Annotated in this window: 804 protein-coding genes, 21 tRNA genes, 3 rRNA genes, 21 pseudogenes and 1 riboswitch (2 of these 850 cut by a window edge); of the genes and pseudogenes, 324 read left to right on the forward strand and 525 right to left on the reverse strand. The window is 59.2% G+C overall.

Going from position 1 to position 922746, the window contains the following annotated elements; all coding sequences use genetic code 11:
* The 11 genes from ACA053_RS18295 to ACA053_RS18345 form a co-directional block, all read right to left on the reverse strand.
* A protein-coding gene (locus tag ACA053_RS18295) for a PilN domain-containing protein (RefSeq protein WP_162556228.1) crosses the window boundary here: on the reverse strand, nt 1–307 show its 5' portion. It extends 239 nt beyond the left edge of the window; only the first 307 of its 546 coding nucleotides appear in the window; the start codon lies at nt 305–307; the stop codon falls past the left edge of the window.
* A gap of 1 nt (nt 308) precedes the next feature.
* On the reverse strand, nt 309–1112 hold the full coding sequence (locus ACA053_RS18300; protein ID WP_497393335.1) for a hypothetical protein: 804 nt from the start codon (nt 1110–1112) through the stop codon (nt 309–311).
* Nucleotides 1093–2799, reverse strand: coding sequence for a GspE/PulE family protein (locus ACA053_RS18305; protein ID WP_109632945.1), 1707 nt, complete (start codon nt 2797–2799; stop codon nt 1093–1095). The genes ACA053_RS18300 and ACA053_RS18305 overlap by 20 nt, the downstream gene beginning before the upstream one ends.
* Before the next feature lie 84 nt (nt 2800–2883).
* Entirely contained in the window at nt 2884–3417 is a 534-nt protein-coding gene (locus ACA053_RS18310) for a response regulator (RefSeq protein WP_109632947.1), read from the reverse strand.
* A gap of 219 nt (nt 3418–3636) precedes the next feature.
* Nucleotides 3637–4590: a peptidylprolyl isomerase gene (locus tag ACA053_RS18315; RefSeq protein WP_497312205.1), complete on the reverse strand. Its 954-nt coding sequence runs from the start codon at nt 4588–4590 to the stop codon at nt 3637–3639.
* Nucleotides 4591–4604: 14 nt separating this feature from the next.
* Nucleotides 4605–6155 carry a cytochrome c/ABC transporter substrate-binding protein gene (locus ACA053_RS18320; protein WP_497393336.1) on the reverse strand — a complete coding sequence of 517 codons (1551 nt, stop codon included), beginning with the start codon at nt 6153–6155 and terminating at the stop codon, nt 4605–4607.
* Nucleotides 6156–6164: 9 nt separating this feature from the next.
* On the reverse strand, nt 6165–6785 hold the full coding sequence (locus ACA053_RS18325; protein ID WP_497312209.1) for an SCO family protein: 621 nt from the start codon (nt 6783–6785) through the stop codon (nt 6165–6167).
* Nucleotides 6782–7438 (reverse strand): SCO family protein, encoded by a 657-nt coding sequence (locus tag ACA053_RS18330; RefSeq protein ID WP_109632953.1) that lies wholly within the window; start codon nt 7436–7438, stop codon nt 6782–6784. Before ACA053_RS18330 ends, ACA053_RS18325 begins: the two co-directional genes overlap by 4 nt.
* A 13-nt stretch (nt 7439–7451) precedes the next feature.
* The gene (locus ACA053_RS18335; protein WP_497393337.1) at nt 7452–9404 is read right to left on the reverse strand and encodes a YncE family protein; all 1953 of its coding nucleotides are present in this window, start codon (nt 9402–9404) and stop codon (nt 7452–7454) included.
* Nucleotides 9405–9522: 118 nt separating this feature from the next.
* Complete coding sequence (gene mnxG / locus ACA053_RS18340; RefSeq protein ID WP_497393338.1) at nt 9523–15351, reverse strand: manganese-oxidizing multicopper oxidase MnxG; 5829 nt, start codon at nt 15349–15351, stop codon at nt 9523–9525.
* Between the two features lie 403 nt (nt 15352–15754).
* The gene (locus ACA053_RS18345; protein WP_109632958.1) at nt 15755–16363 is read right to left on the reverse strand and encodes a lytic transglycosylase domain-containing protein; all 609 of its coding nucleotides are present in this window, start codon (nt 16361–16363) and stop codon (nt 15755–15757) included.
* Between the two features lie 195 nt (nt 16364–16558).
* On the opposite strand from ACA053_RS18345, the gene gspG reads away from it, so the two are divergent.
* The 3 genes from gspG to ACA053_RS18360 all read left to right on the forward strand — a co-directional run bounded on the left by gspG (nt 16559) and on the right by ACA053_RS18360 (nt 18999).
* Nucleotides 16559–16993, forward strand: a complete 435-nt coding sequence (gene gspG / locus ACA053_RS18350; protein WP_094471703.1) for a type II secretion system major pseudopilin GspG — start codon at nt 16559–16561, stop codon at nt 16991–16993.
* Nucleotides 16994–17007: 14 nt separating this feature from the next.
* Nucleotides 17008–18195 carry a type II secretion system F family protein gene (locus ACA053_RS18355; protein ID WP_109632960.1) on the forward strand — a complete coding sequence of 396 codons (1188 nt, stop codon included), beginning with the start codon at nt 17008–17010 and terminating at the stop codon, nt 18193–18195.
* 165 nt (nt 18196–18360) lie between these two features.
* A complete protein-coding gene (locus tag ACA053_RS18360) occupies nt 18361–18999 on the forward strand; it encodes a hypothetical protein (RefSeq protein WP_497393339.1) in 639 nt (212 codons plus the stop codon).
* Nucleotides 19000–19146: 147 nt separating this feature from the next.
* Here the strand turns inward: ACA053_RS18360 and ACA053_RS18365 are convergent, their stop codons facing one another.
* Nucleotides 19147–20043 carry a LysR family transcriptional regulator gene (locus ACA053_RS18365; RefSeq protein ID WP_497393340.1) on the reverse strand — a complete coding sequence of 299 codons (897 nt, stop codon included), beginning with the start codon at nt 20041–20043 and terminating at the stop codon, nt 19147–19149.
* A 221-nt stretch (nt 20044–20264) separates the two neighbouring features.
* On the opposite strand from ACA053_RS18365, the gene ACA053_RS18370 reads away from it, so the two are divergent.
* Together ACA053_RS18370 and ACA053_RS18375 are read left to right on the forward strand one after the other, a co-directional pair.
* On the forward strand, nt 20265–21284 hold the full coding sequence (locus ACA053_RS18370; protein ID WP_497393341.1) for an alpha/beta hydrolase: 1020 nt from the start codon (nt 20265–20267) through the stop codon (nt 21282–21284).
* 259 nt (nt 21285–21543) lie between these two features.
* Nucleotides 21544–22980, forward strand: a complete 1437-nt coding sequence (locus ACA053_RS18375; RefSeq protein ID WP_497393342.1) for a mechanosensitive ion channel domain-containing protein — start codon at nt 21544–21546, stop codon at nt 22978–22980.
* A 229-nt stretch (nt 22981–23209) separates the two neighbouring features.
* Here the strand turns inward: ACA053_RS18375 and ycaC are convergent, their stop codons facing one another.
* From ycaC to ACA053_RS18410, 7 genes are all read right to left on the reverse strand, one after another.
* Entirely contained in the window at nt 23210–23836 is a 627-nt protein-coding gene (gene ycaC, locus ACA053_RS18380) for an isochorismate family cysteine hydrolase YcaC (protein ID WP_497393343.1), read from the reverse strand.
* A 68-nt stretch (nt 23837–23904) separates the two neighbouring features.
* The gene (locus tag ACA053_RS18385; protein WP_497312224.1) at nt 23905–25743 is read right to left on the reverse strand and encodes an amidohydrolase; all 1839 of its coding nucleotides are present in this window, start codon (nt 25741–25743) and stop codon (nt 23905–23907) included.
* Nucleotides 25740–26333: an antibiotic biosynthesis monooxygenase gene (locus ACA053_RS18390; RefSeq protein ID WP_109632973.1), complete on the reverse strand. Its 594-nt coding sequence runs from the start codon at nt 26331–26333 to the stop codon at nt 25740–25742. The genes ACA053_RS18385 and ACA053_RS18390 overlap by 4 nt, the downstream gene beginning before the upstream one ends.
* Nucleotides 26326–26742: a DoxX family protein gene (locus ACA053_RS18395; RefSeq protein ID WP_497393344.1), complete on the reverse strand. Its 417-nt coding sequence runs from the start codon at nt 26740–26742 to the stop codon at nt 26326–26328. The genes ACA053_RS18390 and ACA053_RS18395 overlap by 8 nt, the downstream gene beginning before the upstream one ends.
* 245 nt (nt 26743–26987) lie before the next feature.
* Nucleotides 26988–28745: a hypothetical protein gene (locus ACA053_RS18400; RefSeq protein ID WP_497393345.1), complete on the reverse strand. Its 1758-nt coding sequence runs from the start codon at nt 28743–28745 to the stop codon at nt 26988–26990.
* A gap of 956 nt (nt 28746–29701) precedes the next feature.
* Nucleotides 29702–30622 (reverse strand): LysR family transcriptional regulator, encoded by a 921-nt coding sequence (locus tag ACA053_RS18405; protein ID WP_109632979.1) that lies wholly within the window; start codon nt 30620–30622, stop codon nt 29702–29704.
* 47 nt (nt 30623–30669) lie between these two features.
* Entirely contained in the window at nt 30670–31656 is a 987-nt protein-coding gene (locus ACA053_RS18410; protein WP_497312232.1) for an MBL fold metallo-hydrolase, read from the reverse strand.
* Nucleotides 31657–31864: 208 nt separating this feature from the next.
* Between ACA053_RS18410 and ACA053_RS18415 the strand changes: the two genes are divergently transcribed.
* Entirely contained in the window at nt 31865–32302 is a 438-nt protein-coding gene (locus ACA053_RS18415) for a helix-turn-helix domain-containing protein (protein ID WP_497393346.1), read from the forward strand.
* 171 nt (nt 32303–32473) lie between these two features.
* On the opposite strand, the gene ACA053_RS18420 is transcribed toward ACA053_RS18415, so the two are convergent.
* From ACA053_RS18420 to ACA053_RS18430, 3 genes are all read right to left on the reverse strand, one after another.
* Nucleotides 32474–33916 (reverse strand): catalase, encoded by a 1443-nt coding sequence (locus ACA053_RS18420; protein ID WP_497393347.1) that lies wholly within the window; start codon nt 33914–33916, stop codon nt 32474–32476.
* 75 nt (nt 33917–33991) lie between these two features.
* Nucleotides 33992–34816 carry an alpha/beta fold hydrolase gene (locus ACA053_RS18425; protein WP_497312235.1) on the reverse strand — a complete coding sequence of 275 codons (825 nt, stop codon included), beginning with the start codon at nt 34814–34816 and terminating at the stop codon, nt 33992–33994.
* A gap of 32 nt (nt 34817–34848) precedes the next feature.
* Nucleotides 34849–35424, reverse strand: a complete 576-nt coding sequence (locus tag ACA053_RS18430) for a flavodoxin family protein (protein ID WP_497393348.1) — start codon at nt 35422–35424, stop codon at nt 34849–34851.
* A 496-nt stretch (nt 35425–35920) separates the two neighbouring features.
* Here ACA053_RS18430 and ACA053_RS18435 point away from each other — a divergent pair, with 496 nt between their 5' ends.
* Nucleotides 35921–38773 carry an ATP-binding protein gene (locus ACA053_RS18435; protein ID WP_497393349.1) on the forward strand — a complete coding sequence of 951 codons (2853 nt, stop codon included), beginning with the start codon at nt 35921–35923 and terminating at the stop codon, nt 38771–38773.
* On the opposite strand, the gene ACA053_RS18440 is transcribed toward ACA053_RS18435, so the two are convergent.
* Both ACA053_RS18440 and ACA053_RS18445 read right to left on the reverse strand, forming a co-directional pair.
* Entirely contained in the window at nt 38741–40222 is a 1482-nt protein-coding gene (locus ACA053_RS18440; protein WP_497393350.1) for an ATP-binding protein, read from the reverse strand. The genes ACA053_RS18435 and ACA053_RS18440 overlap by 33 nt on opposite strands.
* Before the next feature lie 184 nt (nt 40223–40406).
* A complete protein-coding gene (locus ACA053_RS18445; RefSeq protein ID WP_109632993.1) occupies nt 40407–41357 on the reverse strand; it encodes a GlxA family transcriptional regulator in 951 nt (316 codons plus the stop codon).
* Nucleotides 41358–41703: 346 nt separating this feature from the next.
* Here ACA053_RS18445 and ACA053_RS18450 point away from each other — a divergent pair, with 346 nt between their 5' ends.
* The gene (locus ACA053_RS18450; protein WP_497312243.1) at nt 41704–42426 is read left to right on the forward strand and encodes a pirin family protein; all 723 of its coding nucleotides are present in this window, start codon (nt 41704–41706) and stop codon (nt 42424–42426) included.
* Nucleotides 42427–42545: 119 nt separating this feature from the next.
* Here the strand turns inward: ACA053_RS18450 and ACA053_RS18455 are convergent, their stop codons facing one another.
* Entirely contained in the window at nt 42546–43421 is an 876-nt protein-coding gene (locus tag ACA053_RS18455; RefSeq protein WP_497312245.1) for a LysR family transcriptional regulator, read from the reverse strand.
* Nucleotides 43422–43536: 115 nt separating this feature from the next.
* On the opposite strand from ACA053_RS18455, the gene ACA053_RS18460 reads away from it, so the two are divergent.
* On the forward strand, nt 43537–44775 hold the full coding sequence (locus ACA053_RS18460; protein ID WP_497312247.1) for a YbfB/YjiJ family MFS transporter: 1239 nt from the start codon (nt 43537–43539) through the stop codon (nt 44773–44775).
* Nucleotides 44776–44896: 121 nt separating this feature from the next.
* Nucleotides 44897–45895, forward strand: a complete 999-nt coding sequence (locus ACA053_RS18465; RefSeq protein WP_497312249.1) for an NAD(P)H-quinone oxidoreductase — start codon at nt 44897–44899, stop codon at nt 45893–45895.
* Here the strand turns inward: ACA053_RS18465 and deoC are convergent, their stop codons facing one another.
* Nucleotides 45896–46579 carry a deoxyribose-phosphate aldolase gene (gene deoC / locus ACA053_RS18470; RefSeq protein ID WP_497393351.1) on the reverse strand — a complete coding sequence of 228 codons (684 nt, stop codon included), beginning with the start codon at nt 46577–46579 and terminating at the stop codon, nt 45896–45898.
* 127 nt (nt 46580–46706) lie between these two features.
* Here deoC and deoR point away from each other — a divergent pair, with 127 nt between their 5' ends.
* Nucleotides 46707–47471, forward strand: a complete 765-nt coding sequence (gene deoR, locus ACA053_RS18475; RefSeq protein WP_109633005.1) for a DNA-binding transcriptional repressor DeoR — start codon at nt 46707–46709, stop codon at nt 47469–47471.
* On the opposite strand, the gene ACA053_RS18480 is transcribed toward deoR, so the two are convergent.
* From ACA053_RS18480 to rbsK (ACA053_RS18490), 3 genes are read right to left on the reverse strand one after another with little or no spacing between them, the layout of a single operon-like run.
* Nucleotides 47464–48522, reverse strand: a complete 1059-nt coding sequence (locus ACA053_RS18480) for an aldose 1-epimerase family protein (RefSeq protein WP_109633006.1) — start codon at nt 48520–48522, stop codon at nt 47464–47466. The two genes, deoR and ACA053_RS18480, sit on opposite strands and share 8 nt — an antisense overlap.
* The gene (gene fucP / locus ACA053_RS18485; RefSeq protein WP_497312252.1) at nt 48519–49850 is read right to left on the reverse strand and encodes an L-fucose:H+ symporter permease; all 1332 of its coding nucleotides are present in this window, start codon (nt 49848–49850) and stop codon (nt 48519–48521) included. Before fucP ends, ACA053_RS18480 begins: the two co-directional genes overlap by 4 nt.
* Nucleotides 49851–49894: 44 nt before the next feature.
* Nucleotides 49895–50821, reverse strand: a complete 927-nt coding sequence (gene rbsK, locus ACA053_RS18490) for a ribokinase (protein ID WP_497393352.1) — start codon at nt 50819–50821, stop codon at nt 49895–49897.
* A 347-nt stretch (nt 50822–51168) separates the two neighbouring features.
* Here rbsK (ACA053_RS18490) and ACA053_RS18495 point away from each other — a divergent pair, with 347 nt between their 5' ends.
* Complete coding sequence (locus tag ACA053_RS18495) at nt 51169–52122, forward strand: alpha/beta hydrolase (RefSeq protein WP_497393353.1); 954 nt, start codon at nt 51169–51171, stop codon at nt 52120–52122.
* Here ACA053_RS18495 and ACA053_RS18500 read toward each other — a convergent pair.
* From ACA053_RS18500 to ACA053_RS18510, 3 genes are all read right to left on the reverse strand, one after another.
* Complete coding sequence (locus ACA053_RS18500; RefSeq protein ID WP_497393354.1) at nt 52094–53908, reverse strand: ABC transporter ATP-binding protein; 1815 nt, start codon at nt 53906–53908, stop codon at nt 52094–52096. The genes ACA053_RS18495 and ACA053_RS18500 overlap by 29 nt on opposite strands.
* 166 nt (nt 53909–54074) lie before the next feature.
* Complete coding sequence (locus ACA053_RS18505; RefSeq protein WP_109633014.1) at nt 54075–54434, reverse strand: DUF6124 family protein; 360 nt, start codon at nt 54432–54434, stop codon at nt 54075–54077.
* Between the two features lie 402 nt (nt 54435–54836).
* Nucleotides 54837–55850, reverse strand: a complete 1014-nt coding sequence (locus ACA053_RS18510; RefSeq protein ID WP_109633016.1) for an AraC family transcriptional regulator — start codon at nt 55848–55850, stop codon at nt 54837–54839.
* Nucleotides 55851–56015: 165 nt separating this feature from the next.
* On the opposite strand from ACA053_RS18510, the gene ACA053_RS18515 reads away from it, so the two are divergent.
* From ACA053_RS18515 to ACA053_RS18525, 3 genes are all read left to right on the forward strand, one after another.
* On the forward strand, nt 56016–56867 hold the full coding sequence (locus tag ACA053_RS18515; protein ID WP_497393355.1) for a 3-hydroxybutyryl-CoA dehydrogenase: 852 nt from the start codon (nt 56016–56018) through the stop codon (nt 56865–56867).
* Nucleotides 56854–57459 carry a TetR/AcrR family transcriptional regulator gene (locus ACA053_RS18520; RefSeq protein WP_497393356.1) on the forward strand — a complete coding sequence of 202 codons (606 nt, stop codon included), beginning with the start codon at nt 56854–56856 and terminating at the stop codon, nt 57457–57459. The genes ACA053_RS18515 and ACA053_RS18520 overlap by 14 nt, the downstream gene beginning before the upstream one ends.
* Before the next feature lie 144 nt (nt 57460–57603).
* The gene (locus tag ACA053_RS18525) at nt 57604–58017 is read left to right on the forward strand and encodes a VOC family protein (RefSeq protein ID WP_497393357.1); all 414 of its coding nucleotides are present in this window, start codon (nt 57604–57606) and stop codon (nt 58015–58017) included.
* A 53-nt stretch (nt 58018–58070) separates the two neighbouring features.
* Here ACA053_RS18525 and ACA053_RS18530 read toward each other — a convergent pair whose 3' ends face one another.
* Both ACA053_RS18530 and ACA053_RS18535 read right to left on the reverse strand, forming a co-directional pair.
* Entirely contained in the window at nt 58071–59297 is a 1227-nt protein-coding gene (locus ACA053_RS18530) for an RtcB family protein (protein WP_497393358.1), read from the reverse strand.
* 16 nt (nt 59298–59313) lie between these two features.
* Nucleotides 59314–59520: pseudogene (locus ACA053_RS18535) on the reverse strand (ABC transporter substrate-binding protein); the annotation flags it as partial.
* 245 nt (nt 59521–59765) lie between these two features.
* On the opposite strand from ACA053_RS18535, the gene ACA053_RS18540 reads away from it, so the two are divergent.
* From ACA053_RS18540 to ACA053_RS18550, 3 genes are all read left to right on the forward strand, one after another.
* Nucleotides 59766–59969 (forward strand): hypothetical protein, encoded by a 204-nt coding sequence (locus ACA053_RS18540; protein WP_497393359.1) that lies wholly within the window; start codon nt 59766–59768, stop codon nt 59967–59969.
* A 165-nt stretch (nt 59970–60134) separates the two neighbouring features.
* The gene (locus tag ACA053_RS18545) at nt 60135–60842 is read left to right on the forward strand and encodes a metallophosphoesterase (RefSeq protein WP_497393360.1); all 708 of its coding nucleotides are present in this window, start codon (nt 60135–60137) and stop codon (nt 60840–60842) included.
* A 113-nt stretch (nt 60843–60955) separates the two neighbouring features.
* Entirely contained in the window at nt 60956–61228 is a 273-nt protein-coding gene (locus ACA053_RS18550) for a hypothetical protein (protein WP_109633027.1), read from the forward strand.
* Between the two features lie 21 nt (nt 61229–61249).
* Here the strand turns inward: ACA053_RS18550 and ACA053_RS18555 are convergent, their stop codons facing one another.
* The 17 genes from ACA053_RS18555 to ACA053_RS18635 all read right to left on the reverse strand — a co-directional run bounded on the left by ACA053_RS18555 (nt 61250) and on the right by ACA053_RS18635 (nt 80648).
* On the reverse strand, nt 61250–61456 hold the full coding sequence (locus ACA053_RS18555; protein ID WP_497310575.1) for a hypothetical protein: 207 nt from the start codon (nt 61454–61456) through the stop codon (nt 61250–61252).
* 532 nt (nt 61457–61988) lie between these two features.
* On the reverse strand, nt 61989–62864 hold the full coding sequence (locus tag ACA053_RS18560; RefSeq protein WP_109633031.1) for a DUF6282 family protein: 876 nt from the start codon (nt 62862–62864) through the stop codon (nt 61989–61991).
* Nucleotides 62861–63637: an alpha/beta fold hydrolase gene (locus ACA053_RS18565; RefSeq protein ID WP_109633033.1), complete on the reverse strand. Its 777-nt coding sequence runs from the start codon at nt 63635–63637 to the stop codon at nt 62861–62863. The genes ACA053_RS18560 and ACA053_RS18565 overlap by 4 nt, the downstream gene beginning before the upstream one ends.
* Nucleotides 63638–63673: 36 nt before the next feature.
* Nucleotides 63674–64648, reverse strand: coding sequence for an NAD(P)H-dependent flavin oxidoreductase (locus ACA053_RS18570; RefSeq protein WP_497393362.1), 975 nt, complete (start codon nt 64646–64648; stop codon nt 63674–63676).
* Between the two features lie 84 nt (nt 64649–64732).
* Nucleotides 64733–65104, reverse strand: a complete 372-nt coding sequence (locus ACA053_RS18575) for an antibiotic biosynthesis monooxygenase (RefSeq protein WP_109633036.1) — start codon at nt 65102–65104, stop codon at nt 64733–64735.
* Nucleotides 65105–65145: 41 nt separating this feature from the next.
* A complete protein-coding gene (locus ACA053_RS18580) occupies nt 65146–65676 on the reverse strand; it encodes a flavin reductase family protein (RefSeq protein WP_497312275.1) in 531 nt (176 codons plus the stop codon).
* Nucleotides 65673–66842: an LLM class flavin-dependent oxidoreductase gene (locus tag ACA053_RS18585; RefSeq protein WP_497393363.1), complete on the reverse strand. Its 1170-nt coding sequence runs from the start codon at nt 66840–66842 to the stop codon at nt 65673–65675. Before ACA053_RS18585 ends, ACA053_RS18580 begins: the two co-directional genes overlap by 4 nt.
* 71 nt (nt 66843–66913) lie before the next feature.
* Nucleotides 66914–67618, reverse strand: coding sequence for an RraA family protein (locus ACA053_RS18590; RefSeq protein ID WP_109633042.1), 705 nt, complete (start codon nt 67616–67618; stop codon nt 66914–66916).
* Complete coding sequence (locus tag ACA053_RS18595) at nt 67615–68820, reverse strand: isocitrate/isopropylmalate dehydrogenase family protein (protein WP_497393364.1); 1206 nt, start codon at nt 68818–68820, stop codon at nt 67615–67617. The genes ACA053_RS18590 and ACA053_RS18595 overlap by 4 nt, the downstream gene beginning before the upstream one ends.
* Nucleotides 68820–69848, reverse strand: coding sequence for a hydroxymethylglutaryl-CoA lyase-like TIM-barrel protein (locus ACA053_RS18600; RefSeq protein WP_497312280.1), 1029 nt, complete (start codon nt 69846–69848; stop codon nt 68820–68822). The genes ACA053_RS18595 and ACA053_RS18600 overlap by 1 nt, the downstream gene beginning before the upstream one ends.
* Nucleotides 69849–70305: 457 nt before the next feature.
* Nucleotides 70306–71172: a LysR family transcriptional regulator gene (locus ACA053_RS18605; protein WP_218277762.1), complete on the reverse strand. Its 867-nt coding sequence runs from the start codon at nt 71170–71172 to the stop codon at nt 70306–70308.
* A 218-nt stretch (nt 71173–71390) separates the two neighbouring features.
* Nucleotides 71391–72575 carry an MFS transporter gene (locus ACA053_RS18610; protein WP_497312282.1) on the reverse strand — a complete coding sequence of 395 codons (1185 nt, stop codon included), beginning with the start codon at nt 72573–72575 and terminating at the stop codon, nt 71391–71393.
* Nucleotides 72572–73573, reverse strand: a complete 1002-nt coding sequence (locus ACA053_RS18615; RefSeq protein WP_109633052.1) for a zinc-dependent alcohol dehydrogenase family protein — start codon at nt 73571–73573, stop codon at nt 72572–72574. The genes ACA053_RS18610 and ACA053_RS18615 overlap by 4 nt, the downstream gene beginning before the upstream one ends.
* Before the next feature lie 79 nt (nt 73574–73652).
* The gene (locus ACA053_RS18620; protein WP_497393365.1) at nt 73653–76838 is read right to left on the reverse strand and encodes an efflux RND transporter permease subunit; all 3186 of its coding nucleotides are present in this window, start codon (nt 76836–76838) and stop codon (nt 73653–73655) included.
* Nucleotides 76835–78013: an efflux RND transporter periplasmic adaptor subunit gene (locus ACA053_RS18625; protein ID WP_497393366.1), complete on the reverse strand. Its 1179-nt coding sequence runs from the start codon at nt 78011–78013 to the stop codon at nt 76835–76837. Before ACA053_RS18625 ends, ACA053_RS18620 begins: the two co-directional genes overlap by 4 nt.
* 55 nt (nt 78014–78068) lie before the next feature.
* Complete coding sequence (locus ACA053_RS18630; protein WP_497393367.1) at nt 78069–79232, reverse strand: acyltransferase family protein; 1164 nt, start codon at nt 79230–79232, stop codon at nt 78069–78071.
* Nucleotides 79233–79457: 225 nt separating this feature from the next.
* Nucleotides 79458–80648, reverse strand: coding sequence for a serine hydrolase domain-containing protein (locus ACA053_RS18635; protein ID WP_109633058.1), 1191 nt, complete (start codon nt 80646–80648; stop codon nt 79458–79460).
* Between the two features lie 125 nt (nt 80649–80773).
* On the opposite strand from ACA053_RS18635, the gene ACA053_RS18640 reads away from it, so the two are divergent.
* Both ACA053_RS18640 and ACA053_RS18645 read left to right on the forward strand, forming a co-directional pair.
* Nucleotides 80774–81661, forward strand: coding sequence for a LysR family transcriptional regulator (locus ACA053_RS18640; protein WP_497312294.1), 888 nt, complete (start codon nt 80774–80776; stop codon nt 81659–81661).
* Nucleotides 81654–81953, forward strand: a pseudogene (locus tag ACA053_RS18645) (MFS transporter); the annotation flags it as partial. The gene ACA053_RS18640 and the pseudogene ACA053_RS18645, both read left to right, overlap by 8 nt.
* Before the next feature lie 544 nt (nt 81954–82497).
* On the opposite strand, the gene ACA053_RS18650 reads toward ACA053_RS18645, so the two are convergent.
* The 9 genes from ACA053_RS18650 to thrS all read right to left on the reverse strand — a co-directional run bounded on the left by ACA053_RS18650 (nt 82498) and on the right by thrS (nt 89954).
* A tRNA-Pro gene (locus ACA053_RS18650) sits at nt 82498–82574 on the reverse strand.
* 89 nt (nt 82575–82663) lie between these two features.
* Nucleotides 82664–83020 carry a MerR family transcriptional regulator gene (locus ACA053_RS18655; RefSeq protein WP_003179985.1) on the reverse strand — a complete coding sequence of 119 codons (357 nt, stop codon included), beginning with the start codon at nt 83018–83020 and terminating at the stop codon, nt 82664–82666.
* Complete coding sequence (gene ihfA, locus ACA053_RS18660) at nt 83001–83303, reverse strand: integration host factor subunit alpha (protein ID WP_002553164.1); 303 nt, start codon at nt 83301–83303, stop codon at nt 83001–83003. Before ihfA ends, ACA053_RS18655 begins: the two co-directional genes overlap by 20 nt.
* Before the next feature lie 3 nt (nt 83304–83306).
* Nucleotides 83307–85688, reverse strand: coding sequence for a phenylalanine--tRNA ligase subunit beta (gene pheT, locus ACA053_RS18665; RefSeq protein WP_497393368.1), 2382 nt, complete (start codon nt 85686–85688; stop codon nt 83307–83309).
* Nucleotides 85689–85714: 26 nt separating this feature from the next.
* A complete protein-coding gene (gene pheS, locus ACA053_RS18670; RefSeq protein WP_007905876.1) occupies nt 85715–86731 on the reverse strand; it encodes a phenylalanine--tRNA ligase subunit alpha in 1017 nt (338 codons plus the stop codon).
* Between the two features lie 109 nt (nt 86732–86840).
* Nucleotides 86841–87197 carry a 50S ribosomal protein L20 gene (gene rplT / locus ACA053_RS18675; RefSeq protein WP_007905879.1) on the reverse strand — a complete coding sequence of 119 codons (357 nt, stop codon included), beginning with the start codon at nt 87195–87197 and terminating at the stop codon, nt 86841–86843.
* A 28-nt stretch (nt 87198–87225) separates the two neighbouring features.
* Complete coding sequence (gene rpmI / locus ACA053_RS18680; RefSeq protein WP_002553160.1) at nt 87226–87420, reverse strand: 50S ribosomal protein L35; 195 nt, start codon at nt 87418–87420, stop codon at nt 87226–87228.
* Between the two features lie 60 nt (nt 87421–87480).
* Nucleotides 87481–88032 carry a translation initiation factor IF-3 gene (gene infC / locus ACA053_RS18685; RefSeq protein ID WP_169857083.1) on the reverse strand — a complete coding sequence of 184 codons (552 nt, stop codon included), beginning with the start codon at nt 88030–88032 and terminating at the stop codon, nt 87481–87483.
* Nucleotides 88032–89954 carry a threonine--tRNA ligase gene (thrS, locus tag ACA053_RS18690; protein ID WP_194939758.1) on the reverse strand — a complete coding sequence of 641 codons (1923 nt, stop codon included), beginning with the start codon at nt 89952–89954 and terminating at the stop codon, nt 88032–88034. Before thrS ends, infC begins: the two co-directional genes overlap by 1 nt.
* Before the next feature lie 373 nt (nt 89955–90327).
* Here thrS and ACA053_RS18695 point away from each other — a divergent pair, with 373 nt between their 5' ends.
* Nucleotides 90328–90630, forward strand: a complete 303-nt coding sequence (locus tag ACA053_RS18695; RefSeq protein WP_497312434.1) for a hypothetical protein — start codon at nt 90328–90330, stop codon at nt 90628–90630.
* Nucleotides 90631–90920: 290 nt separating this feature from the next.
* Nucleotides 90921–91133, forward strand: a complete 213-nt coding sequence (locus tag ACA053_RS18700; RefSeq protein ID WP_007905882.1) for a cold-shock protein — start codon at nt 90921–90923, stop codon at nt 91131–91133.
* A gap of 72 nt (nt 91134–91205) precedes the next feature.
* On the opposite strand, the gene ACA053_RS18705 is transcribed toward ACA053_RS18700, so the two are convergent.
* Together ACA053_RS18705 and ACA053_RS18710 are read right to left on the reverse strand one after the other, a co-directional pair.
* A complete protein-coding gene (locus ACA053_RS18705; protein WP_497393370.1) occupies nt 91206–91526 on the reverse strand; it encodes an I78 family peptidase inhibitor in 321 nt (106 codons plus the stop codon).
* Between the two features lie 167 nt (nt 91527–91693).
* Nucleotides 91694–91999, reverse strand: coding sequence for a hypothetical protein (locus ACA053_RS18710; RefSeq protein ID WP_497329301.1), 306 nt, complete (start codon nt 91997–91999; stop codon nt 91694–91696).
* 132 nt (nt 92000–92131) lie between these two features.
* Here ACA053_RS18710 and ACA053_RS18715 point away from each other — a divergent pair, with 132 nt between their 5' ends.
* Nucleotides 92132–92344 carry a hypothetical protein gene (locus ACA053_RS18715; protein ID WP_109633139.1) on the forward strand — a complete coding sequence of 71 codons (213 nt, stop codon included), beginning with the start codon at nt 92132–92134 and terminating at the stop codon, nt 92342–92344.
* Between the two features lie 32 nt (nt 92345–92376).
* Here the strand turns inward: ACA053_RS18715 and ACA053_RS18720 are convergent, their stop codons facing one another.
* The 8 genes from ACA053_RS18720 to ACA053_RS18755 form a co-directional block, all read right to left on the reverse strand.
* Nucleotides 92377–93405 carry a nucleoside hydrolase gene (locus ACA053_RS18720; RefSeq protein ID WP_403106819.1) on the reverse strand — a complete coding sequence of 343 codons (1029 nt, stop codon included), beginning with the start codon at nt 93403–93405 and terminating at the stop codon, nt 92377–92379.
* Between the two features lie 44 nt (nt 93406–93449).
* On the reverse strand, nt 93450–93854 hold the full coding sequence (rbsD, locus tag ACA053_RS18725; protein WP_109633142.1) for a D-ribose pyranase: 405 nt from the start codon (nt 93852–93854) through the stop codon (nt 93450–93452).
* Nucleotides 93851–94768 (reverse strand): ribokinase, encoded by a 918-nt coding sequence (rbsK, locus tag ACA053_RS18730; protein ID WP_497393372.1) that lies wholly within the window; start codon nt 94766–94768, stop codon nt 93851–93853. Before rbsK (ACA053_RS18730) ends, rbsD begins: the two co-directional genes overlap by 4 nt.
* A 21-nt stretch (nt 94769–94789) precedes the next feature.
* Complete coding sequence (locus ACA053_RS18735) at nt 94790–95809, reverse strand: LacI family DNA-binding transcriptional regulator (protein WP_109633146.1); 1020 nt, start codon at nt 95807–95809, stop codon at nt 94790–94792.
* Nucleotides 95810–95812: 3 nt separating this feature from the next.
* The gene (locus ACA053_RS18740) at nt 95813–96790 is read right to left on the reverse strand and encodes an ABC transporter permease (protein WP_109633148.1); all 978 of its coding nucleotides are present in this window, start codon (nt 96788–96790) and stop codon (nt 95813–95815) included.
* Nucleotides 96787–98340, reverse strand: a complete 1554-nt coding sequence (locus ACA053_RS18745; protein ID WP_497393373.1) for a sugar ABC transporter ATP-binding protein — start codon at nt 98338–98340, stop codon at nt 96787–96789. Before ACA053_RS18745 ends, ACA053_RS18740 begins: the two co-directional genes overlap by 4 nt.
* Nucleotides 98341–98395: 55 nt before the next feature.
* Nucleotides 98396–99352: a sugar ABC transporter substrate-binding protein gene (locus tag ACA053_RS18750; RefSeq protein ID WP_497393374.1), complete on the reverse strand. Its 957-nt coding sequence runs from the start codon at nt 99350–99352 to the stop codon at nt 98396–98398.
* A 188-nt stretch (nt 99353–99540) separates the two neighbouring features.
* Nucleotides 99541–99978: a hypothetical protein gene (locus tag ACA053_RS18755; RefSeq protein WP_497393375.1), complete on the reverse strand. Its 438-nt coding sequence runs from the start codon at nt 99976–99978 to the stop codon at nt 99541–99543.
* Between the two features lie 344 nt (nt 99979–100322).
* Here ACA053_RS18755 and ACA053_RS18760 point away from each other — a divergent pair, with 344 nt between their 5' ends.
* The 3 genes from ACA053_RS18760 to ACA053_RS18770 all read left to right on the forward strand — a co-directional run bounded on the left by ACA053_RS18760 (nt 100323) and on the right by ACA053_RS18770 (nt 102564).
* Nucleotides 100323–101411 (forward strand): asparaginase, encoded by a 1089-nt coding sequence (locus ACA053_RS18760; protein WP_109633156.1) that lies wholly within the window; start codon nt 100323–100325, stop codon nt 101409–101411.
* Between the two features lie 168 nt (nt 101412–101579).
* Nucleotides 101580–101870 (forward strand): DUF1654 domain-containing protein, encoded by a 291-nt coding sequence (locus ACA053_RS18765; protein ID WP_497393376.1) that lies wholly within the window; start codon nt 101580–101582, stop codon nt 101868–101870.
* Between the two features lie 4 nt (nt 101871–101874).
* Nucleotides 101875–102564 carry an endonuclease gene (locus ACA053_RS18770; protein ID WP_109633159.1) on the forward strand — a complete coding sequence of 230 codons (690 nt, stop codon included), beginning with the start codon at nt 101875–101877 and terminating at the stop codon, nt 102562–102564.
* Nucleotides 102565–102622: 58 nt separating this feature from the next.
* Here the strand turns inward: ACA053_RS18770 and ACA053_RS18775 are convergent, their stop codons facing one another.
* Nucleotides 102623–103534, reverse strand: coding sequence for a siderophore-interacting protein (locus tag ACA053_RS18775; protein ID WP_497393377.1), 912 nt, complete (start codon nt 103532–103534; stop codon nt 102623–102625).
* Between the two features lie 101 nt (nt 103535–103635).
* Nucleotides 103636–104001 carry a penicillin-binding protein activator LpoB gene (locus ACA053_RS18780; RefSeq protein ID WP_109633163.1) on the reverse strand — a complete coding sequence of 122 codons (366 nt, stop codon included), beginning with the start codon at nt 103999–104001 and terminating at the stop codon, nt 103636–103638.
* Nucleotides 104002–104251: 250 nt separating this feature from the next.
* On the opposite strand from ACA053_RS18780, the gene csrA (ACA053_RS18785) reads away from it, so the two are divergent.
* The gene (csrA, locus tag ACA053_RS18785) at nt 104252–104446 is read left to right on the forward strand and encodes a carbon storage regulator CsrA (RefSeq protein ID WP_007938114.1); all 195 of its coding nucleotides are present in this window, start codon (nt 104252–104254) and stop codon (nt 104444–104446) included.
* A gap of 194 nt (nt 104447–104640) precedes the next feature.
* Here csrA (ACA053_RS18785) and ACA053_RS18790 read toward each other — a convergent pair whose 3' ends face one another.
* Both ACA053_RS18790 and ACA053_RS18795 read right to left on the reverse strand, forming a co-directional pair.
* Nucleotides 104641–105096 carry a DUF2214 family protein gene (locus ACA053_RS18790; protein ID WP_497312458.1) on the reverse strand — a complete coding sequence of 152 codons (456 nt, stop codon included), beginning with the start codon at nt 105094–105096 and terminating at the stop codon, nt 104641–104643.
* A 414-nt stretch (nt 105097–105510) separates the two neighbouring features.
* On the reverse strand, nt 105511–105705 hold the full coding sequence (locus ACA053_RS18795; protein WP_010455982.1) for a hypothetical protein: 195 nt from the start codon (nt 105703–105705) through the stop codon (nt 105511–105513).
* 191 nt (nt 105706–105896) lie between these two features.
* On the opposite strand from ACA053_RS18795, the pseudogene ACA053_RS18800 reads away from it, so the two are divergent.
* Together ACA053_RS18800 and ACA053_RS18805 are read left to right on the forward strand one after the other, a co-directional pair.
* Nucleotides 105897–106169, forward strand: a pseudogene (locus ACA053_RS18800) (PAS domain-containing protein); the annotation flags it as partial.
* Nucleotides 106170–106346: 177 nt separating this feature from the next.
* Entirely contained in the window at nt 106347–107462 is a 1116-nt protein-coding gene (locus ACA053_RS18805) for a methyl-accepting chemotaxis protein (protein WP_497396204.1), read from the forward strand.
* A 136-nt stretch (nt 107463–107598) separates the two neighbouring features.
* On the opposite strand, the gene ACA053_RS18810 is transcribed toward ACA053_RS18805, so the two are convergent.
* On the reverse strand, nt 107599–107775 hold the full coding sequence (locus tag ACA053_RS18810; protein WP_178082317.1) for a hypothetical protein: 177 nt from the start codon (nt 107773–107775) through the stop codon (nt 107599–107601).
* Between the two features lie 140 nt (nt 107776–107915).
* Nucleotides 107916–107992, reverse strand: a tRNA-Val gene (locus ACA053_RS18815).
* Between the two features lie 183 nt (nt 107993–108175).
* Between ACA053_RS18815 and ACA053_RS18820 the strand changes: the two genes are divergently transcribed.
* Nucleotides 108176–109459, forward strand: coding sequence for an NAD(P)/FAD-dependent oxidoreductase (locus ACA053_RS18820; protein WP_497393378.1), 1284 nt, complete (start codon nt 108176–108178; stop codon nt 109457–109459).
* 134 nt (nt 109460–109593) lie between these two features.
* On the opposite strand, the gene ACA053_RS18825 is transcribed toward ACA053_RS18820, so the two are convergent.
* The 5 genes from ACA053_RS18825 to ACA053_RS18845 form a co-directional block, all read right to left on the reverse strand.
* Nucleotides 109594–110565 (reverse strand): XdhC family protein, encoded by a 972-nt coding sequence (locus tag ACA053_RS18825; protein WP_497393380.1) that lies wholly within the window; start codon nt 110563–110565, stop codon nt 109594–109596.
* Between the two features lies 1 nt (nt 110566).
* Nucleotides 110567–111802 (reverse strand): c-type cytochrome, encoded by a 1236-nt coding sequence (locus ACA053_RS18830; RefSeq protein WP_497393381.1) that lies wholly within the window; start codon nt 111800–111802, stop codon nt 110567–110569.
* Between the two features lie 2 nt (nt 111803–111804).
* Entirely contained in the window at nt 111805–112344 is a 540-nt protein-coding gene (locus ACA053_RS18835; RefSeq protein ID WP_497393382.1) for a (2Fe-2S)-binding protein, read from the reverse strand.
* Entirely contained in the window at nt 112337–115168 is a 2832-nt protein-coding gene (locus ACA053_RS18840; RefSeq protein WP_497393383.1) for a xanthine dehydrogenase family protein molybdopterin-binding subunit, read from the reverse strand. Before ACA053_RS18840 ends, ACA053_RS18835 begins: the two co-directional genes overlap by 8 nt.
* 184 nt (nt 115169–115352) lie before the next feature.
* Nucleotides 115353–116294 (reverse strand): LysR family transcriptional regulator, encoded by a 942-nt coding sequence (locus tag ACA053_RS18845; protein ID WP_109633176.1) that lies wholly within the window; start codon nt 116292–116294, stop codon nt 115353–115355.
* A gap of 125 nt (nt 116295–116419) precedes the next feature.
* Here ACA053_RS18845 and ACA053_RS18850 point away from each other — a divergent pair, with 125 nt between their 5' ends.
* Genes ACA053_RS18850 through aldA form a run of 4 tightly spaced genes read left to right on the forward strand, consistent with a single transcriptional unit; the run spans nt 116420 to nt 121185 of the window.
* Nucleotides 116420–117715: an MFS transporter gene (locus tag ACA053_RS18850; protein WP_497393384.1), complete on the forward strand. Its 1296-nt coding sequence runs from the start codon at nt 116420–116422 to the stop codon at nt 117713–117715.
* A 17-nt stretch (nt 117716–117732) separates the two neighbouring features.
* Nucleotides 117733–118917 carry an L-rhamnonate dehydratase gene (rhmD, locus tag ACA053_RS18855; RefSeq protein ID WP_008067008.1) on the forward strand — a complete coding sequence of 395 codons (1185 nt, stop codon included), beginning with the start codon at nt 117733–117735 and terminating at the stop codon, nt 118915–118917.
* Nucleotides 118918–118931: 14 nt separating this feature from the next.
* Entirely contained in the window at nt 118932–119732 is an 801-nt protein-coding gene (locus ACA053_RS18860; protein ID WP_497393385.1) for an aldolase/citrate lyase family protein, read from the forward strand.
* Nucleotides 119733–119751: 19 nt separating this feature from the next.
* On the forward strand, nt 119752–121185 hold the full coding sequence (gene aldA / locus ACA053_RS18865) for an aldehyde dehydrogenase (protein WP_497393386.1): 1434 nt from the start codon (nt 119752–119754) through the stop codon (nt 121183–121185).
* Nucleotides 121186–121328: 143 nt separating this feature from the next.
* Here aldA and ACA053_RS18870 read toward each other — a convergent pair whose 3' ends face one another.
* The 15 genes from ACA053_RS18870 to truA form a co-directional block, all read right to left on the reverse strand.
* Nucleotides 121329–123752, reverse strand: a complete 2424-nt coding sequence (locus ACA053_RS18870) for a TonB-dependent siderophore receptor (protein WP_497393387.1) — start codon at nt 123750–123752, stop codon at nt 121329–121331.
* Nucleotides 123753–123819: 67 nt separating this feature from the next.
* Nucleotides 123820–124770 carry a FecR domain-containing protein gene (locus tag ACA053_RS18875; RefSeq protein WP_497393388.1) on the reverse strand — a complete coding sequence of 317 codons (951 nt, stop codon included), beginning with the start codon at nt 124768–124770 and terminating at the stop codon, nt 123820–123822.
* Nucleotides 124767–125276 carry a sigma-70 family RNA polymerase sigma factor gene (locus tag ACA053_RS18880; RefSeq protein ID WP_497393389.1) on the reverse strand — a complete coding sequence of 170 codons (510 nt, stop codon included), beginning with the start codon at nt 125274–125276 and terminating at the stop codon, nt 124767–124769. The genes ACA053_RS18875 and ACA053_RS18880 overlap by 4 nt, the downstream gene beginning before the upstream one ends.
* 249 nt (nt 125277–125525) lie before the next feature.
* Nucleotides 125526–125602 (reverse strand) — tRNA-Asp (locus ACA053_RS18885).
* Nucleotides 125603–125694: 92 nt separating this feature from the next.
* A tRNA-Asp gene (locus ACA053_RS18890) sits at nt 125695–125771 on the reverse strand.
* Nucleotides 125772–125826: 55 nt separating this feature from the next.
* Nucleotides 125827–125902 (reverse strand) — tRNA-Val (locus ACA053_RS18895).
* Nucleotides 125903–126185: 283 nt separating this feature from the next.
* The gene (locus ACA053_RS18900) at nt 126186–126962 is read right to left on the reverse strand and encodes an SDR family oxidoreductase (protein ID WP_109633194.1); all 777 of its coding nucleotides are present in this window, start codon (nt 126960–126962) and stop codon (nt 126186–126188) included.
* The gene (locus ACA053_RS18905) at nt 126959–128170 is read right to left on the reverse strand and encodes an O-succinylhomoserine sulfhydrylase (protein ID WP_010456020.1); all 1212 of its coding nucleotides are present in this window, start codon (nt 128168–128170) and stop codon (nt 126959–126961) included. Before ACA053_RS18905 ends, ACA053_RS18900 begins: the two co-directional genes overlap by 4 nt.
* A 79-nt stretch (nt 128171–128249) precedes the next feature.
* A complete protein-coding gene (purF, locus tag ACA053_RS18910) occupies nt 128250–129755 on the reverse strand; it encodes an amidophosphoribosyltransferase (RefSeq protein WP_046026886.1) in 1506 nt (501 codons plus the stop codon).
* Nucleotides 129756–129796: 41 nt separating this feature from the next.
* A complete protein-coding gene (locus ACA053_RS18915) occupies nt 129797–130357 on the reverse strand; it encodes a CvpA family protein (protein WP_109633196.1) in 561 nt (186 codons plus the stop codon).
* Nucleotides 130358–130456: 99 nt separating this feature from the next.
* Nucleotides 130457–131134, reverse strand: coding sequence for an SPOR domain-containing protein (locus ACA053_RS18920; RefSeq protein WP_497393390.1), 678 nt, complete (start codon nt 131132–131134; stop codon nt 130457–130459).
* The gene (gene folC / locus ACA053_RS18925) at nt 131118–132425 is read right to left on the reverse strand and encodes a bifunctional tetrahydrofolate synthase/dihydrofolate synthase (protein WP_497312487.1); all 1308 of its coding nucleotides are present in this window, start codon (nt 132423–132425) and stop codon (nt 131118–131120) included. The genes ACA053_RS18920 and folC overlap by 17 nt, the downstream gene beginning before the upstream one ends.
* Nucleotides 132422–133342, reverse strand: coding sequence for an acetyl-CoA carboxylase, carboxyltransferase subunit beta (accD, locus tag ACA053_RS18930; RefSeq protein WP_109633201.1), 921 nt, complete (start codon nt 133340–133342; stop codon nt 132422–132424). Before accD ends, folC begins: the two co-directional genes overlap by 4 nt.
* A gap of 208 nt (nt 133343–133550) precedes the next feature.
* Nucleotides 133551–134174 (reverse strand): phosphoribosylanthranilate isomerase, encoded by a 624-nt coding sequence (locus ACA053_RS18935; protein ID WP_497393392.1) that lies wholly within the window; start codon nt 134172–134174, stop codon nt 133551–133553.
* A gap of 63 nt (nt 134175–134237) precedes the next feature.
* Nucleotides 134238–135062, reverse strand: coding sequence for a tRNA pseudouridine(38-40) synthase TruA (gene truA, locus ACA053_RS18940; protein ID WP_403106832.1), 825 nt, complete (start codon nt 135060–135062; stop codon nt 134238–134240).
* A gap of 349 nt (nt 135063–135411) precedes the next feature.
* Between truA and ACA053_RS18945 the strand changes: the two genes are divergently transcribed.
* A complete protein-coding gene (locus ACA053_RS18945; protein WP_497312732.1) occupies nt 135412–136347 on the forward strand; it encodes an IS110 family transposase in 936 nt (311 codons plus the stop codon).
* A gap of 189 nt (nt 136348–136536) precedes the next feature.
* Here the strand turns inward: ACA053_RS18945 and ACA053_RS18950 are convergent, their stop codons facing one another.
* The 7 genes from ACA053_RS18950 to leuC (ACA053_RS18980) form a co-directional block, all read right to left on the reverse strand.
* Nucleotides 136537–139173, reverse strand: a complete 2637-nt coding sequence (locus ACA053_RS18950; RefSeq protein WP_497393393.1) for a FimV/HubP family polar landmark protein — start codon at nt 139171–139173, stop codon at nt 136537–136539.
* Between the two features lie 208 nt (nt 139174–139381).
* Entirely contained in the window at nt 139382–140392 is a 1011-nt protein-coding gene (locus ACA053_RS18955) for an aspartate-semialdehyde dehydrogenase (RefSeq protein ID WP_109633207.1), read from the reverse strand.
* Between the two features lie 282 nt (nt 140393–140674).
* A complete protein-coding gene (asd, locus tag ACA053_RS18960; protein WP_109633208.1) occupies nt 140675–141787 on the reverse strand; it encodes an aspartate-semialdehyde dehydrogenase in 1113 nt (370 codons plus the stop codon).
* A 66-nt stretch (nt 141788–141853) separates the two neighbouring features.
* Entirely contained in the window at nt 141854–142936 is a 1083-nt protein-coding gene (leuB, locus tag ACA053_RS18965; protein WP_497393395.1) for a 3-isopropylmalate dehydrogenase, read from the reverse strand.
* Between the two features lie 65 nt (nt 142937–143001).
* Entirely contained in the window at nt 143002–143769 is a 768-nt protein-coding gene (locus ACA053_RS18970; protein WP_109633211.1) for a class I SAM-dependent methyltransferase, read from the reverse strand.
* A 147-nt stretch (nt 143770–143916) separates the two neighbouring features.
* A complete protein-coding gene (gene leuD, locus ACA053_RS18975; protein ID WP_497312498.1) occupies nt 143917–144561 on the reverse strand; it encodes a 3-isopropylmalate dehydratase small subunit in 645 nt (214 codons plus the stop codon).
* A gap of 10 nt (nt 144562–144571) precedes the next feature.
* Nucleotides 144572–145990, reverse strand: coding sequence for a 3-isopropylmalate dehydratase large subunit (gene leuC, locus ACA053_RS18980; protein WP_497312500.1), 1419 nt, complete (start codon nt 145988–145990; stop codon nt 144572–144574).
* A 148-nt stretch (nt 145991–146138) separates the two neighbouring features.
* On the opposite strand from leuC (ACA053_RS18980), the gene ACA053_RS18985 reads away from it, so the two are divergent.
* Nucleotides 146139–147029: a LysR family transcriptional regulator gene (locus ACA053_RS18985; protein ID WP_109633217.1), complete on the forward strand. Its 891-nt coding sequence runs from the start codon at nt 146139–146141 to the stop codon at nt 147027–147029.
* 66 nt (nt 147030–147095) lie between these two features.
* The gene (locus ACA053_RS18990) at nt 147096–150374 is read left to right on the forward strand and encodes a PAS domain S-box protein (RefSeq protein ID WP_497312502.1); all 3279 of its coding nucleotides are present in this window, start codon (nt 147096–147098) and stop codon (nt 150372–150374) included.
* A 224-nt stretch (nt 150375–150598) separates the two neighbouring features.
* Here the strand turns inward: ACA053_RS18990 and ACA053_RS18995 are convergent, their stop codons facing one another.
* The 10 genes from ACA053_RS18995 to gltX all read right to left on the reverse strand — a co-directional run bounded on the left by ACA053_RS18995 (nt 150599) and on the right by gltX (nt 156567).
* Complete coding sequence (locus ACA053_RS18995; protein WP_461980763.1) at nt 150599–151042, reverse strand: Hsp20 family protein; 444 nt, start codon at nt 151040–151042, stop codon at nt 150599–150601.
* A gap of 132 nt (nt 151043–151174) precedes the next feature.
* The gene (locus ACA053_RS19000) at nt 151175–152134 is read right to left on the reverse strand and encodes a tRNA dihydrouridine synthase (protein ID WP_497312504.1); all 960 of its coding nucleotides are present in this window, start codon (nt 152132–152134) and stop codon (nt 151175–151177) included.
* Nucleotides 152135–152306: 172 nt separating this feature from the next.
* Complete coding sequence (locus tag ACA053_RS19005) at nt 152307–152744, reverse strand: acyl-CoA thioesterase (RefSeq protein ID WP_109633224.1); 438 nt, start codon at nt 152742–152744, stop codon at nt 152307–152309.
* A 48-nt stretch (nt 152745–152792) separates the two neighbouring features.
* Complete coding sequence (locus ACA053_RS19010; protein WP_497312506.1) at nt 152793–153626, reverse strand: alpha/beta fold hydrolase; 834 nt, start codon at nt 153624–153626, stop codon at nt 152793–152795.
* A 31-nt stretch (nt 153627–153657) separates the two neighbouring features.
* Nucleotides 153658–154197 carry a TetR/AcrR family transcriptional regulator gene (locus ACA053_RS19015; protein WP_214382064.1) on the reverse strand — a complete coding sequence of 180 codons (540 nt, stop codon included), beginning with the start codon at nt 154195–154197 and terminating at the stop codon, nt 153658–153660.
* 183 nt (nt 154198–154380) lie between these two features.
* Nucleotides 154381–154456: transfer RNA gene (locus ACA053_RS19020), tRNA-Glu, on the reverse strand.
* Between the two features lie 80 nt (nt 154457–154536).
* Nucleotides 154537–154612, reverse strand: a tRNA-Ala gene (locus ACA053_RS19025).
* Between the two features lie 53 nt (nt 154613–154665).
* Nucleotides 154666–154741: transfer RNA gene (locus ACA053_RS19030), tRNA-Glu, on the reverse strand.
* A 79-nt stretch (nt 154742–154820) separates the two neighbouring features.
* Nucleotides 154821–154896: transfer RNA gene (locus ACA053_RS19035), tRNA-Ala, on the reverse strand.
* Between the two features lie 189 nt (nt 154897–155085).
* The gene (gltX, locus tag ACA053_RS19040; protein ID WP_109633228.1) at nt 155086–156567 is read right to left on the reverse strand and encodes a glutamate--tRNA ligase; all 1482 of its coding nucleotides are present in this window, start codon (nt 156565–156567) and stop codon (nt 155086–155088) included.
* A 220-nt stretch (nt 156568–156787) separates the two neighbouring features.
* Here gltX and ACA053_RS19045 point away from each other — a divergent pair, with 220 nt between their 5' ends.
* Together ACA053_RS19045 and ACA053_RS19050 are read left to right on the forward strand one after the other, a co-directional pair.
* Entirely contained in the window at nt 156788–157837 is a 1050-nt protein-coding gene (locus tag ACA053_RS19045) for an HlyD family secretion protein (RefSeq protein WP_497312509.1), read from the forward strand.
* Complete coding sequence (locus ACA053_RS19050; protein ID WP_497393397.1) at nt 157827–159377, forward strand: MDR family MFS transporter; 1551 nt, start codon at nt 157827–157829, stop codon at nt 159375–159377. Before ACA053_RS19045 ends, ACA053_RS19050 begins: the two co-directional genes overlap by 11 nt.
* A 130-nt stretch (nt 159378–159507) precedes the next feature.
* Here ACA053_RS19050 and uvrB read toward each other — a convergent pair whose 3' ends face one another.
* Nucleotides 159508–161523, reverse strand: coding sequence for an excinuclease ABC subunit UvrB (gene uvrB, locus ACA053_RS19055; protein WP_109633233.1), 2016 nt, complete (start codon nt 161521–161523; stop codon nt 159508–159510).
* A gap of 351 nt (nt 161524–161874) precedes the next feature.
* On the opposite strand from uvrB, the gene ACA053_RS19060 reads away from it, so the two are divergent.
* Together ACA053_RS19060 and ACA053_RS19065 are read left to right on the forward strand one after the other, a co-directional pair.
* On the forward strand, nt 161875–163071 hold the full coding sequence (locus ACA053_RS19060; protein WP_497393399.1) for an amino acid aminotransferase: 1197 nt from the start codon (nt 161875–161877) through the stop codon (nt 163069–163071).
* Between the two features lie 238 nt (nt 163072–163309).
* Nucleotides 163310–163519, forward strand: coding sequence for a hypothetical protein (locus tag ACA053_RS19065; RefSeq protein ID WP_109633239.1), 210 nt, complete (start codon nt 163310–163312; stop codon nt 163517–163519).
* Here ACA053_RS19065 and ACA053_RS19070 read toward each other — a convergent pair.
* Complete coding sequence (locus ACA053_RS19070; RefSeq protein ID WP_109633241.1) at nt 163516–163746, reverse strand: hypothetical protein; 231 nt, start codon at nt 163744–163746, stop codon at nt 163516–163518. The two genes, ACA053_RS19065 and ACA053_RS19070, sit on opposite strands and share 4 nt — an antisense overlap.
* 227 nt (nt 163747–163973) lie before the next feature.
* Between ACA053_RS19070 and ACA053_RS19075 the strand changes: the two genes are divergently transcribed.
* From ACA053_RS19075 to ACA053_RS19110, 8 genes and pseudogenes are all read left to right on the forward strand, one after another.
* Nucleotides 163974–164049: transfer RNA gene (locus ACA053_RS19075), tRNA-Asn, on the forward strand.
* A gap of 163 nt (nt 164050–164212) precedes the next feature.
* Nucleotides 164213–165534 (forward strand): annotated as a pseudogene (locus ACA053_RS19080) (tyrosine-type recombinase/integrase).
* Nucleotides 165535–166448: 914 nt separating this feature from the next.
* A pseudogene (locus ACA053_RS19085) lies at nt 166449–166791 on the forward strand (integrase domain-containing protein); the annotation flags it as partial.
* 218 nt (nt 166792–167009) lie between these two features.
* Entirely contained in the window at nt 167010–167342 is a 333-nt protein-coding gene (locus tag ACA053_RS19090; RefSeq protein ID WP_014860758.1) for a carboxymuconolactone decarboxylase family protein, read from the forward strand.
* A 44-nt stretch (nt 167343–167386) separates the two neighbouring features.
* Nucleotides 167387–168493 (forward strand): alkene reductase, encoded by a 1107-nt coding sequence (locus tag ACA053_RS19095; protein ID WP_457290496.1) that lies wholly within the window; start codon nt 167387–167389, stop codon nt 168491–168493.
* Between the two features lie 48 nt (nt 168494–168541).
* On the forward strand, nt 168542–168760 hold the full coding sequence (locus tag ACA053_RS19100) for a tautomerase family protein (protein ID WP_071550870.1): 219 nt from the start codon (nt 168542–168544) through the stop codon (nt 168758–168760).
* A 166-nt stretch (nt 168761–168926) separates the two neighbouring features.
* Nucleotides 168927–169329, forward strand: a pseudogene (locus ACA053_RS19105) (NAD(P)H-dependent oxidoreductase); the annotation flags it as partial.
* Nucleotides 169330–169342: 13 nt separating this feature from the next.
* A pseudogene (locus tag ACA053_RS19110) lies at nt 169343–169627 on the forward strand (glutathione-regulated potassium-efflux system protein KefC); the annotation flags it as partial.
* Between the two features lie 14 nt (nt 169628–169641).
* Here ACA053_RS19110 and ACA053_RS19115 read toward each other — a convergent pair.
* The 9 genes from ACA053_RS19115 to ACA053_RS19155 form a co-directional block, all read right to left on the reverse strand.
* Complete coding sequence (locus ACA053_RS19115) at nt 169642–169971, reverse strand: thioredoxin family protein (RefSeq protein WP_497312517.1); 330 nt, start codon at nt 169969–169971, stop codon at nt 169642–169644.
* A gap of 63 nt (nt 169972–170034) precedes the next feature.
* A complete protein-coding gene (locus ACA053_RS19120) occupies nt 170035–170733 on the reverse strand; it encodes a DsbA family oxidoreductase (protein WP_497312519.1) in 699 nt (232 codons plus the stop codon).
* A 23-nt stretch (nt 170734–170756) separates the two neighbouring features.
* Nucleotides 170757–171320 (reverse strand): TetR/AcrR family transcriptional regulator, encoded by a 564-nt coding sequence (locus ACA053_RS19125; protein WP_497393400.1) that lies wholly within the window; start codon nt 171318–171320, stop codon nt 170757–170759.
* Between the two features lie 105 nt (nt 171321–171425).
* Nucleotides 171426–172199, reverse strand: coding sequence for an SDR family NAD(P)-dependent oxidoreductase (locus tag ACA053_RS19130; RefSeq protein ID WP_071550874.1), 774 nt, complete (start codon nt 172197–172199; stop codon nt 171426–171428).
* A 98-nt stretch (nt 172200–172297) separates the two neighbouring features.
* Nucleotides 172298–172852, reverse strand: a complete 555-nt coding sequence (locus tag ACA053_RS19135) for an OsmC family protein (protein WP_104910643.1) — start codon at nt 172850–172852, stop codon at nt 172298–172300.
* A gap of 396 nt (nt 172853–173248) precedes the next feature.
* Entirely contained in the window at nt 173249–173824 is a 576-nt protein-coding gene (locus ACA053_RS19140) for a TetR/AcrR family transcriptional regulator (protein ID WP_497393401.1), read from the reverse strand.
* 323 nt (nt 173825–174147) lie between these two features.
* The gene (locus tag ACA053_RS19145; RefSeq protein ID WP_497393402.1) at nt 174148–177234 is read right to left on the reverse strand and encodes an efflux RND transporter permease subunit; all 3087 of its coding nucleotides are present in this window, start codon (nt 177232–177234) and stop codon (nt 174148–174150) included.
* A complete protein-coding gene (locus ACA053_RS19150) occupies nt 177231–178352 on the reverse strand; it encodes an efflux RND transporter periplasmic adaptor subunit (protein ID WP_497312528.1) in 1122 nt (373 codons plus the stop codon). The genes ACA053_RS19145 and ACA053_RS19150 overlap by 4 nt, the downstream gene beginning before the upstream one ends.
* Before the next feature lie 177 nt (nt 178353–178529).
* Nucleotides 178530–179150, reverse strand: coding sequence for a TetR/AcrR family transcriptional regulator (locus ACA053_RS19155; RefSeq protein WP_109633246.1), 621 nt, complete (start codon nt 179148–179150; stop codon nt 178530–178532).
* Between the two features lie 87 nt (nt 179151–179237).
* Here ACA053_RS19155 and ACA053_RS19160 point away from each other — a divergent pair, with 87 nt between their 5' ends.
* Together ACA053_RS19160 and ACA053_RS19165 are read left to right on the forward strand one after the other, a co-directional pair.
* Entirely contained in the window at nt 179238–180755 is a 1518-nt protein-coding gene (locus ACA053_RS19160) for an efflux transporter outer membrane subunit (protein WP_109633248.1), read from the forward strand.
* Between the two features lie 32 nt (nt 180756–180787).
* Complete coding sequence (locus ACA053_RS19165) at nt 180788–180976, forward strand: hypothetical protein (RefSeq protein WP_497312532.1); 189 nt, start codon at nt 180788–180790, stop codon at nt 180974–180976.
* 5 nt (nt 180977–180981) lie between these two features.
* Here the strand turns inward: ACA053_RS19165 and ACA053_RS19170 are convergent, their stop codons facing one another.
* A complete protein-coding gene (locus ACA053_RS19170; RefSeq protein ID WP_497393403.1) occupies nt 180982–182499 on the reverse strand; it encodes a nucleobase:cation symporter-2 family protein in 1518 nt (505 codons plus the stop codon).
* Between the two features lie 229 nt (nt 182500–182728).
* Between ACA053_RS19170 and ACA053_RS19175 the strand changes: the two genes are divergently transcribed.
* Both ACA053_RS19175 and ACA053_RS19180 read left to right on the forward strand, forming a co-directional pair.
* Complete coding sequence (locus ACA053_RS19175; RefSeq protein WP_109633254.1) at nt 182729–183040, forward strand: BrnA antitoxin family protein; 312 nt, start codon at nt 182729–182731, stop codon at nt 183038–183040.
* A 103-nt stretch (nt 183041–183143) separates the two neighbouring features.
* On the forward strand, nt 183144–183602 hold the full coding sequence (locus ACA053_RS19180) for a hypothetical protein (RefSeq protein WP_497312537.1): 459 nt from the start codon (nt 183144–183146) through the stop codon (nt 183600–183602).
* 68 nt (nt 183603–183670) lie between these two features.
* Here the strand turns inward: ACA053_RS19180 and ACA053_RS19185 are convergent, their stop codons facing one another.
* From ACA053_RS19185 to ACA053_RS19195, 3 genes are all read right to left on the reverse strand, one after another.
* Nucleotides 183671–184498 (reverse strand): arylamine N-acetyltransferase family protein, encoded by an 828-nt coding sequence (locus tag ACA053_RS19185; protein ID WP_497393404.1) that lies wholly within the window; start codon nt 184496–184498, stop codon nt 183671–183673.
* 112 nt (nt 184499–184610) lie between these two features.
* Complete coding sequence (locus ACA053_RS19190; RefSeq protein ID WP_497393405.1) at nt 184611–185405, reverse strand: exodeoxyribonuclease III; 795 nt, start codon at nt 185403–185405, stop codon at nt 184611–184613.
* Nucleotides 185406–185504: 99 nt separating this feature from the next.
* Complete coding sequence (locus tag ACA053_RS19195; protein WP_497393406.1) at nt 185505–188075, reverse strand: bifunctional diguanylate cyclase/phosphodiesterase; 2571 nt, start codon at nt 188073–188075, stop codon at nt 185505–185507.
* A 154-nt stretch (nt 188076–188229) separates the two neighbouring features.
* On the opposite strand from ACA053_RS19195, the pseudogene ACA053_RS19200 reads away from it, so the two are divergent.
* Nucleotides 188230–188550: pseudogene (locus ACA053_RS19200) on the forward strand (GNAT family N-acetyltransferase); the annotation flags it as partial.
* Nucleotides 188551–188612: 62 nt separating this feature from the next.
* Here ACA053_RS19200 and ACA053_RS19205 read toward each other — a convergent pair.
* The 3 genes from ACA053_RS19205 to ACA053_RS19215 form a co-directional block, all read right to left on the reverse strand.
* Nucleotides 188613–189569, reverse strand: a complete 957-nt coding sequence (locus tag ACA053_RS19205; RefSeq protein ID WP_497393407.1) for a quinone oxidoreductase family protein — start codon at nt 189567–189569, stop codon at nt 188613–188615.
* 30 nt (nt 189570–189599) lie between these two features.
* Nucleotides 189600–189773: a DUF1427 family protein gene (locus ACA053_RS19210; RefSeq protein ID WP_010458583.1), complete on the reverse strand. Its 174-nt coding sequence runs from the start codon at nt 189771–189773 to the stop codon at nt 189600–189602.
* Nucleotides 189774–189932: 159 nt separating this feature from the next.
* Nucleotides 189933–190718 carry an AraC family transcriptional regulator gene (locus ACA053_RS19215; RefSeq protein WP_497393408.1) on the reverse strand — a complete coding sequence of 262 codons (786 nt, stop codon included), beginning with the start codon at nt 190716–190718 and terminating at the stop codon, nt 189933–189935.
* Between the two features lie 145 nt (nt 190719–190863).
* Between ACA053_RS19215 and ACA053_RS19220 the strand changes: the two genes are divergently transcribed.
* Nucleotides 190864–191091 carry a DUF6555 family protein gene (locus tag ACA053_RS19220; protein ID WP_010458578.1) on the forward strand — a complete coding sequence of 76 codons (228 nt, stop codon included), beginning with the start codon at nt 190864–190866 and terminating at the stop codon, nt 191089–191091.
* A gap of 68 nt (nt 191092–191159) precedes the next feature.
* Here the strand turns inward: ACA053_RS19220 and ACA053_RS19225 are convergent, their stop codons facing one another.
* The 3 genes from ACA053_RS19225 to ACA053_RS19235 all read right to left on the reverse strand — a co-directional run bounded on the left by ACA053_RS19225 (nt 191160) and on the right by ACA053_RS19235 (nt 192351).
* Nucleotides 191160–191327, reverse strand: a complete 168-nt coding sequence (locus ACA053_RS19225; RefSeq protein ID WP_109633268.1) for a metallothionein — start codon at nt 191325–191327, stop codon at nt 191160–191162.
* Between the two features lie 83 nt (nt 191328–191410).
* Nucleotides 191411–191866: a DMT family transporter gene (locus ACA053_RS19230; RefSeq protein ID WP_109633270.1), complete on the reverse strand. Its 456-nt coding sequence runs from the start codon at nt 191864–191866 to the stop codon at nt 191411–191413.
* The gene (locus tag ACA053_RS19235) at nt 191866–192351 is read right to left on the reverse strand and encodes a DMT family transporter (RefSeq protein WP_109633272.1); all 486 of its coding nucleotides are present in this window, start codon (nt 192349–192351) and stop codon (nt 191866–191868) included. The genes ACA053_RS19230 and ACA053_RS19235 overlap by 1 nt, the downstream gene beginning before the upstream one ends.
* 135 nt (nt 192352–192486) lie before the next feature.
* Here ACA053_RS19235 and ACA053_RS19240 point away from each other — a divergent pair, with 135 nt between their 5' ends.
* Entirely contained in the window at nt 192487–193422 is a 936-nt protein-coding gene (locus tag ACA053_RS19240) for a LysR family transcriptional regulator (RefSeq protein ID WP_497312555.1), read from the forward strand.
* Between the two features lie 54 nt (nt 193423–193476).
* Here ACA053_RS19240 and ctpM read toward each other — a convergent pair whose 3' ends face one another.
* Both ctpM and ACA053_RS19250 read right to left on the reverse strand, forming a co-directional pair.
* On the reverse strand, nt 193477–195159 hold the full coding sequence (gene ctpM / locus ACA053_RS19245; protein ID WP_497312557.1) for a methyl-accepting chemotaxis protein CtpM: 1683 nt from the start codon (nt 195157–195159) through the stop codon (nt 193477–193479).
* Nucleotides 195160–195300: 141 nt separating this feature from the next.
* Nucleotides 195301–196617 (reverse strand): Na+/H+ antiporter family protein, encoded by a 1317-nt coding sequence (locus ACA053_RS19250; protein WP_497396206.1) that lies wholly within the window; start codon nt 196615–196617, stop codon nt 195301–195303.
* A gap of 1562 nt (nt 196618–198179) precedes the next feature.
* Here ACA053_RS19250 and ACA053_RS19255 point away from each other — a divergent pair.
* Nucleotides 198180–198326, forward strand: a pseudogene (locus tag ACA053_RS19255) (HAMP domain-containing protein); the annotation flags it as partial.
* A 102-nt stretch (nt 198327–198428) separates the two neighbouring features.
* A complete protein-coding gene (locus tag ACA053_RS19260; RefSeq protein WP_371922087.1) occupies nt 198429–199184 on the forward strand; it encodes a methyl-accepting chemotaxis protein in 756 nt (251 codons plus the stop codon).
* A gap of 201 nt (nt 199185–199385) precedes the next feature.
* Here the strand turns inward: ACA053_RS19260 and ACA053_RS19265 are convergent, their stop codons facing one another.
* From ACA053_RS19265 to ACA053_RS19280, 4 genes are read right to left on the reverse strand one after another with little or no spacing between them, the layout of a single operon-like run.
* Nucleotides 199386–200699, reverse strand: a complete 1314-nt coding sequence (locus tag ACA053_RS19265) for a sensor histidine kinase (RefSeq protein WP_497312559.1) — start codon at nt 200697–200699, stop codon at nt 199386–199388.
* On the reverse strand, nt 200696–201364 hold the full coding sequence (locus ACA053_RS19270; protein ID WP_109633283.1) for a response regulator transcription factor: 669 nt from the start codon (nt 201362–201364) through the stop codon (nt 200696–200698). Before ACA053_RS19270 ends, ACA053_RS19265 begins: the two co-directional genes overlap by 4 nt.
* A gap of 3 nt (nt 201365–201367) precedes the next feature.
* On the reverse strand, nt 201368–201673 hold the full coding sequence (locus tag ACA053_RS19275) for a PepSY domain-containing protein (RefSeq protein WP_497393409.1): 306 nt from the start codon (nt 201671–201673) through the stop codon (nt 201368–201370).
* The gene (locus ACA053_RS19280; RefSeq protein ID WP_109633287.1) at nt 201673–201981 is read right to left on the reverse strand and encodes a PepSY domain-containing protein; all 309 of its coding nucleotides are present in this window, start codon (nt 201979–201981) and stop codon (nt 201673–201675) included. Before ACA053_RS19280 ends, ACA053_RS19275 begins: the two co-directional genes overlap by 1 nt.
* 324 nt (nt 201982–202305) lie before the next feature.
* On the opposite strand from ACA053_RS19280, the gene ACA053_RS19285 reads away from it, so the two are divergent.
* The 5 genes from ACA053_RS19285 (at nt 202306) to codA (ending at nt 207763) form a co-directional block, all read left to right on the forward strand.
* Nucleotides 202306–203385 carry a hypothetical protein gene (locus ACA053_RS19285; protein WP_109633289.1) on the forward strand — a complete coding sequence of 360 codons (1080 nt, stop codon included), beginning with the start codon at nt 202306–202308 and terminating at the stop codon, nt 203383–203385.
* A gap of 84 nt (nt 203386–203469) precedes the next feature.
* Nucleotides 203470–203826: a 6-carboxytetrahydropterin synthase QueD gene (gene queD, locus ACA053_RS19290; RefSeq protein WP_008152165.1), complete on the forward strand. Its 357-nt coding sequence runs from the start codon at nt 203470–203472 to the stop codon at nt 203824–203826.
* A 277-nt stretch (nt 203827–204103) separates the two neighbouring features.
* Nucleotides 204104–204937, forward strand: coding sequence for an alpha/beta fold hydrolase (locus ACA053_RS19295; protein ID WP_497393410.1), 834 nt, complete (start codon nt 204104–204106; stop codon nt 204935–204937).
* A gap of 296 nt (nt 204938–205233) precedes the next feature.
* Nucleotides 205234–206505: a cytosine permease gene (gene codB, locus ACA053_RS19300; protein WP_497393411.1), complete on the forward strand. Its 1272-nt coding sequence runs from the start codon at nt 205234–205236 to the stop codon at nt 206503–206505.
* Between the two features lie 13 nt (nt 206506–206518).
* Entirely contained in the window at nt 206519–207763 is a 1245-nt protein-coding gene (gene codA, locus ACA053_RS19305; protein WP_497393413.1) for a cytosine deaminase, read from the forward strand.
* 110 nt (nt 207764–207873) lie between these two features.
* Here the strand turns inward: codA and ACA053_RS19310 are convergent, their stop codons facing one another.
* Nucleotides 207874–208866 (reverse strand): diaminopimelate epimerase, encoded by a 993-nt coding sequence (locus ACA053_RS19310; protein ID WP_497393414.1) that lies wholly within the window; start codon nt 208864–208866, stop codon nt 207874–207876.
* A 220-nt stretch (nt 208867–209086) separates the two neighbouring features.
* On the opposite strand from ACA053_RS19310, the gene ACA053_RS19315 reads away from it, so the two are divergent.
* A complete protein-coding gene (locus tag ACA053_RS19315; RefSeq protein ID WP_497393415.1) occupies nt 209087–209362 on the forward strand; it encodes a hypothetical protein in 276 nt (91 codons plus the stop codon).
* Here the strand turns inward: ACA053_RS19315 and ACA053_RS19320 are convergent.
* Nucleotides 209359–210549, reverse strand: coding sequence for an aromatic ring-hydroxylating oxygenase subunit alpha (locus ACA053_RS19320; protein WP_497393416.1), 1191 nt, complete (start codon nt 210547–210549; stop codon nt 209359–209361). The genes ACA053_RS19315 and ACA053_RS19320 overlap by 4 nt on opposite strands.
* A 275-nt stretch (nt 210550–210824) precedes the next feature.
* On the opposite strand from ACA053_RS19320, the gene ACA053_RS19325 reads away from it, so the two are divergent.
* Nucleotides 210825–211976 carry an MFS transporter gene (locus tag ACA053_RS19325; protein ID WP_497393417.1) on the forward strand — a complete coding sequence of 384 codons (1152 nt, stop codon included), beginning with the start codon at nt 210825–210827 and terminating at the stop codon, nt 211974–211976.
* Nucleotides 211977–212092: 116 nt separating this feature from the next.
* Here ACA053_RS19325 and ACA053_RS19330 read toward each other — a convergent pair whose 3' ends face one another.
* The 8 genes from ACA053_RS19330 to ACA053_RS19365 all read right to left on the reverse strand — a co-directional run bounded on the left by ACA053_RS19330 (nt 212093) and on the right by ACA053_RS19365 (nt 221470).
* Nucleotides 212093–214516 carry a TonB-dependent siderophore receptor gene (locus tag ACA053_RS19330; RefSeq protein WP_497393419.1) on the reverse strand — a complete coding sequence of 808 codons (2424 nt, stop codon included), beginning with the start codon at nt 214514–214516 and terminating at the stop codon, nt 212093–212095.
* A 97-nt stretch (nt 214517–214613) separates the two neighbouring features.
* Nucleotides 214614–215588 (reverse strand): FecR family protein, encoded by a 975-nt coding sequence (locus ACA053_RS19335; RefSeq protein ID WP_497393420.1) that lies wholly within the window; start codon nt 215586–215588, stop codon nt 214614–214616.
* Nucleotides 215589–215628: 40 nt separating this feature from the next.
* Nucleotides 215629–216129, reverse strand: a complete 501-nt coding sequence (locus ACA053_RS19340) for a sigma-70 family RNA polymerase sigma factor (RefSeq protein ID WP_109633302.1) — start codon at nt 216127–216129, stop codon at nt 215629–215631.
* A 334-nt stretch (nt 216130–216463) separates the two neighbouring features.
* Entirely contained in the window at nt 216464–216826 is a 363-nt protein-coding gene (locus ACA053_RS19345) for a DUF6124 family protein (protein WP_497393421.1), read from the reverse strand.
* A 415-nt stretch (nt 216827–217241) separates the two neighbouring features.
* Nucleotides 217242–217802 (reverse strand): hypothetical protein, encoded by a 561-nt coding sequence (locus tag ACA053_RS19350; protein ID WP_497393422.1) that lies wholly within the window; start codon nt 217800–217802, stop codon nt 217242–217244.
* Between the two features lie 224 nt (nt 217803–218026).
* On the reverse strand, nt 218027–218863 hold the full coding sequence (locus ACA053_RS19355) for a helix-turn-helix transcriptional regulator (RefSeq protein ID WP_497393423.1): 837 nt from the start codon (nt 218861–218863) through the stop codon (nt 218027–218029).
* A 53-nt stretch (nt 218864–218916) separates the two neighbouring features.
* A complete protein-coding gene (locus tag ACA053_RS19360; protein ID WP_497393424.1) occupies nt 218917–220335 on the reverse strand; it encodes an aminotransferase in 1419 nt (472 codons plus the stop codon).
* 31 nt (nt 220336–220366) lie between these two features.
* The gene (locus ACA053_RS19365; protein ID WP_497393425.1) at nt 220367–221470 is read right to left on the reverse strand and encodes a polyamine ABC transporter substrate-binding protein; all 1104 of its coding nucleotides are present in this window, start codon (nt 221468–221470) and stop codon (nt 220367–220369) included.
* Nucleotides 221471–221687: 217 nt separating this feature from the next.
* Between ACA053_RS19365 and ACA053_RS19370 the strand changes: the two genes are divergently transcribed.
* From ACA053_RS19370 to ACA053_RS19385, 4 genes are all read left to right on the forward strand, one after another.
* Nucleotides 221688–222470 carry an enoyl-CoA hydratase gene (locus tag ACA053_RS19370; protein ID WP_497393427.1) on the forward strand — a complete coding sequence of 261 codons (783 nt, stop codon included), beginning with the start codon at nt 221688–221690 and terminating at the stop codon, nt 222468–222470.
* Nucleotides 222467–223648, forward strand: a complete 1182-nt coding sequence (locus ACA053_RS19375) for an acetyl-CoA C-acyltransferase family protein (RefSeq protein WP_497393429.1) — start codon at nt 222467–222469, stop codon at nt 223646–223648. Before ACA053_RS19370 ends, ACA053_RS19375 begins: the two co-directional genes overlap by 4 nt.
* Nucleotides 223649–223922: 274 nt before the next feature.
* Nucleotides 223923–225044, forward strand: coding sequence for an HlyD family secretion protein (locus ACA053_RS19380; RefSeq protein WP_497393430.1), 1122 nt, complete (start codon nt 223923–223925; stop codon nt 225042–225044).
* Nucleotides 225041–226633 (forward strand): DHA2 family efflux MFS transporter permease subunit, encoded by a 1593-nt coding sequence (locus ACA053_RS19385; protein WP_497393431.1) that lies wholly within the window; start codon nt 225041–225043, stop codon nt 226631–226633. Before ACA053_RS19380 ends, ACA053_RS19385 begins: the two co-directional genes overlap by 4 nt.
* Here ACA053_RS19385 and ACA053_RS19390 read toward each other — a convergent pair whose 3' ends face one another.
* Nucleotides 226634–227074, reverse strand: coding sequence for a carboxymuconolactone decarboxylase family protein (locus ACA053_RS19390; protein ID WP_497312596.1), 441 nt, complete (start codon nt 227072–227074; stop codon nt 226634–226636).
* 186 nt (nt 227075–227260) lie between these two features.
* Between ACA053_RS19390 and ACA053_RS19395 the strand changes: the two are divergent.
* Nucleotides 227261–227593 (forward strand): annotated as a pseudogene (locus ACA053_RS19395) (TonB-dependent receptor domain-containing protein); the annotation flags it as partial.
* Nucleotides 227594–227739: 146 nt separating this feature from the next.
* On the opposite strand, the gene ACA053_RS19400 reads toward ACA053_RS19395, so the two are convergent.
* Nucleotides 227740–229182 carry a mechanosensitive ion channel domain-containing protein gene (locus ACA053_RS19400; protein ID WP_497393432.1) on the reverse strand — a complete coding sequence of 481 codons (1443 nt, stop codon included), beginning with the start codon at nt 229180–229182 and terminating at the stop codon, nt 227740–227742.
* Nucleotides 229183–229313: 131 nt separating this feature from the next.
* Nucleotides 229314–230180, reverse strand: coding sequence for a pirin family protein (locus tag ACA053_RS19405; protein ID WP_497393433.1), 867 nt, complete (start codon nt 230178–230180; stop codon nt 229314–229316).
* A 225-nt stretch (nt 230181–230405) separates the two neighbouring features.
* Between ACA053_RS19405 and ACA053_RS19410 the strand changes: the two genes are divergently transcribed.
* Together ACA053_RS19410 and dkgB are read left to right on the forward strand one after the other, a co-directional pair.
* A complete protein-coding gene (locus ACA053_RS19410; RefSeq protein WP_497393434.1) occupies nt 230406–230945 on the forward strand; it encodes a PaaI family thioesterase in 540 nt (179 codons plus the stop codon).
* Between the two features lie 236 nt (nt 230946–231181).
* Nucleotides 231182–231985 (forward strand): 2,5-didehydrogluconate reductase DkgB, encoded by an 804-nt coding sequence (dkgB, locus tag ACA053_RS19415; protein ID WP_109633387.1) that lies wholly within the window; start codon nt 231182–231184, stop codon nt 231983–231985.
* A 3-nt stretch (nt 231986–231988) separates the two neighbouring features.
* On the opposite strand, the gene ACA053_RS19420 is transcribed toward dkgB, so the two are convergent.
* The 6 genes from ACA053_RS19420 to ACA053_RS19445 form a co-directional block, all read right to left on the reverse strand.
* The gene (locus tag ACA053_RS19420; protein ID WP_497396208.1) at nt 231989–235174 is read right to left on the reverse strand and encodes a transporter substrate-binding domain-containing protein; all 3186 of its coding nucleotides are present in this window, start codon (nt 235172–235174) and stop codon (nt 231989–231991) included.
* Nucleotides 235175–235210: 36 nt separating this feature from the next.
* Nucleotides 235211–235831, reverse strand: a complete 621-nt coding sequence (locus ACA053_RS19425) for a response regulator (RefSeq protein WP_497393435.1) — start codon at nt 235829–235831, stop codon at nt 235211–235213.
* A 142-nt stretch (nt 235832–235973) separates the two neighbouring features.
* The gene (locus ACA053_RS19430) at nt 235974–236381 is read right to left on the reverse strand and encodes a response regulator (protein WP_497393436.1); all 408 of its coding nucleotides are present in this window, start codon (nt 236379–236381) and stop codon (nt 235974–235976) included.
* 103 nt (nt 236382–236484) lie between these two features.
* Nucleotides 236485–239187 (reverse strand): magnesium-translocating P-type ATPase, encoded by a 2703-nt coding sequence (gene mgtA / locus ACA053_RS19435; RefSeq protein WP_497393437.1) that lies wholly within the window; start codon nt 239185–239187, stop codon nt 236485–236487.
* Between the two features lie 518 nt (nt 239188–239705).
* Nucleotides 239706–241043: a lysine N(6)-hydroxylase/L-ornithine N(5)-oxygenase family protein gene (locus ACA053_RS19440; RefSeq protein ID WP_497393438.1), complete on the reverse strand. Its 1338-nt coding sequence runs from the start codon at nt 241041–241043 to the stop codon at nt 239706–239708.
* A 122-nt stretch (nt 241044–241165) separates the two neighbouring features.
* Nucleotides 241166–241648, reverse strand: coding sequence for a sigma-70 family RNA polymerase sigma factor (locus ACA053_RS19445; RefSeq protein ID WP_109633400.1), 483 nt, complete (start codon nt 241646–241648; stop codon nt 241166–241168).
* 321 nt (nt 241649–241969) lie between these two features.
* On the opposite strand from ACA053_RS19445, the gene ACA053_RS19450 reads away from it, so the two are divergent.
* The 3 genes from ACA053_RS19450 to ACA053_RS19460 are packed head-to-tail and all read left to right on the forward strand — an operon-like array spanning nt 241970 to nt 246518.
* Complete coding sequence (locus tag ACA053_RS19450) at nt 241970–243142, forward strand: efflux RND transporter periplasmic adaptor subunit (RefSeq protein WP_497393439.1); 1173 nt, start codon at nt 241970–241972, stop codon at nt 243140–243142.
* Complete coding sequence (locus ACA053_RS19455; RefSeq protein WP_497393440.1) at nt 243143–245116, forward strand: MacB family efflux pump subunit; 1974 nt, start codon at nt 243143–243145, stop codon at nt 245114–245116. It begins immediately after the preceding gene.
* A 7-nt stretch (nt 245117–245123) separates the two neighbouring features.
* Nucleotides 245124–246518 carry an efflux transporter outer membrane subunit gene (locus ACA053_RS19460; RefSeq protein ID WP_497393442.1) on the forward strand — a complete coding sequence of 465 codons (1395 nt, stop codon included), beginning with the start codon at nt 245124–245126 and terminating at the stop codon, nt 246516–246518.
* A 269-nt stretch (nt 246519–246787) separates the two neighbouring features.
* On the opposite strand, the gene pvdP is transcribed toward ACA053_RS19460, so the two are convergent.
* Entirely contained in the window at nt 246788–248416 is a 1629-nt protein-coding gene (gene pvdP, locus ACA053_RS19465; protein ID WP_497393443.1) for a pyoverdine maturation tyrosinase PvdP, read from the reverse strand.
* A 252-nt stretch (nt 248417–248668) separates the two neighbouring features.
* Here pvdP and pvdM point away from each other — a divergent pair, with 252 nt between their 5' ends.
* From pvdM to ACA053_RS19490, 5 genes are all read left to right on the forward strand, one after another.
* Nucleotides 248669–250018, forward strand: a complete 1350-nt coding sequence (gene pvdM, locus ACA053_RS19470) for a pyoverdine-tailoring dipeptidase-like protein PvdM (protein ID WP_497393444.1) — start codon at nt 248669–248671, stop codon at nt 250016–250018.
* 30 nt (nt 250019–250048) lie between these two features.
* On the forward strand, nt 250049–251329 hold the full coding sequence (gene pvdN, locus ACA053_RS19475; RefSeq protein WP_497393445.1) for a pyoverdine-tailoring periplasmic protein PvdN: 1281 nt from the start codon (nt 250049–250051) through the stop codon (nt 251327–251329).
* A 215-nt stretch (nt 251330–251544) separates the two neighbouring features.
* On the forward strand, nt 251545–252423 hold the full coding sequence (pvdO, locus tag ACA053_RS19480) for a dihydropyoverdine dehydrogenase (RefSeq protein ID WP_497393446.1): 879 nt from the start codon (nt 251545–251547) through the stop codon (nt 252421–252423).
* A gap of 215 nt (nt 252424–252638) precedes the next feature.
* Nucleotides 252639–254288 carry a cyclic peptide export ABC transporter gene (locus ACA053_RS19485; RefSeq protein WP_497393448.1) on the forward strand — a complete coding sequence of 550 codons (1650 nt, stop codon included), beginning with the start codon at nt 252639–252641 and terminating at the stop codon, nt 254286–254288.
* A 251-nt stretch (nt 254289–254539) separates the two neighbouring features.
* On the forward strand, nt 254540–257005 hold the full coding sequence (locus ACA053_RS19490; RefSeq protein ID WP_497393449.1) for a TonB-dependent siderophore receptor: 2466 nt from the start codon (nt 254540–254542) through the stop codon (nt 257003–257005).
* 249 nt (nt 257006–257254) lie between these two features.
* Here ACA053_RS19490 and ACA053_RS19495 read toward each other — a convergent pair whose 3' ends face one another.
* From ACA053_RS19495 to ACA053_RS19520, 6 genes and pseudogenes are all read right to left on the reverse strand, one after another.
* Complete coding sequence (locus tag ACA053_RS19495) at nt 257255–258211, reverse strand: alpha/beta hydrolase (RefSeq protein WP_497312629.1); 957 nt, start codon at nt 258209–258211, stop codon at nt 257255–257257.
* 197 nt (nt 258212–258408) lie between these two features.
* Nucleotides 258409–270168 carry a non-ribosomal peptide synthase/polyketide synthase gene (locus ACA053_RS19500; protein ID WP_497393450.1) on the reverse strand — a complete coding sequence of 3920 codons (11760 nt, stop codon included), beginning with the start codon at nt 270166–270168 and terminating at the stop codon, nt 258409–258411.
* On the reverse strand, nt 270168–270575 hold the full coding sequence (locus tag ACA053_RS19505; protein ID WP_497396210.1) for a phosphopantetheine-binding protein: 408 nt from the start codon (nt 270573–270575) through the stop codon (nt 270168–270170). The genes ACA053_RS19500 and ACA053_RS19505 overlap by 1 nt, the downstream gene beginning before the upstream one ends.
* Nucleotides 270561–272111, reverse strand: a pseudogene (locus tag ACA053_RS19510) (amino acid adenylation domain-containing protein); the annotation flags it as partial. The pseudogene ACA053_RS19510 and the gene ACA053_RS19505, both read right to left, overlap by 15 nt.
* Nucleotides 272103–281135 (reverse strand): annotated as a pseudogene (locus ACA053_RS19515) (amino acid adenylation domain-containing protein); the annotation flags it as partial. The pseudogenes ACA053_RS19515 and ACA053_RS19510, both read right to left, overlap by 9 nt.
* Before the next feature lie 254 nt (nt 281136–281389).
* Entirely contained in the window at nt 281390–282124 is a 735-nt protein-coding gene (locus ACA053_RS19520) for a thioesterase II family protein (RefSeq protein WP_497393451.1), read from the reverse strand.
* Nucleotides 282125–282385: 261 nt separating this feature from the next.
* On the opposite strand from ACA053_RS19520, the gene ACA053_RS19525 reads away from it, so the two are divergent.
* From ACA053_RS19525 to ACA053_RS19540, 4 genes are all read left to right on the forward strand, one after another.
* Nucleotides 282386–283174, forward strand: coding sequence for a glucose 1-dehydrogenase (locus tag ACA053_RS19525; RefSeq protein WP_109633427.1), 789 nt, complete (start codon nt 282386–282388; stop codon nt 283172–283174).
* The gene (locus tag ACA053_RS19530; protein ID WP_497393452.1) at nt 283167–284993 is read left to right on the forward strand and encodes a glycoside hydrolase family 15 protein; all 1827 of its coding nucleotides are present in this window, start codon (nt 283167–283169) and stop codon (nt 284991–284993) included. The genes ACA053_RS19525 and ACA053_RS19530 overlap by 8 nt, the downstream gene beginning before the upstream one ends.
* A gap of 181 nt (nt 284994–285174) precedes the next feature.
* A complete protein-coding gene (locus ACA053_RS19535) occupies nt 285175–285564 on the forward strand; it encodes a hypothetical protein (RefSeq protein WP_109633431.1) in 390 nt (129 codons plus the stop codon).
* A gap of 60 nt (nt 285565–285624) precedes the next feature.
* Nucleotides 285625–286527, forward strand: a complete 903-nt coding sequence (locus ACA053_RS19540; RefSeq protein WP_497393453.1) for an alpha/beta fold hydrolase — start codon at nt 285625–285627, stop codon at nt 286525–286527.
* Here ACA053_RS19540 and ACA053_RS19545 read toward each other — a convergent pair.
* A complete protein-coding gene (locus ACA053_RS19545) occupies nt 286496–287479 on the reverse strand; it encodes a GlxA family transcriptional regulator (protein WP_497393454.1) in 984 nt (327 codons plus the stop codon). The genes ACA053_RS19540 and ACA053_RS19545 overlap by 32 nt on opposite strands.
* A gap of 90 nt (nt 287480–287569) precedes the next feature.
* On the opposite strand from ACA053_RS19545, the gene inhA reads away from it, so the two are divergent.
* Nucleotides 287570–288247 carry an isonitrile hydratase gene (inhA, locus tag ACA053_RS19550; protein ID WP_497393455.1) on the forward strand — a complete coding sequence of 226 codons (678 nt, stop codon included), beginning with the start codon at nt 287570–287572 and terminating at the stop codon, nt 288245–288247.
* A 468-nt stretch (nt 288248–288715) separates the two neighbouring features.
* Here inhA and ACA053_RS19555 read toward each other — a convergent pair whose 3' ends face one another.
* Nucleotides 288716–289516 (reverse strand): aminoglycoside phosphotransferase family protein, encoded by an 801-nt coding sequence (locus ACA053_RS19555; RefSeq protein WP_497393456.1) that lies wholly within the window; start codon nt 289514–289516, stop codon nt 288716–288718.
* 7 nt (nt 289517–289523) lie between these two features.
* Nucleotides 289524–290012 (reverse strand): SRPBCC family protein, encoded by a 489-nt coding sequence (locus ACA053_RS19560; RefSeq protein WP_497312653.1) that lies wholly within the window; start codon nt 290010–290012, stop codon nt 289524–289526.
* 199 nt (nt 290013–290211) lie between these two features.
* Between ACA053_RS19560 and ACA053_RS19565 the strand changes: the two genes are divergently transcribed.
* Nucleotides 290212–291132, forward strand: a complete 921-nt coding sequence (locus ACA053_RS19565) for an ADP-ribosylglycohydrolase family protein (RefSeq protein ID WP_497393457.1) — start codon at nt 290212–290214, stop codon at nt 291130–291132.
* Between the two features lie 51 nt (nt 291133–291183).
* Complete coding sequence (locus ACA053_RS19570; protein WP_497393458.1) at nt 291184–291585, forward strand: lysozyme inhibitor LprI family protein; 402 nt, start codon at nt 291184–291186, stop codon at nt 291583–291585.
* 138 nt (nt 291586–291723) lie between these two features.
* Here the strand turns inward: ACA053_RS19570 and peaD are convergent, their stop codons facing one another.
* The 4 genes from peaD to peaA form a co-directional block, all read right to left on the reverse strand.
* Entirely contained in the window at nt 291724–292842 is a 1119-nt protein-coding gene (peaD, locus tag ACA053_RS19575) for a quinohemoprotein amine dehydrogenase subunit beta (RefSeq protein WP_497393459.1), read from the reverse strand.
* Between the two features lie 25 nt (nt 292843–292867).
* Nucleotides 292868–293191 (reverse strand): quinohemoprotein amine dehydrogenase subunit gamma, encoded by a 324-nt coding sequence (gene qhpC / locus ACA053_RS19580; protein ID WP_008027961.1) that lies wholly within the window; start codon nt 293189–293191, stop codon nt 292868–292870.
* A 1-nt stretch (nt 293192) separates the two neighbouring features.
* Nucleotides 293193–294623, reverse strand: coding sequence for a quinohemoprotein amine dehydrogenase maturation protein (gene peaB / locus ACA053_RS19585; protein WP_497393461.1), 1431 nt, complete (start codon nt 294621–294623; stop codon nt 293193–293195).
* An 81-nt stretch (nt 294624–294704) separates the two neighbouring features.
* Nucleotides 294705–296285, reverse strand: a complete 1581-nt coding sequence (peaA, locus tag ACA053_RS19590; protein ID WP_497393462.1) for a quinohemoprotein amine dehydrogenase subunit alpha — start codon at nt 296283–296285, stop codon at nt 294705–294707.
* 345 nt (nt 296286–296630) lie between these two features.
* Between peaA and ACA053_RS19595 the strand changes: the two genes are divergently transcribed.
* Nucleotides 296631–296987, forward strand: a complete 357-nt coding sequence (locus tag ACA053_RS19595) for a hypothetical protein (RefSeq protein ID WP_497393463.1) — start codon at nt 296631–296633, stop codon at nt 296985–296987.
* Nucleotides 296988–297032: 45 nt separating this feature from the next.
* Here ACA053_RS19595 and ACA053_RS19600 read toward each other — a convergent pair whose 3' ends face one another.
* Nucleotides 297033–297287 (reverse strand): DUF1652 domain-containing protein, encoded by a 255-nt coding sequence (locus tag ACA053_RS19600; RefSeq protein ID WP_497329561.1) that lies wholly within the window; start codon nt 297285–297287, stop codon nt 297033–297035.
* A 273-nt stretch (nt 297288–297560) separates the two neighbouring features.
* On the opposite strand from ACA053_RS19600, the gene ACA053_RS19605 reads away from it, so the two are divergent.
* Nucleotides 297561–299051, forward strand: coding sequence for an aldehyde dehydrogenase family protein (locus tag ACA053_RS19605; protein WP_497312665.1), 1491 nt, complete (start codon nt 297561–297563; stop codon nt 299049–299051).
* Between the two features lie 139 nt (nt 299052–299190).
* On the opposite strand, the gene qhpG is transcribed toward ACA053_RS19605, so the two are convergent.
* From qhpG to mrdA, 5 genes are all read right to left on the reverse strand, one after another.
* Nucleotides 299191–300480 (reverse strand): flavin-dependent monooxygenase QhpG, encoded by a 1290-nt coding sequence (gene qhpG / locus ACA053_RS19610; RefSeq protein WP_497393464.1) that lies wholly within the window; start codon nt 300478–300480, stop codon nt 299191–299193.
* Nucleotides 300477–301154, reverse strand: coding sequence for a subtilisin-like serine protease QhpE (qhpE, locus tag ACA053_RS19615; protein ID WP_497393465.1), 678 nt, complete (start codon nt 301152–301154; stop codon nt 300477–300479). The genes qhpG and qhpE overlap by 4 nt, the downstream gene beginning before the upstream one ends.
* Nucleotides 301144–302862: an ABC transporter ATP-binding protein gene (locus ACA053_RS19620; RefSeq protein WP_497393467.1), complete on the reverse strand. Its 1719-nt coding sequence runs from the start codon at nt 302860–302862 to the stop codon at nt 301144–301146. Before ACA053_RS19620 ends, qhpE begins: the two co-directional genes overlap by 11 nt.
* Nucleotides 302862–304766 carry a sigma-54-dependent Fis family transcriptional regulator gene (locus ACA053_RS19625; protein WP_497393468.1) on the reverse strand — a complete coding sequence of 635 codons (1905 nt, stop codon included), beginning with the start codon at nt 304764–304766 and terminating at the stop codon, nt 302862–302864. Before ACA053_RS19625 ends, ACA053_RS19620 begins: the two co-directional genes overlap by 1 nt.
* 248 nt (nt 304767–305014) lie before the next feature.
* Nucleotides 305015–306907 (reverse strand): penicillin-binding protein 2, encoded by a 1893-nt coding sequence (gene mrdA, locus ACA053_RS19630; RefSeq protein ID WP_497393470.1) that lies wholly within the window; start codon nt 306905–306907, stop codon nt 305015–305017.
* A 275-nt stretch (nt 306908–307182) separates the two neighbouring features.
* Between mrdA and ACA053_RS19635 the strand changes: the two genes are divergently transcribed.
* Entirely contained in the window at nt 307183–308106 is a 924-nt protein-coding gene (locus ACA053_RS19635; protein ID WP_497312677.1) for a TIGR03571 family LLM class oxidoreductase, read from the forward strand.
* 111 nt (nt 308107–308217) lie between these two features.
* Here ACA053_RS19635 and rrf read toward each other — a convergent pair.
* The 5 genes from rrf to ACA053_RS19660 form a co-directional block, all read right to left on the reverse strand.
* A 5S ribosomal RNA gene (gene rrf, locus ACA053_RS19640) occupies nt 308218–308333 on the reverse strand.
* Between the two features lie 173 nt (nt 308334–308506).
* A 23S ribosomal RNA gene (locus ACA053_RS19645) occupies nt 308507–311398 on the reverse strand.
* A gap of 250 nt (nt 311399–311648) precedes the next feature.
* Nucleotides 311649–311724, reverse strand: a tRNA-Ala gene (locus ACA053_RS19650).
* A 27-nt stretch (nt 311725–311751) separates the two neighbouring features.
* Nucleotides 311752–311828 (reverse strand) — tRNA-Ile (locus ACA053_RS19655).
* A gap of 83 nt (nt 311829–311911) precedes the next feature.
* A 16S ribosomal RNA gene (locus ACA053_RS19660) occupies nt 311912–313450 on the reverse strand.
* The 16S, 23S and 5S rRNA genes sit together here with 2 tRNA genes alongside, the layout of an rRNA operon.
* A 672-nt stretch (nt 313451–314122) precedes the next feature.
* Here ACA053_RS19660 and rhtA point away from each other — a divergent pair.
* Both rhtA and ACA053_RS19670 read left to right on the forward strand, forming a co-directional pair.
* Nucleotides 314123–315010 carry a threonine/homoserine exporter RhtA gene (rhtA, locus tag ACA053_RS19665; RefSeq protein ID WP_109633468.1) on the forward strand — a complete coding sequence of 296 codons (888 nt, stop codon included), beginning with the start codon at nt 314123–314125 and terminating at the stop codon, nt 315008–315010.
* A gap of 168 nt (nt 315011–315178) precedes the next feature.
* On the forward strand, nt 315179–315460 hold the full coding sequence (locus ACA053_RS19670; RefSeq protein ID WP_109633470.1) for a hypothetical protein: 282 nt from the start codon (nt 315179–315181) through the stop codon (nt 315458–315460).
* Here the strand turns inward: ACA053_RS19670 and ACA053_RS19675 are convergent.
* On the reverse strand, nt 315447–316019 hold the full coding sequence (locus ACA053_RS19675; protein WP_497393471.1) for a TetR/AcrR family transcriptional regulator: 573 nt from the start codon (nt 316017–316019) through the stop codon (nt 315447–315449). The genes ACA053_RS19670 and ACA053_RS19675 overlap by 14 nt on opposite strands.
* A gap of 92 nt (nt 316020–316111) precedes the next feature.
* Between ACA053_RS19675 and ACA053_RS19680 the strand changes: the two genes are divergently transcribed.
* Nucleotides 316112–316840 carry an SDR family oxidoreductase gene (locus tag ACA053_RS19680; protein WP_497393473.1) on the forward strand — a complete coding sequence of 243 codons (729 nt, stop codon included), beginning with the start codon at nt 316112–316114 and terminating at the stop codon, nt 316838–316840.
* Nucleotides 316841–316880: 40 nt separating this feature from the next.
* Nucleotides 316881–317471, forward strand: coding sequence for a 2-hydroxychromene-2-carboxylate isomerase (locus ACA053_RS19685; protein ID WP_497393474.1), 591 nt, complete (start codon nt 316881–316883; stop codon nt 317469–317471).
* Here the strand turns inward: ACA053_RS19685 and ACA053_RS19690 are convergent.
* Nucleotides 317468–318466 (reverse strand): zinc-dependent alcohol dehydrogenase family protein, encoded by a 999-nt coding sequence (locus ACA053_RS19690; protein ID WP_497393475.1) that lies wholly within the window; start codon nt 318464–318466, stop codon nt 317468–317470. The genes ACA053_RS19685 and ACA053_RS19690 overlap by 4 nt on opposite strands.
* Before the next feature lie 104 nt (nt 318467–318570).
* On the opposite strand from ACA053_RS19690, the gene ACA053_RS19695 reads away from it, so the two are divergent.
* Nucleotides 318571–319491, forward strand: a complete 921-nt coding sequence (locus tag ACA053_RS19695; protein WP_497312684.1) for a LysR family transcriptional regulator — start codon at nt 318571–318573, stop codon at nt 319489–319491.
* Here ACA053_RS19695 and ACA053_RS19700 read toward each other — a convergent pair.
* The 4 genes from ACA053_RS19700 to ACA053_RS19715 all read right to left on the reverse strand — a co-directional run bounded on the left by ACA053_RS19700 (nt 319484) and on the right by ACA053_RS19715 (nt 323703).
* Nucleotides 319484–321292 carry an aminopeptidase P family protein gene (locus ACA053_RS19700; protein WP_497312686.1) on the reverse strand — a complete coding sequence of 603 codons (1809 nt, stop codon included), beginning with the start codon at nt 321290–321292 and terminating at the stop codon, nt 319484–319486. The two genes, ACA053_RS19695 and ACA053_RS19700, sit on opposite strands and share 8 nt — an antisense overlap.
* A gap of 68 nt (nt 321293–321360) precedes the next feature.
* Nucleotides 321361–322515 (reverse strand): aminotransferase class V-fold PLP-dependent enzyme, encoded by a 1155-nt coding sequence (locus ACA053_RS19705; RefSeq protein WP_497393476.1) that lies wholly within the window; start codon nt 322513–322515, stop codon nt 321361–321363.
* Between the two features lie 204 nt (nt 322516–322719).
* On the reverse strand, nt 322720–323331 hold the full coding sequence (locus ACA053_RS19710; RefSeq protein WP_497393478.1) for a LysE family translocator: 612 nt from the start codon (nt 323329–323331) through the stop codon (nt 322720–322722).
* Between the two features lie 102 nt (nt 323332–323433).
* Nucleotides 323434–323703, reverse strand: a complete 270-nt coding sequence (locus tag ACA053_RS19715) for a hypothetical protein (protein WP_497295078.1) — start codon at nt 323701–323703, stop codon at nt 323434–323436.
* A 398-nt stretch (nt 323704–324101) separates the two neighbouring features.
* Between ACA053_RS19715 and msuE the strand changes: the two genes are divergently transcribed.
* From msuE to ACA053_RS19735, 4 genes are all read left to right on the forward strand, one after another.
* Nucleotides 324102–324665: an FMN reductase gene (gene msuE / locus ACA053_RS19720; protein ID WP_497393479.1), complete on the forward strand. Its 564-nt coding sequence runs from the start codon at nt 324102–324104 to the stop codon at nt 324663–324665.
* A gap of 10 nt (nt 324666–324675) precedes the next feature.
* Nucleotides 324676–325821 carry an FMNH2-dependent alkanesulfonate monooxygenase gene (gene ssuD, locus ACA053_RS19725; protein WP_033059220.1) on the forward strand — a complete coding sequence of 382 codons (1146 nt, stop codon included), beginning with the start codon at nt 324676–324678 and terminating at the stop codon, nt 325819–325821.
* A gap of 211 nt (nt 325822–326032) precedes the next feature.
* Nucleotides 326033–327220, forward strand: a complete 1188-nt coding sequence (locus ACA053_RS19730) for an acyl-CoA dehydrogenase family protein (RefSeq protein ID WP_497393480.1) — start codon at nt 326033–326035, stop codon at nt 327218–327220.
* 24 nt (nt 327221–327244) lie between these two features.
* Complete coding sequence (locus ACA053_RS19735; RefSeq protein WP_497312693.1) at nt 327245–328348, forward strand: sigma-54 interaction domain-containing protein; 1104 nt, start codon at nt 327245–327247, stop codon at nt 328346–328348.
* On the opposite strand, the gene ACA053_RS19740 is transcribed toward ACA053_RS19735, so the two are convergent.
* The gene (locus tag ACA053_RS19740; RefSeq protein ID WP_497312695.1) at nt 328345–328710 is read right to left on the reverse strand and encodes an antibiotic biosynthesis monooxygenase; all 366 of its coding nucleotides are present in this window, start codon (nt 328708–328710) and stop codon (nt 328345–328347) included. The two genes, ACA053_RS19735 and ACA053_RS19740, sit on opposite strands and share 4 nt — an antisense overlap.
* A 95-nt stretch (nt 328711–328805) precedes the next feature.
* Between ACA053_RS19740 and soxR the strand changes: the two genes are divergently transcribed.
* The 4 genes from soxR to ACA053_RS19760 all read left to right on the forward strand — a co-directional run bounded on the left by soxR (nt 328806) and on the right by ACA053_RS19760 (nt 331998).
* Nucleotides 328806–329273 (forward strand): redox-sensitive transcriptional activator SoxR, encoded by a 468-nt coding sequence (soxR, locus tag ACA053_RS19745; RefSeq protein ID WP_497393481.1) that lies wholly within the window; start codon nt 328806–328808, stop codon nt 329271–329273.
* Between the two features lie 181 nt (nt 329274–329454).
* Nucleotides 329455–329913: a VOC family protein gene (locus ACA053_RS19750; protein ID WP_109633499.1), complete on the forward strand. Its 459-nt coding sequence runs from the start codon at nt 329455–329457 to the stop codon at nt 329911–329913.
* A gap of 240 nt (nt 329914–330153) precedes the next feature.
* Nucleotides 330154–331029, forward strand: a complete 876-nt coding sequence (locus tag ACA053_RS19755) for an alpha/beta fold hydrolase (RefSeq protein ID WP_497312698.1) — start codon at nt 330154–330156, stop codon at nt 331027–331029.
* Nucleotides 331030–331047: 18 nt separating this feature from the next.
* Complete coding sequence (locus ACA053_RS19760) at nt 331048–331998, forward strand: LysR substrate-binding domain-containing protein (protein WP_109633503.1); 951 nt, start codon at nt 331048–331050, stop codon at nt 331996–331998.
* Between the two features lie 144 nt (nt 331999–332142).
* On the opposite strand, the gene leuD (ACA053_RS19765) is transcribed toward ACA053_RS19760, so the two are convergent.
* Together leuD (ACA053_RS19765) and leuC (ACA053_RS19770) are read right to left on the reverse strand one after the other, a co-directional pair.
* The gene (leuD, locus tag ACA053_RS19765; protein ID WP_109633507.1) at nt 332143–332757 is read right to left on the reverse strand and encodes a 3-isopropylmalate dehydratase small subunit; all 615 of its coding nucleotides are present in this window, start codon (nt 332755–332757) and stop codon (nt 332143–332145) included.
* Nucleotides 332754–334175 (reverse strand): 3-isopropylmalate dehydratase large subunit, encoded by a 1422-nt coding sequence (gene leuC, locus ACA053_RS19770; RefSeq protein ID WP_497393482.1) that lies wholly within the window; start codon nt 334173–334175, stop codon nt 332754–332756. Before leuC (ACA053_RS19770) ends, leuD (ACA053_RS19765) begins: the two co-directional genes overlap by 4 nt.
* Before the next feature lie 363 nt (nt 334176–334538).
* Here leuC (ACA053_RS19770) and ACA053_RS19775 point away from each other — a divergent pair, with 363 nt between their 5' ends.
* Genes ACA053_RS19775 through ACA053_RS19810 form a run of 8 tightly spaced genes read left to right on the forward strand, consistent with a single transcriptional unit; the run spans nt 334539 to nt 340754 of the window.
* Nucleotides 334539–335732 (forward strand): PepSY-associated TM helix domain-containing protein, encoded by a 1194-nt coding sequence (locus ACA053_RS19775; RefSeq protein ID WP_497393483.1) that lies wholly within the window; start codon nt 334539–334541, stop codon nt 335730–335732.
* Complete coding sequence (locus ACA053_RS19780; protein ID WP_109633512.1) at nt 335729–336271, forward strand: PA2404 family protein; 543 nt, start codon at nt 335729–335731, stop codon at nt 336269–336271. The genes ACA053_RS19775 and ACA053_RS19780 overlap by 4 nt, the downstream gene beginning before the upstream one ends.
* A complete protein-coding gene (locus tag ACA053_RS19785) occupies nt 336268–336591 on the forward strand; it encodes a hypothetical protein (protein ID WP_109633514.1) in 324 nt (107 codons plus the stop codon). The genes ACA053_RS19780 and ACA053_RS19785 overlap by 4 nt, the downstream gene beginning before the upstream one ends.
* Complete coding sequence (locus ACA053_RS19790) at nt 336588–337160, forward strand: DUF6162 family protein (protein ID WP_497393484.1); 573 nt, start codon at nt 336588–336590, stop codon at nt 337158–337160. The genes ACA053_RS19785 and ACA053_RS19790 overlap by 4 nt, the downstream gene beginning before the upstream one ends.
* Before the next feature lie 35 nt (nt 337161–337195).
* Entirely contained in the window at nt 337196–338122 is a 927-nt protein-coding gene (locus ACA053_RS19795; protein ID WP_497312710.1) for a metal ABC transporter substrate-binding protein, read from the forward strand.
* On the forward strand, nt 338119–338955 hold the full coding sequence (locus ACA053_RS19800) for a metal ABC transporter ATP-binding protein (protein WP_497312712.1): 837 nt from the start codon (nt 338119–338121) through the stop codon (nt 338953–338955). Before ACA053_RS19795 ends, ACA053_RS19800 begins: the two co-directional genes overlap by 4 nt.
* Complete coding sequence (locus tag ACA053_RS19805; RefSeq protein WP_003226663.1) at nt 338955–339854, forward strand: metal ABC transporter permease; 900 nt, start codon at nt 338955–338957, stop codon at nt 339852–339854. The genes ACA053_RS19800 and ACA053_RS19805 overlap by 1 nt, the downstream gene beginning before the upstream one ends.
* Nucleotides 339855–340754, forward strand: coding sequence for a metal ABC transporter substrate-binding protein (locus tag ACA053_RS19810; RefSeq protein WP_497393485.1), 900 nt, complete (start codon nt 339855–339857; stop codon nt 340752–340754).
* A gap of 193 nt (nt 340755–340947) precedes the next feature.
* Here the strand turns inward: ACA053_RS19810 and ACA053_RS19815 are convergent, their stop codons facing one another.
* The 5 genes from ACA053_RS19815 to ACA053_RS19835 all read right to left on the reverse strand — a co-directional run bounded on the left by ACA053_RS19815 (nt 340948) and on the right by ACA053_RS19835 (nt 345459).
* Nucleotides 340948–341175: an MbtH family protein gene (locus ACA053_RS19815; RefSeq protein ID WP_010461182.1), complete on the reverse strand. Its 228-nt coding sequence runs from the start codon at nt 341173–341175 to the stop codon at nt 340948–340950.
* Nucleotides 341176–341256: 81 nt separating this feature from the next.
* On the reverse strand, nt 341257–342669 hold the full coding sequence (locus ACA053_RS19820) for an aspartate aminotransferase family protein (RefSeq protein WP_497393486.1): 1413 nt from the start codon (nt 342667–342669) through the stop codon (nt 341257–341259).
* Nucleotides 342670–342746: 77 nt separating this feature from the next.
* Entirely contained in the window at nt 342747–343232 is a 486-nt protein-coding gene (locus ACA053_RS19825; protein WP_497393487.1) for a GNAT family N-acetyltransferase, read from the reverse strand.
* Nucleotides 343233–343453: 221 nt separating this feature from the next.
* The gene (locus ACA053_RS19830) at nt 343454–344779 is read right to left on the reverse strand and encodes an ATP-binding protein (RefSeq protein WP_497312720.1); all 1326 of its coding nucleotides are present in this window, start codon (nt 344777–344779) and stop codon (nt 343454–343456) included.
* A complete protein-coding gene (locus tag ACA053_RS19835) occupies nt 344776–345459 on the reverse strand; it encodes a response regulator (protein ID WP_497312722.1) in 684 nt (227 codons plus the stop codon). The genes ACA053_RS19830 and ACA053_RS19835 overlap by 4 nt, the downstream gene beginning before the upstream one ends.
* A 153-nt stretch (nt 345460–345612) precedes the next feature.
* Between ACA053_RS19835 and dsbD the strand changes: the two genes are divergently transcribed.
* The 3 genes from dsbD to dsbG are packed head-to-tail and all read left to right on the forward strand — an operon-like array spanning nt 345613 to nt 348961.
* Nucleotides 345613–347349, forward strand: a complete 1737-nt coding sequence (dsbD, locus tag ACA053_RS19840) for a protein-disulfide reductase DsbD (RefSeq protein ID WP_497393489.1) — start codon at nt 345613–345615, stop codon at nt 347347–347349.
* Nucleotides 347349–348215 (forward strand): TlpA disulfide reductase family protein, encoded by an 867-nt coding sequence (locus ACA053_RS19845; RefSeq protein WP_109633534.1) that lies wholly within the window; start codon nt 347349–347351, stop codon nt 348213–348215. Before dsbD ends, ACA053_RS19845 begins: the two co-directional genes overlap by 1 nt.
* Nucleotides 348191–348961, forward strand: a complete 771-nt coding sequence (dsbG, locus tag ACA053_RS19850; protein WP_497393490.1) for a thiol:disulfide interchange protein DsbG — start codon at nt 348191–348193, stop codon at nt 348959–348961. Before ACA053_RS19845 ends, dsbG begins: the two co-directional genes overlap by 25 nt.
* Nucleotides 348962–349076: 115 nt before the next feature.
* On the opposite strand, the gene ACA053_RS19855 is transcribed toward dsbG, so the two are convergent.
* Entirely contained in the window at nt 349077–349889 is an 813-nt protein-coding gene (locus tag ACA053_RS19855) for an alpha/beta fold hydrolase (protein ID WP_497393491.1), read from the reverse strand.
* A 181-nt stretch (nt 349890–350070) separates the two neighbouring features.
* Nucleotides 350071–363054 carry a non-ribosomal peptide synthetase gene (locus ACA053_RS19860; protein WP_497393492.1) on the reverse strand — a complete coding sequence of 4328 codons (12984 nt, stop codon included), beginning with the start codon at nt 363052–363054 and terminating at the stop codon, nt 350071–350073.
* A 366-nt stretch (nt 363055–363420) separates the two neighbouring features.
* Between ACA053_RS19860 and ACA053_RS19865 the strand changes: the two genes are divergently transcribed.
* On the forward strand, nt 363421–363969 hold the full coding sequence (locus ACA053_RS19865; protein ID WP_010461205.1) for an RNA polymerase factor sigma-70: 549 nt from the start codon (nt 363421–363423) through the stop codon (nt 363967–363969).
* A gap of 154 nt (nt 363970–364123) precedes the next feature.
* On the opposite strand, the gene ACA053_RS19870 is transcribed toward ACA053_RS19865, so the two are convergent.
* From ACA053_RS19870 to ACA053_RS19880, 3 genes are all read right to left on the reverse strand, one after another.
* Nucleotides 364124–365137: a GNAT family N-acetyltransferase gene (locus tag ACA053_RS19870; RefSeq protein ID WP_497393493.1), complete on the reverse strand. Its 1014-nt coding sequence runs from the start codon at nt 365135–365137 to the stop codon at nt 364124–364126.
* Nucleotides 365138–365236: 99 nt separating this feature from the next.
* Nucleotides 365237–366031: a substrate-binding periplasmic protein gene (locus ACA053_RS19875; RefSeq protein WP_497393495.1), complete on the reverse strand. Its 795-nt coding sequence runs from the start codon at nt 366029–366031 to the stop codon at nt 365237–365239.
* Between the two features lie 92 nt (nt 366032–366123).
* Nucleotides 366124–366750, reverse strand: coding sequence for a TetR/AcrR family transcriptional regulator (locus ACA053_RS19880; protein WP_109633544.1), 627 nt, complete (start codon nt 366748–366750; stop codon nt 366124–366126).
* A gap of 178 nt (nt 366751–366928) precedes the next feature.
* Here ACA053_RS19880 and ACA053_RS19885 point away from each other — a divergent pair, with 178 nt between their 5' ends.
* The 8 genes from ACA053_RS19885 (at nt 366929) to ppnP (ending at nt 376262) form a co-directional block, all read left to right on the forward strand.
* A complete protein-coding gene (locus ACA053_RS19885) occupies nt 366929–368731 on the forward strand; it encodes an acyclic terpene utilization AtuA family protein (RefSeq protein ID WP_109633546.1) in 1803 nt (600 codons plus the stop codon).
* A 12-nt stretch (nt 368732–368743) separates the two neighbouring features.
* Nucleotides 368744–369628, forward strand: coding sequence for an SDR family oxidoreductase (locus tag ACA053_RS19890; protein ID WP_109633548.1), 885 nt, complete (start codon nt 368744–368746; stop codon nt 369626–369628).
* Nucleotides 369629–369631: 3 nt separating this feature from the next.
* Nucleotides 369632–371248 carry a geranyl-CoA carboxylase subunit beta gene (gene atuC, locus ACA053_RS19895; RefSeq protein WP_497393496.1) on the forward strand — a complete coding sequence of 539 codons (1617 nt, stop codon included), beginning with the start codon at nt 369632–369634 and terminating at the stop codon, nt 371246–371248.
* A gap of 26 nt (nt 371249–371274) precedes the next feature.
* The gene (gene atuD / locus ACA053_RS19900; protein ID WP_497393497.1) at nt 371275–372432 is read left to right on the forward strand and encodes a citronellyl-CoA dehydrogenase; all 1158 of its coding nucleotides are present in this window, start codon (nt 371275–371277) and stop codon (nt 372430–372432) included.
* Nucleotides 372429–373226 (forward strand): enoyl-CoA hydratase/isomerase family protein, encoded by a 798-nt coding sequence (locus ACA053_RS19905; protein ID WP_109633553.1) that lies wholly within the window; start codon nt 372429–372431, stop codon nt 373224–373226. The genes atuD and ACA053_RS19905 overlap by 4 nt, the downstream gene beginning before the upstream one ends.
* A 108-nt stretch (nt 373227–373334) precedes the next feature.
* Nucleotides 373335–375296 carry an acetyl/propionyl/methylcrotonyl-CoA carboxylase subunit alpha gene (locus tag ACA053_RS19910; protein WP_497393498.1) on the forward strand — a complete coding sequence of 654 codons (1962 nt, stop codon included), beginning with the start codon at nt 373335–373337 and terminating at the stop codon, nt 375294–375296.
* A 71-nt stretch (nt 375297–375367) separates the two neighbouring features.
* Entirely contained in the window at nt 375368–375916 is a 549-nt protein-coding gene (locus ACA053_RS19915) for a 3'-5' exonuclease (protein ID WP_497312744.1), read from the forward strand.
* 61 nt (nt 375917–375977) lie between these two features.
* Nucleotides 375978–376262 carry a pyrimidine/purine nucleoside phosphorylase gene (gene ppnP / locus ACA053_RS19920; RefSeq protein WP_010461229.1) on the forward strand — a complete coding sequence of 95 codons (285 nt, stop codon included), beginning with the start codon at nt 375978–375980 and terminating at the stop codon, nt 376260–376262.
* Between the two features lie 74 nt (nt 376263–376336).
* Here the strand turns inward: ppnP and ACA053_RS19925 are convergent, their stop codons facing one another.
* Both ACA053_RS19925 and ACA053_RS19930 read right to left on the reverse strand, forming a co-directional pair.
* Nucleotides 376337–377143, reverse strand: a complete 807-nt coding sequence (locus ACA053_RS19925) for an MOSC domain-containing protein (protein WP_497312746.1) — start codon at nt 377141–377143, stop codon at nt 376337–376339.
* A 205-nt stretch (nt 377144–377348) separates the two neighbouring features.
* Nucleotides 377349–378284 carry a chemotaxis protein CheV gene (locus tag ACA053_RS19930; RefSeq protein ID WP_131060074.1) on the reverse strand — a complete coding sequence of 312 codons (936 nt, stop codon included), beginning with the start codon at nt 378282–378284 and terminating at the stop codon, nt 377349–377351.
* A gap of 462 nt (nt 378285–378746) precedes the next feature.
* Here ACA053_RS19930 and ACA053_RS19935 point away from each other — a divergent pair, with 462 nt between their 5' ends.
* The 3 genes from ACA053_RS19935 to ACA053_RS19945 all read left to right on the forward strand — a co-directional run bounded on the left by ACA053_RS19935 (nt 378747) and on the right by ACA053_RS19945 (nt 381186).
* Nucleotides 378747–379217 carry a hypothetical protein gene (locus ACA053_RS19935; protein WP_497393499.1) on the forward strand — a complete coding sequence of 157 codons (471 nt, stop codon included), beginning with the start codon at nt 378747–378749 and terminating at the stop codon, nt 379215–379217.
* A 419-nt stretch (nt 379218–379636) separates the two neighbouring features.
* The gene (locus ACA053_RS19940) at nt 379637–380530 is read left to right on the forward strand and encodes a sensor histidine kinase (protein ID WP_497396212.1); all 894 of its coding nucleotides are present in this window, start codon (nt 379637–379639) and stop codon (nt 380528–380530) included.
* Complete coding sequence (locus ACA053_RS19945) at nt 380527–381186, forward strand: response regulator transcription factor (protein ID WP_109633565.1); 660 nt, start codon at nt 380527–380529, stop codon at nt 381184–381186. Before ACA053_RS19940 ends, ACA053_RS19945 begins: the two co-directional genes overlap by 4 nt.
* On the opposite strand, the gene yegS is transcribed toward ACA053_RS19945, so the two are convergent.
* Nucleotides 381170–382087 (reverse strand): lipid kinase YegS, encoded by a 918-nt coding sequence (yegS, locus tag ACA053_RS19950; RefSeq protein WP_497393500.1) that lies wholly within the window; start codon nt 382085–382087, stop codon nt 381170–381172. The two genes, ACA053_RS19945 and yegS, sit on opposite strands and share 17 nt — an antisense overlap.
* A gap of 323 nt (nt 382088–382410) precedes the next feature.
* Between yegS and ACA053_RS19955 the strand changes: the two genes are divergently transcribed.
* Nucleotides 382411–382719 (forward strand): hypothetical protein, encoded by a 309-nt coding sequence (locus ACA053_RS19955; RefSeq protein ID WP_109633570.1) that lies wholly within the window; start codon nt 382411–382413, stop codon nt 382717–382719.
* A gap of 67 nt (nt 382720–382786) precedes the next feature.
* Here ACA053_RS19955 and ACA053_RS19960 read toward each other — a convergent pair whose 3' ends face one another.
* Both ACA053_RS19960 and moaB read right to left on the reverse strand, forming a co-directional pair.
* Complete coding sequence (locus tag ACA053_RS19960; RefSeq protein ID WP_497393501.1) at nt 382787–384013, reverse strand: molybdopterin molybdotransferase MoeA; 1227 nt, start codon at nt 384011–384013, stop codon at nt 382787–382789.
* Entirely contained in the window at nt 383997–384536 is a 540-nt protein-coding gene (gene moaB, locus ACA053_RS19965; protein ID WP_109633573.1) for a molybdenum cofactor biosynthesis protein B, read from the reverse strand. The genes ACA053_RS19960 and moaB overlap by 17 nt, the downstream gene beginning before the upstream one ends.
* An 81-nt stretch (nt 384537–384617) precedes the next feature.
* Here moaB and mobA point away from each other — a divergent pair, with 81 nt between their 5' ends.
* Together mobA and ACA053_RS19975 are read left to right on the forward strand one after the other, a co-directional pair.
* A complete protein-coding gene (gene mobA / locus ACA053_RS19970; protein WP_497393503.1) occupies nt 384618–385220 on the forward strand; it encodes a molybdenum cofactor guanylyltransferase MobA in 603 nt (200 codons plus the stop codon).
* A gap of 76 nt (nt 385221–385296) precedes the next feature.
* Nucleotides 385297–385518 (forward strand): YgdI/YgdR family lipoprotein, encoded by a 222-nt coding sequence (locus ACA053_RS19975; protein WP_109633577.1) that lies wholly within the window; start codon nt 385297–385299, stop codon nt 385516–385518.
* A 70-nt stretch (nt 385519–385588) separates the two neighbouring features.
* On the opposite strand, the gene ACA053_RS19980 is transcribed toward ACA053_RS19975, so the two are convergent.
* From ACA053_RS19980 to ACA053_RS19990, 3 genes are all read right to left on the reverse strand, one after another.
* Nucleotides 385589–386479, reverse strand: coding sequence for a pseudouridine synthase (locus ACA053_RS19980; RefSeq protein WP_497393504.1), 891 nt, complete (start codon nt 386477–386479; stop codon nt 385589–385591).
* A 71-nt stretch (nt 386480–386550) separates the two neighbouring features.
* Nucleotides 386551–386868, reverse strand: a complete 318-nt coding sequence (locus tag ACA053_RS19985) for a transcriptional regulator (protein WP_109633580.1) — start codon at nt 386866–386868, stop codon at nt 386551–386553.
* Between the two features lie 167 nt (nt 386869–387035).
* Entirely contained in the window at nt 387036–387272 is a 237-nt protein-coding gene (locus ACA053_RS19990; protein ID WP_109633582.1) for a glutaredoxin family protein, read from the reverse strand.
* A gap of 206 nt (nt 387273–387478) precedes the next feature.
* Between ACA053_RS19990 and ACA053_RS19995 the strand changes: the two genes are divergently transcribed.
* Nucleotides 387479–389191, forward strand: a complete 1713-nt coding sequence (locus ACA053_RS19995; RefSeq protein WP_497393506.1) for a cation:proton antiporter — start codon at nt 387479–387481, stop codon at nt 389189–389191.
* Nucleotide 389192: 1 nt separating this feature from the next.
* On the opposite strand, the gene ACA053_RS20000 is transcribed toward ACA053_RS19995, so the two are convergent.
* Nucleotides 389193–390401, reverse strand: a complete 1209-nt coding sequence (locus ACA053_RS20000; protein WP_109633585.1) for an ammonium transporter — start codon at nt 390399–390401, stop codon at nt 389193–389195.
* Nucleotides 390402–390704: 303 nt separating this feature from the next.
* Here ACA053_RS20000 and ACA053_RS20005 point away from each other — a divergent pair, with 303 nt between their 5' ends.
* From ACA053_RS20005 to ACA053_RS20045, 9 genes are all read left to right on the forward strand, one after another.
* On the forward strand, nt 390705–391019 hold the full coding sequence (locus tag ACA053_RS20005) for an ElaB/YgaM/YqjD family protein (protein ID WP_109633587.1): 315 nt from the start codon (nt 390705–390707) through the stop codon (nt 391017–391019).
* Nucleotide 391020: 1 nt separating this feature from the next.
* Entirely contained in the window at nt 391021–391410 is a 390-nt protein-coding gene (locus ACA053_RS20010) for a phage holin family protein (RefSeq protein WP_109633588.1), read from the forward strand.
* A complete protein-coding gene (locus ACA053_RS20015; protein ID WP_109633591.1) occupies nt 391407–391748 on the forward strand; it encodes a hypothetical protein in 342 nt (113 codons plus the stop codon). The genes ACA053_RS20010 and ACA053_RS20015 overlap by 4 nt, the downstream gene beginning before the upstream one ends.
* Nucleotides 391749–391874: 126 nt before the next feature.
* Nucleotides 391875–393038, forward strand: coding sequence for an EAL domain-containing protein (locus ACA053_RS20020; RefSeq protein WP_109633592.1), 1164 nt, complete (start codon nt 391875–391877; stop codon nt 393036–393038).
* A gap of 67 nt (nt 393039–393105) precedes the next feature.
* Nucleotides 393106–394437, forward strand: a complete 1332-nt coding sequence (locus tag ACA053_RS20025) for a deoxyguanosinetriphosphate triphosphohydrolase (RefSeq protein WP_109633594.1) — start codon at nt 393106–393108, stop codon at nt 394435–394437.
* Between the two features lie 185 nt (nt 394438–394622).
* Entirely contained in the window at nt 394623–395015 is a 393-nt protein-coding gene (locus ACA053_RS20030) for a response regulator (RefSeq protein ID WP_497393507.1), read from the forward strand.
* A gap of 253 nt (nt 395016–395268) precedes the next feature.
* Entirely contained in the window at nt 395269–395895 is a 627-nt protein-coding gene (locus ACA053_RS20035) for a response regulator transcription factor (protein WP_109633597.1), read from the forward strand.
* A 12-nt stretch (nt 395896–395907) separates the two neighbouring features.
* A complete protein-coding gene (locus tag ACA053_RS20040) occupies nt 395908–399552 on the forward strand; it encodes a transporter substrate-binding domain-containing protein (protein WP_497393508.1) in 3645 nt (1214 codons plus the stop codon).
* A gap of 49 nt (nt 399553–399601) precedes the next feature.
* Complete coding sequence (locus ACA053_RS20045; RefSeq protein ID WP_497393509.1) at nt 399602–402550, forward strand: HD domain-containing phosphohydrolase; 2949 nt, start codon at nt 399602–399604, stop codon at nt 402548–402550.
* Here ACA053_RS20045 and ACA053_RS20050 read toward each other — a convergent pair whose 3' ends face one another.
* Together ACA053_RS20050 and ACA053_RS20055 are read right to left on the reverse strand one after the other, a co-directional pair.
* Nucleotides 402551–403033: a GAF domain-containing protein gene (locus ACA053_RS20050; protein WP_109633602.1), complete on the reverse strand. Its 483-nt coding sequence runs from the start codon at nt 403031–403033 to the stop codon at nt 402551–402553.
* Nucleotides 403030–403920 (reverse strand): ATP-binding protein, encoded by an 891-nt coding sequence (locus tag ACA053_RS20055; RefSeq protein WP_109633603.1) that lies wholly within the window; start codon nt 403918–403920, stop codon nt 403030–403032. Before ACA053_RS20055 ends, ACA053_RS20050 begins: the two co-directional genes overlap by 4 nt.
* A 168-nt stretch (nt 403921–404088) precedes the next feature.
* Here ACA053_RS20055 and ACA053_RS20060 point away from each other — a divergent pair, with 168 nt between their 5' ends.
* Nucleotides 404089–406410 carry a hybrid sensor histidine kinase/response regulator gene (locus ACA053_RS20060; protein WP_109633605.1) on the forward strand — a complete coding sequence of 774 codons (2322 nt, stop codon included), beginning with the start codon at nt 404089–404091 and terminating at the stop codon, nt 406408–406410.
* Here the strand turns inward: ACA053_RS20060 and ACA053_RS20065 are convergent.
* The 3 genes from ACA053_RS20065 to msrB all read right to left on the reverse strand — a co-directional run bounded on the left by ACA053_RS20065 (nt 406394) and on the right by msrB (nt 407897).
* A complete protein-coding gene (locus ACA053_RS20065) occupies nt 406394–406855 on the reverse strand; it encodes a MarR family winged helix-turn-helix transcriptional regulator (RefSeq protein ID WP_497312774.1) in 462 nt (153 codons plus the stop codon). The two genes, ACA053_RS20060 and ACA053_RS20065, sit on opposite strands and share 17 nt — an antisense overlap.
* Nucleotides 406852–407337 carry a glutathione peroxidase gene (locus ACA053_RS20070; protein ID WP_109633608.1) on the reverse strand — a complete coding sequence of 162 codons (486 nt, stop codon included), beginning with the start codon at nt 407335–407337 and terminating at the stop codon, nt 406852–406854. The genes ACA053_RS20065 and ACA053_RS20070 overlap by 4 nt, the downstream gene beginning before the upstream one ends.
* A 164-nt stretch (nt 407338–407501) precedes the next feature.
* Nucleotides 407502–407897: a peptide-methionine (R)-S-oxide reductase MsrB gene (msrB, locus tag ACA053_RS20075; protein WP_109633610.1), complete on the reverse strand. Its 396-nt coding sequence runs from the start codon at nt 407895–407897 to the stop codon at nt 407502–407504.
* Nucleotides 407898–408123: 226 nt separating this feature from the next.
* On the opposite strand from msrB, the gene ACA053_RS20080 reads away from it, so the two are divergent.
* A complete protein-coding gene (locus tag ACA053_RS20080) occupies nt 408124–409335 on the forward strand; it encodes a pyridoxal phosphate-dependent aminotransferase (RefSeq protein WP_008030363.1) in 1212 nt (403 codons plus the stop codon).
* 316 nt (nt 409336–409651) lie between these two features.
* Entirely contained in the window at nt 409652–410539 is an 888-nt protein-coding gene (gene htpX / locus ACA053_RS20085; RefSeq protein ID WP_109633611.1) for a protease HtpX, read from the forward strand.
* A 191-nt stretch (nt 410540–410730) separates the two neighbouring features.
* Here htpX and ACA053_RS20090 read toward each other — a convergent pair whose 3' ends face one another.
* On the reverse strand, nt 410731–411387 hold the full coding sequence (locus tag ACA053_RS20090) for a thiopurine S-methyltransferase (protein WP_109633613.1): 657 nt from the start codon (nt 411385–411387) through the stop codon (nt 410731–410733).
* A 103-nt stretch (nt 411388–411490) separates the two neighbouring features.
* On the opposite strand from ACA053_RS20090, the gene ACA053_RS20095 reads away from it, so the two are divergent.
* Nucleotides 411491–412258, forward strand: a complete 768-nt coding sequence (locus ACA053_RS20095; RefSeq protein ID WP_497393510.1) for a DODA-type extradiol aromatic ring-opening family dioxygenase — start codon at nt 411491–411493, stop codon at nt 412256–412258.
* A gap of 92 nt (nt 412259–412350) precedes the next feature.
* Here ACA053_RS20095 and ACA053_RS20100 read toward each other — a convergent pair whose 3' ends face one another.
* The gene (locus ACA053_RS20100) at nt 412351–414024 is read right to left on the reverse strand and encodes a DEAD/DEAH box helicase (RefSeq protein WP_109633616.1); all 1674 of its coding nucleotides are present in this window, start codon (nt 414022–414024) and stop codon (nt 412351–412353) included.
* 422 nt (nt 414025–414446) lie between these two features.
* Here ACA053_RS20100 and ACA053_RS20105 point away from each other — a divergent pair, with 422 nt between their 5' ends.
* Nucleotides 414447–415238 carry a crotonase/enoyl-CoA hydratase family protein gene (locus ACA053_RS20105; protein WP_497312781.1) on the forward strand — a complete coding sequence of 264 codons (792 nt, stop codon included), beginning with the start codon at nt 414447–414449 and terminating at the stop codon, nt 415236–415238.
* Nucleotides 415239–415412: 174 nt separating this feature from the next.
* On the opposite strand, the gene ACA053_RS20110 is transcribed toward ACA053_RS20105, so the two are convergent.
* Nucleotides 415413–416168: a spermidine synthase gene (locus tag ACA053_RS20110; RefSeq protein WP_109633620.1), complete on the reverse strand. Its 756-nt coding sequence runs from the start codon at nt 416166–416168 to the stop codon at nt 415413–415415.
* A gap of 149 nt (nt 416169–416317) precedes the next feature.
* Here ACA053_RS20110 and ACA053_RS20115 point away from each other — a divergent pair, with 149 nt between their 5' ends.
* Nucleotides 416318–417664: a class II 3-deoxy-7-phosphoheptulonate synthase gene (locus tag ACA053_RS20115; protein ID WP_109633622.1), complete on the forward strand. Its 1347-nt coding sequence runs from the start codon at nt 416318–416320 to the stop codon at nt 417662–417664.
* Between the two features lie 122 nt (nt 417665–417786).
* Here the strand turns inward: ACA053_RS20115 and ACA053_RS20120 are convergent, their stop codons facing one another.
* Together ACA053_RS20120 and ACA053_RS20125 are read right to left on the reverse strand one after the other, a co-directional pair.
* The gene (locus ACA053_RS20120; RefSeq protein ID WP_497393511.1) at nt 417787–419016 is read right to left on the reverse strand and encodes a winged helix-turn-helix domain-containing protein; all 1230 of its coding nucleotides are present in this window, start codon (nt 419014–419016) and stop codon (nt 417787–417789) included.
* 64 nt (nt 419017–419080) lie between these two features.
* Entirely contained in the window at nt 419081–419296 is a 216-nt protein-coding gene (locus ACA053_RS20125) for a DUF1127 domain-containing protein (RefSeq protein ID WP_010461302.1), read from the reverse strand.
* A 96-nt stretch (nt 419297–419392) separates the two neighbouring features.
* On the opposite strand from ACA053_RS20125, the gene ACA053_RS20130 reads away from it, so the two are divergent.
* A complete protein-coding gene (locus tag ACA053_RS20130; protein ID WP_497312786.1) occupies nt 419393–420247 on the forward strand; it encodes a LysR family transcriptional regulator in 855 nt (284 codons plus the stop codon).
* Here the strand turns inward: ACA053_RS20130 and ACA053_RS20135 are convergent.
* Nucleotides 420237–420971, reverse strand: a complete 735-nt coding sequence (locus tag ACA053_RS20135; RefSeq protein ID WP_497318312.1) for a sulfite exporter TauE/SafE family protein — start codon at nt 420969–420971, stop codon at nt 420237–420239. The two genes, ACA053_RS20130 and ACA053_RS20135, sit on opposite strands and share 11 nt — an antisense overlap.
* Before the next feature lie 124 nt (nt 420972–421095).
* Here ACA053_RS20135 and ACA053_RS20140 point away from each other — a divergent pair, with 124 nt between their 5' ends.
* The 4 genes from ACA053_RS20140 to ACA053_RS20155 all read left to right on the forward strand — a co-directional run bounded on the left by ACA053_RS20140 (nt 421096) and on the right by ACA053_RS20155 (nt 424400).
* Nucleotides 421096–422052 carry a LysR family transcriptional regulator gene (locus ACA053_RS20140; RefSeq protein ID WP_497393513.1) on the forward strand — a complete coding sequence of 319 codons (957 nt, stop codon included), beginning with the start codon at nt 421096–421098 and terminating at the stop codon, nt 422050–422052.
* Between the two features lie 69 nt (nt 422053–422121).
* Complete coding sequence (locus ACA053_RS20145) at nt 422122–422583, forward strand: MarR family winged helix-turn-helix transcriptional regulator (protein ID WP_497318314.1); 462 nt, start codon at nt 422122–422124, stop codon at nt 422581–422583.
* A 347-nt stretch (nt 422584–422930) separates the two neighbouring features.
* Nucleotides 422931–423350 (forward strand): organic hydroperoxide resistance protein, encoded by a 420-nt coding sequence (locus ACA053_RS20150; protein ID WP_047527178.1) that lies wholly within the window; start codon nt 422931–422933, stop codon nt 423348–423350.
* A gap of 33 nt (nt 423351–423383) precedes the next feature.
* Nucleotides 423384–424400 carry an alpha/beta hydrolase gene (locus tag ACA053_RS20155; protein ID WP_497393514.1) on the forward strand — a complete coding sequence of 339 codons (1017 nt, stop codon included), beginning with the start codon at nt 423384–423386 and terminating at the stop codon, nt 424398–424400.
* A 181-nt stretch (nt 424401–424581) separates the two neighbouring features.
* Here the strand turns inward: ACA053_RS20155 and ACA053_RS20160 are convergent, their stop codons facing one another.
* Nucleotides 424582–425151 (reverse strand): elongation factor P, encoded by a 570-nt coding sequence (locus ACA053_RS20160; RefSeq protein WP_007943632.1) that lies wholly within the window; start codon nt 425149–425151, stop codon nt 424582–424584.
* Between the two features lie 48 nt (nt 425152–425199).
* Nucleotides 425200–426342 (reverse strand): elongation factor P maturation arginine rhamnosyltransferase EarP, encoded by a 1143-nt coding sequence (gene earP / locus ACA053_RS20165; protein ID WP_497318315.1) that lies wholly within the window; start codon nt 426340–426342, stop codon nt 425200–425202.
* A 133-nt stretch (nt 426343–426475) separates the two neighbouring features.
* On the opposite strand from earP, the gene ACA053_RS20170 reads away from it, so the two are divergent.
* Together ACA053_RS20170 and ACA053_RS20175 are read left to right on the forward strand one after the other, a co-directional pair.
* The gene (locus ACA053_RS20170; protein ID WP_497393515.1) at nt 426476–426886 is read left to right on the forward strand and encodes a hypothetical protein; all 411 of its coding nucleotides are present in this window, start codon (nt 426476–426478) and stop codon (nt 426884–426886) included.
* Nucleotides 426887–426900: 14 nt separating this feature from the next.
* Nucleotides 426901–427383, forward strand: coding sequence for a GreA/GreB family elongation factor (locus tag ACA053_RS20175; protein ID WP_497312793.1), 483 nt, complete (start codon nt 426901–426903; stop codon nt 427381–427383).
* A 5-nt stretch (nt 427384–427388) separates the two neighbouring features.
* Here ACA053_RS20175 and cysB read toward each other — a convergent pair whose 3' ends face one another.
* The 5 genes from cysB to ACA053_RS20200 form a co-directional block, all read right to left on the reverse strand.
* Entirely contained in the window at nt 427389–428363 is a 975-nt protein-coding gene (gene cysB, locus ACA053_RS20180; protein ID WP_109633635.1) for an HTH-type transcriptional regulator CysB, read from the reverse strand.
* Nucleotides 428364–428477: 114 nt separating this feature from the next.
* On the reverse strand, nt 428478–428981 hold the full coding sequence (locus ACA053_RS20185; protein ID WP_094468374.1) for a universal stress protein: 504 nt from the start codon (nt 428979–428981) through the stop codon (nt 428478–428480).
* 95 nt (nt 428982–429076) lie between these two features.
* Nucleotides 429077–429982, reverse strand: a complete 906-nt coding sequence (locus ACA053_RS20190) for a 5'-nucleotidase (RefSeq protein ID WP_109633637.1) — start codon at nt 429980–429982, stop codon at nt 429077–429079.
* Between the two features lie 25 nt (nt 429983–430007).
* The gene (locus ACA053_RS20195) at nt 430008–430964 is read right to left on the reverse strand and encodes a putative 2-dehydropantoate 2-reductase (protein WP_497393517.1); all 957 of its coding nucleotides are present in this window, start codon (nt 430962–430964) and stop codon (nt 430008–430010) included.
* Nucleotides 430961–431347 (reverse strand): thioredoxin family protein, encoded by a 387-nt coding sequence (locus ACA053_RS20200; RefSeq protein WP_109633641.1) that lies wholly within the window; start codon nt 431345–431347, stop codon nt 430961–430963. Before ACA053_RS20200 ends, ACA053_RS20195 begins: the two co-directional genes overlap by 4 nt.
* On the opposite strand from ACA053_RS20200, the gene ACA053_RS20205 reads away from it, so the two are divergent.
* Both ACA053_RS20205 and ACA053_RS20210 read left to right on the forward strand, forming a co-directional pair.
* Nucleotides 431346–431789 (forward strand): PilZ domain-containing protein, encoded by a 444-nt coding sequence (locus ACA053_RS20205; protein WP_109633643.1) that lies wholly within the window; start codon nt 431346–431348, stop codon nt 431787–431789. The genes ACA053_RS20200 and ACA053_RS20205 overlap by 2 nt on opposite strands.
* A 161-nt stretch (nt 431790–431950) precedes the next feature.
* Nucleotides 431951–433027, forward strand: a complete 1077-nt coding sequence (locus ACA053_RS20210; RefSeq protein WP_017339811.1) for a 3-deoxy-7-phosphoheptulonate synthase — start codon at nt 431951–431953, stop codon at nt 433025–433027.
* 66 nt (nt 433028–433093) lie between these two features.
* Here the strand turns inward: ACA053_RS20210 and ACA053_RS20215 are convergent, their stop codons facing one another.
* Nucleotides 433094–433381 (reverse strand): GNAT family N-acetyltransferase, encoded by a 288-nt coding sequence (locus ACA053_RS20215; RefSeq protein WP_109633645.1) that lies wholly within the window; start codon nt 433379–433381, stop codon nt 433094–433096.
* Nucleotides 433382–434022: 641 nt separating this feature from the next.
* On the opposite strand from ACA053_RS20215, the gene oprI reads away from it, so the two are divergent.
* Nucleotides 434023–434274, forward strand: coding sequence for an outer membrane lipoprotei OprI (gene oprI, locus ACA053_RS20220; protein WP_003172710.1), 252 nt, complete (start codon nt 434023–434025; stop codon nt 434272–434274).
* 123 nt (nt 434275–434397) lie between these two features.
* Here oprI and ACA053_RS20225 read toward each other — a convergent pair whose 3' ends face one another.
* The 3 genes from ACA053_RS20225 to ACA053_RS20235 form a co-directional block, all read right to left on the reverse strand.
* Nucleotides 434398–435369, reverse strand: a complete 972-nt coding sequence (locus tag ACA053_RS20225) for a L,D-transpeptidase family protein (protein WP_497393518.1) — start codon at nt 435367–435369, stop codon at nt 434398–434400.
* Nucleotides 435370–435471: 102 nt separating this feature from the next.
* Nucleotides 435472–435765 carry a hypothetical protein gene (locus ACA053_RS20230; protein ID WP_003226812.1) on the reverse strand — a complete coding sequence of 98 codons (294 nt, stop codon included), beginning with the start codon at nt 435763–435765 and terminating at the stop codon, nt 435472–435474.
* 56 nt (nt 435766–435821) lie between these two features.
* Nucleotides 435822–436427 (reverse strand): arylesterase, encoded by a 606-nt coding sequence (locus ACA053_RS20235; protein ID WP_497393519.1) that lies wholly within the window; start codon nt 436425–436427, stop codon nt 435822–435824.
* A gap of 10 nt (nt 436428–436437) precedes the next feature.
* Between ACA053_RS20235 and ACA053_RS20240 the strand changes: the two genes are divergently transcribed.
* From ACA053_RS20240 to greB, 3 genes are read left to right on the forward strand one after another with little or no spacing between them, the layout of a single operon-like run.
* Nucleotides 436438–437121, forward strand: coding sequence for an ABC transporter ATP-binding protein (locus ACA053_RS20240; protein ID WP_411960610.1), 684 nt, complete (start codon nt 436438–436440; stop codon nt 437119–437121).
* Nucleotides 437121–439625 carry an ABC transporter permease gene (locus ACA053_RS20245; RefSeq protein WP_497312800.1) on the forward strand — a complete coding sequence of 835 codons (2505 nt, stop codon included), beginning with the start codon at nt 437121–437123 and terminating at the stop codon, nt 439623–439625. The genes ACA053_RS20240 and ACA053_RS20245 overlap by 1 nt, the downstream gene beginning before the upstream one ends.
* 34 nt (nt 439626–439659) lie before the next feature.
* Nucleotides 439660–440157, forward strand: coding sequence for a transcription elongation factor GreB (gene greB, locus ACA053_RS20250; protein WP_033057207.1), 498 nt, complete (start codon nt 439660–439662; stop codon nt 440155–440157).
* Nucleotides 440158–440161: 4 nt separating this feature from the next.
* On the opposite strand, the gene ACA053_RS20255 is transcribed toward greB, so the two are convergent.
* The 3 genes from ACA053_RS20255 to ACA053_RS20265 all read right to left on the reverse strand — a co-directional run bounded on the left by ACA053_RS20255 (nt 440162) and on the right by ACA053_RS20265 (nt 442678).
* On the reverse strand, nt 440162–440470 hold the full coding sequence (locus ACA053_RS20255) for a hypothetical protein (RefSeq protein ID WP_109633660.1): 309 nt from the start codon (nt 440468–440470) through the stop codon (nt 440162–440164).
* 248 nt (nt 440471–440718) lie between these two features.
* Entirely contained in the window at nt 440719–441153 is a 435-nt protein-coding gene (locus ACA053_RS20260) for a DoxX family protein (RefSeq protein ID WP_109633662.1), read from the reverse strand.
* A 103-nt stretch (nt 441154–441256) separates the two neighbouring features.
* Entirely contained in the window at nt 441257–442678 is a 1422-nt protein-coding gene (locus tag ACA053_RS20265; RefSeq protein WP_497393520.1) for an MltF family protein, read from the reverse strand.
* A gap of 236 nt (nt 442679–442914) precedes the next feature.
* On the opposite strand from ACA053_RS20265, the gene ACA053_RS20270 reads away from it, so the two are divergent.
* The 3 genes from ACA053_RS20270 (at nt 442915) to ACA053_RS20280 (ending at nt 445998) form a co-directional block, all read left to right on the forward strand.
* A complete protein-coding gene (locus ACA053_RS20270) occupies nt 442915–443724 on the forward strand; it encodes a TatD family hydrolase (RefSeq protein WP_497393521.1) in 810 nt (269 codons plus the stop codon).
* A gap of 209 nt (nt 443725–443933) precedes the next feature.
* Nucleotides 443934–445415, forward strand: a complete 1482-nt coding sequence (locus tag ACA053_RS20275; protein ID WP_497393522.1) for a methyl-accepting chemotaxis protein — start codon at nt 443934–443936, stop codon at nt 445413–445415.
* A 217-nt stretch (nt 445416–445632) separates the two neighbouring features.
* The gene (locus ACA053_RS20280; RefSeq protein ID WP_109633668.1) at nt 445633–445998 is read left to right on the forward strand and encodes a terminase; all 366 of its coding nucleotides are present in this window, start codon (nt 445633–445635) and stop codon (nt 445996–445998) included.
* Here the strand turns inward: ACA053_RS20280 and ACA053_RS20285 are convergent, their stop codons facing one another.
* From ACA053_RS20285 to ACA053_RS20295, 3 genes are all read right to left on the reverse strand, one after another.
* On the reverse strand, nt 445999–446796 hold the full coding sequence (locus ACA053_RS20285) for an acyl-CoA thioesterase (protein ID WP_109633669.1): 798 nt from the start codon (nt 446794–446796) through the stop codon (nt 445999–446001). It lies immediately after the preceding gene.
* A gap of 243 nt (nt 446797–447039) precedes the next feature.
* Entirely contained in the window at nt 447040–447807 is a 768-nt protein-coding gene (locus tag ACA053_RS20290; protein ID WP_497393523.1) for a CHAD domain-containing protein, read from the reverse strand.
* Nucleotides 447808–447850: 43 nt separating this feature from the next.
* Nucleotides 447851–448129 carry a hypothetical protein gene (locus ACA053_RS20295; protein ID WP_034150181.1) on the reverse strand — a complete coding sequence of 93 codons (279 nt, stop codon included), beginning with the start codon at nt 448127–448129 and terminating at the stop codon, nt 447851–447853.
* 221 nt (nt 448130–448350) lie between these two features.
* Between ACA053_RS20295 and ACA053_RS20300 the strand changes: the two genes are divergently transcribed.
* The gene (locus ACA053_RS20300; protein ID WP_109633674.1) at nt 448351–449397 is read left to right on the forward strand and encodes a patatin-like phospholipase family protein; all 1047 of its coding nucleotides are present in this window, start codon (nt 448351–448353) and stop codon (nt 449395–449397) included.
* A 141-nt stretch (nt 449398–449538) separates the two neighbouring features.
* Here the strand turns inward: ACA053_RS20300 and ACA053_RS20305 are convergent, their stop codons facing one another.
* From ACA053_RS20305 to kdpF, 6 genes and pseudogenes are all read right to left on the reverse strand, one after another.
* Entirely contained in the window at nt 449539–450237 is a 699-nt protein-coding gene (locus tag ACA053_RS20305) for a response regulator (RefSeq protein WP_109636169.1), read from the reverse strand.
* A gap of 36 nt (nt 450238–450273) precedes the next feature.
* Complete coding sequence (locus ACA053_RS20310) at nt 450274–452925, reverse strand: DUF4118 domain-containing protein (protein WP_109633676.1); 2652 nt, start codon at nt 452923–452925, stop codon at nt 450274–450276.
* A 130-nt stretch (nt 452926–453055) separates the two neighbouring features.
* Nucleotides 453056–453601, reverse strand: a complete 546-nt coding sequence (gene kdpC, locus ACA053_RS20315; RefSeq protein ID WP_497312811.1) for a potassium-transporting ATPase subunit KdpC — start codon at nt 453599–453601, stop codon at nt 453056–453058.
* Nucleotides 453602–453821: 220 nt separating this feature from the next.
* Nucleotides 453822–455879 (reverse strand): potassium-transporting ATPase subunit KdpB, encoded by a 2058-nt coding sequence (gene kdpB, locus ACA053_RS20320; protein WP_497312813.1) that lies wholly within the window; start codon nt 455877–455879, stop codon nt 453822–453824.
* A gap of 10 nt (nt 455880–455889) precedes the next feature.
* Nucleotides 455890–457583 (reverse strand): annotated as a pseudogene (gene kdpA, locus ACA053_RS20325) (potassium-transporting ATPase subunit KdpA).
* A gap of 8 nt (nt 457584–457591) precedes the next feature.
* A complete protein-coding gene (gene kdpF, locus ACA053_RS20330) occupies nt 457592–457681 on the reverse strand; it encodes a K(+)-transporting ATPase subunit F (protein WP_007899818.1) in 90 nt (29 codons plus the stop codon).
* A gap of 436 nt (nt 457682–458117) precedes the next feature.
* Between kdpF and ACA053_RS20335 the strand changes: the two genes are divergently transcribed.
* Nucleotides 458118–458942, forward strand: coding sequence for an IS110 family transposase (locus tag ACA053_RS20335; protein ID WP_497393524.1), 825 nt, complete (start codon nt 458118–458120; stop codon nt 458940–458942).
* A gap of 454 nt (nt 458943–459396) precedes the next feature.
* On the opposite strand, the gene ACA053_RS20340 is transcribed toward ACA053_RS20335, so the two are convergent.
* A complete protein-coding gene (locus ACA053_RS20340) occupies nt 459397–460419 on the reverse strand; it encodes an acyltransferase family protein (RefSeq protein ID WP_497393525.1) in 1023 nt (340 codons plus the stop codon).
* 398 nt (nt 460420–460817) lie between these two features.
* On the opposite strand from ACA053_RS20340, the gene rfbB reads away from it, so the two are divergent.
* The 5 genes and pseudogenes from rfbB (at nt 460818) to ACA053_RS20365 (ending at nt 465435) form a co-directional block, all read left to right on the forward strand.
* Complete coding sequence (gene rfbB, locus ACA053_RS20345; protein WP_497393526.1) at nt 460818–461900, forward strand: dTDP-glucose 4,6-dehydratase; 1083 nt, start codon at nt 460818–460820, stop codon at nt 461898–461900.
* Nucleotides 461897–462766, forward strand: a complete 870-nt coding sequence (gene rfbA / locus ACA053_RS20350; protein WP_497393527.1) for a glucose-1-phosphate thymidylyltransferase RfbA — start codon at nt 461897–461899, stop codon at nt 462764–462766. The genes rfbB and rfbA overlap by 4 nt, the downstream gene beginning before the upstream one ends.
* A gap of 60 nt (nt 462767–462826) precedes the next feature.
* Nucleotides 462827–463564 (forward strand): annotated as a pseudogene (locus ACA053_RS20355) (sugar nucleotide-binding protein).
* Between the two features lie 215 nt (nt 463565–463779).
* Nucleotides 463780–465144: an ethanolamine permease gene (gene eat, locus ACA053_RS20360; protein ID WP_497312817.1), complete on the forward strand. Its 1365-nt coding sequence runs from the start codon at nt 463780–463782 to the stop codon at nt 465142–465144.
* A gap of 123 nt (nt 465145–465267) precedes the next feature.
* On the forward strand, nt 465268–465435 hold the full coding sequence (locus ACA053_RS20365) for a DUF2897 family protein (RefSeq protein ID WP_010461642.1): 168 nt from the start codon (nt 465268–465270) through the stop codon (nt 465433–465435).
* Nucleotides 465436–465527: 92 nt separating this feature from the next.
* Here the strand turns inward: ACA053_RS20365 and ACA053_RS20370 are convergent, their stop codons facing one another.
* A complete protein-coding gene (locus ACA053_RS20370) occupies nt 465528–466379 on the reverse strand; it encodes an urea carboxylase-associated family protein (RefSeq protein WP_109633684.1) in 852 nt (283 codons plus the stop codon).
* Between the two features lie 15 nt (nt 466380–466394).
* On the reverse strand, nt 466395–467048 hold the full coding sequence (locus ACA053_RS20375; protein ID WP_497393528.1) for a GntR family transcriptional regulator: 654 nt from the start codon (nt 467046–467048) through the stop codon (nt 466395–466397).
* Between the two features lie 176 nt (nt 467049–467224).
* On the opposite strand from ACA053_RS20375, the gene ACA053_RS20380 reads away from it, so the two are divergent.
* Nucleotides 467225–467782 carry a TetR/AcrR family transcriptional regulator gene (locus ACA053_RS20380; RefSeq protein ID WP_497304403.1) on the forward strand — a complete coding sequence of 186 codons (558 nt, stop codon included), beginning with the start codon at nt 467225–467227 and terminating at the stop codon, nt 467780–467782.
* On the opposite strand, the gene fabF (ACA053_RS20385) is transcribed toward ACA053_RS20380, so the two are convergent.
* The 3 genes from fabF (ACA053_RS20385) to ACA053_RS20395 all read right to left on the reverse strand — a co-directional run bounded on the left by fabF (ACA053_RS20385) (nt 467779) and on the right by ACA053_RS20395 (nt 470417).
* The gene (gene fabF, locus ACA053_RS20385) at nt 467779–469053 is read right to left on the reverse strand and encodes a beta-ketoacyl-ACP synthase II (RefSeq protein ID WP_497393529.1); all 1275 of its coding nucleotides are present in this window, start codon (nt 469051–469053) and stop codon (nt 467779–467781) included. The two genes, ACA053_RS20380 and fabF (ACA053_RS20385), sit on opposite strands and share 4 nt — an antisense overlap.
* Nucleotides 469054–469085: 32 nt before the next feature.
* The gene (locus ACA053_RS20390) at nt 469086–469880 is read right to left on the reverse strand and encodes an SDR family NAD(P)-dependent oxidoreductase (RefSeq protein WP_497393530.1); all 795 of its coding nucleotides are present in this window, start codon (nt 469878–469880) and stop codon (nt 469086–469088) included.
* A gap of 201 nt (nt 469881–470081) precedes the next feature.
* Nucleotides 470082–470417, reverse strand: a complete 336-nt coding sequence (locus ACA053_RS20395) for a ComEA family DNA-binding protein (protein ID WP_497393531.1) — start codon at nt 470415–470417, stop codon at nt 470082–470084.
* A 379-nt stretch (nt 470418–470796) separates the two neighbouring features.
* Here ACA053_RS20395 and ACA053_RS20400 point away from each other — a divergent pair, with 379 nt between their 5' ends.
* On the forward strand, nt 470797–471684 hold the full coding sequence (locus tag ACA053_RS20400; RefSeq protein WP_497393532.1) for a methionyl-tRNA formyltransferase: 888 nt from the start codon (nt 470797–470799) through the stop codon (nt 471682–471684).
* A gap of 211 nt (nt 471685–471895) precedes the next feature.
* Here ACA053_RS20400 and ACA053_RS20405 read toward each other — a convergent pair whose 3' ends face one another.
* From ACA053_RS20405 to mtnA, 26 genes are all read right to left on the reverse strand, one after another.
* Nucleotides 471896–473890 (reverse strand): polysaccharide biosynthesis protein, encoded by a 1995-nt coding sequence (locus ACA053_RS20405; RefSeq protein WP_497393534.1) that lies wholly within the window; start codon nt 473888–473890, stop codon nt 471896–471898.
* A 93-nt stretch (nt 473891–473983) separates the two neighbouring features.
* Entirely contained in the window at nt 473984–475015 is a 1032-nt protein-coding gene (locus ACA053_RS20410; RefSeq protein WP_497396214.1) for an MraY family glycosyltransferase, read from the reverse strand.
* 212 nt (nt 475016–475227) lie between these two features.
* Nucleotides 475228–476406 (reverse strand): DegT/DnrJ/EryC1/StrS family aminotransferase, encoded by a 1179-nt coding sequence (locus ACA053_RS20415; RefSeq protein ID WP_497393535.1) that lies wholly within the window; start codon nt 476404–476406, stop codon nt 475228–475230.
* 66 nt (nt 476407–476472) lie between these two features.
* On the reverse strand, nt 476473–477099 hold the full coding sequence (locus tag ACA053_RS20420; protein ID WP_497393536.1) for an acetyltransferase: 627 nt from the start codon (nt 477097–477099) through the stop codon (nt 476473–476475).
* Complete coding sequence (locus tag ACA053_RS20425; protein WP_497393537.1) at nt 477096–477692, reverse strand: sugar transferase; 597 nt, start codon at nt 477690–477692, stop codon at nt 477096–477098. The genes ACA053_RS20420 and ACA053_RS20425 overlap by 4 nt, the downstream gene beginning before the upstream one ends.
* A gap of 54 nt (nt 477693–477746) precedes the next feature.
* On the reverse strand, nt 477747–478967 hold the full coding sequence (locus tag ACA053_RS20430) for a glycosyltransferase family 4 protein (RefSeq protein WP_497393538.1): 1221 nt from the start codon (nt 478965–478967) through the stop codon (nt 477747–477749).
* Between the two features lie 5 nt (nt 478968–478972).
* The gene (gene wecB / locus ACA053_RS20435; RefSeq protein ID WP_497393539.1) at nt 478973–480103 is read right to left on the reverse strand and encodes a non-hydrolyzing UDP-N-acetylglucosamine 2-epimerase; all 1131 of its coding nucleotides are present in this window, start codon (nt 480101–480103) and stop codon (nt 478973–478975) included.
* A 25-nt stretch (nt 480104–480128) separates the two neighbouring features.
* Complete coding sequence (gene wbjC, locus ACA053_RS20440; protein WP_497393540.1) at nt 480129–481241, reverse strand: UDP-2-acetamido-2,6-beta-L-arabino-hexul-4-ose reductase; 1113 nt, start codon at nt 481239–481241, stop codon at nt 480129–480131.
* Nucleotides 481242–481243: 2 nt separating this feature from the next.
* Nucleotides 481244–482284: a polysaccharide biosynthesis protein gene (locus ACA053_RS20445; RefSeq protein ID WP_497393541.1), complete on the reverse strand. Its 1041-nt coding sequence runs from the start codon at nt 482282–482284 to the stop codon at nt 481244–481246.
* Between the two features lie 170 nt (nt 482285–482454).
* The gene (locus ACA053_RS20450) at nt 482455–483408 is read right to left on the reverse strand and encodes a hypothetical protein (RefSeq protein ID WP_497393542.1); all 954 of its coding nucleotides are present in this window, start codon (nt 483406–483408) and stop codon (nt 482455–482457) included.
* A gap of 60 nt (nt 483409–483468) precedes the next feature.
* The gene (locus tag ACA053_RS20455; protein WP_497393543.1) at nt 483469–484734 is read right to left on the reverse strand and encodes a glycosyltransferase family 4 protein; all 1266 of its coding nucleotides are present in this window, start codon (nt 484732–484734) and stop codon (nt 483469–483471) included.
* Entirely contained in the window at nt 484718–486001 is a 1284-nt protein-coding gene (locus ACA053_RS20460) for an O-antigen translocase (protein WP_497393544.1), read from the reverse strand. The genes ACA053_RS20455 and ACA053_RS20460 overlap by 17 nt, the downstream gene beginning before the upstream one ends.
* Before the next feature lie 5 nt (nt 486002–486006).
* Nucleotides 486007–487137: a dTDP-4-amino-4,6-dideoxygalactose transaminase gene (gene rffA, locus ACA053_RS20465; protein ID WP_497393545.1), complete on the reverse strand. Its 1131-nt coding sequence runs from the start codon at nt 487135–487137 to the stop codon at nt 486007–486009.
* A gap of 226 nt (nt 487138–487363) precedes the next feature.
* Nucleotides 487364–488416 carry a Wzz/FepE/Etk N-terminal domain-containing protein gene (locus ACA053_RS20470; RefSeq protein WP_497393546.1) on the reverse strand — a complete coding sequence of 351 codons (1053 nt, stop codon included), beginning with the start codon at nt 488414–488416 and terminating at the stop codon, nt 487364–487366.
* Nucleotides 488417–488489: 73 nt separating this feature from the next.
* Complete coding sequence (locus ACA053_RS20475; protein WP_497393547.1) at nt 488490–489005, reverse strand: hypothetical protein; 516 nt, start codon at nt 489003–489005, stop codon at nt 488490–488492.
* A gap of 167 nt (nt 489006–489172) precedes the next feature.
* Complete coding sequence (locus tag ACA053_RS20480; protein ID WP_497393548.1) at nt 489173–489412, reverse strand: lipopolysaccharide assembly protein LapA domain-containing protein; 240 nt, start codon at nt 489410–489412, stop codon at nt 489173–489175.
* Between the two features lie 27 nt (nt 489413–489439).
* Nucleotides 489440–489739 carry an integration host factor subunit beta gene (gene ihfB, locus ACA053_RS20485; protein ID WP_497393549.1) on the reverse strand — a complete coding sequence of 100 codons (300 nt, stop codon included), beginning with the start codon at nt 489737–489739 and terminating at the stop codon, nt 489440–489442.
* A gap of 141 nt (nt 489740–489880) precedes the next feature.
* Nucleotides 489881–490159, reverse strand: coding sequence for a hypothetical protein (locus tag ACA053_RS20490; protein WP_497393551.1), 279 nt, complete (start codon nt 490157–490159; stop codon nt 489881–489883).
* Nucleotides 490160–490376: 217 nt separating this feature from the next.
* On the reverse strand, nt 490377–492068 hold the full coding sequence (rpsA, locus tag ACA053_RS20495; protein ID WP_008148721.1) for a 30S ribosomal protein S1: 1692 nt from the start codon (nt 492066–492068) through the stop codon (nt 490377–490379).
* Between the two features lie 119 nt (nt 492069–492187).
* Nucleotides 492188–492877: a (d)CMP kinase gene (cmk, locus tag ACA053_RS20500; RefSeq protein ID WP_497393552.1), complete on the reverse strand. Its 690-nt coding sequence runs from the start codon at nt 492875–492877 to the stop codon at nt 492188–492190.
* Nucleotides 492874–495081, reverse strand: a complete 2208-nt coding sequence (locus ACA053_RS20505) for a bifunctional prephenate dehydrogenase/3-phosphoshikimate 1-carboxyvinyltransferase (RefSeq protein ID WP_497396216.1) — start codon at nt 495079–495081, stop codon at nt 492874–492876. Before ACA053_RS20505 ends, cmk begins: the two co-directional genes overlap by 4 nt.
* Before the next feature lie 28 nt (nt 495082–495109).
* Nucleotides 495110–496222, reverse strand: a complete 1113-nt coding sequence (hisC, locus tag ACA053_RS20510; protein ID WP_497393553.1) for a histidinol-phosphate transaminase — start codon at nt 496220–496222, stop codon at nt 495110–495112.
* Between the two features lie 10 nt (nt 496223–496232).
* Complete coding sequence (gene pheA / locus ACA053_RS20515; protein ID WP_016770924.1) at nt 496233–497327, reverse strand: prephenate dehydratase; 1095 nt, start codon at nt 497325–497327, stop codon at nt 496233–496235.
* A complete protein-coding gene (serC, locus tag ACA053_RS20520; protein WP_109633731.1) occupies nt 497327–498412 on the reverse strand; it encodes a 3-phosphoserine/phosphohydroxythreonine transaminase in 1086 nt (361 codons plus the stop codon). The genes pheA and serC overlap by 1 nt, the downstream gene beginning before the upstream one ends.
* 229 nt (nt 498413–498641) lie before the next feature.
* Nucleotides 498642–501296, reverse strand: coding sequence for a DNA gyrase subunit A (gene gyrA, locus ACA053_RS20525; RefSeq protein ID WP_497312870.1), 2655 nt, complete (start codon nt 501294–501296; stop codon nt 498642–498644).
* A 426-nt stretch (nt 501297–501722) separates the two neighbouring features.
* Nucleotides 501723–502799 carry an S-methyl-5-thioribose-1-phosphate isomerase gene (gene mtnA / locus ACA053_RS20530; RefSeq protein ID WP_497393554.1) on the reverse strand — a complete coding sequence of 359 codons (1077 nt, stop codon included), beginning with the start codon at nt 502797–502799 and terminating at the stop codon, nt 501723–501725.
* Nucleotides 502800–502907: 108 nt separating this feature from the next.
* Here mtnA and ACA053_RS20535 point away from each other — a divergent pair, with 108 nt between their 5' ends.
* The 5 genes from ACA053_RS20535 to ACA053_RS20555 all read left to right on the forward strand — a co-directional run bounded on the left by ACA053_RS20535 (nt 502908) and on the right by ACA053_RS20555 (nt 507928).
* Complete coding sequence (locus ACA053_RS20535) at nt 502908–504242, forward strand: TRZ/ATZ family hydrolase (protein ID WP_497393555.1); 1335 nt, start codon at nt 502908–502910, stop codon at nt 504240–504242.
* 58 nt (nt 504243–504300) lie between these two features.
* A complete protein-coding gene (gene ubiG, locus ACA053_RS20540; protein ID WP_109633737.1) occupies nt 504301–504999 on the forward strand; it encodes a bifunctional 2-polyprenyl-6-hydroxyphenol methylase/3-demethylubiquinol 3-O-methyltransferase UbiG in 699 nt (232 codons plus the stop codon).
* Nucleotides 505000–505003: 4 nt separating this feature from the next.
* A complete protein-coding gene (gene mupP / locus ACA053_RS20545; RefSeq protein ID WP_461975582.1) occupies nt 505004–505675 on the forward strand; it encodes an N-acetylmuramic acid 6-phosphate phosphatase MupP in 672 nt (223 codons plus the stop codon).
* 211 nt (nt 505676–505886) lie between these two features.
* Nucleotides 505887–506627 carry a YciK family oxidoreductase gene (locus tag ACA053_RS20550; RefSeq protein WP_109633741.1) on the forward strand — a complete coding sequence of 247 codons (741 nt, stop codon included), beginning with the start codon at nt 505887–505889 and terminating at the stop codon, nt 506625–506627.
* A gap of 374 nt (nt 506628–507001) precedes the next feature.
* Entirely contained in the window at nt 507002–507928 is a 927-nt protein-coding gene (locus tag ACA053_RS20555; RefSeq protein WP_497312875.1) for a GGDEF domain-containing protein, read from the forward strand.
* Between the two features lie 143 nt (nt 507929–508071).
* Here the strand turns inward: ACA053_RS20555 and ACA053_RS20560 are convergent, their stop codons facing one another.
* The 7 genes from ACA053_RS20560 to ACA053_RS20590 all read right to left on the reverse strand — a co-directional run bounded on the left by ACA053_RS20560 (nt 508072) and on the right by ACA053_RS20590 (nt 516022).
* Nucleotides 508072–508833: an iron-containing redox enzyme family protein gene (locus ACA053_RS20560; RefSeq protein ID WP_371921988.1), complete on the reverse strand. Its 762-nt coding sequence runs from the start codon at nt 508831–508833 to the stop codon at nt 508072–508074.
* A 78-nt stretch (nt 508834–508911) separates the two neighbouring features.
* Complete coding sequence (locus ACA053_RS20565; protein ID WP_497312879.1) at nt 508912–511371, reverse strand: EAL domain-containing protein; 2460 nt, start codon at nt 511369–511371, stop codon at nt 508912–508914.
* 135 nt (nt 511372–511506) lie between these two features.
* Nucleotides 511507–513324: an ABC transporter ATP-binding protein gene (locus ACA053_RS20570; RefSeq protein WP_497393556.1), complete on the reverse strand. Its 1818-nt coding sequence runs from the start codon at nt 513322–513324 to the stop codon at nt 511507–511509.
* Nucleotides 513317–513919, reverse strand: a complete 603-nt coding sequence (locus ACA053_RS20575) for a DsbA family protein (RefSeq protein WP_178082354.1) — start codon at nt 513917–513919, stop codon at nt 513317–513319. The genes ACA053_RS20570 and ACA053_RS20575 overlap by 8 nt, the downstream gene beginning before the upstream one ends.
* Nucleotides 513920–513958: 39 nt before the next feature.
* Nucleotides 513959–514900, reverse strand: a complete 942-nt coding sequence (trhO, locus tag ACA053_RS20580; protein WP_497393558.1) for an oxygen-dependent tRNA uridine(34) hydroxylase TrhO — start codon at nt 514898–514900, stop codon at nt 513959–513961.
* Nucleotides 514901–515185: 285 nt separating this feature from the next.
* Nucleotides 515186–515485 (reverse strand): BolA family protein, encoded by a 300-nt coding sequence (locus ACA053_RS20585; protein WP_017340055.1) that lies wholly within the window; start codon nt 515483–515485, stop codon nt 515186–515188.
* Between the two features lie 12 nt (nt 515486–515497).
* Entirely contained in the window at nt 515498–516022 is a 525-nt protein-coding gene (locus ACA053_RS20590) for a DUF2059 domain-containing protein (RefSeq protein ID WP_109633752.1), read from the reverse strand.
* Between the two features lie 191 nt (nt 516023–516213).
* Here ACA053_RS20590 and ACA053_RS20595 point away from each other — a divergent pair, with 191 nt between their 5' ends.
* Nucleotides 516214–517608 carry a class II fumarate hydratase gene (locus ACA053_RS20595; RefSeq protein WP_497393559.1) on the forward strand — a complete coding sequence of 465 codons (1395 nt, stop codon included), beginning with the start codon at nt 516214–516216 and terminating at the stop codon, nt 517606–517608.
* A 129-nt stretch (nt 517609–517737) separates the two neighbouring features.
* Here the strand turns inward: ACA053_RS20595 and ACA053_RS20600 are convergent, their stop codons facing one another.
* Nucleotides 517738–518697, reverse strand: a complete 960-nt coding sequence (locus ACA053_RS20600; protein ID WP_497393560.1) for a DMT family transporter — start codon at nt 518695–518697, stop codon at nt 517738–517740.
* Nucleotides 518698–518907: 210 nt separating this feature from the next.
* Here ACA053_RS20600 and ACA053_RS20605 point away from each other — a divergent pair, with 210 nt between their 5' ends.
* On the forward strand, nt 518908–519102 hold the full coding sequence (locus ACA053_RS20605) for a DUF6316 family protein (protein WP_109636176.1): 195 nt from the start codon (nt 518908–518910) through the stop codon (nt 519100–519102).
* 138 nt (nt 519103–519240) lie between these two features.
* Here the strand turns inward: ACA053_RS20605 and ACA053_RS20610 are convergent, their stop codons facing one another.
* Both ACA053_RS20610 and pap read right to left on the reverse strand, forming a co-directional pair.
* Entirely contained in the window at nt 519241–520425 is a 1185-nt protein-coding gene (locus ACA053_RS20610) for a thiolase family protein (protein ID WP_497393561.1), read from the reverse strand.
* A 102-nt stretch (nt 520426–520527) separates the two neighbouring features.
* The gene (gene pap, locus ACA053_RS20615) at nt 520528–522051 is read right to left on the reverse strand and encodes a polyphosphate:AMP phosphotransferase (RefSeq protein ID WP_109633760.1); all 1524 of its coding nucleotides are present in this window, start codon (nt 522049–522051) and stop codon (nt 520528–520530) included.
* A 274-nt stretch (nt 522052–522325) separates the two neighbouring features.
* On the opposite strand from pap, the gene mnmC reads away from it, so the two are divergent.
* Nucleotides 522326–524308, forward strand: coding sequence for a bifunctional tRNA (5-methylaminomethyl-2-thiouridine)(34)-methyltransferase MnmC2/FAD-dependent 5-carboxymethylaminomethyl-2-thiouridine(34) oxidoreductase MnmC1 (mnmC, locus tag ACA053_RS20620; RefSeq protein WP_497393562.1), 1983 nt, complete (start codon nt 522326–522328; stop codon nt 524306–524308).
* 5 nt (nt 524309–524313) lie between these two features.
* Here mnmC and ACA053_RS20625 read toward each other — a convergent pair whose 3' ends face one another.
* Nucleotides 524314–529143: an NEL-type E3 ubiquitin ligase domain-containing protein gene (locus ACA053_RS20625; protein ID WP_497393563.1), complete on the reverse strand. Its 4830-nt coding sequence runs from the start codon at nt 529141–529143 to the stop codon at nt 524314–524316.
* Between the two features lie 295 nt (nt 529144–529438).
* Between ACA053_RS20625 and ACA053_RS20630 the strand changes: the two genes are divergently transcribed.
* From ACA053_RS20630 to ACA053_RS20645, 4 genes are all read left to right on the forward strand, one after another.
* Nucleotides 529439–531211 carry an N-acetylglutaminylglutamine amidotransferase gene (locus ACA053_RS20630; protein ID WP_497393565.1) on the forward strand — a complete coding sequence of 591 codons (1773 nt, stop codon included), beginning with the start codon at nt 529439–529441 and terminating at the stop codon, nt 531209–531211.
* A 3-nt stretch (nt 531212–531214) separates the two neighbouring features.
* Nucleotides 531215–532963, forward strand: a complete 1749-nt coding sequence (ngg, locus tag ACA053_RS20635) for an N-acetylglutaminylglutamine synthetase (RefSeq protein ID WP_497393566.1) — start codon at nt 531215–531217, stop codon at nt 532961–532963.
* Between the two features lie 177 nt (nt 532964–533140).
* A complete protein-coding gene (locus ACA053_RS20640) occupies nt 533141–534331 on the forward strand; it encodes an osmoprotectant NAGGN system M42 family peptidase (protein ID WP_109633769.1) in 1191 nt (396 codons plus the stop codon).
* Between the two features lie 207 nt (nt 534332–534538).
* Entirely contained in the window at nt 534539–534766 is a 228-nt protein-coding gene (locus ACA053_RS20645) for a YheU family protein (RefSeq protein ID WP_010461751.1), read from the forward strand.
* 5 nt (nt 534767–534771) lie between these two features.
* Here ACA053_RS20645 and csrA (ACA053_RS20650) read toward each other — a convergent pair whose 3' ends face one another.
* The 3 genes from csrA (ACA053_RS20650) to ACA053_RS20660 all read right to left on the reverse strand — a co-directional run bounded on the left by csrA (ACA053_RS20650) (nt 534772) and on the right by ACA053_RS20660 (nt 536314).
* Entirely contained in the window at nt 534772–534957 is a 186-nt protein-coding gene (csrA, locus tag ACA053_RS20650; RefSeq protein ID WP_109633771.1) for a carbon storage regulator CsrA, read from the reverse strand.
* Between the two features lie 144 nt (nt 534958–535101).
* Nucleotides 535102–535434 carry a YnfA family protein gene (locus tag ACA053_RS20655; RefSeq protein ID WP_109633773.1) on the reverse strand — a complete coding sequence of 111 codons (333 nt, stop codon included), beginning with the start codon at nt 535432–535434 and terminating at the stop codon, nt 535102–535104.
* A 64-nt stretch (nt 535435–535498) separates the two neighbouring features.
* Nucleotides 535499–536314: an SDR family oxidoreductase gene (locus tag ACA053_RS20660; RefSeq protein WP_497312899.1), complete on the reverse strand. Its 816-nt coding sequence runs from the start codon at nt 536312–536314 to the stop codon at nt 535499–535501.
* Between the two features lie 281 nt (nt 536315–536595).
* On the opposite strand from ACA053_RS20660, the gene ACA053_RS20665 reads away from it, so the two are divergent.
* Entirely contained in the window at nt 536596–536754 is a 159-nt protein-coding gene (locus ACA053_RS20665) for a DUF3309 family protein (RefSeq protein ID WP_169858239.1), read from the forward strand.
* A 58-nt stretch (nt 536755–536812) separates the two neighbouring features.
* On the opposite strand, the gene ACA053_RS20670 is transcribed toward ACA053_RS20665, so the two are convergent.
* The 10 genes from ACA053_RS20670 to ACA053_RS20715 all read right to left on the reverse strand — a co-directional run bounded on the left by ACA053_RS20670 (nt 536813) and on the right by ACA053_RS20715 (nt 546239).
* On the reverse strand, nt 536813–538906 hold the full coding sequence (locus tag ACA053_RS20670; protein WP_497312901.1) for an LTA synthase family protein: 2094 nt from the start codon (nt 538904–538906) through the stop codon (nt 536813–536815).
* 269 nt (nt 538907–539175) lie between these two features.
* Nucleotides 539176–539781 carry an START domain-containing protein gene (locus ACA053_RS20675; RefSeq protein ID WP_497393568.1) on the reverse strand — a complete coding sequence of 202 codons (606 nt, stop codon included), beginning with the start codon at nt 539779–539781 and terminating at the stop codon, nt 539176–539178.
* Nucleotides 539782–539822: 41 nt separating this feature from the next.
* Nucleotides 539823–540077, reverse strand: coding sequence for a YkgJ family cysteine cluster protein (locus tag ACA053_RS20680; RefSeq protein ID WP_109633779.1), 255 nt, complete (start codon nt 540075–540077; stop codon nt 539823–539825).
* A gap of 165 nt (nt 540078–540242) precedes the next feature.
* The gene (locus ACA053_RS20685) at nt 540243–540734 is read right to left on the reverse strand and encodes a translation initiation factor 2 (protein WP_497396218.1); all 492 of its coding nucleotides are present in this window, start codon (nt 540732–540734) and stop codon (nt 540243–540245) included.
* Nucleotides 540735–540823: 89 nt separating this feature from the next.
* On the reverse strand, nt 540824–542263 hold the full coding sequence (locus ACA053_RS20690) for an aminotransferase-like domain-containing protein (RefSeq protein WP_109633782.1): 1440 nt from the start codon (nt 542261–542263) through the stop codon (nt 540824–540826).
* 201 nt (nt 542264–542464) lie between these two features.
* Nucleotides 542465–543277 carry an OmpA family protein gene (locus tag ACA053_RS20695; RefSeq protein ID WP_497312907.1) on the reverse strand — a complete coding sequence of 271 codons (813 nt, stop codon included), beginning with the start codon at nt 543275–543277 and terminating at the stop codon, nt 542465–542467.
* Nucleotides 543274–543630 carry a DUF4398 domain-containing protein gene (locus ACA053_RS20700; RefSeq protein WP_109633786.1) on the reverse strand — a complete coding sequence of 119 codons (357 nt, stop codon included), beginning with the start codon at nt 543628–543630 and terminating at the stop codon, nt 543274–543276. The genes ACA053_RS20695 and ACA053_RS20700 overlap by 4 nt, the downstream gene beginning before the upstream one ends.
* Before the next feature lie 9 nt (nt 543631–543639).
* The gene (locus tag ACA053_RS20705) at nt 543640–544479 is read right to left on the reverse strand and encodes a substrate-binding periplasmic protein (protein ID WP_497312909.1); all 840 of its coding nucleotides are present in this window, start codon (nt 544477–544479) and stop codon (nt 543640–543642) included.
* A gap of 80 nt (nt 544480–544559) precedes the next feature.
* Complete coding sequence (locus ACA053_RS20710) at nt 544560–545489, reverse strand: electron transfer flavoprotein subunit alpha/FixB family protein (RefSeq protein ID WP_497312911.1); 930 nt, start codon at nt 545487–545489, stop codon at nt 544560–544562.
* Nucleotides 545490–546239 carry an electron transfer flavoprotein subunit beta/FixA family protein gene (locus ACA053_RS20715; RefSeq protein WP_105343061.1) on the reverse strand — a complete coding sequence of 250 codons (750 nt, stop codon included), beginning with the start codon at nt 546237–546239 and terminating at the stop codon, nt 545490–545492.
* A 547-nt stretch (nt 546240–546786) separates the two neighbouring features.
* On the opposite strand from ACA053_RS20715, the gene ACA053_RS20720 reads away from it, so the two are divergent.
* Nucleotides 546787–548451, forward strand: coding sequence for an electron transfer flavoprotein-ubiquinone oxidoreductase (locus tag ACA053_RS20720; protein ID WP_497329905.1), 1665 nt, complete (start codon nt 546787–546789; stop codon nt 548449–548451).
* 181 nt (nt 548452–548632) lie between these two features.
* On the opposite strand, the gene ACA053_RS20725 is transcribed toward ACA053_RS20720, so the two are convergent.
* A complete protein-coding gene (locus ACA053_RS20725; RefSeq protein ID WP_109633793.1) occupies nt 548633–549523 on the reverse strand; it encodes an AraC family transcriptional regulator in 891 nt (296 codons plus the stop codon).
* Nucleotides 549524–549713: 190 nt separating this feature from the next.
* Here ACA053_RS20725 and ACA053_RS20730 point away from each other — a divergent pair, with 190 nt between their 5' ends.
* The gene (locus tag ACA053_RS20730) at nt 549714–550766 is read left to right on the forward strand and encodes an NAD(P)-dependent alcohol dehydrogenase (protein ID WP_497393569.1); all 1053 of its coding nucleotides are present in this window, start codon (nt 549714–549716) and stop codon (nt 550764–550766) included.
* Here the strand turns inward: ACA053_RS20730 and ACA053_RS20735 are convergent, their stop codons facing one another.
* From ACA053_RS20735 to ACA053_RS20755, 5 genes are all read right to left on the reverse strand, one after another.
* Nucleotides 550767–551570 (reverse strand): IclR family transcriptional regulator, encoded by an 804-nt coding sequence (locus ACA053_RS20735; protein ID WP_497312917.1) that lies wholly within the window; start codon nt 551568–551570, stop codon nt 550767–550769.
* Nucleotides 551571–551630: 60 nt separating this feature from the next.
* Complete coding sequence (locus tag ACA053_RS20740) at nt 551631–552941, reverse strand: MFS transporter (RefSeq protein WP_497393570.1); 1311 nt, start codon at nt 552939–552941, stop codon at nt 551631–551633.
* A 196-nt stretch (nt 552942–553137) separates the two neighbouring features.
* The gene (gene dgoD / locus ACA053_RS20745; protein ID WP_008152275.1) at nt 553138–554286 is read right to left on the reverse strand and encodes a galactonate dehydratase; all 1149 of its coding nucleotides are present in this window, start codon (nt 554284–554286) and stop codon (nt 553138–553140) included.
* Between the two features lie 46 nt (nt 554287–554332).
* Nucleotides 554333–554953, reverse strand: a complete 621-nt coding sequence (locus tag ACA053_RS20750; protein WP_149629307.1) for a 2-dehydro-3-deoxy-6-phosphogalactonate aldolase — start codon at nt 554951–554953, stop codon at nt 554333–554335.
* 19 nt (nt 554954–554972) lie between these two features.
* On the reverse strand, nt 554973–555965 hold the full coding sequence (locus ACA053_RS20755) for a 2-dehydro-3-deoxygalactonokinase (RefSeq protein WP_497393571.1): 993 nt from the start codon (nt 555963–555965) through the stop codon (nt 554973–554975).
* A 181-nt stretch (nt 555966–556146) separates the two neighbouring features.
* Here ACA053_RS20755 and ACA053_RS20760 point away from each other — a divergent pair, with 181 nt between their 5' ends.
* Nucleotides 556147–556590: a hypothetical protein gene (locus ACA053_RS20760; RefSeq protein WP_497393572.1), complete on the forward strand. Its 444-nt coding sequence runs from the start codon at nt 556147–556149 to the stop codon at nt 556588–556590.
* A 51-nt stretch (nt 556591–556641) separates the two neighbouring features.
* Here ACA053_RS20760 and ACA053_RS20765 read toward each other — a convergent pair whose 3' ends face one another.
* From ACA053_RS20765 to ACA053_RS20780, 4 genes are all read right to left on the reverse strand, one after another.
* The gene (locus ACA053_RS20765) at nt 556642–557139 is read right to left on the reverse strand and encodes a hypothetical protein (RefSeq protein ID WP_497393573.1); all 498 of its coding nucleotides are present in this window, start codon (nt 557137–557139) and stop codon (nt 556642–556644) included.
* A gap of 6 nt (nt 557140–557145) precedes the next feature.
* Nucleotides 557146–557877, reverse strand: a complete 732-nt coding sequence (locus tag ACA053_RS20770; RefSeq protein WP_109633804.1) for an alpha/beta hydrolase family protein — start codon at nt 557875–557877, stop codon at nt 557146–557148.
* A gap of 5 nt (nt 557878–557882) precedes the next feature.
* Nucleotides 557883–558377: a PAAR domain-containing protein gene (locus ACA053_RS20775; RefSeq protein ID WP_497312925.1), complete on the reverse strand. Its 495-nt coding sequence runs from the start codon at nt 558375–558377 to the stop codon at nt 557883–557885.
* A 230-nt stretch (nt 558378–558607) separates the two neighbouring features.
* The gene (locus ACA053_RS20780; RefSeq protein WP_497393574.1) at nt 558608–559090 is read right to left on the reverse strand and encodes a GNAT family N-acetyltransferase; all 483 of its coding nucleotides are present in this window, start codon (nt 559088–559090) and stop codon (nt 558608–558610) included.
* A gap of 213 nt (nt 559091–559303) precedes the next feature.
* On the opposite strand from ACA053_RS20780, the gene ACA053_RS20785 reads away from it, so the two are divergent.
* The 4 genes from ACA053_RS20785 (at nt 559304) to ACA053_RS20800 (ending at nt 561996) form a co-directional block, all read left to right on the forward strand.
* Nucleotides 559304–559957 carry an HD domain-containing protein gene (locus tag ACA053_RS20785; RefSeq protein ID WP_497393575.1) on the forward strand — a complete coding sequence of 218 codons (654 nt, stop codon included), beginning with the start codon at nt 559304–559306 and terminating at the stop codon, nt 559955–559957.
* A 112-nt stretch (nt 559958–560069) separates the two neighbouring features.
* Nucleotides 560070–561275 carry an MFS transporter gene (locus ACA053_RS20790; protein WP_497393576.1) on the forward strand — a complete coding sequence of 402 codons (1206 nt, stop codon included), beginning with the start codon at nt 560070–560072 and terminating at the stop codon, nt 561273–561275.
* A gap of 84 nt (nt 561276–561359) precedes the next feature.
* Complete coding sequence (locus tag ACA053_RS20795) at nt 561360–561695, forward strand: hypothetical protein (protein WP_109633812.1); 336 nt, start codon at nt 561360–561362, stop codon at nt 561693–561695.
* A gap of 46 nt (nt 561696–561741) precedes the next feature.
* Nucleotides 561742–561996 (forward strand): hypothetical protein, encoded by a 255-nt coding sequence (locus ACA053_RS20800; protein WP_094468480.1) that lies wholly within the window; start codon nt 561742–561744, stop codon nt 561994–561996.
* Nucleotides 561997–562165: 169 nt separating this feature from the next.
* On the opposite strand, the gene ACA053_RS20805 is transcribed toward ACA053_RS20800, so the two are convergent.
* From ACA053_RS20805 to ACA053_RS20935, 27 genes are all read right to left on the reverse strand, one after another.
* Complete coding sequence (locus tag ACA053_RS20805) at nt 562166–563095, reverse strand: PfkB family carbohydrate kinase (RefSeq protein ID WP_497393577.1); 930 nt, start codon at nt 563093–563095, stop codon at nt 562166–562168.
* On the reverse strand, nt 563088–564554 hold the full coding sequence (locus ACA053_RS20810; protein WP_497312933.1) for a purine-cytosine permease family protein: 1467 nt from the start codon (nt 564552–564554) through the stop codon (nt 563088–563090). Before ACA053_RS20810 ends, ACA053_RS20805 begins: the two co-directional genes overlap by 8 nt.
* Nucleotides 564555–564768: 214 nt before the next feature.
* The gene (locus ACA053_RS20815; protein ID WP_497393578.1) at nt 564769–565767 is read right to left on the reverse strand and encodes an ADP-ribosylglycohydrolase family protein; all 999 of its coding nucleotides are present in this window, start codon (nt 565765–565767) and stop codon (nt 564769–564771) included.
* Nucleotides 565764–566477 carry a GntR family transcriptional regulator gene (locus tag ACA053_RS20820; protein WP_109633820.1) on the reverse strand — a complete coding sequence of 238 codons (714 nt, stop codon included), beginning with the start codon at nt 566475–566477 and terminating at the stop codon, nt 565764–565766. The genes ACA053_RS20815 and ACA053_RS20820 overlap by 4 nt, the downstream gene beginning before the upstream one ends.
* A 195-nt stretch (nt 566478–566672) precedes the next feature.
* Nucleotides 566673–567641 (reverse strand): L-arabinose ABC transporter permease AraH, encoded by a 969-nt coding sequence (araH, locus tag ACA053_RS20825; RefSeq protein ID WP_497312939.1) that lies wholly within the window; start codon nt 567639–567641, stop codon nt 566673–566675.
* Between the two features lie 9 nt (nt 567642–567650).
* Entirely contained in the window at nt 567651–569195 is a 1545-nt protein-coding gene (araG, locus tag ACA053_RS20830; RefSeq protein WP_109633823.1) for an L-arabinose ABC transporter ATP-binding protein AraG, read from the reverse strand.
* Nucleotides 569196–569261: 66 nt separating this feature from the next.
* Nucleotides 569262–570266 carry a substrate-binding domain-containing protein gene (locus tag ACA053_RS20835; protein ID WP_497312941.1) on the reverse strand — a complete coding sequence of 335 codons (1005 nt, stop codon included), beginning with the start codon at nt 570264–570266 and terminating at the stop codon, nt 569262–569264.
* 113 nt (nt 570267–570379) lie between these two features.
* Entirely contained in the window at nt 570380–571198 is an 819-nt protein-coding gene (locus ACA053_RS20840) for an SDR family oxidoreductase (protein WP_109633826.1), read from the reverse strand.
* A 195-nt stretch (nt 571199–571393) separates the two neighbouring features.
* Nucleotides 571394–572269, reverse strand: coding sequence for an SMP-30/gluconolactonase/LRE family protein (locus ACA053_RS20845; protein ID WP_497393579.1), 876 nt, complete (start codon nt 572267–572269; stop codon nt 571394–571396).
* A 126-nt stretch (nt 572270–572395) separates the two neighbouring features.
* Nucleotides 572396–573112 (reverse strand): FadR/GntR family transcriptional regulator, encoded by a 717-nt coding sequence (locus ACA053_RS20850; RefSeq protein WP_109633830.1) that lies wholly within the window; start codon nt 573110–573112, stop codon nt 572396–572398.
* Between the two features lie 209 nt (nt 573113–573321).
* Nucleotides 573322–573882 carry a DUF1285 domain-containing protein gene (locus ACA053_RS20855; RefSeq protein WP_497393580.1) on the reverse strand — a complete coding sequence of 187 codons (561 nt, stop codon included), beginning with the start codon at nt 573880–573882 and terminating at the stop codon, nt 573322–573324.
* A gap of 15 nt (nt 573883–573897) precedes the next feature.
* Nucleotides 573898–574503, reverse strand: a complete 606-nt coding sequence (locus ACA053_RS20860; RefSeq protein WP_497312949.1) for a DUF4823 domain-containing protein — start codon at nt 574501–574503, stop codon at nt 573898–573900.
* A gap of 183 nt (nt 574504–574686) precedes the next feature.
* Nucleotides 574687–575655: a GTP 3',8-cyclase MoaA gene (locus tag ACA053_RS20865; protein ID WP_497393581.1), complete on the reverse strand. Its 969-nt coding sequence runs from the start codon at nt 575653–575655 to the stop codon at nt 574687–574689.
* 138 nt (nt 575656–575793) lie between these two features.
* Nucleotides 575794–576432 carry a TetR/AcrR family transcriptional regulator gene (locus tag ACA053_RS20870; RefSeq protein ID WP_008152317.1) on the reverse strand — a complete coding sequence of 213 codons (639 nt, stop codon included), beginning with the start codon at nt 576430–576432 and terminating at the stop codon, nt 575794–575796.
* A gap of 342 nt (nt 576433–576774) precedes the next feature.
* Nucleotides 576775–577560, reverse strand: coding sequence for a TatD family hydrolase (locus ACA053_RS20875; RefSeq protein WP_497393582.1), 786 nt, complete (start codon nt 577558–577560; stop codon nt 576775–576777).
* A 14-nt stretch (nt 577561–577574) separates the two neighbouring features.
* Nucleotides 577575–577931 carry a PilZ domain-containing protein gene (locus ACA053_RS20880; protein WP_109633839.1) on the reverse strand — a complete coding sequence of 119 codons (357 nt, stop codon included), beginning with the start codon at nt 577929–577931 and terminating at the stop codon, nt 577575–577577.
* Nucleotides 577932–577973: 42 nt separating this feature from the next.
* Entirely contained in the window at nt 577974–578960 is a 987-nt protein-coding gene (locus ACA053_RS20885) for a DNA polymerase III subunit delta' (RefSeq protein ID WP_497393583.1), read from the reverse strand.
* On the reverse strand, nt 578953–579585 hold the full coding sequence (gene tmk, locus ACA053_RS20890; RefSeq protein ID WP_497393584.1) for a dTMP kinase: 633 nt from the start codon (nt 579583–579585) through the stop codon (nt 578953–578955). The genes ACA053_RS20885 and tmk overlap by 8 nt, the downstream gene beginning before the upstream one ends.
* Before the next feature lie 19 nt (nt 579586–579604).
* Nucleotides 579605–580828 (reverse strand): endolytic transglycosylase MltG, encoded by a 1224-nt coding sequence (mltG, locus tag ACA053_RS20895; protein ID WP_497393585.1) that lies wholly within the window; start codon nt 580826–580828, stop codon nt 579605–579607.
* A 3-nt stretch (nt 580829–580831) separates the two neighbouring features.
* Nucleotides 580832–581647, reverse strand: a complete 816-nt coding sequence (pabC, locus tag ACA053_RS20900; RefSeq protein WP_497312958.1) for an aminodeoxychorismate lyase — start codon at nt 581645–581647, stop codon at nt 580832–580834.
* On the reverse strand, nt 581647–582891 hold the full coding sequence (gene fabF / locus ACA053_RS20905) for a beta-ketoacyl-ACP synthase II (protein WP_010461853.1): 1245 nt from the start codon (nt 582889–582891) through the stop codon (nt 581647–581649). Before fabF (ACA053_RS20905) ends, pabC begins: the two co-directional genes overlap by 1 nt.
* 108 nt (nt 582892–582999) lie before the next feature.
* On the reverse strand, nt 583000–583236 hold the full coding sequence (acpP, locus tag ACA053_RS20910) for an acyl carrier protein (RefSeq protein WP_003175607.1): 237 nt from the start codon (nt 583234–583236) through the stop codon (nt 583000–583002).
* Between the two features lie 191 nt (nt 583237–583427).
* Complete coding sequence (gene fabG / locus ACA053_RS20915) at nt 583428–584171, reverse strand: 3-oxoacyl-ACP reductase FabG (protein WP_109633847.1); 744 nt, start codon at nt 584169–584171, stop codon at nt 583428–583430.
* 16 nt (nt 584172–584187) lie between these two features.
* Nucleotides 584188–585126 (reverse strand): ACP S-malonyltransferase, encoded by a 939-nt coding sequence (gene fabD / locus ACA053_RS20920; RefSeq protein WP_438657891.1) that lies wholly within the window; start codon nt 585124–585126, stop codon nt 584188–584190.
* 126 nt (nt 585127–585252) lie between these two features.
* The gene (gene plsX / locus ACA053_RS20925) at nt 585253–586263 is read right to left on the reverse strand and encodes a phosphate acyltransferase PlsX (RefSeq protein WP_497312962.1); all 1011 of its coding nucleotides are present in this window, start codon (nt 586261–586263) and stop codon (nt 585253–585255) included.
* A 3-nt stretch (nt 586264–586266) separates the two neighbouring features.
* Nucleotides 586267–586449, reverse strand: coding sequence for a 50S ribosomal protein L32 (rpmF, locus tag ACA053_RS20930; protein ID WP_003179396.1), 183 nt, complete (start codon nt 586447–586449; stop codon nt 586267–586269).
* Nucleotides 586450–586462: 13 nt separating this feature from the next.
* The gene (locus ACA053_RS20935; protein ID WP_004371317.1) at nt 586463–586990 is read right to left on the reverse strand and encodes a YceD family protein; all 528 of its coding nucleotides are present in this window, start codon (nt 586988–586990) and stop codon (nt 586463–586465) included.
* Between the two features lie 105 nt (nt 586991–587095).
* On the opposite strand from ACA053_RS20935, the gene ACA053_RS20940 reads away from it, so the two are divergent.
* Nucleotides 587096–587674: a Maf family protein gene (locus ACA053_RS20940; protein ID WP_497393586.1), complete on the forward strand. Its 579-nt coding sequence runs from the start codon at nt 587096–587098 to the stop codon at nt 587672–587674.
* Nucleotides 587675–587720: 46 nt separating this feature from the next.
* On the opposite strand, the gene ACA053_RS20945 is transcribed toward ACA053_RS20940, so the two are convergent.
* The 3 genes from ACA053_RS20945 to rluC are packed head-to-tail and all read right to left on the reverse strand — an operon-like array spanning nt 587721 to nt 590346.
* Entirely contained in the window at nt 587721–588710 is a 990-nt protein-coding gene (locus tag ACA053_RS20945) for a S49 family peptidase (protein ID WP_109633854.1), read from the reverse strand.
* Nucleotides 588711–588734: 24 nt separating this feature from the next.
* The gene (locus ACA053_RS20950; protein WP_109633855.1) at nt 588735–589397 is read right to left on the reverse strand and encodes an HAD-IA family hydrolase; all 663 of its coding nucleotides are present in this window, start codon (nt 589395–589397) and stop codon (nt 588735–588737) included.
* Nucleotides 589384–590346 carry a 23S rRNA pseudouridine(955/2504/2580) synthase RluC gene (rluC, locus tag ACA053_RS20955; protein WP_109633857.1) on the reverse strand — a complete coding sequence of 321 codons (963 nt, stop codon included), beginning with the start codon at nt 590344–590346 and terminating at the stop codon, nt 589384–589386. Before rluC ends, ACA053_RS20950 begins: the two co-directional genes overlap by 14 nt.
* Before the next feature lie 700 nt (nt 590347–591046).
* Between rluC and rne the strand changes: the two genes are divergently transcribed.
* On the forward strand, nt 591047–594250 hold the full coding sequence (gene rne, locus ACA053_RS20960; RefSeq protein ID WP_497393587.1) for a ribonuclease E: 3204 nt from the start codon (nt 591047–591049) through the stop codon (nt 594248–594250).
* 185 nt (nt 594251–594435) lie between these two features.
* Here rne and ACA053_RS20965 read toward each other — a convergent pair whose 3' ends face one another.
* The 12 genes from ACA053_RS20965 to ACA053_RS21020 all read right to left on the reverse strand — a co-directional run bounded on the left by ACA053_RS20965 (nt 594436) and on the right by ACA053_RS21020 (nt 605899).
* A complete protein-coding gene (locus tag ACA053_RS20965) occupies nt 594436–595026 on the reverse strand; it encodes a nucleotidyltransferase family protein (RefSeq protein ID WP_497393588.1) in 591 nt (196 codons plus the stop codon).
* A complete protein-coding gene (locus tag ACA053_RS20970) occupies nt 595023–596006 on the reverse strand; it encodes an XdhC family protein (protein WP_497393589.1) in 984 nt (327 codons plus the stop codon). Before ACA053_RS20970 ends, ACA053_RS20965 begins: the two co-directional genes overlap by 4 nt.
* Nucleotides 596006–598327 (reverse strand): xanthine dehydrogenase family protein molybdopterin-binding subunit, encoded by a 2322-nt coding sequence (locus ACA053_RS20975; protein WP_497393590.1) that lies wholly within the window; start codon nt 598325–598327, stop codon nt 596006–596008. The genes ACA053_RS20970 and ACA053_RS20975 overlap by 1 nt, the downstream gene beginning before the upstream one ends.
* Nucleotides 598324–598794 carry a (2Fe-2S)-binding protein gene (locus ACA053_RS20980; protein WP_109633866.1) on the reverse strand — a complete coding sequence of 157 codons (471 nt, stop codon included), beginning with the start codon at nt 598792–598794 and terminating at the stop codon, nt 598324–598326. The genes ACA053_RS20975 and ACA053_RS20980 overlap by 4 nt, the downstream gene beginning before the upstream one ends.
* Before the next feature lie 246 nt (nt 598795–599040).
* The gene (murB, locus tag ACA053_RS20985; RefSeq protein WP_497393592.1) at nt 599041–600060 is read right to left on the reverse strand and encodes a UDP-N-acetylmuramate dehydrogenase; all 1020 of its coding nucleotides are present in this window, start codon (nt 600058–600060) and stop codon (nt 599041–599043) included.
* Nucleotides 600057–600521: a low molecular weight protein-tyrosine-phosphatase gene (locus tag ACA053_RS20990; RefSeq protein ID WP_109633869.1), complete on the reverse strand. Its 465-nt coding sequence runs from the start codon at nt 600519–600521 to the stop codon at nt 600057–600059. Before ACA053_RS20990 ends, murB begins: the two co-directional genes overlap by 4 nt.
* On the reverse strand, nt 600521–601285 hold the full coding sequence (gene kdsB, locus ACA053_RS20995; protein WP_497312980.1) for a 3-deoxy-manno-octulosonate cytidylyltransferase: 765 nt from the start codon (nt 601283–601285) through the stop codon (nt 600521–600523). Before kdsB ends, ACA053_RS20990 begins: the two co-directional genes overlap by 1 nt.
* Nucleotides 601282–601467, reverse strand: a complete 186-nt coding sequence (locus ACA053_RS21000; protein ID WP_010461887.1) for a Trm112 family protein — start codon at nt 601465–601467, stop codon at nt 601282–601284. The genes kdsB and ACA053_RS21000 overlap by 4 nt, the downstream gene beginning before the upstream one ends.
* 25 nt (nt 601468–601492) lie before the next feature.
* A complete protein-coding gene (lpxK, locus tag ACA053_RS21005) occupies nt 601493–602503 on the reverse strand; it encodes a tetraacyldisaccharide 4'-kinase (protein WP_497312982.1) in 1011 nt (336 codons plus the stop codon).
* The gene (gene pocB, locus ACA053_RS21010) at nt 602503–602934 is read right to left on the reverse strand and encodes a flagellar polar localization protein PocB (RefSeq protein WP_497393593.1); all 432 of its coding nucleotides are present in this window, start codon (nt 602932–602934) and stop codon (nt 602503–602505) included. The genes lpxK and pocB overlap by 1 nt, the downstream gene beginning before the upstream one ends.
* Complete coding sequence (pocA, locus tag ACA053_RS21015) at nt 602931–603566, reverse strand: flagellar polar localization protein PocA (protein ID WP_162556235.1); 636 nt, start codon at nt 603564–603566, stop codon at nt 602931–602933. The genes pocB and pocA overlap by 4 nt, the downstream gene beginning before the upstream one ends.
* A 98-nt stretch (nt 603567–603664) precedes the next feature.
* The gene (locus tag ACA053_RS21020; protein ID WP_497393594.1) at nt 603665–605899 is read right to left on the reverse strand and encodes a DNA internalization-related competence protein ComEC/Rec2; all 2235 of its coding nucleotides are present in this window, start codon (nt 605897–605899) and stop codon (nt 603665–603667) included.
* A gap of 135 nt (nt 605900–606034) precedes the next feature.
* Between ACA053_RS21020 and ACA053_RS21025 the strand changes: the two genes are divergently transcribed.
* Nucleotides 606035–606553 carry a DUF2062 domain-containing protein gene (locus ACA053_RS21025; RefSeq protein WP_497393595.1) on the forward strand — a complete coding sequence of 173 codons (519 nt, stop codon included), beginning with the start codon at nt 606035–606037 and terminating at the stop codon, nt 606551–606553.
* Nucleotides 606554–606624: 71 nt separating this feature from the next.
* On the opposite strand, the gene ACA053_RS21030 is transcribed toward ACA053_RS21025, so the two are convergent.
* From ACA053_RS21030 to ACA053_RS21045, 4 genes are all read right to left on the reverse strand, one after another.
* On the reverse strand, nt 606625–607404 hold the full coding sequence (locus tag ACA053_RS21030) for an ABC transporter permease (protein ID WP_010461900.1): 780 nt from the start codon (nt 607402–607404) through the stop codon (nt 606625–606627).
* A complete protein-coding gene (locus ACA053_RS21035) occupies nt 607401–608333 on the reverse strand; it encodes an ABC transporter ATP-binding protein (protein ID WP_109633878.1) in 933 nt (310 codons plus the stop codon). Before ACA053_RS21035 ends, ACA053_RS21030 begins: the two co-directional genes overlap by 4 nt.
* Nucleotides 608334–608466: 133 nt before the next feature.
* Nucleotides 608467–609090, reverse strand: a complete 624-nt coding sequence (locus tag ACA053_RS21040; RefSeq protein WP_497312989.1) for a glutathione S-transferase family protein — start codon at nt 609088–609090, stop codon at nt 608467–608469.
* Between the two features lie 43 nt (nt 609091–609133).
* A complete protein-coding gene (locus ACA053_RS21045) occupies nt 609134–609793 on the reverse strand; it encodes a transglutaminase-like domain-containing protein (RefSeq protein ID WP_497312991.1) in 660 nt (219 codons plus the stop codon).
* 248 nt (nt 609794–610041) lie between these two features.
* Here ACA053_RS21045 and ACA053_RS21050 point away from each other — a divergent pair, with 248 nt between their 5' ends.
* The gene (locus ACA053_RS21050; RefSeq protein ID WP_497393596.1) at nt 610042–612489 is read left to right on the forward strand and encodes an acyl-CoA dehydrogenase; all 2448 of its coding nucleotides are present in this window, start codon (nt 610042–610044) and stop codon (nt 612487–612489) included.
* 65 nt (nt 612490–612554) lie between these two features.
* Complete coding sequence (locus ACA053_RS21055) at nt 612555–612962, forward strand: PA2817 family protein (protein ID WP_010461909.1); 408 nt, start codon at nt 612555–612557, stop codon at nt 612960–612962.
* A 176-nt stretch (nt 612963–613138) separates the two neighbouring features.
* Here ACA053_RS21055 and ACA053_RS21060 read toward each other — a convergent pair whose 3' ends face one another.
* Entirely contained in the window at nt 613139–614128 is a 990-nt protein-coding gene (locus ACA053_RS21060) for a LysR family transcriptional regulator (RefSeq protein WP_094471193.1), read from the reverse strand.
* Between the two features lie 90 nt (nt 614129–614218).
* Here ACA053_RS21060 and ACA053_RS21065 point away from each other — a divergent pair, with 90 nt between their 5' ends.
* The 4 genes from ACA053_RS21065 to ACA053_RS21080 all read left to right on the forward strand — a co-directional run bounded on the left by ACA053_RS21065 (nt 614219) and on the right by ACA053_RS21080 (nt 618285).
* Entirely contained in the window at nt 614219–614845 is a 627-nt protein-coding gene (locus ACA053_RS21065) for an alanyl-tRNA editing protein (RefSeq protein WP_497393597.1), read from the forward strand.
* A 93-nt stretch (nt 614846–614938) separates the two neighbouring features.
* Complete coding sequence (locus ACA053_RS21070) at nt 614939–615709, forward strand: 2OG-Fe(II)-dependent halogenase WelO5 family protein (protein WP_109633888.1); 771 nt, start codon at nt 614939–614941, stop codon at nt 615707–615709.
* A gap of 1 nt (nt 615710) precedes the next feature.
* The gene (locus tag ACA053_RS21075) at nt 615711–616349 is read left to right on the forward strand and encodes a LysE family translocator (protein ID WP_109633890.1); all 639 of its coding nucleotides are present in this window, start codon (nt 615711–615713) and stop codon (nt 616347–616349) included.
* Nucleotides 616350–616545: 196 nt separating this feature from the next.
* Nucleotides 616546–618285, forward strand: coding sequence for a dipeptidase (locus ACA053_RS21080; protein ID WP_497312999.1), 1740 nt, complete (start codon nt 616546–616548; stop codon nt 618283–618285).
* Between the two features lie 138 nt (nt 618286–618423).
* Here ACA053_RS21080 and ACA053_RS21085 read toward each other — a convergent pair.
* From ACA053_RS21085 to ACA053_RS21100, 4 genes are all read right to left on the reverse strand, one after another.
* Nucleotides 618424–618499, reverse strand: a tRNA-Gly gene (locus ACA053_RS21085).
* A gap of 3 nt (nt 618500–618502) precedes the next feature.
* Nucleotides 618503–618578, reverse strand: a tRNA-Glu gene (locus ACA053_RS21090).
* A gap of 105 nt (nt 618579–618683) precedes the next feature.
* Nucleotides 618684–618759 (reverse strand) — tRNA-Gly (locus ACA053_RS21095).
* A gap of 2 nt (nt 618760–618761) precedes the next feature.
* Nucleotides 618762–618837 (reverse strand) — tRNA-Glu (locus tag ACA053_RS21100).
* A gap of 378 nt (nt 618838–619215) precedes the next feature.
* Here ACA053_RS21100 and ACA053_RS21105 point away from each other — a divergent pair.
* A complete protein-coding gene (locus ACA053_RS21105) occupies nt 619216–619986 on the forward strand; it encodes a hypothetical protein (protein ID WP_497393598.1) in 771 nt (256 codons plus the stop codon).
* Nucleotides 619987–620616: 630 nt separating this feature from the next.
* On the opposite strand, the gene ACA053_RS21110 is transcribed toward ACA053_RS21105, so the two are convergent.
* The 4 genes and pseudogenes from ACA053_RS21110 to ACA053_RS21125 form a co-directional block, all read right to left on the reverse strand.
* Nucleotides 620617–621498, reverse strand: a complete 882-nt coding sequence (locus tag ACA053_RS21110; RefSeq protein ID WP_371922089.1) for a methyl-accepting chemotaxis protein — start codon at nt 621496–621498, stop codon at nt 620617–620619.
* A pseudogene (locus ACA053_RS21115) lies at nt 621478–622581 on the reverse strand (HAMP domain-containing protein); the annotation flags it as partial. The gene ACA053_RS21110 and the pseudogene ACA053_RS21115, both read right to left, overlap by 21 nt.
* A gap of 108 nt (nt 622582–622689) precedes the next feature.
* Complete coding sequence (locus ACA053_RS21120) at nt 622690–624081, reverse strand: aminotransferase-like domain-containing protein (protein WP_497393599.1); 1392 nt, start codon at nt 624079–624081, stop codon at nt 622690–622692.
* 183 nt (nt 624082–624264) lie between these two features.
* Nucleotides 624265–625026, reverse strand: a complete 762-nt coding sequence (locus ACA053_RS21125; protein WP_461991780.1) for an SDR family oxidoreductase — start codon at nt 625024–625026, stop codon at nt 624265–624267.
* A 235-nt stretch (nt 625027–625261) separates the two neighbouring features.
* Between ACA053_RS21125 and ACA053_RS21130 the strand changes: the two genes are divergently transcribed.
* Nucleotides 625262–626266, forward strand: coding sequence for an NADP-dependent oxidoreductase (locus ACA053_RS21130; RefSeq protein ID WP_109633901.1), 1005 nt, complete (start codon nt 625262–625264; stop codon nt 626264–626266).
* Between the two features lie 124 nt (nt 626267–626390).
* Here ACA053_RS21130 and pyrF read toward each other — a convergent pair whose 3' ends face one another.
* The gene (gene pyrF, locus ACA053_RS21135) at nt 626391–627089 is read right to left on the reverse strand and encodes an orotidine-5'-phosphate decarboxylase (RefSeq protein WP_191623683.1); all 699 of its coding nucleotides are present in this window, start codon (nt 627087–627089) and stop codon (nt 626391–626393) included.
* Between the two features lie 293 nt (nt 627090–627382).
* Here pyrF and ACA053_RS21140 point away from each other — a divergent pair, with 293 nt between their 5' ends.
* The 3 genes from ACA053_RS21140 to xopAW all read left to right on the forward strand — a co-directional run bounded on the left by ACA053_RS21140 (nt 627383) and on the right by xopAW (nt 630059).
* A complete protein-coding gene (locus ACA053_RS21140) occupies nt 627383–628141 on the forward strand; it encodes a response regulator (RefSeq protein WP_077749216.1) in 759 nt (252 codons plus the stop codon).
* Nucleotides 628141–629190, forward strand: a complete 1050-nt coding sequence (locus ACA053_RS21145) for a sensor histidine kinase (RefSeq protein WP_497393600.1) — start codon at nt 628141–628143, stop codon at nt 629188–629190. The genes ACA053_RS21140 and ACA053_RS21145 overlap by 1 nt, the downstream gene beginning before the upstream one ends.
* A 239-nt stretch (nt 629191–629429) precedes the next feature.
* Nucleotides 629430–630059 carry a XopAW family type III secretion system calcium-binding effector gene (xopAW, locus tag ACA053_RS21150; RefSeq protein WP_497313008.1) on the forward strand — a complete coding sequence of 210 codons (630 nt, stop codon included), beginning with the start codon at nt 629430–629432 and terminating at the stop codon, nt 630057–630059.
* Nucleotides 630060–630184: 125 nt separating this feature from the next.
* Here xopAW and ACA053_RS21155 read toward each other — a convergent pair whose 3' ends face one another.
* From ACA053_RS21155 to ACA053_RS21200, 10 genes are all read right to left on the reverse strand, one after another.
* Nucleotides 630185–631240 carry an AI-2E family transporter gene (locus ACA053_RS21155; protein ID WP_497393601.1) on the reverse strand — a complete coding sequence of 352 codons (1056 nt, stop codon included), beginning with the start codon at nt 631238–631240 and terminating at the stop codon, nt 630185–630187.
* Between the two features lie 68 nt (nt 631241–631308).
* Nucleotides 631309–632115, reverse strand: coding sequence for a DUF4892 domain-containing protein (locus ACA053_RS21160; protein ID WP_497393602.1), 807 nt, complete (start codon nt 632113–632115; stop codon nt 631309–631311).
* Between the two features lie 8 nt (nt 632116–632123).
* On the reverse strand, nt 632124–632783 hold the full coding sequence (locus ACA053_RS21165; protein WP_403106033.1) for a glutathione S-transferase family protein: 660 nt from the start codon (nt 632781–632783) through the stop codon (nt 632124–632126).
* 50 nt (nt 632784–632833) lie between these two features.
* Nucleotides 632834–633688: an alpha/beta hydrolase gene (locus tag ACA053_RS21170; protein WP_010457064.1), complete on the reverse strand. Its 855-nt coding sequence runs from the start codon at nt 633686–633688 to the stop codon at nt 632834–632836.
* A complete protein-coding gene (locus ACA053_RS21175) occupies nt 633685–634491 on the reverse strand; it encodes an alpha/beta fold hydrolase (protein ID WP_497393604.1) in 807 nt (268 codons plus the stop codon). The genes ACA053_RS21170 and ACA053_RS21175 overlap by 4 nt, the downstream gene beginning before the upstream one ends.
* A 297-nt stretch (nt 634492–634788) precedes the next feature.
* Nucleotides 634789–635232, reverse strand: a complete 444-nt coding sequence (locus tag ACA053_RS21180; RefSeq protein ID WP_497393605.1) for a hotdog fold thioesterase — start codon at nt 635230–635232, stop codon at nt 634789–634791.
* A 32-nt stretch (nt 635233–635264) separates the two neighbouring features.
* On the reverse strand, nt 635265–636932 hold the full coding sequence (locus tag ACA053_RS21185) for an AMP-binding protein (protein ID WP_497393606.1): 1668 nt from the start codon (nt 636930–636932) through the stop codon (nt 635265–635267).
* Nucleotides 636933–637181: 249 nt separating this feature from the next.
* Nucleotides 637182–637634 carry a phosphohistidine phosphatase SixA gene (sixA, locus tag ACA053_RS21190; RefSeq protein WP_109633918.1) on the reverse strand — a complete coding sequence of 151 codons (453 nt, stop codon included), beginning with the start codon at nt 637632–637634 and terminating at the stop codon, nt 637182–637184.
* Nucleotides 637631–637975, reverse strand: coding sequence for a DUF4389 domain-containing protein (locus ACA053_RS21195; RefSeq protein ID WP_109633920.1), 345 nt, complete (start codon nt 637973–637975; stop codon nt 637631–637633). Before ACA053_RS21195 ends, sixA begins: the two co-directional genes overlap by 4 nt.
* A gap of 23 nt (nt 637976–637998) precedes the next feature.
* Nucleotides 637999–639024, reverse strand: coding sequence for an NAD(P)H-dependent glycerol-3-phosphate dehydrogenase (locus ACA053_RS21200; RefSeq protein ID WP_109633922.1), 1026 nt, complete (start codon nt 639022–639024; stop codon nt 637999–638001).
* Nucleotides 639025–639220: 196 nt separating this feature from the next.
* On the opposite strand from ACA053_RS21200, the gene ACA053_RS21205 reads away from it, so the two are divergent.
* The 6 genes from ACA053_RS21205 (at nt 639221) to ACA053_RS21230 (ending at nt 646761) form a co-directional block, all read left to right on the forward strand.
* Nucleotides 639221–641344 carry a TonB-dependent receptor plug domain-containing protein gene (locus tag ACA053_RS21205; protein ID WP_109633924.1) on the forward strand — a complete coding sequence of 708 codons (2124 nt, stop codon included), beginning with the start codon at nt 639221–639223 and terminating at the stop codon, nt 641342–641344.
* Nucleotides 641345–642277 (forward strand): ABC transporter substrate-binding protein, encoded by a 933-nt coding sequence (locus ACA053_RS21210; protein ID WP_497313017.1) that lies wholly within the window; start codon nt 641345–641347, stop codon nt 642275–642277.
* Entirely contained in the window at nt 642274–644175 is a 1902-nt protein-coding gene (locus ACA053_RS21215; protein WP_109633927.1) for an ATP-binding protein, read from the forward strand. Before ACA053_RS21210 ends, ACA053_RS21215 begins: the two co-directional genes overlap by 4 nt.
* A gap of 248 nt (nt 644176–644423) precedes the next feature.
* On the forward strand, nt 644424–644939 hold the full coding sequence (fabA, locus tag ACA053_RS21220) for a 3-hydroxyacyl-[acyl-carrier-protein] dehydratase FabA (protein WP_008148022.1): 516 nt from the start codon (nt 644424–644426) through the stop codon (nt 644937–644939).
* An 11-nt stretch (nt 644940–644950) separates the two neighbouring features.
* Nucleotides 644951–646171 (forward strand): beta-ketoacyl-ACP synthase I, encoded by a 1221-nt coding sequence (gene fabB / locus ACA053_RS21225; protein ID WP_109633929.1) that lies wholly within the window; start codon nt 644951–644953, stop codon nt 646169–646171.
* A 401-nt stretch (nt 646172–646572) separates the two neighbouring features.
* Nucleotides 646573–646761 carry a hypothetical protein gene (locus ACA053_RS21230; RefSeq protein ID WP_010457086.1) on the forward strand — a complete coding sequence of 63 codons (189 nt, stop codon included), beginning with the start codon at nt 646573–646575 and terminating at the stop codon, nt 646759–646761.
* A gap of 70 nt (nt 646762–646831) precedes the next feature.
* Here the strand turns inward: ACA053_RS21230 and ACA053_RS21235 are convergent, their stop codons facing one another.
* From ACA053_RS21235 to ACA053_RS21265, 7 genes are all read right to left on the reverse strand, one after another.
* Entirely contained in the window at nt 646832–647374 is a 543-nt protein-coding gene (locus ACA053_RS21235) for a DUF2058 domain-containing protein (protein ID WP_109633931.1), read from the reverse strand.
* A gap of 28 nt (nt 647375–647402) precedes the next feature.
* Nucleotides 647403–648236 carry a nucleoside triphosphate pyrophosphohydrolase gene (mazG, locus tag ACA053_RS21240; RefSeq protein ID WP_497396220.1) on the reverse strand — a complete coding sequence of 278 codons (834 nt, stop codon included), beginning with the start codon at nt 648234–648236 and terminating at the stop codon, nt 647403–647405.
* Between the two features lie 122 nt (nt 648237–648358).
* Nucleotides 648359–650602, reverse strand: coding sequence for a GTP diphosphokinase (relA, locus tag ACA053_RS21245; protein WP_109633933.1), 2244 nt, complete (start codon nt 650600–650602; stop codon nt 648359–648361).
* A gap of 121 nt (nt 650603–650723) precedes the next feature.
* Nucleotides 650724–652076 carry a 23S rRNA (uracil(1939)-C(5))-methyltransferase RlmD gene (gene rlmD, locus ACA053_RS21250; protein WP_109633934.1) on the reverse strand — a complete coding sequence of 451 codons (1353 nt, stop codon included), beginning with the start codon at nt 652074–652076 and terminating at the stop codon, nt 650724–650726.
* Nucleotides 652076–652978, reverse strand: a complete 903-nt coding sequence (gene cysM / locus ACA053_RS21255; RefSeq protein ID WP_109633936.1) for a cysteine synthase CysM — start codon at nt 652976–652978, stop codon at nt 652076–652078. The genes rlmD and cysM overlap by 1 nt, the downstream gene beginning before the upstream one ends.
* Nucleotides 652979–653196: 218 nt before the next feature.
* Nucleotides 653197–654636 (reverse strand): sensor histidine kinase, encoded by a 1440-nt coding sequence (locus ACA053_RS21260; RefSeq protein WP_497393607.1) that lies wholly within the window; start codon nt 654634–654636, stop codon nt 653197–653199.
* Nucleotides 654623–655345: a response regulator transcription factor gene (locus tag ACA053_RS21265; RefSeq protein ID WP_497313028.1), complete on the reverse strand. Its 723-nt coding sequence runs from the start codon at nt 655343–655345 to the stop codon at nt 654623–654625. The genes ACA053_RS21260 and ACA053_RS21265 overlap by 14 nt, the downstream gene beginning before the upstream one ends.
* A gap of 214 nt (nt 655346–655559) precedes the next feature.
* On the opposite strand from ACA053_RS21265, the gene ACA053_RS21270 reads away from it, so the two are divergent.
* Entirely contained in the window at nt 655560–658313 is a 2754-nt protein-coding gene (locus ACA053_RS21270; RefSeq protein ID WP_497313030.1) for a response regulator, read from the forward strand.
* Nucleotides 658314–658567: 254 nt separating this feature from the next.
* Complete coding sequence (locus tag ACA053_RS21275; RefSeq protein ID WP_109633944.1) at nt 658568–659557, forward strand: 2-hydroxyacid dehydrogenase; 990 nt, start codon at nt 658568–658570, stop codon at nt 659555–659557.
* Between the two features lie 5 nt (nt 659558–659562).
* Here the strand turns inward: ACA053_RS21275 and ACA053_RS21280 are convergent, their stop codons facing one another.
* Entirely contained in the window at nt 659563–659964 is a 402-nt protein-coding gene (locus ACA053_RS21280) for a hypothetical protein (protein ID WP_497393608.1), read from the reverse strand.
* A gap of 134 nt (nt 659965–660098) precedes the next feature.
* On the opposite strand from ACA053_RS21280, the gene ACA053_RS21285 reads away from it, so the two are divergent.
* Together ACA053_RS21285 and ACA053_RS21290 are read left to right on the forward strand one after the other, a co-directional pair.
* A complete protein-coding gene (locus ACA053_RS21285) occupies nt 660099–660533 on the forward strand; it encodes a hypothetical protein (RefSeq protein WP_497313032.1) in 435 nt (144 codons plus the stop codon).
* Nucleotides 660533–660937 carry an META domain-containing protein gene (locus ACA053_RS21290; protein ID WP_109633948.1) on the forward strand — a complete coding sequence of 135 codons (405 nt, stop codon included), beginning with the start codon at nt 660533–660535 and terminating at the stop codon, nt 660935–660937. The genes ACA053_RS21285 and ACA053_RS21290 overlap by 1 nt, the downstream gene beginning before the upstream one ends.
* Before the next feature lie 199 nt (nt 660938–661136).
* Here ACA053_RS21290 and ACA053_RS21295 read toward each other — a convergent pair whose 3' ends face one another.
* Nucleotides 661137–661604: a TlpA disulfide reductase family protein gene (locus ACA053_RS21295; protein WP_497393609.1), complete on the reverse strand. Its 468-nt coding sequence runs from the start codon at nt 661602–661604 to the stop codon at nt 661137–661139.
* Between the two features lie 114 nt (nt 661605–661718).
* Here ACA053_RS21295 and arsC point away from each other — a divergent pair, with 114 nt between their 5' ends.
* Genes arsC through ACA053_RS21310 form a run of 3 tightly spaced genes read left to right on the forward strand, consistent with a single transcriptional unit; the run spans nt 661719 to nt 663092 of the window.
* The gene (gene arsC, locus ACA053_RS21300) at nt 661719–662072 is read left to right on the forward strand and encodes an arsenate reductase (glutaredoxin) (protein WP_497393610.1); all 354 of its coding nucleotides are present in this window, start codon (nt 661719–661721) and stop codon (nt 662070–662072) included.
* Entirely contained in the window at nt 662069–662665 is a 597-nt protein-coding gene (gene wrbA / locus ACA053_RS21305; protein WP_109633953.1) for an NAD(P)H:quinone oxidoreductase, read from the forward strand. The genes arsC and wrbA overlap by 4 nt, the downstream gene beginning before the upstream one ends.
* A gap of 1 nt (nt 662666) precedes the next feature.
* Nucleotides 662667–663092 (forward strand): DUF2069 domain-containing protein, encoded by a 426-nt coding sequence (locus ACA053_RS21310; RefSeq protein WP_438661066.1) that lies wholly within the window; start codon nt 662667–662669, stop codon nt 663090–663092.
* Between the two features lie 99 nt (nt 663093–663191).
* Here ACA053_RS21310 and ACA053_RS21315 read toward each other — a convergent pair whose 3' ends face one another.
* Nucleotides 663192–663866, reverse strand: a complete 675-nt coding sequence (locus tag ACA053_RS21315) for a DNA-3-methyladenine glycosylase I (protein ID WP_109633955.1) — start codon at nt 663864–663866, stop codon at nt 663192–663194.
* A gap of 132 nt (nt 663867–663998) precedes the next feature.
* Nucleotides 663999–664823, reverse strand: a complete 825-nt coding sequence (gene ttcA / locus ACA053_RS21320) for a tRNA 2-thiocytidine(32) synthetase TtcA (protein ID WP_497393611.1) — start codon at nt 664821–664823, stop codon at nt 663999–664001.
* 440 nt (nt 664824–665263) lie between these two features.
* Between ttcA and ACA053_RS21325 the strand changes: the two genes are divergently transcribed.
* Both ACA053_RS21325 and ACA053_RS21330 read left to right on the forward strand, forming a co-directional pair.
* A complete protein-coding gene (locus ACA053_RS21325) occupies nt 665264–665866 on the forward strand; it encodes a Yip1 family protein (RefSeq protein ID WP_010457124.1) in 603 nt (200 codons plus the stop codon).
* Between the two features lie 147 nt (nt 665867–666013).
* Complete coding sequence (locus tag ACA053_RS21330) at nt 666014–666508, forward strand: SprT family zinc-dependent metalloprotease (protein WP_046046499.1); 495 nt, start codon at nt 666014–666016, stop codon at nt 666506–666508.
* A gap of 120 nt (nt 666509–666628) precedes the next feature.
* On the opposite strand, the gene ACA053_RS21335 is transcribed toward ACA053_RS21330, so the two are convergent.
* Nucleotides 666629–667810: a CaiB/BaiF CoA transferase family protein gene (locus ACA053_RS21335; protein ID WP_497393612.1), complete on the reverse strand. Its 1182-nt coding sequence runs from the start codon at nt 667808–667810 to the stop codon at nt 666629–666631.
* A 144-nt stretch (nt 667811–667954) separates the two neighbouring features.
* Complete coding sequence (locus ACA053_RS21340; RefSeq protein ID WP_109633962.1) at nt 667955–669289, reverse strand: dicarboxylate/amino acid:cation symporter; 1335 nt, start codon at nt 669287–669289, stop codon at nt 667955–667957.
* A gap of 338 nt (nt 669290–669627) precedes the next feature.
* Between ACA053_RS21340 and ACA053_RS21345 the strand changes: the two genes are divergently transcribed.
* Nucleotides 669628–670626: an AraC family transcriptional regulator gene (locus tag ACA053_RS21345; protein WP_109633963.1), complete on the forward strand. Its 999-nt coding sequence runs from the start codon at nt 669628–669630 to the stop codon at nt 670624–670626.
* Between the two features lie 141 nt (nt 670627–670767).
* On the opposite strand, the gene ACA053_RS21350 is transcribed toward ACA053_RS21345, so the two are convergent.
* From ACA053_RS21350 to ACA053_RS21380, 7 genes are all read right to left on the reverse strand, one after another.
* Entirely contained in the window at nt 670768–671124 is a 357-nt protein-coding gene (locus ACA053_RS21350; protein WP_497393613.1) for a DUF6124 family protein, read from the reverse strand.
* A 480-nt stretch (nt 671125–671604) separates the two neighbouring features.
* Nucleotides 671605–673986 (reverse strand): YncE family protein, encoded by a 2382-nt coding sequence (locus ACA053_RS21355; protein WP_497393615.1) that lies wholly within the window; start codon nt 673984–673986, stop codon nt 671605–671607.
* Nucleotides 673987–674350: 364 nt separating this feature from the next.
* Nucleotides 674351–676408: a beta-propeller fold lactonase family protein gene (locus ACA053_RS21360; RefSeq protein WP_497393616.1), complete on the reverse strand. Its 2058-nt coding sequence runs from the start codon at nt 676406–676408 to the stop codon at nt 674351–674353.
* 504 nt (nt 676409–676912) lie between these two features.
* Complete coding sequence (locus ACA053_RS21365; RefSeq protein WP_497393617.1) at nt 676913–678544, reverse strand: hypothetical protein; 1632 nt, start codon at nt 678542–678544, stop codon at nt 676913–676915.
* 326 nt (nt 678545–678870) lie between these two features.
* Nucleotides 678871–680217, reverse strand: a complete 1347-nt coding sequence (locus ACA053_RS21370) for an ATP-binding protein (protein WP_109633967.1) — start codon at nt 680215–680217, stop codon at nt 678871–678873.
* Entirely contained in the window at nt 680214–680891 is a 678-nt protein-coding gene (locus tag ACA053_RS21375) for a response regulator transcription factor (protein WP_109633969.1), read from the reverse strand. The genes ACA053_RS21370 and ACA053_RS21375 overlap by 4 nt, the downstream gene beginning before the upstream one ends.
* 189 nt (nt 680892–681080) lie before the next feature.
* Entirely contained in the window at nt 681081–681683 is a 603-nt protein-coding gene (locus ACA053_RS21380; RefSeq protein ID WP_497313051.1) for a hypothetical protein, read from the reverse strand.
* Nucleotides 681684–681831: 148 nt separating this feature from the next.
* On the opposite strand from ACA053_RS21380, the gene ACA053_RS21385 reads away from it, so the two are divergent.
* Entirely contained in the window at nt 681832–682623 is a 792-nt protein-coding gene (locus tag ACA053_RS21385; RefSeq protein WP_497393618.1) for a dienelactone hydrolase family protein, read from the forward strand.
* 211 nt (nt 682624–682834) lie between these two features.
* Nucleotides 682835–683560 (forward strand): 4'-phosphopantetheinyl transferase family protein, encoded by a 726-nt coding sequence (locus ACA053_RS21390; protein ID WP_218277766.1) that lies wholly within the window; start codon nt 682835–682837, stop codon nt 683558–683560.
* 128 nt (nt 683561–683688) lie between these two features.
* On the opposite strand, the gene ACA053_RS21395 is transcribed toward ACA053_RS21390, so the two are convergent.
* Both ACA053_RS21395 and ACA053_RS21400 read right to left on the reverse strand, forming a co-directional pair.
* Nucleotides 683689–685299, reverse strand: coding sequence for an ATP-binding protein (locus ACA053_RS21395; RefSeq protein ID WP_497313055.1), 1611 nt, complete (start codon nt 685297–685299; stop codon nt 683689–683691).
* Nucleotides 685296–686009 carry a response regulator gene (locus ACA053_RS21400; RefSeq protein WP_109633978.1) on the reverse strand — a complete coding sequence of 238 codons (714 nt, stop codon included), beginning with the start codon at nt 686007–686009 and terminating at the stop codon, nt 685296–685298. The genes ACA053_RS21395 and ACA053_RS21400 overlap by 4 nt, the downstream gene beginning before the upstream one ends.
* Before the next feature lie 732 nt (nt 686010–686741).
* On the opposite strand from ACA053_RS21400, the gene ACA053_RS21405 reads away from it, so the two are divergent.
* A complete protein-coding gene (locus ACA053_RS21405) occupies nt 686742–689636 on the forward strand; it encodes a ribonucleoside-diphosphate reductase subunit alpha (RefSeq protein ID WP_109633979.1) in 2895 nt (964 codons plus the stop codon).
* A 279-nt stretch (nt 689637–689915) separates the two neighbouring features.
* Here ACA053_RS21405 and flgE read toward each other — a convergent pair whose 3' ends face one another.
* From flgE to ACA053_RS21435, 6 genes are all read right to left on the reverse strand, one after another.
* Nucleotides 689916–691229, reverse strand: coding sequence for a flagellar hook protein FlgE (gene flgE, locus ACA053_RS21410; RefSeq protein WP_497313058.1), 1314 nt, complete (start codon nt 691227–691229; stop codon nt 689916–689918).
* A gap of 31 nt (nt 691230–691260) precedes the next feature.
* The gene (gene flgD, locus ACA053_RS21415; protein WP_497393619.1) at nt 691261–691983 is read right to left on the reverse strand and encodes a flagellar hook assembly protein FlgD; all 723 of its coding nucleotides are present in this window, start codon (nt 691981–691983) and stop codon (nt 691261–691263) included.
* Between the two features lie 15 nt (nt 691984–691998).
* On the reverse strand, nt 691999–692442 hold the full coding sequence (gene flgC / locus ACA053_RS21420; protein WP_497393620.1) for a flagellar basal body rod protein FlgC: 444 nt from the start codon (nt 692440–692442) through the stop codon (nt 691999–692001).
* Between the two features lie 3 nt (nt 692443–692445).
* Nucleotides 692446–692853 carry a flagellar basal body rod protein FlgB gene (gene flgB / locus ACA053_RS21425; protein ID WP_497393621.1) on the reverse strand — a complete coding sequence of 136 codons (408 nt, stop codon included), beginning with the start codon at nt 692851–692853 and terminating at the stop codon, nt 692446–692448.
* Between the two features lie 365 nt (nt 692854–693218).
* A complete protein-coding gene (gene cheR, locus ACA053_RS21430; RefSeq protein WP_497393622.1) occupies nt 693219–694046 on the reverse strand; it encodes a protein-glutamate O-methyltransferase CheR in 828 nt (275 codons plus the stop codon).
* A gap of 46 nt (nt 694047–694092) precedes the next feature.
* On the reverse strand, nt 694093–695025 hold the full coding sequence (locus ACA053_RS21435) for a chemotaxis protein CheV (protein ID WP_403106493.1): 933 nt from the start codon (nt 695023–695025) through the stop codon (nt 694093–694095).
* Nucleotides 695026–695107: 82 nt separating this feature from the next.
* Between ACA053_RS21435 and flgA the strand changes: the two genes are divergently transcribed.
* From flgA to ACA053_RS21455, 4 genes are all read left to right on the forward strand, one after another.
* Complete coding sequence (gene flgA / locus ACA053_RS21440) at nt 695108–695869, forward strand: flagellar basal body P-ring formation chaperone FlgA (RefSeq protein ID WP_497313062.1); 762 nt, start codon at nt 695108–695110, stop codon at nt 695867–695869.
* A gap of 164 nt (nt 695870–696033) precedes the next feature.
* Nucleotides 696034–696360, forward strand: coding sequence for a flagellar biosynthesis anti-sigma factor FlgM (flgM, locus tag ACA053_RS21445; RefSeq protein WP_109633993.1), 327 nt, complete (start codon nt 696034–696036; stop codon nt 696358–696360).
* A gap of 48 nt (nt 696361–696408) precedes the next feature.
* Nucleotides 696409–696876 carry a flagella synthesis protein FlgN gene (locus tag ACA053_RS21450; protein ID WP_497313064.1) on the forward strand — a complete coding sequence of 156 codons (468 nt, stop codon included), beginning with the start codon at nt 696409–696411 and terminating at the stop codon, nt 696874–696876.
* 92 nt (nt 696877–696968) lie between these two features.
* The gene (locus tag ACA053_RS21455) at nt 696969–697712 is read left to right on the forward strand and encodes a flagellar brake protein (protein WP_497393623.1); all 744 of its coding nucleotides are present in this window, start codon (nt 696969–696971) and stop codon (nt 697710–697712) included.
* A gap of 63 nt (nt 697713–697775) precedes the next feature.
* Here ACA053_RS21455 and ACA053_RS21460 read toward each other — a convergent pair whose 3' ends face one another.
* The 4 genes from ACA053_RS21460 to ACA053_RS21475 all read right to left on the reverse strand — a co-directional run bounded on the left by ACA053_RS21460 (nt 697776) and on the right by ACA053_RS21475 (nt 702958).
* Complete coding sequence (locus ACA053_RS21460) at nt 697776–699152, reverse strand: MFS transporter (protein ID WP_497393624.1); 1377 nt, start codon at nt 699150–699152, stop codon at nt 697776–697778.
* Nucleotides 699153–699222: 70 nt separating this feature from the next.
* Nucleotides 699223–700464, reverse strand: coding sequence for a glutamine synthetase family protein (locus tag ACA053_RS21465; protein WP_497396222.1), 1242 nt, complete (start codon nt 700462–700464; stop codon nt 699223–699225).
* Between the two features lie 200 nt (nt 700465–700664).
* A complete protein-coding gene (locus ACA053_RS21470) occupies nt 700665–701357 on the reverse strand; it encodes a sensor histidine kinase (protein ID WP_497393625.1) in 693 nt (230 codons plus the stop codon).
* Entirely contained in the window at nt 701354–702958 is a 1605-nt protein-coding gene (locus ACA053_RS21475) for a response regulator (RefSeq protein ID WP_497313072.1), read from the reverse strand. The genes ACA053_RS21470 and ACA053_RS21475 overlap by 4 nt, the downstream gene beginning before the upstream one ends.
* A 206-nt stretch (nt 702959–703164) precedes the next feature.
* Here ACA053_RS21475 and ACA053_RS21480 point away from each other — a divergent pair, with 206 nt between their 5' ends.
* Nucleotides 703165–707313, forward strand: a complete 4149-nt coding sequence (locus tag ACA053_RS21480) for a CheR family methyltransferase (protein ID WP_497393626.1) — start codon at nt 703165–703167, stop codon at nt 707311–707313.
* 1 nt (nt 707314) lies between these two features.
* On the opposite strand, the gene ACA053_RS21485 is transcribed toward ACA053_RS21480, so the two are convergent.
* The gene (locus tag ACA053_RS21485) at nt 707315–707854 is read right to left on the reverse strand and encodes a hypothetical protein (RefSeq protein WP_497313076.1); all 540 of its coding nucleotides are present in this window, start codon (nt 707852–707854) and stop codon (nt 707315–707317) included.
* Nucleotides 707855–708168: 314 nt separating this feature from the next.
* On the opposite strand from ACA053_RS21485, the gene ACA053_RS21490 reads away from it, so the two are divergent.
* The gene (locus tag ACA053_RS21490; RefSeq protein WP_497393627.1) at nt 708169–709395 is read left to right on the forward strand and encodes a site-specific integrase; all 1227 of its coding nucleotides are present in this window, start codon (nt 708169–708171) and stop codon (nt 709393–709395) included.
* Here the strand turns inward: ACA053_RS21490 and ACA053_RS21495 are convergent.
* Nucleotides 709392–709940: a hypothetical protein gene (locus tag ACA053_RS21495; RefSeq protein WP_497393628.1), complete on the reverse strand. Its 549-nt coding sequence runs from the start codon at nt 709938–709940 to the stop codon at nt 709392–709394. The genes ACA053_RS21490 and ACA053_RS21495 overlap by 4 nt on opposite strands.
* Nucleotides 709941–710092: 152 nt before the next feature.
* Between ACA053_RS21495 and ACA053_RS21500 the strand changes: the two genes are divergently transcribed.
* The 8 genes from ACA053_RS21500 (at nt 710093) to ACA053_RS21535 (ending at nt 717375) form a co-directional block, all read left to right on the forward strand.
* Nucleotides 710093–710293 carry a helix-turn-helix domain-containing protein gene (locus ACA053_RS21500; protein WP_497393629.1) on the forward strand — a complete coding sequence of 67 codons (201 nt, stop codon included), beginning with the start codon at nt 710093–710095 and terminating at the stop codon, nt 710291–710293.
* A gap of 288 nt (nt 710294–710581) precedes the next feature.
* On the forward strand, nt 710582–711865 hold the full coding sequence (locus ACA053_RS21505) for an LvrA C-terminal domain-related protein (RefSeq protein ID WP_497393630.1): 1284 nt from the start codon (nt 710582–710584) through the stop codon (nt 711863–711865).
* Nucleotides 711858–712331 (forward strand): DnaB-like helicase N-terminal domain-containing protein, encoded by a 474-nt coding sequence (locus ACA053_RS21510; RefSeq protein ID WP_497393631.1) that lies wholly within the window; start codon nt 711858–711860, stop codon nt 712329–712331. Before ACA053_RS21505 ends, ACA053_RS21510 begins: the two co-directional genes overlap by 8 nt.
* Nucleotides 712306–713244, forward strand: coding sequence for a replicative DNA helicase (locus ACA053_RS21515; RefSeq protein ID WP_497393632.1), 939 nt, complete (start codon nt 712306–712308; stop codon nt 713242–713244). Before ACA053_RS21510 ends, ACA053_RS21515 begins: the two co-directional genes overlap by 26 nt.
* On the forward strand, nt 713241–714548 hold the full coding sequence (locus ACA053_RS21520; protein ID WP_497393633.1) for a tyrosine-type recombinase/integrase: 1308 nt from the start codon (nt 713241–713243) through the stop codon (nt 714546–714548). The genes ACA053_RS21515 and ACA053_RS21520 overlap by 4 nt, the downstream gene beginning before the upstream one ends.
* A gap of 464 nt (nt 714549–715012) precedes the next feature.
* Complete coding sequence (locus tag ACA053_RS21525; RefSeq protein WP_497393634.1) at nt 715013–715543, forward strand: terminase small subunit; 531 nt, start codon at nt 715013–715015, stop codon at nt 715541–715543.
* Between the two features lie 269 nt (nt 715544–715812).
* Nucleotides 715813–716163, forward strand: a complete 351-nt coding sequence (locus tag ACA053_RS21530; protein WP_497393635.1) for a nucleotide pyrophosphohydrolase — start codon at nt 715813–715815, stop codon at nt 716161–716163.
* Between the two features lie 15 nt (nt 716164–716178).
* Nucleotides 716179–717375, forward strand: coding sequence for a protein NO VEIN domain-containing protein (locus ACA053_RS21535; protein WP_497393636.1), 1197 nt, complete (start codon nt 716179–716181; stop codon nt 717373–717375).
* 18 nt (nt 717376–717393) lie between these two features.
* Here the strand turns inward: ACA053_RS21535 and ACA053_RS21540 are convergent.
* Nucleotides 717394–717630, reverse strand: a pseudogene (locus ACA053_RS21540) (transcriptional regulator); the annotation flags it as partial.
* 169 nt (nt 717631–717799) lie between these two features.
* Here ACA053_RS21540 and ACA053_RS21545 point away from each other — a divergent pair.
* From ACA053_RS21545 to ACA053_RS21555, 3 genes and pseudogenes are all read left to right on the forward strand, one after another.
* Nucleotides 717800–718006 (forward strand): annotated as a pseudogene (locus ACA053_RS21545) (hypothetical protein); the annotation flags it as partial.
* A 410-nt stretch (nt 718007–718416) separates the two neighbouring features.
* Nucleotides 718417–720219: an HIRAN domain-containing protein gene (locus ACA053_RS21550; protein ID WP_497393637.1), complete on the forward strand. Its 1803-nt coding sequence runs from the start codon at nt 718417–718419 to the stop codon at nt 720217–720219.
* A 375-nt stretch (nt 720220–720594) separates the two neighbouring features.
* A pseudogene (locus ACA053_RS21555) lies at nt 720595–720781 on the forward strand (recombinase family protein); the annotation flags it as partial.
* Nucleotides 720782–721609: 828 nt separating this feature from the next.
* Here the strand turns inward: ACA053_RS21555 and ACA053_RS21560 are convergent.
* Both ACA053_RS21560 and ACA053_RS21565 read right to left on the reverse strand, forming a co-directional pair.
* The gene (locus ACA053_RS21560) at nt 721610–722098 is read right to left on the reverse strand and encodes a hypothetical protein (protein ID WP_497393638.1); all 489 of its coding nucleotides are present in this window, start codon (nt 722096–722098) and stop codon (nt 721610–721612) included.
* A 10-nt stretch (nt 722099–722108) separates the two neighbouring features.
* Entirely contained in the window at nt 722109–722954 is an 846-nt protein-coding gene (locus ACA053_RS21565) for a TIGR04255 family protein (protein WP_497393639.1), read from the reverse strand.
* A gap of 337 nt (nt 722955–723291) precedes the next feature.
* On the opposite strand from ACA053_RS21565, the gene ACA053_RS21570 reads away from it, so the two are divergent.
* The gene (locus tag ACA053_RS21570) at nt 723292–723510 is read left to right on the forward strand and encodes a hypothetical protein (RefSeq protein ID WP_497393640.1); all 219 of its coding nucleotides are present in this window, start codon (nt 723292–723294) and stop codon (nt 723508–723510) included.
* Between the two features lie 252 nt (nt 723511–723762).
* On the opposite strand, the gene ACA053_RS21575 is transcribed toward ACA053_RS21570, so the two are convergent.
* The 3 genes from ACA053_RS21575 to ACA053_RS21585 form a co-directional block, all read right to left on the reverse strand.
* Nucleotides 723763–724464: a DUF2290 domain-containing protein gene (locus tag ACA053_RS21575; protein ID WP_497393641.1), complete on the reverse strand. Its 702-nt coding sequence runs from the start codon at nt 724462–724464 to the stop codon at nt 723763–723765.
* Nucleotides 724457–726592, reverse strand: a complete 2136-nt coding sequence (locus tag ACA053_RS21580) for a DEAD/DEAH box helicase (protein WP_497393642.1) — start codon at nt 726590–726592, stop codon at nt 724457–724459. The genes ACA053_RS21575 and ACA053_RS21580 overlap by 8 nt, the downstream gene beginning before the upstream one ends.
* A gap of 112 nt (nt 726593–726704) precedes the next feature.
* A complete protein-coding gene (locus ACA053_RS21585; RefSeq protein ID WP_497393643.1) occupies nt 726705–727592 on the reverse strand; it encodes a TIR domain-containing protein in 888 nt (295 codons plus the stop codon).
* A 544-nt stretch (nt 727593–728136) separates the two neighbouring features.
* Here ACA053_RS21585 and ACA053_RS21590 point away from each other — a divergent pair.
* The 4 genes from ACA053_RS21590 to ACA053_RS21605 all read left to right on the forward strand — a co-directional run bounded on the left by ACA053_RS21590 (nt 728137) and on the right by ACA053_RS21605 (nt 732164).
* Entirely contained in the window at nt 728137–728340 is a 204-nt protein-coding gene (locus ACA053_RS21590; protein ID WP_497396263.1) for a hypothetical protein, read from the forward strand.
* A gap of 80 nt (nt 728341–728420) precedes the next feature.
* Nucleotides 728421–729830: a PIN-like domain-containing protein gene (locus ACA053_RS21595; protein WP_497393644.1), complete on the forward strand. Its 1410-nt coding sequence runs from the start codon at nt 728421–728423 to the stop codon at nt 729828–729830.
* 216 nt (nt 729831–730046) lie between these two features.
* Nucleotides 730047–730277, forward strand: coding sequence for a DUF7957 family protein (locus ACA053_RS21600; protein WP_497393645.1), 231 nt, complete (start codon nt 730047–730049; stop codon nt 730275–730277).
* A gap of 1179 nt (nt 730278–731456) precedes the next feature.
* Nucleotides 731457–732164, forward strand: coding sequence for a hypothetical protein (locus ACA053_RS21605; protein ID WP_497393646.1), 708 nt, complete (start codon nt 731457–731459; stop codon nt 732162–732164).
* Nucleotides 732165–732674: 510 nt separating this feature from the next.
* Here the strand turns inward: ACA053_RS21605 and ACA053_RS21610 are convergent.
* Entirely contained in the window at nt 732675–733328 is a 654-nt protein-coding gene (locus ACA053_RS21610; protein ID WP_497393647.1) for a hypothetical protein, read from the reverse strand.
* 323 nt (nt 733329–733651) lie between these two features.
* Here ACA053_RS21610 and ACA053_RS21615 point away from each other — a divergent pair, with 323 nt between their 5' ends.
* Entirely contained in the window at nt 733652–734281 is a 630-nt protein-coding gene (locus ACA053_RS21615; RefSeq protein ID WP_497393648.1) for a DUF3885 domain-containing protein, read from the forward strand.
* Nucleotides 734282–734526: 245 nt separating this feature from the next.
* On the opposite strand, the gene ACA053_RS21620 is transcribed toward ACA053_RS21615, so the two are convergent.
* Complete coding sequence (locus ACA053_RS21620; protein ID WP_497393649.1) at nt 734527–735870, reverse strand: sensor histidine kinase; 1344 nt, start codon at nt 735868–735870, stop codon at nt 734527–734529.
* Nucleotides 735867–736526 carry a response regulator transcription factor gene (locus tag ACA053_RS21625; RefSeq protein WP_497393650.1) on the reverse strand — a complete coding sequence of 220 codons (660 nt, stop codon included), beginning with the start codon at nt 736524–736526 and terminating at the stop codon, nt 735867–735869. The genes ACA053_RS21620 and ACA053_RS21625 overlap by 4 nt, the downstream gene beginning before the upstream one ends.
* Before the next feature lie 132 nt (nt 736527–736658).
* Between ACA053_RS21625 and ACA053_RS21630 the strand changes: the two genes are divergently transcribed.
* From ACA053_RS21630 to ACA053_RS21655, 6 genes are all read left to right on the forward strand, one after another.
* On the forward strand, nt 736659–736982 hold the full coding sequence (locus ACA053_RS21630; RefSeq protein ID WP_497393651.1) for a PepSY domain-containing protein: 324 nt from the start codon (nt 736659–736661) through the stop codon (nt 736980–736982).
* 92 nt (nt 736983–737074) lie between these two features.
* Entirely contained in the window at nt 737075–737545 is a 471-nt protein-coding gene (locus tag ACA053_RS21635) for a DUF2271 domain-containing protein (RefSeq protein WP_497393652.1), read from the forward strand.
* A gap of 25 nt (nt 737546–737570) precedes the next feature.
* A complete protein-coding gene (locus ACA053_RS21640; protein ID WP_497393653.1) occupies nt 737571–739751 on the forward strand; it encodes a PepSY domain-containing protein in 2181 nt (726 codons plus the stop codon).
* Complete coding sequence (locus tag ACA053_RS21645) at nt 739735–740712, forward strand: FAD:protein FMN transferase (protein WP_497393654.1); 978 nt, start codon at nt 739735–739737, stop codon at nt 740710–740712. The genes ACA053_RS21640 and ACA053_RS21645 overlap by 17 nt, the downstream gene beginning before the upstream one ends.
* A 31-nt stretch (nt 740713–740743) precedes the next feature.
* Nucleotides 740744–741445 carry a VIT1/CCC1 transporter family protein gene (locus tag ACA053_RS21650; RefSeq protein WP_497393655.1) on the forward strand — a complete coding sequence of 234 codons (702 nt, stop codon included), beginning with the start codon at nt 740744–740746 and terminating at the stop codon, nt 741443–741445.
* Nucleotides 741446–741722: 277 nt separating this feature from the next.
* A complete protein-coding gene (locus tag ACA053_RS21655; protein WP_094949837.1) occupies nt 741723–742382 on the forward strand; it encodes a carbonic anhydrase in 660 nt (219 codons plus the stop codon).
* Nucleotides 742383–742674: 292 nt separating this feature from the next.
* Here ACA053_RS21655 and ACA053_RS21660 read toward each other — a convergent pair whose 3' ends face one another.
* Complete coding sequence (locus tag ACA053_RS21660) at nt 742675–743154, reverse strand: GNAT family N-acetyltransferase (protein ID WP_497393657.1); 480 nt, start codon at nt 743152–743154, stop codon at nt 742675–742677.
* Nucleotides 743155–743651: 497 nt separating this feature from the next.
* On the opposite strand from ACA053_RS21660, the gene ACA053_RS21665 reads away from it, so the two are divergent.
* Complete coding sequence (locus ACA053_RS21665) at nt 743652–744893, forward strand: DUF1835 domain-containing protein (RefSeq protein ID WP_497393658.1); 1242 nt, start codon at nt 743652–743654, stop codon at nt 744891–744893.
* Nucleotides 744894–744980: 87 nt separating this feature from the next.
* Here ACA053_RS21665 and ACA053_RS21670 read toward each other — a convergent pair whose 3' ends face one another.
* From ACA053_RS21670 to ACA053_RS21680, 3 genes are all read right to left on the reverse strand, one after another.
* The gene (locus ACA053_RS21670) at nt 744981–745178 is read right to left on the reverse strand and encodes a hypothetical protein (RefSeq protein ID WP_497393659.1); all 198 of its coding nucleotides are present in this window, start codon (nt 745176–745178) and stop codon (nt 744981–744983) included.
* Nucleotides 745179–745338: 160 nt separating this feature from the next.
* Nucleotides 745339–745881 carry a DinB family protein gene (locus ACA053_RS21675; protein WP_497393660.1) on the reverse strand — a complete coding sequence of 181 codons (543 nt, stop codon included), beginning with the start codon at nt 745879–745881 and terminating at the stop codon, nt 745339–745341.
* 390 nt (nt 745882–746271) lie between these two features.
* The gene (locus ACA053_RS21680; protein ID WP_497393662.1) at nt 746272–747702 is read right to left on the reverse strand and encodes an IS1182 family transposase; all 1431 of its coding nucleotides are present in this window, start codon (nt 747700–747702) and stop codon (nt 746272–746274) included.
* Between the two features lie 160 nt (nt 747703–747862).
* On the opposite strand from ACA053_RS21680, the gene ACA053_RS21685 reads away from it, so the two are divergent.
* Complete coding sequence (locus tag ACA053_RS21685; RefSeq protein ID WP_497393664.1) at nt 747863–748345, forward strand: GNAT family N-acetyltransferase; 483 nt, start codon at nt 747863–747865, stop codon at nt 748343–748345.
* Nucleotides 748346–748531: 186 nt separating this feature from the next.
* On the opposite strand, the gene ACA053_RS21690 is transcribed toward ACA053_RS21685, so the two are convergent.
* Together ACA053_RS21690 and ACA053_RS21695 are read right to left on the reverse strand one after the other, a co-directional pair.
* Nucleotides 748532–749086 (reverse strand): hypothetical protein, encoded by a 555-nt coding sequence (locus tag ACA053_RS21690; protein ID WP_497393665.1) that lies wholly within the window; start codon nt 749084–749086, stop codon nt 748532–748534.
* Nucleotides 749087–749213: 127 nt separating this feature from the next.
* Nucleotides 749214–750641, reverse strand: a complete 1428-nt coding sequence (locus ACA053_RS21695) for a GGDEF domain-containing protein (RefSeq protein WP_497393666.1) — start codon at nt 750639–750641, stop codon at nt 749214–749216.
* 589 nt (nt 750642–751230) lie between these two features.
* On the opposite strand from ACA053_RS21695, the gene ACA053_RS21700 reads away from it, so the two are divergent.
* Nucleotides 751231–751449 carry a hypothetical protein gene (locus tag ACA053_RS21700; protein WP_497393667.1) on the forward strand — a complete coding sequence of 73 codons (219 nt, stop codon included), beginning with the start codon at nt 751231–751233 and terminating at the stop codon, nt 751447–751449.
* 115 nt (nt 751450–751564) lie between these two features.
* Nucleotides 751565–752170 carry a recombinase family protein gene (locus ACA053_RS21705; RefSeq protein ID WP_497393668.1) on the forward strand — a complete coding sequence of 202 codons (606 nt, stop codon included), beginning with the start codon at nt 751565–751567 and terminating at the stop codon, nt 752168–752170.
* 7 nt (nt 752171–752177) lie between these two features.
* Here ACA053_RS21705 and ACA053_RS21710 read toward each other — a convergent pair whose 3' ends face one another.
* Nucleotides 752178–753101, reverse strand: coding sequence for an abortive infection family protein (locus ACA053_RS21710; protein ID WP_497393669.1), 924 nt, complete (start codon nt 753099–753101; stop codon nt 752178–752180).
* Nucleotides 753102–753214: 113 nt separating this feature from the next.
* Nucleotides 753215–753291: transfer RNA gene (locus ACA053_RS21715), tRNA-Arg, on the reverse strand.
* A gap of 290 nt (nt 753292–753581) precedes the next feature.
* Here ACA053_RS21715 and ACA053_RS21720 point away from each other — a divergent pair.
* Both ACA053_RS21720 and ACA053_RS21725 read left to right on the forward strand, forming a co-directional pair.
* The gene (locus tag ACA053_RS21720; RefSeq protein WP_109634073.1) at nt 753582–753815 is read left to right on the forward strand and encodes a hypothetical protein; all 234 of its coding nucleotides are present in this window, start codon (nt 753582–753584) and stop codon (nt 753813–753815) included.
* Nucleotides 753816–753838: 23 nt separating this feature from the next.
* Nucleotides 753839–754018 carry a PA3371 family protein gene (locus tag ACA053_RS21725; protein ID WP_497313078.1) on the forward strand — a complete coding sequence of 60 codons (180 nt, stop codon included), beginning with the start codon at nt 753839–753841 and terminating at the stop codon, nt 754016–754018.
* Here ACA053_RS21725 and phnN read toward each other — a convergent pair.
* Nucleotides 753993–754565, reverse strand: coding sequence for a phosphonate metabolism protein/1,5-bisphosphokinase (PRPP-forming) PhnN (phnN, locus tag ACA053_RS21730; protein WP_497313080.1), 573 nt, complete (start codon nt 754563–754565; stop codon nt 753993–753995). The two genes, ACA053_RS21725 and phnN, sit on opposite strands and share 26 nt — an antisense overlap.
* 385 nt (nt 754566–754950) lie before the next feature.
* Here phnN and ACA053_RS21735 point away from each other — a divergent pair, with 385 nt between their 5' ends.
* Nucleotides 754951–755277, forward strand: coding sequence for an Arc family DNA-binding protein (locus ACA053_RS21735; protein ID WP_003178899.1), 327 nt, complete (start codon nt 754951–754953; stop codon nt 755275–755277).
* A 315-nt stretch (nt 755278–755592) separates the two neighbouring features.
* Here the strand turns inward: ACA053_RS21735 and ACA053_RS21740 are convergent, their stop codons facing one another.
* Complete coding sequence (locus tag ACA053_RS21740) at nt 755593–756615, reverse strand: IS110 family RNA-guided transposase (RefSeq protein ID WP_015093115.1); 1023 nt, start codon at nt 756613–756615, stop codon at nt 755593–755595.
* A gap of 116 nt (nt 756616–756731) precedes the next feature.
* Complete coding sequence (gene mgtE / locus ACA053_RS21745; RefSeq protein WP_109634081.1) at nt 756732–758174, reverse strand: magnesium transporter; 1443 nt, start codon at nt 758172–758174, stop codon at nt 756732–756734.
* Between the two features lie 319 nt (nt 758175–758493).
* On the opposite strand from mgtE, the gene ACA053_RS21750 reads away from it, so the two are divergent.
* A complete protein-coding gene (locus tag ACA053_RS21750; protein ID WP_497393670.1) occupies nt 758494–759012 on the forward strand; it encodes a cell envelope protein SmpA in 519 nt (172 codons plus the stop codon).
* 19 nt (nt 759013–759031) lie between these two features.
* Here ACA053_RS21750 and ACA053_RS21755 read toward each other — a convergent pair.
* The 7 genes from ACA053_RS21755 to ltaE all read right to left on the reverse strand — a co-directional run bounded on the left by ACA053_RS21755 (nt 759032) and on the right by ltaE (nt 765002).
* Nucleotides 759032–759108 (reverse strand) — tRNA-Arg (locus ACA053_RS21755).
* A 71-nt stretch (nt 759109–759179) separates the two neighbouring features.
* Nucleotides 759180–759256: transfer RNA gene (locus tag ACA053_RS21760), tRNA-Arg, on the reverse strand.
* A gap of 107 nt (nt 759257–759363) precedes the next feature.
* Nucleotides 759364–759454 (reverse strand) — tRNA-Ser (locus ACA053_RS21765).
* Between the two features lie 62 nt (nt 759455–759516).
* Nucleotides 759517–759705 (reverse strand): carbon storage regulator CsrA, encoded by a 189-nt coding sequence (gene csrA, locus ACA053_RS21770; RefSeq protein WP_003178872.1) that lies wholly within the window; start codon nt 759703–759705, stop codon nt 759517–759519.
* Nucleotides 759706–759893: 188 nt separating this feature from the next.
* Entirely contained in the window at nt 759894–761135 is a 1242-nt protein-coding gene (locus tag ACA053_RS21775) for an aspartate kinase (RefSeq protein WP_008033100.1), read from the reverse strand.
* A gap of 91 nt (nt 761136–761226) precedes the next feature.
* Complete coding sequence (gene alaS, locus ACA053_RS21780; RefSeq protein ID WP_109634085.1) at nt 761227–763851, reverse strand: alanine--tRNA ligase; 2625 nt, start codon at nt 763849–763851, stop codon at nt 761227–761229.
* A 146-nt stretch (nt 763852–763997) separates the two neighbouring features.
* Nucleotides 763998–765002, reverse strand: a complete 1005-nt coding sequence (gene ltaE / locus ACA053_RS21785; protein ID WP_497393671.1) for a low-specificity L-threonine aldolase — start codon at nt 765000–765002, stop codon at nt 763998–764000.
* A 196-nt stretch (nt 765003–765198) separates the two neighbouring features.
* Nucleotides 765199–765370: riboswitch (FMN riboswitch) on the forward strand.
* Nucleotides 765371–765472: 102 nt separating this feature from the next.
* On the opposite strand from ltaE, the gene ACA053_RS21790 reads away from it, so the two are divergent.
* Nucleotides 765473–765982, forward strand: coding sequence for a 6,7-dimethyl-8-ribityllumazine synthase (locus tag ACA053_RS21790; RefSeq protein WP_497393672.1), 510 nt, complete (start codon nt 765473–765475; stop codon nt 765980–765982).
* A 121-nt stretch (nt 765983–766103) separates the two neighbouring features.
* On the opposite strand, the gene astE is transcribed toward ACA053_RS21790, so the two are convergent.
* From astE to ACA053_RS21825, 7 genes are all read right to left on the reverse strand, one after another.
* The gene (gene astE / locus ACA053_RS21795) at nt 766104–767114 is read right to left on the reverse strand and encodes a succinylglutamate desuccinylase (RefSeq protein ID WP_497393673.1); all 1011 of its coding nucleotides are present in this window, start codon (nt 767112–767114) and stop codon (nt 766104–766106) included.
* A 12-nt stretch (nt 767115–767126) separates the two neighbouring features.
* Nucleotides 767127–767414, reverse strand: coding sequence for a hypothetical protein (locus ACA053_RS21800; RefSeq protein WP_033056735.1), 288 nt, complete (start codon nt 767412–767414; stop codon nt 767127–767129).
* 20 nt (nt 767415–767434) lie between these two features.
* Entirely contained in the window at nt 767435–768781 is a 1347-nt protein-coding gene (astB, locus tag ACA053_RS21805) for an N-succinylarginine dihydrolase (RefSeq protein WP_109634090.1), read from the reverse strand.
* A gap of 161 nt (nt 768782–768942) precedes the next feature.
* Nucleotides 768943–770412 (reverse strand): succinylglutamate-semialdehyde dehydrogenase, encoded by a 1470-nt coding sequence (gene astD / locus ACA053_RS21810; RefSeq protein WP_497396224.1) that lies wholly within the window; start codon nt 770410–770412, stop codon nt 768943–768945.
* Nucleotides 770409–771434 (reverse strand): arginine N-succinyltransferase, encoded by a 1026-nt coding sequence (astA, locus tag ACA053_RS21815; protein ID WP_109634093.1) that lies wholly within the window; start codon nt 771432–771434, stop codon nt 770409–770411. The genes astD and astA overlap by 4 nt, the downstream gene beginning before the upstream one ends.
* A gap of 59 nt (nt 771435–771493) precedes the next feature.
* Nucleotides 771494–772513 carry an arginine/ornithine succinyltransferase subunit alpha gene (gene aruF / locus ACA053_RS21820; RefSeq protein ID WP_497393674.1) on the reverse strand — a complete coding sequence of 340 codons (1020 nt, stop codon included), beginning with the start codon at nt 772511–772513 and terminating at the stop codon, nt 771494–771496.
* A gap of 228 nt (nt 772514–772741) precedes the next feature.
* A complete protein-coding gene (locus tag ACA053_RS21825) occupies nt 772742–773962 on the reverse strand; it encodes an aspartate aminotransferase family protein (RefSeq protein ID WP_109634097.1) in 1221 nt (406 codons plus the stop codon).
* 286 nt (nt 773963–774248) lie between these two features.
* Between ACA053_RS21825 and ACA053_RS21830 the strand changes: the two genes are divergently transcribed.
* Entirely contained in the window at nt 774249–779114 is a 4866-nt protein-coding gene (locus ACA053_RS21830; RefSeq protein ID WP_497393675.1) for a dermonecrotic toxin domain-containing protein, read from the forward strand.
* A 1-nt stretch (nt 779115) separates the two neighbouring features.
* Here ACA053_RS21830 and ACA053_RS21835 read toward each other — a convergent pair whose 3' ends face one another.
* The 7 genes from ACA053_RS21835 to acs all read right to left on the reverse strand — a co-directional run bounded on the left by ACA053_RS21835 (nt 779116) and on the right by acs (nt 787152).
* The gene (locus ACA053_RS21835; protein WP_010457247.1) at nt 779116–780096 is read right to left on the reverse strand and encodes a GlxA family transcriptional regulator; all 981 of its coding nucleotides are present in this window, start codon (nt 780094–780096) and stop codon (nt 779116–779118) included.
* Nucleotides 780097–780341: 245 nt separating this feature from the next.
* Nucleotides 780342–781106, reverse strand: coding sequence for an ABC transporter ATP-binding protein (locus tag ACA053_RS21840; protein WP_109634103.1), 765 nt, complete (start codon nt 781104–781106; stop codon nt 780342–780344).
* Between the two features lie 27 nt (nt 781107–781133).
* A complete protein-coding gene (locus ACA053_RS21845; protein WP_497393676.1) occupies nt 781134–782246 on the reverse strand; it encodes a M14 family metallopeptidase in 1113 nt (370 codons plus the stop codon).
* 1 nt (nt 782247) lies between these two features.
* A complete protein-coding gene (locus ACA053_RS21850; protein WP_109634106.1) occupies nt 782248–782946 on the reverse strand; it encodes an ABC transporter permease in 699 nt (232 codons plus the stop codon).
* A complete protein-coding gene (locus ACA053_RS21855; RefSeq protein ID WP_010457254.1) occupies nt 782943–783632 on the reverse strand; it encodes an ABC transporter permease in 690 nt (229 codons plus the stop codon). Before ACA053_RS21855 ends, ACA053_RS21850 begins: the two co-directional genes overlap by 4 nt.
* A gap of 91 nt (nt 783633–783723) precedes the next feature.
* A complete protein-coding gene (locus ACA053_RS21860) occupies nt 783724–784497 on the reverse strand; it encodes an ABC transporter substrate-binding protein (protein WP_109634107.1) in 774 nt (257 codons plus the stop codon).
* Nucleotides 784498–785196: 699 nt separating this feature from the next.
* Complete coding sequence (gene acs, locus ACA053_RS21865; protein ID WP_109634109.1) at nt 785197–787152, reverse strand: acetate--CoA ligase; 1956 nt, start codon at nt 787150–787152, stop codon at nt 785197–785199.
* Nucleotides 787153–787613: 461 nt separating this feature from the next.
* Here acs and ACA053_RS21870 point away from each other — a divergent pair, with 461 nt between their 5' ends.
* The 3 genes from ACA053_RS21870 to ACA053_RS21880 all read left to right on the forward strand — a co-directional run bounded on the left by ACA053_RS21870 (nt 787614) and on the right by ACA053_RS21880 (nt 790396).
* The gene (locus ACA053_RS21870; protein ID WP_497313097.1) at nt 787614–787877 is read left to right on the forward strand and encodes a DUF2790 domain-containing protein; all 264 of its coding nucleotides are present in this window, start codon (nt 787614–787616) and stop codon (nt 787875–787877) included.
* 540 nt (nt 787878–788417) lie between these two features.
* Nucleotides 788418–789668, forward strand: a complete 1251-nt coding sequence (locus ACA053_RS21875; RefSeq protein ID WP_084322765.1) for a ribonucleotide-diphosphate reductase subunit beta — start codon at nt 788418–788420, stop codon at nt 789666–789668.
* Nucleotides 789669–790105: 437 nt separating this feature from the next.
* Nucleotides 790106–790396: a hypothetical protein gene (locus ACA053_RS21880; protein WP_497393677.1), complete on the forward strand. Its 291-nt coding sequence runs from the start codon at nt 790106–790108 to the stop codon at nt 790394–790396.
* Between the two features lie 100 nt (nt 790397–790496).
* Here the strand turns inward: ACA053_RS21880 and ACA053_RS21885 are convergent, their stop codons facing one another.
* The 3 genes from ACA053_RS21885 to dcm form a co-directional block, all read right to left on the reverse strand.
* A complete protein-coding gene (locus ACA053_RS21885; protein WP_497393678.1) occupies nt 790497–791825 on the reverse strand; it encodes a type II restriction endonuclease in 1329 nt (442 codons plus the stop codon).
* 159 nt (nt 791826–791984) lie between these two features.
* Entirely contained in the window at nt 791985–792467 is a 483-nt protein-coding gene (locus ACA053_RS21890) for a very short patch repair endonuclease (protein ID WP_497393679.1), read from the reverse strand.
* 58 nt (nt 792468–792525) lie between these two features.
* On the reverse strand, nt 792526–793962 hold the full coding sequence (dcm, locus tag ACA053_RS21895) for a DNA (cytosine-5-)-methyltransferase (RefSeq protein WP_497393680.1): 1437 nt from the start codon (nt 793960–793962) through the stop codon (nt 792526–792528).
* 577 nt (nt 793963–794539) lie between these two features.
* Between dcm and ACA053_RS21900 the strand changes: the two genes are divergently transcribed.
* A complete protein-coding gene (locus tag ACA053_RS21900; protein WP_497393681.1) occupies nt 794540–795049 on the forward strand; it encodes a BRO-N domain-containing protein in 510 nt (169 codons plus the stop codon).
* A gap of 142 nt (nt 795050–795191) precedes the next feature.
* On the opposite strand, the pseudogene ACA053_RS21905 reads toward ACA053_RS21900, so the two are convergent.
* Nucleotides 795192–795471: pseudogene (locus tag ACA053_RS21905) on the reverse strand (avidin-fold protein).
* Between the two features lie 396 nt (nt 795472–795867).
* Between ACA053_RS21905 and ACA053_RS21910 the strand changes: the two are divergent.
* The 5 genes from ACA053_RS21910 to ACA053_RS21930 all read left to right on the forward strand — a co-directional run bounded on the left by ACA053_RS21910 (nt 795868) and on the right by ACA053_RS21930 (nt 804530).
* Entirely contained in the window at nt 795868–797295 is a 1428-nt protein-coding gene (locus tag ACA053_RS21910; RefSeq protein ID WP_497393683.1) for an ATP-binding protein, read from the forward strand.
* Complete coding sequence (locus ACA053_RS21915; RefSeq protein WP_497393684.1) at nt 797296–799986, forward strand: Z1 domain-containing protein; 2691 nt, start codon at nt 797296–797298, stop codon at nt 799984–799986.
* Nucleotides 799976–800959 (forward strand): PD-(D/E)XK motif protein, encoded by a 984-nt coding sequence (locus tag ACA053_RS21920; RefSeq protein ID WP_497393685.1) that lies wholly within the window; start codon nt 799976–799978, stop codon nt 800957–800959. The genes ACA053_RS21915 and ACA053_RS21920 overlap by 11 nt, the downstream gene beginning before the upstream one ends.
* Nucleotides 800956–803031 (forward strand): AIPR family protein, encoded by a 2076-nt coding sequence (locus tag ACA053_RS21925; RefSeq protein WP_497393686.1) that lies wholly within the window; start codon nt 800956–800958, stop codon nt 803029–803031. The genes ACA053_RS21920 and ACA053_RS21925 overlap by 4 nt, the downstream gene beginning before the upstream one ends.
* A 512-nt stretch (nt 803032–803543) precedes the next feature.
* On the forward strand, nt 803544–804530 hold the full coding sequence (locus ACA053_RS21930) for a hypothetical protein (RefSeq protein WP_497393687.1): 987 nt from the start codon (nt 803544–803546) through the stop codon (nt 804528–804530).
* Nucleotides 804531–804550: 20 nt separating this feature from the next.
* Here ACA053_RS21930 and ACA053_RS21935 read toward each other — a convergent pair whose 3' ends face one another.
* The 3 genes from ACA053_RS21935 to ACA053_RS21945 are packed head-to-tail and all read right to left on the reverse strand — an operon-like array spanning nt 804551 to nt 806486.
* Nucleotides 804551–805246, reverse strand: a complete 696-nt coding sequence (locus tag ACA053_RS21935) for a DUF6933 domain-containing protein (protein WP_497393688.1) — start codon at nt 805244–805246, stop codon at nt 804551–804553.
* 30 nt (nt 805247–805276) lie between these two features.
* On the reverse strand, nt 805277–805627 hold the full coding sequence (locus tag ACA053_RS21940; RefSeq protein WP_109634127.1) for a hypothetical protein: 351 nt from the start codon (nt 805625–805627) through the stop codon (nt 805277–805279).
* A gap of 43 nt (nt 805628–805670) precedes the next feature.
* Nucleotides 805671–806486 (reverse strand): sulfite exporter TauE/SafE family protein, encoded by an 816-nt coding sequence (locus ACA053_RS21945; RefSeq protein ID WP_497393689.1) that lies wholly within the window; start codon nt 806484–806486, stop codon nt 805671–805673.
* A gap of 112 nt (nt 806487–806598) precedes the next feature.
* On the opposite strand from ACA053_RS21945, the gene ACA053_RS21950 reads away from it, so the two are divergent.
* The 3 genes from ACA053_RS21950 to ACA053_RS21960 all read left to right on the forward strand — a co-directional run bounded on the left by ACA053_RS21950 (nt 806599) and on the right by ACA053_RS21960 (nt 808061).
* On the forward strand, nt 806599–807366 hold the full coding sequence (locus tag ACA053_RS21950; RefSeq protein WP_497393690.1) for an AraC family transcriptional regulator: 768 nt from the start codon (nt 806599–806601) through the stop codon (nt 807364–807366).
* 93 nt (nt 807367–807459) lie between these two features.
* Nucleotides 807460–807777 carry a helix-turn-helix domain-containing protein gene (locus tag ACA053_RS21955; protein WP_109634132.1) on the forward strand — a complete coding sequence of 106 codons (318 nt, stop codon included), beginning with the start codon at nt 807460–807462 and terminating at the stop codon, nt 807775–807777.
* Between the two features lie 11 nt (nt 807778–807788).
* Nucleotides 807789–808061 carry an XRE family transcriptional regulator gene (locus ACA053_RS21960; RefSeq protein ID WP_497393691.1) on the forward strand — a complete coding sequence of 91 codons (273 nt, stop codon included), beginning with the start codon at nt 807789–807791 and terminating at the stop codon, nt 808059–808061.
* Here the strand turns inward: ACA053_RS21960 and ACA053_RS21965 are convergent.
* Nucleotides 808049–809107: an MBL fold metallo-hydrolase gene (locus ACA053_RS21965; RefSeq protein ID WP_497393692.1), complete on the reverse strand. Its 1059-nt coding sequence runs from the start codon at nt 809105–809107 to the stop codon at nt 808049–808051. The two genes, ACA053_RS21960 and ACA053_RS21965, sit on opposite strands and share 13 nt — an antisense overlap.
* 214 nt (nt 809108–809321) lie before the next feature.
* Between ACA053_RS21965 and ACA053_RS21970 the strand changes: the two genes are divergently transcribed.
* Complete coding sequence (locus ACA053_RS21970; protein WP_497393694.1) at nt 809322–809930, forward strand: TetR/AcrR family transcriptional regulator; 609 nt, start codon at nt 809322–809324, stop codon at nt 809928–809930.
* Nucleotides 809931–810069: 139 nt separating this feature from the next.
* Entirely contained in the window at nt 810070–810606 is a 537-nt protein-coding gene (locus ACA053_RS21975) for a DUF1003 domain-containing protein (RefSeq protein WP_497393695.1), read from the forward strand.
* Nucleotides 810607–810613: 7 nt separating this feature from the next.
* Here the strand turns inward: ACA053_RS21975 and ACA053_RS21980 are convergent, their stop codons facing one another.
* Nucleotides 810614–811555 (reverse strand): LysR family transcriptional regulator, encoded by a 942-nt coding sequence (locus tag ACA053_RS21980; RefSeq protein WP_497393696.1) that lies wholly within the window; start codon nt 811553–811555, stop codon nt 810614–810616.
* A 15-nt stretch (nt 811556–811570) separates the two neighbouring features.
* On the opposite strand from ACA053_RS21980, the gene ACA053_RS21985 reads away from it, so the two are divergent.
* Both ACA053_RS21985 and ACA053_RS21990 read left to right on the forward strand, forming a co-directional pair.
* Entirely contained in the window at nt 811571–812278 is a 708-nt protein-coding gene (locus ACA053_RS21985) for a CTP synthase C-terminal region-related (seleno)protein (RefSeq protein ID WP_497313121.1), read from the forward strand.
* Nucleotides 812275–812598, forward strand: coding sequence for an antibiotic biosynthesis monooxygenase family protein (locus ACA053_RS21990; protein WP_497393698.1), 324 nt, complete (start codon nt 812275–812277; stop codon nt 812596–812598). The genes ACA053_RS21985 and ACA053_RS21990 overlap by 4 nt, the downstream gene beginning before the upstream one ends.
* A gap of 127 nt (nt 812599–812725) precedes the next feature.
* Here the strand turns inward: ACA053_RS21990 and ACA053_RS21995 are convergent, their stop codons facing one another.
* Nucleotides 812726–813052, reverse strand: a complete 327-nt coding sequence (locus tag ACA053_RS21995) for a DUF2025 family protein (protein ID WP_109634146.1) — start codon at nt 813050–813052, stop codon at nt 812726–812728.
* 235 nt (nt 813053–813287) lie between these two features.
* Here ACA053_RS21995 and ACA053_RS22000 point away from each other — a divergent pair, with 235 nt between their 5' ends.
* Both ACA053_RS22000 and ACA053_RS22005 read left to right on the forward strand, forming a co-directional pair.
* Nucleotides 813288–814415 carry a glycerophosphodiester phosphodiesterase gene (locus ACA053_RS22000; protein WP_497393699.1) on the forward strand — a complete coding sequence of 376 codons (1128 nt, stop codon included), beginning with the start codon at nt 813288–813290 and terminating at the stop codon, nt 814413–814415.
* Between the two features lie 233 nt (nt 814416–814648).
* Nucleotides 814649–814954 carry a PepSY domain-containing protein gene (locus ACA053_RS22005; RefSeq protein WP_010457288.1) on the forward strand — a complete coding sequence of 102 codons (306 nt, stop codon included), beginning with the start codon at nt 814649–814651 and terminating at the stop codon, nt 814952–814954.
* A gap of 158 nt (nt 814955–815112) precedes the next feature.
* Here ACA053_RS22005 and ACA053_RS22010 read toward each other — a convergent pair whose 3' ends face one another.
* Nucleotides 815113–816735 carry a methyl-accepting chemotaxis protein gene (locus tag ACA053_RS22010; protein WP_497393700.1) on the reverse strand — a complete coding sequence of 541 codons (1623 nt, stop codon included), beginning with the start codon at nt 816733–816735 and terminating at the stop codon, nt 815113–815115.
* A gap of 422 nt (nt 816736–817157) precedes the next feature.
* Between ACA053_RS22010 and ACA053_RS22015 the strand changes: the two genes are divergently transcribed.
* The 4 genes from ACA053_RS22015 (at nt 817158) to ACA053_RS22030 (ending at nt 821851) form a co-directional block, all read left to right on the forward strand.
* A complete protein-coding gene (locus ACA053_RS22015) occupies nt 817158–818180 on the forward strand; it encodes a transporter (protein ID WP_109634152.1) in 1023 nt (340 codons plus the stop codon).
* Nucleotides 818181–818394: 214 nt separating this feature from the next.
* A complete protein-coding gene (locus ACA053_RS22020; protein ID WP_497393701.1) occupies nt 818395–820011 on the forward strand; it encodes an inorganic phosphate transporter in 1617 nt (538 codons plus the stop codon).
* A gap of 254 nt (nt 820012–820265) precedes the next feature.
* Nucleotides 820266–821132: a 2OG-Fe(II) oxygenase family protein gene (locus tag ACA053_RS22025; RefSeq protein ID WP_497313133.1), complete on the forward strand. Its 867-nt coding sequence runs from the start codon at nt 820266–820268 to the stop codon at nt 821130–821132.
* Nucleotides 821129–821851 (forward strand): TylF/MycF/NovP-related O-methyltransferase, encoded by a 723-nt coding sequence (locus ACA053_RS22030; RefSeq protein ID WP_046031989.1) that lies wholly within the window; start codon nt 821129–821131, stop codon nt 821849–821851. The genes ACA053_RS22025 and ACA053_RS22030 overlap by 4 nt, the downstream gene beginning before the upstream one ends.
* A 115-nt stretch (nt 821852–821966) precedes the next feature.
* On the opposite strand, the gene ACA053_RS22035 is transcribed toward ACA053_RS22030, so the two are convergent.
* Nucleotides 821967–822863: a LysR family transcriptional regulator gene (locus tag ACA053_RS22035; protein WP_497393702.1), complete on the reverse strand. Its 897-nt coding sequence runs from the start codon at nt 822861–822863 to the stop codon at nt 821967–821969.
* A gap of 120 nt (nt 822864–822983) precedes the next feature.
* Here ACA053_RS22035 and ACA053_RS22040 point away from each other — a divergent pair, with 120 nt between their 5' ends.
* Complete coding sequence (locus ACA053_RS22040; RefSeq protein WP_497393703.1) at nt 822984–823742, forward strand: SDR family NAD(P)-dependent oxidoreductase; 759 nt, start codon at nt 822984–822986, stop codon at nt 823740–823742.
* A 141-nt stretch (nt 823743–823883) separates the two neighbouring features.
* On the opposite strand, the gene ACA053_RS22045 is transcribed toward ACA053_RS22040, so the two are convergent.
* Nucleotides 823884–824318, reverse strand: coding sequence for a multidrug/biocide efflux PACE transporter (locus ACA053_RS22045; RefSeq protein WP_497393705.1), 435 nt, complete (start codon nt 824316–824318; stop codon nt 823884–823886).
* A gap of 90 nt (nt 824319–824408) precedes the next feature.
* Between ACA053_RS22045 and ACA053_RS22050 the strand changes: the two genes are divergently transcribed.
* Nucleotides 824409–825263, forward strand: coding sequence for a LysR family transcriptional regulator (locus tag ACA053_RS22050; RefSeq protein WP_497313141.1), 855 nt, complete (start codon nt 824409–824411; stop codon nt 825261–825263).
* A 112-nt stretch (nt 825264–825375) separates the two neighbouring features.
* On the opposite strand, the gene ACA053_RS22055 is transcribed toward ACA053_RS22050, so the two are convergent.
* From ACA053_RS22055 to ACA053_RS22070, 4 genes are all read right to left on the reverse strand, one after another.
* Nucleotides 825376–826611, reverse strand: a complete 1236-nt coding sequence (locus tag ACA053_RS22055) for an RNA polymerase sigma factor (RefSeq protein ID WP_497393706.1) — start codon at nt 826609–826611, stop codon at nt 825376–825378.
* A complete protein-coding gene (locus ACA053_RS22060; RefSeq protein WP_497313145.1) occupies nt 826611–827102 on the reverse strand; it encodes an SRPBCC family protein in 492 nt (163 codons plus the stop codon). The genes ACA053_RS22055 and ACA053_RS22060 overlap by 1 nt, the downstream gene beginning before the upstream one ends.
* A 27-nt stretch (nt 827103–827129) precedes the next feature.
* Entirely contained in the window at nt 827130–827474 is a 345-nt protein-coding gene (locus ACA053_RS22065) for a YciI family protein (protein ID WP_497313147.1), read from the reverse strand.
* An 81-nt stretch (nt 827475–827555) separates the two neighbouring features.
* On the reverse strand, nt 827556–827981 hold the full coding sequence (locus tag ACA053_RS22070) for a YybH family protein (protein ID WP_497313149.1): 426 nt from the start codon (nt 827979–827981) through the stop codon (nt 827556–827558).
* Nucleotides 827982–828122: 141 nt separating this feature from the next.
* Here ACA053_RS22070 and ACA053_RS22075 point away from each other — a divergent pair, with 141 nt between their 5' ends.
* Nucleotides 828123–828608 (forward strand): GNAT family N-acetyltransferase, encoded by a 486-nt coding sequence (locus ACA053_RS22075; protein WP_497313152.1) that lies wholly within the window; start codon nt 828123–828125, stop codon nt 828606–828608.
* 7 nt (nt 828609–828615) lie between these two features.
* Entirely contained in the window at nt 828616–829221 is a 606-nt protein-coding gene (locus ACA053_RS22080; protein WP_497393707.1) for a pyridoxamine 5'-phosphate oxidase family protein, read from the forward strand.
* A gap of 131 nt (nt 829222–829352) precedes the next feature.
* Here the strand turns inward: ACA053_RS22080 and ACA053_RS22085 are convergent, their stop codons facing one another.
* The 3 genes from ACA053_RS22085 to ACA053_RS22095 all read right to left on the reverse strand — a co-directional run bounded on the left by ACA053_RS22085 (nt 829353) and on the right by ACA053_RS22095 (nt 831373).
* Nucleotides 829353–829841 (reverse strand): GNAT family N-acetyltransferase, encoded by a 489-nt coding sequence (locus ACA053_RS22085; protein WP_109634174.1) that lies wholly within the window; start codon nt 829839–829841, stop codon nt 829353–829355.
* A gap of 315 nt (nt 829842–830156) precedes the next feature.
* On the reverse strand, nt 830157–830642 hold the full coding sequence (locus ACA053_RS22090) for a GyrI-like domain-containing protein (protein WP_109634176.1): 486 nt from the start codon (nt 830640–830642) through the stop codon (nt 830157–830159).
* Between the two features lie 68 nt (nt 830643–830710).
* Complete coding sequence (locus ACA053_RS22095; RefSeq protein ID WP_497313160.1) at nt 830711–831373, reverse strand: LysE family translocator; 663 nt, start codon at nt 831371–831373, stop codon at nt 830711–830713.
* A 139-nt stretch (nt 831374–831512) separates the two neighbouring features.
* Here ACA053_RS22095 and alaC point away from each other — a divergent pair, with 139 nt between their 5' ends.
* Nucleotides 831513–832730 (forward strand): alanine transaminase, encoded by a 1218-nt coding sequence (gene alaC / locus ACA053_RS22100; RefSeq protein WP_497393708.1) that lies wholly within the window; start codon nt 831513–831515, stop codon nt 832728–832730.
* Between the two features lie 113 nt (nt 832731–832843).
* On the opposite strand, the gene ACA053_RS22105 is transcribed toward alaC, so the two are convergent.
* Together ACA053_RS22105 and ACA053_RS22110 are read right to left on the reverse strand one after the other, a co-directional pair.
* Nucleotides 832844–834196 carry a GntP family permease gene (locus ACA053_RS22105; RefSeq protein ID WP_497393709.1) on the reverse strand — a complete coding sequence of 451 codons (1353 nt, stop codon included), beginning with the start codon at nt 834194–834196 and terminating at the stop codon, nt 832844–832846.
* A gap of 82 nt (nt 834197–834278) precedes the next feature.
* On the reverse strand, nt 834279–834812 hold the full coding sequence (locus ACA053_RS22110) for a gluconokinase (protein ID WP_497313164.1): 534 nt from the start codon (nt 834810–834812) through the stop codon (nt 834279–834281).
* 215 nt (nt 834813–835027) lie between these two features.
* On the opposite strand from ACA053_RS22110, the gene gntR reads away from it, so the two are divergent.
* Nucleotides 835028–836059, forward strand: a complete 1032-nt coding sequence (gene gntR / locus ACA053_RS22115) for an HTH-type transcriptional regulator GntR (protein WP_497393710.1) — start codon at nt 835028–835030, stop codon at nt 836057–836059.
* Between the two features lie 81 nt (nt 836060–836140).
* Here the strand turns inward: gntR and ACA053_RS22120 are convergent, their stop codons facing one another.
* Nucleotides 836141–837013 carry a LysR family transcriptional regulator gene (locus ACA053_RS22120; RefSeq protein ID WP_497393711.1) on the reverse strand — a complete coding sequence of 291 codons (873 nt, stop codon included), beginning with the start codon at nt 837011–837013 and terminating at the stop codon, nt 836141–836143.
* Between the two features lie 121 nt (nt 837014–837134).
* On the opposite strand from ACA053_RS22120, the gene ACA053_RS22125 reads away from it, so the two are divergent.
* The 3 genes from ACA053_RS22125 to ACA053_RS22135 all read left to right on the forward strand — a co-directional run bounded on the left by ACA053_RS22125 (nt 837135) and on the right by ACA053_RS22135 (nt 838946).
* Nucleotides 837135–837566: a PACE efflux transporter gene (locus ACA053_RS22125; RefSeq protein WP_497393712.1), complete on the forward strand. Its 432-nt coding sequence runs from the start codon at nt 837135–837137 to the stop codon at nt 837564–837566.
* A gap of 57 nt (nt 837567–837623) precedes the next feature.
* Entirely contained in the window at nt 837624–838256 is a 633-nt protein-coding gene (locus tag ACA053_RS22130) for a glutathione S-transferase family protein (RefSeq protein ID WP_497313169.1), read from the forward strand.
* Nucleotides 838257–838415: 159 nt separating this feature from the next.
* Nucleotides 838416–838946 carry a hypothetical protein gene (locus ACA053_RS22135; protein WP_497318332.1) on the forward strand — a complete coding sequence of 177 codons (531 nt, stop codon included), beginning with the start codon at nt 838416–838418 and terminating at the stop codon, nt 838944–838946.
* 145 nt (nt 838947–839091) lie between these two features.
* Here the strand turns inward: ACA053_RS22135 and ACA053_RS22140 are convergent, their stop codons facing one another.
* The 3 genes and pseudogenes from ACA053_RS22140 to ACA053_RS22150 all read right to left on the reverse strand — a co-directional run bounded on the left by ACA053_RS22140 (nt 839092) and on the right by ACA053_RS22150 (nt 841669).
* Nucleotides 839092–839661, reverse strand: coding sequence for a methyl-accepting chemotaxis protein (locus tag ACA053_RS22140; protein WP_497318334.1), 570 nt, complete (start codon nt 839659–839661; stop codon nt 839092–839094).
* Nucleotides 839635–840489: pseudogene (locus tag ACA053_RS22145) on the reverse strand (PAS domain-containing protein); the annotation flags it as partial. The gene ACA053_RS22140 and the pseudogene ACA053_RS22145, both read right to left, overlap by 27 nt.
* Before the next feature lie 283 nt (nt 840490–840772).
* Nucleotides 840773–841669, reverse strand: a complete 897-nt coding sequence (locus tag ACA053_RS22150) for a LysR family transcriptional regulator (protein ID WP_109634196.1) — start codon at nt 841667–841669, stop codon at nt 840773–840775.
* Nucleotides 841670–841768: 99 nt separating this feature from the next.
* On the opposite strand from ACA053_RS22150, the gene gstA reads away from it, so the two are divergent.
* Nucleotides 841769–842374, forward strand: coding sequence for a glutathione transferase GstA (gstA, locus tag ACA053_RS22155; protein WP_497393713.1), 606 nt, complete (start codon nt 841769–841771; stop codon nt 842372–842374).
* 135 nt (nt 842375–842509) lie between these two features.
* Here the strand turns inward: gstA and ACA053_RS22160 are convergent, their stop codons facing one another.
* From ACA053_RS22160 to ACA053_RS22175, 4 genes are all read right to left on the reverse strand, one after another.
* Nucleotides 842510–843523 carry an ABC transporter substrate-binding protein gene (locus ACA053_RS22160; protein ID WP_109634199.1) on the reverse strand — a complete coding sequence of 338 codons (1014 nt, stop codon included), beginning with the start codon at nt 843521–843523 and terminating at the stop codon, nt 842510–842512.
* The gene (locus ACA053_RS22165; protein ID WP_497393715.1) at nt 843520–844053 is read right to left on the reverse strand and encodes a sigma-70 family RNA polymerase sigma factor; all 534 of its coding nucleotides are present in this window, start codon (nt 844051–844053) and stop codon (nt 843520–843522) included. The genes ACA053_RS22160 and ACA053_RS22165 overlap by 4 nt, the downstream gene beginning before the upstream one ends.
* Nucleotides 844054–844279: 226 nt before the next feature.
* Nucleotides 844280–845071, reverse strand: a complete 792-nt coding sequence (locus ACA053_RS22170; RefSeq protein WP_497393716.1) for a phosphate/phosphite/phosphonate ABC transporter substrate-binding protein — start codon at nt 845069–845071, stop codon at nt 844280–844282.
* Nucleotides 845072–845206: 135 nt separating this feature from the next.
* The gene (locus tag ACA053_RS22175) at nt 845207–846148 is read right to left on the reverse strand and encodes a fatty acid desaturase (protein ID WP_497393717.1); all 942 of its coding nucleotides are present in this window, start codon (nt 846146–846148) and stop codon (nt 845207–845209) included.
* A 324-nt stretch (nt 846149–846472) separates the two neighbouring features.
* Between ACA053_RS22175 and ACA053_RS22180 the strand changes: the two genes are divergently transcribed.
* Nucleotides 846473–846889, forward strand: a complete 417-nt coding sequence (locus ACA053_RS22180; protein ID WP_497313175.1) for a GNAT family N-acetyltransferase — start codon at nt 846473–846475, stop codon at nt 846887–846889.
* A 138-nt stretch (nt 846890–847027) separates the two neighbouring features.
* Here the strand turns inward: ACA053_RS22180 and def are convergent, their stop codons facing one another.
* The 3 genes from def to ACA053_RS22195 form a co-directional block, all read right to left on the reverse strand.
* Nucleotides 847028–847567 carry a peptide deformylase gene (gene def, locus ACA053_RS22185; protein WP_497393719.1) on the reverse strand — a complete coding sequence of 180 codons (540 nt, stop codon included), beginning with the start codon at nt 847565–847567 and terminating at the stop codon, nt 847028–847030.
* Nucleotides 847564–848520, reverse strand: a complete 957-nt coding sequence (locus tag ACA053_RS22190; protein WP_497393720.1) for a YihY/virulence factor BrkB family protein — start codon at nt 848518–848520, stop codon at nt 847564–847566. The genes def and ACA053_RS22190 overlap by 4 nt, the downstream gene beginning before the upstream one ends.
* Nucleotides 848521–848692: 172 nt before the next feature.
* Nucleotides 848693–848884, reverse strand: a complete 192-nt coding sequence (locus ACA053_RS22195; RefSeq protein WP_010457349.1) for a CsbD family protein — start codon at nt 848882–848884, stop codon at nt 848693–848695.
* Between the two features lie 200 nt (nt 848885–849084).
* Between ACA053_RS22195 and ACA053_RS22200 the strand changes: the two genes are divergently transcribed.
* The gene (locus ACA053_RS22200; protein ID WP_109634211.1) at nt 849085–849462 is read left to right on the forward strand and encodes a hypothetical protein; all 378 of its coding nucleotides are present in this window, start codon (nt 849085–849087) and stop codon (nt 849460–849462) included.
* Between the two features lie 228 nt (nt 849463–849690).
* Here the strand turns inward: ACA053_RS22200 and fadD1 are convergent, their stop codons facing one another.
* The gene (fadD1, locus tag ACA053_RS22205) at nt 849691–851391 is read right to left on the reverse strand and encodes a long-chain-fatty-acid--CoA ligase FadD1 (protein ID WP_109634213.1); all 1701 of its coding nucleotides are present in this window, start codon (nt 851389–851391) and stop codon (nt 849691–849693) included.
* Nucleotides 851392–851748: 357 nt separating this feature from the next.
* A complete protein-coding gene (fadD2, locus tag ACA053_RS22210) occupies nt 851749–853437 on the reverse strand; it encodes a long-chain-fatty-acid--CoA ligase FadD2 (RefSeq protein WP_497313181.1) in 1689 nt (562 codons plus the stop codon).
* 236 nt (nt 853438–853673) lie between these two features.
* Here fadD2 and ACA053_RS22215 point away from each other — a divergent pair, with 236 nt between their 5' ends.
* On the forward strand, nt 853674–854618 hold the full coding sequence (locus ACA053_RS22215) for an alpha/beta hydrolase (protein ID WP_497393721.1): 945 nt from the start codon (nt 853674–853676) through the stop codon (nt 854616–854618).
* Between the two features lie 42 nt (nt 854619–854660).
* Nucleotides 854661–855131 (forward strand): MaoC family dehydratase, encoded by a 471-nt coding sequence (locus ACA053_RS22220; protein WP_109634218.1) that lies wholly within the window; start codon nt 854661–854663, stop codon nt 855129–855131.
* A 221-nt stretch (nt 855132–855352) separates the two neighbouring features.
* Here the strand turns inward: ACA053_RS22220 and ACA053_RS22225 are convergent, their stop codons facing one another.
* The 4 genes from ACA053_RS22225 to ACA053_RS22240 form a co-directional block, all read right to left on the reverse strand.
* Nucleotides 855353–856222: an efflux RND transporter periplasmic adaptor subunit gene (locus tag ACA053_RS22225; protein WP_497313185.1), complete on the reverse strand. Its 870-nt coding sequence runs from the start codon at nt 856220–856222 to the stop codon at nt 855353–855355.
* 10 nt (nt 856223–856232) lie between these two features.
* Nucleotides 856233–856439, reverse strand: a complete 207-nt coding sequence (locus ACA053_RS22230; RefSeq protein WP_008151119.1) for a DUF1656 domain-containing protein — start codon at nt 856437–856439, stop codon at nt 856233–856235.
* On the reverse strand, nt 856426–858414 hold the full coding sequence (locus tag ACA053_RS22235) for an FUSC family protein (RefSeq protein WP_109634221.1): 1989 nt from the start codon (nt 858412–858414) through the stop codon (nt 856426–856428). The genes ACA053_RS22230 and ACA053_RS22235 overlap by 14 nt, the downstream gene beginning before the upstream one ends.
* Before the next feature lie 158 nt (nt 858415–858572).
* The gene (locus ACA053_RS22240; RefSeq protein WP_497313189.1) at nt 858573–859040 is read right to left on the reverse strand and encodes a ferritin-like domain-containing protein; all 468 of its coding nucleotides are present in this window, start codon (nt 859038–859040) and stop codon (nt 858573–858575) included.
* Nucleotides 859041–859244: 204 nt separating this feature from the next.
* Here ACA053_RS22240 and ACA053_RS22245 point away from each other — a divergent pair, with 204 nt between their 5' ends.
* On the forward strand, nt 859245–859481 hold the full coding sequence (locus ACA053_RS22245; protein WP_010457368.1) for a DUF3820 family protein: 237 nt from the start codon (nt 859245–859247) through the stop codon (nt 859479–859481).
* Between the two features lie 26 nt (nt 859482–859507).
* Nucleotides 859508–860689: an aminotransferase class V-fold PLP-dependent enzyme gene (locus ACA053_RS22250; RefSeq protein WP_497393722.1), complete on the forward strand. Its 1182-nt coding sequence runs from the start codon at nt 859508–859510 to the stop codon at nt 860687–860689.
* A gap of 2 nt (nt 860690–860691) precedes the next feature.
* Here ACA053_RS22250 and ACA053_RS22255 read toward each other — a convergent pair whose 3' ends face one another.
* From ACA053_RS22255 to zwf, 4 genes are all read right to left on the reverse strand, one after another.
* Nucleotides 860692–861417 (reverse strand): intradiol ring-cleavage dioxygenase, encoded by a 726-nt coding sequence (locus tag ACA053_RS22255; protein ID WP_497393723.1) that lies wholly within the window; start codon nt 861415–861417, stop codon nt 860692–860694.
* 168 nt (nt 861418–861585) lie between these two features.
* Nucleotides 861586–862251: a bifunctional 4-hydroxy-2-oxoglutarate aldolase/2-dehydro-3-deoxy-phosphogluconate aldolase gene (locus ACA053_RS22260; RefSeq protein ID WP_497393724.1), complete on the reverse strand. Its 666-nt coding sequence runs from the start codon at nt 862249–862251 to the stop codon at nt 861586–861588.
* A 17-nt stretch (nt 862252–862268) separates the two neighbouring features.
* Nucleotides 862269–862982 (reverse strand): 6-phosphogluconolactonase, encoded by a 714-nt coding sequence (gene pgl / locus ACA053_RS22265; protein ID WP_109634230.1) that lies wholly within the window; start codon nt 862980–862982, stop codon nt 862269–862271.
* Nucleotides 862969–864435 carry a glucose-6-phosphate dehydrogenase gene (gene zwf, locus ACA053_RS22270; RefSeq protein WP_109634232.1) on the reverse strand — a complete coding sequence of 489 codons (1467 nt, stop codon included), beginning with the start codon at nt 864433–864435 and terminating at the stop codon, nt 862969–862971. The genes pgl and zwf overlap by 14 nt, the downstream gene beginning before the upstream one ends.
* Nucleotides 864436–864662: 227 nt before the next feature.
* On the opposite strand from zwf, the gene ACA053_RS22275 reads away from it, so the two are divergent.
* On the forward strand, nt 864663–865523 hold the full coding sequence (locus ACA053_RS22275) for a MurR/RpiR family transcriptional regulator (RefSeq protein ID WP_172825977.1): 861 nt from the start codon (nt 864663–864665) through the stop codon (nt 865521–865523).
* 192 nt (nt 865524–865715) lie between these two features.
* On the opposite strand, the gene ACA053_RS22280 is transcribed toward ACA053_RS22275, so the two are convergent.
* From ACA053_RS22280 to edd, 11 genes are all read right to left on the reverse strand, one after another.
* Complete coding sequence (locus ACA053_RS22280) at nt 865716–866570, reverse strand: D-hexose-6-phosphate mutarotase (RefSeq protein ID WP_497313196.1); 855 nt, start codon at nt 866568–866570, stop codon at nt 865716–865718.
* Between the two features lie 107 nt (nt 866571–866677).
* Nucleotides 866678–868024 (reverse strand): carbohydrate porin, encoded by a 1347-nt coding sequence (locus tag ACA053_RS22285; protein ID WP_109634235.1) that lies wholly within the window; start codon nt 868022–868024, stop codon nt 866678–866680.
* Between the two features lie 230 nt (nt 868025–868254).
* Complete coding sequence (locus ACA053_RS22290; protein WP_109634238.1) at nt 868255–869415, reverse strand: ABC transporter ATP-binding protein; 1161 nt, start codon at nt 869413–869415, stop codon at nt 868255–868257.
* Between the two features lie 2 nt (nt 869416–869417).
* Nucleotides 869418–870263, reverse strand: a complete 846-nt coding sequence (locus tag ACA053_RS22295; protein ID WP_109634240.1) for a carbohydrate ABC transporter permease — start codon at nt 870261–870263, stop codon at nt 869418–869420.
* Nucleotides 870256–871164, reverse strand: coding sequence for a carbohydrate ABC transporter permease (locus ACA053_RS22300; protein WP_010457390.1), 909 nt, complete (start codon nt 871162–871164; stop codon nt 870256–870258). Before ACA053_RS22300 ends, ACA053_RS22295 begins: the two co-directional genes overlap by 8 nt.
* Nucleotides 871165–871256: 92 nt before the next feature.
* Nucleotides 871257–872558 carry an ABC transporter substrate-binding protein gene (locus ACA053_RS22305; protein ID WP_109634242.1) on the reverse strand — a complete coding sequence of 434 codons (1302 nt, stop codon included), beginning with the start codon at nt 872556–872558 and terminating at the stop codon, nt 871257–871259.
* 117 nt (nt 872559–872675) lie between these two features.
* On the reverse strand, nt 872676–873935 hold the full coding sequence (locus ACA053_RS22310; RefSeq protein WP_497313201.1) for a D-mannose isomerase: 1260 nt from the start codon (nt 873933–873935) through the stop codon (nt 872676–872678).
* Nucleotides 873936–874206: 271 nt separating this feature from the next.
* A complete protein-coding gene (locus ACA053_RS22315; RefSeq protein WP_109634246.1) occupies nt 874207–875676 on the reverse strand; it encodes an ATP-binding protein in 1470 nt (489 codons plus the stop codon).
* The gene (locus tag ACA053_RS22320) at nt 875666–876397 is read right to left on the reverse strand and encodes a response regulator (RefSeq protein WP_109634248.1); all 732 of its coding nucleotides are present in this window, start codon (nt 876395–876397) and stop codon (nt 875666–875668) included. Before ACA053_RS22320 ends, ACA053_RS22315 begins: the two co-directional genes overlap by 11 nt.
* A gap of 176 nt (nt 876398–876573) precedes the next feature.
* Complete coding sequence (locus ACA053_RS22325) at nt 876574–877524, reverse strand: glucokinase (RefSeq protein ID WP_109634249.1); 951 nt, start codon at nt 877522–877524, stop codon at nt 876574–876576.
* Nucleotides 877521–879347: a phosphogluconate dehydratase gene (edd, locus tag ACA053_RS22330; RefSeq protein WP_109634251.1), complete on the reverse strand. Its 1827-nt coding sequence runs from the start codon at nt 879345–879347 to the stop codon at nt 877521–877523. Before edd ends, ACA053_RS22325 begins: the two co-directional genes overlap by 4 nt.
* A gap of 220 nt (nt 879348–879567) precedes the next feature.
* Here edd and gap point away from each other — a divergent pair, with 220 nt between their 5' ends.
* The 10 genes and pseudogenes from gap (at nt 879568) to ACA053_RS22380 (ending at nt 890561) form a co-directional block, all read left to right on the forward strand.
* Nucleotides 879568–880569, forward strand: a complete 1002-nt coding sequence (gap, locus tag ACA053_RS22335) for a type I glyceraldehyde-3-phosphate dehydrogenase (protein WP_010457403.1) — start codon at nt 879568–879570, stop codon at nt 880567–880569.
* 16 nt (nt 880570–880585) lie between these two features.
* Nucleotides 880586–881050 (forward strand): methylglyoxal synthase, encoded by a 465-nt coding sequence (locus tag ACA053_RS22340; RefSeq protein ID WP_200666866.1) that lies wholly within the window; start codon nt 880586–880588, stop codon nt 881048–881050.
* A 90-nt stretch (nt 881051–881140) separates the two neighbouring features.
* Nucleotides 881141–881659 (forward strand): RNA polymerase sigma factor, encoded by a 519-nt coding sequence (locus ACA053_RS22345; RefSeq protein WP_109634254.1) that lies wholly within the window; start codon nt 881141–881143, stop codon nt 881657–881659.
* A gap of 186 nt (nt 881660–881845) precedes the next feature.
* Nucleotides 881846–882754, forward strand: coding sequence for a FecR family protein (locus ACA053_RS22350; protein WP_497313205.1), 909 nt, complete (start codon nt 881846–881848; stop codon nt 882752–882754).
* A gap of 122 nt (nt 882755–882876) precedes the next feature.
* The gene (locus ACA053_RS22355) at nt 882877–885468 is read left to right on the forward strand and encodes a TonB-dependent receptor (protein ID WP_497393725.1); all 2592 of its coding nucleotides are present in this window, start codon (nt 882877–882879) and stop codon (nt 885466–885468) included.
* Between the two features lie 114 nt (nt 885469–885582).
* The gene (locus tag ACA053_RS22360; protein ID WP_109634259.1) at nt 885583–886185 is read left to right on the forward strand and encodes a biliverdin-producing heme oxygenase; all 603 of its coding nucleotides are present in this window, start codon (nt 885583–885585) and stop codon (nt 886183–886185) included.
* 159 nt (nt 886186–886344) lie between these two features.
* Nucleotides 886345–886740, forward strand: a complete 396-nt coding sequence (locus ACA053_RS22365; protein WP_497393726.1) for a YbaN family protein — start codon at nt 886345–886347, stop codon at nt 886738–886740.
* A gap of 442 nt (nt 886741–887182) precedes the next feature.
* A pseudogene (locus ACA053_RS22370) lies at nt 887183–888199 on the forward strand (methyl-accepting chemotaxis protein); the annotation flags it as partial.
* Nucleotides 888200–888301: 102 nt separating this feature from the next.
* Nucleotides 888302–889057 carry a methyl-accepting chemotaxis protein gene (locus ACA053_RS22375; RefSeq protein ID WP_497396226.1) on the forward strand — a complete coding sequence of 252 codons (756 nt, stop codon included), beginning with the start codon at nt 888302–888304 and terminating at the stop codon, nt 889055–889057.
* Between the two features lie 172 nt (nt 889058–889229).
* Nucleotides 889230–890561 carry a CoA transferase gene (locus ACA053_RS22380; protein ID WP_497393727.1) on the forward strand — a complete coding sequence of 444 codons (1332 nt, stop codon included), beginning with the start codon at nt 889230–889232 and terminating at the stop codon, nt 890559–890561.
* Between the two features lie 179 nt (nt 890562–890740).
* Here ACA053_RS22380 and ACA053_RS22385 read toward each other — a convergent pair whose 3' ends face one another.
* Both ACA053_RS22385 and arcD (ACA053_RS22390) read right to left on the reverse strand, forming a co-directional pair.
* Entirely contained in the window at nt 890741–891604 is an 864-nt protein-coding gene (locus ACA053_RS22385) for a DNA-3-methyladenine glycosylase family protein (protein WP_497393728.1), read from the reverse strand.
* Entirely contained in the window at nt 891601–893028 is a 1428-nt protein-coding gene (gene arcD / locus ACA053_RS22390; RefSeq protein WP_497313213.1) for an arginine-ornithine antiporter, read from the reverse strand. The genes ACA053_RS22385 and arcD (ACA053_RS22390) overlap by 4 nt, the downstream gene beginning before the upstream one ends.
* A 514-nt stretch (nt 893029–893542) precedes the next feature.
* On the opposite strand from arcD (ACA053_RS22390), the gene arcD (ACA053_RS22395) reads away from it, so the two are divergent.
* The 12 genes from arcD (ACA053_RS22395) to ACA053_RS22450 all read left to right on the forward strand — a co-directional run bounded on the left by arcD (ACA053_RS22395) (nt 893543) and on the right by ACA053_RS22450 (nt 908149).
* Nucleotides 893543–894970, forward strand: coding sequence for an arginine-ornithine antiporter (gene arcD / locus ACA053_RS22395; RefSeq protein WP_497313215.1), 1428 nt, complete (start codon nt 893543–893545; stop codon nt 894968–894970).
* 34 nt (nt 894971–895004) lie between these two features.
* Nucleotides 895005–896261: an arginine deiminase gene (arcA, locus tag ACA053_RS22400; protein ID WP_497313217.1), complete on the forward strand. Its 1257-nt coding sequence runs from the start codon at nt 895005–895007 to the stop codon at nt 896259–896261.
* 70 nt (nt 896262–896331) lie between these two features.
* The gene (locus ACA053_RS22405) at nt 896332–897342 is read left to right on the forward strand and encodes an ornithine carbamoyltransferase (protein WP_109634273.1); all 1011 of its coding nucleotides are present in this window, start codon (nt 896332–896334) and stop codon (nt 897340–897342) included.
* Nucleotides 897343–897528: 186 nt separating this feature from the next.
* The gene (gene arcC, locus ACA053_RS22410; RefSeq protein WP_109634275.1) at nt 897529–898458 is read left to right on the forward strand and encodes a carbamate kinase; all 930 of its coding nucleotides are present in this window, start codon (nt 897529–897531) and stop codon (nt 898456–898458) included.
* 12 nt (nt 898459–898470) lie between these two features.
* Nucleotides 898471–898833, forward strand: coding sequence for a DUF5064 family protein (locus tag ACA053_RS22415; protein ID WP_109634276.1), 363 nt, complete (start codon nt 898471–898473; stop codon nt 898831–898833).
* Nucleotides 898834–898989: 156 nt separating this feature from the next.
* Nucleotides 898990–900498 (forward strand): transcriptional regulator GcsR, encoded by a 1509-nt coding sequence (gcsR, locus tag ACA053_RS22420; protein WP_497393729.1) that lies wholly within the window; start codon nt 898990–898992, stop codon nt 900496–900498.
* Between the two features lie 459 nt (nt 900499–900957).
* The gene (gcvH, locus tag ACA053_RS22425; protein ID WP_497393730.1) at nt 900958–901341 is read left to right on the forward strand and encodes a glycine cleavage system protein GcvH; all 384 of its coding nucleotides are present in this window, start codon (nt 900958–900960) and stop codon (nt 901339–901341) included.
* Nucleotides 901342–901352: 11 nt separating this feature from the next.
* A complete protein-coding gene (gene gcvP, locus ACA053_RS22430; RefSeq protein WP_497313224.1) occupies nt 901353–904205 on the forward strand; it encodes an aminomethyl-transferring glycine dehydrogenase in 2853 nt (950 codons plus the stop codon).
* A 203-nt stretch (nt 904206–904408) separates the two neighbouring features.
* Nucleotides 904409–905785: an L-serine ammonia-lyase gene (locus ACA053_RS22435; protein ID WP_497393731.1), complete on the forward strand. Its 1377-nt coding sequence runs from the start codon at nt 904409–904411 to the stop codon at nt 905783–905785.
* A 38-nt stretch (nt 905786–905823) separates the two neighbouring features.
* The gene (gene gcvT / locus ACA053_RS22440) at nt 905824–906948 is read left to right on the forward strand and encodes a glycine cleavage system aminomethyltransferase GcvT (protein WP_497393732.1); all 1125 of its coding nucleotides are present in this window, start codon (nt 905824–905826) and stop codon (nt 906946–906948) included.
* A gap of 404 nt (nt 906949–907352) precedes the next feature.
* Entirely contained in the window at nt 907353–907565 is a 213-nt protein-coding gene (locus ACA053_RS22445; protein WP_003227496.1) for a cold-shock protein, read from the forward strand.
* A 95-nt stretch (nt 907566–907660) separates the two neighbouring features.
* Nucleotides 907661–908149, forward strand: coding sequence for an RDD family protein (locus ACA053_RS22450; protein WP_497313228.1), 489 nt, complete (start codon nt 907661–907663; stop codon nt 908147–908149).
* Nucleotides 908150–908272: 123 nt separating this feature from the next.
* Here ACA053_RS22450 and nadA read toward each other — a convergent pair whose 3' ends face one another.
* Nucleotides 908273–909331, reverse strand: a complete 1059-nt coding sequence (nadA, locus tag ACA053_RS22455) for a quinolinate synthase NadA (protein WP_109634286.1) — start codon at nt 909329–909331, stop codon at nt 908273–908275.
* Nucleotides 909332–909735: 404 nt separating this feature from the next.
* Here nadA and ACA053_RS22460 point away from each other — a divergent pair, with 404 nt between their 5' ends.
* Nucleotides 909736–910656 (forward strand): hypothetical protein, encoded by a 921-nt coding sequence (locus ACA053_RS22460; RefSeq protein WP_497393733.1) that lies wholly within the window; start codon nt 909736–909738, stop codon nt 910654–910656.
* A 179-nt stretch (nt 910657–910835) separates the two neighbouring features.
* Here ACA053_RS22460 and ACA053_RS22465 read toward each other — a convergent pair.
* The 15 genes from ACA053_RS22465 to aspS form a co-directional block, all read right to left on the reverse strand.
* A tRNA-Lys gene (locus tag ACA053_RS22465) sits at nt 910836–910911 on the reverse strand.
* A gap of 63 nt (nt 910912–910974) precedes the next feature.
* On the reverse strand, nt 910975–911667 hold the full coding sequence (gene queC / locus ACA053_RS22470) for a 7-cyano-7-deazaguanine synthase QueC (protein ID WP_497313231.1): 693 nt from the start codon (nt 911665–911667) through the stop codon (nt 910975–910977).
* A gap of 1 nt (nt 911668) precedes the next feature.
* Nucleotides 911669–912316, reverse strand: coding sequence for a 7-carboxy-7-deazaguanine synthase QueE (gene queE, locus ACA053_RS22475; RefSeq protein WP_497313233.1), 648 nt, complete (start codon nt 912314–912316; stop codon nt 911669–911671).
* Between the two features lie 166 nt (nt 912317–912482).
* The gene (ybgF, locus tag ACA053_RS22480; RefSeq protein WP_497313235.1) at nt 912483–913322 is read right to left on the reverse strand and encodes a tol-pal system protein YbgF; all 840 of its coding nucleotides are present in this window, start codon (nt 913320–913322) and stop codon (nt 912483–912485) included.
* A gap of 6 nt (nt 913323–913328) precedes the next feature.
* Entirely contained in the window at nt 913329–913826 is a 498-nt protein-coding gene (gene pal / locus ACA053_RS22485) for a peptidoglycan-associated lipoprotein Pal (protein ID WP_003178634.1), read from the reverse strand.
* 52 nt (nt 913827–913878) lie between these two features.
* Entirely contained in the window at nt 913879–915147 is a 1269-nt protein-coding gene (gene tolB, locus ACA053_RS22490; RefSeq protein WP_218277770.1) for a Tol-Pal system beta propeller repeat protein TolB, read from the reverse strand.
* A gap of 29 nt (nt 915148–915176) precedes the next feature.
* Nucleotides 915177–916256, reverse strand: coding sequence for a cell envelope integrity protein TolA (tolA, locus tag ACA053_RS22495; protein WP_497393734.1), 1080 nt, complete (start codon nt 916254–916256; stop codon nt 915177–915179).
* Nucleotides 916256–916708 (reverse strand): protein TolR, encoded by a 453-nt coding sequence (gene tolR, locus ACA053_RS22500; protein ID WP_162556275.1) that lies wholly within the window; start codon nt 916706–916708, stop codon nt 916256–916258. Before tolR ends, tolA begins: the two co-directional genes overlap by 1 nt.
* 23 nt (nt 916709–916731) lie before the next feature.
* Nucleotides 916732–917427, reverse strand: coding sequence for a protein TolQ (tolQ, locus tag ACA053_RS22505; protein ID WP_109634294.1), 696 nt, complete (start codon nt 917425–917427; stop codon nt 916732–916734).
* Nucleotides 917417–917884 (reverse strand): tol-pal system-associated acyl-CoA thioesterase, encoded by a 468-nt coding sequence (gene ybgC, locus ACA053_RS22510; protein WP_010457477.1) that lies wholly within the window; start codon nt 917882–917884, stop codon nt 917417–917419. The genes tolQ and ybgC overlap by 11 nt, the downstream gene beginning before the upstream one ends.
* Nucleotides 917885–918011: 127 nt before the next feature.
* Nucleotides 918012–919073, reverse strand: coding sequence for a Holliday junction branch migration DNA helicase RuvB (gene ruvB / locus ACA053_RS22515; protein WP_008147374.1), 1062 nt, complete (start codon nt 919071–919073; stop codon nt 918012–918014).
* Nucleotides 919074–919688 carry a Holliday junction branch migration protein RuvA gene (ruvA, locus tag ACA053_RS22520; RefSeq protein WP_462021506.1) on the reverse strand — a complete coding sequence of 205 codons (615 nt, stop codon included), beginning with the start codon at nt 919686–919688 and terminating at the stop codon, nt 919074–919076.
* Nucleotides 919689–919803: 115 nt separating this feature from the next.
* Nucleotides 919804–920328, reverse strand: a complete 525-nt coding sequence (gene ruvC, locus ACA053_RS22525) for a crossover junction endodeoxyribonuclease RuvC (RefSeq protein WP_008147379.1) — start codon at nt 920326–920328, stop codon at nt 919804–919806.
* Nucleotides 920329–920555: 227 nt separating this feature from the next.
* Complete coding sequence (locus ACA053_RS22530) at nt 920556–921302, reverse strand: YebC/PmpR family DNA-binding transcriptional regulator (protein WP_008072427.1); 747 nt, start codon at nt 921300–921302, stop codon at nt 920556–920558.
* A 122-nt stretch (nt 921303–921424) separates the two neighbouring features.
* A protein-coding gene (gene aspS, locus ACA053_RS22535) for an aspartate--tRNA ligase (protein WP_497313238.1) crosses the window boundary here: on the reverse strand, nt 921425–922746 show its 3' portion. Its footprint extends 454 nt past the window's final position; only the last 1322 of its 1776 coding nucleotides appear in the window; its start codon lies off the right edge, out of view — the gene reads right to left on this strand; the stop codon is at nt 921425–921427.

Below are 922746 nucleotides of genomic sequence, written 5' to 3' on the forward strand. Positions count from 1 at the left end.
TGGCTTCGAGCATGGCGAACAAGCGTTCCCAGGGCCGGCGCAGTTGCTGCGAGACCTTGCGCATTTCCGCCAGGTTCTGCGCCTGCTCGCGGGTTTCGGCCGGGCTCAGGGTGACTTTGCTGCCGGTGTCGCCGGTGAGTTCGCGCTGAGCGTTTTGCAGATGGCCTTGCTGTTGCGAGGCCTGTTCGGCGACGTGCTGCTGGGCGACAAAACAGGTCACCACCAGCACCACGCCGCCCGCCAACAGGCTCCAGCCCAATGGGCCGGAGCGGCGGCGTGGCTGGAAGTCGAGCGTCAGGGCGCGCATGTCAGGCCACCGCCCGGGACATCACGTACAAACAATCGCGTACGCCAGTCCGGTCCTCTTCGAGGGTGCGCAACTGCACACCGGGTAAGTCGGGTTGCACATCGATGCGAGCTGGTGCGTGCAGGTAAACGTTCAGCGGCCGGTCGCTGGTGGAAGCCTGCAACTGGCTTTCCCGGCCGATCAGCGCGGTCAGTGCGGCATCGCTGTCGCTGCTGCCCACCGAACGCACCGAGGTCCAGCGCCCTTCCCTAGCCAGCAGCAAGACACTGCGCACAGGTTCAGCAACCACGAACAGGAAGTCGCCGACATCAAGGCTTTTATCGAAGTGATTGAACGCCGCCATCAGGTACGGCTGCACCGAACGCAGGCGCAAGCCTCGACCGCTGACCAGGCTGCGCAGACGCGCCAGCAAGTCTTGCGGCAGCGCAGTGGCGATCCGGTCGTAACCCGCGGGTTCCGCCGACAGCACCATGTTCCAGGGTTGGGTCGGTACGCCGTAGAGGTCTTCGAAACACAGTTGGGCATACCCGAGCAATTCGTCAGGGCTGGTGATTTGTTCGCTCCAGGGCACCAGGCAGAAGCGGCTGAAGTGACCGGAAACCACCACGCTCAATTCCGCACCGGCGGGGGCGTGTTCGCCCAGCAAACGGTCGAGGGTTTCAAGGGCGACGGCCCAGGCGTGGAAGCCTTCGTCGATAAAGCCGACGCTGCCCAGCCACAGGGTGTCGCCACCCTTGCGCTGGCCCAGGCCGACACCACTGGCGCCGAGCACGGCGATATAACGATCACGAGACAAAAGTGACACGATTGATCTCCTCGAGCGTGGTCCGCCCCTCAGCAACCAGTTCCAGGGCTGACTCGCGCAACAAGCGCAAGCCACGTTTGCAAGCGTGTGCCTTGATCTTCGAAACCGGTTGGCGCTCGACGATCATTTGCCGCAGTTCGTCGTCCAGGTGCAGCAGCTCGGCAATCGCAGTCCGCCCGCGATAACCGGTGCCGCGGCAATGGCCGCAGCCTTTGCCATGGACGAAGTGGTAGTGATCGACCTTTTGCGGATCGAGCCCGGAGAGGCGCAGTTCTTCATCGGTCGGGTTGCTCGGCGCGCTGCAACTGGCGCACACCAAACGGATCAGCCGCTGGGCGAGCACGGCGTTGAGGGCCGAGACGAGGCTGTAAGGGTCGATTTCCATCTGGGTGAAGCGGCCGATCACGTCGAACACGTTGTTGGCGTGAATGGTGGTAAACACCAGGTGCCCGGTGAGAGCCGATTGCACGGCGATCTGGGCGGTGTCGGGGTCGCGGATTTCACCGACCATGATTTTGTCCGGATCATGGCGCAGGATCGAGCGCAGGCCACGGGCAAAGGTCAGGCCTTTCTTTTCATTGACCGGGATCTGCAGCACGCCCGGCAGTTGGTATTCCACCGGGTCTTCAATGGTGATGATCTTGTCCACGCCGTGGTTGATCTCGGTGATCATCGCGTAGAGGGTGGTGGTCTTGCCGCTGCCGGTCGGGCCGGTCACCAGCACCATGCCGTAAGGTTCGGCGGCCAGCCGGCGCAACTGGCGCAGGGTGTCTTCTTCAAAGCCCAGGGCCTGCAATTGCACGCCGCTGACCTTGTCCGCCAGGTCTTGTTTATCAAGCACCCGCAGCACCGCGTCTTCGCCAAAAATGCTCGGCATGATCGACACCCGGAAGTCGATCTGGCGGCCGCTGATGCCGATCTTGAAGCGACCGTCCTGGGGCACGCGTTTTTCGCCGATGTCCAGTTCGGCCATGACTTTGACCCGCGAGATCACCTGCTCGGCGAACTCGCTGCCCTGGATTTTGCTGATGTTGTTCAGCACGCCGTCGATCCGGTACTTGATCACCAGGCCGCTGCCGGTGGTGCCCAGGTGGATGTCGCTGGCGTGCATTTTCAGCGCATCGTAGAGGGTCGAGTTGACCAGTTTGACGACGACGCTGGCGTCTTCGCTGATGCTGGTCAGGGACAGGCTTTGCAGGGTATCGATTTCGACATTGGCGTCGGCCTGGGCGTTGAGCGATTCCACCGCGTGGAAGCTCTCTTCGTGACGCGCCAGATAGGCTTTCAGGTCGTCGGCATGCACCAGGTACAGCGGCGCGCCGTGCAGGCAGTCATCGATCCAGGCCAGGCGCGAGGTGTCGAACGGGTCGGCAAACACGCCGATGACCGCATCGTCGTGACGCAGCAGGATGAATTCGCGCTTGAGGCATTGGGCCAGGGTGACCCGGTCGAACACCGGGGTGGCTTGAAACAGGGTGTCGGTGTCGAGCACCGGATAATGCAAGGTAGCGCCGAGGCTCTGGATGAAGGGCATGGGGGCCAGTTCGCACAACACCCCGAGGGCCTCCAGAACCCGCTCGCCGGAACTGGTTGCCCGGGCCCGGGCCTGGGCCAGTTGTTCACTGGAAAAGCGAGACGGTACACCTTCCAACTGCGCCGGTTCTACGGCAAGGGATAGACGGTCCATGGCATGCTCTCCAACGCCGGGGGCTTTGAGCCCTGTCGACGCGGCGAGCAATTACGGCATGTACCGGAACGGCTTGTCGCGCCACTACTCCCCGGTGAGCAATTGTTCGTCGTCTGGTGCCTTGGAGGTCGATGAACTTCGTCGACGATCTGCCAGCACCCAACTACCGTCGTACAGCTGCAGCGGGAAGCTTTCGGTCCTGCTCTGGCGTCGTTCGACGAATCCTTCGGATGGGCTCGCGCCTGTTCGGTTTTCCCGCTCCATCCCTAAAAGGTCACAGACTGCACGGGCCAATTCCGCCAACGGAAACGGTTTGAACAGGATATGGCTGACTCCCAGTTGCCGGGCCCGCTCACAGACTTCAGCGGTTGGGTGCCCGGTAATCAGCACAAAATGGCACTTCCTGTTCTGGCGGACGGCATCGAGCACCTGAAAGCCTTCCATATCGGGCAAGCGGTAATCGAACACCATCACATCGGGTGCAAAACTCTTGGCTACGCCAATCGCTGCTTCACCGTTGTGAGCTATCCGGACTTCCAGCGCTTGCGCCTGCAGGTAACCCTGGAGGTTTTCCGCCAGCAGCTGTTCGTCTTCAACAACCAGTACTTTGTTTAACAAGGTGGACTCCTTGAAACCGCAGGTCCGATATTCGTGCCTGGGAGTACGCGCCTTAATTAGGCTAACGCACACTTCATGCCAGACTGAGCGCCGGTTTTCGACCGCTTCATCTCTATGATTTTCATGAAAAAATCTTTTCGTTCAGGAACCCCGTCCCCCAAAGGCGGGGAAGCGCTCGGAATTGCCCCTGAAGCTTTCCCCACATTTGGGGGGGACGCTTCAATCATCGTCAATCCGTTCGATACGATTGCTTGATCGCAGCTGCGCCAGAACCTGAAGACGCGCCTGGTCCTTTTGCTGTCGGGCAAGGTAAGCCCGAACCATTTCAAGCCCCTGAGATTCTGAGACATCGGCGGCCTCCTGGTGGTTCTGCACGTCAATCAAATGCCAGCCCAACGGCGTGCGCACCGGTGCGCTGACCGCCCCCGGTGCCAAGGCAAACGCCGCCGCTTCGAACTCCGGCATCATGCGCCCACGAGGAAAATAGCCCAGATCCCCGCCTTCGGTAGCGGAAGCATCTTCGGAGCCGGCCCGGGCCACGCTGGCAAAGTCCTCGCCCTGGCTGATTTTCACCCGCATCTCTTCTAAGCGTAGCCGGGCTGCTTCAACTGTAGCGGCCTCGGCGCCCTGCGGCACTTTGACCAGGATGTGCCGCGCCTGGATTTGCTCCGGTGTGCTCATTTCGGCGCGATGTTCCTCGTAGAACGCGCGGACCTGTTTTTCGTCGGGCTCAGCCGCCTGGACCAGCTCGGCAAACACCTTTTGTGCCGCGAGCTCGCGGCGCGTGTACTCGATATAAGTGGCTTCGTCGAAACCGGCGTCTTCGAGCCGGCGGGCGAACACCTCGGCGCCACCGATCGCTTGCCGCGTCTGCTCGACCTGGCTTTGCACCACTTCATCGCTGATCACCACCCCGCGCTTGCGCGACTCCTGCCACAGCAGCTCCTTGTCGATCAGGGCATCCAGCGCTTTCTGGCGCAATTGTTTGTACGCCTTGGGGTTGCGAATGCTGCCCACGGCGCGACCCTGGTCCTCCAGGAATTCGGCGAAATAACGCTCCAGGCGGAACTCCGAAATTTCCTCGCCGTTGACGCGCGCGGCGGCCGGGCCATTGCTGGCGAACGCCATGTGGCCCCACAGCGTCAGCAGGATCAGCAGCGTCTTGAATTTCATCATGAGGCCTCCCGTCAGGGTGTCGCAACAATGGGTTTGTACGGTGCGACCAGATAAAAGCGCTGGTCCTGCAAATCTACGGTGACAATGTGGGCACCGCTCAAGCCCAGGCGGCGGCCGGGACCGAAGCTGAGCAGCGGGGTCAGTCCGGTGTCGAAATCGTGCAGGCCTTCCAGGGCGCTGATGAACTTGTCGCGGCTGGCGTCGCGCCCCGCCTGCTTCATGCCTTCGCTCAACAGCAGCATCGAACTGTAGGCGCCGACTTGCAGCACCGCGTGCTCACCGCCCAGTCCCTGGTTCTGACGCAATTGGGTCAAGGCCAGGCGTCCGGCCTGCGTCCAGTCACTGGGCACAAACGGATACGCCAGAAACACCCGTCGGGAAAAATCACTGGGCACTTGAAACAGGTCTCCGGCCACCTGATTCGACGCGGCGAACAGGTAAGGCACCTGCCCCGCCGTTTGCAAACGCTCGGCGAGGCGACTGAAACCGCCGCCGCTGCCCAGGTAAAACACCGATCGCGAGCCCAGCGGTAATTCGTCCTGCGCCGAGGTGTAGGTCTGCAGCCGCACTTGCTGCCAGGCGTGATCCTGCAGGTGCTGGCCAAGGGTCTGCGCCGCCAGCCGTTGGCTCGGCTCATCCGGGTAGACAATCAGCGTCGGCCCTTGGAGCAAGCGCAAATGGGCAGCGCCGTAATCGGCCAGGGCAATCAGTTGCTCGCGAAGCCCGGACAGCGGCTCGAATATCTGCCGACTGGCCGGGGCCATGCCCTGCAGCGAGAGCGGCCCGATCAGCGGAACACCGGCGCGTTCCAGCCGCATGACCAGCTCAGTATCGAGCGCGGGTGCCAGCGGCGCGATCAGGGCGAACACCTGCTCCTGTTCGATCAAGCGGTCCAGCGCCTGTTCGGCACTGGCGCGATCCGGGCCCGGATCGAGAATGGTCAGGCGTAGTTGCCGGCCATGAATCCCGCCCGCCTGGTTGATCCGCGCCACGCTGCCCTTGAGCACCGCTGCCACGGTGGCGCCCTCCGCGCTCAACGGTCCCTGCCTCGGCAACAAGGTGCCCAGGTGCAGGCTGTCGGCGGTCAACCCCGGATCGCGGTCTTCGGCCACGCGCTTGAGGTAGGCCGTGAGGTTGCGCTGATCATTCATCGACATCACGAACCGTGGCATCGCCGGGTCCAGCCGATTGTTCGCCGAATCACGCCCTTCCTGGATCGCGCGGGCCAGCGCGCCCTCGGTGTAGGCCGGGTAATTGCGGCCGTTGACCTGTTGCTGACCGTAACTGCTGGAGAGGCGCGACCAGCTGATGTCTGGCGGCCGTACCCCGCCCTCGGGTCGTCCCTGGGCATCGGCGCCATGGCAATTGGCGCAGGGCAGACTGGTGGCCGGCAGCAGCATGCCGGCCGCGCCCACCCGGGCCATGATCGGTTCACCGCTTGCGGACACGCCCTCGCGATACAGCCGTTTACCGGCGCTTTCGCTGGGGCTCAGCGGCAACGCATTAGCGGTGAAGCTGATGCCGCCAATCAGTAGCAGGCCGAGGACGAGGGCAATTTTCATGGCGCGTGCTCAACGACCGGCCACGGGCATTGTCAGCAACTGCAAGCGCTGGGCAATGGCGGCGGCCGGTGCGTCGGGACGGATCTTGCTCCAGCGCTTGTTGGCCACGTCACCGACAATCAGCTGCGTCGAGTGCTGCTCGGGGGTCGGCACAATCTGGCCGATGCGCCCCAGCACAAGGTCCATTTGCGCCTTGTCGCCGGTGAGAAAAAGCCAGTGAGGACCATCGACGCCCTGCTTCAAGGTGTAAGCCTTGAGCACCGCCGGCGTATCGCGCAGCGGATCACTGGTAAGGGAAATAAAGGTGATGCCATCGGCCTTGTCGCCCAGCACCTCACGAACTTCCTTGAGCTTGCGAGTGATCAGCGGGCAGGCATCGTTGCAACTGGTGAAAATCACGTTCAGCAGCACCACGCGGTTTTGCAGAGCATCACTGTAGAAGCGCAGCGTGTTGCCGTTCTGGTCCAGCAACGGCGTGTCGGTGAACCAGGTTTTCGCATCCCGGGTGCCGCTGGCCGGTTGCTCGGCGGCGACCGCCGGCGAGGGCTCGTGATGCTCCTCGTGGGAAAACGCCATAAAACTGATCACGCAAAAACTCATCGTCAGGAAGATCAAAACGAGGGCTTTCATGGCTGATGCTCCATCGCAATGGCAGTGTGTTTGGCGTGGACGTTACGCTGGCCGCTGAGTTTCTCGACTTCACGTATGAGCACCGCCGGGTCGGTAAAACCGTAATAGCGCGTCCAGTGGCGGCTGTTGCCGTCACCGACGAGGATCAGCGGCTGATGACTTTTGAAGTCACCGCTGAAAGAGCCGAGGCCCTTGAGGGTTTCGTTGATCGACTGCGAGCTGCCGGTCAGCCAGCTCCAGCCCGGCCCCTTCTGGAAGCTGCGGGCGTAATCGTTGAGGCGCTTGGCGTCATCGCGCTGGGGGTCAATGCTGATCGACACCAGTTGCACTTCTTCACCGACCCGGGCGCCGAGTTGCTTCTGCACCTTGCCCATGATCGAGGACACCACCGGGCACACCGTGGTGCAACTGGTGTAGATGAAGCTCATGACCACGATCTTGTTGGTCACCAGATCCTTTTCCAGACGCACCGGTTTGCCGTTCTGGTCCACCAGCGCGACGTCGGCGAATTTGACCTGGGCGCTCTCCGAACTGGCGCTTTTGGCCGGCATGTCGTGCCCGGCGTGTTCATCCGCCGAGTGCGCCAGGGCCTGGCCGATGCCGACAGCCAACAGGCAGAGCGTCAGCAGTCCACGGTGTGCGAATCGATTCATGTCGGTTTCCTCTTCAGTGGGCATCGCCAGGCAACACCCGAACGCTGGCAAAGGTCTTGTCATCGAAACTCGCGCCAAGGGACGCCGCGCGAACGTGCAGGTACCAGGCGCCGTTCTGGTCGAGGGTCACCGGGGCTTCGTAGATGCCGTTGCCCACTTCAAGGGCAGCGACGTATTGGGCCCGGGAAGTCGGGGCGCGGAAGTAGCGCACCTGAACGTCCTTGACCCCTCTGCGCTGTGCCTTCTGCTGGCCCTGAACGATGCGAAACCTCACGGTGTAAGGGCTGCCGAGGGCCGCGGTGGACTTGTCGAGCATGAACTCGACTTTTGGCACGCCAGGAAGTTTTGCGAGGTTCTTGTCCGGTTCAACCAGCGCCGTGAAGCAATGGATGATGTTCGGTTGGTTGAGCAGGAACGCCACGTCGAAACGCCCGGCGACTGGCAGCTTGATCCGCGAACTGTAGAGCCCGGGCTCGATCTCGCGCAGGCTGCGGTCGATGACCATGGCCGCCCGCGCCACCTGCCCGCGATTGGGGTAACCGGACATCGGTGCGTTCATGCCTTCGGCGTAGAAGTAGGTGGTGTTGTCCACCGGGTTGACCACGAACACCGCGTTGTCGTCCCGCGACACCGCCAGGCTCGAGGCCAGCGGCAAATCACCGGCCAGCCGTGGTGCCTGAGGCCCGGCTTCGAAGCCCTGGCTGATCGGCGTACGGCCTGCGCCCAACGACGAGAGGTTGATCATCGTGACCTTGGCCGAAGCCAGACCGCGGATGTAGGCATAGGCCTTGGTGAACACCACTTGGTAGGGTTCAGCGGACACGTCCAGTTCATGGATCAACGAATCGGTGGCCGCGTCGATCACCGCCGCCTGGTTTTCCAGGGTGTTGAGGGCGATGCCGAAACGTCCGTCGGCACTGAACCCCATCGGGCCCAGGCCCTGTTTCATCTTGATCACTCGCCGCACGGCGAGACTGCTGGTGTCGACCACGGTCACGGTGCCGTCCTTGCCATCGGCGACATACACCGCCTGGGACAGCGGCGAGTACGCCACCGACAGCGGGTGCGAACCGGTCTTGAGTTGCTTGCTGATGGTCAGGCTGGCGATGTCGATGATGCTCAGCGTGCCGTCGTCGCGGTTGCTGACGAAGGCAAAACGGCTGTCTTTGCTGAAGGCGATTTCGTGGTGCCCAGGGCCGGTGGCCAAGTGTTTTAGAGGCTTGAGGCTGCGGGTGTCGATCACCGTGACGCCGGACTGTTCCGGCGTTTTCGCATTGTTGCCGACCCACAGCAGGCGTTCATCCGGTTGCAAGGCTACGCGCACCGGGTTGCTGCCAGCGGCGACCGAGTCGACCAGTTTGAATTGCTCGCTGTCGATCACCGCCACTGCATCGGCGGTCGGCATGGAGACGAACACCCGTTTGTTGTCCTTGGGCGTGGTCCAGTCCATCGGCGGTTGCTTGATGTCGATCCGCGCCATGGTGCTGGTGATGCCGCCCACCGACACCGACGGATCGACCACCGAGACGCTGGCGTCGCGGTTCATCACCAACAGGAAGTAGCTGTTCAGATCGAGCATCGGCCGTGCGCCGATGCTGGATTTCAGGAAGACGCCGACCCGGGATTTGCAACTTTGCTCGCGGCCCTGGGCCTTGTCGGCGGCGACGGTTTCCGGATCGAGCCAGGCACCGGGATTGATGCCCGATAATGGCTGGCCCGAGGCACTGTCGCTGACGCGGAACTGCACGTCGGCAAACTCGCCTTCACGCAACACGCCATCCTCGGCCAACGCCTTGACCTCAAGCGCCACCGAAATCCCGTCACGGGAGAGGTCCTGACTGCTCCAGGTGTCGGGCAGTGCGACCTGACTCAGCAGGTTGGGCGGCGCGGTGCGCCAGACGCCGACACTGATCAGCGCGACCCCGACAGCCAGCACGCAAACGGCGAATCCGATAGTCCTGTTCATTACACTCTCCCCTTACAGATCTGTGCCTGCCTTCGAACACTGCCCCTGTGGCGAGGGAGCTTGCTCACTCGCCACAGATCACTCATCGCACGTTCTTTCTCTTTACTGGCCAGTGCCCCTACGGTGCCGGTGCCGGCTCAGGTTCGTTGGTCACCCGCAGCAATCCCCAAAGCCCGGCGGTGTTGCCGTAGGCGCCGTAGTCGCGGTACAGGTAATCGCCTGGTATCGCGTTGCTGCCCCCGGCGCTCGGGTGCATGAAGCTGAAGTGCGCCGCCGGCAGGATGCTTTCACGCGCGCCGATGTACATCGACATCGGGTTGTAGCCGAACCGCACCGACCCCACCCCAGGCGTGGCCATCGGATAACCACCGACATCGCTCTTCTCCGACTGGAACGGGTTGACCGACCAGACGTGACCGTCCAGTTGGAAGGTCGTGCCGCGACTGCCACCGCTCGGCATCATGATGTGGGTGCGGAACGGTTGACCCGGTTTCACATACAGCACCGGTGTCTGCGGATCGCCCCCGATCAGCGCATTGCTGTAGGCCATATGCGCGTTCGGCACGTCACCGTAACCGGCACCGTTGGCATGCCCGAACGGTGCATCCGGCGCCAACCCGAAGCGGAACCAGATCGGCTCGGCCTTGTAGTTGATGGCCATGCTCGAGTTGTCCTGTGGATCGGTCGGTACACCGAAGCCTTCGGCGGCAATGCCTTCCACCGGCCGACCATTGGCCCAGCGGATGTTCAACGCTTTCTGCCAGACCATCGCAAAGTCGCGGTAAGTGGTCTGCCCTGGTGCCGTGACCGTTGCGTTGGTTTTCCGTGCATCCTCAACCCAGGTTGCGCCGACCGGCAGGATAGTCATCGCCCCGCCCAAGCCTTTCTGCGGTTGTTTGATGAGGTCCGCCGGGGTGATATTCAGTCCGCCGAACTCCACCGCCGTGGCAATGATGTTGTCGACACTGCGGCCCAGTTGCGTGACCGGTTTGCCTTCACGTTCCAGATGCCCGGCGTAGTACTGATAAGTACGGGTCGGGTACGCGCCGCTGTTGCCGATGCGCGGTGGCACGGTCTGGATAGGGTTGGCACCAACGTTGGTGCCGTCGGATTTGGTGATGTCGTACGCCAGCAGTTGCGCGTGCAGACCCACGTGGCTCGACGGCCGGAGCAGGTTGTTGGTGAAGATGGTCGAGCCCTGGCCATTATTGCGATCACGCTTGACCAGCCCTTGCATCACCGCCGTCTGGGTCAGGTCGGGCATGACCACCGGCAAGCGGTTTTCCAGGGTGATGTTGATGCAATCGCCCGCCGTTGCGCGCAATACCAGCGGTTCGACAGGCACGCCGGCTTTCAGCTTGCCGGTGGCCGGATCGAGGTCGGATTTGCGCACATACAGGATCGCAGTCGGATCATGCAACGGGCCGCTTTGCCCGCCGACGGTGATGGTTTCACCATCCTCAGGATCGACCACGGTGACCTGCGGGATGTTCACCGGCCGCGAGTTGAACACCAGGGTGCCACCCGCCGGATTCAACGGCCCGCCCACGTGTTGCCCGATGCCGGCCGGATCGCCGATGGTCAGGTTCAACGGATTGAGCAGGATGTCGTTGGCCAACGCCGCAACCACTTCATAGTTGCGTTGCACGGTCGGCCGGGTGCCGATGCCGTTGGGGTTGGCACTGATCCGTGGGCAGGAGCCATTGAATGCCACGGTGTTGCGCATGCCCGCAGGTTTGGGGTTGTTTGGCACGGCGAACAGGTCGCTGCGCTGGGCCGTGTAGTTGCGCATCACGCCCCAGATACCGTTCCAGTAACCTTCAATGGAAGCGTCCATCGAGTACAGGTAATCCCCCGTGGTCGCCGCTGAACTGGAAAGCATCGAGACCGGTGCATTGAAGCCCATCTGTTCGGAGATACCGACCATCTGCGACGCGCGCCAGCCGGAGTTGGAGCTGTTGCCGAAGCCGGAACCGCTTTGCAGCCATTTCACGCCGTGCAGGGTCACGTTGTGCTCTTCTTCGTGACCGCCGGCATGCACCCGCAGCCGCACGTTGTCACCGGTGTAGGTGCGCAACATCGGGGTGAACGGGTCGCCCGGCTCCGCGCCGCCACGGTTGACGTGCGGCGGGAACAGCGTGGTGCCGCCGGTTGGACCGGTGGCCGAGGTGACCAGGTTCGGTGCCAGGTTCATCGCCGGGATGGCGCGGTCGGTACGGCTTTGCATGGCGTACGCCAGGTCACCGCCGAGGCCGTCGGCCTGCATGCCGCGCTTGCCGTCCGGGCCGACCTTGTTCGGGTCGTACACCCGTAGGGCCAGCGGTTCGTTGCGGTAGTTGACCACGAACATGCCGGGGTCATCGACCGAGATCGCCTGTGGGCATGGCCGAGTCGGACAACCCGGCACCATGCCGCCCTGCACTTCGATGATGCCGTCGAGCAAGGTGCTGGCGTTGTTGCGCACCGGCGGGTTGATCGCGTAGCGGAAGCTGTCGGCGGTGGCCGGGAAGGCTTGCGGATCAGGCACGCCGTTAGGACCGGCGCCCACATACACACCGGCTTCATAGGCGTGCTGGAAGTCGCTGTATTCGAGGAAGAACTCACGGAAGCTGTCGTTCTTGCCGTCGCCGTCGATGTCACCGGTGGACACCACCGCTTGCCACGAAGTCGGCCCGCCGTCCTGGCGCGCGCCGCTGTACAACGGCTCGCCGGTTTCAGCGTGGAACCAGGTGGAACCGGCCGGTTCAGCCAGCACGGTGGCGTACAGGCCAATCTGTTGGTGAGTCGATGGGCCGAGGTGGTCGTGGGTGAAAATGGTCCCCAGGCCACGGTCGACACCTTTGGCGTTCACCACCGGATCGACGAACCAGCGCTGCATTGCCGTGCGCGCCCCGACCCAATCCGCCCGGCCAAATTGACCGAAGTACGGGTGATTCTTGGCTTTCGGACAGGCCGGTGTGCCGTCACGTGGATCGGTGCCTGTGCACTGGTTGAACTCGCGAATGGCGTGGATACGTTCTTGCACGGCCCCCGGGGAAAGAACGCCGTCTTCGTAGTTCCAGCCGTTGGCCGAACCGTCGGCCGCCGTCAGGTCCCATTTCGGCAGGTGAATGTGCTGACCGATCACGTCGGTCGGCGTGCGCACCTGATAATCGTCCATTTCATAGACGGCCGGCACCAGGTTGGTTTGCTGGTATTGCACGCAGTCGAAAGTGTTCATGCGCATTACCAGCGGCTCTGGCGGACGCTGTTTGGTGATGACCGGCCAGGCGTCTTCCCACAGCGCCAGGATGCGCGCTTGCGGGAAGTGGTAGCCGACTTTGTTGTACACCGCGTCGAACTGGATGTTCGCCGCTTTGTAGACCCGTGGACGGTCGGCGGTGAAGGCCGAGGAGCCGGTGTAGGACATGCCGTCGATGCGCTCGCCGCTGGCAAATTCGCCGGTGCCGGCGCTGCTGGTCAGGCGTTTTTGCCGGTCGTCCATGCACGGTTCGTAGTATGGCGCGCCGGCAATCGGCAAGGCACCGTTGGTGCGGAAGGCCTTCGCCACGATTTGATTACCCGGCAGCACGGCAAAGCTTGGGTGGTCCTTTTTGGCGTGGAAGGCCATGGCCGCCTGTTCGACTTCGGTACCCTCTTCCGGCATGTAGATCGGTTTGGCGCGGGTCACTTCCTTGGAGAAATCCAGCGACGTGGTAATGGTGTTCGCCACGCCACCGGCGGAGAAACCGTCCAGGGAGTGACGCCCCAGGCCGCCGTCCCAACCGCCGGACTGCACCGGGTCGAGGTTGGCCCACAAGGCGTTCCCGCTGCTTTTCAAGGACTGGGCCTTGGCTGCATCAAGCATGTCCAGCGGTGGAGTCGGTGGACGTTGGCCGACGGAGGTTTCCATGCCGCCGATCCAGAACGGATAGCCAGGGTTTTTCAGGCTGCCGTCGGCATTGCGGTTGGCTTCGCTGCGATCCACCAAGGCCAGGGAACCAATGGCCTGTGCACCACCGCTGCCGCCGTGATGTTCGCCGTCGTCATCTTCTTCGTCATCGTCGTCATCATCACCAGCGACCAGTATCTCGCCGATTTTCGGCACCACCGCGACCTTGCCTGGCATCGGCGCCATGGCTTTGCCCGGCAGCGGCACGACCGCAGGAATCGGAGTACCGGCAATGATTTCGCCATCGGGCAAGGCCCGGGCGCCCGCCGCCGGTTTGCCGCTGCGCAATGCGTAAGGTTCGTTGTGGAAACCGTCGGTGCCTTGTTGGGAGACTTCGAGTTTGGTGCCTTCTTCAAACACGTCGTGCACCCGCCACATGCTCCACATGCCCTGGGCAAAGTGTGGGTAGAAGTGGCAGTGGTAGATCGCATCACCGGCGACGCGGTTGCGGTTGCCCGAACCGCCGTTGGCGATTTCATAGGTGTAGCCGGCGCCCGGGCCGATGCCCTGGGCATCCACATAGTCGGAGTTGTCGTCGTTGGGGTTGAACAGCCACTGATGGCCGTGCAAGTGAAAGATGTGCTGCTCGTGGCCGTTGTGGGTGTTGCGGAATTTGACGAAGTCGCCGATGTAGCTGTGGTTGACGTTGGACGGCTCGGACGGATACAGCGCCATGGTGGCCTTGACGCCAATCTGATCGGCGCGCGGAACCTGCCCTGGAAGAATGCCTTCCAGGCCGGCGTTGGCCGGTACGTCCACCAGCATCGCCACGTCGCCGACGGTGTGCGAACTAAGGAAAAATTCTTCATAGGCGCAAGACAGGCAATCGTGCATCGGCCCGACGCCCAAGCGGTTGGCCACCACCTCGGCGCCCATGCCGCCGGAGCCATAGTTGATCATGAACGAATCGCGGGTCGGCTCCAGCACGTGGGCCATTACCGGGTCTGCCCAATACGCGGGGAACGCCTGGGTCGCGGCGGTTTCATCCTGGAACTGCGAGGCGAAATCGCGGAACGGCTCCAGCCGATTCGGAATCGCCGGGTTGCGTTTGCCCACGGCTTCCAGCGGATAGGTGGATGGAGGGAAGCTGCCGTCGGCATTGCCGCCCATCACAATCGCGTCGCTTTCACTGGAGATGATTTCATTGCCGTCGACCATGTTGATGATCGGCGTGCCGGCCTTGCCTTCACGGATCCACGGTTCGCGCTGCGGGTAGCGCGCCTGGTAATCGACGATCGGTTGACCGGCCGGGGTGCGGCCGCTGCTGGCCAGGCGCATCTCTTCTTCGGTCACGGTGTTGCGATAGCTGCGGCCGCCCTTGGGCACCACTACCACCTGGCCGAACAGGCCGTTGGCAACGTTGCCCGCATCGCCCTCACCACCGAAGGTCGCACCACGGCTGCTGGCGGCGAATGCACCTTCGCGCTCAGCGAACAACGTGTAGGAACGGGTGCCGCCCGGGGCGACCAGCGAATTGCCGTTGCGCCCGGTGTACGAGGCGATGTCGTCGATGCTGTTGACCGCTTGCATGCCGTTGACCTGGAAGCCGACATGGCGATCAGCGACCTGCTCATCGACTTTGAACTGATCGACGTTACCGATTTCGACCTCACCCTCAATCTCACCCTCCTCCCCGTTTTCGTGGCTTCCGGGGTTGGCCTGGTACGCCAGCAGGTTCTGCAGGTTGATGGTCAGGCAGTCACCGGCCGCCACGCGCAACACCAAGGGGCGCGGACGCTTGTCGGGACGCAGCGAGACTTTGCCCGGCACCGCCGCGCCGCCCTGGGCCAGGGACACGTTATGGTCGTCGACCACATCGCGGCGCAGGGCGAACATCATGCCATTGACGTTTTGTGCGCCGAGGCGGTTGAACATCAGCGGCTGATCCAGCGCCACGACGTTCGCCACCAGGTTGCGCTCGCAGCGCAAGGCTGCCTCGGCCAGCTCGATGCCGAACATCGACACCACCAACAGCGCACATTTGAACAAGGACGAAGCGTTCGGTATGCCGGTCATGATCACGGGCCTCGCTGTGGGTGCTCACAGGGAATAATTCTCGACAAATCCCCTTGAGCAATCCGCATGCCATAAAAAATTCAGTTAGTTTTCAGCCACTTGAAGCAACGATTTAATAACCCGGGGGATATTCCCCACTTATTCCCCCCTTTTCCGGGTGGATGACAACCTCCACCCCAAAACTCAAATCCCGTAGCAGCTGTCGAGCTTGCGAGGCTGCGTTCGGCGGCGAAGCCGTCGTGAAATCCGGCAACGCGGTGTTTCAGGAAAACCTCGCATTCAGGTTTTACGACGGCTTCGCCGCCGAACGCAGCCTCGCAAGCTCGACAGCTGCTACGGGGCGAATGCGGTCTTCGGTCAGTGGTACAGATCGGGTTGCCCCACATGTGGGGGATTGCCCCAATCACAGCGGTGCGTCCATGGCCAGGCCCTGCAAGCGCCGGTACTGGCGCAAGACATTGGGCACATAACGCTGGGTTTCAGCGAACGGCGGGATCACCCCGCCACGGCTCAGGACCGCTTGTGGTCCGGCGTTGTAGGCCGCCACGGCGAGGGTGATGTCGTTGTCGAACAAGGTCAGCAGGCGCTTGAGGTATTTGGCGCCACCCTGGATATTGGCTTTCGGGTCATAGACGTTTTTCACCCCCATCTCCCGAGCGGTATCGGGCATCAATTGCATCAGCCCGCCAGCGCCTTTTGGGGACGTTGCATCCGAGTTGTAGCGCGACTCTTCGCGGATCACCGCGTGCAACAACGCCGCCGGCAATTCATTGGCCGTGGCGGCCGCCGACACCAGCTCTGCATAAGGTTGTCTGGCAATCATCTGGGGCTGCTGATCAAGACCGACCAGCGAGGATTGGGGTTCGTGAATGACTCGTTCATAGGTGCGGCCGGGACGGTGAACATTGGACAGCACGTAGCTGCCCTTGGCGTCCACGGAAACGAACACATCGGCCTGTACGACGCTCGTCAGCAGCAAGCAGCCGAGCAGTCCTGTGGTGAGTGTTTTCATTATTTTGCCTCCCCTGCCCGGCCCCGAAAAATGGGGGTAATGCCCCAATGGCCGGTAGTAAACCAGCCATACGCAAGCACTGTGCCGAAAGCGCAAAGGCCCGGAATACAGGGGTTTCGCAAGGATGACCGGGGGTGAGCATGGCAATTGCATACGCCTTCAAGGCGACCCTTCTGCCGACTGTGTGAGGTCATCATGAATCAGCGTTTGCGTTCCGCCCCGCGTACTCAAAGCGGGTTCACCCTGCTCGAACTGTTGGTGGTGCTGGTGGTGCTCGGGCTGTTGGCCGGTATCGTCGCGCCGAAGTATTTCGCCCAACTGGGCCGCTCCGAAGTGAAGGTGGCCAAGGCGCAAATCGAAGGCCTGGGCAAAGCGCTCGACCTGTACCGACTGGAGGTCGGCCATTACCCATCGACCGAACAGGGATTGCAGGCGCTGGTCACTGCGCCGAGCGATGAAACCAAATGGACCGGTCCGTATTTGCAGAAAAAACTGCCGCAGGATCCATGGGGCCGTAACTACAACTACCGCTACCCCGGCGAAAACGGCGAATACGATCTGCTGTCCATGGGCAAGGACGGCCAACCCGGCGGCGAAGGCGAAAACGCCGAAGTCACCAGCTGGCAATGACGGGGGTGGCGACCATGCGCTTTCATCTCAAGGCAGTGGGCAAGGCCGGCGTGGTCTCGATGACCGTCGAGGCGCCCGGCCACAGCGAAGCCCGGCGCATCGTCGAAGACCAAGGCTTGCGGGTGGTCAGCCTGCACGTCGAGCGGCACTGGCGCGCGCTGCGCCTTCGACAGCGCGAGACTTTCAACCTGGTGTTGTTCAGCCAGGAGCTGACCACCTTGCTCAATGCCGGCCTGCCTTTGATCGATGCGCTGGAAAGCCTGGCGGAAAAAGAGAACGCGCCGCAGGCCCGTAAAACCCTGAGTGAACTGGTGCGCCTGCTTTACGAAGGCAAATCGTTCTCCCAGGCACTGGCCCAGCTGTCGGCGGTGTTCCCTCCGCTCTACGTTGCGCTGGTGCAGTCCAGCGAGAAGACCGGTGCCGTGGGCGATGCCCTGGGCCGCTATGTCAGCTATCGCCAGCGCATGGACGAGGTCCGGCAAAAAATCGTCAGTGCTTCGATCTACCCCCTGCTGTTGCTGGTGGTGGGCGGTGGCGTGGTGTTGTTCTTGATGGGTTACGTGGTGCCGCGCTTCAGCCTGGTGTTCGAAGGGCTGGGGTCGAACCTGCCGTGGCTGTCACAAGTGCTGATGAGCTGCGGGATGTTCCTTCACGCCCACCAGGGTGAGTTCTTCGGGGGCTTGGCGGCGATCGTCGTCGCCCTCGGTTTCCTCCAGCGCCAACCGGCCTTTCGTCGGGGCGTCGATCGGGTGATCGAAAAACTCCCGGCGGTCCATCAACGCATCTTCATGTACGAACTGGCGCGCTTCTATCGCTCCCTGGGCATCCTGCTGCAGGGCGGCATCCCCCTCGTCACCGCCATGGGCATGGTCCGCGGCCTGCTCACCCCCGCCTCCCGCGTGCGCCTGGACCAGGCCTGCGAACGGGTGCGCGAGGGGCAATCGCTGTCGGCCGCCCTGGAACTCAATCATCTGGTGACCCCGGTGTCCCTGCGCTTGCTGCGAGCAGGCGAACAGTCCGGCAACCTCGGGCAGATGATGGAACGCAGCGCCGACTTCTACGACGAAGAAATCAGCCGCTGGATCGAATGGTTTGTGCGCCTGTTCGAACCGTTGCTCATGACCTTCATCGGCCTGCTGATCGGGGTCATCGTGATCCTGATGTACATCCCGATCTTCGAACTGGCTTCGAGTATTCACTGACCCTCCGGAACGGGGTCGAGTGGAACGGGGTCGAGTCGTACCGTTCATCGCTCATCCACGTTGCAAATGAATTAATCGGCGCGCTGCGGTGTTCACCGTTTGAATCGAGCAGCACGTTGCATTGTTCATCAACGTTCCAACCTGAATAAGAAGACGGAGAACGACATGCACATCAACAAGCTTTTACTGGCAGTTGCGATTGGCGCAGTTCTGTCGGCGTCTACCGTATTGATTCCGGACAGTTTGTCCGGGGTGTCGAGTGCCCAGGCCAAGGACGGTGGTAGTGGTGGCGGCGGTGGATCTGGTGGCGGTGGTCACGGTGGCGGTGGGTCTGGCGGTGGTAGCGGCGGTCACGGTGGTGGTGGGTCTGGTGGTGGTGGCGGCGGTCACGGTGGTGGGTCTGGTGGCGGTGGCGGCGGTCACGGCGGTGGTGGGTCTGGCGGTGGCGGCGGTGGGTCTGGTGGCGGCGGTGGTGGTCACGGCGGAAGCGGCGGCAATGGTGGCGGCCACAGTGGAAACGGCAGCGGTGGCAACAGCGGCAGCGGTCACAGCAGCAGCGACCATGGGTCGGGGCACTCCGGCAACACCGCCTCATCCTCCTCCGGACGCAGCGGCACTCACGCCGAACCGGGTGACGATCATGGCGTCCATCGCTCCGGCGAAATCGGCGATGACCACGGCGTCCATCGCTCGGGCGAAATCGGCGACGACCACGGCGTCCATCGCTCCGGCGAAATCGGCGAAATCGGCGACGACCGTGGCGTGCATGTCGGTGGCGAGCCAGGCGATGACAAAAGGAGCTGACAGACACTGACCTTCAAAACGCCACAAATCCCCTGTAGGAGCGAGGCTTGCCCGCGAATGCGTCGTATCAGTCAACGCTTGTTTTGACTGTCACGATGCCTTCGCGGGCAAGCCTCGCTCCTACAAGGAATTGTGTGATCCGGCGCCCTACAACCCACCCTCAACCCGATCCAGCCGCTCGCGCAGAAACTCGATCAACGCCTGCACCGGCCGCGAACTCTGGCGGTGCTGCGGATACACCGCCGACAACGTCAACGGCTGCGGACGAAACTCATCCAGCACCGGCACCAGCCGCCCCTCCTTCAGCGCCGAGCCGACAATGAACGTCGGCAAGTACGTAATCCCCATCCCCGCCACCGCCGCATCCTTGAGCAACTCGCCGTTGTTGACCCGCATCCTGCCCGTCACGTTGACGGTCAGCGGCTTGCCCTGCCCTTCAAACCGCCATTGCACCTGACGCCCGTGGCCGTAAGGCAGGCAGTCATGGCTGTGCAAATCTTCGGGTCTGAGCGGCGTACCACGCTCGGCGAGGTAAGCCGGGCTGGCGCAGTACACGCGTTCGATGGAGGCGATACGGCGGGCGATCAGGGTCGAATCTTCCAAAATGCCGATACGCAACGCCAGGTCGTAACCCTCGCTGAGCAAGTCCACCGGACGATCGCTCAGGTCCACTTCCACCGTGACATCGCGATAGCGCTGCAAAAACAACGGCAGCAGACACCCCAGATGCGCCAACGCAAACGACAACGGCGCGCTCACCCGAATCGTGCCGCGCGGCTCGGTGGTCTGGCCTGCGATGCCCTGCTCCACCTGCTCGACTTCACCGAGCAGGCGTAACGCCGACTCGTAGTAACTCTGGCCCAGCGGCGTGACATCCAGCCGTCGCGTGGAGCGGTTGAGCAAACGCACGCCCAGGCGCTCTTCAAGTTGCATCAGACGACGGCTGACGAACTGCTTGGACAGGCCCAATTGATCGGCTGCCGAGGTGAAGCTGCCGGAGTCCATGACCTGGCAAAAAATACGCATATCTTCGAACGGGTTCATTGTCACGCCTTGGTTGACAGTCAAACACTTTATAGCCGCTTTTTCCCTTTTGGGCGACCTATTAATCTGTGTTCCAACCCAACACCTGTAGGAGCTGTCGAGTGAAACGAGGCTGCGATCTTTTGACTTTGATTTTTTAAAAACAAGATCAAAAGATCGCAGCCTCGTTTCACTCGACAGCTCCTACAGGGACCGACAGACAATTAAAAAGGATTTGCCCCATGAACATCGTCAACAAAACCCTGACCGCCTCCCTCCTCGCCCTTTCCATCGGCAACGCATTCGCCGCCGGCAGCCCGGGTGTCGAACACAACACCCAGGCCTTCCTCGAAGCCCTCGCCGCAGGGGGTGGCAAGCCGCTTGAGCAGTTGAGCCCGAAGGAGGCCCGTGCGGTGCTGACCGGTGCGCAAAACTCGGTGAAGGTTGACCTGTCGGGTGTGGACGTCAGCGACCGTGCGATCAAGGTCGATGGGCAAACCATCAATCTGAAAATCGTTCGGCCGGCCAAGGTCAAAGGTGAATTGCCGGTGTTCATGTTCTTCCACGGTGGCGGCTGGGTGCTGGGCGATTACCCGACTCACCAGCGTCTGATCCATGACCTGGTGGTGGGCTCCGGCGCGGTCGCGGTGTATGTCGACTACACGCCATCGCCGGAAGCGCACTACCCGACCGCAATCAACCAGGGCTACGCCGCGACCCGTTGGGTGGCCGAGCATGGCAAGGACATCGGGGTCGATGGCAAACGCCTCGCGGTGGCCGGCAACAGCGTCGGCGGCAACATGGCGGCGGTCGTGGCGTTGATGGCCAAGGAACAGAAAACCCCGGCGCTGCGCTTCCAACTGTTGATGTGGCCGGTGACCAACGCGCAGTTCGACAGCGGCTCGTACCAGCAATTTGCCGAAGGCCACTTCCTGACCAAGGGCATGATGAACTGGTTCTGGGACAACTACACGACCGACCAGGCCGAGCGTGCGCAGATCCATGCCTCGCCGTTGCAAGCCAGCGCCGAACAGCTCAAAGGCCTGCCCGCCGCCCTGGTGCAAACCGCCGAGTTCGACGTGTTGCGTGACGAAGGCGAAGCCTACGCCCGCCACCTCGACGCGGCCGGTGTGCCGGTCACGGCGGTGCGCTACAACGGCATGATCCACGACTTCGGCCTGCTCAACCCGCTGAGCCAGATTCCGGAAGTCAAGGCGGCGGTTCGTCAGGCGGCATTGGAACTCAAGACTCACCTGAACTGAGACCACCTCGCCTCGCCACACTGCAATGTGTGGCGAAGCTGATTGCCCTTGTAGCAGCTGTCGAACTGTGGCGAGGGGATTTATCCCCGTTCGGCTGCGCAGCAGTCGTGAAGCCTGAATGCAAGGTCGTTCTGACACACCGAATCGCCTGATTTCACGACTGCTTCGCAGCCGAACGGGGATAAATCCCCTCGCCACCGTGCTGGGGCTCGACAGCTGCTACATGTATCGAAAGCGTTCTTTTAGTCGGAGTTCCCCCATGTCCTTTATCCTCGCCCATCTGCTGTCCTGGAGTGCCCTGTTGCTGGTGATCGACGCCGTGCTCTGGCACCTCGCGCCGTTCAAGCATCGCGTCACGCGGGTTGGCGTGCGGCTGGCGCTGTTCGTGATGTTCAGCGCGCTGGTGATCAATGCCGGCGTGAGCCCGTTGCAGGCGCCGCTGTTGGCCGAGGATCGTGTCGCGCAACTGGGTGCCACGGCATTGGGGATTCTCTGGTGGCTGTACGCCGCGCGGGTGCTCACCGAAGTCATCGGCCTGGTGCTGATGCGCCGCATCGGTCACAGCGGTCGCTTGTTGCAGGACGTCATCGGTGCACTGGTGTTTCTGATCGCCATCGTCGCGGCAGCCGGTTACGTGCTGGAGCTGCCGGTGAAAGGCTTGCTGGCGACGTCCGGCGTCGTGGCCATCGTCGTCGGCCTGGCGTTGCAAAGCACTTTGAGCGACGTGTTTTCCGGGATCGTGCTCAACACCACCAAGCCGTATCAGGTGGACGACTGGATCATGATCGATGGCGTCGAGGGTAAGGTGCTCGACATCGACTGGCGCGCCACACATATGCTGACCAGCGCCGGCAGCACAGCCGTGGTACCGAACTCGGTGGCGGCCAAGGCGAAGATCGTCAATCTGAGCCGGCCGAACAACATGCACGGCGTGTCGATCAGCATCCAGGTGCCCAACCACATTCGCCCGCGCCGGGTGCTGGATGCCCTCGAGCGCACGCTTCAAGGCAGCAGCAGTTTGCTGCTTAACCCGGCGCCGAAAGCGGTGCTCAAAGAGGCTGGGGAAACCATGTCCGAATACGTGGCCAGCGGATTTATCACCGAGCTTGGCAAGAAAAGCGAAGTGCGTAATCAGCTGTTCGACCTGGCACATCGGCACCTCGAAGCGGCGGGGATTTCCCGGCAGATCGATGGCGTGATTGAACCGACAACCCGCGCTCGGGCATTGCTCGATGAAGTGAAGGTCTTCCGTTCCTTGAGCGAGGACGAGCGTGATCAATTGGCTCAGTCGATGGTCCCGCAGCAGTACGCGGCAGGCCAGGTGGTATTGGAAATGGGTGAAGTGCCGGACAGCCTGATGGTGATCGCCACGGGCGTGGTCAGCGCCACCGTGCCCGATGGCACCGGTCAAACCGAAGCAGGTCGCATGGGGCCGAGCGAGGTGATGGGTGAGCAAAGCATCCTAACCGACACGCCGTCCCAGGCCACCTTCACCACCTTGACCTCGTGCATCATTTACCGGATCGACAAATCCCTGACCCGTAGCTGCATGGAACAACGGGTTGAAGTGGGTCGGGCGTTGAACAAGCTGCAGGCGGTACGCCAGCAGAACAGCCGGTTGGCGTTGATGGCCAAGCCGGTGCAAATCAAGAAAAGCGGCTTCCTCAGCTGGCTGCAAAAACGCCAACAGGCGTAACGGATCACACGGTTTCATGTAGCAGCTGTCGAGCTTGCGAGGCTGCGTTCGGCTGCGCAGCAGTCGTGAGTCCAACCAACGCGGTGTGTCAGAAAAAACTCGCACTCAGGTTTTACGACTGCTGCGCAGCCGAACGCAGCCTCGCAAGCTCGACAGCTGCTACAGAAAGCTCGTTCGTCAGACAAAAAAATGCCCGCACGGTCGCGGGCATTTTTATGGATCGCCGGGCTTACTTCGACGTCAACACCGCGTAGCTGTTCATCAAATTGCGATAGTTCGGAATGCGCGTCGACAGCAGGTTCGCCAGGCCTTCCATGTCGTTGCGCCAGTCGCCCTGCAGCTCGCAGGCCACCGAGAACCAGTTCACCAGTTGTGCACCGGCCGCTGTCATGCGTGCCCACGCGGCTTGCTGCACGGTTTCGTTGAAGGTGCCCGAAGCGTCGGTGACCACAAACACTTCAAAACCTTCCGCCAGTGCCGACAGCGTCGGGAAGGTGACGCACACGTCAGTCACCACACCGGCGATAATCAGTTGCTTGCGGCCGGTGGCTTTAACGGCCTTGACGAAATCTTCGTTATCCCAGGCATTGATCTGGCCTGGACGCGGGATGTACGGCGCGTCCGGGAACAGCTCTTTCAACTCAGGCACGATCGGGCCGTTCGGGCCGTTTTCGAAACTGGTGGTGAGGATGGTCGGCAGTTTGAAGAACTTGGCCAGGTCCGCGAGGGCCAGCACGTTGTTCTTGAATTCGTTCGGCGAGAAATCCTGGACCAGCGAGATCAGGCCAGTCTGGTGGTCGACCAACAGGACAACAGCATCGTCTTTGTTCAGGCGTTTGTACGGAACGTTGCTCATGTGAATCTCCTCGATGGATGGGTATTACGCATGGCGCCGACGTGCTGCATCGGCGCTGATTGTGATCGTCAGAACGCGAAGCACGAGCAGCCGAACGCGCCCCAGAAACCCGCAAAATCACTGACCGGCGCGTTCGACAACCGCGCCTTCTCATGGCTGTGGGCATGCACGCCACACGGCCCGCTGCAATGGTGAACCTGCGCCTGCATCGGCGACGTCGGACGCCAATGCCCCGGCACCTTGACCACCGGCGACCAGTCCGGCAGCACCGGCACGCTGGCCGGTCCGAGTTTTTCGAAATCACCGGCGGCGTACACCACCTTGCCACCGACCACGGTCAACACCGACTCGATCCACTTGATCGCTTCTTCATCGACGCTGAAAAAGTCCGCACTCAAGGCCGCCAAGTCAGCCAGTTGGCCGACCTTGATCATGCCTTTCTTGCCCTGCTCGGAAGAGAACCAGGCGCTGCCGTGGGTGAACAGTTCCAGTGCCGTTTGTCGCGAAAGCCCCTCGGCGTGCAGCTCCAGGCCACCGACCGTGCGTCCGCTGACCATCCAGTACAACGAAGTCCATGGATTGTAGCTGGACACTCGCGTGGCATCGGTGCCGGCGCCGACCGGCACCCCTTCGGCCAACATGCGTTTGATCGGCGGCGTGGCTTCAGCCGCTTTGGCGCCGTAACGCTCGACAAAATATTCGCCCTGAAACGCCATGCGATCCTGAATCGCAATCCCGCCACCCAACGCCCTCACCCGCTCGATGTTCTGCGGCGTGATAGTTTCAGCGTGGTCAAAAAACCACGGCAAACCGTTGAACGGAATGTCACGGTTGACCTTCTCGAACACGTCGAGCATGCGGCTGATGGATTCGTTGTACGTGGCATGCAAACGGAACGGCCAGCGCTGCTCGACGAGGTGGCGAACCACCGGTTCCAGCTCGTCTTCCATGGTTTGCGGCAGGTCGGGACGCGGTTCAAGGAAGTCCTCGAAATCGGCCGCCGAGAACACCAGCATTTCCCCGGCGCCGTTGTGTCGCAGGTAATCGTCGCCCTGATGCAAGGTCACGCTCGACGTCCAGTTCTTGAAGTCGGTCAGCTCTTCTTTCGGCTTCTGCGTGAACAGGTTGTAGGCGATACGAATGGTCAGTTGCTGGTCCTTGGCCAACTGCTCGATCACCTGGTAATCGTCCGGATAATTCTGGAAACCACCGCCGGCATCGATGGCGCTGGTCAGGCCGAGGCGGTTGAGTTCACGCATGAACTGGCGGGTCGAGTTGACCTGATATTCCAGCGGCAACTTCGGCCCTTTGGCCAGCGTCGAGTACAAAATCATTGCATTGGGACGCGCGACCAGCATGCCAGTCGGCTCACCGTTGCTATCGCGCACAATCTCACCACCCGGTGGGTTCGGCGTGTTGCGGGTATAACCGGCCACGCGCAATGCAGCGCGGTTGAGCAAGGCGCGGTCGTACAAATGCAGGACAAACACCGGGGTGTCCGGCGCGGCCTGGTTGAGCTCTTCGAGGGTCGGCATGCGCTTTTCGGCGAACTGGAATTCGTTCCAGCCACCGACCACGCGCACCCATTGCGGCGTTGGCGTGCGATCGGCTTGATCCTTGAGCATGCGCAAGGCATCGACCACCGACGGCACGCCTTCCCAGCGCAGTTCGAGGTTGTAGTTCAAACCACCACGGATCAGGTGCAGGTGTGAGTCGTTAAGGCCGGGAATGACGCAACGGCCCTTGAGGTCGATGACCTGGGTGCCCGACCCCCGCAGGGCCATGGCGTCGGCATCGGTGCCGACCGCAACGAAGCGGCCTTCGCTGATCGCCACCGCACTGGCGCGCGGGTTTTCACGGTCAACGGTATGAAATTGGCCATTGAATAAAATCAGATCGGCGTTCATCGCGTTTCCTTGGACTGAGGGGAATGGGACAGCCACGGCGCGAACAGACGCGTCGCCATCGGCATGAACAGGTACACCACCGAAACGACGATGGTCAGCGTGATCAGGAACGTCGCGACCACGTAATTGGACAGGATGGCGTTGAGTTGCAGCAGCGGGCCCCAGAGCAGCGGCACCAGCAAGGTGTGCGGCAAAATCACCAGCAACGTCACCACGGCCTGCTTCCAGCGCGGCGGCGGTGGCGAAGCGGCGTCGGCTTGCGGCGCGAACCAGAACTCATTGACCGGGTTGACCTCGGTCTGGTCGCCATCGGCGAGCATTGGCGTCGCTTCGTTGACCAACTCCAGCCGCTGCGGCGAATCGAGCCAGCTTTGCATCGCGTCGGTGGAGCAAAAGCGCAGCACGCAGGTGTACATGTCGAGGCCGGCGTTTTTACCGCGCATCACGTCAACGCCCAAGTGCCCTTCCTGCTGCCCGGCGATGCTGACAATGTTGCGCAACCAGGCTTCATAGGGCACTTCAAAACCGGCCTTGACCCGGTGCTTGATCACCAGGGTCACGACTTCCTCGAAACGATTGGATTCAGGCATAACGCAACGCTCCGGCAAATCGGACATTGAGCGCCAGCCGTCCCGGCCCAGCGATAAAAAGGCTGGTGAACACAATCAACAGCAGCCAACCGAACTGCCCTTCCTCGACACTCCATTGCGCATGCACCACCAGCAGCGCGATCAGCAACACCGCCAAAATCGGCAGGCACGCCAGACGCACCAACACCCCGGCGATGATCAGCAACGGGCACAGCACCTCGGCAAAAATCGCCAGCATCAGCGTGATGTTCGCGCCCAAGTGAAAAGGGTCTTCGATGACTTGCAGTTGAGCGCCGTAGTTAAGCAACTTCGGCAAGCCGTGCACCCACAGCAGGAACACACCGCCACTGACCCGCAAAAACAGCAGTCCGAAATCCTGCGCCCGTTCATCCCATCGCGACGTATTCATGGGCTACCTGCTCAAATGAAAAACCACCGGCAACGATGCGCCGGGACATCTTTCGATAGTGCCGGTGTGGGTGCCGGAAAAATTGGATGTGTGTGCTCTTTTTGCCAATGAGCCGGATCTACTACCGACGAAGCTCCCACAGGGGAATCTTCATTGCTGGAAGCTTTCTGCCAGGCACAAAAAACGGCCTCTACCGAGACCGTTTTTTTTTCGCATCAAAACCACAGGCGTGACGCTCGCCCTGTTCAAGGAGTGGACCGAACGAGATATTCACGGACATCAAAGACCATCGCCGTCGCTGGATCCGGGACCTGATCCAGATTGACCCTGAAGCGAATGAGCAATGTGCTGCCGACAGCCAATAGCTGCAGATAGCTGTACGCAATCGTAATGCTGTGGCCATTGGTCGTAACCCAATTTCGATGAACCGAATTGCGGGCACCCGTCCATACAATGAGATTGTGACTGCCACCGCTGGCGTTCTCGCCTTCCAGATCCAGCCAGATCCGCTGTCCAATGGCGATATGCGGCCAGCCACCAAACGTGAGAGTCGCCCCGGCCATGACGTCTTTCAGATCCAGTTCGTCTGTACCGTTCGCCTGGGTAATCACCGGAGCAATCAGCGCGGTTGACGGGATCGCCAGCACGTTAAGGGGAAACGGTTGTGAGGTCACCGGAGGCGATGCTCCGCGTGTGTAAGTAAAGGTAATCTGGGCTTTTTTACCGACGCTAAACGCCACCAATGACTCGGGCAGCGAAATATCCAATGGGCGAGTAGCGCCAGCGATAACCGGGTTTGTCGTGTACGTACCCGCTGAGGGCGTACCCGAGGCGGCTGTCCACGTCACAGTGACACTGTCGCCGGCTTCCAGGTCATCCACGACAGCGGTCAAACTGCCTGTAGCCGCCAGCGGATCCAGGTTGAGATTATCGGGCGCTTCTTTGATCGAGAGGGGTCGATCCTGTAACTCCACGTTGATCGTCCATCGATTGGACTTCTCTCCATCACCGTCAACAACAATAGCCGTCAACACGTTTTGACCATCAATCAGCCCGTTCACTTGATGCTGCCAACTACCGGCAACGACATTGGCCGTGCCTTGGGGAATTCCCCCGTTAAAGATTTCCACTTCTTCACCGTTCGCACTGCCATGTACCGTCACAGTGGAGTACTCGGTGTCCCCACCATTGGCAATGTCCTGACCGAGCGGATTTTTCACCGACAAGATCTTCGGTGGTTCGGGCGTTATCGATGCGGTTGTTCTGACGATGTAGTTTCGATGCGCAAACTTCTGGGCAAGGGTTTCATCCTGGCTTCCTTGCAGGCCTGCCATGAACTCCAGGGTCAGCGTGCTGCGATCCTTGAGCCCCTTCAGCGGGACAGCGGAGTAGTTTTGCGCATAGAAGCCTTTGCTGAATGACTGACCGACAACGTTGCCCGGCGAACGCCAGTACACCTCATTGAAATCGCTACCGTCGGCATTGACGCCTCTGAGACGCAACCAGAAATACTGGTCTCGGGTTTGCAGAGCCCATGAGTTTATCCGCAAGGTAAATTCAGTCAGGGCCCTCACATCAAGGGCCAAGCCTTCGCCAAAGTCCTGCGCCTGCGTAATGAAAGGTCTGGGCAAATCGTTTTGCGTGACAGGCAGCACGTACAAAATCAGCGGCTGCGAAGTGACAGGTTCCGAAGTGCCTCGCATCACGGTGTAGCTCAGCGCCACCGTCATTCCCTGATTAAAGATCACCAGCAACGCGCCGCCAATCCCGACCTCCAACGGCCGCAACCCATCCACCGGGAAAAACCCCGAGGTATATGACCCGGCCCCCGGCGCGCCTGCCCAAGTCACGCGGACCCTGTCACCGGGTTCCATCGGGTACTCCATGACAACCCTGCAGCTATACCTGACCGCCACTGAATTCAGTTGGTCGGAGTCCTGGCTTTCCCGAATATACGGAGGCGGCAAGTCGTCGGTGACCAGTTCAGCAGGTTGACTATTCATCCTTCGTTCCCTGTGCGTGATTGATCTGATTCCTTGGGCACGGGGTATCACACACCGGATCGTGAAGAACCGCTACTGTCAGAACTTACAGGTCAAGGGCGCTTACAGACGAACGGTCGATAGCGTTGAGGGATCGAGGGGATCGAAAGGGGAAACGTTGTCGGTTTCCGGGGAATTGGGTGTGGCTTTGCATGTGGTGAATCGCCGGTATACCTGGAACCACCAACACCTGTCGCTAAACAAGTAAGGCTGGCGGCTGTACGCAGGTTAGCGAACCGAGAGGCAAGTAACGCTAAACACCTTTAAACACAGCCCTAAAATCAACATACATTCCCCTCTGATAGCGGGCTTGCTCGCGATGGCATTGGGTCAGCCGACATCAATGTTGAATGACACACCCCCATCGCGAGCAGGCTCGCTCCTATAGTGAATGGGTGTATGACTTGAGGATAATGGTCGGCTGTCAGGCCGCCTTCGCGGGCAAGCCTCGCTCCTACAATGGATCGGTGCACACCGTACGCTTTTCACCACTCAACAGGCCGAGCGTTAGCTCGCCTGCAGCTTTTGATCTTGATCTGCCCGCCCCGTCGGGAGGCCGAGTGGAGGCGTTCATCTGGGGGTGGGCGCGTAGCGCCGTGCGGCGAAGCCGCACACATCGAGAGGAGGTCGAAGCGAAGCCGACCGGAGGCGATGCCCCCAGATGAATGCCGGAGCGAGGGTACGCCGAGCCCAGGCGAGGGGCCGGACGCTGGGGCGAAGCCTTTTGGTTCCTTTTTGGCGTTTGAAAAAGGGACTCGCTGTAAGAGCGAAACCATAAGTGGCCGTTACCGCAGGAACGGATATGTACACCCAGGAAGAGATAGGTCGGCTATCAGGCCGCCTTCGCGAGCAAGCCCGCTCCCACAGTTGGATGGCGTACATCAAGGGGAACCTGGTCGGCCCGGAGGCCGCCACGTTCAAGCCGAAATCGGCAAAGGCCTCGACATGAACTCGCTGATCCGCGACCGCAACCACCGCTCCGCCGGATCGTTGTCATGCACCCCGCTCCAGGCCATCGACAACTGCGCCGCATCAATGGGAAACGGCGGATCCTCCGCCCGCAATGCACACCCCTCAACCAACGCACACGCCGCATAATCCGGCACAGTCGCAATCATCTCAGTCCCGGCCAGCAACGCCCGCAACCCGCTGAACTGCGGCACGCCCAATACCACACGGCGGCTGCGACCAACCTTGGCCAGATCCAGATCGATATTGCCACTCAGATCGCCCGAGAACGACACCATGGCATGCGGTCGTTCGCAGTATTCATCGAGCGTCAGCGTCCCCGGTCGCTTGTCCCCGCGCAGCACCTTGCAGGGGATGTCCCGCAACTTCTTGCACTTGGCATTCGCCGGCAAATCCGTGGTGTAGCTCACCCCCACGGAAATTTCCCCCGAGGCCAGCAGTGCCGGCATCAGCAGATAGTTGGCACGACGCACCACCACGACGATCCCCGGAGCCTCTTCCTGCAGTTGCCGCAACAACGGCGGAAACAAACCGAATTCTGCGTCGTCCGACAAACCAATGCGGAACACATCATTACTGGTTGTCGGATCAAATTCCTTCGCTCGGCTGACCGCCCCGGAAATCACATCCATCGCCGGTTGCAGTTCCTTGAGAATCGCCAGCGCCCGCGCCGTCGGCTCCATGCCGCGACCGTTGCGCAGCAACAACGGATCGTCGAACAGGTCCCGTAACCGCCCCAGCGCCGCACTTACCGCCGGTTGCCCCATGAACAGCTTTTCGGCCACACGGGTGAGGTTCTTCTCGAACATCAACGCTTCGAAAATCACCAGCAGGTTCATGTCGACGCGACGCAGATCGTTACGGTTCATAGGCACGGTTTCCTTGTGTGTTCAGCCAGGCAAGAAGCGTTGCGACTTTACTCGATCAGCGGCACTTTCGCCGCACGTTTGTAAGGCCCGTATTCCACCGGCACCCACTGGAAATGCTTGCCCTCTGCGGCGATGTGGCCGATGCCAGGAAACGGCAAGTGCGCCGCCGTCACCCAGGTCTTGCTCGCCGCCGCCTCACTGAACACCTTGGCGCGACTCTTGATGGCCTGCTGACTGTTGACGTCAAAACCGATCGACACTTGTGGGTGTTCAAACTGCACAGCGAGGTTATGCACCAGGTCACCCATGAACAGAATGCTCTGCCCCTGGGAGGTGAAGCGGTAAGTGGTGCTGCCCGGCGTGTGCCCGCTTTCCAGCTCGGCCTCGACCACGCCCGGCACCGGCGACTGGCCGGTGGCGAAGGTTTTGAAACGGCCTTCGGCCGCATACGGCGCGGTCGAGTCCTGGGCGATTTTGAAGTACGGCTTGGCACCCTCCGGGGCCTTGGCGAGTGCCTGCGGATCAAGCCAGTAATCGGCCTCTGCTTTCGCCGCAAACACCGTGGCATTGGCAAAAACCGGTTTCTGCTGGCCGTCGACCAGCCCGCAGACGTGGTCCAGGTGCAGGTGCGTCAACAGGATGGTGTCGACTTGCGCAGGCTCGTAACCGGCCGCTTTGATATTGTCCGAGAGCATGCCGGCCGTTTCGCCGATGCACTGGCCAGCGCCGGTGTCTACCAGGATCAGCTGCTTGCCGGTGTTGATCAGAAACGCGTTGAACGCAGTCTGCACGCCTGGCGTTTCAATCGAGCGACGGGCCAGCAGCGCGCGGATCTGGCTCTGGGGCAGGCCCTTGAGCAGTTTGGGCGACAGGTCGTTGTAGCCATCGAACAGCGCCGTCACCTCGTAATCGCCCACCGCCAGACGGAAGTAACCCGGTACTTGCGTGCCAACCTGTGCCGGTGCCTGAGCCGAGGCAATACCGGACGCCAGCGCAACCGCGAGCCCCAGCGCGCAAACCAGAGAATGTTTCATGCCTTCACCCTTGATCGAGTCAGAAAAGCGGCAAGGTATACGCCGCCGGATGGGGGCGATTTTGCACGGGGCGAGCCCGAAGAAATTGCAGCAATGTGCTGAGTTAGCGCTGTTGTTCATTCCTGAGCAACGACGGAATTAACAACGTTTAACTCGCCTGTCAGCGCCCTGCGACCAAGAATGAAGCTCACCGACACGGACATTTGTCATGGCCCATTCTCAGCAAAACGTCGCCCGCGCGACTGTCACTGAAGCGCGCAAGAAAACCACCGGCGGCCTGACCCCGTGGCGCGAAAGCCTGGTCAAACAGCTGATCCTCGAACGCCTGGGTGAAACCGTTGAAGTGACCGAACTGGCCCGCGCCTGCGCCCTGTCGCGCAGTCATTTCTCCCGCGCGTTCAAGTGCAGCACCGGGCTCTCGCCGCAGGACTGGATCCGCCACCAGCGCATCGCCCGGGCCAAGCAATTGATCCAGAGCACCGACCTGACACTGACGCAAATCAGCCTCGAATGCGGCTTCTGCGATCAGGCGCATTTCTGCCACATCTTCACCCGCAGCGAAGGGATCAATCCATTTGCGTGGCGATGCCGTGCGGTGCGCACCCTCCCCCAGCGCCCCACCTGCACCGCTCAACTTCACGCGTAATAAAGCCCGACCCGCAAGCGCTGTAGCAGCTGTCGAGCTTGCGAGGCTGCGTTCGGCTGCGCAGCCGTCGTGAAATCAGCCAACGCGGTGTTTCAGGAAAACCGCGTACTCAGGTTTCACGACTGCTTCGCAGCCTCGCAGGCTCGACAGCTGCTACAGACGTGGGTTGCGTTAGCCCAAGGGGGACAGGCGCTCCAACGCCTCGGCCACGCCAAACCCGTACGCCGGATCAGCTCGGGTGCAGTTGTCGATATGGCGCTGACGAATCGCCTGCGGCACGCCGTTCATGGCCCGTGCGGTGTTGTCGAACAGCAATTGTTTGCGCACCGGATCGAGCAAGCGGAACAAATTCCCCGGCTGTTCGTAATGATCCTCTTCCAACCGATGATCGTAGTGCTGAGCAAAGCCTTCCACCGGCAGCGGCGGCTCGGCCAGTTCCGGCGAATCCTGCCACTCGCCCACGCTGTTCGGGAAGTAACTGGCGGTGCCGCCGAGGTTGCCGTCGGTGCGCATCGCGCCGTCGCGGTGATAGCTGTGGGCCGGGCAGCGCGGTGCGTTGACCGGGATGTGATTGAAGTTCACCCCCAGACGATAGCGCTGGGCATCGCCATAGGAAAACAGCCGCGCCTGCAGCATGCGGTCCGGCGAAAAGCTCACGCCCGGCACCACGTTGGCCGGCGAGAACGCCGCTTGTTCGATTTCGGCGAAGTGGTTTTCGGCATTGCGATTGAGCTCCATGATGCCGACCTCGATCAGCGGAAACTCGCCGTGTGGCCAGACTTTGGTCAGGTCGAACGGGTTATGCCGATAGTTGGTCGCCTGCTCTTCTTCCATCACCTGGATGCACAGCTTCCAGCGCGGGAAGTTGCCCTGCTCGATGACTTCATACAGGTCGCGCAGGTTGCTTTCGCGGTCCTTGCCGACCACCGCTGCCGCCTCGGCGTCCGATAGGTTTTCGATGCCTTGCTGGCAGACAAAGTGAAACTTCACCCACACCCGCTGGTTATCACTGTTGATCAGGCTGAAGGTGTGGCTGCCGAAGCCGTGCATGTGGCGGAAGCTGGTGGGAATCCCGCGATCGCTCATGACGATGGTCACCTGGTGCAGCGCCTCGGGCAGCAAGGTCCAGAAATCCCAGTTGCTGGTGGCGTTGCGCAGGCCGGTGCGCGGGTCGCGCTTGACCACGTGGTTGAGGTCGGAGAAACGCAGCGGGTCACGGAAGAAAAACACCGGCGTGTTGTTGCCGACAATGTCCCAGTTGCCTTCGTCGGTATAAAACTTCACCGCGAAACCACGGATGTCGCGCTCGGCATCCGCCGCACCGCGTTCGCCGGCCACCGAGGAAAAGCGCACGAACAACGGCGTTTCCTTGCCCACAGAACTGAAGATATTGGCTTTGGTGTAACGTGTGATGTCGTTGGTGACGGTGAAGGTGCCGTAGGCGCCCGCGCCCTTGGCGTGCATGCGCCGCTCGGGGATCAGTTCGCGGTCGAAGTGGGCGAGTTTTTCCAGCAACCAGATGTCTTGCAAGAGCGCCGGCCCACGAGGGCCGGCGGTCTGGATATTAAGGTTATCGACCACCGGGGCGCCGGTGGCGTTTGTGAGCTTTTTCATGAACGTGATCTCGATGGTTGTCTGCTCTCATCAGGAGCGAAAACCGGCGCGGATCTACGCCCGCGCCGGGGTACATCAACCCTTGAGGAACGCCAGCAGGTCAGCGTTGAGCTGATCCTTGTGGGTATCAGTCAAGCCGTGGGGCGCGCCGGGGTAGACCAACAGCTGCGAACCTTTCACCAGTTTTGCTGAGGCGATACCCGCCGCTTCGATCGGCACCACCTGGTCCGCGTCGCCGTGCACCACCAGCGTGGGGATGTCGAATTTTTTCAGGTCTTCGGTGAAGTCGGTTTCCGAGAACGCCTTGATGCAGTCGTAGGCGTTCTTGTGGCCAGCCGTCATGCCTTGCATCCAGAACCAGTCGATCATGCCCTGGGACGGCTTGGCGCCCGGTTTGTTGAAGCCGAAGAACGGCCCGCTGGCGAGGTCGATGTACAGTTGCGAACGGTCGGCCAGGGATGCCTGGCGAATGCCGTCAAACACTTCGATCGGCAGGCCGCCGGGGTTGGCTTCGGTCTTGAGCATCAGCGGTGGCACTGAGGAAATCAGCCCGGCCTTGGCCACGCGACTGGTGCCGTGGCGACCGATGTAGCGCGCCACTTCGCCGCCGCCGGTGGAGAAGCCGAACAGCACGGCGTCCTTGAGGTCGAGCAACTCGATCAACTGCGCCAGGTCATCGGCGTAGGTGTCCATGTCGTTGCCGGTCCACGGCTGGCTGGAACGGCCGTGACCACGGCGGTCGTGGGCGATTACCCGGTAGCCTTTGGAGGCCAGGAAGATCATCTGCGATTCCCAGCTGTCGGCGTTCAACGGCCAGCCGTGGCTGAAAACGATGGGTTGGCCGGTGCCCCAGTCCTTGTAGTAAATCTCGGTGCCGTCTCGGGTGGTGAACGTACTCATGCGATATCTCCTTTTGCGAATGTTGGGGTGGATCAAATCGGTGGATGAGCCATGCGTTCGGCCAGACGCGCCACCCGCTCGCCCAGATGAGCGGCGGTGCAACGGTCTTCGGCAGGTGGGGCAAGGTCGGGGGACTGTTCGACATTCGACTGGGCCATGGCGCCGAGCGAGCTGCCGAGGCGATTCATTTGCCCGTCGAACACGCCGGTGCTGGAGCGGGCCGGCAGCAGGTCGAGGCCGACCCAAATCATTGAATGCTGCGCGGCAAACACCGCCATCTGCAGCAAGGTGTTGAGTTTGTCGCCGCACAGGCAACCGGAATTGGTGAAGCCGGCGGCCAGCTTGTCGCGCCACGGCTGGGCGAGGTAGAACGCCGCCGTGGACTCCATGAAACTTTTGAACGGTGCCGACGCGCTGCCCATGTAGGTCGGGGCGCCGAAGATGATGGCGTCGGCGCTGTGCAGCCGGTCCCAGTGCTGCTCAACTTCGTCGACCGGAATCAGCAGGCAGGTGCTGCCCAAGTGGCGCTGCACCCCCTGGGCCACGGCTTCGGCCATGACCCGGGTGTGCCCGTAGCCACTGTGATAGACCACCACCACATTGCTCATCCCGGTGTCCTCATGACAAGTTGATCCCTTTGCAACACCACCGCCCTCTGTAGGAGCGACCCGTGGTGAGGGGATTTAGCGAAACGTCGCACCGCCCCGTTCGGCTGCGAAGCAGTCGTAAAACCATCGAGTGCGGTGTATCTGACATACCGCAGATTTCGATTTCGGGGCCGCTTCGCGACCCAACGGGGATAAATCCCCTCGCCACACAGGCTCGCTCCTACAAGACCAGCGGGTGTTGAAGCAGCAGAGTTTTGGGCGTAGACCAGACGCAGGACGAGTTAAACGTTGTTAATTTTCATTGGCGCGCCAAATGCCTCAACACCTGCTTTGCTGCGGTTGCACCCAATAAACACGGCGTCTGCCAGTGGCGCCGGGGGCCGGGCGGTCGCCGCGAACCCGCAACCGTCAGACGAACCCTCGTTGCGTTGCCGGAAAAACCTGAGGAATATGCTCGAAAACCGCGTACTAGACGGATGCAAGCAGGAGCCACACGTTGACCCTTTCCCCCGAGCAGGCCATCCATTTCGGCCCCTACCGGATCTATCCCGGACAACGCCTGGTGTTGGAGGCCGACCAGCCCCTGCGCCTGGGCCGGCGCGCCATGGATATTCTGTTGATCCTGCTGGAGCACGCCGGAAAGGTGGTCAGCAAACAGCAACTGATCGCCGGGGTCTGGCCCAATAGCGTAGTCGAAGACATCAACCTGCGCGTGCACATGGCCGCACTGCGCAAAGCCCTCGGCGATGGCCAGGCCGGCCAGCGCTATATCGTCACCGTCGCCCAGCGCGGCTACAGTTTTGTCGCGCCGTTCTCGCTGGAAGCGATCGAACAACCTCTCGCCAGTGAAAGGATCGAGCCAAGCACCCATAACCTGCCCATCCGCCGCACGCGGATGATCGGTCGCCAATTGCTGGTCGAGAGCCTGGTCACGCAACTGTCACGCCAGCGCTTCATCACCCTCGTCGGCCCTGGCGGCATCGGCAAGACCACGGTAGCGCTGCGCGTCGCCGAACTGTTGATCAGCCGTTATCAGGACGGCATTCGCCTGCTGGACCTGGCGCCGATAAATGACCCGACGCTGATCACTACCCATCTGGCCACCCTGCTGGATTTGTCACTGCATGGCGCAGAACCGATGAGCAGCCTCGCAGCGTGCCTGCGCGAGCGGCAGATGCTGCTGGTGATCGACAACTGCGAGCACCTGCTCGACGCCGTCGCCCTGCTCTGCGAAAGCATCCTGCGCGCCGCGCCACACGTGCATATCCTGGCCACCAGCCGCGAAAGCCTGCGGGCCGAAGGTGAGTTCGTCCAGCGTCTCGAATCCCTCGACTGCCCACCGCCCATCGCGGTGCTGGACCGCGCCCAGGCGCTGACCTTTTCCGCGCTGCAACTGTTCGTCGAGCGGGCCATGGCCAGCCACGACAGCTTCGAGCTGAGCGATGACGACCTGCCGCTGTTGATTGAAATCTGCCACCGCCTGGACGGCATTCCGCTGGCCATTGAACTGGCGGCGGCGCAAGTCGGCACCTTTGGCCTGAGCGGATTGCTGACGCAGCTGCAAGGCAGTTTTCGCCTGTTGACCCAAGGCTGTCCGTCGACACTGGGCCGACACCAGACCCTGCGCGCCACGCTCGACTGGAGTTTCGAACTGCTGAACGCCTGCGAGCAAACCTGCCTGCGCCGGTTGGGGGTATTCAGGGGCGGTTTTACGCTGGAATCGGCCGCGGCGGTGATTGTCGGCGAACACATCGAGCCCGGCGAGGTGTTCGGTTCGATCACGCAACTGGTGGCCAAGTCGTTGCTGAACGTGGAAGTGGGCGACGAAGAAGTGTTCTACCGTTTGCTCGACACCACCCGCAGCTACGCCCTGGAAAAACTCGACCAGACCGCCGATTTGCCCGATACGAAAAAGCGCCACGCCGAGCGCTGCCTGGCCTTGATGCGTCAGGCTCAAACTGACTGGGAACTGATCGCCACCGACCTGTGGATCGAGCGTTACGCCCGCAGCCTGGATGACGTGCGTTCGGCCCTCGACTGGGGCTTGAACGCTCAAGGTCCGCAGGCACTGGCGATCCGTTTGACTGCGACCTCGACGCCACTCTGGCAGGAACTGTCACTGCTCAAGGAACACGGCGTTTACGTCCGCAAGGCGCTGGCCTTGCTTGAGTTGGCACCCGAGCCCTGCCCTCATCTGGAAATCCCCCTCAAGTTGGCCCTCGGCAGCTCCTGCTATCACACCCAGGGCGGCACGGCCGAGACCATCGCCGCGTTCGTCAGCGCCAGAACCCTGGCCAAACACAACAACGATGTGGCCGGTCAACTGCGGGCGGTGTCCGGGCACATGGCAGTCAACCTCAGTTGCGGCCATTACCAAATGGCGCTGGAGCAGAGCCTGCTCTTCGACCGCTTGGGCGCGCAAGGCGACGCCGTGTTGTCGCTGAGCATGCACCGCTTGCGCGTACTGGCCCTGCACTTCGCCGGGAACCAGGGGCTGGCCCGGTTGAACGCCGAACAGGTCATCCAGAGCATGGCCCAGAGCGGGAACCTCAACCGCTTCACCCACGGTTTCGGCGTGCAATACGATCAGAGCGTGGCCGCCCTGACGATTCTGGCACGCATCCTCTGGTTGCAAGGTCAACCGGAACAAGCCTGGCGCACTGCCCGTCAAGCATTGGACATCGCGATCCAAATCAACCATGGCACCTCCATTTGCTACACCCTCGCGCTGGCCGGTTGCCTGATCGCGCACTACAACGGCGATAACCGTAAGGCTCGTGAACTCTTGCGCCTGCTGCTGGAGCAATCACAGAAACACTCGGTGCTGCTGTTCTACACCTGGGCCCGGCACTATGCGCAGGTGATCGACCGCGCCGAGGCGCACTTGCCGCTTCAACCGGGCGTGGGGTTGATCAAGGACATCATGGTCACACTCGATAGCGGTTTCGTTGATGACGCCCTGTTGCATCGGGCCGACACCGGTACGGCCGGCTGGAGCACGGCGGAGATATTGCGCGCCAGGGCTGATGCATTGTTGGCGGAGAATAATCAGCCGGAGATGGATTGCCTGGGCGGACGCTATCGCGAGCACGCTCGCTCCCACACGGTCGTCGCAGCCGAGGAGATATTGGTTCGGGCGTTGAATGTGGCCAGGCATCAGGGCGCTCTGGCCTGGGAACTGCGCAGCGCCACCTCGCTGGCGCAACTGTGGCAGCGTCAGGGTCGGTATCAGCAAGCCCATGAACTGCTGGCGCCGATCTACAACCGCTTCACCGAAGGTTTTGCCACGCCGGACCTGAGCAAAGTCCGGCGCCTACTAGACGAGCTCCATAGGCAACTGCACGCCTGAAACCCAGCGTGCACGGCTGATGTAATGCGAGTAACGCTGCTCGAACGTGCGCAGGTGGCCACTGAGCTCGAGCTTCTCCAACGCATAGGTGCGCGTGGTGTTGAGAAAGCGATATCGCGTTGTGCCGTTGACCTGATCCATCGAGAGCAACGACTTGGCCACCAGGCGCTGCATCAGCGCCGCCAGTTGATTGGGCTTGAGCACCTCGCAACTGCTCACACCAATCGCGGCATCGAGGGTGAAGGACATCTTGAAGACCGAGAGGCGCTGCAACAGGGTTTGCTCCCACTGGTTCAGCCGCTCATAGCTCCAGTCCAGCGCGGCCTTGAGGGTCTGATGCCGGGGCACAGCGGTGCGTCGCCCCTGGGTCAGCAACTGAAAACAGTTATCCAACTGAGCTTGCACACCGACCAACGCCAGCGCATCGATCTGCGCCGCGGCCAGTTCGATGGCCAGTGGCAAACCGTCGAGCCGCCGACAGATTTCCCGCACCGCCTCGAGGTCCTGTTCGCGCAAGGCAAACCCTTGTTGTCGGGCTCGGGCGCGACTGACGAATAACTGCACCGCCGAATAGCCCATGGCCTCGGCCACGCCATGCAACGCCGACGCGGGTGGCACCGCCAGGGACGGCAAGCGCTGCACCGTTTCCCCCACCGCCATCAGCGGTTCACGACTGGTGACGAGAATCGACAGCCGAGGCGCCGACGCCAGCAAGTCCTCGACCAAGGTCCGACAGCGTTCCAGCAGGTGTTCGCAGTTGTCGAACACCAGCAACGTGTGCCGTTGCGCCAACACGTCCAGTGTCGTGCCGACCTCCAGCTCAAGGGTTTGCGTCAGATGATCGACCACGCGCGCGGGGTCATCGAGCGCCGCGAAATCCACCAGCCACACGCCATCCTCATAATGCTGCAACAGCAGTTCGGCCACGCGCAGCGCCACGGTGGTCTTGCCGATACCACCGGGGCCGACCAAGGTCAGAAGACGCCGAAGCGGCAACTGCCGGACCAGACTGCCGACAATCGAATCCCGACCGATCATCGGCGTGAGCCGCGCAGGCAGGTTGTGTTGATGCTTTTGCACGGTCTCGATCAAGACCAAGGTACCCGCAGGCACCCGCTCCACCGGCGCAATAAAGCTGTAGCCACGCTGGGGAATGTTGACGATGTAGCGCTGGCCATCCTGCCCGTCGCCGAGGGCCCGGCGCAGGGCCGCAATGTGCACGCGCAGGTTGATTCCTTCGACCACCGACGTCGGCCAGACGTGGGCAATCAATTCGTCCTTGCTGACGACGTTACCGGCGCGCTCCACCAGTACCTGGAGGATATCCAGGGCGCGACCGCCCATGCGCAACGGCCGATCACCGTCCAGGATCAGCCGTTGCCGCTGGTGAAAGGCGTAGGGGCCGAACCGCAGCACCGTATCGCTGTTTAAATCTCTGAGGCTGTTCATGCACGTTTGCGTGCTGAAACCTGGCCCGGCTCACAGTGCTGAACTGTCCATCGCACCCGCCTTCCAGGCTCCCGCACCTCCATTGCAAAGAGTTCAGGTTTATCTTGGCAGGCCTCCGTGACGGTACAACTGCTACGGTGGGAGCGTCACGGCCATTGCGGTGCGCACAACGGCCAAGAACGCTCTAGCTGAACTGCTCGCGGTATTGCGTCGGGGTCAGGCCGAGCTTTTCGGCGAACAGAAAGCGCATATGCCGCACGCTGCCAAAGCCACTTTTGAAGGCCACGGTCTTGAGCGGCAAGTCGCTGGTTTCCAGCAGGTTTCTCGCGCAGTCGATGCGCGCGCTTTGCAGAAACTCCATGGGCGTCATGTTCACGTCCCGGGCAAACATCCGGGCGAAATGCCGCGTGCTCATGTTGGCCAGGCTGGCCATGCGTTCAATGCTGAAGGCTTCGTCGAGGTGTTCCAGCACATGGTTCTGCACGCGGGTGATCGGCGTTTCCTGTGGTGCGACGGTGGCCATCAACGGGCTGAACTGCGCTTGCCCGCCCTGGCGTTTCATCACCACCAGCAACACCTTGGCCACGTCCTGGGCGACTTTCTTGCCGTGGTCTTCGGCGACCACCGACAGGGCCAGGTCGATGCCGGCGGTGACGCCGCCGGAGGTGATGAGGTTGCGGTCCTGCACGAAAATCTGATCGGTCTCCACCGTTGCCTTGGGGAAGCCTTTGATCAGCCGCTCGGTGTAATGCCAGTGGGTGGTGACACGATAACCGTCCAGCAGACCGGCATGCCCCAGCACAAACGCGCCGGTGCAGATCGAGCCGTAGCGCTCGGCGCGATGCACGGCGTCTTTGAGCCAGCACAGCAACGGCGGATGTTTTTCGTTGTAGGCACCCGGGCCGCCCGGCACGAGCAACAGGTCATACGCTTGATCGGCCTGATCGATGTGCAGATCGGTGTGCACGCTGACGCCGTTGGAAGCGCGCAGTGCGCCATGTTCGGTGCCGATGGTCGACAGCTCATAACGGTCCTCCGCTGCCAGGTATCGATTGGCGATGGAAAACACTTCCATGGGCCCGGCCATGTCGAGCAGCAGAAAGTCCGGAAACAACACCATAGCCACGGTTTTCATGGGTTAAACATCACTGAAGTCAAAGAAGGTCTATCGACCGGACTCAATTCCTGTGGGAGCGGGCTTGCCCGCGATAGCGGTGTGTCTGTCATCCACACTGTTGGATGTGATGCCGCCTTCGCGGGCAAGCCCGCTCCCACATGGGTTTGTGTCAGGCCTTTAAAGAGTGTTGTGCATTATGGCCAATGTACGGCGTCAGCGTCGGAGGAAAATACCTGATTACTCGATCACAACTGTCAACCTCAAAGCGACAGTATTTCAATTTCCATCTACTTATTGCACCGCACAGTAACCATTAACCTTCTCCTCACTCGGACGAATCAATGTCCCCACAGGAGATTTCATCATGCTGACCCTTCGCAAAGCCTCCGATCGCGGCGCCGCCAATCACGGTTGGTTGAAGTCGTTCCACACCTTTTCCTTCGCCAACTATCGCAACCCGAAAGAGCAGGGTTTTTCCGACCTGCTGGTGATCAACGATGACCGCGTGGCGGCCGGTAAAGGTTTTGGCCAACACCCGCACCGCGACATGGAGATTTTCTCCTACGTGCTCGAAGGTGCGCTGGAACACAAGGACACCCTGGGCACCGGTTCGGTGATCCGCCCCGGCGACGTGCAATTGATGAGCGCCGGCAGCGGCGTGGCCCATAGCGAGTACAACCATTCGGCCACGCGGCCGGTGCACTTCCTGCAAATCTGGATCGTGCCGGAAGTCAGCGGCGCCAAACCGCGTTATCAGCAAGAGCACTTCAGCTCCCAGAAAAAACGCGGGCGCCTGCAACTGATCATCTCCCCCGACGGGGCCAAGGGTTCGCTGAAGGTGCGTCAGGACGCACGGGTGTATGCCGCGCTGATCGACGGCAAGGAAAGCGCCACCCTGGAACTGGCTGCCAACCGCTACGCGTATGTGCATGTGGCCCGAGGCAGCGTCGAACTCAACGGCGTGCAGCTGCAGGAAGGCGATGGGGTGCGGGTTCGTGATGAGCAGGTACTCGCGTTGAGCAACGGTATGGATGCCGAGGTGCTGGTGTTCGACTTGCGCCCGCAAGAACTGCCGCAAATGCCATGACCGTGAATGACCTGGGGGGCTTCTGCCCCCAGGTTTTTACCAGCCAGCTACATCACCTGTGGCGAGGGAGCTTGCTCCCTCGCCACAGGGGTTGTGTTAGTCCTTCGACTAGCGATGACTCACTCACCGGTACCGGTAAACACCGCGACAATTTCATCGATGACCGCACGAACCCTGGCGGTATGCCGCAAGTCCGCATGGGTCACCAGCCAGACGTCATACGGCACCGGTCGCGTGCGCTCCGGCCACAGCCTGACCAGCCCGTCCCTCTCCCCCATGTACACCGGAATTTCCCCGACTCCGAGTCCCGCCGCCAGGGATCGACGCACCAGCAAACTGGAACTCAGACTGGCCACAATCCGCCCGCGCCCCAGCGGTTCCGAGACCAGGGTCATGTCTTTGTTGCCCTGCAGATACGGCTGATACACCACCAGATCATGCCCCTCGAACGCCGAGCCCGGCGCCGGCACGCCATGGGCATCGACATACTCCTGAGAAGCAAACAGGCCCACCGGCCAACGCGCGATGCGGCGGGCGATCAGGTCCGGGTTGTCCGGCCGGGTGTTGCGCACGGCGATGTCAGCTTCGCGTTTGGCCAGGCTGAGAATCTGCGTGGAGGCGTCCAGTTGCACCCGCACGTCGGGGTGTTGTTCATGCAAGTTAGCAATGGCCGGGATCAGGAAATCGATGGCCAGTGAGTCGGTGGTGCTGACCCGCACCAGCCCGGTCAGTCGATCGTCGAGCCCTTGAATCTGGCGCTCCAGCTCCAGCGCCGAATGCTCCATTTTCTCCACGGCCGCCAGCGCCGCCTCCCCCACCGCTGTCAGCGCATAACCTTCAGAAGTGCGCAGGAACAGCGTCGCACTCAATGACTTTTCCAGTGCCGTGATCCGTCGGCCGACCGTCGCCTGATCGACCCCCAGCACCCGCGCCGCGCCCCGGAGCGTCGACTCGCGGCACACCGCCAGAAACACCCGTGCGTCATCCCAATTCATGCCGTTCCCCTGCCGATGCATAATCGCATCACCATAACGCAAAATCGCTGCGTTATTGCATCAGTCGTTCGGGATAGTCTGGGGGCCAAGTGTAAAACCTCACAGGACGTTTCCCATGCACAGCGCATCGACCACCCCGCGCAGCGCGATCTGGCTGCCGATCTTCGCCGGCCTCGCCGCCAGCCTGGTCAGCATCGGTCTGGCGCGGTTTGCCTACACACCGCTGATTCCCTCATTGATCCAGGCGCACTGGTTTTCGGCGAGCGACGTGGTGTACCTCGGCGCGGCCAACCTTGTGGGTTACCTGATCGGTGCACTGATCGGACGCCCACTGGCCAACCGCACGTCGAACAAAACCGCGTTGCGCCTGATGATGCTGGCCGTGACCTTGTCGTTTTTCGCCTGTGGTTTTCCGTTGTCGGTGAGCTGGTTCTTCGGCTGGCGCCTGCTGTCGGGCGTTGCCGGCGGCGCGATCATGGTGCTGGTGGCCGCAACGGTGTTGCCCCATGTGCCAGCGTCGCGCCGAGGTCTGGCCAGCGGCGCGATCTTCCTCGGCATCGGCTTGGGCATTGCCGGCTCGGGGACGATTGTTCCGCCGCTGCTAAGCCTTGGCTTGCAGCAAACCTGGTTTGGCCTGGGCCTGCTGTCACTGGTTCTGACGGCCGCGAGTTGGTTCGGCTGGCCGAAAGAGGCGCATCATCAAGCGGTTGAAGTGTCGATCGAGAAGACCGCAACACCTACCGATCCAGGGGTTTACCTGTTGTTCGCCCAATACGCATTCATGGCCGCCGGGCTGGTGCCGGCGATGGTGTTTTTGGTGGATTACGTGGCCCGCGGGCTCGGTGCCGGGCCGCATGTCGGCGCGTTGATCTGGGTGATGTACGGACTGGGCGCGATCATCGGGCCGGTGAGTTACGGCTTCCTGGCCGATCAACTGGGTGCGAAGCTAAGCATCCGGCTGGTGCTGGTGGTGCAGGCGATTGCCGTCGGCCTGCTGTCGATTTCCAGCTCATTCACAGCGCTGGCCGTGTTGGCCGTGATCCTCGGTTCGTTCCCGCCGGGCATCGTTCCACTGGCACTGGCGCGGGTTCATGAGCTGATCCCGAACCATCACCAGCAGCAGATTGCCTGGAGCCGCGCGACGGTGTCGTTTGCCACGTTTCAGGCGATTGCAGGGTTTGCGTATTCGGCGTTGTTCAATGCCAGTGGTGGGCAGCATGGGTTGCTGTTTGTGATGGCGGCGGGCGCGATTGTGGTTGCGTTGTTGCTGGAACAGGCCATGCGTTTGCTGAACAGACCAAACCCTGTGGGAGCGGACTTGCTCGCGAAGACGGCGTCACATTCAACACATTAGGTGACTGATGCACCGCTTTCGCGAGCAAGCCCGCTCCCACAAGGGATTGGTGGTTTGGACTGAATTATTGGTTCACTGATGCGATCCCATTTACAGACGACTTTCTCGACAGGACTCCCACATGACGTTGCCGCAAACCATGACCCTGATTGAAATCACCGAGCCCGGCGGCCCCGAGGTGTTGAAGCCGCGCCAGGAACCGGTGCCCACGGCCGGCGCAGGCGAAGTGCTGATTCGCGTGCACGCTGCCGGGGTCAACCGTCCCGATGTGATTCAACGCGCCGGCAAGTACCCGATGAAACCCGGCATGAGCCCGATTCCCGGGCTGGAAGTGGCCGGTGAAGTGGTGGCGATCGGTACGGGCGTCAGCGAATTCATCGTCGGCGACAACGTCTGTGCGCTGACCAATGGCGGCGGCTACGCACAATATTGCGTCGCACCGGCCAGCCAGACGCTGCCGATTCCAGAAGGCATGGATTGGGTCCACGCCGCGGCGGTCCCGGAAACCTTCTTCACGGTCTGGGCCAATCTGTTCGACATGGGCGGCGCCAGCAAGGGCCAGCGCGCGTTGATTCACGGCGGCACCAGCGGCATCGGCACCACCGCGCTGATGCTTTGCCGCGAATTCGGTGTCAAGGCGTTCGCCACGGCGGGCAGTGAGGAAAAGTGTGCAGCGATCCGCAAGCTGGGCGCCGAGGCGATCAACTACCGCGACCAGGAGTTCGTCCAGGTCATCCAGGAAAAAACCGCCGGCAAAGGCGTCAACGTGATCCTCGACATCATGGGCGGCTCGTACCTGAATCAGAACATCGCGGCACTGGGCATGGAAGGTCGCCTGGTGATGCTCGGCTTCCTCGGCGGCGCCCGCGCCAACGATGTCGACCTGATGGCGATCATGGGCAAACGCGCGACGATCACCGGCTCGCTGATGCGCTCGCGCACCCGTGAAGAAAAAGCCTCGATCGCCGAACAGTTGCGCGAATACGTGTGGCCGGTACTCGCCGCCGGGCGTTGCCTGCCGATGATCGACAAGGTTTACCCGTACACCGACGCGGCGCAGGCCCATGCGCGGATGGAAGCCGGCGATCACATCGGCAAGATCGTGTTGCAGGTGGACTGATCAGTAGCCCTCGCCTGCCGATTTTGCGCCGCTGATGATCGCAATGCCCGAGCTGGTGCCCAGTCGCGTGGCGCCGGCTTCGATCATCGCCAGTGCGGTCGGGTAATCGCGCACACCACCGGAGGCCTTGACGCCGATGTCGGGCCCGACGGTACGGCGCATCAGCGCGACGTCTTCTACGGTGGCGCCGCTGCGGCTGAACCCGGTGGAGGTCTTGACGAACGCGACGTTCAGTTCACGGCAGATCTCGCAGGCCTTCACCTTTTCCGCATCGGTGAGCAGGCAGTTTTCCAGGATGACTTTCAACGGCACCTTGCCGCACGCCTCCAACACCTGGGCGATGTCGTCGCGCACCTGATCGAACAAGCCGTCCTTCAACCAGCCGATGTTCAACACCATGTCGACTTCCCCGGCGCCGGCAGCAATCGCCCGCTCGGCTTCGAAGGCCTTGGTGTCGCTCAGCCCGGCGCCCAGCGGGAAGCCGACCACCGCGCAGATATTCACGCGTTGCCCTGCCAGGCACTGCGCAGCATGGGGCACCTGCCCCGAGTTCACGCACACCGAATAGAAGCCGTGTTCGGCAGCTTCGCGGCACAATGCGGCGATTTGCTCGCGGGAGGCATCGGGCGCCAGCAAGGTATGATCGATGTACTGCGCCAGCGCTTGGGGTTCGAGGTGTGCCATGGCAAAAACTCCTGTTTGTATATTCAAATGCCCCTGCGCCACAATCGAGGGTGATTCGCGCATAAACGTTACAAAACTCACAAATAATGCTACTTAAATAACACCAACAATCAACCCCGGAATGCCTGTGGACAGTAAAAAAGCCGAGCGTCTCAAGCTGATTCAACAAGCCCTGCAAGACCAGAGCGCCATCCATCTGCGCGAGATGGCGGCATTGCTGGACGTGTCCGAGATGACCCTGCGCCGCGACCTCAGCAAGTACACCGACCACCTGCGGCTGCTCGGTGGCTATATCACCAAGATCCACGATGGCAACGAGCCCGGCGATTACCGTGTGGCCGAACAGGACACCCGCCACGTCGAAGAAAAACGCCGCATCGGCAAACTCGCCGCCGGGTTTATCCAGCCGGGCGACACGGTGTTCTTCGACTGCGGCACCACCACGCCTTTCGTGGTCGATTTCATCCCCGACGAGCTCGAATTCACCGCCGTGTGCAACTCCCTGAACGTGCTGCTCAAACTCTCGCAAAAACCCAACTGCCATATCGTGGTCTGTGGCGGCACGTTCCACCGCAAGAACCAGGTGTTCGAGAACACCACCGAGAGCGGCATCCTCGACAGCGTGCGCCTGACCTGGGCCTTCGTTTCCGCTGCCGGCATCAGCCAGGACTTCGGCGTGACCTGCTTCAATTTCAATGAAGTGGAGGTCAAGCAGAAGGTCCTGCGCCAGGCGCAACAGCGGCTGCTGCTGGCCGACCACAGCAAGTTCGACACGGTGCGCACCGCGCATTTCGCCGACCTTGGGGATTTCCAGTTCGTGGTCAGCGACAAGAAAATCCCCAAGGCCTACCGCGACGCCATTACCGCCAGCGGCGCGCAGTTGATCATCTGATCAAGGCCTGTTGCTCACCCGCGCTGAGGTAACCGGTGGTGACGCTGAAATCCGCCGTCGCCCCCGCCGCCAGTGAGCGCACATGGCCCTTGGCGGACTCGGCGCGGTAGCCCTCCGGTTCGCAGGTGGACGGCAGCACGAACGCTGCCACTTGCTGATCGGCGTTATGCAGGATCCACCGCGCAGCGTGGTCGAATTGATCCGGACGGTAGCGGGTGTAGAACGCCGCGCCGTCGGGATGACTCAGCAGAAAATGCGCATGGCCGCTGTCGTCCGCCCGCACGCCGTCGAAGAAAAACACGATCTCGGGATCGTAGAGATGTGGCTGATCCAGACGGTTGAATTGCTGCGGATCTTGCGCCAACGCTTGCATGTATTCGGTCCAGACCGGCGTCGGTTTCACGTGGGCCGGCACGCTGCTGCGCAAGCGCACCCGTTCGAAACCCAAGGGTTCGATGAAACGAGCACCGTCGACATAGGCGTAATTCATGTGCGCCATGTACATCAGGTCCATTGGCTTGCCTGCCAGATTGGTCACTTGCATGGCGATGTCGAACAGTCCTGAATCAGCGCGCAACGTCACGCTTGGCGTGGCCAGGTATCGGTCACCAAACCCCTGCGCATATTCGTACTCGCCAGCCAATCGAAGGTAGCCGCCAGCGCTGTCCTCACCGACCTCCAGCCAGGCGCGATCCATCGCCGCGCACGGCATCTCGCCGTGCAGCGGATGATCGTCCTCGGGGCTCGGGCAACCGTTGCGCAGCAGGCCGCTGTGAAACATGAAACAACCGTAAGTGCCGATCACCGTCGGGCTGGGCCGGGGCTGGCTGAACAGGTTGCTCATGGTCAGGTCGCAACCATCGAACACGGCGGACCAGATCATCTGCCCCTGATACGGCAACACCACCAGACGGCCGCGGCTGTTGGCCAATTCCAGCGCCAGCACGCCACTGGGATACACCCAGGAACTGACGGTGAACGCCTCCGATTCCAGCAAGGTTTTGCGCGCCTCGCCAAACTGCGACGGCTGAAGGTTGATCCGCGTGTTCATGAAGTCACCACCGCACCCACCGGCGCTCGTTCGCTGTCGGAATGACGCAGGCAACGCACCGCGTACAGCACGATCACGATGAAGCACAGCAACGGCACGCTGTAGGCCAGTTGCATGTTGCCGCCGCTGAAATCGGACAGCAGGCCCTGGAAGATCGGGATCACCCCGCCACCGACGATGCTCATCACCAGCAGCGATCCGCCGACGCCGGTGTCTTCGCCGAGGCCGTCAATGGTCAAGCCGTAAATGGTCGGCCAGCACGGACCGAGGAATACGCTCACACCCACCGCCGCATAAACCGCGGTGATGTTTGGCACCAGAATCGTATAAGCCAGAAACACGATGCACAGCACGCCATACACCGCCAACACCTTGGCCGGGTGCAGTTTGCGCATCAGCACGTTGGCGATCAGCTTGCCGACAAAGTACGCGGCAAACGTGGTCAGCAAAAACCACGACGCGCTGCGCTCGTTCATGCCGCCCAACTGCATCGCCAAACGAATGGTGAAACTCCACACACCGACCTGGGCGCCCACGTAGAGAAACTGCGCCAACACACCAAAGGTGAAGCGCTTGTTGCGCCACAGTCGCGACAGGCTCTGGCCGAGACTGGCGGTTTTGGTGCTGCTCGGCTGATTGCCCTTGCACTTCGGAAACCGGGTTATCGCGATCAAGATGAACATCAGCACCAGCACCGCGATCATCCATTTGTATGGCAGCAAGGTGGACTGGATCATTTGCAGCTGCTGGACCGCCGCGTCCGAGGCGCTCATTTGCGTGAGCTGCTCGCGGGTCGCGTCGGTGTCCTTGAACATCACGAAGCTGCCGACATAGACCCCGGCCATTGCGCCGAACGGGTGGAAGGTCTGGGAAATATTCAGGCGACGGGTGCCGGTTTCACGTGGGCCCATCAGCGTCGAATAGGTGTTGCACGCGGTTTCGAGAAACGACAGGCCCGCCGCAATCACAAACAGCGCCAGCAGGAACATGCCGTACTTGGCGGTCGACGCCGCCGGGAAAAACAGCAGGCAACCGAACATGTACAGCATCAGACCGATGAGGATGGTGGTCTTGTAGCTGAAACGGCGAACCACCAGCGCGGCCGGAATCGCCACGAAGAAATAACCCAGGTAAAACGCCGACTGCACGAACGCCGTCTGGAAGTCGCTGAGCAGAAAGGCCTTCTTGAAATGCGCGATGAGCACGTCGTTCATACTCGCGGCCGCCGCCCACAGCGCGAAGATACTGCACAGCAAAATGAAGGCGAACCAGGGCGTGCGGTTCAGGTAGAAACCATCGGCCGTCTGTTGGAGCGGAGGCTTTGTCATTGTTGTTCTCCGTGGTGAGTGTCGAGGGGTGAATCAGCTCGATTTCAAGCGCCGAGTTGGCGCTGGAATTCAGCGAATGTTGGGGCGTCCGGGTAGGAGGTCTGGGTGCCGAGGCCGGTGACCGAGCAGGCGGAATACGCCACGGCGTGGGTCATGGCGGCGCGGATGTCGCGGTCGCGGCTCCAGTGATGAATGAAGCAACCGATGAAGGCGTCGCCTGCCCCGGTGGTGTCGCGCGCGGCAACCGACAGGCCGGGAATCTGGAACTCGCCCTCCTCGCCCACGTACAACGCGCCTTGCTGGCCGAGGGTCACGATCACGTGGCGAATGCCGCTGGCGACCAGTGTCTGGGCGGCTTTGTGCGCCGACTCCGGGGAGTCCACGGTCTGGCCGGTGATCAGCGCCAGCTCGGATTCGTTAGGCACCAGGAAATCCAGGTGCGCCAAATGCTCACGGCTCAGGCCCGACAAGGCTGGCGCGGGGTTGAGCAAGACTGGAATGTTGTGCGCGCGGCCGAATTCGATGGCGTGGTAAACGGTGTCGACGTTGATTTCCAGTTGCAGGACGATCAGCGAGCACTCGCGCAATGCCTGGGCCGCCGAGTCGATATCCGCCGGAAGCAGATGCGCATTGGCGCCTTTGACGATGAGGATGCTGTTGTGCGAGTCGGCCTGGACGAAGATCGGCGCAACGCCGCTGGACACACCGGGCACGCGCTGCACGTAACGGGTGTCGATGCCGAAGCGCTGGAAATTGGCCAGGGTGTTGTCGGCAAACATGTCATCGCCAACCTTGGTGAGCATCAGCACATCCGCCCCAAGCTTCGCCGCAGCGACCGCCTGATTGGCGCCCTTGCCGCCACAGCCGAGGGCAAACCCCGGCGCTTCGAGCGTCTCGCCCTGGGCCGGCATGCGGTCGATGTAGGTAATCAGATCCACCATGTTGCTGCCGATGACTGCGATCTTGCTCATTGCTATCCCACCTTGATCCGGCTTGCCAGACTGATGCTGGACGTTGTTGTTTTGTTATTTAAATAACATTTTGTGTGATTATTCAATCTTTTTGTTGCGTGGGGTTTGAGGCAAAGACGAATGGCTTTGCGCATGGCTTTAAAGATGTGTGGGCAGGAATGGCCTCATCGCGAGCAGGCTCACTCCCACATTGGAATGCGTTCCCCTGTGGGAGCGAGCCTGCTCGCGATGGGGCCCTTAGCATCACCGACTGATCCGGCCCTTTCTACGACTGTCGAATTTATCCCCACCTCCCCCCACGCATCTGTTAAAACCCGAACTTTCCCTTTCATCCTCCGGACCTTTGCATGTTTTCAAACCTGATGAGCCGCCTGAGCCGACGCTGGCTACCCTGGCTGTGCATGGCCGCGCTGGTCGTCGGCTTGCCTGTGGGTTGCGGCGTACTCAAATACAAGGAGCGCGAACTGCTGTTCCGCATCGAGCCGGGTACCGCCGGCTGGTATCGCGGTTTGCCCAAGGACGTTCAGGAATTCGACATCAAGCCTGCCAGCTTCAAGGCCGGGCAAAACCTGCATGCCTGGTGGTGGCCGGCCGCGCGGCGCGATGCGCCATCAATCCTGTATTTGCACGGCGTGCGCTGGAACCTGACCGGCCAGGCGTTCCGCATCGAGCAACTGCGCGCGATGGGCTATTCGGTGCTGGCCATCGATTACCGCGGCTTTGGCCAGAGCAAGGGTGATCTGCCATCGGAAGCCAGCGTCTACGAGGACGCCCGCGTCGCCTGGGAGCGCTTCAAGACGATGCAACCGGACGCCAACAAGCGTCTGATCTACGGCCATTCCCTGGGCGGCGCGGTGGCCATCGACCTCGCCGCAGACCTGGCGGCGCAGGCGAAAAAGGACCGTAGCGCAATACCGGTGCGCGGTCTGGTGATCGAGTCCACCTTCACCTCGCTGGGCGATGCCGTCGCCCAAGTGGCCGACAGCAACCTGCCGGTGAAATGGTTGCCGGTGCGCTGGCTGCTGTCGCAGAAATTCGATTCCATCGACAAGATCGTCGACATCGACATGCCGCTGCTGGTGGTGCATGGCCTGGCCGACCCGTTCATGCCCTCGCGGTTCAGCCAGCAGCTGTTCAATGCCGCCAGCGAACCCAAGCGCCTGCTGTTGATCCCCGGCGGCACGCACAACAACAGCATGAGCCGGGGTGGCAGCCAATACCGCCAGGCACTCGAAGGCCTGCTGAAAGCAAAACCACCGCAGATCGCCGGGCCTAGCGGTAACCCCGGGCTTGCAGGTTGAACAGCTGCGCATAACGCCCGCCCGCCGCCACCAGGCTGTCGTGATCACCGCGCTCCAGGATCGCCCCCTGATCCAGCACGATGATGTGATCGGCATTGCGCACGCTGGAAAACCGGTGCGAGATCAGCAACGTCATGCGGCCCTCGGTGTGTTCGCTGAAATGCTCGAACACTGCCGCTTCCGCGGCCGGGTCGAGTGCTGAGGTCGGCTCATCCAGAATCAGGATGTCGGCGTTACGGCGCATGTAAGCGCGGGACAAGGCGATCTTCTGCCACTGCCCGCCGGACAACTCCTGGCCACCGGCAAACCAGCGGCCCAATTGCGTGGCGTAGCCTCGATCCAGTCCTTCGATGAACGGCGCGGCCATGCCTTCGGTGGCCGCGGCTTTCCAGCGTTGTTCATCGTTGAACGCCAGCGTATCGCCGACGCCGATGTTCTCGCCGACGGAGAACTGGTAACGGATGTAATCCTGAAAAATCACGCCGATACGCCGGCGCAGCGCGTCTTCTTCCCACGTCTGTAAATCGCTGCCGTCGAGCAGGATGCGCCCGTGATCGGGGCGATACAGACGGGTCAGCAACTTGATCAGCGTGGTCTTGCCCGAACCGTTCTCCCCCACCAGCGCCAGGCTGCGCCCCGGCACCAGGTGCAAATCGATGCCCTCCAGCGCAGCGCGACTCGCACCCGGATAACGAAAACCAACGTTTTCGAATCGCAAACCATCGCCGGGCACCGCGCCCACCGTGAGATGCCCGGCATCGGCCACCACCGGTTCGGCGAGGTATTCGTAGAGGCTCGACAGGTACAAACCATCCTCGTAGAGACCGCTGATGGCGCTCAAACTGCTGCTCACCGCCGTCTGCCCCTGCTTGAACAGCACCAGGTACATGGTCATCTGCCCGAGGGTGATCTGGCCGTGGACGGTATCGACCACCACCCACGCATAAGCCAGGTAAAACGCGGCGGTGCCGAGCAGGCCAAGGACAAATCCCCAGCCATCCCGGCGCAACGTCAACCGCCGGTCCTCGGCATACAGACGGGCAAACGTCTCGCGATAACGCTTCAACAGCAACGGCGCGAAGCCGAACAACTTGACCTCTTTGATGTAGCCCTCGTGGGAGAGCAGCGTCTCGATGTAATTCTGCTGCCGACTCTCCGGCGCCCGCCGCGTGAACAGCCTGAACGCGTCCCCGGAAAAATGCGCTTCAGCGAAAAACACCGGCAACGCCCCCACCACCAGCAACACCAGCGCCCACGGCGAAAAATGCACCAGCAACACGCCGAAGCTGATCAACACGATCAGGTTCTGGATCAACCCCAACGACTTCATCACCAACGCCAAGGGCCGCGTCGACGCTTCGCGCCGCACCCGCACCAACTTGTCGTAGAACTCGGAATTCTCGAACTGCACCAGCGACAACGTCTGGGCCTTCTCCAGAATCATCGTGTTGACCTTCTGCCCCAACTGCACCCGCAACAACGACTGCTGAACCGACAGCGCCCGCTGCGTCCCGGACAGCAACGCCAACACACCCGCTTCAAACAACACATAACGCACCACCGGCCACAACGGCGCACTGCCCTGCTGCGCATGTAACTGCATGGCGAAGACCACTGCGTCGACAATGCGCTGGCCGAGCCAGGCGGCCAGGGCCGGGAGGACACCGGCAATCAGGGTGGCCAGGACCAGGCCAAGGAACAGCCCGCGAGAAGTGCCCCAGACCAGGAGCAAGGCGCGTCGGGCCTGGTCGAGTAGTGAGGTGAAACGGGAAAGTGCCGCAGGCATGGATTGATGAACTCGGCAGAGGAAGTCGCTGAACACAACAAAGACGTCATGGTACTTCAGCCAGAAATCCCACAGGCGAGAAACCCTGTGGTGAGGGGATTTATCCCCGTTGGGCTGCGCAGCAGCCCCCAAAATAGCACCACTGCACAGCTCGACGGATTACCGACTACCTGGGCAAATCAATCTTATCCAACACCCGGTTCGCCGTGATCTCCGCCATCATGATGCTGTTGGAAATCCCCAACAGCGCATAACGCGACTCACCTTCCAAATGATCCACCAACTGGTGAACCATCACATCGACCGAGGCCAGCGTCTCAACCAGATACACCGCCAGGGTTTCCGCCGTGGCCTCGGGGTCCACAGAAAACAGCGTGCTGCGTGTTCGCGGAGTGGCTTTGATGTCGGCATTCGACGGAAAGTGGAAGTCGAGCGCGCGCTCGGCGGCTTCGTTGAGCTTCTTTGAATCGGGTTCGTACGGGGAGACTGGATCGGTGTCCGGTGGATTGGGTGTGACTTTGAACATGGCAAAACTCCTAGAGAAATGGAGCTGCCACCATTCGCTGCGAAACGACAAAGAGGTGGCAACTGTACGCGGGTTCGCAGACCAGGACTCTAGGAACCCGGCAGACCCGAAGGTCTCCCACGCACAGCCGCCATGACATGAATGACAGACTATGAATCGTCTGTTCACGAGCGGTAGACGTTGTGCGTCTAGAGTTTACCCGGGCTGCGAAACCCGATCACTGAAGGGCAGTGACGGGAATCAAGTTACCGAGCGACCCCAAGGCGCACAAGCCGGCGGATTCTGGCGCAGCCGTAGGCAACGGCGCAAGGTCTTGTAGCTTTCAGGACGTAACCTCGAGGGCGCTTAAACAAGCTTTAAACAGTCGAGCAGGGCTTCCCACAAAGTGCCCGCTCAAAACCCTTACTGAGAATCCTGAAACCGCGCCCGATAACGCCCCGGACTCTCCCCCGTCCACTTCTTGAACGCCCGATGAAACGCGCTCGGCTCCTGAAACCCCAGCTGCTCGGCAATGTCGCTGATACTCGCCCGGCTCTCACGCAACTGCTCAAACGCCACCCCGCGCCGCACTTCGTCCTTGATCTCCTGATACGAACAGCCTTCCCGCTCCAGCTTGCGGCGGAAGGTGCTGGGGCTCAGGTGTTGTTCCAGGGCAAACGCCTGCAAGGTCGGCCAATCGCTGTAATGGCTGTTGCGCAGGCGCTGATGCACCTGCGACGCCAGGCCATGCTGGTTGCGGAAGCGGATCACCAGCCATTGCGGTGCTGTGCGCAGGAACACTTTCAGTGAGGCCAGGTCCTGAACCACCGGCAGGCGCAGGTAGTGGCTGGCGAATTCGATTTCGGTGCGTTCGGCGCCGAAGGTGAGGTTGGGGCCCCAGAGCAATCGGTCGTCGCTGAGGGAAACTCGCTCGTGGCGAAAGTCCGCACGGTCGATGGGGATGCGCCGTCCGCCGAGCCAGCACAGCAGGCTGATCATCAACACCAGGAACGTCTCTTCACCGAAACGGCTGGCGTCTGCGTTTTGCGCGTGGGTGTCGAGGCTGATGATGGCGCGTTTGCCACGCACGGTCAGGGTGCCGCGAAAGTCGCGCAGGAACAGGGCGAAGTTGGCCAGGCATTGGCGCATGGCTTTGTGCAGGTCGGGTTCCTGGATCAAGCCGCGGCAGATCAGCGCGAAGCTGCCGGGCGGCATGCCGTGGGAATCGAGGCGGAAGAATTCATCGTTCAATTCTCGGATCTGAATCAGCCACAGCGCAGCAAACGCGCTCGCCGGCACGCGTGCGGTCGGCTGCTCGATCAACGCCGGGTCGATGCCCGCCTCTTCCAGCGCAGCGCGCGAGCGCTGCGGAGTGAGCCCTTGCCCATGGATCATCGCCTGCACGAAGTAGGCCGCCACCGAGTCCTTTTCCCGCATTTGAACGCTTCTCTCCCCATCGCCCGAATGGCAAAAAACACCAGCACCGTTGAACAGTTGCGGCATAGGACAACCGCCCTGCCGGTTCTAGACTCGCGGCCAATAGTACGCCTTCGGCCGTTGCGGCGGCCAAGGTATCGCAGGGTTTGATCGGAAGGACGGAACATGAATCTGCAAAACATTGGCGTGATCGGCGCGGGCACCATGGGCAACGGCATTGCGCAAGTCTGCGCGCTGGCCGGCTTCAACGTGACCTTGATCGACATCTCCGACAGCGCTCTGCAAAAGGCGCTGGCCACCGTCGGCAAGAACCTCGACCGGCAGATTGCCAAGGAAACCCTGACCGAGTCGCAAAAGTTCGACGCCCTCGCCAGGATCGGCACCAGCACCGATTACAGCAGCCTGCAGAACGTGCAGATGGTGATCGAAGCCGCCACCGAAAACCTCGACCTCAAACTGCGCGTGCTGCAACAGATCGCCGCGCAGGTCAGCGCCGAGTGCGTGATCGCCTCCAACACCTCGTCGCTGTCGATTACGCAACTCGCCGCCAGCGTCAGCCATCCTGAGCGTTTCATCGGCCTGCACTTCTTCAACCCGGTGCCGGTGATGGGCCTGATCGAAGTGATCCGCGGCCTGCAAACCAGCGACGCGACCCACGCCCTGGCATTGGACATGGCCACCACCCTCGGTAAAACCGCGATCACCGCCGGCAACCGCCCGGGCTTTGTGGTGAATCGGATTCTGGTGCCGATGATCAACGAAGCGATCCTGGTGTTCCAGGAAGGCCTGGCCAGCGCCGACGACATCGACGCCGGCATGCGCCTGGGCTGCAACCAGCCAATCGGCCCGCTGGCGTTGGCCGACCTGATCGGCCTGGACACCGTGCTGGCGATTCTCGAAGCCTTCTACGACGGCTTCAACGACAGCAAATACCGCCCCGCTCCACTGCTCAAGGAAATGGTCGCCGCCGGCTACCTGGGACGCAAGACAGGACGTGGCTTCCATGCCTATGCCTGAGCGTTGCTCGCGCTTCGCCGAGTACCGGGACAAAGTGCTGGAGTTGTTCGCCAGCAAGGGGTTCGGGCAGGTTGGCATGCGTGAGCTGGCAACGTGCCTGGGACTGTCCCCGGGCTCGTTGTATCACCATTACCCGAGCAAGCAGCATTTGCTGCTCGACCTGATCGAAGAGTTCTACGAAGAACTGCTGTCGACCCTGGGGCGCATCGATCAAAAGGCCTCGGCCAAACGCGACAAACTGCCCAACCTGATCCGCGCTCACCTGAATCTGCACCGGGAAATGCCCTGGCATTTTCGTCTGGCGGAACGCGATAGCGGCTGCCTGAACGAGGAGCAACAAGCGCGTGTTCGCCAGTTGCGCGAGCAATACGAGCGCAAGCTGTTGAAGATGCTCGGCGCGCCGCCCCGTCTCGGCGAACAGGGTTTGATCGCCGCCGGACACGCCATCGCCAACTTGCTCAACAGCGCGCCCGGTTGGCTGGGGCAACATCCGTTGGATGAAGCGCAGCGCGATGAGTTGCTGGAAAACATGGTGATCGGTGCAGTCGAGCGCTTGCTGCGCCCGTCTTCCAGCGTGCGCGCAGTGGCTTAAAGTTTTCAGGCAATAAGCTTCTGCGCTTACATAGAAAAAACGTCTAAACAAACCCGGCACAACCGCGCATCTAACGCTTTGCTATTTGGAGTCGATTCAAAGGTCAATGTGGGTCTCCAGCCCCACGGTTACCGGGAGCAAAACATGAAAATCAATCCCTACCTCATTTTCAACGGCGACTGCAAAGCCGCTTTCACCTTCTATGAGCAAGCCCTGCCAGGCCAGATCGAAATGATGATGACCTTCGGCGAAAGCCCGGCGCGCGAGCAGTTTCCCGCAGACCTGCACAACCTGATCATCCATACCCGACTGGCAGTGGGCGATCAGGCGATCATGGGGTCGGACACCACACCGGATCGCCCGACTGATGACATGAGCGGGTGTTCGGTGTCGCTGAATGTCGACAGCATTGCCGAAGCCGAGCGTGTCTTCGGCGCCTTGGCGGAAGACGGCAACGTGCAAATGCCACTGGAAAAGACTTTCTGGGCGGCGCGTTTCGGGATGCTGGTAGACCGGTTTGGTGTGTCGTGGATGGTGAACTGCGAAAAGGATCAGTGACTGTTCAGGCCTGAAAAAGCCCGACCTGAAAGGGTTGGGCTGACGCAGAGTGTCTATCCCTTCACACACACCACCTGCCGCAAGGTGTGCAGCACTTCCACCAGTTCCCGCTGGGCGTGCATGACGTGGTCGATGTCTTTGTAGGCCATCGGTATTTCATCGATCACCGACGCATCCTTGCGGCACTCGACATGGGCGGTTGCGCGGATCTGGTCGGCGACGGTGAACAGGCTTTTCGCTTTGGTGCGGCTCATGACGCGACCGGCGCCGTGGCTGCAGGAACAGAATGACTGCTCGTTACCGAGCCCGCGAACGATGAAACTCTTAGCGCCCATCGATCCCGGAATGATCCCCAACTCGCCCTTCTGCGCCGACACCGCGCCCTTGCGGGTGACCAGAATCTCCTGACCGAAGTGCCGCTCTTTCTGCACGTAGTTGTGGTGGCAGTTCACCGCGTCCAGGGCGACTTCGAACGGTTTGCTGATCACTTTGCGAGTTGCCTGAATCACCGCGTGCATCATCAATGCCCGGTTCTGTCTGGCGAAATCCTGGGCCCAACCGACAGCTTCGACGTAATCGTCAAAATGCCGGCTGCCTTCCTCGAAATACGCCAGGTCGCGGTCTGGAAGATTGGCAATGTGCTGGCGCATGTCGGCCTGAGCCAATTGAATGAACAGGTTGCCGATGGCATTGCCAACCCCGCGTGAACCGCTGTGTAGCATGAACCAGACCCGGTCGGCTTCATCCAGGCATACCTCGATGAAGTGGTTGCCGCTGCCCAGCGTGCCCAAGTGTCCGCGGTTGTTAGTGTTGGCGAGTTTCGGGTATTTGTCGGTGATCGCCTTGAACCGTGGGTTCAGCGCAGCCCACGCCTGATCGGCCTGTTTCGGAATGCTGTCCCAGGCCCCTTTGTCCCGCATGCCACGACCGACGGTGCGGCCGTGGGGCACGGCTTTTTCGATGGCGCAGCGCAACCCGTGCAGGTCGTCCGGCAAATCCGCGGCGGTCAGCGACGTGCGCGCGGCGATCATGCCGCAGCCGATGTCCACGCCGACGGCGGCCGGAATGATCGCGCCCACGGTCGGAATCACGCTGCCAATGGTCGAGCCCTTGCCCAGGTGCACGTCGGGCATCACCGCCAGGTGTTTGAAGATGAACGGCATCTTCGCGGTGTTGATCAATTGCTGCCTGGCTTCGCTTTCTACCGGGACGCCTTCGGTCCAAAGCTTGATCGGTTTGCCGTGGGCGACTTCCAGCAGTTGGTAGCTCTGCTTTTGCATGATGTCCGGTCTTTTCTCAACTGCCTGCACCGCCATGTGCTTCCTCAAAGAAGTAATCTTTCCAGCTGTCAGCCTTGTTTTTCAGCACGCCTAGCGCTTGCAGCTGCTCGGCGTTGATAAAGGTGCGCTGTGGCACCACGGTAAAGTCGATTTCGGGATCTGCGACAATATTCTCTACCAATGGCAAGGATAGTTTCGATTGCTCCACGCGGATATAGATCTGCCCAGATGTTGATTTTCGAACGGGCTCATCAGAGCTTGGTGTGGCGTGGTGTATGTGCGCATCCGTGTCTGGACCAGCCAAGAACTCCGTGGCAACCATTCGTCGCCTATGAAATCCGGCGCACAAAAGGCGACCCTGTCTGGCTTAGCGATTGCACAAGCCGTTCCTTGGCAGCCCCAGAACGACGTAATTCTGACGCGGCAGCAATCTAATCAATGCTTGGTCAGTCCCCCCGGAGATGTAACGTGTCAACTCTTAATGAAATCGCAGCGAACCACGCGAGAAAAATGGCTATGGCAAAGGCAGAAGAGTCGACCGGGCTGAGTGAGCGACACCTTCAAATCGTCGGTAGTGTCGAAATCCGCACCCCTGATGAACAACCACACGTTCCACTGCACTTCATCACCGTGGTGCAGGACAGCCACATCGCCCAAGTGGCCGGCTACTGACACTGCCCCTGACGAGATCAAAACCCGGCGCGATGCCGGGTTTTCTTTGATTGCTTGTTATCACCCCGAAGTCCTCTCGGTAAAGCCTTGCCCGCAATTTGCGCCGACGCAGCCTAAACTCAACTGACCACGAGCTCGCTGGCGATTGACGGATGAGGCACTGCGATGTTCGAAATCTCAGAGGTGACACGGGTGAAGCGCTTCGCCGCAAACACGGTTGGCCACGATTTCGCAGTAGGCGACATACATGGCCACTTCACTCGGTTGCAGGCTGCTCTGGATGCAGCCAGGTTCAACCCCTCGGTCGATCGGCTGTTCAGCGTTGGCGACCTTATAGACCGCGGGCCCGAGTGCTGTGACGCGCTCGATTGGCTGGACAAGCCGTGGTTCCACCCCGTGTGCGGCAACCACGACGACTATGTGGTTCACTTCGATACCTGTGACGTCGATAGCTGGATCTTCAACGGCGGCTTATGGTTTACGGGCCTGTCGCTGTCCGAGCGGAAGGAGTTCGCGGCGAAGTTCTCCGAGTTGCCTATCGCAATTGAAGTCGAAACGGCACAAGGCCTGATTGGGATCGTGCATGCCGATTGTCCGTTTCCATCATGGGGGCAGTTGGTCGGTGAACTGGAATCGCCAGAGAGCAGCCAGCGCCTGTTGCAGGTGCAGAACCGTTGCATGTGGTCACGAAACCGGCTCGAGCAGAAAGAACCGCAAGGTGTTGAGGGATTGCGTGCGCTGATTGTCGGGCATACGCCAATACGTAAACCGGTCAGGCTTGGCAATGTGATGCATATCGACACGGCTGGCTGGAAGCCGGATGCAGGCTATTTCACCCTTTTGGATCTCGATACGCTCGAAGCTGCGGCTTGACGTTTTTTTGTCAGTTCAGGTGTCGCGCCCTTGTACCGCTCGTCCTGGCGTCAGCACGTTCACCGTCCGCGCACTTCAAATGCATACATCCACTCGCACGGCAGGCGCAAACCATGAACAGCAAAATTGCCGCTATTACACTCGCTGGCCTCCTGTCGGTCTGCTCGCTTTACACGCTCGCGGCCGAGAAGGTGACGGAGGACGCCACTATTCCACCAAGTGCTCTTCCGGGGCTTAACCAGGGGGGCGAGTCCAACAAGGAAAAGGCGGACAAAAAGGGTGAGGAAGCTGCGGGGTCTAATTCTGGTGCGGAGTCGCAGGAGATCGAAAAAGATGCGGCTAGCTCGAGTGGCTCGGGCGATGAGCAAACAAAGCCGAAGCAGTAACCGGTGAGCCCCTGGTCCGTATTAATGGAGCGTCGCAACCCTGCGACTTTCGCCAATCCTGATTCGGTCCAGTGCCCGGTTTAGCGAATCCAAGGCATCGAGGAGGGCTTTCGCCTCAACTTCCCGGCCTTCACCCCAAAGGCGTTCTGCCATTTTGTTCAGGGCCTGAATGGAGCGCTCGATTTCAGCAGCAGTCGCTGCTTTGTTTTCCGGCTGTTTCTTCAACATTGAGTAACCCTTTGCTTCAATTGCCAGCTCAAGCGTATCGGCCACTGGAATACATTGATCTGATCCGTTGAGGCTATAACGCCAGCCACGGTTGTCTTTCCGCTCTGGTGCAGCTTATCGCGATCATACGCTGGTAGATGGCTATGGCCCTCGAAGGCTCCCGAGACTGAAACAGTGACGAAACCCCCATCGTATCGCCAGAGCCCAACAACTCGAAAAGATACAGGTTGCTGAGGTTCTTGCATTGCTCCAGGCGGTCAGCCTCGGTCGTGGGCATTGGCACCGCATCGACCTGCTTCTCACATTCAGTCTTTTCCTTTGGGGCACTGCTACAACCCAAGAGAAACGTCGCCAGCAAGAGATTCGCAATGTGAGGTGTGCATATCTTCAATTCCATTTGAGTCCGGCGCCGATGTAGAAATCTGGAAGCCCGATAGCCAATAATACGGCCGAGCGCGTCCGAGAAGGTCCGGGCGAGAGCTCGGCTCTGATCAGGTTTTCAGCATGACTTCAACAATCCCCCTCCCCACCATCAATGACTGAGCATCTCCAACGGACAACTACGGATGATCGATTCGACTCGCTCGGCACTCATCTCAAATTCCTTGAACCATTGCCCGCTCATCTCCAACCACGGACGGATGTCTGGCTGGCTGGTTTGGCCCAAGTCCGAACTGTAGATCACTCGGGGTACGTCGCGCAGCACTTTGGAAAAGTCTTCCTTGCTCTGATAGCCGAGCAGGTAGGTCAGTGCGGTCTGCTCGATGTACAGAGAAGGCAGGCTGCCCAAGTCCAGAAGGTCTTGCGCGTTCAGGCCAGTCAGTGGGTTGGCGGGCTGGTTGAGCATCAGGCGTGGCACTTGCAGTCGATCGGCCGCTTCCACCAGACGCAGAACCTCTTCGCGGTTGGCATGTCCGGTGGAGATCACCACCGGATAGTCGCGGCTCATGCGCAGCAGCTCCAGCGTGGCGAGGTTCAGCTGACCGCTGCTATCGCTGACGGTCAGCGGTTTGATCGGTCGCTCAGTCAGGATTGAGTGACTGAGTGAGCGGGCCAGCCGACTGGTATGCGAACGGCCGGTCACGGTGGGCAGGTGCACGACAAAACGCAGGTCGACGGCACCGTGCTGGCACAGCGAACGTTCAACCACCCGCCAATCAAGGCCGCCGGCGATTTCATTGAGCACGATTGAACCGGACACCGGCAGTCCTTGCTCGCGGGCCTCCCAGGCTTGGGCGGCGGTGCAGCCCAGGTGATTTTTGAGCACCACCCAACCGTCCAGCGCCTGGTAATGGTGACCGGCCTGCAGCGCGCTATGGCGACGCAAATATGCATCAGGGCCGGCGTGGTAATGAACATCAATAAAGCGTGCGCGGGAGGCCGGGGCGGCGGCGGTCGAAGCACTCATGCATGAGCCTCCAGATCGATTCCCAGGTGTGCTCGCACACTGGCGCGCACTCGCGCAAGGTCATCGAGCAACGGTCGCATCCCGGCACCGGGAACGCTGACGGCCAGATGCTGCGCGGAGGTCTTGAAGCTGACATTGGTGGCCCTGACCAATTGGGAGTCCGCGCCGAAGATGCTCAACAGGCGCCCCGGCCAGGCCGCCACTTGAGACTCCACGTTGAGTTCGCTCAACAAACGAAAGCCTTGATCCAGACGTCGCCCGGCCTGTTCGTCGGCGCTCGCCAGCGCATCGGGTTGGCGCACTGGCGGCTTCACATGAGCCGGCAGCACCCATTGATCGAGCAGCATCAGCGCGGTGTCGACATCACCGGCGCTGGCCAGCTCGGCCATCGTCCCCAGTCGGCGATCCAGGACTTTGTCGGCCTTGGTCGGTGAAGAGATCAGCAACGCCCGCGCCACTTGCTGGCCCACGGTGGTAGCGAGCAACCCCTGAACCACTGCCCCGCCCAGCGCCGAACCGGCGATCAGGGCAATGGGCCCAAGCGGCTCGAGCACCGCGGCCCAGCGCTGGGTGAAGCTGACAAAATCCTCCTGCTCTTCGGCCAGTAGCGAGAGCGTGTCAAAGATGATGACCCGATAGCCTTTGTCGACCAGCGACTGGGTCAATGGAGCAAAAAACTGTCCCTGGTCCCAGGCGGGCATGACCGGCGACATCACCACGACCAGTTCCGGGCCCAGACCAAACTGCACATGTACGGGGGCATTGCTGTTCATATCGATTCCTTTCCAGAAGAACACGCGCAGATCGCGTCAATCAAACAGTTTGCGGGCGCCACGCAGGGCCTGTTCCGCGCCGCGCAAGGTCTGTTCGACGATGGTGGCAGCGGGCAAGACTTCATTGACCAGGTCGGCGACTTCACCCGCCCAGATCGCGCGGACTTGCGTGTTGTCTTCGCGCAGCGCCTGGGCGTAGTCCTCGCCGACACTGGCCGGGGCCTTCACCAGTTCATGCTCGAAACCCAGCCAGCGGGCAGTGAAGTCGTTGGCCAGCGCTCGACCGCTGTACTGCTCTGGCCACTCAATACCCCGCACAAGGTCAAACGCGCGAGTGCGCACGGTATCGCCAGCGGTGGCCCGGACCAGCCGTTGCTTGAGTTTGTTGGATGGCAGCGCCTCTTCACTGGCCAGAAACCGCGTGCCCATCATCACCCCATCGGCGCCAAGCAACAGGGCAGCGGCCAGACCTCGGCCATCGGCAATACCGCCGGCGGCGATCAGTACCACGTCGTCGCCCACCGCATCGCGCACGGCCGGGATCAATGGAAACGATGCCCGTCGCAGACTGTGCCCGCCGGCTTCGGCGCCTTGCACGATCAGCACATCGGCACCGGCCTCCAGGGCCGCCAGCGCCTGATCGACGTCATGCACCTGAACGATGGCCAGCGCCCCGCTCTGCTTGATCGGAGCGATAAAAGGCCGGGCATCGCCAAACGACAAGGCGACCACGCTGGGCCGATAAGACAGGGCCAGCTCCAGCAGTTCGAAGCGCTTGGCCACGGTGAACATCACCAAGCCAACGCCCCAAGGTTCCTTGACGTCTTTCATCAGCTCCAGTTCGGTTTTCATCCAGTCCGGATCGCCATAGCTGGCGCCCACCAGACCGAGCCCGCCGGCCCGTGAAACTGCAGCGGCCAGTCGTCCGCCGGCAGCACCGCCCATGGGCGCCAGGACCACCGGGTTGGCGGTTTTAAGCAGTCGAGTCAGCGCAGAGTCGAAATTGCTCACGGTGTATCTCCTTGATGTACCGACAAAAAGAATTCGCCGAGCGGGAAGCCCGCGACGCGCAACGTGCGCGGGCCTGCACCTCCCTTAAACGAGCGCCGCGGCTACCGGGGCGTAGGCTGCCGGGATGTAATCGTTGACCTTGTACAAGTGGAACTCCCAGGTACCGGTCTCTTTCAATCGGTTGTAGCGGCTCAGGAATTGCTCATCGGAAAACAGCGAGTCGAACTCTTCTTTGCTGCTCCATTGCGCCTGGTTGATCACCGTCTTGCCGTCGATGCTTTTGAACAGGCGGCTCCACTGGAACGACGGATAAGCCTGCGCCACGTAGCTCACTGCCGAGCGCAGTACATCGAGGGCGGCGTCCTGTTGGCCTTCGAAGACATGCACGACGTTAACCAGAAAAATCGCATCGCTCTCGTCGGGTGTCGGTGCTTCGAATTTAGTCAGGTTGTTCATGGTTGCCTCCTGGCAAACGTAGGTTAAAAAGTTGTCGCGACTCAGTGAGTCAGCGCGCAAGACTGTGCCGGTTTACCGTCCTGCCAGAGCAGCGGTGAAATGCGTTCGGTGACCAGCGAGCGCTCGACCCGACCGACAATCACCTCGTGGGTGGCGTAGGTCAGTCGGGCATCCACGCTGCAAAACAGCGTGGCTTGCGCGTCAGGCAGATACGGCAAGTCGTCGAACGCTGCCCAGTCACCATGTTCGAAACGCGCATGTCCCTTAAGCTGGCCGGCAAATACGCCGACCAGTTGGCTTTGCGCCGCATCGAGCAGATTCACGCTGAACCGTTGATTGGTCAGCAACGGCTCACACAGACTGGCCGAGCGGTTGATGCAGATCAGCAGCGAAGGCGGATCGGTACACAATGAGCTGACCGCCGTGGCGACCATGCCGCTACGTGCATCGCCAACGCCGGTGGCGATGATCGAAACCGTGCTGGTCAGGCGCCGCATGGCCCGCTTGAAGTCCTCGGCCGGCTCCGGATCCAACGGTTCGACGGCCAGCGCCAAAGCGCTTCGGGCGCTCATGCCACCGCTCCAATGATCCGCCGAGCGCTGTTGTGGGGCTGGCGCAGACCGGCGTCTTCCATGCGTGGCAAGACATCTTCGAGAAACTCGTCGAGGCCACTTTTGTAGTCGAGCCAAGTCAGGCAGATACCGTCAATGCCCAAGTCGCTGTAACGCTGGAACTGCTCGGCGATCATTTCGGCGGTGCCCACCAATGGCACCCCGGCGAAACCGGCCTTGAAGTGGAAGCGGAAGCGCTCGGCGTCTTCGGTGCTGGCGAACATCCCGCTCTGGATACCAATCTCCGACGTGACGTTATCCAGTGCGACTTCATCGCCATGCTGATTCACGTAGTAGTCGAGGTACTTCTCGGCTTCCTCCAGCGTGTCTTTCTGCACGACATAGGAGTAGACCCAGATCTGGATCTCGCGGCCATACTCCAGGCGCGCCAGGTCGCGGTAGGCCTTGATCTGCGCGCGAATGGTGTCGTCGTCATCTTCGTGCTTGAGGATCAGGAACGCGGCGTCGCAATGCTCGGCACAAAACCGGCGACCGCGCTCGGAACCACCGGCATTCATCAGGAACGGCTGGTTGAGCGGTTTGGGTTGGGCGAAACCTTGGGCAATGTTGAAGAAGTCGCCCTTGAAGTCGAAATTGGCCGGCTCGTTCCAGGCCATCCGGGCGACGTTCAGCCACTCATCGGCATGGTCGTAGCGCCGGTCATGTTCCAGCTGCACGCCGCGGTTGAACATGCCCATTTCTTTACCGTACCACCCGCAGATCATGTTCAGACCGAAGCGGCCACCGCTGATATGGTCGATGGTCGCGGCCTGCTTGGCCGCGAACAACGGGTGCACGGTCGATAGGTGCGAGGTGGTAAACAGGGCGATCTGTTCGGTCACCGACGCCAGCCCCGCGGCCCAGGTGTAGGTTTCGAAAGACACGCCCATCGGGTCGCTCGCGCCACCCCAGCCGCGCCAGCGCCCTACTGGCAGCAGCAACTCAAGGCCGGCCTTGTCGGCTTTTTTGGCGATTTCCAGGTTGCCACTCCAGTCGCTGGCGTTTAAGCGCTCCGGGACGGTGGTCAGGGTGCAACCCCCTTCGATATTGAGCGCGAACACCCCCAGCTTGATTTTGTTGGTGCTGCTGCGCATCGGATTGGTCTTTACCAAATGGTTCGAAGTCATCTCTCTTCTCCTTTAGTGAGCGTCATGTGCCGTTTCGCCTGACGCCTCTTCATCGCACGCAGGTAGGCCGCTCAGGCGGCGCTCGGGGTCTTGGCCTCAGCTGCAAGCCACGGTTGGTCATAGCGGTGCAGGCGTCGCGCCTCGGCCAGCGACAGGCCTTGCGCCACCGACTCGATGATGTCGCGCTCGGTCTTTTCCACCGACTGGGCGCGCTTGATGACTTCCTCGGCCTTGTCGATGGGGATCACCAGGCAGCCGCTGCCATCGCCGACAATCAAATCCCCCGGATTGACCGTCACCGCACCAATCTGCACCGGCACCTGGGTGGCCTTGAGTTGCACGCGGTTCTTTCCCGATTGCATGAACCGACCACGGCTGAACAGCGGGTAACCGAGTCGGGTCACGGTGTCGATGTCGCGGGCAGCACCGTCGATCACCGTGCCGCGAATGTTCCGGCTCAAGGCCACGTGGGTGAGGATGTCGCCCCAAACGGTAGCGTCCAGGCGCCCGGCATTGCTGGATACCACCACGGAGCCCGGGGGGACGTCGTCTATGTAGTTGGCGGCGTTCTTGAACCCGTCGTTCTGGTTGACCGGCTCGTAGAGCACGGTGAAGGCAAAGCCTGAACAACGGGTGCCCGGGACTTGTTGGGCGATACCTTGCAACCCGGCATCAATGCCGAGGCTGTCGAGGGCATCACTCAGTGACGCCGTATCCAGAGCAGCGCATTGCTCCAACAGGGCGCGTTGTTGCACCGAGAGTGAAAGGTGGCTCATGCATGGCTCCTTGCGGGCAAAGCCCGGCCGTTTTCGGTTTGCGGGTTGAGTGGAGATAGGTTGAGCACGCTTCTTTCGATGATGGCCTCGGCGCATTGCCGGGTGGTTGCCTGACCACCGCTGTCGTAGGTCTGGCAGTCATGCTTGACCACCTGCGCCACCGCCTGCTCGATGGCCAGTGCCTGGGCGTGGTAGCCCAGGTGTTCGAGCAGCAATGCCAGAGACAGAAACATCGCGCTGGGGTTGGCCTTGTTCTGGCCGACATGCGCCGGGGCGCTGCCGTGTACCGGTTCGAAGTAGGCCCCGGCATCACCAATGTTCGCGCTGGGTGCGAAACCGAGGCCGCCCATCACCCCGGCACCGAGATCAGAAAGGATGTCGCCGAACATGTTCTCCGCGACGATCACGCCAAAGCGCTCCGGACGACGAATCATCCACAGGGCGACGGCGTCCACGTTGTCGATGTTGTAGGCGATGTCCGGGTAGTCTGTGGCAACGCTTTCGAGGATGCCCTTGGCAAACGCGCCGCTGTAACGCAACACGTTGGGCTTGTCCGCCAGGGTCACACGCGGGTAGCCGTGCTTGCGGGCGTAGTCGAAGGCGTAGCGAAACAGTCGGGTCAAACCGGCCCGGGTCTGCAATCGCACCGTCATCGTTGCATCCTCAGGCGAGTCGCGGTGCCAGGGCGCCCCAACCAGTTCCCGCGCCTTGAGCACCGGTTCGAACTCGGCGGGTATCGCGGCAAAGTCCAGCCCGGCGTAGAGCCCTTCGGTGTTTTCGCGGATCACAGTGAAGCGAAACCGGCCTTCACCCAGGACATCAGTGACTGGCCGCACATTGGCGTACAGACTCAGACGCTGACGCAGCTGAATCACCGGCGAGACGTAAACCCGCGAGGTGTTGCGCAAGTGCTCCGGCAACTCGGCCTCGGCTTCCTGCAAAGCTTTGCTGGTGATGGCGCCGAGCAACGTGGCGTCGGCGGCGGCGATTTTTACCCAGGTCTCGGCTGGCACCGGGTCACCGCCGGTTCGCCAGCACTCCCAGCCGATTTGGCCGAAATCCAGGTCGATGGGCAACGCCAGTGCCTCGAAAATCGGCAGGACTGCCTCGACCACTTCCACCCCGACGCCGTCGCCGGGCAGCACACAAACTCGATGACGCGCCGGCTGGCCCGGCAACGCCGATGAATGAAGTGCCGTCATCACATTTTTCCTTCCGCGGAAAGGCGAACAGGGAAACTGGCTCGGGAAATCACCGTCGGCCGTGCAGCGTGCCGCGCAAACAGGTCCTGTTCGTGCATCGCTCTGAGCGCCTGGAATGTCGAGTTGATCTGCAACCGGGACATGGTGTCCTCCAGCCGTTGCGACACATCGAACGGCAGGTTGTAAGCGCCCAGCATCACGTCCATGAGCGGGGCTGGCAGACTGCTCAGAGGCACACTTTCAGCGGTGTATTCGGACAATTGCAGCGCCTTGACCAGGTCATAGCCATTGGCACTGCCAATGCGTTCCAGATAGGCGATGAACATGCCCAGGTGCAAGTTGCCCGCCCCTTTGCCCATGCCGCAAATCGAGGTATCGATGTATTCGGCGCCGGCATCGATGGCAGCGATGGAGTTGGAAAGTGCCAGGGAAAGATTGTTGTGCGCATGAAAGCCCAACGGCGCATGCACTCTTCTGGAGATCCGGCTGATCAGCAGTTCGACATCATCGGGAATCATGTTGCCGTTGGAGTCGGCAAAATAAATGATATCGGCCCCAGCCCCCTCCGCACGCAACGCAATGTCGGTTACAGCACCCGGCGTTTGCGTGGTGATATGGGTGATGTTGGCACTGGCCAGAAAGTTGAATGACTTGGCCAACTTGATGGTGTCCAGCCCTTGTTCAAGTTGATCGGCACGCAGGCATACCCGAATCATTCCGACGCCATGTTCGGCCAGCATTTCAAAGTCTTCGCTGACCACATTACGCGGGTGAACCATGACACACAGCCCTAGTTGGCCGTGTGCGGCGCGGCGTAATGAATCCAGATATTCCGGGTTGACCGAACTGCTCAGGCCATGTTCTTTTTTGCGAATGAAAGAACCATTGCAATAGCCCACTTCAGCGTGAACTACGCCTACATCAGTCAAGTGCCCAACTGCATTGGCGGCATAATCGGCACTGAACTCAAAATTATTACGATAACCACCATCACGGAGCGTTACATCAATAATTTTTACTTTGCTCATGATCCAATTCCTTCTGTGGGTTCTCTTAAAACTCTGGACACGCACGCAAGTACGCTCCGGTTTTATCCAGTAGTAACGAGGCCGTAATACAGGAATACTCCTGACAGGTTTTTACGAGGCATGAGTCGAGGGCCGCGAAGGCCGAATACAAAAGTCAAACATGTTTTTTCAGCGTCAGATGCCGCCATCGAACATGTTCAATGGGCAAATGGAATCATGGCTGTTTTTTTATTATGGGGGTGTCCGCAATCGGAGAGGCGCGCGCCGTGTCCGGTGAGATGGACTCTTGAAAACCCTGGCACAGGTTTTCAATCGTCGAAGGAAGCGTGTTTCTTATTCTTGGACTGATACTGGAATCTGCCCGCTTGTTTGTAAACTCCCCGTATTCACCCTAGGGGGTTAAAAAATTCACCTTGTGTTAATTCAATAGTGAACTACCCCCTCTCAAAAAAACGTCTCAGAAATAATGCTCAGTCGGAAAACAACTGACCAGGAAGTCCATTAGCGAACGAATAGGGGCTTCCTTGCGTAAATCTTCATGCACCACCAGCCAGATATCGATCATCAGATCCGAATTATGGAACTGGGCCTTTTCCAGCGCCGGGTCTTTCAGGCCATAAAAATTGGGCAACAGCGCGATACCGACACCGGCACGTGCTGCCGAGGCCTGGACTTCAAGGCTCCTGGCGCGCAATACCACAGGGCGCTCCGCAGCTACCTCGCGCAGCCACACCTGTTGTCGGGAGTGTTCCATGCTGTCGTCATAGATGATGTACTCGTACTGTTCGCTGGTGTGCTCTGTCAGATAATGCTCGCTGCCGTAAAGCCCAAACGACACAGTGCCGATCTTGCGCGCCACCAGGTCCATCTGGGTCGGACGGCACAAACGAATCATCAGGTCCGGTTCGGGGTTACACAGGGTGCCGATATCGTCCTGCATCAGCAGGCTGACGTTGATCGAGGGGTGTTCACGACGCAAGCGTCCCAGGTGCGGGGCAATGAACTCGGAGGTCAGCAGGGGCGGCGCACTGACCGAGAGGTCGGCGACCATTTCCGTTTGCACCGAAAGCGCCACCTTGGAAATCGCCTTGGCGTCTTTCTGCATTCGCCCGGCAATTTCGGCGATGCGATGACCAAACGGCGTCATTTCATAGTTGCGTTTGCGTCGGTCGACAAGTTTGAGGTTCAGTGATGATTCCAGCGCCGCGATCCGTCGCGCGACGGTGGCATGTTCCACGCCCAGCTCCCTCGCCGCGCTGCTGAGCGACTGCGTGCGGGCGAAGGTGACGTAATGGCGCAAGTTCTCCCAGTCGAACTTGCTCATGTCGCGCGATTCCAGACCCACGGGCCAGTTGCAAGAAGCATTGTGTACAGGTAACGAGTTCATGTGGCCTCGATCGATTCTCAATGGAATGACAATCCAGGCGGTCGACCCAAAGGCTTCCTTCCTGGAGATCCTTGTTTGGGAAAAACATTCGATGGCGGCCACGCACTGACGAAAATACAACCCCCATCCGTGCGGGCTACGATGCATCGTTCAACTCAGTCTGCGGCGATCTGCGCTCCTCCCTTGCGCGGCTCGGCACTGAAAAACAGGACTTTGACCACGATGACCAATACGGCCAACGCGGCAAATAGAAAACCACTGTAAAGGGTGCCCTGCAAGCCCATGCGTGCCAGGAACCATCCGCCAGTTGTCGACCCGATGGTCACGCCCAGATTGATGAACGAGATGTAAATGCCCGTGGCGAACTCCGGCGCTTCCGGCGCTTCGGAGGTCAGCCATATTTGCGTGACGATCAGCCCACTGGTATGGGTCGCGCCCCAGATCACCACGATTACCAGCATGGTCATCAGTGACGGGCCGGCGAACAGGTACAACAGCCCATAGGCACCGGCCAGCAGGATCGGGTGCAGGATGGTTGTCCGAACCATGTTCTGCCCGATCAGTTTGCCGGCATACAGATTGCCCGCGACGCCGCCAATACCGAAGATCACCAACAGGATGCTGATCATCTGCGCGCTCATGCCCGCTTCCTTGGCCAGGTACTCGGCGGAGTAGCTGTACACGGAAAACATCGCGGCAAAAATCAAAGTCGAGGCGGTAATGTTCAGCCAGAGCGGGAACTTGCGCAGAATGGCCAGTTGCTCTTTATAGGAAATGCGGGTTTTGTCGGGCGCGTCCGGCAGCCGGGCAATGATCCCGAGGCCAGCAATGCAGTTGACCACGGCGCAGAACAGAAACGAGGCTTCATAGGAGAACTGCGCCGCGATCAGCGTCGTCAACGGCACCCCCAGCACCATGCCCATGCTGGTGCCGACAAAGGCTTTGGCGGCGGCGCGGGTAGACTCCTGCGGTGGGTACAGTGAAACCGCCGCGACAAAGGCCAGGGAAAAGTACACGGGGTGAAACAGCGCCGGGATGATGCGCAGCACCATCAGCGATTCAAAGTTGGGTGCGTAGGCCGACAGCACGCTGGTGCCGGCAAAAATGAACAACGCAATCGTCAGGATCTTCTTGCGATTGAAGCGCGACAATAGCAACACCATGATCGGGCCGAAGACCGCAATGATCAGCGCGAACAGCCCCACCAACAGACCGGCCTGGGACGCACTGATCGCGAAGCGCTCGATAATTACCGGAAGAATCCCGACTACACCAAACTCAATGGTGTAAACGCCAAACAGGCCTAGTGCGAGAAAGTAGATCGGATGGAGCATTTTCATGAGTCGGACTCCAGCGTGACCACGACTTTGCCGAACTGCTCGCCCGCTTCCAGATACTGATGGGCGGCAACGATCTGTTCAAAGTCGAAGGTTTTGGCTATGACCGGACGCAACGTCCCCTCCTCCAGACCGGCGATGACATACGCCTTGGCGGCCTCGAGCAAGGCTGGCCGGGAGGTGATTTCGTGCAGCAGATAGCCGCGCAACGCCAGGCTTTTGCCCAGCACCTTGAACAGCGGGAAAGGCGCGGGCTCGGGGCTCAGAGCGCCATACACGAGAACGATCCCGCCAGTAGCGGCAACGTCGACCAAATGCTCCAGAAACGGCCCACCCACCGGATCGAAGATCACCCGGGCGCCCTTGCCTGCAGTGAACCGTTCAATCTGTTGATTGAAATCCGCCGACTCGCTGGCCACCACATGCGCGGCGCCGGCAGACAGCAACTGCTCGCGCTTGGCCAGAGTGCGGCTGACGGCGATCGGGATGGCGCCAACCTGATTGGCAATCTGAATCGCCGCCAGGCCGACACTGCTTGAGGCAGCCGTAATCAGAACGAATTCGCCGGGCTGCAATGCCGCGACATGAATCAACGCGCCCCACGCCGTGATGTACTGCATCCATACCGCCGAGGCTTCAGCGAATGACAGGTTGGCGGGATGCTTGACCAGCATCGCCGCCGGCACGACGGCCAGTTCGGCATAGGTGCCCCACTGCGCAATGGAGGCCGGAGGAATCAGGCTGACGATGTCACCGACCGTAAACTGGCCGGCGCGTGCGCCGACGGCCTCGACGATACCCGCCGCTTCATACCCCAGACGGGAAGGAAACTGTGCCTCTTCCAGATACTGGCCGGAGCGGAACATGGATTCTGCCCGGTTCAGACCAATCGCTTTGACGGTGATCCGTACTTCATCAGGCCCCGGTTCAGGCACGTCGATGTCATCGATCCTGAGCACTTCCGGACCACCATATTGGCTAAACCGCACGACGCGCGTCATTGACTGTCTCCTTGTTTCGTTGATTGGCGGTAACTGTAAAGTGAGTGCGAATACTGAAAAACAAGCTGCTGTTCCATTCTTAGCGGACAGTTATGTCCGCAACCGATGGCACAAAGTCGTCCGCCACCAAGCGTGATCGTCGTGTCGCAAGCAGCCGCAGCGCGACATAGAACACCGGGGTGAATAACAGGCCGAACAGGGTCACCCCGAGCATGCCGAAGAACACCGCGACGCCCATGGCGTGACGCATTTCGGCACCGGCACCGGTAGAGAGCACGAGGGGTACGACCCCCATGATGAAAGCGATCGAGGTCATCAGAATCGGGCGCAAACGCAACTGACTGGCTTCAATGGCAGCACGCACGATACTGCGTCCCTGCTGTTCGAGTTCACGGGCGAACTCGACAATCAGAATCGCGTTCTTGCTGGCCAGCCCCACCAGCACCATCAGGCCGATCTGGGTAAAGATGTTGTTATCGCCCTGGGTCAGCCACACCCCGAGCAGCGCCGACATGATGCTCATGGGCACGATGAGCAAGATGACAACCGGCAGCAGCAGACTTTCATAGAGGGCGGCCAGCACCAGATACACCAGCAGCATGCAAATCAGGAGGATCCACAACGTGGAGTCGCCGGAAATGATCTGCTGGTAGGTCAACTCGGTCCATTCGAACTTGATGCCCTTGGGGAGCGTCTCGGCCGCGATTCGCTCCACCGCGGCCTGGGCCTGACCAGATGAATAACCCGGCGCGGGGCCGCCATTCAGGTCGGCGGCGGTGTAGCCGTTGTAGCGCACGACCATTTCCGGCCCATAGGTGGGCTGTACCTCCACCAGGCTGGCCAGTGGAACCATGTTGCCGTCGGCATTGCGGGTCTTCAGTTGCCCGATGTCATCGGCGTGGGCGCGGAACGGCGCATCGGCTTGCACCCGGACCTGATAGACCCGGCCCAGCAAGTTGAAGTCGTTGACATACAAGGAGCCCAGATAGATCTGTAACGTATCGAAGACATCGGTCATGGCAACCTGCGACTGCTTGGCCTTGACCCGGTCAAGATCGACCTTCAATTGCGGCACATCGATCTGGTAGCTGGAAAAGCTTGGCCCCAGCTCAGGTGCCAGCGCGGCTTGCTTGAGGAAGGCGCGAACCGCTTCATCAAGTTTTTCAAACCCCAGCGCGCCACGATCTTCGAACTGCAACTTGAACCCGCCCAAAGTACCCAACCCCAACACCGGAGGCGGCGGGAACACCCCGGTAAAAGCTTCCTTGATCGTGGAAAACTGCTGGTTCAGCGCCGAGGCGATGGCCCCGGCACTCATGTCCGAACCATGCCGGTTGGCGAACGGTTCGAGGATCACGAAGATGATGCCGGCACTCGATGAGTTCATCAGGCCGTTGACCGACATGCCCGGAAACTCCAGGGTGTGGGCCACGCCAGGTTGCTTGAGGGCGATGTCGTTCATGCGCTGGATGACTTGCTCGGTGCGCTCCAGCGAGGCGCCATTGGGCAGTTGCGCCAGGCCGACCAGAAACTCTTTGTCCTGGGCCGGCACAAAACCACCAGGCAACGAATGGCCAAGCCAGGCCGTGAACCCCAGCAACAGTGCGTAAAAGCCCAGGGTCATGCCTTTGCGCTGAATCACCCGGCCCAGATTGCTGCCGTAGGCCTGCTCGCCCCGCGCCGAGAGTCGGTTGAAACGGCTAAACAATGGCCCCAACAACCGATCGATAGCCCGACTGAGGCGATCTCGCGGTGCGTCGTGGGACTTGAGCAACAGTGCACAAAGCGCCGGTGACAAGGTCAGGGAGTTGAACGCCGAAATGATGGTGGAGATGGCGATGGTCAATGCGAACTGCTGATAAAACTGTCCGGTCAGCCCGGGCATGAACGCCAGGGGTACAAACACACTCGCCAGCGTCAGGGTGATGGCGATGATGGGCTTGCTGACTTCCTCCATCGCCTTGTAGGAGGCGTCCTTGGGACTCAGGCCGCGAGCAATGTTGCGCTCGACGTTCTCGACCACCACGATCGCATCGTCGACGACGATACCAATGGCCAGAACCATGCCGAACAACGACAGGGCATTGATCGAAAAACCACACGCGAGCATCAGTGAGAGCGTGCCGATGATCGACACCGGCATCGCCAGCAGCGGAATGATCGAGGCGCGCCAGGTTTGCAGGAACAGGATGACCACCAGCACGACCAACAGCGTCGATTCGAGCAGGGTCTGGATCACCGCCAGAATGCTCGAGCGGACAAACTGGGTCGGGTCGAACACAATCGTGTAGTCGACCCCGGCCGGCATGTCTTGCTTGGCCTGGCGCATGATGTCGCGCGCCTGATCGGAAATTGCCAGGGCGTTACCGCCGGCCATCTGGAACACGCCGAAACCCACGGCAGGCTTGCCGTCGACCAGTGAGCGCAAACCGTAGTCCGACGCCGCCAGTTCGACACGGGCAACGTCGCGCAAGAAAGTCACCGCCCCGCCCGGCAAACTCTTGAGGATGATGTCGCCGAATTCCTTTTCCGTTTTCAGCCGACCCTGAGTGTTGACCGACAGCTGTTGGGCCACGTCCGTACGCATGGGCTGACCGCCGATGACGCCGGCCGCGACCTGCACGTTTTGCTCACGGATCGCCGCCACCACATCGTTGGCGCTCAAACCGCGCTGAGCTACTTTTTGCGGGTCGAGCCAGATGCGCATCGCATAGTCGCCGCCGCCCCAGATCCGCACTTCACCGACGCCCGGGATGCGCTCCAACTGGTTCTTGATGTTGAGAATGCCGTAGTTGCGCAGGTAGGTGGCGTTGTACTGGTCATCGGGCGAGACCAGGTGAATCGCCAGGGTCTGGGTCGACGATGACTTCATCGTCACCACCCCCAGCCGCCGCACGTCTTCCGGCAGACGCGGCAAGGCTTGCGAGACACGGTTTTGCACCAACTGCTGGGCCTTGTCCGGATCGGTACCGACCTTGAACGTGACACTGAGCGTGAGGTTGCCATCGCTGTTGGCCTGGGACTGCATGTACAGCATGTCCTCGACGCCGTTGATCTGCTCCTCCAGCGGCGCCGCGACAGTCTGCGCCACCACCGCCGGGTTGGCGCCGGGGTACTGGGCGTTGACCACGATCAGCGGCGGGACCACATCGGGGTATTCCGAGACCGGCAAGCGAAACAGCGAGATGATCCCGGCCAGCAAAATCAGGGTCGAAAGGGCTCCGGCGAAGATGGGGCGGTCAATGAAGAAGCGCGATAAGTTCATTGCCCTTCCCTCGCATCGACGTGTTGGGCGAGCAAGGGTCTGACGGTATCGCCCGGCCGCGCCCGATGCAGGCCATTGATCACCACCCGCTCGCCGGCTTGCAGGCCGGAATCGATGATTCGCAAGTCGCCCACCAGGTTGCCGGGGCTGATGCGCCGATACTCAACCTGATCATTAGCGGTCACCACCAACACAAACTTCTTGTCCTGGTCCGTGCCGATTGCGCTGTCGTCGATCAGCACGGCCTGACGCGGCGGGCCGCCGCCGAGTTTGATCCGGGCCAGCATGCCGGGCCTGAGCAGGCCGTCGGCATTGTCGAAACTGGCGCGCACCCGCAGCGTAGCCGACTGCACGTCGAGCTGATTGTCCATCGATGCCAGTTTGCCCCCGCGCGAATAGTCCGTTTCATTGGACAGCCCGAGCATGACCGGCACTTCACTGCCCTTAGCACTGCCGTGATTGAGGTAGCGCAGGAACGTTTGCTCATCGACGTCGAAAGCGGCATAGATCGGCGAGAGCGATACCAGGGTGCTCAACGGCGCGGCATTTTCACCGGCGCTGACGATATTGCCCGCGGTCACCAGGGCACGGGACATGCGTCCGCTGACCGGCGCCGTGATGCGAGTGTGGGCCAAATCCAACCGGGAACTGTCGAGTATCGCCTGGGCCTGCCGGACATTGGCCTGTGCTTCGCTGGCGGCGTTCTGTTTCTCGTCCAGATCGCGCATGGCGATGGCATTGGAGTTGATCAGCCGTTGGGCCCGGCCCAGATCGGTGGCGGTGTACAGACTTCGCGACTTCGCCGCCGCCAGACTGGCCTGGGCCTGTTCGACCCGGGCGGTATACGGCCTGGCGTCGATTTCGAAGAGCAAGTCGCCTTCCTTGACGATCGCGCCATCCTTGAAATGCACAGCAACAATCGTCCCGGACACCAACGGCCGGATGACTACTTTTTCGACCGCCTCCAGACGTCCGGAATAGTTCTGCCAGTCGGTCACTGGCCTGGACAGCGCCATGGCCACATCGACTTCGGCGGCCGCTGGCGCGACGCTGGCCTTGGCGATAGTGGACGGTTCCCCGCGTAGCACGATCACCAGGGCAACGACGATAGCGCAAGCAATACTGGCGCGGAGTATGAGCGCACTGCCCGAACGTTTGGGTCGGATCGAGTCCATAAACAACTTCCCTGTTATTAAGCGATGTGTGTCGAAGCAATCTGTCGAGGATGGATCAAGGTGCGGTTTCGGGGGTGCCCAGGCTGCTGCCCAGCGCCTTGGCTTTCCCGGTTCGCCCCCAGCGCTGCATGACCGGTCGCTCGATAAAGTTGAACAACAGCCAACCACCGAAGATGGAGAGCGCAAAGTTGGCCGCGACGATCAACGTGGCCGTCCAGTTATCGAACAGTCGGCCGCCGAGCAGTTGTGTCGCGCAGGTCATGATCAGCAGATGGATCATGTAGAAACCAAAGGAGATTTCGCCCAGCCAGACCATCCAGCGACTGTTGAGCAACCCCTTGCGATCCTGCAGGTCACTGGCGGCAATCGCCGTGATCAGCGCTGCAATCGGCACCAGCGTTACCAGGTTCAGGCTGTACTGGAACGGCACCCACATGGCCGCCAGGTAACCGCCGACCATCAGCGCGAAAGCCCAGGGCACGCTCAATTCGATCCAGCGCCCAGCCATGAGAATGCGGGCCATGAGCATGCCCAGCACAAACTCGAACATGCGCGCGGGCGGGAAGTAGTAAGACCACCACCATTGGCTCAGGGAAATCGGGTACTCGTTGATAAACGGCGTGGCAGGTGCCAGCAAACGTATCGCCACTTGCGTCAGGGCCAGGCCGGCGACCATCGCCCAGGCCCAGTGCCACAGGCGTTCCTCGGAAATTTTCCAGATCAGCTTGAGTGCCAGCGGAAACAGCAAATAGAAGAACAACTCGCAGCACAGCGACCAGGACGGCCCGTTGACGCTGAGGAAGGTGTCCATCCGTGGAATCCAGGAATGCACCAGCAACAGGTTGGGCAACCAGATCGCCACGCTGGCGGCAGGCACCGCAAACAGCGCCATCGCCAACACCCAGGTGGCGATATGGTTAGGGTAGATTTTCAACAAACGGCGTTTCCAGAAGCCTGTCACGCTGTCGCCTTTGCGAGCCGACCAAGTGATCACGAAGCCACTGAGCACAAAAAAGAACGACACCCCGAGCCAGCCACCACCGCTGAAGATCCGTTGAAAGGCATCGATCACATGGGTGTCGGCATAGGGGTTGAAACCGATGATCCGGGTCAGCGAGGCGTGAAACATGAACACCATCGCCGCCGCCAGAAAACGGATCCCGGTGAGTGAGTCGAGCTTGCTGTGGAAATGCGAATGATAGAACTCTGCGTTTTTCATTTCCGATCCCCAAATAGTCATGGCACGCCCCAAAACACCTGCGTGTGCAGGCGTGCTCCCTGTAAAAAAATCTCACGACAATCTCAGCGGCGTTGCGAGCATTGCAGGCAATGTTGCGAGGGTCCGTTGACCCCAGGGGTACGGCTAGATGCAGACATTTTTAGCGGCGGAACGCTGCTTTTTTTGTGCTTGCGGCCGGTCCCCGGGCTGGGACCGGCGCGAAGGTCATTCCCCGTAAACGGCGTTGCACAGGTCGACGGTAAATTGCCCGAACATGCCTTCGAAGGCTGTATTGGTGAAGGCGACGACCGTCAATTGCTCGGCCGGGTCGACGAACCAGGAGTGTCCATAGGCACCACCCAATCGCCAACTACCGACCGACTCGACCGTCTGGGCGGCGGCCGGGTCCTTGAGCACGGTAAAGCCCAGGCCGAAGCCGCGACCGGGCCAGTTTTCCAGTTCGAGCTCGCCGGTCTGGTTGGTGGTCATCTCATCGACCAGCGCTTTAGGTAACAACGGCGCGCCGCCTTTGCGCAGGGTTTCGAGCAGATGGAGGAACTCACCAGCGCTGCCGATCAAGCCCGAACCACCGGAGTTGAAAGCCTGTGGGTCCAGGGCCCGGCTCGGCTCCAGCTTGATGCCGGCGGTGCCTTCGAAAACCGGCACCACTTCCAGCTCTTTCATGCGCCGCGGCTGTGGTTGATCGTTCAGGTACGCCGGGGTCAGGCGGCTGGCGTCGGACACACCGAAACCGACATCGCGCAAGCCCAGTGGCTTGGCGATCAATGCCTCGATTGCAGCGGCCAGCGAGGTGCCGGTGACTGCAGCAATCACGCCGCCCAGGACATCGGTCGCAATTGAATAGCCCCACGAACTGCCAGGTTTGTACAGCAAGGGCGCGTGACTGAGGCTGCGCAGGTTTTCTTCCAGCGTCACGTTGCTGCGCTCCATGCCATCGGACACACCGGCATCACGATAAGGACCACCCTGATCGCTTTCCAGAAAACCATAAGTGAGGCCGGCGGTATGGCTCAGCAACTGACGCACCGTGATCGTCGCTGGCTGGCCGTCACTCAGGGTCGGCTTGAAGTAAGGCAGCCAGCGGGTGATGTCGTCATCCAGGTTGAGTTTGCCCTGACCGATCAGCGCCAGTGCGGCCACCGAAACAATCGGCTTGGATACCGAAGACAGCCGAAACAAGGCATCCTCGCGCATCGGCAACTGCGCCTCACGGTCGGCCAATCCGGCCGCGCGCTGGTAAATGAGCTTGCCGCGGTGAGCCACCAGCACCACTGCGCCTACCAGGCGCTGATCGTGCAAGGTCTGCTCCAGCACCGCGTCGATGCGCGAAGCCAGCTCGACGAGTTCAAACGAGCGTAGAGACTGTAATGAGCGAAGCGGTTCGTTGACTGACATTGGCAGACCTGAATAGTTGGATGAATAAGTCGATGTCTCGATGGTAGAGGGGGCCGTTGTCGGGAAACAGAGGTTACTATTCCGAGGTCCACGGACCTTTTTGTCCGCAATCAAAGGAGTGAGTGTTGGATAAGCTCAATGGCATCACGGTGTTTGTGCAGGTTGCCGAAAGCCGCAGTTTTGTTGGGGCCGGCCGTTTGTTGGGGATCTCCGCCTCGGCGGTGGGTAAGAGCATCGCGCGCATGGAAGAGAAACTCGGCGCACGCCTGTTCCATCGCAATACCCGCAGCATCAACCTGACCAGCGAAGGTTCGTTGTTTCTGGAGCGATGCCGCCGGGTGCTCAACGAACTGGAAGCCGCCGAGCAGGAACTCTCCAGCTCCAGCGAGACACCACGAGGTAAACTGCGCATCAGCCTGCCGCTGCTGGGCAATGTCCTGTTCATGCAGCTCTCACGATTCATGCAGCACTATCCAGAAATCCAGCTGGAACTGGACTTCACCGATCGGCTGGTGGACGTGGTCGAGGAAGGTTTCGACGCCGTGCTGCGCACCGGCCAGTTGCACGACTCTCGGTTAATGGCCAGGAAACTCGACAGCTTCGGCTTCTACCTCGTCGGCGCCCCCAGTTACTTTGCGAGCCACGACTACCCGCAGAATGTCGAGCAACTGCAGGAACACCACTGCCTGCATTACAAACTGCCCTCCACGGGCAAACTGGAAAAATGGCCACTGTCGGGGCTTGCCGAAGGCACCGAGTTGAAAGTACCGGCCACGATGGTCTGCAATAACCTTGATATGCTGATCCACATGGCCCGACAAGGACTGGGCATCGCCTGCGTTCCCGAGTTTGCGGTGCGCGAGGCACTGGCGGCCGGAGAGCTGGTGTCGATACTGCCTGACAAAGTGTTGCGCACGCTGAACATTCAGGTGGTATGGCCGTCGAGCCGCTACCTGACGCCGAAGTTGCGAGCGTTTATTGATTTTGTTTGTGATGGGGGTGTTCGAGACTAAGGACCAACTTGCCGCCATTCTGGTCGACAAACAAAAAGGCATGAAAGTGGCGCGCACTTACCGCCAGGCGTTCACCTCCCCACTGGTGATCAAGCTGTGGCGCATGCTCTATGGAGCATCGGCGTGTACGGCTTCATCATGTGGTTACCGTCGATCATCAAACCAGCCTCAGCGTCTGATATCGTCACCACCGGCTGGTTGAGTTCCGTGCCCTATGTGGCAGCGGTAGTGACGATGCTGGCGGTGTCCTGGGCCTTCGGACAAAACCGGCCAACGCAAACTGTTCGTCTGGTCCTACCATTGCGCGCGAGTGAAATGCTCGCATCAAGGCAGCGACATCCAAAAAAGTCTTGGCAGATGGGGCGTCGAAGAAGAGGCAAAAAAATGGACTTAAAACCACCGGATGCTGCTGGAACGCAGCGGATTTCAGCGGGATACCGCACAAATGAAAAAAGGACCCGAAGGTCCTTTTTTCTTTCTCTATGGAATTCAGCAGAACCCCATGGAGCTGGAGCCGGAAACGAGACTCGTATCTAGCGTCCGACCCATTGAAATCTAAGGGTTTTTTTCTTGCCAAAGCAGGAAAAGACGTGGGTCTTTAGCAGCCTGTCGTGACCGGCAGCTATCGGCCAATTGTGCCGGTAACGTGCGACAGGGATGAACCTAAAAACCGTCGTCAACTCACTTATCAAGCGGCGGCTAAAGCCCACGGGACAATTTCCGACCTTGGAATCACAGCCGAAGATTCCACCCAGAGCCAGTCGTTTTGTAGGGGTAAAAACGACCAAAAATAAAAAAGGGTCGCGAGATAAAATCTCGCAACCCTTTGAATTATATGGTCGGGACGGAGTGATTCGAACACTCGACCCCTAGCACCCCATGCTAGTGCGCTACCGGACTGCGCTACGCCCCGACTAGGCGTGAAACTCATCCTTCATCTCGAAGAACGCTCAAGAATATATCGCAAGCTTTTGAAAACTGGAAGTATTCAAACGCAGGAAATTATTTCTTGAGGACAACCAGCACATCTTCCAACTCGGCAATCATCTGCCGAATCATCTGTTTGTATTGGGTGGTGTCGTCTTTGGCTTCGTCACCGGACAAACGCAGACGCGCGCCGCCGATAGTGAACCCTTGATCGTAAAGAAGCGCGCGGATCTGCCGGATCATCAGCACGTCTTGTCGCTGATAATACCGGCGGTTCCCGCGGCGTTTGACGGGGTTGAGTTGAGGAAACTCCTGCTCCCAATAGCGCAGTACGTGCGGTTTTACGGCACACAGCTCGCTGACTTCACCAATGGTGAAGTAGCGTTTGCCTGGGATGACGGGTAGCTCGTCGTTATGACTTGGTTCCAGCATAAGCCTCAACTCGGGCCTTCAACTTCTGCCCTGGACGAAAGGTGACCACACGGCGAGCCGTGATCGGGATTTCTTCACCCGTTTTCGGATTGCGGCCAGGCCGCTGGCGTTTGTCCCGAAGGTCGAAATTGCCGAAACCGGACAATTTGACTTGTTCGTTGTCTTCAAGAGCGTGCCTGATTTCTTCAAAAAACAGTTCGACCAATTCCTTGGCCTCCCGTTTATTCAGGCCCAGCTCTTCATACAGACGTTCCGCCATCTCAGCTTTCGTCAGAGCCCCCATACGTCACTTCCTTAACGTGGCGTTCAACCTTTGTTCGAGCGAGGTGAGGATGTTTTGCGTCGTGGTATTCACCTCATCGTCATTAAGAGTGCGCGATGGATGCTGCCAGGTCAAGCCGACTGCAAGGCTTTTTCTATCAGGATCAATGCCTTTACCCTGATACACGTCAAATAGCCTGAGGTCTGTGAGCCATTCGCCTGCATTTTCACGGATTACGTCCAGTACGGCACTGGCCGCAACGTCCGTGGCCGCAATCAGCGCCAGGTCACGACGCACTTCAGGAAAGCGCGATAACTCCTGGAATTTAGGCATTTTTCCCAATGCCACTTCGGCCAGAACCAGCTCGAAGACGAAAACCGGGCGATCTAGACCGAGGGTTTTCGACAATTCAGGGTGGATAGCGCCGACGAAGCCTACCAAACGACCTTCACGTTCGATGCGCGCGGTTTGACCCGGGTGCAACGCAGGGTGTTTGCCCGGCGCGAACGTGAACGAATCCAGTGCACCGGCAAAGCCCAGCACCGCTTCCACGTCGGCTTTGACGTCGAAGAAATCCACGACATCGCGGCCCTGCGCCCAGCCTTCCGGCAGACGGCTACCGCAAACAACACCCGCAATCATCGGCTCTTGCTTCAGACCATCCAGCTGCCCCACGAAACGCAGGCCGCTTTCGAACAGACGGACGCGATCCTGCTGACGGTTCAGGTTGTGCTGAAGCGCCTTGACCAGACCGGGCCACAGAGACGAGCGCATGGCCGCCATGTCGTTCGAAATCGGGTTGGCCAGAAGCAGCGGCTCGACACCCGGATTAAACAACTCGAATTGTTTCGGATCGATGAAGCTGTAGGTGATCGCTTCCTGATAACCACGCGCCACCAGCAGGCGACGCAGTTCAGGCAGATCGCTACGCGCTTCGGCCTTGGCTTGTGGTGCAAGGCGAGCTTGCGGGTAACGAACCGGCAGACGGTTGTAGCCGTACAGACGGGCCAGTTCTTCGATCAGGTCGACTTCCAGGCTGATGTCGAAACGGTGGCTTGGCACTTCAACGCGCCACTGCCCTGCCCCATCGGCAGAAATCGTCAGGCCCAGGCCGCTGAGCAGACGCTCGACTTCGGCCGACTCCATCTCCATGCCCAGCATCTGAGTGATGCGCTGTGCACGCAGGGTGACCGGAGCAATCTTCGGCAGGTGCTGTTCGCTGACGGTTTCGATGATCGGGCCAGCTTCGCCGCCAGTGATTTCCAGCAGCAGGCCAGTGGCGCGCTCCATGGCTTCACGGGCCAGCTGCCAATCGACGCCACGCTCGTAGCGGTGCGAGGCATCGGTATGCAGGCCGTAGGAACGGGCCTTGCCAGCGACGGCGATTTGATCGAAGAACGCGCTTTCCAGGAATACGTCGCGCGTGGTCGCGGTGTTGACGCCGCTGTGCTCGCCACCCATGACGCCGGCAATTGCCAACGCGCGGGTGTGGTCGGCAATCACCAGCGTATCGCTACGCAGGCTGACTTCCTGACCATCGAGCAGCACCAGCTTCTCGCCTTCTTCGGCCATGCGCACACGGATGCCGCCATTGATTTCGGCGAGATCGAAGGCGTGCAGCGGCTGACCCAGTTCCAGCATCACGTAGTTGGTGATGTCGACGGCAGCATCGATGCTGCGCACGTCGCCACGACGCAAACGCTCGACCATCCACAGCGGCGTAGGCTTGGACAAGTCGACGTTACGGATCACACGACCCAGGTAACGCGGGCAAGCGGCAGGCGCCAGCACTTCGATCGAGCGCACTTCGTCGTGCACGGCTGGCACGGCAGGCACCACCGGACGGGTGACTTCAGCGGCATACAGCGCACCGACTTCACGGGCCAGACCGGCCAGGGACAGGCAGTCGCCGCGGTTCGGGGTCAGGTCGACCTCGATGCTGGCGTCGTCCAGGCTCAGGTACTCACGAATGTCCAGACCGACCGGCGCATCCGCCGGCAATTCCATCAGGCCGTCGTTGCCTTCGCCGACTTGCAGCTCGGCTTGCGAGCACAGCATGCCGTTGGACTCAACGCCACGCAGCTTGGCTTTCTTGATCTTGAAGTCGCCCGGCAGTTCGGCACCGATCATGGCGAACGGGATCTTCAGGCCCGGGCGCACGTTTGGTGCACCGCACACAACCTGAAAGGTCTCCGAGCCATTGCTGACCTGGCAAACACGCAACTTGTCGGCGTCCGGGTGCTGCTCGGTGCTCAGCACCTCGCCCACGACCACGCCACTGAATTCACCGGCGGCCAGCGTAACGCTATCGACCTCAAGACCGGCCATCGACAGACGAGCAACCAGCTCGTCGCGACTTACCTGCGGGCTTACCCAGCCGCGCAGCCATTGTTCACTGAATTTCATCCTGCTCTCCTAAGAATTCGTTACGACTAGCGAAATTGCGCGAGGAACCGCAAGTCGTTGTCGAAGAACAGACGCAAGTCGTTTACGCCGTAACGCAGCATGGCCAGACGCTCAACGCCCATGCCGAAGGCAAAGCCCGAAAACTCTTCCGGGTCGATCCCGGACATGCGCAGCACGTTCGGGTGAACCATGCCGCAGCCCATCACTTCCAGCCAGCCAGTCTGCTTGCAGACGCGACAGCCTTTACCACTGCACATCACGCATTCCATGTCGACTTCAGCGGACGGCTCGGTGAACGGGAAGTACGAAGGACGGAAACGCACGGCCAACTCTTTTTCGAAGAACACGCGCAGGAACTCTTCGATGGTCCCTTTGAGGTCGGCGAAGTTGATATCGCGGTCGACCAGCAGGCCTTCGACCTGGTGGAACATCGGCGAGTGGGTGATATCGGAGTCGCTACGGTACACACGGCCTGGGCAGACGATGCGGATCGGCGGCTGTTTCGATTCCATGGTGCGGACCTGTACCGGCGAGGTATGGGTGCGCAACAACATGTTGGCATTGAAATAGAAGGTGTCATGCATCGACCGGGCCGGGTGATGGCCTGGGATGTTGAGCGCTTCGAAGTTATGGTAATCGTCTTCGACCTCAGGGCCTTCGGCAATGCCGTAGCCAATGTGGGTGAAGAACTGTTCGATACGTTCCAGAGTACGCGTAACCGGATGCAGACCACCCGAGGTCTGGCCGCGGCCAGGCAGGGTCACGTCAATGGACTCGGCAGACAGTTTGGCGGCCAGGTCGGCCTCTTCAAACAGTGCCTTGCGGGCATTGAGAACCTCTGTGACACGCTCCTTGGCAACGTTGATCAGGGCGCCGACTTGCGGACGCTCTTCTGCCGGCAAATTCCCCAGGGTCTTCATCACCTGAGTCAATTCACCCTTCTTGCCAAGGTAGTGAACCCGGATTTGCTCCAGGGCATTGATATCTTCAGCGCTTTGCACAGCCTCTAGTGCTTGAGAGACGAGCGCATCCAGGTTTTCCATGTACAGACTCCAGATACAAAATAGGGGAAGAGCTTGAAGGCTCTTCCCCTATTTATGACGTTTAACACCTGGCCCCACAGAGGTGAGGCCGGGTGACTGTCGGGGGTACTTAAGCCAAGGTGGCTTTAGCTTTCTCGACAATCGCAGCAAACGCCGCTTTTTCGTTCACTGCCAGATCAGCCAGAACCTTACGGTCGATCTCGATGGACGCTTTTTTCAGGCCGGCGATGAAACGGCTGTAGGACAGACCGTTGATACGTGCACCAGCGTTGATACGAGCGATCCACAGAGCGCGGAACTGACGTTTTTTCTGACGACGGTCACGGTAGGCGTATTGGCCTGCCTTGATTACCGCTTGCTTGGCAACACGGAATACGCGCGAGCGAGCGCCGTAGTAGCCTTTAGCAAGTTTCAGAATTTTTTTGTGACGTTTACGGGCAATGACGCCACGCTTTACACGAGCCATGAGTTACTTCCTCTATTCTTGACTAAAATTAACGAAGGCGCAGCATGCGCTCGACTTTTGCCACGTCAGACGGATGCAGCAAGCTGCTACCGCGCAGTTGACGCTTACGCTTGGTCGACATTTTAGTCAGGATGTGGCTCTTGAAAGCGTGCTTGTGCTTGATACCGTTAGCAGTTTTCAGAAACCGCTTAGCAGCACCACTTTTCGTTTTCATTTTTGGCATGTTCGGATACTCCGCATTCAGTTGATAAACATAATCAGAAGGCCTGCCGTGCCCTGATGATTACTTCTTCTTTTTCGGGGCGATGACCATGATCAGCTGGCGTCCTTCCATCTTAGGATGCTGTTCGACCGAACCGTACTCGAGCAAGTCACCTTCAACTCGCTTGAGGAGTTCCATCCCCAGCTCCTGGTGGGCCATCTCACGGCCGCGGAATCGCAAGGATACCTTGGCCCTGTCCCCATCACTCAGGAAACGTACCAGGTTGCGCAGTTTTACCTGGTAATCCCCTTCCTCCGTCCCTGGACGAAACTTGATTTCTTTAACCTGAATCTGCTTCTGGTTTTTCTTGGCCGCGGCAATCTGCTTCTTCTTCTCGAAGATCGATTTGCCGTAGTCCATCAGTTTGCAAACAGGGGGTACTGCATCGGCGGAAATTTCCACCAAATCCAGTTTGGCCTCTTCAGCCTTAAGAAGCGCGTCTTCAATTGACACAATCCCAAGCTGTTCACCTTCAGCCCCAATTAACCGAACCTCGCGTGCCGAGATATTCTCGTTGATCGGGGCTTTCGGTGCAGCTCGTTTATCTTGTCTCATTTCACGCTTAATAGTAATTACTCCGAATCTGGGCGACCACGCCGGGAAACCGCTTGCGCGAGAAACTCAGCGAACTGGGCGACGGGCATCGAGCCCAGGTCAGCACCTTCACGAGTACGCACAGCGACAGTCTGCATCTCGACTTCCCGATCTCCGATAACCAAGAGATAAGGAACCTTGAGCAAAGTATGCTCGCGGATTTTAAAGCCGATCTTTTCATTTCTCAAGTCAGACTTGGCACGAAATCCGCTTTCATTGAGGGTTTTTTCAACCTCGGCGGCAAAATCGGCCTGTTTATCAGTGATATTCATGATCACTGCCTGGGTCGGAGCCAGCCACGCAGGGAATGCACCCTCGTAGTGCTCGATCAGGATTCCGACGAAACGTTCGAAGGATCCGAGGATCGCCCGGTGCAACATAACCGGGTGCTTGCGACTGTTGTCTTCGGAGACGTATTCGGCTCCCAGACGGACAGGCAGGTTAAAATCGAGCTGAAGGGTACCACACTGCCAGACACGGCCGAGGCAATCTTTCAGCGAGAATTCGATCTTCGGACCGTAGAATGCACCCTCGCCCGGCTGCAGATCGTACGGCAAGCCAGCGCTATCAAGGGCTGCAGCCAATGCTGCTTCGGCGCGATCCCACAATTCGTCGGAACCCACGCGTTTTTCCGGACGAGTGGACAGCTTCATTTCGACGTCTTTAAAGCCGAAGTCGGCGTAAACGTCCATGGTCAGCTTGATGAAAGCGGCGGATTCGGCCTGCATCTGTTCTTCAGTACAGAAGATGTGGGCGTCATCCTGAGTGAATGCACGCACGCGCATGATGCCGTGCAGCGCACCCGATGGCTCGTTCCGGTGGCAAGCACCGAATTCGGCCAGACGCATCGGCAACTCGCGGTAGCTCTTCAGGCCCTGATTGAACACTTGCACGTGGCAAGGGCAGTTCATTGGCTTGATTGCGTAGTCGCGGTTTTCCGACTGCGTGGTAAACATGTTGTCGGCGTAGTTGGCCCAGTGCCCGGATTTCTCCCACAGACTGCGGTCAACGACTTGCGGAGTCTTGATCTCCAGATAGCCGTTGTCGCGCTGAACCTTGCGCATGTACTGCTCGAGCACCTGATACAAAGTCCAGCCGTTCGGGTGCCAGAACACCATGCCCGGCGACTCTTCCTGAGTATGGAACAGGCCCAGGCGCTTGCCGATCTTGCGGTGATCGCGCTTTTCAGCTTCTTCGATGCGCTGGATGTAAGCCGCCAGCTGCTTCTTGTCCGCCCATGCGGTGCCGTAAACGCGCTGCAATTGCTCGTTCTTGGCATCGCCACGCCAGTAGGCGCCGGACAGCTTGGTCAGCTTGAAAGATTTCAGGAAGCGCGTGTTCGGCACGTGCGGGCCGCGGCACATGTCGACGTATTCTTCGTGATAGTACAGGCCCATGGCCTGCTCGTTCGGCATGTCCTCGACCAGGCGCAGCTTGTAGTCTTCGCCGCGGGCCTTGAACACTTCGATCACTTCGGTACGCGGAGTGACTTTCTTGATTACGTCGTAATCTTTTTCGATCAGCTGCTGCATGCGCTGTTCGATCGCGGCCAGGTCGTCCGGAGTAAATGGACGCTCGAAGGCGATGTCGTAATAGAAGCCTTCGTCGATGACCGGACCGATGACCATCTTGGCCGTCGGGTACAGCTGCTTGACCGCGTGGCCAACCAGGTGGGCGCAAGAGTGGCGAATGATCTCCAGCCCCTCTTCATCCTTTGGCGTAATGATTTGCAGCGTGGAATCGCTGTCGATGATGTCGCTGGCGTCGACCAGCTTGCCATTGACCTTGCCGGCCACAGTGGCTTTGGCCAGGCCAGCACCAATGGATGCGGCGACCTCGGCTACGGAAACCGGGTGATCGAATGAACGTTGACTGCCGTCGGGAAGAGTAATAGTTGGCATGGCGCCTCCTCTCCTAGTGGTGACCCCTACCAAAGGTCACGTGGGTTGGGATGAGCCAGTACAAGATCCGATCCAGGCCATTCAATGACGAACGCCTGCCTTACAGCGGCAGGAGCCTTGCGGCCAACCGGAAAACCGAACCAGAGTGACTGGGATTCAAATCAGGGTTATTCGCGCATCTGCCGCCACCGGGACTGAAGGTCATCCGGAGCCTGCAAACGCCCGAGCGAGGCATGCTAGCACAGATGAACGGTCGTCGATGCAACGAGGCTTTATGCCGGGGCAAATCATGCAATTTATGCCAGAGTGCTGAACTTGAACCCTGCTTTACCCCTCTAGATAACAAGACATTGACCCACAAGGAGCATCCAGCATGCGTCTGAATCGTTTGTTCGCAGTCGTCGCCCCCATCGTTCTGCTGCTGCCACTGGCCGCCCACGCCGATTGGCCCAAGGGCGAGCGCGATAAATACATGGCTCAATGCACACAGGCTGCAACCCCGCAGATCGGTGCTGCCGCAGCGAAGGCTCACTGCGCTTGCGGTGCTGATGCGATCAAATCGTATCCGGCTGGAGATATCCAGGCATTGATGGACAACAAGGCCAGCCCGGAATTGCAACAGAAAGCACTGGGCCAGATCGCCAAATGCAAGGCCGATGTACCAGCGAAAAAGTGACAAAAAAGTCCTTTTGACTCAGCTTATCGCTGATAAAAAGCGCTGCATTTGAGCTTTTTCGTACGATTTATGCAGGTTTTACAGGTTTTTTTATCGTCTTTACTTTCGGCTGAAAGCCTTGTAAAACGGGGCTTTCAGCTACATCAAGCAGCAAACGGAACGCGACTGTAGGGCAAACAGCACGTCCGGGGGGCTCCCAAAGCGAACATTTCGACTATGATACCCCGGTGTGCCCAGTTGGCCTGAGCAGCACAGCACTACTGAAAATATATGTTTCTTGGAGATACACCATGTCTAATCGCCAAACCGGCACCGTTAAATGGTTCAACGATGAAAAAGGCTTCGGCTTCATCACTCCTCAAGGTGGCGGTGACGACCTGTTCGTACACTTCAAAGCTATCGAAAGCGACGGTTTCAAAAGCCTGAAAGAAGGCCAGACCGTTTCCTTCGTGGCTGAGAAAGGCCAAAAGGGTATGCAAGCTGCACAAGTCCGCGCTGAGTAATTTTCAGCCGCACTAAAAAAACCCCGTCCATGTGACGGGGTTTTTTATGGGCGAAGCAAAAGCCTGTAACGATCAGCCGCAGTTGACGCGGGTGACCACCCGGCTGGCATCGGTATTCAGGTTCAGGCGATCGGAGCGGTATTCCAAGGTCACCATATCGTTAGGCGACAGGAAACGTGCGTTCTGTGCGCCTGCGCGAGTACGCGCCTGCTCCAGCAATGCGGGCGAAGCCGGTTTGCCGATGGCGAATTCGGCAGCCTTTGCCTCACAACGGCTGTGACCTGTGTCAGTCGTCGTTACAGGGTCTGCCGCCGACTCGGAGGACGTGCTGCTGCAACCAGCCAGCAAAGTGACGGCGAACAAAGTACCCAATGACGCGAGCTTCCAAGGCATGAAGCCTCCTTTTTTCCAATAGTTAAACCGAGATCTTGCGACCGCCAATCCGGCATTTGGTTTCAGAGTGAGTGCCATCACCCTGCCCTGAAACCGCACGAGCGGCGAGTTTGCCTGAGCATCGCCCCGTCGTTTATCACTCAATCGTGACTGAATATGAACAGCACTCAATAGACGTCGATGTAATCGTACGGCGGGTTCGGCCAGTTCTCTTTCAGCGCATTGAAGATCTGCATGACCCAGACCTCATCGCTGGCCGCGACCAATCCTACATAGCCGGAGCCCTTCGCCCACGTCTCCAGACGAAACAGTAGCCCGCTGATATCGGTGCCGCCCACAACACCCGATGAAATGTAGGCAATGCCGGCCTTGGTCACCCGCAGTTGCGTGTGTTCGTCATCACTGGCAGAAGCCAGCAACTGGCGCACCGCCTCGAGGGTCAAGCCGTCGGGCGTGTTCAAATCGATCTGCACAGCGCGGTCCTTGAAAATCCGTCAAAGACCAAGTGTCGCATAGCCCTCCTCTCATGCCTAAGTCGGAGTGCCAAACGCCGCGCAAAATGGTTAACTCGACACTCAGACTTTCCCGACTTCACGAGCGCCATCATGTCCACCATAAGCATCGACGCCAACATCACAGTAAAGTGGCCGCAGGGTCACAGCTCTTACAGCCCGGGCAGCCCGGAAGAGTTCGCAATCATCGGCATCGATCTGTTGGTCAAGGAACTGGGAACCGAAGCTGCCAATAAATTCATCGCGCAGATATTCGAGAAATACCCCGCCGACTATATGGGCCTGACAGAGAACGAGCGGGCGTAAAACCCGCAGGCTGGCACCTGCGGGTGTATGGCTTACTTCAGGCGAGCCAGACGCTGGGTCAGCAGATCAAAGAAACCCTGAGCGTCGCCGTTTTCCACCCAGAAAGCGTTCTTCGGCGCTTTCAGGCCGTCATACCAGTCGACGATGGTTTGACCGAAGGTCGGGCCTTCGCGGCTATCCACTACCACGTTGACCGAGCGACCGGTGAACAACTCAGGCTTGAGCAGGTAGGCGATGACGGTGGCGTCATGCACCGGGCCACCCGGAATACCGTAGTGCTCCATGTCGCCTTTGACGTACTCATTCAGAATGTCGCCCACCAGCTTGCTGGCGTTGTTGTTGATCGCTGCGATCTGCTTCAGGCGTGCGTCACTGGTGAGGATTTTGTGGGTCACGTCCAGCGGCAGATACGTCAGCTTCACGCCGCTTTTGAGTACCACTTCCGCAGCCTGCGGGTCGGCAAACAGGTTGAACTCGGCCACCGGGGTGATGTTGCCGCCGTTGAAATGCGCGCCACCCATGATCACCACTTCCTTGATGCCCTGAACGATTTCAGGTTCCTGGATCAGCGCCAGGGCCAGGTTAGTCTGTGGGCCCAGCATGGCTATGGTGATGCTGTGGGGCTTGGCGGCCTTCAAGGTATCGATCAGGTAATTGACCGCATTGCCTTCGGCCAGGCCTTTCTTCGGCTCGTGCACGGTGACGCCCGACAGGCCTTCCTTGCCATGGATGTTCTCGGCATAGATCGGCGTGCGCATCAACGGTTTCGGTGCGCCCGCATAGACCGGCACCTCCTCGCGCCCAGCCCACTCGCGAGCCAATCGTGCGTTTCGCGAAGTCTTATCCAGACGCACGTTGCCGGCGACGGTGGTCAGCGCACGAATGTTCAATTCTTCCGGCGACGCCAACGCGAACAGCAAGGCGACCACGTCATCGGCACCGGGATCGGTGTCGATGATCAAGTCGATCTTTTCCGCCGCCTGGGCGCTCGTTGCAGTAATCAGGGACAAAAGCAGCAGACTCCGGAGCAGGTGGTGCAGTTTCTGAGCATAGCGGTGCATATCGCACTCCTTGTGCGTGGGGGAACAAATCTGAGTACAGGGCGTTAGAACGTCACTCCCGATACCAGCACGATGTTGCAGTACGGCGCACATTCGCCTGTACGAACAATCGCTCGCGCCTGTCGGCTGAGGACTTTGAATTGGTCATGACTGAGCAACTCACGCTGGCCCAGCGCGCCTTTGGCATTCAGCTCATCCAGCGAGCTCAAGGCAGGTGGTTGTTTGTCCAGAATCTCCTGCGCCAGCACATGGCGCTCAACCTGCATTTCGCTGAGCACAACCTTCAAGGTGCTGACAAAATCAGGAATGCCTTGGGTCAGGGCGAGGTCGATCAGTTCGACGCCCGGCGGAACCGGCAGACCGGCATCGCCGATCACGACCATGTCGCCGTGCCCCAGGGAAGCAATCAGCCGCGACAGTGCAACGTTGAGCAAAGGTGTCTTTTTCATGGTGCTTTGAACGCCTGTACATCGGACAAGGTGGGAATCGAAGGTTGCGCACCGGCACGGGTGACCGACAGCGCCGCAGCGACCTGACCAAAACGGATCGCTTCTGCTTCGGTTTTGCCGGACGCCAGCGCGGCGGCGAAACCACCGACGAAGGTGTCGCCAGCCGCCGTGGTATCAACAGCCTTCACCTTCGGCGCCGGAAAATGTTCGAAGCCTCTACCGTTAGCGAACATTGATCCTTGAGCACCCAGAGTGATGATGACCTTCCCGGCGCCCAATGCGATCAAGCGGGTAGCGGCAGTTTCGGCGGTTTCAAGGGAGTCCACCGGCAACCCACTGAGGGCCGAAGCTTCGCTTTCATTGGGGATCAGGTAATCGATCGACGCGTACCAATCCGCCGGTAACGGGCGGCTGGCCGGGGCCGGGTTGAGGATGACGATTTTGCCCAGCTCACGGCCGCGCTTGAGGGCATGACCCACCGTGGCATCCGGCACTTCCAGCTGACAAATGATCACGTCCGCCGCCTGCAACACGGCATCGAACTGGTCGATCACCTGTGGCGTCAACGCACCGTTGGCACCGGCGACGATCACGATTGCGTTCTGACTGTTGTCATCGACCACAATCAAGGCCACGCCGCTCGAGCCCTCGACAGTGCTGACGGCCTGGCAGTCGATATGCTCGACCAACAGCGCCCCGCGCAGTTCTTCCCCATAAGCGTCGCTGCCGACACAACCGACCATCGACACCTTCGCCCCCAGACGCGCCGCGGCGACTGCCTGGTTCGCGCCCTTGCCGCCGGACACCGTGGCAAACGACTCGCCGATCAGCGTCTCACCGCCACGGGGCAACCGTGGAGCCCGGGTCACCAGGTCCATGTTCAGGCTGCCTATCACCACTACTTTTGCTGGCATACATCACTCGTCAATTCGGTTTCAGCGGTATTCGTCGAACACACCGGCGAGCGGCGCAGTCGATTCTCGCAGGACAATACTGGGCGTCACGATTCGTTGATCGGTGGCCATGTGGGGTGTTGCGATCCGTCGTAGCAGAACCTCGGCCGCCATCTCACCCAGCTGCAGGATCGACTGGCCCACGGTGGTCAGCGCCGGATAGACATAACGGCTCATCTGGATATCGTCGAAGCCGATCACCGACAGTTCGGTCGGCACACGCACGTTGCGTTCAGCCGCCGCTCGCAGCACGCCGATGCCAATCATGTCGTTGCCGGCGAAGATCGCGCTGGGCGGGTTCTTTTCCAACAGAATCGCGGCGGCGTTGTAACCGCCCGTGCTGGTGAAGTCACTTTCCAGCATGCGCTCGCGATGCACTTCCACGCCCGCCTCTTTCAAGGCACGGCAATAACCGGCCAGACGCATCTGCGCCACGCTGGTACCGGCCGGTCCGCCAATGGTGGCGATGTCCCGGTGGCCAAGTTCGAGCAGATGCCGGGTGGCCAGATAAGCGCCGTATTCGTGATCGATACGCACCAGGTCGGCGTTCACACCTTCCAGACCGCGGTCGACGATCACCATCGGCGTGCGCACGCCAGCAAGACCTTCTGCCAGCCCCGCGTCGCCACCGGCCGAGGCAACGATCAGCCCGTCGATACGTTTTTCCAGCAGCACACGCAGGTAACTGCGCTGTTTGTCCGGGTTGTCGTCGGAGTTGCAGAGGATCACGCAATAGCCGTTGCGCTCGCAGTAATCCTCGATGCCGCGCGCCAGTTCGGCGAAGTACGGGTTGAGGCTGTTAGGCACCAGCAACCCGATGGTCGCCGTGGTCTTGGCTTTCAATGAACGGGCCACGGCGCTCGGCACGTAGTCCAGGGTCTTGATCGCCGCCTCGACCTTGATCCGCACCTCTTCGCTGACCGGCCGGGTCTTGTTCACCACGTGGGAAACCGTGGTGTAGGAAATCCCCGCGAGTGCCGCTACATCCTTGATCGTTGCCATGACTCAGGTCCGCCGGCTTGCGCGCTGACTGCGATAAGTATCCAGCACCACCGCCACCACGATCACTGCGCCGGTGATGATGCGTTTGGTCGGCTCGGTCGCGCCGATCTGCGCCAGGCCCGCCGCCAGTACGGAGATGATCAGAACCCCGAAGAACGTGCTGATCACCGAACCACGGCCGCCCATCAGGCTGGTTCCGCCGATCACCACGGCGGCAATCACTTGCAGCTCCAGGCCGGAGCCCGCATTCGGGTCTGCCGCTTCCAGACGGGAAATCTGGAACAGCGCGGCAATACCGGCCAGCAGCCCCATCAGACTGAACACCAGGATCTTGTAGGGTTTTGGATTGATCCCTGCCAGACGCACCGCTTCTTCGTTGGTGCCGATGCCGATCAGATAGCGACCGAACACAGTGCGGGTCAGCACGGCCTGGGCGATGATGATGATCAGCAAGGCAATGATGAAGGACGGCGAGATGCCAAAGGCAATCGGGTTGGACAGCCAGGCGAAGGCATCACCGATGTAGGCCGTACGCGAACCGGTCATCTGATACGCCACGCCGCGGGCCATTTCCAGCACGCCGAGGGACACGATGAACGACGGAATTCGCCACGCCACGGTGATCGATCCGGTAATGGTCCCGGCCAATGCCGCGATCGCCATTCCGAGCAGCGCTGCAGGCAGGACGCTCCAGCCCCAGCCGAGAATCGCCACGCTGACGGCCGACGCCGCGAGCGCCAGGACCGAGCCGACCGACAGGTCGATACCGCCGATGATCAGCACGAACGTCATGCCGACCGCCAACACCATCAGATCGGGAATCTGGTTGGCCAGGGTGCTGAAGGTGTCGTAAGACAGGAAGTGGCTGCTCAATACCGAGAACAGCGCGATCATCGCCAGCAAGGCACCGGCCAGGCCCAGATAGGTGCCCAGGCCGTAGAAATTGCCACTACGTTTGCCGGCAGGAGATGCAGTTTTCATGAAAGATCCCTAGGCGCTGCTTCGTTGAGCAACGCATCACGTTTTTGGTAGCCGGCGAACGCGGCGGCAAGCAAATCATCCTGGGTCCAGCTGTCGCGCTCGAAGGTCTCGATCAGGCGTCCCGCCGACAACACACCGATCCGGTCGCAGATCAGCATCAGTTCACGCAGGTCGCTGGATACCACCACCAGCGCCTTGCCCTGTCGGGTCAGCTCACCGAGCAGTGCATAGATGTCGAACTTGGCGCCGACATCGATGCCCCGGGTCGGCTCATCGAACAGCATCACCGAACAGTCACGCTCCAGCCAACGACCGATCACGACCTTCTGCTGGTTGCCACCCGACAGCTCGGAGACCAGTTGCGTCGGGCTCGAACTGCGGATGCGCATGGCATCGATCTGACGCTGGGCCAGGGACATTTCGTCAGCGTTGTTGACGATGCCGCCGCTGGAAATCACCGGCATGTTGCCCAGCGCGATGTTAGCGCTGATTGACTGCGTCAGTAGCAGGCCTTCGCCTTTGCGGTCCTCGGTGATCAGGGCGATGCCGTGACCGACCGCATCGGCCGGCGAACGAATGCTCACCACCTTGGCCGGCGAACCCAGTGCGACGGTGCCACTGTCCGCGGTGTCGGCACCGAAGATCAGACGCAGCAACTCGGTGCGCCCTGCCCCGATCAATCCGGAAATCCCGTAAATCTCGCCGGCGCGGACTTCGAAGGACACATCTCGAACCTTGTCGGAGCGGGTCAGGCCTTTGACCGTCAACGCGGAAGCGCCAATCTTGCGCGACCCCAGATCGATGTGTTCGCCGAGTTCGCGGCCGACCATCAAAGTGACCAGTTGCTCGCTGTTGTAATTGGCCATCGGCTCGACGCAAACCAGGTTGCCGTCGCGCAATACCGCAATGCGCTGGGCGACCCGTGCCAGTTCTTCGAGGCGGTGGGAAATGTAGATGATCGACACGCCGCGCGCTTGCAGGCGGGTGATCTGTTCGAACAGCATCTCGACTTCACGCGCGGTCAACATGGCCGTCGGCTCGTCGAGGATCAGCACATGGCAATCGCCGATCAGGTTGCGCGCGATCTCGACCATTTGTTGATGGCCGATGCCGAGTTCGCCGACCAGGGTGTCCGGGTCGATCGCATCGAGCCCGACCTGGGCCATGGCCTCGATCGCGGCTTTGCGCAGTTGCTTGCGACTGATCCAGCCGCCATTGCTCGGCAGATTGTCGAGAAACAGGTTTTCCGCCACCGACAGGGTCGGCAACAGATTGAGTTCTTGCATGACCATGCGGATGCCCAGGTCTTCAGCCTGGGAGCGGCTGCCGGGGCGGTAGTCCTGCCCCTGGAACTGCATGTGGCCTGTGGTCGGCGTGACCAGTCCGCCAATGATTTTCGACAGCGTGCTTTTGCCGGCGCCATTCTCGCCGGTCAGCGCCAGCACTTCACCGCGCATCAGCGTCAGGTCAATGCCGGTCAGGACAGGTTGGGCGTAGGTCTTGCCGATGCCGCTGACCGAGAGGACAGCGTTCGGGGCGGAAACTGACATAAAACTCTCCATGCGCTCGCCCGGACGGGCGAGCACCGTTGTGTCGCCAGAAGGCTTACTTGGTAACCAGCTCTACCGGAGTTTCGATCACGCCGTTGGCGCCGCTGTCGACCTTCTCGCCCTTGATGATTTTCAGCGCTGTCTCGATACCGAACACGGCTTGCCTGGCGGCAAACTGGTCAGCGGTAGCCAGGACCCGGCCGTCTTTCAACATTGGCTTGATGGCGTTGATGTTGTCGTAACCAACCACTTGCACCTTGCCGGCCTTGCCTGCCGCACGCACGGCGGAAACGGCACCGACGGCCATGCTGTCGTTACCGGCCAGCAGCGCTTTGACTTCCGGGTATTCGCTGAGGATCGAGGCAGCAACCTTGTTGCCCTTGTCGATCTCCCAGTCACCGGATTGCAACGAGACAACCTTGATCTGCGCCGCTTCCATCGCGTCTTTGAAGCCTGCGGTGCGGGCCTGGGCGTTGGTGGTGGTGGACACACCCTCGATGATGCCGACTTCGTCACCGGCCTTCAGTTGCTTGGCCAGGTACTCGCCAACCAAACGCGCACCTTTGCGGTTATCCGGGCCTACGAACGGGACGTTGATGTTCTTGCTTTTGACCACGGCCGGGTCCAGCTGGTTATCGATGTTGATCACGGTGATACCGGCATCGATGGCTTTCTTGATCACCGGAACCATGGCCTTGGAGTCGGCCGGCGCGATGACCAGCGCATTGACCTTGGCCAGAATCATTTGCTCGACGATACGCGTCTGCCCAGCGGTATCCGTTTCGTCCTTGATGCCGTTGGAGATCAGTTCGAAATCGCCGGAATGGTCTTTGTGATACGCCTTGGCGCCATCTTCCATAGTCAGGAAGAACTCGTTGGCCAGGGATTTCATGACCAGCGCGACTTTGGGCTTTTCAGGAGTCTCGGCGAAAGCCGAAGAGACAGGCAGCGCAGCGGATGCAGCGGCCAGCATAGCGACAGCAAGAAGACGTCCAGCGAATGGCAGCTTCATGGGTTCACTCCGATCTTATGATTATTGTGAGCAACGCTTGCGCTGGCGTAAGCTTCATTGCGTCCGTCAATGGACCGAGCCATCAAGAACGGCGCGCAAACGTTTGCGTAGACCGAACTATGCGAACCCTGCCGGGATTTGTCAACGACCTGTTTTGTGTCTCTGTTGGCAAAAACCAACCCTGCCCATCACGCGGTCGTGCTGACCAGCGCGCCAGTGCTGGAGTCCTTGGCCAGTTCTTTCACCAGATTGCCCGTCACCTGGGCCAACGCGCCATTGGTCTCGCCGATCTGCCCCTGGATCGACATGACAGCGGTGGCTTTGGCTTCCTCGGTTGGATAAGTCGCTGCCTGAGCGGCCGCCAATTGCTGCTGTTGTTCGCGCAATTGCTGTTGCAGTTCCTGCATGCGCTTGAGCAGCACCTGCACCGCAATACTTTGGCTGCTTTTGGTCTCGGATTTGCTTTCGCTCTGAGCAGCACCACCGGTTCTGACCTGATTCTCTTCTTTTCCCGTCAGTTGAGTCGACGCTTCTTCAGTCGCTTCGCTCAAGGCATTGATCATTGACGGAGTCTTGCCACCGATGGTGATTGCGCTCGCATTTGGAAAACCGACAGAAAAAGACATGTGAACTCCCGAAAAAAATCCTTGAAGGGGCATCGACCTGTGCGCGGGTTTCTTTAGCACTGATTTTCTATCTGGCAAGGCAATGTGTTCGTCAGAAGCCGTAGGCCTTTTCGGAGAGCCGAACGCGAATCCTCAACTTATTCGGAAACCCGGACACGAGGCCGTTTAACGCTGGTAGCCAAATAGATAAATATTGTTATAAATCATCATTTTAAAAGTTTTACTCATTCAACGCAGGGCTGGTACAGATCCTGCTCTTCACCTACACCCCAGGCGTTCAGATCTGCCTGGGGCGCATCTAGATGAACTTGCATCAGCACCGTCTCACTACTAGAGAGAAAATAATGAAATCTGCCTTCAACACCTTTATTCCGGGCGCTTTGGCCCTCCTGCTGCTCCTGCCTACCGCTCTTCAGGCAAAAGAAGCCGAAACCCAACAGAAACTGGCCAACGTGGTGATCCTCGCCACCGGTGGCACCATTGCCGGCGCCGGCGCGAGCGCGGCTAACAGCGCCACCTACCAAGCGGCAAAAGTCGGTATCGAGCAGCTGATCGCCGGGGTTCCGGAGCTCAGCCAACTGGCCAACGTTCGCGGCGAACAGGTCATGCAGATCGCCTCGGAAAGCATCACCAACGACAACCTGCTGCAATTGGGTCGTCGCGTCGCCGAACTGGCCGACAGCAAAGACGTCGATGGCATCGTGATCACCCACGGCACCGACACCCTGGAAGAAACCGCCTACTTCCTGAACCTGGTGGAAAAAACCGACAAGCCAATCATCGTCGTCGGCTCCATGCGCCCAGGCACCGCAATGTCGGCTGACGGCATGCTGAACCTGTATAACGCCGTCGCCGTCGCCAGCAGCAAAGACGCTCGCGGCAAAGGCGTGCTGGTGACCATGAACGATGAGATCCAGTCGGGTCGCGACGTCAGCAAAATGATCAACATCAAGACCGAGGCGTTTAAAAGTGCCTGGGGCCCGCTCGGCATGGTCGTTGAAGGAAAATCCTACTGGTTCCGCCTGCCGGCCAAGCGTCACACCATGGATTCGGAATTCGACATCAAAACCATCAAGAGCCTGCCTGACGTCGAAATCGCCTATTCCTACGGCAACGTCAGCGACACGGCCTACAAGGCACTGGCTCAGTCCGGCGCAAAAGCGATCATCCATGCCGGCACCGGCAACGGTTCGGTTTCCTCGCGTGTAGTCCCTGCCCTGCAGGCCCTGCGCAAGGACGGCGTGCAAATCATTCGTTCGTCCCACGTCAATGCCGGCGGTTTCGTCCTGCGGAACGCCGAACAACCTGACGACAAGTACGACTGGGTCGTGGCACATGACCTGAACCCGCAAAAAGCCCGCATCCTGGCCATGGTCGCGCTGACCAAGACCAACGACAGCAAAGAGCTGCAGCGGATGTTCTGGGAATACTGATTCACCCTCGCCCGACCGACTCCGGTCGGGCACTGCATTCACCACTCGCCAGCCTTGGCGAGTGGTTCACCCCCCTCCGATATCCCGATAAAAAATTTCCCTTCGTCCTACACCAAACGGAAAAAACTGCTGTCAGAGGATTTTCTTGAATTTTAAGCAGTTGCGAAAATGCCTACAGTTAAATACTGTATGCACGTACAGCTTAATAAGGATAATTCCGTGGCCACCACCTCCGCTTCTCCTGACGCCTATCAACGCATGGGCATTCGCGTTCAGAAAATCATCAATTCCCCCACCGCTCAGAAAGCCAAAGCCGCACTGATCTTCCGTCTGCCGGACGAACCCGTGGCTGAGTGGGAGCAATTGCTCGAAGAGATCGATGAGAACGACAACGTCACCCTCGCCTATCGCGACGATGGCGGCGTGCAGATTTTTTGGGTTGTGCCGAAGGAAGATTGAGTCAATGAGTGTCCGCTGGTTTGCTTTGCTGTTTCTGTTCATCACCCTCGGCGCCCAGGCTGGCGCCCCACGCACCTTCAACGAAGCCAAGAAAGTCGCCTGGAAGCTGTACGCGCCGCAATCCACCGAGTTCTATTGCGGCTGCAAATACACCGGTAACAAGGTCAATCTCGCAGCGTGCGGGTATGTGCCGCGCAAGAACGCCAAGCGCGCCGCCCGCATCGAGTGGGAGCACATTGTGCCGGCCTGGCAGATCGGCCATCAACGTCAGTGCTGGCAAGAAGGTGGACGCAAGAACTGCACACGCTACGATCCGACCTATCAAAAGGCCGAGGCTGACCTGCACAACCTGGTGCCGAGCATCGGCGAGGTGAACGGCGATCGCAGTAATTTCAGTTTCGGTTGGCTGCCGGTGCAATCGGGTCAATATGGCTCGTGCCTGACCCAGGTGGACTTCAAGGCGAAGAAGGTCATGCCCCGCCCGTCCATTCGCGGCATGATCGCCCGGACGTATTTCTACATGAGCAAACAGTACGGTTTGCGCCTGTCGAAACAGGATCGCCAACTGTACGACGCGTGGAACAAGACCTATCCGGTCGAAGCCTGGGAACGTCAGCGCAACCAGAGCGTGGCGTGCGTGATGGGTCGCGGCAACGAGTTTGTCGGGCCCGTGGACATGAAAGCCTGCGGCTGATCGACCGCAGAAAAACGAAAAGGCCTCGGGTGGTTATCCCCCGAGGCCTTTTTCGTTTCTAGCCGCCGCTTTTGTTATAGCGCCAGTAGCCCATCAGATTGAGCGACTCCCGGGCAATGCCGCGCTCCTTGATCAAGTGCTTGCGCAGACTCATCACGGCCACCGTCTCGCCGGCTATCCAGCCGTAGAAACCGTTACCGGTCGAGTCAAAGGTTTCCCAGAGAATCTCTTCGTCGACATCGACTTCCGTCAGCTCCACTGCTTCATGAGCCTGCGAAGAAGTGACCGGCAGCTCCGCCCGACGGACCGCTTCAACCATCAGCGACCCTGCCGCTTTACCGCTGGAATAATCCCGGACCAGCCACCGCACTGACAGCCCCGGCCATTCAGGAACCGACAATGCGTCTTCTGCGCTGTCCACCTCGAAAAATGCCTGTGTCATCGGCGGCTCGGCCAAGACGGCCATCTCGTCAAGAATGCCGAGCGCGGCGGGCAATGCAGTGGCATCGGCCACCAGCAACAAGTGCTTGAGCCTGTGAGGCGGCTTCCATTCGAAACCACCGGCGTCTTGCGCTGAAAACTGGCGATCAGGTGCGACGATCTGAATAGGCTCGCCCGCTACCGCACGTATTGCCCAACGGGAGGCGGGACCGGTTTCACCGTGCAAGACGAAGTCGATGTCCACTTCGCCTTGCTCGGCCCGCAAATGGCGAATGGTGTATGTGCGCATCGCCGGACGCTGGTCGGCCGGCATTGAACGGTAGCGCGCATACCAATGCTGGTCATGAGCCAGCCTGGCTGGCGATCCATCCTCGGCTGGAAAGAACAGCTTTACCCGTTGATCCGGCGCCCAGGTGGCCATTTCTGTGACCATCGGACCGGCCAGGGTCACGCGCATCAAATGCGGGCTGAGGGTCTTTTTGTGCGCCAGGACCGCGTCGAAGATTTTGTAAGGGGTGGCGGAGGCCATGGAGAGCTCCTTCTGGGAATCGACAGTGACTACGCTTAAAGACGAGTCAATGTGGATCCCCTTTAAGGGGCTTCGACAGAAGGCTTGCGTGAAAAGGGCTGTTACTGGGCTACAGGACGCTCAAGCACCAGCAATTCGATGTTCTGCTTCTTCGCCCGGGTAATCGCTGCAGCGACCTCGGCCTGCTTGGCTTCGGCCTCGGCTTTCGAATTGAATGGACCGAGCAGAATCCGGGTCTTGCCGTTTTCCTTGACGACGCTGGACATAAAACTGTGTTCGATCAGCCAGCCGCTCAGGTCACTGACAGCTTGTGGCGTTTCGCCTCGCACTTCGAGATCCCATTGCGGACCGGTGGCCGCCGCCGGTGCGGAAACGACTGCCGGCTTCGGCTTTTGAGCGTCAACGCCTTTACCTTGATCGCACCCAACCAACGCCAGTACTGCGATTACCAAGACCATTTTGCGCACAACGTGTCCCTCTGAATGCTGAAAGCGACGATTTTACCATTCATGAATACTTCCCGAGTGCCGCAAAATGGGCGCAAAACAACGAGAATGATGGTTGCGGCCTCTGTATAGTTACGCCTTGGGAATTAATGCAGCATCTGCGCGTCAGAAAGAGGCACCCAAACCGTGAGACTTCGCACTAATCTATACATACCACCGACCTCTGCACTGTTCGAATCAGGTGCCCTACAAAGCAATCAAGGAGAAGACCATGCTGATACTCACCCGCAAAGTCGGTGAAAGCATAAATATCGGTGACGACATTACGATCACCATTCTGGGCGTGAGCGGCCAGCAAGTCCGCATCGGCATCAACGCGCCGAAAGACGTCGCAGTGCATCGCGAAGAAATCTACCAACGCATTCAGGCTGGCCTGACCGCCCCAGACAAGCCACAAACTCCCTGAATCCTGTTGCAGTCAGTAGCCAGCCCGTTCAGCCCTGAACACCGGCTGGCTAAAGATTCAAGCATCGTGTCGGCATCCATTCATCCGCTCGCCCCTTCCTGCCAAAAAACGTGAGCCGATATTAACGGCACGTCCCCTGCCCTGACTGTCAGACGTTTCGGATTAACCCCGAGGAAGAACGCGATCAGACCCGGCTAACCAAACGTCACGCCGCGCGCCATGCCCGTGGCAGCCACGACCATCAGCAGCACCAACAGCCCCTCGACATGACTGATCCGTGCAAACAGCTTCGCACGCCCGGTATTGATCGGCGCGCCACGGCTCAGCGCGATCCGCCATTTGATCAGCGTGATCATTGGCGCGACCTCAAGCAGCAGGATCAGAACGAAGAGCGTCATCTTGAGATGGAACAAGGGTTGGTGAAGGTAGTAGTCAGTCCCTTTTTCATACCCACCGAAGGCCCGCATCCCACCGGTGACCAAGAGCAGGACGGCAGAGATGCCCCACAGGTTATCGGCCATCAACACGCGACGAGCCTCCCCCGCTCCGGCAGCCAGTTGGCGAAATGCCGTGCCCCGCGTCAGTACCGCCCAGAACCCCAAGGCAAAAGCCAGCAGGTGAATTGCCGCAAGCGACCAATGAACCAGCATCGATAGACTCCCATCAGACTGAGTTTGAGTTTGGCCAGTCAGTAGTAGTCTAAAAAAAAGGAATGCGCTTGAGTTGGAGACGGTGTTTTCGGGGTAGAGGAGGAACAGCGGGAGCCGCACAAGGGACGCTTAAACGTCGGGGGACAAATTTCAGGCAAAAAAAAATCCCAAGCAGCTGATGGAAGCTTGGGACTTAAAAATGCATAAACCGTGGTGGTGAACGCGAAGCAATCTTACCTAAAACCGACACTTGTAACAATATATTTTGGGGACCGTTCGGTTAATAAATTTCCTAAGTGATTCAATATCCACACTATTTTTGTGGATCTTGATCAAACCCGCAAAGACCAGTGTCGCAACTGACATTTTTTCAGAGCGCCAAACAGAGAACCCAGCACGAAGGCTGGGCTCTGGTTATTTTCTGTTTTCCATCATCTTGTCGGCGAGCGCCTTGGCTCTTTCGATCAACAGGTTCTGCCTGTCCTCGTGAGTAGCCCCTCCTACAACCGGGGCCGTCAGGTTGCTTTCCGCAATCAACGCAGCGCAGAAGTATTGATCCCAAACAGCCTTGCCCTCAGACGCCTGTTTGTTCATTTGGTCGGCGATCATATGCGGCTCCTTTCGGTGAGGTAGCACCGCTATCTTACGCCTGAATCGCCAACAACCTCAGCAACTGAAGACCAACGCGAATACGCCGACACATAAACTTTCCGACGCACGACAGGTTCATTTCCAAGGACTCGTTAACCTTTTGCAAATTTGTGCCGATGTCTCTGGTTCAGGGCATAGGAGCAACACAGATGAGAAATAATCAACCCGTTACACAACGCGAGGTTGCCCTTGGACCTCAACAGAAACTCATCTCGACAACGGACTCGCGAGGGGTCATTACTTACTGCAACGACGCCTTCGTAGACATCAGCGGTTTCAACAAGTCAGATCTGATAGGCGCGCCTCAAAACATCGTTCGTCATCCTGACGTACCGTCCGCCATATTTGCCCATATGTGGAGTGCCCTCAAACAAGGCAAACCTTGGATGGGCATCGTCAAGAACCGCTCCAGGAACGGTGACCACTACTGGGTCAACGCCTACGTCACACCCGTTTTTGAAGGTAGCCAGGTCGTTGGTTATGAGTCGGTCCGGGTAAAACCGAGCATCGAACAAATCCGCCGCGCCGAGGCCCTCTATAAACGAATCAGCCTGGGTAAGTCGGCAGTACCCGGCAGCGACAAATGGCAACCCGCCTTAATGGACTGGCTACCGTTCCTGGCCATGGGTTTAGTGGGTACTTTGGGCGGTGTTTTCCTCAGTCCTCCCTTGGCAACATTGGTAGCTGTAGGGGTATCGGCTCCAATGGGCCTGATTGCTTCGCGCCGGCAAAAGCGCGGTGCGCTGCACCTGCTGGAAATGGCAGAGGCTTCCACTTCCGACCAACTGATTGCGCAAATGTATAGCGACGAGCGAGGGCATCAGGCGCGTCTTGAAACGGCCTTCGTGAGCCAGGCGTCACGTCTCAAGACTTGCCTGACACGCTTACAAGACACGGCAGAGCAACTCACCGGTCTGGCCGGGAGATCTGACGCCCTTGCCTCCGACAGCTCCCGTGGACTTGATCGCCAACGAATCGAGACCGAACAGGTATCAGCCGCCGTCAATCAGATGGCAGCGACCACCCAGGAAGTCGCAAGCCACGTCCAGCGCACCGCCGACGCCACCCAGGAAGCCAACGTGCTGACAGGCCGTGGACGCGACGTCGCCCGCGACACCCGCGAAGCCATTCAGCGCCTCTCCAATGTAGTCGGCGAGACAGGCCAGACCGTCGCGCAACTGGCTAAAGACAGTAACGAAATCGGGACGGTCGTCGATGTGATCAAAGGCATTGCCGATCAAACCAACCTGTTGGCACTCAATGCCGCAATCGAAGCTGCACGCGCAGGAGAAATGGGTCGAGGTTTCGCGGTCGTAGCGGACGAAGTGCGCCAATTGGCACAACGCACAACTGAGTCGACCACCCAGATTCACGGCCTGATTTCCAAGTTACAGGTCTCTTCCAACAATGCCGTGAAAACGATGGAAAGCGGCCAGCGCCAGGCCGAAGAGGGAGTTGCGTGGGTGCTGGAGGCCGATAAAGCCCTGATCGGCATCAGTGAAGCCGTCGCCAACATCACTGATATGACAACCCAGATAGCGGCCGCCACTGAAGAGCAATCTGCCGTCGCAGAAGAAATCAGTCGCAACATCACCACCATCGCAACCCTCGCCGATCAGACGTCTGAGCAGGCCAGGCATTCCGCCGAGGTGACCAAGGAATTAACACAGACGGCTAAAACTCAGTATTCGCTGGTTGAGCGCTTTAACCGATAACCCCTGCTATTACTGATCGGGGATCGAAATAGAAAAAGCAGGATGATCAATCCTGCTCTTTAAATCAGTTATCTGCTCGACGCTCAAGATCAGCTATGGCGTAGGTGCATGGGCACGCGTGCTACGGCCGAGAAGCTCACTTATTCCTTTGCATCCAGCCGATCAACATAAAAGCGAGCCCTGGAATGAGCAGCCCGGGCGCCATGTAACTGAACGTCGCTTCGTTTAATAGACCGCCCAAGCCAAAGCTGAATCCGCAGATTGCCAACGGGATGCCGGTTAGAAACATCGGATTTCGAAATGCCTTATCCATAGCATTATCTCCTTGAGAATTTCGCGGACTGAACTATACCGTCTGCCAGTGAGCGGCTGGAATTGCTAAACGCCAGACAACAAAAAAGGGCTCACCTTTCGGTGAGCCCTTCTAGACCGCCCAGCAGAGCGGATTTTGTTTGGTAGGCGCGATTGGACTCGAACCAACGACCCCCACCATGTCAAGGTGGTGCTCTAACCAACTGAGCTACGTGCCTGCTGTGAGGCGGCATTCTACGGAATTCCGGAGGGGTGTCAACACCTTTTTTCGAGCTAACCCTATGAATATGCAAAATATTTAATTTCGGGGCGGTTAAGAAGATTTTCCGGTGGCTGGCGGTCGATTTTTAACTCGGGTAGGATCGATGCACTCGTAAAATATATTAAACAGAGGCAGCCGGATGTCGAACACCCCCTACCCCGAATCCTATTACGCCGCGTCGGCCAATGCGGCTCCGCCGCGTCCGGCCCTGCAGGATGACGTAGAGACTGATGTCTGTGTGATCGGTGCCGGTTACACCGGTCTGTCCTCTGCGCTGTTTTTGCTGGAGAACGGTTTCAAGGTCACGGTACTGGAAGCCGCCAAGGTGGGTTTTGGCGCGTCGGGCCGTAATGGTGGGCAGATCGTCAATAGTTATAGCCGTGACATTGATGTGATCGAGCGCAGCGTCGGTCCCAAGCAGGCTCAGTTGCTGGGGCAGATGGCGTTCGAGGGCGGGCGGATCATTCGTGAGCGGGTCGCCAAATATAATATCCAGTGCGACTTGAAGGACGGTGGCGTGTTCGCCGCCATCACTGCCAAGCAGATGGGCCATCTGGAATCGCAGAAACGCCTGTGGGAACGTTTTGGTCATACGCAGCTTGAGTTGCTGGATCAGAAGCGCATTCGTGAAGTGGTGGCCTGCGATCAATACGTCGGCGGCATGCTCGACATGAGCGGCGGGCACATTCATCCGCTCAACCTGGCGTTGGGCGAAGCGGCGGCGGTCGAGTCGCTGGGCGGCACTATTTATGAGCAGTCGCCGGCGATCCGCATTGAGCGCGGCGCGAATCCGGTGGTGCATACGCCACAGGGCAAGGTCAGGGCCAAGTTCATTATCGTGGCCGGTAACGCTTATCTCGGCAACCTGGTGCCGGAGCTGGCCGCCAAGTCGATGCCCTGCGGGACCCAAGTGATCACCACCGAGCCTTTTGGCGAGGAATTGGCCAAGCGCCTGTTGCCGCAGGATTACTGCGTCGAGGACTGCAATTACCTGCTCGATTACTACCGACTGACCGGCGACAAGCGTCTGGTCTTTGGTGGCGGCGTTGTCTATGGTGCGCGGGATCCGGCGAACATCGAAGCGATCATCCGGCCGAAGATGCTCAAGGCGTTCCCGCAGCTCAAGGATGTGAAGATTGATTTCGCCTGGACCGGCAATTTCTTGCTGACCCTGTCGCGCCTTCCTCAGGTCGGACGGATCGGCGACAACATCTACTATTCCCAGGGTTGCAGCGGCCACGGCGTCACGTACACGCACCTGGCGGGCAAGGTGCTGGCCGAAGCGCTGCGTGGCCAGGCTGAGCGATTCGACGCGTTTGCCGATCTGCCGCACTACCCGTTCCCCGGCGGACAATTGCTGCGTACACCGTTTGCGGCGTTGGGTGCATGGTATTACGGGTTGCGGGACAAATTCGGGTACTAAGCAACACCGAAATCCTTTGTGGGAGCGGGCTTGCTCGCGAAGGCGTCGTGTCAGCAGACAATTATGTTGAATGACACACCGCTTTCGCGAGAAAGTCGAATCGTCGCACCGCCACTCCCACATTGGAATGCGGGTTAAAGCCGATCCCGCGCGATGCCGCTGCGGATTCGCAGGATGTCGGCGAGGACGGCCAGGGCGATTTCTGCCGGGGTCTTGCTGCCGAGGTTCAACCCGATGGGCGCATGAATCCGCGCCAACTCCGCGTCTCCCAACCGACCAATCCTGCGCAATCGCTCGAAGCGCTTTTGCGAGGTCTGCACGGAACCCATCACACCGATGTAAAACGCCTCGGTGCGCACGGCTTCCATCATCGCAAGGTCGTCGATGCGCGGATCGTGAGTCAAAGCCACCACCGCGGTGTCGCTGTGGCAGCCGCCGTCGGCGATAAACACCGACGGCAGTTGACAACGAATCTCGACGTTTTCCAGCACGACGCCTTCCAGCACCTCGTCACGCGGATCACAGAGAATCACCTCGAACCCCAAGGCAACCGCAAACTCCGCACACGCCTGGGCGACACTGGAATACCCCGCCAACAACAAACGCTGAGCCGCACCGATCCGCACGCGCACCCGGTCAATCTCACGCTCGATACGCACGCCCTGCTCACGATCAGTAAACAGACTGCGCGCACCGCTCGACAGATCAACCTCGCGGATCAGCCGACGCTGGCCCAGCAACGCCGACTCCAGTTCCCGCAGATGAGCCTGAACCTCGCAATCGGATTCCAACTTTTCCACCAGCACATCGAGAACGCCGCCGCAGGGAAGGCTCACCCGCGAACGCGGATCATCGCCTTCGCCATAACGAACCATGCTGACCGCATCAACAAACGCGCCCTCGGCGACGCGCTCGAGAAAATCTTCCTCAACGCAGCCGCCAGACAGCGAGCCGATCCATTGTCCGTCAGTGTTCACCGCCAGCAACGAGCCCGGCGCGCGCGGCGCCGAGCCATACGTGGCGAGCACCGTGCACAGCCAGATGCGCTGGCCAGCCGTCGACCATTCCAGCGCCCGTCGCACGACTTGCAGATCGAGATGCTGCATGTCAGTGGGCCTTGTGCTCGAGCGGCGGTGCATCGGCCCGTAACGTCTGCACATCGCTCACCGCCAGATCACCCGATTGACCACCCCAGCCCTGACGCAGGTAGTTCAGCAGATCGGCGAGTTGCTCATGGCTGAGCTTCTCGGCGAACCCCGGCATCGGTTGCATGTGTTCGAACCCGGCGAATTTCTGCTCACCAATGCCGTCGTCGATCACCCGCACCAGGTTGCGCGGATCGTCCAGGCGCAACGTGGTGTTGCCGCGCATAGCCACGGCGATGTGTGGTTTGCCTTCGCCGCCGACCGCGTGGCATCCGGCGCAGACGTTCAGGTAATCCTGACGACCGCGCTGGGCGCTGGCGCTGAGTTTGTCCAACGGCACGTCCGTCAGCACTTTCGCCGCCGGCGGTTGATCGCCGAGCAGGAAGGTCGCCATCGCCGCCAGGTCCGGGTCATTGAGGCCTTGGGTGCTGTTGTGGAACACCGGGAACATCTCGTTGAACATCGTGCCCTGGGCGCTCATGCCGTGTTTGAGGAACGAGCTCAGGTCTTGATGATTCCAGCCGCGTGCGGCCAGGTCATTGGCCAGCAGGCTTGGCGCCAGGTAGCCGTTGAGCAGGCCGCCAGTCATGCGTTTGTCCTGCTGCATCGCGCCGGGCAGACCGCGCGGGGTGTGACACTCGCCGCAGTGACCGAGCACGTCGACCATGTACTGGCCGCGTTTCCAGGCTTCGCTTTTGCCTTCGGCCGGTTCCAGTTTCACGTCCTTGCCGTAGAGCATGTTCCAGCCCATCAAGCCCAGGCGCACGTTAAACGGGAAGCTCAGGCTCGTGACCGGTGCTGCACGTTCGATCGGCTCGACGGTTTTCAGGTACGCGTGAATCGCGTCGGAATCTGCGCGTGGCATCAGGTGATACGAGGTGTACGGCATCGCCGGATACAGGTTCGCGCCATCGCGACGCTTGCCCTCGGTGAGCGCGGCGAAGAACTCGTCATCGTTGTACAGACCGATGCCGTGCTCTTTGCTCGGGGTGATGTTGGTGCCATAGATCGTGCCGAACGGCGAGACGATCGGCAGGCCGCCCGCGTACGGCGCACCACCTGGCGCGGTGTGACAGGCCATGCAATCGGCGGCACGGGCGAGATAGGCACCGCGAACCACTTGATCATCCGCATGAGCCAGGAACACAGGCGCAGCCAGACCAACCGCCAACGCCAGGCGGGAAAGAAGATGCTTCATGCTTAACCCTCCTTGACCAGGCCGAGATCGGTCAGCACGTTGCGCGTCGCGCTGTAATAACGCACGTAGCCGGTGCAGCGGCAGATGTGGTGACCGAGGCTGTCCTCGATGACTTTTTCCAGCTGGCTTTTGACGATGGGCTGACGCTGCAGCTTCTCCACCAACACCGTCGCGGCATTCACGAAACCCGGTGCGCAGTAGCTGCACTGGAAGGCGAATTCATCGACGAAGCGCTGCTGGATCGGATTGAGTTCGGTGACCTGGCCCTGCTCGTCGCGGGTCGCGTGGCCTTCAATGGTCCGCACCTTTTTGCCTTCGAAATAGTGCGCGCCGGTGATGCAGGTGCGCACTTCTTCGCTGGTGCCGTCCGGGTTGTCGACGATCACCACGCAGGCGTGGCAGATGCCCTGACCGCAGCCGAGACGCGAGCCGGTGAGGTTTTTGTATTCGTGCAGGTAGTCGATCATCGGCAGGTCATCAGGGATGTCCACCGGGCCGACGGATTGACCGTTGAGGGTCAGTTGAAGCCGACGGTTAGCCATTGAGGGCCTCCTTGATGCGGGCAGAAGTGATAGGCAGGTCGCGGACCCGTTTGCCGATGGCGTGCGCCACGGCGTTACCGATGGCGCCGACCACCGGGATCATCACCACTTCGGCGATGCCCTTGGACGGATCGCTCGGCGACAGCGGCGGCAGGATCTCCGCCGTCTGCTTCCAGACCGCAACGTGGCGCGCCATCGGCAAGCGGTAACGGTTGAAGTTCCAGTCGCCCTCCCCCGGCCCGCCTTCGTACAGCGGCATCTCTTCCATCAACGCATGACCGATGCCCATGGCAATCCCGCCTTCGAGTTGGCCCTTGACCAGTTCTTCCACCAGCACCCGACCGCACTCGACCCACGAGTGGTGGTTGAGCACCTGCACTTCAGCGGTGCCCTTGTTCACTTTCAATTCCACCAGCGTCGCAACCGGGCTGTAATAGGTCACTGCCGCGTTGTTCAACTGAGTGTCCGGGTAACGGATGTTCTGTCGATCAATCAGGTGGAAACCGGCGCTGTTCATCTGCGCCTTTTTCACGCTCGGAGCGCCATCACCGTACTTCACCGCCAGACCGTCGAGCGGCAGACGTTCACGCACGCCATCGATGCTGAACTCGGCCTCGGCCCAGCTCCAGCGGTTGAAACCGTGCACCGTCGCGCCGGTCACCAGGCCTTTTTCGTGGGCATGTTTGGCCAGCTGTTCGAAGCTCAACGGCTGCATGCCGTTGGCGGTGAGTCGGCCGTCGACCCAATGCGCGTCTTCGCGGCGCACCACATATGGGTTGGCCTGGCCGCCGTAAGGGCCTTGCCCCCAGATCTGCAACGCCGCCGGCCACAAACCGTGGTTGAACAGCACACGCGCCGCTTCACGGGTGGCGTGGCTGAAGTAGTAGGCAGAGTTGGTCGCCGACGAAGCCGAGGCGAGCTTGCCGACCCAGCGCGGATTGCGCAGGAATTTGTCCTGCTCGGCCTGGCTCATGATGTACGGGTTGCCGCCGGTGATCAGCTGCAACTCTGTCCATTCGGTCTCGCCGGTCTTCACTTCAGTCGCCGGGACGCCGAGGAAATCGGCCACGACCAAGGCTTGCGAAGTGGACATGCCGGTGCCGATTTCGATGCCGATGTGGCGCAGGGTGATGTGCCCTTCCGCGGTGAATTCGATGCTGGCCATCGGCGCTTCGGAACCGGTGCCGAAGTCTTTCTGGCAGATGGCGAAACCAACGCCGTACCAGTTGTCCGGGTCCTGGGCTTCACGCTGCTTTTTGACCGCGTCGCGGTTTTTCCAGACTTCGTGGACAGCGGCTTTATCGAGAATTTCGTGCAGGCGCAAGGCACCCGCCGGCACCGCGCCCTGGGTGTTTTTCATGCCTGAGACCATGGCGTTTTTCTTGCGCAGATCAATCGCATCGATGCCGAGGCGATCGGCAATTTCATCGACCATCATCTCGGTGGAGGCCATGCTTTGCAGCGTGCCGTAACCGCGCATCGACCCGGCTTCAACGGCGCGGGAATGGTAGGCGGTGACCTGCAAATCGTTCTGCGGCATGTAGTAGATCGACTGCGCTGCCGTGGCGCCAACCGCCGCCACCGATGGGCTGTAATTGATCCGTCCGCCGCCGTCGACGTTCATCTCGGCGCGGAAAATCTTGAAACTGTAATCGGTCTTGTCCACCGCCAGTTGATAGCGGATGTCGAACGGATGACGCTTGATGCCGCTCTGGAACTGCTCATAGCGATCGTTGGCCAGACGCACCGGCACACCGGCGCCGTACAACGCCGCCAGGGCCGCGTAGTACACGAAAATGTTGTGGTCTTTGGAGCCGTAGCCGACGGTGTAACCGGGGTGCATGTTCAGGTTGGCCAGGCCGAAACGCGACGGCGCGATCATCTTCGCGGTTTCGGTCGCGGTCTCCAGCGGGCACTGTGTGGCGACGACAAAATGCAAGGTCTTGGTCGCCGGGTCGTACCAGCCGTTGCCGTTGTCCGGCTCCATGGCGGCCGGTTCGATCGACGGGGTTTTGTAGCGCTCGTCGAACACCAGCCAGTTGCCTGGCGGCGTGTCGATCTGCTGCTTCATGCGCTCGGCGTAGAACAGGCCGCGCTCGGTCAGGTTGCCGTGCAGGTTCGGCTGCGAATTCCACACCGGACGACGATTGCGCAGCATCGGGAACAGGATCGAATCCTTGAGGCTGGCGAATTCGTCCTCGTCTGCCGAGGTCGCCCCGCCAACGCGCACGTAGCGGAAACTGCCGTAAGGATCGCCTTCGTAGAACGGCACTTTGTCACCGTAACGAATCGCTTTGTCATTGAATTTGAGCTTGGCCTTGGCCTGACGAAAACGCTCGAAGTCGTTCCAGATCAGGATCGCCACCGGGTGCCCGATGAACATCGGCACCTTGCCTTCCGGCAGCAGCGGATCCGGCGCGTGTTCTTCCGGGAAGGCGATGCCGTCCTTGTCCAGGTCAGCGGCGGTGACGATGCGGTCCGGCTGCAATTCGGCGTCGAGCCACGCCAGGTCGTAACCGGCGTAAATGCGATCGGCCTTGGTGGTTTTCAGCAGCATGGCGTGACCTTGTTGCTGCGGCCAGCCCGGCATGTCCTTGGCGCGGATGTCGCGGGCAAAGACTTTACTGCCGCAGACCTTGGACAAGGCATCGTTACGCGAGCGCGCCTTGCCGTTGTTGCCGAGCCATTGCTCGGACGGCACGGTCACGCTGTTTTCCATCAGGGCCGCCAGCGCCTGACTGCTGAGCGGCGTGAGCGTCACGCTCACACCCGCCACCAGCCCGCCCTGAAGGAACGAGCGCCGGGATATTTCACGGTTGGACATGGATCATCCTCTGGGCGGTTATGGGTCCGCCCTTCTGGTTATGTTCTGGGGATCTCGAGTCTTGCAGAAGCCCTTTTTGACGAGGCAAAGGGCTGTGTTGACAGTGCAAAGCTGACCGAAAGGTTAACTTTATAGATTTATGCGCTTTTAGAAAACAACTGGTAACAAAAATCTGACCGAAGAATCAAAAAATCGCCGCTTTTCGGCGGAGCAAATCGATGAACAAACCCAACTCCCGGCTGATGTGTTCGCCCTTGCGAAGCAGCAATCCGAATGGCGCCAGTTGCACGTCCAGCTCTACGGGCAGCGCCACCACCAGCCCCATTTTCAGGTAGTCGCGCAACGCGGTTTCCGAGAGCACCATGATGGCGTCGGTCAGTTGAATCAGTTGCTGCATCGAGTACACCGAACTGCATTCGATGATGTCGGCGGGCGTCGGCAAGGCCAGGCGCTGCAAGGCCTGATCAAGACCGATGCGCGCCGGACTGGTCTCTGGCTGCAGGATCCACGGCCAGCCGCTGACCAGTTCCGAGAGTTCGAGTGCTTCCCTTTGCACCAAGGGATGACCGGCGTGAACGACAACCAGCAACCGTTCGTTGCCCAGCTGTTCGAATTCGTAATGTTCGCTGTCGGTGGCGGCATTGCGCCGGGCAATGGCGAGGTCGATGCGGCCCTGCTCCAGAAGCTGGATCACCTGATCGCTGGTGTCGCCCATGATGCGAATGCGCAACTGCGGATTGAGCGCCTTGATTTCGGCAATCGAATCCATCACCAGGTCAGGCGCGGCGCCCATGATGGTGCCGATGGACAGATAACCGTAACCGCCCTGCTGCCGCGCGATCAGGTCTTCGGCGCAGCGGTCGAGGCCGCTGAGGGCGGATTCGGCGAAACGAATCAACTCACTGCCCAGCGCCGTTGGCCGCATTCCGCGCGGCAGGCGCTCGAACAGGTCGCAGCCGAACATGTCCTCAATCTCATGCAGCATCCGGGTCGCCGCCGGTTGCGACATGTTCAGGCTTTGCGAGGCACGGTGCAGGTTCTGACTGCTGCTCAGCGTCACCAGCATGTGCAAATGCTTGTAGCGCAGGCGGTTGAGCAGGCTGCGGGAGATGATCGGTGTGGTCATGGCGGGCCTTTCGTATCGATACCCTGAGGGTATCAGTTGTGAGCTAGATTCGATTTGTAACGCATCGATCCACGGCCGTACAGTCTTTCCCATAAGAACAAATGCCCTACCAAAGGAAAACTGCGATGAAGACTCTACCCGCGCCTCTGCTCGCCAAAATTTCCTGGCGGTTGCTGCCCTTCCTGCTGCTGATGTACATCATGGCCTTCCTCGACCGCGCCAACGTCGGGTTCGCCAAGCAAGCCTTTCAAGCCGACACCAATATCAGCGACGCCGCCTTCGCCTTCGGCGCCGGGGTGTTTTTCGTCGGTTATGCGCTGCTCGAAGTGCCGAGCAATCTGATCCTGCACCGTGTCGGCGCCCGTCTGTGGATGTGCCGGATCATGGTCACTTGGGGGCTGGTCTCCGCCGCCATGGTCTTCGCCCACACCGAAACCAGCTTCTACATCCTGCGTTTTTTGCTGGGCGTGGCCGAAGCCGGCTTCTTCCCCGGCGTCATCCTCTACCTCACCTATTGGTTCCCCAGCGCCGCGCGCGGCAAAGCCATGGGCTTCTTCTACTTCGGTGCGCCGCTGGCGTTCATCTTCGGCAGCCCGCTGTCCGGCCTGTTGCTGGAGCTGGACGGATTTGCCGGTGTCCACGGCTGGCAATGGCTGTTCGCGGTTGAAGGCCTGATGGCCACCGCGGTGGGTGTCTGGGCCTATTGGTATCTGGACAATCGCCCGGCCGATGCGAAGTGGCTGACGGTTGAAGAGCGCCAGCAAGTGCAAGGCATCCTCGATCAAGAAGACAGCCACAAACAGAACCACGGCCGCAGCCTGCTCAACGTCCTGTGCCAGCCGTCGGTGCTGTACCTGTGCCAGATTTATCTGCTCATTCAGGCCAGCGTTTACGGCGTGGTGTTCTATCTGCCCACCCAGGTCGGCGGACTCTTGGGCACCAAGGTCGGGCTGATGGTCGGACTGGTCACGGCGATTCCGTGGATCTGCGCGATCGTCGCGGCATACCTGATCCCCGGTTACAGCGACCGCACCGGCGAACGTCGTCGCACCGCCTGCCTGACGTTACTGATGTCGGCAGCCGGGATCGCCTGCTCGGTGACCTTCGCCAGCCCGTTCCTCGGCATCGTCGCGCTGTGCTTCGCCGCTTCCGGCTTCATCGCCGTGCAACCGGTGTTCTGGACCTTCCCTTCCAGCTACCTCGCCGGCAGCGCTGCGGCGGCCGGGATCGCCCTGATCAACTCGTTCGGCGCCCTCGGCGGCTTCATCGCCCCGGTGCTGAAAAACTGGGCCGAAGGCGCCTTCCATTCACCGGCCGCCGGGTTGTACGTGCTGGCCGGCACCACTGTCATCGCCGCGTTGCTGGTGCTGGGCATCCGCTCACCCGTCCAGAAGCCTTCCAGTACACCGGCCACCGTTTAAACCTGAGGAGTCACACCATGGGCATTCCAACCATCAAACACGTCCGCGCCTTCACCCTGCGAGGCGGCGGCGCGGATTATCACGATCAGGCGGACGGCCACTGGATCGACGATCACATCGCCACGCCGATGAGCAAATACCCCGAGTATCGCCAGAGCCGCCGCACCTTCGGCATCAACGTGCTCGGGACCCTGGTGGTCGAGATCGAAGCCAGCGACGGCACGGTCGGTTTTGCCGTGACCACCGGTGGTGAGCCAGCGGCTTACATCGTCGAGAAACACCTGGCGCGTTTCCTCGAAGGCGCACGGGTCACCGACATCGAAAAAATCTGGGACCAGATGTACCAGTCGACGCTGTATTACGGGCGCAAAGGCATCGTCATCAACACGATCTCCGGCGTTGATCTGGCGCTGTGGGACCTGCTCGGCAAGATCCGCCAGGAACCAGTGCATCAATTGCTCGGCGGTGCGGTGCGTGACGAATTGCAGTTCTACGCCACCGGCGCCCGTCCGGATCTGGCGCAGAAAATGGGTTTCATCGGCGGCAAGATGCCGCTGCACCACGGCCCGGCCGAAGGTGAGGAAGGCCTGCGCAAGAACCTCGAAGAGTTGGCCACCATGCGCGAACGGGTCGGCCCGGACTTCTGGCTGATGCTCGATTGCTGGATGAGCCTGGACCTCAACTACGCCACCAAACTGGCGGTCGGCGCCCACGAATACGGTTTGAAGTGGATCGAAGAAGCCCTGCCGCCGGACGATTACTGGGGTTACGCCGCCCTGCGCAACAACGTGCCCAAAGGCATGCTGGTGACCACCGGCGAACACGAAGCCACCCGCTGGGGCTTTCGCATGCTGCTGGAAATGGGTTGCTGCGACATCATCCAGCCGGACGTTGGCTGGTGCGGCGGGATCACCGAACTGGTGAAGATTTCCGCCCTAGCCGATGCCCACAACGCCTTGGTCATTCCCCATGGTTCGTCTGTCTACAGCTACCACTTCGTCGCCACCCGACATAACAGCCCGTTCGCCGAGTTCCTGATGATGGCGCCGAAAGCGGATGAAGTGGTGCCGATGTTCCACCCGCAATTGCTCGGCGAACCGGTGCCGGTGAACGGTCGCATGCGCCTGTCGGCACTCGACCAGCCAGGTTTCGGCGTAACCCTCAATCCGGAATGCCAACTGCATCGGCCGTATAACCGTTGAGAAAGGACCCCGTCATGAACATGCCTCACAACGCTTTCAAGGCCGCGCTGAAAAATCCGGCGACCCAGTACGGCATCTGGGCCGGTTTCGCCACCGGCTACGCCGCCGAGATCGTCGCCACTACCGGTTATGACTGGATGTTGATCGATGGTGAACATGCGCCGAACACCGTGCCCGGCGTACTCGCGCAATTGCAGGCGGTGGCGCCCTACTCCACCGCGCCCGTCGTGCGTGCAGTGACGGGCGATGCCAATCTGATCAAGCAACTGCTGGATATCGGCGCGCAAACGCTGATGATCCCGATGGTCGAAACCGCCGAGCAAGCGGCCGCGCTGGTGCGCGCCATGCGCTATCCGCCGCATGGCATTCGTGGCGTCGGCGGCGGCCTGACCCGCGCCACGCGCTGGGACGGCGTGCCGGATTACCTGAACACCGCCCATGAGCAGTTGTGCCTGATCGTGCAGGTGGAATCGCGCACGGGTGTGGAAAACGTCGAAGCAATCGCCGCTGTCGAAGGCGTGGACGCGGTGTTTATCGGCCCGGCGGATTTGTCCATCGGCCTCGGCCATGCCGGCAACCCGGGTCATCCTGAAGTCCAGGAACGCATCCAACACGCGGTGCACGCAACGCTCGCGGCCGGCAAGGCCTGCGGCATTCTCGCGCCAAACGAAGAAGACGCGCGCCGCTATCAGAGCTGGGGTTGCCAGTTCATTGCGGTGGCCATCGACATCAGCCTGCTGCGCCAAAGCGCCATGACCACCCTCGCGCGCTATCGCACACCGGCCACCGAGCACGCGCCGTCGCGCACCTATTGATCAGCCAAGGAGTCGTCCCATGTCGTCCGTGCCTGTCTACGAAAACTTCATTAATGGCCAGTTTGTGGCCAGTGCTGCCCACCTCGATGTGATCAACCCGGCCACCGGCGTCGCGCTGTCGAAAGTCCCGGCCTCGACAGCCGAAGACGTCGACCGCGCCCTCGCCGCCGCGCGTGCTGCGCAAAAAGACTGGTCACGCAAACCGGCGATTGAACGCGCCGGGCATCTGCGCCGCATCGCCGCCAAGCTGCGGGAGAACGTCCAGTACCTGGCGCGCACCATTACCCTGGAACAAGGCAAGGTCAGCGGCCTCGCAGAGGTCGAGGTCAATTTCACCGCCGATTACCTCGACTACATGGCCGAGTGGGCCCGACGCATTGAAGGCGAAATCATCACCAGCGACCGCCAGAACGAAAATATCTTTCTGTTCCGCAAACCGCTGGGCGTGGTCGCCGGGATTCTGCCGTGGAATTTCCCGTTCTTCCTGATCGCCCGCAAGATGGCCCCAGCCCTGCTGACCGGCAACACCATCGTGATCAAACCCAGCGAAGAAACCCCGAACAACTGCTTCGAATTCGCCCGGCTCGTCGCCGAAACCGATCTGCCACCCGGCGTGTTCAACGTGGTCTGCGGCGATGGTCGAGTGGGGGCGGCACTCAGCGCGCACAAGGGCGTGGACATGATCAGCTTCACCGGCAGCGTCGACACCGGCTCGCGAATCATGGCCGCCGCGGCACCGAACATCACCAAGCTCAACCTGGAACTGGGCGGCAAGGCGCCGGCCATTGTGCTGGCGGATGCCGACCTGGATCTGGCGGTGAAAGCCATTCGCGATTCGCGGATCATCAACAGCGGCCAGGTGTGCAATTGCGCCGAGCGAGTGTACGTCGAGCGCAAGGTCGCCGATCAGTTCATCGAACGCATTTCTGCCGCGATGAGCGCGACCCGTTACGGTGATCCGATTGCTCAGCCAGATGTGGAAATGGGCCCGCTGATCAACCGTCAGGGCCTGGACAGCGTCAACCGCAAAGTCCGTACGGCGTTGAGTCAGGGCGCAAGTTTGATCAGTGGCGGGCAGATTGCCGATCTACCAAATGGCTTCCACTTCCAGCCCACGGTGTTGGCGGGTTGCAGCGCCGATATGGAAATCATGCGCGAGGAGATTTTCGGCCCGGTGCTGCCGATCCAGATCGTCGATGACCTCGACGAAGCCATCGCCCTGGCCAACGATTGCGACTATGGCCTGACTTCATCGATCTACACCCGCGACTTGAGTAAAACCATGCAGGCGATGCGCGAGCTGGATTTTGGCGAGACTTACGTCAACCGGGAGAACTTCGAGGCCATGCAGGGCTTCCATGCCGGGGTGCGTAAATCCGGGATTGGTGGTGCGGATGGCAAGCATGGGCTTTACGAGTACACGCATACCCATGCGGTGTATTTACAGGGCTGAGTTTTGCGGCGCTGCCTATGCCGCCATCGCGGGCAAGCCCGCTCCCACAGGGTTCTTGGTGTTCACTCAATGTGTGAAACAACACAGATCACTGTGGGAGCGGGCTTGCCCGCGATGGCGTCATGTCAGCCAATGAGATGCCGTCAGAAGTCCACCGTCGCGGAAAGCAGGTAGGTCCGTGGCGTCGACAGCGTCAACCCAGGCTCGCTGTCATCCGACGCCCCGGCCGAACTCCAATAGCGCTTGTCCGCCACGTTCTCGATATTGGCGCGCAATGTGATGTTCTTTTCCTCGACCTTGAACGCGTAGCGTGCGCCCACGTCGAAACGCTCCCAGGAATCGATTTCCTTGTTGTTGGACTGATCCAGATATTGCGAGCTGGAATAGAGGCCGCGGCTGGTGAGGGTCAGGCCCTGAACAGTCGGCACGTCCCACTCGGCGCCGAGGTTGACGTTGTATTTCGGCGTGGCCGGCGCCCGGTTGCCGTCGAAAGTGCCATTGGTGGTGTTGGTCAGCTCGCTGTCGATGTACATGACACCGCCGAGCAGGCGGAAACCGTCGAGCGGCTCACCGAACACACTCAACTCCACACCTGTGTTTTCACGCTTGCCGTTCGGGCCGAAGACGCGTGTCGTGGCGTTGGTCTCATAGGCCGGCTGCTTGATCCGGAACACTGCGGCGGTCACCGCGAAAGCACCGGCGTCATACTTGGCGCCGACCTCGACCTGGCGGCTGATGAACGGCGGGAAAATCTCGTCTTCGTTGATCGAGGTCGACGGTGCGATCTTGCCCTGGCTCAGGCCTTCCATGTAGTTGGCGTAGAGCGACAGCTTATCGGTGGCCTTGAACAGGATGCCGCCTGATGGCGAAACCTTTTCCTCATCGTAGGCGGTGTCGCCTTTGATGTTATCCGACCAGTCGTCAACCTTGACCCGCTGCCAGCGCGCGCCGAGGGTCAGCAGCAGCTGGTCATCGAAGAAACCCAGGGTGTCGGACAACGCCACGCCGCTGAAGCGGTTTTCGGTGTAGACCTTCGGATCCTGTCGCGTCGGTCTGACCGGTGTCGGTGTTTCCACCGGATTGTAGAGGTTGCTCGGCGCCGCCGCGTAACGCGCGCCGCCATTTTCGAAGTCCATGTAGAAGTAGCTGGCGGCCAGGTTGACCTCGTGGCTCACCGGACCGGTGTGGAACCAGTTGCGCACCCCGGCCGTGGCCGTCCGCACATTTTCGTCGCGAGTAAAATCACGCGGCTGCACGCTGAAATCGCCCCGGTCATTGGTGACTGCAACGGCATGCCGGAGGAAGTCATGGTTGCTTTTGCGCGCGCCGACACCGCCATACAGCATGACGGAATCGCTGACATCGAACTCGCCGTTCACCGTGCCGAAGGTGTCGTTGGTGCTCGCCTTGCTCCAGGGTTGCGCATAGTTGTGGCGCACATCGCTGGCCCGCGGAACCTGCGCGTTGGCGTTCACCTGCACGCGTTCCTGCGGGGCGTCGGTGTCACGCTCGGTGCGCCCGATGTCCGTCGAGAGCCGCAGGCGTTCACCGCGAAAATCCAGGCCGAGTACGGCCATCTCGCGGTCGACATTCTGTTGATCCCATTCGGTGTCGCCGGACTGTTTGACGCCGTTGAAGCGAATACCGAATTTGTTGTCCTCGCCAAACCGCCGGCCGACATCCACAGCACCGCCGACCTGGCTGTCGGACGCGTAGCTGCCGGTGAACGACGTGATCGGTTTGTCGGTAGCGCGCTTGGGCACCACGTTGATCCCGCCGCCTACGCTGCCCCGCGGCGAGATGCCGTTGATCAGCTGGCTCGGCCCCTTGAGCACGTCGACGCGGTCGGCCATTTCCATGTCGATCGTGTAGGTCGGCAGGATGCCGTAGAGACCGTTGTAGGCAACATCACTGTTGAACAGGCTGAGCCCGCGAATGGTGAACTGCTCGTAGCGCCCACCCGCCGGGTTGGTGGCGCGAACCGACGGATCGTTTGCAATCAGGTCGCCCAATGTCCGCGCCTGCTGGTTCTTGACCACCTCACTGGTGTAGGTGGTCATGCTGAACGGCGTTTCCATGAAGTCTTTGGAGCCGAGCAAGCCTTGCGAACCACGGCGCGCGACTTGGCCACCGGCATACGGATCGCCGTTTACCGGGTCGATGGAGCCGAGAATCGAGGTGGCACCCAGTTGCAGGCCGCTGCCTTCTGGCGCCGGGGTCAGGATATAGGCCTGTTCGCCTACCGGCTGCAGTTGCAGGCCGGAACCCTGTAACAGCCGGGCGAAGCCCTCCTCCACGGCGAACTCGCCGGAAAGACCGGGACTGTTGCGACCGCTCACCAACGCCGGGTCAACCGAGAGGTTGACGCCCGCCAGACCGGCGAAACGGGTCAATGCTGCGCTGAGGCTACCTGCCGGCACCTGATAACTGCGTCGAGGCGCGTCTTCGGCCCAGCTGGCAGTGACAAACAACGGACAGGCACTGAGGCTCAGCAACAGGCTCAAGTGCATTAACGGGCGCAGGCGGGATGAAGCCAGACGCGGACTCGATGGGAACACTGCGGGCATTGAAGAAGCTCTCTTATTTCGTTCACTTGCCTTGAATGACAATCGACGCGAAAAAAGGGGACACACTTCAAACACTATTTTTGCGCGGCAGCAGCGTTACCCAATAACGCGTACGCGAATGCACCTCCAGCGGCAGGCTGGCCGCCAGCAACGCGAGGATACGGTCGGTGTCTTCCAGGCGAAAACTGCCAGTGACGCGCAGGGATTCCAATTCCGGTTCCCAGCGCAACACGCCTGGACGATAAGTGCTGAGTTCGCGCAGGAAATCCCCCAGCGGCTGGTTCTGCGCCATCAGCACACCGTCACGCCAACCTGGGGCGAGCACGTCGAAGGGCTCCACGGCACCGGCACCCGCGACCTGAAGGCTGACTTGCTGGCCGGCGCGCAACGAGAAGACCGGTCCGTGCAACGGCTGCAACTGCACGGAGCCGTTAAGCACAGACACTCTGCAACCCGTCTGCCACTGACGAACACAGACTTCGCTTTGACTGACGACCACTTGGCCGAAATGGGTCTGGATCGTCAGCGGCGAAGTGCCGGGGACTTTCAGGGCTATTTCGCCTTCCACAAGCTTCAGTAGCCGGTTGTTCAGATCGATATCGACGGCACTGGCGGTGTTCAATTGCAGCGAGCTGCCATCGGCCAACTGGACTTTCTTTCCCTCCCCGGTCGCTGTGCGCAGATCGGCGCCCCAGACGTCCAGAGGCAATTGCCGACTGATCAGCCAGGCAGCCGGCACCAACGCGACCGCTCCGACGGCGCGCTTGAGTACTGCGCGTCGGCTTGGTTGCGGCCGATCCAGACTGGCCATCGCCAAGGCTGACGGCAGGTCGGTGAAGCGCTGGCGCAAGAGTTGCGCTTTTTGCCAGGCCTGCTCGTGGCTGGAATGGCTGTCGCGCCAGTTCTGCAATTCGGCTCGGTCGCGCTCATTGGCGGTGCCCGATTCCATGAGCGCCAGCCACCGTGCGGCAGCCCGGATGGCTTGGCGGGCGTCGGCCGAAGGGGCTGAACCGATCACAGGTCCACCAGCAGGCAGTGTTCGTAAGCCTGGGCCATGTAGCGCTTGATCGTGCGCTCCGAGACTTGCAGTCGCTCGGCGATGTCTTGATAACCCAGGCCTTCCAGTTGGCTCCAGAGAAACGCCCGTCGCACCGGCGTCGGCAATCCATCGAGCAACTCGTCGAGGGCTTGCAGGGTTTCCAGCAGGATCCAGCGTTGTTCGGGGGATGGCACGCAGTCTTCCGGCAGCAACGCCAGTGCATTGAGGTAAGCCTGCTCGAGGCTGCGGCGTTTGTAGAAGTTGGTCAGCAACCGTTTGCCCACGGTCGCCAGGTAGGCGCGGGGTTCTTGAAGGTCAGCGATGCGCTGGGAGCTGGCGAGCAAGCGCACGAACGTATCCTGGCTCAGGTCCGCTGCATCATGACCATTGCTCATGCGTCGTCTCAACCAGCATTCGAGCCAGCCGCGATGGTCGCGGTACAAATCGTGGAAGGTTTGCTCCTCCGGCATCGCTGCATCGCTCATTTCAAGAAGCCCTGTGCCAAGGAGTTATCGTAAATGAGAGTGATTCTAATTAATGTCGGGCGTATGAAGGAAGCGCTTTATGCATCGGATGAGCAGAAAGGTTCGATTGGGAGGGTGTGCGCGGAGGAAAAGCCAAATCGCAGACACAAAAAACCCCGGTCTTTCGACCAGGGTCTTTGCTATCGACTCGAAGACAGCCAGCGGCTTTCTTCGTAGCTCCAAGGCGTTCAGCGGGCCTTGAGGCAGATATGGCGCAGCGGACGGGACTCGAACCCGCGACCCCCGGCGTGACAGGCCGGTATTCTAACCGACTGAACTACCGCTGCGTATCGCTTTGGACTTTCGCCCAAGTAACTCGTCTGATTGAAAACTCAGAAGCTTCTCAATCTCGAACCAGATAAATCTGACTCGGAAAATATGGCGCAGCGGACGGGACTCGAACCCGCGACCCCCGGCGTGACAGGCCGGTATTCTAACCGACTGAACTACCGCTGCGCGTCGGTGGAGGCTTTTAAAAGCTTCCATCTTGCTTTCGCAAGACTCTCGGAAGTGGTGGGTGATGACGGGATCGAACCGCCGACATTCTGCTTGTAAGGCAGACGCTCTCCCAGCTGAGCTAATCACCCGTTTGCATCTCCGAGGCCGCGAAATTTACGCAGGTAGCGAACCTAAGTCAATAGCAGGATTGAAGTTTTTCTAAAAAAGACAGAATCGTGTCATTCCGCAAGGCGTTGCCAACCGCCACCATCACGCTTATGCAGTCACACCGCTTTCGCGAGCAAGCCCGCTCCCACAGTGATTTTGCGTCGTACACATAATCTGTGTTCACTGACAATCAACTGTGGGAGCGGGCTTGCTCGCGAAGGCGGCGGCACATCCAATACAAATGCTGGCCAGGACGCCGCCGGATTACTCGCTGTAAATCATCTTCTTGGTCATGCCGCCGTCGACCACAAACTCCTGGCCCGTGACGAAACCGGCATTCTTCGACAGCAGCCACGCCACCATCGCCGCGACGTCCTCGACGGTCCCTACCCTGCCCGCCGGATGCTGCGCATGGTCGGCATCGGTCAGAGGTTCGGCACGACGTGCCGCCGGATCACGCGCATCGATCCAGCCGGGGCTGACCGCATTGACGCGAATTTCCGGCCCAAGGCTAATCGCCAAGGCATGAGTCAGGGCCAACAGACCGCCCTTGCTCGCCGCGTAAGCCTCTGTGTCCGGCTCGGACTGCGCAGCGCGGGTCGAGGCCAAGTTGACGATCGCACCGCTGTGAGCGCGCAGATACGGCGCACAGTGTTTGGCCAACAGCATCGGCCCACTGAGATTGACCGCCAACACCCGATTCCAGTAAGCCAGATCGAGGCTTTCCAGGGTGATGTTGTGCGGGTCGGCCACCGCCGCGTTGCACACCAGCGCATCCAGACGTCCGAATTGCCCAAGCACCTCGGCGACGCCCAGCGCCACTTGCCCCTCGTTCGAGACGTCCATGGCGATGAACCAGGCGTTTGCGCCCAGCACCTTCGTCACTTTCGAACCGCGTTCTCGATCGAGGTCGGTCAGCACAACCTGCCAGCCTTCGCTGATCAGCCAAGCCGCAATACCGAGCCCGATGCCGCGCGCGGCACCGGTGACCAGTGCAACGCGGCCATGGGTGCCGGTGCCTGGCGTCGACAACTCGATCACAAGGCAGCCAACCCGCGCGCCAGATCGGCTTGCAGGTCAGCCACGTCTTCCAGACCGACCGCGATGCGGATCAGGCTGTCACGAATGCCCGCTGCTTCACGCTCTTGCGGCGCCAGACGGCCGTGGGAAGTGGTGCTCGGGTGCGTGATGGTGGTTTTGCTGTCGCCCAGGTTGGCGGTAATCGAAATCAAACGGGTCGCGTCGATAAAGCGCCAGGCGCCCTCTTTGCCACCCTTGACCTCGAAACTCACCACGGCGCCGAAACCCTTCTGCTGACGCAAGGCCAGTTCGTGCTGCGGATGGCTCTTGAGGCCGGCGTAATGGACTTTTTCGATACCGTCCTGCTGCTCCAGCCACTCGGCCAGTTGCTGGGCATTGGCGCAATGCGCCTTCATGCGCAGGCTCAGGGTTTCGAGGCCCTTGAGGAAGATCCAGGCGTTGAACGGGCTCAGGGTCGGCCCGGCGGTACGCAGGAAGCCGACGACTTCTTTCATCTGCTCGCTGCGACCGGCAACAACGCCGCCCATGCAACGGCCCTGGCCGTCGATGAATTTGGTCGCCGAGTGCACGACGATGTCCGCGCCCATCTTCAGCGGCTGTTGCAACGCCGGGGTGCAGAAGCAGTTGTCGACTACCAGCATCGCGCCTTTGGCGTGAGCGATTTTCGCCAGCTCGGCAATGTCCACCAGTTCGGCCAACGGATTGGAAGGCGACTCGACGAAGAGCAATTTGGTGTTGGCCTTGATCGCCGCATCCCAGCCGGACAAGTCTGCCAGAGGCACGTAATCGACTTCGATACCGAAGCGCTTGAAATACTTTTCGAACAGGCTGATGGTCGAGCCGAACACGCTACGGGACACCAACACGTGGTCGCCGGCGCTGCACAGGCTCATCACCACCGCCATGATCGCCGCCATGCCAGTGGCCGTGGCCACCGCTTGCTCGGCGCTTTCCAGCGCGGCAATGCGTTCTTCGAACGCGCGCACGGTCGGATTGGTGTAACGCGAGTAAACGTTGCCCGGCACTTCGCCGGCAAAGCGCGCCGCCGCGTCGGCAGCGGTACGGAATACATAGCTGGAAGTGAAGAACATCGGATCACCGTGTTCGCCTTCCGGCGTGCGGTGCTGACCGGCGCGTACGGCCAGGGTATCGAACGCTACGCCTTCGAGGTCGCTGTCCAGCCGACCGGCATCCCAATCCTGACTCATGCTGTCACTCCTTGCCCTGCTCTCGATTTGGAGAGCTAATCAGTAGATACAAAACCGGCCCCTCAGGGCCGGTAGTTACTCAGTTGTTATACAGATCGATGATCGCACTGACTGCCTGCGTCTTGACCTTGGAGGCATCGTTGCGTGCCTGCTCGATCTTGTTCAGGTAAGCCTCATCGACGTCGCCGGTGACGTACTGGCCGTCGAACACCGCGCAATCGAACTTGTCGATCTTGATCTTGCCGCCACCGACTGCTTCGATCAAGTCAGGCAAATCCTGATAGATCAGCCAGTCGGCGCCGATCAGGTCAGCCACGTCCTGGGTCGAACGGTTGTGGGCGATCAGCTCGTGAGCGCTTGGCATGTCGATGCCGTAGACGTTCGGGTAGCGAACGGCCGGGGCTGCGGAGCAGAAGTAGACGTTTTTCGCGCCGGCTTCACGGGCCATCTGGATGATCTGCTTGCACGTGGTGCCGCGAACGATCGAGTCGTCCACCAGCATCACGTTCTTGCCGCGGAATTCCAGTTCGATGGCGTTGAGCTTCTGGCGTACGGATTTTTTCCGTGCGGCCTGGCCCGGCATGATGAAGGTCCGGCCAATGTAGCGGTTCTTCACGAAACCTTCGCGGAACTTGACGCCCAAGTGGTTCGCCAGCTCCAGGGCCGCAGTGCGGCTGGTGTCCGGAATCGGGATGACCACGTCGATGTCGTGTTCCGGACGCTCGCGCAGAATCTTCTCGGCGAGTTTCTCACCCATGCGCAGGCGAGCCTTATAGACCGACACGCCGTCGATGATCGAGTCCGGACGCGCCAGGTAGACGTGTTCGAAGATGCACGGCGTCAGGGACGGGTTGGTCGCGCACTGACGGGTGTGCAGCTTGCCGTCTTCAGTGATGTAGACCGCTTCGCCCGGTGCCAGGTCGCGAATCAGGGTGAAACCGAGCACGTCCAGGGACACGCTTTCGGAGGCGATCATGTACTCGACGCCTTCGTCGGTGTGACGCTGACCGAAGACGATCGGACGGATGCCGTGCGGGTCGCGGAAACCGACGATGCCGTAGCCGGTCACCATTGCAACAACCGCGTAGCCACCGACGCAACGGTTGTGCACGTCAGTAACGGCCGCAAACACGTCTTCTTCGGTTGGCTGCAACTTGCCGCGCTGGGCCAGTTCGTGCGCGAACACGTTAAGCAGCACTTCCGAATCGGAATTGGTGTTGACGTGGCGCAGGTCAGATTCGTAAATCTCCTTGGCCAGCTGCTCAACGTTGGTCAGGTTACCGTTGTGCGCCAAGGTAATGCCGTAAGGCGAGTTGACGTAAAACGGTTGGGCTTCGGCCGAAGTCGAGCTGCCCGCGGTCGGGTAACGCACATGGCCAATGCCCATGTGGCCGACCAGGCGCTGCATGTGACGCTGATGGAACACGTCACGCACCAGGCCATTGTCCTTGCGCAGGAATAACCGGCCATCATGGCTGGTCACGATACCGGCAGCGTCCTGGCCGCGGTGCTGGAGGACGGTTAGCGCGTCATACAGCGCCTGATTGACGTTCGACTTACCGACGATACCGACGATGCCACACATGCGACGCAACCCCTACTTAATGGATCTGAACTGAACACAACTCACTGAGGCGTTTTGGCCATCGGCAAGAGGTGCTCCTTGAACGGTATCTCAGCGGGTACGCTGATACCGCTGGCAAGCCACTGACTGCTCCACCCGAGGATCAGGTTTTTGGACCAGTCTGCGACCAATAGAAATTTTGGCACGAGCTGTGACTGTTGCCACCACCCGTCCTGCTGTACCGGCCCCAGGCTCAACAGCCCGACTGCCACGACCACCAGCAACACGCCACGCGCAGCGCCGAAGGCCATGCCGAGGAATCGATCGGTCCCGGACAACCCGGTGACACGAACCAACTCGCCGATAAGATAATTGATCATTGCGCCTACGATTAACGTGGCGACAAACATGATGGCACAGCCCGTGATCACACGAGCCGATGGCGTTTCGATGTATCCGGCGAGGTACTCGGACAATGCACCACCGAACATCCAGGCGACGACTCCTGCAATGATCCAGGTCACCAGCGATAATGCTTCTTTGACGAAGCCGCGGCTCAGACTGATCAATGCGGAGATGGCGACGATTGCAACGATCGCCCAGTCAACCCAGGTAAATGGCACAGTGCAGCCTACAGACGGATAAGGCGGCGCATTTTAGCAGAGCCCATGGCTATCGGTAAGCTGCGATTGTCAGTGCATTTCAAATCGGGCCGATAGTTTTTAGTTACGCTCAGGCTGGAAACGCACCACAAAGCCCTTGAGGTTCTTTTGACGGCCTAACAAGTCACGCAGACGGTCGGCTTCGGCGCGCTCGATCAGCGGCCCGACAAACACCCGATTCTTGCCGTCGGCCGTACGGATGTAGGCGTTATAGCCCTGACTGCGCAGGTCTTTTTGCAGGCTTTCGGCACTGGCACGGCTCGACAGGCTGGCCAGTTGCACCGACCAGCTGACCGACAGGCCATTGGCATCGACGCGGCTTTGAGTCGTATCAGGTTTGCCCGGCGCGGCAGAAATTGGTTGAGACGGCGCTGTTGCAGGCTTGGCTGCCAATGCAGGCACCGGGGCTGGCGCGGCCGGCTTGGCGACTGGTGCTGGTGTCACTGGTGCACTCGGTGCTGCGGGTGCAATCGGCGCCGACGGCGCGGCTTCTTGCTGAGCAATTTCATCATCACTCGGCACAGGTTCTTGAGGCAGCGCTTGCGGCTCAGGCACGACCACCGGCTCGACCTGCACTTGCGGCACCGACGGTGCTTGCGGCGCAGCCGGGGCTTCAACCGTCACTTGACGCTGTTCATCCTGACGGGAAAACAGCATCGGCAGAAAAATCACCGCCAGCGCCACCAGAACCAGGGCGCCAACCATGCGCTGTTTGTATGCCTTATCCAGCAATGCCATTTGCCGCTTCCTCCGTGGAGCGCCGGGCCAGCCATTCAAGGGCCTCGGCGACACAATAAAATGATCCGAACAACAGAATCTCGTCGTCGCTCGTCGCCAGTGCACACTGCCCTTCCAGAGCGGCGGCCACACTGTCATAGGACGTTACCGCAGCGCCAAGGTTCTGCAACGCCGCCTGCAAATCGGCAACCGGGCGCGCACGCGGTGAATCCAGCGGCGCGACAGCCCATTGCTGGACACTAGCATTCAATTCACTGACAACACCATCCAGATCCTTGTCCGCCAACAATCCGAACACCGCCAGGCGCTTGCCGACCGGTGGACGGCTGGCCAGACGGCGCGCCAGATACTCGGCCGCGTGCGGGTTATGACCCACATCCAGCAACAGGTTCAGGCGCTTGCCCTGCCAGTCGAACTGACGGCGATCGAGACGACCGACCACCCGCGTCGCTGTCAGGGCCTCAATAATTTGCGCACCCACCCACGGCAACCCGAGCAACAGGTAAGCCTGCAAGGCCAGCGCAGCGTTTTCCATCGGCAGATCGAGCAGCGGCAGATCGCGCAACTCGACCACACGCCCTTGAGCGTCTACACCGCGCCATTGCCAGTTGTGATCGGTGACACCGAGGTCAAAATCGCGCCCACGCAGGAAGAACGGGCAAGCCAGCTCGCGCGCTTTATCCAGCAGGGGTTGCGGAGGATTCAGGTCGCCACAGAGCGCGGGCGCGCCCTGGCGGAAGATGCCGGCTTTCTCGAATGCCACGGATTCACGGGTATCGCCCAGATAATCGGCGTGATCAACACCGATGCTGGTGACCAGCGCCATGTCGGCATCGACCACGTTGACCGTGTCCAGACGCCCACCGAGACCGACTTCCAGCACCACGGCATCAAGCCCTGCCTGTTGAAACAGCCAGAACGCCGCCAGGGTGCCCATTTCGAAGTACGTCAGGGACGTGTCGCCACGGCCCGCCTCGACCGCAGTAAAGGCTTCGCATAGCGCGGCGTCAGTCGCTTCGACGCCGTTGACCTGCACCCGCTCGTTGTAACGCAGCAGGTGCGGAGAGTTGTAGACACCAACGTTCAGGCCCTGCGCCCGCAGCAACGAAGCCACGAATGCGCAGGTCGAACCCTTGCCGTTGGTGCCGGTGACCGTGATCACCCGAGGCGCCGGCTTGCCCAGTCCCATGCGGGACGCTACCTGTTGCGAGCGCTCAAGGCCCATGTCGATGGCCGAAGGGTGCAACTGCTCAAGGTAGGCGAGCCACTCGCCAAGGGTACGTTGGGTCATATGTTGGCAGGTACCGGTGGAACCACGATCGGTTCGATAGGTGCGGCAACGAATGTCGGCGTTGGCAGGCCCATCATTTGTGCCAGCAGGTTGCCCAGGCGTGGACGCAGTTCCTGACGGTGAATGATCATGTCGATCGCGCCGTGCTCCAGCAGGAACTCACTGCGCTGGAAGCCTTCCGGCAGTTTTTCACGCACGGTTTGCTCGATCACGCGCGGACCGGCAAAGCCGATCAGGGCTTTAGGCTCACCGACAATCACGTCGCCCAGCATCGCCAGACTGGCGGAAACACCACCGTAGACCGGGTCGGTCAGCACGGAGATGAACGGAATGCCTTCTTCACGCAGACGCGCCAGTACCGCGGAGGTCTTGGCCATTTGCATCAGGGAGATCAGGGCTTCCTGCATCCGCGCACCACCGGAGGCGGCGAAGCAGATCATCGGGCAACGGTTTTCCAGCGCGTAGTTGGCGGCGCGGACAAAACGCTCACCAACGATGGCGCCCATCGAACCACCCATGAAGGAGAATTCGAAGGCAGAAACCACCACCGGCATGCCCAGCAAGGTACCGCTCATGGAGATCAGTGCGTCTTTTTCGCCGGTCTGCTTCTGGGCAGCGGTCAGGCGATCCTTGTACTTCTTGCCGTCGCGGAATTTCAGACGGTCAACCGGCTCCAGGTCTGCGCCCAATTCGGCACGGCCTTCAGCGTCGAGGAAAATGTCGATGCGCGCGCGGGCGCCGATACGCATGTGGTGGTTGCACTTGGGGCAAACGTCCAGGGTCTTTTCCAGCTCCGGACGATACAGCACAGCCTCGCAAGACGGGCATTTGTGCCACAGACCTTCAGGCACCGAGCTCTTCTTGACCTCGGAACGCATGATCGAAGGGATCAGTTTGTCTACTAACCAGTTGCTCATGCTTTCTTTCTCCAGTACCGGCGGCCCGAACGCTCTGGTTCGCAGCCCCGCGTATGCCCTTGAGCTAAATTCATGTGTGTGGCGATGATCGATCGATTGCCGGGTCATTGAACGTGACCGGCGTACAACCCCTCAATCCTCAGCCGTGCCTGCTTTGTGCAGCGCAGTGCATTTTGGGACGGCGGCAGTCTGCCAGCCGTCACATCAACTACGAGCTACTGCGTACCGCCTTGATGAATGCCTGAATCTTTGCGTGATCCTTGATGCCCTTGCTCGCCTCTACCCCACCGCTGACGTCAACCGCGTAAGGCCGGACCCGGGCGATTGCCTCAGCCACGTTATCCGGGGTCAAGCCACCAGCGAGGATGATCGGTTTGCTCAAGCCTTGCGGTATCAGAGACCAGTCGAACGCTTCACCGGTTCCACCGGGAACACCTTCGACATAGGCATCAAGCAGGATACCGCTGGCACTTGGGAACGCATTGCAGGCCGCCCCGATGTCGTCGCCGGCCTTGACCCGCAACGCCTTGATGTACGGGCGGTGCCAGCCTTCACATTCGGCTGCGGTTTCGTCGCCATGGAACTGCAACAGGTCCAGCGGTACGGCGTCGAGCAGCTCGCCCAACTCGCAGCGGCTGGTGTTGACGAACAACCCCACGGTGGTCACGAACGGCGGCAGCAACTTGATAATGTCGCGCGCCTGCTGGAACGTGACGGCCCGCGGACTCTTGGCGTAAAACACAAACCCGATGGCATCCGCCCCGGCCTCGACCGCCGCCAACGCATCTTCTATGCGGGTAATCCCACAAATCTTGCTGCGAACGGCTGACATGTCGATAAAACCTCAGGGCAAATCCGAGAAAGTCCCGGATGGTAACAAATGCGTTCGAGGGCGTCAGCCGTCAAGTTCAGAGAAGCCGGTGAGGAAGTGTGGACCAATGTAACGCTCGGGCAATTCGAACTCGTCGCGATACTCGACCTGCACCAGGTACAGGCCGTAAGGATGCGCCGTCACCCCGCCAGAACGACGGATCCGGCTCTCCAACACTTCCTTCATCCACTCCACCGGACGCTCGCCGGCACCGATGGTCATCAATACACCGGCGATGTTGCGCACCATGTGGTGCAAGAAGGCACTGGCGCGAATATCCAGCACGATCATCTTGCCGTGGCGCGTGACCCGCAGGTGATGCAGTTCCTTGATCGGCGACTTGGCCTGGCACTGACCGGCGCGGAAAGCGCTGAAATCATGGGTACCGACCAGGTACTGGGCGGCCTCGGCCATGCGCTCGACATCGAGCGGACGGTGGTTCCAGGTGATTTCTTCGTTGAGGTGCGCCGGGCGGATCTGATCGTTGTAGATCACATACCGATAACGGCGGGCGATGGCCTTGAAGCGCGCATGAAAATGCGCCGGCATGACCTTGGCCCAGCTGACGCTGACGTCGTGGGGCAAGTTGATATTGGCGCCCATGACCCAGGCCTTCATCGAACGCTCGACCTGCGTATCGAAATGCACCACTTGGCCGCACGCATGCACGCCGGCGTCCGTGCGTCCGGCGCAGAGCAGCGATACCGGTGAGTCGGCGACTTTGGACAGGGCCTTTTCGAGGGTTTCCTGCACGGTGAGCACGCCAGAGGCCTGGCGTTGCCAGCCGCGATAACGCGAGCCTTTGTATTCAACGCCCAGCGCGATCCGGAAAAAGCCGTCGGCCGCCATTTCGGCGGCCGGGTTATCTATATTTGCCAAGGAGTAACAGCCTGCTGATGTGCGCAAAGGCGGGCATTATAAGGCCGCCGCACCGGGACGCCAGTGCAACAGTCGATACGGTGTTGAATGTGACGCCGCCATCGCGAGCAGGCTCGCTTGTATGTTTAGACTTGAAGGGGTGGGTGGGACTACAGACTCGATTCTGACTCTGACCAGTACAGACTGTGGGAGACTTCTCGTCCCGCCCCTTCTACCCAAAAGCGCCGATAAGGAATTCATCGGTAAACCGACGATAGAGACAAGCCAGCGCAACGGTAGACCCCAACAAGCACTTAAACCCTAGCTCCGAGGATTCGTCATGACAATCCTTACTTCGCAGACGGTTGTTGGTATCGATATCGCCAAGGCCCAAATTGCTGTCTATCGCACCGACCTGCAAATCATTCAAGACATCAAGAACGATCGAACCGCCCTCAAGCGTTGGCTTAAAACCCTGCCTGCCCAAAGCGCTATCGCCGTTGAAGCCACCAACATCTACCACTTGGACACGGTAGAGCTGGCCCATGAGATGGGTCATCAGGTCTACGTGGTGGATGCTTATCGCGTGAGTCATTACCGCCGTGGCGTTGGTCAACGAGCCAAGAACGATCCCTGCGATGCGCGTTTGCTGGCGCGTTACCTGGAGAATGAACAAAGCAAACTGCGGGTCTGGAGCCCGCCACCCAAGGCCTACAGCTCGCTGAAAAGCCTGCTTCACAGACGTGCAACGCTGATCCAGAACCATGCTGGGCTGATGTTGAGTTGGGCCAATGAACCCTTGTTGAAGAAAGTGCAGGTCGCTCAGCAGAAGGCGTTCAAGCAAGCGGATCAGGCGATTCAGAAACTGCTGCGCAAGGTCAGCAAAGAGGCGGGAATTGAGGCGAATATTGATCGCTGCAAAGCCATCGAAGGCGTTGGGGAACTGACCGCAACCGGGTTGGCGACGACCTTTATGCGGGGCGATTTTGCGAACAGCGATGCGTTCATCGCATTCCTGGGAATGGACTTGGCAGTCGAAGACTCCGGCAAGAAGAATGGGCAGCGGTACCTGACCAAAAAAGGAGATCCGGAGGTTCGTCGTTTGGCGTACAACGCCGCAATGGCGGCGTGTCGCTCGCCTAAATGGAAGCCGTTTTACGAGGCATACCTGGCTAGAGGCTTCTCGAAAACCCAGGCCTTGGTTGCCTTGGCCCGAAAGCTCTGTCGAGTGGCATTTGCCCTGATGAAAAATCAGAGCGAATACCTGTCAGCCTGAGAATTCAGGGTTGCCGGGCAACATAGAATCTCCCACAAGGATCGTGGCGCCGCACTATTTGTGTCTGGCACCAATCCCTGTGGGAGCGAGCCTGCTCGCGATGGCGGCCTGACAGACGCCGTCGGATCACCGCTGAAACAAAAACGGCAGCCTCACTGGGCTGCCGTTCTGTTACTGCCTACCGATCTCTCAAGCCAGATGCGAAAGCATCTCCTTGGCTTCACTCTTCTGGCCAGCATTCCCCTCGGCCACCACCTCATTGAGGATGTCCCGAGCGCCGTCGTTGTCGCCCATGTCGATATAGGCCTGGGCCAGATCGAGTTTGGTGGCGACTTCGTCGGTGCCGGAGAGGAAGTCGAAGTCCGGCTCGTCCGCCGCGGAAGCCATAGCATCTTCTGCGGTAAAGGTCGGCTCACTCATGCTCTGGGACAAACGATCCAGCTCGGCGTTGACGTCATCCAGTTCAGCGGCAAAGGCGTCCTTGACCTCAGGCTCGGCCGGGGCGGCATCCATTTCATCAGCCAGCGACAGGTCGAAATCGGCCGGCAGCTCCAGATCGTCCTGAGGCAATTCAGGTTTTACAGGCTCCGCAGGCAGGTCCTTCACGCCTTCGTCCAGATCCAGCAGGAAGTCATCTTCAGCGAGGATGGCCGGCGATGTATCACCGCCCAAATCCATGTCCAGATCGAAGTCCGACAAGTCGTCGAGGTTTTCCTTGATTTCGGTCTGTTCCTTCAATACCGATTCAAAGCTCAGGTCATCGTCCAGCGGAAACTCGTCAAGGTCAGCCGCAGCTTCCGGCTCTGGCGTGACCACTGCTGGTGACGCGGCTTCCAGGTCATCCAGGCTCAGGTCGAAGGCACTGTCCAGGTCATCGGCCGGTGCTTGCGGCTCGTCCAGCAGCAGGTCCTTGACGTACTGCGCGTCCAGCTCGGCAGCGATGGCGGCGGCAGCAAGACCACCGGCAGCCGCGATAGCCATTGCCGGGAAGCGGCTTTTAAGCTGCTCGACCTGGGCGAAGTTGTCACCGTTGGCGACCAACTGACGCTCCTGGGCAACAAATGCATCGCGATCGCCCTGCTGACCGTAGACTTCCATCAGTTTCAGACGCAGGTCGCTGCGCTGTGGCTCTTGCTTGATGCCGTCTTCGAGCAACGCAGCGGCCTGGTTCAAACGACCGGCGGCAATGTGCGACTGGGCCTTGGTCAGCACGTCGTCATCGCGCTCGGCTGCTGGCGATACCAGTGGCGCGGCGATCGGCGTGGTCATTACGTCTGGGACTGGCGCTGGGGTTGGAGCTGGCGCAGGTGGTGGCGTTGGTATCGGCGCGGGAGCGAGCGTCACACTCGGCGGCGGAACTTCCAAACCTTCGAAGCTGCTTTCCGGCAGTTCCTGTTCGACAGAGAATTCCTTCTCTTCTTCCAGGGCACGCGCCATGCGCAGGTGTTTCTCGGCTTCTTGCTGGGCTTTGCGGCGACGTGCCAGCAACAGCAGCAACAGCAACAGAACCACTGCACCGCCGCCCACCAGACCCAGCAGGACCGGATTGGTCAGCAGCTCGTTGAATTTCTGGTCATCGGAGGCCTCTGGCGTCGGCTCGACTGCCGACTCGGCAGGCACTGGCGCCGGAGCAGCTTCAGGTGCCGCCGCCTCTGGAGCAGGTGCAGCCGGAGCAGGAGCCACTTCCGTCGGCGCTGCCGCAGGATCAGCGGCCAACTCGGCAGACATCGCTGGAGCGGTCGCCGCTGCAGCCGGCGCATCAGCAGCGCCTTCAGCCTGCAACTTGGCCAGTTGATTGTTCTTCAGTTCGATCAGGCGTTGCAGCTTGTCCAGCTGACTTTGCAGATCGGCCATGCGGCTTTTCAGTTCGGCGTTGTCACGACGGGTCGTGTCGAGGCTTTCCTGGGTCACCGCCAGTTTGTTGCCCAAGGCCTTGGCATCGCCTGGGGCGCCTTTGCCACGGCCTTTGCCAGTTTCGGCAGAGACCAGGCTCAGGTTATCTTTCGCCGCTTGCGTCGGAGCAGCGTCAGCGCGTCCACGCTTGGTGGCATCGAGTTGCTGCTGCCCGGTGCCGGGCTTCGCGACATAACGACGCCCCTGGCGCCATGCGGTGTTCTGTGCAGCGACTTCAGCGATTGCCTTGGATTGCGGCAGACTGGTGCTTTGCGCCTGATCGGGCATGCGCAGCACCTGGCCGATTTTCAACCGGTTGATGTTGCCGTCGATGAAGGCATCCGGGTTCAGCGCCTGGATGGCCAACATGGTTTGCTGGACCGACCCGCCATTACGCGCCTTCTCGGCGATCTCCCAGAGGGTATCGCGCGCCGTGGTGGTGTATTGGGTCGGCTGGGTTGCACCGGTCACCGGCGCAGTGACTGCTTGGGTCGGCGCAGGCTGCGCAGCCGCTTCAGCGGTCTGCGGGGAGAATTTCGACGGGTCGAGCAACACGCTGTAATCGCGCAGCAGACGACCGTTGGGCCACATCACCTGAACCAGGAATTTCACCATCGGTTCGGACAGGGGCTTGCTGGACGTTACACGCAGGATGCTTTTACCGCTGGCGTTGAGCACGGGGGTGAACGTCAGGTCGTTGAGAAACGCCTGGCGATCGACACCGGCCTTGGCGAAATCTTCCGGCGAAGCGAGGCTCGGCACCACTTCCGCGGCGGTGAGTTCCTTGACGTCGAGCAGCTCGATTTCCGCCACCAGAGGTTGGTTCAGCGTCGACTTCAGGGTCAATTCCCCGAGCCCGAGGGCATGCGCCATACCGGAGGACAGCGCCGAGGCGGCCGCTATTGCTAACACCAGTTTGCGAACTTGAACCATAGCCTCATCCTTTGTTTGAACATTCCTCGGCCAGCGAGAAGGTGTTGATAGCCGCTGCCGTAAGGCATTGCGCGCGACGACGAAGGGTCGTCACGCGCGATCGTTTCATTAATGCCCCGGAAAGCCCCACAGGGTGGCTCGCCATCAGCGATCCGGCCAAGCATAGCGCTCGGCAGGACTCATTCGAAAAATTGTTGCCAAGTATCTTTTACAGCAGGTCTTTTATCAACAATTCAGCCACCTGCACAGCATTGAGCGCGGCGCCCTTGCGTACGTTATCTGACGTCAGCCACAAATTAAGTTCCGACGGGTCGTCGATTCCCGCGCGAACCCGACCGACGTAGACCACGTCCTGCCCTACCGCATCGCCCACCGCTGTCGGGTAATCGCCGGCTTCCACCAGTTCGATACCCGGCGCGTCTTCCAGCGCCGCGTTGACTTTCGCCAGGTCCACAGCGCTCGCTGACTGCAAGGTCACGCTAAAGCTATCGCCAAAAAACACCGGGGCTTGAATGCAAGTGACGGAAATCTTTAATAAAGGCAGCGCCATGACCTGACGCAGCTCACGCACCAGGCGTTTTTCCAGCAACGTATGGCCTTGCTCATCGGGCTTGCCGACCTGGGCCAACAGGTTAAAGGCCATTTGCCGATCGAAAAAAGTGGGCTCCAGCGGACGCACGTTGAGCAGCTCGGCGGTTTGCCGGGCCAGCTCGGTCACGGCTTCGCGGCCCTGGGCGGAGACGGCCAGGCTGGCGGTCAGGTTGATGCGTTGCAGGTCAAGCAAACCGAGCAACGGCGCCAGCACTACGGCCAGCGTGGTGGCCGACGGGCTTGGGCTGCTGACCTGGAACGGTTTTTTCAAACCGGCGAGTACTTGGGCGTTGGCTTCCGGCACGATTTGCGGCGCCTCATCCGCCGGCAGCGCGCCGGACAGGTCGATCAGCGAGCAACCGGCTGCACGGGCGCGCGAGGCGAAACTCAGGGTGACCGCCGGGCCGGCGGCGAAGAATACGAGCTGGACTTTGCTGAAGTCGAACTCATCGACTTCGCGCACCCGCACGTTCTTGCCGCGAAACGGCACCGAATGCCCGGCGGATTCGCTGCTGGCCAGCAGGTGCAGGTTGCCGACCGGGAAGTCGCGTTCTTCGAGAATCTGCACGAGCGTTTCGCCGACAGTACCGGTGGCGCCGATCACGGCAATATCAAAGGACTGGCTCATGGTTCTACCTCTGGCGAAACGGGGGGAGCGGCACTTTACCGGGTGGTGGGCATGCAGGCAATTCGGTCAAGGATTTGCGGTGGCTGTTCTGGCCTCTTCGCGGGCAAGCCCGCTCCCACAGTGGTTGGTGTCATACACAAGATTTGTGTACACCACTGAAACCTGTGGAAGCGGGCTTGCCCGCGAAGAGGCCAGAACAGGCAACAGATCAACATCAGCCTGCCGGGAATAAAAAAACCCGCACCTCTTTCAAGGCACGGGTTCTTTTACAGCTTCAGTCGATCAACGCTCAAGCAGGATCCGCAGCATGCGGCGCAGCGGTTCGGCCGCGCCCCACAGCAGTTGGTCGCCGACGGTGAACGCACCGACGTACTGCGTGCCCATGTTCAGCTTGCGCAGACGGCCAACCGGTACGTTCAGGGTGCCGGTGACTTTCGTCGGGCTCAGTTCCTGGATGCTGGCTTCGCGGTTGTTCGGCACCAGTTTGACCCAAGGGTTGTGCTGGCTGATCAGCCCTTCGATGTCGGCGATCGGCACGTCTTTGTTCAGCTTGATGGTCAGCGCCTGGCTGTGGCAGCGCATGGCGCCGATGCGTACGCAGATGCCATCGACCGGGATCGGGCTCTTGAAGCGACCGAGGATCTTGTTGGTCTCGGCCTGGGCCTTCCACTCTTCGCGGCTCTGACCGTTCGGCAGTTCCTTGTCGATCCACGGGATCAGGCTGCCGGCGAGCGGTACGCCGAAGTTTTCGGTCGGGTACGCGTCGCTACGCATGGCTTCGGCGACACGGCGGTCGATGTCGAGGATGGCGCTGGCCGGGTCGGCCAGTTGATCGGCGACAGCGGCGTGGGTCGCGCCCATTTGCTTGATCAGTTCACGCATGTTCTGCGCGCCGGCACCGGAGGCCGCCTGATAAGTCATGGCGCTCATCCACTCGACCAGACCGGCTTCAAACAGACCGCCCAGGCCCATCAACATCAGGCTGACGGTGCAGTTGCCGCCGATGTAGTTCTTGGTGCCCGCGTCGAGCTGCTGGTCGATGACCTTGCGGTTCACCGGGTCCAGCACGATCACCGCGTCATCCTGCATGCGCAGGCTGGAAGCGGCGTCGATCCAGTAACCCTGCCAACCGGCTTCGCGCAATTTCGGGAAGACTTCGCTGGTGTAGTCGCCACCCTGGCAGGTCAGAATCACGTCGAGGGTTTTCAGCTCATCAATGCTGTAAGCGTCCTTGAGCGGAGCAATGTCCTTGCCCACGGACGGGCCTTGGCCACCGACATTGGAAGTGGTGAAAAACACCGGCTCAATAAGATCGAAATCCTGCTCTTCCAGCATCCGCTGCATGAGCACGGAACCGACCATACCGCGCCAACCGATCAGACCTACACGTTTCATCGCAACTACACCTTCTTTAAAAAGTGGGCCGCTGCTTTCAAGAGTGAAAGCAGCGGGCCCGAGAGATTACAGATTCCGCAGCGCGGCGACTACTGCGTCACCCATTTCCTGCGTACCGACTTTAGTGCAACCGGCCGACCAGATGTCGCCCGTGCGCAGGCCTTGGTCCAGAACCAGACTGACGGCTTTCTCGATCGCGTCCGCCGCGCCCGACTGGTTGAAGCTGTAACGCAGCATCATCGACACCGACAAAATGGTCGCCAACGGGTTGGCAATGCCCTTGCCGGCGATGTCCGGCGCCGAACCGTGGCAAGGCTCGTACATGCCCTTGTTGTGGGTATCCAGCGACGCCGACGGCAGCATGCCGATGGAACCGGTGAGCATCGATGCCTGGTCGGACAGGATGTCGCCAAACAGGTTGTCGGTGACGATCACGTCGAATTGCTTCGGCGCACGCACCAGCTGCATGGCGGCGTTGTCGACGTACATGTGGCTCAGTTCGACTTCAGGGTAATCCTTGGCCACTTGCTCGACGATTTCACGCCACAGCTGGCTGGACGCCAATACGTTGGCCTTGTCCACCGAGCACAGCTTCTTGCCGCGCACCATGGCCATGTCGAAACCGACGCGGGCGATGCGGCGGATTTCGCTTTCGCTGTACGGCAGCGTGTCGTACGCCTGACGCTCGCCGTTTTCCAGGGTGCGGGTGCCGCGTGGCGCGCCAAAGTAGATGCCGCCGGTCAGTTCACGGACGATCAGGATGTCCAGGCCCGCCACGATCTCCGGCTTCAGGCTCGACGCCTCGGCCAGTTGCGGGTAGAGGATCGCCGGGCGCAGGTTGCCGAACAGGCCCAGTTGCGCACGAATTTTCAGCAGGCCGCGCTCAGGGCGGATGTCACGCTCGATGGTGTCCCATTTCGGGCCGCCCACGGCGCCCAGCAGCACAGCGTCGGCTGCGCGCGCACGGTCCAGGGTTTCGTCGGCCAGCGGCACGCCGTGCTTGTCGATGGCGGCGCCGCCGATCACGTCGTGGCTCAGCTCGAAGCCCAGGCTGTACTTGTCATTGGCCAGTTCCAGCACCTTGACCGCTTCGGCCATGATTTCCGGACCAATACCGTCGCCCGGGAGAATCAGAATCTGCTTGCTCATGCTTTCCTCATGTCATCAGTCGGTGCGCCCAGGGGCGCACCCGGAAAAATTCTATCGTCCGGAGCCTATCGTTCTGCAATCAGCACCAGCACATCTGTACTGAACGAACCATCGGCCTCAATTTCAAAATATTCGCGTACTTCATTGCCCATCGACTGCTGCAGCTCGCGGATGGCCGCGCGCATGACTTGCGGCGTGCGCATGCGTTCGACCCAGCTGTTGTACTCCAGCCGCAACCGTTGACGCGTGGTGCTGCGGGTATGCAACCCCGCCTCGCTGACCTGACGCAACCACTCGCCGGCGGAATAATCGCGCACATGGCTGGTGTCGCGCAGTACTTCGACGCTCTGCAGGTAAGTGTCGAACAACGGACTGCCCGGTGACAACACGTCGACGAACGCCGCCACGCCGCCCGGCTTCAGCACCCGGCGCACTTCGCGCAGGGCCAGGCCGAGGTCGCTCCAATGGTGCGCCGAATAACGGCTGAACACGAAGTCAAACTCGCCGTCGGCAAACGGCAGGCGCTCAGCGGCACCGTTGACCGTGGTGACATTGCTCAAACCACGGTCGATGGCGGCTGCGGCGACCACGTCGAGCATCTGTTGGGACAGGTCGTAAGCGACCACTTCTTTCACCAGCGACGCCACGTGAAAACTCACGTGACCGGCGCCGCAACCCAGATCGAGCACCCGTGCATCGCCCTGCCCGGCCAGCTCGGCCTGTAGCAGCGCGAATTCAGTGCCTTGAGCGTGTACGGCGCTGCTCAGGTAGGCCGCGGCCTGTTCACCGAATTGCTTTTGGACTACCTGGCTGTGCTGGGCGGTGCGGGTCATCGGGACTTCCTTTTTTGGGGTGGAGTCTTGTGTTGCCTTCAAGGGCCTCATCGCGAGCAGGCTCGCTCCCACAGGGTTTTGTGAACGCCGCAAATCCAATGTGGGAGCCAGCCTGCTGGCGATGGCGTCATTACGCCTTACGCAAAATCAAGCGTCGCGAAACAACCAAGGCTGGCTCGCACGATGCTTGGCTTCAAACGTCGCAATCGCTTCATGGTCCATCAACGTCAGACCAATATCGTCCAGACCATTGAGCAGGCAATGCTTGCGGAACGCATCAATCTCAAAGCGCAGCACTTTGCCATCCGGACGGGTCACGGTCTGCGCTTGCAGATCAACCTGTAACTGGTAGCCAGGATTCGCTTCAACCTGCTCGAACAGCTCATCCACTTCAGCATCGCTCAAGATGATCGGCAGCAAGCCGTTCTTGAAGCTGTTGTTGAAGAAGATGTCGGCGTAGCTCGGCGCGATGATGCTGCGGAAACCGTATTCTTCCAGGGCCCACGGCGCGTGTTCACGGCTGGAGCCGCAACCGAAGTTCTCACGGGCCAGCAACACGCTGGCGCCTTGATAACGCTCGGCGTTGAGCACGAAGTCCTTGTTCAGCGGGCGCTTGGAGTTGTCCTGGTACGGCTGGCCGACATCCAGATAACGCCACTCATCGAACAGGTTCGGGCCGAAACCCGTGCGCTTGATCGACTTCAAGAACTGCTTCGGGATGATCTGGTCGGTGTCGACGTTGGCACGATCCAAAGGCGCGACAAGACCAGTGTGCTGGGTAAAAGCTTTCATGCTGCGCTCCTTAGATCAATTCACGGACGTCGACGAAACGACCGTTCACAGCGGCGGCGGCGGCCATCGCCGGGCTCACGAGGTGGGTTCGGCCACCGGCGCCCTGACGGCCTTCGAAGTTGCGGTTGGAGGTCGAGGCGCAATGCTCGCCCGACTCCAAGCGGTCCGGGTTCATCGCCAGGCACATCGAGCAACCCGGCTCACGCCATTCGAAACCGGCGTCGAGGAAAATCTTGTCCAGGCCTTCGGATTCGGCCTGTGCTTTCACCAGACCCGAGCCCGGCACCACGATGGCCTGCTTGATGGTCGAAGCGACTTTGCGGCCCTTGGCGATGACTGCCGCAGCGCGCAGGTCTTCGATCCGCGAGTTGGTGCAGGAACCGATGAACACGCGGTCCAGCTGGATATCGGTGATTGCCTGATTGGCGGTCAACCCCATGTATTTCAAGGCGCGCTCGATGGAGCCACGTTTAACCAGGTCCATTTCCTTCGCAGGGTCCGGCACGTTCTGATCCACGGCCAACACCATCTCGGGCGACGTGCCCCAGCTGACTTGCGGCTTGATTTGGGTCGCATCGAGCTCGACGATGGTGTCGAATTTGGCGTCTTTATCGGTCACCAGGTCTTTCCAGGCTTCGACAGCCAAGTCCCACTCCGCGCCTTTCGGGGCGAACGGACGGCCTTTCACGTAGGCCACGGTTTTTTCGTCAGCCGCCACCAGGCCTACGCGAGCGCCGGCCTCGATGGACATGTTGCAGATGGTCATGCGGCCTTCGACCGACAGATCGCGAATCGCGCTGCCGGCGAACTCGATGGCATGGCCGTTACCGCCGGCGGTGCCGATCTTGCCGATCACGGCGAGGACGATATCCTTGGCGGTCACGCCGAACGGCAATTTGCCCTCGACCGACACCAGCATATTCTTCATTTTTTTGGCGACCAGGCACTGGGTGGCGAGCACGTGCTCGACTTCGGAGGTGCCGATACCGTGAGCCAAAGCGCCAAACGCGCCGTGGGTCGAGGTGTGGGAGTCGCCGCAGACCACGGTCATGCCCGGCAAGGTCGCGCCCTGCTCCGGGCCGATCACGTGAACGATGCCTTGACGCACATCATTCATCTTGAATTCGACAATGCCATATTCATCGCAGTTGTCGTCGAGGGTCTGAACCTGCAAACGCGAGACCTGGTCGGCAATGGCTTCGATGCCGCCCTTGCGCTCCGGGGTGGTCGGTACGTTGTGGTCCGGGGTCGCGATGTTGGCATCGATGCGCCAAGGCTTGCGCCCGGCCAGACGCAGGCCTTCAAAGGCTTGCGGCGACGTCACTTCGTGAATGATGTGACGATCGATGTAGATCAGCGCAGAGCCATCGTCGCGCTGCTTGACCAAGTGCGAATCCCAGAGCTTGTCGTAGAGCGTTTTGCCGGCCATCAGACGTTTTCCTCATCAGCTTGTTTCTATGCCCTGGGTCTTGAGTGATTCAATAACCCTTTGGCTTGTGAGGTCGATCCTAGGGGGTTACATTAAATAACTCAAATTCATATTTTTTATGCTTTGGATAACCAACTGGAATACCGCAATGGACCTGGCCAACCTTAATGCCTTTATCGCGATTGCCGAGACTGGAAGCTTCTCCGGTGCAGGCGAACGGCTGCACCTGACGCAACCGGCAATCAGCAAGCGTATCGCCGGACTGGAGCAGCAATTGAAGGTGCGGTTGTTCGATCGACTGGGCCGTGAAGTCGGCCTGACCGAGGCCGGTCGCGCCCTGTTGCCGCGGGCCTATCAGATTCTCAACGTGCTGGACGACACCCGCCGCGCCCTGACCAACCTGACCGGCGAAGTGACCGGGCGCCTGACGCTGGCCACCAGTCACCACATTGGCCTGCACCGTTTACCGCCCTTATTAAGGGAGTTCACCCGACGCTACCCACAAGTGGCGCTGGATATTCAGTTCCTCGATTCGGAGGTGGCCTACGAAGAAATACTCCATGGCCGCGCGGAACTGGCAGTAATCACCCTGGCCCCGGAACCTCATACCTTGGTCAAAGCGACGCCAGTGTGGGACGACCCGCTGGACTTCGTGGTCGCCCCGGAGCATTCGCTGGTCAGCAACGGAGCGGTCAGCCTGGCGGACATCGCCCTGCATCCGGCGGTGTTTCCCGGCGGCAACACCTTTACTCACCACATCGTCCATCGACTGTTCGAGGCTCAGGGACTGACGCCGAACATCGCCATGAGCACGAATTATCTGGAAACCATCAAGATGATGGTCTCGATCGGCCTGGCCTGGAGCGTGTTGCCGCGCACGATGCTCGATGATCAAGTTGCGCGAATACCTTTGCCGGGCATACAACTCACTCGCCAGCTAGGCTATATCTTGCACACCGAACGGACGCTGTCGAACGCGGCACGGGCCTTCATGGCCTTGCTGGATGCACAAATCGATCTGCCAGGGACTCAAGGCTAACGTGCGCTACTGCCATCGAGCCGCGAACTCCTGTGCCTAACGCCCAATTCAGCCCAAGGCCTGCCAATGCCGAAATCTGTTGACCGTATTCCGCCGATGCCCCGTATTCAGGCGCTTGACCCGAAACGGTCCGAGCAGAGCTGGGAAAGTGCGCCGCAGTTGCTGGCAGCTCTCAACGGCGCGCGCCTGGGCGCTTGGTATTGGGACATCGAACGCGGTCAGATCAGTTGGTCGCGGGGCACCCAGGCGTTGTTCGGCTTCGATCCCCGGCAACCGTTGCCGGCCGATCTGGAATACCTCGACTTACTGCCTCCGGAGGATCGGGCCAAAACCATCCGTGCCTTTCATGCCGTGATTGCCGGCGCCCCGCTGGAACAAGCGATGCACCACCGCATCCGCTGGCCCGACGGCAGCCTGCACTGGCTGGAGATCAACGGCAGCCTGCTGCCGGACAAACACGGCCGGCCACGGATGATCGGGGTCATTCGCGAAATCACCCACCAGCGCCAGCGCGAACAGGCGCTGAGCAGCTCGGAAAAACGCTTCGCCACGCTGTTTCACCTGTGCCCGAACATGGTGCTGCTGACCCGCCAGGAAGATGGCCTGATCACCGAAGCCAACCAGTATTTCGAAAGCCTGTTCGGCTGGCCGGTGCAGGACGCCATTGGCCGAACGACCGTCGAACTGGGCCTCTGGGTACACCCGGAGCAACGGGACGTGCTGGTCAAGGCGACCAAGGCCAAGGGCGAACTGACCAGCATGGAGGTGCAGTTTCGCGCCAGCAACGGCCAGATCCATGACGGCATCCTCAGCGCACAGAAAGTCGAACTCGAAGGCCAGCCGTACCTGCTGAGCACCTTCCTCGACACCACGGAACGCAAAGCCGCCGAACACGCGCTGAAAGACAGCCAGGAACGCCTCGACCTGGCCCTGGATTCGGCGCAACTCGGCACCTGGGACTGGCACATTCCCAGCGGCATGCTGTACGGCTCGGCACGGGCCGCGCAGTTGCACGGGCTGGAGGCCATACCCTTCCATGAGTCTTTCGACGCATTTTTCGAAGGCGTGCCCGACGAAGAACGGGGCTCCATGCGCGACGCTTATCGCAGCCTGCGCGAAGGACCGGCCGGCAATTATCAGCTGACCTATCGGGTGCAACTATCGGACGGCAGCTCCCGCTACCTGGAAAGCCGAGCCCGCCTCTACCGCGATGAAAACGGCGCGCCGCTGCGCATGGCCGGCACCTTGCTGGACATCACCGACCAAGTGGAGCGTGAACAACGGCTGGTGGCTTCGGAAGAGAAATTCGCCACGCTGTTTCAAGTCAGCCCGGACCCGATCTGCGTTACGCGCCAGGACACCGGCCAGTTCATCGAGATCAACTCCAGCTTCACCCAGACCTTTGGCTGGAGCGCCGCCGAAGTGATTGGTCGCAGCGCCGACGAAATCGGCCTGTGGGACGCATCGGCGAAAAGCCTGCAACGGATCGAACAGGTCATCCGCGAACAGGGACTGAATAATGTCGCGATCGTCGCCCAGCACAAAGACGGGCAATCCCTGACCTGCGTGATTTCCAGCCGGCAGATCAGCGTGGGCGACCAGCCGTGCATCGTCACGACCCTGCGCGACATCACCCAGCAACAGCGTTCCGAAGCGGCACTCAAGGCGAGCGAAGAGAAGTTTGCCAAGGCGTTTCACTCAAGCCCGGACGCGATCACCATCACCGAGCGCGATACCGGGCGCTACCTGGAGGTCAACGATGGTTTCTGTCGCCTGACCGGTTACCGCGCCGACGAAGTGGTCGGCCGCACGGTGTATCAGGTCGGCATCTGGGCAGAAGAGAAACAGCGCTCGGCGCTGCTGGCCGAGTTGCAGCTCAAGGGCCGTGTGCATCATCAGGAAATGCTCGGCCGCAATAAGCGCGGCGAACTGCTGACCGTCGAAGTCTCGGTGGAGCCGATCACCCTCAACGAAACCGCGTGCCTGCTGCTGACTGCCCGAGACGTCAGCCTGCTGAAAAATGCCGAAGCGCAGATCCGTCACCTGGCCTACCACGACCCGCTGACCAACCTGCCGAACCGCGCGCTGTTGATGGATCGCCTGAGCCAGCAGATCGCGCTGCTCAAGCGCCACAACCTGCGCGGTGCGCTGTTGTTCCTCGACCTCGATCACTTCAAGCACATCAACGATTCCCTCGGTCACCCGGTGGGCGACACGGTGCTGAAAATCATCACGGCCCGGCTTGAGGCCAGCGTACGCATGGAAGACACCGTCGCGCGTCTGGGGGGCGATGAATTTGTGGTGCTCCTCAGCGGCCTCGAAGGCTCGCGCAACGAAGTCAGCGCCCAGGTCAGTGATCTGGCCGACACCTTGCGCGAATTGCTGTCGGAGCCGATGTTCCTCGATGGCCAGCGCCTGCAAGTGACGCCAAGCATCGGCATCGCACTGATTCCCGATCATGGCTCGACCCCGACCGACCTGCTCAAGCGTGCCGATATCGCGCTGTACCGCGCCAAAGACTCGGGCCGCAACACCGCGCAGATGTATCACAACACCATGCAGAAGGCCGCCAGCGAACGCCTGCGCATGGAAACCGATTTGCGCCTGGCCCTTTCCCGGGGCGAGTTTCAAGTGCATTACCAACCCCAGGTCGACGCCCGTGGCAACCGCATTGTCGGGGCCGAGGCGCTGGTGCGCTGGGACCACCCGGAACTCGGCCCGCAATCGCCCACCGAGTTCATCAAGGTACTGGAGGACAGCGGACTGATTCTGGAAGTCGGCACCTGGATCATCGACGAAGCCTGCGGGGCTTTCAAAAAGCTGGTCGCCAAAGGCCTGGTGAACCCGCTCAGCTTCAGCCTCTGCGTGAACATCAGCCCGAGGCAATTTCGTCAAAACGATTTTGTCGAACGCATCGAACACAGCCTCAGCAGCCACGGCCTGCCCTGCTCACTGCTGAAACTGGAAATCACCGAAGGCATCGTCATCCAGAACCTGGAAGACACCATCAACAAAATGCGTCGCCTGAAAAAACTCGGCGTGAGCTTCGCGATGGACGACTTCGGCACCGGTTATTCCTCGCTGACCTACCTCAAGCGCCTGCCGGTCGACACGTTGAAAATCGACCAGTCGTTCATCCGCGACGCCACCACCGACCCCAACGACGCCGAAATCATCCGCGCCATCGTGGCCATGGCCCGCAGTCTCGAACTGAAAGTGATCGCCGAAGGGGTGGAAACACCAGAGCAGCTGGAGTTCTTACAGGGGCTGGGGTGCCATTTTTATCAGGGGTATTTGCACAGTCGGCCGTTGCCGGTGGAGGAGTTTCAGAAGCTCCTCAAATAACGCGCCTCTTGTAGCAGCTGCCAAGCAGCGCGAGGCTGCGTTCGGCTGCGAAGCAGTCGTGTATCCAGGTGCCGCGGTGTTTCAGTTAAAACTCAACTGCAGGTTTTACGACTGCTTCGCAGCCGAACGCAGCCTCGCGCTGCTCGGCAGCTGCTACAAATCGGGCGAATGATTGCTGACAAAAAAAGGGCGCCAAATGGCGCCCTTCTCATTGCTCTGACTTGTTATTGCAGAGCGGGTTTTTGCGTCCCGTTGATCGGAATGCGTTTGGCTTTCGCCTCTTCCGGAATCACCCGCAACAGGTCGATGCTCAACAAACCGTTGCTCAGGCCGGCGGCCTTGATTTCGATATGGTCCGCCAGACGGAAGGACAGTTTGAAGGCACGCTGTGCGATGCCTTGGTACAGATAGGTGACGTCTTCGTTCGCGTCACGCTTGCCGCCACTGATGGTCAGCACACCTTTTTCCACTTGCAGTTCCAGGTCTTCTTCCTGGAATCCGGCGGCCGCTATGACGATGCGGTATTGGTCATCGCCGTGTTTTTCAACGTTGTAAGGTGGGTAGGTGCTGCCTGGCTCGTTGCGCAGGGCGGTTTCGAACAAGTCGTTGAAACGGTCGAATCCCACCGAGGAACGGAACAGTGGGGCCATCGAAAATGCAGTACTCATGATTCAAATCTCCTGAAAACATATCAGCAAGTTTTTTTGTCTCCGCGACCCGAATTCGGCATCGCGTAATCCCTAGATAGGGATCGCAGATTGCTTTTCAAGAGGTTATTTTCAGATTTTTTTAGAATTTTCTTAGGCCGCTTCGGCCACCTGCAGACCCAGCAAACGCGAGACCTGGTCCAGTTCAGTTTCCCTACGCAGGACGGTGAACAGCTCGACGGCTTCGGGATAATTGCGGGTCAGCATCGCCAGCCACTGCTTCAAACGGCCCGGCGATTGGCGTGCGGTCATCTGCGCCTTGGCTTGTAGCCAGAAGTCCTGAACCAGTGGCAGCAACTCTGCCCAGGTCATCTCGACCACTTCTTCACCGGTCCGCGCGGCGGCGATTTGCCGGGCCAGGTCCGGGCGCGACACCAGGCCGCGACCGAGCATGATGTCCTCCACGCCGCTGATTTCGCGGCAACGGCGCCAGTCCTCGACGCTCCAGATGTCGCCATTGGCGAACACAGGCACCTTGACCACTTCCTGCACCCGCGGGATCCATTCCCAGTGTGCAGGCGGCTTATAACCGTCGGTTTTGGTCCGGGCGTGAACCACGATGTGCGCCGCACCGCCTTCGGCCAGCGCTGTTGCGCAGACCAGCGAACCGTCGGGGCTGTCGAAGCCCAGACGCATCTTGGCGGTGACCGGAATGTGTGCAGGCACAGCACGGCGGACATGCTCAACGATTTGGTTGAGCAGTTCGGGTTCTTTCAGCAGGACGGCGCCGCCACGGGACTTGTTGACGGTCTTGGCCGGGCAGCCGAAGTTCAGGTCGATGACCTCGGAACCCAGTTCGCAGGCCAGCGCGGCATTTTCAGCCAGGCACACCGGGTCGGAACCGAGCAACTGCACCCGCAGCGGTACGCCGGACGCGGTGCGGGCGCCGGTCAGCAATTCCGGACCGAACTTGTGGTAATAGGCAGGCGTGAGCAGTTGATCGTTGATCCGAATGAACTCGGTCACGCACCAATCAATGCCGCCCACACGGGTCAGCACGTCCCGCAGGATGTTGTCGACCAACCCCTCCATGGGCGCCAAAGCAATTTGCATGAAAAACACACTCGACGAAAAACGTGCGGCAGTTTACTGGATTCTCTGTCGAAAGACTTGCATCTGCCTCTGTGGCGAGGGAGCTTGCTCCCGTTAGAGTGCGTAGCACTCTCCATTGCAAAGGACCGCTTCGCGCTCCAGCGGGAGCAAGCTCCCTCGCCACAGGATCGCGTCAACTTGGAACTTGCAACGCCGGGCCGTAGCCTTCGATGAACTCGGCCGGCATGCGCTTGGGCTTGCCCGTGGACAGCTCGATGCAGACGAAGGTGGTTTGCGCCCGCAGCAACGTGGTGTTGTCGCTTGGGCGCTTCAACTGGAAGTGGCGGGTCATTTTCAGGCGTTGATCCCAATCGACAATCCAGGTTGCCAGTTGCAACTCGTCGCCCTCGTACGCCGCGGCCAGGTAATCGATCTCGTGCCGCACCACTGCCATTGCCCGGTCCAGTCGACGGTACTCGACCAGGTCCAGGCCCAGCCGCTGCGAGTGGCGCCAGGCGCAACGTTCGAGCCAGGTCACGTACACCGCGTTGTTCGCGTGCCCCAGCCCGTCGATGTCCTCGGCGCCGACGTGCAGATCAATGATAAATGGCGTTGCCCGATCCCAGCCCATGCCCCACTCCCGGTCAGATGATTTCGACCGGGGCAGTGTAACGGATGCTTATGCCGATTGGCGCGATTGCAGGCTGCGACCGGCCAGCAGTGATAGCACGCCATCAATCACCCGAGGATCCGCCAGCACCCGCTGATGACCGCCCTCTTCCAGGCGCAACAGCCGACTGTCGAACCAGGCCTCGTGGATCAACCGGGACTCCTTGACCGAGACGAAGTTGTCATCTTCGGCGTGGACGATCAGGCCGGGCATGTCGAGCTGATAGTGCGCAACATCCAGCGTCGCCGCGCGCATGCCGACGTCTTTCTCGACCTGACGGATGAACGCCGAACGCGCTTTGGGCGGCAGCCGAACATAGCGGGCAAAACCGCGCAACACACCGAGAATCCGCGCCGGAGCGGCGATAGTGACCAGAGTTTCAGTGCGCAAGCCCAGCTGTACGGCGAGCATCGCACTGGCGCCGCCCATCGAGTGACCGATGACGGCCTGCAACGGCGGCAACTCGGCGGCGGCCTCAAGCATGGCGCGGGCGAACAGCACGACATTCGCTTCGTTACCCGGCGAGCGACCGTGAGCCGGTCCGTCCAGGGCAACGACGGTATACCCGGCCTCAACCAGCGCCGTGATCAGGCTGGCAAACTGCGTCGGCCGGCCTTCCCAGCCGTGCATCAACAACACGGCCGGACCTTGCCCCCAACGCAGCGCCGAGAGCCCGAAGCGCAAGGTGATTCGTTCGGATTTGGCCAGGAGCGGCAACTCCCAATCACGCGGAGGAAAATCCCGCGGCGTCATGAACGCCAGTCGCATTTTGCTCGCGACCAGTTTCGGTGCGAACCAGCCCAAGGTGCCATTAACGCCACGAACCCACTTCAACGTGCTCATCGCTCTCACTCCTCAGGCCACTGCCTTCAGGTCATAGCACCGCCGACTTGGCGGCGCGCAGCAATCGATCGGACAACTCGCCTGGCCCCAGCGCCCGTGCCAGAGCCAGACCACCGACCATCAAGGCCATGTCGGCCAGGGCTTTGTCGGTGTCTTCCGGGCTGGCCGCCAACTGCGCGACCATCATTTCCACATGCTCATTCAACGCCACACGAAACGCGTCCGGCAGACGCCCCAGCTCACCGACAGACGCCGGGATCGGGCACGCTGACTCCGAGGAATCACGGTGTTTGCGTGACAGGTAAAACGCGGCAACCAAAGCGCGACGCTCTTCGCCGGTCAATTCGGTGTCCATGTCGGCGATCAGCCCACGGCGATGACCGAGCAGTTGCTTGAACGCTTCCAACATCATCGCGTCCTTGCTTTCGAAGTGCGCATAGAAGCCGCCAACCGTCAGGCCGGCTGCGCCCATCACTTCGCCCACGCTCGGTTCGGCCGGGCCGCGCTGAATCAGCGCTGCACTGGCGGCTTTGAGAATGCGTTCGCGGGTTTGAGCTTTTTTATCGTTCATCGTTGCCTCCGAATATTACGACTAGAATATTATTCTCATAATAATTTTCCGCAAGTCGTGGATGTGACCGCTGGTCTGAAGAACAGTTTGAAAGAAATGGGGGATTTGGCCAAACGCCAGACAAACAAAAGGGCCATTCAATAATTGAATGACCCTTATAAAATCCCGCAGAGCGGGTAATCGTGGCGTCCCCTAGGGGACTCGAACCCCTGTTACCGCCGTGAAAGGGCGGTGTCCTAGGCCACTAGACGAAGGGGACGCAAAACCTTCTATACAACTGATCAGTGCTGAGAACTGATCGATTCAAGACCGGTGTGGCCAGATCTTGAACTGTAAAATTGGTGGAGCTAAGCGGGATCGAACCGCTGACCTCCTGCATGCCATGCAGGCGCTCTCCCAGCTGAGCTATAGCCCCGGATTTTTCGCCTCGCGGCGGAGCGACATCTTGCAACGTCGCTTCTGTAAAACTGGCGTCCCCTAGGGGACTCGAACCCCTGTTACCGCCGTGAAAGGGCGGTGTCCTAGGCCACTAGACGAAGGGGACGCAAACCCTTCTATACAACAGATCAACGCTGAGTGTTGATCGCTTCAAGGCCGGTGTGGCCAGACCTTGAAGTGTAAATTGGTGGAGCTAGACGGGATCGAACCGTCGACCTCTTGCATGCCATGCAAGCGCTCTCCCAGCTGAGCTATAGCCCCTCATCGCTGAGGACGGGGCGAATCTTAATGGCGCTTCGGAAAGCTGTCAAACTTATTTTTAAAATATTTCAAAGTTTTTTGCCGACATAACAATCACTTACCGCCCTCCCCCCGGAAAAACGGGGGGAGCACCGAAGATCACGATCAAATGATCGCAACCTCCGGCAGGTCCTACAGGGTCAAACGTCCTCAGGCGATGTTGCCCAGGAGTTTTTCCCACTCCTTGTTTTCCTTCTTCGACACACCGCCCAGCAGGTCGATGGCCTGGCGCAGACGGAAACGGGTCAGGTCCGGACCGAGGATTTCCATCGCATCGAGCACCGACACCGAACTGGCCTGGCCAGTGATCGCGGCGAACATCAGCGGCATGGCGTCACGCAGCTTCAGCTCGAGGGATTCGACCACCGCCTGAATCGTCGCGGTGATGCTGTCCTTCTCCCACTGACGCAGGCTTTCCAGCTTCCACAGAATCAGTTGCATCAGCTGACGCACCTGGTCGCCCGAGAGCTTCTTCGATTCGAACAGCTTGGCGTCCGGGTTCACGCCACCGGCGAAGAAGAAACCAGCCAGCGGTGCAACCTGGCTGAAGGTCTCGACGCGGCCTTGTACGTGCGGCGCGATCTTCATCATGTATTCAGGGTTAAGTGCCCAGGTTTGCAGGCGCGAAGCGAACTCTTCCACCGGCAAATCACGCAGCCATTGTCCGTTGAGCCACGACAGCTTCTCGATGTCGAAAATTGGCCCACCGAGGGACACACGGCTCAGGTCGAAGTGATCGACCATTTCCTGCAGCGAGAACTTCTCGCGCTCGTCCGGCATCGACCAGCCCATGCGGCCGAGGTAGTTGAGCATCGCTTCCGGCATGAAGCCCATGCGCTCGTAGAACGTCACCGAGGTCGGGTTCTTGCGCTTGGACAGCTTGCTCTTGTCCGGGTTACGCAACAGCGGCATGTAGCACAGCTCCGGTTGTTCCCAGCCGAAGTACTCATAAAGCAGGATCAGTTTCGGTGCCGACGGCAGCCACTCTTCACCGCGCAGTACGTGGGTGATGCCCATCAAGTGGTCATCGACCACGTTGGCCAGGAAGTAGGTCGGCAGGCCATCGGTCTTCATCAACACTTGCATGTCCATGCGATCCCACGGGATCTCGACATCGCCACGCAGCATGTCCGGCACCACGCAAACACCTTCGCTCGGCACCTTCATGCGGATTACGTGAGGTTCGCCGGCGGCCAGGCGGCGCGCGACTTCTTCTTTGGACAGCAACAGCGCACGGCCGTCGTAACGCGGGGTTTCGCCACGAGCCATTTGCTCGGCGCGCATCTGGTCAAGCTCTTCGGCGGTGCAGAAGCACGGGAAAGCGTGGCCCATTTCGACCAGTTGCTGGCAGTACTTCTGATAGATGTCGCCGCGCTCGCTTTGACGATACGGACCATGCGGGCCACCAACGTCCGGGCCTTCGCTCCAGTCGATGCCCAACCAGCGCAAGGCGTCGAAAATCTGCTGCTCGGACTCGCGGGTCGAGCGCAACTGATCGGTGTCTTCGATCCGCAGGATGAACTCACCGCCATGCTGCTTGGCAAAGCAATAGTTGAACAAAGCGATGTAAGCGGTACCTACGTGGGGGTCCCCGGTAGGCGATGGCGCGATGCGCGTGCGGACGGTGGTCATGGCAAGTCTCGAAATGAAGATAAAACAAAGGGCGAATGGTAACAGGCGATACCCGCCCGGCTCCAGTCAGCAGGGCATTTAAGCCAACGTTGCGTCTACAACGGGCCTGAGCCGCGATGAATGATCGATTATCAACCGATGGCATTTACCCACTATCGACTGTATGCCAGATTCAGCTGCTGATAACTTTCCTTACAATTTCTCGACTACAGCTTGCCCCATGCCTGCCCAACTCAAGCGTCGCCTGTTCATTTTCCTGCTGATCGTCCTGCTGATTGCCGGGGGCTTTTTTGCCCAGTGGTTCTTCAAGGGGCGGTTTTATGAGAGCACCGACAACGCCTACGTGCAGGGCGAGATCACCCGTGTCTCCAGCCAATTGGGCGCGCGCATCGATCAAGTGCTGGTGCAGGACAACCAGCACGTCGAAAAAGGCCAGTTGCTGATCAAGCTCGAAGGCGATGACTTCCAGCTCGCCGTCGACCGCGCCAACGCCACCCTCGCCACCCGCCAGGCTGAACGGCTGCAAGCCCAGAGCAAACTGACCCAGCAAGCCAGCCTGATTGCCGCCAGTGACGCGCAAGTCGCCTCTAGCCAGGCCAGCCTGGGGCGTTCACAAATCGACTTGTCCCGCGCGCAAACCCTGCGCAAACCCGGTTACGTGTCGGAAGAACGGGTGACCACCCTTTCCGCCGACAACCACATCGCCCGCTCGCAAGTGACCAAGGCCCAGGCCGACGCGCAAAGTCAGCGCCAGCAAGTCAATTCCTTGAGCGCCGAGATCAAGCGACTCGATGCCATGATCGCGAATGCCAAGACCGACCTCGCCCAGGCCGAACTGAACCTGACCCGCAGCGAAATCCACGCGCCCATCAGCGGTTTGATCGGCCAGCGCGCCGCTCGCGAAGGCCAATTCGTGCAGGCCGGCGCTTACCTGCTGTCGATCGTCCCGGATCAGGACATCTGGATTCAGGCCAACTTCAAGGAAACCCAGATCGGTCACATGCAGCCCGGCCAGAAAGCCAAATTGACCTTTGACGCCTACAGCGACACGCCAATCGATGCGCGGGTCGACAGCCTGTTCGCCGCCTCGGGCGCACAATTCAGCCTGTTGCCGCCGGACAATGCCACGGGCAACTTTACAAAAGTCGTACAACGGATTCCGGTGAAACTGACCTTCGCCGCGGACAACCCGCTGCACGGCAAGATTCGCCCGGGCATGTCGGTCACCGCCAAAGTGAACATCAAAGACGCCCCTGACGATGGCCGGTGACCAACTGATCCGCCCGGTCGGCGAGCCGACCCGGCGGGACTGGATTGCGGTGATGAGCGTGATGCTCGGCGCCTTCATGGCGGTGCTGGATATCCAGATCACCAACTCGTCGCTCAAGGACATTCAAGGCGCATTGTCGGCGACGCTGGAAGAAGGCTCGTGGATTTCCACCTCCTATCTGGTCGCGGAAATCATCATGATCCCGCTAACCGCGTGGCTGGTGCAGCTGCTGTCGGCGCGACGCCTGGCGGTCTGGGTTTCATTGGGATTTCTCGCCGCCTCCCTGCTTTGCTCCATGGCCTGGAGCCTGGAGAGCATGATCATCTTTCGGGCGCTGCAGGGCTTCACCGGCGGCGCGCTGATCCCGCTGGCGTTCACCCTCACCCTGATCAAACTCCCGGAACACCACCGCGCCAAAGGCATGGCGATGTTTGCCATGACCGCGACGTTCGCGCCCTCCATCGGCCCGACGCTGGGCGGCTGGCTGACGGAAAACTGGGGCTGGGAATACATTTTCTACATCAACATACCGCCGGGCCTGATCATGATCGCCGGCCTGATGTACGGCCTGGAGAAGAAAGAAGCGCACTGGGAACTGCTCAAAAGCACCGACTACATGGGCATTCTCACGCTCGGCGTCGGTCTCGGTTGCTTGCAGGTGTTCCTGGAGGAAGGCCATCGCAAGGACTGGCTCGAGTCGAACCTGATCGTGACCCTGGGCAGCATCGCGCTGGTCAGCCTGATCACCTTTGTGATCGTGCAGTTTTCCAAGCTCAATCCGTTGATCAACCTCAGCATCCTGGGTAATCGCAACTTTGGTTTATCGAGTATTTCCAGCCTCGGGATGGGCGTCGGCTTGTACGGCTCGATCTTCCTGTTGCCGCTGTATCTGGCGCAGATCCAGAACTACAACGCTTTGCAGATCGGCGAAGTGATCATGTGGATGGGCGTGCCGCAGCTGTTTCTGATTCCGCTGGTGCCGAAGCTGATGAAGTACGTGTCGCCGAAATGGCTATGCACGCTGGGCTTCGGCCTGTTCGGGTTGGCGAGTTTTTCGTCAGGGGTGCTGAACCCGGACTTTGCCGGGCCGCAGTTCAATCAGATCCAGATCATCCGGGCGCTTGGCCAGCCGTTGATCATGGTGACCATCTCGCTGATCGCCACCGCTTACATCCTGCCGCAGGATGCGGGGTCGGCGTCGAGCCTGTTCAACATCCTGCGCAACCTCGGCGGCGCGATTGGCATCGCCCTCCTCGCCACATTGCTGGATGCGCGGACCAAGACCTATTTTGATTATCTGCGTGAATCCATCGTGCCGAGCAATCCGCAGGTGGCGGAGCGGATGGCGTTAATGACGGACCGGTTTGGCAGTGAGACGGCGGCGCTGGGCAAACTGAGCGAGATTGCGCATCAGCAGGCGTCGATCATGGCGTACAACGATGCGTTTCACTTTGTCGGGATTGCATTGGGGATCAGCATGCTGGCGGTGTTGTTGACCAAGGCGTTGCCGGCGGGGCTCAAAGCTGGGGAGGCGCATTAAGACCGAGGCGTCCCAATCGCGAGCAGGCTCGCTCCCACAGGGTTCTCTGATGTTCACATAACAGTGAACACACAGAAGTCCAATGTGGGAGCGAGCCTGCTCGCGATGAGGCCAGCAAATTCAGCGGAAATCAGACAGTGATCAACCGATCCCGCAACTTGCCAATCTCATCGCGCATCTGCGCCGCCGCCTCAAACTCCAGATCCCGCGCCAACGCGTACATCTTCTCTTCCAGGGCTTTAATGCGCTTGGCGATCTCGCCCGGTGAGCGCAATTCGGCCTCGTACTTGGCGCTCTCTTCGGCGGCCTTGGCCATGCCTTTGCGCTTCTTGCTGCGCGAACCCGGTACGGTGGCGCCTTCCATGATGTCGGCCACGTCCTTGAACACCCCTTTGGGCGTGATGCCATTGGCCAGGTTGAAGGCGATCTGCTTGTCGCGACGACGCTCGGTTTCGCCGATCGCCCGCTCCATGGAACCGGTGATGCGATCCGCATAGAGAATCGCCCGGCCATTGAGATTTCGCGCCGCCCGGCCGATGGTCTGGATCAGCGAACGCTCGGAACGCAGGAAGCCTTCCTTGTCCGCATCGAGGATCGCCACCAGCGAGACTTCCGGCATGTCCAGGCCTTCGCGCAGCAGGTTGATCCCCACCAGCACATCGAAGGTGCCCAGACGCAAATCGCGGATGATTTCGACTCGTTCCACGGTGTCGATGTCCGAGTGCAAGTAGCGCACGCGCACGCCGTGGTCGGCCAGGTAATCGGTCAAGTCTTCGGACATGCGCTTGGTCAGCGTGGTGACCAGCACCCGCTCTTCCAGCGCCACGCGCTTGCCGATTTCCGAGAGCAAATCGTCGACCTGGGTCAGCGCCGGGCGGATTTCGATTTGCGGGTCCACCAGGCCGGTGGGGCGCACCAGTTGCTCGACCACGCGACCGGCGTGTTCCGCTTCGTAATTGCCCGGCGTGGCCGAGACGAAAATCGTCTGCGGGCTGATGCCTTCGAATTCGTCGAAACGCATCGGCCGGTTGTCCAGCGCTGACGGCAGGCGGAAGCCATATTCCACCAGCGTCTCTTTACGGGAACGGTCGCCTTTATACATGGCGCCGACCTGCGGCACGCTGACGTGGGATTCGTCGATCACCAGCAAGGCGTCGGCCGGCAGGTAGTCGAACAGTGTCGGTGGCGCCTGGCCGGACTCACGGCCCGACAGGTAGCGCGAGTAGTTTTCGATGCCGTTGCAGTAACCCAGCTCGAGGATCATCTCCAGGTCGAAACGGGTGCGCTGTTCCAGGCGCTGGGCTTCAACGAGTTTATTGTTGGAACGCAGGTAATCCAGGCGCTCCTGCAATTCGACTTTAATTCCTTCGACGGCACCCAGCAGGGTTTCCCGTGGCGTCACGTAGTGGCTTTTCGGATAGAAGGTGAACCGCGGCAGCTTTCGGATCACTTCGCCGGTCAGCGGATCGAAGGCCGACAGGCTCTCGACTTCGTCATCGAACAACTCGATGCGGATCGCTTCGAAATCGGATTCCGCCGGGTGGATATCGATCACATCGCCGCGCACCCGGAAGGTCGCCCGGGCGAACTCCATGTCGTTGCGGGTGTATTGCAGATCTGCGAGACGGCGCAGCAACGCGCGCTGATCGAGCTTGTCGCCGCGATCCACGTGCAACACCATCTTCAGATAGGTTTCCGGACTGCCCAGGCCGTAGATACAAGACACCGTGGTGACGATGATCGCGTCTTTTCGCTCCAGCAGCGCTTTCGTCGCGGACAGTCGCATCTGTTCGATGTGGTCGTTGATCGAGGCGTCTTTCTCGATGAAGGTGTCCGATGACGGCACGTACGCTTCGGGCTGGTAGTAGTCGTAGTAGGAAACGAAGTATTCGACGGCGTTGTTCGGGAAGAACGCCTTGAACTCGCCATACAACTGCGCAGCCAGAGTCTTGTTCGGCGCCAGCACCAGGGTCGGACGCTGCACTTGGGCGATCACGTTGGCGATGCTGAAGGTCTTGCCCGAGCCGGTCACACCGAGCAACGTCTGGTGCGCCAGCCCGGCTTCGATGCCCTCGACCATCAGGCGGATGGCTTCCGGCTGATCGCCGGCGGGCTCGAAGCGGGTGACTAGCTGGAATTCAGACATGCATACCTCTCGATTCTCGAAGCAGGGTATCGCGCCAGCGCGGTCAAACCGGCAGCAACGAGATAGGCCGCAAACGACTCACGTCGCCCGAGGAAAAAACTGGATTGTGCTCAATGTGGTGCCGATTGCCTGCGCTTTCAAGGCAAACGTCCTACATCCCTTGAAGTCTTTGATGCCGACATTCGACTAACGGTCGAAAAATAATCGCAAAAACTTAACCTAAAAGCCGAATCGTCTGTCGCCATCAATCGCAGATGGCCTCTATACTAGCTCCCCGTTTGTGCACCGCTCTAGTGCATTCGGCTGGAGCGCGACACGTCCCTCCACTCTCCATTCAGAGCCGCCGCAAAAATGAGCCTGTTCTCCGCTGTCGAAATGGCACCACGCGATCCAATCCTGGGCCTCAACGAAGCATTCAACGCCGATCCACGTACCACCAAGGTCAACTTGGGGGTCGGTGTTTACTGCAACGAGGAGGGGCGAATTCCACTCCTGCGCGCCGTTGTCGAAGCCGAGACGATTCGCGTCGCTCAACACGCGTCCCGTGGCTACTTGCCAATCGACGGCATCGCCGCCTACGACCAGGCTGTGCAGAAACTGCTGTTCGGCAATGACTCGCCACTGATCGCCGCTGGCCGCGTCATCACCACCCAGGCCGTTGGTGGCACGGGCGCCCTGAAAATCGGTGCAGACTTCCTCAAGCAACTGCTGCCGAACGCTGTCGTGGCGATCAGCGATCCGAGCTGGGAAAACCACCGCGCCCTGTTCGAAACCGCCGGTTTCCCGGTGCAGAACTACCGCTACTACGACGCCGCGACCCACGACGTTAACCGTGCCGGCCTGCTCGAAGACTTGAACGCCCTGCCGTCCGGCTCGATCGTTGTGCTGCACGCCTGCTGCCACAACCCGACCGGCGTGGACCTGAGCCCGGCGGACTGGAAAAACGTCCTGGACGTGGTGAAAGCCAAAGGTCACGTACCGTTCCTCGACATGGCCTACCAGGGTTTTGGCGATGGCATCGACGAAGACGCCGCTGCCGTGCGTCTGTTCGCTGAGTCGGGCCTGACCTTCTTCGTCTCCAGCTCGTTCTCCAAATCCTTCTCGCTGTACGGCGAGCGCGTTGGCGCCCTGTCGATCGTCAGCGAATCGAAAGAAGAAAGCGCGCGCGTGCTGTCGCAAGTCAAACGCGTGATCCGCACCAACTACTCCAACCCGCCGACCCACGGTGCAAGCATCGTCGCGGCAGTGCTGAACAGCCCGGAACTGCGCGCCCAGTGGGAAGAAGAACTGGCGGAAATGCGCCTGCGGATTCGCGGCATGCGCACCCAGATGGTCGACCTGCTGGCGAAAAACGCGCCACAGCGTGATTTCAGCTTCGTCGGTCGCCAGCGCGGCATGTTCTCCTACTCCGGCCTGACGGTTGAACAAGTCACCCGTCTGCGCAGCGAGTTCGGCATCTACGCCCTGGACACCGGCCGCATCTGCGTGGCGGCGCTGAACCAGAGCAACATTGATGCGGTGACCAAGGCCATCGTTGCGGTGATCTGAGTCGTTGCGTGATACGAAAAACGGGAAGCCATTTGGCTTCCCGTTTTTTTTTGATTGCAGATAATTCTCAAAGCAACGACTGACCGCTCTAGACTGCACACATATCAAAATGTGGGAGCGGGCTTGCTCGCGAAGGCGGCGGTACATTCAGTACTTATTCAAGCTGACCCACCGCATTCGCGAGCAAGCCCGCTCCCACAGGTTTTGTGAACACCCGAGAATTCTGACGAGAACCCACATGAAAAACGATGACCTGCGCGCCGAGCGCGATGACCTGGACGACTTGAATGACTTCACTCCCCGCGTCCCGGCCAAACGCAGCAATAACCTGGTACTGCAAGTGGCCGCTGGCGTATTTCTCGGCGGCCTGGCCTTGTGGCTGGTGCAACTGGCCGCCACGATGCTGTACGCCAAGCTGATGCTCGCCACGGTGACCTTCGGCGGTTAAGCCAGTTCGGTCGCACGCTGACTGGCGGCGTCGTCATAGGCGACGTAGAGCGATTCGGCGACCTGACTCTTGATGGCTTTGGCGCTTTCCAGACCGAGGACGAAGCCTTCAGCCTTGCCGCCCGCGCGGTTCAGATCGTCAGCGGTGCCGGCCTGAGTGATCGCGTCAAACAGCTTTTCGGCATGCGGGCCGACACCTTTGGGCAGGCTGATCTGAGCGATGCTCATGCGAACACCCCGTTGTCTTGAGGGGTGAGGATTGGGTGATTCATGGCGCGTACCTTTTCGGCGAATGGCCGGCAGCGCGTGTAACCACTTCCGGGCGGACATGGTAGACCCCTGAGGCGATTCTGGTAACCGTCCAAGGTCGATAAACCACCGTCCGTCTCGATGAATCCATCAAGTTGTTAACAGATGCTTGACTTCTCTTTTTGAATCAGTAACATACACGCCATTCCGCGATAGCTCAGTTGGTAGAGCAAGTGACTGTTAATCACTGGGTCCCTGGTTCGAGTCCAGGTCGTGGAGCCATACAAGGCTCCAGAGAAGGCTTTCAAAATCTCTGAAGCAACCGAAAAAACCCGCCTTTTTGGCGGGTTTTTTCGTTTTGGCGTTCTGTCGGGTTCCGGTAAGTACCAGCCATTTCAAGGGTGAGTTTGGGATAAAGATCAGTTCGATAAAAGGGAGTACCCTTATGTCGCGCACCACTGATCCACTCTCCGACGCCGCTTGCCGTTCGGCCAAGCCCGCAGACCGCGCCTACAAGCTTTTCGACGGCGACGGCCTTTACCTTCTAGTCCAACTCAATGGCCGCAAAGGCTGGCGTCTTAGATACGTCAAACCTGATGGCCGGGAAGGACTGACCTCATTCGGCAACTACCCCATCGTTGGCCTCGCCGATGCGCGCCGTAAGCGCTTGGAGGTCAAGCGAATGCTGGCGGATGGCATTGACCCCATAGGAGCCAAGACCCAAGCCAAGACGGACGCTCTGATCAAAGGCCGCACCTTTGAAAGCGTTGCTCTCGGCTGGCACACGGAAATGTCAGCCAAGTGGGCACCGGACTATTCCAAGACAGTGATGAGTCGCCTCAAAACTCACCTCTTCCCACTGATCGGCGCCCGCGCAATTGTCGACCTAGATACCCACGACCTTATGCGCCCCCTGGAAGCGATCAAAAAGCGCGGAACGATAGACATTGCATAAGGGTACATAACTACCTGCAGAGCATCATGCGCGAGGCAAAGCGCCTCCGGCTTATCACTGTAAACCCTGCTTACGACCTCGTAGGCTCGATCAAAGCCTTGCGAGTTGTCCACCGCCCCGTCTTATCCTTATCGCGCTTGCCTGAATTGCAGGAACGGATCGACACCTATAAAGGGCGCGCACTTACCCGGCTGACGGTCTTGCTGTCGCTGCACGTGTTTGTACGCTCCAGCGAGCTGCGCTTCGCCCGCTGGAGCGAGTTCGACCTCAAACGTGGCGTCTGGGAAATACCCGACATGCGACCAGCGTTGGAAGGCGTACCCTTTTCCACAAGGGGCACGAAGATGGCAGGCGATATCCATCTTGTACCCTTATCGCCGCAAGCGGTCGCCCTGCTCAAGCAGATCCACACCCTCACCGGCAAATTTGACTTAGTGTTCGCAGGCGATACCAAGTCTTGGAAACCGATGTCCGAAAACACGGTGAACAGCGCGCTTCGGAAGATGGCGTACGACACCAAAACCGAGATCTGCGGCCATGGCGTTCGTTCGATGGCCTGCAGCGCACTGATCGAGTCGGGTTTGTGGACGGACACAGCCATCGAGCGGCAGATGAGCCACAAGGAACGCAACAACGTCCGCGCCGCTTATATCCACAAGGCCGAGTTCATCGAGGAGCGCAGGCTGATCATGAACTGGTGGAGTCGCTACCTTGAGGCTAATCAGCAGAAGCATGTCAGCCCACGCGAATTCGCCAATCAGACGGGGGCGAATGTCACTCGACTAAAAGCAAAACGTGGCGCAACTGAGTAAGCGCTCGGCTCTCATACCTCAGTGATCCGCTTGTCCACGCGGGCCCATCCAAACAGGGCTGCAAAGCCGCCCTGCTTGGATGGACCTCACTTGAAAAATCTAAAAATCGGCGCAACCGTCTTATGGAAACCAATGATTTCCATAGACAGCTGATGTCATTCTCAGCCGCAGAATTCTCGAAAAATCGAGCCTTGACCCTAATTATCCACAGGCGTAGAAAAGATCGTGCAAACGCTGTCGTTGACAGCAACCCAGGTAGCCAGAACCTTTAAGGCTACGCCACACCGTGGTGGTTCTCCCAAAGTGCGATTAGCGTCCGGCGGCTCGCACGATCACAGCGATGTGATGGATGCCTACTTCTACCAGTGTGCCCACTGCAGCAACTCATCCCCCTTTCATAGCTGCCCTGCAGCAACCTATCCGCTTGGCCATTTTATTGCGCCAACCTGCGCCCGTCTCTTTCTCCCGGAAAGAGACGGGCGCTCCTACCGCTGCTGCAGCCCAACTTGTACAAGGCTTTGCGGCAATCCCCCGCGTGACAATCGGCGTGACAAACACCGAAAAGTCACCAGCAACAGCGATGCAGATGATGGTGCCGCAGCCCAAGGAATGGACTGCACCTGACTGACAGTCAGGCACGCCCCGGTCATCGCATCACTGCCTTCACCTGACTCAGGATCTCGCGGCGCCGGTCTCGTCAGCCAGCGCAGCCTCCGCCCGCCCACGTCTTCGGAAGTGTTCAGGAGGCCAGATCACGAGATGCCCAAGCTCCCGGTCGTAAAGAGCCGCCAGTCCCGCGTTAGTGGACAACCCTCACAGGTCGCAGAGGCCTTGATCCCTGATAACACTCAACATCCGTGGCGGGATGACGTGGGGAAAGCTTCAAGGATTTTGGCTTCGAGAGGAGTTGGAGCATGGCATTGGTCGGTAGACGGGATGGGCGCAATTTTGGCTATGGGCGACAACTGAGTTATGCCGGTCCGCAGGCATTGCGGGATCTGTTTGGCGGCGGGCATTACGGGACGGTCAAAGCACACAGTGATCGCTGGCAGGCGTTTGTGCGGTGGTGTCGGTCGGAGGATGGTCCCGGGTTTAACGATGCGCGGCAGATTGATCGACAGACCTTGCTGGACTACGCCGGACATCTGCGTCAGCAAGTTGAATAAGTGCGATATCGGCATCGCTACCGCGCAAAACCGGTTGTCCAGTGTGAATCGAACCATGACGGCGCTCCGCGACGATCAGTATGTGAGCGTCTCGACGATGCCTGACAGCAAGCGGTGCTGACAATCAACAGTCCAGTAATCGTCATCCCCATGAAGCGATTTTCTATTGTTCTGGACCAAACTATCAATACCTTCGATTGCGTTAATAGTGAAAATTATCACGAACACATTGTATGCCTACCAACTGGATGGTAGTTTTTTAGCAAGTTTTTAGATAACTGTAATTAACACCATCCCTGTGAGAATCCCATGCAAGATTGGAAGCAAACCCGCAAAGACATCAATACTCGTTTGGTAGAACTAAACGGCCTGTCTCCGGAAACAATGAAAGGCATGGCGGCGCTCGGCGCTGCCGGCGGCAAGACCAATCACCTGGACGCGAAGACCCGCGAACTGATTTCCCTCGCCGTGGCCGTGACCACCCGCTGCGACGGTTGCATCGCCTTCCACGCCGCCGAAGCCAAGAAACTTGGCGTCACCAGTGAAGAAGTCGCCGAAGCACTGGGCGTGGCAATCAACATGAACGCCGGTGCCGCGTTGGTGTACAGCACACATGTGCTGGACGCATTCGATAAGTCGTAAATCAAACGCTGACTTTCAACCTGTTAACGACTTCGAGACTAATCATGAATAAGCTGTTCACCCCTTACGATCTGTCCGGTACTGCGCTAAAAAACCGGGTCGTTATGGCCCCCATGACCCGCACCCGGACACTAGACAACATCCCTAACGAGTTCACCGCGCTGTATTACGCACAGCGTGCTTCTGCTGGTCTGCTGATCACCGAAGGCCTGCCGATTTCCGACGAAGCCCGTGGCTACCTGTACACCCCTGGTATTTATGCCGACGAACACTTGCCAGGCTGGCGTCAGGTCACCGACGCGGTGCATGCCAAGGGCGGGAAGATCTTCGCGCAGTTATGGCACGTTGGCCGTATGTCCCATATTTCGGTGCATGGCATGGTTCCGGTTTCTTCGGGTACTCAGCCGGCGGTCGATACCACGGTGTATGCCTGGATCGAGCCTGGTGAATCCGGCGCTGTGCAACCCAGCGTGCCCCGTTCGCTGGAAACGGAAGAAGTGAAACGTGTCATCGCTGACTTTGTGAAGTCTGCGCGTATGGCGATGGAGGCCGGTTTTGACGGTATCGAAATCATGGCTGCCAACGGGTTCCTGTTCGATCAGTTCCTCAGCAGCGCCTTGAACACCCGTACCGACCAGTACGGTGGCTCGATCGCCAATCGCCAGCGCTTTCTGCTGGAAACCATTGACGCGATTTCTGCCGAAATCGGCGGCTCGAAGATTGGCGTACGGTTCTCGCCGTTTGGCCGCCTGTATGACTTTGGTGTGTACGAAGGTGAAGCAGAAACCTGGATGAGCATGGCGGCAGCGCTTAATGAACGCGAACTGGCCTACGTCCACCTGAACTACCAACCGACCATCGTCGCCGCTGAAACGCCGCCGGGGTTCGGCGCCGCGTTCCGTGAAGTCTACAAGGGTACCTTGATGGCCGCCGGTGGGTTTAACCAAGCCCTCGCTGAGTCGGAACTGGTTAAAGGTGAACTCGACTTGATCGCCTTCGGTACGGCCTACATCGCCAACCCCGATTTGGTGGAGCGCATGCAGAACGGCTGGCCACTGGCAGAGGGTGATCGCGCGACTTACTACGGTGTCAGCGATCGCATTGCCAAGGGTTACACCGACTACCCGGAATACGTTGCAGCCAAAGCCTGATTATTCGCTGTTTCATCACTGTCCACTTCAGACGTTAAGGAGCACACCATGCCTCTCGTTACCATCAAAGGCATTGAAGGCGTTTTTACCGACAAGCAGAAAGCCGAAGTCATCCAGAAAGTGACGGACGCCATGGTGTCTGTAGAAGGTGAAAACATGCGCGCCCTCACCTGGGTCATCTTCGAAGAGGTCAAAAGCGGAGATTGGGGAATCGCTGGCGAACCCGTGACTGCGCAGGACATATTGAAACTGCAAGTAGGTAAATAAGGGTTCCATCCCCAAGAAGCGACTCTCTGGTCGGTGGGCATCTTTATGCCCAACGACCAGAGAGTTTTTTCGTTCTGAATGAACTCGCGATTTGTCGTGGAATGCTCACAATGATTCTGATCATTACGCTCACCCTTACCCCGACACATCCAAGGTTAGCGAGGTGATGCTCAGGCAAGCCTCCAATAACCCGGATGTGTTCATACGCTCCCTTTATGACCTGTACCCGGACTTCAACATCGAGGTCCAAGCCGAACAGCAATCCCTAGAACAGGCAGAGCTTCTGATCCTGCAACATCCGCTGTACTGGTACAGCTGCCGGCCGCTGCTGAAATTGTGGATCGATAAAGTCTTCACCCATGGGTGGGCCTATGGCAAAGGCGCCACCGCACTCAAAGGTAAGAGCTTGTTGTGGGCCGTGACCACCGGCGGCGAGCACGACCAGTTCGACATGGGTGACCACCCCCGAGTGTTCGGTGCTTACCCAACCCCTGCATGCGACCGCGACCTACTGCCAGATGCGCAGGCTGACGCCTGTGGCTGTCCACGGTGCTTTCAACGCTGCCCCTCGACCCTGCTTTCGCATTGTCCTTGGGCCGCAGGGCATTGGAGCAACTGGGCATTGGTCGCTACAAAGCCCGCGAACGAGCGGATCGATTCCGTCGCCTGAACCTGGAGATGCTGGAAGAAATGGCCGCGCAGCCTGTGGATGATACCGAGTTCAAGTATGACGCCTACAAACGGGCCAACGCGCTGTTAACGGAAATCTTCAACGAAGACCGCGCTCATCCCATCGATAACTGGTCCGGGGCAAATCCACACCCGAGGGATGAAAAAGAACGCCAGGCTGATCAGCCTGACCGCTGATGGAGGAGGTTCGGTTAAATCGCCTCTTCCAACTCCGCAAGAATGGCTTTTTTCATTGCTCCAACTGAACGGGATCCGGGCATGACCCGCAGCAGCCGCCCCTCATGGAACACCGCCAAGGATGGCACCGCCCGGATACCGTACATTTGCGCGATCGTCGGAGACACCGCCACATCAATCTTTGCAAAAGCCGCCAGGGAGTGAAGCTTTTCTTCCAAAGCATGAAAGACCGGCTTCATCTCCTGACAAGGCTTGCACCAGGACGCTGAAAACAGTACGACGCTGCTGCCTTTGGCCACAAAGCGGGCGAACTGCTGAGCACTCAACTCAACGATACGGCTCATTTGGATCTCGCTCTCAATATGGATGAAGGGCGGCACAACCCAGTGCCGCACCGCTTCTGCTGATCAAATTTTGCAGCCATCTATGCCGCAGACTTGACTGTTGAATGCGTCATCTTCGACTTTCGACTTCTCCTGCATCTTGTTCAGCGCTTCAAGAAAAGCAGCCTCAGGCTGAGCACCGGACAATGAGAAGGCATTATCGAATACAAACAAAGGCACGCCCGAACCTAGTTGCGCGGCGATATGTTCGTCTTCCTCCATCTCTTCGCGCAATTCAACGGATGACCACGCCCGTTGGATTAACACGTCCGAAACACCTACGGCCTTGGCTATGGCCTCCAGGCTGCCGCGATCAAACAGCGACTGACCATGGGAGGTGCTTTGCTCATATAGCGCCTCGACCAGGCGTTTTTTAACGGCTTCGTCCGCAACCGCCTTGACCAGTACATGGGCATCGGCAGTATCGCCAAACAGCATGCTGTCAAAGCGGTAATCAAGCCCATCGGCCTGGCCATATTTACTGACGGTGTTCATCATTGCGACAGCGGAATCCGGATTGCCGAGCTTGCGTTTAAGGGCAGCGATCATAGGCTCTGGCGCTTGATTCGCCGCCAGACGATAGGCCCTGACGTTGACTTGTACATTGTCTTTTTCAGCAAATTTATCGAGCGCCCGCTCGAATCGACGCTTGGCTACCCAGCACCAAGGGCAAACAAAATCAGACCAGATATCCACTGCATATTTTTTCGAAGAAGTTTGCATGACTCGTCCTGTACTCAAAGAAATCAAGACCGCGTTACCAGCGTTTCAAGCAAATGATCGAAGCCTGCCAACGGGTCGGTTGATCGGCCCAATGTCCAATCGATAAGGCTCGCGCCCTCCAGGCTGCTCAGCAGCATGAACGCGTAGGTCTCAACGGGTTTGTCCGGCGACCAGTTGCGCTGCCGGACCCCTGCATTGAGGGTGGCCTGAAGCCAATCGAGCTGGGTTTCAAAGAACGCCCGAGTGAGCGACAGCGGCAGTGCCGCCATTTCTGCCGCCAGGGCACCACACAAGGGCAGCAGCCCCTCGTTGGCGCTGATGATGAAAAGCCGGGCAAAACCACGAAGCCGCAGCAGCGGATCGACATGCGTTTCTTCGATCGAACTGAGGGTCGCATCGAAGCGTTTGATGTAGTCCTTGATCAACTCCGCGCCCAGGCTTTCCTTGGTCGGGAAGTGATGGTGAATACTGGCTTTTCTAATGCCGATCTGCGCCGCAAGATCGGTATAACTGAACGCGGAATAGCCCTTGGAGCGCATTTGGGTTTCCGCGACTCTCAACAGCGCTGCTTTTGTCGTGATCGACATTGAAGACTCCTGCGGCCAGCATTCAGCCTTCTTTCACTTGAACTGAGTGAAGGCGTGAAAGCTCCCGCGATGGGAGCTCTCATCAGACCGCGCTCGCCACTGTGGTCAGGCCCGAACAGCCATAATTCCAGCATCCACGTCCCAGATTGCGCCGGTCACCCAGGACGTCTTGTCCGACAGCAGGAACAGGATGGTGTTGGCGACGTCTTCGGGAACGCCGACTCGTCCCAACGGGTGGAAATCGTTCAGCGACTTCATCGCTTCCGGGATCGCCTCTTTGTCCATGAACCCTTCATAGATCGAGGTGTGAACGATCCCTGGCGAGACAGCGTTGACCCGAATACCCGAGTGAGCCAATTCGATTGCCAGGTTGCGTGTCAGCGCATGCAGACCTGCCTTTGCCATGGAGTAGGCAGAGGCCGGTGAACCTGCTAATGCGGCCTGCGCACCGATGGAGCCAACATTGACAATTGCCCCTTCGCGCTTGGCGGCCAGCATGTTCTTGACCACGGCCTGAGTGATGAAGAAGGTCGCGCGGTTCAGAGACAGGTACATGTCGTACTCGGCCTCATCGTGCTCGGTGAACGGCTTGGGAATAAAGATCCCGGCGGAGTTCACCATCAGGCTGATATCGCTATGGTTGGCATTGATTTCCTTGCGAACAAAATTCATGCCTTCTTCAGTCATCAGGTTGGCGACGATCACCGACACAGGGCCCAGCGGGCTCAGCTCATTACGCACCGCATCGGCCTTGTCTTGCTTGCTGCCGGTGAGCACCACGCTGCCGCCTGCCTTGAGCACCATGCGGGCCGTTTCCAAGCCCATGCCACTGGTGCCACCGACAACTAGCAGTTTTTTACCTTTGAAAAAATCATTCATTGCAGACTCCGGTTATCCAGATTTCGTAAGGGTCGGCACCAGGGCAGCTAGCCGCCTACCGGTGCACGCTAGGTTTGAATCTGTTTGAAACAGGCGAATCAGCCCTCACGCACTTCGAGGGTCGGCACCATACGGATAGCTTTCGAAAAGTTGGCGTAGTTGACAGAGGTTTTGAGCACCACGTTGTGCAGCTCCTCAACACGCTCACGGGAGGCGTCGGTATGCAGGCGAATCACTACACTCACTTCGTCGTAGCCCGGGTTGACGCTTTCGTCGATGCCCAGGAAGCCACGCAGGTCGAGGGTGCCGTCCGTTTCGATTTCCAGGCTGTGAATCTTGATACCCATCATCGCGGCGTTGGCGGCATAACCGACCGACATGCAGGCGTTGAGAGCGGCCATCAGCAGCTCTTGAGGGTTAGGCGCAGTGTTTTGGCCCAGCAATTCATTAGGCTCATCGGCGACGATTTCGAAATCCCGCGAATAGGTTTCACCGGCCAGACTGTAGCGATTGACTTTGGCCACAGAGCGAGTCTGGCCTTTCCACTGAGTCTTGACGTTGAAGCTCGCGTGGCGCTTGGTCGCATCCTCAGCAACGCCTTGGGCAAACTGCTGGAGTGCGGCGACATCGATACCATTCAGGTTGTTGCTCATGTGTTCGTTCCTCTTCGGATGGACCGGGCGTTTGGCCCGAAAGAGAAACAAGCCTACCAACTAGTAGGTTGTCGATCAATAAATTATTCTACTTATAACCAATCGCCAAAAAAACCAGCTCCGACAGAGTTTTCCTGAATAGGGATAACTCCGATATCAATGCAGTAATTTCTACTTAATCTTGTACTTCTGATCACACACCGAAAGTGTAGACATGGGTAGGTATCCGCAACCAAAATGCGAGACTAGACGTACGCTCGTCAGATTGAGTGCGCGCAAAAAGAATTCAGAGAGTGTGAGCTAAGCGGCTGAAACCACTTACGAGGAGGGAAAACGGACCGAGCCAGCGGGGGCAGAATCGGTCGATTTATGACGCAGAATAAAGCTGATCGAACCTCAGTGATGTGTTTCGGTAACCCGAAGTCCATCTAAAATGAAATCAAATCCAGAAGACTGTTCGTAATTGTCGCTCAGCGCCCAAGATACAAAGCTGCCACCTTCCAACGTATTCAAGATGAACCTGGCAACCTTCACGCCGTTCAGCTCAGCTTTGAGTTCCCCTGCCGCTTGGCCCAGTGCGATATTGGCCTGAAGCCAATTGAGATGGATTTCGAAAAAATCCCGCGTCAATTCCTTTAGGCTTTCAGGCAAAGCCAGCAATTCCGCCGCCAAGGCGCCGCAGAGCGGAAGCATCGCGTTTTTACTGCTTTGCGCGAACATCAAGGCGAATGCATTGAGCCGATCGATAATGCCGGTATTTTCATCATTGATGCATTCCAGCTGATTCTTGAACCGGAACAGATAACTCTCAACGATGGCAATCGCCAGAATTTCTTTGGTGGGAAAGTGGTGGTGAATACTCGCCTTCTTGATACCGATGTCTTCCGCCAGATCGGCATAGCTGAACGCTGCGTAACCCTTGGTACGCAACAGAATCTCAGCGCTGCTCAGGAGGTCGGAACGTGTACTCATGATGCCGTTTCCAAATTTATCAATGCGGCATCATAAATTAGTACTTCTTCATAAGACAGCGTTCAGGTTGCGCACCTATGAACCACCCACTGGAATCGTCCTATAAATGAGACCTGCGCGGACTTGAATGACGGTAAATCCGGCCATGCCTCAAGCAACACCGTCCGCAATGACAGGGCTGCAGATAGCCCGCAAAACACCGTTCTTCCCTGAAGCCAGTTGGCCGGAGCCACGAAGGGCGCAGCGGGATCAAACTGCTGAGAAATCCGGGCCAACGAGCTCATATCGATTTTCCTTTTTGAGACGATCCAGGCACGCAGGTATCAAGCAACATGAGTGTTCGCTGCAAGCTCATGCGCGGGCTCGGGCTTGATCTTGAACCAGAGGGCGTACATCGCTGGCAGGAACACCAGGGTCAGCACGGTGCCGGCAAACGTACCGCCAATCAGGGTGTACGCCAGCGTTCCCCAGAACACCGAATGGGTCAGCGGAATGAACGCCAGCATCGCCGCCAACGCCGTGAGAATCACTGGCCGTGCACGCTGCACAGTGGCTTCGACCACTGCGTCATAAGGCGACAGACCGGCTTGCTTATTAGAGTGAATCTGGCCAATGAGGATCAGCGTGTTGCGCATCAGAATCCCTGACAAGGCAATCAATCCCACCAAGGCGTTGATCCCGAACGGCTGCTGGAACAGCAGCAGAATTGGCACCACACCAATCAGGCCCAAAGGCGCGGTGGCGAACACCATCATCATTGCCGACATTGAGCGCACCTGAATAATGATGGTCAGCAACATCAGCGCGATCATGATCGGGAACAACGGTAGCAATGCCTTGTTCGCTTTACCCGACTCCTCGATCGCGCCGGCAAACTCAATCCGGTAGCCCGCCGGCAGTTTTTCGATGATGGGCTGCAACTGCGTTATCAAGGCGTTGGAGACATCAGGAGGCTGAAGACCTTCAGCCACGTCACCGCGCACGGTTATCGTCGGCGTACGATCACGACGTCGCAGAATGGGCTCCTCCATGCGCACATCCACCGCCCCTACCTGGGACAGCGACACGCGCTGGCCTTGGACGCCGGTCAGCGTGAAGGCGGCAATTTTCGACGGATCCAGACGCGTCTCTCCCGCCGAGCGAGCGATCACCTGAACCGAACGAATGTCCTCACGCACCTCGGTGACAGGCACCCCCGTGAGCAGGAATTGCAGCTGTTGCGCGACATCGGTCGAGGTCAAGCCGAATGCTTGCAGGCGATCCTGATCCAGCGTGAGATGAAGTGCCGGCGCACGCTCACCCAAGTCGGTGTTGACGGTCCTCATCATGGGGCTGGCGGTCATGACCTCACGCACCTGCGCGGTGATATCCCGCAACACCGCGGGGTCGGCGCCCATCACCCGAAAGGCCACCGGATACGGTGAATAAGGACCAAATACCAACTGCGTCACCCGCACCCGAGCTTCAGGCGCCAAGCCATCGGCCGCCGCTTGTCTGAGGCGGAGCTTGAGCGCCTCACGCTCTTGCTGATTCGCCGTCAGGACGACGATTTTTGCGAAGGATGGATCGGGTAGCTCAGGGGCCATCGCCAAATAGAAGCGCGGCGCGCCTTGGCCAATGTAAGCGGTGACGATCTTGGCCTCCGGCTGCTGAGCCAACCACGCCTCGACTTTGGCCGCTGCCATATCAGTCTGTTCGATAGACGTGCCGTAAGGCATCTGCACCTCAACCAGCACCTCAGGCCGGTCGGACGTTGGAAAGAACTGCTTCTTGACCACGCCCATGCCCAAAATCGCAACAACAAACAAGCCCACGACGGATGTCGCCACCAGGCCTTTGCGGCGGATCACACTGCCCAGCAGGCGCCTGAAACGCTGGTAGTTCGGTGTACCGTAAATCGCCGTATGCCCGCCTTCAGGCACCTTGATCTGCGGCAGCAGTTTGACGCCCAGGTAAGGTGTAAACACCACGGCCACCACCCAGGAAGTGATCAGCGCAATGCCAACGATCCAGAACATGTTCGCGGTGTACTCACCAGCGGTCGACTTGGCAAAACCGTTGGGCATAAAGCCGATCGCCGTCACCAACGTTCCCGACAACATCGGCGCGGCCGTGTGGCTCCAGGCATAAGCGGAGGCCTTGATACGGTCGTAGCCCTCCTCCATCTTCACCACCATCATTTCAATGGCAATGATTGCATCGTCCACCAGCAGTCCCAGCGCCAGAATCAACGAGCCCAAGGTAATTCGATCAAAGTCTTTGCCCGTGGCCGCCATGACAATGAACACGGCTGCCAGGGTCAGCGGCACCGCCGCGGCAACCACAACGCCGACACGCCAGCCCATGCTGAGAAAACACACCAGCAGCACCACGCCCAAGGCAGCAAAAAACTTCACCATGAACTCGTTGACGGAGGCGCCAATATTCACCGCCTGATCCGTGACCTTGGTCAGGCTCATGCCCAAAGGCATCTGCTCGTTGATCGCTGTGGCCTCAGCGTCCAGCGACCTCCCCAAATCCAGGCCGTTCCAGCCGTCGCGCATGACCACGCCGAGCAACAGTGCCGGCTCGCCGTTGTTGCGTACCAGGAACGTCGCGGGGTCCTCATAACCACGCTTGACCTCAGCCACATCGGACAACTTGAGGGTTCTGCCTTGCACCGTCAGTGGGGTATTACGAATCTTCTGCAGGTCATCAAACGCGCCATCCAGGCGGATGAAAACCTGTGGGCCCTTCGCTTCTACCGAACCTGCCGGGGTTATCATGTTTTGCGTGTTCAACGCACTGAAGATGTCTCGTGCGGAAATGCCCAGTGTCGCCAAACGCTCGTAGGACAGCTCGACAAAAATGCGCTCGGCCTGTTCACCGATGATGTTGACCTTCTTCACACCCGCCACATGCAGCAGACGCTGGCGCAAGCTCTCGGCTTCGCGCACCAACAGACGTTGGGGCTCGCCCTTGGCCTTGAGCGCATAGAGCGCGAAGGTGACATCGGAATACTCATCATTGACCATCGGGCCGATCACCCCAGACGGCAACCCCTTCTGCTCATCCAGGATTTTCTTGCGCGCCTGGTAAAACTCCTCCTGGACGGCTGAGGGCGGCGTGCTGTCGAGCAGGTACACCGTAGTGAATGCCAAGCCGGGCCGGGTAAAGGTCTCGGTCCGATCGTACCAACGCAGTTCCTGCATGCGTTTTTCCAGCTTTTCTACCACCTGGTCTTGCATCTCCTGGGCTGTCGCCCCAGGCCAGGCGGTGACCACCGTCATTTGTTTAATGGTGAATGCGGGATCTTCCGCACGCCCCAGTTTGAAGAAGGCGTACAACCCACCCACAGAAATCAGCAGGATCAAAAACAGGGTGATTGAGCGCTCGCGTACGGCCAGCGCCGAAAGATTGAAGCCGCTCATCGACTTACCTCAACCACTGAATTTTGCGGAGCATCGGCGAGTTCAGTCCTGACCTTCTCTCCCTCGCTCAGCAAGTGAGCACCCAATGCGACAACTCGATCACCCACCTGCAGATCCCCCATCACGCGCACGCTGGCCTCATTATTCAGGCCGCGAACCTTGATCGGGCGCCATGCCACCTGCTCAGTTTCCCCGCCCACCACCCAGACCCCCGGGCCTTTACCGGCGTCGTAGAGTGCCCCCATGGGCACCTGTAATTCCTTGGCATCAGCAACATCCATGTCAGCGATAACCACTGATATCGTCGAACCCAGGGTGGCGTTGGAGAGTGCCCCCTCCAGCACATAACGCGCTTCAAACGTTCGGGTCTGTCGGTCGGCAGAGTCGGACAACTGGCGTAAACGCGCTTTACCTGCAGTCTGGTGCTGGCCGTATAGCTCAACCGTCGCCGCCGAGCCCAGCGCAGGACGTAGCGTCTCGGGTAACTGGATCACGGCCTCGCGCTGCCCTGAATGGGCAACGCGTACCACCACCTGCCCTGCGCCAACTACCTGCCCCGGCTCCGCCAAGGTATCCACTACCACCCCGTCAGCATCCGCCAGCAACGTCGAATAACCGGTCGCGTTTATCGCCACATCAGCCTGGGCCTGGGCAGCGTTGAGTTGGGCTTTCGCCGAGTCGGCAGCTGCTTTGAACCCTGCGTAAGCTGAAGCAGATACCGCTCCGACGGACACCAGATCACGGTAGCGAAGCTCGTCATCGGAGGCCTGCCGAGCTCGGGCCATGGCGGCCAGTACCGCTTCCTGCTGTGCCCGCGCGGTCAGCGTCAGGTCGTTGGCATCGATTCGCATAAGTGGCTGCCCGCGCTTGACACTCTGTCCAGCATCCACCAAACGCTCCAAGACCTTCCCAGGCACCCGAAAACCGAGATCGCTCTGAACTCGGGCCGCGACGATACCGGTGAATACCCGTGCCGCAGGCGCGGAGGGTTGAACCACGCCGATGCGCACCAAGGGCACTTGAAGGCGAGGATCGGCAGGCGTGGCCTCGTTGCAGGCCGCTAGGGCAAACGGCAACAAGACAATGAAAATGAATGACAGGTGGTGGCGCTGGATCATAGAGACCTCTCAGTAGCGGATGCCCCATGCTTATTCAAGTGACCATTTATGTCAATAGTCACTACCGAGACGAATGAACATCGCCCACTTGATCAGAGCAGAGCAAAGAGGCTCGATATCTAGTTTTTTCAGGTGCACACGCTAATACGGATGCGCAGCGCATCCGTCAGCAGAGGTTTAAGGCATCAGGCTGCGCAGAACAAGATTGGAGATGAGAGAAGGGGCTTCTTCAACAAAATCGAGGTTGTACTGCAATAGCAGAGGATTGATGAAGGGCCGCAGAGCGAGATGAATCGCCTCTACCGTCTCGTCCAGCGGAGTCTTGCGTTCAAACTCACCGAGCTCTCGCCCCTCACGCACGATTTGCAACACAAAGTTCTTGATCTGAGCGTCATAGACTTGCGAGCTCGGCCAGCGCTCCGACGCGGAGAACGCTGCGATATCATAGAGTTTACGGTCGTTAAAGAACAGGCTCACACCTGTAGCGATTAGGGTTTTGACCAATCGCCGAAAACGCTCAGTCGGCGAGATGCCGTCTGCATTGATGGCCTGCTCCACAGCTGCAACGATTTCCGTCAGGCAATTTGTACAGATAGCGTTACCAATCGCCTGCTTGGATTCAAAGAACTTGTAGATGTAAGCCTTGGAAAAACCGATGGCCTTGGCTAGGTCAGAAACCGTTGTTTTGCCGTAACCGTACTGACTGAAATGCTCGTTGGCCGCCGCGACAATCTGGTCTCGGATGTCGTGATCGGCTGGGCCACGGGCGCTGGGCGAAGAAACGGATGGCTGATTCATGCGAGCAGCTTACTCATCCCAAAGGTGGTTGACAACTTGTGACCAAATTGTAACATCGTCACAACCTAACCCTTTCGCAGGTATCGCATGCACCCTCCTCCTCGTTTCGCCGTCTTACTGTGTTTGGGTATGGTTGCAGGTTGTGCAGTGGGCCCCGACTACTCAGAACCCAGTGTGGAATTGCCCGAGAATTTCTCGGCGCAAACGTCCAAAGCACGACAAGTGACCGCCGCAAATGCCGATCTCGCCGCTTGGTGGAACGCATTTAATGACCCGGTACTCAGTCAGCTGATAAATCGAGCACTTGAACAGAACCTCGATTTAGCCCAGGCAAGCGCAAGGATCGAGCAGGCTCGCGCCGGTTTGGGCGCAGCTAACGCAGCCCTCCTGCCGTCGGCTACCGTCAATGGTCAGGCGGCCCGAGCCCGTCAGTCGTTAGAGACGCCGTTGGGCCAAGTGCTGAATTCAGACCCTTCCTATAATCGTTACGGCAGTGCCTATGAGGCAAACTTGAATGCCGGCTGGGAGCTGGATGTGTTTGGCGGGCTACGCCGCAGCAAAGAGGCGGCCTCCGCCGATTATCAGGCCTCACAAGCCGGGGCGATTGCCACACGCCTGGCAGTGGTCGCGCAAACAGCCGACCTTTACATCAGCATCCGTGGCCTGCAAGCACGCCTGGAAATTGCCCGGCAGCAAGTAGACACACGACAACAACTGCTCACCACCATCGAACATCTCTACGCAAAAGGCCTGGCGGCTGAACTGCAGTTGAACCAGACCCAAGGCGCGCTGAACCAAGCGCAAGCCACCGTTCCGGTACTGCAAGCAGGCATTGACGCGGCAATGAATGCGCTGGATGTCATGTTGGGCAAGGCGCCCGGCACTTACAGCGCGCAGTTGACTAAGCCGGCGCCCATCCCTGATGTGCCAGGCCTCTCGGACATGGGCGCTCCGGCCGACCTGCTGCGTCGGCGTCCAGACTTGATCGTCGCGGAGCGCCGTCTTGCGGCATCCAGCGCGCGCATCGGCGAAGCCATTTCCGAGTACTACCCCAAACTGTCTGTGGCTGCTCTGCTCGGCAGTGCTACCTCGGTATCAAGCGCAAACCTATTCAGCAACAGCGCCAGTCAGGCTTCGGCGGCACTGGGTATACGCTGGAGGCTCTTCGATTTTGGCCGCATCAACGCTCAAATTGATTTGGCGAAGGGCCAAGAAGCCGAAGCCTTAGCCGCTTACCGCCAGTCCGTCCTGCGGGCCTGCGAAGATGTTGAAAGCGCTTTTTCGGCGCTGATCAACCGCGAGCAACAATCGACACAACTCGCCCAAGGCGAGTCGGCGTATGCGAAAGCCCGAGCGACGTCGTTTGTCGCTTATGAAAAAGGCGTGGTCAGCCTGATCGAAGTACTGGATGCCGATGAACACCTTTTAGCGGCATCTGATGGCAGAGCTCAGGCACAAACTGAATCGGCTCGCGCTGCAGTGGCCACGTTCAAAGCATTGGGAGGTGGCTGGCAGCGAGACGACTCAGATGCTCGCGTTGTCTCAAAAAGAGCGGGAACTCGAATGTTTTTTCCTGATCCAGGGATATCGAAAGAACTCCAATAAAATACGGGCTGGATTAGGATAATCGTAGGGATATGAATACCAAAAAACAGAATAATTTCATTGTAAAACAAATGCTTATTTTTTCTGCTCGAGTCCAGGTCGTTGCCAGACAGCAATATCGAAAAGCCCCTGAATCGAAAGGTTCAGGGGCTTTTTTGTGGATCCTGGAAAAGCAAAAGGCCGATCTGTCTATTCAACAGATCGGCCTTTTTAGCAGGTGATGCCGTTAGACATGCTCACTGCTTTTCGCGTGAGCCGCACGATGCTCGCTCGAATCATGGGCTGCTTCCACCACCGGAATCTCATTCCCGTCGCAGTCACGCAGTTTGCCTTCGCTGAAGTAATCCCCTTCACGCAACGCCGCCAGGTCCTGGTAACGCAGCACCCGTTCCGTACCGGCGGCGAACACCGACTGCTGATCCGAGTTACCGGCGGTGAGGTGGTTGAAGGCCAGGTTGAGCACGATGGCCATGATCGCTGAGGAGCTGATGCCCGAGTGGAAGATGGTTGCGAACCAGCTCGGGAAGTGGTCGTAGAAATTCGGCGCGGCGATCGGGATCATGCCGAAGCCGATGGAGGTGGCGACGATGATCAGGTTGACGTTGTTGCGGTAATCAACCTTGGACAGCGTGCGAATGCCACTGGCCGCCACGGTGCCGAACAGCACGATGCCAGCGCCGCCGAGTACCGAGGTCGGTACTGCGGCGATAACCCGGCCCATGAACGGCAGCAGACCGAGAATCACCAGGAACAAGCCACCGGTGGCGACCACGAAGCGACTCTTGATGCCGGTCACGGCCACCAGCCCGACGTTCTGGGCGAAGGCGCTTTGGGTGAAGGAGCCGAAGATCGGCGCGATCATGCTCGACAGCATGTCGGCGCGCAGGCCGTTGCCCAGGCGTTTGGAGTCAACCTTGGTGTCGATGATTTCTCCGACGGCGAGGATGTCCGCCGAGGTTTCGACCAGGGTCACCATGACCACGATGCACATCGACAGGATCGCGGCAAAATGGAAGGTCGGCATGCCGAAGTGGAACGGGGTCGGAAAGCCGAACATCGGACCTTGCGTGACCGATGAGAAGTCCGCCATGCCGAGGAACACCGCTAGGATCGTGCCGATGACCATCGCCAGCAGGATCGACAAACGGGAGATGGTCGCGCTGCCGATCTTGCTCAGCAGCAGCACCAACACCAGCGTCACCGCCGCCAGACCGATGTTGGCCATGCTGCCGAAGTCCGGGGCGTGGCTGTTGCCGCCCATGGCCCAGCGTGCAGCCACTGGCATCAGCGTCAGGCCGATGGTGGTGATCACGATGCCCGTCACCAGCGGTGGGAAGAACTTGGTAATTCGTGAGAACACCGGCGTGATCAGTAACCCGATCAACGACGCGGCGATCACCGCCCCGAGAATTGACTGAAAGCCGCCCTCCCCGCCGCTGCTGACAATCGCCACCATCGTTGCGACGCCCGAGAACGACACGCCCTGTACCAGCGGTAACTGACACCCGAAAAACGGTAAACCGAGGGTTTGCAGCAATGTCGCCAAGCCCCCTGCAAACAATGAAGCAGCAATCAACAAACCGATGTCCGCCGGCGAAAGCCCGGCCGCCTGGCCGATGATCAAAGGCACCGCGACGATGCCGCCGTACATGGTCAGAACATGTTGCAGGCCGTAAGCCATATTCGCGCCGACCCCGAGGTTTTCGTCCTCAGGCCGTTGGTGTGAAACATGGGGCGTTTTCATGGTTGGGGGGTTCCCTGGTTTTTTGTTATGCGCACACTGTATGCAAGACTCAGGACAAATGTCTATAGAGTTGTATACAACTCATCAGTCAGATAATGGACATATGTCCATGCTGCCCTTTTGCCGCGCGAGTTCCCCCTCCAAAAAATCTTGAAATACATCTACTCTCTATATGCATATTAAATATGCATAAATGCGCCTTTCGACATCTTGTCTCGAGGCCGTACCAATGAAAGACCAATACGATTTCAGCACCTCCGAACGTGGAGTGGTTGCCTCCAGCAAAGGCAAAACCCGGATTACCATCATGTTAGATGATGCCGTTATTGAGGCGGCTCGATCGCTGGCAGAAAGCGAGGGATACGGTTATCAGACGGTGATCAATAACGCCCTGCGTCAAACACTTCTAAGCCATAAAGGCTGTGTGGTGGGTGTCGGAAAAATCAAAAAAGGGATTACAGCCTCCGAGCTGAAAACGCTGGAGGACAAACTGCTCGAAGTCGCCAGCGATATCCACCGCATGATGGAACCTGAAATTTGACCCTGGCAACTTCGATATCCCTTTCAGGGTCGCTCTGCACGGCACCTGATAGACTGCGCCGAGCCGGCCACTCTGTCGGTGTCGGACATGGATGCCTACCCCCTTGATCAGCGAATCGACACTCAGCCACCTTTGGCAGACCTTCATCCTGGCGTACCGCGCATTTCGCAATGTCGTGGCCGTGCAAGCATTCATCATTGCGTTGTATTTTGTTTGGGGTATGCCTGAGCTGACGGTAGCGCTCTGGCTCTGGCTCTGGCTCGGTGTTTTTGCATGTTTTATCGTCGGCGGAGTCTGGTTCGGAGCGTTGCCATTGGTCTTGGGCTTCACGCCTCTGTACGCCTGGATCAGCGCAAAGGGATATGCGAACTGGATTACCGGTCTATTGGCAGGATTGGCGATTGCCGGGGTCGTCTGTCTTCACCCAAAGCTGCGACTGCTCTGGTATTTCTGGATGGTCGATGGGGCGCTGGTCGGACTGCTTACTCACTGGGCCTGGCGGACAAACGCAATAGCGCAAACTGACGAACTCAGCCTGCGCCAGACATCATCACCGCCCTGAAAACAATCGAACAACTCAAGCTTTTGCCCAGCATCGACGGCAAGACGCCGACACGGGCATTTCAGGTTTCAGTCTGGTTCAATCAACCGCCCTAGCACCTGCCGCAACCCCGCATTCTCCGGCACGCGAATCCCGAACTCCCCCTCCAGCAACCCGATCAACTCCTCCACATCTGCCACCTGCCGTCGTTCGCTCTCGGCGCCCACCCGATGAATCGCAAAACTGCCATTGTTCAACGTGCGCCTCCAGCCATCCCCGGTACGCGCGACCATCAGTTGCTTGGCAAACGATGATTCCGGATGGGTCGAGACATACCAGTTGCCGACGGCGTAATCGATGTCTTCCTGGCGCTGCAGATCGAAGATGTACATCGGCCGCCACTCGCCGCCGACGTTGGCGCGCAGAGTGTAGCCGTCTGCATGGCGCTCGATGCGATACGGTTCGTGGGGCGTGAGTTGTGCCGCATCGGTGTCGAGCAGGAGCGGTGCGGTCGGCACCATGCCGCCGAAGCCGACGTCGGTGATGTAGCGCACGCCGTCCAGAGTGACCAGGCTCAAGCGGTGCGTGCGGGCAGTCCACGCGCCTTCGGGCTGGCCCATCACCACACGACCGGTGATGCCATGGGCGTCGAAGCCCAGCTCCTGAAGCAACATCAGAAACGCGTAGTTGAGTTCGTAGCAGTACCCGCCGCGCCCCTCGTGCAGGATTTTCTGTTCGATGGAGGGCAGGTCGATGCGTACCGGCTCGCCGGACAGCGTGGTGAGGTTTTCGAACGGGAAGGCCCCGGTATGGCGCAGCTGAAGTTGGCGCAGGGTGTCCAGGGTTGGCGCCGGGGGCGCGTCGAAACCCAGGCGTTGCAGGTATGACGCTCGGTTCGTCAGGCGTGGCTCGCTCATTGCTAGGTCCTTATGCATGGGGCCGCGGATCTCTCCGCCGATGGGCGCCATGTATAAGGGATAAAGCGGTTCGACTGACAATTGATTTAGCCAATCGCCCGCCACCCAAAGATCAACGCCGCTTGCGCGAACTCAAGCGAATCCACGTCGGCGCGTGATCGCTGGCGTGCGGTTCGTTGCGCACCCAGGCATCGACCCCGGCCTCATGCAGATAAGGACTCAGGCCTGAGTTGAGCAACAGATGATCGATGCGCAACCCCGAGTTTTTCTGCCAGTGCTGCCGGAAATAATCCCAGAAGGTGTAGAGCCGATCCTCCGGGTACAGATGACGCAGGGAATCGGTCCAGCCCTGATCCAGCAAGCGCTGGTAGCACTCGCGACTTTGCGGTTGCAGCAAGGCGTCCTTGAGCCACGAGCGCGGGTTGTAGATGTCGAGGTCGGTGGGTACCACGTTGTAGTCGCCGGCCAGCACCACCGGGTGTTCGCTGTTTTGCAGGTCCTTGGCATAAGCAATCAACCGCTCGAACCACGCCAGTTTGTAGTCGAACTTCGGCCCCGGTTGCGGATTTCCGTTGGGCAAATACAGGCAGCCCACCAGAATTCCGTGCACCGCAGCCTCCAGGTAGCGGCTATGGGTGTCGGCGTCATCACCCGGCAGCCCGCGCCGGCTCTCCAAAGGTTGCGCATCACGGGCCAGAATCGCCACCCCGTTCCACGACGATTGACCTTGCCAGATGGCACCGTAGCCAATGGCCTCTAGCTCGGTGGCCGGAAACGCGCTGTCCACCGACTTGAGCTCCTGCAAGCAGGCAATGTCCGGCTTTTCGCGCTCAAGCCAGGCCAGCAGATTCGGCAGCCGGGCACGTATGCCGTTGACGTTGAAGGTGGCGATTTTCAGGTTTTTCATGGGCCGAGGCTCGCAACGGATGGACGGTATCCAGTTGTGACCGGGGTGAGTGATGGCAGTTGCCACGACAAACGAAACAGGCGACTAAAGGTCCCCCCATTACACCGGATGCTCGTCATGCGATGCCTTGAGCAACGGCAACAGCGCCTGATTTTCCATCGGTCGGCTGAGGTAAAAACCTTGCACTTCATGACACTCGTCTGAGATCAGGAAGTCCAGTTGCTCCAGCGTCTCGACGCCCTCTGCGGTCACGGTCAGTCCCATGGCCTTGCCCAGGTTGATGATCGCCTGCACCACCGCACGGTCGTTGCCGGTGCCGCTCATGGACGAGATGAAACGCTTGTCGATCTTGATCCCGTCGAACGGATAGGTGCGCAGGTAACCCAGCGACGAATAACCGGTGCCGAAGTCGTCCATGTTCAGCCGCACACCCAGCTCCTTCAGCGAGTTCATGGTCGCGAGAGCGCCGTCGACGTCGTTGAGCATCACGTTTTCGGTGATTTCCAGCTCCAGTCGACTGGCCGGCAAACGGCTTTGGATCAATGCTTCTCTGACATCCTCCACCACATCACTGCGCATGAACTGCACGGGCGACAGGTTGACCGACACCATCAGCTCACCCGGCCAGGTCAGCGCCGTCTCGCACGCTTCGCGCAGCACCCAGCGCCCCAAGGGCACGATCAGATCGGTCTGCTCGGCCAAAGGAATGAACGAGTCAGGGCTCAGCAATCCCTGCACCGGATGCTGCCAGCGCAGCAACGCTTCGACCGAGACGATCTGTTTGCCATCGACGTGATAACGCGGCTGATAGTGCATCACGAACTCGTTGTTCTTGATCGCGTGGCGCAAGTCGTTTTCCAGTTTGCGACGGTGCTGGATCTGATCATTCATGTGCGGCTCAAAGTAGCACCAGGTTTTCTTGCCATCGGATTTGGCCTGATACAGCGCGATGTCGGCACAGCGGATCAGTTCCTCCGGCATATGCCCCTGACGCCGACTCAAGGCGATGCCGATGCTGGCGCCGATGTGCAGCGTGTGATGGTCATAATGAATCGGCTGCTGCAGGCTTTCGAGGATACGCTCGCAAATCCGGTCGATTTCCGTGTGGATGTCCATGCCATTGAGCACCAGCACAAACTCGTCACCGCCCAGGCGGGCGACCAGGTCAATGTCCCGCGTGCACTCACGCAAGCGGGTGGCCACTTCCAGCAACACCGCATCACCGGCCGGGTGGCCGAGGGAATCATTGATCGGCTTGAAGTTGTCCAGGTCGATCATCAACAACGTCAGCGGTGCCGAATGCTCCTTCAGCACCAACGCATCTTCGAGGTAACGCGCCAGTTTGTTGCGATTGGGCAGGCCGGTCAGCGCGTCGTGCAACGACAGATGCTGGATCTGCGCATGGGCGGCGACTTCATCGGTGATGTCACTGGCCGTTCCGCGATAACCCAGCACCGCGCCTTTGCTGTGGATCGGTCGTGCCGACACCCGACAGACACGTTGCTGTCCGGATTGATCGCGATAGGAACAGCGTAGGTGGCTGACGTTGTGTTCTTCGTTGAGCTTGTCCAGCCACAGTGACAACGGCGTGGTATCGCAATACAACAGCTGCTCGATGTCCTGCCCCAGCCATTGCTGATCGGAAAAACCGGTGACTGCGCCGAAGCGTCCCGACAGATACGTGATGCGGTGTTTGTCGTCGATTTCCCAGATCCAGTCGGAAGCAGCCTCGGCCACTGCACGAAAACGCTCTTCACTGGCCTCCAGCGCCTGATTCGACAGATCCAGATTGATGTAACTGGCGTCCACGTGCCTTGAGGTGCGCAATACATAACGAAAGAACCAAGCCGTCAGCAACGCCAGAATCAACAGCGCCCCGCCCAGTGGCGGCAGCAGTGACCAAAGCAATTGATGGCCTGGCTGCTCGAGCCGCGAGACCAGGCTGTAACCGGTACCCGTGAGTGCAACCGCAGGCTGACCGGGAGCCAGGGTGTTGTCGAGCGCGAGGCTCAAGTCATGTAAACCGTAATCGGCACTCAAGGCGCTGAGCTTTTCCGGACTCAATTGATCGACGAACATCAGCACCGAGGTGCTTTTGGGATCGACCGCAGGCCGTTCGTCGTTGGGCACGATCGCGGCAGCCGTCAACAGCGCGGGATGGCCCTCGAACAACGTGAAGCGGCTGATGGGCACGAGCAGGCTTTCCTGCTCCTGAACCTCTTCGATCAATGCAGGCATCGATATCGAAAGGAGAGCCGCCGCGTCATCCTGCACCAGAAGGCCGCGCACCGTGGCGTATTTGCTCCGCTGGTGATCGACCACGAAGACACCGTCGTAATGGTCCATGGTGAACAAGGTTTTACCCATGTTCTGCTCGACGTAAGCCCACGTTACATCGACCTCACCGTTGAGATGGTCGTAGGCAGTGGTCCAGGTCGCATAACTGGCGACGTAGTTTTTCGAGGCTGAAATGCGGTTTTCCAGCGCGCGCTGGGTGTAAAACGTGGTCTTGGCCAGGTCCTGGGCATCGAGCCGGCCGGCAATGCTGAACAAGGCAACGAGGGCGATCAGCACCCCTAATACAAATACCAGTCCGACGGACCAGACCAGGTTCCGTGTGATCGGTGTATGGCGCCCGGGGGCGGTGGTGGTCGTAGCGGTCAATTCCATGCATGGGATCCTGTCAATCGATTGCCTGATCGGGTGGATGACAGGCAAGCGTCCATTGACCATAGCAGTCATGGTCCTTCATGGCCCCACACTATTGCCAATCGACAGCCGCTACCCTGTAATGGCATGCATCACCCGCAACCTTTTTATGTCGAGAACCGAAATCGGCAGCAGCTGGATCTCTGCGCGCTGGCAGAAAACCTTCGTCAACACCGAGGCCAAATACCTGATGCTGCGTTACGCCTTCGAGGTGCTGGACTGCGTGCGAGTGCAATTCACCACCGACGAAAACAACCAGAAGTCGCGCAACGCGATCTTGCGGCTTGGCGCGCAACAGGAAGGCATCGTGCGCCACGAACGAATCATGCCGGATGGGCGCAAGCGTAACTCGGTACGGTTCAGCATCATTGATGAGGAGTGGCCGTTGGTGCGGGAAAATCTCGAGAAAAAACTGACCCGATACAACCTTCGCTGACGCCTCGAACGATTGTGCGAGCCTGCTCGCGAAGAGGCCAGACCACCCACCATCAATGCCGGTTACGGCAACAAAATCACCTTGTCGCCAGCCCCTTGATTCACCTCGGCATACCGCTCCCCCCCCTGCGCCAACGGTGATTCAAACAACCCTTCCGGCAACGGCAACAGCCCCAGATCAAAGAACTTGCCGAACTGATCCAGCATCGCCGCACACGCCTGCACGCCGTACAACAACGAATTGATCCCCACCACCGAACCACCCTTGCGATACAACGCCAGCGCCGGCAATTGCACCATCCCGTCCACCGGCGCGGCAATGATCGCGATGCGACCGAAAGTGGCCAAAGCCGGGACCGAGGCCGGCAGCCAGAAACCGGTGGTGTCGAAAATCACATCAGCGCCGCCGGCATACACAGCATTCACCTGCGCACCCAGCTCGTCCGGTTTATCCAGTTGCAACGTCTGATAGCCCTGCGCCTGCAGATCCTTGACCTGCTCGGGCCGGCGCGCCGCCGCCAGTACCTGAGCGCCACGCACCTTGGCCAGCGCCAGCGCGGCACTGCCCACCGCTCCGCCGCCGATCACCAGCAGCCGCGTTCCGGTCGTCACCAGACTGCGTTCCAGGGCATCCCACGCCGTGGTGTACGGCACACCGAGGCTGGCAGCCTGGGCGAAGCTCAAGTGGGTGGGTTTGAGCGCTACGCCATTGGCGGGCAGTTTGACGAATTGCGCGTGGGAGCCGTCGGCAAAAAAGCCCAGTTCACGACCGGTGCCCCAGACGTCCTGACCGATCAGTGCCTGTGGCCCTTCAACCACCACTCCGGCGAAATCCCGACCGGGAATCCGCGGCAAGGTAGTGTAGGGAAAACGCCCCAGCACGTTCTTCACATCGCTGGGGTTGAGGCCGGCCGCCTTGATCTGGACCAGCACTTCATCGGCACCGGGAACGGGGGTCGGAACATCAACGTAGCGCAGGGCCGAGAGGTCACCGGTCTGGTCGAATTGCAGTGCTTTCATGAGAGTTTCCATCGCAAAAAGGAAGGGGTTTCAGGAGACCCAGCCAGCCACCAGCTGCCGGCCCATGGGCCACAACTTTTCGCCGGCGAGCATGCCCAGCAGGCCCACCAGGGCAATGGCCGGTGGGGCGGGAGAGCGAAAATCCAGTGCGCCGTAGAGCAGACCGACGCCCAGACCGATGACCAGCGAGATGAGGTAGCTCATGGCAGACTCCGTGGGCATACAAGGTAGGTCTGAAGTCTAGAGAGCGGTGGCGAAGGGCATCGGCCAAGTGCTTCTGAATATCGGCCAAGGCGCCAATACAGGTTGCAATGCAAACTGGGTAGTAACCCACAGGGATTCGCCAGTGGCTACAAGTCTGCGTTATGGCTGGACGTCGCGTTGGCCCGTCGAAAATTGCGAAGGCGCGACACCCAGTTCCCGGCGGAACATGTCGCTGAAGCTGCTCGGCGAATAGCCCAGTTCCCGGGCAATCGTGCTGACCGGTACGCCCTGCATCAACTCCGCCGCAGCAGTCGCCAGTTGCACTTGGCGTCGCCATTCGGCGAAACCCATGCCCAAGCCGTCCTTGAACAGCCGGGCCAGAGTGCGCACGCTGGCACCGGCGTTTTCCGCGTGCTGTTCGAAGGGGATATCCAGCGAGGGTGCGGCCATGACCGCCTGACACAGGTTCATCAGGCGCCGGTCGGAATCATCCGGCAACGGGATTTTCAACAGCGATCGCCTGGCTCGCCTAAGCTCCAACAGCGCCAGGCCGACCAGCGCTTCGTAGTACTCGGGCGTGCCATTGTCGCCCTGCTCCACCAACCCGACGATCAGCTCACGCAGCAACCCGCCGACTTCGATCACCTGAACACGGTCGTCCAGCGTGGCCGCCAACGAGGGCCGCAAGTAGATGTTGCGCATCTGCAGATCCGAGACCACGCGAATGCCATGCGGCACGCCTGGCGGCAGCCACACCGCCCGTTGTGGCGGCACCACCAGCGCCTCATGAGGCGTTTCGACCCACATCACCCCGCTCATCGCGTACAGCAATTGGCCCCAGACATGCTCATGCGGCTCGATATACAAGCCGCGCGGGTACGTGCGTGCCAGCGGTTGCACGGGCACATCGGTATCACTCAGGTCTGGCGGGGCGGCAAGGGCCATGGGCAATGATCATTGGGGTTTTCAGGTCTTGCATGGTAACGGGGCAGCGACCTTGTCGCTACGGGCGGCAACCGTCTGACAATCCAACTGAATTTTCCGTAGCCCAGACGATCCTTGTATTACCACAGGGAGGAATACGGGCTTTATGAACAACGCAAAACTTTTCGTCATTGAATACACCCTTCATGGCGCGCCAAAGTCTTTCATTATCCGCCTGGACAAAATGGACAACGCGGAGGCTTGGCACTGGGCCAGTTGTGATGCAGGGGTCGGACGAATCCCCCGCTTTGGCCGAGAGAAGGTGCAAAAAACCAGCAAGCCGCTGGCGGAGAAATTCGGCATCGAAAATGTGACGTGGCGACCGGCTGGCTGAGGATCACGAGGGGAGGAAACCAGACATAAAAAAGTGGAGCCCGAGTGGCTCCACTTCCTGTTGATGAGCTATTTGGCGTGCGCGCACTTGCAGCCCTTGCTCGCACACTCCTCGCCATGTTCGTGGTGCTTGGCGCACGCTTCACAGCAATAGTGCTTGCCGTGACGCGCTATCGGGTGTTCGCCCAGTTTGCAGGAACATTTGGGGCAGTCGCATTTACTGTCACTGCTGATCATGAGTCTGACTCCATTGATGTGGTCGTCGCGTGCGGCAAATGCGCACCTCAGTCATCAGTGTAGGAGCTACAAAATGGCTCGGGTTACTCGCTTCGCGTGCTGCTGCGATACATGAACAGCAACGCCAGCGCCAGGCACACCATCGCCAGCATCCGGCTGCTCGACAACTCGATTGCCGGGTTACCCAGCCAGCCGAAGTTGTCGATCAACATCCCCATGCCCAACTGCCCGACGATCACGGCCACGGTCGCCACTGCCGTGCCGACCCGCGGCACCGCGCCGACCATGACCATCATGTAGACCACGCCGAACAAGGCGCCGCTGAGCTGCCATTTCGGCACATCCAGCAGGGTCACGGCATGGGCCGGTTCGAAAAACAGGATCAGCAAACCGGTGACCACCGCGCCCACCGCGAAGGTCAGCAGACTGCTGCGCAACACGCCGACGGTTTCCCCCAGGCGTCCGTTGATCGCCGCCTGAATACTCAACACCGCACCGGCGGCCACGACCACGGCCAACAAAATAATCAGATTCATCATCAACCCCGAGCAATCAGAACAAGTGCCGCGACAATCAGCAGCAACGCCAGCCAACGTTCACCGTTGACCTTTTTGCGGGTGGCACCGAACCAGCCGAAGTGGTCGATCAGCACGCTTTTGCCGACCTGCCCGGAGAGGATCGCGATCATCGTCATCGCGATCCCGATGTGCGGCGTGGCCAGGGTGAGCACCACCACGTAGATCGGCCCGAGGAAACCGCCGATCAACTGCCAGCGTGGCAAGGTGTTCAACGCTGGGCCTTGTTGCTTGCCGCTGAACAACAACAGCAAAAACAAAATCGCCGAGCCGACGCCGAAGATGCTCAACGTCGCCCACAAGTGCCCGACCTGCACCCCGAGCGGCCCGAGCAAACCGGCCTCCACGGAAAGGCCCATGCCGGCGAGAATCACCAGTGGCAGCAGCAACAGTCGCAGCCCCGGTTGGGTCGCTGGCGCTGCAGCGATGTCGATTGAAGAAGATTGCATAAGGGAGACCTACCAGTCAGATGAACACGCTCCCACAGGGAGCTGTTGTGGCGCGCATTATCGACTGGCGCTGCTTTGCGATAAATGGGAGCATCCTGACAACACTTTTGCGCATCACGCACAGCAGGATTCATCATGCACGGCCTCAACGAGCTGGGATTCAAGGCACTTCGCCTGTTTGTCGCGGTGCTCGACCATGGCAGTTTTTCCGAAGTCGCCCGCCGCGAGGGCCTGGCGCCCTCTTCGATTTCCCGGCAGATCCAGTTAATGGAACAAGCCCTGAACCAGCAACTGCTCTACCGCCACACGCGCGCCGTCACGCCCACCGAAGCGGGACGCATGCTCGGCCATCACGCGCGGCTGGTGCTGGTGCAACTGGAGGAAGCCGAACAGGCCTTGCAGGAACAGCAAAGCGAACCCAGCGGACTGGTGCGAATCAACGCGCCTGTGGTCTTCGGGCAACGGCATCTGACGCCTTGGCTGGGGCAGTTGTGCGCGCGCTATCCGAATCTGCAGCTGGATATCCAGCAAACCGACAGCTACATCGACCCGTTGCAGGAAGGTGCCGACCTGCTGTTCCGCATCGGCCCATTGCACGATTCGAGCATGCAGGCACGGATCCTGGCGCCCCATCGCTTTCAAGTCGCTGCCAGCCCGGCCTACCTCGAACGCCATGGCACTCCGCAAGCCCCCGAAGAGCTGGCGGGGCATCAGTGCCTGGCCTACAAAGGCGTGGCCGGTCAGCAACGCTGGTTTTTCCGCAAAGAGCAACAGGACTGGACGCCCTACTCGGTGAAAGGGCCGATCACCGGCAACCACGCCGACACGCTCACGCAAGCCGCCGAACAGGGTTTGGGGCTGGTGATGTTTCCGTCGTGGCTGATTGGTGAGGCGGTGCGCAATGGCACGCTAGTGCCGGTGCTGGGGGAATATCAGGTGTCCAACAGCCTTGAGCCGCAGCAGATTGCAGTACTGTGGCCGGGCAGCCGACGGTTGTCGGTGAAGGTCAGGACGGTGATTGATTTTTTTGTGGAATGCTTTGGAACGGTGCCCTACTGGGACCGACCCTGACAACACATAACCCTGTGGGAGCAAGCCCGCTCCCACAGGATCTTTGCTAGCCGGTCAGATTCGGAACTGGCCGACCAGTTTGCCCAGGCGCTGACCGAGGTCGGCGAGGCTGCGTGAGGTCTGGGCGCCGAGTTGGGTTTCGTCGGCGACGTTGTCCACCGCCACGGCGATCTGATGCACGCTGCGGTTGATTTCTTCAGCCACGGCAGTCTGCTCTTCAGCGGCGCTGGCGATTTGCGCGTTCATTGAGTTGATGGTGCCGATCAACTGAGCCATGGTGTCCAGCGATGCACCGGCCTCATTGGCCTGTGCCGAGGTGCCATCGCCCGCCTCGCTGGAACGACGCATCGCTTCCACCGCCGATTGGGTCCCGGCCTGCAAGCGGTCGATCATGCCCTGGATTTCCTGGGTGCTGATCTGCGTGCGACTGGCCAGCGCCCGCACTTCGTCGGCCACCACCGCAAAACCACGACCCGCCTCACCGGCGCGCGCGGCTTCAATGGCGGCGTTCAGTGCCAGCAAATTGGTCTGTTCGGCAATCGAACGAATCACTCCCAGCACGCTAACAATCGACGACACGTCTTTTTGCAGGCTATCAAGGGACACGCCGCTGCTGCGAATGTCGTCCACCAACGCATGAATCTTCACGATGCTGCCGGCTACCACACGCTTGGCGGTCTGGCCTTCTTCGTCGGTTTGCTGAGCAGCCACCGCCGCGTTTTGCGCGCTTTTCGCCACTTCCTGTGCCGCCGCCGACATTTCGTTGATCGCCGTGGCCACCTGATCAGTCTCGTGACGCTGACGCTCCATGGCCTGATCCGAACGCTGGGCCTGATCGGAAACCTGATTCACCAGGCCGGTCAGTTGCGAAGTCATTTCGGTGATCTGGCGCACCAGGCTGTGGATCTTGTCGACGAAGCGGTTGAACGAGCCGGCCAGTTCGCCGAGTTCGTCCTGGCTGGTGATGGTCAGGCGACGAGTCAGGTCGCCCTCGCCCGCCGCGATGTCATCGAGGTTGGCTTTCATCAGGTTCAGCGGACGCAGGATGGTATTGGCCAGCAGCAGTCCGACCGCCGCGATCACCAGCAACATCACCACCGCGAGGCCGGCGATGGTCAGCACCACGCCTTCCATACGCTCTTGCACCTTGGCTTCCACCAGCGCGACTTGCGCCTCGATACCGTCAAGGTTCACCGACGTACCGACCGCCATGTCCCATTTCGACAGGTACTCGGTGTAGCCCAGTTTCGGCACGAGCACTTGGGTGTTGCCGGGCAACGGCGAGCTGTATTGCAGGTAATGCGTGCCGTCTTTGGCGACTTTCACCAGATCGCGGTTGACGTAGACGCCGTTCGGGTCGCGGTTGTCCTTGAAGCTCTGGCCCACGCCATCGGGGCTGTTGGCCTTGAACAGGCGCACGGTGTTGGAGTCGTAACCGAAGAAATAGCCGTCCTTGCCGTAGGTGATGCTCGACAGCAGCTTGATCACCTGCGCCCGCGCCGCGTCATCGCCGGGGGCGGCCGCGTCGTAAAGCGGTTTGATCGTGGTCATGGCCACAGCGACGTAGCTTTGCAGGGTTGCCTTGGCATCGCTGAGCAGGCGCTGACGGGTTTCCTCGACTTCCTTGCGCGCCTGCTCCTGCAGAATGAACAACGTGGTCAGGCTGATGACCAGCGCAAAGAGCAACACCGGGAGGACGGCAAGGGACAGGACTTTAGCCTTCAGGCTCATGCGCATGACGGTTCACTCTTTTGATTTTGTTGGCGTGGTTAAAGGCTTTAACGGCACGCCAACGAAAAACTGTAGGAGCCAGGCTTGCCGGCGAAGGCGATTTTGAAGACGCCTTCGCCGGCAAGCCTGGCTCCTACGAAAGTGAAATCAGAGGACCATCGCGGCGACCCAGCCGAACGCCAGCAGTGGCAGGTTGTAGTGCAGGAAGGTCGGGACCACGGTGTCCCAGATGTGGTGATGCTGGCCATCGATATTCAGACCAGAGGTCGGGCCCAGCGTTGAGTCCGAGGCCGGCGAACCGGCGTCACCCAGGGCGCCGGCCGTGCCGACGATGCACACGATCGCAATCGGGCTGAACCCCAGTTGCACGCACAACGGCACGAAAATCGCCGCCAGGATCGGTACGGTGGAAAACGACGAACCGATGCCCATGGTCACCAGCAGGCCGACCAGCAACATCAACAACGCGCCGACGCCTTTGCTGTGCCCGATCCACGACGCCGACGTCTCAACCAGCGTTTGCACCTCACCGGTGGCTTTCATCACTTCGGCGAAACCCGAGGCGGCGATCATGATGAAGCCGATCATCGCCATCATCTTCATGCCTTCGGTGAACAGGTCGTCGGTGTCGCGCCATTTCACGATGCCCGACACCGAAAAGATCAGGAATCCAGACAGCGCCCCGATGATCATCGAATCCAGCAGCAATTGAATGATGAACGCCGCCGCGATGGCCACACCGGCCACCATGAGGCTCAGCGGGTTGTATTCCACCGCGACTTGCTCGACTTTCTCGATCTTTTCCAGGTCGTAAACGCGTTTCTTGCGGTAGCTGATAAACGCGACCGCAAGACCCACGACCATGCCCAGCGCCGGAATGCCCATGGCATGTGTGACGTTGATGCCGCTGATGTCGACGCCGCTGCGGGCAACATTGGCCAGCAGGATTTCATTCAGGAAGATGTTGCCGAAGCCCACCGGCAGGAACATGTACGGCGTGATCAGGCCGAACGTCATGACGCAGGCGATCAAACGGCGATCCAGTTGCAGCTTGGTCAGCACATATAAAAGCGGCGGCACCAGCAGCGGAATAAAGGCGATATGTATCGGCAGAATGTTCTGCGAAGCGATGGCCACTACCCAGAGCAAGCCGATCAGCAGCCACTTGACCTGACGGCCACCGTTGGCGTGTTGACGATCAACCATCAGCAGGGCTTTGTCCGCCAGGGCATGGGCCAGGCCGGACTTGGCAATCGCTACGGCGAACGCGCCGAGCAAGGCATAGGACAACGCGACCGTCGCGCCGCCGCCGAGGCCGCTGTTAAAGGCTTTAAGGGTGGCGTCGATGCCCAGGCCACCGGTCAATCCGCCGACCAGGGCGCCGACAATCAGCGCGATCACTACGTGCACGCGGGACAGGCTGAGGATCAGCATGACGCCGACCGCGGCAATTACAGCATTAATCATCGTTACCTCAGGGCAAGCGAAATGAGCTCAGCCGGCCGTCTGCGAAGAGCCGCCAGCGGATTGAAGAATGGGTTTTATTAGAGGGCGCGCACTGTGCCGCAGAGTCGGCCCGGTGTCAAAGCGTGTGGGCCTGGCGGATGTGCCACGGGTGGTGATGAACCTTGTGGTGAGGGGATTTATCCCCGTTCGGCTGCGAAGCAGTCGTCAAACCTGACCATTCGGTGTGGTTGAAAGAATGCAGGGGGCCGCTTCGCGCCCCAACGGGGATAAATCCCCTCGCCACAGGCAAGCACCCTCACCACAAAAGGCCGCCGACCAACGGTCGTTTCATCATTCAGGAACTGCCATAAAGAAAGCACGACCGCGGCCGTTACAGTGCAAAGTCTCAGATAAATATCGAATAAGGACGTCTCTCCATGTCGCTCAGACAACTTTCCATCCAATGGAAAATCACCCTGCTGGCCGGGCTGTGCCTGGCCGGCATCGTGACCCTGCTGGTGGGTCTTTCCCTGTATCGCATGGAGCACAGCTCCGAAATGGTGAAAGCCTCGAGCATGGAGATGCTCACCGAAGCCGCTCGGGCCCGGATCGAATCCCAGGGTGAAAACCAGGCGCTGGTGATTCGCCAGCAGTTCATGGACGCCTATCAGTACGGCCACGGTTTTTCGCGTCAGGTGCTGTTCCTGCGCGATCAGGCGGAGAAGCGCTTTCTGGACGCCTTCGACCTGCGTGAAGACCTGACCCGCCAGGTCAAGTCAGCGTTGCAAGCCAACCCGGAATTGCTTGGCCTGTCGCTGGTGTTTGAAGCCAACGCGCTGGACGGCAAGGACGATCTGTTCGCCGGCCAGGCCGAGCTGGGCAGCAACGACAAGGGCCGTTTCGCCCTGTACTGGTCGCAACCGACGCCAGGCAACGTGACGTCGATGGCGCTGCCGGAAAGCGACATGGCCGACACCAAAGCTGGCCCCAGCGGCGAAGCGGCCAACGCGTGGTTCACTTGCCCGCGCACCACGCTCAAGCCGTGCGTGATCGAACCGTATTTCTATGTGATCGACGGCCAGAACGTGCTGATGACCAGCATCGTGTTCCCGCTGATGGTCAACGGCAAAGTCATCGCCTCGCTGTCTGTGGACATTAACCTCAACAGCCTGCAGGCCATGAGTCAGGGCGCGAGCAAAAAACTCTATGACGGCCAGACCAATGTCAGCATCATCAGCCCGGTCGGCTTGCTCGCCGGTTACAGCCCGGACGCCAGCAAACTCAGCCAGCGCCTGGATGCGGTGGATAAGACCAACGGTGCCGAGCTGATTCGCATGCTCGCCACCAGCAGCAAAACCGAAAGCCTGCACAGCAACCAGCAACTGAAAGTGCTGTCCCCTTTCCAGCCGATCCCCGGCGGAAAACCCTGGGGTGTGTTGCTCGACGTGCCGGAAAAAGTCCTGGTCGGCCCTGCCGAAGCCCTGAAAAACCAGCTCGATGACAGCAACCGCAGCGGCACTCTGGTTGAACTCGGCCTCGGTGTACTGGCCGCTCTGATTGGTTTGTTGCTGGTGTGGCTGATGGCGCGCAGCGTGACCAAACCGATCCTCGGCGTGGCGCACATGCTCGAAGACATTGCCAGCGGCGAAGGCGACCTGACCCGGCGCCTGGCTTACGACAAGCAGGATGAACTGGGCCAGTTGGCCAGCTGGTTCAACCGTTTCCTCGACAAGCTGCAACCGATCATCGCCGAAGTGAAACGCTTGGTGCAGGACGCCCGCAGCACCGCGGACCAATCCTCCGCCATCGCCACGCAGACCAGCGCCGGCATGGAGCAGCAATACCGTCAGGTCGATCAAGTCGCCACCGCGTCCCACGAAATGAGCGCCACCGCCCAGGACGTCGCCCGCAGTGCCGCGCAAGCCGCCCAGGCGGCAAAGGATGCCGATCAAGCGACTCGCCGAGGCCTGACCGTCATCGACCAGACCACCACCAGCATCGACAACCTCGCCGCCGACATGAGCGCGGCCATGGTGCAAGTCGAAGGCCTGGCGGCCAACAGCGAGAAAATCGGTTCGGTGCTGGAAGTGATTCGCGCCATCGCCGAGCAGACCAACCTGCTGGCGCTCAACGCCGCGATCGAAGCGGCCCGTGCCGGTGAGGCCGGCCGTGGGTTTGCGGTGGTGGCCGATGAGGTACGCAATCTGGCGCGACGCACGCAGGAGTCGGTTGAAGAAACCCGTCTGGTGATCGAGCAGTTGCAAAGTGGCACGCAGGATGTGGTCGGCTCGATGAACAACAGCCATCGCCAGGCGCAAGGCAGTGTCGAGCAAGTGGGCCAGGCAGTGACGGCGCTGCGTCAGATTGGCGAGGCGGTGACGGTGATCAGCGACATGAACCTGCAGATCGCGTCTGCGGCCGAAGAGCAGAGCGCGGTGGCCGAGGAGATCAACAGCAACGTGGCGACGATTCGCGATGTGACGGAGTCGCTGTCAGGGCAGGCGAACGAGTCGGCGCGGGTGAGTCAGTCGCTCAATAGCCTGGCGAATCAACAGCAGAGTTTGATGGATCAGTTCCGGGTCTGAACTTAGTGGGGCGTCATATGAAAACACCCCTCACCCCAGCCCTCTCCCCAAAGGGGAGAGGGGGAAAGGGAGCCGATCTCCATTGGCTTCCAAACCTGAGCTCGTCTTTATTTCCTCGGTCGCAGAATATCTAAAAAACAACTCGGTGAGTCCCCTCTACCCCCTGGGGAGAGGGTTAGGGTGAGGGGTGGATTTCAAGTTCTAGCGCTTAGGCAACTCAATCACCACACGCAACCCACCCCACTCGCTCTCCTCCAACCTCATCACCCCGCCCCACGTGTCGACGATATCGCGCACAATCCCCAGCCCCAACCCATGCCCATCCGTCTGTTCATCCAGCCGTGTTCCCCGGTTCAGCACCTGATCGCGTTGTGCCTCAGGAATCCCCGGCCCGTCATCTTCCACACTTAGCTCAAACCCCTCAGCCGTCTCGACCACGCTCAACCGCACCTCGGCATCCGCCCATTTGCAGGCGTTATCCAAGAGATTTCCCAGCAATTCGAGCAGATCCTCGCGATCCCATGGCAATTGCAAACCGGTCGGTGCGCGGTAGCTCAGGTTCAAGTGTTCGCCGTGAATCATGTTCAACGTCGCCAACAACCCCGGCAGTTCCCCATCGCAATCAAACAACGCCCCCGGCAGCGCATCGCCGGACAACCGGGCGCGGTTGAGTTCGCGATTGAGTCGCTGCTGGACCTGTTCCAGTTGCGTCTTGAGGAGCTTGCGCAGTTCGGGATGAGCGTTGAGTTTTTCGCTGGAAGCCACGCTCAACAAAACCGCCAACGGCGTTTTCAGCGCATGCCCAAGGTTGCCCAGGGCATTGCGCGAACGCTTGAGGCTGTCTTCAGTGTGCGCGAGCAAATGGTTGATCTGCGCCACCAGCGGCTCCAGTTCCACCGGCACCTGATCATCGAGTTGCGAGCGCTGGCCCTGCTGCAACTGGGCGATCTGTTCACGGGCCTTTTCCAGTGGACGCAAGGCGCGGCGCACGGTGATGCGTTGCAGCAGCAGAATCAGCAGCAGCCCCGCCAACCCGAGGCCCAGACCGATCTGCTGCATGCGCCGGAAGCTCTCGCGCACCGGCGTGTAGTCCTGCGCCACGCTGATCGAAATCGATTGCCCGAGCCGTCGATAATCCGAACGCAGCACCAGCAATTGCTGGCCCTCCGGACCCAGTTGCAGGTTGCTGTGCAGGCCGGGATGGTCGAGTGGCGGCAGTTCCTGATCCCACAACGAGCGGGAGCGCCAATGCTTGTCGGCAAAATCGATACGGAAGTAGTGCCCGGAAAACGGTCGTTGATAGGCTGGCGACAGGTGCCGCTCATCCAGTTGCAACCCCGCCGGCCCGCGCACCAGCGCCACCAGCAGGTTTTCACTGTCGTTGCGCAAACCGTCTTCGAGGTAGCGCTGCAGCCCCTTTTCGAACAACCACAAGCTGGTTTGCGCCAGCACCAGGCCGACGACCACCATCACGCTGATCAGCCCCAGACTCAAGCGGCGCTGAATCGATCTCACTGGGCTTGTCCGCCGAACAGGTAACCCTGGCCGCGACGGGTTTCGATCACGCTGCGCCCGAGCTTGCGCCTCAGGTGGTTGACGTGAACTTCGAGCACGTTGGAATCGCGCTCGGTTTCACCGTCGTAGAGGTGTTCGGCGAGGTGGCTTTTGGAAAGGATCTGCTCGGGGTGCAGCATGAAATAGCGCAGCAGGCGGAATTCCGCAGCGGTCAGCTGGATGTCGGCGCCGTCGCGGGTCACGCACTGACGGCCTTCATCCAGGTGCAATCCGGCGGCTTTGAGCGTCGGCTGGTTGGCCTGGCCGTGGGAGCGACGCAATAACGCCTGGACCCGCAGGTGCAGCTCCTCGGGGTGGAACGGCTTGGTCAGGTAATCGTCGGCGCCGGCCTTGAGGCCTTCGATCCGCTCGGCCCAGGAACCGCGCGCCGTGAGGATCAGCACCGGCGTTGCCAGACCTCCGGCCCGCCATTGCGCCAGCACCTCGAGCCCCGGCAACCCCGGCAGGCCGAGGTCGAGGATGATCAGGTCATAGGGCTCGCTGCTGCCCTGATACACCGCGTCGCGGCCATCGGCCAGCCAGTCCACGGCGTAACCCTGCCGGTTGAGGCCGGCCATCAATTCGTCGGCCAGCGGCACGTGGTCTTCCACCAGAAGCAAACGCATCGATCAATCTTCCTTGTCTTTCAATAACTGGCCAGTGGTGGCGTCGAGGTCCAGCTCACGGACCACCCCTTCGGCGGTCAGCAGCTCGACTTCATAAATGTAGACGTCGTGTTTTTCTTCAAGCTCGGCTTCCAGCAGTTTCGAGCCGGAGTAGCGGTCGAGCGCCTGCTTCAACAGTTGCTCCAGCGGCAGGATCACGCCTTGCTGGCGCAAGCGCAGGGCTTCGTCCTGGTCGAGGTCGCGGGCCATGACGACTGAGCAGAACGCCAGCAGTACCAGCGCCATGCGTGAAAATGAACACACCTTCATTACGTATCCTGATGATCCTTGAGAATCTGCCCGCTGACAGCGTCTAATTCCAGATCCCACTCAATGCCTTGTGGGTCGCGCAGCTCAACCTGGTAAATGTACTTGCCGTACTCTTCTTCCAGCTCGGTTTCGGTGATCTTGGCACCGGGATGTTTGGCCAGAGCGGTGGCGTTGAGCTTCTCGAAAGACACAATGGTACCAGCGTCGCGCAGCCGCAGGGCTTCATCGGGGCCCAAGTCACGAGCATGGACGAGGCTGGCGGTCAGGGTGAGGATGGACGCGGTGAACAGGGCAGTCAGGGTTTTCATGGGTGTCTCCGTATTTTTTATGTATTGCCTACGGGGTGCACCATAACGAGGCGAACTTAACTGAAACTGAATTGCCATCATTGGAAGTGGCACCTCGATATCGCAGAGCTGCACAAAATCTGTGGGAGTGAGCTTTGGTGGCGAGGGGATTTATCCCCGTTCGGCTGCGAAGCAGTCGTAAATTATGTGCTGTCGCCTAAATTTTTGGGGTCGCTTCGCGACCCAACGGGGATAAATCCCCTCGCCACAGGTCACTCCCACAGTGGATTTGTGGTGATGCCTGAGCTGTTTATAATCCCCCGCTTGCCAGACATCGAGACCGGTATGACCGCCATCCACATCAAGTTCCCTTCCCTGACTCTCAAGGCCGGCCCGCGTGCCTTGGCGCGTATCCGTGAAAACGGTTTGAGCGCCGCCGATGTCGGTACGCTGCCGGGTGCCGCCGGTGGGCCGAAAGCCTTGGGGATTCAAGGTCTGGACCTGGCGTTGTTCGGCGAATGGCTGCCGACAGCTCCGCGGGAGCGTTCGTTGATTGGTGCGTCGGTCGGTTCCTGGCGTTTTGCCAGCGCCTGTCTGCCGGACGCCGCCGAAGGCATCCGGCGCCTCGGTCACCTCTACACCGAGCAGAACTTCGACAAGGGCGTGACCATGGCGCAGATCAGCCAGAGCTCCCGGCGCATGCTCGATGAACTGCTCGACGGTCGCGATGCGTCGATTCTGGACAACGCCCATTACCGCCTGAACATCATGGTGGTCAAAAGCCACGGCTTGCTCGCGGATGATCATCGCGGACGCCTCGGTTTGGGCCTGTCGTCGGTGATCGCTGACAACCTGCGCGGTCGCGCGCGCCTGTCGCGGCACTTCGAACGGCTGATCATCCACGACCCGCGCCTGGCGCCGCCGGTCAATGCACTGAATGATTTCCCGTCGCGCTTCGTTGCGCTGAATGCCGGCAATCTGCGTCAGGCCCTGCTCGCCTCGGGCTCGATCCCGATGGTGATGGAAGGAGTGCGCGATCTGCCCGGCGCAGGCGCGGGGACGTTTCGCGATGGCGGTCTGCTGGACTATCACCTCGACCTGCCCTACAGCGGCAACGACATTGTGCTGTATCCGCACTTCACCGACCGGGTCATTCCCGGCTGGTTCGACAAGACCCTGCCGTGGCGCCGGGCCTGCCCTGAACGGTTGCAGGATGTTCTGCTGCTGGCGCCGTCGAAGGACTACCTGGCGCGCCTGCCCTACGGCAAGCTGCCGGACCGCAACGACTTCAAACGCTTCATGGGCGATGCCCCGAGCCGGCAGAAATACTGGCGTACGACGATGGATGAAAGCCGTCGCCTGGGTGACGAGTTCCTCGAACTGGCCGCCAATGGTCGCCTCGGCGAGCGCTTGCTGACCCTTTAGTCAGTGTTTTGCCCGACGCTCTGGTAAACTCGCCGCCTGCCCACATCGCCGCGGCGATCGCCACCTGACAGAGCTGAAATCACTGTGGAAATCTTCAAAGAGTTTACGTTCGAATCCGCCCACCGCCTGCCTCACGTACCGGAAGGCCACAAGTGCGGCCGCCTGCACGGTCACTCGTTCAAAGTGGCGATCCACTTGAGCGGCGACCTCGATCCGCACACCGGCTGGATCCGCGATTTCTCGGAAATCAAGGCGATCTTCAAGCCGCTGTACGAACGCCTGGACCACAACTACCTGAACGACATCCCCGGCCTGGAAAACCCGACCAGCGAAGTGCTGGCCAAGTTCATCTGGAAAGAGCTGAAGCCGCTGCTGCCGGAACTCAGCGCAATCCGCATTCACGAGACGTGCACCAGTGGCTGCATCTATCACGGCGAATAAGCCGTTCTAAAAGACAACACAACCCCCTGTGTGGGAGCCTTTGTGGTGAGGGGATTTATCCCCGTTGGGCTGCGAAGCGGCCCCCTGCATTCCGACAGTCACACCGAATTGTCAGGTTTTACGACTGCTTCGCAGCCGAACGGGGATAAATCCCCTCGCCACAAAAGCCCGCTCCCACAGGGGGAATGCGTTTCGTCAGTGATACAAAAAACAGCCTTCATCGGCTGTTTTTTTATGCCTATGCTTTTTGGCTCGAACACGCCAAGAGGACATCCCCATGAGGACTGACTGGCCGCTGGCTCAGACCTATCGCTTCAACGGGCATTCCGTTCGTTACGCCGTCCGTGGCGACGGCCCGCCGCTGGTGTTTGTGCACGGCACGCCCTTTTCGTCTTACGTGTGGCACCGCATTGCTCCGCACTTCATCACCACCCACCGGGTGCATTACTTCGACCTGCTGGGTTACGGGCAATCCGAGAAAATCACCGGCGATGTGTCGCTGGGTGTGCAGAACGACCTGTTGGCGAACTTGCTCGACCATTGGGGACTGGAGCGCCCGGACGTGGTGGCCCACGACTTCGGCGGCGCCACCGCGCTGCGCGCGCACCTGCTGAACGGCAAGGATTATCGCAGCCTGACCCTGATCGATCCGGTGGCGCTGACACCGTGGGGTTCGCCGTTCGTACAGCACGTGCGCCAGCATGAAGCGGCGTTCAGCGGGCTGCCCGATTACATTCAGCGGGCGATTGTGCCGGCGTATATTCGCGGGGCGATCAAGCGCGACATCCCCGATGAAGAACTCGACCCCTATGTGCAACCGTGGCTGGGCGATCCCGGGCAAGCAGCGTTCTATCGGCAAATTGCGCAGATGGACGAGCGCTATACCCGTGAGGCCGAAGGGCTGTACCCGATGGTGCGTTGCCCGGTGCAGATTCTGTGGGGCGAGGATGATCAGTGGATTCCCATCGAGCGTGGACGGGCGCTGCATCAGATGATGGCCGGGTCGCAGTTTTATCCCGTCCCGAATGCCGGGCATCTGGTTCAGGAGGATGCGCCGGAAGCCATCGTCGCGGCGTTGCTGAAGTTTTTGCCCCTGATCCAATCTCCCTGAACAAACCGGATCCCTTGTGGGGCGACCTGTGGCGAGGGGATTTATCCCCGTTGGACTGCGCAGCAGTCCCAGAGCTTTTGGGGCCGCTGCGCGACCCAACGGGGCGGTGCGACGTTTCGATAAACCCCCTCGCCACAGATCGCTCCCACATGGGCAGGGTGTTCTTTCAGGTGCACCGCTTTTGTGCCCTCTCCCGCGTCAATCCCGCCGGCTCGGCTATACATAACTAAGCCATCCCCGTTTGGCACGACCACTGCAACCCCTCCCGCGTCTTCCCATTCAGCAAGGAACGCCACATGACGCAAAAAGATCCGGGCAACGATTACCCCCTCAGCGAAGTGCCGATGCATGCCCGCAAGGGCCTCGCCTCCACCGCCATGGTGCTGCTGGGCTTTACCTTCTTCACCGCCACCATGTTCGCCGGCGGCAAGCTTGGCGTGGCGTTCAGTTTTGGCGAGATGATGGCGGTGATCATCGTCGGCAATCTGCTGTTGGGAATCTACGCCGCAGGCCTGGGTTACATCGCCTTCAAGAGCGGTTTGAACTCGGTGCTGATGGGGCGTTTTTGTTTCGGTGAAGTGGGTAGCAAGCTCAGCGACTTGATCCTCGGCTTCACCCAGATCGGCTGGTACGCCTGGGGCACGGCCACGGCTGCGGTGGTGCTGGGCAAGTATTTCGAACTGAACGAAGGCACCGTGCTGGGCCTGATGGTGTTGTTCGGCCTGGCGTTTTGCGCCACCGCGTATGTCGGTTATCGCGGGCTGGAAATCCTCTCCTACATCGCGGTGCCGGCGATGATGTTGCTGCTGATGCTGTCGATGTGGGTCGCCACGGTGAAGGTCGGCGGAATCGATGGGTTGCTCGCGGTGGTCCCGACGGGAACGCTGGATTGGTCGACCGCGATCACCCTGGTGTTCGGCACCTTCGTCAGCGGCGCCACCCAGGCGACCAACTGGACGCGCTTCTCCCGCTCCGCTCGGGTCGCGGTGCTGGCGAGCTTGATCGGCTTCTTTATCGGCAACGGCCTGATGGTATTGATCGGTGCCTACGGGGCCATCGTCTACCAACAACCGGACGTGGTCGAAGTGCTGCTGTTGCAAGGGTTCGCCATGGCCGCGATGGCCATGTTGCTGCTCAACATCTGGAGCACCCAGGACAACACCATCTACAACTTCGCCGTCGCCGGCTGCAACCTATTGCGCACCGGTCGTCGCAAAACCGTGACCCTGGCCGGCGCAGTGATCGGCACTTTGCTCGCGCTGCTGGGCATGTACGACATGCTGGTGCCGTACCTGATTCTGCTGGGCACGGTGATTCCGCCGATAGGCGGCGTGATCATGGCGGATTTCTTCTACCGCTATCGTGGTCAATATCCTCGTCTGGCCGATGCTCGATTGCCGGCGTTCAACTGGCCCGGTTTGACCGCCTATGCCGTGGGCACTGTCGCCGCGTTCAGCTCACCCTGGATCGCGCCACTGGTAGGGATTGCCGCTGCCGCGCTAACGTATGTGCTACTGACCAGCGCACTGGGTGCCCGTGCTGCTGAAGCGCCATTACAAGATTTATAAAAGGATTCGCCTGATGCACATCATCAACGCCCGCCTGCGCAACCAAGAAGGCCTGCATGAGTTGCACCTGGAAAACGGCCTGATCCGCTCCATCGCCCGTCAGACCGAAGCCCCGACCCTCGGCCCCGACGACCTCGACGCCGGCGGCAATCTGGTGGTGCCCCCCTTCGTCGAGCCGCACATTCACCTCGACGCCACCCTCACCGCCGGCGAGCCGCGCTGGAACATGAGCGGCACGCTGTTCGAAGGCATCGAGTGCTGGGGTGAACGCAAGGTGACCATCACCGAGGAAGACACCAAGACCCGCGCGAAGAAAACCATCCAGACCCTCGCCGCCCACGGCATCCAGCATGTGCGCACCCACGTCGACGTCACCGACCCGCAACTGACCGCGCTCAAGGCGATGCTCGAAGTGCGCGAGGAAAGCCGTCACCTGATCGACATGCAAATCGTCGCGTTCCCGCAGGAAGGCATCGAGTCCTACCGCAACGGTCGGGAGTTGATGGAAGAAGCGATTTCCATGGGCGCCGATGTGGTCGGCGGTATTCCGCATTTCGAGTACACCCGCGATCAAGGCGTCAGCTCGGTGAAGTACCTGATGGACCTGGCCGAGCGCACCGGCTGCCTGGTGGACGTGCATTGCGACGAGACCGACGACCCGCATTCACGCTTTCTTGAAGTGCTGGCCGAAGAAGCCCGCAGTCGTGACATGGGTTCGCGGGTAACGGCCAGCCACACCACGGCGATGGGGTCCTACGACAACGCTTACTGCGCCAAACTCTTCCGCCTGCTCGGGCATTCGGGGATCAGTTTCGTCTCCTGCCCGACCGAAAGCATCCACCTGCAAGGGCGCTTCGACACCTTCCCAAAACGCCGCGGCGTGACTCGGGTGAATGAGTTGCTGGAAGCGGGGATGAACGTGTGTTTCGGCCAGGACTCGATCGTTGACCCGTGGTATCCGCTGGGTAACGGCAACATTCTGCGGGTGCTGGAAGCGGGGCTGCATATTTGCCACATGCTGGGTTACCGCAACCTGCAAAGTGCCCTGGACCTGGTCACCGATAACAGCGCCAAGGCCATGAACCTCGGCGACCGTTATGGGCTGGAGGCCGGACGGCCGGCGAATTTGCTGATTCTGTCGGCGGACAGCGATTACGAGGTGATTCGCAGTCAGGGCTTGCCGTTGTATTCGGTGCGCGATGGCAAGGTGTTGATGAAGCGGACGATGCCGGTGGTGGAATGGACGGATCAGCTCTGAGTTTTCGCTGATTGGGCGGGCCCCTTCGCGAGCAAGCCCGCTCCCACAGGTTTTGTGATCGGCTCACCCCTCCTGTGGGAGCGAGCCTGCTCGCGATAGCTATCTAACAATCAACCCATCAACCGAGCCGTGCCGAACAGCCTGACCCGACTCAATTCCCCCCTCGACTCCTCCAACAAAATCGGCGCCGTGCCGCCCGGCATGACGACTTTCACTTCCCCCGCCGCCACCCAGCCCACCCGCCAAGCCGCACACGCCACCGCACTGGCGCTGGTGCCCGAGGACGCCGTCGGCCCTTCCCCTCGCTCAAACACCCGCGCCACCACGCGCCCCTCGGACTCAAGCATCGCCCATTGCAAATTCACCCCCGCCGGACACGGCAGCCCTGCTCCGGTCGGCGCGGCGTAGGCGATACGCAACAAGCCTTGCGCCAAGGGCGGCTCACGCATCTGCTCATTGCTCGGCAACGCGTCGGCATTCGTCAGCAGCGTCACGCAATGGGGATTGCCGATGCGCACAAATTGGCTGCGGTTCCACACCGGGTCAAGCGCCGATAACGGCGGCACATGACTGACTTCGCGTTCATTCAGCACCACGCCTTCAACCTCGCGCGCACCCACGGCTTGCGGCCCGAACGAAGGTTTTCCCAGATCCAGCCAGAACCCTTGCACACCGTCGACTTCAGCGGGTTTCACCGTGGTTTCCTCCGGTGAAACCGCATCGCGCTTATCGTGATGAACCCGCAGCAGGCACGCCTGCTCGTTCGGCATCCATCCTTGCTCGCTGAGCGCCTGGGAAAAAATCGTCAGCCCATTGCCACTGCGCTCGGCCAGGGTGCCGTCGGTATTGACGATCAACAGATCAAACGGCGGCGACGATTGAAACGGCCCCACCAACAGCCCGTCGCAGCGATGGTCTTTGCTGCCGGGCGGTCGGGTACCGGGTGCCCATTTGCAGAACGACTCGATGGCCGCCAACGCCCAGTGCTCGCGGATTTGCGCAGCGTGGCTGGCCTGGTTCGGCAAATCGATACCGCTACCGCGCACCTCGTCGGGTGTCACCACCGCGTAGATATTGCCTCGAGCATCGTAGAACGGCGTCATGGATCGGTCCTGAAATCAGCCTGAAAAAGAGCCTGTACTGTAGGCGTCAACTGGCGGCGATGAAATACCGCCCCGGCGTCACGCCAAGCGCGCGGTGGAACAGTTATAAACCCATCGCCGCTTATTGCGAACAAGTCTGCAGACCTGTCAGTTATGACAGCAGACATGCCTTCACCGGCGGGTCACAGTGAAGCTCCTGATTCGCGTTCGGAGGACGGTCATGAAACGGACTTCCCTGCTGCCCCTGCTGGTTACCCTGGTGTTGGGCGCAGTGGTCATCGCCGATCCAACAGTCGCCTTTCGCAATGGCACAGGTGAAGCCGCGCCAAACCCCATGGCCGAAATTAATCACGATGAACCCCTGTTCCTCAGAGGCAGGAACGACATGCCTCACCAATGTGCCTCCTGCGATAAAGGCCGCGCCGTTCCTTATAGCGAAGTCGATCGGGTGTTCGAAACCTTCAATGCCCAATTCATGAATGTGCAGGACCGTTAAGACGAAGGCCTGAGCTTCGGGGCGCTGGATAATCCTTCAGGGTCACGGCACGCGGCCTGAATCGCACAATGAAAATGTTGCAGTGCCGGCTCATTTTTACCGAATGTCAGATGTTTCTGGGCTTGGGACAGGTAGCCTTTCTGTAGCTGTCTGGCTATTCGAAAGTCTTCGTAATCGACGGTCTCCATCAGCAACGTCATGTTTTTGTCCCAATAGGCTTTCTCTTTTGCCGACGCAGGTGCCGTAGGGACATGCAGCGACACGTCGATCAGGCATTGATCGACGCGCTCTGCGCCTGCGGGAAATACCCGCCACACTTCCAGATGATCGCCCTGCCAGACCAGCAGCGTATTGGGGAACAGCACGTAGATAATGGCCGAATGCCGGAGCAGATCCCATTGTTCTTGGGGTTGATCGAACAGTTCGACAATGGAGCGACGCGGCATGATCAGCCGCAAGTGCGGTCCGCAACCTTCGAAATGACTGATGCCCGGTATAAAGATCGGTAGCACCGTTTGCCGATGCAGGGTGGAAAAGTGCCAGTTCTCCAGGAACGTATCGATCACGACCTTCCAGTTGAAGCGCCTTCGTAATCGTCGCGTTTCGTAGTGCGAGTAATGCTCAAAGCCGAAATCACGGATCTCATTGGCCAACGGGCCGAGTATTTCAGCTTGATTGATCTGCCCACCCGGGGCCGGGTGCACCCAAATCAACCCCTGTTGTTCCACAACACTCAGACGCGTCAGGTTGCGCTCGGTACAACTCAAACCGTCAAAACTCCCGGGCGGATTCAGCCGTTGCAACCGCCCATCCAGACCATAGGCCCAGCCGTGATACGAACACGTCATTGCACCCGCGACGTTTCCCGCCCCGTCCAGCAGCCGCGCACCGCGATGCCGGCAAACATTGATAAACGCGTTCAACGAACCTTCGTTGTTGCGCACGACCAGAACCGGCACACCGCTTGAATCGTCGGTCAGATAGTCACCGGGGCAAGCGAGTTGAGCGCCAAGGCCCATCATCAACGGTCGCGAGTCGAACAGGTGCCGTTGCTCCCGTTGCAGTTGATCAAGACTGGTGTATGACTCGACCGGGTTCAGGTAGATGTCTTCAGCCATGCTGGTCTGGCGCTGCTCGATCATTGTCAGCAACGACTTCAAGAGTAAAACCTGAGTGGGATGGTCCATATCGCCTCCTATCTGCCCTGAGTGCAAAGTCGTCGACGACTCCTGAACGACAGCCTTCGTTCTATTCGAAAAAAATGGCACTGTAAACTGTCAGAACTAACAGGTAGCCCCTGTATACCGGTCGGAGGAGAGCCGCACGTGCGCTCGCGGCACAGGGTCACCCTGTGCAACGATGGAGCCCTGCCTGACTGCGAATCCTCGTGGACGTGATGATCGAACCCTAAGCGGTCGATCACTGTCCTTTGGAGACGCGACGTTTTTTGCCAAGGATTGATATGACCAGCCTCAATGCCCAAACCACCTTTGTTCCCGGACACCTGGAGCAGATGTCCACCCGCATCGCCTTTTTCATCGCCGGTCTTGGCATCGCCGCCTGGGCGCCGCTGGTGCCGTATGCCAAGGCACGGGCCGGGCTCGACGAAGGGACGCTCGGGTTGTTGCTGTTATGCCTGGGGGTGGGCTCGATTCTGGCGATGCCGATGGCGGGCCTCTTGTCCACGCGTTTCGGCTGCCGTCGGGTTGCGACCGGGGGAACGTTGTTGATCTGCGTGGCGTTGCCGTTACTGGCGACGGTATCTTCGGTGCCGGCATTGATCGCCACGCTGTTCCTGTTCGGTGCGGGCCTGGGCACGGTGGATTCGACGGTGAACCTGCAAGCGGTGATCGTCGAACGCGCCAGTGGCAAGAACATGATGTCGGGGTTTCACGGGATGTTCAGCCTCGGCGGAATTGTCGGCGCGGCGGGTGTCAGCGCTCTGCTCGGCCTGGGACTGTCGCCGCTGGGGGCGATGGCGGTGGTGATTGTCGTGCTGGTGCTGGCCTTGCTTAAAGCGGCGCCGCACCTGTTGCCTTACGGCAGCGAAAGCTCGGGACCTGCGTTTGCCGTGCCCCATGGCATCGTGCTGTTTATCGGCGGCATGTGTTTCATCGTGTTCCTGGCCGAGGGCGCGGCGCTCGACTGGAGCGCGGTGTTCCTGGTGCAGGAACGCGGGATCGACACGGCATACGCGGGGCTGGGCTACGCGGCGTTTGCCCTGACCATGACCGCCGGGCGGCTGACCGGCGACAGGATTGTCCGGCATCTGGGCGCGACGCGGGTGATGGTGTTCGGTGGCCTGATGGCGGCGGCGGGACTGGCACTGGCGACATTTGCACCGGCCTGGGAGGCGGCGCTGGTCGGTTATGCGTTATTGGGTGCGGGTTGCTCGAACATCGTGCCGGTGCTGTACACCGCGGTCGGAAAACAGACAGTCATGCCTGAGCACATTGCGGTGCCGGCCATTACCACGTTGGGCTACGCGGGGATTCTCGCGGGCCCGGCGGTGATCGGGTTTATCGCCCATGGCAGCAGTTTGAGTTTTGCGTTTGGGTTGATGGCGGTGTTGCTGGTGGCGGTGGCCATTGGCGGCAAGGTGTTGAAAGTCTGATAAAGCTATCGCCAGCAGGCTGGCTCCCACAGGGGATCTTCAGTGAACACAAATTGTGTGTTTAGCAGAGATCAATGTGAGAGCCAGCCTGCTGGCGATGGGGTCAACTCGGTCTATCAGAACCCGACGCTGGCCTGCACAAAGAACGTGCGCGGCGCGCCGACGTACATCCCCGAGTTGTTGTCGCTGGAGCGGGTGAAGTACTGCTTGTCGAAGATGTTTTTCACACCGGCGCCGACTTTCAGGTTCGACAGCTGCGAACCAAAGTCATAACCGCCGCGCACGTTCCAGGTCACGTAGCCCGGGATATCGCCGTACTGACCATCAGCGGAGCCTTCGGTGATGTAGTTGTTGGTGAAGCTGCCATCGGCGTTCACCGCAACGCCCGGTGAGCGCTGCTTGGACTGGGCAAACGCATCGAGGTTGTAGGTCCAGCGGTTGATGTCGTAGCGCAGTCCGGCGGTCGCCACCTGGCGCGAGTAGAACGGCAGGTCACGGCCCTTGAAGCCTGGAATATCACCTTCATACACCGCGCGGGTGTAGGTGAAGCCTGCATTGGCGGTCAGGCCGTCGAGCCGTGGGTCGAGTGCCGCCATGTTGTAGTGCACCGACGCCTCGATACCCCGGTGCGTGGTCGCACCGAGGTTGGTCCAGCCCGCGTCGTTGCTGATGTATTGCAGCTCTTTATCGAAGTCGATGTAGAACGCCGTCAACTCGCCGCCCCACACTTCATTGTTGTAGCGCGTGCCGACCTCATAGGTCTTGGCCTTTTCCGGCTCCAGGCCATTGGCGGGTTCGTCCCCCGTCCCGCCCTGACCCAGCTGGAAATACTGCAGGCTGCCGAACGAGGTTTCGTAGTTGGCGAACAGCTTCCACTCTTCCGACAGGTGATACATCACGCTCAAGGCCGGCAGCGGCTCGTTGCTTTCGATGCTGCGGTTCTTCTCCGGTACACGCCTGCCGGCGGTGTCGAGCACGGCGCGGTCGTGCCAGTCGGTGCTGATGTGTTCGAAGCGAATGCCGGGGGTGATGGTCCAGTTGCCGACGTCGATTTTGTTGTCGACGTACACCGAGTTGGCTTCAGTGCCGCCGGTGCGATCCTGGTACACATGGCCGTCCGAACCGGGACGAATCACCGGCTCGTTGTTGACTAGCGCCAGGCGGCTGGCCTGCTCGTGCATCGCTTCCTTGAGGTAGCGATAACCGACACTGACTTCCTGGGTGGTCGGACCGACGTCAAACACACGGGACACCCGCGGTTCAATGCCGATGGTGTAGTAGGTGCGCGGGAACGAGCCCAGGGTTTTCTGATCGCGAGCGGCGATGTTGCTGCCACGGAAGCTGTCGGTGTAGTAAGTCAGCACTTCGGCCTGGGTGCGGTCGTCGAGCTGCCGCGTCCACTTGAACGAGACATCCTTGCGGCGTCCGCTGAAGTTGTCATTGTTGCGGTCGGACTGAAACGGATTGGCGTCGTACTGCGCCTGGGTCAGGCCGCCGGGCATGTCGGCGCTGGCGTCGTAGTAGTGAAAATTGAGGCTGAAATCGTCGACATCGGTCGGCGCCCAGTGGGTCTTGAGCATCACGTCGTCGATGTCATTGCCGTTGTTGCGCTCGCGGTAACCGTTGCCGTTCACGCCGGAATACAACAGCGCCATGCCGATGCCGTTGTCGGCGGTGCCGCCGAGAAACGCCGTGTCGATGTGCTTCCAGCCACCGTGCTGGGAAGTTTCCAGGGTGGTGCCGATTTCACCGGTGGCTTTCTCCGGGATCGCGCGGGTGACGAAGTTGATCACGCCACCGACGTTCTGCGGTCCATAACGCACGGAACCGGCGCCGCGCACCACGTCGATGCTGTCGAGGTTGCCGGAGGAAATCGGCGCCATGGACAGTTGCGGCTGGCCGTACGGCGCGAAGGCTGCCGGTATACCGTCGATCAGCACCGTGGAGCGCGGCGAGAGGCGCGAGGTCAGGCCGCGCACGCCGACGTTCAGGGAAATGTCGCTGCCGCCGGTGCCGTTGGCTTCCTGCACTTGCACGCCGGGCACGCGTTTCAACACGTCGCCGACATTCATGGCGCCCTGCTCGACCATCGCTTCGCGGCGGATCACCGTACGTGCGCCGGGATGGTTCTGCACCACCGCTGCGTCGGCATCGCCGAGCCAGTCGCCGACCACTTTGATGTCGGTCACGCCCAGTTCGATCGGGCCGGCCGCAGCGGAAGTCGGCGCCGGCTTCAGGGTCACCGAGCCTTCATCGATCTGGTATTGCAGGCCGCTGCCTTGCAGCAATTGGCGCAAGGCCTGTTCCGGAGAGAGGTCGCCGTCGACGGCGGGTGCCTGTTTGCCGGCCACCAGTTCAGGACTGAAGAAAACCTGCAGCGACGTTTGCTGACCCAGCTCACTCAAGGCCTGGCCCAACGGCTGCGCCGCAATATGGATGCCGTCGGCGGAGAACGCCTGGGGTAGCGCGGCACTGACGGCCAGGGCGAGCGCGAGCCGCAACCAAGGTGAATTGTTGTTTTTAGCGGTGGTTTTCTTCACGTCGAACATTGTCCTGTAGATCGCAAGAGTGTGCGGCTGTTAATGCAAACCAGTTGCAGTTGGACAAGAAGACGAAGAACTCAAAAAAAACCTGAATCTATTTTGAAATTATTTCCTGACTGCCGTCGTCGAGGTTTCGTACGGCCACCGGCAAAATGCTCGGCAAGGCCTTGAGCAGCGCGTCGGTGTTGTCGGATTTGAACACGCTGGTCAGGCGCAGATTGCCCACTTTGTCGTTGCCTACCGTCAGTGGCTTCTCGCGGTAACGCGAGACTTCTGCGGCGACCTCGGCAAGGCTGGCGTTGTTGAACACCAGTTTGCCGCTGCGCCACGCGGTCAGTTCTGCCGGATTGACCGCGTAAGCGGCAGCCACCACGCCTTGGGCATCGACGCGAGTGCCGAGGCCGGCGGTGAGACTGATGACATCCGGTCCCTGACCCTGGACCTTGACCGTGCCCTGCTCCACCGCCACACGGGTTTCGGTGAGGTCGCGGCGCACATCAAAGCGCGTGCCGGTGACCGTCACCTTGCCGCTGCCCGCCTCGACCACAAACGGCCGGTTGCTGTCGTGCTCGACGCTGAACATGGCTTCGCCTTCAGTCAGCTCGATGCCGCGACGGTCCTTTTCATAGCGCACCTGAACGCGGCTGCGGCTATTCAGGTCGATCACCGAGCCGTCGGGCAACGCCACATGACGGCGCTCGCCCAAAGCCGTGGAATATTCGGCGGTGTAGGTCGCCGGGTGATTCAAACCGCTGAACAGCCCCAAGCCGAGCGCCACGGCCAACACACTGGCCGCCACCGCGTAACGCACCAGCGGCTGACGTTTACGCCGGGCCGGCGGGGTTTCGCACAGGGCTTGCAGACGCTTGGCGGGCAGCAGATCGGCGGCCGACCACAGGCCCTGGAGCACTTGGAACTCATCACGATGCTGAGGATGTTCAGCCAGCCAGGCTTCGAAACGGCGGTACTCCTCGACATCCACGGCCGGTTCCTGCAAACGCACAAACCACCGCGCCGCGTCGTCGCGAACCGTTGTTTGCCCGCACGCACAATCACGAGTATCCATCATGGAAGTTCCTGTTTGGCTGGGGGTGAGAAGGCGCGGGCGATCATGGGTGCAGTCCGTCGAGGCGGTCGCGCAGATGCCGCAAGGTGCGGATCATATACTTTTCCACCATGTTCTTGGACAGTCCCAGGCGTTCGGCGATTTCCGCCTGGGTCAGGCCTTCGATCTTCTGCCAGACGAACACTTTGCGGCAGTTGACCGGCAGCTCGGTGAGCGCCCGTTCGATGGAATCAGCCAACTGGATCGCATGCATGAAATGCTCCGGGTCGCCGGACGACGACGCACTGTGATCAACCGCCTCCGACTCCATGGCGCCCCGCCGGTCCTCACGCCGATAACCATCCACCGCGATGTTGCGCGCGGTCTGGTGCAAATACGCCCGGGGTTGCTCCACCGCCGACGAATCGGACTCAAGCACCCGCACGAAGGTGTCGTGGGCCAGGTCCTCAGCCTGCTGACGATTTCTCAGGCGACGGGTCCAGGTGCCAACCAACTCTTCGTAATGCTCGAAAAAGCCGTGTCTGCGGGGCAACTTGGGGGTCATTGCGGTGTGCTGTGGAGACGGGGCGTGAATAGTAATGCTTCCTATTAAGGGGAAGCAATGGATTCCACATCGGCAGGGTCGCCGTTAGTCAGTCGAGCCAACGGCCCCCGCTGCAGGGGCCGTTGTAAACGTCTTCCGAGCTGGAGCGGCAGGCTGGGCGGTTGAATCAGTTGGTGGGGAGTTTTCAAATCTAAAAGGCGTTAACACATTTGTGGCGAGGGAGCTTGCTCCCGCTGGGTTGCGCAGCAGCCCCAAGATTTTCGCAATGCATGCAAATCTTGTGAGTGCTGCGCACTCAAGCGGGAGCAAGCTCCCTCGCCACAGGGGCCCGGTGTTACTTCGGCACTTCGACGTTATCCATCATCCGGTTCACCGCCAGTTCCGCCTGCATGATGATCTGCTGGATTCCCAGCGCCGTATGCCGATGCGGTCCTTCCAGGTAGGCCGCGAAATCGGCGGTCATGACGCTGGCCGAGGCCAGTGATTCGCAGGTGTGTGCCAGCAGGTCTTCGTCTTTGATGTCCGGTGCGATCATGAACATGGTGCTCGGTTTGCGAATGACCGGGATTTTGAGGGCGGCGGGGTTGAGGTAATGGTCGAGGGCGCGTTCGGCGGCATCGTGGAGTTTTTTGGAATCGAGTGATTCGTAGGGGGATGCCGGATCAGTGTCTGGCGGGTTTGGAGTAACTTTGCACATATTCACACCTTCCTGATTGGGCAGCCACGCCTCGCTACTAATACGAGGGGTGGCGGCTGTACGCAGGTTAGTAGACCGGGGAAAAGTGCGAAAGCCGGCGCGCCCGAGGGCGCCCTGCGCACAGCCACCATCAGGTACAGGCATGGAAATACCTGTCTGACAGACGCTTGTGCACACTTTCTCAAACCTCGGGCTACTAAACCCGATCACTGGGAATCAGTGACGGGGATCAAGTTACCGAGGGCGTCCAAAGCGCACAAGCCGGCGGATTCTGGCGTAGTCGTAGGTAATGGCGCAAGGCGCTGTAGCTTTCAGGAAGTAACCTTAAACGTCTTTAAACATGTACTCCGAAAAAGCAGCAGACTCGCTCACACAATTGATCGAATTGTCCGGACGAACGCTGTTACCGGTGATGTCACCAGAAGCAGTAAGCCAGCGCCACACCAGCGGCAATACCAAAAGCTCCCAACGCCTTCGCCGGCAAGAATCCGGGAAATCGCTGCAAGGACGTGTCCGCCAGCACGGCGTGGTCGTAGCGTTGGCGCATGATTGCCCGGTAGACGTATCGAAAGCCGATCAACAAAAACAGCAAGATCGCGCCCAAGGCTAACCCGCGAGTGATTGCCGGCTTGATCAAAGGCGCAGGGGCATCTTCCAGGCAAGCGGCGCTGTCAACTTCCACGACCGTGATTCGCCCGTAGTCCGTGGCAGGCCGATGTTCGCCTCTAAGGATCGACGCCTGTTGCTCCAGATCGAGCGCCTGATATTTCCAGAGCGTCGATGATCCTTCACGACAGTAAGTGAACGCTGCAGGGTTGGAGGCGGCAACAATACACGCGTCGTCGATGCCGAGTTTTTTCAGGGTCTCGACAGCCGGTCTTGTGAAGTCCAGTTCGAGGACAGGAATAATTCCGGTGGCAGGCGCCGCAGTCGAAACCAACAGGCTCCCGGTAGCGCAGAGGGCTGAGATTTTCAAGGTTGAATGCCCCTTGTTTCGCAATATTTTTGTTGTTTGAGCGAGGCTGCAACCTGCCTGCCTACGTCTGGAATTCTAGTTGAACCTCGACGAGCTGCGACCCATCGACCCTCAATATTGACCGAAAAAAACAAACGTCAGATCCGTAGCGGTTCGAGGATTCGCCTCAGTCACTCATCCCGTCCTCAATCGCACGCCCACAGGGATCAGATCTGGCGGTTGGATCAGTGCTTGCGCAGCCACTCGATAAACAGTGCAAACAACTCCGACTGTGAACCGATCTCCAACTTCAGATAAAGATTCTTGCGGTGCATGCGCACCGTCTCCGGCGAGATGCTCATCTGGCTGGCCGTAGATTTCACGGAATGCCCGCGCAGCACCATGTGCGCCACTTCGCGCTCGCGCTCGGTCAGCAAGTCGCAGCCAAAGTTTTCGAAGGCCGACTGCACGCGTTGCTTGAGATCGTCACGCAAGCCCTCATTGACGGCGCTGTGCTGCAAGCCCCGGCGTCCAAATTCGCTGATGAATTCGCGCACCAGCGGCTCGACCGCCCGCAATAGATTCAGTTGCTCAACCCGCAGCCCTTCCCCGCCAAAACCTTGAAACAGGCTCACCGACACCTGGGTGTCATGGCCGGTATCGACAATGTAAAAACTGTCTTCCGAACTCCCGGCCTTCAAGTAGTAAGTCTTGTAGTACTCACTGTCGAAGAAGTTGTCCGGGGCAATGTCCTCCAGGTGATAAAACCCTTCGGCCAGCCCCTGCTCCACCGCCAGGCAAAAAGGGTCGAGCAGGTAGCCCCCGGAAAAATAGCGGTCGATGATCGACTCCCGGTATTTTTCCGGAATGCCGCGCTGATACAACAGCTGCGGCGGGCGGTCCTTGTGTTCCAGGCTGATCATCACCGATTCGATGGCCACCAGATGCCCGAAGGCCGACGCCAGGAAGTGCAGCGCGTCGGGTTCATCGATATGGGCGAATGCCTGGCGCATTTCGCCGTGCCATTTATGCAAGGCGCCGAAAGGCAATGCGATCAACGTGTCGTCGTTTGGTTTGCTCATGCCCCGCAGTCTAGCGGGTGAGCCGACACCTGGTAACCGCGGAGTCGACGAACTCATTGGCCGAAATACTGGCCGTTCTGCTCAAGCTCTCCCGCCACTTCAAGAATGCACACCCGCAGGATCTCGACGATTTCATCCACCTGCGCGCAGGACAGGATCAGCGGCGGCGACATGACATTGAGGTGCATGATCGGCCGCACCAGCAACCCTCGGGCCTGCGCCCTGGAATGAATCATTTCGCCAATGTTGATCTCGTCGGCGAACAACGCCTTGGTGCGTTTATCGGCGACGAATTCCACGCAGGCCATGAACTTCTGGCAGCGCACATCGCCTACCAGCGGCAAGTCGCTGAGTGTCGCCAGACGCTGTTCCAGATACTCGCCGACGACGTCGACATGCTCCAGCAGGTTTTCCCGCTCGATGATTTCAATGTTCTTCAACGCCGCCGTGCAGCAGACCGGGTGGCCGCTGTAAGTGAAGCCATGAGTGAAGCAGCGACCTTTGCCGGGCTCGGCGATGACTTTCCAGATCCGCTCGGAAAAAATGCAGGCGCCCAATGGCAAGTAAGCCGAAGTCAGCCCCTTGGCGGTGGTGATGATGTCCGGCTGAACATCGAACAGATCATACGAGGCGAAGAACTTGCCGAGACGCCCGAACGAGGTCACCACTTCATCGGCGACAAACAGAATGTCGTAGCGCTGGCAGACTTCCCACATGCGTTTCAGGTAACCCTTGGGCGGAATGATCACGCCGCCGGAGCCCATGATCGGCTCGGCAAAAAAGCCCGCGACCTTGTCCGCGCCAATGGAGAGAATCTTGTCTTCGAACTCCTTGATCAGGAACTCGAGAAACTGCGCATCGTCCATGCCCTCCGGCGCCCGGTAAGGATTGGGATTGGAGACGTGGTGAATCTTGTCATTGGCGTAATCGAATTCCGGCACGCGGTCGGCGGCCTTGTTGCCGATCGACATCGTCAGGGTGGTGGAGCCGTGATACGCGTTGAAACGGGCGATGACGTGCTTCTTTTCCGGTTTGCCGCGGCAGTTCTGATAGTACTGAATCAACCGGTACGCGGTGTCCACGGCGGTAGAGCCGCCGGTGGTCAGGAATACGTGATCGAGATCGCCGGGAGCGAGGCTGGCGAGTTTCTCGCACAACTGGATGGCGACGTTGTTGGACATGTCGGAAAACGGGTTCGAGTACGCCAATTGACGGACCTGATCGGCAATCGCCAGTGCCATTTCTTCACGGCCCAAACCGATGTTCGTACACCACATGCCGCCGACCGCATCCAGAAAGCGGTTGCCCTGGGTGTCGTAAATATAAGCGCCATCACCGGCCACAATGTTCAGCGCGCCCTGTTCGGCGTGCTCGTCGAACATGTGATAGCCGTGCATGTAGTGCGCTTTGTCGGCTTTGACCAGTTGCGCATTATCAACGTTGGACACAACTTTCTTGATTGGAGTCGCCATACAAAAAACCTCAAACCGAACAATTAAACAATCAGATCCCGCTCTTTACCGTGCTCCAGACCCGGGTCATGGCGCGCATCTCTTTCGCGTCCTGCGTCTTTTGCGGAAACAACCGCTGGCGCGTTTCGTCATCGGGATAAATCGCCGGGTTGTTGCGCACATCGGCGTGCACCAACGGCGTGGCCGCCGCGTTGCTGTTGGCGTAATGAATGAAGTCCGTCACGTCGGCCATGACTTGTGGCTGCATCAAGTAATCGAGGAACTTGTGCGCGTTGGCCACATGGGGCGCATCGGCGGGGATGTACAGGTTGTCGAACCAGATCAGCGAGCCTTCCTTGGGAATGAAATAGGCCAGCTTGATCTTCAACTTGGCCTCTTCGGCGCGGGCCATGGCAGTTGCGTAGTCGCCCGACCAGGTCATGGCCATGCACACATCGCCATTGGGCAGGCTGGTCAGGTAATTGACCGAGTCGAACTTACGGATGTAAGGCCTGATGGACAACAGCAACGCTTGCGCCGCTTCCAAATCGGCCGGCGCGGCGCTTCTCGGGTCGCGTCCCAGGTACTTCAGCGCCAGCGGAATGACTTCAGTGGGCGCATCGACCAGGGTCACGCCGCAATCGGCGAAGCGCGAGACGATTTTCGGATCGAAGATCATCGCCAGCGAACCAATTGGCGCGTCGGGCATACGCTCCTTGATCTTGTCGACGTTATAAGTAATGCCGTTACTGCCCCAGGTGTAAGGCGCGGAGTACAGCGTGCCGGCATCAAAGCCCTGCAAGTCCTGCAAGACTTTCGGGTCAAGGTTGGTCCAGCCCGGCAACAACTTTTTATCGAGCGGCTGGAACACTTTGGCCTTGATCAGCGGCGGTGCAAGAGAAGCGTTCAACACCACCAGGTCATAGCCGGAGTGACCGGTGAGCAACTTGGCCTGCACCGTTTCATAGGCATCAAACGTGTCGTAAATCACGCGGATGCCGGTGGCTTTCTGAAAGTCGGCAATGGTTTTTTCGCCGATGTAATCCGCCCAGTTGTACAGCCGCAACGTGTTGTTATCGTCCACTTCGGCGCCGCGGACGGCTACCGACAGCGGCACAAGTAACGCACCAAGCATCACCAAGAAGGCCTTGCGCATAGCAAATTCACCTTATCAAGCGAGTTCCGATCTGGATGAGCGGATGAATCCACTATTGGTCGATTCAGCCGACCGCGCCATACCCCGAATGGGTGTGTGAGCCTTGCGATGACCCGACATGGCAAAAAGCAGCAGTTTCGTTGACCTGTTTTGTCATAGATCCAGCGCCGGTCCCGCGCTTAGAGTGCCCTGCATAGAGATCACCCAGGGCACGTACATGAACGACCTGATCAAACAAGAACGACACGAAGGCGTCCTGACGCTGACCTTTGACCGCCCCGACAAACTCAACGCGCTGAACAACAGTATGTACACGCAGCTGGGCGACCTGTTGCTGGCAGCGGACGAAGACGCCGACATTGGCGTGATCATCCTCACGGGTGGAGCCTCGTGCTTTACCAGCGGTAATGACCTGGCGGATTTTCTCCAGCATCCGCCGACCGATCTGGACAGCCCGGCGTTTCGCCTGATGCGCGTGATCATCCACCTGCAAAAACCGTTGATCGCCGCCGTGTGCGGAGCAGCCATCGGGATCGGCACCACCCTGCTGCTGCATTGCGATCAGGTGCTGGTCACGCGCAATGCCCGGTTACGCACGCCGTTCGTGAACCTGGGCCTGTGCCCGGAGTTCGGCGCGAGCTTGCTGCTGCCACGCCTGCTCGGTCATGCCCGGGCGACGCGTCTGCTGTTGTGGGGCGACAGCCTGGACGGTGCCGCCGCCGTCGCGTGCGGATTGGCCAACGAACTGTTCGACGACGGGCAACAGTGCCTGGCGGCCGCCGAACACATGGCTCGTCGACTGCTGGCGCTGCCCCAGGAATCCCTGCGTCAGTCCCGGCAATTACTCAAACAGACCTCGATGCCGGAACTGCAAGCCACCATTCGCCAAGAGAACTTGCTGTTCATCAAGCGCCTGCAAACCCCGGAAGCGCAGGCGGCGTTGAACGCACTCCTTAATCGCACCATTGAAAAGAACCCATCGACAGGAACGCCTTCATGAACACCCCAGACGTATTTGTAGTTAGCGCCGCACGCACCGCCATCGGCTCCTTTGGCGGCTCGCTCAAAGATGTCCCGCTGGCCGATCTGGCGACCACGGCCGTCAAGGCCGCCCTGGAACGCTCCGGCGTGGACCCGGCGCAAATCGGCCATCTGGTGATGGGCAACGTGATCCCGACCGAAACCCGCGATGCGTACATCTCCCGGGTCGCCGCGATGAACGCAGGCATCCCGAAGGAAACCCCCGCCTACAACGTCAACCGCCTGTGCGGTTCCGGCCTGCAAGCCATTATCAGCGCGGCCCAGACCTTGATGCTGGGCGACGCCGAGATTGCGATCGGCGCCGGTGCCGAGTCCATGAGCCGCGGCCCGTACCTGATGCCGTCCGCTCGTTGGGGTGCACGCATGGGCAATGTCCAGGCCATCGACTACATGCTGGGTATCCTGCATGACCCGTTCCACGGCATCCACATGGGCATCACCGCCGAGAACATCGCCCAGCGCAATGGCATCACCCGCGACATGCAAGACGCCCTCGCCCTGGAAGATCAAAAGCGCGCCGCGTTCGCCATCGCCAATGGCTACTTCAGCGAGCAGATCGCTGCGGTGGAAATCCGTGGTCGCAAGGAAACGACGCTGTTCAGCATCGACGAACACCCGCGCGCCACCTCCCTGGAACAACTCGCGCAGATGAAGCCAGCGTTCAAGAGCGACGGTTCGGTCACGGCCGGCAATGCCTCGGGCCTGAACGACGGCGCCGCTGCATTGGTCATGGCAACAGGCAACGCGGTTCAGGCTAACAACCTGCGTCCGCTCGCCCGCCTGGTCAGCTATGCCCATGCCGGTGTCGAGCCGGAACTGATGGGCCTGGGACCGATTCCCGCCACGCGCCTGGCACTCAAACGCGCAGGCTTGACCGTGGCGGATATGGACGTGATCGAAGCCAACATCGCCTTCGCCGCGCAGGCCTGCGCAGTCAGCCAGGAACTGGACCTCGACCCGGCCAAGGTCAACCCGAACGGCTCGGGTATTTCCCTCGGTCACCCGGTGGGCGCTACCGGGGCGATGATTGCCACCAAAGCCATCCACGAACTGCAGCGCATCAACGGGCGATATGCGTTGGTGACCATGTGCATTGGTGGTGGTCAGGGGATTGCGGCGATTTTTGAGCGGGTTTAAACGTCAGTGCGACGGTGATTGAACGTCGCAGACTCCAGGTTGCAGGGCAACCCTGCAACCTCAGGCCGGTTGGTATGCACTCTGATTTTTTATCAGGGTAAATGCGTCTGTTCGGTGCTGCTGTAGGTGTTGCTCGCATTGCTTAAAAAATTGGTGTCCTTGCGGTTACCGCCGACCACCTGACGACCGGATGCACAAATCATTTGCCACTAAATATTACCTACGTCATATTACATTCGTAATAAAGACTCGATTCCCATAGGTATTCATTCAAATGACCAGCATGCCCAGCCTCGAATCCGACGTTGCTGTCCCGGTGAGCACACCCAAGCCTCCCCTGCTCAAACGGTTGATCCTGCTGACGGCGGCCATTGCTGCTCTGGTGTTTGCCGGGTTGTACGCGACGCACTGGTGGACAGCCGGCCGTTTTATCGAAGAAACCGACGATGCCTATATCGGCGGTGACGTGACGGTGATCGGGCCGAAAGTCGCGGGGTACATCGAAGAAGTGCTGGTCACCGACAACCAGAAGGTCAAGGCCGGCGATGTGCTGATCCGACTCGACTCGCGTGACTACCGCGCCAACCTGGCCAAGGCCGAAGGTGCGGTGGCTGCCGAAGAAGCCTTGCTTGCCAACCTCGACGCCACCGAACAACTGCAACACGCGGTGATCGGCCAGGCCCGCGCCGGCATCGATGCCGCTGGCGCCGAAACCGAGCGCTCACGGGACGACAATGCGCGCTACAAAAAATTGGTCGGCAGCAATGCCGTTTCGGTGGAAAGCGCCCAGCGTGCCGATGCGACGTTCAAAACGGCTCAGGCGTTCAGTTCGCGGGCTCAGGCCGAGCTGCTGGCGGCGCAACGTCAGCTGAACGTGATCGCCACGCAAAAACAGCAAGCCCGCGCCGCGCTGATGCAGGCCCACGCCGAACGTGATCTGGCGCAATTGAACGTGAGTTACACCGAACTGAAGGCGCCGGTGGACGGTGTGATCGGCAATCGCCGGGCACGAACCGGAGCCTACGCACAGGCCGGTTCGCAACTGCTATCGGTGGTGCCTTCCAGTGGATTATGGGTCGATGCCAACTTCAAGGAAGATCAACTGGCGCGCATGATTCCGGGTCAACGGGTGGTCATTCATGCCGACGTGCTGTCCGGGCAGGTATTCCATGGTCACCTGGGCAGCTTGGCGCCGGCCAGTGGCTCGCAGTTCAGCGTGCTGCCACCGGAAAACGCCACCGGCAACTTCACCAAAATCGTTCAGCGTGTGCCGGTGAGAATCATCCTTGATCCCGCCGATGGCGTACTCGGTCACTTGCGTCCGGGCCTGTCGGTGACCGCCGAAGTGGACACCCGCAAAGACCCCGAATCCCCGGCCGTGGCCAGCGCGCCATGAGTCGCGCCCTCGCCGCCCCTGCGCAACCGTTCAATGCTGCCAGCATGACGACGGCGACCAAAGTCTTCGCCTTCGCCACCATGTGCATCGGCATGTTCATTGCGCTGCTGGACATCCAGATCGTCTCCGCCTCGTTGCGTGACATCGGCGGTGGACTCTCGGCCGGCACCGATGAAACGGCATGGGTGCAAACCAGTTACCTGATCGCCGAGATCATCGTGATCCCGTTATCCGGCTGGTTGTCGCGGGTGTTCTCGACGCGCTGGCTGTTTTGCGCTTCAGCGGTGGGCTTCACCTTGGCCAGCCTGCTCTGCGGTGCGGCCTGGAACATCCAGAGCATGATCGCCTTCCGTGCCCTGCAAGGCTTTCTCGGTGGTTCGATGATCCCGCTGGTGTTCACCACCGCGTTCTTTTTCTTCACCGGCAAACAACGGGTGATCGCGGCGGCAACCATCGGCGCGGTGGCCTCATTGGCACCGACTCTGGGGCCGGTGATTGGAGGCTGGATCACCGACATTTCGTCCTGGCACTGGCTGTTTTACATCAACCTGGTGCCGGGGATTTTCGTCGCGGTGGCGGTGCCGATGCTGGTGAAAATCGACCAGCCGGAACTGTCGCTGCTCAAAGGCGCCGACTACTTGAGCATGGTGTTCATGGCGCTGTTTCTCGGCTGCCTGGAATACACCCTCGAAGAAGGCCCGCGCTGGAACTGGTTCAGCGACAGCACGATTCTGACCACAGCGTGGATCAGCGGCCTCGCCGGCCTGGCCTTCATCGGCCGAACCTTGCACGTGGCCAACCCGATCGTCGATTTGCGCGCCTTGAAGGATCGCAACTTCGCCCTCGGCTGTTTCTTTTCATTCGTCACCGGGATTGGCCTGTTCGCCACGATTTACCTGACGCCGCTGTTCCTCGGCCGGGTGCGCGGCTACAGCGCGCTGGACATTGGTCTGGCGGTTTTCTCCACCGGGGTGTTCCAGATCATGGCGATTCCGCTGTACGCCTTTCTGGCCAATCGCATCGACTTGCGCTGGATCATGATGACCGGCCTTGGGCTGTTCGCGCTGTCGATGTGGGATTTCAGCCCGATCACCCATGACTGGGGGGCTAAAGAATTGATGCTGCCGCAAGCCTTGCGCGGGATTGCCCAGCAACTGGCGGTGCCGCCAGCGGTGACATTGACCCTCGGCGGACTGGCGCCGGCGCGGCTCAAACATGCTTCGGGATTGTTCAACCTGATGCGGAACCTGGGAGGCGCCATCGGCATCGCCGCGTGTGCGACCATTCTCAACGACCGCACCAACCTGCACTTCACTCGGTTGGCAGAACACCTGAACAGCACCAACGAAGCGCTGAACCAATGGCTGTCCCAGGTCGGCAACAACTTCGCGACCCTCGGCCAGAGCGGTGACGCCGGCGTCACCGCCAGCCTGCATCAACTGTGGCTGCTGACCTACCGCGAAGCCCAGACCCAGACCTACGGTGACGCGTTTCTGATGATCATGGTCTGCTTCATCATTGCCACGGCAATGGTGCCCTTGATGCGCAAGGTGCAACCACCGGCCGCGCCGTCAGCGGATGCTCACTGATCAGGCTTGAGGCATTTTGCGGAACCCCACCGCCAGACGATTCCAGGCGTTGATCGTGGTAATGGCCACGGTCAGGTCGACCAGTTCCTTCGGGCTGAATTCGGACGCTGCCAGTTCGTAGTCCTCATCCGGGGCGTGGGTCTGGCTCAGCAGGGTCAAGGATTCAGTCCACGCCAGCGCCGCACGTTCACGTGGGGTGAAGAACGGCGTTTCACGCCACGCCGACAGCGTGTACAGACGGCGCTGGTCTTCACCGCCCTTGATGGCATCGGCGCTGTGCATATCCAGGCAGAAGGCGCAGCCGTTGATTTGCGAGGTGCGCAGCTTGACCAGTTCGATCAGGGTCTTTTCCAGCGGCAGCTTCGAAACAGCGCCTTCCAGCGCGATCATGGCTTTGAGGGCGTCTGGGGAAGCGGTGTAGAAATCGAGACGAGGTTTCATGGTGGACTCCAATAGCAAATGGGGGGTGGAGCTACGTTATTCCTGACGACGCCGCCGACAAATAGCCAATATTTCAGAAGTCGAGGAGGCCATTGGCAGGGCCGATCAAAAAGACAATTGCCAGCGCTCGTTGAACACCGCCAGAATGCGATCAATTCTTAGTTGCACTCAGGTCAGGATGCCCGCAACAACGGCGACCGCGCGGTCGGCGTGCCGCGCTTTCAGCTCAACGTCGGGGCGGACTGGGACGTGTCTGGGATCGAAGGCGCAGCGTTCAGTGCGCGGATGTTGCGCACGGGTGGGCAGTATTTGAATGCCGCCAACACCCAAAGCATTCCGGCGTGGAATCGTTTTGATGTGGGTTCGCGGTATGCCTTTACGCTCGATGACAAGGAAATCACCTTGCGCGCCAATCTGGAGAACGTGGCGAACAAGGCTTATTGGGCGTCGGCCAATGATGGGTGTTTGACCCAAGGGACGCCGCGGACGTTGAAGGTGTCGGCGACGCTGGATTTCTGATCGGAATACTGTGGGGAGTCCGCCATCGCCATCGCTATCGCGAGCAGGCTCGCTCCCACATTGGACCGAGTTTCTTCAGGGGAACCACAATCCCTGTGGGAGCGAGCCTGCTCGCGAACCGCGCAGCGGCCATCCACCCGAAATCGCTAAGCCCGACTCCGCAACCAGCGCAAAAACCCTTTCTTCTCCACCACTTTCGGCACTTCCTGGGTCAACGACTGCGCCTTGTGCAAGCGGAAATCCAGCAACGCCTTCATCGCTTCGCTGATGTCATGCCGCGCATCCAGGCACGGTTTTAGGTAGTCCTTCTCGATCCGATACAAGCTGCAGGGCGTCTTCGCGGTGAACTCTGCCGGCAGTGCGGTATCGGACAGAATCCCGCCCTCGCCGATCACCTCGCCCGGGCCCATGCGCCCGGATTCAAACTTGACCCCGCCACGGCTCAACTGCACCGAGACCACACCCGATTCGATGATGAACAGGTGATCGCTGACCTCCCCTGCCGGCATGATCATGTCACCCGCACGGAAGGTTTGCAGCGTCATGTTCTGGCTGAAGGTTTCTTTCTCTTCCTGACGCAGTGTCGAGAATATGTTCGAGCTGTCCAGCAACGCCCGTGGCCGTGACAGGCCGGCAGGTGCGTTGGATTCGACGTTCGACAACAGGCTGACGCCGGATGCCTGCAAGTGCCGGTACGCGAGGTCGAACAGCAGATTGCGGACCATGCGTTTCTGATCCATCGAGACCACGAAACCGCTGATTTCGTACTCCACGCCACTGGCATTGGAGCCTTTCAACGCCACACTTGGCGCCGGTTTGTTCAGCAGATAACGGCAACCCTGCATCGCCCGCTCCAGCGCGTCGAGCACCGTTTGCGGGCGCGCGTGCGGGCTCAGTTGCAGGCTGATCGAAACGCCGAACATATCGCTGGGGCGGCTGAAATTGATGATCTTGGCCTTGGCCGCCAGCGAGTTGGGGATCACCGCCATGCTGCCTTGGGAGGTTTGCAGGCGCGTGGCCCGCCAGTCAATATCGGTGACCCGGCCTTCAGTGCCGTCGATGGAGATCCAGTCATCCAGTTGGTAGGGTTTGGTGGTGTTGAGGACGATCCCGGAAAACACGTCGCTGAGGGTGCTTTGCAAGGCCAGGCCGACGATGATCGCCAACGCACCCGAGGTGGCGAGCACGCCTTTGACCGGCAATTCGAGCACGTAGGCCAGAGCGGCAATGACCGCGATCAGGAAGATCACCGCACCAAGCAGATCCTGCAACAACCGCCCGGTGTGCCCGACCCGCTGCATCATCAGCGCACCGATCAGCACCGTCAATGTGCGCGCGGCGAACAGCCACCAGCCAATCTGCAACCCCGTGGCCGCCAGGTGCAGCGGCACGTTATCGACCCAGGGTGCCGGCTCCAGCGGGTTCATGCCTTCGTTGAACAGCAGGACGCTGAACAACGCAAAAATCACCAGCCGTACGACCAATTTCCAGTTGCTGCCATTGGCACTGATCAAGCGCCACAATCCGAGATCGATCAGGACCAGGACCAGCGCGCTGATCAAGGGGTGATTGGTAAGCAGTGACAGCATCAAGCAACTCCAGCGAAGGCCAATGGCGCGAAGATCTCACATATTGGGCACATTGTAGGAGTGTTTGGTGCAAAACCAATGTAGGAGCGAGCCTGCTCGCTCCTGCCGGGTTTTGTCAGTACAACACTTGCTCAGTCGCTCATCTCGCCAAACCGGCCGGACTGGAAATCAGCAAAGGCCTGATGAATCTCTTGCTCGCTGTTCATCACGAACGGGCCGTGACCAACAATCGGTTCGTCGATCGGCTCACCGCTGAGCAGCAACACCACGGCATCGTCATTGGCTTCCAGGCTGAGCTGATGGCCATCGCGTTCGAACAATGCCAACTGCCCTTCGCGCACCAGCTCCAGACCGTTGACCTCAACCGTGCCGCGCAGCACCACGACCGCGGTGTTGCGACCTTCATGCAGATCGAGGGTCAACAACTTGCCGCCGTTGAGGTGCAGGTCCCAGACATCGATGGGCGTAAACGTGCGCGCTGGACCGGTATGACCCTCAAACTCGCCAGCGATCAGGCGCAGGCTGCCGGCCTGGTCCTTGAGCGGGAGGCTCGGGATGTCGCCATCGAGAATCGTCTGGTAACCGGCATCGGCCATTTTGTCCCGGGCCGGCAGGTTGACCCACAGCTGCACCATTTCCAGGGTGCCGCCGCGCTTGGCGAAGCCTTCGGAATGGAATTCCTCATGAAGGATCCCCGAGGCCGCTGTCATCCATTGCACATCGCCGGGGCCAATCTTGCCGCCGCTGCCGGTGGAGTCGCGGTGCTCCACTTCGCCCTTGTAAACGATCGTCACGGTTTCGAAGCCGCGATGTGGATGCTGCCCCACACCACGACGTTCGGTGGTCGGGGTGAATTCGGCAGGGCCTGCGTGATCGAGCAGCAAGAACGGGCTGATGTGTTTACCCAGGTTGTCGTAGGAAAACAGCGTACGAACCGGAAAACCGTCGCCGACCCAGTGGGTCCGCGAGCTGGTGTAAATCCCGATGATATTTTTCATCCTGTCTCCAAATTCGTGGTTTGACGCGATGGACACAGCTTAAAACCGAACCCAATGATGCACTAGACCGCAAAAATCAACCTCAGCGTCCTATCTGGAGAACAATGGTGAAGGTTTCCTCATTGCTTAAGGAGACGACACACGGGGCTGGCGGAGTTTTTATTTCGGACATAATATTGATAAAAATTACAACCATAATATCCGCTCCCGCCTGAGGACCTCATCATGCAAAGCCCCAACCGCGACGCCACCCTCGCCCAATGGATCGCCCAGGAACAGGCCATACGCTCGCGTCTTGCCGGACCGGGCAGCCTGTCGATGGCCGAGGTCAGTGCGCTGTCGCCCGCCGAGTTTTTCGAGGGTATCGGCGACGGTGCACTGCCTTCACCGCCCATCGGCGCCTTGATGGATTTCATCCCCATCGAATGGTCGGCCGGGCTGTTCATTTTCCAGGGCACGCCGGATTCGCGGCATTACAACCCGCTGGGCAGCGTGCATGGCGGCTATGCGGCGACCTTGCTGGATTCATGCATGGGCTGCGCGATTCATACGCAACTGAAGAAGGGCCAGGGGTATACGACGCTGGATTTGCGCATCAGTTATGTCCGCGCATTGACCGGCACCAGCGGACCGGTTCGGGCCGAGGGCAAAATCGTGCATCTGGGTCGTTCCACTGCGCTGGCCGAGGGGCGGATTTATGATGTGGACGGGCGACTGTATGCGACCGGGTCGACCACTTGCATGATTCTTGAGGCTCGGGGGTAAGTTCCGAGACCGAGTCGGGGCCTTCGCGGGCAAACCTCGCTCCTACAAACGCAACGCCGCCCCCTGTAGGAGCGAGGCTTGCCCGCGAAGACGGCAGACCAGACACCCTCAATCCCCCAGGCTGCCCCACGATTCATGACTTGCGGTAAACAGTGCTTTGCCCATCCAGCGGTTTTTCCCAGGGAGGCACGCGGGGATACTCCTGCCCATTCCCACTGCAACCCCTGGAGTCATTGATGTCTATTCCCGCATTCGGTCTCGGAACCTTTCGCTTGCAAGGCCAGGTGGTCATCGATTCGGTGAGCACCGGCCTGGAGCTGGGCTACCGGGTGATCGACACCGCACAAATCTATGAAAACGAAGCCGAGGTCGGCGAAGCCATCGCCGCCAGCGGCATCGCCCGTGAAGAGCTGTTCATCACCAGCAAAATCTGGGTCGCCAATTTCGCCAAGGACCGGCTGATCGACAGCCTCCAAGAGAGCCTGCGCAAACTGCAGACCGACTACCTGGACCTGACGCTGATCCACTGGCCGTCCCCGGAAGATCAAGTGCCGGTCGAAGAATTCATGGGCGCCTTACTCGAAGCTAAACGCCAGGGCCTGACCCGGCAGATCGGTGTGTCCAACTTCACCATCGACCTGATGCAACAGGCGATTGCGGCGGTCGGTGCCGAGCACATCGCGACCAACCAGATCGAACTGCACCCGTACCTGCAAAACCGCAAGGTCGTTGAGTTTGCTCAGCGTCAGGGCATCCAGATCACGTCCTACATGACCCTGGCCTACGGCGAAGTGTTGAAAGACCCGGTCATCCAGCAAATCGCCGATCGACTGCGGGCAACCCCGGCCCAAGTCACGCTGGCCTGGGCCATGCAACTGGGCTACGCGGTCATCCCCTCTTCCACCAAACGCGCCAACCTGCAAAGCAATCTGCAAGCCTGCGCCCTGCAGTTGAGCGAAGCCGACATGGCGTTGATCGCCAGCCTGGAGCGCGGCCATCGTTTGACCAGCCCCAAAGGCATCGCGCCGCACTGGGATTAAGCGTCAGTCCTGCTCAAGCCTCTGTTCGAGACTGCGCATGGCGTCCTGCAATTGATCGACGGCTTCGTCGATCAATGTCGCGCGACCTTCGGCGCAGGCACTTTCCAGCACCATGCAACACTCGATCAACCGTTGAGCCCGAACCATGCGCGCACTGCCCTTGATGCGATGCGCCAGCTCTCGCAGACCGGGGAGATTGTTGTCGGCATGTGCCTGAAGCAGGTTTTTACGGTCATCTCGATTAGTCAGTGCCAGTTCGCGCAGCAATTTATTAATCAACGTCCGGTCTTCACCGACGTATTTTTCCAGCTCGCTCAAGTCCATCTCGGACGATGAAGATTGTTCGCTCGTCATCTCTGAAAACCAGTCGGCCAACCAGCTACTCAGATCCGCCAGCCGAATCGGTTTGAACAGGCAATCGTCCATGCCCGCTTCCAGACACCGGACCTTTTCCTCAGACTGCGCATTGGCGGTAAAACCCAGAATCAGCGTCGGCGGCAAACCTTGCGCACACTCTTCATCGCGTATCGCACCGGTCAATTCATAACCGCTGAGCCTCGGCATATTGCTGTCAGTGATGACCAGGTCAAACTCGTGTGCACGCCACAGTTCCAGCCCTTGCTCGCCATCCTCGGCCTCCATCACGCGGTGCCCCAAGTAGCTCAGCTGACTTGAGAGCAACAGGCGATTGGCCGAGTGATCGTCGACCACCAGAACAGTCAGGGACCGCGTGGGGACCTGCACCAGCGCCCTGTTCGCCGATTCATCGGCGGGCAGCGGCTGCAACGCGATCAGCGACAGGCTGATCTCGACTTTCGAGCCCTGCCCGAGGACGCTGCGCAGCTCCAGGTGGCCACCCATCATTTCACACAACGTGCGGCTGATCACCAGTCCCAACCCGGCCCCCTTGCGAGCGGATTGCTGGCTGTTGCCGCCCTGAACGAACGGACTGAACAACAGCTTCTGATCAGCTGCGCTGATGCCAATGCCGGTGTCTTCAATGCGCACATTGACCACCAGATGCCCCGACAATCCGGGCACCACACTCAACGTCAAACTCACCTCCCCTTCACGGGTGAACTTGGTCGCGTTGCTCAACAGGTTGGACAGCACCTGCTTGAAGCGCGTGGGGTCGATCAACACGTCGCGATCGCTGCGCGCGTCCATTTCGACACGCCATTCCAGGTTTTTCTGCCGTGCCAACCCTTCGAAAACCCGGCAGACCGACTCCACCAATGCCCGCAGATTGGCGCGTTCAGGTGTCAGGGATAAATGCCCGGACTCGATGCGGGCGATGTCGAGGATATCGCCGATCAACCCCAATAACTGTTGCGCGGCCGCTGACGCGACTTCAAGGGCCGTACGGTCTGCCACGCCCTCTTCTGCCCGCTTCCAGGCCATTTCCAGAAACCCGATCAGGGCATTCATCGGTGTACGGATTTCATGACTCATGGTTGCCAAAAACGTGGTTTTGGCCCGGTTAGCATCGTCCGCTGCGTCTTTGGCATCCTGCAATTGCTGCAGCCACTGCTGGCGCTGGCGAATCTGCCGACGCTGCCAGGCAATCCAGCCCAAGGCCAGCAGCAACAAGACCCCGGCCGCGGCAAACGCCTGCAAAATGCCTTGGCGATGACGCAGCCAATAGCTGTCATCCACGACGACATCGTTGCTCCAGCGGGCGACCAGATCGTCCATCTCCTCGGGCGAAATGCTCAGCAACGCCTTGTTTAAAATCGAGTTCAACACCGATTCATCACGGCCGGTTGCCATAGCGATGCGCGCCGGCTCATCGCCCACGGTGCTGCTGATGCGCAAACGGCCCTGGTAATACCGGGCAATCAGGTAACGGGTAATGAACAATGAACTGAGCGCGAAATCGGCCTGTTCCTGTGCCACCAGTTCCAGACCCTGGGCCGGGTTTTGTACGTCCACCATCTGCACATCGGGTGCCTGTTTCTGAATGAACGCACGCATCGGGTGACGGGGATAAATCGCCAGACGTTTACCGGCCAGATCGTCCAGCGTCTTCGGGTTACCGGAGGTAGTCGCACTGACCAGCATGTACGGATTGATCAAATAGGACCGGGTAAAGTGCAGTCCGCCAACGCCTTCGGTCGTGGGGATGATGGCGGGCAAGACATCGATCTCGCCGGCCTTGAGGCGCTGGATCTGCTGGTCCAGGGTCTGGCCTCGCAACACGTCGAAGTTCAAACCGCTGCGCTGGCTGATCAGCTTCAGCAATTGCGCCGTCAACCCACTGAATCGTCCCTCGGTATCGTAGAACGTCAACGGCGCAAAGTCCCCGACGACACCCACCTTCACCATTGGATGCTGATCCAGCCAGCGCTGTTCACTCTCGCTCAGACTCACGCGTTGCTGCCCCGCCACTTTGGCCCTGCCGGCGCTCCAGCGCTGCTCGATAACCGTGCGCTGATCCATGGGGATCGCCGCCAGCGCCTTGTCGATGAGGTCCTTCAGCGCCAGGTTGTCCCGAGCCAGCGCGAAGCCGAACGGGTTAGCGTCGAGGCCCGACGGCCCCATCAGCTGAACGTCATTGAGGTAGTTATTGTTGATCAGGTAATTGGCGCTGAAGATGTCTACGAGAGAGACGTCAACCTGCCCATACGCCACCGCCCCGAGCGCATCGAGCGTCGACGGATAACGCTGCAGGCTGGCCTCGGGATAGAACGATTCAACGGTCTGCGCCGGCAGGTAATCTTCGGCCATGGCAATCCGTTTACCCGCCAGATCCACGGGCATGTGCTCGTCCAGTCGGGTGACCAGCATCGGCTGATCATCAGCATAAGCACTGGACAGGATCAGCTCGGGGTCGGCCAGTTCAAAGTTGTTCGAAGTCCCCAGCACATCCAGCTCGCCGAATTTAAGCGCCTCCATGGCCGCTTCACGGGTGACATAACGCAGCACCTCGATCTGCACGTTGAGCATCTGCGCAATGAGCATGGCGTAATCAGCGGTGATACCTTCCAGCTCGTTGTGATTGCGCGTCACCTCGAACGGCGGGTAGTCCGGCCCGCTCACCCCAAGGCGCAAGACGCGTTTGTTGCGCAGCCATTGGCGGTCCTGTTCATCCAGACTGACCTCGTAGCCCTCCACTGTGGAACGCCCCAGCACCTGCAAGCGCTCAGGCTCGCCGGCGATGGCCGGCGCTGGCGGCACGAGGCACACCATGAGGATAAGCAGCCATACACGCACGGGCGGGCGCACTCAGATCAGGTGATTGCGTATGGCGAAATCCCGCAGGTGCACCGCCGCCATAACCCCCAGTTTTATGATCAAACGCGTTTTGTAGGTGCTGACGGTTTTGTGGCTCAGGTTCATGGCTTCGGCGATCGCCTTGTTGGAGAGGCCTCGGGCGAGGTATTGCAAGATGGTCAACTCACGGTTGGACAGTGAATCGATCAACTTTTTTTCGCTGTGTTGCAGCGGGTTCATCGGTCTGGAAAGCAACTGCGTGAAATAGGTATAACCCGCCCTCAACGCTTGCACGGCCTTGTGCAATTGATCCAGGCTGTTGGTTTTCGAGACGTACGCCAAGGCACCACCGCGCATGCAACGCTCCTGGAAAAACAGCGGATCGAGCGAGGTGAAAACCAGCACCACACATTTCCAGTCGCTCGCCCTGATTCGCTCAAGCAAATCCAGCCCGTTGCCGCCGGGCATCACCAGGTCCAGGATCAGCAGATCGACGGGATGCTCCCGCAGTATCGTCAACGCTTCCCCAACGCTTGCCGCCTCATGAATCTGCTTGAAACCCTCCCGTTCAAGAACAAGCTTGAGTGCGGCGCGGACCACCGGATGATCGTCGACAATCAGCACTGATTTCATGACAACTCCCTGTGCAAAGACTCAACGAATGTTCGCCGGAAAACGCCGGGGCAGACGCAACGGCTGCGCCAAGACTGTTGCATGGGGGAAAGGCAGATTCTACCTGTAAGAAATGACAGTTCCGACGAACGGTGCGCCGCCATCACCCGGCATACCGCTGATAAAACTCCGGCGATGGGTCAATGATCGTCATCAACTGCTGAATGCACGCCAGATCAGGCAGCACATCGTGACTCACCCGAATTTTCTGTTGCCCGCAGGCCGGAATCGGCGGCAACTGCGCCTGTTGCCCGTCGAAAATCAGCGCGTGGCAAACCTGCCGGTTATCGAGAAAGTACCCGAGCAGATCCAGCTCGCCTGCCCCCAGCGCGGCGTTGACGACCACCAGGTCAAACGGCTCGCAACCGTACTCGACCAGGGTCAGCATTGACGCAAGGTCGTGCACCGGTGCCACCCGGTAATAATCGAGTTGGTTGAATAGCCGCTCGATGATCATCCGGTGAAAGTGCTGCTCGTCGGCGATCAGGATGCGCAAGGCTTTATTCGGCATCGTAGCCTCATGTGTGAATAGCTGATTTTTGAAGCGGCGAGGCTACGGGAGGCGCACAGATGTTTCTGTAGGACTTTTCTGAAATAGCCGCAGCCTCCGACAATCACTGCCAACCGAACCGCCGAATGTAAAAGCCCTTCACTGCCTGGGTCAGCACCATGTACGCCAGCAGAATCACCGGCAGGAACACGAAATACAGCGACGGCAGCGCCTGCAATTTGAAGTAGTGCGCCAATGGCCCCATCGGCAGGAAAATCCCCACGGCCATGATGATCCCGGTCATGACCATCAACGGCATCGCCGCGCGGCTTTGCAGGAACGGGATTTTCGGGGTGCGGATCATGTGCACGATCAACGTCTGGGTCAGCAACCCGACCACGAACCAGCCAGACTGGAACAGCGTTTGGTGGTCCGGGGTATTGGCGTCGAACACGTACCACATCAGGGCAAACGTGGTGATGTCGAAAATCGAACTGATCGGGCCGAAAAACAGCATGAAGCGCCCGACATCCGCCGGCTGCCAGCGCTGCGGTTGCTTGAGCATTTCGTCATCGACGTGATCGAACGGGATGGCGATCTGTGAAATGTCGTACAGCAGGTTCTGCACCAGCAGGTGCATCGGCAGCATCGGCAAGAACGGAATGAACGCGCTCGCCACCAGCACAGAGAACACGTTGCCGAAGTTCGAGCTGGCCGTCATCTTGATGTACTTGAGCATGTTGGCGAAGGTGCGGCGCCCTTCCAGCACGCCCTCCTCCAGCACCATCAGGCTCTTTTCCAGGAGGATGATGTCGGCCGCTTCCTTGGCGATGTCCACGGCGCTGTCCACCGAAATGCCGATGTCGGCAGTACGCAGCGCCGGCGCATCGTTGATGCCGTCGCCCATGAAACCGACCACGTGGCCGTTGCCCTTGAGCAGACGCACGATGCGGTCCTTGTGCGACGGCGTCAGTTTGGCAAAGACATTGGTGGTCTCGACCGCCACTGCCAATTGGGCGTCGCTCATGCGCTCGATGTCGTTGCCCATCAGCAGGCCTTGTTGCTCCAGGCCGACTTCGCGGCAGATCTTCGCCGTCACCAGTTCGTTGTCACCGGTGAGCACTTTCACCGCGACGCCGTGAGCGGCCAGCGCCTTCAGGGCCGGGGCGGTGCTTTCTTTCGGTGGATCGAGGAACGCCACATAGCCGATCAGCGTCAGCGCCTGTTCATCCGCCAGGTTGTACGTGTCGCGGCCTTCGATCATGGGACGCGCGGCGACCGCGACCACCCGCAAGCCTTCAGCGTTGAAGGCAGCAGTGACCTGGCGAATCCGCGCCAGCAGTTCCTCGCTCAGGGCTTCATCGACAACGCCGTGACGTACCCGCGTGCACACCGCCAGCACTTCCTCCACCGCGCCTTTGCAGATCAGCAGAGGCGGCTGATCGCGCTCGGCGACCACCACCGACATGCGCCGGCGAGTGAAGTCGAACGGAATTTCATCGACCTTGCGAAACGCCGTGCCGACCTTCAATTCACGGTGGATTTCCACGTGTTCGAGCACCGCCACGTCCAGCAGGTTTTTCAGGCCGGTCTGGTAGTAGCTGTTGAGGTAGGCCATTTCCAGCACGTCGTCGGAGTCGTTGCCCCAGACGTCGACGTTACGGGCGAGGAAGATTTTGTCCTGGGTCAGGGTGCCGGTCTTGTCGGTGCACAGCACGTCCATGGCACCGAAGTTCTGGATCGCGTCGAGGCGTTTGACGATGACTTTTTTACGCGACAGGAACACCGCGCCCTTGGCCAGGGTCGAGGTGACGATCATCGGCAGCATTTCCGGGGTCAGGCCCACGGCAATCGACAGCGCGAACAGCAGCGCTTCGGTCCAGTCGCCCTTGGTGAAACCGTTGATGAACAGCACCAGCGGCGCCATGACGAACATGAAGCGGATCAACAGCCAGCTGATTTTGTTGACCCCGGTCTGGAACGAGGTCGGCGCACGATCGGTGGCGCCGACCCGCTGGGCCAGGGCGCCGAAATAGGTATTGTTGCCGGTGGTGAGAATCACCGCCATCGCCGTACCGGACACCACGTTGGTGCCCATGAACAGGATGTTGTCGAGGTCCAGCGGATTGCCGCTGTCGCGGTCCTGCTGGCGCGGGAATTTTTCCACCGGCATCGATTCGCCGGTCATCGCCGCCTGGCTGACGAACAGGTCCTTGGCGCTGAGCACCCGGCAATCAGCGGGGATCATGTCACCGGCCGAGAGCACGATCAGATCGCCCGGCACCAATTGCTTGATCGCCAGCTCGGTACGCGGCGCTTCCCGGCGCAGCACCGTGGCGGTATTGCTGACCATGGCCTTGAGGGCGTCCGCGGCCTGGTTGGATTTGCTCTCCTGCCAGAAGCGCAACAAGGTCGAAAGCACCACCATCGAGAAAATCACGATGGCGGCTTTCATGTCCTCGGTCAGCAAGGAGATCACCGCGAGCAAGGTCAGCAGCAGGTTGAACGGGTTTTTGTAGCAGTGCCACAGGTGAGTCCACCACGGCAGTGGCTGTTCGTGCTCGACTTCGTTGAGGCCGAATTGCCCGCGCAGGGTGTCGGCTTCCTGTTCACTCAAGCCGTCGGTGTGGCTGCCGAGTTTTTTCAGCAAGGCGCCGGTGTCGCTGTTAGCTGCGGTGACCAGGGTTTGCGCCAGCGTTGGCGGTACTTCACGGCTGACCGTGGTGTCGGTGAAGCTTTCCAGCAGCGCCAGTCGGCGAAAGTGCCGGCCGATGTGACGGGTGCGCAGGAATCCGGCGAAGAATTCCTTGAGCAGGGTAAGGTTCATGGCGTTGCCCCCAGGGTCAGCCGGGAGACCTTCGAGCAGGCGTGTCGAGTCGCTGCGATGACGACAGGCACGTCGAACATCACACACGATCAGGCGTCGATGAGAGGGACATCGGGAGTCGGGCCGCAACTGGCTCGATCGGGAGGCCGCTACTCGCTCTCAGGCGAGACAACGGCACCAAAGACTGCGCGTTATCTTGCCGGGAAGGTACCGGTTATCGAAACCGGCCGACTACTGTCACTCGAACAAGTACCCACTGAGGGTCTCCACTATTGATGAAAACGCGCGAAGCTTACGCCCCGACTTCTGGAGAGTAAACGAAGGAACGGTGGGTGGCGGGGGAATTGCGGGGTTCTTCAGGAAGGGTTCAGCTTTGAAGATTTGTGGTGCTTTTGAAGGCCCCATCGCGGGCAAGCCCGCTCCCACAGGGATCTCTAGTGAACACAGATTTTGTGCCAATAGATCAAACTGTGGGAGCGGGCTTGCCCGCGATGACGGCCTCACAGCCGCCACACATTTTAGCTGGCAGTGGCCAACAACAAATCCACCACCGACCGGCTATGCCCACGGTTCTTGCCATGGTCATACAAGGAACCTGCAATCTCATCCGCGCGAATCGGCAGGATCGACAACAGTGTGTCGCTCAAACCATGGCTCGCCTGGCAGAAACCCTGCATATAGATGCCGGCCTTGCAGCGCTCGTCGGTGATCAGCTTGTAGTTGCGATCCACTTCGAAATCACCCAGGTATTGCTCCAGCGGCGCCAGCAGTTTGCGGTGCATCTGGCGCTCGTAGCCGGTGGCCAATACCACGGCATCGTACAGACGAACCGTCACTTCACCGGTGGCATTGTTGCGCACTGCCAGTTCGATACCGCGCTCGGTGGCGGTGGCTTTTTCAATAGTGGTCAGGGTGCGGAACGTGTGACGCGCGATGCCCGAGACTTTCTGGCGATAGAAGATGCCGTAGATGCGTTCGATCAGGTCGATGTCCACCACCGAATAGTTGGTGTTGTGGTACTCGTTGACCAGGCGCTCGCGCTCGCTGCTTGCCTGCTGGAACACCAGGTCGGTGAACTCCGGCGAGAACACTTCGTTGACGAACGGGCTGTCATCCGCCGGCTTCAGCGCCGAGCCACGCAGGATCATGTCCACCTGCACCGATGGGAAACTGTCGTTCAAATCGATGAAGGCTTCCGCCGCGCTTTGCCCGCCGCCGATGATCGCGATGCTCATCGGTTGATTGTTCACGCACGGCTGCTTGGCCATCTGCGCCAGGTACTGCGAGTGGTGGAACACGCGGCCATCATCTTTCAGCGCCTTGAACGCTTCGGGAATGCGCGGCGTACCGCCGGTACTGACCACCACCGAACGGGTGGTGCGCACGTGTTGATGACCCGTGGCGTCGCGAGAGATCACCCGTAGCGCCTCGACCTGCTGGTTGTGCAGCACCGGCTCGATGGTCAGCACTTCTTCGCCGTAGCGGCTCTGGGCTTCAAACTGGCCGGCGACCCAGCGCAGGTAGTCGTTGTACTCCATGCGGCACGGGTAGAAGGTGCCGAGGTTGATGAAGTCCACCAGACGGCCGTGATGCTTGAGGTAGTTGACGAACGAATACGGGCTGGTCGGGTTGCGCAGGGTCACCAGGTCCTTGAGGAAGGAAATCTGCAGCTCGCTTTGGGTCGACAGGGTATTGCCGTGCCAGCTGTAGTTGGGCTGCTTGTCGAGAAACAGCACATCCAGCTCGCCCTGGCTCGGCCCGCGCTCTTGCAGAGCGATGGCCAGCGCCAGGTTCGAAGGGCCGAAACCGACGCCGATCAGGTCGTGAACGATGGGCGATGCAATTGCCTGTGTCATTTCCAGTGTCCTCTGGATGAACCCCTCAACAAGGGGAATAAGCCTAAGTGACCTGATGCAGGACAGCAGGTCGTCTGTTGAGTAGGAACGAGGACAATGAAAAAAAATTTAGAGAGAAGGGATCAATGGGCGTCCCACTGGCGCATCCGTATGCGGCAGTGCTTCATGGCATTGACGATGTGCTTCTCCACCAGCGCGCGCGAGATGCCCAGGTGCTCGGCAATTTCCGGGTGCGACAGGCCATCGATCTTGCGCAGCAGAAAACTTTCGCGACACAGCCGTGGCAATTCCGCCAAGGCACGCTGGAGCATTTCCAGGCGCTGGCCGTGGTCGAGGCAATTGTGCGGGGATGGCGTGAAGTAGCGCTCTTCGTTGTCGAGCACGTCCAGCGACTCGACCTGGCGCAAGGCATTGCGCCGATGATCGTCGATCACCAGGTTCAGAGCGGTGCGATAAAGGAAGGCCCGGGGCTGCTCGATCGGCGTATCACTGGAACGCTCCAGCACCCGCAGATAAGCGTCATGCACCACATCTTCGGCCACCTGACGGTTGCCTAGCTTGGCGTTCAGGAAACACACCAGCTCGCGATAGTAGTTTTCCAACATGACTCCCGGCCGCACAGGGTGCGGTTTCTGTCCTTGAGCCACCTCGGCGACCGCCGACATAGGCAGTGGCAAGATGGTGGCAGTTCAAGCCGCGTAATTTATAGTAATTCTCATATAGATTTAAAGTGTTGGTTTGACTTACCCGATAAATAGTCTTGTGCTACACCTGTAACCCTATGTGTCCGCGCCTAAATCCCCCGCCCCTTTCCTCGTTTACAGGACAGCTCCCCGTGTCTGTCGGCTCCCCGACAGCGTTCGGCTGTCGCCGGTTTATCTGCGCAGATTGAACGACGGGCCGATATCCATTGGCCGGAACCCTGCATGAAACGTCCCCGACAGACCCGACGCGCCCTGCTTGTAGCACTTTGTCTGATCCCCGTTATCGCCATCGCCGCCTGGCAAGTGATCCCGCCTGGCCGGGATAAATTCGCCACCGTGCAAGTCAGCCGTGGCGACATTGAAAGCAGCGTCACCGCGTTGGGCACCCTGCAACCGCGGCGTTATGTCGACGTTGGCGCCCAGGCGTCCGGGCAGATCCAGAAGATTCACGTGGAAGTGGGCGACGTGGTCAAGGAAGGCCAGCTGCTGGTGGAGATCGACCCGTCCACCCAGCAGGCCAAGCTCGACGCCGGACGCTACTCTATCGAGAACCTCAAGGCGCAGCTCCAGGAACAACGGGCCCAGCACGAACTGGCCCGGCAGAAGTTCCAGCGCCAGCAGAACCTCAAGGCCGGTGGCGCGACCCGTGAAGAAGACGTGCAAACAGCACAGGCCGAACTGCGCGCCACCCAGGCGCGCATCGACATGTTCCAGGCACAGATCCGCCAGGCCCAGGCCAGCCTGCGCAGCGATCAGGCCGAACTTGGTTACACGCGGATTTACGCGCCAATGTCCGGCACCGTGGTCGCCCTCGACGCCCGTGAAGGCCAGACCCTCAACGCCCAGCAGCAAACACCCTTGATCTTGCGCATCGCCAAGTTGTCGCCGATGACCGTGTGGGCCGAAGTCTCGGAAGCCGACATCGGCCACGTCAAACCCGGCATGAGCGCCTGGTTCACCACCCTCAGCGGTGGCAACCGGCGCTGGAGCAGCACCGTGCGGCAGATTCTGCCGGTGCCACCCAAGCCGCTGGACCAGACCAGTCAGGGCGGCGGCAGTCCCGCCAGCTCGAGCAAAAGCGGCAGCGCGCGCGTGGTGCTGTATACGGTGTTGCTGGATGTCGATAACGCCGACAACGCGTTGATGGCGGAAATGACCACCCAGGTGTTCTTCGTTTCCGATCAGGCGAAAAATACCCTGACCGCACCGGTCGCGGCGCTGCAGGCCGGCACCGAAGCGAATAGGCAAATCGCCCAGGTCGTCGCCGAAAACGGCAGCATCCAGCAGCGCGACGTGCGCACCGGCATCAGCGATCGTCTGCGGGTGCAGATCCTCGACGGATTAGAGGAAGGCGATCACTTGCTGATCGGCCCGGCCGACGGGAGTGGCGGCTGAATGCACACGCCCCTGATCGACCTGCAGGACATCCGCAAAGCCTACGGCGGCGGCGATTCACCGGAAGTTCACGTGTTGCGCGGCATCGACCTGTCGATCCATGCCGGGGAATTCGTGGCGATTGTCGGTGCATCCGGTTCCGGCAAGTCGACGCTGATGAATATCCTCGGTTGCCTCGACCGCCCGACATCGGGCGAATACCGTTTCGCCGGGCAAAACGTCGCCGCCCTCGACAGCGACGAGCTGGCCTGGCTGCGCCGCGAAGCCTTTGGCTTTGTGTTCCAGGGTTATCACCTGATCCCGTCCGGCTCGGCCCAGGAAAACGTCGAGATGCCGGCCATCTATGCCGGCACCCCGGCCGCCGAACGCCACGCCCGTGCCGCCGCCCTGCTCGACCGTCTCGGCCTCGCTTCGCGCACCGGCAACCGTCCGCATCAACTGTCTGGCGGCCAGCAACAACGGGTGTCCATCGCCCGCGCCTTGATGAACGGCGGCCATATCATCCTCGCCGACGAACCCACCGGCGCCCTCGACAGCCACAGCGGTGCCGAGGTGATGACCCTGCTCGACGAACTGGCGAGCCAGGGCCACGTAGTGATCCTCATCACCCACGACCGCGAAGTCGCGGCCCGGGCCAAACGCATCATCGAAATTCGCGACGGGCTGATCATCAGCGACAGCGCCCACGACAATCCTGAAGCACAGACCTCGGCCAACCCCGGCGCGCTGCAAGCGGTGGATCTGCGCAAGCGCCTGACCGAAGGCGCGCAAGCCAACGGCGCGTGGAAAGGCGAGCTGATCGATGCGGTGCAAGCGGCGTGGCGGGTGATGTGGATCAACCGCTTTCGCACGGCACTGACGTTGCTTGGCATCATCATCGGCGTCGCGTCGGTGGTGGTGATGCTGGCCGTCGGCGAAGGCAGCAAGCGCCAGGTGATGGCGCAAATGGGCGCGTTCGGCTCCAACATCATTTACCTCAGCGGCTCATCGCCCAACCCGCGAACGCCGCTGGGCATCGTCACCCTGGACGATGTCGCAGCGGTGGGCAGCCTGCCGCAGGTGACGCGGATCATGCCGGTCAACGGCCAGGAAGCCGGAGTGCGTTTCGGCAACCTCGACCACTTGAGCTACGTCGGCGGCAACGACACTAATTTCCCGGCCATCTTCAACTGGCCGGTGGTGCAAGGCAGCTATTTCACCGAGGACGATGAACGCAACGCCGCAGCAGTCGCGGTGATTGGTCACAAGGTGCGGACCAAGTTGCTCAAGGATGTGGCCAACCCGATCGGCCAATACATCCTGATCGAGAACGTGCCGTTTCAGGTGGTCGGTGTGCTCGCGGAAAAAGGCGCCAGCTCTGGCGACTCCGACAGCGACGACCGCATCGCCATCCCGTATTCCGCTGCGAGCGTGCGGTTGTTCGGCACCCACAACCCCGAATACGTGGCCATCGCCGCCGCCGACGCGCGCAAGGTCAAGGAGACCGAAATCGCCATCGAGCAATTGATGCTGCACCTGCACAACGGCAAGAAGGATTTCGAGCTGACCAACAACGCCGCGATGATCCAGGCCGAAGCGCGCACGCAGAACACCCTGTCGCTGATGCTGGGTTCGATTGCCGCGATTTCGCTGCTGGTGGGCGGCATCGGCGTGATGAACATCATGCTCATGACCGTGCGCGAGCGCACGCGGGAGATCGGCATCCGCATGGCCACCGGCGCCCGTCAGCGCGACATCCTCCGGCAGTTCCTGACCGAAGCGGTGATGCTTTCGGTGGTCGGCGGGCTCGCCGGTATCGCTCTGGCGCTGATCGTCGGCGGTGTGCTGATCCTCAGCGAAGTCGCTGTCGCGTTCTCTTTGATAGCGGTGCTCGGCGCCTTCGGCTGCGCCCTGGTCACCGGTGTTGTCTTCGGCTTCATGCCGGCCCGCAAAGCTGCCCGACTCGACCCGGTCACGGCCCTTACCAGTGAATGATCTCTCCATGAAGCCGCAACTGAGTTTACTGACCCTCTGCCTGTTGCTCGGCGCCTGCGGCACACCCGCCCAGCGCCCGGACAGCGGCATCCAGCCGCCCTCTTCCTGGCAATCGGCGCACACGCAAAGCGCCACCCGCAGCAACCTGCAATGGTGGACGCAGTTCGGCAGCCCGCAGCTGGATCAACTGATCGAACAGGCGCGGGTCGGCAGTTACGACCTGGCCGCGGCCATCGCGCGGGTGCGCCAGGCGCAAGCCGAAACGGTGATTGCCGGGGGTTCGCAGCTACCGGAGGTCAAGGGCGCCCTGAACGCCAATCGGCAAAAACTGCTGCGCGGCAACGGTTACAGCCAGCTCGACGCCGACAGCGACAACAAGGCCGTCGATTACTTCAATGCCAGCCTTAGCGCCACTTACGAAATCGATTTCTGGGGTGGTCAACGGGCTTCCCGTGACAGCGCGCAATTCGCGTTGCAGGCCAGCGAATTCGATCAGGCGACCGTGGAATTGACGCTGCTCAGCGGCGTCGCCAACACCTACGCGCAAGCCTTGTCGCTGCGTGAGCAAAGCCGCATCGCCGAGCTGAACCTGGCGAACGCGCAGAACGTATTGAAACTGGTGCAGACGCGCTTCGATTCAGGCTCGGCAACGGCGCTGGAACTGGCGCAACAAAAAAGCCTGGTGGCGGCGCAACAACGGCAATTGCCGCTGGTGCAGCAGCAGGCGCAGGACGCGCTGATCGGTCTGGCCGCCCTGCTCGGCCGGCCGGTTCAGGAGCTGGCTCTGGGGCAGGAACGCTTCGATCAATTGTCATGGCCGACCATCGCGGCCGGCGCGCCCAGCGAACTGCTCACCCGGCGTCCGGACATCGCCCGCGCCGAAGCGCAACTGGCCGCCGCGCAAGCCGACATCACCGTGGCCCGCGCGGCGATGCTGCCGAAGGTGACGTTAAGCGCGGAACTGGGGTCGGGCGCGGATCGTGCGGCGGATATGCTGCGCAATCCTTTCTACAACCTCACCGCCGGATTGCTTGCGCCGGTGTTCAACAATGGCCGCCTGAGCGCCGAGCGCGACAAAGCCACGGCCCGCCAGGAAGAACTGCTGGAGACCTATCGCGGGGCGATCATCAACGGTTTCGCCGACGTGGAAAAAGCCCTCAACAGCATCCGCGGGCTGGATGCACAGCGCCAGTGGCAAAGCGAGGAGCTGAACCAGGCACAGACTGCATTCAATATTGCGCAAAGCCGATATCAGGCTGGCGCCGAGGATTTGCTGACGGTGCTGGAGACCCAGCGCACGCTGTATGCGGCGCAGGATTTGAACGTGCAGCTGCGGTTGTCGCGGTTGCAGGCGAGTATTGCGCTGTACAAGGCGTTGGGGGGTGGGTGGCAGGTTCTGTGATTTGAGTCGCCAGTGAGTCCGCTATCGCGAGCAAGCTCGCTCCCACAGGGATTTATGTGTGCCGCAATGCTGGGCACGACACATGAACGGTGGGAGCGGGCTTGCCCGCGAAGAGGCCGGAACATCCAGCATCAATGGCACCTGCCAAACCGCCATCGCGGGCAAGCCCGGCTCCCACAGGGTTTTATGTGTGCCGCAATGTTGGGCATGACACATGAACTGTGGGAGCGGGCTTGCCCGCGATTGAACGATAACGCGGTATCACCTGCTTAAGTGGTGATCGGCTTGGCCTTCAAATGCCGCGCATACCAAGGCCGCTGCGGCACTTTGCGGAACAGGCTCGCCAGTTTCTTCTCGTCTTCACCAAAGGTGATGCGCAGCGCCAGTTTCATGGTTTCCGGGTCCATCTCAACCGACTTGCCCGCCTGCAACCCCGGCGTCGCGCTGCAGCCATGGGTGCTCGGCCCCAGCCACGGATCATCCACCTCGACCCAACGCCCCGGCGCAAACCACGCCACCCCGTTGACCTCCAGCCGACTGACCTCCCCCGGATGAAAACGCTCATGGGCACGGAACCAGTCTTCCAGGCGATCATCGATCCAGCCGTGGAAATGCCAGAACACCGGGTTTACATGGGAAGAAAACGGGTCGCCGAGGAAGTCGTTTTCCGGCGCATACCAGCGCGCGGAGAAATCTGCCGGATCCCGGGCAAACGGCACCGGCTGACCATTGGACGGGTCACGGGGCACCGAGGCCCAGCGCATGTGCAGCCAGTCATGCAGCCCCAACTCGACCTCTGAACCGAACTGCCCCAGGGTGAGTTTCGACAGATAACGCGGATCACGGTAGCGCGACTCCCAGACCTGGAAGTTGCTGTGATACGTCTCGGCCGTCTTGATGTCGCTGACCCATTGCGAATACTCGGCATCGTCATCGGCCAGCCAGGTCGGCGGCAGCGCGGTGCCGTCGTGGTTGTCGCAGTAATTGGCGAAACCGATGCGATCCCGGGCCAGTTCCGGCTGTGGCAACGGAAAGTGCTGCCACGACGGCAAGTCCTGCATCGACCGCGCCGTGCCCAGCATGTGCCGGTGCATGAAGAAAAAGTCCACGCCCGAGCCGTTGCGATCCTTGCGCGCGCCACGGGCATCGCGCTCCTTGTCTCGCGGGCCCGGCTGCCAGCCAATGCCACGCAGGGCGTTGCGCTTGTCTTCGGACAGGGTGTGCCACTTGTCCCGCGAGGCATGCCAGAGCTGGTGAAACAGCCGATGCTCGGCGGACACCAGCCACGCCAGCAGCGGGGCGTTGAGACCGGCTCGCTCGCGAGCTTCGGGAAAAACCCGTTTGACCGCGATGAAGCGATTGTCCTGGGCGGTCATCATCAGCGGACGATCGAGGTTCAACACCCGCCCGCTGAGCGTGCCGCTGCCGGCATTGCCGAAACCGGCCCAGACTTCATCCAGCGCCATGCTGAATTCGTAATCCGGCGCGCCGTTGGCAGCGTTGGCACTGACCAGCCGCCAGCTCAACTCGGCCGGTTTGGCGTCCGCCAGATCGCCCAGCACCCGGTAGCGCGGCTCATCGCTGGAGCGCAAACGCTGGGCGGTGTCGAGGAACCCGATCAAGCCGCGCCCTTTGTGGCCGACGTCGAGAAACACTTCCAGCCCGTCCCGAGGCAGGCCTTCGATACCGGCGTCACGCCCTTCGAAACGAATCTGCCAGACGCCGCGCAAGGTATTCGCCAGATGCTGGCCGGCGACATCCGCCACATCGAATGAAGCTTCGCCGGGGGTGATCGTCGGATCCGGTTTCGTCCATTCGCGATGCCCATAAAAAGCCGCAGGCACGGCGGCGCCGGTCAGCGCCAGGCCTGCCATGAACCATCGTCGAGAAATCGTCATTGCCCTACCTGTGTCAGCCATGAAGCAGGCTTTATCCAAGCTAGAACGTTTGTTGCCCGCAGAAATTTAAAAGCATCGCCAGCAGGCTGGCTCCCACAAGGATTGGGTGAACACCGAAGATCCCCTGTGGGAGCGAGCCTGCTCGCGATGGGGCCATCAGCCCCACTAAATTTCCAACCGGGCCACTCGTTCTTCCCAGATAGCAAAGGCCCCTGCGCCCGCACCGGGGCGGCGAACCTGACTGAGATGGCAATGACAAAACCACGTTCGAAAAAGGCTCTCTACATCGGCCTGCCTCTGGCCCTGGCGATCAGTGCCGGGGCAGGCTATGCGGTTTGGGATTACTGGTTCAAGGACAATCCCGGCTACCCGGTTAACGTCATGAAACAGGCCGATGAGCTGCAAGAGCGCATCCTCTCCTTCGACAGCCACGTCACCGTCCCGCTGGACTTCGGCACCGCCGGCAATGAAGCGGACAAGGACGGCACCGGCCAATTTGACCTGGTCAAGACCGGCCGCGGTCGCCTGTCCGGCGCGGCCCTGACGATTTTCGGCTGGCCGGAAATCTGGAACGGCGCCAATGCCCCCCATCGCCCCACCGCCGGTTTCGTCGACGAAGCCCGCTTCGAGCAGGAAACCCGCTACAAAATCATCAGCACGATGGTTCGCGACTTCCCCAACCAGGTTGCCATCGCCTACACCCCGGACGATTTCCGCCGCCTGCACGGCGAAGGCAAGTTCGCGATCTTCATGAGCATGCTCAACGCCTACCCGCTGGGCAACGACCTGAACGCCCTGGACACCTGGGCCGCTCGCGGCATGCGCATGTTCGGTTTCAGTTACGTGGGCAACAACGCATGGGCCGATTCGTCCCGACCGCTGCCGTTCTTCAATGATTCGCGAGACGCCCTCGGTGGCCTGTCGGAGATCGGCAAACAAGCGGTGCATCGCCTCAACGATCTGGGCGTGATCATCGATGTGTCGCAGATGTCGACCAAGGCCCTGGAGCAGGTCGCCCAGTTGAGCCGCACTCCGATGGTCGCCTCGCACTCGGCACCGCGCGCCCTGGTGGACATCCCGCGCAACCTCAGCGACCAGGAAATGCAGCTGATCAAGAACAGCGGCGGCGTGGTGCAGATTGTCGGCTTCCCGACCTACATCCGCCCGCTGAGCCAGGCCACTCAGGACAAACTCAACGCCCTGCGTGCACGCTTCGACCTGCAACCGTTGCAAGGCCTGGAGATGGCGCTGATGCCGGGCGATCCGATCATCACCGTCTGGTCCGAACAGCGATTCGGTGAGTACGCCAGCCAGCTCTACGCCATCGTCGACGAAGAACCGAAAGCCACCCTCAAGGACTACGGCGACGCAATTGATTACGCGGTGAAAAAAATCGGTATCGACCATGTCGGCATCAGTTCCGACTTCAACGACGGCGGCGGTCTGGACGGCTGGAAGGATGTCAGCGAAGCACGCAACGTGACGGCCGAGCTTATCAGTCGCGGCTACAGCGAGGCCGATATCGCCAAGCTCTGGGGCGGGAATTTCCTGCGGGTCTGGGACCAGGTGCAGAAGTCGTCCAGACCGATGGCGAAAAACTGATGCCCTCTTTTGCCAAAGCGAACCGAGCTCATGACTAACCGCCGTTCATTCCTCAAGCAGGCCGGTATTCTCGCCGCAGGCCTGCCCCTGGCTTCTGCCGTGAATCTACAGGCACTGGCTGCCAGTCCAACGCCGCTGCCCAAGGACAAATGGGCGCAATTGCGTACGTTGTTCGACCAGGATCCGGACTACCTGCACTTCGCCAACTTCCTGGTGACGTCCCACCCTCGTCCGGTGCGGGAGGCGATTGAACGCCACCGCGCCAACCTCGACCGCAACCCGGGCCTGGCGATGGACTGGGACCTGGGCGAAACCGAAAAACGCGAGCAAGCGGTGCGCGCCTGGGCCGGTCGTTACCTCAAGGCCAAGCCCGAACAGATCGCGCTGACCGGCAGCACCACCGAAGGCCTGTCACTGATCTATGGCGGCATCCATGTGCGTCCGGATCAGGAAATCCTCACCAGCGAGCACGAACACTACGCCACCAACTACGCCCTGGGTTACCGCCAGCAAAAGGACGGGGTCAAGGTGCGCAAGCTCAAGCTGTTCGAGAACAGTCACAAGGTGTCGGCGGATGAGGTGCTGGGTTCGATCGCCAAAGGCATCCGCCCCGAAACCCGCGTGCTGGGCATGACCTGGGTGCAGTCCGGCAGCGGTGTGAAGCTGCCGATCGGCGAGATCGGCAAACTGGTGGAGGAGCAGAATCGCAACCGCGAGGAAAAGGATCGCATTCTGTATGTGGTCGATGGCGTGCACGGTTTTGGCGTTGAAGACCTCGACTTCCCCGACATGCACTGCGACTTTTTCATCGCCGGCACCCACAAATGGATGTTTGGCCCGCGCGGCACCGGGATCATCTGCGCCCGTTCCGCCGAGCTCAAGGATGTGACGCCGACGATTCCGACCTTCTCCGAAGCGACCACGTTCTCGACCATCATGACCCCCGGCGGTTATCACAGCTTCGAACACCGCTGGGCCCTGGACGAAGCGTTCAAGCTGCACCTGGAACTGGGCAAGGCCGAGGTCCAGGCGCGCATCCATGCCCTCAACACTTATGCGAAAAACCGCTTGTTGGAACACCCGCACGTCGAACTGGTCACGCCGAAGAGCCCGGACTTGTCGGCCGGTTTCACCTTCTTCCGAATCAAGGACCGCGACTGCGAAAAAATCGCCGAACAGTTGATGGAGAACCGCGTGGTCTGCGACTCGGTGGACCGCGACGTCGGCCCGGTGATCCGCATCGCGCCGGGCCTGCTCAACACCGAGAACCACATCGAGCGCTTCATGGCCTTGCTGAGTAAAACCGTCTAATGCTGCCCCCTGTGGCTTGAGGGCTTCTGTGGCGAGGGGATTTATCCCCGTTGGGTGGCGCAGCCGCCCCAGCACTTCTTCAGATACAGCGAGCCAGCAGGTTTGCGACTGCTGCGCAGCCGAACGGGGATAAATCCCCTCGCCACAGAAGCCCCATTCCACAGGATCGCACCCTCACCACAGTGACCCCGTTTTCTTTTAAATCGAGACGACAGATGAACCAAGATCTATTAACCGTGCCGCTCAAGGCACTCGCCCTGACCGCCCTCCTCGCCGGTCTATTACCAACCGCCGCCCAGGCGGCCACCGCCCCGCCACCCGGCAAAGTGTTCAAGGACTGCCGCGACTGCCCGGAAATGGTCGTGCTGCCCGCCGGCACTTTCACCATGGGCACGCCGGATGATGAAGTCGGTCGCGAGCCCGACGAAAGTCCGATGCACGAAGTGACCTTCGCCAAACCGTTCGCCATGAGCCGTTTCCAGGTCACCGCCGGTGAATGGGACAGCTACGTGCGCGAGAGCGGCGTGACCATCGCCAACGGCGATACCCGGCCGGGTCGCGAGTGCGTCGCCAGCAAGCCGCGTTATCCGCAAGGTCCGCGTCAGCCAGCGGTATGCATGAACTTCGATGATGTGAAGCACTACGTCGCCTGGCTCTCGAAAAAGACCGGGCAGAAGTACCACATGGTCAGCGAAGCCCAACGCGAATACGCCGCTCGCGGCGGCACCAAGGGTCCGTTCCCCTTCCCGTTCGATGAAGGCAAGGAATACAGCATCAGCCAACACGCCAACACCTACGGGCCGGCGGACGGTTACAGCTTCAGCTCGCCGGTCGGCAGCTATGCACCGAATGCGTTTGGGATGTACGACATGCACGGCAATGTCTACGAATGGGTCGAAGACTGCGAACACCCGAACTACGTCGGTGCACCCACCGATGGCAGCGCCTGGGTAGAACCCAATTGTGAAGCCGTGCGCATTCGTGGCAACGACTGGGGCGAAGCGCCGGTGTTCTCCCGCTCGGGCAACCGTAACAGCCAGTACCCGCAAGAGCGTGGCGACTGGATGGGGTTCCGTATTGTGCGCGACCTGTAAGCCATAACCCCAATCCTGTGGGAGCTAGCCTGCTCGCGATAGCGGACTGACAGTCGACATATCTATCGACTGTGATGCAGTCATCGCTAGCAGGCTAGCTCCCACAGGGTCATGTGTTTGAGTCGCGATCACCGCCAGTCGGCAACCTTGTAAATTAACCCCTCGATCAGACGTTCTACTGGGTATCTGCCTTTATACCCAAGGAACTGTCTTCCATGACCCAGCCTCCCCGTGGCGCCATCGGCGAGTTGTTCGCCCTGTTGAAACCGTTTCGACTCATCGTCGCCGCGTCCATTTTCCTGGGCATGGTCGGCGGCTTGAGCGTCACGGTACTGCTGGCGACCATCAACAACGCCCTGCATTCGGACACCGGCCTGACCCAGGGCGTTGTTGCCTTGTTCGCCGGCTTGTGCCTGCTGGCGCTGCTGAGTTCGATCTGCTCGGACATCGGCACCAACTACGTCGGCCAGCACATCATCGCCAAACTGCGTAAACAGCTCGGTGAAAAAGTCCTCTCGGCACCGATCGAACAGATCGAACGCTATCGCAGCCACCGCCTGATTCCGGTGCTGACCCACGACGTCGACACCATCAGCGACTTCGCCTTCGCCTTCGCGCCGCTGGCGATTTCCGTGACCGTGACCCTGGGTTGCATGGGTTACCTGGCCATTCTTTCATGGCCGATGTTCCTGATCATGGTCGCCGCGATTCTGATCGGCACAGCGATCCAGGCCTACGCCCAGAGCAAAGGTGTGCAGGGTTTCATGGCCGCCCGTGACGCTGAAGACGAACTGCAGAAGCACTACAACGCGATTGCCGAAGGCGCCAAGGAACTGCGGATTCACCGTCCACGTCGCCAGCGCATGTTTGTCTCGGGCATCAAGGCCACGGCCGAATTCATCTGCAACACACAAGTGCGTTCGATCAACACCTTCGTCATCGCCAAGACCTTCGGCTCGATGCTGTTCTTCGTGGTCATTGGTCTGGCCCTGGCGCTGCAAACCTTCTGGCCAAGCGCCGACAAGACTGTGATGAGCGGCTTTGTGCTGGTGCTGCTGTACATGAAAGGCCCGCTGGAACATTTGATCAGCACGCTGCCGATTGTCAGCCGCGCGCAGATTGCCTTCCGCCGGATCGCCGAGTTGTCCGAACAGTTTTCCACCCCTGAACCACACTTGTTGCTCAGCGATCAGGGCAACGTCAAGCAAGCCGTGCACGAACTGAAACTGGCCGATGTGCGTTTCGCCTTCCCGGCTGCCGAAGGTGCCGCGCCGTTCCAGCTCGGCCCGGTCAACCTGACGATCAAGCAAGGCGACATCACCTTTATTGTCGGCGAGAACGGTTGCGGCAAGACCACGCTGATCAAGTTGCTGCTGGGCTTGTACACGCCGCAGCAGGGTGAGATCCGGGTCAACGGCGAGGCGATTGATGCGCAAAATCGTGATGACTACCGCCAGTTGTTCACCACGATCTTCGCAGACTATTACCTGTTCGATGACGTGATCCAGGGCGACACGCACATCCCCGAAGACGCCAACAAATACCTGCAACGCCTGGAAATCGCGCACAAGGTCAGCGTCAAGGACGGCAATTTCACCACCACCGATCTTTCCACCGGCCAGCGCAAACGCCTGGCACTGGTCAATGCCTGGCTCGAGGAGCGCCCGGTGCTGGTGTTCGATGAATGGGCGGCCGACCAGGACCCGACCTTCCGCCGGATTTTCTATACCGAGCTGCTGCCGGACCTCAAGCGCCTGGGCAAAACCATCATCGTGATCTCCCACGATGACCGCTATTTCGACGTGGCCGACCAGTTGGTGCGCATGGAAAGTGGCCGGGTCGTTACCGAGCTGACAATGGCCTGATTGGGGTTTTCATTGCTTTTCGCGGACCTGTGGGAGCGGGCTTGCCCGCGATGAGGCCATCACTTTCACATTGATGGTGATTGACCCACCGCTATCGCGGGCAAGCCCGCTCCCACAGGTTTCGCGAACTTTCTGCTTCCCCAGAAAATTATTTGACGGGTTTCTTTCCGGTTTTTGGTTTGTGCCGCGTCTAATAATCATTCTTATTAACAAAAACTCTGCACAACACTTTTCAGGAGCACAGGTAAGTAATGCGACCTCAACCACGCCGCACACCTATCGCGCTGGCCGTACAGCGCCCGACATTGCATCGCACCCTGTTCACCAGCGTACTGCTGACCGCCACCTTGCTGGGGAGCTCGATGGCCAATGCTGCACCTGTAAAAGTGAATATCGCCGTGCAGCCGCTTTCCAACGCGCTGACCGAGCTGGGCATGCAGACCAACCTGCAGATCCTCTACAGCCCGGATCAGGTGGCGGGCATCAAGTCCCGTGCGGTGTCCGGTTCGCTGGAGCCGTCCGAGGCCCTGAGCGCCCTGCTCAAAGGCACCGGCATTTCGTTCCAGATCAACGGCAACAGCGTCACCCTGGTCTCCGGCGGCGGTTCGGGCCTGCAACTGGGCGCGACCACGATTTCCGGCCAGGCCCTGGGCCTGACCACTGAAGACACCAATTCCTACACCACCGGCGCCACCACCACCGCGACCAAGTTGCCGCTGACCCTGCGCGAAACACCGCAATCGGTGACCGTGGTGACCCGTCAGCAAATGGACGATCGCGGCGTACAGAGCGTCGGCGATGCACTGCGCAACACCCCCGGCATCACGTCGCAGAAATACGACAGTGACCGTACCGAATTTTCCGCCCGGGGCCAGGCCATCACCAACTTTCAGTACGATGGCGTCAACACCATCTACGACGGTGTGTACGGTGAAAACCCGAACAACAGCGACGACTCGGCCAGCCTCGACCACATCGAAGTCATCAAGGGCGCTACCGGCCTGATGACCGGCACGGGCGATCCGTCCGCCACGGTCAACCTGATCCGCAAGAAGCCGACCAAGGACTTCAAGGCCTCGGTCAGCGCCACCGCCGGCCGCTGGGACAAGTACCGTGCTGAAGGCGACATTTCCGGTTCGCTGACCGATTCCGGCAACGTCCGCGGCCGCTTCGTGACCACGTATCAGGACGCCAACTCGTACCTGGATCACTACAGCCAGAAGAAAGACCTGTTCTACGGCGTCCTCGAAGCCGACCTGACCGACGACACCCTGCTGACCTTCGGCATCGACAAGTCCAGCGCCACCCCGCGCGGTTCGTCGTGGACCGGTAACCCGACCTACTTCGCCGATGGCGGCCGTACCGAGTTCCCGCGTCACTTCAACCCGGCTGCCGACTGGAGCCGTCGTGATTTCGACAGCACCACCTACTTCGCCTCGCTGGAACAAGCGCTGGCCAATGACTGGAAACTCAAAGTCAGCCTGGACCAGAAAACCACCGATCACGACACCCAACTGGCTTCGGCCAGCGGCGGCAACCCGGACCGCGCCACCGGTGAAGGCATGTTCCTTTACTGGGGTCGCTGGGAAGGCCATCGCGTGCAGAACACCGCTGACGTGAACGTCTCCGGCCCGTTCAGCCTGGGCGGTCGCGAGCACGAACTGGTCGCCGGTGTCATGGCGTCCCACTCGCGCCAGACCGGCGCGACTTACGACACCAGCGCGTTCTCCCAAGTGCCAGGCAGCATCTATGACTGGAACGGCGAACTGCCGAAACAGGAATTCCCGAAGAACGGCAAATACGAGCGCACCCAGAGCCAGAACGGCGTTTACCTGGCCACGCGCCTGCGTCCGACCGACGACCTGTCGTTCATCCTCGGCACCCGCCTGAGCACCTTCAAGTACAACGAAGACTACAGCTACAACCCGGGCGCCAGCCTGACCGACACCCACGCCAGCTACAAGGAACACGGCGTCGTCACGCCCTACGCCGGTGTGGTGTACGACCTGAACGACACGTACTCCGCATACGCCAGCTACACCAATATCTACCAACCGCAAATCTACAAGGACGCCAACGGTTCGACGCTGCAGCCGGTTGAAGGCAACGCTTACGAGACCGGCCTGAAAGCGGCCTACTTCGAAGGCAAGCTGAACGCCAGCCTGGCCTTCTTCCGCATCGAGCAGGACAACGTCGCTGAATCGATCGGCACCAACCCGGTCACCAACGAAGGCATCTACAAAGCCATCGACGGCGCGACCACCAAGGGCGTGGAACTGGAACTGGCCGGTGAACTGGCCGAGGGCTGGAACCTGTCCGCCGGCTACACCTACGCCCGGACCCGTGACCAGGACGAGCAACGGATCTTCGGCTACCCGCTGTCCACCACCCGTCCTGAACACGTCGTCCGTACTTTCACCACCTACCGTCTGCCGGGCGTGATGAACAAGTTCACCGTCGGTGGCGGCGTGAGCTGGCAGAGCGCGTTCTACGGCAAGATCTACAGCGCCAGCGCGGGCGACTACACCCAGATCAAGCAAGGTGGCTACACCCTCGTGGACCTGATGACCCGTTACCAGTTCGACGACCACCTGAGCTTCACCGTCAATGCCAACAACGTCTTCGACAAGAACTACCTGACGGGCCTGGGCAACTTCGATACCACGTTCTACGGCGAGCCGCGTAACGTGCAGGTCACCGCGAAGTATGATTTCTGAGTCGTGAGCTGAAATGAAAAATGCCCGTGTCGTGAGATGCGGGCATTTTTTTTGGGCCAGGGATTTGTGGTGAATGTGGGTCCGCCATCGCGGGCAAGCCCGCTCCCACAGTTTTTTGCGGCGTTCACAAATCCCTGTGGGAGCGGGCTTGCCCGCGATGGCAATTGCCGGAACAACAAACTGCCCTGAGCCGGACACAAAAAAACCACCACCCCTGATCCAGGCATGGCGGTTTTTTTTCACTTCAACTCAAACCCGCGAACGCACCCACCCCGCCACTTCTGCATGAATCCCTTCCACTTCGCTCAACAACCCCGCCATGCGCATGAAGTCATGGGTCATCCCCGGCTGCTCCAGCAACGTCACCTCATTGCCCGCCGCTCGCAACAGCTCGGCATACGCCAGCCCTTCGTCACGCAGCGGATCATGCCCGGCCAGGTACACCAGCGCCGGCGCCACGCCCGAAAGATCTGCCGCCAGCAATGGCGAGCAACGCCAATCCGCCAGGTCCTCTGACGTACGCCCGTAATGCGCGTAGAACCAGTCCAGCGTCGGCGTCTCCAGCAAATACCCTTCGGCGAAATCACGATGGGAGGCACGCTTGGTGGTCGCGTCGGTCACGGGGTACAACAGCACTTGCGCCTTGGGTTTGAGCGCCAGTTCCTGAGGCTCACGCACCGCCATGATCGACAGCACCGTGGCCAGTGTCGCGCCCACGCTGTCGCCGACCAGCGCGACCCGATTCGCATCCAGCCCCCGCACCGCGCTTTCGCGCACCAGCCAGTTGCCGGCATCGCAGGCGTCTTGCACCGGAGTCGGGAAACGCCACTCCGGGGCCAGTCGATAATCCACGGTCAGTAACGCAAACCCGCCCTGCGAGGCCAGTCGCCGGCACAGTGCATCATGGGAATCGAGGCTGCCGACCACATAGCCGCCGCCATGGAAATACAACACCACCGGCTGCAAGCCGTCGACAGTTTGCCCCGCGCGATAAAGCCGCGCCGACAGGCTGTGGCCGTCCCTTGCGGCGATGGTGAAATCCTCGCAGGCCACGTTGTCCAGTGGCACGTCGAGAAACCCGGAGGAGGCTTCAAAATCGATCCGCGCCTGTTGGGGCGACTGTTCATGCATCGCACGACTTTTGCCGGTCATCCGGCCGAACTCGGCGAGTTCGAGAAATGCTTCAAGTTCTGGCAACACGGCCATGGGACGAATCCTTCTACACAAATAGGTCAATACAGAATCTTGAAACCAGCGACAAACCCTGTGGCGAGGGAGCTTGCTCCCGTTGGACTGCGCAGCAGTCCCCTTCTTATTAGGGATAAGGGGGGCCGCTTCGCAGCCCAGCGGGAGCAAGCTCCCTCGCCACAGGTCAGTGTCAGTCTTCACTGACACCCGCAAATTCAAGCAATGGCCAAACGGCGCTCCAGCAAGTCTTCAAGCTCATCAAGCAACTCATCACCGCGCAGCAGCTCGTAATGCCCCCCGGCCAACAAACGATCAACGCCATGCCTGCCGACCTGAGCCTCGAACACCCGACGTTCATCCTCGCGCTCGGCCACCCACCAGCGATAGGCCGAAGCCTGGATTGCCGGCAGTTGTCGATGCGCCAGCGCCAGTTGCTTGAGGCGTGAGCCGGTGGCGAAGATCTGCGTGAGTTCCCCCGCGCCCAATGCGGCTTGTTCATTGGAACCGTGCAACGCCGCTTCGATGACGGCGGTGGAACCCTCGCGCTCGTCCAGTCCAGCGGCTTTCAGCGCGATCAATGCCTGAGCCTCATCCGCTGGCAAACCGAGCACAAACTTCAGGAAATCACCGAGGTCCTCGCGCCAGTCCCCCGCTTCCGCGGTGCCGGCCACATAGCTGTCGACCAACCCGGCAAACGCCACGGTTTCACCCTGGGTTTCCAGTTCATGGGCGACCAATTGCGTCAACGCACCGCCCAACGACCAACCCAGCAAGTAATACGGTCCCTTGACCTGCTGACTGCGAATCCGTGCCGCATAGGCTTGGGCCATGGCCAGCAGCGATTCGTCCTGCCAGTGCGGGTCAAGCAACATGCGGCATTGCACGCCATACACCGTGCGCCGGCCTTCCAGTCGGCGAGCCAGCGGTTCGTAGTCGAATACTGTGCCGAAACCGGCGTGCAGGCAGAACAGCGCCGGCACATTTGGGATCCGCGCATTCAGTGCCAGCAGCGGATCCGGCGCAGACGTCGGCTCGGCCGCTTGATAACCACTCAGTTCGGCAATGCACGGCTTCTGCATCAGATCCCGCAGCTTCAATTCAAAGCCCAGTTGCGGCTGGCTGCGCACCCGCGAGATGACTTTCAGCACCTGCAACGAGTCGCCGCCCAGCTCGAAGAAGTTGTCGTCGATGCCGACTTGCGGCACGCCCAGCACTTCTTGCCAGATCGCCGTCAGCGCGGTTTCCAGATCGTTGCGCGGCGCACGATAACCGCCCAGCGCCCATTCAGGCGCCGGCAATGCGCGACGATCGAGCTTGCCGTTGGCCGACAGCGGGAAACGCTCCAGCACCAGGATCCGTGCCGGCACCATGTAGTCCGGCAGTTGCGCTTGCAGTTCAGACTTCAAACGCCGATCCAGCCCAACAGCAGCGGCCACCACGTAACCGACCAATTGCTTGCCGGTCGGCGTGTCGTGCACCACCACGGCAGCATCCTGCACGCCGGCGCACTCACGCAGACGCCCTTCGATTTCGCCCAGTTCGATGCGGAAACCACGGATCTTCACTTGCTGGTCGAGACGCCCCAGGTAGTCGATCAACCCGCACTCGCGCTGGCGCACCAGGTCGCCGGTGCGGTACATGCGGCCGCCGGCCTCGAACGGATCCGGGATGAACCGCTCGGCGCTCATGCCGGGACGCTGGTGGTAACCGCGCGCCAGGCATTCGCCGCCCAAATACAGTTCGCCACTGACACCGACCGGCAACGGATTGAGGTCGGCATCCAACACATACAAGCCACGCCCGGCCACACCGCGCCCAATCGGCGCATACGCCGCGTCGCAGGTTTCGCTGACCTCGGCACGCCACAGCAGCGGTGTGACCACGGTCTCGGTCGGGCCATATCCGTTGACCAGACGCTGCGGACGCAAGGCGCGTTTGACCTGCTCGAAACTGGCCTCCGGCACCGCATCGCCGCCAAAGCAATACACCTCGACCGCCGGCGGATTGCCCAAACGTTCGGCCACTTCGGCCATCTGTTGCAAGTACGCCGGCGGGAAGCAGGCCACGGTGACGGCGTGACGATGCAGCACTTCGAGGGTTTGTTCCGGGGTCCACAAACTGTCATCGCGGATCACCAGACTGCCACCGGCCAACATCACACTCAGCCAGCGCTCCTGCGCACCGTCGAAAGCGAACGACATGAAGTGCAACTCGCGGCTGCTTGGTGCCAGTTCGTAAAGCTCGATGATGCCGCGGCAATGCCGGGCAATCGGACCCCGCGCCACTGCTACGCCTTTCGGTTGGCCGGTGGAACCAGAGGTGTAAATCAGGTATGCCAGGTGCCCCGGCAACGGATGGGAAACCGGGCACGCCACGTTGTCGGCAACGCTCAATTGATCCAGCAACAGGCGTGGCGGGCTGTCGGCCAAGGTCAGTCGATCACCCAGATTGCTATCGCAGAGCAACAGGCTGGCCGCCGAATCGCTCAACATGTAGGCCAGTCGCTCGGCCGGGTACGCCAGGTCCAATGGCAGATAAGCCGCCCCCGCCTTGAGCACCGCGAGGAACGCCACGATGGTGCGTTCGGAGCGCGGCAACGCCACCGCCACCAGGCTTTCCGGGCCGATACCGCGACCGATCAACTGCTGCGCCAGCCCATTGGCCTGCGCCTCAAGCTCGGCATAACTGACTTGCCGATCCTCACAGATCAAAGCGATTTTCTGCGGCTGCGTTTGCACATGCCGATTGAAGGCGTGCAGCAAATCGGTGTCGTCTTCAGAAGCGTGCGGCAGGCTGATAAGCGCCTCAGGCAAACCAATGTTGCCGAGCAAACACGCAGCATCCTCCGGCAACGCACGCAACAACCCTTCCAGCTGCGCACGAATCCGCTCGACTTCTACGTCACTGAAGCGATCACGCAGGAACAGGTATTCGACCTCCAGGCCTTCTTCGTTGGCGCTGACCATCAAGTCCATCGGGAAGTTGGTGACACCGCCACTGCCGACTTCGGCAAAGCGCAGTTCACCTTCCTCGCCCCCTTTCAAGGCACGGTCCACCGGATGGTTTTCGAACACGATGATGCTGTCGAACAAGCCCTGGCCACCCTGCCCGGCCCAGCGCTGGATGTCCGACAACGGCGTGTGTTCGTAGTCGCGGACCATCAGGTTGTAATCCTGCAAGTCGCGCAGCCATTCGCCCAACGGCTGCTGCGGATCGAGGGTCTGGATCACCGGCAAAGTGTTGATGAACAGGCCGAGCATGTCCTGAGCACCCGCCAAACCGGTCGGACGCCCCGCCACCGTCGCGCCGAACGCAACGCTGCGCTGGCCGCTGTGACGTTGCAGCAACAACAGCCACGCGCCTTGCACCAGCGTGTTGAGGGTTACGCGCTGACGCTTGGCGAAGGTGTGCAATTTGCGCGTCGCTTCGGCGTCGAGGTTGCTGTACATCACGCCGTGGCCGGAACCTGTCGCACCGGAAGCCTTGGCCAGAATGGTCGGTTCTTCGAGCAGCGCCAGGCGCTCACGCCAGAAGCCTTCGGCTTGCGCACCGTCCTGGCGTTGCAGCCAGGCGATGTAGTCGGCGTAGCGACCGGTCAGGGTCGGCAGGCTGTCGTTGTGGTACAGGCGCAGCATGTCGCCGAGCAGACGCGAAGCGCTCCAGCCGTCGAGCAACAGGTGATGGTAAATCCAGATCATCTGGTAGCGGTCATCACCCAGGCGTACCAGGATGAAACGCATCAACGGCGGGCAACTCAGATCAAAGCCCTTGGCCTGTTCCGCAGCCGCCAGTTCGCTCAACGCGTGTTCGGTGTCGGTGCGATCACGCCAGTCGAGTTCTTCGATCGGCAACTCGACGTCGGCGAACACCGCTTGCAGCGGATCGGCCAGGCCATCGCGCCAGCGGAATGCAGCGCGCAGCACTTCATGACGCTCAACCAAGGTCTGCCAAGCGGCGCGGAAACGCGGCACCTGCAAGCCGTCGACCGCCACGCTCAACTGGTTGACGTAGGGGTTGAGCTCCGGTGAATCGAGGCAATGGAACAACATGCCTTGCTGCATCGGCGACAGCGGATACAAGTCTTGCAGCCCCTCGCGGGCAGCGATGTCGATGTGCGGCACCAGCGAGAACGCCTCGACTTTTGGCGCTTCGATCAATGTTGCTTCTCGGCTGCCGGCCACGGCGGCGAGTGCCCGAATGGTCTGCTGTTCAAACAGTTGCTTCGGACTGAACACCAGCCCGCGCTGCCCGGCACGACTCACCGCTTGCAGGGAAATGATCGAGTCACCGCCCAGTTCGAAGAAGTTCTCGGTGACACCCACCGATTCCAGACCCAGCAGTTCCTGCCAGATCTTCACCAGCAAGGCTTCGGCCGGTGTTGCAGCGGCCACGTGGTCGTGGTTCTGCCGAGTGGCTTGCGGCGCCGGCAGACCTTGGCGATCGAGCTTGCCGTTCGGCGTCAGCGGCAACGCGGCCAGGCACATCAAGTGCGCCGGCAGCATGTGTGCCGGCAAACGGCTGCGCAAGTGAGCCGTCAGCGCTTCACGCAAATCCTGCTCATCGGCGAGCGGATCGCGCGGCACCACGTAACCGACCAACTGGCGGCTCACCGGGCCTTCGCGATCGATCACGAACGCTTCACGCACGCCTTCGTGTTCCAGAAGGCAGGCTTCGATTTCGCCGAGTTCGATACGGAACCCGCGAATCTTCACTTGCTGGTCGATACGGCCGAGGTATTCGACAACACCGTCGGCACGGAACCGCGCGAGGTCGCCACTGCGGTACAGACGCGCACCCGGCACGAACGGATCCGGCACGAAGCGTTCAGCGGTCAGGTCTGGACGTTGATGGTAACCCCGGGCGACGCCCTCGCCGCCCAGGTACAACTCGCCCGCCACGCCCACCGGCAACGGCTGCAAGCCGCCATCCAGAATATAGGCACTGCGGTTGCCCACCGGCCGGCCAATCGGCATGAACGCCGAATCGAACTCGGTATCCGGATAGGCCAGCCAGATCAGCGGCGTGATCACCGTTTCGGTCGGGCCATAGCCGTTGATCAGGCGCTTGGGTTGCAGCACCTGCTGGACTTCATCGAACGCGTGCTTGGCCATGCCTTCACCGCACGGGGTGTAGGAACGGATCGGCAAATCACGCCCCGCTTCGCCCATGAATTCGGCGATCTGCCCCAGATAGGTCGGGGTGAAGCAGGCGATGGTGATGCCGTGCTTTTCGATCTCGGCGCAGGTGCGCTCCACGCTCCACAACTCGTCGTCGCGCGGCATCACCGCCGAACCGAACACCAGCGGCGTCAGCCAGCGCTCGTGGGCGCCGTCGAAGCTGATCGAGGCGAATTGCAGCTCGCGATCATCCGGGGTCATGCCGTACAACTCGCCGATCGACAGGCAATGCATGGCCAGCGGACCGTGGGCCACGCTGACGCCTTTCGGCCGGCCGGTGGAGCCCGAGGTGTAAATCAGGTACGCGAGGTTTTCGCCGCAAGTCAGGTTGACCGGGTTGGTTTGCGCCATGAACTCCAGCGGCTCGCGGTCGATTTCCAGCACCGGCAGGCCTTGCGGCAACGGCAGTTTTTCCCGCAGCCATGATTGGCTGATCATCAGCGAAATGCCGCTGTCTTCCATCAGGTAACGCAGGCGTTCCGTCGGGTACGCCGGGTCCAGTGGGACGTAAGCGCCGCCGGCCTTGAGGATCGCCAGCAAGCCGACGATCATTTCCGGCGAACGCTGCATGGCCAGGCCGACCCGCACTTCCGGACCGATGCCGAGTGCGCGAAGACGATGGGCCAATTGGTTGGCGCGACGGTTGAGCTGGTCGAAGCTCAACTCCAGATCGTTGAAGATCAGCGCGGTGGCGTCCGGGCGGATGTCCGCTTGGACCTCGATCAACTGATGCACGCAGAGCGGGTTTTGCGCTGCCATGAACGCCGGGTTCCACTCCACCAACTGTTGTGCGCGTTCCGGCGCGGTCAGCAGGTCCAGCTCACTCAATGCCGTCTGTGGCGCGGCAACCATCGCCGCCAGCAACGCGGCCAGATGCTCGCTCATGCGAACAATCGCCTCGTTGCTGAAATGCGCGCACTGGTAGCTCCAGTTCAGGCTCAACTGACTTTCGGCGGTGGCCGCCAGGGTCAGCGGGAAGTTGGTGCGTTCGTGGTTCTGCGGAATCGAGAAGCTCAACCCGGCTGGCGCGCCCTGTTGCAGCGCTTCGGCCACCGGGAAGTTTTCGAACACCAGCAGGCTGTCGAACAGCGGTTCACCGGCACGCCCGGCCCAGCGCTGAATGTCACCCAATGCGGTGAATTCATGTTCACGCAGTTCCAGGTTCTGTGCCTGCAAACGGCTCAGCCATTGACCGACGCTTTCAACCGCGTCCGGGCTGCTGATCACCGGCAAGGTGTTGATGAACAGGCCGAGCTGGCTTTCAGCCCCCGGCAAATCCACCGGACGCCCCGCCACGGTCGCGCCGAACGCGACGCTGCGTTGACCGCTGTAGCGTTGCAACAGCAGTGCCCAGGCCCCTTGCACCAAGGTGTTGAGGGTGACTTTTTGCTGACGGGCAAACTCGCTGAAGCGCTGGCTGGTGGCAACGTCGAAGGTCTGCCGATGGTCGGCAAATTCGGCCGTCGACAGGTTTTTACTGTCGCCATGGGCCAGGCTCTGCGCCAGCAGGGTCGGGTTGTCGAGGGTCGCCAGTTGCTCGCGCCAGAAGGTCTCGTCGGCGTGGGCATCCTGACGTTGCAGCCAGCCGATGTAATCGGCAAAACGCCCGGTCGGTGCCTGCACGTCCTGCCCGGCATAACGCTGCAAGACTTCGCTCAACAGCAGGGAATTACTCCAGCCATCGAGCAACAGGTGATGGTGGGTGTAGATCAGTTGCTGACGCTCATCGTCGAGGCGCACCAGGGTCAAGCGCATCAGCGGTGCCCGGGTCGAATCAAGTTGCAGGCGTTCGCTGTCGATCAGTTGTGCGAGCGCTTCGGTTTGATCGCTGCGGTCGCGCCAGTCGAGGCAGGTCATCGGCAATTGCAGATGACGATGGACCAGTTGCACCGGCGCCTCGAAGCCATCCGGGAAGTGGAAGCTGCTGCGCAGGATCGGATGGGTGTCGAGCACCGCTTGCCAGGCGCCGCCCAGAAGCTCGGTATCGAGGCCACGGGCTTCGACGCTGAGTTGGTTCACATAGGCGCCGGACTCGGATTCGTACAAGCTGTGGAACAGCAAACCGGCCTGCATTGGCGACAGCGGATACAGATCCTCGATCTGCGCCGGCGGCACCGGCAGGCCATCGAGTTGCGCCTGGGTCAGGCGCGCCAACGGGAAGTCCGCCGGGGTCACGCCGCCCGCGCCATCGCTCAGGCAATGGGCAATCAGCGCCAGCAACTCACTGCGGAAATCCGCCGCCAGCGCTTCGATCTCGCGCAGGTCGAAGCACTCGCGACTGAAGGTCCAGTCGAGTTTCAGTTCACCGCCATACACCTGGCCGTCCACCGACAGCCAGTTCGGCAACGGTGCGTCCGCCGATTGCGCGGCGCCGCTGGACTCCGTGGCCGGTTTGAACAGGGCGTCTTCGGCGAAGCTCTGGTCGAACTGCCCAAGGTAGTTGAAGGTGACGCGCGCTTGCGGCAACGCGGCCAGCGCCGCTTGGGTCGAGGCATCGCCCATGTAGCGCAGCAGGCCATAACCCATGCCTTTGCCGGGGATCTCGCGCAGTTGCTGCTTGATCGCCTTGATCGAACCGGCAAGGTCGGCGGTCGGCGTAAGGCGCACCGGGAACAGACTGGAGAACCAGCCGACGGTGCGGGTCAGGTCGATGTCGTCGAACAGCTCTTCGCGGCCGTGGCCTTCGAGCTGAATCAGCGCCGAGGCGTCGCCGGTCCAGCGGCTGAGAGTGCGGGCCAGTGCGGTCAGCAGCAGATCGTTGACCTGCGTGCGGTAGATCGCCGGCGCCTGTTGCAGCAACTGGCGGGTCTGTTCGCGGTCGAGGCCGATGCTGACGCCCTGGCGCAGATGCCCGGCCTGACTGGCTTGAGCGTTGGCGGCGGGCAGCGAATCATTGGCGGCGCTCAGCTGCGCCTGCCACCAGTTCAGTTCCCCGGCAGTAGCTTCGGAACGTACGTACGTGTCGAGCTTGTCCGCCCAGGCCTGGAAAGCGCTGGTCTTCGGTGGCAGCTCTTGCCCTTGGTAAGCCGCCTGCAAATCTTCCAGCAACACCCGCCACGACACACCGTCCACCGCCAGGTGATGGATCACCAACAGCAAACGTTGCGAGCCATCGGCCTGGGCGATCAACGCGACGCGCAGCAGCGGCCCGTCTTGCAGGCTGAGACTGCGCTGGGCTTCATCGCAGACCGATTCCAGCGACTCATTACTGGCCACGCGAGCGGTCCAAAGCATGTCGATCACGTCGGCGCTGTCGGCACCGACATAACGCGCCGACCATTGGCCATTGACCTGACTGAAGCGCAAACGCAGCGCGTCGTGTTGCTTGAGCAGGCGTTGCAGGGCGGCTTGCAGGCGTGGCAACTCGAGGGTTTCGCGCGGTGTCAGCAACACCGCCTGGTTCCAGTGCGCCCGTTGCGGAATCGGCTCGTCGAAGAACCAGCGCTGAATCGGCGTGAGTTTTTGCACGCCGTCAACCGGCCCTTGTTGGGCCAACGGCGCCGCCTGTTCTTTGACCACCGCCGCCAGTGCTTGCAAAGTTTGCTGCTGGAACAGATCACGGGGCTGCAGGCTCAGCCCGGCACGACGGGCACGGCTGACCACCTGAATCGAAATGATCGAGTCGCCGCCCAGTTCAAAGAAGTTGTCCTGACGCCCGACCTGCTCCACGCCCAACACGTCCTGCCAGATCTGCGCCAGCACCTGCTCATGTTCGCTGCGTGGCGCTTCGAACGCGCGCTGGCTGACTTGTGCAGTTGGCGCCGGCAGGCGTTTGCGGTCGAGTTTACCGTTGGGGCTCAGGGGCATTTGCTCGATCAGCACGGTCTGCGCCGGCACCATGTAATCCGGCAGGCTCGCCAGCAGATGGCTTTTCAGGGTTTCACGCCATGCACCTTGTTGCTCGGCATCGGCGCCGACCAACCCTCGGTCCTGCGGCACGATGTATGCGACCAATTGCTTGCCGCTCGGGCCATCGAGGGCCAGCACCACGGCCTCCTGTACGTCGGCATGTTCTTGCAGGCGCGCTTCGATTTCACCCAGTTCGATGCGTAAACCGCGAATCTTCACTTGATGGTCGATTCGTCCGCAATAGTCGATGGCGCCGTCAGCGCGATAACGCGCCAGGTCACCAGTGCGGTACAGCCGCTCGCCACTGCCGAACGGATCGACCACGAAACGCTCGGCGGTCAGCGCGCCACGACGGTGGTAACCGCGCGCCAGACCAACACCACCCAAATACAACTCACCCACCGCTCCCAGCGGCAAGGGTTGCAGCTCGCTGTCGAGGATGCAGGTGCGCAGGTTGGCGATCGGACGGCCGATCGGCACGCTGTCGCGCCCCTCTTCGACGCAGGTCCAGTGGGTCACGTCGATGGCCGCTTCGGTCGGGCCATACAGGTTGTAGAGATTGGCTTGCGGCAGGCTGCGCAGCGTCTGGCGTTGCAGCTCCATCGGCAGCGCTTCACCGCTGCAAATGATCCGCTGCAGCGACGTGCAGGCCAGCGCCTCGTCGGCACTGATGAACGCCGAGAGCATCGACGGCACGAAGTGCAGCGTGGTGATCGCCTGCTCGACGATCAACGCGGCAAGGCGTTGCGGATCGCGATGTTCGCCCGGTGCGGCGATCACCAACGTGGCGCCCTTCATCAGCGGCCAGAAAAACTCCCACACCGACACGTCAAAACTGAACGGCGTCTTTTGCAGCACGCGGTCGCTCGGCAGCAATTGGTAGGCTTGCTGCATCCACTCCAGACGGTTATGCAGCGCCACATGGCGGTTGCCCGCGCCTTTCGGTTTGCCGGTGGAACCGGAGGTGTAAATCACATACGCAAGGTTTTCTGCGATGGCCAGGTTCGGCAGATCAGTGCCCGGCAAGTCGCTCAGCCAGTCAGCCTCGGCGTGCAGGCACAAGGTGCGCACGTTGGCCGGGGTTGGCAGTTGCGCCAGCAAATGTTCCTGGGTCAGCAACAACGAAATGCCGCTGTCTTCAATCATGTAGCTCAGACGATCCAGCGGGTATTCCGGGTCCAGCGGCACATACGCGCCGCCCGCCTTGAGAATCGCCAGCAGGCCGACGACCATTTCAAACGAACGGTCGCAGGCAATCCCCACGATCACTTCCGGGCCGACGCCCTGGGCGCGCAAGTGATGGGCAAGGCGGTTGGCGCGCAGGTTCAGCTCGGCGTAACTCAGGGACTGGCCCTGGAACGCCAGCGCCGTCGCCTCGCCGTTTTCAACCACGCGTTCCTCGAAATGGCGCTGCACGCAGACTTCGCCCGGATAGGCCCGGGCGGTGTCATTGAGGTCGTCGAGGATGCGCAGACGCTCGTCGGCCTCCAGCAACGGCAATTCGGCGAGCGGGCATTGCGGGTTCGCCAACACACCGGCCAGCAGGTTGCGCCAGTGCCGCGCAAGGTGCTCGATGCGCTCGGCGTCGAACAAATCGGTGGCATAGGTCAGGCTGGCGAACAGCTTGTCGCCCTCCTCCTGAGTGTCCAGTTGCAGATCGAACTGCGTGGTGTGCGCCGTGGCGTTCAGGGCTTCGACGCGCAGGCCGGCGAGCAAGCCGCTGACCGCCGCCGGTTTGGCTTGCTGGTGGTTGAACATCACCTGGAACAGCGGGCTGTGGCTGAGGCTGCGTTCACCTTGCAGCGCCTGTACCAGCCGCTCGAACGGCAAATCCTGATAATCCTGGGCATCCAGCGACGCGGCGCGGGTCTGGTCGAGCAATTGGCTGAACGGCAGACGTCCATCGAGCTCGGCACGCATCACCTGGGTGTTGACGAAAAAGCCGATCAGGCCACGGGTTTCCGTGCGATTACGGTTGGCAATCGGCACACCAACACGCACGTCGGCCTGACCGCTGTAGCGATAAAGCAGCGCCTGGAAGCTCGCCAGCAACAGCATGAACGGCGTGACGCCGCGCTGTTTGGCCAGGCTCATCAGGCCGCTGGCCAAGGTCGCATCGAGGGCGAAATCCAGACGCGCACCGCGCTGGCTTGGTTGCGCCGGACGCGGACGGTCAGTCGGCAATTCGAGCAGCGGTTGTTCGCTGCCCAAGGTTTCGCGCCACCAGTTGAGTTGACGCTCCAGCTCGCCCGCTTCCATCCAGCGGCGTTGCCACATTGCGTAGTCGGAATACTGGATCGGCAATGCCTCCAGCGCAGCGTTCTGGCCTTGGCAATGCGCGGCGTAGAGCCGGGAAAACTCTTCCACCAGCACACCCATCGACCAGCCATCGGTGACGATGTGGTGCAGGGTCAGCAACAGCACGTGGTCTTCGGTGTCGAGTTGCAACAAGGTGACCCGCAACAACGGACCGTGCTGCAGATCAAACGGCCGGGCGATTTCCTGTTCGACGCTGTTCATCGCCTGATCGAAGCGCTGGTCCTGAGGTTCGCCGCGCAGGTCAATCTGTTCGATCGGCAGCGAGGTGAATTCGGCCAGTGTCTGAACGACTTTCCCGTCATCCTCGACGAAACGGCTGCGCAAGCTCTGATGCCGCTCCAGCAGCACATCGAAACTCTGCTGCAACGCCGCAACATTCAATGCCCCGTGCAAACGCAACGCGGCCGGAATGTTGTACGCCGAGCTCTGCGGATCAAGCTGCCAAAGGAACCATTGGCGCTGCTGCGCATAGGACAGTTCGAAGGTGGTGTGCGGCTCGGCGGCAGGCGGTATAGGCAGCTGGCCGAAGCTCACGCCCTGCTCTTGCATGCGGGCCAAAAATTCGCGGCGCTTTTCGGCAGGCAGTCCGGCGAAGCGGCTGGCGATGCGCTGGGCAGTTGTGTGTTCCATCAGTTGATCTCCATCTCGTCGAGAAGCGACTCAAGCGCATCAAGACGTGCATCGTTGTCAGCCGGGGCGTGTTGCCCAGCCATGGCGGCATAAGCCTGAAGGTCGGTGGACTCGAACAGCGCGCGCAGCGGCAGCTCGATGCCCAGTTCCAGCTCCACACGGGCACTGGCCTGGGCGGCGAGCAGCGAATGCCCGCCCAGCTCAAAGAAGTTATCGCGTCGGCCGATCTGCGCCACGCCCAGCACGTCGGCCCAGATCGCGGCCAGTTGCTGTTCGAGGTCGCCCTCAGGGGCTTCGAACGGACGTTGCCATTCCTGAGCGTCAGGCACTGGCAAGGCCTTGCGGTCGAGCTTGCCGTTGCCCGTCAGTGGCAAGGCATCGAGCAGTAGCCAGTGGCTCGGCACCATGTAATCCGGCAGATCGACCTTGAGCGCGGCGCGCAGGTTGTCGCGCCAAGCGATCGGGGCAGTCGGGGTCTGCTCGGCTACGACGTAGGCGCAAAGTTGCGGCCCGCTTTCGCCTGCATGCACACTCAACACCGCTTGGCGCACGCCCGGTTGAGCCAGCAACGCGGCTTCGATTTCACCCAGTTCGATACGGAAGCCACGGACCTTCACTTGCTGGTCGATGCGGCCGAGGTAATCGATGCTGCCGTCGGCACGCTGACGCGCCAGGTCGCCGCTGCGATAGAGCCGCTGCGAGGCCTCGAACGGGCTCGGCACAAAACGCTCAGCGGTCAGGCCGAAACGGCCGTGATAACCCCGCGCCAGACCGGCGCCCGCGATGTACAGCTCGCCCGCCACACCCACCGGCACCGGTTCCAACTGGCTGTCGAGCAAGTACCAGCGCAGGTCGCGGATCGGCAGGCCAATCGGGCTCTGGGCCTTGGCGTCGAGGTCGGCGAGGCGGATGGCGCGATAGGTCACGTGCACCGTGGTTTCGGTGATGCCGTACATGTTGACCAGGGTTGGCTGTTGGTCGCCGAAGCGTTCGAACCAGGGACGTAGGCTCGCGACTTCGAGGGCTTCGCCGCCGAAAATCACCTGACGCAGCGCCATGCTTCGCGGGCTGGCGCAGGCAATCGGCAACAACTGGCGGAACGCGGTCGGGGTCTGGTTTAACACCGTCACGCCTTCATCACAGAGCAAGCGATGGAACTCTTGCGGCTCTCGGCTGATGTAATACGGCGCGATCACCAGACGCCCGCCGGTGCACAGCGAACCGAACAGCTCCCACACCGAGAAATCGAACGCGTAGGAATGGAACAGCGTCCAGACATCGTCCGGGCCGAAGTTGAACTCGCCAGCGGTGGCCGTGAGCAGACGCCCGACGTTGCCATGGCTGAGCAATGCGCCTTTTGGCCGACCGGTGGAGCCGGAGGTGTAGATCACGTAGGCGAGGTTATCCTGCGTCGCCAGCGCCGACAGGTTGTCGTCGCTGAACGCGTCCAGTTGCAACGATTCCAGGCTCAGCACCTGCAGACCGTCGAGAACCGGCAGACCGTCGATCAAGTGTTGCTGAGTCAGCAACAGCGTGATGCCGCTGTCTTCGATCATGTAGCTCAGGCGCTCGGCCGGGTATTGCGGATCGAGCGGCACGTAGGCGCCGCCGGCCTTGAGAATCGCCAGCAAGCCGATCACCAGCGGCATGGCCCGCTCGGTGGCGATGCCGACGCGCACTTCGGGGCCGACACCCAGCTCGCGCAGTGTGCGCGCCAGTCGGTTGGCCTGGGCGTTGAGCGCGGCGTAGGTCAGTTGCTCGCCTTCGTAAGTCAGTGCGATGGCGTTCGGCCGTTGTGCGGCTTGCGCTTCGAACAACTGGTGCAAGGTCGGCGACGTCGGTTGTGCCAGGAACGCAGGGTTCCAGTGCTGCACCAAGGCCTCTTGCTGCGACCCGTCAATCAGTGGCAGTTCGGCAACCCGTTGCTGCGGATCGCTGACCACCGCGCGCAGCAGGCTCAACCACTGCTCGGCGAGGCGCTGCATCGACGCCTCGTCGTACAGGTCCGTGGCGTAGGTCAGGCTGGCATCGAGTGCTTCGCCCTGCTCCTGAGTGTCGAGCACCAGATCGAATTGCGTGGTGTGTTGCTGCCAGTGCAGACGCTCGACCTTCAGGTCGGCAACCGTGCGCTCGACACTCGCGCCCAACTGCTGCTGATGGTTGTAGAGCACCTGAAACAACGGGCTGTGATTCAGGCTGCGGTCCGGTTGCAAGGCGTCGACCAACTGCTCGAACGGCAAGTCCTGATGCGCTTGAGCGCCCAATGCAGTTTGCTTGACCTGTTGCAGCAAGGTGCTGAACGGCTGCTGCCCGTCGATCTCGGCTCGCAGCACTTGGGTGTTGATGAAGAAGCCGATCAGGCCTTCAGTTTCGATACGCGAACGCCCGGCGCTCGGAACACCGACGCTGATGCTCGACTGCCCGCTCTGGCGATGCAGTAAGGTCTGGAAACTCGCCAGCAACAGCATGAACAAGGTCACTTGCTGTTCCTGGGCGCGTTGACGCAAACCGGCGAGCAGGTCGCGATCCACGTTGAGCATCAGGCTGGCACCGCACTCGGTGCGACGGGCTGGGCGGGTCAGTTCACTCGGCAATTCAAGCGGCGTTTGGTTGCCCGCCAGTTGCTCGCGCCACCAGGTCAGTTGGCGTGCGCCCTCGCCTGCTTCCAGCCAGTCACGCTGCCAACGGGCGTAGTCGCTGTAGTTCACCGGCAAGCCATTCAGATCGGCCGCGCGATCTTCTACGGCCGCCTGATACAACGTGCTGAACTCATCGACCATGACTTGCATCGACCAGCCATCGGCCGCGATGTGGTGCACGGTCAGCACCAGCACGTGTTCGTCGGTGTTCACTTGCAGCAGCAACACCCGCCACAGCGGACCGTTGCGCAAGTCGAACGGACGGGCGATCTCTTCGGCCACGGCTGTGTCGACTGACAGCTGATCGAGCGTGCGCTGTTCCAGTTGCAGCGCCAGAGTGTCATGCAGCACCGGACGCGCCTGCAGGCCATCCTGTTCGAAGGTGGTGCGCAGGGTCTGGTGACGGACCTGCAACTGTGTGAAGGCTTCACGCAAGGCGTCGCGGTTCAGCGGGCCTTTGAGGCGCAACGCGGCGGGAATGTTGTAGGCCGGGCTTTGCGGGTCCAGCTGCCAGAGAATCCATTGGCGCTGTTGGGCGTAAGACAGGATCTGCGGCTGATCGACCGTTGCACGTTGCAGGGCTGGTTGGCCGCTGACATTCGCCAGTGCAGCCCGCCCGGCAAACTCCGCCAGGTTCGCGGCGGAGAACAGGCTGCTCACTGACAGTTCGAGCTGCAACTGCTGACGCACTCGCGAGATCACCTGAAGCACCAGCAACGAGTGCCCGCCCAGCTCGAAGAAGTTGTCGTTGAGGCCGACTTGCCTGACCTGCAACACGTCCTGCCAGATCAGCGCCAGATGCGTTTCCAGACCTACCGCCGGGGCGACGAAATCACGTTGGCCATCGCTACCCTCGGCACGCGGCAAGGCCCGACGATCCAGTTTGCCGTTGTTGTTGAGCGGCAGTTTGGCCAGCAAGATCAGGTGATTCGGCACCATGTATTCCGGCAGCGACTGGCGCAGGACGGTTTTGAGGCTTTCCAGATATTCAGCTTCAGCAGCCACCGCGCCGTTGGCTACGATATACGCCACCAGTTGTGTGCCGTCCTGAGCGATGACCGCCGCTTCGCGCACGTCTTCACGGGCTTGCAGGCAGGCTTCGATTTCACCCATTTCAATGCGGAAACCGCGGATCTTCACTTGATGGTCGATGCGGCCGACGTATTCCAGATGTCCTTCAGCGTTGTAGCGCGCCAGATCGCCGCTGCGGTACAGACGCGCGCCCGGCTCACGGGCAAACGGGTCTGGCAGGAAACGTTCAGCGGTCAGCGCTGGACGGTCGAAATAGCTTTGAGCGAGGCAGGCCGGCGCGCCGATGCACAGTTCGCCGACGCCGCCGTTTGGCAGCAATTGACCCGCCGCGTCCAGCACATACAGCGCACGACCGGCGATGGCGCGACCAATCGGAATGCCAAACGCGTCGCTGGCGTCTTCGAGACGGCATTCATGCACGCTGGACACCACGGTCGCCTCGGTCGGGCCGTAGGTGTTGAGCAATCGCACAGGGCTCAGACCAGCCTGATGCCACAGGCGCAAGCCTTCGACCGACATCGCTTCACCACCGACGTGAACCTGGCGCAAAACACCAAGGTTGCTGACCACGCCGCTCGCGCATTCGCGGGCCAGCAAATGCCAGTAAGCAGCCGGCAAGTCCGCCACGGTCACGCCGTGCTGGACGATTTCGGCGGCGAGACGCCCGGCGTCCCAAACGTCATCACCGCGCATGATCAACGCCGCGCCGACGCACAGCGCCGGGAAGCATTGCTCGACGAACCCGTCGAAGCTGAAGGTGGCGAACTGCAACACGCGGTCCGACGCCGACAGCAGCGAATAGTCGGCGGCGCTCTGGCAAAACTCGCGCAACGCGGCGTGGGCGATGGCCACGCCTTTGGGTTGGCCGGTGGAGCCGGAGGTGTAGATGATGTAGGCCAGGTCTTCAGTAACCGCATGGTTGTGCGGATCGCTTTCCGGGTAGCCGGCGTTGTCGTCGAGGGTCAGACGTGGCACGCCTCGTACATCTTCCAGCAGACCGGATTCGCACAGCAGCACGTCGAGACGGCTGTCGCCGATCATGTAGGCCAGGCGTTCGTTCGGGTATTTCGGATCGAGCGGCACGTACGCGGCGCCACTTTTCAGCACAGCCAACAGGCTGACAATCAATTGCGGACCACGGTGCAGCGCCAGACCGACGCGCTTGCCCGGACCGGCACCGTTTTCAATCAGACAATGAGCCAAGCGGTTGGCCTGGGTGTTCAATTGCGCGTAGCTCAGGGACTGGCCGCCAACCTGCAACGCCAACGCATCCGGGGTCGCGGCAGCTTGAGCGGCGATTTGCTCGTGGACCAAAAGCGTTGTGGATAACCCGATAGTCGCCGGTTGGCTGATCGCGAGCAGCGCAGTTTTTCCGGCGACATCGAGCAGTTCCAGCGCGCCCAGTGCCGCGTCCGGCTGCGAAACCAATTGCGCCAACAGATGCTGCAAATTGGCCGACAACTCAGCGACCTGAGCCGCACTGAACCGCGCCGCGTCGTAGCTGAAGTCCAGGCTCAAGCCTTCGCCCAGTTCGATGCCCAGGGTCAGCGGGTAATGCGTGCGCTCGTGATTGTGCAGGTTGCCGAACGACAACCCGGCCGGCGCGCCCTGTTTCAACGCTTCGGCCACCGGGAAGTTCTCGAACACCAGCAGGCTGTCGAACAGCGCCGAACCCTGCTGCCCCGCCCACCCCTGAATGTCGTAAAGCGGCACATGCTCGAATTCGCGCATGGCCAGGTTCAGCCCTTGCAACTCGCCCAGCCATTGGTTGACGGTGCAATCGGGCTTCATCGCGCAGACCAGCGGCAGCGTGTTGATGAACAGCCCGAGCTGTTCTTCGATGCCTGGCAACGGTGCCGAACGACCGGCGACCGTAGCCCCGAACACCACGCAATCCTGGCCGGTGTAGCGATGCAGCAACAGACTCCAGGCGGCTTGGAGCAAGGTGTTGAGGGTGACTTTCTGTTGGCGGGCAAACTCGGCCAGACGCTGGGTTGCGCGGCGGTCGAGGGCGACGCGGTATTCCTCGCTGCCTTCGGCGCCCACCGGCGGTCGTAGTGCTTCGGCCAGCAACGTCGGCGCTTCCAGCGGTGCCAATGCCGCTTTCCAGAACTGCTCGCCAGCGACAGCGGACCGCTGCTGCAACCAACCCAGATAATCGCGGTATTGCCCGGTCGGCGCCGGCAACGACTGGCCAGCGGCGTAATGCTGGATCACTTCGGCGAGCAACTGCGCGTTGCTCCAGCCGTCCATCAAAATGTGGTGGCTGGTGTAGATCAGGTGCCAGTCATTGGCGCCCATGCGCACGAGTTTCAAGCGGAACAGCGGCGCACTGCCCAATTCAAAACCCTGAGCACGTTCGGCGTCGGCCAGCGCGTCAGTGTCGGCGGCGTCCAGCACTTCAAGCGGCAACGCGACCTGACGGACAATCGCCTGATGAGCGGTGTCGAGGCCTTGCCAGTGGAAGCTGCTGCGCAGGATGTCGTGACGTTCCAGCGCGGTTTGCCAAGCCTGTGCAAAACGCTGCGGGTCGAGGCCTTGAATGTCCAGGCGCAACTGGCTGATGTAGGCGCCGACTTCGGGCTCGTACAGGGTGTGGAACAGCATGCCTTGCTGCATCGGCGACAGTGGATAAAGGTCTTCAAGGGCCGCGACCGGCAATTCGTCGAGTTGTGCCTGACGGATGCGCGCCAGCGGGAAGTCCGACGGCGTGGCCTGCGGCACTTCAACGTTGCAGCAGTGCTCGATCAGCGCGTTGAGCTCAAGCGCGTAATCGTCTGCCAGACGCTGAATGGTCGCGGCGTCGAACATCTCGCGGCTGAAACCCCAGCTCAGTGCCAGTTCGCCGCCGTAGACCTGACCTTCGACCGTCAGCCAGTTGCCCAACGGTGCCGAAGGATCCTGGGCTACACCGTTGCCTTCGGTGGACGGCACAAACATGGCGGCGTCGTCGAACTGGCGGTCAAACTGGCCCAGGTAGTTGAAGGTGATGCGCGGTTGCGGCAACGCGGCGAGTTCGGCGCGGATCGCCGGGGAGCCGAGGTAACGCAACGCGCCGTAGCCGAGGCCTTTGTCCGGCACCGCACGCAGTTGTTCCTTGATGGTCTTGATCGACGCGCCGAGATCACTCGACGGCATCAGGTTGACCGGGAACAGGCTGGTGAACCAGCCGACGGTGCGGGTCAGGTCGATGTCGTCGAACAGGTCTTCGCGACCATGGCCTTCGAGCTGAATCAGTGTGCTGCCCTGCCCGCTCCACCGGCAAACTGCCCGTGCCAACGCGGTCAGCAGCAAGTCGTTGACCTGGGTGCGATACGCCGCCGGGGCCTGTTGCAGCAGTTTGCGGGTTTGCTCGGCGTCGAGCTTGATCTCGAGTTTTTGCTCGAAACGGTTTTGCAGCGCGCCGTTCGGGCGGTCGCAGGGCAAATCGCTCGGAGCGTCGCGCAGTTGGGATTGCCAGTGACCGAGGCTGTTTTCAAAGGCTGGCAGATGATCCTGCAGACGGGCGACCCAGCGCTGATAAGTGCTGGTTTTCGCCAACTTCACGGTGCTGCCGCTGTAGAACTGCTGAAGGTCTTCCAGCAGCACACGCCAGGACACACCGTCCACGGCCAGGTGATGGATGACCAGCAGCAAACGCTGAGAACCATCCGCCATCGCCACCAGCAGCGCGCGCAGCAACGGACCATTTTGCAGATCGAAGCTGCGTTGGGCTTCGTCGCACAAAGCGTTGAGGTCTTCCACTGATTGCGCCTGACGCTGCCACAACACCGACTCCGTGGTCGGCGCCGCGTAGGCTTGCTGCCAACCTTCGGCGGTCTGTTTGTAACGCAAGCGCAGGCTGTCGTGGTGGGTCAGCAATTGTTCAAGTGCGCGGTCCAGCACCTCGACGTTCAACGCTTCGCGCGGCACCAGCAGCAGCGACTGGTTCCAATGCTGACGTTCGGGGATCGCTTGCTCGAAGTACCACTGTTGCACCGGGGCCAACGCCACCGCGCCAACCGCCGGGCCTTGGTCGATCAGCGGTTGCTCGCCACTGCGCGCAGCCTGGGCCAGGCTACGAATGGTCTGGTGCTGGAACAAGTCCTTGGGGCTCAACACGATCCCGGCCTGGCGCGCGCGGCTGACCACTTGCATGGAAACGATGGAGTCGCCGCCCAGTTCGAAGAAGTTGTCTTCCAGACCGACGTTGTCGATGGCCAATACGTCCTGCCAGATCGCGGCGAGGGCTTTTTCCATCGCCGTGCGCGGGGCGACATGCTCGCGCTGTTGCTGCGAGCCATCGATGGCCGGCAAGGCCTTGCGGTCGAGTTTGCCGTTGGGCGTCAGCGGCAGCTGCGCCAGGAACAACAGGAACGCCGGGACCATGTAGTCCGGCAGATGCTGACGCAGTGCGGCTTTCAGGGATTCACGCAGAGTCGCTTGCGCATCGGCGTCATCGACCAACGCCGGATCGGTCGGCACGATGTACGCGACCAGTTGCTGCCCGGTGGCGCCGTCCTGCGCCAACACCGCCAGCTCACGCACGGCCGTTTGCTGCAAGAGCCGCGCTTCGATTTCACCCAGCTCGATACGGAAGCCACGGACCTTGACCTGATGGTCGATGCGCCCGACGTATTGCAGCGAACCATCGGCCTGATAACGGGTCAGGTCGCCGGTGCGGTAGAGGCGTTCGCCGTTGCTGGCGAACGGGTTGGGCACATATTTTTCGGCGGTCATGCCCGGGCGTGCCAGGTAACCGCGGGTGATGCCCGCGCCTGACAGATAAAGCTCGGCAGACACGCTTTGGGGCACCGGTTGCAGATCGGCATCGAGTAAATAGCTGGCGGTGTGCTTGAGCGGCCGGCCGATGTTTGCGCGACCACCCGCCTCGCGGCGAGTCCAGGTCGAATAGGTAGTGTCCTCCGACGGGCCGTACAAATCGTAGACATGCTCAACGGTCGGTTGCTGATACAGCGCCTCCACCAGGCTCTGCTTCAGCGGCTCACCGGCGAGGTTGATGATGCGCACGCTCGGCGGGATCTGCCCGTCGCGCTGCAAGGCGTTGATGGCCGACGGCACGGTGTTGATCAGGAGCACCTGATCCCGGGCCGGCAGTTGCGGCAGTTCCAGGGCATTGCGGGCGATGATCACCGAGCCGCCGTTGGCCAGGGTCACAAACAACTCCCACACCGACAGGTCGAAGCACACCGACGTCGAGGCCAACACACCCTGGATGTCTTCGCGGCTGTACACCGATTTCGACCAGTCGATCAGCGCCAGCACGTTGCGATGGGCGATGGCCACGCCTTTGGGTTTGCCGGTCGAACCGGAGGTGTAGATCACGTAGGCCAGATTGTCCGGCGTGACGCGGGTGACCGGCGCGCTGGTTGGGTAAGCGGCCCACGTCATGTCGTTCATGAGCAGCACTTGCGTTTCGGCTGCCACGGTCAAGGTCGCGGCGACCGATTGCTCGGTCAGCAGCACCAGGGCGCGGCTGTCTTCGAGCATGTAGGCGACGCGTTCGGCCGGGTAATCGGGGTCCAGCGGCACGTAAGCGCCGCCAGCCTTGAGTACCGCCAGCAGCGCCACCAACAGATTGTCGGAACGTTGCATCGCCACACCGACCCTGACTTCCGGACCAACGCCCAGTTCGATCAGCTTGTTAGCCAGACGATTGGCCTGATTGTCGAGTTCGGCGTAGGTCAGCTGTTTGGTGGCAAAGGTTACCGCCAACGCGTCCGGGCTGGCCGCGACTTGCTGGCTGATCAGTTGATGAATGCACAGGTCCTGCGGGAAGCTTTCATCGGCGCGATTCCAGTCATGCACGATGCGTTGGTATTCGGCTGTTTCAAGCAGCGGCAAATCGCTGATGCGCTGCTGCGAATCGCTGACCATGCCCTGCAGCAAATGCGTCCAGTGCTGCGCCATGCGCGCGATGGTCGCGGCGTCGAACAGGTCGTTGGCGTAGGTCAGCGCGGCGTGCAGCTTGCCACCTTTTTCGTAAGTATCGAGGGTCAGGTCGAACTGCGTGGTGCGCCCTTCCCACTCAATCACGCCCAGCGCCAGGCCGGACGCCGTGCTGACCGTGGAAATGTCCGCGACCTGCGGCTGGTGGTTGTACATCACCTGGAACAGCGGCGTGTGGCTGAGGCTGCGTTCCAGTTTCAGCGCTTCGACCAGACGCTCGAACGGCAAATCCTGATGGGCCTGGGCACCGAGGGCGGTTTCCTTGATGGCGCGCAGCAACTCGTCGACGCGGGTCTGGCCGTCGAGCTTCGTGCGCAACACCTGGGTGTTGACGAAGAAGCCGATCAAGCCTTCGATTTCGGCGCGGTTGCGGTTGGCAATCGGCACGCCGACGCGGATGTCGGTCTGCCCGGTGTAGCGATGCAGCAGCGCATTGAAGGCGCCGAGCAACAGCATGAACAGGGTGATGTTGTGTTTCTGCGCCGTGGCCCGCAGTTGCTCGGCCAGTTGCGCATCCACCGCGAATTCGTAACGGGTGCCGCGATAGCTAGGCATCGCCGGGCGCGGGTGATCGGTGGGCAGTTCCAGCACCGGGTGCTCGTCGCCCAGTTGCGCCTGCCAGTAATCGAGCTGGAGCGCCTGTTCGCCCGCCTCCAGCCAGCGGCGCTGCCACAAGGCGTAGTCGCTGTACTGGATCGGCAACGCCGCGAGTTGCGGTTGCGTGCCGGCCTCGAAGGCGTCGTAGCAGCGGATGAATTCGTCGATCAGCACGTTCATCGACCAGCCGTCGGAAACGATGTGGTGCAGGGTCAGCAGCAGGACGTGTTCTTCGTCGGCGAGCTTGAGCAAGGTGACGCGTAGCAGCGGGCCGACGGACAGATCAAACGGCAACACTGATTGCTGCTCGGCCGCTTGAGCGACTGCCACTTCGCGCTCAGCGGCCGATAGCGCGCTGAAATCCACCTGATCGATGACCAACGGCGCGCTGGCCGGCACTTGCAGCAAGGTGTCGTCGGCCTGGCGCTGGAACACCGTGCGCAGGGTTTCGTGACGCGCCACCAGGCTGGCGAAGGCTTGCTCCAGCGCCGGCAGGTTCAACCGCCCGGTCAGACGCACCGCGCCGGGCAGGTTGTACGCGCCGCTTTGCGGGTCGAGCTGCCAGAGAAACCACATGCGTTGCTGGGCGTACGACAGCGCCTGGCGATCTTCTGCTTCGACACCGGCAGGAATGGGAAACCGGGCGAAATCAACGCCTTCCTTTTGCAAGGCCGCAAGGAACATCTGGCGCTTTTCCAGGGGCAACCCGATAAACCGGCGAGCAAGTTTCAAGGAGTCTTCAGCATTCATTTCTAAGCATCCGGATCAGTGGCGGGAAGCACAAAGGCACGTCGTCCCTATAAAACGAATGCAGACCGGAAAAATTAGCGAATGAGAACAAGTATCAGGAAGGGGGATGGAACGAGGAAATACAGGGCGATGAAAAAACCTGTGGGAGCGGGCTTGCCCGCGATAGGGTCGGCACATTCAACTGCTATGTGACTGACAGACCGCTATCGCGGGCAAGCCCGCTCCCACAGGTATTAAGTGAAGCTTGAGATCTGTCAGCTGACGGCCATCAAGCCATGCCGGCGATGGTGCACATCGAGCTGATCCTTGATCACCCGCAGCACCTTGGCCTCGTGCTCATGGATAAAGAAGTGACCGCCGGCCAGCATGTCCACGGAAAAACTGCCGTGGGTTTCCTTGCTCCAGCCGATCAACTGCTCGGTGGTGGCGCGGTCAGCCTTGCCGCCGAGCACGTGAATCGGGCACTTGAGCAACGGCCGCTGTTGCGGCTCGAAACGCCCGCACAGCAGGAAATCCGCACGCAGCACCGGCAGCGTCAGGCTCATCAATTCCTCGTTGGCCAGCACTTCTTCGCTGGTGCCATTGAGGGTGCGCAGTTGATCGATCAACTCGGCATCGGTCTTGGGCTCGGCGAAGCCGCGATCGTAGTCGGCCCGCATCGTCGGCGCCGCGGTGCCCGAAGCGAACAGCGCCACCGGTTCCGGGCAACCCAGCGAGCGAAACGCATGGGCCATTTCACAGGCCAGCAACGCGCCCAGACTATGGCCGAACAACGCGTACGGCGCCTTGAGCGTGGCTTTTTGTTCCTGCGCCAGTTGCAACGCCAGGCGCCGCATGTCGGTGTGCAACGGCTCGCCATACCGCGCGCCTCGGCCAGGCAGCTCCACCGGTTGCAGCTTGAGCCACTCCGGCAGCTTGCGCCGCCACCGGCTGTAGACCATGGCGCTCGCGCCTGAATAGGGCAGGCACAGCAATGTCAGCTGGGTCACCGGGCTTACCTCGAAAAGTTGTCTGTATTAGAGAACGGATGAGCACCGCGCAGAATTAGCCGTACCAATGACCCTGTGGGAGCGGGCCTGCTCGCGATAGCGGTGCAACAGTCACCATCAAGTTGACTGACACGCCGCTATCGCAAGCAAGTCCCCCGTTAATCTCTATTTCAGGTGACGAAACTTTCATGGTTCGGCGTGAACTCTCGCCAGCACCCGCCAGTCAGCTGATTAAGCCCTCAACTCAAGGCGCCAACGCTGATGCAGATTTCCCTCGACCAACAAGTTGCCCTCGTCACCGGTGCCAGTTCCGGCATTGGCGCAGGCGCTGCCAAGGCTTTGGCTGCCGCTGGGGCTGCGGTGGTGATCAACTACCATTCCCAGGCTGAGCCCGCCGAAGCACTGGCCCGGCAGATCAACGCTGAAGGCGGTCGCGCCCTCGCCCTCGGTGCCGATGTCTCCAACGAAGCCGATGTCGAACGCCTGTTCGCGCAAACCCTGGAAGCGTTCGGCTCGGTGGACATTCTGGTGGCCAATTCGGGCATGCAGAAAGACGCGCCAGCGGTAGACATGACCCTCGCCGACTGGAACCAGGTGATCGGCGTCAACCTTACCGGCCAGTTCCTCTGTGCCCGCGCCGCCCTGCGGATTTTCAACAAGCAAGGCATCCGTAAAGGCGTGTCCCGGGCCGCCGGCAAGATTATTCATATGAGCTCGGTGCACCAGCGCATTCCCTGGGCCGGCCACGTCAACTACGCCGCGTCCAAGGGTGGCGTGGACATGCTGATGCAAACCCTCGCCCAGGAAGTCAGCCACCAGCGCATCCGCATTAATGGCATCGCGCCGGGGGCGATTCGCACGGCAATCAACCACGATGCCAACGAGGAACAGTTGCTCAAACTCATTCCTTACGGCCGGGTCGGTGAAGTCGAGGACGTCGCCAACGCGGTGGTCTTCCTCGCCTCGGATGCCTCCGACTACATCGTCGGCACCACCCTGTTCATCGACGGAGGCATGAGCCTCTATCCGGAGTTTCGCGGCAATGGCTGATCATCATCCCGAACGACAAAGCAACATTGACGCCCACGGCATCATCGGCGACATGCGCAGCGCGGCGCTGGTCAATGACAAGGGCAGCGTGGACTTTTTCTGCTGGCCGGAGTTCGACAGCCCGTCGATCTTCTGCTCGCTGCTGGACACCCCCAAGGCCGGTATTTTCCAACTGTCGCCGGACTTGCCTGATGCGCGCCGAGAGCAGATTTACCTGCCCGACACCAACGTGCTGCAAACCCGCTGGCTCAGCGATCGCGCCGTGGTTGAAGTCACCGACCTGCTGCCGATCGGCGACAGCGAAGATGATTTGCCGGTGCTGATGCGCCGGGTTCGCGTGGTCAGCGGCCAGGCGACGTTTCACATGCGCTGCGCCGTGCGGCATGACTACGCACGCGCCAAGACCCGCGCGCGCCTGGATGGAAAGGACGTGGCGTTCGAGGCGGACGATCAGCCCGCTCTGCGCCTGTCTTCAGACCAGGTGTTGAGCCTTGATGGCAACGCGGCGGTGGCCGAATTTATCCTCGAACAAGACCAGAGCGCGGAATTCCTGCTCGGCGGCATCGACGACCCGCGCTTCAACGAAGGCGCCGCCGACTTGTGCCTGGAACGCACGCTGAAGTTCTGGCGCGACTGGACCGGGCAGTCCAATTACCGCGGCCGCTGGCGGGAAATGGTCAACCGCTCGGCCTTGGCCCTGAAGCTGCTGACCTCGCGCAAACACGGCGCGATCCTAGCTGCGGCGACCTTCGGCCTGCCGGAAACGCCCGGCGGCGAACGTAATTGGGACTACCGCTATACCTGGATTCGCGACGCCTCATTCACGGTGTATGCGTTCATGCGCCTGGGCTTCGTTCAGGAAGCCAACGATTACATGCGCTGGCTGCGTGGGCGGGTCAGCGATTGCCATGGCAAACCGATGAAACTCAATATCCTCTATGCCATTGACGGTCGCCAGGAACTGCCGGAAACCGAGCTCCCGCACCTGTCAGGCCACGGCGGCGCGACGCCGGTACGGATCGGCAATCAGGCTTACGATCAGGTCCAGCTCGACATCTTCGGCGAGTTGATGGACGCGGTGTACCTGGTCAACAAATACGGCGACGCCATCTCCCATGAGGGCTGGAAACACGCGGTGGAAGTGGTGGATCAGGTCTGTGAAACCTGGCAGCAAAAAGATGTGGGCATCTGGGAAATGCGTGGCGAGCAGCATCACTTCCTGCACTCGCGGCTGATGTGCTGGGTCGCACTGGACCGGGCCATTCGCCTCGCCTCCAAACGCTCCCTGCCCGCCCCGTTCGCTCGCTGGGACCAGACCCGTCAAGCGATCTACGCCGACATCTGGGACAATTTCTGGAACGAAGAACGCGGACATTTCGTGCAGCACATCGGCGGCACCGCGCTGGACGGTTCGATGCTGCTGATGCCGCTGGTGCGCTTCGTCAGCGCCAAGGATCCGCGATGGCTCTCGACCCTCGAAGCGATCCAGAAAACCCTGGTCCGCGACGGCATGGTCTACCGTTACCGCAACGAGGATAGCCAGATCGACGGCCTCGCCGGCACCGAAGGCGCCTTCGCCGCGTGTTCGTTCTGGTACGTCGAATGCCTGGCCCGGGCGGGTCAGGTGGAAAAGGCGCATCTGGAGTTTGAACAGTTGCTCAGGTACGCCAACCCGCTGGGTTTGTACGCCGAAGAATTCGACAGCCATGCGCGGCACCTGGGCAACACGCCGCAAGCCCTGACGCACCTGGCGCTGATAAGCGCGGCGAGTTTTCTGGATCGGAAATTGAGTGGGGAGAAGAATTACTGGCAACCTTGAGACCACGTCGCCGATACAGGGCTATCACCTACAACCATTAAACAAACCTGCCCAATCACCCGAAACCGCTCATTCCAACCGCTCGAAAACGTTTGTTGCCAGCTGTTACATCCACCCCTAACATCCACGCTCAACGGGTGCAGCGGAGCTGCCCGATAAAACCCGAATTCAAGGAACCAGAATGAGCCACCGCATCCACCGCCCCATCGACGCCCCGTTCCGTTCAGGCCTGAACCGCAACGAATTGTGGGAAGCCCACGACAAAGGGCTGATCAAATGCTGGGAAATCGGCCGCCAACGCGCCATCCGTTTCCCCGAGCTCGCCCAACGCTGCCTTGCCGGCGAACTGCCGGTGCTGGGCTGGAAAGGTGGCGTCAGCCGCAGCCTGAAAAAACTCGAAAAATACGGATCGCTCAAATACCTCGCCCAGTGGCAGGGTTTGCGCGGGGAAGATCTGGATGTGGGTCTTGATGAAGAGCGGGCGTTGACGTGTTCGCGAACCAGGATGGTGGTGACGTTTACGCCGGACCGGTCAAAGTATTTCAATCAGGTGGCGGAAGTGGAAGCCTGAGACCGCGGCGCCCTGGTCGATGTGCATCATTCGTTTCAAAAAACACCTCTGGAGTGTCCGATGAACAATGAAACGTTGATCCAGTACGCCAAAACCCCGGTTTTGACGGTCGCCTACGAAGTGCACGGCCCCACCACCGGCGACCCCGTCATCCTCCTCCACGGATTTCCCTACTCCCCCCGCGGCTACGACGAAATCGCCCCGACCCTCGCGGCAAAGGGCTACCGCGTCATCGTCCCTTACCTGCGCGGCTACGGTCTGACGGTTTTCAACAACCCCGATACCCTGCGCTCGGGCCAACAAGCCGCCCTCGCCCAGGACCTGTTGGACTTGATGGACGTGTTGGCCATCCCGAAAGCCGCCCTCTGCGGCTACGACTGGGGCGGTCGGGCGGCGTGCATCGTGGCGGCGCTTTGGCCGGAGCGGGTTCGTTGCCTGGTGACGGGTGATGGCTACAACCTGCAGAACATCCCCCATTCCACCGAACCGCTGGACCCGAAAACCGAGCATCGCCTCTGGTATCAGTATTACTTTCACACCCCGCGCGGCGTCGAAGGTCTGACGAAAAATCGCCGGGACTTGTGCGAATTGCTCTGGACGTTGTGGTCACCTACTTGGGCCCAAGGCCCTGAGCGTTATCCGCTGAGCGCACCGGTCTTCGACAACCCGGATTTCGTCGAGGTGGTGATTCACTCGTATCGGCACCGATTCATGTACACGCCAGGCGATCCGGCGCTGGAGTGGATGGAAGAAGTGCTGACCCGGCAACCGCCGATCAGCGTCCCGACGATTTCCCTGTGCGGGGCCGACGATGGCGTCGGACCGGCAGAGGAGATCGATGACGACATCGAGCATTTCACGGGGTTTTATGAGCGGCGAGTGTTGGCGGGCATCGGTCACAACATCCCCGAAGAAGCGCCCGAAGCGACCCTCAAGGCATTACTGGATCTGCTTCAGCGCTGACGGAAAACCGCTCGCGATAGGCTTGCGGCGTCACGCCCATGGCCCGCAGAAAACTGCGTCGAAGCGTCTCTTCACTGCCGAACCCACACTGCACCGCCACCCGTTTGATCGGCAAACCTGTGTCGCTGAGTAAACGACGCGCGGTCTCGACCCGGATCAGCTCAATGGCCCGCGCCGGCGTCTGGCCGGTGTCGGCGCGGTAATGGCGAACGAAGCTGCGCTCGCTCATGCCGGCTTGCAAGGCGAGGGTCGGAATGCCCAAGTCCATGGTGAGATGTTCGCTGATCCAGGCATGAAGTTCGTCGAACCGGCTGCCTTCCTTTTGCAGCGACAAGGTCACGCTGAACTGCGACTGGCCGCCCGGGCGTTTGAGGAACACCACCAGTTGCCGGGCGACCTCCAAGGCCATCGTGCGCCCCAGATCCTCTTCGACCATCGCCAACGAAAGGTCGATGCCCGCCGTGACCCCGGCCGAGGTCCAGACCGGGCCGTCGTTGATGAATATCGGATTGGGTTCGACCCGTAATCGGGGATACTGTTGCGCCAGTTGCTCGCAACGGGTCCAGTGAGTCACCACCCGCCGACCATCGAGCCAGCCACTGGCCGCCAGTAAAAACGCTCCGGTGCATACCGATGACACCCGCCGACACGCCGTCGCATGTTCACGCACCCACGCCACCAGCGGCTCGTCTTCGGCCGCGGCATAAACACCCCAGCCCCCGGCGATGATTAGGGTGTCGCTGCCTTGCTCGGGCAACGGCTCGGCCAACAGCGCCAGCCCCGCCGACGACATCACCGCCCCGCCGCCGCTGGCAATCACCGTTGGCGCGTAGGGCGGCGGCAAGCCGTGTTGACGGGCGATGTCGTTCGCCGAGGCGAACACCTGCAACGGCCCGGTGACATCGAGCAGTTGCACATTGGCGAACGCAAGCACATGAATGGCTTTCGGCATGTTGGCGTAATTCGTGGGGTGATTGGCGTATGCGCCAGCATCCTACGAGCCTAGAGTGAAGCCGTCCACCCACTCCATGAGAAAAACACCATGACGTTGCAGATCGGTTTTCTGTTGTTTCCACAGGTTCAACAACTGGACCTCACCGGCCCTTACGACGTACTGGCTTCGCTGCCGGAAGTGAAGGTGCACCTGATCTGGAAGGACCTTGTGCCGGTGACTTCAAGCACTGGACTGGTGCTGAAGCCGACCACGACTTTCGAGGATTGCCCGGCGCTGGATGTGATCTGCATTCCCGGGGGCAGCGGTGTCGGGCCGTTGATGGAGGACGAGCAGACATTAGCCTTCATCAAGGCTCAGGCAGCCAACGCGCGTTATGTCACGTCAGTTTGCACCGGGGCGCTGGTGCTCGGCGCGGCCGGTCTGCTGAAGGGCAAACGCGCGACCACTCACTGGGCTTATCACGAACTGCTGGCACCTTTGGGCGCGATACCGGTGAAGGATCGCGTGGTGCGCGACGGCAATCTTCTGACCGGTGGCGGGATTACCGCCGGGATCGATTTTGCCCTGACCCTGGCCGCCGAGTTGTTCGATAAAGACACGGCTGAACTGGTGCAGTTGCAACTGGAATACGCCCCGGCACCGCCGTTCCATTCCGGCAGCCCGGAAACGGCGCCGCAAAGCGTATTGGCAGAAGCTCATCGGCGTTCAGCGCAATCATTGCAGCAACGGGCGCAGATCACTGAGCGGGCAGCGGCCAGGCTGTAGGAGCACGTTTCGACAGGCGAAAAAAAACCCGCCTCAGCGGGTTTCTCAAGACCATTTTCGACATCCTGTCGGCAGCCATCCTGGCCAATGGTCGATCATCCGTGATCCTGAGGCACTCCCTGTGCTTCAGTTGATGGATCCAGAATAAGCGCATCGATGAAGCATCAAAAGACGACATACCCGTTATGCAGTGTAAGCCTTTGACCATTCGAGCCATAAAGCACCACCGAGTGGCAGTTTCAGCAGACGAAAAAAAACCCGCCGAAGCGGGTTTTCCCAAGACCATATCGACTCCCTGTCGGTAGCGAATCCTTGCTAATGGTCGATCATCCATGATCCTGGAGCACTTCCTGTGCTTCAGTTGATGAGGCTAGATTACGCATCGGATCCAATGTGCAACAGACGACATAGCTACCATCGCGTGTAAGACATTCGCTATACCCGCCCTTCCGAAAACCCTTAGACGCGTCAGGCATCCAGCATGGAAGCCGCGAGTTCAGCGGCCTGCAGCTGACCTTGTGCTGCAACGTCATCGTTATCCTCAAGAAACCATGCCGCCGACAATCCCGCAAACGCCAACACCCATTGCAGCAGCCGGCGACGTTCAAGCCCCGCGGCTTCGGCTACGACCTCGATTTGTCTTTGGAAGCGTTGTGGATCAGTCGCCGTCGGCAATTCGGGATTGCAGATCAGGTTGGCGTAGTCGAACCCGCGCTCGCCCATCACCCGCTTTGGATCGATGGCCAGCCAGCCTCGCGGGCCGAAATCCAGAACGTTGTCGTGGTGCATATCACCGTGCAAAACCACCACGTCCTGCGGTGCGGCGAGCAACGCTTCGGCGGTTATCAGGCTGAACAAATAAGTGCCGCCCTGCTGCTCGGCCGCCAGGCGCAATGAAGCGAACCATGAAGACAAGGGAATCAGCGGCGGTGGTGGTGATGGACGCGGAGCATGCAAACGAGCCAATGCCGCACACAGGATCCGGCTGGCTTCGTCATCCTGGCCGTTGAGCGCCATGCGCATCAGCGATCGCTCACCCTCGGCACGTTCAAGCACCAAGGCTTCGCTGTGATGGGCGTAAACCAGCGCGGCGCCCTCGCCGCCCCACCAGCTCATCAGCAGATTGCCGAACTTTTCCTCGGCATCGATGGCGACTTTCAACATGGCCGGTGAATCACCCATCCGTACCGGCAGCAAACGACTGCCGGGCGTGATGATCGGTTCGCCGTCCGGCACCAGGGCCCAGCGTTTCAACCAAGGTTCAAACATGCAACGTTTACTCTGACTGACGCTCGCGAGCCTTGGCGCTGGTTTTCAGAAACTCTTCGATATTGTTCATCTGCTCATCCCAGCCACGGCTGTCCATGCGGAATGCCTTGAGCCTGCGCGCTTGCGGGATGTGATCAAAACCGGACTCGGTGACCTTCAACAAGGTGCCTTCATCCATGTCTTCGAGCTCGAATTTCACCAGCGTGGTGGGCTCCTGGGAGTAATCGATATCGGGCTCAATCGCATACGGATGCCAGCGAAACGAAAATACCCGCTCCGGCTCGACCCGCTCTACCAACACATTCCACAGCAAGTGCTCATAACCTGGGTAAGTAATCTGCCCTTGCGTCCATTCACCGGCGACAAAGCGCTTGCCTTCCAGCGCCACGCCAAACCACTGCCCGAAGGCTTCGGCATTGGCCACCACACGCCAGACGTGCGAGCGCGGCACTCTGAGCAGGATTTTCCTTTCGATGCGATCTGATGCTGGGTTCATAAGTCACCTCCTGTACTGAACAGTAGGCCTGTAAGACCACAAGACCAACCCTAAAGTTGTATCAATGGGGAGTTGTTATCAAGCATGTCTGAAATATTCGGCTGCATTTCTGACCATAAGTTCTGGTTTGGGAACGAGAGCCAACCTTCTGGAACTGCTACCGTTTGCAGGGACGACATTGACCAGGCAAGGAAGATTCATGCAGCCCTCACTCACGGAACGTTATCGCGGAGCCCTGCTGGGCCTGGCGTGCGGCGATGCCGTTGGCACCACTGTCGAATTCCAGCCCCGCGGCTCGTTCAAACCGTTAACCGACATGGTCGGCGGCGGCCCCTTCAATCTGAAGCCAGGGCAATGGACCGATGACACCTCAATGGCGCTTTGCCTGGCCGAAAGCCTGCTGACAAAAAAGGCGTTCGATGCGGCGGACCAGATGGGCCGCTACCTCAATTGGTGGCAATGGGGTTACATGAGCTCGACCGGCGAATGCTTCGACATTGGCATGACCGTGCGTGACGCCCTGACGCGTTTTCAGCAAACCGGCGACCCTTTCGCTGGCTCCAGCGATCCTTACACCGCCGGCAACGGCTCGTTGATGAGGCTGGTGTCGGTGGTGCTGTATTACTTCCCGGATCGCGACCAAGTCAGGGCACTTTCGGCGAACAGTTCACTGACGACCCATGCCGCGCCGGAAGCCGTTGAATGCTGTCAGTTGTTTGCCGAGTTGATCTGCAAGGCGCTGTTGGGTGAGTCCAAGTACAACCTGCGCAACGTACCAGAGACAACATTTCTGGAACCCAAGATCGAGGCCATCGCCCGAGGCGACTATCTTGGCAAACGCAAAAGCAATATCCGCGGCAGTGGTTACTGTGTTGCGTCACTGGAAGCGGCTTTATGGTGCTTCCACCATACCGACAGCTTTGAAGCCTGCATCCTGGAGGCCGCGAACCTGGGCGACGATGCTGACACCACCGCCGCGATCGCCGGCCAGTTGGCCGGGGCTCATTATGGTGTGGGGGGCATTCCCGAAAGCTGGCTGGCAAAGCTGCACATGCGTGAAGAAATTGAGGCATACGCGGACAATCTGCTCACGACCTCACGCGCGCCTGTCGAAAGCTGACACCGCTTCGCTACACTGCACCTCCATTTCCCCTGTCACAGCGAGCTTCTCATGAACCCACGCTTCCTCCTGGCGCTGGCACCTTTGCTGTTCACCACCGTTGCCCACGCCGCGGACTGCGACAACGCCACCGACCAGGCCACGATGAACCAGTGCGCAGCGCAGCAGCACAAGACGGCGGATAAGGAGTTGAATGCGCTTTACCAGCAGATCACCAATCGCTTGAAGAGCAACCCGGACAGCAAAAAGCTGCTACTCGGGGCGCAGCGTTCGTGGATTGCGTTTCGGGATGCCGAGTGCAAGTTCTCGGCGTCTGCGGTGGAAGGCGGGAGTGTTTATCCGCTGATCTACAGCAACTGCGTAACGGAGTTGACCAAGGCGCGGGTGGAGACTTTCAAGAATTATCTGAAGTGTCAGGAAGGGGATATGAGTTGCCCGGTGCCTGGGGCTTAATCTCTAGCGCCTGTGAGGGCCTCTTCGCGGGCAAGCCCGCTCCCACAGTGGATCTTCAGTGTGAACACTATTGTGTGAACACCATTGAACCCTGTGGGAGCGGGCTTGCCCGCGACGGCGGCAGATCAGCCGCCGCAATTACCGGACAAATATCTGCGCAGTGGTGATCGCCATATCCCCACCCGGCAATTTGATGTTGCCAATCTGCTTCATGCTCTCCGGATCAAAAATCGCCACATCATTGAACGTCCCGGCCAGATAGATCTTGCTGCCGTCCTTGTTGAAGGAAATGCAGTAGTAAGAATGATCCAGCGTCGCCGCCTGCAGCATTTTCTTCTCCTTGATGTCGTACTTCGCCAGTCGGTTGAGCACGCCAAACATCAGGTTCGGATCCTTGGGCGAGCGCATGCCACTGAAGTAGATTTCCGTCAGCGGACCAAAGTCGGTGGTTTCGGTCTTGCCGGTTTTCAGGTCGATGCTGAACAGTCCGTACAGGTATTCGGCCGTTGCGGGGTCCTGCTTTTTGTCCTTGAATTTCGCCGTGGTGTAAAGCAGCGAGAAGTCGTGGCGATAGGTCTGCTGGTTCCACACGTAAAGCACGTCCGGCGCGCTGTAGTTCACCCGTTTCCAGTGGCGACTGGGAATCAGCACGTCGAACTTGCCGGTCTTCACATCGACCTTGTAGACATCCGCCCCCGCCACATACAGCGCGCCGTCGTCACCGCTCTGCATGATGGTCAGCTGCCGTGGCGCCGGGAAACTGCGCACGGGTTTGGCGTCCAGGCCGGCGTCGGTGGTGTACACGTCGAGCCGAGGCTGTTGCACTTCGTAGCGGTCATTGAGCATCAATGTCGGGTTGGCGATGGCGAACAGTTCCTTGCCATCGTGGCTGAGGGTGAAGGCGAACATCGACTTGGCTTTCTCCCCCGGTTTCTGGGTGATGCTGGCGTGGAACACCTGCTTGCAGCTGTCGAGTTCGACGCCATAGACATCGGCGTAGTGATTGTTCAGCACGTAAGCGGTCTTGCGATCCGGCGACAGCTGAACGGTGCCAGGGCCGAAAGCGTCCGGCATCTTGCAGGTCTTGAGCACCGTGTCGGTGGCCAGGTCGATGACGTGCAGGTTGTTCGGATAATTGGTGGTCACCATGTACTCGTGACCGGCTTGTAATGCGGTGTTTTCATCGGCCAGAACAGTGAGCGCAGAGGTGCTCAGGACGGCGAACGCGGCCAGGCCGCAGGCTTTGATGCTAGGCATGCTGGAATCCTTCTTCTCTGTCCGATCACTTGTCTTTAGGGAAGACAGTGCCAAGGTTGCGCCAGTTGTCGTTGGACGCCTGGGCATCCTTGTTCCAGTCCGGGTAGGTGCTCATCATGTCGGGCACCTGGGCCGGCCACCAGCAAGGGTCGGAGCAGCCATAAAGGTCGGCTTCCATCGGCTGGCACAGCGACGACACCCCGCCAAACGCATCGATCTCCCAACCCGGGTCGGTGGTCGAGGCGCAGCCCGCAACAGAGCTCATCGCCACCACTTCTTCGATACGGTTTTCGGCCGCGGCCTCATCGAGTTTCAACGCTTTATTATTGATTGCCTTGAGATGTTTCATATCAGTGAGCCTTGCGCGGAGTGATGTAGCTGCTGATAAACGCAGGGTTGTGGGCCATGATCCGGGTGTAGACCTCGATGCCGAAGTCGACCCAGTCACGCATCAGTTCGCAGTAGTGATAGGTCGGGTGGGTCGGGTCGCCGTAACGGGCGTAGCTCTCGTGGTAGCAACCGCCGGAGCACAGATTGCGGATCTGGCAGTCCTCGCAACCGGTGTTGGTACGGTCCAGGCGCTGGGACAGGAAGTCGTTCAACTCGACCTGTTTCACACCGCTGTGGACGTTGCCGAAGGTCGGCAGTGATGAACCGGTAAAGCGATGGCACAGGTTCAGCTCACCCTTGTGATCCACCGCCAGCATCTTCAGGCCCGCGCCGCAAGGCAGGGCTTTTTTGTGGCCTTCGTGGATGTCGGTGATCAACTGGTGCAGGTTGGAAAAACCGATGTTGCGGTGCTCCAGCGCGGCTTCCAGATAACGACGACCCAGCCTCTTCATGCTGGCGAAGACTTCGATCAGTTCGTCGCTGGACAGGTTGAAGGTGCTGATGTCGCCGGAGGTCACCGGGGCAAACCCGACTTCGGCAAAACCCAGTTCGTTGAACAGGTGGTCCCAGATGGTTTCCACATCGGTCACGCCCGTCGTCAACGTGACCCGGGCGCCCACCGGACGGCTGTTGTAGCGCGACAGCAGCATCTCGGCCTTGCGCCGCACCACGTCATACGTGCCCTGCCCGCCCACGGTGATGCGGTTGCGGTCGTGCACGGTTTTCGGTCCGTCGATACTGACTGACAGGCCGAAACGGTGGGCATTCAGGTAGTCCACGGTCTCTTCGGTGAGCAGCGTGGCATTGGTGGTCATGACGAATTCGACGAACTTGCCGGCCTCGCGGAAACGCTTCTCGCAATAATCGACCATGTACTCGATCAGCTTGCGATTGCTCAGCGGCTCTCCACCGAAAAACACCACGGTGAAACGCTCTTCATCCGGCGATTCGCGCAGCAGCATTTCCACCGAGGCAATCGCCGTTTCGACATCCATCTTCTTGCCCGCCGAGGGCTTGTCGAGGTCTTCCTTGTAGCAGTAGGTGCAGCTCAGATTGCAGCCGGTGTTGACGTTGAGCACCACGGTGTCGATCGCGGTGCGCTCGACCCGTTTGGTGCCGATGTCCGGGGTCAGCGGCGAGCCGTCGCTGACCAGTTCCAGGGACATCAACTCGCGCAGGGTCTCGGTGATTTCCTCGCCGTTGAAACGCGAAGCCAAACGCTGGATCAGGTCATCCGACGAACAGCCGGGACCGCGCAAGGTATCGATGATGGTGCCCGTCAGTTCATCGCTGGCGAACAGCGAACTGCTAGGGATGTGAAACAGCATGCGGTCGGCATCGACGTGCACTTCGTGCAGGTTCCGCTCAACCAGATTCAAAATAGCGCCCATTGCAACCTCCTGTGCAAACCCCGTTTGACGGGGCCTGCGGTCATTCCGAAAAAGTGTCCGAAGCCTGTGGTTTCAGCCAACTCATGGAATAGGTGGATTGTTCCAGCGTTGCACGGTGACGATCATGTGGCCCTCGCCGGTCAGGGATTTCCCTGCATCGTCGACGGCGGCAATCACCTTGAGGTTGCCGGCATTGTTGGTGGACATCTTGCGTTGCGGGTTCGGCCCGGCATCGCCCGGTGTGAACACGCCACTGTCGGCCTGCATGGTGCCGGCGAACTTGACGTCTTCGTCTTCCTTGGCGCGATCGTCAAAGGCTTCGACCGACCACTGCGCCGGGAACACACCGATGCGATACGGCTTGCCATCAGCCCCCTTGCCCCAGGCTTCGGCATCGAAACGGCCCTGGACTTTCGGCGTCGAACCACCGCCATCGCCGATCCGCGCCACCGAGAATTCGGGCACGACTTTGACTTGGTTGATCTTGCTGTAGACCGACAGGGTCGGGCCTTTCAACGTGCCGACGGTGACGTTGCGCAGACCCGGTTGGGCGTTGGCGGCGGCCTTGAGCTTGACGCGCATACGCTCAGGACTTTGCTCGATGACGTCGACCACTTTCACGCCTTTGCCGAAATTCGGCTTACCGGTGAGACCACTGCCGATCAAGGTGATTTCCGTCTCGGCACCCGCCTTCAGATAACCCGGCTGCACCGCCAGCAAACGGCTGCTGCCCTGCTTGGCGGCGACGAAGTCCAGACCACGTTCGTCATGCTCGGCCTCGAACATCCTGCCCTGCATCGCGTTGCCTTGGGCGGCGAACACCTGGCGCATGATCACGCCGTCAATGGTCACGTTGCCGCGCCATTCGTAACCGGTATAGAGAATCGCGCTGCCATCGCCATTGAACGGGCTGCCGTCGGCGTATTGGCCTTTGACGCTGACCTTGAACGTGTCACTGCCATCGGCCGTGACGCTCATCATGCCGGCCAATTCACCCTTGCCCGGCAAGTGGCCGCTGAAGCTCCAGTCACCCACCAGCGCTTCGGCTTTCGGCGCGGTGCTCAGCCATTTTTTCCAGGCCGGGTTGTCCAGCGGATAACGCTTGGCCAACAGCGGCACCATGTCTTTTCGGGCCAGGTCGAACCAGTCACGGTCGCGGGACAGGGCCTGGTATTCCAAGGACGGCCATTGGCCGAGGTGGAAGTTCACCAGGCGTTCCCATTCCTGGGCCGGACGCCGTTGCAGGGCGACCCGCGCACCGGAGTGGCAGCGGCCGCACATCTGGCTGGTCTGATCGTCGAACTTCTCGACAGTATTAAGTCGGCGCTCCAGCGCATAGCGAACGCCGTCGGTTTCGCTCGGCGCCAGGCCTTGAGTGTCGGCCAGGTATTTGACCAGGGTGCGGCGGTCGTCATCGCTGATCTGCAAACCGTGCATGACCTGCATCCGGGCGATGCTCATCAGCCAGCCTTCCGGGGTTTTGCGCTGGTGGCTGATGCGGCTCAGGGCATTGTCGGCTTCGGGGGTGTGACAACCCTGGCAGGTTTCCTTGAGGATGGTCTGGGCGTCGCGGGCTGCCAGGCTGTCGGGCGAATGCAGCGCCACACATGCGGCCACGGCCAGCAGACTGGCGCTCAGGCCTGATCGGAGTCTTCTCTTCATCAACGTCGAACCTCGCACGGTGCTTTCTTATTTTTGTGGCTTATCGTTTTTATGGTTTCTGCCGCCGGCGGCGCACCGCTGACGGAGGCAAGAGAAACGTCTGCGATGAGCAATACACGGAGCGTGCCAGCTTGCCGATAGCCTTTTTTATCAATCAGTTACGTGAAGACAAGACCTTCGAATCGCGCCTGTACGAGTCCGTCGGCGTCTAATATCGCGACAGGTGTTGCAACCTGAGACAAGCATAGATGGCCCGACCGGCACAGTTCATCGCCCGACGATTGACGGCCTCCGTCAGCGGGTGCGAAATGATGGTTCACCGATTGCCAGTCAGGGGATAACACAATGGCAAGCATCACTGTCCTGGCGGGGGACTTTCTGCAGGGTGATGGAGAGTACAGAGACGGCGTTTTTACCCTTAGAACGTCGCTTCACCCGTGGCCCGGCATCACCCTCCCGCTCTCATCGTTCAAGCGCGTGGAAGTCGCTAACCAGGAATCGATCAACAACATCAAGGACGCCATCGGCTTCGGCGTGGCGGGCGCGATGTTCCTGGGGCCTATCGGCGCGATTGCGGGTTTCATGTTGGCCGGCAAGGAAACCGAAGTGACCTTTCTGGCGACGCTCAATGATGACAAAAAGCTGTTGGCTGCCGTAGATGGCGACACGTTCGAAGAGATTTCGCGGAAGATTCATTCCTGATCCGCCATTTCCCCGCAGCACTTGCGTGTTGCGGGGGACGCCGGCTCAACTGGCCAATGTCGAGGAAATGCTTTTATGAGCCTCGATTTTTTGCTGAATATCCGCCACAAGTACAGCAATGTCATGGGGACTGTTCAAGTTCCATACGGGGACGTTAGTGGCGATCAGATCCACTTTTCCTGTCATGCAGTCACAGACCCGGATCGTCAGGGATTGGTCTGCCTCCATGATGCACGTGCAGACCGCGGGCAGCATTTTGTGTTCAATGATGCTTTGAATTTCCAGGGTTGAAAGGAACATCGTTACCTCCCTTACGCCAGATGGTTGGCCGGATGAACGGACCATCGCTTCATCCACCGAGCTAGAAAATTCTAGTCCCCTAAAGTGGGTGTCTCAAGGTCGCAACAGGTCGCTCGTCGTCTCATAGTTGTCGCAATTTGCAACAGCCCCCTCAGTGTCCGCTGCTCCCATGAGCCCCCAAAACCCCGCCGACCAAGGGCGTCCCTGCCTTTCCTGGCACTTGGCACAGCCATTGCGAAAGCCTCGTTCTCACGAACAACAAGAGGTCTCGCCATGCCCCTCCCTTATTTGCTTCCCGCCACCTCCGCCTTCATCCAGCGCGCCCCGCGCATGCTCATCGGTGGTGACTGGGTCGAGGCCGCCGACGGCCAGACCATGTCCCTGCACAATCCTGCAACCGGCGAAGTGCTGTGCGTGGTGCCAAGGGCCACGCCCGAGGATGTCGACCGCGCCGTGCTCGCTGCACGTCAGGCATTCGATGATTCCGCCTGGACCCGCACCCGCCCACGGGAGCGGCAGAACCTGTTGTGGAAACTCGCCGACCTGATGCAACGCGACGCCGAACTGCTGGCGCAACTGGAATGCCTGAACAACGGCAAAAGCGCGGCCGTGGCCCAGGTGATGGACGTGCAGCTGTCCATCGACTTCCTGCGCTACATGGCCGGTTGGGCGACCAAGATCGAAGGTTCCAGCGTTGAAGTGTCGTTGCCGCTGATGCCCAACGATCAGTTCCACAGTTTCATTCGCCGCGAAGCGGTGGGCGTGGTCGGCGCCATCGTCGCCTGGAACTTCCCGCTGCTGCTGGCCTGCTGGAAACTCGGCCCGGCCCTGGCCACCGGTTGCACCGTGGTGCTCAAACCCGCCGACGAAACCCCGCTGACCGCCCTGAAACTCGCCGAGCTGGTGCTGGAAGCCGGTTATCCCGAGGGTGTGTTCAACGTCGTTACTGGCACCGGCATCACCGCTGGCTCGGCGCTGACCCACAACCCGCTGGTGGACAAGCTGACCTTCACCGGCTCCACCGCCGTGGGCAAGCAGATCGGCAAGATCGCCATGGAGTCCATGACCCGGGTCACCCTTGAACTGGGCGGCAAATCGCCGACCATCGTCATGGCCGACGCCGACCTGAAATCCGCCGCAGCCGGGGCCGCCAGCGCGATCTTCTTCAATCAGGGTCAAGTGTGCTGCGCAGGTTCCAGGCTGTATGTACAGCGCAAACATTTCGACAATGTGGTGGCGGACATCGCCGACATCGCCAACGCCATGAAGCTCGGCAACGGGCTGGACCCGAGTGTCGAGATGGGGCCGCTGATCTCGGCGCGGCAACAGGAACGGGTTTACGGTTACATCGAGAAGGGTCGGGAAAGTGGCGCGACCATCGCCTGCGGCGGTGAGCAATTCGGGCCGGGGTTCTTCGTCAAGCCGACGGTGATTGTCGATGTCGACCAGAAGCACTCGCTGGTGCAGGAAGAGATCTTCGGCCCGGTGCTGGTGGCGATTCCATTCGATGATGAAGCCGATGCGTTGCGCATGGCCAATGACAGTCCTTACGGGCTGGGGGCGAGTATCTGGTCGAACGACCTGGCGGCGGTGCACCGGATGATTCCGCGGATCAAGTCGGGGTCGGTGTGGGTCAACTGCCACAGCGCGCTCGATCCGGCGCTGCCGTTTGGCGGGTACAAGATGTCCGGGGTCGGGCGTGAGATGGGGTATGCGGCGATTGAGCATTACACCGAGTTAAAGTCGGTGTTGATTAAGTTGTAATTGCGGCGTCCTCACGGGCCCTATCGCGGGCAAGCCCGCTCCCACAGTGATTTGTGTGATGCCAGAGATTGCAGCTTCACCACAAAACCCTGTGGGAGCGGGCTTGCCCGCGATAGGGCCAGTCCATGCAACCTAAATCTCAGGGCTTGAAGCCCTGGGACAACAACCAACCCCGAACCACCCGCCCCTGCTCCACCGTCAACCCCGCCAACGCCTGCTCGGCCGGTTCGGACCGCAATCGCCGTACCAACGGCGCCAGCTCAACCCCTTGCACATGCCAGATCCCCAGCGGCTGATCCGCCGTGATCACCACCTCGGCCTCATCCACAAACCCATCTTTCAACACCGGCGCCCGCTCAATCCTCAACGCCGCAAAATCCGCCTCGGCATGGGCCACTTCAGCATCCGGCCACTGCCGCCGCGCCTGCCAGAACGGCTGCGCCAACCACCGCTGCTCATCGGCATAAAAATCCCGGCCAATCCGCGCAAAGCGCAAAAACAGCTGCTCCACCCGCTGCTGATGAAACCGTTGTGCCAGCGCCGCCCGTTCTGGCTTACGCAACAACGTGTTGATCACCGTGGGCGCCTGCAACCCTGAAGACAGCGACTGAAAAATGCCATTGCCCGACAGCGGATCCACCGCCATCGCGGCATCGCCCACCCGAATCCAGTGATCGCCGCACACCTGTGGACTCAAAATCGCCGTGCTGCTGCGCGCATGCAGCTGAAGATCGAGCTCAGGCCCCGCACCGAAAAATTCACGCGCCAACGCCGAGCCCTGACGTCGCGCGCGACAGTAATCCAGCAACTGCGCCTTGCCCGGCAACTCGGCGCTGGCCACGTCCACCGTCCATTGCCAGTAGCACTGGCCGTCGGCCCGTCGCGCCATCCAGGCCCAACCGTCCTCAAGGCTTTCCACCGCGCTGGCGGTGCTGCCCGGCGTGCCTTGCCAGCGATTGAGCAGGCTGACCGTCTCCGGCCCGCGCAGGCCTTTGCCGAGCGCGGGGACCTGACGTCCACGGGCCTCCACCAGAAAATTCGCATGCAGCGCCTCGCGCCCTTCAATCTCGACCCGATGTCCCTCCGCCGAGGTCTGAACGCTCAGCACCCGACCTTCGACCAACTCGACGCCCGCCAGTCGCAGGTCCTCGCGCAAGCCTCGATCAAAGCTCGGACGGTCCAACAGAAACTCGATGTTTTGTGCATGTTGCTGACCGTTCCACGACACCTGCCGCTGGGAAGGCAACGCCGCATCCGCCAACGCCTGATGCAGACCCGCACCGCGCAACGCCTCCAACACCCGAACCGAAACGCCTTCCAACGCCGCAAACCGGCGCCACTCGCTGACCAGGGTCACGGCATAACCGAGCCGCCGCAAACCCAGGGCGACCGCCGCCCCGGCGGGACCGGCGCCAAGAACCAGAATCATGCGCCGAAGCGCCGTTCAGGGCCGCGATACCGGGCGTTCTCGCGCAGCCACTCGATGATCTGTTCGTTGCTCGCGTCAGGGTGTGCGACCAGGAAACCCGCAATGTGCCCGCTCAACGCCGCGCACCCGAGACTCGCGCCCGACTGTCCCGGATAGGTCCCATGCACGCACGCCGCAAAATCGGCCTGGGCACTGTTGAGCCACGACCATTCATGCTCGGCGCAACGCGCATCGCCGGTGACGCGCAGCACCTGCGGATAATTCGCCGGAAACACGCCCTCGCCCTGTGCCGGGCTGGAGGCACACAGCAAAATGCCCCGCGCCACCGCTGCCGCGCAGGCTTCGCGCAACAGGCTTCGATCCTGGCGTAATCCAAGGCTCAAATTGATCAGCCGAACGTCCTGCGCCACCAGCCAGTCAATCGCGGTAGCGATCTGCAAGGCGCTGGTGACGCCACGCTGGTCAAACACCTGGCCCACGCAAAACACTGCCGAAGGCGCCCGGCGGCCGATGGCCTCGATCACCGCGCTGCCGTGGCCCAGCGGGTCATCGCGCAAGTCGCTTTCGGCCAGGCCATCCTCCAGCAGCGAGAAGCGTCGTCCCGCAACCACTTGCACCCGTTGCGCCGCCGAATGTCCACTGTCGACCACGCCAATCCGCAACTCAGGCTTCATGCAGCACCGTTTTTGAAGTGAGCACGCCGTCGAGCAATTCAAAGCGCAAATCAGCATCGGCCAGCGTGGAAGGTCGATGGCTGATCAGGATTCGCGTACGCCCGGCAAACAGACGGTCGATGGCTTCGATGACTTCGCGCTCGGTGGCTTCATCCACCGCCGAAGTGGCTTCGTCCAGCACCAGAATCAGCGGATCCTGCAACAGCGCGCGAGCGATGGCGATGCGCTGTTTCTGCCCGCCGGAGAGCTGCTGGCCGCGTTCGCCCAGCGGGCTATCGAGACCTTCGGGCAACGACTCGATCAAGCTGTCCAGTTGTGCCAGTCGCGCGACTTCGGCAATCGCTTCACGACTGGCGTCCGGCACCGCGTAGGCGAGGTTGTCTGCCAGGCTGCCGCGAAACAGCACGATGTCCTGACTGACCACGGCAATCCGCCGACGCAGTTGGAACAGGTCCAGTTCTCGCAGGTCGACCTCCCCCAACAACACACGGCCCGATTGCGGATCGTGGTGGCGTTGCAGCAGATCGATGAGCGTTGATTTACCAACGCCGGAGCCACCGCTCAGGGCGACTTTCAAACCATAAGGGATTCGCGCTTCGATGCCGCGCAAGGTCGTCGGGCGACCGGGATGGCTGAAGTGCACGTCGTCAAATCGCAACTCGCCGGAGGTCGGCATCGGTTTGGGTTCAACCGGTGTCAGCACCGTCGGTTCTTCACCACGCAATTCCATGACCCGACCGAGGCTGACGGTCATCCGCTGAATCGCGACATAGAGCCCGAGCAGACTCTGAACCGGCCCGACCGCCATCCCCAGGTACGTGGAAAACGCAATCAGCGCGCCCAGTTGCCAGGTCCCCTGCACCACCCAATAACCGCCAATCAAAAACGCACAGGCCCGGGACAATGACGTCAGTGTGCCGGGCACGGCCTGGGTGAAAAACTCGGTGACTTGCAGGCGCAGCAACTGGCTCATGTAGCCTTGACCGAGCGACTCCAGCCGACGCGACTCACGTTGTTGCTGGCCGGCCGACTGGATGAATTTCATCACCGGCAAAGTCTCGACCATGAACGAGGACATGTCCGCCGAGCGCTCGCGCAACTGCCGCACATCGCGCTCGACCTTGCGCCGCATCCAGCGCAGCCAAAGTATGTCGAGGGGAATCAGCACCAGCGCCAGCAGCGAGAGTTTCCACGACAGGGTCAGCAGCATCGCCACCGCAACCACCAGGCCAACCACACTCGATACCGCCGAGAACAGCGAGTCCACAGCGAAGCGCTGGATCTCCGCGACGTCGCCATCGAGGCGCGACATCAGATCACCGATGCGCCGCTGCCCGTAAAAACTCGGCGACAGGGTTTGCAGATGGCGATAAAGGTCATCGCGCAGCGAGAACAGAATCCGCCCGGACAGTCGCGTGTGCAGGTAGCGATTGATCCCCGACAGCGCCGTGCCAAGCAGCCCGGCGAGAATCATCAACCCGGCAATTAGCACCAGCATCGGAAAGTTTTTGGCCAGCAAGCCATCGTCGATCAGCAGCTTGGTCAGCCACGGTTGCACCAGCACTAGCGACGAGGCGCAGACCGACAAACCGAGCAGCCCGGCAATCGCCAGTCGATGCGGGCGAACAAAGCTGTAGAGCCAACGCAACGCCGCTTGCAGGGTTTCGGGGTTCTGGCTGTCGATCAGCCGAACGATCAAGCGCTGCATCACGAGCGCAACTGTTTGAGCTTGCGATACAGGGTCGCGCGGCTGATGCCCAAGGCGTCGGCGGCGGCCGAGACGTTGCCGTGATGGCTGTCCAGGGACTGGCGGATCAGCTCCAGTTCGTTTTCGCGAATGCTGCCTGATGCCGGGCGTTCGGTGGCGGTCAGTTCGTCGAGCATGCTGTCGGGCAAGTGGTCGAGGGTGAGCACCGTGTCACCGGGTTCGCGCATGGCCAGCGCGGTACGCAGGACCATTTCCAGTTGGCGGATGTTGCCCGGCCAGTGATAGCCGTCAAGCAAGCGACTCAAGTCGTCATGAAGGACCATCGCCGGGGCATCAAGTTTGGCCAGCAGACGAGCGACCAAACCGCTGAAATCCTCACGCTCGCGCAGGGCCGGGAGCATCACGCTGATGCCGTTGACCCGGTAGAAAAGATCTTCGCGAAAGTGCTTTTCTTCAACCAGGCGTTTGAGGTCGCGGTGGGTGGCGCAGATCAGTGCAACGTCGATGTCTTGTTCCTCGCCGGCACCCAGTGGCGCGACTTTGCGGTCCTGTAATACGCGCAACAAACGCGCCTGCAAGGCCAGTGGCATATCGCCGATTTCATCGAGAAACAAGGTGCCACCGTGGGCCTGTTGCAGGCGACCGATCATGCCGCCACGACGGGAGCCGGTGAAGGCGCCTTCGCGGTAGCCGAACAGTTCCGACTCGATCAGGCCTTCGGGGATCGCCGCGCAATTCACCGCAACGAAGGGCTTGTCACAGCGGGTTCCGGCCATGTGCAGTGCGCGGGCGATGACTTCTTTACCGGTGCCGGTTTCACCGAGCAGCAACACAGGCAATTCATTGGCCAGCCCTTGGCGAGCCATGCGCAAGGCCCGGGCGTAACGGACGTTGCTGCCGGCAAGGGATTCGAGATCCGGCTGTGGTTTGGCGGTTTTGGCGGTGGTGCGCGGCGGCGTGCTGACATTGATCGAACGTTGCGGCGCACGCAGGGTTTTGTAGAAGAATTCGCCTTTGGCGGTCTGCAAACTACCGACGCCACCTTGATGCAGACGCGACAGCAATTGCAGGCCGTCGACACCCAGAAACTCTTCGCAGCGTCGACCGACCAGCGCCGAACGCTCGGCACGCAGCAACTGACAGGCCTGGGCGCTGACCGCGAGGATCTGCCCGCCGAGGCTCACTGCCAGCAGGCCCTGCCAAGGGGATTCGAGGTATTGCCGACGGCTGTGGAAGGCCAGGACGATTTCGTCCGGATAACTGGCGTTGAACACGCGGCTTTCGATCTGTCTGACGGCCATGGCCAGCAACGCGGTGCTGTCATGCACGCGGCCGAGCGGGCCTTCGCGGGTCAGGTCGAGAACGCCGAGAATGTCGCCTTGCGGGCAATGGATCGGCACCGACGTGCAGGAGAAATCGCTGAGACGGTCGAGGTAATGTTCGCCGCAATCGATCATCGTCGGTCGCGCTTCGACGAGTGCGGTGCCCAGTGCGTTGGTGCCGCGAGCTGCTTCGCTCCAGCAGGCGCCGAGGGTGATGTCTTGCAGGCCGCTGCCCTTGAGGCGATCGGCGCGACCTTCGACAGCCAGGATGGTGGCATCGGAGTTGGCGAGGATGATCAGGCCTTCCTTGCCTTGGCGCTCGGCGAGGTAATCGATCGCCGGCAATGCGGCGTCGATCAACAGCCGATTGCTCGCCAACAGCAGGTCGAGGCTGGCACTCGATTCCAGCGCCAGTTCGTGCTTGGCGTTGAAATGCACGCCATGGCTGAGACTGCGCCGCCACGACGCATCGATTTCGGCCCGCAGCACGCCATCGGGGACTTCGCCCTCGAGATGGAGTTTTTCCCGGGCGAGCCGGGCTTCGCGGTGAAGCGTGGGAGGAGTTGTTTTTATTAGCGTCATCAAGCGCTCCGGATCGGTCCGCTTTGCGCTTATTCAAGATCAGCGCCCTGCCGCAATCTTTACGTTAACGTCAGGGCGATGGCAAGTGCCTTATGGCGCTTGTGTTCTGTCAGGTGGACCGCGTTATCGTTCTTCGCGGGCAAGCCCACTCCCACAGATGACCGCACTCCTCTGAAAGAACGCGGTCACCTGTGGGAGCGGGCTTGCTCGCGAAGGCGATCTACCAGACACCATCAATCCTTGATTGCTTAGACGTGTGGATCGCCCGGTGCCTTGCTCGGCGTGGCGTATTGCGGCTTGAGATGGCCGTCCTGATCGAGCAACCAGGCGTCCATGATTTGCCGCACGACCGGGCCGGCGACACGACCACCGGCCTCACCGTTTTCGATCATCACCGAGATGACAATCTTCGGGTGTTCAGCCGGAGCGAAGCCGACGAACAGAGCGTTGTCGCGGTTACGTTCCAGGGTCTTCGCCCGGTTGTAGCGCTCGCCCTGCTTGATCGCGACGACTTGCGCGGTACCACTCTTGCCGGCGATGCGGTACTGAGCACCCTGTGCCGCCGCTCGGGCAATCCCGCGGGCGTCGTGCATCACCATCTGCATGCCATGGTTGACCTGCTCCCAGTCACGCGGGTCCTTGAGCAGGATGTTCGGCATCGGATGCTCGTCCACCGGCGCAACACCGTCCACGGTCTTGGCCAGGTGCGGCCGGTTCCACACGCCTTTGTTGGCGATCAGCGCGGTGGCCTGGGCCAGCTGCAGCGGCGTGACCTGCATGTAACCCTGGCCGATGCCGAGGATGACCGTCTCGCCCGGGAACCAGGCCTGACGGCGCGTGGCACGCTTCCAGGCCTGGGAGGGCATCAGCCCGGCTGACTCCTCGAACATGTCCAGCGAGACTTTTTCGCCGAGCCCGAACATCACCATGTAGTCGTGCAGGCGATCGATGCCCAGCTTGTGGGCAAGGTCGTAGAAGTAGGTGTCGTTGGAGCGCATGATCGCCGCGTCCATGTCCACCCAGCCGTCCCCGCTGTGGTTCCAGTTGCGGTATTTGTGATCGAAGTCCGGGAGTTGGTAGTAGCCGGGATCGAAGACGCGAGTCTGAGGGGTGACAACGCCGGCATCGAGACCGGCAATGGCCACCTCGGGCTTGATGGTCGAACCCGGCGCGTAAAGGCCGCGCAGGACGCGGTTGAACAGCGGCCGATCAATGGAGTCGTGCAGCGCCGCGTATTCCTTGAAGCTGATGCCGGTGACGAACAGGTTCGGGTCGAAGCTGGGCTTGCTAACCATCGCGAGCACTTCACCGGTCGACGGGTCGAGCGCCACCACTGAACCACGACGATCGCCCAAGGCTTCCTCGGCCGCTTCCTGAAGTTTGACGTCCAGGCTCAGGACTATGTTTTTGCCGGGGATCGGATCGGTGTGCTTGAGCACTCGCAGTACGCGACCCTGAGCGTTGGTTTCGACTTCTTCGTAACCCACTTGGCCATGCAACTGCGACTCGTAGAATTTTTCGATGCCCGTCTTGCCGATGGACTGGGTGCCGCGATATTCCACCGTATCGAGGGCTTTGGATTCTTTTTCGTTGATGCGACCGACGTAGCCGATCGAGTGCGCGAAGTGCGCGCCCAACGGGTAGTGACGAACGAATTGGGGCTCGACATCGATCCCCGGCAGACGGAACTCGTTGACCGCGAGTACCGCGATTTGCTGCTCACTGAGCTCGTAGAGCAGGGTGACCGGCACAAACGGGTGGCGCGCCTGCTTCATAGCCTTGTCGAACAGTGTCCGATCCTCGGCGGGTAAATGCAGGAGATCGACCACCTCATCCAGTTCTTCTTTGACGTCGGAGGCGCGTTCGCGGGTGATGGTCAGGTTGAAGCTGGGACGGTTGTCTGCAAGGACTACACCGTTGCGGTCGTAGATCAGCCCTCTCGCGGGGGTGATCGGCAGGACATGTACGCGATTGCTTTCGGAGATTGTGGAGTGATAGTCGAATTCAACCACTTGCAGGACATACATGCGCACCACTAGTGCGCAGGTAATAGCGACGACAAACAGGGCGCAAGCCATCAGTCTCTTGTTGACCAGGCGCGTCTCTTTTTCGTGGTCCTTGATGGGTATCGGTTGGGGCATTTCTGCAGCAGCTCTTTGACTAAAAAAGGGGGCACCGATCCGTAGGCTTTTCATCAGTCCGTTAAAAAACGAGCTGCACCATACCAAAAACCAAGCGGTCACTTTAGCCCGATTTTCTCGAACGGTTGTCCTTGAGGGCCAAAACGACAGTCGGTTTTTTCTGTAACTCGTGCGTTTTGTTCAAGATTGATATTCCGATTCATGCATTTTTCTTGCAGGCGGGCCTGTAGATACTGGGTGCATGTCATTCCATTTCGTTTTCTGGGAGTCTTTTCATGCATCCGCGATTTCAACGATTAGTCGGTTCGAATGGGTTTTCCATCGGACTGGAACTGCCACTGGATAACGATTGGTCCAGCGATGGACAGCGGCTGCGGATTGCTGAAGATCGGCCGTTCGGAGTTCCGGATTTGAAGCAGCACGCGGCGATGGCGCGTTTGGCTGACAATGCCGGTTTTCGCGCCCTTTGGGTACGTGATGTGCCGGTTTACGACCCCAACTTTGGCGATGCGGCACAGGTCTTCGAAACCTTTTCCTACCTTGGGTATCTGGCCGGGATCACCGACAACATCATGCTCGGCACGGCGGCAGTTGTGTTGCCGTTGCGTCAGCCTTGGTTAACGCTCAAGGCAGCGAACAGTGTTGATGAACTGAGTGATGGGCGTTTGTTGCTTGGGGTGGCCAGTGGTGACCGGCCGATGGAATATCCGTTGTTTGGGGTGGATTACGATCAGCGCGGGGAGACTTTTCGCGACACGGTTGAGTTGATACGCAGTCAGGGTGAAGGTCGATTGCCTGAGGGGGCTCGATTGCTTCCGGAGCGCGATCACTCTGCGCCGTTACTGGTGGCAGGTCTGGGCCAGCAATCACCAGCATGGATTGGTGAACACATGGATGGCTGGCTCGCCTACCCTGGAGCGCCGGATGAGCATCGGCGTCGAGTGGAACTGTGGCGGGAAGTAGGAGGTGATAAACCTTATATCAGCTTTGTACACCTGGATCTGGCAGCTAATCCTCATACCCCCATGCGACGTGTGCGCTTCGGTGGGAGTTGTGGACGGCTGGCCTTGATTGATGAGCTTCAGGCGTTACGTGAGGCAGGTGTGCAGCATGTCGGCTTGCACGTGCGTCGTAGCGAACGCCCTGTGGCGGAGGTTATTGAAGAAATAGCAGAACACGTACTGCCGAAGTTTCACTAACGACGCAGACGGATCCTGGGGCAGTTATCAGGCTGCCCTTTTCTTTGCGCCACTTTCCTGCGGGCAAAACAAAACCCCAACTGCTTTCGCAATTGGGGTTTCGGAATTTAATCTTGACGATGACCTACTCTCACATGGGGAAACCCCACACTACCATCGGCGATGCATCGTTTCACTGCTGAGTTCGGGATGGGATCAGGTGGTTCCAATGCTCTATGGTCGTCAAGAAATTCGGTAGCCAGGTCGTGGGCCCTTGCGGGTTCACGCTCCAGCGAATGGGTATGTGACAGCTTGGTGTTTTGTGAGTATCTCGAACTTTCGGTTCGTTTCGTCTTCACACACCGCAATCTGGTGCTCTTTCGCCTTTGGGCTCGAAGCAAGCAAATTGCTTGGGTGTTATATGGTCAAGCCTCACGGGCAATTAGTATTGGTTAGCTCAACGCCTCACAGCGCTTACACACCCAACCTATCAACGTCGTAGTCTTCGACGGCCCTTCAGGGGACTCAAGGTCCCAGTGAGATCTCATCTTGAGGCTAGTTTCCCGCTTAGATGCTTTCAGCGGTTATCTATTCCGAACATAGCTACCCGGCAATGCCACTGGCGTGACAACCGGAACACCAGAGGTTCGTCCACTCCGGTCCTCTCGTACTAGGAGCAGCCCCTCTCAAATCTCAAACGTCCACGGCAGATAGGGACCGAACTGTCTCACGACGTTCTAAACCCAGCTCGCGTACCACTTTAAATGGCGAACAGCCATACCCTTGGGACCGGCTTCAGCCCCAGGATGTGATGAGCCGACATCGAGGTGCCAAACACCGCCGTCGATATGAACTCTTGGGCGGTATCAGCCTGTTATCCCCGGAGTACCTTTTATCCGTTGAGCGATGGCCCTTCCATACAGAACCACCGGATCACTAAGACCTACTTTCGTACCTGCTCGACGTGTCTGTCTCGCAGTCAAGCGCGCTTTTGCCTTTATACTCTACGACCGATTTCCGACCGGTCTGAGCGCACCTTCGTACTCCTCCGTTACTCTTTAGGAGGAGACCGCCCCAGTCAAACTACCCACCATACACTGTCCTCGATCCGGATAACGGACCTGAGTTAGAACCTCAAAGTTGCCAGGGTGGTATTTCAAGGTTGGCTCCACGCGAACTGGCGTCCACGCTTCAAAGCCTCCCACCTATCCTACACAAGCAAATTCAAAGTCCAGTGCAAAGCTATAGTAAAGGTTCACGGGGTCTTTCCGTCTAGCCGCGGATACACTGCATCTTCACAGCGATTTCAATTTCACTGAGTCTCGGGTGGAGACAGCGCCGCCATCGTTACGCCATTCGTGCAGGTCGGAACTTACCCGACAAGGAATTTCGCTACCTTAGGACCGTTATAGTTACGGCCGCCGTTTACCGGGGCTTCGATCAAGAGCTTCGCGTTAGCTAACCCCATCAATTAACCTTCCGGCACCGGGCAGGCGTCACACCCTATACGTCCACTTTCGTGTTTGCAGAGTGCTGTGTTTTTAATAAACAGTCGCAGCGGCCTGGTATCTTCGACCGGCATGGGCTTACGCAGTAAATGCTTCACCCTCACCGGCGCACCTTCTCCCGAAGTTACGGTGCCATTTTGCCTAGTTCCTTCACCCGAGTTCTCTCAAGCGCCTTGGTATTCTCTACCCAACCACCTGTGTCGGTTTGGGGTACGGTTCCTGGTTACCTGAAGCTTAGAAGCTTTTCTTGGAAGCATGGCATCAACCACTTCGTGTTCTAAAAGAACACTCGTCATCAGCTCTCGGCCTTAGAATCCCGGATTTACCTAAGATTCCAGCCTACCACCTTAAACTTGGACAACCAACGCCAAGCTGGCCTAGCCTTCTCCGTCCCTCCATCGCAATAACCAGAAGTACAGGAATATTAACCTGTTTTCCATCGACTACGCTTTTCAGCCTCGCCTTAGGGACCGACTAACCCTGCGTCGATTAACGTTGCGCAGGAAACCTTGGTCTTTCGGCGTGGGTGTTTTTCACACCCATTGTCGTTACTCATGTCAGCATTCGCACTTCTGATACCTCCAGCAAGCTTCTCAACTCACCTTCACAGGCTTACAGAACGCTCCTCTACCGCATCACCTAAGTGATACCCGTAGCTTCGGTGTATGGTTTGAGCCCCGTTACATCTTCCGCGCAGGCCGACTCGACTAGTGAGCTATTACGCTTTCTTTAAAGGGTGGCTGCTTCTAAGCCAACCTCCTAGCTGTCTAAGCCTTCCCACATCGTTTCCCACTTAACCATAACTTTGGGACCTTAGCTGACGGTCTGGGTTGTTTCCCTTTTCACGACGGACGTTAGCACCCGCCGTGTGTCTCCCATGCTCGGCACTTGTAGGTATTCGGAGTTTGCATCGGTTTGGTAAGTCGGGATGACCCCCTAGCCGAAACAGTGCTCTACCCCCTACAGTGATACATGAGGCGCTACCTAAATAGCTTTCGAGGAGAACCAGCTATCTCCGAGCTTGATTAGCCTTTCACTCCGATCCACAGGTCATCCGCTAACTTTTCAACGGTAGTCGGTTCGGTCCTCCAGTTAGTGTTACCCAACCTTCAACCTGCCCATGGATAGATCGCCCGGTTTCGGGTCTATTCCCAGCGACTAGACGCCCTATTAAGACTCGCTTTCGCTACGCCTCCCCTATTCGGTTAAGCTCGCCACTGAAAATAAGTCGCTGACCCATTATACAAAAGGTACGCAGTCACCCAACAAAGTGGGCTCCCACTGCTTGTACGCATACGGTTTCAGGATCTATTTCACTCCCCTCTCCGGGGTTCTTTTCGCCTTTCCCTCACGGTACTAGTTCACTATCGGTCAGTCAGTAGTATTTAGCCTTGGAGGATGGTCCCCCCATATTCAGACAAAGTTTCTCGTGCTCCGTCCTACTCGATTTCATGACCAAGAGATTTTCGCGTACAGGGCTATCACCCACTATGGCCGCACTTTCCAGAGCGTTCCGCTAATCTCAAAGCCACTTAAGGGCTAGTCCCCGTTCGCTCGCCACTACTAAGGGAATCTCGGTTGATTTCTTTTCCTCAGGGTACTTAGATGTTTCAGTTCCCCTGGTTCGCCTCTTAAGCCTATGTATTCAGCTTAAGATAACCATCTTATGATGGCTGGGTTCCCCCATTCAGACATCTCCGGATCAAAGTCTGTTTGCCGACTCCCCGAAGCTTTTCGCAGGCTACCACGTCTTTCATCGCCTCTGACTGCCAAGGCATCCACCGTATGCGCTTCTTCACTTGACCATATAACCCCAAGCAATCTGGTTATACTGTGAAGACGACATTCGCCGAAAATTCGATAATACTCAATTAAGAGCAACTCACAAATTTTACCTTAGCCTGATCCGTTACCAGTGAAAGTAACGCTCAGTCTATCTTTCTATCACATACCCAAATTTTTAAAGAACGATCTAATCCAAAGACTAGAAATCAACATTCACCATCATCACAATGGAATGCTCATTTCTAAGCTTTCAACAAACAGAAGCAGTAGTGGTGGAGCCAAACGGGATCGAACCGTTGACCTCCTGCGTGCAAGGCAGGCGCTCTCCCAGCTGAGCTATGGCCCCGTATTTCTACAGGTTCCCACACAAAATTGGTGGGTCTGGGCAGATTCGAACTGCCGACCTCACCCTTATCAGGGGTGCGCTCTAACCAACTGAGCTACAGACCCAATTTCGGGCTGCTTCTTTATCGTCTTCTTCAATGAATCAAGCAATTCGTGTGGGAACTTATGGAGCAGCTGATGTCGTCGATTAAGGAGGTGATCCAGCCGCAGGTTCCCCTACGGCTACCTTGTTACGACTTCACCCCAGTCATGAATCACACCGTGGTAACCGTCCTCCCGAAGGTTAGACTAGCTACTTCTGGTGCAACCCACTCCCATGGTGTGACGGGCGGTGTGTACAAGGCCCGGGAACGTATTCACCGCGACATTCTGATTCGCGATTACTAGCGATTCCGACTTCACGCAGTCGAGTTGCAGACTGCGATCCGGACTACGATCGGTTTTCTGGGATTAGCTCCACCTCGCGGCTTGGCAACCCTCTGTACCGACCATTGTAGCACGTGTGTAGCCCAGGCCGTAAGGGCCATGATGACTTGACGTCATCCCCACCTTCCTCCGGTTTGTCACCGGCAGTCTCCTTAGAGTGCCCACCATTACGTGCTGGTAACTAAGGACAAGGGTTGCGCTCGTTACGGGACTTAACCCAACATCTCACGACACGAGCTGACGACAGCCATGCAGCACCTGTCTCAATGTTCCCGAAGGCACCAATCCATCTCTGGAAAGTTCATTGGATGTCAAGGCCTGGTAAGGTTCTTCGCGTTGCTTCGAATTAAACCACATGCTCCACCGCTTGTGCGGGCCCCCGTCAATTCATTTGAGTTTTAACCTTGCGGCCGTACTCCCCAGGCGGTCAACTTAATGCGTTAGCTGCGCCACTAAGAGCTCAAGGCTCCCAACGGCTAGTTGACATCGTTTACGGCGTGGACTACCAGGGTATCTAATCCTGTTTGCTCCCCACGCTTTCGCACCTCAGTGTCAGTATCAGTCCAGGTGGTCGCCTTCGCCACTGGTGTTCCTTCCTATATCTACGCATTTCACCGCTACACAGGAAATTCCACCACCCTCTACCATACTCTAGCTTGTCAGTTTTGAATGCAGTTCCCAGGTTGAGCCCGGGGATTTCACATCCAACTTAACAAACCACCTACGCGCGCTTTACGCCCAGTAATTCCGATTAACGCTTGCACCCTCTGTATTACCGCGGCTGCTGGCACAGAGTTAGCCGGTGCTTATTCTGTCGGTAACGTCAAAACACTTACGTATTAGGTAAATGCCCTTCCTCCCAACTTAAAGTGCTTTACAATCCGAAGACCTTCTTCACACACGCGGCATGGCTGGATCAGGCTTTCGCCCATTGTCCAATATTCCCCACTGCTGCCTCCCGTAGGAGTCTGGACCGTGTCTCAGTTCCAGTGTGACTGATCATCCTCTCAGACCAGTTACGGATCGTCGCCTTGGTGAGCCATTACCTCACCAACTAGCTAATCCGACCTAGGCTCATCTGATAGCGCAAGGCCCGAAGGTCCCCTGCTTTCTCCCGTAGGACGTATGCGGTATTAGCGTCCGTTTCCGAGCGTTATCCCCCACTACCAGGCAGATTCCTAGGCATTACTCACCCGTCCGCCGCTCGCCACCAGGTACAAGTACCCGTGCTGCCGCTCGACTTGCATGTGTTAGGCCTGCCGCCAGCGTTCAATCTGAGCCATGATCAAACTCTTCAGTTCAAACATCTTTGGGTTTTTAAGAAACCCTAAACTTGGCTCAGCAATCGTTGGTTACATCTTTGATTTCTCGCGGAGTAACTTGTGATGCTGATAATCTTGTTGACTATCAGTCTGACTCCACAAGCACCCACACGAATTGCTTGATTCAGTTGTTAAAGAGCGGTTGGTTAAGATCTTTCGTCTCAACCGAGGCGCGCATTCTACAGCAGCCTCTGTTGCTGTCAAGCGGTTATTTTCAGAAGTTTTCAAAGTTTCCTTTGCAACTTCAACCACTTGCGCTTCCGATCTCTCGTTAGCGGGAGGCGAATTCTACAGCGTTACTCGCTGCTGTCAACACCTCTTTTTCTCCGCTTTCGACCGAGAAGATCGAACCGTCAATCAAGCCACACAAACCCGCTTGATCAACTCCTTCTGGGCTTCGATGACCTGAAGCAACCCGCTGTCGAAAACTGCGTAACTCTTTGTTTACCAAGGAGTTTTCCGTTTCGACTGCGCCGGAAGTGGGGCGAATTATAGACTTCCAGAATCTGCCGTCAACCCCTGATTTGGCTTTTCTATCAGGATATTCAAAATCACTCCTTATATATAGACGCAACCGTCGAGAATGCGCAGTATATTGCCCAATACACACAGAACAACACTCTCGCCTTCCACTTCGGACGATGCCACGCAATGAATGACCACCCTCGCAGCCTCGCCTCGACCCTGTTCTCGGTTGGCCTGCTATTAATAGCCATGGCGTCGATCCAGTCCGGAGCTTCACTGGCCAAAAGCATGTTCCCGATTATAGGCGCCCAGGGGACCACCACCCTGCGGCTGCTCTTCGCCAGTGTGATCATGCTGATCCTGTTGCGCCCATGGCGGGCGAAGCTCACCGCAAAATCCCTGCGTACCGTCATCGTCTACGGGATGGCACTGGGCGGCATGAACTTTCTCTTCTATATGTCCTTGCGCACCGTCCCCCTCGGTATTGCCGTAGCCCTGGAGTTCACCGGACCACTGGCGGTGGCGATCTATGCCTCACGCCGCGCGATCGACTTCTTGTGGATAGCCTTGGCGGCCATCGGCTTGCTGCTATTGATACCGACAGGAGCGACGACGGTGGGAATCGACCTTGCAGGTGCCGGTTATGCCTTGGGTGCGGGTGTGTGCTGGGCACTGTACATCCTGTTCGGCCAGAAGGCGGGCGCCGACAATGGCGTGCAGACCGCGGCACTGGGTGTAATGATTGCCGCACTGTTCGTCGCCCCTATCGGCATCGTCCATGCCGGCGCCGCGCTGCTGACTCCATCATTGATCCCCGTGGCCATCGGTGTCGCCCTTCTATCCACAGCGGTGCCCTACACGCTGGAGATGATCGCGCTCACCCGAATGCCGACCCGGACCTTCGGCACATTGATGAGCATTGAACCGGCTATTGGTGCGCTGTCTGGCCTGCTGTTTCTCCAGGAATACCTCACGCTGTCACAGTGGATGGCGATCATGTGCATCATCCTGGCTTCAGTCGGGGCGACCATGACCATGGGAAGTGCCGCCAAGCCAGCGGTCGCGGCGGATTGATACAGGATTTGACGCAGGTCTGGTATTTACCGCTCAATTAGGCCATGTTTAGGCCCGCAAGCCAGTGTCAGACATGGATTTTTCAGGATAGGGATATCAGAACGCTTCAAGCGAAAGCGAATGCAGCCACACCCGGGCACGAGATCCGGGAACGCTATAAGGACAGTAATGAAACGAATTTTGCTTCTGGTCGCCGTACTCGCAATTGCGGGCTGCGCGGCGACATCGAAAACACAAGTCAAACATGGCAAGAAAGGGCTGCATATCAACTGTTCAGGGCTTTCGTCATCCTGGGACAAGTGTTACACCAGCGCCGTCAACTCGTGCGCACCCAAGGGTTACAAGGTCATCGCCAAGTCGGGGGATGCCGTGGAAGAGCCAGGCGATTACCCATTTGGTCTCAATCCTGCCGGCTATACCAGCCGAAGCATGATTGTCATTTGCAAATAGGTTGTTGCCGCCCGGCAATCTGGCGGCCAATCTCATCGTAACTGGACTTCAGCACAGTGCGCTGAATGTCCGCAGTGGCCAGCATTCGCGCCACGACCAGCGCACCGATGCACTGCGACAGAATTGCCCATGCCAGGCTGTCGCTTTCCAAAACCCTCGCCCAACTTGCCTGCAACTGACAAATCCAGACTTCCGCCTGCTGACGAATAGCGATATCCGAACGGGCAATTTCAGCTCCCAGTACCGGTAATGCACAACCGGACTCCGGATGTTCGACATGGGACATGCTCAGATAATGTTTCAGGCAACGTTCCAGTCTGCCGCGATCCTGATCAGCCCCCAATCGCTCCAGGCTTTGGCTCAACTCGCGTTCGACAATCGAGGCGAAGAGCGCGTCCTTCGACGAAAAATGGCTGTAGAAAGCAGCGCCACTCAAGCCGATCGCCTTCATCAGCCCATCGACACCTACCGTGGAAAAACCGGACTTTTTGGCCGACACCGCGCTGCTTGTCAGCAGTTTTTCTCTTGTTTCCAGCTTGTGATTGGCCGAGTAACGCATTGCCTTGCCCTCAGGGTTGATCGTCTTGACGCCTGCCGAATCCTAGCATAACGTTCGTTCAGTTAACGATCGTTTAGCAAAAGGATCTACCCATGAATAATAAGAAGGTCGTACTGGTTGTCGGTGCAGGTGATGCCACCGGCGGCGCCATTGCCAAGCGTTTTGCCCAGGAAGGTTTCATTGCCTGCGTTACTCGTCGCAGCGCGGACAAACTCCAGCCGTTGGTTGATGCAATCAAGGCCAATGGCGGTGACGCCCACGGATTTGCTTGTGATGCGCGCAAGGAAGAGGACGTGATTGCGCTGGTCGAGCAGATTGAAACCGAGATCGGCGCCATCGAAGCGTTCGTTTTCAACATAGGCGCCAATGTGCCGTGCAGCATTCTCGAAGAAACCGCCCGCAAGTATTTCAAGATCTGGGAAATGGCCTGTTTCTCGGGTTTCCTCAACGCGCGTGAAGTGGCCAAACGAATGGCCAAGCGCCAACGAGGTACGATTCTATTCACCGGCGCCACCGCAGGCCTGCGCGGTGCGGCGGGATTTGCAGCGTTCGCCGGCGCCAAGCACGGGATTCGCGCGCTGGCCCAAAGCATGGCCCGGGAACTGGGACCGATGAATATTCACGTTGCCCACGTCGTGGTCGACGGCGCCATCGATACCGACTTCATTCGCAACAGTTTTCCGGAGAAGTACGCAACCAAGGACGAGGACGGCATCCTAAATCCCGAGCACATCGCCGAGAACTATTGGTACTTGCACAACCAGCCCCGGGACGCCTGGACTTTCGAGCTGGATCTGCGCCCCTGGAACGAACGCTGGTAAGCCCTTCCCTCCCCTACAACAATAAGCAGAGCGCACCGACATGAGCAAAACCGTAGAGTTCTTTTTCGATCTTGGCAGTCCCGCGACCTACCTGGCCTATACCCAACTGCCAAAGATCTGCGAGCAGACCGACAGTCAGTTGATCTACAAGCCGATGCTGCTGGGCGGAGTTTTCAAAGCCACCGGTAACGCTTCACCGGCAACCATCCCGGCCAAACGTCGCTACATGTTTCAGGACCTGGACCGCTACGCCAAACGATACGGCGTACCACTGAAGTACAACCCCCACTTCCCTATCAACACCCTGATGCTGATGCGCGCCGTAACAGGTATGCAGTTGCGTCATCCGGAACGCTTCCATGCGTTTATCGATTGCCTGTTCCACGCACTCTGGGTCGAGGGACGCAGCCTCGATGATCCGACGACTGTTGCAGCCGTGCTGACGCAAAACGGTTTCGATCCGAACGAAGTACTGGCCCTCACTGCCGATGAGGAAGTCAAAGCCGCTCTCAAGGACAACACCGAGAAAGCGGTCCAACGCGGTGTATTCGGCGCACCGAGCATGTTTGTCGGCGATCAGTTGTACTTCGGCCAGGATCGACTGGAGTTCGTCATTGAGGCCCTGCGTTAAATCTCGATGACCAATCGCCCTTGAGCTGCTCCAGCAGCGAGCAGTTCATGGGCAGCTTCGGCGGTTTGCAAGGTGAACTGCCGCGGGTCGAGCAAAGGCTTCAGCTTACCGGCTTCAATCAACTGGGCAGCCTCCCGAAGGATCTGCCCATGATGCTCGCTTCCCTTGCCAGTCAATAAAGGCAACAAGGTAAACACTCCGGAGTAAGTCGCGCCCCGAAACGACAACGGCGCCAGACTGTGCTGCCCCCAACCGAGGCAGCTAACCACATGCCCCTCGTAAACCCGAGCAGCCTTGAAGGAAGCGTCCAGGGTTTCACCGCCCACCGTGTCGTAGACAATATCGAACCCCTCTCCCCCCGTGTGCTCCGCCACATAATCCTCAACCGAGGATTTGCGGTAATCGATAAACGTCGCTCCGTAACTTTCAATGATTTCCTGATTCCTGGCCGAGCCAGTGGCGAACACTTCAGCACCGAAAGCCCGGGCTATTTGTACAGCCACGTGCCCGACACCACCGGCACCACCGTGAATCAGCACTTTCTGACCTGCCCGCACCCGAGCCCGGTCCACCAATCCCTCCCAAGCCGTGATGAGCACCAACGGCAACCCTGCCGCCTCACGCATACTCAAATTGTCTGGCTTGTGCGCCAGCAGTCGCGCATCGACCACCGCGAACTGCGCAAGTGAACCTTGCACACCGCCGATGCCGGTTGCCATCGCGTAGACCTCATCACCCGGCCCCCATCCGCTAACGCCCTCTCCCAACGCTTCAACCGTCCCCGCCAGATCCATCCCCAGCACCGCCGGCAAAGGCTGACGCGCATGAGCGGCCTGACCCGAACGAATCTTTCCATCCAATGGGTTCACCCCACTGGCTTTGATCCTGACGAGCACCTGACCCGGTCCAGGCACGGGTCGCTGCATGGAAACCAAGCGTAACGGCCCATTCGCCGAATCAACAATCAGAGCACGCATTTCAAGTGAGTCAGTCATTTCGTAAATTCCCGTCAGAGGTGGCTGTAGGACCGATCTTCCTCCCACACACTCATGCCGATAAGACGCTATATAGCTATAGTGTCCATGCCCATTTGGCATCAATGAGAAAATCCGTGGACAAACTCAATGCAATGGCCATCTTCGTCCGGGTCGTCGAACGGGGCAGTTTTTCTGCCGTGGCCCGGGAGATGCAGACCAGCCAGCCGACCATCAGCAAAGTATTGAGGGCGCTGGAAACTGAACTGGGCGGGAAACTGATTTCCCGCAGCACGCGCCAACTCTCGCTGACGGACGAAGGTCAGCGGTACTACAGTGAATGCCGACAAATCCTGGCAGCCGTGGACGCGGCGGAACACAGTTTTCAATCAGGACGCGAAACGGTTGCCGGCAACCTGAAGATCGGTTCCTCCGTGAGTTTCGGGCGCTTGCAGATTGCACCGCGACTCCCTGAGTTTCTGAAACAACACCCTCAGGTTCAGATAGACCTTCAACTCAGCGATCAGAATCAGGACCTGGTCAGTGAAGGCCTGGACGTTACGTTTCGGATCGGCGAATTGACCGACAGCGGCCTCATCGCCCGTCGCATCGGCACCACCCACCGGGTGACCGTCGCAGCGCCGGACTACCTCAAACAATTCGGCCAGCCGCAAACACCGGAGGAACTGTGCGGACACAACTGCCTGCAATTCAACCTGCTGAACAGTCAGAACCTATGGGTTTACGAGAGAGGTGCCCAGCGTCACGGGGTGCGGATCAAGGGCAATGCACAAAGCAACAACTCCGAAGCGATTCGCGAGCTGGTGCTGGGAGGACTGGGGATTGCGTTGTCGCCGGTGTGGTTGTTCAGCGAGGATCTGAACGCCGGTCAAGTGATCGCGATTTTGCAGGACTACACCGCGCAGCCGCTGCCGATTCATGCCGTGTCCCCGGCGAATCGTCGCCAATCCGCCAGGGTCAAAGCCTTTGTCGACTACATGAGTCAGGCGCTCGAAACAGCGCCTGAGTTCCAACCGGTCAAATAGCCGCAGTGCGTGTGTTCAGCCACTCAAGAGCCGCGCCATCCAGCAACGGGCTCAGGCGCTCGCGCACCTCGGCGTGATAGGCGTTGAACCATTGCTTTTCGTCCAGGGTCAGCAGCGACGGTTCGAGGCAGCGGGTGTCGATCGGGCACAGGGTCAGGGTTTCGAATTTCAGGAACTCGCCAAATTCGCTCTTGCCCGCTTCGCGATTCAACACCAGGTTCTCGATCCGCACACCCCAGCGGCCCGGACGGTAAGTGCCCGGTTCAATGGACGTGATCATGCCCGGTTGCATCGCGGTTTGCGGTGCTGCAGCGGCCTGATAGGCAATGACCTGCGGGCCTTCGTGAACGTTGAGGAAATAGCCGACGCCATGCCCGGTGCCGTGTCCGTAATCAACGCTTTCAGCCCAGATCGGCGCTCGGGCAATCGAATCGAGCAGCGGCGAGAGAATGCCACGAGGGAATTGCGCACGGGACAGGGCGATCACGCCTTTGAGCACCCGCGTGCAATCGCGCTTCTGCTCATCCGTCGGCGTACCGACCGGTACCATCCGCGTAATATCGGTAGTGCCACCCAGGTATTGACCGCCGGAGTCGATCAACAACAAACCATCACCCTCGATCACCGCGTGTTCTTCTTCGGTAGCGTGGTAGTGCGGCATCGCGCCATTGGCGTTGAACGCGGCAATGGTGTTGAAGCTCAGCGACACATAACCCGGGCGTCGGGTACGCGCGGCCGTCAGGTGTTCGTCGATGGTCAGTTCGGTGATGCGTTCACGACCCAACGCCGAGTCCAGCCAAGTGAAGAATTCGCACAGCGCCGCGCCATCCTGCTCCATGGCCTGACGAATGTGCTCGGCATCGGCCAGGCTCTTCTGTGATTTGGCCAGAGTGGTCGGGTTCAGGCCTTCGACCAGTTTCACGCCGCTGTCCAGGTTTTCCAGCAAACCGGCGGTCACGCGCGCCGGATCGACTTGCAGGCTCGCGCCGCTCGGCACAGCGCGCAGGGCGTCGGCCACATCGCGGTAATCGCGCAGGGTCACGCCGTCTTGTTCGAGGACCGCCCGCAGCTCGGCATCGACTTTGCTCAGGGCCACGAACAGGGTGGCCTGCTCCTGGCTGATCAAGGCAAAGGAAACGAACACCGGGTTGAACGACACGTCGCCGCCGCGCAGATTGAACAGCCAGGCAATGTCATCGAGTGTGGCGATGAAGTGCCAGTCAGCGCCACGATCTTTCAAGACTTCACGCAGCTTCGCGAGTTTTTCACCACGGCTGACGGTCGCCTGAGGCGGCAAGTGCTGATAGATCGGTTCGTTCGGCAACGTCGGACGGTCACCCCAGACTTCGCTCAACAGGTCGATGTCAGTGCGCAGATGTGCGCCGCGTTCTTCGAGTTTGCCGCCCAGCGTACGGGCCGATGCAACGGCCATCACCGCGCCATCCACCGCGACTACGCCGCCTTCAGGGGTTTGCTCCGCCAGCCAGTCCAGCGGTCCAGGCTGGCCCGGTTGCAGCTTGACCAGTTCGATGCCGCTGCCGTTGAGCTCCTTGGTCGCTTGCTCCCAATAACGGCTGTCGGCCCAGACGCCGGCAAAGTCCGGGGTCACGATCAGTGTGCCGACCGAACCATGAAAGCCCGACAGCCACTGCCGTCCCTGCCAATAGCCCGGCAGGTATTCCGACAGGTGCGGATCGGCCGACGGCACCAACAGGGCATGAATGCCCTCCCGGCTCATCAGCTCGCGGGTTTGCGCCAGGCGCTCGGGCACCGATCCATTGATCGAAGGCTGCGTAATCATCATCTCTCCTGCTAATCACTTCTTCATTATTGTTGAGTGCCGATCAATGCCGGCACTTTCAGGCCTTACTACCAGAATGCCGGAGCACTGGCGCAGGCTGCTTTGATCAGTTGAACCGCTTGGTCGATATCCTGCTCTGTGGTGAAACGGCCGAGACTCAAGCGAATGGTGCGACCCGCCGAACGCGTGTCATGCCCCAGCGCCAGCAGCACATGGGACGGCGCATTGCTGGCGGAGTTACAGGCCGAGGTCGCGGAAAACGCGATCGAATGGCTCAACGCCGCAGAATTGAACTCGCCTTCGTTGAACGTCAGGCTGAGGGTGTGGGGAATGCGTTGGGTCGAACTGCCATTGAGCCGAACACCGGGGATGCTCAGCAGTTGTTCGAGCAAGCGTTCGCGCAGCCGCACAATCGTGGCTTTTTCGTCCTCGAACGCAGCGGCCGCCAGGGCGAAGGCGACGCCCATGGCGGCGATCTGGTGAGTCGCAAGGGTCCCGGAACGCAAACCGCCCTCGTGACCGCCACCGTGAATCTGCGCCTGCAAACGCTGTTGCGCGCGCGGGCCGACGTACAGGGCTCCGATGCCTTTGGGGCCGTAGATCTTGTGCGCCGAAAATGACATCAGGTCGACCGGCAGGCGGGCAAGATCGATCACCACTTTGCCCGCGCCCTGGGCCGCGTCGACATGGAACAGCGCATCACGATCACGCACGATCTGGCCGATGGCCGCGATGTCATTGACCGTGCCCAGCTCGTTGTTGACCAGCATCAGCGACACCAGAAAGGTGTCCTCGCGCATTGCCTCACTGACCGCTTGCGGGGTAATCAGACCCTCGGCGTCAGGCACCAGGTAAGTCACGGCGACACCGGTGTCCTGCAACTGCTTCGCCGTGTCGAGGATGGCCTTGTGTTCGATCTGGCTGGTAATGAGGTGGCCGCCGGATACGCCGCGAGCCTGGGCTACGCCCTTGAGGGCAAGGTTGTTCGATTCGGTGGCGCCGGAGGTCCAGACGATCTGTTCCGCCTGGGCGCCGACCAGTTCGGCGACCTGGCGTCGAGCCTGCTCGACCGTTTGCCGGGCCTGTTGGCCGAAGGCATGGGAGCTGGACGCCGGGTTGCCGAAGTTTCCGTTGAAACCCAGACACTCGACCATGACCTTGATGACCCGCTCATCCACCGGCGTGGTGGCGGCGTAGTCAAAATACAGAGGACGTTTATTCATAGAAAACTCGCAGAGCATGTTCCGGGATCAGGAGGCTCGTCACTGAACGATCAAGGCGCAGCCTCGTGAGCTGCGCAGACCGTTCAGAACGTTAGAAATACCTGATCGGAGGCCGTTAAAGAAGAACAACTTCATTTAAAAGTGCGTAGGAACGCTCCTGAAGTCGAGCTTAACAGGCATCGGCCAACCGGTTGAAGCGAAGTGTCAGCTAAAGCTCTCGAGCAACAACGGGTACAGCGAAGCCACCAACAGCAAGGCCATGCCCCAGTTGAACAGGCGCAACCAGCGACGATCCTTCAACACATTGCGCAACAATGTGCCGCAACCGGCCCAGACACCGACGCTCGGCAGGTTGATCAAGGCAAACACCGCGGCAATCACGATCACATTGGTGAAGTAGCCCTGCATGGGCGTGTAGGTGCTGATGGCACCGATGGCCATGATCCAGGCCTTGGGATTGACCCACTGAAACGCCGCCGCGCCGAGATAGCTGATCGGTTTGCTCTCGCCCTGTTCACTCTCGGAAACCGGACCTGAATGGGCGATTTTCCACGCCAGATACAGCAAGTACGCCGCGCCGACGTAACGCAGCACCGTATAGAGCAATGGATAGGTTTGAAACACCGCGCCCAGACCGAAACCGACCGCCACGACGAGCACGAAAAAACCGCAAGTGATGCCCAGCATGTGCGGGATGGTGCGGTGAAAACCAAAATTCACACCCGATGCCAGCAACATGGTGTTGTTGGGGCCAGGCGTTATCGAGGTGACGAGGGCAAACAGGGCGAAGCCCAGCAGCAGATCGAGCGAGAGCATGAGCGGCAGTCCAATCAGGGTCAGTCAGGTGTTGACCCTATCGCACGGCCCGGCAGAAACCCATGGACAGTTACGCAAAACTTCTAACGGTACAGTTGTCGATCAGCTTGGACGACCGTGAAGCTGTACAGCACGTTCGGCATTCATTTCGCCTTGTTTGTCGAAGCTGAACGATTTTTGCGGTTGGCCAAGCAATTCGGCTTTTTTCGCATGGTATTCCTCGAAGGACAAACCACGACGATTCAAGGCTTCCAACGCCAATTCCCGACTTTCTTCAGCGGTGTAGGGCCGCAATTCAGGGGAAACATGGCTGGCACATCCGGCGAGAACGGAGACCGCGAGCAGCAAGAAAGTGGCGATTAGAGGTTTCATCTGTGGCGTCCTGGCATCTGGGTTCGGGGCAATGAACACAGGCTACCCGCCCCCTTCGACGGGCAGAAATCAACGCTCTCGATAGTGGCTATCGAATTTGGCTAACGACGTTCAGCCAACCCGCTTCATATCTCCTAATGATCTATAAATATTAATTTATGGTCTTTTACGGAATAACAAACAGCCTTTATAACAACTCCATCGCCGCACGCACTGTTGCTCACGCAACTGTTTGCCAGGCAACAATCATTCAACAAACAGCCCCCGAAATCGCACAGCGTCAACTGACCGATACGCTGCAAGCCGCGTAAAACGGGGCCTGCAAGGATTGGTACAGCTCTTGCTCAAGTCAGTGACTTCCCACTGCTCGCTGAGCAACTGTTTAAAAGGAACTGATCATGTCGCGTCCATTGAAAGTCGTTGCCCTCTCCGGCGGTACCTGGCGTCCGTCTCGCACGCTGGTGCTGACCCAAGCGCTACTGGCCGAGTTGGCCGAGCAATTGCCGATCGAGAGCAAGCTGATCGAACTGGGCGACATCGCCCGGCCACTGGGCGCTGCGTTGTCCCGCCAGGAATTGAGCGCCGAAATCGAAGCCGAGTTGCAAGCGATCGAGAACGCCGACCTGCTGATCGTCGCCGCGCCGGTTTATCGCGGTTCCTACCCTGGCTTGCTCAAGCACCTGTTCGACCTGATCGACCTCAATGCGCTGATCGACACGCCCGTGTTGCTGGCCGCCACCGGTGGCAGCGAACGCCATGCGCTGGTGCTCGATCATCAATTGCGGCCGCTGTTCAGTTTCTTCCAGGCCCTGACCTTGCCGATTGGTGTCTACGCCACCGAAGCCGATTTCGCCAATTACCAAATAACCAGTGAGCCCTTGAAGGGCCGCATTCGTCTTGCTGCGGAACGCGCCGCGCCGCTGTTTGGCGTGCCCCCCAAAAATCTGCTGAAAATCGCTTAAGGATTTCTTCATGGATGTTTTCTGGTTCCTGCCGACCCACGGCGACGGCCATTACCTGGGCACCACTCAGGGCGCCCGCCCGGTGACCCTCAACTATTTGAAACAAGTGGCGCAAGCCGCTGACAGCCTTGGCTACCACGGCGTGCTGATTCCCACCGGACGTTCCTGCGAAGATTCGTGGGTCATTGCTTCGGCGCTGGTGCCGCTGACCGAACGCCTGCGATATCTGGTGGCGATCCGCCCCGGGATCATCTCGCCAACGGTTTCGGCGCGCATGGCCGCCACGCTGGATCGGCTGTCCAATGGCCGCTTGCTGATCAACGTAGTGACTGGCGGTGACCCGGATGAAAACCGTGGCGACGGCATCTTCCTCGATCACAGCGAGCGCTATGAAGTCACTGACGAATTCCTGAAGATCTGGCGCCGCGTGTTGCAAGGCGAGTCGGTGGATTTCGAAGGCAAACACCTGCAAGTGCAGAACGCCAAAGCACTGTATCCACCGGTGCAGAAACCGTATCCGCCGCTGTATTTCGGTGGTTCCTCCGAAGCCGCCCATGAACTCGCCGCCGAGCAGGTGGATGTCTACCTGACCTGGGGCGAACCGCCGGCAGCCGTTGCAGAAAAACTCGCCGATGTGCGTGAGCGTGCAGCGCGAAACGGGCGTACGGTGAAGTTCGGGATTCGCTTGCATGTGATCGTGCGCGAGACCGCCGAGGAAGCCTGGAAAGCGGCGGACAAACTGATCGAGCACATCAGCGACGAGACCATCGCCGCTGCACAGAAATCGTTCTCGCGTTTCGATTCCGAAGGCCAGCGACGCATGGCCGCATTGCATGACGGGCGCCGAGACAACCTGGAAATCTCGCCCAACCTCTGGGCCGGCGTCGGCCTGGTGCGTGGCGGTGCCGGGACGGCGCTGGTCGGTGACCCGCAGCAAGTGGCGGCGCGGATCAAGGAGTACGCGGACCTGGGCATCGAGAGTTTCATCTTCTCCGGCTACCCGCACCTCGAAGAGGCTTATCGCTTTGCCGAGCTGGTGTTCCCGCTGTTGCCCGAGCCGTACGCGAGCCTCGCGGGGCGCGGCGTCACCAACCTCACCGGGCCGTTTGGCGAAATGATCGCCAATGACGTACTGCCCACCAAAGCCACGGCCTGACAAATCTCTCTGAAGGACAGGAATCTTGTGGCGAGGGAGCTTGCTCCCGCTCGGCTGCGAAGCAGTCGTAAACCGGTTGATGCGGTTTTTTCATACCTGCCGCGCCGGCCTGTTCAGGGACTGCTTCGCAGTCCAGCGGGAGCAAGCTCCCTCGCCACAAAAGCACTGTTCCCACAGGAGATCTGCTTCAATTTCAAAAGAGGAACCCCGCGTGACTGCCAAGCCGCGAAGCGCCCTGTTGTCCCCGTTGCAGACCGCCCGCCAACTGGCCGCCGGGTTTGCCCTGACTGCTGTCGAGCGCGACGAGCGTGGCGGTACGCCCAAGGCCGAACGTGACGCGCTGCGCCACAGTGGTCTGCTCGCGTTAAGCATTCCTGTCCAGTACGGCGGCCTCGGCGCCAGCTGGAGTGACACCCTGGGCATCGTGCGCGAGTTCGCCAAGGTCGACAGTTCGATCGCCCATGTCTTCGGCTTCCATCACCTGATGCTCGCCACTGTGCGCCTGTTCGCCAGGCCCGAGCAGTGGCAGCCGTGGTTCGAACAAACCGCGCGCAAGAACTGGTTCTGGGGCAACGCCCTCAACCCGTTGGACACCCGCACCGTGGTGAAAAACCTCGGAGGCTGGCGCGAGTTCTCCGGCAAGAAAAGTTTCTGCTCCGGCGCCAGCGACTCGGAAATGCTGATCGCCTCGGCCGTTGATGAAAGCGCTGGCGGCAAGCTGTTGATCGCCGCGATTCCCAGCGGTCGCAGCGGCATTACCTTGCACAACGACTGGAACAACATGGGCCAGCGCCAGACCGACAGCGGCAGCGCGACGTTCGAACGGGTGCGGGTCGAGGAATCGGAACTGCTGCTCGATCCGGGTCCGCTGAGCACACCGTTCGCCTGCCTGCGACCATTGATTGCGCAACAGACCTTCACGCACATGTTCCTCGGCATTGCCGAAGGGGCTTTTGAAGAAGCGCGGCAATACACGCTCACCGAAACCCGGCCGTGGCACAAATCCAGCGCGCAGGATGTGCGTCAGGACCCTTATGTACTCGGCCATTACGGCGAGTTCTGGGTCGCTCTCGAAGGTGTCCGGTTGCTGGTGGAACGCGCCGCCGAGTTGCTCGACAAGGCGTGGGCAAAAGGCCCGAACCTCAGCGCCGAAGAACGCGGACAGCTCGCCACCGTCATCGCCACCGCGAAAGTCGCGGCCACGCGCAATGGCCTGGATATCTGCAGCCGTTTGTTCGAAGTCACCGGCGCGCGCTCGACTCACGCCTCGCTGCGACTGGACCGTCACTGGCGCAACCTGCGCACGCAAACCCTGCACGACCCGGTGGACTACAAACTCCATGAGCTGGGTGACTGGGCGCTGAACCAGTCCCTGCCGATCCCGACTTTCTATTCATAGCCTTCTATTCAGGGAGCCTGCCTGATGCAACTTCTGACCCTACCGCCCTCGCCTGCCCTGGCCACGTCGATCCGCGCCACCGCGCAGGTGTTCGAAGACCCGAAATCCCAGGCCTTGCTCGCGCACATTCAACAAGTCGCGCCGAGCGAAGCCAGCGTGCTGATCATCGGTGAAACCGGCACCGGCAAGGAGCTGGTGGCGCGGCATATCCACAACCTCAGCGCCCGGCGCAACCGGCCGTTCGTGGCGGTGAACTGCGGTGCGTTCTCCGAATCCCTGGTGGAAGCCGAGTTGTTCGGCCATGAGAAAGGAGCTTTTACCGGCGCCTTGAGCGCCAAGGCTGGCTGGTTCGAAGAGGCCGATGGCGGCACCTTGTTCCTCGACGAAATCGGTGATTTGCCGATGGCGATTCAGGTCAAGTTACTGCGCGTGCTGCAAGAGCGCGAAGTGGTGCGCCTCGGTTCGCGCAAGAGCATTCCCATCGACGTGCGGGTGCTGGCGGCGACCAACGTGCAGCTGGAGAAAGCCATCAACGCCGGGCATTTCCGCGAGGATTTGTACTACCGCCTCGACGTGGTCAGCCTGGAATTGAGCCCGTTGCGCGATCGTCCCGGCGACATCCTGCCGCTCACCCGCCACTTCGTCGAAGCCTACAGTCAGCGCCTCGGTTACGGCACCATCACCATCAGCAAAGAGGCCGAACTGAAACTGCGCAGCTACAGCTGGCCGGGCAACATCCGCGAACTGGAAAACGTCATTCATCACACCTTGCTGATCTGCCGCAATGGGGTGATCGAACGCGATGACCTGCGCCTGTCGAACATGCGCATCGAGCGTCAGGACGATCACCACGCGGGCTTCGACGATTCCCCGGAAGCCTTGCTCGAGCGGGCCTTTCAAAAGCTCTTCGAGGAACAGGCCGGCGCACTCCACGAGAAAGTCGAAGACGCCTTGTTGCGGGCGGCTTATCGCTTCAGCCACTACAACCAGGTGCACACCGCTGCCCTGCTGGGCTTGAGCCGCAATGTCACACGCACGCGGCTGATCAAGATCGGCGAACTGGCGGTGAACAAGCGCCGGCCCACGGAAAACGTGCAAGGCGAGCGCCTGATGCAATTGTCGATTTAACCCACCAGATTGCAGTGCAACGCGTCGTCTTGGCTACGTTCCAGACTGTGCAGCACCTGGAACGAGCCGAAGGTCACGGTTTTCGCCTGATGCGCGCGAATCAGCTGCCAGAAATCCTGCTCGCCGCTTTCAAAGCTCTGAAACGCGGCTTCCCCCGCCTCGCGAGTTTGCCACTGCAGGTAATTGAGCACCCGCCGGCCGTCGTCGCTGGCCTGGATGCTCGCACTCAAAAACCCGCTGTAGCCTTGGGCCAGGCGCTCGGTCTGCTTTGACAATGCCGACACCAACGCGGGTTGCTGATGGGGTTCGATCTCGAATTCGATCAATTGAGTGAAGCTGCGATTTTTCTCTGGCGCTTGCATGAAGAGTCCCCACTGACGTGAAAGCCGGACCTTGCGATCCGAAGGCCTGCAGGGTAAAACCTCAAGTTAACTAGAGGTCAAGAGGCATTTTTCAAATGATCACCCCGGAGCATCTGCACAAGGAACTCACCGTCGGCCAATTGGCGGCGCGCAGTGGCGTGGCGGTCACGGCGCTGCACTTCTACGAGTCCAAGGGTTTGATCAAGAGCAATCGCAATCAGGGCAACCAGCGGCGTTATCCGCGGGAAGTGTTGCGACGGGTGGCGTTGATCAAAGTGGCCCAGCGGTTGGGGATTCCGTTGGCGGAGATTGGCGAGGCGTTGAAATCACTGCCGGATAACCGCGCGCCGACGGCGGCGGACTGGAAGGTGATGTCAGCGCAGTGGAGCCGGGATCTGGATGAGCGGATCAATCAACTGACGTTGCTGCGGGACACGCTTAATGGCTGTATCGGGTGTGGGTGTTTGTCGATGGAGGCGTGCCCGTTGCGTAATTCTGGCGATGTGCTGGGGGATCGGGGGCCGGGGGCGCAGCTGCTTGAATCGAGGACAGATCCACAATAGTGGTGCGGGTCAGGATGAACTGCCGAACCTCATCGGAGTTCAACGCCTTGGCCAGTTTCTGCAAACAGTGGCGCTGCTGCTCGTCGGGCACTCGGTAGCGCAAAAGACGCTGACCTATAGTTATCCGACCGGAAATCGGCGAAGGAACACCTTCAATTCACAACAACAAGGGAGAACCGTCATGAGCGTCAAACCCATTCCAGAGGGTTATCACAGCATCACGCCTTATCTGGGCATTCAGAAAGCGGCCGAAGCCATCGAGTTTTACAAGAAGGCCTTTGGCGCCACCGAGGTTATGCGACTGGCCATGCCGGATGGCGGGATTGGACATGCCGAGCTGAGGATTGGCGATTGCCCGATCATGCTCGGCACGCCATGCGATCAGGGGCCATTGAGCAATCCAGACAATTCGCCATCCGTGGGCCTGCATTTGTATGTGAACGATGTGGATAAGTCGTATACACAGGCGATTGCAGCGGGCGGCACGGTGGTGTCCGAGGTCAAGGACCAGTTTTATGGCGACCGCTCGGGGACGTTGAGAGATCCCTATGGGCATCTTTGGTTCCTGGCGACGCGCAAGGAGGATTTGACTCAGGAGCAGATTGAGCAGCGGGCGAAGGAGATGTTTCAGCAGGGTTGAATTCTTCCGTGTCTGGGCGGGCCTCTTCGCGGGCAAGCCCGCTCCCACAGGGTTTTGTGTCGTTCGCAAATGCCAGGAACAACACAAAACCCTATGGGAGCGTGGCTTGCCCGCGAAGGCGTCATCCCTGACACCGCACATCCCTCGAACACATTTCATGAACAAACGCACCACGCTTCGCGCCTTGCCCCCGGCGCGCAACACTTTCAGGATGCGGGCAACTACAACAAGGACTCGCCCATGTTCGCCGGATTCCTGAAAGACCAACGCCACGTCAATGGCGTGGACATTGCCTACCGCATCGGCGGCAGCGGGCCGGGCCTGCTGTTGCTGCACGGCCATCCGCAGACCCACGTCATCTGGCACAAGATCGCCGACCATCTGGCCCAGCACTTCACCGTGATCGCCGCCGACCTGCGCGGTTACGGCGACAGCGGAAAACCACCGGCCAACGATCACCATACAAACTATTCCAAACGAGAAATGGCCAAGGACAGCGTCGAGCTGATGAAGTCCCTGGGCTTCGACCAGTTCTCGGTGCTGGCCCACGACCGAGGCGCCCGCGTGGCCCATCGCCTGGCGCTGGATCATCCCGACACCGTGCAACGCATGGTGCTGCTGGACATCGCCCCCACCCTGTCGATGTACGCGCAAACCAACGAAGCCTTTGCCCGCGCTTACTGGCACTGGTTCTTCCTGATCCGTCCCGCGCCGCTGCCGGAAACCCTGATCGAAGCCGACCCCGAAGCCTATCTGCGCAGCGTGATGGGCAGCCGCAGCGCCGGGCTCAAGCCGTTCACCCCCGAGGCCTTCGGCGAGTACGTGCGCTGCCTGAAACTGCCGGGCACCGCGCGCGGAATCTGCGAGGACTACCGCGCCAGCGCCAGCATTGACCTGGAACATGACCGCGCCGATATCAAGGCCGGTCATTATCTGCACTTGCCGTTGCTGGTTCTGTGGGGCGCCGAAGGGACGGTCGGGCGCTGTTTCGAGCCGCTCAAGGAGTGGCAACACGTGGCCACCGACGTGCGTGGCAAGGCCTTGCCTGCCGGCCATTACATCGCCGAAGAAGCGCCCGACCTGCTGCTCGCCGAAGTGCTGGGTTTCCTGCGCTGATCGCTGCGTCCCGCTGCTATGCTGGCGGCTCATGCCGCCAGTGTTCGTTCTGCCATGACCACCAAGAAAGACAACGTGCCCCTACCCGAAGACCTGCGTGTACTCCTCACCGTGATCCGCAAGAGCGGTTTCGCCGCCGCAGCCGATGAACTGGGCCTGTCGCCCGCCTACGTCAGCAAGCGCATCCAGATTCTCGAAACCACCCTCGGCACCCGCCTGCTGCATCGCACCAGCCGGCGCATCGCACTGACCGAGGACGGTGAACGGGTCCAGCGCTGGGCGCTGCGCATTCTTGATGATTTCCAGCAACTGCACGACGAACTCTCCGACGCCCACGACAGCCCTCGCGGGCGTCTGCACCTGTGCAGCAGTTTCGGTTTCGGCCGCCATCACGTGGCGCCGGCCGTTTCGTTGCTGGCCGAGCGTTATCCCGACCTGGAGATTCGCCTCGACCTGTTCGACCGCGTGGTGGACATCGTCAATGAAGGCTTCGATCTGGAGATCCGTGTCGGCGACGACATTCCCGGCCAGCACATCGGCCGACGGCTGGTGAGTAATCGACGGGTCGTCTGCGCGGCGCCCGGTTACCTGCAACGTCAGGGCGTGCCACAGACGTTGAGCGAACTGGAGCAGCATCATTGCCTGGTAATCAAGGAGCGCGACAACGCCTTCGGCATCTGGAACCTGGAACGCAACGGGGTTCAAGAAAGCGTGCGGGTCAGCGGACCGCTGTCGTCCAATAACGGCGAGATTGTCTTGCAGTGGGCGCTGGACGGGCGCGGCGTTGTGTTGCGGTCGTTGTGGGATGTGAAACCGTTGCTGGACCAGGGTCGGCTGGTGCAGCTGTTGCCCGAATACAGCCAGAGCGCCAACGTCTGGGCGGTGTACCCGACGCGGTTGGCGTATTCAGGGAAGTTGCGCGCGTGTGTGGAGTTTTTGCAGGAGCATTTCAAGGGATTGTCGGTGTAGCCGAGGCCTCAACTGGCATCGGTGTCTGGCAGAGATCAACTGTGGGAGCGGGCTTGCTCGCGAAGGCGTCCTGTCAGTCAACATCAGCTTTGACTGACACACCGCCTTCGCGAGCAAGCCCGCTCCCACAATTGGATTTGTGTTTCAGCTCAGCCAGGGGTTGGCAGCCAGGTGAGCACGCTCGAAGGCTTTGATTTGTTCGCTGCGCTGCAGTGTGCTGCCGATGGCGTCGAGGCCCAGCAGCAACGCGGTTTTGCGCAAGGTATCGATCTCGAACGGGATGACCCGACCGTCGTGGAGGCGTATCTCCTGATCTTCCAGATCGACATTGATCAGCGCGCTGTCCGGTTCACTGACCACTTGCCCCAGCCGCTGTGACACCGCCTCATCGAGGGTAATCAACAACACCCCGTTACGCTGGCAGTTGTCATAGAAAATCCCGGCAAAGCTGCTGCCGATCAACGCTCGGATCCCCATCTGCTTCAAGCCCCACACCGCGTGTTCCCGACTTGACCCGCAGCCGAAGTTCGGCCCGACCACCATGAAACGTGCGCCCTGCCATGCCGGTTTGTTCAGCACGAACTGGGGATTCAGCGAACCGTCCGGCAAGAACCGCAGGTCAAAAAACAAGCCACGATCCAGCCCTGCGCGGTCGATACCCTTGAGAAACTGCTTGGGCATGATCACGTCGGTGTCGATATTGGCGGCGAGCATCGGCGCCGCTTTGCCAGTGACCTGAGTGAAGGGTTGCAGGCTCATGCGCGGTCTCCAAAGTGACGGATGTCGGTCAAGCGGCCGGTGATCGCGGCGGCGGCGACCATGGCCGGGCTCATCAGGTGCGTGCGCGCGCCCGCACCCTGGCGGCCTTCGAAATTGCGGTTGGTGCTGGAGGCGCAGCGGTCGCCCGGCGCCAGCACGTCGTCGTTCATCGCCAGGCACATCGAGCAGCCGGACTGCCGCCACTCGAACCCGGCCTCGATAAAGATCGCCGCCAGGCCTTCGGCTTCAGCCTGACTGCGCACTTCGGTGGAGCCCGGCACGATCATCGCCCGCACGTGCCCGGCGACGTGTTTGCCGCGCACCACACTGGCGGCATCGCGCAGGTCTTCGATGCGCGCGTTGGTGCAGGAGCCGATAAAGGCGTGGCTGATGACGATGTCGCTGAGCGGCATGCCGGCTTCGAGGCCCATGTAGTTCAGGGCGCGGCGCATGTCCTGACGCAGGATCAGGTCGCTGATGTCTTGCGGGTCAGGCACGCGTGCGCCGATTGGAGAGGCCTGATCCGGGCTGGTGCCCCACGTCACCATCGGTTCCAGGGCGCTGGCGTCGACCCGGACTTCACGGTCGAAGTGCGCGTCCGCGTCGCTGTGCAAGGCGCGCCATTTCTCCAGCGCTTGCTCCCACAACGCGCCTTTGGGTGCACGGGGTTTGCCCTTGAGGTAGGCGAAGACTTTCTCGTCCGGGGCCATGAATGCGCCTCGCGCACCGGCCTCGACGGCCATGTTGCAGATGGTCATGCGCGCTTCGACGCTCAAGGCATCGATGGTCGAACCACGAAACTCGATGGCGTACCCGGTGGCACCCGACGCGCCGATCTGGCCGATCAACGCCATGATTACGTCCTTGGACGTCAGCCCCGGCGCCAAAACCCCATCCACCGTCACCCGCATGCTCTTCAAGCGCTTATAGACCAGGGTCTGGGACGCCAGCAGATGCTCGATTTCCGAAGTGCCAATACCGAACCCGAACGCACCGAGGGCGCCATACGTGGTGGTGTGGCTGTCGCCGGCGGCGATGACCATGCCCGGCAGAATGAAGCCCTGCTCAGGCGCGATGACGTGTTCGATGCCCTGGCGTTTGTTGAGGATGTCGATCAGTTCGATGCCGAAGTCCCGGCAGTTCTCCGCCAGGTACGACACCTGCCGCGCGCCACCGGGGTCCGGCATGGCGGCGATGCGCACCGGGGCGGTGGGGTTGACGTGATCGACCACCGCCAGCGCGGTCCCGGCACGCCAGACGCCGCGCTTGGCCTCGCGCAAACCGCTGAACGCCTGGGGGCTGGTGTATTCGTTGATGACCTGGCGATCGATGTACAACAGGACGTGGCCCTGGTCATCGAGGCGACACACCGTGTGGGAATCGATGTGTTTGTCGTAGAGGGTTCTTGCTGGCGTCATGGAGGGGCTCGCTCAGGCTCGCGGGTGAAAGGCGTCTGAGTTCCATCTTAGGGAGTGGGCCCTGCCCATCAATGGCCGGACAGTGATCCCGTGAACCATGGTTCGTGTTGGATCGGTTTCCCTGCTACCCCAAGTGAATACAAATCCCCTCGCCACACAGGCTCACTCCCACAGGGGAGCTTGTGTGTTGCCGGGAACGCGAAACATTTACTTTCACATTGCCCTTCGGGATTTCTGTCCCTCATCCGTCCTATATAGATGCAGTCAGTCCGCGTAGGCAAAAGCCACGGGCCGGCCTTTCATGGACCTCATCGCTGGGAAGCCCGCAGCAGAGGCCCTCTCATCGATACAAGACCTTTAATCATGTCGAAGAAATCCCGCTCAAAACTCTGGTTTCTGGTCCATAGCTGGCTGGCCTTGCCGATCTGGTTTTTCGTGCTGATCGTCTGTGTCACCGGCACGCTGGCGGTGGTCAGTCAGGAAATCGTCTGGCTGGCCAACCCGCAGATGCGCGCCAGCCAACCCACGGACGATGCACCGCTGCTCAGTTATGACCAGATCATCGCCGCCATCAAGAAGGCGGAACCGAACACCTTGGTCGAGGCCATCAGCCGGCCCGACGAGTCGCACTTCGCGCTCGATGTCGATGTCAGCTACCCCGACGGTCGCTCGGTGAAGGTGTACGTCAACCCGTACAGCGGCGTGATTCAGGGCACTGCCCCGCAATTCAATTTCCAGGCCTTCACCCGTGCGTTGCATGGCTGGTGGCTGGTGCCGTTCACCAACGGTTACAGCTGGGGCTGGTATCTGGTGTCGTTTCTGAGTCTGCCTTTGCTGGCGTCTCTGGTGACCGGGCTGGTGGTCTACAAGCGTTTCTGGAAAGGCTTCTTCCGGCCGACGCTGCGTATTCGTCATGGCGCGCGGATTTTCTGGGGCGACTTTCACCGCCTCAGCGGCATCTGGTCGATCTGGTTCATCGCGGTGATTTCCATCACCAGCACCTGGTTCCTGATCCAGGCGTTCATGTTCGATAACCAGGTCTCGATTTCCACCGCGCCGGTGGCCTTGGTGGTCCCGCGTGAGAGCGTACCGGTGAGCACCGACGGCTCGCCAGCGTCGATGATCAGTCTCGAAGCCGCGATTGCCCAGGCAAAGGAACGCATTCCCGGCCTGGAAGACAGCTTCGTCAGCATGCCCGCCAATGCCTACAGCTACCTGACGGTCGGCGGTCGCAGCTGGTATCCGTTGATGTTCCAGACCGCCGAAATCAACCCGTACACCGGCGATGTCGCCGCCACCCGCCTGCTGTCGGACCGTTCCGGCCTGGAGTTGGTAACCGAATCCATGCGGCCGCTGCACACCGGTGATTTCGGCGGCATCTGGATCAAATTGATCTGGTTCTTCTTCGGTCTGATCCTGAGCATGATGGTGCTGAGCGGCCTGTTGATCTGGACCAAACGCACCGCCCTGGCCACGGCCAACGCCCTCAAACGCAAAGACAAACGTCCGCGCACCGCCGCCGTCACACGCCGTGAAACCACGGAGGTCAGCCAATGAGCCTGTTCGCCGCTGAGAAACCCTCCTCGAAACTGAGCCGCTTCTGGCACAAATGGCGCTTCCACATCAACGTCCTGCTGTTGCTGGTACCACTGGGGTTCATGCCCAAATACTTTGCCGACGCGGCGCTGTTTCGCGGTGACACCGGGCTCGGTGAGCGGGAAATCGGTGAAGTGCAGGTCGGGCCCTGGAGCCTGCGCCTCGCCGAACTGCGCAATGAAGCCCCGACCCTCGATGGCCCGGCCGGCCACATGAAAAGCTTCAACGCGGCGCTGTGCGACAGCTGCCGCGATCAGGTCAAGGCCACTTACCTGCGCATTGGCAAACCGCGCAGCCTGCGCGCCGCCGGGGTGATTTTCTTCGGCACGCCGTACCGCATGGGCGCCATGCTGCCGATCCCCGACAAGACAAAAACCGACGCCGAACTGTGGATCACCATGGAAGGCTGGGACGGCGCGATGCATCAAGCGTCGATCCCCCTGAGCCAGGCATCCCCCGCCACCCTCGCGTGGCTGAACAAACAAGGAGGCAAACCATGACGCTACGCTCTCTGAACGCGGCTTTGCTGGTGCTCTGCGCCGGTTTCAGCGCCAGCGCCCTGGCCCACAACCCGATGTGCGAATGCAAAGCCATCGACGCCGAACAAATCAAATGCACCGGCGGTTTCTCCGACGGCAGCGGCGCGCCGGGCGTGACGCTGGATGTGATCGGCTACGACGAAACCATCCTGGTGCCGGGCAAGCTCGGCGCCGATTCGACCCTGACCTTCAAGAAGCCCGGTGCCGAATTCTACGTGCTGTTCGACGCCGGCCCCGGCCACGTCGTCGAGATCGACCAAGCGGACATCGAAGCCCCATGAGTACGCCTACTACCCACGTCGTCCGCCCGGCCGGTGCCGGCCATGAAACCCTGTATGTGTTGCTGTTGTGCCTGATGATCCTGGCGGTGGCCGGTTCGGTGGTTGCCTGGCGCCATGAGTCCCAGGAAGTCAGCAGCGTTAACAACCATCAATTGGATGCCCGTCGCGATCTGAGCGCCTCCGAGCAAGGGATCTACGCCGACCTTCGGGTGACCCTGGACGAAATCCACTTGCTGCGCCAGGAACAGCAGGCGCTGCCGACACCCGCAGCGCTTGCCGATGAAGGCTTTGCACCGTTTGCCCAGGACGCCAGTTCCGTCAGCCGTGGCGGCCATGCCTGGCAGTTGCTCGACGCCAAGGCTTACTTCGGTCAGAGCCAGACACCTGCCGTGGCCGGCTCGTTTCTGATGCGCCTGACTGCCGGCGACGATGCGCCGGACGTCTGGCTCAACCGCGGCAAAGCCCTAGCAGCCCCGACCGATCTCACTGACGCCGCGCTGGAAAGCGCCGGCTGGCAGCAGATCGTCGCGCAATTCGATGCCGGCGTGACCCGCCAGCACCGGCACTGAACCCTCGCCTTCACCCGAGAGAAGACCGCTTTCCCATGCCTAGTTCATCTCAACGTTCTTTCCTGCGCCCGCTGCTGGTCGGCCTGCTCGCCTTGCTGCTGACGCCACTGGCCAGCGCCGACGAAACCAAGCGCCTGCGCATCGGTATAACCCTGCACCCTTATTACAGCTACGTGGCCAACATCGTCGGTGACAAGGCCGAGGTGGTGCCGCTGATTCCGGCCGGTTTCAACCCGCACGCCTACGAGCCACGCTCAGAAGACATCAAACGCATCAGCGGGCTCGACGTAATCGTGCTCAACGGCGTCGGTCATGACGACTTCGCCGACCGCATGATCGCCGCCAGCGAAACGCCGAATGTCCCGGTGATCGAAGCCAACGAGAACGTACCGCTGCTGGCCGCCACCGGCGTCGCCGCACGCGGTGCCGGCAAGGTCGTGAACCCGCACACCTTCCTGTCGATCAGCGCCTCGATTGCCCAGGTCAACAACATCGCCCGGGAACTGGGCAAGCTCGACCCGGCCAACGCCAAGACCTACACCCAGAACGCCCGCGCCTACGGCAAACGCCTGCGGCAGATGCGCGCCGACGCCCTGGCGAAACTGACCCAGGCACCGAACGCCGAATTGCGGGTCGCCACGGTTCACGCTGCTTATGACTATCTGTTGCGTGAATTCGGCCTGGAAGTGACCGCTGTTGTCGAACCGGCCCACGGCATCGAGCCGAGCCCGAGCCAGCTGAAAAAGACCATCGATCAACTGCGTGAACTGGACGTGAAAGTGATCTTCTCGGAGATGGATTTCCCGTCCTCCTATGTCGACACCATCCAGCGTGAATCCGGGGTCAAGCTGTACCCGCTGTCGCACATTTCCTATGGCGAATACACCGCCGACAAGTACGAAAAAGAAATGGCCGGCAACCTCAACACGGTGGTTCGGGCGATTCAGGAGTCGGGGCAATGACGGCTAAAGAAACCATCAGCGAATCCCCTGTGGGAGCGAGCTTGCTCGCGAAGAGGGAGTGTCAGTCGACATCAGTATTGACTGACACTCCGCTTTCGCGAGCGAGCCCGCTCCCACAGGGTTCGGGGCCGACGCTGGATTTTGCAGAGGTCAGTCTGACGCTGGGGCGCACGACGATCCTCGACAACGTGACCTTCCAGGTCCAGCCCGGCAGCGTGCATGCGCTGGTGGGCCCGAACGGTGGCGGCAAGAGTTCGCTGATCAAGACCCTGCTCGGGCAGATGCCCCATCAGGGTCGATTGAGCCTGCAATGGCCGGGCACACCCGGAACCATCGGCTACGTGCCTCAGGCACTGGAATTCGATCGCGGATTGCCAATGACCGTCGACGATTTCATGGCCGCGATGTGTCAGCGCCGTCCCGCGTTCCTTGGTTTGAGCAAGCATTACGCAGCCGCGATTGGTGAAGCGCTGGAACGGGTCGGCATGCAGGACAAACGCAAGCGCCGCATGGGCGCGCTGTCCGGCGGTGAGCGTCAGCGCGTGTTGCTCGCTCAAGGGCTGATCCCGGCGCCGCAGTTGCTGGTGCTCGACGAACCGATGTCGGCCCTCGATGAGGCCGGCATCCAGGTGTTCGAACGTCTGCTCGGCGACTGGCGCCAGAGCGGCATCACCGTGCTGTGGATCGAGCATGATCTGGAAGCGGTCGGACGTCTGGCCGATCGCGTCACCGGGCTTAATCGCCGGGTGCTGTTCGATGCCACGCCCAAACAAGCGCTGACGCCGGATCGCTTGCTGACCCTGTTCTCGACCCATCCTCGGAGCGCTGCCTGATGAGTTACGAAGCCTTTCGTTTGATGGTCCAGGGCTGGGCGTCTTCGGGTTACCTGCCCGAAGCGTTGGCCTACGGCTTTGTGGTCAACGCGCTGCTCGCCGGCTTGCTGATCGGCCCGGTACTGGGCGGCTTGGGCACGCTGGTAGTGGTCAAGCGCTTCGCGTTTTTCTCCGAGGCGGTGGGTCACGCGGCACTGACCGGCGTGGCCATCGGCATCCTGCTCGGCGAACCTTACACCGGGCCTTACGGCAGCCTGTTCGGTTACTGCCTGCTGTTCGGCATCCTGCTTAATTACCTGCGCAACCGCACCGGGCTCGCGCCGGATACGTTGATCGGCGTGTTTCTCTCGGTGTCGCTGGCGCTGGGCGCGAGCCTGCTGCTGATCCTCGCGGGCAAGATCAACGTGCACATCCTCGAAAACGTGCTGTTCGGTTCGGTGCTGACGGTCAACGGTAATGATCTGCTGGTGCTGGCCATCGTCGGCTCACTGGTCATGGCGCTGGCCTTGCCGCTGTACAACCGCATCATGCTCGCCAGTTTCAACCCGCAACTGGCGGCGGTACGCGGTGTGGCGGTGAAGACCCTGGATTATCTGTTTGTGATTCTGGTGACCCTGATCACCGTGGCCGCGGTGAAAGTCATCGGCGCGATCCTGGTCGGTGCGCTGCTGGTGATTCCGGCCGCGGCGGCACGCTTGCTCAGCCAGTCGCTGAAGGGTTTCTTCTGGTGCTCGGTGTTGATCGCCACGGTCAGCACGCTGTGCGGGATCCTCGCGCCAATCGTCTTCGACCTGCCTATTCCGTCCGGTGCCGCGATCATTCTGGTGGCCGGTATCGCCTTCGCCCTCGCCGCCATTGCGCGTGGCGTCGTCCCAAGCCTGAAAGGGAATCTCGGATAAATGTCTTTTTCTCTGCGTCAATTGACCCTGGCCGTCGCCCTGAGCGGGCTGGTCACTACCACCTTTGCGGCGGACACAAAACCACTGCGCGTGCTGGCGTCCTTGCCCATCACTTACGGGTTGGGCGAAGCCCTGCTCAAGGGCACCGACGTCAGTCTTGAGCGTGCCGCGCCGGCGAACCTGCCGGGCAGCCGTCAGACTGCGTACTTCACCGGTCGTGGCGCTCCGGCGCTGGCCAAACTGGCGACCGACGCCGATGCGGTGATCGGTCTGCGTTCGCTGTGGGCGGATGATCCGCTGTACCCGATTTCCCGGCGCAGCAATATTCGTATCGTCGAAGTCGACGCCGCCCGCCCGGTGGACGGCGCCCTGCCCGGCATCGCCGTGCAGCCGGGCAACAAGGTCGACGGGTTGAACAGCCAGCCGTGGTTTTCCAGCAACAACATGGGGCGGATGGCGGATGTGATGGCGGCGGACCTGGTGCGCCTGGCGCCCAAGGCCAAGCCTGCGATCGAGGCCAACCTGGCGGCGTTGAAGCAGCGTTTGCTCAAGCTCAGTGCGGACAGCGAAGCGCGATTGGCCAGCGCCGATAACCTAAGTGTGATGAGCCTGAGCGATCACTTTGGCTACCTGATCGGCGGGCTGAACCTGGAGCTGATCGGCCTCGATGCGCGGCCGGATGCCGAGTGGACACCTGAAGCGCTGAAGCAATTGGGCGCGACGCTGAAGGACAATGACGTGGCGGTGGTGTTGCATCATCGCCAGCCGTCGGAGGCGGTGAAAGCGGTGATTGCCGAGGCTGGCAGCCGGTTGGTGGTGTTGAGTGTGGACGCAGCGGATCCGGTGGCTGAGCTGGAAGGGAATGTGGATCTGCTGATCAAGGGGTTGAGCGGGGTTTAACGTCAGTTAGTCCGCGTTATCGTTCTTCGCGAGCAAGCCCGCTCCCACAGGTTCAATGTGCCCTTGCGAACAATACAAATCCTGTGGGAGCGGGCTTGCTCGCAAAGGCGGCCTGACAGGCAACACAAAATTGAAGACATGAAAAAGCCCGCTGACTGTTTCCAGTCCAGCGGGCTTCTTTTTGCGCCGTGACTTAGTTCGCCACTGCCGCCTGCTCGTCCATCTTCTGGCGCAAGCTCAGCGGACGCATGTCAGTCCAGGTCTCTTCGATGTAGGCCAGGCATTCCTTTTTCAGGCCGCTCTTGCCCACGGTGCGCCAGCCGGCTGGCACGGCTTTGTAGTCGGGCCAGATCGAGTATTGCTCTTCGTGGTTGACCACGACCTGAAAGAGGATGTCCTCGCGGTCGAATACTGACGTCATGGTGTGTCTCCATCGCTATAGGGTGGGCTGCACTGCGTGCGCAGCCGGTATGTAGAAGGAACGTTCCAGGTGCGGAAAAATTTACAGGCTGGCGGTGGCAGCGGCCATGGCCCGGCCGAAAATCTCGGCCACCCGATCGATTTCCGCCGCAGTAATCACCAGCGGCGGCAGGAAACGCACCACGCCACCGTGACGACCGCCCAGCTCAAGAATCAGCCCGCGCTTGAGGCATTCACGCTGCACCAGCGGCGCCAGTCGCCCGAAGATCGGCGGATGCCCCAATGCATCGGGCGTGCCCGTCGGATCGACCAGCTCGACGCCAAGCATCAAGCCGCGACCGCGAATGTCGCCCAGTTGCGGGAAGTCCCGCTGCAGGATGCGCAGGTGTTCGCTCAAGCGTTCGCCCATGGCGGCGGCGTGCTCGCAGACCTTGTGTTCGGTCAGGTAACGCATCACCGCAGACCCCGCGGCCATGGCCATCTGATTACCGCGGAAGGTCCCGGCATGGGCGCCCGGCAGCCAGGTGTCGAGCCAGTCGCGATACACCACCACCGCCAGCGGCAGGCTGCCGCCGATGGCTTTGGACATCACCACCACGTCCGGAATGATCCCGGCGTGCTCGAAAGCGAACATCTTGCCGGTGCGGGCAAAACCGCTCTGGATTTCATCGACGATCAGCGCCACGCCGGCCTGTTCAGTGATGCGTCGCAGGCCGCGCAGCCAATCGAGATCGGCCGGAATCACTCCGCCTTCGCCCTGCACTGCTTCGACGATCACCGCCGCCGGCAATTGCACGCCGGCCTCGGGATCATTCAGCAGGTTTTCCAGGTAGCTGAGGTTGACCTTCACCCCTTGCGCGCCGCCGAGTCCGAACGGGCAGCGGTAATCGTAGGGATACGGCATGAACTGCACGCCGTTGCTGAGCAAGGCGCCCAATGGCTTTTTCGGCCCCAGGCTGCCCATCAGGCTCAGCGCGCCCTGGCTCATGCCGTGATAACCGCCCTGAAACGACAACACAGTGCTGCGCCCGGTGGCGGTGCGCACCAGTTTCAGCGCGGCTTCCACCGCGTCGGTGCCGGTCGGGCCACAGAACTGGATCTTCGCTTGCGCGGCCAGGGCCGGTGGCAGCAGACCGAACAGGTCCTGGACGAACTGGTCCTTGACCGGCGTCGTCAGGTCGAGGGTGTGCAGCGGCAACTCATCGGTCAGCACCTGCTGAATCGCTTCGATCACCACCGGATGGTTATGCCCCAGGGCCAAGGTCCCGGCACCAGCCAGGCAGTCGATGAAACGGCGGCCTTCGACATCTTCAACATAAATGCCCTTGGCGCGTTTGAGCGCCAGGGGAATGCGCCGCGGGTAGCTGCGGGCATTCGATTCCTGCTGGTTTTGACGGGCCAGCAGCGGCGATTCGTTGAACTGATAAAGCGTCTCGGCCGGCGCCGGAGTGATCCGGGCCGACTGATCTTCCACAAGGCTGGTAGCGACTGACATCTCTCGACCCCTCAATAAGGTTTTCCTGTTCTGGAAACGCATCAGGGTGCCGAGGATTTAGACCCTCGATCAGCTTTCTATGAAGGCGGTGTCAGCGCTTTGTGCATGGGAATGGCGTGGAGCCCGGCGACGGTGAAGATTTCGGCGCAGGGCCGGTAGCCCAAATGACGGTAAAAAGCCTCGCTGGTGCGGGTGCTGTTGAGCCGTGCCTGAGCGAGCCCCTGATGGATCAACCAGCCTTCGAGGTCGTGAACCAGCGCCTCTCCGGCGCCGCGACGAAACCATTCCGGCTGCACGTAGCAGAATGCGACCTTGCCACTGATTGCCGCCATGGCGACACCGACCGGTTTGTCCTGCAACAGGGCGATGTTCAGGTACAACCGTTGGTCGGCCAGCCAGGGCTGCACGTGTTCGATGGTTTTGTTGTGGGTCCAGGTGGCGACGGTTCGCGGGTCGTTACGGTGGTCGAGCGCGCAGCCGACGCGAATGGAACGCTCGACGATCCGGCTGATGATGCCGGCGTCGGCGGGGGTTGCCTTGCAGATGTGAATCGATGCATCCATGGCGCTGTTACCTCAATCCATTGAGAAAAAGCTGCCGGGGACGATAGCGCTGTGGCGTGCCGGTGACTAATGGAGAGAGGTTACATTTGATGTGCAACACAGATGCCCCCCCCTGTGGGAGCGGGCTTGCTCGCGAAGGCGGTGTGTCAGTCGACGATGATATTGACTGACACACCGCCTTCGCGAGCAAGCCCGCTCCCACAGGGGGATTGGGGTGTTGGTTAGAGGGGTTGTAACGGCATGGTCAGTTCAACCCGCAACCCATCCGGCCGGCTGTCGAAATGCAAGGTGCAGCCGCACCGCTGGACAATTGCCTGGACAATCGCAAGGCCCAATCCGCAGCCGGTGCTCTGGCCGTGGCGCCAGAAACGTTGGGTCAGGTGTTGCAGATCGTCTTCGGCAATGCCCGGGCCGTGGTCGCGGACCAGAAAGCGCGCGCGACTGCCGGTGGTTTCCAGGCTCAGCTCCACCGATCCGTCCCCCGGGGTATGGCGCAGGGCGTTGTCCAACAAGTTACGCAATGCGGCGATCGACAGGACCGCGGGCATTTGCACCGGTGCATCGGAGAACTTCGCCGGCAGTTTCAGCTTGATTCGCCGACGATCACCGCTGGCCGCGTCCTGAATCGCCAGTTTCGCCACTTGCTCGGCGCTGCATTGCACGCCGTCATCGAACGACAGACTGCCCTCGACCCGCGCCAGCAACAGCAATTGTTCCAGCGTGCGGTGCATGCGGTCGGCGCCCTCTTCGGCCCGGGCCAGGGACTGATCCCGGGCCGCGCCGTCGGTCATGCGCGCCACTTGCAGGTGGGTTTTGATCGCCGTCAGCGGGCTGCGCAATTCGTGGGCCGCGTCGCCGGTCAGGCGGCGTTCGCGTTCGATGGTCTTGCCGATGCGCTGGAACAGCTGATTCTGGGTGTCCAGCAACGGCTGAAGTTCGCTGGGCAGCGGCTGGATTTGCAAAGGTTCCAGAGAATCAGCGCTGCGGCGCATCAAGGCATCGCGCATCCGGTTCAGCGGTGCCAGCCCCTGGCCGATCCCCAGCCACAGCAGGCACAGGCAGCCAAGCAACGCCACGCCCACCGGCACCGAAGCGGCCAGCAGGATCGACATGTTCAGCGCCTCGCGCTCGATCTGCCGGTCAGCGGTGGTGATACGCAAATCACCGCGGGCCAAGGTAAAGCTGCGCCACGGCGCGCCGTCGATCATCTGATCGTGGAAGCCCATTTTCTCGGCTTCGAGGGTTTGTTGCGGGTCGGTGTGACTGCGGGCGAGGATTTCACCGCGCAACGAGCTGACCTGACAGGCCATGCCACCCGGAATATTCAATTGCTCAGCGCTGAAGTGGGTGCCCTCGCCCTTGCTCGGCAACGCCGGCAATTGCTCCATCAGGCCGGCGACCATGCGCGCCGACGCCACCAGCCGCTGGTCCAGGGAAAACATCATCTGGTTGCGCAGATCGCTGAGCATCCAGGCCGCGGCCAGGGCCCATATCAGCGCAAAAGCGGCACCGAGCGTCAGGCTCAGGCGCAAACGCAGGCTCATCACTTTTTCATTTCCTCTCCGCCATCGGCCGGCCCCAGGCGATAGCCCAGGCCGCGTACGGTCTCGACAATGCCATTGCCGAGTTTGCGCCGCAGATGATGGATATGCACGTTGAGGGCGTTGCTTTCCAGTTCGTCGTTGAAACCGTAGACGCTGTCTTTCAACTGCTCGGTGGACAGCACCCGGCCACGGTTATGCAACAAGGCCTGCAACAGCGACTGTTCACGACGGGAAAGGTCGACGGACTGACCGCCGAGCATGGTTTCGCGGCTGCTCGGGTCGTAGGTCAGACGGCCGTGTTCGATCAGATTGACGCTACGACCCGCCACTCGTCGCAACAACGTGTGCAGTCGCGCGGCGAGTTCACGCAGATCGAACGGCTTGAGCAGGTAATCGTCGGCGCCGGCCTGCAAGCCATCGACGCGGTCGGTGACCGAGTCCCGCGCCGTGAGAATCAGCACCGGAATCTCCAGGCCACTGTGACGCAACTGCTGCAACAGCTTCAGGCCATCCTCATCGGGAAGGCCAAGGTCGAGCACCATGACGTCGAACTCAGCCACCTTGAGCATCGCTCGTGCAGACGACGCCGTGGCGACGTGCTCGACGGTCAGGCCTTGCGCGGTCAGGCCCGCAACAATGCCGCTGGCGATCAGCTCATCGTCTTCGCAAACCAGTACATGCATGGTGAGCCCCGTAGAAAAAAGGCAATTAAGCCGTTGGCCGATTAAGCGGACATTATGCCGCAAGCGCCATAGCCACAAGGCCGTCGCGGTTAATCATCGGTTAATCGCCGCCTCCCATTGTGCACCTCACTTGCACAGGGATAAGGCTTACCCATGCGTCGACTGTTTTTGTTTTTTGTTCTCTTGATCTCGGGTGTGGCCCAGGCAGGGACCAATCCGTTCGATACCAAACCTGAATTCCTGCCAGTGGAAAAGGCCTTTGTCTTTACTTCCGAGCGGCTTGAATCGGGTGAAACACAGCTCTATTGGCAGATCACCGACGGTTATTACCTTTATCAGAAACGCCTGAAATTCGAGGGGTTGCCCCCGGAGCAGCATCCGCCATTACCTGAAGGCGAAGCCCACAGTGATGAGTTCTTCGGCGAACAACAGGTCTATCGCCAAGGCCTGGAGCTGAAGATTCCGGCGGGCGCCACCGGTCAGATCAAGGTGGGCTTCCAGGGCTGTGCCGATGCCGGTTTGTGTTATCCGCCGCAAACCCAGGTCGTGGATCTGGGCGGCAGCGTCGCGGTCACCACCAACGAAGCACCGGATCAAGCCCTGGCCAGCGGCCTGCAACAACGGGCGCTGGGCTGGAGCTTGCTGGTGTTCTTCGGTCTGGGCCTGTTGCTGGCCTTCACCCCTTGCTCGTTGCCGATGCTGCCAATTCTGGCCGGGTTGATCGTCGGCAGTGGTGCCACACCCAAACGTGGTTTCGCCCTGGCGACCAGCTACGTGGTGAGCATGGCGCTGGTGTATGCGGCGATGGGCGTGCTGGCTGCGTTGCTCGGGGCGAACCTTCAGGCGTTGCTGCAGAACCCGTGGTTGCTGGGCAGCTTCGCGGCGATATTTGTGTTGCTGGCGTTGCCGATGTTCGGTTTCTTCGAGCTGCAACTGCCGGTGGCGGTGCGTGATCGGCTGGAAAATGTGTCGCGCAACCAGCGTGGCGGCAGTTTGATCGGTGCCGGTGTGCTGGGTGCCTTGTCGGGGTTGCTGGTCGGCCCGTGCATGACCGCGCCCTTGGCCGGCGCTCTGCTCTACATCGCACAAAGCGGCAATGCGCTGCATGGTGGGCTGATTCTGTTCGCCATGGGCATCGGCATTGGTGTGCCGTTGTTGTTGCTGGTGACCGTGGGTAATCGCTTCCTGCCCAAACCCGGCGCCTGGATGAACCTGCTCAAAGGCATCTTCGGTTTCCTGTTCCTCGCCACTGCGCTGTTGATGCTGCGTCCGGTGCTGGATCAATCGCTGTGGATCGGTTTGTGCGGCGCCTTGCTGCTGATCGCGGCCTACAGTGCCTGGAAACAGTCGGAAGGTTTCGGTCGCGTCGCCCATCTGTTCGGCGCCAGTGCGCTGTTGCTCGGGATCTGGGGCGGTCTGCTGCTGATCGGCGCCGCCGGTGGCAGCGATGATTTGCTCAAACCGTTGCAGGTCTACAGCGCCTCAGCTTCTTCCGGTAATGCCGCTCGCCCGACCGGCCATGAGGCGTTCACCACGATCAACAGTCCGCAAGCGCTGCAACAGGAACTGGACGCCGCCCAGGCCCAGGGCCAGTGGGTGCTGCTGGACTACTACGCCGACTGGTGTGTGTCGTGCAAGGTCATGGAAAAACAGGTGTTCGGCAAAGCCAAAGTGATGGAGGCGCTGAGTGATGTGCGCTTGCTACGGCTGGACGTGACCGCCGACAATGCCGCCAGCCGCGAACTGCTCGGCCGTTATAAAGTGCCGGGGCCACCGAGTTTTCTGTGGATCGGTGCAGACGGCCAGGAGCGTCGCAGCCAGCGCATCACCGGCGAGGTTGATGCCGACACCTTCCTGCAACGCTGGACCACCACCCGAGACGCCCGTTAATGCTGACCTTTACCCTCGGCACCTTTGCCATCGCGCTTAACCATCTGCTGCTGATCAGTGCTTTGGCGCTGGCGACATTTGTCGGCTGGCGGGTGGCCAAGCGCGGAGGCGAAAACCCGGAGTCGGCGCTGTTCAGCCTGTTTTTGCTGGGCATGCTGGCGGCGCGGGTCGGTTTCGTGGTCGCCTATTGGGCCCACTATCGCAACGATCCGTGGCAGATCATCGACTTGCGCGATGGCGGTTTCCTCGCCTGGCCCGGGGTGATCGTGCTGCTGCTCACCGCGTTGTACCGCGGCTGGCGTCGCCCCGGTTTGCGCCGCCCGCTGGGTTTCGGCGTGGCGAGCGGATTGGCGTTCTGGCTGCTGGCGACTTTTTCCCTGAGCATTTACGAACAAGGCACGCGCCTGCCGGAGATCGCCCTGCGCAATGCCGCCGGCGAAACCGTGCAACTGGCGGATTACAAGGGCGGGCCACTGGTGATCAACCTCTGGGCCACTTGGTGCCCGCCATGCCGCCGGGAAATGCCGGTGCTGGAAAACGCCCAGCAACAGCGCCCGGACCTGACCTTCCTGTTCGTCAATCAGGCCGAAAGCATGCAAAGCGTCAGTACCTTCCTCGAAACCCAGGGCCTGAGCCTGACCAACGTGCTGTTCGACGGCAGCGGTCGATTGGGTCAGGCCGTGGGTTCCATGGCGTTGCCGACTACGCTGTTCTATAGCCCCGACGGTCGATTACTGGGCAGCCACCTGGGCGAACTCTCGGATGCCAGCCTGGCCCGCGCCCTGGAAAACTTCGACACCCCATCTCCTGCCGTACCGGCCACCTCTTCAAGGAAACTGCCATGCCCCGCCTCCGCCACCTGCTGACGCTGACTTTAGGCGCAGCGTTGCTGCACCTGTCGTCGGTGCAGGCCGCCGAAGAATTGCCTGAAGCGATCAAGAAGATCGAAGCCAAGGGCGCGAAAATCGTTGGTCAGTTCGACGCGCCGGACGGTTTGCGCGGTTATGCCGCGCAGTACCAGAACCGCGGCATGGCGCTCTACCTGACCCCGGACGGCAAGCATGTGCTACTGGGCAATCTGTACGACGCCGAGGGCAATGACCTGAGCAGCGCGCCGTTGCAGAAACTGGTCTACGCGCCGATGTCCAAGGAAGTCTGGGGCAAGATGGAAGCCAGCAACTGGATCGGCGATGGCAAAAAAGATGCGCCACGCGTGGTGTACCTGTTCAGCGACCCAAACTGTCCTTACTGCAACATGTTCTGGGAACAGGCGCGGCCGTGGGTGAATGCCGGCAAAGTGCAGTTGCGGCACATCATGGTCGGGATCATTCGCGAAGACAGCCCGGGCAAATCCGCCGCGCTGCTGGCCGCCAAGGACCCGAGCAAGGCGCTGGAAGATCACGAAAAATCCGGCAAGGGCAGTTCGCTCAAAGCCTTGAAAGACGTGCCGCCGGCGATTCAGGCGAAACTCGCGGCGAACATGCAGCTGATGGAAGACCTGGAGCTGCAGGCCACCCCGGCGATTTTCTACATGGACGAAAAGGGCGAGCTGCAACAACAGCAAGGCGCGCCTTCGCCGGACAAGTTGGTGAAGATTCTCGGGCCCAAGTAGTTTGCTTCAGAGACTTGGTGACCACACCGGCCCCATCGCGAGCAGGCTCGCTCCCACAGGTGATCGCGTATCCCTGTGGGAGCGAGCCTGCTCGCGATGGGGCCAGCAAGATCGACTAATTCCTCTCGGCTAAAAACTTCAACAACGCCTCAGTCACAAACTGCGGATTCTCCAGATTGGAGATATGCCCCGCCTCTGGCACCAACACATACGGGCAACCAATCAACTCGGCCATTTCCTTCGTTTCCGACGGCGGCCGCGGTTTGTCCTGATCGCCGCACATCACCAGCGTCGTTTCAGCATTCAACTCGCCCAGACGCGGCAACAAATCATCCCGACCAAACGTAATCCGCCCCATCGGCACCACGCTTTCACGTAGACGCTGCGGCGGTAACGCAGCCAGTTTCCCGCGGAAATCCTGATACAGCGCCGACTGCGGATCGATCCCCGGACGGAAGAAGATCGGCACCACGATATCGAGCAACTGCGGCGCGATGACGCCGGTGTCTTCGATCTGCTTGAACAGCGAGAAATAGTATTGGCGAGTCGGTTCCGGCTCGACGCCGAGGTAGGTGTCCATCAACACCAGGCCGTTGATCCGCGATGGTGCCGACAGCGCCAGTCGAGCGCCCCACATGCCACCGACCGACAGACCGACCAGCGTGACCCGATCAATGTCCAGATGATCGAGCAGCGCCAGGGCCTGACGGGCGATGTCGTCCAGCGATTGAGTGTTTTCGGGAAGTGCGCCGGATTCACCGTGGCCCCACAGGTCCAGGGCTATGACCCGGTGGTGTTGCGACAATGCGGCAATCTGCGGTGCCCACATGGTTTGGTCCCACAGGTAGCTGCCGGCGAGCAGCACCGCAGGGCCGGTGCCTTGATCGAGGTAGTGAAGGGCTTGTCCGTCAACGGTTACGAAGGACATTGACTGTCTCCTTGTGAAAACTGGGAGCAAGGAGACTGTGCCGGAGTCGTTTTACAGTCAACCTTGTCGTGCTTCCACTGGCCCCATCGCCAGCAGGCTCGCTCCCACATTTGTCCTGCGAACACAATTCAAATGTGGGAGCCAGCCTGCTGGCGAATAGGCCCTTACAGACGCTAGAGAATCAAAGCCCCTCCAGCTCCGCCATCAGGTCATTGAGGCGATCCACCTTTTCCTCGGTGACGTCACTCGCCGCCAACCCGTCGATGTACTCGGCCAACTCCGCCACCGTGCTGCACTCGAACATCGCCCGCAGCGGCACATCACGTTGCAAGGTTTTCTGCACCCGCGACGCAATCTGCGTCGCCAGCAACGAATGCCCACCCAGCTCGAAGAAATTGTCCTGAACACCGACCTGCTCGACCTTCAGCACCTCAGCCCAGATACCCGCCAGCGTCTGCTCCAGCTCAGTTCGCGGTGCCTGATAATCCTGGCTCTGCAACTGCCCGATCTCCAGCGCCGGCAGCGCCTTGCGGTCGAGTTTGCCGTTGGCATTGAGCGGCATCCGCTCCAGCCACAGCCAGTGCAGCGGCACCATGTACTCCGGCAGTTCGGCGCGCAGGCGTTGCTTGATGAGCTCCAGGCGTTCGGTCGGGTTCAACGCCGAGTCAGCCGCCACCAGGTAGCCGACCAGATGCTTGCCGTTCACGCCTTCCTGCACGCCGACCGCCGCTTCGCGCACTTGCGGTTGCTCATGCAGACGCGCTTCGATTTCACCCAGCTCGATGCGGTAACCGCGGATCTTCACTTGATGGTCGATACGCCCGACGTATTCCAGCACGCCGTCACTGCGACGACGGGCCAGGTCGCCGGTGCGATACAGACGATCCCCCGGCGCGCCAAACGGGTTGGGTACAAACACCTGAGCCGTACGCAACGGATCGCTGACATAACCGCGCCCTACGCCAGTGCCGGCGACGCACAACTCGCCCACCGCACCCAACGGCACCAGTTCCAGCGCGCCATCGAGCAGGTACAAACAGTTGTTGTCGGTCGGCGTACCGATCGGCAGATAACTGCCACGGGTCGAGGCCATGTCCACGCGGAAGAACGCCACGTCGTCCGAGCATTCCGCCGGGCCATAAGCATTCACCAACCCGATCTCCGGGTAGCGCAACAGCCACTGATGCGCCAGTTCCGGCGGCATTGCTTCACCGGTCGGCAACATCCAGCGCAGGCCGTCGAGGCTCATGCGTTCCTGGGCGAGCATGCCTTGAATCAGCGACGGCACGCTTTCCAGCACCGTGATGCCCTGGGCCGACACGTGCGCCAGCAACCCTTGCGGATCGTGGGCGATGGTGTTCGGCACGATGTCCACCCGCGCCCCGAACAGCGGCGCGGCGAGGAACTGCCAGACCGAGATGTCGAAGCTTTGCGAAGCGGTCTGGGCGATCACGTCGGCATCGCTCAAATTCAGGTACGGCACCTTGCTCAACTGGTTGTTGAGCATGCCGCGTTGCTCGACCATCACGCCTTTGGGCAAACCGGTGGAACCCGAGGTGTAGATCACATAGGCGAGGTTGTCCGGGCCGCTGTAAACACCTGGATTCGCTACCGATGCATCGCTCGCCTGCACCGCTTCCCACACCAGCAATTTCGGCCGGTTGGCGCAACTGAACTCATCCAGCAATGCGACCGCCTGTTCACGACAGGCCTCAGTGCAGACCAGCAACGGCGTGCGGCTCAGGTCGATGATCCGGCTCAGACGCTGACTCGGCAGCCCCGGGTCCAGCGGCAGATAACCAGCACCGGCCTTGAAGCTGCCGATGATCATGCCGAGCAGATCGAGATTACGTTCAGCCAGCAACGCCACTGGTTGATCCAGCCCGACACCCGCCGCGATCAACGCATGACCGAGGCGGTTACTGCGCCGGCTCAGCTCGACATAAGTGTGTTGCTGATCCAGGCAACTGGCGGCAATCCGCTGCGGATGCTGGGCAACCTGCGCTTCGAACAAGGCGACGTAGCTCTGCTCCAGCGGGTAATCATGCTCACTCTGGTTGCAGCGGTGGATCAGGAAATCCTGTTCCTCGGTGCCTAGCAACGGCAAGTCAGCCATGTCGCCATGGAAGCCTTCCACCAGCGCCAACAACAAACGTTTGAATTCACCGAGCATGCGCTCGACGGTCGATTCGTCGAAATAACGCTGGTCGTAAGACAGGTGCAGCCCCAGGTCATCGCCCGGATAGCAGACCGCCGTCAACGGGAAGTTGGTGTGGGTTCGGCCCGAATCCGAGGTCGCATTGAGGCTTTGCGCACGGTCCAGCACCGAGACTTCTACCGGGGCGTTTTCGAACACGAACAGGCTGTCGAACAGCGGCTGGCCCTTGGGCAGTTCGCTGTTTTCCTGAATGCTCACCAGCGGCAGGTATTCGTACTCGCGCAGTTGCATGTTGCTGTCGAGCAAACCGCTCAACCACTGGCGCACGCTGCAACGCTGATCGTCTTCCGGCATTTTCACCCGCAGCGCGATGCTGTTGATGAACAGCCCGACGGTGCGCTGCATCTGCGGCATGTCCACCGGACGCCCGGCCACCGTGACGCCGAACAGCACGTCGCGATCACCGCTCAAGCGTCGTAGCACCAGGGCCCACGCCGCCTGGGCGAAGGTGTTGATGGTCAGCTGATGGGCCTGCGCCAGCTCGCGCAATTGCGCACCGTCGCGAGCATCAAGCCTTGTGTAGCGGTCACCGACGATCATGCCGCCGCTTTCACCGGCATGTTCACGCAGGAACGGCCGGTCGCTCGGGATCGGCGTGGTCCGCTCGAAACCTTGCAGGTTGGTTTTCCACCACTGCCGCGCCTCGGCCAGGCTTTGGCGTTGCAGCCAGCCAATGTAGTCGCGATAACGCGACACAAGCCCAAGCTGTGCGTCGCGGCCTTCGCCGAGGGCGGTGTAGATCTCGAAGAAATCGTTCATCAGCAGCGAGCGGCACCAGGCATCGATGAGGATGTGGTGGTTGCTCATCATGAACCAGTAACGCGCCGCGCCGACCTTGATCAAGCGCAGGTGGAACGGTGCCTGATTGAGCAGATCGAACCCGGCTTCGCGCTCGCTTTTGAGCAGTGCTTGCAGTTTCGGCTCCTGCTCGGCTTCGGCAATCGCCGTCCAGTCGAGGATCTCGATCGGTGTGCTGCCGGGCTTGTGGATCACTTGCAGCATGTCTTCGCCGACGTTCCAGCAGAACGAGGCGCGCAGGGCTTCGTGACGGGCGATCACCGCTTGCCAGGCCTGGGCGAATCGCTGCGGATCGAGTTCGCTGTTGATCCGGTAGCGGTCCTGCATGTAGTAGAGGCCGGTGCCCGGTTCCAGCAAGGTGTGCAGCAGCATGCCTTCCTGCATCGGGGTCAGCGGGTAGACGTCTTCGATGGCGGCGGCCGGAATCGGCAGCGCATCCAGTTGTGGCTGAGTCAGTCTGGCCAGCGGGAAGTCCGACGGCGTCAGGCCGCCGGCATCGTCTTGCAGGCAATGCTCGATCAGGCTTTGCAGTTCGCCCAGGTAAGCGTTTGCCAGGTCGGTGATGGTGTGCGGATCGTGGCGTTCGGCGCTGAAGGTCCAGCGCAGCACCAGTTCACCGCCGTAGACCTGACTGTCGACGCTCAGCTCATTGGGCAGCGGCGCATGCGGGTCGTGGGCCGCGCCGACGGGCTCGTCCAGCGGACGGAACAACGCGTCCGCGCCGAAGCTCTGGTCGAACTGACCGAGGTAGTTGAAGGTGATCGGCGCCACCGGCAACGCGGCCAGGGTCTGGCGACTCTGATTATCGGCCAGGTAACGCAGCACGCCATAACCCAAGCCTTTGTGCGGCACGGCGTGCAGTTGTTCCTTGATCGCCTTGATCGAAGCGCCCTGCCCGTCCGCCGGCACCAGGCGTAATGGATAGGCGCTGGTGAACCAGCCGACGGTGCGGGTCAGGTCGATCTCGTCGAACAGGGTTTCGCGGCCATGGCCTTCCAGTTGAATGAGCGCCGATTCCTGTCCGCTCCAGTGGCACAGCACCCGGGCCAACGCGGTCAGCAGCAGGTCGTTGACCTGGGTGCGATAGGCACTCGGCGCCTGTTGCAGCAATTGGCGAGTCCGCTCGGCATCGAGGCGCACGCTGACAGTCTGCGCATGCCGGTTCTGCCGACCGCCCTCGGGACGATCACACGGCAACTCGGCGTTCGGCCCGGCCAGTTGCGCCTGCCACCAGCTGAGTTCTTCGCGCAGGGATTCGCTGCCGGCATACGCCTGCAAGCGCGCGGACCAATCCTTGAACGCACTGGTTTTCGCCGGCAGTTTGACCGACTGCCCGGCGTCCAGTTGACGGTAGACGGTTTGCAGATCGTCCAACAGCACCCGCCACGAAACGCCGTCTACCACCAAGTGGTGAATGGCGATGAACAACCGTTGTTCGCCCTCGGCACCATCGACCAGCAGCACGCGGATCAGCGGCCCCTGTTCGAGGTCGAGACCGCGCTGGGCATCGGCGAACAGCGCGGCGCACTTGTCCATGGACGAAACACGCACTTGCCACAGCACCGGCACGTCGGAAATCGGCTGATGCTCGGCGCGCCATTGCGCGCCGGTTTGGCTGAAGCGCAGACGCAAGGCGTCGTGCTGTTCGATCACCGCCAGCAGCGCTTGCTCCAGGCGATGGGGTTCCAGCGCGACGGTCGGCTCCAGCAGCAATGCCTGGTTCCAGTGCTGACGCTGGGGTATGTCGGTGTCGAAGAACCAGTGCTGAATCGGCGTCAAACGCGATTCACCGGTAAGCAAACCTTGCTCGGCGGTGACCTGCTCGGAGCGGGTCGCCACGGCGGCCAGGGTCTGCACCGTCTGATGCTGGAACAGGTCACGCGGACTGAAGTGAATGCCCTGCTGCCGCGCACGGCTCACCACCTGGATCGACAGAATCGAATCGCCGCCCAGTTCAAAGAAGTTGTCGTTGAGGCCCACTTGTTCGACGTTCAGCACTTCGCACCAGATGCCGGCCAAGGTCAGTTCCAGCTCGTTGTTCGGTGCGACGTAGTGCTGACGGTTCAGTTCCGGGTCCGGCGCCGGCAAGGCGCGACGGTCGAGTTTGCCGTTGGCGGTCAGCGGCATGCTGGCCAGCAGGATCAAATGCGTCGGCACCATGTAATCCGGCAGTTGCGATTTGAGGTGATGCTTCAAGGCTTCACGCAGTGTCGCTTGTGGCGCTTCGTCCTGCTCGGCGACGTCGGTCACCAGATAGCCGACCAGTTGTTTGCCGCTCGGTGCGTCGAGGGCCAGGACCACGGCTTCGCGGATCGACTCATGCTCCAGCAGACGGGTTTCGATTTCGCCCAACTCGATGCGGAAACCGCGAATCTTCACTTGATGGTCGATGCGCCCGAGGTATTCCACCAAGCCATCGGCACGCTGGCGCACCAGATCGCCGGTGCGGTACAGACGCCCGCCATCAGCGGTGAACGGATCAGCCACGAATCGCTCGGCGGTCATGCCCGGACGCTGGTGATAACCCTGCGCCAGGCCGGCACCGCCGACGTACAACTCGCCGGTCGCGCCTTGCGGCACCAGGGCCAGATCGGCATCAAGGATGTACGCCACGCGAGCGCCAATCACGCTGCCGATCGGTACGCTGCCCAAGCCTTCTTCCAGCTGTTCGGGTGCCAGACTCGCCAGTGGCATCACCACGGTTTCAGTCGGGCCATAGGCGTTGAAAAACAGGCTCGGTTTGAACGCTGCGCGAATTCGCGCCAGGTGTTCGCCAGTCAGGGCTTCGCCGCCGGTGATGCACATGCGCACCGGCAGGGTTTCGCCCTGGGTGGCCAGCCACTGCGCCAATTGGCTGCCATAGCTTGGAGTGAAGCCGAGGATGTTGATGTGGTGACGTCGGATCAGTCCGCAGATTTCTTCCGCATCCCATTGGCCTTGGGCGCGCAGGACAACTTGCGCGCCACTCAACAGCGGCACCAGCAAACGCTCGGTCGCAGCGTCGAAGTTGATCGAATAGAAATGCAGCTCACAGTCGTCCGGGCGCATACCGAAGCGCTCAATGACCGCTTGGCAATGCATGGCGATTTCACCGTGGGACACCACCACGCCTTTCGGCTTGCCGGTCGAGCCCGAGGTGTAAATCAGGTACGCCTGATGCTGCGGCAGGCTGATAAACGGCAGTTCGGTGGCCGGGTAATGGGCCAATGCGGCGGCGTCCTCTTCAAGGCACCAGCGGGCGACCGTTGCCGGCAACTCACCGAGTGCGGAGAACATTGCCGCATCGCTGAGCAGCAAACCAATGCCACTGTCTTCGATCATGTAGTGCAGGCGATCGAGCGGGTATTCCGGGTCCAGCGGCACGTAAGCACCGCCGGCCTTGAGGATTGCCAGCAGGCCGACGACCATTTCCAGCGAACGCTCAAGTGCCAGGCCGACGCGAACCTGCGGGCCGACACCACGCTCGCGGAGCATCCAGGCCAGGCGATTGGCGCGGCTGTCGAGTTCGGCGTAGCTCAGGGTTTCACCCGCAAACGTCAGCGCCGGAGCGTCCTTGCGTGCCAGTGCCTGTTCGCTGAACAGGTGATGGATGCACTGGTCGAGGCGATGCTCGCCCGGTTCGACGCCGAGGCTGTCCAGCAGCTTTTGCTGTTCGCCGGCTTCGAGCAACGGCAGTTCGCTGAGGCGCTGTTGCGGATCGGTCAGCAGCGCTTCCAGCAGATTGCGCCAGTGCCCGGCCATGCGCGCAATGCGCGGTTCATCGAACAAATCGGTGCTGTAAGTCAAGCAGCAACCCAGTCGATGATCGAGGTCGGTGACTTCCAGGTTGAGGTCGAACTTGGTCGCCCGCGCGTCGTTGGCCAGGTACTCGACGGTCATGCCGGCCAGGGTGCGGCTCTGCTGGAATTCCCAGCGCTGCACGTTGCACATCACCTGGAACAGCGGGTTGTACGCGGCGCTGCGCGGAGGCTGCAAGGCTTCGACCAAGTGATCGAACGGCAGGTCCTGATGAGACTGGCCTTCGATCACGGTGTGGCGCACCTGCTCGAACAATTCGCCGACGGACATCTGCCCGCCGAGCTGGCAACGCAGCACCTGGGTGTTGAGGAACGCACCGATCAAGCCTTCGCTTTCCGGGCGAATCCGGTTGGCCACCGGCGCGCCGATGCGCAGGTCGGTCTGGCCGCTGTAGCGGTAAAGCAGCACGGCCAACGCGGCGGTCATAGTCATGAACAGGGTCAGACCGTTTTGCGCGTTAAAGGCGCGGACCCGTGCAGCGAGGTCATCGCTCAGGTCGAAGCGGAATAATTCACCCTGATGGCTTTGCACCGGCGGACGCGGACGGTCGGCGGGCAATTCCAGCAACGGATGTTCACGGCCCAGTTGCGCGGTCCAGTAGTCGAGCTGGCGCTGGCGCTCGCCGGACTCCAGCCACTGGCGCTGCCAGACGCTGTAATCCAGGTACTGCACCGGCAGCGGTGTCAGCGGCGATTCGCGGTCATCGACGAACGCTTCGTACAGCGCGCTCAGTTCACGGGCAAAAATGTCCATCGCCCAGCCTTCGGTGACGATGTGGTGCAGAGTCAGGACAAAGTAGTGCTCCTGCTCGGTGGTTTTGACGAGGCAGGCGCGCAGCAGCGGACCGGTTTCCAGATCGAACGGCAGGTGTGCTTCATCGTCGGCCAGTTGCTGCACGCGCTGCTCGCGGATGTCGGCAGCCAGTGTCGAAAAATCCTTCCAGTCCATGCGCACGCCCGTCTCGGCATGCACCTGCTGACGGGCCACGCCGTCGATGCTCGGGAACGTGGTGCGCAGGGTTTCGTGACGCATGATCAGCGCTTGCAACGCCGCTTCGAAACGCCCGACATCAAGCACGCCGCGCAGTCGCGCCATGCCGCCAACGTTGTAGGCCGGGCTGTCCGGCTCCATCTGCCAGAGGAACCACATGCGCTGCTGGGAATAGGACAGCGGCACCGGTAGGCGGCGGTCGACTTTCTCGATCGGCGGCTGCTGGTTGGTTTTACCGCTGGCCTGGATCTTTTGCACCTGATCGGCGAAGGCACCCAGCTCACTGTTTTCGAACAGCGCCCGCAGCGGCAACTCGACGTCGCAGGCCTGACGGGTACGGGAAATGATTTGCGTGGCCAGCAACGAATGGCCGCCGAGGGCGAAGAAATCGTCGCGCAGGCCGATCTGTGCGAGGCCCAACACTTCGCGCCAGATGCCGGCGATTTGTTGCTCCAGCGCCGTGGCCGGCTCGACGTGTTCGCGCACTTGCCATTGCGGTTCGGGCAAGGCACGACGGTCGAGTTTGCCGCTCGGGCTCAGGGGCATTTCGTCCAGACGCATCAGCTGCGCCGGGACCATGTAGTCCGGCAGTTCAGCCGCCAGTGCGGTTTTCAGGCGCGCCGTTTGCGCGTCTTCAGTTTCGCGGGTTTCGGCTGCGGTGTAGTAACCGATCAACTGGCCACCGGCGGCGGTCTCGCGCACCAGCACCACGGCTTGAGCGACGCCATCCTGGGCCAGCAAACGGGCTTCGATTTCTTCGGGCTCGACACGGAAGCCACGCAGTTTGACCTGCTGATCGAGACGACCAAGGTATTCGATCACGCCATCGGCGGTCCAGCGTGCGCGGTCGCCGGTGCGGTACAGACGCGCGCCCTGCTCGCCCAGTGGATCGACGACAAAACGCTCGGCGGTCAGCCCCGGACGGCCCAGATAGCCACGGGCCAGGCCGATGCCGCTGATGCACAATTCGCCCGGCACACCGGCCGGCACCGGATTGAGGTCGCTGTCGAGGACGCGGCACAGCACGTTGCCTAACGGACGGCCAATCGGCGAGCGCTCGCCATCGGCGCTAGTGCAGTGCCAATGGGTGACGTTGATTGCGGTCTCGGTCGGGCCGTAGCGGTTGTGCAGTTGCACGGCGGGCAGTTGTTCCAGCACACGGTTGCGCAGTTCGGCGGGCAAGGCTTCGCCACCGGAGAACACCCGGCGCAGGCTGGTGCATTCGGCGGTCAGCGGCTCATCGATGAACAACGAAAGCAGCGGCGGCACGAAGTGCAGCGTGGTCACGCCGTATTGCTGGACCAGCTGCGCGATGCGATGCGGATCGCGGTGCTCGCCGGGGCCGGCGATCAGCAAGCGTGCCCCGGTGATCAGCGGCCAGAAGCACTCCCACACCGACACGTCGAAACTGATCGGGGCTTTTTGCATCAACACGTCGGTGTCGTTCAAACCGTAGGTGTTCTGCATCCATTGCAGGCGCTCGGCGAGCGCCGCGTGGGTGTTGCCGACGCCCTTCGGCTGACCGGTCGAACCCGAGGTGTAAATCACGTAGGCGAGGTTGTCGCCGTGCAGGTGCAGGCCCGGCGCCTGGCTTGGCCAGTTCTCCAGATGCAAGGCGTCCATGGCGATCACGCTGACGCCGTCAGTGGCCGGCAGGCGTTCGAGCAATTGGGTCTGGGTCAGCAGCAATTCGACGCCGCTGTCGCTGAGCATGTAGGCCAGGCGTTCGGCCGGGTAATCCGGGTCCAGCGGCACGTAGGCGCCGCCGGCCTTGATGATCGCCAGCAGGCCGATCAGCAACTGCGGCGAACGCTCGGCGGCGATGGCCACGCAAACGTCCGGGCCGACGCCTTTGTCGCGCAGGTAATGGGCCAGGCGGTTGGCCTGGGTGTGCAGCTCGGCGAAATCGAGGCTGCCGCCGTCCCACATCAACGCCGTGCGTTCCGGGGTTTGGCACGCTTGTTCGTTAAGCAGCTCCGGCAGCCATTGGCTGGCCGGCGTGCAGGGTGCAGCGCTCCAGGAAGCTTGTTGGTCGTGCTCGTTTGCGCTCAGCAGCGGCAGGTCGCCGATGGCGGCGGACGGTTGCTCGCAAATGGCCCGCAGCAGGTGGCTGAAATGCTCGGCCAGACGCTCGATGGTCGTCGTATCGAACAGCTCGCTGGCGTAGTCGAAGGACAGGCTCAGGCGCCCCTTCTGGTCTTCTTCGCTGTGCAGTTGCAGGTCGAACTTGGCTTCGCGGCTGTGCCATGGCAGTTCTTCGGCGAGCACTCCAGGCAGGCGACGCAACGCGCTCAAATCCCGTTGCTGGTGGTTGAACATCACCTGGAACAGCCCTTGTTCGCGCGCTTGCGGGAAGGCTTCGAGCAGTTGTTCGAACGGCAGGTCCTGGTGCGCTTGTGCGCCCAGCGCGGCCTGACGGGTTTGCGCCAGCAGCTCCACGAATGGCAGCCGCGAATCCACTTCGGCACGCAGCACTTGGGTGTTGATGAAGAAACCAATCAGCCCTTGGGTTTCCAGGCGCGGGCGGTTGGCATTCGGCACGCCGATGCGGATGTCGCGCTGGCCGCTGTAGCGGTGCAACAGGCTCTGGAACGCGGCGAGCAACAGCATGAACGGCGTCGATTCATGCGCCTGGGCAGTCTGGCGAATGGCATCGCTCAAGGTCGCAGCCAGCTTTACGGAATGGCGGGCGGCGCTGTGAAGGTGCTGCGCCGAACGCGGATGATCGGTGGCCAAGGTCAGGGTCGGATGCTCGTCACCCAACTGTGCTTTCCAATAGGCCAGTTGACGCTCGCCCTCTCCTTGCGCCAGCCATTGACGCTGCCAGCTGCCGTAGTCGGCGTATTGAGTTGGCAGGGCCGGCAGCGTCGCGGTCTGTCCTTGGGACGCGGCGGCATACAGGCGCGAGAACTCGTCGATCAGCACGTTCAGCGACCAGCCATCAGCGATGATGTGGTGCATCGTCACCAGCAGTTGATAGTCCTCATCATCGAGGCGAACCAGTGTCACCCACAGCAGCGGGCCTTTCTCCAGATCGAACTGGGTGCGGGCTTCGTCCTCACGGATTTGCAGCGCGCGGGCTTCACGCTCGGCGGCGGGCAAGTCGCTGATGTCGATCAATTGCAGGTTGAAGTTGTCGGCCGTATCGACCTGTTGCAGCGCCACGCCGTCACGTTCGAAGAACCGTGTGCGCAGGGATTCATGACGCTCGATCAATTGCTGGAAACTGGCGCGCAAGGCGTCTTCGTCCAGTTCGCCGCGCAGGCGCAAGGCAGCGGGAATGTTGTAGGCGCTGCTCTGTGGATCGAGTTGCCAGGTGATCCAGAGGCGGTTTTGCGCCAGGGATTGCGGCATCGGATCGTTGCGCGACAGCGAGGTGATCGCGCCTTGGGCCAGGCCGCCGTCCTGTTGCAATTGAGCGACAGCGGCGGTGAACGCACCGAGGGTTGGCGCTTCGAAGAGCAGGCGCAGGTTCAGCTCCAGACCGAGTGATTCACGCAGCCGCGCAACCACCTGCGTCGCGGCGATAGAGTTGCCACCGAGCAGGAAAAAGTGGTCGTCAGCGTTGATCGGCTTGACCTGTAATTGTTCGCACCAGATCTGGCCGATCAGGGCTTGCAGTTCGGAACCCGGCTCGGTTCTAGATTCGCTCTGAACGTCTGTCGACGGGAACCGCGCATAGCTGTCGAGGCTGCAGTCCGCCAGACGATTGCGGCAGGCCGAACGTTGCAGCTTGCCGCTGGAGGTCTTGGGCAATGCGCCCGGATTGAGCAGCGCCACCACGCTCGGAGCTTCCTGATACGCCTCGGCCACGGCTTGGCGAATCGCTTTGATCAATGCGTCAGGCGGGAGGATTTTCTGCACGCTGCGGCTGATTTCTGCGGCGATGCCGATGCCTTCCTGACCGTCGACAGTGACCGCGAAAGCGGCAACGCGACCTTTGCGCACCACTTCCACTTCGCGTTCGACGGTCTGCTCGATGTCTTGCGGGTAAAGGTTGTGGCCGCGAACGATCAGCAGGTCTTTCAGGCGTCCGGTGATGAACAATTCACCGTCGCGCATGAAGCCCAGGTCGCCGGTGCGCAGCCAGGTCCGGTCGTTGTGCTGGACAAAGGTCTTGGCGCTGGCCTCGGGGTTGCGCCAGTAGCCGTGGGCGATGCTCGGCCCGGCGGCCCAGACTTCGCCGACTGCGTTGTCGGCCAGTTCATTGAGCGCTACCGGGTCGACAATCAACACCGCATGATCCGGCTGACTGATGCCGCAACTCATGATCGCGCTGCCTTCGCCAGCCTCTGCACGGTTCTGGGCCAAGGCTTGATCGTCCACGCGCAGGTTGCCGATGCCCTGACCGCGCGGGGTCCCGGCGACGAACAAAGTGGCTTCGGCCAACCCGTAAGACGCCATGAAGCTGTCGGTGGTGAAACCACACGCCGCGAACTTCTCGCCGAAGCGATCGAGGGTGTCGAGACGAATCGGTTCGGAGCCGGAATACGCCACGCGCCAGCCGCTCAGGTCAAGGCGCTCCAGCGCCGATTCACTGACGCGTTCGCTGCACAAGCGATAGGCGAAATCCGGCCCGCCGCTGATGGTGCCGCCGTACTCGCTGATCGCTTCCAGCCAGCGCAATGGCCGACCGAGGAAATAGGCCGGCGACATCAATACGCACGGCACGCCGCTGAAAATCGGCTGCAACAGACCACCGATCAGGCCCATGTCGTGGTACAGCGGCAGCCAGCTGACGATCACGTCGTCCGGGTTCAGGTCGATACCGAAACCATGACGGATCAGCATTTCATTGGCCACCAGATTACCGTGGCTGACTTGCACGCCTTTGGGCAACGCGGTGGAACCGGAGGTGTATTGCAGGAAGGCGATGTGGTCGTCGGCCAGGTTCGGTGCGCTCCAGCGTTCGGCCAAAGTGTCTTCGAGGGTGTCGACGCACAGCAACGGCGGCGCGCCTTCAATGTGTTGCAAGGCGCCACGCAGGTCGGCGCTGGTCAGCAGCAAGCGTGGTTCGGCATCGCTGATGATCGACAGCAGACGTTCCTGATGATGACGTTTGGCCGACTCGGGTGGATAAGCCGGCACCGCGATCACGCCGGCGTACAGGCAGCCAAAAAATGCCGCGACGTAATCCGGGCCACTCGGGAACAGCAGCACGGCGCGATCGCCGAATTCAGCCTCGGCCTGCAACGCACCGGCAATGGTTCGCGCCCGCTGATCCAGCTCGCGATAACTGAGGACCACAGCCTGATCCGGGGTGTCGGCGAGAAAACGCAAGGCCACTCGATCCGGCGTCAGGGCCGCGCGGCGCTGGAGGGCGTGGACCAGATTGCTTGGGAGTTCGAACGCGTCGGTCATGAGGTTTCCTGCCTGAATTCGGCTTGCAAATGGAATCGGTTTTCTTACGTCACACCCACTAAAGGGCATGCAGGACGCGGTCTTCGCCGACTGCGCAAGGCACTGGGAATGCGGTTTTGGCCGGGATTTACCCGGCACCTTTCACCAATGAGAACGGATGGCGTCTTGAAATAATTAGTCGACAGGCTTGATCGCCAACGGGGCTGGCATGCGACAGCGTGTCGCAGTTCTCACTCTGCACCTTTGAGGAGCATTAGTTATCTTTCTCAATTGACAATCATTATCATTCAGCATAATTTGTCGCTCGATGTGTAGGACGCCCCCCCTCGGCCTCCCACCCAACCTATTGGCAGCAAGGTGATTTCCATGACGGAACAAGTATCCACAAGCAGGTGCGATTCACCGCTACTTCAGGCCTTCGTCGACAACCGACTGATTCTGGTGAAAATTGCAGCGCGGATTACCGGCTGCCGGTCGCGTGCTGAAGACGTGGTCCAGGATGCGTTTTTCCGGCTGCAATCGGCGCCGCAAATCACGTCGTCCTTCAAGGCTCAGCTCAGTTATCTGTTCCAGATCGTGCGCAACCTGGCGATCGACCACTATCGCAAGCAGGCGCTGGAGCAGAAGTATTCCGGGCCGGAAGAGGAAGGTCTGAACGTGGTGATTCAGGGCGCTTCGCCGGAAACCTCGCACATCAATTTCTCGACCCTGGAAAACATTGCCGATGCACTGACGGAGCTGCCAAGCCGCACCCGCTACGCGTTCGAGATGTACCGCCTGCACGGCGTGCCGCAAAAGGACATCGCCAAGGAACTCGGCGTCTCGCCGACCCTGGTGAACTTCATGATTCGCGATGCGCTGGTGCACTGCCGCAAGGTGTCGGGCAATCGTGTGGATACCTTTGCCCGTCGCTAAATCTGAAATTTGCATCGCCCCCAATCGCGAGCAGGCTCGCTCCCACATTGAATCTCCAGTGAACACAAATCTGTGAACACCCGAGATCAACTGTGGGAGCGAGCCTGCTCGCGATTGGGCACTCAAGACCGCAACAGATCTTGAGCCTTACGCCTCAAGCCAACGCACACCGATCAAAAAACCGCTCACGCCCCAACACCATCAGCGCCGCGCGCTTGTGCGGAAAGTCGAACTCTTTCTCGCAGTGGTAACCCTGGTTCTGCATGTACCCGATCATCTTCGCGTTATCGGCACGAGGCTCGGCGACCACTCGCTGAGTGCGCGGATCATCGAGAAACAGGAAATGCGTCAACGCCGATAACCAGCTCGCCACCTTGTGCGGGCCGCGGTGATTTTCTTCACCCACCAGCATGTGGATACCGCGGTCGTAATCGCCAGCGTCATAGAACGGCGCGATGCGATCTTCCTTGGCCCAATAGGCTTCGAAATAGGCAAACGGCTGATCATCGAAACAACCGATCAGCGTCAGGGTGTGCGGGTCGGCTTCGAGTTTGCTCAGGTATTCACGGTGCTGCTCGAGGCTGCCCTCCTCCTGCCAGAAACTCGCCACCCGCGGGCTGTTCTGCCAGCGATTGAAACGCGCCAGGTCCAGATCGATGTCCACGGTGCGCAGGGAAATCCAGGCACCGAGCCGCGCATCGAAGCGCCGATAGACTTCGCCGCTTGGTTTTAGCGGACGCCGTGGATGGCGCTTGCCACCACTGATGACCATTTGCTGCGGATAAATGTCGGTCAGCGCCTGGCTCAACCACGGCTGAGGCAGCTGCCAGAACAGCGTGCGTTCGCAGCGGTAGTGGCCGGTGGTGTCGGCGGGAATCAGCAAACCGCTCGCCAAGGCGTTGGTGGGTGATTGCGGCAGTTGGAACGTCAGGTACTGGCACGCCGGATCACGGGCAAACAGCCAATAGCAGGCTGCCCAGAGCGCCTGACCTTCAGACGTGTCAAAGCGCTGTTCGACCTGCACCGTCAATTCGGGTTCGCGAGTCAGACGCAGCTCGATCAACGGCTGCCCTTCCAGGCTGAGGTGCAGGCGGCTCTCGGTTTCATCAGCTACAAGACGGCTTCCGTCGGGCAATGCCAGGGCAGTCAGGTCATTCAGATTGGGCATGGGTCGGGCTCACGATAATCGTCTACAGTTCAATCATGTGACGTGAGCCGGGGCAGGAAATTTAAGCGAAGTCGCGAATGACGCGACCTAAGGCGCCCTTCAGGGTTTGGGCACTGGCACCACTGCGATCTTGTACGGATCGAAAATCTTCAGCATCTGGCCATTGTCCCGCAACCCTTGCAGCAACTTGCCGAACGCCTCGCCGCTGATGGGCGCGGCCGGACGCAGGATCGCGTAATGGTGATACACCTGATCGATGCGTTGCGACACCAGCAGCTGATCGGCCACTTGCTCGTTACGCAGCAGGTAATCGCTCAGGTAGGAGCGCGTCACCAGAGCAATGTCGGCCCGCCCGCGCAACACCATCAGCAGATTGCTGTCATGGGAATAGGTCAGCGTGGCGTTGTAGTTCTGCGCGAGGAATTTCGGGTCGGCATTGAAGTTGGCGAACTCATAGTGATAGCCACTGAACACGGCCAGACGCTTGCCGGTCAGGTCGGCAAAATAGTTCTGCTGTCGATCCGGTATCCGTTGTGCGACAAAAATCTCGGCGTCTTCCAGCCCCATGTCGACGCTGATGTGGGGAATGTCCTTCCAGCCCCAGTCCGGGTTCTCGAAAATCGCCATGTCGACCCGCCCCTGCTTGAAATCACCGAATCGCCGGGGAATCGAAGTCGGCACGAGAACGAACTGATAGTCGCTCTGCAATTGATTCAGGGCTTCCACCAATTGCGGCAGCAGACCGGTGTCGGCACCGGATTCGGGGCGCACGGTATAGGGAGGGAAATGTGCGGCACCGACCCGCACCAGTTGCGCAGCCTGGGATGGCAACACCCAGACTGCCACGAGCGACGCCAGCAAAAGCCGCGTGGCCGTCCTAATTGGCGAAGACATCAAAACTACCCACTCCCCAAAAAATACGCATCAATGCATTCAAGCTAGGCGGTTTCGGCCACTTAGCCAGTTTCCTGCCGGATCATGACAACTTATTGCTTTTCTTCGAGTACCAGAATCAAGGCTTCATCGGCCAATTGATCAAGGCTCATGCTGCCGTCGGCACGAAACCAGGTGGTGGTCCAGGACAACGCACCCGTCAGAAAACGACGCGTAATGAACACATCGCCGCGGATAAAACCGGCGTCCTTGGCTTCCCCCAACACCTGCAACCACAGCGCTTCATAAATATCGCGCAATGCCAGCACCTGCGCCTGCCCGTCTTCGGACAGCGAACGCCATTCATACACCAGCACCGCCATGGCCTCGCCGCTGCCGCCCATGATCGACTGCAATTCGCAACGAATCAGCGCCAGCACCCGCTCGCGTACATTGCCGGCCTCGGCCAGGGCGGCGCGCATCAACGCCGTGTTGTAACGGATGGTCTCTTCCATCACCGCCCGCAGGATCTCGTCCTTGCTTTTGAAGTGATGAAAGATGCTGCCCGACTGAATGCCCACGGCACCGGCCAGATCGCGCACAGTAGTGCGTTCATACCCTTTGTTGCGGAACAGGTGAGCCGCCACTTGCAGCAGTTTGCCGCGGGCGCTGTCAGGGTCGGTCAATTGGCCGTTGTCGACCAATTCGCGCATGACCCCCAGGGCTTTTTGCTCGTCCACCCGTTCTCTCCTACAGTCGATCAATCAAATGCACCGCCCGCCGCTAAAACAGCGGGGTTGCGCGGGCAATTTAAGCTGGCGACGGCAACCAAGCAAGCGCTCGGGCAGAAGATATTTCAGCCGTTTACAAACCAAGCGCTTGCTTGGTAGTCTCGATGCACTTCTGTCGGAGGTGGTTATGGAATGGGTTGCGCCTGAAACGATTCGCATCGGATGCGCCAGCGCGTTCTGGGGCGATACCTCGACCGCTGCCGCGCAACTGGTGGACGGTGGGCGTCTGGACTATCTGGTCTTCGATTACTTGGCCGAAATCACCATGTCGATCATGGCCGGGGCACGGATGAAAGACCCGCAGGCGGGCTATGCCGGCGACTTCATCGAAGTCCTCAGCCCGTTGCTGGGGCAACTCGCCGAACAAAAAATCCGTGTCATCAGCAACGCCGGCGGGGTCAATCCACAAGCCTGCGCCGCCGCACTGCAAGCAGCGTGCGACAAGGCTGGCGTCTCGCTGAAAATTGCCGTGCTGCTGGGCGACGATCTGCAACCGCAGTTCAAACAGCTGAGCAGTCGCGGCGTCCATGAAATGTTCAGCGGCGCGCCCCTGCCATCGATGTGCGTCTCGACCAACGCCTACCTCGGCGCACCGGGCATTGTCGAAGCCCTTCGCCTGGGTGCCGACATCGTCATTACCGGACGCGTCGTCGACAGCGCGGTGGTCAGTGCCGCGCTGGTGCATGAGTTCGGCTGGTCCTGGCATGACTACGACAAGCTGGCCCAGGCCGCATTGGCCGGGCACATCATCGAATGTGGCGCCCAGTGCACCGGCGGCAATTTCACCGACTGGCGCGACGTGCCCGATTACGAACACATTGGCTTCCCCATCGTTGAAGTCAGCGCCGACAGCCAGTTCATCGTCAGCAAACCCGAGGGCTCCGGCGGCCTGGTCACGCCACTGACCGTCGGCGAACAAATGCTCTATGAAATCGGCAACCCCCAGGCCTACTTGCTGCCTGACGTGGTCTGCGATTTCACCCAGGTCAAACTCGTGCAACAAGGTAAAAATGCGGTCCGGGTGCATGGCGCCAAAGGCTTGCCGCCGACCGATCAGTACAAGGTCAGCGCCACGTACCCGGACGGTTTCCGCTGCACCGCCAGTTGCCTGATCGCCGGGATCGATGCGGTGGCCAAGGCGGAACGGGTCAGCCGGGCGATCATCAACAAGACCTCGGATATTTTCAGCCAGCGCGGCTGGGCGCCCTACAGCGAAGTGAACATCGAACTGCTCGGCAGCGAAGCCACGTACGGCCCCCACGGCCAACGCCAGGACAGCCGCGAAGTGGTGATCAAACTCGCGGTGCGCCATCCGAGCAAACAGGCATTGATCGTGTTCTCCCGGGAAATCGCCCAGGCCGCGACCGGCATGGCACCGGGGCTGACCGGGATTGTCGGCGGACGGCCGACGGTGTATCCGCTGATCCGGCTGTTCTCGTTCCTCATCGACAAAACCGCTTGCACGCTGGACATTGATCTCCAGGGCCAGCGCCACCCATGCGCCCTGCCCGCCGTCGATGTGCTCGACCCAAACGACTTGCCGGTTCCATACGACCCGCCGCAACCCACCGGCCGTGCCGATGCCAGTGTGCCCCTGATCAAACTCGCCGTGGCGCGCTCCGGCGACAAGGGCAATCACAGCAACATCGGCGTCATGGCCCGGGAGCCCGAGTTCCTGCCCTGGATCGCCGAAGCCCTGACGCCCGAGGTGATGGTCGACTGGATGAGTCACGTCCTCGATCCGGTTCACGGAAGGGTCGAGCGCTGGTATTTGCCCGGCACCCACAGCTTCAATTTTCTCCTGGAGAACGCCCTCGGCGGTGGCGGCGTGGCCAGCCTGCGGATCGATCCGCAAGGCAAAGCCTTCGCCCAGCAGTTGCTGGACATCCAGATTCCGGTGCCCCAGCGCATCGCTGACCAGGTCAACTAGAGGACTGTCGTCATGGCGTACGATTCGATTTTCAAAGCCGATCTGTTTGCAGGCCAAACCATCATCGTCACCGGTGGCGGCAGCGGCATCGGCCGCTGTACCGCCCATGAGCTGGCGGCACTCGGCGCCCATGTGTTGCTGATCGGGCGCAAGGCTGACAAGTTGAAAAACGTCGCCGCCGAGATTGCCGAAGACGGTGGCAAGGCGGATTGGGCCACCTGCGATATCCGTGAAGAGGAAGCGGTCACGCATCTGGTCAGCGAGTTGATCCGCAAGCATGGGCCGATTCACGGGCTGGTCAACAATGCTGGCGGGCAATACCCGTCACCGCTGGCCTCGATCAATCAGAAGGGTTTCGAAACCGTGATGCGCACCAACCTGGTGGGCGGCTTCCTGATGGCCCGGGAAGTGTTCAATCAGTCGATGAGCAAACACGGCGGCGCCATCGTCAATATGCTCGCCGACATGTGGGGCGGCATGCCCGGCATGGGCCACTCGGGTGCGGCGCGTTCGGGCATGGACAACCTCACCAAGACCGCGGCTTTCGAATGGGGTTATGCCGGGGTGCGGGTCAATGCGGTGGCGCCGGGCTGGGTGGCCTCGAGCGGCATGGACACCTACGAAGGCGCGTTCAAAGCGGTGATTCCGACCTTGCGCGAGCACGTGCCGCTCAAGCGTATCGGCACAGAATCGGAGGTCAGCGCGGCGATCGTTTTCCTGCTCAGCCCGGCGGCGGGCTTCATCAGCGGCAGCACGCTGCGCATCGACGGTGCGGCGAGCCTTGGCGGGCGGGCGTGGCCGATTCACAAGGCGCAAAACAGTGAGTCATATAACGGCTTTCACCGCGCGTACTTACCAGAAGTGCTCAGTCCCGATGTACTCAAGGACAAGGAATAAGCCATGCCGGTGATCCAGTCACAAGTAGACCCGTTCAGCGAACAGTTCGCGCAGAACCGCACTGCGATGCTGGTCGGCATCGAACAGGTCCGTCAGCTTGAACAAAACCTGCTGAACAAGGCGGCCGAAGCCAAACCCAAATTCGACAAGCGCGGCCAATTACTGCCCCGGGAACGCCTCAATCTGCTGCTCGACCCCGGTGCGCCGTTCCTCGAACTGGCGAGCCTGGCCGGCTACAAACTGCACGACGACAAGGACGGCAGCTCGGCCGGTGGTGGCTTGATCGCCGGGATCGGCTACGTGTCCGGTGTGCGCGTGCTGGTGGTGGCGAACAACAGCGCGATCAAGGGCGGGACCATTTCCCCCAGCGGCCTGAAAAAGTCCCTGCGCCTGCAACAGATCGCCATGGAAAACAAACTGCCGGTGATCACCCTCGCCGAGAGCGGCGGCGCCAACCTCAATTACGCGGCGGAGATTTTCGTCGAAGGCGCACGCAGCTTCGCCAATCAGGCGCGGATGTCGGCCCTGGGGTTGCCGCAGATCACCGTGGTTCACGGCTCGGCCACGGCGGGCGGCGCTTATCAGCCGGGGCTCTCCGATTACGTGGTGGTGGTGCGTGGCAAGGCGAAGCTGTTCCTGGCCGGCCCGCCGCTGCTCAAAGCCGCCACCGGCGAAGTCGCCACCGATGAAGAACTGGGCGGTGCCGAGATGCACGCGCAAACCGCCGGCACCGCCGAATACCTCGCCGAGAACGATGCCGATGGCGTGCGCCAGGTGCGCGAGATCGTCAGCCTGCTGTCGTGGAATGCACGGTTACCGGCAGCGCCCGCCCGCTACTGGGAAGACCCGCGCTACCCGATCGACGAGTTGCTCGGGCTGATTCCCGACGACCCGAAAAAACCCTATGACGTGCGCGAAATCATCGCGCGGATTGCTGACGGTTCGAGCTTCCTCGAGTTCAAGGGCGAGTTCGATCAGCAGACCATTTGCGGCCATCTGCACCTTCAGGGCCGCGCCTGCGGGTTCATCGGCAACAACGGCCCGATCACGCCCAAGGGCGCGAGCAAAGCGGCGCAGTTCATTCAGCTGTGTGACCAGAGCCGCACACCGCTGCTGTTTTTCCACAACACCACCGGGTTCATGGTTGGCACCGAATCGGAACAGCAAGGCGTGATCAAACATGGCGCGAAGATGATCCAGGCGGTGGCCAACGCCCGGGTGCCCAAGCTGACCATCGTCGTCGGCGGCTCCTATGGCGCCGGCAACTACGCGATGTGCGGGCGCGGCCTCGACCCGCGTTTCATCTTCGCCTGGCCTAACAGCCGCACCGCCGTCATGGGCGGCGCACAGGCGGGCAAGGTGCTGCGAATCGTCACCGAAGCCAAACAGCTCAAGGACGGCCTGGTGCCCGACCCGAAAATGCTCGACATGCTGGAACAAGTCACCGCGCAGAAACTCGACAGCCAGTCCACTGCGCTGTATGGCAGCGCCAACCTGTGGGACGACGGGCTGATCGATCCGCGGGATACCCGGACCTTGCTCGGTTACTTGCTGGACATCTGTCACGAGGCCGAAGTGCGGCCGCTGCAAACCAACAGTTTTGGCGTCGCGAGATTCTGATCGCGGATCACAGGAGAACAATAAAAATGATCTTCACCCAGGAACACGAAGCACTGCGTCGCACGGTTCGCCAATTCGTCGAGCACGAGATCAATCCGCACGTCGATGAATGGGAGAAGGCCGGACGCTTTCCGATCCACGAGATCTTCCGCAAGGCCGGCGACCTCGGTTTGCTGGGGATTTCCAAACCGGAAAAATTCGGAGGGATGGGACTCGACTACAGCTATTCGATCGCAGCCGCCGAAGAGTTCGGCACGATTCACTGCGGCGGGATCCCGATGTCCATCGGCGTGCAGACCGACATGTGCACCCCGGCCCTCGCCCGCTTCGGCTCCGATGAACTGCGCGAAGAATTCCTCCGTCCGGCGATTACCGGCGAACAGGTCGGCTGCATCGGCGTCTCCGAAGTTGGTGCCGGCTCGGACGTGGCGGGATTGAAAACCACCGCCCGCAAGGACGGCGACGACTACGTGATCAACGGCAGCAAAATGTGGATCACCAACTCGCCGAGCGCCGACTTCATCTGCCTGCTGGCCAACACCTCTGACGACAAACCGCACGTCAACAAGTCGCTGATCATGGTGCCGATGAACACCCCCGGCATCAGCCTCAGTTCGCACCTGGACAAGCTCGGCATGCGCAGTTCGGAAACCGCCCAGGTGTTTTTCGACAACGTGCGCGTGCCGCAACGCAACCGCATCGGCCATGAAGGCGCGGGTTTCATGATGCAGATGCTGCAATTCCAGGAGGAGCGTTTGTTCGGCGCGGCGAACATGATCAAGGGCCTGGAATACTGCGTCGACAGCACCATCGAGTACTGCAAGGAGCGCAAGACCTTTGGCAGCGCGCTGATCGACAATCAGGTCATTCACTTTCGCCTGGCCGAACTGCAAACCGAAATCGAATGCTTGCGGGCGCTGGTCTATCAGGCCACCGAGCAGTACATCAAAGGTCAGGACGTCACGCGCCTGGCGTCGATGGCCAAACTCAAGGCCGGGCGCCTGGGCCGTGAAGTCAGCGACAGCTGCCTGCAATATTGGGGCGGCATGGGCTTCATGTGGGACAACCCGGTGGCCCGCGCTTACCGTGACGTGCGGCTGGTGTCGATCGGTGGCGGCGCCGACGAAATCATGCTGGGGATCATCTGCAAACTCATGGGCATCCTGCCGGGGAAAAAGAAATGAGCGCCCTGCCGGTGTGCCAGACCTTGCTGCTCGAATCCCATAACGGCGTGCTGCACATCACCCTCAACCGCCCGGAAAGCCGCAATGCCATGAGCTTGCAGATGGTCGCCGAACTGCGTGCGGTGCTGGCCGCGGTGCGTGATGATCGAGCCGTTCGTGCGCTGGTGATCGGTGGTGCCGGTGGGCATTTTTGTGCCGGCGGCGACATCAAGGACATGGCCAATGCCCGCGCTCAAGGTGCGGACGCCTATCGCGATTTGAACCGGGCGTTCGGCGCGCTGCTGCAAGCAGTGCAACACGCCCCGCAAGTGGTCATCACGGTGCTGCAAGGCGCAGTGCTCGGCGGTGGGTTGGGGCTGGCCTGCGTCAGCGATGTTGCCCTGGCCGATCACAACGCGCAGTTCGGTCTGCCGGAAACCAGCCTCGGTCTGCTGCCCGCGCAGATCGCGCCGTTCGTGGTCCAGCGCATCGGCCTGACCCAGGCACGTCGACTGGCACTGACGGCCGCGCGTTTCGATGGCACCCAGGCGCGGCGCATGGGATTGGTGCATTTCGTCGAGCATGACGCGCAAGCCTTGGCCGAGCGCCTCGATGAAATCCTCGCCCATGTGTTGTGCTGCGCACCGGGGGCGAATGCCACAACAAAAAGACTGTTGCTGGCGAGTGCGGGACAGCCTTCGGATGCGTTACTGGATGAGGCGGCCGAGTGGTTCAGCGAAGCGGTGACCGGGGCGGAAGGGGTCGAGGGGACGATGGCGTTCGTGCAAAAACGTAAACCGGGGTGGGCCATTTAGAAGCTTCGCGGGCAAGCCCGCTCCCACATTGAAATGCATTCCAGGTGTGGGAGCGGACGTGCTCGCGAAGAGGCCATCACATTCACCGCAATAACAAGGGAACAACCCATGCCCGGACTCAGCAAAATCCTCATCGCCAACCGCGGTGAAATCGCCTGCCGCATCCAGCGCACCGCCCATGCCCTGGGCTACCGCACCGTTGCCTTGTTCAGCGATGCCGACGCCGACGCCTTGCACGTCCAAATGGCCGACGAAGCGGTCAACATCGGCCCGGCCCCGGTGCAGCAGTCCTACCTGAACATCCCGGCGATCATCGACGCCGCCCGGCGCAGCGGTGCCGACGCGATCCATCCCGGCTACGGCTTCCTCTCGGAAAACGCCGAGTTCGCCCTCGCCTGCCAACACGCCGGCATCACCTTCATCGGCCCGAGCCCCGAAGCGATCGAGTTGATGGGCAGCAAGCGCCTGTCGAAACTCGCGATGCTCACGGCCGGCGTGCCGTGCATCAAAGGCTATCAAGGCGCTGAACAGGACGATGCGACCCTGAGCCGCGAAGCTGAACGCATCGGTTACCCGCTGATGATCAAGGCCAGCGCTGGCGGTGGCGGGCGCGGCATGCGCTTGGTGCACAGCGCCGACGATTTGCTGGAACAGCTGCGAACTGCGCGCTCCGAAGCAGTGCACGGATTTGGCAGCGATGAACTGATACTTGAGCAAGCGCTGATCGATCCGCGTCACGTCGAGGTTCAGGTGTTCGGCGACCAGCATGGCAACCTGATCTACCTCGGCGAGCGCGACTGTTCGATCCAGCGTCGCCACCAGAAAGTCATCGAAGAAGCGCCCTGCCCGGTGATGACCAGCGAGTTGCGCCAGGCCATGGGTGAAGCGGCGCTCAAGGCCGGGCGCACGGTGAATTACGTGGGTGCCGGCACTGTGGAATTCTTGCTGGATGCCCGCGGGCAGTTCTACTTTCTGGAGATGAACACTCGGCTGCAAGTGGAACACCCGGTGACCGAATTGATCACCGGCCTTGATCTGGTGGCCTGGCAGCTGCATGTCGCCGAAGGCCTGCCGCTGCCTTTGAAACAAGAGGAAGTGCAGCTCAACGGGCATGCCATGGAAGTGCGTTTGTACGCCGAAGATCCGGCCCAGGGCTTTTTGCCGCAAACCGGTCGAGTCGAGGCGTGGGAGCCTGCCTTGCAGAACGGTGTGCGCATCGATCATGGCTTGACCGAAGGCCAGGACATCAGCCCGTTCTACGATCCGCTGCTGGGCAAAATCATCGCCCACGGCGCCACCCGCGAAGAGGCCCGGCGCAAACTGCTGCGGGCCGTGCAGGACAGTGTGCTGCTGGGCGTGCAAAGTAATCAGCGCTTGCTCGCCAGCCTGCTGCAACACCCGCAATTCATCAGCGGCGAATTCAGCACCGGCTTCATCCCGAGCTGTTTCGCCGACCATCCTTGCCTGCATCCGCCGGTGCCGAGCGCCGAAGAGCTGGCCATTGCTGCCGCGCTGTTCTACCACGCTTCGGCGCAAGCCCATCCCGCCCCGCTGGCCGGTTGGCGGAATAACGCCAGCGTGCCTCTGCATTTTCGAATTGGCCTGGAGGATCAGGACTGGCCGGTGGAATTGAACGCAGTGCCTGACGCACCGTACCGTTTGCAAACCGGCGACCGAACCCTCGAATTGAAGGTCATCCAGTGCGACGGGCATTGGGCAACGCTGGTGATCGACGGCATTCGCCAACGTCACGCCTACCGCCTGACGGCCGGGCAACTCTGGCTGTTCACCCGTCCGGGCAGCCTGCGCCTGGTTGATCGGACCCAAGCCTTGGTCAGCAGCCAGGCCAGCGTCAGTTCCGGCACCCTCAAGGCGCCCATGGACGGGGCGATCGTCGACGTGCTCGTCAGCGAGGGCAGCCCTGTCAGCAAAGGTCAGCTGCTGGTGGTGCTTGAAGCGATGAAAATGGAACACCCGCTCAAATCAGGTATCGACGGGGTGCTTAAACGCTTGCAGGTGCGGGTCGGCGATCAGGTCAAAAATCGTCAGATTTTGTTGGAGGTCGAATAAGCCGCTAGGCGGATCCGCCGGCTTTGGCTACGCTCAAGCCCTATCACGACGCGGATACCAGGAACCCTGCAATGCCTCACTGGCTGGTGATCGATCTGGAAGCCACCACCGATGACGGTGGCTGGCCAGTTACGGAAATGGAAATCATCGAAATCGGTGCCACCCTGGTGGACCGCAAAGGGCGCGAAGTGGATTACTTCCAGTGCTTCGTACGGCCATTGCGGCGTCCGCTGCTGACGCCGTTTTGCCGGGAACTGACGCACATCACCCAGGCCAACGTCGACGCCGCGCAGACGCTGAGCGAGGTCTGGCCGTCGTTCGAGCAATGGCTCGGGCAGCATAAATCGAAGCTGGAGGGCTGGGCCAGTTGGGGCGATTACGATCGCAAGCAACTGCTTCAGGAATGGCAGCGGCTGCAACTGACCAGCGTTCTGGCCAGCGTGCCGCACATGAATCTCAAGCAGCGCTTTGCCAAGGCCCGGCGCCTGGAGCGTCCGCTGGGGCTCAACGGCGCGTTGCAACTGGCGGGCATGCAGTTCAACGGCCAACAGCATCGGGCACTGGAAGATGCGCGCAATACGGCGCGTCTGTTGCCACAGGTTCTCCCGCCGGAGAGGTGACGGCGTTCAAGGCCTTGTGCATACTGGCCGGCCCTTTTTAGCCCTTTTCGAGGAATCGCCCATGTTTAAAGTCAACGAGTACTTCGACGGCACCGTCAAGTCGATCGCCTTTGGCACCGCTGAAGGTCCTGCGACCATTGGCGTCATGGCTCCGGGCGAATACGAATTCGGCACCAGTCAGCGTGAAATCATGCACGTGGTGACCGGCGCCCTGACCGTCAAACTGCCTGACAGCACCGATTGGGAAACCTTCGCCGCCGGCAGCCAGTTCAACGTGCCTGCCAACAGCAAGTTCCAGCTGAAAGTGGCCGTCGACACCGCTTATCTGTGCGAATACCGCGGCTAAACCCCCGGGTTTTCACAGCGACACAAAAATGCCCGGGTCCTTTTGGGACCCGGGCATTTTTTCATCCAGAGTGTTTACTCCAGGATGGTGACTTCCATACCGACTTCAAGTTGGCCGTTGCTATCGTTGACCAGATTCTGGCCGAACATCGCGCCGTCGGCTTCGGAACGGTATTTCTGCAACGTCGCCAGAGGTTCGCGATCATCGCTGCGCAAACCGGTTTGCGGGTCGATGGTGGTCAGAATGCAGCGTGAACAGGACTTCACCACACGGAACTCGACATCGCCGATGCGGATACGCTTCCAGGTGTCTTCGGCAAACGCCTCGCTGCCCTCGATCACCAGATTTGGTCGAAAACGCAGCATTTCCAGCGGTCGCCCGACCTTTTGCGACAGGTCTTCCAGGGACGCCTGCCCGATCAGCAACAGCGGGAAGCCATCAGCGAACGCCACTTGATCGTCTTCCCGGCCATAGCCCGCTTGCGTGGTGCGCGCGCGATCCAGAGGAATTTGCACCAGGCGCGTCGACTTTCCAATGAACTCGCTGACCCAGGCACCGGCCTCATCACCGGCATCGGGCACCCGCAGACTGTCTTTGAAGATCGTCACGCCGCGCAGTTCAGCGTCGCTGGTTGGCAATGCAATGTCGATGGCTGCGCGTCCGGGAGCACTGAGGGTCAATCCGCCGTCGGCATTCCACAACGCCGACAACTGACTCATTTGCCCCACTGCGCGCTGGGTCAGGAAACGCCCGCTGGCCTCGTCCACCAGCATCCAGCGTCGATCACCGTCCAGTCCCAGCTTGTCGAGGCTGACCTGTTGCAGGGTCTCGCCCTTGCCGGATTTCAACGGATAACGGTAAAGCGCGCTCAGACGCAGCATGGCCAGCTCCCTGGTGGGCAAAAAACGCCACCCTATACGAGCTTGATCGCCAAATCAAAGGCTGAAAACCGCTCCGTGTTTACCTTGTGGGAGCGGGCTTGCTCGCGAACGTGGTTAAACATTCAACATTTATGTCGACTGTTCCGCCGCCTTCGCGAGCAAGCCGGCTCCCACAGGTTGACCGTGGGTAACCGTTAAATCGTGATCAGGCCGGCACTTCGTCGAGCATCAGGCGCTGGCGAACCACGTCGACGAGTTTGTCCGGCTGGAACTTGGAGAGGAAGTTGTCGCAGCCGACCTTCTTGACCATCGAATCGTTGAAGCTGCCCGACAGCGACGTGTGCAGCACCACGTAGAGGCCGCGCAGGCGCGGATCGTTACGGATTTCGGTGGTCAGGCGATAGCCGTCCATTTCCGGCATTTCCGCATCGGTAAAGACCATCAGCAGTTTGTCAGTCATCGACACGCCGGTATCGGCCCAGGCCTTGAGCATGTTCAGCGCCTTCAAGCCGTCGCTGGCAATGTGCATCTTCACGCCCAACTGGCCCAGGGTGTCGCGCAATTGCGACAAGGCCACGTTGGAGTCGTCCACCAGCAGCACTTCACGGCCACGGGCGCGTTCCAACACCGGATCGTCGAGTTTCTCGCGCGAGACCTTGGCGTTGTACGGCACGATTTCGGCCAGGACTTTTTCCACGTCGATGATTTCCACCAACTGATCGTCGACCTTGCTGATGGCGGTCAGGTAGTGCTGGCGGCCGGCGCTGGTCGGCGGCGGCAGAATGGCTTCCCAGTTCATGTTGACGATGCGGTCCACGCCGCCCACCAGGAACGCCTGCACCGAGCGGTTGTACTCGGTGACGATGATCGTGCTTGTAGGGCTGGGCACCAACGGACGCATGCCGATGGCCTGGGACAAGTCGATCACCGGCAACGTCTGGCCACGCAGGTTGACCACGCCGCATACAAACGGGTGCCGCTGGGGCATCAGGGTCAGCTTTGGCAGCTGCAACACTTCCTGCACTTTGAAGACGTTGATCGCGAACAATTGCCGACCGGCCAGCCGGAACATGAGAATTTCCAGGCGATTCTCACCCACCAGTTGCGTGCGTTGGTCTACCGTGTCGAGAATGCCGGCCATTAATGACTCCTGGGCTTGTACTGATGAATTCACTAAAGAGGGTTATCGGCTGTTTTAACCAGACCTTGACCCTGGGACAAAATGCCACGATCGGGCATTGATGTCACATTAACATCATGCTTTACTGGCGCTGTGATTTCATCTGCTTCATTCCCTGCGGCGCGACCTCGGTTTGCACGTTAGGTTCCCCTGTGTAAGGGATTCCCCTAGTAACAATCAGGCCCAACCTGATATTCGCAATATCCAATAGCCATTAATGTGACGCCATTCTCATTGCATGAACGGAGTCAGGCTTTTGTGTGCGATCGCAGGTCAGTGGCCATCCACCCTCTCGAGTTCCCCAGCCTGCGCCCAGGCCTGCCGGAGCGCGATCTCATGCCGGCACGGCAGCGTCGAGACGTTGGACATCTTCGTCGACACACACGACATCCCCTCATTTGACATGACGTTGTGGAGATAAGCATGCCGAACGACCCTAAACTGTGGGCTCAGCGCTTTCCGGAGTTCCTCGTCGAGGCGGAAACTCTCCTGGCCAAATCGGAGGAGTGCCTTAGCCACCTGCAGTTGATCAGCAATGACAAGGACGCAATCGATTGCATGCTCAGCAGCCTGCTCAAATTAGCGAGCAAAGCCGATGCCCTGGCACTGGAAGCGGTGTCCGAATTTTCGCTGCACATCCATGGCTTGCTGAACCACGCCCAAAGCCACATGGAACTGCATGAACAAGCCCTCGGTGCGTTGAAGGACTGCTTTACGTTGATGGCCTGGCAACTCGAACTCATCGACCAGACCACCGGCCAACTCAGTCTGGATGACAGTGAACAAACTTCGCTGATCGAAGCCTTTGCGTTTCAGGTCGGACAAAGTCATTTTCAATTACCGGTTAATTCCAAACCGTTCACGCTCGTTTCCTATTCGGAGCGCCAGGCTTAATTCGTCCGATAACAATGCCGTGCTGCGTATTCTTATTGCCATGACGCCGCTCAAAAACTTGAGTGCGCTCATGTCGCAATTGAATATTTCATACCTGTGAACGGCAGTTCGATACGAATAACTATTCCCCCGCCAAAACTTTTTCCATTGTAGAACTATCGTCCAAAACCTTTATTCCTGACCGGATAGACATATATAGCGAACGCGACCGACGGTATCTTAAGTGGTATTATGCCGACCATTAGTTGACGTCAATTAATGGCAAAGTGACTTCAGATGAGATCGGCCGATTATATCGCGGCTGTAGTTTCAACCCTGAAGGGCACTGCTAAGACAAGTCACTACAGATTTTCAGACAGAGACCCGTCAACCACGATGGCCGGTCTGCCCGCAGCGAACATCCATTGGCTCCATCCGCTATGTACGCCAGTCTCAAGTCAATCATCCTATGGCCACCCTCCCAAAAAAACGCGCGACGTTTTACGCTTCTGCTGTGTACCGGCTCGGCACTTGGCAGCTTGCTGGCCTTCAGCCTGTCTGTTCCACTGCCGGTGAGCCTGCTGCTCCTCAACATGGCAGCACTGGCCTGCATCTGGGTACAACATGGCCTCTCACGTAAATCAATAAAATTTCAGCCACAAGAGCTGGCGGACCGTCTACTGGAAGTACAGGAACACGAACGTCACCGACTCAGTCGAGAACTGCATGACGACATCGGTCAATTATTGACCGCTGCAAAACTTCAAAGTGAATGGCTCAAACGCCGGATGCCGGAAGACATGCAAGGCCAGTGCTCAGTGCTTTGCGACACGCTGGATGAAACCCTGGCCAAGGTTCGTGATGTCTCGGCCATACTCAATCCAAGGCAGTTGGCCAGTCTCGGGCTGGAGGCCAGTTTGCGTGCTCATTTGCTCAAGACTCTGGCCAATACATCGATGCACTGGAGCCTGGAATGCCATCAACGCCTGACCGGCATACCTGAAGAAATGGCGGTGGCCGCCTTTCGAATCACCCAGGAGGCGGTGACCAATATTCTGCGTCACGCCGAAGCGAATAACCTGTTGATCCGCCTGCAACGCATGCCCCAGGGACTGGCGCTGTTGATCAGCGACGATGGCATGGGGTTCGCGCCAGCAGCCGACCCCGGTCGAGAGGGACAGCGTGGAATGGCCGGGATGGTGGAACGGATCGATCAGTTGGGCGGTACTCTGGTCGTGACCAGCGAACCGGGCAAAGGCACTCAAATCGAAGCACTCTTTCCCTGGGCGCCCCGTGCGCTCGAACGGGCCAGTACGAATAAGGTTATGCATTGACTTGTAACTTACTTCTGGTGGATGACCACTCGCTTATCAGGGCCGGCGTGCGCGCTCTGGTGCTGGATATTCCCGGCTATGCGGTTATTGGTGAGGCCAATGACGGTTCGCAGTTACTCGAGATGGTCGAGAAACTGGTGCCTGACATTGTTCTGCTGGATATCTCAATGAAAGAGACCAGCGGCCTTGAGGCCTTGCAACGACTCAAACGGGTGCGCCCGCAAAGCAAGGTGCTGATCCTGTCGATGCACACCGATCCTGCACTGATCATGCAGGCGCTTGAGTCCGGTGCTCATGGCTATTTGCTCAAGGACACCACGGCCACCGAGCTGGAACACGCCCTGGATGCCTTGCGCAACAACGAACGCTACCTGAGCCCGGCCATCGCCCACACGGTCATCAACCAGGCACTGATCCGCAACCAGAAACACCAGCCCGAGCCTGCGGACTCGCACAACCTGACGGCCCGTCAGCTGGAAATCCTGCGACTGATCGTTCGCGGCAAATCCACCCGGGAAATCGCCAATGGCCTGGGCCTCAGTATCAAAACCGTTGAAACCCACCGCTCGCAGATCATGAAGCGTTTGCAGATCTACGACGTGGCCGGCCTGGTGCTGTTTGCCGTGCGCGAGCAAATCATCAGTCTGGATGATTAACCGCTCTCGAAGCGCTCAGCAGCGGCGAGTTCTCCGGCAAATGCACACGCAATGCCGCTGGGCGCGCCGAGAATCGCAGGCTCTCGCCCTCAATAGGTTCGCCATCCAGGTTGATGTAGAGGCCTTCGGAGACCTTGATCTCGACCCATGGCAGGCGAGCTCGCACAAACATGTTGTCAATGCCGAAGCCATCGGCCAGCAATGTTTTCAGCGTGCCGACCACTTCCTGCGGCGCAGGCAAGATGCTGATATCCAGCAGGCCATCGTCAGCCAGCGCCTCCGGGCATAGCACATGACCACCGCCCGCCTGCCGACCATTGCCGATACCCAAGGCCAATAGCTCACCGCTCCAATGAAAGTCCGGCCCCTGCAACTCGCCGTAGGCAGCATGCAACTCGCTGAAACGCGATAAGCCAGTGAACAGATAAGCTGCGCCGCCGAGGACTTTTTTCAGGTCTTCCGAGGTGTTCGCCGTGACCTGGCTACCAAAGCCGCCGGTGGCCATGTTCAAAAAGACCTGCCCGCCCACCTCACCCAGATCGATAGCGTGCGGGGCTGCTTCCAGAAGGTCCAGCGCCAGAGCGGGTTCCAGCGGCACACCGGCGGCGCGGGCAAAATCATTGGCGGTGCCCAACGGCATCAACACCAGGCTGGCCTGCGTCGAATGCGAGGCCATGGCTTCGGCGATATCACGCAACGTGCCATCACCGCCGCCGGCAATCAGTTGCGTATAGCCTGCATTCAGCGCCTCTTCCACCAGCCGCTGCGCGTCACCTGCCTCCCAGGTCACTCGGACCGCCAGCTCCCAGCCCTGCTGGCGCTTGTCGTCGACGGCCGCGCGGACCTCCTCGTTGAGTGCCTGCTTGCCATGCAGAATCAACAGCGCTTTGCGCTCACTCATTATTGTCGCTCCCATGTTTGGAATCCGTATGGGAGATGTTGACCTCCCCAGCTCCTATAAAAGTCGCATGGATTTGATTTTTTTTGACGCGTGCAGCCTTGAGGTCCTACAGGGCGGGACATTTTCTTACAAGATGTACGGAATCGGCTCAATTGACCAACCTTGGCGATTGGTACACCTTGGTCTCCGCAGCATCAGTCATCAACATTAAACACACAGGGATGTGCAAGCCATGAGTAGACCCTCTTCAAGGGCCATACAAAGCGCAATCAACAAAAGTGTCGGCCACCCCATGGGCATCCAAGCAAGGAGCGTTTCAGCCCATGCAAAGTCATGACATCAGGTTACCGATCAGCCAGGTCGCGCCATTGGCAGACAATCGCGCCAATCACCAGGCTGAATTCAATAACAGCGCAAAGCCCGCCGGAGGAGCTGACATGGAACCTCGCGTCATTGAACTCGAGACACACCTCAAATACATCCGAAGACACATGGAAGAGGTCCGTGGTGATGTGAAATCCATCAAACACCGGCTGGCCTATTCCGCAGGTGGAATAGCCGTAGTCCTGGGGCTGTTGGGCTGGATCGCCAACAGCCGCTTCGATCAGGTCGTTTCACTTCTGGCCCGTTAATCGCTAGCCATGCACGCAAGCCGCTGCACGATCGACCAGGGCTTGCGTGGCAAGGCTGTACCCAGAATCAGCTCAGGACTTCGCTCAGCGGAATGAAGTTAACGTAATCACCTTCGATCAACGTGTGGTCTTCCAGCACTTCAACCAGACCATCGGCCCAGGCAGCACTGCGAAGCACCCCAGAGCTCTGATTCTTGTAGATGATTGCCCGCCCACTCTCCAGGCGCCCACGCAGATACTCTCGGCGATTGCCTGCCTTGGGCCATTCGAACCCGGCCGGCACCTGAAACTTCAACGGTTCAACCTCTTTCACGCCTTGGCGACGCAAGAGATAGGGCCTCGCCAACAAGGCAAATGTAACCAGCGTCGATGCCGGGTTGCCGGGCAAACCAATCACAGGAACGCCGCGAAAGTGCCCGAACGTCAGCGGCTTGCCCGGTTTGATGGCGAGCTTCCACAGGGTCAACTCGCCCTCTTCGCGCAAGGCAATGCCAAGGAAATCGGCCTCTCCTACAGACACGCCGCCAGTAGAAAGGATCAGGTCGACATCTTTCAACTCGCCAAGGCGGGCGCGGGTGGTCGGTAAATCATCTGGAAGAATTCCGGCATCGATCACTTCACAGCCCAAGCGCTGCAACCAACTGCACAGCAACACGCGATTACTGTTGTAAATCTGTCCCGGCCCAAGGGGCTGGCCCGGTTCTATCAACTCATCACCGGTAGACAGGACCGCAACACGAACCTTGCGAACCACGTCCAGTTCAGCGCATCCCAGCGACGCCGCCAGCCCCTGTTCGATAGGTCCTAGACGTGTTCCAGCCGGCAAAACAAGTTCGCCAACGGTGGTTTCCTGGCCTTGTGGCCGGATGTTTTGACCCGGAGTCATCGTCTCGATAAAACGGACGCGCTCATCCGCCTGGACCTCGGCGTTCTCCTGCATCTCGACGCAATCAGCACCCGCCGGCACTGGCGCACCGGTAAAGATCCGGGCGCAGGTACCTGGCTTCAGCGGTTCGGGAGCCTGGCCGGCAAAAATCTTCTGGCTGACCAGCAATGGTTCTCCCGTCCAGTCAGCAATGCGCAAAGCGTAGCCGTCCATGGCACTGTTCGGCCAGGGCGGCAGATCTAGCGTCGAGACCAGGTCCTCGGCCAGTACTCGTCCTTCAAGCTGCGCCAACGGCAAACGTTCACGCTCATGTATCGTTGATGCCTCAGCCATTTCCAGCAAACGCGCCAACGCCACCTCGACCGCCATCAAGCTGCCGGTTTTACCAGGCTTACCCACGGGATTCACAGGGTGCCGCCTGTTTCAGGTGAGTCACAAAATTGCAGGGACGGTGCCGCGAATCCAGCTGTTCAGCGAGGATGCCATCCCAGCCAGTACGCACGGCGTTAGTCGAACCCGGCAAGCAGCAAACCAGCGTGCCATTGGCCAATCCCGCCAGGGCCCGGGACTGAACAGTCGATGTGCCAATGTCCGCGACCGAAATTTGCCGGAACAGCTCGCCAAAACCATCGACTTGTTTGTCCAGCAGACAGCTCACCGCTTCCGGGGTACTGTCGCGCCCCGTGAAACCGGTACCGCCGGTGATCAACACCACCTGCACGACATCGTCGGCAATCCAGCTGGCGACTTGCGCGCGAATTTTGTAGAGATCATCTTTAAGCAAAACCCGAGCGGCCAGGTTGTGACCGGCAGCGCTCAAGCGGTCGACGAAGACCTGTCCTGACGTATCGGTTTCCAGGGTGCGGGTATCGCTGACAGTCAACACCGCGATGTTAAGCGGCGCGAAAGGTACTTCAGCCTTGGCTTTCATAGGCTCGTCCAGTTGTAGGATAAACAGCCCGGTGTTATATCACAGCGCCCCGTTTTTTCGCCGCCCCCATGGAGACTTGCCATGACCTCGAATACTCAATTGCCGCCCTGCTCCATTCTGCTCCTGGCAGGTGGCCGAGGCCAACGCATGGGTGGCCAGGACAAGGGTTTGCTGGAATGGCATGGCGAGCCGCTGATAGCGCACCTGCATCGCAAGACCCGCGAACTGAGCGATGACCTGATCATCTCCTGCAACAGGAACATGGAAAAATACGCGCCGTACGCCGACCAACTGGTCCATGACGATGAAGGCGATTTCCCGGGACCCTTGGCCGGTATTCGCGCCGGCCTCAAGGCCGCACGCCACCCCTATCTGCTGGTGTTGCCTTGCGACGTGCCGCGCATCGATGCGGCACTGCTCCAGAGCATGCGCGAAACTGCCCACCAGCATCCGGACAACCCGCTGATGCTGCGCCATGACGATCACTGGGAACCGTTGCTGTGCATCATCCCCGTGGTGCTCTCGGCGGATTTCGAACAGGCATGGCACGAAGGCGAACGCAGCCCGGGACGCCTCATGCGCAAACTGGGCGTTACGGCCCTGCAATGCCCCGACAACGACCCGCGGCTGGCCAACCTCAACACGCCAGAGCTGTTAAGCACACACCACACTGTGTCAGACTGACACGAGAAGGAACTTGCGCGCGTTGTATACGTCTCAAGCTCAGTAACCAAAAGAATTCATATTCGGAGATACACTCATGACTCAACGGACCCTCGCCACTTTCATGCTCGCACTGGGCCTTGCGACCCTCGCCGGTTGCGCATCGCCTACAGTGATCACCTTGAATGACGGTCGCGAAATCCAGGCCGTCGACGCGCCAAAATACGATGACGAATCGGGTTTCTACGAGTTCGAACAGCTGGACGGCAAACAAACCCGCATCAACAAGGATCAGGTTCGTACCGTTAAAGAGCTGTAATCTTTACGGCACCACCGGATACAGAAAAGCCCGCTTTATAGCGGGCTTTTTCGTGCCTGAAGCATTGTGATCACCATTGCAGGGTGATGGTGCTCTCGAATTCACGTTGCTGGCCGGTGACCGGGTCGACAAATCGCAATCCCTGAGCCAGCAGCTTCAAGGGATTGACATAGTCATCCTCAACATCCTTGAGCACCTGCGGGTAGAACGGGTCGTTACAGATGCTGGCACCCAAAGCGGTCATGTGCACCCGCAACTGATGTTTTTTGCCGGTCACCGGGTAAAGTCCATAACGCCAGAAATCGCCGTTTTTCTCACGAACCTCGACTGCCGTCTCGGTATTACTGACGCCCGGCCCCTCCTGCATGCGAAAGAATGGCTCGCCATCGACCAGCCGACTTTTATGAACCAGTGGAAAGGTGAGTTCAGGCAATGCGCGAGCGATGGCTTCGTAGCGTTTTTCGATTTGGCGTGTAGGAAATAATGACTGGTAAGCCGAGCGGCTCTCGGGGTTCGCTGAAAATAACACCAGTCCCGCCGTATGCCGGTCAATGCGATGCAAAGGCACCAGATGCGGGTTATCCAGTCGACGGATCAACCGTCGCAACAACGTCTGCTCCACGTATTCACCAGCAGGCGTCACTGGCAGAAAATGCGGCTTGTCCGCCACCACCAGGTGGTCGTCGGCGTACAGGATCGATTCGACCACCGGGATCGGTTTTTCGTCCGGTACTTCACGGAAGTAATGAATCCGCAGGCCTTCCTTGTAACGCAGGTCAAGGGCAATCGGTTGACCTTGCCCGTCAAGCACGCGACCGCGAGCAATTCTGTCCAGCCATTGTTCACGACCGATGGCGCTGAAGTGTTCGCACAGGCAATCGAGCACGGTCTGCCACGGACCCGGCGGCAAGTAGAGCGTGCTGGCCTGATTGTGTGCAGCAGAAAAAGATGAAGTGGACATTCGAAAGCTCTGACCCTCAATGCAGGGCAGCATTATCCAACAGTGGCCGGAACGAACCTAGAAGAGAATCCTCAAGCCGGAATCTGCGCGCGCGCCGCCGCTTCAGTGAACTCCTTGAGCCAGCGCAACACATCGACCGCTTCCCAGCGACCGGGATCATAAAGCGCATACAGCAAACCCTGGTAACCCACGACATCGAGCTGGCGGTGATAACCCGCGCGCTGGAACAATGCTTCGATTTCGGCAAAACAGGTATTGAAGTGCAGTTTGTTGAAAGGGGTTTTTCCTTCCAGGACCAGACCATCCAGACGCAGCTCGAGGACCGCCTCGCGCACAACATCGACCGACATCCGGTTCACGCTGTTTTTCAATTGTTCGACATTGACCACGATGTATCCCTCTCACGCCCGGAACTGCCTGCTCAAAACTGAATACCAGAAGAAAACGGCAACATTACGAATAACTGTATGCGCATACAGTATCGAAGAGCATCGGTTAAGCCAAGGGGATAAATCGCAAAGTTCGACAGACGGGACTTAGCTACCAAAAAATCTGTTTAACGCAGGAACGCTACCACCTCATCGGCACTGAATGGCCAGCCCAGCTCCGCACCGGTATCAACCCGCCGCAACACCGGAATACGTAAGCTGTAAGCTTCATACCATGTTTCATCGTCAGCGATATCTACCAGTTCCACCAGCAGACCACGTTCGACAAACTCCATTAGCATGGCTTCGGCCAATTCACAGAGATGGCACCCAACGGTGCCGAACAACTGACATTCAGGAGGCATGAGCGCTCAACCTAAAAAATTAAGAGACTATTCTAGGCCCACCCTGAAAAGCCGTCGAGCCGTCGAGTTTCCTGCGCTGAAACACGAACCGCAATCGCGACGGCAAAACCCTGATGCATATCAGTCGCTTCAGAAGCCATTTACACGATGCTCAGGTTTTTTTTACCTCTACGCTTGAATAGCCAGCCCTATCACCGGAGTTATTAGTGTTCGCCAACCTCTTGATCATCCTCGCTTCCTCCCTGGTGGTGATTGCACTGTTCCAGCGCCTGCGTTTGCCACCGGTGCTGGGCTATCTGTGCGTGGGCCTGATGATCGGGCCGACGGCGTTCAACTGGGTGAATGAAAGCGATGAACTACCAGACCTTGCCGAGCTGGGCGTGGTGTTCCTGCTGTTCTCCCTTGGGCTGGAGTTTTCCCTCTCGAAAATGATTGCGTTGCGTCGGGTGGTGTTCGGACTCGGCAGCCTGCAAGTGCTGGGGACGGGGATAGTGCTGGGCGGCTTGTTGATGCTGCTCGGCATGGCGACAACGCCTGCGTTGTTACTCGGTGCCGGTCTTTCACTGTCTTCCACAGCCATTGTCAGCAAAGAGTTGAGCAGCCTCGGCGAGATTTTCAGCAGCCACGGCCAGAATGCCATCGCCGTGCTGCTGTTCCAGGATGTGGTGGCGGTGCTGCTGCTGACCCTGGTGCCGGTGTTCGCCGGCAACAGCGATCAGGCCTGGTACTGGGCATTGCCGATCACATTGGGCAAGACCGTTCTGCTGTTCGTCGGTCTGCTGATGGCCAGCCGCTGGTTGCTGCCCCGCCTGTTTCATGAGGTCGCCGCCGCCCGCTCTCCAGAGTTGTTCGTGCTGCTGGCCCTGGTCATCGTTTTGCTGACAGCGTGGCTGACTCACCTGCTCGGCCTCTCCCCTGCCCTGGGTGCATTTCTCGCCGGTATGCTGCTGGGGGAAAGTCATTATCGGCATCAGATCGAAGCGGACATCCGCCCGTTCCGCGACATTTTGCTCGGGTTGTTTTTCGTCAGCATCGGCATGCTGATCAACTTGCAGCTGTTTGCCAGCCACGGCCTGATGATCCTCGGCCTGACACTCGGGTTACTGCTGATCAAGGGCACCGTGGTCGCGCTGTTGGTCAAATGGCGCGGCAGCGACGGCGAGACCGCGTGGCGCAGCGGCCTGGCATTGGCTCAGGGTGGCGAGTTCTGCTTTGCGCTGATGGCACTGATGCAGCAAAACAAAATGATGCCCGCCGACTTTGGAGGTCTTCTGCTGGCCGCGACATTCTGTTCAATGCTGGTAACGCCGTTGTTGCTGCGTGCCGCACCTCACCTTGCGACACGCCTGCATCGCAACCCCAACGAAGAAGTAAAACTGGCAGAAATCAGCGCGCTCAACGCCGATTTGCACAATCACGTCGTGATCTGTGGTTATGGTCGCGTGGGTCAGTCCATCGGCCGCGCGCTGCGCAATGCGTTGCAACCTTACCTGGCACTGGACACCGACCCGGTGCGTGTCCAGGAAGCCGCCGTGGGTGAAAACTGCGTGCATTACGGTGACTCTCGGCGCGGTGAACTGCTGCTGGCGGTAGGCCTGTCGCGTGCCAGGCTGCTGGTGATTGCCGTGGACCAGACTGACATCGCGCTGCTGATTCTCCAGGAGGCGCGCCGATTGAGCTCAACGATTCCGATCCTGGTACGCACTCGGGACGACAGTCAACTGGCCGAGTTGAAAGCGGCCGGCGCCAGCGAAGTCGTGCCCGAACTGCTGGAGTCGAGCCTGATGCTCGCCTCCCACGCCCTGATCATGCTGGGTTTACCCGCGCATCAGGTGCAGGAGCGGGCCGACCAGATACGGCATGATCGCTATCGTCTGCTGCACGGTTTTTATCCCGGGAGCGGCGATGAAGAAAAGTGAGTCAGTCCTGGCTCACGGCGCCGATCTTGTGCACCGACAAGTCCGCGCCGTAATACTCCTCTTCCTGGCTCAGGCGCAGACCATGCAACGCCTTGATCGCGCCATACACCACAAAACCACCGAGGAGCGCCACGATCACGCCCAAAGAGGTCCCGATCAACTGGCTGATCAGGCTCACCCCGCCCAGACCACCCAAGGCGCTCTGGCCGAATATGCCGCAGGCGATTCCACCCCAGACACCGCACAAACCATGCAACGGCCAGACACCCAGCACATCATCGATGCGCCATTTGACTTGAGCGGCGGTGAAGCACCAGACAAACAAGGTCCCGGCGATCACGCCCGTGATCAGCGCGCCCACCGGGTGCATCAGGTCGGAACCGGCGCAGATCGCCACCAGCCCGGCCAGCGGGCCGTTATGCAGAAACCCCGGGTCATTGCGCCCCACTATCAGCGCCGCCACAGTGCCGCCGACCATGGCCATCAGCGAGTTCACCGCGACCAATCCGCTGACGCCTTGCAGCGTTTGTGCGCTCATGACGTTGAAGCCGAACCAGCCGACGATCAGGATCCACGAACCCAGTGCCAAAAAGGGAATGCTCGACGGTGCGAACGCCACCAATCGCCCTTCGCGATAACGCCCATGCCTCGGCCCGAGCAACAACACCGCCGCGAGCGCCAGCCATCCGCCCATGGCGTGCACCACGACCGAGCCTGCGAAGTCATGGAAGCTGGCGCCATATTGTTCCAGCAACCAGGCCTGCAGCCCGAAATTGCCGTTCCAGATCATGCCTTCAAAGAACGGATAGATGAACGCCACGATCAGCGCCGTCGCACACAACTGCGGGACGAACCTGGCGCGCTCGGCGATGCCTCCGGAAATGATCGCCGGAATCGCCGCCGCAAAGGTCAGCAGGAAAAAAAACTTCACCAGCCCATAGCCGTGATCGGCGTTGATGACCGCCGCCGGTTGCATGAAGGTGACCCCGTAGGAAATCCAATAGCCTATAAAGAAGTAGGCGAGGGTCGAAATGGCGAAGTCGCTGAGGATCTTCGACAAGGCATTGACCTGATTCTTTTGTCGAACCGTGCCGACTTCAAGAAAGGCAAAACCGGCGTGCATGGCCAGAACCATGACCGCACCGATAAGGATGAACAACGTATTGGAGCTATGGACCAGACTGTCCACAGCGCTTTGCAGATTTTCCATGGGGTTGGCAGACCTGAAGGCTAAAAAAGCACCAAAGCGGTTCGCGCAGGAAGTCAGTGCACCAAGTTGCGGCCCGCCGGATCAAGGTGTTGATCGCGATGAACCGCTTTGGCGCACAAGGCCGATACCCTGACGCGCGTTTTAATTGTTTGAATCAGGGCTTTCCTGAAATCATGCCCGGCAACAGCGCAACGACGCGGGCTGACGCACCATGACATAGCAAAAGTTGTACCAGTCATTTGTACTGAACCTTCACACAAGGCTCATACTCGAACGCTCAGAAGCCACTTACGGAGATCACCAATGGCCAGCATCAAAGCAAAGACTGCTCAAGAAATCCTCATGAACGATTTTCAAACACTAGTGAGCGACACCGAACGGTTGCTGGAACACACCGCAACCCTGGCCGGCGATCAGGCCGATGAGCTGCGCAGCCAGATCCACGACAGTCTGCTGCGTGCCCGCGAAACCCTGAAGCTCACCGAAGATTCTCTGCGCGAACGCGGTCAGGCTGCCGTTACCGCTGCCGAGGATTACGTGCAGACCAATCCATGGCAATCGGTCGGGATTGCGGCGGGCGTCGGCTTTTTGATTGGCCTGCTGGCCACTCGGCGCTGATATGTCTATCGGTGAATCCAGCTCGTCCGCGACGGGCACAAGCTCCTCATCGCGGCGCCTGGGTGCCGCTTTTCTTGGACTGTTGCACAGCCATGTCGAACTGTTTGGCATCGAGTTGCAGGAACAAAAAGCGCGTACCGTAAGCCTGTTGCTGTTCGCAGGCCTGGCGCTGGTGTTTGCATTGCTGTTGCTGGTGGGATTGTCGACGCTGGTGCTGATCCTGTTTTGGGACACCTACCGTTTGCCAGCAATCATCGGGCTCTGCGTGTTCTACACCTTGGCTGCAATATTCTGTGGGATGCGCCTGAAAGCGGCGATTTTCGATGAGTCCTCCCCCTTCCACGGCACCCTGGAAGAATTGGCCAACGATAGGGAGCGTCTGCTGCCATGAGCCTGCCTGAACTGCCCCATAACAGCTCGCGCACCGAAATGCGCAAGGCATTGATACGCCTGCGCATGGAAATGCATCGCCAGGAAATTCGTCACGAATCCGCGCAGCTGCTGCAACCCTTGAAGCGGGTACGCGGGATGACACAAAACCTGCACGACGGCTTCGGCATCAAGCACGCCCCGCTCTGGGGCATGGCGGCCGTGACGCTGCTCGGTTTTCTGACCGGTAAAGGCGCCAAGAGCGGCGGTACCAGCAGCCTGACTCGGCTGGTTCGCCTGGGCACAACGCTCGGGCCCTTGATCAAGTTGGTCATGCAGGGTTCTTCGCGCAAAGACTGAATAGCCACTATCTGGCTGCATTCTTGCAACACCACCGGGATTAACCTCTTTATCGAGAGGTTCAATCCTGTGTGCCTACCCGGTAAGCGGGTTAATCCAAAAACAAGACCTTACTAAGGAGGCCTCGTGATCGACGGGCAACCGCTCGCCTGCTTTCAGCCATTTATCGATACCGCCACGGGCCGTATTGCGGGTGTGGAAGCGCTGGGTCGACTCCGTCAGTCCGACGGTCAACTGGCCTCGGTAGGACCGCTGTTCGCCGATCCGCGAACCCCCGCCATCGCCCTTCGTCGTCTTGATCGCCAGATACGCGACAACGCTCTGAGCCGTCTGCATGAAGCGCCTGCGGACTGGTTTCTGAGCCTGAACATCTCACCGCGCTGGATCAGCCGTTTACGGCAGGACCAGGCGCTGCCGAGCCTCAAGCAAATGAGCCGGCACAACGTCGATCCGCAACGCGTCGTCTTTGAGATCACTGAACTGGGCGGCAACATCCAGCGCTTGGCCGAGGTCGTGGCCCGTTACCGACAGGCCGGGGCACGGATCGCCATCGATGATTTCGGTGCCGGCTACTCACAACTCGATCGCGTGCTGGCCTTGCAACCGGACATTCTCAAGCTCGACATGCGATTGTTCCAGGCCGCTGCACTGGGCGGCCCCAGTAGCGACGTGGTGAAGGCCCTGGCGCAAATGGCCGAGAAAACCGGTTGCTGGATCATCGCCGAGGGAGTTGAAACAGACGCTCAACTGAATTTCGCCCTGGAATGCGGTTCACGTTACGTGCAGGGGTTTCTGTTCGCCCGGGCGCAGGCAGACTTCTTTGCCACCGACGCCTTTGTCGAACGTTTCGCACAACTGCGCCAGCGTTATGTTCAGCAGAAACTGGGCGAGCGCGGACGACTGATGATCATGCGCCAGCAACTTTGCGAGTTGATGGCCATCCTCCAAGCCTGGGCCCTGGCCCGCGCGCCACTGAGCGCGCTGCCACAGCTGCAGGCATTTCCCTGGCTGTTGCGTTTCTATCAATGCGACCGTCACGGCACCCAATTGACGCCCAATCTGGAGTGGCGCAACAACGGCTGGGAAGCCGATAACCGCTACCTGGGCCATAACTGGTCGTGGCGGCCCTACTTTTATCACCTGCTGGCCGAGGGCTGGGACGAGCGGCGCCTGACACTGTCCACGACCTACCGCGATGCCACCAGTAATCAGTACTGCCTCACCGCCGGGCAATTTTTCGACAACGGCGAGCGACTGCTGCTCATCGACATCGACGCCGCCGGGCTCTAGTTCCGCTTGCAGGCACCGGCATGAACCCGGAAGCTAGAGGCTCAGTCACCTGACGGAGAGTCCAGCCTTGGATTGGCAAACCCTGCTTACCCGCGAACGCCTCGGAAAGCCTCTGCATAGCCCGGAAGAACTCGGCCGCAGCCCTTTTCACAAAGACCACGACCGCATCATTTTCTCGGGTGCCTTTCGCCGCCTCGGACGCAAGACTCAGGTTCATCCGGTCACCAGCAACGATCACATTCACACGCGCCTGACCCACTCGCTGGAAGTCAGCTGCGTGGGCCGGTCGCTGGGCATGCGCGTCGGCGAAACCATTCGCAGCGCCCTGCCCGACTGGTGCGAACCGAGTGACCTGGGGATGGTGGTGCAATCGGCTTGCCTGGCCCATGACATCGGCAATCCGCCCTTCGGGCACTCCGGCGAAGACGCAATCCGACACTGGTTCCAGCAGGCCGCGGGTCGTGGCTGGCTGGACGGCATGAGCGAAGTCGAACGCAACGACTTCCTGAATTTTGAAGGCAACGCCCAAGGCTTCCGGGTACTCACCCAACTTGAATACCATCAGTTCGACGGTGGCACCCGGCTGACCTACGCCACGCTGGGCACTTATCTGAAGTACCCGTGGACGGCAAAGCATGCCGATTCATTGGGCTACAAGAAGCACAAGTTCGGCTGCTATCAAAGCGAACTCCCGCTGCTGGAGCAAATCGCCCTTAAACTCGGCCTGCCGCAACTGGAGGAACAGCGCTGGGCGCGCCATCCGCTGGTGTATCTGATGGAGGCCGCGGACGACATTTGTTACGCGCTGATCGATCTGGAAGATGGCCTGGAGATGGAGCTGCTGGAATACGCCGAGGTAGAGTCTTTGCTGCTCGACCTGGTGGGTGACGATCTGCCGGAAACCTATCGCCAACTGGGCCCTCAGGATTCGCGCCGGCGCAAACTGGCGATCCTGCGAGGCAAGGCCATCGAGCACCTGACCAATGCCGCCGCCCGGGCCTTCGTCGAGCAACAGGACTCGTTGCTGGCAGGCACATTGCCCGGTGATCTGGTGGAGCACATGCATGGTCCGGCCAAGCGCTGCGTGTTGAATGCCAAGGACATGGCACGCAAAAAGATTTTCCAGGACAAGCGCAAGACGCTGCACGAAATCGGCGCTTACACCACCCTCGAAATCCTGCTCAACGCGTTCTGTGGTGCCGCACTGGAACAACACAACGGTCGAACGCCGTCTTTCAAGAGTCGCCGTATCCTCGACCTGTTGGGCAATAATGCGCCCGATCCTCACGGGCCTTTGCACACCTCGTTCCTGAGAATGATCGACTTCATCGCCGGGATGACCGACAGCTATGCCAGCCAAATGGCCCTGGAAATGACCGGTCGTTCAAGCCACGGCTGACAGTGCATCGATCAGCCACGCCATATTTTTTGCATGGCTGATCGATTTTTTGCGTATTTTTCAATTCAATCCCGACGTCAACAGAATTGCCCTACACCTTGTGCAGAGCCGACTGATCGCCTGAGCGGTCTGATCGCGAAATAATCATGCTCCCTCTGCTCCATAGATGAAGCATGAAAAATCTTATGTCTGAACACGATTGGCGCATCCTGCTGGTGGAAGACCATCCCTTTCAGCTCAGGGCAACCCAATACCTGCTGGAGAGTTATGGCTTCACGCAACTCACCGCAACTGACAGCGCCGAAGCCGCCATGCAGCAAATGCTCAAGGCGTCGCAACCCTTCGACATCCTTCTGTGCGACCAATGCCTGCCCGACCTTCCGGGCCTTGATTTGATCGAATTCGCCAGTCAACGGGGAATGATCAGAAAGGCAATACTGCTGAGCAGTCTGACAACCCTTGAATTGGACGGTCTTGAAAAAATGGCCGGCGAACACGGACTGCCCTTGTTGGGTTACTTGATCAAGCCCCTGAAACAATCAGACTTTAGAAACTTATTGACCTCGGCCCAACTATAAAAAAAACAACAAAGTATTACTACGAAAATATTCAAGCACTTATGTAAAAGCTTTAAACCGATCTTTCCTACCCGCCGAACATACATACAAGAACTGAACGGATCCTCATGCAAAACCTAGTTGATCCGTAGTCCGATTCTTTTTACGCCGTAGGATTTGTCCTATATTGCCCCTATAGGTCCGTCAGTTCATGCCCCCCTCAACTATCTGAGCTAAGGTGCGCGCTTTATCTGAGCGCGTATGGGATTTGATTATGAACTCCGTTTTTATTGTCGACGATCACCCCGTCATCCGTCTTGCCGTCCGAATGTTGCTCGAACATGAGGGTTACAAAGTCGTCGGCGAAACTGATAATGGGGTCGACGCCATGCAGATGGTTCGTGAATGCATGCCCGACCTGGTCATTCTCGACATCAGCATCCCCAAACTGGATGGTCTGGAAGTTCTCTCCCGTTTCAACGCAATGAGTTGCCCCCTGAAAACACTGGTGTTAACGGCCCAGTGCCCGACACTTTTCGGGATCCGCTGCATGCAATCCGGCGCATCTGGGTATGTCTGCAAACAGGAAGACCTGAGTGAACTGGTGAGCGCGATTAAAGCCGTACTATCAGGTTACAACTATTTCCCCAGCCAAGCCTTGAATCCTGTTCGTGCTGACGATGAACGATACGCTGACCTGGAACTGTTCAAATCGGTCAACGACCGAGAGTTAATGGTATTGCAACTTTTCGCGCAGGGCCGCACTAACAAGGAAATTGCCAAAGGTATGTTCCTGAGCAACAAGACTGTCAGCACTTATAAAAAACGTCTCATGCAAAAACTCAAAGCCAAATCGCTTGTTGAACTCATTGATATGGCAAAACGCAACGCGTTAGTGTGAGAGAGAGACAGGATGCCCAGTCGTTTAAAGGATTATCTGACACTGCTGACCGCGGGCTTATGCCTGAGCACCTCAGTGCACGCGGAACAGACTGCAAGCGAGCATTACACCCTGCTCAGTCGCTCAATGAACGGACACATGGAAGTCCAGCTGGATAAATCACAACAACAGTGGCTTAACAATAAGCGTGAACTGATACTTGGCACTTCCGCCCCCGACTATCCTCCTTTCGACCTGACCATCAGCGGCCGCGACTACGAAGGCTTCACCGCTGATTACGCGGGCATCCTGGGCATGGCCACCGGTTTGCCAGTCAAGGTTCAGCGCTACGCGACCCGGGGAGACGCGATCGAGGCGCTGGAAGAAGGTGTGGTCGACATGCTCGGTACCGCCAATGGTTTTGAAGCCCGCAATGCCGACATCGTACTGTCCACTCCCTATGCCGTGGATCAGCCGGTTCTGGTGACAAGGGTAGGTGAAACCAGATCGCTGAGCGATGGCCTCGCCGGGCTACGGCTGAGCATGGTTTATCACTATTTGCCGCTGGACGAAGTCAAAGCCCTTTACCCGAAAGCGATCATTACCTCCTATCCTTCCTACCAGAATGCAATCAATGCGGTGGCTTTCGACCAGGCCGATGTTTTTCTTGGCGACACCATTTCCACCCATTACATGATCAACAAGGGCTACCTGAACAACATCCGCATGGCCAACTTCGGTAAACACGAAGCCCACGGATTCAGCTTTGCAGTGCATAAGGACAACCCGGATCTGCTCGGGATCATCAACGCCATCCTCAAGGCCACCCCTGCCAGCGAGCGAGAAAACATCGCCAAACGCTGGAGTGCGGGCAGCGACATTCTCCTCACCGATCAGAAACTGCAACTCACTGACCGCGAAGAACGCTGGCTGACTCGACATCCGGTCGTACGCGTCGTGGTCAATGAGGCGTTGGCGCCGCTGACTTTTTTCGACAGCGACGGCAACTTTCGCGGAGTCTCCGCCGACTTGCTCGAGCTGATCAGATTGCGCACCGGTTTGCGTTTCGACATCCATCGCAGCCGCAACGATGACGAGATGATCGAGCAGGTCAACAGCCATCAGGCCGACCTGATTGCCGCACTGCTCCCCAGTGCGCAACGGGAAACGCTGCTGAACTTCAGCCGCCCTTATCTGGAAAACTCGGTTGTCCTGCTGACTCGCAAAGCAGCCAGCAGCCCGTCAAACCTGACACAGCTGACGGGCAAGCGCGTTGCCATCGCCCAAGGCAATCCAATGGCGGATTACCTGCGCCGCGAGTTCCCGCACATCCAGCTGATCGAAACGCCGGACACCTTCAGTGCCGTGGAGTTACTCGCCGAGGGTCAGGCCGAAGGTGCTGTGAGTTCGTTGGTGATCGCCAACTATTTCATCTCATCGCGGATTTTCGAGCACACCCTTCAGATCAGCACCACCATCGGCACCCGACAAGCCGCGTTCTCCCTGGCGACCGGGCGCGACGCAGAAGAGCTGGCTTCGATCCTCGACAAGGCATTGCTGAGCATCGCACCAGAGGAACTGGGCATTATCAACAGCCGCTGGCGAGGCTATTCATCGGCATCGCAAAGCACCTGGCGCAACTATCACCGGGTGTTCTTTCAGATCATGCTTGGTATCGGTTTGCTGCTGCTGATTTCCGTGACCTGGAACGCCTACATGCGTCGCCAGATCAATCAGCGGCTGGCCGCGGAGCTCGCCCTGAACGACCAACTTGAATTCATGCGGTCACTGGTCAACGGAACGCCTCATCCCATCTACGTGCGCGATCGTCAGGGTTTGTTGCAAAGCTGCAATGACAGTTACCTGGAGACCTTCAGCGCCAGACGCGAAGACGTGATTGGTAAAAACGTCGTGCAGGGCAGCATGAGCAACTCATTTGAAGCTCAGGAATATCAGGCGGACTACCAGCGCGTCGTGGCCGAAGGTACGCCGCTGATTCTCGACCGGCCAATGCATATCGGTGGCCGCATGCTGACGATTTATCATTGGATACTGCCCTACCGGGATTCCAGCGGTGAAGTGCAAGGCATCATCGGGGGCTGGATCGACATCAGCGAGCGGCGACAACTGTTCGATGACTTGCGTGCCGCGAAAGAGCGTGCGGACGAAGCCAACCGCGCGAAGAGCACCTTTCTGGCGACCATGAGCCATGAAATCCGCACGCCGATGAACGCCATCATCGGCATGCTCGAACTGACCCTCAAACGTATCGATCACAGCCACCCGGATCGCCCGGCCATTGACGTGGCCTATCACTCGGCGAAAGACCTGTTGAACCTGATCGGCGACATTCTAGATATCGCACGAATTGAATCCGGGCGGCTGAGCCTGACCCCGGAGCGCGTCAACCTCAAAGAAACCGTGGCCTCGGTGGTGCGGATCTTCGACGGACTGGCCCGCCAGAAAAACCTTGGCCTTCGGCTGGACTTCAACCCGGCAGAACCGCTCACCGATGTCCTGCTGGACCCGATGCGCTTCAAACAGGTGCTGTCCAACCTCGTCAGCAACGCCATCAAGTTCACCGAACAGGGTCAGGTCCGTATTGTGGTGGAGCTGTATCCATGCGACGAACCCGACCGGGTGCTATTGCAGTTGCAGGTTCAGGACAGCGGAGTCGGGATCAGTGAACAGGATCAACGCCGCTTGTTCGAGCCTTTCGCCCAGGCGGATCACTCCACGCAATCCGCCAGAAGCGGTGCGGGATTGGGCCTGGTGATCAGTCGCAATCTGTGCGAGATGATGGGCGGCAGCCTGCAATTGAGCAGCCAGACCGGTGTCGGCACTCAAGTACAGGTCTCACTGAACCTTGCAACGCTGCCAACCGAGCGGGTGACGGAAGCCGTCCAATCGCCTATCCCTGCAAACGCGGCTGCGCTGAACGTCCTGGTGGTCGACGACCATCCCGCCAATCGCTTGCTCATGTGTCAGCAACTGGAATTCCTGGGGCATCAGTTCAGCGCCGCAGAGGATGGAGAGGCTGGGTTGAGTGCCTGGAAAGACGGGTTGTTCGATCTGGTGATCGTTGATTGCAACATGCCGATCATGAATGGCTACGAACTGGCTCGCTCCATTCGCCAACATGAACAGCAAATGCAGTGTCGGCCTTGTACTGTGCTGGGATTCACCGCCAATGCACAACCCGAAGAAATACAGCGCTGCAAACAAGCCGGAATGGACGACTGCCTGTTCAAACCCCTCAGCCTCACTGCCCTGAGTCAATGGGTTGGAGATATCGCGCCGGTGCTCCGCGACCCGGCCTTCAGCCTTGAAGGGCTGCATCTGTTAACGGGCGGCAATCCGAAGCTGGACCAACGATTGTTGTCCGAACTGCTGAACAGCAACCGTCTGGACCGGCAGGAGTTGCTGGCGTTATCTCCCTCACAGGACCCGCAGTCCTTCATCGACGTGGCCCACAAAATCAAGGGCGCTGCGCGAATTGTCCAGGCAGGCCGATTGATCGACAGCTGCGAAGCACTGGAAAACGCCTGCCATGAAGTGTTCCACCCTGACGAAGTCGTCAAACGCACCAAAGCCATGGAGCGCGCGATGCTCGAACTGGAGCAGGCGTTGGAGCAACAGATTGGTCACAACGACAGAAGCAGAATGATGGAGCCTTAACTATGCTTGGACGCTGAGCAGTGTGTTAAACATCATGGAGAGACCCGCAATGCCCAGCCCACTGCGCCCGGATCAACGCCGGTTTCCCCTGCACATCCATATCAGTGTGATGTTCACCTTCCTGTTATTGCTGACCGGCGTGGTGCTGGGTATTTTCAACTATGGACAAACCACACAGATCATTCTTTCCAGCAGTGAAAAGCTCTTCAACCGCATCGAGCAGGAGGTCCGCCTGGACCTGCAAGGCACCTACGAACCGATCCGCCATCTGCTGAGCCTGTTGGCGGACTACCCGGCGACCCGGGCATCGGATCTGGAGCAACGCCTGGCGTTGCTCAAACCCTTCAGCCAGTCGCTCAACGACAACCCCAACCTGGCATCGTTATACCTGGGCTACGGTAACGGCGACTTTTTCATGGTTCGCCCCCTGCGGACCGCTGCCTTGAGAAGCGGGTTGAAAGCCCCGGAGACAGCGGCGTTTCAAGTCTGGAGCATCGAACATGACGGCAGCAGTGGTCAGATCCGCTCTCAATCCCTGTTTTTTGATCAATCCTTGACGCTTATCAACCGCTTGGACAATCCCGACGAAACCTACGATCCCCGCACCCGCGCCTGGTACTCCAGCGCCCTCGGCGACGAGGACCAGATCACCACCGAACCGTACGTTTTTTTCTCCACTCGCAACGTCGGCACCACCCTGGCCCGGCGCAGTGGTGAAAACGCGGTGATGGGCGCCGATCTGACGCTGGCGGAACTGTCAGCCACCCTGGCCAAACATGTGGTGACGCCCCACACCGAAATCGTGCTGTTCGATGCCCAGGGCAATGCCATCGCTTACCCCGACACCAGCAAACTGATCATCGATGACCAAACCGCTCACCTGAACAAGGCGGCCGACCTGAGCCCAGGCCTCGGTGCCCTGCTTTCCAATCCACCCACCGGCAATCGCCTCGACGCCGCCGGTCGGCAATGGATCGTGGCGCGCAGCAGCATGTCGGAGGGTGGCCCCCAGGGACTGCAACTGGCGTTGCTGGTGCCAGAAGACGAATTGCTCGCCGATGCCTACCGCATGCGTTGGCAAGGCGCGCTGATTACCCTCGCGACATTGTTGTTGTGCCTGCCCGTGGGCTGGTTGACCTCAAGGGTCTTGGTCAAGCCGTTGCGCGCACTGGTACAGGAAGCCGATGCGGTGCGCAGTTTCAATTTCAACTTTCCGGTAGGCCGCAGTTCGCCGGTGCTTGAAATTGATCAACTGAGCGTGTCGATGGCGCGCATGAAGGACACCCTCGGCAGTTTTTTCCAGATCACCGATAGCCTGAGCGCCGAGACCCGCTTTGTGCCGTTGCTGCAGCGGGTGTTGTTTGAAACCGTGAAGATCGGGCAAGCCCAGGCCGGCCTGATTTACCTGCGCGAACGTGACAGCGATCGCATGGAGCCCCAAGGCCTGGTCATCAATGACACGTCACAGGCGTTGCCCTCGTTCGGTGTTCAGGGACACGAATTTCAGGATCCGCAGAGCCCTCAGTGGTTGCAGCAGTTGTCGAATACCGACAATGTCGTCACCAACCTGGGTTTCGAACAGGCGGGGGATTTGCAGAAAGTAATGCTCGCGCTGGAATGCCCCCGGGTGCACCTGATCGGCATCCGGCTGCACAATCGGCACAACGAAACCGTGGGCCTGTTGGTCCTGTTATTAGCCGACAGCGGTACACAACGTGACCTGGAAAAATTGCGCCCGGACCGCATTGCGTTTCTCCAGGCTGTTTCCGGCGCGGCCGCCGTGAGCATTGAGAGCCAGCGCCTGCAAGCCAAACAGAAACAACTGCTGGACGCCTTCATTCAGCTGCTGGCCGGCGCGATCGATGCCAAGAGTCCCTACACCGGAGGTCACTGCCAGCGAGTGCCGGAGCTGACCTTGATGCTTGCCCAGGCGGCGGCTGCCAGTCAGGCCCCGGCCTTCAGCGATTACCAACCGACCGAAGATGAGTGGGAAGCGCTGCACATTGCGGCCTGGCTGCACGACTGCGGAAAGGTCACGACACCTGAATACGTGGTCGACAAAGCCACCAAGCTTGAAACGCTGAATGACCGCATCCATGAAATTCGCACCCGCTTCGAGGTTCTCAAGCGCGATGCCTGGATCAACTATTGGCAGGCTATCGCGCTGGGCGGTGACGAGCAGCACCTGGCCGAATTACGCAATGCCAACCTGGCCGGGCTGGATGATGATTTCACCTTCGTCGCCCGCTGCAATCTGGGCGCTGAGGCCATGGCCGAGGCCGATCTGCAACGTCTGCGCAGTATCGCCGAACGCAACTGGACCCGAACCCTGGACGATAGAATCGGTGTGTCCTGGGAAGAAAACCGCCGCCAGGCACAAACTCCGGCACCGACCTTGCCGGTCAGCGAGCCGCTGTTGGCGGACAAGCCCGAGCACCTGCTCGAACGCGCCGAAAGCGAGCTGATCCCGGAAGATAATCCCTGGGGGTTCAAGCTTGATGTGCCGCGCTACAAGTACAACCGGGGCGAGCTCTACAACCTGAGCATCGCCCGGGGCACGCTGACCCGCGAGGAGCGTTACATCATCAATCACCACATGGTGCAGACGATCCTGATGCTCAGCCACTTGCCCTTCCCCGGCCACCTCAACAACGTCGCGGAAATCGCCGGCGGCCATCACGAAAAAATGGATGGCACCGGTTATCCGAAACAGTTGAAGCGCGAAGAAATGAGCCTGCCGGCACGGATGATGGCCATTGCCGATATTTTCGAGGCACTGACCGCTGCCGACCGCCCCTACAAGAAGGCCAAGACCTTGAGTGAAGCGCTGGGCATCATGGCTACCATGTGCCGCGACGCCCATATCGATCCGGAGTTGTTCGGGCTGTTCATCAACGCCGGCATCTACTTGCAGTATGCCGACCGGTTCCTCGATCCACGACAAATCGATGCGGTCGACCTGTCAAGCCTGCTGGTCAAGGCCGGCTTGAGGGCATGATCAGCAATCGGTCAGACGCAGGAAAATTGCCGCCAGTTGTTCGATACCGGCCTGATCGTCAGCGGTAAACCGCGCAAGTTTCGGACTGTCGAGGTCCAGCACGCCGATCAGGCGACCGTCCTTGACCAGCGGCACGACCAGCTCGCTGTTCGAGGCGCTGTCGCAAGCAATGTGCCCGGGGAACGCGTGAACGTCCTCGACCAGCTGAGTCTGCAAAGTCGCCGCCGCTGTCCCGCACACGCCGCGACCGAACGGAATGCGCACACAGGCGATCTGCCCCTGAAACGGGCCGAGCACCAGTTCTTCATTACGATTGAGATAGAAACCGGCCCAGTTCAGGTCGTCGAGCTGGCTGTACAGGAACGCCGAAAACTGCGCGGCGTTGGCGATGAAGTCACGCTCGTCCGCCAGCAACGACTCTAGCTGCGCCCATAACATGCCGTAACCGTCCAGGCCTTGGCCACTCTTCTGTAAATCAATCATGCTTTGTGCTCCAAAAGCTTGAGCCCCACCCAATAGCGGGCAAATTGATACGCGCAACGTCCATTGCGGTTGCCCCGGCCGGTTGCCCAGCGCACGGCGAGGATGTCCAGTTCTTCGTTGCGCTGCCACTCAAGGCCGGATTTTTCGGCCAATTGACCGATCCAGTGCTCGACGACGTCAAGGAAGTGCTCTTGAGTAAACGGATAGAACGACAGCCACAATCCAAAACGGTCCGACAGCGCGATCTTGTCTTCCACCGCCTCGCTGGGATGCAGCTCGCCATCGACCCGTTTCCAGTTTTCGTTATCGCTTTCCTTTTCCGGCACCAGGTGGCGACGGTTGGAGGTGGCGTACAGCAAAACGTTATCCGGCGCCTGTTCGAGAGAGCCGTCGAGCACGCTCTTGAGCACGCGATAGTCGCCTTCGCCCGATTCAAACGACAGGTCATCGCAGAACAAAACAAACCGTTGAGGCAGCCTGGCGATCTGTTCGACCACACGCGGCAGGTCCGCCAAGTGATCGCGCTCGATCTCGATCAACCGCAGGCCGGCCTTGGCGTGCTCGGCCAGCAAGGCGCGCACCAGCGACGATTTGCCGGTGCCGCGCGAGCCCCAGAGCAACGCGTGGTTGGCGGGCATGCCATCGAGGAACTGCTGGGTATTTCGCCCCAGTTGCTCCACTTGCCGGTCGACACCGATCAGGTCGGACAACCGTGTGTCGAGGCTGACCTGCAGCGGCAGCAGAAAACCGCTGCGGCCCTCGCGCTGCCAGCGCGCGGCCAGGCATTGCGTCCAGTCGATGGCTTGCCGAGGTGCAGGCAAGAGCGGTTCGATACGGGCCAGGACGGCATCGGCGCGTTCAAGAAAAGCATTCAATCGGGAATCCACGTCTTCTCCTCGGGCACGTTCACAGTGATGATGTCATTACAGCGACGCAACACAGCGCCTGGCGTCCCTTTAACCCCTTGTCGCACAAGGGCTCGCGCGAACATCGGTATCCATGCATGATCGACTATGCTTGAGCAGCGAAGGGAAACGGAAGTGGTTCAACACCCCATGGATATCAAGTTCACCCACCGGCTGTCGTACAAGCAAGCCCGGCTGACTGTGCTCGTCGGTTTCATTCTGGGCACGCTGCTCAGTCTGCTGCAAATAGGCATCGATTATGCCAGCGAAGACGCCTCCATCAACCGCGAAATCCTGTCTTTGCTGGAAATCAGCCATAACCCCGCGTCCCGTATCGCCTACAACATCGATGCCGAACTCGCCCAGGAACTGACCATGGGCCTGTTGCGCTCACCTGCAATCCTCGGTGCGCAACTGACAGACAACAACGGAACCGTTCTGGCCAGCGTCAAACGCCCGACCCAGCAAAACAACTACCGGATGATCAGCGACTTCCTGTTCGGCGCCAACCGTCAGTTCGAAGACCGCCTCTACCTCGACCAGTTGCCGGATGAATCCCTCGGCACCTTGCGCCTGGAAGTCGATACCTACGCCTTCGGCAGCCGTTTCCTGCGTCGGGCCGAGGTGACGCTGCTCAATGGTTTCGCGCGCAGCCTGATCCTGACCGGCATCCTGTTGGCGCTGTTCTACGTGATGCTGACGAAACCGCTGGTGCGGGTCATCCGCGAACTCAGCGGACGCGATCCGCGCAGCGCTGAACCGACCTGGCTGGAATACCCGAGCGGGCATAAAAACGATGAAATCGGTGTCCTGGTCAAAGTGGCCAACCAGCAATTTGAAAACATCGCCACCGAAATCCAGCAACGACGCAACGCTGAAAACCGCCTGACCGACTACCTCGGGCAACTGGAAAACATCGTCTCGGCCCGTACCGCGGAGCTCAAGGCGATCAATGCCAGGCTGAGTCAATCCAACCAGGAACTGGAAGTTGCGCGAAGCACCGCCCTGGATATGGCCGAAGCACGCTCGGTGTTCCTCGCCAACATGAGCCATGAAATCCGCACGCCACTCAACGGCCTGCTGGGCATGATCGCGCTCTCGCTGGACGGCCCACTCAATGCCGAACAACAGCAACAGCTGTCCATCGCCCATGACTCGGGCAAAGTCCTGGTGGAGTTGCTCAACGATATTCTCGACCTGTCGAAATTCGATGCCGGCCAACTCGAACTCGAACACATTCCGTTCGACCTCGGATCGCTGATCGAGGACACCGCCAACCTGCTGTCGCAGAACGCCGCGCCCAGCGTCGAGTTGACCTGCCTGATCGATCCGCACTTTCCGGCGTTGGTACTGGGGGATCCGACCCGTGTTAGGCAGATCGTCAGCAACCTGCTGTCCAACGCCCTCAAGTTCACCCGTTTCGGTCGGGTCGATGTGCGCCTTTCAACGTTTGAGGATGGCGTCAGAATCGAAGTCTGCGACACCGGCATCGGGATTGCCCAGGACGCCCAGGTCAAAATCTTCCAGCCCTTCACCCAGGCCGGGGCCGGCATTACCCGGCAGTTTGGCGGCACCGGGCTGGGGCTGGCGCTGACTTATAATCTGTGCGAAGCCATGCAGGGGCGGCTGACCATCAGCTCGGAAGCGGGTTTTGGCAGCCAGTTCTGCGCCGACCTGCCGTTACCCTGCCACACCCGGGCCATGCCCCTGCAGCCTCTATCCGGCAAGATCATCGCGATCACTGCCGCCAACAGTGGTCTGGCGGAACTGTTGAAAAACCTGTTGCCCGGCTGGGGCCTCGATTATCAACAACGCGCCATCGATGACTCGTTGATCGGCCTCGACCCGGATGTGCTGATCACCGACTGCCCCGAATGCCTGTTCGGCCTGCGCCCGACCTTCGACGCCCCTATCCTGCTGGTGACCGCCTATGGCAGCTTCATGCCCAGCGAAGAAGCGAGCGCCCTGGCGCCCCTGCAACAACAGGCGCGACCTTTGGCGCGCAACGCGCTTTACCAGACCTTGCGCCGGGTGTTGCAGCCGGAAAGCAACCTGATCAACGGAGCCCGGGTCGAAGCCCTTACCCCGCAACGGCGCGGACGCGTCTTGCTGGTGGAGGACAACCCGGTCAATCAATTGGTGGCCAAGGGCATGCTCGGCAAACTCGGTTGCGAGGTGATCGTCGCCGCTCACGGTGCCGAAGCCCTGGATCAGCTCGAGCACAACGAATTCGATCTGGTGCTGATGGATTGCAACATGCCGGTGATGGATGGCTACGAGGCCAGTCGGCAGATCCGCCGCAGCGGGCGCTGGCCACAATTGCCCATCGTGGCTTTGACCGCCAACGCCATGTCCGAGGAACGCGAACGCTGTCGTGTGGCGGGCATGAGCGACTACCTGGCCAAGCCTTTCCGCCGCGAAGAACTGGCTGCCCTGCTCGACCTGTGGATACCGACTACGACAGTGCCTTGATTTGTCCCAACAGGTGATCGAGGCCGTCACGCAGATCATTCAGGCGATCCAGATCGACGCCGCTGTCGCACAACAACCGGGCCTTGAGCGGCCCGACCTGATCACGCAAGGCCTTGCCGGCAGGCGAAAGACTCAGGTGCACCTCTCGCTCATCGCGCGCCGAACGCTGGCGCTGCACCAGTTGCAGTTGCTCAAGACGCTTGAGCAACGGCGTCAGGGTGCCGGAATCCAGCGCCAGGCGTTCGCCCAGCGCCTTGACCGTCGGCTGCTCCGGCGCCGCTTCCAGCCATTCCCACAACACCAGCATTGCCAGGTATTGCGGATAGGTCAGGCCAAGCTGATCGAGCATCGGCTTGTAGGCACGAATCACCGCTCGCGAGGCCGCATACAGTTTGAAGCAGAGCTGGCTGTCGAGCTTCAGGGAATCGACTGACAAGGTGTTCATTTGAGCAGGGCTTCGATCTCGCCGCTCAGGTCCTGCGGCTTGGTCGCCGGAGCGAAGCGCTTGACCAACTGACCGTCCTTGCCGATCAGGAACTTGGTGAAGTTCCACTTGATACCCTGGGAGCCCAGCACGCCCGGTGCACGCTTCTTCAACTGCACGAACAGCGGATGGGCGTCGGCGCCGTTAACGTCAATCTTCTTGAACAGCGGGAAGCTGACACCGAAGTTCAACTCGCAGAACTCGGAAATCGCCCCTTCGTTACCCGGTTCCTGCTTGCCGAACTGATTGCAGGGAAAGCCGAGCACCACCAGGCCTTGATCCTTGTAGGTCTGCCACAATTCTTCGAGGCCTTTGTATTGCGGGGTGAAACCGCATTTGCTGGCGGTGTTGACCACCAGCACGGCTTTGCCGGCGAAATCGGCCAGGGTTTTCTGTTCACCTTTGATGGTGGTCACCGGGATGGTCAGCAGGTTGTCGCTCATGGGGTCAGGCTCGATAGGAAGGAACGAGCACCAAACATAGCGAGCAATTGAATTGTGTGCAATTTAAATTATTGGACGCCGATTACCTGTGGACGCCGGGCTTGCCCGCGCTGGCGTCCTTCAGGCCGCCATCGCGAGCAAGCCCGGCTCCCACAAGGCTCGTCTTACTCGCGCGGCACCAGGTCCAGGCACACCGAGTTGATGCAATAGCGCAGGCCGGTCGGCGGCGGGCCATCCGGGAACACGTGCCCCAGGTGCGCGTCGCATTTGGCGCAGACCACCTCAGTACGGATCATGCCGTGGCTGACGTCACGGATCTCGACCATGGCGCTGTCGCCGATCGGCGCGTAGAAGCTCGGCCAGCCGCAGCCGGAGTCGAATTTGGTCTTGGAGTCGAACAGCGGCTCGCCGCAGCAGATGCAGTTGTAGACGCCGTCGGTCTTGGTGTCGTTGTATTTGCCGGAGAACGGCCGTTCGGTGCCCTTGAGACGGCAAACGTTGTACTGCTCTGGATCGAGCATCGCCTTCCATTCTTCCAGGGTTTTATCCAACTTTTCCATCGTCACACCTCAGCAGCTGAAAAAGCCCGATCTGTACCTTTTCCACGGATCGGGCGGCACGTATGATTGCGCCTCGTCAAACGCCAGTCTGGCAGCCAGACCACGCGCATTCAAACGGATTTATGAGTGCTGCCTCTCAAGGCGTCAGGCCTGTGTGAATACGCAGGATTCCCAGCACGGTCGTTCATACGCCGCCTGGATCGTTCATTTTCGGGAACACATCGCCATGCAGGTCAGCAAATCGAACAAGCTCGCCAACGTCTGCTACGACATTCGCGGCCCAGTGCTAAAGCACGCCAAACGCCTGGAAGAGGAAGGTCATCGCATCCTCAAGCTGAACATCGGCAACCCGGCGCCCTTTGGTTTCGAAGCGCCGGACGAAATCCTCCAGGACGTGATCCGCAACCTGCCGACCGCTCAAGGCTATAGCGACTCCAAAGGCCTGTTCAGCGCGCGCAAGGCCGTCATGCAGTACTACCAGCAAAAGCAGGTGGAAGGCGTCGGCATTGAAGACATCTACCTGGGTAACGGCGTTTCCGAGCTGATCGTGATGTCGATGCAGGCCCTGCTGAACAATGGCGACGAAGTACTGGTGCCAGCGCCGGACTATCCGCTGTGGACGGCTGCCGTGAGCCTGTCCGGCGGCAACCCGGTGCACTACCTGTGCGACGAGCAGGCCAACTGGTGGCCGGACCTGGCCGACATCAAGGCCAAGATCACCCCGAACACCAAGGCCCTGGTGATCATCAACCCGAACAACCCGACTGGCGCCGTGTATTCGAAAGAAGTGCTGCTGGGCATGCTGGAGCTGGCTCGCCAGCACAACCTGGTGGTGTTCTCTGACGAGATCTACGACAAGATCCTGTACGACGACGCCGTGCACATCTGCACCGCGTCCCTGGCGCCGGACTTGCTGTGCCTGACCTTCAACGGTCTGTCGAAGTCTTATCGCGTCGCTGGTTTCCGTTCCGGCTGGATCGCCATTTCCGGCCCGAAACACCACGCCCAGAGCTACATCGAAGGCATCGACATGCTGGCCAACATGCGCCTGTGTGCCAACGTGCCGAGCCAGCACGCGATCCAGACCGCACTCGGCGGCTATCAGAGCATCAATGACCTGGTGCTGCCGCAAGGTCGCTTGCTGGAACAACGCAATCGCACCTGGGAACTGCTCAACGACATTCCAGGCGTGAGCTGCGTCAAGCCGATGGGTGCGCTGTATGCGTTCCCGCGGATCGACCCGAAAGTCTGCCCGATCCACAACGACGAGAAGTTCGTGCTCGACCTGCTGCTCTCCGAGAAGCTGCTGGTGGTGCAAGGTACGGCCTTCAACTGGCCTTGGCCGGATCACTTCCGTGTCGTGACCTTGCCACGGGTGGATGACCTGGACATGGCCATCGGCCGGATCGGCAACTTCCTCAAATCCTACCGCCAGTAAGCTGAACTTCACCGTGCGACGCGCGCGTCTGTCGCACGGTGATTAATTCAGCAACACATCTTTGCACCCCGCCAGTCATCGCTGCCGCCATCGCTGACTGATGCCACGTTTCGTGGCCGCGTCTAACAAAGACGGGGCCTGTGACGCGAATTGGCTGTCAAACGCGTCCGGCGTCCCCGTCGGAAATGCCCTGCAAGCAGCTAGACTGTTGCCGTAGGACACAGTTTGAAATAGTCACTCGGTTGAATAGCCCGGTGCAGCACCTTATATACCCCGCAGTACGCTACATCTTTAGCATGAGGAGATTTCTACAACCATGATGCGCATCCTGCTGTTTTTGGCCACTAACCTGGCGGTCGTGCTGATTGCCAGCATCACCCTGAGCCTTTTCGGCTTCAACGGGTTCATGGCGGCCAACGGGGTTGATCTCAACCTCAATCAGCTGCTGATTTTCTGTGCGGTCTTTGGTTTCGCCGGTTCGCTGTTCTCGCTGTTCATCTCCAAATGGATGGCGAAGATGAGCACCAGCACCCAAATCATCAGCCAGCCGCGCACACGTCACGAGCAATGGCTGCTGCAAACCGTCGAGCAACTGTCCCGCGAAGCCGGGATCAAGATGCCCGAAGTCGGGATTTTCCCGGCCTACGAGGCCAACGCGTTCGCCACGGGATGGAACAAGAACGACGCATTGGTCGCGGTCAGCCAGGGTCTGCTCGAGCGTTTTTCGCCGGATGAAGTGAAGGCCGTCCTGGCTCACGAAATCGGTCACGTGGCCAATGGCGACATGGTCACCCTGGCGTTGATCCAGGGCGTGGTGAACACCTTCGTGATGTTCTTCGCGCGGATCATCGGCAACTTTGTCGACAAAGTGATCTTCAAGAACGAAGAAGGCCAGGGCATCGCCTACTACGTGGCGACCATCGTCGCCGAACTGGTCCTGGGCATTCTGGCCAGCTCCATCGTCATGTGGTTCTCGCGCAAACGCGAGTTCCGCGCAGACGAAGCCGGTGCACGTCTGGCAGGTACCAGCGCGATGATTGGCGCCTTGCAACGCCTTCGTGCAGAACAGGGTCTGCCGGTGCACATGCCGGACACGCTGAATGCCTTTGGCATCAACGGTGGCATCAAGCAAGGGTTCGCTCGTATGTTCATGAGCCACCCGCCGCTGGAAGAGCGTATTGACGCGTTGCGTCGTCGGGGCTGATAGCGCTCGCACTACGCAGTAAAAGAAAAGGCCCGCAGTGAATGCGGGCCTTTTTTTGTCTGCCGATTGATGCGGTGTTCATTCAGACCCCATCGCGAGCAGGCTCCCACAGGTAACCGAATGATCCGAATAGACGCGATCTACTGTGGGAGCGGGCTTGCTCGCGAAGGGTTCAGCAAACTCAACGCATCTTAATGGCTGGAAACCCGATACACCCGCTCTTCAAGCCGCGTGACGCCACTCTCGACAAACTTCCAGCTCTCGCCCAGCACGTCCTGGTCTTCCAGTATCTTCAGTGCCCAGGTCGCCCCGAACAACCGTTGCACTTCGTCGTCCAGCACCGCAAACGGCGGGCCGTCCATTTGCGCCTGGTCGTAATCCAGGGTAATCAAAATCCCCAGCGAATCCTTCGGCATAATCCGCTTCAGATGCTCGGCGTATTGCTCGCGCATGGTTGGCGGCAAGGCGATCAAGGCAGCGCGGTCGTACAGCGCGCTGCAATCGGCGACATCGCCGGCAGTCAACGCGAAGAAATCACCGCACCAGATCTCGATCGAACCTGCTCGATAGACCGTAAAAGGGCCCTGGTCGCTGACGTCCGGATCAAACTGATGCTCGTGGAAAAAGTCTTCCACGGCCTTTTCCGACAGCTCGATGCCCAACACCTCGTGACCGCATTTCGCCAGCCACAGCAGGTCCAGGCTTTTCCCACATAACGGCACCAGTACACGCGCGCCCTCCTCCAGGCCCAACTGCGGCCAGTACCGTTGCAGATATGGATTCACTTCCGGCAGGTGAAAACCGATCTGATTCGACGTCCACCGCTTGTGCCAAAACTCCGGCTGCATAATTAATCCCGAAAATTCGATCAAAAGACCCTAAAACTTATATTAGATTTAGATCAATGATCTGACTGAAGATGCTGCCATCTTACCCCTCAGGAGCTCATTCATGTTCCCCAGCCTGTACATATCCCATGGCTCACCCATGTTGGCACTGGAACCGGGTGCCAGCGGGCCCGCCCTCGCGCGGCTCGCCGCAGAAATGCCGAAACCGAAAGCCATCGTGATTGTCTCTGCGCACTGGGAAAGTAACGACTTGCTGGTCAGCGGCAATCCCCGGCCTGACACCTGGCATGACTTCGGTGGCTTTCCCAAGGCTTTGTTCGAGGTGCAATATCCGGCGCCGGGCGATCCGCAACTGGCGGCGGAGGTTGTCGAACATTTGAAAGCCGACGGCCTGCCTGCACGCATTGATGCCGAGCGGCCCTTCGATCACGGAGTCTGGGTGCCGTTGTCATTGATGTATCCGCAGGCGGACATCCCGGTGGTGCAAGTCTCGCTACCCACCCGTGGCGGCCCTGTCCTGCAAACCCGGGTCGGCCATGCCCTCGCCAGCCTGCGCGAACACGGCGTGTTGTTGATCGGGTCTGGCAGCATCACCCACAACCTGCGTGAACTGGACTGGCACGCCGGCCCGGAAAGCGTCGAACCGTGGGCCAAGACGTTTCGCGACTGGATGATCGAAAAACTCGCGGCCAACGATGAACTCGCGCTGCACGATTATCGCCAGCAGGCGCCGAATGCGGTGCGCAACCATCCCAGCGATGAGCATTTGCTGCCGTTGTACTTTGCTCGCGGGGCTGGCGGTGAGTTCAGCGTTGCCCATCAGGGTTTCACCATGGGTGCGCTGGGGATGGACATTTACCGCTTCGCCTGACAGATCTCAGGCCAGGCACAAACAGCAGGCCAAAAAAAATCCCCGAACCAGTCGGGGATTTTTTATGTTCGATCAATCAGCCCGAAAGCGGATCAATCTTCGCGGTAGCGACGCAGCTTCAACTGCTTACCGGCAACGCGAGTGTCCTTCAGCTTGGTCAGCAGACGCTCCAGACCATCTTCCGGCAGCTCGACGAGGCTGAAGCTGTCACGCACCTGGATGCGACCGATTGCTTCGCGAGCCAAGCCACCTTCGTTGAGGATGGCGCCCAGCAGGTTCTTGGCAGCGATACCATCACGCGCACCCAGCGCGGTACGGCAACGAGCACGACCTTCGGCCAATGGAACCGGAGCACGACGCTCACGATCACCACGGTCCGGACGGTCACCGGTACGCTCTGGACGATCGCCACGCGGTGCGTTGTTCGGCACCAGTGGACGTTCTTTCTCGATTGCAGCCAGGGTCAGCGCTTGAGCGTTGGTTGCCTTGCGCAGCAGAGCAGCGGCCAGTGCACGCGGGGTGCAACCGATGTCGGCAGTCAGGCGATCCAGCAGTTCACCGTGAGTCGACTCGGCATCACCAACCAGCGGCGACAGGCTGTTGGTCAGTTTCTTGATGCGGGCGTCGAGAACAGCCTGGGCGTCCGGCAGGCGAACTTCAGCAACCTTTTGACCGGTTACACGCTCGATCACTTGCAGCATGCGGCGCTCACGTGGAGTCACCAGCAGCAGTGCGCGACCTTCGCGACCGGCACGGCCAGTACGGCCGATACGGTGAACGTAGGACTCTGGATCGTACGGCATGTCAACGTTGAACACGTGAGTGATACGCGGAACGTCCAGGCCACGGGCAGCAACGTCGGTCGCCACAACGATGTCCAGACGGCCATCCTTGAGGGATTCGATCACGCGCTCACGCTGGTTCTGAGCAATGTCACCGTTCAGCGCAGCGGCTTTGTAGCCTTTGGCTTCCAGGGCACTGGCCAGGTCCAGGGTCGCTTGCTTGGTGCGCACGAACATGATCAGGGCGTCGAAGTCTTCCACTTCCAGCAGGCTCAATACAGCCGAGGTCTTCTGGTCAGCGTGAACCAACAGGTGAGCCTGTTCGATCGCGGTAACGGTCTGAGTCTTGGTCTGGATCTTCACGTGTTGCGGATCGCGCAGATGGCGTTCGGCAATGGCACGGATCGACTGAGGCAGGGTGGCCGAGAACAATACGGTCTGACGGGTTGGTGGCAGAGCCTTGAAGATAACTTCGAGGTCGTCCATGAAACCCAGTTTGAGCATTTCGTCCGCTTCGTCGAGAACCAGGTGGTTCACGGTCGACAGGACTTTTTCGTCACGACGCAGGTGGTCGCACAGACGGCCCGGCGTGGCGACAACGATCTGTGCGCCATTACGGATTGCTTTCAGTTGTGGGCCCATCGGGGCGCCGCCGTAAACGGCCACAACGGTAACGCCCGGCATTTGCTTGGCGTAGGTTTCGAAAGCGGTTGCTACTTGCAGCGCCAACTCACGGGTTGGCGCCAGGATCAGGGCTTGCGGCTCGCGCTTGGCAGGATCGATGCGGTGCAGGATTGGCAGAGCGAACGCGGCGGTTTTACCGGTACCGGTTTGCGCCTGGCCAATCATGTCGTGGCCGGCCATGATGATCGGGATCGATTGCTGCTGAATAGCCGAAGGCTCTTCGTAGCCAGTCGCGATGACGGCTGCAAGAATATTCGGATTAAGATTAAAAGCGGCGAAGCCGCCGGTTTCCTGGGTCATGGGTCTGCCTCTAAGTGCATCCGCAAAGACCCATGCTCCAAAGCTGCGCATGCCGTGTAAGACTCAAGAGTCGCCCTGGCTGCTTTGTCGGCGGGGATTTGCGAAAACGAATGAATGAAAAAGATTCGTCAAGGGAGAGTCCGCTGTGCGGACGTGCAGCCGAAGCTGACTTCGGGAAATTGCGCTACCTAAACGCGGCCCGGTTAAAGGCCGGCGCGCACTATACCGGAATTCGCTCAAAAAGGGAGCATTATTTGTCGGAAAACTGACATATACACCGTTGTGTCACAGGCTTTGCGGATAATCGTGCAACGGTCTATTTTTCAAAGGCCCGGCCCCGCTGGCGATGGCGCTAAAACGGTTCACCGATGTTACGCAGACCCGCGGTCTGACACTCCCCTTCCCGCACGAGGAAATGCTCCATGAATCAGCCCGCCCCCAGTCGTGTCACCCGTGAAAAACACGGCCATGTCCTGTTGATCGGCCTGGATCGGGTGGCCAAGCGCAACGCCTTCGACCTCGACCTGCTCAATGCGCTGAGCCTGGCCTACGGCGAGTTCGAGGCCGACAGCGAAGCGCGGGTGGCGGTGGTGTTCGCTCATGGTGAGCATTTCACCGCCGGGCTCGACCTGATCAACGCCAGCGCCGCCCTGGCTGACGGCTGGCAGGCACCGCCCGGCGGTTGCGATCCGTGGGGCGTGTTTGCCGGACCCCGGGTGAGCAAACCGGTGATTGTCGCCGCACAAGGCTACTGCCTGACCATCGGCATCGAGCTGATGCTCGCCGCCGACATCAACCTTTGCGCCAGCAATACCCGATTCGCCCAGAAGGAAGTGCAGCGCGGGATCTTCCCCTTCGGTGGCGCCACGTTGCGTCTGCATCAAGTCGCCGGCTGGGGCAATGCCATGCGCTGGCTGCTGACCGGCGATGAATTCGATGCGCATGAAGCGTTGCACCTAGGGTTGGTGCAGGAAGTCATGGCCAGCGAAGATTTGCTGCCGCGGGCGATTGAATTGGCAGAGCAGATTGCCCGGCAGGCGCCGCTGGGGGTTCAGGCGACGCTGATGTCGGCCCGGCAGGCGCGCTATGAAGGGGAAACGGCGGCGGCGCAGGGATTGCCGCCGTTGGTGAAGAAGTTACTGGCGAGTGAGGATGCCCGGGAAGGTGTGCGGTCGATGGTCGAGAAGCGACCGGGGGTCTTCAAGGGCTGCTGACGATCAACCGGTTGTGAAGGGTTTTCTGTGGCGAGGGGATTTATCCCCGTTGGGCTGCGAAGCAGCCCCAAAAACCATTCAACCCGGTGGTAACAGCTAAACCGCATCAGCCGGATTTACGACTGCTTCGCAGCCGGACGGGGATAAATCCCCTCGCCACAAGGCCTCATTGCATCAGGTTGCCGGGCGAATCGCCTTGATCAACGACTGCAACGAATACCCCAACCGCGGCGCCAGCTCTTTGGCCCGGGCGGTCAATCCTTCCAGATCCAGCTCCTGATCCAGCTCCGAAGGCACGATCAAAATCACGTTGCCCTCCTTTACCGGCAACTCCCAGTAATGCCGGTGATAGAGCCCACGCAACAACGCAGCGCCCAACGGCTTGCCGTCATCGGTGGCCCACTGATTGATCACCAGCCAGCCGCCCGGATTCAAGCGTTTCTGACAGTTTTCCAGGAAGTTCCAGGCCAGATGCCCGACACCCGGACCGACATCGGTATAAAGGTCGACGAAAATCAGGTCCGCCGGCTCGGCGGTATCGAGCAACTCCAGCGCATCGCCGACGCGGATATACAGTCGCGGGTCGTCATCCAGCCCAAGGTATTCGATGGCCAGACGCGGTACGTCGGGGCGCAGCTCGATGGCCTCGACATCTTCTAGCGGCAGGAACTTGAGGCACGCTTGGGTCAGCGTGCCGGCGCCGAGCCCGAGGAAAAGCGCGCTTTCCGGCTGTTCATGGCACAGCGCACCAATCAGCATCGCGCGGGTGTAATCGTACTCGAGCCAGCTTGGGTCCGCCGTGAACACGCAACTCTGCTCGATGGCATCACCGAACTCGAGAAAACGGTAATCGGCCACTTCCAGCACGCGAATCACGCCGAATTCATCCTGTACCTCGGCGAGCAGATGCTCGACGCGCTCCTCAGTCATTTCGTCTCCTGATCGTCGCCAGGCCCGGCAACGCGATAAACCGCAACATGAAGCGGCAAAGGCGCGATTGTCCGCGAAGCAAGCGGAACAGGTCACGCACTAATTTGCTGATAACATGAACGCCCGAGCGTAAAACAACCGAGACCGTGATGAGCCAACCCTGGAGCCCTGACAGCTGGCGCGCCCTGCCGATCCAGCAACAACCCCACTACCCCGACGCGGCGCATTTGCTGCAGGTCGAGCAAACCCTGGCGAGTTATCCGCCCCTGGTGTTTGCCGGTGAGGCCCGGGAGTTGCGCCGTCAGTTTGCCCAGGTCACCCAGGGCCGTGCGTTTCTGTTGCAAGGTGGCGACTGCGCCGAAAGCTTTGCCGAGTTCTCCGCCGCGAAAATTCGCGACACCTTTAAAGTCCTGCTGCAAATGGCGATCGTCATGACCTTCGCCGCCGGTTGCCCGGTGGTCAAGGTCGGGCGCATGGCCGGCCAGTTCGCCAAGCCGCGCTCGGCCAACGACGAAACCATCGACGGCGTGACCCTGCCCGCCTACCGTGGCGACATCGTCAACGGCATCGGTTTCGACGAAAAAAGCCGCGTGCCGGACCCGGAGCGTCTGCTGCAGTCTTATCACCAGTCCACCGCCACCCTGAACCTGCTGCGTGCGTTCGCTCAGGGCGGTTTCGCCGACCTGCATCAGGTACACAAGTGGAACCTGGATTTCATCGCCAACTCCGCACTGGCCGAGAAATACAGCCACCTGGCCGATCGCATCGATGAAACCCTGGCCTTCATGCGCGCCTGCGGCATGGACAGTTCGCCGCAATTGCGCGAAACCAGTTTCTTCACCGCCCACGAGGCGCTGCTGCTCAATTATGAAGAAGCCTTCGTGCGCCGCGACAGCCTGACCAACGATTACTACGATTGCTCGGCGCACATGCTGTGGATCGGCGATCGCACCCGTCAGCTCGACGGCGCCCACGTTGAATTCCTGCGCGGTGTGAACAACCCGATCGGGGTCAAGGTCGGCCCGAGCATGAACCCCGAAGACCTGATTCGCCTGATCGACGTGCTCAACCCGGACAATGACCCGGGCCGCTTGAACCTGATCGCACGCATGGGCGCGAACAAGGTCGGCGATCACTTGCCGGCGTTGATCCGCGCGGTGCAGCGTGAAGGCAAGCAAGTGCTCTGGAGCTCCGACCCGATGCACGGCAACACCATCAAGGCCAGCAGCGGCTACAAGACCCGCGACTTCGCGCAGATCCTCGGTGAGGTGAAGCAGTTCTTCCAGGTTCACGAAGCGGAAGGCAGCTACGCCGGCGGTATCCACATCGAGATGACCGGGCAGAATGTGACCGAGTGCATTGGTGGCGCGCGGCCGATTACAGAAGACGGGTTGTCGGACCGGTATCACACCCATTGCGACCCGCGAATGAATGCGGATCAGTCGTTGGAGTTGGCGTTTCTGATTGCCGAGACGCTGAAGCAAGTCCGGCGGTGAATCAGTAACTACGCCATCGCAGACACACCGCCTTCGCGAGCAAGCCCGCTCCCACAGGTCACCGAGTTGCCCAGGCGAACGCGGTCTAATGTGGGAGCGGGCTTGCTCGCGATGGCGCCAGTTCAAACAACACTGAGTTGCGCCAACGCCACCCGCAACCGCGCCGCACTCGCCCGCGGGCAATTCAGCAGAACCTGCGCAAGCCCCAGCCAGTCCGCCATCTGCCGCAGATTGACCGCCAACGCCAGCATCCCCTCGTCATCCAGCCCCGGATCTTCCTCATGCACAGCGTGCACCGCCAGTCGGCCCAATGCTCGCTCGGCGCGCAAATCCACCCGCGCGGCAATCCGTTCATTGTGCAAAAACGGCAGCACGTAATAGCCGTACACCCGTTTGTCCTGCGGCGTGTAAATCTCCAGTCGATAACGGAAATCGAACAACCGCTCGGTGCGGCTGCGCTCCCAGATCAGCGAATCAAACGGTGATAGCAAGGCACTGGACTCGACCTTGCGCGGCACTTTCGGCTCGGGCAAGCAGTAGGCCGGTTGACGCCAGCCCTGAACCTCGCAGGCCAGTAATTCACCCATCTCTATCAGTTCCGCCAGACGCGGCCGGCTGTCTGCCGGGTTCAGGCGAAAATAATCGCGCAGGTCCTTTTCCGTGCCGACACCCAATGCCGTCGCGGCATGCAGCAACAGCCCACGCTGGGCCTCGGCCTCACTGAGCAAAGGCTGTTGCAGAACCGCTGAAGGAATCACCCGCTCCGGCAGGTCATACAGCCGCTCGAATCCGCGTCGGCCGGCGACCGTCACTTCACCGGCGGCGAACAACCATTCCAGCGCATGCTTTTCAGCGCTCCAGTCCCACCAGGGCCCCGCCCGCTCCTGGCGGGTCGACAAGCTTCCGGCCCCCAGTGCGCCGAGTTCCTGAACCGAGGCCAGCACCCGGCGAATCGTGTCCTGCTGCTCGCGACCGAAACGCGCCAGTTGCTGATAGATGTCTTCGCCGCGCGTTGCACGCTGCATGCGCCAACGCATTAAGGGATACATCGACATAGGCAGCAACGAAGCTTCATGGCCCCAATATTCGAACAACGTGCGACGTCGGCCTTGACTCCAGGCAGCCTGATCGAGCAAATCGGGGGAGTAATTTCCAAGGCGGGAAAACAAGGGAAGGTAGTGCGAACGCACCAACGCATTGACTGAATCGATCTGCAGGATGCCCAGGCGTTCGATCAGCCGGTTGAGCTGAACCGGTTTGATCGCCGCTGGCGGTTGCCGCCCGTTGAACCCTTGGGCGGCCAGCGCCAGACGTCGAGCCTGTTTGTTGGAAAAGGACAGCGTTGCGGGCATGAATACCTCCGTGTCTGCTCGCAACCTACCTCACCGGAGAGGGGTTTGTGTAGCGATAGCCTCATCATTTATGCATCGGATCATCCCAGAACGGCCGGACCGATTCATGTTCCACATCTGCACGACTCACGCCGATGTCCTTCAGTGCTTCGTCGCTCAAGCTTGCCAGCAGTTCACGTTCACGGTGAAGTTCGTACCAGCGACTAAACTTGTGCAGCAGATCGGATACCGCGTGGATTGAGAATTTTTCTTCCGTTACATGCTCGTTATGACCTTTCATCTTGCTGCCCTCCTTTAGGGATGGCTCAAGTCTCGCCTCAGCGCTAAGATCAATCCAACGAATGTTTCTGATGGTAACCATCTCGGAGATTGATGGATGTCGGCGTACCCAAGTATTGATACTGACGTGCTGCGCACCTTTGTCGCCATTGCCGACCAAGGCGGGTTTACCCGGGCCGGTGAAATGGTCAACCGCACGCAGTCAGCGGTGAGCATGCAGATGAAGCGTCTGGAAGAAGACGTGTTGCAGCGTCAGTTGTTCGAGCGTGATGGACGCCAGGTCAAGTTGACCGCCGAAGGCCAGGTATTGCTGGGTTACGCGCGGCGCATCCTCAAACTTCACAGCGAAGTCTTCAATACGTTGCGTGAGCCGCACATGGTCGGCACCGTGCGCATCGGCACGCCCGATGACTACGTGATGCGTTTCCTGCCGGGGATCCTGTCGCGCTTCGCCAAGTTTTACCCGCTGATCCAGATCGAAGTTCACTGCGAATCAACCAAGCAATTGTTGCAACGCCAGGACCTGGACTTGTCCATCGTCACCCGCGAGCCCGGTACTGAAATTGGCCAATTGCTGCGCAAGGAACGTTTCGTCTGGGCCGAAGCACAATGCTTCAGCGCCCACGAACAGACGCCGCTGCCCCTGGCGATGTTCAACAGTGATTGTTTCTGCAGGCTATGGGCATGCAATGCGCTGGACGCGATGGGTCGCGATTACCGCATTGCCTACAACAGTTCCAGCCTGTCGGCGTTGATGGCCGTGGTCAGTGCAGGCCTTGCAGTGACCGCTCAACTGGAAAGCCTGATCACGCCGGACATGCGCATCCTGGGAGAAGCCGAAGACCTGCCGCTGTTGCCGGAAGCCTGCATCATGCTGGTGCGCAACCTGCACAATCCGTCACCGATCACCGAGTGCCTGGCCGAGCACATCGTCGAAGGCTTCAAACTTTAAACGCGAGCATCACCGCGCACAGCACCAGGAAGCCGCAGAACAACCCGCGCAATAGCCGCTCCGGCATGGCGTGGGCGATCTTCACGCCCCAGCTGATGCTCATCATTCCGCCGACGGCCAACGGTAAGCCGATCATCCAGTCCACTTGATGATGCACCGCGTACGTCACCAGTGTGACGCCGGTGCTGGGCAGCGCCAAAGCCAGCGACAAGCCTTGGGCCACGACTTGAGTGGTGCCGAACAGGCTGGTCAACACCGGCGTCGCCACGACCGCCCCGCCCACTCCGAACAATCCGCCCATGGTGCCGGATGCCGCACCGAGCACCCCCAACCATGGCCAGGAATAACGCATCTGGGCAGACGCCGGTGCGTTAGCGGTAAACATGCGCACGAGGTTGTAGGCCGACAGGGCAATCAGGAACGCGACAAAGCCTAAGCGCATGGTCTGCGCGTCGATGCCCACCGCCCAGATCGACCCGATCCAGGCGAAGCAAAAGCCCATCGCCGCCAATGGCAGCGCGTGACGCATTTCGATGCGATTTCGCTGGTGATAACGCCACAGCGCCAGCATCACGTTGGGCACGACCATGACCAACGCCGTGCCTTGGGCTATTTGCTGATCGAGACCAAACAGCACGCCCAGCAACGGAATCGCGATCAAGCCACCGCCAATGCCAAATAGTCCGCCAAGGGTTCCCAAGGCGGCGCCGAAGACCAGATACATCACGAACTCAATCACAAGCGAATTTCCTTTTGTCAGGGTATTCATCCTACGCAGTCGATGCTGGCGGGGAAACGCACAGCAACGCACAATGGCTGTGCCAACTTCGCATAAGCGCAGATACACCATGAACCCCAATCAATTGACTGAACAGCTCGGCCTGTTCCTCGATGTGCTGGAAACCGGGAGCTTTTCCGCTGCGTCCCGCCGCCATCCGTTGACGCCTTCGGCCGTGGCGCGGCGCATCGACAGCCTGGAAAATGCAGTCGGCAGCCAGCTGTTCATTCGCAGCACCCACGCGGTGCGCGCGACGCCTGCCGGCTTGGCGTTTGCCGAACGTGCGCGGCGAGTCGTGGCGGAATTGCGCCTGGCTCGGGCTGAAGCCGTGTCCCTGAGCAGTGCACCGGAAGGCTTGATCCGCATCGATGCGCCGGCGGCGTTCGGCCGTCGGCACCTGGCACCGGTGATTGCCGACTTCTTGATGCTCTACCCCGGCCTGGACGTGCAGTTGCACTTGATCGACAGTTTTGTCGACATGCAAGGGCTGAACCTGGGCAAGGTTGACCTGGTGCTGCGCGCCGGGCAAATGGCCGACACAAGGCTGGTGGCCACGCCGCTGGCGAGTATGGTGCGCATTGCCTGCGCCAGTCCCGAGTACCTCAAACGTCGCGGCGTCCCGACCGAGCCGGCGCAGTTGATCGAGCATGACGGTCTCGACTGGGACGGTCTGGCCCCGCCCTTCGCCTGGCGCTTCGAACGCGACGGGCACATGCACTTGCATCGCCCGGCGCGCATCCGCATGAGCGCCAACAATGCCGAGGCGCTGGTGTGTGGTGCATTGGCCGGATTGGGCATCGCGCACTTGCCGACCTGGCTGGCCAGCGAGTACCTGTTGCGCGGCGAATTGCTTCCGCTGTTTTGTGAAAACGGCCTGCCACCTCCCGAATCCACCGGCATCTATGCGTTGCGTCTTGAGCAGCAACCCAATTCCCGCAGTCGCTTGTTGCTGGAATATCTGAAAACCCGCTTCAGCCCGATTCCGCCGTGGGACCTGGCGCTACAAAACACCCTGGACCGGCACTAGTCCAGAATTGTCTGGTGCATTAAAGATTCGTCCGCTAGATTCATGAAGATTACTGATCAAGGCTTTGAAATGACCACCGAACGCAACACCCCGGATAACTGCGACCAGCTGCTGCTGGACAATCAGGCTTGCTTCGCCCTGCATTCCACTTCTTTGCTGATGACCAAGGTGTACAAGCCGCTGCTGCAAGCGCTGGGCCTGACCTATCCGCAGTATCTGGCGATGATGGTGTTGTGGGAACGGGACGGGTTGACCGTAGGCGAAATCAGCACGCGACTGCTGACAGACCCCGGCTCTCTGACGCCCTTGCTCAAACGCCTGGAGGTCGAGGGATTGCTCAGTCGCACCCGCAGCCGTGAGGATGAACGGGTGGTGATTGTCGAGCTGACCGAACAGGGGCGCGCGTTGCGGGACAAGGCGCGCAGCATTCCCCAATGCATCCTCGGTGCAAGCGGAATGACGCTTGAGAGACTGCAGAAACTTCAAGCGGAGCTGCAAGAGCTGCGCAGCAATCTGCAAGACAGCCTCTAACCTTCAAACCACCCCAGATCCCCTGTGGGAGCGGGCTTGCTCGCGAAAGCGGTGTGTCAGTCGACAAAAATGTTGCCTGATACATCGCTTTCGCGAGCAAGCCCGCTCCCACATTTGTTTTGTGGTGTCCCTGTCGATCTCGCGTCCTCTTTCAAAAAAATTCTCCGCTGAAAAATCCTGCCGCGACCGCTCTAACTCAACACATCCAACCCGCGCTTTCTTTCAATCCAAAACTTTTTTAAAAATTTATATTGCGCGCTAAATATTTGCGCGATACATTCATCTCGCACTTACTTAGCGCGCAAACATTTAGCGCAAACAAATCAAACCCGAACGAGGCTTACTCCATGCAAACTCTCTACACCGCAATCGCAACCTCCACTGGCGGCCGTGACGGTCGTGCGGTTTCCAGTGACAACATCCTCGACGTCAAACTCGCTACCCCCAAAGAACTCGGTGGTGCCGGTGGCGCTGCCACCAACCCTGAGCAACTGTTCGCCGCCGGCTACTCCGCCTGCTTCATCGGCGCGCTGAAGTTCGTCGCCAGCCAGACCAAACGCAGCATCCCGAACGACGCATCGATCACCGCCCATGTCGGCATCGGCCAGATCCCTGGCGGCTTCGGTCTGGACATCGATCTGCACATCAGCCTGCCGGGTCTTGAACAAGCCGACGCGCAAAGTCTGGTCGACGCAGCACACCAGGTCTGCCCGTACTCGAACGCGACCCGTGGCAACGTCGATGTGCGCCTGCACGTGACCGTCTAACTGCTGGCTACCAGGCCCAAACAGGAAACGAACATGAACACTTTCAGCAAAGTCTTGACCGGCACCCTTCTCGCTTTGTCCATCAGCAACGCGTTTGCAGGCGATGGGGTTGAACACAACACCCAGGCGTTCCTCGATGTCCTGAATGCCGGCACCGGCAAACCAATGGAACAACTCACCCCCAAAGAAGCCCGCGCGGTGCTGGTGGGTGCGCAAGCCTCGGTGAAACTGACACTGCCAAAAGCCGATGTCAGCGAGAAGACCATTCAAGTCGATGGCCAACCGCTCAGCCTGACCATCGTCCGGCCGGCCGGGGTCAAAGGCGAGCTGCCAGTGTTCATGTTCTTCCACGGCGGTGGCTGGGTGCTGGGGGACTTCCCGACCCACGAACGCCTGGTTCGCGACCTGGTGACGGGTTCGGGTGCGGTGGCGGTGTTCGTCAATTACACCCCGTCGCCGGAAGCGCATTACCCGGTGGCGATCAACCAGGCTTATGCCGCGACGAAATGGGTGGCCGAGCACGGTAAAGAGATCAACGTCGACGGCAAGCGCCTGGCCGTGGCCGGCAACAGCGTCGGTGGCAACATGGCGGCCGTGGTTGCGCTGATGGCCAAAGACAAGGGCACCCCGGCGATCAAGTTCCAGGTGCTGCTGTGGCCGGTGACGGACGCCAACTTCGAAACCGCGTCCTACAACCAGTTTGCCGAGGGGCACTTCCTCACCAAAAACATGATGAAGTGGTTCTGGGACAACTACACCACCGACGCCAAGCAGCGTAACGAGATCTACGCCTCACCGCTGCGGGCAACCACCGCGCAACTGAAGGGCTTGCCGCCTGCCCTGGTGCAGACGGCTGGTGCCGATGTGTTGCGCGATGAGGGTGAAGCTTATGCGCGCAAACTGGATGAGGCGGGAGTGCCGGTTACGTCGGTACGCTACAACGGCATGATCCATGACTACGGTTTGCTCAACGTGGTGAGCCAGGTTCCAGCAGTACGTTCCGCGATGCTGCAGGCGTCTGAAGAACTGAAACAACACCTGAAGAAATAACACAGGTCAACATGTGGGAGCGGGCTTGCTCGCGAAGGCGGTCCATCAGTCAGCATTTTTGTCGACTGACACACCGCCTTCGCGAGCAGCCCGCTCCCACAGTGGTCATGGTTGAGCCTGAAACTGCGGACACAAAAAAGCCCGACTCAATGGTCGGGCTTTTTCATTCCTCAAGCGGTGCTTATTTAGCACGGCCTTTGTAGGAACCGCCTTCGCGGGTATCGATCTCGATCATATCGCCGATTTCGATGAAGTCAGCAACCGACAGCTCGGTACCGTTCTTCAGTTTGGCAGGCTTCATCACCTTGCCGGAAGTGTCGCCGCGAGCGGAACCTTCGGTGTAGTCAACCTGACGCACGATGGTGGTCGGCAGTTCTACGGAAACCAGACGCTCTTCGAAGAAGATCGCTTCGCAAACATCGGTCATGCCTTCTTCAACGAAAGGCAGAACGGCTTCGATGTCTTCAGCGTTCAGCTCGTACATGGTGTAGTCAGTGGTGTCCATGAACGTGTAGGTGTCGCCGCTGATGAAGGACAGGGTCGCTTCTTTGCGGTCGAGGATTACGTCGTCCAGTTTGTCGTCGGCGCTGTAAACGATCTCGGTCTTGTAACCGGTCAGCAGGTTTTTCAGCTTGGTCTTCATGATCGCGCTGTTACGACCGGATTTGGTGAATTCAGCTTTCTGAACCAGCCAAGGATCGTTTTCGAGACGGATCACGGTACCGGGTTTCAGTTCTTTACCAGTTTTCATTGCGAATATCCGAATTTGGATGGGATTTACAAAAATCTAGGCCGCGTATCATATCCAATTTACATAAAACTGTACCAGCGCTGCGGCAAGATCGGCCTGCAAGGCTTGTTCCAGACACCACGTCTCGGCGTGTTTTTGCAGCTCCGGCCAGTGTTTGCGGGTGGCCAACCAATGGTCGGACATATCATGACCCGCATTCCACGCACGCCAAAGACCGCTGATCGCCTCGCTGGCGGGCCCGGACAGGCCTTGGGTGTACAGAGCCAGGAAGGCGTCGAGCTTGTCCAGATGGATATCTTCGTCCTGCTGATAGATGTGCCAGAGCAGCGGCCGCCCTGCCCATTGCGCGCGAACAAAGGAATCTTCGCCGCGCACGGCGTTGAAATCGCAGCACCACAGCAAATGATCGTATTGATCCTGTCGGACGAACGGCAGGACTTGCACGGTCAATTCACCGCGCACGTGCACCGCGCCTGCCGCCAGTTGATCGACACCCAGCCAGCATTCGACATCCCCGAGAATCCGGCTTTCGGGCACCAGCAGATGCGTGGGAATCGAATCGGCGGCCAGCACGTCCAGCCAACTGGCCAATCCGCTGTTTTCGTAGGCAAACAGTGAGATCAGTTGAGCGTTCGGTGCGCGATCGATCCCCAGGCCTTGCAGGAATTCGCGCTGGGCTTCGGGGTTTTGCTGAAACTGCTGGCGACGTTCAAGCAATCCGTTTTCGCGCAGCAAGCCACCCGTGCCTTTCTGGAACCCCGGAAAGAAGAAGTACTTCTGCACGCTCTTGTACTTCACCGATGGCAAACCGTGACAGCCGATCACCCAGTCTTCGGCGCTCAGGTAGTCGAGGTTCATCCACAGCGGCGGCTTTTCCCGCGAGGCCATGGCGTCCATGTAGGCGCTCGGCAACTGGCAGGCGAACGCGGCGATCACCACATCAGCCGCTTCAGCGGGTTGCCATTCGGTGGGCCACTGACACACCTCCACACCCTGCTGCCATTGCTGCGTGGCGCTGATGTCGATTTCCGGACAGATGCGTTCGAAGGCCCGCAGGTCATCGACCCACAAGCGCACCTCCACGGCATGCTCGGCCACCAGTTGTCGGGCCAGGCGCCAGGTCACACCGATGTCGCCAAAGTTGTCGACCACGGTGCAAAAAATATCCCAGCGGGTTTTCACTTGAGGCATTTCAGGCATTCCAGGCTCCCGTTGGCAAAGGCGCCGATTGTCCGCATAAATTACCTCGTGCAGAAGAGCCGACGGCGATTAATCTTCGTGCGACAATCGCCACTCGCCCGCGACCACCCGCCAGGAGGCAGCCATGCCCTACCGTCCCAACCCGCGCCGTCCGTTGCCGATTCAGCTCAATGCGCTGCAATTGACCGGCAGCATTGCCCTCGGTCTGTGGCTTGGATTCCTCGCAATCGCGCTGACTTGCTGGCTCGCCTCGCGCCTGCTGTTCAGCGAGCAACTCGCGCCAGTCGCCGCCGCGGTAGAGCAACTGGCCAGGCCGCCGGTGGTGGTGCAACCGGTGCCGGACATCCCGCCGCAGAGCCCACTGTTCGAACAGTATGAAGAGAACCTGCGCAAGAACGAGCAGCAGCAACGCATGGATCAGGCCCGCAGCAGCGGCCGCAATCTGTCCAATCCGAAATGCCAGTTCTGGCTGCAACAGGACAAGACCGCGCCGAGCGAAAAAAGCCGCGCCAACGTTCTGCAATTCTGCGACTGACCATGAAGCTCTCTATGCACAAGCCAGCCGTCCACCAACTGATTATCGACAAGCTTCGGGTCGATCTCGACATCGCCGAGCGTGCCGCGCAAACCGCTTACGAAACCGCGACCCACGAAGAAAACATCGCCGAAAACAAGTACGACACCCTAGGCCTGGAGGCGTCTTATCTGGCTGCCGGACAGGCCAAACGCGTGGAAGAAATCAGGCAGTCACTGACGTTGTGCCAGAACCTGACCTTGCGTCCTTATGACGAACAACGCGGGATCGAAGTCGGCGCCCTGCTCGGCCTGGAGGACGAAAAGGGGCGTGAGCAATGGCTGTTCCTGGCCCCTGACGCGGCGGGCCTGAAAGTCGACATGGTCGGGCAGATGATCACTGTCATCACCCCTCGCTCACCGCTGGGCAAAAGCCTGCTGGGCAAGTTCGAAGGGGACGAAGTGGAGATTCTGGTGGCGGGCGCTCGGCAACAGTTTGCTGTCACCGAGGTGATTTAAGCAGATTAATGGACCGGCAGTTCGACGCCGTCGAACAGCTCTTCCAGTTCCTGCTTGTTGTGGCACTGAATGGCCTTGGCCATGACTTCGCGGGTCAGGTGCGGCGCGAACTTCTCGATGAAATCGCACATGAAACCACGCAGGAAAGTGCCGCGACGGAAACCGATTTTAGTGATGCTGGATTCGAACAAGTCGCTGGCGTCGAGCATCACGAGGTCGCTGTCGAGTTTGGCGTCGACGGCCATTTTCGCCACGATGCCCACGCCCAGACCCAGGCGAACGTAAGTCTTGATCACGTCGGCGTCGGCGGCGGTGAACACCACTTTCGGTGTCAGGCCGCGATGGCTGAAGGCTTCGTCGAGTTTTGAACGACCGGTAAAACCGAACACGTACGTCACGATCGGGTATTCGGCCAGGGCTTCCAGGGACAGCTTCGACAGCTTGGTCAGCGGGTGGCCCTGAGGCACGACCACGCAACGGTTCCAGCGGTAGCACGGCATCATCACCAGGTCACCGAACAGTTCCAGCGCTTCGGTGGCGATGGCGAAATCCACGGTGCCGTCTGCGGCCATTTCGGCGATTTGCATCGGCGAACCCTGATGCATGTGCAGGGCAACGTCCGGGTATTGCTTGATGAAATTGCTGATCACTGGTGGCAACGCATAACGTGCCTGAGTGTGCGTGGTGGCGATCGACAGGGTGCCTTTCTTCTCGTTGGAGAATTCCTGGGCGATCTGCTTGATGCTTTCAACCTTGCGCAGGATCTCGCCGGCGGTGGTGATGATGCGCTCGCCGGCCGGAGTGACGCGGGTCAGGTGCTTGCCGCTGCGGGCAAAAACCTCGACGCCCAATTCGTCTTCCAGCAGACGGATCTGCTTGCTGATGCCCGGTTGCGAGGTGTAAAGGCTTTGGGCTGTAGCGGAAACGTTGAGGTCGTGGTGCGCCACTTCCCAGATGTAGCGCAGTTGTTGAAGCTTCATATGAATCCCTCAAAGCAAGGTAGACGCCACGGGCATCAGCGACGGTATATAACTATATTAATGGCTTGAAGAATAAATCTAGAACTTTTTTGTCAAATTGCCACTATTCGCTTTCTAGCGATCCCCTTGGCGACGACGTTCAACGAGTGGCACCAGATAAACCGGCACCCGAGACAGTTGCAACACCCGCGCAGCGGTCCTGCCCAGAGGCGTTTCCGCGCCAGCACCATGGCTATGACTACCTACGATCAACAAATCCACGGAGAGTTTCTGCGCCTGGTCGAGAATCACCTGCGATGGGTCACCCTGCAGCACTCGCACCGCTTTGATCCGCTCCAGATCCTGCTCCCCTTCATCCCCCAACTCTTCACGAAAGCTGTCGAGCACCCGCTGCTCGATATTGGCGATCACCGTGCTCAGGCCCTGACTGTGAAACTCGTTCAAGGCCTGCTCATCGAGGTAACTCTGCAGCACTGATTCGGCAAACAATCCCATGGGCTCAACGGCGTGTACCACATACAAGTCGGCATTGAATGTCCGCGCCAGCGCCAAGGCATGCTGCATCACCAACGGTGCATACAGACCGAGGTCAGTGGCATACAGCATCGAATGAATCATATGACCTCCTCGCGTGCCAACATGGCGGAGATTTGATTCAGCTTAGCAGTGCCTTGGCGAGTACGACGGCCCGCGTAACGCGTTGAACCGCGGGCTTAAACCTTTTGCTCGTTGCTTATGCCGTGGGGCACGTGGCCGGTGGCGACCACCTCGCGGGCCAACTCGCAATGACCGGCCTGATCGTCGAAAAACACGTCGGCGGCAAACGCTTCGAGGAATGCCGACTTGGTCAGGCCACCCAGAAACAGCGACTCGTCCAGACGAATGTCCCATTCGCGCAACGTGCGGATCACCCGTTCATGGGCCGGCGCCGACCGTGCCGTCACCAGGGCGGTGCGGATCGGACAGGCGTCATCAGGAAACTCGCGCTGCAACAGATTGAGGGCGGCGAGAAAACCTTTGAACGGTCCACCACGCAAAGGCTCGCGAGCCGATTCGCGCTCGCTGGCCTGAAACGCTTCCAGGCCGCCGGACTGATAGATCCGCTCGGACTCGTCGGAAAACAGCACGGCATCACCGTCGAAGGCAATGCGCAATTCATCGCTGGCCGCACGGCTGGCACCGCCCGAAAGAATGGTCGCTGCAGCGAACCCGGCATCCAGCGCGCTGCGCACGTCTTCGGCGTGGGTGGAGAGAAACAGGTCGCAGCCAAAGGCCTTGAGGTACGGATAGGGACTGCGACCGCCGACAAACGCCGCGCGGGAAATCGCCAGGCCATAGTGATCAATCGAGTTGAATACGCGCAGGCCGGTGTCGGCGCTGTTGCGCGACACCAGGATCACCTCGACCCGGGCGCGTCCAAGACTGGCATTAAGGTTCAGGAGTTTTTGCACCAACGGAAACGCATCCCCGGGCTCGAGGATTTCGTCTTCGTGTTCAATTTGATATTGCCGGTAGGCCTCGACGCCGCTCGACAGATAGACCTTGTGACTTTCGCTCAGGTCGAACAGCGCTCGCGACGAAATCGCCAGCACCAGTTTGTCGTCAATCGTCTTTGCCATGCCCTTCCCCCTCAGGTTGATCGACTCACGTGTTGCGTCGATCGATAAAGCTCAAGCTGCGATACAAGGCTTCGATTCGCGGCAATTCGCATCCCGCCGTTTTTGCCGCCGCCAGCGGTCGCGCATAAATCGCCTGGAGTTCCAGCGGTCGTTTGTGCAGGAAATCGTGGTACATGCTCGGCCAATAGTCGGGCATTTTCTCGGTCATCATGAACAAAAAGTCCGCGTAACCGGCCGGCATTTCGTGACCGCAAGCCTTGGCGCCCTGAACCACTTCGGCCATCAAGGCCTTGATCAGTTCCCGGCTGTCGGCATCGGCCATCAACGGCGTGGTGCCCGCGCCAAGCAGTACCGACAGGCCGTTGTATGGGATATTCCAGACCAGTTTCTGCCAGCGCGCCTGATGCAGGTTCGGCATGGCCTGTGAGTCGATGCCGGCGCGGCGGAACAACCCGGCGCCCTCCTCGACAATCGCCATGCGCGCCTGCTCATCGGTGGCGGGGCCACTGTGGTAGCCGACATTCACCGCGCCAAGGGCCTGATGAGTGATCGCCCCCGGACCGGTGCGATGGACGCAAATCAGGCAGAGCCCGCCGAGCAGGTGCAGCGTATCCGGGAGCAAGGCTCGCAGACTGTCTTCGACATCCAGGCCATTTTGCAGGAGCAAGACTTTGGCATTCGGCGCGGCGGCTTGAAGGATAGCGGGCGCCAGGTCTGCGTTGCTGGTGGTTTTCGCACCGACCAGCAACCAGTCGCAAGGCGGCATGTCTTCGGCCGACGAATAGGCCTGGACCGGATTCAATGTCAGCGCACCGTGTACCGCGCTGTCGACTTGCAACCCGCGTTCGGCGACCGCTGCAAATTCACTGCGCAACAAAAAGTGAACATCGAAACCGGCACGCGCCAGCATCACCCCGTAGAAACCGCCGATCGCGCCGGTTCCGATAATACCGATGGTCGGTTTGGCAACTGCCTCCATCATGGCAACTCCTCTGCATCACGACTGAGCGCCCGGCGCACGGCTTCATTGAGCCCGGTGCTGGTCAGGCGCGACTGTACTGGTCCGAAGAACTCACCGTCGCGCACCACAAACAGCGCCGGCAAATGGAAAACCTGATAACGCTCGACCAACCCGCCATTGTCCCCGGCATCGATCCAGCACAGCCGGTCGATCGCCAGTTCGAGTCGCGGCAATTGCTCCCGGGCAAACCGGCAACTGGCGCAGCCGACACTGGTAAAAATCACCAGCGACACACCGCTCATCGCCAGCAGCCGTTGGTCGGCGTCGAAATCGGTCAGTTCCGATTCGACCACTATACTGGGGGAAACAATGTCAGATGGCCGACACATGGAGTCCGTGTTCATGGGACGTTTTTTACCTCACCCTGACGATGTGCCCGTCGAATTAACGTTGCTCAAGCATGAGTGCATTTCGCGGCAACGGCTGCACACTATCAGCCTCGGCGGCATGGCTTGCAATTACCACCGCGCCTGGCGCCACGGTACGGCGCTGGAAGTGCGCATGCCAACCCTGAATCCCGATTTGCGCTACCTGGGTTATGTAGCCTGGTGCCTGCGACGCAAGCATGGGTATCTGGTGGGCATTGCCTTCGTCGACGAACAGATGCTGTTCAGTGCGCGAATGGGCGAACAGGTCTGCCAGATCGAGCGTTATTGCCGCCTGCGTGACGCACACGATGACCTGCAGGATATTCAGGCCCTGGCCCTCGACTGGGTCCAGCAGCATGCCGACGAGTTCTCCCACGACACGGTTCGCAAGGCATTTGCACAGCCAGCATTGGGTTAGGCGACGCTCTCAATTAGTGAGAAAGCCCCTAAAACCGGTGTCTGCCCATTGTCGAGCAGGCGCTTAACGCGCTAAGGTTCGGCTCCCCGACGCGCTTAATTTGCTGTGCTCCGCCGCGCGGGTTCGCTGGCGGCCGGCACCCGTGACCTGACGAGTAAACGATGGCTGATTTACCGATCAACGACCTAAACGTCGCCTCCAACGAGACCCTGATCACTCCCGATCAGCTCAAGCGTGATATCCCTCTGAGCGACGCTGCCCTGCGCACCGTCACCAAGGGTCGCGAAGTCATTCGCAACATTCTTGATGGCACCGACCACCGCCTGTTCGTCGTGATCGGGCCTTGCTCGATCCACGACATCAAGGCAGCCCACGAATACGCCGAGCGCCTGAAAGTGCTCGCCGCAGAAGTGTCCGATACCCTGTATCTGGTCATGCGCGTGTATTTCGAGAAGCCACGCACCACCGTCGGCTGGAAAGGCTTGATCAACGACCCGTACCTGGATGACTCCTTCAAGATTCAGGACGGTCTGCACATCGGTCGTCAGTTGCTGCTGGACCTGGCCGAGATGGGCCTGCCGACCGCCACTGAAGCCCTTGATCCGATCTCCCCGCAATACTTGCAGGACCTGATCAGCTGGTCGGCCATCGGCGCGCGCACCACCGAATCCCAGACTCACCGTGAAATGGCGTCCGGCCTGTCTTCAGCCGTCGGCTTCAAGAACGGCACCGATGGCGGCCTGACGGTGGCGATCAACGCCCTGCAGTCGGTTTCCAGCCCGCACCGTTTCCTGGGTATCAACCAGGAAGGTGGCGTGTCGATCGTTACCACCAAGGGCAATGCCTACGGTCACGTGGTACTGCGCGGCGGCAACGGCAAGCCGAACTATGATTCGGTCAGCGTCGCACTCTGCGAGCAAGCGCTGAACAAGGCGAAGATCAAGCCGAACATCATGGTCGATTGCAGCCACGCCAACTCCAACAAGGACCCGGCCCTGCAACCGCTGGTGATGGAGAACGTCGCCAACCAGATCCTCGAAGGCAACCAGTCGATCATCGGCCTGATGGTCGAAAGTCACCTGAACTGGGGCTGCCAGGCCATCCCGAAAGACCTCGCCGACCTGCAATACGGCGTGTCGATCACCGATGCCTGCATCGATTGGTCTGCGACCGAAAACACCTTGCGCAGCATGCACGCCAAGCTCAAGGATGTGCTGCCGAAGCGCGCTCGCACCTGATCACGTTTCGCCGCACACAAAAACGCCGGGCTTAACCCGGCGTTTTTTTGTGTTCGTATTTTGCGGTTACTGGCTCAGCTTGGCAGCATGCCGCTGGTGACGCTCCATGTAGCGCTCGACGTAAGAGCACGATGGAATGACGGTGTAACCCATTTCTTCAGCGTACTGCAGCGCCTGCTCGGTCAATGCCGCCGCGATGCCGCGACCACGCAACGCGTTAGGCACGAAGGTGCGATAGATATCCAGGGTCTGTTTCCCAAGATCCATATAGGTCAGGTAGGCACGATGACCGTCCACACTGGTCTCGAACTGATGACCAGCCTGGTCATGGTGGATGGACAACGCCTCGCTCATCACTACTCCTCGCGGGTCTTGAATTCTGACCCCTACCTTACCGATGTTTTTCCGGCGAAGGAACATCTACGCCACCCCGTGCCTGAATGGACACCGAGAAGAACTGCACCGATCTCGCGCAACCGGACACCCTCAAATAGTAGGCACCATTGGCAGAAATGCTCAAGATACGCTCGTCATCGGACTCAGGTGGCGGGTGCTGCTCCGGGTGACGCAGGGACGGCTCGACCGGAGATATCCGCGGGTCGATAGCCTGTACATTGCCGGATGTTGAGACTTAAGACGAACGCGCGCTCTTAAAGTCACCATCAAGATGGATAAAGATTATGAGAGCCGCTGCGCAAAATCCGAACAAAAGTATGGACGAATCCATATAGACAGACTTTAGCCAAGAATGAGAAAAACAGCGCTGAGTGCACGGAACTTTTTTTCGGCGGCTCGCTCATCTCGGGCCTCCCAGCTGGATACTTTTTAAACAATGCAGTTAAAAGTTGCTCGAAAAAGAATCAACGCCTACAATTTTTTTTGCTTCTTGCTACACGTCAGTTTACTTACTAGAAGTAATGGGTAGTATGTACGCCGGCTATTTCCTCACTCTGAGGAGACAGCTACTTAATAGAAAGTCCTTGAAGGGGAACACGATGAACAACGTTCTGAAATTCTCTGCTCTGGCTCTGGCCGCAGTTCTGGCTACCGGTTGCAGCAGCGTATCGAAAGAAACCGAAGCACGTCTGACTGCTACTGAAGACGCAGCTGCTCGCTCCCAGGCTCGTGCAGACGAAGCTTACCGTAAAGCTGATGAAGCTCTGGCTGCTGCTCAAAAAGCACAACAGACTGCTGACGAAGCTAACGAGCGTGCTCTGCGCATGCTGGAAAAAGCTAGCCGCAAGTAATAGTCCTTCGGGATTGTTATCAAGCCGACCCATTTATGGGTCGGCTTTTTTATTGCCTGATGTTTCCTGCCGGCAATAAAAAACCCACCGGCGCGGCCTGCGTCGGCGGGTTCTGTTCAAGCCTTACTGCAGCGGGTCGATCGGCGCACTCGTCACCATCGGCGCGGAAGTGTTCGGCACTCCGATTTCCACCGGCAGGCCATCTTCAGCGGCAACCACGTCGCGGACCACGTCCCAGTTCATACGCAGGTTATTGGTGATGTCCTCGCGCTTGAGCATCGCGTTGATCACCGCGGTGTGCTTGTCGACCACAGAAGGGTTGCCCTTGTCGTCCAGCGGTGTGTGCGCTTCCAGGTACACCTTGCCGCCACTGACGCCGAATTTGTACGGATCGCTGAGGATGCGTACCGAGGTACCGACCGGCACCATGCCCGCCATTTCCAGCACGTTGTTGTTGAACATGCGGAAGCAGCCGTGGCTGGTGCGCATGCCGATGCCGAACTTCTTGTTCGAGCCGTGGATCAGGTAGCCCGGCGTACCCAGGGTGAACTTGAACGGCCCCAGCGGGTTATCCGGGCCGGCCGGCACGACGTTCGGCAGCGGATCGCCATCAGCGGCGTGCTCGGCCTTGATCGACGCTGGAGGGGTCCAGGTCGGGTTCGGCGTCTTGGCAATGATGCTGGTGTGGGCAATCGGCGAGCCCCAGCCTTCACGACCGATACCCAGCGGGAAGGTGTAGACCACGTTCCGGCCTTTCGGGAAGTAGTAGAGGCGGTATTCAGCCAGGTTGATGACGATGCCTTCACGCGGGCCCGGCGGCAGGATGAAGCGCGTCGGCAGGACGATCTCGGTACCAGCGCCCGGCAACCATGGATCGACGCCAGGGTTGGCCGCGACCATTTCCGAATAGCCCAGATCGTAAGTGGTGCCGAGGTCGGCGAAGGTGTCTTCGTACTTGGCCTTGATTACTTGCACCTGGCCGACGATGTCTTCACCGGGCGGTGGCAGGGGCAGCTCCAGTGCGGCTACGGGGCCCGCCATACAAAGGGCGGCAAGAGACAGGCAGCGGGTAACGGCAGGAAAACGCGGCAACATCCGGAAAATCCTTCGCATGATCGACAAGGGTATAAAAACGCGATTGTACACCGGCATCCGGAATTTCGGGGAGTTGGCCGATAGCAAGCTATCTTTGCCGCTTTACAGCTCGAACCGCAACTCTGGCCAGATCGGCGAGGTGCCGCGTTTCTGCGACTCGAGGATGGCCCGGCACAGCGAACACAGGCGCTGGTCCTGGAATACCCGACGGTCGACACTCGACCAGCGCGGTTGCGCGGGCAGCAGACTGCCGCACAAGGTTCGGTCGGCCGAGCCGCCCAGCTCCAGCTGACGAGTCACCAGATGCACCCGCACTTCCTGGCAGGCGAACAGATCCAGCTGTTCGTCAGGCTCGATCAGTTGGTAGGCAAAAAGGGACCAGGCAGGACGCGGCATCGGGGGCTCCAAATCGGGGGCGCCACCTTAGCCGAAACACCGCCGCTAGAAAAGCGTCAAAGCAGCGGTTTCAGTGTCGGCCAGACATTTTCCAGCAACTTGTCCTGAGCGCCCGCAGCCGGGTGCAATCCGTCGGCCTGCATCAGGTCTGGATGACCGCCCACGCCGTCGAGAAAAAACGGTACCAATGGGATTTTTTTCTCCTCCGCCAGCGCGCTGTAGACCTTCGCAAAAGCCTCGGTATAACGCACGCCGTAATTGGGTGGCAGCTGCATGCCAAGCAAAAGCACCTTGGCGCCACTGTTCCTGGAGCTGTCGATCATCGACGCAAGGTTTTGTTGCAAATTAGCTGGGGGCATTCCGCGCAGGCCGTCGTTGCCGCCCAATTCAAGGATTACCAGCTCCGGCTTATGCTCTGCAAGCAGCGCGGGCAGGCGCGCCTGGCCTCCGGCGCTGGTGTCGCCACTGATGGAAGCGTTGACCACCTTATCGTCGAAACCTTCGCGCTTGAGCCGTTGCTCAAGCAACGACACCCACCCCAAGCGGGTATCCAGGCCGAAACCGGCGCTGATACTATCGCCAACGATCAGGACTGTTCCCGCCGCTGCGTTCTGGGCCATGCACATCAAGGCCAGGCCAGCACTCAAAAACCACACTCGCATCGGATTCTCCATGGGCGCAAGCATTCTCACCGCGAAGAACCTCAGCAAAGTGGTTCCCAGCGCGGAAGGTGAACTGACTATCCTGCACGAACTCAGCCTGGAACTGAACAAGGGTGACAGCCTGGCCATCGTCGGCGCCTCCGGTTCCGGCAAATCCACCCTCCTCGGCCTGCTCGCCGGCCTCGACCTGCCGAGCAGCGGTGAAGTCACCCTCGCCGGCCAGGACCTGAGCAATCTCGATGAAGACCAGCGCGCGCGCATTCGGGCCGAGCATGTGGGTTTTGTGTTTCAGTCCTTTCAACTGCTCGACAGCCTCAACGCGCTGGAAAACGTCATGCTGCCGCTGGAGCTCGATGGCCGCAAAGACGCTCGTGAACGGGCCACTCAATTGCTCCAGCGGGTTGGCCTGGGCCAGCGCCTGACCCACTCGCCGCGCCAGCTCTCCGGTGGTGAACAGCAGCGCGTAGCGATTGCCCGTGCGTTTGCCGCCGAACCGGACGTGCTGTTCGCCGACGAACCCACTGGCAATCTCGACAGCCATACCGGCGAGCGCATCAGTGACCTGCTGTTCGAACTCAACCAGGAACGCGGTACGACCCTGGTGCTGGTGACCCACGACGAACGCCTGGCACATCGCTGCCGGCGCCTGATCCGCCTTGAAGCCGGCCTGCTGGTCGCCCCTCTGGAGCCGTGATGGCACGCCTGCCGCTGTTGCGCCTGTTCAGCCTTGCGATCCGGCAACTCCTGCGCGACGCCCGCGCCGGTGAGTTGCGCGTGTTGTTCTTCGCCCTGGTGGTCGCCGTGGCGGCGAGTACCGCCATCGGCTACTTCGGTGCCCGCCTGAATGGCGCCATGATGCTGCGCGCCACCGAGTTTCTCGGTGCTGACTTATTGCTTGAAGGCAGTTCACCGGCGCGCCCCGAACAGATCAGAAGTGGAACGGAGCTGGGACTCGAACACGCTCAAGTGGTGGAGTTCTCCAGTGTCATCGCCACCGACAACGGCATTCAACTGTCCAGCATCAAGGCGGCCGACGACGTTTATCCGCTGCGTGGCGAACTGAAAAGCGCCCCGGCGCCCTTCGCACCGGAGGAAGCCGGTGGCGGACCGAAACCCGGTGAAGCCTGGGTTGAAGCGCGACTGCTGACCGCGCTGGACCTGAAGATCGGCGACAGCATCGATGTCGGCCTGCGCACCCTGAAACTGGCGCGGGTCCTGACCTACGAACCGGACCGTGCCGGCAATTTCTACAGCCTGACGCCGCGGGTGCTGATCAACCTCAGCGACCTCGCCGCGACCGGCGTGGTGCAACCCGGCAGCCGGGTCAGTTACCGTGAACTCTGGCGTGGTAAAGCCGAGGCGCTGGAAACCTACCGTCAACTGATCAAGCCCGGCCTCGCCGCCAACCAGCGTATACAGGATGCCCGCGACGGCAACCGGCAGATCGGCGGCGCGCTGGGCAAGGCCGAGCGTTACTTGAACATGGCCAGTCTGGTGGCGGTTCTGTTGTCCGGCGTGGCCGTGGCGCTGTCGGCGACGCGCTTCGCCACCCGCCGCTTCGACGCCAGTGCCTTGCTGCGCTGCCTGGGTCTGTCGCGCCGGGAAACCATGGTGCTGTTCAGTTTGCAGCTGACGGTACTCGGCCTGCTCGCCAGCCTTGGCGGCGCCCTCCTCGGCTGGCTCGCACAGCTTGGATTGTTCGCGCTGCTGCATGATTTGTTGCCGACCGATGTGCCACCGGGCGGTCTGTTTCCCGCCATCGCCGGGATCGGCACCGGGCTGGTGGCCTTGGCCGGTTTTGCCCTGCCGCCGCTGGCGGCACTCGGTCGAGTGCCACCGCTGCGGGTTCTGCGTCGGGACATGCTACCGATTCCGTCCAGCACCTGGATGGTCTACGGCGCCGCGTTGGGCGCCCTCGGCCTGATCATGTGGCGCCTGAGCCTCGACCTGCTGCTGACCTTCGCCCTGCTCGGCGGCGGCGTGATCGCGGCGGTCATACTCGGCGGCCTGCTGTTGCTGCTGCTCAAAAGCCTGCGTCGGATGCTGGCGCGCGCCTCGTTGCCCTGGCGCCTTGGGCTGGGCCAATTGCTGCGCCATCCTCTGGCGGCAGCGGGACAAGCCCTGGCCTTCGGTCTGATCCTGTTGTCCATGGCGCTGATCGCATTGTTGCGCGGTGAGTTGCTCGACACTTGGCAGAACCAGTTGCCGAAAAACGCGCCGAACTATTTCGCGCTGAACATTCTGCCCGCCGACAAACAAGCCTTCACCGATCGCCTGATCGAACTCTCGGCCCAATCGGCGCCGCTGTACCCCGTAGTGCCCGGACGACTGATCAGCATCAACGGCGAGCCGGTGCAGGAGATCGTCAGCAAGGATTCGGCGGGTGACCGGGCGATCCAGCGCGACCTGAGCCTGACCTGGGCAGCGGACCTGCCGGCGGGCAACAAACTGACGGCGGGCAATTGGTGGAGCGAACAGCCAGCCGATGAGATTCCTGGCGTGTCGGTGGAAGGCAAGGTTGCTGAAAGCCTGAAGCTCAAGCTCGGCGATCACATGGTCTTTACCGTCGGCGGGGCCAATCGCGAAGCGAAAGTCACCAGCTTGCGGGAGATCAACTGGGACAACTTCCAGCCGAACTTCTTCATGATTTTCCAGCCTGGGACGTTGAAGGATTTGCCGGCGACCTACCTGACCAGTTTCTATCTGGCGGCGGGTCACGATCAGCAGATTGTCGACCTGTCCCGGTCGTTCCCGGCGGTGACCATCCTGCAAGTCGAAGCCTTGCTGGAGCAGCTGCGCAGCATCCTCGCTCAAGTCACTTTGGCGGTCGAATATGTGCTGTTGTTTGTCTTGGCGGCGGGGATGGCGGTGTTGTTCTCGGGCTTGCAGGCGACCCTCGATGAACGCATTCGCCAGGGTGCGCTGCTGCGCGCACTGGGGGCCGAACGGCAGTTGCTGGTCAAGGCACGGCGGATCGAGTTCGGCTTGCTCGGCGCGGTCAGCGGGTTGTTGGCGGCGTTGGGTTCGGAGTTGGTGAGCCTGGTGCTTTACCGCTACGCCTTCGACCTGCCGTGGCATCCGCATCCGTGGCTTTTGGTGTTGCCGTTGATTGGCGCGGTGCTGATCGGCGGCGCCGGCGTGTTCGGTACCCGTCGTGCGCTGAACGCCAGCCCGCTGACAGTGTTGCGCGAGGGTTGATAGACTCAAGGCCTTTCCCTCACAAGAAGTTGCCATGAGCCGTTATCGCCCTCCCCGCACCGCTGGCACCGCGCTGATCACTCCTGAAGGTGAAGCGCGGATGCGGGCCGAGTTCCATGAGCTCTGGCATGTCCGTCGGCCTCAGGTGACGCAATCGGTCAGCGAGGCGGCGGCACAGGGTGATCGCTCGGAAAACGCCGAGTACACCTACGGCAAAAAGATGCTGCGCGAAATCGACAGTCGCGTGCGCTTTCTCACCAAGCGGCTCGAAGCGCTGAAAGTTGTCAGCGAAAAACCCAGCGACCCGAACAAGGTTTACTTCGGCGCCTGGGTCACCATCGAAGATGAAGACGGCAAAGAATCACGCTACCGCATCGTCGGGCCGGATGAGCTGGATTTGAAACTGGGACTGATCAGCATCGACTCGCCGCTCGCCCGGGCGCTCATTGGCAAGGCGCTGGACGCCGAGGTTCGGGTCCAGACACCGACCGGTGAGCAGTGCGTGTATATCGTGGCGATCGAGTATCTCTAAAGCCTCAGCGGCGCGTAATCAAACCTTGCCGGGCAACCCGGGTCAGTTGCTTGATCACTTCCGGCGCGTCTTCAACGCTGGGCGATTGAATGACGGCCAGATCAAAACTGTCGCTGGCAAATCGTGCCAGTGATTCACCGTCTTCGACAAACTGGATCAGGAACGCTGCGGGGCCGCCAGTACGACGTGGCCAGCCATCGAGATAACGCAGGAGCGTCGGCTGATGTTTGCCGCCAAGCAGGATTTTTGGATTGCGTTGGGTGAGGTGTGCCGTGATCGGCGCGGGGCGTACAACGGGGCTTAGTGCATTCATTGGGTCGTGTCTCTGCCTCAAAAGTCTGCATGGCAGGTGAGAGGCAACACCGAACCAGCGCTTTAGCGGTATTTCGAAGCCTGTTTCAAGCTTCTATCGGCAACTGGATGAGTCACCTGGCGCCCCGCAAGTAGCTGTTTAAATCGGCGCATGAGCAGCATCCTAGAGAAGCTGACCGGACAGTGTCAAGAATGACGCGCAACAAAAAAGGCCCGCGCAATGCGGGCCTTTTCGTTGAGCCAGAGCGGTCAGTCGGCGATCGCGCGGTCTACCGACAGTTTGCCGGCACCCTCGATCAGTACCGCAATGCTGCCGCCGAGCAAGGCCAGGGCGAATTCATAACCGTTATTGGACATGAACAGACCGTGGCTGATGTGTACGGTGAAAATGGCGACCAGCGAAAGGAAGGCCAGCCCCAGTGCTGCCGGGCGTGCCAGCAGACCGATGATCAGTGCCAGACCGCCGAAGAACTCGGTACCACCGGACAGAATCGCCATCAGGTGACCCGGTGCCAGACCCAGGCTTTCCATGTACTGCGCGGTGCCGGCAATGCCGTAACCACCAAACATGCCGAAAAGTTTCTGCGCGCCGTGAGCAGCGAAGATAATGCCGACGAAGATCCGCAGAACGGTCAAGCCGTAGCCAGCGCGGGTAAACAGTACCTTGTTGATCAGTGAGCTCATGCTGTGTCATCCATTGTGATTGTGTGTTGGTTGGCCGCTATATTAATCGATAAAACCAATGTTAAAAGCGCAATTTTTGCGACATAACAATCAGTTTAGTCGATCATTTGCGTGAGGCTACTTTCTGCCCCTGGGGCTCCAACGACTCCCTTTCACGATCGAACGCCAGGTAATACTTGTTCACGCTATTAACATAGCTGACGGCGCCCATTCCCACCTGCTCCATGGCAATGCGTTCGACCTGGAAGAACCACTGATTGGGATTCAAGCCACGCCGCCGGGCTTCGGCGCGCATGCCCTGGACCCGTTCCGGCCCCATGTTGTAGGCCGCCAGCACGAACGCCATGCGCTCGCGCTCGTTGAGTTTGGGACTGGCGAAGAACTTGCGACGGATCATCGCCAGGTACTTGGCACCGGCCTGCACATTGGCGTCGAGGTTCTGAATGTTGTTGACCCCGACGCGCTGGGCTGCGGACGGGGTGATCTGCATCAGCCCGGTGGGGCCGCTGCCGCTACGGGCGTTGGGTTGCAACGCCGACTCCTTGAAAGCCAGTGCCGCCAGGTTCAGCCAGTCCATGCCTTGGGCATCGGCGTGCTTTTGCAGCACCGGGCGAAGTTTCTCCAGACGCTGCCGATCAGCCTTGGCCAAGGGATAGTGCACTTGATACAGACGGCGATAGATGCGCAGAAACGCTGCGTCCTGGTCCGACGGTTTCTTGTAGGTGGTCAGGAAACGATCGATGCTTGCGCGCAACATCGAGGCATCGCGGCGCACGAACCAGAACTCTTCGCCCGGGTCGCTGATCGCCAGTTGCTTGTCGAAGCGCAACTTGGGCAGGATCTTGCCCCAGCGCTCGGCAATCGGCTGCTCGACGATGGTCAGGTGAAAGATCCCGCCCTGGACCATTTCCAAAACGTCTTCGACCGCCAGACTGGGGTCGACCCATTCGATTTTCACCGGCGCCAGTTTGTGCAGGGCGAGCTTTGAATTGATCTGACTGACCGCGTCGCCGGCGGCACTGCCGGTGGGCAACGCCAGGGTTTTACCCGAGAGTTGTTCGACTCGGGTGTAACGGCGTTCTCCCTTGATGCCGACCAGCACCAAGGGGATGTTGCTGGCAATCGGTTCGCTGCTGCTGACCGCGTGGCCCGGTTGCAAGTCGAGCAACTCCCCCGGCGCGACCACGTCACCCTCCCCGCGCTGCAAGGCACCAAGCAGTTGATCCTTGGCCTTGGGAATGATCTTGAGGGTGATTTCCTGTCCGTCACGGGCGTGACCGTTGAGGTATTGCTCGAAGGCGCGCAGGCGGTGGTATTCGACGCCGATGGCCTGGCCCTGGACTTCGCCAGAGCTGTTGCGGCTCTGGTTGACCAGCACCCGCAACACACGACTGCTGCGAATCTCCGCCAGGTCACGGACCTTGGCCGCCGGCACGGCTTGCAGCGGGCCGGCCAGACGTGCGACCGCCGGCATCGGCAGCAACAACGAACAGCACAGCAGTAGCAACATCGAGGGACGTGTCATCCACTCTCCGGAAAGAATACTGGGCCGACCTCACGAATTTTCATGACATCGAACGACAGAAACAGAGCGCCTTTGAGCGCTGACAAAGTGCGAAAGACTGGCACAGTGATGGCACCTTGACCACCCCGGCGTGTCTTGCGGCATCAAGAGACAGCTTTAACTCGTTGTAGTTCTTGGCTTTTCTTATAAATCTACAGCTCTGATATGCTTTCCGGCCTTTGGTCCGAGGTAGCACCATGCAACTCATCGATATCGGCGTCAACCTGACCAACCCCAGTTTTGGTGATAAACACCAGGCCGTACTCGATCGCGCGTATGCCGCGGGGGTCTGCCAACTCGTCCTGACCGGCACCAGTGTCGAAGGCAGCGAACAGGCGCTGGAACTGTGCCGGCAGCTGGACGAAACGGCTCAGCGGCTGTTCGCTACCGCAGGCATTCACCCTCATTCGGCCAGCGACTGGAACGCCGACAGCGCCCGGCAACTGCGCAGTTTGCTCAAGGAACCCAACGTTGTAGCCGTGGGTGAATGCGGGCTGGATTTCAATCGCGATTTCTCGCCGCGCCCCCAGCAGGAAAAAGTCCTCGAGGAGCACCTGGCGATGGCGGTCGATCTGCAATTGCCGGTGTTCCTCCACGAGCGCGATGCCAGTCAGCGACTGCTGGAAATCCTCCGTGATTACCGCGACCAGCTGCCGGCCGCGGTGGTGCATTGCTTCACCGGGGAAAAGAAGGCGCTGTTCAGTTACCTCGATCTGGATTTGCACATCGGCATCACCGGCTGGATCTGCGACGAGCGCCGGGGCACGCACCTGCATCCGTTGGTGAAGGAGATCAAGCGCGGGCGCTTGATGCTGGAGAGCGATGCGCCGTACCTTCTGCCGCGCAGTTTGCGGCCCAAGCCGAAGAACGGTCGCAACGAACCGGCGTATTTGACTGAAGTGCTGCGCGAAGTGGCGTTGCATCGAGGCGAAACGGAAGAGGATCTGGCTGCCCACACCACCGCCTGCGCTCGCGCGTTCTACGGCCTGCCCTCCATCCCCCAGTAACCACAAATCCCCTGTGGGAGCGGGCTTGCTCGCGAAAGCGACGAATCAGTCGACATCTACATTGACTGTTCCACCGCCTTCGCGAGCAAGCCCACACACATTGGATGCGTGTGTGTGGTCCTTTGATCCACATCAAGTCCAGAATCCCTGCATAGCGGCACAATGCTGGCACCTTGCCAATGCTGTTTCCGCTATCAGAGAAAACCTCCATGGGTGCCTGGCTTAGCAATATCTCGCTGAAATACAAATTCTGGGCGGTCAATGCGGTCGCCTTTTTCACCACCCTCTTGCTGGTGCTGTACGCCGTGCAGCTTGAACAACAGGCTCGCAGCCACGCGGCTCAAGCGTCGGCTCAGGCGCAGGCTCGCTTGCTCAATGCCTGGCCTGACGGGCAACCGCTGCCCAAGGCCGAAAACCTGCTGACTTTCAGTCGCGGCCAGGCGCCGTTGCTGAACGAGCAGCCGGTGCTGGAACTGGCCGATGCCCATGGCTGGGTCGAAATCAATTCAATGCCGCTGTTCGGCGACAACCCGTTGATGGGCGCCGAGGTGCTTTCTCGTCCCGACGGTCAGCAGGTCGCGGTGATCGCTCATGGACCGAGCCTGAGTCAGGTGTTCGGCGAACGCTTCACCCATTACGCGGTGGCGGTGTTCATCCTGATGCTGGCGATGCTGGGCGCTTCGCAGTTGTTGATCCGCTTCCTGCTGAGTCAGCTCAACACCCTGAAAGACGTGATGCTTCACGTCGAGAAAACAGGCGACCTGTCAGCTCGCGTGCCGTTGGCCTGCAAGGACGAAGTCGGGCAAATGGCCAATGCCTTCAATGCGATGCAGGCCGGTTACCAGCGGGTGGTCAACACTGTCGCCAGCACTGCCCGGCAACTGGATGATGGCGCGGCGCGACTGGCCTCGAGCATGAACGAGGTGCGTCACGGCATGCTTGGCCAGCAAAGCGAAACCGATCAGGCCGCCACGGCGATCAACGAAATGACCGCCACCGTCTATCACATCGCCCAGCACGCCGGCGCCACCCGCGACCTCTCGCAAACCGCCGACACCTTGGCCGGCAGCGGGCAGGAAGTGGTCAGTCGGGTGCAGAAGTCCATCGCCGGGTTGTCCAGCGGCGTGCAGCAGACGGCCGAGATGATTCAGCGTCTGGCCGAGGACAGTCAGAAAATCAACAGCGTGGTCGGCGTGATTCACAGCATTGCCGAGCAGACCAATCTGCTGGCGCTGAATGCCGCGATTGAAGCAGCACGGGCGGGCGAAATGGGTCGCGGTTTTGCGGTGGTCGCCGATGAAGTGCGCAACCTGGCCAAGCGTGTGCAAACCTCGACCGACGAGATCACCATCATGGTCTCGGCGTTGCAGGCAGGGACCCGCGACGCGGTGGACTTCATGCAGGAAAGCTCGTTCAAGGCCGACGACTGCGTACAACAGGCCCAGGAAGCTGGCACAGCGTTGGCGCATATCACCAGCGCAGTGGCGCAGATGCGCGAAAGCAATACGCAGATTGCGGTAGCGGCCGAGCAGCAGAGTCAGGTGGCGGAAGAGATGAACCGGGCGGTGGTGAGTATTCGGGACGTGACCGAGAACACGGTTCAGCAGACGGTGGATTCGGCGACCACCAGTAATGAGCTGGCGGCGTTGGCTGGGGAATTGAACAAGGCGATAGGGCAGCTCAAGCTTTGAAGGCCCCTTCGCGAGCAAGCCCGCTCCCACAGGATTAGCGCTATTCCGACATTTGCACATTACCTGTGGGAGCGGGCTGCTCGCGAAGGCATCAGTCCAGCCAACATCAATATCCCGCATGGCCGCTATCACTCCGATAGCCAACCTTGATTCGCCGCCCTCATAAGCCAAGCCTATTCTTCAATCATGTGTTCAACATGGATCGAGGATCAGCATCATGGGCAAACGTCATCCCAACCTACCCGCCTGGCAATGGCGAGCCTACCCGGGCAATCACCAGCACCCGACCAATCTGGTGTTGCACCTGATTGCCGTGCCGCTGTTCATCGTGGCGTTTCTGTTGATTGTTTCCGGGGTGTTCGGCCTGAACTTCGCGAACTTCGCCATCGGTGTCATAGGCGTGATCGCCGCGCTGGGCTTGCAGCGCCACGGCCACAGCCTGGAGGCGCAAGCCTCCGAGCCGTTCAGTGATCGTAAAGATGCGCTGTCACGCTTGCTGGTCGAGCAGTTCCTGACCTTCCCGCGGTTCTTCCTTAGTGGCGGCTGGTGGCGCGCCTGGCGGGAACGCCACCGTCGTCACTGATCAGGCGAAAATCGTTACCGTCTGCCGGCTCATGGCGATCAACTGACCGTCCGCGCGCCACAGTTTCGCCGCTGCGTGACCGTAGCCGTCGGCGCCATGCTCGATTTCAACCAGGTATTTACACCAGTCCAGCGTGCTTAACTCAAGCAACGGCTGGACGAATTCGATGGTCCAGGTGAGTGTGCTGCCCATCGCGGGTTTGCTCAGGTGCGGCAACAGGGCCGGTGGCCAGGCGTCCACCAGCGCCAGAATATGCGACTCGCTGACCGCCTCTTCCTTCACATCCCCGCGCAAACGCACCCAGCCGCCCATCTCGCGGGATTTGTTGCCGGTGAACGGCAGACCGCCGACACTCCAGCGCATCGCCAGATGCTGCATGAATTCCGGGAGCACGCCTTTGATGTACGGCAGTTCCTGGCACTGCTCCCAATGTTTCATTTCAGGTGCGGGCTCAGCCGCAACCGCGACTTCGGAAGGTCGCGAGGCACCGAAGCTGCCCTGGATCAACGTCACCACTTGCCCCTTCTGCATCGCCCGGCCCAGCACCTGGCTGACGGCTTTGCCTTCGCGCAGCACATCAACCTCAAAACTGACCGGCACTTCGGGTTCAACCGGCCCGACAAAGGTGATCGCCAGCGAACGCACCGGCCGATCCGCCGGGACTTTTGCGCGCATGGCTTCGTATTGCAACGCGGCCACCAGGCCACCGAAACTGGCACGCCCTTGCGCCCATTCGGCCGGGATAGACAGCTCCAGCGGCTGGCTGCGGACGGCGTCGAGCAGATCGGAAAAGCGCATGAAAACCTCGGAGCGGAAAAGGATGGAGGGATGTTAACCAGACAGCGAGGACGGCACAGCGCTTATTCCGGCCAAAGAAACTGACAGATAGGCCGTGCAGGGCTGGAACACATGATTCCATGTTCAACCCCCATCCCTGTGGGAGCGAGCTTGCTCGCGATAGGGCCGTGACATTCAACATTGATGTTGGCTGTCATGCCGTCATCGCGAGCAAGCTCGCTCCCACAGTGATTTGCGGTGGTTTCAGGATTTGAAGCAGGCAGCGCTGAGTTTGTCGAGGACGCGGTCGGCGCGTTCTTCGGCCTTGGCCATGGTGGTTTTCCAGACGGCGACACAAGGTTGCAGATCGGATTCCTGTTCAGCCTTGGCCAGCCATTGAAAACAGTCATGCCATTCACCCAGGGCACCTTGCGCAGACTTCAAGCGCGGCATCGCCGCTTCAGGTAATCGATCCAGTTCGGGATAGGCGTCGATGCCATAGCGCACGCGCTTGATCAGCAAGCGCAAGCGATGGCGATCGTGGGCAGGATCGTGCAAAGCCTGATCGAGTTTTTTCCATTGTTTGGCCAGACGCTTTTCGACGCGTTTGCGCAAGCCCTTGAGCAAACCCTGACGCTGGGAGGCACGGAGAAAACGCGGAAAGGCGTCGAGGATCATCAACAACTGCGTCACCTCGGGGCTTGCTGCCACCGCCGGATACGCCGCAGCCATCTGCGCCATGCGTCGTTGCGCCGCCTCGGGTTGATCGTGCTTGAGCAGGTACGCCGCGAGCACCTCGCGATCACGCAACGGCGTGGTCAGGTCGCCCACCCGGGACGCCGCTGTTTCCAGCTGCTCGACGCCGGGAAGCCCACGCAACGGCCTCAATAGACTGCGCAAACGGCGAACCGTAGTGCGCAGGTCGTGCAAGGCTTCCGGATCGGTGCGCGCACTCAAACGCGCCTGGCACGCCAGCAGGCGAACTTCCAGACCCAGAACATGAGCCACCAACCGATCAACCAAGGCAGACATCGTTTGCTCCCTGAAGCGAATTTCCTTTAGCCTAGATCATGCCTCAACGACCAGCGCGTGACTCACGAATATAGAAGCGCGCCTTCTCGGCCTTCTTGGTGCAGCCTTCAAAGCCTTCGAATTGCTGCTGGGTCTTGGCCGCGGTCAACAGCGACAGGGCCTTGGAGTAGCTGACGGTGCCGGCGAAACCTTCGGCCTTGGCCAGGTCCAGTTCATGCCACGCAGCATCGAGGTTGCTACCGCAGCTGTCACGGTAAGCGGTTTTGCCAGCACAACCGGCGAGTGCCAGGGCAATCAAGGGCACACAGATCCAGGCTTTCATCACTCACACCTCAAGAATAGGTAAACAGTCGTGCAGGTAAGACGGTCTGGCACGTGAAAAGTGCCTTGGCCCGCCGCGCAAACTTTATCGCTCGCGAGAATACCCATGTGCCGCCATGGAGTGTCGAAAAAACGACGTGTTCGCCCCACCGAGCGACCTTAGCGATTGAAGCGCGCCCCTTGATGGGTGCATTGTTGAACCTTGTCAGACGAGGGCGATTCATGAAAAAGCGTGTCGCACTGGTGCTGGGCTCAGGCGGGGCCCGGGGCTATGCCCATATCGGTGTCATTGAAGAAATCGAACGGCGCGGCTACGACATCGCCTGCATCGCGGGCTGCTCGATGGGCGCCGTGGTCGGCGGGATCTACGCCGCCGGAAAACTGGACGATTATCGCGACTGGATCGAAAGCCTGGACTACCTTGATGTCTTGCGTCTGGTGGACGTCAGTTTTCGCTTGGGCGCGATTCGCGGGGAGAAGGTGTTCGGGCAGATCCGCAAGATCGTCGGCGAGATCAACATCGAAGACCTGCGCATCCCTTACACAGCCGTGGCCACCGACCTGACCAACCAGCAGGAAATCTGGTTCCAGGAAGGTTGTTTGCACCAGGCCATGCGCGCCTCGGCGGCAATTCCCAGCCTGTTCACCCCGGTGATGCAGGGCAATCGCATGCTGGTGGATGGCGGCATTCTCAACCCTTTGCCGATCGTGCCCGTGGTGTCGAGCCATTGCGACCTGATCATCGCGGTCAACCTCAACTCCACCAACCAGCGCCACTATCAACTGCCGGTGATTCAGCGGCCGCCTGCGTTCAAGACCCGGTTCGACAGCCTGATCAACTCTCTGGGTTCAAAATTGCCGTTCCGGCGCAAACAGGCGGAACAATTGCTGCTGCTGGAAAAGGAAGCCTTGATGGCCGAAGCGGCCGATATCAACCCCTGGATCGAATCCGCCGAACCCGAAGCCCAGCAACCGGCGGCCGCCCCCGAACGCGAAGGCGCGCCAAAGTCAGCCACCGGCTCGTTCATCATCGACAACGTCGGGCCGGCGTCCTTGCTGGACCTGATCAACCAGAGTTTCGAGGTGATGCAGACGTCGTTGGCGCAGTACAAGATTGCCGGGTATCCGCCGGACATCCTGATCAACGTGCCGAAACGGGTTTGCCGGTTTTTCGAGTTTTACAAGGCGCCGGAGTTGATCGCTCTGGGGCGGGAGATTGCGCGGGATACGCTGGATCGGTATGAGAGTGAGCAGAATCGGGATTCTTGAAGTTCTTGAGCGAATCTGAGGGCCTCATCGCGGGCAAGCCCGGCTCCCACAGGTTTTGAGGTGATCACACAATTTGTGAACAACTCTGATCCTGTGGGAGCCGGGCTTGCCCGCGATGAGGCCCGATCATTTAGCAAACAGCTAAAGACCGCCCTCACTCAACAACCGATACCCCACCCCCGCTTCGGTGACGATAAATCTGGGCTGAGTCGGATCATCCGCCAGCTTCTGCCGCAAATGCCCCACCACAATCCGCAGATAGTGACTGTCCTCGGTATGGGTCGGCCCCCAGATATCTTTCAGCAACTGCTGCTGCGTGATCACCCGCCCGGGATGCCGCGCCAGTTGCGCCAGCACCGCATACTCCTTGCGGGTCAACGCGACTTCGGTGCCGTCGAGCAATACCCGGCGATAGGCCAGGTCGACGGTCAACGGGCCGAACGTCAACGCCGCTTGCTGAGCCTCGCCAACCGGCGCCTGACGCAACAAGGCCCGCACCCGGGCAAGGAATTCCTGAATACCGAACGGTTTGGTCACGTAGTCGTTGGCCCCGCCATCGAGCGCTTCAACCTTCTGCCCTTCGCTGGCTCGCACCGACAGCACCAGCACCGGCACCGTCGACCACTCGCGAAACTCGCGCAGCACTTGCTGGCCGTCCATGTCTGGCAGGCCGAGGTCGAGCACGAGCAAGTCGGGTTTGTTCAACGCTGCCTGGGCCAGGCCTTCGTTGCCGGTGCCGGCCTCGAGCACTTTGTAGCCTTGGGAAGCGAGGCTGATACGCAGGAATTTGCGGATTTGCGGTTCGTCGTCGATGACCAAAATGGTTGCGGTCTGGCTCATGGTTTCCGGTCGCGGCATGGAGATGTCCAAAGGGTATCAGGCTTCACTTTCAAAACCCGGTTGTTCCTGCAATGGCAAGTGCAGCGTGATGCAGGTGCCGCGCCCTTCGATGCCGTCGGCGACGCTGATCCGACCGCCGTGGGCACCGACCATACCCTGACAAATCGCCAGCCCCAACCCCGTGCCCTGCCCACCCCGATCACCGCGGGCGGCGGTGTAGAACATGTCGAAAATCTTCGCCCGCTCCTCCTCCGGAATTCCCGGCCCTTCGTCGCAGACCGAGAAAAACAGTTCGCTGTCGTCGGCCCCGGCGCGCAATTGCAGTCGACCGTGGGGCGGAGAAAAGCGCGCGGCGTTTTCCAGCACGTTGACCAGTGCCTGTTCGATCAGCGCGGCATGCACGTACAGCAGCGGCAATTCGGCCGGCACTTCGGTACTGACCTGCAATGGCGACAGCACCGCGCGCAGACGGTTGAGCGAGCTGCCGACGATGTCGGCCGGCGACACCCAGTCCCGCGCCAGCTTCAACGCGCCGTGACCGAGGCGGGTCATGTCCAGCAGGTTTTGAATGTAACGGTCGAGGCGCTCGGCTTCATCGCGGGTGCCTTCGAGCAGTTCGCGGCGATCCTCCAGCGGGATGGCTTCACCGAGGGCCAGCAAGCTGTCGATGCTGCCACGCATGGAGGTCAGCGGCGTGCGCAAATCGTGGGACACCGACGCCAGCAAGGCGCTGCGCAGTTGCTCGGTTTCACCGTGCAGGCGCGCCGCTTCCAGGTCCTCGGCCAGTTGCGCGCGAGCCAAGGCCTGCGCCAGCGGCTGACTCAACGCCGTCAACAGACGCCGACGCTGACCGCTCAAGGTCTGGCCTTCCTTGGCACACACGCCAAGCAACGCCAACGGTCCGTCTTCCACCGACAACGGCCACCACCACCAACGCCCGAACGGCAGCGTGCCGGTGCCCGCGCCCGCCGGCTGGTCGTGTTGCCAGGCCCAATCGGCGGCGGCGCGTTCGGCTTCGGAAAACTCCAGCGGGCCACCGGTCTCGACCTTCCAGCCGCCTTGGCCGTCGTGATTGAGCAGGCACAGTTGCAGATCGCTCCAGCCGTTGAGGTGCTGGGCTGCGGCGCTGACCACGGCCTGGCGATCGGTGGCGGCGGTGAGTTTGCGCGACAAATCGAGCAGTTCGGTGGTCTCTTCCTGGGTGTCGCGCAGCGCCTGCAATTGCCGCCGTTGCCGCGCCGCGAGGTTACCGGTGAGGGCTGCCATCAGCAGGAAGAACAGTAAGGTCAGCACGTCTTCTTCGCGCTGGATACTGAAGGAGAAATTCGGCGGAATGAACAGAAAGTCATAGGTCAGGAACGACAGTGCCGCACAGGCCAGCGCCGGGCCGAGGCTGCTGCGCACCGCCACCAGCAACACGGCGGCGAGGAACACCAGCGAGATATTCGGCAGCGGCAAGACACTCGCCACTGCCCAGGCCAAGGCCGTTGCCAAAACGGTTGCTACCACCGCCAACGCGTAATCGAACCAGACCAGCGAATGCGCCGAACGCTGACGCGGCTGATCCTGTTCCTGATCGCTGTCGAGGACGTTGATTTCCAGCCCGCGCGCATCGCGCAGCAAGCGTGACGCCAGACCGCCACCAAACAACCGCCGACGCAAACGCTGGCGCGACTGACCGACCAACACCAGACTCGCGCGGCGTTCGGCGGCGTGCTGGATCAGGGTTTTCGCCACCTCGCCGGCACGCAGCAACACCACTTCGCCGCCAAGACGTTCGGCCAGTTGCTGGGCACTTTGCAGGCGCAGGCGCGATTGCTCGTCGCGCACGCTGCCGTTGTCCACGTGCACCAGGCTCCACGGCAAATGACGACGTTGGGCGACGCGACTGGCGTGACGCACCAGACGCTCGGCCTGGGCATCACCATCAATGCCAACCAGCAGCCGACCGCGCACGGCGGGCGCCGCTTGGCCGAGCTGGCGATAACCCTGGGTCAGGTCATCGTCAACCTGCGCAGCGGCGGTTTGCATCGCCAGTTCGCGCAGGGCGGTGAGGTTGGTCTGAGTGAAAAAGGCATCGATAGCCGCGCGCGCTTGCTCCGGCACATAGACCTTGCCGTCGCGCAGACGCTCAAGCAGTTCGCGCGGCGGCAGGTCGATCAGCAGCAGTTCGTAGGCTTCTTGCAGCACCCAGTCCGGCAGGGTTTCGCGAACCTGCACGCCGGTGATCCCGCGCACTTGATCGTTGAGGCTTTCGAGGTGCTGGACGTTAACCGTGGTGAAGACGTCGATGCCGGCGGCGAGCAGTTCCTGGATGTCTTGCCAGCGTTTGGCGTGACGGCTGCCAGGAGCGTTGGTGTGAGCCAGTTCGTCCACCAACACCAATTTCGGCTTGGCCGCGAGCAGGCCGTCGAGGTCCATTTCTTCGAGCATCACTCCACGGTATTCCGAGCGCACCAACGGCTGTTGCGGCAAGCCGCCGAGCAGCGCTTCGGTCTCGGCGCGGCCGTGGGTTTCGACCACCCCGGCGATGACTTTCACGCCTTGGCGCAATTGGGTGTGGGCCGCTTGCAGCATGGCGTAGGTCTTGCCGACACCGGGCGCGGCACCGAGAAAAACCTTGAGCCGGCCACGGCCATCGCGGGGCAGGTCTGCTAACAGCGCGTCGGCGCGGCCGGAGTCACTCATGCTTGAAGCTCACTTTATTCAGATGTTGATGTGGTGATTATTCTGCCGCCATCGCTAGCAGGCTAGCTCCCACATTGAAATACAAACCCCTGTGGGAGCTAGCCTGCTAGCGAATGGCGGCGCCACCGATCTACAGGTTATCCAGCGCCATGTTCAACGCCAGCACATTAACCACTGGCGGGCCAACGAGCGGCTGTTCGATATGCGCATCCATCAATTGCTGAAGCGTAGACACCGGCAGATTACGCGCTGCCGCAACACGCGCCAGTTGATAGGCAATCGCCGCTGGTGGCAAGTGCGGATCGAGGCCGCTGCCGGAAGTGGTCACCATCGCCAAGGGCACTGGACCCTGGCCGGGCACCAGCAGTTTGTTGGCATCGTCAATCACCCGAGTCGCGAGCGCCGGGTTGCTTGGTGAAAGGTTGCTGGCGCTGCTCGATACGGTGGCAAACGCACCGGCGGATGGTCGAGGGTGGAACCAGGCGTCACCGACGAAATCCTGGGCTATCAGCGACGAGCCGCGGACCTTGCCGTCGGCGTCACGCACCAGACTGCCATTGGCTTGATCCGGGAACGCGACCTGGGCAACACCGGTGACGACCAAGGGGTAAGCGACGCCGGTGATCAGGGTCATCAGCACGAGCAGGCTCAGGGCCGGACGTATCATTGTGGACATTTCAGAATCCTCGAAATTGGAGAAGTAGTGGGGTGTCAGGGAAATCCACCCCTCACCCCAGCCCTCTCCCCATGGGGGAGAGGGGAAAGGGAGCCAATCTTTGTGCTGTTCAAAATCTGAGTTCGACTCGGTTTTTCAGGTCGATGTAGCTCCAAGAACACCTCGATCAGTCCCCTCTACCCCTTGGGGAGAGGGTTAGGGTGAGGGGTCGATTTCAGCCTCAAACCAAATGCAACGCCGTCAACAGCATGTCGATCGCCTTGATCCCCACGAACGGCACCAGTAACCCGCCCAGTCCGTAGATCAGCAGATTGCGTCGCAGCAACGCCGCCGCACTCGCCGCCTGCACCCGCACCCCACGCAGCGCCAGCGGAATCAGCACCACAATGATCAAGGCGTTGAACACGATCGCCGACAGAATCGCGCTCTGCGGACTGGCCAGATGCATGACGTTCAGCACACCCAATTGCGGGTAGATCGAGGCGAACAACGCCGGCAGGATCGCGAAGTATTTGGCCACGTCGTTGGCGATGGAAAACGTCGTCAGCGCACCACGGGTCACCAGCAATTCCTTACCGATCTGCACCACGTCCAGCAACTTGGTCGGGTCGCTGTCGAGGTCGACCATGTTCGCCGCCTCGCGCGCGGCTTGCGTGCCATCGTTCATCGCCATGCCCACGTCTGCCTGGGCCAGGGCCGGGGCGTCGTTGGCGCCGTCGCCGCACATGGCAACCAGGCGGCCGTCGTTCTGTTCGTGGCGAATACGCGCCAGCTTTTTCTCTGGCGTGGCTTCGGCCAGCACGTCATCGACGCCCGCTTCGGCGGCAATCGCCGCAGCGGTCAGCGGATTGTCGCCAGTCACCATGACCGTGCGGATCCCCAGTTTGCGCAGCTCGGCGAAACGCTCGCGGATGCCGGGCTTGACCACGTCCTTGAGGTGAATCACGCCGAGCAATTTACCCTCGGCACACACCAGCAAGGGTGTGCCGCCGCTCTGGGCGATCTTGTCGATTTCCCGGGACAGGGCCGGTGCCAGATCAGCGCGTTTCAGGCCGACGAACGCCAGCAGCGAATCGACCGCGCCTTTGCGATACACGCGCCCTTGATAGTCGACGCCGGACAAGCGGGTTTCGGCGCTGAACGGCACAGCGGTCAACACGTCAGCGGAAGGCTCAGGTTGCGGGTGAATCCCACGCAGGTATTCGACGATGGACTTGCCTTCGGCGGTGTCATCGGCCAGCGACGCGAACAACGCACCTTCGGCCAGCTCCTTCGCGGTCACGCCAGGCGCTGCATAAACAGCGGTGCAGCGACGGTTACCGAAAGTGATGGTGCCGGTCTTGTCCAGCAGCAGGACGTGTACGTCCCCCGCCGCTTCCACGGCGCGACCGGATTTGGCAATGACGTTCAGACGCACCAGACGGTCCATCCCGGCGATACCGATGGCGGACAGCAAGCCGCCAATGGTGGTCGGAATCAGCGTAACCAACAACGCCACCAGGAACACCAGCGGCAGGCTGCCGTTGGCGAAGTGGGCGAACGGTTGCAGGGTGACGACCACCAGCAGGAAGATCAGGGTCAGGCCGATCAGCAGGATGTCGAGCGCCACTTCGTTCGGGGTTTTCTGGCGTTTGGCGCCTTCGACCAGGGCGATCATGCGGTCCAGTGTCGATTCGCCCGGGTTGGCGGTGATCTTCACCAACAGCCAGTCAGAGACCAGGCGGGTGTTGCCGGTGACGGCCGAACGGTCGCCGCCGGACTCACGAATCACTGGCGCGGATTCGCCGGTGATCGCCGCTTCGTTGACCGCTGCGATACCTTCAATCACCTCACCGTCACCGGGGATCATTTCCCCGGCTTCGACGCGCACCACATCGCCCTTGCGCAGGCTGGTGGCGGGCACCACTTGAAAGGTACCGTTGCTGGTTTTGCGGCGGGCGCTCAAGCCTTCGCTGCCGGCCTTGAGGCTGTCGGCACGGGCCTTGCCGCGACCTTCGGCCAGGGCTTCGGCGAAGTTGGCGAAGAGCACGGTGAACCACAACCACAGCGCAATTTGCGCAGCGACGAAGGTCGGCACGGTGCTGTCGGGAATGAAGCACAGCACGGTGGTCAGGATCGCGGTCAGTTCGACCACCAGCATCACCGGCGCACGCTGCAATTGCCGTGGGTCGAGCTTGACGAAAGCTTGCACCAGCGCCGGGCGCCACAGGGCCGAGATCGCGGTTTTTGGCTGTTCCGTCGCCTTGACGGCCGCCGGTTTATTTACAGGCATATTCATCATTGACTCCTTAGAAGCCCATGCTCAGGTGTTCAGCGATAGGACCCAGCGCCAACGCCGGCAGGAAGGTCAAACCACCCACCAACAAGATGGTCACGGTCAGCAGGACCACGAACATCGGACCATGGGTCGGAAAGCTGTTCTGGCCGATTGGTGCGGTTTTCTTCATCGCAAGGCTGCCGGCCAACGCCAACACCGGAAGGATGTAACCGAAGCGACCGATCAACATGCCCAGTCCCAGCATCAGGTTGTGGAACGCGGTGTTGGCACCGAAGCCGCCGAAGGCCGAACCGTTGTTGGCACCGGCCGAGGTGTAGGCGTACAGCAACTGGCTGAAACCGTGGGCACCGGGGTTGCTCACCGCCGCTACCGGACCGGGCAGGCTCGCGGCAATCGCGCCAAGCACCAGCACGCCGAGCGGCATCACCAGCAAGGTCACCACCAGCAACTGGACTTCCCTGGCTTGCAGTTTCTTGCCGAGGTATTCCGGCGTGCGGCCGATCATCAGGCCGGCTAGGAACACCGCGATCAACACGTTAAGCAACATGCCGTAGAGCCCGGCACCGACGCCGCCGAAGATCACTTCGCCAACCATCATGTTGACCAATGCGACCATGCCACTGAGCGGGTTGAGGCTGTCGTGCATGCCGTTGACCGAACCATTGGACGCCGCCGTGGTGGTCACCGACCACAGCACGGTGGCGGTGGTGCCGAAGCGCGCTTCCTTGCCTTCCAGCGGCGCGGTCTGTTCGACGGCGACATTGTTCAGGGTCGGATTGGGTTGGTATTCAGCCCACAACGAGGTCGCGCCGCCGATCAGGAACAGCGCCAGCATGCAGGCGATGATCGCGCGACTCTGACGCAGGTCTTTCACGTAGTGGCCGAAGGTGAACACCAGCGCGGCCGGGATCAGAATGATCGAGCCAACTTCAAACAAGTTGCTCCACGCCGTCGGGTTCTCGAACGGGTGCGCCGAGTTGACGCCGAAGAAGCCACCGCCGTTGGTGCCCAGTTGTTTGATCGCAATCTGGCTGGCAGCCGGACCGAGCGGGATCACCTGATCGACGCCTTGCATCGTCACGGCATTCACGTACTGCGCGAAGGTTTGCGGCACACCCTGCCAGACCAGGTACAGCGCCAGCAGCAGGCACAGCGGCAACAGGCCGTAGAGGGTGGCGCGGGTCATGTCGACCCAGAAGTTGCCCAGGGTCTTGGTCGATTTGCGACCGATACCGCGACACAGCGCAACCAATACCGCCAGGCCGGTGGCGGCGCTGACGAAGTTCTGCACGGTGAGGCCGACCATCTGACTCAGGTAGCTCAGCGAGGCTTCACCGCTGTAGGCCTGCCAGTTGGTGTTGGTCATGAAGCTGACGGCGGTGTTGAACGCCAATGTCCACTCTTGACCCGGCAGGTTCTGCGGATTGAGCGGCAGGTGATCCTGAAACATCAGAATTGTGAACAACAGCAAAAAGCCCGCTAGGTTGAAGGCGAGTAAGGCCAGGGTGTATTTCTGCCAGCTCTGTTCGGCCTGCGGATCAACGCCGGCCACCCGATAACAACCACGTTCGACCGGTCCGAGGATCGGCGAAAGCCAGGTGCGCTGGCCTTCCATGACCTTGTAGTAGAACCGCCCAAGGAACGGTGCCGGGATCAGCACCACGGCAAGAAGGCCAGGATCAGCCAATAGTCATAACTGTGCATAGCCGCTCCTAGTTCCGGTCCGCGCGCAACAGCGCAACCAACAGATAAATGAACAGCCCCACTGCCAATAGCAGTGACACCCCGTCCAGAACGCTCATGGAAGTTCTCCGTGTTACGGCGTATTGCCGCGTGTGGAGTCATTGTCGGCAGGGTGGCTGTAAAGGAACGAGACCAAGGGTGTTGGCTGTGCATAAAGAAAGCGTAAAGAGTGGGTGTAGCAGGGGTTACAGTGGTGTTTATGCTTGCGCTATAGCGAGCACACCGCTCCTTGTATGTTGACCCCGAGTCCAAAGAGTGAGGTTACGCTCAAGGACTCATACAACAGCAAGTGCGTTTCTGGGGGAGGCCGATCGCTCCTGAAGGCAGGATTTGCTCCTGACCTTGTCTGTAGAGGGGCCCCCCGCCTCATTGCCCACCACGAAGAGTATCGAGAAGCCGACAAGTCGGACTTCGCATTACAAGGTTGCAGTGGCATGAAGTTCGAGGTCGGGGGAACCGGAAGCAATCTCACCGAAAATCAGGGAAGTGAAAAGCATGAATACTCATGTCGGCATAGACATTAGTGCCCGCACGTCTGCGATGGGATGGCGACAGAACGGTAAAACATCAAGCCAGTGGGAGATTCAGCACACCCCCAAAGGGCTCAAGGCTGCCGTGGCCAAGATGCTGGGCCTCAAGCCACTGAGCGTAGTTATGGAAGCCACCGGCATTTACTACCTGGATCTTGCGCTGGAGTTGCACGCCACTGGTTTGCCGGTCTCGGTGATCAACCCGAAAAGCTTTCACAATTTTGCCAAGTTGATGCTGCAAAACAGCAAGACTTACCACATAGATGCTCAGTTACTGGCTGAATATGGCGAGCGTATGGCACCCTGGCTTTGGGTGCCGCCTACGGCCGACCAGATGACGTTGCGTACCATTGGACGTCATATCAATCGTCTGATTGGTCATCGAACGCGAGCCAAAAACGAATTGCACGCGCTACAAGCGACAGAAACGAGTGTGGAGCTGCTGATCGAGGATGAGAAAGAGGCGATTGCAGGGTTGGACACACGGATTGATCGTTTGAAGAAAGCCGCACGGGATGCCATCGCCAAATGCCCGGACCTGAGTTTGCAATTTCGCTGCATGATGGCGGCACCCGGCGTAGGAGAGGCCTCGGCTATCGCCGCACTGGCTTTGCTGACGACGCTGCCTGTGACGCTTAAATCGGCACCGGTAAGCCGTTACGCAGGCCTGGACGTCAGGTTGACCCAGTCAGGTACCAGCGTGAATCGGCCAGGGCGAATGTCCAAATGCGGCAATGCTTATTTGTGTGCAGCGATGTTCATGCGCAATGACGGCGATTCGCTGCGATGAGAACGTGAAGGCTTTTTACGAAGCTCTCGTTGCTCGCGGCAAGAAAAAAATGCAGGCAATCGGCGCGGTGATGCGTAAATACCTAACTGGGTTTGGGCGTGCATGCGTTCCGGAGAAGAACTTAATACGGCCAAGCTTTTTAGCGAAAAACATCTCGCGAAAGCTTGACCGTGAATAGAGTATCTACAGGGATCTGTGTTGTCTGGCCAACCAGGCAAAAGGTATTCCGAGCTTCCACCGATATTGACCTACCCCGGCGCTTGAACATAATGTGTTTTACGAAATTCGGAGCTTTGTATGACAAATACGAGGAAGCAGAGCCAAGTCAACACCTACCGCACAAGATATGCCCCCCACGTTATCGTTTCCGAAGATTTTCGATTTGATATTTATCTTTTTAGGCAAGTTGATCAGATTAAACTAAAAGCAGCGCTGCAATCCATAAAAACGCACCTCAAATCTGTTCAGCTGCGGAAGACTCAGATTTTTTCAGAAGCACTTTGAACAGATTTGAAATAGGTCGCTCAATACAATGGTAGCTCACCCCTGAGACGATCAAGGTGACGACCAAAATCACAAGCAGTGTCGTTATCGAACTCAACAGCAATGTCATTTGTAGCTTTAGCATCCAACCAATAATTAATACGTGGCATAGATAGGTAGAGTAGGACCAATCTCCCAACTTACTGATCAGATTCACTTTTGAAAAAAATTTCTCTTGAGAAAGAGCCGCAACCAAGATAACAGCGCAGGGCACTCCAGAGCCCAAAGGGCTGTGAGTGACTTGGCCTATATAGAAGATCGTCACTATCGAGATAACTGTCATAAGTATTGCGGCAAACAAGTTGATTCGCTGCACAATGCCTTTCTGGTAAAGGTGCGCAATAAAGATACCGAAAAGAAACTCGAAAACGATCTGATTGCCGTAAAAAACTAGACTACCACCAAGATAAGGCAGGAGCTTGCATAATAGTACTATGCCTACAGCGATAATTAAAACCCTGCATGCTTTCGAAAAAAACAAACTAATCAGAAACACGCCATAAAATGCAATTTCATAATTAAGCGTCCACCCTACTGTCAGCAATGGAAACATCCCAATGCCAGACGGATTTTGCGCAGGAATAAACAACAGGCTTTTAAAAAAGAACACGCTCTCGTAAAGAGTTAGCGGGACAGTGCCTGGAAAAAAAAATATTGTCGCGGCAACTAATGTGGTAAATATCCAATAAGCCGGTGCAATTCTCGCCAATCTTTGGATCGCAAATGCAAATGGAGTAATAGCTTTTTCTGAGGCTGAAACATAGATGACGAAACCACTAATTATAAAAAAAAGATCAACCCCGATAGCGCCAAACCTGTGGAGTACGACGCTTACGGGGTCATTGAGCTGAAAGTTATGCACCAACTGCATGTAATGGTGGCCGACAACTAACCATGCAGCTAAAGCTCTTAGTGTTTGAATTGAGTTAAGCATCAGCTATCAAATTCTAAAAGGAAGCGATTCTACATGCGTGAGTCAGTGCCGTCACATAGAAAACCCATACCTCAATAAACCCCAATGGAGGAAAGGTATGATTACAACTGAGGATCCAGTCCCCCCGTGGACACTGGGGGGAGAAGCCCGAGGTCTAATTTACCAAATCACCGTGGCCTGGCAAACCTTAGCCGTATGAGCGACGGGCTACGCCGGAATACGTCCCCGACTCGCCGTTTTTTTATTTTCTAGGCGAAATACCCGCTCGCACGCCACAGCAAGGTCTCGCGGCCTCGACAAAACGAAAATTGGATCAAGACTTCTATTGCACTATCGCGCTTGTGCCGACAAGCTATGCCCATTTTACGTTATCGACTTACAGAAAAAGGCTGGCCAACATGCGTATTCTCATCACCGGCGGTGCCGGTTTCATTGGCTCTGCCCTGATTCGCCACCTGATTCGGCACACTGAGCATGAAGTGCTCAACCTGGACAAACTGACCTACGCCGGCAATCTCGAGTCGCTGACCAGCATTGCCACCGACACCCGCTACGAGTTCGTCCAGGCCGATATCGTCGACCAGGCCACCGTGAGCGCGGTACTGGCACGCTTCCAGCCGCAGGCGATCATGCACCTGGCGGCAGAATCCCACGTCGACCGTTCCATTGACGGTCCATCGGATTTCATCCAGACCAATATCGTCGGCACCTACAGCCTGCTGGAGGCGACTCGCGCCTACTGGCAGACGCTGGCCGAGCCGGAAAAAAGCGCCTTCCGCTTCCATCACATCTCTACCGATGAGGTCTACGGTGACCTGCACGGCGTCGATGATCTGTTCACCGAAACCACGCCCTACGCACCGAGCTCGCCGTACTCCGCGAGCAAAGCGGCGTCCGACCATCTGGTCCGCGCCTGGCAGCGCACCTACGGCCTGCCGGTATTGCTGACCAATTGCTCGAACAATTACGGGCCGTTTCACTTCCCGGAAAAACTGATTCCGCTGGTGATCCTCAACGCCTTGGCCGGCAAGCCTTTGCCTGTTTACGGTAACGGCCTGCAAGTACGCGACTGGCTGTTTGTCGAAGATCACGCCCGGGCGCTGCTCAAAGTGGTCACCGAAGGCGTGGTCGGCGAGACCTACAACATTGGCGGTCACAACGAACAGAAGAACATCGACGTAGTGCGTGGCATCTGCGCGCTGATTGAAGAACTGGCGCCGAACAAGCCTGAAGGCGTGGCGCACTTCGCCGACCTCATTACCTTCGTCCAGGACCGTCCGGGTCACGACCTGCGCTACGCCATCGACGCGAGCAAGATCGAACGCGAACTGGGCTGGGTGCCGGAAGAAACCTTCGAAACCGGCCTGCGCAAAACCGTCCAGTGGTACCTGGACAACCTTGAGTGGTGTCGCCGCGTTCAGGACGGCAGCTATCAGGGCGAACGCCTGGGCGCCATCAATACCAAGGAGCTGCTCGCATGATGAAAGGCATCGTTTTGGCCGGTGGCTCCGGTACGCGTCTGCACCCGATCACGCTCGGCGTCTCCAAACAGCTGTTGCCGGTGTACGACAAACCGATGATCTACTACCCGATCTCGGTACTGATGCTGGCCGGCATCAAAGATATTTTGCTGATTTCCACGCCACAGGATCTGCCGCAATACCGCAACCTGCTGGGTGACGGCAGCCAGTTCGGCGTCAACTTCAGCTACGCCGAACAGCCGTCGCCGGACGGTTTGGCCCAGGCTTTCCTGATTGGTGAAGCATTCATTGGCGACGACCCGGTGTGCCTGATCCTCGGCGACAACGTTTTTCATGGTTCGTATTTCGGCGGAATGCTACAAAACGCAGCAAAACGCACTTCTGGCGCCACCGTGTTCGGCTATTGGGTCAAGGATCCGGAGCGTTTCGGCGTGATCGATTTCGACAGCGAAGGCCGGGCCCTGTCGATCGAGGAAAAGCCGAAAAAACCGAAATCCAGCTACGCCGTGACCGGGCTGTATTTCTATGACAACGATGTGATCGAGATCGCCAAGGCGGTCAAGCCTTCGCCTCGCGGTGAGTTGGAGATCACCGACGTCAACAATGCCTACCTCCAGCGCGGTGATCTGCAGGTTGAGCGCTTCGGTCGCGGTTTCGCCTGGCTCGACACCGGCACCCACGACAGCCTGCTCGAAGCCTCGCAGTACGTGCAGACCATCGAACACCGCCAGGGCCTGAAAGTCGCCTGCCTCGAAGAAATCGCCTACGAAAATGGCTGGATCAACCGCGAACAGCTGCTGGAGCGCGCCAGCTATTTTGGCAAGACCGGATATGGCCAGTACCTCGCCAAGTTGGCAGGGAATTAGGAAGTGTGATTGAAATCAACTTGCGCAGCGAAGGGATCGCTGACACAAGTTCACTCGGGGCTGACCTTTCCCCTCAGAATTCTCCTCAGCGGCCAGCATTGTCAGGTCTCATGTGAGTTGCAGCATCGACTGGGCTTTGTCGGCTAGTTGTTCGTGCCGGGGCGCGATCAGCTTGATCTGATGCAGCTCGATCAGACTCGCCAACAGGTACAAAACGTTCGCCCCGATCTGATCATCAACGCAGCGGTCCATAAAGCGGTCGATATGGCCGAAAGCAAGCCGGAAACAGCCTTTGCCATTAGCGCTGTGGCCCCTGGCGTCTTTGCCGATGTAGCACTGACGCTTCGCATACCGCTGATTCATTGCTCCTCCAATCATGTATTCGACGATATGAAAGTCGGACCTTACAACGAAGACGACACGCCAAACCCGCTCGGGGGTTACGGCAAGAGCAACCTGACGGGCTAACGGACTAACGGACTATTATGGCTGTGTCGCCGATCAGATCTGACACCTACCTGGGCAGGTAAGGGGGGGATGCCGTCACCTGGGGTACCTATCGCTTGACCGCTCATGGCAAAACCTCCTAATTTAGCTTCGCCGAGGCCATCGGCGAAGCGTTACGAGAGCAGGAAAACCTGTGCGAATCGGCTGCCTATCCCTTCCAGAGACTATCCACCTCCCGCCTTCCCCCCGTCCAATTCATGCCTGGATTGCAGTAGCCTGCAACATGATTGGGGAGTTGGCCAACCTGACTGGAAAACCGCGCTTCGCGAGTGTCTTGCCGGCCAAACCTGAGCATAGAATGGCAACCCCTTGTAGACGCGAGGCCTGCCCGCGAAGACGGCATCACAGGCATCTACGCCCCCAACTGGCGCACAAAAATCGCTCATCCAGTGCCAAACATCCCCGATACGACACCTTTCTGCACTTTACGACTGCCATCACAACACTGGCACGCCCACTGCAAACGCCCTCCCCGAAGCTGTCCAAACCGTTCAGGGAGCAAACGCATGAACACACAACTCAAACCCACGCTGGGCACGCTGCACCTGTGGGGCATTGCGGTCGGGCTGGTGATTTCCGGTGAGTATTTCGGCTGGAGTTACGGCTGGGGCGTGGCCGGGACACTCGGGTTCCTGGTGACCTCGTTCATGGTCGCCACGATGTACACCTGCTTTATCTTCAGTTTCACCGAGCTGACGACGGCGATTCCCCATGCCGGCGGCCCCTTTGCCTACAGCCGCCGCGCCTTTGGCGAAAAAGGCGGATTGATCGCCGGGCTGGCGACGCTGATCGAGTTCGTCTTCGCCCCGCCGGCGATTGCCTTGGCTATCGGTGCTTACCTGAATGTGCAATTCCCCGCCCTCGACCCGAAACACGCAGCGGTCGGCGCCTACATCGTGTTCATGGGCCTGAACATTCTCGGCGTGAAACTGGCCGCGACCTTCGAGTTGGTTGTCTGCGTATTGGCCGTGGCGGAACTTCTGGTGTTCATGGGCGTGGTCGCGCCGGCGTTCAGCTTCAGCAACTTTGCCCTGAATGGCTGGGCCGGCTCCGATGTGTTCGGGGCACCAGCGATTGCCGGGATGTTCGCGGCGATTCCATTCGCCATCTGGTTCTTTCTCGCCATCGAGGGCGCAGCGATGGCGGCCGAAGAAGCCAAGGACCCGAAACGTACGATCCCGAAGGCTTACATCAGCGGCATTCTGACCCTGGTATTGCTGGCCATGGGCGTGATGTTCTTCGCCGGCGGCGTCGGCGACTGGCGCACCCTGTCGAACATCAACGACCCGCTGCCACAGGCCATGAAAACCGTGGTCGGCGAAAGCTCGGGCTGGTTGCACATGCTGGTGTGGATAGGCCTGTTCGGCCTGGTGGCGAGTTTCCACGGAATCATCCTCGGCTACTCGCGGCAGTTCTTCGCCCTCGCCCGCGCCGGTTACCTGCCGGCGTCGCTGGCCAAACTGTCGCGCTTCCACACACCCCATCGGGCGATCATTGCCGGCGGCGTAATCGGTATCGCGGCGATCTACAGCGATGGTTTGATCAATCTCGGTGGCATGACGCTGACCGCGGCGATGATCACCATGGCGGTGTTCGGCGCAATCGTGATGTACATCATGAGCATGCTCAGCCTGTTCAAGCTGCGTAAGACCGAGCCGAACCTGGAGCGCACCTTCCGCGCACCGTGTTATCCGTTGGTGCCGATGATTGCGTTGGTTCTGGCGATGGTGTGCCTGGTGGCGATGGCCTGGTTCAACACCTTGATCGGGTTGATCTTCGTCGGCTTCATGGCGGTGGGTTTCGTGTACTTCATGCTCACGGCGCAATTGCGTGCCGATGCGCCGGCAGACGCGATGTTGACCGGCCTGTAATCAGCCAAGTGCGGCAGTCATATCAGGCATAGAATTGAACCACTGCGAAATGAAATCGCTCAAAGTGGTATGCACGATCGATTGGCGAAACCCGCCAATCGGCCTGCCCTCAAGGAGAGCCCTATGCCCTGGTATGCCTGGTTGATTCTGGTCGTTGCAATCGGCTCGATCGTTGGTGGATTGATGATGCTGCGTGATACCGCCAACAAGGTCGAACTGACCGAAGAGCAACGTAAACGCGTCGCTGAACGCAACGCGGAAGCGGACGCCAAGGATGCGCAGGACCGCTAAAAAACTGCTGAACAGCTTCTGTAGGAGCGAGGCTTGCCCGCGAAGGCGATCTCAGGGACGCCTTCGCGGGCAAGCCTCGCTCCTACGTCCGATTATTTTTCCCAGTCGGCCTTGGCGATATGCAAGCCATGCAACCCTTTGTACGCCGCACGTTCGGGCTGGCTCCAGCCCTCGAGCAACGCATCCTCCAACCGATAAATCTCCACCCCCAGCGGGCGACAGACGCTCAGCGGATCCTGCGCATCCGGTCCCCACATCGCCAGCGAGAGATCCCCTCCCGGACAGGTCGACAGCGCACACAGCAAATCGATCTCGGCAAAGAACTCCAGGTAATCGCCCTTCTGCGCCGGACAGGCTTTCATGAAATACATGTCGTCATGGTTCAGGCCGGTGCACTGAAAAATGTTCAGCACGTCATGCACGTCGAACTCAGTCAGGCCATGAGGCAACACGGCGCGCGTCAGGTTGGAGTGGCAGTGATGATGAAAATCCTCGCCGGTGAGCATTTTGTTTACGTAGGGATCGCAGCGAGTGCCGAGCAAATCGTGCAAGCGCCCGCCATGTTCGTCGATGCCGTAACCGGCCAGGCTGTCGTCGGTGATGGTCACCAGCGGCCGCAAGAAAGGCAGGTTCGACCAGAGCCGGTCATGGGTGCTGACATGGGCGCCCTGCAACTGCCGGGTGCGCGCCGCCCACAGACGCTCGCGCGGGTCGTTGGCATTCCAGACATTGAAGTCGCCCACTTGCGGGCCGACCGGCGTGGTCACGCGAAACACATGCCCGGCCGGCACGTTCCACGCGCGCCCGGTACGGATCGGCACCTCAAATGACTCGATCAGCGTCCGGCCGTCCTTGTTGTCGCGGATCCGTTCATAGAAGGCTTTGTCCACCTGCAAGGCCGAGCCTTTGCTGACTTGATAGGCCGCCGGATAGTCTTTGTACATGGCACAAATCCTCAATCAGTGATGGGGGGTTGGGGCAAGCATTTGCAACAGAAGGTGTTCAGAGTCATCGAGATAAACACTCATGGCGTCTGCAGCGGCGCGCTTGTCGCCCTCGACGAGGAAGTCATGGATCTGCCGGTCGCGAGCCAGCCAGGGCGCCTGGAAACGTGATTCATCCGGCGCAGTGCAAAACGCCAGGCGCAGTTGCGCAACAACGTTGGTGAAAAACTCATCGAACAAGGGGCTGCGCAGTAACCCGACGATATGTTGATGAAACGCCAGACTGTGGGTACCAACGGCGCGCCAGTCCTCGCGTTCCCGGGCCAGCTCGGTGGCCTCCAGCGCCTCGAGCATCCGGCCGGACTGATCGTCGCTTGGCGGTTGGCTCACGCTGATGGCCTGCAACTCCAGAGTGCGCCGAACCTTGAACAAATCCCGTACGTCATCGATGCCCAGCCTGCGCACCATCACGCCCTTGTTGCGCACGTAACGGGTCAGACCGTCCTGGCCCAGACGGTGCAACGCTTCACGAATGGTGTTGCGGGAAGCGTTGTAGGCCGACACCAGATCGTTCTCTACCAGCGCCATGCCAGGCAGCAGGCGACCGCCAATGATGTCGGCGCGTAACTCCAATGTGATGTGATCGGCCAGGGACAGTCCGCTGTGCATGCTTATCGCCTCGTGATTGTTCAACAATCGTCAGCTGACAAGTAATCACTATTCGTGCCAGTTGATTCGATGCGGCAGGACGAAGTTGGACGCATCTGCATGCCTTTTAGAAGTAGAAGTACAGTCACCATCCCATTTTCATTGGTTAAGATGGCGCATTGTTGCGGAGATTCCAGATGCGTTACTCGCAGGACCATAAAGCCCAGACCCATCAACGCATCATCAAGGAAGCCTCAGCGCGATTTCGCCGTGACGGTATTGGCGCGACCGGCTTGCAACCTCTGATGAAAGCATTGGGCTTGACCCACGGCGGTTTCTACTCGCATTTCAAGTCCAAGGACGAACTGGTGGAAAAAGCCCTGCAGGCTGCCGCCGATCAGTGCGACGCTACCTGTGCCGAGCTTTTCGCTCAGGATCGCCCGCTGGAAACGTTCATCGATACCTATCTGTCCGAATGGCACCAGACTTCACCTGATGAGGGTTGCCCTCTTCCGACGATGTCCTCGGAGCTGGGTTTGCGCGGACAACCCAGCCCGACCTCAGACGTGGTGCTCAATTCAAGGCTTGAACAAGTGCAAGGCACGCTTGAAGGCGAAGATGCCGCCGACCGCAGCATCTTCATCATGTCCGCACTGGTCGGGGCGTTGTTGCTGTCGCGCAGTGTCGAGAACCCGGAGCTGGCGCAGCGGATTCTCGACGTGACACGCGAGTTTCTCAAACAACCCCTGGTCTAATCCTGCCAGCGCTTGAACAATACGCTGGCATTGACCCCACCGAACCCGAAACCATTGGACAGCGCGTACTCGATGGCCATCGGCCGCGCCTGACCGTGGACGATGTCCACACCTTGCGCCGCCGGATCCGGGTTTTCGAAATTGAGAGTGGGTGGCACGATCTGATCGCGGATCGCCAACAGCGTGAAGATTGCCTCGATCCCGCCAGCCGCCCCCAGCAAATGCCCGGTGGCGGATTTGGTCGACGTCACCGCGATCTTGTTGTCGGAACCGAACAAGGACTTGATGGCGGCCAACTCTCCCAAATCCCCGACCGGGGTCGAGGTGGCGTGAGCGTTGAGATGCTGCACCTGTGCGGCAGAAATGCCCGCCTGGGCCAGGGCCAGCGACATTGCCCGACGCGCTCCGCTGCCATCCTCGGGACCGGCGGTCAGGTGATAGGCGTCGGCGCTGGTGCCGTATCCGACCAGTTCGGCCAAGGGTTGAGCGCCGCGGGCAAGGGCATGTTCCAGTGATTCGATCACCAGAAGACCCGCGCCCTCGCCCATCACAAAGCCATCCCGGCCACTGTCGAACGGCCGTGAGGCGCGCTCCGGGGTGTCGTTGTATCCGCTGGACAAGGCACGCGCCGCCGCGAACCCGGCGAGACTGACTCGATCGATCGCCGCCTCCGCGCCACCGCACACAGCAATATCCGCCTCGCCACAACGAATCAGCCGCGCCGCGTCACCAATCGCCTGAACCCCGGCCGCGCACGCCGTCACCGGCGCACCCAGCGGCCCTTTGAAACCATGCTGGATCGACACATGACCGGCCGCGAGGTTGACCAGAAAGGAAGGAATCGTGAAGGGCGACAAACGTCGCGGGCCGCGGCTGTCGGTGGTGCGGACCGCATCGGCAATCGCGCCAAAACCACCCACGCCCGAGCCGATAATCGTCGCGGTGCGCTCTTGGGTCTTGGCGTCCAGCGCTTGCCAGCCGGCCTGCTCCAGCGCCTGGCGCGCAGCCTCCATGGCAAACATAATGAAGCGGTCCATTTTTTTCTGCTCTTTGGGCGGTGTCGCCCGATCCGGGTCAAAACCCGCTTCGGGATCTTCCGCCACGGTGAGCACTGCGCCACCGACCTTGGCCGGCAGATCGGCGACCACTTCATCAGGCAAATTACGCAGCCCGGAGCGCCCGGCCAGCAGACGCTCCCAGACCGCCTCAATACCGCTACCCAGCGGAGACACCAGGCCCATACCCGTTACTACCACTCGACGATCACTCATACCGCAATTACCTCAAGCCGATTAAGGGCGCCTCACTTGTAGCGCGTGGCGGCCGTACTTTTCGAAAGATTCGGGGCCATGACCAGGCGGGCTTTTACAAAGTCGTCCCAGTCGGAGGCGTTCGGTAACGAGGGAATGGTGATCAGTTCACCCTGGTCCAGACCGGACAATGCTGCGTCCACCATCTCCCCGGCTTCCATGACCATATCCGCAGGAATCTGAGTCGCGTCAATACCGGAGCGCTCCCAGATTTCAGTGCGTGTTACGCCTGGCAACACGGCCTGGACCTTGACACCGGTGCCGTCCAGTTCCGCGTTCAACGACTGAGTTAGACTTAACACATAAGCCTTGCTTGCGCTGTACGTCGCATTGAATCGCTCAGGAAACAACGCCACCACCGAGGCAATGTTGATGATCGTGCCACGGCCTGCCTTGGCAAAACTGGCAGCCGCTGCTGATGCCAGGCGTGTGACGGTGGTGACGTTGAGCTGAATCAGTTTTTCCATTTGGTCCATGTCGGAATTGGCCAACAGACCATCGGCGGCAACACCGGCGTTGTTCAGCAGCAGGCTGATACTCGAGTCACTGCGCAGACGCTGTTCAATCTTCAGAACGTCATCTTTTTGTGTGAGGTCTGCCTTCAGTACTTCGACCTGGACACCATGCTCGGCGCGCAAATTGCTCGCCGACGCCTGCAATCGCGCCTCATCGCGAGCGACCAGCAACAGATCAAAACCTCGGGCCGCCAACCGATCAGCGTAGATGGCGCCGATTCCGGAGGAGGCTCCGGTGACGAGGGCGGTTCCTTGGGTATGGACAGAATTCATGAGCGTGCTCCTGTGAGGATGCGCTGGGCAGATAAATGCCTAAGCGCTTTGGCGGATTGAGAAATTATTATAGGCATAATCCCAAAGCAATATGATAGCCGTAATTTTTTATAGGCCGATGGAAGGTACGACACCACTCCTTTACGCCAAAATGCAAAAAGGCCGGTCAATGACCGGCCTCTTGGGCGTTGATCTAAAAGCTTAGTTCACTTCCAGCTTCTCGCGGTTCTTATCCAGGATCGCCTTGCCTATCCCCTTCACTTCCAGCAGCTCGTCTACGGACGAAAACGGTCCATTACTGTCACGATAAGCAACAATCGCTTTGGCCTTGGCTTCCCCGATACCGGATAGCTCACGCTGCAGCGTGGGTGCATCGGCACCATTGAGATCGACTTTGCCTGACTGGGTCTTGGGCGTAACTTCCAGCACCAGAGGTGCATTGCCAACCTCAGGTTTTGCCGCAGGCGCGGCGATGGCGGCAATAGAGGCGCTGGTGAGCAGGGCGAAAACCAGAGAGTAGAAATAGCCAGTACGCATAAATGAAGCTCCATGACATCGATTGAGAAAGCAGCTTTTCCGAAGCTGCCCCCCAAACTTAGGCGATGTGGTGGAGCTGTCAAAAGTGTGTCTGTTACCGAATATGAAGAAGTTAACACACCTGGCACGTTTTACATGCGGACCCGGCGACGATTATGCGAGAATTAGTGAACCGGCACCTTGGCCAGCAGCGTGGAGTCGTCTCGCAATAGCCGCGTCCAAGCGTATGAAATGTTAGTTTCCAAGGTTGAAAATTCGTAAAGCAATACCGCGGCGCACGGTGCGGCCGCTGTCTGATGCACCAGGTGTTCTTCCATTACTGGAAAGCAAATGAAAAATTCAGGCAAGTACTCAAGTGAACAACTCTGGGGATGAAATTGTGCCCGATCCAAAATTGCTGACTCTATTTGTAATGACTGAGAAAGGTTTGGCTTTTGTCGAGCAAGCCGTGGCTAAGTTCAAAAACATCATCGCAGAAGTTGTGATTGGTCAAGATGCTTCCGTCTTGAATGACTACTCGTCCGAGATTTCCGAAACCTGTCGGATCGCAGGCGTTAAGCACCTTCTCAGAAAAGATTTTCAAGGAATTACCAGTGAATACTCGATGGCTGTCTCGTGGAGATGGCTCATAAAACACCCTCCGGAAAAGCTGATCGTCTTTCACGATTCACTGTTGCCTCGCTATCGTGGATTTGCGCCTCTCGTGAATGCGCTGATAAATGGCGAGGAATTAGTTGGTGTTTCGGCCTTGTTCGGTGCAAGCGAGTACGACCGTGGCGACATCATCCATCAGACCTCAGTACGTATTCGCTACCCGATAACGATCTCTGAAGCGATCAAAGAAATAAATATCTGCTACGTCAACTCAGGTATGGAAATACTGAAAAAAATGGCCTGCGGCGAGCCGCTCACATCAACGGCTCAGGAAGAAGACAAGGCCACTTACAGTCTATGGCGCGATGAAGAGGACTATCAGGTCGACTGGAATCTCTCCGCCTGTAAAATTCGGCGGATGATTGATGCGGTTGGAACGCCATACAGAGGTGCTCTGTGCCGCATCGACGGTGTTGCTGCGCGGATCCTTGTGGCGGAAGAGCAGAATGACGTTAACATCGAAAATCGAAAACCTGGCAAGGTTATATTCATCGAAGAAGGTTTGCCAGTTATTGTCTGCGGCAATGGCTTGCTCAAGATCAAACACTGCGTTGCTGATCATGATGGCGAAAGCCTTCTTCCCCTGAAAAAATTCAGGGCCAGGTTTACCTGACACCCTACGCTTTATCCTTCAAAGTTGACCTCTGGAAAGCCCATCACCAAGGACACCAGGAGATCTCCCAATTCTAAAGCGATTTGCCTTTATTTGAGGTGATGTAACAATCCGATAAAAGAGGCATATCGTGAGAGTTAGCTCTCCGAAGTAGCCTCCCAAACGCTATTGATGTCGTATAAGTAACAAATATCTCTTATGCAGTATGTAGTTAGGGTTCGAGCCGACGTTGCTGGTAAATCCAATCGACGATTTCGCCGTCAGGGGTATAGCCGCTGACGGTTTCGCGCAAGAGTTGTCGTACGCGAGGGTAATCATCTTTTTCTACGGCAATCAGCAACTCGGTCAGGCGGCCCTTTAGCACATCCCAAGCCAAGTGGTCCTCGTTGGCGGTCATGATCATCGGGTGCTGCGTTGCCGCCACGTTGTCACCTATCAACAGTTCTTCGTACAGCTTTTCACCCGGGCGTAATCCGGTAAATTCGATAGAGATGTCACCATGTATGTTTTTCTCGGAGCGAACACTAAGACCTGAGAGATGAATCATCTTTTCGGCCAGCTCGACAATTTTTACCGGCTCCCCCATGTCCAGCACAAATACATCACCACCCAGCCCCATTGACCCAGCCTGGATTACAAGCTGAGCAGCCTCAGGAATAGTCATGAAATAACGAGTGATTTTTGGATGGGTAACGGTCAGCGGCCCACCAGATTTGATCTGTTTGTGAAATAACGGAATGACCGAGCCGGAGGACCCTAGAACATTACCGAAACGCACCATGGTAAATCGCGTCTTGTTGACCCGGGAAACATTGGTATTGTCGCCAAACAGCACCGGGGCGAGTTCTTGACTGAGCGCTTGCAGCGTCAACTCGGCAAGGCGTTTAGTGCTACCCATAACGTTGGTAGGACGCACCGCCTTGTCTGTGGAGATCAATACAAAGTTGTTTACACCCGCCTTCAGTGCTGCCTGGGCGGTATTAAGTGTACCGATTACATTATTAAGTACACCTTCGGCGATGTTGTGTTCGACCATTGGCACATGCTTGTAAGCTGCCGCATGATAAACTGTATCCACACGCCAGGTTTTCATCACATCCAGCAACTTATCCTGATTACGTACAGAGCCAAGAATCGGCAAAAGACGAATCGACAGGGATTCTCGGGCGATCCGCTGCTCAAGTTCGGACAAGATGCTGTAAAGATTGAACTCACTGTGCTCAAAGAGCAAAAGCGTGGTCGGATGCAGAGCCAGAATCTGACGGCACAACTCGGAACCAATGGACCCTCCGGCCCCCGTCACCAGAACTGACTGGCCCTTGATGCAATGCTCAAGCAAGTCTCCCTGAGCCGGAACAGCATCACGGCCCAAAAGGTCAGCGATGTCTACTTCCTGAATGTCGTCGACTTTTACCCGACCACTGGCCAAGTCCATGAAACCCGGGACGCTTCGCACGTGAAGCGGGAAACCTTCAAGGAAACCGAGAATTTCGCGGCGACGTCCACGGGAGGCGGAAGGAATGGCTAATAGAATTTCCTGCGCGCCGGTTTCATCGATCATCTGCTGGATGTGCTTCGGCTTATAAACCTGCAGCCCGGAAATTACTCGATCGGCGATATTTTTGTCATCGTCGATAAAGGCTACTGGGCGCATGATCCGCCCCATTCGCAACGCCGCTACCAACTGGTTCCCCGCTGCCCCAGCGCCAAAAATGGCGACCCTGGGCAGCCCATCATCCCTATTAGTGAAAGGCACATGCTGCGCAGCAGCAAACCAATCACCCAGAAAATATTGACGCATCGCCAGACGCAAACCACCCACCATAATCAGACTCAACCACCAATAATTGAAAATGATTGAGCGCGGGACAATATTCTGATGGTTGCTGTACCAATATACGATTACGCCGAGAATCAGAGAAGATAAGCTGACTGCCTTGATGATTGCGATCAACGCATCGTTCCCAAAGTAACGCATCACCGCACGATACATGCCGAAGCGGATAAACAAAGGGATAGCGACGATTGGGGCACTGAGAAATAGCCACGAATGGACAATAAGTGGATTGGCCATGTCATCAATGCCGAGGCGTACCAAAAATGCCAACCACAACGCCGCCCATACTAAAACGACGTCAGCTGAAACCTGAATCAGTCGCTTCTGGCGGCGTGGCAGCCCCAGCAACAGTGTGCGTAACTTATCCATAACTCCGTCGTACACCTCGAACCGCTCCCCTATTGATCGTGTGTGACGAGTGTACGTCTCCTGACGCCCTCGCTACTTTAAAAATTCTATGAATCAACTGCTGATTGCCTGCTTTTCTTCGATTTCGCCCGCATGAAATTTTACAGCGAGCATCACAAGAGGGATGTATGCGATGAGCAAACCAAATGCTCCGTTCAACCCGAAAGAAGTGACGCAGAGCGCGACGGGCAACAACCACACAATATTGATTGCCCCGACAGCAAGAGTGACTGGTAGATGCTTTTGGTATCGGCGGGAGGCGAATTGATATGCATGACTGCGATGTGCTTCGTAAACTTTCTCACCCTCAATCAGGCGACGGAGCAGCGTAAAAGTCGCGTCTACGATGAAGACGCCTAACAGTATCAACCAGGCCCATAGTAGCAGCGGAGAAACCCAAGCCGATTGTATCGAGATCACACCCAGCACCATACCCAAAAATCCGCTACCCGAATCCCCCATAAAAATGCGCGCTGGAGGAAAATTCCAGAACAGGAAACCAACCACTGCCATGGCTAACATTGCCGGGACCCACATCTGATTCTGGAACCCACTAAACCAATAAAGCAGGCAGGCGCCAAGGCAGACGGTAACCGCCTCGACACCCGCAATACCATCTATGCCATCCATGAAGTTGTACAAATTGAGCAACCACACCAGATAGATCGCGGCCAGAATATGTCCAAGCCAGCCTAGATCCAACGAGATGCCAAAGACATTGAACAAGGGCAGGCCATCAAGCCAGAACAAGGCCCAGGCAGCTCCAGCAAAGTGACCAAGTAAGCGCCACCGAACGGCCACAGGATTGTGGTCATCCAACCAGCCGAGAAGCGCAATGCCAGTCCCCGCCCCCAGCAAAGCAACAATAAAATTCCAATCGAGGATTCCAACCAAGCCGAGAACCGGTAGCGCCATAAGGAAACTGAAAGCGATTGCTATACCGCCAGCGCGTGGTGTGGGTACCGCATGCGAACTGCGACCATTGGGAATATCCATCAGGCTGCGAACCAGAGCAAAACGACGCAAGGCCCCCGTAAGCGCCAGAGAAACGCTAGCTATAACCGGCAACGACAACCATAGAGCCATCAAGGAGATATCCATAAACAAAGTGTGCGAAGTATAGCTCCTGCTCCTGCAGACCTATCCCACCTCGTTACCCGAGATTATTGACCAGATAGGCATGGGTTACAGGTAGAAATCAGGACCGAGTGGCTGGAAGATCGTGCGGTCTATCGCGACTCCCAAGCCCGCAAGAATCTGGCTTGGGATACCCCACAGGTTGTAAACCCCACGCGCACCTAAGACTGGCAGGCTTGCTGCATAACACTGCAAATTGCTTCACAGGTCTTATTGATTTCAGCTTCAGTCAACGTCGGATGCACCAGGAACATCAAGCTCGTCTCACCCAGCTCTTTGGCGACAGGAAGCCGAACTTCTGGACGCCAACCGGTATCATCGAACGCTTTTTCGAGGTACACCTCAGAGCAAGAACCCGAAAAACATGGAACGCCAAGTGCGGAAATCTCGGACAGAATACGGTCACGGCTCCAGCCTGCCTTCAACTGATGTGGCTCTACGAACACATAACATTTATAAGCAGCGTGCGCGCAGCTTTCGGGAACCACTGGAACACGCAAGCCTTTAAGCTCGCGAGCATGCGACCAAATACGTTCCGCATAATTGATTCGGCTGATACGCCACTCGGCCATGCGCCGAAGCTGGATCCTTCCGATGACACCTTGCACTTCCAGCATCCGCCAGTTCGTACCAAAGCTTTCATGCAACCAACGGAAACCCGGCTGATGCTCCCGCTCGTAGATGGCCTCCCAGCTTTTGCCATGATCCTTGAACGACCACATTTTCGACCAGAGGCTTCGGTCATTCGTCGTGACCATCCCGCCCTCGCCTCCGGTGGTCATGATCTTGTCCTGACAAAACGACCAGGCGCCGATATGACCAATGGAGCCCACGGGACGTCCCTTATACTTCGCACCATGTGCCTGGGCGCAGTCTTCTATTACCTTGAGATCATGAAGAGCGGCGAGCTCCATGATTGGATCCATGTCACATGGCCACCCGGCCAGATGCACGCAGATTACGCCCCGGGTACGGGGGGTGAGTACCGCCTTGATTGTTTCAGCCGTAATATTTTGTGTGTCGCGGTCGACTTCGGCAAAGACCGGTATCGCACCCGCATTGACGACACTGGATACTGAAGCAAGGAACGTGCGGGGCGTGACAATGACTTCATCTCCAGGACCGATTCCCAGAGCTTGCAAAGCAAGATCAAGTGCCACAGTGCCATTGGCAAGGGCAACGGAATACTCGGTGCCAGCCCACGCGGAAAATTCCTTCTCAAATTCACGGCATTCCTGCCCGGTCCAATAATTGACTTTATTGGAAAGGATTACGTCGCGAACAGCGTCAGCTTCTTCTGCAGTGAACGAAGGCCACGGAGAAAAGGGGGTATTCAACACGGTTTTTACCTGCCATCCATAATTATTTGACAATCGAACAGCCAAGAGTGGCCGTTTGCCAGACGCTCAAAATCGGACAACCGCTCGAGCGGGCACTCCAGTAGCGCTCATGTTATCAGAGATATTGCAGACCACTGCTGCACCAGCACCGATCATCACGTTAGCACCGATAGTGATCACCTGCCTGACGCATGCCCCGATACCAATCCAGCTACCGTCTCCTACGCTCACAGCGCCTGCCAATCGGGCGCCTGGGCTGATATGCACGTAATTCCCCAGAACGCAGTCGTGATCAATACTGCATCCCGTGTTCAGGATAGCGCCTTCACCTATCACGGCATATGCGTTGACGACCACGGTCGCGAAAACCACACTCCCCGGTCCGATACTGGCGTAACGGCTTACCACTGCTGAAGGATGGACAAGAACCGGTAGGTGAGCGCCTGCACTTTTCAACTGTTGCAGTTTGTTTTGCCGGACACTGTTATTGCCGATGGCCACCAACACTCCATCATACTCAGCCACCCGGCCGAGCAAGTCGTCAGTTCTCCCTATAACAGGCCAGCCGCCGATGGATGACACCTGGGGCCAAGCGTCGTCAAAAAATTCAATGACCTGCCAACCACAACATTCGGCAGTATCCGCGACGACTTTACCGTGGCCACTTGCCCCAATGATTGCCAGTCTCTTCATTTTTTCGAACCGGTAAATTTCGGCATCGTCACTTCTCCTTCAGCACTGATACCGTCCTTGATCAATACTTTCTTGATGGTAAGAAAAATGATCTTTAGATCCAGCCAGAAGGATTGATTGTTCACATACCAAACATCAAGTTTGAACTTCTCATCCCAAGACAACGCATTACGACCGTTTATTTGAGCCCAACCGGTTACACCCGGACGCACCTCATGTCGACGTAGTTGCTCTGCATTGTAAAGAGGCAAATACTCCATCAACAAAGGTCGCGGCCCTACCAGGCTCATCTCTCCCCTTATTACATTCCAGAGCTCGGGCAACTCATCCAGACTGCTGGAGCGCAGAAACCGGCCAAAATCGGTCATGCGTTCAGAATCAGGTAAGGAGTTACCCTCGGCATCCACCGCATCTCGCATTGTCCGGAACTTGACCATCTCAAACGGTTTACCACCGAGACCTGGCCGGACCTGACGAAACAGGACCGGCGATCCCAATCGCTTGCGAATCAGGTATGCAACTACGGCTATTACGGGAGACAACACAATCAATCCCATCGCGGCAGCCACAATATCGAATAAGCGTTTAGACATCGGAGGTCCTTGCAACAAGCTGATTTTTTCGTTGGGATAAACGTGCGTGGGGAATCACTTCGCCAACCGCTTGAAGTGCTCACCGAAACGCTCGACACCGACGCGCAACGAGAGCTCCTTCTTATAAAACACTCGCCCATTCTCTGCCATTTGCTCACGCTCTTCGGCAGTCATCCGTAGCAACGAAAGCACAGCATCGGCCAGCGCCTGGGGATTGTCAGACTCGCTGGCAACGCCACATCCGGCATCGCGCACCAGGTCAGCGGCGTCGCCATCTACAGCCATCAGAATCGGTTTCCCTGCCGCCATATAGGCTTGGGTTTTTGACGGAATGGTGATGGAGAACAATGGGTCCTTCTTCAAGTGGACGAGCAAGGCGTCGGCGCTAGACAGATAAGCTCCAACTTCCTGCATAGGAACACCCGGAAGGAAGACGACGTTATCGAGCCCTTTGCTTTTAGCGAGTGCTTCCAGTCGGGAAACTTCCACTCCCCCACCAAGAAAAACGAACGCCACCTGATTGGCTTGCTCTTGAAGTAACTTAGCCGCTGTGATGACAGTATCCAGCGACTGCGCTTTGCCCATATTCCCAGCAAACAAAATTCTGAATTTCGAGGAGTCTGGAAAATTGGGTGGTGGAAGACTGGAGGTCGCCCGCATCATGTCCTCAGCGCACCAGTTATAGATTACGTCGATTTTTTGCGAAGGTACGCCGCGCTCAACCAACAAACGCTTAAAACCCGGCGACAGCACAACGATTTGGTTTACGTTGCCGTATACCCAATCGCAAACTCGAGACACCACCTTAAGGATCTTCTCGTTGGAGAACATCCCTGTCGCTCTGAGTGTGTCTGGCCACATATCCTGAATATCATAAACCACTGGAACACGCCGGAAGAAACGAACCAGGGCCGCGGCGATACCGACCGTTAATGGAGGATGATAGGCATATATCACATCCGGCTTTTTCGCGCGGAATAGGCTATAAAAAAGAAGACTGGCTGCAAAACTGATGTAGTTAAGTACCCGACCTACGCCACTTTGCCCATGACTAGGATAAAGAGGAACGCGCGTTATCTGAACGCCATCGATAACTTCACGCTGCAATGGCCTGATTTTATAGCCCGAATAAACCTTCCCTCCTGGATAATTAGGAAAACCGGTGACCACCTCGACCTCAAAACCCTGAGCCACCAACTCTCGAGCAAAAACCAGGCCCTTGAAGGTAGGTTCAGGGTCAAACCACTGCGTCATTAACAGAACCCGAGTAGCCATCCGTATTAGTACCTTCTCCAGACCGTACGCATGACGTAATCACGATAACTATGAATAATCCGCACCACTTTTTCCGATACGTTCGGCATGCTGTAGTCCGCGACAAGTCGCAACGTGCGTTCTTCATCTCGCGATTGGCTTTCAAGCAATAGCAATGCCTGAAGGACTCGGTCGGTTTCCAGCCCCACCATCATGACCGCTGCCTCTTCCATGCCTTCAGGGCGCTCATGCGCCTCACGCAGGTTCAACGCAGGGAAATTAAGAATTGATGATTCTTCATTGATAGTGCCGCTGTCGGAAAGTGCTGCCTTAGACGAAAGCTGCAACTTGTTGTAATCCATGAAGCCGAGCGGCTTCAGCAACCGAACGTTGGGGTGGAAAACGATACCGAGAGCATCCACCCTTTTTTGCGTGCGAGGATGCGTGGAAACAATCACTGGAAGATCGTAGTCCTGCGCCACCGTGTTCAACACCTCGACCAACTTCAGAAAGTTTTGGTCGCTGTCGATGTTTTCCTCTCGATGCGCACTGACGACAAAAAATTGTCCCGCCTGCAAACCGAGGCGCTCAAGTACGTCCGAGGCATCAATACCAGCACGGTAATGAGTGAGGACTTCGAACATCGGACTGCCGGTTTTGATGATCATGTCCGGCGAAAGCCCTTCGCGCAGGAGGTAATCCCGAGCAATGGTGCTGTAAGTCAGATTGATATCCGCTGTGTGATCGACAATGCGACGGTTGATCTCTTCCGGTACCCGCATATCGAAACACCGGTTGCCCGCTTCCATGTGGAACGTTGGAATTTTACGGCGTTTAGCTGGAATTACCGCCATGCAGCTGTTGGTATCACCCAGGACCAAGAGAGCCTCAGGCGAGATTTCACCCAGGACCCGGTCTACCGAGATGATGACGTTACCGATAGTTTCCGCACCGGTTGCGCCAGCCGCGTTAAGAAAGTGATCCGGCTTACGAATGCCGAGATCCTGAAAGAAAATCTCATTCAATTCGTAATCGTAATTCTGCCCGGTATGGACCAAAACATGGTCACAGTGCTCATCCAGGGCCGAGATAACTCGTGATAGACGAATGATTTCAGGACGCGTGCCAACAACAGTAACTACTTTTAGTTTTTTCATGACAATCCTTACCCGATCGATTGGCTCAAGAGCTCAATGGCAGCGCGAATGTATCTGGACGCTCGCGATCAAAAATCTCGTTGGCCCACAACATGACAATCAACTCATCATCTCCGACATTGGTGATGTCATGCGTCCAGCCCGGGACGGTTTCAACAATCACCGGTTGTTCACCTGTCGTTTTCAACTCATAAAATTCGTCTGACATAATGTGGCGGAAACGAAACAGCGCGCTTCCCTTTATGACAAGAAACTTTTCAGTCTTTGAATGATGGTAATGGCCACCCCGTGTTATTCCCGGGTGAGCAGTAAAATAAGAAAACTGGCCGGCATCCGGCGTTTTCAACATTTCCACAAACACGCCGCGAGGATCGCCATATTTGGGCACCTCGTAGGTAAAAGATTCAGGTGGCAGGTAACTCAGGTAGGTCGAGTACAACGCTCGCGTCAACCCTGTGCCCACTGCCTCACTGATCAATGTGGAGCGACTTTCACGAAAAGCAGTGATCTGATCAGCGACTTGACCAACGGTGCTGGAGTACACCGGATCGACCTTCGCATTGCTGTCAGGTGCAGCCTTTCCGTCCATGATGTCAATGAAATGCCGTATCACGTCATCGACATACACCAGCGTAAGCGCAGCATTCCTGTCATGAATGGATATGGGCAAATTACGAGTAATATTGTGGCAAAAAGTCGCCACGGCGGAGTTGTAATTCGGCTTTGCCCACTTCCCGAAGACGTTGGGAAGGCGGAATACATGCAAATCAACGGAATGCTTTTCGGCTAGCTCATTCAGCGCATGCTCTGCCGCCAGTTTGCTCACACCGTAGGGATTGTCGCGATCAGCCTGAGTTGAAGATGTGTAAACAATTTTTGGCTTGCGCCCGCTGCCCGCGACAGCCTCACAGAGCAATTGCGTCAAATCGCTGTTGCCGCTTTTGAATTCTGCTGGATCCTGTGGACGGTTAACCCCGGCCAAATGGAAGACGCAATCGGCCTGAGCAGCTAGTTGCTTGAGCAACTCGACACCATCATCCCTGCCAAAACGCAAAATCTCGACATCGCTCCGCTCGCGCAAATGAGCCTCGAGATTTTTACCTATAAATCCATTTATACCGGTAATCAGAACCTTCATGATCATTCCTCCGGCGTAGCATATTCACCACGCTGGATTGCTTGGATAAACTCAAGTTTCAGCAACAACTTTTGCATCCCAGCGACATCAAGTCGCTCAGTGTTATGCGAATTGTAATCTTCAGTACGAGAAATTTTTTCCTCACCCTGTTCAACAAATTTGCTGTAGTTCAGATCGCGAAGATCAGGCGGAATTCGGAAGTATTCGCCCATATCTTCGGCACAGGCCATCTCTTCGCGACTCAGGAGAGCCTCATAAAGTTTCTCGCCGTGCCGAGTGCCAATAACCTGGATAGGGTGTTGAGGCTGGCCGACTAACTGGGTCAATGCTTGTGCAAGCGTCTCAACGGTTGCAGCAGGTGCTTTCTGGACGAAAAGATCGCCATTATTGCCATGCTCGAAGGCATATAAAACGAGATCAACTGCATCCGCCAGGGTCATCATGAAACGCGTCATGTTCGGATCAGTAATGGAAAGCGGGTTCCCCAAACGTATCTGCTCAATGAAAAGAGGGATTACAGATCCTCTTGAGGCCATCACATTTCCATAACGAGTACCGCAGATAATCGTCTTGCTTTCATCAACGTTTCTTGACTTGGCCACCATCACTTTTTCCATCATGGCCTTGGAAATACCCATGGCATTGATTGGATAGACAGCCTTGTCAGTACTTAAACAAACGACGCGCCTAACGCTGTTTTGAATTGCGGCCTCAAGCACATTATCCGTACCAACCACATTAGTCTTGACAGCCTCCATCGGATGAAACTCGCATGATGGGACTTGCTTCAGTGCAGCGGCATGGAATATATAGTCCACACCACGGGTAGCCGCCAAAACGCTTTGATAATCTCGCACATCACCAATGTAGAATTTAAGCTTAGAGTTGGCATAGCGTTTCCGCATATCATCTTGCTTTTTTTCATCACGGCTGAAAATACGAATTTCCGCAATATCGCTGCTAAGAAAACGCTTTAGAACGGCATTCCCAAAAGAACCGGTGCCACCGCTGATTAACAAAGTTTTGTTTGCAAAATTTTCCACGCCGAGCCTTCCTGAAAAAAATACACGAAATTTTACCATAGTCATTCTAGAGTTTTGGTACAAGATTCCGCTACCACACCAAAAACGGCTAAAGCAATCCAGATTTCATTTGAAGACCACCTATCCTCGAAGGCCAACCTGTGCTTATCCCAGACTCCAAAGTCAGATCTTCAGTAAGCACCTGCAAAACCATCTCCAAGCAATATCAATTTTATCAAAAAGTCAACCCCCTTATAACCAAAATAAAGAAGGGTTGCGACGACACCAACATTTAGGCCGCCTTTGCTTTGAAGCCCATAGAACATAAAAATAAAATAGGAAAAAATAACAACTCTTTCAGCGCCAATAAAGTAGGCCGCCATCACCATTGGTAGCGAAGCTAATAAAGCCTCTACTCTTCTTCCCCGAGCATAATAAAATGCTAACCCGGCGAATAAAGCTGGCTTAAGAATTGAGCCAACCCCTCCCCACGCGCCATAGTAGTAGCTCATTTTAGAGGCGATATGTTCCCTTAATACCACCAGGACAAGCGTCATACCCAAGATCAAAAAAAACAAATAAAGAAATCCAACGCCTACTCGCCCTACTGCCAACCTATTAACCACTAGCAATATGCTTCTAACTTGAGCCGCGATAAGCAACATCAGTGTTTGGACATGGGTAAAAATGGATGCCGCATAAAATAAATATCGACATAAACCCGTAATTCCACAACCTACCAAAAAGAGAAATAGAGAAAACTTAAGCCTCTCTGCAGAAAAAGCCAAAACTAACAGATAAAAATTCAAATAAAGTAATGGAAATAAAATACGACTCACACCCTTTTCTATGAGCCAAAGAAAAATCTGATAAAAAAATAAATAATTTACAAAGGACAACAGTAAGTCCTTCGATACGGAGTGTGAAAAGGTATAAATGAACAAAAAATATCCAGGCTCCCCCGTTCCTAGGGAGTCTCGATAAAATTGAAATGCCTCCGTCAAAGGCAGTCCTACAACGCCCTCATAAAAATGTCGATAGAACTCTTGGTCCCCTAGGACTCCATAAGGAAAAATTAAAAGGCTTCCAATAAAAAATGGAAACGCCCAGCTAGCCGCTTTTAATTTTTCCACTGAGATATTCATAATACTCTAAACTTCTGCGATTCTCTTGACAATTTATACAACTCCCGACTCATACTTTGATCAACTCAGTGTTCCTTGGTTCCTTCTATTGGCAAATCCCCTATCCCATCCAAATTTATGCTTGATTGCACACGTCAAAAAAGACACCCCGGCCAAGGAATTAGAGTACTTTTCGACTGAAAATTGTTCAAGTTCAATATGCTTACTTTCTAGTTCCATGAATCCGTCTGCGGTATATGAGATCGAAAACGTCTGGGATTTTGCCTTACATAAAAGGGCAGCAGTTTTCCAAGCATCTGCGTCAAGGATTATCTGAGACAGTTTATCTTCCATTAAATATGTTTGCTGTCCAGCATCGAGCTCATTATATGAGAAACCCTCGATATCGCTCAAATACCCATAGGTAATCGGATCAACAGTAGATTCTATACCGATAATTGAAGGTAGACCTAAGGCTGACGCCTCAACAATAGCAGTACCACTACCAACAAACGCTAACGCGCCTTTGAGTATAGTGGGAATGTCCTCATACCCTATCGCCCCTTTGAATATAACGGAGGCACCAAGATTCAACGACGATACCAACCGAACTAGTTCTGGTTCATACGATCCAGTACCATATATTTCATAAACTAAATTCGGGCGTATCTTTTTCAATGCTGGCAACATATTGATTACATGTCGATTATAAGATTTAAAATCATATAAATTACCAATCGACACTATACGGTCAGACTGAGGATCGCCAACTACGCCAACATCTTCAACTGGGATATCTATTCCGATCGGAACCAGCGTCGACGCGGCATAACTCTTGCCGAAGAACCCCTCAAATGACTTTCGGTTCTTTTCGTTAAAAAATATGATACTTTCAGCTGGCAATAATGAAAACAACGCCTGCGCCTTGACAGCAAAATAGTGTCCCACATCACCAAACATAATTTCATTCTGATGATAGATACCAAATGACAGTCGGAAACTATTGTCAGCGTACTTCAAATAACGCTTAACAAAAAGGAGTCCAAAAACCCCCATAATATGCACGTGAGAATCGTATGATTTCACTAGATCATTTACCGCCGACAAATTCAAAGGAATAAATCCCCCGAGTTGCGACTTAAAAGCAGGGCGTGAGAACCCGCAGGCCAAATCTTTCAAATAAAAAACATCTGCATACTGGCGAATCCTATCCTCCAAGCCTTTATCTACAAGGTCAAACAGCACTAACACGCCAACTTTCTTCCCCCGCTTAGAAAATTCTCTGGCGAGTCGTAAAACAAACGTTGTGCCACCATTAAGTTCTAACACATTAGCAATGAACAGCATCGGACCTCCTGCCAAACGAAGTGGTTTTTAAATAAATGACGAAAACCAATACACAAACCATGAAGTAAATCACATACGAAAGTGCGTAACCAACCATAACGCCCTTGGTGCCCGGAAACACATTTAGCATTAACAATGAAAATAATAGAAATAAAGCGTTTTGCAAAAATTCGGCCGCAATATAGAATTTCGTTGCGGCTTTTGCCACAGCAACAAAGCCAATCACGTAAGAGAGAACCTTAAAAAGGTCGCCAATTAACTGGAAAACAATTACGTCATCAAGAGCATTGAAACTAGACGAGAGAATGAGCGGAATAAAAAATGCTCGACCATAATAAAACGCCCCCGCGCCAATCCCGAAAACGAGCGCCATCAGAAAAATGAACTTTAATGTAACGAGTCCAATATCGCGCCTAATCTCGAGGCGTGAAATCATCGGCATGAAATAGTAAGCCAAAAAGACGGTAAAAAAACCAAGGTAAGCACTGGATAATTTAATAGCGCCCTGCCAAACGCCGGCAGCGCCAAACCCTGATGAATTTATCAACATCTGCCTGATAACAATTTCCACTACCGGAAAAGTAACAGCGCTCGTCAGCAACATTAACGTAAATGATGACAAACGCTTAAATTCTATGCGCCGTATTCGAACGAAGTTGATTTTTGTCCTAATATTGGATTTCCAATAAAAATAAAACGAAGGTATAAATGTAATGCCATACAGAACAATAATAGATAGTGCCGCGCCCGAAAGGTTAAATTGTGAGGTGAGCCACCAGATAATGGGTAAAGCAAAACTACTCCCAAGTATCTGGATTTTCGAATAAACACTAGTCTGCATGAGACCATTGCTTACACCTACAACCAAATTAACAAACGCAAAAAAAACTTGCGCCGCGACTAGTATCATTATAATCCAGTACTTATCCGGGTCTTTGAATACCACTGCTGCAATATTTTTTGAAAAAGCCATACCGAAAACGAGAATACACAGGCAGATAATCGCAGAGTAGGTTGCAGATGCCGAAATAAACCTTATAAGGCGTCTTGGTTGCCTGGCATATTCTGCGGAATACTTGATGACCGCATTGATTACTCCGCCTCCTGCAATCATGTATACCATTGTTGAGACGCTCATAAAGTGCCCCAAGGCCCCCATACCTTCCGCGCCGAGGTAATGGGCTATTACTTTGAGAAGTATAAAGCCCATCACAATTCGCGATAGATGGGCGCAGCTAGTTAAGATGGCACCATTCAATACATTCATTACGATTACAATTTATCCAACGCATCTAAAACGGATTGAGTCACCTGCTCACGCTGATAAGCTTGCATTCCGTACCAAATAGGCAAACGGACAAGTCGCTCACTCTCTTTGGTAGTGTAACGATCTTCAGCAGGCATATAACCGAAGACCCGCCCACATGGAGACGAGTGCAAAGGGACGTAGTGAAAAACGCTCATCACATTATCTTTTTTAAGAGCTGCGATAAACTTCGTACGGTGTTCCAAGTCATCCAGTTTTAAAAAAAACATATGGGCGTTGTGCTCACAAGTTTTGGGGATTAACGGTAGGCCTAACTTATTTGAAACACCAGCAAAAGCCCTATAATACTCATTCCACGTATTAAGACGATCTTTGTTAATCTCATCAGCCACTAACAACTGACCGTATAAATAAGCTGCTTGCAACTCAGATGGAAGATAGCTACTGCCAATATCAACCCACGTGTATTTATCAACCATTCCACGCCAAAACTGGCTTCTGTTTGTCCCCTTCTCTCTGATTATTTCGGCCCGACTAATAAAGGATTCATCGTTAATCAGGAGCAATCCACCCTCACCACCACTGGTGTAGTTTTTTGTTTCATGAAAACTATAAGCGCCAAAGTGACCTATTGTCCCCAACGGTCGACCTTTGTAAGTCGACATCATCCCCTGAGCAGCATCTTCTATTACATAAAGCTTATGCCGCTCTGCAATATCCATAATTGCGTCCATTTCACACGCGACGCCTGCGTAGTGGACGGGAACAATGACCTTAGTTTTGTCTGTGATCGCCGCTTCAATCAGAGACTCATCGATGTTCATCGTATCAGGGCGAATATCGACAAATACTATTTTCGCGCCACGCAAGACAAAAGCATTTGCCGTACTGACAAATGTATAACTCGGCATTATGACTTCATCACCGGGCTCAATATTCACGAGCAAAGCGGCCATTTCCAGCGCTTGAGTGCATGAAGGTGTTAATAAGGCCTTCCGACAAGACAATTTTTCTTCAAACCATGTCTGACAGAGAATAGTAAATTCACCGTCGCCCGACATTTTGGAGCTACGCATTGCCGACGTGACGAATTGATCTTCATTGCCTGTATAGGGAGGCTTATTAAACGGAATCATTATTTGCTCATCCAAAAAAATATATTTCTAACCTTAGAAAATAACTGCAATTACCAACCATTGCTACAATGAAACATCTTTCCGAAAAATGGTACCAGGGACATATAGAACTCCTGCTTACCCTCCCCCACCTCCATTTGCGGCAGATCAGAGCGATTGTACACCTGTTTCAATCAAACCATCAAAATCATGTCGGCCGCCTTTCTAGGCTCGAACTGTCCTTCACCTACGACAACTCCATTCTGTCGTCACTGAGATAATTTCTCAGCAATGCAAATATGACTCCAAGAATGAGTCCTAGTATTAAACCAATTAATATTATTAGCGATTTTTTAGGACTGACCGGCTGATCCGGAATCTCAAGGTTTCCGTCCATTCTAAAAACTTCAACATTAGTGATATTCGATTCAAGCTCATTGAAAAAGTTATATTTCGTTTGTAGCGAGCGCAATCTGTCGATAAAGGGATCATCAGAATTCCTGGACTCCAAGTTCGCTATCTCAGCTTTCAGAGCCTTGGTTCCGCGCATATAAATAAGTTGCCCACTAAGACTCCCGGCAATTTCAACAGCTGGATTTCCACTGATGATTGGCGGTTTATCCAACCCAATTGCTTCCGCAACGCGCAATGCTTCTCGCAGCTTAATAATTGAGTCCTCACGTCCTTTGCGGCCAACCTCTCGCAGCAACGTGATTTCTTGATGAAGATTTCGTGCAAGGACGTCCGCCTCACTACCAATATTCCTCATCATCTCTTTTTTAGCCCGCTCGCTTGCCCGCGCTACGTACTTCCCAGCCATCATCGCTACCTTTTCCGCATCGTCGCCTTTTACAATTACCAAATACTTATCTGGCGAATCTTTTCCAGATACCGAGATGGTCAGCCACTTTGAAAAGTCAGCATACAACGCGTCCTGCGATCCTTTTCTCTCCGCCTCAGAAAGTGAAGGCAAATAAAAACCATTGAAAAATTCTCGCCGAAGTGATTCAGCCTGAAGATTACGTGTAAAAACATCATATACATCTTTAATCGTAAATGGTTCTAGTTGATTTTCTTTCGTCCGGCCGTAGTTGAAGTTAGCAATATTATTATTCGTTGGTGGAATAACAAATGCTTTGGCTTCATAAGTTGGCTGAATCACAAACATAATAATCGCGGAACAAAAAACAGTTAGAATAGTTATTCCGATTATAGCGAATCGTTGGCGCCACAGCACAGCCAATAATTTACGTAGATCTATATCATTAGCATCTGAGAAAACATTGGAGTTCTTCTGCATATTTACGAACCTCTTAAATCGTTAAACAATTTCTCCTATCGCTAATAAATTTGACAGGATTGAAAAATCTGAATTATCTTTTACCCTTGAAAGAGGTTTTAATATCGCACTCAATGTTGTCCTTAAGATTTATCGACATTACGTAAGGAAATAGTTTTCGAGTATGCGTGGATCGCAAATACGCTCCAGCAGTCTGGCAGATTTCATATCCAGCGAAGGCAGCTGATTGATGAAATTTCAAATGTACACCTAGATATCCCGCAGGCTGGGTAGCCAGCACGGGAGGCAGCAATTGAGCGCGAGATGGGATTTGGACGTTGCTCGCCCAGGACATGATTGAGCTGACTTCGATCATTGATGCCAATTCGGCCCGAAAACATTCCGAAACTAAAGAACTTTCAACTATTAATTCATGTTGATTTGTATGGGTATACGTCTCAACCAGCGTTATATGGTCGCAAGTATTTGCGCGGGCTTGACGGTTGGCTGCCACGCCATTCGAACCAGCATCGCTGGAGACTATGATGTTCACGTGAAAACATACCCTTGAGTTCTTGGCAGGGCCATCATCCCAGCGCTGACTGTCCATGAATGCAAAAGCTTCGTAATGACGGAAACGCTGTAAGAGCCAGTCTTAGCTCTCAACCCCATTGATACCAAAACCCCGCGGAGCATTTTACAGCTTAATTAAGGTTTTACTAACATATATAGACAAGCTGAAGCTAAAATTCAACGCCCTCTACGGAGATCTTGTTATCAGATAAGGCGCTTACGCCCAGGTCTGGAAGCACGTGACAGAAACCACCCGAGAATCGGACCAAGCACCATGCCACAGAGCAGCGCGACAACAATGGCCAGCGAGACTGAGACCTGCGGCCCAGCCCACCCAAGAAACATTAGCGAAACCAATTGCTGATTCTCGAGAACGAACACCAAGACCACTAAAACCAGCAACAGGACGCATACAGCGAGCAACACGCGCTTGGAATTACGCATGAGCAGCCCCTTTTATTGCAAGAGCGGTCATAGTCCCTCACCCTCCTCATCCTCATTCACCCGATCACGCAACTCCTTCCCTGGCTTGAAATGCGGAACGAACTTCCCATCAAGGCTTACAGACTGCCCTGTCTTAGGGTTACGTCCAACACGCGGCGCACGATAGTGCAGTGAAAAGCTGCCAAAACCACGGATCTCAATACGATCCCCAGTGGCCAGACATTGAGACATTTGTTCAAGCATGGTCTTGATGGCCAGCTCCACATCCTTGGATGAGAGCAGCCCTTGATGGGTGACAATTCGTTCGATCAACTCCGACTTCGTCATATTTTTCCCTTCTTTTTCAAGCAGCTAGGAAAAGCGCTTCAAAGGTTTTAGCATGCCCGGAGAAATTTGAACAGCCCGAGTTTTCACATATCTCTACTGGCAATGACCGCCCAATTACAACGAACTACAAGCCGATCCACCTCAGCGACAAATCACCAGCATGGTACGCGTCAGATAACCCGCAGGATTGAAGCCGAAAGGATATTCATCTTCATCCTTGGCATCATCAGACCTTGCGATAACCTTATATCCCCCCGCCTTACACTCTTTGTCCGCGCGCTTACGACACTTCTCCCACCCAGAACCCAATCCCGAACAATCTATCTCTACGCCACTGACTCCACGCACGGCATGGGTCCTGGCAGTCGTGCCACAACCCGCCAATGCCAGTACTGCCATTGCGACAATGAGCTTGTTCATGCACTTCCTTATGGCAGGCGCCCTGCCCGGCTTTCGTTCGCTTGAGCTAAAGACTAGCTGCAAATAAGCGATTGATCCGATTAAAGAAAGAGACAGCTCAGAGGGGTCATTGGTTTCAACGGCCGACAACCCGGCATGATCCCATCGACAGGCTCACCAAATCCCTGGCACAAAAAAGGGCGACCGAAGTCGCCCTTTTTCTATGGTCTGACAGAACTTAGTTCTGTTTTTCCATTTGTGCACGCAACAGGTCGCCCAGAGTGGTAGGACCAGCAGCGATGCTATCCGAAGGCTTGTCTTTCAAGCTTTGGATGGCTTCTTTCTCTTCAGCATCGTCTTTCGACTTGATGGAGAGCTGGATTACACGGCTCTTGCGGTCAACGCTGATGATCTTGGCTTCTACTTCCTGGCCTTCTTTCAGAACGTTGCGCGCGTCTTCAACGCGGTCACGGCTGATTTCGGAGGCTTTCAGAGTCGCTTCGATATCGTCGGCCAGAGTGATGATGGCGCCTTTAGCGTCAACTTCTTTCACGATGCCTTTAACGATTGCGCCTTTGTCGTTCTCTTGAACGTACTCGGAGAACGGATCGCTTTCCAGTTGCTTGATACCCAGGGAGATGCGCTCGCGCTCTGGGTCAACCGACAGGATAACGGTGTCCAGCTCGTCGCCCTTCTTGAAGCGGCGAACGGCTTCTTCGCCCACTTCGTTCCAGGAGATGTCGGACAGGTGAACCAGACCGTCGATGCCGCCGTCCAGACCAATGAAGATACCGAAATCGGTGATCGACTTGATGGTGCCGGAGATTTTATCGCCCTTGTTGAACTGGCCAGAGAAATCTTCCCATGGGTTAGATTTGCACTGCTTGATGCCGAGGGAGATACGACGACGCTCTTCGTCGATGTCCAGAACCATAACTTCCACTTCGTCGCCGACTTGTACGACTTTCGAAGGGTGGATGTTCTTGTTGGTCCAGTCCATTTCGGAAACGTGTACCAAGCCTTCAACGCCTTCTTCCAGCTCAGCGAAGCAGCCGTAGTCGGTCAGGTTGGTTACACGAGCGGTAACGCGAGTGCTTTCTGGGTAACGGGCTTTGATAGCAACCCATGGATCTTCGCCCAGTTGCTTGAGGCCCAGGGAAACACGATTGCGTTCGCGATCGTACTTCAGAACCTTGACATCGATCTCGTCGCCAACGTTGACGATTTCGGAAGGATGCTTGATACGTTTCCAAGCCATGTCGGTAATGTGCAGCAGGCCATCGACGCCACCCAGATCGACGAATGCGCCGTAATCGGTGAGGTTCTTGACGATACCTTTGACTTGTTGGCCTTCCTGCAGGGATTCCAGCAGAGCTTCACGCTCGGCGGAGTTCTCGGCTTCGAGGACGCTACGACGGGAAACGACAACGTTGTTGCGTTTCTGGTCAAGCTTGATGACCTTGAATTCCAGCTCTTTGCCTTCCAGGTGCGTGGTGTCGCGCACTGGACGGACGTCAACCAGAGAACCTGGCAGGAACGCACGGATGCCGTTAACGTCGACAGTGAAGCCGCCTTTAACCTTACCGTTGATAACGCCCTTGACCACTTCTTCGGCTGCGAAGGCTGCTTCCAGAACAATCCAGCATTCAGCGCGCTTGGCTTTTTCACGGGACAGCTTGGTTTCACCAAAGCCGTCTTCAACCGAGTCCAGAGCAACGTGAACTTCGTCACCGACGTTGATAGTCAGTTCGCCAGCATCGTTGTAGAACTGCTCAAGCGGGATGAGTGCTTCAGACTTCAGGCCAGCGTGAACGGTTACCCAGCGAGCTTGGTAATCGATATCAACGATAACACCGGTGATGATGGAGCCTGCCTGAAGGTTCAGGGTTTTTAGGCTTTCTTCAAAGAGTTCCGCAAAGCTTTCGCTCATTTTAATTCCTGTGAATGAGGGCGAAGGATACGCCCATCTCCACACCCCAGACGGTGTGGGTTAGTTTCATTTAGAAGAAGCGCCACAGGACTATGACTGGTCCCCTGCGGCCTTCTTGGTCACCCGGCGATATCGCGAATGGCGATCTCGCTCATGATGCGTTCCAGCACCTGAACGATGGATAATTCCGTGGAATCCAGCTGTATGGCGTCAGCCGCCGGCTTGAGCGGGGCTACCGCTCGCTGGGTGTCACGCTCATCGCGTGCACGTATCTCATCTAGCAGACTCGACAGACTAACACCATCGACTTTTCCCTTCAACTGCAAGTATCGACGGCGCGCACGCTCCTCGGCACTGGCAGTGAGGAATATCTTCAGCGGCGCGTCCGGAAAAACCACCGTGCCCATGTCGCGGCCATCGGCCACCAGACCCGGTGCTTCCTGAAAGGCACGCTGGCGCTGCAGCAGCGCCTCACGCACGGCGGGCAACGCAGCAACTTGGGAGGCACCAGAACCGACACTCTCGGTACGAATGACATCGCTGACTTCGTCACCTTCCAGAATGATTCGCTGCAGCTGACCTTCGGTCGCCGCAATGAACTGCACATCCAGATGAGCGGCAAGCTTTTTCAGCAGTTCTTCATTGGTCAGGTCAACGCCGTGGTTATGCGCAGCGAACGCCAACAGACGGTAAAGCGCACCGGAGTCCAGCAGATTCCAGCCCAGGCGCTTGGCCAGTATCCCGGCGACCGTGCCTTTGCCAGAGCCGCTTGGCCCATCAATGGTGATGACCGGTGCGATGATTTTCACGACTGAGCCTCTTGTGCAACACGGATGCCGACCTGCGCGCACAGCGCGAGGAAGTTCGGGAACGACGTCGCGACGTTGGCACAGTCATGGATGCGAATCGGTGCAGTGGCGCGCAGCGAAGCAACGCTGAACGCCATGGCAATCCGGTGATCGCCGTGACCGTGCACTTCGCCGCCGCCAATCAGGCCGCCGTCGATGATGATGCCGTCCGGGGTCGGTTCGCATTTGACGCCCAGCGCCAGCAAGCCATCGGCCATGACCTGGATCCGGTCCGATTCCTTGACCCGCAACTCTTCGGCGCCGCGCAGGATAGTGCGCCCTTCGGCACAGGCTGCGGCCACAAACAGCACAGGGAATTCGTCGATGGCCAGCGGAACCAGCGCTTCGGGAATCTCGATACCCTTGAGTTTAGCTGCACGTACGCGCAGGTCCGCTACCGGTTCGCCGCCGACTTCACGCTGGTTTTCCAAGGTGATGTCAGCGCCCATCAGGCGCAGGATGTCGATCACGCCGGTACGAGTCGGGTTAATGCCGACATGCTCAAGCACCAGCTCCGATCCTTCGGCGATTGACGCAGCGACCAGGAAGAACGCGGACGAGGAGATATCACCCGGCACTTCAATGTGAGTGGCCGTCAGTTTGTGGCCGGACTCGACCGAAGCGGTAGCGCCGTTGACACTGACCGGATAGCCGAAGCCACGCAGCATACGCTCGGTGTGATCGCGAGTCGGAGCCGGCTCGGTGACCGTGGTTTTGCCTTCAGCGTACAGACCGGCCAGCAGCAGGCAGGATTTAACCTGGGCACTGGCCATTGGCATGGTGTAAGTCAGGCCTTTGAGCTTGTTGCCACCACGAATGGTCATCGGTGGACGACCTTCTGCGGCGGTCTCGATCACCGCGCCCATTTCGCGCAGTGGATTGGCCACGCGATTCATCGGACGCTTGGACAGCGAAGCATCGCCTGTCAGCGTGCTGTCGAAGTCCTGCGCAGCCAGCAGGCCCGACAGCAGACGCATCGAGGTGCCGGAGTTGCCCAGATAGATCGGGCCTGGCGCAGGCTTCAAGCCATGCAGGCCGACGCCGTGAATGGTCACGCGACCGTGATGCGGACCTTCAATCACGACGCCCATGTCGCGGAAGGCTTGCAAGGTCGCCAGGGCGTCTTCACCCTCAAGGAAGCCTTCCACTTCGGTGACGCCTTCGGCCAGAGAGCCGAGCATGATCGAGCGGTGGGAAATCGATTTATCGCCCGGTACACGAATCCGCCCAGTCAGGCGGCCACCAGGTTGTGCCAGGAAAATCAGGTCGTTGGAGTTCATAGCGTCCACATAAGCCCGGCGGGCCAGGATTTTACTGAAATGTTCGCGGGCAACCCGGGCGCGTGTGAACACGCCCAACAATTGGTGCCCATCCCCTGCATCGACCGCGTCGCGCAAGGCGTCGAGGTCGCTGCGAAATGTATCGAGTGTGCGCAGGACAGCCTCGCGGTTCGCGAGGAAGATGTCGTGCCACATGACCGGGTCGCTCCCCGCGATTCTTGTGAAATCGCGAAAACCGCCGGCAGCGTAACGGAAGATCTCAAGGTTTTCATTGCGCTTGGCCAGTGAATCGACCAGACCGAACGCCAACAAGTGCGGCAAATGGCTGGTCGCCGCCAACACTTCGTCGTGACGTTCAACCTGCATGTGCTCGACGTCGGCGCCCAATTCGCGCCACAAACGGTCGACCACTGCCAGCGCAGCCGGATCGGTTTGATCCAGCGGCGTCAAAATCACTTTATGACGACGGAACAGTTCGGCATTGGAGGCTTCCACCCCGCTCTGCTCGGAACCGGCAATCGGATGGCCCGGAACGAAACGCGCCGGCATGCCGCCAAACGCTTCGGTCGCGGCACGCACGACATTGCCTTTGGCGCTGCCGACGTCGGTCAGAATCGCTTGCCCCAGGTCCATGCCCGCCAAACGGCCGAGCATTTTTTCCATGGCGAGGATCGGTACGGCGAGCTGAATCACGTCCGCCCCCTGGCAAGCAACCGCCAGGTCTTCTTCGCAACGATCCACCACGCCCAATTCAACCGCGAGCTTGCGCGACTGTGGGTCGAGATCGACTCCGACCACTTCGCGGCACAGGCCACTTTCGCGCAAACCCTTGGCAAACGAACCGCCGATCAACCCCAGACCGACCACCACCAGGCGACCGATCATAGGGGCAGCAGATTGCAGTGCAGTGACATCAACCACGAGCCAGAACCTTGGTCAGCGCCTCGAGGAAGCGGCTGTTTTCAGTTGGCAAACCGATGGTGATGCGCAGGTGGTTCGGCATGCCGTAGTTGGCGACCGGACGCACGATCACGCCTTCGCGCAGCAACCCCTGGAAGATCGGCGCAGCCACTTGCCCCATATCGACGCAGATGAAGTTGCCTTTGGACGGAATCCAGCTCAGCCCCAACTCACGGAAACCCGCTTCCAGTTGCTGCATGCCAGACTCGTTGAGGCGACGGCTTTCAGCCAGGTAATCGGCGTCTTGCAGCGCAGCGCACGCAGCGGCCAGGGCCAGGCTGTTGACGTTGAACGGCTGACGCACGCGGTTCAGCACATCGGCAACCACGGCAGTGGACAAGCCGTAACCGACCCGCAACGCCGCCAGGCCATAAGCCTTGGAGAACGTGCGCGAAACCAGCAGGTTCGGGTACGCCGCCAGGAAGTCCAGGCCATCCGGCAAATCGCTGCCTTCGGCGTATTCGATGTAGGCCTCATCCAGCACTACCAGCACGTGTTCCGGTACGTCCTGAAGGAATTCGTCCAGCGCCTCGGCATCGAACCAGGTCCCGGTCGGGTTGTTCGGGTTGGCGATGAACACCACGCGGGTGTCAGCATCGATCGCTGACAGCATGGCTGGCAGATCATGGCCCCAGTCTTTGGCCGGGATCACTTTAGCCGTCGCGCCAACGGCCTGAGTCACGATCGGGTAGACCGCAAACGCATGCTCGCTGAATACGGCGTTCAGGCCCGGCGCCAGGTACGCGCGCGCGACCAGCTCCAGAATGTCGTTGGAGCCATTGCCCAGCGTCACCTGATTGAGTTCGACGCGGCACTGCTCGGCCAGCAGGGTCTTGAGCGCAAAACCGTTGCCGTCCGGATAGCGGGTCAGCTCGGCCAGTTCGTCGCGAATGGCCGCCAGCGCCTTTGGACTGGCGCCCAACGGGTTTTCATTGCTGGCCAGCTTGATGATCTTCGCGGGATCGATATTCAGCTCGCGCGCCAGTTCGTCCACGGGTTTGCCCGGAACGTAAGGCGAAAGTTGTTGCACGCCCGGCTGTGCCAGAGCGAGGAAGTCACCACTCATTTGCTACCCCTTAGAGAACTGCTTTCGGGTAGGAACCCAGCACTTTGAGTGCTACTGCTTCCTGACTGATCTTTTCCAATACGCCCTTGATCAACGGATCACGGTGGTGGCCAACGAAGTCGATGAAGAACACGTAGGTCCATTTACCGCTGCGCGACGGACGGGTCTCGATCCGCGTCAGGTCGATGCCGTTGTCGTGGAACGGCACCAGCAACTCATGAAGCGCACCGGGCTTGTTGCTCATGGAGACGATAATCGAGGTCTTGTCGTCGCCAGTCGGCGGCACTTCCTGGTTACCGATCATCAGGAATCGCGTGGAGTTGTCCGGGCGATCCTCGATTTTTTCGGCCAGGCGGGTCAGCCCGTACAAGCCTGCCGCCATGTCGCCGGCAATCGCCGCCGAGTTCCACTCGCCCTTGACCCGCTTGGCCGCTTCGGCGTTGCTGGAAACCGCCACGCGCTCTACGTTCGGGTAGTGTGCGTCCAGCCACTTGCGGCACTGGGCCAGCGACTGGGCATGGGAGTAGATGCGACTGATGCTGTCGGTCTTGGTGTTTTCACCGACCAGCAAGTGATGGTGAATCCGCAACTCGACTTCGCCACAGATGACCATGTCGTGCTCGAGGAAGCTGTCGAGGGTGTGGTTGACCGCGCCTTCGGTGGAGTTTTCCACCGGGACCACGCCAAAATTCACCGCACCGGCCGCCACTTCACGGAACACTTCATCGATCGCCGCCATCGGCTTGCTGATCACGGCGTGACCGAAGTGCTTCATGGCGGCGGCCTGGGTGAAGGTGCCTTCAGGGCCGAGGTAAGCCACTTTCAGCGGCTGCTCGAGGGCCAGACACGAAGACATGATCTCGCGAAACAATCGCGCCATCTCTTCGTTGCCCAGCGGCCCCTGATTGCGCTCCATCACGCGCTTGAGCACCTGAGCCTCACGCTCAGGACGATAGAACACCGGCACTTCGCCTTCGGCCAGCGAGGCCATCTTTACTCGCGCAACTTCCTGGGCGCAGCGTGCGCGCTCGCTGATCAGCTCCAGGACTTTGGTGTCCAGGGCGTCAATGCGAACGCGCAGTGCCTTGAGTTCTTGCTCAGACATTAACCGTGTTCCTTCTCGAACTCTGCCATGTACGAAACCAGTGCGTTGACCGCAACGATATCGACGGCGTTATAGATGGAGGCACGCATGCCACCCACGGAACGGTGACCCTTGAGGTTCAGCAGGCCACGCTCGTCGGCACCGGCCAGGAATGGCTTGTCGAGACGGTCGTCAGCCAGGCGGAACGGCACGTTCATCCACGAGCGGTCCGACCTGTTGATCGGGTTGCTGTACAAGCCGCTGGCATCAATGAAGTCGTACAGCGTGCGCTGCTTCACTTCGTTGAGCTTGCCGATGGCTTCAACACCACCCTGCTCTTTCAGCCACTCGAATACCAGACCCGACAAGTACCAGGCCAGGGTTGGCGGAGTGTTGTACATCGAGCCGTTGTCGGCCGCGACCTTGTAGTTGAGCATGGTCGGGCACAGGGAACGGGCATGACCCAACAGGTCTTCGCGAATGATGTTCACGACGATGCCGCTCGGGCCAATGTTTTTCTGGGCACCGGCGTAGATCATGCCGAACCGTGAAACATCGATTGGACGCGAGAGGATGTCCGAAGACATGTCGGCCACCAGCGGAACGTCGCCGGTTTCCGGGACCCAGTTGAATTCCAGGCCGCCAATGGTTTCGTTCGGCGCGTAGTGAACGTAGGCCGCGTCTTTCGACAGGCTCCACTCGTTCTGACCAGGAATTGCGAAATAGTCGTAAGGCTTGGCAGTAGCGGCAACGTTGACGCGGCCGTAGCGCGAGGCTTCTTCGATGGCTTTCTGCGACCAGATACCGGTGTCGATATAGTCGGCCGTGCCGTTTTCCGGCAACAGGTTCAGCGGAATCTGGGCAAATTGCTGGCTGGCGCCACCTTGCAGAAACAGCACTTTATAGTTCGAAGGGATATTCAGCAGATCACGCAGATCCTGCTCGGCCTTGGTGGCGATGGACACGAACTCATCACTGCGATGGCTCATCTCCATGACCGAGAGGCCCTTGCCGTGCCAATCAAGGAGTTCACCCTGGGCGCGCTGCAGGACAGCTTCGGGAAGTGCCGCAGGACCGGCACAGAAGTTATAGGCTCTCTTGCTCACATCCAATCTCGCTCTGATTTGGTGGGTCACGCAAACGTATCAGTCGACACCAGGCCCAACGTGGGAGCGGGCTTGCTCGCGAAAGCGGTGTAACAGGCGACATCTGTGCTGAATGTCAGTCCGTCTTCGCGAGCAAGCCCGCTCCCACAAGGGATCTCCATGGGCGTCGATATTTCATCAGGGACAAACAACAAGGGGGCGAATTTTCATCCGCCCCCTGTTTGTCCACTTACTCTTGTGGCTCTTCGTCAGCAGCGGCGTCGAGTTGCTGATCTTCAACCACGTCGTCGATCACGACTTCGCCGTCGAACACCGCACCCTCTTCACCTTCAATCTCTTCGCCTTCGACTTCCGATGGCTCCTGAACCCGCTCCAGACCTACCAGCGTTTCATCGCTGGCCAGTTTGATCAGGGTCACGCCCTGGGTGTTACGACCCAGGCTGGAGACTTCGTCGACTCGGGTACGAACCAGGGTGCCCTGGTCGGAGATCAACATGATCTCCTCGCCGTCGAGCACCTGGACCGCGCCGACCAGACGGCCGTTACGGTCGTTGCTGACCATGGCGATAACGCCCTGACCGCCACGCTTGTACTCAGGGAACTCGGTGATCGCCGTGCGCTTGCCGAAACCACGGGCCGAAGCGGTGAGGATCTGGCTGCCTTCTTCAGGGATCAGCATGGAAATCAGCTTCTGGCCTTCCGGCAGACGCATCCCGCGCACACCACGAGCGGTACGGCCCATGGCGCGAACGTCGGTTTCCTTGAAGCGAGTGACCTTGCCGCCGTCAGAGAACAGCATGACTTCGCGGCTGCCATCTGTAATGGAAGCTGAAATCAGTACGTCACCTTCGTCCAGCTCCAGCGCGATCAGGCCGACGCTGCGTTGACGGCTGAAGGATTCCAGCGGGGTCTTCTTCACGGTGCCTTTGGCGGTAGCCATGAAGATGAAGTGACCTTCGGTGTACTCTTCGACCGGCAACATGGTGGTGATGTATTCATCACTGTCCAGCGGCAGCAGGTTGACCAGCGGACGGCCACGGGCCGCACGGGACGCTTCCGGAATTTCGTAGGTTTTCAGCCAGTACACTTTGCCTTTGCTGGAGAACAGCAGCAGCGTGGTGTGGCTGTTGGCGACCAGCAGGTGAGCGATGTAGTCCTCATCCTTCACGCCAGTCGCCGATTTACCTTTACCGCCACGACGCTGAGCCTGGTACGCAGCCAAAGGCTGGGTCTTGGCGTAGCCACCGTGGGAGATGGTCACGACGCGCTCTTCTTCCGGGATCATGTCACCCAGGGTCAGGTCGAGGCGGGCATCGAGAATCTCGGTGCGGCGCACGTCGCCGTATTCGGCACGGATCACTTCCAGCTCTTCGCGGATCACTTCCATCAGGCGCGTGGCGCTGCTGAGGATGCGGATCAGCTCGCCGATCTGGTTGAGGATCTCTTGATACTCGGCCAGCAGCTTTTCATGTTCCAGACCGGTCAGGCGGTGCAGACGCAGTTCCAGAATGGCTTGTGCCTGTTCCGGCGACAGGAAGTACTTGCCTTCGCGCAGACCGTATTGCGGGTCCAGGGTCTCTGGACGGCACGAATCAGCACCGGCACGCTCAACCATCGCGACCACGGCGGAGGATTCCCACGCGGTCTTGATCAGCGCTTCCTTGGCTTCCGATGGGGTCGGCGAAGCCTTGATCAGGGCGATGACCGGGTCGATGTTCGACAGGGCAACCGCTTGACCTTCCAGGATGTGACCACGTTCGCGCGCTTTACGCAGTTCGAACACGGTACGACGGGTAACCACTTCGCGACGGTGACGAACGAAGGCTTCCAGCAGGTCCTTGAGGTTCAGGATCCGTGGACGGCCGTCGATCAGCGCAACGATGTTGATACCGAACACGGCTTGCAGCTGGGTCTGGGCGTAGAGGTTGTTGAGGATCACCTCAGGCACTTCGCCGCGACGCAGTTCGATCACGACGCGCATACCGTCCTTGTCGGACTCGTCGCGCAGTTCGGTGATGCCTTCGAGCTTCTTCTCTTTTACCAGCTCGGCGATCTTCTCGATCAGACGGGCTTTGTTCAGCTGGTAAGGGAGTTCGGTGATGACGATCTGCTGACGGCCACCGACCTTGTCGATGTCTTCGATCATCGAGCGGGCGCGCATGTAAATGCGGCCGCGACCAGTGCGATAGGCTTCGATGATGCCGGCGCGACCGTTGATGATCGCGGCGGTCGGGAAGTCCGGACCGGGGATGTATTGCATCAGCTCATCGATGGTTAACTCTGGGTTGTCGATGAGCGCCAGGCAACCGTCGATGACTTCGCCGAGGTTGTGCGGTGGGATGTTGGTCGCCATGCCCACGGCGATACCGCTGGAGCCGTTGACCAACAGGTTGGGAATTCGGGTCGGCATGACCGCCGGGATCATTTCGGTGCCGTCGTAGTTCGGCACCCAGTCCACGGTTTCTTTGTGCAGGTCAGCCAGCAGCTCGTGCGCCAGCTTGGTCATGCGCACTTCGGTGTATCGCATGGCGGCGGCGTTGTCGCCGTCCACGGAACCGAAGTTGCCCTGACCGTCTACCAGCAGGTAGCGCAGCGAAAATGGCTGCGCCATCCGAACGATGGTGTCGTACACCGCGGTATCACCGTGCGGGTGATACTTACCGATTACGTCACCGACAACACGGGCAGATTTCTTGTACGGCTTGTTGAAGTCGTTGCCCAGCTCGCTCATCGCGAACAGCACACGCCGGTGCACGGGCTTCAAGCCATCGCGCGCATCCGGCAGGGCCCGCCCGACGATTACGCTCATTGCGTAGTCGAGGTAGGACTGCTTCAGCTCGTCTTCGATATTGACCGGGAGGATTTCTTTGGCCAGTTCGCCCATGAGAAGCTCGATTCCTTTTTCTGGTGAAACTTCGTCACATCCATATGGGACGAACGAAGCTCGCCGCTGCAGGCTGAGTGCCATGCACCGACTTACGACAAATCAACAAGTTGAACCATGGATTTGCGCAGTAAAGACAACCCCGTGGGACTGCCTCGGAAAACGCCGGATGTTATCACAAGAGCCGCCACGCACCTATCCCCCAGATGCGCATGGAGTGTAGTTAGTTGACTGGTGGCAGGCTGAAAGGGGACGAGAGAGGCTTAGAGCCGCTCCGAATGCAGAATCGACAGCTGAATTGCGGATGTTTATTGACTTTTAGGGTCCTCATCGCCAGCAGGCTGGCTCCCACAGGATCGGTGTCGATCATAAATCCTGTGGGAGCCAGCCTGCTGGCGATGTCGATTTACAAGGCGCCGGACGCTCTCAATGCAGACGCTTGCGGCACATCAACTGCGCCATTTTCGCGGTGTCGGGGCGTTCGACGATGCCTTTTTCGGTAACGATCGCATCGATCAGGTCCGCCGGGGTCACGTCGAATACCGGGTTGAACGCATCAACCTCCGCCCCCACCCGCCTGCCGCCGACTTCCAGCAATTCGCGACCCTCACGCTCTTCGATAGGAATCTCGTCGCCGCTGGCCAGGTTCATGTCGATGGTCGAACTCGGTGCCACCACCATGAAGCGCACGCCGTGGTGCATGGCGTTGACCGCCAGCTGATACGTGCCGATCTTGTTGGCCACGTCACCATTGGCGGTGATCCGGTCGGCGCCGACGATCACCCAGGTCACGCCCTTGGTTTTCATGATGTGCGCGGCGGCCGAGTCGGCGTTGACGGTCACGGGAATGCCTTCATTGGCCAATTCCCACGCGGTCAATCGCGAACCTTGCAGCCATGGACGGGTTTCGTCGGCGTAGACGCGCTCGACCATGCCTTCGATAAAGGCCCCGCGAATCACCCCCAACGCCGTGCCGAAGCCGCCAGTGGCCAGTGCGCCAGTATTGCAGTGGGTCAGGATTGCCTGGGCATTGCCCTGGTGCTTGCGGATCAGGTCCACGCCCAGTTGCGCCATGGTCAGGTTGGCTTCGCGATCGCTTTCATGAATGGCGATGGCTTCCGCTTCAAGCACCGACAACGGATCGGCGTGATGCTTCAAGCGCTCTAGCCGATCACGCATGCGACCCAAGGCCCAGAACAGATTGACTGCGGTCGGACGGGAGTCGGCGAGCAGCGCGAAATCTTCTTCCAGCGCCGCCTGCCAGTCGCCCCCCTCCGCAAACCGTGTACGGGCTGCCAACACCACGCCATACGCGGCGCTGATGCCGATGGCCGGCGCACCACGCACCACCATCGAGCGAATGGCCTCGGCCACGCCCGCGGCGCCGGTGTAGGCGATCCACGTTTCCTCGAACGGCAAAATACGCTGATCCAGCAGGTACAGGGCGCCATCACGCCAATCGATGGCCTTCACCTTCTCCGCAGCCAACAGTCGATCGCGCATCCCACACCCCGCACTCATGAACAAAAGCCGCCGATTATAGCGATCCCCCCGCGAAGACGCTCGGGTATACTTCGCCATCCTTTACAAAAGCACTGGAACCGACCCTCGATGCCGAACACTGCCGCTGCGCTCGACCTGTTATTGCTGCCGACCTGGCTGGTACCCGTCGAACCCGCTGGTGTTGTCCTCAAAGAGCACGGCATCGGCATTCGCGACGGGCGTATCGTGTTTATCGGCCCAAGGTCGGCTGCGCTGAAGCTTAACGCAACCGAAGTACGCGAGTTGCCGGACATGTTGCTCAGCCCCGGCTTGATCAATGCCCACGGGCATGCGGCGATGACGCTGTTCCGGGGCCTGGCCGACGATCTGCCACTGATGACCTGGCTGGAAAACCACATCTGGCCCGCCGAGGCCAAGTGGGTCGACGAAGACTTTGTACGCGATGGCACTGACCTGGCCATCGCCGAGCAGATAAAAGGTGGCATCACCTGCTTCTCTGACATGTATTTCTTCCCGAAGGTTGCCAGCGAACGCGTGCATAACAGTGGCATTCGTGCACAAATCGCCATTCCGATCCTCGACTTCCCGATTCCAGGGGCCAGCTCGGCGGACGAGGCCATTCGTCAGGGCGTCGAACTGTTCGGCGATCTCAAGCACCACGAGCGCATTAAAGTCACCTTCGGCCCTCATGCGCCCTACACCGTGGGCGACGAAAACCTGGAGAAAATCCGGGTGATCGCCGAAGAGCTGGACGCCTCGATTCACATGCACGTCCATGAAACCGCATTCGAAGTACAGCAAGCGGTCGAGCAGCGTGGTGAACGCCCGCTGGCTCGACTCGGGCGCCTGGGCTTGCTCGGCCCGCGCTTCCAGGCCGTGCACATGACCCAGATCAGCGATGAAGACCTGGTGCTGCTGGTAGAAAGCAACACCAATGTGATTCATTGCCCGGAGTCCAACCTCAAGCTGGCGAGCGGTTTCTGCCCGGTCGAGCGTCTGTGGCAGGCCGGCGTCAATGTCGCGATCGGAACCGATGGCGCGGCCAGCAACAATGACCTGGACCTGCTCGGCGAAACCCGCACTGCCGCGTTGCTGGCCAAGGCTGTCGCCGGCTCGGCTATTGCGCTGGACGCCCATCGTGCGCTGCGCATGGCCACGCTCAACGGCGCCCGTGCGCTGGGGATCGAGACTGAAGTCGGCTCGCTGGAAGTCGGCAAAGCCGCGGACATCGTCGCGTTCGACCTTTCAGGCCTGGCGCAGCAACCGGTCTACGATCCGGTTTCGCAGCTTATATACGCCACCGGCCGGGACTGCGTGAAACACCTGTGGGTCGCCGGCAAGCAACTGCTCGACGACCGTCGCCTGACCCGCCTGGACGAAGAGCAGCTCTGCGCCACCGCCAAGGCCTGGGGCCAGCGCATCAGTGGCCACACCGAATTGTAAGCACCCCGGCCTGAACATCGGGGCAACAGGATTTTTCAAGTTTTAGAGGACTTAAACCATGAGTAACGTCGACTACGCCGAAATCGCCAAATTCGAAGCCCTGGCCCATCGTTGGTGGGACCGCGAAAGCGAGTTCAAACCGCTGCACGACATCAACCCGCTGCGGGTCAACTGGATTGACGAACGGGTCAATCTGGCCGGCAAGAAAGTCCTCGATGTGGGCTGCGGTGGCGGCATCCTCAGCGAAGCCATGGCCCAGCGCGGCGCTACCGTCATGGGTATCGACATGGGCGAAGCGCCGCTGGCGGTCGCGCAATTGCATCAGCTGGAATCCGGCGTGAGCGTCGAATACCGGCAGATCACCGCCGAAGCGCTGGCCGAAGAAATGCCCGAGCAGTTCGACGTGGTCACCTGCCTGGAAATGCTGGAGCACGTGCCGGATCCGTCCTCGGTGATCCGCGCCTGCTTCAAAATGGTCAAACCGGGCGGCCAAGTGTTTTTCTCCACCATCAACCGCAACCCGAAGGCGTACCTGTTCGCGATCGTCGGCGCCGAATACATCATGAAGCTGTTGCCACGCGGCACCCACGACTTCAAGAAATTCATCCGCCCTTCCGAGCTGGGCGCCTGGAGCCGCATGGCTGGCCTGACCGTCAAGGACATCATCGGGTTGACGTACAACCCACTGACCAAGCACTACAAACTGGCGGCCGATGTCGACGTCAATTACATGATCCAGACCCTGCGCGAGGAGTAAGCCGATGCGTATCAGAGCAGTCCTTTTCGACATGGACGGCACCCTGCTCGACACAGCGCCGGACTTCATTGCCATCTGTCAGGCGATGCGCGCTGATCGCGGATTGCCGCCGGTCAACGACAAACACATCCGCGACGAGATTTCCGGCGGCGCCAAGGCGATGGTCGCCGTGACCTTCTCCATGGACCCGGAATCCCCGGGCTTCGAAGAACTGCGCCTGGAATTTCTCGAGCGTTATCTCAAGGATTGCGCAGTCCACAGCAAGCTGTTCGACGGCATGGGCGAATTGCTGGCCGACATCGAGAAGGCCAACCTGATCTGGGGCGTGGTGACCAACAAACCTGTGCGCTTCGCCGAGCCGATCATGCAACGGCTGGGGTTGGCTGAGCGCTCGGCGCTGCTGATCTGCCCGGACCATGTAAAGAACAGCAAGCCGGACCCTGAGCCGTTGATCCTGGCGTGCAAGATGCTCGACCTGGACCCGGCCAGCGTGCTGTTTGTGGGCGATGATCTGCGCGATATCGAGTCGGGTCGTGATGCCGGCACCAAAACGGCTGCCGTGACCTATGGGTACATTCACCCCGACGACAACCCGCGGCATTGGGGGGCGGATGTGGTGGTGGATCATCCGCTGGAGTTGCGCAAGGTACTCGATAGCGCTCTTTGCAGCTGCTGACCCGTTTGGCCGCTGGATGCTTTTGTGGTGAGGGGATTTATCCCCGTTGGGTCGCGAAGCGGCCCCATAACATTCGCCTCAGTTGCGTCAGGTAGATCGAGTCGGCAGATTCTGGGGCCGCTGCGCAGCCCAACGGGGATAAATCCCCTCGCCACAAAGCCCTCTCGCCACAGGTGTGATGCCTGCCAATTGAATTGTTGTGAGGTTTCTTATGTTTGATTATTCCGCCCGCCCTGAATTGCTCAAGGACCGGGTCATCCTGGTCACCGGCGCAGGTCGCGGCATTGGCGCTGCGGCGGCGAAAACCTACGCCGCCTATGGTGCAACCGTACTGCTGCTGGGCAAGACCGAAGCCAACCTGACTCAGGTCTATGACGAAATCGAAGCCGCCGGACACCCGCAACCCGCCGTGATCCCGTTCAACCTGGAAACCGCGCTGCCTCACCAGTACGACGAGCTGGCCGCGATGATCGAAACCGAGTTCGGCCACCTCGACGGTTTGCTGCACAACGCGTCGATCATTGGTCCGCGCACGCCGATCGAGCAGCTGTCCGGCGAGAACTTCATGCGCGTCATGCAAGTCAACGTCAACGCCATGTTCATGCTCACCAGCACCCTGCTCCCGCTGCTGAAGCTATCCCAGGACGCTTCGGTGGTGTTCACCTCCAGCAGCGTCGGTCGCAAGGGCCGCGCGTACTGGGGCGCTTATGGGGTGTCCAAGTTCGCCACCGAAGGCCTGATGCAAACCCTGGCCGACGAAGTCGACACCGTCGCGCCGGTGCGGTCCAACAGCATCAACCCGGGCGCCACCCGCACAAGCATGCGTGCCCAGGCTTATCCGGGTGAAAACCCGCTGAACAACCCGACACCCGAGGAGATCATGCCGGTCTACCTCTATTTGATGGGTCCGGACAGCACGGGCATCAACGGCCAGGCTTTCAACGCCCAATAACAACCGCACGTCGCTTTTCGTGTCGTGCCGAATTCCCGGCGCGGCACTTAAAGCGCCTCGCAAATACAGCGACCTTAGTCAAATGGCCGTCGCTTGCCAATTCAAAAAACTCGCTAAGATCTCACAAGACATTGATTTTGAACGCTTTTTATTCGAAGGAACTCATTGGCATGACTTTCGCTCTAAATTTGCTCAGACACGCCGTGTGAAAGCAATCGGGCAGACGCCTCAGTCGATAGGTTACTAATATTCGGCAAAGCGGACTAAACTTGCGCCAAATGTCCTACGGGACTGATGGACCAGTATGACGCGCAGCCCAAAGCCGCTCTCACCCAGCCTGTAAGACAGCCTTACTGCTTAGGGGCTCACGCCATATGAAATCACCATCCCAGACCAACGCAATTGACTTCGACAGCGCCAAATTGCAACGCCTGGGCTTTGGTCAGCAACCTCCCATTCTGGAGCGGCCATTCAGCCTTGCACAATTGCGCCAGCAACTTGGCCAACAGCTGCAAACCAGTCTTGAACCACAACGCATTCTCGGACTTTTCTTCCGAGAAATTCAGCGCCTGGTGCCGCTGGATGCGCTGACTTATCAGCACCCGGCCAGTGATTTGCGTCTGGAGCTCGGTCATCGCGGCCATCATTCCGTCAGCTATAGCCTCAGTCATGAAGGCGAGAACCTCGGCGAACTGGTGTTCCGCCGTAATCAGCGATTCAGCGAGTACGAACAGGGCAACCTGGAATCGTTGCTGTCCACTCTGCTGTTCCCGATGCGTAACGCCCTGCTCTACCGGGCCGCGACGCAAAGTGCATTGCGCGACCCCTTGACCGACACCGGCAATCGCATCGCCATGGATCAGACCTTGCAGCGTGAAATCGAGATGTCGCGACGTCACTTGATGCCGTTGTCGCTGCTGATGCTGGACATCGATCACTTCAAGAACGTTAACGATAACTACGGTCACAGTGCGGGCGATGACGTACTCAAGGCTGTCGCCGCCGCGATCAAGAACCAGCTGCGCAATGTGGACATGGTGTTCCGGTTTGGCGGCGAGGAGTTTCTGATCCTGCTGTCCAACACCAGCCGGGAAGCCGCTGCCATGGTCGGCGAACGACTGCGGTTTGCGGCGCAGGCGCAGAATTACAAGGCCGACGGCAATATGGTCGAGCTGACGGTCAGCCTGGGTTGTTCGACCCTGCTGCCCGGTGAGTCTGCCGAGAGCTTGTTGCGCAGGGCCGATAGCGCGCTGTATGTCGCCAAGCGCGAAGGGCGTAACCGGCTGGCCATGGCGGGTTAAAACATTTAGCTGCGCCACATAACCAATGTGGGAGCGGGCTTGCTCGCGAATACTGACTGACATTCAACGTTGATGTTGACTGACAATCCGCATTCGCGAGCAAGCCCGCTCCCACATTTTTTTTGGCTGGAATTGCCTATGGATCAGCTTTCGGCCAATGCCATGCGCTCACGCGCGACCGGAGCCTTTTCCGAGTGCTCCAACTGCATACAACGCTCCAGAAACAGGTGCATGTAGTCGTAGCTCTTGCACACCGCCTCGCGCAATTCCACTTGCAGGGATTTGCTCGGGTTCATGCCCGCCAGCGTGCAGATGATTTCCAGCGCTTCCCAGGGATGGGCATCGTCGTACTGGGCATGCATCTTCAACCATTTCATGGCCCGCTTGCGCTCTTCCTCCGGGAACGCTGCCGCGTAGACACCATTGGAACAGACCAGCGCCGACCACTCCCCGGTCGCGCCTTCGATGGCGTAGTTGGTCGCGGCGATGGCGACAATCAATGAATCCGCCGAACTGGTGTGCCAGCACCAGTGACTCAACGCGTGCAATTCGGGAGCAACGTGTTGCGCTTGCAGATCTTCCAGGCTGACACCATGGGCTCGACTCCAGTTTACCCAGTAATCGGCATGGTTCAGTTCGACACGAATATTGCGCATCAACCAACGACGCGCCATGTCTTCACCTGGGTGGCGAGCAAAACGAGTCTTGGTCAGGTTTTGTGCCATGTATAACGCGAACTGTTCAACGACCGGCCAGCCACCAATAAGGTACTGACGCATGGTTTTTGCGCTGAGTTTATTGTCTCGCATGCGCTGATACAGTTCGTGTTCGACAACCCGGCGCTTACTCTCGCTGCAATCCTTGATGAGCTGTTGTGCCCATACCGGGTAACTTGCGGCTTCCATGAGTGGTCCGGTTCGGTTGAATGTGTCGATCACTGTCGGGCTCCTTTTGATTGTGATTGTTAGGATCAGCAAGAGATTTCAACGGAACGTGCCGGGCGCCTTGAATAACAAAGGTTGAGGCCTGGCAGGACGACTTTGCAAACTATCGCAGGTAAACAGATGCGGGCGTTCAATGACATACCCTTGAGCGAAATCGACCCCGATCTCCAGCAATGCCTGCTCGATCTGGGGTGTTTCTACAAACTCGGCAATCGTGCGCTTACCCATGACATGGCCGATGTGATTGATCACTTCTACCATGGCGCGGTTAATCGGGTCGTCCAGCATATCCTTTACGAAACTTCCATCGATCTTCAAGAAGTCTACAGGTAAATGTTTCAAGTAGGCGAATGAGGACATCCCGGCGCAGAAGTCATCCAATGAAAAGTGGCAACCTAAACCTTTGAGTTCATTGATAAATCTAATTGCACTTCCCAAATTTGAAATTGCGCTGGTTTCTGTAATTTCAAAACAAATCATTTCAGGTGGAATAGACCAAGTAACAAACTGTTCCCTCAGGAAGTCCAGAAACGCGTCATCTCCGATAGTAGTGCCTGACAGATTAATCGCACACATGGCCAAAGGACCTTCGCGCTCTTCGGCTATACATTGAGCAATGATCTTGAAGACGTTCTGCACTACCCAACGATCAAGTGCGGTCATCAGGCCATAACGCTCGGCAGCCGGAATAAAACTGTCGGGCAATATCATGCGCCCGGCTTCATCATGTAGACGCAACAGGATTTCTATATGTCCGCCGCCGCGTTCAGTATGGCCAAGGGGAGCAATTTCCTGGGAGTAGAGGCAAAAGCGGTCTTCCTCCAGCGCCATGTGCAGGCGCTGTACCCACGCCATCTCACCGAAACGCAGGGACAGTTCCGAATCATCGGCGTTGTACACCTGAACCCGGTTACGGCCCTTTTCCTTGGCCATGTAACAGGCCATATCGGCAGCACGCAGCGAAGCTTCGAGGGTGGTCGGGGTTTGCGCGATATGAACCATCCCGATGCTCACCGTGGTGACGAAAGGCCGGCCTTTCCAGACAAAGTGCAGGTTTTGCACGGTATGGCGCAGGCTCTCGGCAATTTTCTCGGCGACTTCCGGCGGACAGTTTTCCAGCAGAATCCCGAACTCGTCACCGCCCAGCCGGGCCAGGGTGTCGCCTTCGCGCAGGCCCGATTGCAACAGTGCGCAGATATGCCGCAGCAGTTCGTCACCCGCCGCATGGCCACAGGTGTCGTTGACCAGTTTGAACTGGTCCAGATCGAGGAACATCAAGGCGTGGCGCCCGGCGTATCGCGTCAGGTTGTGCAGCGCCTGCTCCAGGCGATATTCGAACTCGCGACGATTGGCCAGCCCGGTCAAGGCGTCATGGGTCGCCTGCCAGGACAGGTTGGCGATGTACTGCCGCTCCTGAGTCATGTCATGCAACACCAGCACCGCGCCACTGACCTTGTCGGCGTTGCGGATCGGCGCCCCGACCAGGGTGACCGAGACGGTGCTGCCATCCAGGCGCTGGATCAGCTTGGAATGCTCACTGCCGCCGCTGAGCTGACCGCTCAAGATGTGCTCGATCAAGGTAAAACCATCGGCCTGAGCGTTGTCATCCAGCAGATTGAACAGGGCCGCCAGCGGCAAGCCGATGGCCTGCTCGCCTTTCCAGTGAGTCAACGCTTCGGCCGCCGGGTTCATATAGGCGATTGCACCGTCGACATCCGTGGTGATCACCCCGTCGCCAATCGATTGCAGGGTGATCTGCGCCCGGTCTTTCTCCAGCTGCAAGGCCTCGGCAAAGGCGTGGCGCTGCTTGAGAAGCTTGTGTGTGCGCATCAAGGCCAATGCAATCAGGCCCAGGGCCGTGGCCAGGTTCGTCACCAGCAGCAGGCGCAGAATCAAGCGCGAGCCCTCGCCCAAGGCATCGCTGAAGGCTTTGGCGGCAGGCGTCACACCATCGTTGATCGCAAATATCTGCTCCTTCCAGCGCTTGATGTCGGCGTCCGACGCCTGATTTTCGGTAATGCGCTGGTGCATCTCTTGCGCGACGTCATCGAGTTGCACCAGGTACGCGTCACCCACCGTCCAGCGGTCGATGGCTTTTTCCAGGTAACTGAAATGCCTGAAATTGAGGTACAGCCAGATTACGCTGGAGACGTCGTCGGGGTGATTGCCACCCTTGAGAATCGCCACCCGTGCGGCTTCGATATTCGGTGGCTGGTGATCCAGCGCCACGCGCAACTCGTGGCCACCCTGCGGTACGGCAATGGCGTTCTGGTACTTGAGGAAAATGGCCCCATCGCGACTGTCCGCGTAGAGATTGAGGTAATAGATGGCGTCTTTCTGGCCCTTCGACCACAGGCTCTCCCCGGCCACATAGCCGCGGACTGCCGAAAGCACATAGAGACTGACCCCGCCCAACAGCGCTTGAAATAGCACTACGGCAATAAATGGCCAGACGATGCCCAACAACCTGGGGGTTCCGAGAGTCCGCTTTTGCTTCATGAGGTCCCTTGCATTAGCACTGCCAGATCATCATCCAACGTGATCGCTACAGCTAGACTAGGGTGCGTATTCGATCCCGGCAAGCCAGTGGCCATATTTTGCGTACTCTTGCCGTCAACCTGGCGCGAACTGTCACTAATGCTGCTGCAAATGGCCATAAAGCTTGGCGTATAAACCACCTTCGGCAATCAGCTGCTGATGGTCGCCATCCTCGGCAATTTGCCCGCCGTCGAACACCAGCACCCGATCGGCCTGTTTAACCGCCGACAACCGATGCGCAATGATCAGCGTGGTGCGGTTGCTCAGGAACCGCGCCAGCGCCTGGTGCAGGTTGTATTCGGTGGCCGCGTCCAGCGCCGAGGTGGCCTCATCGAGGATCACGACCTTGGGTTCGGCCAGCACCATTCGTGCAATCGCCAGCCGTTGCCGCTGGCCACCGGACAACCGCACGCCAGAGCGTCCGACGATGCTGTCCAGACCATCAGGCAACTCTCGAACAGTTTGGTTCAGCTGGGCAATTTCCAGGGCCTGCCAGCAGGCTTCGTCGCTGCGCACACGGCCCATCGTCAGGTTGGCGCGCACAGTGTCGTTGAACAGCGCGGGGTGTTGCAGGACCACGGCGACGTTTTCGCGCACGGTCTCCAGGCCGATCTCTTGCTGGGACGAGCCACCGAAGCGGATGGTCCCGGCAAGGGGCGTGTACAACCCCAACAGCAACTGCACCAAGGTGCTTTTACCGCCACCGCTGGCACCGACGATTGCCACTTTTTCACCGGGGGCGATGGACAGGTCCATCTGGTTCAACACCAACTCATCGCCGTATCCGAAACTCAGGCCCTGGACTTCGATGCCCACGGTGTCCCGTCCCTGAAACGGATCGACACCGCCGGGGTATTGCGGCTCATCGGCACGGGCCAGCAGCTCGTTGATTCGCGACAGCGCACCACCGGCGGCGTAATAGGCGTACTGCAAATTGAGCAGCTGCTCCACCGGACCGATCATGAACCACAGGTAGCTGAACACCGCCAGCATCTGGCCGATGGACAAGTCGGAGAACAACACGGTGAGCATCGCCGCGGCACGAAAAATATCGATGCCGAACTGGAACAGCAAACCACTGGCGCGGTTCGACGCATCGGTCTTCCACTGCGAGTTCACCGCATAATCGCGCACTTCCCGGGCCCGCTGCCCCAGGCGCCCGAGGAAAAAGCCCTGACGGTTGCCGGCGCGCACTTCCTGAATCGAGTCGAGGGTTTCGGTCAGGGCCTGGGTGAACCGCGAGGTGCTGTCGTTCTCGAGCTTCTTCAGGTGCTTGACCCGCTTGCCCAGTTGCACCGTGGCGTAGATCACCAGCGGGTTGAACAACATGATCAGCAATGCCAGCTTCCAGTGCATCCAGATCAGAATGCTCGCGGTACCGACCAGCGTCAGCATCGCCACCAGGAATCGACTGAGGGTCTCGCCGACAAACTTGTCCAGCGTGTCCAGGTCCGTGACCAGGTGCGTGGTCACCGTGCCGCTGCCCAGGCTTTCGTATTCGCCCAGGGAAATGCGCTTGAGCCGTTCGATCAGCCGGATGCGGATGCGATACACGATGTCTTTGGCCAGTGCCGCGAACAACTTCGCCTGCACCACGTTGAACAGCAAGGCGCCACAGCGCAGCAACAAGGTCACCAGCAGCATCAGGCCGATGTAGCCTGCCGCTTTCTGCCAGCCTTGCGGCAACGCGTGGTTCATGATTTTCAGCGCAGAATCGCCGTGCCCCAGCAGCACTTCGTCCACCAGCAATGGCAGCAGCAGAGGAATCGGCACGCTGCACAGAGTGGCCAGTACCGCTACGCCATTGGCGATCCACAGGGATTTTTTATGGTGAAGGGCAAGCCGCCGGATTTCAGCCCAACTCAGCCGATCGACACGCTTGGGAGCGGGCGTGTCATCGGGCAGGTCATGCACAGGCCGCGCGCTCCAGCCAACGGCCGAGCAATGGCGACAATTCACTCAAGGGTTGATAGCCATTGGTCAACAGCGCCAGTTGCCCATTACGTTCAGCCAGCAACGTAGGGAAGCCGGCAATGCCGAGGTCCTGGACCCAGGTGAAATCAGCAGCGGTGGCGGCGTGCTGATCGGCACGGTCGAACGCGGCCGCAAATTCGATGCGCGGCAGGCCGGCCTGCTCGGCCAACTCAACCAGGACACTGGCGTGAGTGACGTCTCGACCTTCGGCGTAGAACGCGTGTTGAATCAACCCGAGCAGTTTCCACGCGCAATCCGGCGCCAGATTGCGCGCCGTCACCAGCGCCCGGCACGCCGGCTCGGTGTCGTAGACAAAACCGTCAGGCAACGCGCCTTCGGTCTTGAACGGTTGGCCGGTGGCCTGGGTGACGGCCTGCCAATGCTCAAGGATGTAGCGCCGGGTGGTCGGCTCCAAGGCGGAGCCGCTGCCGGTGCGCAAGCCGCCCACCACCAGATGCACGTCCACCCCTGCCGCCTGCGCCTGCTCGACCAACGCGTTGGCGACGGGCGCAAAGCCCCAGCACCAGGAACACATCGGGTCCATCACGTAGAGCAGGCGTTGGGCAGACATGGTTCAAGCCTCTGAGGGAGTTTGCTTGTAGTTGTAGCCGATCGGGTGAGGCAGGTTGCGCGCCTTGGCCAGTTCGATCTGCTTCTGCCGATCAATGGCGCTGCGACGGGTCTTCTCGCTCAGCGTATCCCAGCAATGCGGGCAACTGATGCCAGCCACGTAATGCTCGGACGCGCGGTCTTCGACGCTTACCGGCGTACGACAGGCATGACATTGATCGTAGTCGCCTTCGCTGAGGTCATGACGCACGGTCACGCGGTTGTCGAACACGAAGCAGTCGCCCTGCCACTTGGTTTCTTCCTGCGGCACCTCTTCGAGGTACTTCAGAATGCCGCCCTTGAGGTGATAGACCTCGTCGAAGCCCTGGCTGAGCATGTAGCTTGAGGCCTTCTCACAACGAATGCCGCCGGTGCAGAACATCGCGACTTTCTTGTGCACGGCCGGGTCGAAGTGGGCTTTGATGTAGTCAGGGAACTCGCGAAAACTGGTGGTTTTCGGGTCGATGGCGCCTTCGAAGGTGCCGATCGAGACCTCGTAGTCGTTGCGGGTGTCGATCAACAGCACTTCAGGATCGCTGATCAGCGCATTCCAGTTCTGTGGATCGACGTAGGTGCCGACCTTTTTGTTCGGGTCCACGCCTTCGACGCCGAGGGTGACGATTTCTTTCTTGAGTTTGACCTTGGTGCGGTAGAACGGCTGGTCGTCGCAGTACGACTCTTTGTGGTCGATGTCGTCCATGCGCGGATCGTTCTTGAGCCAGGCCATCAGCCCGTCAATGCCTTCGCGGCTGCCGGACACAGTGCCGTTGATGCCTTCTTCGGCGATCAGCAGCGTGCCTTTGATGCCGTTGTCGACCATGGCTTGCAGCAATGGCTCGCGCAGGGCGATGTAATCTTCCAGAGTGACGAACTTATACAGTGCCGCCACGACAATCTGTTGTGTCATGGGTGATTCTCCAGGTGGCTACCCTCGTAAGGGGTGAACCGGATTCAAAAAAAACGCGCCGGGTGAGCGGCGCGTTGCGGATTCTAGCAAAAAAGGTGTGGGTTCAGGACTGCGAGATGCCTTTGTGGCGAGGGAGCTTGCTCCCGCTCGGCTGCGAAGCAGTCGTAATGCTGGCGACTGCACTCTTTCAGACAGAACGCTGTTGCAGGTTCCGGGACTGCTTCGCAGTCCAGCGGGAGCAAGCTCCCTCGCCACAACAGCCCATCAGTCCTTCAGCCCATCACATCAATGCTTGCTGCCGCCAGCACAAGTCGGTGAGGCCGGGGCCGCGTCGATCTGTGCCCATTCTTCAGGCGTGTAGGTATGCAGCGCCAACGCATGGAACTCGCCCATCAGCTCGCCGAGCGTGCCGTAGACTTTCTGGTGACGCTTGACGCGGTTGAGCCCTTCGAACTGCTGGCTGACCACCACGGCCTTGTAATGGGTTTGCAACCCACGACTGTGCATATGGCTTTCATCCAGCACTTGCAGATGCTCAGGCTGTAACAGGCCCAGCGTCGATTCGATGCGTTGTTGCATGGTCATACCCGACTCCGCTTAAGGCTTTTTCTTGGCTGGAGCGGCGGCGCCTTTAGGCTCCAGCTCGGCAGTCATGTCAGCCAGCAGTTTGTTGACCACAGGCACCGCGCTTTCCAGCTTGGCTTGAGTCATCTGGGCCGATTGCTGAGTCAGCTGCGGCATTTTTTCCAGGACTTTCTTGCCCAGTGGCGACTTGTAGAACGCAACCAGGTCTTTCAGCTCGGATTCGCTGAAGTTGGTGGTGTAGAGCTTGACCATGTCCGGCTTGAGCTTGTTCCAGCCAATGGCTTGGTCCAGCGCGGCATTGGCTTTGGCCTGGTAAGTTTCCAGCAAGGCTTTTTTCGATTCAGGGGCTTTGGTCTGTTCAAAACGCTGAGCGAACATTTGCTGCACTTGCATGTACACCGGAGTGCCCAATTTGTCAGCGTGCGCCAGGGTCAGGAAAGCTTCGGCACTGGCGTTGTGGCTGGCGGTATCGGCAAAAACAGGGCCGCTGGCGCAAACCAGTGCAACCGCGGTACAGATGGCACGAAGACGAGTCATCGAGTTTCCTTTTCTAGCAGGCGAGGTAAAACCCCAAGGGCGTCCATTCTGCGCCTAAAAAAGTGTGTCACTCAACCCCAAGCCTTGTCGGGCCTGAATTAGAGGGGTTGAACGGTCAAAAACCAGACTGATGGAACCACGGCCGGCGATCACGGCCTAAACTGCGCTATCGACCTACAGGAGTGTGCAAGATGAGCCGTATCGAAACCGACAGCCTTGGCCAGGTGGAAGTCCCGGATGAGGCCTACTGGGGCGCTCAGACGCAACGCTCGCTGATCAATTTCGCCATTGGCAACGAACGCATGCCGCTGGCCGTGCTGCACGCACTGGCCCTGATCAAAAAAGCCGCGGCGCGGGTCAATGACCGCAACGGCGACCTGCCCGCCGATATCGCCCGCCTGATCGAACAGGCCGCCGACGAAGTGCTCGACGGCAGCCACGACGACCAGTTCCCGCTGGTGGTCTGGCAGACCGGCAGCGGCACCCAGAGCAACATGAACGTCAACGAAGTGATCGCTGGTCGCGCCAACGAACTGGCCGGTAATCCTCGCGGCGGCAAGACCCCGGTTCACCCCAACGATCACGTCAACCGCTCCCAAAGCTCCAACGACTGCTTCCCGACCGCCATGCACATTGCCGCCGCCCAAGCGGTGCAGCAGCATTTGCTGCCGGCGATCAGTGAACTCTCCGGTGGCTTGGCCGAGTTGTCGGCGCGGCACATGAAACTGGTCAAGACCGGCCGTACCCACATGATGGACGCCACGCCGATCACCTTCGGCCAGGAACTCTCTGCGTTTATCGCTCAACTGGATTACGCCGAACGGGCGATCCGCAGCGCGCTGCCGGCGGTGTGTGAACTGGCCCAGGGCGGCACCGCCGTCGGCACCGGGCTGAATTCGCCCCACGGTTTTGGTGAAGCGATCGCCGCAGAGCTGGCCGCCCTCTCCGGCCTGCCGTTTGTCACCGCGCCGAACAAGTTCGCCGCACTGGCCGGCCATGAGCCGCTGACCACGTTGTCGGGCGCGCTGAAAACCCTCGCCGTGACCCTGATGAAAATCGCTAACGACCTGCGTCTGCTGGGTTCCGGGCCGCGCGCCGGTTTTGCCGAAGTGAAACTGCCAGCCAACGAGCCGGGCAGCTCGATCATGCCGGGCAAGGTCAATCCGACCCAGTGCGAAGCGCTGTCGATGCTCGCATGTCAGGTTCTGGGCAACGATGTCGCCATTGGTTTTGCGGCAAGTCAGGGGCACTTGCAGCTGAACGTGTTCAAACCGGTGATCATCCACAACCTGCTGCAATCGATCCGCCTGCTGGGCGACGGCTGCAGCAACTTCCAGCAGCATTGCATCACCGGGCTTGAACCCGATGCAGCGAAAATGGCTGAGCACCTGGAGCGTGGGTTGATGCTGGTGACGGCGCTGAATCCGCATATCGGCTACGACAAATCGGCGGAGATTGCCAAGAAGGCTTACAGCGAAGGGCTGACCTTGCGTGAGGCAGCGTTGCAGCTGGGGTATCTGACGGACGAACAGTTTGATGCGTGGGTGAGGCCGGAGAATATGCTTGAGGCCGGTGCCAAGGGCTGAATCCAGTAGTGACTGTTAGTCCGCCATCGCAGGCAAGCCAGCTCCCACAGGTTTTGTGTCGTTCACGGAAATTGTGACCGGTGCAAAACCTGTGGGAGCTGGCCTGCCTGCGATGAACGATGACACGGTTTAACTGGCAGCCATCTTCATCCGCCGCGCCTTGAGCCCGGCAATCAACGACGGCCCAAGGGCCACCAACGCCGACCCCACCACCACCAACACCGCTCCGCCATACCCCAGACCATTGATCGTCTCTGCATGCACATATTCCGGCCATGCCCACGCCGCCACGGCCACCGCGCCAAACGTCACCAACGGCGTAATCGCCAGCGTTGCACTGACCCGCGAAGCTTCCCAATGGGCCAGCGCTTCGGCAAATGCACCGTAGGCAATCAAGGTGTTCATGCAGCACGCCAGCAGCAACCAGCCTTGCAGCGGGCTCAATTGCAATGCCTCCAGCGGATGCACCCACGGCGTCAGCAATAAGGCGCAGAACAGGTAGATCACCATCATCACCTGCAACGAATTCCACACCGTCAGCAATTGCTTCTGCCCCAAGGCATAGAAGGTCCAGACTGTGGACGCCAGTAGCACCAGCAACACGCCGGCGGTGTAATCGGTCAACGAGGTTAACAACTCGGCCAGGCGTTGATTAAAGAACAGCGCGAAACCGATCAGCAGCACCAGCAGACCAGTCCCCTGCCCCACACTGAACCGTTCCTTGAACACAAACAGACTGGCGATCAGCAACATGATCGGGCCCATCTGCACCACCAGTTGCGCGGTGCCGGGGCTAAGCAGGTTCAAGCCCATCAGGTACAGCACGTAGTTGCCAACCAGGCCGAGCACCGCCATCAACACCAGCCAGCCGCCGCGCGGGCCGAGGACTTTGCGGCTGGGCAGGCGTTTGGTCGCTGCCAGATAAATGAACAGGCAACTACCGGACACCGTCAGGCGAAACCAGGTCACCGTCACCGGGTCCATCACCAGCAGGACTTGTTTGAGTTTGATCGGCAGGATTCCCCACAGAACAGCGGTCAACAAGGCCAGGAACAGACCGTAAACCCAGCGACCGGATGAAATGTGCATGCGAACCCCAAAGCCAGATAGCAAGAAACACCATTCTAGGCGCAGACCCGAGCGCGACACAGGGACAGTTGGCGACGGGCCGCGAATGAAACTGTGCAGGTCGCACCATTAATCTGGCGAAGTGCCGTCGATCAGTTGGTCAGGCACCGCAAGTGGTTCATGCATAAGCTCATTGGATCCGCCAACCGGAACATCCTTCAGGAGATTGCCATGTACGGCATGCGCGCCCAAGACAACGCCCCCGCCACGCACTTTCGCTGCGACCGGGTGTGTCGGGTGAATGGGGAACTGTATTTCAGCACCCGGGAAAACACGCTGGAGGGGCCGTTTGAGAACCCGAAGGTGGTGGCGCGGGAGATTCAGGCCTACATCGAGCGGATGCAGAGGTTGGGCACCAGACGTTAGACCGAGGCGTCTGCATCGCGGGCAAGCCCGCTCCCACAGGTTTTGTGGCGTAAGCAACATTTGCAATCGCCGCCAATCACTGTGGGAGCGGGCTTGCCCGCGATGGCTATTTCACAATCGCTACAAATCCTGAGGCATTTAACGCACAGCCTCAAACAACCCGGTAGCCCCCATCCCGCCACCCACGCACATGGTAACCACGCCATACCGCAAATTACGCCGCTGCAACTCCCGCACAATGTGCCCGACCTGACGCGAACCCGTCATGCCGAACGGGTGGCCGATGGAAATCGAACCGCCATTGACGTTGTACTTGTCGTTATCGATTTCCAGGCGGTTGCGGCTGTACAGGCACTGCGAAGCAAACGCTTCGTTGAGTTCCCACAGATCAATGTCGGCCACCTGCAGACCCTTGGACTTGAGCAATTTCGGCACCGAGAACACCGGACCGATGCCCATCTCGTCCGGCGCGCACCCTGCCACCGCAAAACCACGGAAGAACGCCTTGGGCTTGAGCCCCAGTTCCAGGGCTTTTTCAAGGCTCATGACCAGGGTCATCGAAGCGCCATCGGACAATTGCGAAGAGTTGCCCGCCGTCACCGAACCGTCCTCGGCAAACACCGGTTTCAACCCGGCCAGGCTTTCCAGGGTAGTGTCCGGGCGGTTGCAGTCGTCGCGATCGACGATCCCGTCGAGGATCTGGATCTGACCGGTGGCCTTGTCTTCAACCCGGTACTTCACCGCCATCGGCACGATTTCATCATCGAACAAACCGTCGGTCTGAGCCTTGGCCGTGCGTTGCTGACTTTGCAGCGCGTACAGATCCTGCTCTTCGCGGCTGACTCCGTATCGGCGCGCAACGATTTCGGCGGTCTGGCCCATGGGGAAATAGATGCCCGGCATCTGCTCTTTCAATAGCGGGTTGATCAAGTTGTCGGTGTTGACGCTTTTCATGGTCAGACTGATGGATTCGACGCCACCGGCCACGATGATTTCGCTGCAGCCCGACGCGATCTGATTGGCGGCGATGGCGATGGCCTGCAAGCCCGAGGAGCAGAAACGGTTGAGGGTCATGCCCGCAGTGCCGATGCCCAGCCGCGACAACACCGCGACATTGCGACCGATGTTGTACCCCTGGGCGCCTTCGTTGGAGCCCGCACCGACGATGCAATCCTCAACGCTGGCCGGGTCGATCCCGGTTCGCGCCAACAGGGCATCGACACAATGCGCCGCCATGTCATCCGGACGGGTCTGGTTGAACTTGCCGCGAAAGGATTTGGCCAGGCCGGTCCGCACGCTATCGACGATCACCACTTCACGCATGGCATACCTCATTGTTGTTGTCGGTTGAGAGTGGACCGAGCATAAGTCCACCTCATAACCAACCGCGACAATCATTCACCCCGCGTATGCGTAACCATCGGCTCACGACTTGCGTTTTTTGGCCTTCTTGTCGTGCTTGTCTGATTTATCGAACGCTTCTTCCAGCGCCTGGTTGATGGTGCGCAGGACCTTGACCCGGGCCCAGCGCTTGTCATTGGCCTCGACCAAGGTCCACGGCGAGATTTCGGTGCTGGTGCGGTCCACCATGTCGCCGACGGCCGCGCGGTAGGCATCCCATTTATCCCGGTTGCGCCAGTCGTCTTCGGTGATTTTGAAACGCTTGAAGGGAATGTCTTCCCGCGCCTCGAAACGCTCCAGCTGAGTCTCCTTGTCGATAGCCAGCCAGAACTTGACGACGATGACGCCCGATTCGGAAATCTGCTCTTCGAAATCGTTGATCTCGCTGTAGGCCCGCAGCCAGTCCGCAGGTGGACAGAAGCCTTCAACGCGCTCGACCAATACCCGGCCATACCACGAGCGGTCGAATACGGTGAACTTGCCCTTGGCCGGAATGTGCCGCCAGAAGCGCCACAAATACGGCTGCGCCCGTTCCTCCTCAGTGGGTGCGGCAATCGGCACGATGTCGTATTGGCGTGGATCGAGCGCCGCGGCAACTCGCCGAATCGCACCGCCCTTGCCCGCTGCATCATTGCCTTCAAACACCGCGATCAAGGCGTGTTGACGCATGCGTTTGTCGCGCATCAAACCCGAGAATCGCGCCTGTTCGGTAATCAGTTGTTCTTCGTAATCGTCCTTTTCCAGGCGCTGGCTCAGGTCCAGGCTGTCGAGCAGGTTGAGCTGATCGACATGGATCGGCAGCGGCGCAGCGTTGACCTTGGAGGGATGGATTCTGGATCGCTTCAAGGCACTTTGCAGGCCTTCGAGCAGGATCTTGCCCACCGCCAGACTGCGGTAATGCGCATCCACGCCTTCAATCACATGCCAGGGCGCGTAGTCACGGCTGGTACGGCGCAATACGCGCTCGCCGTACTTCACGAACTTGTCGTAGGTCTGCGATTGTTGCCAGTCCAGCGGACTGATGCGCCAGCTGTGCAAGGGGTCGTCGGCGAGTGCCTTGAGGCGCGCTTTCATTTGTTTCTTGGAGAGGTGAAACCAGAATTTGAAAATCAGCGCGCCTTCGTCGCAGAGCATTTTTTCAAAGCGCTCCGACTGGTTGATCGCCTGATCCAGCACCGCGTCCTTGAACAGACCATGGACCCGGCCCTGGAGCATCTGGCTGTACCAGTTGCCGAAGAAGATCCCCATGCGGCCCTTGGCCGGGAGCATCCGCCAGTACCGCCAGGCCGGGGGTCGCGCCAGCTCTTCATCGGTCTGCTGATCGAAGGTGCGGACCTCGATCAGGCGCGGGTCCATCCACTCGTTGAGCAACTTGACCGTCTCGCCCTTGCCGGCGCCTTCGATGCCGTTGATCAGGATGATCACCGGAAAGCGCTTTTGCTGCTGAAGTTCGAACTGCGCTTCGAGCAACGCTTCACGCAGCGCCGGTTCTTCAGCTTCGTAGGTTTCTTTGTCGATGGCGTGACCGATTTCAGCAGATTCGAACATGAATGGCTCCCTTTCCAGATTGAGCAAGACTAGCGGATTGAGTTGTTTTGCGTGGGAGAATCCATTTCTTCACCGCAACCACTGTTCCCTGTAGCAGCTGCCGAGACACGAGGCTGCGTTGGGCTGCGCAGCGGCCCTCTAGGGCGGTCCTGCGGACACGCAACGCAGCCTCGTGCCTCGGCAGCTGCTACAGGATTTTCTGCGAGTCGGCGGTCGTGCAAGCATCGCCACGTCGATCAGCTAGAATGGCCGCCTTGCCGTTGCCGAGCCTGCCATGAAACCTGTATTGCCTCACGCCCAACTCGACTGGGACGACCAGGGTCGCCCGTCTTCGCGAGTGTTCGACGACGTCTACTTTTCGGACAAGTCAGGCCTTGAAGAAACCCGCTACGTATTCCTCGAACAAAACGGTTTGCGTGAACGCTTTGCCGAGTTGCCGGATGGCGGTCGGCTGGTCATTGGCGAAACAGGTTTTGGCACCGGACTCAACTTCCTCTGCGCCTGGCAGTTGTTCGAACAGCACGCTGTGGCCGGTGCGCGGCTGCATTTTGTCAGCGTGGAAAAGTACCCGCTGAGCCAGCCAGACTTGCAGCGAGCCTTGGCGTTGTGGCCGGAGCTCAAGCCGTTTGCCGATCAATTGCTGGCGCAGTACGTGGCGATCCATCAAGGCTTCCAGCGACTGATTCTGGACAACGGTCGCGTCACTCTGACCTTGTTGATCGGCGATGCGCTGGAACAACTGCCGCAACTGGACGCACAGATTGACGCTTGGTTTCTCGACGGTTTCGCCCCGGCGAAAAACCCCGACATGTGGACCGCCGAACTGTTTGCCGAACTGGCGCGGCTGGCGGCGCCCGGCTCGACCATCAGCACCTTCACCAGCACAGGTTGGGTACGCCGTCTGCTGAACGCGGCGGGCTTCAAGATGAAGCGCACGCCGGGCATCGGCCATAAATGGGAAATCCTGCGCGGCGTGTTTCTTGGCTGGCCTGAAGAAACACCTGCGCCTGTCGTGGCGAAACCCTGGTTTGCGCGTCCGGCCCCGCTCTCTGGCGAGCGTCGAGCCTTGGTGATCGGCGCCGGTCTGGCCGGTTGCGCCACGGCCGCCAGTCTCGCCATGCGGGGTTGGCAGGTGAGTCTGCTGGAACGACAAGACGGTATCGCGCAGGAAGCTTCGGGCAATCCGCAAGGCGTGTTGTACCTCAAGCTGTCGGCCCATGGCACCGCATTGTCACAGCTGATTGTCAGTGGTTTCGGCCACACCCGACGCCTGCTGGAGCACTTGCAGCGCGGCGTCGACTGGAATGATTGCGGCGTGCTGCAACTGGCCTTCAACGCCAAGGAAGCAGAACGTCAGGCGCAATTGGCGGCGGCATTTCCCGAGGACTTGCTGCACACCCTCGATCGGGAACACGCCGAGATTCGCGCCGGTATCGCACTGCAATTCGGTGGCCTGTTTTACCCCGACGGCGGTTGGGTGCATCCGCCAGCCCTGTGCTCATGGCAAGCAGCGCATCCCAATATCCGCATCCTGACCCATCACGATGTCCTGGAACTGCATCGCGTGGAGGGTCAATGGCAAGCGTGGGATGGCGACCGGTTGCTGGCCGACGCACCGGTGGTGGTGCTGGCCGGCGCTGCCGAGATCAAGCGTTTCGACTTCAGCAGCGATTTGCCGCTCAAACGTATTCGCGGACAGATCACCCGCCTGCCCCAGACTCCTGCAAGCCAGAGCCTGAGCACTGTGGTGTGTGCCGAAGGTTATGTCGCGCCGGCCCGTCTGGGTGAGCACACCCTGGGCGCAAGTTTCGATTTCAACAACGACGACCTGACGCCCACCGCAGCCGAGCATGCCGGCAACCTGCAGATGCTCGAAGAAATCTCGGTCGACCTGGTCGCTCGACTCGGCGCAGATGCCTTGCAACCCGAGGCACTTGAAGGTCGCGCGGCGTTTCGCTGCACCAGCCCCGATTACCTGCCGATTGTCGGCCCTTTGGCTGACGGTCAAGCCTTCGCCGACGCCTACATCGTCCTGAGCAAGGATGCCCGGCAAACGCCGGACATCCCTTGTCCATGGCTGGACGGTCTGTACGTCAACAGCGGCCACGGTTCGCGAGGACTGATCACCGCGCCGTTGTCAGGCGAGTTGCTGGCAGCCTGGCTCGACAACGAACCGCTGCCATTGCCCAGAGCCGTGGCCGAGGCGTGTCATCCCAACCGTTTCAGGTTGCGTCGTTTGATACGCGGCAAGGCCTGAGGCGTTCAATCCAGTGCAAAGCAAGTCCTTGCTTCGTCAGCCTTCATGGCCGCCTCGGTGAGACGCTTCAACAAATCGGTCTCGGCCTTGTTCAGCTCATCGGCGATGCCATCGACCACTGAGCGGTATTGCACGCCTAGCGTTGCCTGGCTTTCAAAGGCCGTCGCCATCCGCACGTGGAAAGGCGCAACCAGGTCGGTGAATTGCTTTTGATGACGTTGTCGCAAAAATTCGACCCAGAACGATCGGCTACTCAGGTCATCGAGCAATTCATGCGAAAGCTCCGCGGCTAAGACCTTGTTGATTGCCGTATTCAGGTTTCCCGGCGTCACGCCTCCAAGCGCTGCATAGCGCATATGCCTGGGCTGGCCGACAAGATTGAGTTTTTCAGCCAGACCGGTGCGGTAGGCCAGTTCGACTTCCACCGGATCAAGCTTGATTTTGGCATTTACAACATGTTCTTCAGCGAGCTTCGCAAGATAATCCTGGCGGAACAGGCGACGCGCCAGACTTAATAACCGGGCGGCCTCATCATGGGAATTCCCCGCCTGCCGAACCAACGTATCAAGCTCGACTGCTACCTCAAGATTTCCGAAAATCGTCGCTGCGGCATCATCGCAATTGCCTTTTACCGCCATCGTCAGCAATCGAGCGCGCAACTCAGAATCCCTCTCAGCCGCCTGAATGACGTCCCAGACCCGCCGGGTCATGTCCTCGCGCACAAAGCGGCTATCCGCCGTGTCTCCGACGGCTGCCAGCAATTCAAAGAACTCTTTCGAATCGGGTTCGTTCTTCAGTGCCAACCATGCACGGTTACGACTGGCATAGTTCCCTTCGAGCGGAGTGGGCATCCACAGGTCTCGAGCCCTTAGCTCAGTGAGCACCGCGGTTTCATCTTCCAGCAGGCCCATGCCAGTGCCCATATTGTCACGGTAAGCCTTCAGCTTGGTCAGACTCGCCTCGGAGACAGGGTTATTCGTTAGATTCATCGTTCGCGCGAATCGTCGAGGGGCCTGGAACAACCAATCTGGCAACTCGCGAATCTGGTTACCTTTCAGGTCCACCAACTCAAGGTACGGCGGACGGTAAAGACCGACAGGCAGTTCCGTGGCGTAGGTATCGCACAGCAGCAGCGTTTGCAGATCAAGCATTTTGCTGACATCGATTGTGGCCCCCAAACGATTACCGCTGAGCCCCAGCGTGCGCAGATTGCGCATGTCGGCCAGTTTGCGCAATGTGTGCTCGGTCAGCTGTATCTGATTACCGTCCAACCGCAAGTGCTCGAGCCTGGGCATATGCGACAACACCTCAGGCAATCGTGTGAGTTGGTTGCGCTCCAGTTCCAGCGTGACGAGCCCTTTGAACGGTTTGAGAAAATACACCAACTCGTCTCCGGCCTGCATATCTTTGATTGAAAGGCTGCGCACATGTGCGACATCCTGTTCTGTCAGTGTCGGCAACGGGCCCACCGGGCTGCGCTCCAGTGTGAGCGCTGTAACGGGCTGATCTTGAGGCCAACGCGGATGCGAGATCCGACGCCAGCAGTTTTCGATGGTATTGGCCACCTGACGACGACTCACACGGATATCGTTGAGTTGGCCCGGCACCGTCTTCATTTGCACTTCATCGTCACGCCAGGTGTGCAGCGCGCCGCGCAGTTTCTTCAGTTGTTGCTCCAGCTCCCTTATTCGATTCACCCGCTCCATTTGGGTATTTCCGGCATCATCGAGAAACGACGAAACCTGGGCGTCCGTGAACAGCGGGTAGAGTTTTTTGACTTTACGAATCAGGCCCCTTGCATAAGGGTTCGTAATGGGAGGATCTGCCTGGACACAGGCAGAAAGGTATTTCGGCGTCTCGCTGTGTTCCCCCCGTAGCACCCGCCCGGTCAGCGCCGGATCGCCGATGGCAACCCTCAGCAGCCGTGAGCGCAGTGTGGGGATATCCAATGATTCGTTGTTCGTGAAACCCATGCGGTTGCGTTGGGTGGCAGGCAATACGTCAAGTATCGACTCAAGCAGCGTGTCGCTCGTCACGGTGGAGGACTCATTGCCGTTGTTGTGGGTGACCTGATAGCCAGCGGTCTTCTTGACGATGACCCCGCGCGTCGGCGCGTCAGTTTCGCCCACACTGTCCAGCAAGGTACCGGTCACTGAGCCCTGTCGTACTTCAAGTCGATAGCCGTCGTCCCAGCCTTGCACCCGATTCATCAGCCCGAGCGCCAGTTTGTCGGTGTCGGCACTGGCCAGTAGCGGACGGCGCAACCCCATGAGTGCCCGGTCCTGCCGTATTGCTGACTGTGCCTCGCTGACCTGCCGGGCGAGATCCACGCCGGGGATCTTGCGGTCATGCAGAAAGCTGCGATCTCTGCCAGAGGCGTTTTCAAGCAACTCCTGACACATGCGAGTGGGAAGATCAGTGGCGTGTTCGCGCAGTGTCGCAACGTCACCGGAAGCCGTGCCGTCATAGGATTTATAGAGCCATTCATAGAGCGGCTGCCGATTGCTCCTGAGGCTTGTCGCGATCTCCTTGGCCAACAGCGACGCTTTCGAGCCCGTTGTCGTGCGACCGATGATGCCTTCGACTTCACTTGGGTAAAGCCCATCGATGACGGTATCGAGCAGTTGTCCCGCATCCAGTTGCGCCTGGCTGATGGGCACACTGTTGACGCCATCATCATCGTGCGGGGCGGTCTCGGGGAAGCGGGACACGACCAGGTTTTCGTCGTCGCTCACTTCAATGAAGCGCTCTGCCGGCCAGCCTTGCAACCTGGGCAAGGTATGCAGTTGCTCCTGGACAAACGCTGTGTTCGCGGTCTCTGCCCGCTCCATCGCGGTGACCATCCTGGTGATGCGCTGGTCTATCTTGAAGCGCTCGACACAGTCATTCAGACGCTGCGGTAACTTGAAATTGCGTTCATGCAAATGGTGCAACTTGTCAGGCGTCATGCCGGTGATTTCGGCAATCGCGTCAAGGTCACTGCCGAGCTCGCTCAACCGTTGATCCGTGCGTACCAATGAATAAGCACCGTCGCGCCACTCGTGCGCGTATTCATAGACATGCCGCCAGCCACCCTCAACGTTTCGTTCGACGGCAGGCTGAAATGCGTCATTGCGTAAGGGATGCTTGATGGTCCAGGCCGCCACCTCAGCGTTGCGGGTGACTTGATAGCGAGCCCCGTCCATGACGATCGAAGTCTGCCCGGCATGCCGGTACAACCCTTGCGAATCTGGCTGCACGTCGCCAGCCAGTGTGGTGGATTGTTTGTAAGGTTCGAGGTCGGGCTTCCAAAGTATTGCTTTGCCATCAGTGCGAGTGACGGCCTCGAAACCGTCGAAGAATGCCGCCTGTTCTTTCACGCCCCTGCTGACGGCTTGCGAGATGATTTTGCTGCCCGCCGCAAACGCCGCCATTTGTGCGACGTTTTCGACAACATTCAGCAAGTGCGTCAACGCCTTGGTTCGTTCACCACGCGTCCAGTCAGCCACACCTTCGTACACCTCGCTGACGATGTCGACCACGGCCGTCACCAGCATCAATTGGCCGATCACGGGTACGAAAAAAGCGGCCGCGTTCAACAGCAGAAGGCCTCCATCCTGCAACATCTGAATGGTTTTTTCCCGTTGCTGCTCATCGACATCTTCGGTCGGGATCGCCAGGATTCGCGCATCTTTCTGGGTCTTGCTGACAAATGAACCGAAGAAAAAATCGGCGAGGCACGTATCGGCGGGAGCGGCAACGAGGGTGCCCAACGTCCTGTTTTTGTCGAATTGGGCAAAAAACCCGATTTTATCGTGACCGTACAGGTACTGCCCGACGAAAAACTTCCTGTAGCTTGTACTTTGCAATTTGAGCGTGAGGTAGACCTTGAAGTCCTCCAGCGAGGCGTATTCATACACGGGTCGTCGGGGTTCATTCGGCATATAAACCACGCATCGGGCCTTCGTCTCGGTATCGATGGAGGCTCTGGTAAAGACCAGTACTCCACAGATGCAGGCGTCATGAATCGTCAGGCCTTGCCAAAACACCGGACCGCCATCAAACGATGCGTCGCTGGTTTGCGCCGCCGGGACATCTTGTTCGATCACATTCAGCAGCATCGTATAAACGGCGTGGGTGATGTCCTTTTTCAGGTAGGCCATGTGAAGGGCGACTTGCATGTCCAGCACCTTCAACCGCCGGATATCGGCAGTGGAGGCGCGATCATCGACAGGCAAACCTTTTTCGGGCCTGGCCGGCAATGCCAACGCGTCGCTGACATGGCGCTGATAGCGGGCACCGAGGTCGAGATCGCGGCACAGTGCAGCGAATTTCGCAGGGGTTATTTCCGGGCTTGGCTTGGAAATCTTGTTGATGTGTATCGATGAGTCCTTGAAAACACCCTGGCTCAGGGTTTCTTCCTGGGTGAAGTTTTCCATGGCCATGTGCAGCAGGTTGCGTGAGGGTGTGTGCGTTTGATTCTGATAGCCGATCGGCAGCAGTCCTGTCGACACGTACCTTATATGGGTGACCTCCAGCGTGTCCCGCTCGACGTCGAAATCGATTGTCCATCTGCGCTTGAGGAGATCGGTCAGTTGCCCTTTGCAAAACTCGTCCAACGGCTTGAGCGCCTCAAGCGCCGCTGTGGCCTTGCCTTGAACGACGAAGGATTGCTCGAACGCGGCTCTCAAAGCCTGCACCACGGTCAGATCTGCAGTAGCCAACCATTCAGGAATAGACGCTTGCAGCACTTGCGCCTTGTCCAGATCTGCGGTGTGCTCCAGCAGCGCCTCAAGACGTTGCGCGGGTGTTATTGGCACGGCCGCCGTAGCGGCTTTTGAGGGTGTGGCTGACATGAGCAATATCCTTATTGCGGTAAGAGATGCTCAGTCTATGAAGTGCAACAGGCAATTGATAATTCGAATACTGGGTCGAATCGCCGTGTTTCCAAGCAGCTACTCGTATGCATCACATCAATAATTACCACCCCTTCAATGCACACCTGTGCTGCAGCCGCCATTCGTCCGGCAACCCCGGCTTATAACTTATCGTTCTAAAACTCCTATTACCGTGCGGAGTCAGTTTCTGAGTACCCGCCGTTTTGGCGCGTACCGATTGACCCTCCCCAACGGAAAAACCGGTAAGGACTTTATGTGCGGATTAGCTGGCGAGTTACGCTTTGATCAACAACCTGCGGACCTTGCAGCCGTTGAACGAATCACCCATCACTTGGCGCCTCGCGGCCCTGACGCGTGGGGCTTTCACAGCCAGGGGCCAATTGCCCTGGGCCACCGTCGCCTGAAAATCATGGACTTGTCGGACGGCTCGGCGCAGCCGATGGTCGACAACCAATTGGGCTTGTCCCTGGCCTTCAACGGCGCGATCTACAACTTCCCGGAGCTGCGCACCGAGCTTGAAAGCCTCGGTTATGCCTTCTATTCCGGTGGCGACACCGAAGTGCTGCTCAAGGGCTACCACGCCTGGGGCGAAGCGCTGCTGCCGAAACTCAATGGCATGTTCGCCTTCGCCATTTGGGAGCGCGACGCCAAGCGCCTGTTCATCGCCCGTGACCGTCTCGGCGTGAAGCCGCTGTACCTGTCGCGCACCGGCCAGCGCCTGCGTTTTGCCTCGGCGTTGCCAGCACTGCTCAAGGGCGGCGACATCAACCCGATCCTTGATCCGGTGGCGCTCAATCACTACCTGAATTTCCATGCGGTGGTTCCCGCTCCGCGCACCCTGCTGGCCGGCATTGAAAAACTGCCGCCCGCGACCTGGATGCGCGTAGAAGCGGATGGCACCACCGAACAGAAAACATGGTGGACCCTGCCCTACGGCCCACACGCCGACGAGATGAATCTGACGCTCGAAGACTGGCGTGACCGTGTACTCGACAGCACCCGTGACGCGGTGGCGATCCGTCAACGTGCAGCCGTGGATGTCGGGGTACTACTTTCGGGCGGTGTCGATTCGAGCATGCTCGTGGGCTTGTTGCGTGAAGTCGGCGTGGAAAACCTGTCGACCTTCTCCATCGGTTTCCAGGATGCCGGCGGCGAACGGGGCGACGAGTTCCAGTATTCGGACTTGATCGCCAAGCACTACAACACCCAGCACCATCAACTGCGCATCAATGAGAGCGAGATCATCGAGCAACTGCCCGCAGCGTTCCGCGCCATGAGCGAGCCGATGGTCAGCCATGACTGCATCGCCTTTTATCTGCTGTCCAGGGAAGTGGCCAAGCATTGCAAAGTGGTGCAGAGCGGCCAGGGCGCGGATGAGTTGTTTGCCGGTTATCACTGGTATCCGCAAGTCGATGGCGCTGCCGATCCGTACACGGCCTATCGCGATGCATTTTTCGACCGCAGCTACGAGGATTACGCCGCCACCGTGCAACCGAAATGGCTGACGGCGAATGACGCTGCCGGTGACTTCGTAAAGGAACATTTCGCACAGCCCGGCGCCGATGCGGCGGTGGACAAAGCCCTGCGTCTGGACAGCACGATCATGTTGGTGGACGACCCGGTCAAACGCGTCGACAACATGACCATGGCCTGGGGCCTGGAAGCGCGTACGCCGTTTCTCGACTATCGCCTGGTGGAATTGTCAGCCCGGGTCCCGGGCAAATTCAAACTGCCGGATGGCGGCAAGCAAGTGTTGAAAGAAGCCGCGCGACTGGTGATTCCGAGTGAAGTGATCGACCGTAAGAAAGGTTACTTTCCGGTGCCGGGCCTGAAGCATTTGCAAGGCGATACGCTGAACTGGGTGCGCGAACTGCTGCTCGATCCAAGCCAGGATCGCGGCCTGTTCAACCCGGCCATGCTCGACCGCCTGCTGACCGATCCGCAAGGCCAGTTGACCCCGTTGCGCGGCTCCAAGCTGTGGCAATTGGCGGCCCTGAACCTGTGGCTCAGTGAACAAGGAATCTGATCGATGAAACCTCACGCCACGGCGTATAGCCAACGCTTGTTGCGCGGTCAGGCGCCCTCGTACGAACGCTTGCAGGCGCGGCTGGCCGAAGACGGCAGTGAACTGGGCGCCGCGCCGATTGCCGTGCATTGCGGCTGGGGCCGATTGCTGATCGGTCATACCTTTCCGGATGCGGCGAGCCTGGCCCAGGAACTGCTCAACGAGCAGACCGGTGAACGCGACATCGCCTTGTACGTCGCCGCGCCCCAACAAGTGTTGGGGCTGGAACCGGCGCAGCTGTTTCTCGACCCCTCCGACACCTTGCGGTTGTGGTTCAGCGATTACCGTCAGTCAACCCGGGTGTTCCGCGGCTTTCGTATTCGCCGGGCCCAAAGCGAGACGGACTGGCAGGCGATCAATCAGCTGTATCAGGCGCGCGGCATGTTGCCGATCGATTCCAATCTGCTGACCCCGCGACATCAGGGCGGCCCGGTGTATTGGCTGGCCGAAGATGAAGACAGCGGCGCCATCATTGGCAGCGTCATGGGCCTCAATCATCACAAGGCGTTCAACGATCCGGAGAACGGCAGCAGCCTGTGGTGCCTGGCGGTCGACCCGCACTGCTCCCGACCCGGCGTCGGTGAAGTGCTGGTGCGGCATTTGATCGAGCACTTCATGAGCCGAGGGCTGAGTTACCTCGACCTGTCGGTGTTGCACGACAACCGGCAGGCGAAAAGTCTTTACGCCAAGCTCGGCTTTCGCAACCTGTCGACCTTTGCCATCAAGCGCAAAAACGGCATCAATCAGCCGCTGTTCCTTGGCCCCGGCCCGGAAGCCGATTTCAACCCGTATGCGCGGATCATTGTCGAGGAAGCCCATCGACGCGGGATTGATGTGCATGTCGATGACGCCGATGCCGGGATGTTCACCCTCAGCCATGGTGGACGCCGGGTGCGTTGCCGCGAATCCCTGAGCGACCTGACCAGCGCCATCAGCATGAGCCTGTGCCAAGACAAAAGCCTGACGCACAAGGTGCTCAAAGCCGCTGGTCTGAACCTGCCCTCGCAGCAACTGGCCGGCAACGCTGATGACAATCTGGCGTTTCTCGACGAGCACGAGCGGGTGGTGGTCAAGCCACTGGATGGAGAACAGGGCCAAGGCGTTGCGGTGGACTTGCGGACGATCGAAGAGGTCCAGCAAGCCATCGAAGCCGCTCGCCAGTTCGACAGTCGCGTGCTGCTGGAAAGCTTTCACGAGGGTCTCGATCTGCGGATTGTGGTGATCGGTTTCGAGGTGGTCGCCGCGGCGATCCGTCGCCCCGCCGAGGTGGTGGGCGATGGTCAGCATTCCATCGGGGCCCTGATCGAAGCGCAAAGCCGACGTCGGCAGGCCGCCACCAGCGGCGAAAGCAAAATCCCGCTGGACCATGAGACCGAACGCACGCTTCAGGCGGCGGGTTATGACTACAACAGTATTTTGCCGGCCGGTGAGCATCTGTTCGTACGGCGTACGGCGAATCTTCACACCGGTGGCGTTCTTGAGGATGTCACGGCGACCTTGCATCCGACCCTGGTCGATGCCGCCGTGCGGGCTGCGCGGGCGCTGGATATTCCCATGGTCGGGCTCGACCTGATGGTGCCTGCCGCGGATCAACCGGAGTACGTGTTTATCGAGGCCAACGAACGCGCCGGGCTGGCCAACCATGAACCGCAGCCGACGGCGGAGCGGTTTGTGGATTTGTTGTTTCCGCATAGTCAGCCGGCTGTTTCCTAGTCATGTGTCGTCTGGGCAGACGCCATCGCTAGCAGGCTAGCTCCCACATTTGACCGCATTCCAACTGTGGGAGCTAGCCTGCTAGCGATGGCGGCCTGCTAGCGATGGCGGCCTGACAGGCAACAAAAATTCTTCCTCATCGAAACCATCGATGCGCTCAACTCATCAGGAGTTTCCATGACCAGCAAAATCCCCGAACCAGACCTCAACTACCTGCAAAAAGTCCTGCTGGAAATGCTCGCCATTCCCAGCCCGACCGGGTTTACCGACACCATCGTGCGTTACGTCGCCGAACGCTTGGAAGAGCTGGGCATTCCCTTTGAGATGACTCGGCGCGGCACCATCCGCGCCACGCTCAAGGGCAAGAAAAACAGCCCGGACCGTGCCGTTTCCGCACACCTGGACACCATCGGCGCGGCGGTTCGCGCCGTGAAAGACAATGGGCGCCTGACCCTGGCCCCGGTCGGCTGCTGGTCCAGCCGTTTTGCCGAGGGCAGCCGCGTCAGCCTGTTCACCGACAACGGTGTGATTCGCGGCAGCGTGTTGCCGCTGATGGCGTCCGGGCACGCGTTCAATACTGCCGTGGATGAAATGCCGATCAGCTGGGATCACGTCGAATTGCGCCTGGACGCTTACTGCGCCACCCGCGCCGACTGCGATTCCCTGGGGATCAGCGTGGGCGATTTCGTCGCCTTCGACCCGTTGCCGGAGTTCACTGAAAGCGGCCATATCAGCGCTCGTCACCTCGATGACAAGGCCGGCGTTGCGGCGCTGTTGGCGGCGATGAAAGCGATCATCGACAGCGGTGAAGAATTGATGATCGATTGTCACCCGCTGTTCACCATCACCGAGGAAACCGGCAGCGGCGCGGCGGCTGCCCTGCCTTGGGACGTCAGCGAGTTCGTCGGCATCGACATTGCGCCAGTTGCGCCTGGTCAGCACTCCAGTGAACACGCAGTGAGCGTGGCGATGCAGGATTCCGGCGGGCCGTACGACTATCACCTGTCGAGGCATTTGCTGAGGCTGGCCAGTGAAAACGAGTTGCCGGTGCGCCGCGACCTGTTTCGCTATTACTTCAGCGATGCGCATTCGGCGGTCACCGCCGGGCACGACATCCGCACCGCCCTGCTCGCGTTCGGTTGCGACGCGACTCACGGTTATGAACGTACGCACATCGACAGCCTGGCTGCGCTGAGTCGCCTGCTCGGTGCCTACATTCTGAGCCCGCCGGTATTTGCCAGTGATGCTCAGCCGGCGAAGGGTTCGCTGGACCGGTTCAGTCATCAGATCGAGCATGACACGCAGATGGAAAGCGATACGCGGGTGCCGTCGGTGGATAGTCTGGTGGGGCAGCGAACAGACAGCTGATTCACGTATTGCGTCGCTTGGGTGATCGCCATCGCGGGCAAGCCCGCTCCCACAGGTTTTGCGTCAATTTGGACATAGTGATTGACGCAAAACCTGTGGGAGCGTGGCTTGCCCGCGATGGCGTCAGATCAGGCACCCATGAGGCCACGGGCTAGCCGCAACCGATCATTCGCCGTAGCATCGCGCCATTGTTTAGCCGAGGTGCCTATGCTGATTCCCTACGACCAACTTGAAGTCGACACCCTCACCCGCCTGATCGAGGATTTCGTGACCCGCGACGGTACGGACAACGGTGACGACACGCCGTTGGAAACCCGTGTTCTGCGCGTTCGCCAGGCTTTGACCAAGGGTCAGGCGCTGATTGTTTTCGATCCAGACAGCGAGCAATGCCAGTTGATGCTCAAGCACGATGTGCCCAAGCACCTGTTCGACTGAGGCGCTCAGCGTCCTTTGGTTTTGGCCAGTTTGATCTGGATGCGCTCGTAGACCTCGGCCCGATGCACATTGACGTTCTGTGGCGCTTCGACACCGAAGCGCACACTGCCTCCGTTGACAGCGATGATGCGCACTGAAATGTTGTCACCGATGGAAATCATCTCGCCCACAACGCGACTGAGTACAAGCATGGCATTCATCCTTCAGGGTTACCGGCCCTTGAAGATGCCCGTCGCAACGCCGCTCTTCAATGCAACGACGGCAATTCAGTCTTGCCCTACAGCACAGGACCATCCCCCCTTACGGAAGCGTCTTACAAATCCTTTGATGTCGCTTCAAGAAGCGGAGAAACGCGGGCCGAATAGAATGACGCTGGCCCCGATCACGCACAGTGCCACGCCCAACCAGTCCGACCCCAGGGGACGAATCCGCTCGACCACCGCCAGCCAGCCGATCGAGGCGACGATATAAATGCCGCCATAGGCGGCATAGGCGCGACCGGCGTAAGTCGCCTCGACACGGGTCAGTAGTAGCGCGAATAACGTCAGGCTGAGCAGTGCCGGCATCACCCACCAAATGCTTTTACCTTGGCGCAGCCACATCCAGAACGCGAAGCAGCCGCCGATTTCGAACAGCGCCGCGAGGAAAAACCACAAGTAATTGAGCATGCAGACGTCTCGTGAGGATGGCCGGTTGCGGCCACCCTAACGACGGTGTTGCGCATGGGCAAGTTCAGCCTGCGTTTTGTTTGGCCTTGGCGCGCATTTTGTCGGCCATGGTGGTCATTTCGTTGTAGAGCAATTGCGGGTTTTTCTGCTTCAGAGCCCAGGCCATGCGGCCCTGTTCGTGTGGCAGGATCATGAATTCACCGGCGGCGACGTGCTCGTAGATGTAATCGGCAATGTCAGTCGCGGTGATCGGCGAACTTTCCAGTAACTTGCCGACCTGGGCTTTCATGGCCGGGGTCGGGCCACGGAAGGAGTCCAGCAGATTGGTCTGGAAGAACGACGGGCAAACCACGTGCACGCCCACTTCCTGTTGCGCCAGTTCGACCAGCAGACTTTCGGACAAGGCCACGACGCCGGCCTTGGCCACGTTGTAGTTGCTCATCGCAGGGCCTTGCATCAGCGCGGCCATCGAAGCGATGTTGATGATCTTGCCTTTGCTTTTTTCCAGCAGCGGCAGGAAGGCCTTGCAGCCCTTGACCACGCCCATCAGGTTGATTGCGATCTGCCAGTCCCAGTCTTCCAGGGACAGTTCACTGAAGAACCCGCCCGACGCCACGCCGGCGTTATTGACGATGACATCGATGCCACCCAGTTTCTCTTCACAGGCCTGGGCGAAGGCCGTCAGCTGGCTGTAATCACGCACATCGCAACGCTGGATAAAACCGTCACCGCCCACTTCACGAACCTGTTTCAGGGTTTCTTGCAAACCGGGCTCGCTGACATCCGACAAGGCCAGCTGCCAGCCTTCACGCGCCCAGCGCAGCGCGATTTCGCGACCCAGGCCTGAGCCCGCGCCAGTGATCATCATGCGATTTTGCATAGCAAACAGCCTTGTTGTTCCGGGGAAGATGCCCTGAGTGTAGCGAAGGACATTGCGCGACCCACGCTCCATCAGATTGCTGAATGGTCCGAGCAAACCGCTGGAGGGTGTGAATCAACTAACGCCGCTAAAAACGAAATAAGGCTTTCTTCGAAAAACATTAAAAAAACTTGGAATTTTCCGACACCCGCAACAGTCGGATTTTGTAAGCAGCTCGGGTTTATTGCAGTCCAGCTGACAGTTAAAAGCTAAAGTCATTCCAGAACACTTCCAACAAGGAAATAGACATGGGCACAATTCTTATCGTAATTCTGATTCTCCTGCTGGTAGGTGGTTTGCCGGTCTTTCCACACTCAAGAAGTTGGGGTTATGGCCCGTCGGGTATCATCGGCGTGGTGTTGGTGGTGCTGTTGATTCTGCTGTTACTTGGCAAAATATAAAGTTTTAAAAGGCAAAAAAAGAGGCCCTCGAAGGGCCTCTTTTTTATTGCGCCGAAAACTAGTCCGGCTTGCCGTCAACGACACCGGCGGTGTTGTCGATCAGGCTCTTGGTGGCTGTCTGGATGAACGACTCGAGTTTCTGCTTGAGGGCCGCTTCGTCAGCCGACGCCGGAATCACTTCGCCTTTCGAATTGGCGCCCAATTCGTACTGATACAGCTTGGGCGGCATTTCTTTCGGCAGCACCAGCACGCGATCCGCCGTCAGCAACGCGACGGTCTGATCGCTGCCCGAAGGCTTGATCACGCCAAAACCCTTGTCGCCTTCCGGCAAATTCAGCAAGTCACGACCCCAGCACTGGTGAATCACGTCGCCGCCGATGCGGCCCATGATGGTCGGCACGATATCGATCTGTGTGCCCACGGTGTGGTCAACCTGGCCGAACTTGTCCTGCACGCCCGGCCCGATCAGCAGCATCGGTACGTTGAAGCGGCCCAGGTCCATTTCGGTGATCTGCTGCTCGTTGCCAAAACCGTGGTCGCCGACTACGACAAACAGGGTTTCCTTGAAGTACGGCTCTTTACGCGCCTGCTCGAAGAATTGACCCAGCGCCCAGTCGGAGTAGCGCATGGCGGTCAAATGTTCGTTGAGGCTGCCACGGTCAGTCACGCGCTCGACCGGCAAAGGCGTCGGCAAGGCGTACGGCGTGTGGTTGGACAGGGTTTGCAGCAAGGCATAGAACGGTTTTTTGTCTTTGCCATCGCGAGCTTTCAACTCTTCCAGACCACGGTTGAACATGTCCTGGTCGGACACACCCCAGGTTGGGTCGGAGAACACTGGGTTAACGAAGTCGTTACGTCCGATGAAGTTGGTCATGCCCTGGTTGCTGAAAAAGCCCGACTGATTGTCCCAAGCGAAATCGCCGTTATAGACGTACACATCGTCATAGTCACGAGCACTGAGCAACTGCGGCAGGCCGGACAGTTTGTGGCTGCCTTCCGGGGTCTGCATCAGGTATTCGAAACCCGGCAGGTTCGGGAAGCAGGCCATGGTGGCAAACATACCCTGGTGGGTGTGGGTGCCGTTGGAGAAGAAGCGGTCGAACAGCAGGCCTTCTTTCGCCAGCTTGTCGAAGTACGGCGTGACGTTACCCGGACGACCCAGCGCGCCCACCGAATGACCAGCGAAGCTTTCCATCAGGATCACAACCACGTTCTTGATCGGCAGGGTTTTGTCAGCGGCCGGGGAGAAGTTACGACGCACGGCGGCGATTTCGCCATCCACCAGTTTGTCGCTCGGGGTCAGCAACATATCGCGGACGGTCTGCTGAGCCACTGGCTGATCCAGTGTGGCTTTCCAGATGTTGTCGCGTTCTTCGGACATCCGGCTCTTGGCCGCCGCGATCAGCGACAGCGTGCCGTTGAGGCCCAACTGGTTGGCGAAGTTCGAGTCGGTGGTGTAGACGTCACCCCAACGCAATGGCGGGCCTTGACGCAGGGTGCCACGAGCCGCGACCACGCAGACCAGCAGGCAAACCACGAATACGACGCCTCGTGCATACCACGGGGCAACCTGACGCGTGCCGATGCTGCCGCCGCTGAACGGACCACGAGGACGGGTCGCCCGATCGGCGCCCTTGAACGCCAGGGTCAGGATCAGCGTGCCGAAAGCCCAGGCCAGCAGGTAGCGAACCACAGGAAAACCGTACCAGAGCATGCTCATCACGGTTTTCGGGTCTTCCTTAACGTACTGGAAGACCAGGCCGTTAAGGCGTTGGTGGAACTCGCGATAGAAATCCATCTCCATCAGGCCGAGGAACAGCGCGATGCTCGAGGCTATGGTCAGCCAGAAACGGAAGAACCCGCGAGCGGCCATGGCCCGGGAGCTGAACAGCGCCAGAATCAGCGGAATGCTGAGGTAGACCACCAGGCGCAGGTCGAAACGCAGGCCATTGGCGAACGCCTCGAAAAAGGTCGAGGCCGGTGTATCGAGGATCATTTCGCGGTTATAGACCAGCAGCGCGACGCGCAGCAGGCTGAACATGACCATCATGACCAAGGCACACAGCAGCGTGTAGGCCAGATGCGATTTGACGGTCGGTTGCAGCAGGCGACTAGAAGCTCGCTGCTGACTCAGGGCGTCCGGGTTTGCCATGTCGTTTTAGGACCCATTGGAAGTTGAAGTTTCAAAAGTGAAGCGGCGCCCTGCCCTCTGTTGGCCAGTTCTCGACCCCGGGGCTTGCGCGGTGCGCAAATGTTGCACGATCACCCGCAGCATTGCCATGAATTAGTGCCCGCAATGCTGACGCGGGCGAATTGTCTTGGAGGCCTTGTGAAAATTTCGTGCAACGTATATCCGGAAACAAAATAACCGCAAAAACAAACGCCCCGAAAGGTCGGGGCGTTTGATGAAACAGCGCGTACTTACTTCTCTGCGCGTTCCTTCAGGGCTTTAAGGGTGTTGAACGGTGCATCAACCACGAACTTGTTGGCGACCATCGGCGGGATGCTGCCGCCTGGCTCGGTGTGCACCTGATAGGTCACTTCGATCTGGTCACCCTTGGGGACGAACTTCCAGAAACCGTCAATTTTGGTGACACGGACGAAGCCCTTTTCCTCAGGAATGTACTTCGGCACGCCTTCGAGTTTGCGGGTCAGGCTGCCGTCGGCGCCTTCGGTGGTGGTGATATGCAGCACCGAATCACGCGGGGTCACCGGCCATGGGGTATTGAATTGGCTGTAGGTCCAGCTCTGATCGCCTTCGTGCTTGAGCAGCTTCTGGGCCTTGCACTCGTGAATCCAGGCGCAGGCGCCAGAGACGTCTTCCTGCAGCGCGCGCAATTTGGCCATGGTGGTCTTCATCAGGGTCACGCCCTGGTAGGCCTTGTAGTCGGAACCGGCCACTTCACTCAGGGACACCTTGATGCCGTCTTCATTCTTGGCGACTTTCCAGTCCTCGGCCTGGGCGGCCGTGGTGGTCAGCAACACTGTCAAACCACACAGCACAGCCATACGATGCAGCGAACCCATAGTCTTACTCCTTATTGTTGAAGTTCCGTTCGTAGAACACATCATGCAGCCGTCATTTGCTCCCACCATCCGAGCAGCTTAATCGCTTCGTCGCTGCTGCTTCCGCAGACTTCGACGTCGGCTTCAAACGCCGAACACACGGCAGGACGTTTCGGATCGCCGAAAATGCTGCACAGGTTATCGACAGACAGTTGAACGCAACGTTCGCCAGCGGCTTTGCCATTGGGCATGCCGGGAATCGGTGAACTGATGGAAGGGGCAATGCAACAGGCGCCACAGCCTTCACGGCATTTCATGACGACAAGCTCCTCGCGACGGGTGATGTGTTAATGGACGGGGCACAGAGTAACCGCTAAAACAGCTGTTTAAAATTACCAAGACCGGGGTTTTTGCGCTCAAACGGATGTGACTGACCAGTCTCCGACAAAGCGTCTGGCCAGCAGGTCACAGATGGGAAGGAATTACCGCTTGAACTCGAACTCCAGCGCTGCTCCTTCGACTTCACGGCGCTCTTCGTTTCGCAGTTGCAACTGCATTTCGTTGCTGATCAGCCTTCCGTTGAGCTGAAAAGGCGCGCTCTTGTCACCGAACATTTGTGGCAACACAGGGTCGCGCCGGGGCAATGGGACCGTACCGACCGGTTTTAGCTCCTCCGCCATGTCCTGGGGCAGACTCAAATCCAGGTCAACCGAAGGAAGCTTGGTTTTCACGACCTCACTGGCGGGTTTGGACTTGGAGGCAACCGGCGGTCGTTTTTTTACCACTGCGGCTTTCTTTTTTACCGGCGTGGCGTTCTTTTTAACCGCAGCGGTTTTCTTGACGGGCGCTGGTTTTTTCGCGGTTTCGCTGCTGGCTGCCGGTTTTTCCTGAGTCGAAGCCGCCATGACGCCTTGGGCATGAACGGTCATGAAAAGACAGATCGATAGGCAGACGGCAGGAAAAATCGGTTTCATGGACCCAACGACGCGAACGGCAGAGGGCCATATGCTCGCCTGTTGCACGCAACATGACAAGCACGTGTACGAAACGACCGGCGCTCATGTCAGAATCCGCTGGCCGTCTCTTGGCAAAGCTGCGTCGCCAACATCCCCAGCGTCATCAATGCGCGCTCGGCTTCGCGATTCCAAGGCGTGCCACAGTTCAGGCGAATGCAGTGATTGAACTGCTCGGTGTTACTGAAAATCAGCCCCGGTGCGATGCTGATGCCCTGCTGCAACGCACGCACATGCAGCTCCTGAGTGTTGACCCGTCCTGGCAGGCTGACCCACAGAATGAAGCCGCCCGTGGGCCGGGTCATCTGCGTGCCTTCCGGAAAGTACTGCTGCACCGCCAACTGGAAGGCGCTGAGGTTCTTGCGGTATTCCTGACGGATGTAGCGCAAGTGACGGTCGTAACCGCCATTCTCCAGGTACGCGGCGATGCCCATTTGCGTGACGCTGCACGCCGAATGCGTGCTGAACGTCTGCAAACGCTGAATCTCTTGCTGGTATTTGCCGGCGATCATCCAGCCAATCCGCACGCCCGGTGACAGGGTCTTGGAGAAGCTCGAGCAATAGATCACTCGATCCAGCCGGTCGTAGGCCTTAAGCGATTTGGTCCGACCTTGCTCGAACATCAACTCGCCGTAGATATCGTCTTCAACGATCTGGATATCGAAATCCGAGGCCAGGCGCAGCAGTTGCTTCTGCCGCTCTTCGGGCATGGTGCCGCCCAGTGGATTACTCAGACGCGTGGTCAGCACCAGCGCCTTGATCGACCACTGGTTGGCCGCCAGTTGCAGGGCTTCGAGGCTCATGCCGGTCGCCGGGTCGCTCGGGATCTCGATGACTTTGAGGCCCAGCAGGTCGGCCAGTTGCAACAAACCATAATAAGTCGGTGACTCGGCGGCGATCAGGTCGCCCGGCCGGGTCAGTACGCGCAGTGACATCTGCAACGCATCGACGCAGCCGTGGGTGATCACCACTTCGGAAGGATCAACCACCACGCCGGCATCACGCATGCGGATCGCCACCTGCCGGCGCAACGGTTCAAAACCGGGGCTGAACATGTAACTGAAGGCACGCGGGCTATGGAAACGGGTGACTTTGGCCAATTGCTGGTGCAAAGCGCGGACCGGCAAATAATCGACGCTCGGCACTGCCGCGCCCAAGGGGAAAACACCCTCGCGACGGGATTCGACCAGCACTTGCTGAATGATGCTGCTGCGGGTGACCAGACCGGGCCGCTCGACCCGGGCGATGTCCGGCGTTGGCGCTGTCAGGGCTGGTGTCTGGTGCACGTAATAGCCCGACTGCGGCCGGGCGCGGATCAGCCCCTGATCCTCGAGATTGGCGTAAGCCTGCAAAACGGTCGCATGGCTGACGTTGAGCTGCGAGCTCATCTTGCGCACCGAAGGCACGCGTTCCCCCGGTTGATAGACACCACGGCGGATGTCTTCGGCCAGTTGCTGAGCAATACGTTGGTAGAGCAAAAGATTGGTCATGACGCAGCACTCGATTTCACGGGCATTTTATTCTTGTGTGAAACAATACCGGAACAGTTTAGAAGTGTACTGGGACAGTTGCCACAATAGTCGACCGTACAGTGCAGTGTCAGCAAAAACTGTACTGTTTTGAGAGGCATTTGGCAGGCGCAAAAAAACCCGGCGCTGTCGGGCAGGCCGGGTTTTCCAGAAACGCAGCCCTTAGCGGGCGGCGCCGAGCTGGCCTTTTTCGTCGGAGAACACAATTTCCACCCGACGGTTCTGCGCGCGACCACGCTCGGAAGCGTTCACGTCCACCGGGTACTCATCGCCGTAGCCTTCGACCTTGATGCGTTTATCGTCGATACCCAGGTCCATCAGCACGTCCGCCACCGATTGCGCACGGTCACGGGACAGTTTGAGGTTGTCCTGCTTGCCGCCGGTGCTGTCGGTGTAGCCCTCGATGCGGACCACACGCTTGGGGTTGAGCTGCAGGAACTGCACGATTTTCAGGACCACGCGGTTCGCCGAATTCTTCAGCTCCGCCTCGCCGGTGTCGAACAGCACATCGCCCAGGGTCATCACCAGACCACGGTCGGTCTGCGTGGTGGCCAGGGCAACAATCTGTTCTTCGAGCCATTTGCCCTGCTGCTGCACACTGAGCAACTTGGACTCACGCAGGGCCAGTTGCAGGCGCTGACGTTCCAGTTCGAGCTTCGCCGCGCGCTCTTCGTTGAGCACCTGATTGGTGTGCTCACGGGCGATTTCGCTGTAGCGCTGGCTCAGGTAGGCGTAATGCACCACGTCCGAGCCGCTCCCCCAATAGCTGGAAAGACGATCGGCGCGGGCCAGGGATTCACCGGCACGGATCACGTCCTTGGGCGCGATTCGCAGCACGTTGGAGTCTTCCTTGACCTTCTGGAAGTCACTTCCGGCCTGCTGCAATGCGCTCTCGCTGTGTTGGCCGGCGCAACCGTAAAGGCTCGCGCAACCGGCCAGGATCAAACCGCCGAGTGCTTTGGACTTGAGGCTCATTGGGCATCTCCCAGTTGCTTGCGCAGGCGAGTGATGCGGGTGTTGAGCACGTTCAGTTGCTCCTCGCTCTTGAGAGTCAGCACCTTGGCTTCGGCCAGGCGCGCGTCCAGTTCGGCCTGTTCGGCCCGCATGCGCGCATGCCTGTAGGACTGATCCGTCATGTCGCCCTGGGCACGGGAAAACTTGTCTTCGGCCAGTTTGAGCTCTGGCACGTCGTCGACAGTGGCCCCCACGGCTTTGGCTTGTACGAGCGCCTGTTCGGTCAGGCGTATTTGTTCATTCGGCGCCGGATCGGCTGCACAACCCGCCAGAGCCAGAACGGCCAGGGCAGCGAAAAGAGGTCGAATACTCACTAAAAATCCCTACTGTTTTGGGGTACTGACGGGTTGTTGCGGTGGCTGCTGTTGCTGCTGCGCTTTCCAGCGTTCGATATTGCGTTGCAGCACGGCCTCCGTCAGTCCGGACGCGGGCAATTCTGTCATCTTTTTGGCCAGCTGTCCGCGCAACCACGGATCGTTGCAGGCGGAGTTATGGGAAACCGCGAGGAACAGGCCGGGTTTGTCGATCGGGTTCGGGCGAGCGACCAGGTCGTTGGCCATGCTCAGGGTTTGCGCGGCGGCCATGCCCGAGTAGCGTCCGGCGAGGACAAATTCCACCTCACCCAGGAGCAGTTTCTGCAAGGCCTGGGTCAGGTTTGGAGTACGCACGAGGGTCAATTGCTGCTCGGCGAAAGTGCCGAATGCCTGGGTCATTCGAGACTTTTCCGACACGGCGCCTGGATGACCGTGCAGGTCTTGCGCTTCGTTGTAGGCCAATGCCGAGTCTTTGCGGGTCCAGACCAGGTAATCGTTTTCCAGAAGCGGCGGGTGGATGAAATCCAGGCTTTCCAACTCGCCGACCGTCAACGGCGCGTCGGCCAGCATGTCCATGCGCCCGCTGCGCACTTCGTCCAGCGCCTGGGCACGTTTGCCGGCGTAAAGCAGTTCGACCTTGATACCCAGTTCCCCCGCCACGTGCTGCAATAAATCAGCACTGGCGCCGATCAAGTGCTTGGGGTTTTGTGGGTCTTGCCACAAGTACGGTGGCGCGTCCGGGCTGCCGGTCACCACCAGGCGCTCGCACTTGCCTGCGGCCACGGCCAGCGCCGGCAACACCGTCAGCCCTAGCAGTAATGACCAGCCACATACGCGACGCAGATCCATGGCAACACTCTCCCACTCAAATCCGGAACAAAAAAAAGCCCGACCAAAAGGCCGGGCTCTTTATAAGTCAAGCGACTGGATTAGACCAGCTTCTCGAACTCGGGGATGGCTTCGAACAGGTCTGCCACCAGGCCGTAGTCGGCCACCTGGAAGATCGGCGCTTCTTCGTCCTTGTTGATCGCAACGATCACTTTGGAGTCTTTCATGCCGGCCAGGTGCTGGATCGCGCCGGAGATACCGACGGCGATGTACAGCTGTGGAGCAACGATCTTGCCGGTCTGACCGACCTGCATGTCGTTGGGTACAAAACCTGCGTCGACCGCGGCGCGGGAAGCACCAACGGCAGCGCCCAGCTTGTCGGCCAGGGCGTACAGGTGTTTGAAGTTGTCACCGTTCTGCATGCCGCGGCCGCCGGAAACGACGATCTTGGCAGCGGTCAGTTCCGGACGATCGGACTTGGCCAGTTCTTCGCCAACAAAGCTCGAAGTGCCAGCGTCGTGAGCAACAGCCACCGCTTCAACAGCAGCGGAACCACCTTCAGCGGCAACCGGGTCGAAACCGGTAGCACGTACGGTGATCACTTTGACCGCAGCGTTCGATTGAACGGTTGCGATCGCGTTACCGGCGTAGATCGGGCGCTTGAAGGTGTCAGCGCTTTCGACCGAGATGATCTCGGAGATCTGGTCAACGTCCAGCGACGCGGCAACGCGCGGCAGGATGTTTTTGCCGTTGGAAGTGGCGGCAGCCAGGATGTGGCTGTAACCCTTGCCCAGCTCGGCAACCAGAGGAGCAACGTTTTCCGGCAACTGATGCGCGTAAGCGGCATTGTCAGCGATCAGGACTTTGCTCACGCCAGCGATTTTCGCAGCAGCTTCAGCCACGGCACCAACGCCCTGGCCAGCTACCAGAACGTGGATGTCACCGCCGATTTTGGCAGCAGCAGCCACGGTGTTCAGTGTGGCCGGGGCCACTACTTTGTTGTCGTGTTCAGCAATAACCAAGATAGTCATTTAGATTACCTTCGCTTCGTTTTTCAGTTTCTCGACCAGTTCAGCCACCGACTTGACCTTGATACCCGCGCTGCGTGCAGCAGGCGCTTCGACTTTCACGGTCTTGTTGGTGGAGGCGGTGGAAACGCCCAAAGCGTCCGGAGTCAGCACTTCGAGAGGCTTCTTCTTGGCTTTCATGATGTTCGGCAGGGACGCGTAGCGCGGCTCGTTCAAACGCAGGTCGGTGGTGACGATGGCCGGCAGTTTCAGGGAAACCGTCTGCGCGCCGCCGTCGATTTCGCGAGTCACGGCAACGGTGTCGCCGGACACTTCGACTTTCGAAGCGAAGGTGCCCTGACCGTAGCCGCTCAATGCAGCGAGCATCTGGCCAGTCTGGTTGTTGTCGCTGTCGATGGCTTGTTTGCCAAGGATCACCAGCTGAGGCTGTTCCTTGTCGACAACAGCCTTGAGCAGCTTGGCAACGGCCAGGGAAGTCAGATCTTCAGCGGATTCGACGAGGATGGCGCGGTCGGCACCCAGAGCCAGCGCGGTGCGCAGTTGCTCTTGAGCGGTGGACGGGCCGATGGAGACGACGACGATTTCAGTCGCAACACCTTTCTCTTTCAGGCGTACGGCTTCTTCCACTGCGATTTCGCAGAACGGGTTCATCGACATCTTGACGTTGGCGAGGTCGACGCCGGAATTGTCCGCCTTGACGCGAACCTTGACGTTGTAATCCACAACGCGTTTGACAGCTACAAGAACCTTCATGGATTCCTCGTTACTCTCCGGTGAAAAGAAAGTCGCCTAGGCGAACCTGGCGGTTTGATGCTCATCGGCGCAAGGGCACCTCTAAAAACGCTGGCAGGTGTATCGGGTGAACCTTGCTCACGAGGCGGATGACCGTTCGTCAGTGGTGACCGACGAGTCATTCATTATCGCGGCGTGTAAACTGCGCGCCAAACCTGCGCAGCAAATCACCTTGTACTGCCATCGCCCTGTCTTTAGAGGTGCTCTTGATACCAACAGTCAGCCTACGGCGAGCGCAAAACCGACCGTATCTTGACCGGAACGCCTATTCCGGTCAATACGGCAAAATAGCCGTTCATAAGCCGCGTGACTTTGATTTCTCTGGCTTTGAGCCAATTCAAACAAACGTTTGTATTGGACGCTAGGAGTGGTGTAGATATAATGCGCCACCCAGAGAGAAAGGTGGTCAATCGATTGTCCTGTTCCGCGCATTGCGCAGGAATTCATGGATGCGACACCAAACCTCCAATTAGAAAAAAACTGTTGAGCCTTGAGTAGGAGATAGCCTGTGGAACGCGAATACATGGAATTCGACGTGGTCATCGTCGGTGCCGGCCCCGCGGGTCTTTCCGCCGCCTGCCGCTTGAAGCAGAAGGCTGCTGAAGCCGGCAAGGAAATCAGCGTCTGCGTGGTCGAAAAAGGCTCCGAGGTCGGTGCACATATCCTGTCCGGTGCGATCTTTGAACCCCGCGCCCTGAACGAATTGTTCCCGGACTGGAAAGAACTCGGCGCGCCGCTGAACACGCCAGTGACCCGCGACGACATCTTCGTTTTGAAAAACGCCGACAGCGCGCAAAAAATCCCTGACTTCTTTGTGCCCAAGACCATGCACAACGATGGCAACTACATCATCTCCCTGGGCAACCTGTGCCGCTGGCTGGCTCAGCAGGCCGAAAACCTCGGCGTAGAAATCTACCCGGGCTTCGCCGCTCAGGAGGCGCTGTTCGACGAGAACGGCGTGGTTCGCGGGATCATCACTGGCGACCTGGGTGTTGACCGCGAAGGCCATCCGAAAGAAGGCCTGTACACCCCTGGCATGGAACTGCGCGGCAAGTACACGCTGTTCGCCGAAGGTTGCCGCGGCCACATCGGCAAGCAGTTGATCAAGCGCTTCAACCTCGACAGCGAAGCCGACGCCCAGCACTACGGCATCGGTCTGAAAGAAATCTGGGAAGTCGATCCGGCCAAGCACCAGCCAGGCCTGGTGGTCCACACCGCCGGTTGGCCGATGGACATCATGGGCACCGAGAACACCGGCGGCTCGTTCCTCTATCACCTGGAAAACAACCAGGTGGTTGTCGGTCTGATCGTCGACCTGTCCTACAGCAACACCTACCTGTCGCCATTCGACGAGTTCCAGCGCCTCAAGCATCACCCGGTGCTCAAGCAGTACCTGGAAGGCGGCAAGCGCATCAGCTACGGCGCCCGCGCCATCTGCAAGGGCGGCTTGAACTCGCTGCCGAAGATGGTCTTCAAGGGCGGCGCGCTGATCGGTTGCGACCTCGGCACCCTGAACTTCGCCAAGATCAAAGGCAGCCACACCGCGATGAAGTCCGGCATGCTCGCCGCTGAATCCGTGGCCGAGGCGCTGTTCGCTGAAAAGGACGGCACCGAAGAGCTGACCACTTACGTCGACGCTTTCAAGAAAAGCTGGCTCTACGACGAACTGTTCGCCAGCCGCAACTTCGGCCCGGCGATCCACAAGTTCGGCGCAATCGTCGGCGGTGGTTTCAACTGGCTCGACCAGAACATCTTCGGCGGCAAACTGCCGTTCACCTTGCACGACAACAAGCCGGACTACGCTTGCCTGAAGCTCGCGGCCGACTGCAAGAAGATCGACTACCCGAAACCGGACGGCAAGATCAGCTTCGACAAACTCAGCTCGGTGTTTATCTCCGGTACCAACCACGAAGAAGAACAGCCGTGCCACCTGAAGCTGACCGACCCGAGCATTCCGATCGCCAAGAACCTGCCGCTGTACGATGAGCCTGCCCAGCGTTACTGCCCGGCCGGCGTCTACGAAGTGGTGACCAAGGAAGACGGCGAGAAGCGCTTCCAGATCAACGCCCAGAACTGCGTTCACTGCAAAACCTGCGACATCAAGGACCCTGCACAGAACATCACGTGGGTGGCACCGGAAGGTGCCGGCGGCCCGACTTACCCGAACATGTAAGCCGTACGCCTGAACATCAAGGCTCCCGGAATGGGGGCCTTTTTGTTGCCCGCAATTCAAGCCCCAATACAGATCCCTGTGGGAGCGGGCTTGCCCGCGATTACGGTGGGTCAGTCAACTCAATGCTGGATGACACACCGCCATCGCGGACAAGTCCGCTCCCACAGTTTTCTTCGTCAACTCAGGCCGCGCGCTCATCCCCGGGATTACGCTCGAAGTAGCGCTTGTACTCACGACTGAACTGCGACGTGCTCTGATACCCGACCCGATGCGCCACCTGCGCCACACCCAACCCCTCGGCGAGCAACAACTGCTGCGCCTTGAGCAAGCGCAAACGCTTCAAATACTGCACCGGCGACAACAAGGTGCTGCGCTTGAAGTGCTCATGGAATGTTGATGCACTCATGTTTGCGCAACTGGCCAGGGTTTCCACATTCAACGGTTCGGTGAAATGCCCGTGCAGATGGTTGAGCGAAGCCGCAATCCGCGCGAATTGCCCCTGCTGCTCCACCAGCGCCCGCAACACATCGGCTTGAGGACCGCGCAACGCGACGAACAACAATTCCCGCAAACGCGCCTGCCCCATGATCTGGCATTCCAGCGGATCGTGCAGGCAACGCAACAGTCGCTCCACGCAACCACGCATCGCATCGTCAAGCACCGCCGAAGTCATGGATTCCAGTGTTTGCGCAGGCACCGTGCGCCCTGGCACCAGCCCCATGGCCAACACCAACTCACCGAGCAACACCCGGTCAATGGCAATGGAAACCCCGAGCATCGGCCCGTCCGGCGCTGAAAACGTTTCGCACTCAAACGGCACCGGCAATGCCTGAATCAGATAATGCCCGGCGCCGTACTCCAGCGTACGCGGGCCCAGATACGCCAGTTTGCTGCCTTGGGCGATGATCACCAGGCTCGGCTCATAGATCTGCGGACCACGAGCCACATCACAACTGGCACGCAAAACCTGCACACCCGGCAACGCCGTAGCGGCGAAACCATCGCGAGTGGTCAGAGGCTCAATCAGCGAAACCAGCGTGGCATTGGCGTCGAGATGACGGGTTAACAACATGGGAGCTCTTCACAAAAAAGTCGCGGAAAACGGGATGAAAGCATCATCGCAGGTCTGATCGCCCATTTGATCAAACGAACGCTGATGCCGGAGGAATAGGCATGACACCCGGAGGAATCGCCATGGCCGGTGGCAGGCACGGCGCCCAAAATGCGTCGCCTCACTTGTCACTGCTTTTGCGAGGTTCATCATGTACACCGCCATCGGATACGCCGCCCAGTCGGCCACCACTCCCCTCGCCCCCGTGAAATTCGAACGCCGCAGCCCAAGGGCCGACGACGTTGCGATCGACATTCTCTACTGCGGCGTCTGCCATTCCGACATCCACCAGGCACGCAACGAGTGGGGCATTGCCGTTTACCCGCTGATGCCCGGCCACGAGATCGTAGGCAAAGTGACCGCCGTCGGTGCGAATGTCACCCAGCACAAAATCGGCGATCTGGTTGGCGTCGGTTGCATGGTCGACTCCTGCCGCAGCTGTGAAGCCTGCCAGTCCAACCTTGAGCAATATTGCCTCGAAGGTCCGACCATGACCTACGCCACCCCGGACCGGGTCGATGGCAGCAACACCATGGGCGGCTATTCCGACAGCATCGTGGTCAGCGAACACTTCGTCGTGCGCATCCCGGAAAAACTCGACCCGGCCAGCGCCGCGCCGATTCTTTGCGCGGGCATCACAACCTACTCGCCGCTCAAGCACTACGGCGTGAAGGCCGGCGACAAGGTCGGGATTCTGGGCATGGGCGGCCTCGGCCACATGGGCATCAAGTTCGCCAAGGCGATGGGCGCCGAAGTCACGCTGTTCACCCGCTCGGCGAGCAAGGCTGAAGAAGGACGTCGTCAAGGCGCGGACCACGTGATCGTGTCCACCGATGCCGAACAGATGAAGGCCGCGGCGGGTCATTTCGACTTCCTGCTGGACACCATTCCGGTGCAGCACGACCTCAATCCCTACCTCGATACCTTGCGTTTCGACGGTGTGCACATTCTGGTAGGGCTGATCCAACCGGTCGACCCACCGATCCACGCCGGCAAACTGGTGATGAGCCGTCGCGTACTGGCCGGCTCGCTGATTGGCGGCATTGCCGAAACCCAGGAAGTCCTGGATTTCTGTGCCGAACACAACATCACCTGCGACATCGAAATGCTCGACATCCGCCAGATCAACGAGGCTTACGCTCGCATGATCGCTGGTGACGTGAAGTACCGTTTTGTCATCGACATGGCGACGCTGAAGGTCTAATCAGACCTTCGCGCCAAGCTCCGCAGACAGCCGGGCTGTGACCCCTTTGATCAGGGGAATCAGCTCGGCCATTTTTTCCAGCGGCATGTACGGCACGGTGCTGGCGATGCTGATGCCGGCGACGATGCGCTTGCTGGCATCGCGGATCGGCGCCGCGACACAGCGGATCGACGGTTCGTTATCTTCCAGATCGAAGGCGTAACCGCCGGCCACGTACTCGATCATGCGCTGCTGAAACTGCTCCCAGGACTGCTCCGGGTGCAGCGGCCAAAACTGATTTTTCCCACCTGCCGGCAGGCTAACCTCGTACAGCCGCTGCCATTCTTCCTGCGTGTCATCGAGCATCAAGGCTTTGCCGATCCCGGTGCGCGCCAACGGCATGCGATGGCCGACCCGCGAACGCATTTCCGGGCCATTGCGCCCCGGATTCTTGTGCAGGTACAGCACCTCGTCGCCTTCACGAATCGCCAAGTGAATGGTGTCGCCGGTCAACGCCGACAATTCATCCAGATACGGCCCGGCCAGGGTCACCAACGGCAACTCTTCACGCGCCTGAAAACCCAGCTCGATCAGCTTCGGCCCCAGCAGATAACCGACTTGCGGAACGACGCGCAGGTAACGCTCGTCCACCAGGCAACTGGCCAGACGATGGGTGGTGCTGCGCGTCGTGCCGATCAGCCGGGCGATTTCCTTGAGATCGCGGGCGCCACTGGCCACGGCCTGAACCACACCCAGGCCACGAAGCAGTGTCTGGGTGCCGGTTGGCGCGGCGTCCTTGGCGATTTTTTGGGCATCTTCCTGCATATCCAGCCTTTACCGTTGAGCGAGTGAACGGGCGGCATTATGGTCGCCCGATGGCTGCGACTACAACTTGATACGCTCGACCTTGCCGACCAGCAAGATGTAGGAAAGCGCGCCAATCAATGCCAGAACCGAGATGTAGGTGATCGCGGGGGCAAACGAATCACCCGTCGCCAGGAAACCGATGACGATCGGCGTGGTAATCGCCGACAGGTTGCCAATGAAGTTGAACACCCCGCCGGTCAACCCGAGCAACCGCGCCGGGGCCAGTGTCGACACCAGCGACCAGGTGATCGACGCCAGCCCGTTACCGAAGAACGCCAACGCGAGGAAGGCAATCACCAACGGCGTCGATTCAACAAAGTTGGCGCCGATGATCGAAGTCGAAATCAGCAAGCCGCCAATGATCGGCAACTTGCGCGCGAAACCCACTGTGTAGCCGCGACGGATCAGGAAGTCGGAGAAGAACCCGGAACACAGCACGCCGATAAATGCCGCGAGAAACGGCAGCGACGCCAACAGGCCGGACTTGATGAAGTCCATGCCGCGGTATTTCACCAGGTAGGTCGGGAACCATGTCAGGAAAAACCACAACGTCGAGTTGAGGCAGAACTGCCCGAGGTAGATGCCCCACAATTTGCGTTTGGTCAGCACGATGCCGAGGTCGGTCCAGCTGAATTTGGCCTTGACCTTGGCTTGCTCGGTCTGGATATCCACCAGCCCGCCGCCCTCGCGGATCAGCTCGATTTCGGCATCGTTGGCGCCTTTGAAATCCCGAGGCTCGCGATACACCGCATACCAGATCACCGCCCAGAGAATGCCCACCGCACCGGTGCTGACAAACACCATGTGCCAGCCAAACTCATGCTGCAGCCAGGCGAGTACCGGCGTCAGGAATGCCAGCCCCACGAACTGCCCGGAAGTGTAGAAACCGATCGCTGTGGCGCGTTCGCGTTCCGGGAACCAGGTGGTGACCACCCGGCTGTTGATCGGATACGCAGGCGCTTCCAGCGCGCCCACTGCCATGCGCAAGACGAACAGCGCAATGAAGCTGGCGGCGAAACCGAGCATCACCGTGGCGATCGACCACAGCAGCAAGGCAACGCTGTAGAGGATGCGCGGCGGCACGCGATCGACCAGCCAGCCGCCGGGGATTTGCATGGCGGCGTAGGTCCAGCCGAACGCCGAGAAAATCAGCCCGACGTGGATCGGGTCGATGCCCAGTTCGCTGGTCAGCGCGGGGGCGGCGATGGACAGGTTGCTGCGGTCGAGGTAGTTGATGACCACGGTGATGAACAGCAGCACCATGATGAAAAAACGCTTGCGGCTGGGCGCCACCAGCGACGCCTGCCCGGTAAGGGTTTGCGGTTGCATGGGGAATGCCTCTTCTTATGTTTATTGAGGTCGATGTGAAACTGGATTGATGCAGATCTCCCTGTCCATGGAGATCAAACTGTGGGAGCCAGCCTGCTGGCGATAGCGGTGTGTCCGTCACCCTAAATGCCGGGTGTGCCGGCCAAATCGCCAGCAGGCTGGCTCCCACAGGGATTAGCGGTGGGTCAGAGAGAACTCACCACTCGGCAAAACTGCCATCGGCATGGCGCCAGATCGGGTTGCGCCAGCGGTGGCCGACGGCGGCGCGTTCGATCACGTATTCCTCGTTAATCTCAATGCCCAGGCCCGGGCCATTCGGGATTTTCACGAAGCCTTTGTCGTAGTCGAACACTCGCGGATCTTTCACGTAATCGAGCAGGTCGTTGCTCTCGTTGTAATGAATGCCCAGGCTCTGCTCCTGAATGAACGCGTTGTAGCAAACCGCGTCCAGTTGCAGGCACGCCGCCAGGGCAATCGGACCCAACGGACAATGCAGCGCCAGCGCCACGTCGTAGGCTTCGGCCATGTTGGCAATCTTGCGGGTTTCGGTGATGCCGCCTGCGTGGGACGCGTCCGGCTGGATGATGTCGACGTAACCTTCGCTCAGCACACGCTTGAAATCCCAGCGCGAAAACAAGCGCTCGCCAAGGGCAATCGGGGTGCTGGTCAGCGGCGCCAGTTCCTTCAGCGCTTCGTAGTTTTCGCTGAGCACCGGCTCTTCGATGAACATCAGTTTGTAAGGGTCGAGTTCCTTCATCAGCACCTTGGCCATGGGCTTGTGCACCCGGCCATGGAAGTCCACGCCGATGCCGACGTTCGGGCCCACCGCATCACGCACAGCGGCAACGTTGGCCAGGGCCAGGTCGACTTTCTCGAAGGAGTCGAGGAATTGCAGCTCTTCGGTGCCGTTCATTTTCACCGCAGTAAAACCACGCTCGACCGCTTCTTTCGCAGCGCGGGCGGTGTCCGCCGGGCGGTCGCCGCCGATCCACGAGTAGACGCGAATCTTGTCGCGCACCTGGCCGCCCAGCAGGTCGCTGACCGACACGCCCAGGGCCTTGCCCTTGATGTCCCACAACGCCTGGTCGATACCGGCCAGCGCACTCATGTGGATCGCGCCGCCCCGGTAGAAGCCGCCACGGTACAGCACGGTCCAGATGTCTTCGATGTTGCGCGGGTCTTTGCCGATCAGGTAGTCGGACAATTCCTCAACGGCCGCCGCCACGGTGTGCGCGCGACCTTCGACCACGGGCTCGCCCCAGCCGGTCACGCCTTCGTCGGTTTCGACCTTGAGGAAGCACCAGCGTGGCGGAACGATGAAGGTGGTGAGTTTGGTGATTTTCATCTTGTTGTCTCTCTTATAGATGTAGCGCGCTCGGCGCCAAAAAGTCTTAACGCAGAGCGTTCCATGCAGCGACATACGCCTTGGCGTTTACGGCCACTTCCTCAGGCGTCATGCCCGGTTTGAACAACCCGGAACCGAGGCCGAAGCCTTTGACCCCGGCGTCGATAAACACCTGCATGTTGTCCGGTGTGATCCCTCCGACCGGCGCGAGAATCGTTCCGGCAGGCAGCACCGCGAGCCAGGCTTTGACGACTGCCGGCCCCATCTGCTCCGCCGGGAACATCTTCAATACATCCGCCCCTTCGGCCAGTGCGGCAAAGGCTTCAGTCGGCGTCGCAACACCCGGCGACAGAAACAACCCCGCCGCTTTTGCTGCGCGTAACACCTTGGGATCGCTGTGCGGCATGACAATTACCTGCCCGCCCGCCGCCTTCACTTGCTCGACCTGCTCCGGTGTCAGCACCGTGCCTGCGCCGATCAGGCAATCGGCGGGCAACGTGCTGCGCAGGATGCGGATACTTTCGTACGGCTCGGGGGAATTGAGCGGCACTTCGATGACGCGAAATCCGGCGGCGTAAAGGACTTCGCCGATGGCGGCCGCTTCTTGCGGGCGCAGGCCACGCAGGATCGCGATCAGACCGTTTTGCGCCAGTGCTTGCTTGAGCATGTCAGACCTCCAGTCAGGTTTAACGGGGTGGGTGTGCGGCGATCAGTCCGGCGGCGACCGCCAACTGCCACAACCCGCGTTCGGTGGCTTGTTCGGCCAGGGTCACGCGGGCAAAACCGCAGGCGTCGAGAGCCCGGCTGTAGCGGGCACAAAGTTGGGAATTACCAATGAGGATGATCGACGGCAGATGAACGCTGTTGAGTCGGTGTCGCTGGACATTGGCCAGCGCTGACAGCTCATGGCCGATCAGCAGGCCGGACAAGTAATCCGGTTGCGCGGTCGCGCTGAGTTCACCCGTCAATCCGAGGCTGCGGGCGCTGAACAATGTCGACAGCGGCCCGATCTCGCCCTCCGCCGACAGCGCCACTTGCACACCCCGATCAAATGCCTGGCCATCGAAGGACGCGCCCTTTTGCTGGGTGCGCCCCAGAATGCTGTGTTCGCTGAGCACGGCAAATATCTCGCCGGTCATGAAGGTGTCGAAATGCACGATGCAACCGCCGGCCACTTCCACCCATTTCGAATGACTGCCCGGCAGGCCGATCAACAGATCACGGCCCTGCTCGATCGGCAGATTCTGCAGGACACCCAGTACTTGGGTTTCTTCGCCGCGCATCACGTTCGGCAATCGCGAACGCTGAATCACGCCCGGCACGATGTGCACATCGACACCGCGAAGACTGCGAATGGTTTGTAGGGAAGTTCCGAGATTGGCGACGTTTGCCGGCGTGTCGCAGTAGGCCGCTTCGCGCCAACCCTGGGCGCTGCCGACCATGCCACAGGCAATCACCGGCAAATCCGGCTGCGCGTCGAGCCAGTCACCGCACGCCTCGTCGAAGGCCAGTTCAAATCCGTCAGCACATGCCTGACCGTTGATGATTCGCGGCGTCCGGGGCAACTGCATGATCCCGGACGACAGCGACCGCTGTTCCAGCACCTGGCCACCCGCGGCGAGTTTGTAAGCACGTAATGAGGTCGTCCCCCAATCGAGCGCGATCAATTGCGCCAGCATCGCTTCACCTGTTTTGTTTATTGGCAGTGAGTGAGCTGGACTATAAACCCGGAGGCGGAGAGATCTCAATATATAAATAACACTCCCATATTATGGGATTTACAAGTGTGACAAGATTTTCTCCGCCAACGCCTTAAAATGCCCGGCCATCGGAACGGCACCCAGCCCTCAAGGAAGAAAAATGAAGATTGCTTTAAAGGCGCTGCTGTTCTGCAGTGCTCTCTGGTCCACCGCAGCATTCAGCGCATCGAAAGAATTGAAGGTGGGCGATATCTGGGCCTACAAAAACCGGCCGGGCGAGGATGGATCGACACTGACGATCCTGAAAATCGAGAATTATCCAAAGCTGGGTAAGGTTGTTCACATCAGGGTGGATGGCTTTCGGATGATCAATCCGGTGACAGGTAGCGAGTTCAATGAAATGCCACACCTACCCTTCCAGGTAAAAGCCTTGGAACGCAGCATCACCCATCGCATGGGGGAAACCGCAGATATTCCGGAATTCAGTCAAGGTTATGCGACATGGAAAGCGGCCCTTGATGAGGGTAAGGCCGGGGCTTTCAAGATTACCGTTCGACAAGTCCTCGGAGGATTGATCAATAGTTATTGGGAAGCCAGTGACTGAGTCATTGAGAAACTGTTTTCCCGGCAAACAAACTCGAATCACATGGTTTGTTTACTGGTGAGAAATAGCCTTCAACAGCTCTGCGGTTGGCACATGCATGACTTTAGAGAAGTACGTATTGTACGTAGTGGTATGAACTCGATACACACACGAAATAAAGTCACGTTTCTTCAATAGCGGAATAAGCGCCGCTCCTTCCAAATAATCTTCTCCTCCTTTTCCGCTTTCCGACTCACTAAAAATAACATTCGCTCGATAGAGCAACGGTGCCGGCTCATTCACTTTTTCTACCAAGCCAAAACCGGAACGCTTTATATGGTGCGCCTCGGTAAAATCCAAATCATCTTCTAAAGAACAGACCAACCCCTCACCTATTCGCGACTTAAACAACCCAAGAAGCTCCGCATCGGAAGTGAAAAAAACCTGGTAAATCCCAGTATTCCGAAGTTCGCTTACACTGGAATACTCAAGGGTTGCGATAGGTCTTCCGTGATTGAGAGAACACGATGCACTCATCAAGATCATTAAAAACAAAAAAAACTTATGCATCCAGAATCACTCCCTGAAGTAGTTCAAAATCGACTCGTTGAATATTTGTCGGGCAGACTTGCCTCCAGGTAATGTCTGCACAAACATTCTGTCTGCATCGGCATGATTGATATCTACCCTCCCCATGACATTGGGTCCCTGTATTATTTCCCACTGCTCACCAAAGTCCGCGACCAGATCCGATACATTCCAGTCTAGCGCTGCCGCCCGAATATTAACCCAGTAGTCAGCCTTGGGAGTGGGCTCTCGCCTATAGATACTTGAGATGCCGTAGACGATTTTCCCTTCACCTACCGGGTCCAGTGTAATCAGCATTTTTACTTTGAAGCCTTTGTCTGTCAGCACACTGGAAAGGTGGGCTCCATTCCACCCACCGAGACTATGACCAATGATGTAAATCGCGGTAGAGCAATTAGGTATTCGACTCAGCACATTGCGTTCAAGATCATCATTACTAATAAAGGAATTATAACTTAGCGCCCACGAAGGACAGCGCTTCAAAATTTCCAGTTGCTTTGCATCGTCAACAGCAATCCTACGCACGTAATCGATATTATTATTAGGCCCTGTGCCGTAGTAACTTTCCTGATCGCCTGCACCACCAATAAAAAATACAACCACGTCTCGTAAGGTGACAGGAACTTGCTTAACAGCCTGATCCGTTTTACAGGTCAATGTATGCGTTTTTACTTCTCTTTTTGGTAACTCTTGTTTCACCGCTGCTGCTTCACCAGCCATGCCAATCACTCCACAAACAGTTTAATGGTCTCGGCCAAATGAGAACTAACGGTGTGAGTAAACCCGGACGCATCCGTCACACCATGCTCTTCGCTTCCGTCACCACGCTGAATGGTGTAGGGGTGATAAGGAATTGGCTCACCGGTCGCATCATTCACCACTTGTAGTCTGTCGGTGAAATGCACCGGCATGGGTAGCAACCCACTAAACGATGCTCCGCCTCCGCTTTGCCCAATGATAACGGTCCCGGAACCGCCGATGACTACGTTGCCATGCCCGCCCGTGCTGTCGAGGGTTGCAGCATTGAGTCCATTGATGAAAACCGTACCCGAAACTGCGCCGGTAATTGGGCTGCCACACGCAGATTTGTCTGTCATGCGAGCAGCGGCCAGGCCATCGAAAAAAACATCGGGCGATCCGGAAACAATTGGATTGGTGCCATGTCCGGGCAATGGGCACGAAGTAGGATCGGTAACGCGCGCAGCAGGTTTTCCACTCAAGTCAAAGCTCCTTGCTTTTTGAGTTTTAAAGCGATGGTGGCAAACATCCAGGGCACAAAACAGATGCACCAACAGCGTTCAACCAAACCGGATAGTAGATGGCGGTGACGAATGTCGAAATGAAAATGCCATCGGCATTGCAGGTGTCATCCGTGAGCGCGCAAAGGCGCACAGGATGACGGACTAGACCCGTGGCGACAACTGGATTCAGCGCAAGAAAACAACGTTTATCAACTCCCCTCGGCAAACTCGCGCAACACCTTCCCATCCATCCGATACCGAACCCACTCTTCCTGTGGCTGCGCCCCCAGCGACTTGTAAAATTCGATTGCCGGTTTGTTCCAGTCCAGCACGCTCCACTCGAAGCGTCCGCAGTCATTGGCGCAGGCGATTTTGGCGAGGTGGCGCAGCAAGATTTTACCGGCGCCGCCACCGCGCTGTTGGGGGGTGATGTAGAGGTCTTCGAGGTACAGGCAGTTGCTGCCGAGCCAGGTGGAATAGCTGAAGAAGAACACCGCGAAGCCGATCGGCAAGCCGTCGCGCAGGCAGATCAGGCCGTGGGCGGTGGCGCCTTCACTGAACAGGCTGCGTTCGATGTCGGCAACGCTGGCGATGACTTCGTGGCGGGCACGTTCGTAGTCGGCCAGTTCAGTGATGAACCCGAGGATTTGCGGTGCATCGCTGGGGGTCGCCGGGCGGATCTCGATCGTCATGGACGTGCCTTTGTCGAAAGTTGAAAACGCCATACTAAGTCGGCGCGTGGTTTGTGGCGAGGGAGCTTGCTCCCGTCCGAGTGCGAAGCAGTCGTAAAGGCTGGCAACCCGGTTTTAACTGAAATACCTTTGCGCCCGGGATGGGGTTGCTTCGCAACCCAGCGGGAGCAAGCTCCCTCGCCACAAAAGCGCATTTCACTTCATAGGAAAATTATGACCACTGATGCTTTTGCACCGCTGCAAATCCTCGCTGCGCAACTGCTCCCCCATGCGCTGGAACCCTCGGAAGATGGCGCTCACGATCTGTCCCATCTGCAACGGGTGTGGCTCAACGTGCGCACGCTTCAGGCTGAAGAAGGTGGCGATCTTGAAGTGATGCTGGCGGCGGTGCTTTTGCATGATTGCGTGGCGGTTGAGAAGAATTCGCCGTTGCGTTCGCAGGCTTCACGCCTGGCAGCAGAAAAGGCCTCTGCCGTGTTGGCCGACATGGGTTGGCCAAGCGCAAAAATCAGTGCGGTCTCCCACGCCATTGAAGCCCACAGCTTCTCCGCCAACATCACCCCGACCTCGCTCGAAGCGAAGGTCATGCAGGACGCCGACCGTCTCGACTCCCTCGGCATGCTCGGCGTCGCGCGCACGTTTTACATTGCAGGGCGCATGGGCAGCGCGTTGTACGAGCCGCAAGACCCGGAAGCGAGGGCGCGGGACTACGATGACAAACGCTTTTGCCTTGATCACTTTCAGACCAAGCTGCTGCACCTGGCGGACGGTTTCCAGACGATGACCGGCCAGCGACTGGCGCGCATCAGGCATGAGCGCTTGAAAGGTTTCATGGAACTGTTCAAGGAAGAAATCGGCATACCCTGAGCGTATAACTCCGGCCGGCGCTAACCCTGGCATCGATAACCTCGGACCTAACAATGTCGATGTGCGTGGTAGATAGAGGGATTGCGACTTTATCGGGTCAAGGAACCGCGTCATGTCTACCGCACCGCCCCACGTCTCAAGCAGGTTGTTTGGCCTGTTTTGCCTCGCCAGTTACTTGCTGTCGCTGTCCTACGGCTCGACCTTTCTGTTGTCGCTGTTGATCGGCTCCCGTGGCGGAAACGAACACGATGCCGGCAGTGTGATTTCGGCGGCGATGCTCAGTACGTTTGCGGCAGTGATTGTCTCCGGGCACCTGTCTGATGTGCTCGGCGCGGCGCGTTCGATTGCGCTGTTTGGCGTGCTGCTGTTGGCAGCCAGCCTGGGCTTCGCGGTGACGCCGGGTTTCGGCAATCTGTTGTTGTTTTTCGGACTGCTGCTGGGGCTTGGTTGGGGCGTGTTCTACACCTTGGGGCCGATTATTGTCGCGAGTCTGGTAACGCCCGCCCAACGCGCAAAATACTTCGCCCTGCTGTCCGGCAGCATGATGACCGGGATCGGCAGCGGTCCGTTGTTGGGCCGCGCGGCCAGTGCGCTGGGCTATCCGGTGACCGCCGCGTTTTACCTCGCGGCGCTGGCCAGTCTGATCGGCGTGGTGCTGTTTTGGCGGCTTGATGCTCAGTTGAAAAAAGCGCCCTCACCTGCCACCTCCGTCGCGCGCATTTCCTGGCGAGCAACTGTTCAGGTGCTGTCGTCCAAAGCAGTGTTCCCGATCATCATGGTCGGCCTCGGCGGGTGCGTATTCGGTGGCCTGTCGAGCTTTCAAACCAGTTACGCCGCGTCTCGCTCGCTGGATTACTCACTGTTCTTTTTCGGCTTCATGGGCGCGGCGATCAGCAGCCGAATGTTGATTGCCGGTTTCGTGGTCAAGCGCGATCCGTTCCGCGCGTCCTGCCTGCTGTCGGGGCTGATGATGGGCTCGATCGTGCTATTCGGTTTCGTGGTCGACAGTGGGTTCAGCTACGTGCTGGCGGCAATGATGCTCGGAGTCGGTTATGGGCTGACGTATTCGGTGATCAATGGCCTGGCGGCGAACGAAGCGCCGCATGGCACCACTTCGCAATCGTTGCTGCTGTTCAGCCTGTCGTACTTCATCGGCGTGTTCGGTTTTCCGTTGCTGGCCGGAAAGATCATCGTCGAGCACGGAATGACGACACTTCTGCTCACAGTTCTCGCCGTAGGGCTGCTGAACTGGCTGGTCACCGTGGGCCGCTTGATCTGGCGCCGGGTCGTCAGCGCCAGATCGCTTCAGCAGGCCTGAACCGTTCGTCGTTCATCAGGCACCAATCCAAATCGGGGGCGGACCAACATCAGGTAAGGACTCTAATTGAATGGAGACGACACCATGATCACGTCCCGCTTGACTGCCCTCGCTCTTGCCACGCTGTTGTCCTCTGCCGCGTTCGCGGCGACCCCCGCCCCCGGGACCGGCCCGACCAACCCGGTCGAAAGTCCAAAGTCCCCGACCACTCAAGGCTCGCCCGGCATGAACACCAATGGCTCGGGCGTCGACAGCGTGCCTGCGTCCACGGGCACCGACCCACGGATTCAAGGCAACGATGCGGGCCGTCAAGGGGGAATGAACCAGCCGGACACCCAGACACCCGATAACGCCGGCACCGGCATCGGCTCGAAAACCACCACCGGTGGCTCGGGTTCCGAAGGCGGTGCCAGTCAATAGTTCGCCCATGCGAGTTGCACCTATCCACATCCATGAAGAGGTAACCATGAACGTCGATAAAAACCTTGAGAAAGAAGTCCTGACCCGTCTGCTGCATGCCCATCCAGGTGGCTTGGGCAAGGAGGTCCTGGACAATTACCGGGGGGAGAAAGTCGTGGCCAGCGCCCTCGCCACGCTACAGGACCGTGGACTGATTCAGCACGGCCATGTGACCTGTAACGAAGCCGGCGAACACTCGCTGCAACTGCCGATCAAACTCAGCGCGGCTGGGGTTGAGGCGGCGCGAAAGCTGGACGTTTAACAAGATGAATCTGGTCGCAGTCGTGCGCGGCTGCGACCGTTTGAGAAAGGCTGGTTAAGGCTGACTCATGTACTGAATTTAATGGCTCCATCGCGAGCAGGCTCCCACATTGGATTTGTGTCGTTCACAGATCCAGTGTGGGAGCGAGCCTGCTCGCGATGGCGGTAGATCAGACGCCAAAAGTCTTGCGGATCAACTCATCCACTTCAGCAGCCCCAGGCGAAGTCGCCGGCCCCCACCAAGTGACCGCCAGCGCCGCAGCCGCATTCGCCCGCCGCGCCGCTTCACCCGCCGACAACCCTTGCACCAACCCGGCCAGAAACACCCCGGCATGGGCATCCCCGGCACCATTACTGTCCACCGCCTCAACCTTGAAACCGGGCACATGCTGACGTTCGCCGTACTGACTGATCCAGCACCCTTGCGGCCCATCGCGGATCACCATCAACACGTCGGCCGGCAGATGATCGGTCAGCCTGTCCAGCGCCTCGGCAATGTCCGACGTCCCGGTAAACCGCAGCGCCTCGACACTGTTGCTGGTCCACACATCAATGCGCGGCAACAACATCTGCATCAACGGTGCATCCGGCGAATCCACCAACGGGCCCGGGTCGAACACCACGTTGACCGCGTTCGGCAAACCCAGCACCCACTCCACCAGCGCCTGGGCCTTGCCGGCATGCAGCAAGCTATAGCCGCTGACGTAAACGTAGTCGTCCGCCTCGACCGGCACGTTCGCCAGGTCCTCGGCCGTCAATTCGCCCTCGGCGCCGATGCAGGAAATGAAACTGCGCTCGGCCGACGCATCGGTCACCGCAACGCACAGCCCTGTGTCCCGTTCGGCCTTGTGTGCGATGCCAACCTGAATGCCTTCAGCCTCCATCGCCTCACGGGCCAGATCGCCGAAACGACCGGTGCCATGACGACCGAGGTAGACCACCGGCAAACCGTTCCGCTGGGCGGCGGCCATCACGTTAAACCCGCCACCGGCTTCGAAACTGGCGGATTGCGCCAGCACGTCGCCGCCCGGTTGAGGCAATTTGTCCACGGCCATGACCAGGTCGATAATGACCTGGCCGGTGTGCAGCAATCTAGGCATGAGCGTTCTCAGTCATTGCGGCACGACGATCCTTGGCCCCACCGAGCACAAAATAAATCCCCCCGGCCACCAGGAACGTGACGATCCAGCCGAGGCCGTTATGGCCCAGCCACGAGTCAGACAGGAAACCGCGGAACCAGACGTTTTGTTCGGTGGTGCCAATGGTGGTGAAGCTGAAACCCAGCACGATCGCCAGCGCCCAGGCACCAAACGCGCGCCACTCGATGCCGCCGTTGTACCAGTAGGCGCTGCTCGGGCTGACGTCCAGCAGGTCTTGGGGGCTGTAGTAATGACGGTGGATCAGATCAACGACGAAGATCCCGACCCACGCCGTGATCGGCACCGCCAGCAGCGAAATGAAGGTAATGAACGGACCGTAGAAACTGTCGGCGATCAGCATGAAGTAGATCGAACCGGCGAAGATCGCGACGATGTCGACCACCACGGCGTACACGCGCTTGACCTTCAGACCGAGGGTCAACGTGGTCAAACCGGCGGAATACACCGACAGGTTGTTCGACAGCAACAACCCACCGAACGCGGTGATCAGGTATGGCACAGCCATCCAGGTTGGCAGCATGTCGCGGATTGCGATGATCGGGTCAGTGGCCGACGCCAGATCGTTGTTGCCCACCGACAGCAGGCCACCGAGGGTGATCAGCAGCACCAGCGGAATCCCCGCACCGAACGCCGCCGACGCCACCAGGCGCACGGCTTTGACGCTGCGGTGCTGGTAGCGCGACATGTCGGCGCCGGCGTTGGCCCAGCCGATCCCGGTGCCTGCAGCCATGGTGCCGACGCCGATGATCATCGCGCTCAATGGCGCAGGCGTGGCGTTGAATACCGCGCTCCAGTCAATGGTGGCGCAAAGGAAGCCGCCGACCAGAATGTTCAGCGCACCGAACACGTAAGTCGCCCACTTCTGGATGACCAGCAAGGTGGCATGACCGAGGCCGGAGACCGACAAGGTCAGAAGCACGAAAATCGCGATGAAGATCAGGGTCAGTACCGGCGCGCTTTTGGCTTCCACCGGCGAACCGAACAGGATCGAGCACAACGACAGCAACACGAAGGCCGCGGTGGTGGTGTTGACGGTTTCCCAGCCCAGCCGCGACATCAGCGAGACCAGAGTCGGGCCGATGTTGCCGCGCACGCCGAAGATCGCGCGCGACAATGTCAGGCTCGGTGCGCGACCACGACGACCGGCGATGGAGATGATCCCGACCACGGCGAAAGAACCCGCAGCGCCGAGGATCGCGACGATGATCGCCTGCCAGATCGCCAACCCGCGAAACGCCACCAGCGTGGCGCCCAGCGGCAGCCCTAGGATGGAAATGTTGGCCGCGAACCAGACCCAGAACAGTTGCAGCGGATGACCGTTGCACTCAGCTTCCGGCACCGGTTCGATGCCGCGGGTTTCCAGTTGCCCGGCGCTTTGCCCGGCGTTCGATGAACTCATGAAAAATGCTCCTGTTGCCTTTTTTGTGGTTGTGGGCAATGACGGAAGACGAAAACAACAGTCCGGCTGTCCTGGCCAAGTCCGTGCGATCCATTGCGGGGTTATCAATTCAAATACGCGGCGCGCCTATCGCGAGCAGGCTCGCTCCCACAGGTACCGTTGGGTTTGCACTATCCCTGTGGGAGCGGGCTTGCTCGCGAAGAGGCCAGTCCAGTCAGCGCAAGGCTAAAAGCCCTTTTACCAAAGGCTCCAGCTCCAGATCATTAACGGTTTTGACCTGGTCGATCATCGCCACCGGCCAACTCCCAAGCCCCAGACAGGCTCCAAGCATCGCGCCGAGAATCGCTGCGATGGTGTCGGTATCACCGCCCAGGCTCGCGGCCATGCACAGCGCTTCGAACGCGTTCATTTCACCGACGGCGACTTGTTGTGCCAGGGCAAACGACACGATCACCGACTCCTGCGACGCCACCGACGTGCCAATCACGTCGTACAGCAAATCCGCCAGCAACGCTTTGTCACTGTCGACGCTGATGGTCCGCGCCCAACTGATGCGCGAGGCAATCCGTCCGCCCGCGACCCAGTGGCCGTGGCTTTCAGCTTGCTGGGCGATTTGCTGGCCGAGGTTCAAGGCCTCGCCCAGGTCCATGCCGTTGATGCCGGCCGAAACCACCGCCGCCACCGCTGCCGCGCTGGAAATGCCCAGCGTGGTGTTGTGAGTAACCTGACAGGCTTGCACCACGGCCCTGATGAAACGCTCAGGGTTGGCGACATCCGCTGCGAGGCCCACGGGCGTGATGCGCATCGCCGCGCCATTGGTGGTGCCGTAGCGCCCCGCTTCTTCCGGCGAGTGGCCGGCGAGGATCATCTCGATCGCGCGTTTGGTCGAAGGCCCGAGCAAGTCTTGGGAGCCCTTGGCCTGCATCCCGGCTTCCCATTCGATCAGCCGTTGAGCGAGCACGGCCGGTTCGATCCAGCCCTCACCGTCCACCAACAACTGACCGACGAGAATCGCCTGTTCGGTGTCGTCGGTGATCGAGCCCTTGGGCATGTTGGCGGCGATCGGTTGATCGGGGCCGGCGTCTTGCAGATCGGTGATATGGCCGAAGCGCGCCTTGATTTCCGCGCGGCTCAAGGACTGCGTCGGCATACCGAGCGCATCGCCCAAGGCCAGTCCGTAGAATGCGCCGAGCGCACGGTCGAGCGCGGTCATTTTGATTCTCCAAACTGCAGGTGCAGGCGAAAGTGCACCGGGTCGAGCAGGCTTTCGACCTGTTCCATGAAGCGGTTTTGCCGGTCGTAGGTGGTGCGCAAGGCTTTGAGGAAAACCGTGCCGACTGGGCGGCCGAGCAACTCGGCGTCTTCGGCGCTCAAGGGTTCTGCGCCGATCCATTGATCGCCGCGTTCGCCGATGTAGCCGTAGGCGGCCAGGGTGATGGTCAGGGAATGGTCGATCAGGCCGACACGCGGCAGGCTTTCCAGGCCTCCGGTGGCGGGCATCAATGAGCGTTCGAGGGAAACCAGCTTGCCGTCGTTGGAACGGCGACGCCGGTCAAGGGTGATGAACTGGTCGGTGCCGAAACGTGACATCAGGTCCGGCCGCGTGACGGCCTCCAGCCGCAGCACTTCGGTATTGATCAGCGCCCCGCTGTCGGCCAGCGCCTGCGCCCAGCCGCTGCGTTGGTCGAGCACCACACCGTCAAAAGTGACGATGGAGCCCACGCCGCTTTGGGTCGCGATGTAGTTGCGTCGTTTCAACTCGGCAAGGGCCTCGCGCAGCGTGCCGCGGCTGACTTTGAATTCTTGAGCCAACTGATGCTCGCCCGGCAACAGAAAGCCGTCCTCCATGAGGCCGCTTTCGATGCGCCGAATGAGCTCATCGACCACCCGTTGTTTCTTGTCAAATCGTACCTGTCTAATCATGTACAAAGTGATAACCGAAACGGGCTGGGGTGGGCAAGGATTATTTAAAGGAGATGACAGGAGGAGTAACCACTGTGGCGAGGGAGCTTGCTCCCGCTCGAGTGCGCAGCACTCGCAAAATCCTGGATCAAAACAGAGATTTTGGGGCCGCTACGCAGCCCAGCGGGAGCAAGCTCCCTCGCCACAAAAGCGGGGTTAGCGTTGTTTGAGGCGGTCGATGACGACGGCCAACAGCAAGATCGAACCGCGAATCACATACTGATAAAACGTATCGATGTTCTTCAGGTTCATCGCATTCTCGATAATTGCCAGAATCAACACCCCGGCGATCACATGCCGGATCATGCCGATCCCGCCGCTCAGCGACACCCCGCCCAGCACGCAAGCCGAAATCACCGTCAGCTCGAAACCCTGGCCAATCATCGGCTGCCCGGAGGTCATGCGCGACGCCAGAATCACCCCGGCCAACGCACCGATCACACCGTGCACGGCAAAGATGAGGATCTTGGTCCGGTCAACGTTGACCCCGGCCAACAACGCCGCTTCCTGGTTGCCGCCAATGGCCATGGTGTTGCGCCCGTAGGTGGTGTAATTCAACAACCAGCCGAAAAACAGGAAGCAGACGATGGTGATCAGGATCGGCACCGGCACGCCAAACAACTGGCCGTTACCGAAGACGAAGAACGACTCCTGCGACACGCCGACCGCTTTGCCATTGGCAAAAATGTAAGCCAGGCCACGAACGATCTGCATGGTCGCCAGCGTGGTGATCAACGCGTTGACCCGCAGCTTGGCGATCACGATGCCGTTGATCAGCCCGACGATCAGCCCCATCACCAGCGCCGCACTCACGCCGAGAAACACGCTGTCGGTGTCGCGCATCACCACCGCCGCGACCACGCCGGCACAGGCAATCACCGAGCCCACCGACAAGTCGAAATGCCCGGACGCCAGGCAATACAGCATGGTGCAGGCGGCAATCCCGGTCGTCGAAATCGCCAGGCCCAGACCGCGCATGTTCAGCGGCGAGAGGAAGTTGTCGATCAGCAACGTGCACAGCACGAAGATCCCGACCGCCGCCATCAGCATGACCCAGTCATCGAGAAAGCGCCGCAAGTCGAGGGGTTTGCGCTGGGTCGGCAGAGCGTTGTTTTGGATTGTCATAGTCACCTCTCAGTTCGCCACGCCGTCAGCGCGTTGGCGCGGCAAAGCCAGTTGCAGCAGGTTGGATTCATTGGCCTCTGCGCGAGACAACTCGCCGCGCATCGCGCCTTCGCAGAGCACCAGGATGCGGTCGGAAATGCCCATCACTTCCATCAGGTCGCTGGACACCACGATCACCGCAATGCCGCTGGCGGCCAGGTTATGGATGATCTGGTAAATCTCGGCCTTCGCCCCGATGTCGATGCCGCGAGTAGGCTCGTCCAGCAGCAGGACTTTCATCGGCATCGACAGCCAGCGACCGAGAATGGCCTTCTGCTGATTGCCGCCGGACAGGTACATGATTTTCTGCTCGGCACTGGGCGTCTTCACTTTCAGCGCCTTGATCTGCTTGTCGGCGTTGCCCTTTTCCCACAGACCGCGCAACAGGCAACCGAACGTGGAATGGGCGCCGCGGGCGCTGATGTTGATGTTCTCGGCGACACTGGCGAGCGGCAGGATGCCCTCTTTCTTGCGGTCCTCGGGGCACAGCAGAATCCCGGCAGCGATGGCATCGCGAGGGGAACGCAGTTTCACCTCATGACCGCGAAGTTCCAGGCGTCCGGCGGTGTTGCGCGTCAGCCCGCTGAGCATCCGAAACAGCTCGGTACGACCGGCACCGACCAGACCGAACAGCCCGAGAATCTCGCCCTTGTGCACCTCGAAACTCACCGGCTCACGCAAGCCAGGCCCGAGCAAACCGTCAACCTTGAGCGCGACGGCACCACGCTGGCGACTGCGGTAATCGTAAATGTCCTGAATGTCGCGCCCGACCATGCACGTCACCAGTTGGTCGTGGGTCAGTTCACTCATGTCCTCGAACGTGCGCACATAACGACCGTCCTTGAACACCGTCACCGCGTTGCAGATGCGGAACACTTCTTCCATGCGATGGGACACGTAAAGCACCACTTTGCCTTCGTCGCGCAGGCGCCCGATGATCGCCATCAATCGATCGATCTCCCGCGCCGACAGGCTGCTGGTCGGTTCGTCAAACGCGATCACATGCGCACCACGGGACAACGCCTTGGCGATTTCCACCAGTTGCCGCTGCCCGAGGGACAGGCGCCCGACTTTCTCCTGCGGATCGATTTCGTCGGCCAGGCCTTTGAGGCAGGCCAGCGCTTGTTGTCGCAACGCACCTCGGTTGATCAGGCCGAAACTGGCCGGCAGATGACCGAGGAACAGGTTCTCCGCCACGGTCATTTCCGGCACCAGGTGCAGCTCTTGGTGGATCACCGCGACGCGGCTGGCGATGCTGTCGGCGGTGGACTTGAAGACCATCGTCTGTTCGCCGATCTGCAGGTCGCCGCTGCTCGGCGTGTAGGCACCGCCGAGGATTTTCAGCAGGGTCGATTTGCCGGCGCCGTTCTCGCCCATCAAGGCGTGAACCTGCCCCGGATGAGCGACGAAGCTGATGCCATCCAGCGCCTTCACCCCGGGAAAGGTCTTGCCGATCCCGTTGAAGCGCAGGCTGCCGCCGACGCTGTGCTCATGTGTCTGTACTTGCGCGTGCATAAAACCACCTCATCACACAGATCAGGCGGCCCCGTCGCCAGGGCCGCCGATGAAATCAACCAGCCCTCAGTTCCACAGGCCGATCTTTTCCAGTTCCTGCTTGAAGTTCTCGCGAGTGATCAGCGTCACGTCGTCCATCGCGGTGTACTTCGGAGGTTCTTTGCCGGTGGTAACCCACTCGAACATCATGCTGGCGGTGTTGTAGCCCTCGATGTGCGGACTTGGCAGCATCGAACCGAAGAAACCGCTGTTGGCTTTCTTCAGTTCGCCGATCGCGTCGGTGCCGTTGATGCCGATGCCGATCACGTTGGCCGCGGCAAAACCGGCGCTTTCGGTGGCGCGCACGCCGCCCAGCACGGTGTTGTCGTTCATGCCGCCGATGATCAGGTTCTTCGCCGCGCTCGGCAGTTTCACCAGCGCCGAGTTGGTGGCGTCCATGCTGCCTGGCACGTCGAGGGTTTTCAGGGCCGAGAACAGGATGTGGTCTTTCGGCATCCCGGCGTCTTCGAGGGCTTTGACTGAGCCGTCGGTGCGCTTCTTGCCGGTGTCGAGTTCATTGAAGGTGTTGATCACCGCGTAGGTGTCTTTCCAGTCCCAGCCGCGTTTTTTCGCTTCGGTGGCCATGGCCGCGCCCTGCTTCTGGCCGACTTCGAACGCCGCCATGCCGAGGTACGGAACGTCTTCCATGAACTTGCCATTGGCATCGACGAAGCGGTCATCGACGGCGATGACTTTCAAGCCATTGAGCTTGGCCTTGGCCATGATGGCCGGGCCGAGGGAGACGTCCGGGGGGCAGATAACGAAGCCCTTGGCGCCGTTGGCGGCAAGGCTGTCGATGGCCGAGAGGGTTTTCTCGCCGTCAGGCACGGCGATCTTGATCACGGTGAAGCCCTTCTCTTTCCCGGCCTTTTCGGCGAATGCCCATTCGGTCTGGAACCAGGGCTCTTCCGCCTGCTTGACCAGGAAACCGATTTTCACTTCCTCGGCCGCCAGCAGCGTACTGCTCAGGCTGACCGCAGTGACCGCCAGAGCGGCACAGCACAGGGAACGGATCCCACGACGACGATTCATAAGCTGACTCCTTGTTATTTTTTTTGAGCGTTATTTGAAAACGGTGCAGCAAATAGTCATATCGTATGATGATTGGATTTCAGACGGAGTTCCGCGCCTGAAAGCCGTTTTGCTTAGTCGTGATACATGACCGAGCGACCACCATCGATGGTGATGCATGAGGCATTGATGAACGGCGCTTCATCGCTGGCCAGGAAAACGGCAGTCATCGCCACTTCCATCGGTTGCCCGATACGCCGTGGTGGGTGCAGGTCGTAGGCCCGTTGACGTTCGGCCTGGGGGTCGGCAAAACCGTTCCAGTAATCGACGTTCAGTTGGGTTTCGATGTAGCCCGGCGCGATTGCATTCACACGAATGCCCTTTGGCGCGTATTCAATGCCCAGCGCGCGGGTCAGTCCGAGCAAGCCGTGCTTGGCCACCGGGTACGGGAAGCAGCCCGGAATAATGTGAGTGGAATGGGTTGAGGCGATGTTGATGATGCTGCCGATGCCCTGCTCGATCATTTGCGGCAGCACCGCTTTGCAGCCGTACCATGCGCCGTCGAGGTCGATGGCGAAGCAGCGATGCCAGTCTTCTTCGGTCATTTCCAGTGGATCCCGGAACACGTTGATCCCGGCGCAGTTGACCAATACGTCGATCCGGCCGTGAAGCTCGACTGCCAACCTGGCCATCGCGTGCAGATCTTGTTGCCGGGAGACGTCGGCCTTGATCGCGCAGACATCGAAGCCTTTATCCCGCCAATGCGCCGCGACTTTCTCGACTTTCTCGGCCTGGACATCACTGATAATCAGCTTGGCGTGTTGCGATGCGAAGGTGGCGACGATCGCCTCGCCAATGCCCTGCGCAGCGCCGGTCAGCAACACCACCTTGTTTTTCAGGCGCTCGCCCTTGGGCGGTTCGGGCACGGGTGGCAAGGAAAGAGGTTCAGCCATGGATCAAGCCCCCTTTTGCAGGCACGACAAAAACCGGGCATCTGTCGATGTCCGGTCAAAATTCTTTTGGGAAAATCGCTGCATCACTTCACCTGTTTTGTTTTTTTAAGTGTGAGTGCGTGTAACTGATGGCCGACTATAAACCCGACCACCAAATAATCTCAATATATAATTTTACATCCCATATTTTGGGATTTATCCAGCAAAGCGATTACAGGGTTTACCGGGCACATCGACGCGAATCGACAGCAGCGCACCGTCCAGCGGATGGTTGAGCGGGCTCGCGGCGCTGGTGATGTAAAGGGTTTTCATGTCTTCGCCGCCGAACACGCAACTGGTCGGACGGCTGACCGGCAGTTCGATCACGCGGTCGACATGGCCATCCGGGGTTAGCCTGATCAGGCAGCTGCCGTCCCATCGGGCGTTCCAGATGAAGCCCTCGGCATCCATCGCCGAGCCATCCGGGCCACCTCGCTCATTGGGACCGAACCAGACATATGCGGTGTCCAGGTTGCCGTCGGTGTGAACGAAATAGCGGTACAAGGTTTGGTCCATGCTGTCGGCGAAAAACAGCGTGGTCTCGTCTTCGCTCCACAGCAACGTGTTAGGAATGCCCAGCCCGCGAAGCAGCGGCGTGACACGGGCGTCGCGGTCGATGCGAAACAGGCCGCCGGATCGACGCACGATGGGCACGTCTTCGCCGTTTTCACCGATGTTGTTTTGCATGGTGCCGAGCCAGAGCCGGCCCTGCGCATCGCAGCGGGCTTCGTTGGCGCGGTTGCCGGGTTGCGGATCGGCGACGCAGAGCAAGGTCAGGCGCGGTTCGAGTCCTGGCGATTCAAGGTCCAGGCGATAGACGCCGCTGCTCAACGTCACCAGCGCATCGCCGCTCTCGCAAGGGATGAACGCGGAGACGTGTTCCGGCATTTCCCAGATCTGCACGTTGGCGCCGATCAGCCGCAGGGCTTGCTTGCCGGCAATGTCCACCCAGTACAGCGCTTGGGTCGGCGCGTCCCAGAACGGGCCTTCACCGAGTTGCGCACGGTGTCCGGTAACCGCATTCCACGTCATGAAACCTCCTGCATTGTTGCTTTATGTGGGAGCGAGCCTGCTCGCGATAACGGTGTGTCAGGCACCTTGTCGCTGAATGCTAAACCGCTTTCGCCAGCAGGCCCGCTCCCACAGGGTTCTTTATTGTCAGCTGGCTTTTTTGTCGGCCATGACTTGCGGGTAGAAGCGTTTGATCGCCAGGTCCGCGTTATCGATCAGGGTCATGCAGGCCCAGACACCCCGCGCGGCATCCCGGGCGGCGATGGCATCGGCCATGTCTTTGTGAATCGGTAGCGTGCGGCGCAATTCGTCCGGGTCGGCGGCAGACACTTCAAAAGAAACAGCCAACAGCGCACCGAGGGCCGGGACCATTTGTTCGATGAACTGGTTGTGACTGGCGGCGAGTATGCACTCGTGGAAGATCTGGTCGGCGTGGTTGTAATCGATGCCGCTGTCCACCGCCCTCTCCAGCGCGTTGTAAGCCTGCAATATTGCCTGAACCTGTTCGACCGTCGCGCGCTCGCACGCCCAGCGCACGGCCATCGGTTCGATGGTGCGACGCAGATCGAGCAAGTCGTCGACGAAGTTTTCCGGCAAGCCGCTGCGTGACAGCCAACCCACGACTTGCGGATCAAAAAGATTCCAGCGCCGCACCGGCAACACCCGCGTGCCGACCTTCGGCCCGACTTCGAGCATACCTTTGGCGACCAAGGTCTTGATGGCTTCGCGAATGACCGTGCGACTGACACCGAGTTGCTCACCCAGGTCGGCTTCGACCTTGATGGTTTCGCCGGGCCTGACCTGGCCTGCAGCTATCCAGCAACCCAGCCAATCGACGGTCGACGCATGAAAACTGCTGGACATGGGCACCTCGATGCAGGAACGGCACAAAGCCGTTCGCGATGGATGCCCACGCTAATCATCATACGATTGGGTGTCAAATTGATTTTTTTGGATGAACCCACAAATCCAATGTGGGAGCGAGCCTGCTCGCGATGGCGGCGTAACAGGCAACATCTATGGTGAATGTTATGGCCTCATCGCGAGCAGGCTCGCTCCCACAGTGTTATCCGTTACGGCTCGAGACCGATGGGGAAGAACTCGCCGTCGCTCCACACGCCCAGCCAGCGTTGCCCGTCGATCTCACTGGTCACGGCCAGTTCCACCAACTGGTAGAAGACGTTACGGTGGATCAGCGCTTCGAGGTTGGTGCGCACATGTACGTAAGGCGCAGGTTCCTGGGTGACTGGATCGATGACTACGCGAATCGGGTGTTCAGTGCCGGCGTCCGCGGTCTCGTCGACGTTGGTAGTGAATCGCAGGATCTGAGCTTCGCCCTCGCCCTCCACGTCCACGGCAATCGCCACAAACGGCGCATCGTCGACCTTGATGCCAACCTTCTCGACCGGGGTGATCAAGAAGTAATCATCGCCATCGCGGCGGATGATGGTGGAGAACAGCTTGACCATTGGCTTGCGTCCGATCGGCGTCCCCAGATAAAACCAGGTGCCGTCACGGGCGATGCGCATGTCGATGTCGCCACAGAAGTCAGGGTTCCACAAATGGACCGGCGGCAAGCCTTTGGTTTTGGGGATTTGCCCCAACAAGTCGTTGGCTTTTTGCGGGCCACTCATGGCGTTCTCCTTGGATTACTGGTCGCTGAGCCCGATCAGGCTGCGCGCGTATTGCTCCAGCGGCGGGCCAATCAGGTCTTGTGGCTTGTTGTCGTGGAACGTCAGTAAACCGCCACGACTCTTGATACGTGCAGTATCAATCAAATACTGGGTGCTGGTCTCGATCAACATGATCTGAATCACGCCGCTGTCGATGCCGAGGCGATCGACATATTCCTGATCGAGCCATTCGTCCGAGTTACCGATACGGTCATCTGCCTTGGCGAATCGCGTGTAAAGCAGGTAATGGGCACCGGCAGCGCGGGCTTCACCCATGGCTTGGTCGAGGCCCTCGGGGGTGCGGGCGCGGCGGACCATCGGGAAATATTCGATAAAGCCATTGAAGGCTTCTTCAGCGACCACGTTCGGTCGCGGATAGGCACTGCCCGGCGGCGCGAAGGCACCTTGGGCGATGTAGATGAACGAGTCCGGCTGGATGCGCAGGTTATTCGCCCGACGACTGTCGCTGTGATCCAGCAGCCCTGCATCGCTCATGTGGTAGCGAGTTCCTTCAGCCATATCGCTGACATTCATGCAGCCACCAAGCGCCAAAACGGCCAGCAGCAAAACCAGGCTACGCATCCTACCCTCCAGAGGCCGGTGACGGAAAACCGGCGAATGGCCATGGGATGCAGCTTCCGCGCCAGTCTTCAGGAATGCGAACATTTGTGGCGAGGGGATTTATCCCCGCTGGGCTGCGAAGCAGCCCCAAAAATGCGACTGCTGCGCAGTCCAACGGGGATAAATCCCCTCGCCACAGCTGGATCAGCCGCCAATAATCTTCATGACAGTCGCACCACCGGAGAACGCCACTTCCTGCTTGTCCCCCAAGGCTTTCACCAGAAGGCGCTGCAACGCCGGCAATGCCTGATGGCGCGGTTTGTCCAACAGATCGCCGACATAGTGGCGATTGCTCGATGATAAACAGCCATGCAACCATCCGGTGGATGACAGGCGCAGACGCGAGCAGGTCCGGCAGAAGGGAACGCTTTCATTGGCAATCACACCAAAATGCCCCAGCCCCGGGATTGCGTAGCGCACAGCTGTGGCGTCTACGGGCGCATCAGCTTGCAGGTATTCGTAGCGCTCGCCGATCAGACTCAACAACTGCTGAAGACTGACGAACTGCTGCAGGAAGGCGTTGTTGTCACTGGCCAGGTGGCCCATGCGCATCAGCTCGATGAAACGCAGCTCATAGCCACGCTCAAGGCAGTAATCGAGCAACGGCATCACCTGGTCAAGGTTCTGCCCGCGCAGAGGCACCATGTTGACCTTGATTTTCAGGCCGGCAGCCTTGGCCTGGTCCATACCGTGGAGCACGGTCGCCAGATCGCCGCCACGGGCAATGCTGCGGAACGCGCCGGCGTCCAAGGTATCGAGGGAAACGTTGATGCGACGGATGCCGGCGTCCACCAGCAACGGCAGCTTTTTCGCCAGCAGCTGACCATTGGTGGTCAGGCTGATGTCTTCCAGGCCCATCTTGCCGACAGCCGTCATGAAGGCTTCGAGTTTGGGGCTGACCAGCGGCTCACCACCGGTGATGCGCAAGCGCTCGATGCCCGCCGCTTCGATCAGATACGCCACGCCGCGCGCCATGGCCTCGGCCGACAATTCATCCTGCGCAGCCACCAGCCGCTTGCCGTTGGGCACGCAATAGGTACACGCGTAATTGCAGGCTGAAGTCAGACTGATCCGCAAATTGCGGAAACGCCTGCCTTGACGATCAACGATCATGGAGCACTCCGGCGAAAGGAATTCGAACCCGTAAAACTTGACTCACAAATCAAGTTTTAGCAAGTCCCATGCCTGAGTATATTCCTGAGGTACTGCGCCATATAGCGAAATCATGGCGCAATAAGGCAACTGAATGGTTCAGCTGCTCGGGGTGTCGGTATCGCGCTTGCGCTTGTTGCCCATGCGCACGCCGATGTCCATCAAGAACTGGAAGAAACCTTCCTGATCTTCCAGCACATTGCTCCAGAACGGCGAGTGATACAGCGCCACGGCGCCGTGCACCAGCGCCCAGGACGCGCAGTAATGGAAGTAAGGCGGTACGTCTTCGAGCTTGCCTTCGCTGATCCGACCTTTGATCAGCAGGGTCAGGCGTTCGAAATTCGAGGCGCGGATCTTGTGCAGCTCCTCGACCATTTCCGGCACCTGATTGCCTTTGACCACCTTCTCTTCCAGGCGATCGAACAACCGATAGCGCTGCGGATCGCGCATGCGGAATTCGAAGTAGGCCCGGGACAGCGCTTCCTTGTCCTTGTCCACATCCGCAGAATGCAACAGCTCGTTCAGATCACGCTCGTAGTCGAGCATCAGGCGCAGATAGATCTCCGCCTTGGATTTGAAATGCTTGTAGATCGTGCCTTTGCCGATACCGACGGCATCAGCAATCATCTCGACGGTGACACTGTCTTCACCTTGGTCGAGGAACAGCTTGAGCGCGGTATCGAGAATTTCTTGCTCGCGGCGACGAAACTCACGGACCTTACGAGGTTCTTTATGCATAAGAAAAGGTCTGTTGGGGTCAAAATTCGAAGCCGCGTATTATGCCTAACTTACGCAAAAATGCACGGATCATCCGACCATATCTGTGTTTCTTGATGATTTCACACAGGGCGGCCCTTTGATGAGAACTCTTCCGAAGCGCCCGTATTCCAAAATTGTTTAAAAACCGGGGCCGGTAAACTGGACTCGGAGCAATACTGATCAATACTTGAACTGTCGGCGGGACATCTCCCCCAAGTGTCGCGTCGATATAGGTACCAACGGACCGCGTGCCTTTGTTTTACTCCTAATGGTCTTAACCCGGATTCACCCCCCAGAACCCGGGTTTTTTTTGCCTGCGATTCAGCCTTTCACATGCGCCAGCGGGAACAGCCGCTTGAAGTTTTCAGTGGTCTGCTCGGCAAATCGCTCATAGGACTCACCCCGCAACATTGCCAGAAATTCCGCAACCTCGCGTACGTACTGCGGCAGGTTGGGTTTGCCGCGATAAGGGATCGGCGCGAGATACGGCGAGTCGGTTTCTACCAGCAATCGATCAGCCGGCACTTTGCTGGCCACGTCACGCAACGCATCGGCATTGCGAAAAGTGACAATACCGGACAGGGAAATGTAATAGCCCATGTCCAGTGCAGCCTTGGCCATGTCCCAGTCTTCCGTGAAGCAATGCAGCACGCCCGCTTGAGGCAACGCCGCCTCGCGCAGCAGACTCAACGTATCGGCGCGGGCGCCGCGGGTGTGGATGATCACCGGCTTGCCCGTTCGTTGAGCAGCCTGCAGGTGCAAGCGAAACGATTCCTGCTGCAACTCGGCCGCTTCCGGCTCGTAGTGATAATCCAGGCCGGTCTCACCAATCGCCACCACACGGGGATGATTGAGCTCACGCAACAACCAATCCAGCGCCGGCGCGGCTCCCGGTTGCACATCCAGCGGATGCACGCCCACGGAACAGTCGACGTCGTCGTAACGTTCAGCCAGGGCTTTGACGTCCGCGGCGTTCTCGACGCTGACGCCGATACACAAAAAGTGCCCTACCCCGCGCTGCCGGGCCGCATCAAGCGCCGCATCCAGAGAGCCGTCGTGGGCGGCAAGGTCAAGACGATCGAGGTGACAATGGGAATCTACGAGCATAAAAGGGCTGCAACTTACATCGTATGAGTGGGACGGTCGGACTTAAGGGTACCGGCCAGATGGGTTTCGATTCGACTGCGCGCCGTGTTGTCGCCGTCGTTGAATTGTACGCCGACCCCCGCTGCCCGGTTGCCCTGGGCGCCTTTGGGGGAAATCCAGGCAACCTTGCCGGCGACCGGAATCTTCTCGGCCTCATCCATCAGGTTAAGCAGCATGAACACCTCGTCGCCCAACTTGTAGCTTTTGTTGGTCGGGATAAACAGGCCACCGTTCTTGATGAATGGCATGTAGGCCGCGTAAAGCACGGACTTGTCCTTGATGGTCAGGGACAAAATGCCGTTGCGCGGTCCCGGATTGATGGCTTCATTCATGCTGACCTCCATTGCTGATGATCAGAGTCTAGGCGCAGTCGATCACTTCTGGGTAGGCAAGGATGCCCATTGCACCAGCAACGCTTCGAGCAACAGCGCCGGATTGAGGTTGGCTTTGCTCATGACCTTCTGACGCTGGGCGAGGATCCAGTCCTGGATATTCAAGACTTTATCCTGAGCAGTTTTCTGCGCCAGGTATTGAATGACCTTGCGCATGTCCGTCAACCCCAGGCCTTCTTCATCCTGGGTCAATTGATAGCGCAGGATCAGACTCGACCAGTCGCAGAACCAGTCGAACAGCAACAACTGCGGGACGGTTTTCCATTCTTCGGCCAGTTGCGTCGGCGATTGCTGTTGCTTAAGCAACTTTTTCACACCTTCGACCACCAGCGCTCGCTGCTCGCGCACGCCCTGGGTCTGCAACTTGACCGCGGCCAACGGAGAGCCGGCGGCCAGGGTCAGCAGTTCGACACGCTCTTCTTCCGAGCTGTCCGGCAGGGCCTTGGCCAGCCAGGCCAGACTCATCACCTCGCTCGGCAACGGGCAAGCCTGCTGCACGCAGCGGCTCTTGATGGTCGGCAGCAGACGACTGGTCTGGTGACTGACCAATAGCAACACGGTGTCGCCGGAGGGTTCTTCAAGACTTTTGAGCAAGGCGTTCGCAGCGTTGACGTTCATCGCCTCGACCGGCTCGATCAACACCACTTTGCGCCCGCCCATCTGCGCGGTCTGCACCACAAAGCTGACCAGATCACGCACCTGATCGACCTTGATCGCCTTGTCGGCCTCTTCGGGTTCCAGAATGTAATTGTCGGGGTGGCTGCCGGCCTTGAGCAGCAGGCAGGATTTGCACTCACCGCAGGCATCCTGCGCGGTCGGACGCTGGCACAGCAGGCTGGCCATCAACCGCTCGGCCAAAGCCCGCTTGCCGATTCCGGCCGGGCCATGCAACAGATAGGCGTGCGCATGTTGCTTGCGACCGGCCAACTGCTGCCAGAGGCTGTCCTGCCACGGATAGGCTTCAGCCACGGGTCAACTCCAGCAGACGTGGCAGCAAGGCGTCCAGCGACTGCTGGACCTGCGCCAGCGGCTGAGCGGCATCGACCAGGACATATCGCGCCGGATCAGCTTCAGCACGCTTGAGGAACGCACTGCGTACGGCATCGAAAAAGGTTCGGCCTTCGAGTTCGAAACGATCCAGTCGACCACGGGCGCTGGCACGGGCCAGACCCACTTCCACCGGCAGATCGAAGATCAGCGTCAGGTCCGGGCGCAAATCGCCCTGGACAAACGTTTCCAGAGTCGCGATGCGCTCCAGGGACAAACCACGACCGCCACCCTGATAGGCATAGGTCGAATCGGTAAAACGATCACACAAAACCACCGCACCACGGGCCAGCGCCGGGCGGATCACCTCGGCCAGATGCTGGGCCCGCGCGGCGAATACCAGCAACAACTCAGTGTCGGGGTTCATGACTTCATCAACCGGCGCCAGCAGCACTTCGCGAATTCGCTCGGCCAACGGCGTACCACCCGGCTCGCGGGTCAGCACTACCTCGATACCGGCGGCGCGCAGGCACTCTGCCAGGTATTCGCGGTTGGTGCTCTTGCCGGCGCCTTCCGGGCCTTCCAGGGTAATAAACAAGCCAGTCACAGGCAGTCCTTAATCAGAGTCATTGCGGGCTTTGCGCAGCCGGTGCGTCCGGCTCGGGCACAGGTTCGGGTTCAGGCTCCGGAGCGGGTGCGGCAGCAGGCTCTTGCGGCGCTACGGACGGAACAGCCTCGGGATCGGGGTTGGGCGAAGCGGCCGGAATCGGCGCCTCGGCGTCCGGCGCTTCACCATTCAGGGTTTCTGGCGCCGAGACAGGTGCCGGGCTGGAGCGATAATCGGCACGACGCTTGAGCTGGAACTCCCGCACCGCATTATTGTGGGCATCCAGATCATCGGAAAAAACGTGGCTGCCATCACCGCGAGCGACGAAGTAGAGGCTGTTGCCCGCCACCGGGTTCAACGCGGCATGAATCGCTTCGCGGCCGACCATGGCGATCGGGGTCGGCGGCAGGCCTGAAATCATGTAGGTGTTGTACGGCGTGGGTTCCTTGAGATGGGCACGGGTCAATTTGCCGCTGTAGCGATCACCGAGGCCATAGATCACCGTCGGATCGGTCTGCAGCATCATGCCCATCGCCATGCGCCGCACAAACACGCCGGCAATCTGCCCGCGCTCTTGGGGCACACCGGTTTCCTTTTCCACCAGCGAGGCCATGATCAGCGCCTGATAGGGTTCGGTATACGGCACATCAGCGGAGCGCTGCTCCCATTCCTTGGCCAGGACCTCATCGAGGCGGTCGTAGGCCTTTTTCAGCAGTTCGACATCGGTCATGCCGCGCACGAAGCGGTAGGTATCGGGGAAGAACCGGCCCTCAGGAAAGATCCCGGTGTGGCCCAGCTTGGTCATCACTTCGCTATCGCTCAAGCCGTTCAGGGTCTGCTCGAGCTTCTCATCCTTGGCCAATGCCGCCCGGACCTGATGAAAATTCCAGCCTTCGACCAGGGTCAGGCTGTACTGAACGATGTCCCCACGCTTCCACAGGTCGATCAGACCTTCGACAGTCATGCCGGGCTGCATGCGGTATTCGCCCTTGTGCAAAGGTTGTCCGGCCAGGTTGAAACGCCAATACACACGCAGCCAGAAAGCGTCCTTGATGACGCCGTCGGCTTCGAGTCGATAGAAAGTGCGGGTCGGTGTCGTGCCCTTGGGCACTTCCAGCAGTTCTTCCTGAGTGATGTTCAGCGGCTGATTCAGCGCCGTATGAATCTTCCAGGCGGAGGCGCCCAGACACAGCCCCGCCAGAACCAATCCGGTTTCCAGCAGTAGCAAGAATTTACGTCTCACGTATCAAGCATCCAGTAGCGCGCGGGCAATGGTTTGGAGTTTACGGGTGAGCGGCCCAACCGACCAGCTCAGCGCTGCATAGGCGCGCACCGGCCAAACGCCATACACGCTGTTGCAGACAAAGACTTCATCAGCCCATTGCAGCTGATCGAGGCTGATGTCGGTGATTTGCGTGGGGATCCCCAACGACTCGGCTTGAAACAATAATTCGGCACGCATCACACCGGCCACGCCGCAGCGCTTCAAATCAGCCGTGATCAACACGCCATCGCGGATCAGGAACAGGTTGCTGAACACGCCTTCGATCACCCGCCCCGTCCTGTCGAGCATCAAGCCCTCGGCGTGCTCGGCATCTTGCCATTCGCCGCGGGCAATGACTTGCTCCAGACGATTGAGGTGTTTGAGGCCGGCAAGCAGTGGCTGCCTGGACAGCCGTGTCGCACAAGGAAACAGGCGAACGCCCTGCTCGCCATGAACGGCAGGATAGGCAGCGGGAGGATTGCCTTGCAGAATACGCCGGGCCTGAGCCGAAGGATCGGGAGCGTAACCGCGCAGACTGTCGCCGCGGGTGAGGATGAGCTTGAGCACGCCCTCACCCAATTCGGTGGCATAGGCCAGCAGCTCATTGCGGATCAACTCGTGATCGGCAGTGATCGCCAGCCGCGAACAACCATCGGCCAGACGCGCCAGATGTCGGTCCAGCAGCAACGGCTGCCCGCCACGCACGGCAATGGTCTCGAACAGACCATCACCGTAAGCCAGGCCGCGATCTTTCAGCGACAACGCGTCAGCCGGCTGACCGTCGACCCAGCTGTCCATCAGTCAGCGAACCGGCGGAACACCAGCGAGCCGTTGGTACCGCCAAACCCGAAGGAGTTGGACAGCACCACATCGATATCCATGTTGCGCGCGGTGTGCGGCACGAAATCGAGGTCGCAGCCTTCATCCGGCTCATCGAGGTTGATGGTCGGTGGCGCCACCTGGCTGTTGATCGCCAGCACGCTGAAGATTGCCTCGACTGCTCCTGCCGCTCCCAGCAAGTGGCCGGTCATGGACTTGGTCGAACTGACGGCCAGTTTGTAGGCGTGATCGCCGAACACCGACTTGATCGCACAGGCTTCGGCGAGGTCGCCGGCTGAAGTCGAAGTGCCGTGGGCGTTGATGTACTGAACCTGGTCGCCATTGATTTTCGCGTCGCGCAAGGCATTGGTGATGCAACGGGCGGCACCGGCACCATCGGCGGGAGGCGAAGTCATGTGATAGGCATCGCCACTGGTGCCGAAACCAATCAACTCGGCATAGATGGTCGCGCCGCGCGCCTTGGCGTGCTCCAGTTCCTCAAGAACCAGAGCGCCGGCACCGTCGGACAAGACGAAGCCATCACGGCCTTTGTCCCATGGACGGCTGGCGCGGGTCGGCTCGTCGTTGCGGGTCGACAGCGCACGGGAAGCACCGAAGCCGCCCATGCCCAGACCGCAAGCCGCCATCTCGGCGCCGCCGGCAATCATCACGTCGGCTTCGTCATACATGATGTTGCGGGCCGCCATGCCAATGCAGTGCGTACCGGTGGTACACGCAGTGGCGATGGCGTAGTTAGGTCCCTGTGCACCCAAGTGGATGGACAGAAAACCGGAAATCATATTGATGATCGAGCCAGGCACGAAAAACGGAGAAATCCGTCGTGGGCCGGAATCATGCAGGGTGCGGCTGGTTTCTTCGATATTGGTCAGACCGCCAATACCCGAGCCCATGGCCACGCCGATGCGCTCACGGTTGGCGTCGGTGACTTCCAGACCGGCATTACGTACAGCCTGAAAACCGGCAGCCAGACCGTATTGAATGAACAGGTCGAGTTTGCGAGCTTCCTTGACCGACAGGTATTCCTCGACATTGAAGCCCTTTACCGAGCCGCCAAAACGGGTGGAATAGGCAGAAAGGTCGGTGTGTTCGATCAGACCAATGCCACTGCGGCCAGCCAGAATGCCCTGCCAACTGCTCGGCACATCCGTGCCCAGTGGCGACAACATACCCATACCGGTGACTACGACGCGTCTACGCGACACAGCACTCTCCTTTTTCAAATGACGACTTTGCATGAGGCCTAAAGAAAAAACCGCACGCCGTGATGGCAGTGCGGTTTTTCCATGACAGCAAGCAACGATTACAAACTATTACGCCTGGTGGCTAGTAACGTAGTCGATTGCAGCTTGTACAGTAGTGATCTTCTCAGCTTCTTCGTCAGGGATTTCGGTCTCGAATTCCTCTTCCAGAGCCATCACCAGCTCAACGGTGTCAAGGGAGTCGGCACCCAGGTCTTCAACGAAGGAAGCAGTGTTGACCACTTCTTCTTCTTTAACGCCCAGTTGCTCAGCAACGATTTTCTTGACGCGCTCTTCGATGGTGCTCATACCTTGTTTTCACTCCTAATGGACAAATTCAGGCAGCTGGCCAGTGGGTAAGTGTATAGAAAGGCTTTTCAGTTTTTCAACTGAAAGCTTCACTCCTCAAACCCTGGGGCCCTCTGCCTATAAATAGATTGCAGCTTTATAACGGATTTTAGACAGCTCGTATGACATTTTTTTGAAGCAATCCGTCACATTTAACTCATGTACATCCCGCCGTTCACCGGGATTGTAGCCCCAGTAACGTAAGCCGCACCGTCGGATGCAAGAAAAGCGACCACAGACGCGATCTCTTGTGCTTGTCCCAGACGGCCCAGCGGAATCTGCGTCTGCAAGGCTTCACGCTGTGCCTCGGGCAGTTCGCGGGTCATATCGGTGTCGATGAACCCAGGGGCCACCGAGTTTACCGTAATCGAACGCGAACCGACTTCACGCGCCAGTGCACGGCTGAAACCTTCCAGACCGGCCTTGGCGGCTGCGTAGTTTACTTGGCCTGCGTTGCCCATGGCACCCACAACAGAGCCAATACTGATAATTCGTCCCCAACGGGCTTTGGTCATACCACGCAAAACACCCTTGGACAGGCGGAACAGACTGTTCAGGTTGGTATCGACGACGTCATGCCATTCGTCATCTTTCATGCGCATCATCAGATTATCGCGGGTGATACCGGCATTGTTGACCAGGATCGCCGGCGCTCCGAACTGCGAAGTGATACTCGCCAACACCGCTGCGACGGACTCGTCGCTGGTGACATTGAGTTCCAGGCCAGTGCCTTGAATACCATTTTCTTTCAGGGTAGCAGCGATGCGTTCGGCACCCGATGCAGAGGTCGCAGTGCCCACAACGATGGCGCCCTGACGACCCAGTTCCAGGGCGATGGCCTGGCCGATACCGCGGCTCGCACCGGTGACCAGTGCAACTTTACCTTGCAGACTCATGCAAGTTTCTCCTGATTCAGGCCAGCGCTGCACGGGCGGCAGCGAAAGCGTCTGGGGTATTGAGGTTGGATGTCGACACGCCTTCGGCGCAACGCTTGTTCAGGCCGGCCAGCACTTTGCCAGGACCGCATTCGACAAGTTGGGTCGCGCCCTTGGCGGCCAGCGCCTGGACCGATTCGACCCAGCGCACAGGCTTGTAGAGCTGTTCAAGCAGATCGCGCTTGAGGGTTTCCAGATCGGCCGGCACCGCAGCGCTGACGTTCTGTACAACCGGGATCTGTGGCGCTTGCCAGTCGATTGCAGCGATCGACTCGGCGAAACGCTCGGCCGCCGGGCGCATCAGCTCGCAGTGCGAAGGCACGCTGACCGGCAGCGGCATGGCGCGCTTGGCACCACGGGCCTTGCAGCCTTCGATGGCGCGTTCGACCGCGGCCTTGGCACCGGCGATCACCACCTGGCCCGGGGAGTTGAAGTTGACCGCGCTGACCACTTCGCCTTGCGCCGCTTCGGCACAGGCTGCGAGCACGTCAGCATCGTCCAGACCGAGGATCGCGGCCATGCCGCCCTGCCCGGCCGGAACGGCTTCCTGCATCAACTGACCACGACGCTCAACCAGCTTGACGGCATCGCCCAGGCTCAGGCTGCCAGCAGCGACCAGCGCGCTGTACTCGCCCAGGCTGTGACCGGCAACGTAAGCCGGACGCGCACCGCCTTCCGCCAGCCACAGGCGCCACAGGGCGATCGAGGCGGTCAGAATGGCCGGCTGGGTTTTATCGGTTTGATTGAGTTGCTCTTCCGGCCCTTGCTGGGTCAGTGCCCACAGGTCGTAACCCAGAGCATCGGAAGCTTCTTTGAATGTTTCGAGGACAACCGGATGTTGCGCGCCCAACTCGGCCAGCATGCCGAGGGACTGCGAACCCTGTCCTGGAAAGACGAATGCGAGGGAAGCAGACATGTAACAAGCCCCTAATGATCTTGTCGTCGGAGAATTTGACGTCCCGCTTGGGGGACGCAAGAAACTGACAGTTGGATGGCCAATTGAACTGAGCGGTCACATTTAAGCATTGTCCGACGAAAACGCCTAAAGCAACAAATCCTCCAGACGACCGTGAATGCGTTCCGGCAGGTTTTCCTGGATCTCGATCAGGGCACGTTGTATCGCACTCTGGAAACCCTGAACGCCAGCAGAACCGTGGCTTTTCACGACAATCCCCTGCAGACCCAGGAAGCTTGCGCCGTTATGCCGCGCAGGCGCCAGATCGGCTTGCAGGCGCTTCATCAACGGCAGCGCCAGCGCGCCGACCATTTTTGAGGCGAAGTTTTTCTTGAACAAGGCCTCGATGCGCCCGGCAATCATGGTCGCCAGGCCTTCGCTGGACTTGAGCAGGATATTGCCGACAAAGCCGTCACACACCACCACGTCCGCCTCGCCACGGTACAAGCCGTCACCCTCGACAAAGCCGATGTAGTTGATGCCGCGAGCGCCTTGCAACAAGGTCGCCGCCAGCTTGACCTGCTGATTGCCCTTGATGTCTTCGGTGCCGATGTTCAGCAAGGCCACCCGTGGACGGACGATGCCAAGGGTTTCTGCCGCCACCGAGCCCATTACCGCGAATTGCAACAAGTGCTCGGCACTGCAATCAACGTTGGCGCCAAGGTCGAGCAACTGGCAATACCCCTTCTGCGTTGGAATCGCCGCCACCATCGCCGGCCGATCGATGCCCGGCAACGTCTTGAGAACAAACCGCGACAACGCCATCAGCGCACCGGTATTACCGGCACTGACACACGCCTGAACCTTGCCGTCGCGCAACAGCTCAAGGGCCACGCGCATCGACGAGTCAGGTTTGCCACGCAGGGCCTGGGCAGGCTTTTCGTCCATGGTGATGACTTCGGACGCCGGAGCAATCGACAGGCGCGAGCGATCCACAGCCGATTGGCCAGAGAGCAATTCTTCAAGAAGGGAGGGTTGACCGACGAGGGTCAGGTGTAACGAGGGCGTAGCAGACAGACAAGCAAGGCTGGCCTGAACAATGCTGCGGGGACCGAAGTCCCCGCCCATTGCGTCAATCGCGATGACTTGAGCAGACAAGGATTACTCGTCAGCGCCCTTGTCGATCACTTTACGGCCACGGTATACGCCTTCTGGCGATACGTGGTGACGCAGGTGAACTTCACCGGTGGTTTTTTCTACAGACAGGGTGCTAGCCTCGAGAGCGTCGTGCGAACGGCGCATGTCACGGGCAGAGCGGGATTTTTTGTTCTGCTGAACAGCCATAATTGATTAACTCCTAAACGTTTGGGTCACGCTTTAACTGCGCCAATACACTGAACGGGTTGGACCGCGTTACCTCGTCCTCGCTCGGTTCGGGCTCATCGAGACCCGCCGGCTGCTGGCATTCTTCCGGATGATGAGCAGGCACAATGGGCAAGGCGAGCAGAAGCTCCTCCTCGATCAGTGACTGCAGATCCAATGGATCTTCGCCCAGTTCCAGCACGTCATAACCTTTCGGCAACGACTGGGTATTCGCACCCTCCTTCACCACAGCATAACTGCATTCGCTATGGATCGGCAGGGTGACCAGCTCAAGACAACGCTGGCAAACCATTTTGACTTCGGTGTCGATAAAGCTGTGGATTACCACAGACTTACGTTCATCTCGTTCAAAAACGAATTTAGCCTGCACCGTACCGACAGTGTCGGAAAGCGGGTCGCAGAGTCTCTCCAAATCGGCCAGCAGCAGTTCACCTTGAAGGGTGGTGCCACGGTCAGCCAATTTGCGCGGGTCAACGTGAGGTGGAATCGGGTCATTCAACATAGGCGCAGCATTATAGGGATGCACCCGGCCATGTCAAAGGAAATTCAGCCCTGTCCGTCACTTGGAAGCCCCGCTAGAATTCGCGCCTGCCTTTCGGAGATGCGCATGCTGCCTTTATTACTCGCTTCAAGCTCGGTTTATCGCCGGGAATTGCTGGCCCGCTTGCAGTTGCCATTCATCTGCAGCTCGCCGGACATTGATGAAAGCCATCGTCCGGGCGAATCGGCCGTCGAGCTGGTAAAGCGCCTCGCCAAAGAAAAAGCGCGGGCACTTGCCGGCAGCCATCCCGCCCACCTGATCATCGGCTCCGATCAGGTCGCAGTCCTCGGCGAGCGGATCATCGGCAAACCCCACACCTTCGAGAAGGCCCGCGAACAACTGCTGGCGTCGAGCGGTGCCAGCATAACCTTCCTGACGGGCCTGGCGCTGCTTAACAGCCAGACCGGCGACTGCCAGGTCGACTGCGTGCCCTTCACCGTGTACATGCGCACCCTCGACCCGGCACGCATCGAACGTTACCTGCGCGCCGAACAGCCCTACGACTGCGCCGGCAGCTTCAAGGCCGAAGGCTTGGGGGTGAGCCTGTTCCAAAGCACCGAAGGCCCTGACGCCACCAGCCTGATCGGCCTGCCGCTGATTCGCCTGATCGACATGCTGCTGGTGGAAGGCGCGCAAATCCCCTGAGAACAAAAACCGGCCAATCGGGCCGGTTTTTTATGCAGCCAGAGAATCAGCGCATCGATGGACCGTGAAAGCCCATCCACATCGCCAACTGCTCAGCCACGCTGGCACCGAGCTTTTTCGAGAAGCGATCGAACGGCGATTCCTGAACGGTGAAGTCCACCAGCTCTTTTTCGCCAATCACATCACGCGCCACCGAACTGGCATTCCCCAGGCCATCGATCAGACCCAGCGGCAAAGCCTGCTCACCGTTCCAGACCAATCCGGAGAACAGCTCTGGATGCTCCTTGTCCTTCAGACGGTCGCCACGGCCCTTTTTCACGCTGTTGATGAACTGCTGGTGCGTGGTATCCAGAACACCTTGCCAGAACTGAGTCTCCTCAGGTTTCTGCGGCTGGAACGGGTCGAGGAACGACTTGTGCTCGCCCGACGTATAGGTCCGACGCTCGACACCGAGCTTCTCCATGGTGCCGACAAAGCCATAACCGGCCGCCGTCACACCAATAGAGCCGACCAGGCTCGCCTTGTCGGCGTAAATCTGATCCGCCGCGCTGGCGATATAGTAAGCACCGGAAGCGCCCAGGTCGGAAATAACCGCGTACACCTTGGTATCCGGATGCAAGCCGCGCAGACGGACGATCTCGTCGTACACGTAACCCGACTGCACCGGACTGCCGCCCGGGCTGTTGATGCGCAGGATCACGCCCTTGACCTTCTCGTCCTCGAAGGCGGCACGCAGGCTGCCGACGATGTTGTCGGCGCTGGCCGGCTCCTTGTCGGCGATCATGCCGGTCACGTCGATCAACGCCGTGTAGTGGGAACCGCGGGTAGCGCTTTTTTCCATGTCCATCAGCGGCGTGAACAGAATCAACGCGCCAAACAGGTAAACAAAGGTCAGCAGCTTGAAGAAAATCCCCCAGCGACGAGACCGGCGCTGCTCCTGGACACTGGCCAGCAGAGTCTTTTCCAGCAGCTTCCAGCTTTTTTCGTCACCGCTCTCTGCGCTCGACTTGGCGGGCGCTTTCCATTCGTCGGTCATGACATCTACCCCAGCAAAAACCTGTTAAGCCCGCTGACCCAGCCAGGCATGCAATTCTGAAAAACGATCGATGGACAGTCGCGGCTCAAACAGCTTCAGCGCGTCGATCGACTGCGCGCCGTAACTGACCGCCACCGAGTCCATGCCAGCGTTACGCGCCATCTGCAGGTCGAAGGACGAGTCGCCAACCATCAGCGCCTGCTCCGGACGAACCTCGCAATGGGCAAGAATCTGCTCAAGCATCAGCGGATGGGGCTTGCTGGCGGTTTCGTCGGCGGCGCGGGTGATATCGAAATAATCTTCCCAGCCGTGGGCTTTCAACACCCGATCCAGCCCGCGACGGGCCTTGCCTGTGGCCACAGCCAGATGATAACCCTCGGCGCGAAACGCCTCCATCGACTCGAGCACACCCTCGAACAACGGCGAAGGCACGGCTTCCGCAGCGATGTAGTGATCTGCGTAATGCTGACGGAACGCCACCAACTCGGCATCACCAATGTCCGGGTATAACGTGCGAATAGCCTCAGGCAAACCCAGACCGATAATGCCTTTGACCGCAAAATCGTCACGCAACTGAAACCCGGATCGCTCGGAGGCGACATGCATCGCCTCGACAATCCGACCAATGGAATCAGCGAGCGTGCCGTCCCAATCGAAAATCAGCAGCTTGTAATCAGAGGGGTGCACTCAGGCGCTCCACGGTCTTGGCCCACATTTCGTCCACTGGCGCCTGCAGCTTCAGCTCACCACCATCCGGCAGCGGCACAGTCAGCAGGTAGGCGTGCAGGAACAGGCGCTTGCCGCCCAGGTCGCGGATTTCCTTGCTGAAGGCTTCATCGCCATACTTGGTGTCGCCAGCGATGCAATGCCCGGCGTGCAAGGTGTGGACACGGATCTGGTGGGTGCGGCCGGTAATCGGCCTGGCTTCGACCATGGTGGCAAAGTCGCCAAAACGACGCAGGACCTTGAACACGGTCACGGACTCCTTGCCCTCCTCCTCGTCGACCTCGACCATGCGCTCGCCGGAGCGCAGATTGCTCTTGCCGAGCGACGCCCGGACTTGCTTGATCGAGGCCGCCCAATTACCGCGAACAAGCGCCATGTAGCGCTTGTCGACGCCATCACCGCGCAATGCCGTGTGCAAGTGACGCAGCATGCTGCGCTTCTTGGCGATCATCAGCAGGCCGGAGGTGTCACGGTCGAGACGGTGAACCAGTTCGAGCTCCTTGCAATCAGGACGCAACTGACGAAAGGCTTCGATCACCCCGTAAGTCAAGCCGCTGCCGCCGTGAACCGCGATGCCGCAAGGCTTGTTGATCACGATCAACGCCTTGTCCTCGAAGACAATCGAGGCTTCGAGGCGCTGCAGCAGGCCCTGAGCCAGCGGCACAGGTTCGTCGCGCTCGGGCACGCGAACCGGCGGCACGCGCACGATATCGCCCGCCTGCAGCTTGTATTCGGGCTTGATCCGACCTTTGTTCACCCGCACTTCGCCCTTGCGCAAAATGCGGTAAATCAAGGTCTTGGGCACGCCTTTGAGCCGAGCGAGAAGGAAGTTATCAATACGTTGGCCGGCATATTCCGGCGAGACCTCCAGCAGTTGTACGGCTGGGGTCGAAGGGGCAGTAGTCGTCATGCCGCGGATGATAACAATTTTTTATGGAATTGAAGCACTTAATCATTGCTGCTATAGTCGCGAACGCCGCCAAAAGCGGCCTGGACAGCGGACTAACGGTCAAAAACCGGCCCTGACCAACGCAATTCACCAGGACGAGAGGCCGTCCTACGGGGCTTTCGCTACGTAACGGTGGAGTTTGCAGCTGTAACGAGCGCAGGTGACATGAGGCCTGAATCAAGCCGCGAAGCAGAGTTTTCACTCGCCTTGCGAGCCAATATTCACGGCCAGTTCACAAAGTGCAGTCAGCTATGGACGACCCCGAGCGAACGCTTCGGAAACAACGCCTAAATTAGCCATGATGCGTGACCTCCCCCTTCGGAGCTCACGGTAAATGCCAACCCGCTGCGGATTCTGCGCGCGGCAGCACCCGAATTATCAGGGATACGTGTAGGGTGGAGATGCACAACCGCTGGACTGTGTAGCAATAGGCTTTATCAAGACGCTTCATCTCGTCCACAGCCGCTGGTTGATTCCTCCTCCTGACTGAGTGCTTAAGTAGCCACAGCAAGCAGGACGCGTACGTCGCGATAACGGCCCAATTGGCCGGACATCGCTGGACACGGGAATGGCCAACCACTCCCGACGCACCTGACACCGACCATGAGAAGTCGTGTGTGCCGAACGCCGTTTCCGGCAGCCCGGAAACCGACGGTACTACATGAAAAGAATGCTGATTAACGCAACTCAACCCGAAGAGTTGCGTGTTGCACTGGTAGATGGCCAACGCCTCTACGACCTGGACATCGAATCCGGTGCACGCGAGCAGAAAAAGGCCAACATCTATAAAGGCCGGATTACTCGCATCGAACCAAGCCTTGAGGCTGCCTTTGTCGATTTCGGCTCTGAGCGCCACGGCTTCCTGCCCCTCAAAGAAATCTCCCGCGAATACTTCAAGAAAGCCCCCGAAGGCCGCGTCAACATCAAGGACGTCCTGAGCGAAGGCCAGGAAGTCATCGTTCAGGTCGAAAAAGAAGAACGTGGCAACAAGGGCGCAGCCCTGACCACCTTCATCAGCCTGGCCGGTCGTTACCTGGTGCTGATGCCGAACAACCCGCGTGCCGGCGGCATCTCCCGTCGCATCGAAGGTGAAGAGCGCAACGAACTGCGTGAAGCCCTGAACGGCCTGGTTGCCCCGGCTGACATGGGTCTGATCGTTCGCACTGCCGGCCTGGGCCGCAGCAGCGAAGAAATGCAGTGGGACCTCGATTACCTGCTGCAACTCTGGACCGCCATCAAAGAAGCCTCGCTGGATCGCTCCGCGCCATTCCTGATCTACCAGGAAAGCAACGTGATCATCCGCGCCATCCGCGATTACCTGCGCCAGGACATCGGCGAAGTGTTGATCGACAGCGTTGAAGCCCAGGACGAAGCCCTGACCTTCATTCGCCAGGTAATGCCGCAGTACGCCAGCAAGATCAAGCTGTACGAAGACAGCGTTCCGCTGTTCAACCGTTTCCAGATCGAAAGCCAGATCGAGACCGCTTTCCAGCGCGTCGTCGAGCTGCCTTCCGGCGGTTCCATCGTTATCGATCCGACCGAAGCCCTGGTGTCTATCGACATCAACTCGGCGCGCGCCACCAAAGGCAGCGACATCGAAGAAACCGCCCTGCAGACCAACCTTGAAGCCGCCGAAGAAATCGCCCGTCAGTTGCGCTTGCGCGACATCGGCGGCCTGATCGTCATCGACTTCATCGACATGACCCCTGCCAAGAACCAGCGCGCCGTGGAAGAGAAAGTCCGCGAATGCCTGGAAGCCGACCGCGCTCGCGTGCAAGTCGGTCGCATCTCGCGCTTCGGCCTGCTGGAAATGTCCCGTCAGCGCCTGCGTCCATCCCTGGGCGAAAGCAGCGGCATCGTTTGCCCGCGTTGCAACGGCACCGGCATCATCCGTGACGTTGAATCGCTGTCGCTGGCGATCCTGCGCCTGATCGAAGAAGAAGCCCTGAAAGACCGTACCGCCGAAGTTCGTGCACAAGTGCCGATTCCGGTCGCTGCGTTCCTGCTCAACGAAAAACGCAACTCGATCACCAAGATCGAACTGCGCACCCGTGCCCGCATCGTCATTCTGCCGAACGATCACCTCGAAACGCCGCACTTCGAAGTTCAGCGTCTGCGCGATGACAGCCCGGAAGCCGCTGTCGGCCAGTCCAGCTACGAAATCGCTGCTGCCGCTGCCGAAGTCGAAGAAGTCCAGCCAGCCGCTGCGACCCGCACCCTGGTTCGCCAGGAAGCCGCGGTCAAGACCGCGCCGGCCCGCGCCAACGCTCCGGTTCCGACCGAAGTCGTCGCCGCTCCGGTTGCCGCGCCATCCGTTGCGCCCGAGCCAAGCCTGTTCAAAGGCCTGGTGAAATCGCTGGTCAGCCTGTTCGCAACCAAAGAAGAACCTGCTGCCCCGGTTGTGGTTGAAAAACCAGCGACCACCGAGCGTCCGGCCCGCAACGAAGAGCGTCGCAACGGTCGTCAGCAGAGCCGCAACCGTAACGGTCGCCGCGACGAAGAGCGCAAGCCTCGTGAGGAACGTGCACCGCGTGAAGAGCGCGCCCCCCGTGAGCCACGCGAAGAGCGTCAACCACGCGAAGCCCGCGAAGAAACTCCAGCAGTAGCCCGCGAAGAACGTGCTCCACGTGAAGAGCGCGCACCACGCGCCCCTCGCGAAGAACGTGCACCGCGCGCGCCTCGCGAAGACCGCAAGCCACGTGGCGAGCGTGAAGAACGAGTGCGTGAACTGCGCGAACCTCTGGACGCTACCGCTCCGGCCGCTGCGGCGACCGCTGAAGAGCGTCCGGCTCGCCAGCCACGTGAAGAACGCGCTCCGCGCCCACCGCGTGAAGAACGTCAGCCACGTGCCGAGCAAGCCGCTGCTGCCGTTGCCGAAGAAGAACTGGTGACCAACGAAGAGCAACTGCAGGAAGACGGTCAGGAAGGCGCCGAAGGCGATCGTCCACGCCGCCGCTCCCGTGGCCAGCGTCGTCGCAGCAACCGTCGCGAGCGTCAACGCGATGCCAACGGCAATGTGATTGAAGGTTCGGAAGAATCCGAATCCGCCGAAGGCAGCGAAGCGGGCGACAGCAACGAAGCGCCAAGCACGTCCGATCTGGCCGCAGGCCTGGCTGTTACCGCAGCTGTTGCCAGCACCGTGATCAGCGCGCCTGCTGAAGCACAAGCCAACGAGCAAGCCGAACGCGCAACTGCCGCCACTCTGGAGTCAGCTCCGGTTGAAGCGCCAGTGGTCGAAGCGACGACTCCGGTCGAAGCCGCTGCCGCTCCGGAAATCGAAGTGGCGCCGGTTCGTGAAGCTGAGCCGGTGGTTGAATCCGCTCCAGTCTCCGAGCCAGCGGTCGAAACTTCCAGCGAAACCGTGACCGAAGCTGTCCGCGAAGTTCGTGAAGAACAAACCGCGTTCAACTGGGTTGCCGAGTCGGTGGCTGTAGAAGCGCCTGCACCGGTTGTTGAAGCCCAGGTGGCGCAAGCCGTGGTCTCCGAGCCAGTGGTTGTGGCTGCCGAGCCTGCTCCTGTTGTTGAAGCACCGGCGCCGGTTGTTGCCGAAGTGGCTGCACCGGTCGTTGAAGCGGCGCCTGTCAGCGCCCTGACCGAAAATGGCCGTGCGCCGAACGACCCGCGTGAAGTGCGTCGTCGCAAGCGTGAAGCCGAGCGCCTGCAGAAGGAAGCCGAACTGGCTGCCGCTGCTGCTCCGGTTGAAGCGCCTGTCGCTGCCGAGCCTGCACCGGTTGTGGCTGAAGTGATCGAAGCGGCACCTGCTGCCGAGTCGGTCATCGAAGAAGCACCACGCTCCGTACAGGAAGCGGTAGAGCAACACGAACAAGCCCTGGAAAAAGAACACGAGCCTAAACCACTCGTCTGATTCCGTCGGCTACTAAAAAGCCCCGCCTGGTGATCCAGGCGGGGCTTTTTTTATGTCCGTTAGTTTCACCGCGATCAATGTGGGAGCGGGCTTGCTCGCGAAAGCGGTTTAACATTCAACATTGATGCAAGCTGACACAACGCATTCGCGAGCAAGCCCGCTCCCACAGGGGATTCGTGCAAAGGCTACTGGAAGATCAATTTTTCTGGCACATCCACATCCCACAACACCCCGGCATCATCCACCGCCACTTCAACCACCCGGCCCTGCGCAAACAGCGGCTTGGCCCCATGATCACCCGATAACGCCATCAACCCCAGCCCAAAACTGCGACCGAATCCGACGGGATGCCCGTACTCTCCCGCATGCACCGGCACACTGACGCAATCCTCGGCAATCCCCGCCACCACCCGATCAACACTCGACGGCAAGATAAACGGCATATCCCCCAGCACAATCAACCAGCCACTAAGCTCTGGACACGCCGCCACCCCGGCCGCAATGCTGTCGCCCATCCCGGTCGACTCGATCTCCACAATCTCAAAACCATACGCCTGAGCCATGCGCATCACTTGCGGGCGATCTCCAGTAGTCACCAGCACGCGCTTCCCAAGACTGGGCGGCACATTCACCAGCACCTGTTCGATCACCGAACGAACAGCGCCATCGCGACCGGTACAGTCCGCCAGCAACTTGTCCTTATCGTCCCCCGTCACCTGCCTGAAACGGCTGCCCTGCCCCGCCGCCAGCACGATGACGCCTATGGACTCGCTCATACCACCTCCCGCAACGGCTTCTTCTGCTTGAGTTCGACGCCATTCTTGATCGCCACAATCTCGGCCAGCAGCGACAAGGCGATTTCCGCCGGACTGTGGCTGCCGATGTGCAAACCGATCGGGCCGTGCAGCCGCTCGATGGCCTGTGGTGACAAGCCTAGCTGAGCCAGGTTTTCCCGACGCTTCAGGCTGTTGACTCGTGAGCCCAGCGCACCAACATAAAACGCCTTGGAGTCGAGGGCGGTCAGCAGCGCCATGTCATCCAGGCGCGGATCGTGGGTCAGGGCGACAATCGCCGTGCGCTCGTCGGTCTGGATGGTCAGTACTGCTTCATCCGGCATGCCCGAGACGAAACGCCCGTGCTGCTCTTCCCAACCGTAGACAAATTCACTGCGCGGATCGCAGATCAGCACTTCGAAATCCAGCAGCCGTGCCATCTCGGCGACATACCGGGACAACTGCCCCGCACCGATCAGCAACAGCCGCCAACGCGGACCGTAAATGGCGCGCAACGTATTGCCATCGAAGCTCAATACATCGCTTTTGTTCGCCGCCCGCAAAACCACTGCACCGGTCGCAATATCCAGCGAGCGAGCGACGATTTCATGGTCCTCGCAGCGTGCCAGCAGCTCGGCGACCCAACCTGGATCGCCGACCCGCTCTTCGGTCAGGCGCAAGGTGCCGCCGCACGGTAAACCAAACCGTGCGGCCTCCTCACGGGTGACGCCGTAGGTGATCAACTGCACTGGCGGCCCATCAGGTGGAATCCGCCCATCGTGCAACCGGGCAATCAAATCATCCTCGACACACCCACCGGACACCGAGCCGATCACCACGCCATCTTCACGCAACGCCAGCATCGCGCCCGGCGCCCGGGGCGCAGTGCCCCAGGTCTGGACCACGCTGTACAACACCACCCGCTGACCGGCGCGGCGCCATTCCAGCACGCTGCGCAGGACGTTCAGATCTGCGCTGTCCATCAGGCCTGCGCCTTTTGCCAACCCTGCAGCTGATAGCGAACCGGCAAGCTACGGATACGCTGGCCGGTGGCGGCGAAGATCGCGTTGCACAGCGCTGGCGCAATTGGCGGTACGCCTGGCTCACCGACACCGCCCAACGGCACAACGCCCGGTGGCGTGACCAGATGCACCGCCACTTCCTTCGGTGCCAGCGACATGCGCGCCACTTCGTACATGTGGAAGTTGTCCTGCTGCACCTTGCCGTCCTTGAAGCTGATTTCACCCACCACCGCATTGCCCAGGCCCATGACGCAGGCGCCTTCGAACTGGGCACGGATCCGCTCGGGGTTGATCTGCGGACCGCAATCCACCGCGATGTCGGCCTTGTGCACGATCAACGTGCCGTCGTCTTTGACTTCGACCTCAATCACCGCCGCCACGTAGGTGACGAAGCTGTAATGCACCGCCAGGCCCAGGCCTCGGCCCTTGGGCAACTCACGGCCCCAACCGGCAGCCTTGGCGGCAGTTTCCAGCACGGTGCGCATCCGCCCGGTGTCGATCGGATAACGCTCGGGGGATTCGCCGTAGTTCCACTCTTCACTCAAGGTGCGCGGATCGATATGACGGTCCGGACCGAGCAATTTGATCTGGTACTTCAGTGGATCCTGCTTGGCCTTGTGCGCCAGCTCATCGACAAAACTCTGGATCGCAAAACCGTGGGGAATGTTCGACACCGAGCGATACCAGCCGACCCGCGTATGGATCGCCGCTTCCGGGTTTTCCAGGCGCACGTTGGGAATCGCGTAAGCCATGTTGGTGAAGCCCATGCCCAACTCGAACGCCGCCTCGTGGTTCATGCCCGAGGCGAACAGCGCGGTGATGCTCGGGGCGACGGTGCGGTGCAACCAGCCGGAGGGCAGGCCGTCCTTGTCCAGGCTGGCCTTCAGGTACTCGGCCGACACGGTGTGGAAGTAGGAACAGTGGATGTCGTCTTCACGGGTCCATTGCACCCGCACCGCTTTGCCGGGGAATTCCTTGGCGAGGATCGCCGCTTCGATGATGAAGTCCGGCTTGGACTTGCGACCGAAACCGCCGCCCAGCAAGGTGACATTGAACGTGACCTTATCGAACGCAATACCGAGGCGTTCGCCAATCCGTTCGCGGGTGACTTGTGGCGCCTGACTCGGTGCCCAGGCCTCGCACACACCGTCCTTGAAGCGGGCGATGGCGACCATCGGCTCCATCGGCGCCTGCGTCAGGTGCGGCAGGTAATACGAGGCTTCGAGGGTGCTGTTGGCGCCTTTCATGGCGTCGTCGATGTTGCCGGTATTGCGCACCACTTTGCCGGGTTTGAGGGACGCGGCTTCCAGTTCTTTGCGGTAGGCGATCGAGTCGTAACTGGCATTGGGGCCATCATCCCACTCGATTTTCAGCGCTTCGCGACCCTTGATCGCGGCCCAGGTATTGCTGGCCACCACGGCCACGCCACCCAATGGCTGGAATTCGGACGGCAGCGGACGGCCTTCGATCTGAATGACCTTGATCACGCCCGGGACTTTCAGCGCAGCGCTGGAGTCGACGGATTTGACCGTGCCGCCATAAACCGCCGGACGCGCAATCACGGCGTAGAGCATGCCGTCAAAATGCACATCGGCCCCGTAAATGGCGCGGCCGTTGACGATGTCGGCACCGTCGATTGCCTTCGTGCCTTCCTTGCCGATGTAGCGAAACTCCGACGGCTGCTTGAGCCGCAGGCTGTCACGGGCCGGCACTGCCAGCGCACCCGCAGCGGCGGCCAGGGCGCCATAGCCCAGTTCGCGACCGGTCGGTTGGTGCACCACTTTATGCAACTGCGCATGGCACTCGCTGACTGGCACCTTCCACTGTTCAGCCGCCGCTTGTTCAAGCATGGTTCGCGCAGCCGCACCGCAACGACGCATCGGCTCGTACCAGTGACGCATGCTGCGCGAACCGTCGGTGTCCTGATTGCCGAAGCGGACTTCGTCGCCGGGCGCCTGTTGCACTTTCATCATGGCCCAGTCGGCGTCCAGTTCATCGGCCACCACCATGGTCAGGCTGGTGCGTACGCCCTGGCCCATTTCCGAACGGTTGCAGACCACCGTTACCATGCCGTCAGCGGCGATGCTGATGTAAACCTTCGGATCATCGATCCAGCCATTGGGCATGCCGTCGGCGCCGAACTTTTTCTCTTTTTCTTCGGCGAAAGCGTCTTGCCAGCCCCAGCTCGCCACTAAAACTAACGCACTGGTCGCACCGACCCCTTTCAGGAAGCCGCGGCGGCTGAGGTTGCTCAGCGCAAAGTCATTCGGTAACTGGCTCATGCCTTGGCCTCCTTCAGGTGAGTGGATGCCTGGTGGATGGCGGTCTTGATGCGGTTATAGGTGCCGCAACGGCAAATGTTGCCGACCATCGCCTCTTCGATCTGGGCGTCGCTGGGATTCGGGTTGGTCTTGAGCAGCGCGGTCGCCGACATGATCTGCCCGCCCTGGCAGAAACCGCATTGCGCCACGGCCGCGTCGAGCCAGGCTTGTTGCACGACTTGCCCGACCGGGTCGGCGTGCAGGTTATCGATGGTGGTGACGTTCTGGCCGACCACCGAGCCGATCGGCGTGATGCAACTGCGCGCCGGAGCGCCTTCGATATGAATGGTGCAGGCGCCACACAGGCCCATGCCGCAGCCGAATTTGGTGCCGTTGTAACCGGCCACGTCACGGATTGCCCAGAGCAGCGGCATATCCTCGGTGACATCGAGTTGATGGTCTTGACCATTGAGCTTCAGGGTAATCATGGGCACGCCCGCATATTTCTGGAGGTTATGGGGTCGAGCAATCTGCCGCGCGGGGTTCGCGGTTGGCTTCACGCAGATCGGCTCAGGCTAATGAGGCTCTCTTACACGGACGGAAACGTCTGCATCGGGCCTTTGGTGGAGCAAATGCTTGCATCGTTAGGTGGCTAAGTTAACCCAGCATTAACAAAAAAGCCCTGCACAGTTGAAGATGTGCAGGGCTTTGAGATCGGTCAATAAAGCGTAGCTTCAATACCGATTCGGCTCCATTTCCAGGTCTACTTTGAAACGTTCGGAAATGTCTTTCTGGATGTGCTGCGCCAGGTTCAGCAATTGCAGGCCGGTGGCACTGCCGTAGTTGACCAGTACCAGCGCCTGCAACTTATGCACGCCGGCATCGCCGTCACGAAAGCCTTTCCAGCCGGCCCGCTCGATCAACCAGCCCGCCGCCAGTTTCATCTGCCCATCGGGTTGCGCGTAGGCCACCAGGTCCGGGTATTGGCTTTTCAGCTGTGCGACCAGCGCGGCCGGCACCAGAGGGTTCTTGAAGAAGCTGCCGGCATTGCCGAGTACCGCCGGGTCCGGGAGCTTTTCGTTGCGAATGCTGCAAATCGCCTGGCTGACATCGGTGGCGGTCGGGTGATCGATACCTTGCTCGGTCAGGCGCTGGCGAACCGGGCCGTATTCCAGGTGCAGGTGTGCGGCGCGGTCCAGAGTGAAACGCACGCGCAGGATCAACCAGCGCCCCGGTTCCTGTTTGAACAGGCTGTCACGGTAGGCGAAGTTGCATTCTTCCAGGGTGAAATCCCGCAGCTCGCCGGTCTGGCGATCCAGCGCGGTCAGGCCGGCGAACACGTCCTTGATCTCGACGCCATAGGCGCCGATGTTCTGCATCGGTGCCGCGCCCACGGTGCCGGGAATCAGGCTGAGGTTCTCCAGCCCCGACAACCCCTGCGCCAGGGTGTGCTGCACGAAAGGATGCCAAGGCTCGCCGGCCTCGGCTTCGATCACGACCTTGCTGCCGTCATCGCTCAGGATCCGAATCCCGCGAGTGGCCATGCGCAGCACCAGCGCCTGGATATCAGCCGTCAGCAGCAAGTTGCTGCCGCCACCGATCACCAGCAATGGCACGTCATGGGCCGACGCATACGCCAGGGCTTCTCGCACATCGGCGTCGCTGTGGGCCTCGGCAAACAACCGGGCCTGAACGTCGACACCAAAGCTATTGAACGGCTTGAGCGAAACCCGGGGTTGAACCTGCAAACTCATAACCGTCCCTTCAATTCGATCACCAGCCGATCGCTGGCGCGCTCGATCAAGTCCAGTACTTGCTCGAAACCCTGGTCGCCGTCGTAATACGGGTCCGGCACTTCATCGACGTCCGACTCGTAGCGACGCAGGAACAAGTCCAGCTCGGCCTTGCCCTTGGCCGGTTGCAGAGCCTTGAGGTTGCGCAGGTTGCTGTTGTCCATCGCCAGAATCAGGTCGTAAGTGGCGAAATCGGCGCGGGTCACTTGCTGGGCGCGCTGGGCGGACAGGTCATATCCACGCAGCTTCGCGGCGGCCTGACTGCGTTTGTCCGGGGCCTTGCCGACATGCCAGTCGCCGGTCCCGGCGGAGGCGACCTCGATGTGATCGGCCAGCCCCGCTTCGCGCAATTTATGCCGCAGCACGCCTTCGGCCGTCGGAGAACGGCAGATGTTGCCCAGGCAGACGAACAGAACGCGCATCAGGCCTCCAGCAGGCGACGAACGCGCTCAAGGTCTTCGACGGTGTCGACGCCAGTGGGCGGTGCGATCAGTGCGTCGGCGACGTGAATCCGCACGCCGTGCCACAAAGCACGCAGCTGCTCCAGGGATTCGGTGTTTTCCAGCCAGCACGGGCCCCAGCTGACGAAGTCATGAAGGAAACCGGCGCGGTAGGCATAAATGCCAATGTGGCGGCGGTACGGCACGCCTTCCGGCACTTGCTCGCGGCTTTTGGCAAACGCGTCCCGGGCCCACGGCAAGGTAGCGCGACTGAAGGTCAGCGCCAGGCCATTGAGGTCGCTGACGACCTTGACCACGTTGGGGTTGAACAGGGTTTCGACGTCTTCGATCGGCTCGGCCAGGGTGGCCATGCGCGCTTCGGTGTGGGCGGCCAGGTTGGCCGCGACCTGATCGATCACGCTCGGCGGGATCAGCGGTTCGTCGCCCTGGACGTTGACCACGATGGCATCGGCGGCCAGGCCCAGTTTTGCGGCGACTTCCGCCAGCCGATCGGTGCCGGAATTGTGATCTTCGCGAGTCAGCACCACTTCGGCGCCAAACGAATTGCACGCCTCAACGATGCGCGCGTCATCAGTGGCGACCACGACACGCTCGGCACTGCTTTTGCTCGCCTGTTCCCAGACGTGCTGGATCATCGGCTTGCCGGCGATCAGCAGCAGCGGTTTGCCCGGCAGACGGGTGGAGGCATAACGCGATGGAATGACAACAGTAAAGGCTGTGGTCATTTATCCAGACGCTCGTCGGTGGTCAGGGTGCGGGCTTCGGTTTCGAGCATCACCGGGATGCCGTCGCGAATCGGGTAAGCCAGGCCGGCGCCCTTGCTGATCAGCTCGGTCTTGTCGGCGCTGAGCTTGAGCGGGCCTTTGGTGACCGGGCAAGCGAGGATATCGAGCAATTTGGTGTCCATGAGCATTCCCTGGATTAGAACGGAGTTAAGGCAAAAGACGAGCCGGCAACAGGCGCATCAGCTGCGTATCGAACCAGGCCACGAAGGCCGGCGATGGCGCAGCATCGACCGCCAGGTACCACCAATCGGCGGCGGCGAAGGCACGGCACTTCACCGCGTCCTTTTCGGTCATCACCAACGGCAATGACGGTGTGAAATTCAAGGCCTGCACGCTGTATTCGGCGTGGTCGGCAAACGCATGCGGCACTGGCTTCCAGTGTAGCGTTTCGAGGGTCGTGAAGAAACGCTGCGGATTGCCGATCCCGGCCACGGCGTGCAACGCCTGGCCTGCGGGGAAGTGGTCGAGGGGACGACGTTCATCGCTTTGCAGGTTGATCAGTTCGGTGGGTTGCAACTGGAAGGCAAAACCGTCTTCGCGATCATTGGTGGCGCCGTTGTACAGCACCGCGTCGACGCTTTGCAGGCGTTCGATCGGTTCACGCAAGGGGCCGGCCGGCAGGCAGCGTTTGTTGCCCAGGCCTCGGGCGGCATCGATCAGCACCAGCTCCAGGTCTCGGGCCAGCCGGTAATGCTGCATGCCGTCATCGGACAGGATGAGGTCCAGCGGCTCGCTCGCCAGCAGCGCTTTGACGGCGCTGCTGCGATCCGGGTCGATCATCAGCGGCACGCCGGTGCGCTGGACGATCAATAGCGGTTCGTCGCCAGCAATGTCGGCGCTCTGATCCGGCTCGACGCGCCACGGTAATTGCGGCGGTTTGGCGCCGTAACCCCGGCTGACCACGCCGACCCGCAAGCCGCTGCGCTGGCAGTGCTGGATCATCCACAGGATCAGCGGTGTCTTGCCGGTGCCGCCGACGGTGATGTTGCCGACCACGATCAGCGGCACAGGTGGCTGGTAGATCTCGCCCTCGCCCGCCAGAAAGCGCTTGCGCTTGTTCATGACCACGCGCCGATACAGCCACTCCAGTGGCTGCAACAGCTTCAGGGCCGGATGACCTTGGTACCACGCGGCGAGCAAGCGATCAGACATGGCCATCAGGGCGCGGGCGGTGCCGCTTCGACCGTGGTCATGCGCAAGTGGCTGAAACCCAGCTTGCCAGCGGCGTCCATGGCGGTGATGACCGACTGATGCTGGGTCTTGCCATCAGCGCTGATAGACAGCGGCAAATTGGTGTCGCCATTGGATTCTTTCTGTAACGCGTCCATCAACGTGGCCAGGTCGTTCTTCGGCAATACCTGATTGTTCACCGAGAACGCGCCTTCGGCACTGATGGCAACGTCCAGGTGTTTGATCTGCTGGTCTTCTGCGGGAGAACCGCTGACCGCTTCTGGCAGATCGACGCGCAACTGGGTTTCACGGGTAAACGTAGTGGTGACCACGAAAAACAGCAGCAGGATAAACACCACGTCGATCAGCGACGCGAGGTTGATGTCTACCGTTTCCCGCGGTTTGCGGCGGAATTTCACGCTTTGCCCTCGGCCAGGTCCACATCACGGTCGCCCTGCACCACTTCGACCAGTTTGATCGCTTCCTGCTCCATGCCCACCACCAGCTCATCGATCCGGCGTTGCAGGAATCGGTGAAAAAACACTGCCGGGATACCGACCATCAGGCCGGCGGCCGTGGTGATCAGCGCCTTGGAGATACCGCCCGCCAACACCGCGGCATTGGTGCCCATGCCCGTGCCCATGAACGCGCTGAAAATATCGATCATGCCCAGCACCGTACCCAGCAAGCCCAACAACGGGGCCATCGCGGCGATGGTGCCCAGCGCATTGATGTAGCGCTCGAGTTCATGAATCACCCGCGCGGCGGCTTCTTCGATGCACTCTTTCATGATCTCGCGACCATGCTTGGAGTTGGCAAGGCCCGCCGCCAGGATTTCGCCCAACGGTGAGTTGGCGCGCAGCTCCTTGAGTTTTTCTTTATTGAGCTGCTTGTCCTTGATCCACACCCAGACCTGCCCGAGCAAATGCTCCGGGGTCACACGGCTGGCTCGCAGGGTCCAGAGACGCTCGGCGACAATCGCCATGGCCGCGATGGAACTCAAAATGATCGGCAGCATCATCCAGCCGCCGGATTTGACCAATTCCCACACAGTGACAGTCCCCTCGAAAAAGTGCGCCACTCTAACATAGGGGCCGGATGCACCGAAGACTGTGATGTCGCATCCGGTCGGGCTTTCATAACTTGCGGTTATGGGCCGGACAGTGGCGGATCACGCCAGAAATGCCGTTCCAGACGCATCGTCCATGGCGGCTTGAACCGTCCCAGTTGCAGACGAATGGCGCCATGCGCGGCGCTGTCGTAGATCGCCATCCCGCGCTTTTGATAACGCGCCATGACCGTGGGATGCGGGTGACCAAAGGAATTGCCCTGGCCGCGGGAAATCAGTACAGCCGTGGGTTGCAACGCGGTGAGCAGCGCCATCGAAGAGGAACTGCGGCTGCCGTGGTGCGGCGATTGCAGCCAATCGGTCGGCACGGCGAGCGGACTGTCGAGCAACGCCCGTTCGGCAGCGGTGTCGATGTCGCCGGTCAACAGCAATCGCTCGCCATTGGCTTCGATCTGCAAAACACAGGATTTTTGATTGCTGTCGTGGGCGGATGTCCATTGCCAGAGCTGGAAGTTCACACCGTCCCAGTTCCATCGCCGGCCGCTTTCACAGCCCTCGGCGTGCAATTCGGCTGGCAGCGCTTCGGGATCGCCGCTCAGGACCCGCGCCACCGGCAATCCGTAGGCGACCGCGCGTGCACCGCCGGCATGATCGGCGTCAGCGTGACTGATGAGCATCAGGTCGATCCCGGCCACGCCCAGTTTGCGCAATGTCGGCAGGACCACTCGCTCTCCAAGGTCGAAATCTCCGAAACGCGGCCCGGTGTCATACAGCAATGTGTGATGGCGGGTGCGCACGAGAATGGCCAGGCCCTGGCCGACGTCCAGTTGCCAGACGTCCGCGACGCCTTCGGCAAGCATCGGGCGAGGTGGAAAAGCCAGCAACAACAGCAGCGGCCAACCCAATGGGCGCAACGGCACACCGCTGGGCAGTAATAGAAGAAAGGCCCCCAACATGCCGAGCGCCCAAATCCACACCGGCACCGCGACCGGGACCCAGGCGGGCAATCGTCCGGCCATCAATGCCAGCCCCTTGAACAAAAGGTCGACCAGACCGCCCGCCAGCCACAGCAATCCCTCGCCCACATAAGGCAGCGGCAATAACAACGTCCCGAACAAGGCTGGCGGCAATACCACCAGACTGACCCAGGGCACCGCCAGCAAATTGGCCACCGGCCCGCTGACGCTGATCGGCAACCCGAGGATCAATAGCAACGGGCATAGTCCGATCGCAATCAGCCATTGCGCCCGGGTCCAGGTTTGCCACCAGCGCCAGGGGCCCAGCCGCCCACCAAAGGTGAAGATCAACACCGCCACCGCCGCGAAGGACAACCAGAACCCCGGCTGCAGGCTCGCCAGCGGGTCGAGCACTAAAACGCCGTTGAGCGCCAGCAACAGCGGCCACCAGACGCCGAGGTGACGAAAACGCAGCCGCCACAACAGCACCAGACCGATCATCACGCAGGCCCGCCGCACCGGCACCTCGAAACCGGCCAGCAACCCGTAACCCAGCGCGGCAACAAACGCCAGTCCGCAGGCCCATGGCAACCAGGGCAAACGGCTCGGCCACAGACCATAGCGGGCCAGCCCGGCGATCAGCAGATACACCAGCCCCGCCAGCAGCCCGATGTGCTGCCCGGAAATCACCAATAGATGCACGGTGCCGGTGTCTTGCAGCACCTGCCAATCCTCTCGGCTCAGCCCGCCGCCGTCGCCCAATACCAAGGCTGTCAGCGCCCCCGTCCGGCCTTGGGCATCGACGGCTTGCAAGCGTTGGCGAATGCTGTCGCGCCAGGCCCATTGGGCGGAGGCAAGCCGCTGGCCATCCTTGACCGTCCCGGTAGCACCGATGCGTTGCGCCAGCAGCCAGGCGTCGTAATCAAAGGCATATGGGTTGAGCAGCCCGGCCGGTCGCTTCAATTTGACCGCCAGTCGCCAGCGTTCGCCGCTGTTGACGAGCGGTCCGTCATACCAGGCAAGACGCAGATGCCGGGGCAGCCGCGTGCTTCGGGACTGACTGTCGGTCAGCTCGAAGCGCACCACACCTTCGGCATTCTGCGGCAGGCCTGTCACCCGACCTTCAACCCAGCGAGTCTCGCCATCGAGATTCAGCGGCAGGCGATCATCCAGCGCCCACTGCGCACTCGCACACGCCCAACTGAAGCCGAACAGGAAGAACGCCAACGGGTAAGTCCGAAACGGCAGCAGCATCAAACCCACAACCGGCAGCAACATCCATAACCAGACCGGCGGTAAAACCGGTAAAAACCGCAGGGCCAGCAGACCCAACGCCAGCGCCATCATCCCTGTGCGCATACGCCCGTCCTTGAGAGTCCCACCCTAGGCATAGCTGCCCGAACGCACATGCACGGTTATTAATTGTCACAAAGTCTGAATGGGCGGTTCATGGAATCCAGACATACTTGCCGCCTTAACCGACCGAGAAGCCTTATGCCCCGGCGCTTATTCAAACGTTACATGCCAGACCCGACCAGCATCAGGGAACACAAATCCTTACGCTTTCTCGGCACCCTGCTGCATGACCCGAACCTCTGGCACCTCAACCGTCATTCCGTCGCACGGGCCATGGCGGTGGGTCTGTTCGCGGCTTTCCTGCCCATTCCGTTGCAGATGCTGGTCGCGGCCATTCTGGCAATTGTGGTGCGGGGCAACATGCCCATTGCCGTCAGCCTGGTCTGGCTGACCAATCCGATCACCATGCCTGCAGTGTTCTTCTGCACTTATCAGACTGGGGCGTGGTTGATGGATGTGCCAGCCAGGCATTTGCCGGACGAGCTGACCTGGGAGTGGATCAGCGGCGAGCTGTCTACTCTGTGGCAGCCATTTCTGTTGGGATCGGTGGTGACGGGTCTGGTGCTGGGCGCCCTCGCCTATTGCCTGGTGATGTTGTATTGGCGCTGGTGGGTTGGGCGGCAGTGGAAGCGGCGTAAGCAACGCCGGATGCAGTAGATGCAAAACGGCCTCCATTTTTGGAGGCCGTTTTTTTGTGGTGTCTGGGCTGATGCCTTCGCGGTCTTACTTTATGTACGCATCCCGCGCCCACTGACCAGCAGCCGTGCGCAACCGATGTACAAAACCACGGTCGCCACCAGCATGAAGGTAATCGCCACGCTGATCCTGATGTCCGAAACGCCAAGAATGCCGTAGCGGAAGGCGTTGACCATGTGCAGCACCGGGTTCGCCAGGGACACGGTCTGCCAGAACGGCGGCAGCAAGCTGATCGAGTAGAACACCCCGCCCAGGTACGTCAGCGGTGTTAGCACGAAAGTCGGGATGATCGAGATGTCATCGAAGTTGCGTGCAAACACGGCGTTGATGAAGCCCAGCAGCGAGAAGATCGTCGCCGTCAGCACCACCACCAGAATGGTCACGCCCAGGTGATGCACCTGCAACTCGGTGAAGAACAGTGACAGCAGGGTCACGATGAGCCCGACCATCAAGCCGCGCAGCACGCCGCCCAAGGTGTAACCGATCAAAATCGTATGGGGTGACACCGGCGACACCATCAATTCCTCGATGGAACGCTGGAACTTGCTGCCGAAGAAACTCGACACCACGTTGCCGTAGGAGTTGGTGATCACCGACATCATGATCAGGCCCGGCACGATGTATTCCATATAGGTGAAGCCACCCATGTCACCGATCTGCCGGCCGATCAGGTTACCGAAGATCACGAAGTACAGGACCATGGTGATTGCCGGCGGCAGCAGGGTCTGCGGCCAGATCCGGGTAAAGCGCTTCACCTCGCGGTAAACGATAGTGTTGAGGGCAACGAGGTTGGGTTGCAGCTCGGAACTCATACCGCCACCTTCGACAGATTTTTCTCCACCAGGGACACGAACAACTCCTCAAGGCGATTGGTTTTGTTACGCAGGCTCAGCACTTCGATGTTCTGCTGCGCCAACTGGGTGAACAGCGCGGTGATGCCCATGGCCTTGTCGACCTGAACTTCGAGGGTGTGGCTGTCGAGCAGCTTGGTCGGGTAACCGAGCAACTGCGGCGCAACGCTCAGCGTGTTCTTGAGGTCGAGCAGAAAGGTTTCCACATGCAGCTGGCCGAGCAGCTGTTTCATGCTGGTGTTCTCGACAATGGTGCCGTGGTCGATGATCCCGATGTTGCGGCACAACTGCTCAGCCTCTTCCAGGTAGTGGGTGGTGAGGATGATGGTGATGCCTTTCTGGTTCAGCTCGGTGAGGAAGGTCCACATCGAGCGACGCAGTTCGATATCAACACCCGCGGTCGGTTCGTCGAGGATCAGCAAGCGCGGTTCGTGAACCAGTGCGCGGGCGATCATCAAGCGCCGCTTCATGCCGCCGGACAGCGAACGCGACGGCACATCGCGCTTGTCCCACAGCCCGAGCTGGGTCAGATACTGTTCGGCGCGCTCCTTGGCGATCTTCGGCGGGATGCCGTAGTAACCGGCCTGGGTCACGACGATGTCGAAGGTTTTTTCGAACTGGTTGAAGTTGAATTCCTGGGGCACCACGCCGATGGAGCGCTTGAGCTGCGCAGGATTCTTGTCCAGGTCGTGACCGAAGATATTCACGGTGCCGCTGGTCTTGTTCACCAGGGTCGAGAGAATGCCGATGGTCGTGGATTTGCCGGCACCGTTAGGGCCGAGCAAGGCGAAAAAGTCACCTTCGGCGACGTCCAGATCGATACCACTCAAGGCCTGGAAACCGTTGCCGTAGGTTTTGGTTAACTGCCGGATGGACAGAGCGGAACTCATATCGGATTTACGCACCAAGAAGGGAAGAAAGGGATAACTATGGGCGGGCGGCGAGCAATACAACCGCGGCGCACGAGCGCAATGGTGCTTGTCGCCGCCACACAAGTACAGTCAAGTGTGTCGATAGTGAGTATTAAGTCAACGCGGTCATAACGGCTTTTTTATACGCCGGACGCTGTTTCAGTCGTGCGTACCAGGCTTCAAGATGAGGGTGCGGCGCACGCTCGATCGGCATCTCGAACCAGGCATAAATGAAACTGCCGAGAGGGATGTCGCCCATGCCGATTTCGTCGCCGGACAGGTACGGCTTGGCCGCCAATGCCTGGTCGGCCATCACCAGCAGGTCATCGCATTCCTTGATCGCGGCATTGATGGCGGGCCAGTCCTGCTTGTCTTCCGGTGTGCGCAACACGCCCCAGAACACGGTGCGGAACGGGCCGGCAAAACTTGAGGTGGTCCAGTCCATCCACTTGTCAGCAGCAGCGCGGGCTTTCAAATCCACCGGATACCAGGCCGTGCCATCGGCGTGGCTGGCCATCAGGTAACGCACGATCGCGTTCGATTCCCAGAGCACGAAGCCGTCGTCTTCGATCACCGGCACGCGGCCGTTTGGATTCATCGCCCGGTACTGCGGCGTATCGACCACACCAAAGGCGCCGCCCGCATCGATGGCTTCATAGGCCAGGCCCAGTTCCTCGGCGGCCCACAATGGCTTTCTGACATTCGACGAATTTTTCCGACCCCAGATCTTCAGCATGACCGCCTCTTTATGGATGAATGCGCAGGCAGCATACGCCGGATCAGGCGCGGCTCAAATCGCTCTGCATATCACCCAGCAACGCTGGCAGTGTGTCGCTGAAGAGATGTGGATAGCACTTTTCCAGGTGCTCGAAAAAGAACGTTTCAGGCACGTCGGTAAACTGGCCGTGATCGATCAGGTACTCCATCAGCTGCTCGCCGTCGCGGTTGAAGGGATGAAAAACGCTGTCGTTGATGCCGTCGAATTCCAGCGGCGCCACATTGAACAATTCACAGAGTTTCTGGTTGAAGGCCGGCGTCGCCTTGACCCAGCGACCGTTCAGATACAGCTCCGTATAGCCGTGCATGGCGAACACGTCGCTCCTCAGCAATTCGAGCAACCGCGGGGTCGACAGATGGTTGCGCACGTCCGCCAGACCGATGCGAGCCGGGATCCCGCAATGTCGCGCGGCACCGGCCAGAAGCGTGGCCTTGGGCACGCAATAACTTTCCCCGGCCGCCAAGGCATAACTGCCGCGCAACGTATCCGGGTCGCGACTGAACGTATAGGGGTTGTAGCGCACGGCCTCGCGCACGGCGTAATAGAGGTTGATCGCTTGCTCAAGCGGATCGCGACTGGCGCCCCGATGTTTTTCGGCGAACTCCACCACCGAGGGGTGGTCACTATCGATGAAGCGGCCGGGACTCAGATACTCGTGCATGAGAACAATCTCCTAGGGAAGCCACGAGTCTAGCGACACCCTCAGCACAGAGATAACGACGTTTCGGCCAAACATGGGCGCATAGCCGCGTAGGAACCGAACGATTTCCCGGGCGTGTTGCCAACCCAACCTACAAAACTCATCGGTGGTTTCCCACGAATTCAATCACCTCGCTCCGACCACCCTGTTTTGCGGATGCCGTCTAAGCTCTGAAGGTTGGTTTTGCCCTGGTTCACGGAGGATTAAATATGCTGCTGTTGTGGATACTGGTTCTGGTTATCGGGATAGCTTATCTAGCCCACCGTCGCGTCGCCCCCCTGCCTGCCCTGTGCATCGTCGCCGTCTATGTTGTCGCGATGGGTGCCTTCAGCCGCGCGCCAGGCTGGCTGCTGCTGGTGTTCTGGGTGTTGATCGCAGCCGTCGCGGCGCCGTTGTTGCTGCCCGATCTGCGTCGCAAATACTTCAGCGCGCCGCTGTTCAGCTGGTTCCAGAAAACCCTGCCGCCGATGTCGCAAACCGAACGCGATGCGATCGACGCCGGGACCGTATGGTGGGACGGCGAACTGTTCAGCGGCCGCCCGGACTGGAACAAGCTGCTTTCCTACCCGAAAGTGCAGCTGAGTGAAGAGGAACAGGCCTTTATCGACGGTCCGACCGAAGAACTCTGCGCCATGGTCACCGACTGGCAGATCGGGCAAGACATGGACCTGCCGCCCGAAGCCTGGACCCACATCAAGGAAAACGGCTTCTTTGCGCTGATCATTCCCAAGGAGTTCGGCGGCAAGGGCTTCTCGGCCTATGCCCACTCCCAGGTGGCGATGAAACTGGCGACCCGCAGTGGCGACCTCGCCTCCACCGTGATGGTCCCCAACTCGCTTGGCCCCGCCGAACTGCTGCTGCATTACGGCACCGACGAACAACGTAACCATTACCTGCCACGGCTGGCCCGTGGTGACGACATCCCGTGCTTCGCACTGACCGGTCCGCTGGCGGGCTCCGATGCCGGCGCCATGCCTGACACCGGGGTGATCTGCAAAGGTGAATGGGAAGGCAAGGAAACCCTCGGTCTGCGTCTGAACTGGGAAAAGCGTTACATCACGCTGGGCCCGGTGGCCACCCTCCTCGGCCTGGCCTTCAAGGCCTATGACCCGGACCATTTGCTCGGTGACAAGGAAGACCTGGGCATCAGCCTGGCGCTGATCCCGACCGACACCGCCGGTGTTGAAATCGGCCGCCGTCACCTGCCGCTGGGTGCCGCCTTCATGAATGGTCCGAACTCCGGCAAGGACGTCTTCGTGCCGCTGGACTTCCTCATCGGCGGCCAGGAAATGCTCGGCAAGGGCTGGATGATGCTGATGAACTGCCTGTCGGTCGGGCGTTCGATTTCCCTGCCGGCAGTCGGCACCGGCGCGGCCAAGTTCACCAGTCTGGTGACCGGTCAGTACGCGCAGGTGCGTGAACAATTCAACGTGCCACTGTCGGCGTTCGAAGGTATCCAGGAAGCCATGGCGCGCATCGGCGGCAATGCCTGGATGATGGACGCCGCCCGGATGCTCACCGCCAACGCGGTGGACCTGGGCGAGAAACCGTCAGTGCTGTCGGCGATTCTCAAGTACCACCTCACCGAACGCGGCCGCGAGTGCATCAGCCACGCCATGGACGTCCACGGCGGCAAGGCGATCATCATGGGGCCGAACAACTACCTCGGTCGCAGCTGGAACGGCGCGCCCATCTTCATCACCGTCGAAGGCGCGAACATTCTCTCTCGCAACCTGATGATCTTCGGTCAGGGCGCCATTCGCTGCCATCCGTTCGTGCTCAAGGAAATGGCCCTCGCCGGCCGTGAAGACAAGGATCAGGCACTCACCGAGTTCGATGGGCTGTTGCTCAAGCACATCGGTTTCGCTGTGAGCAACGCGGCCAGCACGCTGGTGCTGAACCTCGGCTTCGGGCACTTCGAACACGCGCCCGGGAACAAGCTCAGTCAGGGTTACTTCCGCGCGCTTAATCGTCAGGCCGCTGCGTTCGCCATGCTCGCCGACCTCAGCATGATGCTGCTGGGCGGTGAACTGAAACGTCGCGAACGTCTGTCGGCGCGTCTTGGGGATGTGCTCAGCAACATGTACCTCGCTTCCGCCGCGCTCAAGCGTTATCACGATCTCGATTCGCCGGAGCACATGGCGCCACTGTTTACCTGGGCCATGGAAGAAAGCCTTAGCCAGTCGGAACGTGCGCTGGATGAATTGCTGAGCAACTTCCCGAACAAGGTGCTGGGTTGCCTGTTACGGGTGATCGTGTTCCCGTTCGGCCGTCGTCACAAAGGCCCATCGGACAAACTCGGCGCCGAAGTCGCCGCAGTGATTGGCCGCGCCAAAGGCGATCCGACGCTCGAAGAACTGCTCGGCGGTTGCTATCGTCCGCAGTCGGCGGACGACGCGGTTGGTGCCCTGCAACATGCCTGCAACCTGTTGAACGCGGCGCAGCCGTTGCAGAAAAAACTGCACGTGGCACTCAAAAGCGGTCAGGTCAAACCGGCTGCCGGCGAACACGTCATCGATGCAGGGCTGGAGGCTGGCGTGTTGCAAGCGGTGGAAGCGCAGACCCTGCGTGAAGCCGAAACCGCGCGGCGCAAGGTGATCGACGTCGATGATTTCGACAAAGAGGAACTCACGCTGGCCGACGGAAAGGTCCGCTGATCCTGTAAAAAGGGGCGCGGGGGCTTTATACTCCCGCGCCCGTTTTGCTCTTGAGGACTTATCTCGTGTCCAACGTCGTTGCCGATCATCTTGTCTTGCTCGACCACCTGCGCAGCATCCTGGTCGCCGTAGGTGAGGCCGAACAGGTTCCCGAAGAAAGCCATGCCTTGTTCCTGGAGCGCTTCGACGAACTGCGTGCATTGCTGCCGGTCGACCCGATCGAAAGCCAGTACCTGGGCCAGGACATTCTCTGTCAGGTGATCACTCGCTACCCGCAAATTGCCCACCTGGTCCCGCGCGACCTGCTGTGGTACTTCGCCGGCGACTGCCTGCATTACATGCCCGATGATGAAATCGACTTGTACCAGGCACTGGAAGAGCGTCGTTTCGAAGCTGAACAGAACGATGAACCGTTCGACTGGAACCAGGAAAAACAGCTGCTGGCGATGTCGAACGACGAGCCGAAGCACTGATTCTCGGGCGGAAATGCTAAAGGCCCGCATGGTTATCCATGCGGGCCTTTTTTATGTGACATTGCTTATTTATATGGTGACTGGACGGCCGCCATCGCGAGCAGGCTCGCTCCCACAGTGGATCTGAGTCGTTCGCAAATCCAGTGTGGGAGCGGGCTTGCCCGCGAAGGCGTCAGTCAAAGCAACCCATCACTCTCAGGCAACTCATACTCCGCCGCGACCTTCCCCGCCTTCCCCGGCTTGCTCAGGGTCGGTTCCTTCTCCAGACACTCCACCAGATAATCAATAAACACCCGCAACTTCGGCGGCAAATAACGCGTCGGCGAATGCAGCAACCAGGCGCCGCCGTGGTAGGACGCAAGGAACGTCCAGTCCGGCAACACCTGCACGATCAACCCTTGCTCCAGCGCATAACGCGCGGTGAAGTACGGCAGGCTGCCAATCCCGATGTGCTGCAACACCGCGCCCAGTCGCACGCCCGTGTGATTCGCCGCATACCGGCCGCGGACACCGACCGTCACAGCCTTGCTGCCTTTCTTGAATTTCCAGCGCGCGTCGCTCGGGGTTTCACCCAAGTAGATGCAACTGTGGTTGAGCAAGTCATGGGGGTGCGTCGGCGTGCCATGTTCGGCCAGGTACTGCGGCGTAGCGCAGAGCAAATGGTCAATGGTCAGCAACTGCCGCCCGACCAGTCCAGCGGGTGGTCGATCGGTAATACGGATCGCCAGATCAACGTTGTCGTCGATCAGATCCACCTGCCGATCCTCCAGCAACAACTCCACATCCACTTTGGGGTAACGGCGCAGAAATTCCGGCATATGCGGGTGAATCACAAATCGACCGACCGCCTTCGGAACACTGACCCGCACCAATCCTTCCGCTTCATGGGTGAACTGCCCGCTGATTTCCATCACGGATTTGGCCGCGCTGACCATTTCCTGGCAGCGCTTGAACACCTCTTCGCCACCGTCGCTCAAGCGCAGTTTGCGTGTGGTTCGCTGCAGCAAACGCGTGGCCAGCGCCTTTTCCAGACGGGAGATGCTGCGACTCACCGCCGAAGGTGAAGACCCTAGCTGACGAGCCGCCTCGGAAAAGCTGCCGGTCTCGACAACCTTGACGAAGATCGCCATTTCACCGAGCAGAGGCAGTGGAAGATTTATGCTCACAGCGCAACAGTCCTTTGATGTTTGAACGGATTATCACGCAATTCCACGCTTCATATAATAAAAAAAGAAACTTTAATGAGGACATGGAATATGACGCTTCGCCTCTTTTTCCATAGTGATGACCTCAAGGCCAATGTGGAAGTCCTGGATTGCACGCCCCAGGAGAACGAGTTTGCCGTGGTGCTGCGCGCCACGCTGTTTCACCCCCAGGGTGGCGGTCAGCCTTGCGATACCGGCTGGATCGGCGAAAGCCAGGTCCTGCGCGTGATGCAGGACCCGGACCGGATCATTCATTTTGTCGACCAACCGGTGAAGCTTGGCATGACCCAGATTCGGGTTGACGAGCCACGTCGCCAGTTCAATTCGCGCATGCATTCGGCCGGGCACCTGATCGGCCATTTTGTCCAGGCGCTGGGCTGGATGCCGATCAAGGCCCATCACTGGCCGGGCGAAGGACGCGTGCAATTCAAACCGGCAGAGTCGGCAAAAGAGGTGGAGGCCGAGATGATTCAGCACGCCATCGAGCAATGGGTTGCCCAAGATTTGCCACGCCTGACGTCGATGCGCGAAGGCGCCCGGGAAATTGGTTTCGGTGAACTGCCCGCCTACGGCTGCGGCGGCACCCATGTACGTAGCCTGAAGGATTTGGGCACGGTCACGATCGCTTCCCTTTCACTGAAAAAGGGAACGCTGTCAGTCCACTACAGCGTGGATTGAGCATTTGGGCGATGGCGTCCCCGTCATCGCCTGACGCCCGGGGGAGCCTGCATTCGCGGGTTCTGTTGACTATCTGATAGATGGACCTAAGACATGATGCTTGACGTCGAGCGTCTCGATGAGACGTGCATAAAAAAACTGGCCAACGAAGAAGTCCTCGCCATCCGCGTCAAAGGCCTGTTGCCCCAGCCGCTGGCGATTCAGATTGGCGACAAGATTCTTGCCCCCGGCTTCGAAGGCTATATCAATGCACCGAGCATCGGTCGCATCGGCATGGCGTTTTATGAGGCGGAAAACCAGCCGTTGCTGATCGAAGATTATTTCGAGCATGCCTCGCGCAACATCACTGAGTTGCGCAACCGCTGCGCACCCTACTCGTCCCCGGTCGACACCCTGCGCTGCATGCTCGATGAGTCCTGGCCGGCGGGCGCGCATCTGGAAAATCTCTACGGTCGCAAGATGTATGTCGGGCTGTCCCGCGTGGTGAAACCGGGTGTGTGCTTCCTCGCCCATCACGACATTTTCGCCAAGGACGCCCCGGACAGTTACCAGGCCAGAAGTCTGGAAGCGCAGTTCGCCTGCAACGTTTACCTGAACATGCCGAGCGAGGGCGGCGCGCTGCAGATGTGGGACCACGACATTTCTCCGGATCAATTCGACGAAATGCGTGGCGACAGTTATGGCATCGACCCGGCCCTGCTCGGCACTCCGACCCTGGAGATTCGTCCTGAGCCGGGGGATTTCATCATGTTCAATTCGCGCTGCATGCACTCGGTGACGCCGGGCGTGGCGGATCCGCGGTTGAGCCTTTCGTTCTTTGTCGGCTATCGCGGCAATGCTTCACCCCTTACTTTCTGGAGTTGAAATGCTTTCGAATTACCTGGGCGAGTTCCTGGCGCTGGCGACCATTCACTTTCTGGCTGTGGTTGCACCGGGACCGGACTTCGCGGTCACCATCCGTCAGAGTGTACGTTTCGGCCGATTGGTCGGGATCTGCACGGCACTGGGCATTGGTGCGGGGATTTCCGTGCACGTGCTTTACACCCTGCTCGGGGTCGGCGCGTTGATGCACACGACGCCCTGGCTATTGACCGTGGCCAAGGTGGTGGGCGGTGCTTACATTTTGTACCTCGGTGTCAGCCTGCTGCGCAGTAAACCCAAGTCTGTGCTTGAGGGAGACAAAGTCAGCGATGAGCCGGTCGTCGAGCAAACGTTGCTCAAGGCATTCACCACCGGGTTTCTGACCAACGCGACCAACCCCAAGGCGACGCTGTTTTTCCTGGCGATTTTCACAACGATCATCAGCGCCACCACACCGCTGAAGGTCCAGGCGCTGTACGGGGTGTGGATGTGTTTTGTGAACGCGCTGTGGTTCGTGATCGTTGCGCTGTTCTTTTCCAGCGCCCGGGTGCGACTGCTGTTCATGCGCATGGGGCATTGGTTCGAACGCACCATGGGGGTGATTCTGATCCTGTTCGCCGGGCGCCTGATTCTGTCGATGTAAAACCGTCTGAAACGCAAAAGGCCCGTTCAGTTCGACTGACGGGCCTTTTTCGTTTCTGCGCCGCTTTTGCATTTCTGCGCGACAGATCCCACTTCAGGACTCCCGTAACACTCCGTTACAGTGTTAGGTTGGAAACGTTTCTGTCTCATCGATCAGAAACTTCTCACAAACTGCCTGCAAAGGAATGCCCCCAGCAATGAATTTCTCACTCAAGCACCTGGCCGCGTCAACCCTGATTCTGGCCAGCCTTTCGTCGTTCACTCTGACCGCACAGGCCAACATCACCCCGCAACAGAGCGCGGCGATCCTCAAGACCTTCAGCGATGCATCGGTCACAGATTTCCGGCAATTCCTGGGAGGCTTGGCCACGAGCGACCTCGGCAAAACCGACAATCTCGGCCCGGCCATCAGCGCCTTCCTCGGCAACAAGACCCTCACGCCAGAACAGCAGAACGAAATCCATCGCCTGCTTGGCCTCTACGCACGAGTCAAGTACGGCGCCGCAGCCACCGAGACCCTGCGCGAACTGGTGGCCATCCCGACTTTCCGCGTCGATGGCGTTGACCAGCATGACAATCCCGAATTCATCAAGATCGCCGAGAAGATCAAGGGCCTGGCCCAGGCGTTCAACCTGAACTTCCGCAACATCGACAACCGTGTCTATGAAATCTCCCTTGAAGGCAGCAGCGATGAGGTCGTGGGCATTCACGCGCATGCCGACGTCGTGCCCGTGACGCCGGAGAACTGGATCCTGAAAGACGGCACCAAACTCGATCCGTTCAAAGTCACCCTGATCGGTGACCGCATGTATGGCCGGGGCACCGAGGATGACAAGAACGGCATCGTGGTGGCGCTGTATGCGATGAAGATCATCAAGGAAGAGAAGCTGCCGCTGGCGCGCAATTTCAAGCTGCTGGTCGACACCACCGAAGAAACCACCGGCGACGCCATCCCTTACTACTTCGAACACAACCCGACACCCAACTACAACCTGGCGCTGGATGGCGGCTACCCGGTGGTGATCGCCGAGAAAGGCTACGGCACCGTGATGGCGAACTTTGCCAAGCGTAAGGCCGAGGGCACGGGCGCTGAAATCATCTCGATGACCGGCGGCATGGCCACCAACCAGATTCCGTCGACATCGGTCGTCACCCTTTTGACTGAGAAACCTGCTGAATTGGCCGCCAGCCTGCAGAAGTCCGGCGCCGATTACGCCAAACGCAATGGCGGCAACTTCGACGTCACCGCCAAGGTCGATGGCAAAGACGTCAAACTGACGGTCACCGGCGTTTCTGCACACTCCTCCGAGCCCGAGTCCGGCGTCAATCCGGTGGCCAGGATGCTGGAGTTCATCAACAGCCAGGACGGCAAGGTCGCGCTCAAGCATAACCACATCACCGACGCCGCCCGTTATGCCTCGGATAACTGGGGCCTGGATTACCAGGGTGGGAAATTGGGGGTTGGCTTTTCCGACGCCTTCATGGGACCGCTGACCGCTTCCCTGACCTATGTCGCCATGGATGACAAAACCTTCAAGCTCGCGGTCAACCTGCGGGTGCCAAAGGGCAAGTCCCCGGAAACCCTCAAGAGCGAAATCGCCGACAAGCTTGGCGCCTGGAGCAAGAAGACCGACGTAGCGGTGGCCTTCGACTACTCGATCGCCGAGCCGATGTACCGCAATCCTGAAGGTGAATGGGTCAAGGCCTTGCTCGCCGTAGCCAGCGAAAACCTGGGCATGGAACACAAGTACGGCACCTCCGCCGGCGCCACCTCGGTCCACGAACTGCCCAATGGGGTGCAATTCGGCCTGGCTCGACCTGAGGTCAAATACACCGGCCACACCGACAACGAGTTCAAGACGGTCGACCAGTTCCTGCTGGACCTGCAGATCGTGACGGAAATGATGGGGCGCATCGGGCAGCTACCGAAGCTCTGATCGCTTGTCGGACCCGCTGTTATGGCGGGTCCGACGTGTTGATTCCAGCATCCATAAAAAAGGACCTTGAGGTCCTTTTTTATGGATCACGCACAAACAAAAACGCCGCTCATTGCTGAGCGGCGTTTTCGTTAAATATGGAGCGGGAAACGAGACTCGAACTCGCGACCCCGACCTTGGCAAGGTCGTGCTCTACCAACTGAGCTATTCCCGCAAATGGCGTCCCCTAGGGGACTCGAACCCCTGTTACCGCCGTGAAAGGGCGGTGTCCTAGGCCACTAGACGAAGGGGACACGCTAACTGAAACACATGGTGTGTATTTCAGTGCCCAAATCCGCATCCGAAGATGTCGGCTCTGGCTTCACTCAGCCTTGCCCGAAAGCAACGCTGCTTAAAATTGGAGCGGGAAACGAGACTCGAACTCGCGACCCCGACCTTGGCAAGGTCGTGCTCTACCAACTGAGCTATTCCCGCATTGGCGTCCCCTAGGGGACTCGAACCCCTGTTACCGCCGTGAAAGGGCGGTGTCCTAGGCCACTAGACGAAGGGGACACACGTACAACATTCACTCCCTACCGCGTTTCGCTGTGTGCTTTACGCTGTAAGTGGCGCGCATTCTATGGATGGATTGAGGGGTCGTCAACCCCCAGATATAAATTTATTTAAATCAATGACTTCGCCCTGCTTTCAGCCGGGATTCCGGGTTTTCCTTCTCCTGACCTTGGGCGGCTATATTCTGGCAACCACCAAGACGTTATAGTCCGCCGCCGAAGATGATGGCAATGTGATCCACCTTTGCCAGCATTTATATAAGTAGAACCCCGGCCGATATAAAGACAGCCACAACCGATTCATCTCGTCGAGCGGCCCTATGCGCCCAAATGCCAAGCCACTACACTCGATCGCGAACCCTATAAAGAGGTCTTACCGGTGACACCACTCATGATCACCCTGCTAGTCGTAGCCGGGATTGCACTATTGATCGCCATTGGCTACATGAACCATGTGGTGGAAAACAACAAGCTGGAAAAGGCCCGTACCAAGGTTGAACTCAACGACCGCCTGCGTCGCTGCGGCGAAATCACCGAGACCTTCCCCGGTCAGCTGATGACACCGGCGCTCAAACTGCTGTTGACCCGTCTGGAGCTCAACGTCTGCCAGCGTTTGCTCAACCTGGAAAAAACCAGCTCCAACCTCAGGGCGCGGATTACCGAACTGGAAGCCCTGGCCGCGCAAGGCGAATCGATCCCGGTCAACAACCCGCCGGCACCGATCCAGACCGAAGCCAAGGCCAAGGACGTGCGTTTCCTGCTCGAAGCCCTGCACGGCCAAATCACCCGCGCGGCGCAGGACGGTTTTCTGCCGACCAACGAAGCCAAGCGCTGGATCCGCGAAGTGCGCCACATTCTGGTGCTGCTGCACATCGAGTTCTTCAACAACCTCGGCCAGCACTGCCTGCAACAAAACCAGCCAGGCCAGGCCCGCCTCGCCTTCGAGCGCGGCGTGCAATACTTGCGTAAACAGCAGGAACCCCAGATCTACGCCGAACAGCTCGAATACCTGGAAAAACTCCTGGCTCGCGCCAACGCCATGGTGATGGACAACATCGCCGCCGTTGAAAGCGAGACCAACCAGTTGAACGCCGGCCTCAAAGAAGTCGAGGCGGATGCGGACTGGAAGAAGAAAGTGATCTACGACTGATCAGACGAAGTAAAAAGAAGCCACCGCGAGGTGGTTTTTTTTGCGGTGGGTGTGGTGGGTGAGTAATGCCGGAAGATTGGTTGGCTGTCAGGTCGCGATCGCTGGCAGGCCAGCTCCCACAGGGATTTGGTGTGCATCGGCTAGAGATTGGTCGGCTGTCAGGCCGCCATCGCTGGCAAGCCAGCTCCCACAGGAATCGGCGTGTACCGCTCGCTTCTCACCACTCATTAGGCCGAGCGTTAGCTCGCCTGCTTTTGATCTTGATCTGCCCGCCCCTTTCGGGAGGCTGAGTGGAGGTGTTCATCCGGGGAGTGGCGCGCAGCGCCGTTCGACGCAGTCGAACACGCTGCATGTAGGTCGTCGCGAAGCAGACCGGAGGGCAGTGTCCCCGGATGGATACCGGAGCGAAGGTACGCCGAGCCCAGGCGAGGGGCCGGACGCTTGGGGCGAGCCTTTTTGGGTACTTTTTTGGCGTTTGAAAAAAGTGCCTCGCCGTAAGGGCGAAACCGCCAGCCGCCGTTACCGCAGGAATGGATATGTACACCAGCAAGAGACTGGTCGGCTATCAGGCCGCCATCGCGAGCAGGCTCACTCCCACATTAGATCTGTGCACATTCGCCGGGAGACAGATCAGAGCCGAAAGTGCCCAACCATCCCCTTCAACTCAACCCCCAACTGCGCCAGCTCAATACTCGACGCCGCATTCCCCTGCATCGCCAACGAAGACTGATCCGCACTCGCGCGGATACTCGTCACACTGCGATTAATCTCCTCGGCCACCGAACTCTGCTCCTCGGCAGCCGCCGCAATCTGCTGGTTCATCTGCTGAATCAACGACACCGCCGCCGCAATACTCCCCAACGCACTCTCGGTTTGCAACGCGTCACTCACCGCCAGCTTCACCAACTCACCACTGTTCTGAATCTGCTGCACCGATGACTGCGCCGCCGAACGCAAGGCGCTCACCAGACGCTCAATTTCCTCGGTCGATTGCTGAGTGCGCTTGGCCAACGCCCGAACCTCATCCGCCACGACCGCGAACCCCCTGCCCTGCTCGCCGGCCCGGGCCGCCTCGATCGCCGCATTGAGCGCCAACAGATTGGTTTGCTCGGCGACGCTCTTGATCACACTGAGCACCGTGCCGATGTTCTGGATTTCCGCACTCAAGCTTTCGATGCTCGAACTGGCCGACGTCGCCGAGTCCGCCAACTGCTCGATCCGAGCCATGCTCTGACGCACCACCTGCTGGCCACTTTCAACCTTACCGTCCGCGGTTTGCGCAGCCTGAGCGGCTTCCTCCGCGTTACGCGCCACGTCATGCACCGTCGCCGTCATCTGGTTCATCGCCGTGGCGACCTGCTCGGTTTCCTCCTTCTGGCTACTGACCTCCAGATTGGTCTGCTCGGTCACCGCCGACAGCGATTGCGCCGAACTCGCCAACTGCTCGATACCGGCCTGCAAACCGCTGACGATGGTGCTCAGCCCCGCCCCCATCTGTTGCATGGCCTGCATCAACTGGCCGATTTCGTCTCGGCGCGTCACTTCGACCGTCGCACTCAAATCACCCGCGGCAATCTGCTGCGCAACACGAATCACACTGCGCAGCGGCGCCACGATCAACCGGGTAATCACCCATGCCGCAATCAACCCGACCAGCAACGCCAGGGCCGAGGAGCCGATGATCAGCAGCGAGTTCTTTTTCAGTTCGGCCTGCATCGACTGGTCTTCGGCGACATACGCCTGATCGACCCGCTCCATCACCTGTGCAGCTCGCTGGTGCAGTTGCTCGTAGACGGTTTTTTCCTCGGCCAACAGGCCGGTGTACTCAGTCAGTTTCTCGCTGAAACTGTTGATGTGGCCCGCCACTTCATTGAGGACGGTCTGATAGCCCTCATCTTTGACCGTGGTTTTCAACTGCTCGGCCTGAACCTGCGCCTGATCGGCCTGCTCGATCTTGCCCTGGCCGACGCTGTCGTCGCCCTTGCGGCTCTGGTCCAGACGCACACGCGCTTCGTTCATGGCCTGCAGCATCAACCGCGACACCTGGCTGACCTGATTGGCCTGTTCAATGAACTGCCCACCGTCCTTGCCTTCGGACTCCTTCAAGGTATAGGCGCCGTCATCGGCAAGCCCGGCTTGCAGGACATCCAGGTTATTGGCCACGCTGGACACCGACCAACTGGCCATTTCCAGGGCCAGGTCCTTGGCCTGACTCAGCGAGACGAATTCGTCGAAGGCCTTGCGATAGGCCATCAGGGACTGCTCGACGTCATTCATCACCGGTACATTGGCCGCTGACGCAGCCTTGAGCTGCGTCGCCAAAGCGATCAGGCCATCAACGCCCTGGCGCAGGGCATCGGCGGTTTTCGGATTGCCGTGCAAGGCGTAATCCTGCTCAAGCAGTCGCACCTTGAGCAAACCGCTGTTGAGCGACGACATCTGCTTGAGCCCGTCGAAGCGATGACTGATGGTTTGCAGGGACCAAACGCCAATGGCTGCCACCAGGGCCGTCAGCAGCAGCACCAATACAAACCCGACACCCATTTTTTTTGCCATACCGAGGTTGGCAAAACGTCCTTGCACGGCCGAAATCATTGCACTTAGTCCCCTGACATAGTCTGTTGACGCAGATTCGCAATGGGCATACGCCAGCACAAGTCTCTGGCGTCGGAATAATGGCAAAAAGCTACGCCCACGTCGTTTTCAGAACGTTTTAGGTCGATTCGCAGCGGTTGCCTGAAAAAATGCCCGGGCTCGGGGATCGCAGGCATAAGCCACGTTGATGCGCTGCCAGTCATTGGCCTGGCCGTCAGGACTGAAGGCCGTGGCAGAAGACAGCAGCACACCGAAGCGCCTGGCCTGTTTGCGCACCTGAGCGTAGTCGGACATGCGCGATCGCGCCCAGATGAACAGTCCACCGGCTGGCTTGCCGAAAACCTCCCAATCGGCGTCTTCGAGCACTTGCAAGGCCGCCTCTCGGTCCGTATTCAAACGCTGGCGCTGACGCTGGACCAGTTTGCGATAAGCACCGCTGGCCAACAGACAAGCCAGCACCGACTCGCAGAACCTTGAGGCGCCCATGCTGCTGATCATCTTGACCTCGGCCAATCGCGAAACAATCTCCTCACTGGCCACGACAAAGCCGATTCGCAATGAACTGCTGAGGGTTTTCGAGTAGCTGCCGACGTAGATCACGTTGTCATCGATACCCAGCGCAGCGAGGCGAGTACCGGGACCGCCGTGCAAATCCGCATAGACGTCATCCTCAATCACCAGCACGCCATGGGTTTTGGTCAGATGCAAAACCTGCTGCGCCACCGCGGGCGTCAGGCAGCTGCCCGTCGGGTTGTGGTAGAGGCTGTTGATGAATAGCGCGCGGGGCCTGTGCTTCACCAGCAACGCTTCAAGCCGTGCCGTGTCAGGCCCGCGCGGGGTGCGCGGCACCTCGATCATGGTCACGCCGTGCAGCCTGAGCAGGTCGAACAGCAACGGATACCCCGGACTTTCCACCACCGCGCAATCACCCGGCTTGAGCAAGGTGCGCACGATCAGGTCGAGCCCCTGACTGGCACCTGCTGTGGTCAGAATACGGTTTTCGTCCACGTCGACACTGAGCTGTCCAAGGCGTTTGAGGATTTGCAGACGCAAGGCAGGCAGGCCCCGTGATGGGCTGTAGTTGAACAACCCGGCCATGTCGGTACGGCTGACCTGACGAATCGCGTAGCTCAGGTCGTCCGTTTCGCGCCAGCTTTCGGGCAACCCGCCACAACCCAGTCTGAGTTCTCTCGAGAGACCGCCCTGTTTCACGTCCGCCCCTTCGAACCAGAAACAATCCTGGTGCCCCTGAACGGCCAGCGCCGGCGTGGCGACGATGAATCCGGCGCCATGACGCGAGGCCAGTACACCTTGAGTCACCAGCCGCTCACAGGCTTCGACGACGCAGGACTGACTAAGCAGATTGACCCGCGCGATGTGCCGCGAAGAAGGTAAACGCGTCCCTGGCAGCACCTCGCTCTGACGGAGCCAGACGGCCAACGCGTCGACGATTTGCTGTACGACCGGCACCAATGCCTGTCGATCGATTCTCAATTCCATGAGCAAGCAAACTCCTGTCCATTTGCGGGAAACAGTTAATCACAGGTCTGCTTGATCGGATGTGCGACAACGCCGCCAAAACCCTCGGTTCTAACCATTTGAAACACAATGTTCATCCCTTTCTCGGAACCATGAAAAAGCCCGCACGAATGCGGGCTTTTTCCTACGCTACAACCTTGTTTGTCAGAACGCCGTAACACCACCGTCCACGGCCAGGGAGTGACCTGTGGTAAACGCCGCGCCATCGCTGCACAGATACAGCACCGCGCTGGCGATTTCCTCGACCTTGCCGATGCGGCCGACCGGGTGCATGGCGTTGGCGAACTCGCCCTTCTTCGGGTCCGCTTCATAGGCACGACGGAACATGTCGGTGTCGATCACCGCCGGGCAGACCGCGTTCACACGAATCTTCTTCTTGGCGTATTCGATGGCCGCCGACTTGGTCAGGCCGATCACCGCATGTTTCGACGCCGCGTATATGCTCATCTTCGGCGCCGCACCGAGGCCCGCCACCGACGCGGTGTTGACGATCGCACCGCCGCCCTGGGCCAGCAGCAACGGCAACTGGTACTTCATGCACAACCAGACGCCTTTGACGTTGACGCCCATGATCGCGTCGAACTCATCGATCGTGCCTTCTGCCAGTTTGCCTTTTTCGATCTCGATGCCGGCGTTGTTGAAGGCGTAGTCCAGACGACCGTAGGTATTCACCACTTCGTCCATCAGATTTTTTACATCGCTTTCCAGCGTGACGTTGCAGCGCACGAAGGTCGCTTCGCCACCCGCTGTACGAATCAGCGCCACGGTGCCTTCGCCCCCGGCCGTGTCCATGTCGGCCACCACCACTTTCAACCCTTCAGCGGCGAATGCCTGGGCGGTCGCGCGGCCAATACCGTTGGCAGCGCCAGTCACCACAGCGACCTGGCCGGAAAACGTCATGCTCATTGTTATGCCCTCAAAGAGAAGAATGCGGGGGATCGCGTGTTTCCAGTCTAGCCACGGGGTGTATGACACGGCAGCACTATCAGAAGCCCGGTTGTTTGCCCATGAGTTGCAGTGATAGAACGGCGGCACCGACTATCACTGCACTGGATCGATGTGCATTCGCCGCATCAGCCAAACTTGCGGCATCGATCATGAAGGGCTATCAACAAAGCTTCATTCATCTTGAGTGCCTGTCATGACTTCCCAGACCAATCGCCAGTTCCTGCTTGCCAAACGTCCGGTGGGCGCGGCTACCCGCGAGACCTTTACCTATCAAGAAGTGCCAGTCGGCGAACCGGCTGCGGGTCAGATCCTGGTCAAAAACGAATACCTGTCCCTGGACCCGGCCATGCGTGGCTGGATGAACGAGGGCAAGTCCTACATTCCTCCGGTCGGTATCGGCGAAGTCATGCGCGCATTGGGTGTAGGCAAAGTCGTTGCCTCGAACAATCCCGGCTTCGCGGTCGGGGACTACGTCAACGGTGCACTGGGCGTGCAGGATTATTTCCTCGGCGAGCCACGAGGTTTCTACAAGGTCGATCCGACACTGGCACCGCTGCCGCGTTACCTGTCCGCACTGGGCATGACCGGGATGACCGCCTACTTCGCGCTGCTCGATGTCGGCGCACCGAAAGAAGGTGACACTGTGGTGCTGTCCGGCGCCGCCGGTGCAGTGGGAAGCATTGCCGGGCAGATCGCCAAGATAAAAGGCTGCCGTGTGATCGGCATCGCGGGCGGCGCGGACAAGTGCAAGTTCCTGATCGATGAACTGGGGTTTGACGGCGTCATCGACTACAAGAACGAAGACGTGCATGCGGGCCTGAAGCGTGAATGCCCGAAAGGCGTCGACGTGTATTTCGATAACGTCGGCGGCGATATTCTCGACGCGGTGCTGGGTCGCCTGGCCATGAAAGCGCGCGTGGTGATTTGTGGCGCGATCAGCCAGTACAACAACAAGGAAGCGGTCAAGGGCCCGGCCAACTACCTGTCGTTGCTGGTCAACCGCGCGCGGATGGAAGGTTTCGTGGTGATGGACTACGCCGCGCAGTTCGCCGCCGCCGGACAGGAAATGGCCGGCTGGATGGCCAAGGGGCAGCTCAAGAGCAAGGAAGATATTGTTGAAGGGCTGGAGACGTTCCCGGAGACGCTGATGAAGTTGTTCAGCGGCGAGAATTTCGGGAAGTTGGTTCTGAAGGTTTAACGACCTGACAACAAAAAAAACCTGTGGGAGCGGGCTTGCCCGCGATGGGGGCGTGTCAGCCACCATCAATGTGTCTGATACACCGCCATCGCGGGCAAGCCCGCTCCCACAGGTTCCGCAGCGTTTAGGCGATTTCGGCCACGACGGCAGCCAACGCCTTGGCCGGATCCGCCGCCTGGCTGATCGGACGACCAATCACCAGGTAATCGGAACCGGCATCCAGCGCCTGACGCGGCGTCAGGATACGGCGCTGATCGTCCTGGGCGCTGCCCGCCGGGCGAATCCCCGGGGTCACCAGTTGCAGCGACGGGTGCGCCGATTTCAGCGCCTGGGCTTCCAGGGCCGAGCACACCAGACCGTCCATCCCGGCTTTTTCTGCCAACGCGGCCAGACGCAGCACCTGCTCTTGTGGCTCGATGTCCAGGCCGATACCCGCCAGATCTTCACGCTCCATGCTGGTCAGCACGGTCACGCCGATCAACAGCGGTTTGGGTCCGGTACGCTGATCGAGCACTTCACGGCAGGCGGCCATCATGCGCAGACCGCCGGAGCAGTGCACATTGACCATCCACACACCCATCTCCGCCGCCGCTTTAACCGCCATGGCGGTGGTGTTCGGGATGTCGTGGAACTTGAGGTCCAGGAACACTTCGAAACCCTTGTCACGCAGGGTGCCGACGATTTCCGAGGCGCAGCTGGTGAACAGTTCCTTGCCTACTTTGACCCGGCACAGCTTCGGGTCCAACTGGTCGGCCAGCTTCAGTGCGGCGTCACGGGTAGGGAAATCCAGGGCGACGATGATAGGAGTCTGGCAGACGGACATGTGCGGGCTCTCAGGCAGGACGAAATCGGCGCGCATTGTAGCGGAACCAGCGCCACTGCGGGACCCGATGATCGGTAAATCGTCCCGAAGACTCAAGCAAGCCTAGCCCCTGCAGCGATTGTGTCGAGTTCGATACACACACGACACGCCCACAACATCCTTGCTCGCTACCCTCGGCAGCCGCAACACGTCCTTACAGCACTTCCCGCCTCCGGGCCGGACGCCTATGCTGGAACCACAACCTCGCAGCCCATCTTTGTGGTTGGCAGCCTACCTGGCAGATGAACACACGCATGCACAGCACTCCAGCACCTCTGAATGACGATCAAAAAGCGCCCGCTGACGACAAACGCTGGAGCATTCGCGCCCTGATCGTTGACGATGACGTCCCGATCCGCGAACTGATGATCGACTACCTGGCCCGGTTCAATATTCACGCCAGCGGCGTCACCGACGGCGCCGCCATGCGCCTGGCACTGCAAGCGGAGCATTTCGACGTGGTGGTGCTCGACCTGATGCTGCCCGGTGAAGACGGGTTGTCGCTGTGCCGCTGGCTGCGCGCCGAGTCTGACATTCCGATCCTGATGCTCACCGCGCGCTGCGAACCCACTGACCGCATTATCGGCCTGGAACTGGGCGCCGATGACTACATGGCCAAGCCCTTCGAACCGCGAGAACTGGTCGCGCGGATTCAGACCATTCTGCGCAGAGTGCGCGACGACCGTACTGAACAGCGTGCGAATATTCGCTTCGACAACTGGCGCCTGAACAGCGTGCTGCGTCAGCTGATTGCCGCTGATGGCCTGGTGGTGCCGTTGTCGAACGCTGAATTCCGCCTGCTCTGGGTGTTCATCGAACGTCCGCGTCGGGTGCTCAGCCGCGAACAACTGCTGGATGCCGCCCGTGGTCGTTCGATTGAAGCGTTTGATCGCAGCATCGACTTGCTGGTCTCGCGCCTGCGCCAGAAGCTCGGCGATGACCCAAAAGCCCCGCAGCTGATCAAGACCGTTCGCGGTGAGGGTTATCTGTTCGACGCGAGGGACATCGGCTGATGCGGGCGCGCTTCGATACGCTGTTCGGCCGCCTGTTTGGCGTGCTGTTGCTGGCGATCATCCTGGCGCACCTGTTGGCGTTTGCCTGGTTTCACCATTACGGCCCTCCGCCGCCTCCGCCGCCACCGGCGTTTTCCCAAGGCATCGACGGTCAGCGTCCGCCGATGGACTCGCGCTTCGAAAACCGACCGCCGCGGCCGTGGTTCGGCGGACCGTTGGTGCCGCTGACGTTCCAGCTTGTCTCGCTGATCATTGCCGCCTGGTACGGTGCCAAACTGCTGAGTCGACCGATCCAGCGCTTGAGCGACGCCGCTGAGCGCTTGAGCGAAAACCTCGACAGCCCGCCGCTGGATGAATCCGGCCCACGGGAAGCTCGGCAAGCGGCCTACACCTTCAATCTGATGCAGAAACGCATTATCGAGCAGGTGCAGCAGCGCTCGCGGATGCTCGGCGCAGTGTCCCACGACCTGCGCACGCCGCTCTCACGTCTCAAGTTGCGTCTGGAACAGATCGACGACGACAAGCTGCAGGGCCAGATGCGCCAGGATCTGGACGACATGATCAGCATGCTCGACGCCACCCTCACCTATTTGCACGAACAGCGCACCAGCGAAGCCGAACAATGGATGGACGTGCAGGCGCTGGTGGAATCGTTGAGCGAAAACGCCCAGGATCAGGGTGCCGATGTCCAGACCAGCGGCCACTGCGCACCGTTGCAAGTGCAGCCGATGGCCTTGCGCTCATGCATCAACAATCTGCTGGACAACGCCCTGCGCTATGCCGGGCATGCGCGGATCACTCTGGAAGATAACCGCGAGCAACTGGTGATCCGCGTCATCGACCACGGCCCGGGAATTGCGGCGGACAAACGTGAAGCGGTGTTCGAGCCGTTCTTTCGTCTGGAAGGTTCGCGCAATCGCAATTCGGGCGGCGTCGGCCTGGGCATGACCATTGCCCGCGAAGCGGCGGACCGGCTGGGCGGGCAGTTGAGCCTTGAAGAAACACCCGGCGGCGGCCTCACTGCAGTGATCCACCTGCCCCGCACCTGAGCCACCCCCAAATCCCTTGTGGGAGCGAGCCTGCTCGCGATAGCGGTGTATCAGTCGCCATTGATGTTGACTGACACACCGCTATCGCGAGCAGGCTCGCTCCCACAGGGTTTGCGGCGCTTTTGATTCCTGCGCATGTGTACCACTCGGTACAAACCCCACACACCCACGACACCTTGCCCCTTGACGCTGCATAAGCCGGTGCACCCGCCGGTTTTCCATTCCAGGGAGTGAGCCCAATGATTGGTAGCGTCAGCAATTACACGAGCTATACCAGCACCAGCAGCACCTCGACCAACAGCGCCCGCAGCCAGCAATTCCAGAAAGAACTGTTCGCCAAGCTCGACAGCAACAGCGACGGCGCGGTGGATCAGGACGAGCTCAAAAGCGCTCTGTCGCAGAAAACCGATGAGGGTCTTCTGGTCAGCCTGAGCAAAAACTTTGGCGACCTGGACAGCGACGACAGCGGCAGCCTGAGCAGCGAGGAAATGGCGGCAATGGCACCACCGCCACCGCCGCCACAGCAGGTGTCCAGCGAAGAACTGTTCAGCCAGTTGGATGCGGACAGCGACGGCAGCGTGACCGCCACCGAATTGAGCAGCGCGTTGCAGGCCAGCAACAACACCTCATCAACCAGCACCGACACCAGCGCCGCATTGCTCAAGGTGCTGGACAGTGACAGCAGTGGCGCGGTCAGCAGCGATGAACTGCAAGCGGCGTTGCAAGCGGGTCGCGAGAAAACCAGCGACAGCTCCACCACGCAGTTCAACGTCAATGAAGCGCTGAACAAAATGATCGCCAACCTGAGCAAGCAGTATTCGCTTGATAACGTGGCGAGCGTGGGCAAGTACCTGAACGTATCGACCTGAGTCAAAAGCTTCGCGGGCAAGCCCGCTCCCACAGGATTCAGTGGTGTTCACGCTTTCGTGTGTTACATCCAGATCCCTGTGGGAGCGAGCTTGCTCGCGAAGAGGCCATCAGCCACGACATACGATTAAGGCTGGCGATCCTCTACCCGCGCATGACTCTTGCTCCAGTCCGTCAACAGACTGTACGCAACCGCCAGCAACGTCGGCCCGATAAACAAGCCGATAAACCCAAACGCAATCAAACCGCCAAACACGCCCAGCAACACGATCACCAACGGCAAATTCCCGCCCCGGCTGATCAGATATGGCTTCAGCACGTTGTCGACGCCGCTGATGATAAACGTGCCCCAGCACCCGAGGAACACCGCCATCCCGTACTCGCCGTTCCAGGCCAGCCACGCCGTGGCCGGAATCCACACTAACGGTGGCCCCATCGGAATCAGGCTGAGCATGAAAGTCACGATGCCTAACACCAGCGCTCCGGGCACCCCGGCAATCAGGAATCCGACCAACGCCAGAACCGCCTGCGCCGCCGCCGTGCCGATCACCCCGTTCACCACCCGCTGCACGGTGCCCGCCACCAGATCAATGTAATAGCCGGCGCGATCACCAATCAGCCGCTGCAGCAAGCCATGGACAAACGCTGCCAACCGCGGCCCGTCACGGTAGAAAAAGAACACGAACACAATGCTCAACGTCAGCTCGAGAATCCCGCCGCCAATCTGTGCACTGCGCGCCAGCAGCCAGTTGCCGACCTGGCCCAGATAAGGTTTGACCGCGACCATCATCGCCGCGCCTTGCTGATCGATGCTGTTCCAGATCACCACCAACCGCTCGCCCACCAAAGGCACACCCCCCAGCCAGGTCGGTGCCTCCGGCAAACCGTCCATCTGTACATCCTTGATGAGCGCCGTGGCGTCACGCACGTGGTCCGCCAGGTTGAAACCGAGCCAGACCAGCGGCACCGCCACCAGCAACATCCAGCCCAGTGTCAGCACCAGCGCGGCCAGGGATTCGCGGCCATTGAGCCAACGGGTCAGCAATCGCATCAGCGGCCAACTGGCGAACGCCAGCACCGCGCCCCAGAACAAGGCCGACCAGAACGGCGCCATCACCCAGAGGCTCGCGCCAAACAGCACCAGGAGCAGAATCTGCACCAACAGCCGATCGTTATTGAGCATGTAGGTTCTCGAAAAAATCAGTCAACAAAGAACAGGCGAACGCGCCAACCGCGTTCGCCTGATGAAGCTTATCGCAACAGTTCGATGTGCAGGCCAGGGCTTTCGACGCTGCCGGCTTCCATTCGCGCAGCGCGCACGCCCTGCCCGATCAGCGCCTGGCGCCAGGCTTCGGCATTCGGCCCGGAAACACTGACCCGCAACGTGGTATCCAGGTTCAACCCGCGGGAAAGCAACCGCAGCCAGGTGGCATCAGGATCGGCGCTCAATGTGGGGAAATCGAGTACACCGGTACTTTTCAGCTCTCGCAGCAAGGTCGCCGACGTCGGCAGCAAATCGCCCAGCGGCGCCGCAGCGTCGAATTGTTCGACGTGCAGATAGGCTTTGCGATTGCCGCGAGTGATGCTGTAAAGCGCGACGAGCGTGTTGTCCTGTGGCGCCGCCAGTCGCAGCAGCAAATACGCCTGCTGATCATCGGCGCCATAGAGCTTGGCGTTGGTGAACACTTCGTTGGCCCACAGGCTGCTTTCGCCGCAATCGCGCGCCTGGCACCAGAACAGCAACTCGGCGCCCTGCTTCTGCAAGGCTTCACGCGCCGCAGTGAAGGCATCGTTGGAGGAGTGTTCCGGCTGCAACTCGTAGGTTACCGAGGTGGTTTGCCCGCGCGCGCTGACCTGCCCATCGAAGCGCAACTGGCCACTGATTTTACGGATCGAACCCAGCGGATAAATCCGCTCGAGTTCCACCGCCGGGCGATAGTCGACGATCTGCGCATCGGCCATGCGCGGCACGATCGGCAAGTCCTGACTGCCCGGGACATCGGCGGCAAATAACATGGGACTGAAACAACACAGCGCCAGCACACTGAATGAACGCATGGATAGACTCATCGGATCAGCATGGCCTGGGCACCTTTGACGACACTGGCATCATCGATGCGCTCGGGCACCAGCAAACCGCGCTGGACCGCCGGACGCGCTTCCATGGTCGCCATCCAGCGCTGCAAGGCCGGCAAACCGTCCACCTCGACACCGGACCACTCATGGCCCCGCACCCAAGGATAGGTGGCGATGTCGGCAATGCTGTACTCGTCCGCCAGAAACTCCACGGCTTGCAGGCGCGTGTCGAGCACCTCATAGAGGCGGCGGGTTTCATGTTGATAGCGGTCGATGGCGCCCTGGAGCTTTTCCGGAAAGTAGCGGAAAAACACGTTGGCCTGGCCCTGCATCGGGCCGATCCCACCCATCTGGAACATGAGCCATTGCAGGACGACCGAGCGCCCCTTCGGGTCCTTGGGCAGCAGTTTGCCGCTCAGCTCAGCGAGGTAAATCAGGATAGCGCCGGATTCGAACACGGCAAAATCGCCGTTGGCGCGGTCGACAATCGCCGGAATCCGGCCATTGGGATTGATCTTGAGGAAGTCCGGTGACTTCTGTTCCTTTTTGTCGAAACTCAAGGCGTGCACCGTGTAGGGCAGGCCGAGTTCCTCGAGCACGATAGAGACCTTGTGGCCATTCGGGGTCGCAGCGGTGTAGAGATCTATCATGGTTGTCTCCCATTTCAACCCGCCCAGCCTCGACAGTTGCCCGGCGCAAGTCAAGGAACGGCGAAGAACCTATTGAAACAGTCTGCGACAAGGTCGGCGCCGGGTTCGTCATTCAGGTGCAAATGATGACCGCCAGGCAGCTGTTCACGGCTAAAGGGTAGACGCTCCAGTAATTCAGGATGTTTGGCGAGCATGCCGTCCGCTGCAACCACCAACAACGCAGGACAACTGACCCGCTGGACGAAAGCCATCGCCTGTTCGGTGGTAAGACGCAACGGCGACGGTAGCGTGAGACGGTTGTCGGTGCGCCAGGTGTAACCGCCGGGCACCGGCATCAAACCCCGTTGAGCCAACAGCTCGGCCGCTTCGCGACTGACCGCCACCAAACCTTTCATGCGAGCCTCGATGGCACGGTCCAGGGTGTTGTAGACCGGTTTGCGTTTTTCCCGCAAATCCAACTGCGCTTGCAGGGCCATGCCCATGCGTTCGGCGGCATTTTCGCCTTTGTCCGTAGGAGGAATGATGCCGTCGATCAACGCCAGGTGCGTGACGCGTTCCGGCATCGACCCGGCGATGATCAACGAAGCGATCGCGCCCATGGAGTGCCCCATCAGTGCAAAACGCTTCAGGCCCAACTGTTCGGCAACTTGCAGCACGTCGTGGGCGTAATCCCACATCGCGTAACCGGCACCGGTCGGGCGATGCCCGGAGTGACCGTGACCGGCCATGTCCAGCGCGATGATGCGCAGGCCTTTGAGCTTCGGTGCCAGCCGGGCAAAGCTGTTGGCGTTGTCCAGCCAGCCGTGCAAGGCAATCACCGGCAGGCCGTCTTCGGGGCCGAACAAATGCGCGGCCAGTTCGATGTGCGGCAGGCTCAGGCGAACTTCTTCGACGACATGGCTCATGCGCAATCCTGCTGGCGACGACCTTCCCAGCGGCTGAACAGGTTTTTCAGCAGCGCGGCAGTGTCTTGCGGACGTTCGAGGGGAAACATGTGGCCGCCGGGCATGGTCAGGGACTCACCCAACGGCATGCGCCCGACGGAGCTTGCGTGATGACGCATCACCACCCGGCTCTTGTGCCCACGCACCACCGCCAACGGCACTTTCAACTGCCGTGCCTGGCCTGGACTGGTGTGCGGGACGCCGCGGTAGATGCTGATTTCCGTGGCCGGGTCGAAACGCAGGCGCAGCTTGTCGCCGACTTTTTGCAAACCGTGTTGCAGGTACGCGTCGAAGCATTCCGGATCGAAGCTGCGGAACAGGGTTTTACCCGCGAAATACAGTCGCGCCGCTTCCAGATCGGCGAACTCTTCCCGGCGCCCCAGCGTGCGGCCGGCCGGGGTCAGACGGTCGATGAAACCGAAGCGCTTGGCGGCACGGATGACCCATTGATCGGCACGGGTCAGCACCGGTGAATCGAGCATCACCACGCCGCGATACAGTTCAGGGCAACGCAGCGCCGCGTGCAGGTGCAGCACGCCGCCGAAGGAGTGACCGACGCCCCAGACCGGCTCCGGTTGCTGTTCGAGGTGATGGATCAGCTCATCCACCAGGTTGCGCCAATTGTCGTCCGCCGGGAAACGCGGATCGTGGGCGTGCTGTTCCAGATGCGTCACCTGATACTCGGGCGCCAGCGCCGCGAACAACTTGCCGTAGGTGCCCGACGGAAATCCATTGGCGTGGGCGAAAAATATCTGTTGCGACATACCGGCAAATCCATGAGCGAGAAACAGGGGTTGATTGTCCGTAAGACGCGAGCCTGCGGCAATGACTGTAAGTGCCAGGAATGATGACAGTCCGGTCAGGGGCATGTCGCAAGACTTAAACCTGATGAAGATCTGAGTAGCAGCTGTCGAGCCCCAGCGAGGCTGCGTTCGGCTGCGCAGCCGTCGTAAACCTTGCGACTGCGATCTTCCTGAAACACCGCGTTGAATGGTTTTACGACTGCTTCGCAGCCGAACGCAGCCTCGCTGGAGCTCGACAGCTGCTACAAAGGATTGTGTTTAGCGGGAGGGTGGATTCTCGCCCAATGGCACAACCGCCATGGTCAACCGCGACACGCAACTGGCCTTGCCCTCATCGCTGGTCAAGCGAATGTCCCAGACATGGGTCGTGCGCCCAATGTGAATCGGCTTGGCCACCGCCGTCACTCGCCCGCTGCGCAGACCTCGCAAGTGGTTGGCGTTGATTTCCAGACCCACGCAATAGAACTTGCTCGCATCGATGCACAGGTAACTGGCCATGGAACCGACCGTTTCAGCCAGCACCACCGAGGCGCCGCCGTGCAGTAAACCGTATGGCTGATGCGTGCGGTGGTCGATGACCATGCTCGCGGTCAGGGATTCCTCATCAAAGGCTTCGAAGCGAATATCCAGCACTTCGCCGATGGTGTTTTTCTGGATTGCGTTCAACTGCTCGACGTTGGGAGTGGTACGCCACAAACTCATCGTTGCTTTCCTTTGTTGGTTTTATTCGTCGCTCAATCCTGCCACAGCACCGCCTCGCTGCGCTCGCTCCATTCTTCGAAGCGAGCGCCATACGCCGCTTCGATCACGTTGCGCTTGATCTTCAGGGTCGGCGTCAGAAAGCCGTTTTCCACCGCCCAACTGTCCTTGACCACCACCAACCGACGCAAGCGCTCGTGTTTGTCGAGCCCGCCATTGACCTCCTCCAGCAGTTTTTCCAGGCTTGAATGCAGCCCCGCCCGCGCCGTTCCGCTGGCATCCTGCTGACCGACAGCGGACAGCACGCACAACCCCAGCGGCGCACTCAAACCATCGCCGACCACGCACACCTGTTCGATCCGCGAATGCACCGCCAGCCGGTTTTCGATCGGCGCCGGGGCGACGTATTTGCCTTTGCTGGTCTTGAAGATTTCTTTCAGCCGCCCGGTCAGGCGCAGGTAGCCTTCGGTATCTTGCTCGCCCTTGTCACCGGTGCTCAGGAAGCCGTCCTCGGTGATGGTTTCTGCGGTTTTCTCAGGGTCCTTGAAATAACCAAGCATGGTCGCGCCGCTGCGCACCATGACTTCGCCGGAGTCGGCGATCCGCACTTCAACTTCCGGGCAAGGCTTGCCGATCCAGCCGGGTTTATCGTCCCCGGGGCGGCCGATGTGGGAGTAACCGCAGCTCTCGGTCATGCCGTAGACCTCCAGCACGTCCAGCCCCAATTTGCGATACCACAGCAACAAGGTCTGCGGCACGGGTGCGGCGCCGGACAACGCCACGCGCAACGCATCCAGCCCCAACCCGGCGAGCACTTTGTGCCCGACCCGCTTGCCGATGAAGGGCAGCCCGAGCAGGAAGTCGAGGCGTTTTGCCGGGATCTTGCTGTACACGCCCATCTGGAACTTGGTCCAGATCCGTGGCACACCAAACAACGCGGTCGGCCGCGCGCGCTGCAAATCGGTGAGGAAGGTGTCGAGGCTTTCGGCAAAGAACACGGTTTGCCCGGTATAGATCGACGCCAACTCGACGAACATCCGCTCGGCAACGTGGCACAGCGGCAGGTAGGACAGCAATCGGTCCGACTCATTGAGGCCAAACAGTTGAGTGCCGCGCGTGGTGGCGAACCCCAGATTGCCGAAGCTGTGCATCACGCCTTTGGGCAGCCCGGTGGTGCCGGAGGTGTAAATGATGGTCGCCAACTGATCGGCGGCGGGTTTGGGGTCATCCTGGATCGGGGAACTGCGCTGCAGGTCGGCCCAGCTGAAATCAAAGGTGCCAGGGGGATGCAGTGGCAGGCTGATGGTCGGCAGGTCGGCGCTGACCCCGCGGGACATGCCCGGCCAGTCATCGAGTTTACCGATGAACGCCAGCGCCGCTTCTGAGTGTTGAAGCACTTGCGCCACGGATTCGGCCGTGAGGTTCGGGTACAGCGGCACTGAAACGTGGCCGGCCATCCAGATTGCCAGGTCGGCGATGATCCAGTGGGCACAGTTTTTCGAGATCAGGGCGATGTGGCTGCCTTGGGGCAGTTCGCGGGCCCGCAGCCAGTGCGCGGCGCAGCGAGCCTGATGGCCGACGTCGGCCCAGGTCAGGGTCTCGACTTGTCCGCCGCCGGTAGGCTGGACCAGATACCGCTGGCGGGGATGACGGGCTTCACGCTCGTAAAAGACGTCCAGCGGCAAACGAAAAGCAGCTGACATGCGACTCGCTCCTTTATTTTTGGTCTGGAGCAAGCGTAGTCAACCAAGCGGTTGCTTGGTTGACTATTTCACACAAAAAAAACAGGTGCGCAGCAGAACCTGTGGGAGCGGGCTTGCTCGCGAAAGCGGTGTGTCAGGCAACATTGATAGGGACTGACACTCCCTCTTCGCGAGCAAGCCCGCTCTCACACTTGATCAGTGTCGCTCACATGTTTCGGGCACCCACCATCCCCCCCGGAAACACCAGGGTTACGGGTGTTTGATGCCTTTGAGTTTCATCGCACCGGCCAGCGGCAAGTCACCTTCGAGTTCTGCAAGGCCGGCCGTTTTCACCGCTTCCGGATCTTGCACATGCCCGTTCTGCAGGTAACCCAGCAAATTGCCTACCAGCGGGTTATGGCTGACCAGCAGCGCGTGATCGACAGACACCAACTGCTCGGCTACCGCTTGCGGACGATTGTCGGGGGTCAACCATTCAACGGTGCGGATCTCTGGCTGGAAGCCCAGCGCTTCGCGTACCAGCTGCGCGGTCTCCTGCGCTCGCAGGAAAGGACTGGCATAAATCGCGGTAATCGGCTGGCCGATCAACTCGGCGGCGGTGCGCAGCACTTCTTCACGACCGTGGGCGGTCAATGCCCGCTCGGAATCAGGACGACTGCCGTGTGGCTCGGCTTCACCATGACGCAATACCCAGAGTTTCATAGTTTCGGCTCCTCATCTCGGGCCGGATGTGGCGCGGGCGGCACGGCGTGCGGCGCTTCGCCTTCCGGTGTACGCGGCGTCGGCCAGTCGGCGAACGGCCAGGGTTTCTGGTCGCTGTGGAAGGTGCCGAAACGACCGATCTGCGCCAGGAACTGGCTCAGGCTGTCGCCGAAGTTCATCAGGCTGGCGCTCGGGGCGCCATAAATCAAACGATAGATCAGTTGCACCAGCACCACCGCGCCGAGGATGAACTGCGCCACTTGCCAGACCAGCAAGAAGACGATCATCCATAACACCCGCAGCAGAATGGACTCGTAGGTGGGCTCTTTCGGATCGTTCATGTGCATCTCCCTGGAAAGCGTGATCAGTTGAAACCACTGGTGGAAATGAAGTCCACATCGGTTTTGGGTTCGCCGCGCATCAACAGTTCAATCACTTGATTGAGCGTGCGCCCTTCGAACAGGATCGCGTGCAACCCGGCGACCAGCGGCATATAGACGCCCACTTCCTGAGCCTTGGCCTTGAGCACCTTGAGCGTGTTCACGCCTTCGGCGACTTCGCCCAGGCGGGTGACCGCATCTTCAAGGCTCAACCCCTGGCCGAGGGCAAACCCGACCTGGTAGTTGCGGCTTTTCGGCGACGAGCACGTGACGATCAAGTCGCCCACGCCGGCCAGCCCCAGGAACGTCATCGGGTTGGCGCCCTGATTCACCGCGAAGCGGGTCATTTCCGCCAACGCGCGAGTGATCAGCATGCTCTTGGTGTTTTCGCCCATGCCCAGCGCCACCGCCATGCCGGCGATGATCGCGTACACATTTTTCAGTGCCCCGCCCAACTCCACGCCAAAACGGTCGGCGCTGGCGTAAACGCGGAAGGTGCGACCATGCAGCGCTTCCTGGACTCGTTGGCAGAGTTCTTCGTCTTCGCTGGCGACCACCGTGGCGGTCAGCGCGTGTTCGGCGATTTCACGGGCCAGGTTCGGCCCGGACAGCACGCCGATGCGCGCTTGCGGGGCGATTTCCTCGAGGATCTCGCTCATCAGCTTGAAGGTGTGGGCTTCGATGCCTTTGGTCAGGCTGACCAGCAATTTGCCGTTCAAACGGTCGGCGTGCGGGACCAGTACCGAGCGCAGCGCGCTGGACGGCAGCGCGACAAAGCACAGGTCGCAGGCGTCCAGGGTCGCTTGCAAGTCGGTCACCGGTTCGACTGCCGGAAGAATCTTGATGCCTTTGAGGTAACGCGGGTTCTCGCGATTGACCCGAATGGACTCGGCCTGTTCGGGATCACGCATCCACTGCCGGACCTGATGCCCGTTCTCGGCCAACAGATTAGCCACGGCGGTACCAAAACTTCCGCCCCCCAGGACCGCAATTGGGCGCTGTTCAGTCATATGCAATCCGTTAATCCATACCAGTGGCGATGTCGGCATTATACGGAGCGTCCCAGTGGCGGCCAGCCCCCGCATCAATTACCGATACTTGTAGGAAGAAGACCAATAAATCCTAGGAAAATGCCGGCATCGTGAATGGAAAAGTCGACCAGCTCGGTTAACATGCGCGCCAACTCATCGTTATCAAGGACGTTTCGTGTCGTTTGGCTCCCCTTCACCCCGCTCGCCGCTGGTTCTGGCACTGATTTTCAGCTCGCCATTGCTGGCCGACGACTTGTTCCTCGACAACGAAACGCTGCCGCAAGTGCTCACGGCCACCCGCCTGAAGCAGTCGCCGGCCGCCGTCCCGGGGAGCATGACGGTGATCGACAGCGAGCTGATCAACGCCAGCGGCGCGCGGGACATCAGCGAATTGCTGCGGCTGGTGCCGGGCATGATGGTCGGCAATATCAGCGGCAATCAGGCGACGGTGAATTACCACGGCACCAACGCCACAGAAGCGCGGCGCATGCAGGTGCTGATCGACGGCCGTTCGGTATACCGCGCCGGCCTGGCCACGGTGGACTGGAGTGATATTCCGGTGGCCATGGAAGACATCGAGCGCATCGAGGTTTTCCGCGGCCCCAACACCGTCAGCTATGGCGCCAATGCGCTGATGGCGGTGGTCAACATCATCACCCGCAACCCGGCCGACAGCCACGGCACGCGGATGAAAGTCACTCGTGGCCAGCGCGGCATCAACGACTTTTATGCCAGCCAGGGCACGGGGTGGGACGGCGGCGACCTGCGCCTGTCGTTGTCCGGCCAGGAAGACGACGGCTTCGACACCGATCGCAACGGCGCCGATTATCGCGACAGCCGCCGTCTGAACCGCTTCAACCTGGCCGTCAGCCAGACGCTGAACGAAAACCAGAGCATCGACTGGCAGTTGAACGCCAAGGACGGGACCAACCAGCGGCCTTATACCTACCGCCCGGTATTCTCCGGGATTACCGCGGCCGGGAACAATTCCGACGTCGTCGCCAAGGACTACGCCGGTTCGTTGCGCTGGAACCTGGATATCAATCCCGATCACAGCCTTTATATCCAGGGTTCGGCCCAGCACTGGGACCGCCAGCAGACCTGGCGCGCCTGCGATGCCGAGGTTTCGTTCAGCCCGGAACTGACCGAACTCTGGCAGCTCAACCCGAACTACACCGAACGCCTGGCGCGCAACATGGAACGCTTTACCGGGCCCGGCGCACCGGCCGGCACGGCGGCGGAACAAGCGCTGGGCAATCAAGTGCTGGCGCAATGGCGCAACGGCGCCCGGCAAACCCTCTGTGGCGACATCGACCAGAGCGCACGGGAGTCGCGCTACGACCTTGAACTGCAAGACACCCTCAGCCTGTCCGACAGTCTGCGACTGGTCAGTGGCATGAACTATCGTTACGACCGGGCAGATTCCGAAACCTACTTCAATGGCACGCTCGACGACACCACCTGGCGGGCATTCGGCCAACTCGAGTGGCGCGCCACCGAGCACTGGTTGCTGCAGGGTGGAGCCATGTTCGAAGACACGCAATTGACCGGCAGTTCGTTGACCCCTCGGGTGGCGGTCAATTACCTGATCAACCCGCGCCACGGCCTGCGCGCGGTGTACTCGGAAGCGATCCGTTCCCCGGACATGTTCGAGAACAACGTCAACTGGAGTTACCAGGTGACCAACCTGCGACCCAGTGCCTACGGCCAGACCAGCGCCCGTTATTTCGTCAAGACCCGCGGCCCCGGCGACCTCGAACAAGAACGCATGCGCTCGCGCGAACTGGGCTACAACGGCTACTTCGCGGAGCTTGGGCTGACGGTCGATGTGAAGCTGTTCTACGACGAAATCAGCGGCATGATCAGCGAGCCGCTGCGCAACAATCAGTACATCGCCAGCAATTCCAACAGCTCGCGTTTCAAGGGCACCGAAACCCAGCTGGACTGGCGCCTGAGCAGCGCCGACCGGCTGCGCCTGACTTACGCCTACGTCGATGCCGAGGCGAGCAATCCGCAAGATGAGCAACTGACGGCGCGCAACAGCGGTTCCGCCGGCTGGCTGCGCAATTGGGGTCACGGCTGGAACAGCGCCCTCTTCTATTACGGGGACGACGCCCTCAACGGCTACCGTTTCGAACGCGTCGATACGCGCATCGCCAAACGCATCGGCCTGGGCAAGGCCAGCCTGGAACTGGCCGGTGTGCTCCAGCAGCGCCTCGACCATCAACCCACCACCTTCGTCGACAACAACTACGACGAGCGTCGGGTGCTCTACTTCAGCGCGGAGCTGACGTTTTAAATGCTGCATCGCCGGTCGCGGAAGTCGCCAAGCCTTGGCCGCCTGCTGGCAGGGTTGTGCCTGACGTTTGCCGGCCTGCTCGGCAGCCTGTCGGCACAAGCCGTCGACATTCTGCTGACCGGCACCGAAGACAGTCCCGGCGTGCAATCCTTTGTGCAGGCGCTGAGCGGCATGCGCCCTGCCGACAGCGTGCGTTTCCAGGCACTGGACAGCTTGCCGACGCCGGGCAAACTATCCGCCGATACCCGTTTGATCCTGCTCGATCTGCCGAGCCTCGACTGGCGCCTGCAGGAGACTCAAGGTCCGCCGACTTTGGTGCTGCGCATCAGTCGCCTGCAAGCCCACCAACGTTTCGGCGCTGACTTTCCAACGAACCTCAGCCTGCTCTGGAGCGATCCACCGCTGGATCGGCAATTGCGCCTGATCCGGCTCATCCTGCCCGAGGCCCGACGCATCGGCGTGCTGTACGACAGTCACAGCGAATTCCTGCTCAAGGAATTGCGTCTGTCGGCACAAGCGTTGGGCCTTGAAGTGATTGCCGAGCGATGGGACAACACCAACGACAGCCGCCCCTTACAGGATTTGCTGAAGAACTGCGATGTGCTGCTGGGCCTCGACGACTCCGATTTGTACAACCCCAAAACCGCAAAAAACCTGCTGTTGAGCAGCTACTCGCGACAACTTGCGCTGGTCGGCCCCAACGCCGCGTTCGTCAAGGCCGGCAGCTTGGCCAGCACCTACAGCGATCAGAACGATTGGCTGGAAGTGCTCGACGCATTGCTCAATCGCCCGCCCACAGCCTGGCCGCGTGCGTTGTATCCGCAACACTTCAAAGTGTTAAGTAATCCGCAGGTGGCTCGTTCATTGGGTATTGAACAGGTGACTGAAGCGTTTGTCGCAGCACAGTTGGCCGAAGGAGAACGCCGCCCATGACCTTCCGTCGCGGATGGGACATCAATACCCGCACGCAGATCATCAGCCTCGGCCCCGCCCTGTTGCTGACCTTGCTGCTGATCAGTTTCTTCACCTTCGTGCGGATCCAGGACTTGCGTCAGGAGCTCAACCACACCGGCCAGCTGATCGCCAACCAACTGGCGCCCGCGACGGAATACGGGGTGATCTCGGGCAACAACGAGGTGCTCGAAAGCTTGCTCAAGGCCACGCTGGCCACGCCAAACGTGCGCTTTCTGGAAGTCCAGGACAGCGCCAACCGGATTCTGGTGTATGTCGAGCAACCGTCGGAAACCCACGCTCGCTCGCACCAGGTCGAAGTGTTCCAGGCGCCGGTACGGCTGCAACGGATCGCCCTGAACAATGATTTTTTCCAGGGCAGCAAAGCCGATAACACGGCGCCGCCCGAAGACTATCTGGGCCGGGTGATCGTCGGTTTGTCCAATGACGCCTTCAGCCAGCGCCAGCAGGAAATCCTGTTCAAGGCCGGGATCCTCGCCTTGTTCGCGCTGCTATTTACCTTTCTGGTGGCCCGGCGCCTGGCCGGCAGCCTGTCGCAGCCGATCCGCGACATCGGCCACGCCGTGAAGGCGATTCAGGACGGCGACTATAAAACGCCGCTGCCGATTGTCGACGACACCGAATTGGGCGCGTTGTCGCAGCACATCAACAACCTCGCGCAGGGCCTCGAGCAGGCCAGCCGTGAGCAGCATCAGGCCATGGCGCAATTGATCCAGACTCGCGAAGAAGCGGAAAAGGCCAACAACGCCAAATCCGATTTCCTGGCGATGATGAGCCACGAACTGCGCACGCCGATGAATGGTGTGCTGGGCATGCTGCAACTGCTGGAAACCACCGACATGACCGAGGAGCAGATCGAGTATGCGGCGCTGGCGTCGGAGTCCACTGAACACCTGCTCAAAGTCATCAACGATATTCTCGACTTCTCGCGCATCGAGCGTTCGGAACTGGAGCTTGAACACATTCCGTTCAACCTCGCGGACCTGATCAGCAGCTGCGCCCAGTCGTTCCAGCACAGCGCGGCGCAACGCCGGCTCGATCTGGCTCTGGCGATTCCCGAGGACATGCGCGCCCTGCAGGTTCAGGGCGACCCGACGCGGATCCGGCAAATTCTGGTCAACCTGGTGGGCAACGCGCTGAAGTTCACCGAGCAAGGCCGCGTCAGCATCGAACCGCAGTGGCAGTCACTGGATCACGAACTGCTGTGGTTCACCTGCACCGTGCGCGACAGCGGGATTGGCATCTCGGCCGAAAGCCTGGAATTGATGTTCAATGCGTTCCAGCAAGCCGACAGTTCTATTTCAAGGCGTTACGGCGGCACCGGGCTGGGATTGCCGATTGCCCGCACACTGGCCGAACGCATGGGCGGCACCTTGCGCGCGCAGAGTGAAGAAGGCCGCGGCTCGGTGTTCACACTGGAAATCCCGCTGGCCCTGTATAAGCAGTCGCTGCCGGAATTGAAGCCACGGACCCAGGCTGGCGACGGCCATGGCGAAGGGCGCAATGTGCTGCTGGTGGAGGACAACCCGGTCAACCAGACGGTCATCGAAGCAATGTTGCGCAGCCTGGGCTTTACTGTCAGCGTCGCGACCGATGGCGCGCAGGCGGTGCGTAGTGCCGAGAGCCTGATTTTCGAAGCGATTCTGATGGATTGCCGACTGCCGATCATCGACGGCTACGAAGCCACCCGCCAGATCCGCCGGTTGCCCGGTTGTGCAGACTTGCCGATCATCGCCCTGACTGCCAATGCCTTGCAGGGTGATCGTGAGGCATGTTTATCCGCCGGAATGAACGATTACTTGGCCAAGCCGTTCAAACGCACTGATCTGCAGCAAATTCTGCAGCGTTGGGTGCAGTAGTGCAGGCCTTTCGACCATCTGCGACTGGCGTGAAAGGCGAAAGTGCGGCAGTCTTAGGCACCCGAACAGGCCCGAAAAGGGGCTTGAATAATAATTTCAGTGCACAAGTGTACATTCATGTCCTTGGTGCTGTGACTTTCACCACAACGCAATAGTCTATGAGTAGGCTGCTGATTCGAGGCATGAACGCCTCGGTCGGCCGGGAAGATTTGCCCCACCCTGCCGCATGGGACTATTGAGGAGCTCGCATGACCCAACAAAACGCCTTTACTCGGGAAGACCTGCTGCGCTGCAGTCGCGGTGAGCTGTTCGGCCCAGGTAACGCACAACTGCCCGCCCCGAACATGCTGATGGTGGATCGCATCACCCATATCAGTGCCGAGGGTGGCAAGTACGGCAAAGGTGAATTGGTCGCCGAGCTGGATATCACTCCGGACCTGTGGTTTTTCGCCTGCCACTTCGAAGGTGATCCGGTGATGCCAGGCTGCCTGGGCCTCGACGCCATGTGGCAACTGGTCGGCTTCTTCCTCGGCTGGCAAGGCCTGCCGGGCCGCGGCCGTGCGCTGGGTTCGGGCGAAGTGAAATTCTTTGGCCAGGTCCTGCCGACCGCCAAGAAAGTCACCTATAACATTCAGATCAAGCGCGTGCTCAAGGGCAAGCTGAACCTGGCCATCGCCGATGGTTCGGTCAGTGTCGACGGCCGCGAGATCTACACCGCCGAAGGCCTTCGGGTCGGCGTTTTTACCTCCACTGACAACTTCTAAGGGTTATCCGCATGCGCCGCGTCGTTATCACTGGTCTGGGCATCGTATCGTGCCTGGGCAATGACAAAGAGACCGTCTCCGCTAACCTGCGTGCAAGCCGCCCTGGCATCCGGTTCAACCCGGAATATGCCGAAATGGGTCTGCGTAGCCAGGTTTCCGGCTCCATTGACCTTCCCCTCGAAGAGCTGATCGATCGCAAGATCTATCGCTTCGTCGGCCACGCGGCGGCGTACGCCTACCTGGCCATGAAAGATGCCATCGCAGACTCCGGCCTGACCGATGAGCAAGTCTCCAACCCGCGTACCGGCCTGATCGCCGGTTCCGGTGGCGCCTCCACGCTGAACCAGATGGAAGCGCTGGACATCCTGCGCGAGAAAGGCGTGAAGCGCGTTGGCCCATACCGTGTAACGCGGACCATGAGCAGCACCGTTTCCGCTTGCCTGGCCACGCCGTTCAAGATCAAGGGCCTGAACTACTCCATCGCGTCTGCCTGCGCCACCAGTGCTCACTGCATCGGTAACGCCATGGAACAGATCCAGATGGGCAAGCAGGACGTCGTGTTCGCCGGCGGTGGTGAAGAAGAGCATTGGAGCCAGTCGTTCCTGTTCGACGCCATGGGCGCACTGTCCAGCCAGTACAACGAAACCCCGGAAAAAGCTTCCCGTGCCTACGACGCCAAGCGTGACGGTTTCGTCATCGCCGGCGGTGGCGGCATGGTCGTGGTCGAAGAGCTGGAACATGCTCTGGCCCGCGGCGCGAAGATTTACGCGGAAATCGTTGGCTACGGCGCGACCTCCGACGGCTACGACATGGTCGCTCCAAGCGGCGAAGGCGCTATCCGCTGCATGCAGATGGCCATGTCCACCGTTGATACTCCGATCGACTACCTGAACACCCACGGCACTTCGACTCCGGTCGGCGACGTCGCGGAAATGAAAGGTGTGCGTGAAGTGTTCGGCGACAAAGCCCCGGCCATCAGCTCCACCAAGAGCCTGTCGGGTCACTCCCTGGGCGCCGCCGGCGTTCACGAAGCGATCTACTGCATGCTGATGATGGAAGGCAACTTCATGGCGGGCTCCGCCAACATCGACGAACTGGACCCGGAAGTGGCCGACATGCCGATCCTGACCAAGACTCGCGAAGACGCCACCATCAACACCGTGATGAGCAACAGCTTCGGCTTCGGTGGCACCAACGCCACGCTGGTACTGAAGCGCTGGGCCGGCAAGTAATACCCCGCCGTCTCGCAGCACACAAAAACGCCCCGACTGGTTCGGGGCGTTTTTTTGTGCCTGAAAAAATGTGGAACGCCGCGATTCCTGTGGGAGTGAGCCTGCTCGCGATAGCGGACTTCCAGGCAATAAATGTATCGGCTGAAACACCGTCATCGCCAGCAGGCTAGCTCCCACAGGGTCGGCGTTAAACCTGCATTTTCCTGGTCGCGAACATGAAGCTTTTGTCATGAAACTCAACGCCCTGCGACCGAATGCCGCGTGTTTGGCGGGCTGCAGGACTTTTGTCGATTTCGCAAAAATTCGTTACCGAACTCAGTCGTTTACTTAGCAGGCTAACCAAACATATAACAGAGTCCTGCACACGCCTTGCTGCAGATAACAGAGATTGGAGCTAGCAGATGACTGTAAAAGTAACTGAACGCGACGATTCACATAAATCCCATGAAGGCATCGCCGCCGGTATCCGGATCTGGGATGTACATCAACAAGACATGCTGGTGGGGATGTTTCATTCCGAAACCGACGCCCACAGCTACAAGGCCGAACTGGAAAAACAGGAGCAGCAACGAGCGCTCCGATCCGCATAAGCAACTACAGCATTGAAAACGACAAACCCCGCCATGAGCGGGGTTTGTCGTTGTTGCAGCCGTTAAAGCCTTACCACATCAGATCGTCAGGGATCTGATAGGCCGCGTACGGATCGTCCTCGGCAGCGACTTCTTCCTTCTTGACGTTCATCTGCACGATGCGTTGTGGATCGCGTTCCTGGATCTTCAGGGCCGCCTCACGGGGGATCACTTCGTAACCGCCGGCATGATGCACGATCGCCAGGAAGCCATTGCTCAACTGGTTACGCATCAGCGTGTTGACGGAGATACGCTTGACCTTCTTGTCGTCAACGAAGTTGTAGTAGTCCTCGGTGGTCAGCTTCGGCAGGCGCGAGACTTCGATCAATTGCTTGATTTGCGCCGCACGTGCCTTGGCCTCGACTTTCTCCTGCTGCTGGCGGTTCAGCTCCTGATCGCGCTTGACCTTCTCGGCCATGGCTTCCTGAGCTGCACGTTGCTGCGAGTCATCGAGTTCAATCTGGCCTTTATGGGCCAGGCGTTGCTGCTTCTGCTTCTCTTTGCCGACCTGTTTGGCCTGCTTTTGGTTGACCAGCCCTGCTTTGAGCAACTGGTCGCGAAGGGAAATGCTCATGGTGCTTATTTCTCACTTAGGCCACTGCTCAACCGCAGCTGGGCAAATTCTTTTCCTGACGTTTGGCTTCGCCCCACAAGGCGTCCAACTCTTCGAGGGTGCAATCTTCCATGGGACGGTGGGTGTCGCGCAATGCCTGTTCGATAAAACGAAAGCGTCTTTCGAACTTGCTGTTGGCGCCACGCAATGCGGTTTCCGGATCGACTTTCAAATGACGCGCCAGATTGACCACGGAAAACAGCAGGTCACCGACTTCATCGGCAATCGCTGCCGAGTCGTTGTCGGCCATGGCTTCGAGTACTTCATCGAGTTCTTCACGAACCTTGTCCAGCACCGGCAAGGCTTCCGGCCAGTCGAAACCGACCTGCCCTGCGCGCTTCTGCAACTTCGCTGAACGAGACAACGCCGGCAGCGCTGCGGGCACGTCATCAAGCAATGACAACTGTTCGGGTGCGGCTGATTTCTCGGCGCGCTCTTGCGCCTTGATTTCTTCCCAGCGTTGCTTGACCTGTTCTTCACTCAGACGCGGAACATCCAGCGGCGCGTACAGATCACCGGTGGGAAACACGTGAGGATGACGACGGATCAGCTTGCGGGTGATGCTGTCGATCACGCCGGCAAATTCGAAGCGCCCTTCTTCCCGGGCCAGCTGGCTGTAATAAACCACCTGGAACAGCAAATCGCCCAGCTCACCCTGCAAGTGATCGAAGTCACCGCGCTCGATGGCGTCAGCGACTTCGTAGGCTTCCTCGAGGGTGTGCGGGACGATGGTGGCGTAGGTTTGCTTGATATCCCACGGACAGCCGAACTGCGGGTCGCGCAGACGGCTCATCAGGTGCAGCAAGTCTTCAAGGCTGTACATCATTCATGTCTCATCACAAAAACCTGTGGGAGCTGGCCTGCCAGCGATGGCATCACCTCGACCCTAATGAAAGACCGAGGTGCCTGTATCGCTGGCAGGCCAGCTCCCACACGTGGGCATCTTCAAGGCGTCCGGTTACGCCGGGTTTCGATGATGTTCGGCAACTGGGAAATCCGCCCCAGCAACCGCCCCAGTGCATCCAGCCCCGGAATCTCGATGGTCAGGGACATCAACGCGGTGTTGTCCTCTTTGTTCGAGCGGGTGTTGACCGCCAGCACGTTGATCCGCTCGTTGAGCAGCACTTGCGAGACGTCACGCAGCAGACCGGAGCGGTCGTAGGCGCGGATGATGATGTCCACCGGATAGGTGAGCACCGGCACCGGGCCCCAGCTGACCTGGATGATCCGCTCCGGCTCGCGCCCGCCCAGTTGCAGCACCGAGGCGCAGTCCTGACGGTGAATGCTCACGCCGCGGCCCTGGGTGATGTAGCCGACGATGGCATCGCCCGGCAACGGCTGACAGCAACCGGCCATTTGCGTCATGAGATTGCCGACGCCCTGGATCTGAATGTCGCCACGCTTGCCCGGTTTGTAGCCAGTGGCTTTGCGCGGAATCAATTCCAGCTGCTCGTTGCCGCGTTCCGGCTCGACCAGTTGCTGCGCCAGGTTCACCAGTTGCGCCAGGCGCAAATCACCGGCGCCCAACGCGGCGTACATGTCCTCGGCGGTCTTCATGTTGGCCTTGTCGGCCAGCTTGTCGAAGTCCACCGCCGGCAGACCGAGGCGACTCAACTCACGTTCGAGCAACGTTTTACCGGCCGCGACGTTCTGATCGCGCGCCTGCAACTTGAACCAGTGAACAATCTTCGCCCGCGCCCGCGAGGTGGTGATGTAACCCAGGTTCGGGTTCAGCCAGTCACGGCTCGGAGTACCGTGCTTGCTGGTGATGATCTCGACTTGCTCACCGGTTTGCAGGCTGTAGTTGAGCGGTACGATGCGCCCGTTGATCTTCGCGCCACGGCAGTTGTGGCCGATCTCGGTGTGCACGCGGTAGGCGAAGTCCAGCGGTGTCGCGCCTTTCGGCAAGTCGATGGCGTGACCGTCCGGGGTGAAGATGTAGACCCGATCCGGCTCGATATCGACCCGCAGTTGTTCGGCCAGACCGCCGATATCGCCCAGCTCTTCATGCCACTCGAGGACCTGACGCAGCCAGGAGATTTTCTCTTCGTAGTGGTTGGAGCCGGATTTGACGTCGGTGCCCTTGTACTTCCAGTGCGCGCAAACGCCCAACTCGGCTTCTTCGTGCATGGCGTGGGTGCGGATCTGCACTTCCAGCACCTTGCCCTCGGGGCCGATCACCGCGGTGTGCAGCGAGCGGTAGCCGTTCTCTTTCGGGTTGGCGATGTAGTCGTCGAACTCTTTCGGGATGTGCCGCCACAAGGTGTGGACGATGCCGAGCGCGGTGTAGCAGTCGCGCATTTCCGGCACCAGCACACGCACGGCGCGCACGTCGTAGATCTGGCTGAACTCCAGACCCTTGCGCTGCATTTTGCGCCAGATCGAATAGATGTGTTTGGCCCGACCGCTGATGTCGGCGTCGACGCCGGTGGCCTGCAATTCGACTTTCAGCTGGTTCATCACATCGGCGATGAAGCGCTCGCGATCCAGCCGTCGCTCGTGGAGCAACTTGGCGATCTGCTTGTACTGATCGGGCTCGAGGTAACGGAAGGACAAGTCCTCCAGTTCCCACTTGATATGACCGATACCGAGACGGTGAGCCAGCGGCGCGTAGATGTCGAAGACTTCACGGGCAACGCGGTTGCGCTTCTCGTCGTCGGCGGTTTTCACCGCACGGATCGCGCAGGTGCGTTCGGCCAGTTTGATCAGCGCGACGCGAACGTCGTCGACCATGGCCACGAGCATTTTGCGCAGGTTCTCGACCTGCCCCTGAGTGCCCAGCACCAACGATTGACGGGGGCTCAGGCTGGCGCTGATCGCCGCCATGCGCAACACGCCGTCGATGAGTTTGGCGACCACCGGACCAAAGCGCTGGCTGACCGCCGGCAGTTCGATCTGGCCTTCGCGCACGCCGCGGTACAGGACCGCCGCGACCAACGAATCCTGATCCAGTTTGAGGTCGGCGAGAATCTCGGCGATCTCAAGGCCCGTGCGGAAACTCGAGGTCCCTTCGGACCATAGATTCTTCGCCGCATTGGCTTGTTGTTCAGATGCGCGAGCGAACTCGCACGCTTCCTTCAAGGCTTCGCGATCCAGTGCCAGATCGACACTGACCGCATGATCGAGCCAAGCCTCGAGATTGATACTGCCGTCGGTGTTGATCGGCTGGTGTGCTCTCACCTGTACCATCTTGCTTACCTTCCCTACGACGCAGATTCAATGCGTCAATTCGCTGACCTTCATTGCCCGATTGCCCTCACAGGGCTATGCGAGAGCAGCACGGGCGGCCAGTCGGACCAGACGAGCCGTCCTAGCTCGCTTCAAATAACGCCATGGCCTCGACATGTGCCGTCTGAGGAAACATATCGAGAATCCCGGCACGTTTTAACCGGTAGCCCTGCTTGATCAATTCGGCCGTATCGCGCGCCAGCGTTGCCGGGTTGCACGATACGTACACCAATCGTTTGGCGCCCAGGGACGCCAGCTTGCGCACGACCTCGAAAGCACCGTCTCGCGGTGGGTCCAAGAGTACCGCACAAAAGCCTTCGCGCGCCCATTCGGCATCGGACAAAGGCTGGGATAAATCGGCCTGAAAAAACTTTGCGTTATGCAGATTATTGCTAGCCGCATTGTCGGCGGCCCGCTCGACCATCGCCTGCACGCCTTCCACCGCCACCACTTCGCGAACGGCTTTGGCCAAGGGCAAGGCAAAGTTACCCAACCCACAGAATAGATCGAGAACCCGCTCATCCGAGGTCGGCTTCAACCAGTCCAGCGCCTGGGCAATCATCGCTTCGTTGACCCCGGCGTTGACCTGGATGAAATCCCCCGGCCGGTACGCCAGGTTCAAGTCCCACTGTTCGAGGCGATAACCCAGCGACTGATCGGCCTCGACCGGTTGCGGGTCGCCGTCTCCATGCAGCCACAACTGAGCGTCATGGAATGCGCAGAAATCCTTGAGGATTGTCAGGTCGGCTTCGGACAACGGCGCCATGTGCCGCAGCAACACGGCCAGCGACGATCCGGCGAACAATTCCACATGCCCCAGCGCCTGAGGTTTGCTCAAGCGTCGAAGCATTTCCGGCAAGCGGGTCATGATCGGCTGCAACGGCTGGACCAGCACCGTGCATTCGTTGATGGCCACGATGTCCTGACTGCCTGCCGCTCGGAATCCGACTTCGAGTTTCTTCGCTTTCATGTCCCAACGCACCGCCACTCGGGCGCGACGGCGGTAACCGAATTCCGGACCGCTCAGCGGCGCCGCCCACTCTTGGGGTTCGACACCGGCGACCTTGGACAGTTGCTCGGCGAGCATGCGCTGTTTGAGGGCGAGTTGTTCGGTGTGCGGCAGATGCTGCACGCTGCAACCGCCGCAGCGACCGGCATGCGGACACGGTGCCGGGCGACGCAATTCGCTGGCCTGGAACACCCGTTCGGTGCGCGCCTCGACCACTTTGCCGTGAGCGCCCAACACGCGCGCCTCGATTTCTTCACCGGCCAATGCGCCGATGACGAACCAGGTGCGACCTTCGAAAAACGCGATACCGCGACCGTCATTGGCCAGGCGCTCAATGTTCAAGCGCTGCTTTTTGCCGGTCGGAATTTGCGGGGCCTTGCTGCCACCGGTGGGTTGGAAGCGCAGGCCTCTCTCTTGCTTGGCCATCAGTTGGGCGCGTCGAAAATGCCGGTCGACAAGTAACGGTCGCCACGGTCGCAGATGATCGCGACGATCACCGCGTTTTCAACTTCCCGGGACAGGCGCAGCATCGCAGCCACGGCACCGCCCGAGGACACACCGCAGAAGATGCCTTCTTCGCGAGCCAGACGACGGGTCACGTCTTCGGCTTCGCTTTGCGCCATGTCGACAATCCGGTCCACGCGATCGGCCTGGTAGATCTTCGGCAGGTATTCCTGCGGCCAGCGACGGATGCCCGGAATCGCCGAACCTTCCATCGGTTGCAGGCCGATGATCTGCACGTTGTCGTTCTGCTCTTTCAAGTAGCGCGACACGCCCATGATGGTGCCGGTGGTGCCCATCGAACTGACGAAGTGAGTGATGGAGCCTTCGGTCTGGCGCCAGATTTCCGGACCGGTGGTGGTGTAGTGCGCCTCGGGGTTATCACCGTTGGCGAACTGGTCCAGCACCTTGCCACGGCCTTCGGCTTCCATTCGCTGGGCGAGGTCGCGCGCGCCTTCCATGCCTTCTTCCTGGGTCACCAGGATCAGCTCGGCGCCATAGGCCGTCATCGCGGCTTTACGTTCGGCGCTGGAGTTGTCCGGCATGATCAGGATCATCTTGTAACCCTTGATCGCGGCAGCCATGGCCAGCGCGATACCGGTGTTACCCGAGGTCGCTTCGATCAGCGTATCGCCGGCGTGGATCTGCCCGCGCAATTCAGCGCGGGTAATCATCGACAGCGCCGGTCGGTCCTTGACCGAACCCGCCGGGTTATTCCCTTCGAGCTTGAGCAAAAGGGTATTGCTGGTGGCGCCAGGCAGACGCTGCAAACGGACCAGCGGAGTGTTGCCGACGCAATCGGCGATGGTTGGGTACTGCAAGGTCATGGCGTATTCGCAATCCAGACTGCGGGGGCGCCTATCATACCGGCAAACGTTCGCAGGCCATATCACGCAAAGTGCGGTGCTTATGGCTTATGGGAATAAGCAACGATGATCAGGTTGCTCGGCTAGGGAATTGTCGCACCGGTGGTGCGACTTTTTCGGGATGGTGACCCGACTGGCCTAATCGCGGGCAAGCCCGCTCCCACAGGGTTCTATGTTGGTTAAACAGTTTGTGGCTTACACGCGGTCATTGTGGGAGCGGCGGTGCGACGATTCGACTTGCCCGCGATGGCGTCATCACTGACGCCATCGCTCTCAGCCACTAACCGAATATTTAGCCGCAGCCCACGCCCAGTGTTCTGCGCCCAAAGACTCCCGCCCTGACGCTTCACCGCATTCCTCGCGATGCTCAATCCCAACCCGAACCCGCCATCCCCCGGCCGTGAACCGTCGAGTCGAATGAACGGGCAGAAGATCCGCTCCAGATCCGCCTCAGCCACTCCTCCACCCTCATCCTCCAGCCACAAATGCCAGAAGTCGCCGTCACGTTGCCCGCCGAAACGCACGATGCCGCCACTCGGCGAATGACGAATGGCATTGCGCAGAATGTTTTCCAGCGCCTGGGCTAAGGTGTTGAGATTGCCCCGGACCCAGCACGATGAATCCACCGCACACTGCAACTGGCTCGCCGGCCAGGCGCTTTCATAGCAGGCGTTTTCCGTGAGCATTTCCCACAGCGCCTGGACCTGAATCGCTTCGTCGGGCAACGGCGCGCGCTCGGTGTCGAGCCAGGCCAGTTGCAGCGTGTCTTCAACCAAACGCTGCATGCCATCGACTTCTCGTCCGATGCGCTCGCGCAATTGCGCCAGCCCTTGCTCGCTTTCGCTGGCGACCCGCAGACGGCTCAGCGGCGTGCGCAGTTCGTGGGACAAGTCGCGCAGCAATTGCTGTTGCAGGGCCACGGTGCTCTGCAGTCGCTCGGCCATGTGATCGAACGCCCGGCCCAGTTCACCGAGTTCATCTGTTCGATTGGTGGTGTGTCTCGACAGACGCACGTTCAACTGATCGGCGCGCCAGGCGTTGGCCTGTTCGCGTAAATGGTTCAGCGGCACGACCAGCAATCGATAAAGACCGACGCACAATAAAAGGGTGAACAGGCCGGGGATCACGCCGTTGGTGATCACGCGCCAAAACACCCGGTATTGGCCGGGCATGAAGCGTTGGGGCAGTTCGATGACCAGACTGCCAGCGGTCGGATCGCCGGGAAACGGCACCCGCAGCCACGGCTGGCGTTTCTTGTGTATGGGCCAATCCAGGCCGCGCAGAAAGGTCAGACGCTCGATCTCCTTGTTCGTCAGCGCCTGGCTGCTCAATGACTGTAAATCGCCGCCAATCACACCGGCCCAGCCCGCTTCGCGCTGGCGCATGGTGTGCAGCCAGCGATCCACACCCGCACGCTGGTCCTGGCGCCACGCCTGTTCGACTTCGGCGGCATAACTCGTCAGCGTGCCTCGAGCTTCATCCGACAGGAACTGGTTTCGCTGCTCCATGTAGCGACCCCAGGACCAACTCAGCCAGATCATCAGCAGACAGAACGCCACCAACAGACACGCCAGTTTCCAGAACAGCGAGTGCCGGCCCGGCAGGTCAGACCATTTCATCGCCGGCACTCAACACGTAGCCCTTGCCCCAGACCGTGCGCACTTCGCGCTCGGTGTAGCCGATGCCTTTGAGTTTGCGGCGGATCTGACTGATGTGCATGTCGAGGCTGCGGTCATGGGCCGCGAAACCGCGTTGCAGTACGTGCTGATAAAGGAAGGCTTTGCTCAACACTTCATCGCCATTGCGATTCAAGGTGTCCAGCAATCGATACTCGCTGCGGGTCAGGCCGGCGGCGTGCTCACCATAGGAAACGTCACAGAGTTCGTCATCGAAACGCAAGCTGTCGACCGAAGCCGCGACCGCTGCCGGCTCTGGTCGACGGTCGAGCGCCACCCGGCGCAGGATCGCTTCGATGCGCACCCGCAACTCGGCCATGCTGAAGGGTTTGGGCAGGTAATCATCGGCCCCGAGGCGAAAACCGCTGATGCGATCCGCCTCGGCGCCCAGCGCCGACATCAGCACCACCGGGGTCGAATGGCTCTGGCGCAATTGCGTCAGCACGTTCAACCCGTTCAGGCCTGGCAGCAAAATATCCATCAACACCACGTCAAAGGGCCGCTGACGGGCAATGTCCAGGCCTTCCTGTCCGTTCTGGCACCAGGTCACCTGAAAACCGCAACGACCCAGATGCTCGTGCACGTAGGCGCCGAGGACGAGGTCGTCTTCAATGGACAGGATGCGCGGGTGGCCAACAGAGATGGGAGTCATGAGTATCTGCAAATAATTCTCAGTTGGCGATTATTCAAGATTGCCTGCCGATGGGCAACCCAAGGTTTGCCCATGGCGCAAAAGCGCCGATCCGGCCGACGAATGACGACATCAATTTTACGAAGATTGCCTGCCTGCAAATCGCTACACTGGCCCGATGGCGCGTGCCGGATGTACGTGCAGGTCAATCAATAGCTGGATGCAGGAGAGATGCGTGCTCAAGAAACTGGGAATTAAAGGCCGCGTGCTGTTGCTGACCCTGTTGCCGACCACCCTGATGGCGCTGGTCCTGGGCGGCTATTTCACCTGGACGCAGCAATCGGACCTGCAAACCCAATTGATGCAGCGCGGCGAGATGATCGCCGAACAGCTCGCGCCCTTGGTCGCCCCGGCCATGGGCCACAAAGACAATGAGTTGCTGGAGCGCATCGCCACCCAGTCGCTGGAAACGCCGGACGTACGCGCCGTGACCTTCCTCGCCCCCGATCGCACGCCCGTGGCCCACGCCGGCCCGACCATGCTCAACCCCGCGCCGATGGGCAGTGGCTCGCAGATGCTGCGCCGCAGTGGCAACGATGCGACGCGTTATCTGCTGCCGGTATTCGGCAAGCACCGCAACCTCGCGGGCGATTTGATACCTGATGAAGCCGAGCGTCTGCTGGGCTGGGTCGAGCTCGAACTGTCCCACAGCGGCATGCTGCTGCGCGGTTACCGCAGCCTGTTCGCCAGCCTGCTGCTGATCGGCGCGGGCCTGGCCGGTGCGGCACTGCTCGCCTTGCGCATGGGCCGGACCATCAATCGGCCGATCAGCCAGATCAAACTGGCGGTGGCGCAACTCAAGGACGGTCACCTGGAAACCCGCCTGCCGCCCCTTGGCAGTCAGGAACTGGATGAACTCGCGTCCGGCATCAACCGCATGGCCGGCACCCTGCAAAACGCTCAGGAAGAATTGCAGAACAGCGTCGACCAGGCCACCGAAGACGTGCGCCAGAACCTGGAAACCATCGAGATCCAGAACATCGAGCTGGACCTGGCGCGCAAAGAAGCCCTGGAAGCGAGCCGGATCAAATCCGAATTCCTGGCCAACATGAGCCATGAAATCCGCACGCCGCTCAACGGCATTCTCGGTTTCACGCACCTCTTGCAAAAAAGCGAGCTGACCCCGCGCCAGCTCGACTATCTGGGCACCATAGAGAAGTCTGCCGACAGCCTGCTGGGGATCATCAACGAGATTCTCGACTTCTCGAAAATCGAGGCCGGCAAACTGGTGCTCGACAATATTCCGTTCAACCTGCGCGACCTGCTGCAAGACACCCTGACCATCCTCGCCCCGGCGGCCCATGCCAAACAGCTTGAGCTGGTGAGCCTGGTGTATCGTGACACGCCGTTGTCGCTGGTCGGCGATCCGCTGCGACTCAAGCAGATCCTCACGAACCTGGTGAGCAACGCGATCAAGTTCACCCGCGAAGGCACCATCGTCGCCCGGGCCATGCTCGAAGAAGAGCACGAAGACAGCGTGCAACTGCGCATCAGCATTCAGGACACCGGCATCGGGCTGTCGAACCAGGACGTGCGCGCGTTGTTCCAGGCGTTCAGCCAGGCCGACAACTCGCTGTCCCGCCAGCCTGGGGGCACCGGCCTTGGGCTGGTGATTTCCAAGCGCCTGATCGAACAGATGGGCGGCGAGATCGGCGTCGACAGTACACCGGGCGAAGGCTCGGAGTTCTGGATCAGCCTGAGCCTGCCCAAGACCCGTGACGACGCTGAAGACCTGCCCGGTCCTCCGCTGCTCGGACGCCGTGTGGCGGTGCTGGAAAACCATGAACTGGCCCGTCAGGCGTTGCAGCATCAGCTGGAAGATTGCGGTCTGGTCGTGACGCCGTTCAACACCCTGGAAAGCCTGGCCAATGGCGTCACCGGGGCGCATCAGACCGATCAGGCAATCGATCTCGCGGTGCTCGGCATCACCAGCAACGATATGCCGCCGGAGCGCCTCAACCAACACATCTGGGACCTCGAACACCTGGGCTGCAAAGTGTTGGTGCTGTGCCCGACCACCGAGCAGACGCTGTTCCACCTCTCGGTGCCCAACCCGCACAGTCAGTTGCAGGCCAAACCGGCCTGTACCCGCAAGTTGCGCCGGGCGTTGTCCGATCTGGTCAACCCGCGCCAGCAGCGCAGCGAACCCGGCGAACCGGTTTCCAGCCGTGCGCCGAAAGTGCTGTGTGTCGACGACAACCCGGCCAATCTGTTGCTGGTGCAAACCCTGCTCGAAGACATGGGCGCCAAGGTACTCGCGGTCGAAAGCGGCTACGCGGCAGTCAAAGCGGTGCAAAGCGAAACGTTTGACCTGGTGTTGATGGACGTGCAGATGCCCGGCATGGACGGGCGTCAAAGCACCGAGGCGATTCGCCAGTGGGAAAGCGAGCGGCATTGCACGCCGCTGCCGATCGTCGCCCTCACCGCCCACGCCATGGCCAACGAAAAACGCGCGCTGCTGCAAAGCGGCATGGACGACTACCTGACCAAACCGATCAGCGAACGGCAACTGGCCCAGGTGGTGTTGAAGTGGACCGGCCTGGCGTTGCGCAATCACGGGCCGGAGCGTTCCAGTGACAGCCATGGCGGCGCCCATGAATTGCAGGTGCTCGACCACGACGAAGGCTTGCGCCTGGCCGCTGGCAAGGCCGATCTTGCCGCGGACATGCTGGCGATGTTGCTGGCCTCCCTGGAAGCCGACCGCGAGGCGATTCGTATGGCCCGGGAAACCAATGACCACAACGCCCTGATCGAACGCGTCCACCGCTTGCACGGCGCGACCCGTTATTGCGGCGTCCCGCAACTGCGTGCCGCCTGCCAGCGCAGCGAAACCCTGCTCAAGCAACAGGACCCGAAAGCCCCCGGCGCACTGGAAGAACTCGACCGGGCGATCAATCGCCTGGCTGCCCACGCCCGGATCAACGCTTGATGCAGCGCAATGGCACCGACCACCCTCGGCGCTAAGCTCACCGGTCCTGTAGCAGCTGGCGAAGCCCTGTGGCGAGGGGATTTATCCCCGTTCGGCTGCGAAGCAGTCGTGAAACCATTCAACCACGGTGTTTCAGGAAAACCGTGCATACCGGGTTTACGACTGCTGCGCAGCCGAACGGGGATAAATCCCCTCGCCACTGGGCTTCTCCAGCGGCTACATAAAAGCGTGAATCAGTTATCCAGGAGGACCGCATGCGCACGATTCTTTTCAGCAGCCAGACCTACGACCGCGACAGTTTCCTCGGCGCCGAGCTGCCCGCCGGTATCGAGTTGCACTTTCAATCGGCGCGGCTGAGCCTCGATACCGTGGCGTTGGCGGAGTATCACGAGGTGGTCTGCGCCTTCATCAATGATGACTTGAGCGCCCCGGTGCTGGAACGTCTGGCTGCGGGCGGCACACGCTTGATCGCCCTGCGTTCGGCCGGCTACAACCATGTCGACCTGGCGGTGGCGAAGCTGCTGGGACTTTCGATTGTGCGGGTTCCGGCCTACTCGCCGCACGCGGTGGCCGAGCACGCGGTGGCCTTGATCCTGGCGCTCAACCGGCGCCTGCACCGCGCCTACAACCGCACCCGCGAAGGGGATTTCAGCCTGCACGGTCTGACCGGTTTCGACCTGGTGGGCAAGACTGTCGGCGTGGTCGGCACCGGACAGATCGGCGCGACTTTCGCGAAAATCATGAACGGGTTCGGCTGCCGGTTGCTGGCCTTCGACCCCTACCCTAACCCGCAAGTCGAAGCCCTCGGCGCTCGTTACCTGAGCTTGCCCGAGCTGCTCGCCGAATCACAGATCATCAGCCTGCACTGCCCGCTCAACGAGCAGAGCAAACACTTGATCAACCGCGAGTCACTGGCGCACATGCAGCCTGGCGCAATGTTGATCAACACCGGCCGTGGAGGTCTGGTGGACACGCCGGCGCTGATCGACGCGTTGAAGGACGGTCAATTGGGTTATCTGGGGCTGGATGTCTATGAAGAAGAGGCGCAGCTGTTTTTCGAAGACCGCTCCGACCTGCCGTTGCAGGACGATGTGCTGGCGCGGCTGCTGACCTTTCCCAACGTGATCATCACCGCGCACCAGGCCTTCCTGACCCGCGAAGCCCTGGACGCGATTGCCACGACGACCCTGCAGAACATCGCGGCCTGGGCTGCCGGCACGCCGCAGAATCGGGTCGAGGGCTGAGCCGGTCAGGCCTTGGACAAGAGGATCATCAAGCCCAGCCAGCCGAACCCCAGCAAGCGTTGCCCCACGGAATGCCCGCGACGCAGCAGGAACCAGACAAAAAACGGCGGCAGAAAGAAAATCATCAATTTCAGCCACAGCTCCACCGGACGCACGCCGTTGGGGACGGGCATCGGCGCCGCCATTTCAGCTGGGGCTTCGGTTTTGCGTTTACGTCCGAACGCGGCCGGGGTCACCCTGGCGACTTTCTCGTCGGCCGGCAAACGCCCGAAAGAAAGGGGGGCCTGCCCAGGCGCTGCCGTCGAAGTGGCCGCTTGCACCGTTCCCGCCGGTGCACCGCAATGAATGCAAGCAGGCGCCGTGGAGCTGATGCTTTGCTTGCACTCATAACATTCGATTAACGCCATGTCCGTTCCTTAGAAATGCAAAAGCGGCAGTGTGCCATGAGTCGGCAGGCAATTTGAACCAGATCGAAGGTCATCCGCCCGCGCCATGCTGCGTGCAGGCCCGTGATAGCATACCGCGCATATTTGGAGGACCCATGGTCGAACACGATTTCCGCTACAGCCTGATGAACCCGCAACACACCCTCACCGAATGCCGCGCCCTTGTGCCGGGGCGTTATCAAGTCACCGGCAACGGCGGCTCGATTCGTAATAACGACGTGCTGGTCGTGACCCTCAAGGGCGCCAAGGACTTGTCCATGCGCCTGACCGTGGAAACGGTTCGTCACTTGATCAACCCGCCCGGCCAATGGGTCGCGGTGGCCAGTGGTCCGGTGTTCGGCGAATTGGCGATCCACACCTGGAAAGTCAACTGCGACAGCTGCGCCAAAGAGTTGAGCTTCGAGTTCGCAGTCGACGCCAAACTGGGCAACAAGGCTGAAAAACCGGCCGCCACCGCGCGGATTGCCGAGTTGGGCTGGTCCACCGTTGGCGACAAGCACCTGTGCCCGACATGCCAGGAGCCCGCGTGATGAAACGCCTCGCCCTGACCGCCCTGGTCGGTGCCAGCCTGCTGGGCTGCGCCGCCGAGCCGGTAAAATTGCAACAAAACCGCAGCTACATCCTGGAATGGATCGGCGAACGTCCGTTGATGGATTACAGCCACCTGACCATCACCCTCGGTGAAGACGGCCGGGCTTACGGCAATGGCGGCTGCAACCACTGGTTTGCGCCGTACACGCTGGAAGGCGACAAGCTGAGCTTCGGCAGAATCGGCAGCACCCGCAAAATGTGCGCACCGGCCGTGATGGAGCAGGAAAAACGCTTCATGCAGGCTTTGGAAAACGTGCAGCGCTGGGATGTATCGCCAATCGAGCAGATGCGCTTCTGGCCGGCGCAAGGCAAGCCGTTGCGTTGGTGGCTTGAAGAGGGTTGATCACCCTGGCCTGTGGCCAAGTAAATACCTGTGGCGAGGGAGCTTTTGTGGTGAGGGGATTTATCCCCGTTGGACTGCGCAGCAGTCCCTTTTTTGGGGTCGCTGCGCAACCCAACGGGGATAAATCCCCTCGCCACAAAAGCCCCGAACCACAAAGCCCCTCACCATAGAAGCGCCCTAGCCACAAAGCCCTGCGCAGTCAGTTAAGCGCCTGCAACGCCTCAAGCTTGGCCATCACCCCTGCCGCTGTCTGCTCGCCCATCAATTGCTCGCGCACCTTGCCCTTGTTATCGATGATGTAGGTCACCGGCAACGCCTCACTGCGCGGCAACTCAAAAAGATCCGCCGGGTCCGACGCCAGCACGGTGAATTTGATCCCCAGTTTCTCGCTGGCGCTTTTCAGCTCTTCCCCCTGCACATTGTCGAAATTGACCCCGAACACACCAATCTTCTTCTCTTTCAACTGATCCGCCAAGCCATTCAACTCCGGGATCTCGGTCCGGCACGGGCCACACCATTCGGCCCAGTAATTGAGCACCACCCATTGTTTGTCCAGACGTTCGGCGGCGACTTTCTGGCCGTTCTGGTCGATGCCATAGTCGTTGCCACAGCCCCCCAGCATCAACGTCCCGATGATCGCCAATGCTGCTGCCAGTCGTCTTGTCATGTCGTAATCCTTGTTCAAAATTGAATGCGCCTGCGACCCATCGCCTCCCGAGGTTCTGGATTACGCGCTGCACAGTTAGAATAGCCGCCACCTTACGCAAGATGCGACCCGCACATGACCGATCTGACGCTTTATCACAATCCGCGCTGCTCGAAATCCCGCGGTGCGCTCGAACTGCTGGAAGCCCGTGGCTTGACGCCGACCGTGGTCCGCTACCTGGAAACCCCGCTGGACGCCGCGCAAATCCAGAGCCTGCTGGGCAAGCTTGGCATCAGCGCCCGGCAACTGCTGCGCACCGGCGAGGACGAGTACAAAACCCTCAACCTGGCCGACAGCAACCTCGGCGAGGCGCAATTGATCGCCGCCATCGCCGCTCATCCGAAGCTCATGGAACGACTGATTCTCGAAGTCGGCGACAAAGCCATCATCGGCCGTCCGCCGGAGAAAGTATTGGAGTTGCTGCCGTGAGCGCGCCGTACATTCTGGTTCTGTATTACAGCCGCAGCGGCTCGACCAATGAAATGGCCCGGCAGATTGCCCGTGGTGTCGAGCAGGCCGGGATGGAAGCGCGCCTGCGCACGGTCCCGCCGATCTCCACTGAATGCGAAGCCGTGTCGCCGGACATCCCCGACGAAGGCGCGCTGTACGCCAGCCTCGATGACTTAAAGAACTGCGCGGGCCTGGCCATGGGCAGCCCGACCCGGTTCGGCAACATGGCGGCGCCGCTCAAGTACTTCCTCGACGGCACCAGCAATCTTTGGCTGACCGGCGCCCTCGTGGGCAAACCGGCCGGGGTGTTCACCTCCACCGCGAGCCTGCACGGCGGTCAGGAAACCACGTTGCTGTCGATGATGTTGCCGTTGTTGCACCACGGCATGCTGATCACCGGCCTGCCTTACAGCGAATCGGCGCTGCTGGAAACCCGTGGCGGCGGCACGCCGTATGGCGCCAGTCATCACGCCGGGGCGGATGGCAAAAGCGGTTTGAATGAACATGAAGTCGCGCTGTGCCGGGCCCTGGGCCTGCGTCTGGCGAAGACTGCGCAAAAACTGGGGAACTGACGTGGCGAAGAAGCCGAAGATTCTGCCCTCCATCGAATGGCTCGAACCGCGGGTCCGGGCGATGCGGGTGATCAGCCTGCTGTGCTTTTTCGGCCTGGTGGGGCTGCTGTGCGCGTATTACCTGGTGTTTGCCGACCTGCACGGCGCCCGGCCGTGGGTGATTTTGCTGATCGAATTGGTGCCGCTGCTGTTGCTGGCGCCGGGGATGATCATCGGCAGCGCGCGCGGGCATTCGTGGATGTGTTTTGTGGTGAACCTGTATTTCATCAAGGGCGCATTGGCCGCGTATGACCCGAACCGGCAGCTGTTTGGCTTGCTGGAGATGGGCGCGAGCCTGGCGGTGTTTTGTTCGGCGCTGTTGTATGTGCGGTGGCGGTTTCAGTTGAATCGCAAACTGGCGGGTGAAGGCGAGATTTCCGCCGCCTGACAGATTGCAATCGCTAGCAGGCTAGCTCCCACAGGGGACTTGTGTACGCCACAGATCCAATGTGGGAGCCAGCCTGCTGGCGATTGCCGCGACTCGGTCTCAATGGTTGACGGTGTAGGCCAACATCATCGAAATCTGGCTCATCGCCCGCCCGCCACTCTGTTCATGCCACTGGTTGAACACATCCTGCACCAACGCCAGGTCCCGCTGGCTGGTCGGCACCTTGTCGACGATCTTCTGCGCATTCAACCCCGCGACCACGTCGTAGCTCGGCACGAACGTGTCCTTGCCGACCATGCGCAGGAAGCGTGGCGCCGACAACCCACCCAATTGATGGCCGCGCTTTTTCAGGTAGGTCCACAGACCGACGATATCGGTTACCGGCCAGTCGGCGATCAGTTCGCCAAAGCTGCCCTTTTCATGCGCCACGTCCAGCACGAACTGCGCATTGCGTGGCACGCTTTTGAGCTTGCCCAAGTGACGGATGATCCGCGCGTCCTGCATCAGGCGCTCAAGGTGTTCGGCGCTCATCAACACGACCTTTTCCGGATCGAACTTGAAGAACACTTCTTCGAACGACGGCCACTTGGCGTCCACCAGGCTGTGCTTGAGCCCGGCGCGGAACACACGCAGCGCCATGGTCGAGAGGTAGCGGTCGTCGCTAATCTTGCGCAATTGCGCCGGGGTCTTGGGAACGGGCAGATGGGCTTCCAGTTCAGCTGCCGAGCCAAAGCGGTTCAGACAGTATTCGTGCAGCCACTTGTAATCGCGCATGCCCTCTCCTGATGAATAAGTGAAATAGATCCCTGTGGGAGCCAGCCTGCTGGCGATGGCTGAAGGTCAGTCAACAATGATTTGTCTGACCCACCGCCATCGCCAGCAGGCTGGCTCCCACAGTGATTATGTTTAGAGGTTGACCACGTTGACGAAGCGCGAAGCCGCCGTTTCGTCGATCTTGAGGCTGGTGAAGTCGAACAGGTTGCGGTCCGCCAGTTGCGACGGTTGCACGTTCTGCAGGCTGCGGAAAATGCTTTCGGTGCGGCCCGGGGTCTTGCGTTCCCACTCTAGCAGCATGTCCTTGACCACCTGACGCTGCAGGTTTTCCTGGGAGCCGCAGAGGTTGCACGGAATGATCGGGAATTGCTTGAAGTCCGAGTAAGCCTGGATGTCTTTCTCGTTGCAGTAGGCCAGCGGGCGGATCACCACGTTGCGGCCATCGTCGGCGCGCAGTTTTGGCGGCATGGCCTTGAGTGAACCGTTGAAGAACATGTTGAGGAAGAACGTCTCGACGATGTCGTCGCGGTGATGACCGAGGGCCATTTTGGTCGCGCCGATTTCGTCGGCAAAGGTGTAGAGCGTGCCGCGACGCAGGCGCGAGCACAGCGAGCAGGTGGTCTTGCCTTCCGGAATCAACTCCTTGACCACCGAGTAAGTGTCTTTCTCGACGATGTGGTACTCGATGCCCAGCTCTTTGAGGTAGGCCGGCAGCACGTGCTCAGGGAAGCCTGGCTGCTTCTGGTCCATGTTCACGGCCACGATCTCGAACTTGATCGGAGCGACCTTCTGCAGGTGCAAGAGCACGTCGAGCATGGTGTAGCTGTCCTTGCCACCGGACAGGCAGACCATGACCTTGTCGCCGTCTTCAATCATGTTGAAATCGGCAACAGCCTCACCCGCCTGGCGGCGAAGGCGCTTTTGCAGTTTGTTCTGGTTGACCGTGAGAGTGCCCATGACGCGAAATCCGTGAGGTGTGACGAAAGGCCGGCATTTTACGCAAAAACCCATCGTCGGCGAAGTACCTGGCGACGGCACTTTATCTGAGCTGAGCATACCCCTGTGGCGAGGGAGCTTGCTCCCGCTGGGTCGCGCAGCGGCCCCAAAACCATCCTGTCCCATTGTGTCAGGCAACCCCCATCGACCGTTTTTTGCGACTGCTGCGCAGCCGAACGGGAGCAAGCTCCCTCGCCACAATGGTTACGCAAGATCCTGCGGCGATTAACAGCAGTGTTTACAGCGCAATTTGCTCTAACGCCCTGCAACCTGCGTCGTTAAGACCTTTCTATACTGCGACATAAGGTCGCATACATATTCAGACCTATTACTTACTTGGCCACTTTGGCCTGTAGGCGCTCCACTGGGGGGCGACGGTAAAAACAAGAGGAGTGACTGGCATGATCCATCACGTAGTGGGGCTCTTCACCCACCCCGACCAGGAATGGAAAGAAATCCGTGGCGACCAAGAGGAAAGCATCAGCCACATGTACCTGACTCACACGCTGATTCTGGCGGCGATCCCCGCCGTGTCGGCGTTTATCGGCACCACCCAGGTCGGCTGGGTGATCGGCAACCGAGCGCCGGTCATGCTGACCCAGGAAAGCGCGCTATGGATGACGATCATGTCGTACCTGGCGATGCTCGGCGGCGTCGCGGTCATGGGCGCATTCATCCACTGGATGGCCCGTACCTATGACGCCAATCCAAGTCTGGCCCGCTGCGTTGCATTTGCGACCTACACCGCGACCCCGCTGTTCATCGGCGGTCTGGCGGCGCTGTACCCACACATGTGGCTGGGGATGATCGTCGGGACGGCGGCCATCTGCTACACGGTGTACTTGCTGTATGTAGGGCTACCCACTTTCATGAACATTCCATCAGACGAGGGCTTCCTGTTTTCCAGTTCGGTACTTGCCGTAGGCCTGGTGGTGCTGGTCGCCATCATGGCGTTTACAGTGATTGTCTGGGGACTCGGCGTGGGGCCGGTCTATACCAATTAGCAACACATCACCCAAAAACAAGATCTGCCAACACAGGCCGCCGCAAGGCGGCCTTCTAATGTAAGGAGTAACGACCATTCGGCGCCTCGGCGATTCGCAAGGCCCCGGCGTTGCGGCATACTCGACGTCTCTGGAGATCCATCAAGCATGCCCGAGCAACTCAATACCCGCGTCGAAGACTGTTACCAACTAGCCGAATCCTTTTTCAAACGACCTTTCAAACGCCCCGTGGTGAGCCTCAAGCTGCGCGGTCAAAAAGCCGGTGTCGCGCATTTGCACGAGAACCTGCTGCGCTTCAATCCGCAGCTGTACCGGGAAAACACTGAAGACTTCCTCAAGCAGACAGTGGCCCATGAAGTGGCGCACCTGATCGCCCATCAACTGTTTGGCGACCGCATTCAGCCGCACGGTGAAGAGTGGCAATTGATCATGCGCGGCGTGTACGAACTGCCGCCCAACCGCTGCCACACCTACGACGTCAAACGCCGCAGCGTGACCCGCTACATCTACAAATGCCCGTGCGTCGACAGCGATTTCCCGTTTTCGGCGCAGCGCCATGGCCTGGTGCGGCAAGGGCGGCGGTATTTGTGCCGGCGGTGCCGGAGCACGCTGGTGTTCAGTGGGGAGATGCGGGTCGAATAGTTGGATTTGTAGTGTTTGGGCCGACCTCTTCGCCAGCAGGCTGGGTCCCACAGGGGATCATCGATACGCCACAGATCCATTGTGGGAGCCAGCCTGCTGGCGATGGCGGCCTGACAGGCACTAGAGAACCACTTTGGCACGCCGCAACCCGGCAATCCGCTCTGCGTCAAACCCCAACTCCCCCAACACCTGATCCGTATGCTGCCCCAACACCGCACCAATATGCCGTGGCGCCGGCAACCCCTCGGAAAACTTCAACGGGCAGGCCATCTGCGCCTGAGTCGAACCATCCCCCCGCGGCACCTCGGTCACCAACTCCCGAGCCCTCAACTGCGGATGCCGCACCGCCTCACCCAGACTCAGCACCGGTTCGACACAGGCATCGAGTTCGGCAAACAGCGCGCACAAGTCCGAATAGTCGTGCTTTTCAAATTCCGTTTTCAGCGCCTCTTTGAGCTTCTTCTGCTGGGCTGGTTGAGGTGACAAGCCCAGAGCCGCCAACTCCTCCAGCCCCAGCGCCGTACACAGTCGCTTCATGAACACCGGTTCCAGGCTGCCTACCGACAGCCAGCGCCCATCCCGCGAACGGTAATAGTCGTAGAAACTGCCACCATTGAGCATCTGGTCTTCCCGGCCCGGCTCCACGCCACAGGCCAGGTACCCGGCGCCGGCCATGGCGTTGAGGCTGAAGGCGCAGTCGGTCATGCTCACATCCAGATGCTGCCCCACCCCGCTGTGCTGCCGGGCGATCACCGCCGCCAGCAACCCGATCACGCCGTGCAGCGAGCCACCGGCGATATCCGCCACCTGCATGCCCAACGGCAGCGGCCCGCTTTCGGTACGGCCCGTGTAGCTGGCCAGCCCCGCCAGCGCCAGGTAGTTGATGTCGTGGCCGGCGCGATCCTTGTAGGGGCCGGTCTGGCCGTAGCCGGTAATCGACACGTAGATCAGCTTCGGATTGATGGCCTTCAAGGCTTCATAACCCAGGCCCAGGCGTTCCATCACCCCGGGGCGAAACTGCTCCAGCACAATGTCATGGTCCACCAGCAACTGCTTGATCACCTCCAGTGCCTCAGGCTGCTTGAGGTCCAGCGCCAGGCTGCGCTTGTTGCGATTGAGGTAGGCGTGACTCGCCGAGACCCCGTGATCGTGCGGCGGCAACACCCGCAGCAGATCCATGCGAGTCGGTGATTCGATGCGCAAGACTTCTGCGCCCATGTCCGCCAGCAGCAACGAGGCAAACGGCCCCGGCAGCAGTGTCGAGAAATCCAGAACCTTGAGTGATGCCAGTGGACCGGGCATGAGCGATCTCCGTGAACGATGTCTCCAGCCTAGGCAGGCAATGGCATTGCAGCAATCACCTGAAGTGTCAGCAGCTGTGACCGTTACGCTCAAATCCCGGGCATGAAAAAACCCGCCGAAGCGGGTTTTTCATGACAGCCAGTCTTACTTGACGTTGCTTGGGGTTGGGCCTTCGGCCACGCCCAGGTCGTCTTCTTCACGAGTGTCGGAGATACCGCGACCACCGGAAGCCAGCTCGACTTGCAGCTTGTCTTCATCCAGCTCTTTCACCCACTTGGCCACGACCAGGGTCGCAACAGCGTTACCAACAAGGTTGGTCAGCGCGCGGGCTTCAGACATGAAGCGGTCGATACCCAGGATCAGCGCCAGGCCGGCAACCGGCAGGTGACCCACGGCAGACAGGGTAGCGGCCAGCACGATGAAACCACTGCCGGTTACGCCCGCAGCACCTTTGGAGGACAACAACAGCACCAGCAACAGAGTGATCTGGTGGGTGATGTCCATTTGGGTGTCGGTCGCCTGAGCGATGAACACTGCGGCCATGGTCAGGTAGATCGAAGTACCGTCGAGGTTGAACGAATAACCCGTCGGGATCACCAGACCGACAACGGATTTCTGCGCGCCCAGGCGTTCCATCTTGATCAGCATGCGCGGCAGCGCGGATTCCGAAGAGGAAGTGCCCAGTACGATCAGCAGTTCTTCACGGATGTAGCGAATCAATTTGATTACGCTGAAGCCGTGCGCGCGGCAGATGCCGCCCAGTACCACGAGCACGAACAGGATGCAGGTGATGTAGAAGCAGATCATCAACTGACCCAGTTGCACCAGCGAGCCTACACCGTAAGCACCAATGGTGAAGGCCATGGCACCAAAGGCACCAACCGGGGCGAGCTTCATGATCATGTTGATGATGTTGAACATCACGTGGGCAAAGCGATCGATGAAGTCCAGAACCGGCTTGCCGTAGGCACCCAGTCGATGCAGGGCGAAACCGAAGATCACCGAGAACATCAGCACTTGCAGGATATCGCCGTTGGCGAACGCACCGACGATGGTGTTCGGGATCACATTGAGGATAAAGGCAACGATGCTCTGGTCTTTACCGGCCGAAATGAAACCAGCGATTTTGCTGGTATCCAGCGTCGTCACGTCGATGTGCATGCCGGCGCCCGGTTGCACAACGTTGACCACGACCAGACCGATCAGCAAGGCAATGGTGGAAACGATTTCGAAGTACAGCAGCGCATAACCGCCGGTCTTGCCGACCGACTTCATGTTCTGCATGCCGGCGATACCGCTGACGACCGTACAGAAAATGATCGGCGCGATGACCATTTTGATCAGTTTGATGAACCCGTCACCCAGTGGCTTGAGGGCCACACCGGTCTGCGGGTAGAAGTGACCAAGCAGGATGCCGATGGCAATTGCAACGATCACCTGGAAATACAGGGATTTGTACAGTGGCTGACGAGTCGTCATTGCAAAGTTCCTCAAGAGTGCCCCGTGACAACATCCATCTGTTGCCCAAGACACTTCAATTGCGAACCCTCCTGCACTGGAGGGATTTGTTTTGTCGAGCTGCACAACGGCAGGCATCTGCTTGCTGTATCGCAAGGCCCGTGCCACGTTTCAAAAAATGCCTGCAAGCCTTATGACATCAAGGGTTACAGGTTCAACCTGCCACTGACCGGCAATAGCAATGTGGCGGATTTCCGCCCATCGATCCGACCTCGTCCTACAATTTGGCGGATATCCGCCTGTTCATCATCAGGAGCGACAGCTACCATCCGTCGATCAATGGGTCGGACCTGCCTGCTATGCGTGAACGCACCATCGCCAGTCATTTCGCCCGTGCCGTCCTTGGTGGCGCGCGCCGGTTGGGTTATGACTATTCAGAGCTGTTGCAGCAATTGGGGATCAGCCCCGAATTGCTCGAAGAGCCGCGCGCGCGGATTGCGCCGGAGCAGTTCACGCGATTGATCCAGGGTTTGTGGCTGGCCCTCGACGACGAGTACCTGGGCTTCGGACCGACGCCGAGTAAAACCGGCACCTTCGCGATGATGTGCCACGCCGTGATCCACTGCCGCAACCTCGATAAGGCCCTGCATCGCGGCCTGTTGTTCTATAGCCTGTTCCCCGACGGTCCGAGCCTGACTCTGACCCGCGAGGACGAAATGATCCGTCTGAGTCTCGATGATTCGAAATTCCACGACCCGGACCATTTCCTCACCGAAAGCCAGTTGATGGTGTGGCATCGCCTCGGCAGCTGGCTGATCGGCCAGCGCATTCGGCTGGAGCAGGCGACGTTCAGCTACCCAAGGCCCGAGCACGGTGCCGAATACGACCTGCTGTTCCCCTGCCCCATGGTGTTTTCCTCGGCGCAGAGCAGCCTGCTGTTTCACAGCCGCTACCTGAACATGCCGTTGTTGCAGGACGAACGCACCCTCAAGCATTTCCTCCAACACTCCCCCGCCGACCTGCTCTCGCGCCCGGATGATGGCGACAGTTTGAGCAGCCAGTTACGCCGCTTGCTCAGTCGCGACAGTTCACGCTGGCCGGATCTTGAGGCCGTCGCCGCTCACCTGCACATCAGCCCGCAGACCTTGCGCCGACACTTGCGTGAAGAAGGGTCGAGTTTCCAGGAGTTGAAGGATCAGTTGCGCCGGGACATTGCGATTTATCACCTGGGGCGGGCGGATCTGTCGTTGCAACAGATTGCCGAGCAGCTGGGGTTTTCCGAGCCTTCGGCGTTTCACCGGGCGTTCAAGAAGTGGACGGGGCTGACGCCGGGGGCCTATCGCGCGCAAGAGAATTGAATTTTCGGTTGAACTGACTGGCCCCTTCGCGAGCAAGCCCACCTTTGATCTCGGGTATCCACAAATTCTGTGGTCACCGAAGCCCCTGTGGGAGCGGGCTTGCTCGCGAAGAACGATGACGCGGTCTACCTGACCAAACGACTAAGGCGGATCAAGCCGATCCAGCATCCGATTCACCGCCAACTCCCCAAGCATCACCACCTGCTGAATCCCCAACACGGTGTTGCGATGCGGCCCCTCCATCAACCCCGCGAAATTACTCAGCATCACACTTGCCGATGCCAGGGATTCACAGGCGTTGACCAGCAGGGTTTCGTCATCGGTATCAGGGGCCACGAAATAAATGGTGCTGGGTTTGCGCGGGGTGTCTTGGGGAATGGCTGGTTTGAGGTAGTAATCGAGGGCGCGGTCGGCGCCTTCGTTGAGTTTTTTGGGGTCGGTGGAATCGTACGGCGAAACGTCGTCGGTTTCGGGTGGGTTGGGCGTAATTTTGAACATGTGAAGCTCCGTGGTTGGTTGAGCCGCCACGACCTATCGCTAAACAAGTAAAGGTGGCGGCTGTACGCAGGTTAGCGATCCGGGACACAGAAACCCCGGGTAGACCCGAAGGTCTCCCACGCACAGCCACCATTACGCGAATTGCAGGCACTGAAAACTGCAATCACAACTTGGGCGCTTTTGCGTCTGTGTAGAGGATCGGATCGCTAAACCCGATCGCTGATTCGTCAGCGACCCGGAAACAATAAAACCCACGCCCCAGACGCACAAGCCGGCGGATTCTGGCGTAGTCGTAGGCAGCGGCGCAAGGATGTGTAGCCTGAGTGAGTGTCTGGAGATGTCTTTTAAACAGCACTGTTTATTGCTCAATTCTTGAGGCTTGGTGCTGGATTGGGCGGGCCTCCTCGCGAGAAGCCCAGAAACCCACACCCAGTGGGGCAGAACGTCACCCGATGTATGCCGTGCAAGAGCGTGAAGTCATCAGCGACCGAGCATGTCGCCCGCAATGGGATTGCGGGGCACTGAGGCAACATTCGTTACACCCAGCCCTTCTGAACTCTCTGTTTCCATACCTCCTGATCCTGGCAAGAGCGAGATCACCCACACAGTCTTGTCATAGATACAGGTTACAAACCCTCGGGTGTCATCATGGCTTATCGCGATCATCAAAGGCCCCTGCCCAACGGGAATCGTTCTGATGACCGCCCCCGATACCAGATCAATCACCGACACCTTGTTGATATCTTTTTCACAGCAATAAGCCTGGGTGCCAGCACGGTTTACGACAATACCTCTTGGGTAACCGATGACAAGAATTTCTCTGACCTCGGCCCCCGTTTGAGCATTGATCTGCTTGACCACGCCCTGCCCGCTTTCATAGGCGCCACAGATATAGAGGTGGTTGCCATCCGGACTGACCGCGACGCCATAGGGCGAAATCCTCATCGGCAAAGTCCTGCTGACCGTCAGTGTTCGGGTGTCAATGACAGAAATTGATTGGCCAATGTTTTCGGCATTACCGACATAAACCTCACTACCCTGCGGGTTGATGTCGATACCTCTGGGATACGAGCCAACCGGAATCGTTTTGACAGCTTTTAAGTTCACCGTATCGATCACGACGACCGAGTTGCCGTTCCATGTACTGACGAAAGCCAAAGAGCCATCTTGGCTTAGCACTATTCCAATAGGATGGCCCGACGCAGGAATGCTGGCGATCAACATGGAACGATCCGTATCAATAACCGAAACCGCATTGGATCCATCACAGGCAAAGGCCAATATTCCGTTCCGACTAGGGGCAATATCCCAAGACACGTCTTGCGTTGGCACAGAGATCTGCTGAATCAAAGCTGAACTTCCGGTATCGATCACTTGCACCAGTCTGTATCCAGTGACATAGGCAAGCGTGCCATCCGGACTGATCGTAATCCCGGTCGGGTCCCCCCCCACCGTAATCGGCCCCAAGGGGCCGGCCCCCATGACGATCAGCGTCGCAGTTTCCGTGTCGCGGCCACTGGACGCCGTCAACGAAAACGTTCCCGAGGTGGCTGCACCTGTCACCCCACTGATTGTGAGCGTACCGTCCGATTGCGTCTTGAAATCGCGCGTTCCTCCTGCTCCATCAGGAAAGACCGTGCCCTCGGGCAGCGCCACTTTGATGGTTCCCGAGATCGGCAGCCCCGCTTGCATCAGTATCAACTTAATGTCCTTGACTCGCCCTCTCGGTGCGACTCTGTAGGGGGCGTTGGAAAAGGTCACTTCGACATCCGGAACGCTTTGACCAATCACCTGCGCCTTGGCAGGTAGCGAGGTTGCAATGACCGTACCGCCCCGAACCAATTGATGCACCACCGTCACGGTGCTATTGGCGATGATCTTGCTGTTGGGAATACTCCACACAAACTGACCCGGTACTTGCGTGATTGGCGATGTTTCTTCGTGAGTTGCAACGACACTGCCATTTAACTCGGCCGTGAATACCAGTTTGATCGAGTCCCCCACCTTCCAGATCGTTTCGACGAGGTGAATCAACGCCGACAACGGATTACCGTTCAACTTGGCGAGGTCGACGGTTGCAGGGTCGTCATTATTTTCGGTCAGGATTTCTCGAAGTATCGGCATCGCCAACGTTAAGCGATTGAGATGAACATCCGCATTAACAATATCCGACCAGGTAGGCGGCCCGGACGGATTGGTCAGGTTGTCGACCACCCGAAACTTGAAGGTAAAATCTGAATCGTCCCCGCCTTGTTTCAACACCTCTCGGGCAATCGGAATAATGACGGTTTGCGGTGCAGCGGAGACAGGAGGTTCAACGTCAGGCACTAGTTGATGCCTGACAACAACGCCATTGCAATCGACAAAAATACGGTCATACCACTGCGCGTTTTTGTAGGTCACGGTAACCGACACATCGTCCGCCTCATCGGCCCCAATACTCTCGTGGCTGACGTTAATGGCCAATACCGGCGGAACGTCACCCGGCGGTGAACTGCGGTAGAGCAGAATCAGGTCTTTGGTGAACTCTTCATTTTGGGAGGGGCGTTTGACACCAAATTTAATTTGGTTTTGGCCCCTCTGAAAGCGTCTGGAGGGAATGGTCAACGTTGTGTTCTCAGCTTCCTTGCCTTTGGCGATGGTCACCTTGCTCGCAAACTCATCGTTCAAGTAAAGCGTTATCAGGTCATTTTCTGCCTGCCCAACGTACGCAAACAAAATCACGCTAAAGCCATCAACCGCAGTGGCATCACCAATGGAAACACCACCGTGCGCCACTGAATCGGCTGGCACAACATCAACCATATTGGGCGCGTAAGGCAGTGTCAGCGCAAAGAGTTCAATTGTGTGTTCGCTTTCCATCGAACTATCTCCAGGGGCGTTGAGTTCACGGAACCGGAATCAGAAACGGCTGGAGTGATGTAACGCGATCTTGTGAACGAGCGGCTACTGTCAGATCTGACAGTAGCGACGAGTGGTTGCGAAAAGAAGAAGGATGACAGCTCTCCAGTCACCAGAAAATGAATCTAGAACGCCGCCCCGCTCATTGGAAAATCCCCAGGATTGGATAAATAAATGCGTCCCCTTTTCTTTTATAATAGTCAGGAGAAATAATAAGTGAGAAGAAGCTGATGAATTTACCGGAGCTGTCTCCAGCCCAGTGGGCCTGCTTTTTTCTCGGACCGTTGGCGCAAGACAACACGACATTCATAAACTTCTTTAATGCTCATACATACCCCATGACCGTTACCGTGTTGTTATTGGTATTACAGGTAAATAAGAGCTTCCCATCTGAGGTAACCGCAACCTCATTTGGACTGTTCGAAGAGATACTCTGTAGCACTGCCCAAGAACTGGTATCGATGACTAAAATCAGGTGATTATTAGCCATACAAACATAAATGCATTTGCCGTTCGGGCTAACTGTGACGCCTGAAACAACTCCCTCGACAGAAATGAGCCTGACCAGTGCCAATGTCTTGGTCTCAATCACCGATACCGTAGCATTGTGGCTACCAATGTACGCATGCAAACCGTCTGGACTAAAAACGACTGCCGCAGGAGACGTGACAGGAATATTCGTGATCACGCTTAGACTCTCTGTGTCGATAACCGATACAGTGTCGCTTCCTAGATTGCAAACATAAATGTGATTGACATTCGGGCTGAGGGCAAGGAAGTAGGGAAGTTGACCCACCAGAATGCTGGCGATAACCGTCATCATCTTGGTATCAATAACCCAGACGCGACTGTTCACATTTCCATTTCCGCTGGTACTGCATACATAAGCGCGCGCTCCATCGTTACTAAGTGCGACATAATAGGGAAATTCCCCTGCGGCAATACTATTGATCTCTGCGAGACTGCGGGCATCAAAGATCGACAATTTGTCGCTGCTTGTGCTGCATACATATAAACGCTCCCCACCGGGACTCACCGTTAAACCCGACGGAGTGGGTGTTTGGATAGTACCGACCACTTCCAACGTTCCGGCGTTAATTACCGACACCGTTCCGCTACCGTGATTGCTGACGTATACCTGGGAGCCACTCTTATTGACAACGATATTGCTGGGATTAACGCCAACAGGAATAGCTTTAATGATCTGTACATCACGGACAAGCTCTCCAATAACCGTCGCCTCGGCCGGTTTGGAAGTACCAATAACCTTGCCGAGCCTGATCTGCTTGTAACTGACCCTCACGATACTGTCGGCAATGACCTTGTCATTGGGTATATCCCAGGATAACTGCCCCGGCACCTGTGTGATCGGCAACGTTGCTTCATGGATGGCAACCTGACTGCCATTCAACATCGAGGTAAACGTCAGATGGATCTCATCCCCCGCGTTCCAGATCCTACCAATCAGATGGATCAAGGCCCACAACGGCCCGCCGTTTAACTTGGGAAGCTCGACAGTATTCGGGTTGTCAGTGTTGTCGTTCAGGATTTCTCGAAGGATCGCCTTTTCCAGCGTGACTCGCTCCGTATCAACATCGGCCTTTATAACGATTGACCAACGCCGGTTATGAGTCGTGTTGTTTACCTGATCCTTCACTGTGTACGAGAACGCGAATTCTGGATAACTACCGGCCCGTTCGAACATGCTTCGGGTGACGGTGATCACGAATGGCTTACTCTCTTCACCGGGTTGCACCGTAAAGGTGAAACGTACTCGATTAAGCTCCAGGTTGATTTCGTCGTAGGCTCTCATGTTCGGATAAGACAGCGTGACAGCCACGCCTCGATCCACCTCGTCCTTGCCGATCTGAGGCGGGTTGCCCAGGTCAGGCGGCAGGCTGATGTGCAGATCAGGATGAGCCCCTGTACCGGAAATGTTCCCGCCGGGAAGGTCGCGATGGTAGAGCGCCCATGACTCGGTTGATGGGCCACTGTTGCCACTGATGCGTTCCACCTCGTAAGTGAAAACATACACGCCGTCATCCTGTAACAACGACTGAAAGACGTTGAAATACACGGGGTTGTTCTGATCGGCCGGGGCCACCGGTTTGCGTTCGATCAACTGTGGTTGCGGATCACTGGCCCCCTGCATGTACAGCGCAATGTTGAGATAGCCCCCACCCAGAGGTGGATCTACCACCGCCTGAATCGCCCCTTCCCGACTGCCGTCCCTTCTGACCACCTGTGTGAAACTGGACTGCGGGAGGCCCTCCGCCGGGACGCCAGCGGGAGGTGCAGGCGTGACAATAACGCCAGGTGTAGCACCCGCAAATTTCACCGGAGCGTTAACCAGCACGCCGGGGTTAGATTCATTGGCCGTCATAGGACACCTTCCTTCTCGATGAGCCCGCGTATGCAGGGGCCTTTAATGGGTGATCAGACACCGAAGAAGGAAGATTGGCTACTGTCAGAAATAACAGGTCCGGGCCATATTACGACGAATGGCCATTACAGTAGGTCGTTCGCTTTCCCCCTCAAACCACCGGAAAATGAATCCGGAACGCCGCCCCGCCCATCGGCGAATCCCCGAGCGTCAGCTTCGCGCTGTAGCTCTCGATGATGTCCGGTAAATAAATACGTCCCCTTTTCTGTTCGTCCCCTTTTCTGTTGATACGGGGCTTTTTGTGTCGAGAGAACTGATTTTAAGAACAAATAAATGCGTCCCCTTTTCCACTTTTCTAAATGCCTTTTCTAAGTGTCTGGAGATGTGTTTTAAACATCTCCGTTTAATGCTCACACAAGCCCCCGAGACGGAGAACGTGTCGCATAAATAATTGCGCCCGTTTCCTCCAAGCCCACCCGCTTACACTTTTTCGCGAGAATCAATTTAAATAGTCATTTTAATATTATCAATTATTACATTGGTACCATGCCCCCCTGCAACCAATCTGGTTTCAATCTCCAGACTAGCAATTTCGCCTTTGGAAAAGGCTACATTCTCGATGACGGGTGGAAGAAAAAACTTCGGTATAGGAACATCATGGCGCTCCAATTCAATACCATTTCTATCCAAAGTATAAAAACTTGCGACTCCTCCCGACTCATTCCCGACCGCGGTGTATACCCACACAGTAAGATTAGACAACAGCTCTTTAAACTCCACTCTATGCTTGGAGGACCCATGCCCACCTAACAATAGTACCTTCCCTTCGATCCGCCCAGGATACTGGGTGCCGATAGAATATATATGGGTTGTAGATCCGGGCCTCGCGTTATTTATGTACCTGACCGTCATAGCAGGAAGTTCAAGATTTTGTCCTGGATATATTGAGACATCATCCCGACTGTCAAAATTTTCTACCACTACTGTCGGCTCAGCTTTGCCAATCACCTGCGCTTCAGCCACGCTGGAAACACCAATAACCTCGCCCCCCCGGATCTGCTCAAAACGAACCCTCACAATACTGTCGGCAATAACCTTGTCATTGGGAATGTCCCAAGCGAATTGCCCCGGCACCTGCGTGATCGGCAACGTTGCTTCATGGGTGGCAACCACACTGCCATTCACCACGGCGGTAAACATCAGGCGAATCTCATCCCCCGCCTGCCAGATTGTCTGGATCAAATGGATCAATGCCCACAATGGCCCCCCCTTCAGCTTGCCCAGATCAACCTTGGTCGGGTCGTCACTGTTATCGCCGAGGATTTCCTGAAGAATCGGCATCTCCAGTTCTTTCCGGTCGAGGTGAACGGCAATTGGGAAAGGCACCGACCAATGATCCTGTGCATCGAAGTTCCCCTTGTGTGTCGTACCCGAAAGGTTGTCCGTCTGGCTGACGACGTTGTACTTGATCAGGAACTGCGGGTTGTTCGGGTCGTGCGCGAAATGCTGGGTGTACAGGGTAAGAAAGACCGGCTTCGTCAGATCGGGGACGGGATCCTGTGGTGTCGGTTCGACCCGATGCGTCAGCAGGACGCCACCGCAATCGACGGTCACCAGGTCATAAAGATGCTTATGTGGCCAATTCAAGGTCAGGGCCACCCCCTTCGCCGCCTGCGCGGCATCCACGCTGGTCGGGCTGACGCTGATGCTCAGCGCCGAGTGGCCGCCGCCCACAATCGGGTCATCGCCGCCCGGCGCGTAGATGAAATAGAGCACGTTGAGGTCCGGCGAACTCTCGCCGTTGCCGGAAGGGCGCTCGACCTTGCAGTGCAAGGTGTTGACGTCCTCCACCAGCAAACCCATCGACAGGCGCAACTCCACCGCAACACTGGAATCCATGACGATTTCACTGGCTACCGGGTTCGGGTTGCCATTCACGTACAGCTTTACGGTTTCATACTTAGCCTGCCCAAACCAGGGCCCGAACAACACCAGCACACCCGCCGGATCCTTGTAATGATTAACAATGGACAGCCCGATATGCGCCTGCGGATGGGAGATCAGGTCAGTCTTCAGCAGAATCTGCGGAGGCGTGAGGGCGAAAGTGTTGATCGAAGCCGGGGCGGGGTTGTTCATGGCGCAGTGCTCGCTAAGTGATCGCGGGTTCGCGATATCAAACCTTTGGTACGGCGAGCTGACTACTGTCAGATCTGACAGTAGCGACGAATGGTTACGGCTAAAAAAATCAAACGCTCGCTAGTGAGTGTCTGGAGATGTGTTTTAAACAACGCTGTTTATTGCAGAGAATCTGTGAGATTTGCGTTGTCGGGGCTGGCCTCATCGCCAGCAGGCTCGCACACAGGGGATCTGCGGAGCATGCACTTTTCGCGAACGCCGCAGCTTCAATTGTAGGAGCGAGCCTGCTCGCGATGAGGCCCGAAAGAACACAATCAACCTTTCGGTCAAACCACCGGAAAATGAATCCGGAACGCCGCCCCGCCCATCGGCGAATCCCCGAGCGTCAGCTTCGCGCTGTAGCTCTCGATAATGTCCTTCACCACCGCCAACCCGATCCCCTGCCCCGGATGCTGGCGATCCAGCCGCTCGCCCCTTTGCAGAATCCGCGCGCGCTGATCCGGCGGCACGCCCGGCCCGTCATCTTCAACGCACAGCTCAACGCCGCTCAGGGTTTCGCGCACGCTGATGCGCACTTCGCTCAGGCACAGCCGATAGGCGTTTTCCAGCAGGTTGCCCATCATTTCCAACAGCGCGCCTTGCTCGATCGGCACGTAGCACTGATCCGGCAAATCGAAAGCGACGCGCACGCGTTTGTCGCGGTAGACCTTGTCCAGCGTGTCGCACAGGCTTTGCAGCACCGGTTGCAGGCGCACTTGGTGGCGCACCAAGCCGCTTTTGCGCAGGCTGGCGCGTTGCAGTTGATAGCCGATCTGCTGGCTCATGCGTTCGATCTGGGTTTGCAGCACCCAGGCCTGATCGCGGTCTTCCGGGCGTTGGGCCATGTCTTCGCTGACACCTTGCAGCACGGTCAGCGGGGTTTTCAGGCTGTGGGCCAGGTCGTCGAGGGAATCGCGGTAGCGGCTGCGCTGTTCGCGTTCGCTGTGCAGCAAGCGGTTGAGGGAGCCGGTCAGGCGCAGCAGCTCGCGCGGGTGTTGTTCGCTGAGGCTTTCGCGGGCACCGCTTTCGATTTCATCGAGTTCCTGACTGAGCCGCCGCAAGGCTTGCAGACCCCAGGTCAGGCCAATCCACAGCAACGCCAGCAGCACCAGCAACGCGGCGCCGAAACCGAGGTAGAGGTTTTCGCGCAGGCCTTCGAGGGTGACTTCGTATTCGTGCACCGGTTGCAGGGCGACGATGCTGAACGCCGCGCTTTTGCCGCCGAGCAGTTTGACTTCGACGTCGTAGACGAAGAATTCCTGACCGTCGGCCTCGCTAATGCGCGCGAACTCATTGCCGCGTCCGTCGTAACGCGGTTTGTAGTTGATCTTCTCTTCGCCGGTGGCCTTCGAGCGCCAGACCAAATGACCTTCGCGGTCATAGATGTAGCCGAGCAAGCGGCTGTCAGTCAGGTTGAAGCGCTCATCGGGCAACTGCGCCGGCATCTGCAGGGCGTTGTTTTCGATCCGCGCTGCGGAAATCAACGTGTTTACGTCCGACGCCAGGCGTTGCTCGATGGAATCCTGCAACGCCAGGCTGAACGCGCCCTGCATCGCTGGCAGCAACGCCAGCATAAACAACACCGCCAGGGTGGCGGCGGCAAGCATCAAGCGGACACGAAGGGAGCGAATCAACTGCAGCGCTCATTGAACAGGTAGCCGAGGCCACGCACGGTGTCGATCGGTTTGAAACCTGCCGGGCCTTCGAGTTTGCGGCGCAGACGGCCGACCAGCACTTCGATGACGTTCGGATCGCGCTCGTCGTCGTCCGGGTAGAGCTGCTCCATCAAGCGGTCCTTGGCCACCACTTGCTGGTGATGGCGCATCAGGTACTCGAGGATTCGGTACTCGTAGGCGGTCAGCGCCAGCGGTTGTTCATCGAGGGACGCCTGTTTGCGATTGAGGTCCAGCAGCAGCGGCCCGGCGACGATGGTCGACTGGGTGAAGCCGCTGGAGCGGCGCAGCAAGGCATTAAGGCGTGCGTCGAGTTCTTCGAACTGGAACGGCTTGACCACGTAATCGTCGGCGCCGGCGGCAAGGCCTTCGACCTTGTCCTGCCAGTTTCCGCGCGCGGTGAGGATCAGGATCGGGAAGGTCTTGCCGCGCGAGCGCAGTTGGCGGATCAGGTCGAGCCCGCTCATGCCCGGCAGGCCGAGGTCGATCACCGCCAGGTCGTGGTTGAACTGCTCGGTCTGGTACAGCGCCTCTTCGGCGTTGGCCACGGACTCGACCACGTGGCCGCTGTCCGTCAGGCGGGTTTGCAGGTGATGGCGCAACAGCGCTTCATCTTCGACGACCAGCAGTTTCATAACGCTCTCCTAGGCAAATCGTTTTCTCCAGCAGCACAGCTTTCAGTCATAGCGCAGAACCTGTGGGAGCGGCTTGCCCGCGATAGCGATCTGGCTGACACATTAATAGTGAATGTGCCGCCGCTATCGCGGGCAAGCCCGCTCCCACAGGGATTGCGCTTAACTATCTGGCATTCGCGCATCCCTTTATCAGAAAGCGTAGTTGGCCGACAGGTAGGTCTGGGCGCTGCTGGTCAGGTCCAGCGAACCCTGTTTGCTACCACCGCGCTCGCTCATCTCGGTGCTGGCGTTGCTGCGCAGGTAACGGTAACCCATCTCGACCGAGGTGTTTTGCGACACTTGCTGCAATACGCCGACCTGGCCGCCAATGGCGTAACCGATGTTGCTGTCGCGGCTGAAACCCGGGGACTCCTGGGTCATTTTGGTCAGACCGGCCGTGGCACCGCCGAACAATTTGGTGCTGCCGCCCACCGGGTAGAACAGATCGTAACTGCCCAACAGGTTTTCCTGACGCAGTTTAATGCCATTGTGCGAGCCCGACACGTTATCGTAAGTGGCATAGTAACGAGCCTGGCTGTTTTGCTGGCCCAGACGCACACCCCAAGTGGTGTCCTTGCCGATCACGCCGTCGGCGTTCGGGTGGTTGAGGTTGTCGTTCAGGGCGTGGGACTTTTTGACCTTGTCGCTGGTCTGTCCAAGAGTAAGGCTGGCGAAATTATCGTTGGAGGCGAAAGCTGCGGTGCTCGCGCCCATGACGGTGAAAGCCAGAAGCAGTTTTTTGAAGTGAGTCATTGGGGAATTTCCTCATGCGCTATTTGCTTTTTGGGTACGGGGCAAGGTTACTCACCCCGCCCTGAACTCCCCCTGAACGCACTCTGAACCTGAGCTGAACCAACTCCACCCGACTGTTTTAATGACTTTTATGCAGGAGCATCCGACCATGCGCGTTTTCCTCGCCCTCGTCTTACTGGCCTTGAGCGGGCTCGGCCAAGCCGCGATCAAGACTCAGGAAATCCCCTATCAGAGCCCCGACGGCACCCAGTTGATCGGCTATTACGCTTACGACGACGCTATAAAAGGTCAACGTCCGGGCGTGGTCGTGGTGCACGAATGGTGGGGCCTCAACGATTACACCAAGCGCCGCGCCCGCGATCTGGCCGGCCTGGGTTACAGCGCGCTGGCCATCGACATGTATGGCGATGGCAAGAACACCGAGCATCCCAAGGACGCCATGGCCTTCATGCAAGCGGCGTTGAAGGACAGTGCCGCGTCCAGCGCCCGCTTCCAGGCCGGGCTCGATTTGCTGAAGAAACAGCCACAGACCAATCCGGATAAAGTCGCCGCCATCGGTTACTGCTTCGGTGGTGCCGTGGTGCTGAATGCGGCCCGTCAGGGTGTGCCGTTGGCGGGAGTGGTGAGTTTCCACGGGGCGCTGGCGACAAAAACGCCTGCAACACCGGGCAGTGTGAAGGCGAAGATTCTGGTGGAGCACGGGGCACTGGACAGCATGGTGACGGCGGATAACGTCGCGGCGTTCAAGGCCGAGATGGACAAGGCCGGGGCTGACTATCAGTTCGTCAACCTGGAGGGTGCCAAGCATGGGTTCAGTAATCCGGATGCGGATCGGTTGGGCCATGGCGATCATGGCGGGCCGGATATCGGGTACAGCAAGGCGGCGGATGAAAAGTCCTGGGCGGATATGCAGGCGTTCTTCAAGAAGATTTTTGGCTGAAAAGGTAGCCCCTATGGCTAGGGGCTTTTGTGGTGAGGGGATTTATCCCCGTTGGGTGGCGAAGCCGCCCCAAAACCTGCAACCGCATTTCAGCAGGGGCACCGCGATTGCCGGGTTTACGACTGCTGCGCAGCCGAGCGGGAGCAAGCTCCCTCGCCACAAACGCGGTTGCCACTACCCAGCCTGAGAGCAACCCGGCAAAATGCCCGCCATGAATCCCGTCCCCGCCCTACCCATCTGCTGCACCCCGCTCGATGCCCATTGGCCGCTGCCGTTTGTGCTGCCCGATACGGTGCTGTTGAGCACGCACTTCGACACCTCGCAACTGGCCAGCGATGATTTCCAGCGCAGCGCCATCGAGCCGCCGGCGAGCATCCAGCGTTCGGTGGCCAAGCGTCAGGCTGAGTTTCTGGCCGGTCGGGTTTGCGCCCGGGCGGCGTTGCAGCAGTTGGAAGGGTTGAGTTTCAGCCCGGCCATCGGTGAAGACCGCGCGCCGGTGTGGCCCGCGCACATCACTGGCTCGATCACCCACAGCACCGGCCGGGCTGCGGCGATTGTGGCCAATAAGACCCACTGGCGCGGGTTGGGGATGGACCTGGAAAACCTGCTCAACCCCGAACGGGCCGAGCGCCTGGCCGGGGAAATCCTCACCCCGGCGGAGTTGCAACGCATGGCCGCAGGCCCCCGTGATCAGTTGGCGATGTGGGTGACGTTGACGTTTTCGGTGAAGGAGAGTTTGTTCAAGGCGCTGTATCCGATTGTTCGGCAGCGGTTTTATTTTGAGCATGCTGAAGTGCTGGAATGGACCGAGACGGGTGAAGTGCGGCTGCGATTGCTGACCGACCTGTCCAGTGAGTGGCGCAATGGCACTGAGCTGGATGCGCAGTTTGCGGTAGTGGATGGGCAGTTGTTGAGTCTGGTCAGTATCAAGGCCTGAAGATTTTTGGCGTTTGCCAAGGGCCTCTTCGCGAGCAAGCTCGCTCCCACACTGGATCTATGTCACACCGAAAATCCCCTGTGGGAGCGAGCCTGCTCGCGATGAGGCCAGCCCAGACAACCGAGATCTCACCGCCTCTCCTGATTCCGCGGCCAACTCAGGCTGAAACACGCCCCGCCCAGACTCTTGCTCTTGCTGATCAACGCTCGCCCGTCATGCCAGTGGATAATCCGCCGCACGATCGACAACCCCAGCCCATGCCCACCCGACGCGCGGGTACGGCTGTCATCCAGACGCAGGAACGGCGTGAAGATTTTCTCCCACGCCGACTCCGGCACGCCCGGTCCGTCATCTTCGATGTCCACCCGGCAACGCTGCTGCCCCACCTGATAACTGACGGTCACCCGCGACGAGGCATGGCGCATGGCGTTGCTCACCAGGTTCTGGATAGCCCGGTGTAAATAGCGCGGTTCGGCCTCGACCCAGGCGTCGTCGCAATCGGCAGCCGACAAACACAAACCGCGCTGCACGGTGACGTCAGCGCGTAACGGCGCCAGTTCTTCGATCACCTGATTGACCAACGCATCCAGATCGATCCGCTGGAAATTCAGCGCCGGAGAACCCTGCTCCAGCCGCGCATAGGTCAGCATCTCGTCGACGAGCTTGTCGAGGTCCTCGATGTCGTGATCCATGCCTTCGCGGTATTTCTCCAGCGCCTGCGGCGTGGTGGCCGAGCCGATCATCTCCAGGCCAAAACGCAGGCGTGCCACCGGGGTGCGCAATTCGTGAGACACAGCGCGCACCAGTTCACGCTGGATCGCCAGCAACTGTTGCAAGTGCTCGGCCATGCCATTGAACGCTGAAGCCAGCCGTCCCACCGAGTCCGCGCCGCGGGCCGGCACGCGGGTTTCCAGGCTGCCCTTGGCGATGCGCGTGGCGGCGGCTTCGAGGCCACGCAAGCGGCGCTCAAGTTGTCGCACCAATAGATAGACGATCAAACCGATCAGGCTCAAACCGAGGGCCGCGATCAGCACCAGCCATTCCGGTGGATACGGATTCATCTGATACAGCGGGCCGATTTCCAAAACCCACGGCGTGCCGACCATGCCGGCAAACACGCGGATCGAGTCGCCGCCCTTGCCCAGCGCCATCACCGTGTCGCCTTCAGAGATCCGGCGGCTCTGGTCTTCGTCCATGTCCGCCTGGTCGACGGTAACCAGCCGCAAGTCGAAACCGAAGCCCTTATCTTGTTTCAGTTGCGCCAGGCGCTTGGGCTGCTCGGCCACCGGCACGCGCACCAATTCGTCGGCCAGCAGGTAGATAGTCGCTCGCGCCAGTTGCTCGCTGATCTGTTGAACCTCTCCGGTGAGCACCAACTGTTCCCTGTCGCTGACCAGTCGATACACCTTCGCCGCATGCGGGCCGGTCTGTTCCACCAGCGCCTGACCGCGCAGCACGCGGGTGCGCTGCGTCAGGTCGAGGTCGGTCTGGGCAAAGGTCTTCAGCGCCAAGGGAATCCCGAGCAAACGCTCCCACACCAGCAAGGCTCGGTGGCGCTCGGTTTCGTTCATCGGATTGAGGTTGTCGGCCATCAGCGAAAAGGTGCCGTGGGCCAGGCGCTCGCGATATTGTTCGCTGCGCACCTGATTGAGCAGGTGCAAAGCCAGTACGCCGAGCACCGCGACCAGAATCAGCGCCGCGCACATGCCGCCGTAGATGCGCAGGAAGATCGAGTTCACAGGGTGCAGGCTTCCGGAACGAACAGATAACCCTTGCTGCGGATGGTTTTGATCAGTCGCGGATGCTCCGGATCGTCACCGATTTTCGGGCGGATGCGCGAGATGCGCACGTCGATGGAGCGGTCCTGGCCGTCATAGCCGATGCCGCGCAGCGCGGTGAAAATCTCTTCCCGGGACAGGATGCGCCCGGCGTTGGCCACCAGCAGCCACAGCAGGTCAAATTCGGCGCTGGTCAGTTCGATGCCGTTGTCATTCAGCCAGGCCTCGCGCAAAGCGTTGTCCACCACCAGCGGGCCGAACTGCAGGCGTCGTTGTTTTTCCGGGGCCACTTCAGGGGCTTCGCTGCGGCGCAACAGGGCCTGGATGCGCGCCAGCAGCAGGCGTGGACGCACCGGTTTGCACACGTAATCGTCGGCGCCCAGGTCGAGGCCGAGGATCTGGTCGGTGTCGTCGGTGCGGGCGGTGAGCATCAGGATCGGGCCGTCATATTTGTCGCGGACCTTGCGGCAGATGCTCAGGCCGTCTTCGCCGGGCAGCATCAGGTCGAGGATCACCAGGTCCGGCTTTTCATTAATGATGCGGGCTGCGGCCAGGGCGCCGTTGCCCTCGATCGATACGCGCAGGCCATTGGCTTCCAGGTAATCGCGGGTCAGTTCGGCCAGACGCTGGTCGTCCTCCACAATCAATACCTGCCAGGCTTCTTGCTCCACGGTGACCTCTGCTTGCCAACAACACTTATAAGGAAGGATCCACCCGTCTTTTTGTAATGATTGGGGAGGATAAGAATGCATACACACAGGCCGATTGTATAAACGCCGAACGCCGAGAACACAAGCCGGCAAATGCGTTCGGACAACCCGGTTTTTTGTGATAGGGTTCGCGCCCTTAAAAATCCGAATGACTGTTTTCGATCGCTGAAAATCAGTGGAAAACAGTCCGCTCCAGCTAGGTCGCGGCCTACACGCCCGTTCCACCTTTCACACACAATTTACGCACAGGTTTATCCACAGGTAGTACGTTGCAACACCCTCCAAAACGCATTATCTTGTAGCACGGCGCCAAAAAAACCCTACATGTAGGGTTTTGACTTAAAAAGCCCAACCACATTTCAGACCAGAAACTCAAGCGCTTTATTGCTGTTTCCGGTTGAACCAAGCGTGATTTTGAAAGCCCAAACCGCACCTGCGGATGGCACCGTTTTTTTAGGCCGGAACAGCCGGAACGGTACGGGTGTTGCAGTCATTACTGTCACCCTGAATGGAATCCGGTTTCGAGCCCTGGCTCGCGACCAAAGACTTCGGCAAGGAAGCGGCATCATTAGCCTTTTCCTACTGTCCCGAAGTTGTTATGCCCGACGCCCGTCGGTTGTAGTGCTTCAGGACAGAACGGTGGGCACCATGAAGGTGCTCAAACAAACATAGAGAATGTGGAGACACTCCCCCATGCAAACCGACACAACTCGCGAGAACCCGCAGGGCACCTTGCCGCAGGCCGCTGATTCGACTTCGGATCTGTCCGCCACCGCGCCTGGCCAACTGCGCGTGATCAAGCGTAACGGCACTGTCGTTCCTTACACCGATGACAAGATCACCGTCGCGATCACCAAAGCGTTTCTCGCAGTTGAGGGCGGCACCGCTGCCGCCTCGTCGCGAATCCATGACACCGTTGCCCGCCTGACCGAACAAGTCACCGCGACCTTCAAGCGTCGCATGCCGTCGGGCGGCACCATCCACATCGAAGAAATCCAGGACCAGGTCGAACTGGCCCTGATGCGTGCCGGCGAGCAGAAAGTAGCCCGCGACTACGTGATCTACCGTGACGGTCGTTCGAAAGAACGCGCTGCCCACGCACCAGCTGAAGAAGCCGTCAACGCTCACCCGTCGATCCGCATTACCCGCGCAGATGGCACCTTTGCTCCTCTGGACATGGGCCGCCTGAACACCATCGTCACCGAAGCGTGCGAAGGCCTGGAAGAAGTCGACGGCGACCTGATCCAGCGCGAAACCCTGAAAAACCTGTACGACGGCGTGGCCCTGACCGACGTCAACACCGCCCTGGTGATGACCGCCCGTACCCTGGTCGAGCGTGAGCCGAACTACTCGTTCGTCACCGCCCGCCTGCTGATGGACACCCTGCGTGCCGAAGGCCTGAGCTTCCTGGAAGTTGCCGAAAGCGCGACCCACCACGAAATGGTCGACCTGTACGCCAAGGCGCTTCCAGCCTATATCGCGAAAGGTATCGAATTCGAATTGCTGAACCCGATCCTGGCCACCTTTGACCTGGAAAAACTCGGCAAGGCGATCAACCACGAGCGCGATCAGCAGTTCACGTACCTGGGCCTGCAAACCCTGTACGACCGTTACTTCATCCACAAGGACGGTATCCGCTTCGAACTGCCGCAGATCTTCTTCATGCGCGTGGCCATGGGCCTGGCGATCGAAGAGAAGCAGAAAGAAGACCGTGCGATCGAGTTCTACAACCTGCTGTCGTCCTTCGACTACATGTCGTCGACTCCGACCCTGTTCAACGCCGGCACCCTGCGTCCACAGTTGTCGAGCTGCTACCTGACCACCGTGCCGGATGACCTGTCGGGCATCTACCACGCGATCCACGACAACGCCATGTTGTCGAAATTCGCCGGCGGCCTGGGCAACGACTGGACCCCGGTTCGTGCCTTGGGTTCGTACATCAAGGGCACCAACGGCAAATCCCAGGGCGTTGTTCCGTTCCTGAAAGTAGTGAACGACACCGCCGTTGCCGTTAACCAGGGTGGCAAGCGCAAAGGCGCTGTCTGTGCCTACCTGGAAACCTGGCACATGGACATCGAAGAGTTCATCGAACTCCGTAAGAACACCGGTGATGACCGTCGTCGTACCCACGACATGAACACCGCCAACTGGATCCCTGACCTGTTCATGAAGCGCGTCTTCGATGACGGCAAGTGGACCCTGTTCTCGCCGTCCGAAGTACCGGACCTGCACGACCTGACCGGCAAGGCCTTCGAAGAGCGTTACGAGTACTACGAAGCCCTGACCGAGTACCCAGGCAAGGTCAAACTGTTCAAGACCATCCAGGCCAAAGACCTGTGGCGCAAAATGCTGTCCATGCTGTTTGAAACCGGCCACCCATGGCTGACCTTCAAAGACCCGTGCAACCTGCGCAGCCCGCAGCAGCACGTGGGCGTGGTCCACAGCTCGAACCTGTGCACCGAGATCACCTTGAACACCAACAAGGACGAGATCGCCGTTTGCAACCTGGGCTCGATCAACCTGCCGAACCACATCGTCAACGGCAAGCTGGACACCGCCAAGCTGGAACGCACCGTGAACACCGCCGTTCGCATGCTCGATAACGTGATCGACATCAACTACTACTCGGTGCCACAAGCGAAGAACTCCAACTTCAAGCACCGTCCGGTTGGTCTGGGCATCATGGGCTTCCAGGACGCTTTGTACCTGCAGCACATTCCTTACGGTTCCGACGCGGCCGTCGAGTTCGCCGACAAGTCGATGGAAGCGGTCAGCTACTACGCGATCCAGGCTTCCTGCGACCTGGCCGACGAGCGCGGCGCCTACGAGACGTTCCAGGGTTCGCTGTGGTCCAAAGGCATCCTGCCGCTGGACTCGCAACAGATCCTGATCGAGCAACGTGGCCAGAAGTACATCGATGTTGACCTGAACGAATCCCTGGACTGGGCACCGGTTCGTGCCCGTGTGCAGAAAGGCATTCGTAACTCCAACATCATGGCCATCGCACCGACCGCGACCATCGCTAACATCACTGGCGTCTCGCAGTCGATCGAACCGACCTACCAGAACCTCTACGTGAAATCGAACCTGTCGGGCGAATTCACCGTGATCAACCCGTACCTGGTTCGCGACCTGAAGGCTCGCGGTCTGTGGGACTCGGTCATGATCAACGACCTGAAGTACTACGACGGTTCGGTGCAACAGATCGAGCGCATCCCGCAAGAACTCAAAGAGCTCTACGCGACTGCCTTCGAAGTGGACACCAAGTGGATCGTTGATGCGGCAAGCCGTCGTCAGAAGTGGATCGACCAGGCTCAGTCGCTGAACCTGTACATCGCTGGCGCTTCGGGCAAGAAGCTGGACGTGACCTACCGCATGGCCTGGTACCGTGGTCTGAAAACCACTTACTACCTCCGCGCCCTGGCCGCGACCAGCACCGAGAAGTCGACCATCAACACCGGCAAGCTGAACGCTGTTTCCAGCGGCGGCAACCACGGTGAAGATTCGGTCCTGGCAGCGCCTGCCGGCCCTGCTCCAGTGCCGAAGGCTTGCGCCATCGACGAGCCGGATTGCGAAGCTTGCCAATAAGCTGAGCCAGTGAGCGCCGCAAGGCGCTGACCTGGAGACCCCCGATCAGTCCTCTGGATTGCCGGGGGTTTTCTTTTGCCTGCCTTTTAAGATCAAGAGATCGCAGCCTCGTTTCACTCGACAGCTCCTACAGGGGGCGTGTACACCGGGGCATTCCGCGTTTGCCCGATCCATGTAGGAGCTGTCGAGTGAAACGAGGCTGCGATCTTTTGATCCTGATTCCACCAGGACAAAAAAAACCCCTCTCACGAGGGGCTTCTTATGCAGCGCTATCCAGCATCAGGTCATCTGAATGATGGTCTGCATGATGGTGCTCTGAGTAGAGATGGTCTTGGCGTTTGCCTGGTAGTTGCTCTGCGCCTTGATCAAATCAACCAGCTCGTTGGTCAGGTTGACGTTGGACTCTTCCAGGGAGTTGGACACTACCGCACCCAGCGTACCGGTTTTCGGTGCATCGACACCGGCCACGCCCGAGGCGAAGGTTTCTTTCCAGCGCGTACCACCGATTGGCTGCAAGCCTTGCTCGTTGGCGAAGCTGGCGACCGCTACCTGGCCGATAGCCTTGGTTTGCTGGTTGCTGAAGTTGGCGGTCATTATGCCGCTTTCGTCGATGGTCAGGCTGGAGATCTGGCCAGTGGCGTAGCCGTCCTGATACTGCTGGGTACGAGCAGTCGCCGAGTTGAAAGAGGTGGTTTTGGTCATGTCGAATTTCACCCCCCCAGTGGCCGGAACCGAACCATTAGGACCCCAGACTTTTGGCGTCACGCTGCCGTTGGTTACCACGCCTGGCACCCAACCGGTCAGATTGAAGGTTTTGCCGGTCACGGCAAAACCCGCACTGCCGGTCATGGTGTTGACGGTACCGTCAGAGTTGAAGGTCACGGTGGCAGTCACTGGCACCGGTGGTTCGGTGGCCGGATTGGAAGGCGAACGACCGTCCACGTAGGTGTACACGGTCCACGCGTTAGTACCGGTTTTTACGTAATACTGATCCAGAGTGTGCTGGTTACCCTGGCTGTCGTAGATCGGCGTGGAGATTGGCTTGTTATAGCTCAATGGCTCGGCCGGGTTGAACGGCGTAACGGTCGGAAGGGTTTCCGAAGAGTTAAGGTTCATGGTCTGGTCGACACGAGTGGTCGCCTTTGGCGACAGGCTCGAGGTGTCGATCTTCAGGTCGGTCAGCACGCCGTTGATGATCTTGCCGTTGTCATCAACGCCATAGCCTTGCAGACGGTTGCCGTTGTTGTCGACGACGTAGTTTTCAGCGTCAGTCTTGAACGCACCGGCACGGGTGTAGCTCAGGGAGCCGTTGTCGCTGAGGATGAAGAAGCCGTTGCCCTGGATGCCCATGTCCAACACGTTGCCAGTGTTGTTCACGTCACCCTGGCCGAACTGCTGGGCAACGTTGGCCAGACGCACGCCGTTGCCGACGGTCTTGCTGCCGGTACCCAGGCGGGTGGCCGAATACACGTCTTCGAATTCTGCACGGGACGATTTGAAACCGGTGGTCGCGACGTTGGCGATGTTGTTGCCGGTCACGTCCAGTTGTTTGTTGGCTGCATAGAGACCGCTAAGGCCGATATTGAAAGACATATTCCACTCCTTTGTGCCGTGTTAGTCGGCTCTATATACCAATGGTCTGTACTTTGGACAGGGCAATACTGCCCAGGCCTGCCAGGTTCAGCATCAACTCACCGCCGGTCTGGCTGATGGTCACGCTGTTGACGGTTGCCGGCAGGTAAGTCACCAGCGAGGTCGCCTTGCTGTCGTAAGTCGCGGTGGCGGCAAATTTGTAAGTGCCGGCCTTGGCCACTTCGCCCGCATCGTTCTTGCCGTCCCAGATGAAGCTGGCGTTGCCGGCTTTCTGGCTGCCCAAATCGAGGGTGCGGACCACTTTGCCATCGGCGTCGGTGATCTTGATCGTGACCGGATCCACCGATGCCGGTACCACCGCCGTGCCGTTGAAGCTCTTGGAGGTATCGACGACGGCTGTGTCGGTCTGCGCGACCACCGAGCGGCCCACCAGCGAAGACGCTTGCAGCGCTTGCGACGAGTTGTAGTTGCCGGCAATGCCGCTGACCGTATCGTTCAGCGTGGTGATGCCTTCCAGGCTACTGAACTGCGCCAGCTGAGCCACGAAGTCACCGTTGTCCTGGGGCTCGAGCGGGTTCTGGTTTTTCAGCTGGGTGACCAGCAATTGCAGGAACGCATCTTTGCCCAACGCCTTCTTGCCGGTGGCGCTGTTGGTCGCCGCGGCCAGACCGTCAGCACTGGCGTTGGTCTTGACCGAAGAGTTGGCCAGGACGTCCTTGATGTTCACGCCACTGGTGGTATCGGTAACACTCATCTGAGTCGCCCCTTATCACTGACCGAGGGTCAGGACCTTCTGCATCATGGTTTTGGCGGTGTTCATCATTTCGGCGTTGGTCTGGAACGAGCGACTGGCGGAAATCATGTCGGCCATTTCTTCGACGACGTTGACGTTCGGGTAGTAGACGTAGCCCTTGGTGTCGGCGGCCGGATGGTTCGGCTCGTAACGCGCGTCAAGGTTGCTCTGGTCTTCGACCACGCCCAGCACTTGCACGCCTTGACCGGCGGCATCCTGGTTCTGGAACAGCGAATCGCTGCCGCCGCTCTGGCCACCCTGGAACATGGTGGCGAACACCGGGTGACGGGCGCGATAGGTCTGGTCGATGCTCGACGAGACGGTTTCGGCGTTGGCGATGTTCGAGGCCACGGTGTTCAAGCGCGTGGTCTGCGCACTCATGCCGCTACCGGCAATGTTGAAAACACTGGATAGAGACATGAATTACTCTCCGCGCAGGGCTGACATCAGCCCTTTGAATTTGCTGTTGAGCAGGGTGAAGCTGGCCTGGAAGCCGACGGCGTTTTCCGCGTAGTTCGACTGTTCCAGTTGGGCGTCCACAGTGTTCTGGTCGATCGACGGCTGCATCGGCGTGCGATACATCAGCGATTCGTCGCCATTGCCCAGGCCTTCGGCCTCGATATGGCGGTTGTTGGTCATGTTCAAGGCAAACGTGCCGCCCTTGGATTTCTCGTTCTGTGCGGCGAGCACTTTGGAGAATTCCAGGTCCCGAGCCTTGTAGTTCGGGGTGTCGGCGTTGGCGATGTTGTTGGCCAGGACTTCGGCACGCTGGGCGCGGAAGCCCAGGGCTTGTTCGTGGATACCGAGCGCTTTATCGAAGCTGATGCTCATGTCGGGAAACCTTCGGGTGACCTGATTTTTCGTAACAGAGACATAGCAAGCCGCGTGCCAATTCAAAAAAGCCCGGAAACCGGGGCTTTGCGGGCAGTAGCAAGGCGGCAATGCCAGAAAAGCGGCAACCGATTTCCGCCGTCTGCCGCTTTTCTGCCGCTTTGCGCAATCAGAAGAACACCCTATGACCTGTGGGAGCGGGCTTGCCCGCGATGAAGGTGTCACAGGTTGCGTTGATGTCGACTGATACGACGCTATCGCGGGCAAGCCCGCTCCCACAGGGGTATGTGGTGTTGGTGAGATATTGGCAGGCAAAAAAAACGGGAGCCCCTGAGGACTCCCGTTTTTTTGATGCTGCCAACGAATCACTTCGCCTGGTAAATAATCCCCGGGCTGCACTGGACCATCTGGTAATGATCCGGCAAACCGTTCAGCGCTTCGGAGGCGCCGAGGAACAGATAGCCGCCCGGCTTGAGCGTGCTGTGAATACGCAACAGGATGTCTTTCTTCACCTCGGCGGAGAAGTAGATCAGCACGTTGCGGCAGAACACGATGTCGAACTTGCCCAGAGCCGCGTAGCTGTCCAGCAGGTTGAACGAGCGAAACTCCACGCGACTCTTGATCGGCGCCTTGATGGCCCAGCGTCCCGGCCCTTTCGGGTCGAAGTAACGCTGAAGACGCTCGGGCGACAGACCACGACCGATGGCCAGACTGTCGTACTCGCCGGTCTTGCAGTTGGTGAGCATGGTGCCGGACAGATCGGTCGCGACAATTTGCGCGCCCATCTTCAACTGGCCCATGCTGACCCGCTCGAACTCGTCGATCGACATCGACAGCGAATACGGTTCCTGACCCGACGAGCACGCCGCCGACCAGATCCGCAGACGCTGGCCGGGGGCCGCCTTGATCGCTTCGGGCAGCACCTTGTTCTTCAAGACTTCAAACGGATAGGTGTCACGAAACCACAGGGTTTCGTTGGTGGTCATGGCATCCACCACCATCTCGCGCAAACCGCTGCGCGGCTGGGTCTGGATGCGCTGGACCAGCTCACCCAGGGACTTGATGCCTTGCTGCTCCATCAGTTTGTTGAGACGGCTCGAGACCAGGTACTGCTTGTTTTCACCGAGCAAAATGCCACAGGCTTTTTCCAGGAATACCCGGAACTGTTCGAAATCCAAATTACCCGTAGACAAAGATGCCGCCTCTTAAATCGTGTTAACCACCAGGGGCAGAAGGCCCCTAGCTGATATCTGCTGCTTTGATCCGGTCAACTACCCGGGATGCCAGGTCATCAGGACGGAATTTGGCAAGGAAGTCATCTGCGCCGACTTTCTTGACCATCGCCTGATTGAACACACCTGACAACGAAGTATGCAGGATGATATGAAGCTTTTGCATGCGCGGGTCGTTTCGGATCTCGGCCGTCAGGGTGTACCCGTCCATTTCCGGCATCTCGATGTCGGAAATCATCATCAGGAACTCTTCTTCCGGCTTCTTGCCCTCATCGACCAGCTTGCGCAAGTAATCCAGCGCTTGCCTGCCGTCGTTCAACGCCACCACTTCGACGCCGACCGTCTGCAGGCAACGGGTCACCTGCTTGCGCGCCACCGACGAGTCATCGACCGTCAATACCCGCAATGACAACGCCTTGTGCTGGGTTTCGACATCCACTACGCCGACCGAAATCGCTTCCGGTGTCGGCGCCACTTCCGCCAGCACTTTCTCGACGTCGATGATTTCGACTAACTGATTGTCGACCCGAGTCACAGCCGTCAGGTAATGATCGCGTCCCGTGCCCTTGGGTGGCGGGTGAATCTCCTCCCAGTTCATGTTGACGATGCGCTCCACCGATCGCACCAGGAAACCCTGGGTCTTGGTGTTGTACTCCGTGATGATCACGAACGGGTTGCTTTGATCTTTAAGCGCACCGGAGCCGGTCGCCATCGCCAGATCAAGAATCGGAATGGTCGCCCCCCGGATATTTGCCACACCGCACACGACAGGACTGGACTTGGGCATCAGGGTCAGCTTGGGGCATTGCAGCACCTCACGTACCTTGAACACGTTGATCCCATACAGCTGCTGGCCGTCAAGACGGAACAACAACAGCTCAAGGCGATTCTGCCCAACCAGTTGCGTGCGCTGGTTTACCGCATCCATTACACCAGCCATGCACAGACTCCTACACCAACGCTTAAGTGTGTTGCGACGCACATTTATTGCTAAACGGCACGGCGCTTGCTTTTTAACTCTTATGAACACAGAACCGACATTTTTCCGACGCCTGACATCAACTTCCCGCAAATGGCTTTGCGCGATGTCGGCCGTTTGCCTGTTCAACGCTGGCAGCCCTGCCCTTGCTGACGCGGTTACCTTGCCTGACATGCTTATCGGCGTCACTCAGGGCTTTCTTGAATTCACCGTAGAGGACTATTTGGCCACCAGTCAAACGGAAGGCCGCTACGAAATCGAGGTCAGCCAGCTCGATCCGCGACTGCGCATGCCCATGTGCGACAAGGAATTGACAGCGACCCTGGAGAGCCCGGCGACCCCGATCGGGCGGGTCACGGTCAAGGTCCGCTGCGACAGCACATCCCCCTGGACAGTCTTCGTGCCCGCTCAAGTCCGCCTGTTTCGGGACGTTGTCACGACCACGCGGCCGCTCAAACGCGCGGGGGTCATCGAGCCTGGCGATGTCATGTTGCGCGAGCGGGACATCAGCCAGATCAACCAGGGTTACTTCACGTCCATGGACCAGGCTGTCGGGCAGAAACTTACCCGACCAACGGTCGCCAATCAGGTGCTGACGCTGGTTCATCTCGAACAGGCCGAGGTCATCAGCAAGGGCGATCAAGTGGTGATCACCGCCCGCAGTGGTACGCTCAGTGTGCGTATGCCGGGCGAAGCCTTGTCCAACGGCGGCTTGCGTGAACAGATTCGAGTGAAAAACCTTAACTCCCAGCGGGTCATCAAGGCGCAAGTCATGGCGCCTGGCCAGGTGGAAGTGGCCATGTAGAACGATCTGTGGGTGAAAGATGGCGCGCCGCCCGGCTGTTCCCTAAACTGTGCCGCAGGCAGGACAAGCGCTGGCGCATGCACGCTCATTGATAAATGGGCCTAAAGTTTTCGCAGGGAGAGCCGAAAACATGGCAAGCGTCCAAATACCCAGAGGTTTTTATCATGGTCATCGATTTCAGCCGTTTGAACAGTTCCTCATCACTTACCGGTAGTACGCGTACCAGCACCGCGAAGGAAACTGCCGAAACCGGCAAATCCGCGCCGCTGAATACCCCGGCCGAACAGGCCAGTACCGCCAAAAGCGGGGAATCGGTACACCTCAGCAATGAGGCTCAACAGTTGCAGAAGGTCACTGACAAGCTGCGCGATCAGCCTGCCGTCGACAATGCCCGCGTGGCCGAGTTGAAAGCAGCGATTGCCGATGGCAGCTATAAAGTCGACAGCAACCGTGTAGCCAGCAAACTGCTCAACTTCGAAGCCCAGCGCTAGGCCACGGCCTGCGCCAGGCTTTTGGACGCTTAAACCCCAAGGCCAGCCATGCACGACACTAATTTACTGCAACTGATCACCGACGACTTTGCTCCAGCGCAATACTTGCTGGAGTTACTGCAAACCGAATCCATCGCTTTGCACGGTCGCGACATGCCGCTGCTCGAAGACATTCTGGCGCAGAAACAGGCAATGATCATTCTGCTTGAACAGCATGGCCGCAAGCGCAGCGAAATCCTCGCCAGCCTGAACCTGCCGATCAATCGTAGTGGCCTGGAGCAACTCGCCAGCCAGTCGAGTATCGGCGATCAGTTGCTGGAACAGAGCGACAAACTGACCGATCTCCTGGCTCAATGCCAGGCGGCCAACATCAATAATGGCCAGTCGATCCTGGTCCAGCAGGCCGCCACGGCCAATCAGCTGAAAATCCTCACCGGCGGCGAACCGCCAGCGCTTTACGATGCCCGCGGATCAACCTCCATGCTAGCGAAGCCGCGCCCGCTTAGTCAGGCTTGAGCCTGTTAATGAGCACGCTCTATCAAGACGCGTCACATGCTGGCAGTATGCTAGCAAGTCGCAGTCAAATTTTGTCTGGAGAATGATGAACCGTGTTCAATGCCTTAAACGCGGACGATGCTCCGCAGCCACCCAAGGTGCTATCCACGCCGATGGAGATCGCCGGTAACCTGCGGCAGCTGCAAGAGAGCCATGACCCGCTGATCATCACGTTCCACGAACGCAGCCAGCGCTTCCAGAGCTATCTGGTGGACGTCGACCGTGACGGCAACCGAATTGCCCTGGACGAGATGGTGCCTCGCGACGGCGAACGTTTTCTGCTGGCTGGCGAACCCTTCCGTGTTGAAGGCTTCCACGACGGCGTGCGCATTGCGTGGGAAAGCAACGGTCCGCTGACCATCGATGAATCCGGTGATCGCTGCTACCGCGGCACCCTCCCCGATGAAGTGGTCTACCACCAGCGCCGCAATGCCTTCCGGGCAGCGTTGAAGCTGGCGCAACTGGTCGATGTCGAACTGGGCGGTGAAAAGCTCAAGTTCCCGATCAGAGGCAAGCTGCTCGACATTTCCGCCACTGGCTGCAAGCTGCGCTTTGAAGGTGACATCACCGCCAGGCTGCAACTGGGTCAGGTCTACGACCGCTTTATCGCCGACCTGCCCTTCGGCAGCATGACCGCGCCGGTGGAACTGCGTTACCTGCACTTCGAAGAAAGAATCTCCACCACCTTCGCCGGCATCCGCTTCCACAACATGAGCGGTCAGGTGCAGCGCCAGGTCGAACGGTTCGTCTATCAGCTTCAGCGTGAAGCGCGCCGTTTCGACAAAGACGACATGTAATACGGCGCTTCAACAAAAACGGGCAGTCCCTTGCGGTGACTGCCCGTTTTTTTATGCGCCGGTTTAAGGCCTGGCTTCGGTGAAACTCTGCTCGCGACCCGCGTCCGGGTCTTCGGGTGGTGGATCGGTGTCGGGATCCGGTTCGGGTTCAGGTTCAGGTTCCGGCTCAGGGTTGATCGGGTTCTGCATCTGATCCTGTACCACCTGCTCATCGACCCGTGGGTCAAGGCACGCCACCAGCGGCGAACTCGACATGCTGTCCGGCATGGCCACGTGATGCAGCGGCGCATCTTCGACCTGGTGCAGGTTGGTGACCGCTTTCGGGCGAATCCGCCACACCAGCACCAACGCGAAGAAACTGAAGAAGGCATACAACATGTGGCTGCCGAACAGCTTCATCAGGACCCCGGCCACCAACGGCCCGATACTGGCGCCAACGCCGTAGGTCACCAGCAACATCGCGGTCAGGGACACGCGGCGATCACCTTCGACGTGGTCATTGGAAAACGCCACGGCCAGCGGATACAGGCAGAACATCACCAGCGAACAGAAGAACCCGGCGACAAACAGAACCTCCAGCGGCACCTGCTGCATGATGGCCAGCGGCAACGCGGTCAGGGCCAGGACCACCGCAAAGCAGCGGATCAGCAACGCCCGGTCATAACGGTCGGACAGCCAGCCCAACGGCCACTGCACCAGCAGCCCGGCGAAAATGCAGCTACCCATGAACAGACCGACCTGCTCGGTGGATAACCCTTGTTGCGAGGCATACAGCGGCGCCAGACCGTAGAAGGAGCCAATGATCAGCCCCGCCCCCAGCACCGTGCTCAACGACTGCGGCACCCGTTTGATGAAGAACCGCGGTTCCATCGGCGCCGGATGCAAGGGCGCCGGGTGAATCCGCCGGGTCAGTGCCACCGGCACCAGGCACAGCGCGAAGCACAACGCGACCAGCATCAACAGTTCCAGGCCCAGGGCCGGGTGCATGACCAGAATCAACTGACCAAGTACCAACCCCAGATACGAGGCGATCATGTAGCCGCTGAACACCGTACCGCGCTGCGACGCTTCGGCCTGCTCATTGAGCCAGCTTTCGATGACCATGTACTGGCACATCATGCCGAGGCCGACGATCACCCGCAGGAAAATCCAGGCCGGCAGCCAGTCGACCAGGCCGTGGCCCAGCACCGCCGCGCCGACAATCCCGGCGCAGGCCGAATAGGCGCGAATATGCCCGACCCGGGCGATCAGCCGGTGACCGATCTTGCCGCCCAGTACCAGGCCGAAATAGTTGGCCGCCATCAACGCACCGACCCACAGGCTGTCGACGTTATCCGCCGCCAGGCGCAAGCCCAGGTACGTACTCAGCAAGCCTGAGCCGATCAACATCATCAGCGAGGCAAAATAAAGCGCTCGAAAAGGTTTCCAGATTTGGCGCATCGGCGTTCCGAGCGGCTCCTTGCGGTGAGAAACGGGCTATCCGAAAAGATAGCCCGAAGACGACAGGTCGTCAGGCCTGGGCGGCCAGGACACGGCGCTCCCAGGGAGTAATTTCATCAAAGAAGCTGGTCAATTCCATGGTCTTCGAAGCGACGTAGCCTTCGATGAACTCCTTGCCAAACAGTTCCTTCGCCAATTGGCTACGTTTCAGACGCTCAAGAGCGGCATGCAAGGTACACGGCAACGAAAGATTATCCGGCACCTCGAATTCGCCCTGGATCGCCTCGCTCGGCTCCAGTTGGTTTTCGATGCCATACAAACCGGCGGCCAGGCTGGCAGCGATCGCCAGGTACGGATTGGCATCGGCCCCCGGCAAGCGGTTCTCGACCCGACGAGCGGCCGGCGAACTGGCGGGAATGCGCAATCCGGCAGCCCGGTTGTCGTGGGACCAACAGGCATTGTTCGGCGAGGCAAACGGATGGCACAAGCGTTGATAGGAGTTTACGTTCGGCGCAAACAGCGCAGTGAAATCCGCCATGCCGGCCTGCTGGCCACCGATGAAATGACGGAAGGTCGCCGTCGGCTCGCCGGCCTCGTCGCTGAAGACGTTACGCCCGCTGCCGATCTCGACGACGCTCTGGTGAATGTGCATCGAACTGCCCGGCGTGTGCGCCAGCGGCTTGGCCATGCACACCACGGTCAAACCGTGCTTGAGCGCGACTTCCTTGAGCAGATGCTTGAACAGGAATGTCTGATCGGCCAGCAACAAAGGATCGCCGTGCAGCAAGTTGATCTCGAACTGACTGACGCCCATCTCGTGCATGAAGGTGTCACGGGGCAAGCCGAGAGCCGCCATGCAGGCGTAGACCTCACTGAAGAACGGCCGCAAGCCATTATTGGAACTGACGCTGAACGCCGAATGACCTTCCTCGCGTCGACCGTCCAGTCCCAGTGGCGGCTGGAACGGTTGCGTCGGGTCGGGATTGGGCGCGAACACGAAGAATTCCAGCTCGGTCGCCACCACTGGCGCCAGACCGAGGGCCGCATAACGGGCGATGACCGCTTTGAGTTGGCCACGGGTCGACAGCTTCGAGCTTTCGCCTGTCAGTTCATCAGCGTCACAAATGGCCAATGCCCGCGGTTGTTGGCTCCAGGGCAAGTGGTGGATGTGCGCCGGGTCCGGCACCAGCGCCAGGTCGCCATCATCACTGCCGTAAAAACGTGCAGGCGGATATCCGCCCATGATGCATTGCAGCAGCACACCCCGCGCCATCTGCAAACGACGTCCTTCGACAAACCCCGCGGCGGTCATGACCTTGCCCCGGGGCACGCCGTTCAAATCCGGCGTAACACATTCAATCTCATCAATGCCCGTCAATCGCTGCGCGAGTGAACCCTGGCCATCGGTTGTCATGACGCAATCCTTTGTAATTGTGCGAGCCGCGAACGGCGACCCGTACAAAATAGGCTCCGCCTGTTCGGAATATCAAGCAGCGTACACAAAAAGAAACGTCAGGGCAGATAGAGGCTGAACACACCGCCGCCCAACGGGCCGCCGTTGCTGATTCGGGTGCGCCCGCCCACGCCATTGCGCTGGTGCAGCGCGGCGATTCGTCCGGCGAAGTACAGGCCCAGGCCGGTGCTGCTACTGCTGTAGTTGATGCCCTGCACATAGTCGGCCTGAAGCTCGATCATCTCGGCCGGGTAACCGTCGCCATCGTCGTTGATGGTCAGCACCAACTCACCGGCCTCGTCGCCGACGCTGATCAACAGCGCCTGACGCGCGTAACGAATGGCGTTGGTGATGGTGTTGGCCAGCACCGAGGCCACCAGCTCCCGGTCAAAGAAGCCCAGCGGGCTCAGCGGGTCAACTTCATAGGTCGCGACAATGCCGCGACTCGCGAACACTTCCTGATGACAGGCCAGCTGCGCTTCGAGGAAGTCATCCAGATCATGGTAGGCCGGCTGCAACGGCAGCTGATTGACGCCCAACTTGTACAGCCCCAACAACTGCACCAACATGCCGTTGAGGTGAGCGAATTCGTACTCGATAACGCCCTGCTCCGGGCTGCGCTGCTCGGGATCTGGCAGGCGGGCCAGCCATTGGCTGTGAGCCTGCATCAGCATGGCCAGCGAGTTCTTCATGTCGTGCACGGTGGAGGCAATCACCGTCGAGAAATCCAGTGTCGTGTTGTCTTGGCTCATCCGCTGAACGCCTTGATTTTCAGTTTCTGGTAGCGCGGATAACGCGCGTCGGTGTCGGGCATCATGCCGACCAGTTTCAGGCAGCTCCGACATTCATCCAGCTCGGCCGACGGTACGCTGGTGTCCGTGCCGTGCAGCAGCGACTGCGCCATGTTCAGCGCAATACTGATGTTCTTCGGTTGCATGTGCAGGGCCTTGCGAAACACCGCCCGGGCTTCGGCCAGGTTGCCGGTCTTGTACACCTGCACGCCTTGACGGTTGAGTTCGGAGGCCGCGTTGCTCTGGCTGAGGATCGTCGGGTCATCGGTCAGTTTGGCGATGCCTTGCATCACCACCGGGTCGTCACCGTAGATTTCCGCGCAGTTTTTCAGCATCGACGCGCCGGCGCTCGCCTGACCAAGCATTTGCAACTGCTTGGCCACCAGCAGCGCCGCTTCGGCGCTCATGAACTGCTCCATGCCATCGAGGCGCATCATCGCCTGCTCGGTGAGCTTCTCGGCGGTTTCGGCGTCGTTGAGCAACAGGCTGGTGGCTTTCATCAAGCGCGCACGAATCTGCAGGCCAGGGTCGGAAGGATTCTCCTTGGCCACCAGACTGAGGGTCGTGTTGATTTCGAGACGGGTGCGGGTGTCCAGGCCTTTTTCGCTGCCTTTGCTGATCAACGCGTGGGCCAGGCCCAGGTTGCTTTCGGCATCCTTGAAACGTGACTGCGCGCCCTGGGACACAGCCTGGCGATAAGCCTTGGAGGCCGTGTCGAAATCCTCGTTGGTCATCGCCAATTTGCCCAGCAACGCTTGGCGGCGCACGGCCAGCGGCGACAGGCGAATGGCTTCTTCCAATACTTTCTGCGCGCCCTTGGTATCGCCTTCGACCACCAGCACGTCGGCCATGCCGTCATACAGCGCCGGCATCATCGGAAACACTTTCAGGGCTTTTTCGTAGACGCCCTTGGCCTGACTGACCTGGCCGCGCTTGAACAGCAACTTGCCCAGCCCGGCAAACGCCCACGGCAAGGGACGATCGGCAATGATGCTGTCGTAGAGGCGTTCCAGCGCTTCGTTCTGATTCAGGTCGCGCAAGGCGTCCGCGCGGTAACGCAGGCACAGCGGCGAATAACGGATGTCCTTCTTGCACAGCTCGATGCAGGCATTGAGCACTTCGAGCGGTTTGCCACGATCGAGCGCTTGCAGGATCGGTTTGAGCAGATTCTTGCGTTGTTCCAGACGCTCCAGGCGCTGGGCCAGGCCGGAGCGGTTGAACGGCTTGGTCAGATACGCATCGGGCTCGTGTTCCAGTGCGCTGAGGACCATGGCCTGGCTGGTTTCGGCAGTGACCATGACGAACACGCTTTCATGGCTGATCAGCTTCTCGATCATCAAGTCTTCGAGGACTTGCTGACCGTTCTTCTTGCCGTCGCCAAGGTGGAAATCCTGCAGGATGAAATCGTAGGCCTTCTGCGAACACATGCGCAGCGCCTGCTCCCCGGTGTCCGCAGTGTCGACGTCCTTGACCCCCAGTTCACGCAGCATGGACCTGACGGAACTGCGGAAATCCGAGAAATCATCGACGATCAGAAAACTCTTTTGGTGATACGACAGCATCGAAGATTTCCAGGCAATTTGAGAAGAAGACCATGACCGTTCGGGTTATCGGCCAAGGGTGCCGTTCCCTTGAGAACTCCAGCCCATCAAGTGTCTCTAAATATTTGAAGGTGTTATTGAAAAACGGGATTATCCTGCTTTATTGGAGTGCGTTTATCTCCTCCTGGGCTCAACTCATCCCCCGTTGCCGGTAAAAGGCTGAAGTCATGACCACCACTCCTCCAACCTCCACCAATCCAGAGCGAAAGGCCCTGAGCCCCAGCACACTGGACTTCCCGGTGGTCGGCATTGGTGCGTCGGCGGGTGGTCTACAAGCCATCAAACTGTTTTTCGAGAACATGCCCCACGACAACGGCATGGCCTTCGTGATCATTCTTCACCTGTCGCCTGACCATCAGAGCATCGCGGACAAAATCATCCAGGAGTCGACCCGGATGCCGGTGCTGCAGGTCACCGAAACAGTCGCCATCGAGAAAAACCATGTCTACGTCATCTCACCCGCTCAGCGGCTGACCATGAATGACGGCATGCTTGAAGTCAGCAGCAACGACCCGCGCGAAGGGCGCCATGCCTCGATCGATCTGTTCTTCCGCGATCTGGCCGAAGTCCACCGCGAGCGCGCATTCTGCCTGGTGCTGTCGGGCAGCGGTTCCGATGGCGCAGTCGGTTTGTCACGGATCAAGGAGCACGGCGGCATCACCGTGGCCCAGACGCCGGAAGATGCCGAGTTTGACGGCATGCCCCGCGCCGCCATCGAGACCGGCAATGTCGACTTGGTGTTGCCGGTGGTGGAAATGCCGCAAAAGCTGCTGGAGCTGTGGCAAAACTCCCAGGAAATCAGCTTGCCTACCGCCAATGACCCGGAACTGCAAACCTTCGCCTCCGTGTCCGAGCGTGATGCGATACTCGCCGAACAGATGCTCCACGACATTCTGATCCAGTTGCGTACCGGCACCGGCCATGACTTCAAGCACTACAAACGCGCGACCGTGTTGCGGCGGATCGAGCGGCGGATGCAGGTCACGGCGCAACCCGACCTGGGCGCCTATTTCCGCTACCTGCAAAACAATCCCGAAGAAACCAAGTCCCTACTGGGCGACATGTTGATTGGCGTGACCAACTTCTTCCGCGATCGCGAGGCGTTCGAAGCCCTGGAACGGGACGTGCTGCCGCAACTGGTCAGCGCCGCCGTGTCGGCACAGCCCGAAAAAGAAGAAATCCGCGTCTGGTCCGCCGGCTGCTCCACGGGCGAGGAAGCCTACAGCCTGGCGATGCTGCTCAACGATCAACTGCAACTGGACGCCAGCAAGGCCTCGCTGCAACTGTTCGCCACCGATATCGACGAGCGTGCGATCAGCATCGGCCGAGCCGGCCTGTACCCGCAAGCGATCGTCACCGATGTGCCGCCGACGCGCCTGCGGCATTACTTCGTCAAGGAAGACGACCATTACCGGATTCGCAAGGAGATCCGCGAAAAGGTCTTGTTTGCCAAGCACAGCCTGTTATCTGACCCGCCCTTCTCGCAGATCGACCTGATCGTCTGCCGCAATCTGCTGATCTATCTGGATCGCGAAGTACAGCGTGAAATCCTGCAGATGTTCCACTTTGCACTGCGCCCGGGCGGTTTCCTGTTCCTGGGCTCTTCCGAGAGCGCGGACGCTTGCCACGAACTGTTCGCCCCGGTGGACAAACGCAACCGCATCTTCCGCGCCAAGACCGGCACCGCCAACAGCCGACGCACCCCGACCATGCCCCGTGGCGGTTACGTGCGTACCAATATTTCCCGTGAGGCACCGCAAAGCGCGGTGCAGCGCAAATTGTCCTTCGCCGACATTCATCAGCGCGCCCTCGAATGCGCCGCGCCACCTAGCATGATTGTCGACGCCAACGCCGACATCCTGCACATGAGCGAAAGTGCCGGGCGCTTCCTGCGCCACGTGGGCGGTGAATTGTCGCGCAACCTGCTGACGCTGATCCTTCCCGAGTTGCGTCTGGAGATTCGCACTACGCTGTTTCAGGTCCAGCAGAGCGGTTTGGTTGTGAAATCCCGCGCGGTGCCGATCAGCCGTGACAACCGGCGCTACAAGGTCGACCTGATGGCGCAACCTTATAAGGACGAAGAGTCGGACGGCGAGTTTGTCCTGGTGATTTTCGAAGAGGCCGAAGTTGATCCTTCGGAACAGGCCGCCACCACCCTGCTGCAAACTGAAAGCCGGGTGCTGTCCAACCTTGAACGCGAACTGCAACGCACCAAACTGCATTTGCAGGACACCATTGAACAATCGGAAGTCTCCAGCGAAGAGCTCAAGGCTTCTAACGAAGAAATGCAGGCGATCAACGAAGAACTACGCTCGGCCACCGAAGAACTGGAAACCAGCAAGGAAGAACTGCAGGCGATCAACGAAGAGCTGCTGACGGTCAACTACGAGCTGAAAACCAAAGTCGAAGAAACCGACAAGATCAACGACTACCTGACCAACCTGATCGCCTCAACCGACATTGCCACGGTGTTCGTCGACCGCAACATGCGGATCAAATGGTTCACCCCGCGCGCCACGGACATCTTCAGCATGTTGCCGGTGGATACCGGCCGCTCGTTGCTCGACATCACCCATCGCCTGCACTACGACGATCTGGCGGGCGACGCGGCATTGGTCTTTGAATCATTGAACATGATCGAGCGCGAGGTCAGCAGCACCGACAACCGCTGGTACATCGCCCGCCTGCTGCCCTACCGCTCCAGCGAAGACCATATCGACGGCACGGTGCTGACCTTCATCGACATCACCAAACGCCGCGCCGCCGAAGAAGAACTGCGCCTGGGCGAAGAACGCATGCGCCTGGTGGCTGAAAGCACCCGTGATTACGCGATCATCACCCTTGATGAGAAAGGGGTGATCACCAGCTGGAACAAAGGCGCCGAGCTGATCTTCGGCCACAGCAAGACCGAAGCCGAAGGCGCTTACTACGATTTCATTTTCTCGCCGGAAGATCGCGCCGCCGGTGTGCCTGAAAACGAACTGCTGGCCGTGCGCACCCACGGCCGCAACGATGACGAGCGCTGGCACATGCGCAAGGATGGCAGCCGGTTCTTTTGCAGTGGCGAAGTGACCCTGCTCAGCGGCGACAACCTGCAAGGCTACGTGAAGATTGCCCGGGACCTGACCGGCCACAAGCGTCAGCATGAAGCGCAGAGCCAGGAGCTGGCCGAGACCCGCAACACCAATTACCTCAAGGATGAGTTCTTCGCGGTCATGTCCCACGAGCTCAAGCATCCTCTGAACCTGATCCAGCTCAACGCGGAATTGCTGCGACGCCTGCCCGTGACCAAATCCCTGGCGCCCGCCGCCAAGGCCGTGAACACGATCTGCGATGCGGTCAACAGCCAGGCGCGGATCATCGATGACCTGCTGGATGTCGCCCGGGTCCGTACCGGCAAGCTCAAGCTGCAACCGGTAGCCGTCGACCTGGTCAGCGTGCTGCGGGACATCCACACCGTGGTCCTCAACGAGCAGCACGACACCAAGGTCGAGTTGATCGTGCCTTCGCAGCCCTTGATGGTCCGTGCCGACCCGACGCGCCTGGAACAGATCATCTGGAACCTGGTGAACAACGCGCTGAAATTCACCCCGCCCACCGGGCATGTGCAATTGATCGCCAGCCAGGCCGGGAACAAGGTGCGGCTCGATGTCAAAGACGACGGCGCCGGCATCGCTGCCGAGAATCTTGAGCACGTGTTCGACCTGTTTGGGCAGGCCGAAAAGCAACATGCCACGCACAACCGTGAAGGGCTGGGGATTGGTCTTTCGCTGGTTCGTCAATTGACCGAGGCACAACGAGGCACGGTTGAGGTGACCTCACCCGGATTGGGTGCCGGTTGTACGTTCAGCGTCTATTTGCCGCTGGCCAAAACCAATGGTGAAGCTCAAGCCGCCACCCCTGTTGAAGAAGCGGCCGGAAGGTTGAGCGGTTTGACCATCCTGCTGGTCGACGACTCGGCCGAGGTGCTGGAAACCCTGAAGATGCTGCTGGAGATGGAAGACGCGCAAGTGATTGCCTTCGATCGTCCGGTGGCCGCTCTGGACGCCGCAAAAAGCACGCGCTTCGACCTCATCATTTCGGACCTGGGCATGCCGGTCATGAACGGTCACGAGCTGATGAGCGCATTACGCCAGTTGCCGTTGCTCAAGGATGTGCCGGCCATTGCGCTGACGGGCTACGGTGCCAACAGTGACATTCAGAAATCCCGGCAATCGGGCTTTGACCAGCACATTGGCAAACCGGTGTCTTACGATAACCTGATTGAAACCATCGAGGCGTTGCGACGCTCTTCGTGTTTACCGATCGGCAAATGAGTCAGCGCAAATAGGCGCGTTGTACGCTGATGCGGCGGTCAATCGCCTGCCGCAGACGCTCCTTGTGGTCCGCCCAGACCATGGGATCGACTTTGGTGGCGCGCATCAGTTCGAGCATCGCGGCTTTGGCAGCCAGGTATTCCGACCAGGCGTCTTCGGAGCGGATTTTCAAACGCTCACGCTCGGTCATTTCCATGCGCCGCAAGGCCAATGTCGGCTCATCGGTGATCACCGTGCCTAGCGTCAACTGCACCCGGTGCGGTGCGACAAACGCCTGAGTGTCTGCCACCAGCTCCCTCGCCCGCTGAGCGCCCCACTTCAGCGCGATGCAGTAATATTCCTCCGCGCCCCGGTTGTGAAACTCCTCGCAAATTGCCCAGCCACTGTCGGCATAGATGCCGATAAAAACCTGAGTCATGCCCTCTTGGCCAACCCGCGCCTGAACCTCGACCTGCACACCATCGCTGAGGACTTCTTCATGAATGTGGTGAGGTAGCCGGGTGTTGGTCCATAACCAGAAATGTGCGCCTCTGTGTCGCATTGCTTCGCCCCCTCAGTGGTAGGAGGAGTAAGGCACAGCAATGACGGACTTGCCATGTAGATCGTCGGTTGAACGGGCACAAAAAAGCCCCGCGGGAGGATTTCTCCGGCGGGGCTGTTTCTTACAGCGCGAGGCTGAAATCAGATGGTGTCCCAGGGCAGGTTCGAACTGCCAACCTTCCCCTTAGGAGGGGCATACAAAGCCCAGCCGATATTGATTTAAACCAATGAATACGGGAATTTATGTCCGGTTGCGTTCCATTGGCTGCACCCGTATAGTAATTTTTGCACCCATACTGCACCCATGAGATTCAAATGAAAGAGAAGCTCACCGCCAAGCTGTTATCAGGCCTCGTAGTCACCGGTAAGGAATATGAGGTACATGACACCACCGTAACGGGGCTATTCATACGTGTTACGGCTGCTGGGGCAAAATCCTACGTCGTCACTTGGGCACGTGGACGCAAGAAGACACTCGGTCGAGTAGGTGTCCTTACGCTTGACCAAGCCCGCCAAGAGGCTGTGCAGTATCTCGCAGAGGCTCGAACGCATGGCGAACCCAAAGCAGTAACGCGAGACCGAAAAGGAGCCACCTCCCCTCCCTCATTGCGTGCGTTCATAGATGACATCTACATGCCCTGGTTCAAGCTCCACCATAAAGGTCATGAAAAAACGCTTCACACGCTCGACAACAACTTTGATTCCATCATCTCCCGACCGATCGACACAATTACCGGACGCGACGTCGAGTTGATCCGCACGACATGGATGAGAGCAGGAAACAAACCCTCGACGGTCAACCGGAAAATGGGCTCGATCAGCGGTGTATTCAGTCGGGCTCTCGAATGGGACTACATTACCAGCCACCCACTGGCAAAGCTCAAACAGCTCAGAGTCGACGCAGTGGGGATAGTCAGATATCTGGATACCGAAGAAAATCAGCGGTTACGCGAAGCTATGGACGCCAGACAAAACGAGATGCGTGTAGAACGTGACAGCGCAAACGTGTGGCGCGCAGAAAGGAACAAAGAGCAATTCCCAAGCTTGAGAGAGGTGTTATTCACCGATCATTTAAAGCCGATGGTATTACTATCCCTTAACACCGGCATGAGAAGAGGTGAACTGTTCGACCTAAAGTGGTCCGCCGTAAACTTTGAAACGAAGACTGTAACCATTCGCGGCGAATCGACCAAAACGAGCGATACCCGGTATATTCCGATGAACAAAGAAACTTTGAGCGTTTTGGAAAGTTGGAAAAAACAGTCTTCGAAACATCCTTATGTTTTCCCTAACGAAGATGGTGGCCGCTTGGAAGATGTCAAAAGCGCCTGGCTGAAACTCCTACAACGAGCAAACATTGTAGATTTCCGCTGGCACGACATGCGTCATGACTTCGCCTCGAAGCTCGTCATGGCGGGAGTTCCGCTAAATACAGTACGCGACCTGCTGGGACACTCGGATATTAAGATGACACTCCGTTACGCCCATTTGGCCCCAGGGACCAAGGCCGCAGCCGTAGAGCTGCTTCAAGGGACCCATTAACCCGCCGCCATAAATGCGCGTAAAGATTCCTCGTCTAAAAAAGCAAATTCAAAACGTTCCTGTAGAGACTCAAAATCTTCCTTGCATTTAATCAAATCAAATCGCGGACCACTTTCACGATAATTTTCCGACATGGAATCATGCTCAGCTTCAAAAGGATCAAATGTACCACTGTAGGAAGTTGATACTCCGGTAAAACTCTGTGTATAGATACCTGCGAATATCGCATACAAAACCATTTCGGCTTCAGCCAAAAACCTGGGCGCCAATATGCCAGTGCGAAGTAATCGCACAACGTCATCTTCGCTCCAAGCAAGCGCAAGTACATCACTGACCCGCACCTTGCCATCGACACTGTATTTCGAACTTAACGAACTTGGGCATTCAATGGTACTAGAGCTCATCGATTGAACCAATGCGCGCTCAATGGTCTGGGTCATCGACGTTTTATTATCGTTTGAAAGACATTCGAGTCCGAATCTCACCTTCGGACTGATACGCAGAGACAGTGTCTGACTTCGATTTCTGCTGACCTTGCGTGCCATTGGCGATCTCCCACACGTTAAAAAACAAAGAGTATCGAAATCCTCCACGACATGTCCATACGTAAAATACATGTGTTGACGTGTATTGACACAATCCCGGACAGCTCGTAGCTTATAGCAATCCCGCCACACCTGGCCCCGAGGAAATCCAAATGACTCGACACGCGCCCTCTACCCCGCTCGCCGTTGGTCCCGAAACAGCCGCCCTGATGACCGGCCTTTCACGGTCTGCAATCTATCAAGCCATTGCAGCCGGCGAATTGATCGCATTCAAGGCGGGCAAGCGCCGACTCATGCTGGTCAAGGAACTGGAGGCTTGGATCAACCGCGTGGCCAAAGAACACACCCGATGAGGGGGCGAGCTGCATCCGTCGCGACGCCTGGAAGGATTGTCGAAAAGATGCGACAGCGTCAGCAGATGGCTGAGCGGAAGGTAACGAAGTCGAGCCAGTGTTTACGTCACTGCTCCGACCATCAAAGGCGATCGTTGGGAGTAGCTTCGTGAGACCAACCCACATCAAAGTCCGATTTATCGACCGTACTGGATTTGTAGTTGGCCTCCTGCTGCTACATACCTCTATCCGATTGACCGACCTTGAATCCCTGCGTTTCTTGGGCATTTACCGAGCGGAGGTCATGAAATGAGTTCTTCTCAGCCTCTGGTGCCTGCTGAGGTCGATCTGCGCGGCATGGCCTTCATGCCGTTGGACGTGGTGCGTTTGCTTGATAGCGACCTGTTCGCCTTATCCACTGGCGACGAATTCAAGGCAGCAATGGCCCTCTGCTGCAAGGCTTGGTTGCAAGTCCCTTCGGCGTCGCTGCCGTCCGATGATCGCATTCTGGCTCACCTATCCGGCGCTGGTACGAAATGGCCGAAAGTTAAAGTCATGGCTTTGCGAGGCTGGTCGCTTTGCGGGGATGGCCGCTATTACCACCCGGTTATCGCCGAAAAAGCGCTTGAAGCATGGAAAGGACGTTTAAGGCACAGAGAAAAACATGACAACGAATCCGAACGTCAACGGCGGCATCGGATACAGCACAAGGCTATTCGTGACCAGTTACGTGTAATGGGTGAAGTTGCGCCGTGGGATACGCCTATAGCCACGTTACAGGAGATGTTGCAGAGTACGTTGCGGCAACGTGACTGTGCAGCAACTGTCACGCGTACGGGTGTGTTACGTGACACTGACCAGCAACGGCTAAGAGAGGAAGAGGGACAGGGACAGGGACAGGGACAGCTTTTACATCAAAAGCATGGCCCTCACCATTGCGCAGCGCAGTCTACCGTTTCGCCAACGGCGCTATTTACCCCTGCCGATCAACACGATTCACTCGTACCGCAGAGCGCAACTCAGCATTCGGCCTTGCCGATTCCTCAAGCCAGCAAGCGGACAGCGTGCCACGACCCACTGGCTGGGTTCGCCCCATTTTATGACCTCTATCCGCGACATCAGAAACGGGCCGAGGCTGAAAAGGCGTGGCGAAAGCTCAACCCTGACTCCGAGCTGCAACAAACCCTGATGGCAGCCTTGACCAGGCATCGCCGGCAAGACGCCTGGCTCAAGGACAACGGCCAATTCATCCCGCTGCCGGCTTCGTGGTTGAACGGAAGGCAATGGGAGGACGATCTGGAAATCGAGCCTCTATCACTCTGTCCAGTGCAAGCTATCGTTGATCTGTATCACCAATGCTGCCCTACCTTCGATGCCGTCACGGTGCTCGACACAGCGTTGCGAAAGCTGATCGAAGAGCGCTGGCGTGAGCACGAGGCTCAACGGGATCTCGCATTCTGGCAGGAGTTCTTCACAGCCGCGGGCGGGCTTACCTCAATTTACTTCTGTGGCGCTGTCTGCAAACCGTATCTCGAAGCCCTGCTATCCCGAAAAAACTTTCGCGACATCGTTGAGGGTCGAATCCATGCGTGATCCTTTCAGCGACGAAGCCGAACAAAGCCTGCTAGGGGCCATGATGCTGGCGCCCGAGATGATCGACTTGCTCGCGGCTGAGCTGACAATTGATGACTTTTACCGAATGGAGCATGCACAGATCTTTCGGGCGATCCTCGCCCTGCACAGCGCTGGGAAGAAAATCGACCTGGTGACTATTGGTGACGATCTACAAACACTGGACCGCACCGGGGGAGGTCAGGAGCCGGCGCTTTTTTACCTGGGTGAAATTTTCCGAAATACCCCCAGCACCGCCAACGCACAGGCCTATGCGCAGATTATTCGCGAACGCTCCGTGGACCGTACCCTGATTGCCGCCGGCGATTATATCCGGGAGCTGGGGCACACCGGTGGTGAGCTCGCAGACAAGATCAGCGCGGCACAATCTTTAGTGCTGGGGCTGGACCAGTCGCACCTCCGTGTTGGAAGTACGACCGGCAATTGATGTGCTGAGCGATCACCTTGAGGAACTGCAACGTCGGCATGACCTGCAGGGTGCACTGGATGGTCTGTCCACCGGCAGTCGCGCTCTGGATGACGAACTGTGCGGCCTCAAGGGTGGCGAGCTGATCATCATTGCCGGTCGACCATCGATGGGCAAATCCGCGTTTGCCGTGAACATCGCCGAACACGTCGCCGTACGCCAGGCCAGCGCCGCCTTGGTCGTTTCACTGGAAATGACCAACGGGGCGCTGATGGACCGCCTGCTCGCGTCTCTCGGGAGAATCCCGCTGAGCGCCATAAAGGACGGCACCGTTGCCGGGGAGTACGCGACGGAACTCAACGCTGCGGCCAGCCAGATCAAGCGTTCGAAGCTGTACATGGCCGACCGGCCCGGCCTCACCGTGGCTCGGCTGCGCGCCATGGCCCGCAGGCATAAACAACGTTTTGGATTGAGTCTGCTGGTGCTGGATTACCTGCAACTGATGGAGGGGGCCAGCCGGGAAGGGAATCGCACGCAGGATGTCAGCGACATGAGTCGCCAGCTGAAGTTGATGGCGCGTGAGCTCGACATCCCGGTGATTGCCTTGTCCCAGCTCAACCGCAGTCTGGAACAGCGTCCCAACAAACGCCCGATCATGTCGGACCTGCGCGAGTCCGGCGCTCTTGAGCAAGACGCCGACGTCATTCTCTTCATTTACCGCGATGAGGTGTATCACCCGCAGACCGAGGCCAAAGGCATCGCCGAAATCATCATCGGCAAAGCCCGCAACGGAGAACTTGGCACGGTCAGGATGGCCTTTACCGGCAGGTTCTGCCGCTTTGAAGACTTGGCCGGCACCGAGGCAGCTACTTTCAATCAGCCCCCGGCACCGGCCCGGTTAGCCGACCGCTACCATCGGAACGCCCAACCATGACGAGCTCTAAAACACTGCACACTCACGTCACCGACAGCGAAATTCGCCGCCACGCCGCCACACCCATTCAGCAGCTACGCGACCCACGCTTTCCGGCGTTGCGCTTCCGTTACTGGAGCAGCGACCGTACCCGAGGGTCGTGGTATGTCGTCATCAAGTCTGCATGGAACAAGATCGCAAATTATCCAGTGATCGACGCCAAAACCATGCAGGCACACTTGCCGCAGATCCTGGCGAGTCGGGCGTTCAACCCGCAAGCCTTCTCCACCGTCAGTGGCTGGCACACCGTTGGCGACCTCCTGGCCTGGTACGCCGATCGCATGGCCCGCGATCGGGGTCTGTCGAGCAGCCGCAAAGCCAGTGCGAAATCGGCGGTGCGCTGCCATCTCCAGCCCCGACTGCAGACCTTGTTGTTGACCGACCTCAACCACGCGCGCCTAGATGAGCTGCTGCTCTGGCCCATGCAGGAAAAATACGCGCTGTCCTTTGTGCGTTCGGTGTACGCCATACTGGCCGTGGCCTTTCGTCAGGCCTTCACCCTGAAGCTGATGGACGTCAATCCGATGGCCGGCCTCAAGTTCGGGGACTTTGTGCAAACCCGCATCAAACCGAAACCGGCCCACCTGCGAAGAGACGATCTCGACGAACTGCTGGCCGCATTGAAGGGCATTGCCAAGACCGATCCTCGGGACTGCATGCTCGCTCTGATGATGTTGTGCCACGGGACCCGATTGGGAGAAACCCGGATGGCGCGCTGGAAACACGTCAACCTGATCAGCCGGCAATGGTTCATTCCCGCCGACGAGACCAAAACCAAACACGAACACACGCTGCCCCTCACCGATCAGGTGTGTGCGTTGCTGGTCTCGTATCGTGCCTATCAACAGGCCCGCGGATACGATGGTGCCTACCTGTTTCCCGGCTCACCCGGTAAACCGCTGAGTGCAAAAAACGCCGGCAATGTGTTTGTTCGTCTGGGTCAGGGCGCGTGGAGCAGTCATGATCTGCGCAAGGTCGCGCGCACCGCCTGGATGGAGTTGGGCGTGGATTACCTGGTGGGCGAGCTGCTGCTCAATCACACCATGAAAGAGCTGGATGCCACCTACATCCATACCACGGCCGAAGCCCTTAAACGCCGGGCACTGGAAACCTGGCATGCGTGGCTGGATCAACACGGTTTTCTCGCCCTGCATGGCGTGACAGAGCCGGGATTGGTCGAAGCGATCAACCCCGCTCCAACCGTCTGCGACGAGCCTTGTAGCCGATCGGTGCTTCCATTGCAGGGGAGGAAGTTCAGCCAATGAACTTCGCCCGCCTACCCCGCTCCCGGCCCCAGAAGTCCGCCACGCCCATTGGTCCTAGCCGCGCTGATCAGCCGTTCCGTCACAACCGAGCAGACAACCTCACGCCCCGTGCTTCCGGATCGAGTCGCCTTACCCCTCACTCCGATCAAACGCGGGATCAACTCACAAACAACGATCCCGCATGGGGCGGTCCTGCCACCGGCCCAGGTCACGTCCTCAGAGTCGCGTTGAGGAGCGGAAAGTCCGAACTGACCGTCGGATCGGCGCCGTATCAGTCCAGCAATGAATTGGCTTTTTCCAGCGACGGTCATTCCCCTTTTAGCGGAACCGCACCGGTAAATGTGAAAAGGTACTCCCGGCCCCCACCCCCCTCTGGGGGTAATTCGAGCCCCGCCGCCAAACGATGTATGAGTTTTTTTGACGAACCCCGGTTCCGCTTTCATTTATGTATCTTTGAGGTAGTTATGGCGAATCAAAAAGAGCTTGCCCAACACCTGGACTTGACTGATCGGCAAGTTCGCTACTTGCTTGCAGACGGTGTCCTGCCCACCTCGCGAGGCAATGGCGGTTTAAATCTTCAGCACTGTCGCTTGGCTTATATTCGTTACTTAAGAGGACTCAACAGCGGCCAAGTCAAAGCGGAAGCGGGTCATCTGGTTGAAGACGGTATCGACCCCTTGGTCGAATACCACCTCATGATTGAGAAGGTCAGGTTAACAACAGCGCAGGCCGTCGCTCAGGAGAAAAAGAATGAAGTGATGGAGCAGCAACTGATACCCGTGGAGATTGCCACATTCGTCTTGAGCAAAGTCGCTTCGCATATCGCTTCGGTGCTTGACACCGTGCCGCAAAAACTCCGACGTAAACATCCCGAGATGGACCCCAGGCACCTTGAGTCGCTGGAGCGCGAAATTGCAGTGGCCCGCAACCTGGCTGCAGAGGTCGGCGAGAAAGTACCGGAGTTTTTGGACGAGTACTTTGAGAAATATGTCTGAGGCATCCATTCAGTTGTCCCCGTTGCCGCGTTCGGCTGGGCGCGGCAGTTCTTTTAAGGTCAATTGTTTCCGGCGCAGTTGACCTTTCCTGGTGCCAGCTGAAATCATGGTCTGACGCGGCTGAAAATCCTGTTGGCTCGAACACAAATATCTGCCCTCCTCTCCCCAGACTTTCCGATTTGACTCGGCGTCCCATGACAGCGTCCGTTACGCCTGGGTCGCACAGCCTTCAGTCTCGATCACGAGTAGGACTCAAACGGAGTTTGATAATGGATGTAGACAATATTCAGCAGCGACTTCGAGCTTTTGCCCTCGAGCGTGATTGGAACCAGTTTCACACCCCCAAAAACCTCGCGACAGCACTGTCTGTAGAGGCCGCGGAGTTGCTGGAGATCTTTCAGTGGCTGACCGACGAGCAGTCCTTGGCCATCAAGGCGGATGACCAGCGCATGGCCATGGTTTCGCAGGAAATCGCGGATGTGATGATGTACCTGTTGCGCTTGGCCGACGTGCTGTCGATTGATCTCCAGCAGGCAGTCGATCAAAAATTGAAAATCAATGCAGAAAAGTACCCCATCGAGAAAGCTCGAGGGAACGCCAGCAAATACACGGACTTGTAAGCGAGCTGATACTGGATGAGCACCTTTTCATATATCACTGCGAAAATTGCCGCCGGTGAGGCGCGTAAAGCCAACGGCCCCGTCGAACACTGGTTGACCACACTTGAAACGGGCTTTTGGGGGTTCGATGTTCAAAAGGCAGATGTTTGGCATCAACTGAAAGCTGGCGATGTCATGGTCTTTCAGGCCGTCGCCCCCAATCCTGTTTTTGTCAGCAAGGACCCGACTCGACCTAAAATCACCGGTTTTATTGGTGCAGGGATCGTTAGCGAAATATCGGAGAAGAATGAACCCCGGTGGTTATCTGAAGTTGTCGAGAGCCGCGTGCATAAGCTGGATGCCCCCAAATTCTGGCCTCACCTCGTGCACTTCTCCGACGTCATCTGGTTTGGTGATATCGAAAAGATCAACGCATCCTACATCCAGCGATCCATCGAAGAAGCCGACGCGGCGCCGATCGACCTCTCTTCCCCTATTCGTGAGTTAGCCAAGAACATCCTGACGGCTGAATCGATGCGTGACGCCGGTTTCAGTTTTGGCGCTCAAGGCACTGGAGGCTACCTAACCGCCAACGCCGAGCTGCTCAGCACGCTGATTGCGTCGCGAGAGGCGTATGCCTCGTCTCGAACCTACAGTAGCCCAAGCATCATTCTCGCGATTACAACACCGCCCACTAGCGTCTCTGGTGGATTTACGTGCGGCGGCGTAATCCCCCCAAAGGCAAAGAAGATAAACGCTGGTGGGAAAACACCTCTTCCTCGAATCACCAGCAACCGCCAAATTGACTACGTCCTTGAGGCAGCAAAAAACAAAGCTTTGGGCGACATCGGTGAGCTAATTATCCTCGCGCATGAAAAAGCTCGGGTGCGGGAGGAATTGGGGCCTGACTATGCGGACAAGGTGGTCCATGTTTCCCGTGATGAAGGTGACTCGGCTGGCTACGACATTCGTTCATGGCGAGAAGCGGATGGCACCATTTCCGAGTACTTCATTGAAGTCAAAACCACGTCGGGCAATGAAAACACACCATTTTTCATCTCCGCCAACGAACTGCAATTCGCTGAAAACAACACAAAGAAATATGAGCTGGTACGCATACACTCACTGAGTCAGGCGAAGAAACAGTATCTGATGTATCAATGGCCAGGCCAGGAAATGCTGGATAAAACCAGAGTTCCAGTGGCCTATAGAGTGGATGTAAATATTGAATAGCTGATGTCGCCCCCTCGGACGCGGCTTACGTGTACCAGACTTGTATTCAGCCGCAGGGGCGCGACGACCGGCATGAGGGTCGAGCAAATTGATGATGTCTTTCAAGTTGCACCCTTACCTGGCAAACAAGGCGCGCAGCTTCGTGTCGAATTCAATTTCCTGTTTGAGGCCGGCGTCCCCCTTCAAGGCCTCGAGTGCTTGAAAATGCTCGACGAGATGTTTTTCCAACTGAAGAAACTCTGCGGGCTCGGACATGAAAATCTCCATTTGGTTAGTTAGCGGTACACAAAAGACAGTGATTAAAAATAAGTAACTGTGTTTGGCAACGCTTCACAGGAGAAAATAATCTCCACACCGCTCAGTCACAATCCACATCCCCAGACTCATCTGTTGCTACGGTTTCCTCTTTCGTTGAAGAATTAGGATGTCTAACTCAGATTTACTCCCGTCTCTGCTATACAAGACCAATCAGAATCAGCTCGCTCTGGAGGCTGCCATCATAGGGCTAACGCTTTGGATTTAGCCGCGCAGATTTGCCGAAGTCGTCGGCAATGTTCGTGGCGCCTTAGAGACGATTAGCAGAAACGAGGAACTCATCAAAATGCCCCTTGCAGTGCTCATGACACCAGAGAGACCTGCCCTTTGTCGTGGGGCTGCATGGCAGTCTGCAATCAGACAAAACCAGACGCGGCCTCTCACGCATGACCGGTATGGATAAGAGGGCGTTCGGACTAGAATGTAATCCGCGCAAACTCGGGTCTCCAACGTCTCTAAAGTGCATTCACATAGCTTGGGGCGGAAAAGTCGTTTGCGTCGCCGGGCGCTAAGGTGATAAAGCTGACTCATAACCACTCAAACTAAGATCTTGGCTGGTCCAAACGGTCGCTATTCAGCTTGCTGCTGCAAGACCGAGAGGACATGAGTGGCGCAGGAGGGAAACGTAACGGCGCAATGTAGGGTGTCTATTAAACTCTCCCCGACCTCTGGCGCACGAATTGAGCGAACCTTCATTTCTAAAATGTCCGGAAATCGGGACCGTCGATGCTCAGGACCTTCGAAACCCATGTTATCTGTTCCGAGCAACAGCCAACGAATCAGCAGCTTCCGGCTGACGTATTGCTGCGGAAATCAATAACTCTGGTCCAAGAGCCCGCTAACGAGAATGACCTCACTCCACTGGCATTTATGATAAATGGCTACTGTGCCGGCTATGTCCGTTTAGAGGATTCCTGCGTAATTTCTGCTGCTCTGGACTTAGTCCCGGATAATGTGAAGGTGGAAGTCACTTCATCTGAAGAGCTATTTGGCACGGCAGGAAGATTCCACATCCAGATCACCGTTGAGTTCCTGGCCCCTGATCCAGATATACGCGCTGCACTGGAACGTCTTCAACCAGTCAAGCGCCTTCGGCCCATTTTACGCTCATCGCCCGAGGCTAAAGCACCAACACGGGAGCATTTAACATCGGCTCAGATCAGCACTGATTTTTTTTGGCTGCATGACGTGTTCGCCCCACATGACGACGAGGTTGGCAACCAGCAGGGCTTGCCCCTTATGGGATCCATCTTGCCACACCACAGGTGGTTGACCCCACCCACCCTATCCCTGGCCGCTGACAGCAATTGCCTAACTGTGGATGAGGCACCAATTTTCTCCGCCAGTGAAAAAAAAATAGGCAAAGTCTGCGTCCAGCCTTCCAGCAGGACAACATTCAAATCCTCAGGCGTCAGTGCTCAATCGTTGAAACGGTCCATTAAGACTCACGTTGTGGGTCTTCAATTCCAGCGAAATCAGGCTTGGCTCGCCGCTACGTTGAACGACAAACGTCTGCTTATCCTCGTGCGCGAACCTACCAATACGAATGATCCGAATGCAGTTGCCGTGATGATTAACGGGCGCAAAGTCGGATACATTCGGCGCAAGCACGCGGAGATAATCGCTCCAGCGATGGACTCTGGTCAAAGTAGCCTGTCTGTTATTGTCCAAAATCCAGCAGAAATAAACATCCAAACCAACAGTTTCGCCATAACCATTGTCTTTCAAACCAATGCACCAGCATTGGCTCTACCATCACTTTCGGGATCTAAAATCGGGATATACCGGATCAGGCTATTACCCGACGGCAACGCCACCTATATTGGCCAGTCTAGGAACATTGGAGCCCGACTTGCCCAGCATTGGGCAGACATGAGACTCGGTTTCCATGCAAACCGACATCTTCAGACGCATTGGAACCGCCATGGCAGCAATGGTTTTCAAGCAGAGGTCGTAGTGGGCGCTCCCAATGGGCTTTCAGCGTACGAGCAACAGCAATGGCTTCATATTCAGGAACGGTCCTGGATAGAGCGCGATCTCATGAGCGGTCATTGCGTAAACCTCGCTGAGAGCCAGCTGGTATTAACGCCGGAGGCTGCATCTGAGCGGGCAGAGGTGATACGGCGACATGATGAGGCGCTGACTGTCCAGCGAAACTACATCAGCTCGGAGTTGGCCAGACTGAAAACGGAGGGGCGCCCGAACCTGGAGCGGGTTGAATACTTAGAGGAGAGTATCCGTGAGCTTGAAAAATACTTAACCAGACGTACGGGCATACGTGCCTTTTTCCGAGGCGACCGCATCAGTCGCGAGGAACAGGAGCGCGCAAACGATTCACTGGCGACAGCAAAGACCAAAATGGTAGGTGCAAAGAAAGCGTTGGAGCCATTCCAAACAGGGGCGGCTGACCTTCAGAAGCAACTGAAAGGCCTAAAGACGTACATTGAGAAGGAGAAGGATGAGATGGCACGTGCCAGACGCTTTAGTAACCGCCGGTATCATGACTATTTTAATGGCCCCCTGTCGTAGGCAGCGCCGGAAGTGCCCTCGACTCGACGTATCTGAAGCCGCTTTTTTTCTGATTAAACAGTGATACGGCTCTACTCTAACGCCCAGCCCCTCGCAATTGATTCGTCCTACTTCACCTCTGGCAATCACCTGGCTGTCACGCTCATTCCAGACCGACCTGGAAAGGTTTTCATGGGGAAGCGTTTGGGCCAAATTTGATGAGAAAGGATTCTCGGCTAGCGCTGGAATAAGCTATACGCCGATATCACCAAGATCACATACCTAAGCACTACCGTCCACATAGGCATCGGCTCTTGGATTTTGATGTTGAGTTTAGGCTGATGTCGATTCCGATCGGTCGCCACCGGCAACAATCGCCCAATTTTAGTCAATGCTGACCGGCAGCTATGGGTCGAACGTACACAGTCAGGATTGAAGCGTGCCAAGGCTGGGGCGTCCAGAGGCCACAGACACCACGGCAGCAGTGCAGCGACTCAAGGCGAGGGATATGACACAGACTCAGGTAGCTGGTGAACTTGAGGTAGGCATTGCTACGGTTAAGCGTCACTGGAACAAAGCCTGACCCACTTATCAGCCGCCTTCGGGCGGCTCTGCCATGCCAGATATTCGCCGATTTGAGCCGGCGATAGCATGTTGGTTCGGTAATGCCATCAAGGAGCCCGTTCCATAGTGCGGGGGATTCAGCAATTCTCCTGATGCCCTTCAAGATATTCCCCATCCTGCGGCTGAACCGATGTTCCGCTGGCCCCTGTTGGCGATTTGAAAATTCAGGGCATGTCTGTTTTTGAAGAGTCGGGAGCGCCAAGTCTTACCAGGCAGCGTAGTGGTGTTAATGAGTGATAGGCACTTTTGTGAACAGTTCTGCCAGAGCCAGCCGAGCGAGCTTCTTCTGTGCCCGGCTCCTGCTAGCCATCTCAAATACGTCAACATGTGCAGGGTTGTCAGATAAGGCCGTGTCGTAAACAGCGAACACTCGCTGTTCCTCTATGACAATCTCGCGAACCCCATTGACTGGTGCCGTCACGGTTCCGACATACGACCGCTCCGGCTGAGATGGTTGCCGGCGGTCGTTAAACGACTGGACTTGAGCTTTTCCATGCTTATGTGTGTCTGACGGAGGGGAGTCGGAAGGGCCTCGTTCGCAAGAAAGTCCCTTGTCCTTAGCATCATTGAAAAGAGCTGGTAGGACCGCCCCTTCATGTAAGTGAACAGGGGAGAACACATATCGGTGCAAATACTCATCACCCGACACAGGTCCGGGTGAGAAATCGCTGACGCTTTCTGCTTCGCAGTAGCCATCAGGTTGGGCCTTGTCTATTAAGGCCGCTCGCTCTGCGACGTTTCCGTTTGTGGGCAAGCTCGCAAAGAGCACCTTGCACGACATGAACTTTTAGATCCGTCCCAGATACGCGGTCAGAGAAGCATCCAAGCCACTGCCATTGAGTGGAATGTCAGTACTTGCAAACTGCTCTTTGCCGTTTTGAAAAATGTAATGGTACGTGTTGTCGCCCGGGAAGGAGATCTCTAGGTAGCAACCGTTATCTTTCCAGAAAAGTGAGATCTCGCCGTCTCCCGCAAGCATCGACACCGGTGCATTGAAACGAATTGGCAGACGATTCACGAACTCCACGGCGTTGCTGAAAGACGCGTAAGTTGCAGGCTCGCCACCGTAGCCATCCCAATCTTGGCATAAGCCACGATATGAGTAGAGTTTGTCGAGAACCCGATGCATGCCGTGGGGCCGACTCTGCGTGTGCGTCGGTGGTAGTGATCCGTAGGCGAAGCTCGTCTGCTCAAAGGTAGGCGCTTTGGTTTCGCGGGATGCTAACGCTGTCTGAAACTCAGCGATTGAAACGGGTCTTTCTATCACGGCACTCATGATGATTTCCTTATGCGACGTTATCGAACGTAATCAAGCGCTTCACAGGTTCGGTGAGTAAATCTCCGAAAACCAGCTTGCTCTGGTCGTGCAAGTATTGAAGTGCTGGTTTAACAGCCGGATTGACTTCATTGTCATTTACTATCATAGGGAGCATTTCGGATAGTACGTATTTATGGAGCGTTACAATATTTACATCAAACTTTGACGCAGTCTCTGTAGCATTCACATTAACATTGGTTAGGAGTTTTCCGCCAAGCTCAAATTCTGGGACTGAGAAAAAGCCGTGGTGAGAATGGAACGAATCGCTTAGACCAGAAAAGCTTGGTGGCAGATACTTGCTTTCGGTACTGAATAAATCAGTTAGTGGTCCAGCCGGGTTATCCCCAAAAGTGACTTTGAATGTATCGGTATACTGGAGGGATAGCGAAGACACGGAAATATCAGAGAGCCACGGGTTCAAGATGTCTAGATATTTCTCAACTTCCTGTGAGACCTTTGCCCATCGCTCATACTCGCCGCAGATGATCATTAGAGCATTTGCTTGAATGTTGACCGATATTGCGGGTTCACCGTTAGGCTGAATTCGGCCAAATGATATCCCCCCAATCATGCCGGTTTGCGGGATCGGCGGAGCAAACATTTGATGATCAGGACTGGTATTGAAATTGATCATCATCTGTTGCTGCTCGATTACGCGAGGCATATCGTTTTTCAGGCTCTCATGAAGCTTGCCACCGGCCCGAAGGTCAGTGAAGGCATGAGGGAGGAGAGGCGCAGCGAACTCGAAAACGATTAGCACATTGCTGATCGCATGCCCGTGCTCTTCGTTATACGGTTTGATCGTGGCGGCCATGGAACCTCAGGGGATTATTTGATCATGGAGATTGCAAGAAACGTTAGCAGGGGGTGTGTGGTCGTGCTAGCGGCATTTTGCACGATCTATCACTGTTGGCGCGCGAGATTAGCATGCCCTTTATCCAGAAGCAGCCATATTCGCGGGAGTAGCTCCCGCCGGTGGCCCGATCTGAAGTGGTTCCGTCGAGGTTGCTTTACCGTTAGGTGGATCGTAGCTTGCCAGCCGATACCTTCTTCTCCCTGGCCCAACAGCTACTTTGCCGGCTCTCCACTCGCCCAGCACCAGCCAGTAGCGAGATGAGCTAGGATTTCCGCACCACTCAAGGACGATTGCCATGTCAGACAATCCAGAAGCCAGCATCGCCACAGCGGACGCACTGACACTGCTCCTGCATAACCAGCACGCCATCTGTGCCTTCATTGAAGAGATCACCAGGTGGCTCTCTGAGAATGGGGTAACGAGCGTTGCCGCTAACGCTACAGCGGCCATGGAAACACTGGACACCAACGCTCAGGGCATCACAGACGCCATCATGCGGCTACGCCAGTCCTAGGTATCGCCAAACACCCTGCCCCTCCTTCATCAGCGAGTCCCGATTTAATGCGGGAAAAATTGGGACTCTGTGGAGAGTGGGATAACTTGCATCCCACATAGCCACCCATTTGCATTGCCACTAACCAGTCAATTGCATCCGTGATGACCAACCGATTGCATTCGACTTGCCCAACAGGTGCCGTAGTGACGACCGACAGAGAACGGCCAAAAGCGGACGCTCGAAGCGTTTCTACGAATCTAGGGCTCATGGCTATGAGAAGAAGAATGCTTGCTCTTCTATTTTTTCAAATAGATCGTCAGGAACTACGTGACAGTTTTGGCGCTCCCGGATTAAAGCGCGCTCAAATGAGTTGCTGATTTCAGGGTCGTCGTCATCACCGAGCGATCTCCACTCCTCTCCGTAATACTGTTTGAATACCAACATCGAGAAGGCAAGAGGGGTCAGGGTTCTCTTGAGTGGCCAGCGATTTTCAGAATGAAATCCAATATGAAAATGTGAGCACGGATGAAAAAAACGCTTGCGTTGATCGGGAGCGTTTTCGTATCTCCACATGGGCTTTCCATTCAAGCTCTTTTTGCTGTCCAGTAGGCTAAGATACTGCTCATGGGAAATAAACTCGTTTTCGAAAAGTTCAGTGATTTTTTTGAAAGACTTGGTTTCTGATTCTTTTCCTGAAATAAAAGGATTGGGGTAATAGGCGTAGCGCACGTACCCATCACGCTCCATGCTGAATTGAAAGTATGAGTAGTCAGACAGAATTATGTTGTGATGGGATAAGTTCATCGCTGTAAGATAGACGTCGATATACGTGCTCTCTGCCGAAAGAATTGCATCTCGAAACTCAGTGTTTAATGGGAGTAAATTTGGATTGCTAAAAGCCGCAGCCAGTCCAAGCTTATCCGCCAAGTCCCAACTTTTGTTGATTCCTGACTGAATATTCTGTCTATTCATCGTCGTAATCCAAATCGGCGTCTTCTTCTGACAACCCTTCACGACGAAGACTCTCTAGATACTCAGCTCTCAATTTTTTGGCTTTGATAGAGCGCTTGCTGAGATCTCTCTGGATCATATCCAGTTTGGAGAGGTCAGGCATGGTGAAACGCAAGGCAGGGAAGTTTTGCTCTGCCTCAGACATCTCTTTAATGATTTGGCTGGTAGATCCTTGCATCCCGGAAACGCGAAGCCAAGCTTTGGTACGTGTGAGTGCCGTGAATAGCTTGTTACGATCTCCTCGAGTTTTAAGTGAAATCGCGTCGACACCAATGACGAATACTACAGCTGCCTCATTCCCTTTGGCGCGATAAATTGTGGAGAGCGTTACCTTATTAGGTATCGTGAAGGGCGGGTCTGAATATGGGTCTGCGTGAATGTTATTCGACGCAATCCCCAGGTTCGCCAGCTTTGAAGACAGCTCTTTGAAGTAGCCCTTCATGTGGCGGTCATCCAGAGCGACAATCATTATGTCTTCCGGATTTAAGCCTTGCTTTAAAAAGTCAGATATCGAGGCAATGACCCAGTCTGTTTCATCATCCATCGACTGTGCGTTGTACTGTTCTATCAGCTCGGGTAGTTTTTCCCCGCTCAAACTAACCGGGCTGTTTTCAGCAGGGCGCACTACCTCTACTTCTGCGTTGGCATAATAGTTTGGTGAGGTGACTTCGTAACCGACGTCTTTCCAATGATCAGCACTTTCAAGTAATTGCACGATGTTGGAATAAATTCCAAAGCCAAGCGCGTGAGCAGTGATGAGGACTTCTCGCTGGTTGCGATAGCACTTGCTAAGGACAGTGTCGTTGGTGAATTTAAACGGCAGGCCTATTGCTGCCCGTTCAAGCGATATGCGCGGTTCACCGTCGTGATCTATTCCAAATAGTTCAGCAGCACTCCGCATTCTGACCTTCATGATGTTTTGAAGGTCGTCGTAAGCCCATACAATATTTTTTTTGTCTCGGTGGCCTTTCGCAAGCCGGAAACTTAACTCATAAAATGCAGCCGGGAAATCTTGCCCTTCATCGATGAGGATGTGGTCATAGTACTCTTCGGGATCACCTTTTTGCATCAGGTCTTGGCATGCAAACTCAAATGGGTCGACTCCATTAGGTGCGGCAGAGCGTGCGGTACTGAAGGTGAGAGGTGTTCTCCCAGCGCGTAAGCAGGCATCTGAGTAGGCGCCACTGGTGTTATTACCGCCCCAACCATGCACTATGTGGATGTTGTTCCAGTCTGGGTCAACTTCTTTATAGTGCCTGTAAAACTTGGTGACCAAGTTTTTTATGGAGGATTTCAGGCTCTTTGTATAAAAGGTTAAGAGGATTTTGTCATTTGGTCTGTTCATATGAAGGTGTGCGGCCTTCATTGCCAAAATGATAGTTTTCCCTGAGCCGGCAAGTCCACGTATCCGTTGAGGGCCATTAATCGTTATCAAGGCCGCAGCGCGCTGCTTTTGGTCAAAGTTTGCGATTTCAGATTCGAGCTCAGCCAGTGCACTGGCTGCGCGCTGCAACTCTGGGTTTTCGACCAAGCGCTTGTTCGATCGAGTGAGGGCTTTAGCCCCCTCGATCACAGATCGGGCTTCGTCATATGCCTCTGAATCTAAAGGCTCTTCTTCAAGATCCTGAATCAAGTCTTTCAATGAGTCCATTGAAGAGACAATTTCAGAGTCGCTTGAATCAAAAATTCTATCTGCTAAATTACTGTCGCAAAATATAATAGGTGTGACGTTCAGGGAGAGCTGCGAACGCGACTTTCTTAATATCTTACTTTTTAATAGCCTTCCTATTAGGAGACTGCAAAATTGATTAAGCGAATCATCGACTGCTAAAAGGCTGCTGGTGCTATCTCGATCCGCCTGGATTGCAGTGATCACCCGGATGGCGATAATTCCGCAACTGCGGCTAAGCACCAGAATATCTGGCTTATGATCTGCGCCATCGTAGTCTGAATAAACAGGAAAATCATAGTAGAGCGCCGACGGTGAGGAACTTATAGCGCTTTCTGAATTTTTAAGTAATTCAATAAGATCTCTGCCGAGCGGGTCTTCTTGCAATCTTTCTGTCGTGACTAGGATATCTACTGCCATGCCGGATGCGTCCTTGATGAAATATTGTTAGTTGGCAATTATCTTTTTAGTCGAAGCTATGATTGGCTGTCTCTGGTGATCAACACAGGAATATCTTCACCTGCTGACATGCTCACGACAAGGTATAGCCCGAAGCTTTCAGGTCTTTAATTATACTGTATGCGATTTCTTCAACGCTTTTTTCGAAGCGCTTGTACACAATTCCGCTTACGTCGCTGGGTAATGTCGTGTGGCCTGTGTGAAGGCAACATACGCGAGATCTACCAAGTTTCCCTATAAAGTATCCAAACTCAAATATCACATTAGGGCGTGCACGGTATTCTTTGTTTCGGTCGTCGTCAGACAGTGTGTCTTCGGAAGCGAGATAGGCGACTTCATCAGGAGTGAGTAGGATAAATGCATAACCAACATCGCTATGCTTTTCAAACTTCTCAATGATTGTCATTCCCTCGTCAGCCTGTCGGTGTAATACAACTGGCTCGAGACCTATTTCGTGTAAGAAAACTTCTAGGTTGGTTTTCGATATTTCATCCTTACCATGCACTACGAATACCTTATTTGACTTGGATGTTTTCAAGTCAAATGATTCTTTCGAGTGTTGACCTATATCTTTTAGGGTTTCATCCAAAGGAATTAGCTCGAGTCGTTCCGAAATCGAGTCTAGGCGATGGATTTTCTTGTCGATGTCCTTATATGTGTCAGCAATTTTTTCGCCGAGTGAAGGCTCTCTTAAAGCGAGAGCTGCGACTCCCCAATAACTATATTCTTTTGCGATTTCGTCAGTGTTGAAACTTTGCTTTAGCAGTTCTACGTTAAACGAATCCCATTTGCTGTAGTCATTTTTCAGCGTGTCATAAGATTCACGAGTGTCAACCTGCCGTTGTTTCAGTTCTAACCCTTTTTCGATTCGCTCTTCTATCTTGGCCTTAGCCTCGTCCCTTGAGCGGGTGAGCTTTAATGTAGATTTGGGGGATTGAGCGCTGGGACGCTTGCTTGGCATGATTCATTCCTTGATTTCGGGCAGAGGGATGGCCAAAAGTAGCAAGTGGCCACTCCCAGGTCTAGCCAAGTCAGTCGAATAACTTGGCCCTTTTTGAAAAAGCACATGCACAGGAGCATGATTCCCGGGCCGAAAGGCATCCAATGGCCATCTATACGCGAATCACATGCTTACTAATTGATCCGATTCGCAGGCAGGAGGGTGTCATTGATGTGCTGGTGGGAGAAGGGATGCAGCGCAGTGACATTATCGTTCAGGGGGTTGGCAAGTAACACCTGTCGCCAGTAACACTACCGCACAAGGGCGCACAGAGATCACGTGTGGCGATTGTGATGCCTTCGCAGTGAGAACTTCCATGCGGCCTAGGAAAATCTGAGAGATCACATTGGCACCTGGATTCATACATAGTGCGCTATTTCGCGGCCATGAACGCGCACATGGAACGGCGCAGGTCGTCAACCAACTCGAGCAAGGGCCGCTTCTGGCGATTGTTGCCTGTCGCGGAGGGCCGCAGTCGCCCCAGGCTGTGTGGAAACTCCCGCAATTGTCTAATCTTCTGATCGTCGAGATCGTAGCGGGGGCGATCATGAAACGATTTATTGAAGGTGAGGCTCGGACGCAAGTCACCTTGCTGCCGGAGTGTCTGGACGATTACGTAGCCGAAAACGTACGCGGAGCGCTTTCGATGCTAGACAAGAACCTAGATTTCATCAGGCTGGGAATTGCAGAGTTGACCGTCTCAGGCTGAGCCGTCGAATCAGGAAGGAAACAGTGCAGGGGAAGCCTTTCGACAAGCACGCGAAAAGCCGGCAAGATGATGCCATATAGATGGCCACACCGCGCTTCGGTTGGCGTTTGCCTGGAGGGCATATGAAGGGACTCTTTCCGCAGTACGACTACACCGCATCGACAGATCAAGCCGAAACATGGAAAACCGCTCTCTTCGTTTTCGATACCAATGTGCTTTTAAATTTATATCGATACCACGAGCGCACTCGTGAAGAGCTGCTCGACACCTTAGATAAACTATCTGAGCGCATTTGGATACCACACCACGTCGCTCTAGAATTTCAACGCAACCGACTTACCGTAATTGCAGCACAAGGGCGCCGTTTTTCCGAAATTCGCAAAGTTATTGAAAAAGCGAAAACCGATCTTGCGAATAGCATTAACAACTTACAACTCACCAAAAGACATACATTAATCAATCCAGAACCACTAACAACTGGATTTGAAACTCTCACTTCAAACTTTTTAGCTGAGCTTGACAAACTTCAAGAAAGCCAGCAGACACTGACTGCACCCGACCCAATAAAAATAAAGATTGAAGATATTTTCGATGGCAAGGTGGGCACGGCTTTCGCGTCTCAACTGGATATAGACCAAAAAAACAAAGAGGCAGAAACTAGATACAAATCAAAAATACCACCTGGGTACAAGGATAGTGAAAAAGACAAAGATGGCCCGGATGACTTCAACCACAACGGCATAACCTACAAGAAAAAATTTGGTGACTATTTTGTCTGGAGTCAAATACTTGATCACGCCGCCAAAAGCCAGCAGAAAAAGCTCATATTTATCACGGATGACGCTAAAGAAGATTGGTGGCAGCAAATAGATTTTGATGGCCCAAAAACCATCGGCCCCCGTGCTGAGCTAATTGAAGAGGCCAGCCGAATTGGCAAACTAGATACTTTCCTCATGTATAAACCTGAAAGTTTCCTAAAGTATGCAAATGAATTTTTAGCTGCAGAAGTATCAGAGGAGACATTGCGCGAGGTACGTGATGTTTCATCCGACAATAAGAAAAGACAAAGTATACTAGACAACCCGAAGCATCCAAATGCTGCCATTTACACCGCTATAGCAAGCTGGATACTTCGTAAATTCCCGATGATTGATGACCTTTCGGGAGGCTTTCCTGACTTCGTCGCAAACGACAATGAGAAAAATCACGCTTATGCTGTTTGCATTCTCAACACCCCTATAAAAATTGAAATACTCCGCACTATTGTAAAATGTATAAACGCAGGCCACATAAGCAAATTCGAAACCATAACTGCAGTTTTTGTCACCAACAACACCTTAGAATCGGAAAACATACTGCAACTTATATTAGAAAACCAGATTAGCAACGACCTAAACAATATATATATTACAATAGGACAATACTCAGAAGAAATTAATAACTTTAAGATCTACCACGAATCAAACTATCGCAACCTGCCTCCATTCTAAACCAGCCCCAACTTGTCCACTCATATAGCCTGACAGCAGGCTGGAGCAGGTCACCCGCATCTCCGGATATGGTAGAACCCTCCTCTGAGGTAATGCAGGGACAGGAAGAGAACGTATGAAACTCAACATCAGCGGTAAACAGATTTTCGGCAACGGGATAAGCTTTGAGGGTGAGTATCCCGCCCTTGAAGCGTGTTGATCAACGAGCGAGTGGTAGTGACGTTTGACTGGATGGCTTTTGAGAGAAATGCTCCGTCGCAAAATCTTTTCTACTACGATCGGGCCGGAAACCTTCTTTGGCGCGCACCAGATATCAGGATGGGGAATGTGGATGCCTATACCGGTGTGACGAGCGAGGAGCCACTTTGGGTGGGAAATTTTGCTGGTGTCAGTTGCAAGATTGATGAGGAATCTGGCCAGGTTCTAGATACTCGCTTTACCAAATGAATACTGGCTTCCGAATGAATGCCTTCCATCCCGAAGCAAAGTGAGGGGCTCCGTCACTTTGCACTCGTCCGCGAACTCCCGAGGATTTCTCTGTGGTTCGAAAGCCCTTGAACTCGAGTATTTCCCCAGTGGGGGATCATCCAGATTTGGATGCATCAGCCTAGCGGAGATCACACGAAACTCCGTGGCATCTTTTCCGCGACACGTTTTCATAATTCGTAAAACGTGTCGCGATACCTGCCCTATCGAAATGGGAGGTCAGGCCTTGGTTAGATTTCAAATCCGACCAACTTCCCCCATTGGGGATGCTCCTCAGATTGAGGGCGACCCCGCATCAGGTTCGTCCCTCATTGGGGGTTAGACGAACCAGCTCAACACAACCCTGAAACGGGGTAGCACCTTCAACGTATCACTTTGCCTACCTTCGACTTACTGAAACAAAAAAGCCCTCCTCTATCCGCTGCAAACCAACTATTTCAGTCCCATTTAATCCGGTTACGCGTAGCACCTTAGGTGCACCTAAAAAAACACTGCGATTGGGATATGACAACACCTCTGATTGGGTTGCCCCAATGAGTGAGTCAACCACTCTCCCCTTAAGCATCCTGTATGACTTCTCGCGTCCATCGAGGAGAAACTGGACTTTAAGTGGTTCGATTACAGAACCATTGAAGTAATTCAGCAGTCGCGCCAAAAGGAAATTGATGACCTCTGTAAGCCTTAGGCAAGAGTTTTGATGATTTTCGGACCAGTACGCGCGCGCATCACCAACAGGTACTTTGTCCACTGAAAAGCCAACCGTGGCCGTCCTATTTGGATTGAGTAAAGCACTGCCAGTAGAACACCTCGTGAGAGGCAGCAACCGGCCGAGGCTGTGTAAAAACGTTTTTCAGCGCGACAGATACTCAAAACCGGACTGGAAATCGCGCTTCTACGCAAAATCCACATCTGCTGACGTGCCGATAAATTTCAGATTTAACGTAGACGCGCACATCTCAATTTTGGCGAAGCGTTTTTACACACTCTGGGCCAAAAGCAGCCACTGGATGGAGCAACGAAAAATGCGAGCTAAGATTGCTTCTACTGTGTATTTGGCAACAGCCTCAGCCCGTCACCAATGGCTGCGCTCGCTAGGGCAAGCGACCAATACCGCCAAGCAAATGCATTCAAGGAGGCCGCATGAAAGAACTCCCAATTCTATTCTGCGCTTCGGTAGTGCGTGCGATCCTGAGCGGTCAAAAGACTGTGATTCGTAGTGCGGTGAAGCACGATCCGGTAAACGTGATCGCGCTCCTCAATCGAGACGATAAGCCCAAGTATAAATTTGGACTGTGCCTCACGGACCACAACGTTATCAACAAGCACTACTCATGCCCGTATGGGACGCCGGGAGACCGACTATGGGTACGCGAGACCTGGGCTGACGCGAACATGAATGGGGCGCCTGTTTTGGCTTATCGGGCCGATGGAGACATTCGCGATCTGATGGAAGAGGAAAGCTTCCTCAATGACAGCGGTGCGTTTAACTACGATGACCCACGATCCAGGCCATACCAGTTCTGTTGCTGGGTCGATGACTTGATCACTGGTGCGGAAGCCCGCTGGCGCCCACCCGCCCATATGCCACGCTGGGCCAGCCGAATTCTGCTGGAGATAACCGACGTCCGCGTTGAGAGACTGCAAGATATCAGCGAAGAGCAGGTGATCGCCGAAGGTATCGGCATGTCAAGTGGTCAGCATTCCCTGGGAACATCTCAAACCAGGCACCAAAGTAAGTTGGCGGCAGTCCATGATTTTTCCGGACTATGGGACTCCATCAATGGCGCTGGTGCCTGGGACTCAAATCCATGGGTCTGGGTCGCAGAGTTCAAGCGGGTGGTGCCATGATCCCCCTCGCTTGGCGCTCCTACGTATACTGCTACAAGGGGCCGCGATGAATAAAACCGTCCCATCGACCACTGAGAGGAGCCCGGGGGGCGGCAACTGATGGGTCGGACATCTCAATAGTAGCTCACCCCGCCAACCACTTCAGGATGGGAACTGCGAAAACTGCAACTGGCGAGGTGAACGAACAAACCATAGCTCACACCCGCTCAACCTGCCTCTTTCACAAATGAATGACAGCTATGGGTCGAATTCAGCCCTTCGCGACAGGCAACAATCGGCCCAGAGTGTGTAAAAAAGCTGCGCCAAAATTGAAGTGTGCGCGTCTACGTTAAATCTGAAATTTATCGGCACGTCAGCAGATGTGGATTTCGCGTAGAAGCGCGATTTTCAGTCCGGTTTTGAGCACCTGTCGCGCTCAAAAACGTTTTTACACAGCCTCGGCCAGAAGCAGACATTCGGCATCAGGAACCGACAGTGAAGAAACGTCGAATGATTTTATCGCGTTGCCGCCTACCAGAATTTCCACCATGGCTTGCGCGGCAGTGGCAGGTCATGAAGGCGTAGGTACCAGATACGCGGCTTGAGGGCGTTGTCCCACGGGCAAATCCCGAGGTATTCGCTCAACGCGTCATAACTCAAACGGTTGCTTAACCCAAACTCTGGCACTTCCACCTCGCGGTCGCCCAGATAGTAGATCTTTTGCCGCTCATCCTCAGGGCAATCATCTTCCTCAAGGTAAAACTCAGCTGATGCCCAGCGTTCTTCAAACGGTTTCAAGGGCCCGAATTGTTGCACCGGGCTATCGCATGAATGCAGCCGTGATCGCGTCAGAATTCCGTTCTCGATGAACGCGTAGCCGTAGGTGCCTCCGGAGTCGTATTGGCAAAACGGGATGATCATTGCTGGCGAGCCCAGAGTTCGATGCAATTCGCTGGCGTTATAGTGAGGATTTCCCAGCAGCGGCATAGTTAGCGCGTCGCTGCTGATCACCCAGATATCGCCGTATTGCTCAACAGCCACCTCATTAGTCTGGCGAGTGTCGAAGCGCGGTGGGCATTGATCGAGCACCTCCGCGCGCTTGTTGAACAGATCAGACACCACCTGCTGAGGATTGAAGTCGATCTGCGGAGTACGGAATGCGATTGCCGCTTGCGAAACGCCCACGTAGGTATCCTTACTGAGGTTTTTTTTGGAGGTTATACGGACAGGTGTATCGGCCCTGCTGCTTTGGGCTTGAGTGCTCGTTGAATGAAAGAAAACTCTTCAATTGTCTGGCCAAGCTGCTGGTAACAGTCGAATGTGATCGTCCGCTCTGGGTCGTTTTCTGCCTGTCGCGACCGGCAGAGAACGACCCATTGCAGCCACTCGGGAATGACTCAAACCGGCCAACAGCGGACGCTCGCGGCTTAGCTCAGATCTTACGTATACAGTAATATCCGTCTGCACCGCCCAAGCTATGGAGTCGGGCTATTAGCCATGAGGATCAAGTGAATCTACAACTTGAAATTGAGAGGATCTTTGGGGGTAAAGCATTTGCCAGGCCACTTTTCTATTCCTATCCAGGAGGTCTGCGTTTTGAGCTCTCTGAAACTGGCGGAGTGATTGAGCAATTTCTAACAGCACTACGAAAATCAACAAAGATCTGCAGCGATATCTTCCTTGATGACGCGACGCTTGTTGCTTGTCTGCGCATTCATTCTGGCAGCAACCGATTTGCTCATCGGCCCCTGATTCACGCTCTTCGATCTGCCGGCATTAACATACCCACGGAATTCTCAGTCTGGAGTGAGGAGATAGATCCGGAGGAATGGTTTTGCGAAAGGGAGCCGGAGTATTGGATCAACATCGCATTTGAAGCGCCTGCGACTCTGCTTCAAGCATTTCTTTGGTGTGCTTTGGCTAGGGACTTTGCCGCAATTCAGCCTAAACCCAACTGCGTTTTATACCTCTTCAATTTGAAGAAGCACGTCATGGTTTTTCCCTACGACGATAGAGGTATGGATGTGGTCGGCCCCAACAAAGATCTGCTTTCACAGCTGTATTGTCTGCATCATACATACCTGCTGGATTACGACCGACACACGATGGACACCACATTTGCAGGGCCTGCGCGCTAGCCTCATTGCTTACATTGGAGCTGAAACCGTGCCCACAGCCCACATGGCCACCGTCTCCTTTGGGTCGGTTACTGCCATTCGTGACAGGCAGAAATCAGGCCAGAAGCAGACATTCGAGAATCGTGCGCTCGCAGCCGGGTTATGGTCAGAAATCGAAAAGTAAAGCATGGAAATCAAACATGGATTTGGTTCGGCTCGCACCTGCGGCATACCACACAACGGATAGCTACTGTCCGGCACCACCTTCAATCGTCGGCAGTTGAGGCGAGCGCAAACCAGACGCAGACTTCGAATCCTTGCGTTCGCCCAGTCGCCGGCGATATCAGCCGCATTTTCCCATTGACGCCCTGCACTATGGTTTGTGCAATCGCCAATCCCAACCCTGAACCGCTGGTTTCGCTGTGCCCCCGCACAAAGCGCTCGGTTAGCCGCTGCAACACCGCCTCGGGTACCGGCGGGCCACCATTGACCACCCGCAGCAGCGACTGGTCACTGAGGCTGACTTCGACCGGTTGATCCGCGGCGCCATATTTGAGAGCGTTCTCGATCAGGTTGCGCAATAGGATGGCGAAGGCGTCCGGGTCAATCGTCGAGTACAGGCTCGTCCGGGTTGGCAGGTGCAACTCGATCCGGTGCCCGCTACTGTGGTTCCACTCATCGACCACATGGGCTAGCAACGGAGTAAGGTCCTGGGGCGTTTCGGACAGCAGCCCGCCCCCCTCGGCCTTGGCCAATTGCATGAGTTTTTCCGAGAGCCGCGCCAGTTCGCGCAACGAGTTTTCGATTTTAGCCGCGCGTAACCGCAACGGGCCTTCAGGCACCTCGTGGTGTAACCGCTGGATCTGCGCCAGGGTCGCGGCCAGTGGCGTGCGCAGTTCATGGGCGCTGTTGGCGGTAAAGCTGCGCTCGGCTTCCAGCGCCTTGCGTAAGCGCTCCAGCAAGTGGTTGACCGCCTCGGCCAATGGATCGATTTCTGCCGGCAGGCGGGCCACCTTGATCGGCGACAAGTCACCCACGCCACGCGCCTCGACCGCACGACGATACGCCAAAACACTGCGCAGGCTGATCTGCACGAACAACCAGGTGCCCAACAGGCTGACGGGAATCAGCGCCAACAGCGGCAACAACAAGGCAAACAAAGCCTCCCGCGCGGCTTCACGGCGATGACCCAGCGGCTCGGCGATCTCAATGAACAGCGTCTCGCGTAACGCACTGGCGCCATACAAGCGGTACTTTTCAGAGGTGGAAAATCCCTCAGTCGGCCGCTTACTGAAGATCTTCGGGTTGGCGTCGTGGGACTGCATCAGGATCTTGCCGCTGGCATCGCGCACCAGGTACGTCAGGTATTCCTTGTGCATTTTCAACGTCGCAACGTGCTGCGCTTCACGGGGTTCCTCCCAGTTGCTGATTTCCAGCACGGCCAGCGGCAAGATCCGTTGTGCGGTCTCTTCCAGCGCACTGTCGAACGCCTCGTTCAACTCATGTTGCATCACCAGCCAGGCGCCGACGGTCGCGCCCAGCCAAAGTAAGGTCATGCCCAGGGTAAGCCCCAGGCCGAGGCGTTTTTGCAGGCTCGAAGAAGACTTCATGCGGCCGTCAACCGGTAGCCCATGCCGCGCACGGTTTCAATCAGATCGCGCCCCAGTTTTTTACGCAGACGACTGATGTACACCTCGATGGTATTGCTCTCGATTTCGGCACCGAAGGCATACAGCCGCTCTTCGAGCTGCGACTTGGACAACAACGCGCTGGGGCGCTGCACGAACGCTTCGAACAGCGCCCATTCGCGGGCCGTCAGGTCCACGGTGGTGCCGGCACGCTGCACAGTGCGGGCGCTCATGTCGACCTGCAAATCACCAAGTCTGATCTGCGGATTGGGATTGCCGCTGTAACGTCGGGCCACCGCCGCCACACGGGCCGAGAGTTCAAACAGGTCGAACGGTTTGACCAGGTAATCGTCGGCCCCGGCATTGAGGCCGGCGATGCGATCGGAAATCTGATCCTGGGCCGTCAGGATAATCACCGGGGTCACGTCCCCCGCCGAGCGATGCTGACGCAAGAAATCCAGCCCGCGACCGTCCGGCAGCATCAGGTCCAGCAGGATCAGGTCGTAAGGCGTGGTGCGCACGCTGTTGCGCGCATGGTCCAGGCGCTGCACCCAATCGACGGCGTGACCGTCATCGGCGATCTGTTCGCGCACCGCTTCCCCCAGCCCTGGGGCGTCCTCGACCAATAAAACCCGCATCTGGCACCTCCTGTGGTGGTTGTCGTGCCGCACCTTAATCGCCTTACCTGACGTGAATCTGAAGATTCAGCTGGTTGTCAGGAATGCACCTTAGGGTATGCCACAGACGCCGACCTCGGCAGGAGACAGATCATGAAATCAGATTTTATTGCCCATGCCGCGCTGTTGAGCCTGCTGCTTAGCGGTTTCGCCAGGGCCGACGACGACTGCAGCGACCCGGTGAGCGACTGGCAACCGCGCGAGATTTTGCGACAGCAGATCGAGCGGCAATACGGCTGGAGCGTACAACGCATCAAGGTCGACGACGGTTGTTACGAACTCAAGGGGTTGGACCGCAAGGGCAACGCCATCGAAGCCAGCTACTCACCGGCCTCGCTGCGCCTGCGCACGCTCGAGATCCATTTCCGCGACGACGGCGATGCCAGGGATTATCTCGGCAGCCCGCTCACCGAATGACGCCTCACCCGTCGATGAGTTTTTCCTGCGATTCAGGTTGCTGTCAGCAAGCAGGTCCAGGCTCTCGACCTAACGATCACAAGGACACCCTCATGAAAAAGATCATCGCAGCCACCTGTCTCGCCGGCGCCATTGCCCTGCCGGGGTTGGCCCAGGCCCGGGAAGTAACCCTGACCACCCAGCTCAAGGACTACAGCGGCAATGATGCCTACCTGGCGATCTACGTGACCGACGCCAACGGCCAATACCAGAAAACCCTGTGGGTGGCCGGCAAGAAGGCCAAGTACTACAAACACCTGGGCGACTGGGCCCGTGGCAGCGGGATGAACCCGAGCGAGTTTGACGGCGTCAGCGGCGCCAGTGTCGGCAGTGGGCGCACGCTCAAAGTCAGCGTCGAACTGGCAGACACCCTGATCGATGCCGGGTATCAGATCCGCATCGACAGTGCCGTCGAGGAAAAACGTGACGCCCGCGCCGATGTCAGCGTGCCCCTGACGTCCAAGGGCGCAGGCCAGCCGGCGACCGGCAGCACCTATGTCGAGTCCTTTACTTACGATTTGTAGCACCTGCCCTTTCTGGAGGCTGAACATGCTTCGCCAGTCCCATTCCCTGTCCGGCCTGATCGCCGCCCTGTTGGTCATGCTGTTGGCCATAAGCGGCGCGATCCTGTCGGTCGACCCGGCGCTGGAACGCTTGCACAGCACCCCCACCGCGGCCGGGCAACTCACCGTCGGTCAATTGGCCGGGCGTGTGGCCAATCACTTCCCGGGCGTGGAGCAGATCCAGCGCACAGCGTCCGGGACGGTCATCGTCTACTACAACCAGAACGGTCAGGCCGGGGCTGAAACGGTCGACCCACTGATTGGCGAAGGCCTCGCGCCTTATGCGCCCTCCGCGTTCACGCGTTGGGTGAAAGAGCTGCACCGCTCGATGTTCCTTGGCACACCGGGCCATGGGGTGTCGGGTGTCGGCGCGTTGTTCATGCTGATGCTGTCAGTGTCCGGAGCGCTGTTGCTGGTCCGGCGCCTGGGTGGCTGGCGCAACCTGCTGCGGCCACTGCGCGGCACCTTCAACCAGCGCTGGCATGCTGAAGTCGGGCGACTGGCCTTGCTCGGGCTGCTGCTGTCGGCCTTGAGCGGGCTGTATATGTCCGCCACCACCTTCGGCTTTATCGCCGACGGCAGTCAGAATGAACCCGCCTTCCCCGCTCACGTCAGTGCCGGGCCGGCCTTGCCAGTGGCGAGTCTGCAAGCCTTGCAGGCCACCGACCTGAATGACCTGCGCGAGCTGGTCTACCCCAGTCCCGGCAACCCGAAGGACGTGTTTTCCCTGCGCACGGCCCAGGGCGACGGCTACGTGGATCAGGCCAGCGGCGCCTTGTTGTCCTACCAGGCCCATGACTCGATGCACAACCTCTACGAATTGATTTATCAGCTGCACACCGGTGAAGGCCTGTGGTGGCTGGGCCTGCCGCTTGGGCTCTGCGCCCTCTGTGTGCCGTTGATGAGCGTCACCGGCCTTCTGTTGTGGTGGCGCCGGCGCAAGGCGAGCCCGAACATCCGCCACAACAGCCCTGCCCACTCTGCCGACAGCGTGATTCTGGTGGGCAGTGAAAACAACAGCACCTGGGGCTTTGCCAAGACCTTGCATGACGCCTTGCACCTGGCCGGACACCGAGTGCATAGCGCGGCGATGAATCAATACGCCAACGACTACCGCAGCGCCCAACGCGTGATCATCCTCACCGCGACCCACGGTGACGGCGACGCGCCAGCCTCGGCTTCGCAGTTCATGGCGCGGCTGGCCAAAACCGGTCTCAAGCCCGGCCTGCCCTTCGCCGTGCTGGGCTTTGGTGACCGCCAGTTTGCGCAGTTCTGTCAGTTCGCCCATCAGGTGCAGGACGCGATGTTGCAGGCCGGTGGCTCACCGTTATTGGGGCTGGAAACCGTCAACCGCCAATCCTCTCAGGAATTTGCACGTTGGGGCCACGCGCTGGGCGACGTGCTCAAACATGACCTAACACTGGTCCATGCCCCGCAGCGGCCACAGACCCATCCATTGCTGCTGACAGAGCGCATCGTCTATGGCGAACAGGTGAACGCACCGACCCACGTCTTGCGCTTCAAGGCACCCGGTGCGTTGCCGGACTTCCTGGCCGGTGACCTGGTCGGGATTGTGCCTCCGGGCAGTCCGATCCCCCGTTTCTACTCGCTGGCCAGCGGTTCGCAGGACGGCGTGCTGGAAATCTGCGTGCGCAAACACAACGGCGGCGTGTGCTCGGAATTCCTTCATGGCCTGGACATCGGAGCATCGATCGAAGCGTTTATCCAGCCCAACCCGCAATTTCGCCCGGCGTCGGGCACGCACCCGGTGATCCTGATCGGTGCCGGTACCGGCATCGGTCCATTGGCCGGTTTTATCCGCAACAACACGGCCCACCACCCGATGCACTTGTATTGGGGCGGGCGCAACCCGGCCTCGGACTTCCTCTACGAGCAGCAACTCAAGCAGTACCTGGCCGACCGGCGCCTGACAGCATTGCGCGCGGCCTTTTCTCAGGTTCAAGACCGCTGCTACGTGCAAGACCGGCTGATCGGCGATGCCCAGGCCCTGCGTCGACTGATTGAAAAAGGCGCCCAGGTGCTGGTGTGTGGCAGTCGCGAAATGGCCAAAGGCGTGATGCATGCCCTCGATGAGGTGTTGGCACCTCTCAACCTGACGGTGCTGACCCTCAAGGCACAAGGACGCTACCGTGAAGACGTCTACTGAGTTGCAGCGCTACAGCCTGAACGGCGAAACCATGGGCAGCCGCTACACTGCCCTGTTCTATGCCGGGGCCGGAATAGATACCGACGAAGTGGGTCGACACTTGGCGTGCGCGGTGGCCCGGGTGGACCAGCAAATGTCCACCTGGAAACCCGATTCGGACCTCAACCGCCTCAATGCTGCCCCCGAGCAGCAATGGATTTCGGTGCCCCAGGAACTGGCAACGGTGCTGTCAGCGGCACTGCGTGTCAGTCAGCAATCCGGCGGCGCCTTCGACATTGCCCTCGGTGATCTGGTGAATGCCTGGGGGTTCGGCCCCGCAGAACCGACCGTTACAGAGCAGGCGCTCGCGACGATGCCGCCGCGCACCCGGCTGTCAGCCAGCGCCGCGTTGGTGGTTGACCCGTTCCGCAATCAGGTGCGCAAACGCGCGCCGCTGCACCTTGATTTGAATGGCATCGCCAAGGGGTTTGGCGTCGATGAGTTGGCCCGTTGCCTGGAAGGTTTTGGCATCACCCGCTACCTGGTCGGCATCGATGGCGAGATGCGCGCCCGGGGCGTCAAACCCGACGGACAGTGCTGGACCGTGGCGGTGGAAAAGCCTTACCGGGGCGTGCGTGCAGTCATGGGTGTGATGGAACTTGGCGACGCCGCGATCGCGACCTCCGGGGACTACCGACAGTGGGTCGACGTGGCCGGTCAAGCCTATGCTCATACCATGAACCCGGCCACCGGCGCGCCGCTGTGCAACCCGCTCGCCGCCGTCACCGTGGTGGCTGCTTCGTGCATGCTCGCCGATGCCTGGGCCACGGCGCTGATGGTGCTGGGTGAAACCGAAGGGCCACGTCTGGCACAGGAACGCGGGATGGACGCGCTGTTCGTGCTGCGCGACGGCCAACAATTCAAGGAAATATCCATTGTCGGCGGCCAGTTGCAGGCGCAGATTGAAACCCGCCCGATGTGAACCGCCCAATGACAGTGAGTCGCGCTCAACCATGAAATTCATGCACAGACACACCGAATCCCACCGCAGTGATCGTATCGGCTGGCTGCGCGCCGCCGTCCTGGGGGCCAACGACGGGATTGTCTCCACCGCCAGCCTGCTGATCGGCGTGGCCGCCGCCAACGCCAGCCACGCCACGTTGCTGGTCACGGGCATGGCAGGGCTGATGGCCGGCGCCATGTCGATGGCCGCCGGCGAGTACATCTCCGTGCACTCCCAGGCCGATACCGAGCGCGCCGACTTGCTCCGCGAACGGGCCGAGTTGGCCAGTGACCCGAAAGCCGAACACATTGAGCTCGCCAACATCTACATGCATCGAGGTGTTTCACCCGAGCTGGCGCGCCAAGTGGCCGATCAATTGATGGCCCATGATGCGCTCGGCTCTCACGCTCGGGACGAACTGGGTATCAGCGCCACCCTGACCGCCAAACCCTTGCAGGCCGCCCTGGCCTCCGCCGCCAGTTTCGTGGTGGGTGCCGCCTTGCCCCTGGCGGTGACGTTTGTCGCGCCGGAGCACAGCGTGGTGCCCTGGATATCGGGCATGTCATTGGTGTTTCTCGCGACACTGGGCGCCATCGCCGCCAGGGCCGGCGGAGCCAAAGTCATCACCGGCGCCTGGCGGGTGACCTTCTGGGGGGCGCTGGCCATGGGGATTACGGCACTGGTGGGGCACTTGTTTGGCGCCGTGGTCTAGCTCACGTCCGCTGCCAAAAACAAAGGGCGCCCGTTGAAGGGGCGCCCTTTGTACGCTGCTAACCTAAACCACGCCGACGAAATCGCTCGCTGCTCACCCTTCAGCCAGCGAAAGATAAATGGCGGCTACCAGGGTGCTTCGGACATCCGCCGCGCGGGCCTCGGCTCGGAGTCCACCGTTGATCGAGTAGAGCCAATTGCGCGCAAGGTCTGCAATAATGACGGCCACAGCGGCACGAGCTCGTGCCCTCATCCGGCATTCGGGTTTGGAGAACTCCATGCGTGACATTATTGACGGCTTTCTGCGCTTTCAGCGCGATGTCTATCCGCAACGCGTCGAGCTTTTCAGGCAGCTCGCGACGACACAAAATCCGAAGGCGTTATTCGTCACCTGCTCGGACAGTCGTGTTGTGCCCGAACTCCTTACACAGCGCGAACCGGGCGAACTGTTCGTGATTCGTAACGCTGGCAACATTGTGCCGTCGTATGGTCCCGAGCCCGGCGGCGTCTCGGCCACCGTCGAATATGCGGTCGCAGTGCTCGGCGTACAGGACATCGTGATCTGCGGTCACTCAGACTGCGGAGCGATGGGCGCGATTTCACGCTGCACATGTCTGGACCATCTTCCGGCGGTCGCTAACTGGCTACGTCACTCGGACGCCGCGAAAGCGATTAACGCGGCGCATGAGTTCGACACGCCTCGCGCGAAGCTCGACGGCCTCGTGCGAGAAAACGTGATCGCGCAACTGGCGAATCTGCGTACCCACCCATCGGTGGCACTCGCGCTCGAGCAGGGGCGAATGAATCTGCACGGCTGGGTCTACGACATTGAGGCTGGTTGCATTGATGCGCTTGACGGCGCGACACGACAATTCGTTTCACTTGCTGATTCGCCGACCACCGTGGCGATCGCTGCGCGCAACGGCAGACAGATGTAATGGCGACAGGCAAGTGAGGGTGCTCGCATTACTCCCGGACATTTTCGTCCCAGCTAAGGTCTGCGAAGTTGCATTGTCCCTATCGGACAAGTTTCGGAGAAGATCATCCGTTCGAATGCCTGTCCGACGGGACTGGCGAGCGACCCGAACTGGCCGTTTTCTGCCCATCGCCACCGGCTGAAATCGACCCTAAGCGGCCGGTCAGCGTCGGTAGAAATTGGCCGGTTTCTGTCCGTTGTGACGGGCAGGAACCGACCTCTAAGGGACATCCGGCTAAGAGCGAACTCGTGAATCAGTTTCCGATCCAGAGCATCGTCTGAACCGTAATATACGGATGACTTTCTAACGGCTCCCATTCATCCATGAAAATAAAACCGTGCTTGAGATAGAAGTTCGAGGCTCTCGCATTGTCGGGCGATACGTCGAGAAAAACGCGATCAAAGCCTTCCGCGGTAGCGCGAGCTTTCACAACTTCTACCAACTGAGTTGCTACTCCTGAGCCCCGGGCAGCAGGATCAACCCACATTCCTATCAAGTTAAAGCGATGTGCACTATTGACTGCGGCACCGATCATTCCGACAGGTCTACCTTTGTCGAGTGCCAGCCAAAATGCTGTTCCGGTTGATGAGGCTCTAACTTTCCACTGTTCATCAGTGTATGCGGCAGCAGTTTGATAACTGACACCAAATGCCGTTGGCGTGTCCAAAAGCGCGGCGAGTCGGACTTGCTTTAGTAGCATCCAATCCTCTGTTTCTGTCGATCGAATGTCCATGATCTTCCTTGATGAATCAGCGTCCCTCAACTTCTCACAAGAAAGATTAAGGGGCAACCAAGCTCGTGTCGCGTACGTCCGCTTCTGGCCCAGAGTGTGTAAAAACGCTTCGCCAAAATTGAAGTGTGCGCGTCTACGTTAAATCTGAAATTTATCGGCACGTCAGCAGATGTGGATTTCGCGTAGAAACGCGATTTTCAGTCCGGTTTTGAGTACCTGGCACGCTCAAAAACGTTTTTACACAGCCTCGGCCGATAGCTGCCATAGCCCTCACGGCGTTCGCCGGTGTAGCGACACTTTGTGTCCCGCCTCAAGACTGGCTGTTCAATGTCAGTGCTCCTCCACTCTTTGCTTCTGTCCCTTCTTCCGGCTAAAGTCGGCACATGGGCGTTTGCTGCGCCTGCGGTCCGCGCGAAGGGGTCACCCAAGGCATGCTTACCCATTTTTTCATTCCAGCTCCCGGCTTGTCGGCGGACCGAGCCTCATAAGGAGTTGGCATGCCTGCCACTATTGCTGCCCGTCATCACGGTCTACTCGACCTCCCTTCGCTTCGCAAACACGCCAAGCGCCTTTTGAAAGACATCAAGAATAACCAGGCCGCAGATGCCCGTTCCCAGCTACACGCACTGGGTATACCTGGCCCAAACTATCGACTCGCCGATGCGCAGTGGCTGGTGGCTCGCGAGTCGGGTTTCGCCAGTTGGCCTAAACTGATTGCTCACACCGACAGCGTTGTATTCGCGGCACGGCATCCGGGCTTCGCTGCTGCAAACGAATCAACAGTCCAGCATTGGCGTTGTGGCAACGATATTGAGCACAGCCTTCGAGTAGCGGGATTCTCGGGTTCATTTCATATGTTCGATGATCCCATGGTGCTGGGGCCGGTTCCCGCTTTACCGGATGATGATTACTGGTTGGTGCGCGCGAAGTTCGCGGAGCAGGCATTCCAACTCGCTTCCAAGGATATCCAGGAGCGCCAGGCAATTCAGCGCAAGGCGCTGGCGCAACTTAACGAGGACAGTGAACTGGTGCTTTGGTGTGAAGGTGATGCGTACGACCAATTGTTTCTGATTCGATTACTGGCGAGTCTGCCCGTCCTGCCACGCAGGCTCGAATTGATTGAGATCAATCGGGTGCCTGGTGTTGAACGATTCATAGGCATTGGTCAGCTCGCGCCGGATCTGTTGGCCTGGCTCTGGACCCAACGGCGCCCACTTGGTGACGATGCGTTGGCGCTTGCCCGCAAAGCTTGGGATGCCTATACGGCAACGGACCCGGGCAATTGGGCGCAATTGGCAGTGCAGCCGCATCCGGCGTTACCGCTACTTGGGCCAGCCTTGGCAAGGCAACTTCAAGAGCTTCCAGGCGCAGAGGACGGCTTGAGCATGACCCAGCGGTTGATACTGCGGATTCTTGCCGAGCGGGGTGAGTTGGCGGCTGGCAAGGTGTTCGGCCACCTTATGATGAGTTACGAGCCGCTGCCTTATCTAGGCGATCAGATGTTCAATACACTACTAAGGACCATCACCGATACTCCGTATCCGCTAGTCGAAGAGTTGCCGGGTAGAGAGTGGCAAAAACGCCTCATCCGGATGACTCCTCTTGGAGAGCAAGTGTTACTCGGAAATAAGAACTGGCTCGATTACACACCAGAAGAACGCTGGGTTGGCGGGGTGCGTATTATCGCGGGCCAATCGCCTTGGGTGGTCACTGCTGACGGGCGGGTGTGGCGTCGCTAGGACCCAGGATGGCCACTCAACGTAGATGTTGGAAGCCGTTGCGGGCTTCCAGCAACTGGCCGCTTTCGACCCATAGCGGACATCACCTCAACGGCCACTGGTATGGATGAGCCAGGCTATGAAAGCCGCGAAAGGAGCGAACAGTACCAAGACGCCGACGGCGACTGCCCAGCCCCAGGCAAAACCGCTTTCTCCCTTGAAACGGCCGCCACTAAGCAAGCCCAGCACGTAAACGCCAATGCGATGAGCCAACAGGTTGATTACGATGTCGAAGATGAACTCCATTTTTGATCCTCGTATTTCCTTGTCGGTTTTTCTACGCACACCCGAATGGCTATTCTGGCCGTTTGCCGTCACTCGGGTTTGACAACCACCATGGTTGGCTGCGCTGTTTAGCCAAGCCGACGTGATGTGACAAAACCCGCTGCGGCGCTGGGATTCTCTACTACGTGCAGGGTTCGGATGGAATGAGGATGATCAGATCCGTATCACCTGTGTCGACGCCCGCTTGTGAAAGCAAGGTCGTTACTTGTCCGCGGTGATGGGTCTGATGGTTGAAGAAGTGCATGACCAAGCCATAAAAGTTCTTGTCAGCGGGCACTCCCTTCATGCTTGAGTACTTGAGAATGTGATCCAGGTCCGACTCGGTAATGGAGCGAGACCACTCGACAATGACCTGATCGAGCCACACTCGATGTGCCGACAGCTCGCGGATACTCGAGAACAGTAACTCGTTGAGGTTCCTGGGGGCAGGCAGCTGCCGAATCGGCTCCAGTGCCAGGTAGTTCGCCGGGTGCGTGGCGAATCGCTTGAGCCAGACAGTGTCCCCGGCCACCAAGTGATTCAGCGTCCCGAGAATGGAACCAAAGAATGCTTTCCTGTCCGCTGCGAGTTCTTCGTCAGACAGGCTGTTGGCCGCCTGATAAATCTTTGCGTTCATCCACTCGTTGTAGGTCGCCATCAGGCAGGTATGGCGGGTGCGGCTCATGGTGTTCCTCCTTTCAGGTTTCCCATATTGCTTTCAACGTTCATATCAGGATAACTGCAGCCTTGTCCTGCCTTGTCCTGCCTTGAGGTGACTAGCGATGTTTGATCTGGCCTCTATCGTGACGTATGTAGCCGTCGTCATCGGTCTTTTTTAATCCCGGGCCCAGCGGTCTGCTGGGAAAGAGGCTTTTCAGCAACGATAAGACGGGTTTGACGACTGGCTGCTTCTGGCCCAGAGTGTGTAAAAACGCCAGATTGGGTTTTCTATATCGACGCTAGGAGACCGTGCTTACGTTTCGAAAACTGATCAAGTCTGTGACGTTTCCAGGAACAGTTAAAACCGCTCAGCAACCTCTTAAAGCCCTTTGGATGGGGCAAAAAAGACCGGTTTTTACGCCGTTAACGCTTTCATCAAGCCAGTGGTGCCGATGATTTTTATGACCCGTTTCAGGTTGTAGGCAAGCACATTCAAGCTCATCTCGGCGCTTACCCCGTTAAGCTTTCGGGTCAGAAAGTGCGTCGCACCCATCCATTGCTTGAGCGTCCCGAAGGGATGCTCAACAGTCCGTTTTCGGATTCGCATCATCTCCGGCGCGTTGCTCAGCCGATTCTGCATTTGCTCCAGTACGGCTTCATGTTCCCATCGCCGAACTCGTCGTTCCGTGCTCGGTGTGCACTGCAATTTCAACGCGCAGCCCTGGCATTTCGAACTCCAGTAACGATGCAACTTCAGGCCTTTTTCAACGTAGGAATAGTGCCAGATCAGCGCCTCTCCAGCTGGGCAAATGTATTCGTTTTTTACCGCGTCATAGATGAAGGCATCGTTATTGAAACGCCCGTCAGCCTTGGCTCCAGAGGTCATCGGCTTGGGCACATAGGCGGTGATGCCTGCATCGTGACAAGCCAGGATTTGTTCGCTTTTGAAGTAACCTCGGTCAGCCACTACCGACAACGTATCTGACGCCATCGCCTCGCGGGCCTGCTTGGCCATCGAGCTGAGTTGATCGCGGTCGGAACCGACGTTAGTCACCTTATTCGCAACGATCAAATGGTGCTGGGTATCGACTGCTGTCTGCGCGTTGTAACCGACGATTCCAGTGCCGCGAGTCATCATGGAACGAGCGTCTGGATCGGTCAGTGAGACCTGTTTATCCGGCGATTCGTTGAGCTGGATTTCGATCGCCTGAAACTCCTTCATTTGCATTTTCAGCTTGGCGATTTTCTCTTGCAGGCGAGTAGCCTTGGGCTGAGCGATTGAGGGTTCTTGCCGATCGGCTTCGTCGAGCGCAGTCAGATACCGATTGATACTCGATTCAATTTCCTCCATTCGCCGCTTCAGCTTGGCGCTGGTGAAATTGCGGTCGCGGTTGTTGACCGCCTTGAACTTGCTGCCGTCGATGGCGACCAGATGTTCTCCGAACAGTCCAAACTGCTGACACAGCACAACGAACTGGCGGCAGACGCCTCGGATGGCCTTGCTGTTGTCTTTTCGGAAGTTGGCGATGGTCTTGAAATCAGGCATCAAACGCCCGGTCAGCCACATCAACTCGACGTTGCGTTGGGCTTCTCGTTCCAGCCGCCGACTCGATTGAATGCGGTTGAGATAGCCGTAGATGTAGATTTTCAGGAGGATCGCGGGATGGTAAGCAGGTCGGCCAGTATCGGCTGGAATGACGCCTTCAAAACCCAGATGGACTAGGTCGAGTTCGTCGACGAAGACGTCGACTACGCGCACCGGATTGGTATCGCTGACGTAGTCGTCGAGGCTCTCGGGAAGTAAGGTGCTTTGACCTCGATGTTCACCTTGAATGAAGCGTTTCACTGGCTTCCCCCTGCAAATGAATACGCAAAAATAATAGTACAGAGACAGCCCTTCATTCACATTTGAGATGGATGTCTGAATTCGACGGTGAAGCCAAACTGGGAACCACATATCAGGCTCTCTATACTGGCCTCCCAGGATGGTAGTTAGAGCGCAAAATATGCCCGTCACACCCAATCAAAATTCCCCAATCATTTTGGTCCTAGCTCAACAAAGCGACTTGGACAATCTTGTAGCCATTCGAATTGAGGCCATGCGCGAAAGTCTGGAGCGTGTTGGGCGATTTGATCCAGTGCGTGCGCGTGAGCGGTTTCTGAGCGGTTTTGAAGCCCGCAACACACACTACATCGAGGTATCTGGAGAGAGGGTTGGTTTTGTAGTGGTCAAGCATCACCACAATGAACTCTTGCTCGACCACTTGTATGTGAGACCGAGCGCGCAAGGATCAGGTATAGGCTCTGCTGTTCTCACTCAGATTTTCAAAGAGGCGGATGCGGCTGCGCTCCCTATTAAAGTTGGTGCTCTCAAAGAAAGCGCTTCGAATCGCTTTTATACCCGCCATGGCTTCCAATTCATCGAAAGCAGTGAATTCGACAATTATTATGTTCGTCAGAGCGTTCCGGCGATTGGCCCAGCTTGCTAGCTGGATGTGATGCACCTCGACGTACGTTTTGACACACTCTGGGCCGAAAGCAGCCGGTCGCGAATGGCAACTTTCGGCCAAGGCAGACACTCCCACCTTCGCTGAGTGCCCTTGTTCAAGCCAAAACTTACGCTCAGGTCAATGACTCTCGCGGCGCGGGATTTGGGAATAGTCAGTAACGGCCCTTCACGGGTATAGCCCGTCACATGCACGCTTGATCAGGATGTAGGCAATGCGGCTTGCCGTCTTCTTTCCTGCATCGAGCGTGCACTCGTCTGCGGTCTTGTACCCGAAAAAGTCGGTCCCCAGATCTTTTGCATAGTAGGGGTATTGTTGGCAATTCTGGTCTATCGTTCGAGCGGATAGATCATTCTGTGCGTCTGTTACGTTCTTTATAACGCACCGTTGATAGGACCAGCCGGAATGCGAAGGACTGTTTCTACGCATTGCCTGTAACGCCTGCTCGGTCTCTACTCTTTGCTTATCCGCCTGCTCCGCGTTCACGACTGACTGGTTTCTCCAGACACAATCTAGGAATTCTTTTGAAAACCTGTTCTCTGCTGAAGAATACGGCGTGCAATTCTCAAGTTGAGTGGATTGCCCTTTCGCTTGCTGTGCATCTCTTTCACTCATGGTTTTAACAGCACGATCTGCCTCTTCCTGCGTAAGAGCGCGAGCCGGAGGCATGGTGGCAAACCCGACACTAAGCATGATTGTTACAATCATGATCTGAGTCTTCATGATGACCTTCCCTGCGGGGGCATTGAGACTGAGCGACGGCGCTTGCCTATGCCCACGAACCTGAAAACCATAACGCCCAAATGCTGTGGCGCAATGCCGACGCTTTCAGAGACTTCTGAAATGATGGTCAGGGCAGAGATTGGAGGCTAGTTTTGATGGTAGTGACCACACGGTTACGGCCTTCGTGTTTAGCGTGATATAGACGTTGATCGGCTGCACGCAGAATTGCCTCGATGGTGTCGCCGTCGCGGCCAAATTGCGATACGCCGATGCTCACTGTGACCACGGTTAACCGCTGCAGGCCATGAAAAGAATTATTTGCAACGGTGCTTCGCAGACGTTCAGCGATTACGTGCGCGCCTTCAAGTGAAGTCTGAGGTAGCAGTATCATGAATTCTTCTCCGCCTACTCGGGCTACGCCGTCATACGGTCGGATGGAATCGAGGCATTTCTTCACGAAAATCTTCAGGATGTCATCGCCAACCTGATGCCCGAAGCGATCGTTGATGGACTTGAAATTATCCAGATCGAGTGCCAACACGGAGAACGGCTCACCGCCGCGCTTGGCCCGGCCAACTTCGACTTCGACCCGCTCCATAAACCTACGCCGATTATCAGCGCCAGTCAGTGGATCGGTCGCCGCAAGGTGCCCGAGTTCTTGATTGGTGCGCTGGAGCTCCTGCAGGGCGCTCTCGGTATACGCCATCGCTTCGGCAAGACGCACCATCAACTCCTCTTGGCTGTAAATCTTCGAGAACGACTGCGTGGTGAGGAACGCTTGCACTACCCCATAGCTCAACATGAAGAATCCACCGGCGAAGATCGCATGAGCGAGCCACCACATGTGGTTCCACGGACGGGCAAGGATGAAGGCAAGAGATGACAGCGCGAACGCAGCGACCGAGATGACAAAAATCATCATCAACGGCGAACGGATACGACGCAGCAAGAGTATTGCCACGGTCAAAGTGGAAAGAACGAGGGCACCACCTTCCATCGAGAGGCGCACCGCAAAGTTACCGGCGATCGGCAAATTTGCGACGTACGCGACTGCCACGTCAACCAACAGGAACAGTCCTATCCAGGTCAGCCACGGGCGGGACTTCATTCGTTGGTCCGCGGCATCAGGTGGGTGGTGGTACGACAGCATTCCGACTAACAGCAGAGTCGCCATGACCAGTCGAGAGGCCGGACCATAAAGCAGGAAGAGCCAGATATTGTGGTGTGCGAGCCCAGTGAACACACCATGCAACGCGTAGATCAGCACAAAACCGAGAAAGCCAAGCGTCATCCAGCGCAGCAGCGGGTCTCCCGATGACTGATAGCACCGCCACGTTACGTACGTCACAAACAACCCTTCCAAGGTGGCTGCCGTGATCGCAATGATATGGAACAGGTGGTTCTCGAATATAAGGGTGGGGTCTTGAAAGAAGTATAAGTAGCCAATCAAAAAGGCCGGAACAAACGCAAATCCGACGAGCAGCAAGTAAGCGTAAACCTTGACCATGACGCGAACGGCTTCAGGTGGCTCGCCGCTGGCGATGAGATTGCTCATGGTTCCCTCCAAGTTCAAATCCATTTAGCCAACACCGGTCAGGTGTTGGCTCCATAGCCACCTACATGCCAATGGTCCCTCGCATCATCACGGATGATATGGGATGGAACCGATCTATGGCATTTCAATTTTAGACTCCCTACCAATTTCTGCTGTAGAAGCAGGTAAAAATGTTCACGCGAGCGCAACAAACTAATAACGAATGTCTCGTTATTCTCATCGGCCAAGGGTTAGCTGTCCCTCCTAAAAATCAGGTGGACACCATGGCTGGACTAGCGGAGTTAGCTAGATGACTTTGCCGGACGCATGTAGGTAATTGCCCCATTCTCGCTAGACATAGGAAGATATCTGATGGGCAGCTTTGGGTTGTGGATTTGGGTCAGTCGTGAGAGGCAGGAATTGGCCGTTCACTGCCGGTCATGTTTACCAAGGGAGCGGGTCAAATCCAGCGCAGACGTTTGTAAGGTCGAATGCAAATGGGTGGTCAAGTCAAGGTAATTGCCCACGTGTCAGCGAATCTGGAGAAGTGGTTCGAGCCAGCGGCGAGTTCAGCTAGTCTTCCCGCAACATTTACTCAAGGAGGATACCCATGTCAGATAACTCTGAGGCCCGCATTGCCACAGCAGACGCACTCACACTACTCCTGCACAACCAGCACGCCATATGTGCGGCCATTGAGGAGGTGACCAAGTGGTTTTCTGAGAATGGAGTGGGGAGCGTTGCCGCTAACGCAATTGCGGCCATGGAAACGCTGGACCGGAATGCTCAAGACATCACAGGCGCCATCATGCGGCTACGGCAGTTATAGGTATGCCTGAGCTGATACGCACAAATTTGGGTTTATTCGCCCACTCCGCTTGATAAGTAACACTCAAAGTGCAACGGTATTAGTGAAACACCTTAACTGATACGGACAGCACATTATGTTCATTCGCGCATACCTCCGAGCTTCGACCGAAGAACAGGATGCCGGCCGCGCCCGGGCATCGCTCGAACAATTCGCCACCGACCACAACAAGGTGATCGCGAGCGTATATCTAGAGAACGCAAGCGGAGCCTCGGCAGATCGGCCTGAGCTGCTGCGCCTGCTCAGGGACGCGCGTAAAGGTGACGTATTGCTAGTCGAGTCGATAGACCGACTATCGCGCCTTCCCGTAGAGGATTGGCAGAAACTGAAGTCGGCGATCGACTCCAAAGGCTTGCGCATCGTCGCGCTCGATCTGCCGACTAGTCACCAAGGGATGCAGGACACCAAAGGCGACGAGTTCACCGACCGGATGCTGGGGGCGATCAACTCAATGCTGGTGGAGATGATGGCAGCGATAGCGCGAAAGGATTATGAGCAGCGCCGAGAGCGTCAGGCCCAAGGCATTAAGAAGGCGAAAGCTGCCGGCAAATATCAAGGCCGCCCCATAGACGAGGGGCTGCACAAACGGGTCAAAGAACTGCTGGGTGCCGGCTTGGGCATCCGAGCCACAGCCCGCCACGCGGGCTGCTCCACAACGACAGTTCTGCGAATCAGAGGCTGATTAGCAGTTACAAACACTCGTCAGCGGATGCTAAAAAAACAAGACAGGCGCCGGTCATATGAAGCATGAAGGCAACAAGGTGGTCAGGGACTTCTGTGGTGTGAGGCCCCTGTCCGTGCCCTGCAAGATTGTTTCTGCCCGTCGGTACGGCGCTTTCCAGCAGGCTTCGTAGCGAGGTGAACTGCGTCTGCCAAAAAGCCGGGATCAGCTCATGTTCCAAGCAGACTTTTATCAATGAGCTCGCTGTTTCCTTTCCATTTAGCTCCCAGCGACGCTTAACGCAGATGGACTTCATAAGGCTTTCAAAGGACTTTAGGCATTCATTGAGGGCTTCCTTCGGGTTTTGATGCCGATAGTGCTCATGAGCGCGCAGAAACTCTTGTTGAGCCCCTGCGTATCCTTTGCCTTCAAGCAGACGAAGTGCAGGCTTAATGACTTCGGCGTGCAGTAACTGAGAGTCAATCCTCAAAATCTCGCCACTCACGAACTGATAGCCAACTCCATGTTCTTGAAAGCGCCTATTCAGCTCATCAATAGAGGCATCTGCGATTTTGTTCGCATCATTCCTCCACAGGTATTGAGTCTGTCGACTGATTGTATCGACCGCCCTGAAGCACATTTCTACGACATCAAGCGCGTGCTCGACTTCCTCAGCCTGGAGGAAAAAATCGACTACCTCATTAAAGAAATTTCGCCGGCCATGCTCCCGTGCCGTGGGCAGAGCGAACAGACCATATTCCCTACACAGCATTTCGCTGATGGGTTTCCAGCAATCTGCGGTGGGATGTTCGTTAGGACCGCCCAGCGCATCACACATCGCGTGGACAATTTGCACGCGAAGCCCGGCTGGTAATTCATCGTATTGATAGACATCTGGTATTTCGCCGCGGAGCTTTTTCTGACGCTTGGAAAAGATATCAAAAATAGCCACTACCCGACTCCCAGAGGTAAACGAAGCAGATCCATGAAAGAGTTACTGCACCCGCCATGCACCCATGAGATTCTTCGTAGAATGCAGGGATGTGCTGTAAGCCTTGAATTATATGGTGTCCCAGGGCAGGTTCGAACTGCCAACCTTCCCCTTAGGAGGGGGATGCTCTATCCAATTGAGCTACTGAGACACAGGTCACCCGCAAGAAGTGCGGTGCGAGGGACGGCGTGCATGTTAACGGGCAGGCCTGATTTTGTCATGTCGTCCGTATGGCTTTTTAAGTGTAGGCAGACGCCCTTCTTCGTCGTGGCTTAATTTACCGTGCAAATTGCATCCTCTCAAAATGCCATCATTGCAATTTGCAACGAGCACCCCTCTGGGTAATAAGTTAATTCTTTGTTTTTAAAGGATTTAATAGCCGTTAAACTCTTGGCACGCGGGCTGCTTTAGCTGTTCTCACGAACAACCGAGGTCAGCCTCATGAACAGCGTCCTTTTACTCTCGAATGCGATCGCTCTTACCGTCCTCCTGGGTGGTCATTTTGCCCCCGAGAACGGCGCTGAGCAGATCGCGCATCGGATGCCCCATTACCTCCAGCTGCAAAAAGCCCCGCAATTGGCGGTCATGAACGATCAGCGCGGCTTTGTTGGCCAGGACGTGAACCAGCACAATTACCCGTTGGTATCTCAGTCTTCGGAACGCTTGGTATTTTGAATCACCCCCATCAGGAGCACAGCATGTCCAAATCAGCCGCAGGATGTTTGATCCTTGCCTTACTGAGCGGCATTGTTCATTTGTCATTGGTCCCGGACACGGTCGCCACCCTGCCCCTGATTGCCTGCGGCGTATTCGGTGCGTTATTCGTGCTTGCGCTGATTGTCGGGCGCAAAATCAAGTTCGATCCGGTTTTACGCTGAGCTTCAGCAGGTTCAGAAGATTTTCAACAGTGACCGCCAGTTCGCCAGAATTGTCGAGCCGATGGATCTTCGTGTCACCGAGTGAGTCGTCCGCCGCAAACAGACCGTTGCGGCGCAACCTTGCTTCAATCTCCTCAACGCTCTCCCGACCACGTCGCAGCAAGCGTTCGCGCAGCACTTCATCCTTGACCGTCAACAGCACCGGCAGCAGCGTCGGATAGCGTTGCAGCGCCTCACCCAGGTGACCGCGAGAGCCGTTGACCACTACATGTCGGCCGTCTTTCAGCCAGTGGTCGATCTGGCGCGGAATGCCGTAATCCAGACCGTTGGCGTGCCACGACAGGGCGAAGTCGCCCATTGCCTGGCGTCGCTGGAAGTCTTCACGGGAAACTCCGATGGCGTCTTCACCTACGGATTCAGCCGAGCGCGTGATGACCCGTCGCACCACTTCGCCATTCATCGAGCGTAAAGGTTGTCGAGCCGCTTCGATGAGGCTGTCCTTGCCGGATCCGGAAGGCCCCATCAAGTAAATCAACGTGCCATCCATCCTGAATCACCCTCCTCTGCGGGTCTGCCACTAGTAAATCGGCCATTTGCCACTATCCTGTAGAAGGTAAGGACCAAGGATCGAATCCGCGTAGCATGCACCTTCAGGCGTCTTCGGGCATCACCTGTCGGGCAGAGGACGCGGTCAGCGATGCGGGCAAGGGGCAAAGTTTTCCAACCAGTCCACATTTCTGATAAGCGTGCTGGCATAACGCCTTTACCCAGCGCAATATTTGTCACAGAATTGACGCCAATGATCTGGCTGCTTTGAGGCATGATGCGAGCCTCTATCAATTCAGGTTGAACATTTGGCCAGAGACCTTGTCCTATCAGACATCCTGCGGCCAATCCCGAGAACCGCTCCCCTGAACTAACCGGTTAAATATATGCGCCCATTGAAACAGGCAATTTATTCCAGCCGTACGGCTGACAAGTTCGTCGTACGTCTGCCAGACGGAATGCGTGAACGCATTGCCGAAGTGGCTCGCAATCATCATCGCAGCATGAACTCCGAAATCATTGCGCGCCTTGAGCAGAGTCTTATTCAGGAAGGTGCACTGGGCGAAGAGTTGAGCATGCGCCTGGACAGCCCTGAGCTGTCATTGCACGAACGTGAACTGCTTCAACGCTTCCGCCAACTCTCTCACCGTCAGCAAAATGCTCTTGTTTCGCTGATTGCCCATGACGCCGAAATGGCCGCAGACGCTTCCTGATTCAACCCGAACGCTCAAGCCAGCATAATCGCTGGCTTTTTTTTGCCTGAAATCCGGCAATAAAATGTATGGTCAGCCCATCTCCTGCAACCTCATGGGCTGTTTTCGGTAAAGCTGGCTTGCGCTAATGTATCCGGGCTCATTGTGAGCGTTGCTGCAACAACGCTCGGCCCTCGATGAGTAGCCGCTCCCGACTGTCCTGAAAAAACCCTCAGCCTCTAAAGCTGATTTTATTGCCAGGTTCTCAGTCGGGCCGTTTGCCGTTTACTGTCATCAGTCAGTGACGTCGCAAAAGCCGGTAGTAAAGCTGTACGTTCAAGCGTTCGGATGTGGGTCGTACTGGCCGCCTTTGGCCAGTACCGCCCACACGATGCGCGCCAGTTTGTTCGCCAGCGCGCACGCGACAACATTGGAGTGGCGACGCGTCAGCAGCTCTCGAACCCAGGGCCCCAAGGCGTCTTCCCGCTTATCGATATGCTGCATGATGGATCGCGCGCCCTGCACCAGCAGTTGGCGGATGTGCTTGTCGCCGCGCTTGCTGATCCCCAGTAGTACTGTTTTTCCGCCCGTCGAATACTGCCTCGGCACCAGCCCTAGCGAAGCGGCAAAATCGCGTCCACTTCGATAGTTCGACGCATCGCCCACATCCGCCAATACCGCGCTGGCGGTGATCGGGCCGATGCCAGGAATACTCTGCAAACGACTCCCGGCATCGTCTTCTTTCAGCTGCTGCTTCAGATCGGACTCGATGTCCTTGATTTCATCATTCAGCTGTTGAATTTGATGATGGAGACGCATCACTACGCCCTTTAGGCGCAACGGAACCGGGTGCTGCGGGTCGTCCAACAGCGCCGGCACGCGGTGCAACGCAGCGGCACCTATAGGCAGGCTGATCCCGAACTCCAGCAGAAAGCCATGAATCTGGTTGGTCGCGACGGTTCGCTGGCCAATCAAAGATTTACGGACACGATGCAGGGCTGAAAGCGTTTGTTGCTCTGCGGTTTTGATCGAGCAGAAGCGCATCGCGGGGCGGCTCGCCGCCTCGCAAATCGCTTCGGCATCAATGAAGTCGTTTTTGTTGCCTTTGACGAATGGTTTGACGTACTGCGGGGCGATCAGCTTCACCTCGTGGCCCAATGCACCAATCTGTCGAGCCAGCCAATGGGCGCCGCCGCAGGACTCCATTACCACCGTACAGGACGGTACCTGCGCCAATGTGCTGAGCAATTGGCCGCGGTTGGTTTTCTTGCGCAATACCTGATGACCTTTGGCATCCTGGCCATGCAGGTGGAAACTGTGTTTGCCAATGTCGATACCGAGAAGCGTCATCGTATTCATGAGAGATCCTCCGCCGAAAACGAGAAAAGCCCTGCAAGCGTAAACCTGCAGGGCTTCTCGGTCAGGCTGACCATCTCATTAAACCCGCCGGTTGGCGGGTTTCGAGTAAATGGAAATCAGAGCAGGAAGATCGTCGCCAACCCAAGGAAGATGAAGAACCCGCCGCTGTCAGTCATGGCGGTGATCATCACGCTGGCGCCCATGGCAGGATCGCGCCCGAGCCTCGCCAGCGTCATCGGAATCAAAACACCCATCAACGCCGCCAGCAACAGGTTAAGCGTCATCGCGGCGGTCATCACCACGCCCAGGGACCAACTGCCATAAAGCAGATAGGCCACGACGCCAATCACACCGCCCCAAACCAGGCCATTGATCAAACCGACGACCAACTCTTTACGCATCAGTCGTGACGTATTGCCGGTGCTCACCTGGTCCAGCGCCATGGCTCGAACGATCATGGTGATGGTCTGGTTGCCCGAGTTGCCACCGATACCGGCCACGATCGGCATCAATGCCGCCAGCGCCACCAGTTTTTCGATGGAGCCTTCGAACAGGCCGATCACCCGGGATGCGATAAACGCGGTGATCAGGTTGACCGCCAGCCAGGCCCAACGGTTACGCAGGGATTTCCAGACGGAGGCGAAGATATCTTCTTCTTCGCGCAGACCCGCCATGTTGAGCACTTCGTTCTCGCTCTCTTCACGGATCAGGTCGACCATTTCGTCGATGGTCAGACGGCCGATAAGCTTGCCGTTCTTGTCGACCACAGGCGCCGAGATCAAGTCGTAACGTTCGAACGCCTGAGCGGCGTCGTAGGCGTCCTCGTCCGGGTGAAAACTCACCGGGTCGCTGGCCATGACTTCCGACACCTGTTTTTCAGGGTCGTTGACCAGCAAACGCTTGATCGGCAGCACGCCCTTGAGCACACCGTCGTAATCGACCACAAACAGTTTGTCGGTGTGGCCCGGCAGCTCCTTGAGACGACGCAGGTAACGCAGAACCACTTCGAGACTGACATCCTCACGGATGGTCACCATCTCGAAGTCCATCAGCGCACCGACTTGTTCCTCGTCATAAGACAACGCGGAGCGGACGCGCTCACGCTGTTGACTATCGAGGGTTTCCATCAGCTCGTGGACGACATCTCGCGGCAGCTCGGAAGCCAGGTCAGCAAGTTCGTCGGCATCCATGTCCTTGGCCGCAGCCAGGAGCTCGTGATCGTCCATGTCGGCGATCAGGGTTTCACGAACCGAGTCGGATACTTCGAGGAGGATGTCGCCGTCGCGATCAGCCTTGACCAATTGCCAGAGCGTCAGACGATCGTCCAGCGGCAAGGCTTCAAGAATGTAGGCAACGTCGGCGGAGTGCAGATCATCGAGCTTGCGTTGCAACTCGACGAGGTTTTGCCGGTGAACGAGGTTCTCGACCCGCTCGTGATGCGGACCTTCCTGGCGATGAGTCAGGTCTTCGACCACCCGCTGACGCTGCAGCAGCTCAACGACTTGAGCGAGGCGGTCCTGCAAGCTTTCCTGCGTTTTCTTTACTTCAACTTCGGACATAGGCGAACTCCACTCCCAGCAGCGGGGCACGCCGGAAGGATCAATCAGTCAATTCATGATTGGAAAAACGGGGTACTGAGTAACTACTGGGTAAGTCCATGGAGGTATTCCACAAGCCCCGGCGGGGCTGACGGGCGCAATGATACACCGCCCGACTGTTTTAAACGTTAAAAAATCTTGGCTGAAACAAGCGGTTGCAAGACAAAGCTGAGTGCAGTCCTGACCTCTCCAACTGCGACGACTCATTCTGAAAAGAAAACACACCCTCGTCGAAAAATGTAGCGGCTACCCTGACATGGACCGTCATGGAGGACGTTTAATGCCATCGATCAGCCTTTATTTTTTACTGCTTGCCCTGCTCTGCCTTTCGCCCCGCTTACAAGCCGCCACCATTCACCGTTGCGAAGCAACCGACGGCCGCCTCACCTTCACCACCTTGAGTTGCACGGACGGCGAAAGTCTCTCTCTGCAAGATGTGCGCACCTTCAAACCCGTTAACCCGGTAGCGATGATGCCGGAGGCGGACACTCGGGAAACACCCAGAGCGAAAACCAGAAGGAAGGAACCAACCGTTGTCGGTCAGACTGAGGACAAGTGTGGAAACCTGATGACTGCCAAGGAACGGCGCGAAGCAATCATCAACCAACGGATCGTCGCCGGCATGACGCAACAGGACGTCGAGAGTGCTCTGGGCAAGCCAGACAAGATCAGTATTCGCAATTCGGCCACGAGCTACCGTTATGACCTCAAGCGAGGTCGCAGCGCACACGTCGAGTTCGATGAGAAAGGATGCACGAAGGGAAAAGCCAAATCCCAGACGGCAAAAAGCCCGCGTTAAACGCGGGCTTTTTGGTGTTTGGTGCACTCGACAGGATTCGAACCTGTGACCGCTCGGTTCGTAGCCGAGTACTCTATCCAGCTGAGCTACGAGTGCATTTGTGTTTTTATACCAGATCACAACTGGTTGGAGCCAAGTTATTCACATTACTGCAAACAACCCTTAAATGGTGCACTCGACAGGATTCGAACCTGTGACCGCTCGGTTCGTAGCCGAGTACTCTATCCAGCTGAGCTACGAGTGCATTTGTTGCCGCGCATTATAGGCCGTCTAATCTCTATGTAAAGCACTTTTTCTAGTAATTTCAAACACTTACCGAAAAAGCCAGATTACTACGTACTACGCAAATAATGGCGGAGAACGGGGGATTCGAACCCCCGACACCCTTTTGAGGTGTACTCCCTTAGCAGGGGAGCGCCTTCGGCCACTCGGCCAGCTCTCCGCAACACGGGGCGTATATTAACCAGCTTCTTCCCCGTTTGCAAACATAAAAAACGATAAAAATTAATGGCTTGGTTCGTCGTCCTTCTCTTTCTTGATCCGCAAGTAAATTTCCTCACGGTGAACCGCAACCTCTTTAGGTGCGTTAACGCCAATACGCACTTGATTTCCTTTAACGCCGAGCACGGTCACGGTGATTTCGCCATCACCAATAATCAGGCTTTCTGCGCACCGACGAGTCAGAATCAGCATACCTTTCTCCTCACGCATTTCATTTCAGGGACAACAGTCTGCAAAAAAAAGGCACTCGACCTACAACCGGAACGATCGCAGCCCTACATGCCTGAGTATTGACCAGCGCGAGCAAAAGAACAGTTCCTGGGTCGCGCTATTCAAAAAAGACAAAGGGCGCGGTCAGACCGCGCCCTTTGGCAAACGCATCACTCGCCCGTTCGGGCCGGTGCGTCCAGTTCGAAAGCCGTGTGCAGAGCGCGCACAGCCAGTTCCAGATACTTCTCTTCGATCACAACGGAGACTTTGATTTCCGACGTCGAGATCATCTGGATGTTGATGCTTTCTTTGGCCAGGGATTCGAACATGCGGCTGGCCACGCCTGCGTGGGAACGCATGCCGACGCCGACGATCGAGACCTTGGCGATCTTGATGTCACCCACGACCTCACGGGCACCGATCTCGCGAGCGGTGTTTTCCAGCACGGTTTGTGCGGCTTGGAAGTCATTGCGGTGCACGGTGAAGGTGAAGTCGGTGGTGTTATCGTGCGCAACGTTCTGCACGATCATGTCGACTTCGATGTTCGCGGCACTGATCGGGCCGAGAATCTTGAATGCAACGCCCGGGGTGTCTGGCACACCACGGATGGTCAGCTTGGCTTCATCGCGATTGAAAGCGATGCCGGAAATGATCGGCTGTTCCATGGTTTCCTCTTCATCAATAGTAATGAGGGTGCCCGGACCCTCCTTGAAGCTGTGCAGTACGCGCAGCGGAACGTTGTACTTGCCGGCGAATTCCACCGCACGGATCTGCAACACCTTGGAACCGAGGCTGGCCATTTCCAGCATCTCTTCGAAGGTAATCTTGTCCAGGCGCTGGGCCACGGACACCACACGCGGGTCGGTGGTGTAGACGCCGTCGACATCGGTGTAGATCTGGCATTCATCAGCCTTTAAGGCTGCTGCCAGTGCCACGCCGGTGGTGTCGGAACCGCCACGACCAAGGGTGGTGATGTTGCCGTGCTCGTCGACGCCCTGGAAACCGGCGACAACAACGACACGACCTGCCTTCAGATCACCGCGAATCTTCTGGTCATCAATCTGCAAGATACGCGCTTTATTGTGCGCGCTGTCCGTCAGAATCCGCACCTGATTGCCGGTGTACGACACCGCCGGCACGCCGCGCTTGATCAGCGCCATGGCCAACAGTGCAATCGTCACCTGCTCGCCCGTGGAGACGATCACATCCAGCTCACGCGGAACCGGTTGGCCGTCGCCACTGATTTGCTTGGCCAGATCGATCAGACGGTTGGTTTCGCCGCTCATTGCAGACAGGACAACCACCAGGTCATCGCCGGCATCGCGGAATTTCTTAACCTTGTCGGCGACCTGCTCGATTCTCTCGACAGTGCCGACGGAGGTGCCTCCAAATTTCTGTACGATCAAAGCCATTTCAAAGCCGCCTCTGCCCATGAAGGGCGCCCAAATAATCACTCAAACAGCGTTCCGGCCCGCCACTAGACTGCGGGCCGGACACCCTGCCTTATAAACCCTGCTCTACAAATGGAACAGTCAGGGCCAGTGCCGCATCCAGTGCGCCAGCGTCAGTACCACCGCCCTGCGCCATGTCTGGACGACCACCGCCCTTCCCGCCCACTGCCGCAGCGGCTTGCTTCATCAAATCACCGGCTTTGAGTTGGCCAGTCAGGTCTTTGGTTACGCCTGCAACCAGAACGACCTTTTCCTCATGGACACTGCCGAGCAGGATCACTGCGCGGCCGAGTTTGTTTTTCAGCTGATCGACCAGCGCCAGCAGCGCCTTGGCGTCCTGACCGTCCAGACGCACGGCCAGCACTTTCACGCCTTTGACGTCCAAGGCAGAGGCCGACAGATCGTCGCCCGCCGCGCTGGCAGCCTTGGCTTGCAACTGCTCGAGTTGCTTCTCCAGCAGACGGTTGCGCTCCAGCACAGCCGACAGCTTGTCGATCAGGTTGTCGCGGCTGCCCTTGACCAGGTTGGCCGCTTCCTTGAGTTGTTCTTCTGCAGCGTTCAAGTAAGCCAGTGCCGCGGCTCCGGTGACGGCCTCGATACGACGCACACCAGAAGCCACACCGCCTTCGCTGATGATTTTCAGCAGGCCGATGTCGCCGGTACGGTTGGCGTGGATGCCACCGCACAGCTCGACGGAGAAATCACCGCCCATGCTCAGCACGCGCACGTTGTCGCCGTACTTCTCGCCAAACAGCGCCATGGCGCCTTTTTTCTTGGCGGTTTCGATGTCGGTTTCTTCGGTTTCAACCGCTGAGTTCTTGCGGATCTCGGCGTTGACGATGTCTTCCAGCGCTTTCAATTGCTCAGGCTTGATGGCTTCGAAGTGGCTGAAGTCGAAGCGAAGGCGCTGACTGTCGACCAGCGAGCCTTTCTGCTGAACGTGATCACCCAGCACTTTACGCAACGCGGCGTGCAGCAAGTGAGTGGCCGAGTGGTTCAGCGAAGTGGCGTGACGCACATCGGCTTCAACGTGGGTTTCAACCGGAGAACCGATGGTCAGGCTACCCGACGCCAACACACCGTGATGCAGGAACGCGCCGCCGGTCTTGGTGGTGTCACGCACGTCAAAACGGCCGTTGCCGCCTTGCAGATAACCGCAATCGCCGATCTGGCCGCCGGATTCAGCGTAGAACGGCGTCTGATTGAGAACGACCACGCCCTCTTCGCCTTCACTCAGTACGTCGACCGCCTGGCCTTCTTTATAGAGGCCAACGACTTTCGCCGAACCGCTGGTGGCTTTGTAACCGGTGAATTCGGTGGCCACATCAACCTTGACCAGGCTGTTGTAGTCCATGCCGAAGGAGCTGGCGGAACGGGCACGGACGCGCTGGGCTTCCATTTCGCGCTCGAAACCTTCTTCGTCGATGGTCAGGCTGCGCTCGCGAGCGATGTCGCCGGTCAGGTCCATCGGGAAGCCATAGGTGTCGTAGAGTTTGAACACCACGTCGCCCGGCACCACGTCGCCTTTGAGTTCGGCCAGATCCTGTTCGAGGATTTTCAGGCCCTGCTCCAGAGTCTTGGCGAACTGCTCTTCTTCGGCTTTCAGGACGCGTTCGATGTGCGCCTGCTGGGATTTCAGCTCAGGGAAGGCTTCGCCCATTTCGGCGACCAGTGCCGCGACGATCTGGTAGAAGAAGCTGCCCTTGGCGCCCAGTTTGTTGCCGTGACGGCAGGCGCGGCGGATGATCCGGCGCAGCACATAACCGCGGCCTTCGTTGGACGGCAGCACGCCATCGGCAATCAGGAAGCCGCAGGAACGAATGTGGTCAGCCACGACTTTCAGGGAAGCCTGAGCGTCGTTGGTGCAGCCGATGGCCTTGGCCGATGCGGTCAGCAGGCTCTGGAACAGGTCGATTTCATAGTTCGAGTGAACGTGCTGCAGCACGGCACTGATCCGCTCCAGGCCCATGCCGGTGTCGACCGACGGTGCTGGCAGCGGGTGCAACACGCCGTCGGCGGTGCGGTTGAACTGCATGAACACGTTGTTCCAGATCTCGATGTAACGGTCGCCGTCTTCTTCCGGCGAGCCCGGCGGACCACCCCAGATGTCGGCGCCGTGATCGTAGAAAATCTCGGTGCAAGGACCGCACGGGCCGGTATCGCCCATGGTCCAGAAGTTGTCGGAGGCGTACGGTGCGCCCTTGTTGTCACCGATGCGAACCATGCGCTCGGCCGGAACCCCGATTTCCTTGGTCCAGATGTCGTACGCCTCGTCATCGCTGGCGTAGACGGTTACCCAGAGCTTTTCCTTCGGCAGGTTCAGCCACTTGTCGGAGGTGAGGAAGTTCCAGGCGTAGGTGATCGCGTCGCGCTTGAAGTAATCACCGAAGCTGAAGTTACCCAGCATTTCGAAGAAGGTGTGGTGACGGGCGGTATAACCGACGTTTTCCAGGTCGTTGTGCTTGCCGCCGGCGCGCACGCATTTCTGGCTGGAGACAGCGCGGGTGTACGCGCGCTTTTCCTGGCCCAGGAAGCAGTCCTTGAACTGGTTCATCCCCGCGTTAGTGAACAGCAGGGTTGGGTCGTTGCCCGGAATCAAAGAGCTGGAGGCTACACGGGTGTGGCCTTGCTCTTCGAAGAAGCGAAGGAAGGCTTCACGGATTTCTGCGCTTTTCATTAGGTTCTTCCACGGAGGCTGCGGCCAAAGGCCTGTGCGAAACGTCAACAGACGAAGCGACGGCAAAGGGCCGCATTATATCGGCCCAGCGCGCGGGGTACAGCGTGTTTATACGATAGAAACGGTCAATTGGACCGCCAAGGCGATCAGTTGCGAGAAAAGTCGACGAATGTCGCCACGACTTGCTCGATTTGAGCGCGGCTGACGTCCATGTGCGTGACCATGCGCAAGCGTCCGGCAGCGCTCAACTTGATCCCGCGCTCGGCTGCAAAGGCCTTGATCGCCTCGGCCTTGTCGCCCATGGTCACGTAAACCATGTTGGTCTGCACCGGCTCGACTTCGTAACCGGCCTTTTGCAGCTCATCGGCCAGAAATTGCGCATTGGCATGATCGTCGGCCAGACGCTGGACGTTGTTATCCAGCGCATAGAGCCCCGCCGCCGCCAACAGGCCGGCCTGGCGCATGCCACCACCGACCATCTTGCGCAGGCGGCGTGCCTTGCCGATCAACTCCGCCGAGCCGCACAACACCGAACCGATCGGCGCGCCCAGGCCTTTAGACAGGCAGACCGAGACCGAATCGAAGTGCTGAGTGATCTCGCGGGCATCGACACCCAGTTTGACGGCTGCGTTGTAGAGTCGGGCGCCATCCAGGTGCAACTGCAGCCCATGCTCGCGGGTAAAGCTGCGCGCCCGGGCGAGATATTCCAGCGGCAGCACTTTGCCCTGCATGGTGTTTTCCAGCGCCAGCAACCGCGTACGGGCGAAATGGAAGTCGTCCGGTTTGATCGCGGCAGCGACGTGCGCCAGGTCCAGCGAACCATCGGCCTGTACTTCCAGCGGTTGCGGCTGGATCGAACCGAGGACCGCCGCGCCGCCACCTTCGTACTTATAGGTGTGTGCCTGCTGGCCGACGATGTATTCGTCACCGCGTTCGCAATGGGCCATCAGGCCCAGCAGGTTGCTCATGGTGCCTGTCGGCACGAACAACGCAGCGGCAAAACCCAGCCGTTTTGCCAGTTCCGCTTCCAGACGATTGACCGTCGGATCTTCGCCATAGACGTCGTCACCGGTGGCCGCACTGGCCATCGCGTCAAGCATCCCGGCGGTCGGTTGGGTAACGGTGTCGCTGCGAAGATCGATAACGCTCATGAATCTGGCCTCGTTAAGCAGGGGAAAATCCCTTTCAGTCAGGATTACTGCGGCCATGAGGACGATTAATCAACCCCAGGCGAAGGAAAAGACGCGTCAAGCGAACGAAAAAGTCGATAGCAATCATCAGATAGCAGCAATGCACGGCTCGGAAATATGTGTTAAAAACGCTTCGCCGCCAGACAATCTGGCGGCAAAACGTTCTCAGGGCGGGGTGCAACTCCCCACCGGCGGTAATTGCGCGCAATGCGCATAGCCCGCGAGCGCTTGGTGACAGATACCGCTTCGGTGGTGTCTGGCGGCAAGGTCAGCAGACCCGGTGTGATCCCGGGGCCGACGGTCATAGTCCGGATGAAGAGAGAACGGGATTGGCGCCAAAGGGCCGTCCGCGGGCATTCGTGCGAGCGTGCGTACCCTTAAATCCCATTCGATTCATATGCCCTGTTTTTTACATAAACAGGAGTCAGAACATGCAACCCACCGCAATCGATAGCAAAAGCAAAAACCATCAGGGCGAGCGCGTTGCGTTCATCCAGGCCTGCTGGCACAAGGAAATCGTCGATCAAAGCCGTAAGGGCTTCGTTGCCGAAATGATTGCCCAGGGTTATCAGGAATCCGACATCGATTTCTTCGAAGTCGGCGGCGCCTTTGAAATTCCACTTCACGCCAAGCTGCTGGCCAAGTCCGGTCGTTACGCTGGCATCGTCGCGGCCGGCCTGGTGGTTGACGGCGGCATCTACCGTCACGAATTCGTCGCCCAATCGGTGATCAGCGGCCTGATGCAGGTTCAGCTGGAAACCGAAGTGCCGGTGTTCTCTGTGGTTTTGACCCCGCACCACTTCCACGCCGGTGAAGAGCACCAGAAGTTCTTCTTCGAGCATTTCGTGCATAAGGGTCAGGAAGCGGCGAAGACGTGTGCGGATACGCTGCATAAGGTTCGTGCACTGCGCCGCACCGAGCCGCGTGCCTTAGCCGTCTAAACACCGGATGTAACTGTGGGAGCTAGCCTGCTGGCGATAGCGGAGTATCAGTCAACAACCAGGGTGACTGACACATTGCAATCGCTAGCAGGCTAGCTCCCACATTTGTTATGTGTTGGATTCAGGCGAGGTTCTCGTCGGTGGTCGGCACGATCAGGATGCCGGCGCGCAGGCCGTTTTTGACCTTGGGGTTCGGAAAGATGATCCGGGCGCCCTTCTCTTCGATGATCCAGCGGGTCTGGGCGATGTCTTCGGCCAGCACGTAACCCACGTCCAACTCCGAAAAGTTCTCGATGTCCGCCGGCAGGTTCAGGCGGAAGCTGTCGCTGTGCTTGATGATTTCCCGCGCCACGCTGAACAACTGCAAACCGTCCAGGCATTCTTCAGTCACCGCTGGCTCGGTGCCTTCAATGATCTGCTGGAGGCGGGTCTCAAGCAGCGAGACGTTCACACCGTCGTTCTGCCCGAACGGCCGCGCCTTGCCCAGTTCAAGGGTGAAAGACTCGGCCCCCAGCTTGTCGTAGGTGTAAGAGCTGAACACGATCGACGGCTTGTTCTGCAACAGCACCGCTTCCATGCCGGCAGCACGTAAGCGGGCCAGTTCCAGGCGCGAATGCTGGCGCCCTTCTTTCCACGGATACAACGCGAACTGTTCGATTTTCGAGCCGCGTATCGCCGTGTGCAGATCGTAGTGCAGACGCTCACGATCCGGCAGACTGAAAAAACTCGCGGCCAACCGCTCAAGCTCACAAGCGCGCAGGGCTTCGGAACCGCTGGTTTGTTCGTGACGGCCGTTGAACAGCCGGTTGACGTCCTGCTCAACGAAACGCTCGCCTTTGCGAATCGCTTCCGGGTTGCCGAACAGGAACAGAATACGTGCGCGCGGCTTCAAGTCACCGCGGGCGATGTCATGTAACAGGCGATCGAGCAGCTCGATCGGCGCTGTTTCGTTGCCATGGATACCCGCTGACAGCAGCAGGTCCAGGCCGTTATCACGAGCCTCAGGTGGCCGGACTTCCAGCGCACCTTCGCTCAACCAGCGCATGCGTACGCCTTCGACAGTCAGTTGAGTCTTCTCCGCCGGTTCGCGGCCGGCGAGGGTCAGTTCAAGCAGTTTGCCGAGGGCGAGCATAGAGCGGTTTCCTTAGTGGTCGTGTGCGCAATCCGGGCCGTGCACGTGGTCTTCGTCGCCGACTTCAGCCGGTTCCATTTCCAGTTGCAGACTTACCAGATTAGTCGCCAATGGGCGCAGCAGCAGGTTTGCGTATTCGGCGTCACCTTCTTCGACGTCCACGCCGATCAGCAGCTGGCCACGGCCGTCCTGCTGGATCCACAGCTCTTTGCCTTGCCACATGACCGCGACGCGGGTGCAGGAGGTTTCCAGTTGCGTGCCGTCGGTGTCTTCAAGGATCAGCTGCAGGGTATCGCTCATGTTTTTTACGCTCTCGACGTTCAATTGATCTGGAAGGGATAAACCGCGCCCAGTTTAAGGATTTGCGTCAGTTCATCCAGTGCCGTCCGGCACTCAAGCAGCAACTGCGGGTCCGCGAGATCGTTTTCGGTCATGCGGTCGCGGTAGTGCTTGTCGACCCATTCGGTCAACGTGCCGTACAACGGTGCCGTCATGATAACCCCTGGGTTGACGGCCGCCAGTTCGGTTTCGTTGAGCGCGACGCGCAGTCGCAGGCAAGCCGGGCCACCGCCGTTCTGCATGCTCTGCTTCAAATCGAAGACTTTCACTTCACGGATCAGGCCGCCGGAGCTGGTCAAACCTTGCAGGTACTGCCAGACACGCTCATTGCCACGGCACTCTTCCGGCACGATCAACAGCATCGAACCGTCAGGACGGGTCAGCAACTGGCTATTGAACAGGTAGGAACGAACGGCGTCTTCCACGGTGACGGCGGAACGCGGTACGCAGATTGACTGAAATTTCCCACCAAATTTTGCGAGTTTGCCCTGCAATTCAGCGAGCATCTGCTCGGTGTCGAGGAATGCGTCCTCGTGATAGAACAGCACCTCGCCGTTACCCACCGCGATCACGTCGTTGTGGAACACGCCCTGATCGATCACCGAAGGGTTCTGCTGGGCGTAGACCACGCCGTCATCGCTCAAGCCGTGCAGGCGAGCAACGGCTTGCGAGGCTTCGAGGGTCTGGCGCGCCGGGTATTTCTGCGGTGCCGGGTAGCGGTTGTCGAACGCACTGCGACCGAACACGAAAAACTCGACGCCGGCCTCACCGTATTCACGGCAGAAACGGGTGTGGTTGGCCGCGCCTTCGTCGCCGAACTGCGCCACCGCCGGCAATGCGGCGTGGTGAGCGAAGTGCTTCTGGTCAGCGAACATTGCCCCCAGCACGCGGCTGGTGGTCGGGTGTTCGATGCTGCGGTGGTATTTGCAGTTGAGGTTGGCGGCGGTGAAATGCACGCGACCGTCGGCAGTGTCGGCACTTGGGCTGACCGTGGCGGCGTTAGCCACCCACATGCTCGACGCCGAGCAACTGGCGACCAGCAACGGCATCGCGTCTTTCGCGGCTTGCTCGATCACTTGCGCGTCGGTACCGCTGAAACCCAGGCGGCGCAGGGCTGCAACGTCCGGGCGCTCCTGGGGTGCCAGGATGCCTTGCTGAAAGCCCATTTCCATCAGCGCTTTCATCTTCGCCAGGCCTTGCAGCGCGGCTTCCTTCGGGTTCGAAGACTGCTGGCTGTTGCTCTGGGAGGCGACGTTGCCGTAGGACAAACCGCCGTAGTTATGGGTCGGCCCCACTAGACCGTCAAAATTGACTTCATAGGATTTCATCAGCGAGGCTCCACGAGAATCTGTTGTTATGGCTTGAGTAACTATTCAGTAAGACCGCATCGCGACCATCGCCAGCAGGCTGGCTCCCACAGGTTCGGGGGTGTTCACACATTTTGTGTACGACCCAATCACTGTGGGAGCCAGCCTGCTGGCGATGGGCATCACGCCATTTTCACGCCGGGCGTCAAAGCGGCTGGCAACACCAGGCTCGGCGTTTCCAGCGAGGCCACCGGATACGCGCAATAATCTGCCGCGTAATAGGCGCTGGCGCGGTGGTTGCCCGAGGCGCCGACGCCGCCGAAGGGTGCGCTGCTCGCGGCGCCGGTCAGCTGTTTGTTCCAGTTGACGATTCCGGCACGGCTTTCCAGCCAGAACTGCTGATAGCGCGCCTCGGAATCCGATAGCAAACCCGCCGCCAGACCATATTGGGTATCGTTGGCTTCTGCGATCGCCGCCTCAAAGTCAGCGTAGCGGATCACTTGCAGCAATGGACCGAACAGCTCTTCATCAGGGCGATCGACCACGGCCGTTACGTCCAGGATGCCGGGGGTCAGCAACGCGGCTTGCGCCTGTGGCTGAGTCATTTCCAACAGCGCCACGGCGCCATTGGCCATCAACTGTTCCTGCGCATCCATCAGGGCTTTGGCAGCGCCCAAGGAAATCACCGAGCCCATGAATGGCGCCGGTTGCTTATCGAAGGCTCCGACTTCAATGGTCGAACTGACCTCCACCAGGCGTTCCAGCAACGTATCGCCCCATGTACCTTGCGGTACCAGCAAGCGCCGCGCACAAGTGCAACGCTGGCCGGCAGAGATGAATGCCGACTGAATGATGGTGTAAACGGCAGCATCAAGGTCCGCCACCTGATCAACCACCAGCGGGTTGTTACCGCCCATCTCCAGCGCGAGGATCTTGTCCGGACGGCCGGCGAATTGCTGGTGCAGATGATTGCCGGTGCGGCTCGAACCGGTGAAGAACAGGCCGTCGATACCCGGGTTCGCCGCCAGGGCGATACCGGTTTCGCGAGCGCCTTGCAGCAGGTTCAACACGCCCGCTGGCAGGCCCGCTTCAATCCAGCACTTGACCGTCAGCTCGGCGACTTTCGGGGTCAGTTCGCTGGGCTTGAACAGCACGCTGTTACCGGCCAGCAGCGCCGGCACGATGTGACCGTTCGGCAAGTGGCCCGGGAAGTTGTAAGGCCCGAACACCGCGACCACGCCGTGTGGTTTGTGGCGCAGCACGGCGGTGGCGTCGCCCAGCGGGCCGCTCTTCTCGCCGGTACGCTCGCGGTAGCTCTGCACCGAGATCGCGATCTTGTTGACCATGCTGGTCACTTCAGTTGTCGCTTCCCACAATGGCTTACCGGTTTCCTCGCCAATGGCGCGGGCCAGTTCGTCAGCGTGGTTCTTCAGGGCGGCGGCAAAGGCCTCGAGCACAGCAATCCGCTCGTCCAGGGTGCGACGGGCCCAGCCCGGGAACGCCTGACGCGCAGCCTGCACGGCCGACTCGACCTGAGCAACGGTGGCGCCTTCGCCGGTCCACAGCACTTGCTGGGTCACCGGATTCAGCGACTGGAATGCTTCGCCCTGACCGGCCAGCCATTCACCTGCGATGTATAGCGAATTCATTATTTCGACTCCCTGGCAGCAGACAACGGAACGGCGCGCACTTGATCGCCGGCGTTGAGTTGAAGACGTTTGGCGGTCAGCGGATCGACGACCAATGTGCCGGCGGCGAAGCGCGCCGGCGCGGCAGTGATGCGGCAGTCTTCGCGCTTGCGGTTGTGAATCAGGAAAGGGGTAGCGTCGTCACCCGGTGTGCCGATGGCCAACACCAGCGCCTGGCTGTCGCGCACGGCGCGGATCTTGCCGGTTTCGCACTCGACCGCAGGGCCGGCGTCGAAGATGTCGACGTAGCCTTGGTAGCTGAAACCTTCGCTCTTGAGCATGGCCAGCGCCGGCTCGGTGTCCGGGTGAACCTGACCGATGACGTTGCGCGCATCTGGCGACAGGAAGCAGGTGTACAGCGGGAATTTGGGCATCAGTTCGGCGATGAACGCCTTGTTGCCCACGCCGGTCAGGTAATCGGCCTGACTGAATTCCATCTTGAAGAAGTGACGGCCCAGGCTTTCCCAGAATGGCGAGCGCCCGGCTTCGTCGGACATGCCGCGCATTTCGGCAATGATCTTGTTGCCGAACAACTGCGGGAACTCGGCGATGAACAGCATCCGCGCCTTGGCCAGCATGCGGCCATTGAGGCCCGTGCGGTAATCGGCGTGTAGGAACAGCGAGCACAATTCAGAGTTGCCGGTCAGGTCGTTGGCCAGGAACAGCGTCGGGATCTCGCGGTAGATATTCAGCTCTTGCGAGGCGCTGACGGTCAGGCCGACCCGGAAGTTGTACCAGGGCTCACGCAGGCCGACGGCGCCTGCAATGGCGGAAATGCCCACCACGCGACCGTCATCGTCTTCGAGTACGAACAGGTAGTCCGCATCGCCCCGCCCGGCTTCGCCGCGGAAGGTCTTCTCGGCCCAGCCGACCCGATGGGCCAGACGTTCTTCATTGGCCGGCAAAGTGGTCAGGCCGGTGCCGGTGCTGCGGGCCAGGTCGATCAGAGCGGGTAAATCGCTGCTGCGTACGGGACGAACGATCATGCTATCTCCTCAAACGGGCCGCCAACGCCACCCGCGAAACTTCGCTGCTTTCTAGGCAATCAAACCGCAACCAGGCGCACGCTGGCACCTTCACCGACGCCCAGGGCTTCGGCCGCTTCCAGATCCAGGGTCACGGGTTTGCCCGGCGCGTAATCGAGCTCGAGCAACACGGCGCGGTAATCCTGCAACTGGGCATTGGCCACCAGGTATTGACGACCGGCACCTTTGACCGGCTCACCGATTTTCACCGGCACCACACGGCTCTGGGCGATCGAACGGATCCCCGAGACACGGGCATGCAACGTCGGGCCACCGTCAAAAATGTCGATGTAGTGATCGGTCTCGAAGCCTTCGCGCATCAGGATGTCGAAAGTAATCTGCGCTCGTGGATGCACTTGGCCCATCGCCTCTTGCGCGGTGTCCGGCAGCAGAGGCACGTAGATCGGGTAGTGCGGCATCAGTTCGGCGAGGAAGGTCCGGCTCTTCAGACCGCACAGACGCTCGGCTTCGGCGTAGTTGAGGTCGAAGAAGTTGCGACCGATCGCGTCCCAGAACGGCGAATCGCCATTTTCATCGCTGTAACCGACGATCTCGGTCACCACGGAATCGGCAAAACGCTCCGGATGGCTGGCGACGAACAGCAAGCGACCACGGGAATTGAGCTCAGCCCACGGCGAACCCACCAGCTCGCGCTGCACGTAGAAACTGGTCAGCAAGCTGTTGCCGGTCAGGTCGTGGCACTGGGAGAGCACGTGGATCTTGTTGTGAATCTTCAGCTCGCGGGAAGCGTGGACGAAGGTTTCATTGCGAAAGCTGTAGAACGGCTCGGAATAACCGGCGGAGGCAACGATGGCCGAGCAGCCGACCAGTTTGCCGGTGGCCGAATCTTCGAGGACGAAGAAGTAGCTCTCTTCACCGTTGAAGCTGACTTCAGCGGAAAACGAGGCTTCGCTCGCGGCGATCTTGTCGCTCAGGCGTTCAACGTCATCCGGCAAGGAAGTGACACCAATCGGGCTGTCCGCAGCCAGACGCTGTACCTCGCCCAGATCAGCCATTTGCGCGGGGCGCATCACCAGCATGGTGTCACTCCTTAATCTCAGAACTTACAGAAGAAAAAATCCCGGGCCATCCCTGAAACAACTCAGAGTCAACTGTGGGAGCTAGCCTGCTAGCGATATCGTCCTGTCAGGCAACAATGATGTTGGCTATCAGGCCCTCATCGCTAGCAGGCTAGCTCCCACACTTTTGATCCAGCCCGAAACAAAAATTTGGATCGACGCCTGAAATGTCAGGCGTCGAAGGGTCTATCAGGCTTGCGTCAACTTGGCCACGGCGCGTTCGAAGCGATCCAGGCCCTGATCGATATCGGCGTCGTCAACCACCAGGCTTGGCGCGAAACGCACCACGTCCGGGCCGGCTTGCAGAATCATCAGACCTTCACGCTCGGCGGCGTTGAAGATGTCTTTTGCCTTGCCTTTCCAGGCATCGCTCAACACACAACCAATCAACAGGCCCATGCCGCGGACCTTGGTGAAGATCGCGTATTTCTCGCCGATCTGCTCCAGGCGAGCCTTGAACTTGTTGTGCTTGGCCTTGACGCCTGCCAGCACTTCAGGGGTGTTGATCACGTCGATCACGGCTTCAGCGACAGCGCATGCCAGCGGGTTGCCGCCGTACGTGGTGCCGTGAGTACCGACGACCAGGTGTTTGGCCAGGTCTTCAGTGGTCAGCATCGCCGCGATAGGGAAACCGCCGCCCAGGCTCTTGGCGCTGGTCAGGATGTCCGGGACCACGCCGTAATGCTGGTAGGCGAACAGATGGCCGGTGCGGCCCATGCCGGTCTGCACTTCGTCGAAAATCAGCAGCGCGTTATGCGCGGTGCACAGGTCGCGGGCGCCTTGCAGGTACTCGAGTTCAGCCGGTATGACACCGCTCTCGCCCTGGATCGGTTCCAGGACCACAGCGCAGGTCTTGTCGGAAATGGCGGCTTTCAGCGCGGCCAGATCGTTGTACGGCACGTGGGTGATGCCAGTGATTTTCGGACCGAAGCCATCGGAATACTTCGACTGGCCACCAACGTTCACGGTGAACAGGGTACGGCCGTGGAAGCTGTTGAGCGCGGCGATGATTTCGTACTTCTCGCTGCCGAACCGATCGAAACCGACGCGACGGGCCAGCTTGAAGGCGGCCTCGTTGGCTTCGGCGCCGGAGTTGCAGAAGAACGCACGCTCGGCAAAGGTGGCGTTGATCAGCTTATGCGCCAGGCGCAGCGCCGGCTCATTGGTGAACACGTTGGACACGTGCCACAGCTTGTTCGCCTGCTCGGTCAAGGCACCGACCAGCGCCGGGTGCGCATGGCCCAATACGTTAACGGCGATCCCGCCGGCGAAGTCGATCAGCTCGCGGCCAGACTGGTCCCAGACACGGGAACCGGCACCACGCACAGGGATGAATGCGGCAGGCGCATAGTTGGGAACCATTACCTGGTCGAAATCGGCGCGTTCTACCGCAGCGTGCTCAACGGACATCGGAGTCTCCTGATGAGGAACACTCGCCGGAAACTGGCGAGCTTGGTGAGGATTGTAAGGACAGTTTTCAGCCCGGCCTTGCCGCCAAGCGACAACTTCTTATAGCGCAAACCCCGGTTTTTCCCGGGTTTACGGCAATGCGACATATAGGGTCGCAAAGGCGCAGTTTAAACCGCCGGCACAGGTTATAGGCAGGCTTGTCGAGCGGTGCGGTAAATATGTACCGCACGAAACCCATCATCGTCTGTTTTGCTGGCGGCTCATCCAAACGCCAAGGGAATAGCGCATGAGTCAACACGAAAACGATCGCCCTTCTGATTCCGCCGCCAGTGAATACGTCACGCAGCCGGACGATCATTACCATCACCTGTTCAACAATCTGCCGGCCTGGGTATTAGAAGCATCGTCCACGACGCGCAACGCCCTGAAAAACGCCACGCTTGCCGCGCCGAGCTGGCATGGCACCGCTACGCCCCTGCAACATCAGTCGCTGAAAAAGATCAGCCAGGAACACTGGACTCATCGAAATCGTCTGGACTCAACACTGTCGAAGCTTCAAAGCGCACGAGCCTTTGCCGAGCCCCTTCTACAAGCAGCCCTGAAAACCCGGTTTGATCTGGAACTGGATGTCAAAACCACCTTCCTGCGCCTGTACATCCCGCAAACCGTGCCCTGGCTGGGGATCAAGACGGGCGCCGCGCGCACCTGGACCGTATCGCTGCTCGACGCCGCCCTGCACAACTTTCAGGAATCGGAAACGACGGCTGATGCCTACGAGTCCGCCTCGACATTCATCACCAAACCTTCGCCCACCGGGCAGTTCGACACGCTGCCGGCGGTCAAGCAAAAGCTTGGCGTCGCGGCTTTTGCGCGGCTGTGCCGGGAACTGGACATCGGTGCCCGGTACAACACGTATCTCAAGGACAATCTGGGGCTGACCAACCCGGTGGCCGGCGCGGTGTTGAAAACGAAGGTGATCAGCTCGCAAAAAGCGGCCCTCAAAGCCGCGCTGCAAATGGCGCATATCCGCAAGGATATTCCAGAGGATGCCTATCTCTCGATCCTGCGCCTTCTGGAAGGGCGTTCGGGGGCGCAACTGGGTGGCCAATCCCTGTACGGTCATGACCTGACCATAATGTCCTCCGCGCTGACCGGGATTGTCATTTTCGCCGCGAGCCTGGAGCGTGCACGCAAGGGAACACGGATCATTGCCTACATTCCCGACGATCCGGAACATCCGCTCAAGGAATATCCGAACACCCTGGCGTTCATGACCGAGCTGACCCGCAAGCTGCGCGCCCCGGATTACCAGACGTTCTTCAGCCGCTTCGTCGAGCATAAAGAAAGGGGCCATTTTTTCACTGATCTGAACCGTCGTCTCCAGCGTGTCACCTGGCATCAACACAAGCGTGGCGAGCCACTGCCGAGCTGGCGCGCAACGGCCATCGACAGGCCCGATCTGCGGTTCTCGATGACGCCGTTCAGCGCAAACCTGTGGAATCATCTTTATCAGCGACAACTGAACAAGATCCTCAACGACGCCAGCACGCTTGCTGTCTCGACCGCCTCTGCCGACCGAAACGCGCGATGGGCATTGTGGGATGGCTTCAGCAAAGTGGCTTCAACGCTCCTTGAAATCGCATCGTTCGTGGCATTGCCGTTCGTCCCGTTTCTCGGCGAATTGATGCTCGGTTATATGGCCTACCAGTTACTCGACGACACCTTCGAAGGCATCGTAGACCTGGCCGAAGGGTTGAAAACCGAAGCGTTCGGGCATCTGATCGCCTTCGTCGAGACCGTGGTTCAGGTGGGGACATTCGTGGTGGGCGGCGCAATCGCTGCCGGTACCTTCAGCCGTCTGCTCTCGCGTGAAGCTGTCGCGCTGGTCGACCCACTCAAGCCCGTCGCAACGTCAAACGGAAAAACCCGTTACTGGAAGCCGGACCTGACCGCGTACGAGCAAGCAAAGACGCTGCCCGCCGGCGCAAAACCGGATCAACTTGGTCTTTATCACCTCGAGGGCAAGAAGCTGCTGCCTTTGGAGGGAAAACTGTATTCCGTGAAACCCGATGCCACTTCGGGCGCGTTTCAGATTGAGCATCCAACCCGGGCCGATGCGTATCAGCCATCGCTGCTGCACAACCATCACGGGGCCTGGCACACCGAGTTGGAGCAACCACTGAACTGGGATCGGGAAACGGTCATGCGCCGTCTCGGCCAAAGCGTCGAGTCGTTCAGCAGCGCCGAGCGCGAACAGATCCTGCGGGTCAGCGGTTTCCACGACAATGCCCTGCGCGAAATGCATGTCGAACACTATCGACCGCCGTCGCTGCTGACCGACACGATCAAGCGCTTCAGGATCAACCGGGACATTGAAACCTTTATCGAGCAGATCGGCAGCGATCAACCCGAGCGCTATCGAAACGCCGATGTGCCCCTGCAGCATCAATTGCTGAGCGGCTACGACGCGTGGCCCGTCGACACGCCAATGCCGACACCGCAAGCCCAAACGCCGGCCTTCAGGCAACAGAGCGCCGAACTCGCCCGCAAGTACCGCAAAGCACTGTTCGATTTGCGCTATCGCGCACTGGAAAAAACCGATGAACCACGCGTCCAGCGACTGATCGACGACGTGCAGGGGTTACCCTCCGATATCGCCCAGGAACTGGTGAGCAATGCCTCCGGCACCGAATTAAAGCAGCTGCACAACGGCCGCACGCCCCAACGGCTCAAGGACGCGGCACTCAAAGCCATGGAAGCGGTGCGCGCGACCCGAGCCTGTGAAGGCTTTTATTCCGACACGCTGGACACCACCGACACCCACCGACTGATCTTGCAGAGCCTGAACTCGCTGCCCGATTTACCAGCCGAGTTGCGTATCGAAGTGAGGGATTACACTGCCGAGGGCACCGTGCGCGACAGCATTGGCCAGCCCGATGCACCCACTCACAATACACTGGTTCGCGCTGAAGACGGGACATACCAGGTTCACCCAGACGACGATTCGACGCCTGGTGATTTTTATCACGCCCTGTTCCAGGCGCTCCCGGATGTGCAACGCAACAAGCTGAACCCGTCGATCGCAGACGCCCGGGCACTTAAACAGCGCATCGCCGAACACGCGCTGGAACAACCGGCATTACGCACACTGTTCGCAAAAAACCCTAATCGAAAACCGTTCTACGACCCCACCACCATGGGCCTGCCCGGTGGCACGCAGGGCTACAGCCGAATGAACCGCGAGACCCCCACCCTCGACAACCGTGTTCGCGAGGTTTACCCCGACCTGCCTCAGGAGGAAATGCAGTCCGTTGTTCAGGCATTGCAGCTTCACCCCGATGGCGCCCGTGTAGAACTTTCACGCTTGAACAGGGAATTGGTCCGACTGCATCAGGAGCTGCGCACCTGGGCGGATGACGCCCCCACTGCTCATCCTGAAACCGGACGCCCGCTCACTGAACTGGATCAACAAGCGCAGAGAAACAATCGCCGATTGCTGGCTCAGGAAATCCAGCGCAGCTGGCGGCGACAGTCCGACCGGGACTTCGACACACCGGACGGGGTTAGCCAATATGTGCTCAGGTTTGCAGAGCCGATCATCGGTGACTTGCCGTCATTGAGTGCCGATTTCAGCCATGTCTCTTTACTGTCCCTGGAAGGCAATCATGCCGCGCAAGGTATTCACGGTTTTCTACAGGGTTTCAGCGGGCTGCGCCGTCTGGAATTGCGCCGCTTCTCGCTGGCCACCCTCCCCGACGCCATCAGCCGAATGCCAGACCTGCACGCCCTGGTGTTAAGCGATTGCGGTATCAGGGTCGACGCGGCCACTTGGGCGAAACTGATGGCATTGAACAAACTGGCCATGCTGGACCTGTACAAAAATCCGTTTGAAACCCTGCCCCATTTCGACACGATGAGCGAACTGGTGCACGTGGACCTGAGCGACACTCACCTGAGCGAAATCCCGCCCGGCGCCCTGCAACAGCCAAAGCTCGACACCCTTTTGCTGATGAACAACCGAATCAGCGAGTTACCTGCCGAGTTATTCGAGGCATCACTGCACGACAAACGGGGCATACACCTCACGCACAATCCGCTTTCAAACAGAGCACTCGAACTGATCAAGCGTCACCATTTTGATACCGCCTACGACATGGGTGTTTATGCCCCAGAGCCGGACATTGATCGCGTCAAGGCGCTGTACCCGAGCATGGAAGTCGAACAGGCGAGCGAGTTTGTGTACGAATTGCCGGGAACACTTGAGGAGGGCCGGACCGCGCTGACACATCTGGAAGAAGAGTTGACCCAATTGAGAAATGACTTGTCGACCTGGACCAGCAACCTTCCAGACCAGCACCCCCTGACGGGCGAGCCCTTCAACGCCTTCCAACTGTTTATCGAGCACGCCAACCGCGACGAATTCAAGCAGGCGCTGGAGCGCTGCTGGCAGCGTGAATCGGAACTGGATGACTTCAACGATGCGCTGGAACCCACTTACGAGCTCACCATCCGCCCGGTCATCAATGGAGAACTGCCGGCCCTGAGTGCAGACTTCAGTCATGTATCCGCACTGGAGATACAGAGCACCAATGGCGTGACGCGCATCGGGCGTTTCCTGGACGCCTTCCCTAACCTCAAAAGCCTGAGGCTGCGCGAGTGTGAACTCGGCAACATTCCCGACGCGGTATTCAAGATGGGGCGCCTGCGCTCACTGTCGCTTCCCAATTGCCGTGTCAGCCTGTCAGCAGAAACGGCCAATGCATTGGCGGGAATGGAATTGCTTGATTACCTCGACCTCGGTTTCAACTCGCTGGGGCGTACGCCTGATCTTAGTCAAATGCCAGAACTGGCGACCGTGTTGCTCAATGACACCGGCCTCACGGAAATACCCGACGGCCTGCTTCAACTGACGGACCTGGACTGGGCTGACCTGAGCATGAACGGGATTACCGAAGTGCCCAGCGACCTGATGGAGTTGCCGGTTGAAACTGCAGAAAACATCACGTTGAGAGGCAACACGTTTTCCGAGGAAAGCCTGGTACGGCTGATCAGTTACTTCGAACAGACAGGCACAGACTTTGGCGTAGAAGAGGTCATCAACCGAGGTGAAATGCAGGTTTCCACCTCAGAGGGGTCCGAAATCGACGAGTAGATCAGCCGCGCTCGGACGGCACCGACGACAACTCGAATGGACTGCTGCTGCGCCGCTGGTTGCGATCTTCCCGCGGCGTGGCGCCGAAGAAGTTGCGGTAGGCACTGGAGAAATGCGGCCCTGAAGAGAAGCCACACGACAGGCCGATCTGGATGATCGACTTGCTGGTTTGCATCAACATCTGCCGGGCCTTGTTCAGGCGCAGCTCCAGGTAATACTGGCTCGGCACACGGTTGAGGTATTGCTTGAAGATCCGCTCCAGCTGCCGACGGGACACGCACACGTGCTGGGCGATTTCGTCGGTGGTCAGGGGCTCTTCGATGTTGGCTTCCATCAGCAACACCGCTTGGGTGAGCTTCGGATGGCTGGAGCCCAAGCGGTTTTGCAATGGAATGCGCTGGCGCTCGCCGCCTTCACGGATGCGCTCGACCACCAGTTCTTCGGAAACGGCGCCGGCCAGTTCAGCGCCATGATCACGGGCCAGCACCGCCAGCAACAGATCGAGTACCGACAAACCGCCACACGCGGTCAGTCGATCACGATCCCAATCGAACAGATGGCTGGTGGCGATGACTTTGGGGAAACGTTCGGCGAAATCGTCCTGCCAGCGCCAATGCACGGCAGCGCGGTAGCCGTCGAGCAAACCCAGTTGCGCCAACGGGTAGACACCGGCGGACAAACCGCCGATCACACAACCGGCGCGCACCAGTTGTTTCAGCGAACTGCTGAGCGCCGGCGCGAGGGTGGTCGGCGGCTCATCGGCGAGCAGAAACAGTTTCTGGAAGTTTTCGAGCTTGCCGGCCCACGGCTCACCCGGCAATTGCCAGGCGCCTTCGGTCGGCGGTTCGGCCTGCAAGAACGACAGTTCGTAGACCACGTCCGGATGCACACGCTGGGCAACACGCAAGGCCTCCTCAGCCAGCGCAAGCGTCAGTGCTTTAGTGCTGGGCCAAATCAGGAAACCAATTCGATGGGCAGTCATGGCGGGCAATCCGAAACGAAAACAGTGATGAAGGCATGGGCCAATGCTAGCCCGTAAATGAACGCAAATCTCAAAACCGATGGAGATCAAACTGTGGGAGCTGGCCTGCCAGCGATGGCGGCGTGTCTGTGCCAGAGATGCAAACTGGCCCACCGCTATCGCTGGCAGGCCAGTTCCCACAGGAATCGGGGCCAGCCTTTAGGTTGCGAAGCATGCACTATCCCGGTGCGCAACGGGAGTTCGCTTTACTTCAGGCTGCCCGAGAGGAATTGCTGCAAACGTTCAGACTGTGGATTGACCAGCACTTCGCGCGGGTTGCCGCTTTCCTCAACGACGCCTTTGTGCAGGAACACCAACTGGTTCGACACTTCACGGGCGAAGCCCATTTCGTGAGTCACCACCACCATGGTCCGGCCTTCCAGCGCCAGGGCCTGCATGACTTTCAATACGTCGCCGACCAGTTCCGGGTCGAGTGCCGAGGTCGGTTCGTCGAACAGCATCACTTCAGGTTCCATCGCCAGCGCACGGGCAATCGCTACGCGCTGCTGCTCGCCGCCGGACATGTGGCCCGGGTAAGCATCTTTGCGGTGGGCCACGCCAACCTTGTTCAGGTAGTGCTCGGCTTTCTCGCGAGCTTCGGCCTTGGACATGCCCAGTACGTGGACCGGCGCTTCCATGATGTTTTCCAGCGCGGTCATGTGCGACCACAGGTTGAAATGCTGGAACACCATCGACAGGCGCGAACGCATGCGTTGAAGCTGTTTCGGGTCGGCCGCTTTCATCGCGCCGTCCTTGTTCGCCACCAGTTTCAGCTCTTCGTTGTTGAGCAGAATACGGCCCGCGTGCGGCTGCTCGAGCAGGTTGATGCAGCGCAGGAACGTACTTTTGCCGGAGCCACTGGAGCCGATGATGCTGATCACATCGCCAGCCGCCGCTTTCAGGGACACGCCCTTGAGCACTTCGTGACTGCCATAGCGTTTATGCAGGTCTTGGACTTCAAGTTTGTACATGCGGTCGGTTCTCACAAAAACAGTCAGTCAGTCGTTGAGCAAGCGCCCGTGACGCAGCGCTTCGCGCCCCGCCACCTTGGCCAGCCAGAAACCGGGTTGGGCATAACGTAGCCGTTCAATGGCAAACAGCACCCCGGACGTACCAGCACACACCGTGCTGACCCGATCCGATAACGGATCGATCACTTCAAAAATCTCGTCGCCGGCTTCGATCCACTCACCGGGTTTACGCAAAAAGCTGATCACGCCCGGGTGCGGCGCGAAGAGCAATTCGGTGCCTTCGAACGGCATGCCTTCGCACGCCTCTTGCGCAGGCTTCGGCCATTCGCCGCTGATCAAGCCTTGCTCGGCGAGGAACGCCAGAATGCCTTCGGCGTAAGCCTCGGCCTCTGCGCGACCGGTATCAGCCTGACCACCCAGTTCAATGGTAGTCGCCAGGCAGGCCAGTGGAATCTGCGCATCAGGAAACTGACGCGACAGGCGCAACCACGGCAGCGAGCAAGCCTCGTCAAAGGAACTGCCGCCGGAATCTTCGGCCAGCAACCCCACTTTCACGTTCAGGTGCGCGGCAAGCGAACGCCATTGCGGCCAGTGTTGCGGCAAGGCGTACATGTGCAGCGCGGCTTCGGCATCACAGTGCAAATCCAGCACCACGTCGGCGGCGCACGCATGGCTGAGCAAGATGCGCTGCATGCCTTGCAACTGGCTCGCGGCCGGCGGCAATGCGGCCAGCGCATCGCTCATGGCCTGACGGATCAGCTGAATATTGGCGTGCGGATCATCACCCAGGCGCCCTTCCACCGCGGCGGCCACTGGCGCGCTCAGCTCGACGAAATCCCGGTTGAAATTCTTGCCGCTGCCCGCTTCGAAACGCCCTTGGTGATTGCCTTGCAGCAATTGACCCAGGCCCAGTGGATTGGCCACCGGCACCAGTTCGATCACACCGTTGAGCAAGCCTTGGGCTTCGAGTTCGGCCAGACGCTTTTTCAGCTCCCAGGCCGTGCGCATGCCCGGCAATTCATCGGCGTGGAGGCTGGCCTGGATGTAGGCCTTGCGCTCGCCACTTCCGAAGCGGAACACCGAAATCTGGCGTTCGCTGCCCAGGTGGTTCCACGGCAATGAATGATCGATGCGTTCCATATCAGTGCTTCCGCGGGGCCAGATAGCCCAACCAGCGGCGCTCGGCCAGTTTGAACAGCTTCACCAGAATGAAGGTCAGGCACAGGTAGAACACACCCGCCGTGATGTACGCTTCGAACGGCAAGTAGTACTGGGCATTGACCGTGCGCGCAGCGCCGGTGATGTCGATCAGGGTCACGATGGACGCCAGACTGGTGGTCTGCAGCATCATGATCACTTCGTTGCTGTACTGCGGCAGCGCCCGGCGCAGGGCCGACGGCAACAGGATGCGCTTGTACATTTTGTAGCGCGACATGCCCATGGCCTTGGCCGCTTCGATCTCACCGTTCGGCGTGGCGCGCAGGCTGCCGGCGATGATTTCAGCGGTGTAGGCGCTGGTGTTGATCGCGAAGGCCAGGCACGCACAGAACGTCGCACTGGACAGCCACGGCCACAAAAAGCTTTCACGCACGGCTTCGAATTGCGCCAAACCGTAGTAGATCAAGAACAGCTGCACCAGCATCGGCGTGCCGCGGATCACGTAGGTGAAAAGCCAAGCGCTCATGTTAACGACAGCATTCTTCGAGACACGCATCAGGCCAAGTGGCAAAGCCGCCAGCAGGCCGAAGAACAGCGACAGCGCGAGCAATTTGAGGGTGGTCACCAGGCCGCCGAAGTACAGCGGCAAGGCCTCCCAAATGACGTTGTAGTCGAAGATCATAGATCAGCCGCCCTTACGCCTACCGAGTAGCGCTTCTCAAGGTGACGCAATGCCAGCAACGAGACACTGGTGATCACCAAGTACATCGCCGCCACTGCGAGGAAGAAGGTGAAAGGTTCGCGGGTGGCATCTGCCGCCTGCTTGGCCTTGAACATCATGTCTTGCAGACCCACCACCGAAATCAGCGCGGTGGCCTTGGTCAGTACCAGCCAGTTGTTGGTGAAGCCCGGAATCGCCAGACGAATCATCTGCGGCACCAACACCCGGAAGAACACCTGAAAACTGCTCATGCCGTACGCCATGCCGGCTTCGGCCTGACCCTTGGGGATCGCCATGAAGGCGCCACGGAAGGTTTCCGACAGGTACGCACCGAAGATGAAGCCCAGGGTGCCGATACCGGCGGCCAGCGGGTTCAGGTCGATGTAGTCGTCAAAGCCGAGCATCGGCGCGACGCGGTTGAGCAGGTCCTGACCACCGTAGAAAATCAGCAGGATCAATACCAGATCGGGAATACCGCGGATCACCGTGGAATACAGGTCGCCCAGCCAGGCCAGCCAGCGAACCGGCGACAGACGCAATGCAACGCCGATCAGACCCAGAAAGATGGCCAGGACCATGGAGGACAAGGCGAGCTGAAGCGTCAGCCATGCGCCATCGAGGATGACAGCCCCGTAGCCTTTCAACATGATTCAGGTCCTCGAATGTTGGGATGAAAAAATGGCGCAAACCTCAGAGATCCTGTTGCTTGCGCCATTTCGGACTTGTCGCCGGGACGTGTTACTTGCCGTAGATGTCGAAGGCGAAGTATTTGTCCTGGATTTGCTTGTACTTGCCGTTCTCGCGAATGGCCGCGATCGCGGTGTTGATCTTGTCTTTCAGCGCGTCGCCCTTGCGAACTGCGATACCCACGCCGTCGCCGAAGTATTTGACGTCGGTGAAGGCCGGGCCAACGAAGGCGAAACCTTTGCCGGCGTCGGTTTTCAGGAAACCGTCATCCAGCAGCGTAGCGTCTGCCACGGTGCCGTCGAGGCGGCCAGCGGCCACGTCGAGGTAGATTTCGTTCTGCGAACCGTAAGGCTTGATCTCGGCACCCAGCGGGGCCAGGACTTCGCGGGCGAAACGCTCGTGGATCGAACCACGTTGTACGCCGATATTCTTGCCCTTCAGCTCAGCCAGGCCTTCGCTGACTTGAGTGCCCGCCTTCATGACCAGGCGCGCCGGGGTGTTGTAGTACTTGTTGGTGAAGTCCACGGATTTCTTGCGGTCTTCGGTGATCGACATGGACGACAGGATCGCGTCGATCTTGCGCACTTTAAGTGCCGGGATCAGACCGTCGAACTCTTGCTCGACCCACGTGCACTTGACCTTCATCTCTTCGCACAGGGCGTTGCCGATGTCGTAGTCGAAACCAACGATGCTGCCGTCCGGTGCTTTGGAGGCGAACGGAGGGTAAGCCGCTTCGATACCGATCTTCAGAGGTTTTTCATCAGCGAAAGTCGGCAGGGAGAGCACGGACAGTGCCAGGGCGCCAAGCAGCACGAGTTTCTTCATCTTGGGACTCCATCGGTAAAGGGCTAAAACGGCAGAGTGAGCGACAGCCCAATATGCGAATGAGTGGAACCGCAAAGCGGTGCTGCGTTGTAGGAATCGCGCGCTTTTTTCAACGCGAGCCACAACGAGCGAGTGATCGGCATTCTAACGACAGGCCCGAAGCCGATATTTCTTCAATGCGACAACTAATTACAGAAGCACCGAGAAAGCCGTTTGAGCGCGTTGACAGCCCTGCAAATTCATGCAAGAGCAAAAGACAGTGAACCGATCACTGCTGCAAATTGCGGGCCTATTATTGGCAAAGCCTTCTAATCCGGCAAGCGCAGCGTCATGTCTTATTTTTTGGAAGGGCTGGAGAGGCCCGGGAATGGGGGTTGGCGTTTCCCAATGCCCCGTCTCAGGGCGCGAGGTTACACATTCAGTTACTTGAAGGGTGGCGGGTAACAGTGGGAATTGGCTTACGGATGAAGCCGATAATTATTGGGCGATGTTTATTTAGCGTCTGACAGATCGCCATCGCTAGCAGGCTAGCTCCCACAGGGGAGCTGCGCTCGGTTCAAACTGTGAATCCACTGGAGATCCCTGTGGGAGCTAGCCTGCTAGCGATGAGGCCCGAACTGTCCCACAAAAACCCCAGACATGAAAAAGCCCCACCCGGCGCAATGCCGGGCGGGGCTTCGATGACTCAGGAACGCCAGGTTAAGCGACGTTCATGATCTTGTGTTCATCAATCAAATGCTGCACCACACCTGGATCCGCCAGGGTGGAGATATCCCCCAACCCATCGTATTCGGCCGTGGCAATCTTGCGCAGAATCCGGCGCATGATCTTGCCCGAACGGGTTTTCGGCAGCCCCGGCGCCCACTGGATCACATCCGGCGAAGCAATCGGACCGATCTCCTTGCGCACCCAGTTTTTCAGTTCCAGACGCAGTTGCTCGCTAGGCTCTTCGCCACCGATCAACGTGACGTAGACATAAATGCCCTGCCCCTTGATGTCGTGCGGCACGCCAACCACGGCTGCCTCGGCGACTTTCGGGTGAGCGACCATCGCGCTTTCGATCTCAGCGGTGCCCATGCGGTGGCCGGACACGTTGAGCACGTCGTCCACGCGCCCGGTGATCCAGTAATAACCGTCTTCATCGCGACGTGCGCCGTCACCGGTGAAGTACATGCCACGGAAAGTCTTGAAGTAGGTGTCGACGAAGCGGTCATGGTCACCGTACAGCGTGCGCGCCTGGCCTGGCCACGAATCGAGAATCACCAGGTTACCCTCGGCAACGCCTTCGAGGATGTTGCCCAGGTTATCCACCAGTGCCGGTACCACGCCGAAGAACGGACGTGCCGCCGAACCCGGCTTGAGGCCGTGAGCGCCTGGCAACGGGCTCATCATGTTGCCGCCGGTTTCGGTCTGCCACCAGGTGTCGACGATCGGGCAACGGGACTGGCCGACGTTCTTGTAGTACCAATCCCACGCTTCCGGGTTGATCGGCTCACCGACCGAACCCAACAGACGCAGGCTGCTGCCATCAGCGCCTTCAACAGCGGCTTTGCCCGACGCCATCATCGCGCGGATCGCCGTGGGGGCGGTGTAGAGGATGTTGACCTTGTGCTTGTCGACGATCTTCGCCACCCGGGTGATGTCCGGATAGTTCGGCACGCCTTCGAACAGCACGGTGGTCGCGCCGTTGGCCAGTGGGCCGTAGACGATGTAAGTGTGGCCGGTGACCCAGCCGACGTCGGCGGTGCACCAATAGACTTCGCCCGGGCGGTAGTCGAACACGCGCTCGTGGGTCATGGCGGCGTACAGCAGGTAACCGCCGGTGGTGTGCTGCACGCCCTTCGGCTTGCCAGTCGAACCGGAGGTGTAAAGGATGAACAGGGCTTCTTCAGCGCCCATCTCTTTCGGCGCGCAGACACTGCCCGCCACTTTCATCAGGTCTTCGTACCAGATGTCGCGATGCTGGTTCCACTTGATGTTGCCACCGGTGCGCTTGCACACGATGACCTTCTGAATGCTGCTGGTTTCCGGGTTGGTCAGCGCGTCGTCGACGTTGGTCTTGAGCGGGATCTTCTTGCCGGCACGAATGCCTTCGTCCGCGGTGATCACCACTTTGGATTTGCAGTCGATGATGCGGCCGGCCAGGGCTTCCGGCGAGAAACCACCGAACACCACCGAGTGAATCGCGCCGATCCGGGTGCAGGCCAGCATGGCGACCACGGCTTCGGGGATCATCGGCATATAGATAGTCACCACGTCGCCGCGGTGTACATCCTGGCCGCGCAAGGCGTTGGCGAATTTGCAGACTTGTTCGTGCAGCTCGCGGTAGGTGATGTTGCGGCTTTCGGCAGGGTCATCCCCTTCCCAAATGATCGCGACTTGATCGCCGCGCTCGGCCAGATGACGGTCGAGGCAGTTGTAGGAAACGTTGAGGGTGCCGTCGGCGAACCATTTGATGTCGACATGGTGATCGTCGAAGGAGGTTTGCTTCACCGTGGTGAAAGGCTTGATCCAGTCGAGGCGCTTGGCTTGCTCGCGCCAGAATCCGTCCGGGTTGACGACGGACTGCTGGTACATGGCTTTGTAGGTTGCCTCGTCAGTCAACGTATTGGCCAGAACCTCGGGACGAACGGGATACAGAGAAGCCGCACTCATCTTTCTTACCTCGGTGGAATAGTTGTTTTTGTATGCCCCCAGTTGTAGCCGGGCCGGGCCTATAGAACCATTCGACGATGGTAGTAACAAGCCCCTACAAATTACCGTGATAAGCCCAAAACACACCTCCCCAACACACCGCAACCCCTGTAGGAGTGAGGCTTGCCCGCGAAAAACGATAACGCGGCCCACCTGAAAAACCACATCACCAAAATCGCAATCGACCGGTTAACACAACCTTATTCGAGGATTGTTACAGGATCTGTCAAAGGTGTTTATCAAAACCCCACCTATATGAATGCACCCCCCACGCCTAAAATCAGCCTCGCCAACAAGGCAACGTGATTAACCAAGTTGCAGCCCCCACGAAGGCCGTTAATCCAAGACTCTTTAATCAAGCTCCACACGCAACCCCAAAAAGGTTGCGTGACCCCATTCGACCTCTAAAAGGTAAATCTGAAATGAAAGCTTTATTAGTTATGGCCCTCAGCAGCCTGTGCGCAACCGCCATGGCAGACGAGATCCCGACTGATGTCGCACAGCAGAAACCAGCCATCGAGGAATACACTTACTCGACTCACCTGGACATCGCCAAAGTAATCTCCATGAGTGAAGTCCCCAATGTGTGCGAAGTTGTTCCGGTGAAAATGGAATACGACGACTCCCAAGGCCAACGCCACATCCTGCGTTACAGCATCATGGGTAACGGCTGCACCAACGGATGATCGTGACTGCACCGAATCGGCCCCTTTCAGTTGATCGCTGAAGGTCAATTCCAGCCCGGCTTCGTCGGGCTCAGTTGTGTTTTGAAGCGGCGAAACCCCTTGCAAACCACAAGATGTAGTGAAAAACGCCATTTTTGGCTGTTTTTTGAACAAATTCGATTCAGCGTCAAAATTAACGAAAAAAAATCTGCACCGGCCAAAGCCCTGTAATACCTCGGTTTGCTCCAAAAACCATCCCTTTCGGCCACTCCATGAGCCGATTCGCCGCACCACGCCGGCAAAAATTTCCCTATAATGCCGGCTTAAACGGGCCTGCAATATTCCCTTACAGGGACGAAAAGCCAGTCTGAAGCCCACGCCGAAGTCTTCACCGATTTCTGCGCCCATCAGAGGCTCTCGGAACCCCGTACAAAATTATGTTTATTTGCCTGCGTGTACCGCTGCAAAAAACGCTATCCAACGCGGCCAGTACGGCCGTGTGAAAAACAACCAATCAGTTTTCACACGGGCATCTGGCCCTCACGCAGGAGACGACACGTCATGCTGAGCTGGGACGAATTCGACAAAGAAGACAGCGGCGAGACCGTGGTAAAAGGCGCCAACGCCGGCCACGCGACTGAAGCCAACATGGACCGACTCGACACCGCTGGTGGTGTCGCCGCTCAAGAAGCTCGCGCCGTCACCGCGACCGACTCTGCCGCTATCGCCCGTGCCAAAGCTGCCCTGGACAACCTCGACATCGCCGAAGGCCTCGCCGAACTCGAAGGCGCCTCCGCCCGTGTCGCCGTCGACGAAAAGCGCATGATCAACTGCCGCGCCGACCTCAACCAACTCGTGCCATTCAAGTACGACTGGGCCTGGCAGAAATACCTGGACGGCTGCGCAAACCACTGGATGCCGCAAGAAGTCAACATGACCGCCGACATCGCCCTCTGGAAAGACCCGGAAGGCCTGACCGACGACGAGCGCCGCATCGTGATGCGCAACCTCGGCTTCTTCTCCACCGCCGACTCCCTGGTTGCCAACAACCTGGTCCTGGCCGTGTACCGCCTGATCACCAACCCGGAATGCCGCCAGTACATCCTGCGCCAGGCCTTCGAAGAGGCGATCCACACCCATGCCTACCAGTACTGCATCGAATCGCTGGCCATGGATGAAGGCGAGATCTTCAACATGTACCACGAGATCCCATCGGTCGCGAAAAAAGCCACCTGGGGCCTCAAATACACCCGTTCGATCTCCGATCCGAAGTTCGAAACCGGCACCGTCGAAACCGACAAAGAGCTGCTGCGCAACCTGATCGCCTACTACTGCGTTCTGGAAGGCATCTTCTTCTACTGCGGCTTCACCCAGATCCTCTCCATGGGCCGCCGCAACAAAATGACCGGCGTCGCCGAGCAGTTCCAGTACATCCTGCGCGACGAATCCATGCACCTGAACTTCGGCATCGACGTGATCAACCAGATCAAAATCGAAAACCCACACCTGTGGGATGCCGAGATGAAGGAAGAAGCTTCGCAGATGATTCTGCAAGGCACTCAGCTGGAAATCGAATACGCACGCGACACCATGCCTCGCGGCGTGTTGGGCATGAACGCGGCGATGATGGAGGACTACCTGAAGTTCATCGCTAACCGTCGTCTTTCGCAGATTGGGTTGAAAGAAGAGTATCCAGGGACGACTAACCCGTTCCCTTGGATGAGCGAGATTATGGACTTGAAGAAAGAGAAGAATTTCTTTGAGACTCGGGTTATTGAGTACCAAACCGGTGGTGCGCTTAGCTGGGATTGATTTATATGGCCCTGCTGCTCGAATGACAGCAGGGCCATAAAAACTTCAATAAGCTGCAATTCAGAAGGCAGAAACAAGAAACCCGCAGCAATCGCGCCAACGATTGCTGCGGGTCTTGACCGCACCTTTGAACAGAAGCCCAAAGGTGCGGGCCGTGACTGAAGGAACTCAAATCACGATGCATTAGGAAAATGCGCGACGTGATTATAGACAATCTTCGGACGGTTACAACGGCCTCGCGTCGGAGAATTCGTTATGAACGGATATCCGGTAGCACCGCCAGGATACAGAGCTGTTTTCTGTATGAGCTTTAAGCACTGGCGTAGCGGAAAAGACGTCTTTCGGAAAGATGGGCGTCCTTTCTGCTTCTTTGTAAAAGCCTGACCGTGCGGGACAGGCAACTGTCCCGCTCTATAATCACGTCATGAGTAACATGCATGAGACAGATCATTATTGATGCAATCAACAATCTTCAAGTGCTGAAATTCACCTACAGCGGAATTGATCGTGTAGTAGAACCACATGCAATTGGCATTTCTCGCACGGGAAAAGTATTGCTACGGTGCTTTCAGATTCTGGGAGGTCACATCACACCAGGCCACGAATGGGATCTTTGTGAACTGAGTAAAATTTCCAACCTCAGTTTCTCCGGTGATTACTTTCAGGCACCACGGCCAGGTTATCGAAAAGGCGATAGCTGTATGATCAGCATTTTTGCGCAACTTTGACCTGAAGTAGGGATAGCCGCGGGCTTCGCGGCTATTTTTTACTAATTTTTTATTGCCCCAAAATTCGCCTCAGGAAGTGTTCCCCTGACTAGCTCATGAGCTACAGCGGAAGGATCAACGAAGGACGCTTCAATCTCACCTCATTATCGAAAAATTGTCTGAATGTGATGACGTTATCGTAGCCATCGTAAGCTGACTCTTTAGCTTTTTTCAAAGACTCCGGCACAACCAAGAAAATCGAATTCCTTTCCATTTCATCGATGGCCTCACCAGACACCCGGTCATCAACAGTAGCGAGAAAAATTGCTCCAAGCGGCTTCTCCAGGGCCAATTGCTTCCATCGCTCGCGCAGTGTTGTCTTCAAGGAGACAATAATCGCATCTCCCTTCAGGTTGAGCTCCTTGACGTCAGGCAAGACGAAATCCGGGCGCCTACCACCGAAGACAGCCTGCGCTTCGTGACGAATTCGACCATCCTTGAAAAGCCTCGCTACATGATGCTCAAACGAAAGCCCAGCTCTGCTCTTTCTGGTTTGAGCCGCGCTGAGGAATATCGAGTCGAGTTCAGAGAATGCCCGAACCAGATTGCCGACAGGATCACCTCCCCCATGAAGGAGAATTCGGGCGACTTGAGCTGCACGAAAGCGAAGTTCTGCCTGCTTGTAGATGGAATATTCAATGTCCCTGCTGATGCGCATGACCGCGTCACCAGGATGGGAGACGGAGAACGGATTCATGTCGCAAAAGCCGCTCTCACTAAGCCACTTGCTCTGCGCTTTTCCCGCCAGAGTCTCTGGAGATGGAAGAGTCTGCTTCTTAATGAATTGCTCCAAGGTGCCATCCTTGATCGCCTGCGAAAGCTCGGCAATGAGCTGATCAGTTTCGGAAGCAGGCTCAGCAAGCGAAGCAGGATCGAACAGGCCAAAGTGGAAATCGGCACCCAGCTCGAATGCGGTCTCGATAATTTCCGCTTCTTCGCTTACCGAATCGACAACGATGAACCAATAGTTGGAACCAAAGCTCACTTGTTTGAGTTTTCCGATAACGAGCAACGAGGCTGGGGAAAGCGCCTGGAATTGCTCCTTGGGTATACCTGTGTGCTGCCATTCGTACCTTGGCTTTGCTTTCTCTTTATTGGTTGGATTGCGCATCGAAAAATGTTTGATCGTCGATGTCTTTATCTCGCCTGAGGCTGGCCAGAATGTTGGGTATTCGACATCGTAAATGTGCGGTTTTTCCGGGTTGGAATTTTTTAGTTTTGGAAAGAAGTCAGATTCTGCAACAAGGCGAGGGATAAAAAAGCCGTTCTGATGCCCATTCTTGGAGCTATCTGCCCAAGACGTGTCATTACGAGACAGTTTCTTGATGAAAAGACTCTCACTCTGATTGATCAAAGTGGAAATATCATTCCATTCCGGATGGAAACCCATTGTTGTTCCTTATTTCTGATATTCGGGCGAGCTACTCAGGAGGTTGGCAGCAGGGCAACAATCTGGTCGCTTGTCATCTGTCGCAGATGCAGGTGTGCTCGAAACTGCTTGAAGGTGTTTGGCAGGCGGCCGACGTCCCAGCCACAACAATTAACTTCCCTAATGTGCGGATGTACATCCTGGTTTCAACACATCCTCGTCGATCTGGAAATATTCCGATCCATTTATCAGCCAGCTAGCTATCAGGTCAACGAGCAATGGGGATTTTTCTTTTTTCATCGACCTTACAGCACATTCCCACACGATAAGAACCCTCCAACCCATTGCTTTAAGGGCGCCTTCCTGAAGGCTGGCACGAGTCTGATTTTTTCCGATTTTCTCTAACCAGAACTCAGGACGAGTTTGGGGAACCTTAAAATACCTGCATGCATGCCCATGCCAAAAACAGCCATGAATGAAGACAAGCGCACGATATTTCGGTAACACCAGATCGGGTTTGCCGGGTAGGTCTTTAACATGTACGCGGAAACGAAAGCCCCGTGCGTGCAGGGCTTTGCGGATTAGAAGTTCAGGCTTGGTATTTTTACCCTGAATTCCAGCCATCATTCTGGAGCGTGTAGCTACATCCACGACATCAGTCAAATAGCCTCCATTCCGGAGCGCTGGGCGCTCCGAAGCTGAGACCGACGCGGCTATCTCATCAAGCTGGAAGGGCGAATTCCAACTGAGGCTGCTCAGTGTCGGCCATTTTCTCTTTCGCTTTCAGGATACGGTCCTTCATCAATCGAGCAACCGCCTCAAAAACCGGGACGGCAACAGAGTTGCCAAACTGACGATAAGCCTGAGTGTCAGAAACCGGAATGATGAATGCGCTCTCGCCAGGCTTATCAAATCCCATCAAACGTGAACACTCATGAGGCGTCAATCGACGAGGCCGATTAATCTGGTTCAGTTCGCTATTGAAATCCAGAGTTTCGACAAAGCCTCGGTCAACAAGGATTTCAGAGCCGTCCTTGTGGTACCTCGCTGACAACGTACGTGCCACGTCATTAGCCCGAGTCAACCCAAAACCGAAGCCATTACCTTTCTCGCGATGCTTCGCAGCATAGCGATACAGGTAATCCCAGAGCTTTGGCGTCAGGATGTATTTGCTGTCTACTTCTTTATCGAGCAAATCGCCAAACGTAGGTTTTTGCTTCGGGAAGTGCTTGTTGATTTCACTTAACGTGAATCCTTGGTGAACATTCAAGTCACGACGAAAACCTACAAGCACGATCCGTTCACGATGCTGCGGCACGAAGTGCTTGGCATCGATGACCTTGGGGTCTGAACCCTTCGGCGCATTGACATCTGCAACCTCATAGCCCAATTCATCCAGCGCTTCGCAAATGATCCGGAACGTATTGCCCTTGTCATGGCTTTTCAGGTTTTTCACGTTTTCAAGCAGGAATGCGGCTGGTCGCTTCGCGGCAATGATCCGGGCAACGTCGAAGAACAGAGTGCCTTGAGTCTCACACTCGAAACCGTGTTTACGCCCCAAGGAGTTCTTCTTGGAAACACCTGCAAGGGAGAATGGCTGGCACGGAAAACCTGCTAGCAGGACATCGTGATCAGGAATCTTGCGTCTTATGTTCTCGTAGGCTTCTTCGTCGCTGATTTCAGGTTTGTCTGAAAGCGTGACCGAGCGAATATCGAGATTGAAGCTATGGCTAACCGGATCACAGAAATGGTTCGCCTTGTAGGTTTTGACCGCGTACTTATTCCACTCGGATGTGAATAGACATTCGCCACCGATGGCTTCAAAACCTTTTCTGATGCCCCCGATGCCGGCAAAAAGATCGATGAAGGTAAAGGAAGGTTTGTGATTCAACCGTTTGGGCAGCAGGGCTTCCAGGCGAGTGAATTCAATATGGGAAAGCTTCGGCGAAGCCTTGCCTTTGACCCAGCGATTGATCGTTTCACGGCACCAATGGGTTGGGCTGACATCGTTGAGAATCTCGGCGAGCTGACCTTGATCGTAAATCTCAAGCAGCTTGTGCAACAGGGCAAGGTCAGTCACAGGATGAGTATCCCGTTCATAGGAGCCCGAAGTCGTTTTGCTCAAAGATTCAAACGATGGCGTTTCAAAAAGATTCATGAGCCCGAAATTCCTCTGGGTCAAAGCTGTGACGAATGGTCACCATTCTAGCCCCGTAAACCTCAAAGTAAATGAAATTTCTTCGGATCCGTGACATAGGCTTACCAACACGGATTCGGGTAAGAATAAAAATTAACAGCGACCAAATACTGGATATAAACACAGCATAATTTACTCTCAGCCTTTGTCCAGATTTCGTTTTTGTTTCTTGATAGGTAGGAAAAGTCGCTGGTTGACGATTCCCCCTGATCAACCTAACCTCGCTTCCGAGCCTAAGAAACTCTACAAACCAGAGCGGTCATCCGCACCCGATAGTCATGCGGCTTTTTTTCGTCTGCGGTTTCTCTACGCCTGCGAGAAAATCCCCGTTATGTCGGGAGTGGGCGAATACAAGACCCGAAAGGGGAATATGTCCGGCCCGTCTCTGGTGGGTTTCTTAGCTCCCGACACCCATAACGAAATGCCCTAAGAAAGCAGCCAGAGGTAAAGGAAATGCCTGACTATCCAACCTTCATGATGAGGGTGAATTGCCGCCCCCATAGATCCAGCCTCGCGCATCCGCTCCGAGAGGTACGCAATGTCTGAATCACTCGACACCACCCTTTTCACTCGACACAACGTTCACCTGCATGCCCTTCTTGTCGAGAACCAAGCTTGGTTCTGCGCGCATGATCTGGGGCGGTTGATGGGCAAGCATCTCGATGAGCGCATGACGCGCAAGCTTGATGGGGATCAGCGGCAAATGATGCTTGTCAATGTATACGGCGCGCCGAAAGAGAGCCTGATGGTAAGTGAGTCAGGTGTGTATGCGCTTTTGATTTATCACTACTGCCCTGAGTATCGAGTTCTGCGTGAATGGCTGACGCATCAGGTTGTGCCTACGCTTCGTGATGCACGGCCATCACAGATGGTGGAGCGTCCCACGCTGAGCGTACTGGATTGGCCGAAGATGTCGCTCTGCATGCTGCATTGGCAGGATGAGCCGTGGATTCGACTGCGGGATATGCCGTGCGTGTTGGCGGAGAATTCTTTCAACCAGCATGAACCCTGGTGGCGTAAGGCTTCACGGTTGGTGCGCGGATTCTGAATGCTCAAATTCATCAAACGACCCGCTGTTTGAGTTTTCAAGCAGCGGATTTTTCTGTGCTTATCGGCGAATTCTGAATCGCTACTCCACAACCTCCACATAACTCGCCCCCTCCAACACCCTCCGCACCCGACAACCAACCTCATGCAAACGCCAGCGTCGCCCGCCCTGCTTCATCCCCCCAACCGTGCCACGCGACCAGCCGGCCAGAATTTGCCCCTCGTAGGTGATGCAGTGAAAAAGCAGGTTGATGGTATCGGGGCCGGCCACGCGGCCTACTTGGTGGCCCGTGCGGATTCGGCCGCATTGATAAGTGCTTGAAATTGCGTTGCCGACCTAGCAGGGAAGAACGTGCCTGCACCAGAGAGTCCCTGGGTGTTGCCTGCTACGGTAAAGCGGAGGTTGTACAGGCGTTCGGTGATTGGGGAGTGGGGGCTGCACGGAGGGTTTAGTTCCTATATTTGACGTGCTCCATTCTGGTCTTCAATGACTTGCATGTGAATGATGAGGCATCTGTCGCCCAAAAGGCTCGTGTCAGGCGTGGGATATTGCGTCGATTTTTGGGAATCGCGAACAGACTCGCCCACACATATATGGACGTCTGCGAGCAGCGAAAAAGGCAATTTGCTACTATATTCGGGTTCTAAGTGACAGGTGCCACATTCGAAGGCTATCGACAACAGCCGAATTTCAGATCCGCTCGGGCTGGTCGAAGACAAAAAATCTTTAAGCAGGGGGGATTTTCCCCAGCGCCTTGTGGCGATTTGAGTGGGGGATATATGAGGCACGTAAATAATCCTCCTGACGCGTCTGCGCTGATGACGTCGGCGCGTAGTTTTGGGAATTACGACCTGTCGAGTGCACTTGCCGATCTTCTCGACAATAGCATCAAGGCGAGAGCCCACAGCATCGATATCAAATGCATCCGGAAGGATGATGGGCCCGAGGTCAGGATTCTGGACGATGGATTAGGAATGACGGCGGTCGAACTTCTCCGGGCGATGAAACCCGCCAGCACCAATCCCAATGAGGAACGGGATCCTGATGACCTCGGCCGTTTCGGGTGGGGCATGAAGTCGGCCTCACTTTCACAATGCCGGCACTTGACCGTCATCACGAGACAGAATGGCGCTCTGTCCGGCGCGTCTTGGAATCTGGATGATATTGCCGACTGGAAAATGGGGATTCTAGAGCCCGATGAGATCGCAGCTCAGGCCGATCAGCGGCTGTTTGAGCGCGACGGGACGGAGATTATCTGGAGCATATGCGATCGCCTGTCCGAATATGGCCAAGTTGGCGGCAAAGGCTTCAATGATCTAGTCGCGCATGCCCAAAAGCAGCTGTCGCTCATCTTCCATCGTTATTTGGGAGGCGAGGAAGGTCTTCGGAAACTCAGAATCAGTTTCAATGGTAGCGCGCTGAAGCCGACAGATCCTTTCCTGCGCAACCATGATGCGACGCAGGCCCAGCCGAAGGAAACGCTTAACCTCGACGGCCAGCCTATTGAGGTGCAGGCCTTCATCCTACCGCACTATTCGAAGTTAACTGCGGGCGAGCACGATCAGCTCAGCGGTGAAGAAGGTTTCGTTCGCAATCAAGGCTTCTATGTCTATCGGCAGCACCGGCTCATCATACACGGGACTTGGTTTCGACTGGTGAGGCACGGCGAGTTGTCGCAACTTGTCCGGATCGCCGTCAACATCCCCAACGCCCTCGATGCGATATGGAAGATTACGCTCGACAAGGCTGACGCACAGCTCCCCTCGGGGCTCAAGAGCCGTTTGAAGGACATCATCGGCGGACTCAAGAGAAGATCGGGAAAGGTATTTCAGTCCCGCGGCGGGCGAATCCGCGAAGGAGCCGGGAAAACGTCGGTCTGGGCGAAATACGTGCGAAACGGTGAGGTTCGCTATTATGTCAACCGCGAGCATCCGCTGATCGCCGGTATGCTAGAGGACGAGGATAGAGACAGAGCCAAAGCCTTTGCGGCAGCGCTCGGAATCATCGAGGACTGCTTCCCAATTGTAAGCATCGGCGAGGATTATTTGTCTCGCCCGGAAATGATGAATCAGGGCGTACTAGACAAGGACAGATTTCTCGACAAACTCGACACAGCGCTCCCCTCACTACTGCTCCACTCAGGCGGCGACATGAAAGCGCTGCGTGATCTTCTTGCATCAACTGAACCGTGGGCTAGTCAAGCCGACCTCGTCGTAAAACACCTCAAGGACAAAAGGTGGTCGTAAATGTTTGATAGCGAACTTGCGTATTTCCGCTCGATTATCGCCAAGCAATATGGCGAAGACATTACCCAAGGACAAGGGTTACCCGAAGGTGCAATCACTTCAATCGTTCGCGATGGACCGTTTCAGCACCTTGATGAACCAGCCATCAATGCGATTATCCGCGAACTGGAAGCGAGCTTTACGGTTACCCAGAAGCGGGGGGCGGTTATTACCAAGGGTCACCGGCCTTGGCTGGCAACAACGCGGCCGGGACTTGATTTCTATTACTGGAACCGCCTACGCAAATACTATCTAGAGACGGGAATTCTCCCGTCGCCAGTACTGGCTACCCTCGACTCCGACACGGATGAAATTCTCGACCAATGCGGCAATCCGAAAGACGAATTTTATGGCGCAGTTCGCGGCATGGTCATGGGAAATGTCCAGTCGGGCAAGACCACCAACTACTCTGCTCTGATCTGCAAGGCAGCCGACGCGGGCTACCGTGTAATCATTCTACTTGCAGGGATAACCAACTCGCTGCGTGCCCAGACGCAGGAGCGAATTGACGAGACATTCATTGGCAAGGTCTCGATGTTTGGCGCGGCTGCACAGCAGTCGCTGCCGATCCAGAATTATGCAGCGACGCGGCGAATCCCCTCCTACGGCACAACTCGGGTAGCCGATTTCTCGAGCGGCACGGATGGAATATATTTCGGCCTGTCAGGTCATCAGGAGCCGATGATCTTTATAACCAAAAAAAACAAATCCATCCTTGAACGTCTCGCACACTGGATCGAGAAACAGGGAGAGACCGGCGGCTATGATCTGCCACTTCTGCTGATCGACGACGAAGCCGACAATGCGTCGATCAACACGGCCAGTGACCCCAAGCGGACTACCGCCATCAACGGAGTCATTCGACAGATTCTGTCGCGATTTCCGCGCTCGGCATATATCGGCTATACCGCTACACCGTTTGCCAACATCTTCATCGACCCGGAAACGACGGAGGAAATGGAGACGGATGACCTTTTTCCCGGAAACTTTATCAAGGCGCTCGATCCGCCTACCAATTATGTAGGTTCACATCGAATTTTCCGCGAGGGCGGTGACTTACGTCCGAGCATGGTCAAGGTCATCGATGACTATCGAGCGCTGCTGCCGCTGAGGCACAGAAGCGGAGACAATGTTGCCGACATACCGGAAAGTCTGCGCCACGCGATCCGTGTATTTTGCATTACAAGGGCCATAAGGGTATTCCAAGATAAGGGCAAAACCCACTGTTCGATGATGATCAACGTCAGCCGATTCAATGCCATCCAGGACAAGATTCTCGGACTCGTTTACGAATATCTGACGGAGATCAAGGACGCGATCTCGGTCCATGCATCGCTGCCGCTTGACGAGATCAACGATGACATCATGGATGATCTCGAAAACAGTTTCACGGTCGAGTTCGGTAACACTGGGCTCAACTGGCACGATCTGCTTGAAGTCCTCAATGAGGGTGTCCAGTCCATCGCAGTCCGCACCGTCAATATGCGGGGTGGCAAGCTCGATTATTCATTGCGCAAATCAGAAGGTCTTCATGTTATCGCCATCGGCGGGCTAGCGCTTTCGCGCGGCCTAACGCTCGAAGGTCTGACGGTATCCTATCTCCTGCGGAACGCTACTGCGAGCGATACCCTTATGCAGATGGCGCGCTGGTTCGGCTACCGACCGGGGTATGAGGAATATTGCCGCCTCTATCTGCCGCAGGTTTCCTTCGACCATTACGAATTTGTGGACGAGGCGACCGAAGAATTGAGAAGCGAGATCAAACGCATGCAGGCCGCACGCCGCACGCCGCGCGATTTCGGCCTTAAAGTCCGGCAGAGCCCGCTCGCCATCCGGGTAACTGCGGCAAACAAGATGCGGACGGCTGAGAAGCTCAAAATCGCTCAGGACTATTCCGCGCGTCACATCGAGGGTTTCGCGCTTCCAAATGATCCTGTCATCGGAAAGGCACATCGCAACGCGGTTGAACAATTTCTCATCGCACTAGGAAACCCCGCTGAAACACACAAGGGCTACATTCGCTGGGCCGCAGGCGGTCGCGACGTACTCGGTCTCATGCGCGAATTCCAGTTCGTGGATCATCCCGATCTCTCGGTGATTTCCGACACATCCCTTCTCGGGGACTATGTTCAGGACCGCGTCAAGGATGAACTCGAAAAATGGGATGTAGTACTTCCTATGCGCCAGTCGGGCGACTCTATTCCATTTGCTGGTCAGAAGGTCAATCTGAGGTCTCGGGATCAAGGAACAGTTCAGAAGGGTGCCTATCGAGTATATGGCAGCAAGAACCGCGTCGCCGATCCCGGGGACGCGCAGATCGGCCTGTCCGACACACAAAAGGCGGCGGCGGATGCTGCCTTCCGGGCTGAAAACTACAAGAAGGAACGCGCCGCCTGCTCTGTACGTGAGCGACCGATGATGTTGGTGCATGTGTTCAGTGCGAACCTACGCGACGATCGAGACGAGTGTGACGACGATCTCAAACTTGACAATCCCATCGTCACGCTTTCCTTCTGCATGCCCGAGACCTGTAAACCCGCCAAAGAGAGAACCTACCAAGTGAATGCTGTCTATCGACAGCAACTTGAGCACTTTGCCGCTGAAGAAGACGATGACTCCGAAGCGATGATGGAGGCTCAGGATGCTGAGTGAATGGAAAGCGATCGTCCCGCCAACTGATCCAGGCTTCTACAACATTCGACTTGCAGACAGCAGCCATCCTCTCGATTTCAGGATCGGCCGCGACTTTCAGGGATGTTTTGTCTTCCAGCTCGATGTCGAGTTCGCGGAGCCCGGGGGGCTTGACCTGCCGAAGATGTCGGCAGTGACCTGCGAGGTCCATACGGTGGCCGCTGGGCGTTCAAGATTAGTGCTGAGCCTGAGTGATGCTGTCGATTTCCGAAATTTCGCCCTTATGTGCAAGAGCCTCATGCTTGCGACCGAAAAGCTTGCACCAACACAGTCCGGAAAGGGGCTGCTGCAAGCCATCAAGGAGGTCCACCGTTGGCAGGAGATGCTACGCCGTAGGGCCGACTGCCTACTGTCAAAAGGCGAGCGGATTGGCCTAGTCGGTGAACTGCTGTTTCTGCGAGATGTTCTTGGTGACCGCATCGGCTGGAATACCGCCATCACATGCTGGAATGGCCCTAGCGGTCATGAGCAGGATTTTGTGATCGCCGGCACCATCTTTGAAGTCAAGACGCAGGTGGCGACCGCCGACCGGCGAATCCGGATTTCTTCCGAAGATCAACTCGATCCAGTTCAGGGACGGATCCTGCTCTGCAATCAGGGCATCGCCCCGCTGCCATCCGCCGCCCCAGCGGCTAGGACTCTCAATGCTCTTGTTTCAGAGATTAGAGACGCCTTTGCCGAGGCTGGCGCAGGCGCATTGGAACTCTTTGAGATAGCTCTACTGGAAGCGGGATATCAGGAGCAGCCGGAATATAACGAGGAAAGCTGGATTCTCGTTGAGCGAATTTTCTATGAGGTGTCCAATGAGTTTCCTCGTATCGAGCGCAGCGATCTCCGCCCCGGAGTAGAGATGGTTAACTACAGCATTCGCGTGAGCGACTGCGCTCCCTTCATCATCAGCCAAGATGATGCCTTCGAGGGAATCGAAGTATGAGCGAGTCGCAGCAAGCATTCGATGCCCTAAGAGAGGATATTCTTCTAGAAGCGGAGGCACGGGGCGTCTTCCAGCAAGAGGCTTTTTTCGAGCTCTATGCCGCAGCAGCGTCAGACAACGGTGACACCATCGACTTGGAGTACACTCACAGTCACAAGGAAGGTGGACGGCGGCCATACAGAATCGACGGTTACGGGCTGGATACCGATCGCGGAACGCTTTATCTCGCCGTCTGCGATTACCGGGACGGAACGGACCTGGAACCGCTACATAATGACCGCCTGACCTCAGCGTTCAAGCAAGCCACCGCCTTCTTCGAGAACGCCTGTTCATCGGAGTTTATCAATTCAATTGAAGAAACAAGCCCAGCGTTTGCTGCGGCCTATCCCATCTACTCAGCATGTGATCTCATCAAGAGAGTTCGCATAATCCTTTTTTCCAACGCCCGTCTGGCGACCAAACGTCCGCCGCAGCTGGACGAGCAAGTAGGCGGACTGCCTATTGTTTATAGCGTGCTTGACGCGATTCGCTATTTCGAAATCCAAAAAAGCTTTCGAATTCCAGAGTCTATCGAAGTCAATGTCGCAGACATTGCCGGAGCGCCTATCGCCTGCCTCAAGGCCTCGACAAACACCGAGGAACATCAATCCTACCTTCTTGCCATTCCAGGCCCAGTGCTTGCTGAAATCTACGGTCTTTACGGAGCGCGACTGCTCGAACAGAACGTCCGGACCTATCTCCAGGCTAAAACGAAGGTGAACAAGGGTATTCTGGATACGATTAAGAAAGCACCGGAGATGTTCTTTGCTTACAACAATGGCCTAACCGCCACCGCATCGGCGGTTAAGCTCGAGACACTCGAAGACGGGCAGCTAGGAATCGCAGCTATTCATAACCTTCAAATCGTGAATGGCGGCCAGACGACGGCGTCTATCCTATACGCAAAGGATGTCGCAAATTCACCGCTCGAGCGTGTCCATGTGCAAATGAAGCTCTCAGTAGTTCCACCTGCCCATATCGAGCAGGTAGTACCAAAAATTTCGCGGTACGCCAACACTCAGAATCGTATATCAGAGGCAGACTTCTTCTCGAGCCATCCGTTCCATCTGCAAATGGAGCGTTACTCCCGGATTTTGACCGCACCGCCTCAAAACGGCGCGATGACTGGCGACAAATGGTTCTATGAGCGCGCGCGCGGGCAGTACCGTGACGGCATGGCGTACGCCTCCGTGGCAGGAAAGAGAAAATATCAGCTGGAGTATCCAAGGGATAAACTTATCGAAAAGACCGACCTTGCGAAATATGTCCTGAGTTTTGAAAAGAAGCCTTACATTGTATCCAGAGGAGCACAAAAAGCGTTCATGGCCTTCGCTGATCAAACCGCGAAGGCATGGAAGTCCGCGCCTACCCAATTTAACGAAATTTGGTATAGAAATGCTTGCGCGATGGGGCTGATATTCCGCTGGACCGACAAACATGTTGCTGGCTCCGACTGGTACAAAGATGACCGCGGCTATAAATCCCAGACAGTTGCCTACACACTTTCTTGGATCACCGAGGAGATCGATCACCGAGGAAAGGCAAGCCTAAACTGGGGGCAAATCTGGAATACTCAATCCGTCCCAGAGGAACTTCAAGAGCTTATCGCCTCTCTTGCCCCACAGGTTGCTGCCGCTTTCAGAAGTACTTCTGCAAATGTTCGGGACGTCGGTGAGTACTGCAAAATGGAGCTTTGCTGGCAAAATATCAAGGCTGCAGAGTTTAACGTTCGATTCGTACCTGATCATCTGGTGCTCGACGCAAATGAGATGACACAAGAGAAAAAGGAAGCCACGTCGTCTGCAAGGATCGATCGTGAAATCGACTTCGACGTGCTCCTTCACATGCTCGTGCCCAAGGCCGAAATTATACGGCGAACTGCCGAGCAGCGTAGATTTCTGTCGCCAAAGGCTGACAGGGCCCTTCAGAAGCTCGGATCAGGAAACATCAACTTGGCGAGGCCGGAGAAGAACGCAGTTAAGCTGCTTGTGAAGCGAATGGCGGAAGAAGGGATGCCAGTCGAAGATATGTAGGATAGCCAAAGCTAAAGTATCCTGCCGAGCAGGAGGCTTGGCTTCTGCGCTTGTTGAACAATGGTCGCGAATAACCTCCTGCAATTCTCACCAATGCAACCTGCCGCAAGAGAATGAGGAAACACATTACCGCCCGGCAGCACCACGGCCGCTTTCGACTCCAAAGCTCCAGGCCCCCTGCAATCGATGCACCAATGTGCCGTTCGCTTGACAGCCCGATATAAGATGAAAGGCCGACCAGCCAGACTCTCCGTATGCCGAGTAGTTATTACTGTAAGCGTCCGGCGAACTCACCTATCCGAACTCAGCTACAAAGGCGGGACCGCACAAACTCCACTCACCAAAGGGATTTGTTGCTGTGGGGATGGTGCCGGAATCCAGGATTGGGTTGATGCTGCCAATCTCGAGCAGGCTCACTCCCACAGATTCCGCATCAACCTGAAAACATTCAGTGCAACCCGCCCCGCCTCCCGCTATTAATACCCTTCCCCACTCAAGGACCCGAGCCCACCATGAAATTCGACCTCGCCTACTGCCTCAGCCTCGACGACAAGCTGTCGATCTATGACGTGCGCGATCTCAATTTCGACGAAACCATGGAGTTCGACTCCGCCAAGGAACACTTCCAATGCCCCAACGACGCCTGTCGTTTGGCCTTCGATGCGGCGAATGTACTGACGACGTTCAACGCCAAAAACGTGAATTACGTTCGCACCCCGCACTTCAAGAACACGCCCAGCACCCGGCATGTGGCGGATTGTCCTTATGTCAGTCTCAAGGCGTCGGCGTCAGGTGTGGATGCGGACGGTGGGGAAACGGATGACAGTCGCGAGGAGCATTTCCCGTCGGAGTTGTTGCTGACTCGGCGTGAGTATGTGCGTAAGCCGTCGAACCCTGCGGTGGCGGCGGATGGGGTGCGGGACGATCCGAAGCCAACCACTGCGGCTAGCAACACAGAACACCCGAGCCATGAATCGGCGCCGGACAAGACCAGTGTCTTCGCTCATCCGGTGGAGTGCTTCGTGTCGAACTTCGAGGACAAGGACCTGCTCAAGCGCATGCCGCTGAAGATTGGCGAGCACACGGCGCCTTATGGGTCGTTCTTCAAGAAGATCGAATACCTGACGGACAACAAGGGGCTGATTTACTGGGGCAAGATCAAGGAGATCAAGGATTACACCCAGAGCTTTCGCATCGATTTCGAGCAGAAGGTCTGGTTCAAGCAAGCGGACGAGGCGAAGAAGAAGCCTTATTCAGTCAATGTTTACCTGAGCAAGAAGCTGATCGAGAACTACCGCAAACGCAAAGCGTTTCTGGAAGAGATCAAGCATGCCATCGACAGTGAAGCGCAGTTGTATTGCTTCTTTTATGGCGTGACGCCGGAGTTGAAGCAGGTGCCGAGCAAGAAAAACCCCGAGCAGACGTTCGGGGTGTTCAGTGCGAATATCGAGAACCTGGATCACTTTATTATTCGTGAGGCGCCGGGACTCAAGGGTTAAAAGACAGGATCACGAACGGCTCATTGCGCTTCGAGATTAAGCTGCCTTTCAAACGCCCGTATCTCACGCTTCACTTCCTTGCGCCTTTCACGGGCAGCCTGAATCGCAGACTCATCCAAGCCTCCATAACGTCGCAACCAATGAACGATCATTTCCTCATCGGGGAAGTAATAGTCCTTGTGCCCTTTGCTACCTCTCGGGGTGTCATTCATATCGCCATCGAAGCGCGCGGCCGAGAACTCGTCCGAGGGCAACGTACCCCATTCGGCGGCACAGTCCTCAAACACCCAGGCGATTTCATTGAGGTGTTTTTGCGCACCACGATGACCGCGTTTGTAAAACACGTACTCCCCGCAACTCTTCACAAAACGCTCCATCATCGGCTCGTCATCGATCCAGCGAAGGATGTCGTGATGCCCCGCATGGCGCATCAGCCCGTTTATCCAACGCTCGGCAAAACGATGAACAAAACCGTCGACATCCGCTTTTTTCGCGTCCGCGAAAATCATGCAATAACGGGCTTGCACATGGATGACGAACAACACGTGTTTGCGTTGGACGGTGATGGCGTGGACCAGCCATTGTTCGGCGGATTCGAGTGGCTCATCGTCCTCGATAACGGGCGACGGCGGTTTCTGCACAGGCGTGATTGTTTTGCCCTTGTGGACACGACTAAAAAATTTGCTGGCCGCTTCGGTGCAATTGAAGATCAACATCCTGGCTCTCTGGTCAATGTTTGAAAAATGCTATGAGTCTGTAGCCCATTCGATCTCATAAGGCTGGCGAACAGCGTCAGAAATTCGCTGCCGTAATTCCTCGCTCAGAACTGACAATTCCTCATCGCTGAGCAGGTCATACGCAACCATCAACATTAAGGATAACCAGACGTCTGAGCGTCGACCCGTGTTGAATGCGCTCGCCAAATCCTTGTCCCGACTTCGCATCAGGCGATAGAGCGTACGGTATCGCGCATGAGCTGATAAAGATTCGTTTTGAGTGATGGTCTGAGCATCAGCAAGTACGCCTTGGCAGAAGCGGTCCAGCGCCAGTTCGTGGAGTTCCTGGTACTTCTTCCAGTCACTGTCGGATATCGACATGGCATCCTCCTTTACTAGATATGAGCGATGCCGCGCAGCGGACTTAACGTACCGTCATGCTCAGCATCACGATTATCAACAATCCAATATAGACCCTGGCGTGTAACTGATCCGGAATCCGTCCGATCCAAGGCGTAGCCAATCGAATCCCCACCAACGCCCCCATCGTCAACACCGCAAACGCCAGCAGATCCACATAGCCGATAAACCACGGTCCCAGATCAGACGCGATGACCCCCGCCATCGCCATGTAAGTCAGCGTCCCGGCCAACGCCACCGGCAGGCTTAACGGATTAGCCATGGACGTCGCCTGACTCATGCTCAACCCGCACCGTCGCAACAACGGCACGGTCATGACACTCCCGCCCACGCCAAGAAACGTCGCGATCGCGCCGATTCCTACGCCACCACCCGACACTTCCGCCCTCCCCAATCGTCGTGGGATTGCGGTGTCGGACGCTGTCAGAAAACCACGTCTGAACAGGCAGTCCACGATGGTCACGCCCAGGTACGCGATGAAGGCATAACGAATCACCTCGCCACTCACCCACATCGCGGCGACTGCTCCGACGATTGCGCCCAGGCCGATGAACCCGCCCAGCGGCCACAGATAATGACGAATGAGATTGCCGGCGCGACGGTGTTTGCCGGTGGCGATCAGTGCGTTGACGATCATCACGCAGGTCGAGGTCGCCACGGCAATGTGCATCGCCGATTGACCGATAGGATCGTCGGGGCCGTGGCTGGCGGTGAGCATGCGGTAAAGCAATGGCACCACAACGAAGCCTCCGCCAAAACCGAATAGCACCGCCGTGACACCCGTCATGCAGCCGAAAAATGCCAATAAGAGATAAAACATCACGCGTCGTCCGTTGATTGAGAGCGGTCGACAATAGAGCGATGCGCCTTGGCCTGCTTCAGCAAGTCAGCCAATAATGTTCGCGTTTACGCCAACTGTTGGAAGCCGCTCAATGCGCAATGTTTCGATCAATTTGCTGGATGACACACCGCGCGCAGTGGTGGCGATCGGTACGGATTATTCCCACGGCCATGTGTTGCCCCGTCATACGCATCGGCGGGCTCAACTCCTGTATGGCGCCACGGGGGTGATGCAGGTCAGTACGCACGACGGCAACTGGGTCGTGCCGCCGCAGCGGGCGGTGTGGATTCCAGCGAGGGTGGCGCATGAGGTGTTGATGCTGGGGGTGAGCACGCGCAGTTTGTACATTGAACCTGGTGCGGTTGATCTGGGGCCGCGTTGCCAGGTGATCAGTGTGTCGCCGTTGATGCGGCATTTGTTGATGGAGGCGGTGGAGATCCCGCTGGCGTACGACGAGGCCGGACGCGATGGCGCACTGATCGATTTGTTGCTGCATGAACTGGCGCGCAGTGCTCACTTGCCGTTGCACATTCCGTTACCGGTCGATGCGCGGTTGTTGGGGTTGTGCCAAGGCTTTTTGCAGCGGCCCGATGCGCATCAATCGCCGCAGCAATGGGCCGATCAATTGCACATCAGCCTGCGCACGCTTAACCGGCTATTCCGCCAACAAACGGGGTTGAGTTTCAGCCAATGGCGCCAGCGGGCTTGCGTGGTGCTGGCCTTGGCACGACTGGCTGCGGGCGACCCGGTGACGCGTATTGCGCTGGATTTCGGTTATGACAGCCCGGCGGCATTCTCGACCATGTTTCGCCGCGTATTGGGGCAGGCACCGTCCGTCTGGATGGAGGGCGCGACATAGCAAAAATCAAAAAATGAGTTTGATCCGGGCGCAAAACAACTGTACAAAACAACAGTACTTTTTGGATTAGCACTCTCGAGCCCGGAGAACACCATGGCCTCTCTTGCGATGAAAATCACCCTGGAACGTATCGCCCTTTTCCAGTTCACCCCATCCCACTGTGCCCAGGCCCGAGCGATGCTGGGTTGGAGCGTGGAAGAGCTCTCGGAGGAATCCGGGGTCTCCGTGGACGCCATTACGCGATTTGAGGCCGAACGCGATGTGCTGGATGTCACCCGGCTGGCGTTGGCGTATCGGTTTGAATCTGAGGGGTTGGTGTTCTTCCCGGGGTTTGCGCCGGGTCGAGGGATGAATGTGAGAGGGTCGACGCCTGATCCGGTGGGTCGGGCGGACTACGCGATGGTTGAGTGAGGTGTCAGCAGATGAATGGAATCAATGAATGCGACAGGCGCGGTAATTCGTCTTCGGGTGATGCCGGTGCGGGGCAGATGAGGGCCAAGGCCGAATACCTCATGAAGATCGGCATGCTGCTCGACACCGGTCAGTTGGGCAAGGCGGAAGCGGCGCAAAGGCTGGGGCTGTCAGCGGGTGAACTGGATGAAATTCTCGACGGGAATGTTCGCGACCTGACGGTGGCGAAGATCGTGGGCCGCTCCATGGCGAGCGGCCCGACGGTAGAGGATCAAGCGTTCTGAGTGGCGACCTGATCGCTTTCATCTTCCAGTCCGGACCACCAGGTATTCCCTCGCTGCGGATACATGACGTTGAACGCCTCGCCCATTTGCGGCGTGGTGATCGACACATTACGTTCCCAGGCCAATGCGAGGATCCGGTCGAAGGGCTCGAACCAGGCGTGCATCGACAAATCGAAGGTGCCGTTGTGAATCGGCAATAACCAGCGCCCTTTGAGGTCGATGTGCGCTTGCAGGGTTTCCTCTGGCTGCATGTGAACGTGCGGCCATTCGACGTTGTAGGCGCCGGTTTCCATGAGGGTCAGGTCGAACGGGCCGTGCTGTTCGCCGATGCGTTTGAAGCCATCGAAATAACCGCTGTCGCCGCTGAAGAAGATGCGCGTGTCGCCGTCGATCATCACCCACGAAGCCCAGAGCGTGCTGTTGCCATCGAACAGGCCGCGCCCGGAAAAGTGCTGCGACGGTGTGGCGATGAACTGCATGCCATCGACTTCCGTGCCCTGCCACCAATCCAGTTGGCGCACTTTGCTGGCATCGACGCCCCACTTGATCAGGGTGTCGCCCACGCCCAGTGGCGTCAGGAAGTACTTGGCCTTGTTCGCCAGTTTGAGCACGGCTTGATAATCGAGGTGGTCGTAGTGGTCGTGCGACAGGATGACCGCTTCAATCGGCGGCAATTCTTCGAGGCTGATTGGCGGCTGGTGGAAACGCTTGGGACCGGCCCATTGCACCGGCGAGGCGCGTTCGGCGAAGACCGGGTCGGTGATCCAGAATTTGTCCCGCAGTTTCAGCAGCACGGTGGAGTGACCGAGGCGATAGACGCTGTGGTTGGGCGCAGCGATCAACGCCGCCTGGGTCAAGGCTTGCACCGGCACGGGCGCTGTCGGACGGGTGTTGCGCGGTTTGTCGAAGATCATCTTCCACATGATGCGCACCATTTTCCGAAAGCCTTCGCGCTGCACCGGCGAATGATTGCGGAAGAGCCCTTCTGCCTGGCGGGAGGCTTCAGGCGTGGAGGCGTTGTCCGTAGAGGAAATTGAGTTGGCCATGAATGAGTAACTCCTGAAAAACCGCACTGAGCGGCATTTCACGGTGGGACGATAAATGGCCAAAGCACGCACGCATCAGCCGGAGATTCTATTCTTCACTGCACAGGATTAACAAAACATTACACTGCACAGTGTAGTTTCAAGGTTGCATCAAAGCGGATCACAAGTAAACTGCCGAGTGTAATTCTTCTCTGCCGACTGCCGAAGCGTACTTATGACAGCTCCACAGCGCCTCACCGACCGAAAACGCGAAGCCATCATCCAGGCGGCGATTGCCGAATTCCGTGCCAACGGTTTCGACATCACCAGCATGGACAAGATTGCCGCCACCGCCGGCGTGTCGAAGCGCACGGTGTACAACCACTTCCCCAGCAAGGAAGAGTTGTTCGCCGAAATCCTCAATCAACTGTGGGCGCGGGTAACGGCCGAACAGGAATCACCCTACCGCCCTGACCTGCCGCTGCGCGATCAAATGCGCCTGATGTTGCAGGCGAAACTGCAGATGATGGGTGATGACAATTTTCTTGATCTGGCACGGGTGGCGATCGCCGCCACCATTCACTCTCCCGAGCGCGCGCAGAACATGGTCGCCCGCATGGGTGAGCGTGAGGAAGGCCTGACCGTGTGGATCCGCGCAGCTCAGGCGGACGGTCGACTGAAACCGGTCGCCCCCGAATTCGCCGCTCAGCAGATTCAGGGAATGCTCAAATCCTTTGCGTTCTGGCCGCAGATTTCCATGGGGCTCCCGGCGTTGTCGGACGAGATGCAGAGCACCGTGGTGGAGTCGGCGCTGGACATGTTCCTGGCTTGTTATCAGCGCTGAATAGAGCTGCAAAAAATGACACGCTCTGCCGATTGATCGATCACGGGTCGCTCTGAATAAAACACGGCAATGTGTTTCAGAATGAAACTGACGCTGGGGCTATAGTGAGCGTCAGTCCCAGCGCCATGCAGAGAGCATCATGACCACCCCGACCCACGAATCCAAACCCACCGTCGCCGTCGATCACCTGCGCTTTCACCGCGCCCACGCTCACTTGGCGCCGACGTTCGGCAACGACAAATTTGCCCTGCGCGCCGAGGCCTTTGCGCGGTTCTTCGGCACGCCGACCTTTCTGGGTGCCCAGACGTTGATCGTGGTGCTCTGGATATGCCTTAACGTCTTTGGCGTGACTCAGTTCGACGTTTATCCGTTCATCCTGCTCAACCTGGCGTTCAGCCTGCAGGCGGCTTATGCCGCGCCCCTGATTCTGCTGGCCCAGACCCGTCAGGCTGCGCGGGACAAAGCCCAGTCCGACGCCGACGCCCTGCACCGCGAATCCATCGCCGTGGCCAACAGCGAACGTCAGGCACAAGCGGCGCAGAACACCGCGCAACTGATGGAGTTGCTTGAGCAGAACACCCGGCTGACGGAAATGACCAAGACCCTGACCGAACGCATTGAAAACCTCACCTCGGAAATGCATCAGCATTTAGTGAAAGATCATCCGAAGGATTAGCACCCGGTCACGGCAATCGAAGCGCCCGCCCCAGCTCATCGAACAACGTCACCACTGAGCGCAACGCGCGGCAGTCCGGACGGGTGAGCAACCAGAGCGCGGTGTCGTAGCCGTGCAACGGGCCGGTCAGCGGTTGCAGTGGGTCACCGATCAGAAAGTCCGGCAACGCCGCGACGCCCAGCCCGGCCCGCACCAATTCGGTCACCGACAGCATGCTGTTGCAGCGATAACCGGGCGTCACGCCGGGCAATTGCTGGCGTCGCCAGGCGACGGTGGGATGGTCGGGAAGAAAGTCATCCGGCGCGATCCAGGTCAGTGAGGCCAGGTCTTCAGGATCGACCGATTTCAGGTACGCCGCGCTGGCACAGACCCGGTAGGAAATGTCCGCCAGACGTCGGCCGACCAGATGTTCGGGCGGTGTGCGGGTGAGGCGCAAGGCGATGTCGGCATCGCGGCGGCTGAGGTTGGCGAAGTCGTTGGACGTGCTCAGCTCAAGGGTCAGCGCCGGGTAGGACGGCATGAACTGCGCCAGCGCCGGCAGCAGCAACCCTTGCAGGACAGAATCCGTACACGTCAGCCGCACCGTGCCGCTGATGACTTCACCGCCCTGCTCCACGCCAATGCGCGCCGCGTCCAACGCTTGTTCCGCGCGCTCGGCTTGCTCGGCCAGGGTCTGCGCGAGCGTGGTCGGCAGGTAACCGGCGCGGCTTTTTTCGAACAGTTGCTGGCCCAGTGCAGCTTCCAGTCGGCGAACGGCGCGAAACACCGTCGAGACGTCGACCTTCAACAACGCCGAGGCCCGGGCCAGAGAGCCGCCGCGCACCAAGGCGAGGATCAGCGCCAGGTCTGGGTAGTCGAGCCGATAGTGCGTCGCTGCATTGATCACTTGGGTTAACGCCAATATTGAGTGCGTGAACGCCAATCTATAGTGGGCGCCAGCAATCAACAAGCGTCGAGATCACTCATGGAAACCAGTGCAATCCGCCTCGCCCTGATCGGTGACTACGACCCACAGGTCACCGCCCACCAAGCCATTCCCGTCGCGCTCGGCATGGCGGCCGAACAGCTGAATCTGGATGTGCAATTTCAGTGGCTGGCAACCGATCACATAAACGCCGCCACCCCTTTACACCACTTCGACGGTTTCTGGTGCGTGCCCGCCAGCCCATACCGCGACATCGACGGCGCGTTGCGGGCGATTCGTTTTGCCCGTGAGCAGCAGCGACCGTTCCTCGGTACCTGCGGCGGGTTTCAACACGCGGTGCTTGAGTTCGCCCGAAACGTGTTGGGTTGGAAAGATGCCGAGCACGGCGAAACCCATCCCGATGCCGCCCGCGCGTTACTCACGCCGCTGGCCTGCTCATTGGTGGAAGCAACGGACAGCATTCATCTGGTTGAAGGTTCGTTGATCGCCAAGGCGTACGAAAGTGCTGAGATCGCTGAGGGATATCGCTGCCGCTATGGCGTGAACCCGCAGTTCGAGCGTGAGTTATTGACTCAACAGCTGTGCGCCGTTGGCCATGACTCGACCGGCGAATTGCGGGCGGTGGAGCTCAAAGGGCATCCGTTCTTCGTCGCCACCCTGTTCCAGCCGGAACGCGCCGCGCTCAAGGGCACACTGCCGCCGCTGGTCCGCGCATTGGTCGAAGCCTGCGAAGGGCAAAAACCATGATGGCCGATACGCCAACAGCGCCGTACTACGCGGTGATTTTTACCTCCCTGCGCACCGACGGCGATCAGGGTTACGCCGAGGCTGCCGAACGGATGGTGGAACTGGCCCGTGAGCAGCCGGGGTTTCTCGGGGTGGAATCGGCTCGGGGCGAGGATGGGCTGGGGATTACTGTTTCCTACTGGGCCAGCGAGGCGGCGATCCTGGCGTGGAAGCATCATCCTGAGCACAGTGAGATTCGTGAGCGGGGGCGGTCTACGTGGTATTCGGCGTGTCATACGCGGGTGTGCAAGGTTGAGCGGGCGTATGGGTTCAAGCAGTAAAGCGATGCAGTGTTCTTTAGGCCGCCATCGCTAGCAGGCTAGCTCCCACAGGGGGATAAGTGTCGTACACAAAACCAATGTGGGAGCTAGCCTGCTAGCGATGAGGCCAGCACAAACACTACAAAACTCAGCCCTGAACAAGACTCCGCACCGCCGCAATCTCCGGCACTTCCCGCCGATTCATGTACACCCGCAACGGCTCGGTCACATTGATCCGGTCATCGATATTCTGATCCAGCAACAACTGAATCAGCTCACGCTTGAGCGTCATGGCCTGCTCCGGCCCCGGCGCCCAGACAAATTCACTGGTGGGAATAATCCCGTCATCCGCCACGTCCATGCCAAACGAATCTTCGCTGAAACGCACGATGTAGTGGCCGGTCTTGCGATTGAGGCCGACGAAGCCTTTGAGTTGGTCGGCGGCCTGGCAGATAAGCTCGGAAGTGATGCGCATATAAACCTCACAAAAGGTCGTTAACGACCGGTGATCGATGGTTTACACGCAAGGCTGGGGAGTCGGATTTCCCTCTGCCGGGGAAACGCCTGGGCCAAGAGTACTGCAAAGAACCGCACAAAAGCGCTGAAAAATTCTGCTTTAAACACGTTTATGTCGGTCTGGCGATAGCGCTCGGGGCGCTCAGTTGTTAAAAGAGACGTCTTTGAAAACTCATCGCGAAAGGACCTCGACCATGCCTGTTACCTTCACCAAAAGCGCCCTTCTGCTGAGCGTGCTGCTCGGCCTCGGCCAGGCACAGGCCGCCAACGAGCCCAGCCCGACTGCCCTGGCGACCCGTTTGGGCATCCCGCATCCGGCAGTGATCGCCCACCGTGGCGCCTCCTTCGATGCACCGGAATCCACCGCCGCCGCCTACAAACTGGCCCGCGACCTGGGCGCCGACTACCTGGAACTGGACCTGCAACGCAGCAAGGACGGCGTGTTGTTCGCCCTGCACGACAACAACCTGCAACGCACCACCGACGTCGCCACGAAATTCCCTGATCGCAAGGACAGCCCGGCCAACGCCTTCACCCTCGCCGAACTGAAAACCCTGGATGCCGGCAGCTGGTTCAACACCGCGTACCCGGATCGCGCGCGCCCGGCCTTCGTCGGCCTGAAAATCCTGACCCTCGATGAAATCATCGACATCGCCCAAGGCAATCCGCTGCACAAGCCCGGCCTGTACATCGAAACCAAAGAGCCGAAACAATTCCCCGGTATCGAAAGTGACCTCAAGGATAAATTGCAGGATCGCGGCTGGCTGAGCCCGGCCGGTTCCAAACTGGCGAAAAGCAATTTGGCCGTCGGCCAGGGCAAAGGCAAAGTCGTGCTGCAAACCTTCGAGAAGAGCAGCCTCGAACTGCTCGAGAAGGAAATGCCACAAGTGCCGAAGGTCCTGCTGTTGTGGGTCGGCGAAGGCAGCATCGAGCCGAAATCCAAAGTGACGTTTGCCGAGTCCGGCGACAAGGACAAAGCGACTTACTACGCCAAGCAGGAGCCGAAAGACAAAGCCGAATTCCAGCAATGGGTCGAGTACGCCAAGGCCCAGGGTGCAATCGGCACCGGTCCTTCGGCCGCGTTGACCAAGGGTGGCGATCAGAGCTATTCGGACCTGGTGAAACCGTGGATGAACCAGTACACCCACGATCAGGGCCTGCTGGTGCACGTCTACACCATCGACGATGCGGTGGATTACCAGAAAGTCATGGACGCCGGCGTCGATGGCGTCTTCACCAACCGCGCCAGTGAGCTGTTGAAGTTCTACAAACGTCCGGCGGCGGGCACCGTTGCGCAATTGCTGCAGAACAACGGCTACTGATCGGTCGCTGACACGGCACCGCGTCGACTTCTTCGCGGGCAAGCCGGATTGCCGCACCACTCGCTCCCACAGGATTTTTGGATGCCGACATTTTTGTGGCAAATCCGGAATCTGTAGGAGCGAGGCTTGCCCGCGAAATCTTCCAAACGACACGGTCATTGGAATTAAGGGTGAATTAAGTTGCCACAGTTAATCTGGACTCACTTAAACAGATCACCCCAAGGAATGAACCCATGAAAACCCTGACTGCCCTGTTCACCGCTGCTGCCCTGACCCTCACTGCTGGCCTGGCTCAAGCTGACGTTCGCGTCGACCAGATCCCTGAGCTGGTCAAGAGCGGCAAGATCAAGCCACTGGAAGAAATGAACCAGGCGGCGCTGAAACTGCACCCGGGTGCGACCATCACCGACACCGACCTGGACAACCACTTCAACAACTACGAGTACGAAGTGGAACTGAAGACCGCTGACGGCAAAGAATTCGACGTGGACTTCGATGCCACCACCGGCAAAGTCCTGAGCGACAAGCAAGACACCTGATACGCGTATAAAACAAAGCCGCACGATCTTCGGATCGTGCGGCTTTTTTGCATGTCGGATTCACCCAGGATTCAGGCGGTCGTGCTGACCAGCGCTCCCGACGTACTGGATTGACTGTGTAACGGCTCGGTAAGCAAACCGGTACATCGTCATTCCCGTCACGCGCTCAGACGCGCAGTGACTTCATTCAACTGCCCCGACAACCCATGCAAATTACGGCCAGCCGCTTCGGTGCGCTGCACGTTGTCCAGATTGGTACTGGCGATGCTGGTGATTTCAGTGAGGTTGCGCGAGATGTCCTCGGCCACCGAGGTCTGCTCTTCGGCGGCGGTGGCGATCTGGCGGTTCATGTCGCGGATGGCTTCCACGGCATGGGTGATCCGCTCCAGCATCGCGCCGGCCTGGGTCACTTGCTCGACGCTTTCTTCACTGCGCGACTGGCCGCTTTCAATCGCCTGAGCCGCGTCCACCGCACCGGTTTGCACGGTCTGGATGATCTGGTTGATTTCGATGATCGACGCCGCCGTGCGCTGGGCCAGGCTGCGCACTTCATCGGCCACCACTGCAAAACCGCGACCGGCTTCACCGGCACGGGCCGCTTCGATTGCCGCGTTGAGCGCCAGCAGGTTGGTTTGTTCGGCGATGCCACGAATCACTTCGAGCACCTTGCCGATACGCCCGCTGTCGGTTTCCAGTTGGCGGATGACCGTGGCGGTATTGGCGATTTCGCCGCGCATTTGGGTGATGGTGTGAATGGTGCCCTGCATGACTTTTTCACCGTGCTGGGCGGACTGGTCGGCATCGTCGGCGGCGCGTGCCGCATCGGCGGCGTGACGGGCGACTTCCTGTGCGGTGGCCGACATTTCGTTCATCGCCGTGGCCACCTGATCGGTACGGTTGAACTGCTCGTTAGTGCCGCTGGCCATGAGGCTGGCGATCGAATTCAGTTCACCGCTGGCGCTGTCCAGGTCCTTGGCGCTGCGCTGCAACCGGTTGAAGGTTTCGGCGAGGAAATCACGCAAGGTGTTGGCCGCGACCGCCAATTTGCCAAGCTCATCCTGACGGGTGCTGGCCACGCGGTCAGCAAACTTGCCCTGGCTGAGTTGCGCGACGTATTCGATCAGTTTACGAATCGGTTCGACCAGGTTGCGGTTGACCAGCCACAGGCTCAACAGTCCGATCAACAGACTCGAGGCGAGCATCACAATGAGCCCCAGCAACACGGTGCGATCGGCTTCGGCGCTGATCTGCTTCGATTGCTCGGTCCCCTGCTTGCGCAATTCGCTGACCAGCTCGGTCATCTGTTCGCTGGCCGCACGGTCCACACCTTTGACCGCAGCGTCGCCTGCCGTTGGGTCGGCGCCGGCCGCCACGTAGGCATCACGGCCCTTCTGGTAGGCAGCGCCCAGCAAACGGTGTTCATCACGCAGGCGTTCGATGCGGGTCTTGAGTTGTGGCTCGATGCCCTTCTGTGCAGCCAGTTCGCCGAGAATACTCTGCACATCGCGCTGACGGTCTTCGAACTGTTTCCAATACTTATCCAGGTCGGCCGGTTGCTTGCCACGCAGCAGGACGTTTTTCCATTCCTGAACCTGCACCTTGAATTGCAGGTTGGCTTCATCGATCAACTGCGAGGTGTGCAACGGACCTTCGATCAGGTTCGCGTAGTTCTGAACACCGTTGGACAGAAAGTGAAAGCAAGCCAGGGCGATCAACAGCATGGCCAGCAGGCTGCCGCTCAACAAGGCGAGGATTTGTGCTCTCAGGGATTTTTGCAGCATCGAGTGATACTCATGACAGGGGGTGAGACACGCGGCAAACACAGCGTGAAAGGTGTCCGGACATCCCTGTCTGAAACTTGGCTCATGGCCGAGGCCGCGCAAAGTAACTTAAGCGGGATCGGCGTGCCAGAGCGGTTCTTGAATCCATTCCGACAACCGGCAACGCAATCGTTTGCGGTTATATTTTCGTCACAAAACCGTCATCCACAGTTGCGATGATGCGGCTCAAGTGAACCCAGCCATAACCCTGACCTGTAGCAGCTGGCGAAGCCTGCGTTCGGCTGCGTAGCAGTCGTGAAATCAGGCACCGCGTTGTGTCAGGCAGAGCGCGTGCTCAGGTTTGACGACTGCTGCGCAGCCGAACGCAGGCTTCGCCAGCTGCTACATAAAGCGACCGACCGCGCCTCCTTCAGCGAGCCCTCATGAATCACAGCATCGACCAAAGCCATCGCGACCCGGACCTGTTCGGTCTGCTCTACGGTTTCAGTTTTCGCCCCGGCGAGCGTGGTCGCGAGATTGATTCGGCCAAGGCGTTGCAATGCCTGCAACAGCCGGACGAGAGTGACGAGTTTCTGTGGCTGCACCTGAACCTCGCGCATGCCGCGTGCGAGCGCTGGATGAAAAGCCATCTGGAGTTGCCGGACGAGTTTTTCGAAGCCTTGCACGAAGGTTCTCGGTCCACGCGCATCGAGCATGTGGATTCGGCGTTGCTGGCGGTGGTCAACGACGTGGTGTTCAACCTCAGCAGCATGGTGTCGTCCGATGTGTCGACGTTGTGGGTCTGTGCCCGCAGTCGCCTGATCATCAGCGCGCGCCTGCAACCGCTGCACTCGGTGGACAAGTTGCGGTCCTCGGTGAAGGCCGGTGAGTGCTTTCGTTCACCGCTGGAATTGCTCGTGCATCTGCTGCGTGATCAGGGCGAAGTGCTGACCCAGATCGTGCGCAAGACCAGCCTGAGTGTCGATCACATCGAAGATGAGTTGTTGTCTTCGCGACTGTCGACCAACCGCGCCGAATTGGGTGCCAATCGCCGGGTGCTGGTGCGTCTGCAACGGTTGTTGGCGCTGGAGCCGGGTTCGTTGTTGCGACTGCTCAACCGGCCGCCGCAATGGTTGCAGAAGGAAGACGTGAAGGAACTGCGCAAGTCCACGGAGGAGTTTGCGCTGATCATCAACGACCTCACGGCGCTCGGTGAGCGGATCAAGTTATTGCAGGAAGAGATCGCGGCCAACCTGAATGAGCAGAGCAACCGCACGCTGTTCACCCTGACCGTGGTCACGGTGCTGGCGCTGCCGATCAACATCATTGCCGGTTTCTTTGGGATGAACGTGGGTGGCGTGCCGCTGGCGGGGGACCCGGAGGGGTTCTGGATTCTGGTGGCGCTGGTCGCGACGTTTACCGTGATTGCGGGGCGTTGGGCGTTTCGTAAGCGCCAGGATTATTGAGCCTTCACCTCCATCCCCTGTAGGAGCGAGGCTTGCCCGCGAAGGCGTTTTACCTGACACACCGCTTTCGCGGGCAAGCCTCGCTCCTACAGAGACCGGGTGGATTCTGATTAACGGAACAGCAAAAAACCCAAACCCTGACCCAGGGCAGTCTCTCTGTAACATTTGGCAACGATCATGACGAACATTCCTTCCCTCCTCAGGATTGTCCGTCATGGCTACGCCTTCCTACACCGCCGAAACGCAGGCTCCCGCCAGTAGCGCCAAACCGCAACTCGATAAAAAGCCCAGCCTGTTCACCCTCGTGGTGTTTTTCGGGGTGCTGGCCAGCGGGTTGTTGTTTACCGCCTACAGCCTGATACACGACATGAGCGAACTCGGCACGGTGGTCACCACCTGGACGCCGTTTCTGCTGTTGGGCGTCGCGCTGCTGATCGCCCTGGGCTTTGAGTTCGTCAACGGTTTCCACGACACCGCCAACGCCGTGGCCACGGTGATTTACACCAACTCGATGCCGCCGAATTTCGCCGTGGCCTGGTCGGGGTTCTTCAACTTCCTCGGCGTGTTGCTGTCGAGCGGCGCGGTGGCGTTCGGCATCATCGCCCTGCTGCCAGTGGAGCTGATTTTGCAAGTGGGCTCCTCCGCCGGTTTCGCGATGATCTTCGCCCTGTTGATCGCTGCGATCCTGTGGAACCTCGGCACCTGGTGGCTGGGCTTGCCGGCCTCGTCGTCGCACACCTTGATCGGCTCGATCATCGGCGTCGGCGTGGCCAATGCCCTGATGCACGGCCATGACGGCACCAGCGGCGTGGACTGGGCGCAGGCAACCAAGATCGGTTACGCGTTGCTGCTGTCGCCGCTGGTCGGCTTCGGTTTTGCCGCGTTGCTGCTGCTGGCCCTGCGGGCATTCGTCAAGAATCGCGCGCTGTACAAGGCACCGGTCGGCAACACGCCTCCGCCGTGGTGGATTCGCGGCATGTTGATTGTGACCTGCACCGGCGTCTCGTTCGCCCACGGTTCCAACGACGGCCAGAAAGGCATGGGCCTGATCATGTTGATCCTGGTCGGCACGTTGCCGATGGCCTATGCGCTGAACCGCACCATGCCGGCCGACCAGGCGCTGCAATTCGCCGCCGTCGCCGAAGTTACCCAGCAAGCGCTGGTGAAAAGCGCACCGATGCCGGCCCCGGCCGACCCGCGTCCGGTGCTCTCCGAATACGTGCGCAGCAAGGAAGCCACGCCGCAACTGGTCCCGGCCCTCGCCGCCCTCACGGGCAGTATCGGCGCAGAGGTCAAGGGTTACGGCTCGCTGTCCAAAGTGCCGGCCGAGGCCGTGGGCAACGTGCGTAACGACATGTACCTGACCAGCGAAACCATTCGCCTGATGGACAAGAACAAGGTCGGCAACTTCGACGCCGACACCAGCGGCAAGCTGCAACTGTTCAAGCAACAGATCGACAACTCGACGCGCTTCATTCCGCTGTGGGTAAAGATCGCCGTGGCGATCGCGCTCGGGCTGGGCACCATGGTCGGCTGGAAGCGCATCGTGGTGACCGTCGGCGAAAAGATCGGCAAGACCCACCTGACTTACGCCCAGGGTGCCTCGGCAGAAACCGTGGCCATGCTGACCATCGGTGCGGCGGACATGTTCGGCTTGCCGGTGTCGACCACTCACGTGTTGTCCTCGGGCGTGGCCGGGAGCATGGTCGCCAACGGCGGCGGCTTGCAGATGAGGACCATCCGCAACCTGCTGATGGCCTGGGTGCTGACCTTGCCGGCGGCGATTGTGCTGTCGGGCAGCCTGTATTGGCTGTTCACCCAACTCTTCTAGCCCAACACATACCTCCTGTAGGAGCGAGGCTTGCCCGCGAAGGCGGTGTGTCATTCAACGATATTGTCGACTGACACACCGCCTTCGCGGGCAAGCCTCGCTCCTACAAGGGGATTTTTTGTGCGCGGGACAACGCATTTCGTCGCAAATTCAGGCGTTTACCTTTTTATTGATTCACCACCCGCCGGATTGCACTTCAGTTTGCTAACGTGTGGCCGACTCTTAAGAGACTCGTTGCATTCAGGAGTGGAATCGTGAATCTGTACATCAATCAGCTTCAACAGAAAGCTGACTTCAAAGAAGCCATCTACGCCGGCGACATCTTCCTGAACACTCAGCTGCGCGCTGCCAAAGAGCTGTGTGCGTTCGCCCAGGAAAGCATCACCGCCGCTTTCAACGGCGAGACCAATCACCAGGCGCTGCACACGCTGATGCCGGTGGAAGAATTCGTGGTTCTGGTGACGCGCCTCAAGGGCCAGTTCACCAACAGCCAGCGCGCCAAGGACCTGATCCTGTCGTTCATCGACGAGATCGGTGTCGACCCGCGCGAATACATTTTCGACGTGCCGCGCATTCGCGTGGTGCCGAACTATGACTACCTGCACGCCGGTGTCAGCTATGCCTACAAACCGCATCGCGACACGTGGTACGGCAGCGTCGATTGCCAGATCAACACCTGGATGCCGGTGCACACCATCAGCCCCGACCAGACCATGATGATCAACGCCGGTTACTTCGACGTACCGGTGAAGAACACCTCCAGCGAATGGAGCCTCAACGACTGGATCAGCAACCAGCGGCACAAGGCCAAGGACAACCTCAAGGAGGAAGTCCGCGTGCACCCGGTGCCGATGGAAGCGATCAACACCGCGTCAGAAGTGCGCATCGCCGGCAACACCGGTGAGATGCTGATCTTCTCCGGCTCACACCTGCACGGCACGGTCGCCAACCACACCAACCAGACCCGCTTCAGCGTGGACTTCCGCCTGATGCACCTCGACGACCTCAAGCACAAGCGCGGCGCGATCAACGTCGACAGCGCCTGCCCTGATGTCGGCGCCGGTTTCAAAGACTATTTCCACGCCCACGACTTCTCGAATTTCCAAGGAATCCAGCAATGACCAAGCGTCGCATCACGCCTGCCGAGGCCCAGTACAACGAAACCCGTGCCAACGTTCTGAAACGGGTCGATGCCGAGTACGTGGCCGACGCACCGTTCGTCTTTGCCAACCGCATCGGCGTCACCGCTGCACTGTCGCGCATGGAACTGTTCAAGAAAGTCGCTGAAGTACCGGGCGCGATCATCGAGTGCGGCGTGTACAAGGGCAACTCGCTGATGCTGTACATGCACTTGTCGATGATTCTCGAGCCGTACGCAATCAACCGTTCGATCGTGGGCTTCGACACCTTCGAAGGCTTCCAGAGCATCGACAAGAAAGAAGACCCGGCCGACGTCAACGAGACCATGTTCTCCGACACCGACCAGTCGCTGATCCAGGACATGATCGACGCCAACGACCTGCTGCGCCCGGTCAACCGCATCCCGCGTTGCGAGCTGGTCAAAGGCGACATCGTCAAGACCGTGCCGGAGTGGGTCAAGACCCGTCCGGACCTGGTCGTGGCCATGCTGATCCTCGACACCGACCTGTACGAATCGACCAAAGTCGCGCTGGAAACCTTCCTGCCGTACATGCCAAAAGGCGCCATCGTGGTCCTGGACGAAGTGGCTTACCGCAACTTCCCGGGCGAAACCAAAGCCCTGCGTGAAGTGCTGGACCTGAACAAGATCGAGCTCAAACGCCTGCCGTTTGATAGCTGCGTAGGCTACTTCCACGTCTGACACAAAACCCTGTGGGAGCGGGCTTGCCCGCGATAGCGGTCTTACATTCAATGATGATGTTGAATTTGAAACCCCATCGCGGGCAAGCCCGCTCCCACAGGTTATGAGTTGTTCTTCAGATTGTGGACTGGATGACGTTTGCCAGCCAGTCCATGAACGCTCGCACCCGCAGCGGCAAATGCCGTTGCCGGGCGTAGAGCAACGAGACTTCCATCGACGGTGCGCTGAACCGCGGTAGCACCGCCACCAGATCACCGCGATCCAGATGCGACTGCATGCCCTTGACCGGCGCCTGAATCAGACCGAATCCCCCCAGACACGCCAGCTCATAAGCATCGGTGCTGTTCACCGTCACACTGCCTGCCATCGGCAATTGACGCGGCTTGCCCTCCACCTCGTACAAAAAACCGTCCGACCGCGAACCCAATACGCCGACGTAATGCACCATGCGGTGCTGCGCCAGGTCTTCGAGCGTTTCAGGCATCCCGTAGCGCTGCAGATACGCCGGGCTCGCGCAATTGACCATCGCAAAATCACACACGCGGCGAGCGACCACCGATTGATCCGGCTGCGCACCGACCCTCACGACGCAATCAAAGCCTTCCCGCTGCAAATCGACCCGGCGATCAGTGGTGCTGATTTCCAGTTCGAGGTTGGGGTGCAGCGCCATGAATTCCGGCAAACGCGGCAGCACCATCTGGCGCCCCAAAAAGTTCGGCATGTCAAAGCGAATCCGCCCGGTGAGCGACGCCGCATCCTGACGAAACAGCCCTTCGATTTCATCCATGTGCGACAGCAAATCCTTGCTGCGCTCATACAACACCAAGCCGTCCTGCGTCGCCTGAACCCGGCGCGTGGTGCGTTGCAACAGGCGCGTGCCCAGCAGCGCTTCCAGCGCTTGAATGTGCTCCGAGACCGTGGACCGGGGCAGGCCCAGGCTCTCCCCCGCCAAGGTAAAGCTCGACATCTCGCTGACGCGAACGAAGGTGCGCAGCAGTTCCAGCTTGTTCATGGACCGACCTTTATTGTTCGGATTAACCGACCAGTGTTTCCGATTTAAGTCTGTTTATCACTTCAGGGCGGATAAATAAACTTCCTCCACACCGCTACCCACCACCCTTGAGGAAGTCCCATGAACCGTAAAATCGCACTGATCACTGGCGCCAGCCGCGGCCTCGGCAAAAACGCAGCGCTGCATCTGGCCGCCCAAGGCATCGACATCATCGGCACCTACAACAGCAAGGCCGATGAAGCGCAGGCACTGGTTGCAGAAATCGAAAGCCTTGGCGCTCGGGCGGTGATGCTGCAACTCGACGTGAGCCAAAGCGACCGCTTTGAAGCATTCGCTACGCAAGTCGCCGACGTGTTGCGCAGCCGTTTTGACCGCCCGCACTTCGACTTCTTGCTCAACAACGCCGGCATCGGCCTGACCGCGAGCTTCGTCGACACCACCGTCGCCCAGTTTGACTTGCTGATGAACATCCACCTGAAGGGGCCGTTCTTCCTCACCCAGAACCTGCTGCCGCTGATGGCGGACGGTGGGCGCATCCTCAACGTGTCCAGCGGACTGACCCGTTTCAGCCTGCCGGGTTACGGCGCTTACGCAGCGATGAAAGGTGCGATGGAAGTGCTGACCCGCTACCAGGCCAAGGAACTCGGAGCCCGCGGTATTTCCGTGAACACACTGGCACCGGGCGCCATCGAGACCGACTTCGGCGGCGGCACCGTGCGTGATAACAGTGACGTGAACAGCTACGTCGCCAGCAATACCGCGTTGGGTCGGGTGGGTCAGCCGGATGACATCGGTGCTGCGATTGCATTGCTGCTGGCACCGGGTAGCCAGTGGATCAACGGCCAGCGCGTGGAAGCGTCCGGCGGGATGTTTCTGTAACCCCTAAACCTGTGGCGAGGGAGCTTGCTCCCGCTCGAGTGCGAAGCGCTCGCAAAATCTCCAACAGTTGCCGAGATTTTGGGGCTGCTTCGCAACCCAGCGGGAGCAAGCTCCCTCGCCACAAAGACTGTTCACTGTGGGTTAGCGAGCAGTAGATACCATCAACATGCGCTCACGCACCACGTCATACGCCCAGTGATAAACGTAGGTGTACGGCAGGAAAAACAGCAACACGCCGATGTCCAGCAGGAATGCTTGCCACAGGCTGACCTTGAGCCACCAGGCAATCAGCGGCACACCCATCGCAACCAGCCCGCCTTCGAACAGCAGCGCATGGACAACGCGTACCCAAGCGTTGTGCACGACGCCGTAGCGTTTGAGCAAACGGTCGAACAGGCCGTTGAAGACCACGTTCCAGCCCAGGGCAAGCGCCGCAATCACAACGGTGACAGCGCCCATTTCAATCATCGGCTTGTCCATGATCCACGCCAACAGCGGCGTACAGATCAGGATGGCCAGCACTTCGAAACCGATGGCCTGGAGAATTCGTTCAGTGATGGATTTGTTGACGTTCATGGCCAGACTCCTCTGAGTGACTGTGGTTGCCATGATCCCGCCTCGCGCCGATACTTCATAACCAATAACCATCGATCAAGGCGATAGTTCATGGCTTCTCAGGAAGTGTTGCAGGCGTTTGTGCAGGCGGCGACGCAAGGCTCGTTTTCTGCGGCGGCGCGCAAACTGGGGCGCAGTCAGTCGACGATCAGTGCCGCGGTGGCCAGCCTGGAGATTGATCTGAACCTGACCCTCTTCGACCGCAGCAGCCGCAAACCGAGCCTGACCCCGGCCGGGCACGTGATGCTGCAACGGGCCGAGGAAATTCTGGCCGCCACCAGTCGCTTGGAGATGACCGCCAGCCAGCTGTCACAAGGGGTTGAGCCGAAGCTGACGGTGGCGATTTCCGACACCTATCAATCCGACCGATTCGAAGCGGCGTTGAGTGCGTTCGAGCAGCGTTATCCAGACCTTGAGCTCGAATGCCTGATTGCTGAATGCGATGACCTGGTGGCATTGGTGCAAAGCGGTCGGGCGCATGTCGCCTTCGCCGAGAAGCAGGACAGTTACCCGCCGGATCTGGTCAGTTCGACCGTGGAGGAACGCACGGAAATCGCCCTGTTCGTGTCCCGTGAGCATCCGTTGGCGGCGCTGAGGCTCGTCGATCAAGACGTGTTGCAACAGCATCGGGAGTTGCGCCTGGCGACGATCGTCAATCCGTATGAAAGCCGTGCGAAAGGCCGCGTCTGGTCGGCGCCGAGTTACCTGATGCTGCTGGAAATGGCCCAGGGCGGATTCGGCTGGGCGCCGTTGCCGCGATGGCTGGTGGAGCGGTTTGGCCCGGGGACATTGCAGGAACTGGACGTGCGCGGCTGGCCGAAACCGGTGTTTGTCGATGCCCTGTGGTCACGGTTGCATCCGCCGGGGCCGGCGGGGAGTTGGTTGCTCGGCAAGATGCTGGAATAGCGGTGCCGCTATTCGCGAGCAAGCCCGCTCCCACATTTGACCGAGTTCCTCCTGAACGAACCGGATTGAATGTGGGAGCGGGCTTGCTCGCGAAGAGGCCAGAGAAATCACATCACCTTAGAGCCTTGATCCGCGCCTCGATAAACCGCCGCTCCGGCACCTGCTGCGTCAACTCCAGCGCCCGTTCATACGCCGCCAGCGCCTCTTCACGCCTCCCCAACTGCCGACAAAAATCCGCCCGCGCCGAATGCGCCAAGTGGTAATCCAGCAGATCCCCCCGCTCCAGAATCCCTTCCACCAACACCAACCCCGCCAGCGGCCCATCCTGCCTGGAGATCGCCGCCGCTCGGTTCAGCTCGATCACCGGCGAAGGCACCGCCGCCAACAACACGTCATACAAACCCACAATCTGCTGCCAGTCAGTCTCCCCCGCCGTGGGCGCTTCGGCGTGCACCGCCGCAATCGCCGCTTGCAGGCAATACGGCCCGAATCGTCCCGTGGTCAACGCCGCTTCCACCAGCGCGCAACCTTCGGCAATCATTTCGGCGTTCCACAACGAGCGATCCTGTTCATCCAGCACAATCAACTCACCGCTCGCCGACGTCCGGGCCGGGCGGCGTGATTCATGCAACAGCATCAACGCCAGCAGCCCCATCACTTCCGATTCCGGCAGCAATTCCATCAACAACCGCCCGAGCCGAATCGCTTCGCGTGTCAGGTCTTCTCGAGTCAGTTCGGTACCGACCGACGCCGAGTAACCTTCGTTGAACACCAGGTAAATCACCCTCAGCACACTGTCGAGGCGCTCGGGCAGTTCCGCCAGCGTCGGCACTTGATAAGGGATTTTCGCGTCACGGATTTTCGCCTTGGCGCGCACGATGCGCTGGGCGATGGTCGCCGGTGCCGAGAGAAACGCCCGGGCAATTTCCTCTGTGGTCAGGTCACACACTTCGCGCAGGGTCAACGGCACCTGGGCGTCCGACGCAAGGGCCGGGTGGCAACAGGTGAAGATCAGGCGCAAGCGATCATCTTCCACGTCTTCATCACTCCAGTCGGCCTGCTCCAGCGCCTCCAGTTGAGCGATCAACATCGGCCGGGAAGCGGCAAAACGCGCGCGCCGACGCAACACATCAATGGCCTTGAAGCGCCCGGTGGACACCAGCCAGGTGCGCGGGTTGTCCGGCACACCGTCACGCTGCCAACGCTCGACCGCGACGAAAAACGCCTCGTGCAGGGCCTCTTCGGCGAGGTCGAAATCGCCGAGCAAGCGGATCAGCGTCGCCAGAATCCGCCGCGAGTCTTCGCGGTAGACCTGTTCGACCCGAGCCGTGACCGAAGCGTCAGTCATCAGTCCGGCATGCCTTCAGTCACCAGCGTCACCAAGCGATCGAGGCTTTGTCCCCAGCCTTCGTGAAACCCCATGGCCTCGTGCGCCTGGCGGTCTTCTGCGGACCAGTGCATGGCCCGGGCGGTGTAGAGGGTTTTGCCGTCCTTGTCTTCGAGCGTCACTTCGGCCGACATGAACGGTTTGCCCGAAGGAATCCAGCCCGGAATGAACGCGTCGGTGAACACCAGTCGTTCAGGTGCGACGATCTCCAGAAACACCCCCATGGTCGGGTATTCCGTCCCGTCCGGCGCGCGCATCAGGGTGCGAAACTGGCCGCCGACCCACAGGTCCATTTCGCATTCCGGCGTGGTCATGCCGTGCGGCCCCCACCACTGAGCAAGCAAGGCCGGCTCGGTCCAGGCGCGGAAGATCTTGCGGCGCGGCGCGTCGATCAGCCGACTGATGGATAACTCGAATTCGGCAGGCTGATGCTTGTAGGGTTGTGGACTCATGGGGATCTCCTGTCTTGTGATTGTTATTCAGGGATTCAACTGGCGAACGGGCCGCACCTCGACACTGCCGACCCGGGCCGCCGGGATGTTGCCGGCGACCTGGATCGCTTCGTTGAGGTCCTTGGCATCGATCAGGTAGAAGCCGGCCAACTGCTCCTTGGTTTCGGCGAACGGGCCATCGGTGATCGACAGTTTGCCGTTGCGCATGCGTACGGTGGTCGCGGTCTGCACCGACTCCAGCGCCTCGGCCGCGATCATCCGGCCGCTGCCCTCGATCGCCTCGGCGTAGGCCATGCACTCGGCGTCATGGGGACTGTCCGGCTGCGAGTGCAATTGCTGTTCGTTGCTGTAGACCAGGCATAGGTACTTCATGTGGGCTCTCCCGGATCGAACTGATCAACTATGGCTGCTGATTGGCGTTTTGGCGCTGCTTCCCGATAAACAGCCTGACGATCAGGGTTCCAGATTGAACAGCGCCGTGCCGCTCGTCATGTCGAACGGGGCCGACCAGTGTTCGTGGACGATGCGCCATTCCCCGGCATCGCGCCGATAGCAGGCGGTGACGCGCATCCAGCAGGCCTGGGTTTCACCTTGTTCGTTGGTGCCGCCGCAATGGGCCAGCCAGTGGGCGAAGGCGATGTGCTCGTCCGCGACGATGTTCATGTGGTCGAAGTCGAACGTGTGCGCGCCCTGGCACATTTCCATGCACTCCTCCCAATGCGCGCGGTAAGCCGCCTTACCCCGGAATTGCAGGGCCTTGACCGCGTCGTAGGAGACGATGTCGTCGGCATACAACGGCATGAGTTTCTCGACGTTCTTGGCGATGACCGCTTCACGATAGGTGTCGATCAGGGCCTGGATTTCATGGGTTGCGTTCATGGTGGTTCTCCGTGGTTTTTGTTGTGAAGACACCTTTAGTCGTCTGGCGCACAGCCAATTCGACAGTCGAAATAAAAATAATCCATGAACGCAAACTCGCTAGAATCCGAAACACATTTACGTTGGAAAAAGGACACTCCAGTGACAACCCGACTCGTGCCTTACGAAAGCCTGAACGCGCACCAGCGCCAGCAGGTCGAGGCCATCGAAGTTCATAAAGAACAGATCAAATTCTCCGGCGACATCCACGGCGCGTTGCACACCTTGCTGTCCAAGCCCGGCCCCGGCGTCGAAGGATTTGCGCTGCTGGCCGAGGAGGTTCCAGTGGCCTTCCTGCTGCTCAAGCGCCCGCCCGTGTTACCGGCGTGGGCCGATGAGCACAGTGCGACCTTGCATGCGTTGCAGGTCGATCATCGCGCTCAAGGCAAAGGTTATGGGAAGGCCTGCCTGCAAGCCCTGCCTGACGTCGCTCGCCAGGCGTTTCCGGAGATCAAGGCACTGGAATTGTCGGTGGATGCAGACAACGAGGCCGCCATCGCGCTTTATGCAAAATTTGGCTGGGTCGACAGCGGCGAAGCGTACAGGGGCCGGATCGGTTATGAACGGCGAATGAGTCTGATTTTCTGAGGTGGTTATGCTCGACAGCATCGAAGCACTGGAAGCGATCTACGGCCAACCCCACGATCGCGCCGTGCGCAAGCAGATTCCGTTTCTGAACAAGGACTATCAGGCGATGATCCGCGCCTCGCCGCTGGTGATCATCAGCTCGGTTGGCCCCGATGGTATGGACGGTTCGCCCCGGGGCGATACGCCGGGTTTCGTGCGGATCATTGACCCGCAAACCCTGGCGATCCCGGATCGGCCGGGCAACAACCGCATCGATACGCTGCGCAATGTGGTGCTCGATTCACGGGTGTCACTGCTGTTCATCATTCCAGGAATCGGCGAGACGTTGCGGGTCAACGGCACGGCTAAGATCAGCGCGGAACCGGCGTTGCTGGAAAGCTTCGCGGTGAACGGCAAACCGGCGCGCACGGTGATGCTGGTGACCGTGGAAGCGGCGTACTTCCATTGCTCGAAAGCGATGGTGCGTTCGGATGTGTGGAACCCCGAAAAGCATCTGGATCGATCAGCGTTGCCGACGGCGGGGGCGTTTCACAAGCGCTTGAGTGACGGGCAGTTCGATGCCGAAACGTATGACCGGGAAGCGCCGGCGCGGGTGCGGGATAGCCTCTATTAGAATTGATCAGGATTGCCTTCGCGGGCAAGCCTCGCTCCTACAGGTTCGCATCGATGTGAAATGTTGTGTTCGACTCAATCGTGTAGGAGCGAGGCTTGCCCGCGAAGGCCATTCACGCCACACCGCTTCAATCAGAGCGTCAACACCATCTCATGCCACGCCATGCCGCCATGGTCCGAAGCTGAAGGCTTGATGTAGGCAAACCCGAATCCGGCATACAGCGGAATGTGCCGTTCTTTGCACATCAGGTGGAGGGTGGTCTTGCCCGTCGCCCGCATCCGCTCGATGAATTCGCCCATCAAACGCTTCGCCAACCCCTGCCCCTGATAATCCGGATGCACCACCACCGACATGATCACCACATGCGGCCCGGCCGGGTCGTGGCCGATCAGTTCCTTGAACGCTTCGTCTGACATTTCCACTTCAAACGCCGCACCGGAATTGATGAAACCGGCTACAACGCCGTCCACTTCGGCGACGATGAAACCCTCGGGCCAGGTGGCGATGCGGGTAGCGATTTTCTCGCGAGTGGCGGCTTCGTCGCCTTCATAGGCAACGGTTTCGATGGCGAAGCAGCGGTCCAGGTCGGCGGGGGTGACGTGGCGGATGACGGTGTTCATGGCAGCTCGGATTCAGCGTGGGAAAGGCTGGGGATCATAAATTAATAAGGTGTTCATATCGATCACTGCTGACGTCGTAAAGCCTTCGTATAGGCGCTTTCATTGCCGATCGGTTCGGATTATTGGTGTTGCCTGTCTCTGACCATCAATAGGGGGAACACACCATGAGCAGCGTTCAGATCGGCCTTCTCTTGCTGTTGGGCATCAGCACGTTTGGCTTTGTGACGTTGTCGATTGACGTGTTGCGAGCGCGACGGATGAAGCAAGGCAAGTGACGTTCAAGAGGCGGACCCGGTCCGCCTCTTGATGCGCTCGTCAGGCTTTGAGCGGTAGCCAGATTTCCAGAACGCCGGTATTGAGCTTCGGGTTGAAATCTTCGCTGTAGCGTTCGAACTCCGGGGCGTCTGCCGCTTCTTTACCGGACTGCGGCAGCCAGGTTTTCCAGATGTACTGAAAGGTCGCGGGTAACTGGTCCAGCGAGCCTTTGTGCTCGAACACCGCGTAATGCTGGGGCTGAACTTCGACCCAGCGGTACTTGTCGGGCAGGTCGTCGAGTTTGTCGATTTCGATGCCGGCGATGTATTCAAAACCACCTTTGCCATCAGGATTGCAGCAGATGCCGTAGGTCACTTCGCTTTTTTGGCCGGGGATCTTGCCAATCTCGGGAATGAATTTTTCCCAAAGCGCTGGGATGTCTTTGGTTGTAGCTGCGGTAAATCGACCACCGAGGCCTGCTATCAGCAGGAAGTGCCCGTGTTCAAAGCGTGGTTCGGCCGGTTTTACGCCTGTTTGCTCATCCATGACTCAACTCCTGAGACGAAAAAAGTGGGTTCGGCTGGGAGTATAGAAGCCAAACCCGATTCGCCCAATTACAGGGCGTGCAACTGCTCGACGGCGCTGCTGCCAACGAACTCGTTATAACCCGATAGGATCACGTAGACCGCGAAATAGCAGAAGATCGCCGCCGATGCCATGTAGGAGTAACGCAGCAGTTTGTCCCCCAGCAACTTGCCTCCATGGCTCGCGGCGAAGCACAACGCGACACACCAAAGCACCCCGGCGCACAGAAAACCACCGAGAAACAACGCAGAGCTGACGGCATCACCGCCACCGGAACGCGCGATCAGTGTGCCGCCTACCGCCGCGAACCAGAGAATGGCGCTGGGTGATGACATGGCGAGGAAGATCCCACGGAAAAACTCCTTTCGGTGAGAGTTCTGCCCCACTTCGGCGGACTGCGCCAGCACTGCTTCATGGTGAATCGCCGAATAAATCATCTTCGCCGCGAAATACACCAGCAACGCCGAACCGCCGATCCACAGAACCCAGCGCACGGTTTCGTATTGCAGCAAAACGGTCATCCCCGCCAGCGCCAGCACCGCGTAAATCAGGTCACCGACACAGGTCCCCAAGCCCAAAGCAAAGCCTTGAAAATAGCCGCGTTGCATGGCCAATGTGATCATCGCGATATTGGCCACGCCGATATCCAGGCACAGCGAAAGGCTCAGCAGAAAGCCGCTGGTAAATTCCATCAACCGGGTTCCTTCGGACAAATTTGTTTACAGAGTCGCTGGACAGTGTGCCATACCAGCCCTTATCTTCCGCAACAGGCCACCGCAGTGGCCAGCGTCGCTCGGACGGTTCCGGGCGCTCACGTTATCCGAGGCACCAATGGCTAACCCAGGTTCGCCGCGCCGTTTTGCGCGCATAGATCGACTCCCCCCTTACGTATTCAACATCACTGCCGAGCTGAAGATGGCCGCCCGTCGTCGTGGCGAAGACATCATCGACTTCAGCATGGGCAACCCTGACGGCCCTACCCCGCCGCACATCGTCGAAAAACTGGTGACCGTCGCCCAGCGCGAAGACACCCACGGTTACTCGACGTCAAAGGGCATTCCGCGTCTGCGCCGGGCGATTTCCAACTGGTACAAGGATCGCTACGCCGTCGACATCGACCCGGAAACTGAAGCCATTGTCACCATCGGTTCCAAGGAAGGCCTGGCGCATTTGATGCTGGCCACCCTCGACCAGGGCGATACCGTGCTGGTGCCGAACCCGAGCTACCCGATTCACATCTACGGTGCCGTGATTGCCGGCGCCCAGGTGCGTTCGGTGCCGCTGATCCCGGGCGTGGACTTCTTCGCCGAACTGGAAAGCGCGATTCGTGGCTCGATCCCGAAACCGAAAATGATGATCCTCGGCTTCCCGTCGAATCCCACTGCGCAGTGCGTGGAGCTGGACTTCTTCGAGCGGGTGATCGCCCTCGCCAAGCAATACGACGTTCTGGTGGTGCACGACCTGGCTTACGCCGACATCGTCTACGACGGCTGGAAAGCCCCGTCGATCATGCAGGTGCCGGGCGCCAAGGACATCGCGGTGGAGTTTTTCACCCTGTCCAAGAGCTACAACATGGCGGGCTGGCGCATCGGTTTCATGGTCGGCAACGCCGAACTGGTCAACGCCCTGGCGCGGATCAAGAGTTACCACGACTACGGCACGTTCACCCCGCTGCAGGTCGCGGCCATTGCGGCGCTGGAAGGTGATCAGCAGTGCGTCAAGGACATCGCCGAGCAGTACCGGCAGCGTCGCAACGTGCTGGTCAAAGGCCTGCATGAACTGGGCTGGATGGTCGAGAATCCGAAAGCGTCGATGTACGTCTGGGCGAAGATTCCAGACGCCTATGCGCACCTGGGCTCGCTGGAGTTTGCCAAGAAGATGCTCGCCGAGGCCAAGGTCTGCGTCTCGCCGGGTGTCGGGTTTGGTGAGTATGGGGATGATCATGTGCGCTTTGCGCTGATCGAAAACCAGGACCGGATTCGTCAGGCTGTGCGCGGGATTCGCGGGATGTTCAGGGCGGATGGGTCAGTCAGCAAAACCAACGTCTGACACAAAAAACTGTGGGAGCTGGCTTGCCAGCGATGAGGGCTTAACATTCAACGAAGATGCTGAATGTAAGTCCGCCATCGCGGGCAAGCCCGCTCCCACCTGTTTTGCAGCGTTTAGACGAACATCGACAGCAGCAGGATAAAGCCCAACGCAACAATGGACAGGATGGTTTCCATCGCGGTCCAGGTCTTGAAGGTTTCCGCCACGGTCATGTTGAAGTACTGCTTCACCAGCCAGAAACCGGCGTCGTTGACGTGAGACAGGATCAACGAACCGGCACCGGTGGCCAGCACCAGAAGCTCACGGTTCACCCCCGGAATCATCCCCACCACCGGCACCACGATGCCCGCGCCAGTGATGGTCGCCACGGTTGCAGAACCGGTCGCGATACGAATCACCGCCGCCACCAGCCAGGCCAGCAGGATTGGCGAGATCTGCGCTTCCACCGCCATGTTGCCGATGACATTGCCAACGCCGCTGGTCACCAGCATCTGCTTGAAGCCACCACCGGCACCGATGATCAGAATGATCGCGGCGGTTGGCGCAAGGCTGGCATCCAGCCATTTGAGCATCTGGTTGGAGCCAATGCCCTGCTTGTAACCGAAGGTGTACAGCGACAGCAGCAACGCCAGCAGGAGAGCCGAGATAGGGTGACCGATCAGGTCCATGAAGGTGCGGAAGAAGTTACCGTCCGGCAGCACCACATCGGCAAAGGTCTTGAGCAACATCAGGAAAACCGGCGACAGCACGGTGATCAAGGTGATGGAGAAACTCGGGAGATCGGCAGAGTCGTTTTCACGTGCCAGTTGATCCACCAGTTCCTGGTTAGGATGACCGGGGATGTATTTGGCGATGAAGGTGCCGTAAATCGGACCGGCAATAATGGCCGTCGGCAGCGCAACAATCAGACCGTAAAGAATGGTTTTACCGATGTCGGCACCGAACACACCAATGGCCAGCAACGGACCCGGGTGCGGCGGAACCAGGCCGTGCACGGCGGATAGACCGGCCAGCAGCGGGATACCGATCTTGATGATCGACACGCCGGTGCGCCGGGCGACGATGAACACCAGCGGGATCAGCAGCACGAAGCCGATTTCGAAGAACAGCGGAATGCCAACCAGGAACGCGGCGAACATCATCGCCCACTGCACCTTGTCCTTGCCGAACGCACGAATCAGGGTCTGGGCAATCTGATCCGCCCCGCCCGACTCGGCCATCATTTTGCCGAGCATGGTGCCCAGCGCCAGGATGATCCCGACGAAACCGAGCACCCCACCGAAGCCGTCCTGGAACGCCTTGATGATGGTGCCGATCGGCATGCCGGAAGTCAGCCCGAGAAAGGCTGCGGCGATGATCAGGGCAATAAAGGGGTGGAGCTTGAACTTGGTGATCAGGACGATAAGCCCGATCACCGTGACCACTGCATCGAGCAGCAGGAACGTCTCGTGGGACATGCCAAACATTAGGGGTGTCTCCTGGTTGTTGTTGTTATTAAAGCGAGTAATTCGCAAGCCATAAGGACAGCGCTATCTCTTCTGGCAAAACTCATACGGCTTGTTTCAGGCCATGAGCCTGCCACCAGTCATGGGCTTGCTTCGCCAGTTGCTCGACGCTGTGGTTCGAAGCGTCCAGAGCCAGGGTCAAGGGCTCGCCAACGGGCGATTCAAGTGTGGCGAACTGGCTGTCGATCAACGTCGACGGCATGAAGTGGCCCGGCCGATGGGAGACACGATCAGCGGCGACTTCCGGGGTCAGTTCAAGAAACACGAAGCCCAGGCCCGGCAAGGCGCTGCGCAGGCGTTCGCGGTAAATGTGTTTGAGCGCCGAGCAAGTCAGCACCGGGCGCTGGCCTTGGGCGTCAACGCGGCGCAGTTCATCGCACAGGCTGTCGAGCCAGCCGGCACGGTCGTCGTCGTTCAGGGGGATCCCCGCGCTCATCTTTTCGATATTGGCGGCAGGGTGGAAAGTGTCGCCTTCAATGGCGGTCGCGCCGCTGAGTTGGCACAAGGCCTCGCTGACGCAAGTCTTGCCGCAACCGGCAACGCCCATGATGACCAGGGCGGTGATGGATTGATTCATGTAACACCTCAGCACGCAGACAGCGCTACCTTTGCCAGTTGTGACACTTGAACAAAAGTAGAAGTTGCCGACGCCTTCTTGTCATTTTTGTGGGTTGCAGCATGTTCGTTCCCAATGCCAAAAAGCGGGGATCAGGCAAACCCCGCTCACGCATTTGCAGCTGCATCGAGACAGCGCTACCTTAGTGCCTCGAATTTTGTTTGGCAAGCCGTCCGATGATCTCTCCTAAAAACGATAAAAATACGCGCACCACTGGCCGCCCTACCCTGAACGAAGTGGCGCGCCTGGCCGGTGTCAGCCCGATCACCGCCTCCCGCGCCCTGCGCGGCGTCAGCACGGTGGCCACCGAACTGGTGGAAAAAGTGCAGAAAGCAGCCGCTGAACTCAACTACGTGGTCAACCCTGCCGCCCGCGCCTTAGCCTCGGCCCAGAGCCATTCGGTGGTGGTTCTGGTGCCTTCGCTGTCCAACCTGCTGTTCATCGATACGCTGGAAGCCATTCATCAGGTTTTGCGTCCCAAGGGCTTCGAAGTGCTCATCGGCAACTTCCATTATTCGCGTGACGAAGAAGAAAACCTGCTGCGCAATTACATGGCGTATCAGCCGCGTGGCCTGCTGCTCACCGGTTTCGACCGCACGGAAAGTTCGCGCCGGATGATCGAGGCGAGCAACATTCCGTGCGTGTACATGATGGAACTGGACAGTGCGGCCGGGCTCAATTGCGTGGGTTTTTCGCAACTCGCTGCAGGTGAAACGGCGGCGCAGCATCTGCTGTCCCGTGGCCGTAAACGCCTGGCCTACATCGGCGCGCAACTGGATCAACGCACGTTGCTGCGTGGGGAGGGTTTCCGCAAAGCCCTGCAAAAGGCCGGTCTGTATGACCCGGGCCTGGAAGTGCTGACGCCACGGGCTTCATCCGTCGGCCTGGGCGGCGAGCTGTTTCTTCAATTGATGGCCAGTCATCCTGATGTGGATGCGATCTTCTTCGGCAACGACGACCTGGCCCAGGGCGCACTGCTTGAAGCCATGCGCTGTGGGATCAAAATCCCCGAACGCGTGGCGATCCTCGGTTTCAACGACCTACCCGCCTCGGCGCATATGGTGCCGCGGCTGAGCAGCATCAGCACCCCGCGCGAGGCGATTGGCCGGCGTTCGGCGGAGTTGATGCTGATGTTGCTGGCGGGGAATCCGGTGGTGAAACCGGTGCAAGACATGGGGTTTGAGTTGAAGGTGCGCGAGAGCACCTGATTCCGCCTTCCAGCTGAAATGGATGATGTCAGTCACTGCGCCTTCGCGAGCAAGCCCGCTCCCACCGGAATCACCGCATGCTCAGCGTCCCATCAACTCCACAAACGCCAACGCGCCTTTCTGCAACGGCTGGCTCTTGAGCCACACCGCGTGCACCGGCAGCACCAGACCGTTCTCGATGTTGCGGAAACTCAGGCGCTTGAGCTTTCCGGCATCGAGCAACGGCTGCACCACCGACAACGGAAAATTGCCCCAGCCCAACCCGGCTTCGACCATGTCCAGCGCCATGGCCAGGGTGTCGGTGCGCCAATAGGATTCGCCCACCAAGGGCCGGGTTTCACTGATCGGCAAGTCACAACTGGCAACGATGATTTGCCGCACGTGAACCAGATCCTCCAGAAACAGATCCTCGCCCTGAAACAGCGGATTGTCCGCCGCCAGCGTGGCGATCATCCGCTCTGTACCGACGAACTGGAATCGCTCCAGTACATTCATGCTCAACCTAGCGAACGCCAGGCAAACACTGACGCGGCCGCAGTGGAGCATCGCCAGCACATCGTCCTGGGGCGCGCTGAGTACTTCTATTTCCAGTAGCGGATGACGCTCGGCGATGACCTTGATCGCGGCCAGCAAACGGCGCTTGTCGAGGTCTGCCACGACGCCAATCGACAACTTGCTTTCCAGCCCCAGCGACAGTTCGATCGCATGCACTTGCAGCTGCTTGAGTTGTTCGGCGATCAACCGCGCGTGCGGTACCAAGGCGCTGGCCATCGCTGTCGGCACCGGTTCGCGATGGCTGCGATCGAACAGCGGATAACCGAGCTCGGCCTCCAGATTGGCAATGCCCATGCTCACCGCCGACGGCACTTTACCCAGCGCACGCGCTGCCGCGGAAAACGAGCCGCGCTCGATCACGGCAAGGAACAACTCGATGCTGTCGCTGTTGAAATTCATCCCTCGTCCTATCAATAAAACTGAAAGCTACTGACTTTTTCTGTCAGCTCTATTGAAGCTATCTTTCGCCGCCTTCGCCAGTGCTCCTGGCTTCAAGTTCGCAAAAAAGAGGCAAATCTGCATGCAAGGCGTTAAACGCAAACTGGTCTACGTGTCGCTGTACGAAGTCATCGGCATGACGATTTCGGCACTGGGCCTGGCCCTGTTGTCAGGCACCTCGCCGGGCAGCACTGGCCCATTGGCAGTCATCATCACCACCATCGCGGTGACCTGGAATTTCATCTACACCTCGTTGTTCGAACGCTGGGAAAGCCGCCAGCCATCGCGCACCCGCACCGTTAAACGGCGCGTCGCCCACGCTGTGGGATTTCAACTAACCTTGATAGTGTTTCTCATCCCGCTGATCGCCTGGTGGATGAACATCAGCCTGGTGCAGGCCTTCCTGCTGGACTTGGCGCTGATCATTTTCATCCCGTGCTACACCTTCGCGTTCAACTGGCTGTTTGATCGCACCTTTGGGTTGCCGGCCTCGGCATTGCCGGATCCGGTTTGAAAACCACGCAAGGTCTGTCAGATTCCTGAAGCGTCGAATCGCTAACGGAGTAGCTCAATGGAACATGCACTGAAAATCCTCGGCAAAGCGTCATCCATCAACGTCAGAAAGGTCCTGTGGACCTGTGAGGAACTGGCTGTTGCTTACGAACGTGAGGACTGGGGCGGCGGTTATGCGTCCACCCACACGCCGGAGTTTCTCCGGCTCAATCCCAATGCCCAGGTGCCGGTGATCATCGACGACGCGGGCGTGCTGTGGGAGTCCAACACCATCTGCCGCTATCTGGCCGGCAAGCACCACAACACCGAGCTGTTACCGCACGACCCGGCCGCGCGCGCTCGGGTCGAGCAGTGGATGGACTGGCAAGCCACCGAACTCAATGCCTCATGGAGCTACGCGTTCACGGCATTGGTGCGCAAGGATCCGGAGTTTCAGGATCCGCATCACATTGCCGCCGGTGTACGTGGCTGGAACCAGAAGATGGGCATCCTCGAGCACCAGCTCACGACCACCAAAGCGTATGTCGCCGGCCCACGTTTCACCCTGGCCGACATCGTCATCGGACTGTCCGTCAACCGCTGGTTGATGACGCCGATGGAGCGGCCCGACTACCCGGCCATCGACGAGTATTTTCAACGACTGGCACAACGTCCGGGCTTCCTCAAATACGGCTGCAATGGTTTGCCTTGATGCCAATGCTGCTTGCCGCCGGGCGGCAAAGGTTAACCGCAAAACCTGCGCCGCCCGCCTCGAAAAACATGTAACTAGCTGACACATATAGTATTTTTTATATAGGCATACTATTTGCTCAACACACTGCACCACAAACACCTACAAGGTCGACTCACTATGTTGGTCAGTGAAAAACAAATACAAATGATCCCCTTGTCCAAGCGGCCGGGGAAGAACTCGACCGCCGAAGCCGCTGACGGACTTCAGGGGGCGATGCTGCAAACGTTGCAAAGCAACGTTCAGGCGAAAGCTGCGCAGATAGAGCAATCGGCCACCCAAAACGCCACGCAGCAAGTCAGTGAGGCGAGCAGAATCAGCGACAACGTGGATGAAGCCTTCGCGAAAACCCGCGTGGGACTGCAAGCCTCGTCCGCCAAACTTCCAGTCGAGACTCAATTAGCCACGGATGCCTTCAAGGAATACATGAGCAAAACCCCGGAAGAGCGCATGCAAGACGCCATTCTGGAAGAGATGGGTTTGACGAAAGAAGAAGTGGAGCAAATGCCGCCGGAGAAACAGCAGGCGATTGCTAAAGAGATGGCCGAGCGCATGGAGGACAAGATCAAACTGGCGCAGGCCGAGAAAGAAAACGCCAGCAGTGAAAAAGGCAGCAGCCAGGTGGTCGACAAGTTTCTTGCTTCGCTTTAACAGCTGGAACAACGCGACCCGTGTATGAGCTGTCGAGTGAAACGAGGCTGCGATCTTTTGACCTTGATCTTTTAGAAGCAAGATCAAAAGATCGCAGCCTCGTTTCACTCGACAGCTCCTACAGGGGCCGTGTTGTTTGCGCGAATCAGTTTATCTGCAAGGTCGAACTGAACTGACTTATCGCATCCACCACATGTCGCGACCCTTGCTGTATCTCCAGAATCACCTCCCCCGCTTCATTCGCCAGTTCCACCCCAAGTCCGGTTCGGCTCAAGCTCGACTGCATGCTCGATACCGCGCTCAACGACAGATCGTGGTTCCTGCGCACCACGTCGACGATCTCCAGCGTCGCCTGGCTCGTGCGTGCCGCGAGGCTGCGTACTTCATCGGCCACTACCGCAAAACCGCGCCCGTGCTCGCCGGCCCGAGCCGCTTCGATGGCCGCGTTGAGCGCCAGCAAGTTGGTCTGGTCGGCGATGCCGCGGATGGTCTGTACGATGCTGCCGATGATGTCGGACTGTTTGCTCACCGCATCGATGCTGAGCGCGGCCTCGTTCAGATCCCGGGAAATGTCCTGAATGATCTGCACGGTTTGCTGCACCACCTGAGAACCTTTCTGCGCACAGGCATCGTTTTGCACCGACGTGCTGTGCGCCGACTCAGCAGCGGTTTGCAGAGTGGTCACTTGCTGGGTGATGTCACTGGCAAACTTCACCACTTTGTATAGCCGGCCCTTGGCGTCGAACAAAGGGTTGTAAGAGGCTTCGAGAAAAACCGTATGGCCGTATTTGTCTTTGCGCTCGAAACGGTGCGAGTGATATTCGCCGCGATTGAGTGACGCCCAGAACGCCTTGTAAGCCTGCGACTCGGCTTCGGCGCGGTGACAAAACAGGCTGTGGTGCTGACCCACCACTTCGTTGAGCGAGTAATGCATCGTCTTGAGGAAGTTTTCATTGGCTGCGATGACTTTGCCTTCCGGGGTGAATTCGATCACCGCCATGGAGCGACCGATCGCGTCGAGCATGCTCTCTTCTTCATGTTCCTTGTAAACCCGGGCGGAGATGTCAGTGGCGACTTTGATCACGCTTTTCACTTGGCGGTCGGGACCGAACACCGGCATGTAACTGGCTTCAAGCCAGATCTCTTTGCCTTTCTTGTTTAGCCGTAAAAAGGTGCCGCTGACCGGTTCGCCACGGGCCAGGTCTCGCCACAACTTCGCGTAAGCGTCGCTGCGGTAATACGTTTCTTCGCAAAAGATCCGGTGATGTTTGCCGCGCACTTCGTCGGCGCTGTAACCCATCACGCTGCAGAAGTTGTCGTTGGCCTCAAGCACGATACCGTCGGGAGTGAATTCAATCATCGCCATCGAACGGCTGACAGCCGCCAACTTGGCATTGGCTTCGCTCAACGCGCCGCTGTAGCGTTCGATTTCCAGCAGGTCAGCCTTGTGATGTAGGTTAAACATGGTCGTATCACCTTTAGCGCGCTCTTTTGAATGATGAAAGTTCTTTGGCCTTTCAACGAATCCGCCACATCGTTCCATGGAACAGGCACACGCGTTCCTCTACGGGAGGAAGTGTCAGGTGATCAATGATGTTCAATCGGAGAGTCCATGTAGCAACGCTCTTATCAAGACATCCTTCTCTTGATAGCCCGGGACCGGGCCAGCCCTGATGTTTTAATAAGTCATTCCCTTAACCGCACAGCTCCTTGTTGCTCCGTGTCGGTGCCTTGGTTTGGGCACTCTTGCTGCGCCCTCTTCAAATGGCGAGCGACATGATTAGCTACGAGTCAGCTTAGCCAGCCACTTCAGGGACGCAAGGCCACTAGTCGGCCAGTATTGAGGACAAAATCGGTTCAGCGAGCATGTCCAGCAATGCCTGCACCGCTGGCGAGGTTTTTTTATCGGGGGCGGCCACCAGGGCGAACTCGCGATGGATTCGCGGATGCACGGGCACCACGCGCAGGCCTTGGCGATTGCCCGGCAAGGTCATTTCCGGCACCAGGGTGACACCGATGTTTTCGCGCACAAGCGTGAACGCGCTGCTCCATTCACGGACCTCGACCCGCACATCACTCAACTGCAAACCAGCCTCGGCGGCGAGGCTTCGTGCGTTGGTTGAGCAACCGCCCGTGGCCAGCACAAAAGGCTGTTCAGCCAACTCCGCAAGTGTCACGCCCTCCTCGTTCGAACGGCGGGCCAGCGGATGCCCGCCGGGCAGCACCGCCATCCACGCATCGCGCCCCAACCGTCCGGCATTGCGCTCGGGCGGCGGGTTCAACACTACGCCGACATCGACCAGCCCGGCCCCTAGCAGGGCTTCCACTTCATCGTCGCTAACTTCCAGCGCCACCACCTGGATGCCGGGATACAGGCGATTGAACCGGCGCAACAGCGGCGGAAGAAAAGTCGCCAGCACCATGGGAAAACTGGCGAGGCGGATAGTCCCACGCTGGATATCTTTGGCGGCATCGACGGTGCTGCGAATGTTTTCCAGGGCGCCAAGCATCATGCGCGCCTGCTCGATGACCGGCAGGCCGATGGCTGTCGGCAGGGTCTGGCGATTCTCCCGGCTGAACAGCTGAACGCCGAGGGTGTCCTCGATCAACGCCAATGCCTGGCTGGCACCGGACTGGGTCATGCCGACCCGCTCGGCGGCCCGGGTGATGTTGCCGGTGTCCGCCACCGCCACCACCATTCGCCAGTGCATCAGATTCATCATGGCAGTAGCTTTCCTTATGGCAGCGCTCTGAAAGATTAATTTTACCGAGGGTGCCGCGCACTATGACACTGGCGCAAATCCCTCACCAGAGCCCTGCCGATGAAGTTGTATTACGCCCCGAACGCCTGCTCGCTGGCGCCGCACATTGTGCTTCGTGAACTGGATTTGCCGTTCGAATTGATTCGCGTCGATAACCGCACCAAGACCACTGTCGCGGGTGATGACTTCCTGGCGATCAACCCCAAGGGTTACGTCGCAGCGTTACAACTGGAGAACGGCGAGGTGCTGACCGAAGGCCCGGCGATCCTGCAATACCTGGCGAACCTGCGCCCCGAGGCAAACCTGGCGCCGCTGATCGACACGTTCGAGCGGGTGCGGTTGCAGGAGTGGCTGAACTTTGTCTCGACCGAGATTCATGGTGGCCTGGGCTGGCTGTTTAATGCCGGGTTTCCAGATGAGGTGAAAGCGCTGATCAAGGCGAAGTTGTTCAAGCGGTTGGCAGTGCTGAGCGAGACGCTGGAGCGCCAGGAGTATTTGATGGGTGATTTCAGCGTGGTTGATGCGTATTTGTTTACGGTACTGCGTTGGGCACCACTGTTTGCGATTGATCTGGGCCAGTGGCCGGCCTTGGTGCGGTTTCAGGCCAGGATTGACCAGAGGCCAGCCGTCAAGGCGGCGTTGGCGGGTGAATCGGTATCGGTCTGAAGCCCTTCGCGAGCAAGCCCGCTCCCACAGGTGATTTCGGGTGTTCACAAATATTGTGTGCACAGGAGGCCCCTGTGGGAGCGGGCTTGCTCGCGAATGCGGTAGCTCATGCACCGCAAAAACATCAGGTAACCACTACAAACTCACGCTCACCTTCGTCGCCACTTCTTCCGGCACCCAGGCTTTCCAGATCTGCGGCTGATCGCGCAAAAATGCCTCGGCCACCTGACGCGGTTGCTGGCGTTTTTCACTCATCTGCCCCAGCGTCTGGTTCAGCAGATCAATCGGGAAATCGACCTTTTCAAAGAACGCCACCAGGTCCGGGTACTGCGCCTTGAAAGGCGCCGAGACGCCAATCGCCAGGCTCGCCGGCATCGAGCGCGTACCTTTAGGGTTTGGATTTTTCGCATCGGCCAAGGTCTTCCAGGCTTCGGCATCGAACGGCGGCTCGTCGAGCTTCACCAGTTTGAAACGGCCCAACAGCGGCGTCGGCGACCAGTAGTAGAACAGCACCGGTTTGCCGCGGCGGATCGACGAAGCGACTTCGGCATCCAGCGCCGCGCCGGAGCCGGTGCGGAAGTTGACGTAGCTGGCGGTCAGGTCATAGGCCTTGAGTTTCTGACTGTTGACGATCTCCGAGGTCCAGCCGGTCGGGCTGTTGAGGAAACGTCCGCGACTCGGGTCTTCCGGGTCACGGAACACGTCCTTGTAACGGGCCAGGTCGGCAACGGATTTCAGTTCAGGAGCCAACGGTTTGATACCGCGCTCGGGGTCGCCCTTGATTACGTATTCCGGCACCCACCAACCTTCGGTGGCGCCCTTGACCGTGTCGCCCACACCAAACACCTTGCCCTCGGCTGAGGCCTTGACCCACGCCGGACTACGCCCGGCCCACTCTTCACCGATCACTTGAATGTCGTTCTTGGCCAACGCCGCTTCGAGGCTGACGGTGCTGCCCGGCAAGGTATCGGTCGGGTAGCCGTAACCCTTCTCGACGATCAGTCGCAGGATTTCGGTGATCAGGCTCCCGCTCTCCCAAGTGATGTCACCGAAGTGAATCGGGGCGGTTTTTTCGGCTGCCGGAACGTGGCTGGCCACCAGGCTCAGGGCCAGCAGCGAACTGCCGAGCAGGGTTTTGATTGATCTCATGCGGACCTCTGGGTCAAGTGTTGATTGGCGCTGTGCTGGGCGCACAAGGCGTGGGTGCGGGTCATGTAAACGCTGACCGAGCGTTGGGAAATACCCAGCTCGGCGGCGATTTGCGGGTAGGTCAGGCCGTCGACACGGGACATCAGGAACGTCGCCCTGACCTTGCCCGGTAAGCGGTCGAGGGCGCGGTCCAGGCTCTTCAGGGTTTGGGATAACTGCAGCAAATCCTCAGGCGAGCGCCCACCGACAAGGTCGGCCTGCTGCAGTTGTTCCAGGTGTTGGCGCTCCAGATCGCGGCGACGCCAGAGCTGATACACCAGGCGACGGGCGATGGTGGTGAGCAAGGCGCGAGGTTCGCGGATGGGTGTCAGCGCTGGCGACTCGAGCAACTGTACGAAGGTTTCAGCGGCGATGTCTTCGACGCTGGCGTTGGTGCCCAGATGTCGGCGCAAGCGTGCGCACAGCCACGGGTAATGAGCGCGGAACAATCCGCCTACGTTGTTTTGATGGGATGCGTCGGTGCCGGACATAGAGGCTCCAAGGGTTAGGGTTCGCTGAATGTCCGGTGATCCGGTGGCGAGATCCTAGCAAGGCGCCTTATTCTTTAATAATACTTAAAAAGTATTTTTATATTCTATTAATGCATTAAGCAGTTGACAGAACGCAGCCTCGTTTCACTCGACAGCTGCTACAGATGGACACCAATCTCCCGTAGCAGCTGTCGAGTGAAACGAGGCTGCGTTCTTTTCGTTCCCCCTACCGCAATCGCCCATACCCCAACGCTTCAGCCTCCTGCTCATAGTCGAGAATGACTTGATAGTCGTTCTCGGTGGCCGGCAACACTTCCTGCAGGCCGAGGATTTGCGCGACATCGGGCAACTCATGCAATGAGGTGTTCATCACCTGCCGAAGCGCTTCAACCTGTTCATCGGTCAGCGTCGCCGCCGTGATGTACGGCAACGTCGGGCTGAACGCACTGCGGGCCACGACGCGCAGGCCCGCGACCTCTTTGTCGGCATGCCCCGCCAGGTAGGCGAAGGTCACACTGTCGATGGCCGCCAGGTCTGCAAGCCCTTCGCGCAGCCAGCGCAGACTTTCGCGGTGGCTGCCGCTGATGGCGACACTGGAAAAGAACTGTCCGTCGCGATGCAGTGGCGCCAGTCGGTGCCGCAACAGGTTCATGCCGCTGTTGGAGTCTTGGCCATTGATCACCCCGCGACTGCCGCGCAACTCAAGCAAGGTTCGCCGTGGGTCATCGGCGCGGCTCAGCAGCAGGCTGCAATGGTTGCCGCCATCGCTGTCGGGAAGTTCATAGCGCGGCCGACCGATGACCCGGACTTTGCCGCGCAAGGTGGTCATCAGCGGGTAGCCGCAGGTTTGGGTCAGCAGCACATCCGGCGATAACCAGAGTTCGGGCAGCGACAGGCCTTCGGCACTCAAACGGGAATGGCCCAGGTGATCGAGGATGCGCGAGAGCCAGCGTTCGTTCGCCGCGCGGATCGGCTCGGGGGCGACGTACATCAGGAGTTCAGCGAGGTGTTGTGTCATCGAAATCTTCCCATACAACGATAATCCCCTGTGGGAGCGAGCCTGCTCGCGATGGCGGTGTGTCAGGCAACATCAATGTTGAATTTTAATGGCCCCATCGCGAGCAGGCTCGCCCACAGGGGACCTCATTCGCAATCAGTGGAACGGATGCCTCGGGCTATCGATGGCTTTCACGCCATTCTCCCGCCACAACTGCCCATAACCCCGCACCAGAAACCCGCCGCTGCGCGCCAGCCATTGCTCGCGACGCGCGTGGTAGGCGCGTGGCAAGTCGTACCAGGGCAGGCCCGGCAAGTCGTGATGCACCAAGTGAAAATTCAGGTTCAGGAACAGCCAGCGCCACGGCCAGGCCGCTTCGTTGAGCACGGTGCGTTGTTCGGGTGCGGCGTGTGGGCGGTGTTCATAGTAGGAGCGAATCATCGCAATCGACAGCGCCGGCACGCTGATCAGCAACAGGTAATGCCAGACCGGCAGCACACTGTAGCGCGCGATGAACACCAGCATCAGCAGGGTCAGCCCGCCGTGGGTCAGCCACATCAACCACGCCTGCCGCTCACCGTGGATCAGCCGCTGCAGTTCTTCTTTCGCCAGTGCCAGCAGGGCCAGCGGCGCGCCGAGCATGAAGCGCCCGAGCACGGTTTTGTTCAGCCAGTGCAGGCCTTGCTCAAACAGTGAACGGCCCTGCCACTGCTCGGCCGTCAGGTAACGGCTTTCCGGGTCGAGACCGGGCAAGGTCAGGTCTTCGTCGCGGTGATGCAGCAAATGGCTGTCGCGGTACAGGGTGTAGGGATACCAGACGGCGAACGGGGCGTAGCCGAGGACTTTGTTCAGCGATGTCCAACGAGTGGGATGCCCGTGAAGCAATTCGTGTTGCACCGACAACCAGAGCACCACCAACGGGATCAGCAAAAACGTGCTCCACCACAGCCCCAAACGGTCACTCGCCAGCACGATGCCGAACCAGCCGGCATACACGCCGACCAGCAACAGCCAGGTCGGCCACTCGGTGCGAGCGGTCAGGCGTTGGCGCAGGGTTTCGATTTCCTCTCGGTGGGCGGCATCGAAGTAATGGGGCATGGCGTTGCTCAGATCGGGGACCAGTCCCCCTCTGTGCAATGGCGCAGGGAAATCTTGCAGATTATTTGGTGATCGTTCCCAGAGCGTGGGAACGATCGATTAAAGCGGGATCAATGACCGAACACATCCACCTTCTTGGCCTTCTTGTCTGCGCGCTTTTCATCGGCGGTTTTCGCCGGTTTCTTCTTTGCCGCTTTTTTTGAATCCATGCCTTTGGCCATGATACGTACTCCACTCATACGGGATGTGAGATCAGGTATACACCTATCCCCGGCCGCGCGTTCTTTTATAATCGTCCGCTTTGCGCACCGACAGATCAAACCCATGCCCGACACCCAGTACACCCTGCTCGCCGAGCCGTTATGGCCGCTGATGAACAAGTTTTATCGCGCCCACCAATCGTCGATGAAAGCCGTCCGTGATGCTCAGCTGTGGGTCGCCCGGCGCGACGAGATCATTGGCGCGCTGTGTCTGCGGCCGGTCTCGGGGGGGCATTGGTTAACGGGGTTGTTCATCGATCCGGCCTGTCGGGGACAGGGGATCGCGGCGGGGTTGATCGCCGAAGCGGTGCGCGGTCTCGACCAACCGGTCTGGCTGTTCTGCCACCCGGACTTGCGAGGCTTTTATGAACGCCGAGGATTTTCCTTCGATCCGCACATGCCCTACGCCATGATCGAACGCCTGAGCCGTTACGCGCGCAGCAAACCGATGATTGCCATGGGCCTGGATCCAGCCAGGTAACTCACGCCAGCCTTTTGAAGATCATAGAGTGGGAGCGGGCTTGCCCGCGATGAGGCCTGTACATTCAACACGGATGTTGTCTGACAGATTGCTATCGCGGGCAAGCCCGCTCCCACAAGGTCTTGCGGTGTCCAAAGCTTAGTCGTCGGCGTTAGGGTCAAGCTCCGGGAACATCACTTCGGTGAACCCGAATTTGCTGAAGTCGGTGATCCGCGACGGGTACAGCCGGCCGATCAGGTGATCGCATTCATGCTGTACCACCCGCGCATGGAATCCCTCGGCAATCCGCACAATCGCCTGGCCCTTGGGATCAAAACCTTCGTAGCGAATCTGCTGATAACGATCCACCGCCCCACGCAGGCCGGGCACTGACAGACAGCCTTCAAAGCCCTCCTCCATCACCGGGCTCAACGGCGTGATCAGCGGATTGATCAGGATGGTCTGCGGCACTGCTTCAGCGTCCGGGTAGCGTTCGCTGTGCTCGAACCCAAAGATAACCAGCTGCAGATCAACACCGATCTGCGGCGCAGCCAGGCCAACACCGCCGACGCTTTCCATGGTCTGGAACATGTCGTCGATCAGTTGCCACAGCTCAGGGCTGTCGAACATCTCAGCCGGAACCGGCGGGGCGATGCGCAGCAGGCGCTCATCGCCCATTTTCAGGATTTCACGGATCATTTGGTGACTTCGTCAGTGGGGGTCTTGATCGAGTGATCCCGACCCAACCCCGAAACGTGGTGTTTGGGTTGGTGGTCGAGTTCACCGGGGACTTTTTCGCCATCATTCTTGCCCTCGGTCGACATGTGTTCGATCACCGCATTCATCTCCGCGCCGAGCAACAACACCGCCGCGGAAATATAGAAATAGAGCAACAGCACGATGATCGCGCCGATACTGCCATACATGGCGTTGTAGTTGGCGAACTCCTTGACGTACAGGCCAAAGCCCACGGAAGCGAGGATCCACACCACCACCGCCAGCACCGAGCCCGGGGTGATAAAACGAAACTCCTGCTTGACGTCGGGCATGACGTAATAAATCAGCGCCACGGCGACCATCAGCAAAATCACCACCACGGGCCAACGAACGATGGTCCACAGGGTCACGATGAAATCTTCCATGCCCACTTGCGCAGCAATCCAGCCCATCAGTTGTGGCCCGAGCACCATGAGTGCGGCGGCGATCAGCAGCATTCCGGCGATGCCCACCGTGTAGATAATCGACAGCGGAAAGCGCTTCCACGCGGGCCGGCCTTCGACCACGTCGTAGGCGGCGTTCATCGCGCTCATCATCAGCCGCACGCCGGCGGACGCGGTCCACAGGGCAATCACGATACCAATCGACAGCAAGCCACCCTTGGACTGCTGGAGTTGGTCGATCACCGGGTTCACCTGTTCCAGCGCCTGGGGCGGCAGGACCAGCTCGGATTGCAGGCGCAGCCAGGAGAAGAAGTCCGGCAGGTGCAGGAAACCGATCAGCGCGATGAGAAAAAGAATGAAGGGGAACAGCGAAAACAGCATTTGATAGGCCAATGCCGAGGCATAGGTCGACATCTCGTCGTCGACGAACTCGGTGACCGTGCGCACCATGACACGGTGCAGGCGCAAGCCTTTCATGTGAGGGAAAAACATTAGCGTCTCCTTTCGCCGCAAGATTGGGTTGAAGTCGAGGCGACTCAGGGGCCGTTTTCTACATCAAAGTAGCCTACTTGGCGACTTTGAAACAATTTCCGTGTGCAAGTTCAGGCTGACACAAAAACGGCCATCCGTGGATGGCCGTTCATGTTGCTCGTCAAAGGCCGAATCACGCCTTGTCGACGCCTTTCTTGATCGCGTCCTTGGCCTTGCCCACCGCTTGCTGGGCCTCGCCTTTCCTTTCCTGCACGACGCCTTCGGCGCGCATTTTGTCGTTACCGGTGGCCTTGCCGACGCCTTGCTTGACGTTGCCGGCGGCTTCGTTGGCCATGCCTTTTACTTTATCGCCAGTGCTGCTCATGGTGTTTCTCCTGTGAACAATTCAACGGAAAAAGTCGTTACACAAAGATTGACCCGGGGCATTTGCACGGAGTTTCATTTATTTTCAGTCACGCATTTCATCGTTCAGCGCAGGTTGGGCTTTATGTTTGCCGACCAACCCCCGAGAATGCGCAACGTATTCAGGCCATGGCGCTGAAGATCCAATCCCGTAGGAATGTTATGAAACTCGATAAAAAGCAGGCCATTGCCCGCAGAAACCAGGAACTTGGCGGTGCTGTGCTTGGCGTCAACAACTGCCATTTCACCGAACTGAACCGCAACCGCAACATCTGGTGGTTCGATATCCCGGTGGCGCGCCTGGCCATTGGTCAGTACGAATGGGTTCACCTGCTGATGCACACGCCGGATACCGACGAACTGCTGCACCTGAAAGTGCCGACGGTGTTCCTGCGCGAGAAGCTCGAAGGCCTGGTGGTGCGCAACGAAGGCAAGCGTAAAGCCGCTTTGAGCCTGGAACTGAGCGCGGACAAGGATTCGTACCTGCAAGACATGCGCCCGGCGGGCACTAACGTCAATTTCGCGCCGTTCCGCCTGTAAATAACACTGAGTACCTGTGGCGAGGGGATTTATCCCCGTCCGGCTGCACAGCAGTCGTAAATCCGGTGAACGCGGTGTTCCTGCTGAAATGCGGTTGCAGGTTTTTGGGGCCGCTGCGCGACCCGACGGGGATAAATCCCCTCGCCACAGATAAATCCCCTGAGCACATAAAGCACTTCTGACATCGCCATAAACAAAAAACCCCGCATCTGCGGGGCTTTTTGTGGGTTACGCGCTGACTTTCTTGGCGTTGAGCTTTTTCAGCTCTTCGTCGCGCAATTCGCGGCGCAGGATCTTGCCGACGTTGGTGGTCGGCAACGCGTCGCGGAACTCCACGGAGCGCGGGACCTTGTAGCCGGTCACGTTCGCACGCATGTGCTCCATCACCTGCTCCTTGGTCAACGTCACACCTGGTTTGGCCACGATGAAAATCTTGATCGCTTCGCCCGACTTCTCGTCCGGCACGCCGATGGCAGCGCATTGCAGCACGCCCGGCAGGGTCGCGAGCACGTCTTCCAGTTCGTTCGGATAAACGTTGAAACCGGACACCAGGATCATGTCTTTCTTGCGATCGACGATGCGCATGTAGCCGTCCGGCTGAATCACCGCGATGTCACCGGTCTTCAACCAGCCTTCGCTGTCGAGCATTTCATCGGTGGCGTCCTGACGCTGCCAGTAGCCCTTCATCACTTGCGGACCTTTCACACACAGTTCGCCGATTTCGCCTAACGGCTGCTCGACGCCGGCATCGTTGATGACTTTGCACACGGTGGACGGAACCGGAATACCGATGGTGCCGATCTGGATGTGCTGGATCGGGTTCACAGTGGCCACCGGGCTGGTTTCGGTCATGCCGTAACCTTCGCAGATGGCGCAACCGGTGACCGCTTTCCAACGCTCGGCCGCGGCCAGTTGCAGGGCCATGCCGCCGGACAGGGTGACTTTCAGTGCGGAGAAATCCAGCTTGCGGAAGCCTTCGTTGTTGCACAGCGCCACGAACAAGGTATTGAGGCCGACGAAGCCGCTGAACTTCCACTTCGACAGTTCCTTGACCATCGCCGTCAAGTCGCGCGGGTTGCTGATCAGGATGTTGTGGTTGCCGATCAGCATCATCGCCATGCAATGAAAGGTGAAGGCATAGATGTGGTACAGCGGCAGCGGTGTGATCAGGATCTCGCAACCTTCATTGAGGTTGGACCCCATCAGCGCCTTGCACTGCAGCATGTTCGCCACGAGGTTGCGATGGGTCAGCATCGCGCCCTTGGCCACGCCGGTGGTGCCGCCGGTGTATTGCAGGACGGCAACGTCGCTGCTGGCCGGGTTGGCTTCCGCCACTGGCTGGCCGTGGCCCTTGCTCAACACGTCGTTGAACTTGATGGCCTTGGGCAAGTGATACGCCGGGACCATCTTCTTCACGTACTTGATGACGCTGTTGACCAGCAGGCGCTTGAGCGGTGGCAGCAGGTCGGCCACTTCGGTGACGATCACGTGCTTGACGCCGGTTTTCGGCACCACGATCTCGGCCAGATGCGCCATGTTGGCCAGGCAGACCAAGGCTTTGGCACCGGAGTCGTTGAACTGGTGTTCCATTTCCCGCGCGGTGTACAACGGGTTGGTGTTGACCACGATCAGCCCGGCGCGAATGGCACCGAATACGGCTACCGGGTACTGCAACACGTTGGGCAGTTGCACGGCGATTCGATCGCCAGGCTGCAAGTCGGTATGCTGTTGCAGGTAAGCGGCAAAGGCACCGGACAATTCGTACAGTTCACCGTAGGTGATTGTCTTGCCCAGGTTGCTGAATGCCGGTTTGTCGGCGAAGCGCTGGCAGGATCGTTTCAACACTGCCTGAATATTCGGATACTCGTCTGGATTGATCTCGGCAGCAATCCCGGCAGGGTACTTATCCTTCCAAAAGTCTTCGTTCATGGAAGCCCACTCCTCAGCAACGCGAATTCAGCACCGCATTTGATGCGATTATTATTGGTGTGTGTTTGTCGGTGAATCTAGCGCTTTTATAAGCCCGAGAAGTCACAAAGCGCGCCGAGAGTAGCAGCTTTGCCAAGGGTCGACTAGAGCCAAAAGCGGCCTCTATGGTCACAATTGTGACTCAAGAATTACTAGCGGTCATTTTAGAGCAAAGATTCTATACAACCCTGAAAAGCCCCGTATTTCGGGGCCTTCCCTTTAAAAGCATCGCGGGCAAGCCCGCTCCCACAGGATCAGCGATGACCTTGTGGGAGCGCGGCTTGCCCGCGAACCGCGCAAAGCGCGGCCATTCAACGCCTATGCAATATCCCGCAACTCCCGCCGCAGAATTTTCCCGACTGGCGTCATCGGCAACGACTCACGCAACACAATGTGCTTGGGCACTTTGTACGCCGTGAAGTTTTCCTTGCAGTACGCCTTCAGCTCTTCAAGGCTGACCCCCGACTCGCGGGCCACCACAAACAACTTCACCGCCTCCCCCGAACGCTCGTCCGGCACGCCGATCACTGCGCAGTTGGCAACTTTCGGATGAGCCATGACGATGTCTTCGATTTCGTTGGGGTACACGTTGAAACCCGAGACGATGATCATGTCTTTCTTGCGATCGACGATGCGCACAAAACCGTCCGGGTCGATCACCGCGATGTCGCCGGACTTGAACCAGCCCTCGGCATCCAGCACTTCGGCAGTGGCTTCCGGTTTCTGCCAGTAGCCCTTCATGATCTGCGGGCCCTTGATGCACAGTTCGCCGCGTTCGCCCAAAGGCTGCTCGACGCCTTCATCGTTGATCACTTTCAGCGTGGTGCCCGGCACCGGCAGGCCGACCGTGCCGATCCGCGATTTGTCGCCGTACGGGTTGGTGCAGGCCACTGGTGAAGTTTCGGTCAGGCCGTAACCTTCGGTGATGCGGCAACCGGTGAGCTGTTCCCAGCGCTCTGCGGTGGCCTTGACCAGCGCGGTGCCGCCGGAGTTGGTGAGTTTGAGGCTGGAGAAATCCAGGGTCTTGAAATCCGGGTGATCCATCAGCGCTACGAACAGCGTGTTCAGCCCCAGCAACGCCGAGAACCGCCATTTCTTCAGCTCCTTGATGAAGCCGCCGATGTCGCGAGGATTGGTGATCAGCACGTTGTGGTTGCCGGTCACCATCATGCACATGCAGTTCGCCGTGAAGGCATAGATGTGGTACAGCGGCAGCGGCGCGATCATCACTTCCTGACCTTCGCGCAGCAACGGCTGACCGTCGCTGCCGAACTGCCCGAGGCACGCCCGCGCCTGCTGCATGTTGGCCACGAGGTTGCCGTGGGTCAGCATCGCACCCTTGGCCAGGCCGGTGGTGCCGCCGGTGTATTGCAACACGGCGATGTCATCGAGACTGACTTTCAGCGGCTTGATGCCCAGGCCACGGCCCAGACGCAACGCGCTCTTGAAGGAAATCGCCTGCGGCAAGGAATAGGCCGGGACCATCTTCTTGACCTTGCTGACCAGGGTGTTGACCAGCCAGCCCTTGGCGCTGGGCATCAGGTCGCCCATCTTCGCTTCGATCAGGTATTGGATGTCGGTGTCGGGCAGCACTTCCTGGACCTTCTGCCCGAACATGTTCAGGTACACCAGCGCCCGGGCACCGGAGTCCTTGAACTGATGACGCATCTCCCGCGCGGTGTACAGCGGGTTGGTGTTGACCACGATCAGCCCGGCGCGCAACGCACCGAATACGGCAATAGGGTAATGCAGGACGTTGGGCATCTGCACCGCGATGCGATCCCCCGGCACCAGATCGGTGTGGGCTTGCAGGTAACCGGCGAACGCCAGGCTGTAGCGTTCCAGTTCGGCGTAGGTCAGGGTCACGCCCATGTTGCTGAAAGCGGGGCGATCAGCGAATTTCTTGCAGGAACGCTCGAACACCTCAAGCACCGACTTATAGGCCCCAAGGTCAATATCCAGGGGCACGCCTGCCGGGCGTTTGTCATTCCAGAAATCAGGTTGCATTGTTCTTGTCCTCTTTACCTGAGCCTATCCGGGCCGCTTTTCTGTCTTCTTCAACACAAAGAGCGAAGAGCGGGGCTTCACGGACACTAGCAGCTATGGCCAATCAGGCAAATATGCCAACGGGCGTCATTGACCGTGTGAATCTTGCTGCAGCAGCGTGGCCTGATCAGACGGGAGCGAAAGGATGCGCTATACAATGCATCGTGCCTGTGACCCATCCATGCAAAGGAATCGCCATGATCCACGACACTTTCTGGCTGACCGCGAGTGACCGCAGCCGCCTCTTCGTCAACCAGTGGCTGCCCGATCCGCCTTTGAAAGCGGTGATCCTGCTGGCCCATGGCATGGCCGAACACAGTGGTCGCTACGCCCGCCTGGCGGAGAAATTCTGCGGGCAGGGTTACGGCGTCTACGCGCCGGACTTGCGTGGACATGGCAAAACTGCCGAAAACGGGACACTCGGCCATTTCGCCGATGACGATGGCTGGTGCAAAGTGGTCGGCGACCTGGCCAGCCTCAACCAGCACATCGGCCAGCAACATCCAGGCGTGCCGATCGTGCTGCTCGGCCACAGCATGGGCAGCTACATCGCCCAGGCCTATCTGCTGCATCACAGCGCCAGCCTGCATGGCGCGGTCCTCAGCGGTTCGAACTTCCAGCCCATCGCGCTTTATCGCGCGGCGCGACAAATCGCCCGGCTCGAACGCCTGCGCCAGGGCGGCAAGGGTCGCAGTGCGCTGATCGAGTGGCTGTCATTCGGCTCGTTCAACAAGAAATTCAAACCGGTGCGCACGCGGTTCGACTGGCTCAGTCGTGACCCGGCGGAGGTTGATCTGTACGCCAGCGACCCGCTCTGCGGCTTTCGTTGCACCAATCAGCTGTGGATCGATTTGCTCGGCGGCTTGCAGCAAATCAGCAAAGCGTCCAATCTCGCTCAGATTGATCCGGGCCTGCCGCTGCTGGTGATTGGCGGTGAATGTGATCCGGTGAGCGAAGGCAAGCGTCTGAACGATCTGGCCGATGCGCTACGCGCGGCCGGCAGCCAGAACCTGCAACTGACTATTTACCCGCAGGCACGGCATGAACTGTTCAACGAGAGCAACCGCGATGAAGTGATCGATGACGTGTTGAACTGGATCGCCCAGGCGCTGAGCCACCGCCGGCCACCCAGATCAGAATAGTTTTTTTGTGAATTTATTTATTCGTGACAGGAATTGAAACAGATGACCCAGGTTACCAACACCCCTTACGAAGCCCTCGAAGTAGGCCAGACCGCCAGCTACAGCAAGACGGTCGAAGAGCGCGACATTCAGTTGTTCGCCGCGATGTCGGGTGATCACAACCCGGTGCACCTGGACGCCGAATACGCCGCTGGCACCATGTTCAAAGAACGTATCGCCCACGGCATGTTCAGCGGTGCGCTGATCAGCGCGGCCGTGGCGTGCGAGTTGCCTGGGCCGGGCACTATTTATATCGGTCAGCAGATGAGCTTTCAGAAGCCGGTGAAGATTGGCGACACCCTGACCGTGCGTCTGGAAATCCTCGAGAAACTGCCGAAGTTTCGTGTGCGGATTGCGACTCGCGTGTTTAACCAGCGCGACGAATTGGTGGTGGATGGCGAGGCCGAGATTCTGGCGCCGCGCAAGCAGCAGACCGTAGCGTTGACTACCCTGCCGGCGATCAGCATCGGCTGATTTGGGGAGGGGGGGGTCAGCTGAATCCACCCCTCACCCTAACCCTCTCCCCAAGGGGTAGAGGGGACCTACCGAGGTGTACTTTCGGGTTACATCGACCTGGGAGTTCGAGTCGAACTCAGGCTCTGAAAAGCCCCCGATCGACTCCCTTTCCCCCTCTCTCCTCTGGGGAGAGGGCTGGGGTGAGGGGTGGTTCTTAAAATCAGGCATCGATCTAAAACTCACCGCGACCGCTCACCCTCCTCAACCTGCACACTCGCCGTCATCCCCGAACTCAAGTTCATCCCTTCCGGCAACTTATCAATCTTGATCCGCACCGGAATCCGCTGTGCCAGCCTCACCCAGTTGAACGTCGGTTCGACCTCCGCCAGCAACTGCCCGTCCGGGGTGGTATTACGATCGGTAATCCCGCGGCTGATGCTTTCCACATGCCCGTCCAGCGCTTCGCCGGCGCTCATTAACCAGACCTTCACCGGATCGCCCACCCGAATCCGCGGCAACTTGGTTTCCTCGAAATACGCCTGCACATAAAAAGTCGAATCATCGATCAACGCCATCACTGGTTGCCCGGCATTCACGTAATTGCCTTGGGCCAGACGCAGGTTGGTGATGTGGCCGCTGCGAGGCGCATGGACCTGGCTGCGCGCCAGATTGAGTTCCGCGACCTTGGCTTCCGCCTGGGCTTCACGCAGTTCACCACGGGCGATGCCGGCGTTGATTTGCGCGTTCTCGCGCAGTTCGGCGCTGATCGCTTGTGGCCCGAGACTGGCGCGCCGACTGGCTTCGCGTTCGCGCAGATTGAGCTGCTGCTGACGGGTCTGCACCACCGCCTGGGCTTTCTCCAGCGCCGCTTCGAAACGGTCACGATCAATGCTCAGCAACAGATCGCCGGCCTTGACCGGCTGGTTATCGAACGCCTTGAGCTCACGCACCCAACCCGAGACGTCCGGGGCGATCACCACCACGTCGGCGCGGATCCGCGCATCCCGGGTCCAGGGCGTGAGCATGTAGTACTGCCACAAATGGAAGCCGGCAAAGATCGCCACCGCCACCAGGCACAGGGTTACCGCGACACGTACGGGGGTACGCATTTTTTACTCCTTATAAAGGTCCGAGGACGACGGTGATCAGGGTCAATACACAGACGTACAAGGCGCAATCAAACAATGCTTCGTGCCAGATCCAGCGGCCGACCGGCGTCAGGCGCAACAGCATGCGCAAGGCTCCGGTGACGAGCAGCGCGAGCAGCACATAAATCAGAAACGGACTGAGCAGCACGCCGCCCACCGACCATTCACGCAAGCCCATGGCTTTGCTCCTGTTGACGGCACCAGGCGCGCCAGCTGCTTTGCAATTGCAGCACGGCGCCTTGGGCCAGTTTCACGGCATCGCTGGGCGGCAACGCGTACAAGGTTTTCAGAAAGTCTTCGCTGGGCTGTTCCAACGCATCGGCGCAGCTGCCTGCAGGACCTTGTTCGAGGACTTTTTCCAACTGTTCGAGATATCGCCGTTGAGGCGCACTGACTGGCACTTGCGCCACTGCCAGGCTCAAACGCAGATGCAGCAATTCATCGCCGATATCGAGGCCGAGCAAGCCGTCATCCCAGCGACTGCGCGCCGGTTCCGGCAACTCGGGGTAGTGCCGCGCCAGTTGCAGCAGACGGTCGGCCATGCGTCCACCAAACCAGCTTTCGGCACCGCGCAGATTGCGTCGGGTCAGCCGCACCAGATCATCGAGGGTCGCCGCCAGCAAGCGCCGGCCATGCCACGCCGGGTTACGCAGGATCAGCAAGTGGAACGCCAGCACCGCCGCGCCGACACCGACCACCATCGCCTGGGCGCTGTTGAAGAACGTGGCGACGTCGAATTTCATCGCGTTCAGCGGCGACACCAGCACGATAAAGTGCAGACAGAACGAAGTGGCCGTGGCGCCGATCTGCGGCTTGGCCATGCCCAGCGCACCGAAAAACAACGGCACGCCCATGCCCATGCAGAGCAACGCAAAACCGCTCCATTGCGGCAGCAAAATCTGCCCGACGAAAAACGCCGTCGGGATCGCCAGAAAAATACCCCGCATGAAACTCATGCCGATCTGCGCACCGTTCTCGCGGCTGGCAAACAGGCTGCACACCACACACGTCAGCACCAGGGCGCCCGAGGCGGCGGGCCAGGCAGTCGCCAGCCAGAAGCACGACACCACCAGAAACGCCAAGGCACTGCGCGCACCGAACACCAACGCCAATGACAGGTCGCGGTGCGGCGTCAGGGTGCGTGGCGGATCGACCGTTTCGCGCCCCTCCTCCACCGCTTTCAACGCCGCAGTGGCCGCCATCGCGGTATCGAGCAGCAAGGTGAAACGGGCCAGGCAATAACTCTGCGCGGAGCTGATGTGTGGATCGTGGGAAGCATCAAGCAACCTCGGCCGCAACGCTTGCAGGGTCGCGGAATCGGCACCGCTGAGGGCGGCCTGAACCTCGGTCATCCAGGGCTGCAGTTGCTCGGCTTCCTGCGGTTCCAATTGCTTCCACTGGCGGCGCACCGAACGGGCGATGCGCAGCAGCATCAAGAGTTTCTGGCTCAAACCGCTGATGGCTCGTGCGCGCTGCCGACCGAGGCCACCCTCAAACCAGGCATGTTCGCGCTGGGCATCGACGGCGACAATTCGTCCAAGGATTTCCAGCAGGCCTTTACGCGCCTGAGCATCGCCGGCCAGGGTGGCACGCGCTGCATTCATCCCGCTGTTCCAGGCGGCTTGCGCCTGATCCGCCAGTTGCCGCTCGACCCGCATCGGCCAAATCAAGGCGCTTGCCGCCGTGGCGCAGAGGATGCCCAGACAGATTTCCGTGCAACGCGCGACGGCTTGATCGAACACCGTCAGCGGATGGGTAATGGCCGGCAACGCGATGATCGCCACCGTGTAACCGGCCAGCACAAAAGAATAGGACCACGCGCTGCGCAACAGCGTCGAACTCGCCGTACACAACCCGAGCCACAGCGCCAATGCCAGTAGAAACAGCCAGGGTGTCTGGGCGAATACCCCCATGAACACCACCGACATGATCGTTCCGACCAGCGTGCCGAGCAGCCGCGCCAACCCCTTCTGCACCACCATTCCGGACAACGGTTGAGCGACGATGAACGCGGTCATCAGCGCCCAGGCCGGTTGCTCCAGGCCCCAGCGCAACGCCAGCCACAGGGCCAGGCCGCCGCCGATCAAGGTCTTGATCGCGAACTGGAGGGCGCGGCGGTCAGGCGCAAACAAGGCCTGCAAAGTGATAGGCACGTAGAAGACTCTTGAAGGGACGTTTTTAACGATAGCCGGGTTCACTGAAGTCACTTGAAAAACAAATTATTAGCTAGCTATCTATCGCCCGTCCAGTGTTAATTCCCAGGCACAAAAAAACGCCAGACTGGCTGGCGTTTTTGACAGGCTACGAATGCTTAAGAGCGAGCGCGAGCCTGGTTACGCAGGGCTTTTACCTGATCGTGATTGCGTTGCACGCCATGATATTGACGTTCAACCAAGTCACGAATGCCCACCAGGTTGTGCTTGTTGATTTTCTCGATGGCTTCTTTGTAAGCCTTCAGCGCATGGTCTTCGCCGCGTTCGGCTTCGTTCAGCACGGCTTCTTCATCCTTGCCGGTGAACACGGCTTTCACGTCGACCCAGCGACGGTGCAGGTCACCGCTGACACTGGTGGAAGTTTCCGGATCGCCACCCATTGAGCGCACGGCGCTCTGGAGTTCGGCAGCTGCGGTGGCGCAGTCATTGGAGCGTTGCACGAACAGGGTTTTGAGTTCAGGGTGTTTGATATCTTCAGCGCAAGTCTTGAACCCTTCCTGACCGTCTTTGCTGGTTTCAATCAGGTCGTTGAGTACAGAGATCGCTTCTTTATTCATGTCGGTCATTTTTCAATTCCTTGCGGGTTGATGAAAGATGTAATAGCTATTGCACCCTGCATGCCAGCTTTGAATTGATAATTTATTCCTTATATTTCAAATACTTAGTTTTAAATCAAAAATCTGTATCCGCTTTTTTTGCATGAACTGTCAATTGGCCTGCATGCAGAATGCCTGTATTTTTCCAGCCTGATGAATCAAGACGACCGATAGATGAACCCTGAAAAGCTCGAACTGTTGATCACCCGCGAAATGCCCTTCGGCAAATACAAGGGTCGGATCATTGCCGACCTGCCCGGCCAATACTTGAACTGGTTCGCCCGAGAAGGTTTCCCCCATGGCGAACTGGGCGGTTTACTGGCCCTGATGCAGGAGATCGACCATAACGGTCTGTCGGACCTGCTCGAACCACTGCGCGCCAAACACGGCAAACCGGCCCCGCGCCACTGAAATCGCAATCAAGAACCGAGTAGCTCATGCCCGATAACACCCGTCGCGCCCGTGATGAACACTTCTGGAAGACCTTTGCCGACCGCTACGCAGTCGAACCCGGGCCCATCAACCTGGAAAACGGTTATTTCGGGCGCATGTCGCGCACCGTCGTCGAGGAGTATCAGCGCAACATCGAGCTGATCAACCGCAGCAACTCGGTGCATGTGCGCCAGCGTTTTGAACAGGTCGAGAGCCTTGAGATCCGGGCACAGCTCGCCAGCCTGATCGATGTTCCCGCCGAAGCCGTGGCCCTCACCCGCAACGCTTCGGACGGCCTGCAATCACTGATCCGCAACTACAATCGCCTGCAACCGGGCGATCAGGTGCTGATTTGCGACCTGGAGTACGACACGGTGAAAGGCGCAATGCGATGGCTGGCGCGGCATCGCGGCGTCGAAGTGATCGAAATCGACCACGCGCACCCGGCGAGTTTCGACAGCTTGCTGACCACCTATCGCGACGCGTTCGAGCGTTATCCAAAGCTCAAACTGATGGCCCTGACCCACGTCACCCATCGCACCGGATTGGTCATGCCGGTGCAGGCCATTGCTGCTGCCGCGAAGGAGCACGGCATCGACGTGATCCTCGATGGCGCCCACGCCCTCGGCCAGATCGAGTTCAATCTGGATGAGCTGGGCATCTCTTTCGCCGGCTTCAACCTGCACAAATGGATCGGCGCCCCGCTCACGCTGGGCTTTATCTACATCGCCCCTGAGCGCCTGGCCGACATCGACCCGGACATGGGCGAGATGCATTTCCCGGTCACCGATATTCGCGCCCGCACGCCGTACAGCACGCCGAACATCCCGGCACTGCTGACGCTGCCGCTGGTGTTCGAGGAGCATCTGGCCATGGGCGGCGTCGCCGCCAAGAGCACACGGCTCAACTACCTGCGCAACCGATGGGTCAACGCGGTTCGCGAGTTACCGGGGATCGATGTCATGACTCCCGATGACCCGCGACTGTATTGCGGCATTACCTCGATGCGTTTTACCCGGCATGCCGATCAACATGCGATGGTCGAGCGACTGCTCAACGACTACAACCTGTTCACCGTGGTCCGCAGCGGTGCGGCGAGTGGGCCCTGCATTCGGATTACACCGGGGCTCACGACCACCGCTGCCGAGGTGGATTTGCTGGCCCGAGCACTGTCCGAGTTGCGCTGACGTCAGACCGTGTACCTGTCGAAGTCCTCCGGTCTGATGTGCGTCGAAGCGGCGAACGTGTCGATTCCGATGGTCGTGTGGCCGAAAAAGCCGTCTTCGTTCGAGTCTCTACCGAGTGTGTGAATATTCAAGGTCGAGGCGTCGCCCCCTTGGTGCTTGTAGTAAAAGTCCTCCTCGTTGGTCAGCGCTGAGGCAGATCGACCGCAGTACTCCCGAGTGTTGAGCACCGAACGCGAGGCGGGTTCGGGAAAGTAGAGCTGGCCGACCCAGGCGACGTGCCGCTCGTCGAGAAAATTGTTGCCGGACGTGATGCGCACAGCGACATGGATGTGCAAGGCACGACCGGCATAGAACCCCGGATAGATAGTGGTAAACCGCACCACGCCTTTTTTATCGGTGAATTGCCCGCCACGCAGATAGGTGTCGTCATCAGTGCGAGGGACCGAGCCGATGTCACCGACATCGACCTCCTTGTCCGGGTTGATCTTGCTCCAGCCCGAATAGGCACCTCGCGCATTGCAATGCCAGATATCAACCAAGGCACCGGTCACGGGCTGACCGGTCATGGCATCGACAATCGCCAGGCGCAGCACCAGGGGAATACCATCGGCGCTTTCGCTGATGTTGCGTCGGATCAGTTTCGGATTACGGAAATACGGGCCGGCGATTTGCTCGGGAGACAGCAGGTAAACCGGGGGGGTGGGTGCAACTGAGGTGTAGTCGTCCATGACGTTCTCTCTTCCATAAGATGAACGCAGGTTAGCGCTGGTTGAACGACGAGATGCGGTAACTATGTATCGCTCCCACAGGTTTTTTGCGGGCAAAAAAAAACGGTGCACCGACCAAGCGCACCGTAAAGCCGTAGAACACACAACGAAGTGTTTGGTAAAAGCCGATCAGTCCAGCAGCGCCAATGCCTCGGCGGTGCATTCCTGAATCCGGGCCCAGTCGCCGTTCTTGATCCACTCCGGATCAAGCATCCAGCTACCGCCCACGCACATCACGTTTTTCAACGCCATGTAGCTCTTGATGTTGGCCGGGCTGACGCCGCCGGTCGGGCAGAATTTCACTTCACCGAACGGGCCGCCGAGGGCCTTGATGGCCGCAACGCCACCGCTGACTTCCGCCGGGAACAGCTTGAAGCGACGATACCCCAGGCCATAGCCTTCCATGATGCCGGACGCGTTGCTGATGCCTGGCAACAGCGGGATCGGGCTGTCGACGCTGGCTTCGAGCAGGTCACGGGTGATGCCGGGGGTGACGATGAACTGCGAGCCGGCTGCTTCGGCAGCAGCGAGCATGTTGCGATCCAGCACAGTGCCGGCACCGGTCATCAGTTCCGGACGCTGCTCTCGCAGAATCTGGATCGCCCTGAGACCGAACTGCGAACGCAGCGTCACTTCCAGGGCAGTCAGGCCACCAGCGGCCAAAGCGTCGGCCAGTGGCAGGACGTCCTGTTCGCGAGCGATGGTGATTACCGGCAGGATCCGCGCCTTGGCGCAGAGGCTGTCGATCAGGGCAACTTTGTCCGCCATGGAAACGGTCGGGGATGTCATTGTCATAGCGGCTGATCCTTGGCTCATGGGCACCAGTAAATCTCTAACGTAGGTTGCAGAAACGCGCGAATCGGCATGGCGGCGACATCGTCACCGGCCAATGCGGCACTCAGGGTAGTCAGTTTGGACTGACCGGAAATCGATAGAACGGTGGTCTTGGCCGAAGCCAGCAGCGCACGACTCATGGTCAGGCGCTGATGCGGCACGGTCGGTGCCAGCATCGGGTAGCAACGACGTGTGCCGTCGGCTTTCAAGGCATCGGCCAGGTTCGGGCTGTTGGGGAACAGCGAAGCGGTGTGACCGTCATCACCCATGCCGAGGATCAGTACGTCGATCGGCGGCAACTCGGCGAGCAAACGGTCGGCCTGCTCGGCTGCCAGCTCAAGGTTCGCGGTGGCGCTGTACAGGCTCAGAAACTGAGCCTTGGCCGCCGGGCCTTGCAGCAGATAACGCTTGAGCAGGCCGGCATTGCTGTCGGCATGCTCGACCGGCACCCAGCGCTCGTCGGCCAGGGTGACAACGACCTTGGACCAGTCCAGTTTCTGCTTCGCCAGGTTCTGGAAAAACGCCACAGGGCTACGACCACCGGACACCACCAGCGTCGCGCTGCCGCGAGCGTCGATGGCATCACTCAGATGCTTGGCCACATTCAGTGCCAGACCATCGGCCAGCAGCACCGGGCTCTTGAACTCATGGGCGCTGACGCCCTGAGGCAGTTGCAAATTAGATATCGCCATACCACGACCTCCCATCCCGCGTGATCAGAGCAATGGAGCTCATCGGTCCCCAGGACCCGGCCGCGTACGGCTTGGGCGCATCACCGGATTTTTTCCACCCGGCGATCAACTGGTCACACCACTTCCACGCGGCTTCGATTTCATCTTTACGGACAAACAGGTTCTGATTGCCACGCATCACTTCCAGCAACAACCGCTCGTAGGCATCGGGGATCCGAGCGCTACGCCAGGTGTCGGAAAAATTCAGCTGCAACGGACCGCTGCGCAGCTGCATGCCCTTGTCCAGGCCTTGTTCTTTGGTCATCACGCGCAAGGAAATGCCTTCGTCCGGTTGCAGGCGAATAATCAGCTTGTTGCTGATTTGCAGGCGCTGCTCGGGGGCGAAGATGTAGTGCGACGGTTCCTTGAAGTGGATGACGATCTGCGACAGCTTCTGCGGCATGCGCTTGCCGGTACGCAGGTAAAACGGCACGCCGGCCCAGCGCCAGTTGCGGATGTCGGCACGCAGGGCGACGAAGGTTTCGGTGTCGCTCTGGGTGTTGGAATTCGGTTCTTCCAGGTAGCCCGGCACCGGTTTTCCTTCGCTGTAGCCGGCGATGTACTGGCCACGCACCACTTGCGTGGTCAGGCCTTCCGGGCTGATCGGCGCCAGGGCCTTGAGCACTTTGACTTTCTCGTCGCGGATGCTGTCGGCAGACAGGTCGGCCGGCGGGTCCATGGCGATCAGGCAGAGCAGTTGCAGCAGGTGATTCTGGATCATGTCCCGCAGCTGACCGGCCTTGTCGAAGTAACCCCAGCGGCCTTCGATCCCGACCTTCTCGGCCACGGTGATTTCCACGTGGGAGATGTAATTCTGGTTCCACTGGGTTTCGAACAGGCTGTTGGCGAAACGCAGGGCGATCAGGTTCTGGACGGTCTCTTTGCCCAGGTAGTGGTCGATGCGGTAGGTGCGGTTCTCCGGGAAGAACTGCGCCACGGCGTCGTTGACCTTGCGCGAGGACTCCAGGTCCGAACCGATGGGTTTTTCCAGCACGACGCGGGTGTTTTCGCTCAGGCCGACCTTCGACAGGTTCTCGCAGATTGCACCATAAACCGCGGCCGGCGTGGCGAAGTAGGCAATCACACGCTGGGCGCTGCCGGCCATTTCGGCCAGGGCGACGTAATCGTCAGCCTTGAGGAAGTCGACATGCAGGTAGCTCAAACGGGCCAGGAAGCGTTCGACCACAGCTTCGTCCAGCTCGGCACCTACGTAACGGCGCAGTTCGGAGGCGATGAACGCCAGGTGTTCCTGCTCACTGCCCGGCTCACGGGCCAGCGCGATAATGCGCGTATCCTCGTGCAGGAGGCCTGCGCCATCGAGTTGATAAAGGGCAGGAAACAGTTTGCGCAGGGCCAGATCGCCGAGGGCGCCGAACAAGGCAAAGGTGCACGGTTCAACCGTAATCGAAGGCATGATGTTTGTTCTTTTATCAAGTTAATCTACAAATACCTTTTTTCAAGGCATCACTCAAGGAAAAATGTAGTAATAACCACAACATTTTCGCAAAATACAGATTCCGAGTGGTGGTCGGTCGGAGCCATCAGTAGGATAGGCCACCGTTACGGGCCGTATCAAAGGCCCAATTTGCATAGCCGAACGCTTATTTGCGCTGCTGACCTAAGGAACATGAAATGGACCGCGTGCGAAATTTACTGGAACAGATCCAGAATCGCCTTGAAGACCTGAACAAGGCAGAACGCAAAGTCGCCGAAGTCATCCTGCTCAACCCAGAGCAGGCCACCCGGTTCAGCATCGCCGCGCTCGCCCAGGCCTCTAAAGTCAGCGAGCCGACGGTCAACCGTTTCTGCCGTTCGTTTGGCGTCAGCGGCTACCCGGAACTCAAGCTTCAATTGGCCCAGAGCCTGGCCAGTGGCGCGGCGTATGTCAGCCGTGCGGTCGAGGCCGATGATAATCCGGAGGCCTATACCAAAAAGATTTTCGGCAGCGCCATCGCCTCTTTGGACAGTGCGTTACAGGCGCTTGACCCGAACCTGATCAGCCGCGCCGTCGACCTGTTGATCCAGGCCCGGCAGATCCACTTCTTCGGCCTCGGCGCCTCGGCCCCGGTGGCACTGGACGCGCAGCACAAGTTCTTCCGTTTCAACCTGGCCGTCACCGCCCATGCCGACGTGCTGATGCAGCGCATGATTGCGTCGGTGGCGCACACCGGCGAATTGTTCGTGATCATTTCCTACACCGGCCGCACCCGAGAACTGGTGGAAGTGGCGCGCATCGCCCGGGAAAACGGTGCTTCGGTGCTGGGTCTGACGGCCGAAGGTTCGCCACTGGCCAAGGCCAGTACCTTGAGCCTGAATATTCCGCTGCCGGAAGACACCGACATCTATATGCCGATGACGTCGCGGATCATCCAGCTGACCGTGCTGGATGTGCTGGCCACCGGCATGACCCTGCGCCGGGGTGTGGATTTCCAGCCGCATTTGCGCAAGATCAAAGAGAGCTTGAATGCGAGTCGGTATCCGGTTGGGGATGAGTTCAACTGACCCTTCAAAAACCACCCCTCACCCCAGCCCTCTCCCCAGAGGGGAGAGGGGGAAAGGGAGCAGATCTTCATGCTCTTCAAAACCTGAGTTCAACTCAAAGCTTCAGGCCGACGTAGATTGAACAATCAACGCGGTCAGTCCCCTCTCCCTCCGGGAGAGGGTTAGGGTGAGGGAGCAATCGCCCTGACACACCTAAGCTCCCACCCGCGCCTGCAAACTCAAATGCGCCTTCTGCCCCGGCGCCAGGCTCAAACTGTCCGTCCCGCCACTCGCCGCCTCGACACACACAAACTCTGAAATCTCGTTCCAACTCACCCCCAGCAACGGCCGCGAGCCCGGATGCCAGACCACCGTGTCCGCATGGTCGCCGGTGTCGATGCACAATTCCCGCTGCCAGGCATGGTCCTTGAGCTGCAATTCACCGTCATGCTGGAACACCCGCTGACACCCGCCTTCGACTCTCAACTCCCCTTCCTGCTGGCAAACCTGGCGATTCAACTGGTCATAACCCTGCGCACCATCGAGCCCAGACAGCGCTATCTCACCCACGTCACCAATACGCCAATAGGCATGCAACGCCTGGCTCAATTGGCACGGCAGGCTGTCCTGATGCTCGGTGCTCAGGCGTAGATCCATGCGCTCGCCCAAGTGTGCGTGCAGGTCCACTTGCCAGTCGCACAGCTGAAGTTGCCAATGCAGGCGCACGCCATCGTCGTCATGGCTGCTGTCGAGTAGCTTCCAGTCGATCAGCCGTGCCCAGCCATGGGACGGCCAGGCGTTTTCGCTGGGATGACGGCCATACCACGGCCAGCACACGGGCACGCCACCACGAATCGCACCGACTTGCGGCCACTTCGCCGCGCACCAGAGCCAGGGTTTCTGCCCTGTTGGCTGGAAGTGCAGCAATTGCGCGCCCTGACGACTGAACACCGCCTGACACAGCGGATGGTCGATCACCAGCACGTCGCGCTTCTGATAGCGCTCCCACGCAAACACCGGACGCTCGCGCAAGGATTTGAAGAAGCGTTGTAGCGGATGCTCATGCATGTGCCACTGTCCTGAAAATCACCCGGGGTGCGCCGCCCCAAAAAAAAGCGGACAGCCAGGGCTGTCCGCAAAAATGCGCACATAGAGAGGAGCTTATCGCAACAGCGTTAGAACACCGACTGAATTTTCAGGCCGGCCACCAGCGCGTTGTCGACTTCATCCACACCGCCCGGGTGAGTGATGTATTGCAGGTTGGGACGCACGGTCAGCCAGTTGGTAACGTGGAAGCCGTAGTTGATCTCGTAGTTGTACTCAGTGTTACGCAGCGGCGCGAACAGCGGGTCCTGATAGTCCGTGACATTGTTGGAGGCGTTGACCAACTCCGAGTTTTTCTTCACGTCATCGTTGACATGGATACGCGCGGCACCGATACCGAAGTCATCCTTCGGACGTGCATCGAACGGGCCCTTGTACACCAGCATCAGCGACTGATAGTTGTCGACGAAGTTGGTGTCCTTGTCATGGAAAGTAGCGTTGGCAGCAATGTTCAGACCGCGGGACGCGTCACCGTTGTGAGTGGTGAGTTGTTGTTGCGCCACGAACCAGTAGCCGGATTTGCTGCTGTGGCTGCGATAGGCATTGCCGCTGGTTGCCGCATCATCGCCGTTATCGTCTTCACGAACGTCGTCGGCCTTGGCCGTGCTTTTGTAATAACCGACACGGTATTCGCCCGGCAGGTTGCCAGGGTTAGGCAGCCAGACCAGTTCGACCGGCAACACGGTGCCTTTGGTACCACTGCCGCTGAGCTTGAAGCCGTTACCGTGCTCCAGTTGCGACGGGTTCTGGTTGTACGCGCCGATCTGCGCATACCACTCAGGCGAGATGTTGTACTTCACGCGGACCGCAGCTTGCATGACCGGCCAGTTGTACCAGATGTTGGTCGCCCAGTTACCCGCTTGGGAACCGCAGAACGCCAGGTTCTGGAACTCGCACGGGAAGGTGTTGAAGTCTTCGCCTTCGCCGAAGTAACCAGCCTTGACGTCCAGTTTGCCGTCGAGGAACTGGTGTTTGATCCACAACTGGGTCAGACGGACCATGTGGCCACGGCCGTAGACTTCCTGGGAAGAACTCAAGGTGCCGGCACGCGGATCGCCGACACGGTCATTGGAGATGTTTTCACCGTTACGGTTGGTGAACTGGACCTTGGCCTGGGTGTTATCCCAGCCCCACAACTTTTGCAGGTCCAGCGCCACGCCCAGACCAAACTGGTCGGCGTAACGCGCGGTCTTGTCGTTGTTGTAGCCGCCGTGAAGGTTTCCACCCACTTCACCGACGTAGTCCATCTTGATGTCGATACCCTGCTCGATCAGCTTGGTCCGCTCGCCACCCCAATCACCGGTCATCCATTCGGAATCGGCGCTGAACGCGTCAGCCGCGTGCACACTACCGGCCAGCATCATGGCCGCAACCGCGGACAACTGGCAGATAAGCTGAGCGTTGTTCTTCTTCTTCATCCCTACATCCTCGTTTTATTGTTATTAACTGTTTTTATTTAACGCGGTTACATCAGGTGCGATGCGCGACAGGCCGCGCACCGCATATCCCCCCTGTAGGAGCCAGGCTTCGTGGCGAGGGGATTTATCCCCGTTGGGTCGCGAAGCGGCCCTAAAAAATGGGACTGCTGCGCAGTCCAACGGGGATAAATCCCCTCGCCACAAAAGCCGGCTCTTACAGTTTTTGATCTTCAGCGGCCTTTGAATTGAGCGACGTTGGCGCTGTGGCTCTCGGCTTTTGGCTGACCGGCCACCCCCAGGCGTTCCCCGGTCTTGGCGTCGAACAACAGCACTTTCGATGGGTCGAATTGCAGGGTCAGGGTCTCGCCCACGTTCGGCGCGACGTCCGGTGCCAGGCGGCAGCAGACTTTGGTTTCATTGAGATTGACGAACACCAGCGTGTCGGGACCGGTCGGTTCAGTGACCTGGACTTCGGCGCGAATGGTCGGCAAACCATTGGGCTCGCTGCCCGCCAGCACGATCTGTTCCGGACGCAGGCCGAGGATCACTTCGCGATCTTCCAGACCGGCGTCCTGCATGCCCAACGGCAATTCGCAGCGCGCCTGGCCGCTGTCGAGCAGTGCGATCAGACGACCTTCCTTGCGTTGCAAACGCAGGGGGATGAAGTTCATCGGCGGCGAACCGATGAAGCTCGCCACAAACAGGTTGGCCGGGTTGTTGTAGATGTCTTTCGGCGTGCCGAACTGCTGGATGATCCCGTCCTTCATCACCGCCACTTTGTCGCCCAGGGTCATCGCTTCGATCTGGTCGTGGGTCACGTAGACCGTGGTGGTTTTCAGGCGCTGGTGCATCAGTTTCATTTCAGTGCGCATCTCGACGCGCAGCTTGGCGTCGAGGTTGGACAGCGGTTCATCGAACAGGTAGATCTTCGGCCGCCGCGCCAGGGCACGGCCCATTGCAACACGCTGTTGCTGACCGCCAGAGAGTTGGCCGGGCTTGCGGTTGAGCAGGTGTTCGATCTGCAGCAGCTTGGCCACCCGCGCCACTTCCGCTTCGATGTCGGCGGCGGGCATTTTGCGGATCTTCAAGCCGAAGGCGATGTTCTCGCGCACGCTCATGGTCGGGTACAGCGCGTAGGACTGGAACACCATGGCGATGTCACGGTCTTTCGGGCTCATGCCGCTGACGTCCTGGTCACCGATCATGATCGCGCCGCCGGTGATGGTTTCCAGGCCGGCGATGCAATTCATCAGGGTCGATTTGCCGCAACCCGAAGGTCCGACCAGGATCAGGAACTCACCGTCCTTGATCGACAGTTCGATGTTCTTGAGGGTGTCCGGCAGGCCGGGACCATAGGTCTTGTTTACATTGCGTAGTTCGAGCGTAGCCATGATTACCCCTTGACTGCGCCGGCCGTCAGCCCGCGCACGAAATACTTGCCTGCGACCACATAGACCAGCAGGGTCGGCAGCCCGGCGATCATCGCCGCCGCCATATCAACGTTGTATTCCTTGGCCCCGGTACTGGTGTTGACCAAGTTGTTCAACGCCACCGTAATGGGTTGCGAATCACCGCTGGAGAACACCACACCGAACAGGAAGTCGTTCCAGATCTGGGTGAACTGCCAGATCAGGCAGACCATGATGATCGGGGTGGACATCGGCAGGATGATCAAGCGGAAGATGGTGAAGAAACCCGCACCATCGAGCCGCGCGGCTTTCACCAGCGCATCGGGAACGCTGACGTAGTAGTTACGGAAGAACAGCGTGGTGAACGCCAGGCCGTAGACCACGTGCACGAACACCAGGCCGGTGGTGGTACTGGCCAGGCCCATCTTGCCGAGGGTGAACGAGGCTGGCAGCAGGACGGTCTGGAACGGCAGGAAGCAACCGAACAGCAACAGGCCGAAGAACAACTGCGAGCCACGGAAGCGCCACATCGACAGCACATAGCCGTTCAGCGCACCGATGGCGGTGGAGATCAGCACCGCCGGGACGGTGATCTTGATCGAGTTCCAGAAGTACCCGTCCACCGTGCCCCAGGCCTTGACCCAGCCGATGCCGCTGACCACGGTCGGCCAGCTCAGCAGGTTCCCGGAGTTGATGTCTTCCGGCGTCTTGAAGCTGGTCAACAGCATGACCACCAGCGGTATCAGGTAAAGGCATACGGCCAGGATCAGCACGCCGTAGATCGCGATGCGACTCAGGCTGATGGAAGGTTTGGCAGAGAAACTAGTCATGGCGCTTGGTCCTCAGCTCGGAGTACAGGTAAGGCACGATGATTGCGAGAATCGCACCGAGCATCAGAATCGCACTGGCCGAACCCATGCCCATCTGGCCGCGGCTGAAGGTGAAGGAATACATGAACATCGCAGGCAGGTCGGAGGAGTAACCCGGGCCGCCGGCAGTCATTGCCGCCACCAGGTCGAAACTCTTGATCGCGATGTGGGCCAGGATCATCACGGCGCTGAAGAACACCGGGCGCAGGCTCGGCAACACCACTTTCAGGTAAATGCGTGGCATGCTCGCACCATCGATCTGGGCGGCACGGATGATCGATTGATCAACCCCACGCAGGCCGGCGAGGAACATCGCCATGATGAAGCCCGAGGCTTGCCAGACCGCAGCGATCACCAGGCAATACACCACGCGATCCGGGTCGATCAGCCAGTCCAGGCGAAAGCCTTCCCAGCCCCAGTCCCGTAACAATTTATCCAGGCCCATGCCCGGGTTGAGCAGCCATTTCCAGGCAGTACCGGTAACGATCATCGAGAGCGCCATCGGGTACAGGTAAATGGTGCGGATGAAACCTTCGCGGCGAATGCGCTGATCAAGAAACACAGCCAGCAGCACACCGATCACCAAGGTGATGCCGATGAACATGCCGCCGAACACGGCGAGGTTCTTGCTCGCGACCCACCAACGGTCGTTGTCGAACAGCCGCTGATACTGCGCCAGGCCCGCCCACTTGTAAGTCGGCAGGAAGGTCGAGGTGGTGAACGACAGGATGAACGTCCACAGGATATAGCCATAGAAGCCCACCAGGACGATGAACATGCTCGGCGCCAGCACCAGTTTCGGTAGCCAGCGCTGCAGTGCATCGAACGGCGAGGCCTTGCTGAACACAGCAACAGAACTCATGGGAAGATCCCGTACGAAGAAAAAGGATTACAAACGCATTCCCTTGTGGGAGCGGGCTTGCTCGCTCCCACAGGGGCCTGCGCGGCTAGCGGTTACTTGGCTGCTTTGACGGCCGTGCCCAATTGTTTGGCGGCAGTCGCAGGATCGGCTTTCGGATCGTTGATGAAGTTGGTCACCACATCAAAGAACGCGCCTTGTACCGCCAGCGTGGTCGCCATGTTGTGCGCCATGCTCGGCTGCAGGCCGCCGGACTTGGCGTCCACCAGGAAGTCCTTGGCAGCGGTCTGGGCGCAGGAGTCGAAACCGTACTTGCCCATGTCGTTCAGCATGTCGATTCGAACAGGGATCGAACCCTTGTTGATGCTGAAGACTTTCTGGAAGTTCTCACCCAGCACGACCTTGGCAATGTCCTGCTGCGCGGCAGCAGTGCCCTTGTCTTTCTGCTTGAACACCGCCAGGGAGTCGATGTTGTAGGTGAAGGCCTTGTCGGTGCCCGGGAACGCTACGCACTCGTAGTCCTTGCCGGCGACTTTCTTGGCTGCGGTCCACTCGCTCTTGGCCCAGTCACCCATGATCTGCATGCCGGCCTTGCCGTTGATGACTTTGGCCGCTTCCAGGTTCCAGTCCTGGCCTTTGCCGTCGGCGTCCATGTAGGTCGCGACTTTCTTCAGCTCGGTCAGCGCCTTGACCATTTCAGGACCGGTCAATGCAGCGTTATCCAGGTCGACCAGGGCTTTTTTGTAGCCGTCCACGCCCATGACCGAAAGAACTACCGCTTCGAACACGGTGCTGTCCTGCCAAGGCTGGCCGCCGTGGGCCAGGGCGATGAAGCCCGCTTTCTTCAGCTTGTCACCGGCTGCGTAGAATTCTTCAAGGGTGGTTGGTGCTTTTTCGATGCCGGCTTTCTTGAAGACTTCCGGGTTGATCCACAGCCAGTTGACGCGGTGAATGTTCACCGGCACGGCTACGTAGTCACCCTCGTACTTCACGGTATCGGAGACTTTCTTGTCGAGCAGGCTGTCCCACTTCTCTGTCTTGGCTGCGTCTTTCAAGACGTCGGTGTCGAGCAGACCGGTAGACGCCCATTCCTGGATGTCCGGGCCTTTGATCTGCGCTACACCCGGCGGGTTACCGGCAACGGCGCGGCTCTTGAGTACGGTCATGGCGGTCGCACCGCCACCACCGGCAACGGCGCCGTCCTTCCAGGTGAAACCGTCTTTTTCAACTTGTGCCTTGAGCACATCGACAGCCGCTTTTTCACCACCGGAGGTCCACCAGTGAACGACTTCTACCGAACCTTTGGAATCGGCGGCAAGCGCACTGACAGGGAATGCAGAGATAGGAAGCAATGAGGCAAGAGAAATGACAGTAGCGAGGCGAGAAATCGCATTCATCTAGAATTACCTTTCTTGTTGTTATGCATGCAAGTCTGGTGCTTGCGCTGCATAGGATTTTAAACAGGAGTCATCCCTTCGCAGGTAACGAAGGGACGCGTGAATGTCACCACATGGTTACACAGGAGCGCTCTGGGACAACTGCCCCAAGGCACTGGCCATGCTCGGCGCCAGTGGCAGGCGCGGAATCAGGACAGCTTGCCAGGCGTGATACAGATCAGGTTTTCCGGCCCAGATATCGGCGCTCGGGCGGTTCTGCGGATCGAGTTCATGGTGCCAACTGCCATCGCAACGGTCGATGAAATGACTGTCACAGAATTCCCAGAACAACCGGTACCAGGTTTCGTATTGCTCATCGCCGGTGCGTTTAAGCAGCGCGCTGGCGGCAGCGCTGGCTTCGCAATGGGTCCAGTGCAATCGGTGGCGAACCACCGCGCGGTTGTCCCAGTCGAGGGTGTAGACAATCCCCGGCGCGCCATCAATATTCCAGCCGTGACGGCAATTGTGATCGAAGAGTTTTTGCGCGTCGGTGGCCAGCCAGCCCGGCGTGAGCATGCCGGCCTGAACCCGCGCGGCTTCGAGGTGCAGCAACAGCCGCGCCCATTCGAACCCGTGGCCCGGCGTGGTGCCGTAGGGGCGAAAACCGTCCGCCGGATTGTCGTGGTTGTATTCGCGCAGCGGCTGCCAGTCGCGATCAAAATGCTCGACCACCAGGTAGTCGTTGGCGGCGGCGTGACCATGGATCACCCGCTCGACAATGCGTTGAGCGCGGACCAGCCAACGGTGCTCGTCGGTGACATCCGCCAGGGCGAGAAAGGCTTCGGTGGCGTGCATGTTGCTGTTGGCGCCGCGGTAGGCTTCTTCAGCGCTCCAGTCGCGGTCGAAGGATTCGCGCATTGCGCCCTCCTCCTCGCTCCAGAAATGCGTGTCGATGATGTTGATCGCGTCATCGAGCAACGCTTGGGCGCCGGGGCGTTGTGCGACCACGGCGGAACTCGCGGCCAGCGCAACGAAGGCATGCAGGTAAGCGGCCTTGCCGGTGTTGCCATCGCGATGATGGGCCACTGCAAACCAGCCACCGTGTTCGGCATCACGCAACGGGCCGCTGAGCGCCTGGATGCCGTGATCGACCAGCTCGGCAAAACCCGGCAAGCCCTGGATGTGCGCCATGGCGAAGCTGTGGGTCATGCGTGCGGTGTTCATGGTTTCGGCGTGGGCGTTGGCCGGCAGCCGGCCCTTTTCATCGAGGTTACCGAAGCCTTCGGCAAGCTTCGAAGCCTTGGCAAATGCGAGCAGGCGCAAGCCTTCGGCAGCGAGCCATTGCTGATGGGCAGGTGCGTTGAGCCAACTGCTGAACGCCGGTTGGAAGGTGTCCATGGGGTGCCTTTTTTGTTGTTTTGACTGGGGGCAGTCTAAACAACGGGCGGGGGCCGGCTTGTAACGAAGGGGGCGAGTTATGTCACCAAACTGTGACATACAGCCGGGTTCTGCGGCGAGTGATGAACCTGTGGTGAGGGGATTTATCCCCGTTGGGTGGCGTAGCCGCCCCAAAAACTGCAATTGCGGTGTATCTGGTATATCGAGTGCAATGGATTCACGGCTGCTTCGCAGCCGAACGGGGATAAATCCCCTCACCACAGGGTCCGTGTCAATCGATCGAACGAGGCAACTGCAACGTCACCCGCAACCCGCCCTCACGCAGATTCTGCAGGCTGACCTCACCGCCATGGCTATGGGCAATGTTGCGCGCAATCCCCAACCCCAAGCCATAACCCTGCTGCTGCCCGGCCAGGCGGAAATGCGGTTCGAACACCTGCTCCATCCGTTGCTCCGGCACGCCCGGCCCTTCGTCATCGACGTGCAGGATGAAAGCGCTCTCGTCGTCATCAATGTGCAAATGCGCGTTCTGCCCATACTTCAGCGCGTTGTCGATCAGGTTGCCGATGCAACGCTTGAGCGCCAGCGGTTTGCCCGGATACGCCGCCAGCGCCCGGCCCTGCTGGGTCACGCGACCATTGCCGTTGGGCGCCAGGTACGGTTCCACCAGGCAATCGAGCACATGGTTGAGGTCCACCGGTTCGATGTTTTCGTGGATGTCGGTGTCTTTCACGCATTGCAGCGCGCCTTTGACCAACAGCTCCAGCTCATCCAGATCGCGGCCGAACTTGGCTTGCAGCTGCTCGTCTTCAAGCAATTCGACCCGCAGTCGCAAGCGGGTAATCGGTGTGCGCAGGTCATGGGAAATCGCGCTGAACAACTGGCTGCGTTCGGTCAGGTAGCGGCTGATGCGCTCGCGCATTGCGTTGAACGCGCGGCCTACTTCCACCACTTCACTGCCGCCGCCCTCTGCCACCGGCTCGACTTCGGCACCGAGGGACATGTCCCGCGCTGCTCGCGCCAGACGCTTGAGCGGCCGGCTCTGCCAGTGCACCAGCAAGCCAATGAACAACAGCAAGAAGCCGCTGGTGAGGACGATGAACCAGACCTGCTGCGCCGGCAGGCCTTGCTCTTCAAGACTGGTGTAAGGCTCGGGCAACAAAGACGCGATGTACAGCCACTCGCCGGGCGCCATCTGAATTTGCGTGACCAGCACCGGCGGGTTCACCGGTTCCAGCGTGAGCGCGTAATGCGCCCAGGAGCGCGGCAATTCATCGAGCTTCAGCCCGCTGTTGAAGATTCGCAGGTCTTCGGGGCTGACGAAGGTTACAGAGATATCCGTGTCTTGGCCGAGAGACTCGCGCAACACCTGGTCCACCGCCTTGAGCACGGCTTCCTTGCGCGGGGTGATCGGCAGCACTTCCATGCCCAAGGGCTTGTCGTTAAGGGTCACCACGAACCGGGTGCCGCCCATGCTGCGCAATTGGTCGAGTACCAATGGCCGAAACGCGACCGGCAGCGAGCGGAAATAACTGACGCTGGCGGTCATCGAATGCGCCAGGCTGCGGGCGCTGGTGACCAGGCCTTCGAGCTGGGTGGCGCGCAGTTGCGAGACCCAGATCACGCTCGACAACGCCTGTGCGAACAGCACCGCCAGCAGGGTCAGCAGCAACATGCGCCCGAGCAGCGAACGTGGCATCGGCACGCGGGCAGCGAGCGAGCGGAGAAACTCAGTGGCCATTGCTGGCAACCACATTGGCTGCCAGTTGGTAGCCGCTGCCGCGCACGGTACGAATCAGTCGCGGCGGTTTTTCGGTATCGCGCAGACGCTGGCGCAAACGGCTGACCGCCATGTCGACTATGCGGTCCAGCGGCATCAGATCGCGGCCACGGGTGGCATTGCCGATGGTGTCGCGATCGAGGATTTCCTGCGGGTGATCGAGGAACAGTTTCAGCAGCGCAAAATCAGCCCCGGAGAGAATCACTTCCTCGCCGTCAATGTGGAACAACCGGTGACTGACCATGTCCAGCCGCCAGTCATCGAACGCCAGCACTTCACCGCCGGAACGCTCCTGACCGAACTGGGCGCGACGCAACAAGGCCTTGATACGCGCCTGTAGTTCACGGGGGCTGAAGGGTTTGCCGAGGTAGTCATCGGCGCCCAGTTCCAGGCCGATGACACGGTCGGCTTCGTCGGAGCTGGCGGTGAGCATAATGATCGGCACCTGCGCCTGGCGCGGGTGCTGGCGGATCCAGCGGCAGAGGCTGAAACCGTCTTCGTCCGGCAGCATCACGTCGAGGATCACCAGATCGCTCGGCGCGTCGTTCATGGCTTGGCGAAAGCCTGCGCCATCGGGCGTGGTACGGACCTGGAAACCGGCGCGGGTCAGGTAGGTGTCCAGCAACTCGCGTATCTCTTGATCGTCATCGACCAACAAAATCGACTTGTTGACTGAGCTCACGGGGCGGCGTCCTTGTTGTTTGAATTAGGCGGATTATGCCTGATGAACCTTGGAAATTTGTTGCCTGTTCTGGCCTCATCGCGGGCAAGCCACGCTCCCACAGGATTATCTACATTCTGAAAATGTGCGCATAACCTTGTGGGAGCGGGCTTGCCCGCGATGAAGGCGACTCGGTTTCAGGCCTGATCGAGCGCCACACCCGCACCCATCAACCCGGAATACGGCGCCGTCACCAGCCACACCGGGATGCCTTTGAAGTAATCGCTCATGCAGCCCTTGTCGGCGAAGCACCGGGCGAAACCGCTTTCAACGAAGAAATCGGCAAACCGTGGAATCACCCCGCCAACGATGTACACGCCACCGCGCGCCCCCGTGGTCAGCACGTTATTGCCGGCGACACGGCCGAGCCAGCAGCAGAACTGCTCCAGCACTTCCAGTGCAATCGGATCACCCGCCAGACCGGCAGCGGTAATCGACTCCGGGGTATCGAGCACCGGCTCATGCCCGTCCACCGCACAAATCGCCCGGTAGACCCGCGGCAAACCGCTGCCGCTCAACGCGGTTTCAGCGCTCACATGCCCGATCTCATTGAAGATGTGCTGCCACAGTTGGGTTTCACGCGGACTGCTCAGAGGCAAATCGACGTGACCACCCTCGCCCGGCAACGCGGCGAAACGGCCTTCGCCCAGGTCCAGCAAGGTGCCAACGCCCAGGCCCGTGCCCGGACCGATCACCACGGCCGGCCGCAACGGTTCCGGCGTGCCTTCGCACACAACGCGAAACTCGTCCGGCTGCAAACGGGTCATGCCCAGCGCCATGGCCGAGAAATCATTGACCAGCAACAGTTGATCGACCTGCAAGGTCTTGCAAAAACCTTTGCGACTGAGCCGCCAGTGATTGTTGGTGAACTTGAATTCGTCACCACTCACCGGGCCGGCGACCGACAGGCACACCGAGCCGATCGAACCCGGCGCCAAGCCAAGCCCGCTCAGGTAGAGGGCAATGGCCTCCTCCGGGCTGGCGTGGTCGGCCGTCGCCAACACCTGGATTGCTTCCAGTTGCTGGTTTTTCCACAACGCGAAACGTGCGTTGGTCCCACCGATGTCACCGACCAAAGCCAGTTTCAATTAAGCGTCTCCAGGGCAGAAGTAAAGGCGCTGGCGCCCTGCTCTGCGGAGCTGAAGGCCATGCGCATGAAACCAAACAGTTCGCGACCGCTGCCAATGTTATTGCCCAACAGGCCCTTGGCCGGGGTGCGCGCTGCGAATTCGTCGGCGTCCACCTTAAGCTCCAGGGTGCCTTTGACGCCATCGACGCGGATGATATCGCCCTCTTGCACCCGCGCAAGAGCGCCGCCGACATAAGCTTCGGGGCTGACATGAATTGCCGCCGGGATTTTCCCCGACGCACCGGACATGCGCCCGTCCGTCACCAGCGCGACTTTGAAGCCGCGATCCTGCAGCACGCCGAGGAACGGCGTCATCTTGTGCAACTCAGGCATGCCATTGGAGCGCGGGCCCTGGAAGCGCATCACCGCGACAAAATCCTTCTCCAGCAAACCGGCCTTGAACGCATCGGCCAAATCCTGCTGATCCTGGAACACCATTGCTGGTGCTTCGACGATCTGGTTTTCCAGAGCGACAGCAGAAACTTTCATGACGCCGCGACCGAGGTTGCCTTCCATCACGCGCAGGCCGCCTTCTGGCGAGAACGCGCGCGCGACCGGGCGAAGAATGTTTTCGTCGAGGCTTTCGATCGGGCCTTCGCGCCAGACCAGCTCACCGTTATCGAGGAACGGTTCCTTGGTGTAGCGGCTCAGGCCGTGGCCGAGCACCGTGTTGACGTTTTCGTGCAGCAGCCCGGCTTCCAGCAGTTCGCGAATCAGGAACGACATGCCGCCCGCCGCCTGGAAGTGGTTGATGTCGGCTTTGCCGTTCGGGTAGACGTGGCTCAGGGTCGGCACGACTTCGGAGAGGTCGGCCATGTCCTGCCAGGTCAGTTGAATGCCCGCGGCCATGGCGATGGCCGGCATGTGCAGCGTGTGGTTGGTCGAGCCGCCAGTGGCGTGCAGCGCCACAATCGAGTTGACCAGCGAGCGCTCGTCGACGATTTCGCCGATCGGCATGAAGTCGCCGTTCTGCTTGGTCAGGCGCGTGACCTGATGCGCCGCTTCGCGGGTCAAGGCATCGCGCAACGGCGTGTTCGGGTTGACGAAAGACGCGCCCGGCAAATGCAGGCCCATGACTTCCATCAGCAACTGGTTGGTGTTGGCAGTGCCGTAGAAGGTGCAGGTGCCGGGGCTGTGGTAGGACTTCATTTCCGATTCCAGCAGCTCTTCGCGGCTGGCCTTGCCTTCGGCGTAGCGCTGGCGCACGTCGGCTTTCTGCTTGTTGGAAATGCCCGAGACCATCGGCCCGCCCGGGACGAAGATCGTCGGCAGATGACCAAAACGCAGCGCGCCCATCATCAGGCCCGGCACGATCTTGTCACAGATGCCGAGCATCAGCGCGCCATCGAACATGTTGTGGGACAGCGCCACGGCGGTAGACAACGCAATCACTTCGCGGCTCGGCAGGCTCAGCTCCATGCCCGGCTCGCCCTGGGTCACACCATCGCACATCGCCGGAGTGCCGCCGGCGAACTGGCCGACCGAGCCGATTTCGCGCAGGGCTTTTTTGATCTGTTCAGGAAAGACTTCGTACGGCTGATGCGCCGAGAGCATGTCGTTATATGACGAAACAATCGCAATGTTGGCGGAGTTCATCATCCGCAGACTGTTTTTGTCTTCGGTGCCGCAACCGGCCACGCCGTGGGCGAAGTTGGCGCATTGCAGCTTGCCGCGCATCGGACCGTCGCTGGCTGCATCGCGAATGAGCGCAAGGTAAGCCTCACGGGTTGCACGGCTGCGGGCGATAAGCCGTTCGGTGACCTCAATTACGCGGGGATGCATGTGTAGAACTCCAGGCTAACGGATGTGGCGACCTGATTGTCTATGCTGAGCAAGAGCCGGTGTCGATGGGATGACAGACGGTTTTCTTGATCGGTCGGACCAGTTGATTCAGGTCACTCGTTGTAGATTGAACAAAATATTGCCATTAAAAAGGCTTGTTTTCTATTTTTATGCGAATAATCTTGTAATTCCAACAACAAAACGACGGCGGCCCTGTTAAATGACTCTTCGAATCGCAATCAATGGTTTTGGCCGAATTGGCCGTAACGTCCTCCGCGCACTGTATACCCAAGGCTATCGCCAGGACTTGCAGATCGTTGCCATCAATGACCTGGGCGATAGCGCGATGAACGCTCATCTGCTCAAGTACGACACTGTTCACGGCACGTTCGACGCCGATGTCCAGCACGATCAGGAAAGCCTGACCGTCAACGGCGACCGTATTGCAGTCAGCGCCATTCGCAACCCGGCCGAGCTGCCTTGGGCCGCGGAAAAAATCGATGTCGTGTTTGAATGCACCGGTTTGTTCACCGACCGTGCCAAAGCCGCCGCGCATATTACGGCCGGCGCGCGCAAAGTGATCATCTCGGCCCCGGCCAAAGGCGCCGACGCCACCGTGGTGTACGGAGTCAACCACGACATTCTGCGCCAATCGCACCAGATCATTTCCAACGCGTCTTGCACCACCAACTGCCTGGCCCCGGTGGCTCAGGTGCTTCACCGCGAGCTGGGCATCGAAAGCGGTCTGATGACCACGATCCACGCCTACACCAACGACCAGAACCTGACCGACGTCTACCACACCGACCCTTACCGCGCCCGTTCGGCCACCCAGAACATGATCCCGAGCAAGACCGGGGCGGCTGAAGCGGTCGGCCTGGTGCTGCCGGAACTGGCGGGCAAACTGACCGGCATGGCCGTGCGAGTTCCAGTGATCAACGTATCGCTGGTGGACCTGACCGTGCAGCTCAAGCGCGAAGCTTCGGCCGATGAAGTCAACGCGCTGCTCAAAGAAGCCAGCCAACACTCGAAGATTCTCGGCTACAACACCTTGCCGCTGGTCTCCAGCGACTTCAACCACAACCCGCTGTCGTCGATCTTCGACGCCAACCACACCAAGTCCAGCGGCAAGCTGCTCAAGGTACTGGCCTGGTACGACAACGAATGGGGCTTCTCCAACCGCATGCTCGATAACTGCCTGGCGCTGTGCAACGCCGAATAACCGTGGAGCAACACCGATGATCGGTATCAGCTTCACGCAAAAGACCATGGCGGCGCGCAAGCGTATCGCCCTGGTCGCCCATGACCACTGCAAGGTGTTTTTGCTGGACTGGGCCGAGCGCCAGAAAGACAAGCTCGCGCAACATGAACTGGTCGCCACCGGCACCACGGGTTTGTTATTGCAACAACGCCTGGATCTGCCGGTGGAAAGCATGATCAGCGGCCCTTTGGGCGGCGACCAGCAACTCGGTGCGCGCATCGCCGAGCAGCGGGTCGACATGCTGGTGTTCTTCTGGGACCCGTTCGAACCACAACCGCATGACCCGGACATCAAGGCGTTACTGCGGGTCGCGGCGGTCTGGAACATTCCGGTGGCGTGCAACGAATGCAGCGCCGACTACCTGCTCAGCAGCCCGATGATGGAGCAGGCTCACGCCCACCGCATCCCCGATTACGCGACCTATCTGCTGGGTCGAGCGTAGTCCTTCACAAATCAGCTTCACAAATCAGCACTTGACCACTCGAGCGGATGATAAGCATTATCATTCGCTCAAAATGGATCAGGTCCTCCCGTGAGTCAATCTCGCTTCAATCACGTCTTCATCGCCCAGCGAGTCTCTCTGCTGCGCACGCTGGAGCGGATGGTCAACAATCACAGCACCGCCGAAGACCTCTTGCAGGAGACCTACCTGCGAGTGACCCGGGCGCTGAGTGAACGGGCCATCGATCACCTTGAACCCTTCGTTTTCCAGACCGCTCGCAACCTGGCGCTGGACCATTTGCGTGCGCGGCGCATTCAGTCGCGCACGATGCTCGACGACGTGCCACTGGACGTGGTGGAAAGCGTCGCCGCCCCCGCCAGCAGCGCCGAGGATGCTGCCCATGCCGAACAATTGCTGGAGCGTTTGAACGTGAGCCTCAGTGAACTCAGCCATCGCCAGCAGCAGATTTTCATCCTTAGCCGACTGCACGGGCACAGTTATCTGGAGATCGCCGAAAAGCTCAACGTCTCATTGAGCACCGTGCAGAAAGAACTGAAGCTGATCATGGCGATCTGTATCGGCGTCGCTGAACGGTTAAACGGGGACTGAGTCTGTAGGTTTATTCTCTACCTGCCGGGATCGCCTGCGCTGGCCTTCGGGCTTTGCTACCCTTGCCCACTTTCAAGCTTCACTCATAAAACAGCCGTGCACAGACACTGCCGAGGAAACACCGTGACGGACACGCTTCCAGTGCCTCCCCCTCCGCCCTCCCCGGCGCGGGACCCCGCAAGCGCGATGGACCAGGCGTTGGACTGGCTGATCGTGCTGGGCAGTCCGAGCGAGGAACAGGCCCGACAGTTTCATGCCTGGCTGGCCGCCGATCCGTTGCATGCCGAAGCGTTCGCCAAGGCCCAGGCGATCTGGGATGGCCCGCAAGTGGTGCAATGCGCACAAAACCTCGCCGACCGGCCGCCGAAAGTCACCGTGCTGTCGCGCCTGCGCCCGCACTGGAAACCGCTGGCCACCGCCGCCGTGTTGATCCTCGGCCTGTTCAGCTTCAGCAACCTGCCGATGCGTCTCCAGGCCGATCACTTGACCGTGGTCGGTGAACGCCAGCGTCTGCAACTGGAGGACGGCTCGAAAGTCCTGCTCAATACCAACTCGGCGTTCTCCAGCACCATCAACGATCAGCAACGCGTGGCCCGGCTGTATCAGGGCGAGGCGTTTTTCGAGGTGCCGGCCAACCGCGGCCAGCCACTGGAAATCGATGCCGGACCGGTCAAGGCCAGTGTGCGCGACACCGCGTTTGCCGTGCGTTATCTGGACGGCGTGGCACAGGTTCGGGTGCAGCGTGGCGATGTCGACTTGCGAGCGACCCGCGACGACGCACGAATTCGCTTGTCCGCCGGAGAAAGCGTGCGCATCGGCCCCAACGGTTTCGACCGCCCGGCCAAGCTGGATGCCGCCACCGATTTGGCGTGGGTCCAGGGCCGACTGGTGTTCGAGAACTGCCCGCTGAACCAGGTGCTGGCGGAGCTGCGTCGCTATTATCCGGGCTGGATTATCAACAACAACGAGCAGTTGGCCGACGTCGCCGTGACCGGCAATTACCGGCTCGACCAGCCGCTGGACGTAGTCCGCTCCCTCGCTCACATCACCTCGGCACGCCTGCAGGAATTCCCCGCCTTGGTCATCCTAAACTAAATGAGAATTATTTTTACTCGATAGCGAAAGCTCGTTCGTCTCGTTATAGCCAATGCAATTGATTCGCATCTCGACATGCCAATCAGCACCTATAAAGATTCGTGCGACACGGAGCGCTATCGATGTCCTCTCGCCATACCCGCCAGTCCTCTTCACCTTCCCGCGTGCTGTCGCTGCTGACGGCCGCCATCCTGATGGCCGGTACCGCGCCGTTGATGGCCGCCACGTCTGCCCAGCAGCCAACCCGCACCATGGGCGATTACACATTTGCCATCCCGCAGCAGTCGCTGGTCTCGGCACTCAACGCCTTTACCGCGGTGACAGGCTGGCAAGTCGGCTTGCCGGCCGAACTGGCGGACGGTGTGGCCTCGCCGGGTGTGCGCGGTTCGTTGCCGCCGGAAAAAGCCCTCGATCGCCTGTTGGTGGGGACCAACCTGAGCTATCGCAAACTGGGCAGTAACAACATCGTGCTGGAGAAGCGCAGCAACAGTGGCGCGATCAACCTGGACCAGGTGACCATCAGCGCCACGCGCCAGGAACAAAGCATCGCCAGCGTGCCGAGCACCGTCACTGTTCACACCCGCGAAGAGCTGGACCGCAGCAACGTCAATACCATCAAGGATCTGGTGCGCTACGAACCGGGTGTTTCGGTGGGCGGTGCCGGGACTCGCGGCGGGATCAGCGGCTACAACATTCGCGGCATCGATGGCGACCGGATCCTGACTCAAATCGACGGCGTCGAGATTCCGAACGGTTTCTTCAACGGTCCCTACGCCAAAACCCAACGTAATTACGTCGACCCGGAAATCATCAAGCGCGTCGAGATTCTGCGTGGCCCGGCCTCGGTGCTCTACGGCAGCAACGCCATCGGCGGCGCCGTCAGCTATTTCACCCTCGACCCGGACGACATCATCAAGCCCGGCCAGGACGTCGGCGCCCGCCTGAAGACCGGGTACAGCTCCGCTGACGAGAGCTGGCTGAAGTCCGCCACCGTCGCCGGCCGTGCCGATCAGTTCGATGGCTTGCTGCATTACAGCCAACGCGACGGTCACGAAACCGATTCTTATGGCAGCAACAACGGCACCGGTCTGGACCGCACTGCCGCCAACCCGGAAGACGTGCGCGCCACCAACGTATTGGCCAAGATCGGCTGGAACTACAACGAAGATTCACGCCTCGGCCTGACCTACGAGAAGTACAAGGACGACCGCGACACCGATCAGAAAAGCGCTTACGGCGGCCCGTACTTCAACGGCCAGCCAACCATTCCTAACAGCGTGTTGCCCGGCGGCATGTACCAGTGGCGCACCGGTAACGACACCATCACCCGTGAGCGTTTCGGCCTGGAACACAGCTTCGCCCTCGACAGCCTGCTGGCCGACAACGTCAAGTGGAGCCTGAACCACCAGACCGCGAAAACCGATCAGAGCACCGAAGAATTCTATTTCCCGATCACCCGACGAGTGCTGCGCACCCGCGACACGATTTACCAAGAGAAACAATGGGTCTTCGACGCCCAGCTGGATAAAGCCTTCAGCATCGCGGACACCGAGCACTTGCTGACCTACGGCACCACCCTCAAGCAACAGAAAGTCACCGGCTCGCGCAGCGGCGACGGCAAATGCCTGGCGGTCGGTCGCGGCTGTACGGCCATCGGCGCGACCAGCGCGGCCGATGTACTGAGAAAATCCAGCGACTTCCCGGACCCGACCATCAATACCTACAGCCTGTTCGCCCAGGATGAAATCCGCTGGAACCAGTGGACCTTCCTGCCGGGTCTGCGCTACGACTACACCCAGCTCAAGCCGCACATCACCCAGGAATTCCTCAACACCGTGGCCGCCGACGGTCGCGGCACCGTGAGCGATGAGAACAAGACCTGGCACAAAGTTTCACCCAAGTTCGGCCTGACCTATGCCCTGACCGATCAGTACACCTGGTATGGCCAATACGCCGAAGGTTTCCGCACGCCAACCGCCAAGGCGTTGTACGGGCGCTTCGAAAACACCACCACCGGCTACAGCGTGGCGCCGAACCCGGACCTGGAACCGGAAAAAAGCAAAAGCTACGAAACCGGCCTGCGCGGCAACTTCGAGTCCGGCTCGTTCGATGTGGCGGTGTTCTATAACAAGTACCGCGACTTCATCAACGAAGACGCGGTCACCCCGGGTTACAGCGAGCTGACCTTCCAGAGCAACAACATCAAGCACGCGACCATCAAGGGCGCCGAGATCAAGGGCCGTCTGAACCTCGACGCGTTCGGCGCACCCCAAGGTCTCTACACCCAAGGCTCGGTGGCATACGCCTACGGCCGCAACAACGACACCGGCGAGCCGATCAACAGCGTCAACCCGCTGACCGGCGTGTTCGGCCTCGGTTACGACCAGGACAACTACGGCGGTTTGCTCAGCTGGACGCTGGTCAAGCGCAAGGATCGGGTCGACGACAGCAACTTCAAGTCGCCGGATGGCGTGAGCAGCCAGTTCAAGTCGCCGGGCTTCGGCATGCTCGACCTGACCGGTTTCTACAAAGTCACCGACGATGTGACAGTCAGCGCAGGCGTCTACAACCTGACCGACAAAAAATACTGGCTGTGGGATGACGTGCGCGGTTACGACAGCGTCGGCGAAGCGGCCGTGCTCAGCCCGGCCAACCTGGATCGCCTGACCCAACCGGGTCGCAACTTCGCGGTCAATCTGGTCTGGGATATCTGACCCAATCCACCTCACATCGCGGCTTTATAACAGCCGCGACGTGAGGATTTTTTACTGTCCGGCGCCTCCCCATTCGTCTCGTTACCAAGCGCCTCTTTTCCTCAAGGATATTTCATGACCACTCAGGACACTGCTCAACGCCCAGCTCTGCGTTCGCAACGCTTGAATCAGATCACTAACGAGCCTCACACCAGACTCGATGCGTTGGTCAAAGCCCACGCACCGTTTGAGACGCGAGCCAACTTCGCCCGTTTTGTGGCGGCGCAGTATCTGTTCCAGTCGGAACTGGCGTCGCTATACAACGATGCCGAGCTGACGGCCATCGTCCCCGACCTGCCGGCGCGCTGCCGGGCCGAAGCGGCCAAGGCTGACCTGGCGGATCTGGTAACCGAAGTACCGGCACCGGTTGCCGGCGCGGTGAAGCATCCAGGCAAAGCCGAAGCGCTGGGCTGGTTGTTTGTTTCGGAAGGCTCAAAGCTCGGCGCAGCGTTCCTGATCAAGCGTGCCGTGGGTCTGGGCCTGAGTGAAACCTTCGGCGCCCGTCACCTCGGCGAACCGGCCGGCGGCCGCGCTGAAGGCTGGAAAAGCTTCGTTAGAACCCTCGACTCGTTGGCGTTCAGTGCTCAGGAAGAGGCTGAAATCGAGCAAGCCGCTGTCGCTGCGTTCAACCGCTTCACCGTGCTGCTGGAACAGGCTTACACCCCAGAACCCGCCTGAAACACAATCCCTGTGGGAGCGGGCTTGCCCGCGATGACGGCTTAACATTCAACAGAGATGCTGAATGTTACATCGCTATCGCGGGCAAGCCCGCTCCCACAGGGGACAGAGTAAGTCTGCTAGATCCTGATCAAGCCTCAATGACCATCCGTGAGCCCTATGCCTCACCTTTCCACCTCCAAACTCACCCGAATCTTCTTCGGCCTGCTCGCCTATGTCAGCCTCGGCATCGGCCTGATCGCCATCGTCATCCCAGGCCTGCCGACCACCGAGTTCATCCTCCTCGCCGCCTGGGCCGCGACCAGGAGTTCGCCGCGCCTGAGTGCCTGGCTGGAAAACCATCGGCTGTTCGGTTCCATCCTGCGCAACTGGCACAACGGCAAAATCATCGCCCGCCGGGCCAAGGTCAGCGCCACCGTCAGCATGCTGCTGTGCGCCACGCTGATGCTGGTCATGCTCGATCACGGCTGGCCGATCTACCTGGCGATTGCCGGTATGAGCCTGGGCAATCTGTGGCTGTGGTCGCGACCGGAATCGCTGCCGAAAATCTCCTGAATTCCTGGCCTTTTCAGGGAGTTTTCCTGCGCAAACGTTCAACCATGACCGTTCGTCGGTGCCACCATCATGCATCCTCGCCCCACGCCGATGTGCCTTAAATGGCGCTGAATGGACTTGGCGAACCGGGTCGACATCGACCCACAGCCAACACTTCACCCATTCGCGAGTTCGCCCAATGTTCGACTCTCTCTCCATCCGCCTGAAAATCGTCCTGCTGTCCGGCCTGTGCCTGCTTGGCGTGGTCTCGTTGATCGTCGGCATGAACATTTACCAGACCAACCAGAACGATGAACTGGTCAGTGCCTCGAGCAGCAAGATGCTCACCGCCAGCGTGCAGGACCTGCTCCAGGCCAAGGCCGCCGAGCAAGCGGTACGGGTGCAGAAGACGTTCGGTGAAAGCCTGTTGGTGGTGACCGCCCTGGCCGATCAGATCAAGGACATGCGCGCCCTTGCCGCCAAGCGCTCGCTTGAAGCCGGGGCCCTGCGTGAAGAGTTGAACCAGAGCCTGAAAACCGCGTTCGAGCGCAACAGCAAAGTGCTGGGAATCTGGCTGGCGTTCGAGCCCAATGGCCTCGACGGCAAGGACAGTGAATTCGCCAACGACGCGGCGCGCCAGTCCAACGAAGCCGGGCGTTTCGCCAGTTACTGGAGCCGTGCTGGCGGGGCCGGGATTAACACGATCATGGTCGAAGACGACATGACCAAAACCACCTTGAGCCTCAGCGGCACGCCTTACAACAGCTGGTACACCTGCCCTCGCGACAGCAAGCGCACCTGCCTGCTGGACCCGTATGCCGACACCGTCGGCGGCAAGGAAATGCTGATGACCACCATTTCCGTGCCGCTGTTGGTGGACGGCAAATCCATCGGTGTGGTCGGCGTGGACATCGCCCTCGACGCCCTGCAAGCGGCCGCGGTCGACTCCCAACGTGACCTGTTCAACAGCGCCGGGCACATGCTGATCGTCTCCGGCAGCGGTGTACTGGCCGGTTATAGCGTCGACGCGACCAAGGTCGGCAAAAGCATCGATGCCACCCTGGGCGCAGACGGCAAGGACATCCTGCAACTGCTCAGCGGCGGCTCGCCGAAAATCCTCGAACAAGGCGATGTGATCCGTGCGGTGTACCCGGTCAGCCCGATCAGCGACTCCAAAGCTTGGGGTGTGGTGATCGACCTGCCGAAACAAGTGCTGCTGGCCGATTCGGTGAAGCTGCAAGCGGTACTCGATGACGCCCAGCAAAGCGGCACGATCAAAGCGGTGCTGGTGGCTGTCGCTGCCGGTCTGGTCGGCCTGTTGCTGATCTGGCTCACCGCTTCGGGCGTGACCCGGCCGATCAACAGCGTCGCCGAAATGCTCAAGGCGATTGCCAGCGGAGACGGTGACCTGACGCAACGCCTGCACTACAGCAAGAAAGATGAACTGGGCGAACTGGTCAGCTGGTTCAACCGTTTCCTCGACAAGCTGCAACCGACCATCGCGCAGATCAAACAAAGCATCACCGACGCCCGTGGCACCGCCGACCAGTCTTCGGAGATTGCCCGTCAGACCAGCGAAGGCATGCAAGTGCAGTTCCGCGAAATCGACCAGGTCGCCACCGCGTCCAACGAAATGAGCGCCACCGCCCACGAGGTCGCCAACAGCGCGTCGAACGCCGCCAACGCGGCCAAAGGTGCGGATCAATCGGCGCGAGATGGCATGTCGATCATCGAACGCAGCACCCGCGACATCAATCAACTGGCCGACGAAGTCAGCAAGGCCGTGACCGAAGTCGAAGCGCTGGCGGTCAACAGCGAGCAGATCGGCTCGGTGCTGGAAGTGATCCGCAGCATCGCCGAACAGACCAACCTGCTGGCCCTCAACGCAGCCATCGAAGCGGCACGTGCCGGTGAAAGCGGTCGTGGGTTTGCGGTGGTCGCCGATGAAGTGCGCAACCTGGCCAAACGCACCCAGGATTCGGTGGAAGAAATCCGCATCGTCATCGAGCGTATCCAGACCGGCACCCGAGGCGTGGTCGCCACCATGCATTCGAGCCAGACCCAGGCCCACAGCAACGCCGGGCAGATCCAGCAAGCGGTGCAGGCGTTGAGCAAAATCAGCGACGCGGTCACGGTGATCAGCGACATGAACCTGCAAATCGCCAGCGCCGCCGAACAGCAAAGCGCGGTGGCCGAAGAGGTCAATCGCAACGTCCCGGCGATCCGCACCGTCACCGAAACCCTGACTGGCCAGGCCACCGAATCGGCGCAGATCAGCAGCCAGCTCAACTCCCTGACCACCCACCAGATGAAATTGATGGATCAGTTCCGCGTGTAATTGGCCCACCGCAGATCCCCTGTGGGAGCGGGCTTGCTCGCGAAGGCGGTGTATCAGTCGACATCAATGTTGAATGATCAACCGCCTTCGCGAGCAAGCCCGCTCCCACAGGTTTCATCCGTGCGAGCAGTGTTTTGATCTATGCTCGGGCTCTCGTTCCGGAGGGCCTTCGATGACTGGTTTACTCACGTCCATTCAAGCCGCACTCGGCTTGCCGCACACACCGATTTCTTTTACGTCGAGCGGCGCCCTGCCCTCGGCGTTTGCCGTGACTGACCTGGCCTGCGCCAGCATCGCGGCCGCCGGTCAAACGGTCAGCGAATTACTGCAGCAGCACACCGGTCGTTTGCCCAGCCTTGAAGTCGACCGCCGCCTCGCGTCTTTCTGGTTTGCCACCTCGATTCGCCCCGTGGGCTGGAGCGTTCCGCCGCTATGGGACCCGGTGGCCGGCGACTACGCCACCAAGGATGGCTGGATCCGTCTGCACACCAACGCGCCGCATCACCGCGCCGCCGCCGAAAGCGTGCTCGGCGCCTGTGCCGACCGTGCCGCGATGGCGAGCAAGGTCGCGCAATGGGCGAAAACCGATCTGGAACAGGCCGTGGTCGATGCCGGTGGTTGCGCCGCCGAAATGCGCAGCTGGGCACAATGGCAGGCGCATCCCCAAGGCTTGGCGGTTAACGCCGAGCCGTTGATTCAGTTCAGCGCCGACAGCGGTCAACACGCGAAACCATGGATCGGTTCTGTGGCGCAACCGCTGGCCGGAATCAAGGTGCTGGACTTCACGCGCGTGCTCGCAGGCCCTGTCGCCAGCCGTTTCCTCGCGGGTCTCGGCGCCGATGTGTTGCGCATCGACCCACCGACCTGGAACGAACCGGGCGTGGTGCCTGAAGTCACCTTGGGCAAACGCTGCGCGCGGCTGGACCTGCACAACCATGATGATCGAGCCGTGTTCGAAAGCCTGCTCAAGGACGCCGATATCATCCTCCACGGCTACCGCGCCGATGCACTGGAAAAGTTGGGTTACGGTGCCGCCGAGCGTGAAAAACTGGCACCGGGCCTGATCGATGTGTGCCTCAACGCCTATGGCTGGAGCGGCCCGTGGCAGCACCGCCGCGGCTTCGACAGCCTGGTGCAGATGAGCAGCGGAATTGCCGATGCGGGGATGCACTGGAAAAAAGCGAACAAGCCGACACCGTTACCGGTTCAGGCTCTTGATCATGCAACCGGGTATTTGATGGCGGCTACGGCGATCACGTTGTTGGGGCGTGGTGGGTCGGCGCGGTTGTCGTTGGCGCGCACGGCGAAGTTGTTGATTGAAAACGGTGCCGGGACGGATGAAGCGTTGCGGGCAGAAGATGAAAACGATCAAGGGATGTTGATTGAGCAGACGCCCTGGGGGGCGGCGCATCGGCTTCATGTGCCGTTGAAAATCACCGGGACGCCCTTGCAGTGGGCGCTTCCGGCTGCTGAATTGGGCTCCCATCGCGCGCAGTGGTGGTGACCGTTCTGGCCCCATCGCCAGCAGGCTGGCTCCCACAGTGAATCTGTATCGTTCACAAAACCTGTGGGAGCCAGCCAAACCAAATCATCAAAACCAAGACAGTTGCCCCACAGCGGATTTATGTCGATCACACAACCTGTGGGAGCCAGCCTGCTGGCGATGAGGCCGGCACAAACAACTCAATCCATCCGGCTCAGCGACGTCCAAAGAAGCTGCGCCGCATACCCACGCCAGGGCCGCCAAGCCTCGGCCCGCAGCAACAACTCCCGCGCCGTCACCGCCCCACCCTCAAGCGCCGCCAGCGCATTGATCAACCCCACATCCCCACTCGGAAACGCGTCCATCTCCCGCAACTGCCGCAACGCAATGTACTGCGCCGTCCAGTCGCCGATCCCGTGCAACGCCAGCAACCGCGCCACACCGTCCTGCCGTCCCGGCTCAAACAGCAACGGATCATCCAGCAATGCCTCAGCCACGCCGGACAAAGTCCGACCGCGACTTTTCGGCATGCCCAACGTCGCCAGATCCGCCTCCGCCAACACGGCTGCGTCAGGAAACACATGCGTCAATCCCGGTATCGGCGACGGCAAGGGCTGTCCATACTGCGCCACCAGTTTCCCCGCCAATTTGATCGCCGCACCCACGGTAATCTGCTGCCCGAGTACCGCACGAACTGCCAGCTCCAATCCATCCCAGGCACCCGGCACACGCAGACCCGGACGCTCGGCAATCAACCGCTCCATCAACGGATCAGCGGCCAATTGCCGATGGATCGCCGGCAAATCCGCATCCAGATCAAACATCCGTCGCAGCCGCGCGACGATCTGCGGGACGGCCGCCGGATCAGGAAAATCCAGCGTCACTTCCAGCGCATCGCCCGCCACGGGGAGGATCGAAAACGTACCGTGAACACCGTTCAACCCGATGCTGCGCGAGTAAACGCCATCGGCCAGCGTTTCCATCCCGGCCACCGCCCGCGCCGACAAAAAACCCAACATTGCCGACCAGTCATACGGCGGTTGATACGCCAGCAGCACTTTCACAACGACAGCAACCCGCTGTACAACCCGTACGCCGCCAGCCCTGCTCCGCTGATGACACAGGTAAAAATCCCTTTCTCGATATGCGTGAACAACGGCTCGCCCTGCTCATGCTTGGCCTTGGCAAACAAGATCACTCCTGGCGCATACAACAACGCCGACAGTAGCAAATATTTCACCCCGCCCGCATACAACAGCCACACTGCGTAACCCAGGGCGATGCCGCCGATCATCAGGTCTTTGGTGCGCTCGGCCGACGCATGCTCGTAAGTTTCGCCGCGCCCGCTCAACAGCACCGCGTACGCCGCCGACCACAGGTATGGCACCAGAATCATCGAAGAAGCAAGGTAGATCAGGCTGGTGTAAGTGCCGGCGGAAAACAGGGTGATCAGCAGGAAAATCTGGATCATCACATTGGTCAGCCACAGCGCATTGACTGGCACACGGTTGGCGTTTTCCTTGGTCAGGAAGGCCGGCATGGTCTTGTCCTTGGCCGTGGCGAAGAGGATTTCGGCGCAGAGCAGCGCCCAGGACAGCAATGCACCGAGTAGCGAAATCGCCAGGCCGATGCTGATCAACAGCGCGCCCCAAGGGCCGACAATGTGTTCCAGCACTGCGGCCAGCGACGGGTTCTGCAGGGTGGCCAGTTCGGGCTGGCTCATGATCCCCAGGGACAATACGTTCACCAGCACCAGCAACGCCAACACGCCGATAAAACCGATGACCGTGGCCCGGCCGACGTCCGAGCGTTTCTCCGCTCTTGCCGAATACACACTGGCGCCTTCAATGCCGATGAACACGAACACGGTGACCAGCATCATGTTGCGCACCTGGTCCATCACGCCGCCGAAATTCGGGTTGCTGCGGCCCCATATGTCACGGGTGAAGATGTCAGCCTTGAAAGCTACGGCGGCGATGATGATGAACATGATCAGCGGCACGATCTTGGCCACGGTGGTCAGCTGATTGATGAACGTCGCCTCCTTGATCCCGCGCAGCACCAGAAAATGCACGGCCCACAGCAGCACCGAGGCGCAGCCGATGGCGATCGGCGTATTGCCCTGGCCAAACACCGGAAAAAAATAGCCGAGGGTGCTGAACAGCAACACGAAATAACCGACGTTGCCCAGCCAGGCACTGATCCAGTAACCCCAGGCCGAGGAAAACCCCATGTAATCGCCGAACCCGGCCTTGGCGTAGGCGTACACCCCGGAGTCAAGTTCAGGCTTGCGATTGGCCAAAGTCTGGAACACGAAGGCCAGGGTCAACATGCCTACCGCGGTGATCGCCCAACCGATCAATATCGCCCCGGCATCGGCACGCGCCGCCATGTTTTGCGGCAAGGAAAAAATCCCGCCGCCGATCATCGATCCCACCACCAGGGCGATCAGCGCACTCAGGCGAAGCTTTTGCGTCGGTTGCGACATGCGACATCCCCTTTTACTGCACTGAATAGGTGGCTAGGAGCTTGCTCCCGCTGACTGCACAGCAGTCCCTGTTTGAGCCGGTACACGCCCCAACGGGAGCCAAGTCACTCGCCCCAAATAGATGACTTTAACTAAATAGAGACAGCGTAATAATGTTTATTAATTAATGCCAACGGCCATATTTATTTATAACCTTTCACTCTATTGCGACCAAAAGAAATAGCGCTTTTGTCGGACAATCCTAATAAATCAATAGGGCTCCGAAATCAGGGAGCAATACTTGCTAAAACCCAAAAACAAACTAGCGTCTAGACTTCAATGGGTACGCGTTAATTCTTCTTCCAATAGCTGAGGCCTCTGGAAATGGCTTTTGCGGCAATAGTCTTATGCCTTCCAAAAACCTGTAAGTCTTTAATTAACAATGGAATGTGAGCATGCATTGATCTAAGTCAGATGATTGAACAGCAAACGAAATTAAACTGTTTTCTCTCTTCTCCTGCACTGGAGTCATGCAATGTCTGAATCCCCCGGAAAACTGAAACTCGGTGCACTCGTCGCGCTGGTTGTCGGCTCGATGATTGGTGGCGGGATCTTCTCTTTGCCCCAGAACATGGCCGCCAGTGCCGACGTCGGTGCCGTGCTGATCGGTTGGGCCATTACCGCCGTCGGCATGCTGACCCTCGCGTTTGTCTTCCAGACCCTTGCTAACCGAAAACCTGATCTGGACGGCGGTGTCTACGCCTACGCCAAGGCCGGGTTCGGCGATTACATGGGTTTCTCGTCCGCCTGGGGTTACTGGATCAGTGCCTGGCTGGGCAACGTCGGTTACTTCGTTCTGCTGTTCAGCACCCTCGGTTATTTCTTCCCGATCTTCGGCGAAGGCAACACAGTTGCTGCAGTGATCGGTGCGTCGGTGCTGCTCTGGGGTGTGCATTTCCTCGTGCTGCGGGGGATCAAGGAAGCGGCGTTCATCAACCTGGTGACCACTGTCGCCAAGATCGTGCCGCTGCTGCTGTTTGTCCTGATCGCAATTTTCGCCTTCAAACTGGACATCTTCACCGCGGACATCTGGGGCTTGAAAAACCCGGACCTGGGCAGCGTGATGAACCAGGTACGCAACATGATGCTGGTCACCGTCTGGGTGTTCATCGGCATCGAAGGCGCGAGCATCTTCTCGGCCCGGGCGGAAAAACGCAGCGATGTCGGTAAAGCCACCGTGATCGGCTTTATCACCGTGCTGCTGTTCCTGGTGCTGGTGAACGTCCTGTCCCTGGGCATCATGACCCAACCGGAACTGGCCAAACTGCAGAACCCGTCGATGGCCGCGGTGCTGGAACATGTCGTTGGTCCGTGGGGCGCGGCACTGATCAGCGTCGGTCTGATCATTTCCCTGCTGGGTGCGCTGCTGTCGTGGGTGCTGCTGTGTGCGGAGATCATGTTCGCTGCCGCCAAGGACCACACCATGCCGGCGTTCCTGCGCAAGGAAAACGCCAACCATGTGCCGGTCAACGCCTTGTGGCTGACCAACGCGATGGTGCAGGTGTTCCTGATCATCACCCTGTTTTCCGCAAGCACTTACCTGTCGCTGATCTACCTCGCCACCTCGATGATTCTGGTGCCGTATCTGTGGTCGGCGGCTTACGCGCTGCTGCTGGCGGTGCGCGGCGAGAGCTATGAAAACGCCGCGTCCGAACGCAGCAAAGACCTGTTCATCGGCGCCGTCGCCTTGATCTACGCGGTCTGGCTGATTTATGCCGGCGGCGTCAAATACCTGCTGCTCTCCGCCCTGCTCTATGCGCCTGGCGCGATCCTGTTCGCCAAGGCCAAGCTTGAAGTCAACAAACCGGTTTTCACCAACGTCGAGAAGCTGATTTTCGCAGCCGTCGTCGCGGGCGCCCTGGTGGCGGCCTACGGGCTGTATGACGGCTTCCTGACCCTGTAACACCCCATTTTTTGTCATCTGGAGGATCACGGTAATGACCACGGAAAAAGTTAAGTACGGCGTCCATTCCGAAGCCGGCAAACTGCGCAAAGTCATGGTTTGCTCCCCCGGCCTGGCCCACCAGCGGCTGACCCCGAACAACTGTGACGAGCTGCTCTTCGACGATGTGCTGTGGGTGGCCCAGGCCAAGCGTGACCACTTCGACTTCGTCACCAAAATGCGTGAACGCAACATCGACGTTCTGGAAATGCATAACCTGCTGACCGACATCGTCGTCATCCCTGAAGCGCTGGACTGGATCCTGGAACGCAAGGTCACTGCCAACTCGGTCGGCCTGGGCCTGATCAACGAAGTGGGTTCGTGGCTGCGCAGCCTGGAACCGCGGCATATCGCCGAGTTCCTGATTGGCGGCGTTTCCGCTGATGATTTGCCGGACAGCTTCGGCGGCAAGACCATTCAGATGTTCCGCGATTTCCTCGGCCACTCCAGCTTCATTCTGCCGCCGCTGCCCAACACCCAATTCACTCGCGACACCACCTGCTGGATCTACGGTGGCGTGACGCTGAACCCGATGTACTGGCCGGCGCGTCGACAGGAAACCCTGCTGGCCACCGCCATTTATAAATTCCATCCACAGTTCACCAACGCCGACTTCGAAATCTGGTACGGCGACCCCGATCAGGATCACGGCAGCGCCACCCTTGAAGGCGGCGACGTGATGCCAATCGGCAACGGCGTGGTGTTGATCGGCATGGGCGAACGCTCGTCCCGCCAGGCGATCGGCCAACTGGCGGTGAACCTGTTCAAGAACAAAGCCGTCGAGAAAGTCATCGTTGCCGGCCTGCCGAAATCCCGCGCCGCGATGCACCTGGACACCGTGTTCAGCTTCTGCGACCGCGACCTGGTGACGATCTTCCCGGAAGTGGTGAACCAGATCGTCGCCTTCACCCTGCGCCCTGACGAAAGCAAACCGGGCGGCATCGACATTCGCCGCGAAGAAACCAACTTCCTCGACACCGTGGCCAAGGCCCTCAACCTCAAAACGTTGCGCGTGGTGGAAACCGGCGGCAACAGCTTCGCCGCCGAACGCGAGCAATGGGACGACGGCAACAACGTGGTGGCCGTGGAGCCCGGCGTGGTGATCGGTTATGACCGCAACACCTACACCAACACCCTGCTGCGCAAGGCCGGGGTGGAAGTCATCACCATCAGTGCCGGCGAACTCGGACGCGGCCGTGGCGGCGGCCACTGCATGACCTGCCCGATCATTCGCGACCCTATCGACTATTAATTCCTGTGCCCGGCTTCGCGCTCATAAAGCGTGAAGCCGGCGGATAACCGAAACCAAAGGAGATCCAACCATGGCTTTCAACATGCGCAACCGCAGCCTGCTCTCGCTGATGCACCACACGACTCGCGAGCTCAATTACCTGCTGGACCTGTCCCGTGACCTCAAGCGCGCCAAATACACCGGCACCGAGCGTCCACACCTGCAAGGCAAGAACATCGCGCTGATCTTCGAAAAAACCTCGACCCGCACCCGTTGCGCCTTCGAAGTCGCGGCCCATGACCAGGGCGCCCACGTCACCTACATCGACCCGGTGTCGTCGCAGATCGGCCACAAGGAAAGCATGAAAGACACCGCCCGCGTGCTGGGGCGGATGTTCGACGCCATCGAGTACCGCGGCTTCGAACAGGAAATTGTCGAGGAGCTGGCCAAGTTCGCCGGTGTGCCGGTGTTCAACGGCTTGACTGCTGAATTCCACCCGACGCAAATGATTGCCGACACCCTGACCATGCGTGAGCACAGCGACAAACCGCTGCACGACATCAGCTACGCCTACCTCGGCGACGCACGCTACAACATGGGCAACTCGCTGCTGATGATCGGCGCCAAACTCGGCATGGACGTGCGCATCGCCGCACCAAAAGCCCTGTGGCCGCATCAGGATTTCATCGACCAGTGCAAGGCATTCGCTGAAGAAAGCGGCGCACGCATCACCATCACCGAAGACCCGAAAGAAGCGGTCAAGGGCGTGGACTTCATCCACACCGATATCTGGGTGTCCATGGGTGAGCCGGTGGAAGCGTGGGACGAGCGCATCGAGCAACTGCTGCCGTACCAGGTCAACGCCGCGATGATGAAGGCCTCCGGCAATCCGCGCGTGAAGTTCATGCACTGCCTGCCGGCGTTCCACAACAGCGAAACCAAGGTCGGCAAAGACATCGCCGCGCGGTATCCGCACTTGGCCAACGGTGTCGAAGTGACTGAAGAAGTCTTCGAATCGCCGGCCAACATCGCCTTCGAGCAAGCGGAAAACCGCATGCACACCATCAAGGCGATTCTGGTATCGGCGCTGGCGGATATCTAACGGCTCACGCGGCTCTCACTGACGGAACATGGTCAATGTGGGAGCTGGCCTGCCAGCGATGGCAGCGCCGCGGTGCATCTGACAGACCGCGGCGATCCCATCGCGAGCAGGCTCGCTCCCACAGGGTCAGGGTTCCATCGACAGACCGAGTTGCCCGCTTACTGCTCTTTTAGAAGGACATGCATTATGCGTATCGTCGTTGCTCTGGGCGGTAACGCCCTGCTCCGCCGGGGTGAACCCATGACCGCGGACAATCAACGCGCCAACATCCGGATCGCCACCGAACAGATCGCCAAGATTTATGCCGGCAACGAACTGGTGATCGCTCACGGCAATGGTCCGCAGGTTGGCCTGCTGTCGCTGCAAGCCGCGGCCTACACCTCGGTTTCGCCTTATCCGCTGGACGTGCTCGGTGCCGAAACCGAAGGCATGATCGGCTACATCATCGAACAGGAACTGGGCAACCTGCTGGACTTCGAAGTGCCCTTTGCGACCCTGCTCACCCAGGTCGAAGTCGATCCCAACGACCCGGCGTTCCAGGCCCCGAGCAAACCCATCGGCCCGGTCTACACCAAGGCCGAAGCAGAGAAACTCGCTGCCGAAAAAGGCTGGGCGATTGCCCCGGACGGCGATAAATACCGTCGTGTAGTGGCCAGTCCAAGACCCAAACGCATCTTCGAAATCCGCCCGATCAAGTGGTTGCTGGAAAAAGGCAGCATCGTGATCTGCGCCGGCGGTGGCGGCATCCCGACGATGTACGGTGCCCACGGCAAGCTGCAAGGCGTGGAAGCGGTAATCGACAAGGACCTGTGCTCGGCGCTGCTGGCCGAACAGCTGGAAAGCGATCTGCTGGTGATTGCCACCGACGTCAGCGCGGCGTTCATCGACTTCGGCAAACCGACCCAGAAAGCCATCGCCCAAGCCCACCCCGACGACATGGAAAAACTCGGCTTCGCCGCCGGCTCCATGGGACCAAAGGTGCAGGCAGCCTGCGAGTTCGCCCGCCATACTGGAAAAACTGCGGTGATCGGTTCACTCTCGGACATCGAAGCGATCGTCCAGGGCAAGGCCGGCACCCGTATCAGCACGGCAAAACCTGGCATTACTTATTTATAAGGAGAAACGTCAATGGCAACGTTCGAGCCCGGCCACTTGCACATCGAGCGCCACGCGCTGACCCCGGATGATGTCAACTACAACGTGCACCTCGACTATGAGGTCAGCAAGAACGACAAAGGGGATAAAGGCATCCAGTTCACCATGCACGGCAGCATGCAGGGAAAGGACATGACAGAGACCTTCTTTCTGCCCAAGGAGGAGGCTTACAACTTCGCCAACAACGTGACAAAGATCGCCGAGAAGTACGGAATTCCGAAGACACACAGCCAGATCGGCTCGGTTCACAAGCATTACGATTTAATGTTTGAAGACATCCGAAAGCAGTTGGATATGAAGTCCGGCGACCCGGTCAACCTCGAGAACTTCGAGTAACCCCAATTCCCTGGATGAACGCTGTACCTGTGGGAGCGGGCTTGCTCGCTCCCACAGGGGATCATCGTTGCTCTGAAGTCCCGCGCAGGATTTCACCATTCGCCCGCCCCAAGGCATACTTGCCACCCTCCGTATTCCAGAACCCAAAACCGCCCCATGCGTATCCACGTCAGCTTCATCGACCGCGTCGGCATTACCCAGGAAGTCCTGGCCCTGCTCGGTGGGCGCAATCTCAATCTGGATGCGGTGGAAATGGTCCCGCCCAACGTTTACATCGACGCGCCGACCCTGAGCCCTGACGTGCTCGAAGAGCTGCGCGACGCCTTGCTCAGCGTGCGTGGCGTGCAAGCGATGACGGTGGTCGACATCCTGCCCGGCCAACGTCGGCACTTGCAGCTCGATGCGCTGCTCGCCGCCATGACCGACCCGGTGCTGGCCCTCGACAGCGACGGCAAAGTGCTGCTGGCCAACCCGGCGCTGATCGCTTTGTATGGCCGTGAGCCGGCCGGCGAAAGTGTCGCCGACCTGTTTGCCGACCCGGCGCTGCTCGGCGTATTGCTCGAAAACGGCTTCCGCCTGCCACTGCGCGAAATCACCGTCAACGGTCAGACCCTGCTGCTGGACGCTACCCCGATCACCGACGCCGGCGCCCTGCTGACCCTGTATCAACCGAACCGCATCGGCGAACGTCTCTCGGCGCTGCACCACGATCACGCCGAAGGTTTTGACGCGTTGCTCGGCGAATCCCCGGCGATTCGAACCCTCAAGGCGCGCGCCCAGCGGGTGGCGGCCCTTGATGCGCCGCTACTGATCCAGGGCGAAACCGGCACCGGCAAGGAACTGGTGGCGCGGGCCTGCCATGCGATCAGCGCGCGGCACAGTTCGCCGTTCCTGGCGCTGAACTGCGCGGCATTGCCAGAGAACCTCGCCGAAAGCGAACTGTTCGGCTACGCCCCCGGTGCCTTCACCGGCGCGCAACGGGGCGGTAAACCGGGACTGATGGAACTGGCCAACCAAGGTACGGTGTTTCTGGATGAGATCGGCGAGATGTCGCCGTACTTGCAGGCGAAGTTGCTGAGGTTCCTCAACGACGGCAGCTTCCGTCGAGTCGGGGGCGATCGCGAGGTGAAGGTCAACGTACGGATCCTCAGCGCAACCCACCGCAATCTGGAAAAAATGGTCAGCGAAGGTTCGTTCCGCGAAGATTTGTTCTATCGCCTCAACGTCCTCAACGTCGAAGTCCCGCCCCTGCGCGAACGCGGTCAGGACATCCTGCTGCTGGCCCGCTATTTCATGCAGCAGGCCTGCGCGCAGATCCAGCGCCCGGTATGCCGACTGGCCCCCGGCACGTACCCGGCATTGCTGGGTAACCGCTGGCCGGGCAACGTGCGGCAATTGCAGAACGTGATCTTCCGTGCAGCAGCGATTTGCGAAAGCAGCCTGGTCGACATCGGCGACCTCGACATCGCTGGCACATCCGTGGCGCGCCAGAGTGACAGCGAAGTCGACAGCCTTGAACAGGCGATGGAAGAGTTCGAGAAAACCCTGCTGGAAAAGCTGTACGTCAGCTACCCCTCAACCCGGCAACTGGCGAGCCGCCTGCAAACGTCCCACACCGCCATTGCCCATCGGCTGCGCAAGTACGGCATTCCCAACAAGCCGTGAGGCTTGTGGCGGAAACACTGTCTCCCTATCACCATAGATCCCTGTGGGAGCGGGCTTGCCCGCGATAGCGATCTAACATTTGACATCATTGCTGGATGTGATGGACCCATCGCGGGCAAGCCCGGCTCCCACAAGGTTCTGCATAGCCTTCAGGACCGAGCTCAAAAACGACCTCCAACTGTACTGAAAGCGCTACAGCGGAACGATATCGATACACCGTTCCCTAATCACCGCTGTGCAAGGCGTTGATCCACTTAGGCTTTTTTCTTGGCCTTCCGCTGTAGCGATTTCGATACAGCTATCGATTTCCCGCCACCCGCCATACAACCTAAGCAATTGATTTATAACAATAAAAAAACATTGGCCGCGAAATTGCTTAGTAACCCGCCATAAAGCAGGGCTTTAGCCCGAGCATTCCATCGCGTCCACCAGACGAGTCTGGCCCCCTTAGGAGTTTCCATGAGCGAGTTGCGTTTTACTGAAGATCACGAATGGCTGCGCACCGAAGCTGACGGCAGCGTCACTGTCGGCATCACCGCCTTCGCACAGAACGCCTTGGGCGACGTGGTTTTCGTACAACTGCCTGAGCTGCAGTCCTACGACAAAGGCGCTGAAGCCGCCACCGTGGAATCGGTAAAAGCCGCCAGCAGCGTGTACATGCCACTCGACGGTGAAGTGCTGGAAGTGAACCCGGCGCTGGACAGCAGCCCGGAACTGGTCAACGAAGATCCGCTGGGCGAAGGCTGGTTCTTCCGCTTCCAGCCAACCGACGCCTCGGCTGTCTCCAAACTGCTGGATCAGGACGCCTACGACCGTCTGATCAAAGCCAACGCCGAAGCCTGAGGAGCGCTGACATGACTCAAGTAAACCTTTCTACCGCCAACGAATTCATCGCCCGCCACATCGGCCCGCGCGCAGGCGACGAGCAAGCCATGCTCAACAGCCTCGGTTTCGACTCCCTGGAAGCCCTGAGCGCCAGCGTCATTCCTGAGAGCATCAAAGGCACCAGCGTCCTCGGTCTCGAAGACGGCCTGAGCGAAGCCGATGCCCTGGCCTTGATCAAATCCATCGCCGGCAAAAACCAGCTGTTCAAGACCTTCATCGGCCAGGGTTACTACGGCACGCACACGCCGTCGCCGATCCTGCGCAACCTGCTGGAAAACCCGGCTTGGTACACCGCCTACACCCCATACCAGCCAGAAATTTCCCAGGGCCGTCTCGAAGCGCTGCTGAACTTCCAGACCCTGATCAGCGACCTGACCGGCCTGCCGATCGCCAACGCCTCGCTGCTGGATGAAGCCACCGCCGCCGCCGAAGCGATGACCTTCTGCAAGCGCCTGAGCAAGAACAAGGGCAGCCACGCCTTCTTCGCCTCCGTGCATTGCCACCCGCAAACCCTCGACGTGCTGCGCACCCGTGCCGAGCCTTTGGGCATCGACGTGGTGGTTGGCGACGAGCTCGAACTGACCGACGTGACGCCGTTCTTCGGCGCGCTGCTGCAATACCCGGCGAGCAACGGTGACGTGTTCGACTACCACGAACTGACCGAACGCTTCCACGCCGCCAACGCGCTGGTCGCGGTTGCGGCCGACCTGCTGGCCCTGACCGTGCTGACCCCGCCGGGCGAATTCGGTGCCGACGTGGCCATTGGCAGCGCGCAACGCTTCGGCGTGCCGCTGGGCTTCGGTGGTCCGCACGCTGCTTACTTCTCGACTAAAGATGCGTTCAAACGCGACATGCCGGGCCGTCTGGTCGGCGTCTCCGTGGACCGTTTCGGCAAGCCGGCCCTGCGCCTGGCGATGCAGACCCGCGAGCAACACATCCGTCGCGAGAAGGCCACCAGCAACATCTGCACCGCACAGGTCCTGTTGGCCAACATCGCCAGCATGTACGCCGTGTACCACGGTCCGAAAGGCCTGACGCAGATCGCCAACCGCGTGCATCACCTGACCGCGATTCTGGCCAAAGGCCTGAAAGCAATCGGTCTGAACGTCGAGCAAGAAAGCTTCTTCGACACCCTGACGATCAAGACCGGCGCCAACACCGCCAAGCTGCACGACAAGGCTCACGCCCAGCAGATCAACCTGCGCGTCGTGGATGCCGAACGTCTGGGCCTGTCCCTCGACGAAACCACTTCGCAAGCCGATGTGGAGACCCTGTGGAGCCTGCTGGCCGACGGCAAATCCCTGCCGGACTTCGCCGCCCTCGCCGCTTCGGTTCAAGCGACCATTCCAGCGGCACTGGTGCGCCAGTCGCCAATCCTCAGCCACCCGGTGTTCAACCGTTACCACTCGGAAACCGAGCTGATGCGCTACCTGCGCAAGCTCGCCGACAAGGACCTGGCGCTGGATCGCACCATGATCCCGCTGGGTTCGTGCACCATGAAACTCAACGCCGCCAGCGAAATGATCCCGGTGACCTGGGCTGAATTTGGTGCCCTGCACCCGTTCGCTCCGGCCGAGCAAAGCGCCGGCTATCAGCAACTGACCGACGAACTGGAAGCGATGCTCTGCGCCGCCACCGGTTACGACGCGATCTCGCTGCAACCGAACGCTGGTTCTCAGGGTGAATACGCTGGCCTGCTGGCGATTCGCGCCTATCACCAGAGCCGTGGCGAAGACCGTCGCGACATCTGCCTGATCCCGTCGTCCGCTCACGGCACCAACCCGGCCACCGCCAACATGGCCGGCATGCGCGTGGTCGTGACCGCGTGCGATGCCCGTGGCAACGTCGACATCGAAGACCTGCGCGCCAAGGCCATCGAGCACCGCGAGCATCTCGCCGCGCTGATGATCACTTACCCGTCGACCCACGGCGTGTTCGAAGAAGGCATCCGCGAAATCTGCGGCATCATTCATGACCACGGCGGCCAGGTGTACATCGACGGCGCCAACATGAACGCGATGGTCGGCCTCTGCGCGCCGGGTAAGTTCGGCGGCGACGTGTCTCACCTGAACCTGCACAAAACCTTCTGCATTCCACACGGCGGTGGCGGCCCGGGCGTCGGCCCGATTGGCGTGAAATCGCACCTGACCCCGTTCCTGCCGGGCCACGCCCAGATGGAGCGCAAGGAAGGCGCGGTCTGCGCCGCACCGTTCGGCAGCGCGAGCATTCTGCCGATCACCTGGATGTACATTCGGATGATGGGCGGCGCGGGTCTCAAACGCGCTTCGCAACTGGCGATCCTCAATGCCAACTACATTTCCCGTCGCCTCGAAGAGCATTACCCAGTGCTCTACACCGGCAGCAACGGCCTGGTGGCGCACGAATGCATCCTCGACCTGCGTCCGCTGAAAGACAGCAGCGGCATCAGCGTCGATGACGTCGCCAAGCGCCTGATCGACTTCGGCTTCCACGCCCCGACCATGTCCTTCCCGGTGGCAGGCACGCTGATGATCGAGCCGACCGAAAGCGAATCCAAGGAAGAACTGGACCGCTTCTGCGACGCCATGATCCGCATCCGTGAAGAAATCCGCGCGGTGGAAAACGGCACGCTGGACAAGGAAGACAACCCACTGAAAAACGCTCCGCACACCGCGGCGGAGATTGTTGGCGAGTGGACGCATCCGTACAGCCGTGAGCAAGCGGTGTATCCGGTTGCGTCGCTGATCGAAGGCAAATACTGGCCACCGGTCGGTCGCGTCGACAACGTGTTTGGTGATCGCAACCTGGTTTGCGCTTGCCCGTCGATCGAAAGCTACGCTTAAACGGATGAGGGGCAGGTTTACCTGCCCCTTTTTCCAGAACACCACAAAACCCTGTGGGAGCTGGCCTGCCAGCGATAGCGGTGGATCAATCTCCATTTCTGTCGCCTGACACACTGCCATCGCTGGCAGGCCAGCTCCCACAGGGGAATACACCAAGCCTGATATTCCGCCAATTCCTATAACAAGAAACCGGAGAACAACTCATGTCGTTAAGCGTGTTCGACCTGTTCAAGATTGGCATCGGCCCCTCCAGCTCTCATACCGTCGGCCCGATGCGCGCAGCTGCGCGTTTCGCCGAAGGCTTGCGCCGTGAAGGGCTGCTGACCGCAACCGCCTGCGTCAAAGTCGAGCTCTACGGCTCGCTCGGCGCCACCGGCAAAGGCCACGGCAGCGACAAAGCCGTGTTGCTCGGCCTGGAAGGTGAACACCCGGACACCGTGAACACCGAAACCGTCGCCGCCCGTCTGCAAGACATCCGCGGTAATGGTCGCTTGAACCTGCTCGGCGAACACAGCATTACGTTCAACGAGAAAGAACACCTGGCGATGATCCGCAAACCGTTGCCCTATCACCCCAACGGCATGATCTTTCGCGCATTCGACGCCGCCGGCCTGCAGATCCGCAGCCGCGAGTATTACTCGGTTGGCGGCGGTTTCGTGGTCGATGAAGACGCCGCCGGCGCCGACCGCATTGTCGAAGACGCCACGCCGCTGACCTTCCCGTTCAAAAGCGCCAAGGACCTGCTCGGTCACTGCACCACTTACGGTTTGTCGATCAGTCAGGTGATGCTGACCAACGAAAGTGCCTGGCGCCCGGAAGCGGAAACCCGCACCGGTCTGCTGAACATCTGGCAAGTGATGCAGGACTGCGTTGCCGCCGGCTGCCGCAACGAAGGGATTTTGCCCGGTGGCTTGAAGGTCAAACGCCGGGCTGCTGCGCTGCATCGGCAACTGTGCAAGAACCCGGAATCGTCATTGCGCGACCCGCTGTCGGTGCTGGACTGGGTCAACCTGTACGCCCTGGCGGTCAACGAAGAAAACGCCAACGGCGGACGCGTTGTCACTGCGCCCACTAACGGTGCGGCAGGCATCGTCCCGGCGGTGCTGCATTACTACATGCGCTTTATCCCCGGTGCCAACGAAGACGGCGTCGTACGCTTTCTGCTGACCGCCGCCGCGATCGGCATTCTCTACAAAGAAAACGCCTCGATCTCCGGCGCCGAAGTCGGTTGTCAGGGTGAAGTCGGCGTGGCCTGTTCCATGGCGGCCGGAGCCTTGTGCGAAGTACTTGGCGGCACCGTGCAGCAAGTGGAAAACGCCGCCGAAATCGGCATGGAACACAACCTCGGCCTGACCTGCGACCCGATTGGCGGGCTGGTGCAAGTGCCTTGCATCGAGCGCAACGCCATGGGTTCGGTCAAGGCCATCAATGCGGTACGTATGGCCCTGCGCGGAGACGGTCAGCACTTCGTCTCCCTCGACAAGGTCATCCGCACCATGCGCCAGACCGGCGCCGACATGAAAAGCAAATACAAGGAAACCGCCCGAGGCGGTTTGGCGGTCAACATTATCGAGTGCTGATGCTCACGCGCATCCGCACACTTTTTCAGGAGCTGAATATGTCCACCGAACAATTGCTGAAAACCCCGCTGCACGCCCTGCACATCGAACTCGGCGCGCGCATGGTGCCGTTCGCCGGCTACGACATGCCGGTGCAATACCCGTTGGGCGTTATGAAGGAGCACCAGCACACCCGTGATCAGGCCGGGCTGTTCGATGTCTCGCACATGGGCCAGATCCGCCTGACCGGCGCCAATGCCGCCAAGGCCCTGGAAACCCTGGTGCCGGTGGACATCATCGACTTGCCAGTGGGCATGCAGCGCTACGCAATGTTCACCAACGAAACCGGTGGCATCCTCGACGACCTGATGGTCGCTAACCTGGGTAACGACGAACTGTTCCTGGTGGTCAACGCCGCCTGCAAGGATCAGGACCTCGCGCATCTGCGCAAAAACATCGGCGACCAGTGCACCCTCTCACCGCTGTTTGAGGAACGCGCCCTGCTGGCGTTGCAAGGTCCTGCCGCGGTCACCGTGCTCGCGCGCCTGGCCCCAGAAGTGGCCAAGATGACGTTCATGCAGTTCACCCGCGTGAATCTGGTGGGTGTCGAATGCTTTGTCAGCCGTTCGGGCTACACCGGCGAAGACGGCTTTGAAATCTCCGTGCCAGCCGCCAACGCTGAAGCCCTGGCTCGCGCCCTGCTGGCTGAACCCGAAGTGGCAGCCATCGGCCTTGGCGCTCGCGACTCTCTGCGCCTGGAAGCCGGCCTGTGCCTCTATGGCCACGACATGAACACCGAGACCACCCCGATCGAAGCCAGCCTGTTGTGGGCCATCTCCAAGCCACGTCGCGCTGATGGCGCACGAGCTGGCGGCTTCCCTGGGGCAGAGACGGTGTTCGCTCAACAACAAGCTGGTGTCAGCCGCAAGCGTGTGGGTCTGCTGCCGCAGGAACGCACGCCGGTGCGTGAAGGCGCGGAAATCGTCAACGAAGCGGGGGACATCATCGGCGCGGTGTGCAGCGGTGGTTTCGGCCCGACTCTGGGCGGTCCTTTGGCGATGGGCTACCTCGACAGCGCTTATATCGCTATCGACACACCCGTATGGGCGATTGTTCGTGGGAAAAAGGTGCCTTTGCTTGTAAGCAAAATGCCATTTGTTCCACAACGCTACTATCGCGGCTGATTGACTGTTTCTATAAGTAACGCGGTTGCGTTAACAGTGCACTAATGTGTAACGCAACCGCCATAAAACAGTGCATGTCTTTGGTTATAAGCTTCGTTTATGAACGTTGCTTATAACGTTCGAAAACAATTGAACAGCCCGATCGAATAAGCCCGCACTAGTGGACACGCTATTGCCATCAACCTTAGCAAAACCGGGCCTCTCACAGGGCTTGTTTTTTCTCACGTAGTTGGCGTAGAGTTTGTTCACTGTGTTTGCATGGGTCGCTTGGAATCGTGACCTGGGCAGTAGCCTACAAGTTAGCTACATCCCGTTCGACGTCTTCTTACTCTCCTGCAACCAGCCCCAGTACTCTTTCATGAGAAGGAGACTGTCATTAATTTTTTGCGTCAAAGGAATAAGAAATGTCCACACGTCAGAGCGGTACCGTCAAGTGGTTTAACGACGAGAAAGGTTTTGGTTTTATCACTCCAGAAAGCGGTCCGGATCTGTTCGTGCATTTCCGCGCTATTCAGGGCAACGGCTTCAAGAGCCTGAAAGAAGGCCAGAAAGTGACTTTCGTCGCTGTGCAAGGCCAGAAAGGCATGCAAGCTGACGAAGTACAAGCAGAAGCCTAATCTTCTGTAACGAAAAAGCCCCTGATGCTGACATCAGGGGCTTTTTTGTGCGCGTAAATCCGTAAAATGGCTTCTTTTTCCGTCCAGAGGCTGCCATGCCGAAACACCTGCTCAAACCCCAGGGCGACTTTCCCGCCGCCACCCTGGGTCGTCGCCTGGCAGCGATGTTCTATGACTTCCTGTTGTGTACTGCCCTGCTGATCGTCACCAGCGGCATCTACAAGATGATCCAGATGGCGATCATCGGCGAAGACAAAATGCGCACCTTGACCGAATCCGGCGCGCTGGACGGTGATCCGCTGCTATCGACGGTATTGCTGTTTGTGCTGTTTGGTTTTTTTGCCAAGTTCTGGACCTGGTCTGGTCAGACCCTGGGCATGCAGGTGTGGTCCATTCGCGTGCAGAACGCTGACGGCTCGTCCATCAGTCTGTGGCAGGCGCTGTTGCGCTTTGTGGTGTCGATCGCATCGCTGTTGTGCGTTGGCCTTGGGTTCATCTGGTCGCTGTTCGATAAACAGAAACGCAGCTGGCATGACATGTATTCCAATACCCAGCTGGTGCGCATCCCGAAGAAAACAAAGTAATCCCGGACACCAAAATCAATGTGGGAGCGGCTTGCTCGCGAAGGGGTCGTATCGGTCAACTTTGATGTTGTCTGACACACCGCTTTCGCGAGCAAGCCCGCTCCCACAGTTTTTTACGAGTACTTAAGCGTTACCGGCCAGTTTCATCCGCGCAGCCTGGGTGAAATCGAGCATGCGCTTCAACGGTCGAATCGCCTGGGGAATCAACGCCGGATCCACAAAGATCTCGTTCGTCCCTTCCTTCAAGCACTTCAGCGTGCGCTCAAGGGTGTTCATCGCCATCCATGGGCAATGTGCGCAACTGCGGCACGCTGCGCCGTTACCGGCCGTTGGGGCTTCGATGAAGACCTTGTCCGGGCACAACTGCTGCATCTTGTAGAAGATGCCGCGATCGGTGGCGACGATCAGGGTCTTGTTCGGCAGGCTCTGCGCCGCCGCAATCAACTGACTGGTGGAACCGACGGCATCCGCCAGCTCGATCACCGAGGTCGGCGACTCCGGGTGCACCAGAATCGCGGCGTCAGGGTACAGCGCCTTCATGTCTTCGAGCTGCTTGGACTTGAACTCCTCGTGAACGATGCAGGCACCGTCCCACAGCAGCATGTCCGCGCCGGTCTGGCGCTGGATGTAGGTGCCCAGGTGTTTGTCCGGGCCCCAGATGATGGTTTCGCCGTTATCCATCAGGCTTTCGACGATTTCCAGCGCGCAGCTGGACGTCACCACCCAATCCGCCCGGGCTTTGACCGCCGCCGAGGTGTTGGCATACACCACCACCGTACGTTCCGGATGCTGATCGCAAAACGCCGAGAACTCATCCACCGGGCAACCCAGGTCCAGCGAGCAGGTCGCTTCCAGGGTCGGCATCAGAATGCGTTTTTCAGGATTGAGGATTTTGGCGGTTTCGCCCATGAACTTCACACCGGCGACCAGCACGGTCTTGGCCGGGTGGGCACTGCCGAAGCGCGCCATCTCCAGTGAGTCGGAGACGCAACCACCGGTTTCTTCGGCCAGGGCCTGAATCACCGGATCGCAATAGAAGTGAGCAACCAGCACCGCGTCCTGAGCCTTGAGCTCGGCAGCGATGGCGGCACGGTAAAAAGCTTCCTCCTCGGCGGTCAGCGGCTTGGGCTGCTTGGCGTCGAGGTGGGCTTGAACCAGAAGGCGTTCGGAAATCTGCGTCATGTTCGCAAGACCTGCAGGCGCTTTCGCGCGAAAGTCGAGTATACACCCGGCTCCGGACCCTTCAGGGTACCGCCGGGAGAGTGAGTATTCATCAGGCACAGCGTTGGAGCCGCGCAAGGCTACAGAATATCCCGCGGATGCAAAAGATGATTCTGACCTGCGTCACGGCTGGCGAAGCACCGCTATCAAGCAAATCCGAATCGCAAGCAAAAAACGCCTGATTTCAGCACTGGTTTTTGCGCTCCGACAACTCTGGCTTGTCGGTTATGAATCCACCATTATTTATCGGCAGAGCCGAGCGCCCTCTAGCAGTGGAACTGCATGGTTGCGGCCCCAGGTCGCCGGACGAATCATGGAATCTCGTTGCGGCTTCGTTACGAACACAGTCTCAGGATCTAATTATTATGGACGTCTACAAGGTCAGTGTTTCGCAAATCACCAGCACGAAAATCTCGGCAGAAAATTTTGAGCGAGACACCCTGAAAAGCAGCCCTTACTACCAGGCTGGCAGTACAGGAAATGAACCGTCCCATTTTGCCGTGTGCCCTGGATGCGACAACCCCATACAAATCATCGGGCTCTACAAAGAGCTGGAAAATACGCCGAATCCATATGGCCGCCATTACATACGTACCGTGGAGAAGCTGGCTGAGTATGATCAGGAATCCTACGACTCCTGCCCCTATTCCAAGCCTGAGCGCAAACCCGAACGCTCGGCACGCCGTACCAGGGAAAAAGGACTTCCCGAGAAAATCCTCAGAGTTCTGATTGAAAACTTTGATTCAGTCATCTACATGATCGAAAAGTCCACCGGCATCCACATTGGCGACGGGCTGGCAAAACGGATGCTGAAGACCTACCGGGACGAACATGGGCACATGTACAAGTCAGCGACATTGCTGAATATCCCATGGATCTTCGCCTACATGTCCAATGCCCAGTCAATCTCCAGACAGAAGGTTGTCAGTAATCCGGATCTGATTGAGGCAGTGCGAAAGAAGTTGCCCTCTGCCGCTATTGATGAGGAGGGAAATCAGAAAGGTGTTTTGAAACCGACGGATAATGAGGACTACCTTGATATCAATTTCAGCTTCATTCATCACCGTGTGACACTGGTTGATCGCTCAATCAACGAAACGATGAAAATGGTCATTTTCACGAATCAAGCCAGGCAGAAAATTTCTGTTTATGAGCAGGTAATCCCGTTTGATACGAATCATTTTCTTGCCCTTATCAATCGGTCTCCAGACACTGCCTACCGCCCTCGCCGAAACACACTTGTGCCACTAGCGCAGCAAATGCTGGGACACGGACAGCCTGCATAATCCAGATCGATGATCAGCCTTTCTTCTCTTGATAAAAGTGGCCGGCAAAAGTGTGCAAACACTCTCGTGGTGGAGCCCGACCACCAGCCGGCTGATTCTTTTACTTTCTTGCGGGCAAAAAAAAATCCGGAAATCCTCACTTGCGTGGGCCTTCCAGACTTTTAAAACTGCTACAAAAATGGTGGGTCGTGTGGGATTCGAACCTACGACCAATTGGTTAAAAGCCAACTGCTCTACCAACTGAGCTAACGACCCGCTGTGTGGTGGCGCGTATAATACTGATTTTTAAGGACTATTCAACACCTAATTTGAAATAAATCAAAAATAAGGTGTTGGGTCACTTACGCCGGCCGCTGCAAAGCCTTCTGCGCGCAGTCGGCAGCTGTCGCATTTGCCGCACGCACGGCCCTGATCGTCGGCCTGATAGCAGGAAACGGTCAGTCCATAATCAACCCCAAGCTTCACGCCGGCCTGGACAATCTGTGCCTTGCTCAGGTTCTGCAATGGCGCCTGAATACGGAAGCCATTGCCCTCTACACCGGCCTTCGTCGCCAGATTCGCCGTGCGCTCGAACGACTCGATGAACTCGGGACGGCAGTCCGGGTAACCGGAGTAATCCACCGCATTCACGCCGATAAAGATGTCACGCGCGCCAAGCACTTCAGCCCAACCCAGCGCCAGGGACAGAAACACGGTGTTGCGCGCCGGCACGTAAGTCACCGGAATACCTTCGCCCGCTTCTTCCGGGACGTCGATGCTGGTGTCGGTCAGTGCCGAACCGCCGATACCGTTCAGGTTCAGGCCAATCACCTTGTGCTCCACCACACCCAGGTCACGGGCGACACGCTCGGCGGCGTGCAGCTCCGCGTGGGAGCGTTGACCGTAATCGAAGCTCATGGTGTAGCAGCTATAGCCATCAGCGCGGGCCATGGCCACGACCGTCGCGGAATCGAGGCCTCCGGACAGCAGGATGACCGCACGTTTTTCAGCAGTGTTCAGTTGTTCAGTCATCTCAGCGCCCCGGCTCGTCATTCCAAAGATATTTATGCAGCTGCAATTGCAGACGCACAGGCAGGTTGTCCGCCACCACCCAGTCCGCCAGGTCCCGCGCATTCAGGTCATGGTGGCTTGGCGAGAACAGTACTTCGCCTGCACGCTTGTCCAGACCGTACTGAATCAGCTTGGACACGGCCCAGTCGTAGTCTTCCCGCGAGCAGATGACAAACTTCACCTGGTCATTGGGCGTGAGCAGTTCGATGTTCTCGTAGCGGTTGCGGTGTGCTTCCTTCGAACCTGGGGTTTTCAGGTCGACGACGCGACTGACCCGGGAATCTACCGCCGAGATGTCGAGAGCACCACTGGTTTCCAGTGACACTTCGTAACCGGCGTCGCACAACTGCTTGAGCAATGGGATGGCATTCGGCTGGGCCAGCGGCTCGCCACCGGTGACACAGACGTAACGCGGGCGGAAACCGGCCACTTGCTCGAGGATGTCGTCGAGTGGGCGAATGGTGCCGCCAGTGAACGCGTAGGCGCTGTCGCAGTATTGGCAACGCAATGGACAACCGGTCAGGCGCACAAAAACAGTGGGCAGCCCGGCAGTCCGCGTTTCACCCTGCAACGAGTAGAAAACTTCGGTGATTCTCAATGTGTCTTGCATAGTCGCCACGGGCATAACAGCTAAACAGGCTGTCCGCCTCCGTCAGGCACTTCAAGGAACCCCGCCATCGCGCAGATCCCAAAAAGCGTGTTTCAAAAAAGGGGGTGAATTCTAACGAAAAAACCCGCGACAAGCGCGGGTTTCTTCAAAACGGCTCAAGCAGCCCTTACATTTTTTGCAGATCACGCTGGGCCAACTGAGCAGCGGAAGTGCCCGGATATTGCGACACGACCTGTTGCAGAATGCCTTTGACCTTGTCGGTGTGACCGAGGCGGCGTTCTACATCAGCCAGCTTGTACAGCGAATCAGGCACTTTGGGGTGCTTGGGATACAGCTGCGAAACCTTGGCAAATGCCTGACCTGCACCTTGCAGATCGCCTTTGGCCAAGTTCACTTCGCCCAACCAGTACTGGGCATTGCCCGCGTACTGACTGTTCGGGTACTTGCGCAGGAATGCCGCAAAAGCCTGACTGGCCTTGTCGAAATCCTTGGCTTTGATCAGGTCGAAGGCTGCATCGTAATACAGTTTTTCCTTCGCCGGATCAGCCGGTTCGCTACCCGCAGCAGGTGCTTGAGCGGCGGCCGCTCCTGCACCTGCGCCAGCTGCTGCACCGGGGGCATTCAAACTGCCACCGGTGGAAGAATTATCAGGAGTCGCGGCTGGTGCAACGCCGGTTCCTATGCGCCGATCAAGATCCTGATATCGCTCCAGGTTCTCTTGCTTCATGCGCGCTACATCATTTTGCAGAACTTCGATCACACCCTGTTGGCGTGAGATCTGCTCCTGCATGGATTGCAATTGGTTGAACAGCTCGCCCTGTGCCGAGACAGGGGCCGAAACCCCTCCCCCGGCATAGGCGCCGTTCGTACCGTAACCCGCAGGCGGATTACTAGTCCCGCTATTGTTATAGCCGGAGTCGTTATCGACCACAGGAACCGCAGCCCACACCGCAAGCGGTGCGAGGCTGAGGGCCAAAACAGTTACAGCACGACGGCACGTTCGCATGACGAATTACTTACGCAGTTCGACGCGACGGTTTTGAGCCCAGGACTGCTCGTCGTTGCCGGTAGCAACTGGACGCTCTTCGCCGTAGGAAACCAGTTCCAGCTGAGCTGGGGAAACACCTTGCAGTACCAGGTAGCGCTGAACGGCTTTCGCACGACGCTCGCCCAGTGCCATGTTGTACTCACGAGTACCACGTTCGTCGGTGTTGCCTTCCAGAACAACGCGAGCGCCGTTTGCTTTCAGGTCTTTGGCGTGAACGTCCAGAGCGCGCATGGCTTCTGGCTTCAGGTCCGAGCTGTCGTATTCGAAGTAGAAGGTGGTGATTGCGCGCAGAGCAGCTTCTTCGCTCAGGGAGCCATCAACGGCACCAGTGTTAGCGCCGTAACCAGCGTTTGGATCAACAGCGCCTTCACCGGCGTTGTCGCCGCCTTTGGACGAGCAACCTACAGCTACAGCCATGGCCAGAGCCAGCGCAGCAAATTTACCAAACTTCAGCATTTCCATCGTGAAACTCCTAATGAACCCCAGTGTGTTAAGTAAAACGTGTAGCGCCGCGTCAGTTCAGGTAAGGGGACCAGGAAGGTTCTCTGACTTCGCCTTGTGCGGTAGGAAGCGGGAGCCTTACGCGTCCATTAATGGACACGAGCATCAAGACTCCCCGGCCCTGCTGGCGGGTGGCGTAGATTACCATGGTGCCGTTGGGCGCAACAGTAGGCGACTCGTCCAGAGTGCTATCAGTGAGGATCTTTACACTACCGCGCTGCAAATCCTGGGCCGCCACCTTGAAATTAGTGAAGCCATCCTGGCGGTGAATCATCACCAGGGTCTTTTCATCAGCCGAAAGTTTAGGGTTTGCGTTGTAGTTACCAATAAAGGTCACACGTTCCGCACCACCACCACCGACGCTGGTTTTGTAGATCTGTGGCTTGCCGCCACGGTCAGAGGTGAAGTAGATGGTCGAACCATCCTTACCCCAGAACGGTTCGGTGTTGATGCCGGGACCGTTGGTGACGCGAGTGATCTGACGCGAACCCAGGTTCATCACGTAGATGTCCGGGTTACCGTCTTTCGACAGTACGAATGCCAGGCGATTGCCATCCGGCGACCAGGCTGGCGCGCCATTCAGGCCTTCGAAGTTGGTGATCTGCTCACGGCGACCGGTGTCGATGTTCTGCATGAAGATACGCGGACGCTTCTGCTCGAACGAGACGTAAGCGATGCGCTTGCCATCCGGTGCGAAACGCGGCGACAGGATCGGCTCGCGCGATTGCAGCAGGGTCACGGCGCGAGCACCATCATAATCCGAGCGTTGCAGCGTGTAGCGCGTGTTCTTCTCGGAGAAGCGTTCGGCCGTCACGTACAGCAGACGAGTCGAGAACGCACCTTTGATGCCGGTGAGCTTTTCAAACGACTGGTCGGCGATGTAGTGGGACATGTCGCGCAGTTGATCGACGCTGCCCGACACGCTGCCGGTCAGCACTTGCTGCTCGGTGGCGACGTTGAACAGAGCGTATTGAACCTGCAGGCGACCGCCCGATGGCACGATGCTGCCAACCATAATGTACTGAGCGTTGATCGCCTTCCAGTCACGGAAAATGATTTCGCTGGCCTGGCTCGGCTGGCTGATCATGTTCTGCTTTGGAATCGGCGCGTAGTAACCCGAGTTGCGCAGGTCGTTACCGATGATCTCGGCCATGTCGTCCGGCAGCACGGTGCCGCCCTGGAAACCGAATGGCACTACGGCAATTGGAGTTGCCTGGGAGCTACCACTGCTGACCAGGATATTTTTTTCATCTGCGGTGGCCAGTCCTGCAAAGCAGAACATGACTACAAGCAGTCCTCGAAGAAGGTTTCTCACAAGGCTAGATCCTCAGGTGTGAATGTCATCTTGAATGAACGATAGGGTGCGAAATCAGCTGGCTTCAGACCCTGCATTTCGGTCAATCGACCAATATTTTTTACCGCCGCTACCGCTGAGCTGTCGAACGGTACATCACCGCTGGACTTGGCAACCGATACGCCGGAGATTGTTCCATCAGGCAGCATGTTGATTTGCAGGATCACCTTCATGCCCTTGCGGGCCGACGGTGGCTGCGCCCAACCTTCAGAAGCACGCGAGCGAATCAAATCGTCGAAGTTACCCGCGACTTCATCACCCTGCTCATCCGCCAAGGCCTGCTGACGCTCCGGCGTGTCGGAAAGCAAATCGGCCAGGGCCTGAGCCTTTTTCTCATCGACCGATTTACGCGCCGCTTCCTGCGATTTTTTCTTCGCAGCATCGGCAGCAGCTTTCTTCTTCGCGTCTTCGGCGACTTTCTTCTTCGCCTCTTCAGCTTCAGATTTCTTCTTGGCGTCTTCCGCGGCTTTCTTCTTCGCGTCTTCGACAATCTTTTTCTTGACTTCTTCAGCGGCCGCTTTCTTGGCCTCTTCTTCAGCTGCTTTCTTGGCTTCTTCTTCAGATTTCTTCTTGGCTATATCAGCCAATTGTTTCTCTTCAGCCTTTTTGGCTTCGGCGGTCTTCTTCGCTTCATCGGCTTTCTTGGCTTCATCAGCCTTTTTTGCCTCTTCCGCTTTTTTAGTCTCGTCGGCCTTCTTGGATTCTTCGGCTTTTTGAGCCGCATCTTCCTTCTTTTGTTCCGCGGCCTTGATCGCTTCCTGTTCGATCTTTTTCTGTTCCATCTGTTCGACTTCGGTCTGACGTGCGGCAGATTTCTTCGCCTCACCCGCAATCTTCTGATTGGTCTGGGTGGTCGCCTGACTTTTCGATTTCAGCTGGTACAAGGTCGCCTGGACAATCGGCTTGGCCGGCGGCAATTCCGGTGTGAAGGCGAAACTGACGAACAGCATGCCGAACACCAGCACGTGCAAGACAATCGCCAGGACACTTGGCCAGAAGTAGCTTTCCGAGGCGGACGGCTCTCGCATTTGCTGCATCAGGGTGCCTCGGTAATCAAGCCAACATTACCGACCCCGGCTTTCTGCAACCCGCCCATGGCGCCCATTACGGAACCGTAATCGACGGTCTTGTCGCCGCGGATGAACACCTGGGTGCGCTTGCCGCCTTCAGTGCCGGCTCGGATGATCTTGGTCACCGCGTCAGTCATCTGCGGCAAGGTCATGGCCTTGTCCTGTTGCTTTTCAGTGTCGACTTCGCTGCCAAGGTTCCAGTAGTAGGTCTTGTCAGACTTGATCGAAATGGTCAGGACCTGGGTGTTGTTGTCCTGCGGCAAGGCTTCGCTGGAAACCTTGGGCAGATCAACTTTCACGCCCTGATTGAGCATCGGAGCGGTCACCATGAAGATGACCAGCAGCACCAGCATCACGTCGATGTAAGGCACCACGTTCATCTCGGCAACCGGCTTGCGCTTTTTGCGAGCTCGAGCGATTAAAGCCATTGGAAATTACCTGCTTATTCTTCGCTGGTGTGCACTTTGCGGTGCAGGATCGCCTGGAATTCATCGGCGAAGGTGTAGTAACGGCCCAGCAGGGTTTCGCCGCGAGCAGCAAAACGGTTGTAAGCGATAACGGCCGGGATGGCGGCGAACAGGCCGATCGCGGTGGCGATCAGTGCTTCGGCAATACCCGGAGCCACAGTGGCCAGGGTCGCTTGCTGGGCAGTGGCCAGGCCACGGAAGGAGTTCATGATCCCCCAGACGGTACCGAACAGACCGATGTACGGGCTGACGGAACCGACGGTGGCGAGGAACGGCAGGCTCTGTTCGAGCTTTTCTTCTTCACGGGAAATGGCGACGCGCATGGCACGGGCCACGCCTTCCATGACCGCTTCCGGATCGACGCCTGGCTGCTGACGCAGACGGGAGAATTCCTTGAAGCCGGCACGGAAGATCTGCTCGACGCCCGAATCCGGATCAGGGTTGCTGCCGGCCTGACGGTAGAGTTTGGACAGGTCGATGCCGGACCAGAAGCGCTCTTCAAAGCTCTCCAGGGCACGTCGACCGGCGCGCAGCAGGTTGCTGCGCTGAAAGATCATGATCCATGAGGTCACCGATGCGGCTACCAGGATCAGCATTACCAGTTGCACCACGATACTGGCATTGCTGACCAGGCTCCACATGGAGGAATGGTCGACGACGTTAGCTTCCACGCTTTATCTCCTGCTTTGAGTGTGTACCCGCGCCGCTCACGTCGGCAAAGGCCGCACGTAGAGCTTCGGGAATGGCCCGGGGTTTTAAACTTTCAGTGCGCACACAGGCCACCAGAAACTGCCCTTCGCAGAGCAGCGCATTATCCGTGGCTCGCCTGACCTGCTGCTTGAAGCGCAGGCTGACACGGTTCAATTCGATTACTTCAGCGCTTACCAGAAGCTCGTCGTCCAGTCGCGCCGGCGCGTGATAACGCGCTTCGCTGGAATGCACGACAAACAACAGGTCCTCTCCTGCCAGCTGGGACTGGGCAAAGCCCAGATCCCGGAGCCGCTCGGTGCGAGCCCGTTCCATAAACTTGAGGTAATTGACGTAATACACGATGCCGCCCGCATCGGTGTCCTCGTAATAAACGCGACAACGAAGTGCGAAAGGCTCAAGCCCGTTTTGCGCGCGCATACTCTAGTGCTTACTCCTCAGGTTGCCAATCCGGCCAGGCAACTGTTTTTCATTGATTCGCGGGTTTCTGGTGAAAGTACGGTCCTCAGACCGCACAAACTCCGAATAAATCAGCCCGCAAAGGTGATTAATCGTCTACGGCATCAAGGAACTCGTCTACCACGGGCATCTCGCCCAATCGTGACGGAATGTTTAAACCGAAGTGCAGATACGCGTGCCGGGTGACCACCCGCCCCCGCGGCGTGCGCATGATGTAGCCCTGCTGGATCAGGTACGGCTCCAGCACGTCTTCAATGGTATGGCGCTCCTCGCTGATCGCCGCCGCCAGACTGTCCACTCCGACCGGCCCACCGTCGAACTTCTCGATCATGGTCAACAGCAGGCGCCGATCCTGGTGATCGAAGCCACGTTCGTCGACATCCAGCAGGTTCAAGGCCAGGTCGGCGATCGGTTTGGTGATGTGGCCCTTGGCTCGAACTTCGGCAAAATCCCGAACCCGTCGCAGCAAGCGGTTGGCGATCCGTGGGGTGCCGCGGGCACGGCGGGCGATCTCAAAGGCGCCTTCCGGGTCCAGCGGCAAGCCGAGGATGTTCGCCGAACGGCTGACAATCGTCGCCAGGTCGGCGGTGTTGTAGAACTCCAGGCGCTGGACGATGCCGAAGCGGTCGCGCAACGGATTGGTCAGCATGCCGGCACGGGTCGTCGCTCCCACCAGGGTGAACGGCGGCAGATCCAGTTTGATCGAGCGCGCGGCCGGCCCTTCACCGATCATGATATCGAGCTGGAAATCTTCCATGGCCGGGTACAGCACTTCTTCGACGATCGGCGACAGCCGATGGATTTCGTCGATGAACAGCACGTCGTGAGGCTCAAGGTTGGTCAACAGCGCCGCCAGATCACCCGGACGCTCAAGCACCGGGCCCGAGGTGCTTTTGATCGACACGCCCATTTCCTGGGCGATGATGTTCGCCAGGGTGGTCTTGCCCAGACCCGGCGGGCCAAAGATCAGCGTGTGGTCCAGGGACTCGTTACGCCCGCGTGCGGCCTGGATGAACAACTCCATTTGCTCGCGAACGGTCGGCTGGCCAATGTATTCGGCCAGGCTGACAGGACGAATCGCCCGGTCCTGGACTTCTTCGCGGTCGCGAGGGCCAGGCGTGGCGGCAATCAGACGATCAGCTTCAATCACTTAGATCATTCCCTTCAGGGCACGACGAATCATGTCTTCACTGCTCAAACCTTTCTCCTTGATCGCGGAAATCGCCTTGCTGGCTTCCTGCGGCTTGTAGCCCAAAGAAATCAGCGCGCTGACCGCGTCATTTTCGGCGGTGGCGACCGGCGCCGTATCAGGCCCGCCCGGTTGGTTCGGCACGAGGGCGAACATCGCCGGCACGGTTTCCCACGCCTTGAAGCGATCCTTGAGCTCCACCAGCAAACGCTCGGCCGTCTTTTTGCCCACGCCCGGCACCTTGGTCAGCGCCGAGGTGTCCTGGGATTGCACGCAACGTACCAGCTCATCCACTTCCAGGCTCGACATCAACGCCAGGGCCAATTTCGGCCCTACACCATTGAGACGGATCAACTCGCGAAAAAAGTCTCGCTCACGCTTGCCGAAGAAGCCATAGAGTAACTGCGCGTCTTCACGTACGACCAAATGGGTGTGCAAGGTCAGCGGTTCACCGACCGACGGCAAGCGATACAGCGTGGTCATGGGCACTTCCAGCTCATACCCCAGACCGTTTACATCCAGAATCAGGTGCGGCGGCTGTTTCTCAGCCAATGTGCCGCGCAAGCGTCCAATCACGTTTCAGATCCTTGAGCGTTGGCCAGATCAACGACTGGCGACTGACAGAACAAGGGTTTTGCGCCGACAACACAGGCGCAAAACCCTCATTCGCTAAAAATGACTGCTGATGCTATCAGAGACGCAGGCGCCCGCCACGACTGCGTGCCGTTCCCAGGCCATGGGGCAACAGGCTGGAACGGGTATGCGCGTGACAAATGGCAATGGCCAGGGCATCCGAAGCATCGATTTGCGGCTTGCTGGTCAGTTTCAGCATGTGCATGACCATCATCTGCACCTGCTCTTTATTGGCGGCACCGGTGCCGGTCACCGCTTGCTTGACCTGGGTCGCGGTGTACTCGGCGATCTCCAGGCTCTCTTCGGCACCCGCCACAATCGCAGCACCGCGGGCCTGACCGAGCTTGAGGGCAGAGTCGGCATTGCGCGCCATGAAGACTTTTTCAATGCCCATGGTCACCGGGCCGTAGGTCTGGATGACTTCACGCACACCGCGATAGACGATTTGCAGACGCTCATGCAACTCGCCGGACCCCGTGCGAATGCAGCCCGATGCCACATACACGCAGCCACGCCCGGTATCACGTACCACGCCATAACCGGTGATGCGCGAACCGGGGTCGATACCAAGAATTAAAGTCATAACGCCTGCGGGTTTGGTAAGAGCACGATATTCATTACAGCGAACAACAAAAGTGGGAGCGAACTGTGGCGAGGGGATTTATCCCCGTTGGGTCGCGAAGCGGCCCTGAACCTGCGAATACGGAGATTTCAGAAAAACCGTAATCACTGGGTCTGCGACTGCTTCGCAGCCGAACGGGGATAAATCCCCTCGCCACTGCCCGCTCCCACATGAGATCTTACTCGCCCTTAACCCAGCTGTGCGGCTACCGACTCAGGAATATCCGCGTTGGAATAGACGTTTTGCACGTCATCCAGGTCTTCGAGCATGTCTATCAGCTTGAGCACCTTCTCGGCGCCTTCCAGGTCCAATTCGGCACTGGTGGTCGGCAGCATCACGATTTCCGCGTCATCGCCTTTGAAACCCGCCGCTTCCAGCGCGTTTCGCACGGAGTAGAAGCCGGCGAACGAGGTGAACACATCAATCGAGCCGTCTTCATGAGTGACCACGTCATCGGCGTCGGCTTCCATGGCCGCTTCCATCAGCGCGTCTTCATCGACACCCGGCGCGAAGGAAATCTGCCCCTTGCGCTCGAACAGATAAGCCACCGAACCGTCGGTGCCCAGGTTGCCACCACACTTGCTGAACGCATGGCGAACCGCGGCGGCGGTGCGGTTACGGTTGTCGGTCATGCACTCGACCATCACGGCCACACCGCCCGGGCCATAACCTTCGTAGGTCAGCTCGACCATGTCGTCGGTGTCGGCAGCACCGGCACCGCGGGCGACCGCGCGATCAATGATGTCGCGGCTCATATTTGCGCCAAGGGCCTTGTCCAGCGCCAGACGCAGGCGCGGGTTGGAACCTGGATCACCGCCGCCCTGACGGGCAGCAACGGTCAGCTCACGAATCCACTTGGTGAAAATCTTGCCCTTCTTGGCATCCTGACGTTCTTTGCGGTGCTTGATGTTCGCCCACTTGGAATGACCCGCCATATCTCGCTCCGAATTCTCTTTGAAACATTGCCCGCTGCGCAGATGCGCCAGCCAGCAAACAAAATCTCGACCTGTCCCTATAAAGAAAAGGCGCATCCGAAGATGCGCCCTTCAGGACAGCCTTACTCAGCTTTTGGCGTTTCGCGCAGACGAATGTGCAGTTCGCGCAATGCCTTGGCATCTACCACACCCGGTGCCTGAGTCATGACGTCAGCCGCGCTCTGGGTTTTCGGGAAGGCAATCACTTCACGGATCGACTGGGCGCCGGTCATCAGCATCACTAGACGGTCCAGACCGAAGGCCAGGCCACCGTGCGGCGGCGCGCCGTATTTCAGGGCGTCGAGCAGGAAGCCGAATTTCTCTTCCTGTTCCGCTTCGTTGATACCCAGCAGACGGAACACCGACTGTTGCATTTCCTTGCGGTGGATACGGATCGAACCGCCACCCAGCTCGGTGCCGTTCAGGACCATGTCGTAGGCACGGGACAGAGCGGTCGCCGGGTTGGCTTCCAGTTCTTCCGGGGTGCACTTCGGTGCGGTGAACGGGTGGTGCAAGGCGCTGAAGCTGCCGTCGTCGTTCTCTTCGAACATCGGGAAGTCGACAACCCACATTGGCGCCCACTTGCAGGTCAGCAGGTCCAGGTCGTTACCGACCTTGATCCGCAGCGCGCCCAGGGCTTCGCTGACGATCTTGGCTTTGTCGGCACCGAAGAACACGATGTCGCCGTCAACCGCGCCAACGCGATCGAGGATCACGTTGAGGTTGGCCTCAGGGATGTTCTTGACGATTGGCGACTGCAGGCCTTCCACGCCCTTCGCGCGTTCGTTGACCTTGATGTACGCCAGGCCCTTGGCACCGTAGATGCCGACGAACTTGGTGTAGTCGTCGATCTGCTTGCGCGGCATGCTCGCAGCGCCAGGTACACGCAGGGCGGCAACACGGCATTTCGGATCGTTGGCAGGACCGCTGAAGACCTTGAAGTCGACTTCTTTGAGCTGGTCGGCTACGTCCACCAGTTCCAGCGGGTTACGCAGGTCAGGCTTGTCGGAACCGTAACGACGCATGGCTTCTTCGAAGGTCATGTGCGGGAATTCGCCGAATTCCAGGTCCAGCACTTCCTTGAACAGGTTGCGGATCATGCCTTCGGTGAGGCCCATGATGTCTTTTTCATCGAGGAAGCTGGTTTCGATGTCGATCTGGGTGAATTCTGGTTGACGGTCGGCACGCAGGTCCTCGTCGCGGAAGCACTTGGCGATCTGATAGTAACGGTCGAAGCCGGCCACCATCAGCAACTGCTTGAACAGCTGCGGCGATTGCGGCAAGGCGAAGAACGAACCGGCGTGAGTACGGCTCGGTACCAGATAATCACGTGCGCCTTCCGGAGTAGCACGGGTCAGGATTGGCGTCTCGACGTCGAGGAAGCCGTTCTCGTCCAGGTAGCGGC

The sequence above is a fragment of the Pseudomonas sp. LBUM1672 genome (genome assembly GCF_059695655.1).

Coding starts and splice junctions, on each gene's coding strand:
- ACA053_RS20560 (WP_371921988.1), bottom strand. CDS start 508,833: ATGGAAGCCGCAAGTTACCCGGTATGGGCACAACAGCTCATCAAGGAT.
- ACA053_RS20730 (WP_497393569.1), top strand. CDS start 549,714: ATGTACACCGCCATCGGATACGCCGCCCAGTCGGCCACCACTCCCCTC.
- ACA053_RS18955 (WP_109633207.1), bottom strand. CDS start 140,392: ATGAGCCAGTCCTTTGATATTGCCGTGATCGGCGCCACCGGTACTGTC.
- dcm (WP_497393680.1), bottom strand. CDS start 793,962: ATGAATCTTTTTGAAACGCCATCGTTTGAATCTTTGAGCAAAACGACT.
- pyrF (WP_191623683.1), bottom strand. CDS start 627,089: ATGTCCGTCTGCCAGACTCCTATCATCGTCGCCCTGGATTTCCCTACC.
- ACA053_RS21675 (WP_497393660.1), bottom strand. CDS start 745,881: ATGAGCCGCACCCGCCATACCTGCCTGATGGCGACCTACAACGAGTGG.
- ACA053_RS19835 (WP_497312722.1), bottom strand. CDS start 345,459: ATGCATGTACTGGTTTGCGAAGACGATGAGCTGATCGCCAGCGGCATT.
- ACA053_RS21375 (WP_109633969.1), bottom strand. CDS start 680,891: ATGAAACTGCTGGTCGTCGAAGATGAAGCGCTGTTGCGCCATCACCTG.
- gstA (WP_497393713.1), top strand. CDS start 841,769: ATGAAGTTGTATTACGCCCCGAACGCCTGCTCGCTGGCGCCGCACATT.
- ACA053_RS19225 (WP_109633268.1), bottom strand. CDS start 191,327: ATGATCAGCAGTGACAGTAAATGCGACTGCCCCAAATGTTCCTGCAAA.
- ACA053_RS20970 (WP_497393589.1), bottom strand. CDS start 596,006: ATGGACAGCGCAGATCTGAACGTCCTGCGCAGCGTGCTGGAATGGCGC.
- fabD (WP_438657891.1), bottom strand. CDS start 585,126: ATGTCTGCTTCCCTCGCATTCGTCTTTCCAGGACAGGGTTCGCAGTCC.
- ACA053_RS20120 (WP_497393511.1), bottom strand. CDS start 419,016: ATGCCCGCAACGCTGTCCTTTTCCAACAAACAGGCTCGACGTCTGGCG.
- ACA053_RS20310 (WP_109633676.1), bottom strand. CDS start 452,925: ATGAGTGACTCCGGCCGCGCCGACGCGCTGTTAGCAGACCTGCCCCGC.
- wecB (WP_497393539.1), bottom strand. CDS start 480,103: ATGAAAAAACTAAAAGTAGTTACTGTTGTTGGCACGCGTCCTGAAATC.
- ACA053_RS19490 (WP_497393449.1), top strand. CDS start 254,540: ATGCGACCTCAACCACGCCGCACACCTATCGCGCTGGCCGTACAGCGC.
- alaS (WP_109634085.1), bottom strand. CDS start 763,851: ATGAAAAGCGCAGAAATCCGTGAAGCCTTCCTTCGCTTCTTCGAAGAG.
- ACA053_RS19275 (WP_497393409.1), bottom strand. CDS start 201,673: ATGAAGGTGTGTTCATTTTCACGCATGGCGCTGGTACTGCTGGCGTTC.
- rfbB (WP_497393526.1), top strand. CDS start 460,818: ATGCGTATTCTCATCACCGGCGGTGCCGGTTTCATTGGCTCTGCCCTG.
- ACA053_RS18655 (WP_003179985.1), bottom strand. CDS start 83,020: ATGCTGGAACCAAGTCATAACGACGAGCTACCCGTCATCCCAGGCAAA.
- ACA053_RS22125 (WP_497393712.1), top strand. CDS start 837,135: ATGCAAGGCGTTAAACGCAAACTGGTCTACGTGTCGCTGTACGAAGTC.
- ACA053_RS19100 (WP_071550870.1), top strand. CDS start 168,542: ATGCCTCTCGTTACCATCAAAGGCATTGAAGGCGTTTTTACCGACAAG.
- gyrA (WP_497312870.1), bottom strand. CDS start 501,296: ATGGGCGAACTGGCCAAAGAAATCCTCCCGGTCAATATCGAAGACGAG.
- ACA053_RS22095 (WP_497313160.1), bottom strand. CDS start 831,373: ATGGAATTTACCAGCGGCTTTCTGCTGAGCCTTTCGCTGTGCCTGGAT.
- atuD (WP_497393497.1), top strand. CDS start 371,275: ATGATCTTCACCCAGGAACACGAAGCACTGCGTCGCACGGTTCGCCAA.
- ACA053_RS21550 (WP_497393637.1), top strand. CDS start 718,417: ATGCTCAGGACCTTCGAAACCCATGTTATCTGTTCCGAGCAACAGCCA.
- ACA053_RS21685 (WP_497393664.1), top strand. CDS start 747,863: ATGCCCGTCACACCCAATCAAAATTCCCCAATCATTTTGGTCCTAGCT.
- rbsK (WP_497393372.1), bottom strand. CDS start 94,768: ATGCCAGCAAAAGTAGTGGTGATAGGCAGCCTGAACATGGACCTGGTG.
- ACA053_RS20790 (WP_497393576.1), top strand. CDS start 560,070: ATGTCTACCGCACCGCCCCACGTCTCAAGCAGGTTGTTTGGCCTGTTT.
- ACA053_RS18395 (WP_497393344.1), bottom strand. CDS start 26,742: ATGAATACGTCGCGATGGGATGAACGGGCGCAGGATTTCGGACTGCTG.
- ACA053_RS21035 (WP_109633878.1), bottom strand. CDS start 608,333: ATGAGTTCCGCTCTGTCCATCCGGCAGTTAACCAAAACCTACGGCAAC.
- csrA (WP_007938114.1), top strand. CDS start 104,252: ATGCTGATACTCACCCGCAAAGTCGGTGAAAGCATAAATATCGGTGAC.
- gcvH (WP_497393730.1), top strand. CDS start 900,958: ATGAGCGAGTTGCGTTTTACTGAAGATCACGAATGGCTGCGCACCGAA.
- moaB (WP_109633573.1), bottom strand. CDS start 384,536: ATGAAAGCCAAGGCTGAAGTACCTTTCGCGCCGCTTAACATCGCGGTG.
- ACA053_RS19805 (WP_003226663.1), top strand. CDS start 338,955: ATGAGTTACGAAGCCTTTCGTTTGATGGTCCAGGGCTGGGCGTCTTCG.
- ACA053_RS19410 (WP_497393434.1), top strand. CDS start 230,406: ATGCAAAGCCCCAACCGCGACGCCACCCTCGCCCAATGGATCGCCCAG.
- ACA053_RS18595 (WP_497393364.1), bottom strand. CDS start 68,820: ATGACGGCACTTCATTCATCGGCGTTGCCGGGCCAGCCGGCGCGTCAT.
- ACA053_RS19715 (WP_497295078.1), bottom strand. CDS start 323,703: ATGAAACCTCTAATCGCCACTTTCTTGCTGCTCGCGGTCTCCGTTCTC.
- ACA053_RS20155 (WP_497393514.1), top strand. CDS start 423,384: ATGAACACTTTCAGCAAAGTCTTGACCGGCACCCTTCTCGCTTTGTCC.
- ACA053_RS18950 (WP_497393393.1), bottom strand. CDS start 139,173: ATGGTTCAAGTTCGCAAACTGGTGTTAGCAATAGCGGCCGCCTCGGCG.
- gcsR (WP_497393729.1), top strand. CDS start 898,990: ATGCGTATCCACGTCAGCTTCATCGACCGCGTCGGCATTACCCAGGAA.
- ACA053_RS20595 (WP_497393559.1), top strand. CDS start 516,214: ATGAGCCGTATCGAAACCGACAGCCTTGGCCAGGTGGAAGTCCCGGAT.
- ACA053_RS19690 (WP_497393475.1), bottom strand. CDS start 318,466: ATGACTGACTCACTTGAAATGCGTGCTCTGATTGTTGATTCGGCGAAT.
- ACA053_RS18990 (WP_497312502.1), top strand. CDS start 147,096: ATGCCGAAATCTGTTGACCGTATTCCGCCGATGCCCCGTATTCAGGCG.
- ACA053_RS20835 (WP_497312941.1), bottom strand. CDS start 570,266: ATGAATCGTCGTCGTGGGATCCGTTCCCTGTGCTGTGCCGCTCTGGCG.
- ACA053_RS18565 (WP_109633033.1), bottom strand. CDS start 63,637: ATGAACAGCAATGCCCCCGTACATGTGCAGTTTGGTCTGGGCCCGGAA.
- sixA (WP_109633918.1), bottom strand. CDS start 637,634: ATGAAACTCTGGGTATTGCGTCATGGTGAAGCCGAGCCACACGGCAGT.
- ACA053_RS18805 (WP_497396204.1), top strand. CDS start 106,347: ATGGACTGGCTACCGTTCCTGGCCATGGGTTTAGTGGGTACTTTGGGC.
- ACA053_RS21995 (WP_109634146.1), bottom strand. CDS start 813,052: ATGCGCATCACTTCCGAGCTTATCTGCCAGGCCGCCGACCAACTCAAA.
- ACA053_RS20470 (WP_497393546.1), bottom strand. CDS start 488,416: ATGCAGAAGAACTCCAATGTTTTCTCAGATGCTAATGATATAGATCTA.
- ACA053_RS18935 (WP_497393392.1), bottom strand. CDS start 134,174: ATGTCAGCCGTTCGCAGCAAGATTTGTGGGATTACCCGCATAGAAGAT.
- ACA053_RS20630 (WP_497393565.1), top strand. CDS start 529,439: ATGTGCGGATTAGCTGGCGAGTTACGCTTTGATCAACAACCTGCGGAC.
- ACA053_RS20340 (WP_497393525.1), bottom strand. CDS start 460,419: ATGCTTAACTCAATTCAAACACTAAGAGCTTTAGCTGCATGGTTAGTT.
- ACA053_RS19625 (WP_497393468.1), bottom strand. CDS start 304,766: ATGACGCTAATAAAAACAACTCCTCCCACGCTTCACCGCGAAGCCCGG.
- ACA053_RS21080 (WP_497312999.1), top strand. CDS start 616,546: ATGAATTTCTCACTCAAGCACCTGGCCGCGTCAACCCTGATTCTGGCC.
- gltX (WP_109633228.1), bottom strand. CDS start 156,567: ATGACCACCGTCCGCACGCGCATCGCGCCATCGCCTACCGGGGACCCC.
- ACA053_RS18555 (WP_497310575.1), bottom strand. CDS start 61,456: ATGTTGAAGAAACAGCCGGAAAACAAAGCAGCGACTGCTGCTGAAATC.
- ACA053_RS19975 (WP_109633577.1), top strand. CDS start 385,297: ATGACTCAACGGACCCTCGCCACTTTCATGCTCGCACTGGGCCTTGCG.
- mrdA (WP_497393470.1), bottom strand. CDS start 306,907: ATGCCCCAACCGATACCCATCAAGGACCACGAAAAAGAGACGCGCCTG.
- ACA053_RS19760 (WP_109633503.1), top strand. CDS start 331,048: ATGCTGGCGGCTCATGCCGCCAGTGTTCGTTCTGCCATGACCACCAAG.
- ACA053_RS18320 (WP_497393336.1), bottom strand. CDS start 6,155: ATGAAAATTGCCCTCGTCCTCGGCCTGCTACTGATTGGCGGCATCAGC.
- ACA053_RS18385 (WP_497312224.1), bottom strand. CDS start 25,743: ATGAACGCCGATCTGATTTTATTCAATGGCCAATTTCATACCGTTGAC.
- ACA053_RS20550 (WP_109633741.1), top strand. CDS start 505,887: ATGTTTGATTATTCCGCCCGCCCTGAATTGCTCAAGGACCGGGTCATC.
- relA (WP_109633933.1), bottom strand. CDS start 650,602: ATGGTACAGGTGAGAGCACACCAGCCGATCAACACCGACGGCAGTATC.
- mupP (WP_461975582.1), top strand. CDS start 505,004: ATGCGTATCAGAGCAGTCCTTTTCGACATGGACGGCACCCTGCTCGAC.
- ACA053_RS20605 (WP_109636176.1), top strand. CDS start 518,908: ATGTACGGCATGCGCGCCCAAGACAACGCCCCCGCCACGCACTTTCGC.
- pvdO (WP_497393446.1), top strand. CDS start 251,545: ATGAACCAAGATCTATTAACCGTGCCGCTCAAGGCACTCGCCCTGACC.
- ACA053_RS21750 (WP_497393670.1), top strand. CDS start 758,494: ATGCCATCGATCAGCCTTTATTTTTTACTGCTTGCCCTGCTCTGCCTT.
- ACA053_RS18560 (WP_109633031.1), bottom strand. CDS start 62,864: ATGAGTGCTTCGACCGCCGCCGCCCCGGCCTCCCGCGCACGCTTTATT.
- ACA053_RS19905 (WP_109633553.1), top strand. CDS start 372,429: ATGAGCGCCCTGCCGGTGTGCCAGACCTTGCTGCTCGAATCCCATAAC.
- ACA053_RS18445 (WP_109632993.1), bottom strand. CDS start 41,357: ATGAAAACCGTGGCTATGGTGTTGTTTCCGGACTTTCTGCTGCTCGAC.
- ACA053_RS21325 (WP_010457124.1), top strand. CDS start 665,264: ATGATCCATCACGTAGTGGGGCTCTTCACCCACCCCGACCAGGAATGG.
- ACA053_RS18360 (WP_497393339.1), top strand. CDS start 18,361: ATGCACATCAACAAGCTTTTACTGGCAGTTGCGATTGGCGCAGTTCTG.
- ACA053_RS18735 (WP_109633146.1), bottom strand. CDS start 95,809: ATGGCAACGATCAAGGATGTAGCGGCACTCGCGGGGATTTCCTACACC.
- ACA053_RS19155 (WP_109633246.1), bottom strand. CDS start 179,150: ATGAATCAGCCATCCGTTTCTTCGCCCAGCGCCCGTGGCCCAGCCGAT.
- ACA053_RS20030 (WP_497393507.1), top strand. CDS start 394,623: ATGTCTGAACACGATTGGCGCATCCTGCTGGTGGAAGACCATCCCTTT.
- ACA053_RS18750 (WP_497393374.1), bottom strand. CDS start 99,352: ATGAAGCTGCCATTCGCTGGACGTCTTCTTGCTGTCGCTATGCTGGCC.
- ACA053_RS21955 (WP_109634132.1), top strand. CDS start 807,460: ATGGCCTCTCTTGCGATGAAAATCACCCTGGAACGTATCGCCCTTTTC.
- ACA053_RS20130 (WP_497312786.1), top strand. CDS start 419,393: ATGTCGGCGTACCCAAGTATTGATACTGACGTGCTGCGCACCTTTGTC.
- ACA053_RS22180 (WP_497313175.1), top strand. CDS start 846,473: ATGCCCGACACCCAGTACACCCTGCTCGCCGAGCCGTTATGGCCGCTG.
- ACA053_RS21705 (WP_497393668.1), top strand. CDS start 751,565: ATGTTCATTCGCGCATACCTCCGAGCTTCGACCGAAGAACAGGATGCC.
- codA (WP_497393413.1), top strand. CDS start 206,519: ATGCACATCATCAACGCCCGCCTGCGCAACCAAGAAGGCCTGCATGAG.
- ACA053_RS18525 (WP_497393357.1), top strand. CDS start 57,604: ATGAAAATCAATCCCTACCTCATTTTCAACGGCGACTGCAAAGCCGCT.
- ACA053_RS21735 (WP_003178899.1), top strand. CDS start 754,951: ATGCGCCCATTGAAACAGGCAATTTATTCCAGCCGTACGGCTGACAAG.
- ACA053_RS20335 (WP_497393524.1), top strand. CDS start 458,118: ATGAATACTCATGTCGGCATAGACATTAGTGCCCGCACGTCTGCGATG.
- ACA053_RS19285 (WP_109633289.1), top strand. CDS start 202,306: ATGACCGCCATCCACATCAAGTTCCCTTCCCTGACTCTCAAGGCCGGC.
- ACA053_RS21470 (WP_497393625.1), bottom strand. CDS start 701,357: ATGAGCCAAGACAACACGACACTGGATTTCTCGACGGTGATTGCCTCC.
- ACA053_RS21390 (WP_218277766.1), top strand. CDS start 682,835: ATGAATCCCGTCCCCGCCCTACCCATCTGCTGCACCCCGCTCGATGCC.
- ACA053_RS18790 (WP_497312458.1), bottom strand. CDS start 105,096: ATGCTGGTTCATTGGTCGCTTGCGGCAATTCACCTGCTGGCTTTTGCC.
- ACA053_RS21295 (WP_497393609.1), bottom strand. CDS start 661,604: ATGACAAGACGACTGGCAGCAGCATTGGCGATCATCGGGACGTTGATG.
- ACA053_RS20975 (WP_497393590.1), bottom strand. CDS start 598,327: ATGAGCCAGTTACCGAATGACTTTGCGCTGAGCAACCTCAGCCGCCGC.
- ACA053_RS21365 (WP_497393617.1), bottom strand. CDS start 678,544: ATGAACAACCCCGCCCCGGCTTCGATCAACACTTTCGCCCTCACGCCT.
- ACA053_RS19295 (WP_497393410.1), top strand. CDS start 204,104: ATGAGGACTGACTGGCCGCTGGCTCAGACCTATCGCTTCAACGGGCAT.
- ruvC (WP_008147379.1), bottom strand. CDS start 920,328: ATGACTTTAATTCTTGGTATCGACCCCGGTTCGCGCATCACCGGTTAT.
- ACA053_RS22360 (WP_109634259.1), top strand. CDS start 885,583: ATGACCACTCAGGACACTGCTCAACGCCCAGCTCTGCGTTCGCAACGC.
- edd (WP_109634251.1), bottom strand. CDS start 879,347: ATGCATCCCCGCGTAATTGAGGTCACCGAACGGCTTATCGCCCGCAGC.
- ACA053_RS20715 (WP_105343061.1), bottom strand. CDS start 546,239: ATGAAGGTTCTTGTAGCTGTCAAACGCGTTGTGGATTACAACGTCAAG.
- ACA053_RS19185 (WP_497393404.1), bottom strand. CDS start 184,498: ATGAGCGAGCCACGCCTGACGAACCGAGCGTCATACCTGCAACGCCTG.
- ACA053_RS21465 (WP_497396222.1), bottom strand. CDS start 700,464: ATGACCGCCGCGGGGTTTGTCGAAGGACGTCGTTTGCAGATGGCGCGG.
- ACA053_RS21130 (WP_109633901.1), top strand. CDS start 625,262: ATGACTTCCCAGACCAATCGCCAGTTCCTGCTTGCCAAACGTCCGGTG.
- ACA053_RS19370 (WP_497393427.1), top strand. CDS start 221,688: ATGAACGACCTGATCAAACAAGAACGACACGAAGGCGTCCTGACGCTG.
- ACA053_RS19380 (WP_497393430.1), top strand. CDS start 223,923: ATGACCAGCATGCCCAGCCTCGAATCCGACGTTGCTGTCCCGGTGAGC.
- ACA053_RS19360 (WP_497393424.1), bottom strand. CDS start 220,335: ATGGCGACTCCAATCAAGAAAGTTGTGTCCAACGTTGATAATGCGCAA.
- peaD (WP_497393459.1), bottom strand. CDS start 292,842: ATGCCTAGCATCAAAGCCTGCGGCCTGGCCGCGTTCGCCGTCCTGAGC.
- ACA053_RS19790 (WP_497393484.1), top strand. CDS start 336,588: ATGAGTACGCCTACTACCCACGTCGTCCGCCCGGCCGGTGCCGGCCAT.
- ACA053_RS19990 (WP_109633582.1), bottom strand. CDS start 387,272: ATGCCTCCTGAATGTCAGTTGTTCGGCACCGTTGGGTGCCATCTCTGT.
- ACA053_RS22435 (WP_497393731.1), top strand. CDS start 904,409: ATGTCGTTAAGCGTGTTCGACCTGTTCAAGATTGGCATCGGCCCCTCC.
- zwf (WP_109634232.1), bottom strand. CDS start 864,435: ATGCCTTCGATTACGGTTGAACCGTGCACCTTTGCCTTGTTCGGCGCC.
- phnN (WP_497313080.1), bottom strand. CDS start 754,565: ATGGATGGCACGTTGATTTACTTGATGGGGCCTTCCGGATCCGGCAAG.
- ACA053_RS19340 (WP_109633302.1), bottom strand. CDS start 216,129: ATGACCCCCAAGTTGCCCCGCAGACACGGCTTTTTCGAGCATTACGAA.
- ACA053_RS18430 (WP_497393348.1), bottom strand. CDS start 35,424: ATGAGCAATGTGGTGGTGGTCTATCACAGTGGCTACGGGCACACCCGG.
- ACA053_RS18970 (WP_109633211.1), bottom strand. CDS start 143,769: ATGACCCGCACCGCCCAGCACAGCCAGGTAGTCCAAAAGCAATTCGGT.
- ACA053_RS20010 (WP_109633588.1), top strand. CDS start 391,021: ATGTCTATCGGTGAATCCAGCTCGTCCGCGACGGGCACAAGCTCCTCA.
- ACA053_RS20060 (WP_109633605.1), top strand. CDS start 404,089: ATGGATATCAAGTTCACCCACCGGCTGTCGTACAAGCAAGCCCGGCTG.
- dgoD (WP_008152275.1), bottom strand. CDS start 554,286: ATGAAAATCACCAAACTCACCACCTTCATCGTTCCGCCACGCTGGTGC.
- ACA053_RS20705 (WP_497312909.1), bottom strand. CDS start 544,479: ATGGATCTGCGTCGCGTATGTGGCTGGTCATTACTGCTAGGGCTGACG.
- ACA053_RS21050 (WP_497393596.1), top strand. CDS start 610,042: ATGCTGCTGTTGTGGATACTGGTTCTGGTTATCGGGATAGCTTATCTA.
- ACA053_RS20865 (WP_497393581.1), bottom strand. CDS start 575,655: ATGATCGTTGATCGTCAAGGCAGGCGTTTCCGCAATTTGCGGATCAGT.
- ACA053_RS20145 (WP_497318314.1), top strand. CDS start 422,122: ATGACCACCGAACGCAACACCCCGGATAACTGCGACCAGCTGCTGCTG.
- ACA053_RS18705 (WP_497393370.1), bottom strand. CDS start 91,526: ATGCCTTGGAAGCTCGCGTCATTGGGTACTTTGTTCGCCGTCACTTTG.
- ACA053_RS21935 (WP_497393688.1), bottom strand. CDS start 805,246: ATGTTGATCTTCAATTGCACCGAAGCGGCCAGCAAATTTTTTAGTCGT.
- ACA053_RS21500 (WP_497393629.1), top strand. CDS start 710,093: ATGACTCGACACGCGCCCTCTACCCCGCTCGCCGTTGGTCCCGAAACA.
- ACA053_RS18610 (WP_497312282.1), bottom strand. CDS start 72,575: ATGAAAATGCTCCATCCGATCTACTTTCTCGCACTAGGCCTGTTTGGC.
- flgC (WP_497393620.1), bottom strand. CDS start 692,442: ATGTCTCTATCCAGTGTTTTCAACATTGCCGGTAGCGGCATGAGTGCG.
- fadD1 (WP_109634213.1), bottom strand. CDS start 851,391: ATGAACGAAGACTTTTGGAAGGATAAGTACCCTGCCGGGATTGCTGCC.
- ACA053_RS18410 (WP_497312232.1), bottom strand. CDS start 31,656: ATGAAACATTCTCTGGTTTGCGCGCTGGGGCTCGCGGTTGCGCTGGCG.
- ACA053_RS20065 (WP_497312774.1), bottom strand. CDS start 406,855: ATGAACACCTTGTCAGTCGATTCCCTGAAGCTCGACAGCCAGCTCTGC.
- peaB (WP_497393461.1), bottom strand. CDS start 294,623: ATGGGCGCTATTTTGAATCTGGTTGAGCGGAACCTGCACGAAGTGCAC.
- atuC (WP_497393496.1), top strand. CDS start 369,632: ATGCCGGTGATCCAGTCACAAGTAGACCCGTTCAGCGAACAGTTCGCG.
- ACA053_RS19345 (WP_497393421.1), bottom strand. CDS start 216,826: ATGTGCAAAGTTACTCCAAACCCGCCAGACACTGATCCGGCATCCCCC.
- ACA053_RS20300 (WP_109633674.1), top strand. CDS start 448,351: ATGAAAAAGCGTGTCGCACTGGTGCTGGGCTCAGGCGGGGCCCGGGGC.
- ACA053_RS18635 (WP_109633058.1), bottom strand. CDS start 80,648: ATGTCAGTCAACGAACCGCTTCGCTCATTACAGTCTCTACGCTCGTTT.
- codB (WP_497393411.1), top strand. CDS start 205,234: ATGACGCAAAAAGATCCGGGCAACGATTACCCCCTCAGCGAAGTGCCG.
- ACA053_RS19365 (WP_497393425.1), bottom strand. CDS start 221,470: ATGCGCAAGGCCTTCTTGGTGATGCTTGGTGCGTTACTTGTGCCGCTG.
- ACA053_RS20675 (WP_497393568.1), bottom strand. CDS start 539,781: ATGGGTTCGCTGCATCGTATGGCTGTGCTGTGTGGTTTGACAGTGTTG.
- ACA053_RS19210 (WP_010458583.1), bottom strand. CDS start 189,773: ATGAGCTACCTCATCTCGCTGGTCATCGGTCTGGGCGTCGGTCTGCTC.
- ybgF (WP_497313235.1), bottom strand. CDS start 913,322: ATGCGAACGTGCCGTCGTGCTGTAACTGTTTTGGCCCTCAGCCTCGCA.
- lpxK (WP_497312982.1), bottom strand. CDS start 602,503: ATGGCCATGTCTGATCGCTTGCTCGCCGCGTGGTACCAAGGTCATCCG.
- astB (WP_109634090.1), bottom strand. CDS start 768,781: ATGAAATCCTATGAAGTCAATTTTGACGGTCTAGTGGGGCCGACCCAT.
- ACA053_RS20480 (WP_497393548.1), bottom strand. CDS start 489,412: ATGCGTAATTCCAAGCGCGTGTTGCTCGCTGTATGCGTCCTGTTGCTG.
- ACA053_RS21990 (WP_497393698.1), top strand. CDS start 812,275: ATGATGGCCGATACGCCAACAGCGCCGTACTACGCGGTGATTTTTACC.
- ACA053_RS19700 (WP_497312686.1), bottom strand. CDS start 321,292: ATGATTACGCAGCCTTCGATCAATGGATCGGTGCCCGAGCGCCTGGCG.
- ACA053_RS19160 (WP_109633248.1), top strand. CDS start 179,238: ATGCACCCTCCTCCTCGTTTCGCCGTCTTACTGTGTTTGGGTATGGTT.
- ACA053_RS21790 (WP_497393672.1), top strand. CDS start 765,473: ATGCAACCCACCGCAATCGATAGCAAAAGCAAAAACCATCAGGGCGAG.
- ACA053_RS19440 (WP_497393438.1), bottom strand. CDS start 241,043: ATGACACAGGCAATTGCATCGCCCATCGTTCACGACCTGATCGGCGTC.
- ACA053_RS18480 (WP_109633006.1), bottom strand. CDS start 48,522: ATGAACACGCGGATCAACCTTCAGCCGTCGCAGTTTGGCGAGGCGCGC.
- ACA053_RS21210 (WP_497313017.1), top strand. CDS start 641,345: ATGCTGCATCGCCGGTCGCGGAAGTCGCCAAGCCTTGGCCGCCTGCTG.
- queC (WP_497313231.1), bottom strand. CDS start 911,667: ATGACTGAACAACTGAACACTGCTGAAAAACGTGCGGTCATCCTGCTG.
- ACA053_RS21635 (WP_497393652.1), top strand. CDS start 737,075: ATGAAAAAGATCATCGCAGCCACCTGTCTCGCCGGCGCCATTGCCCTG.
- ACA053_RS21505 (WP_497393630.1), top strand. CDS start 710,582: ATGAGTTCTTCTCAGCCTCTGGTGCCTGCTGAGGTCGATCTGCGCGGC.
- ACA053_RS21835 (WP_010457247.1), bottom strand. CDS start 780,096: ATGACTGCCCATCGAATTGGTTTCCTGATTTGGCCCAGCACTAAAGCA.
- asd (WP_109633208.1), bottom strand. CDS start 141,787: ATGAAACGTGTAGGTCTGATCGGTTGGCGCGGTATGGTCGGTTCCGTG.
- ACA053_RS21485 (WP_497313076.1), bottom strand. CDS start 707,854: ATGCGACACAGAGGCGCACATTTCTGGTTATGGACCAACACCCGGCTA.
- ACA053_RS19195 (WP_497393406.1), bottom strand. CDS start 188,075: ATGGAATTGACCGCTACGACCACCACCGCCCCCGGGCGCCATACACCG.
- pvdM (WP_497393444.1), top strand. CDS start 248,669: ATGACAAAACCACGTTCGAAAAAGGCTCTCTACATCGGCCTGCCTCTG.
- cysB (WP_109633635.1), bottom strand. CDS start 428,363: ATGAAGCTTCAACAACTGCGCTACATCTGGGAAGTGGCGCACCACGAC.
- ACA053_RS18585 (WP_497393363.1), bottom strand. CDS start 66,842: ATGACTTCGAACCATTTGGTAAAGACCAATCCGATGCGCAGCAGCACC.
- flgM (WP_109633993.1), top strand. CDS start 696,034: ATGGTCATCGATTTCAGCCGTTTGAACAGTTCCTCATCACTTACCGGT.
- rbsD (WP_109633142.1), bottom strand. CDS start 93,854: ATGAAAAAGACACCTTTGCTCAACGTTGCACTGTCGCGGCTGATTGCT.
- ACA053_RS19980 (WP_497393504.1), bottom strand. CDS start 386,479: ATGTCCACTTCATCTTTTTCTGCTGCACACAATCAGGCCAGCACGCTC.
- ACA053_RS19675 (WP_497393471.1), bottom strand. CDS start 316,019: ATGCGTTACTCGGCCAATCACAAGCTGGAAACAAGAGAAAAACTGCTG.
- ACA053_RS22285 (WP_109634235.1), bottom strand. CDS start 868,024: ATGAAGAAGAAGAACAACGCTCAGCTTATCTGCCAGTTGTCCGCGGTT.
- ACA053_RS19005 (WP_109633224.1), bottom strand. CDS start 152,744: ATGGGCTGGGATCGGGCAACGCCATTTATCATTGATCTGCACGTCGGC.
- ACA053_RS18860 (WP_497393385.1), top strand. CDS start 118,932: ATGAACATGCCTCACAACGCTTTCAAGGCCGCGCTGAAAAATCCGGCG.
- ACA053_RS20450 (WP_497393542.1), bottom strand. CDS start 483,408: ATGAATATCTCAGTGGAAAAATTAAAAGCGGCTAGCTGGGCGTTTCCA.
- rlmD (WP_109633934.1), bottom strand. CDS start 652,076: ATGGCCAAGCAAGAGAGAGGCCTGCGCTTCCAACCCACCGGTGGCAGC.
- ACA053_RS20780 (WP_497393574.1), bottom strand. CDS start 559,090: ATGACGATCGAGATCCGCCCGGCGACCCCCAGCGATGCACCGCAAATC.
- ACA053_RS21620 (WP_497393649.1), bottom strand. CDS start 735,870: ATGAAGTCTTCTTCGAGCCTGCAAAAACGCCTCGGCCTGGGGCTTACC.
- ACA053_RS19815 (WP_010461182.1), bottom strand. CDS start 341,175: ATGACGTCAGTATTCGACCGCGAGGACATCCTCTTTCAGGTCGTGGTC.
- ACA053_RS21660 (WP_497393657.1), bottom strand. CDS start 743,154: ATGGACATTCGATCGACAGAAACAGAGGATTGGATGCTACTAAAGCAA.
- ACA053_RS20235 (WP_497393519.1), bottom strand. CDS start 436,427: ATGCGAGTGTGGTTTTTGAGTGCTGGCCTGGCCTTGATGTGCATGGCC.
- ACA053_RS21945 (WP_497393689.1), bottom strand. CDS start 806,486: ATGTTTTATCTCTTATTGGCATTTTTCGGCTGCATGACGGGTGTCACG.
- ACA053_RS20640 (WP_109633769.1), top strand. CDS start 533,141: ATGACCAGCAAAATCCCCGAACCAGACCTCAACTACCTGCAAAAAGTC.
- ACA053_RS19635 (WP_497312677.1), top strand. CDS start 307,183: ATGCATCCGCGATTTCAACGATTAGTCGGTTCGAATGGGTTTTCCATC.
- csrA (WP_109633771.1), bottom strand. CDS start 534,957: ATGCTTGTACTCAGTCGCGTTGTGGGCGAGATGATTTCCATCGGTGAC.
- ACA053_RS19710 (WP_497393478.1), bottom strand. CDS start 323,331: ATGCTCTCGCTCGATCTGCTGCTGGGCTTCGCCCTGTTTGCCCTCGTC.
- ppnP (WP_010461229.1), top strand. CDS start 375,978: ATGTTTAAAGTCAACGAGTACTTCGACGGCACCGTCAAGTCGATCGCC.
- astE (WP_497393673.1), bottom strand. CDS start 767,114: ATGCTCGCCCTCGGCAAACTGCTTGAACTGACCCTCGCCGGCCGCGAA.
- ACA053_RS19785 (WP_109633514.1), top strand. CDS start 336,268: ATGACGCTACGCTCTCTGAACGCGGCTTTGCTGGTGCTCTGCGCCGGT.
- ACA053_RS19050 (WP_497393397.1), top strand. CDS start 157,827: ATGGCCGGTGACCAACTGATCCGCCCGGTCGGCGAGCCGACCCGGCGG.
- ACA053_RS19455 (WP_497393440.1), top strand. CDS start 243,143: ATGCACACGCCCCTGATCGACCTGCAGGACATCCGCAAAGCCTACGGC.
- ACA053_RS22030 (WP_046031989.1), top strand. CDS start 821,129: ATGACCAAGCGTCGCATCACGCCTGCCGAGGCCCAGTACAACGAAACC.
- ACA053_RS22240 (WP_497313189.1), bottom strand. CDS start 859,040: ATGACCGACATGAATAAAGAAGCGATCTCTGTACTCAACGACCTGATT.
- ACA053_RS21185 (WP_497393606.1), bottom strand. CDS start 636,932: ATGTCAGCTGCTTTTCGTTTGCCGCTGGACGTCTTTTACGAGCGTGAA.
- ACA053_RS20585 (WP_017340055.1), bottom strand. CDS start 515,485: ATGACCATGCAACAACGCATCGAATCGACGCTGGGCCTGTTACAGCCT.
- ihfA (WP_002553164.1), bottom strand. CDS start 83,303: ATGGGGGCTCTGACGAAAGCTGAGATGGCGGAACGTCTGTATGAAGAG.
- ACA053_RS22450 (WP_497313228.1), top strand. CDS start 907,661: ATGCCGAAACACCTGCTCAAACCCCAGGGCGACTTTCCCGCCGCCACC.
- ACA053_RS22460 (WP_497393733.1), top strand. CDS start 909,736: ATGGACGTCTACAAGGTCAGTGTTTCGCAAATCACCAGCACGAAAATC.
- ACA053_RS18850 (WP_497393384.1), top strand. CDS start 116,420: ATGAAGACTCTACCCGCGCCTCTGCTCGCCAAAATTTCCTGGCGGTTG.
- ACA053_RS21435 (WP_403106493.1), bottom strand. CDS start 695,025: ATGGCTGGTGTAATGGATGCGGTAAACCAGCGCACGCAACTGGTTGGG.
- ACA053_RS20045 (WP_497393509.1), top strand. CDS start 399,602: ATGCCCAGCCCACTGCGCCCGGATCAACGCCGGTTTCCCCTGCACATC.
- ACA053_RS20590 (WP_109633752.1), bottom strand. CDS start 516,022: ATGACTCGTCTTCGTGCCATCTGTACCGCGGTTGCACTGGTTTGCGCC.
- gcvT (WP_497393732.1), top strand. CDS start 905,824: ATGTCCACCGAACAATTGCTGAAAACCCCGCTGCACGCCCTGCACATC.
- ACA053_RS22010 (WP_497393700.1), bottom strand. CDS start 816,735: ATGCTGCAAAAATCCCTGAGAGCACAAATCCTCGCCTTGTTGAGCGGC.
- ACA053_RS21230 (WP_010457086.1), top strand. CDS start 646,573: ATGACTGTAAAAGTAACTGAACGCGACGATTCACATAAATCCCATGAA.
- ACA053_RS18405 (WP_109632979.1), bottom strand. CDS start 30,622: ATGAACCGTAACGATCTGCGTCGCGTCGACATGAACCTGCTGGTGATT.
- ACA053_RS21285 (WP_497313032.1), top strand. CDS start 660,099: ATGGTCGAACACGATTTCCGCTACAGCCTGATGAACCCGCAACACACC.
- ACA053_RS19400 (WP_497393432.1), bottom strand. CDS start 229,182: ATGCTGTCACTGCTTACCAATCACCCCTTGATCAGCGCGCTGGTCCTG.
- alaC (WP_497393708.1), top strand. CDS start 831,513: ATGGCTAACCCAGGTTCGCCGCGCCGTTTTGCGCGCATAGATCGACTC.
- ACA053_RS19150 (WP_497312528.1), bottom strand. CDS start 178,352: ATGATCCAGCGCCACCACCTGTCATTCATTTTCATTGTCTTGTTGCCG.
- ACA053_RS18765 (WP_497393376.1), top strand. CDS start 101,580: ATGCCTACAGTTAAATACTGTATGCACGTACAGCTTAATAAGGATAAT.
- csrA (WP_003178872.1), bottom strand. CDS start 759,705: ATGCTGATTCTGACTCGTCGGTGCGCAGAAAGCCTGATTATTGGTGAT.
- mgtA (WP_497393437.1), bottom strand. CDS start 239,187: ATGAACCTTACCCTGCTCAAGGAATTCTTCGCCGGATTCCTGCGCACC.
- ACA053_RS19940 (WP_497396212.1), top strand. CDS start 379,637: ATGTACGCCAGTCTCAAGTCAATCATCCTATGGCCACCCTCCCAAAAA.
- ACA053_RS21020 (WP_497393594.1), bottom strand. CDS start 605,899: ATGCGCACAGGGATGATGGCGCTGGCGTTGGGTCTGCTGGCCCTGCGG.
- ACA053_RS19505 (WP_497396210.1), bottom strand. CDS start 270,575: ATGGTGCCGAGCCACTGGCTACTGCTCGATGCCTTGCCACTGACGGGC.
- ACA053_RS21490 (WP_497393627.1), top strand. CDS start 708,169: ATGAAAGAGAAGCTCACCGCCAAGCTGTTATCAGGCCTCGTAGTCACC.
- ACA053_RS20815 (WP_497393578.1), bottom strand. CDS start 565,767: ATGACCGCGCTCGACCGTGCGCTCGGCGCATTCTACGGACTGGCCTTG.
- rbsK (WP_497393352.1), bottom strand. CDS start 50,821: ATGAGCAAGATCGCAGTCATCGGCAGCAACATGGTGGATCTGATTACC.
- ACA053_RS21275 (WP_109633944.1), top strand. CDS start 658,568: ATGCGCACGATTCTTTTCAGCAGCCAGACCTACGACCGCGACAGTTTC.
- ACA053_RS18460 (WP_497312247.1), top strand. CDS start 43,537: ATGCACAGCGCATCGACCACCCCGCGCAGCGCGATCTGGCTGCCGATC.
- ACA053_RS22280 (WP_497313196.1), bottom strand. CDS start 866,570: ATGCATGAGCATCCGCTACAACGCTTCTTCAAATCCTTGCGCGAGCGT.
- ACA053_RS18515 (WP_497393355.1), top strand. CDS start 56,016: ATGAATCTGCAAAACATTGGCGTGATCGGCGCGGGCACCATGGGCAAC.
- ACA053_RS20000 (WP_109633585.1), bottom strand. CDS start 390,401: ATGGAAAATCTGCAAAGCGCTGTGGACAGTCTGGTCCATAGCTCCAAT.
- ACA053_RS22315 (WP_109634246.1), bottom strand. CDS start 875,676: ATGGCCACTGAGTTTCTCCGCTCGCTCGCTGCCCGCGTGCCGATGCCA.
- ACA053_RS21040 (WP_497312989.1), bottom strand. CDS start 609,090: ATGCTGAAGATCTGGGGTCGGAAAAATTCGTCGAATGTCAGAAAGCCA.
- rplT (WP_007905879.1), bottom strand. CDS start 87,197: ATGGCTCGTGTAAAGCGTGGCGTCATTGCCCGTAAACGTCACAAAAAA.
- ACA053_RS20035 (WP_109633597.1), top strand. CDS start 395,269: ATGAACTCCGTTTTTATTGTCGACGATCACCCCGTCATCCGTCTTGCC.
- ACA053_RS19670 (WP_109633470.1), top strand. CDS start 315,179: ATGAAACGAATTTTGCTTCTGGTCGCCGTACTCGCAATTGCGGGCTGC.
- ltaE (WP_497393671.1), bottom strand. CDS start 765,002: ATGAGCGTTATCGATCTTCGCAGCGACACCGTTACCCAACCGACCGCC.
- rluC (WP_109633857.1), bottom strand. CDS start 590,346: ATGACGACTACTGCCCCTTCGACCCCAGCCGTACAACTGCTGGAGGTC.
- ACA053_RS18335 (WP_497393337.1), bottom strand. CDS start 9,404: ATGAACAGGACTATCGGATTCGCCGTTTGCGTGCTGGCTGTCGGGGTC.
- ACA053_RS21625 (WP_497393650.1), bottom strand. CDS start 736,526: ATGCGGGTTTTATTGGTCGAGGACGCCCCAGGGCTGGGGGAAGCGGTG.
- ACA053_RS21120 (WP_497393599.1), bottom strand. CDS start 624,081: ATGGAATTGAGAATCGATCGACAGGCATTGGTGCCGGTCGTACAGCAA.
- ACA053_RS18755 (WP_497393375.1), bottom strand. CDS start 99,978: ATGTCTTTTTCTGTCGGTTTTCCAAATGCGAGCGCAATCACCATCGGT.
- ACA053_RS21175 (WP_497393604.1), bottom strand. CDS start 634,491: ATGTCGCAACAGATATTTTTCGCCCACGCCAATGGATTTCCGTCGGGC.
- qhpE (WP_497393465.1), bottom strand. CDS start 301,154: ATGAAGCCTGAGTTGCGGATTGGCGTGGTCGACAGTGGACATTCGGCG.
- araG (WP_109633823.1), bottom strand. CDS start 569,195: ATGCACGCGCAAGTACAGACACATGAGCACAGCGTCGGCGGCAGCCTG.
- kdpB (WP_497312813.1), bottom strand. CDS start 455,879: ATGAATATGCCTGTAAATAAACCGGCGGCCGTCAAGGCGACGGAACAG.
- ACA053_RS19525 (WP_109633427.1), top strand. CDS start 282,386: ATGCAGATTTCCCTCGACCAACAAGTTGCCCTCGTCACCGGTGCCAGT.
- ACA053_RS19750 (WP_109633499.1), top strand. CDS start 329,455: ATGAGCGTCAAACCCATTCCAGAGGGTTATCACAGCATCACGCCTTAT.
- ACA053_RS21195 (WP_109633920.1), bottom strand. CDS start 637,975: ATGAACGATCCGAAAGAGCCCACCTACGAGTCCATTCTGCTGCGGGTG.
- ACA053_RS18510 (WP_109633016.1), bottom strand. CDS start 55,850: ATGCGGGAAAAGGACTCGGTGGCGGCCTACTTCGTGCAGGCGATGATC.
- ACA053_RS21280 (WP_497393608.1), bottom strand. CDS start 659,964: ATGGCGTTAATCGAATGTTATGAGTGCAAGCAAAGCATCAGCTCCACG.
- ssuD (WP_033059220.1), top strand. CDS start 324,676: ATGGATGTTTTCTGGTTCCTGCCGACCCACGGCGACGGCCATTACCTG.
- ACA053_RS19420 (WP_497396208.1), bottom strand. CDS start 235,174: ATGGTGTGCCTCGTGCCGCCAGCGCCGGCCATCGCCGGCGAGCCTGAG.
- arcC (WP_109634275.1), top strand. CDS start 897,529: ATGCGTATCGTCGTTGCTCTGGGCGGTAACGCCCTGCTCCGCCGGGGT.
- ACA053_RS20140 (WP_497393513.1), top strand. CDS start 421,096: ATGAACCCCAATCAATTGACTGAACAGCTCGGCCTGTTCCTCGATGTG.
- ACA053_RS18590 (WP_109633042.1), bottom strand. CDS start 67,618: ATGAGCCACCTTTCACTCTCGGTGCAACAACGCGCCCTGTTGGAGCAA.
- ACA053_RS20190 (WP_109633637.1), bottom strand. CDS start 429,982: ATGGCAAAGACGATTGACGACAAACTGGTGCTGGCGATTTCGTCGCGA.
- ACA053_RS21630 (WP_497393651.1), top strand. CDS start 736,659: ATGAAATCAGATTTTATTGCCCATGCCGCGCTGTTGAGCCTGCTGCTT.
- ACA053_RS18365 (WP_497393340.1), bottom strand. CDS start 20,043: ATGAACCCGTTCGAAGATATGCGTATTTTTTGCCAGGTCATGGACTCC.
- ACA053_RS22380 (WP_497393727.1), top strand. CDS start 889,230: ATGACTGGTTTACTCACGTCCATTCAAGCCGCACTCGGCTTGCCGCAC.
- ACA053_RS21640 (WP_497393653.1), top strand. CDS start 737,571: ATGCTTCGCCAGTCCCATTCCCTGTCCGGCCTGATCGCCGCCCTGTTG.
- ACA053_RS20555 (WP_497312875.1), top strand. CDS start 507,002: ATGAAATCACCATCCCAGACCAACGCAATTGACTTCGACAGCGCCAAA.
- ACA053_RS20575 (WP_178082354.1), bottom strand. CDS start 513,919: ATGTGTTCCTGGTGCTGGGGCTTTGCGCCCGTCGCCAACGCGTTGGTC.
- ACA053_RS18600 (WP_497312280.1), bottom strand. CDS start 69,848: ATGAGCAAAGTAAAAATTATTGATGTAACGCTCCGTGATGGTGGTTAT.
- ACA053_RS19090 (WP_014860758.1), top strand. CDS start 167,010: ATGCAAGATTGGAAGCAAACCCGCAAAGACATCAATACTCGTTTGGTA.
- ACA053_RS20365 (WP_010461642.1), top strand. CDS start 465,268: ATGCCCTGGTATGCCTGGTTGATTCTGGTCGTTGCAATCGGCTCGATC.
- gspG (WP_094471703.1), top strand. CDS start 16,559: ATGAATCAGCGTTTGCGTTCCGCCCCGCGTACTCAAAGCGGGTTCACC.
- ACA053_RS19450 (WP_497393439.1), top strand. CDS start 241,970: ATGAAACGTCCCCGACAGACCCGACGCGCCCTGCTTGTAGCACTTTGT.
- ACA053_RS21535 (WP_497393636.1), top strand. CDS start 716,179: ATGAGCACCTTTTCATATATCACTGCGAAAATTGCCGCCGGTGAGGCG.
- ACA053_RS21720 (WP_109634073.1), top strand. CDS start 753,582: ATGAACAGCGTCCTTTTACTCTCGAATGCGATCGCTCTTACCGTCCTC.
- kdpC (WP_497312811.1), bottom strand. CDS start 453,601: ATGTCCACAATGATACGTCCGGCCCTGAGCCTGCTCGTGCTGATGACC.
- tolB (WP_218277770.1), bottom strand. CDS start 915,147: ATGTTCTGCTTTGCAGGACTGGCCACCGCAGATGAAAAAAATATCCTG.
- ACA053_RS21530 (WP_497393635.1), top strand. CDS start 715,813: ATGGATGTAGACAATATTCAGCAGCGACTTCGAGCTTTTGCCCTCGAG.
- ACA053_RS19270 (WP_109633283.1), bottom strand. CDS start 201,364: ATGCGTTTGCTTCTGGTGGAAGACCACGTGCCGCTGGCCGACGAATTG.
- ACA053_RS20820 (WP_109633820.1), bottom strand. CDS start 566,477: ATGATTAGACAGGTACGATTTGACAAGAAACAACGGGTGGTCGATGAG.
- pvdN (WP_497393445.1), top strand. CDS start 250,049: ATGACTAACCGCCGTTCATTCCTCAAGCAGGCCGGTATTCTCGCCGCA.
- nadA (WP_109634286.1), bottom strand. CDS start 909,331: ATGACGCAGATTTCCGAACGCCTTCTGGTTCAAGCCCACCTCGACGCC.
- ACA053_RS19885 (WP_109633546.1), top strand. CDS start 366,929: ATGGAATGGGTTGCGCCTGAAACGATTCGCATCGGATGCGCCAGCGCG.
- ACA053_RS22300 (WP_010457390.1), bottom strand. CDS start 871,164: ATGAGTTCTGTTGCTGTGTTCAGCAAGGCCTCGCCGTTCGATGCACTG.
- ACA053_RS22215 (WP_497393721.1), top strand. CDS start 853,674: ATGATCCACGACACTTTCTGGCTGACCGCGAGTGACCGCAGCCGCCTC.
- ACA053_RS21840 (WP_109634103.1), bottom strand. CDS start 781,106: ATGTACAAACTTGAAGTCCAAGACCTGCATAAACGCTATGGCAGTCAC.
- leuB (WP_497393395.1), bottom strand. CDS start 142,936: ATGAGCAAGCAGATTCTGATTCTCCCGGGCGACGGTATTGGTCCGGAA.
- ACA053_RS20535 (WP_497393555.1), top strand. CDS start 502,908: ATGCCGAACACTGCCGCTGCGCTCGACCTGTTATTGCTGCCGACCTGG.
- ACA053_RS20460 (WP_497393544.1), bottom strand. CDS start 486,001: ATGAATGTATTGAATGGTGCCATCTTAACTAGCTGCGCCCATCTATCG.
- ACA053_RS19800 (WP_497312712.1), top strand. CDS start 338,119: ATGACGGCTAAAGAAACCATCAGCGAATCCCCTGTGGGAGCGAGCTTG.
- ACA053_RS20660 (WP_497312899.1), bottom strand. CDS start 536,314: ATGCAAAATCGCATGATGATCACTGGCGCGGGCTCAGGCCTGGGTCGC.
- ACA053_RS20965 (WP_497393588.1), bottom strand. CDS start 595,026: ATGAGCGAGTCCATAGGCGTCATCGTGCTGGCGGCGGGGCAGGGCAGC.
- ACA053_RS18355 (WP_109632960.1), top strand. CDS start 17,008: ATGCGCTTTCATCTCAAGGCAGTGGGCAAGGCCGGCGTGGTCTCGATG.
- ACA053_RS21930 (WP_497393687.1), top strand. CDS start 803,544: ATGAAATTCGACCTCGCCTACTGCCTCAGCCTCGACGACAAGCTGTCG.
- ACA053_RS20275 (WP_497393522.1), top strand. CDS start 443,934: ATGGGTGCCTGGCTTAGCAATATCTCGCTGAAATACAAATTCTGGGCG.
- gap (WP_010457403.1), top strand. CDS start 879,568: ATGACTCTTCGAATCGCAATCAATGGTTTTGGCCGAATTGGCCGTAAC.
- ACA053_RS19095 (WP_457290496.1), top strand. CDS start 167,387: ATGAATAAGCTGTTCACCCCTTACGATCTGTCCGGTACTGCGCTAAAA.
- ACA053_RS21650 (WP_497393655.1), top strand. CDS start 740,744: ATGAAATTCATGCACAGACACACCGAATCCCACCGCAGTGATCGTATC.
- ACA053_RS20505 (WP_497396216.1), bottom strand. CDS start 495,081: ATGATCGGTCGCCTGGTGGTGGTCGGTCTGGGGTTGATCGGCGGTTCG.
- ACA053_RS19175 (WP_109633254.1), top strand. CDS start 182,729: ATGAAAGACCAATACGATTTCAGCACCTCCGAACGTGGAGTGGTTGCC.
- ACA053_RS20940 (WP_497393586.1), top strand. CDS start 587,096: ATGCTGCCTTTATTACTCGCTTCAAGCTCGGTTTATCGCCGGGAATTG.
- ACA053_RS19890 (WP_109633548.1), top strand. CDS start 368,744: ATGGCGTACGATTCGATTTTCAAAGCCGATCTGTTTGCAGGCCAAACC.
- ACA053_RS20680 (WP_109633779.1), bottom strand. CDS start 540,077: ATGAAATGCCGTGAAGGCTGTGGCGCCTGTTGCATTGCCCCTTCCATC.
- ACA053_RS19215 (WP_497393408.1), bottom strand. CDS start 190,718: ATGGCCCTTGCCGCCCCGCCAGACCTGAGTGATACCGATGTGCCCGTG.
- ACA053_RS21850 (WP_109634106.1), bottom strand. CDS start 782,946: ATGATCTTCGACTACAACGTCATTTGGGAGGCCTTGCCGCTGTACTTC.
- ACA053_RS21585 (WP_497393643.1), bottom strand. CDS start 727,592: ATGCCAAGCAAGCGTCCCAGCGCTCAATCCCCCAAATCTACATTAAAG.
- ACA053_RS21385 (WP_497393618.1), top strand. CDS start 681,832: ATGCGCGTTTTCCTCGCCCTCGTCTTACTGGCCTTGAGCGGGCTCGGC.
- leuD (WP_497312498.1), bottom strand. CDS start 144,561: ATGAAAGCTTTTACCCAGCACACTGGTCTTGTCGCGCCTTTGGATCGT.
- ACA053_RS22405 (WP_109634273.1), top strand. CDS start 896,332: ATGGCTTTCAACATGCGCAACCGCAGCCTGCTCTCGCTGATGCACCAC.
- ACA053_RS21360 (WP_497393616.1), bottom strand. CDS start 676,408: ATGACGGCCAATGAATCTAACCCCGGCGTGCTGGTTAACGCTCCGGTG.
- ACA053_RS20195 (WP_497393517.1), bottom strand. CDS start 430,964: ATGATGGAGGCAGTTGCCAAACCGACCATCGGTATTATCGGAACCGGC.
- ACA053_RS20875 (WP_497393582.1), bottom strand. CDS start 577,560: ATGCTCGTAGATTCCCATTGTCACCTCGATCGTCTTGACCTTGCCGCC.
- ACA053_RS19230 (WP_109633270.1), bottom strand. CDS start 191,866: ATGATGAATCTGATTATTTTGTTGGCCGTGGTCGTGGCCGCCGGTGCG.
- ACA053_RS22020 (WP_497393701.1), top strand. CDS start 818,395: ATGGCTACGCCTTCCTACACCGCCGAAACGCAGGCTCCCGCCAGTAGC.
- ACA053_RS18315 (WP_497312205.1), bottom strand. CDS start 4,590: ATGAAATTCAAGACGCTGCTGATCCTGCTGACGCTGTGGGGCCACATG.
- ACA053_RS20860 (WP_497312949.1), bottom strand. CDS start 574,503: ATGCGTAGCCTGGTTTTGCTGCTGGCCGTTTTGGCGCTTGGTGGCTGC.
- msrB (WP_109633610.1), bottom strand. CDS start 407,897: ATGGAAAAGTTGGATAAAACCCTGGAAGAATGGAAGGCGATGCTCGAT.
- ACA053_RS21960 (WP_497393691.1), top strand. CDS start 807,789: ATGAATGGAATCAATGAATGCGACAGGCGCGGTAATTCGTCTTCGGGT.
- flgB (WP_497393621.1), bottom strand. CDS start 692,853: ATGAGCATCAGCTTCGATAAAGCGCTCGGTATCCACGAACAAGCCCTG.
- ACA053_RS18770 (WP_109633159.1), top strand. CDS start 101,875: ATGAGTGTCCGCTGGTTTGCTTTGCTGTTTCTGTTCATCACCCTCGGC.
- deoC (WP_497393351.1), bottom strand. CDS start 46,579: ATGGCACACCTCGAACCCCAAGCGCTGGCGCAGTACATCGATCATACC.
- ACA053_RS18695 (WP_497312434.1), top strand. CDS start 90,328: ATGCGTCTGAATCGTTTGTTCGCAGTCGTCGCCCCCATCGTTCTGCTG.
- ACA053_RS21340 (WP_109633962.1), bottom strand. CDS start 669,289: ATGACGACTCGTCAGCCACTGTACAAATCCCTGTATTTCCAGGTGATC.
- ACA053_RS22355 (WP_497393725.1), top strand. CDS start 882,877: ATGTCCTCTCGCCATACCCGCCAGTCCTCTTCACCTTCCCGCGTGCTG.
- xopAW (WP_497313008.1), top strand. CDS start 629,430: ATGATTGGTAGCGTCAGCAATTACACGAGCTATACCAGCACCAGCAGC.
- htpX (WP_109633611.1), top strand. CDS start 409,652: ATGATGCGCATCCTGCTGTTTTTGGCCACTAACCTGGCGGTCGTGCTG.
- ACA053_RS19810 (WP_497393485.1), top strand. CDS start 339,855: ATGTCTTTTTCTCTGCGTCAATTGACCCTGGCCGTCGCCCTGAGCGGG.
- queE (WP_497313233.1), bottom strand. CDS start 912,316: ATGCAAGACACATTGAGAATCACCGAAGTTTTCTACTCGTTGCAGGGT.
- ACA053_RS21200 (WP_109633922.1), bottom strand. CDS start 639,024: ATGACTGAACAGCGCCCAATTGCGGTCCTGGGGGGCGGAAGTTTTGGT.
- ACA053_RS19130 (WP_071550874.1), bottom strand. CDS start 172,199: ATGAATGATTTTTTCAAAGGTAAAAAACTGCTAGTTGTCGGTGGCACC.
- ACA053_RS19405 (WP_497393433.1), bottom strand. CDS start 230,180: ATGAAAAATATCATCGGGATTTACACCAGCTCGCGGACCCACTGGGTC.
- ACA053_RS22005 (WP_010457288.1), top strand. CDS start 814,649: ATGAAAACCCTGACTGCCCTGTTCACCGCTGCTGCCCTGACCCTCACT.
- ACA053_RS19280 (WP_109633287.1), bottom strand. CDS start 201,981: ATGAAAACCCTGACTGCCCTGTTCACCGCGTCCATCCTCACCCTGACC.
- ACA053_RS20870 (WP_008152317.1), bottom strand. CDS start 576,432: ATGCATAAAGAACCTCGTAAGGTCCGTGAGTTTCGTCGCCGCGAGCAA.
- ACA053_RS20430 (WP_497393538.1), bottom strand. CDS start 478,967: ATGGCTACTCGGGTTCTGTTAATGACGCAGTGGTTTGACCCTGAACCT.
- ACA053_RS20265 (WP_497393520.1), bottom strand. CDS start 442,678: ATGACACGTCCCTCGATGTTGCTACTGCTGTGCTGTTCGTTGTTGCTG.
- mnmC (WP_497393562.1), top strand. CDS start 522,326: ATGAAACCTGTATTGCCTCACGCCCAACTCGACTGGGACGACCAGGGT.
- qhpC (WP_008027961.1), bottom strand. CDS start 293,191: ATGAAACATCTCAAGGCAATCAATAATAAAGCGTTGAAACTCGATGAG.
- ACA053_RS22135 (WP_497318332.1), top strand. CDS start 838,416: ATGTTGGTCAGTGAAAAACAAATACAAATGATCCCCTTGTCCAAGCGG.
- ACA053_RS20395 (WP_497393531.1), bottom strand. CDS start 470,417: ATGCGTACTGGCTATTTCTACTCTCTGGTTTTCGCCCTGCTCACCAGC.
- ACA053_RS19335 (WP_497393420.1), bottom strand. CDS start 215,588: ATGATGGATACTCGTGATTGTGCGTGCGGGCAAACAACGGTTCGCGAC.
- ACA053_RS22200 (WP_109634211.1), top strand. CDS start 849,085: ATGAAACTCGATAAAAAGCAGGCCATTGCCCGCAGAAACCAGGAACTT.
- pal (WP_003178634.1), bottom strand. CDS start 913,826: ATGGAAATGCTGAAGTTTGGTAAATTTGCTGCGCTGGCTCTGGCCATG.
- ACA053_RS22065 (WP_497313147.1), bottom strand. CDS start 827,474: ATGAAGTACCTATGCCTGGTCTACAGCAACGAACAGCAATTGCACTCG.
- wbjC (WP_497393540.1), bottom strand. CDS start 481,241: ATGAAGGTTCTGATTACCGGTATAAATGGATTTATAGGTAAAAATCTC.
- ACA053_RS18390 (WP_109632973.1), bottom strand. CDS start 26,333: ATGCCTGAATCCAATCGTTTCGAGGAAGTCGTGACCCTGGTGATCAAG.
- flgD (WP_497393619.1), bottom strand. CDS start 691,983: ATGAGTGTTACCGATACCACCAGTGGCGTGAACATCAAGGACGTCCTG.
- earP (WP_497318315.1), bottom strand. CDS start 426,342: ATGCCTCAAGTGAAAACCCGCTGGGATATTTTTTGCACCGTGGTCGAC.
- ACA053_RS21145 (WP_497393600.1), top strand. CDS start 628,141: ATGCGGGCGCGCTTCGATACGCTGTTCGGCCGCCTGTTTGGCGTGCTG.
- ACA053_RS22220 (WP_109634218.1), top strand. CDS start 854,661: ATGACCCAGGTTACCAACACCCCTTACGAAGCCCTCGAAGTAGGCCAG.
- ACA053_RS19605 (WP_497312665.1), top strand. CDS start 297,561: ATGCCCCTCCCTTATTTGCTTCCCGCCACCTCCGCCTTCATCCAGCGC.
- ACA053_RS21350 (WP_497393613.1), bottom strand. CDS start 671,124: ATGTTCAAAATTACGCCCAACCCACCCGAAACCGACGACGTTTCGCCG.
- ACA053_RS20795 (WP_109633812.1), top strand. CDS start 561,360: ATGATCACGTCCCGCTTGACTGCCCTCGCTCTTGCCACGCTGTTGTCC.
- rne (WP_497393587.1), top strand. CDS start 591,047: ATGAAAAGAATGCTGATTAACGCAACTCAACCCGAAGAGTTGCGTGTT.
- mazG (WP_497396220.1), bottom strand. CDS start 648,236: ATGTACAGCCTTGAAGACTTGCTGCACCTGATGAGCCGTCTGCGCGAC.
- qhpG (WP_497393464.1), bottom strand. CDS start 300,480: ATGATTCTGGTTCTTGGCGCCGGTCCCGCCGGGGCGGCGGTCGCCCTG.
- ACA053_RS20210 (WP_017339811.1), top strand. CDS start 431,951: ATGGCTGATTTACCGATCAACGACCTAAACGTCGCCTCCAACGAGACC.
- ACA053_RS20245 (WP_497312800.1), top strand. CDS start 437,121: ATGGCACGCCTGCCGCTGTTGCGCCTGTTCAGCCTTGCGATCCGGCAA.
- leuC (WP_497312500.1), bottom strand. CDS start 145,990: ATGGCCGGCAAAACGCTCTACGACAAGCTCTGGGATTCGCACTTGGTC.
- ACA053_RS18870 (WP_497393387.1), bottom strand. CDS start 123,752: ATGCCCGCAGTGTTCCCATCGAGTCCGCGTCTGGCTTCATCCCGCCTG.
- ACA053_RS22250 (WP_497393722.1), top strand. CDS start 859,508: ATGCCCGATAACACCCGTCGCGCCCGTGATGAACACTTCTGGAAGACC.
- hisC (WP_497393553.1), bottom strand. CDS start 496,222: ATGAGTGGTGACTTCCTCGCTCTGGCACAGCCGGGCGTGCAACAACTT.
- ACA053_RS19220 (WP_010458578.1), top strand. CDS start 190,864: ATGAACAACGCAAAACTTTTCGTCATTGAATACACCCTTCATGGCGCG.
- arcD (WP_497313213.1), bottom strand. CDS start 893,028: ATGTCGCAACCGACGCAAAAGCTTCGCCTGAGTGCGCTGATCGCCCTG.
- ACA053_RS18330 (WP_109632953.1), bottom strand. CDS start 7,438: ATGAATCGATTCGCACACCGTGGACTGCTGACGCTCTGCCTGTTGGCT.
- ACA053_RS19735 (WP_497312693.1), top strand. CDS start 327,245: ATGCAACTTCTGACCCTACCGCCCTCGCCTGCCCTGGCCACGTCGATC.
- ACA053_RS20420 (WP_497393536.1), bottom strand. CDS start 477,099: ATGAAGAGACTGGCAATCATTGGGGCAAGTGGCCACGGTAAAGTCGTC.
- rpsA (WP_008148721.1), bottom strand. CDS start 492,068: ATGAGCGAAAGCTTTGCGGAACTCTTTGAAGAAAGCCTAAAAACCCTG.
- ACA053_RS22310 (WP_497313201.1), bottom strand. CDS start 873,935: ATGGACACCTTCCAACCGGCGTTCAGCAGTTGGCTCAACGCACCTGCC.
- truA (WP_403106832.1), bottom strand. CDS start 135,062: ATGGCGGCCGACGGCTTTTTCCGGATCGCGCTGGGCGTTGAATACAAA.
- ACA053_RS18545 (WP_497393360.1), top strand. CDS start 60,135: ATGTTCGAAATCTCAGAGGTGACACGGGTGAAGCGCTTCGCCGCAAAC.
- fabB (WP_109633929.1), top strand. CDS start 644,951: ATGCGCCGCGTCGTTATCACTGGTCTGGGCATCGTATCGTGCCTGGGC.
- ACA053_RS20100 (WP_109633616.1), bottom strand. CDS start 414,024: ATGACCCAGGAAACCGGCGGCTTCGCCGCTTTTAATCTTAATCCGAAT.
- ACA053_RS22445 (WP_003227496.1), top strand. CDS start 907,353: ATGTCCACACGTCAGAGCGGTACCGTCAAGTGGTTTAACGACGAGAAA.
- ACA053_RS22035 (WP_497393702.1), bottom strand. CDS start 822,863: ATGAACAAGCTGGAACTGCTGCGCACCTTCGTTCGCGTCAGCGAGATG.
- ACA053_RS19875 (WP_497393495.1), bottom strand. CDS start 366,031: ATGTCTTCGCCAATTAGGACGGCCACGCGGCTTTTGCTGGCGTCGCTC.
- ACA053_RS19855 (WP_497393491.1), bottom strand. CDS start 349,889: ATGTCCTTCGTAACCGTTGACGGACAAGCCCTTCACTACCTCGATCAA.
- yegS (WP_497393500.1), bottom strand. CDS start 382,087: ATGAGTGAGCGCAAAGCGCTGTTGATTCTGCATGGCAAGCAGGCACTC.
- ACA053_RS19680 (WP_497393473.1), top strand. CDS start 316,112: ATGAATAATAAGAAGGTCGTACTGGTTGTCGGTGCAGGTGATGCCACC.
- ACA053_RS21460 (WP_497393624.1), bottom strand. CDS start 699,152: ATGCGCCAAATCTGGAAACCTTTTCGAGCGCTTTATTTTGCCTCGCTG.
- ACA053_RS22255 (WP_497393723.1), bottom strand. CDS start 861,417: ATGGACGACTACACCTCAGTTGCACCCACCCCCCCGGTTTACCTGCTG.
- ACA053_RS22070 (WP_497313149.1), bottom strand. CDS start 827,981: ATGAACGCAACCCATGAAATCCAGGCCCTGATCGACACCTATCGTGAA.
- ACA053_RS20455 (WP_497393543.1), bottom strand. CDS start 484,734: ATGCTGTTCATTGCTAATGTGTTAGAACTTAATGGTGGCACAACGTTT.
- ACA053_RS19065 (WP_109633239.1), top strand. CDS start 163,310: ATGAAAAACGATGACCTGCGCGCCGAGCGCGATGACCTGGACGACTTG.
- ACA053_RS22260 (WP_497393724.1), bottom strand. CDS start 862,251: ATGACAATGACATCCCCGACCGTTTCCATGGCGGACAAAGTTGCCCTG.
- ACA053_RS21570 (WP_497393640.1), top strand. CDS start 723,292: ATGTCAGACAATCCAGAAGCCAGCATCGCCACAGCGGACGCACTGACA.
- ACA053_RS20225 (WP_497393518.1), bottom strand. CDS start 435,369: ATGTTGCCGCGTTTTCCTGCCGTTACCCGCTGCCTGTCTCTTGCCGCC.
- ACA053_RS21260 (WP_497393607.1), bottom strand. CDS start 654,636: ATGAAATGGTCTGACCTGCCGGGCCGGCACTCGCTGTTCTGGAAACTG.
- ACA053_RS21110 (WP_371922089.1), bottom strand. CDS start 621,498: ATGCAGGCCATGCAACAGATGGGGGCGGGGCTGAGCACCATCGTCAGC.
- ACA053_RS22050 (WP_497313141.1), top strand. CDS start 824,409: ATGGCTTCTCAGGAAGTGTTGCAGGCGTTTGTGCAGGCGGCGACGCAA.
- ACA053_RS19015 (WP_214382064.1), bottom strand. CDS start 154,197: ATGAACGATAAAAAAGCTCAAACCCGCGAACGCATTCTCAAAGCCGCC.
- ACA053_RS19685 (WP_497393474.1), top strand. CDS start 316,881: ATGAGCAAAACCGTAGAGTTCTTTTTCGATCTTGGCAGTCCCGCGACC.
- ACA053_RS20240 (WP_411960610.1), top strand. CDS start 436,438: ATGGGCGCAAGCATTCTCACCGCGAAGAACCTCAGCAAAGTGGTTCCC.
- ACA053_RS20855 (WP_497393580.1), bottom strand. CDS start 573,882: ATGAGTGGCCCGCAAAAAGCCAACGACTTGTTGGGGCAAATCCCCAAA.
- ubiG (WP_109633737.1), top strand. CDS start 504,301: ATGAGTAACGTCGACTACGCCGAAATCGCCAAATTCGAAGCCCTGGCC.
- ACA053_RS20990 (WP_109633869.1), bottom strand. CDS start 600,521: ATGCGCGTTCTGTTCGTCTGCCTGGGCAACATCTGCCGTTCTCCGACG.
- ACA053_RS18775 (WP_497393377.1), bottom strand. CDS start 103,534: ATGGCCTCCGCCACCCCTTACAAAATCTTCGACGCGGTCCTGGCGCAC.
- ACA053_RS22160 (WP_109634199.1), bottom strand. CDS start 843,523: ATGAGATCAATCAAAACCCTGCTCGGCAGTTCGCTGCTGGCCCTGAGC.
- ACA053_RS21605 (WP_497393646.1), top strand. CDS start 731,457: ATGAAAGAACTCCCAATTCTATTCTGCGCTTCGGTAGTGCGTGCGATC.
- ACA053_RS20760 (WP_497393572.1), top strand. CDS start 556,147: ATGAAGATTGCTTTAAAGGCGCTGCTGTTCTGCAGTGCTCTCTGGTCC.
- purF (WP_046026886.1), bottom strand. CDS start 129,755: ATGTGTGGCATCGTCGGTATCGTCGGTAAGTCGAACGTCAATCAGGCG.
- ACA053_RS19165 (WP_497312532.1), top strand. CDS start 180,788: ATGAATACCAAAAAACAGAATAATTTCATTGTAAAACAAATGCTTATT.
- ACA053_RS20105 (WP_497312781.1), top strand. CDS start 414,447: ATGAATCAGCCCGCCCCCAGTCGTGTCACCCGTGAAAAACACGGCCAT.
- dsbD (WP_497393489.1), top strand. CDS start 345,613: ATGCGTCGACTGTTTTTGTTTTTTGTTCTCTTGATCTCGGGTGTGGCC.
- ACA053_RS21950 (WP_497393690.1), top strand. CDS start 806,599: ATGCGCAATGTTTCGATCAATTTGCTGGATGACACACCGCGCGCAGTG.
- ACA053_RS18305 (WP_109632945.1), bottom strand. CDS start 2,799: ATGGACCGTCTATCCCTTGCCGTAGAACCGGCGCAGTTGGAAGGTGTA.
- ACA053_RS18835 (WP_497393382.1), bottom strand. CDS start 112,344: ATGGCTAACCGTCGGCTTCAACTGACCCTCAACGGTCAATCCGTCGGC.
- fadD2 (WP_497313181.1), bottom strand. CDS start 853,437: ATGCAACCTGATTTCTGGAATGACAAACGCCCGGCAGGCGTGCCCCTG.
- ACA053_RS19070 (WP_109633241.1), bottom strand. CDS start 163,746: ATGAGCATCGCTCAGATCAGCCTGCCCAAAGGTGTCGGCCCGCATGCC.
- ACA053_RS19315 (WP_497393415.1), top strand. CDS start 209,087: ATGAAACGGACTTCCCTGCTGCCCCTGCTGGTTACCCTGGTGTTGGGC.
- ACA053_RS20080 (WP_008030363.1), top strand. CDS start 408,124: ATGCAGGTCAGCAAATCGAACAAGCTCGCCAACGTCTGCTACGACATT.
- ACA053_RS18920 (WP_497393390.1), bottom strand. CDS start 131,134: ATGGCATTGCTGGATAAGGCATACAAACAGCGCATGGTTGGCGCCCTG.
- ACA053_RS22375 (WP_497396226.1), top strand. CDS start 888,302: ATGCAAGTGCAGTTCCGCGAAATCGACCAGGTCGCCACCGCGTCCAAC.
- ACA053_RS20295 (WP_034150181.1), bottom strand. CDS start 448,129: ATGAAAGCCTGGATCTGTGTGCCCTTGATTGCCCTGGCACTCGCCGGT.
- ACA053_RS20285 (WP_109633669.1), bottom strand. CDS start 446,796: ATGCGCTTTTCCGATCTGCTCGACGCCGTCCGCAGCCAGCCGCTGGAG.
- ACA053_RS21565 (WP_497393639.1), bottom strand. CDS start 722,954: ATGGCCGCCACGATCAAACCGTATAACGAAGAGCACGGGCATGCGATC.
- ACA053_RS19010 (WP_497312506.1), bottom strand. CDS start 153,626: ATGAGCACGTTGAAGTGGGTTCGTGGCGTTAATGGCACCTTGGGCTGG.
- ACA053_RS19205 (WP_497393407.1), bottom strand. CDS start 189,569: ATGAAAGCACTGCAATTCGACCAGACCGGTGACCTCTCGGCCCTGCGC.
- ACA053_RS18905 (WP_010456020.1), bottom strand. CDS start 128,170: ATGAGTCAGGATTGGGATGCCGGTCGGCTGGACAGCGACCTCGAAGGC.
- ACA053_RS21870 (WP_497313097.1), top strand. CDS start 787,614: ATGAAAGCTTTATTAGTTATGGCCCTCAGCAGCCTGTGCGCAACCGCC.
- murB (WP_497393592.1), bottom strand. CDS start 600,060: ATGAGTTTGCAGGTTCAACCCCGGGTTTCGCTCAAGCCGTTCAATAGC.
- ACA053_RS21575 (WP_497393641.1), bottom strand. CDS start 724,464: ATGAATAGACAGAATATTCAGTCAGGAATCAACAAAAGTTGGGACTTG.
- ACA053_RS21775 (WP_008033100.1), bottom strand. CDS start 761,135: ATGGCTTTGATCGTACAGAAATTTGGAGGCACCTCCGTCGGCACTGTC.
- ACA053_RS20810 (WP_497312933.1), bottom strand. CDS start 564,554: ATGAGTTCATCGAACGCCGGGCAAAGCGCCGGGCAACTGGAAACCCGC.
- rhmD (WP_008067008.1), top strand. CDS start 117,733: ATGGGCATTCCAACCATCAAACACGTCCGCGCCTTCACCCTGCGAGGC.
- ACA053_RS20935 (WP_004371317.1), bottom strand. CDS start 586,990: ATGTTGAATGACCCGATTCCACCTCACGTTGACCCGCGCAAATTGGCT.
- ACA053_RS20050 (WP_109633602.1), bottom strand. CDS start 403,033: ATGATTGATTTACAGAAGAGTGGCCAAGGCCTGGACGGTTACGGCATG.
- inhA (WP_497393455.1), top strand. CDS start 287,570: ATGACGTTGCAGATCGGTTTTCTGTTGTTTCCACAGGTTCAACAACTG.
- ACA053_RS19865 (WP_010461205.1), top strand. CDS start 363,421: ATGACGGAACAAGTATCCACAAGCAGGTGCGATTCACCGCTACTTCAG.
- ACA053_RS20150 (WP_047527178.1), top strand. CDS start 422,931: ATGCAAACTCTCTACACCGCAATCGCAACCTCCACTGGCGGCCGTGAC.
- ACA053_RS18550 (WP_109633027.1), top strand. CDS start 60,956: ATGAACAGCAAAATTGCCGCTATTACACTCGCTGGCCTCCTGTCGGTC.
- mtnA (WP_497393554.1), bottom strand. CDS start 502,799: ATGCGCGATCGACTGTTGGCTGCGGAGAAGGTGAAGGCCATCGATTGG.
- gcvP (WP_497313224.1), top strand. CDS start 901,353: ATGACTCAAGTAAACCTTTCTACCGCCAACGAATTCATCGCCCGCCAC.
- ACA053_RS19045 (WP_497312509.1), top strand. CDS start 156,788: ATGCCTGCCCAACTCAAGCGTCGCCTGTTCATTTTCCTGCTGATCGTC.
- ACA053_RS21265 (WP_497313028.1), bottom strand. CDS start 655,345: ATGACTCCCATCTCTGTTGGCCACCCGCGCATCCTGTCCATTGAAGAC.
- flgE (WP_497313058.1), bottom strand. CDS start 691,229: ATGTCTTTCAATATCGGCCTTAGCGGTCTCTATGCAGCCAACAAACAA.
- ACA053_RS22230 (WP_008151119.1), bottom strand. CDS start 856,439: ATGGGCTTGCGTGAATGGTCGGTGGGCGGCGTGCTGCTCAGTCCGTTT.
- ACA053_RS18620 (WP_497393365.1), bottom strand. CDS start 76,838: ATGAACTTATCGCGCTTCTTCATTGACCGCCCCATCTTCGCCGGAGCC.
- ACA053_RS21975 (WP_497393695.1), top strand. CDS start 810,070: ATGACCACCCCGACCCACGAATCCAAACCCACCGTCGCCGTCGATCAC.
- ACA053_RS18605 (WP_218277762.1), bottom strand. CDS start 71,172: ATGAGCAAGTTCGACTGGGAGAACTTGCGCCATTACGTCACCTTCGCC.
- ACA053_RS22165 (WP_497393715.1), bottom strand. CDS start 844,053: ATGTCCGGCACCGACGCATCCCATCAAAACAACGTAGGCGGATTGTTC.
- ACA053_RS22150 (WP_109634196.1), bottom strand. CDS start 841,669: ATGATGAATCTGATGCACTGGCGAATGGTGGTGGCGGTGGCGGACACC.
- ACA053_RS19925 (WP_497312746.1), bottom strand. CDS start 377,143: ATGCTGCGTCTGAGCGCGCTTTACCGTTATCCGTTGAAATCCGGCAAG.
- ACA053_RS20280 (WP_109633668.1), top strand. CDS start 445,633: ATGGGCAAACGTCATCCCAACCTACCCGCCTGGCAATGGCGAGCCTAC.
- ACA053_RS18715 (WP_109633139.1), top strand. CDS start 92,132: ATGTCCACCATAAGCATCGACGCCAACATCACAGTAAAGTGGCCGCAG.
- ACA053_RS21970 (WP_497393694.1), top strand. CDS start 809,322: ATGACAGCTCCACAGCGCCTCACCGACCGAAAACGCGAAGCCATCATC.
- ACA053_RS19425 (WP_497393435.1), bottom strand. CDS start 235,831: ATGAAATCAGTGCTGATTGTCGACGATCATCCGGTGGTCCGCGCCGCA.
- fabA (WP_008148022.1), top strand. CDS start 644,424: ATGACCCAACAAAACGCCTTTACTCGGGAAGACCTGCTGCGCTGCAGT.
- ACA053_RS19260 (WP_371922087.1), top strand. CDS start 198,429: ATGGAGCAGCAATACCGTCAGGTCGATCAAGTCGCCACCGCGTCCCAC.
- fabF (WP_497393529.1), bottom strand. CDS start 469,053: ATGAGTGATCGTCGAGTGGTAGTAACGGGTATGGGCCTGGTGTCTCCG.
- ACA053_RS22350 (WP_497313205.1), top strand. CDS start 881,846: ATGGACCAGGCGTTGGACTGGCTGATCGTGCTGGGCAGTCCGAGCGAG.
- acpP (WP_003175607.1), bottom strand. CDS start 583,236: ATGAGCACCATCGAAGAGCGCGTCAAGAAAATCGTTGCTGAGCAACTG.
- pgl (WP_109634230.1), bottom strand. CDS start 862,982: ATGGCGATATCTAATTTGCAACTGCCTCAGGGCGTCAGCGCCCATGAG.
- ACA053_RS18985 (WP_109633217.1), top strand. CDS start 146,139: ATGGACCTGGCCAACCTTAATGCCTTTATCGCGATTGCCGAGACTGGA.
- ACA053_RS18840 (WP_497393383.1), bottom strand. CDS start 115,168: ATGTCCAACCGTGAAATATCCCGGCGCTCGTTCCTTCAGGGCGGGCTG.
- ACA053_RS19320 (WP_497393416.1), bottom strand. CDS start 210,549: ATGGACCATCCCACTCAGGTTTTACTCTTGAAGTCGTTGCTGACAATG.
- ACA053_RS20095 (WP_497393510.1), top strand. CDS start 411,491: ATGTTCCCCAGCCTGTACATATCCCATGGCTCACCCATGTTGGCACTG.
- ACA053_RS21910 (WP_497393683.1), top strand. CDS start 795,868: ATGACGTCGGCGCGTAGTTTTGGGAATTACGACCTGTCGAGTGCACTT.
- mnxG (WP_497393338.1), bottom strand. CDS start 15,351: ATGACCGGCATACCGAACGCTTCGTCCTTGTTCAAATGTGCGCTGTTG.
- ACA053_RS21915 (WP_497393684.1), top strand. CDS start 797,296: ATGTTTGATAGCGAACTTGCGTATTTCCGCTCGATTATCGCCAAGCAA.
- ACA053_RS19115 (WP_497312517.1), bottom strand. CDS start 169,971: ATGAGCCGTATCGTTGAGTTGAGTGCTCAGCAGTTCGCCCGCTTTGTG.
- ACA053_RS19545 (WP_497393454.1), bottom strand. CDS start 287,479: ATGCCGAAAGCCATTCATGTGCTTGCGTTCGCCAATGTGCAACTGCTC.
- ACA053_RS19705 (WP_497393476.1), bottom strand. CDS start 322,515: ATGAATAAACGTCCTCTGTATTTTGACTACGCCGCCACCACGCCGGTG.
- dkgB (WP_109633387.1), top strand. CDS start 231,182: ATGTCTATTCCCGCATTCGGTCTCGGAACCTTTCGCTTGCAAGGCCAG.
- ACA053_RS19535 (WP_109633431.1), top strand. CDS start 285,175: ATGAGCCACCGCATCCACCGCCCCATCGACGCCCCGTTCCGTTCAGGC.
- ACA053_RS18810 (WP_178082317.1), bottom strand. CDS start 107,775: ATGGATAAGGCATTTCGAAATCCGATGTTTCTAACCGGCATCCCGTTG.
- eat (WP_497312817.1), top strand. CDS start 463,780: ATGAACACACAACTCAAACCCACGCTGGGCACGCTGCACCTGTGGGGC.
- ACA053_RS20800 (WP_094468480.1), top strand. CDS start 561,742: ATGAACGTCGATAAAAACCTTGAGAAAGAAGTCCTGACCCGTCTGCTG.
- ACA053_RS20685 (WP_497396218.1), bottom strand. CDS start 540,734: ATGAAACCGATTTTTCCTGCCGTCTGCCTATCGATCTGTCTTTTCATG.
- ACA053_RS19695 (WP_497312684.1), top strand. CDS start 318,571: ATGAGAAAATCCGTGGACAAACTCAATGCAATGGCCATCTTCGTCCGG.
- ACA053_RS22170 (WP_497393716.1), bottom strand. CDS start 845,071: ATGACACAACACCTCGCTGAACTCCTGATGTACGTCGCCCCCGAGCCG.
- ACA053_RS20260 (WP_109633662.1), bottom strand. CDS start 441,153: ATGAGCTCACTGATCAACAAGGTACTGTTTACCCGCGCTGGCTACGGC.
- ACA053_RS20090 (WP_109633613.1), bottom strand. CDS start 411,387: ATGCAGCCGGAGTTTTGGCACAAGCGGTGGACGTCGAATCAGATCGGT.
- pheA (WP_016770924.1), bottom strand. CDS start 497,327: ATGTCTGAGCAAGAACTCAAGGCACTGCGCGTTCGCATTGACGCCCTG.
- mgtE (WP_109634081.1), bottom strand. CDS start 758,174: ATGTCCGAAGTTGAAGTAAAGAAAACGCAGGAAAGCTTGCAGGACCGC.
- flgA (WP_497313062.1), top strand. CDS start 695,108: ATGAACACAGAACCGACATTTTTCCGACGCCTGACATCAACTTCCCGC.
- ACA053_RS20850 (WP_109633830.1), bottom strand. CDS start 573,112: ATGTCCAGCAGTTTTCATGCGTCGACCGTCGATTGGCTGGGTTGCTGG.
- ACA053_RS19000 (WP_497312504.1), bottom strand. CDS start 152,134: ATGCAAATTGCTTTGGCGCCCATGGAGGGGTTGGTCGACAACATCCTG.
- ACA053_RS22530 (WP_008072427.1), bottom strand. CDS start 921,302: ATGGCGGGTCATTCCAAGTGGGCGAACATCAAGCACCGCAAAGAACGT.
- greB (WP_033057207.1), top strand. CDS start 439,660: ATGAGCCGTTATCGCCCTCCCCGCACCGCTGGCACCGCGCTGATCACT.
- ACA053_RS20070 (WP_109633608.1), bottom strand. CDS start 407,337: ATGAGCGACAACCTGCTGACCATCCCGGTGACCACCATCAAAGGTGAA.
- ACA053_RS20040 (WP_497393508.1), top strand. CDS start 395,908: ATGCCCAGTCGTTTAAAGGATTATCTGACACTGCTGACCGCGGGCTTA.
- ACA053_RS21330 (WP_046046499.1), top strand. CDS start 666,014: ATGCCCGAGCAACTCAATACCCGCGTCGAAGACTGTTACCAACTAGCC.
- ACA053_RS20305 (WP_109636169.1), bottom strand. CDS start 450,237: ATGAGCCAGACCGCAACCATTTTGGTCATCGACGACGAACCGCAAATC.
- ACA053_RS22090 (WP_109634176.1), bottom strand. CDS start 830,642: ATGGATGAGCAAACAGGCGTAAAACCGGCCGAACCACGCTTTGAACAC.
- ACA053_RS21900 (WP_497393681.1), top strand. CDS start 794,540: ATGTCTGAATCACTCGACACCACCCTTTTCACTCGACACAACGTTCAC.
- ACA053_RS20645 (WP_010461751.1), top strand. CDS start 534,539: ATGCTGATTCCCTACGACCAACTTGAAGTCGACACCCTCACCCGCCTG.
- ACA053_RS21860 (WP_109634107.1), bottom strand. CDS start 784,497: ATGAAGAAACTCGTGCTGCTTGGCGCCCTGGCACTGTCCGTGCTCTCC.
- acs (WP_109634109.1), bottom strand. CDS start 787,152: ATGAGTGCGGCTTCTCTGTATCCCGTTCGTCCCGAGGTTCTGGCCAAT.
- ACA053_RS18820 (WP_497393378.1), top strand. CDS start 108,176: ATGTCGAACACCCCCTACCCCGAATCCTATTACGCCGCGTCGGCCAAT.
- ACA053_RS22060 (WP_497313145.1), bottom strand. CDS start 827,102: ATGAGTCCACAACCCTACAAGCATCAGCCTGCCGAATTCGAGTTATCC.
- ACA053_RS21170 (WP_010457064.1), bottom strand. CDS start 633,688: ATGAGCCATGTCGTCGAAGAAGTTCGCCTGAGCCTGCCGCACATCGAA.
- ACA053_RS19540 (WP_497393453.1), top strand. CDS start 285,625: ATGAACAATGAAACGTTGATCCAGTACGCCAAAACCCCGGTTTTGACG.
- ACA053_RS21690 (WP_497393665.1), bottom strand. CDS start 749,086: ATGAAGACTCAGATCATGATTGTAACAATCATGCTTAGTGTCGGGTTT.
- ACA053_RS22105 (WP_497393709.1), bottom strand. CDS start 834,196: ATGTTTGGCATGTCCCACGAGACGTTCCTGCTGCTCGATGCAGTGGTC.
- dsbG (WP_497393490.1), top strand. CDS start 348,191: ATGCCCCGCCTCCGCCACCTGCTGACGCTGACTTTAGGCGCAGCGTTG.
- ACA053_RS21065 (WP_497393597.1), top strand. CDS start 614,219: ATGACGCTTCGCCTCTTTTTCCATAGTGATGACCTCAAGGCCAATGTG.
- ACA053_RS19775 (WP_497393483.1), top strand. CDS start 334,539: ATGTCGAAGAAATCCCGCTCAAAACTCTGGTTTCTGGTCCATAGCTGG.
- ACA053_RS20205 (WP_109633643.1), top strand. CDS start 431,346: ATGGGACGTTTTTTACCTCACCCTGACGATGTGCCCGTCGAATTAACG.
- ACA053_RS20610 (WP_497393561.1), bottom strand. CDS start 520,425: ATGCGTGAAGTGGTGATCGTCGATAGCGTGCGGACCGGCCTGGCCAAA.
- ACA053_RS21315 (WP_109633955.1), bottom strand. CDS start 663,866: ATGCGCGATTACAAGTGGCTGCACGAATACTGTCTGAACCGCTTTGGC.
- ACA053_RS19140 (WP_497393401.1), bottom strand. CDS start 173,824: ATGAGTACACGTTCCGACCTCCTGAGCAGCGCTGAGATTCTGTTGCGT.
- ACA053_RS18370 (WP_497393341.1), top strand. CDS start 20,265: ATGAACATCGTCAACAAAACCCTGACCGCCTCCCTCCTCGCCCTTTCC.
- arsC (WP_497393610.1), top strand. CDS start 661,719: ATGACCGATCTGACGCTTTATCACAATCCGCGCTGCTCGAAATCCCGC.
- ctpM (WP_497312557.1), bottom strand. CDS start 195,159: ATGCGCATGAGCCTGAAGGCTAAAGTCCTGTCCCTTGCCGTCCTCCCG.
- fucP (WP_497312252.1), bottom strand. CDS start 49,850: ATGACAAAGCCTCCGCTCCAACAGACGGCCGATGGTTTCTACCTGAAC.
- ACA053_RS20565 (WP_497312879.1), bottom strand. CDS start 511,371: ATGAAGCAAAAGCGGACTCTCGGAACCCCCAGGTTGTTGGGCATCGTC.
- ACA053_RS20215 (WP_109633645.1), bottom strand. CDS start 433,381: ATGAGCGAGGCGTTGTCCATCCACCATGACCAGGCTGGTCATCAGTTC.
- ACA053_RS20840 (WP_109633826.1), bottom strand. CDS start 571,198: ATGGCTGAACCTCTTTCCTTGCCACCCGTGCCCGAACCGCCCAAGGGC.
- ACA053_RS18880 (WP_497393389.1), bottom strand. CDS start 125,276: ATGAGCGATGCAGCGATGCCGGAGGAGCAAACCTTCCACGATTTGTAC.
- ACA053_RS18420 (WP_497393347.1), bottom strand. CDS start 33,916: ATGAAAAAGCTCACAAACGCCACCGGCGCCCCGGTGGTCGATAACCTT.
- ACA053_RS20695 (WP_497312907.1), bottom strand. CDS start 543,277: ATGAGCCTCAAGTCCAAAGCACTCGGCGGTTTGATCCTGGCCGGTTGC.
- ACA053_RS19740 (WP_497312695.1), bottom strand. CDS start 328,710: ATGCAAGCGCCAGAGAAAAATCGCAGCTTCACTCAATTGATCGAATTC.
- ACA053_RS21800 (WP_033056735.1), bottom strand. CDS start 767,414: ATGAGCGATACCCTGCAGCTGATCCTTGAAGACACCGACGGCACGCAA.
- ACA053_RS21725 (WP_497313078.1), top strand. CDS start 753,839: ATGTCCAAATCAGCCGCAGGATGTTTGATCCTTGCCTTACTGAGCGGC.
- ACA053_RS20390 (WP_497393530.1), bottom strand. CDS start 469,880: ATGAATTCTGTCCATACCCAAGGAACCGCCCTCGTCACCGGAGCCTCC.
- ACA053_RS19560 (WP_497312653.1), bottom strand. CDS start 290,012: ATGAACCCAGCATCAGATCGCATCGAAAGGAAAATCCTGCTCAGAGTG.
- ACA053_RS21595 (WP_497393644.1), top strand. CDS start 728,421: ATGGCCACACCGCGCTTCGGTTGGCGTTTGCCTGGAGGGCATATGAAG.
- ACA053_RS20110 (WP_109633620.1), bottom strand. CDS start 416,168: ATGACTGAGGAGCGCGTCGAGCATCTGCTCGCCGAGGTACAGGATGAA.
- ACA053_RS20015 (WP_109633591.1), top strand. CDS start 391,407: ATGAGCCTGCCTGAACTGCCCCATAACAGCTCGCGCACCGAAATGCGC.
- ACA053_RS21985 (WP_497313121.1), top strand. CDS start 811,571: ATGGAAACCAGTGCAATCCGCCTCGCCCTGATCGGTGACTACGACCCA.
- ACA053_RS21670 (WP_497393659.1), bottom strand. CDS start 745,178: ATGGAGTTCATCTTCGACATCGTAATCAACCTGTTGGCTCATCGCATT.
- soxR (WP_497393481.1), top strand. CDS start 328,806: ATGATCACCCCGGAGCATCTGCACAAGGAACTCACCGTCGGCCAATTG.
- ACA053_RS19595 (WP_497393463.1), top strand. CDS start 296,631: ATGGCAAGCATCACTGTCCTGGCGGGGGACTTTCTGCAGGGTGATGGA.
- ACA053_RS21525 (WP_497393634.1), top strand. CDS start 715,013: ATGGCGAATCAAAAAGAGCTTGCCCAACACCTGGACTTGACTGATCGG.
- ACA053_RS21380 (WP_497313051.1), bottom strand. CDS start 681,683: ATGACTCACTTCAAAAAACTGCTTCTGGCTTTCACCGTCATGGGCGCG.
- ACA053_RS21495 (WP_497393628.1), bottom strand. CDS start 709,940: ATGGCACGCAAGGTCAGCAGAAATCGAAGTCAGACACTGTCTCTGCGT.
- ACA053_RS19170 (WP_497393403.1), bottom strand. CDS start 182,499: ATGAAAACGCCCCATGTTTCACACCAACGGCCTGAGGACGAAAACCTC.
- ACA053_RS21355 (WP_497393615.1), bottom strand. CDS start 673,986: ATGGAAAGCGAACACACAATTGAACTCTTTGCGCTGACACTGCCTTAC.
- ACA053_RS19355 (WP_497393423.1), bottom strand. CDS start 218,863: ATGAGCAAACCAAACGACGACACGTTGATCGCATTGCCTTTCGGCGCC.
- ACA053_RS18325 (WP_497312209.1), bottom strand. CDS start 6,785: ATGAAAGCCCTCGTTTTGATCTTCCTGACGATGAGTTTTTGCGTGATC.
- ACA053_RS20845 (WP_497393579.1), bottom strand. CDS start 572,269: ATGACGTGGAATGCGGTTACCGGACACCGTGCGCAACTCGGTGAAGGC.
- ACA053_RS20200 (WP_109633641.1), bottom strand. CDS start 431,347: ATGAACACGGACTCCATGTGTCGGCCATCTGACATTGTTTCCCCCAGT.
- ACA053_RS18825 (WP_497393380.1), bottom strand. CDS start 110,565: ATGCAGCATCTCGATCTGCAAGTCGTGCGACGGGCGCTGGAATGGTCG.
- ACA053_RS21700 (WP_497393667.1), top strand. CDS start 751,231: ATGTCAGATAACTCTGAGGCCCGCATTGCCACAGCAGACGCACTCACA.
- ACA053_RS19820 (WP_497393486.1), bottom strand. CDS start 342,669: ATGTCAGTCGCTACCAGCCTTGTGGAAGATCAGTCGGCCCGGATCACT.
- ACA053_RS19930 (WP_131060074.1), bottom strand. CDS start 378,284: ATGGCCGGCATTCTCGACACGGTAGACCAACGCACGCAACTGGTGGGT.
- leuC (WP_497393482.1), bottom strand. CDS start 334,175: ATGACGCCAGCAAGAACCCTCTACGACAAACACATCGATTCCCACACG.
- ACA053_RS22015 (WP_109634152.1), top strand. CDS start 817,158: ATGAATCACAGCATCGACCAAAGCCATCGCGACCCGGACCTGTTCGGT.
- arcD (WP_497313215.1), top strand. CDS start 893,543: ATGTCTGAATCCCCCGGAAAACTGAAACTCGGTGCACTCGTCGCGCTG.
- ACA053_RS20690 (WP_109633782.1), bottom strand. CDS start 542,263: ATGACCAATCTTTTGCTCTACCAACGTATTGCTCAGCAACTGGCCGAA.
- ACA053_RS22365 (WP_497393726.1), top strand. CDS start 886,345: ATGCCTCACCTTTCCACCTCCAAACTCACCCGAATCTTCTTCGGCCTG.
- gntR (WP_497393710.1), top strand. CDS start 835,028: ATGATCTCTCCTAAAAACGATAAAAATACGCGCACCACTGGCCGCCCT.
- ACA053_RS21875 (WP_084322765.1), top strand. CDS start 788,418: ATGCTGAGCTGGGACGAATTCGACAAAGAAGACAGCGGCGAGACCGTG.
- ACA053_RS20770 (WP_109633804.1), bottom strand. CDS start 557,877: ATGGCTGGTGAAGCAGCAGCGGTGAAACAAGAGTTACCAAAAAGAGAA.
- ACA053_RS21160 (WP_497393602.1), bottom strand. CDS start 632,115: ATGCGTTCATTCAGTGTGCTGGCGCTGTGTTGTTTCAGTCCCATGTTA.
- ACA053_RS19325 (WP_497393417.1), top strand. CDS start 210,825: ATGACCAGCCTCAATGCCCAAACCACCTTTGTTCCCGGACACCTGGAG.
- ACA053_RS19910 (WP_497393498.1), top strand. CDS start 373,335: ATGCCCGGACTCAGCAAAATCCTCATCGCCAACCGCGGTGAAATCGCC.
- ACA053_RS18830 (WP_497393381.1), bottom strand. CDS start 111,802: ATGAAGCATCTTCTTTCCCGCCTGGCGTTGGCGGTTGGTCTGGCTGCG.
- ACA053_RS21940 (WP_109634127.1), bottom strand. CDS start 805,627: ATGTCGATATCCGACAGTGACTGGAAGAAGTACCAGGAACTCCACGAA.
- ACA053_RS21180 (WP_497393605.1), bottom strand. CDS start 635,232: ATGAGTTTGTGGCGTACCACTCCCAACGTCGAGCAGTTGAACGCAATC.
- ACA053_RS20670 (WP_497312901.1), bottom strand. CDS start 538,906: ATGGCAAACCCGGACGCCCTGAGTCAGCAGCGAGCTTCTAGTCGCCTG.
- ACA053_RS19530 (WP_497393452.1), top strand. CDS start 283,167: ATGGCTGATCATCATCCCGAACGACAAAGCAACATTGACGCCCACGGC.
- trhO (WP_497393558.1), bottom strand. CDS start 514,900: ATGACACAACAGATTGTCGTGGCGGCACTGTATAAGTTCGTCACTCTG.
- araH (WP_497312939.1), bottom strand. CDS start 567,641: ATGACAATCCAAAACAACGCTCTGCCGACCCAGCGCAAACCCCTCGAC.
- ACA053_RS18575 (WP_109633036.1), bottom strand. CDS start 65,104: ATGAACAACCTGACTAAATTCGAAGCACCGACACCCGACGAGAGCGAT.
- ACA053_RS18995 (WP_461980763.1), bottom strand. CDS start 151,042: ATGAGTACTGCATTTTCGATGGCCCCACTGTTCCGTTCCTCGGTGGGA.
- arcA (WP_497313217.1), top strand. CDS start 895,005: ATGACCACGGAAAAAGTTAAGTACGGCGTCCATTCCGAAGCCGGCAAA.
- ACA053_RS20765 (WP_497393573.1), bottom strand. CDS start 557,139: ATGCATAAGTTTTTTTTGTTTTTAATGATCTTGATGAGTGCATCGTGT.
- ACA053_RS20425 (WP_497393537.1), bottom strand. CDS start 477,692: ATGTCTAAACGCTTATTCGATATTGTGGCTGCCGCGATGGGATTGATT.
- ACA053_RS19310 (WP_497393414.1), bottom strand. CDS start 208,866: ATGACGCCGTTCTACGATGCTCGAGGCAATATCTACGCGGTGGTGACA.
- ACA053_RS21510 (WP_497393631.1), top strand. CDS start 711,858: ATGCGTGATCCTTTCAGCGACGAAGCCGAACAAAGCCTGCTAGGGGCC.
- ACA053_RS22340 (WP_200666866.1), top strand. CDS start 880,586: ATGATCGGTATCAGCTTCACGCAAAAGACCATGGCGGCGCGCAAGCGT.
- ttcA (WP_497393611.1), bottom strand. CDS start 664,823: ATGGGCACTCTCACGGTCAACCAGAACAAACTGCAAAAGCGCCTTCGC.
- ACA053_RS19955 (WP_109633570.1), top strand. CDS start 382,411: ATGCAAAGTCATGACATCAGGTTACCGATCAGCCAGGTCGCGCCATTG.
- ACA053_RS22040 (WP_497393703.1), top strand. CDS start 822,984: ATGAACCGTAAAATCGCACTGATCACTGGCGCCAGCCGCGGCCTCGGC.
- ACA053_RS21290 (WP_109633948.1), top strand. CDS start 660,533: ATGAAACGCCTCGCCCTGACCGCCCTGGTCGGTGCCAGCCTGCTGGGC.
- ACA053_RS19060 (WP_497393399.1), top strand. CDS start 161,875: ATGAGCCTGTTCTCCGCTGTCGAAATGGCACCACGCGATCCAATCCTG.
- pabC (WP_497312958.1), bottom strand. CDS start 581,647: ATGGACAGCTGGGTCGACGGTCAGCCGGCTGACGCGTTGTCGCTGAAA.
- ACA053_RS21695 (WP_497393666.1), bottom strand. CDS start 750,641: ATGAGCAATCTCATCGCCAGCGGCGAGCCACCTGAAGCCGTTCGCGTC.
- ACA053_RS21655 (WP_094949837.1), top strand. CDS start 741,723: ATGCGTGACATTATTGACGGCTTTCTGCGCTTTCAGCGCGATGTCTAT.
- ACA053_RS21855 (WP_010457254.1), bottom strand. CDS start 783,632: ATGTTGAAAGGCTACGGGGCTGTCATCCTCGATGGCGCATGGCTGACG.
- ACA053_RS20750 (WP_149629307.1), bottom strand. CDS start 554,953: ATGCTCAAGCAAGCACTGGCGCAAAACGGTCTGATCGCGATCCTGCGT.
- ACA053_RS20270 (WP_497393521.1), top strand. CDS start 442,915: ATGCAACTCATCGATATCGGCGTCAACCTGACCAACCCCAGTTTTGGT.
- ACA053_RS19860 (WP_497393492.1), bottom strand. CDS start 363,054: ATGACCGACGCGTTCGAACTCCCAAGCAATCTGGTCCACGCCCTCCAG.
- ACA053_RS20740 (WP_497393570.1), bottom strand. CDS start 552,941: ATGCAACCGCAAACCCTTACCGGGCAGGCGTCGCTGGTGGCGCCCAGC.
- ACA053_RS18530 (WP_497393358.1), bottom strand. CDS start 59,297: ATGCAAAAGCAGAGCTACCAACTGCTGGAAGTCGCCCACGGCAAACCG.
- astA (WP_109634093.1), bottom strand. CDS start 771,434: ATGATCGTTCGTCCCGTACGCAGCAGCGATTTACCCGCTCTGATCGAC.
- ACA053_RS19430 (WP_497393436.1), bottom strand. CDS start 236,381: ATGCCGAATAAAGCCTTGCGCATCCTGATCGCCGACGAGCAGCACTTT.
- ACA053_RS20880 (WP_109633839.1), bottom strand. CDS start 577,931: ATGAATGAAGCCATCAATCCGGGACCGCGCAACGGCATTTTGTCCCTG.
- ACA053_RS20290 (WP_497393523.1), bottom strand. CDS start 447,807: ATGTCTGCCTTGGTTGATCGGTTGGTGGCTCATGTTCTGGGTCTGGAA.
- ACA053_RS21165 (WP_403106033.1), bottom strand. CDS start 632,783: ATGATAGATCTCTACACCGCTGCGACCCCGAATGGCCACAAGGTCTCT.
- ACA053_RS20410 (WP_497396214.1), bottom strand. CDS start 475,015: ATGGCTCTATGGTTGTCGTTGCCGGTTATAGCTAGCGTTTCTCTGGCG.
- ACA053_RS22055 (WP_497393706.1), bottom strand. CDS start 826,611: ATGACTGACGCTTCGGTCACGGCTCGGGTCGAACAGGTCTACCGCGAA.
- ACA053_RS22195 (WP_010457349.1), bottom strand. CDS start 848,884: ATGAGCAGCACTGGCGATAAAGTAAAAGGCATGGCCAACGAAGCCGCC.
- uvrB (WP_109633233.1), bottom strand. CDS start 161,523: ATGTCTGAATTCCAGCTAGTCACCCGCTTCGAGCCCGCCGGCGATCAG.
- ACA053_RS20805 (WP_497393577.1), bottom strand. CDS start 563,095: ATGCCTAGATTGCTGCACACCGGCCAGGTCATTATCGACCTGGTCATG.
- ACA053_RS22305 (WP_109634242.1), bottom strand. CDS start 872,558: ATGAATGCGATTTCTCGCCTCGCTACTGTCATTTCTCTTGCCTCATTG.
- ACA053_RS22120 (WP_497393711.1), bottom strand. CDS start 837,013: ATGAATTTCAACAGCGACAGCATCGAGTTGTTCCTTGCCGTGATCGAG.
- ACA053_RS22045 (WP_497393705.1), bottom strand. CDS start 824,318: ATGAACGTCAACAAATCCATCACTGAACGAATTCTCCAGGCCATCGGT.
- ACA053_RS22290 (WP_109634238.1), bottom strand. CDS start 869,415: ATGGCTACGCTCGAACTACGCAATGTAAACAAGACCTATGGTCCCGGC.
- ACA053_RS19755 (WP_497312698.1), top strand. CDS start 330,154: ATGTTCGCCGGATTCCTGAAAGACCAACGCCACGTCAATGGCGTGGAC.
- ACA053_RS19870 (WP_497393493.1), bottom strand. CDS start 365,137: ATGCCCAATCTGAATGACCTGACTGCCCTGGCATTGCCCGACGGAAGC.
- rffA (WP_497393545.1), bottom strand. CDS start 487,137: ATGATTCCGTTTAATAAGCCTCCCTATACAGGCAATGAAGATCAATTC.
- ihfB (WP_497393549.1), bottom strand. CDS start 489,739: ATGACGAAGTCGGAGTTGATCGAACGAATTGTCACCCATCAAGGGCTG.
- ACA053_RS20255 (WP_109633660.1), bottom strand. CDS start 440,470: ATGAATGCACTAAGCCCCGTTGTACGCCCCGCGCCGATCACGGCACAC.
- ACA053_RS21965 (WP_497393692.1), bottom strand. CDS start 809,107: ATGGCCAACTCAATTTCCTCTACGGACAACGCCTCCACGCCTGAAGCC.
- ACA053_RS22175 (WP_497393717.1), bottom strand. CDS start 846,148: ATGCCCCATTACTTCGATGCCGCCCACCGAGAGGAAATCGAAACCCTG.
- rpmF (WP_003179396.1), bottom strand. CDS start 586,449: ATGGCTGTTCAGCAGAACAAAAAATCCCGCTCTGCCCGTGACATGCGC.
- thrS (WP_194939758.1), bottom strand. CDS start 89,954: ATGCCAACTATTACTCTTCCCGACGGCAGTCAACGTTCATTCGATCAC.
- ACA053_RS22085 (WP_109634174.1), bottom strand. CDS start 829,841: ATGAACACCGTCATCCGCCACGTCACCCCCGCCGACCTGGACCGCTGC.
- ACA053_RS20160 (WP_007943632.1), bottom strand. CDS start 425,151: ATGAAAACTGGTAAAGAACTGAAACCCGGTACCGTGATCCGTCTCGAA.
- rpmI (WP_002553160.1), bottom strand. CDS start 87,420: ATGCCAAAAATGAAAACGAAAAGTGGTGCTGCTAAGCGGTTTCTGAAA.
- ACA053_RS21480 (WP_497393626.1), top strand. CDS start 703,165: ATGACCACCACTCCTCCAACCTCCACCAATCCAGAGCGAAAGGCCCTG.
- ACA053_RS21215 (WP_109633927.1), top strand. CDS start 642,274: ATGACCTTCCGTCGCGGATGGGACATCAATACCCGCACGCAGATCATC.
- ACA053_RS21140 (WP_077749216.1), top strand. CDS start 627,383: ATGCACAGCACTCCAGCACCTCTGAATGACGATCAAAAAGCGCCCGCT.
- ACA053_RS18795 (WP_010455982.1), bottom strand. CDS start 105,705: ATGATCGCCGACCAAATGAACAAACAGGCGTCTGAGGGCAAGGCTGTT.
- ACA053_RS18630 (WP_497393367.1), bottom strand. CDS start 79,232: ATGAAAAACGCAGAGTTCTATCATTCGCATTTCCACAGCAAGCTCGAC.
- ACA053_RS22225 (WP_497313185.1), bottom strand. CDS start 856,222: ATGCGTACCCCCGTACGTGTCGCGGTAACCCTGTGCCTGGTGGCGGTG.
- ACA053_RS20980 (WP_109633866.1), bottom strand. CDS start 598,794: ATGATTACCCTGAAGCTCAATGGTCAAGACCATCAACTCGATGTCACC.
- ACA053_RS18495 (WP_497393353.1), top strand. CDS start 51,169: ATGTTTTCAAACCTGATGAGCCGCCTGAGCCGACGCTGGCTACCCTGG.
- ACA053_RS19565 (WP_497393457.1), top strand. CDS start 290,212: ATGCAGCCCTCACTCACGGAACGTTATCGCGGAGCCCTGCTGGGCCTG.
- ACA053_RS21845 (WP_497393676.1), bottom strand. CDS start 782,246: ATGGAACGCATCGATCATTCATTGCCGTGGAACCACCTGGGCAGCGAA.
- ACA053_RS21335 (WP_497393612.1), bottom strand. CDS start 667,810: ATGCCCGGTCCACTGGCATCACTCAAGGTTCTGGATTTCTCGACACTG.
- ACA053_RS18500 (WP_497393354.1), bottom strand. CDS start 53,908: ATGCCTGCGGCACTTTCCCGTTTCACCTCACTACTCGACCAGGCCCGA.
- ACA053_RS18615 (WP_109633052.1), bottom strand. CDS start 73,573: ATGACGCGCGTCGTGCGGTTTAGCCAATATGGTGGTCCGGAAGTGCTC.
- ACA053_RS21665 (WP_497393658.1), top strand. CDS start 743,652: ATGCCTGCCACTATTGCTGCCCGTCATCACGGTCTACTCGACCTCCCT.
- ACA053_RS18945 (WP_497312732.1), top strand. CDS start 135,412: ATGACAATCCTTACTTCGCAGACGGTTGTTGGTATCGATATCGCCAAG.
- oprI (WP_003172710.1), top strand. CDS start 434,023: ATGAACAACGTTCTGAAATTCTCTGCTCTGGCTCTGGCCGCAGTTCTG.
- ACA053_RS20170 (WP_497393515.1), top strand. CDS start 426,476: ATGCCCTACCGTCCCAACCCGCGCCGTCCGTTGCCGATTCAGCTCAAT.
- ACA053_RS21920 (WP_497393685.1), top strand. CDS start 799,976: ATGCTGAGTGAATGGAAAGCGATCGTCCCGCCAACTGATCCAGGCTTC.
- ACA053_RS19845 (WP_109633534.1), top strand. CDS start 347,349: ATGCTGACCTTTACCCTCGGCACCTTTGCCATCGCGCTTAACCATCTG.
- ACA053_RS21825 (WP_109634097.1), bottom strand. CDS start 773,962: ATGTCCGTTGAGCACGCTGCGGTAGAACGCGCCGATTTCGACCAGGTA.
- ACA053_RS21030 (WP_010461900.1), bottom strand. CDS start 607,404: ATGAGTTCCGAGCTGCAACCCAACCTCGTTGCCCTCAACACTATCGTT.
- ACA053_RS22295 (WP_109634240.1), bottom strand. CDS start 870,263: ATGACTAGTTTCTCTGCCAAACCTTCCATCAGCCTGAGTCGCATCGCG.
- ACA053_RS18520 (WP_497393356.1), top strand. CDS start 56,854: ATGCCTATGCCTGAGCGTTGCTCGCGCTTCGCCGAGTACCGGGACAAA.
- fabG (WP_109633847.1), bottom strand. CDS start 584,171: ATGAGTCTGCAAGGTAAAGTTGCACTGGTCACCGGTGCGAGCCGCGGT.
- ACA053_RS22110 (WP_497313164.1), bottom strand. CDS start 834,812: ATGAATCAATCCATCACCGCCCTGGTCATCATGGGCGTTGCCGGTTGC.
- ACA053_RS20475 (WP_497393547.1), bottom strand. CDS start 489,005: ATGGACAGTCAGCGCTGGGATGATGGCCCTGCCAAGAACTCAAGGGTA.
- ACA053_RS19445 (WP_109633400.1), bottom strand. CDS start 241,648: ATGTTGGAAAACTACTATCGCGAGCTGGTGTGTTTCCTGAACGCCAAG.
- ACA053_RS20005 (WP_109633587.1), top strand. CDS start 390,705: ATGGCCAGCATCAAAGCAAAGACTGCTCAAGAAATCCTCATGAACGAT.
- ACA053_RS22415 (WP_109634276.1), top strand. CDS start 898,471: ATGGCAACGTTCGAGCCCGGCCACTTGCACATCGAGCGCCACGCGCTG.
- ACA053_RS20490 (WP_497393551.1), bottom strand. CDS start 490,159: ATGAACAAGCTCATTGTCGCAATGGCAGTACTGGCATTGGCGGGTTGT.
- ACA053_RS21155 (WP_497393601.1), bottom strand. CDS start 631,240: ATGCTCAATAACGATCGGCTGTTGGTGCAGATTCTGCTCCTGGTGCTG.
- aruF (WP_497393674.1), bottom strand. CDS start 772,513: ATGCTGGTGATGCGCCCCGCGCAAATGGCTGATCTGGGCGAGGTACAG.
- ACA053_RS20370 (WP_109633684.1), bottom strand. CDS start 466,379: ATGTACAAAGACTATCCGGCGGCCTATCAAGTCAGCAAAGGCTCGGCC.
- ACA053_RS21880 (WP_497393677.1), top strand. CDS start 790,106: ATGAGACAGATCATTATTGATGCAATCAACAATCTTCAAGTGCTGAAA.
- ngg (WP_497393566.1), top strand. CDS start 531,215: ATGAAACCTCACGCCACGGCGTATAGCCAACGCTTGTTGCGCGGTCAG.
- ACA053_RS20755 (WP_497393571.1), bottom strand. CDS start 555,965: ATGCTGGCGCAATTGATCGCGCTCGATTGGGGGACGACCTCATTACGT.
- ACA053_RS21580 (WP_497393642.1), bottom strand. CDS start 726,592: ATGGCAGTAGATATCCTAGTCACGACAGAAAGATTGCAAGAAGACCCG.
- ACA053_RS20125 (WP_010461302.1), bottom strand. CDS start 419,296: ATGAAAGGTCATAACGAGCATGTAACGGAAGAAAAATTCTCAATCCAC.
- cysM (WP_109633936.1), bottom strand. CDS start 652,978: ATGACCTTGCAGTACCCAACCATCGCCGATTGCGTCGGCAACACTCCG.
- accD (WP_109633201.1), bottom strand. CDS start 133,342: ATGAGCAACTGGTTAGTAGACAAACTGATCCCTTCGATCATGCGTTCC.
- ACA053_RS19120 (WP_497312519.1), bottom strand. CDS start 170,733: ATGCAAACTTCTTCGAAAAAATATGCAGTGGATATCTGGTCTGATTTT.
- tolA (WP_497393734.1), bottom strand. CDS start 916,256: ATGCAGCAAATGCGAGAGCCGTCCGCCTCGGAAAGCTACTTCTGGCCA.
- ACA053_RS21885 (WP_497393678.1), bottom strand. CDS start 791,825: ATGGGTTTCCATCCGGAATGGAATGATATTTCCACTTTGATCAATCAG.
- msuE (WP_497393479.1), top strand. CDS start 324,102: ATGTCGCGTCCATTGAAAGTCGTTGCCCTCTCCGGCGGTACCTGGCGT.
- pheT (WP_497393368.1), bottom strand. CDS start 85,688: ATGAAATTCAGTGAACAATGGCTGCGCGGCTGGGTAAGCCCGCAGGTA.
- rfbA (WP_497393527.1), top strand. CDS start 461,897: ATGATGAAAGGCATCGTTTTGGCCGGTGGCTCCGGTACGCGTCTGCAC.
- ACA053_RS21560 (WP_497393638.1), bottom strand. CDS start 722,098: ATGAGTGCCGTGATAGAAAGACCCGTTTCAATCGCTGAGTTTCAGACA.
- ACA053_RS19935 (WP_497393499.1), top strand. CDS start 378,747: ATGCCGAACGACCCTAAACTGTGGGCTCAGCGCTTTCCGGAGTTCCTC.
- ACA053_RS19570 (WP_497393458.1), top strand. CDS start 291,184: ATGAACCCACGCTTCCTCCTGGCGCTGGCACCTTTGCTGTTCACCACC.
- ACA053_RS20115 (WP_109633622.1), top strand. CDS start 416,318: ATGAGCCAACCCTGGAGCCCTGACAGCTGGCGCGCCCTGCCGATCCAG.
- ycaC (WP_497393343.1), bottom strand. CDS start 23,836: ATGAGCAACGTTCCGTACAAACGCCTGAACAAAGACGATGCTGTTGTC.
- ACA053_RS19485 (WP_497393448.1), top strand. CDS start 252,639: ATGACCCAGCCTCCCCGTGGCGCCATCGGCGAGTTGTTCGCCCTGTTG.
- ACA053_RS18720 (WP_403106819.1), bottom strand. CDS start 93,405: ATGCACCGCTATGCTCAGAAACTGCACCACCTGCTCCGGAGTCTGCTG.
- ACA053_RS18700 (WP_007905882.1), top strand. CDS start 90,921: ATGTCTAATCGCCAAACCGGCACCGTTAAATGGTTCAACGATGAAAAA.
- ACA053_RS20230 (WP_003226812.1), bottom strand. CDS start 435,765: ATGCCGCGTCCTGCCTGGTCCCTTTTTGCCTACCAACTGATCGAGCCT.
- pap (WP_109633760.1), bottom strand. CDS start 522,051: ATGTTCGAATCTGCTGAAATCGGTCACGCCATCGACAAAGAAACCTAC.
- ACA053_RS20135 (WP_497318312.1), bottom strand. CDS start 420,971: ATGTATCTGGTCTTCGGCGCCGCCTTGGGAACCCTTGGCGGACTATTT.
- ACA053_RS19495 (WP_497312629.1), bottom strand. CDS start 258,211: ATGGCCGTGTTGCCAGAACTTGAAGCATTTCTCGAACTCGCCGAGTTC.
- ACA053_RS20655 (WP_109633773.1), bottom strand. CDS start 535,434: ATGCTCAATTACTTGTGGTTTTTCCTCGCGGCGCTGTTCGAAATCGGC.
- kdpF (WP_007899818.1), bottom strand. CDS start 457,681: ATGAGCGTTCTGGACGGGGTGTCACTGCTATTGGCAGTGGGGCTGTTC.
- ACA053_RS20625 (WP_497393563.1), bottom strand. CDS start 529,143: ATGTCAGCCACACCCTCAAAAGCCGCTACGGCGGCCGTGCCAATAACA.
- ACA053_RS19780 (WP_109633512.1), top strand. CDS start 335,729: ATGAGCCTGTTCGCCGCTGAGAAACCCTCCTCGAAACTGAGCCGCTTC.
- ACA053_RS21520 (WP_497393633.1), top strand. CDS start 713,241: ATGACGAGCTCTAAAACACTGCACACTCACGTCACCGACAGCGAAATT.
- ACA053_RS22130 (WP_497313169.1), top strand. CDS start 837,624: ATGGAACATGCACTGAAAATCCTCGGCAAAGCGTCATCCATCAACGTC.
- ACA053_RS21830 (WP_497393675.1), top strand. CDS start 774,249: ATGAGTCAACACGAAAACGATCGCCCTTCTGATTCCGCCGCCAGTGAA.
- ACA053_RS21075 (WP_109633890.1), top strand. CDS start 615,711: ATGCTTTCGAATTACCTGGGCGAGTTCCTGGCGCTGGCGACCATTCAC.
- pvdP (WP_497393443.1), bottom strand. CDS start 248,416: ATGACGATTTCTCGACGATGGTTCATGGCAGGCCTGGCGCTGACCGGC.
- ACA053_RS19240 (WP_497312555.1), top strand. CDS start 192,487: ATGCACGGCCTCAACGAGCTGGGATTCAAGGCACTTCGCCTGTTTGTC.
- ACA053_RS21345 (WP_109633963.1), top strand. CDS start 669,628: ATGCGTGAACGCACCATCGCCAGTCATTTCGCCCGTGCCGTCCTTGGT.
- ACA053_RS20175 (WP_497312793.1), top strand. CDS start 426,901: ATGCACAAGCCAGCCGTCCACCAACTGATTATCGACAAGCTTCGGGTC.
- ybgC (WP_010457477.1), bottom strand. CDS start 917,884: ATGCGCGCGCAAAACGGGCTTGAGCCTTTCGCACTTCGTTGTCGCGTT.
- ACA053_RS19390 (WP_497312596.1), bottom strand. CDS start 227,074: ATGAAACCTCGTCTCGATTTCTACACCGCTTCCCCAGACGCCCTCAAA.
- rhtA (WP_109633468.1), top strand. CDS start 314,123: ATGAATGACCACCCTCGCAGCCTCGCCTCGACCCTGTTCTCGGTTGGC.
- ACA053_RS19125 (WP_497393400.1), bottom strand. CDS start 171,320: ATGTCGATCACGACAAAAGCAGCGCTGTTGAGAGTCGCGGAAACCCAA.
- ACA053_RS21740 (WP_015093115.1), bottom strand. CDS start 756,615: ATGAATACGATGACGCTTCTCGGTATCGACATTGGCAAACACAGTTTC.
- ACA053_RS18375 (WP_497393342.1), top strand. CDS start 21,544: ATGTCCTTTATCCTCGCCCATCTGCTGTCCTGGAGTGCCCTGTTGCTG.
- ACA053_RS19460 (WP_497393442.1), top strand. CDS start 245,124: ATGAAGCCGCAACTGAGTTTACTGACCCTCTGCCTGTTGCTCGGCGCC.
- ACA053_RS21475 (WP_497313072.1), bottom strand. CDS start 702,958: ATGCTGTCGTATCACCAAAAGAGTTTTCTGATCGTCGATGATTTCTCG.
- ACA053_RS20725 (WP_109633793.1), bottom strand. CDS start 549,523: ATGTTGTTAACCCGTCATCTCGACGCCAATGCCACGCTGGTTTCGCTG.
- ACA053_RS19795 (WP_497312710.1), top strand. CDS start 337,196: ATGCCTAGTTCATCTCAACGTTCTTTCCTGCGCCCGCTGCTGGTCGGC.
- ACA053_RS22080 (WP_497393707.1), top strand. CDS start 828,616: ATGCTCGACAGCATCGAAGCACTGGAAGCGATCTACGGCCAACCCCAC.
- ACA053_RS18505 (WP_109633014.1), bottom strand. CDS start 54,434: ATGTTCAAAGTCACACCCAATCCACCGGACACCGATCCAGTCTCCCCG.
- ACA053_RS19190 (WP_497393405.1), bottom strand. CDS start 185,405: ATGAAAAACCTGAAAATCGCCACCTTCAACGTCAACGGCATACGTGCC.
- ACA053_RS18345 (WP_109632958.1), bottom strand. CDS start 16,363: ATGAAAACACTCACCACAGGACTGCTCGGCTGCTTGCTGCTGACGAGC.
- ACA053_RS21045 (WP_497312991.1), bottom strand. CDS start 609,793: ATGCACGAGTATCTGAGTCCCGGCCGCTTCATCGATAGTGACCACCCC.
- ACA053_RS18760 (WP_109633156.1), top strand. CDS start 100,323: ATGAAATCTGCCTTCAACACCTTTATTCCGGGCGCTTTGGCCCTCCTG.
- ACA053_RS21025 (WP_497393595.1), top strand. CDS start 606,035: ATGCCCCGGCGCTTATTCAAACGTTACATGCCAGACCCGACCAGCATC.
- ACA053_RS19555 (WP_497393456.1), bottom strand. CDS start 289,516: ATGTTTGAACCTTGGTTGAAACGCTGGGCCCTGGTGCCGGACGGCGAA.
- ACA053_RS18400 (WP_497393345.1), bottom strand. CDS start 28,745: ATGAATAGTCAACCTGCTGAACTGGTCACCGACGACTTGCCGCCTCCG.
- ACA053_RS19600 (WP_497329561.1), bottom strand. CDS start 297,287: ATGTTCCTTTCAACCCTGGAAATTCAAAGCATCATTGAACACAAAATG.
- ACA053_RS20735 (WP_497312917.1), bottom strand. CDS start 551,570: ATGCAGGAAGATGCCCAAAAAATCGCCAAGGACGCCGCGCCAACCGGC.
- mobA (WP_497393503.1), top strand. CDS start 384,618: ATGACCTCGAATACTCAATTGCCGCCCTGCTCCATTCTGCTCCTGGCA.
- ACA053_RS20710 (WP_497312911.1), bottom strand. CDS start 545,489: ATGACTATCTTGGTTATTGCTGAACACGACAACAAAGTAGTGGCCCCG.
- ACA053_RS20380 (WP_497304403.1), top strand. CDS start 467,225: ATGCGTTACTCGCAGGACCATAAAGCCCAGACCCATCAACGCATCATC.
- ACA053_RS19500 (WP_497393450.1), bottom strand. CDS start 270,168: ATGGAACACACAACTGCCCAGCGCATCGCCAGCCGCTTCGCCGGACTG.
- pheS (WP_007905876.1), bottom strand. CDS start 86,731: ATGGAAAACCTGGATGCGCTCGTCTCTCAAGCACTAGAGGCTGTGCAA.
- ACA053_RS20945 (WP_109633854.1), bottom strand. CDS start 588,710: ATGACCGACGAATGGAAAGCGCCCGCCAAGTCGAGCGCAGAGAGCGGT.
- ACA053_RS18455 (WP_497312245.1), bottom strand. CDS start 43,421: ATGAATTGGGATGACGCACGGGTGTTTCTGGCGGTGTGCCGCGAGTCG.
- ACA053_RS18415 (WP_497393346.1), top strand. CDS start 31,865: ATGGCCCATTCTCAGCAAAACGTCGCCCGCGCGACTGTCACTGAAGCG.
- ACA053_RS20185 (WP_094468374.1), bottom strand. CDS start 428,981: ATGATTCATTCGATGCTGTATGCCACTGACCTCGGTCTGTATGCACCG.
- ACA053_RS18440 (WP_497393350.1), bottom strand. CDS start 40,222: ATGAACAGCCTCAGAGATTTAAACAGCGATACGGTGCTGCGGTTCGGC.
- ACA053_RS19375 (WP_497393429.1), top strand. CDS start 222,467: ATGAACACCCCAGACGTATTTGTAGTTAGCGCCGCACGCACCGCCATC.
- ACA053_RS19235 (WP_109633272.1), bottom strand. CDS start 192,351: ATGCAATCTTCTTCAATCGACATCGCTGCAGCGCCAGCGACCCAACCG.
- ACA053_RS19145 (WP_497393402.1), bottom strand. CDS start 177,234: ATGAGCGGCTTCAATCTTTCGGCGCTGGCCGTACGCGAGCGCTCAATC.
- ACA053_RS20405 (WP_497393534.1), bottom strand. CDS start 473,890: ATGGATAAGTTACGCACACTGTTGCTGGGGCTGCCACGCCGCCAGAAG.
- ACA053_RS20785 (WP_497393575.1), top strand. CDS start 559,304: ATGACCACTGATGCTTTTGCACCGCTGCAAATCCTCGCTGCGCAACTG.
- ACA053_RS21000 (WP_010461887.1), bottom strand. CDS start 601,467: ATGGACACCAAATTGCTCGATATCCTCGCTTGCCCGGTCACCAAAGGC.
- kdsB (WP_497312980.1), bottom strand. CDS start 601,285: ATGACCACAGCCTTTACTGTTGTCATTCCATCGCGTTATGCCTCCACC.
- ACA053_RS19915 (WP_497312744.1), top strand. CDS start 375,368: ATGCCTCACTGGCTGGTGATCGATCTGGAAGCCACCACCGATGACGGT.
- leuD (WP_109633507.1), bottom strand. CDS start 332,757: ATGAGCCTGCAACCCTTCACTCAGGTCACTGGCAAAGCGGCGCCGATG.
- aldA (WP_497393386.1), top strand. CDS start 119,752: ATGTCGTCCGTGCCTGTCTACGAAAACTTCATTAATGGCCAGTTTGTG.
- ACA053_RS22245 (WP_010457368.1), top strand. CDS start 859,245: ATGAACCCTGAAAAGCTCGAACTGTTGATCACCCGCGAAATGCCCTTC.
- ACA053_RS18425 (WP_497312235.1), bottom strand. CDS start 34,816: ATGAGTACGTTCACCACCCGAGACGGCACCGAGATTTACTACAAGGAC.
- ACA053_RS21925 (WP_497393686.1), top strand. CDS start 800,956: ATGAGCGAGTCGCAGCAAGCATTCGATGCCCTAAGAGAGGATATTCTT.
- ACA053_RS19385 (WP_497393431.1), top strand. CDS start 225,041: ATGAGTCGCGCCCTCGCCGCCCCTGCGCAACCGTTCAATGCTGCCAGC.
- ACA053_RS18740 (WP_109633148.1), bottom strand. CDS start 96,790: ATGAAAACTGCATCTCCTGCCGGCAAACGTAGTGGCAATTTCTACGGC.
- ACA053_RS18450 (WP_497312243.1), top strand. CDS start 41,704: ATGCTGACCCTTCGCAAAGCCTCCGATCGCGGCGCCGCCAATCACGGT.
- ACA053_RS18580 (WP_497312275.1), bottom strand. CDS start 65,676: ATGAGCGCCCGAAGCGCTTTGGCGCTGGCCGTCGAACCGTTGGATCCG.
- ACA053_RS20375 (WP_497393528.1), bottom strand. CDS start 467,048: ATGCACAGCGGACTGTCCCTGGCCGATCACATCACATTGGAGTTACGC.
- ACA053_RS18845 (WP_109633176.1), bottom strand. CDS start 116,294: ATGACCACACCGATCATCTCCCGCAGCCTGCTCAACCGCCTGCGCTAC.
- ACA053_RS21450 (WP_497313064.1), top strand. CDS start 696,409: ATGCACGACACTAATTTACTGCAACTGATCACCGACGACTTTGCTCCA.
- ACA053_RS21235 (WP_109633931.1), bottom strand. CDS start 647,374: ATGAGCATTTCCCTTCGCGACCAGTTGCTCAAAGCAGGGCTGGTCAAC.
- folC (WP_497312487.1), bottom strand. CDS start 132,425: ATGACCCAACGTACCCTTGGCGAGTGGCTCGCCTACCTTGAGCAGTTG.
- ACA053_RS19620 (WP_497393467.1), bottom strand. CDS start 302,862: ATGCAGCGCTTGATCGTTCGGCTGATCGACAGCCAGAACCCCGAAACC.
- ACA053_RS18745 (WP_497393373.1), bottom strand. CDS start 98,340: ATGTCAGTTTCCGCCCCGAACGCTGTCCTCTCGGTCAGCGGCATCGGC.
- ACA053_RS19825 (WP_497393487.1), bottom strand. CDS start 343,232: ATGGATGCATCGATTCACATCTGCAAGGCAACCCCCGCCGACGCCGGC.
- ACA053_RS20600 (WP_497393560.1), bottom strand. CDS start 518,697: ATGCACATTTCATCCGGTCGCTGGGTTTACGGTCTGTTCCTGGCCTTG.
- ACA053_RS21070 (WP_109633888.1), top strand. CDS start 614,939: ATGATGCTTGACGTCGAGCGTCTCGATGAGACGTGCATAAAAAAACTG.
- ACA053_RS18625 (WP_497393366.1), bottom strand. CDS start 78,013: ATGGACTCGATCCGACCCAAACGTTCGGGCAGTGCGCTCATACTCCGC.
- def (WP_497393719.1), bottom strand. CDS start 847,567: ATGATCCGTGAAATCCTGAAAATGGGCGATGAGCGCCTGCTGCGCATC.
- ACA053_RS22000 (WP_497393699.1), top strand. CDS start 813,288: ATGCCTGTTACCTTCACCAAAAGCGCCCTTCTGCTGAGCGTGCTGCTC.
- ACA053_RS18465 (WP_497312249.1), top strand. CDS start 44,897: ATGACGTTGCCGCAAACCATGACCCTGATTGAAATCACCGAGCCCGGC.
- ACA053_RS21405 (WP_109633979.1), top strand. CDS start 686,742: ATGCAAACCGACACAACTCGCGAGAACCCGCAGGGCACCTTGCCGCAG.
- ACA053_RS22190 (WP_497393720.1), bottom strand. CDS start 848,520: ATGTTTTTCCCTCACATGAAAGGCTTGCGCCTGCACCGTGTCATGGTG.
- ACA053_RS19135 (WP_104910643.1), bottom strand. CDS start 172,852: ATGAGCAACAACCTGAATGGTATCGATGTCGCCGCACTCCAGCAGTTT.
- ACA053_RS21125 (WP_461991780.1), bottom strand. CDS start 625,026: ATGAGCATGACGTTTTCCGGCCAGGTCGCTGTGGTGACTGGCGCTGCC.
- peaA (WP_497393462.1), bottom strand. CDS start 296,285: ATGAAGAGAAGACTCCGATCAGGCCTGAGCGCCAGTCTGCTGGCCGTG.